This window comes from Pseudomonas paraveronii, from assembly GCF_963681955.1.
GTDB classification, from domain to species: Bacteria; Pseudomonadota; Gammaproteobacteria; order Pseudomonadales; family Pseudomonadaceae; genus Aquipseudomonas; species Aquipseudomonas paraveronii.
The window spans coordinates 4,672,545-5,584,529 of the sequence record NZ_OY817130.1 but is presented as its reverse complement, the minus strand read 5'-3'; the positions used below and the strand labels follow the sequence as shown (position 1 = coordinate 5,584,529).

At 60.4% G+C, this 911,985-nt stretch carries 831 protein-coding genes, 13 tRNA genes, 3 rRNA genes, 2 other RNA genes, 10 pseudogenes and 1 riboswitch (2 of these 860 running past the window's edge); of the genes and pseudogenes, 477 read left to right on the top strand and 382 right to left on the bottom strand.

Features of this window, described 5'->3' with window-relative positions; genetic code table 11:
* On the bottom strand, positions 1-118 hold the 5' portion of the coding sequence (locus U5A08_RS25800) for a TIGR03862 family flavoprotein (RefSeq protein ID WP_253399350.1). Its footprint begins 1,121 nt before the window's first position; 118 of the gene's 1,239 nt are visible here — the first part of the coding sequence; it begins with the start codon at positions 116-118; its stop codon lies beyond the left edge, outside the window.
* A 171-nt stretch (positions 119-289) separates the two neighbouring features.
* On the bottom strand, positions 290-1,210 hold the full coding sequence (locus U5A08_RS25795; RefSeq protein WP_253399348.1) for a histone deacetylase family protein: 921 nt from the start codon (positions 1,208-1,210) through the stop codon (positions 290-292).
* Positions 1,211-1,286: 76 nt separating this feature from the next.
* On the opposite strand from U5A08_RS25795, the gene U5A08_RS25790 reads away from it, so the two are divergent.
* Genes U5A08_RS25790 through U5A08_RS25780 form a run of 3 tightly spaced genes read left to right on the top strand, consistent with a single transcriptional unit; the run spans position 1,287 to position 3,360 of the window.
* A complete protein-coding gene (locus U5A08_RS25790; protein ID WP_253399346.1) occupies positions 1,287-1,856 on the top strand; it encodes a GNAT family N-acetyltransferase in 570 nt (189 codons plus the stop codon).
* A gap of 38 nt (positions 1,857-1,894) precedes the next feature.
* A complete protein-coding gene (tesB, locus tag U5A08_RS25785; protein WP_253399344.1) occupies positions 1,895-2,764 on the top strand; it encodes an acyl-CoA thioesterase II in 870 nt (289 codons plus the stop codon).
* Positions 2,761-3,360: an HAD family hydrolase gene (locus U5A08_RS25780; RefSeq protein WP_253399342.1), complete on the top strand. Its 600-nt coding sequence runs from the start codon at positions 2,761-2,763 to the stop codon at positions 3,358-3,360. The genes tesB and U5A08_RS25780 overlap by 4 nt, the downstream gene beginning before the upstream one ends.
* Before the next feature lie 56 nt (positions 3,361-3,416).
* Here the strand turns inward: U5A08_RS25780 and U5A08_RS25775 are convergent, their stop codons facing one another.
* The 3 genes from U5A08_RS25775 to U5A08_RS25765 are packed head-to-tail and all read right to left on the bottom strand — an operon-like array spanning position 3,417 to position 5,743.
* Positions 3,417-4,400: an alpha/beta hydrolase gene (locus U5A08_RS25775; protein WP_253399340.1), complete on the bottom strand. Its 984-nt coding sequence runs from the start codon at positions 4,398-4,400 to the stop codon at positions 3,417-3,419.
* Positions 4,401-5,285: a KPN_02809 family neutral zinc metallopeptidase gene (gene ypfJ / locus U5A08_RS25770; RefSeq protein ID WP_253399338.1), complete on the bottom strand. Its 885-nt coding sequence runs from the start codon at positions 5,283-5,285 to the stop codon at positions 4,401-4,403.
* 44 nt (positions 5,286-5,329) lie between these two features.
* Positions 5,330-5,743 (bottom strand): lipoprotein, encoded by a 414-nt coding sequence (locus U5A08_RS25765; protein ID WP_253399336.1) that lies wholly within the window; start codon positions 5,741-5,743, stop codon positions 5,330-5,332.
* A gap of 185 nt (positions 5,744-5,928) precedes the next feature.
* On the opposite strand from U5A08_RS25765, the gene U5A08_RS25760 reads away from it, so the two are divergent.
* Complete coding sequence (locus U5A08_RS25760) at positions 5,929-6,807, top strand: DMT family transporter (RefSeq protein ID WP_253399323.1); 879 nt, start codon at positions 5,929-5,931, stop codon at positions 6,805-6,807.
* A gap of 1 nt (position 6,808) precedes the next feature.
* On the opposite strand, the gene U5A08_RS25755 is transcribed toward U5A08_RS25760, so the two are convergent.
* The gene (locus U5A08_RS25755; RefSeq protein ID WP_321849096.1) at positions 6,809-8,143 is read right to left on the bottom strand and encodes an MFS transporter; all 1,335 of its coding nucleotides are present in this window, start codon (positions 8,141-8,143) and stop codon (positions 6,809-6,811) included.
* A 223-nt stretch (positions 8,144-8,366) separates the two neighbouring features.
* On the opposite strand from U5A08_RS25755, the gene quiC reads away from it, so the two are divergent.
* Positions 8,367-10,265 (top strand): 3-dehydroshikimate dehydratase QuiC, encoded by a 1,899-nt coding sequence (quiC, locus tag U5A08_RS25750; protein WP_253399315.1) that lies wholly within the window; start codon positions 8,367-8,369, stop codon positions 10,263-10,265.
* Between the two features lie 81 nt (positions 10,266-10,346).
* Positions 10,347-11,012: a TetR/AcrR family transcriptional regulator gene (locus tag U5A08_RS25745; protein WP_253399313.1), complete on the top strand. Its 666-nt coding sequence runs from the start codon at positions 10,347-10,349 to the stop codon at positions 11,010-11,012.
* A 61-nt stretch (positions 11,013-11,073) separates the two neighbouring features.
* Here the strand turns inward: U5A08_RS25745 and U5A08_RS25740 are convergent, their stop codons facing one another.
* Entirely contained in the window at positions 11,074-11,922 is an 849-nt protein-coding gene (locus tag U5A08_RS25740; protein WP_253399311.1) for a shikimate dehydrogenase, read from the bottom strand.
* Between the two features lie 5 nt (positions 11,923-11,927).
* On the bottom strand, positions 11,928-12,368 hold the full coding sequence (gene aroQ, locus U5A08_RS25735) for a type II 3-dehydroquinate dehydratase (RefSeq protein ID WP_321849094.1): 441 nt from the start codon (positions 12,366-12,368) through the stop codon (positions 11,928-11,930).
* 273 nt (positions 12,369-12,641) lie between these two features.
* Here aroQ and U5A08_RS25730 point away from each other — a divergent pair, with 273 nt between their 5' ends.
* Complete coding sequence (locus U5A08_RS25730; protein ID WP_321849093.1) at positions 12,642-13,070, top strand: DUF4160 domain-containing protein; 429 nt, start codon at positions 12,642-12,644, stop codon at positions 13,068-13,070.
* Positions 13,067-13,504: a DUF2442 domain-containing protein gene (locus tag U5A08_RS25725; protein WP_321849092.1), complete on the top strand. Its 438-nt coding sequence runs from the start codon at positions 13,067-13,069 to the stop codon at positions 13,502-13,504. Before U5A08_RS25730 ends, U5A08_RS25725 begins: the two co-directional genes overlap by 4 nt.
* 6 nt (positions 13,505-13,510) lie before the next feature.
* Here U5A08_RS25725 and trmA read toward each other — a convergent pair whose 3' ends face one another.
* Both trmA and U5A08_RS25715 read right to left on the bottom strand, forming a co-directional pair.
* Complete coding sequence (gene trmA / locus U5A08_RS25720; protein WP_321849091.1) at positions 13,511-14,590, bottom strand: tRNA (uridine(54)-C5)-methyltransferase TrmA; 1,080 nt, start codon at positions 14,588-14,590, stop codon at positions 13,511-13,513.
* Positions 14,587-15,882 carry an NCS2 family permease gene (locus U5A08_RS25715; protein ID WP_253399301.1) on the bottom strand — a complete coding sequence of 432 codons (1,296 nt, stop codon included), beginning with the start codon at positions 15,880-15,882 and terminating at the stop codon, positions 14,587-14,589. The genes trmA and U5A08_RS25715 overlap by 4 nt, the downstream gene beginning before the upstream one ends.
* A gap of 222 nt (positions 15,883-16,104) precedes the next feature.
* Between U5A08_RS25715 and U5A08_RS25710 the strand changes: the two genes are divergently transcribed.
* Complete coding sequence (locus U5A08_RS25710) at positions 16,105-16,551, top strand: DUF4879 domain-containing protein (protein WP_321849090.1); 447 nt, start codon at positions 16,105-16,107, stop codon at positions 16,549-16,551.
* Between the two features lie 39 nt (positions 16,552-16,590).
* On the opposite strand, the gene U5A08_RS25705 is transcribed toward U5A08_RS25710, so the two are convergent.
* Positions 16,591-17,829 carry an MFS transporter gene (locus U5A08_RS25705; protein ID WP_321849089.1) on the bottom strand — a complete coding sequence of 413 codons (1,239 nt, stop codon included), beginning with the start codon at positions 17,827-17,829 and terminating at the stop codon, positions 16,591-16,593.
* A gap of 317 nt (positions 17,830-18,146) precedes the next feature.
* Here U5A08_RS25705 and U5A08_RS25700 point away from each other — a divergent pair, with 317 nt between their 5' ends.
* From U5A08_RS25700 to U5A08_RS25690, 3 genes are read left to right on the top strand one after another with little or no spacing between them, the layout of a single operon-like run.
* Positions 18,147-19,586 (top strand): cytochrome ubiquinol oxidase subunit I, encoded by a 1,440-nt coding sequence (locus tag U5A08_RS25700; RefSeq protein WP_253399295.1) that lies wholly within the window; start codon positions 18,147-18,149, stop codon positions 19,584-19,586.
* Position 19,587: 1 nt separating this feature from the next.
* Complete coding sequence (cydB, locus tag U5A08_RS25695) at positions 19,588-20,595, top strand: cytochrome d ubiquinol oxidase subunit II (protein ID WP_046381977.1); 1,008 nt, start codon at positions 19,588-19,590, stop codon at positions 20,593-20,595.
* A gap of 12 nt (positions 20,596-20,607) precedes the next feature.
* Positions 20,608-20,775: a DUF2474 domain-containing protein gene (locus U5A08_RS25690; protein ID WP_253399293.1), complete on the top strand. Its 168-nt coding sequence runs from the start codon at positions 20,608-20,610 to the stop codon at positions 20,773-20,775.
* Positions 20,776-20,846: 71 nt separating this feature from the next.
* Here U5A08_RS25690 and U5A08_RS25685 read toward each other — a convergent pair whose 3' ends face one another.
* Positions 20,847-21,971: a methyltransferase gene (locus U5A08_RS25685; RefSeq protein WP_321849088.1), complete on the bottom strand. Its 1,125-nt coding sequence runs from the start codon at positions 21,969-21,971 to the stop codon at positions 20,847-20,849.
* A 171-nt stretch (positions 21,972-22,142) separates the two neighbouring features.
* Positions 22,143-22,853 (bottom strand): helix-turn-helix transcriptional regulator, encoded by a 711-nt coding sequence (locus U5A08_RS25680; protein ID WP_253399289.1) that lies wholly within the window; start codon positions 22,851-22,853, stop codon positions 22,143-22,145.
* Positions 22,854-23,254: 401 nt separating this feature from the next.
* On the opposite strand from U5A08_RS25680, the gene U5A08_RS25675 reads away from it, so the two are divergent.
* Positions 23,255-24,031: a ferredoxin--NADP reductase gene (locus U5A08_RS25675; protein ID WP_253399287.1), complete on the top strand. Its 777-nt coding sequence runs from the start codon at positions 23,255-23,257 to the stop codon at positions 24,029-24,031.
* 44 nt (positions 24,032-24,075) lie between these two features.
* Here U5A08_RS25675 and mscL read toward each other — a convergent pair whose 3' ends face one another.
* Positions 24,076-24,492 carry a large-conductance mechanosensitive channel protein MscL gene (gene mscL, locus U5A08_RS25670; RefSeq protein ID WP_253399285.1) on the bottom strand — a complete coding sequence of 139 codons (417 nt, stop codon included), beginning with the start codon at positions 24,490-24,492 and terminating at the stop codon, positions 24,076-24,078.
* A gap of 287 nt (positions 24,493-24,779) precedes the next feature.
* Here mscL and katB point away from each other — a divergent pair, with 287 nt between their 5' ends.
* The 3 genes from katB to radA all read left to right on the top strand — a co-directional run bounded on the left by katB (position 24,780) and on the right by radA (position 28,410).
* A complete protein-coding gene (katB, locus tag U5A08_RS25665) occupies positions 24,780-26,321 on the top strand; it encodes a catalase KatB (protein ID WP_253399283.1) in 1,542 nt (513 codons plus the stop codon).
* Positions 26,322-26,458: 137 nt separating this feature from the next.
* Positions 26,459-27,007 (top strand): ankyrin repeat domain-containing protein, encoded by a 549-nt coding sequence (locus U5A08_RS25660; RefSeq protein ID WP_253399281.1) that lies wholly within the window; start codon positions 26,459-26,461, stop codon positions 27,005-27,007.
* 35 nt (positions 27,008-27,042) lie between these two features.
* A complete protein-coding gene (radA, locus tag U5A08_RS25655) occupies positions 27,043-28,410 on the top strand; it encodes a DNA repair protein RadA (protein ID WP_017848272.1) in 1,368 nt (455 codons plus the stop codon).
* A gap of 25 nt (positions 28,411-28,435) precedes the next feature.
* On the opposite strand, the gene U5A08_RS25650 is transcribed toward radA, so the two are convergent.
* Positions 28,436-28,804 carry a PilZ domain-containing protein gene (locus U5A08_RS25650; protein ID WP_247396566.1) on the bottom strand — a complete coding sequence of 123 codons (369 nt, stop codon included), beginning with the start codon at positions 28,802-28,804 and terminating at the stop codon, positions 28,436-28,438.
* 176 nt (positions 28,805-28,980) lie between these two features.
* Here U5A08_RS25650 and U5A08_RS25645 point away from each other — a divergent pair, with 176 nt between their 5' ends.
* From U5A08_RS25645 to yjiA, 3 genes are all read left to right on the top strand, one after another.
* Complete coding sequence (locus U5A08_RS25645) at positions 28,981-31,047, top strand: carbon starvation CstA family protein (protein WP_321849087.1); 2,067 nt, start codon at positions 28,981-28,983, stop codon at positions 31,045-31,047.
* Between the two features lie 15 nt (positions 31,048-31,062).
* A complete protein-coding gene (locus U5A08_RS25640; protein WP_003176208.1) occupies positions 31,063-31,260 on the top strand; it encodes a YbdD/YjiX family protein in 198 nt (65 codons plus the stop codon).
* 149 nt (positions 31,261-31,409) lie between these two features.
* A complete protein-coding gene (gene yjiA, locus U5A08_RS25635) occupies positions 31,410-32,369 on the top strand; it encodes a GTPase (protein WP_321849086.1) in 960 nt (319 codons plus the stop codon).
* A 186-nt stretch (positions 32,370-32,555) separates the two neighbouring features.
* On the opposite strand, the gene glyA is transcribed toward yjiA, so the two are convergent.
* Together glyA and U5A08_RS25625 are read right to left on the bottom strand one after the other, a co-directional pair.
* Positions 32,556-33,809: a serine hydroxymethyltransferase gene (gene glyA / locus U5A08_RS25630; RefSeq protein WP_247397081.1), complete on the bottom strand. Its 1,254-nt coding sequence runs from the start codon at positions 33,807-33,809 to the stop codon at positions 32,556-32,558.
* Between the two features lie 219 nt (positions 33,810-34,028).
* Positions 34,029-37,880 (bottom strand): bifunctional diguanylate cyclase/phosphodiesterase, encoded by a 3,852-nt coding sequence (locus U5A08_RS25625; protein ID WP_321849085.1) that lies wholly within the window; start codon positions 37,878-37,880, stop codon positions 34,029-34,031.
* Between the two features lie 285 nt (positions 37,881-38,165).
* On the opposite strand from U5A08_RS25625, the gene ettA reads away from it, so the two are divergent.
* Positions 38,166-39,830, top strand: coding sequence for an energy-dependent translational throttle protein EttA (ettA, locus tag U5A08_RS25620; RefSeq protein WP_247397078.1), 1,665 nt, complete (start codon positions 38,166-38,168; stop codon positions 39,828-39,830).
* Between the two features lie 303 nt (positions 39,831-40,133).
* Positions 40,134-41,471, top strand: coding sequence for an NADP-specific glutamate dehydrogenase (gene gdhA, locus U5A08_RS25615; protein ID WP_253399274.1), 1,338 nt, complete (start codon positions 40,134-40,136; stop codon positions 41,469-41,471).
* Here gdhA and U5A08_RS25610 read toward each other — a convergent pair.
* The 5 genes from U5A08_RS25610 to U5A08_RS25590 form a co-directional block, all read right to left on the bottom strand.
* Positions 41,468-41,965, bottom strand: coding sequence for a GreA/GreB family elongation factor (locus U5A08_RS25610; protein WP_253399272.1), 498 nt, complete (start codon positions 41,963-41,965; stop codon positions 41,468-41,470). The two genes, gdhA and U5A08_RS25610, sit on opposite strands and share 4 nt — an antisense overlap.
* 70 nt (positions 41,966-42,035) lie before the next feature.
* Complete coding sequence (locus tag U5A08_RS25605; protein WP_253399270.1) at positions 42,036-42,392, bottom strand: hypothetical protein; 357 nt, start codon at positions 42,390-42,392, stop codon at positions 42,036-42,038.
* 94 nt (positions 42,393-42,486) lie between these two features.
* Positions 42,487-42,792, bottom strand: a complete 306-nt coding sequence (locus U5A08_RS25600; protein ID WP_321849084.1) for a chorismate mutase — start codon at positions 42,790-42,792, stop codon at positions 42,487-42,489.
* A gap of 92 nt (positions 42,793-42,884) precedes the next feature.
* Positions 42,885-44,738 carry an Lnb N-terminal periplasmic domain-containing protein gene (locus U5A08_RS25595; RefSeq protein ID WP_321849082.1) on the bottom strand — a complete coding sequence of 618 codons (1,854 nt, stop codon included), beginning with the start codon at positions 44,736-44,738 and terminating at the stop codon, positions 42,885-42,887.
* Positions 44,739-44,830: 92 nt separating this feature from the next.
* Positions 44,831-45,319: a DUF3015 domain-containing protein gene (locus U5A08_RS25590; protein WP_253399264.1), complete on the bottom strand. Its 489-nt coding sequence runs from the start codon at positions 45,317-45,319 to the stop codon at positions 44,831-44,833.
* 267 nt (positions 45,320-45,586) lie between these two features.
* Here U5A08_RS25590 and U5A08_RS25585 point away from each other — a divergent pair, with 267 nt between their 5' ends.
* Positions 45,587-48,025: a Lon protease family protein gene (locus U5A08_RS25585; protein ID WP_321849081.1), complete on the top strand. Its 2,439-nt coding sequence runs from the start codon at positions 45,587-45,589 to the stop codon at positions 48,023-48,025.
* A gap of 179 nt (positions 48,026-48,204) precedes the next feature.
* Positions 48,205-48,522, top strand: a complete 318-nt coding sequence (locus tag U5A08_RS25580) for a PA4575 family protein (protein WP_253399260.1) — start codon at positions 48,205-48,207, stop codon at positions 48,520-48,522.
* 6 nt (positions 48,523-48,528) lie between these two features.
* On the opposite strand, the gene U5A08_RS25575 is transcribed toward U5A08_RS25580, so the two are convergent.
* Positions 48,529-50,352: a hypothetical protein gene (locus tag U5A08_RS25575; RefSeq protein WP_321849079.1), complete on the bottom strand. Its 1,824-nt coding sequence runs from the start codon at positions 50,350-50,352 to the stop codon at positions 48,529-48,531.
* 163 nt (positions 50,353-50,515) lie between these two features.
* Here U5A08_RS25575 and U5A08_RS25570 point away from each other — a divergent pair, with 163 nt between their 5' ends.
* Positions 50,516-51,004, top strand: a complete 489-nt coding sequence (locus U5A08_RS25570) for a TIGR00645 family protein (protein ID WP_017847323.1) — start codon at positions 50,516-50,518, stop codon at positions 51,002-51,004.
* A gap of 15 nt (positions 51,005-51,019) precedes the next feature.
* On the opposite strand, the gene U5A08_RS25565 is transcribed toward U5A08_RS25570, so the two are convergent.
* The 6 genes from U5A08_RS25565 to U5A08_RS25540 form a co-directional block, all read right to left on the bottom strand.
* Positions 51,020-52,459: an ArnT family glycosyltransferase gene (locus U5A08_RS25565; protein ID WP_321849077.1), complete on the bottom strand. Its 1,440-nt coding sequence runs from the start codon at positions 52,457-52,459 to the stop codon at positions 51,020-51,022.
* A gap of 158 nt (positions 52,460-52,617) precedes the next feature.
* Entirely contained in the window at positions 52,618-54,780 is a 2,163-nt protein-coding gene (locus U5A08_RS25560) for a methyl-accepting chemotaxis protein (RefSeq protein WP_321849076.1), read from the bottom strand.
* Between the two features lie 131 nt (positions 54,781-54,911).
* Entirely contained in the window at positions 54,912-56,051 is a 1,140-nt protein-coding gene (locus U5A08_RS25555; RefSeq protein ID WP_321849075.1) for an HD-GYP domain-containing protein, read from the bottom strand.
* A gap of 76 nt (positions 56,052-56,127) precedes the next feature.
* Positions 56,128-57,060, bottom strand: a complete 933-nt coding sequence (locus U5A08_RS25550; RefSeq protein ID WP_253399252.1) for a chemotaxis protein CheV — start codon at positions 57,058-57,060, stop codon at positions 56,128-56,130.
* A 419-nt stretch (positions 57,061-57,479) separates the two neighbouring features.
* Positions 57,480-58,037: a histidine phosphatase family protein gene (locus tag U5A08_RS25545; RefSeq protein ID WP_253400444.1), complete on the bottom strand. Its 558-nt coding sequence runs from the start codon at positions 58,035-58,037 to the stop codon at positions 57,480-57,482.
* Positions 58,038-58,054: 17 nt separating this feature from the next.
* Entirely contained in the window at positions 58,055-59,092 is a 1,038-nt protein-coding gene (locus tag U5A08_RS25540) for an SDR family oxidoreductase (RefSeq protein WP_321849074.1), read from the bottom strand.
* Between the two features lie 131 nt (positions 59,093-59,223).
* Between U5A08_RS25540 and U5A08_RS25535 the strand changes: the two genes are divergently transcribed.
* Entirely contained in the window at positions 59,224-60,099 is an 876-nt protein-coding gene (locus tag U5A08_RS25535) for a LysR family transcriptional regulator (protein WP_321849073.1), read from the top strand.
* A 117-nt stretch (positions 60,100-60,216) separates the two neighbouring features.
* Here the strand turns inward: U5A08_RS25535 and U5A08_RS25530 are convergent, their stop codons facing one another.
* Positions 60,217-60,609, bottom strand: coding sequence for a tautomerase family protein (locus U5A08_RS25530; RefSeq protein ID WP_321849072.1), 393 nt, complete (start codon positions 60,607-60,609; stop codon positions 60,217-60,219).
* 87 nt (positions 60,610-60,696) lie between these two features.
* Between U5A08_RS25530 and U5A08_RS25525 the strand changes: the two genes are divergently transcribed.
* Complete coding sequence (locus U5A08_RS25525) at positions 60,697-61,230, top strand: LysR substrate-binding domain-containing protein (RefSeq protein ID WP_321849071.1); 534 nt, start codon at positions 60,697-60,699, stop codon at positions 61,228-61,230.
* 119 nt (positions 61,231-61,349) lie between these two features.
* Positions 61,350-62,384: an alpha/beta hydrolase family protein gene (locus tag U5A08_RS25520; protein WP_321849070.1), complete on the top strand. Its 1,035-nt coding sequence runs from the start codon at positions 61,350-61,352 to the stop codon at positions 62,382-62,384.
* Positions 62,385-62,443: 59 nt separating this feature from the next.
* Here the strand turns inward: U5A08_RS25520 and U5A08_RS25515 are convergent, their stop codons facing one another.
* Complete coding sequence (locus U5A08_RS25515; RefSeq protein ID WP_321849069.1) at positions 62,444-63,040, bottom strand: NADPH-dependent FMN reductase; 597 nt, start codon at positions 63,038-63,040, stop codon at positions 62,444-62,446.
* Between the two features lie 29 nt (positions 63,041-63,069).
* Positions 63,070-64,032, bottom strand: a complete 963-nt coding sequence (locus tag U5A08_RS25510; protein WP_321849067.1) for a GlxA family transcriptional regulator — start codon at positions 64,030-64,032, stop codon at positions 63,070-63,072.
* Between the two features lie 95 nt (positions 64,033-64,127).
* Here U5A08_RS25510 and U5A08_RS25505 point away from each other — a divergent pair, with 95 nt between their 5' ends.
* Positions 64,128-64,571 carry a tautomerase family protein gene (locus U5A08_RS25505; RefSeq protein ID WP_253399219.1) on the top strand — a complete coding sequence of 148 codons (444 nt, stop codon included), beginning with the start codon at positions 64,128-64,130 and terminating at the stop codon, positions 64,569-64,571.
* A gap of 184 nt (positions 64,572-64,755) precedes the next feature.
* Positions 64,756-65,412, top strand: a complete 657-nt coding sequence (locus U5A08_RS25500; protein WP_321849065.1) for a VOC family protein — start codon at positions 64,756-64,758, stop codon at positions 65,410-65,412.
* Between the two features lie 9 nt (positions 65,413-65,421).
* Here U5A08_RS25500 and U5A08_RS25495 read toward each other — a convergent pair whose 3' ends face one another.
* Positions 65,422-65,772 carry a GNAT family N-acetyltransferase gene (locus U5A08_RS25495; RefSeq protein ID WP_321849064.1) on the bottom strand — a complete coding sequence of 117 codons (351 nt, stop codon included), beginning with the start codon at positions 65,770-65,772 and terminating at the stop codon, positions 65,422-65,424.
* A gap of 244 nt (positions 65,773-66,016) precedes the next feature.
* Positions 66,017-66,940: a LysR family transcriptional regulator gene (locus U5A08_RS25490; RefSeq protein ID WP_253399214.1), complete on the bottom strand. Its 924-nt coding sequence runs from the start codon at positions 66,938-66,940 to the stop codon at positions 66,017-66,019.
* 143 nt (positions 66,941-67,083) lie between these two features.
* On the opposite strand from U5A08_RS25490, the gene U5A08_RS25485 reads away from it, so the two are divergent.
* Both U5A08_RS25485 and U5A08_RS25480 read left to right on the top strand, forming a co-directional pair.
* Positions 67,084-68,643 (top strand): MFS transporter, encoded by a 1,560-nt coding sequence (locus U5A08_RS25485; RefSeq protein ID WP_253400443.1) that lies wholly within the window; start codon positions 67,084-67,086, stop codon positions 68,641-68,643.
* A 23-nt stretch (positions 68,644-68,666) separates the two neighbouring features.
* Positions 68,667-69,077, top strand: a complete 411-nt coding sequence (locus tag U5A08_RS25480; protein ID WP_253399212.1) for an MFS transporter — start codon at positions 68,667-68,669, stop codon at positions 69,075-69,077.
* A 30-nt stretch (positions 69,078-69,107) separates the two neighbouring features.
* Here U5A08_RS25480 and tnpC (U5A08_RS25475) read toward each other — a convergent pair.
* A pseudogene (gene tnpC / locus U5A08_RS25475) lies at positions 69,108-70,580 on the bottom strand (IS66 family transposase).
* Positions 70,581-70,649: 69 nt separating this feature from the next.
* Entirely contained in the window at positions 70,650-70,958 is a 309-nt protein-coding gene (gene tnpB / locus U5A08_RS25470) for an IS66 family insertion sequence element accessory protein TnpB (protein WP_321849063.1), read from the bottom strand.
* 364 nt (positions 70,959-71,322) lie between these two features.
* On the opposite strand from tnpB (U5A08_RS25470), the gene U5A08_RS25465 reads away from it, so the two are divergent.
* Together U5A08_RS25465 and U5A08_RS25460 are read left to right on the top strand one after the other, a co-directional pair.
* Positions 71,323-71,670 carry a DUF1413 domain-containing protein gene (locus tag U5A08_RS25465; RefSeq protein ID WP_232590830.1) on the top strand — a complete coding sequence of 116 codons (348 nt, stop codon included), beginning with the start codon at positions 71,323-71,325 and terminating at the stop codon, positions 71,668-71,670.
* 83 nt (positions 71,671-71,753) lie between these two features.
* Positions 71,754-72,044 (top strand): hypothetical protein, encoded by a 291-nt coding sequence (locus tag U5A08_RS25460; RefSeq protein WP_232590829.1) that lies wholly within the window; start codon positions 71,754-71,756, stop codon positions 72,042-72,044.
* Between the two features lie 11 nt (positions 72,045-72,055).
* Here U5A08_RS25460 and U5A08_RS25455 read toward each other — a convergent pair.
* The 8 genes and pseudogenes from U5A08_RS25455 to U5A08_RS25420 form a co-directional block, all read right to left on the bottom strand.
* Positions 72,056-73,335 (bottom strand): annotated as a pseudogene (locus U5A08_RS25455) (integrase domain-containing protein).
* Positions 73,336-73,520: 185 nt separating this feature from the next.
* Positions 73,521-73,914: a transfer-messenger RNA gene (gene ssrA, locus U5A08_RS25450) on the bottom strand.
* 101 nt (positions 73,915-74,015) lie between these two features.
* On the bottom strand, positions 74,016-74,300 hold the full coding sequence (locus U5A08_RS25445; RefSeq protein ID WP_253399200.1) for a PA2433 domain-containing protein: 285 nt from the start codon (positions 74,298-74,300) through the stop codon (positions 74,016-74,018).
* Positions 74,301-74,436: 136 nt separating this feature from the next.
* The gene (locus U5A08_RS25440; protein ID WP_321849061.1) at positions 74,437-77,247 is read right to left on the bottom strand and encodes an FAD-binding and (Fe-S)-binding domain-containing protein; all 2,811 of its coding nucleotides are present in this window, start codon (positions 77,245-77,247) and stop codon (positions 74,437-74,439) included.
* The gene (locus U5A08_RS25435; protein WP_253399196.1) at positions 77,244-77,915 is read right to left on the bottom strand and encodes a LutC/YkgG family protein; all 672 of its coding nucleotides are present in this window, start codon (positions 77,913-77,915) and stop codon (positions 77,244-77,246) included. The genes U5A08_RS25440 and U5A08_RS25435 overlap by 4 nt, the downstream gene beginning before the upstream one ends.
* Positions 77,915-79,369 (bottom strand): LutB/LldF family L-lactate oxidation iron-sulfur protein, encoded by a 1,455-nt coding sequence (locus tag U5A08_RS25430; RefSeq protein ID WP_321849060.1) that lies wholly within the window; start codon positions 79,367-79,369, stop codon positions 77,915-77,917. The genes U5A08_RS25435 and U5A08_RS25430 overlap by 1 nt, the downstream gene beginning before the upstream one ends.
* Positions 79,366-80,190 carry a (Fe-S)-binding protein gene (locus U5A08_RS25425; protein WP_247395666.1) on the bottom strand — a complete coding sequence of 275 codons (825 nt, stop codon included), beginning with the start codon at positions 80,188-80,190 and terminating at the stop codon, positions 79,366-79,368. Before U5A08_RS25425 ends, U5A08_RS25430 begins: the two co-directional genes overlap by 4 nt.
* A gap of 136 nt (positions 80,191-80,326) precedes the next feature.
* Positions 80,327-82,021, bottom strand: a complete 1,695-nt coding sequence (locus U5A08_RS25420) for a lactate permease LctP family transporter (RefSeq protein WP_253399192.1) — start codon at positions 82,019-82,021, stop codon at positions 80,327-80,329.
* A 261-nt stretch (positions 82,022-82,282) separates the two neighbouring features.
* On the opposite strand from U5A08_RS25420, the gene U5A08_RS25415 reads away from it, so the two are divergent.
* On the top strand, positions 82,283-83,050 hold the full coding sequence (locus U5A08_RS25415) for an FCD domain-containing protein (protein WP_253399190.1): 768 nt from the start codon (positions 82,283-82,285) through the stop codon (positions 83,048-83,050).
* A 38-nt stretch (positions 83,051-83,088) separates the two neighbouring features.
* Here U5A08_RS25415 and smpB read toward each other — a convergent pair whose 3' ends face one another.
* Positions 83,089-83,571 (bottom strand): SsrA-binding protein SmpB, encoded by a 483-nt coding sequence (smpB, locus tag U5A08_RS25410; RefSeq protein ID WP_017847403.1) that lies wholly within the window; start codon positions 83,569-83,571, stop codon positions 83,089-83,091.
* A 168-nt stretch (positions 83,572-83,739) separates the two neighbouring features.
* Between smpB and U5A08_RS25405 the strand changes: the two genes are divergently transcribed.
* Together U5A08_RS25405 and U5A08_RS25400 are read left to right on the top strand one after the other, a co-directional pair.
* Positions 83,740-84,174 carry a type II toxin-antitoxin system RatA family toxin gene (locus U5A08_RS25405; protein ID WP_247395669.1) on the top strand — a complete coding sequence of 145 codons (435 nt, stop codon included), beginning with the start codon at positions 83,740-83,742 and terminating at the stop codon, positions 84,172-84,174.
* Positions 84,167-84,469: an RnfH family protein gene (locus tag U5A08_RS25400; RefSeq protein ID WP_247395670.1), complete on the top strand. Its 303-nt coding sequence runs from the start codon at positions 84,167-84,169 to the stop codon at positions 84,467-84,469. Before U5A08_RS25405 ends, U5A08_RS25400 begins: the two co-directional genes overlap by 8 nt.
* A 63-nt stretch (positions 84,470-84,532) precedes the next feature.
* Here U5A08_RS25400 and U5A08_RS25395 read toward each other — a convergent pair whose 3' ends face one another.
* Positions 84,533-85,060, bottom strand: a complete 528-nt coding sequence (locus tag U5A08_RS25395) for an outer membrane protein assembly factor BamE (RefSeq protein WP_247395671.1) — start codon at positions 85,058-85,060, stop codon at positions 84,533-84,535.
* A 98-nt stretch (positions 85,061-85,158) separates the two neighbouring features.
* Between U5A08_RS25395 and fur the strand changes: the two genes are divergently transcribed.
* Positions 85,159-85,563, top strand: a complete 405-nt coding sequence (gene fur / locus U5A08_RS25390) for a ferric iron uptake transcriptional regulator (RefSeq protein WP_253400442.1) — start codon at positions 85,159-85,161, stop codon at positions 85,561-85,563.
* Positions 85,564-85,653: 90 nt separating this feature from the next.
* Here fur and recN read toward each other — a convergent pair whose 3' ends face one another.
* Positions 85,654-87,327, bottom strand: coding sequence for a DNA repair protein RecN (gene recN / locus U5A08_RS25385; protein WP_321849059.1), 1,674 nt, complete (start codon positions 87,325-87,327; stop codon positions 85,654-85,656).
* Positions 87,328-87,581: 254 nt separating this feature from the next.
* Here recN and grpE point away from each other — a divergent pair, with 254 nt between their 5' ends.
* The 8 genes from grpE (at position 87,582) to U5A08_RS25345 (ending at position 98,036) form a co-directional block, all read left to right on the top strand.
* On the top strand, positions 87,582-88,142 hold the full coding sequence (gene grpE, locus U5A08_RS25380; protein WP_253399186.1) for a nucleotide exchange factor GrpE: 561 nt from the start codon (positions 87,582-87,584) through the stop codon (positions 88,140-88,142).
* Between the two features lie 102 nt (positions 88,143-88,244).
* Positions 88,245-90,161: a molecular chaperone DnaK gene (gene dnaK, locus U5A08_RS25375; RefSeq protein ID WP_253399184.1), complete on the top strand. Its 1,917-nt coding sequence runs from the start codon at positions 88,245-88,247 to the stop codon at positions 90,159-90,161.
* Positions 90,162-90,477: 316 nt separating this feature from the next.
* Positions 90,478-91,602 carry a molecular chaperone DnaJ gene (dnaJ, locus tag U5A08_RS25370; protein WP_253399181.1) on the top strand — a complete coding sequence of 375 codons (1,125 nt, stop codon included), beginning with the start codon at positions 90,478-90,480 and terminating at the stop codon, positions 91,600-91,602.
* Positions 91,603-91,612: 10 nt separating this feature from the next.
* Positions 91,613-92,419: a 4-hydroxy-tetrahydrodipicolinate reductase gene (gene dapB, locus U5A08_RS25365; RefSeq protein WP_253399179.1), complete on the top strand. Its 807-nt coding sequence runs from the start codon at positions 91,613-91,615 to the stop codon at positions 92,417-92,419.
* Between the two features lie 259 nt (positions 92,420-92,678).
* Complete coding sequence (gene carA, locus U5A08_RS25360; protein WP_253399177.1) at positions 92,679-93,815, top strand: glutamine-hydrolyzing carbamoyl-phosphate synthase small subunit; 1,137 nt, start codon at positions 92,679-92,681, stop codon at positions 93,813-93,815.
* Positions 93,816-93,920: 105 nt separating this feature from the next.
* The gene (carB, locus tag U5A08_RS25355) at positions 93,921-97,142 is read left to right on the top strand and encodes a carbamoyl-phosphate synthase large subunit (RefSeq protein WP_247395684.1); all 3,222 of its coding nucleotides are present in this window, start codon (positions 93,921-93,923) and stop codon (positions 97,140-97,142) included.
* The gene (greA, locus tag U5A08_RS25350) at positions 97,139-97,615 is read left to right on the top strand and encodes a transcription elongation factor GreA (protein ID WP_017847415.1); all 477 of its coding nucleotides are present in this window, start codon (positions 97,139-97,141) and stop codon (positions 97,613-97,615) included. The genes carB and greA overlap by 4 nt, the downstream gene beginning before the upstream one ends.
* A gap of 28 nt (positions 97,616-97,643) precedes the next feature.
* Entirely contained in the window at positions 97,644-98,036 is a 393-nt protein-coding gene (locus U5A08_RS25345; RefSeq protein ID WP_321849058.1) for an MFS transporter, read from the top strand.
* A gap of 21 nt (positions 98,037-98,057) precedes the next feature.
* On the opposite strand, the gene U5A08_RS25340 is transcribed toward U5A08_RS25345, so the two are convergent.
* A complete protein-coding gene (locus U5A08_RS25340) occupies positions 98,058-98,366 on the bottom strand; it encodes a YhbY family RNA-binding protein (RefSeq protein ID WP_017139256.1) in 309 nt (102 codons plus the stop codon).
* Between the two features lie 105 nt (positions 98,367-98,471).
* Between U5A08_RS25340 and rlmE the strand changes: the two genes are divergently transcribed.
* The 16 genes from rlmE (at position 98,472) to U5A08_RS25260 (ending at position 114,723) form a co-directional block, all read left to right on the top strand.
* Positions 98,472-99,122: a 23S rRNA (uridine(2552)-2'-O)-methyltransferase RlmE gene (gene rlmE / locus U5A08_RS25335; protein ID WP_247395685.1), complete on the top strand. Its 651-nt coding sequence runs from the start codon at positions 98,472-98,474 to the stop codon at positions 99,120-99,122.
* A 200-nt stretch (positions 99,123-99,322) separates the two neighbouring features.
* Positions 99,323-101,233: an ATP-dependent zinc metalloprotease FtsH gene (gene ftsH / locus U5A08_RS25330; RefSeq protein ID WP_321849057.1), complete on the top strand. Its 1,911-nt coding sequence runs from the start codon at positions 99,323-99,325 to the stop codon at positions 101,231-101,233.
* Between the two features lie 8 nt (positions 101,234-101,241).
* The gene (gene folP / locus U5A08_RS25325) at positions 101,242-102,093 is read left to right on the top strand and encodes a dihydropteroate synthase (RefSeq protein WP_253399173.1); all 852 of its coding nucleotides are present in this window, start codon (positions 101,242-101,244) and stop codon (positions 102,091-102,093) included.
* 16 nt (positions 102,094-102,109) lie between these two features.
* Positions 102,110-103,447, top strand: a complete 1,338-nt coding sequence (gene glmM, locus U5A08_RS25320) for a phosphoglucosamine mutase (protein ID WP_247395688.1) — start codon at positions 102,110-102,112, stop codon at positions 103,445-103,447.
* 66 nt (positions 103,448-103,513) lie between these two features.
* Entirely contained in the window at positions 103,514-104,269 is a 756-nt protein-coding gene (gene tpiA, locus U5A08_RS25315; protein ID WP_253399165.1) for a triose-phosphate isomerase, read from the top strand.
* A 4-nt stretch (positions 104,270-104,273) separates the two neighbouring features.
* Entirely contained in the window at positions 104,274-104,657 is a 384-nt protein-coding gene (gene secG / locus U5A08_RS25310) for a preprotein translocase subunit SecG (RefSeq protein ID WP_078835321.1), read from the top strand.
* 22 nt (positions 104,658-104,679) lie between these two features.
* Positions 104,680-104,765, top strand: a tRNA-Leu gene (locus U5A08_RS25305).
* A 96-nt stretch (positions 104,766-104,861) separates the two neighbouring features.
* Positions 104,862-104,938: transfer RNA gene (locus tag U5A08_RS25300), tRNA-Met, on the top strand.
* Between the two features lie 141 nt (positions 104,939-105,079).
* Positions 105,080-105,538, top strand: coding sequence for a ribosome maturation factor RimP (gene rimP / locus U5A08_RS25295; RefSeq protein WP_007993601.1), 459 nt, complete (start codon positions 105,080-105,082; stop codon positions 105,536-105,538).
* A gap of 47 nt (positions 105,539-105,585) precedes the next feature.
* Positions 105,586-107,067, top strand: coding sequence for a transcription termination factor NusA (gene nusA / locus U5A08_RS25290; protein ID WP_253399163.1), 1,482 nt, complete (start codon positions 105,586-105,588; stop codon positions 107,065-107,067).
* A gap of 27 nt (positions 107,068-107,094) precedes the next feature.
* Positions 107,095-109,620, top strand: a complete 2,526-nt coding sequence (gene infB, locus U5A08_RS25285; RefSeq protein ID WP_253399161.1) for a translation initiation factor IF-2 — start codon at positions 107,095-107,097, stop codon at positions 109,618-109,620.
* A gap of 159 nt (positions 109,621-109,779) precedes the next feature.
* The gene (gene rbfA, locus U5A08_RS25280) at positions 109,780-110,175 is read left to right on the top strand and encodes a 30S ribosome-binding factor RbfA (RefSeq protein WP_247395694.1); all 396 of its coding nucleotides are present in this window, start codon (positions 109,780-109,782) and stop codon (positions 110,173-110,175) included.
* A gap of 3 nt (positions 110,176-110,178) precedes the next feature.
* A complete protein-coding gene (gene truB / locus U5A08_RS25275) occupies positions 110,179-111,096 on the top strand; it encodes a tRNA pseudouridine(55) synthase TruB (protein ID WP_253399159.1) in 918 nt (305 codons plus the stop codon).
* A 159-nt stretch (positions 111,097-111,255) separates the two neighbouring features.
* Positions 111,256-111,525 carry a 30S ribosomal protein S15 gene (gene rpsO / locus U5A08_RS25270; RefSeq protein ID WP_003176135.1) on the top strand — a complete coding sequence of 90 codons (270 nt, stop codon included), beginning with the start codon at positions 111,256-111,258 and terminating at the stop codon, positions 111,523-111,525.
* 195 nt (positions 111,526-111,720) lie between these two features.
* Positions 111,721-113,826 carry a polyribonucleotide nucleotidyltransferase gene (gene pnp, locus U5A08_RS25265; RefSeq protein ID WP_253399157.1) on the top strand — a complete coding sequence of 702 codons (2,106 nt, stop codon included), beginning with the start codon at positions 111,721-111,723 and terminating at the stop codon, positions 113,824-113,826.
* A 294-nt stretch (positions 113,827-114,120) separates the two neighbouring features.
* The gene (locus U5A08_RS25260) at positions 114,121-114,723 is read left to right on the top strand and encodes a BON domain-containing protein (RefSeq protein ID WP_253399155.1); all 603 of its coding nucleotides are present in this window, start codon (positions 114,121-114,123) and stop codon (positions 114,721-114,723) included.
* Between the two features lie 173 nt (positions 114,724-114,896).
* Here U5A08_RS25260 and U5A08_RS25255 read toward each other — a convergent pair whose 3' ends face one another.
* The 14 genes from U5A08_RS25255 to dksA all read right to left on the bottom strand — a co-directional run bounded on the left by U5A08_RS25255 (position 114,897) and on the right by dksA (position 134,336).
* Complete coding sequence (locus U5A08_RS25255) at positions 114,897-117,830, bottom strand: DUF748 domain-containing protein (RefSeq protein ID WP_321849054.1); 2,934 nt, start codon at positions 117,828-117,830, stop codon at positions 114,897-114,899.
* A gap of 88 nt (positions 117,831-117,918) precedes the next feature.
* Positions 117,919-118,935: a class I SAM-dependent rRNA methyltransferase gene (locus U5A08_RS25250; protein ID WP_321849051.1), complete on the bottom strand. Its 1,017-nt coding sequence runs from the start codon at positions 118,933-118,935 to the stop codon at positions 117,919-117,921.
* A 57-nt stretch (positions 118,936-118,992) separates the two neighbouring features.
* The gene (locus tag U5A08_RS25245) at positions 118,993-119,862 is read right to left on the bottom strand and encodes an oxygenase MpaB family protein (protein WP_321849049.1); all 870 of its coding nucleotides are present in this window, start codon (positions 119,860-119,862) and stop codon (positions 118,993-118,995) included.
* A 16-nt stretch (positions 119,863-119,878) separates the two neighbouring features.
* Entirely contained in the window at positions 119,879-121,816 is a 1,938-nt protein-coding gene (gene acs / locus U5A08_RS25240; protein WP_321849048.1) for an acetate--CoA ligase, read from the bottom strand.
* A 105-nt stretch (positions 121,817-121,921) separates the two neighbouring features.
* Positions 121,922-123,586 carry a glucose-6-phosphate isomerase gene (gene pgi, locus U5A08_RS25235; protein ID WP_276194922.1) on the bottom strand — a complete coding sequence of 555 codons (1,665 nt, stop codon included), beginning with the start codon at positions 123,584-123,586 and terminating at the stop codon, positions 121,922-121,924.
* Positions 123,587-123,786: 200 nt separating this feature from the next.
* A complete protein-coding gene (gene panC, locus U5A08_RS25230; RefSeq protein ID WP_321849047.1) occupies positions 123,787-124,638 on the bottom strand; it encodes a pantoate--beta-alanine ligase in 852 nt (283 codons plus the stop codon).
* On the bottom strand, positions 124,635-125,435 hold the full coding sequence (gene panB, locus U5A08_RS25225; RefSeq protein WP_253399129.1) for a 3-methyl-2-oxobutanoate hydroxymethyltransferase: 801 nt from the start codon (positions 125,433-125,435) through the stop codon (positions 124,635-124,637). The genes panC and panB overlap by 4 nt, the downstream gene beginning before the upstream one ends.
* A gap of 251 nt (positions 125,436-125,686) precedes the next feature.
* The gene (folK, locus tag U5A08_RS25220) at positions 125,687-126,172 is read right to left on the bottom strand and encodes a 2-amino-4-hydroxy-6-hydroxymethyldihydropteridine diphosphokinase (RefSeq protein ID WP_253399122.1); all 486 of its coding nucleotides are present in this window, start codon (positions 126,170-126,172) and stop codon (positions 125,687-125,689) included.
* Between the two features lie 2 nt (positions 126,173-126,174).
* Complete coding sequence (locus U5A08_RS25215; protein ID WP_253399120.1) at positions 126,175-127,584, bottom strand: polynucleotide adenylyltransferase PcnB; 1,410 nt, start codon at positions 127,582-127,584, stop codon at positions 126,175-126,177.
* 697 nt (positions 127,585-128,281) lie between these two features.
* Positions 128,282-129,721, bottom strand: coding sequence for a sigma-54-dependent transcriptional regulator (locus tag U5A08_RS25210; protein WP_253399118.1), 1,440 nt, complete (start codon positions 129,719-129,721; stop codon positions 128,282-128,284).
* Positions 129,722-129,743: 22 nt separating this feature from the next.
* Complete coding sequence (locus U5A08_RS25205; RefSeq protein ID WP_321849046.1) at positions 129,744-132,698, bottom strand: sensor histidine kinase; 2,955 nt, start codon at positions 132,696-132,698, stop codon at positions 129,744-129,746.
* Positions 132,682-132,858, bottom strand: a complete 177-nt coding sequence (locus U5A08_RS25200) for a hypothetical protein (protein WP_003176118.1) — start codon at positions 132,856-132,858, stop codon at positions 132,682-132,684. Before U5A08_RS25200 ends, U5A08_RS25205 begins: the two co-directional genes overlap by 17 nt.
* A 62-nt stretch (positions 132,859-132,920) precedes the next feature.
* Complete coding sequence (gene gluQRS / locus U5A08_RS25195) at positions 132,921-133,808, bottom strand: tRNA glutamyl-Q(34) synthetase GluQRS (protein WP_321849044.1); 888 nt, start codon at positions 133,806-133,808, stop codon at positions 132,921-132,923.
* An 84-nt stretch (positions 133,809-133,892) separates the two neighbouring features.
* Positions 133,893-134,336: an RNA polymerase-binding protein DksA gene (dksA, locus tag U5A08_RS25190; RefSeq protein ID WP_247399809.1), complete on the bottom strand. Its 444-nt coding sequence runs from the start codon at positions 134,334-134,336 to the stop codon at positions 133,893-133,895.
* Between the two features lie 321 nt (positions 134,337-134,657).
* Here dksA and U5A08_RS25185 point away from each other — a divergent pair, with 321 nt between their 5' ends.
* On the top strand, positions 134,658-135,830 hold the full coding sequence (locus tag U5A08_RS25185; RefSeq protein WP_253399112.1) for a pyridoxal phosphate-dependent aminotransferase: 1,173 nt from the start codon (positions 134,658-134,660) through the stop codon (positions 135,828-135,830).
* Positions 135,830-136,543: a DNA/RNA nuclease SfsA gene (gene sfsA, locus U5A08_RS25180; RefSeq protein ID WP_321849043.1), complete on the top strand. Its 714-nt coding sequence runs from the start codon at positions 135,830-135,832 to the stop codon at positions 136,541-136,543. Before U5A08_RS25185 ends, sfsA begins: the two co-directional genes overlap by 1 nt.
* Here sfsA and U5A08_RS25175 read toward each other — a convergent pair.
* The gene (locus U5A08_RS25175) at positions 136,540-136,857 is read right to left on the bottom strand and encodes a Rieske (2Fe-2S) protein (RefSeq protein ID WP_247399824.1); all 318 of its coding nucleotides are present in this window, start codon (positions 136,855-136,857) and stop codon (positions 136,540-136,542) included. The two genes, sfsA and U5A08_RS25175, sit on opposite strands and share 4 nt — an antisense overlap.
* Positions 136,858-137,013: 156 nt before the next feature.
* On the opposite strand from U5A08_RS25175, the gene U5A08_RS25170 reads away from it, so the two are divergent.
* Genes U5A08_RS25170 through U5A08_RS25160 form a run of 3 tightly spaced genes read left to right on the top strand, consistent with a single transcriptional unit; the run spans position 137,014 to position 139,693 of the window.
* Complete coding sequence (locus tag U5A08_RS25170; RefSeq protein ID WP_253399108.1) at positions 137,014-137,892, top strand: heme/hemin ABC transporter substrate-binding protein; 879 nt, start codon at positions 137,014-137,016, stop codon at positions 137,890-137,892.
* Entirely contained in the window at positions 137,889-138,926 is a 1,038-nt protein-coding gene (locus U5A08_RS25165; protein ID WP_321849042.1) for a FecCD family ABC transporter permease, read from the top strand. Before U5A08_RS25170 ends, U5A08_RS25165 begins: the two co-directional genes overlap by 4 nt.
* Complete coding sequence (locus U5A08_RS25160; protein ID WP_253399104.1) at positions 138,926-139,693, top strand: heme ABC transporter ATP-binding protein; 768 nt, start codon at positions 138,926-138,928, stop codon at positions 139,691-139,693. The genes U5A08_RS25165 and U5A08_RS25160 overlap by 1 nt, the downstream gene beginning before the upstream one ends.
* Positions 139,694-139,932: 239 nt before the next feature.
* On the opposite strand, the gene U5A08_RS25155 is transcribed toward U5A08_RS25160, so the two are convergent.
* The 3 genes from U5A08_RS25155 to U5A08_RS25145 all read right to left on the bottom strand — a co-directional run bounded on the left by U5A08_RS25155 (position 139,933) and on the right by U5A08_RS25145 (position 142,403).
* On the bottom strand, positions 139,933-140,205 hold the full coding sequence (locus U5A08_RS25155) for a TfoX/Sxy family protein (protein ID WP_247402305.1): 273 nt from the start codon (positions 140,203-140,205) through the stop codon (positions 139,933-139,935).
* Positions 140,206-140,409: 204 nt separating this feature from the next.
* Positions 140,410-140,754 carry a pentapeptide repeat-containing protein gene (locus U5A08_RS25150; RefSeq protein ID WP_321849040.1) on the bottom strand — a complete coding sequence of 115 codons (345 nt, stop codon included), beginning with the start codon at positions 140,752-140,754 and terminating at the stop codon, positions 140,410-140,412.
* A 92-nt stretch (positions 140,755-140,846) separates the two neighbouring features.
* Complete coding sequence (locus tag U5A08_RS25145; protein ID WP_321849039.1) at positions 140,847-142,403, bottom strand: bifunctional aminoglycoside phosphotransferase/ATP-binding protein; 1,557 nt, start codon at positions 142,401-142,403, stop codon at positions 140,847-140,849.
* Positions 142,404-142,521: 118 nt separating this feature from the next.
* On the opposite strand from U5A08_RS25145, the gene mrcB reads away from it, so the two are divergent.
* The 20 genes from mrcB (at position 142,522) to yfiB (ending at position 169,893) form a co-directional block, all read left to right on the top strand.
* Positions 142,522-144,846 carry a penicillin-binding protein 1B gene (mrcB, locus tag U5A08_RS25140; protein WP_321849038.1) on the top strand — a complete coding sequence of 775 codons (2,325 nt, stop codon included), beginning with the start codon at positions 142,522-142,524 and terminating at the stop codon, positions 144,844-144,846.
* 16 nt (positions 144,847-144,862) lie between these two features.
* Positions 144,863-145,597, top strand: a complete 735-nt coding sequence (locus U5A08_RS25135) for a tetratricopeptide repeat protein (RefSeq protein ID WP_253399092.1) — start codon at positions 144,863-144,865, stop codon at positions 145,595-145,597.
* Positions 145,597-145,926, top strand: a complete 330-nt coding sequence (locus U5A08_RS25130; protein WP_321849037.1) for a YqcC family protein — start codon at positions 145,597-145,599, stop codon at positions 145,924-145,926. Before U5A08_RS25135 ends, U5A08_RS25130 begins: the two co-directional genes overlap by 1 nt.
* 431 nt (positions 145,927-146,357) lie before the next feature.
* The gene (locus tag U5A08_RS25125) at positions 146,358-148,082 is read left to right on the top strand and encodes an acetolactate synthase 3 large subunit (protein ID WP_247405519.1); all 1,725 of its coding nucleotides are present in this window, start codon (positions 146,358-146,360) and stop codon (positions 148,080-148,082) included.
* 2 nt (positions 148,083-148,084) lie between these two features.
* Positions 148,085-148,576 carry an acetolactate synthase small subunit gene (gene ilvN / locus U5A08_RS25120; protein WP_003176102.1) on the top strand — a complete coding sequence of 164 codons (492 nt, stop codon included), beginning with the start codon at positions 148,085-148,087 and terminating at the stop codon, positions 148,574-148,576.
* A gap of 47 nt (positions 148,577-148,623) precedes the next feature.
* On the top strand, positions 148,624-149,640 hold the full coding sequence (ilvC, locus tag U5A08_RS25115) for a ketol-acid reductoisomerase (RefSeq protein ID WP_003212125.1): 1,017 nt from the start codon (positions 148,624-148,626) through the stop codon (positions 149,638-149,640).
* Between the two features lie 144 nt (positions 149,641-149,784).
* Positions 149,785-150,642 (top strand): CDP-diacylglycerol--serine O-phosphatidyltransferase, encoded by an 858-nt coding sequence (pssA, locus tag U5A08_RS25110; RefSeq protein WP_247405517.1) that lies wholly within the window; start codon positions 149,785-149,787, stop codon positions 150,640-150,642.
* A gap of 63 nt (positions 150,643-150,705) precedes the next feature.
* Positions 150,706-151,719, top strand: coding sequence for a protein-methionine-sulfoxide reductase catalytic subunit MsrP (msrP, locus tag U5A08_RS25105; RefSeq protein WP_017847455.1), 1,014 nt, complete (start codon positions 150,706-150,708; stop codon positions 151,717-151,719).
* A complete protein-coding gene (msrQ, locus tag U5A08_RS25100; RefSeq protein ID WP_321849036.1) occupies positions 151,719-152,339 on the top strand; it encodes a protein-methionine-sulfoxide reductase heme-binding subunit MsrQ in 621 nt (206 codons plus the stop codon). The genes msrP and msrQ overlap by 1 nt, the downstream gene beginning before the upstream one ends.
* Before the next feature lie 544 nt (positions 152,340-152,883).
* Positions 152,884-154,420: ribosomal RNA gene (locus U5A08_RS25095) — 16S ribosomal RNA — on the top strand.
* Between the two features lie 83 nt (positions 154,421-154,503).
* Positions 154,504-154,580: transfer RNA gene (locus U5A08_RS25090), tRNA-Ile, on the top strand.
* A 27-nt stretch (positions 154,581-154,607) separates the two neighbouring features.
* A tRNA-Ala gene (locus U5A08_RS25085) sits at positions 154,608-154,683 on the top strand.
* Between the two features lie 247 nt (positions 154,684-154,930).
* Positions 154,931-157,820, top strand: a 23S ribosomal RNA gene (locus U5A08_RS25080).
* Positions 157,821-157,977: 157 nt separating this feature from the next.
* A 5S ribosomal RNA gene (rrf, locus tag U5A08_RS25075) occupies positions 157,978-158,093 on the top strand.
* The 16S, 23S and 5S rRNA genes sit together here with 2 tRNA genes alongside, the layout of an rRNA operon.
* A 136-nt stretch (positions 158,094-158,229) precedes the next feature.
* Positions 158,230-161,682, top strand: a complete 3,453-nt coding sequence (recC, locus tag U5A08_RS25070; RefSeq protein WP_321849035.1) for an exodeoxyribonuclease V subunit gamma — start codon at positions 158,230-158,232, stop codon at positions 161,680-161,682.
* Positions 161,679-165,353 carry an exodeoxyribonuclease V subunit beta gene (gene recB / locus U5A08_RS25065; protein ID WP_321849034.1) on the top strand — a complete coding sequence of 1,225 codons (3,675 nt, stop codon included), beginning with the start codon at positions 161,679-161,681 and terminating at the stop codon, positions 165,351-165,353. The genes recC and recB overlap by 4 nt, the downstream gene beginning before the upstream one ends.
* Complete coding sequence (gene recD / locus U5A08_RS25060) at positions 165,350-167,419, top strand: exodeoxyribonuclease V subunit alpha (RefSeq protein WP_253399082.1); 2,070 nt, start codon at positions 165,350-165,352, stop codon at positions 167,417-167,419. The genes recB and recD overlap by 4 nt, the downstream gene beginning before the upstream one ends.
* A gap of 143 nt (positions 167,420-167,562) precedes the next feature.
* The gene (gene yfiR, locus U5A08_RS25055) at positions 167,563-168,138 is read left to right on the top strand and encodes a regulatory sequestration protein YfiR (protein WP_253399080.1); all 576 of its coding nucleotides are present in this window, start codon (positions 167,563-167,565) and stop codon (positions 168,136-168,138) included.
* Entirely contained in the window at positions 168,135-169,397 is a 1,263-nt protein-coding gene (gene dgcN / locus U5A08_RS25050) for a diguanylate cyclase DgcN/YfiN (RefSeq protein ID WP_253399078.1), read from the top strand. Before yfiR ends, dgcN begins: the two co-directional genes overlap by 4 nt.
* Positions 169,398-169,401: 4 nt before the next feature.
* The gene (yfiB, locus tag U5A08_RS25045; protein WP_321849032.1) at positions 169,402-169,893 is read left to right on the top strand and encodes an outer membrane lipoprotein YfiB; all 492 of its coding nucleotides are present in this window, start codon (positions 169,402-169,404) and stop codon (positions 169,891-169,893) included.
* 81 nt (positions 169,894-169,974) lie between these two features.
* Here yfiB and U5A08_RS25040 read toward each other — a convergent pair whose 3' ends face one another.
* Both U5A08_RS25040 and U5A08_RS25035 read right to left on the bottom strand, forming a co-directional pair.
* The gene (locus U5A08_RS25040; protein WP_321849031.1) at positions 169,975-170,265 is read right to left on the bottom strand and encodes a DUF3077 domain-containing protein; all 291 of its coding nucleotides are present in this window, start codon (positions 170,263-170,265) and stop codon (positions 169,975-169,977) included.
* A gap of 314 nt (positions 170,266-170,579) precedes the next feature.
* The gene (locus U5A08_RS25035) at positions 170,580-171,527 is read right to left on the bottom strand and encodes a LysR family transcriptional regulator (RefSeq protein ID WP_253399064.1); all 948 of its coding nucleotides are present in this window, start codon (positions 171,525-171,527) and stop codon (positions 170,580-170,582) included.
* 131 nt (positions 171,528-171,658) lie between these two features.
* Here U5A08_RS25035 and U5A08_RS25030 point away from each other — a divergent pair, with 131 nt between their 5' ends.
* On the top strand, positions 171,659-173,176 hold the full coding sequence (locus tag U5A08_RS25030; RefSeq protein ID WP_321849030.1) for a CoA-acylating methylmalonate-semialdehyde dehydrogenase: 1,518 nt from the start codon (positions 171,659-171,661) through the stop codon (positions 173,174-173,176).
* A gap of 15 nt (positions 173,177-173,191) precedes the next feature.
* The gene (mmsB, locus tag U5A08_RS25025; protein WP_253399059.1) at positions 173,192-174,079 is read left to right on the top strand and encodes a 3-hydroxyisobutyrate dehydrogenase; all 888 of its coding nucleotides are present in this window, start codon (positions 173,192-173,194) and stop codon (positions 174,077-174,079) included.
* Between the two features lie 50 nt (positions 174,080-174,129).
* Here the strand turns inward: mmsB and U5A08_RS25020 are convergent, their stop codons facing one another.
* Positions 174,130-174,474 carry a cupin domain-containing protein gene (locus U5A08_RS25020; RefSeq protein WP_010566207.1) on the bottom strand — a complete coding sequence of 115 codons (345 nt, stop codon included), beginning with the start codon at positions 174,472-174,474 and terminating at the stop codon, positions 174,130-174,132.
* A gap of 385 nt (positions 174,475-174,859) precedes the next feature.
* Between U5A08_RS25020 and kynB the strand changes: the two genes are divergently transcribed.
* On the top strand, positions 174,860-175,510 hold the full coding sequence (gene kynB, locus U5A08_RS25015) for an arylformamidase (protein ID WP_253399051.1): 651 nt from the start codon (positions 174,860-174,862) through the stop codon (positions 175,508-175,510).
* Positions 175,507-176,364 carry a tryptophan 2,3-dioxygenase gene (kynA, locus tag U5A08_RS25010; RefSeq protein WP_253399043.1) on the top strand — a complete coding sequence of 286 codons (858 nt, stop codon included), beginning with the start codon at positions 175,507-175,509 and terminating at the stop codon, positions 176,362-176,364. Before kynB ends, kynA begins: the two co-directional genes overlap by 4 nt.
* A gap of 144 nt (positions 176,365-176,508) precedes the next feature.
* Here the strand turns inward: kynA and U5A08_RS25005 are convergent, their stop codons facing one another.
* The 4 genes from U5A08_RS25005 to antA all read right to left on the bottom strand — a co-directional run bounded on the left by U5A08_RS25005 (position 176,509) and on the right by antA (position 181,024).
* Positions 176,509-177,909 carry an amino acid permease gene (locus tag U5A08_RS25005; RefSeq protein WP_253399034.1) on the bottom strand — a complete coding sequence of 467 codons (1,401 nt, stop codon included), beginning with the start codon at positions 177,907-177,909 and terminating at the stop codon, positions 176,509-176,511.
* A gap of 73 nt (positions 177,910-177,982) precedes the next feature.
* On the bottom strand, positions 177,983-178,990 hold the full coding sequence (gene antC / locus U5A08_RS25000; RefSeq protein ID WP_321849026.1) for an anthranilate 1,2-dioxygenase electron transfer component AntC: 1,008 nt from the start codon (positions 178,988-178,990) through the stop codon (positions 177,983-177,985).
* Between the two features lie 151 nt (positions 178,991-179,141).
* The gene (gene antB / locus U5A08_RS24995; protein ID WP_321849024.1) at positions 179,142-179,633 is read right to left on the bottom strand and encodes an anthranilate 1,2-dioxygenase small subunit; all 492 of its coding nucleotides are present in this window, start codon (positions 179,631-179,633) and stop codon (positions 179,142-179,144) included.
* Positions 179,633-181,024 carry an anthranilate 1,2-dioxygenase large subunit gene (antA, locus tag U5A08_RS24990; RefSeq protein WP_321849022.1) on the bottom strand — a complete coding sequence of 464 codons (1,392 nt, stop codon included), beginning with the start codon at positions 181,022-181,024 and terminating at the stop codon, positions 179,633-179,635. Before antA ends, antB begins: the two co-directional genes overlap by 1 nt.
* 312 nt (positions 181,025-181,336) lie before the next feature.
* Between antA and U5A08_RS24985 the strand changes: the two genes are divergently transcribed.
* On the top strand, positions 181,337-182,329 hold the full coding sequence (locus U5A08_RS24985; protein WP_321849021.1) for an AraC family transcriptional regulator: 993 nt from the start codon (positions 181,337-181,339) through the stop codon (positions 182,327-182,329).
* 33 nt (positions 182,330-182,362) lie between these two features.
* Here U5A08_RS24985 and U5A08_RS24980 read toward each other — a convergent pair whose 3' ends face one another.
* A complete protein-coding gene (locus U5A08_RS24980; protein ID WP_321849019.1) occupies positions 182,363-183,238 on the bottom strand; it encodes a LysR family transcriptional regulator in 876 nt (291 codons plus the stop codon).
* A gap of 114 nt (positions 183,239-183,352) precedes the next feature.
* Here U5A08_RS24980 and U5A08_RS24975 point away from each other — a divergent pair, with 114 nt between their 5' ends.
* The 3 genes from U5A08_RS24975 to catA are packed head-to-tail and all read left to right on the top strand — an operon-like array spanning position 183,353 to position 185,754.
* Positions 183,353-184,480, top strand: a complete 1,128-nt coding sequence (locus tag U5A08_RS24975; protein ID WP_321849018.1) for a muconate cycloisomerase family protein — start codon at positions 183,353-183,355, stop codon at positions 184,478-184,480.
* A gap of 12 nt (positions 184,481-184,492) precedes the next feature.
* A complete protein-coding gene (gene catC, locus U5A08_RS24970) occupies positions 184,493-184,783 on the top strand; it encodes a muconolactone Delta-isomerase (protein WP_253399014.1) in 291 nt (96 codons plus the stop codon).
* Positions 184,784-184,824: 41 nt separating this feature from the next.
* Complete coding sequence (gene catA / locus U5A08_RS24965) at positions 184,825-185,754, top strand: catechol 1,2-dioxygenase (protein ID WP_321849015.1); 930 nt, start codon at positions 184,825-184,827, stop codon at positions 185,752-185,754.
* A gap of 130 nt (positions 185,755-185,884) precedes the next feature.
* Here catA and U5A08_RS24960 read toward each other — a convergent pair whose 3' ends face one another.
* Positions 185,885-186,358 (bottom strand): Lrp/AsnC family transcriptional regulator, encoded by a 474-nt coding sequence (locus U5A08_RS24960; protein ID WP_247400149.1) that lies wholly within the window; start codon positions 186,356-186,358, stop codon positions 185,885-185,887.
* Positions 186,359-186,502: 144 nt separating this feature from the next.
* Here U5A08_RS24960 and kynU point away from each other — a divergent pair, with 144 nt between their 5' ends.
* Both kynU and U5A08_RS24950 read left to right on the top strand, forming a co-directional pair.
* On the top strand, positions 186,503-187,753 hold the full coding sequence (kynU, locus tag U5A08_RS24955) for a kynureninase (RefSeq protein ID WP_321849013.1): 1,251 nt from the start codon (positions 186,503-186,505) through the stop codon (positions 187,751-187,753).
* Positions 187,754-188,046: 293 nt separating this feature from the next.
* Entirely contained in the window at positions 188,047-189,453 is a 1,407-nt protein-coding gene (locus U5A08_RS24950; RefSeq protein ID WP_321849012.1) for an amino acid permease, read from the top strand.
* Here the strand turns inward: U5A08_RS24950 and U5A08_RS24945 are convergent.
* The gene (locus tag U5A08_RS24945; RefSeq protein ID WP_253399003.1) at positions 189,399-190,295 is read right to left on the bottom strand and encodes a LysR substrate-binding domain-containing protein; all 897 of its coding nucleotides are present in this window, start codon (positions 190,293-190,295) and stop codon (positions 189,399-189,401) included. The two genes, U5A08_RS24950 and U5A08_RS24945, sit on opposite strands and share 55 nt — an antisense overlap.
* A gap of 184 nt (positions 190,296-190,479) precedes the next feature.
* Between U5A08_RS24945 and U5A08_RS24940 the strand changes: the two genes are divergently transcribed.
* From U5A08_RS24940 to U5A08_RS24920, 5 genes are all read left to right on the top strand, one after another.
* Entirely contained in the window at positions 190,480-191,244 is a 765-nt protein-coding gene (locus U5A08_RS24940; RefSeq protein ID WP_321849010.1) for a sulfite exporter TauE/SafE family protein, read from the top strand.
* Between the two features lie 123 nt (positions 191,245-191,367).
* The gene (gene mdaB, locus U5A08_RS24935) at positions 191,368-191,958 is read left to right on the top strand and encodes an NADPH:quinone oxidoreductase MdaB (RefSeq protein ID WP_247399700.1); all 591 of its coding nucleotides are present in this window, start codon (positions 191,368-191,370) and stop codon (positions 191,956-191,958) included.
* Positions 191,959-191,988: 30 nt separating this feature from the next.
* Positions 191,989-192,885, top strand: coding sequence for a LysR substrate-binding domain-containing protein (locus U5A08_RS24930; RefSeq protein ID WP_321849008.1), 897 nt, complete (start codon positions 191,989-191,991; stop codon positions 192,883-192,885).
* A 103-nt stretch (positions 192,886-192,988) separates the two neighbouring features.
* On the top strand, positions 192,989-193,882 hold the full coding sequence (locus U5A08_RS24925; RefSeq protein ID WP_321849006.1) for an NAD-dependent epimerase/dehydratase family protein: 894 nt from the start codon (positions 192,989-192,991) through the stop codon (positions 193,880-193,882).
* Between the two features lie 215 nt (positions 193,883-194,097).
* On the top strand, positions 194,098-195,543 hold the full coding sequence (locus tag U5A08_RS24920; RefSeq protein ID WP_321849004.1) for a SulP family inorganic anion transporter: 1,446 nt from the start codon (positions 194,098-194,100) through the stop codon (positions 195,541-195,543).
* A 131-nt stretch (positions 195,544-195,674) separates the two neighbouring features.
* On the opposite strand, the gene U5A08_RS24915 is transcribed toward U5A08_RS24920, so the two are convergent.
* Positions 195,675-196,055, bottom strand: coding sequence for a lysozyme inhibitor LprI family protein (locus U5A08_RS24915; protein WP_253398988.1), 381 nt, complete (start codon positions 196,053-196,055; stop codon positions 195,675-195,677).
* Positions 196,056-196,303: 248 nt separating this feature from the next.
* Between U5A08_RS24915 and U5A08_RS24910 the strand changes: the two genes are divergently transcribed.
* Genes U5A08_RS24910 through U5A08_RS24895 form a run of 4 tightly spaced genes read left to right on the top strand, consistent with a single transcriptional unit; the run spans position 196,304 to position 200,389 of the window.
* A complete protein-coding gene (locus U5A08_RS24910) occupies positions 196,304-197,653 on the top strand; it encodes a GntT/GntP/DsdX family permease (RefSeq protein ID WP_247399691.1) in 1,350 nt (449 codons plus the stop codon).
* Between the two features lie 12 nt (positions 197,654-197,665).
* Entirely contained in the window at positions 197,666-198,526 is an 861-nt protein-coding gene (locus U5A08_RS24905) for a MurR/RpiR family transcriptional regulator (RefSeq protein WP_253398985.1), read from the top strand.
* 1 nt (position 198,527) lies between these two features.
* On the top strand, positions 198,528-199,991 hold the full coding sequence (locus tag U5A08_RS24900; RefSeq protein WP_321849002.1) for an N-acyl-D-amino-acid deacylase family protein: 1,464 nt from the start codon (positions 198,528-198,530) through the stop codon (positions 199,989-199,991).
* A gap of 29 nt (positions 199,992-200,020) precedes the next feature.
* Positions 200,021-200,389: a glyoxalase superfamily protein gene (locus U5A08_RS24895; RefSeq protein ID WP_253398982.1), complete on the top strand. Its 369-nt coding sequence runs from the start codon at positions 200,021-200,023 to the stop codon at positions 200,387-200,389.
* Between the two features lie 605 nt (positions 200,390-200,994).
* Here the strand turns inward: U5A08_RS24895 and U5A08_RS29990 are convergent.
* Positions 200,995-201,591, bottom strand: a pseudogene (locus tag U5A08_RS29990) (methyl-accepting chemotaxis protein); the annotation flags it as partial.
* A 258-nt stretch (positions 201,592-201,849) separates the two neighbouring features.
* Positions 201,850-202,914 (bottom strand): annotated as a pseudogene (locus U5A08_RS29985) (methyl-accepting chemotaxis protein); the annotation flags it as partial.
* Between the two features lie 279 nt (positions 202,915-203,193).
* Between U5A08_RS29985 and bamJ the strand changes: the two are divergent.
* The gene (gene bamJ / locus U5A08_RS24885; RefSeq protein ID WP_192300611.1) at positions 203,194-203,811 is read left to right on the top strand and encodes a BamJ family beta-barrel-assembly machinery protein; all 618 of its coding nucleotides are present in this window, start codon (positions 203,194-203,196) and stop codon (positions 203,809-203,811) included.
* A 135-nt stretch (positions 203,812-203,946) separates the two neighbouring features.
* Here bamJ and U5A08_RS24880 read toward each other — a convergent pair whose 3' ends face one another.
* The 3 genes from U5A08_RS24880 to U5A08_RS24870 form a co-directional block, all read right to left on the bottom strand.
* Positions 203,947-204,204, bottom strand: a complete 258-nt coding sequence (locus U5A08_RS24880; RefSeq protein ID WP_038443494.1) for a PA4570 family protein — start codon at positions 204,202-204,204, stop codon at positions 203,947-203,949.
* A gap of 159 nt (positions 204,205-204,363) precedes the next feature.
* The gene (locus tag U5A08_RS24875; protein WP_046382089.1) at positions 204,364-204,705 is read right to left on the bottom strand and encodes a zinc ribbon domain-containing protein YjdM; all 342 of its coding nucleotides are present in this window, start codon (positions 204,703-204,705) and stop codon (positions 204,364-204,366) included.
* A 136-nt stretch (positions 204,706-204,841) separates the two neighbouring features.
* Positions 204,842-205,810, bottom strand: a complete 969-nt coding sequence (locus U5A08_RS24870) for a polyprenyl synthetase family protein (protein ID WP_321848994.1) — start codon at positions 205,808-205,810, stop codon at positions 204,842-204,844.
* 239 nt (positions 205,811-206,049) lie between these two features.
* Here U5A08_RS24870 and rplU point away from each other — a divergent pair, with 239 nt between their 5' ends.
* The 7 genes from rplU (at position 206,050) to U5A08_RS24835 (ending at position 211,665) form a co-directional block, all read left to right on the top strand.
* A complete protein-coding gene (gene rplU / locus U5A08_RS24865) occupies positions 206,050-206,364 on the top strand; it encodes a 50S ribosomal protein L21 (RefSeq protein ID WP_007901869.1) in 315 nt (104 codons plus the stop codon).
* 34 nt (positions 206,365-206,398) lie between these two features.
* Positions 206,399-206,674 (top strand): 50S ribosomal protein L27, encoded by a 276-nt coding sequence (gene rpmA / locus U5A08_RS24860; RefSeq protein ID WP_007901871.1) that lies wholly within the window; start codon positions 206,399-206,401, stop codon positions 206,672-206,674.
* A 193-nt stretch (positions 206,675-206,867) separates the two neighbouring features.
* The gene (gene cgtA, locus U5A08_RS24855) at positions 206,868-208,091 is read left to right on the top strand and encodes an Obg family GTPase CgtA (RefSeq protein WP_247399679.1); all 1,224 of its coding nucleotides are present in this window, start codon (positions 206,868-206,870) and stop codon (positions 208,089-208,091) included.
* A 139-nt stretch (positions 208,092-208,230) separates the two neighbouring features.
* The gene (gene proB, locus U5A08_RS24850) at positions 208,231-209,349 is read left to right on the top strand and encodes a glutamate 5-kinase (RefSeq protein WP_253400441.1); all 1,119 of its coding nucleotides are present in this window, start codon (positions 208,231-208,233) and stop codon (positions 209,347-209,349) included.
* A gap of 16 nt (positions 209,350-209,365) precedes the next feature.
* On the top strand, positions 209,366-209,830 hold the full coding sequence (locus U5A08_RS24845) for a CreA family protein (protein WP_253398976.1): 465 nt from the start codon (positions 209,366-209,368) through the stop codon (positions 209,828-209,830).
* Positions 209,831-209,931: 101 nt separating this feature from the next.
* Entirely contained in the window at positions 209,932-210,414 is a 483-nt protein-coding gene (locus U5A08_RS24840) for a glutathione peroxidase (protein WP_253398974.1), read from the top strand.
* A gap of 147 nt (positions 210,415-210,561) precedes the next feature.
* A complete protein-coding gene (locus U5A08_RS24835; protein ID WP_321848992.1) occupies positions 210,562-211,665 on the top strand; it encodes an NADH:flavin oxidoreductase in 1,104 nt (367 codons plus the stop codon).
* Between the two features lie 470 nt (positions 211,666-212,135).
* Here U5A08_RS24835 and U5A08_RS24830 read toward each other — a convergent pair whose 3' ends face one another.
* The 3 genes from U5A08_RS24830 to cysZ form a co-directional block, all read right to left on the bottom strand.
* A complete protein-coding gene (locus U5A08_RS24830) occupies positions 212,136-212,777 on the bottom strand; it encodes a chromosomal replication initiator protein DnaA (protein WP_321848989.1) in 642 nt (213 codons plus the stop codon).
* A 239-nt stretch (positions 212,778-213,016) separates the two neighbouring features.
* Complete coding sequence (locus U5A08_RS24825; RefSeq protein WP_321848987.1) at positions 213,017-214,195, bottom strand: glycosyltransferase family 4 protein; 1,179 nt, start codon at positions 214,193-214,195, stop codon at positions 213,017-213,019.
* A 54-nt stretch (positions 214,196-214,249) separates the two neighbouring features.
* A complete protein-coding gene (gene cysZ / locus U5A08_RS24820; RefSeq protein ID WP_253398960.1) occupies positions 214,250-215,014 on the bottom strand; it encodes a sulfate transporter CysZ in 765 nt (254 codons plus the stop codon).
* A gap of 292 nt (positions 215,015-215,306) precedes the next feature.
* Here cysZ and trxB point away from each other — a divergent pair, with 292 nt between their 5' ends.
* Positions 215,307-216,263 carry a thioredoxin-disulfide reductase gene (gene trxB, locus U5A08_RS24815; protein WP_253398954.1) on the top strand — a complete coding sequence of 319 codons (957 nt, stop codon included), beginning with the start codon at positions 215,307-215,309 and terminating at the stop codon, positions 216,261-216,263.
* 209 nt (positions 216,264-216,472) lie between these two features.
* Here trxB and U5A08_RS24810 read toward each other — a convergent pair whose 3' ends face one another.
* The 6 genes from U5A08_RS24810 to U5A08_RS24785 are packed head-to-tail and all read right to left on the bottom strand — an operon-like array spanning position 216,473 to position 219,405.
* The gene (locus U5A08_RS24810) at positions 216,473-216,811 is read right to left on the bottom strand and encodes a HopJ type III effector protein (protein ID WP_321848984.1); all 339 of its coding nucleotides are present in this window, start codon (positions 216,809-216,811) and stop codon (positions 216,473-216,475) included.
* Positions 216,804-217,100 carry a DUF1244 domain-containing protein gene (locus U5A08_RS24805; protein WP_253398950.1) on the bottom strand — a complete coding sequence of 99 codons (297 nt, stop codon included), beginning with the start codon at positions 217,098-217,100 and terminating at the stop codon, positions 216,804-216,806. The genes U5A08_RS24810 and U5A08_RS24805 overlap by 8 nt, the downstream gene beginning before the upstream one ends.
* A gap of 22 nt (positions 217,101-217,122) precedes the next feature.
* Positions 217,123-217,494 carry a dihydroneopterin triphosphate 2'-epimerase gene (gene folX, locus U5A08_RS24800; protein WP_026140129.1) on the bottom strand — a complete coding sequence of 124 codons (372 nt, stop codon included), beginning with the start codon at positions 217,492-217,494 and terminating at the stop codon, positions 217,123-217,125.
* 2 nt (positions 217,495-217,496) lie between these two features.
* Entirely contained in the window at positions 217,497-218,057 is a 561-nt protein-coding gene (gene folE / locus U5A08_RS24795; protein ID WP_253398948.1) for a GTP cyclohydrolase I FolE, read from the bottom strand.
* 20 nt (positions 218,058-218,077) lie between these two features.
* Positions 218,078-218,788 (bottom strand): dihydromonapterin reductase, encoded by a 711-nt coding sequence (folM, locus tag U5A08_RS24790; RefSeq protein ID WP_253398946.1) that lies wholly within the window; start codon positions 218,786-218,788, stop codon positions 218,078-218,080.
* A 56-nt stretch (positions 218,789-218,844) separates the two neighbouring features.
* The gene (locus U5A08_RS24785; RefSeq protein WP_253398944.1) at positions 218,845-219,405 is read right to left on the bottom strand and encodes a putative antibiotic biosynthesis monooxygenase; all 561 of its coding nucleotides are present in this window, start codon (positions 219,403-219,405) and stop codon (positions 218,845-218,847) included.
* A 216-nt stretch (positions 219,406-219,621) separates the two neighbouring features.
* Between U5A08_RS24785 and U5A08_RS24780 the strand changes: the two genes are divergently transcribed.
* Positions 219,622-220,566 carry a MerR family transcriptional regulator gene (locus tag U5A08_RS24780; protein ID WP_321848982.1) on the top strand — a complete coding sequence of 315 codons (945 nt, stop codon included), beginning with the start codon at positions 219,622-219,624 and terminating at the stop codon, positions 220,564-220,566.
* Positions 220,567-220,568: 2 nt separating this feature from the next.
* Here U5A08_RS24780 and U5A08_RS24775 read toward each other — a convergent pair whose 3' ends face one another.
* Both U5A08_RS24775 and U5A08_RS24770 read right to left on the bottom strand, forming a co-directional pair.
* Complete coding sequence (locus U5A08_RS24775) at positions 220,569-221,174, bottom strand: hypothetical protein (RefSeq protein WP_321848981.1); 606 nt, start codon at positions 221,172-221,174, stop codon at positions 220,569-220,571.
* 60 nt (positions 221,175-221,234) lie between these two features.
* Positions 221,235-221,702, bottom strand: a complete 468-nt coding sequence (locus tag U5A08_RS24770) for a PAS domain S-box protein (RefSeq protein WP_253398932.1) — start codon at positions 221,700-221,702, stop codon at positions 221,235-221,237.
* Between the two features lie 128 nt (positions 221,703-221,830).
* On the opposite strand from U5A08_RS24770, the gene U5A08_RS24765 reads away from it, so the two are divergent.
* Positions 221,831-222,286 carry a flavodoxin gene (locus tag U5A08_RS24765; RefSeq protein ID WP_253398925.1) on the top strand — a complete coding sequence of 152 codons (456 nt, stop codon included), beginning with the start codon at positions 221,831-221,833 and terminating at the stop codon, positions 222,284-222,286.
* Here U5A08_RS24765 and U5A08_RS24760 read toward each other — a convergent pair.
* Entirely contained in the window at positions 222,267-223,163 is an 897-nt protein-coding gene (locus U5A08_RS24760; protein WP_253398923.1) for a LysR family transcriptional regulator, read from the bottom strand. The genes U5A08_RS24765 and U5A08_RS24760 overlap by 20 nt on opposite strands.
* Positions 223,164-223,261: 98 nt before the next feature.
* Between U5A08_RS24760 and U5A08_RS24755 the strand changes: the two genes are divergently transcribed.
* The 8 genes from U5A08_RS24755 to U5A08_RS24720 all read left to right on the top strand — a co-directional run bounded on the left by U5A08_RS24755 (position 223,262) and on the right by U5A08_RS24720 (position 233,540).
* On the top strand, positions 223,262-223,648 hold the full coding sequence (locus U5A08_RS24755; protein ID WP_321848979.1) for a CidA/LrgA family protein: 387 nt from the start codon (positions 223,262-223,264) through the stop codon (positions 223,646-223,648).
* Positions 223,638-224,324, top strand: coding sequence for an LrgB family protein (locus U5A08_RS24750; RefSeq protein WP_253398919.1), 687 nt, complete (start codon positions 223,638-223,640; stop codon positions 224,322-224,324). The genes U5A08_RS24755 and U5A08_RS24750 overlap by 11 nt, the downstream gene beginning before the upstream one ends.
* Before the next feature lie 149 nt (positions 224,325-224,473).
* Positions 224,474-225,256 carry a class II aldolase/adducin family protein gene (locus U5A08_RS24745; RefSeq protein WP_253398917.1) on the top strand — a complete coding sequence of 261 codons (783 nt, stop codon included), beginning with the start codon at positions 224,474-224,476 and terminating at the stop codon, positions 225,254-225,256.
* Positions 225,256-226,158 carry an alpha/beta fold hydrolase gene (locus tag U5A08_RS24740; RefSeq protein ID WP_321848976.1) on the top strand — a complete coding sequence of 301 codons (903 nt, stop codon included), beginning with the start codon at positions 225,256-225,258 and terminating at the stop codon, positions 226,156-226,158. The genes U5A08_RS24745 and U5A08_RS24740 overlap by 1 nt, the downstream gene beginning before the upstream one ends.
* 118 nt (positions 226,159-226,276) lie before the next feature.
* Positions 226,277-227,188, top strand: coding sequence for an SDR family oxidoreductase (locus tag U5A08_RS24735; RefSeq protein WP_253398913.1), 912 nt, complete (start codon positions 226,277-226,279; stop codon positions 227,186-227,188).
* A gap of 482 nt (positions 227,189-227,670) precedes the next feature.
* Entirely contained in the window at positions 227,671-229,461 is a 1,791-nt protein-coding gene (locus tag U5A08_RS24730; RefSeq protein WP_253398911.1) for a DUF1302 domain-containing protein, read from the top strand.
* Between the two features lie 26 nt (positions 229,462-229,487).
* A complete protein-coding gene (locus U5A08_RS24725; RefSeq protein WP_321848975.1) occupies positions 229,488-230,846 on the top strand; it encodes a DUF1329 domain-containing protein in 1,359 nt (452 codons plus the stop codon).
* A 186-nt stretch (positions 230,847-231,032) separates the two neighbouring features.
* Positions 231,033-233,540 carry a LuxR C-terminal-related transcriptional regulator gene (locus tag U5A08_RS24720; RefSeq protein WP_321848974.1) on the top strand — a complete coding sequence of 836 codons (2,508 nt, stop codon included), beginning with the start codon at positions 231,033-231,035 and terminating at the stop codon, positions 233,538-233,540.
* On the opposite strand, the gene U5A08_RS24715 is transcribed toward U5A08_RS24720, so the two are convergent.
* Complete coding sequence (locus tag U5A08_RS24715) at positions 233,537-234,412, bottom strand: helix-turn-helix domain-containing protein (RefSeq protein WP_247405561.1); 876 nt, start codon at positions 234,410-234,412, stop codon at positions 233,537-233,539. The genes U5A08_RS24720 and U5A08_RS24715 overlap by 4 nt on opposite strands.
* A gap of 138 nt (positions 234,413-234,550) precedes the next feature.
* On the opposite strand from U5A08_RS24715, the gene U5A08_RS24710 reads away from it, so the two are divergent.
* Complete coding sequence (locus tag U5A08_RS24710; protein WP_321848972.1) at positions 234,551-235,462, top strand: DMT family transporter; 912 nt, start codon at positions 234,551-234,553, stop codon at positions 235,460-235,462.
* A gap of 184 nt (positions 235,463-235,646) precedes the next feature.
* Here U5A08_RS24710 and norR read toward each other — a convergent pair whose 3' ends face one another.
* Positions 235,647-237,191, bottom strand: coding sequence for a nitric oxide reductase transcriptional regulator NorR (gene norR / locus U5A08_RS24705; protein WP_321848971.1), 1,545 nt, complete (start codon positions 237,189-237,191; stop codon positions 235,647-235,649).
* Between the two features lie 145 nt (positions 237,192-237,336).
* Here norR and hmpA point away from each other — a divergent pair, with 145 nt between their 5' ends.
* Positions 237,337-238,518 carry an NO-inducible flavohemoprotein gene (hmpA, locus tag U5A08_RS24700; RefSeq protein WP_253398896.1) on the top strand — a complete coding sequence of 394 codons (1,182 nt, stop codon included), beginning with the start codon at positions 237,337-237,339 and terminating at the stop codon, positions 238,516-238,518.
* A 118-nt stretch (positions 238,519-238,636) separates the two neighbouring features.
* On the opposite strand, the gene U5A08_RS24695 is transcribed toward hmpA, so the two are convergent.
* The gene (locus U5A08_RS24695; protein ID WP_425262813.1) at positions 238,637-239,815 is read right to left on the bottom strand and encodes an integrase core domain-containing protein; all 1,179 of its coding nucleotides are present in this window, start codon (positions 239,813-239,815) and stop codon (positions 238,637-238,639) included.
* A gap of 212 nt (positions 239,816-240,027) precedes the next feature.
* On the opposite strand from U5A08_RS24695, the gene U5A08_RS24690 reads away from it, so the two are divergent.
* The 6 genes from U5A08_RS24690 (at position 240,028) to cyoE (ending at position 246,152) form a co-directional block, all read left to right on the top strand.
* On the top strand, positions 240,028-240,534 hold the full coding sequence (locus U5A08_RS24690; protein ID WP_247403557.1) for a disulfide bond formation protein B: 507 nt from the start codon (positions 240,028-240,030) through the stop codon (positions 240,532-240,534).
* Positions 240,535-241,324: 790 nt separating this feature from the next.
* Entirely contained in the window at positions 241,325-242,266 is a 942-nt protein-coding gene (gene cyoA, locus U5A08_RS24680; RefSeq protein ID WP_253398893.1) for a ubiquinol oxidase subunit II, read from the top strand.
* A gap of 3 nt (positions 242,267-242,269) precedes the next feature.
* On the top strand, positions 242,270-244,288 hold the full coding sequence (cyoB, locus tag U5A08_RS24675; protein ID WP_321848970.1) for a cytochrome o ubiquinol oxidase subunit I: 2,019 nt from the start codon (positions 242,270-242,272) through the stop codon (positions 244,286-244,288).
* Positions 244,289-244,291: 3 nt separating this feature from the next.
* The gene (locus U5A08_RS24670; protein ID WP_247403567.1) at positions 244,292-244,918 is read left to right on the top strand and encodes a cytochrome o ubiquinol oxidase subunit III; all 627 of its coding nucleotides are present in this window, start codon (positions 244,292-244,294) and stop codon (positions 244,916-244,918) included.
* Positions 244,918-245,253, top strand: coding sequence for a cytochrome o ubiquinol oxidase subunit IV (gene cyoD / locus U5A08_RS24665; RefSeq protein WP_247403570.1), 336 nt, complete (start codon positions 244,918-244,920; stop codon positions 245,251-245,253). The genes U5A08_RS24670 and cyoD overlap by 1 nt, the downstream gene beginning before the upstream one ends.
* 11 nt (positions 245,254-245,264) lie before the next feature.
* The gene (gene cyoE, locus U5A08_RS24660; protein ID WP_017846726.1) at positions 245,265-246,152 is read left to right on the top strand and encodes a heme o synthase; all 888 of its coding nucleotides are present in this window, start codon (positions 245,265-245,267) and stop codon (positions 246,150-246,152) included.
* 114 nt (positions 246,153-246,266) lie between these two features.
* Here cyoE and U5A08_RS24655 read toward each other — a convergent pair whose 3' ends face one another.
* Entirely contained in the window at positions 246,267-246,983 is a 717-nt protein-coding gene (locus U5A08_RS24655) for a hypothetical protein (protein ID WP_321848969.1), read from the bottom strand.
* A gap of 315 nt (positions 246,984-247,298) precedes the next feature.
* On the opposite strand from U5A08_RS24655, the gene U5A08_RS24650 reads away from it, so the two are divergent.
* Positions 247,299-247,421, top strand: coding sequence for a hypothetical protein (locus tag U5A08_RS24650; protein ID WP_321848968.1), 123 nt, complete (start codon positions 247,299-247,301; stop codon positions 247,419-247,421).
* Here U5A08_RS24650 and U5A08_RS24645 read toward each other — a convergent pair.
* The 5 genes from U5A08_RS24645 to U5A08_RS24625 all read right to left on the bottom strand — a co-directional run bounded on the left by U5A08_RS24645 (position 247,418) and on the right by U5A08_RS24625 (position 252,789).
* Positions 247,418-248,668, bottom strand: coding sequence for a 2-aminoadipate transaminase (locus U5A08_RS24645; RefSeq protein WP_253398881.1), 1,251 nt, complete (start codon positions 248,666-248,668; stop codon positions 247,418-247,420). The genes U5A08_RS24650 and U5A08_RS24645 overlap by 4 nt on opposite strands.
* 144 nt (positions 248,669-248,812) lie before the next feature.
* On the bottom strand, positions 248,813-249,814 hold the full coding sequence (locus U5A08_RS24640) for a sensor domain-containing diguanylate cyclase (RefSeq protein ID WP_321848967.1): 1,002 nt from the start codon (positions 249,812-249,814) through the stop codon (positions 248,813-248,815).
* 135 nt (positions 249,815-249,949) lie between these two features.
* Positions 249,950-251,845, bottom strand: a complete 1,896-nt coding sequence (locus tag U5A08_RS24635; protein WP_321848966.1) for an alkaline phosphatase D family protein — start codon at positions 251,843-251,845, stop codon at positions 249,950-249,952.
* A gap of 124 nt (positions 251,846-251,969) precedes the next feature.
* Entirely contained in the window at positions 251,970-252,164 is a 195-nt protein-coding gene (locus U5A08_RS24630) for a hypothetical protein (protein ID WP_321848964.1), read from the bottom strand.
* A gap of 244 nt (positions 252,165-252,408) precedes the next feature.
* Positions 252,409-252,789 carry a response regulator gene (locus tag U5A08_RS24625; RefSeq protein ID WP_253398865.1) on the bottom strand — a complete coding sequence of 127 codons (381 nt, stop codon included), beginning with the start codon at positions 252,787-252,789 and terminating at the stop codon, positions 252,409-252,411.
* Positions 252,790-253,139: 350 nt separating this feature from the next.
* Here U5A08_RS24625 and U5A08_RS24620 point away from each other — a divergent pair, with 350 nt between their 5' ends.
* Both U5A08_RS24620 and U5A08_RS24615 read left to right on the top strand, forming a co-directional pair.
* A complete protein-coding gene (locus tag U5A08_RS24620) occupies positions 253,140-253,517 on the top strand; it encodes a c-type cytochrome (RefSeq protein WP_247396109.1) in 378 nt (125 codons plus the stop codon).
* A gap of 285 nt (positions 253,518-253,802) precedes the next feature.
* Positions 253,803-254,315: a type VI secretion system amidase effector protein Tae4 gene (locus U5A08_RS24615; RefSeq protein ID WP_321848963.1), complete on the top strand. Its 513-nt coding sequence runs from the start codon at positions 253,803-253,805 to the stop codon at positions 254,313-254,315.
* 268 nt (positions 254,316-254,583) lie between these two features.
* On the opposite strand, the gene U5A08_RS24605 is transcribed toward U5A08_RS24615, so the two are convergent.
* Positions 254,584-254,796 (bottom strand): hypothetical protein, encoded by a 213-nt coding sequence (locus tag U5A08_RS24605; RefSeq protein ID WP_253398859.1) that lies wholly within the window; start codon positions 254,794-254,796, stop codon positions 254,584-254,586.
* 69 nt (positions 254,797-254,865) lie between these two features.
* On the opposite strand from U5A08_RS24605, the gene U5A08_RS24600 reads away from it, so the two are divergent.
* The gene (locus U5A08_RS24600; RefSeq protein ID WP_321848962.1) at positions 254,866-255,501 is read left to right on the top strand and encodes a LysE family translocator; all 636 of its coding nucleotides are present in this window, start codon (positions 254,866-254,868) and stop codon (positions 255,499-255,501) included.
* A 44-nt stretch (positions 255,502-255,545) separates the two neighbouring features.
* Here U5A08_RS24600 and U5A08_RS24595 read toward each other — a convergent pair whose 3' ends face one another.
* The 3 genes from U5A08_RS24595 to U5A08_RS24585 form a co-directional block, all read right to left on the bottom strand.
* Positions 255,546-255,875 (bottom strand): hypothetical protein, encoded by a 330-nt coding sequence (locus tag U5A08_RS24595; RefSeq protein WP_253398857.1) that lies wholly within the window; start codon positions 255,873-255,875, stop codon positions 255,546-255,548.
* 73 nt (positions 255,876-255,948) lie between these two features.
* Entirely contained in the window at positions 255,949-256,737 is a 789-nt protein-coding gene (locus U5A08_RS24590) for an OmpA family protein (RefSeq protein ID WP_321848961.1), read from the bottom strand.
* Positions 256,734-257,558, bottom strand: coding sequence for a motility protein A (locus U5A08_RS24585; protein ID WP_253398853.1), 825 nt, complete (start codon positions 257,556-257,558; stop codon positions 256,734-256,736). The genes U5A08_RS24590 and U5A08_RS24585 overlap by 4 nt, the downstream gene beginning before the upstream one ends.
* A 242-nt stretch (positions 257,559-257,800) precedes the next feature.
* On the opposite strand from U5A08_RS24585, the gene U5A08_RS24580 reads away from it, so the two are divergent.
* On the top strand, positions 257,801-258,853 hold the full coding sequence (locus U5A08_RS24580; protein WP_253398851.1) for a flagellin N-terminal helical domain-containing protein: 1,053 nt from the start codon (positions 257,801-257,803) through the stop codon (positions 258,851-258,853).
* 171 nt (positions 258,854-259,024) lie between these two features.
* Positions 259,025-262,381, top strand: a complete 3,357-nt coding sequence (locus tag U5A08_RS24575) for an O-linked N-acetylglucosamine transferase, SPINDLY family protein (RefSeq protein WP_321848960.1) — start codon at positions 259,025-259,027, stop codon at positions 262,379-262,381.
* Between the two features lie 51 nt (positions 262,382-262,432).
* On the opposite strand, the gene U5A08_RS24570 is transcribed toward U5A08_RS24575, so the two are convergent.
* The 13 genes from U5A08_RS24570 to fliE all read right to left on the bottom strand — a co-directional run bounded on the left by U5A08_RS24570 (position 262,433) and on the right by fliE (position 275,207).
* Positions 262,433-263,125, bottom strand: a complete 693-nt coding sequence (locus U5A08_RS24570) for an RNA polymerase sigma factor FliA (protein WP_247396090.1) — start codon at positions 263,123-263,125, stop codon at positions 262,433-262,435.
* A gap of 158 nt (positions 263,126-263,283) precedes the next feature.
* A complete protein-coding gene (locus tag U5A08_RS24565; RefSeq protein WP_253398847.1) occupies positions 263,284-263,706 on the bottom strand; it encodes a hypothetical protein in 423 nt (140 codons plus the stop codon).
* Between the two features lie 2 nt (positions 263,707-263,708).
* Positions 263,709-265,529: a flagellar biosynthesis protein FlhF gene (locus U5A08_RS24560; RefSeq protein WP_321848959.1), complete on the bottom strand. Its 1,821-nt coding sequence runs from the start codon at positions 265,527-265,529 to the stop codon at positions 263,709-263,711.
* A complete protein-coding gene (gene flhA, locus U5A08_RS24555) occupies positions 265,526-267,622 on the bottom strand; it encodes a flagellar biosynthesis protein FlhA (protein ID WP_373423736.1) in 2,097 nt (698 codons plus the stop codon). Before flhA ends, U5A08_RS24560 begins: the two co-directional genes overlap by 4 nt.
* On the bottom strand, positions 267,619-268,788 hold the full coding sequence (flhB, locus tag U5A08_RS24550) for a flagellar biosynthesis protein FlhB (RefSeq protein ID WP_253398843.1): 1,170 nt from the start codon (positions 268,786-268,788) through the stop codon (positions 267,619-267,621). The genes flhA and flhB overlap by 4 nt, the downstream gene beginning before the upstream one ends.
* Before the next feature lie 102 nt (positions 268,789-268,890).
* On the bottom strand, positions 268,891-269,745 hold the full coding sequence (gene motB / locus U5A08_RS24545) for a flagellar motor protein MotB (RefSeq protein WP_253398841.1): 855 nt from the start codon (positions 269,743-269,745) through the stop codon (positions 268,891-268,893).
* Positions 269,746-269,747: 2 nt separating this feature from the next.
* Positions 269,748-270,620: a flagellar motor stator protein MotA gene (gene motA / locus U5A08_RS24540; RefSeq protein ID WP_253398840.1), complete on the bottom strand. Its 873-nt coding sequence runs from the start codon at positions 270,618-270,620 to the stop codon at positions 269,748-269,750.
* A 746-nt stretch (positions 270,621-271,366) separates the two neighbouring features.
* Positions 271,367-271,918 carry a flagellar transcriptional regulator FlhC gene (flhC, locus tag U5A08_RS24535; RefSeq protein ID WP_247402826.1) on the bottom strand — a complete coding sequence of 184 codons (552 nt, stop codon included), beginning with the start codon at positions 271,916-271,918 and terminating at the stop codon, positions 271,367-271,369.
* A gap of 3 nt (positions 271,919-271,921) precedes the next feature.
* Positions 271,922-272,257 carry a flagellar transcriptional regulator FlhD gene (gene flhD / locus U5A08_RS24530; protein ID WP_247402829.1) on the bottom strand — a complete coding sequence of 112 codons (336 nt, stop codon included), beginning with the start codon at positions 272,255-272,257 and terminating at the stop codon, positions 271,922-271,924.
* 330 nt (positions 272,258-272,587) lie between these two features.
* Positions 272,588-272,959 (bottom strand): flagellar protein FliT, encoded by a 372-nt coding sequence (gene fliT, locus U5A08_RS24525; protein ID WP_247402832.1) that lies wholly within the window; start codon positions 272,957-272,959, stop codon positions 272,588-272,590.
* A gap of 2 nt (positions 272,960-272,961) precedes the next feature.
* Positions 272,962-273,363, bottom strand: coding sequence for a flagellar export chaperone FliS (gene fliS / locus U5A08_RS24520; protein ID WP_253398837.1), 402 nt, complete (start codon positions 273,361-273,363; stop codon positions 272,962-272,964).
* Positions 273,364-273,386: 23 nt separating this feature from the next.
* Positions 273,387-274,793 (bottom strand): flagellar filament capping protein FliD, encoded by a 1,407-nt coding sequence (gene fliD / locus U5A08_RS24515; RefSeq protein WP_253398835.1) that lies wholly within the window; start codon positions 274,791-274,793, stop codon positions 273,387-273,389.
* A gap of 99 nt (positions 274,794-274,892) precedes the next feature.
* Positions 274,893-275,207, bottom strand: coding sequence for a flagellar hook-basal body complex protein FliE (fliE, locus tag U5A08_RS24510; protein ID WP_253398833.1), 315 nt, complete (start codon positions 275,205-275,207; stop codon positions 274,893-274,895).
* Positions 275,208-275,442: 235 nt separating this feature from the next.
* On the opposite strand from fliE, the gene fliF reads away from it, so the two are divergent.
* The 13 genes from fliF to fliR all read left to right on the top strand — a co-directional run bounded on the left by fliF (position 275,443) and on the right by fliR (position 286,186).
* The gene (gene fliF / locus U5A08_RS24505; RefSeq protein WP_321848957.1) at positions 275,443-277,164 is read left to right on the top strand and encodes a flagellar basal-body MS-ring/collar protein FliF; all 1,722 of its coding nucleotides are present in this window, start codon (positions 275,443-275,445) and stop codon (positions 277,162-277,164) included.
* Complete coding sequence (gene fliG, locus U5A08_RS24500) at positions 277,157-278,155, top strand: flagellar motor switch protein FliG (protein WP_247408537.1); 999 nt, start codon at positions 277,157-277,159, stop codon at positions 278,153-278,155. Before fliF ends, fliG begins: the two co-directional genes overlap by 8 nt.
* Positions 278,148-278,822 carry a flagellar assembly protein FliH gene (locus U5A08_RS24495; RefSeq protein ID WP_253398829.1) on the top strand — a complete coding sequence of 225 codons (675 nt, stop codon included), beginning with the start codon at positions 278,148-278,150 and terminating at the stop codon, positions 278,820-278,822. Before fliG ends, U5A08_RS24495 begins: the two co-directional genes overlap by 8 nt.
* Positions 278,819-280,186, top strand: coding sequence for a flagellar protein export ATPase FliI (gene fliI / locus U5A08_RS24490; protein WP_253398827.1), 1,368 nt, complete (start codon positions 278,819-278,821; stop codon positions 280,184-280,186). The genes U5A08_RS24495 and fliI overlap by 4 nt, the downstream gene beginning before the upstream one ends.
* A 19-nt stretch (positions 280,187-280,205) precedes the next feature.
* Positions 280,206-280,676: a flagellar export protein FliJ gene (fliJ, locus tag U5A08_RS24485; protein ID WP_253398825.1), complete on the top strand. Its 471-nt coding sequence runs from the start codon at positions 280,206-280,208 to the stop codon at positions 280,674-280,676.
* Between the two features lie 8 nt (positions 280,677-280,684).
* Positions 280,685-281,902, top strand: a complete 1,218-nt coding sequence (locus U5A08_RS24480) for a flagellar hook-length control protein FliK (protein ID WP_321848955.1) — start codon at positions 280,685-280,687, stop codon at positions 281,900-281,902.
* A gap of 123 nt (positions 281,903-282,025) precedes the next feature.
* Positions 282,026-282,496 (top strand): flagellar basal body-associated protein FliL, encoded by a 471-nt coding sequence (fliL, locus tag U5A08_RS24475; RefSeq protein ID WP_253398807.1) that lies wholly within the window; start codon positions 282,026-282,028, stop codon positions 282,494-282,496.
* A 2-nt stretch (positions 282,497-282,498) separates the two neighbouring features.
* Positions 282,499-283,554 (top strand): flagellar motor switch protein FliM, encoded by a 1,056-nt coding sequence (fliM, locus tag U5A08_RS24470; protein WP_253398805.1) that lies wholly within the window; start codon positions 282,499-282,501, stop codon positions 283,552-283,554.
* Positions 283,547-284,017, top strand: a complete 471-nt coding sequence (gene fliN / locus U5A08_RS24465) for a flagellar motor switch protein FliN (protein WP_253398799.1) — start codon at positions 283,547-283,549, stop codon at positions 284,015-284,017. Before fliM ends, fliN begins: the two co-directional genes overlap by 8 nt.
* Complete coding sequence (fliO, locus tag U5A08_RS24460) at positions 284,014-284,418, top strand: flagellar biosynthetic protein FliO (RefSeq protein WP_321848952.1); 405 nt, start codon at positions 284,014-284,016, stop codon at positions 284,416-284,418. The genes fliN and fliO overlap by 4 nt, the downstream gene beginning before the upstream one ends.
* Positions 284,415-285,107: a flagellar type III secretion system pore protein FliP gene (fliP, locus tag U5A08_RS24455; RefSeq protein ID WP_247406253.1), complete on the top strand. Its 693-nt coding sequence runs from the start codon at positions 284,415-284,417 to the stop codon at positions 285,105-285,107. Before fliO ends, fliP begins: the two co-directional genes overlap by 4 nt.
* A 14-nt stretch (positions 285,108-285,121) precedes the next feature.
* Positions 285,122-285,391, top strand: a complete 270-nt coding sequence (gene fliQ, locus U5A08_RS24450; RefSeq protein ID WP_247406249.1) for a flagellar biosynthesis protein FliQ — start codon at positions 285,122-285,124, stop codon at positions 285,389-285,391.
* Between the two features lie 6 nt (positions 285,392-285,397).
* The gene (gene fliR / locus U5A08_RS24445) at positions 285,398-286,186 is read left to right on the top strand and encodes a flagellar biosynthetic protein FliR (protein WP_247406246.1); all 789 of its coding nucleotides are present in this window, start codon (positions 285,398-285,400) and stop codon (positions 286,184-286,186) included.
* Between the two features lie 1,063 nt (positions 286,187-287,249).
* On the opposite strand, the gene flgL is transcribed toward fliR, so the two are convergent.
* The 11 genes from flgL to flgB (U5A08_RS24390) all read right to left on the bottom strand — a co-directional run bounded on the left by flgL (position 287,250) and on the right by flgB (U5A08_RS24390) (position 297,129).
* Positions 287,250-288,446: a flagellar hook-associated protein FlgL gene (gene flgL, locus U5A08_RS24440; RefSeq protein WP_321848951.1), complete on the bottom strand. Its 1,197-nt coding sequence runs from the start codon at positions 288,444-288,446 to the stop codon at positions 287,250-287,252.
* A 24-nt stretch (positions 288,447-288,470) separates the two neighbouring features.
* On the bottom strand, positions 288,471-290,081 hold the full coding sequence (gene flgK / locus U5A08_RS24435; RefSeq protein WP_321848949.1) for a flagellar hook-associated protein FlgK: 1,611 nt from the start codon (positions 290,079-290,081) through the stop codon (positions 288,471-288,473).
* Between the two features lie 65 nt (positions 290,082-290,146).
* A complete protein-coding gene (gene flgJ / locus U5A08_RS24430) occupies positions 290,147-291,070 on the bottom strand; it encodes a flagellar assembly peptidoglycan hydrolase FlgJ (protein ID WP_253398781.1) in 924 nt (307 codons plus the stop codon).
* Positions 291,070-292,188, bottom strand: coding sequence for a flagellar basal body P-ring protein FlgI (locus U5A08_RS24425; protein WP_253398778.1), 1,119 nt, complete (start codon positions 292,186-292,188; stop codon positions 291,070-291,072). Before U5A08_RS24425 ends, flgJ begins: the two co-directional genes overlap by 1 nt.
* Before the next feature lie 11 nt (positions 292,189-292,199).
* Positions 292,200-292,853: a flagellar basal body L-ring protein FlgH gene (locus U5A08_RS24420; RefSeq protein ID WP_253398777.1), complete on the bottom strand. Its 654-nt coding sequence runs from the start codon at positions 292,851-292,853 to the stop codon at positions 292,200-292,202.
* A 23-nt stretch (positions 292,854-292,876) separates the two neighbouring features.
* Complete coding sequence (gene flgG / locus U5A08_RS24415) at positions 292,877-293,659, bottom strand: flagellar basal-body rod protein FlgG (protein ID WP_247408472.1); 783 nt, start codon at positions 293,657-293,659, stop codon at positions 292,877-292,879.
* A gap of 31 nt (positions 293,660-293,690) precedes the next feature.
* Positions 293,691-294,431, bottom strand: a complete 741-nt coding sequence (locus tag U5A08_RS24410; protein ID WP_253398775.1) for a flagellar basal body rod protein FlgF — start codon at positions 294,429-294,431, stop codon at positions 293,691-293,693.
* A gap of 4 nt (positions 294,432-294,435) precedes the next feature.
* Complete coding sequence (gene flgE, locus U5A08_RS24405; RefSeq protein ID WP_253398773.1) at positions 294,436-295,584, bottom strand: flagellar hook protein FlgE; 1,149 nt, start codon at positions 295,582-295,584, stop codon at positions 294,436-294,438.
* Positions 295,585-295,611: 27 nt separating this feature from the next.
* Complete coding sequence (locus U5A08_RS24400) at positions 295,612-296,289, bottom strand: flagellar hook assembly protein FlgD (RefSeq protein ID WP_253398771.1); 678 nt, start codon at positions 296,287-296,289, stop codon at positions 295,612-295,614.
* A gap of 3 nt (positions 296,290-296,292) precedes the next feature.
* Positions 296,293-296,700: a flagellar basal body rod protein FlgC gene (gene flgC / locus U5A08_RS24395; RefSeq protein ID WP_101272877.1), complete on the bottom strand. Its 408-nt coding sequence runs from the start codon at positions 296,698-296,700 to the stop codon at positions 296,293-296,295.
* Between the two features lie 15 nt (positions 296,701-296,715).
* Positions 296,716-297,129, bottom strand: coding sequence for a flagellar basal body rod protein FlgB (flgB, locus tag U5A08_RS24390; protein ID WP_247407945.1), 414 nt, complete (start codon positions 297,127-297,129; stop codon positions 296,716-296,718).
* A gap of 162 nt (positions 297,130-297,291) precedes the next feature.
* On the opposite strand from flgB (U5A08_RS24390), the gene flgA (U5A08_RS24385) reads away from it, so the two are divergent.
* The 5 genes from flgA (U5A08_RS24385) to U5A08_RS24365 all read left to right on the top strand — a co-directional run bounded on the left by flgA (U5A08_RS24385) (position 297,292) and on the right by U5A08_RS24365 (position 300,945).
* Positions 297,292-297,951 (top strand): flagellar basal body P-ring formation chaperone FlgA, encoded by a 660-nt coding sequence (gene flgA, locus U5A08_RS24385; RefSeq protein ID WP_321848941.1) that lies wholly within the window; start codon positions 297,292-297,294, stop codon positions 297,949-297,951.
* 88 nt (positions 297,952-298,039) lie between these two features.
* Positions 298,040-298,318, top strand: a complete 279-nt coding sequence (gene flgM / locus U5A08_RS24380) for a flagellar biosynthesis anti-sigma factor FlgM (protein WP_321848940.1) — start codon at positions 298,040-298,042, stop codon at positions 298,316-298,318.
* Positions 298,319-298,345: 27 nt separating this feature from the next.
* Positions 298,346-298,777 (top strand): flagella synthesis protein FlgN, encoded by a 432-nt coding sequence (locus U5A08_RS24375; protein WP_253398759.1) that lies wholly within the window; start codon positions 298,346-298,348, stop codon positions 298,775-298,777.
* Positions 298,778-299,247: 470 nt separating this feature from the next.
* Positions 299,248-300,081: a glycosyltransferase gene (locus U5A08_RS24370; RefSeq protein WP_321848939.1), complete on the top strand. Its 834-nt coding sequence runs from the start codon at positions 299,248-299,250 to the stop codon at positions 300,079-300,081.
* 60 nt (positions 300,082-300,141) lie between these two features.
* Positions 300,142-300,945, top strand: a complete 804-nt coding sequence (locus tag U5A08_RS24365; RefSeq protein WP_321848938.1) for a 2OG-Fe(II) oxygenase — start codon at positions 300,142-300,144, stop codon at positions 300,943-300,945.
* Between the two features lie 283 nt (positions 300,946-301,228).
* Here the strand turns inward: U5A08_RS24365 and U5A08_RS24360 are convergent, their stop codons facing one another.
* The 3 genes from U5A08_RS24360 to U5A08_RS24350 are packed head-to-tail and all read right to left on the bottom strand — an operon-like array spanning position 301,229 to position 303,843.
* Complete coding sequence (locus tag U5A08_RS24360; protein ID WP_321848937.1) at positions 301,229-301,981, bottom strand: SDR family NAD(P)-dependent oxidoreductase; 753 nt, start codon at positions 301,979-301,981, stop codon at positions 301,229-301,231.
* A 22-nt stretch (positions 301,982-302,003) separates the two neighbouring features.
* Positions 302,004-302,789: a sulfite exporter TauE/SafE family protein gene (locus tag U5A08_RS24355; RefSeq protein ID WP_247399267.1), complete on the bottom strand. Its 786-nt coding sequence runs from the start codon at positions 302,787-302,789 to the stop codon at positions 302,004-302,006.
* 28 nt (positions 302,790-302,817) lie between these two features.
* Positions 302,818-303,843, bottom strand: coding sequence for a TauD/TfdA family dioxygenase (locus U5A08_RS24350; protein WP_247399264.1), 1,026 nt, complete (start codon positions 303,841-303,843; stop codon positions 302,818-302,820).
* A 412-nt stretch (positions 303,844-304,255) separates the two neighbouring features.
* Between U5A08_RS24350 and U5A08_RS24345 the strand changes: the two genes are divergently transcribed.
* Positions 304,256-305,641, top strand: coding sequence for an aminotransferase-like domain-containing protein (locus tag U5A08_RS24345; RefSeq protein ID WP_321848933.1), 1,386 nt, complete (start codon positions 304,256-304,258; stop codon positions 305,639-305,641).
* A 143-nt stretch (positions 305,642-305,784) separates the two neighbouring features.
* Here the strand turns inward: U5A08_RS24345 and U5A08_RS24340 are convergent, their stop codons facing one another.
* Complete coding sequence (locus U5A08_RS24340) at positions 305,785-306,639, bottom strand: MBL fold metallo-hydrolase (RefSeq protein ID WP_321848931.1); 855 nt, start codon at positions 306,637-306,639, stop codon at positions 305,785-305,787.
* Positions 306,636-307,145, bottom strand: a complete 510-nt coding sequence (locus tag U5A08_RS24335; protein ID WP_253398750.1) for a sugar ABC transporter — start codon at positions 307,143-307,145, stop codon at positions 306,636-306,638. The genes U5A08_RS24340 and U5A08_RS24335 overlap by 4 nt, the downstream gene beginning before the upstream one ends.
* Positions 307,146-307,267: 122 nt before the next feature.
* Between U5A08_RS24335 and U5A08_RS24330 the strand changes: the two genes are divergently transcribed.
* Complete coding sequence (locus tag U5A08_RS24330; RefSeq protein ID WP_253398748.1) at positions 307,268-308,155, top strand: LysR substrate-binding domain-containing protein; 888 nt, start codon at positions 307,268-307,270, stop codon at positions 308,153-308,155.
* Positions 308,156-308,585: 430 nt separating this feature from the next.
* Here the strand turns inward: U5A08_RS24330 and U5A08_RS24325 are convergent, their stop codons facing one another.
* Positions 308,586-308,939: a winged helix-turn-helix transcriptional regulator gene (locus tag U5A08_RS24325; RefSeq protein WP_103496976.1), complete on the bottom strand. Its 354-nt coding sequence runs from the start codon at positions 308,937-308,939 to the stop codon at positions 308,586-308,588.
* A 101-nt stretch (positions 308,940-309,040) separates the two neighbouring features.
* Here U5A08_RS24325 and U5A08_RS24320 point away from each other — a divergent pair, with 101 nt between their 5' ends.
* Entirely contained in the window at positions 309,041-309,787 is a 747-nt protein-coding gene (locus U5A08_RS24320; RefSeq protein WP_321848926.1) for an NADPH-dependent F420 reductase, read from the top strand.
* 26 nt (positions 309,788-309,813) lie between these two features.
* Here U5A08_RS24320 and tnpC (U5A08_RS24315) read toward each other — a convergent pair.
* The 4 genes and pseudogenes from tnpC (U5A08_RS24315) to U5A08_RS24305 all read right to left on the bottom strand — a co-directional run bounded on the left by tnpC (U5A08_RS24315) (position 309,814) and on the right by U5A08_RS24305 (position 312,456).
* A pseudogene (tnpC, locus tag U5A08_RS24315) lies at positions 309,814-311,029 on the bottom strand (IS66 family transposase).
* A 49-nt stretch (positions 311,030-311,078) separates the two neighbouring features.
* The gene (gene tnpB / locus U5A08_RS24310; protein ID WP_321848925.1) at positions 311,079-311,414 is read right to left on the bottom strand and encodes an IS66 family insertion sequence element accessory protein TnpB; all 336 of its coding nucleotides are present in this window, start codon (positions 311,412-311,414) and stop codon (positions 311,079-311,081) included.
* Positions 311,411-311,701, bottom strand: a pseudogene (locus tag U5A08_RS29980) (transposase); the annotation flags it as partial. The gene tnpB (U5A08_RS24310) and the pseudogene U5A08_RS29980, both read right to left, overlap by 4 nt.
* 377 nt (positions 311,702-312,078) lie before the next feature.
* Positions 312,079-312,456, bottom strand: a complete 378-nt coding sequence (locus tag U5A08_RS24305; RefSeq protein WP_321848924.1) for a c-type cytochrome — start codon at positions 312,454-312,456, stop codon at positions 312,079-312,081.
* A 412-nt stretch (positions 312,457-312,868) separates the two neighbouring features.
* On the opposite strand from U5A08_RS24305, the gene U5A08_RS24300 reads away from it, so the two are divergent.
* Positions 312,869-313,177 (top strand): DUF3077 domain-containing protein, encoded by a 309-nt coding sequence (locus tag U5A08_RS24300; RefSeq protein ID WP_253398740.1) that lies wholly within the window; start codon positions 312,869-312,871, stop codon positions 313,175-313,177.
* A 162-nt stretch (positions 313,178-313,339) separates the two neighbouring features.
* Here the strand turns inward: U5A08_RS24300 and U5A08_RS24295 are convergent.
* Positions 313,340-313,424 (bottom strand) — tRNA-Leu (locus U5A08_RS24295).
* Positions 313,425-313,532: 108 nt separating this feature from the next.
* On the opposite strand from U5A08_RS24295, the gene queA reads away from it, so the two are divergent.
* From queA to U5A08_RS24265, 6 genes are all read left to right on the top strand, one after another.
* A complete protein-coding gene (gene queA, locus U5A08_RS24290) occupies positions 313,533-314,582 on the top strand; it encodes a tRNA preQ1(34) S-adenosylmethionine ribosyltransferase-isomerase QueA (RefSeq protein WP_321848923.1) in 1,050 nt (349 codons plus the stop codon).
* 5 nt (positions 314,583-314,587) lie between these two features.
* On the top strand, positions 314,588-315,703 hold the full coding sequence (tgt, locus tag U5A08_RS24285) for a tRNA guanosine(34) transglycosylase Tgt (protein ID WP_010565220.1): 1,116 nt from the start codon (positions 314,588-314,590) through the stop codon (positions 315,701-315,703).
* Positions 315,704-315,746: 43 nt separating this feature from the next.
* Positions 315,747-316,085 carry a preprotein translocase subunit YajC gene (gene yajC / locus U5A08_RS24280; RefSeq protein WP_003175975.1) on the top strand — a complete coding sequence of 113 codons (339 nt, stop codon included), beginning with the start codon at positions 315,747-315,749 and terminating at the stop codon, positions 316,083-316,085.
* 62 nt (positions 316,086-316,147) lie between these two features.
* Positions 316,148-318,016 carry a protein translocase subunit SecD gene (gene secD / locus U5A08_RS24275; RefSeq protein ID WP_253398736.1) on the top strand — a complete coding sequence of 623 codons (1,869 nt, stop codon included), beginning with the start codon at positions 316,148-316,150 and terminating at the stop codon, positions 318,014-318,016.
* A 9-nt stretch (positions 318,017-318,025) separates the two neighbouring features.
* On the top strand, positions 318,026-318,940 hold the full coding sequence (secF, locus tag U5A08_RS24270) for a protein translocase subunit SecF (protein ID WP_253398734.1): 915 nt from the start codon (positions 318,026-318,028) through the stop codon (positions 318,938-318,940).
* A 124-nt stretch (positions 318,941-319,064) separates the two neighbouring features.
* A complete protein-coding gene (locus U5A08_RS24265) occupies positions 319,065-319,607 on the top strand; it encodes a glycine zipper 2TM domain-containing protein (protein ID WP_247399224.1) in 543 nt (180 codons plus the stop codon).
* A gap of 144 nt (positions 319,608-319,751) precedes the next feature.
* On the opposite strand, the gene suhB is transcribed toward U5A08_RS24265, so the two are convergent.
* The gene (gene suhB, locus U5A08_RS24260; protein ID WP_010565225.1) at positions 319,752-320,567 is read right to left on the bottom strand and encodes a type III secretion system regulator SuhB; all 816 of its coding nucleotides are present in this window, start codon (positions 320,565-320,567) and stop codon (positions 319,752-319,754) included.
* A 145-nt stretch (positions 320,568-320,712) separates the two neighbouring features.
* Between suhB and trmJ the strand changes: the two genes are divergently transcribed.
* From trmJ to U5A08_RS24155, 21 genes are all read left to right on the top strand, one after another.
* On the top strand, positions 320,713-321,483 hold the full coding sequence (gene trmJ / locus U5A08_RS24255) for a tRNA (cytosine(32)/uridine(32)-2'-O)-methyltransferase TrmJ (protein ID WP_003210307.1): 771 nt from the start codon (positions 320,713-320,715) through the stop codon (positions 321,481-321,483).
* A gap of 2 nt (positions 321,484-321,485) precedes the next feature.
* Positions 321,486-322,268 carry a serine O-acetyltransferase gene (gene cysE, locus U5A08_RS24250; protein WP_247399826.1) on the top strand — a complete coding sequence of 261 codons (783 nt, stop codon included), beginning with the start codon at positions 321,486-321,488 and terminating at the stop codon, positions 322,266-322,268.
* 302 nt (positions 322,269-322,570) lie between these two features.
* On the top strand, positions 322,571-323,062 hold the full coding sequence (gene iscR / locus U5A08_RS24245) for a Fe-S cluster assembly transcriptional regulator IscR (RefSeq protein WP_003194020.1): 492 nt from the start codon (positions 322,571-322,573) through the stop codon (positions 323,060-323,062).
* A 50-nt stretch (positions 323,063-323,112) separates the two neighbouring features.
* Positions 323,113-324,327, top strand: a complete 1,215-nt coding sequence (locus U5A08_RS24240; protein WP_253398732.1) for an IscS subfamily cysteine desulfurase — start codon at positions 323,113-323,115, stop codon at positions 324,325-324,327.
* Between the two features lie 99 nt (positions 324,328-324,426).
* Positions 324,427-324,813, top strand: coding sequence for a Fe-S cluster assembly scaffold IscU (gene iscU / locus U5A08_RS24235; protein ID WP_010565229.1), 387 nt, complete (start codon positions 324,427-324,429; stop codon positions 324,811-324,813).
* Between the two features lie 28 nt (positions 324,814-324,841).
* A complete protein-coding gene (gene iscA, locus U5A08_RS24230) occupies positions 324,842-325,165 on the top strand; it encodes an iron-sulfur cluster assembly protein IscA (RefSeq protein WP_010565230.1) in 324 nt (107 codons plus the stop codon).
* Between the two features lie 8 nt (positions 325,166-325,173).
* Entirely contained in the window at positions 325,174-325,695 is a 522-nt protein-coding gene (hscB, locus tag U5A08_RS24225) for a co-chaperone HscB (RefSeq protein ID WP_247399830.1), read from the top strand.
* Positions 325,696-325,746: 51 nt separating this feature from the next.
* Positions 325,747-327,609, top strand: coding sequence for a Fe-S protein assembly chaperone HscA (gene hscA, locus U5A08_RS24220; RefSeq protein ID WP_253398730.1), 1,863 nt, complete (start codon positions 325,747-325,749; stop codon positions 327,607-327,609).
* A gap of 3 nt (positions 327,610-327,612) precedes the next feature.
* Positions 327,613-327,954 carry an ISC system 2Fe-2S type ferredoxin gene (fdx, locus tag U5A08_RS24215; RefSeq protein ID WP_104904502.1) on the top strand — a complete coding sequence of 114 codons (342 nt, stop codon included), beginning with the start codon at positions 327,613-327,615 and terminating at the stop codon, positions 327,952-327,954.
* Positions 327,955-327,968: 14 nt separating this feature from the next.
* The gene (gene iscX / locus U5A08_RS24210) at positions 327,969-328,169 is read left to right on the top strand and encodes a Fe-S cluster assembly protein IscX (RefSeq protein WP_017846180.1); all 201 of its coding nucleotides are present in this window, start codon (positions 327,969-327,971) and stop codon (positions 328,167-328,169) included.
* Positions 328,170-328,260: 91 nt separating this feature from the next.
* A complete protein-coding gene (gene ndk, locus U5A08_RS24205) occupies positions 328,261-328,686 on the top strand; it encodes a nucleoside-diphosphate kinase (protein WP_017846179.1) in 426 nt (141 codons plus the stop codon).
* Positions 328,687-328,714: 28 nt separating this feature from the next.
* Positions 328,715-329,863 carry a dual-specificity RNA methyltransferase RlmN gene (gene rlmN, locus U5A08_RS24200; protein ID WP_253398728.1) on the top strand — a complete coding sequence of 383 codons (1,149 nt, stop codon included), beginning with the start codon at positions 328,715-328,717 and terminating at the stop codon, positions 329,861-329,863.
* 12 nt (positions 329,864-329,875) lie between these two features.
* Positions 329,876-330,634 (top strand): type IV pilus biogenesis/stability protein PilW, encoded by a 759-nt coding sequence (gene pilW / locus U5A08_RS24195; protein ID WP_321848919.1) that lies wholly within the window; start codon positions 329,876-329,878, stop codon positions 330,632-330,634.
* The gene (locus U5A08_RS24190; RefSeq protein ID WP_253398724.1) at positions 330,634-331,641 is read left to right on the top strand and encodes a RodZ domain-containing protein; all 1,008 of its coding nucleotides are present in this window, start codon (positions 330,634-330,636) and stop codon (positions 331,639-331,641) included. The genes pilW and U5A08_RS24190 overlap by 1 nt, the downstream gene beginning before the upstream one ends.
* A 2-nt stretch (positions 331,642-331,643) precedes the next feature.
* Positions 331,644-332,753 (top strand): flavodoxin-dependent (E)-4-hydroxy-3-methylbut-2-enyl-diphosphate synthase, encoded by a 1,110-nt coding sequence (gene ispG / locus U5A08_RS24185; RefSeq protein WP_253398722.1) that lies wholly within the window; start codon positions 331,644-331,646, stop codon positions 332,751-332,753.
* A gap of 23 nt (positions 332,754-332,776) precedes the next feature.
* Positions 332,777-334,066: a histidine--tRNA ligase gene (gene hisS, locus U5A08_RS24180; RefSeq protein ID WP_321848918.1), complete on the top strand. Its 1,290-nt coding sequence runs from the start codon at positions 332,777-332,779 to the stop codon at positions 334,064-334,066.
* A gap of 41 nt (positions 334,067-334,107) precedes the next feature.
* A complete protein-coding gene (locus tag U5A08_RS24175) occupies positions 334,108-334,749 on the top strand; it encodes a YfgM family protein (protein ID WP_253398718.1) in 642 nt (213 codons plus the stop codon).
* Positions 334,742-335,893, top strand: a complete 1,152-nt coding sequence (bamB, locus tag U5A08_RS24170; protein WP_017846172.1) for an outer membrane protein assembly factor BamB — start codon at positions 334,742-334,744, stop codon at positions 335,891-335,893. Before U5A08_RS24175 ends, bamB begins: the two co-directional genes overlap by 8 nt.
* Positions 335,894-336,152: 259 nt before the next feature.
* Complete coding sequence (gene der / locus U5A08_RS24165) at positions 336,153-337,622, top strand: ribosome biogenesis GTPase Der (protein WP_321848917.1); 1,470 nt, start codon at positions 336,153-336,155, stop codon at positions 337,620-337,622.
* Positions 337,623-337,736: 114 nt separating this feature from the next.
* Positions 337,737-338,885 carry a pyridoxal phosphate-dependent aminotransferase gene (locus U5A08_RS24160; RefSeq protein WP_253398716.1) on the top strand — a complete coding sequence of 383 codons (1,149 nt, stop codon included), beginning with the start codon at positions 337,737-337,739 and terminating at the stop codon, positions 338,883-338,885.
* The gene (locus U5A08_RS24155; protein ID WP_253398709.1) at positions 338,873-339,664 is read left to right on the top strand and encodes an amidohydrolase; all 792 of its coding nucleotides are present in this window, start codon (positions 338,873-338,875) and stop codon (positions 339,662-339,664) included. The genes U5A08_RS24160 and U5A08_RS24155 overlap by 13 nt, the downstream gene beginning before the upstream one ends.
* 180 nt (positions 339,665-339,844) lie before the next feature.
* Here U5A08_RS24155 and leuA read toward each other — a convergent pair whose 3' ends face one another.
* From leuA to U5A08_RS24135, 4 genes are all read right to left on the bottom strand, one after another.
* A complete protein-coding gene (gene leuA, locus U5A08_RS24150) occupies positions 339,845-341,524 on the bottom strand; it encodes a 2-isopropylmalate synthase (protein WP_253398707.1) in 1,680 nt (559 codons plus the stop codon).
* A gap of 323 nt (positions 341,525-341,847) precedes the next feature.
* Positions 341,848-342,669 (bottom strand): peptidoglycan DD-metalloendopeptidase family protein, encoded by an 822-nt coding sequence (locus tag U5A08_RS24145; RefSeq protein ID WP_321848915.1) that lies wholly within the window; start codon positions 342,667-342,669, stop codon positions 341,848-341,850.
* A 3-nt stretch (positions 342,670-342,672) separates the two neighbouring features.
* Positions 342,673-344,052, bottom strand: coding sequence for an exodeoxyribonuclease VII large subunit (gene xseA, locus U5A08_RS24140; RefSeq protein WP_253398703.1), 1,380 nt, complete (start codon positions 344,050-344,052; stop codon positions 342,673-342,675).
* A 30-nt stretch (positions 344,053-344,082) separates the two neighbouring features.
* On the bottom strand, positions 344,083-344,973 hold the full coding sequence (locus U5A08_RS24135; protein ID WP_253398701.1) for a LysR family transcriptional regulator: 891 nt from the start codon (positions 344,971-344,973) through the stop codon (positions 344,083-344,085).
* 99 nt (positions 344,974-345,072) lie between these two features.
* Here U5A08_RS24135 and U5A08_RS24130 point away from each other — a divergent pair, with 99 nt between their 5' ends.
* From U5A08_RS24130 to guaA, 4 genes are all read left to right on the top strand, one after another.
* Positions 345,073-345,840, top strand: coding sequence for a sulfite exporter TauE/SafE family protein (locus U5A08_RS24130; protein WP_253398699.1), 768 nt, complete (start codon positions 345,073-345,075; stop codon positions 345,838-345,840).
* A gap of 136 nt (positions 345,841-345,976) precedes the next feature.
* Positions 345,977-346,525, top strand: a complete 549-nt coding sequence (locus U5A08_RS24125; RefSeq protein WP_321848914.1) for a sugar ABC transporter ATPase — start codon at positions 345,977-345,979, stop codon at positions 346,523-346,525.
* Between the two features lie 240 nt (positions 346,526-346,765).
* Entirely contained in the window at positions 346,766-348,235 is a 1,470-nt protein-coding gene (gene guaB / locus U5A08_RS24120; RefSeq protein WP_247402674.1) for an IMP dehydrogenase, read from the top strand.
* An 82-nt stretch (positions 348,236-348,317) separates the two neighbouring features.
* Complete coding sequence (gene guaA, locus U5A08_RS24115; RefSeq protein ID WP_321848913.1) at positions 348,318-349,895, top strand: glutamine-hydrolyzing GMP synthase; 1,578 nt, start codon at positions 348,318-348,320, stop codon at positions 349,893-349,895.
* A 414-nt stretch (positions 349,896-350,309) separates the two neighbouring features.
* Here guaA and U5A08_RS24110 read toward each other — a convergent pair whose 3' ends face one another.
* From U5A08_RS24110 to treR, 3 genes are all read right to left on the bottom strand, one after another.
* Positions 350,310-352,613 carry an autotransporter family protein gene (locus U5A08_RS24110; RefSeq protein ID WP_321848911.1) on the bottom strand — a complete coding sequence of 768 codons (2,304 nt, stop codon included), beginning with the start codon at positions 352,611-352,613 and terminating at the stop codon, positions 350,310-350,312.
* 327 nt (positions 352,614-352,940) lie between these two features.
* Positions 352,941-353,720: an alpha/beta hydrolase gene (locus U5A08_RS24105; RefSeq protein ID WP_425262641.1), complete on the bottom strand. Its 780-nt coding sequence runs from the start codon at positions 353,718-353,720 to the stop codon at positions 352,941-352,943.
* A 552-nt stretch (positions 353,721-354,272) separates the two neighbouring features.
* Positions 354,273-354,977: a trehalose operon repressor gene (treR, locus tag U5A08_RS24100; protein WP_253398689.1), complete on the bottom strand. Its 705-nt coding sequence runs from the start codon at positions 354,975-354,977 to the stop codon at positions 354,273-354,275.
* Positions 354,978-355,215: 238 nt separating this feature from the next.
* Here treR and treP point away from each other — a divergent pair, with 238 nt between their 5' ends.
* From treP to U5A08_RS24075, 5 genes are all read left to right on the top strand, one after another.
* On the top strand, positions 355,216-356,658 hold the full coding sequence (gene treP, locus U5A08_RS24095) for a PTS system trehalose-specific EIIBC component (RefSeq protein ID WP_253398687.1): 1,443 nt from the start codon (positions 355,216-355,218) through the stop codon (positions 356,656-356,658).
* A gap of 118 nt (positions 356,659-356,776) precedes the next feature.
* Positions 356,777-358,423 carry an alpha,alpha-phosphotrehalase gene (gene treC / locus U5A08_RS24090; protein ID WP_321848909.1) on the top strand — a complete coding sequence of 549 codons (1,647 nt, stop codon included), beginning with the start codon at positions 356,777-356,779 and terminating at the stop codon, positions 358,421-358,423.
* Positions 358,424-358,533: 110 nt separating this feature from the next.
* Positions 358,534-359,754, top strand: a complete 1,221-nt coding sequence (locus tag U5A08_RS24085; protein ID WP_253398677.1) for a maltoporin — start codon at positions 358,534-358,536, stop codon at positions 359,752-359,754.
* 122 nt (positions 359,755-359,876) lie between these two features.
* Positions 359,877-362,408 carry a phosphoenolpyruvate--protein phosphotransferase gene (ptsP, locus tag U5A08_RS24080; RefSeq protein ID WP_321848906.1) on the top strand — a complete coding sequence of 844 codons (2,532 nt, stop codon included), beginning with the start codon at positions 359,877-359,879 and terminating at the stop codon, positions 362,406-362,408.
* A 2-nt stretch (positions 362,409-362,410) separates the two neighbouring features.
* Positions 362,411-362,707 (top strand): PTS sugar transporter subunit IIB, encoded by a 297-nt coding sequence (locus tag U5A08_RS24075; protein ID WP_321848905.1) that lies wholly within the window; start codon positions 362,411-362,413, stop codon positions 362,705-362,707.
* 225 nt (positions 362,708-362,932) lie between these two features.
* On the opposite strand, the gene mltF is transcribed toward U5A08_RS24075, so the two are convergent.
* Positions 362,933-364,393 carry a membrane-bound lytic murein transglycosylase MltF gene (gene mltF / locus U5A08_RS24070; protein WP_253398671.1) on the bottom strand — a complete coding sequence of 487 codons (1,461 nt, stop codon included), beginning with the start codon at positions 364,391-364,393 and terminating at the stop codon, positions 362,933-362,935.
* A gap of 286 nt (positions 364,394-364,679) precedes the next feature.
* On the opposite strand from mltF, the gene purL reads away from it, so the two are divergent.
* Positions 364,680-368,576, top strand: a complete 3,897-nt coding sequence (purL, locus tag U5A08_RS24065; protein WP_321848904.1) for a phosphoribosylformylglycinamidine synthase — start codon at positions 364,680-364,682, stop codon at positions 368,574-368,576.
* A 4-nt stretch (positions 368,577-368,580) separates the two neighbouring features.
* On the top strand, positions 368,581-368,892 hold the full coding sequence (locus tag U5A08_RS24060; protein ID WP_321848903.1) for a YqfO family protein: 312 nt from the start codon (positions 368,581-368,583) through the stop codon (positions 368,890-368,892).
* 171 nt (positions 368,893-369,063) lie between these two features.
* Here U5A08_RS24060 and nagE read toward each other — a convergent pair whose 3' ends face one another.
* From nagE to U5A08_RS24025, 7 genes are all read right to left on the bottom strand, one after another.
* The gene (gene nagE, locus U5A08_RS24055) at positions 369,064-370,770 is read right to left on the bottom strand and encodes an N-acetylglucosamine-specific PTS transporter subunit IIBC (RefSeq protein ID WP_321848902.1); all 1,707 of its coding nucleotides are present in this window, start codon (positions 370,768-370,770) and stop codon (positions 369,064-369,066) included.
* Positions 370,771-370,797: 27 nt separating this feature from the next.
* On the bottom strand, positions 370,798-373,308 hold the full coding sequence (ptsP, locus tag U5A08_RS24050) for a phosphoenolpyruvate--protein phosphotransferase (RefSeq protein ID WP_253398658.1): 2,511 nt from the start codon (positions 373,306-373,308) through the stop codon (positions 370,798-370,800).
* Positions 373,309-373,344: 36 nt separating this feature from the next.
* Positions 373,345-374,355, bottom strand: coding sequence for an SIS domain-containing protein (locus U5A08_RS24045; protein WP_321852282.1), 1,011 nt, complete (start codon positions 374,353-374,355; stop codon positions 373,345-373,347).
* A complete protein-coding gene (gene nagA / locus U5A08_RS24040) occupies positions 374,348-375,454 on the bottom strand; it encodes an N-acetylglucosamine-6-phosphate deacetylase (RefSeq protein ID WP_321848901.1) in 1,107 nt (368 codons plus the stop codon). The genes U5A08_RS24045 and nagA overlap by 8 nt, the downstream gene beginning before the upstream one ends.
* Before the next feature lie 36 nt (positions 375,455-375,490).
* Positions 375,491-376,222 (bottom strand): GntR family transcriptional regulator, encoded by a 732-nt coding sequence (locus U5A08_RS24035; RefSeq protein ID WP_247405475.1) that lies wholly within the window; start codon positions 376,220-376,222, stop codon positions 375,491-375,493.
* 262 nt (positions 376,223-376,484) lie between these two features.
* Positions 376,485-376,988 carry a L,D-transpeptidase family protein gene (locus U5A08_RS24030; RefSeq protein ID WP_253398647.1) on the bottom strand — a complete coding sequence of 168 codons (504 nt, stop codon included), beginning with the start codon at positions 376,986-376,988 and terminating at the stop codon, positions 376,485-376,487.
* Positions 376,989-377,025: 37 nt separating this feature from the next.
* Positions 377,026-377,574, bottom strand: a complete 549-nt coding sequence (locus tag U5A08_RS24025) for an NUDIX hydrolase (protein WP_321848900.1) — start codon at positions 377,572-377,574, stop codon at positions 377,026-377,028.
* A 146-nt stretch (positions 377,575-377,720) separates the two neighbouring features.
* Between U5A08_RS24025 and U5A08_RS24020 the strand changes: the two genes are divergently transcribed.
* From U5A08_RS24020 to purT, 5 genes are all read left to right on the top strand, one after another.
* Positions 377,721-378,323, top strand: coding sequence for a CoA pyrophosphatase (locus U5A08_RS24020; RefSeq protein ID WP_253398643.1), 603 nt, complete (start codon positions 377,721-377,723; stop codon positions 378,321-378,323).
* 35 nt (positions 378,324-378,358) lie between these two features.
* Positions 378,359-378,883 carry a gamma carbonic anhydrase family protein gene (locus U5A08_RS24015; protein WP_247405462.1) on the top strand — a complete coding sequence of 175 codons (525 nt, stop codon included), beginning with the start codon at positions 378,359-378,361 and terminating at the stop codon, positions 378,881-378,883.
* Positions 378,880-379,095, top strand: coding sequence for a DUF1289 domain-containing protein (locus tag U5A08_RS24010; RefSeq protein WP_321848899.1), 216 nt, complete (start codon positions 378,880-378,882; stop codon positions 379,093-379,095). Before U5A08_RS24015 ends, U5A08_RS24010 begins: the two co-directional genes overlap by 4 nt.
* A 235-nt stretch (positions 379,096-379,330) precedes the next feature.
* Entirely contained in the window at positions 379,331-379,798 is a 468-nt protein-coding gene (locus U5A08_RS24005) for a VUT family protein (RefSeq protein WP_253398631.1), read from the top strand.
* A 69-nt stretch (positions 379,799-379,867) separates the two neighbouring features.
* Positions 379,868-381,049 carry a formate-dependent phosphoribosylglycinamide formyltransferase gene (gene purT, locus U5A08_RS24000; protein WP_253398629.1) on the top strand — a complete coding sequence of 394 codons (1,182 nt, stop codon included), beginning with the start codon at positions 379,868-379,870 and terminating at the stop codon, positions 381,047-381,049.
* Between the two features lie 97 nt (positions 381,050-381,146).
* Here the strand turns inward: purT and U5A08_RS23995 are convergent, their stop codons facing one another.
* From U5A08_RS23995 to U5A08_RS23985, 3 genes are all read right to left on the bottom strand, one after another.
* On the bottom strand, positions 381,147-382,457 hold the full coding sequence (locus U5A08_RS23995; protein ID WP_253398627.1) for an MFS transporter: 1,311 nt from the start codon (positions 382,455-382,457) through the stop codon (positions 381,147-381,149).
* A gap of 270 nt (positions 382,458-382,727) precedes the next feature.
* Positions 382,728-383,966 (bottom strand): transporter associated domain-containing protein, encoded by a 1,239-nt coding sequence (locus U5A08_RS23990; protein ID WP_253398625.1) that lies wholly within the window; start codon positions 383,964-383,966, stop codon positions 382,728-382,730.
* Positions 383,967-383,978: 12 nt separating this feature from the next.
* Positions 383,979-384,791 (bottom strand): cytochrome C assembly family protein, encoded by an 813-nt coding sequence (locus U5A08_RS23985; protein ID WP_253398618.1) that lies wholly within the window; start codon positions 384,789-384,791, stop codon positions 383,979-383,981.
* Positions 384,792-385,010: 219 nt separating this feature from the next.
* On the opposite strand from U5A08_RS23985, the gene ffh reads away from it, so the two are divergent.
* From ffh to thrC, 9 genes are all read left to right on the top strand, one after another.
* A complete protein-coding gene (gene ffh, locus U5A08_RS23980; protein ID WP_253398610.1) occupies positions 385,011-386,387 on the top strand; it encodes a signal recognition particle protein in 1,377 nt (458 codons plus the stop codon).
* Between the two features lie 251 nt (positions 386,388-386,638).
* Positions 386,639-386,890: a 30S ribosomal protein S16 gene (gene rpsP, locus U5A08_RS23975; protein ID WP_003175899.1), complete on the top strand. Its 252-nt coding sequence runs from the start codon at positions 386,639-386,641 to the stop codon at positions 386,888-386,890.
* Between the two features lie 5 nt (positions 386,891-386,895).
* The gene (gene rimM, locus U5A08_RS23970) at positions 386,896-387,432 is read left to right on the top strand and encodes a ribosome maturation factor RimM (RefSeq protein ID WP_253398603.1); all 537 of its coding nucleotides are present in this window, start codon (positions 386,896-386,898) and stop codon (positions 387,430-387,432) included.
* A complete protein-coding gene (gene trmD, locus U5A08_RS23965; RefSeq protein WP_024077235.1) occupies positions 387,414-388,187 on the top strand; it encodes a tRNA (guanosine(37)-N1)-methyltransferase TrmD in 774 nt (257 codons plus the stop codon). Before rimM ends, trmD begins: the two co-directional genes overlap by 19 nt.
* Positions 388,188-388,232: 45 nt before the next feature.
* The gene (gene rplS, locus U5A08_RS23960) at positions 388,233-388,583 is read left to right on the top strand and encodes a 50S ribosomal protein L19 (protein ID WP_054593850.1); all 351 of its coding nucleotides are present in this window, start codon (positions 388,233-388,235) and stop codon (positions 388,581-388,583) included.
* A 223-nt stretch (positions 388,584-388,806) separates the two neighbouring features.
* Positions 388,807-389,703 carry a site-specific tyrosine recombinase XerD gene (gene xerD, locus U5A08_RS23955; protein ID WP_253398601.1) on the top strand — a complete coding sequence of 299 codons (897 nt, stop codon included), beginning with the start codon at positions 388,807-388,809 and terminating at the stop codon, positions 389,701-389,703.
* Between the two features lie 156 nt (positions 389,704-389,859).
* On the top strand, positions 389,860-390,591 hold the full coding sequence (locus U5A08_RS23950; protein WP_321848897.1) for a thioredoxin fold domain-containing protein: 732 nt from the start codon (positions 389,860-389,862) through the stop codon (positions 390,589-390,591).
* Positions 390,592-390,720: 129 nt separating this feature from the next.
* The gene (locus U5A08_RS23945) at positions 390,721-392,025 is read left to right on the top strand and encodes a homoserine dehydrogenase (protein ID WP_247396790.1); all 1,305 of its coding nucleotides are present in this window, start codon (positions 390,721-390,723) and stop codon (positions 392,023-392,025) included.
* A gap of 67 nt (positions 392,026-392,092) precedes the next feature.
* On the top strand, positions 392,093-393,502 hold the full coding sequence (thrC, locus tag U5A08_RS23940; protein ID WP_321848894.1) for a threonine synthase: 1,410 nt from the start codon (positions 392,093-392,095) through the stop codon (positions 393,500-393,502).
* 95 nt (positions 393,503-393,597) lie between these two features.
* On the opposite strand, the gene U5A08_RS23935 is transcribed toward thrC, so the two are convergent.
* Positions 393,598-393,819 (bottom strand): hypothetical protein, encoded by a 222-nt coding sequence (locus U5A08_RS23935; protein ID WP_253400439.1) that lies wholly within the window; start codon positions 393,817-393,819, stop codon positions 393,598-393,600.
* 312 nt (positions 393,820-394,131) lie between these two features.
* Here U5A08_RS23935 and U5A08_RS23930 point away from each other — a divergent pair, with 312 nt between their 5' ends.
* Positions 394,132-394,416 (top strand): DUF3509 domain-containing protein, encoded by a 285-nt coding sequence (locus U5A08_RS23930; RefSeq protein ID WP_247396797.1) that lies wholly within the window; start codon positions 394,132-394,134, stop codon positions 394,414-394,416.
* Between the two features lie 170 nt (positions 394,417-394,586).
* On the opposite strand, the gene U5A08_RS23925 is transcribed toward U5A08_RS23930, so the two are convergent.
* On the bottom strand, positions 394,587-395,456 hold the full coding sequence (locus U5A08_RS23925; RefSeq protein WP_321848893.1) for a TIGR02285 family protein: 870 nt from the start codon (positions 395,454-395,456) through the stop codon (positions 394,587-394,589).
* Between the two features lie 16 nt (positions 395,457-395,472).
* On the bottom strand, positions 395,473-396,672 hold the full coding sequence (locus U5A08_RS23920) for a CaiB/BaiF CoA transferase family protein (protein ID WP_253398596.1): 1,200 nt from the start codon (positions 396,670-396,672) through the stop codon (positions 395,473-395,475).
* A gap of 148 nt (positions 396,673-396,820) precedes the next feature.
* Between U5A08_RS23920 and U5A08_RS23915 the strand changes: the two genes are divergently transcribed.
* Positions 396,821-397,363 (top strand): YaeQ family protein, encoded by a 543-nt coding sequence (locus tag U5A08_RS23915; protein ID WP_247396803.1) that lies wholly within the window; start codon positions 396,821-396,823, stop codon positions 397,361-397,363.
* 57 nt (positions 397,364-397,420) lie between these two features.
* The gene (gene recJ / locus U5A08_RS23910) at positions 397,421-399,130 is read left to right on the top strand and encodes a single-stranded-DNA-specific exonuclease RecJ (RefSeq protein ID WP_253398588.1); all 1,710 of its coding nucleotides are present in this window, start codon (positions 397,421-397,423) and stop codon (positions 399,128-399,130) included.
* 117 nt (positions 399,131-399,247) lie between these two features.
* Here the strand turns inward: recJ and U5A08_RS23905 are convergent, their stop codons facing one another.
* From U5A08_RS23905 to U5A08_RS23875, 7 genes are all read right to left on the bottom strand, one after another.
* On the bottom strand, positions 399,248-400,528 hold the full coding sequence (locus U5A08_RS23905) for a virulence factor family protein (protein WP_253398586.1): 1,281 nt from the start codon (positions 400,526-400,528) through the stop codon (positions 399,248-399,250).
* The gene (gene mprF, locus U5A08_RS23900) at positions 400,528-403,170 is read right to left on the bottom strand and encodes a bifunctional lysylphosphatidylglycerol flippase/synthetase MprF (protein ID WP_321848891.1); all 2,643 of its coding nucleotides are present in this window, start codon (positions 403,168-403,170) and stop codon (positions 400,528-400,530) included. Before mprF ends, U5A08_RS23905 begins: the two co-directional genes overlap by 1 nt.
* Positions 403,171-403,438: 268 nt before the next feature.
* Positions 403,439-403,515, bottom strand: a tRNA-Met gene (locus U5A08_RS23895).
* A gap of 175 nt (positions 403,516-403,690) precedes the next feature.
* Positions 403,691-404,815: an ABC transporter permease gene (locus U5A08_RS23890; protein WP_321848890.1), complete on the bottom strand. Its 1,125-nt coding sequence runs from the start codon at positions 404,813-404,815 to the stop codon at positions 403,691-403,693.
* 1 nt (position 404,816) lies between these two features.
* Positions 404,817-407,558, bottom strand: a complete 2,742-nt coding sequence (gene rbbA, locus U5A08_RS23885) for a ribosome-associated ATPase/putative transporter RbbA (RefSeq protein WP_321848888.1) — start codon at positions 407,556-407,558, stop codon at positions 404,817-404,819.
* A 2-nt stretch (positions 407,559-407,560) separates the two neighbouring features.
* Positions 407,561-408,604: an HlyD family secretion protein gene (locus tag U5A08_RS23880; protein WP_253398579.1), complete on the bottom strand. Its 1,044-nt coding sequence runs from the start codon at positions 408,602-408,604 to the stop codon at positions 407,561-407,563.
* Positions 408,605-408,891: 287 nt separating this feature from the next.
* A tRNA-Met gene (locus tag U5A08_RS23875) sits at positions 408,892-408,968 on the bottom strand.
* A 281-nt stretch (positions 408,969-409,249) separates the two neighbouring features.
* Here U5A08_RS23875 and dinB point away from each other — a divergent pair.
* Positions 409,250-410,308, top strand: a complete 1,059-nt coding sequence (gene dinB / locus U5A08_RS23870; RefSeq protein WP_253398577.1) for a DNA polymerase IV — start codon at positions 409,250-409,252, stop codon at positions 410,306-410,308.
* Between the two features lie 70 nt (positions 410,309-410,378).
* Here the strand turns inward: dinB and U5A08_RS23865 are convergent, their stop codons facing one another.
* From U5A08_RS23865 to U5A08_RS23850, 4 genes are all read right to left on the bottom strand, one after another.
* Positions 410,379-411,332, bottom strand: a complete 954-nt coding sequence (locus tag U5A08_RS23865) for a hypothetical protein (protein ID WP_253398570.1) — start codon at positions 411,330-411,332, stop codon at positions 410,379-410,381.
* Between the two features lie 20 nt (positions 411,333-411,352).
* Positions 411,353-413,068, bottom strand: coding sequence for a proline--tRNA ligase (locus U5A08_RS23860; RefSeq protein ID WP_321848884.1), 1,716 nt, complete (start codon positions 413,066-413,068; stop codon positions 411,353-411,355).
* Positions 413,069-413,276: 208 nt separating this feature from the next.
* Entirely contained in the window at positions 413,277-414,809 is a 1,533-nt protein-coding gene (locus U5A08_RS23855; RefSeq protein ID WP_247396826.1) for an AmpG family muropeptide MFS transporter, read from the bottom strand.
* 43 nt (positions 414,810-414,852) lie between these two features.
* A complete protein-coding gene (locus tag U5A08_RS23850) occupies positions 414,853-415,167 on the bottom strand; it encodes an MGMT family protein (protein WP_253400438.1) in 315 nt (104 codons plus the stop codon).
* A gap of 192 nt (positions 415,168-415,359) precedes the next feature.
* On the opposite strand from U5A08_RS23850, the gene U5A08_RS23845 reads away from it, so the two are divergent.
* The 5 genes from U5A08_RS23845 to groL all read left to right on the top strand — a co-directional run bounded on the left by U5A08_RS23845 (position 415,360) and on the right by groL (position 419,984).
* Positions 415,360-416,367, top strand: coding sequence for a DUF481 domain-containing protein (locus tag U5A08_RS23845; RefSeq protein WP_247399708.1), 1,008 nt, complete (start codon positions 415,360-415,362; stop codon positions 416,365-416,367).
* A gap of 101 nt (positions 416,368-416,468) precedes the next feature.
* Positions 416,469-417,200: a HugZ family pyridoxamine 5'-phosphate oxidase gene (locus tag U5A08_RS23840; RefSeq protein ID WP_321848881.1), complete on the top strand. Its 732-nt coding sequence runs from the start codon at positions 416,469-416,471 to the stop codon at positions 417,198-417,200.
* A 67-nt stretch (positions 417,201-417,267) separates the two neighbouring features.
* Positions 417,268-417,744, top strand: a complete 477-nt coding sequence (locus U5A08_RS23835) for an FxsA family protein (RefSeq protein WP_017846113.1) — start codon at positions 417,268-417,270, stop codon at positions 417,742-417,744.
* A 246-nt stretch (positions 417,745-417,990) separates the two neighbouring features.
* Positions 417,991-418,287, top strand: a complete 297-nt coding sequence (locus tag U5A08_RS23830) for a co-chaperone GroES (RefSeq protein WP_017846112.1) — start codon at positions 417,991-417,993, stop codon at positions 418,285-418,287.
* A 50-nt stretch (positions 418,288-418,337) separates the two neighbouring features.
* A complete protein-coding gene (gene groL, locus U5A08_RS23825) occupies positions 418,338-419,984 on the top strand; it encodes a chaperonin GroEL (RefSeq protein WP_253398564.1) in 1,647 nt (548 codons plus the stop codon).
* Between the two features lie 105 nt (positions 419,985-420,089).
* Here the strand turns inward: groL and U5A08_RS23820 are convergent, their stop codons facing one another.
* Together U5A08_RS23820 and U5A08_RS23815 are read right to left on the bottom strand one after the other, a co-directional pair.
* The gene (locus tag U5A08_RS23820) at positions 420,090-420,827 is read right to left on the bottom strand and encodes a phosphatase PAP2 family protein (protein ID WP_253398562.1); all 738 of its coding nucleotides are present in this window, start codon (positions 420,825-420,827) and stop codon (positions 420,090-420,092) included.
* A gap of 50 nt (positions 420,828-420,877) precedes the next feature.
* Positions 420,878-422,827 carry an LTA synthase family protein gene (locus U5A08_RS23815; protein ID WP_321848877.1) on the bottom strand — a complete coding sequence of 650 codons (1,950 nt, stop codon included), beginning with the start codon at positions 422,825-422,827 and terminating at the stop codon, positions 420,878-420,880.
* Between the two features lie 204 nt (positions 422,828-423,031).
* Here U5A08_RS23815 and colR point away from each other — a divergent pair, with 204 nt between their 5' ends.
* The 5 genes from colR to U5A08_RS23790 all read left to right on the top strand — a co-directional run bounded on the left by colR (position 423,032) and on the right by U5A08_RS23790 (position 426,801).
* Positions 423,032-423,715 carry a two-component system response regulator ColR gene (colR, locus tag U5A08_RS23810; protein ID WP_016975511.1) on the top strand — a complete coding sequence of 228 codons (684 nt, stop codon included), beginning with the start codon at positions 423,032-423,034 and terminating at the stop codon, positions 423,713-423,715.
* On the top strand, positions 423,705-424,985 hold the full coding sequence (locus U5A08_RS23805) for a sensor histidine kinase (RefSeq protein WP_253398557.1): 1,281 nt from the start codon (positions 423,705-423,707) through the stop codon (positions 424,983-424,985). Before colR ends, U5A08_RS23805 begins: the two co-directional genes overlap by 11 nt.
* Before the next feature lie 187 nt (positions 424,986-425,172).
* Positions 425,173-425,853 carry a class I SAM-dependent methyltransferase gene (locus tag U5A08_RS23800; RefSeq protein ID WP_247399742.1) on the top strand — a complete coding sequence of 227 codons (681 nt, stop codon included), beginning with the start codon at positions 425,173-425,175 and terminating at the stop codon, positions 425,851-425,853.
* A 4-nt stretch (positions 425,854-425,857) separates the two neighbouring features.
* Positions 425,858-426,577, top strand: coding sequence for a lipopolysaccharide kinase InaA family protein (locus U5A08_RS23795; RefSeq protein WP_253398555.1), 720 nt, complete (start codon positions 425,858-425,860; stop codon positions 426,575-426,577).
* Positions 426,574-426,801 carry a hypothetical protein gene (locus U5A08_RS23790; RefSeq protein ID WP_247399746.1) on the top strand — a complete coding sequence of 76 codons (228 nt, stop codon included), beginning with the start codon at positions 426,574-426,576 and terminating at the stop codon, positions 426,799-426,801. The genes U5A08_RS23795 and U5A08_RS23790 overlap by 4 nt, the downstream gene beginning before the upstream one ends.
* A gap of 105 nt (positions 426,802-426,906) precedes the next feature.
* On the opposite strand, the gene U5A08_RS23785 is transcribed toward U5A08_RS23790, so the two are convergent.
* The 3 genes from U5A08_RS23785 to U5A08_RS23775 are packed head-to-tail and all read right to left on the bottom strand — an operon-like array spanning position 426,907 to position 430,530.
* Entirely contained in the window at positions 426,907-428,004 is a 1,098-nt protein-coding gene (locus U5A08_RS23785) for a DUF1513 domain-containing protein (RefSeq protein ID WP_253400437.1), read from the bottom strand.
* A gap of 2 nt (positions 428,005-428,006) precedes the next feature.
* A complete protein-coding gene (locus tag U5A08_RS23780; protein WP_321848873.1) occupies positions 428,007-429,071 on the bottom strand; it encodes an imelysin family protein in 1,065 nt (354 codons plus the stop codon).
* Between the two features lie 31 nt (positions 429,072-429,102).
* Positions 429,103-430,530, bottom strand: a complete 1,428-nt coding sequence (locus U5A08_RS23775; protein WP_253398551.1) for a di-heme oxidoreductase family protein — start codon at positions 430,528-430,530, stop codon at positions 429,103-429,105.
* Positions 430,531-430,670: 140 nt separating this feature from the next.
* Here U5A08_RS23775 and U5A08_RS23770 point away from each other — a divergent pair, with 140 nt between their 5' ends.
* Entirely contained in the window at positions 430,671-431,234 is a 564-nt protein-coding gene (locus U5A08_RS23770; protein WP_253398549.1) for an NAD(P)H nitroreductase, read from the top strand.
* A 102-nt stretch (positions 431,235-431,336) separates the two neighbouring features.
* Here the strand turns inward: U5A08_RS23770 and U5A08_RS23765 are convergent, their stop codons facing one another.
* The 7 genes from U5A08_RS23765 to gap form a co-directional block, all read right to left on the bottom strand.
* Positions 431,337-433,475, bottom strand: a complete 2,139-nt coding sequence (locus tag U5A08_RS23765; protein WP_321848872.1) for a methyl-accepting chemotaxis protein — start codon at positions 433,473-433,475, stop codon at positions 431,337-431,339.
* Between the two features lie 135 nt (positions 433,476-433,610).
* Positions 433,611-434,012: a YbaN family protein gene (locus U5A08_RS23760; protein ID WP_321848870.1), complete on the bottom strand. Its 402-nt coding sequence runs from the start codon at positions 434,010-434,012 to the stop codon at positions 433,611-433,613.
* A gap of 99 nt (positions 434,013-434,111) precedes the next feature.
* Positions 434,112-434,720, bottom strand: a complete 609-nt coding sequence (locus tag U5A08_RS23755; RefSeq protein WP_321848869.1) for a biliverdin-producing heme oxygenase — start codon at positions 434,718-434,720, stop codon at positions 434,112-434,114.
* Between the two features lie 141 nt (positions 434,721-434,861).
* Positions 434,862-437,423: a TonB-dependent receptor gene (locus U5A08_RS23750; RefSeq protein WP_321848868.1), complete on the bottom strand. Its 2,562-nt coding sequence runs from the start codon at positions 437,421-437,423 to the stop codon at positions 434,862-434,864.
* A gap of 116 nt (positions 437,424-437,539) precedes the next feature.
* Positions 437,540-438,508, bottom strand: a complete 969-nt coding sequence (locus U5A08_RS23745) for a FecR family protein (RefSeq protein ID WP_321848866.1) — start codon at positions 438,506-438,508, stop codon at positions 437,540-437,542.
* 74 nt (positions 438,509-438,582) lie between these two features.
* The gene (locus U5A08_RS23740) at positions 438,583-439,101 is read right to left on the bottom strand and encodes an RNA polymerase sigma factor (RefSeq protein WP_253398536.1); all 519 of its coding nucleotides are present in this window, start codon (positions 439,099-439,101) and stop codon (positions 438,583-438,585) included.
* A gap of 199 nt (positions 439,102-439,300) precedes the next feature.
* Positions 439,301-440,302 carry a type I glyceraldehyde-3-phosphate dehydrogenase gene (gap, locus tag U5A08_RS23735; RefSeq protein ID WP_046490029.1) on the bottom strand — a complete coding sequence of 334 codons (1,002 nt, stop codon included), beginning with the start codon at positions 440,300-440,302 and terminating at the stop codon, positions 439,301-439,303.
* A gap of 221 nt (positions 440,303-440,523) precedes the next feature.
* Here gap and edd point away from each other — a divergent pair, with 221 nt between their 5' ends.
* The 4 genes from edd to U5A08_RS23715 all read left to right on the top strand — a co-directional run bounded on the left by edd (position 440,524) and on the right by U5A08_RS23715 (position 445,623).
* Complete coding sequence (gene edd, locus U5A08_RS23730; protein WP_247406374.1) at positions 440,524-442,350, top strand: phosphogluconate dehydratase; 1,827 nt, start codon at positions 440,524-440,526, stop codon at positions 442,348-442,350.
* Positions 442,347-443,306 carry a glucokinase gene (locus tag U5A08_RS23725; RefSeq protein WP_253398531.1) on the top strand — a complete coding sequence of 320 codons (960 nt, stop codon included), beginning with the start codon at positions 442,347-442,349 and terminating at the stop codon, positions 443,304-443,306. The genes edd and U5A08_RS23725 overlap by 4 nt, the downstream gene beginning before the upstream one ends.
* Positions 443,307-443,429: 123 nt before the next feature.
* Positions 443,430-444,164: a response regulator gene (locus U5A08_RS23720; protein ID WP_321848864.1), complete on the top strand. Its 735-nt coding sequence runs from the start codon at positions 443,430-443,432 to the stop codon at positions 444,162-444,164.
* Positions 444,165-444,195: 31 nt separating this feature from the next.
* Positions 444,196-445,623, top strand: a complete 1,428-nt coding sequence (locus U5A08_RS23715; RefSeq protein ID WP_162231530.1) for an ATP-binding protein — start codon at positions 444,196-444,198, stop codon at positions 445,621-445,623.
* Between the two features lie 130 nt (positions 445,624-445,753).
* Here U5A08_RS23715 and U5A08_RS23710 read toward each other — a convergent pair whose 3' ends face one another.
* Entirely contained in the window at positions 445,754-446,683 is a 930-nt protein-coding gene (locus tag U5A08_RS23710; RefSeq protein WP_247404449.1) for an AraC family transcriptional regulator, read from the bottom strand.
* 327 nt (positions 446,684-447,010) lie between these two features.
* Here U5A08_RS23710 and U5A08_RS23705 point away from each other — a divergent pair, with 327 nt between their 5' ends.
* A complete protein-coding gene (locus U5A08_RS23705) occupies positions 447,011-447,352 on the top strand; it encodes an antibiotic biosynthesis monooxygenase family protein (protein WP_253398525.1) in 342 nt (113 codons plus the stop codon).
* A gap of 8 nt (positions 447,353-447,360) precedes the next feature.
* Entirely contained in the window at positions 447,361-447,639 is a 279-nt protein-coding gene (locus tag U5A08_RS23700; RefSeq protein WP_321848861.1) for a hypothetical protein, read from the top strand.
* A gap of 46 nt (positions 447,640-447,685) precedes the next feature.
* On the opposite strand, the gene U5A08_RS23695 is transcribed toward U5A08_RS23700, so the two are convergent.
* A complete protein-coding gene (locus U5A08_RS23695) occupies positions 447,686-448,318 on the bottom strand; it encodes a flavin reductase family protein (protein WP_321848860.1) in 633 nt (210 codons plus the stop codon).
* Positions 448,319-448,511: 193 nt separating this feature from the next.
* On the opposite strand from U5A08_RS23695, the gene U5A08_RS23690 reads away from it, so the two are divergent.
* Entirely contained in the window at positions 448,512-449,267 is a 756-nt protein-coding gene (locus U5A08_RS23690; RefSeq protein ID WP_253398519.1) for a COG4705 family protein, read from the top strand.
* Between the two features lie 55 nt (positions 449,268-449,322).
* Here the strand turns inward: U5A08_RS23690 and U5A08_RS23685 are convergent, their stop codons facing one another.
* The 4 genes from U5A08_RS23685 to U5A08_RS23670 form a co-directional block, all read right to left on the bottom strand.
* Positions 449,323-450,642 carry an MFS transporter gene (locus U5A08_RS23685; protein WP_321848858.1) on the bottom strand — a complete coding sequence of 440 codons (1,320 nt, stop codon included), beginning with the start codon at positions 450,640-450,642 and terminating at the stop codon, positions 449,323-449,325.
* A 216-nt stretch (positions 450,643-450,858) separates the two neighbouring features.
* Complete coding sequence (locus tag U5A08_RS23680) at positions 450,859-452,184, bottom strand: sigma-54-dependent transcriptional regulator (protein ID WP_321848857.1); 1,326 nt, start codon at positions 452,182-452,184, stop codon at positions 450,859-450,861.
* Positions 452,178-453,944 carry a sensor histidine kinase gene (locus U5A08_RS23675; protein ID WP_321848856.1) on the bottom strand — a complete coding sequence of 589 codons (1,767 nt, stop codon included), beginning with the start codon at positions 453,942-453,944 and terminating at the stop codon, positions 452,178-452,180. Before U5A08_RS23675 ends, U5A08_RS23680 begins: the two co-directional genes overlap by 7 nt.
* A gap of 105 nt (positions 453,945-454,049) precedes the next feature.
* Positions 454,050-455,573: a fumarate hydratase gene (locus U5A08_RS23670; protein ID WP_253398505.1), complete on the bottom strand. Its 1,524-nt coding sequence runs from the start codon at positions 455,571-455,573 to the stop codon at positions 454,050-454,052.
* A 218-nt stretch (positions 455,574-455,791) separates the two neighbouring features.
* Between U5A08_RS23670 and U5A08_RS23665 the strand changes: the two genes are divergently transcribed.
* Positions 455,792-456,736, top strand: coding sequence for an iron-sulfur-binding ferredoxin reductase (locus tag U5A08_RS23665; protein ID WP_253398503.1), 945 nt, complete (start codon positions 455,792-455,794; stop codon positions 456,734-456,736).
* A gap of 92 nt (positions 456,737-456,828) precedes the next feature.
* Here the strand turns inward: U5A08_RS23665 and pyk are convergent, their stop codons facing one another.
* Positions 456,829-458,280 (bottom strand): pyruvate kinase, encoded by a 1,452-nt coding sequence (pyk, locus tag U5A08_RS23660; RefSeq protein WP_253398501.1) that lies wholly within the window; start codon positions 458,278-458,280, stop codon positions 456,829-456,831.
* A 172-nt stretch (positions 458,281-458,452) separates the two neighbouring features.
* On the opposite strand from pyk, the gene U5A08_RS23655 reads away from it, so the two are divergent.
* On the top strand, positions 458,453-458,827 hold the full coding sequence (locus U5A08_RS23655) for a tetratricopeptide repeat protein (protein ID WP_247399671.1): 375 nt from the start codon (positions 458,453-458,455) through the stop codon (positions 458,825-458,827).
* A gap of 227 nt (positions 458,828-459,054) precedes the next feature.
* Complete coding sequence (locus U5A08_RS23650) at positions 459,055-459,414, top strand: PilZ domain-containing protein (RefSeq protein WP_253400436.1); 360 nt, start codon at positions 459,055-459,057, stop codon at positions 459,412-459,414.
* Between the two features lie 58 nt (positions 459,415-459,472).
* On the opposite strand, the gene U5A08_RS23645 is transcribed toward U5A08_RS23650, so the two are convergent.
* The 6 genes from U5A08_RS23645 to U5A08_RS23620 are packed head-to-tail and all read right to left on the bottom strand — an operon-like array spanning position 459,473 to position 466,143.
* Positions 459,473-460,804 carry a DUF58 domain-containing protein gene (locus tag U5A08_RS23645; RefSeq protein ID WP_321848853.1) on the bottom strand — a complete coding sequence of 444 codons (1,332 nt, stop codon included), beginning with the start codon at positions 460,802-460,804 and terminating at the stop codon, positions 459,473-459,475.
* Between the two features lie 7 nt (positions 460,805-460,811).
* A complete protein-coding gene (locus U5A08_RS23640; RefSeq protein ID WP_247399667.1) occupies positions 460,812-461,807 on the bottom strand; it encodes an AAA family ATPase in 996 nt (331 codons plus the stop codon).
* On the bottom strand, positions 461,804-462,961 hold the full coding sequence (locus U5A08_RS23635; RefSeq protein ID WP_253398496.1) for a DUF4350 domain-containing protein: 1,158 nt from the start codon (positions 462,959-462,961) through the stop codon (positions 461,804-461,806). The genes U5A08_RS23640 and U5A08_RS23635 overlap by 4 nt, the downstream gene beginning before the upstream one ends.
* Positions 462,958-464,487 carry a DUF4129 domain-containing protein gene (locus U5A08_RS23630; RefSeq protein WP_253398494.1) on the bottom strand — a complete coding sequence of 510 codons (1,530 nt, stop codon included), beginning with the start codon at positions 464,485-464,487 and terminating at the stop codon, positions 462,958-462,960. Before U5A08_RS23630 ends, U5A08_RS23635 begins: the two co-directional genes overlap by 4 nt.
* Complete coding sequence (locus tag U5A08_RS23625; protein WP_253398493.1) at positions 464,474-465,454, bottom strand: stage II sporulation protein M; 981 nt, start codon at positions 465,452-465,454, stop codon at positions 464,474-464,476. The genes U5A08_RS23630 and U5A08_RS23625 overlap by 14 nt, the downstream gene beginning before the upstream one ends.
* A complete protein-coding gene (locus U5A08_RS23620; RefSeq protein ID WP_253398491.1) occupies positions 465,451-466,143 on the bottom strand; it encodes an RDD family protein in 693 nt (230 codons plus the stop codon). Before U5A08_RS23620 ends, U5A08_RS23625 begins: the two co-directional genes overlap by 4 nt.
* A 167-nt stretch (positions 466,144-466,310) precedes the next feature.
* On the opposite strand from U5A08_RS23620, the gene sbcB reads away from it, so the two are divergent.
* The gene (gene sbcB, locus U5A08_RS23615; RefSeq protein WP_321848845.1) at positions 466,311-467,738 is read left to right on the top strand and encodes an exodeoxyribonuclease I; all 1,428 of its coding nucleotides are present in this window, start codon (positions 466,311-466,313) and stop codon (positions 467,736-467,738) included.
* Between the two features lie 89 nt (positions 467,739-467,827).
* Here sbcB and mvaT read toward each other — a convergent pair whose 3' ends face one another.
* A complete protein-coding gene (gene mvaT / locus U5A08_RS23610) occupies positions 467,828-468,202 on the bottom strand; it encodes a histone-like nucleoid-structuring protein MvaT (protein WP_005790963.1) in 375 nt (124 codons plus the stop codon).
* A gap of 345 nt (positions 468,203-468,547) precedes the next feature.
* On the opposite strand from mvaT, the gene purU reads away from it, so the two are divergent.
* Entirely contained in the window at positions 468,548-469,396 is an 849-nt protein-coding gene (gene purU, locus U5A08_RS23605) for a formyltetrahydrofolate deformylase (protein ID WP_247399654.1), read from the top strand.
* Between the two features lie 297 nt (positions 469,397-469,693).
* Here the strand turns inward: purU and U5A08_RS23600 are convergent.
* Positions 469,694-470,137: pseudogene (locus tag U5A08_RS23600) on the bottom strand (HAMP domain-containing protein); the annotation flags it as partial.
* A gap of 266 nt (positions 470,138-470,403) precedes the next feature.
* Here U5A08_RS23600 and U5A08_RS23595 point away from each other — a divergent pair.
* Positions 470,404-471,882, top strand: a complete 1,479-nt coding sequence (locus U5A08_RS23595) for a helicase HerA-like domain-containing protein (protein ID WP_247399675.1) — start codon at positions 470,404-470,406, stop codon at positions 471,880-471,882.
* A 4-nt stretch (positions 471,883-471,886) separates the two neighbouring features.
* On the opposite strand, the gene U5A08_RS23590 is transcribed toward U5A08_RS23595, so the two are convergent.
* Entirely contained in the window at positions 471,887-472,342 is a 456-nt protein-coding gene (locus U5A08_RS23590) for a DUF721 domain-containing protein (protein WP_017847108.1), read from the bottom strand.
* 294 nt (positions 472,343-472,636) lie between these two features.
* On the opposite strand from U5A08_RS23590, the gene secA reads away from it, so the two are divergent.
* The 3 genes from secA to U5A08_RS23575 all read left to right on the top strand — a co-directional run bounded on the left by secA (position 472,637) and on the right by U5A08_RS23575 (position 477,678).
* A complete protein-coding gene (gene secA, locus U5A08_RS23585; RefSeq protein WP_253398481.1) occupies positions 472,637-475,372 on the top strand; it encodes a preprotein translocase subunit SecA in 2,736 nt (911 codons plus the stop codon).
* Positions 475,373-475,496: 124 nt separating this feature from the next.
* Positions 475,497-476,714 carry a bifunctional glutamate N-acetyltransferase/amino-acid acetyltransferase ArgJ gene (argJ, locus tag U5A08_RS23580; RefSeq protein ID WP_321848838.1) on the top strand — a complete coding sequence of 406 codons (1,218 nt, stop codon included), beginning with the start codon at positions 475,497-475,499 and terminating at the stop codon, positions 476,712-476,714.
* A gap of 19 nt (positions 476,715-476,733) precedes the next feature.
* On the top strand, positions 476,734-477,678 hold the full coding sequence (locus U5A08_RS23575) for a Nudix family hydrolase (protein ID WP_253398477.1): 945 nt from the start codon (positions 476,734-476,736) through the stop codon (positions 477,676-477,678).
* A gap of 556 nt (positions 477,679-478,234) precedes the next feature.
* On the opposite strand, the gene U5A08_RS23570 is transcribed toward U5A08_RS23575, so the two are convergent.
* The 4 genes from U5A08_RS23570 to U5A08_RS23555 all read right to left on the bottom strand — a co-directional run bounded on the left by U5A08_RS23570 (position 478,235) and on the right by U5A08_RS23555 (position 483,233).
* Entirely contained in the window at positions 478,235-479,251 is a 1,017-nt protein-coding gene (locus tag U5A08_RS23570; RefSeq protein WP_177033629.1) for an IS110 family RNA-guided transposase, read from the bottom strand.
* 400 nt (positions 479,252-479,651) lie between these two features.
* A complete protein-coding gene (locus U5A08_RS23565; protein ID WP_253398475.1) occupies positions 479,652-480,230 on the bottom strand; it encodes a cob(I)yrinic acid a,c-diamide adenosyltransferase in 579 nt (192 codons plus the stop codon).
* Between the two features lie 2 nt (positions 480,231-480,232).
* Positions 480,233-482,269 (bottom strand): sensor histidine kinase, encoded by a 2,037-nt coding sequence (locus tag U5A08_RS23560; protein WP_253398473.1) that lies wholly within the window; start codon positions 482,267-482,269, stop codon positions 480,233-480,235.
* Between the two features lie 46 nt (positions 482,270-482,315).
* A complete protein-coding gene (locus U5A08_RS23555; protein WP_253398471.1) occupies positions 482,316-483,233 on the bottom strand; it encodes a putative 2-dehydropantoate 2-reductase in 918 nt (305 codons plus the stop codon).
* Positions 483,234-483,356: 123 nt separating this feature from the next.
* Here U5A08_RS23555 and U5A08_RS23550 point away from each other — a divergent pair, with 123 nt between their 5' ends.
* Positions 483,357-483,842, top strand: coding sequence for a YajQ family cyclic di-GMP-binding protein (locus U5A08_RS23550; RefSeq protein ID WP_247401629.1), 486 nt, complete (start codon positions 483,357-483,359; stop codon positions 483,840-483,842).
* A 135-nt stretch (positions 483,843-483,977) separates the two neighbouring features.
* Positions 483,978-484,820 carry a mechanosensitive ion channel family protein gene (locus U5A08_RS23545; RefSeq protein ID WP_253398469.1) on the top strand — a complete coding sequence of 281 codons (843 nt, stop codon included), beginning with the start codon at positions 483,978-483,980 and terminating at the stop codon, positions 484,818-484,820.
* 191 nt (positions 484,821-485,011) lie between these two features.
* Here U5A08_RS23545 and U5A08_RS23540 read toward each other — a convergent pair whose 3' ends face one another.
* Positions 485,012-486,310, bottom strand: a complete 1,299-nt coding sequence (locus U5A08_RS23540) for an OprD family porin (protein ID WP_253398467.1) — start codon at positions 486,308-486,310, stop codon at positions 485,012-485,014.
* Positions 486,311-487,053: 743 nt separating this feature from the next.
* Here U5A08_RS23540 and U5A08_RS23535 point away from each other — a divergent pair.
* Together U5A08_RS23535 and U5A08_RS23530 are read left to right on the top strand one after the other, a co-directional pair.
* Entirely contained in the window at positions 487,054-487,479 is a 426-nt protein-coding gene (locus U5A08_RS23535) for an HIT domain-containing protein (RefSeq protein WP_321848831.1), read from the top strand.
* A gap of 3 nt (positions 487,480-487,482) precedes the next feature.
* Positions 487,483-487,689: a SlyX family protein gene (locus U5A08_RS23530; protein ID WP_321848829.1), complete on the top strand. Its 207-nt coding sequence runs from the start codon at positions 487,483-487,485 to the stop codon at positions 487,687-487,689.
* A 70-nt stretch (positions 487,690-487,759) separates the two neighbouring features.
* On the opposite strand, the gene U5A08_RS23525 is transcribed toward U5A08_RS23530, so the two are convergent.
* Positions 487,760-488,362, bottom strand: a complete 603-nt coding sequence (locus U5A08_RS23525) for a cold-shock protein (protein ID WP_276194623.1) — start codon at positions 488,360-488,362, stop codon at positions 487,760-487,762.
* 427 nt (positions 488,363-488,789) lie between these two features.
* Between U5A08_RS23525 and U5A08_RS23520 the strand changes: the two genes are divergently transcribed.
* The 18 genes from U5A08_RS23520 to U5A08_RS23435 all read left to right on the top strand — a co-directional run bounded on the left by U5A08_RS23520 (position 488,790) and on the right by U5A08_RS23435 (position 502,542).
* Entirely contained in the window at positions 488,790-489,263 is a 474-nt protein-coding gene (locus U5A08_RS23520; protein WP_104902566.1) for a Dps family protein, read from the top strand.
* Between the two features lie 181 nt (positions 489,264-489,444).
* Positions 489,445-489,786: a ribbon-helix-helix domain-containing protein gene (locus U5A08_RS23515; protein WP_247401619.1), complete on the top strand. Its 342-nt coding sequence runs from the start codon at positions 489,445-489,447 to the stop codon at positions 489,784-489,786.
* A 182-nt stretch (positions 489,787-489,968) separates the two neighbouring features.
* Positions 489,969-490,190 (top strand): FmdB family zinc ribbon protein, encoded by a 222-nt coding sequence (locus tag U5A08_RS23510; RefSeq protein WP_100938824.1) that lies wholly within the window; start codon positions 489,969-489,971, stop codon positions 490,188-490,190.
* Between the two features lie 109 nt (positions 490,191-490,299).
* Complete coding sequence (gene aspS, locus U5A08_RS23505; RefSeq protein ID WP_253398463.1) at positions 490,300-492,075, top strand: aspartate--tRNA ligase; 1,776 nt, start codon at positions 490,300-490,302, stop codon at positions 492,073-492,075.
* 135 nt (positions 492,076-492,210) lie between these two features.
* Positions 492,211-492,957 (top strand): YebC/PmpR family DNA-binding transcriptional regulator, encoded by a 747-nt coding sequence (locus U5A08_RS23500; protein ID WP_253398462.1) that lies wholly within the window; start codon positions 492,211-492,213, stop codon positions 492,955-492,957.
* Between the two features lie 157 nt (positions 492,958-493,114).
* On the top strand, positions 493,115-493,639 hold the full coding sequence (ruvC, locus tag U5A08_RS23495) for a crossover junction endodeoxyribonuclease RuvC (protein WP_321848822.1): 525 nt from the start codon (positions 493,115-493,117) through the stop codon (positions 493,637-493,639).
* Between the two features lie 67 nt (positions 493,640-493,706).
* Positions 493,707-494,318 carry a Holliday junction branch migration protein RuvA gene (ruvA, locus tag U5A08_RS23490; protein ID WP_253398460.1) on the top strand — a complete coding sequence of 204 codons (612 nt, stop codon included), beginning with the start codon at positions 493,707-493,709 and terminating at the stop codon, positions 494,316-494,318.
* Positions 494,319-495,377 carry a Holliday junction branch migration DNA helicase RuvB gene (gene ruvB / locus U5A08_RS23485; RefSeq protein ID WP_024077146.1) on the top strand — a complete coding sequence of 353 codons (1,059 nt, stop codon included), beginning with the start codon at positions 494,319-494,321 and terminating at the stop codon, positions 495,375-495,377.
* Positions 495,378-495,516: 139 nt separating this feature from the next.
* Positions 495,517-495,972: a tol-pal system-associated acyl-CoA thioesterase gene (ybgC, locus tag U5A08_RS23480; RefSeq protein ID WP_247400512.1), complete on the top strand. Its 456-nt coding sequence runs from the start codon at positions 495,517-495,519 to the stop codon at positions 495,970-495,972.
* Position 495,973: 1 nt separating this feature from the next.
* On the top strand, positions 495,974-496,669 hold the full coding sequence (gene tolQ, locus U5A08_RS23475; RefSeq protein ID WP_017847129.1) for a protein TolQ: 696 nt from the start codon (positions 495,974-495,976) through the stop codon (positions 496,667-496,669).
* Positions 496,670-496,692: 23 nt separating this feature from the next.
* Positions 496,693-497,145, top strand: coding sequence for a protein TolR (tolR, locus tag U5A08_RS23470; RefSeq protein ID WP_161630238.1), 453 nt, complete (start codon positions 496,693-496,695; stop codon positions 497,143-497,145).
* Positions 497,145-498,218 carry a cell envelope integrity protein TolA gene (gene tolA, locus U5A08_RS23465; protein WP_017847130.1) on the top strand — a complete coding sequence of 358 codons (1,074 nt, stop codon included), beginning with the start codon at positions 497,145-497,147 and terminating at the stop codon, positions 498,216-498,218. Before tolR ends, tolA begins: the two co-directional genes overlap by 1 nt.
* Before the next feature lie 17 nt (positions 498,219-498,235).
* Positions 498,236-499,516: a Tol-Pal system beta propeller repeat protein TolB gene (tolB, locus tag U5A08_RS23460; RefSeq protein WP_174555573.1), complete on the top strand. Its 1,281-nt coding sequence runs from the start codon at positions 498,236-498,238 to the stop codon at positions 499,514-499,516.
* A 52-nt stretch (positions 499,517-499,568) separates the two neighbouring features.
* A complete protein-coding gene (gene pal / locus U5A08_RS23455) occupies positions 499,569-500,069 on the top strand; it encodes a peptidoglycan-associated lipoprotein Pal (protein ID WP_003209827.1) in 501 nt (166 codons plus the stop codon).
* Between the two features lie 6 nt (positions 500,070-500,075).
* Complete coding sequence (ybgF, locus tag U5A08_RS23450; RefSeq protein ID WP_046490075.1) at positions 500,076-500,900, top strand: tol-pal system protein YbgF; 825 nt, start codon at positions 500,076-500,078, stop codon at positions 500,898-500,900.
* A gap of 164 nt (positions 500,901-501,064) precedes the next feature.
* Positions 501,065-501,712, top strand: a complete 648-nt coding sequence (gene queE / locus U5A08_RS23445) for a 7-carboxy-7-deazaguanine synthase QueE (protein ID WP_017847133.1) — start codon at positions 501,065-501,067, stop codon at positions 501,710-501,712.
* A 16-nt stretch (positions 501,713-501,728) separates the two neighbouring features.
* A complete protein-coding gene (gene queC / locus U5A08_RS23440) occupies positions 501,729-502,403 on the top strand; it encodes a 7-cyano-7-deazaguanine synthase QueC (RefSeq protein ID WP_253400435.1) in 675 nt (224 codons plus the stop codon).
* Between the two features lie 63 nt (positions 502,404-502,466).
* A tRNA-Lys gene (locus U5A08_RS23435) sits at positions 502,467-502,542 on the top strand.
* A gap of 177 nt (positions 502,543-502,719) precedes the next feature.
* On the opposite strand, the gene U5A08_RS23430 is transcribed toward U5A08_RS23435, so the two are convergent.
* Complete coding sequence (locus U5A08_RS23430; protein WP_321848816.1) at positions 502,720-502,908, bottom strand: hypothetical protein; 189 nt, start codon at positions 502,906-502,908, stop codon at positions 502,720-502,722.
* A 207-nt stretch (positions 502,909-503,115) separates the two neighbouring features.
* On the opposite strand from U5A08_RS23430, the gene U5A08_RS23425 reads away from it, so the two are divergent.
* Both U5A08_RS23425 and nadA read left to right on the top strand, forming a co-directional pair.
* Complete coding sequence (locus tag U5A08_RS23425; RefSeq protein WP_321848815.1) at positions 503,116-503,361, top strand: hypothetical protein; 246 nt, start codon at positions 503,116-503,118, stop codon at positions 503,359-503,361.
* Positions 503,362-503,679: 318 nt separating this feature from the next.
* Positions 503,680-504,738, top strand: a complete 1,059-nt coding sequence (gene nadA, locus U5A08_RS23420; protein ID WP_321848814.1) for a quinolinate synthase NadA — start codon at positions 503,680-503,682, stop codon at positions 504,736-504,738.
* A 125-nt stretch (positions 504,739-504,863) separates the two neighbouring features.
* On the opposite strand, the gene U5A08_RS23415 is transcribed toward nadA, so the two are convergent.
* The 12 genes from U5A08_RS23415 to arcD (U5A08_RS23360) form a co-directional block, all read right to left on the bottom strand.
* On the bottom strand, positions 504,864-505,352 hold the full coding sequence (locus tag U5A08_RS23415) for an RDD family protein (RefSeq protein WP_253398456.1): 489 nt from the start codon (positions 505,350-505,352) through the stop codon (positions 504,864-504,866).
* 105 nt (positions 505,353-505,457) lie between these two features.
* On the bottom strand, positions 505,458-505,673 hold the full coding sequence (locus U5A08_RS23410) for a cold-shock protein (protein ID WP_017847139.1): 216 nt from the start codon (positions 505,671-505,673) through the stop codon (positions 505,458-505,460).
* A gap of 388 nt (positions 505,674-506,061) precedes the next feature.
* Positions 506,062-507,186 (bottom strand): glycine cleavage system aminomethyltransferase GcvT, encoded by a 1,125-nt coding sequence (gene gcvT / locus U5A08_RS23405; RefSeq protein ID WP_253398454.1) that lies wholly within the window; start codon positions 507,184-507,186, stop codon positions 506,062-506,064.
* 39 nt (positions 507,187-507,225) lie between these two features.
* Entirely contained in the window at positions 507,226-508,602 is a 1,377-nt protein-coding gene (locus U5A08_RS23400) for an L-serine ammonia-lyase (protein ID WP_253398452.1), read from the bottom strand.
* A gap of 87 nt (positions 508,603-508,689) precedes the next feature.
* Positions 508,690-511,530: an aminomethyl-transferring glycine dehydrogenase gene (gene gcvP, locus U5A08_RS23395; protein WP_321848812.1), complete on the bottom strand. Its 2,841-nt coding sequence runs from the start codon at positions 511,528-511,530 to the stop codon at positions 508,690-508,692.
* Positions 511,531-511,540: 10 nt separating this feature from the next.
* Positions 511,541-511,924, bottom strand: coding sequence for a glycine cleavage system protein GcvH (gcvH, locus tag U5A08_RS23390; RefSeq protein ID WP_253398448.1), 384 nt, complete (start codon positions 511,922-511,924; stop codon positions 511,541-511,543).
* A gap of 311 nt (positions 511,925-512,235) precedes the next feature.
* The gene (locus U5A08_RS23385; RefSeq protein ID WP_321848810.1) at positions 512,236-513,744 is read right to left on the bottom strand and encodes a transcriptional regulator GcsR; all 1,509 of its coding nucleotides are present in this window, start codon (positions 513,742-513,744) and stop codon (positions 512,236-512,238) included.
* A gap of 104 nt (positions 513,745-513,848) precedes the next feature.
* Positions 513,849-514,211, bottom strand: coding sequence for a DUF5064 family protein (locus U5A08_RS23380; RefSeq protein WP_253398443.1), 363 nt, complete (start codon positions 514,209-514,211; stop codon positions 513,849-513,851).
* A gap of 18 nt (positions 514,212-514,229) precedes the next feature.
* Positions 514,230-515,159 carry a carbamate kinase gene (gene arcC / locus U5A08_RS23375; RefSeq protein WP_253398441.1) on the bottom strand — a complete coding sequence of 310 codons (930 nt, stop codon included), beginning with the start codon at positions 515,157-515,159 and terminating at the stop codon, positions 514,230-514,232.
* 185 nt (positions 515,160-515,344) lie between these two features.
* The gene (locus U5A08_RS23370; protein ID WP_253398439.1) at positions 515,345-516,355 is read right to left on the bottom strand and encodes an ornithine carbamoyltransferase; all 1,011 of its coding nucleotides are present in this window, start codon (positions 516,353-516,355) and stop codon (positions 515,345-515,347) included.
* 69 nt (positions 516,356-516,424) lie between these two features.
* A complete protein-coding gene (gene arcA, locus U5A08_RS23365) occupies positions 516,425-517,681 on the bottom strand; it encodes an arginine deiminase (RefSeq protein ID WP_253398437.1) in 1,257 nt (418 codons plus the stop codon).
* Positions 517,682-517,705: 24 nt separating this feature from the next.
* Positions 517,706-519,133: an arginine-ornithine antiporter gene (arcD, locus tag U5A08_RS23360; RefSeq protein WP_253398435.1), complete on the bottom strand. Its 1,428-nt coding sequence runs from the start codon at positions 519,131-519,133 to the stop codon at positions 517,706-517,708.
* A gap of 448 nt (positions 519,134-519,581) precedes the next feature.
* Between arcD (U5A08_RS23360) and arcD (U5A08_RS23355) the strand changes: the two genes are divergently transcribed.
* Positions 519,582-521,009: an arginine-ornithine antiporter gene (arcD, locus tag U5A08_RS23355; RefSeq protein ID WP_321848806.1), complete on the top strand. Its 1,428-nt coding sequence runs from the start codon at positions 519,582-519,584 to the stop codon at positions 521,007-521,009.
* Between the two features lie 59 nt (positions 521,010-521,068).
* On the opposite strand, the gene U5A08_RS23350 is transcribed toward arcD (U5A08_RS23355), so the two are convergent.
* The 7 genes from U5A08_RS23350 to U5A08_RS23320 form a co-directional block, all read right to left on the bottom strand.
* On the bottom strand, positions 521,069-522,418 hold the full coding sequence (locus U5A08_RS23350; protein ID WP_321848805.1) for a CoA transferase: 1,350 nt from the start codon (positions 522,416-522,418) through the stop codon (positions 521,069-521,071).
* A gap of 40 nt (positions 522,419-522,458) precedes the next feature.
* Positions 522,459-523,802, bottom strand: a complete 1,344-nt coding sequence (locus tag U5A08_RS23345; RefSeq protein WP_321848803.1) for a sensor histidine kinase — start codon at positions 523,800-523,802, stop codon at positions 522,459-522,461.
* A 67-nt stretch (positions 523,803-523,869) separates the two neighbouring features.
* Positions 523,870-524,334, bottom strand: coding sequence for a Spy/CpxP family protein refolding chaperone (locus U5A08_RS23340; RefSeq protein WP_321848801.1), 465 nt, complete (start codon positions 524,332-524,334; stop codon positions 523,870-523,872).
* Between the two features lie 169 nt (positions 524,335-524,503).
* Positions 524,504-525,181, bottom strand: a complete 678-nt coding sequence (locus U5A08_RS23335; RefSeq protein WP_169883602.1) for a response regulator transcription factor — start codon at positions 525,179-525,181, stop codon at positions 524,504-524,506.
* 7 nt (positions 525,182-525,188) lie between these two features.
* Positions 525,189-525,596 carry an SH3 domain-containing protein gene (locus tag U5A08_RS23330; RefSeq protein ID WP_247406139.1) on the bottom strand — a complete coding sequence of 136 codons (408 nt, stop codon included), beginning with the start codon at positions 525,594-525,596 and terminating at the stop codon, positions 525,189-525,191.
* A 106-nt stretch (positions 525,597-525,702) separates the two neighbouring features.
* Positions 525,703-526,002, bottom strand: a complete 300-nt coding sequence (locus tag U5A08_RS23325; protein ID WP_247406136.1) for a YciI family protein — start codon at positions 526,000-526,002, stop codon at positions 525,703-525,705.
* A 1-nt stretch (position 526,003) separates the two neighbouring features.
* On the bottom strand, positions 526,004-526,600 hold the full coding sequence (locus tag U5A08_RS23320) for a septation protein A (protein ID WP_253398425.1): 597 nt from the start codon (positions 526,598-526,600) through the stop codon (positions 526,004-526,006).
* Between the two features lie 87 nt (positions 526,601-526,687).
* On the opposite strand from U5A08_RS23320, the gene U5A08_RS23315 reads away from it, so the two are divergent.
* The 5 genes from U5A08_RS23315 to rluB all read left to right on the top strand — a co-directional run bounded on the left by U5A08_RS23315 (position 526,688) and on the right by rluB (position 531,487).
* A complete protein-coding gene (locus tag U5A08_RS23315; protein ID WP_247406132.1) occupies positions 526,688-527,551 on the top strand; it encodes a PHP domain-containing protein in 864 nt (287 codons plus the stop codon).
* 13 nt (positions 527,552-527,564) lie between these two features.
* Positions 527,565-528,194: an L-threonylcarbamoyladenylate synthase gene (locus tag U5A08_RS23310; RefSeq protein WP_017847159.1), complete on the top strand. Its 630-nt coding sequence runs from the start codon at positions 527,565-527,567 to the stop codon at positions 528,192-528,194.
* Positions 528,195-528,314: 120 nt separating this feature from the next.
* Positions 528,315-529,013 (top strand): segregation and condensation protein A, encoded by a 699-nt coding sequence (locus U5A08_RS23305; protein WP_178115112.1) that lies wholly within the window; start codon positions 528,315-528,317, stop codon positions 529,011-529,013.
* 12 nt (positions 529,014-529,025) lie between these two features.
* Positions 529,026-529,952 carry an SMC-Scp complex subunit ScpB gene (gene scpB, locus U5A08_RS23300; protein ID WP_253398423.1) on the top strand — a complete coding sequence of 309 codons (927 nt, stop codon included), beginning with the start codon at positions 529,026-529,028 and terminating at the stop codon, positions 529,950-529,952.
* 290 nt (positions 529,953-530,242) lie between these two features.
* Complete coding sequence (gene rluB / locus U5A08_RS23295; RefSeq protein ID WP_253398421.1) at positions 530,243-531,487, top strand: 23S rRNA pseudouridine(2605) synthase RluB; 1,245 nt, start codon at positions 530,243-530,245, stop codon at positions 531,485-531,487.
* Positions 531,488-531,543: 56 nt separating this feature from the next.
* Here rluB and U5A08_RS23290 read toward each other — a convergent pair whose 3' ends face one another.
* Positions 531,544-532,503 (bottom strand): CgnE/CgnB domain-containing protein, encoded by a 960-nt coding sequence (locus U5A08_RS23290; RefSeq protein WP_321848798.1) that lies wholly within the window; start codon positions 532,501-532,503, stop codon positions 531,544-531,546.
* A 73-nt stretch (positions 532,504-532,576) separates the two neighbouring features.
* Positions 532,577-532,714, bottom strand: coding sequence for a hypothetical protein (locus tag U5A08_RS23285; protein ID WP_003175756.1), 138 nt, complete (start codon positions 532,712-532,714; stop codon positions 532,577-532,579).
* Positions 532,715-533,360: 646 nt separating this feature from the next.
* On the opposite strand from U5A08_RS23285, the gene U5A08_RS23280 reads away from it, so the two are divergent.
* The gene (locus tag U5A08_RS23280) at positions 533,361-534,782 is read left to right on the top strand and encodes an amino acid permease (protein ID WP_321848796.1); all 1,422 of its coding nucleotides are present in this window, start codon (positions 533,361-533,363) and stop codon (positions 534,780-534,782) included.
* Between the two features lie 110 nt (positions 534,783-534,892).
* A complete protein-coding gene (gene arfB, locus U5A08_RS23275; protein ID WP_016975416.1) occupies positions 534,893-535,306 on the top strand; it encodes an alternative ribosome rescue aminoacyl-tRNA hydrolase ArfB in 414 nt (137 codons plus the stop codon).
* Here the strand turns inward: arfB and U5A08_RS23270 are convergent.
* From U5A08_RS23270 to U5A08_RS23260, 3 genes are all read right to left on the bottom strand, one after another.
* Positions 535,303-536,499 carry an MFS transporter gene (locus U5A08_RS23270; RefSeq protein ID WP_253398415.1) on the bottom strand — a complete coding sequence of 399 codons (1,197 nt, stop codon included), beginning with the start codon at positions 536,497-536,499 and terminating at the stop codon, positions 535,303-535,305. The two genes, arfB and U5A08_RS23270, sit on opposite strands and share 4 nt — an antisense overlap.
* A 103-nt stretch (positions 536,500-536,602) precedes the next feature.
* Positions 536,603-536,785 (bottom strand): hypothetical protein, encoded by a 183-nt coding sequence (locus tag U5A08_RS23265; protein WP_247403331.1) that lies wholly within the window; start codon positions 536,783-536,785, stop codon positions 536,603-536,605.
* 364 nt (positions 536,786-537,149) lie between these two features.
* On the bottom strand, positions 537,150-537,461 hold the full coding sequence (locus U5A08_RS23260; protein WP_247403333.1) for an Mpo1-like protein: 312 nt from the start codon (positions 537,459-537,461) through the stop codon (positions 537,150-537,152).
* Positions 537,462-537,621: 160 nt separating this feature from the next.
* Here U5A08_RS23260 and U5A08_RS23255 point away from each other — a divergent pair, with 160 nt between their 5' ends.
* Positions 537,622-538,680 (top strand): AraC family transcriptional regulator, encoded by a 1,059-nt coding sequence (locus U5A08_RS23255; RefSeq protein WP_253398413.1) that lies wholly within the window; start codon positions 537,622-537,624, stop codon positions 538,678-538,680.
* On the opposite strand, the gene U5A08_RS23250 is transcribed toward U5A08_RS23255, so the two are convergent.
* Positions 538,637-540,091, bottom strand: a complete 1,455-nt coding sequence (locus tag U5A08_RS23250; RefSeq protein ID WP_253400434.1) for a TrkH family potassium uptake protein — start codon at positions 540,089-540,091, stop codon at positions 538,637-538,639. The two genes, U5A08_RS23255 and U5A08_RS23250, sit on opposite strands and share 44 nt — an antisense overlap.
* A gap of 157 nt (positions 540,092-540,248) precedes the next feature.
* Between U5A08_RS23250 and U5A08_RS23245 the strand changes: the two genes are divergently transcribed.
* Positions 540,249-544,463 carry a dermonecrotic toxin domain-containing protein gene (locus U5A08_RS23245; RefSeq protein ID WP_321848794.1) on the top strand — a complete coding sequence of 1,405 codons (4,215 nt, stop codon included), beginning with the start codon at positions 540,249-540,251 and terminating at the stop codon, positions 544,461-544,463.
* Positions 544,464-544,539: 76 nt separating this feature from the next.
* On the opposite strand, the gene U5A08_RS23240 is transcribed toward U5A08_RS23245, so the two are convergent.
* The 5 genes from U5A08_RS23240 to U5A08_RS23220 all read right to left on the bottom strand — a co-directional run bounded on the left by U5A08_RS23240 (position 544,540) and on the right by U5A08_RS23220 (position 549,964).
* Entirely contained in the window at positions 544,540-545,883 is a 1,344-nt protein-coding gene (locus U5A08_RS23240; protein WP_321848793.1) for an imelysin family protein, read from the bottom strand.
* A gap of 127 nt (positions 545,884-546,010) precedes the next feature.
* On the bottom strand, positions 546,011-548,062 hold the full coding sequence (locus U5A08_RS23235; protein ID WP_253398407.1) for a putative bifunctional diguanylate cyclase/phosphodiesterase: 2,052 nt from the start codon (positions 548,060-548,062) through the stop codon (positions 546,011-546,013).
* Between the two features lie 187 nt (positions 548,063-548,249).
* Entirely contained in the window at positions 548,250-548,462 is a 213-nt protein-coding gene (locus U5A08_RS23230; RefSeq protein WP_321848792.1) for a hypothetical protein, read from the bottom strand.
* Between the two features lie 127 nt (positions 548,463-548,589).
* On the bottom strand, positions 548,590-549,186 hold the full coding sequence (locus U5A08_RS23225) for a superoxide dismutase (RefSeq protein ID WP_017847176.1): 597 nt from the start codon (positions 549,184-549,186) through the stop codon (positions 548,590-548,592).
* A 175-nt stretch (positions 549,187-549,361) separates the two neighbouring features.
* Positions 549,362-549,964: a LysE/ArgO family amino acid transporter gene (locus tag U5A08_RS23220; protein ID WP_253398398.1), complete on the bottom strand. Its 603-nt coding sequence runs from the start codon at positions 549,962-549,964 to the stop codon at positions 549,362-549,364.
* Positions 549,965-550,064: 100 nt separating this feature from the next.
* Between U5A08_RS23220 and U5A08_RS23215 the strand changes: the two genes are divergently transcribed.
* The 10 genes from U5A08_RS23215 to U5A08_RS23170 all read left to right on the top strand — a co-directional run bounded on the left by U5A08_RS23215 (position 550,065) and on the right by U5A08_RS23170 (position 561,112).
* Positions 550,065-550,958, top strand: coding sequence for a LysR family transcriptional regulator ArgP (locus tag U5A08_RS23215; RefSeq protein ID WP_253398396.1), 894 nt, complete (start codon positions 550,065-550,067; stop codon positions 550,956-550,958).
* Positions 550,959-551,010: 52 nt separating this feature from the next.
* Complete coding sequence (locus U5A08_RS23210) at positions 551,011-552,009, top strand: NAD-dependent epimerase/dehydratase family protein (protein WP_253398395.1); 999 nt, start codon at positions 551,011-551,013, stop codon at positions 552,007-552,009.
* A gap of 126 nt (positions 552,010-552,135) precedes the next feature.
* Positions 552,136-552,981 carry an ATPase gene (locus U5A08_RS23205; protein ID WP_253398393.1) on the top strand — a complete coding sequence of 282 codons (846 nt, stop codon included), beginning with the start codon at positions 552,136-552,138 and terminating at the stop codon, positions 552,979-552,981.
* A gap of 113 nt (positions 552,982-553,094) precedes the next feature.
* Complete coding sequence (locus tag U5A08_RS23200) at positions 553,095-554,354, top strand: D-mannose isomerase (RefSeq protein WP_321848789.1); 1,260 nt, start codon at positions 553,095-553,097, stop codon at positions 554,352-554,354.
* A gap of 104 nt (positions 554,355-554,458) precedes the next feature.
* On the top strand, positions 554,459-555,745 hold the full coding sequence (locus U5A08_RS23195; protein WP_321848788.1) for an ABC transporter substrate-binding protein: 1,287 nt from the start codon (positions 554,459-554,461) through the stop codon (positions 555,743-555,745).
* A 77-nt stretch (positions 555,746-555,822) separates the two neighbouring features.
* Entirely contained in the window at positions 555,823-556,731 is a 909-nt protein-coding gene (locus U5A08_RS23190) for a carbohydrate ABC transporter permease (RefSeq protein WP_003175732.1), read from the top strand.
* Complete coding sequence (locus U5A08_RS23185; RefSeq protein WP_017847184.1) at positions 556,724-557,569, top strand: carbohydrate ABC transporter permease; 846 nt, start codon at positions 556,724-556,726, stop codon at positions 557,567-557,569. The genes U5A08_RS23190 and U5A08_RS23185 overlap by 8 nt, the downstream gene beginning before the upstream one ends.
* A 2-nt stretch (positions 557,570-557,571) precedes the next feature.
* On the top strand, positions 557,572-558,732 hold the full coding sequence (locus U5A08_RS23180) for an ABC transporter ATP-binding protein (RefSeq protein WP_253398387.1): 1,161 nt from the start codon (positions 557,572-557,574) through the stop codon (positions 558,730-558,732).
* 84 nt (positions 558,733-558,816) lie between these two features.
* Positions 558,817-560,163, top strand: a complete 1,347-nt coding sequence (locus U5A08_RS23175; protein ID WP_253398386.1) for a carbohydrate porin — start codon at positions 558,817-558,819, stop codon at positions 560,161-560,163.
* Positions 560,164-560,266: 103 nt separating this feature from the next.
* Complete coding sequence (locus U5A08_RS23170; RefSeq protein WP_247403274.1) at positions 560,267-561,112, top strand: D-hexose-6-phosphate mutarotase; 846 nt, start codon at positions 560,267-560,269, stop codon at positions 561,110-561,112.
* A gap of 132 nt (positions 561,113-561,244) precedes the next feature.
* Here U5A08_RS23170 and U5A08_RS23165 read toward each other — a convergent pair whose 3' ends face one another.
* Entirely contained in the window at positions 561,245-562,105 is an 861-nt protein-coding gene (locus U5A08_RS23165; RefSeq protein WP_253400433.1) for a MurR/RpiR family transcriptional regulator, read from the bottom strand.
* A 219-nt stretch (positions 562,106-562,324) separates the two neighbouring features.
* Here U5A08_RS23165 and zwf point away from each other — a divergent pair, with 219 nt between their 5' ends.
* From zwf to U5A08_RS23150, 3 genes are read left to right on the top strand one after another with little or no spacing between them, the layout of a single operon-like run.
* Positions 562,325-563,791, top strand: a complete 1,467-nt coding sequence (gene zwf, locus U5A08_RS23160; protein ID WP_253398382.1) for a glucose-6-phosphate dehydrogenase — start codon at positions 562,325-562,327, stop codon at positions 563,789-563,791.
* Positions 563,778-564,491, top strand: coding sequence for a 6-phosphogluconolactonase (gene pgl / locus U5A08_RS23155; protein WP_253398380.1), 714 nt, complete (start codon positions 563,778-563,780; stop codon positions 564,489-564,491). Before zwf ends, pgl begins: the two co-directional genes overlap by 14 nt.
* A gap of 17 nt (positions 564,492-564,508) precedes the next feature.
* The gene (locus U5A08_RS23150; RefSeq protein ID WP_253398378.1) at positions 564,509-565,174 is read left to right on the top strand and encodes a bifunctional 4-hydroxy-2-oxoglutarate aldolase/2-dehydro-3-deoxy-phosphogluconate aldolase; all 666 of its coding nucleotides are present in this window, start codon (positions 564,509-564,511) and stop codon (positions 565,172-565,174) included.
* A 457-nt stretch (positions 565,175-565,631) separates the two neighbouring features.
* On the opposite strand, the gene U5A08_RS23145 is transcribed toward U5A08_RS23150, so the two are convergent.
* Together U5A08_RS23145 and U5A08_RS23140 are read right to left on the bottom strand one after the other, a co-directional pair.
* On the bottom strand, positions 565,632-566,807 hold the full coding sequence (locus U5A08_RS23145) for an aminotransferase class V-fold PLP-dependent enzyme (RefSeq protein WP_321848785.1): 1,176 nt from the start codon (positions 566,805-566,807) through the stop codon (positions 565,632-565,634).
* A gap of 11 nt (positions 566,808-566,818) precedes the next feature.
* A complete protein-coding gene (locus tag U5A08_RS23140; RefSeq protein ID WP_003213031.1) occupies positions 566,819-567,055 on the bottom strand; it encodes a DUF3820 family protein in 237 nt (78 codons plus the stop codon).
* A gap of 207 nt (positions 567,056-567,262) precedes the next feature.
* Here U5A08_RS23140 and U5A08_RS23135 point away from each other — a divergent pair, with 207 nt between their 5' ends.
* Positions 567,263-567,730 carry a ferritin-like domain-containing protein gene (locus tag U5A08_RS23135; protein WP_253398374.1) on the top strand — a complete coding sequence of 156 codons (468 nt, stop codon included), beginning with the start codon at positions 567,263-567,265 and terminating at the stop codon, positions 567,728-567,730.
* 54 nt (positions 567,731-567,784) lie between these two features.
* On the opposite strand, the gene U5A08_RS23130 is transcribed toward U5A08_RS23135, so the two are convergent.
* Positions 567,785-568,255 (bottom strand): MaoC family dehydratase, encoded by a 471-nt coding sequence (locus U5A08_RS23130; RefSeq protein ID WP_247407665.1) that lies wholly within the window; start codon positions 568,253-568,255, stop codon positions 567,785-567,787.
* A gap of 57 nt (positions 568,256-568,312) precedes the next feature.
* Positions 568,313-569,257, bottom strand: a complete 945-nt coding sequence (locus U5A08_RS23125; RefSeq protein WP_253398372.1) for an alpha/beta hydrolase — start codon at positions 569,255-569,257, stop codon at positions 568,313-568,315.
* A 210-nt stretch (positions 569,258-569,467) separates the two neighbouring features.
* Between U5A08_RS23125 and fadD2 the strand changes: the two genes are divergently transcribed.
* Both fadD2 and fadD1 read left to right on the top strand, forming a co-directional pair.
* The gene (fadD2, locus tag U5A08_RS23120) at positions 569,468-571,156 is read left to right on the top strand and encodes a long-chain-fatty-acid--CoA ligase FadD2 (protein WP_321848781.1); all 1,689 of its coding nucleotides are present in this window, start codon (positions 569,468-569,470) and stop codon (positions 571,154-571,156) included.
* Between the two features lie 384 nt (positions 571,157-571,540).
* On the top strand, positions 571,541-573,232 hold the full coding sequence (gene fadD1, locus U5A08_RS23115; protein WP_321848779.1) for a long-chain-fatty-acid--CoA ligase FadD1: 1,692 nt from the start codon (positions 571,541-571,543) through the stop codon (positions 573,230-573,232).
* 116 nt (positions 573,233-573,348) lie between these two features.
* On the opposite strand, the gene U5A08_RS23110 is transcribed toward fadD1, so the two are convergent.
* Positions 573,349-573,726: a hypothetical protein gene (locus U5A08_RS23110; RefSeq protein ID WP_247398473.1), complete on the bottom strand. Its 378-nt coding sequence runs from the start codon at positions 573,724-573,726 to the stop codon at positions 573,349-573,351.
* Between the two features lie 198 nt (positions 573,727-573,924).
* Here U5A08_RS23110 and U5A08_RS23105 point away from each other — a divergent pair, with 198 nt between their 5' ends.
* The 3 genes from U5A08_RS23105 (at position 573,925) to def (ending at position 575,785) form a co-directional block, all read left to right on the top strand.
* A complete protein-coding gene (locus U5A08_RS23105) occupies positions 573,925-574,110 on the top strand; it encodes a CsbD family protein (RefSeq protein WP_321848777.1) in 186 nt (61 codons plus the stop codon).
* 181 nt (positions 574,111-574,291) lie between these two features.
* Positions 574,292-575,242, top strand: coding sequence for a YihY/virulence factor BrkB family protein (locus U5A08_RS23100; RefSeq protein WP_253398366.1), 951 nt, complete (start codon positions 574,292-574,294; stop codon positions 575,240-575,242).
* A gap of 3 nt (positions 575,243-575,245) precedes the next feature.
* On the top strand, positions 575,246-575,785 hold the full coding sequence (gene def, locus U5A08_RS23095; RefSeq protein ID WP_253398364.1) for a peptide deformylase: 540 nt from the start codon (positions 575,246-575,248) through the stop codon (positions 575,783-575,785).
* Positions 575,786-575,819: 34 nt separating this feature from the next.
* Here the strand turns inward: def and U5A08_RS23090 are convergent, their stop codons facing one another.
* From U5A08_RS23090 to gntR, 5 genes are all read right to left on the bottom strand, one after another.
* On the bottom strand, positions 575,820-576,236 hold the full coding sequence (locus U5A08_RS23090) for a GNAT family N-acetyltransferase (RefSeq protein ID WP_321848775.1): 417 nt from the start codon (positions 576,234-576,236) through the stop codon (positions 575,820-575,822).
* 323 nt (positions 576,237-576,559) lie between these two features.
* Positions 576,560-577,063, bottom strand: coding sequence for a hypothetical protein (locus tag U5A08_RS23085; RefSeq protein ID WP_321848773.1), 504 nt, complete (start codon positions 577,061-577,063; stop codon positions 576,560-576,562).
* A 223-nt stretch (positions 577,064-577,286) separates the two neighbouring features.
* On the bottom strand, positions 577,287-577,715 hold the full coding sequence (locus U5A08_RS23080) for a hypothetical protein (RefSeq protein ID WP_321848772.1): 429 nt from the start codon (positions 577,713-577,715) through the stop codon (positions 577,287-577,289).
* 188 nt (positions 577,716-577,903) lie between these two features.
* Positions 577,904-578,536 (bottom strand): glutathione S-transferase family protein, encoded by a 633-nt coding sequence (locus U5A08_RS23075; protein WP_321848771.1) that lies wholly within the window; start codon positions 578,534-578,536, stop codon positions 577,904-577,906.
* Between the two features lie 135 nt (positions 578,537-578,671).
* Positions 578,672-579,703 carry an HTH-type transcriptional regulator GntR gene (gntR, locus tag U5A08_RS23070; protein ID WP_321852272.1) on the bottom strand — a complete coding sequence of 344 codons (1,032 nt, stop codon included), beginning with the start codon at positions 579,701-579,703 and terminating at the stop codon, positions 578,672-578,674.
* Between the two features lie 213 nt (positions 579,704-579,916).
* Between gntR and U5A08_RS23065 the strand changes: the two genes are divergently transcribed.
* Together U5A08_RS23065 and U5A08_RS23060 are read left to right on the top strand one after the other, a co-directional pair.
* Positions 579,917-580,450: a gluconokinase gene (locus tag U5A08_RS23065; protein WP_276194544.1), complete on the top strand. Its 534-nt coding sequence runs from the start codon at positions 579,917-579,919 to the stop codon at positions 580,448-580,450.
* A gap of 84 nt (positions 580,451-580,534) precedes the next feature.
* Positions 580,535-581,887, top strand: coding sequence for a GntP family permease (locus U5A08_RS23060; protein ID WP_253398352.1), 1,353 nt, complete (start codon positions 580,535-580,537; stop codon positions 581,885-581,887).
* 78 nt (positions 581,888-581,965) lie between these two features.
* Here the strand turns inward: U5A08_RS23060 and alaC are convergent, their stop codons facing one another.
* Positions 581,966-583,183: an alanine transaminase gene (gene alaC, locus U5A08_RS23055; protein ID WP_253398350.1), complete on the bottom strand. Its 1,218-nt coding sequence runs from the start codon at positions 583,181-583,183 to the stop codon at positions 581,966-581,968.
* Positions 583,184-583,378: 195 nt separating this feature from the next.
* On the opposite strand from alaC, the gene U5A08_RS23050 reads away from it, so the two are divergent.
* Positions 583,379-583,858: a GyrI-like domain-containing protein gene (locus tag U5A08_RS23050; RefSeq protein ID WP_253398348.1), complete on the top strand. Its 480-nt coding sequence runs from the start codon at positions 583,379-583,381 to the stop codon at positions 583,856-583,858.
* An 83-nt stretch (positions 583,859-583,941) separates the two neighbouring features.
* Here U5A08_RS23050 and U5A08_RS23045 read toward each other — a convergent pair whose 3' ends face one another.
* The 4 genes from U5A08_RS23045 to U5A08_RS23030 all read right to left on the bottom strand — a co-directional run bounded on the left by U5A08_RS23045 (position 583,942) and on the right by U5A08_RS23030 (position 587,011).
* Complete coding sequence (locus tag U5A08_RS23045; RefSeq protein ID WP_253398347.1) at positions 583,942-585,150, bottom strand: type II toxin-antitoxin system HipA family toxin; 1,209 nt, start codon at positions 585,148-585,150, stop codon at positions 583,942-583,944.
* Positions 585,143-585,397, bottom strand: coding sequence for a helix-turn-helix domain-containing protein (locus U5A08_RS23040; protein ID WP_253398345.1), 255 nt, complete (start codon positions 585,395-585,397; stop codon positions 585,143-585,145). Before U5A08_RS23040 ends, U5A08_RS23045 begins: the two co-directional genes overlap by 8 nt.
* 48 nt (positions 585,398-585,445) lie before the next feature.
* Positions 585,446-585,955 (bottom strand): GNAT family N-acetyltransferase, encoded by a 510-nt coding sequence (locus U5A08_RS23035; RefSeq protein ID WP_321848765.1) that lies wholly within the window; start codon positions 585,953-585,955, stop codon positions 585,446-585,448.
* A gap of 201 nt (positions 585,956-586,156) precedes the next feature.
* Positions 586,157-587,011: a LysR family transcriptional regulator gene (locus U5A08_RS23030; protein ID WP_253398340.1), complete on the bottom strand. Its 855-nt coding sequence runs from the start codon at positions 587,009-587,011 to the stop codon at positions 586,157-586,159.
* Between the two features lie 88 nt (positions 587,012-587,099).
* Between U5A08_RS23030 and U5A08_RS23025 the strand changes: the two genes are divergently transcribed.
* Positions 587,100-587,612, top strand: a complete 513-nt coding sequence (locus U5A08_RS23025; protein ID WP_253398338.1) for a multidrug/biocide efflux PACE transporter — start codon at positions 587,100-587,102, stop codon at positions 587,610-587,612.
* Here the strand turns inward: U5A08_RS23025 and U5A08_RS23020 are convergent.
* The gene (locus U5A08_RS23020) at positions 587,511-588,269 is read right to left on the bottom strand and encodes an SDR family NAD(P)-dependent oxidoreductase (RefSeq protein ID WP_321848763.1); all 759 of its coding nucleotides are present in this window, start codon (positions 588,267-588,269) and stop codon (positions 587,511-587,513) included. The two genes, U5A08_RS23025 and U5A08_RS23020, sit on opposite strands and share 102 nt — an antisense overlap.
* Positions 588,270-588,374: 105 nt before the next feature.
* Here U5A08_RS23020 and U5A08_RS23015 point away from each other — a divergent pair, with 105 nt between their 5' ends.
* Positions 588,375-589,271 carry a LysR family transcriptional regulator gene (locus U5A08_RS23015; protein ID WP_321848761.1) on the top strand — a complete coding sequence of 299 codons (897 nt, stop codon included), beginning with the start codon at positions 588,375-588,377 and terminating at the stop codon, positions 589,269-589,271.
* Here the strand turns inward: U5A08_RS23015 and U5A08_RS23010 are convergent.
* Positions 589,268-590,185: a LysR family transcriptional regulator gene (locus tag U5A08_RS23010; protein WP_321848759.1), complete on the bottom strand. Its 918-nt coding sequence runs from the start codon at positions 590,183-590,185 to the stop codon at positions 589,268-589,270. The two genes, U5A08_RS23015 and U5A08_RS23010, sit on opposite strands and share 4 nt — an antisense overlap.
* A gap of 104 nt (positions 590,186-590,289) precedes the next feature.
* Between U5A08_RS23010 and U5A08_RS23005 the strand changes: the two genes are divergently transcribed.
* Genes U5A08_RS23005 through U5A08_RS22995 form a run of 3 tightly spaced genes read left to right on the top strand, consistent with a single transcriptional unit; the run spans position 590,290 to position 592,954 of the window.
* The gene (locus U5A08_RS23005; RefSeq protein ID WP_253398330.1) at positions 590,290-591,048 is read left to right on the top strand and encodes a 5-oxoprolinase subunit PxpA; all 759 of its coding nucleotides are present in this window, start codon (positions 590,290-590,292) and stop codon (positions 591,046-591,048) included.
* A gap of 56 nt (positions 591,049-591,104) precedes the next feature.
* Entirely contained in the window at positions 591,105-591,983 is an 879-nt protein-coding gene (locus tag U5A08_RS23000) for a 5-oxoprolinase subunit B family protein (protein ID WP_321848757.1), read from the top strand.
* Positions 591,980-592,954 carry a 5-oxoprolinase subunit C family protein gene (locus U5A08_RS22995; protein ID WP_321848755.1) on the top strand — a complete coding sequence of 325 codons (975 nt, stop codon included), beginning with the start codon at positions 591,980-591,982 and terminating at the stop codon, positions 592,952-592,954. Before U5A08_RS23000 ends, U5A08_RS22995 begins: the two co-directional genes overlap by 4 nt.
* 62 nt (positions 592,955-593,016) lie before the next feature.
* On the opposite strand, the gene U5A08_RS22990 is transcribed toward U5A08_RS22995, so the two are convergent.
* Positions 593,017-594,633 (bottom strand): inorganic phosphate transporter, encoded by a 1,617-nt coding sequence (locus tag U5A08_RS22990; RefSeq protein ID WP_321848754.1) that lies wholly within the window; start codon positions 594,631-594,633, stop codon positions 593,017-593,019.
* Between the two features lie 171 nt (positions 594,634-594,804).
* Positions 594,805-595,827 carry a transporter gene (locus tag U5A08_RS22985; RefSeq protein WP_253398321.1) on the bottom strand — a complete coding sequence of 341 codons (1,023 nt, stop codon included), beginning with the start codon at positions 595,825-595,827 and terminating at the stop codon, positions 594,805-594,807.
* A gap of 259 nt (positions 595,828-596,086) precedes the next feature.
* Between U5A08_RS22985 and U5A08_RS29975 the strand changes: the two are divergent.
* Together U5A08_RS29975 and U5A08_RS29970 are read left to right on the top strand one after the other, a co-directional pair.
* Positions 596,087-596,782: pseudogene (locus U5A08_RS29975) on the top strand (methyl-accepting chemotaxis protein); the annotation flags it as partial.
* 165 nt (positions 596,783-596,947) lie between these two features.
* On the top strand, positions 596,948-597,715 hold the full coding sequence (locus U5A08_RS29970) for a methyl-accepting chemotaxis protein (protein WP_425262648.1): 768 nt from the start codon (positions 596,948-596,950) through the stop codon (positions 597,713-597,715).
* Positions 597,716-597,772: 57 nt separating this feature from the next.
* Here the strand turns inward: U5A08_RS29970 and U5A08_RS22975 are convergent, their stop codons facing one another.
* Both U5A08_RS22975 and U5A08_RS22970 read right to left on the bottom strand, forming a co-directional pair.
* Positions 597,773-598,081: a PepSY domain-containing protein gene (locus U5A08_RS22975; RefSeq protein WP_253398317.1), complete on the bottom strand. Its 309-nt coding sequence runs from the start codon at positions 598,079-598,081 to the stop codon at positions 597,773-597,775.
* Positions 598,082-598,168: 87 nt separating this feature from the next.
* Positions 598,169-599,320: a glycerophosphodiester phosphodiesterase family protein gene (locus tag U5A08_RS22970; protein ID WP_321848752.1), complete on the bottom strand. Its 1,152-nt coding sequence runs from the start codon at positions 599,318-599,320 to the stop codon at positions 598,169-598,171.
* Positions 599,321-599,552: 232 nt separating this feature from the next.
* On the opposite strand from U5A08_RS22970, the gene U5A08_RS22965 reads away from it, so the two are divergent.
* A complete protein-coding gene (locus U5A08_RS22965) occupies positions 599,553-599,876 on the top strand; it encodes a DUF2025 family protein (RefSeq protein ID WP_247407529.1) in 324 nt (107 codons plus the stop codon).
* A gap of 58 nt (positions 599,877-599,934) precedes the next feature.
* Here the strand turns inward: U5A08_RS22965 and U5A08_RS22960 are convergent, their stop codons facing one another.
* Together U5A08_RS22960 and U5A08_RS22955 are read right to left on the bottom strand one after the other, a co-directional pair.
* Complete coding sequence (locus U5A08_RS22960) at positions 599,935-600,255, bottom strand: antibiotic biosynthesis monooxygenase family protein (RefSeq protein ID WP_253398314.1); 321 nt, start codon at positions 600,253-600,255, stop codon at positions 599,935-599,937.
* Positions 600,252-600,959 carry a CTP synthase C-terminal region-related (seleno)protein gene (locus U5A08_RS22955; RefSeq protein WP_321848749.1) on the bottom strand — a complete coding sequence of 236 codons (708 nt, stop codon included), beginning with the start codon at positions 600,957-600,959 and terminating at the stop codon, positions 600,252-600,254. The genes U5A08_RS22960 and U5A08_RS22955 overlap by 4 nt, the downstream gene beginning before the upstream one ends.
* A gap of 80 nt (positions 600,960-601,039) precedes the next feature.
* Here U5A08_RS22955 and U5A08_RS22950 point away from each other — a divergent pair, with 80 nt between their 5' ends.
* The gene (locus tag U5A08_RS22950; RefSeq protein WP_321848748.1) at positions 601,040-601,921 is read left to right on the top strand and encodes a LysR family transcriptional regulator; all 882 of its coding nucleotides are present in this window, start codon (positions 601,040-601,042) and stop codon (positions 601,919-601,921) included.
* Positions 601,922-601,949: 28 nt separating this feature from the next.
* On the opposite strand, the gene U5A08_RS22945 is transcribed toward U5A08_RS22950, so the two are convergent.
* From U5A08_RS22945 to U5A08_RS22935, 3 genes are all read right to left on the bottom strand, one after another.
* On the bottom strand, positions 601,950-602,474 hold the full coding sequence (locus U5A08_RS22945) for a DUF1003 domain-containing protein (RefSeq protein WP_253398308.1): 525 nt from the start codon (positions 602,472-602,474) through the stop codon (positions 601,950-601,952).
* 116 nt (positions 602,475-602,590) lie between these two features.
* Positions 602,591-603,649, bottom strand: coding sequence for a diguanylate cyclase (locus tag U5A08_RS22940; protein WP_253398305.1), 1,059 nt, complete (start codon positions 603,647-603,649; stop codon positions 602,591-602,593).
* 191 nt (positions 603,650-603,840) lie between these two features.
* Positions 603,841-604,467, bottom strand: coding sequence for a TetR/AcrR family transcriptional regulator (locus U5A08_RS22935; protein WP_321848746.1), 627 nt, complete (start codon positions 604,465-604,467; stop codon positions 603,841-603,843).
* A gap of 124 nt (positions 604,468-604,591) precedes the next feature.
* On the opposite strand from U5A08_RS22935, the gene U5A08_RS22930 reads away from it, so the two are divergent.
* The 3 genes from U5A08_RS22930 (at position 604,592) to U5A08_RS22920 (ending at position 608,146) form a co-directional block, all read left to right on the top strand.
* Positions 604,592-605,650 (top strand): MBL fold metallo-hydrolase, encoded by a 1,059-nt coding sequence (locus tag U5A08_RS22930; RefSeq protein ID WP_321848744.1) that lies wholly within the window; start codon positions 604,592-604,594, stop codon positions 605,648-605,650.
* A 311-nt stretch (positions 605,651-605,961) separates the two neighbouring features.
* Positions 605,962-606,501 carry a hypothetical protein gene (locus tag U5A08_RS22925; protein WP_321848743.1) on the top strand — a complete coding sequence of 180 codons (540 nt, stop codon included), beginning with the start codon at positions 605,962-605,964 and terminating at the stop codon, positions 606,499-606,501.
* A 139-nt stretch (positions 606,502-606,640) separates the two neighbouring features.
* Positions 606,641-608,146: an amidase family protein gene (locus tag U5A08_RS22920; protein WP_321848741.1), complete on the top strand. Its 1,506-nt coding sequence runs from the start codon at positions 606,641-606,643 to the stop codon at positions 608,144-608,146.
* 64 nt (positions 608,147-608,210) lie between these two features.
* Here U5A08_RS22920 and U5A08_RS22915 read toward each other — a convergent pair whose 3' ends face one another.
* The 9 genes and pseudogenes from U5A08_RS22915 to U5A08_RS22875 all read right to left on the bottom strand — a co-directional run bounded on the left by U5A08_RS22915 (position 608,211) and on the right by U5A08_RS22875 (position 617,796).
* A complete protein-coding gene (locus tag U5A08_RS22915; protein ID WP_321848739.1) occupies positions 608,211-608,585 on the bottom strand; it encodes a helix-turn-helix domain-containing protein in 375 nt (124 codons plus the stop codon).
* A 157-nt stretch (positions 608,586-608,742) separates the two neighbouring features.
* Entirely contained in the window at positions 608,743-609,696 is a 954-nt protein-coding gene (locus U5A08_RS22910) for a hypothetical protein (protein WP_321848737.1), read from the bottom strand.
* 119 nt (positions 609,697-609,815) lie between these two features.
* Positions 609,816-610,460, bottom strand: a complete 645-nt coding sequence (locus U5A08_RS22905) for an HAD-IB family hydrolase (protein ID WP_321852271.1) — start codon at positions 610,458-610,460, stop codon at positions 609,816-609,818.
* Between the two features lie 925 nt (positions 610,461-611,385).
* Positions 611,386-612,297 carry an EamA family transporter gene (locus U5A08_RS22900; RefSeq protein ID WP_321848736.1) on the bottom strand — a complete coding sequence of 304 codons (912 nt, stop codon included), beginning with the start codon at positions 612,295-612,297 and terminating at the stop codon, positions 611,386-611,388.
* Positions 612,294-613,025 (bottom strand): hypothetical protein, encoded by a 732-nt coding sequence (locus U5A08_RS22895; RefSeq protein WP_321848734.1) that lies wholly within the window; start codon positions 613,023-613,025, stop codon positions 612,294-612,296. Before U5A08_RS22895 ends, U5A08_RS22900 begins: the two co-directional genes overlap by 4 nt.
* A gap of 17 nt (positions 613,026-613,042) precedes the next feature.
* The gene (locus U5A08_RS22890) at positions 613,043-614,425 is read right to left on the bottom strand and encodes a saccharopine dehydrogenase C-terminal domain-containing protein (RefSeq protein ID WP_321848733.1); all 1,383 of its coding nucleotides are present in this window, start codon (positions 614,423-614,425) and stop codon (positions 613,043-613,045) included.
* Between the two features lie 557 nt (positions 614,426-614,982).
* Positions 614,983-615,528, bottom strand: a pseudogene (locus tag U5A08_RS22885) (transposase); the annotation flags it as partial.
* 225 nt (positions 615,529-615,753) lie between these two features.
* Positions 615,754-617,004 (bottom strand): ribonucleotide-diphosphate reductase subunit beta, encoded by a 1,251-nt coding sequence (locus U5A08_RS22880; RefSeq protein WP_253398284.1) that lies wholly within the window; start codon positions 617,002-617,004, stop codon positions 615,754-615,756.
* A 522-nt stretch (positions 617,005-617,526) separates the two neighbouring features.
* Entirely contained in the window at positions 617,527-617,796 is a 270-nt protein-coding gene (locus U5A08_RS22875) for a DUF2790 domain-containing protein (RefSeq protein ID WP_247402121.1), read from the bottom strand.
* 394 nt (positions 617,797-618,190) lie between these two features.
* Here U5A08_RS22875 and acs (U5A08_RS22870) point away from each other — a divergent pair, with 394 nt between their 5' ends.
* From acs (U5A08_RS22870) to argR, 7 genes are all read left to right on the top strand, one after another.
* Complete coding sequence (gene acs / locus U5A08_RS22870; RefSeq protein ID WP_253398282.1) at positions 618,191-620,146, top strand: acetate--CoA ligase; 1,956 nt, start codon at positions 618,191-618,193, stop codon at positions 620,144-620,146.
* A 568-nt stretch (positions 620,147-620,714) separates the two neighbouring features.
* Entirely contained in the window at positions 620,715-621,500 is a 786-nt protein-coding gene (locus tag U5A08_RS22865) for an ABC transporter substrate-binding protein (protein ID WP_247402124.1), read from the top strand.
* A 91-nt stretch (positions 621,501-621,591) separates the two neighbouring features.
* Positions 621,592-622,281: an ABC transporter permease gene (locus tag U5A08_RS22860; protein WP_010566615.1), complete on the top strand. Its 690-nt coding sequence runs from the start codon at positions 621,592-621,594 to the stop codon at positions 622,279-622,281.
* Positions 622,278-622,976 (top strand): ABC transporter permease, encoded by a 699-nt coding sequence (locus tag U5A08_RS22855; protein ID WP_321848729.1) that lies wholly within the window; start codon positions 622,278-622,280, stop codon positions 622,974-622,976. Before U5A08_RS22860 ends, U5A08_RS22855 begins: the two co-directional genes overlap by 4 nt.
* A gap of 1 nt (position 622,977) precedes the next feature.
* Positions 622,978-624,090 (top strand): succinylglutamate desuccinylase/aspartoacylase family protein, encoded by a 1,113-nt coding sequence (locus U5A08_RS22850; RefSeq protein ID WP_321848728.1) that lies wholly within the window; start codon positions 622,978-622,980, stop codon positions 624,088-624,090.
* Between the two features lie 27 nt (positions 624,091-624,117).
* Positions 624,118-624,882 (top strand): ABC transporter ATP-binding protein, encoded by a 765-nt coding sequence (locus U5A08_RS22845; RefSeq protein WP_247402131.1) that lies wholly within the window; start codon positions 624,118-624,120, stop codon positions 624,880-624,882.
* A gap of 221 nt (positions 624,883-625,103) precedes the next feature.
* Positions 625,104-626,084: a transcriptional regulator ArgR gene (gene argR / locus U5A08_RS22840; RefSeq protein WP_321848726.1), complete on the top strand. Its 981-nt coding sequence runs from the start codon at positions 625,104-625,106 to the stop codon at positions 626,082-626,084.
* Positions 626,085-626,099: 15 nt separating this feature from the next.
* On the opposite strand, the gene U5A08_RS22835 is transcribed toward argR, so the two are convergent.
* Complete coding sequence (locus U5A08_RS22835; protein ID WP_321848724.1) at positions 626,100-632,021, bottom strand: dermonecrotic toxin domain-containing protein; 5,922 nt, start codon at positions 632,019-632,021, stop codon at positions 626,100-626,102.
* A gap of 309 nt (positions 632,022-632,330) precedes the next feature.
* On the opposite strand from U5A08_RS22835, the gene U5A08_RS22830 reads away from it, so the two are divergent.
* The 7 genes from U5A08_RS22830 (at position 632,331) to astE (ending at position 640,142) form a co-directional block, all read left to right on the top strand.
* Positions 632,331-633,551 carry an aspartate aminotransferase family protein gene (locus U5A08_RS22830; protein WP_253398274.1) on the top strand — a complete coding sequence of 407 codons (1,221 nt, stop codon included), beginning with the start codon at positions 632,331-632,333 and terminating at the stop codon, positions 633,549-633,551.
* A 204-nt stretch (positions 633,552-633,755) separates the two neighbouring features.
* Positions 633,756-634,775: an arginine/ornithine succinyltransferase subunit alpha gene (gene aruF, locus U5A08_RS22825; protein WP_253398272.1), complete on the top strand. Its 1,020-nt coding sequence runs from the start codon at positions 633,756-633,758 to the stop codon at positions 634,773-634,775.
* A 50-nt stretch (positions 634,776-634,825) separates the two neighbouring features.
* A complete protein-coding gene (gene astA / locus U5A08_RS22820; RefSeq protein ID WP_247407690.1) occupies positions 634,826-635,851 on the top strand; it encodes an arginine N-succinyltransferase in 1,026 nt (341 codons plus the stop codon).
* The gene (gene astD / locus U5A08_RS22815) at positions 635,848-637,317 is read left to right on the top strand and encodes a succinylglutamate-semialdehyde dehydrogenase (RefSeq protein ID WP_321852269.1); all 1,470 of its coding nucleotides are present in this window, start codon (positions 635,848-635,850) and stop codon (positions 637,315-637,317) included. Before astA ends, astD begins: the two co-directional genes overlap by 4 nt.
* Before the next feature lie 148 nt (positions 637,318-637,465).
* Positions 637,466-638,812, top strand: a complete 1,347-nt coding sequence (astB, locus tag U5A08_RS22810; RefSeq protein ID WP_247395953.1) for an N-succinylarginine dihydrolase — start codon at positions 637,466-637,468, stop codon at positions 638,810-638,812.
* A 23-nt stretch (positions 638,813-638,835) separates the two neighbouring features.
* The gene (locus U5A08_RS22805; protein ID WP_321848716.1) at positions 638,836-639,126 is read left to right on the top strand and encodes a topoisomerase II; all 291 of its coding nucleotides are present in this window, start codon (positions 638,836-638,838) and stop codon (positions 639,124-639,126) included.
* A gap of 11 nt (positions 639,127-639,137) precedes the next feature.
* Positions 639,138-640,142 carry a succinylglutamate desuccinylase gene (gene astE / locus U5A08_RS22800; protein WP_253398266.1) on the top strand — a complete coding sequence of 335 codons (1,005 nt, stop codon included), beginning with the start codon at positions 639,138-639,140 and terminating at the stop codon, positions 640,140-640,142.
* Positions 640,143-640,274: 132 nt separating this feature from the next.
* On the opposite strand, the gene U5A08_RS22795 is transcribed toward astE, so the two are convergent.
* A complete protein-coding gene (locus U5A08_RS22795; protein ID WP_017849205.1) occupies positions 640,275-640,784 on the bottom strand; it encodes a 6,7-dimethyl-8-ribityllumazine synthase in 510 nt (169 codons plus the stop codon).
* A gap of 113 nt (positions 640,785-640,897) precedes the next feature.
* Positions 640,898-641,067: riboswitch (FMN riboswitch) on the bottom strand.
* Between the two features lie 192 nt (positions 641,068-641,259).
* Between U5A08_RS22795 and ltaE the strand changes: the two genes are divergently transcribed.
* The 8 genes from ltaE to mgtE all read left to right on the top strand — a co-directional run bounded on the left by ltaE (position 641,260) and on the right by mgtE (position 648,997).
* Complete coding sequence (gene ltaE, locus U5A08_RS22790) at positions 641,260-642,264, top strand: low-specificity L-threonine aldolase (protein ID WP_321848714.1); 1,005 nt, start codon at positions 641,260-641,262, stop codon at positions 642,262-642,264.
* Positions 642,265-642,410: 146 nt separating this feature from the next.
* A complete protein-coding gene (gene alaS / locus U5A08_RS22785) occupies positions 642,411-645,029 on the top strand; it encodes an alanine--tRNA ligase (RefSeq protein WP_253398263.1) in 2,619 nt (872 codons plus the stop codon).
* A gap of 97 nt (positions 645,030-645,126) precedes the next feature.
* Positions 645,127-646,368: an aspartate kinase gene (locus tag U5A08_RS22780; RefSeq protein ID WP_253398261.1), complete on the top strand. Its 1,242-nt coding sequence runs from the start codon at positions 645,127-645,129 to the stop codon at positions 646,366-646,368.
* A gap of 172 nt (positions 646,369-646,540) precedes the next feature.
* Entirely contained in the window at positions 646,541-646,729 is a 189-nt protein-coding gene (csrA, locus tag U5A08_RS22775; RefSeq protein ID WP_003175645.1) for a carbon storage regulator CsrA, read from the top strand.
* A gap of 62 nt (positions 646,730-646,791) precedes the next feature.
* Positions 646,792-646,882: transfer RNA gene (locus tag U5A08_RS22770), tRNA-Ser, on the top strand.
* Positions 646,883-646,990: 108 nt separating this feature from the next.
* Positions 646,991-647,067 (top strand) — tRNA-Arg (locus U5A08_RS22765).
* 72 nt (positions 647,068-647,139) lie between these two features.
* A tRNA-Arg gene (locus U5A08_RS22760) sits at positions 647,140-647,216 on the top strand.
* A 338-nt stretch (positions 647,217-647,554) separates the two neighbouring features.
* A complete protein-coding gene (gene mgtE, locus U5A08_RS22755; protein WP_253398259.1) occupies positions 647,555-648,997 on the top strand; it encodes a magnesium transporter in 1,443 nt (480 codons plus the stop codon).
* Positions 648,998-649,099: 102 nt separating this feature from the next.
* Here mgtE and U5A08_RS22750 read toward each other — a convergent pair whose 3' ends face one another.
* The 3 genes from U5A08_RS22750 to U5A08_RS22740 all read right to left on the bottom strand — a co-directional run bounded on the left by U5A08_RS22750 (position 649,100) and on the right by U5A08_RS22740 (position 650,234).
* Entirely contained in the window at positions 649,100-649,426 is a 327-nt protein-coding gene (locus U5A08_RS22750) for an Arc family DNA-binding protein (protein ID WP_003193592.1), read from the bottom strand.
* 389 nt (positions 649,427-649,815) lie between these two features.
* Positions 649,816-649,995, bottom strand: coding sequence for a PA3371 family protein (locus tag U5A08_RS22745; protein ID WP_321848711.1), 180 nt, complete (start codon positions 649,993-649,995; stop codon positions 649,816-649,818).
* 11 nt (positions 649,996-650,006) lie between these two features.
* Positions 650,007-650,234: a hypothetical protein gene (locus tag U5A08_RS22740; protein WP_253398248.1), complete on the bottom strand. Its 228-nt coding sequence runs from the start codon at positions 650,232-650,234 to the stop codon at positions 650,007-650,009.
* Between the two features lie 324 nt (positions 650,235-650,558).
* On the opposite strand from U5A08_RS22740, the gene U5A08_RS22735 reads away from it, so the two are divergent.
* Positions 650,559-650,635 (top strand) — tRNA-Arg (locus U5A08_RS22735).
* Positions 650,636-650,890: 255 nt separating this feature from the next.
* Here the strand turns inward: U5A08_RS22735 and U5A08_RS22730 are convergent.
* The 5 genes from U5A08_RS22730 to U5A08_RS22705 all read right to left on the bottom strand — a co-directional run bounded on the left by U5A08_RS22730 (position 650,891) and on the right by U5A08_RS22705 (position 652,821).
* Positions 650,891-651,256, bottom strand: coding sequence for a YidH family protein (locus tag U5A08_RS22730; protein ID WP_321848710.1), 366 nt, complete (start codon positions 651,254-651,256; stop codon positions 650,891-650,893).
* Between the two features lie 195 nt (positions 651,257-651,451).
* Entirely contained in the window at positions 651,452-651,640 is a 189-nt protein-coding gene (locus U5A08_RS22720) for a YgaP family membrane protein (protein ID WP_247395937.1), read from the bottom strand.
* A gap of 13 nt (positions 651,641-651,653) precedes the next feature.
* Positions 651,654-652,073, bottom strand: a complete 420-nt coding sequence (locus U5A08_RS22715) for a DUF6691 family protein (RefSeq protein ID WP_253398238.1) — start codon at positions 652,071-652,073, stop codon at positions 651,654-651,656.
* Complete coding sequence (locus tag U5A08_RS22710) at positions 652,070-652,510, bottom strand: YeeE/YedE family protein (protein ID WP_253398236.1); 441 nt, start codon at positions 652,508-652,510, stop codon at positions 652,070-652,072. The genes U5A08_RS22715 and U5A08_RS22710 overlap by 4 nt, the downstream gene beginning before the upstream one ends.
* On the bottom strand, positions 652,507-652,821 hold the full coding sequence (locus U5A08_RS22705) for an ArsR/SmtB family transcription factor (RefSeq protein WP_247395934.1): 315 nt from the start codon (positions 652,819-652,821) through the stop codon (positions 652,507-652,509). The genes U5A08_RS22710 and U5A08_RS22705 overlap by 4 nt, the downstream gene beginning before the upstream one ends.
* A gap of 345 nt (positions 652,822-653,166) precedes the next feature.
* Between U5A08_RS22705 and U5A08_RS22700 the strand changes: the two genes are divergently transcribed.
* Positions 653,167-654,297 carry a DNA-methyltransferase gene (locus tag U5A08_RS22700; RefSeq protein ID WP_126587260.1) on the top strand — a complete coding sequence of 377 codons (1,131 nt, stop codon included), beginning with the start codon at positions 653,167-653,169 and terminating at the stop codon, positions 654,295-654,297.
* Positions 654,294-655,166, top strand: a complete 873-nt coding sequence (locus tag U5A08_RS22695) for a NotI family restriction endonuclease (protein ID WP_321848707.1) — start codon at positions 654,294-654,296, stop codon at positions 655,164-655,166. Before U5A08_RS22700 ends, U5A08_RS22695 begins: the two co-directional genes overlap by 4 nt.
* A gap of 63 nt (positions 655,167-655,229) precedes the next feature.
* Here U5A08_RS22695 and U5A08_RS22690 read toward each other — a convergent pair whose 3' ends face one another.
* Together U5A08_RS22690 and U5A08_RS22685 are read right to left on the bottom strand one after the other, a co-directional pair.
* Positions 655,230-656,516, bottom strand: coding sequence for a carbohydrate porin (locus U5A08_RS22690; protein ID WP_247395930.1), 1,287 nt, complete (start codon positions 656,514-656,516; stop codon positions 655,230-655,232).
* A 140-nt stretch (positions 656,517-656,656) separates the two neighbouring features.
* The gene (locus U5A08_RS22685; protein WP_321848705.1) at positions 656,657-659,053 is read right to left on the bottom strand and encodes a membrane-bound PQQ-dependent dehydrogenase, glucose/quinate/shikimate family; all 2,397 of its coding nucleotides are present in this window, start codon (positions 659,051-659,053) and stop codon (positions 656,657-656,659) included.
* 864 nt (positions 659,054-659,917) lie between these two features.
* Between U5A08_RS22685 and U5A08_RS22680 the strand changes: the two genes are divergently transcribed.
* A complete protein-coding gene (locus tag U5A08_RS22680; protein ID WP_253398228.1) occupies positions 659,918-661,297 on the top strand; it encodes an MFS transporter in 1,380 nt (459 codons plus the stop codon).
* 58 nt (positions 661,298-661,355) lie between these two features.
* Here the strand turns inward: U5A08_RS22680 and U5A08_RS22675 are convergent, their stop codons facing one another.
* The 4 genes from U5A08_RS22675 to flgA (U5A08_RS22660) form a co-directional block, all read right to left on the bottom strand.
* Positions 661,356-662,105, bottom strand: coding sequence for a flagellar brake protein (locus U5A08_RS22675; RefSeq protein ID WP_247395924.1), 750 nt, complete (start codon positions 662,103-662,105; stop codon positions 661,356-661,358).
* Positions 662,106-662,201: 96 nt separating this feature from the next.
* A complete protein-coding gene (locus U5A08_RS22670) occupies positions 662,202-662,672 on the bottom strand; it encodes a flagella synthesis protein FlgN (protein ID WP_253398224.1) in 471 nt (156 codons plus the stop codon).
* A gap of 48 nt (positions 662,673-662,720) precedes the next feature.
* The gene (flgM, locus tag U5A08_RS22665; RefSeq protein ID WP_253398222.1) at positions 662,721-663,044 is read right to left on the bottom strand and encodes a flagellar biosynthesis anti-sigma factor FlgM; all 324 of its coding nucleotides are present in this window, start codon (positions 663,042-663,044) and stop codon (positions 662,721-662,723) included.
* A gap of 142 nt (positions 663,045-663,186) precedes the next feature.
* Positions 663,187-663,951 (bottom strand): flagellar basal body P-ring formation chaperone FlgA, encoded by a 765-nt coding sequence (flgA, locus tag U5A08_RS22660; RefSeq protein WP_253398212.1) that lies wholly within the window; start codon positions 663,949-663,951, stop codon positions 663,187-663,189.
* Positions 663,952-664,032: 81 nt separating this feature from the next.
* Between flgA (U5A08_RS22660) and U5A08_RS22655 the strand changes: the two genes are divergently transcribed.
* The 7 genes from U5A08_RS22655 to U5A08_RS22625 all read left to right on the top strand — a co-directional run bounded on the left by U5A08_RS22655 (position 664,033) and on the right by U5A08_RS22625 (position 670,379).
* A complete protein-coding gene (locus U5A08_RS22655; RefSeq protein WP_026140310.1) occupies positions 664,033-664,965 on the top strand; it encodes a chemotaxis protein CheV in 933 nt (310 codons plus the stop codon).
* Positions 664,966-665,007: 42 nt separating this feature from the next.
* The gene (cheR, locus tag U5A08_RS22650) at positions 665,008-665,835 is read left to right on the top strand and encodes a CheR family methyltransferase (RefSeq protein ID WP_247395915.1); all 828 of its coding nucleotides are present in this window, start codon (positions 665,008-665,010) and stop codon (positions 665,833-665,835) included.
* 307 nt (positions 665,836-666,142) lie between these two features.
* On the top strand, positions 666,143-666,550 hold the full coding sequence (flgB, locus tag U5A08_RS22645) for a flagellar basal body rod protein FlgB (RefSeq protein WP_003175633.1): 408 nt from the start codon (positions 666,143-666,145) through the stop codon (positions 666,548-666,550).
* A 3-nt stretch (positions 666,551-666,553) separates the two neighbouring features.
* Complete coding sequence (gene flgC, locus U5A08_RS22640; protein WP_046382341.1) at positions 666,554-666,997, top strand: flagellar basal body rod protein FlgC; 444 nt, start codon at positions 666,554-666,556, stop codon at positions 666,995-666,997.
* Between the two features lie 16 nt (positions 666,998-667,013).
* Positions 667,014-667,739, top strand: coding sequence for a flagellar hook assembly protein FlgD (flgD, locus tag U5A08_RS22635; RefSeq protein ID WP_321848699.1), 726 nt, complete (start codon positions 667,014-667,016; stop codon positions 667,737-667,739).
* A 31-nt stretch (positions 667,740-667,770) separates the two neighbouring features.
* Positions 667,771-669,087, top strand: a complete 1,317-nt coding sequence (gene flgE / locus U5A08_RS22630) for a flagellar hook protein FlgE (RefSeq protein ID WP_253398208.1) — start codon at positions 667,771-667,773, stop codon at positions 669,085-669,087.
* A gap of 188 nt (positions 669,088-669,275) precedes the next feature.
* Positions 669,276-670,379: a hypothetical protein gene (locus tag U5A08_RS22625; protein WP_321848696.1), complete on the top strand. Its 1,104-nt coding sequence runs from the start codon at positions 669,276-669,278 to the stop codon at positions 670,377-670,379.
* 101 nt (positions 670,380-670,480) lie between these two features.
* Here the strand turns inward: U5A08_RS22625 and U5A08_RS22620 are convergent, their stop codons facing one another.
* The gene (locus U5A08_RS22620; protein WP_253398206.1) at positions 670,481-673,375 is read right to left on the bottom strand and encodes a ribonucleoside-diphosphate reductase subunit alpha; all 2,895 of its coding nucleotides are present in this window, start codon (positions 673,373-673,375) and stop codon (positions 670,481-670,483) included.
* A gap of 785 nt (positions 673,376-674,160) precedes the next feature.
* Here U5A08_RS22620 and U5A08_RS22615 point away from each other — a divergent pair.
* Entirely contained in the window at positions 674,161-674,886 is a 726-nt protein-coding gene (locus U5A08_RS22615) for a response regulator (RefSeq protein WP_253398194.1), read from the top strand.
* Complete coding sequence (locus U5A08_RS22610; RefSeq protein WP_253398192.1) at positions 674,883-676,493, top strand: ATP-binding protein; 1,611 nt, start codon at positions 674,883-674,885, stop codon at positions 676,491-676,493. The genes U5A08_RS22615 and U5A08_RS22610 overlap by 4 nt, the downstream gene beginning before the upstream one ends.
* Positions 676,494-676,589: 96 nt before the next feature.
* Here the strand turns inward: U5A08_RS22610 and U5A08_RS22605 are convergent, their stop codons facing one another.
* A complete protein-coding gene (locus U5A08_RS22605) occupies positions 676,590-677,306 on the bottom strand; it encodes a 4'-phosphopantetheinyl transferase family protein (protein ID WP_321848693.1) in 717 nt (238 codons plus the stop codon).
* 136 nt (positions 677,307-677,442) lie between these two features.
* Between U5A08_RS22605 and U5A08_RS22600 the strand changes: the two genes are divergently transcribed.
* Genes U5A08_RS22600 through U5A08_RS22590 form a run of 3 tightly spaced genes read left to right on the top strand, consistent with a single transcriptional unit; the run spans position 677,443 to position 679,790 of the window.
* A complete protein-coding gene (locus U5A08_RS22600; protein WP_247395900.1) occupies positions 677,443-677,751 on the top strand; it encodes a hypothetical protein in 309 nt (102 codons plus the stop codon).
* A gap of 18 nt (positions 677,752-677,769) precedes the next feature.
* On the top strand, positions 677,770-678,447 hold the full coding sequence (locus tag U5A08_RS22595) for a response regulator (RefSeq protein WP_247395898.1): 678 nt from the start codon (positions 677,770-677,772) through the stop codon (positions 678,445-678,447).
* Positions 678,444-679,790: an ATP-binding protein gene (locus U5A08_RS22590; RefSeq protein ID WP_247395896.1), complete on the top strand. Its 1,347-nt coding sequence runs from the start codon at positions 678,444-678,446 to the stop codon at positions 679,788-679,790. Before U5A08_RS22595 ends, U5A08_RS22590 begins: the two co-directional genes overlap by 4 nt.
* Positions 679,791-679,811: 21 nt before the next feature.
* On the opposite strand, the gene U5A08_RS22585 is transcribed toward U5A08_RS22590, so the two are convergent.
* The gene (locus U5A08_RS22585) at positions 679,812-680,810 is read right to left on the bottom strand and encodes an AraC family transcriptional regulator (RefSeq protein WP_253398179.1); all 999 of its coding nucleotides are present in this window, start codon (positions 680,808-680,810) and stop codon (positions 679,812-679,814) included.
* Positions 680,811-681,149: 339 nt separating this feature from the next.
* Between U5A08_RS22585 and U5A08_RS22580 the strand changes: the two genes are divergently transcribed.
* The 5 genes from U5A08_RS22580 to U5A08_RS22560 all read left to right on the top strand — a co-directional run bounded on the left by U5A08_RS22580 (position 681,150) and on the right by U5A08_RS22560 (position 687,091).
* Positions 681,150-682,481 (top strand): dicarboxylate/amino acid:cation symporter, encoded by a 1,332-nt coding sequence (locus tag U5A08_RS22580; RefSeq protein ID WP_321848686.1) that lies wholly within the window; start codon positions 681,150-681,152, stop codon positions 682,479-682,481.
* A gap of 254 nt (positions 682,482-682,735) precedes the next feature.
* Complete coding sequence (locus tag U5A08_RS22575) at positions 682,736-683,206, top strand: (2Fe-2S)-binding protein (protein WP_247395888.1); 471 nt, start codon at positions 682,736-682,738, stop codon at positions 683,204-683,206.
* On the top strand, positions 683,203-685,524 hold the full coding sequence (locus U5A08_RS22570) for a xanthine dehydrogenase family protein molybdopterin-binding subunit (RefSeq protein ID WP_321848683.1): 2,322 nt from the start codon (positions 683,203-683,205) through the stop codon (positions 685,522-685,524). Before U5A08_RS22575 ends, U5A08_RS22570 begins: the two co-directional genes overlap by 4 nt.
* A complete protein-coding gene (locus U5A08_RS22565) occupies positions 685,524-686,510 on the top strand; it encodes an XdhC family protein (RefSeq protein ID WP_321848681.1) in 987 nt (328 codons plus the stop codon). Before U5A08_RS22570 ends, U5A08_RS22565 begins: the two co-directional genes overlap by 1 nt.
* Positions 686,507-687,091 (top strand): nucleotidyltransferase family protein, encoded by a 585-nt coding sequence (locus U5A08_RS22560; protein ID WP_253398170.1) that lies wholly within the window; start codon positions 686,507-686,509, stop codon positions 687,089-687,091. Before U5A08_RS22565 ends, U5A08_RS22560 begins: the two co-directional genes overlap by 4 nt.
* Before the next feature lie 33 nt (positions 687,092-687,124).
* Here U5A08_RS22560 and U5A08_RS22555 read toward each other — a convergent pair whose 3' ends face one another.
* Together U5A08_RS22555 and rne are read right to left on the bottom strand one after the other, a co-directional pair.
* Positions 687,125-688,303, bottom strand: coding sequence for an integrase core domain-containing protein (locus tag U5A08_RS22555; RefSeq protein ID WP_425262807.1), 1,179 nt, complete (start codon positions 688,301-688,303; stop codon positions 687,125-687,127).
* A gap of 172 nt (positions 688,304-688,475) precedes the next feature.
* Positions 688,476-691,691 carry a ribonuclease E gene (gene rne / locus U5A08_RS22550; protein WP_321848680.1) on the bottom strand — a complete coding sequence of 1,072 codons (3,216 nt, stop codon included), beginning with the start codon at positions 691,689-691,691 and terminating at the stop codon, positions 688,476-688,478.
* Positions 691,692-692,459: 768 nt separating this feature from the next.
* Between rne and rluC the strand changes: the two genes are divergently transcribed.
* From rluC to U5A08_RS22535, 3 genes are read left to right on the top strand one after another with little or no spacing between them, the layout of a single operon-like run.
* On the top strand, positions 692,460-693,419 hold the full coding sequence (rluC, locus tag U5A08_RS22545; protein WP_247405324.1) for a 23S rRNA pseudouridine(955/2504/2580) synthase RluC: 960 nt from the start codon (positions 692,460-692,462) through the stop codon (positions 693,417-693,419).
* Complete coding sequence (locus U5A08_RS22540; RefSeq protein ID WP_321848678.1) at positions 693,406-694,068, top strand: HAD-IA family hydrolase; 663 nt, start codon at positions 693,406-693,408, stop codon at positions 694,066-694,068. The genes rluC and U5A08_RS22540 overlap by 14 nt, the downstream gene beginning before the upstream one ends.
* Positions 694,069-694,087: 19 nt before the next feature.
* Entirely contained in the window at positions 694,088-695,071 is a 984-nt protein-coding gene (locus U5A08_RS22535; RefSeq protein WP_247405331.1) for a S49 family peptidase, read from the top strand.
* Between the two features lie 132 nt (positions 695,072-695,203).
* Here the strand turns inward: U5A08_RS22535 and U5A08_RS22530 are convergent, their stop codons facing one another.
* Complete coding sequence (locus U5A08_RS22530) at positions 695,204-695,782, bottom strand: Maf family protein (protein WP_321848676.1); 579 nt, start codon at positions 695,780-695,782, stop codon at positions 695,204-695,206.
* A gap of 105 nt (positions 695,783-695,887) precedes the next feature.
* On the opposite strand from U5A08_RS22530, the gene U5A08_RS22525 reads away from it, so the two are divergent.
* The 20 genes from U5A08_RS22525 to U5A08_RS22430 all read left to right on the top strand — a co-directional run bounded on the left by U5A08_RS22525 (position 695,888) and on the right by U5A08_RS22430 (position 713,520).
* Positions 695,888-696,418 carry a YceD family protein gene (locus tag U5A08_RS22525; protein WP_247405338.1) on the top strand — a complete coding sequence of 177 codons (531 nt, stop codon included), beginning with the start codon at positions 695,888-695,890 and terminating at the stop codon, positions 696,416-696,418.
* Positions 696,419-696,431: 13 nt separating this feature from the next.
* Positions 696,432-696,614, top strand: a complete 183-nt coding sequence (gene rpmF / locus U5A08_RS22520) for a 50S ribosomal protein L32 (protein WP_008152339.1) — start codon at positions 696,432-696,434, stop codon at positions 696,612-696,614.
* Between the two features lie 4 nt (positions 696,615-696,618).
* Positions 696,619-697,629, top strand: coding sequence for a phosphate acyltransferase PlsX (plsX, locus tag U5A08_RS22515; protein WP_253398165.1), 1,011 nt, complete (start codon positions 696,619-696,621; stop codon positions 697,627-697,629).
* Positions 697,630-697,755: 126 nt separating this feature from the next.
* Positions 697,756-698,694, top strand: a complete 939-nt coding sequence (gene fabD / locus U5A08_RS22510) for an ACP S-malonyltransferase (protein ID WP_253398163.1) — start codon at positions 697,756-697,758, stop codon at positions 698,692-698,694.
* Between the two features lie 24 nt (positions 698,695-698,718).
* Positions 698,719-699,462 (top strand): 3-oxoacyl-ACP reductase FabG, encoded by a 744-nt coding sequence (fabG, locus tag U5A08_RS22505; RefSeq protein WP_253398161.1) that lies wholly within the window; start codon positions 698,719-698,721, stop codon positions 699,460-699,462.
* Between the two features lie 192 nt (positions 699,463-699,654).
* Complete coding sequence (gene acpP, locus U5A08_RS22500; RefSeq protein WP_003442511.1) at positions 699,655-699,891, top strand: acyl carrier protein; 237 nt, start codon at positions 699,655-699,657, stop codon at positions 699,889-699,891.
* A gap of 125 nt (positions 699,892-700,016) precedes the next feature.
* Complete coding sequence (fabF, locus tag U5A08_RS22495) at positions 700,017-701,261, top strand: beta-ketoacyl-ACP synthase II (RefSeq protein WP_253398159.1); 1,245 nt, start codon at positions 700,017-700,019, stop codon at positions 701,259-701,261.
* Positions 701,261-702,076 carry an aminodeoxychorismate lyase gene (gene pabC, locus U5A08_RS22490; protein ID WP_321848669.1) on the top strand — a complete coding sequence of 272 codons (816 nt, stop codon included), beginning with the start codon at positions 701,261-701,263 and terminating at the stop codon, positions 702,074-702,076. Before fabF ends, pabC begins: the two co-directional genes overlap by 1 nt.
* 1 nt (position 702,077) lies before the next feature.
* A complete protein-coding gene (gene mltG, locus U5A08_RS22485; protein ID WP_321848667.1) occupies positions 702,078-703,217 on the top strand; it encodes an endolytic transglycosylase MltG in 1,140 nt (379 codons plus the stop codon).
* 19 nt (positions 703,218-703,236) lie between these two features.
* Positions 703,237-703,869 (top strand): dTMP kinase, encoded by a 633-nt coding sequence (tmk, locus tag U5A08_RS22480; RefSeq protein ID WP_321848665.1) that lies wholly within the window; start codon positions 703,237-703,239, stop codon positions 703,867-703,869.
* On the top strand, positions 703,862-704,851 hold the full coding sequence (locus tag U5A08_RS22475) for a DNA polymerase III subunit delta' (RefSeq protein ID WP_253398150.1): 990 nt from the start codon (positions 703,862-703,864) through the stop codon (positions 704,849-704,851). Before tmk ends, U5A08_RS22475 begins: the two co-directional genes overlap by 8 nt.
* Positions 704,852-704,914: 63 nt before the next feature.
* A complete protein-coding gene (locus tag U5A08_RS22470; protein ID WP_247405608.1) occupies positions 704,915-705,700 on the top strand; it encodes a TatD family hydrolase in 786 nt (261 codons plus the stop codon).
* 445 nt (positions 705,701-706,145) lie between these two features.
* Positions 706,146-706,814 (top strand): TetR/AcrR family transcriptional regulator, encoded by a 669-nt coding sequence (locus U5A08_RS22465; RefSeq protein ID WP_046382372.1) that lies wholly within the window; start codon positions 706,146-706,148, stop codon positions 706,812-706,814.
* Positions 706,815-706,928: 114 nt separating this feature from the next.
* Entirely contained in the window at positions 706,929-707,897 is a 969-nt protein-coding gene (locus U5A08_RS22460; protein ID WP_046382373.1) for a GTP 3',8-cyclase MoaA, read from the top strand.
* A gap of 183 nt (positions 707,898-708,080) precedes the next feature.
* Positions 708,081-708,686 carry a DUF4823 domain-containing protein gene (locus tag U5A08_RS22455; protein ID WP_253398148.1) on the top strand — a complete coding sequence of 202 codons (606 nt, stop codon included), beginning with the start codon at positions 708,081-708,083 and terminating at the stop codon, positions 708,684-708,686.
* A gap of 16 nt (positions 708,687-708,702) precedes the next feature.
* Positions 708,703-709,263, top strand: a complete 561-nt coding sequence (locus U5A08_RS22450) for a DUF1285 domain-containing protein (protein ID WP_321848660.1) — start codon at positions 708,703-708,705, stop codon at positions 709,261-709,263.
* Positions 709,264-709,333: 70 nt separating this feature from the next.
* Positions 709,334-710,047 carry a GntR family transcriptional regulator gene (locus U5A08_RS22445; RefSeq protein WP_253398145.1) on the top strand — a complete coding sequence of 238 codons (714 nt, stop codon included), beginning with the start codon at positions 709,334-709,336 and terminating at the stop codon, positions 710,045-710,047.
* The gene (locus U5A08_RS22440) at positions 710,044-711,075 is read left to right on the top strand and encodes an ADP-ribosylglycohydrolase family protein (RefSeq protein ID WP_253398143.1); all 1,032 of its coding nucleotides are present in this window, start codon (positions 710,044-710,046) and stop codon (positions 711,073-711,075) included. Before U5A08_RS22445 ends, U5A08_RS22440 begins: the two co-directional genes overlap by 4 nt.
* A 68-nt stretch (positions 711,076-711,143) precedes the next feature.
* The gene (locus U5A08_RS22435; RefSeq protein WP_321848659.1) at positions 711,144-712,610 is read left to right on the top strand and encodes a purine-cytosine permease family protein; all 1,467 of its coding nucleotides are present in this window, start codon (positions 711,144-711,146) and stop codon (positions 712,608-712,610) included.
* The gene (locus U5A08_RS22430) at positions 712,603-713,520 is read left to right on the top strand and encodes a PfkB family carbohydrate kinase (protein WP_253398139.1); all 918 of its coding nucleotides are present in this window, start codon (positions 712,603-712,605) and stop codon (positions 713,518-713,520) included. The genes U5A08_RS22435 and U5A08_RS22430 overlap by 8 nt, the downstream gene beginning before the upstream one ends.
* Before the next feature lie 17 nt (positions 713,521-713,537).
* On the opposite strand, the gene U5A08_RS22425 is transcribed toward U5A08_RS22430, so the two are convergent.
* Positions 713,538-713,882 carry a hypothetical protein gene (locus U5A08_RS22425; RefSeq protein WP_253398137.1) on the bottom strand — a complete coding sequence of 115 codons (345 nt, stop codon included), beginning with the start codon at positions 713,880-713,882 and terminating at the stop codon, positions 713,538-713,540.
* A 199-nt stretch (positions 713,883-714,081) separates the two neighbouring features.
* Between U5A08_RS22425 and U5A08_RS22420 the strand changes: the two genes are divergently transcribed.
* From U5A08_RS22420 to U5A08_RS22395, 6 genes are all read left to right on the top strand, one after another.
* Positions 714,082-714,561, top strand: a complete 480-nt coding sequence (locus tag U5A08_RS22420) for a GNAT family N-acetyltransferase (protein ID WP_253398135.1) — start codon at positions 714,082-714,084, stop codon at positions 714,559-714,561.
* A 153-nt stretch (positions 714,562-714,714) separates the two neighbouring features.
* Positions 714,715-715,536, top strand: coding sequence for an SDR family oxidoreductase (locus U5A08_RS22415; RefSeq protein ID WP_253398134.1), 822 nt, complete (start codon positions 714,715-714,717; stop codon positions 715,534-715,536).
* Between the two features lie 38 nt (positions 715,537-715,574).
* A complete protein-coding gene (locus tag U5A08_RS22410) occupies positions 715,575-716,561 on the top strand; it encodes a substrate-binding domain-containing protein (RefSeq protein WP_253398132.1) in 987 nt (328 codons plus the stop codon).
* A complete protein-coding gene (araG, locus tag U5A08_RS22405; protein ID WP_321848654.1) occupies positions 716,558-718,057 on the top strand; it encodes an L-arabinose ABC transporter ATP-binding protein AraG in 1,500 nt (499 codons plus the stop codon). Before U5A08_RS22410 ends, araG begins: the two co-directional genes overlap by 4 nt.
* 19 nt (positions 718,058-718,076) lie before the next feature.
* Positions 718,077-719,042: an L-arabinose ABC transporter permease AraH gene (gene araH / locus U5A08_RS22400; protein ID WP_247408657.1), complete on the top strand. Its 966-nt coding sequence runs from the start codon at positions 718,077-718,079 to the stop codon at positions 719,040-719,042.
* A 188-nt stretch (positions 719,043-719,230) separates the two neighbouring features.
* On the top strand, positions 719,231-720,034 hold the full coding sequence (locus tag U5A08_RS22395) for an IclR family transcriptional regulator (protein WP_046382387.1): 804 nt from the start codon (positions 719,231-719,233) through the stop codon (positions 720,032-720,034).
* Here the strand turns inward: U5A08_RS22395 and U5A08_RS22390 are convergent, their stop codons facing one another.
* Positions 720,035-721,087, bottom strand: coding sequence for an NAD(P)-dependent alcohol dehydrogenase (locus tag U5A08_RS22390; protein WP_321848652.1), 1,053 nt, complete (start codon positions 721,085-721,087; stop codon positions 720,035-720,037).
* 181 nt (positions 721,088-721,268) lie between these two features.
* Here U5A08_RS22390 and U5A08_RS22385 point away from each other — a divergent pair, with 181 nt between their 5' ends.
* Positions 721,269-722,162 (top strand): AraC family transcriptional regulator, encoded by an 894-nt coding sequence (locus tag U5A08_RS22385; RefSeq protein ID WP_247406485.1) that lies wholly within the window; start codon positions 721,269-721,271, stop codon positions 722,160-722,162.
* Between the two features lie 180 nt (positions 722,163-722,342).
* On the opposite strand, the gene U5A08_RS22380 is transcribed toward U5A08_RS22385, so the two are convergent.
* Positions 722,343-724,007 (bottom strand): electron transfer flavoprotein-ubiquinone oxidoreductase, encoded by a 1,665-nt coding sequence (locus U5A08_RS22380; RefSeq protein WP_321848650.1) that lies wholly within the window; start codon positions 724,005-724,007, stop codon positions 722,343-722,345.
* 531 nt (positions 724,008-724,538) lie between these two features.
* On the opposite strand from U5A08_RS22380, the gene U5A08_RS22375 reads away from it, so the two are divergent.
* From U5A08_RS22375 to U5A08_RS22310, 14 genes are all read left to right on the top strand, one after another.
* A complete protein-coding gene (locus U5A08_RS22375) occupies positions 724,539-725,288 on the top strand; it encodes an electron transfer flavoprotein subunit beta/FixA family protein (protein WP_253398123.1) in 750 nt (249 codons plus the stop codon).
* 2 nt (positions 725,289-725,290) lie between these two features.
* A complete protein-coding gene (locus tag U5A08_RS22370) occupies positions 725,291-726,220 on the top strand; it encodes an electron transfer flavoprotein subunit alpha/FixB family protein (protein ID WP_253398121.1) in 930 nt (309 codons plus the stop codon).
* A gap of 68 nt (positions 726,221-726,288) precedes the next feature.
* On the top strand, positions 726,289-727,107 hold the full coding sequence (locus U5A08_RS22365; RefSeq protein ID WP_253398119.1) for a substrate-binding periplasmic protein: 819 nt from the start codon (positions 726,289-726,291) through the stop codon (positions 727,105-727,107).
* Between the two features lie 9 nt (positions 727,108-727,116).
* Positions 727,117-727,479, top strand: coding sequence for a DUF4398 domain-containing protein (locus tag U5A08_RS22360; RefSeq protein ID WP_253398117.1), 363 nt, complete (start codon positions 727,117-727,119; stop codon positions 727,477-727,479).
* Positions 727,476-728,291, top strand: coding sequence for an OmpA family protein (locus U5A08_RS22355; protein ID WP_253398115.1), 816 nt, complete (start codon positions 727,476-727,478; stop codon positions 728,289-728,291). Before U5A08_RS22360 ends, U5A08_RS22355 begins: the two co-directional genes overlap by 4 nt.
* Positions 728,292-728,495: 204 nt before the next feature.
* Complete coding sequence (locus U5A08_RS22350) at positions 728,496-729,935, top strand: aminotransferase-like domain-containing protein (RefSeq protein ID WP_005790467.1); 1,440 nt, start codon at positions 728,496-728,498, stop codon at positions 729,933-729,935.
* Between the two features lie 104 nt (positions 729,936-730,039).
* The gene (locus U5A08_RS22345) at positions 730,040-730,531 is read left to right on the top strand and encodes a translation initiation factor 2 (RefSeq protein WP_321848647.1); all 492 of its coding nucleotides are present in this window, start codon (positions 730,040-730,042) and stop codon (positions 730,529-730,531) included.
* 162 nt (positions 730,532-730,693) lie between these two features.
* On the top strand, positions 730,694-730,948 hold the full coding sequence (locus tag U5A08_RS22340) for a YkgJ family cysteine cluster protein (RefSeq protein WP_247402639.1): 255 nt from the start codon (positions 730,694-730,696) through the stop codon (positions 730,946-730,948).
* 40 nt (positions 730,949-730,988) lie between these two features.
* Positions 730,989-731,594 carry an START domain-containing protein gene (locus tag U5A08_RS22335; protein ID WP_253398111.1) on the top strand — a complete coding sequence of 202 codons (606 nt, stop codon included), beginning with the start codon at positions 730,989-730,991 and terminating at the stop codon, positions 731,592-731,594.
* Positions 731,595-731,697: 103 nt separating this feature from the next.
* The gene (locus tag U5A08_RS22330; protein WP_321848643.1) at positions 731,698-731,934 is read left to right on the top strand and encodes a hypothetical protein; all 237 of its coding nucleotides are present in this window, start codon (positions 731,698-731,700) and stop codon (positions 731,932-731,934) included.
* A 212-nt stretch (positions 731,935-732,146) separates the two neighbouring features.
* Entirely contained in the window at positions 732,147-732,488 is a 342-nt protein-coding gene (locus U5A08_RS22325) for a ribonuclease E inhibitor RraB (protein ID WP_003193463.1), read from the top strand.
* 448 nt (positions 732,489-732,936) lie between these two features.
* Positions 732,937-734,346, top strand: a complete 1,410-nt coding sequence (locus tag U5A08_RS22320) for a circularly permuted type 2 ATP-grasp protein (protein WP_321848642.1) — start codon at positions 732,937-732,939, stop codon at positions 734,344-734,346.
* A gap of 4 nt (positions 734,347-734,350) precedes the next feature.
* Positions 734,351-735,301: an alpha-E domain-containing protein gene (locus U5A08_RS22315; protein WP_321848640.1), complete on the top strand. Its 951-nt coding sequence runs from the start codon at positions 734,351-734,353 to the stop codon at positions 735,299-735,301.
* Positions 735,298-736,101, top strand: coding sequence for a transglutaminase family protein (locus tag U5A08_RS22310; protein ID WP_253398105.1), 804 nt, complete (start codon positions 735,298-735,300; stop codon positions 736,099-736,101). The genes U5A08_RS22315 and U5A08_RS22310 overlap by 4 nt, the downstream gene beginning before the upstream one ends.
* A 1-nt stretch (position 736,102) precedes the next feature.
* Here U5A08_RS22310 and U5A08_RS22305 read toward each other — a convergent pair whose 3' ends face one another.
* On the bottom strand, positions 736,103-736,909 hold the full coding sequence (locus U5A08_RS22305; RefSeq protein WP_321848638.1) for a c-type cytochrome: 807 nt from the start codon (positions 736,907-736,909) through the stop codon (positions 736,103-736,105).
* A 640-nt stretch (positions 736,910-737,549) separates the two neighbouring features.
* Between U5A08_RS22305 and U5A08_RS22300 the strand changes: the two genes are divergently transcribed.
* The 3 genes from U5A08_RS22300 to U5A08_RS22290 all read left to right on the top strand — a co-directional run bounded on the left by U5A08_RS22300 (position 737,550) and on the right by U5A08_RS22290 (position 741,762).
* Complete coding sequence (locus tag U5A08_RS22300) at positions 737,550-738,755, top strand: acetyl-CoA C-acetyltransferase (RefSeq protein ID WP_253398101.1); 1,206 nt, start codon at positions 737,550-737,552, stop codon at positions 738,753-738,755.
* A gap of 15 nt (positions 738,756-738,770) precedes the next feature.
* A complete protein-coding gene (locus U5A08_RS22295) occupies positions 738,771-740,918 on the top strand; it encodes a 3-hydroxyacyl-CoA dehydrogenase NAD-binding domain-containing protein (RefSeq protein WP_321848634.1) in 2,148 nt (715 codons plus the stop codon).
* 118 nt (positions 740,919-741,036) lie between these two features.
* Entirely contained in the window at positions 741,037-741,762 is a 726-nt protein-coding gene (locus tag U5A08_RS22290; protein ID WP_253398097.1) for an amidotransferase, read from the top strand.
* Here the strand turns inward: U5A08_RS22290 and U5A08_RS22285 are convergent.
* The 4 genes from U5A08_RS22285 to U5A08_RS22270 form a co-directional block, all read right to left on the bottom strand.
* Positions 741,759-742,730 carry a magnesium and cobalt transport protein CorA gene (locus U5A08_RS22285; protein ID WP_253398095.1) on the bottom strand — a complete coding sequence of 324 codons (972 nt, stop codon included), beginning with the start codon at positions 742,728-742,730 and terminating at the stop codon, positions 741,759-741,761. The genes U5A08_RS22290 and U5A08_RS22285 overlap by 4 nt on opposite strands.
* Positions 742,731-742,772: 42 nt before the next feature.
* Positions 742,773-743,519 (bottom strand): lysophospholipid acyltransferase family protein, encoded by a 747-nt coding sequence (locus U5A08_RS22280; RefSeq protein WP_321848632.1) that lies wholly within the window; start codon positions 743,517-743,519, stop codon positions 742,773-742,775.
* A gap of 212 nt (positions 743,520-743,731) precedes the next feature.
* Complete coding sequence (locus tag U5A08_RS22275; protein WP_247405379.1) at positions 743,732-744,424, bottom strand: crotonase/enoyl-CoA hydratase family protein; 693 nt, start codon at positions 744,422-744,424, stop codon at positions 743,732-743,734.
* Between the two features lie 46 nt (positions 744,425-744,470).
* The gene (locus U5A08_RS22270) at positions 744,471-744,614 is read right to left on the bottom strand and encodes a hypothetical protein (RefSeq protein WP_247405376.1); all 144 of its coding nucleotides are present in this window, start codon (positions 744,612-744,614) and stop codon (positions 744,471-744,473) included.
* Between the two features lie 129 nt (positions 744,615-744,743).
* Here U5A08_RS22270 and U5A08_RS22265 point away from each other — a divergent pair.
* Positions 744,744-744,833 (top strand) — tRNA-Ser (locus U5A08_RS22265).
* 287 nt (positions 744,834-745,120) lie between these two features.
* The gene (locus U5A08_RS22260; RefSeq protein ID WP_321848630.1) at positions 745,121-746,680 is read left to right on the top strand and encodes a sensor domain-containing diguanylate cyclase; all 1,560 of its coding nucleotides are present in this window, start codon (positions 745,121-745,123) and stop codon (positions 746,678-746,680) included.
* Positions 746,681-746,710: 30 nt separating this feature from the next.
* On the opposite strand, the gene U5A08_RS22255 is transcribed toward U5A08_RS22260, so the two are convergent.
* The 6 genes from U5A08_RS22255 to U5A08_RS22230 form a co-directional block, all read right to left on the bottom strand.
* Positions 746,711-747,751: a DMT family transporter gene (locus U5A08_RS22255; RefSeq protein ID WP_321848627.1), complete on the bottom strand. Its 1,041-nt coding sequence runs from the start codon at positions 747,749-747,751 to the stop codon at positions 746,711-746,713.
* A 77-nt stretch (positions 747,752-747,828) separates the two neighbouring features.
* Complete coding sequence (locus U5A08_RS22250) at positions 747,829-748,164, bottom strand: hypothetical protein (RefSeq protein ID WP_253398003.1); 336 nt, start codon at positions 748,162-748,164, stop codon at positions 747,829-747,831.
* A gap of 93 nt (positions 748,165-748,257) precedes the next feature.
* Positions 748,258-748,611 (bottom strand): gamma-glutamylcyclotransferase family protein, encoded by a 354-nt coding sequence (locus U5A08_RS22245; RefSeq protein ID WP_321848625.1) that lies wholly within the window; start codon positions 748,609-748,611, stop codon positions 748,258-748,260.
* A gap of 18 nt (positions 748,612-748,629) precedes the next feature.
* On the bottom strand, positions 748,630-749,289 hold the full coding sequence (locus tag U5A08_RS22240; RefSeq protein WP_253397999.1) for a M24 family metallopeptidase: 660 nt from the start codon (positions 749,287-749,289) through the stop codon (positions 748,630-748,632).
* A gap of 77 nt (positions 749,290-749,366) precedes the next feature.
* Positions 749,367-749,945 carry a DUF4337 domain-containing protein gene (locus U5A08_RS22235; RefSeq protein ID WP_253397997.1) on the bottom strand — a complete coding sequence of 193 codons (579 nt, stop codon included), beginning with the start codon at positions 749,943-749,945 and terminating at the stop codon, positions 749,367-749,369.
* A 54-nt stretch (positions 749,946-749,999) separates the two neighbouring features.
* Positions 750,000-750,884 carry a LysR family transcriptional regulator gene (locus tag U5A08_RS22230; RefSeq protein WP_253397995.1) on the bottom strand — a complete coding sequence of 295 codons (885 nt, stop codon included), beginning with the start codon at positions 750,882-750,884 and terminating at the stop codon, positions 750,000-750,002.
* A gap of 93 nt (positions 750,885-750,977) precedes the next feature.
* Here U5A08_RS22230 and U5A08_RS22225 point away from each other — a divergent pair, with 93 nt between their 5' ends.
* Together U5A08_RS22225 and U5A08_RS22220 are read left to right on the top strand one after the other, a co-directional pair.
* Positions 750,978-751,946 carry an NAD-dependent epimerase/dehydratase family protein gene (locus U5A08_RS22225; protein WP_321848622.1) on the top strand — a complete coding sequence of 323 codons (969 nt, stop codon included), beginning with the start codon at positions 750,978-750,980 and terminating at the stop codon, positions 751,944-751,946.
* Positions 751,947-752,036: 90 nt separating this feature from the next.
* Positions 752,037-752,726, top strand: coding sequence for an HAD-IA family hydrolase (locus U5A08_RS22220; RefSeq protein WP_253397992.1), 690 nt, complete (start codon positions 752,037-752,039; stop codon positions 752,724-752,726).
* Positions 752,727-752,745: 19 nt separating this feature from the next.
* Here U5A08_RS22220 and U5A08_RS22215 read toward each other — a convergent pair whose 3' ends face one another.
* Positions 752,746-753,492: a 3-oxoacyl-ACP reductase family protein gene (locus tag U5A08_RS22215; RefSeq protein WP_017848487.1), complete on the bottom strand. Its 747-nt coding sequence runs from the start codon at positions 753,490-753,492 to the stop codon at positions 752,746-752,748.
* Between the two features lie 126 nt (positions 753,493-753,618).
* Between U5A08_RS22215 and U5A08_RS22210 the strand changes: the two genes are divergently transcribed.
* Positions 753,619-754,542, top strand: a complete 924-nt coding sequence (locus tag U5A08_RS22210; RefSeq protein ID WP_321848619.1) for a LysR family transcriptional regulator — start codon at positions 753,619-753,621, stop codon at positions 754,540-754,542.
* 15 nt (positions 754,543-754,557) lie between these two features.
* Here U5A08_RS22210 and U5A08_RS22205 read toward each other — a convergent pair whose 3' ends face one another.
* The 3 genes from U5A08_RS22205 to U5A08_RS22195 all read right to left on the bottom strand — a co-directional run bounded on the left by U5A08_RS22205 (position 754,558) and on the right by U5A08_RS22195 (position 758,020).
* Complete coding sequence (locus tag U5A08_RS22205; protein WP_321848616.1) at positions 754,558-755,280, bottom strand: aspartate/glutamate racemase family protein; 723 nt, start codon at positions 755,278-755,280, stop codon at positions 754,558-754,560.
* Between the two features lie 12 nt (positions 755,281-755,292).
* Positions 755,293-756,822: an NCS1 family nucleobase:cation symporter-1 gene (locus tag U5A08_RS22200; protein WP_321848614.1), complete on the bottom strand. Its 1,530-nt coding sequence runs from the start codon at positions 756,820-756,822 to the stop codon at positions 755,293-755,295.
* A gap of 463 nt (positions 756,823-757,285) precedes the next feature.
* Positions 757,286-758,020, bottom strand: a complete 735-nt coding sequence (locus tag U5A08_RS22195) for a phosphoadenylyl-sulfate reductase (RefSeq protein WP_321848613.1) — start codon at positions 758,018-758,020, stop codon at positions 757,286-757,288.
* A 152-nt stretch (positions 758,021-758,172) separates the two neighbouring features.
* On the opposite strand from U5A08_RS22195, the gene thrH reads away from it, so the two are divergent.
* Positions 758,173-758,790 carry a bifunctional phosphoserine phosphatase/homoserine phosphotransferase ThrH gene (thrH, locus tag U5A08_RS22190; RefSeq protein ID WP_253397982.1) on the top strand — a complete coding sequence of 206 codons (618 nt, stop codon included), beginning with the start codon at positions 758,173-758,175 and terminating at the stop codon, positions 758,788-758,790.
* Positions 758,791-758,923: 133 nt separating this feature from the next.
* On the opposite strand, the gene U5A08_RS22185 is transcribed toward thrH, so the two are convergent.
* The 6 genes from U5A08_RS22185 to rloA all read right to left on the bottom strand — a co-directional run bounded on the left by U5A08_RS22185 (position 758,924) and on the right by rloA (position 764,325).
* Positions 758,924-759,280, bottom strand: coding sequence for a helix-turn-helix domain-containing protein (locus tag U5A08_RS22185; RefSeq protein ID WP_321848612.1), 357 nt, complete (start codon positions 759,278-759,280; stop codon positions 758,924-758,926).
* Complete coding sequence (locus U5A08_RS22180; protein ID WP_046489372.1) at positions 759,280-759,582, bottom strand: type II toxin-antitoxin system HigB family toxin; 303 nt, start codon at positions 759,580-759,582, stop codon at positions 759,280-759,282. The genes U5A08_RS22185 and U5A08_RS22180 overlap by 1 nt, the downstream gene beginning before the upstream one ends.
* Positions 759,583-759,809: 227 nt before the next feature.
* On the bottom strand, positions 759,810-761,153 hold the full coding sequence (gene pabB, locus U5A08_RS22175) for an aminodeoxychorismate synthase component I (RefSeq protein WP_321848609.1): 1,344 nt from the start codon (positions 761,151-761,153) through the stop codon (positions 759,810-759,812).
* 99 nt (positions 761,154-761,252) lie between these two features.
* Positions 761,253-762,239, bottom strand: a complete 987-nt coding sequence (locus U5A08_RS22170; RefSeq protein WP_321848607.1) for an alpha-L-glutamate ligase-like protein — start codon at positions 762,237-762,239, stop codon at positions 761,253-761,255.
* Positions 762,239-763,771: an osmotic stress tolerance membrane protein RloB gene (rloB, locus tag U5A08_RS22165; RefSeq protein ID WP_247401188.1), complete on the bottom strand. Its 1,533-nt coding sequence runs from the start codon at positions 763,769-763,771 to the stop codon at positions 762,239-762,241. The genes U5A08_RS22170 and rloB overlap by 1 nt, the downstream gene beginning before the upstream one ends.
* Before the next feature lie 5 nt (positions 763,772-763,776).
* Positions 763,777-764,325: a retropepsin-like aspartic peptidase RloA gene (rloA, locus tag U5A08_RS22160; protein WP_247401171.1), complete on the bottom strand. Its 549-nt coding sequence runs from the start codon at positions 764,323-764,325 to the stop codon at positions 763,777-763,779.
* Between the two features lie 47 nt (positions 764,326-764,372).
* On the opposite strand from rloA, the gene U5A08_RS22155 reads away from it, so the two are divergent.
* From U5A08_RS22155 to U5A08_RS22115, 9 genes and pseudogenes are all read left to right on the top strand, one after another.
* Complete coding sequence (locus U5A08_RS22155; RefSeq protein WP_247401168.1) at positions 764,373-764,549, top strand: hypothetical protein; 177 nt, start codon at positions 764,373-764,375, stop codon at positions 764,547-764,549.
* A gap of 48 nt (positions 764,550-764,597) precedes the next feature.
* The gene (locus tag U5A08_RS22150; RefSeq protein ID WP_373423739.1) at positions 764,598-765,320 is read left to right on the top strand and encodes a GntR family transcriptional regulator; all 723 of its coding nucleotides are present in this window, start codon (positions 764,598-764,600) and stop codon (positions 765,318-765,320) included.
* On the top strand, positions 765,317-766,210 hold the full coding sequence (gene prpB / locus U5A08_RS22145) for a methylisocitrate lyase (RefSeq protein ID WP_253397978.1): 894 nt from the start codon (positions 765,317-765,319) through the stop codon (positions 766,208-766,210). The genes U5A08_RS22150 and prpB overlap by 4 nt, the downstream gene beginning before the upstream one ends.
* A 41-nt stretch (positions 766,211-766,251) precedes the next feature.
* The gene (prpC, locus tag U5A08_RS22140) at positions 766,252-767,379 is read left to right on the top strand and encodes a bifunctional 2-methylcitrate synthase/citrate synthase (protein ID WP_253397976.1); all 1,128 of its coding nucleotides are present in this window, start codon (positions 766,252-766,254) and stop codon (positions 767,377-767,379) included.
* Positions 767,380-767,508: 129 nt separating this feature from the next.
* Positions 767,509-770,103: a Fe/S-dependent 2-methylisocitrate dehydratase AcnD gene (gene acnD, locus U5A08_RS22135; protein ID WP_253397974.1), complete on the top strand. Its 2,595-nt coding sequence runs from the start codon at positions 767,509-767,511 to the stop codon at positions 770,101-770,103.
* A gap of 11 nt (positions 770,104-770,114) precedes the next feature.
* Complete coding sequence (prpF, locus tag U5A08_RS22130; RefSeq protein ID WP_253397972.1) at positions 770,115-771,305, top strand: 2-methylaconitate cis-trans isomerase PrpF; 1,191 nt, start codon at positions 770,115-770,117, stop codon at positions 771,303-771,305.
* A 256-nt stretch (positions 771,306-771,561) separates the two neighbouring features.
* A pseudogene (locus tag U5A08_RS29965) lies at positions 771,562-771,747 on the top strand (putative methylaconitate Delta-isomerase PrpF); the annotation flags it as partial.
* A gap of 122 nt (positions 771,748-771,869) precedes the next feature.
* The gene (gene prpD / locus U5A08_RS22120; RefSeq protein ID WP_321848601.1) at positions 771,870-773,354 is read left to right on the top strand and encodes a 2-methylcitrate dehydratase; all 1,485 of its coding nucleotides are present in this window, start codon (positions 771,870-771,872) and stop codon (positions 773,352-773,354) included.
* Between the two features lie 188 nt (positions 773,355-773,542).
* Positions 773,543-774,472 carry a hypothetical protein gene (locus U5A08_RS22115; RefSeq protein ID WP_321848598.1) on the top strand — a complete coding sequence of 310 codons (930 nt, stop codon included), beginning with the start codon at positions 773,543-773,545 and terminating at the stop codon, positions 774,470-774,472.
* Positions 774,473-774,545: 73 nt separating this feature from the next.
* Here U5A08_RS22115 and U5A08_RS22110 read toward each other — a convergent pair whose 3' ends face one another.
* Genes U5A08_RS22110 through U5A08_RS22090 form a run of 5 tightly spaced genes read right to left on the bottom strand, consistent with a single transcriptional unit; the run spans position 774,546 to position 780,036 of the window.
* Complete coding sequence (locus U5A08_RS22110) at positions 774,546-775,274, bottom strand: alanyl-tRNA editing protein (protein WP_253397966.1); 729 nt, start codon at positions 775,272-775,274, stop codon at positions 774,546-774,548.
* A gap of 2 nt (positions 775,275-775,276) precedes the next feature.
* Positions 775,277-776,269, bottom strand: a complete 993-nt coding sequence (locus U5A08_RS22105) for a serine O-acetyltransferase (RefSeq protein ID WP_253397965.1) — start codon at positions 776,267-776,269, stop codon at positions 775,277-775,279.
* Positions 776,270-776,306: 37 nt separating this feature from the next.
* Positions 776,307-777,221: a PLP-dependent cysteine synthase family protein gene (locus tag U5A08_RS22100; RefSeq protein ID WP_321848594.1), complete on the bottom strand. Its 915-nt coding sequence runs from the start codon at positions 777,219-777,221 to the stop codon at positions 776,307-776,309.
* A 23-nt stretch (positions 777,222-777,244) separates the two neighbouring features.
* Positions 777,245-779,107 carry a molybdopterin-synthase adenylyltransferase MoeB gene (moeB, locus tag U5A08_RS22095; protein WP_321848591.1) on the bottom strand — a complete coding sequence of 621 codons (1,863 nt, stop codon included), beginning with the start codon at positions 779,105-779,107 and terminating at the stop codon, positions 777,245-777,247.
* Between the two features lie 35 nt (positions 779,108-779,142).
* Positions 779,143-780,036: a DMT family transporter gene (locus U5A08_RS22090; protein ID WP_162231523.1), complete on the bottom strand. Its 894-nt coding sequence runs from the start codon at positions 780,034-780,036 to the stop codon at positions 779,143-779,145.
* Between the two features lie 160 nt (positions 780,037-780,196).
* Between U5A08_RS22090 and U5A08_RS22085 the strand changes: the two genes are divergently transcribed.
* Positions 780,197-781,621: an aminotransferase-like domain-containing protein gene (locus tag U5A08_RS22085; protein WP_253397959.1), complete on the top strand. Its 1,425-nt coding sequence runs from the start codon at positions 780,197-780,199 to the stop codon at positions 781,619-781,621.
* Between the two features lie 65 nt (positions 781,622-781,686).
* On the opposite strand, the gene ppsR is transcribed toward U5A08_RS22085, so the two are convergent.
* The gene (ppsR, locus tag U5A08_RS22080; protein WP_253397957.1) at positions 781,687-782,505 is read right to left on the bottom strand and encodes a posphoenolpyruvate synthetase regulatory kinase/phosphorylase PpsR; all 819 of its coding nucleotides are present in this window, start codon (positions 782,503-782,505) and stop codon (positions 781,687-781,689) included.
* Positions 782,506-782,683: 178 nt separating this feature from the next.
* Here ppsR and ppsA point away from each other — a divergent pair, with 178 nt between their 5' ends.
* From ppsA to U5A08_RS22040, 8 genes are all read left to right on the top strand, one after another.
* Entirely contained in the window at positions 782,684-785,059 is a 2,376-nt protein-coding gene (gene ppsA / locus U5A08_RS22075; protein WP_253397955.1) for a phosphoenolpyruvate synthase, read from the top strand.
* A gap of 106 nt (positions 785,060-785,165) precedes the next feature.
* Positions 785,166-786,155 carry an alpha/beta fold hydrolase gene (locus U5A08_RS22070; protein WP_321848587.1) on the top strand — a complete coding sequence of 330 codons (990 nt, stop codon included), beginning with the start codon at positions 785,166-785,168 and terminating at the stop codon, positions 786,153-786,155.
* 189 nt (positions 786,156-786,344) lie between these two features.
* Entirely contained in the window at positions 786,345-786,836 is a 492-nt protein-coding gene (gene rraA, locus U5A08_RS22065; RefSeq protein ID WP_017845207.1) for a ribonuclease E activity regulator RraA, read from the top strand.
* Positions 786,837-786,861: 25 nt separating this feature from the next.
* Positions 786,862-787,857, top strand: coding sequence for a divalent cation transporter CmaX (locus U5A08_RS22060; RefSeq protein WP_253397943.1), 996 nt, complete (start codon positions 786,862-786,864; stop codon positions 787,855-787,857).
* A gap of 86 nt (positions 787,858-787,943) precedes the next feature.
* On the top strand, positions 787,944-788,189 hold the full coding sequence (locus U5A08_RS22055; RefSeq protein ID WP_005790375.1) for a hypothetical protein: 246 nt from the start codon (positions 787,944-787,946) through the stop codon (positions 788,187-788,189).
* Positions 788,190-788,191: 2 nt separating this feature from the next.
* A complete protein-coding gene (locus U5A08_RS22050) occupies positions 788,192-789,016 on the top strand; it encodes a mechanosensitive ion channel family protein (protein ID WP_017845209.1) in 825 nt (274 codons plus the stop codon).
* An 87-nt stretch (positions 789,017-789,103) separates the two neighbouring features.
* Positions 789,104-789,694, top strand: a complete 591-nt coding sequence (gene sigX, locus U5A08_RS22045) for an RNA polymerase sigma factor SigX (RefSeq protein ID WP_247398988.1) — start codon at positions 789,104-789,106, stop codon at positions 789,692-789,694.
* A gap of 107 nt (positions 789,695-789,801) precedes the next feature.
* Positions 789,802-790,785: an OmpA family protein gene (locus tag U5A08_RS22040; RefSeq protein WP_253397939.1), complete on the top strand. Its 984-nt coding sequence runs from the start codon at positions 789,802-789,804 to the stop codon at positions 790,783-790,785.
* 59 nt (positions 790,786-790,844) lie between these two features.
* On the opposite strand, the gene cobA is transcribed toward U5A08_RS22040, so the two are convergent.
* The 5 genes from cobA to U5A08_RS22015 form a co-directional block, all read right to left on the bottom strand.
* Positions 790,845-791,588 (bottom strand): uroporphyrinogen-III C-methyltransferase, encoded by a 744-nt coding sequence (cobA, locus tag U5A08_RS22035; RefSeq protein WP_253397937.1) that lies wholly within the window; start codon positions 791,586-791,588, stop codon positions 790,845-790,847.
* 26 nt (positions 791,589-791,614) lie between these two features.
* Positions 791,615-793,285 (bottom strand): bifunctional protein-serine/threonine kinase/phosphatase, encoded by a 1,671-nt coding sequence (locus tag U5A08_RS22030; protein ID WP_253397935.1) that lies wholly within the window; start codon positions 793,283-793,285, stop codon positions 791,615-791,617.
* Positions 793,285-794,496, bottom strand: a complete 1,212-nt coding sequence (locus U5A08_RS22025; RefSeq protein WP_253397933.1) for a nitrate/nitrite transporter — start codon at positions 794,494-794,496, stop codon at positions 793,285-793,287. Before U5A08_RS22025 ends, U5A08_RS22030 begins: the two co-directional genes overlap by 1 nt.
* Positions 794,497-794,723: 227 nt before the next feature.
* Entirely contained in the window at positions 794,724-795,299 is a 576-nt protein-coding gene (locus tag U5A08_RS22020; protein ID WP_253397930.1) for an ANTAR domain-containing response regulator, read from the bottom strand.
* A gap of 13 nt (positions 795,300-795,312) precedes the next feature.
* Positions 795,313-796,539, bottom strand: a complete 1,227-nt coding sequence (locus U5A08_RS22015; RefSeq protein WP_253397928.1) for a CmpA/NrtA family ABC transporter substrate-binding protein — start codon at positions 796,537-796,539, stop codon at positions 795,313-795,315.
* A 270-nt stretch (positions 796,540-796,809) separates the two neighbouring features.
* Between U5A08_RS22015 and sctC the strand changes: the two genes are divergently transcribed.
* From sctC to U5A08_RS21990, 5 genes are all read left to right on the top strand, one after another.
* A complete protein-coding gene (gene sctC, locus U5A08_RS22010) occupies positions 796,810-798,276 on the top strand; it encodes a type III secretion system outer membrane ring subunit SctC (protein ID WP_321852268.1) in 1,467 nt (488 codons plus the stop codon).
* A gap of 14 nt (positions 798,277-798,290) precedes the next feature.
* Complete coding sequence (locus tag U5A08_RS22005; protein ID WP_017845218.1) at positions 798,291-798,506, top strand: FliM/FliN family flagellar motor switch protein; 216 nt, start codon at positions 798,291-798,293, stop codon at positions 798,504-798,506.
* A gap of 168 nt (positions 798,507-798,674) precedes the next feature.
* A complete protein-coding gene (locus U5A08_RS22000; RefSeq protein WP_253397926.1) occupies positions 798,675-799,052 on the top strand; it encodes a winged helix-turn-helix domain-containing protein in 378 nt (125 codons plus the stop codon).
* The gene (locus tag U5A08_RS21995) at positions 799,052-799,513 is read left to right on the top strand and encodes a transglycosylase SLT domain-containing protein (RefSeq protein WP_301295034.1); all 462 of its coding nucleotides are present in this window, start codon (positions 799,052-799,054) and stop codon (positions 799,511-799,513) included. Before U5A08_RS22000 ends, U5A08_RS21995 begins: the two co-directional genes overlap by 1 nt.
* An 86-nt stretch (positions 799,514-799,599) precedes the next feature.
* Entirely contained in the window at positions 799,600-800,628 is a 1,029-nt protein-coding gene (locus U5A08_RS21990) for a quinone-dependent dihydroorotate dehydrogenase (RefSeq protein WP_321848582.1), read from the top strand.
* 124 nt (positions 800,629-800,752) lie between these two features.
* Here U5A08_RS21990 and rmf read toward each other — a convergent pair whose 3' ends face one another.
* Positions 800,753-800,968 carry a ribosome modulation factor gene (gene rmf / locus U5A08_RS21985; protein WP_002553055.1) on the bottom strand — a complete coding sequence of 72 codons (216 nt, stop codon included), beginning with the start codon at positions 800,966-800,968 and terminating at the stop codon, positions 800,753-800,755.
* A gap of 531 nt (positions 800,969-801,499) precedes the next feature.
* Here rmf and rlmKL point away from each other — a divergent pair.
* Both rlmKL and U5A08_RS21975 read left to right on the top strand, forming a co-directional pair.
* Complete coding sequence (gene rlmKL / locus U5A08_RS21980; protein WP_321848581.1) at positions 801,500-803,770, top strand: bifunctional 23S rRNA (guanine(2069)-N(7))-methyltransferase RlmK/23S rRNA (guanine(2445)-N(2))-methyltransferase RlmL; 2,271 nt, start codon at positions 801,500-801,502, stop codon at positions 803,768-803,770.
* A 138-nt stretch (positions 803,771-803,908) separates the two neighbouring features.
* Positions 803,909-806,323 (top strand): sensor domain-containing diguanylate cyclase, encoded by a 2,415-nt coding sequence (locus U5A08_RS21975; RefSeq protein ID WP_321848580.1) that lies wholly within the window; start codon positions 803,909-803,911, stop codon positions 806,321-806,323.
* An 87-nt stretch (positions 806,324-806,410) separates the two neighbouring features.
* Here the strand turns inward: U5A08_RS21975 and dacB are convergent, their stop codons facing one another.
* Positions 806,411-807,871: a D-alanyl-D-alanine carboxypeptidase/D-alanyl-D-alanine endopeptidase gene (gene dacB / locus U5A08_RS21970; RefSeq protein ID WP_321848578.1), complete on the bottom strand. Its 1,461-nt coding sequence runs from the start codon at positions 807,869-807,871 to the stop codon at positions 806,411-806,413.
* Between the two features lie 237 nt (positions 807,872-808,108).
* Between dacB and U5A08_RS21965 the strand changes: the two genes are divergently transcribed.
* Positions 808,109-808,453, top strand: coding sequence for a YggL family protein (locus U5A08_RS21965; RefSeq protein WP_253397916.1), 345 nt, complete (start codon positions 808,109-808,111; stop codon positions 808,451-808,453).
* 55 nt (positions 808,454-808,508) lie between these two features.
* Here the strand turns inward: U5A08_RS21965 and U5A08_RS21960 are convergent, their stop codons facing one another.
* Positions 808,509-809,699, bottom strand: coding sequence for a benzoate/H(+) symporter BenE family transporter (locus tag U5A08_RS21960; protein WP_276194320.1), 1,191 nt, complete (start codon positions 809,697-809,699; stop codon positions 808,509-808,511).
* 227 nt (positions 809,700-809,926) lie between these two features.
* On the opposite strand from U5A08_RS21960, the gene U5A08_RS21955 reads away from it, so the two are divergent.
* Positions 809,927-810,691, top strand: coding sequence for a GntR family transcriptional regulator (locus U5A08_RS21955; protein WP_253397913.1), 765 nt, complete (start codon positions 809,927-809,929; stop codon positions 810,689-810,691).
* Positions 810,692-810,816: 125 nt separating this feature from the next.
* Here the strand turns inward: U5A08_RS21955 and guaD are convergent, their stop codons facing one another.
* The 4 genes from guaD to xdhA all read right to left on the bottom strand — a co-directional run bounded on the left by guaD (position 810,817) and on the right by xdhA (position 816,952).
* The gene (gene guaD / locus U5A08_RS21950) at positions 810,817-812,121 is read right to left on the bottom strand and encodes a guanine deaminase (RefSeq protein ID WP_253397911.1); all 1,305 of its coding nucleotides are present in this window, start codon (positions 812,119-812,121) and stop codon (positions 810,817-810,819) included.
* 12 nt (positions 812,122-812,133) lie between these two features.
* Complete coding sequence (xdhC, locus tag U5A08_RS21945; protein WP_321848575.1) at positions 812,134-812,973, bottom strand: xanthine dehydrogenase accessory protein XdhC; 840 nt, start codon at positions 812,971-812,973, stop codon at positions 812,134-812,136.
* A 138-nt stretch (positions 812,974-813,111) separates the two neighbouring features.
* Positions 813,112-815,511 (bottom strand): xanthine dehydrogenase molybdopterin binding subunit, encoded by a 2,400-nt coding sequence (xdhB, locus tag U5A08_RS21940; protein ID WP_321848573.1) that lies wholly within the window; start codon positions 815,509-815,511, stop codon positions 813,112-813,114.
* Positions 815,504-816,952 carry a xanthine dehydrogenase small subunit gene (gene xdhA, locus U5A08_RS21935; protein WP_253397904.1) on the bottom strand — a complete coding sequence of 483 codons (1,449 nt, stop codon included), beginning with the start codon at positions 816,950-816,952 and terminating at the stop codon, positions 815,504-815,506. The genes xdhB and xdhA overlap by 8 nt, the downstream gene beginning before the upstream one ends.
* Before the next feature lie 280 nt (positions 816,953-817,232).
* On the opposite strand from xdhA, the gene U5A08_RS21930 reads away from it, so the two are divergent.
* From U5A08_RS21930 to ffs, 6 genes are all read left to right on the top strand, one after another.
* Positions 817,233-817,892 carry a GntR family transcriptional regulator gene (locus tag U5A08_RS21930; protein ID WP_321848571.1) on the top strand — a complete coding sequence of 220 codons (660 nt, stop codon included), beginning with the start codon at positions 817,233-817,235 and terminating at the stop codon, positions 817,890-817,892.
* 2 nt (positions 817,893-817,894) lie between these two features.
* Positions 817,895-821,383, top strand: a complete 3,489-nt coding sequence (smc, locus tag U5A08_RS21925; protein ID WP_321848569.1) for a chromosome segregation protein SMC — start codon at positions 817,895-817,897, stop codon at positions 821,381-821,383.
* Positions 821,384-821,642: 259 nt separating this feature from the next.
* A complete protein-coding gene (zipA, locus tag U5A08_RS21920; protein ID WP_253397898.1) occupies positions 821,643-822,506 on the top strand; it encodes a cell division protein ZipA in 864 nt (287 codons plus the stop codon).
* Positions 822,507-822,593: 87 nt separating this feature from the next.
* Positions 822,594-824,960 (top strand): NAD-dependent DNA ligase LigA, encoded by a 2,367-nt coding sequence (gene ligA, locus U5A08_RS21915; RefSeq protein ID WP_321848567.1) that lies wholly within the window; start codon positions 822,594-822,596, stop codon positions 824,958-824,960.
* A 102-nt stretch (positions 824,961-825,062) separates the two neighbouring features.
* The gene (locus U5A08_RS21910; RefSeq protein WP_321848566.1) at positions 825,063-826,232 is read left to right on the top strand and encodes a zinc-binding metallopeptidase family protein; all 1,170 of its coding nucleotides are present in this window, start codon (positions 825,063-825,065) and stop codon (positions 826,230-826,232) included.
* Positions 826,233-826,376: 144 nt separating this feature from the next.
* Positions 826,377-826,473, top strand: an RNA gene (gene ffs / locus U5A08_RS21905) — signal recognition particle sRNA small type.
* A 222-nt stretch (positions 826,474-826,695) separates the two neighbouring features.
* Here ffs and U5A08_RS21900 read toward each other — a convergent pair.
* A complete protein-coding gene (locus U5A08_RS21900; protein WP_321848565.1) occupies positions 826,696-827,565 on the bottom strand; it encodes a LysR family transcriptional regulator in 870 nt (289 codons plus the stop codon).
* A 102-nt stretch (positions 827,566-827,667) separates the two neighbouring features.
* Here U5A08_RS21900 and U5A08_RS21895 point away from each other — a divergent pair, with 102 nt between their 5' ends.
* Positions 827,668-828,633, top strand: coding sequence for a DMT family transporter (locus U5A08_RS21895; RefSeq protein WP_321848563.1), 966 nt, complete (start codon positions 827,668-827,670; stop codon positions 828,631-828,633).
* On the opposite strand, the gene U5A08_RS21890 is transcribed toward U5A08_RS21895, so the two are convergent.
* Together U5A08_RS21890 and U5A08_RS21885 are read right to left on the bottom strand one after the other, a co-directional pair.
* Entirely contained in the window at positions 828,547-828,918 is a 372-nt protein-coding gene (locus U5A08_RS21890) for a VOC family protein (protein ID WP_253397888.1), read from the bottom strand. The two genes, U5A08_RS21895 and U5A08_RS21890, sit on opposite strands and share 87 nt — an antisense overlap.
* 53 nt (positions 828,919-828,971) lie before the next feature.
* A complete protein-coding gene (locus U5A08_RS21885) occupies positions 828,972-829,733 on the bottom strand; it encodes a substrate-binding periplasmic protein (protein ID WP_321848561.1) in 762 nt (253 codons plus the stop codon).
* A 132-nt stretch (positions 829,734-829,865) separates the two neighbouring features.
* Between U5A08_RS21885 and dnaX the strand changes: the two genes are divergently transcribed.
* The 4 genes from dnaX to recR all read left to right on the top strand — a co-directional run bounded on the left by dnaX (position 829,866) and on the right by recR (position 834,163).
* A complete protein-coding gene (dnaX, locus tag U5A08_RS21880) occupies positions 829,866-831,908 on the top strand; it encodes a DNA polymerase III subunit gamma/tau (protein WP_321848559.1) in 2,043 nt (680 codons plus the stop codon).
* 43 nt (positions 831,909-831,951) lie between these two features.
* Positions 831,952-832,290: a YbaB/EbfC family nucleoid-associated protein gene (locus U5A08_RS21875; protein WP_017527493.1), complete on the top strand. Its 339-nt coding sequence runs from the start codon at positions 831,952-831,954 to the stop codon at positions 832,288-832,290.
* 169 nt (positions 832,291-832,459) lie between these two features.
* Entirely contained in the window at positions 832,460-833,494 is a 1,035-nt protein-coding gene (locus U5A08_RS21870) for an NADPH-dependent curcumin/dihydrocurcumin reductase (RefSeq protein WP_321848557.1), read from the top strand.
* Between the two features lie 66 nt (positions 833,495-833,560).
* A complete protein-coding gene (gene recR, locus U5A08_RS21865) occupies positions 833,561-834,163 on the top strand; it encodes a recombination mediator RecR (protein WP_017845247.1) in 603 nt (200 codons plus the stop codon).
* 54 nt (positions 834,164-834,217) lie between these two features.
* Here the strand turns inward: recR and U5A08_RS21860 are convergent, their stop codons facing one another.
* Together U5A08_RS21860 and fnr are read right to left on the bottom strand one after the other, a co-directional pair.
* On the bottom strand, positions 834,218-834,766 hold the full coding sequence (locus tag U5A08_RS21860) for an adenine phosphoribosyltransferase (RefSeq protein WP_253397880.1): 549 nt from the start codon (positions 834,764-834,766) through the stop codon (positions 834,218-834,220).
* Positions 834,767-834,847: 81 nt separating this feature from the next.
* Complete coding sequence (gene fnr, locus U5A08_RS21855) at positions 834,848-835,582, bottom strand: fumarate/nitrate reduction transcriptional regulator Fnr (protein ID WP_017845249.1); 735 nt, start codon at positions 835,580-835,582, stop codon at positions 834,848-834,850.
* A 155-nt stretch (positions 835,583-835,737) separates the two neighbouring features.
* On the opposite strand from fnr, the gene U5A08_RS21850 reads away from it, so the two are divergent.
* The gene (locus U5A08_RS21850) at positions 835,738-836,235 is read left to right on the top strand and encodes a hypothetical protein (protein WP_321848555.1); all 498 of its coding nucleotides are present in this window, start codon (positions 835,738-835,740) and stop codon (positions 836,233-836,235) included.
* A 5-nt stretch (positions 836,236-836,240) separates the two neighbouring features.
* Here U5A08_RS21850 and hemN read toward each other — a convergent pair whose 3' ends face one another.
* The 14 genes from hemN to ccoN (U5A08_RS21780) form a co-directional block, all read right to left on the bottom strand.
* The gene (gene hemN, locus U5A08_RS21845; protein ID WP_253397876.1) at positions 836,241-837,623 is read right to left on the bottom strand and encodes an oxygen-independent coproporphyrinogen III oxidase; all 1,383 of its coding nucleotides are present in this window, start codon (positions 837,621-837,623) and stop codon (positions 836,241-836,243) included.
* 103 nt (positions 837,624-837,726) lie between these two features.
* Positions 837,727-838,410 carry a sulfite exporter TauE/SafE family protein gene (locus U5A08_RS21840; RefSeq protein WP_321848554.1) on the bottom strand — a complete coding sequence of 228 codons (684 nt, stop codon included), beginning with the start codon at positions 838,408-838,410 and terminating at the stop codon, positions 837,727-837,729.
* Positions 838,403-838,621 carry a cbb3-type cytochrome oxidase assembly protein CcoS gene (ccoS, locus tag U5A08_RS21835; RefSeq protein ID WP_253397872.1) on the bottom strand — a complete coding sequence of 73 codons (219 nt, stop codon included), beginning with the start codon at positions 838,619-838,621 and terminating at the stop codon, positions 838,403-838,405. The genes U5A08_RS21840 and ccoS overlap by 8 nt, the downstream gene beginning before the upstream one ends.
* Before the next feature lie 22 nt (positions 838,622-838,643).
* Positions 838,644-841,094: a heavy metal translocating P-type ATPase gene (locus tag U5A08_RS21830; protein ID WP_253397870.1), complete on the bottom strand. Its 2,451-nt coding sequence runs from the start codon at positions 841,092-841,094 to the stop codon at positions 838,644-838,646.
* 115 nt (positions 841,095-841,209) lie between these two features.
* On the bottom strand, positions 841,210-841,749 hold the full coding sequence (locus tag U5A08_RS21825) for a FixH family protein (RefSeq protein WP_253397868.1): 540 nt from the start codon (positions 841,747-841,749) through the stop codon (positions 841,210-841,212).
* Between the two features lie 15 nt (positions 841,750-841,764).
* Positions 841,765-843,180 carry a cytochrome c oxidase accessory protein CcoG gene (ccoG, locus tag U5A08_RS21820; RefSeq protein ID WP_253397866.1) on the bottom strand — a complete coding sequence of 472 codons (1,416 nt, stop codon included), beginning with the start codon at positions 843,178-843,180 and terminating at the stop codon, positions 841,765-841,767.
* Between the two features lie 337 nt (positions 843,181-843,517).
* Positions 843,518-844,495: a cytochrome-c oxidase, cbb3-type subunit III gene (ccoP, locus tag U5A08_RS21815; protein WP_253397864.1), complete on the bottom strand. Its 978-nt coding sequence runs from the start codon at positions 844,493-844,495 to the stop codon at positions 843,518-843,520.
* Positions 844,492-844,677, bottom strand: a complete 186-nt coding sequence (locus U5A08_RS21810) for a CcoQ/FixQ family Cbb3-type cytochrome c oxidase assembly chaperone (RefSeq protein ID WP_016775513.1) — start codon at positions 844,675-844,677, stop codon at positions 844,492-844,494. The genes ccoP (U5A08_RS21815) and U5A08_RS21810 overlap by 4 nt, the downstream gene beginning before the upstream one ends.
* A gap of 6 nt (positions 844,678-844,683) precedes the next feature.
* Positions 844,684-845,292, bottom strand: a complete 609-nt coding sequence (gene ccoO / locus U5A08_RS21805; RefSeq protein ID WP_247401679.1) for a cytochrome-c oxidase, cbb3-type subunit II — start codon at positions 845,290-845,292, stop codon at positions 844,684-844,686.
* The gene (gene ccoN, locus U5A08_RS21800; protein WP_247401678.1) at positions 845,292-846,734 is read right to left on the bottom strand and encodes a cytochrome-c oxidase, cbb3-type subunit I; all 1,443 of its coding nucleotides are present in this window, start codon (positions 846,732-846,734) and stop codon (positions 845,292-845,294) included. Before ccoN (U5A08_RS21800) ends, ccoO (U5A08_RS21805) begins: the two co-directional genes overlap by 1 nt.
* Positions 846,735-847,217: 483 nt before the next feature.
* Entirely contained in the window at positions 847,218-848,165 is a 948-nt protein-coding gene (ccoP, locus tag U5A08_RS21795) for a cytochrome-c oxidase, cbb3-type subunit III (protein WP_247401677.1), read from the bottom strand.
* Complete coding sequence (locus U5A08_RS21790; RefSeq protein WP_247401676.1) at positions 848,162-848,368, bottom strand: cbb3-type cytochrome oxidase subunit 3; 207 nt, start codon at positions 848,366-848,368, stop codon at positions 848,162-848,164. The genes ccoP (U5A08_RS21795) and U5A08_RS21790 overlap by 4 nt, the downstream gene beginning before the upstream one ends.
* 3 nt (positions 848,369-848,371) lie before the next feature.
* The gene (gene ccoO / locus U5A08_RS21785; RefSeq protein ID WP_253397860.1) at positions 848,372-848,980 is read right to left on the bottom strand and encodes a cytochrome-c oxidase, cbb3-type subunit II; all 609 of its coding nucleotides are present in this window, start codon (positions 848,978-848,980) and stop codon (positions 848,372-848,374) included.
* Positions 848,981-848,990: 10 nt separating this feature from the next.
* Positions 848,991-850,415: a cytochrome-c oxidase, cbb3-type subunit I gene (gene ccoN / locus U5A08_RS21780; RefSeq protein WP_253397857.1), complete on the bottom strand. Its 1,425-nt coding sequence runs from the start codon at positions 850,413-850,415 to the stop codon at positions 848,991-848,993.
* A 79-nt stretch (positions 850,416-850,494) separates the two neighbouring features.
* Between ccoN (U5A08_RS21780) and U5A08_RS21775 the strand changes: the two genes are divergently transcribed.
* Positions 850,495-851,187: an alpha/beta family hydrolase gene (locus tag U5A08_RS21775; RefSeq protein WP_253397855.1), complete on the top strand. Its 693-nt coding sequence runs from the start codon at positions 850,495-850,497 to the stop codon at positions 851,185-851,187.
* A gap of 109 nt (positions 851,188-851,296) precedes the next feature.
* On the opposite strand, the gene U5A08_RS21770 is transcribed toward U5A08_RS21775, so the two are convergent.
* Both U5A08_RS21770 and U5A08_RS21765 read right to left on the bottom strand, forming a co-directional pair.
* Positions 851,297-852,862: a methyl-accepting chemotaxis protein gene (locus U5A08_RS21770; protein WP_253397853.1), complete on the bottom strand. Its 1,566-nt coding sequence runs from the start codon at positions 852,860-852,862 to the stop codon at positions 851,297-851,299.
* A 73-nt stretch (positions 852,863-852,935) separates the two neighbouring features.
* A complete protein-coding gene (locus U5A08_RS21765; protein ID WP_321848550.1) occupies positions 852,936-853,727 on the bottom strand; it encodes a CPBP family intramembrane glutamic endopeptidase in 792 nt (263 codons plus the stop codon).
* Positions 853,728-854,159: 432 nt separating this feature from the next.
* Between U5A08_RS21765 and U5A08_RS21760 the strand changes: the two genes are divergently transcribed.
* Entirely contained in the window at positions 854,160-855,020 is an 861-nt protein-coding gene (locus U5A08_RS21760; RefSeq protein ID WP_321848549.1) for a DMT family transporter, read from the top strand.
* A 60-nt stretch (positions 855,021-855,080) separates the two neighbouring features.
* On the opposite strand, the gene U5A08_RS21755 is transcribed toward U5A08_RS21760, so the two are convergent.
* Positions 855,081-856,484 (bottom strand): FAD/NAD(P)-binding protein, encoded by a 1,404-nt coding sequence (locus tag U5A08_RS21755; protein WP_321848547.1) that lies wholly within the window; start codon positions 856,482-856,484, stop codon positions 855,081-855,083.
* A 581-nt stretch (positions 856,485-857,065) separates the two neighbouring features.
* Here U5A08_RS21755 and U5A08_RS21750 point away from each other — a divergent pair.
* From U5A08_RS21750 to U5A08_RS21690, 13 genes are all read left to right on the top strand, one after another.
* Positions 857,066-858,040: a glycosyltransferase family 2 protein gene (locus U5A08_RS21750; protein ID WP_321848545.1), complete on the top strand. Its 975-nt coding sequence runs from the start codon at positions 857,066-857,068 to the stop codon at positions 858,038-858,040.
* A gap of 4 nt (positions 858,041-858,044) precedes the next feature.
* On the top strand, positions 858,045-859,115 hold the full coding sequence (gene rfbB / locus U5A08_RS21745) for a dTDP-glucose 4,6-dehydratase (RefSeq protein ID WP_104902661.1): 1,071 nt from the start codon (positions 858,045-858,047) through the stop codon (positions 859,113-859,115).
* Complete coding sequence (gene rfbD, locus U5A08_RS21740) at positions 859,112-860,008, top strand: dTDP-4-dehydrorhamnose reductase (protein WP_198717719.1); 897 nt, start codon at positions 859,112-859,114, stop codon at positions 860,006-860,008. Before rfbB ends, rfbD begins: the two co-directional genes overlap by 4 nt.
* Positions 860,009-860,010: 2 nt before the next feature.
* The gene (gene rfbA, locus U5A08_RS21735; protein ID WP_321848542.1) at positions 860,011-860,895 is read left to right on the top strand and encodes a glucose-1-phosphate thymidylyltransferase RfbA; all 885 of its coding nucleotides are present in this window, start codon (positions 860,011-860,013) and stop codon (positions 860,893-860,895) included.
* A complete protein-coding gene (rfbC, locus tag U5A08_RS21730; RefSeq protein WP_321848541.1) occupies positions 860,895-861,440 on the top strand; it encodes a dTDP-4-dehydrorhamnose 3,5-epimerase in 546 nt (181 codons plus the stop codon). The genes rfbA and rfbC overlap by 1 nt, the downstream gene beginning before the upstream one ends.
* Entirely contained in the window at positions 861,440-862,258 is an 819-nt protein-coding gene (locus tag U5A08_RS21725) for an ABC transporter permease (RefSeq protein ID WP_321848540.1), read from the top strand. The genes rfbC and U5A08_RS21725 overlap by 1 nt, the downstream gene beginning before the upstream one ends.
* The gene (locus U5A08_RS21720; protein ID WP_321848539.1) at positions 862,248-863,651 is read left to right on the top strand and encodes an ABC transporter ATP-binding protein; all 1,404 of its coding nucleotides are present in this window, start codon (positions 862,248-862,250) and stop codon (positions 863,649-863,651) included. Before U5A08_RS21725 ends, U5A08_RS21720 begins: the two co-directional genes overlap by 11 nt.
* 112 nt (positions 863,652-863,763) lie before the next feature.
* Entirely contained in the window at positions 863,764-864,942 is a 1,179-nt protein-coding gene (locus U5A08_RS21715; protein ID WP_321848538.1) for a sulfotransferase family protein, read from the top strand.
* A 14-nt stretch (positions 864,943-864,956) separates the two neighbouring features.
* Positions 864,957-866,078 (top strand): DegT/DnrJ/EryC1/StrS family aminotransferase, encoded by a 1,122-nt coding sequence (locus U5A08_RS21710; RefSeq protein WP_321848537.1) that lies wholly within the window; start codon positions 864,957-864,959, stop codon positions 866,076-866,078.
* A gap of 3 nt (positions 866,079-866,081) precedes the next feature.
* Positions 866,082-866,783, top strand: coding sequence for a WbqC family protein (locus U5A08_RS21705; protein WP_321848536.1), 702 nt, complete (start codon positions 866,082-866,084; stop codon positions 866,781-866,783).
* On the top strand, positions 866,783-867,769 hold the full coding sequence (locus U5A08_RS21700) for a hypothetical protein (RefSeq protein WP_321848535.1): 987 nt from the start codon (positions 866,783-866,785) through the stop codon (positions 867,767-867,769). The genes U5A08_RS21705 and U5A08_RS21700 overlap by 1 nt, the downstream gene beginning before the upstream one ends.
* Before the next feature lie 17 nt (positions 867,770-867,786).
* On the top strand, positions 867,787-869,064 hold the full coding sequence (locus U5A08_RS21695) for an ATP-grasp domain-containing protein (RefSeq protein ID WP_321848533.1): 1,278 nt from the start codon (positions 867,787-867,789) through the stop codon (positions 869,062-869,064).
* Between the two features lie 26 nt (positions 869,065-869,090).
* Entirely contained in the window at positions 869,091-871,256 is a 2,166-nt protein-coding gene (locus tag U5A08_RS21690; RefSeq protein ID WP_321848531.1) for a rhamnan synthesis F family protein, read from the top strand.
* 169 nt (positions 871,257-871,425) lie between these two features.
* Here U5A08_RS21690 and cysN read toward each other — a convergent pair whose 3' ends face one another.
* The 3 genes from cysN to U5A08_RS21675 all read right to left on the bottom strand — a co-directional run bounded on the left by cysN (position 871,426) and on the right by U5A08_RS21675 (position 875,990).
* Complete coding sequence (cysN, locus tag U5A08_RS21685) at positions 871,426-873,312, bottom strand: sulfate adenylyltransferase subunit CysN (RefSeq protein WP_321848529.1); 1,887 nt, start codon at positions 873,310-873,312, stop codon at positions 871,426-871,428.
* Positions 873,312-874,430, bottom strand: coding sequence for a sulfate adenylyltransferase subunit CysD (gene cysD, locus U5A08_RS21680; RefSeq protein WP_321852267.1), 1,119 nt, complete (start codon positions 874,428-874,430; stop codon positions 873,312-873,314). Before cysD ends, cysN begins: the two co-directional genes overlap by 1 nt.
* A 651-nt stretch (positions 874,431-875,081) precedes the next feature.
* Complete coding sequence (locus U5A08_RS21675; protein WP_321848527.1) at positions 875,082-875,990, bottom strand: DMT family transporter; 909 nt, start codon at positions 875,988-875,990, stop codon at positions 875,082-875,084.
* A gap of 255 nt (positions 875,991-876,245) precedes the next feature.
* Between U5A08_RS21675 and aceK the strand changes: the two genes are divergently transcribed.
* From aceK to U5A08_RS21650, 5 genes are all read left to right on the top strand, one after another.
* Positions 876,246-877,967 carry a bifunctional isocitrate dehydrogenase kinase/phosphatase gene (gene aceK, locus U5A08_RS21670; RefSeq protein WP_253397845.1) on the top strand — a complete coding sequence of 574 codons (1,722 nt, stop codon included), beginning with the start codon at positions 876,246-876,248 and terminating at the stop codon, positions 877,965-877,967.
* 70 nt (positions 877,968-878,037) lie between these two features.
* Positions 878,038-881,949 carry an ATP-dependent RNA helicase HrpA gene (gene hrpA, locus U5A08_RS21665; RefSeq protein WP_321848526.1) on the top strand — a complete coding sequence of 1,304 codons (3,912 nt, stop codon included), beginning with the start codon at positions 878,038-878,040 and terminating at the stop codon, positions 881,947-881,949.
* A 228-nt stretch (positions 881,950-882,177) separates the two neighbouring features.
* Positions 882,178-883,299: a beta-ketoacyl-ACP synthase III gene (locus U5A08_RS21660; protein ID WP_253397841.1), complete on the top strand. Its 1,122-nt coding sequence runs from the start codon at positions 882,178-882,180 to the stop codon at positions 883,297-883,299.
* A gap of 86 nt (positions 883,300-883,385) precedes the next feature.
* A complete protein-coding gene (locus U5A08_RS21655; protein WP_321848525.1) occupies positions 883,386-884,000 on the top strand; it encodes an RNA polymerase sigma factor in 615 nt (204 codons plus the stop codon).
* Positions 883,994-884,227 (top strand): zf-HC2 domain-containing protein, encoded by a 234-nt coding sequence (locus U5A08_RS21650; protein ID WP_253397837.1) that lies wholly within the window; start codon positions 883,994-883,996, stop codon positions 884,225-884,227. Before U5A08_RS21655 ends, U5A08_RS21650 begins: the two co-directional genes overlap by 7 nt.
* Positions 884,228-884,347: 120 nt before the next feature.
* On the opposite strand, the gene U5A08_RS21645 is transcribed toward U5A08_RS21650, so the two are convergent.
* Positions 884,348-885,670 (bottom strand): putative porin, encoded by a 1,323-nt coding sequence (locus U5A08_RS21645; RefSeq protein ID WP_253397835.1) that lies wholly within the window; start codon positions 885,668-885,670, stop codon positions 884,348-884,350.
* A 282-nt stretch (positions 885,671-885,952) separates the two neighbouring features.
* Here U5A08_RS21645 and U5A08_RS21640 point away from each other — a divergent pair, with 282 nt between their 5' ends.
* Positions 885,953-887,077: a GNAT family N-acetyltransferase gene (locus tag U5A08_RS21640; RefSeq protein ID WP_321848522.1), complete on the top strand. Its 1,125-nt coding sequence runs from the start codon at positions 885,953-885,955 to the stop codon at positions 887,075-887,077.
* Positions 887,078-887,089: 12 nt separating this feature from the next.
* Here the strand turns inward: U5A08_RS21640 and aqpZ are convergent, their stop codons facing one another.
* The 5 genes from aqpZ to U5A08_RS21615 form a co-directional block, all read right to left on the bottom strand.
* On the bottom strand, positions 887,090-887,791 hold the full coding sequence (gene aqpZ, locus U5A08_RS21635) for an aquaporin Z (protein ID WP_247403517.1): 702 nt from the start codon (positions 887,789-887,791) through the stop codon (positions 887,090-887,092).
* A 145-nt stretch (positions 887,792-887,936) separates the two neighbouring features.
* Complete coding sequence (locus tag U5A08_RS21630) at positions 887,937-889,769, bottom strand: ABC transporter ATP-binding protein (protein ID WP_253397829.1); 1,833 nt, start codon at positions 889,767-889,769, stop codon at positions 887,937-887,939.
* 83 nt (positions 889,770-889,852) lie between these two features.
* Positions 889,853-890,416, bottom strand: a complete 564-nt coding sequence (locus U5A08_RS21625) for a peptidylprolyl isomerase (protein WP_253397827.1) — start codon at positions 890,414-890,416, stop codon at positions 889,853-889,855.
* A gap of 3 nt (positions 890,417-890,419) precedes the next feature.
* The gene (locus U5A08_RS21620) at positions 890,420-891,223 is read right to left on the bottom strand and encodes an alpha/beta fold hydrolase (protein ID WP_253397825.1); all 804 of its coding nucleotides are present in this window, start codon (positions 891,221-891,223) and stop codon (positions 890,420-890,422) included.
* Between the two features lie 14 nt (positions 891,224-891,237).
* On the bottom strand, positions 891,238-892,161 hold the full coding sequence (locus tag U5A08_RS21615; protein ID WP_321848516.1) for a PA3225 family LysR-type transcriptional regulator: 924 nt from the start codon (positions 892,159-892,161) through the stop codon (positions 891,238-891,240).
* 49 nt (positions 892,162-892,210) lie between these two features.
* Between U5A08_RS21615 and U5A08_RS21610 the strand changes: the two genes are divergently transcribed.
* The 4 genes from U5A08_RS21610 (at position 892,211) to U5A08_RS21595 (ending at position 894,839) form a co-directional block, all read left to right on the top strand.
* The gene (locus tag U5A08_RS21610) at positions 892,211-892,525 is read left to right on the top strand and encodes a 3-phosphoglycerate kinase (RefSeq protein ID WP_247397373.1); all 315 of its coding nucleotides are present in this window, start codon (positions 892,211-892,213) and stop codon (positions 892,523-892,525) included.
* 151 nt (positions 892,526-892,676) lie between these two features.
* Positions 892,677-893,276 (top strand): FMN-dependent NADH-azoreductase, encoded by a 600-nt coding sequence (locus U5A08_RS21605; RefSeq protein WP_321848514.1) that lies wholly within the window; start codon positions 892,677-892,679, stop codon positions 893,274-893,276.
* Positions 893,277-893,478: 202 nt separating this feature from the next.
* Positions 893,479-894,354, top strand: a complete 876-nt coding sequence (locus U5A08_RS21600) for a carboxylate/amino acid/amine transporter (protein WP_247397379.1) — start codon at positions 893,479-893,481, stop codon at positions 894,352-894,354.
* Positions 894,355-894,422: 68 nt separating this feature from the next.
* A complete protein-coding gene (locus tag U5A08_RS21595; RefSeq protein WP_321848513.1) occupies positions 894,423-894,839 on the top strand; it encodes an Lrp/AsnC family transcriptional regulator in 417 nt (138 codons plus the stop codon).
* A 37-nt stretch (positions 894,840-894,876) separates the two neighbouring features.
* On the opposite strand, the gene U5A08_RS21590 is transcribed toward U5A08_RS21595, so the two are convergent.
* The 6 genes from U5A08_RS21590 to U5A08_RS21565 all read right to left on the bottom strand — a co-directional run bounded on the left by U5A08_RS21590 (position 894,877) and on the right by U5A08_RS21565 (position 901,255).
* The gene (locus tag U5A08_RS21590; protein ID WP_253397816.1) at positions 894,877-895,554 is read right to left on the bottom strand and encodes a phenylalanine--tRNA ligase beta subunit-related protein; all 678 of its coding nucleotides are present in this window, start codon (positions 895,552-895,554) and stop codon (positions 894,877-894,879) included.
* A 4-nt stretch (positions 895,555-895,558) separates the two neighbouring features.
* Entirely contained in the window at positions 895,559-896,776 is a 1,218-nt protein-coding gene (locus tag U5A08_RS21585; RefSeq protein WP_253397814.1) for an ATP-grasp domain-containing protein, read from the bottom strand.
* A gap of 11 nt (positions 896,777-896,787) precedes the next feature.
* Positions 896,788-897,969, bottom strand: coding sequence for an MFS transporter (locus U5A08_RS21580; RefSeq protein ID WP_253397813.1), 1,182 nt, complete (start codon positions 897,967-897,969; stop codon positions 896,788-896,790).
* A gap of 8 nt (positions 897,970-897,977) precedes the next feature.
* A complete protein-coding gene (locus U5A08_RS21575) occupies positions 897,978-898,292 on the bottom strand; it encodes a Rieske 2Fe-2S domain-containing protein (RefSeq protein WP_247397386.1) in 315 nt (104 codons plus the stop codon).
* Positions 898,293-898,304: 12 nt separating this feature from the next.
* Positions 898,305-899,528, bottom strand: coding sequence for an iron-containing redox enzyme family protein (locus U5A08_RS21570; protein ID WP_321848508.1), 1,224 nt, complete (start codon positions 899,526-899,528; stop codon positions 898,305-898,307).
* Between the two features lie 437 nt (positions 899,529-899,965).
* Complete coding sequence (locus tag U5A08_RS21565; protein WP_321848506.1) at positions 899,966-901,255, bottom strand: mechanosensitive ion channel family protein; 1,290 nt, start codon at positions 901,253-901,255, stop codon at positions 899,966-899,968.
* Between the two features lie 193 nt (positions 901,256-901,448).
* Here U5A08_RS21565 and U5A08_RS21560 point away from each other — a divergent pair, with 193 nt between their 5' ends.
* Together U5A08_RS21560 and U5A08_RS21555 are read left to right on the top strand one after the other, a co-directional pair.
* A complete protein-coding gene (locus U5A08_RS21560) occupies positions 901,449-902,795 on the top strand; it encodes a DEAD/DEAH box helicase (protein WP_017845291.1) in 1,347 nt (448 codons plus the stop codon).
* 213 nt (positions 902,796-903,008) lie between these two features.
* Positions 903,009-903,398 carry a transcriptional regulator gene (locus tag U5A08_RS21555; protein WP_253397807.1) on the top strand — a complete coding sequence of 130 codons (390 nt, stop codon included), beginning with the start codon at positions 903,009-903,011 and terminating at the stop codon, positions 903,396-903,398.
* 32 nt (positions 903,399-903,430) lie between these two features.
* On the opposite strand, the gene U5A08_RS21550 is transcribed toward U5A08_RS21555, so the two are convergent.
* The 3 genes from U5A08_RS21550 to U5A08_RS21540 form a co-directional block, all read right to left on the bottom strand.
* On the bottom strand, positions 903,431-904,297 hold the full coding sequence (locus U5A08_RS21550; RefSeq protein WP_321848503.1) for a DUF6279 family lipoprotein: 867 nt from the start codon (positions 904,295-904,297) through the stop codon (positions 903,431-903,433).
* A 66-nt stretch (positions 904,298-904,363) separates the two neighbouring features.
* Positions 904,364-905,086: a TorF family putative porin gene (locus U5A08_RS21545; protein WP_253397803.1), complete on the bottom strand. Its 723-nt coding sequence runs from the start codon at positions 905,084-905,086 to the stop codon at positions 904,364-904,366.
* Between the two features lie 210 nt (positions 905,087-905,296).
* Positions 905,297-905,476, bottom strand: coding sequence for a PFL_1563 family small protein (locus tag U5A08_RS21540; protein ID WP_003193095.1), 180 nt, complete (start codon positions 905,474-905,476; stop codon positions 905,297-905,299).
* Between the two features lie 322 nt (positions 905,477-905,798).
* On the opposite strand from U5A08_RS21540, the gene U5A08_RS21535 reads away from it, so the two are divergent.
* Both U5A08_RS21535 and U5A08_RS21530 read left to right on the top strand, forming a co-directional pair.
* Positions 905,799-906,635 carry a CvfB family protein gene (locus tag U5A08_RS21535; RefSeq protein WP_321848499.1) on the top strand — a complete coding sequence of 279 codons (837 nt, stop codon included), beginning with the start codon at positions 905,799-905,801 and terminating at the stop codon, positions 906,633-906,635.
* Between the two features lie 372 nt (positions 906,636-907,007).
* Positions 907,008-908,450: an NCS1 family nucleobase:cation symporter-1 gene (locus U5A08_RS21530; RefSeq protein WP_321848497.1), complete on the top strand. Its 1,443-nt coding sequence runs from the start codon at positions 907,008-907,010 to the stop codon at positions 908,448-908,450.
* Here the strand turns inward: U5A08_RS21530 and U5A08_RS21525 are convergent.
* Positions 908,362-909,579 (bottom strand): YbfB/YjiJ family MFS transporter, encoded by a 1,218-nt coding sequence (locus U5A08_RS21525; protein WP_321848496.1) that lies wholly within the window; start codon positions 909,577-909,579, stop codon positions 908,362-908,364. The two genes, U5A08_RS21530 and U5A08_RS21525, sit on opposite strands and share 89 nt — an antisense overlap.
* A 105-nt stretch (positions 909,580-909,684) precedes the next feature.
* Between U5A08_RS21525 and ptrR the strand changes: the two genes are divergently transcribed.
* Entirely contained in the window at positions 909,685-910,578 is an 894-nt protein-coding gene (gene ptrR, locus U5A08_RS21520) for a putrescine utilization regulator PtrR (protein WP_253397796.1), read from the top strand.
* 140 nt (positions 910,579-910,718) lie between these two features.
* Positions 910,719-910,841: a PA1414 family protein gene (locus U5A08_RS21515; protein ID WP_003193089.1), complete on the top strand. Its 123-nt coding sequence runs from the start codon at positions 910,719-910,721 to the stop codon at positions 910,839-910,841.
* A gap of 158 nt (positions 910,842-910,999) precedes the next feature.
* On the opposite strand, the gene U5A08_RS21510 is transcribed toward U5A08_RS21515, so the two are convergent.
* On the bottom strand, positions 911,000-911,985 hold the 3' portion of the coding sequence (locus U5A08_RS21510; RefSeq protein ID WP_321848491.1) for a sodium:solute symporter family protein. 397 nt of this gene lie beyond the right edge of the window; only the last 986 of its 1,383 coding nucleotides appear in the window; the start codon falls outside the window, past its right edge — the gene reads right to left on this strand; it ends in the stop codon at positions 911,000-911,002.

The window sequence follows — 911,985 nt, the reverse complement described above, 5'->3', positions numbered from 1 at the left end:
AGGGCATGCCGTCGTACACGTCCACCCGCAGGCCCGCCTGGCTCAGGACTTCAGCGGCCATCAGGCCGGCAGGGCCGCCGCCGATAATAGTGACGTGTTGAGCAGGGGTGTGAGGCATGGGCAGGGCTACGGTCGCGTGAATAGGCCGAGCATTCTACCCGAGGACGGCGCAAGTTCCTGATCAAAAAACGTACAGCTTCCTACAGGCTATGCAGTTACTGGCTTTCAACGCTTTACGCTCAAGTTATCCACAGGCCGTTCCACAGGCATTGTGGGTAACGCTCACACTTCAATGACAACCTGATGACGTCCACACCCGTTGCGCGCTGTGGTGCAGGATGCCGTGGCGGCGAGCCAGGGCCGGGCGATCTTTGCTGTAGCCGCCGCCGATCACGCCCACCACCGGAATGTCGCGACCCAGGCAATGGCGCATCACGCTTTCATCGCGGGCGGCGAGGCCTTCGTCTGTCAGCTTGAGGTAGCCGAGGGCGTCATCCTTATGCACGTCGACGCCCGCGTCGTACAGCACCAGGTCCGGCTGGTACAGCGGCAGCAGGTAGTTGAGCGCGTCGTCCACTACCTTGAGGTACTCGGCATCCCCCATGCCCATGGGCAGCGGGATGTCCCAGTCGCTCTGGGCCTTGCGCGCCGGGAAGTTCTTTTCGCAGTGCAGCGACACGGTGATCGCGTCTGGCGTGTCATGGAGGATACGTGCAGTGCCGTCGCCCTGGTGGACGTCGCAGTCGAAGATCAGCACGCGGTTGACCCGGCCGCTGGCCAGCAGGTATTGGCTGATCACGGCCAGGTCATTGAAGATGCAAAAGCCCGCCGGGTAGTCGTAGTGGGCGTGATGGGTGCCGCCCGCCAGGTGGCAGGCCAGGCCGTGTTCCAGTGCCTGTTCCGCCGCCAGGATCGAACCGCCCACCGCACGCACGGTACGCCGCGCCAGGGCTTCGCTCCAGGGCAGGCCGAGGCGCCGTTGGTCTTCGCGGGACAACTCGCCGCTCATGTAGCGTTCGATATACCCAGGTTCATGGGCCAGGGCCAGAATCTCTGCCGGGCACAGCGCTGGGCGCAGTAATTGGCTGTCCTGGGTCAGCCCGGTGGACACCAAGTGGTCACGCAACAGGCGGAACTTGTCCATAGGGAAGCGGTGGTCCGCCGGGAATTCGGGGCTGTAGTCATCGTGATAGATCAATGGCAAAGGCATGGGATTTTCTGACGGGAACCTGCGACGGATCTTAACAGCGCGGTACACTCACGCACATGGCAAGGGAGGGGGACCCATGGAGCCGATACTGGAATTGGAAAGCGCACGCCTGGTGTTGCGCCAATGGCGCGATGCCGACCTGACGGAGTTTGCGCACATGTGCGCCGACCCGCAGGTGATGCGTTATTTTCCGGCCCAATTGGACCGCCTGGAAAGCGCCGCATTGATCGGCCGGATTCGTGGGCATTTCGCCGAATACGGCTTTGGCCTGTGGGCCTTGCAGCGCAAGGACAACGGCGCATTTATCGGCCTGACCGGGTTGCAGAATGTCAGCTTTGAAGTCGGCTTCACCCCTGCGGTGGAAATCGGCTGGCGCCTGGCTCGCGAGCATTGGGGCCTGGGGTATGCCAGCGAGGCGGCATGGACCGCGTTGCGCTGTGGTTTCGACCGCTTGCAACTGGACGAAATCGTCGCCTTCACCACCCAAACCAATCTGCCATCACAAAAAGTCATGCAAGCCATCGGGATGCATTACGATCCCCTGGCAGATTTTGAACACCCCAAGGTCGCAGTTGATGACCCGCTGCGCCCGCATGTTTTGTACCGCATCACCCGCGCCCAATGGTTGGACACGCTGCACGGATAAGCAGCCCGGAATGCCCCATAGATTGTAGGAGTTGCTCTATGAGCCAAGTATTGGAAGATCTGGTGGACTTGCTGACCCTGGAGCCGATCGAGGAAAACCTCTTTCGCGGCCGCAGCCAGGACCTGGGTTTTCGCCAACTGTTCGGCGGGCAAGTGCTCGGTCAGTCGCTGTCGGCTGCCAGCCAGACCGTAGAGCCCGAGCGGCACGTGCATTCCCTGCACGGTTATTTTCTGCGCCCCGGCGATGCGGCATTGCCGGTGGTGTATTCGGTGGACCGCGTGCGCGATGGTGGCAGCTTCAGCACGCGCCGCGTGACAGCGATCCAGAAGGGCCAGCCGATTTTTACCTGCAGCGCATCGTTCCAGTACGACGAAGCCGGCTTCGAACACCAGACCAGCATGCCGGAGGTGGTCGGCCCGGAAAACCTGCCGTCGGAGTTGGAGCTGACCAAGCAGCGCGCCCACCTGATCCCCGAGCACATGCGCGACAAGTTGCTGTGCCCCAAGCCGATCGAAGTGCGCCCGGTGACCGAAACAGACCCGTTCAACCCGCAGCCGTCCGACCCGGTCAAGTACGTGTGGTTCCGCGCCGACGGTGCCCTGGCCGACACGCCGGCGCTGCATAAATACCTGCTGGCCTACGCCTCGGACTTCGGCCTGCTGACCACGTCGCTGCTGCCCCATGGCAAGACCGTATGGCAGAAAGACATGCAGGTCGCCAGCCTCGACCACGCGCTGTGGTTCCACGCCGACCTGCGCGCCGATGACTGGTTGCTCTACGCCATGGACAGCCCATGGGCCGGCAATTCCCGTGGTTTCTCCCGGGGCAGCGTGTACAACCGCGCCGGGCAACTGGTGGCCTCGGTCACCCAGGAAGGCCTGATCCGCCACCGCAAGGATTGGGCATGAGCCTGGCGGACATTAAACATTGGGTGTTCGACATGGACGGCACGCTCACGGTGGCCGTGCATGACTTTGCGGCGATTCGCGTGGCCCTGGGGATACCGCCCGAGGACGACATCCTCAGCCACCTCGCGGCGTTGCCGGCGGATGTCGCGGCGGCCAAACACGCCTGGTTGCTTGAGCATGAGCGCGAGCTGGCGCTGGGTTCGGTTGCGGCGCAAGGCGCGGTGGAACTGGTGCGGGAATTGGCCGGGCGCGGTTGTCGCCTGGGCATCCTGACCCGCAATGCGCGGGAGCTGGCGCATATCACCCTGGAAGCGATTGGTCTGGTGGACTGCTTTGCCGCCGAGGATGTGTTGGGGCGTGATGATGCGCCTCCGAAGCCTGATCCGGGTGGCTTGCTCAAACTGGCGGCAGCCTGGGATGTATCGCCCAGTACGATGGTGATGGTGGGGGATTACCGCTTTGACCTGGATTGCGGCCGCGCCGCAGGCACGCGGACCGTGTTGGTCAACCTGCCGGAGAACCCGTGGCCCGAGTTGGCCGACTGGCATGCCGAGGATTGCACGGTATTGCGCCGGATGATCCAGCCCGGGCAATAGAGATCAAATGTGGGAGGGGGCAAGCCCCCTCCCACATTTTGAGCTGGTTTCTTCAGTTAATACTGGGAAAACAGTACGTTCTGGCCCTCGGGCGAGGTGAACATCCCATCCCCGTTATGCCCAACCCCCGGCACTTCCACCAGCTTCTGGGTCAGTTGCGGATGGCGTTGCTTGAGGGCGTCAAAGTAGTTGTGCCCACGAATCAGGCGATACGCGCCCTGGGTCTCGGCTTCACAGCTTTTATCCAGCGCGGGGTGGTTCGGGTCGGTGTCCTGCTGGCCGAGCAGGTAGGTGATGTCACGCGACACATAGGCCTGCTCCAGTTGCTCGGCGCTTTGCCCCTTGGCATAGGCGGGCAGGTGCTGCATGCCGTACTTCCAGTCATTGAAACCTGGGCAGTCGGCGACCTTGAACGGCACTGGGCGCTGCGGGCTGAAGTAGGCGTAGGACGACGGGTTGGCCACTACAAAACGCAGGCGGATACCCTCGGTGTGCAGGGTCGGATGGTCGTGGCCGGTAAGGGCGAAGCGTTGCACCACCTGGCCACCGCCGGAATGGCCGGCCACCACAATCTCTCTCAGCGCCGGAAATAGCCTGCGGTTACCCAGGTGCTTGATGATCTGGTCGAGCGCGCCGAAGGAGCTGACAGCGCCCGGCTCCACCGAGGGCTCGCCGGCCATCCAGTCATTGCCCTTCCAGCGCAGAAGTTGATTGTCCAGGTGATTGCGTTTCACATCGGACTGATTCAGAAACTGCGGCGCGATCACCAGCGTCGTACCGCCAACTCCTGCCTGTTCGGCGGCGTCTTCACCGCTCTGCAGGTAGGTTTGTGCGTTGCGCAGGCGACCATGCACGATGATCAACGCACGCGTGACGTTGGGCAGCGGTTTACCCCAATCCTGGCTCAAGCCGAGGCTGAGGTCGCCGGCATCCAGGTGAAAGCGCTCGGGACTGACCACCTTGACCCCGTGCTCGGCGGCCCAGGCGGGGGCGCAACAGGTGACCAACAAACCCAGCAGCATGCCCAAGCGCGTATTCATCTAAAGACTCTTGGCGGTAAAGGTGTCGCATTGAGTGATCTGGCCTTGGGCAAAGCCGGTCTTGAACCAGCGCACCCGCTGCGCCGAGGTGCCGTGGGTAAACGAGTCCGGCACGACGCGGCCCTGGCCCTGTTGCTGCAAACGGTCATCGCCAATCGCGTTGGCCGCATTCAGCGCTTCCTCAATATCACCGGGCTCCAGCCAGTTCAGGCGTTTTTGCGCACGGTAGGCCCACACCCCGGCAAAGCAGTCGGCTTGCAGCTCCTGGCGCACCAGCAGGCCGCCGTCGCCTTGCATCTGCCGGCCTTGCTGGCGCGCAGCCTGGATCTTCGAGGAGATGCCGAGCAAGGTCTGCACGTGGTGCCCGACTTCGTGGGCGATCACGTAGGCCTGGGCAAAATCGCCAGCGGCCTTGAACCGTTGTGACATTTCCCGGAAGAAATCCAGGTCCAGGTACACCTGCTGATCCGCCGGGCAATAGAACGGGCCGCTGGCGGAAGTGGCGCCACCGCAGGCGGAATTGACCCGGCCGCGGAACAGAATCAGCTGCGGGTTCTTGTAGGCCAAGCCGTTTTCCTTGAACACCTGGCCCCAGGTGTCTTCGGTATCGCCCAATACCGCGCGGACAAAGTCGACTTGCTCATCATTGGCCGGCGGCGCCTGGCGCGATGGGGTGCTCACCGAGGGCGCCTGGTCCATCTGGCCGGTCAATTGGCCGAGGATCTGCAGCGGGTCCTGGCCGGTCAACCAGCCGATGCCGACGATCAACACAATCGCGGTCAGGCTCAGGCCCTTGCCGCCGCCAAAGCGCATACCACCGCCGCCGCCACTGTCATCGCGGGCATCCACCACGTTGTCGCTGCGTCGGCCTTTTTTCCATAGCATGGGGCAATCCTCTGTGTGCTAACCGTGATTGATTATGGTCGTGATTAACGGCAATAGCCTTCGCCGGTGGCGACGATCAGGCAGTCTTTTTTATCCGCCAGCCATTTCAACCCGGTCGCCGCACCGTCACCGGCGCGCAGCCGTTGCGGGCCGTCCGGGCGGGTGAACGCGATGCCGTCTTCAGCCGCTTCACCTTTAAAGGTGCCGGCGGCGTCGGCGTCGAGGCCGTACTGCATGGTCAGAAGGTAGTGGCCACGGCCGATGCTGTCGTCCTTGGCGATGGTCAGGTGCAAGCCTTCGACGCCGATCCATTTGCCGACCCAGTTGTCGGTGGGTGGGGTTTGCGGCACCAGGGTCGCTTGCACGGAAGGCGGCGCCGGTTTTGCGGGTGCCTTGGACTCTTGGTTACACGCGGCGAGCAGGGCAAGGGCAGACAGAAGAAAGACAGTTTTTTTCATAGCGGCAAGGCCTTGGTTAAAAAGTGTGCAACGCAGGGGCGAACGTGCAGCGTTGGACTCGATTGCGGTGATTTAGTGCGCTGTTCGCACGGTGTTTGGTTATGCTCTTGGGGCAGACGCATGCCCGGCTGCTAGATTACCGGGTTGAGTACCACCGCGTTCAGCCAGCCACGCAAGAGAATTCAATGACTGTCAGCACCCCCCTTTCCGGCGTCAACCATCCCTTCAAAGGCATTTTGCTGATTGTGGTGGCGACTTTCCTGTTCTCCAGCCACGACGCCTTGTCCAAATACCTGGCCGGGTTCTACCCGATCGTGATGGTGGTGTGGGCGCGTTACCTGGTGCATACCTTGCTGATGGCCGGGATTTTCCTGCCGCAATCAGGCTTGCGCGTGCTGCGCAGCAAGCGGCCGGGGATGCAGGTAGTGCGGGCCTTTTGCCTGCTGGGCACCAGCCTGTTTTTTACCGCTGCGCTGCATTACATCCCGCTGGCGGAAGCTACGGCGGTGAACTTCCTCGCGCCGATTCTGGTGACGGCGCTGTCGGTGCCCCTGCTCGGTGAGCATGTCACGCGTGGCCAATGGCTGGCGGTGATCTGCGGGTTTGTCGGGGTGCTGGTGATCATCCACCCGGGCGGTGAATTGTTCACCCCGGCGGTGCTGCTGCCGCTGTGCTCGGCCCTGTTCTTCTGCTTCTACCAACTGCTCACGCGCATCCTCAGCCAATACGACACGCCCACCACCAGTAACTTCTTCGCCGGCCTGTGCAATACCTTGGTGATGAGTGCGATGGTGCCGTTCTTCTGGCAAGTGCCGACCCTGTGGCACGGCGTGTTGATGCTGGCGTTGGGCACCTGCGGGATGACCGCGCACTTGATGCTGACCCAGGCCTTCCGCTTTGCGGCACCGGCCTTGCTGGCGCCGTTCGGCTATTGCCAGATCGTGTTCGCGGGGTTGTTGGGCTGGCTGGTGTTTGCGCATACCCCCGACTTGACCACGGTGGTCGGCATCGGGGTGATCTGCATGAGCGGGTTGGCCGCTGCCTGGCAGCAGCGGCGGCGCTGAATCAGGCGTCGACTGTAGGAATCTTGCGCGGCGCCATGAAGTACATCCAGGTCAGCGCGATGAAGTACATCGCCGGGATCAGGGTGAACAGCACGGTGTAGTTGTTGTTCGTCACGGTCAGGATGTGGCCGACGATCTGGGTCATGAACATGCCGCCGATGGCCGCGCACATGCCGCCGAAGCCAAACACCGTGCTCATCATGTGCTTGGGCGTGTAGTCCATCACCAGGCTCCAGATGTTGGCGGTCCAGGCCTGGTGCGCACCAATCGCCAGGGAGATGGCGAACACCGCGACCCACAACTGGCTGGAACCGGCGGCCAAGATCACGCCGACGATGCAGCAGGCGAACAGCAGCATCGACAGCAGCCGCGCCTTGATCGGGTTCAACCCGCGGCCGATCAGGAACGACGACAGAATCCCACCCCCCACACTGCCGAAGTCGGCGGTCAGGTAAATGATGATCAGCGGGATACCCATCTGGGTCACGTTGATGCCCAGGTTGTATTGCTGGTTCAAGAACGGCGGCAGCCAGTACAGGTAGAACCAGAACACTGGCGCGGTCAGCGAGTAGGCGATGGCGAAGGCCCAAGTGCCGCGCATGCGCAGGATACGGCTGAAGGGGACGCGGGGCTGTTCCGGTTCGACTTCCCGTTGCACGTAGTCCAATTCGGATTGCTTAACCGTTGGATGGTCTTCCGGGTTGTAGTACTTCAAGCCCCAGAACAGCAGCCAGATGCCACCGAGTGCCGACATGCACAGGAACGCCGCCTGCCAGCCCCACACATGCAGGATCAACGGCAGCAGCATCGGCGTCATCATCGCGCCGACGTTGGTGCCGGCGTTGAAGATGCCGGTGGCCACTGCGCGTTCGCCGGCAGGGAACCACAGGCGGGTGGTCTTGACGCAGGCCGGGTAGTTGGCGGCTTCGGTCAGCCCGAGGATAAAGCGGCAGACCATGAAGCCGACGGCCGAGGTGGCCAGGCCGTGGGCGCCGGTGGCCACGCTCCACAGCAGTACCGCGCAGAAGAACACGCGCTTGACTCCCACGCGGTCGATCAGCCGGCCTTGCAGCACAAAGCCAATCGCATAGCCGACCTGGAACCAGAAGTTGATGTTGGCGTAGTCCATCGCCGTCCAGCTCATTTCTTTGGCAAGGATCGGTTGCATCACGCCCAGGGCGGCGCGGTCGATGTAGTTGAGCGTGGTGGCGAAGAACACCAGGGCCAGCATGCCCCAGCGGGTTTTGCCGACGGCCAGTGCGCCGCGAATCTTGTCGCCGATGCCGGCATGCGGGTTGGCCGGGCGCGCAGCCAGGACGGAGTTTTGCGAAGGCATGAGGTTTTACCCGTTTTTTGGAATTTTTAGGGTGTGTTCTGGGTTTTATTTTGGACGTTGCTACGGGAACGATGGTGCGCAGTGGCTAAAAAATCGTCAATTCGCCGATGGCCATTGTGTTCGATAATCGCCCTAAAAACTAACTGGTTCGTACATTTGAATTGCTGTGTGTAGGCTGGGGGCGAATAATTTACTGTAAATAACAACTGCCGGGAGTCGCCCCATGCAACGTTCCATCGCCACTGTTTCCTTGAGCGGCACCCTGCCAGAAAAGCTCGAAGCCATTGCCGCCGCCGGGTTTGATGGGGTTGAGATCTTCGAGAACGACCTATTGTATTACGATGGCAGCCCACGGGAAGTCAGGCAAATATGCACTGACTTGGGCCTAGCCATCACCTTGTTTCAGCCGTTCCGCGACTTTGAAGGCTGCCGCCGCGACCGCCTGGCACGTAACCTGGAGCGCGCCGAGCGTAAGTTCGACCTGATGCAGGAGCTGGGCACCGACCTGGTGCTGGTGTGCAGCAATGCCTCGGCCGATTGCGTGGGCGATGAACGTATTTTGCTCGATGACCTCAGCCTGCTCGCCGAACACGCCGGCCGCCGTGGCTTGCGCATCGGCTATGAAGCGCTGGCCTGGGGCCGGCATGTGAACACCTGGCAGCAGGTGTGGAACCTGGTGCGCCAGGTCGATCATCCGAGCCTTGGGGTGTTGCTCGACAGCTTCCATACCCTGTCGCTCAAGGGCGACCCGAGTGCTATCGCCGAGATTCCCGGCGACAAGATTTTCTTTGTGCAAATGGCCGACGCACCGATCCTGGCCATGGACGTGCTGGAGTGGAGCCGTCACTTCCGCTGCTTCCCCGGCCAGGGCGAATTCGACCTGGCGGGCTTTCTCGCGCCGATCATCAAGAGCGGTTATACCGGGCCGTTGTCCCTGGAGATCTTCAACGACGGCTTCCGCGCCGCACCAACCCGAGCCAACGCGGCGGATGGCTTGCGCTCGCTGCTCTACCTGGAAGAGAAAACCCGCCAGCGCCTGGCGCATGAACAGCCTGCCGTGCCGCTGGAGATCCTCTTCGACACCCCGCCCGCCAGCGAATACGACGGTATTGAATTCCTTGAATTTGCCGTGGACGAAAACCTCGGCGCCAAGCTGACGCAATGGCTGGAGCGCCTGGGCTTCGCCAAGGTCGGCCAGCATCGTTCCAAGAGCGTCAGCCTGTTGCGCCAGGGTGATATCAACCTGATCCTCAACTGCGAACCGTATTCTTTCGCCCACAACTTTTTCGAGGCCCACGGGCCGTCGTTGTGTGCCACGGCGATTCGGGTCAAGGACAGCGCCAAGGCCCTGCAGCGGGCGGTGGCCTACAAGGGCCAGCCTTATCGTGGCCTGGTCGGGCCGAATGAGTTGGAATTGGCGGCGGTGCGCGCGCCGGACGGCAGCCTGATTTATCTGGTGGACCCAAGCGAAGGCGTATACGACACCGATTTCAATCTGCAACCGAGCGCTGCCTCCAGTGGTGGGCTTTTGCGCATCGACCACATGGCGATGGCCTTGCCCGCCGACAGCCTCGACAGCTGGGTGCTGTTCTACAAGAGCCTGCTGGATTTCGAAGCCGATGACGAAGTGGTGCTGCCTGATCCGTATGGCCTGGTGAAAAGCCGTGCGCTGCGTAGCCGCTGCAGCTCGATTCGCCTGCCGCTGAATATTTCCGAGAACCGCAACACCGCGATTTCCCACGCACTGTCGAGCTATCGAGGCTCGGGTGTGCATCACATTGCCTTCGACTGCGCGGATATTTTCGCCGAGGTGCGCCGGGCCAAGGAGGCGGGCGTGCCGTTGCTGGATATCCCGCTCAACTACTATGACGACCTGGCGGCGCGCTTTGATTTCGACGATGAGTTCCTCAGCGAGCTGGCGTACTACAACGTGCTGTACGACCGTGACGCCCAGGGCGGTGAGTTGTTTCATGTGTACACCGAGCCGTTCGAGGGGCGTTTTTTCTTCGAGATCATCCAGCGCAAGAATGGCTATGCCGGCTACGGCGCGGCCAACGTGGCGGTGCGCCTGGCGGCGATGGCCAAGTCGCGCAGTGGTGCGGTACGCCAGGCACGGTTATGACCGCGGGCCTGGTGCTTCCTTCGGGGAACGCTGCGGCCCATAATCGCGGCCTGCACAATAAAAACCGGCCGTGAGCGCACCATGACCTTGACTCCCGATCTCTCCGCAGTGTCAGACGCACCGCGCAAGAGTCGTAAGAACAACCCGGAAAAGACCCGCGAAAACATACTGCAAGAAGCCATTGTCGAGTTTGTTCAGCAGGGTCTCTCCGGCGCTCGCGTGGATGCGATCGCCGAGCGTATCCACACCTCGAAACGCATGATCTATTACTACTTCGGCAGCAAGGAGCAGTTGTACGTCGAGGTGCTGGAGAAGCTCTACGGCGATATCCGCAACACTGAAACACGCATGAACCTCACGGCCCTGGAACCGCGCGAAGCGATCCGTCGGCTGGTGGAGTTCACCTTCGATCACCACGACCGGAACGTGGATTTCGTGCGTATCGTCAGCATCGAAAATATCCACAATGCCGAGTACGTGAAGCGCTCCGATTCGATCAAGGCGATGAACAGCAACATTCTGGATGCGTTGGGCACGACCTTGCGCCGTGGCGCCGAGATGGGGCTGTTCCGTGCGGGGCTGGTGCCGCTGGACGTTCACCTGCTGATCAACTCATTCTGTTTTTACCGCGTATCCAACCGCCATACGTTCAGTGAGATTTTTCAGACCGACCTGTCGGATGAGGTGGTTAAACAGCGGCATCGCGAGATGATTTGTGAGTCGGTGTTGCGTTACCTGCAGGCCTGAGGCTGGTGCGGACTCAATGTGGGAGGGAGCTCGCTCCCACATTTGGATGCGGTTTTGGCCGTCAGGTGTTCATGCTCTGGAAGTGCGCCAACATCCGGTGTGCATCCGGCACCACGCCACTGAACAATTCAAACGCTTTCACCGCTTGAAACACCGCCATGTTGCCGCCATTCAGGGTGCGGCAACCCAAGGCGTGGGCGTTACGCAGCAGTTCGGTTTCCAGGGGGAAATACACGATTTCCGCGACCCACAGTTCAGCGCGTAACAGCGCGGCGGGCACCGGCATGCCCGGCAGCTTGGCCATGCCCATCGGCGTGGTGTTCACCAGGCCGTCGGCCTCGGCCATGGCGTTTTCCAGATCGTTGCCAACCTGGGCGCGCCCGTTACCGAAACGTCGGGCGAGGTTATCCACCAGGTCGCGGGCGCGGCTGGCGTCCACGTCGAAAATACTCAAGCGTTCAACGCCCTCTGCCAGCAGCGCATGAGCCACAGCCGCGCCTGCACCGCCGGCGCCCATCTGCACCACGCGTTGGCGTGCCACGTCATTCAGGTTACGGCGAAAGCCTTCGGCAAACCCCAGGCAGTCAGTGTTATGGCCGATGCGTTTGCCATCCTTGAACACCACGGTGTTGACCGCGCCAATGCCCCTGGCCTCGTCGGACAATTCATCGAGTAAAGGCAGGATCGCCTGCTTGCACGGGTAAGTAATGTTCAACCCGGTGAAGTTCATCTGCTCGGCGGCCTGCAGGAGGTCGGGCAGGGCATTGATGTCCAGGTGCAGCGGTTCCAGGTCGATCAGGCGATACAAGTAGCGCAGGCCTTGGGCGTCACCTTCCTGTTCATGCAGGGCGGGCGTGCGGGAAGCCTGGATGCCGGCGCCGATCAGGCCGGCGAGGATGCGCGGTTTCATCGGGCTCATCCTTTCACCGTGCGGCTGAAATGTTCCAGGGCCAGGTGATAACCGTGGCTGCCAAATCCGGCGAGTACCGCCTTGGCGATGGGCGACACGAACGAGTGATGACGAAACGCCTCGCGCGCATGCACGTTGGATAAATGCACCTCGATCACCGGCACTTCACTGGCCACCAGCGCATCGCGAATCGCCACCGAGGTGTGGGTCCAGGCCGCCGGGTTGATCACGATACCGGCGCAGCGGGCGCGGGCGCCGTGGATCCAGTCGAGTAATTCGCCTTCATGGTTGGTCTGGCGGAACTCGATCCTCAGCCCCAGTTGCTCGGCGCTGCGGCCGCACAGGGCAGCGATGTCGGCCAGGGTTTCGTGGCCATAGGTGGCAGGCTCACGGGTGCCGAGCAGGTTGAGGTTGGGGCCGTTGAGCACCAGCACGATGGGCGGCATAAGGGGGTCTCCACAGTTATTGTTCGTTGTGGGGATAAAATGTACTGGATAGTTAATTTGGTCAATCGATGGCGGTAGATGTGTTCGATTATCGAACCGTTAATCAGTGAGACCGGGCATTTCCAGGTGCTGCCATGAGTCGTTACAAGACCGTATTCGACGGTTTGCCCGCTGTTACTACGCTGTGAAAAACGCCCTGATCAAGGAGCCGGTTGTCGGGTGATGTATGGAAAAGTGTTACCCGACAGAAAATAACCTAACTGATGGGTTACGATGAAAATAGGCACTTACAAAGGACATGTGATTGCGGTGTTTCTCAGGGATGAGCATTGCCCGCCTCACGTGCATGTCAGGGGAAAGCAATGGGATGCGCGCTTTCGCTTCAGCTTTCTGGATGGGCGAGTGGAGCTTTGGGATGTAGACCCCGAACGGCGGCGGCCACCCCGTGGGATTCTGGAAGGCATTCGCCAGGCGTTAATGCAGCGACACGTCCTGGCTCGTGTACGAAGGATCTGGTGGGAAAAACTGCAAACGGTTTGCCTGGAGAACCACTCCTGGGATTGGGACGCCGATGAGGTGGTGCCGGGGTTGGTCATTCGGCGTGGTGTGTATGTGATTGCAAACGCCCGGCACGATGTGGCGAGGCAGCGAACCCTTTTGAATCTGGTCAGGGCGCCAGATTGTGTGGAGATTGATCTATGAAAATCGTAAAAGCCAAAACCTTGCCCAATGTACCGATCACTGAAGCCGATATCGATAAGGCCATAGTGCGGGGGCGCAAACTGAAGCGTTTGTACGCCAATGCTTGCTCGGTGCGTTACGAGGATGACTGCATCTCCATCGGCTTCAGCGACGACAGTCGCATCATGTTACCGGTGGTCGGTCTCCCGGAGTTCGAAGGGTTTTCCGCGCAGGACTTTCAGCAACTGGAGGTCGGTTTTGGCGGCAAGGCGCTGTGCTGTGAAGCCCGCGACCTGCAGGTTTCCATCACCGGCCTGATTGCGACCAGCCAGCCCTTGATGGAGTTGGCCGTGAGCCTGGTGGCGTCGCACAACGGTCGTAAAAGCAGCGCGGCCAAATCCGCCGCCGCCCGAGCCAATGGCAAGAAGGGCGGTCGGCCACGCAAGGAACCGTGAGGGGAGTTATCGACGGGTCAACAGCACCCCGGACTCCATATGGTGCGTCCACGGGAACTGGTCGAACAACGCGCATTGGGTGATCCGATGCGTGTCATGCAGTTGTGCAATGTTCGCCGCCAGGGTTTCCGGGTTGCAGGAGATATAGAGGATGTTGTCGAAGCGTCGGGTCAGTTCGCAGGTGTCCGGGTCCATGCCGGCGCGCGGCGGGTCGACGAAGACGCTGCCGAACTCGTAGCTTTTCAGGTCGATGCCGTGCAGGCGGCGGAACGGACGCACTTCATTGAGCGCTTCGGTGAGTTCTTCGGCGGAGAGGCGCACCAGGGTGACGTTATCCACTGCGTTTTCATCGAGGTTGCTCAAGGCGGCATTCACCGAGGTCTTGCTGATCTCGGTGGCGAGCACGTTGCGCACGCGGGTCGCCAGCGGCAGGGTGAAGTTGCCGTTGCCGCAGTACAGCTCCAGCAGATCATCCGGGCGATCGCCGAGTGCTTCGTATGCCCAGTTGAGCATCTTCTGGTTCACCGTGCCGTTGGGCTGGGTGAAGGCGCCTTCGGGTTGACGGTAGCTGAAGGTACGGCCACCGACGTCGAGTTTTTCCACCACATAGTCGTGGCCGATCACATCGCGCTTGCCCTTGGAGCGGCCGATGATGCTCACGTTCAAGTCGGCCGCAAGCTGGTTCGCGGCGGTGTGCCAGTGCTCGTCTAGCGGGCGGTGATAACACAGGGTGATCATCGCGTCGCCGGCCAGGGTGGTCAGGAACTCCACCTGGAACAGCTTGTGGCTCAGGGCGGCGCTGGCTTGCCAGGCGGCCTTGAGCTGCGGCATCAACTGGTTGATGCGCTGGCTGGCGATGGGGAACTCGTCGATCAGGATCGGCGTGCGCTTGTCGTCCTGGGAGAACATCGCGTAGTGGCGTTCACCGCCTTCGCGCCACAGGCGGAACTCCGCGCGCAGGCGGAAGTTCTGCAGGGGCGAGTCGAAGACCTGGGGCTGCGGCGCGTCGAACGGTGCCAGCAGGTCACGCAAGCGCGTGACCTTGTCTTGCAGTTGAGCGGTGTAGCGTGTGGCGTCAAAAGTCATGCGTTGAACCAGCCCAGCTTGATCACAAACAGAATCGACAGAATCACCAGTGCCGGGTTCAGCTCACGGTAGCGGCCCGAAAGCAGCTTGATGGCGGTCCAGGCGATGAAACCGAAGGCGATGCCGTTGGCGATGGAGTAAGTGAAGGGCATCGCCAGGGCGGTGATCACCACCGGCGCTGCAACAGTAATGTCATCCCAGTCGATTTCCGCCAGGCCTGAGGTCATCAGTACCGCGACGAACAGCAACGCCGGTGCGGTGGCGAAGGCCGGTACGCTGGAGGCCAGTGGCGAGAAGAACAGCGCCAGCAGGAACAGGATCGCGACCACGACAGCGGTCAAACCGGTGCGGCCACCGGCACTCACGCCAGCGGCGGACTCGATGTAGCTGGTGGTGGTCGAGGTGCCCAGCAGCGAACCGGCCATGGCGGCGGTGCTGTCGGCGATCAGCGCACGGCCCATTTTCGGCATGTGGCCATCCTTGCTCATCAGCCCGGCGCGCTTGGCCACGCCGATCAGGGTGCCGGAGTTGTCGAACAGGTCGACGAACAGGAACGCGAAGATCACGCTGACCAGGCCGATGTCCAACGCGCCTTTGATATCCAGTTGCAGGAAGGTCGGGGCCAGGGACGGTGGCATGGACATCACGCCGCCGAACTCCGTGACGCCTAGCAGGATGGACACGATGGTCACGGCCAGGATGCCGATCAATACCGCGCCTCGTACCGCCAGGGCTTCCAGCGCAACGATCAGCATGAAGCCCAGGATGGCCAGGATAGGCGCCGGTTTTGTCAGGTCGCCCAAGCCCACCAGGGTATTAGGGTTACCGATCACGATTCCGGCGTTGTGCAGGGCGATCAGCGCCAGGAACAGGCCGATACCGGCAGCAATCGCCGAGCGCAGGGGCAGGGGGATGCTGTTGATGATCCATTCACGGATGCGGAAGATCGACAGAATGAAGAACAGCACCGCCGAAATGAACACCGCCCCCAGCGCTACTTGCCAGGTATGGCCCATGTGCAGGACCACGGTGTAGGTAAAGAAGGCGTTGAGGCCCATGCCCGGCGCCAGCGCGATCGGGTAGTTGGCGATCAAGCCCATCACGGTCGAACCGATGGCTGCGGCCAGGCAGGTCGCGACAAACACCGCGCCCTTGTCCATGCCGGTCTCGCCGAGGATGCTCGGGTTCACGAACAAAATGTAGGCCATGGCCAGGAATGTCGTGATGCCCGCGAGGATCTCGGTGCGCACGTTCGTGTTGTGTGCTTTGAGTTGAAACAGCTTTTCCAGCATGCCTGCTCCCTGTGACGCTATGTTGCGTCGTGATTTGTTGACCTCTAAGTCAAAGCACAAATTGCGCCAAGCGCCTGTGGCTTCAGAGAGGATCGGAAAAAGCGGCGCATCATACCAGCAGCCGAGCCCGTGTGGCGCACGGGGTTGGCTTTGTGACGCATGGCTGTGAATCATGGCCTTGAGGCATACTGCGCCGATGTTTAATTCAGGGTCATCGACAGCATGAAAATAGCCAACGCGTGGAGTCTAGCTCTGATCGCTTGTATCAGCTTGTGGCTAGGCGCGGCACCGGCGTGGGGCGCGACTGCACCGGCCTTGAGCGAGGTGCGGGTGTTCAAGGTCGAGTCGACGAGGTGTGTGGAAACGATTCCGGAGCGCTCGCAGAGCACGCAGATGTGTACGCACCGTGGGCCCACCCAGGTGTCGGTGATGGAAGTCGGCCTGGGCAACAACCCGATGGGCCGCTTCAATGGCGCCGAACTCAGCGGGCAACGCACTGCGGTGTGCCAGGTCGGTAGCGTCAGCCAGGCCTGCAATGGCGCGGGCACGCTGATGGGCTACATCTATGTGTTCGACCTGAACGTCGCCGCCCCAGGCTGGTTCGAATACAGCAACACGTCGATCAACGCGCCGCGAAATACCTTGAAAACCCAGCTCAATATCCGCTGATCAATGGCCTTGAACGCCACGGATATCCGGCCGTGAGGTTCAGACTGTGGTTTCGTCCACTGGCACATGCATGCGGTCGCGGTTGGCCAGGGTCGGGAACAGTTTGATCCACGCCCCGGTCACCAGCAGCGTGCCGATCCCGCCCATGACCACGGCGGGCACGGTGCCGAACCAGTGGGCGGTGATCCCGGACTCGAACTCGCCCAGTTGATTCGACGCGCCAATAAACAGGCCGTTGACCGCACTGACCCGCCCGCGCATGTCGTCCGGTGTCTCCAATTGCACGAAAGAGGCGCGGATCACCATGCTGATCATGTCCGCCGCGCCCAGCACCACCAGCACCGCCAGGGAAAACCAGAACGAGGTGGACAGGCCGAAGGCGATGGTCGCCACGCCGAACACACCGACGGCGGTAAACATCACGCGGCCCACGTGCCGGTCGACCGAAAAGCGCGCCAGCCACAACGACATCAGTAACGCGCCGACTGCCGGCGCCGAACGCAACAGGCCCAGGCCCCAGGCGCCGGTCAGCAGGATGTCCTTGGCGAACACCGGCAGCAACGCGGTGGCACCGCCGAGCAACACGGCGAACAGGTCGAGGGAAATTGCCCCGAGGATGTCCGGGCGGCTGCGAATAAAGCGAATCCCGGCCAGCAGTGAGTCCATCGTGGCCTTGGCTTTATTCAGCGGGGTCTGGCGGGCGGGCAGGTTGAGGGTCAGCACGCAAGCAATGAGGTACAGCACCACGGTTGGGCCATACACCCACACGCTGCCAAACGCATAAAGCAAACCGCCGAGGGCCGGGGCGACGATGGTTGCCAGTTGCTGGGCCGATTGCGATGAGGCCACGGCCCGTGGGAACAGGGCGCTGGGTACGATGCTTGGGAGCAGCGCTTGAGTGGTGGGCATTTCAAAGGAGCGTGCGGCGCCGAGCACGAAGGCGAGGATAAAGATCATCTCGCGGGTCACGTGGCCGGTCAGGCCGCCAATGGCCAGGGACAAGGCAATCAGCGCCTGTACGGTCTGGCAGATGGCCGCCACCTTGCGCCGCTCATAGCGGTCGGCCACATGCCCGGTGTGCAGCATGAACAGCACGCGGGGGACGAACTCCACCAGACCGACCAGGCCCAAATCCAGCACATTGCCGGTCAGTTGATAGAGGTTCCAGCCGATGGCCACGGTGAGCATCTGGAAGCCGCTGGCGGTGAAGATCCGCGCCAGCCAGAACGCGATGAAAGGGCGGTGGTGGCGTAACAGCAGCGCGGGTTCACTGGGCATCGGGCGTTCGGGTCAAAGCGGGAGGGGGATTCGAGATTAGCATCAAGCTGTAACAAACAGTTGCAGAAACTGTGCTGAGGCAAGCTGTCACGCGGCAAAAGACCACACAGGTCAATCGCCAAAATGGGACTACTCTTTTGACTGTGATTGATCCAGATCAAAGCTATTTCAGGATTTGTTCTGGCGGCCGCAAGGCCTGATTCCCTACGTGGTTGGTAAAAAAAGAAACGAATTGAAATTCGCCACACTCCATATCCGTGGGGGCAGTGGATGCGGCCTCCAGCCAGCATTCGGTATTACCTGACAGAGGAAGACTTATGTTCGGTTTGGAGGCGCTAGATCTCGCCCGAATTCAGTTCGCGTTCACCATCTCGTTCCACATCCTGTTCCCGGCGATCACCATCGGCTTGGCGAGTTACCTTGCGGTGCTAGAAGGCTTGTGGCTCAAGACCCATAACGACACCTACCGTGACCTCTACCATTTCTGGTCGAAGATCTTTGCCGTCAACTTCGGCATGGGCGTGGTCTCCGGCTTGGTCATGGCTTACCAGTTTGGCACCAACTGGAGCCGCTTCTCAGACTTCGCCGGCTCCGTCACCGGGCCGCTGCTGACGTATGAAGTGCTCACGGCCTTCTTCCTTGAGGCCGGTTTCCTCGGCGTGATGCTCTTCGGCTGGAACAAGGTGGGGCGCAAGCTGCACTTCTTCGCGACCGTGATGGTGGCCGTCGGCACGCTGATTTCCACCTTCTGGATTCTCGCCTCCAACAGCTGGATGCAGACGCCCCAGGGCTTTGAAATCATCGACGGCCGCGTGATCCCTACGGACTGGCTGGCCGTGATCTTCAACCCCTCGTTCCCTTACCGCCTGATGCACATGGCCACGGCGGCGTTTGTGGCGACGGCGTTCTTCGTCGGTTCCTCCGCGGCCTGGCATTTGTTGCGCGGCAAGGACAACCCGGCCATCCGCAAGATGTTGTCGATGGCCATGTGGATGGCGCTGATCGTCGCGCCTATCCAGGCGGTGATCGGTGACTTCCACGGCCTCAACACCCTGGAGCACCAGCCGGCGAAAATCGCCGCGATTGAAGGCCACTGGGAAAACATCGGCAACGAGCCGACGCCGCTGATCCTGTTCGGCTGGCCCGACATGAAGGCGGAAAAAACCAAGTACGCGATGGAAATCCCTTACCTCGGCAGCCTGATCCTGACCCACTCCCTGGACAAACAGGTGCCGGCGCTCAAGGACTTCCCGCCTGAGGATCGCCCCAACTCGACCATCGTGTTCTGGTCGTTCCGGGTCATGGTCGGCCTGGGTTTGCTGATGATCTTCACCGGCCTGTTCAGCCTCTGGCTGCGCCGGGGCGGCAAGATGTACACGTCGAGGCCGTTCCTGTACCTGGCGTTGTGGATGGGCCCGTCCGGCCTGATCGCGATTCTCGCCGGCTGGTTCACCACCGAGATCGGCCGCCAGCCGTGGGTGGTCTACGGGCTGATGCGCACGGCGGATGCGTCCTCCGGGCATAGCCTGGTGCAGATGAGCATCACCCTGGTGCTGTTCGTGGTGGTGTACTTCACGCTGTTCGGCGCCGGGTTGGGCTACATGATGCGCCTGGTGCGCAAAGGCCCGGTGATCCACGAAGGCATCGAGCCTACCCACGGTGGCCCAGGCCAGAAACGCACACCGGCGCGTCCGTTGTCGGCGGCCGATGACGGACGCGATGACAATCACGTCGACATCCAGCACAAGGGGAATTGAGATGGGTATTGATCTTCCGCTGATCTGGGCCGTGATCATCATCTTCGGCATCATGATGTACGTGGTCATGGACGGCTTTGACCTGGGCATCGGCATCCTCTTTCCGTTTATCCCCGGCAAGACTGACCGTGACGTGATGATGAACACCGTCGCTCCGGTCTGGGACGGTAACGAAACCTGGCTGGTACTCGGCGGCGCGGCGTTGTTCGGCGCCTTCCCGCTGGCTTACTCGGTGGTGCTGTCGGCCTTGTACCTGCCGCTGATGCTGATGCTGATCGGGCTGATCTTTCGCGGCGTGGCCTTCGAGTTCCGCTTCAAGGCCAAGGACCACAAGCGTCACCTGTGGGACAAGGCGTTCATCGGTGGTTCGTTGGCGGCCACCTTCTTCCAAGGCGTGGCGCTGGGGGCGTTCATCGACGGTATCCCGGTGGTCGATCGCCAGTTTGCCGGTGGTTCACTGGATTGGGCGACGCCGTTCACGATGTTCTGCGGCGTGGCGCTGATCGTGGCCTACGCGTTGCTCGGTTGCACCTGGCTGATCATGAAGACCGAAGGCAAGTTGCAGGAGCAGATGCACGACCTGGCGCGGCCATTGGCCTTTGTGGTGCTGGCGGTGATCGGTATCGTGAGTATCTGGACGCCGTTGTCGCACCCGGAAATCGCCTCGCGCTGGTTCACCCTGCCGAACCTGTTCTGGTTCCTGCCGGTGCCTATCCTGGTGCTGGTGACCATGTACGGGCTGATCCGCGCCGTGGCGCGTAACGCACACTACACGCCGTTCCTGCTGACGCTGGTGCTGATCTTCCTCGGCTACAGCGGCCTGGGTATCAGCCTGTGGCCGAACATCATCCCGCCATCGGTGTCGATCTGGGACGCCGCCGCGCCGCCGCAAAGCCAGGGCTTCATGCTGGTGGGCACGTTGTTCATCATCCCGTTCATTCTGGGCTACACCTTCTGGAGCTACTACGTGTTCCGCGGCAAGGTTACCCACGAAGACGGTTATCACTAGGAGGGTCGTTTCATGTCCGGCAAACCTTCATTGCACGAGATTGAACAGGCCGAGAAACAGCCACTGTGGCGGCGCCTTGGCTGGTTGGCGATGATCTGGAGCGGCAGCGTGCTGGCCCTGTTCGTCGTGGCCAGCCTGATGCGCCTGTTCATGAGCGCGGCCGGCCTGACCACGCACTGATATCCCATCCCGTTGCCTTGCGGCACGGTTTTTTGACCCTGCCCCTTCTTTGGAGGGGGCGGGGTCTTTTTTTATTTGCGCGCTTTGAGAATCACGAACTTGGGCGTGGCGGCCACTTGCTCGACGCCACGGAACAGTCGCGCCAACTTGCTGTGATAGCCCAGGTGACGGTTGCCGACTATATAGAGGGCGCCGCCGACCACCAGCGCCTCGCGCGCCTGCTGGAACATGCGCCAGGCGAGGAAGTCGCCAACCACCTGCTGCTGGTGGAACGGTGGATTGCACAGCACCACCTCCAACGATTGCGGCGCCTGGCCGGCCAGGCCATCGTCGGCGCGGACGATGACCTCGCGATCACCCAGTGCGGTTTGCCAGTTCTCGGCGGCCGATTGCACGGCCATGTAGGACTCGTCCACCAAGGTGTAGTGCGCGTCCGGGTTCTGCAGGGCGCTGGCAATCGCGAGTACGCCATTGCCGCAACCCAGGTCGGCAACCCGCGCACTGCCAAGGCCTGTGGGCAAGTGCGGGAGGAATGCGCGGGTGCCGATGTCCAGGCCTTCGCGGCAGAACACGTTGGCGTGGTTGAGCAGGGTGATGACCGGTGTGTCCAGGGCGTAACGGGTGGGGTAGGGCGAGACGGCGGCCGGTCGATCCCCGACGGTGGCAATTAACAGCCGCGCTTTTTTGACCGCCAGGGACGCGTGCATCGGCCCGATGTACTGCTCCAGCAACTCACCGGCCGCCCGTGGCAGATGCTTGACCATCGCTGCGGCGATGACTTCAGCGCCCGGCGCCAGTTGGCCCTGCAGGCGGATCAACTGTTCTTCGAGCAGCGCCAGGGTTTTCGGCACGCGGATCAGTACCCGGTCGAACGGCCCACGTGGCACCCGGCTGGCAGGCATGAACGGCACGGCATCAAACGTCTTGCCGTTGCGCACCAGGTTTTTTTCCAGGCCTTGGGCGGCGAGAAACGAGTCGCCGCTGGACGTTACCTGCACATGGCCTTCAAGGCTGGCGGCCAATGCGCCAAAGCTGTCGTTCAGCACCAGCACGCGGGTCGCGGCGTTCGGTTGCTGCTCGGCCAGGTAGCTGAGCAGGTACTCGTCGGCGGCGTCGAACGCTTGCAGCGGATCGTTGTGCTGCTCGGGTTGGCGGATCAGATCGAGCTGGGCGAACGGGCTTTCAAGCAGGGGCATGGAGGGGGAGGCTCTGGGTAGTCGATGAGTGTTCGGCGGGTTGCATGGGGACCGGCGCAACCGTCTGAGTGAACTGCGAGGCGGCACCGTGGGGGGCTGCGTCAACACTCAGCGTTGGCCGTAAATGTTACTTTTTTTTCGCAAGGATTACATGCGGTGATTCCGCGCCGGTTAAAACAAACCCGCCTTCGAGGCGCAGAGTACGGCAGCGATCTTATTGTTGACTCCCAGCTTCCTGAAACAACTGGCGAGGTGAAAGCCAATCGTGCGCTCCGACAGGCACAGGATGCGGGCGATGTCTGAAGCGGTCTTGCCCAGAGCGGACCATTTGAGGATTTCTGTTTCCCGTGGGGTCAAGGTGTTGGGCGTCGCTGCGCCGGGGCTTTCGGCGTATTTTTGCGCGACCACCGCATGCATGGCATGGCAGAGCCACAATACCTGGCCGGCCTTTTCGTACAGCTCTTGCGGGCTGACCTCACCCTTACCGCGTCCCAGGGTCAGCATGCTGAACACCCCCTGGAAGTCGTGGACCGACTGGGTCCAACCCAGATGGACGCCAGAAGACTGGGCCAGTTCCCATAAGTTCGGCGCGGCGCCGAACACTTTTTCCTCCCAGACAATTGGCAATACGCAACGTTTGCAGTGGGTGACAACCGGGTCTATATCGAAGAAGTGGGCCTGGTCATACAGTGTGTTCCATTCATTTGGGTAGTTATTGAGGCAAATCGGTTTGTTTGGGTGTCTGGGTCGTTGAGCGCTCATCGTAAAGGAACAGAATTGGAAGCCGAGTTCGTATGTTTGATTGATGACCATTTCAAATACGCTGGTGATCTTGTCCTCGCCCTCCAGCTTGGGGAGTCGTGTATTGCGCCAGTTGACCATCTGTAACTCTCCATGGTTTTCTTTGTGACTTGGGTACGTCCTGGCCCCCAACGTTGCACGGAATGAAGTGTAGGATATCGGTTACATTTGCAGATGAAATTTTCGCTCTTGTACCGAGTGTTTTAATAGTTTTTCAATCAAGCATTAGTTCGCTATGCAAGTGCCGGTGTTTTTTTTCCAGATTTTTTAATGGGTTGTGATGCCTGTAACGCTCAACTAACAAAGACGCTGCGTGCCAATGTAATGGCGCGACGTGGGGTAATAGCGAAATGATTAAGGGTGAAATCAAAGTGCTATTATTTTGGCAAACGCTGAGTGGCTAAACGATATTACTGCCGACTGTAGGTGTTTCCGCGCGTGACTTTGGGGGACACTAGGGCACCTGTAGAACGGAGCTCCCCATGACGGTCAGTGCTGAGAAATTTACCCGCCAGACCCTGCTCGACGTGCAATCGCTGACGCCCAGCCTCTTCACCCTGCGCACCACCCGTGACCCGGGCTTCCGGTTTACCGCCGGCCAGTTCGTGCGCCTGGGAGTGACCAAGGCCGATGGCAGCACGGTATGGCGCGCGTACTCTGTGGTGTCGTCACCGTTTGATGAGTATCTGGATTTCTTCTCGATTGTGGTGCCCGGCGGCGAGTTCACCAGCGAGCTGAGCCGCTTGCGCGTGGGCGATACGCTGATGGTCGAGCGCCAGGCCACAGGCTTCCTGACCCTGAACCGGTTTGTCGACGGCCGTGACCTGTGGCTGCTGGGCACCGGCACCGGGGTGGCGCCGTTCCTGTCGATCCTGCAGGACTTTGAGGTCTGGGAAAAATTCGAGCGCATCATCCTCGTGTACAGCGCCCGAGAGGCCAGGGAGCTGGCCTATCAGTCGCTGATCCAGGGGCTGGGGCAGCGTGAGTACCTGGCCGAGTACGCCCACAAGCTGACCTATCTGCCGCTGGTCACCCGCGAGCAGCATCCCGGCGCCCTGCATGGGCGCATTACCACCCTGATCGAGAATGGCGAATTGGAGCGCGCAGCCGGCGTCGAGCTGACCCCGGAGCATTCGCGCGTGATGATTTGCGGCAACCCGCAGATGATCGACGACACCCGCCAATTGCTCAAACAACGCGATATGCAATTGAGCCTGTCCCGGCGCCCAGGCCAGGTGGCGGTGGAAAACTACTGGTAACAAAAAGGCGCCCCTGGAGGCGCCTTCTTTCAAACCGATACGGCTTACAGCGGCTTTTCGTTCTGTGCCTTTAGCAGGTCACGGATTTCACCCAGCAACACTTCTTCCTTGCTCGGCGTCGGCGGCAGGCTTGGGGCCACCGCTTCTTCGCGCTTCAGGCGGTTGATGGCCTTCACACCCATGAAGATCGCAAACGCGACGATCAGGAAGTCGATCACGCTCTGGATGAACTTGCCGTAGGCCAGTACGACCGCCGGGACATCGCCCTGGGCAGCCTTGAGCGTCACGGCCAAATCAGCGAAGTCGACACCGCCGATCAACAGACCGATCGGTGGCATCACCACGTCGCCTACAAACGATGAAACAATTTTGCCGAAGGCGGCGCCGATGATAATACCGACGGCCATGTCGACCACATTACCTTTGACCGCGAAGGCCTTGAACTCACTGATCACGCCCATAGGTTATTCCTTGTTACAGATGAGAAGGGTGGAGCTCAGTGTAAGTCAGTCGTAGCGGGCTTGCCTGACACGACTGTTAACACTGTTGGCTTTTATCGACACATTAAATCGTAAATAGTTTGCAAAGTGCCACCAGTCGCGCGCGAATTACCCATAATTTCAGTGGGTTACCAGATTATTTTCTCAATCGCCTCGGTGGTGTTTTTCTATTTATCTTCTGACTCGCGGGTCACTAGCCTCTGGCAAGCACAACTGAATGTGCATTCAAAAAACCAGAGGAAACCTCGATGAATACCCCCATGAACCGCGCGCCTGTTCTGGTGCGACATGCGCTGGTGCTGGCGACCGTCAGCCTGCTTTCCCTGTCTGTGCAAGCCGCCAACCTGACCCGCGATAACGGCGCCGCCGTCGGTGACAACCAGAACTCGCAAACCGCCGGCGCCAACGGCCCGGTGCTGCTGCAAGACGTGCAACTGATTCAGAAACTGCAACGCTTTGACCGCGAACGCATCCCCGAGCGCGTGGTACATGCCCGTGGCACCGGCGCCCACGGCACGTTTACCGTCACCGATAACCTCAGCGACTTGACCAAGGCCAAAGTCTTCGCCGCCGGTGAAGCAACCCCGGTATTCGTGCGGTTCTCGGCGGTGGTACACGGCAACCACTCCCCGGAAACCCTGCGCGACCCTCGCGGTTTCGCCACCAAGTTCTACACCGCCGACGGCAACTGGGACTTGGTCGGCAACAACTTCCCGACGTTCTTTATCCGCGATGCCATCAAGTTCCCGGACATGGTCCACGCCTTCAAGCCGGACCCACGCACTAACCTGGATGATGACTCGCGTCGTTTCGACTTCTTCTCTCATGTTCCCGAAGCCACCCGCACACTGACCGAGCTGTACTCCGACGCCGGCACGCCGGCCAGTTACCGTGAAATGGACGGCAATGGCGTACATGCCTACAAGTTGATCAACGCCAAGGGCGAAGTGCATTACGTCAAGTTCCACTGGAAGAGCCTGCAAGGCATCAAGAATCTTGATCCCAAGCAAGTCACTGAGGTGCAGGGCCGTGACTACAGTCATATGACGAATGACTTGGTCACGCATATCAACAAGGGCGACTTCCCCAAGTGGGACTTGTACGTGCAAGTGCTCAAACCTGAGGAGCTGGCCAAGTTCGATTTCGACCCGTTGGACGCCACCAAGATCTGGCCCAATGTTCCCGAGCGCAAAGTCGGGCAGATGGTGTTGAACCGCAACCCGGCCAATGTCTTCCAGGAAACCGAGCAAGTAGCCATGGCCCCGGCCAACCTGGTGCCGGGCATCGAGCCGTCGGAAGATCGCCTGCTGCAAGGTCGGGTGTTCTCCTATGCCGACACGCAGATGTACCGCCTGGGCGCCAACGCCCTGCAACTGCCGATCAACGCGCCACGGGTCAGCGTTAACAACGGCAACCAGGACGGCGCGATGAATCTCGGCAAAACCACCACCGGTGTGAACTACCAGCCAAGCCGCCTGCTGCCACGCGAAGAGCCGCAAACCGCGCGTTACAGCCAGTCGCCGCTGGCGGGCAGCACCCAGCAGGCGAAGATCCAGCGTGAGCAGAACTTCAAGCAGGCTGGTGATCTGTATCGCTCCTACAGCAAGAAGGAACGTCAGGACTTGATCGATAACTTCGGCGGCTCCCTGGCCACCACCGACGACGAGAGCAAGCACATCATCCTGTCGTTCCTCTATAAAGCCGACCCGGAATACGGCACCGGCGTGACCAAGGTCGCCAAGGGTGACCTGGCTCGCGTGAAAGCGCTGGCACAAAAACTCACCGACTAACCCCACCCCCCCTGTAGGAGCGAGCTTGCTCGCGAAGATCTGCCAGGCAACGCGTGCATCCAGGATGCACGCGTCATCGTTGACGTTTTTCGCAAGCAAGCTCGCTCCTACAAGGGTTTTGTAGAGGAGTTGAATCAATGCGTACCTTCATCGGGGCGCTGCTGGCCTGCTGGTCGCTGAGCGGGGTTGCCGGGCAGCCTGCGCCCAATGACGCAGCCGCGCTCAAGGCGCAATTGCAAGGCTACTATTTCGATGCCGCACGTCGCGGCGACCTGCCCATGCTCGATACCTTCATCGACGCCGGCTTCCCCCTCAATACCCAGGACGACAAGGGCTACACCGCACTGATCCTCGCCGCCTACCACGGTGAAAGCGCCTACGTTGAGCGTCTGCTCGCCGCCGGCGCCGACGCCTGCGTGCAGGACAAGCGCGGCAACACCGCACTGATGGGCGCGATCTTCAAGGGTGAACTGAACATCGCCCGGCGCTTGCTGGCCACCGCCTGCAACGCCGATCAACGCAACGGCGCCGGGCAGACCGCCGCCATGTACGCAGGGCTGTTCAAGCGCCTCGAACTGCTCGACGAGTTGAAAGCCAAAGGCGCCGACCTGAATGCCGAAGACCCGATCGGCAACAGTGCTTCACGGTTGGCCAGCGGTGAAATCCGGACCCCGGCGCCGCGCTGAGCTATCATCGCGGTTTTTCGGTTGGAGGTTCTCAAATGGCAAAGGCCAAGCGCATGTACGGCTGCACCGAGTGCGGCGCGACCTTTCCCAAGTGGGCCGGCCAGTGTACCGAGTGCGGGGCGTGGAACACCCTCACCGAAACCATGATCGAAAGCGGCGGCGCTGCGGCCCCGAGCGGCCGCGCCGGCTGGACCGGGCAACAGGCGCAGATCAAGACCCTGGCCGAAGTCAGCGTCGAGGAAGTCCCGCGTTTCTCCACCGCCTCCGGTGAACTCGACCGGGTGCTGGGCGGCGGCCTGGTGGACGGCTCGGTGGTACTGATCGGCGGCGACCCCGGTATCGGCAAGTCGACCATCCTGTTGCAAACCTTGTGCAGCATCGCCAGCCGCATGCCGGCGCTGTACGTCACCGGCGAAGAATCCCAGCAACAAGTGGCCATGCGCGCACGCCGCCTGGGCCTGCCCCAGGATCAACTGCGGGTGATGACCGAAACCTGCATCGAAAGCATCATCGCCACCGCGCGGATCGAAAAGCCCAAGGTCATGGTGATCGACTCGATCCAGACGATTTTCACCGAGCAACTGCAATCGGCCCCGGGCGGCGTGTCCCAGGTGCGTGAGAGCGCGGCGCTGTTGGTGCGTTATGCCAAGCAGAGCGGCACGGCGATCTTTCTGGTCGGTCACGTGACCAAGGAAGGCGCGCTGGCCGGGCCACGGGTGTTGGAGCACATGGTCGACACCGTGCTGTATTTCGAAGGCGAATCCGATGGCCGTTTACGCTTGCTGCGCGCCGTGAAGAACCGCTTCGGCGCGGTGAACGAGCTGGGCGTATTCGCCATGACCGACCGCGGGCTGAAAGAAGTTTCCAACCCCTCGGCGATTTTTCTGACCCGTGCCCAGGAGGAAGTCCCAGGCAGTGTGGTGATGGCGACGTGGGAAGGCACCCGGCCGATGCTGGTGGAAGTGCAGGCGCTGGTGGACGACAGTCATTTGGCCAACCCGCGCCGGGTGACCCTGGGCCTGGACCAGAACCGCCTGGCGATGCTGCTTGCGGTACTCCACCGCCACGGCGGTATCCCGACCCATGACCAGGACGTGTTCCTTAACGTGGTGGGTGGGGTCAAGGTGCTGGAGACCGCGTCCGACCTGGCGTTGATGGCGGCGGTGATGTCCAGCCTGCGCAACCGGCCGCTGCCCCACGACCTGTTGGTGTTTGGCGAAGTCGGCCTGTCGGGCGAAGTGCGCCCGGTGCCCAGTGGTCAGGAGCGTTTGAAGGAAGCGGCCAAGCACGGCTTCAAACGCGCGATCGTGCCCAAGGGCAACGCGCCGAAGGAAGCGCCGCCGGGGTTGCAGGTGATTGCGGTGACGCGGCTGGAGCAGGCGTTGGATGCACTTTTCGAGTAGCAGGCACCGCCCCTCCTACAGGGGGTCAGAGCTCCAGCAACGCGCCCAACTGCCGCTCCAGTTCTTCCTGATCGCCCAGATTCAACTCGACCAAACGGCGCAAATGGCTGATCGACTCCAGACTGATGTGCTCACACTCAAACCCCAGTTGACCAGGTTGGTCGTGGGTCAGCCTGACCTGCATCTGCACATCGGTAGTGGCGTCCAGGTGGATATCCACATGGAACGACTCAGTGCCGATGCCGAGCCAGGGTGTCGGTCTCAGCACCAGCAAGCCCTTCAGCGATAAATCCACCAACTGCACCGGCCATTCCTGACCGTTTTGCCGGAGTTTGGTCTTGGCATCAAAGGCGATCCGGCGAAAACGACGGCGATCAGACGCATGTTCGGTCATGGTGAAACCCTCTGTGGATGAAGGGATTGTAGCCTTGCGCCATTATTGAGGCTTTATTTCTGCTTTTTTTGCCATGGGAAGGCTCTAGACCAACGTAGGGGGCTGGCCTTTAAGGCCAGTAGCGCTAAACTCGAGCTGGTTGTCCTTTCTGTCCACCCTGGCTGGAATACAAAAAAATGAAAAATAATAATAGCCTGCTACGCCACTTACCCTGGCTGGTACTGGCCATAGTAGGTGCGTGCGCTCTAGGCGTAGTGGCCTTGCGCCGCGGCGAAGCGATCAATGCCTTGTGGATCGTGGTCGCAGCAGTGGCGATCTATCTGGTCGCCTATCGTTACTACAGTCTGTTCATCGCCAACAACGTGATGCAGCTCGATCCACGACGGGCCACCCCCGCAGTGGTCAATAACGACGGTCTGGACTACGTGCCGACCAACAAACACATTCTTTTCGGTCACCACTTTGCGGCGATTGCCGGTGCAGGCCCCTTGGTCGGCCCGGTGCTGGCGGCGCAAATGGGTTATCTGCCCGGCACCCTGTGGCTGATCGCCGGGGTGGTGCTGGCCGGTGCGGTGCAGGACTTCATGGTCCTGTTCCTGTCCACCCGTCGTAACGGCCGTTCCCTGGGGGATATGGTTCGCGAAGAGATGGGCCGCATTCCGGGGACCATCGCGCTGTTCGGCTGCTTCCTGATCATGATCATCATCCTCGCGGTGTTGGCGCTGATCGTGGTCAAGGCCCTGGCCGAGAGCCCGTGGGGCATCTTCACGGTGATGGCGACCATCCCGATCGCGATGTTCATGGGCATCTACATGCGCTACATCCGCCCGGGCCGCATTGGTGAGATTTCGATCATCGGCGTGCTGTTGCTGCTCGGTTCGATCTGGCTGGGCGGGCAGATTGCCGCCGATCCGGTCTGGGCCAAGGTGTTCAGTTTCACCGGCATCCAGATCACCTGGATGCTGATCGGCTACGGGTTTGTCGCAGCGGTACTGCCGGTGTGGCTGATCCTGGCACCGCGTGACTACCTCTCCACCTTCCTCAAAATCGGCACCATCGTCGCCTTGGCCATCGGCATCCTGGTGACCATGCCCGACCTGAAAATGCCGGCGCTGACCCAATTCATCGATGGCACCGGCCCGGTGTGGAAGGGCGGCCTGTTCCCGTTCCTGTTCATCACCATTGCCTGCGGTGCGGTCTCGGGCTTCCACGCGCTGATCGCTTCGGGCACCACGCCGAAGTTGCTGGCCAGTGAAGGCCATGCCCGTTACATCGGCTATGGCGGCATGTTGATGGAATCGTTCGTGGCCATCATGGCGATGGTTGCCGCTTCGGTGATCGAACCTGGCGTGTACTTCGCCATGAACAGCCCGGCGGCGATTGTCGGCTCCGACGTGGTCACCGTCGCTCAAACCGTCAGCAGTTGGGGCTTTGCGATTACGCCTGAGGCGCTGTCGGCCGTTGCCCGTGACATCGGCGAAACCACCGTCCTGGCGCGTGCCGGCGGTGCGCCGACGCTCGCTGTGGGTATCGCGCAGATCCTGCACAGTGTCCTGCCAGGTGAAAACACCATGGCGTTCTGGTACCACTTTGCGATCCTGTTCGAAGCGCTGTTCATCCTGACGGCGGTCGACGCCGGTACCCGTGCCGGGCGCTTCATGCTGCAAGACCTGCTGGGTTCCTTCGTGCCGGCGCTCAAACGTACCGAGTCCTGGACCGCCAACCTGATCGCGACCGCCGGTTGCGTGGCCATGTGGGGTTACCTGCTGTATCAAGGCGTGATCGACCCACTGGGCGGCATCAACACCTTGTGGCCGCTGTTCGGTATCTCCAACCAGATGCTGGCAGGTATCGCGCTGATGCTGGCGACTGTCGTGCTGATCAAAATGAAGCGCCAACGCTACATTTGGGTGACCATGCTGCCGGCCGTCTGGCTGCTGATCTGCACCACCACGGCGGGCTTCATCAAGCTGTTCGACGCTAACCCGGCGATCGGCTTCCTGTCGCTGGCGAAGAAGTACAGCGATGCGCTGGCCAACGGCCAGATCCTGGCCCCGGCCAAGAGTATCGACCAGATGCAGCATGTGATCTGGAATGCTTACACCAACGCAACGCTGACGGCGCTGTTCCTGTTCGTGGTCTTCAGCATCCTGTTCTATGCGCTCAAGGTCGGCATTGCCGCCTGGGGCAACAAAGAACGCACGGATAAAGAAGCCCCGTTCCAGGCCGTACCGGACGCATGATCGAGGATTGCAGCCATGTTCAATGACATCAGTCGCCTCGGTAAATACCTCGGTCAGGCCGCGCGCCTGATGGTCGGCATGCCCGACTACGACACTTACGTCGAGCATATGCAAACCAAACACCCGGACAAGCCGATGATGGACTACAAGGCGTTCTTCCGGGAACGCCAGGAAGCCCGTTACGGCGGCAAGGGTGGGCCAAAATGCTGCTGACCCGGTAATTCGGGCTGGCGGTGATCTACTGTGGGAGGGGGCTTGCTCCCGATAGCGATGTGTCAGTGACATACCAGTGCCTGACACACTGCTATCGGGGGCAAGCCCCCTCCCACATTTGTTTCTGTGTTCCTTCAAGGAGAATTTCTTTGTCCTCTCCCATCCCCGTCACCGTCCTCAGTGGCTTCCTCGGCGCCGGCAAGACCACGTTGCTGCGCCACCTGCTCAAAGCCGAGCACGGTTTGAAAATCGCCGTGATCGAAAACGAATTCAGCGACGCCGGTATCGACACCCAGCTATTGGGCGCCGAGCCCGTGCAAGTCATGACCCTGTCCAACGGCTGCGTGTGCTGCACCATCCACACCGACCTGACCAAAGCCCTGTACCTGCTGCTGGAGCGCCTGGACAGCGGCGAGATCGCCTTCGACCGCCTGGTGATCGAATGCACCGGCCTGGCCGACCCGGCCCCCGTGGCCCAGACTTTTTTCATCGATGAAGAACTGCGCGAGCGCTACATCCTCGACGGCATCATCACCCTGGTGGACGCGGCCCACGCCGAGCACCACCTGAGCCAAACCATCGCCCAGGCGCAGATCGGGTTTGCCGACCGCCTGCTGGTGAGCAAGCGCGACCTGGTGGACGACGCAACCTTCGACGCCCTCTGCCAGCGCCTGACCCGCATCAACCGCCGCGCGCCGATTCGCGTGGTCGACCACGGCGCCATCGACCTGGCCGAATTGCTCGATGTGCGCGGCTTCAACCTCAACGCCGGCATGAACCTGCGCCCGGTCAGTGCCGCGCCGTCCATCGACCGTATCTCCAGCCTGGTGCTGCGCACCGAACAGCCGCTGGATATCGACCGCCTCAGCGAGTTCATGAACGAACTGCTGGAAGACCACGGCAAGCAACTGCTGCGCTACAAGGGCGTGCTGAACATCGCCGGAGATGATCGGCGCATGGTGTTCCAGGGCGTGCTGAAACTGTACGGCTTCGATTGGGACACCGAATGGGCCGAGGGTGAAACGCGGGAGAGTGTGATTGTGTTTATTGCCGATGAGTTGCCGGAAGACAAGATTCGCGAGGGCTTTGCGAAGGTCTACCAAGCCTAACTTGGAAATACGGTCAAAAATGTGGGAGGGGGCTTGCCCCCGATAGCTGTGTGTCAGCCATACATGTGTCGACTGACCCACCGCCATCGGGGGCAAGCCCCCTCCCACATTGGCCGGTATTCAAAATCCTGATCTGCATAAAAAAGCCCGGCTCAAGAGCCGGGCTTCTTAGTCAAGCAACTGCAATCACGCGCCGTACACCGGCAGCTTTTTGCAGATGGCCTTGACCTTCTCACGCACCGCATCGATCACGGCGTCGTTGTTCAGGTCAGCCAGGATGTCGCAGATCCAGCCGGCCAGTTCCTTGCACTCTGCTTCCTTGAAGCCGCGAGTGGTCACGGCCGGGGTGCCGAAACGCAGGCCCGAGGTGACGAACGGCGAACGTGGATCGTTCGGTACGGAGTTTTTGTTCACGGTGATGAAGGCTTTGCCCAGGGCAGCGTCAGCATCTTTACCGGAGATGTCCTGCTTGATCAGCGACAGCAGGAACAGGTGGTTTTCAGTCCCGCCGGACACCACGTCAAAACCGCGTGCGATAAACACGTCAGCCATGGCCTTGGCGTTTTTCACCACTTGTTGCTGGTAAGTCTTGAACTCAGGCTGCAGGGCTTCTTTGAAGCAGACCGCTTTGGCGGCGATCACGTGTTCCAGCGGGCCGCCTTGGGAGCCTGGGAATACCGCGGAGTTGAGCTTCTTCTCGATCTCGGCGTTGGCGCGAGCCAGGATCAGGCCGCCACGTGGACCGCGCAGGGTTTTGTGCGTGGTGGTGGTGACGACGTCAGCGAACGGAACCGGGTTCGGGTAGACGCCAGCAGCGACCAGACCGGCCACGTGGGCCATGTCGACGAACAGGTACGCGCCCACTTTGTCGGCGATTGCGCGGAAACGTGGGAAGTCGAGGATCTGCGAGTAGGCAGAGAAACCGGCCACGATCATTTTCGGCTTGTGCTCGACCGCCAGGCGCTCGACTTCGTCGTAGTCGATCAGGCCGTTGGCATCGATACCGTATTGAACGGCGTTGTACAGCTTGCCGGAGGAAGAAACGCTGGCGCCGTGGGTCAGGTGACCGCCGTGGGCCAGGCTCATACCCAGGATGGTGTCGCCGCCTTGCAGCAGGGCCAGGTACACGGCGCTGTTGGCTTGGGAACCGGCGTGTGGCTGGACGTTGGCGTAATCGGCGCCGAACAGTTGCTTGGCGCGGTCGATGGCCAGTTGCTCAACCACGTCGACGTATTCGCAGCCGCCGTAGTAGCGCTTGCCTGGGTAGCCTTCGGCGTACTTGTTGGTCAGAACCGAACCTTGAGCCTCCATGACCGCAGGGCTGGTGTAGTTTTCCGAAGCGATCAGCTCGATGTGCTCTTCCTGGCGCACGGCTTCTTGCTCCATGGCGGCGAAGAGATCGGCGTCGTACTTGGCAATAGTCAAATCACGGCTGAACATGGCGGTCCTCAAGGATCGGGGGGCAGAAAAGGAAGGCATTCTAACCCAATGGGTTTTAGATGGCATATGAAAGGACGTCATGTCGCGGACAAGTGGCTTTCATCTGGGAACGGGCGGTGACTGTACCGGCGCCATCGGGGGCAAGCCCCCTCCCACACACACATCAAAATGTGGGAGGGAGCTTGCTCCCGATGAGGCCAGCGGCTTCACCGCAGATCTTCAGTCAAACATGAACAACGCATCATTGCTGAACTGCGCCGCGAACCGATTCGGCGGCATCGGCCGCCCGAACAGATAACCTTGCACCTCATCGCAGCCATGCTCGCGCAGGAAGTCCAGCTGTTCATGGGTCTCCACGCCCTCGGCGATCACCGCCAGGTTGAGGCTGTGGGCCATGGCAATGATCGCTCGGGCGATTTGCGCATCCTGCTCGCCGGACGGTAGGCCGTCGACGAAGGAGCGGTCGATCTTGAGCACGTCGATGGGGAATTGCTTGAGGTAGTTGAGCGACGAATAGCCGGTGCCGAAGTCGTCCACCGCGATGCTCAGGCCGAGGTTTTTCAGGCTGGCGAGGATCTGCAGGGCTTCGTTGACTTCGCGCATCAGGATACTTTCGGTCAGCTCCAGCTCCAGGCACGCCGGCGGCAGGCCGGTGTCCTTGAGGATGGTGGCGATACGCTCACCCAACTGACCGTCGGAGAACTGCCGCGCCGAGATGTTCACCGAGACTTTCGGCACCCGCACTTTGTTCTCGTGCCAGGTCTTGAGCTGACGGCAGGCTTCGCTGATCACCCAGTCGCCCACGTCCACCACCAGGCCCAGCTCTTCGAGCACCGGAATAAAGTCCCCCGGCGGCACCAGGCCACGACGCGGGTGGCGCCAGCGCAGCAGGGCTTCGGCGCCGGTCAGGCGTTTGCCGTCGCCGCTGAATTGCGGCTGGTAATAGAGCACGAATTCGTTCTGGTCCAGGGCATGGCGCAGATCGCTTTCCAGCTCCAGCCGCTCCAGGGCGCTGGCGTTCATGTCGGCCTGGTAGAACTGGAAGTTGTTCTTGCCGCGTTCCTTGGCGTGATACATCGCGGTATCGGCGTTTTTCATCAACTGGCTCAGCTCGTTGCCGTCCTGCGGGCTGAGGGCGATGCCGATACTCGCGGTGACGAAGAACTCGCGGCCTTCCAGCACGAAGGGTTTGACCAGGCTGGCGAGGATTTGCTCGGCCACGTTAATCGCGCGGTTCAGCGCCAGTTCGCGGCTGGTCCGCGGCTGCAGGAGCAGGGTGAACTCGTCGCCGCCCATGCGCGCCACGGTGTCGTCTTCGGCCACGCAGCCGAGCAAGCGGGTGGCCATTTCCTTGAGCATACGGTCGCCGGCGGCGTGGCCCAGGGAGTCGTTGATCGGTTTGAAGCGGTCGAGGTCGAGGAACATCAGTACCACCCACGACTTCTGCCGTTCGGCCGACTGCAGCGCGGTGTGCAGACGGTCCTGGAACAGCGTGCGGTTGGGCAGGTGAGTCAGGGCGTCGTAATAGGCCAGGCGGTGGATGCGCTGTTCGCTGGCCTTGCGCTCGCTGATATCGCTGAAGAAGCAGACATAGCTGGCCAGGTCGCCTTCATCGTCGAACACGGCGGTAATGCCGACCCAGGCCGGGTAATGCTCGCCGTTGCGGCGCTTGAGCCACACTTCGCCTTCCCAGGTGCTGTGCTGATGCAACTGCTTGAGCACGTAGCGCAGGTGGGCTTCCTGTTGCTCGTCGACGGTGAGCATGTTCGGCAACTGGTCGAGCACGTCCGCTACGGCGTAGCCACTGACGCGGCTGAACGCCTCGTTGGCCTGCACGATATAGCCCGCCGGGTCGGTGATCAGGATCGCCGACGTGGAGTGCTCGAATACCGTGGCGGCCATGCGCAGGTCTTTCTCGGCGCGGCGCTGCTGGCTGATATCGCGACCCACGCCGAGGATGCCCTCGAAGGCGCCGTGCTCGTCCCACACCAACACCAGGCGCAACTCGATCGGTACTTTGCGCCCGTCGGCGCGCAGGCAGTCGAACAGGAACAGTTGGGTATGGATGTCATCACGCAACTTGGCCAGCGCCTGCACGTCGCCTAAGGCCCGGCTGACTTGCTCGACCAGGCTGTAGATGCCGGCCAGTTGCTGCGGGTTGGCGATGATCGACTGCCAGCCATTCTTGAACACCCAGTCCACGTCATACCCCAGCACGGCGCTGACCGAGGGGCTGATGTAGTTGAGGGCGAGCCGGCTGTCGGTGGAGCAGATCACGTCGCTGATGCTTTCGGCCAGCATGCGGTAGCGCTGTTCGCTGTCCCGCAGGGATTCGCTGGCTTCGATCTGATCGGTAATGTCCTTGGCCACGCCGATGATACGCGTGACCTGCGCGGTCTTGTCGCCGGCCAGGGCTTGCTCGCGGATATCGAAGCGGCGCCATTGGTTATTGCGGTGGCGAAAGCGTAACTGGCAGTGCAGTTGGGTCGAATAGCCGGCCTGGCGCTGCTGCTGGCGCAAGTCGTGGTAATGCTCGGCGTCTTCGGGGTGCAGCAGGATTTCCCAGAAGTACTCGCCCATTTGCTGCAATTCGGCCTTGTTGTAGCCGAGGGTGTGGCCCAGGTGGTGGTTGCTGAAAATCATCCGTTGGCTGATCACATCCTGCACATACAGGTGATCAGGCACGGTGCGCACCACGTCCGACCAGAAACTCTCGCGCTCCACCAGCGACAGTTCGACCAGCTTGCGGCTGGTGATGTCGCTGATGCTGAGGATCACCGCCTTGAAGTCGTCGCGCTGTTCCGGCAGGCGCATCACCAGCCACAAGTATTGATGGTTGCCGGCTACGTCGTTGAGCTGGATTTCCAGCTCCAAATGGCTCTGTTGGGTCAGCACCGCCTCGAGCACCTGATAGCCGATGGCCGTGGTGTTGCGTGGGCAATCGTCGATCAGGCGTTCCCAGGCTTGCTCGCACGAGCTGACGTTCAACAGGCGCACCGCCACCTGGTTGACCTCGGTGACGCGCAGTTCCCTGAGCAACTGGCGGCGCGCTTCGGGGTTGCTCTGCAGCCACCCGTGCAATTGCTCGCTTGTGCGAATCTTGGCCTTGTCGAAGAACGCGTTGAGCTCCGACAGGTCAAGCACGCACAGGGCCACGCCGGTGCCTTCGAAAATATCCTGATAACGCCGCCGGCCTTCGTTCACCTGGCGCTGACGGCGGCGCATATTCAGCAGCACGATCACCGGGACCAATGAGAAGGCAAGGCCGAGCAGGCACTTGCCGATAAACGCCGGCAGCAGTTGTTCCAGGACCGCGTTACGGTCGAAGAGGCCGCGCAGTTGCCAGTCGCTTTTGCTCAGGGGCGTGACCAGTACGCTTTTATTCAGTTCGTCCGGGGTCAGGGCGGCGGCCCCTTGTGTCGACATGCCGCTGTCACGGCTGACCACGCGGTGGTTCAGGCTATTCTCGATGGCCCACATCGGCCGCTGGCCTTGGCTGTCCTGGCGGGTCAGGCTGGCCAGGTAGTTCGGTGCCAGGCGCAGTGCCCAGTACATTTTCGAATCGCCACTGGGCTGATGCAGCAACAGATAGATGACGGTGCCGTCGTTGTTGTTGCTCAGGTAGTAGGGCTGGGAATGGCTGCGCTTGACCAGTTCCTCGAGCAAGTCGCGGTCCTGGCTGTCTTTGGCCGTGTCGCGGAGCATCGCGCCGCTGGGGGCGAGCAGCGCGAAGCTGCGCAATTCCGGCAGGGAGCGCTGCAAGGTGCGCATCAAGGCCTGTTGCTGTTCGTCATTGCGCGGCGGCTCGACCATCGGCAGCAGATTCAGGGCGATCTGTGCGCTCAGGCCCATGTTCAGGCTGATTTGCTCAGCCAGGTCGGCGCTGTAGTCGATGGTGTACTGCTTCTGATTTTGTTGGCTCTGCTGCAATTGGTCGAGCAATTGCCAGAACAATAACGCGAGCAACATGAGGACAAGCGTCGCCAATGCGCCTTTGAGGGTGCCGTGCAGGGGCGCTCCCGGCGCTATATGAGCGGCGCGCAGGGGAGTGGGCGGCGTGACTTTGGACAAGCTGTGATCCTGCGGTTTGGCTGGACTGGCGCGCGACATGCACTATAAGCCGGACGCCCGAAGGGCGGCTAGCATGCCTTGACTTGTGGCAAAGTGCCAGTCCTGCCTGGCTGGACTGCCCTGGCGCATTCAGGTAGCTTTGCCGGTTACGCGGGGGCGTTCCAGCCCCAGACAATCAGGCTTTTTCCGCTCGCAGGCATTGACCACGGTCAACGGCCCGCGCGGCGCATGGCCTGGCACGGGCTTCGCCCGCTCAATTCATCAGTCACTGACGCTAGGTTCACCATGGCTCAATACGTCTTCACCATGCATCGGCTGGGAAAAGTTGTTCCGCCGAAGCGGGAAATCCTGAAAAACATTTCGCTGTCCTTCTTCCCTGGCGCCAAGATCGGCGTGCTCGGCCTCAACGGTTCGGGTAAATCCACCCTGCTGAAAATCATGGCCGGCGTCGACACCGAGTTCGAAGGCGAAGCGCGCCCGATGCCCGAACTGAACATCGGCTACCTGCCGCAAGAGCCGATCCTGGACCCGACCAAGACTGTGCGTGAAGTGGTCGAGGAAGCCGTCAGCGTGATCAAGAACGCTCAAGCCCGCCTGGACGAGGTCTACGCCGCCTACGCCGAACCAGACGCCGACTTCGACAAGCTGGCTGCCGAGCAGGCCAAGCTCGAAGCGATCCTGCAGGCCGGCGACGGGCACAACCTGGAGCGCCAGTTGGAAGTCGCCGCCGATGCGCTGCGCCTGCCGGCGTGGGACGCCAAGATCGAATTCCTGTCCGGTGGTGAGAAGCGCCGTGTGGCCCTGTGCCGCCTGCTGCTGTCGGCCCCCGACATGCTGCTGCTCGACGAACCGACCAACCACTTGGACGCCGATTCCGTCGCCTGGCTGGAACATTTCCTTCACGATTTCCCGGGCACCGTGGTTGCGATCACGCACGACCGGTACTTCCTGGACAACGTCGCCGGCTGGATTCTCGAACTCGACCGTGGTGCCGGTATCCCTTACGAGGGCAACTACTCCGGTTGGCTCGAAGCCAAGTCCGACCGTCTGGCCGCTGAATCCAAGCAGCAATCGGCCCACGAAAAAGCCATGAAGGAAGAACTGGAGTGGGTGCGCAAAGGCGCCAAGGCCCGCCAGTCCAAATCCAAGGCACGTCTGCAACGCTTTGAAGAAATGCAGTCGCAGGAATTCCAGAAGCGCAGCGAAACCAACGAGATCTACATCCCGGCCGGTCCGCGCCTGGGTGACAAGGTCATCGAATTCAAGAACGTCTCCAAAGGCTACGGCGACCGCGTATTGATCGACAACCTGTCGTTCTCGATGCCAAAAGGTGCAATCGTCGGCGTTATCGGTGGTAACGGCGCGGGTAAATCCACCCTGTTCCGCATGCTGATGGGCAAGGAATCCCCGGACTCCGGCAGCATTGAGATCGGTGAAACCGTACAGCTGGCCTGTGTGGACCAGAGCCGCGAAGACCTCGATGGCAGCAAGACTGTGTTCCAGCAGGTTTCCGACGGCTCCGACCAGATCCGCATCGGCAACTATGAAATCCCGTCGCGCACCTACGTCGGCCGTTTCAACTTCAAGGGCGGCGACCAGCAGAAGTTCGTCAAGGACCTGTCCGGTGGTGAGCGCGGTCGCTTGCACCTGGCCCTGACCCTGAAAGAGGGCGGCAACGTCCTGCTGCTCGACGAACCGTCCAACGACCTCGACGTTGAAACCCTGCGTTCCCTGGAAGAGGCCCTGTTGGACTTCCCGGGCGCCGCCATTGTGATCTCTCACGATCGGTGGTTCCTTGACCGCGTCGCGACCCACATCCTGGCGTATGAAGACGACTCCCAGGCGGTGTTCTTCGAAGGCAACTACACCGAGTACGAAGCGGATCGCAAGAAACGCTTGGGCGAAGCCGCTGCCCAGCCGCACCGTGTACGGCACAAAAAACTGGCCTGATTCGGGTCGGTTTGGAAAAAGCGGAGCCTTCGGGCTCCGTTTTTTTTGCCCATGACTTCCTGACGAATATCGATCAAATGTGGGAGGAGGCTTGCCCCCTCCGATAGCGATTTCTCAGTTGGTGCATGACGCTGTTTTGAAATCCCTTTTTAGGTGCGATAAACGCCTGTTTCTCAGGTTAATTTATATCCAATGCACCATTTAAATTCACAAAAGCGACATTTTGCCCTGTCGCGGTGCGAAATGAATTGATAAAGTCCGGCTCAATCGCCCTTAACGACAATAAATTTGCCGAGACTTTTCATGATCGAATCCGTTGAATCCTTCCTCGCCCGTCTCAAGAAACGCGACCCCGACCAGCCGGAATTCCACCAGGCCGTAGAAGAAGTCCTACGCAGCTTGTGGCCGTTTCTTGAAGCCAACCCCCACTACCTGACCTCGGGCATTCTGGAGCGCATCTGCGAGCCGGAACGTGCGATTACTTTCCGGGTGTCGTGGGTCGATGATCACGGCAAGGTGCAGGTCAATCGCGGTTTCCGGATCCAGATGAACAGCGCCATCGGCCCCTACAAGGGTGGCCTGCGCTTTCACCCGTCGGTCAACCTGGGCGTGCTGAAATTCCTCGCCTTTGAACAGACCTTCAAAAACTCCCTGACCTCGTTGCCCATGGGCGGCGGCAAAGGCGGCGCGGACTTTGACCCCAAGGGCAAGAGCGACGCCGAAGTGATGCGCTTCTGCCAGGCATTCATGAGCGAGTTGTACCGCCATATCGGCGCGGACGTGGACGTACCCGCCGGCGATATCGGGGTGGGCGCCCGCGAGATCGGCTTCCTGTTCGGCCAGTACAAACGCCTGAGCAACCAGTTCACCTCGGTGCTGACCGGCAAGGGCATGACCTACGGCGGCAGCTTGATCCGCCCCGAAGCCACCGGTTTTGGCTGCGTGTACTTCGCTGAAGAAATGCTCAAGCGCGATGGCCTGCGGGTTGAAGGCAAGCGCGTGGCGGTCTCCGGCTCCGGCAACGTGGCGCAATACGCTGCGCGCAAGGTCATGGATTTGGGCGGCAAGGTGATTTCGCTGTCCGACTCCGAAGGCACCCTGTACGCCGAGAGCGGTTTGACCGAGGCGCAATGGTCGGCGCTGCTGGAGTTGAAAAACGTCCAGCGCGGTCGCATCAGCGAGCTGGCGGCGCGTTACGGCCTGGAGTTCCGCGCCGGTAAAACCCCGTGGGAGCTGGCGTGCGATATCGCGCTGCCGTGCGCCACCCAGAACGAACTCGACGCCGACGCTGCCCGCACCCTGTTGCGCAACGGCTGCATCTGCGTGGCCGAAGGCGCCAACATGCCGACCACCCTGGAGGCTGTGGATATCTTTATCGACGCGGGCATTCTGTTCGCCCCGGGCAAGGCGTCCAACGCCGGCGGCGTGGCGGTGAGTGGCCTGGAAATGTCGCAGAACGCCATGCGCCTGCTGTGGACCGCCGGAGAGGTGGACAGCAAACTGCACAACATCATGCAGTCGATCCATCATGCGTGCGTGCATTACGGTGAGGAGAACGGCCGGGTCAACTACGTGAAGGGCGCCAATATCGCGGGCTTCGTCAAAGTCGCCGATGCGATGCTGGCCCAAGGTATCGTCTAGGCCTCGGCCTCGATGCGCAGCACTTCGATCGCCTGATCGCCGACGGGGCGCTGCCACAGCACCTCGTCGCCCACCCGGGCTCCGAGCAGCGCCCGGCCGAGGGGTGAACCCCAGTTGATCAGGCCCGCGCCGGCATCGGCCTGGTCTTCACCGACCAACTGAATGCGCTGCTGCTCGTCCTGCTCATTGGCAAAGGTCACCCAACTGCCGATCTGCACCTGGTCGGTGGAAACGGCGGGCGCCACCACCTGGGCGCTCTGCACCCGCTGGTTGAAGTAACGCAAATCCCGCTCAAGGTCGGCCTGGCGCTGTTTGTCGGCCTGTTCGCCCTTGGCGGATTCGACGCTGTATTCATGCTGCAACTGCGCGACCTTGGCCTGTAGCTGCGCCAACCCGCGCGCGGTGAGGCGATTGGGTTGCTCGCTGACCTGACGCTCGACCGGTGTGTCGGCCTGGGCGGCGGCGCTGTCTTCATTTACAAAAGCTCGGCTCATGACAGGCTCCCTCTATGGCGTTTGGGCCATGTTCGCCGCACTTTAGTTTCGACGAATGTCTGAAAGCGACCTATCGCGAGCGATAAGCCTTGGCCGCGTCGCGGTCCTTCTCCTGCTGCCAGGCGCGCTCGCGGTCGTCCCAATGGCGGTCTTTGTAGTCGCGCAGCTCTTCGCTTTCGCGCATGGCCTTGCACTGGCGAAAGCCATCTTCCCAGCCTTCGGCGTATTCCCGCTCTGTCAGATAACGCGGCACATTCTTGCGAAACTCCCCAGTGATCACCCCCGCCGCCTGGCGACCGCTGCTGCAACCGTCATCGAAGCCATCGGCAAACGCCGGTGGATAACCCTTGGCCAGCAACTCCTGATGGGTCGATTGGCAACCCGACAGCCATACCATCGCACACAGCATTACTGCATACCGCCACATTACTTGCTCCCTGGCCGTTTCACGGCTGATAGGGGAAGTCTAGAAGGGGATTCGTCGGGGGGATGTGAAAGGGGGGTGAGAAAGGTGTTGGGGGCTATGTCGTCTGGTGGCTCGCCAGCGCAGCATGCTCAGCCAATTCCTGCTGGATAAACGCCGCAATCATCGCCCGGTACACCTGTTCGGTGACGTCTGGATTGGCGCCGACCGCCTGGGACAGATCACGCACTTTGCTGATCACTTGTTCGACCCGCTGCGGCGCTTTGACGCCGTCGGTGTCTTTTTTGAAACGCGCCGCCTGGGAAACGTACTGGCCGCGTTCGGCCAGCAGGGTGACGATTTGCTGGTCGAGGCGGTCGATGTTGCTTCGGACTTGTTCAAGCGTGGTGCAGTTAACGGCCATGTTGAGTGAACTCCTGATTGTGCGGGCAATGCTAACAAAATGTGGGTGGGGGCAAGCCCCCTCCCACATTTTTGATCCTGGTTGGGCTTTAGTCAGTAGTGATACCACTTCATCTCAAGCATTACCTCATTCACCGGCGTCGACAAGTGGCTGTACTCGCGCTGGGCGCTCAGGCGCAGGCCGAGGTTGCGCGACAATTCCCACTGCTGGTTCAGGCTGATGCTGCGCCGCACTTCGCCATTGGTGAAGAAGTCCCCCTTGGCTTCCAGGCTCAGGTTGCCCAGCGGGTTTTTCCACAGTACGCCGGTGTTGAAACCGGCAGCGGGGGAGATGGCTTCGCTGAAGTCGTTGTTGTGTTCCACGCGCACGGTGCCGAGGGCGAAGCCGAGCATGTCGTCGCGCAGTTGCCAGGTGCCGCCGGCGCCGCCGTTGACGTGGGCGACCAGGGTTTCGTCGTCGTGTTTGCCCGGCACACGTTCCAGGCCACCAGTGACTTGCCAGGACCAGGGTTGTAGCAGCTCGTTGCGCGGGGTCAGGGAGCGGATGGTGGCCAGGTCCAGTTGCTGCAGTTGCCAGTGGTTGCCTTCGTACTGGCGCAGTTTCATTTGCAGGATCTCGATCTGCGCGCCGAGGGGGAAGCCTTCGGCGTTGTCGTTGAGGTCGTGGTAGGCCATGCGCAGGCCGTATTCACCGAAGGCTTTGTCGCCACGGGTGCCGATGCCGGCTTGCCAGGTGCGCGATTCATGGCCGGTTTCCGGTAGGCCGGGGGGTGTGATCTTCAGATCGGGCGCGGGGTTCTGGTTGATCGCACGCAACAGTTCGAAGCTGCGTTGAGAGCGTTCGGTGTCGCGCTCCAGGCCATTGGCGCGGTAGCGGCCGAGGCGGTAGGCGGCGTCGATGATCAGGGCCTGGCGCTCGCGGGGTAGGGCTTTGAACGCGGGTGCCTGCAATTGTTTCTGGTCGTCGCTGACGTTCAGCACCCATTGCTGCTCGTCGCTGTCCAGCGGCTTGGCGCGTTCCAGCAACTCGCGCTCGCGGGAGGGCCGATAGTCGATTTTTTCGACCAGGCCGGCGTCTTTCACCGCCTTGACCGTGTCAGTCGGAATCGCGGTGAGCGGGAACTGCTCGGTCAGGCGCAGGCCGGGGCGGGCCACTTGCAGCAATTCCAGCAGGCGGTAGGAGCAGTTTTCGTCGAAGAAGAAGTAGTCGAACTGGATCTGCTTGAGTTCCCACACATGCTCGACCATGCGTTCAGTCTCGACCTGGGTCAGGTTCAGGCGGTATTCCCACAGGTCGCGGTTTTCCAGGCTGCGGTATTCCGAGAGTTTTTCCTGGTAGGGCACCAGGGCGAACAGGCCGGGGTAGCCGCCCATCAGGCCTTTCCAGGCGTAGAGGATGCTGTTGTCCGAGCCTTCGATATACGCGCCGAAGTTGATCGCATAGCTGAGCAGCGCGGTGTTGTTGCTCTGCACGTCCGCCTGGTCGATGCGCAGCAAGGTGTGGCCGAACATCGAGGAAGGGCTGTTGAGGTAGGCCGCCGGGAAGATCAGCACTGCGCTATGGGGCGCGACGTCCTTGAACCATTGCTTGAATTCGTTGCAGTCCACTGCGGGCAGGTCGTTCAGGTGCAACTGATCCTTGAGCCAGCGGGTGCGTGCGGGGTAAACGCATTGGGCGTGTTTTTCACCCTGGCTGGCCGGCGCGTAGAGCGCGTCGACGGTGGCCTTGAGCTCCGCATCCGGGTGGTGAGCACCATCGGCTGCGAGGAAGAATTTTTTGTCGCTGACATAGCTGCGCCAGCCACTGATTTTGCCGGCTTCGTAATGGCCCAGGGACAACCAGAACGGATCGTTGGCCAATTGCTGCAAACGTTGATCATCAAGATGCGGCGTCGCGTACAGCGGGGCGCAGGCGAAGAGTGCCATCCAGGCAAGGCGTTTGAGCATAGGGGCAACTTAAGTCGGAAAAAGTGAGACCCAAACGGGGAGGCGGGTCCAAAAGTAAAACCCGCGCCTTGGAGGGCGCGGGCAGGTCGGGCTTAAGCCTGGGTTACGTATTTCGCCAGGCGGGCATCACTTTTCAGTACAGCCAGGGTGTTGTTGTGCACATCGTCAGCGGTCACATCGGCCTTGCTGAATATTTGCTGGAAGTGCTCGTGAGTCACGGCGGCGAAGTGCTCGCGATCTTCAGGTGCAACGCCCAGTACCACGGCGTAGGTGGTCAGCGCTTCGCCATTGCCTTTGGCCATGTCTTCGGACAGCTCGTTCATCATGCCATTCATGGCAATCCACGACTTGCCGCCGTAGGTCAGGGCGCTGTTGGTGCTGCAACCGTTGGTGCCCGAGGTCATGCCGAAAGTGGCGTTGCCCGAGGTGCCGTTGGTGGTGGAAGCCAGGAAGTGCGCCGGAGTACCGCGCTGGCCTTCGAACAGCATGTTGCCCCAACCGCAGTTTGGGCCACCGGGTGATTCAGCCATTGCATTGAGGGAAACGACGGTGAAGAGAGTACCGAGAAGGATCCGTTTCATAGCTTTTTTCTCTTTGTGTGCAAACCAATGGACAAGGGGTCAGGCACTTCATAGCGCCTTAGGGGCCAGTTATTAGTCTAGCCCGCGCAGTTTGGAGTTTAGGCAGGTTCCAGGGGTTCCGTGATTTTTTATAAAACAAACAGAGATGTCGCGTTTTTTTTGTAGGACGCATGCCGTGTCTATGCTTTACCTCAGGCTCGCCTTGCCAGAGCGCGCAACGGAGAGCCAGAATGCCGCCATCTGCCCCGCCTGATGTAAGGAAGCCCGATGCCTGATCCTGTTGCTGCCAGCTTGCGTCTAGCGCCCGACGCGCTGACTCGCCCTTTCTCCGCTGAACAGTTCAGCTTCTCGACCACCAATGATTTGGAGCCCTTTCGCGGTGTGCTTGGCCAGGAACGTGCGGTTGAAGCCTTGCAGTTCGGTGTGGCCATGCCACGCCCCGGTTACAACGTGTTTGTTATGGGCGAGCCGGGCACCGGTCGCTTTTCGTTCGTCAAACGTTACCTGAAGGCCGAAGGCAAGCGCCTACAGACCCCGGCGGACTGGGTCTATGTGAATAATTTCGATGAGCCCCGCGAACCGCGCGCGCTGGAACTGCCTGCGGGCGGTGCTGCGGCGTTCATCGCCGATATCAATGGCTTGGTCGATAACCTGGTGGCGACCTTCCCGGCCGTCTTCGAGCACCCGACGTATCAACAACGCAAAAGCGCCATCGACCGCGCGTTCAACCAGCGTTACGACAAGGCGTTGGACGTGATCGAGCGTCTGGCCCTGGAAAAGGATGTGGCGCTGTACCGCGACAGTTCCAACATCGCGTTTACCCCAATGCTCGACGGCAAGGCGTTGGACGAGGCCGAGTTCTCGCAACTGCCGGAAGTCGATCGCGAGCGCTTCCATACCGATATTTCCGAACTGGAAGAACGCCTCAACGAAGAACTGGCCAGCCTGCCGCAGTGGAAGCGTGAGTCGAACAACCAACTGCGCCATTTCAACGAAGAAACCATCACCCTGGCCCTCCAGCCATTGCTGTCACCGTTGTCGGAAAAGTACGCGGAGAACGCTGCAGTGTGCGGTTACCTGCAAGCCATGCAGGTGTACTTGCTGAAAACCGTGGTCGAGCAATTGGTGGACGACGCCAAGACCGACGCCCAGGCCCGCAAGCTGCTCGAAGAACAGTACTGCCCGAGCCTGGTGGTCGGCCATCCGGTCAACGGCGGCGCCCCGGTGGTGTTTGAACCGCACCCGACCTACGACAACCTGTTCGGCCGGATCGAATACAGCACCGATCAGGGCGCGCTCTACACCACCTATCGTCAGTTGCGTCCGGGCGCCTTGCACCGGGCCAACGGCGGGTTCCTGATCCTCGAAGCCGAGAAGATGCTCAGCGAGCCGTTTGTGTGGGACGCCCTCAAGCGTTCCCTGCAGTCGCGCAAGCTGAAGATGGAGTCGCCGCTGGGCGAACTGGGCCGCCTGGCCACCGTGACGCTCAACCCGCAAATGATCCCGTTGCAGGTCAAGGTGATCATCATCGGTTCGCGCCAGCTGTACTACGCGTTGCAGGACGCCGATCCAGACTTCCAGGAAATGTTCCGGGTGCTGGTGGATTTCGACGAAGACATCCCGATGGTCGACGAAAGCCTGGAGCAGTTCGCGCAGTTGCTGAAAACCCGCACCTCGGAAGAAGGCATGGCGCCGCTGACCTCGGACGCGGTGGCGCGGTTGGCCACCTACAGCGCACGCCTGGCCGAACACCAGGGGCGTTTGTCGGCGCGCATTGGCGACTTGTTCCAACTGGTCAGCGAGGCGGATTTCATTCGCCACCTGGCGGGCGACGAAATGACCGACGCCGGCCACATCGAGCGTGCGCTGAAGGCCAAGGCCACGCGTACCGGGCGGGTGTCGGCGCGGATTCTCGACGACATGCTCGCCGGGGTGATCCTGATCGACACCGCCGGTGCGGCGGTCGGCAAGTGCAACGGGCTGACGGTGCTGGAGGTCGGTGATTCGGCGTTCGGCGTGCCGGCGCGGATTTCCGCCACGGTGTACCCGGGCGGCAGCGGCATCGTCGACATCGAGCGCGAGGTCAACCTCGGCCAGCCGATTCACTCCAAGGGCGTGATGATCCTCACCGGTTACCTGGGCAGCCGTTATGCCCAGGAATTCCCGCTGGCGATTTCTGCGAGTATCGCGTTGGAACAGTCCTACGGTTACGTGGACGGTGACAGCGCATCCCTGGGCGAGGCCTGCACTTTGATTTCGGCCTTGTCGAAAACCCCGCTCAAGCAGTGCTTTGCCATCACCGGGTCGATCAACCAGTTTGGTGAAGTGCAGGCGGTGGGCGGGGTCAACGAGAAGATCGAAGGCTTCTTCCGCCTCTGCGAAGCGCGCGGGTTGACCGGCGAACAAGGCGCGATCATTCCGCAAGCCAACGTCGCCACGCTGATGCTCGATGAGAAGGTGTTGCAGGCCGTGCGCGCCGGGCAATTCCATATCTATGCGGTGCGCCAGGCGGATGAGGCGTTGAGCCTGTTGGTCGGCGAGCCGGCCGGTGAGCCGGACGCGCAAGGGCAATTCCCCGAAGGCACGGTGAATGCGCGCGTGGTAGAGCGTTTGCGTGTGATTGCCGAGATGATCAGCGAGGAAGACTTGAAGGAAGCAGAGAAAGAACTGGCGCAGCAGACGTTGGCTGAAACCAAACCGAGCTGAAGCGCTAACCCGCCACAAAATTGACTCAAGGTTCGGGGCCAACGCCCGTTGGTCCCTATAACCTTGGTTTATCGCAGTTTTCTTCTATTCTGAGCATTAGGGATATCCACAGGAGTCGCAGGATAGAGACAGTCTCGCCGTGCTTGAGGCTGAACACTGATCTACCGAGGGTCGCCGCCATGCCGCGCAACCTTTGCCTCACCCGCCAGTGCCTGGGCTTGGGCACCCGTATCGAATGTTCCGTTCGCCCTCTCGCGGGTGACAACGGGATGTGGACGTTGCTGTTTGCCGCCGGGATGACCGGCGAGCAGCCTTCCACCGTCAAATCCGAAGGTCCGTTTCATGGGCCTTTCGTGGCCGAGACCGTTCTGCAAACGATCGTCGATAACCTGACACAGCACGGCTACGAGCTGGCGGACGAGCCGCAGATCTGGTGCCTGCATGTGCAGGCCCACCTGCGACTGCTCAACAATGGGCAGGAACGCCTGGCCCTGTAGCGCCGATCACTTGCTTTCGGGCTTGTCCAGCTTGACCTCGAAGCCGTACTGCACGGTGCCGAGGTCGGTGCGCTGGTAGCTTTCCAGCAGGGTCGGCCGGCCATAGAAGTAATGCACGTCAAACAACGCCGTGCCGTATTCCTCGGCGCGGTGGCTGACCCCGAGAATTTCCTTGAGGTAGTTGCCGCTGGCGTCCTTGGCATAGAAGCGCCAGCTGTCGGACGGGAACTGCGCCTGGTCGATGATCAGCGCGTTGTCCTTGAGCGACAGGCCCTTGGGCAACTTGGCCACGTCGATCGTGGCTTTGTCGATGGTGGCCAGGAACAGCGGAATCGAGCCCACCACAAACGCCGGGTTCTCCGGGAACAGGTTGAGGTCGTAGGTGAGGGTGCCGCGTGCCGGGTTCAGCTCGAAGGCTTCGCTCGGCAACTCGATGGGTTCGCCGCGCGCGCCTTTTTCATCCGCCGTGAAAAACGTCACCGGTGCTTCGCCGCTGTTGCGTTCGGTGCCTGCCAGTTCGTCGTTGAAGGTAAAGGGGTGGTCAAACACGATATGCGCGGCGCTGGCATCTTCGACGGACTGGCTGATGGTCACGCTGTTTTTCAGCTGGTCCTCGGTCATTGTCGCGTTTTTGAGCCAGTTGGCAGCGCCGTCGTCATACACCGTTACCGCCATCGGCAAGGCTTGTACGGTTTTCTGAAGACTGTTTTTGTCGAAGCGCAACACCGGCAGGTCGAGGTCCTTGCGGGTCACCGTGGCCTTGGAAAAGTCCAGCACGTCGACCTGCAGCGTGTCGATCAGGCCGTTGAAGTAGACCTTGGCGTAATGGCTGTTTTGCTGGTGTTCGAAGGCTTTTTGCTCGTCCGTCAGTTGTTTTTCAAACGTGTCCGACCAGGCTTTCTGCTTTTGCATCTGCGCCAGTTGTTTTTCGTAGAACGCCACCTGCGCGGCATTTTCGTTGATCGAGCCCGAGCGCGTGAGGAACTGCCCGGTACTGTCGCGGGCCTGCACCAGCAAAGGGCTCGGTGATTCGTCGCCGACCTCCGCCGCCAGCGGTTCGTGGTTGGTCAGTTCGATCTCGGCGTAGTTTTTTTCCAGGCTCAGCAGGTTGAGGGTGATAGTGCCTTCGGTGCGCGGGTGGCCCACGTCTTGTTTCGACAAATCGAACGTCAGCACCTTGCCCGGTGCGATGACCTCAACCGTGCCTTTGAGGCTGACGGGCTGCGGCTGGCTCTTGTTTTCCGTCTCGATGCCGTCGATGAACGGGTAGGTCACCGTCAGGTCATCGGGGTTGGTCAGGTTGGAACTGCTGGGGCTCAACTGGATGCCGGGATCGGTTTCCGACCATTCCGGTTGGAAGGGGATGACTTTGTTGTTGCTCAACGTCACCGACTGCCATTCCAGGCCATGGGGGAAGGGGAACTGGTCGGGCGTGTTGAAGTTGAACGGGAACACCGGCTGCAGATCGGTCAGGTAGTCGGAGTGGGAAGTCTTGCGCAGTACGAACAGGCCGTTGATATAGGTGTCGACCAGCGCCTGGGGCGTGGGGTAGTGCTTGAGCAGCGCCAGGCTGTCTTCGCCGTATTCGGCTTCGATGGGCTTGGTGGCGAGCTTGACTCGCGCCCGTTCCAGTAGCAGCAGCGAACCGCCAAGGTCGGCGATGGCGTCACGCAGTTTGGGGTCCTGGATACTGTCGAGCGACTGTTCGAACTGCGTGGTTTTCTCTTCGAGGGTGGTCTGCTTTTTCTCATCGCTGGGAGAGCAGCCGCCGGCCAGCAGCAATGCCGCACACAGGCCGATGCTGGCCCAAGGGGAACGCACATCCATCATCTTGAGTTTTCCTGTCCGACGTCTTTGAGCCGAGTTGATGGGCCCGACACTAGCAGAAAAATTCTCTCACAGATGCCGCTCAGGTCAGTTTTCTCACGGTTACAGGTGTTTGGAAGCGGCTGGTATACTCGGCGCCATTTCTAGCCAAGCTGTGTGAGATTCAATGGAACGCTTTATCGAAAATACGATGTACGCCTCGCGCTGGTTGCTGGCGCCGATCTACCTGGGGCTGTCCCTGGGCCTGTTGATCCTGGCACTGAAATTCTTCCAGGAAATCATTCACGTCGTTCCCAATATCTTCAGCATGCTCGAATCGGAAGTGATCCTGCTGCTGTTGTCGTTGATCGACATGGCGCTGGTCGGCGGCCTGCTGGTGATGGTGATGATCTCCGGCTACGAGAACTTCGTCTCGCAGCTGGACATCGATGAAAACAAGGAAAAACTCAACTGGCTGGGGACCATGGACTCTTCGTCGCTGAAGATGAAAGTGGCCGCGTCCATCGTGGCGATTTCCTCCATCCACCTGCTGCGCATCTTCATGGACGCCAAGAACGTCGATCCGCAGCATTTGATGTGGTACGTGATCATCCACATGACCTTCGTGGTCTCGGCGTTCGCCATGGGTTACCTGGACAAGCTCACCAAGCACTGATCCCCCGCGCCGGCCTTACTGCCCGATGAAGTAGTAAGGCTGGCGATTGATTGCCATCTCCTTGATCACCGTGACCTTGCCGGTCAGTTGGTCGGTGTTATCCAGCAGCGCGACGTTGCCGGGGGCGGCGGCCAGGTAACTGCGCAGTTCTGGCTCGGTTTGCAGAATCGGCAAGTAGGCCTGCAGATAAAACACGCTGGCGCCGTCGATGCGCTCGTTGGGCCGGAACAATGCGACTTTTTTGCCTTCGGCCTGCAGTGCCTGGATCTGACTCACTACGGGCACGAACGACTGTTTTTTGTCGGCTTTTGGCGCGAACCAGAATGCCGCGCCCAGGTAGCAGGCGATGAGCAGGGTGAACACGCCGCCGATCACGATTTTATGCGGCGCGTACAGCGCCGGTTTGTGATCTTTCAGCCATTGCAGCAGTACCCGCGCGTACTCCGCAGCCAGTACGGCGGCGGCTGGCGTCAGCGCCATCAGGTACACCGTGCGCTTGCTGGAGGCCAGGGTCAGCAGGGTAAATTGCGCCACCAGCCAGACGCAGAAAAACAGACGGTAGCGGTTGTGCACCAGGCTTTTGCGGAAGTGCCAAAGCCCCAGGTACACCAGGATATTCCACGGCAAAAAGGCTTCGGGCAGTTTGGCGATGTAGTAGTAGAACGGCTCGTAATGCCCGGCTTCGACAAACGAACCGCTGAACCGCCCGACGCTGTTGGTCCACAGCACTTCGCCCACCGCCTGCATCCCGCCGCGCTGGAACAGAAACCCCAGCCAGATCAGCAGCGGCACCAAGGCCAACAGGGTAAACAGTGCCGGGCGCAGCCAATCGCCGATGCGCAGGCGTTTGTCCATCCAACTGGTACACACCAGGTACACAAAGATCACGATGCCCGGCATCGCCAGGCCCAGCACGCCTTTACTCAGGGTGGCGACCACCATCCCGGCCGTAAACATGGCCCAGGCCCAGGCGGTTGAGCCCTGGCGCTCGGACGCCGGCCGCATCGCCTGGTAGAACGCCAGCAGCGCGGTAGTCACGCCCAGGCTGAGCAACGCATCTTCACCCACGCCGCGCACGTTGCCCCAGTAACTGGCCATGGTCGCCAGGATCAGTGCCGCGCAGAACGCCAGGATCTGCGGTCGCCCGAACCGGCGCAGCATCCCGTAGAGCAGCATCACGCTGAACAACCCGGCAAACGCCGAGGCCAGGCGCACGGCCCAGGGTGTGCCGCCAAACAAGCGGATCGCGCCGGCGTCGAGCCACAGGCTCAGGGGCGGTTTTTCCAGGAACGGCTCACGAAACAGGCGTGGCACCACCCAATCGTTGTCCAGGTGCATGGCCATCGCGATCCCGGCGACGCGGGCTTCGGTGGAGCCTTGCAGCTCATGGTTTCCAAGGGCGAAGAAGAACAACAGACCAGCAAGCAGGAGCAGCAGAGGAACGGGACGCGTCATTGGGGCTGGCTACCGGGGCAGGGGACCGTTCGGGGGAACGGCTCGCAGTCGGTGAGTATAGGGAGGCGATTCTTAATATTTCATGAATGGGCACAGGAATTGTGCGGCGGGACCGGGGCGGTGGTTTATTTCCGCCCCGGCTTCACTGCAGATAGACGTTATGTCGCTTTGACTTTAAACCGGCTCAACCCTTGCTGCATGGAACTGGCTCGTTCCGACAGGTTGCGGGCGGCCACCGCGCACTGTTGGGAGTTGGCCTGATTCTGCTGGGTGACTTCATCGATCTGCTCCAGACCGAGGCTGGCCTGCTGCAAGCCGGAAGCCTGTTCACTGGAGGCTTGGTAGATCAACGACACCAGGCTGGAAACGGTACTGGTGCCGGTGACGATGTTGCGCAACGAGTCGGCCGTGCGACCGGCGATGACCATGCCGCGTTGCGTCTTGGTCGACGAGTCGGCGATCAGCGCCGCGGTTTGCTGGGCGGCTTCGGCGCTGCGGGCGGCGAGGCTCCTGACTTCATCGGCGACGACGGCAAAGCCGCGGCCCAATTCCCCGGCGCGTGCCGCCTCGATTGCTGCGTTCAAGGCCAGCAGGTTGGTCTGGGCGGCGATGTTGTCGATGGTGGTGATGATGGCGGTGATGTCTTTGCCCGAATTGTCGATTTCCGCCATGGCGGCGATCAATTCGCTCATCAGCTTGTCACTTTCCCCTGCGTCGGCGCGTGAGGCCTGGGATTGTTCGTCGGCCTTTTTCGCATTGGCGGCGTTGTCGGAGGTCTGCGCGGCCATCTGCGTCATGACGGCACTGATTTCAGTGATGGACGATGCCGAATTGGACGCGCCGTCGGACAACGACTGGCTCAACTCGGTGACCTGTGCGGAGCTGCCGGTGATTTGCGTGGCGCTGGCCTGCACCTGGGAAATCAAGGTGTTCAGGTTGCCGACCATTTTCTCCAGGGACTTGCCCAACGTGTCGTTGGGGGAGGACAACCGCACCTCCAGGTCCAGATCGCCTTCGGAGATACGTTCAGCCACACGGACCTGACGCTGCAGGCTTTCAGACATCTCGTTCAAGGCCAAGGACAACTGGCCGACTTCATCTTCGGATTTTTGCACCAGGCGACGCGAGAAATCCCCCAGGCTGATGTTGGCCGCCAAGGCGGCGGCTTCACGAATCGGCCCGACGATTTTTGCGGTAGCGAACCACAGCGCCAGCAATGCCAGCAATGAGATGCCCAGGCCGACCGAGATCTGCCAGATACTGCTGCTGACGCCACGCGATTGCAGTTCCTTCTCCAGGGTAATGGCCTGGCTCATGACCACCGCCTTGGGCAGGTGGATCAAGATGGCCCAGGGTTTTCCGGTGCGACCCAGGGTGATCGGCATCTGTACTTCGATTTCCTGCGAGTCCTGGTTCAGGCGGCTGTCGCCCTGGCCTTTCTGCACATTGGCCAGCACCTTATCCCAGGTGTCGGGTAGCAATGCCTTCAATGGCTGACCGATCAGTTCTGGCCGTTTACTGTCGGCCACCACCAGCCCCTGATTGCTCAGGATCGACACCGAGCCTTTGCCGTCATAGAGGTCGGCGGACATTTGCTCGCTGAGTTTCTGGATAAACGAAATGTCGAAGTCCGCACCGACCACGCCGTAAAACTTGCCATTGGCGGTGATCGGCACCGAAAGCGTGGTCAGCCACACATTTTTGCCTTGCACCACGTAGGGGATGGGGTCGAGCACGCTTTCTTTCTGGGTATCCCGGGGGCCGCTGTACCAGCCGCCCTTGAGCACGCCATTGGGGTGGCGGGCATCGGAGTCGTACTCGACCAGCGGTTGTACCGCGACATGGCCGTCCGAGCTGCGTGTCCAATAGGGCGTGAAGCGGCCGGTCAACGGGTTGTTGCCGCCCTCGTTGTTACGAAACGCTTGGTCCTGGCCGTCCAGCGCATCCGGCTCCCAGCACGAATACGTGCCGTTGAACTCGGGGTTGTCCTTAAGCACGCTGAGCAACATCGTATTGATCTGGTCGCGGCCCAGCGTCAGCGGGCTTTGCGCACTTTTACTCGCACCCAGCGTATTGGCCAGCGTGCGTGCCGAGTCCAAGGCATTTTGCAGTTTCGCTTTGATGGCGTTGGCACGGGACTCCGCCAGGTTTTGCACTTCGCGGATGGTGGCACTTTCAATCAATGCTGAAACTTCAGTGCCCACGTAGGCTTGATTGGCGGTTGAGGAGTACAACCCATATGACACCAGGCTCGCGCAAGAGATTAACAGGCAGAGTCCGGCGGTGAAGCAAATCTGAGTCTGTAATGAGTTGAATTTCATGATATTTCCTGCCCACGCTAGTAGTTGCCGAAATAATTGGATGTCGGCATTTCAGTTGTTTTTGTTCGCAAGGCTTACTGCTTGATCATGGGCTGCTTAGGCATATAAATGCGGTACAGCTGGGTAGTCGCTTAGTTCTGTTCGGACACCTTATCGTCGAGCCATAAACGTTCGGTATTTTTAAAGCCATAGCGCTGTGGCGGCACGCGCGCAATGATGCGATCGGTTTGTTCGGGATCACTCAGGTCGACTATTTTTGGGGTGATGTAGATATTTAACACCGGCAAGAAGAATAACTTTATTTTTGGCGTCAATAATGAGTCGGGATGCTGTTCGATCACCACGCCGATACTGCCACTTTTCAATTGAACGATAGACCCGACCGGATAAATGCCCACGGACTTCAAAAACGCGCGGAACACCTCATCATCGAAATGCCCGTCCCAGGTCGACATTTGCTGAATGGCGACGGCGGGGTCCCAGCCTTGGTTGTAGGATCGGTCCGAGGTGATTGCGTCATAGACATCGCAAACGGCGGCCATTCGCGCAAAAAGACTGATCTGGTCGCCCGCCAACTGATGGGGGTAGCCGCTGCCGTCGACCCGTTCATGGTGGTGCAGGCAGACATCCACGACCAAGTCGCACAGCTGCGAGGTCGCGAGCAGGGTTTTCTCGCCTTCCAGCGGGTGGGTGCGGACCAGCTCTAATTCGTCACTGCTCAAGTGTCCAGGCTTGTTGAGGATGGCGCCCGGTATGGCCATTTTGCCAATGTCATGCAGCAGGCCGGCCATTCCCACCCGGCGAATCAACGCAGCAGGCAGGTTCAACTGGTTGCCCAGGGCAATCATCAGTGCGCACACGGCGACCGAATGCATATAGGTGTAATCGTCGAGGCTTTTCAGGCGTGCCAGGCTGATAAAGGCATTGGGATGACGTGCGATCGAAGAGGAAATATCGTCGACCAGCGCGCCGATATGTTCCAGCTCCAGGGCGCGGCCCATGCGGGCATGGCTGAACATTTCGACCACGGCGGTCTTGGCGCGGGCACAGATTTCCTGGGCGGCGACCAACTCCTCGTTCATGCCGGTGGGGGCGATCGCAGCCGCTGCGGGCGCAGGGGCCGGGTCTGATAATTGAGGCGTCTCGGCAAGCTGCGCGCCACAGCCCATGGCGCACTGGATGTCCGACTGCGGATCGCGCGCGCCACCCTTCCAGAATGGCCTGGCCTCGTTGCCTGATACTAGATGATAGAGCTCATTACATTTCGACATGATCTGCCCTCTGTTGATTTTGTTCTTATTTGCTTCCTTACAGCCTCCTTGGCTTGAGTGTTGTAGTGATAGAGCGTCAGTTCGGGTTGGCGGCTTTGATACGTGAGACGACACGACCGGCGAGGTCATCGGGGCGGAACTTGGCCAGGAAGTCATCGGCGCCGACTTTTTTGACCATGGCCTGGTTGAAGCCCCCCGAGAGCGAGGTGTGCAGCACAATGTGCAGGTTGGCCATGCGCGGGTCGTTACGGATCTCGGCGGTCAAGGTGTAGCCGTCCATCTCCGGCATCTCGATGTCGGAGATCATCATCAGAAACTCTTCATCTGGCTTGCGCCCTTCGTCGAGCATGGCGCGCAGGTAGTCAAGCGCTTGTCGGCCATCGTTCAAGGCCACCACCTCGACGCCCACGGTTTCCAGGCAGCGGGTCACCTGTTTGCGCGCGACCATCGAGTCGTCCACGGTCAACACACGCAGGTGTCGGGCTTGCTGGTTGACGTCGTGATCGATCACGCCGCTGGATATTTCCTCGGACGATGGCGATATTTCTGTCAGCACCTTTTCAACATCGATGATCTCGACCAAGCGATCGTCCGTGCGGGTGACGGCCGTCAGGTAGTTGTTCTCACCACTGCCCTTGGGCGGCGGATGAATGTCTTCCCAGTTCAAATTGACGATGTGCTCGACCGCGTAGACGAGGAAGCCCTGAACGCGATTGTTGTACTCCGTAAGTATTATAAAAGCGCTTTCCTGATCCTCGACCCCGGGCAGTCCCGTTGCCATGGCAAGGTCAAGAATAGGGATGCAGACACCTCGGATATTGGCCACGCCACAAATGTTGCCATTAGACTTTGGTATCGAGGATAATTTCGGGCAGCGTATAACTTCCCGGACTTTAAACACGTTGATCCCATACAGTTGCTGATTGTTGAAGCGGAATAGCAACAGTTCGAGCCTGTTCTGCCCGACCAGTTGTGTGCGGCTGTTAACTGAGGCCAATACTCCGGTCATACACACTCCTTGCATCCTGGTGGACAACGTTGATGTCGTAATGACATTAGCATATGTAGGGGGATGTAAAATATATGTGAAAGAAAAGACTGGCAAGATTTATGGTTAAAACGATATGAGGGCAGGTGAATGTCTATTCGCACGGATGTTTTAAATAGTTAGTTGGCTAACTTGCTATTTGTTATTGTTGAGAATGATTTAGATCGATGTCTTTTAGACTGCCCGCGAAGTTCGGCAATTCATGTCGTTCGAGGCGCCGGGGAGACGCAACCGTCGAATCTCCGGCCGAGCCTCCCTTCAAGCCGACAGGGCCGTAGCGCAATGCCCAGGCTTTGCCCGTCAAGTTGAACGAGCGCTCCAGCGCCTCATATTGGTGCGCTGATACACAAGGTTCGGGCTGCCCAGACGGTTACGGGCGATCAGCCGATCACCGTTGATACACCACCGTATTGATAGACCGACGCACTCCAATATCGGCTGCCGTTACGCTGTTGGCAGGTCCAACCGTCGGCGAGCAGTTGTTTGGCAATCATTCGATTCATCACGCCATGACCGAGCAGCAAAACCGGCCCCTCATCGGCAAGGGACTGCAGCCGTTGAGCTGCCGTGTTGGCGCGCAGCCTCGCGGCGCCGGCGGACTCGACATTGCGCGAGTAACCGCACAGCCATAAGACCCGAAAGATAAATGCCCAGGTAAACGGAGAGAGTCGGGGACGTCGCCAGTCACCGTGAGGCAGTTGCGCTTCGCAGAACAGCGCGTCAACGACCGCCGGCTCCAGCCCTAGCGCCTGGACGGAGGTCAATGCACGCGGTGCGTTGCTTGAAACGAGCACCGTGGCGGTGGCGGCGAGTTGCGTGCTGGCATCCGGAGCCGGATGGCGGATGATTTCGGAGTGGTTGTATTGCTCGATCCAGTCTTTCATCTCGAGCATTGAGATTTTTTCGGTCGTGGCCAGCTTTGGCTGGCCGTGACGCATCAGGATGATTGTCTTGCTCACTGTGTGTTTTCGTCCTTGTTTGGCTTAAACCAGCCATGTTTCCGATACCACGCCACAGTGTCAGAAATGGTCTGCTCCAGCACGCGAAAACTCAGACCTAGCTCTTGTTCACTTTTGCGGTGGTTAAAACAGGTGCGGTGCTCCTCTCGTATCAATAGGCGCAACGTCGCCATGCTCAGCAAAATGGGCTTGCCGGTAAGGCGCGCGTAGACCTCCTGCACCGCCGCCAATAGGTAGAGCGCGGGCAGTGGCAGTTGCCGAGCAGGGGTTTTGACGCCCGCTATACGCCCCAGGACAGGTACCAACTGGCGCATGGTCAAGTTGCGACCGGCCGCGAGGTAGCGCTCTCCTCGCCGTCCATTCTGGGCTGCGGCAATCGAGGCCCATGCCACATCACGGGCATCGACGACGGAGAAGGTGCCGGGGATCAGCCCGGGTAACGTGCCGTTGATGACATCTTTGACCAATTGTCCCGAGGACGTCGGGCCCATATCGCCAGGCCCCCACATCCAGCCGGGCAGAACCATGCAGGCATGCATCTGGGGATGGGTTTCAAGAAAGGTCAAGACGACACGGTCAGCGAGGATTTTGCTGCGGTAGTAGTCATCCGCATCGGCTTCGGCCCGTAGGCATGTCTCATCGATAGAGGTGCCAGGGGCTCCGTCGAGCACGGCAATCGACGAGGTATGCACAAACCGGCGTATCCCTGCGCGGTAGGCCTGGTGAAGCAGGTCTCGCGTACCGGCGACATTGATCTTTTCGAGTTCTTCCCAGTGGTTGCCACCCTTGTAGTTATCGCGAAAGAACGCCGCCGTATGAAACACCGTATCGCAGCCGTGCAGCGATGTTGCGAACGCGTCGACATCGGCCATGTCGCCAACCACCAGTTCCACACTCGGGAGGTCGTTGAACTGCTGCTCACCTTTGGCTCTTGAACGGACCAGGGCTTTGACGGTGTAGCCACGTGCGACCAGTTCCCGCACCAGATTGTTTCCCAGCAAGCCGGTTGCGCCAGTGACGAATGCGTTGCGCATGGGAGCCATAGTCATACATTCCATTCCAGTCGTTTCGAAGGCCGCTAGATATACCGTTGAGGCCGCATCCGAAAAACAGCGACTACTGCATAATGGCTTTGCATATATGCAGACCCTGGAGGATGAGAGGTATGGCGTTGCAGGCAAATTGGGACGATCTGCGTCTGCTGTTGGCCGTCTCGCGGCGTGGCAGTTTTCTTCAAGCGGGCCAACTGCTGGGGGTCGCGGCGTCGACCGTGTCCCGTCGCCTGACCCAACTGGAAGTTGCCCTGGGTGAGCCGCTCGTTGAACGAGGCGTTGACGGCTGCTGGCTGACCTCGCGAGGTCAATCCCTGGTGGAAGTTGCCCTGGCTGCGGAAGCAGGCTTGAGGCGTCAAACGGCGACGGACCTGTCCGGTGAGCAAGCAGAGCTATCTGGCAGTGTCCTGGTCAGTGCCGGGGAGGGGTTTTCTGCCTGTGTGTTGGACGCCGCGAATCGTTTTACGTCCCTGCACCCGCGCTGCTCCGTGGAGTTACTGGTCACCGCCGACTTTCACAAGATCGTCCGCGGGGTGGCCGATATTGCTGTACGCACAGCACACCTGGGCGAGCCATCGCTGATTTATCGACCCATAGGCAAACTCGCCTACGGCGTCTTCGCTGATGCGGGGTACTTGAAGCGTTCCCCAGGCGTGACCCTGGCTACGGCGGTCAACATCGCCTTGCTTCCTCCACTGGATATGCTGCCTCAAATGCGTGCCGCAAAGGCTGCGGGTCTGGACCGTGCGCAGATCAGCGTGAACTCGTTCGCCGTCCAACTGGAGTCGGTGCGGCAAGGCATGGGCGTGGCGGTACTGCCGCGTATTCTGGCGAAGGACCTGAGCGAGTTGTTCCCGGAGCTTGAACTCCCCGAGATGGAGGTCTATCTGGTCACCCGGCCTCAGGCGTTGAAACAGGCGCACATCAGGAGTTTCTTTGACATCTTGGAGCAGGTATTGCTCGAAGTCCTTCACGTCGGCACGCGTTAAAGGGCGAGCTGACAACATCTCAGATCGGCAGGCGCCGAGAGCGTTTGGGGATGCCTTGAAGAGCGAGGAAGACTCGCCTTCGGTTACGCGTCATTCCCTGTGTCGCGGGTTTGGGTCTCAGGGGTGGTGATGTTTATATTCTTGGCTCACGCCACCATACCCATAGGCACTGGCCCTGCAATCGATGACGTGGATGTTTGAGTGTGGGTGCAGGTTGCCGATTTCCTCGGCCAATAGCGCGAAAGCCTCACGCTGAAAGCGCGCCTTCTGCGCTTTGGTGTTCGTCTCATCCGTGATGGTGACCTCCAGGCGGAACGAGTTGTAACCCAGCTCGGCCTGCGAGCGACTGTTGATGAACCATTGCTCATGAGGCACGAAATGCACCATCACAAGCGTCTGCTCCGGGCGTTTCTCCAGCACATCGCAGGTTAGCGTGGTGAGCTGGGACACGATCCCCTGGATTCGCGCAAGGTCAGGTTGGCCAGAGATTTTAAGGGTGATGCCGGGCATGTTGGAGTCCTCGTCGGGAGTAAATGTCTGGCTTAGAGTAAGGAGTGGCTTGAGTGCTGATTTCTGCCCAGCTCGATCGCCGACCTGTTGAAGACACTGCGAGTGCGCTATCCGCACCTTCGCCTGCATGTGTCGGTACGCAAGAGCCTGCAAATCGAGAGCGGGGCGGATTCCGGTGAATTCGATATCGGCCTTTCCATGCGAATTCTCGACGGGCGCAGCCTGCCTGAGGGCTTGCCGGTGCGACGGGAGGCGTTGCGTTGGGTGTCGGTCGCGGGGTTCGAGGCCGAGCGGGAGGAAAATACCCCGTTGCCACTTTTGGTGCTGCCGCAGGGCTGCAGCCTACAGCGCCTCGCCAGAGAGACCTTGGAGGCGCACGAGGTGCCCTACGTGGTTGCGCATTCGGCGTCCGGCGTCGCGGGGCTGCAATCCGCGTTATTGGCAGGGTTGGGTGTCGCTTGTCTGAATGCCTCCGCTGTACCGATGGGGGCGCAGGTCTGCGGGCCGGCGCAACATTTACCGGTATTGCCGGATGTTGAGTTCAGTCTGTTGCCCCCTCGTCCTGGCGAATCCCAATTGGTAAGTGCCGTTCGGGAAATGCTTGCGAGCCAGTTCAGTTAATCGTCCGAGGAGCCAGCAGCGGCTATGGGGGAGTTGCGAAATGCATGCACTGCGTCAGGGATTGGCACTGAGATTCGAGCCTATCGGCCGGGACTCTTGAAAGGAAAAAAGGAGTGACTATGCATAAAGAAATCTGGATGAAACGTTACCGCGTAAAGTTGATTTGCGTCGTTTGTCTCATCGTGGCTACCGCTTTGGTTGTGCTTGCGCGGCTTGACACTTATGGTCTGGATCGCAGAGCCAGCGAACCTTTTGCATTCGACGCAAATGGACTGCGCCTGGTCGGTACGCTCTGGCTGCCTGATCACGCTGCAACAGCGGCAGTCGTTCTGGTTCACGGGGATGGCCCCCAGGATCGCACGTCGCAGCAAGGCTACGATCCACTCATCAACGCGCTGCTCGACGCAGGCATCGCGGTTGTTTCGTGGGATAAACCGGGCATCGGGGACTCGCCGGGGAATTGGCTCCGCCAGTCCATGACGGACCGCTACGTGAATGTGCGCAGCGCGTTGTCCGCCCTGCGCAGTAAGCTGCCAGGAATGCCTGTCGGTGCGCTTGGTTTTTCACAAGCCGGCTGGGTACTGCCCCGCCTGGCGTCGGGGGATGCGGACTTTCTTGTGCTGGTCGGAGGCGCCGTATCCTGGCAACGGCAAGGCGACTATTACACGCGGACGCGGTTGCAACGCTCCGGGATGTCCGCGGCTGACATCGACACAACGATGGCTCAGATCGCCGCCGCCGATGAGCGTTTGTTTGCCTCTGCGCAGGTGCCGCCGGTTGCCCTTCTGGACGGCATGAGCGCCGAGCGATGGGCGTTTGTGCGGCGCAATCTTCACGAAGACGCAACCGGGGCCTTGGAAAAACTCGACATTCCACTGCTCGCGCTGTGGGGCGCGGACGATCTGAATGTCGACCCCGAAGCCAACGCAACCCTCTTCCGAAAGACGGTTGGGGGCAATCATCGCGCCAATCGGATTGAAGTCATACCGGATGCAACCCATGGGCTCTTGAGGGCGGGTTCCTACAACACGCAACTCACCAGTGAATGGTCCTGGTTCACCACGATGAGGTTCCTGATGGAAAGTCGTCATGCCTACGCACCAGGCGCGCTTGAAACGATAAACCAGTGGGTGCTTGCAAGAGCCAGTCAGTAGAGGCACTGGCTGCCAGTGTTGGAAATCACCGTGTGCGGCCAACCACTCGACAAACCATGTCAAAGCTCTTGAGTTTCGAGACGCCGTTTAAACGCGCCGAGCGCAGTACTCATCTGTGGGCCTATCACCGGGTCGGCGGCAATGCCCTCAGCACTCGACTGGCTGGACAGGAGGTTCACCGTCATTGACGCGTCCTCGATGATGCTCGCCGACATCGTCTCCAGGACCAGCCGCAATGCGGCTTGCGCATGACTGGCTCTGGGCGATGCGTTGAACAGCGCGACAGGCTTGCCCGGAAACTCTTCACTGCTCACGAGCCAATCGAGCATGTTTTTGAATGCGCCGGGAATACCTCGGGCGTACTCGGGGCACGAAATCAACAGCCCATCCGCCTGCCCGATAATGGCGCGTAACGCTATGACCACCTCGGGGGGATCTTCGAGCAGATCCGGGTTGAAGTGAGGCAAGTCACCGATGCCTTCGTAATGTGCGACCTGGACCCCTTCGGGGCATAGCAGCTCAGCTGCGCGTAGCAAAATCGAGTTGGAGGAGGCCTGACGCAGGCTTCCCGAAACAGCAAGCAGACGCACCATTTCAATTCCGTTTGTGATTCGTGAATCGGTGAAGTTTGGCACGAGCTGAGCGTCATGCACCATTGCGGTATAGCCATCGCCATTACGCGAGATTATTGGCGCAGTTGTTTTGGCGAGGCGTTCAACAGGCGGCGCATGAGTCGCCGCAGGGCCGTGGCATCTTGGTATCCCACCTGTGCGGCGATAGATTCAACGGAGTGCCTGCTGGTTTCCAGCAGCACGCGGGCTCGGTTCAATTGCACACGTTGGATCAGATTCCGCGTTGAAAGACCGGTCGCTTTTTGAAGGTGCCGGGACAGCGTTCGCTCAGACATGCCGACGTGCGCTGCAAGGCTTGGCACACTGGGCGGATGGGGCAGTTGCGCTTCTATATAGGCGGAGAGGTTGGCGACCAGCGTATTGCCCTGAGCCATGATTGCCGGGTTGATGAAGGGGGATTGCAACTGTCGGCCATCGAGTAGAAGGGCCTTGCCCAACGCGTCGGCGAGCTCCGGCGACAGACGTCTGCGCAGCAGGTGCAGCATCAGGTCAGTTTGCGCGAAGGCTGCGCCGGCGGTCGTCAGGGGCGGATCGCGGAGCACCATGACGTTGGGGTCGACAATGCAGTCAGGCGCCATGCGCGACAGGCAGGGGGCGAGCCACCAGGAAGTCGTCACCCGTCGCCCGGTGAGTAGCCCTGCGGCATGCAGGAGAAACACCGCCGAGCACGAAGCTGCAATCTCTTTGCCTTGATTCACATGTGCCTTCAGCGCTGGCAGTGTCTGAAGGACCGAGTCTTCCTCAAGACGCTGCAACAGCGCGTCGAAGTCGCTGATGCCAAGGCCCGGAATGACCCAGCAGGAGTTGTCCTCGACGTCTGTGGTCAGCGCGTCAACCTGCAACAGCATGCCGTGGCCCAGCGTAATCAGCCCTGGTTGCGGCCCACAAACGCGCCAGCGTGGCACGGCAAGGCCGCGCCGCTGCGCCAGTGTGGCGGCGGTGCCGAGGATGTCCAGGGTGGCTGCGACGCTTGAGGCGAACGACCCGGGAAAGACGAGGACAGTGAAATCGTACATTGTCCGATTATGCCCGAAAGAAGACGAATCGGTCACTTATCGAGAGACGGGATAACTGGCCCAATGGCGCCTCCAGTCAACCGCGAGGTTTCGCTATGCCAAACATCCTGATCAAGGTGCCTACCGGCGCTTTCAACCTGCCACAACGCCACCAGTTGCTTCGCAGCGTGAGCGACGTGGCAATGATTAATGAACACATGGGCGATGCCCCTCAGCAACGTATGTTGTGCTGGGTGTTGATCGAGGAAGTGCAGGCCGATCAATGGCTGTGCGGAGGCGTTGCTCCTCATGCCCAGGTTGTCCCGTGCATGGTCATCGTCAAGGTGCCTGCCGGCGTGCTTGATGCACCGATGCGCCAGCGCTACGTGAGTGAACTGCATGGCGCCATACAATCGAGCCTGGCCGCGGGGGATCAGCGCCGGTTGCTGAGCTCGATACAGATCGAGGAGGTTGTTGATGGAACGTGGGGGGCGAACGGCGAGATCTGGCATTTGGCCGACTTCACCCGTGCAGCCGGATACGGGCATCTCGCTGACTAGGATAGGCTGGGCGAGCAAGACGACCTGCCAGCCTTGTACGGCGTCAGGCATCGATGTCCGCACGATCCGCAGGCCTGATCTGAAAGACGTACTCTCACGTCTACCGATGCGGTGGGCGAGTGAGGTTGTTGGCTTGTTGCCGAATAAATGCGCAATCAAATCACGGGATTAAAGGGAATTAACGATGGAAGTAGATCACATCTTTATTTGTGTGAATGGTGACGGTCGAGGCGCCGATGCTCTGAAAAACCTCGGGCTGGCTGAAGGAACGCCAAACGTCCACCCCGGCCAAGGCACGGCCAACAGAAGGTTCTTTTTCCGAAATTCGTTCATTGAGCTTTTACATCTCACCGATGAGTCAGACGCTCAAAGTCAGCTAACCGCGCCAACCCAACTCTTTGACCGCCTCACGTGTACGGATGGCGTCGCCTCGCCCTTTGGAGTTTGCTTCAGACCCTCCAGCGTAGACGAGAAACCACTATTTCCGGTCTGGGCGTATCGACCTGCTTACTTACCCGCCGCGCTGAAAGTCGACGTGGGGCATGCGCCAATATCCGAACCGATGTGGTTTTTTCTTGCGTTTGCCAAGAGACCAGATGAGGCGCCTGTTGAGCGAGCGCAGCCGTTTGAACATCCCAACGGCTTTCGCGAGATCACATCGTTGCGCGTTATCACGCCCGACCACCACGCGTTTTCGCCCCCTGCCAACTGCGCAAACCAACTGAAAGGATTTGAAATTGTTCAGGGTGATGAACATCTGCTCTTACTGGAAATCGATCATGGCGCCAGCGGCCAGACCCACGATTTCCATCCCGTGTTGCCGATGATTGTGAACTGGTGATGCATTGGCCTAGAGGGCCCGTTCCATCTTGATGATCTCGATGGAGACCGGGCTGTTGCCTCGGGAGAATGTGCCTTCGCCAATCTTGCGAAAACCGTGGTGCTGGTAGAACTTTTCTGCGGTCAAGGTCGCCTCCAGGTAGGCCCTGGAATGGCCAGTCTCACGGATCTTTTGCAAGGCCGTCTCCAACAGCAGCCTGCCGATGCCCTGGCGCGCTCCGCTGCCGCGTATGAACAGTTTGCTGACTTCATGCCCGTCAACCTCGACAAACCCTAGGACCCCATCGTTTTGCGCCAGCCACACGTTGCCGCCCACGATCGCGTCCCGGTACGTCTGTGGGGAACGCCCGTCCAGCCACATGGCGATCTGTGGTGGGTAATCTGAATTGGCTAAGTAAATTGTTGATTAATAACATTAATAGTGATTTTAATTTTTCGTTGGACTACCAATTGGAATACTGCGCTCCACCTGACCCCCCGTTTGCATTCGATCTGACCAGCACGCTTCGTAACTATGATTGGCAGTGAACTGGCCACAGCGGACGGTCAGCGATTACCGGCACAGCCGCCGCAACCTATAAGGACGGCGCGGTCGCGACAGTGCTTCATGAGCGCGTTGCATCTGGGCTGTCTACGGAAGGAATGGCAAATAGATGCTCGGCGGCAAAGTCCACGAATACCCGGATTTTCGGTGAAAGATGGCGACTGGACGGCCACAATGCCCAGAACTGCCCTTGATCTTCGCTGTGACCGTCGAGCACCGTTTCCAGGCGCCCCTGGGCGATAGCTTCGCGCGCCAGGAAGTCCGGGACAAATGCGACACCGTGCCCATCCACCACGGCCATCAGCATGGCTTCCATATTGTTCAATGTCAGAGCGGTTGGCAGGCGCAACTGCGTGAACTGGGGCGCCGAAGACATACTCCAGTCCATTATTTTACCCGTTGTGACAAATCGGTAACGCAAGCACTCGTGATGCTCGAGGTCACTGATAGTGACGGGCCGTCCCTTACGCCGCAGATAGTCAGGCGATGCGCACAGGACAAACTTAAAAGGCCCCAACTTTCGGGCCATCAGCTTGGAGTCGGCCTGCCCACCGCTGCGAATCACTACGTCAAAGCCTTCATCGATCACATCCACCAACTGGTCGTTGAAATCCAGTTCCAGCTCAATCTCCGGATAGGTTTTGCGGAATCGCGCCATATGGGGCAAGAGAAAGCGATAACCGATAGTGGGCAAGCTGACGCGTAACTTTCCACGGGGTTCCTGTGTTGCATGGGAAAGCATCGCCCGGGCATCTTGAAGATCGTCGAGGATCTTGCGGCAGCGTTCATAGAACAACTGTCCCTCCGCAGTCAGGCTGACTTTGCGGGTGCTGCGGTGCAATAACCGTACATTCAGCGAAGCCTCAAGTTTGGCGACGTTTTTGCCCACGGCCGAGGCAGAAATCCCCAGCGCCCTGGCGGCGCTTATGAAACTGAGCGCCTCGGCGGTTTTTACGAATGAGATCACCCCACTAAGACTGTCCACAACTCGATTACATCCTTTTGGTTCACTATAAGTGGAATAAAAGCCCGTTTATCTTCGATTGTATCCTAACTAGAGTGTACGAACGATCGCGCGCCTCGGCCTGGACAGCACGGATACTTCATAGATATGCAGGGAATCACCTAATGAACTCAGCTACCGAACCGCTGCCGGCCCATGGCCGGCACTCCATATTGGCTGCAATTTGCCTCGCCGCCTTGGTATTGCCCATGAGCTTTACCGGCGGGGCAGTGGCCACGCCGTTCATTGGTCAAACCTTTGATGCCCATCCCACGGAACTGGCCTGGATCACTAATGCCTTCATGCTTAGCTTCGGCAGCCTGCTGATGGCCGCCGGCACCCTCGCAGACCTCTACGGACGCAAGCGACTGTTCATGTGCGGCATGGCGTTGTTTGCAATGGTGTCGATCCTGTTGGCGGCGGTCCCCGATATTTTCTGGCTGGACCTGTTGCGTGGCGTGCAAGGCATCGCCGCGGCGGCAGCCCTGGCCAGCGGTTCGGCGGCACTGGCGCAGGAATTTGATGGGCATGCCAGAACTCGTGCTTTCAGCCTCCTGGGCACCACTTTCGGAGTTGGCCTGGCCTTCGGTCCGTTGTTATCGGGGTTGCTGATCGAGTACTTGGGCTGGCGCGCAATTTTCCTTTTCACGGCCCTGCTCGCCATCCTTTCCTTGATATTTGCCCTGCCGAAAATGCGCGAAAGCCGCGACCCGCAAGCACAGCGTCTGGATACGCCCGGCGTGCTGACGTTTTCCGGCCTGCTGATCATGTTTACCACGGCGGTGATCCTGGCACCTGAGCAGGGCTGGGGCTCGCCGGTCATCCATGCGCTGCTTGGCGCGTCGGCGGTCTTTTTGCTGCTGTTTATCATTGTTGAAAATCGGGCGAAACATCCGATGCTGGAACTGGGTCTATTTCTGTTTCCGCGCTTTGTCGGTGTACAGATCCTGCCGATCGGCACCTGCTATTGCTACATCGTCTTGATCGTATTGCTGCCGTTTCGGTTTATCGGCGTGGAAGGGGCCAGTGCTTTTGAAGCGGGGCTGATGATGTTGGCACTCTCTGCCCCTATGCTGATTGTCCCGATCATTGCCGCGTCGCTAACTCGCTGGTTGTCGGCGGGCGTACTCTGCGCAATCGGTTTCGTGATCGCAGCTGCCGGGCTCTACTGGCTGAGTACGATCCCGGTCGGCACGCACGCGCAGATCATCGCGGCCATGCTGCTGACCGGTATCGGTACAGGCCTGCCCTGGGGTTTGATGGATGGTTTGTCGATCAGCGTGATCCCCAAGGAACGGGCGGGGATGGCCGCTGGTATTTTCAACACGACGCGGGTGGCCAGCGAGGGTGTCGCCCTGGCGATCACTGTTGCGGTGCTGACGGCTCTGGTCGCACACCATCTGAGCATCAGTACCTCGGTCAAACTGTCCGCCGTTGACTATTCAACTATCGCGCAACGCCTGGTGATGGGTGATATCCAGCACGCGAGCACCGACGCCAGCCAAATCCCGCTGACGATACTGCGCTCGGCCTATACCGCCGGGTTCAACACCTTATTGCAACTGCTGGCGATGTTCACGCTGTTCACTGCCGCCGTGGTCTTTCTATTCCTGGGACGCCAAAGCGAAGTCTGCGTCGGTGCCGAATCCACGCCTGATGTCGCCCGTCTCTCATCGGATACCTGAAAGCCGCTTTGGAGCCATGCTTGATGTCGCCTAACACACACTTTACGCCGCTGATTCTGGCGGGCATTGCCTTACTGTGCGGCTTGTCGGTGGCCAATGTCTACTTCAACCAGGCACTGCTGCCGGTCTTCGCCGAAGCCCTGCACGCCGATGCCGGGCAAACCAGCTGGATCGCCACTGCATCGCAGATGGGCTATGCCTTGGGGATGTTGCTGATCGTCCCGTTGGGCGACAGAGTGGCGCCCTTGCGACTCTGTCGCGTACTGCTGGTGTGGACCTCCATCCTGTTATTGCTGGCAAGCCAGGCCACCCAGCTTTCATTCCTGGCAGGCGTCAGCTTCCTGCTCTGCATGGGCACATGTATCCCGCAGGTGCTACTCCCCTACCTGGCCGGGCTAGCCACTGCCGGCGAACGCAGTATATGCGCTCCATAAACCCCACCTATCCCAAGGTGGGTCAACGGTTTACTGTGGCATCTCCGGTGAGCAGTTCCACGGCAGCAAGGCTTCGTAGTCTTCGACCGACGAGGCATGTGGCAACCGCTCCAGTACATGGCGCAGCCACGTATAGGGCTCCTGGCCGTTGAGCTTGGCGGTCTCGACCAAGCTGTAGATCTGGGCGCTGGCGGTGGCACCCTTGGGCGTATCGCTGAACAGCCACGCCTTGCGTCCTATTACAAACGGCTTGATTGCGCTTTCTGCCGCATTGTTGTCGATGGGTAAAAAACCTGCTTCAACGTAGCGCTCCGGCCGGCTCCAGTTGTTCGCCAGATAATGCACAGCCTTGCCCAGTGCACTTTGCGCCGTGACTTGCGGTTGGCTCTTATCCAGCCAGCTTTTCAGTTGGACCAGGATCGGCAAGCTCTTTTCCTGACGAACGATAAACCGTTGTTCATCGCTGGCGTCTTTGGATTCTCGCTCGATGCCGTACAGTTTGTTGATCATCGTCAGCGCGATATCTGCCCGCCCGGTTTTACCCTTGGGCTGCACTTTTTGCGCATCCACGAACTTGCGTCGTGCATGGGCCATGCACGCCAGTCGCTCCACGCCCGACTGCAACGCCAAGGCGTTATAGCCGGCGTAATCATCGGTCATCACATAGCCGCGATAACTGTCCAGCAAGCGCAACGGCACGTCCTGCGCGCGACTGGAGGTGTAGTCGAACAGCACGACTTTCTTGTCCGGGGGGCCGCTGGCCTGCACCCACATCCGGGATTGACTGGTCGGGTCGCGATCCGGCTCCTTCAACACTTGGACGCGGGTTTCATCGCAGTGGATCACCGGGCTTTCCAGCAAGCGGTCGCGCATCAAATTCAGAAGTGGCTGGAAGTGTTCGCTGCACTGGATCACCCAGCGTGCCAGAGTCTGGCGCGCAATCTCGATGCCGTGTCGGCTCAACGGCAAGCCATCAACCTACTTGGTGGTCAACAGCATCGCCAATACGCTGGGGCTGGCCATGCTCTTTTCGATCAACTGAGCCGGTTTGTCGGCGGTGACCGGGGCTGTTTCGCAGCCACGGCAGCCGTAAACCTCGCGGATATGTTTGATCACCCGGATCTGCATCGGCACGATATCCAGCTGTTCGCTGGTTTCTTCGCCGATGACGTGTTTGAGGCAACCGCAGGCACAGGTCAGTTCGTGTTCGGGTAGTTCGTGGATAACTTCGATACGTGGCAGATCGGCCGACAATGGCTTGCGTTTGCCACGGCGGGGTGTCGGCGCAACGGCTTCTTCGTCAGCGTCATCAACGAGCGGCATCGGCTCGCTTTCGGGCTCGTTGAACAGCGCCAGTTGCGGCGTGTTGGGCTCGACCGTTTGTTCGGATTTACGCCCGAACAAACGGTCGCGCAGCAACTTGATTTGTTCTTTCAAGTCGACGATGTGAGTTTGATAAGCCTGGGCAGCTTCTTCCTGACGGCTGAGCGCCTCAAGCAGCAGTTACTTGAGCAAAACAGGATCATCAGGAAGGTCGTTGGGCAGGGAAATCATGGCCCGGATTATACCGGGTCAGGCCACGTAGCGTGGGGTCAAAACCTGATGAGGGCGGTTGCGCCAAAGGTCAAAACCATCGAGTAACCAGTTGAGTTCCTGAACCGTCAGGATGATCGCCTCGTCGCTGACATCGGGCGATGTTTTAAAGCGTTCGGATTCGAGGCGCTTGAGCCAAAGGCAGAAGCCGTTGCGCTCCCAATACAATATCTTCACTCGGTTGCGTGGCTTGTTGAGGAAGACGAAAAGCACGGGGTCGAACACCGCCACTTTGATGTCCAGCTCGACCAGAGCGGCGAGGCCATCGATGGATTTTCGGAAGTCCACGGGTTTGGGGGTAGAGATACACTAATGAGACTTTGGCGTCGGGACGCATCATGACGGACTGGCTCCAGAAAGGATCGGGAGCACCGCATCAGATTTCAACTGGAGGCTTTGAATGTGTAGGTGATAGATCGCTTACGAAAGAGCGGAGATAAGTGATCGGATGTCCCAGTCTTGCATAGCTAAATCGGTTGTCAACGATGCAGGAGCAGCTCCCTGATTTTCACTCGCCAGCTGCGTGAGTGGGCGAATAGGGAATTACGTCACTCGAATAAATTGCATATTTGAGTTGCATGTTGCATTTTTAAATGCAATTGTATTTGAGATTGATCATTGCATTTTTAAATGCGCGCACAAGGGAGCTTCTATGGTTATCTCACTCATGCTTACCCCCGAGCTCGCTGCCTGGGCACAAAAGCAGCCCGACGTATCGGCAACGATTCTAGCTTTGTTGCAAGCGCACGTGAAAAGTACGGATACCCCTGCAGATCGCGCCGCCGCCGTCCTAAAAGAAAACGTCCTGAAATTGCCCGAGGACATGGAGTTCGAGATACCTCAGATCATCGGCCAAGAGGTCTGGCAAACCCTTGATCGCTCCAGCCGGGTGACTTTTGGTAAGCAGGTAAAACGTGATGCAGCGGATTTCGGATTGGAGTTCATCCGCACCACGGCTTCCCGTCATGCGGTGTACAAAAAAATGGTCCTTGCAGGCTGACGACTCAACCTGCAGGCAACATCGAGTAGCACAATTAAAGTGCTTGGAACGCTAGATATGGGGGCTCTATGAAGACTTGGGGAATGCGTAGCAATTTCGACTACCAGGGCACAGTACTGACCGGTACTACTATCACCTATGGCAAAAATAGAAAGATGTATGTCAGTGCCGAGCAGTATGCGGCACTGAGAAAGACCTTCCTTAACCGTGTGGTGCCTATTGGTGCATCTCGGACAAACGCCGATGCTGACAGTATTGGTGCTTGGCTTCAGGCGAATATCACCCCGGTGTCGATCGCTTCTTATGTTGGGCCAATTTTGCTTGGGGGGTATGCGGAACGGGTCGGCAACTCGCATATCCGCATTGTGCGTTAACGCGCGTAGGTTTAGCTTGTTAGAGCCAAGCCTCGCAGAGGGTTTCTACCTATTTGAGAACCCCCCTGGATGGCTGAAACTGACAAGCTTCCTGTGGCAGCTTTTTGAATGTGTTCGCTCCACCAGGTCATCATAGGGCGTCTGCGCTCAATGTAGTCCGCTCGGTTGTATGCGCTGCGTACCTCGTCTTTGTCTACGTGCGCAAGTGCGACCTCGATCAGCTCTGGTTCCCATCCTTTTTTCGTTCAGGATCGTACTAGCCATGGAACGCATGCCATGGCTCACCAAGCGCCCTTCAAAACCCATACGTTTCAAGGCCATATTTGCTGTCTGGCTGTTGCAGTGAGTTCGTGGATCTCTATCTGCTGGGAACACAAACTCCCGATGGCCGCTGTAGGGTTTTATTGTTTCAAGCAAAGCAAGTGCGTGTTCAGTCAGTGGTATGACGTGAGCACGACGCTTTTTCATACGCTCTGCTGGAATTGTCCAGGTTTTCTTGTCGAGATCAATGTCAGCCCAGGAAGTCGTGGCGGCTTCCGCAGGACGGGTCATGGTATGAAGTTGCCATTCGATCAGGCAGCGGGTTGTTCTCTTTATGCTCGCATTGGCGATGGCGACCATTAACTCTGGCAGCTCTTCCGGGCGGAGGGCTGCCATGTTCTGCTTTTTCGGCTTCTTGAAAACGGTCCGAATGCCGCTGAGCGGATTGGCAAAGATCATTCCCGAGTTCACACCGTAGGTCATGATCTCGTTGAGTCGTTGGGTCAGTCGCTTCACTGTCTCCAGGCTGCCTTTAGTTTCCAAAGGGCGCAGCAGCTCTATGACCCTTGGGGCATTGATCTGTGAGATAGGTGTTGTTCCCAAAGATGGAAAAACATGCATGCAGCGTGAGCGAGCGCCAGATGTCCTCGGCATAAGCTGTGGTCACAGAATCCTTTTTCAGTTCAAACCAGGCAGACGCCACGTTCTCGAACGTGTGCTCGGTTGCCTGCCTTTTTGTCTGCTCCAGCTCGCTACGTTGTTCTTTCGGGTCGATGCCTTGGGCGAGAAGCTCTCTGGCTTCGACCGTTTTTTTCCTGGCTTGCGCGAGTGAGAGTTCTGGGTAGGTGCCGAGTCCCATGTTAATGCGGTTTTTGGTGATCGGCTGCCGGTAGTTGAAGTTCCAGAGCGTAGAGCCATTGACCCTCACGCGCAGCTGTAAGCCGTCTCCATCGCTGAGGACATAGTCTTTGTCTTTCGGCTTTACCGCTTTGAGCTGGCGGTCAGAGAGGCGGGTGGCTTGGGCGCACATGAGGTGTTCCATGACATCAATTGGTATTCCAAAAATTACCCCTGAAGGGCTTGGAATACCATCTGGAATACCCGATGTCGTGGATTGTGCCGGACGTCCATGGACGCTAATAGACCCTAAAGCCTTGATTTTGCTGGATTTCAGGCACAAAAAAAGACGTCCGTGGACGTCTTTAGATGATGAAGTGGTGGAGCCGGGGGGATTTGAACCCCCGTCCGCCAGTACTCCGCTGTCGGTACTACATGCGTAGCCGTGTCTATTAAGTTAACCCTCAGCGACCCGACGGGCAGGGTGCTTTGGGCGAGTTGTGTAAGTTTTAGCCGCTTCGTCCACAACGTACTGCACGGCGATTCTGTTCTATATGACAATCATTTTGGGTTTACAGACATCCCCTGATGATTGCTGGACCCGAAGGTACCAGGAGGGAAGGGCTAAGGCTGCTTACGCAGCGAGAGCGTATTCCCCGTAGGTTTCGTCATTGGCAACTATAGAAAGTTGCAACAGTGGATTTACGAGTTCTGTTACCAACTCGGCATGCACCTAAAGTTTCGCGACCGGCGTCGAATCCTAAACGGCCCCGTGCTTGTAACTCGTTGTTTCTTAGTGAGTGACAAGCCTATGCAGTGTACGTCAAACGGTCACAGAAGGCCAACCCGAAGGTTGGCCTTGAGCGTCGGGCGTTACTGATTGCCGCCTTTGTCAGCGTTCTGTAGGTCTTGCAGGGCCTTGGACGTGATCTCTATGCACTTCTTGTCATCGCCTGCCGCGTGGGCGGCCTGGGCTTGAGACACGGCAGTATCGATTTCGCCGCGTTTGCCACTGGTGTCGGTGGCGAGCAGCGCTTTGCCATTGTTGATTTTGTCGAGATTAATCTGACACAGCTGGTCGGTTTTTCCGGCTGCAAACACCGGTGAGGCCAGCATCGCAGCGGTAATGAACAAGCCAGCAAGAGCGGAACGCTTCATAGGGGTATCTCCTTGCGAAAAAGGGCTCGACGCTGCTGGCGTTCACGTGCTGCCAGCGACATCACTGATGAGCCTCGATCGCCGAGGCCTATGCAGATGACTGCGCCGGTGCGCAGGGGTTCTGTTTTTTGCGGGTTTAATGTGCCCTCGGCTGGGTCACGCGGTCCACGAGGTACACCAACCCGTGGTAATCGATGCCGCCATGCTGGCTCAGGCCGATCTCGCAGGTGCGGCTGGTGGAGATGCCTTCGCTGCAATATTGCACGGCGTCCTTGAGCGAGCGCAGGGAGTGGGCGTTGAGCTCCGGTGTGGTAAAGCCTTTGTCGCCGGCAAAGCCGCAGCAATGAATGCCTTCCGGAATCACCACGTTTTTGGAGCAGCGGCGGGCCAGGTCGATCAATGCCTGGCTTTCCCCAAGGTGCTGGGTGCTGCAGGTGACGTGTACGGCGATCGGTGCTTCCTGCGGCGTGAAGTCGAGGCGGTCCATCAGGTGTGTGCGGATAAACCGAACCGGGTCGTAGAGGTCCAGACGTGTTTCGCCCAGGTCTTGCACCAGGCGCAGGGTGCAGGGGCTGGTGTCGCAGTAGATCGGGTCGAGGCCGCCACGGCTGGCGTGGAGCAAGGCGCCGATCAGTTCCTGGCGCTTGTGTTCGGCCTGTTCGGCATAGCCCTTGGAGGCAAAGGGCTGGCCGCAGCACAGGTTGTCCTGGTTGTCGGGGATAACGACTTGGTAGCCGGCTTTTTCCAGCAGGCCACGGGTTTTGTCGTACAGCGACATCTGCTCTTTGTCGCCAGCCGCTGGCCCCATGGCGCGTGAGACGCACGCCGCGAGGTAGACCACGCGTGGTCGCTCATCCGTCACCGCCGGGCTGAAGCGAATGGCTTTTTCCGGCTGCGGCATTGCGTTGGTCCATTGTGGGATTTGTCCCTTGGACAGCTTGGTCACTGTGGCCGACAACTTAGCCAGGCGCGGCGCGCCCAACAGCATGCGTGCACCGTTGGCGACGTGCAGGGTAAAGCGCGCGCCTTGCAGTGCTGTGGCGAAGTGGGTGGCAAGCCATTCGGCGGTTTTCGTATGGTCGGCGTCGCGGGCCCGGAGTTTTTTCACCAGGTCGCCGGTATTGATTCCCACAGGGCAGCGCTGGGCACATAGCCCGGTGGCGGCGCAGGTGTCGATGCCCTGGTAGTGGTAGGCCGTTTCCAGTTCAGTCGTGTCGATGCCGGCGCGTTTCTTCGCCTGGATATCGCGCCAGATCACGATGCGCTGGCGCGGGCTCAAGGTCAGGCCTTTCGACGGGCACACCGGCTCGCAGAAACCGCACTCGATGCACTTATCCACAAGCTCGTCGGCGGCAGGCAGCGGCTTGAGGTGTTTAAGGTGGATCTGCGGGTCTTCGCTGAGCACCACGTCCGGGTTGAGAATACCGTTGGGGTCGAGCAGGCGCTTGAGTTGCCACATCAGTTGGTAGGCATCGCTGCCCCATTCCAGCTCGACGAACGGCGCCATGTTGCGACCGGTGCCATGTTCGGCTTTCAGTGAGCCGCCAAACTCCACCGCCACCAGTTGCGCGACGTCGTCCATGAACGCTTGGTAGCGTGCGACTTCTTCGCTGCTGTTGAAGCCTTGGGTGAACACGAAGTGCAGATTGCCTTCCAGGGCGTGTCCGAAAAGGATGGCTTCGTCGTAGTGATGTTTGTCGAACAGCTCGATCAAGCGGTTAACGCCGATGGCCAGTTGTTCGACCGGGAAGGTTACGTCCTCAATGATCACCGTGGTGCCGGTTTTGCGCACGGCGCCGACGGCGGGGAAGGTGTCTTTGCGGATCGCCCACAGGCGGGCGTTTTCCACGGGGTCTTCGGTGAAGTCGACCTGTTTTTCCACCGGAAACGCCGCCAGCGACGCCATGATCAGCGCCAGTTGCTCGTGGAGCAAAGAGGGCGATGCGGCGCGGGATTCGATCAGCAGCGCGCAGGCATTTTCCGATAGATGCTGTACGAAGGCCGGCATGCCGGGCTTGTCCTGCACCGAACGCATGCTGCGTCGGTCGAGCAGCTCAACCGCTGAGACCGGTTGGGTTTTCAGGACGGTTACCGCATTGCAGCAGGTCTCGACATCGGGGAATACGATCAGCGCCGAGGCTTTGTTCGGGTGGTCGATGACGGTGTCGTAGGTCACCGCGCTGATAAAGCCCAGGGTGCCTTCGGAGCCCACCAGCAGGTGGCTGAGAATATCCAGCGGCTCATCGAAATCCACCAGGGCGTTGAGTGACAGGCCTGTGGTGTTTTTCAGGCGGTATTTGTGGCGGATTTTTGCGGCCAGTTCAGCGTTTGCCCGCGTCTCTCGACCGAGTGTGGCCAGGCGTTCAAGCAGCGTGCTGTGCTGCTGGCGAAATGCCGCGACGCTGGCGGCATCTTCGGTGTCCAGGCGGCTGCCGTCGGCCAGTACCAGGCGAATGCCGGCGAGGGTATGGTAGGTGTTTTGCGCCGTACCGCAGCACATCCCGCTGGCATTGTTGGCGACGATGCCGCCGATTTTGCAGGCGTTGATCGACGCCGGATCCGGCCCGATCTTGCGCCCGAATGGCGCCAGCCAGGCGTTGGCCTGGGCGCCGATCACGCCGGGTTGCAGGCGGATCTGCGTGCCTTGCCCGCGAATTTCGCGGCCGTTCCAGTTGTCCCCCAGTACGATCAGCACCGAATCGCTGATGGCCTGCCCGGACAAGCTGGTGCCCGCTGCGCGGAAGGTCACCGGAACATGATCGCGCTGGGCCAGTTGCAGCAGCGCCACGACTTCGTCTTCCGACTCGACGCGAATCACCAACTGTGGGATCAGTCGGTAAAAACTGGCGTCTGTGCCAAATGCCAAGGTGGAAAGTGGGTCGTCGAAGCAACGATTTTTCGGGATCAGCTGTGCGACGTCAGCAAGGAAAGCGGCAGGCAGACTCATTGGTCCTCCAGGATCAGCACCACCAGGTCCTTCGGACCGTGGGCGCCATAAGCCAGAACTTGTTCGATGTCAGCCGTCTTCGACGGGCCGGACACCAGCAGGGCATTGGTGGGCATGCCTTGGGCCCAGGCGAATTGCTGCTGGACCTGATAAAAGTTGTCGTAAATCTCACTGGCCTTGAGCAGTGCAAAATGTACCGGTGGCACCAGGCTCATCAGGCGCGGTTCTTCCCGCGTGGGCCACAGAATCAGGCTACCGGTGGCGGCGATGGCGCCGAGGGTCGTGGTCAGGCTGGCCGGTGTGTCATTAAACAGCTCGGCTTTCCATTCTTCCACTGGGCGGTCGTAGGCTTTGAGCCCAGGCAATTGCGGGTTGTTCGACCAGTGTTCGGTGATGCGCCGTCCATGCTCGGTTGTCGGGGCGATGAGCAGGCTGGGCAGTTCGCGCTTTTGCAGCAGTTGCGCGAGCAAGGCCGGCCATTCGGCGCCGCGGGTCAGGTGGATCTCGGTATGCACCGCTTCCATCAGCTTGCGCAATTGTGCGATGCGCTGTTCGGGCGGGTAGGTGTAGATCTGCGTGACCAGGGTCTCATCGAAGTTGTCGGGCACCGGTGTTGTGCCCGTCAGGCTGTGGCGCAATTTGCCGAGGATATTTTGCTTGGCGCTCATCAACGCGCTCCCTGTTTGGCCAAATGCTCGCGTGCCAGGTCATGCAGCGAACGGGCGGCGGGTTTAGGCGCGCTATGGTTTTGCGTCCATGGTCCGACATTGCTCGGTACGAGGGCGCGCAGGCGCGTGGCGGCGAATGTGAACACGCGGTATAGCGTCGGTGAGCTGTGGAGCTTGGCCCAGGCGTTCCAGATAAACCGCTCCTGGCGCGAATACTTGCTGCCTTGGCCGCGCATCACGGGGTGTGGGCTATCCGGCGCTTTTACGTTCTCTTCCCGCAGACGGCGCAGCAAGGCCGGGATCGGAATTTTTACCGGGCACACTTCTCCACAGGCACCGCACAACGAAGACGCACTGGGGTGGTCTGGCACTTTCGCCAGGCCGACCATATGTGGCGTGATGATTTTTCCGATAGGGCCGGGGTACACCTCACCGTAGGCATGGCCGCCGATTCGGGTATACACCGGGCAATGATTCATACAGGCGCCACAGCGAATGCAGTTGAGCGTCTGGCGTAATTCGCTGTCGGCAAACGCCTGGCTGCGCCCATTGTCCAGCAGCACCAGGTGGACTTCTTCGGGGCCGTCGAGCTCATCGGGCTTGCGCGGGCCGGAGATCATATTGACGTAGGTGGTGATCGGCTGACCGAGCGCGGAGCGGGTCAGTAGCGACAGCAACGGCACTACGTCGCGCAGGTTTTCCACGACCTTCTCGATGCCGGTCACGGCGATATGCACCGGTGGCACCGTGGTCGACATGCGCCCGTTACCTTCGTTTTCCACCAGCAGCAGCGTGCCGGTTTCGGCCACGGCGAAGTTGACGCCGGAGACGCCGATATCTGCTTCGAAGAACTTTTCCCGCAGCACACGGCGACCAATCTGAATCAACTGGTCGACATCCTTGGTGTACTCCACGCCGAGTTTTTCGTGGAACAGCGACGCGACCTGGCTGGCGTTCTTGTGGATCGCCGGCATGATGATGTGGGATGGCTTCTCGTGGTCGAGTTGAACAATAAACTCACCCATGTCCGACTCAAGGCATTCGATGCCTTGGGTGGCGAGTACGTGGTTCATTTCCATCTCTTCGCTGACCATGGATTTGCCTTTGATCACCTGCGTGGCTTCGCGCCGGCGGATGATCGACAAGACGATCGCATTGGCCTCTTCAACCGTTTCGGCCCAATGCACGGTCACGCCGTTACGGGTCAGGTTGGCTTCCAGTTGTTCGAGCAGGTCGGGCAGCTTCGACAGGGCTCGGGCGCGCACCGCGTTACCGAGGGCGCGCAGGTGTTCGCGTTCGTGGGCGTCGCTGAAAGACGCCGCCCGTTTGCTCATCAGGGAATCCATCGCGTTGCGAAAGTTGTTTCGCAGTTGCGCGTCGCCCAGCGCCTGGTGGGCGCGGGTGCGGAAGTCTTCCGACACGTCGACGGTCGGAATCAGCGTGGCGGCGTTCATCGCTCACCCCCCGTGCGTTGCCAGAGAAAGCTGGCCAGGTGTTGGCCGCGTAAGGCGGCTTGCTGTTTCTCCAGGGCGCCATTGATGTTCATCAGGCAACCGCAATCAGCGCTCAGCACTTGATGGGCGCCGGATTCCTGCAAGGCTCGGGTCTTGTCGGCCACCATTGCGCCGGAAATGTCTGGCATGCGCACGCTGAACGTCCCACCAAAGCCACAGCATTCGCTTTCGTGGCTATGGTCGACGCGTTCGACATTGCGCAGTTGGGCCAGCAATTCGCGGCCGTGGAGGTGGGTGTTCATTTCCCTGCGCGCAGAACACGAAGTGTGCAGGGCGACTTTGACCGGCGCCCCGCTATCGTTGAGTTGCACCTTGCACACGAACAACAGGAACTCTGCCAACTCGTAAGTACGGGCCGCGAGGGCCTGCACTTGTTTGAGGGTGTCGGGTTCGTCCTTGAAAAGGTCGGCGTAGTGCTCGCGTAACATGCCGGCACAGGAACCGGACGGCACCACCACCGGGTAGTCGCCTGCGAACAGCGCCAGTTGTGCGCGCGCCACTTGTCGGGCCTGGTCGGTATAACCCGACGTGTAGGCCGGCTGCCCGCAGCAGCTTTGCCCTTGGGGATAGTCCACGCAGATCCCTTCGCGTTCCAGCAGGTGGATCGCGTCCATGCCGGCTTCGGGATAGAACAGGTCCACCACGCAGGTGCCGAACAGGTAGACCTTCTGCGGTTTTTCGTGGGGGTATTCACGTGGCGGGGCCAGGGGCGGCGCGACACGGGTGGCATTCGGCACGGCGTTGTAAAAAAGCTCGCTCATCAGGCGCGTTCTCCGGGTAGTCCCGGTTGTCCGTCCGTCAGGGCCGCAGCGTGTTCAGCGGCCCGGCAGATGGGTTGTGGAAAGCTGACGCCGAAATCGCTGTTCGGCGTCGGTTATTGCTTGATTGTCTGTGGTCTCAATGCACCAGCATGCCGGTGAACCAGTAGGCCTGGGCCAGCGTGATCAGCCCGACGATGGTGGCGAAAAACAGGCTGTGCTTGAGGGTGAAGCGGAACAGGTCGGATTCCTTGCCGACCAGGCCGGTCGCGGCGCAGGCCACGGCGATCGATTGCGGCGAAATCATCTTGCCGGTCACGCCGCCGCTGGTGTTCGCCGCTACCAGCAAGGTGTCGTTGACACCGATCTGGTGGGCGGTGGTGGCTTGCAGCGAGCTGAACAGGGCGTTGGACGAGGTGTCGGAGCCTGTCAGGAAAACCCCCAGCCAGCCGAGGAACGGCGAGAAGAACGGGAAAGCTGCACCGGTGCCGGCCAGGACCAACGCCATGGTCGAGGACATGCCCGAGTAGTTGGTGACGAAGGCGAAGGCCAGCACCATGCCGATGGACAGGATCGGCCAGCGCAGTTCGTAGAAGGTCTCTTTCAAAGTGGTAAGACCAGTTTTGATGTCGATCTTCAATACCAGCATCGAGATCAGCGCGGAAAAGAAGATCGCGGTGCCGGTCGCTGAAATCGGGTCCAGTTTGAATATGGCGGGGATGGCCGTCGGGTTGGTCACGATAGGCGCAACCTTGACCACCATTTGGTCCAGGTGCGGGATCGCGAAGTTAAACACCCAGCTGTACATCGAGCCGCCAGCGGCGAACATTGCCTTGAATGGCTTGAGGGTCCAGATGGTCACCAGCACGGTCAGGATCAGGAACGGCGACCAGGCCTTGAAGATTCGCCCCAGGCTGTAGGGCGAAGCGACAGTGCTGCGTGGCAGGCCGAAGCCGCCGGCGCTGGCGGTGACCGTTGCGCTGGAGGTTGCACCGGCAATCTGTGCGCCGGCGGTGCGCTTGGGTTGCCAGACTTTCAGGAACAGGGTCAAGGAAACCAGGCTGGCCAGAGCCGAGGTGATGTCCGGCAGTTCCGGGCCGATGAAGTTGGACGTGAAGTATTGGGTGATGGCAAAGCTCAAGCCTGCCACCAAGGCGGCCGGCCAGGTTTCGCGCACGCCGCGCAGGCCGTCCATCATGAACACCAGCCAGAACGGAACGAACAGCGACAGCAGTGGCAATTGGCGACCGGTCATGGCGCCGATCTTGAACGCGTCGATGCCGGTCACTTGTCCTGCAACGATGATCGGAATCCCCAGGGCGCCGAAGGCGACGGGTGCGGTGTTGGCGATCAGGCACAGGCCGGCGGCGTACAGCGGGTTGAAGCCCAGGCCGACCAGCAGCGCGGCGGTAATCGCTACGGGAGCACCGAAGCCGGCGGCACCTTCCAGGAAGGCGCCGAAGCAGAAGCCGATCAGCAAGACCTGCAGGCGTTGGTCGTCGGTAATCGACAGCACCGAGCTGCGGATGATCTCGAACTGGCCGCTTTTGACCGTCAGTTTGTAGAGGAACACCGCTGCGACGATGATCCAGGCGATTGGCCACAGGCCATAGGCAAAGCCGTAGCCGGCAGCGGCCAGTGCCATGTCCACCGGCATCTGGAAGGCAAAGATTGCCACCAGGATCGACAGCGCAAGCGTGATGCTGCCGGCGACGTGGCCTTTAAGGCGAAACACGGCCAGAGCGAGGAAGAAAAATACGATTGGAATAACGGCGGCCAGTGCGGACAGGCCGAGGCTGCCGAGTGGGCTGTAGAGCTGTTGCCAGGTTTGCATATGGGGTGGCCCCTAATTGTTGTTGGTCAGGCACATTTTAGTCGGCTTGGGTAATTGGTAATACCAATTTACAGCCGCTGTTGGCTAGAGTAAAAGCCTAGGCGGTGGTGTGTCAATTTGCCGCCTGCGAAACTTTGGTCTTAAGGTTATGGGCGGCCGCTCTGATCGGATAAATCGAAGGTGTTCTGATGGGTGCTGCAAACGTTGCGATAGGCCAGAATAGAGGCCCCGGCGAGTGGTCGGGATCGTGGAGAGAGAGTTATGGGGTTTGATCAGGTGCGTCAGCGCCGTTTGTCTGACGATATTGTCGAGCAGCTTGAGGGCATGATCCTTGAGGGCACGCTGAAGTCGGGCGAGCGCTTGCCGGCCGAGCGTGCGTTGGCTGAAAAGTTCGGCGTTTCGCGCCCCTCGCTGCGTGAGGCGATTCAGAAACTGGCGGCCAAGGGTTTGCTGGTCAGTCGCCACGGCGGTGGCAATTACGTGGCTGAGTCGTTGGGCTCGACGTTCAGCGATCCGTTGTTGCACCTGCTGGAAAACAATCCCGAGGCTCAGCGTGATTTGCTGGAGTTTCGCCAAACCCTCGAAGCGTCCTGTGCCTATTACGCGGCGTTGCGCGCTACCGAGGTCGACCGTGAGCGGCTGACGGCGGCCTTTGACGCGCTACAGGATTGTTACGCACGCGACGATAAAGTCAGCCGGGCAGAAGAGGGGGCGGCGGATGCGCGGTTCCACCTGGCCATTGCCGAGGCCAGCCACAACGCCGTGCTGTTGCACACCATCCGCGGGTTGTTCGACCTGCTCAAGCGGAACGTGGTGACCAATATTGGCGGCATGTATCAGCAGCGCACGGAAACCCGCGACATGCTGATCAGTCAGCATCGGGATTTGTACCTGGCGATTATCGAGGGGCGGGCCGAGCAGGCGCGGGAAGTCTCAACACGTCATCTGCTGTATGTGCAGGAGGTGTTGGAGGAAGTGCGTCAGGAAGTTCAGCGCGTGGCCCGGGCGGAGCGGCGCAAGAGCATGTAGCCGAGGGTGGGGCACCCAAGGCTACAGCGTCACAAGGATTATTCTTCCTTGCCCTTGTTGCGCACGGCGCGATGCAGTTCACGATCGGAATCGCGCTCGCGCTCGGTATCGCGCTTGTCGTATTCCTTCTTGCCCTTGCCCAGTGCGATCTCGCACTTGACCAGATGCTTGCTCCAATACCAGGACAGGCAGACGCAGGCATAGCCTTTCTGCTGTACGGCGGCGGCGAGCTTGTCCAGTTCGCGGGCGTTGAGCAGCAGCTTGCGCGTGCGCACCGGGTCGGCAATCACGTGCGTGCTCGCGGTGGTCAGCGGGGTGATATGACTGCCAAGCAGCCACGCCTCGCCATCCTTGAGCAGCACATAGCTGTCGACCAGCTGCAGCTTGCTGGCTCGCAGACTTTTTACTTCCCAGCCGGCCAGGACCAGACCAGCCTCGAACCGATGTTCGATGAAGTAATCGTGTCGCGCCTTTTTATTCTGCGCGATGGTCCCTGTGGGGTGTTTCTTTTGTTTAGCCATAGGGGCGGCATTATAGGGAGTTGCGAGCGTGTCGGCTACGGTCAACCTGCGTGCTTGAGCGTGTTGGACGAATCCCGGACAATACCGGCAGTTCTTTGGTTTTTTTCTCTCGCGGATCGGGTTGTTCTTTCTCGATGTTTGCCGCTCAGTTGTGGAAATAACGCTCACATGACGACGCATATTCAACGTTCGGCCCTGCTGCCCTATCCGGCCCAGGCGCTTTATGACCTGGTCAACGACGTGGCGCGTTACCCGGAATTCCTGCCATGGTGCTCAACCGCCGAGGTGCTGGAAAGCAGTGATGAGCACATGGTTGCCAGTGTCGGGGTGGCCAAGGGAGGGCTTAGTCAGCACTTTGTCACACGCAATGTCCTGGTGCCGGGCAAATCCATTGAAATGAATTTGCAGGAAGGGCCGTTCACCCAGTTGCATGGTGTCTGGGTATTCAAGGCGTTGACCGAGCAAGCCTGCAAGATCAGCCTGGATCTGTCCTTCGATTATGCGGGGCCCATTGTGAGGGCGACGTTGGGGCCTCTGTTCAATCAGGCCGCCAATACCCTGGTCGACGCGTTTTGTCAGCGAGCCAAGCAACTGCATGTTTGAGATTGAAGTGGTCTATGCCGGCGTGGATCGCCAGGTGTTACTGACGGTCGCGGTGGCATCGGGCACGAGCCTGCGGGCGGCGGTGCAGGCGTCGGGTATTGCGGCGCACTTTCCTGAGACGGACCTTGCTGATTGCCCGCTGGGGATATTCGGCAGGGTGGTGGTGGACCCCGATACGCGCACCGTGCAATCAGGCGATCGTATTGAAATTTACCGCCCGTTGCTGGCCGACCCCAAGGAAGTGCGCAGGCTGCGAGCGGCCAAGGCGGCGCTGGCCAAGCAACAGCGTTCATAGGCCGGCCAATCAGCAGGCAACAAAAAGCCCGGCATGCCGGGCTTTTTATCGAGCGCCGCACACTTACTGCGGGCTGGTGTCCAGAGGCTGTGGCGTCGGGACTGGAACGGTTTGCACGCCGTCGACGTCTTTCTGGATCTTGTCGAGCAATGAGCCTGGCTTGGCCGGGACTTCGGACTTCGGCTTCTCGGCTCCCTGCGCTGGCGCAGTTACGTTGGTGCCGTTGTCCTTGCCCAGCAAGGCTTCATCGCGGCTTACGCCGGGCATGAAGTCACCGGACAGGCTGACCAGTTGATCATTGCCATTAAAGATGACAGCGACACGCTCCTGTTGGCGTTCACCGCCCCCAGGCTGGATGCTGTAGAGATAATCCCAGCGATCGGCATGGAACGTGTCAGTCAGCAGGGGGTTACCCATAATAAACCGCACTTGCCGTCGGGTCATTCCCGGGCGTAACTGGTCTATCATGTCCTGTGTGACGACATTGCCCTGCTGGATGTCGATTTTGTAAACCCCGGGGAATGAACAACCGGCGAGTGCGAGCAGTCCCACAAAGGTGAAACTGGTTAGCAAGAGCTTGGTGTTTTGCATCGGTGGGCGACTTCCACTATCTTGGCTGGGACAACGTAAACGCCGATCATACCCGTATTAAGAGAAGCTGCGAAGCAGCATCCGCGAGAAAGCTAACCATGGTTGAAAATAGCGAACTACGCAAAGCCGGTCTTAAAGTGACTCTGCCACGCGTCAAAATTCTACAAATGCTTGATTCTGCTGAGCAGCGCCACATGAGTGCCGAGGATGTTTACAAGGCGCTGATGGAGTCTAACGAGGACGTTGGCCTAGCCACGGTTTACCGTGTGCTGACCCAGTTTGAAGCCGCAGGGCTGGTGGTTCGTCATAATTTCGACGGCGGTCATGCAGTGTTCGAATTGGCTGACGGTGGTCATCACGACCACATGGTTGACCTGGATACCAACGAGGTTATTGAGTTCACTAGCCTGGAAATCGAGAAGCTTCAGAAGGCAATTGCCGAGGAGCATGGCTACGACTTGGCGGACCATAATTTGGTTCTTTACGTTCGTAAGAAAAAGTAAAAATCGGCGCAGATTGACTCTGCGAAACGATTGAAGGCGACCCCAGGGTCGCCTTCGTGCTTTCTATAAGCGTGAAAATTGCTGGTTCGGTCAGGCCTTCGCCGCCACCACCATTTTCTTCGCGTGGGCCAGGGACTCTTTGGTCAGGTCGATACCGCCGAGCATGCGCGCCACTTCCTCAACGCGCTCCGACTTATTCAGCTTGGACACCGCAGTGCGTGTCGCATCGCTGCCCCGTACTTTATGTACAAACAAATGCTGATGCCCTTGGGCGGCCACTTGCGGCAAGTGGGTGACTGTCAGCACCTGGCCGCGATCTCCCAGGCGGCGCAGCAGTTGACCGACAATTTCTGCGGTCGGGCCACCAATACCAACGTCCACCTCGTCAAAGACCAGTGTCGGAACCCGCGAGGTCTGGGCGGTGATCACCTGAATCGCCAGGCTGATCCGTGAGAGCTCACCGCCGGAGGCGACTTTCGCCAGCGCCTTGAGCGGCTGCCCCGGGTTGGCACTGACCAGCAGTTCTACCTGTTCCAGGCCATGGGGCTGCAGTTCGTTGCTGGTGTTGGCGCGCAGTTCGATGGTGAAGCGGCCGCCGGGCATGCCCAGGCGCTGGATTTCCTGCTCTACCGCACTGGCCAGGCCTGTGGCGGCTTGGTGGCGCAGGTCGCTCAGTTCACGGGCCTTCTCTTGATAGTGGCGGGCGAAAGAAGCCAGTTCGTCGCTCAGGCGCTCAATGGATTCGTCATTCGCGTTCAGGGTTTCGATTTCATCCAGCAGCTTCTGCTGCATCGTTGCCACTTCGGTGGGCTGGATTCGATGTTTGCGCGCCAGGGTGTAGATGGTGTCCAGGCGTTCTTCTATTTCCTGCAGGCGTGCCGGGTCGGCGTCGAAGTGGTCCAGGAAGCGGTTCAGTTCGCCTACGGCTTCTTCTACCTGAATTTGCGCACTGGTCAGCAAGGTCGTGGCTTCATTCAGCGAACCGGACGCATTGTTCACACTGGACAGCCGATTGAGGCTGACGGTCAGTGCATTCAGCACATTGCCCGAATCGCTCTCGCTGCATTGCTCCACCACCTGGCGGCAAATACCCAGCAGGGTTTCGGCGTTGGTGAGGTTCTTGTGTTCCTGCTCAAGCTGTTCCAGCTCGCTTTCGCCAAGGCCGAGGCTTTCCAGCTCTTCGAGTTGATAGCTGAGCAATTGATGGCGTGCGCGCTGCTCGTCGCCGGAATTGGAGAGACGCTCCAGTTCCAGGCGGGTCTGGCGCCAGCGCTGCGCGGCTAGCTGGACCTGGCGGGCCAGGTCGGTGGTGCCGGCGTATTCATCGAGCAGGCGGCGATGGGTGTCGGTTTTGAGCAGGGATTGGTGTTCGTGCTGGCTGTGGATATCGATCAACAGCTCGCCAAGGGCTTTCAAGTCACCCAGGGGGCAGGGCGTGCCGTTGATATAGCCGCGGGAGCGTCCTTCGGCGGTGATGACCCGGCGCAGGATGCACGGCCCTTCATTATTAAGGTCGCGCTCGGCAAGCCAGGCTTCCGCTTCGGGGATGTCCGCCAGGTCGAAGGTCGCCAGGATATCGGCCTTGTCTGCGCCGGGGCGTACCACGCCACTGTCGGCGCGGTCTCCCAGGGTCAGGCCGAGGGCGTCGAGCATGATCGACTTGCCGGCGCCGGTTTCGCCTGTGATTACGCTCATCCCGCGATCCAGTTCGAGATCCAGATGTTCAACGATGGCGTAGTTATGTACGGACAGGTGCACGAGCATGACGGCCGCTCCCAGGCTTTAGGTCTGGTTATTTATACAGTGTTTTGTTCCGGGCTGACAATCCTGATGCTTAGCTCGATTTGCTTGGGTTGGTGTTTTTTTTAGCGCGAAGGGGAATGAACGGGTCGGAATTGATCTGGGTCAGCTGAAAGACTTTTGGTAACGCCTGCACCCTTGAACCTGGAAATTGTGGCCCCATATACCGGAACAGAAGCGCGAGTTGAGTTCGCGCATGATTTTGAAAGGAGAAATCTATGGCTGACGAACAGACGCAGGATACGCAAACTCCAGACGCCAATTCGGCTGCCGGTGATGAGCTGGCAACTCGTGTGCAAGTGCTCGAAGAGCAATTGGCCACTGCGCAGGACCAATCTTTGCGTGTTGCCGCCGATCTGCAGAACGTCCGCCGCCGCGCTGAGCAGGATGTAGAAAAGGCCCATAAGTTCGCGCTGGAAAAATTCGCCGGTGATCTGTTGCCGATCATCGACAGCCTGGAGCGCGGCCTCGAGTTGTCCAGTCCGGACGACGAAAACATCCGCCCGATGCGTGAAGGTATCGAGCTGACCCTGAAAATGTTTCAGGACGCCCTGAAGCGTTATCAGTTGGAGGCGGTCGATCCGCAAGGTGGCGATCCGTTCAACGCTGAGCATCACCAGGCCATGGCTATGCAGGAAAGTCATGACCATGAGCCAAACCGCGTGTTGAAAGTATTCCAGAAGGGATACCAGCTCAACGGTCGCCTGCTGCGCCCGGCAATGGTCGTGGTCAGCAAGGCGCCCGCGCCGGTTTCACCTTCGATTGATGAGCAGGCTTGAAATTCGCCGCAAGGCCCCCATCTATAAGTCAAGCGTTTAAGTGCTACCGCAGTTAGCCACCACTGCTGCGGCATCCAAATTCAAGTTTCGGGAGAGTAAATCATGGGCAAAATTATCGGTATCGACCTGGGGACCACCAACTCCTGTGTCTCCGTGCTGGAAAACGGCGTTGCAAAAGTTATCGAAAACGCCGAAGGCGCGCGTACTACGCCGTCGATCGTTGCTTACGCCAACGACGGTGAAATCCTCGTCGGTCAGTCGGCCAAGCGCCAGGCTGTGACCAATCCGCACAACACCCTGTACGCGGTGAAGCGTTTGATCGGTCGTAAGTTCGACGAAGAAGTCGTACAGAAAGACATCAAGATGGTCCCTTACAAAATCGCCAAGGCTGACAACGGTGACGCCTGGGTTGAAGTAAACGGCCAGAAAATGTCACCGCCACAAATCTCGGCTGAAATCTTGAAAAAGATGAAGAAAACCGCCGAAGACTATCTCGGTGAAGCAGTGACTGAGGCGGTGATCACCGTTCCGGCCTACTTCAACGACAGCCAGCGCCAGGCGACCAAAGACGCCGGCCGCATCGCGGGCCTGGACGTAAAACGTATCATCAACGAACCAACCGCAGCCGCTCTGGCTTACGGCATGGACAAAGCCAAGGGCGACCACACCGTCATCGTTTATGACCTGGGTGGCGGTACCTTCGACGTGTCCGTGATCGAAATCGCGGAAGTTGACGGCGAGCACCAGTTCGAAGTGTTGGCCACCAACGGCGACACCTTCCTGGGTGGTGAAGACTTCGACATCCGTCTGATCGACTACCTCGTTGACGAGTTCAAGAAAGAAAGCGGCATGAACCTCAAGGGTGACCCGCTGGCGATGCAGCGTCTGAAAGAAGCTGCCGAGAAAGCCAAGATCGAGCTGTCTTCGGCGCAGTCGACCGACGTCAACCTGCCGTACATCACTGCAGACGCTACCGGTCCTAAGCACTTGAACGTGAAGATCTCGCGCGCCAAGCTGGAAGCGCTGGTTGAAGACCTGGTTCAGCGCACCATCGAACCTTGCCGCATTGCACTGAAAGACTCCGGTATCGAAGTGGGTGCGATCAACGACGTGATCCTGGTCGGCGGTCAGACCCGTATGCCACTGGTTCAGAAGTTGGTGACCGAGTTCTTCGGTAAAGAAGCACGTAAAGACGTGAACCCGGACGAAGCGGTTGCCATGGGTGCTGCCATCCAGGGTGCGGTACTGGCCGGCGACGTGAAAGACGTACTGCTGCTGGACGTCAGCCCGCTGACCCTGGGTATCGAAACCATGGGCGGCGTGATGACTGCGCTGATCGAGAAAAACACCACGATTCCTACCAAGAAATCGCAAGTGTTCTCGACTGCCGATGACAACCAGGGCGCCGTGACCATTCACGTCCTGCAAGGTGAGCGTAAGCAAGCGGCGCAGAACAAGTCCCTGGGCAAGTTCGACCTGGCCGAGATTCCACCAGCACCACGTGGCGTGCCACAAATTGAAGTGACCTTCGACATCGACGCCAACGGCATCTTGCACGTAGGCGCCAAAGACAAGGCGACCGGCAAAGAGCAGAAGATCACCATCAAGGCCAACTCTGGTCTGTCTGATGAAGAAATTCAGCAGATGATTCGTGATGCGGAAACCAATGCCGAGGCTGACAAGAAGTTTGAAGAGTTGGCCGCTGCTCGTAACCAGGGCGACGCACTGGTTCACTCGACTCGCAAAATGATCACTGAAGCTGGCGACAAAGTGACTGCCGAAGAAAAAACTGCGGTCGAAGCTGCTGTGGTTGCTCTGGAAGCCGCGATTAAAGGCGACGACAAGGCGGCCATCGAAGCCAAGGTTGAGGAGCTGTCGAAAGTCTCCGCACCGGTTGCTCAGAAAATGTACGCCGAACAAGGTCAGCCAGCTGACGGTGCCGCGCATCAGGCAGAGCCTGAAGCCAAGCAAGACGACGTTGTCGATGCCGAGTTCGAAGAAGTCAAAGAGACGAAGTAATCTGCTTGGCCGGTTGACCGCTATCAAGCGGTGACTGGTAGGATGTCGCCGCGCGGGAGCTTGCTCCCGCGTTGGCGTGTCTGGGGTACGCAAATTTTTACAGCATGCGACAACGCTCGGATGCTGGCGGTGTGATCGGGAATGCTCCTGCTTTCCGGCGACAGTCACCGCGTTTTTGGCCGGATCCCTGGCTGAAAGCAGTTATGACCAGGATCGTTGAATTGACGTGAGTTGGGTCCGGGCCTGTATTGGGGCTCAACGAGTTCGGCAAGGCTCAGGAGGGTCTGGCTGAACGTCCTTAAGAGTGCAAAGACTTATGGCAAAGCGTGACTATTACGAAGTATTGGGTGTGGAGCGCGGTTCCAGCGAGGCGGACCTGAAGAAGGCTTACCGTCGCCTGGCGATGAAGCACCACCCGGACCGTAATCCGGATAACAAAGAATCCGAAGAAATGTTCAAAGAGGCCAATGAGGCCTACGAATGCCTGTGTGATCCCAACAAGCGTGCAGCCTACGACCAGTATGGTCACGCCGGCGTCGACCCGAGCATGGGTGGCGGCGGTGCCGGTTTTGGCGGTCAGAACTTCTCCGATATTTTCGGTGATGTGTTCAGCGACTTCTTCGGCGGTGGCCGTGGTGGTCAGCGTGGTGGCGCCCAACGTGGCAGCGACCTGCGCTACACCCTGGAACTGAATCTGGAAGAAGCCGTGCGCGGCACCAGCGTCAATATTCGCGTGCCGACGCTGGTCAACTGCAAGCCGTGCGACGGTTCGGGTGCCAAGAAAGGCTCGTCGCCAATCACCTGCCCGACCTGCGGCGGTATCGGCCAGGTCCGCATGCAGCAGGGCTTCTTCTCGGTGCAGCAGACCTGTCCGCGTTGCCAGGGCCAAGGCAAGATCATCTCTGACCCGTGCGATTCCTGCCACGGCGAAGGGCGTGTCGAAGAGTACAAAACCCTGTCGGTCAAAGTGCCGGCGGGCGTGGATACCGGTGACCGCATTCGCCTGTCGGGCGAAGGCGAGGCGGGGACTCAGGGCGGTCCGACGGGTGATCTGTACGTGGTGATCAATGTGCGCGAGCACTCGATCTTCCAGCGTGACGGCAAGCACCTGTTCTGCGAAGTGCCGATCAGCTTTGTCGACGCGGCCCTGGGCGGCGAGCTGGAGATTCCGACCCTGGACGGCCGGGTCAATCTCAAGATCCCTGAGGGGACGCAGACCGGCAAGCAGTTCCGTATCCGTGGCAAAGGCGTTGCGCCGGTGCGTGGTGGCGGTGCGGGCGACCTGATGTGTCGTGTCACGGTGGAAACGCCGGTCAATCTGGGCCGTCGTCAGCGTGAACTGCTCGAAGAGTTCCGCAGTTCGTTGGCAGGCGACGATTCCCATTCGCCGAAAACCACTGGCTTCTTCGATGGCGTGAAGCGCTTCTTCGGCGACCTGTAAGGAATTGAGTATGCGACGTATAGCCGTAATGGGCGCTGCCGGGCGCATGGGTAAAACCTTGATCGAGGCGGTGCAGCAGCGCTCGCCGGCCTCCGGCCTGACGGCGGCGATCGTTCGCCCTGGCAGTACGTTGATCGGTGCCGATGCCGGTGAGCTGGCTTCGCTGGGGCGTATCGGCGTGTCGTTGTCCGGCAACCTGGAGCTGGTGGCGGACGAATTCGACGTACTGATCGACTTTACGCTGCCAGACGTGATGCTGAAAAATCTGGCGTTCTGCCGCAAGGCGGGCAAAGCCATGGTGATTGGCACCACCGGTTTGAGTGCTGAGCAGAAGCAGTTGCTGGTCGAGGCGGGCAAGGACATTCCCATCGTGTTTGCCGCCAACTTCAGTGTGGGTGTGAATCTGTCGCTCAAGCTGTTGGATCTGGCGGCGCGTGTGCTGGGTGATGAGGCGGATATCGAAATCATCGAAACCCATCATCGCCACAAGATCGATGCGCCGTCGGGAACGGCATTGCGCATGGGTGAGGCTATCGCCGATGCCCTGGGCCGAGACTTGTCGAAGGTGGCGGTGTACGGGCGTGAAGGCCATACCGGTGCGCGTGCGCGTGACACCATTGGCTTTGCCACTGTTCGCGGTGGCGACGTCGTCGGCGATCACACCGTGCTGTTCGCCGCTGAAGGCGAGCGCCTGGAAATCACGCACAAAGCCTCCAGTCGCATGACGTTCGCCAAGGGTGCGGTGCGTGCTGCGCTGTGGCTGGACGGTCGTGCGCCGGGGCTGTATGACATGCGCGATGTGCTGGATCTGCACTAATCAGTAGCTAAAATGGGGTCTCGGGATTATCCTAAGGCCCCGTTTTTACCCGCTAAGCGACGTCCTGTCGCATTCTCCTGCCTTTAAGGCTCATTAGCGGTGGACCAAAATAGCCTTTTTCTGTAAGCTACAGCTTTAGTGTGTCCACTAAAAGCGCGCAGAATAATTCAGTGAAGAAGCGGGGTGACGTGTCCATACGTCACTCCGCTTTTTTACAACCTGCGATCGCCCTTTCAGGCTTTATTTACGGGAGGTCTTCTTGACTAAGCCAGCCATACTCGCCCTTGCTGATGGCAGCATTTTTCGCGGCGAAGCCATTGGAGCCGACGGTCAAACCGTTGGAGAGGTGGTGTTTAACACTGCCATGACCGGCTATCAGGAAATCCTTACCGATCCTTCCTACGCCCAACAGATCGTTACCCTGACCTATCCGCACATCGGCAACACCGGTACTACGCCGGAAGACGTCGAGTCCAATCGTGTCTGGTCTGCGGGCCTGGTGATTCGTGACCTGCCACTGGTTGCGAGCAACTGGCGTAACACGATGTCGCTGTCCGATTACCTGAAAGCCAACAACGTTGTGGCAATCGCCGGTATCGATACGCGTCGTCTGACACGCATCCTGCGTGAAAAAGGTTCGCAGAACGGCTGCATCATGGCCGGTGACAATATTTCCGAAGCGGCTGCGATTGCTGCAGCGCAAGGCTTCCCAGGCCTGAAAGGCATGGACCTGGCGAAAGTCGTCAGCGCCCAGGAAAAGTACGAATGGCGCTCTACTGTCTGGGATTTGAAGACCGACAGCCACGAGACCATTGATGCTGCGGATCTGCCCTACCATGTAGTGGCCTACGACTACGGCATCAAGTACAACATCCTGCGCATGCTGGTTGAACGCGGTTGCCGCGTGACCGTTGTGCCGGCGCAAACTCCGGCCAGCGACGTCCTGGCTCTGCAGCCGGACGGCGTGTTCCTGTCCAACGGCCCGGGTGACCCCGAGCCCTGCGACTACGCCATCAAGGCGATCAAGGAAGTGCTGGAGACCGAGATTCCGGTGTTCGGTATCTGCCTGGGCCACCAGTTGCTGGCTCTGGCCTCCGGTGCCAAGACCCTGAAAATGGGTCACGGCCACCACGGCGCCAACCACCCTGTGCAGGACCTGGACACCGGTGTGGTGATGATCACCAGCCAGAACCACGGTTTTGCGGTGGATGAAGTGACCTTGCCGGCCAACGTCCGTGCAACTCACAAGTCGCTGTTCGACGGTTCCCTGCAAGGCATCGAGCGCACCGACAAGAGCGCGTTCAGCTTCCAGGGCCACCCTGAAGCCAGCCCGGGCCCGAACGACGTAGCGCCGCTGTTCGACCGTTTCATCAATGAGATGGCCAAGCGACGCTGACTGAGCGGCTTGCGGGCGGCCCCGACTGTCGGTGGCCCCCGCAGGCTCTTCAAAGATTGTTCAAGACGGCTTGCCGACTGACCTGCGGATTTGAGTGACAAACCCATGCCAAAACGTACAGACATAAAAAGCATCCTGATTCTCGGCGCTGGCCCGATCGTGATCGGCCAGGCCTGCGAATTCGACTACTCCGGCGCCCAGGCCTGTAAAGCCCTGCGCGAGGAGGGTTATCGCGTCATCCTGGTGAACTCCAACCCGGCCACCATCATGACCGACCCGGCCATGGCCGACGCCACCTACATCGAGCCGATCAAGTGGCAGACCGTTGCCAAGATCATCGAGAAAGAGCGTCCGGACGCACTGCTGCCGACCATGGGTGGCCAAACCGCTCTGAACTGCGCCCTGGACCTGGAGCGCGAAGGCATTCTGGAAAAATTCGGCGTGGAGATGATCGGTGCGAACGCCGACACCATCGACAAGGCTGAAGACCGTTCGCGCTTCGACAAGGCGATGAAGTCCATCGGCCTGGCGTGCCCGCGTTCCGGTATCGCCCACAACATGGAAGAAGCCAATGCGGTCCTCGAGACCCTGGGCTTTCCGTGCATCATCCGTCCGTCCTTCACCATGGGCGGTACCGGTGGCGGTATTGCGTACAACCGCGAAGAGTTCGAAGAAATCTGCGCCCGTGGCCTGGACCTGTCGCCGACCAAAGAGCTGCTGATCGACGAATCCCTGATCGGCTGGAAAGAATATGAGATGGAGGTTGTCCGCGATAAGAAGGACAACTGCATCATCGTCTGCTCCATCGAAAACTTCGACCCGATGGGTGTACACACCGGTGACTCGATCACCGTGGCTCCGGCACAGACCCTGACCGACAAGGAATACCAGATCCTGCGTAACGCCTCCCTGGCGGTACTGCGCGAGATCGGCGTGGAAACCGGCGGTTCCAACGTGCAGTTCGGTATCTGCCCGAACACCGGTCGCATGGTCGTGATCGAGATGAACCCGCGTGTATCGCGTTCGTCGGCCCTGGCTTCGAAAGCCACCGGTTTCCCGATCGCCAAGGTCGCGGCCAAGCTGGCCGTTGGTTACACCCTGGACGAACTGTCGAACGACATCACCGGCGGCAAGACCCCGGCGTCCTTCGAGCCGTCCATCGACTACGTCGTGACCAAGCTGCCACGTTTCGCCTTCGAGAAGTTCCCCAAGGCTGACGCGCGCCTGACCACTCAGATGAAGTCGGTCGGCGAAGTCATGGCCATTGGCCGGACCTTCCAGGAATCCCTGCAGAAAGCCCTGCGCGGCCTCGAAGTCGGCGTTTGCGGCCTGGACGAGAAGCTCGACCTGAGCAATCCGGAAAGCATGAGCGTGCTCAAGCGCGAGCTGACCGTGCCGGGCGCCGAGCGTATCTGGTACGTTGCTGACGCGTTCCGCGCCGGCATGACCGTCGAAGACATCTTCGGCATGAACATGATCGATCCGTGGTTCCTGGTGCAGATCGAAGATCTGATCAAGGAAGAAGAGAAGGTCAAGACCCTGGGTCTGGCCAGCATCGACCGCGACACGATGTTCCGCCTCAAGCGCAAAGGGTTCTCCGACCAGCGCCTGGCCAAGCTGCTGGGTGTGACCGAGAAAAACCTGCGGACTCATCGCCACAAGCTGGAAATCTTCCCGGTCTACAAGCGCGTTGACACCTGTGCCGCCGAGTTTTCCACCGACACCGCTTACCTGTACTCCACCTACGAGGAAGAGTGCGAAGCTGCGCCGTCGGGTCGCGACAAGATCATGATCCTGGGTGGCGGGCCGAACCGTATCGGCCAGGGCATCGAGTTCGACTACTGCTGCGTACACGCCGCCCTCGCCCTGCGCGAAGACGGGTACGAGACCATCATGGTCAACTGTAACCCGGAAACCGTATCCACCGACTACGACACCTCCGATCGCCTGTACTTCGAGCCGGTAACCCTGGAAGACGTGCTGGAAATCGTGCGCGTCGAGAAGCCTAAAGGCGTGATCGTCCAGTACGGCGGCCAAACCCCGCTGAAACTGGCTCGCGCCCTGGAAGCCGCCGGCGTGCCGATCATCGGCACCAGCCCGGACGCCATCGACCGTGCCGAAGATCGTGAGCGCTTCCAGCAAATGGTCGAGCGCCTGAACCTGCGTCAGCCGCCAAACGCCACCGTGCGCAGCGAAGACGAAGCCCTTCGTGCGGCCGGCAAGATCGGCTACCCGCTGGTGGTACGTCCTTCCTACGTACTGGGCGGACGGGCGATGGAAATCGTCTACGAAGAAGAAGAACTCAAGCGTTACCTGCGTGATGCGGTGAAAGTGTCCAACGACAGCCCGGTGCTGCTGGACCACTTCCTCAACTGCGCCATCGAGATGGACGTGGACGCAGTGTGCGACGGTACCGATGTGGTCATCGGCGCGATCATGCAGCACATCGAACAGGCGGGCGTTCACTCCGGTGACTCCGCGTGCTCGCTGCCGCCATACTCGCTGCCGGCGCACATCCAGGACGAGATGCGCGAACAGGTCAAGAAAATGGCCCTGGAACTGGGTGTGGTCGGCCTGATGAACGTACAGTTGGCGCTGCAAGGCGACGATATCTACGTCATTGAAGTCAACCCGCGTGCCTCGCGTACCGTGCCGTTCGTGTCCAAGTGCATCGGTGTGTCCCTGGCCATGATCGCTGCCCGCGTGATGGCCGGTAAGACCCTGAAGGAAATCGGCTTCACCAAGGAAATCATTCCGAACTTCTACAGCGTGAAAGAGGCGGTGTTCCCATTCGCCAAGTTCCCTGGTGTGGACCCGATCCTGGGCCCAGAGATGAAGTCCACCGGTGAAGTGATGGGCGTGGGCGATACCTTCGGTGAAGCCTTTGCCAAGGCCCAGATGGGCGCCAGCGAAGTGCTGCCAACCGGCGGTACTGCTTTCATCAGCGTGCGCGATGATGACAAGCCACTGGTTGCAGGCGTGGCCCGTGATCTGATCAACTTGGGCTTCGAGATCGTGGCCACCGCCGGGACCGCCAAGCTGATTGAAGCGGCGGGCCTGAAAGTGCGTCGCGTGAACAAGGTGACGGAAGGCCGTCCGCACGTGGTCGATATGATCAAGAATGACGAAGTCACCCTGATCATCAACACCACCGAGGGTCGTCAGTCGATCGCGGATTCTTACTCCATTCGTCGTAATGCCTTGCAGCACAAGATTTACTGCACCACTACCATTGCTGCTGGCGAAGCTATCTGCGAAGCGCTTAAGTTCGGTCCGGAAAAGACCGTGCGTCGCTTGCAGGATCTACACGCAGGATTGAAGGCATGATCAAATACCCAATGACCGTCCGGGGCGCCAAGGCCCTGGAAGAGGAGCACGCCCATCTGACCAAGGTCGTCCGTCCAAAGCTGAGCCAGGACATCGGTACGGCCCGCGAGCTGGGTGACTTGAAGGAAAACGCCGAATACCACGCTGCCCGCGAGCAGCAGGGTATGGTCGAGGCGCGGATACGTGATATCGAGGGCCGTATGCAGAATGCGGTGATCATCGATGTCACGACCATTCCGCACACCGGCAAAGTGATTTTCGGCACCACGGTGGAAATCGCCAACGTCGAGACTGACGAAAGCGTGGTCTACCACATCGTGGGTGAGGACGAGGCTGACTTCAAACTCGGCAAGATCTCCGTCGGTTCGCCACTGGCCCGTGCCTTGATTGCCAAGGAAGAGGGGGATGTGGTGGTTGTGAAAACGCCCGGTGGCGTGATCGAGTATGAGATTGTCGAAGTTCGCCATGTCTGAAAGGCGGCGCCCGCTTCGTGCGGGCGCCATGCTTTGGCAGTTTGCCCAGATGCTTTGGGTGGGCGGCCTGTGGTTGCTGCATATTGGCGTGTTGCCGGCGTTGGGCCTGATTGGCCTGGCGCCGTTGTTGATCGATGAGATCGACGGATTATTGAGTGCGCTGCTGGTGGGTTTTGCGGCGGCGTGCGTGACGCTTCAGGCGCTGGTGCTGATCAAGGCCGAAGGCTTGGGGAGTTTGTGGCGGGATATTCGCGGCCAACTGCTGTTGATGGCGCTGTATGCGTGTGCAATGTATTGCATCGTGCATGTGTGGCTGCCGGAAGCGTTGCGCTGGCAGCTATTCAGCTATCTTGTGCTAGGGTTTTCCGGCCTGGTGCTGGTGATGCAACCGGCGCCGGGGTGGAGTGGCGGGGCGCGCTAAGCACGCCCGTGACCCTTGTTGTCATTTGAAGCGATGAACGTTCGACAGTTGCTTGTTGACGCTGAAGTTCTTGCGATACAGCAGCGCCATCTTGCCGATGACCTGAACCAGGTCTGCCTTGCCAACCTTGCACAGTTCTGCAATGGCGGCCAGGCGCGCTTCGCGGTCAAGGATGTTGACCTTGATCTTGATCAGTTCGTGATCGCCCAATGCGCGTTCAAGTTCGGCTAACACACCTTCAGTCAAACCGTTGTCGGCCACGATCAAAACTGGTTTCAGATGGTGGCCAATGGATTTGTACTGTTTCTTCTGCTCTTGAGTGAGCGGCATAATCTGACCCCTGCGTCTGATCTTGTAAAAAGCGGCGGCCAGTTTACCCGAGCGAGTCCGGGACCGCCCAGTTAATCACGACCCGTTTTATTTTCGAGGTGGCCCGTGGCCCGTTCCAAAACTAGCCTTAAGTGGCTGCAAGAGCATTTCAACGACCCTTACGTCAAAAAGGCGCAAAAGGACGGCTACCGCTCCCGGGCCAGCTACAAGCTGCTTGAGCTGCAGGAAAAGGACAAATTGTTCCGCCCCGGCATGAGCGTGATCGACCTGGGGGCCGCCCCAGGTGGCTGGTCTCAGGTGGCCAGTCGTCTGATTGGTGGTCAAGGCCGCTTGATCGCTTCCGACATTCTGGAGATGGACAGCATCCCGGATGTGACCTTCGTCCATGGTGACTTTACCCAGGACGCGGTGTTGGCGGAGATCCTGCAGGCGGTGGGAAATTCGCAGGTGGACCTTGTGATTTCCGACATGGCCCCCAATATGAGTGGATTACCGGCTGTTGATATGCCGCGAGCCATGTTCCTGTGCGAGTTGGCGCTGGATCTGGCGGGGCGGGTATTGCGTCCGGGTGGTGATTTCCTGGTCAAAGTCTTCCAGGGTGAGGGCTTCGACGAGTACCACAAGAACATCCGCAAGCTGTTCGACAAGGTGCAGATGCGCAAACCGGACTCTTCCCGGGACCGGTCTCGCGAGCAATATCTGCTGGCGCGGGGGTTCCGCGGGATCGAAGGCGCAGCGAGTGATGAGCGTCTTTGAGGGTTTGAAGGGAGTCGATAGGTTTTTTTATATCGCTTTCGTCACGAAGCTTTACGAATATTGTGTAGTCAAAGTTTCACAAAGGGTTACAGACGGCGCCTGCCAGAGTTGTAGGTAATGTAGTAAGTTAGGCTGGTGAATATCATGCGAAGCGCGCGCCAGTAGCGGAGCTTGCTTCAGAGGGTAGTTAATTGAACGATATGGCAAAGAATCTGATCCTGTGGTTGATCATCGCGGCTGTCCTGGTGACGGTGATGAACAACTTCTCCAGCCCTAACGAGCCGCAGACCCTCAACTATTCCGACTTCATCCAGCAAGTTAAGGATGGCAAGGTCGAGCGCGTAGCGGTTGATGGCTACGTGATTACCGGCAAGCGCAGCGATGGCGACGGCTTCAAGACCATTCGTCCGGCGATCCAGGACAACGGTCTGATCGGCGACCTGGTGGATAACCACGTGGTTGTCGAAGGCAAGCTGCCTGAGCAGCAGAGCATCTGGACTCAACTCCTGGTGGCGAGCTTCCCGATCCTGGTGATCATTGCCGTGTTCATGTTCTTCATGCGCCAGATGCAAGGTGGTGCGGGAGGCAAGGGCGGGCCGATGAGTTTCGGCAAGAGCAAGGCGCGCCTGCTCTCCGAAGACCAAGTGAAGACAACCCTGGGTGATGTCGCCGGTTGCGACGAAGCCAAGGAAGAAGTGGGCGAGCTGGTCGAGTTCCTGCGTGATCCGGGCAAATTCCAGCGTCTGGGCGGTCGCATTCCTCGCGGCGTGCTGATGGTTGGCCCTCCGGGGACCGGTAAAACCTTGCTGGCCAAGGCAATTGCCGGCGAAGCCAAAGTGCCTTTCTTCACTATTTCCGGTTCGGACTTCGTCGAGATGTTCGTTGGTGTCGGTGCCAGCCGTGTTCGTGACATGTTCGAGCAGGCCAAGAAACACGCACCATGCATCATCTTTATCGATGAAATCGACGCCGTCGGTCGCCATCGTGGTGCTGGCATGGGCGGTGGTCACGATGAGCGTGAGCAGACCCTCAACCAGTTGCTGGTGGAGATGGATGGTTTTGAAATGAATGACGGCATCATCGTCATTGCCGCAACCAACCGTCCGGACGTACTGGACCCTGCATTGCTGCGTCCAGGCCGTTTCGACCGTCAGGTCGTGGTTGGCTTGCCGGATATCCGTGGTCGTGAACAGATCCTGAAAGTACACATGCGTAAAGTGCCGATGGGCGACGACGTGGCTCCGGCCGTGATTGCCCGCGGTACGCCAGGCTTCTCCGGTGCTGACCTGGCCAACCTGGTGAACGAGGCTTCGCTATTTGCGGCCCGTACCGGCAAACGCATCGTTGAAATGAAAGAGTTCGAACTGGCGAAAGACAAGATCATGATGGGCGCCGAGCGCAAATCCATGGTCATGTCCGAGAAAGAGAAGCAGAACACCGCTTATCACGAAGCGGGTCACGCCATCGTGGGGCGCGTCGTGCCTGAGCATGACCCGGTGTACAAAGTGTCGATCATTCCTCGTGGTCGGGCGCTGGGTGTCACCATGTTCCTGCCGGAAGAGGATCGCTACAGCCTCTCCAAGCGTGCGCTGATCAGCCAGATCTGCTCGCTGTACGGTGGCCGAATTGCCGAAGAGATGACCCTGGGCTTTGACGGTGTAACCACCGGCGCTTCCAACGACATCATGCGCGCCAGCCAGATTGCGCGGAACATGGTGACCAAGTGGGGCTTGTCGGAAAAACTCGGCCCTTTGATGTACGCCGAGGAAGAAGGTGAAGTGTTCCTGGGGCGTGGCGGTGGCGGTCAAAGTGCCAGCTTCTCCGGTGAGACAGCCAAGCTGATCGACTCCGAAGTGCGCAGCATCATTGACCAGTGCTACGGCACGGCCAAGCAGATCCTCACCGAAAACCGCGACAAGCTTGATGCTATGGCGGATGCGCTGATGAAGTACGAAACCATTGATGCCGACCAGATCGACGACATCATGGCTGGCCGTACACCGCGTGAACCTCGCGATTGGGAAGGTGGTTCGGGCACCTCTGGCACGCCGCCAGTGGTTCAGAACGAACGCCCTGAAAGCCCGATCGGCGGTCCTGCAGCTGACCACTAAGGTTTGAAATGACTTCTGCGTCGTCCTCTACCCGGTTGCCTTGCGGCAACCGGGTTCTTGATTTGGCCCATACACATGTCATGGGCATTCTTAATGTAACCCCCGATTCCTTTTCCGATGGTGGCCGCTTCAATCAGCTTGATGCTGCGTTGCGTCACGCCGAGGCGATGGTGGCGGCGGGTGCGACCTTGATCGATGTCGGCGGCGAGTCGACCCGGCCTGGCGCTCGCGTTGTTTCTCCCGTGGAGGAGCTGGAGCGGGTGGCGCCGATCGTCGAGCGCATCGCTCGCGAGTTGGATGTGATCATTTCAGTGGATACATCGACCCCGGCCGTGATGCGCGAAACGGCGCGCCTGGGGGCGGGGCTGATCAACGATGTGCGTTCGTTGCGACGTGATGGCGCGCTGGACGCTGCCGCGGCTACCGGCCTGCCGGTCTGTCTGATGCATATGCTGGGTGAGCCCGGCAATATGCAGGATAATCCGCACTACGATGATCTGGTTGGCGAAGTGAGTGGGTTCCTGGCTGATCGCATTGCTCAATGCGCCGCAGCAGGGATCGCTGCCGACAAGATCATCCTCGATCCGGGGTTTGGCTTCGCCAAGACCCTGCAGCACAATCTAAGTCTGTTCAAGCATATGGAAGCCTTGCATGCCCTGGGTCGGCCTTTGTTGGTCGGCGTTTCGCGCAAGAGCATGATAGGTCAGGCGCTGAATCGTCCGGTGGGCGAGCGGCTTTATGGCGGGTTGGCGCTTGCGGCACTTGCTGTGACCAAGGGTGCGCGCATCTTGCGGGTGCATGATGTCGCCGAGACCGTGGATGTTGTCCGCATGCTTGCCGCAGTAGAATCGGCCGAATAAGAATGATGGAGCACTTATGACAAAGAAATACTTTGGCACCGACGGTATTCGTGGTCGGGTCGGCGAGTTTCCGATTACCCCCGATTTCATGCTCAAGCTGGGTTGGGCGGCAGGCATGGCGTTCCGCAGCATGGGCGCGTGTCGCATCCTGGTAGGCAAGGACACGCGTATCTCGGGCTATATGTTTGAGTCTGCGCTGGAGGCTGGATTGTCCGCCGCCGGGGCTGATGTGATGCTGCTGGGCCCTATGCCGACCCCGGCGATCGCTTACCTGACGCGTACCTTTCACGCTGAGGCCGGTATTGTGATCAGTGCTTCGCACAATCCCCATGATGACAACGGCATCAAGTTTTTCTCGGGGCAGGGCACCAAGCTGCCGGACGAGATCGAGTTGATGATCGAAGAGCTGCTGGATGCGCCGATGACGGTGGTCGAGTCCAGCAAGTTGGGCAAGGTGTCGCGGATCAATGACGCCTCTGGCCGTTATATCGAGTTCTGTAAGAGCAGTGTGCCAAGCAGCACCAATTTCGCCGGGCTTAAGATCGTCGTCGACTGTGCTCATGGTGCGACCTATAAGGTGGCGCCGAGCGTATTCAAGGAGCTGGGTGCGGAAGTGACGGTGCTGTCGGCCCAGCCTAACGGGTTGAACATCAACGACAACTGCGGCTCCACGCATATGGAACAACTGCAGGCTGCCGTCCTCGCCGAGCATGCGGACCTGGGTATTGCCTTTGATGGTGACGGCGACCGCGTCTTGATGGTGGATCACACCGGCGCCGTGGTTGATGGCGATGACCTGCTGTTCATCATTGCTCGCGACCTGCATGAGCGTAATCGGCTGCAGGGTGGTGTTGTCGGCACGCTGATGAGCAATCTCGGGTTGGAGTTGGCGCTGGCCGAGCTGGGAATTCCTTTTGTGCGGGCCAATGTCGGGGATCGCTATGTAATTGCCGAGCTACAGGAGCGCAATTGGCAGATCGGTGGCGAGAACTCCGGCCATGTCGTGTGCTTTCAGCACACCACCACGGGCGACGCGATCATTGCGGCGCTGCAGGTATTGTTGTCGTTGCGCCGTCGCCAGGAGAGCCTGGCCCAGGCGCGTCAGGCCTTGCGCAAGTGCCCGCAGGTGCTGCTCAATGTGCGTTTTTCCGGTGGCGACAACCCGATCGAACATCCGGCTGTCAAAGCGGCCTGCGAGCGCGTGACCCTGGCAATGGCGGGGCGTGGGCGAGTGTTGCTGCGCAAGTCTGGCACAGAGCCTCTGGTGCGCGTCATGGTCGAAGGCGAGGACGAAACCCAGGTTCGCGGGCATGCCGAAGACCTGGCAAAACTGGTAACTGAAGTTTGCGCCTGAATTCGGCTTGCCAGTGATGATGTGGTTGGGTAACATCTGCGCCCACTTTGACCGACGAGGTACAGCATGCGTCGCACTATGGTAGCTGGTAACTGGAAGATGCACGGTACCCGCGCCAGTGTCGCTGAGCTGATCAATGGCCTTCGTCATTTGGCTTTGCCGAGCGGTGTTGATGTCGCGGTTTTTCCATCTTGCTTGCATATCAACCAAGTGGTTGATGGCTTGAAAGGTAAGTCGATTCAGATCGGCGCGCAGAATTCTGCGATGGAACCCATGCAAGGTGCGCTGACAGGTGAGATTTCGCCAAGTCAGTTGGTTGATGCGGGTTGTTCCTATGTGCTTATTGGGCACTCCGAGCGCCGTCAGTTGATGGGCGAGCGTGACGGAACACTCAATCGCAAGTTCGCAGCGGCACAGGCTTGTGGCTTGATTCCAGTGTTGTGCATAGGGGAGACCCTTGAGCAGCGTGAATCGGGCAATACCTTTGAGGTTGTCTCGCGTCAGTTGGGCAGCATCATCGAAGAGTTGGGTGTTGGTGCGTTTGCGAAGGCAGTCATTGCTTACGAGCCGGTCTGGGCCATTGGCACCGGGCTGACTGCAACACCGCAACAGGCGCAGGATGTGCATGCAGCCATCCGCGCACAGTTGGCGGCAGAGAATTCTGAGGTCGCACAAGGTGTGCGGCTTCTATACGGCGGCAGCGTGAAGGCGGCCAATGCGGTCGAACTGTTCGGCATGCCGGATATCGATGGGGGGCTCATTGGTGGAGCTTCCCTGAATGCAGATGAGTTCGGTGCGATTTGTCGCGCCGCGGGAAACTGAAAAAATGCTGGAAACAGTCGTAGTCGTTTTTCATCTGTTGGCTGCCCTGGGCGTAATTGCCCTGGTTTTGTTGCAACAGGGTAAAGGTGCGGATGCTGGTGCGTCTTTCGGTGCAGGTGCTTCAAATACTGTATTCGGAAGCCAAGGTTCCTCTACCTTTCTTAGTAAGTTTACTGCTATACTTGCCGCAGGTTTCTTCATAACCAGCTTAGGGTTAGGTTACTTTGCTAAAGAGAAAGCTCATGTGCTGACTCAAGTAGGTTTGCCAAACCCAGCAGTGTTGGAAGTACCAAAAGCAAAGCCGGCTTCTGATGATGTCCCGGTGCTTCAAGAGCAAAAGTCGGCTACCCCAGCGACTGACGTACCTCCAGCTCAAGAGCAAAAGTAAGAAGGGTTGTAAACGCTGTATTGCCGAGGTGGTGGAATTGGTAGACACGCAACCTTGAGGTGGTTGTGCCCATAGGGTGTAGGGGTTCGAGTCCCCTTCTCGGTACCAATTATCAGGAGAGCCCGCTGTTGCGGGCTTTCTTGTAGGTGGAAGGTTACATTGACCCTGTAAGGGATCGGTCGTATACTTCCGCCCCAGCTTTGTCGCGGGGTGGAGCAGTCTGGTAGCTCGTCGGGCTCATAACCCGAAGGTCGTCGGTTCAAATCCGGCCCCCGCAACCAGTTTTAGCGGAGCCCCTTATTAAGGGGCTTTTTGTTAGCTGGACACTTTCAACGCCGCTATTCGACGGCGTTTCAAGGATGGGCGTTTCGCCCATTTTTTTATTTTGCACAGCATGCACATACATGCACGAGGGGGTTCAGGTGTCGAGCAAGCTAGAAGAGTTGCAGGCCTTGCTGGCCCCGGTGGTCGTGGCCCTGGGCTATGAATGCTGGGGTATTGAGTTTTCGGCTCAAGGTCGCCACTCAATGTTGCGCGTTTATATTGATAAAGAGGGCGGCGTGCTGGTGGACGATTGTGCCATTGTCAGCCGTCAGATCAGTGGTGTCCTGGATGTTGAAGATCCAATCGCCGTTGAGTACACCCTCGAAGTTTCCTCGCCTGGCATGGAACGCCCACTGTTCACTCTCGAGCAGTTTGCAAAATTTGCCGGTGAACAAGTGAAAATCAAGCTGCGATCGCCCTTTGAAGGGCGGCGCAATTTTCAGGGCCTTCTGCGCGGTGTAGAAGAGCAGGATGTCGTGGTGCAAGTAGAAGACCATGAGTTCCTGTTGCCGATCGATATGATCGACAAGGCCAACATTATTCCCAGTTTTGACTGAGACGCGGATCCCGCGGATCCAATGGCTTGCGAAAGGCGAGGCGTACGATGAGCAAAGAAGTACTGCTGGTTGTTGAGTCGGTATCCAATGAAAAGGGCGTACCGGCAAACGTGATTTTTGAAGCGCTGGAGCTGGCCCTGGCCACTGCTACCAAAAAGCGTTTTGAAGACGAAGTTGATCTGCGTGTGGAAATCAACCGCCACACCGGTGCCTACGAGACTTTCCGTCGCTGGACGGTCGTTGAAGAAGCCGATCTTGATGATCCGGCCATCGAAACCTGGCCGAGCAAGGTTGCTGAAACGCACCCTGGCGCCAATGTCGGTGATGTTGTCGAAGAAAAGATCGAATCGATCGAGTTCGGCCGTATTGCTGCGCAAACTGCCAAGCAGGTCATTGTGCAGAAGGTTCGCGAAGCCGAGCGTGCTCAAGTCGTTGACGCCTATCGCGAGCGCCTGGGGGAAATCATCTCCGGCACCGTGAAAAAAGTCACCCGCGACAACGTGATCGTTGACCTGGGCAACAACGCCGAAGCGTTGCTGGCCCGCGAAGACATCATCTCTCGCGAAACCTTCCGTGTCGGCGTGCGTCTGCGTGCGTTGCTCAAGGAAATCCGCACTGAGAACCGCGGTCCTCAGTTGATCCTGTCGCGTACCGCGCCGGAAATGCTGATCGAGCTGTTCCGTATCGAAGTGCCGGAAATCGCCGAAGGCCTGATCGAAGTCATGGCTGCGGCCCGCGACCCGGGTTCGCGCGCCAAGATCGCGGTCCGCTCCAAGGACAAACGCATCGACCCGCAGGGCGCTTGCATTGGTATGCGCGGTTCGCGCGTCCAGGCAGTGTCGGGCGAGTTGGGCGGTGAGCGTGTGGATATCGTCCTGTGGGATGATAACCCGGCGCAGTTCGTGATCAACGCCATGTCGCCGGCTGAAGTGGCGGCAATTATCGTTGACGAAGATGCCCATGCAATGGACATCGCCGTTGGCGCTGACAATCTGGCTCAGGCCATTGGTCGTGGAGGTCAGAACGTGCGTCTGGCCAGCCAACTGACCGGCTGGACCCTGAACGTGATGACCGAATCGGACATCCAGGCTAAGCAGCAAGCTGAAACCGGTGACATCCTGCGCAACTTCATCGACGAGCTGGAAGTCGACGAAGACCTGGCGCAGGTGCTGGTAGATGAAGGCTTCACCAGCCTGGAAGAGATTGCCTACGTACCGTTGGAAGAAATGCTCAACATCGATGGCTTTGACGAAGACACCGTCAACGAGCTTCGCGCTCGGGCCAAGGATCGTTTGTTGACTAAAGCCATCGCTACTGAGGAAAAGCTGGCAGACGCCCATCCGGCCGAAGACCTGCTCTCGCTTGAGGGTATGGACAAGGATTTGGCGATGGAACTGGCGGTGCGCGGCGTAATTACCCGCGAAGACCTGGCCGAGCAGTCTATTGACGATCTGCTCGACATCGACGGCATTGACGATGATCGTGCCGGCAAGTTGATCATGGCCGCCCGAGCCCATTGGTTCGAGTAATTAGGCGCGGCCTGAGGAGAGAAGTGCATGACGCAAGTCACGGTGAAACAACTGGCCGATGAGGTCAAAACACCGGTAGAGCGCCTGTTGCAGCAGATGCGTGAGGCAGGTCTGCCGCACACCGCCGCCGATGAAGGTGTGAGCGATAGTGAGAAGCAGTCTTTGCTGACTCACTTGAAGAGCAGCCACAAGGCGAAAGTGGAAGAACCGCGCAAGATTACATTGCAGCGCAAAACCACCAGCACCCTGCGTGTTGCTGGTAGCAAGAGCATCAGCGTTGAAGTACGCAAGAAGAAAGTCTTCGTACAGCGCAGCCCGGAAGAAATCGAAGCCGAGCGCAAACGCGATCTGGAAGAGCGTCGCGCAGTAGAAAATGCTGCTCGTCAGAAGGCTGAAGAAGAAGCCAAGCGTCGCGCCGAAGAAGAAGCGCGTCGCCAGCCTACTGCTGCGCAACCTGCTGGTACTGAAGCGGTCGCCGCTCCTGCTGCGCCAGTAGAAGCTGTGCGTGAGGCCACTCCGGTTGCCGCTGCACCAGCACCTGCTGCTGACGCCCGCAAGCGTGACGAACCTCGTCGTCCGGACAAACCACGTGCCGACGATAATAGTCGTCGCGGTGGCGGCGGTGATGGCGAGCGCAAAAACGCTCCGCATCGCGCCTCGGTCAAAGAGAAAGCGCCTGCTCCACGCGTTGCGCCACGTACTACCGACGAAGAAAGCGATAGCTTCCGTCGTGGTGGTCGCGGCAAGGCCAAGCTGAAAAAACGCAACGCCCACGGTTTCCAGAGCCCAACCGGCCCTGTCGTGCGTGATGTGCAGATCGGCGAGACCATCACTGTTGGCGATCTCGCCAATCAGATGTCGGTCAAGGCTGCTGAAATCATCAAGTTCATGTTCAAACTGGGTACTCCAGCGACCATCAACCAGGTGCTTGATCAGGAAACTGCTCAACTGGTAGCCGAAGAACTGGGCCACAAAGTGACCCTGGTCAGCGACACCGCCCTGGAAGATTCCCTGGCCGAGTCCCTGAAGTTTGAAGGTGAGACGTTCTCCCGTGCGCCAGTTGTGACCGTAATGGGCCACGTTGACCATGGTAAGACATCGCTGCTCGACTACATCCGTCGTGCCAAGGTAGCTGCTGGCGAAGCCGGCGGTATCACCCAGCACATCGGCGCGTACCACGTTGAAACCGATCGCGGCATGGTCACTTTCCTCGACACCCCAGGTCACGCCGCGTTTACCGCAATGCGTGCCCGTGGTGCCAAGGCGACTGACATCGTGATCCTGGTCGTTGCAGCGGACGACGGCGTGATGCCGCAGACCATTGAAGCTGTCCAGCACGCCAAGGCCGCTGGTGTTCCACTGGTTGTGGCCGTGAACAAAATCGACAAGCCGGGCGCCGATCTCGATCGCATCCGTAGCGAACTGTCGGTTCACGGCGTGACGTCTGAAGAGTGGGGCGGTGATACGCCGTTCGTTTCGGTTTCGGCGAAAGTCGGTACTGGCGTGGACGAACTGCTCGAAGCGGTCTTGCTGCAAGCTGAAGTACTCGAACTGAAAGCAACGCCATCGGCCCCAGGTCGCGGTGTTGTGGTTGAGTCGCGTCTCGACAAAGGTCGTGGCCCGGTTGCAACCGTTCTGGTTCAAGACGGCACCCTGCGTCAAGGCGACATGGTGCTGGTCGGTTCGAACTACGGCCGTGTACGTGCCATGCTCGACGAGAACGGCAAGCCAATCAAGGAAGCCGGTCCTTCCATCCCTGTCGAGATCCTCGGCCTGGACGGTACCCCGGACGCTGGCGACGAGATGAGCGTGCTGGCGGACGAGAAGAAAGCCCGTGAAGTGGCTCTGTTCCGTCAAGGCAAGTTCCGCGAAGTCAAACTGGCTCGCGCTCACGCCGGCAAGCTGGAAAACATCTTCGAAAACATGGGCCAGGCAGAGAAGAAGACGCTCAACATCGTCCTCAAATCTGACGTTCGTGGTTCCCTCGAAGCGTTGAACGGCGCCTTGAACGGCCTGGGTAACGACGAAGTGCAAGTGCGTGTCGTCGGTGGCGGTGTCGGTGGTATCACCGAGTCCGACGCCAACCTGGCACTGGCTTCCAACGCTGTACTGTTCGGCTTCAACGTGCGTGCCGATGCTGGCGCTCGCAAGATCGTCGAGCAGGAAGGCCTGGACATGCGTTACTACAACGTCATCTACGACATCATCGAAGACGTCAAGAAAGCCCTTACCGGCATGCTTGGCAGCGACGTTCGGGAGAACATCCTGGGTATCGCCGAGGTGCGTGACGTGTTCCGCTCGCCGAAATTCGGCGCGATCGCCGGTTGCATGGTTATCGAAGGTGTTGTGCACCGTAACCGTCCAATCCGTGTACTGCGTGAAGACATCGTTATCTTCGAAGGCGAGCTGGAATCCCTGCGCCGCTTCAAGGATGACGCTTCCGAAGTACGTGCCGGCATGGAATGCGGTATCGGCGTCAAGAGCTACAACGACGTCAAGGCTGGCGACAAGATCGAAGTCTACGAGAAGGTTCAGGTTGCTCGCAGCCTCTAACTCGCGCACTTCAGGAGCCACGCCGTGTGTGGGCATGCAAATGCCCCGCGCAGCGTCCGGACTCTAAACGCAACGCCCGGTCTGGCTTTTGTCAGGCCGGGCGTTTGCCGCTTTCAGACCCCACGGGTTTCACCGTGTGGCAGTAACAGGTAACAAGACATGGCAAAAGAATACAGCCGTACCCAGCGTATCGGCGATCAGATGCAGCGCGAGCTGGCCCAACTGATCCGTCGCGAAGTCAAAGACCCTCGTGTTGGCCTGGTCACCATCACCGCCGTTGACGTGAGTCGTGACGTGGGTCACGCCAAAATCTTCATCACCGTGATGGGTGAGGACAGCAGCGAAGAAATTGCGCAAAGCATCAAGGTGCTCAACTCGGCTGCAGGTTTCCTGCGCATGCAGTTGGCCCGCGAAATGAAGCTGCGCAGCGTGCCTCAGTTGCACTTCCACTACGACGAAAGCGTCGTGCGTGGTGCGCATCTGTCGGCACTGATCGAGCGCGCCGTGGCTGAGGATAATCAGCACCCGTCCACACCTGAAGACGCCAAGGAGTAAGCGGTGGCTCAGGTCAAACGTATCCGTCGCAACGTCAGCGGCATCATTCTGCTCGATAAACCCATTGGCTTTACCTCCAATGCGGCGTTGCAGAAAGTCCGTTGGCTGCTCAATGCCGAGAAGGCCGGGCACACCGGCAGCCTCGATCCGCTGGCCACCGGCGTGTTGCCGTTGTGCTTTGGCGAGGCCACCAAGTTCTCGCAATACCTGCTCGATTCCGACAAGGGTTACGAAACCCTGATGCAACTGGGCAAGACCACCACCACGGCCGATGCCGAAGGTGATGTTTTGCAGGTTCGCGACGTGACCGTTGGTCGTGCTGATATCGAGGCTGCTTTGCCCGCTTTTCGTGGGAAAATCAGCCAGATACCGCCGATGTACTCGGCGCTCAAGCGGGATGGGCAGCCACTTTACAAGCTGGCACGTGCGGGCGAAGTAGTGGAGCGCGAACCGCGTTCTGTTACTATTGCGCGCTTGGAATTGCTCGCCTGTGAAGGCGACACCGCACGCCTGGCCGTGGACTGTAGCAAAGGCACCTATATCCGTACCCTGGTGGAAGATATTGGTGAAACGCTCGGTTGCGGCGCGTATGTTGCTGAACTGCGACGCACCCAGGCCGGCCCTTTCAGTCTGGCCCAGACGGTTACGCTGGAAGAGTTGGAAGCGGTACACGCCGAAGGCGGCAATGAAGCGGTTGATCGCTTTCTGATGCCATCGGACAGCGGTTTGCTCGATTGGCCATTGCTGCACTTTTCGGAGCACAGCGCGTTCTACTGGCTCAACGGCCAGCCGGTACGTGCCCCGGACGCCCCGAAATTCGGCATGGTGCGGGTACAGGATCATAACGGTCGCTTTATCGGTATCGGTGAAGTGAGCGAAGACGGGCGCATCGCGCCGCGTCGACTGATTCGGTCAGAATGACCGGAACCAGTTTGTGGTAAAAGCGCAGTAGTTTTTATGCAAACTGGAACGAGGGTGGCTGTTAGCAGGCACGGTCACTACTCATTTTTAGATACAGGGATTTGTCCCTGGCCTGTTGAAACTGCCCTTTGGGTGGTTTCCTGAAAAAAGGATTGCCTCATGGCTCTCGACGTTCAAGAAAAAGCACAAATCGTAGCTGACTATCAGCAAGCTGTTGGTGACACTGGTTCGCCAGAAGTGCAAGTTGCACTGCTGACCCACAACATCAACAAGCTGCAAGGTCACTTCAAGGCCAACGGTAAAGATCACCACTCCCGTCGTGGTCTGATCCGCATGGTAAACCAGCGCCGTAAGCTGCTGGACTACCTGAAAGGCAAGGATCTGGGTCGTTATCAGGCTCTGATCGGTCGCCTGGGTCTGCGTCGCTAATAAGCGATTGCGCTAGAGGTTGGTTGTTTGTCGTGTGTCAGTGGGATTCCCGCTGGCCCATGGCAGGCTTCCAGCCTCAAGTTTTATCTGGATACACGTTTTACCCCTGGACAAGGGTTGGGCCGATTCCCGACATTGCCCAAGAATTTCGCAAGAAGACAAGTTCCCCAAGAGCCACAAAGAAGGTAGGACACCGTGAACCCGGTTATCAAAAAATTTCAGTTCGGTCAGTCGACCGTTACCCTCGAGACAGGCCGTATCGCCCGTCAAGCCTCCGGCGCAGTGCTGGTTACCGTTGACGACGACGTTACCGTACTGGTGACCGTTGTTGGCGCCAAGCACGCGGACCCAAGCAAGGGCTTCTTCCCTCTGTCCGTTCACTACCAGGAAAAGACTTACGCTGCCGGTAAGATCCCTGGCGGTTTCTTCAAGCGCGAAGGCCGTCCTTCCGAGAAAGAAACCCTGACTTCCCGACTGATCGACCGTCCGATCCGTCCGCTGTTCCCAGAAGGCTTCATGAACGAAGTGCAGGTTGTCTGCACCGTCGTTTCCACCAGCAAAAAGACCGATCCGGACATCGCTGCGATGATCGGTACCTCGGCTGCCCTGGCCATCTCCGGTATTCCTTTCGATGGCCCGATCGGCGCCGCGCGCGTTGCTTTCCACGAAAGCACCGGCTACCTGCTGAACCCGACTTACGAGCAGCAAAAAGCCTCGAGCCTGGACATGGTCGTTGCCGGTACTTCGGAAGCCGTATTGATGGTTGAATCGGAAGCCAAAGAGCTGACCGAAGACCAGATGCTGGGCGCTGTACTGTTTGCTCACGACGAGTTCCAGGTTGTGATCAACGCCGTTAAAGAACTCGCTGCCGAAGCTGCCAAGCCAACTTGGGCCTGGGCTCCACAAGCCGAAGCCACCGAACTGCTGGGCGCTATCCGCTCCGAATTCGGCGAAGCGATCTCCCAGGCCTACACCATCACCGTCAAGGCCGACCGTTACGCTCGCCTGGGCGAGTTGAAGGATCAGGTCGTGGCCAAGCTGTCCGGTGAAGAAGGCCAGCCTTCTTCCAGCGACGTCAAAGCGGCTTTCGGTGAAATCGAATACCGCACCGTTCGCGAAAACATCGTGAACGGCAAGCCACGTATCGACGGTCGCGACACTCGCACCGTGCGTCCGCTGAACATCGAAGTCGGCGTTCTGCCGAAGACTCACGGTTCGGCGCTGTTCACCCGTGGCGAAACCCAGGCCCTGGTCGTTGCGACCCTGGGTACTGCCCGTGACGCACAACTGCTGGACACCCTGGAAGGCGAGAAAAAAGACCCGTTCATGCTGCACTACAACTTCCCTCCGTTCTCGGTGGGCGAGTGTGGTCGCATGGGTGGTGCTGGTCGTCGTGAAATCGGTCACGGCCGTCTGGCCCGTCGTTCGATTGCGGCCATGCTGCCTGCCGCCGACGTGTTCCCGTACACCATCCGTGTGGTGTCGGAAATCACCGAGTCCAACGGTTCCAGCTCCATGGCTTCGGTCTGCGGTGCTTCCCTGGCACTGATGGACGCTGGTGTGCCAATGAAGGCACCGGTTGCCGGTATCGCCATGGGTCTGGTTAAAGAAGGCGAGAAGTTCGCCATCCTGACCGACATCCTGGGCGACGAAGATCACCTGGGCGACATGGACTTCAAGGTAGCCGGTACCTCCAAAGGTGTGACCGCGCTGCAGATGGACATCAAGATCAAGGGCATCACCGAAGAGATCATGGAAATCGCTCTGGGCCAAGCCCTGGAAGCGCGCCTGAACATCCTCGGTCAGATGAACCAGATCATTGGTCAGTCCCGTACCGAACTGTCGGAAAATGCTCCGACCATGATCGCGATGAAAATCGACACCGACAAAATCCGTGATGTCATCGGTAAAGGCGGCGCGACCATTCGTGCGATCTGTGAAGAGACCAAGGCTTCGATCGATATCGAAGACGACGGCTCGATCAAGATCTTCGGCGAAACCAAGGAAGCTGCAGAAGCGGCGCGTCAGCGCGTTCTGGGCATCACTGCCGAAGCCGAGATCGGCAAGATCTACGTCGGTAAAGTTGAGCGCATCGTCGACTTCGGCGCATTCGTCAACATCCTGCCGGGCAAAGACGGTCTGGTTCACATCTCCATGCTGAGCGACGCTCGTGTTGAGAAAGTGACCGACATTCTGAAAGAAGGCCAGGAAGTGGAAGTGCTGGTACTGGACGTGGACAACCGCGGCCGCATCAAGCTGTCCATCAAAGACGTGGCAGCAGCCAAGGCTTCGGGCGTTTAAATACCCGCAGGCTTCACGCTGAAAAAGGACTCTTCGGAGTCCTTTTTTTATGCACGCAGGAAAATGCCGAAAAATCAGGCGCTTAATCACATCCAAAAACCGCAACTTGCATGCAGGCACGATCCGCTTCATGCAAATTGCACGAATGCGAAAACTGGTAAAACTCTTAACTAGTTGTTTTTAAAGGTTTTATTTGTATGATTCGACTTGGCACAGTGCCTGCAATATTCCTGTTAACGCTGCAGCATCAAGGTACACACACTGCAGACTTTTAATAAAACAGGAGTTACTCGTATGAAGAAGTTCGCTCTCGCTACCGCAACTGCTACCGCTCTGACCCTGGCCATGGCCAACGTTGCCTTCGCTCAAACCTCCCAGGCGCCTATGACGCTGGCTGCTGGCGAAATGACCAAAGCCAAAGAGTCCACCTCGGACACTTGGATCACCACCAAAGTCAAAGCTGACCTGCTGACCGAAAAGGGCATCCCAGGTTCGGACATCAAGGTCGAGACCAACAAAGGTGTGGTTTCCCTGTCTTCGAGCGTTGCCATCTCCGACTCGCAGAAAGCCACTGCCGTAGCCATCACCAAGCGTATCAAGGGTGTCACCGCAGTGTCCGCTGACGGCCTGCTGGCTGGCGGTGCGGTAAAAGCTGACAACATCGACAAATCCAAGGAAGCCACTTCGGACACTTGGATCACTACCAAAGTGAAGGCTGACTTGGTCACCGAGAAAGGTATTCCTGGTACCGACATCAAAGTCGAAACCAACAAGGGTGTAGTTTCCCTGTCGTCTTCCGTCGCAGTGACTGAAGCGCAGAAAACTACCGCGGTGAACATCACCAAGAAAATCAAAGGCGTGAAAGCTGTATCGGCCGATGGCCTGAAAGCAGAGTAACGCCCAATCAATCGTCTGAACTAGGCGTCGGCGGCAACGAGTGAGTTAGATATCCACTCAATGCACCTCACGGGTTCATGCGACCGACCATAGGGATGTGGTCATCACAGGCCCCGGCACATGTGTCGGGGCCTGTTCTATTCTGCATTTTGTCGGTGTATGACGATCGGGGGTTACTCGGCGTCCAGATGCATCGGCGTTATCACCCGGCCATCCTTCTCGGCTTGGCCCAGTTTGGCATCGATGAAGTACACCCGGTCATCTTCCAACTGCCCTTTGTCCACCAGGTAGTCCTTGATGGTGCTCGCGCGGTCCTGACCGAGCTGGCGCAACAGCACGTCGCTGCCACTCCAGAACTTGATCACGCCGTCCTTCAGTTTGGCCGTGCGCTCATCGTCGCTCAGGTTTTTCCATTCCGCCGGTGGTTGTTGTTTCAGGCGGGTGCGGTAGATACCTTCGAGCAACGGGGCTTTTTCCTTTTCCGGTACTTGCAGCAAGGAAGCCTGGGCCGGAACCTTATCGCCACGGCGCTGCAGTATCTTGTAGTAGTTGTACTGGTATTCACGCTCCAGGCGCTGCGCTGCCAGGAACTTGCCGTCACTGTCGGCAGCCGCGGTGCCTTCGATTTCCAGGCGCAGGGTTGGGCGCTCCTTGAGGGCGTTGGCCAGGGTGTTCAGGGCGCCCTCGGCGTCTTTGTTCAGTTCGCTGGAGCCTGCGGCGAACGAGACATTGCCGAGGTCTTCCGAACCGCCGCCGGTCACCAGCCCACCGATAAACTTGAAGGGCGCCGTTGCTGCGCGCACCACCAGGTTGCGCAAGGTCTGCCACACGATCGGCATCACGCTGAATTGCGGATTATTCAAGTCGCCGCTGACGGGCAGCTCAATCGAGATCTTGCCGTCAGAGTCCTTGAGCAGAGCGATCGCGAGGCGAATCGGCAGGTCTACCGCGTCGGCACTGTCGACCTTCTCACCCAGTTGCAGTTGCTCGAGCACCACTTTGTTCTCGGCCTTCAACTGGCCTTTGATGATCACATAATGCAGATCGAGGTTAAGGCGACCCTTGCGAATACGGAAACCGGCGAATTTACCCGAGTAGGGCGTCAAGGTTGTCAGTTCGACACGTTTGAAGCTGGTGGCGATATCCAGCGCCGCCATCGGATCGAACGGGTTCACGCTGCCTTTGATGGTGACCGGTGCATAGCGATCCACCTTGCCCTTGATGTCGACACTGGCCGGTTTGGCCTGGCGGCTGTCAATGGTGCCGATCTGTCCGTTGAGCTGTTGAATCGCGGTGGCGAAGTTGGGCGTGAGGCTGAAGTCGGCGAAGTTCGCCGAGCCGTCGTTGATCGCAATCTGCCCGATATGAATACCCAGAGGTTTTTCGTTACTGGCAGCCGCCTTGGCCGCCGGCTTGGCGCCGCTGTTGGCCGGCTGTGGGATCAGTAGGTCGTCGACGTTGGTGGTGCGGTCATCATTGATCATGAAACGCACGTAGGGCTGCAGCAGGTTGACCTTGTCGATCGACAGGCTGTTGCCATGCTGGTAGTTCACGCCTTCCAACACCAGGCGCTGCCATTTTAGGAAGTCGCGGGTCTTGAGGGTGTCGAGGGTGTGCAACTGATCGACCTGCGCCCGGCCGGTGATCTGCAGGGCCAGTGGCTCGGTGCTTTTCAGGTTCACATCGAGGTTGCTGCCGAGCATGCCGCTACGCAGCTCCAGGCGTATGAACGGGCTGATATAGGACTGCGCGACCCGCAGGTCGATATCCTGGGTGTTCACTTTCAGCTTGGCGCTGACCGGGTTGAGGTTGACCTCGCCGGTTGCCTGGATCTTGCCTTGCTTGCCCAGGCCGGTGTCGACCTTGAGGGTAAAGGGGTTGCCGTTGAGGCTGTCGAAGTTCTGCACATCGACGTTCAGCGGGCCGAGTTCCAGCGCGACCGCAGGTTGGGCCTGGCGGTCGGCCAGGTGGACCTGATAGTTACGCAGTTGCACATCCTTGAGCAGGACTTGCCAAGGTTTGCTGGGCGCTGCGGCAGCGGGTTTTGGCGAGTCGGCAGCCGCCGGCGCGCTGGCCGGTTCCGGCGCCTTGGCCGGCTTGCTCGGCTGGCTGGCGAACAGTTTCTGCCAGTCCAGTTGCCCATCGGCTTCGCGGGCGGCCCAGGTTTCCAGCTTGTTGCTGCGGATCTTGCCGACTATCACTTGCTGCTTGGCCAGGTCGATCGTGGTTTCGCTGACGTCCAGGCGTTCCAGGCGTACCAGTGGCCGGCCATCCGGCGCCTTGATGGCGAACGGCGCGATGCTGGCGGCGGTGTTGGTCAGGTTCAGCTCGGTCTCTTTGGCCAGGCTGAATGTGTAATCGGTGCTGAAGTTGAGCACGCCGTCTTCGAGCACCAACGGCAGTGCGTCACGCACGTAGGGCCACCAGGCTTTCATCTTGCCGTCGGTGATTTTCAGGGTGCCTTTGGAGGTGATCGGCACCAGGCTGACGTTACCCTTCCAGTCGATCTGCCCGCCTTCCGGGCCGGCGGCGACCAGGGTCATGTCGGCATTGTCTTCCGGCAGGGTGCTGAGGTTCTTCAGCTCGAAGTCGAGTTTGTCGTAGAGGAACTCGATGCGTTCGCTGGGACGCAGGTCCTGGAAATGCAGATAGCCGCCTGCCAGCTTGATCCGCTCGATACGCAGCGGGAACGGCTTGGCGTTGGGGTCTGCCGGGGTCGGTTCGCTGGGCGGCAGTTTGAACAACTGCGCCAGGTTCAACTGGCCGGACTTGTCGAACAGCAACTCGGTCTTGGGTTTGTCGAGTTGCACATCGGCCAGGTGCAGGGCGCGGGTCCACAGGCTGTCGAGTTGCAGGTTGGCGTACAGCCGCTCGAAACCCACTTGTTCCTTGCCGGGTTCGCCGATTTTAAGGCCCCACAGCGTCAGTTCCAGACTGAACGGGTTGAGCTCGATACGCTCGATGCGCGCCGGCACCGTAGCGTAGTTGGCCAACTGTTGGTTGGCTATGCGAAGGGCAATACCGGGCAAAATCAAAAAGCCCAGCAAGCTGTACAGGGCGACAGCAGTCAACAAGGCGCCAGTGGCGCGAATCAATCCTTTGGGCATGGGGCGGCGCCATCTACGTTGAACAGGAGTGCCTTGGAGTATGGCACGGGTTTTCGGTTCCGAAGAGCCAGCCCCTTTCAGAAAATTCCTATAACTGCAGGATCAGAGTCTTCAGCGGTGGTTGCTGGTCTTGCGACGGAAAGTCGGCGCCAGGTGGCATGACTTGCCAGTCGCGTACTGGGCGCCCGGCTTTCTCGGCGCAACGTAGCACCTGCTCACGCCAGTCGTCCATGCTCACTTTTGCCAGGTTATTGCAGCAGATCAGCACGCCGTCATCGGCGGTTGCCAGCAGCGCCGGCTTGAGCAGGCTTTGATAGTCGCGTAACAGGTCGACGGTGCCAAAGGCGCTCTTGGCCCAGGCCGGCGGGTCAAGCAGCACCAGGTCATATTGACGCGGTTCCAGGCGGGGATAGCTCGGCAGTTTCTGCCCGCGTCGCTGGGTGATCGGCAGGCCGGCCAGTTGGCGAATCGCCGGGAAATAATCGGATTGCACGAACGTCATGGGTGCCAGCTGCGGGTTGAGCAGGCCGTTTTCGCGCCCGACCGCCAGGTTGCCTTCGGCAAAATCCAGGTTGCACACTTCGCGGGCACCACCGGCGGCGGCGCTCAGGCCCACGCCACAGGTGTAGGCGAACAGGTTCAGCACGCTTTTGCCGGCACTGTGTGCCTTGACCCAGCCGCGAGTGTTGCGCAGGTCGAGGAACAGCAACGGGTCTTGCCCGGCATGGCGCCCACGCACGCGGTAATTGAGGCCCCATTCGTGTCCGACCAGATCCTGCAGCGCCTCGGGTGTGGCGCGGTAGACCGTGTCTTCGCGGTCGATCCGCGAGTTGCCACGGGAACGGTCGTTGTATACCAGCAGCAATTCCAGGCCCATGTGCTGGTTGATCAGTTGATGCAGCTGCAGCAGGTCGGTGGTTTCCAGCGCCTGGTGGAAGCTCTGCACCAGCAATTGCGGGCCATAGCGGTCGATGGTCAGGCCACCGGCACCTTCCTGGCTGCCATGGAACAGCCGGTAGCAGTCGGTGCCGTGGGCATGCAGCTCGCTGATCAGCTCTTGACGATGATTGAGGGCGGCGCGCAGCGCCTGGTTCAGGGGAGACATGGAGCGCGCCTTGCTGGGTAAAGGTGGGCGCGGAGTTTAGCAGTTATGGAGCGTCGCCTACATCAACCCCATCCGCCGATGCGCGCGCTGCACCGAGCCGTTGCGCATCGCCCAACGCAGCAACGGTGCGCTGCGCTTGACCCCTGCCCGCACCAACTGGCGTTGCAGCAGGCTTGGGTGTTGCCCCAGCATTTCGCTCGCCCAGTCCGGCAGCAGGTCGATCCCGGCCTGCATCATCAGGGCGCCAAAGGGCTTTGCCAGTGTGCTGGGAGCCGGCGCATCGAGCAGCAGGCGCAGCACTTCGCGGCTGCGCTCGTCGCACAACAATTGCGGACGGATGCGCGCCAGATAATCCGCAATTTCCTCGCGTGAGCGTGGCACATTCCGTGCGCCCAGGCGTTCGGCGACCAGCGCGATTTCGTCGTAGTAACGGTCCTGATCACGCCCCGACAGGTGCGGGTTGCGATAACGCAGATGAGCGGCGAGGAAGCTGCTGACCTCCGCCACATGCACCCAGGTCAGCAGCTCCGGGTCGCTGGCCGCGTAGGGGCGGCCGTCCGGCGCATGCCCGACGACCTGTAGGTGAACGGTGCGCACTTTTTCGATCAGCCATTCGGCGTCTTTGCGCGAGCCGAAGGTGGTGCCGGAGATGAACTGCGAAGTGCGGCGCAGGCGCCCGAGCAGGTCCTGGCGAAAATTCGAATGGTCCCACACGCCGGCCAGCGCCAAGGGGTGCAAGGCTTGCAGCATCAAGGCGCTGATGCCGCCGATGAGCATGCTGCTGAAGTCGCCATGCACTTGCCAACTGACCGAATCCGGGCCGAACAGGCCGGGGTCGCCCTTGGGGTTTTCCAGGTCCAACTGGCCCAGCGACAAGCCGGTGAGGCTCATCAACTGGGTTTCGATACGGCTGCGGATAAATTCCATGGCGACGCGCGGGTTCCTATCGGTTCAGGCGTTTATCGATCAGGCCGGCGACCACGCTGGGGTCGGCCAGGGTGGAGGTATCCCCGAGGCTGTCCAACTCGTTGCAGGCGATCTTGCGCAAAATGCGTCGCATGATCTTACCCGAGCGGGTTTTCGGCAAGGCCGTGGCCCATTGGATCAGTTCCGGTTTGGCAAAGCTGCCGATTTCCTTGCTGACCAGTTCGAGCAGGTGTTTTTTCAGCGTATCGCTGGGCTCCACGCCATTCATCGGCGTGACGAACGCATAGATGGCCTGGCCTTTGATGTCATGGGGATACCCCACCACCGCAGCTTCGGCCACCCAGTCATGCAGCACCAGGGCACTTTCCACCTCGGCGGTGCCAATACGGTGGCCGGACACATTGATCACATCGTCGATGCGCCCGGTGATCCAGTAGTCGCCGTCTTCATCGCGCCGCGCGCCATCGCCGGTGAAGTAATAACCGGGGTAGGGTTTGAAGTACGTGTCGATCATGCGCTGCGGGTCGCCATAGACACTGCGGATCTGCCCCGGCCAACTGGATTTGATCGCCAGCACGCCGCTGCCGGGGCCGTTGATTTCCTTGCCGTGTTCATCGAGCAGCACCGGCAGTACGCCGAACATCGGTTGGGTCGCACAGCCAGGCTTGATGCGCTGGGCACTGACCAGCGGGCTGAGCATGATGCCGCCGGTTTCGGTCTGCCACCAGGTATCGACAATCGGGCAGCGTTGTTCGCCGACGGCGTTGAAGTACCAGTCCCAGGCTTCCGGGTTGATCGGCTCACCGACGCTGCCCAGCAGGCGAAGGCTGGTACGTGAGGTGTTTTCCAACGGGGCGTGCCCCTCGCGCATCAACGCGCGCAGGGCTGTGGGCGCGGTGTAGAAGATATTGACCTGGTGCTTGTCGATGACCTGCCAGAAGCGCGAGTTGCTCGGGTAGCCGGGCACGCCTTCGAACATCAGCGACGTGGCGCCGTTAGCCAGCGGACCGTACACGATGTAGCTGTGGCCGGTGACCCAGCCCACATCGGCGGTACACCAGAACACTTCGCCATCGCGGTAATCGAGCACGTATTTGAAGGTCATCGCGGCTTGCAGCAGGTAGCCGCCGGTGGTGTGCAGCACGCCCTTGGGTTTGCCGGTGCTGCCGGAGGTGTAGAGGATAAACAGCGGGTCTTCGGCGTCCATCGGCTCGGGCGGGCAGTCGTCGCTGGCGGCATCCACGGCCTGTTGATAGTTGAGGTCGCGGCCGTCACTCCAGTTCACGGCCGCCCCGGTACGCGCCACCACCAGTACGGTGCTGACGTTCGGGCAACTGGCCAGGGCTTTGTCGACATTTTGTTTCAACGCCACCGGCTTGCCGCCGCGCACGCCTTCATCGGCGGTGATCACCGTGCGGCAGTCGGCGTCGAGAATGCGGTCGCGCAGGGCGTCGGGTGAGAAACCACCAAACACCACTGAATGCACCGCCCCAATCCGCGTACAGGCGAGCATGGCGTAGGCCGCTTGAGGAATCATCGGCATGTAGATACACACCCGGTCGCCCTTTTTCACGCCACGGCTTTTCAGCACATTGGCCAGGCGGCTGACGTTTTGGTGCAGTTGGCGGTAGGTGATGGTGGAAGACGTGGTCGGATCATCGCCCTCCCAGATGAAGGCCGGCTGATCGGCGCGTTGCGCCAGGTGGCGGTCGATGCAGTTGTAGCTGACGTTCAATTGGCCGCCGGTAAACCATTGGGTGGCACCGGTCTTGATGTCCGAGGTATTGACGGTGTGCCAGGGGGTTATCCAGTCGAGAAAGCGCTTGGCCTGTTCAGCCCAGAACGTGTCCGGCTGTTCGATGGATTGGCGATAGAGGCGCTGGTAGTCCTCTTGACTCAGTTGCGCAGCCCGGCGGACGGCATCGGCGATGGGAAACGTGCTGATATCGAACATGAGCGATCCTTATTCTTGTTTTTGCGACAAGTCATCAAGATGCACCCAGTAGGGGGAGGGTTCAAGGCCGACGTCCAAATGGACGTCGGCCCTGTGTGACCGACGTCAGCCGCGGTGACGACCGCGGAAGTAGTTGATCAGGCCCTGGGTCGACGCATCGTCGGCCGGGGTTTCTTCGGCGCCGGTCAGGCGGTTGTAAACGCCTTTGCCCAGCTCCTTGCCCAGCTCCACGCCCCATTGGTCAAAGGCGTTGATGCCCCAGATCACGCTTTGCACGAACACTTTGTGCTCATACATGGCGACCAGTGCGCCCAGGCGACGCGGGCTGATGCGCTCGACCACCAGGGTGTTGCTCGGACGGTTGCCCGGGATCACCTTGTGCGGGGCCAGCTTCTGCACTTCGGCTTCCGGCAGGCCCTTGTCGCGCAGTTCGGCTTCGGCTTCGCTGCGGGTCTTGCCGAGCATCAGTGCCTGGCTCTGGGACAGGCAGTTGGCGTACAGCCACTGATGGTGGTCGGACACCGGGTTGAAACTGACGATCGGCACGATAAAGTCGGCCGGGATCAGTTGGGTGCCCTGGTGCAGCAACTGGTGGTACGCGTGCTGACCGTTGCAGCCCACGCCGCCCCAGATCACCGGACCGGTATCGGTGGACACTGGCGTACCGTCCTGGCGCACGCTCTTGCCGTTGGATTCCATGTCCAGCTGTTGCAAGTGTTTGGTGATGTTACGCAGGTAGTGGTCGTAGGGCAGGATCGCATGGCTCTGCGCGCCCCAGAAGTTGCCGTACCACACGCCCAGCAGGCCAAGCAGCACCGGCATGTTCTGTTCGAACGGCGTGTTCTGGAAATGCTGGTCCATGGTGTAGGCCCCGGACAGCAGCTCCTTGAAGTTCGACATGCCGATGGCCAGGGCGATTGGCAAACCGATGGCCGACCACAGCGAATAACGGCCGCCGACCCAGTCCCACATCGGGAAGATGTTTTCTTCGCGAATACCAAAGGCCACGGCGGCCGCGTTGTTGCTCGATACGGCGATGAAGTGGCGATACAGCTCGGCTTCCGAGCCACCCTGGGCCAGGTACCAGGCGCGGGCGGCCTGGGCGTTTTTCAGGGTTTCGAGGGTGTTGAACGATTTCGACGAGACGATGAACAGCGTGGTCTCGGCGCGCAGCTTCATGGTCAGTTCGTGGAACTCACTGCCGTCGATATTCGCCAGGTAGTGGCAACGCACGCCTTTGTGGGCGTAGGACAGCAGCGCTTCGGAGACCAGCTCCGGGCCGAGGAACGAGCCACCGATGCCGATGTTCACCACGTCGGTGATCGGCTTCTCGCTGTAGCCACGCCACAGGCCGTCGTGGATGCGGCCCACGAGGTCGGTGATCTGGTTCAGCACCTTGTGTACGTCCGGCATGATGTTCACGCCGTTGACCGACAACTTGTCACCCACCGGGCGGCGCAGGGCGGTGTGCAGGGCAGGGCGACCCTCGGAGGAGTTCACCGGCTCGCCGGCATACAGCGCGTCGATCGCGGCTTTAAGGTCGACTTCCTTGGCCAGGCCCACGAGCAGATCGCGGGTTTCGCTGGTGATCAGGTTTTTCGAGTAATCGAGGAAAAGCCCGCAGCTGCTCAAGGTGAATTGGGAAAAACGCTGAGGATTGGCATTGAACGCGTCGCGCATGCTGAAATCCTGCATGGCTTGGCGATGTTGATTGAGCGCTTGCCAGGCGGGCAGAGCGGTAACGTCATGAGGGGTGCGGTAGTACGCCATCGCTGCGGGTTTCCTTTTATTACGGGGACTGCCTTTAGGACACTTCAAAGCCCGAAACATCCACTCGTTCACCAAGCAATGGGGTCCGGACAGCGCTAACCATAGCGCAGGGCGAATACATTAAACCTAGCGTGTCGATATGTCTTGGCTTTGTCTGCGCTGTGGCCGGTACTTTTTTATACCGGCGCATCAGGCTGGGGTCAGTCGAGGTTCAGGTGCAGGTTATCGATGAGGCGTGTCGCCCCCAGGTAGGCCGCAACCAGGATCACTACGTCGCGATCCTCGGGCGTGGCTGGACGCAGGTGGACGCCTTGGCGCACTTCGAGGTAATCCAGGCGCATCCCGGCGGCCTCGATCTGCTGGACCTGTTCGGCACGCAGTTTGGCGAAGTCGCGGTCACCGTGTTTGATCGCGGCGGCCATCTGACTCAGGCTGCGGTACAGCAACGGCGCGATCGCCCGCTGCTCAGCGGTGAGGTAACCGTTACGCGATGACAGCGCGAGGCCGTCATCGGCGCGGACGGTCGGTTCACCGATGATCTGGATCGGCATGTTCAGGTCATGGACCATGGCGCGAATCACGGCCAGTTGCTGGTAGTCCTTCTGGCCGAATACGGCCATGTCCGGCTGGACCATGTTGAACAGCTTATTGACCACCGTGGCCACGCCTTCAAAGTGCCCGGGACGGCTGGCGCCGCACAGGCCTTCGGACAATTGCGGCACGCTGACGCGGGTCTGGCCGGTCATGCCGCCGGGGTACATTTCCTCGACGGTCGGCGCGAACAACAGGTTGCAGCCGGCTTGCAGGAGCTTTTCCTGGTCGGCGGCGAGGGTGCGCGGGTAGGTGTCCAGGTCTTCGCCGACGCCAAACTGCAGCGGGTTGACGAAGATGCTCGCCACCACGAAGTCCGCCTGCTGGGCAGCCTTGGCCACCAGGGTCGCGTGCCCGCTGTGCAGGTTGCCCATGGTGGGCACAAAGCCAATGCGTTTGCCGGCGTTGCGGGCATGGGCGACGGCAGCCCGCAGTTCGCGGACGGTTTTTACGGTGTTCATGCAGAGAATCCGTGTTCGGCGCCAGGGAAGGTCACGCCTTTGACTTCGGTAACGTATGCGCTCAACGCAGCGTGGATGCTGTCCTGGCCGGACATGAAGTTCTTCACGAACTTCGGCACGCGGCCGGTCATCGACAGGCCGAGCATGTCGTGCAACACCAGGACCTGGCCGTCGGTGGCCGACCCGGCCCCAATGCCGATTACTGGCACTTTAACCGCATGGGTGATTTCTGCAGCCAGTTCGCTGGGCACGCATTCGAGCAGGATCATCGCCGCGCCGGCCTGTTCCAGCGCGATTGCATCGGCACGCATCTGGCGCGCCTGGGCTTCATTGCGGCCTTGGACCTTATAGCCGCCGAGGATATTCACGGACTGCGGCGTCAGACCCATGTGCGCACACACCGGCACGCCACGTTCAGCCAGCAGACGGATCGACTCGGCGAGCCAGACGGCGCCTTCCACCTTGACCATGTGCGCGCCGGCCTGCATCAGTTTGCCGGCGTTCTGGAAGGTTTGTTCGAGGGTGGCGTAACCCATGAACGGCAGGTCGGCGATGATAAAGGCGCCGTCGTTACCGCGCTTGACGCTGGCGGTGTGGTAGGCGAGTTCATCCGTGGTGACGGGCAGGGTGCTGTCATTCCCTTGAAGAACCATGCCCAGGGAGTCGCCCACCAGTAACACCTCGACACCGGCTTGGCAGCAGGCGTGGGCGAAGGTGGCGTCATAGCAGGTCAGCATGCTGATTTTTTCACCTTTGAGCTTGAGACTCTGCAAGGTGGTCAGGGTAACGTCTGGCATGAAAAGGGTCCTCGTTCAGGCGCTTGGAAACAGCGAGTAACGCGCGTGAGTCTTCGTTTATACAGGCGCACTTTCTTGATATTAGTGCTTATAAGGCCTGGATTGCGCCCTTTAGCGCCGGTTGGCGGCAGCGGGACGCCTATAGTCGTGAGGAGGACACGGGAAGTCAATTGCATGTGTTACCGCATTGTTACGGCGGTGGTGTTACCGCTGTAACTGATGCGATTCAGCAGGGTGGGGCGGGCCGCGAGTCAGGCCGCCGCGATGCGTTCCAGGCCGACAAACGGGCAGGCCGCCAGCAGGTCGCTAAGGCGCTGGCCATCGGGCAATTGCAGGGTGGCTGGCGCCAGTTCGGCCAGCGGGTACAGCACGAAGGCGCGCAGGTGCATCTGGTAGTGCGGCACTTGCAGGCGGGGTTCGTCGATCAGGCGGTTGCCGTACAGCAGGATATCCAGGTCAAGCGTGCGTGGGCCCCAACGCTCAAGGCGTTCGCGGCCTTGGTCGTTCTCGATGGCTTGCAGCGCATCGAGCAGTTCCAGCGGCGCCAGGCTGCTGTCCAGGGCCGCGACCGCATTGGTGTAGCGCGGTTGGCCGGGGAGCAGGGAGTCGCTTTGATAGAAGGCCGACACTCCCGCGACGGTAGTCCCCGGCAATTGCGCCAACGCTTCGATAGCGCTGCGCAATTGTTGCTCCGGGGCCGCCAGGTTGCTGCCCATGCCGATGTAGATGCGTTCCACGTTTATTCGCCTGCAGCGCCCGAGGCATCGCCGGCGCTGCGCTTGCGTTTGCTGCCGCTGCGACGACGTTTTTTCGGGCCAGCACCTTCGCCGACGCCATCGCCTTTGCTGCCGAGCTCACGAATCATCTCGCGGCGCTCGCTGTCATTGGCGTCCTGGTAGTCGGTCCACCATTCGCCCAGGCCGTCAGTCTGCTCGCCGGCGCTTTCACGCAGCAGCAGGAAGTCGTAGCCGGCGCGGAAGCGCGGGTTGTCCAGCAACAGGTCGGCACGCTTGCCGCTGCGACGTGGCAGGCGTTCCTGCATGTCCCAGATCTCGCGGATCGGCATCGTGAAGCGTTTCGGAATGGCGATGCGCTGGCACTGCTCGGCGATCAGCTCGTGAGCGGCTTCCTGCATGGCCGGAATCGGCGGCATGCCGCGATCCTGCAGGCGCAGTACGCGTTTCGGCAAGGCCGGCCACAACAAGGCGGCAAACAGGAACGCCGGGGTGACCGGTTTGTTCTGCTTGATGCGCAGGTCGGTGTTGATCAAGGCTTCGCTGATCAGGGTGTGGGTATACGTCGGGTTGTATTCCAGTGCTTCGGCACTCGCCGGGAACAATGGGTCGAACAACTGCAGGTCGACGAGCATTTCGAAGGTGTCGGCGGCGTAGCCCGAGAGAAACAGCTTGAGCACTTCTTCGAACAGGCGCGCCGAGGGGATTTCCCGCAGCATCGGCGCCAGTTCGCGAATCGGCGCAGCGGTGTGTCGCTCGATACCGAAGTTCAGCTTCGCAGCGAAACGCACCGCCCGCAGCATGCGCACCGGGTCTTCCTGATAGCGCTGCGCCGGGTCGCCGATCAGGCGGATCAGGTTGTTGCGAATGTCGTGTACGCCGTTGGCGTAATCGAGGATGCGCTCACTGACCGGGTCGTAATACAGCGCGTTGATGGTGAAGTCGCGGCGCTGCGCGTCTTCTTCCAAGGTGCCGTAGACGTTGTCGCGCAGGATGCGTCCGCTTTCGTTGCGGGAAGACTGATTGGTGTCTTCTTCCTCATCGTTTTGCGGATGACCGGCGCGGAAGGTCGCGACCTCGATGATTTCGCGGCCAAAGTGAATATGCACCAGCTTGAAGCGGCGGCCGATGATTCGCGCATTGCGAAACTCGGCACGCACTTGCTCTGGCGTGGCGCTGGTGGCGACGTCGAAGTCCTTGGGCGTGATATTGAGCAACATGTCGCGTACACACCCGCCCACCAGATAAGCCTGGTAGCCGGCGTTCTGCAAGCGTTCGACGATGTTCACTGCATAACGGCTGAACTGAGCGCGTTGCAGCGAATGTTGGCTGCTGTTGAGCACTTCAGGCGTGCTGCGTTTGTGTTGCGTTCGACGCAAGGGGGAACGGAATGACTGGAACAACTTCTTCAGCATGGGATGCACTGTTTGAAGGAATGTTCGGCCATAACAAAGAATGACCGCATGATGGGCCGGGATTCTAGCATTTAGTCGGGGGATGGTGTAGGAACAAGCTGCAGGCCTTGCGCCATAAGCCTCAAAACGTTAAATACCGGAAACTACAAGGGGAGCCGAAGCTCCCCCAGAAGTAGTTGCGTGCTCTATTTTTATTATTGGTTTCGGGCTTCTTGTTTTTGTTGATCGCCCTCGCCATGAAGTGTGACCTTCACGACACTCCCAATCGGGAGTCAAGAGCAAACGGATTGCTTTGGTCGCTGTGTTGCTGATCTACGATCCAACCAGTTCAGGCTCTGCCTTAGGGCAGTTTTTGTTGTTCTCGGCCTGGTTGCGGGGCAAGCCCCAAATGCAACGCCTCTCCAAAAGAATCAGTTAGCTGCGCCTCCGCCGTGTTGTTTTTATTGTGCGTGAGTCGATTCGTCTTATTTTTATTGTCTTGTACAAAGCTTGTTATTGTTTTTGTACTAAGCATATAGCAGGGTGCGTGCCAACTTTTGCGCCGACCAGCAAAAACGGGGGGTTGAGGGGTTTTTGGCTGTTTGGCGGCGAAAAAAAAGCCGGGGCTTCGTTACCGTAAGCCCCGGCTTTTGTTACGCGAAATATCCGCGGTAACAGTTTTTTCACATCGGCGGGTGTTACCTGTGGGGGCGCACCCTCAACTCTCGCTGGCCACTCCGGTCTTGCGTCGTGGAATGCCCAGGCGCTGGCGCCGTTCCCACAGGCACTTGCGGCTCACGCCCAGCTTGCGCGCCAGTTCGGTCTCGGTCATGTGGTCCTGGTGCTCCAGGACGAAATGCTGGAAGTAGTCTTCCAGTGACAAATCTTCCGTCGGTTCATGGCTGGTATTGCCGGCGGCGCCCTGTTGCGGGGCCAGGCCGATGAAATCGTCGTCTTCCAGGTCGCTGAGCTCTATATCGATACCCAGCATTTCGGCGGAAATTTCCGGGCTCTCCGACAGAATCACCGCGCGCTCGACCGCATTCTCCAACTCCCGCACGTTACCCGGCCACGAGTAGTGCCGAATCGCCTGCTCGGCGTCCGCCGCGAAACGCAGGTCGGTACGATTGATGCGTGCGCTCTGGCGCAACAGGAACGCGTTGGCGATCTCGTTGACGTCGGCGCCCCGTTCACGCAGGGCTGGCAGCTTGAGCGCGATGACATGCAGGCGGTAGTACAAGTCTTCGCGGAACTGGCCGATCTTGGCCAGGCTCTTCAAATCACGGTGAGTGGCCGCGATCAGGCGAACATCGACCTTCTGCGATTGCACCGAACCCACCCGGCGGATTTCCCCTTCCTGCAGCACGCGCAGCAGACGCGCCTGGGCTTCCAGGGGCAACTCGCCGATTTCGTCGAGGAACAGCGTGCCGCCGTCCGCCGCTTCCACCAGGCCCGCGCGCCCGGCGCTGGCGCCGGTAAACGCGCCTTTCTCGTGGCCGAACAATTCGGATTCGATCAGGGATTCAGGAATTGCCGCGCAGTTCACCGAGATCATTGGTGCCTTGGCGCGCTTGGACAGGTTGTGCAGGGCGCGGGCCACCAGTTCCTTACCGGTCCCCGATTCGCCTTGGATCAGCACATTCGAGTCCGTCGGCGCCACTTTGCGGATCTTGCTGTACAGGTCCTGCATCGGTGGGCAGGAACCGATGATGCCGATCTCGCCATTGCTGTTGTCGATGCCCGGCTTGTCGGCGCCGTTGGCAGCCTTGCCGGCGGGGCGCTGTTCGGCGGGAGCGCTGCTGGCCGACTGGCGGTCGCGCAGGATGCGGGCCACGGCCTGGAGCATCTCATCGTGGTCGAACGGCTTGGCGATGTAGTCCACCGCGCCCATCTTCATCGAGTCCACTGCCGAGCGCAGGCTGGCGTAGCTGGTCATGATCAGCACCGGGGTGCCCTGGCCGAGCTTGATCAACTCGGTGCCCGGCGCGCCCGGCAGGCGCAGGTCGCTGACAATCAGGTCGAACGTGGGAATGCTGAATCGCTCTTGGGCTTCCTGCACCGAGCCGGCTTCGCTGACCTGGTACTGATTACGTTCAAGCAGGCGACGCAAGGCAGAGCGGATAATGGTTTCGTCTTCGACGATCAAAATGTGCGGCATTGATTCAATTCTCTCGACGGTCTCAGTTCACAGCGGACGTCGCTTCGACATGACGCGGCAAGGTCACCCGAATACGGGTGCCGCGTTGGCTTTCTGTGTCAGCCGGGCTGTCGATGGTGATTTGTCCATAATGCTCTTCAACGATGGAATAGACCAGTGCAAGGCCCAGACCGGTGCCTTCACCGGGGTCCTTGGTGGTGAAGAAGGGTTCGAACAAGCGGTCCTTGATGTTCTGTGGAATGCCGCTGCCTTCGTCCTCCACGATCAAGTCGACCGTGTGCTCGAATGCCTCGCTCTTGACGCGTACCGCACTGCCGGCCGGGGAGGCGTCACGGGCGTTCGACAATAGGTTGATCAGCACCTGCGCCAAGCGCTGGGAGTCACCGTCGACCCAGTGGTCCGGATCGCACAGGTTGAAGAACTGTACTTCGAAATTGCGTCGGTTCAAGGCCAGCAGCCCAATGGCATCCTGTGCCACTTCGGCCAGGCACACCGCTTCGTCGTGGTTCTGATGCGCGCCGGCGTGAGCGAAGCTCATCAGCGACTGCACGATGCGCGACACGCGCTTGGTCTGTTCGAGGATCTGCCCGCTGATCTCGGTGATTTCGCCGTCTTCCTCGCGCTCTTCGCGCAGGTTCTGCGCCAGGCAGGCGATGCCGGTGATCGGGTTGCCGATTTCATGGGCCACGCCGGCTGCCAGGCGACCGATACTCGCCAGGCGCTCGGAATGCACCAGCTTGTCTTCGAGCATCTGGGTTTCGGTCAGGTCTTCCACCAGCAACACCAGGCCGCTGTTCCCGGGGGCCAGGGGCTCGTCGATCGCCGCCTTGTGCAGGTTGAGCCAGCGGGTCTGGCCGTCGAGCGCCAGGTGCTGCTTGTGCAAGTGCTCGTCGGGCAGGTTGATAAAGCCTTGCAGCAGTTCCTTCCACGGGTCGCCCAGGGTATTGAGGCGTGAGCCCACGACCCGTTGCGCGGCGATCCCGGTGAGTTCTTCCATGGCCTTGTTCCACATCAGAATCTCCTGGTCCTTGGCCAGGGAGCAGACCCCCATCGGCAGTTCCTGCAGGGTCTGGCGGTGGTAACGGCGCAAGGCATCGAGTTCGGCGGCGAGGCCGGTGAGGCGTGAGTGGTAATCCTCCAGCCGGCTTTCGATGAAATGGATGTCTTCAGTGACGTAGTTTTCGCCCCCAGCCTTGTAGGGCAGGAACGTTTCCACCATGTCCTGCGATACGCTGGGGCCCATCAGCCCGGACAGGTTGGCTTCGATTCGGTCGCGCAGGCGGCGCAGGGCGTAGGGCCTGCGCTCGTCAAACGGCAGATAGAGATCGCGCAACGCCTGTTCGACTTCCTTTTGCGCGGCCTTGGCGCCCAGGGGCTTGGCCAGTTGCGTGGCGAACTCCTGGGGCGAGGCGGCATGCAGTTCACGGCGTTGCGGACGGCGCACGTTGTCCACCGCGCAGGCTTCGGCGGCGCTGGTTTCTTCCGGGCTGGCGTTGGTGAACAGCGAGATCAGGGTGAACATCAGCACGTTGGCGGCCAGCGAGGCAATCGCCGCCATGTGCCAACTGGTGTCGTCGAGCACGTAGATCATGTTCAACAGCGGGATGTAGAAACCCTGCAGATTGCCGACCAGCGGCAGCAGCATGGTGATCAGCCACACCAGAATCCCCGCGAGCAGCCCGGCGATAAAACCACGCCGATTGGCCGTCGGCCAGTACAGCACCGACAACACCCCCGGCAGGAACTGCAAGGTGGCGACAAACGCGACGATGCCCAGGTTGGCCAGGTCTTGCCCGGCGCCCAGCAGCAGGTAGAAACCGTAGCCGGCCATGATGATCGCGACGATCAGCGCGCGACGGGTCCATTTCAGCCAACGGTAGATATTGCCTTCGGCCGGCGGCTGGTACAGCGGCAGCACCAGGTGATTGAGCGCCATGCCCGAGAGGGCCAGCGTCGTGACGATGATCAAACCGCTGGCCGCTGACAACCCACCGACATAGGCCAGCAGCGCCAGGGCCGGGCTGTTGGCGGCAATGCCGACGCCGAGGGTGAAGTATTCGGGGTTGGTGGTGGCACCCAACTTGAGGCCGGCCCACAGGATCAGCGGCACCGCCAGGCTCATCAACAGCAGGAACAGCGGCAAGCCCCAACTGGCGCTGACCAGCGAGCGCGGGTTGAGGTTCTCGGTGAACGTCATGTGGTACATGTGCGGCATCACGATGGCCGAGGCGAAGAACACCAGCAGCAGCGTGCGCCACGGGCCTTCCTGCAGCGGGGTGTGCAGCGCGGCGAGGGCGGTCTGGTTTTGCAGCAGCCACAACTCCAGCTGTTGCGGGCCGTCGAACACGCCGTAAAGCGCATAGAGGCCGACGCCACCGATGGCGATCAGCTTGATCACTGACTCGAAAGCAATCGCAAAGACCAGGCCTTCGTGTTTCTCGCGGGTGGCGATGTGGCGCGAACCGAAGAAAATCGTGAACAGGCTGATCAGCGCGCAGAAGGCCAGGGCGACGCGATATTGCACCGGCTCACGGGTCAGGATGCTGATGGAGTCGGCCACCGCCTGGATCTGCAGGGCCAGCAAGGGCAGCACACCGATTAGCATGAAAATCGTGGTCAGCGCACCGGCCCAGGTGCTGCGAAAGCGAAACGCGAACAGGTCGGCCAGGGACGACAGCTGATAGGTCCGCGTGATTTTCAGGATCGGGTACAGCAGCACCGGCGCCAGCAAAAAGGCCCCGGACACCCCGAGGTAACTGGACAGAAAACCATACCCGTACTGATAGGCCAGGCCCACCGTGCCATAGAACGCCCAGGCGCTGGCGTACACGCCCAGGGACAAGGTGTAGGTCAACGGATGGCGAATGATCGCCCGCGGAATCATTCCGCGCTCACTGATCCAGGCGACACCGAACAACGTGGCCAGGTAGGCGGCGCTGATCAGCAGCATCTGGGTGAGGCTAAAGCTCATCGGCATCTTTTTGGCTCTGCAGGATGAAAGTCACGACGATCAGGATCAGCCACAGCAGATAGGGGCGATACCAGGCGCCTGTGGCGTCGATCCACCAATCCATGATGGCGGGGGAAAACAGGTAGATCCCGACGACCAGCAGCAGGACCAAGCGATAGATGTACATGTCGGCCTCTGATTGAATAATTGCGGCGATGGTAACGGATGCCTGGCCGGCTGCAAGCGCCTTCAGTGCAACTGTGCTTCGGCCAGCGTGAGTGTGCGCGGGATCAGCCGCGCATCCCAGTGGGCAATGCCCCAATCCAGCAGTTCCCGTGGGCTGGCGTGAAGCAGCTCGTCGCCGGGTTGCTGGCCGAGGGCGCGCAAGGCTCTCAACAGCAAAGGCGTGGCCTGGTCCGTGGTCAAGGGCGGGGAACGATAGGATTTGCCCAACTTGTTACCGTCCGGCTGGATGATCAGCGGCACGTGCAGGTAGCGCGGTTGGCGCAGCCCCAATAATTCTTGCAGGTACAACTGGCGTGGCGTGGAGTCGAGCAGGTCGGCGCCGCGCACGATGTCGGTAACACCTTGCCAGGCGTCATCCAGCACCACGGCCAGTTGGTAGGCGTAGAGGCCGTCGCGGCGGCGGATGACGAAATCGCCCACATCGCGGCCCAGGTGTTGTCGGAATTCGCCCTGTACGCGGTCGGTAAAGTGGTACTCCAGCTCCGGAACGCGCAGGCGGATAGCCGCATCGTGCTGGTCGTGACCGGCATTGCGGCACAAGCCTGGGTAAATCCCGTGGTAGGGCTCCAATTGTTTGCGCGAGCAGGTGCAGGCATAGGCCAGGCCGTGGTTGAACAGGTCGTTCAGCACCTTGGCGTAGGCGTCGTGCCGATCGCTTTGTCGGACCAGTTCACCGTCCCACTCAAAACCGTAGCTTTCCAGGGCGTGCAGGATTGCCGCCTGGGCGCCGGGTTCTTCGCGGGGAGGGTCGAGGTCTTCCATACGCATCAGCCAGCGGCCGTGGTTGGCGCGGGCGTCGAGGTAGGAGGCGAGGGCGGCGACCAGCGAGCCGAAGTGCAGGTGGCCGCTGGGCGTGGGGGCGAAACGCCCGATATAGAGAGAGGCTGTCATGGGCCGGATACTACTGGAAAATCGCTGAACGCCAGAAACAAAAATGGGGCGTTTGTACGCCCCATTCGTTCAGTTCGGCAGGGATTACTTGCCGACCTGTTTTTCCTTGATTTCTGCCAGATTCTTGCAGTCCACGCACATATCGGCGGTCGGACGTGCTTCCAGGCGGCGAATACCGATTTCGATGCCGCAGGATTCGCACCAGCCGTATTCTTCGTCTTTGATCAACTGCAGCGTCTTGTCGATCTTCTTGATCAGCTTGCGCTCGCGATCACGGGCGCGCAGTTCAAGGGCGAACTCTTCTTCCTGGCTCGCACGGTCGGCCGGATCAGGAAAGTTGGCAGCTTCGTCCTTCATATGGTCAACGGTACGGTCGACCTCCTGCATCAAGTCCTGTTTCCACTTGTTAAGGATCTTGGTGAAGTGCTCGCGCATGGGCTCGCCCATGTACTCCTCACCTTTCTTCTCGACGTAAGGTTCGAAGCCGCTGAGGCCTGGGGACTGCTGTTGCTTTGCTTGGGTGGACATGAATAGACCGCCTCTCACTCTTCTAATCCATTGCGCAGGATTGCAACGTCACCGACACCTGCCGGCCCTGCGGCTGCAAGCGGGCGAACTTACCAGATAGATTCAGGGCGCGCCACTCCCGGTTGTCGAGGCCCATCACGCAGGGGTTGCAAACAGTCGCAGCCCGCTGTGGCTGGGTATGAATCGCCTCGAAGGTTAATTTTAGTCGTTTTGCAAGCGCTTGCCGGGCTCATCTTGGATGGCTGAGCAGGCAATAGAGCATGTTTTACCGCGAGGGTTCGGTAGAATCGCTATTTTTGTCCTCACCGTTAAGGAAGGCTAATGGCTCAGCCCTACAGTGCGCGCAGTCGCGCCATCGAACCTTTTCATGTCATGGCGTTGCTGGCGCGAGCCAATGAGCTGCAAGCGGCAGGCCATGATGTGATCCATCTGGAAATCGGCGAACCGGATTTCACCACCGCCGAACCGATCATCCAGGCCGGTCAGGCCGCGCTGGCCAATGGCAAGACCCGCTACACCGCAGCTCGCGGCTTGCCGGAACTGCGCCATGCCATCAGCGGTTTCTACCAGCAACGCTACGGCCTGAGCGTGGACCCAGAGCGCATCCTGATCACCCCGGGCGGCTCCGGCGCGTTGCTGTTGGCCAGCAGCCTGCTGGTGGACCCCGGTAAACATTGGCTGTTGGCCGACCCGGGTTATCCGTGTAACCGGCACTTCCTGCGCCTGGTGGAAGGCGCGGCGCAGTTGGTGCCCGTCGGCCCGGACGTGCGTTATCAATTGACCGCCGACCTGGTGGCCAAGCACTGGAACCAGGACAGCGTCGGCGCGCTGGTCGCGTCGCCGGCCAACCCGACTGGCACTATCCTCTCGCGGGACGAATTGGCGGGGTTGTCGAGCGCAATCAAGGCGCGCAACGGTCACTTGGTGGTGGACGAGATCTATCACGGCCTGACTTACGGCACCGACGCCGCCAGCGTGCTGGAAGTCGACGATGACGCGTTCGTCTTAAATAGTTTTTCGAAGTATTTCGGCATGACCGGCTGGCGCCTGGGTTGGCTGGTGGCGCCGCCCGATGCGGTCGGTGAGCTGGAGAAGCTGGCGCAAAACCTCTACATCAGCGCTCCCAGCATGGCGCAGTACGCAGCGCTGGCCTGTTTTACCCCGCAAACCCTGAGCATTCTGGAAGAGCGTCGCGCCGAGTTCGGTCGCCGTCGCGACTTCTTGCTGCCGGCCCTGCGCGAGTTGGGCTTCGGTATTGCCGTCGAACCGGAAGGCGCGTTCTATTTGTACGCCGATATCAGCGCGTTCGGCGGTGATGCCTTTGCGTTCTGCCGTCATTTTCTTGAGACCGAGCATGTGGCGTTCACCCCCGGGCTGGATTTTGGTCGCTATCAAGCCGGTCACCATGTGCGCTTTGCCTACACGCAAAACCTTGATCGGCTACAAGAGGCGGTGGAGCGTATCGCCCGCGGCCTGCGGAGCTGGCAGGGCTGATGCGCTTTCATCCTCCCCTCGAAGAGGCGCGGCTGATTCGCCGCTACAAGCGTTTTCTCACCGATATCGAAACCGTTACCGGCGAGTTGTTGACCATTCACTGCCCCAATACCGGCTCGATGCTCAATTGCATGGTCGAGGGCGGGCAGGTCTGGTTCAGTCGCTCCGCTGACCCCAAACGCAAGTTGCCCGGCACCTGGGAAATTGCCGAGACGCCTCAAGGCCGCCTCGCGTGCGTCAATACGGCGCGTGCCAACCAACTGGTTGAGGAAGCGTTGCATGCCGGGGTCATCACCGAGCTCAACGGCTTTAGCGCATTGAAGCGTGAAGTGCCTTACGGCCAAGAGAAAAGCCGCATTGATTTTCGCCTGGATTACCCCGAGGGGGCGGCCTATGTCGAAGTCAAAAGTGTGACCCTGGGGTTTGATGGCACCTCGATTGCGGCGTTCCCGGACGCCGTGACCCTGCGCGGTGCCAAGCATCTGCGCGAATTGGCACACCTGGCCCGTGAAGGCGTGCGGGCGGTGCAGTTGTATTGCGTCAACCTCTCGGGGATTGACGCGGTGCGCCCCGCCGTGGAAATCGACGCGGCCTACGCCGCTGCTCTGCGCGAGGCCAAAGCCGCTGGCGTGGAGGTATTGGCGTATGGCGTGCGCGTCACGGCCGAAGAAATTTACGTCGAGCGTCGCTTGGACGTGCTGCTCGGCGACTAGAGTTCCACCCACAGGCCCTGCTCGTCTTCACGGCCGGGCAGGGCGGTGAGGCTTTGTCCCGCACAGGGGCCGGCGATGCACTCGCCGCTCTCGATCAGAAACAGTGCGCCGTGGGTGGCGCATTGGATCAGGCTGGCGCTGGCGTCGAGGAACTGATCGGGCTGCCATTCCAGCGGGACGCCGCGATGGGGGCAGCGATTGAGATAGAAGTAGGCAATGCCGTCGCGGCGGACAGCCAACAGTTTACGCCCGTCGATATCAAAACCGCGGCTGCTGTCAGGGGCGAGAGTGTCAGAGGGGCAGAGAAACTTCATTGCAATCCTTAAGTGCCTTGACGTTCAAATGCAAACAATTATCAAATGCAGGCTTCGCCCGTTAGCTGACTGGGCGCTCAGTACGATGCCCGGCAAGGGGCATCTGTCACATCCATGAGTGTTTCAGCGGCCCCGTCCTTGGAAGGAAACCCTGTTATGCGCTTGAGTGCCAGCGCTATCGCGCTTGTTGTCGGACTGATGCTCAACCACGCGGCGCACGCCTCGCAACTGCCGCAGCGCTGGGTGAGTGCCGGTGGGGCGTTATCGGAGTGGGTGGCGGCCCTGGGCGGTGAGTCGAAGTTGGTGGGGGTCGACACCACCAGCCAGCATCCGGCTTCGCTCAAGGCGTTGCCGAGCATCGGCTATCAGCGGCAGTTGTCCGCCGAGGGCATTCTCAGCCTGCGCCCGCAGGTTCTGGTGGGCACCGAAGAAATGGGGCCGCCGCCGGTACTGGCACAGATTCGTAGCGCCGGTGTGCAGGTGGAAATGTTCTCGGCGCGGCCGGATTTGCCGGCCTTGAAAGGCAACCTTCAGCACTTGGGTGCGTTGCTGGGCAGTGAGGCCAAGGCCCGCGAATTGTTTACCGGGTATGAGCAGGCGCTTGAGCAGCAGAAACGTTGGGTCGCCACGGCCCAGGCCACGCACAAGGCGCCGGGGGTGTTGATGCTAATCGGCAATGCCGGCGGCAAACCGCTGATCGCCGGCAAAGACACGGCGGCTGACTGGATGCTACAGCAGGCAGGCGGGCGCAACCTGGCGACCCACAGTGGTTATAAGCCGTTTTCCGTGGAGTCGTTGGCCGGGTTGAGCCCCGAGGTGCTGGTGTTTGCCGACCGCGCGCTGACCGGCGAGGCGGCGCGCGCGGCGTTGTTCAAGGAGAATCCGATCCTGGCGTCCACGCCGGCGGCTAAGCATGCGCGGGTGTTTGAGTTAGACCCCACGCTGCTGGTCGGCGGGCTCGGGCCGCGTCTACCGCAAAGCCTGGTGCAGTTGTCGGCCGACTTCTATGCGTCCCAGGCCAAGTCTGCCCCATGAACACGCTGGTTAAACCCCGAACGCTGTTTATCGGCCTGACGCTGTTGTGCGTCCTGGCGATCTGGCTTTCATTGGCGCTGGGGCCGGTCAGCTTGCCGTTGCTGGATACGCTCAGGGCGGCCTTGCGCTTGATGGGCGTGCCGATCGAGGCCCGCGGCTTGGAGCAGGCGGAGCTGATTCTCGGGCAGATCCGTTTGCCGCGGACATTGCTGGGGCTGGCGGTGGGCGGCGTATTGGCATTGTCGGGCGTGGCGATGCAGGGGTTGTTTCGCAACCCGCTGGCGGATCCGGGGTTGGTCGGCGTGTCCAGCGGTGCGGCACTCGGTGCGGCTTTCGCTATTGTCGGTGGTTCGTTTTTGGGCGGGTTGCCGGAGGCGTTCGGCCCGTATCTGTTGTCGTTGTGCGCGTTTCTTGGCGGGTTGGGGGTTACGGCGCTGGTCTATCGACTGGGCCGGCGCAACGGCCAGACACATGTCGCCACCATGCTGCTCGCCGGCATCGCCCTCACGGCGCTCGCCAGTTCGGCGGTGGGCTTGTTTACCTACCTGGCCGATGACGCCACCCTGCGCACGCTGACCTTCTGGAACCTGGGCAGCCTCAATGGCGCCAGCTATTCGCGCCTGTGGCCGTTGCTGCTGGTGAGCGCCGGCGTGGCGTTGTGGCTGCCGCGCCGGGCGAAGGCATTGAATGCACTGTTGCTCGGCGAATCCGAGGCCAGTCATCTCGGGGTTGATATTGAGCGGCTCAAGCGCGAATTGGTGTTCTGCACGGCGCTAGGCGTAGGTGCGGCGGTAGCGGCGGCGGGGATGATCGGCTTTGTCGGCCTGGTGGTGCCGCACCTTGTGCGGTTGCTGGCGGGGCCGGATCACCGCGTGCTGTTACCCGCCTCGGTGTTGGCGGGGGCGAGCTTGCTGCTGTTGGCGGATCTGGTCGCGCGCCTGGCCTTGGCGCCAGCGGAGTTGCCGATCGGTATTGTCACCGCGTTGATTGGCGCGCCATTTTTTCTTTACCTGTTGTTACGAGGTCGCGCCTGATGCTGCGAGTGGAGGGGCTGAAGATCCGTCGCGGTCGTAAAACCGTACTGGCGGATGTCACTTTGGAGCTGTTGCCTGGCCAGGTACTTGGCGTGTTGGGCCCGAATGGCGCGGGCAAGAGTACTTTGCTCGGCGCGTTGTGCGGGGAGCTGCACCCGGATCAAGGCACGGTGTGGCTCGATCAGCATGAGCTGAAGGATTGGAGCGGGTCGCAACGCGCCCAACGCCTGGCGGTGTTGCCGCAGGCCTCAACCCTGGATTTCGCCTTTCGTGTCGAGGAGGTGGTCGGCATGGGCCGCTTGCCCCATCAGACCGGGCGGGTGCGGGATGACGAAATTATCGATGCCGCGTTGCAGGCTGCGGATGTCGCGCACTTGAGCGGTCGCAGTTACCTGGCATTGTCGGGCGGCGAGCGTCAGCGTGTTCACCTGGCGCGGGTGCTGGCGCAGTTATGGCCCGGGCAGGCGGGGCAGACGTTGCTGCTGGATGAGCCGACCTCGATGCTTGACCCCTTGCATCAACACACGACCTTGCAGGCGATCCGCACCTTTGCTGACCGAGGAGCAGCGGTGCTGGTGATCCTCCATGACCTGAACCTGGCGGCGCGTTACTGCGACCGGATTCTGTTGCTGGACGAGGGCCGGCCCCATGCGCTGGATACCCCGGCACAGGTTCTGCGACCCGAGCCGCTTAAAGCGGTATTCGGGCTGGATGTACTGGTGCAGCCGCATCCGGAGCGCGGGCATCCGTTGATCATTGCTCGCTGAGGCTTTTTATAGGCAAAAAAAGACCCGGCAAGAGCCGGGTCAAATAACCGTGATTAGCCTGATGAGGAGATAATCTGAGAGTCCGAACCAATGGTCTTTCAGTTATCGGCTGATCTCGCGACCAGTTGTGATAATCATAACGATTCTCATTTAAGAGTCAAGATTTGTTTTCGCAAGCCCTCCCGCTTTTCTCAAGTGCTTGTCCGCAATGCCACTAAGCGTTGGGAGGGATCGCCGATCTAATTCTTCTGGCGCGCCGAGATAGCCTCTAATTGGCGGTTCAGTGCTTCCTTGCGTTCGGCAGGAATGTCGTTCCAATGCACATCCATCAACGCCCCTTCGATTGCATACAGCAAGACTTTCGATGCACGGAAGCCGCGAGTGCGCACGGCTCGATAAGCATCGACCGCCCCCAGGCGACGCAGGTCTGACGCACTGTGGATGCCCACCGCGTGCAGCCATTGCGCCGAGGTCTTGCCAAGGTTTCTCAGGTGTTGCAGCTCATCGTTCATCGAGCCTCCTTGCGACGGCCGAATGGTGCGGTGGGTGTCGTGACCAGGCAAGCCTGAAAAGGAGTGTAGCGCTCAGTAGGAAAAGCGTAGTTCTTTGCTCAGAAACGACGCAAATGCTTATAAGAATGGCGCGAGCGTTTTATGCCGGGCAGGCAGGAAGTCCCCGGTCCGTGTTGCACGTAACCGGGGCTTGGGGGGAGCGTATTACTTGGTGCGGTAGCGCAGGCGGGTGCCGAAATTGACCGACATGAGGATCTCGTCGGCTGTCAGTTCTGGCGGGAAGTAGGTGCCCGAAATCTGCGCGTGGGCCAGGCTCGCGCCTTCCAGTGAGCACTCGCGCAAGTCCAGCCCGCGCAAATCGGCAGAACGGAAATACGCGTCGGTGAAATCCACGCCGCTGGCATTCAGATCGCGCAGATCCAGCCCTCGAAAGTCGCCACCACGCATGTCGATGACGCCCTCTGTGGGGCGTTCCTGGTTGAAACCGCGAATGTCGTCTTTGTGCAGGAGCGAATAAAGCGGGGTATCAAGAAGCTTGGGATGACTCATGATAGCGACACCTGTTGGACTTATGGCGCCATTATAGTGCCACTGTTGTTTGGCCGCTCGCCTAAGATGACGACGCGACCAAGAAGTTTTTCTTACAGACCTGGCAGGCGCTGGCGAATTTGCGCAACCAGTGCGTCGAGGGTTCCGCTTTGATTGGTCTCGACGCGCTTGCTCAGCAGCAGCTCTTCGGCCGTCAGGGGTTCGCGATGGGCTTGCTGTTCTTCAATAACCGTCAGTGTAGCGTCGGAAGGGTCGTTTTGGTCTGCCTGACGTTGTGCCAGCCAGTTGGCAATAACGGCCTGCGGCGCGTTGCAATCCAGGATCAGGAAGGGCGCGCCCGTCGCTTCGGCCACTTTGGCGGCGGCATCGCGTTGTGCGCGTTTCAAGAAGGTCGCATCCAGTACCACCGGGAAGCCGGCGCGCAGCACGGTCTCGGCGATTTCGTTCAGGCGTGCGTAGGTTTTCGCGCTGGCGTCGGCAGCGTAGATACCGGCCTGTGGCGTGTTTTCCACCTGTTGTTCACCAAACAGGCGCTTGCGCTCCACGTCCGAACGCAGGCGAACGGCACCCAAGGCTTCCACCAAGCGCATGGCCACATGGCTTTTGCCCACAGCCGAAACGCCATGGGTAATCGCCAGGAAGCGCGAAGGGATAGTGCTGTAGCTTTCCGCCAGGTTGGCGTAGTTGCGGTACTGGCGCAGGGTGGTGGCGCGTTGCACCGGGCTCGCTTCGCTGGGCATGCTGAACAGCGAGACTTTGGCCCGTACCAGCGCGCGGTAGGCTTTATAGAAGTTCAGCAGTTCCAGGCCCTGGTAGTCGCCGGTCAGTTCGAGGTATTGGCTGATGAAGCGGCGAGCCAGGGATTTGAGGCCGCGGTCTTCCAGGTCCATGGCCAGGAAGCCGGTGTCGGCGTACACGTCGGTGAAGCGAAACGGTTCGTTGAACTCGATGCAGTCGAAGATCACCACGTGGCCATCAATCAAGGTGGCATTGCCCAGGTGGATATCGCCGTGGCACTCGCGGGTGAAACCATCGAGCTTGCGCTGTGCCAGCAGCGGCTTGAGGCGTTCGAAGCTGCTTTCGGCCCAGGCTTGCAGGGCTTCGAGTTGCAGCAGGTCAGCCTTGTCGCTGAGGAACGGGCGGATCTGATCGAAGTTCTGGCGCACGGGTGCCATCACCTCGTCGGGGGTGCCGGCCGGGTGCTCTTGCGGCACTTTCGGTGCGGTGAGGTGGAAGTGCGCGATCTGTTTGGCCATCTCGTCGATGTGCGCGCTGGTCAGCTCACCGTTGGCTTGCAAGGTGCTGAGCAACTGGCTTTGCGGGAATTGGCGCATTTTCAGGGCATATTCGATGACCGGGCCGTCGCCGCCCAATTGCGGGGCTTCGGCCGTGCCGGTGATCGGCAACACTTCAAGATACAAATCTTCGGTCAGACGCTGGTTGAGGCGCAGCTCTTCGTTGCAGAAATGCCCCCGATCTTCCAGCTTGGTGAAGTCCAGAAAGCCGAAGTTCATCGGTTTCTTCAGCTTATAGGCGTAGGGGCCGGTCAGTATGACCCAGGAAATATGGGTCTCAATGACTTGGAACGCTTCAACTGGATGGGGGTATAAAGCCGGGTTCTGCAGGGCTGCGATCAGGGACTGGCTCACGGGCGATCCTTCAAAGTCTGGGGGAAATCATGGCGGGCATTATGGCTGCTGATGCCTGCCGTGCAAACCGCTGTCCGGCTCATGTTGATCATCAATAAAGTGCGTATAATCCGCCGCCATGACTCGAACCCGATCTCCCCGTTCCCGTAAAAAACCTCCTTCCCGCGGCCTGCGCCCGTGGCTGGGCTGGGTGCTCAAACTCAGCCTGGTGGGCTTTGTGGTGCTCGCCGGCTTTGCGGTGTACCTCGACGCAGTGGTCCAGGAAAAATTCTCCGGTAAGCGCTGGACCATTCCGGCCAAGGTGTACGCCCGCCCGCTGGAACTGTTCACCGGCCAGAAGCTGAGCAAGGATGACTTCCTTACCGAACTCGACGCCTTGGGCTACCGCCGCGAACCCGTGAGCAATGGCCCCGGCGCTGCCGCCGTCAGCGGCAATACCGTGGACTTGAACACCCGCGGCTTCCAGTTCTATGAAGGCCTGGAAAAAGCCCAGCCGGTGCGCGTGCGCTTCTCCGGCGACTACGTGGCCGAGCTGTCGTCGCTGAACGGCTCGAAGCTGCCCGTGGTGCGTCTGGAACCGCTGATGATCGGCGGGATTTACCCGAAAAACCTGGAAGATCGCATCCTGATCAAGCTCGATCAGGTGCCGCCGTACCTGCTCGAAACCCTGGTCGCCGTGGAAGACCGCGATTTCTACGGCCACTGGGGCGTGTCGCCGAAGTCCATCGCCCGTGCGATTTGGGTCAACACCTCCGGCGGCAAAATGACCCAGGGCGGCAGTACGCTGACCCAGCAGTTGGTGAAGAACTTCTACCTCACCAACGAGCGCAGCCTGACCCGTAAACTCACTGAAGCCATGATGGCGATGCTGCTGGAGTTGCATTACAGCAAGCAGGAAATCCTTGAGGCCTACCTCAACGAGGTGTTCGTCGGCCAGGACGGCCAGCGCGCGGTCCACGGTTTCGGGCTGGCCAGCCAGTTTTTCTTCGGCCAGCCGCTGTCCGAGCTGAAGTTGCATCAGGTCGCGTTGCTGGTAGGCATGGTCAAGGGGCCGTCCTACTACAACCCGCGGCGCAACCCTGAACGGGCGCTTGAGCGGCGTAATCTGGTGCTCGATGTGTTGGAGCAGCAGGGCGTCGCCACGGCTGAACAGGTTGCCGCTGCGAAGAAAATGCCACTGGGTGTGACCACTCGCGGCAAGCTGGCGGACAGCTCCTTCCCAGGCTTTATCGACCTGGTCAAACGCCAGTTGCGTGAAGACTACCGCGACGAAGACTTGACCGAGGAAGGCCTGCGGATCTTCACCAGTTTCGACCCGATCCTGCAGATGAAAGCCGAGGCGTCGGTCAACGACACCTTCAAGCGTCTGGCGGGGCGTAAGGGTTCCGACGAAGTTGAAGCGGCCATGGTGGTGACCAACCCGGAAACCGGTGAAGTCCAGGCCATGATCGGCAGTCGCCAGGCCAGTTTTGCCGGCTTCAACCGTGCGCTGGATGCGGTGCGGCCGATCGGCTCGCTGGTCAAGCCGGCGGTGTACCTGACGGCGTTGGAAAAACCAAGCAAATACACCCTGACCAGTTGGCTGTCAGACGACCCGCTGTCGGTCAAAGGTGCCGACGGCCAGGTATGGACGCCGCAGAACTTTGATCGTCGTTCCCACGGTACGGTGTTCCTGTACCAGGGATTGGCGCATTCCTACAACATCTCGACCTCGCGCCTGGGGCTTGACGTGGGTGTGCCGAACGTCCTCAAGACGCTGGCACGCCTGGGCATCACCCGTGAATTCCCGGCCTTTCCGTCGATCCTTCTGGGCGCCGGTGCCATGACGCCGATGGAAGTGGCGACCATGTACCAGACCCTCGCCAACGGTGGTTTCAACACGCCGATGCGCGGGATTCGCAGCGTGCTGACGGCCGAAGGCGAGCCGCTCAAGCGCTATCCGTTCCAGATTCAGCAGCGCTTCGATGCGGGCTCCATCTACCTGATCCAGAACGCCATGCAGCGCGTGATGCGCGAAGGCACCGGTAGTTCTGTGTACAAGGTCCTGCCCTCCAACCTGACGCTGGCGGGCAAGACCGGCACCAGTAACGATTCGCGTGACAGCTGGTTCGCCGGCTTCGGTCAGGATGTGCTGGCTGTGGTCTGGCTGGGGCGTGATGACAACGGCAAGACGCCGTTCACCGGGGCGACCGGTGCATTGCAGGTCTGGACCAGTTTCATGCGCAAGGCCGATCCGCTGCCGCTGAGCATGCCGCAGCCGGACAACATCGTGCTGGCCTGGATTGATCCGCACACCGGCCAGGGCTCCGATGCCAACTGTCCGGGCGCGGTGCAGATGCCGTATATTCGCGGCAGCGAACCACCACCCGGTGCCGCATGCGGCGGCAGTGCCCCTGCGAGCGCGGAATCGGTGATGGATTGGGTCAAGGGCTGGATGAATTAAGCAAAGAGGGTTTCAAGTGAACAAGTGGTGGATTCCAGCTATTACAGCTCTGGCTTTGCTCGGCGGTTGCTCCAGCGTTCAGCGCGGCTCCATTCCCGTGGTGGACTCGGGCACGGCCGTCTCCAATAGTGATCGGATCTCGGCCAATGGCGGTTTCCGCCAGACCGTGACCAAGCGTCCTACCCAGGCCGCGACCCGCGCCGTGCCGCAGGATTCGGGTGTGGTGGTGATGGTGCCTGGCGCCGGCTCCGCGACATCGGCGCCAATCAGCGCCGAGCCGTGGACGCCTGGGCCAAGCACGTCGGGGCCGATTGACTCTGCGCCGGTCCAGGCGGCACCGATCAACCAGAACACCTACACCATGCCGTCGACGCCAAGCGGCATTCCGTCGTCCTCCAGCTCCGGCGGCCTGTCGGCTGACGAACAACTGGACGGCCCGGTACTGGCCTTGCTCACCACTGCCCAGCAACAGCAGGCCGGTGGCGACTTGAACGGTGCATCGTCGAGCCTCGAGCGCGCCCAGCGCGTGGCCCCGCGCGAACCGCAGGTGCTGTATCGCCTGGCCCAGGTGCGCATGGCCCAGGGCGATGCGCCGCAAGCCGAACAGTTTGCCCGGCGTGGCCTGACCCTGGCCAACGGCCGTCCTGACCTGCAGGCCAGCCTGTGGGCCTTGATCGGCGATGCGCGTGCCGCACAAGGCGACGCTGCCGGTGCCGCCCAGGCTCGGCAGAAAGCCAAGGTCAGCCTCTGATGGATGTGCGTTTTCCAGCGATTGCCGAACAGCTGTTGCTGATTGAGCGCGAATTGCGCCTGCAGGGCTGGTGGGACGAGGTGTCCCCCAGCGCCGAGGCGCTCAGCAGTGTCGAGCCCTTTTCGGTCGACACCCTGGACTTCCATCAGTGGCTGCAGTGGATCTTCCTCATGCGCATGAAGCAGATCCTCGAACAGGATCTGCCACTGCCGAATGCTTCCGGGATCATGGAGATGGCCGAGATGGTCTACGCCAACCGGCCGCTGGAAAGCCTGGGTTTGCGCAATGCGCTGAAAAAGTTCGACCAATTGATCGTCGACGCTCGTTAATTGCCTGGCTGCCGGTTTTTCCGGCAGTCTTGCGCACATTTCTACCGCTTGACGACATTCAGGCGAGTTTTATCCCTCCTCAAAGCCCTTTCTTCTGCGTTCTCATGCGCTTAGTTGGAAAAAAGCGCAATTATTGCTTGACTTGAAGGGCCTGAAACAGAAGAATCCAAAGTCCGCTGTATCGGGACTGCCAGAAGCAGGCCCGCTCAGCAGATCATGAGGCGCACATCCGCGCCGACCTGTTACACCCGCAACGCGTTACCTCGCGCTGGGTGGGAAGAGCCCGCAACACTTGGGACGATCCCAATACTTGCTCAGTCAGTGCTGACGTAGTCGGCGACCACCGTCGCTCATGCTCTGTTGAGAAGTAAACCTATTAAGACCCGTCGGTTTTTAACGGACGGTATTCTGGCGTTTTAGAGGTGAACAACGTGGAGCTTTTATCTGGCGGTGAGATGCTCGTCCGCTTTTTGCGTGACGAAGGCGTTGACTATATCTACGGGTACCCGGGTGGTGCTCTGCTGCATGTCTATGACGCACTGTTCAAGGAACCGGCGGTTACCCACATCCTGGTTCGCCACGAACAGGCTGCAACCCATATGGCTGACGGTTATGCCCGTGCCACCGGTAAAGCCGGCGTGGTACTGGTAACCTCCGGCCCAGGCGCAACCAATGCCATTACCGGCATCGCGACTGCTTATATGGACTCCATCCCGATGGTGATCATTTCCGGTCAGGTGGCTAGCACCATGGTCGGTACCGATGCATTCCAGGAAACCGACATGATCGGTATCTCCCGGCCGATCGTGAAACACAGTTTCATGATCAAGCATGCCTCGGAAATCCCGGAAGTCATGAAAAAGGCGTTCTACCTCGCACAGTCCGGTCGCCCGGGCCCTGTGGTGGTCGATATCCCGAAAGACATGACCAACCCGGCTGAGAAATTCGAATACGTCTTCCCGAAGAAAGCCAAGCTGCGTTCCTACAGCCCGGCCGTTCGTGGGCACTCGGGGCAAATCCGCAAGGCGGCAGAAATGCTCCTGGCGGCCAAGCGTCCCGTGCTGTACTCGGGCGGTGGCGTGATTCTGGGCGGCGGTTCCGCACCGTTGACCGAGCTGGCCAAGTTGCTCAACCTGCCGGTGACCAACACCCTGATGGGCCTCGGCGCATTCCCGGGGACGGACCGTCAGTTCGTCGGCATGCTCGGCATGCACGGCAGCTACACCGCCAACCTGGCCATGCACCACGCCGACGTGATCCTGGCCGTGGGCGCGCGGTTCGATGACCGGGTGATCAACGGCGCGAGCAAGTTCTGCCCGAATGCCAAGATCATCCACATCGACATCGACCCGGCGTCCATCTCCAAGACCATCAAGGCCGACGTACCGATCGTAGGTCCGGTGGAAAGCGTGTTGACCGAAATGGTCGCTGCGCTGAAGGAAATCGGTGAGACGCCGAACAAGGAATCTGTCGCCAGTTGGTGGAAGCAGATCGACGAATGGCGCGGCGACCGCGGCCTGTTCCCTTATGACAAGGGCGACGGCAGCATCATCAAGCCACAAACCGTGATCGAGACCCTGTGCGAAGTGACCAAGGGCGATGCCTTTGTGACCTCCGACGTGGGCCAGCACCAGATGTTCGCCGCGCAGTACTACAAGTTCGACAAGCCTAACCGCTGGATCAACTCCGGTGGCCTGGGCACGATGGGCTTTGGTTTCCCTGCGGCCATGGGTGTCAAACTGAGCTTCCCGGACAGCGACGTTGCATGCGTCACCGGCGAAGGCAGCATCCAGATGAACATCCAGGAGCTGTCGACGTGCCTGCAGTACGGCCTTCCGGTGAAGATCGTGTGCCTGAACAACGGCGTGTTGGGCATGGTTCGTCAATGGCAGGACATGAGCTACGGTAGTCGTCACTCCCATTCCTACATGGAATCGCTGCCGGACTTCATCAAACTGGTCGAGGCTTACGGCCACGTCGGTATTCGCATCACCGATCTGAAAGATCTGAAGCCGAAGATGGAAGAAGCGTTCGCCATGAAGGATCGCCTGGTGTTCATCGATATTAAGGTGGATACCAGCGAGCACGTCTACCCGATGCAGATCAAAGACGGCTCTATGCGCGACATGTGGCTGAACAAGACGGAGCGTACTTAATCATGCGGCACATAATCTCCCTGCTTCTGGAGAACGAACCCGGCGCTCTGTCTCGTGTTGTCGGCTTGTTTTCGCAACGCAACTACAACATCGAAAGCCTGACCGTGGCGCCGACCGAAGACCCGACCCTGTCGCGTCTGACGTTGACCACCGTGGGCCACGATGAGGTGATCGAGCAGATTACCAAGAACCTCAACAAGCTGATCGAAGTGGTCAAGCTGGTCGACCTGTCGGAAAGCGCCCACATCGAGCGCGAGCTGATGCTGGTTAAAGTCAAGGCCACGGGTGCCCAACGTGCCGAGATCAAGCGGACTACCGACATCTATCGCGGGCAGATCGTCGATGTGAGCGCCAGCGTTTATACCGTGCAATTGACCGGTACAAGCGACAAGCTGGACAGCTTCATCCAGTCGATCGGGACGGCCTCGATTCTGGAAACCGTACGCAGTGGTGTCACCGGGATTGCCCGTGGCGACAAAGTACTCAGCATCTAACCCAAATTAGTGAATGGCCTTAAGGCCTGGATATATAGAGGAACCTCATGAAAGTTTATTACGATAAAGATTGTGACCTGTCGATCATCCAGGGCAAGAAAGTCGCCATCATCGGCTACGGTTCCCAGGGCCACGCGCAAGCTTGCAACCTGAAAGATTCCGGCGTTGACGTGACTGTTGGCCTGCGCAAAGGCTCGGCCACTGTTGCCAAGGCTGAAGCCCACGGCCTGAAAGTGACTGACGTTGCTTCCGCCGTTGCCGCTGCCGACCTGGTCATGATCCTGACCCCGGATGAGTTCCAGTCCGCGCTGTACAAGAACGAAATCGAGCCGAACATCAAGAAGGGCGCCACCCTGGCCTTCTCCCACGGCTTCGCGATTCACTACAACCAAGTCGTGCCACGCGCTGACCTCGACGTGATCATGATCGCGCCGAAGGCTCCGGGCCACACCGTGCGTTCCGAGTTCGTCAAAGGCGGCGGTATCCCTGACCTGATCGCGATCTACCAAGACGCATCGGGCAACGCCAAGAACGTTGCGCTGTCCTACGCTGCTGGCGTCGGTGGCGGTCGTACCGGCATCATCGAAACCACCTTCAAGGACGAGACCGAAACCGACCTGTTCGGCGAGCAAGCCGTTCTGTGCGGCGGTACCGTTGAACTGGTCAAAGCCGGTTTCGAAACCCTGGTTGAAGCCGGCTACGCGCCGGAAATGGCCTACTTCGAATGCCTGCACGAACTGAAGTTGATCGTGGACCTCATGTACGAAGGCGGTATCGCCAACATGAACTACTCGATCTCCAACAACGCCGAATACGGCGAGTACGTGACTGGCCCGGAAGTGATCAACGCCGAGTCCCGTCAGGCCATGCGCAACGCCCTGAAACGCATTCAGGACGGCGAATACGCCAAAATGTTCATCAGCGAAGGCGCTACCGGCTACCCTTCGATGACCGCCAAGCGTCGTAACAACGCCGCTCACGGTATCGAAATCATCGGCGAGCAACTGCGCTCCATGATGCCGTGGATCGGTGCCAACAAGATCGTCGACAAAGCCAAAAACTAAGTCGGATGCATCAACAGAAAACGCGGCTTAGGCCGCGTTTTTTCGTTTGGGTGGCTGGTTCTGGTATAAAGCTGCATCGTTTGCGGGCGAACACTCGCCGCAAGTATCTGTCGAATTTTTTCACACCGTTGCAAGGTAAAGTCCATGAGCGAACGTCCCGAAGAGCCAAACCAGGCTTCTGACGCCGATAGCCTGCTACCTATCGATGAACATGTCGAAGAAGGGCACGATGCGGAAGGCCGCAAGGTCCGGCATCGTGGTATCTATCTCCTGCCCAATCTGTTCACTACGGCGAACCTGTTTGCCGGGTTCTACTCCATCATCAATTCCATGAGCGCCCAGAGCGCGCTGGCGGCGGGTGATGCGGTGAGTGCCAGCAAGTACTTCGGTTTTGCGGCGATCGCGATCTTCGTGGCCATGGTGCTCGACGGTCTCGATGGGCGCGTGGCGCGCATGACCAACACCCAAAGTGCCTTCGGTGCCGAGTATGACTCGCTGTCGGACATGGTTGCCTTTGGTGTCGCGCCTGCGCTGCTGGCGTTTGCCTGGGCCTTGGGTGATATGGGCAAGGTCGGCTGGATGGTGGCCTTCATCTATGTCGCGGGCGCCGCATTGCGCCTGGCACGCTTCAATACCCAGGTGGGTACCGCCGACAAGCGTTACTTCATTGGTCTGGCCAGCCCTGCTGCTGCAGGCGTGGTGGCGGGTATCGTCTGGGCGTTCAGTGACTACGGCATCCAGGGGTCGAAGATGTCGTTCCTGGTGGCCTTGATGGTTGCGGCCGCCGGCATGCTGATGGTCAGTAACATCAAGTACAACAGCTTCAAGGAGCTCGACCTCAAGGGGCGCGTGCCTTTCGTGGCTATCCTTGTGGTGGTGCTGGTGTTCGCCGTGGTCTTCAGTGATCCGCCGCGTATTTTGCTGCTGGCGTTCCTGGTCTATGCCGCTTCCGGGCCGATTCAGTATCTGCTGCAACTGCGCCGGGACAAAACGTTGCCTTAATGTAATTTCCCCCATACTCCGCAGTCTATTGGTGCATCAGTTCTCCAATGCTGCGGAGTTGCCATGTTAATCAAATTGCCCAAAGCGTCCGATTGTCATGAATCGGATGTCACCCCCGAATCCTTCTACTTGTCTCGCCGTAGCTTGCTCGGTGGTGCGCTGGCCGGTGTTGCCGCCAGCAGCTTGCCGCGTTGGGCCAGTGCGGACGATGCTGCGCGGTATGCGGATGTCGAGCCAGGCAAGGCGCCAGGCTGGTTTGCCGAAAAACTGCCGGGGACGAAATGGCAGGCGGTAACCGTCAAGGACGAAGCCATCACCCCGTTCAAGGACGCGACCCACTACAACAACTTCTATGAGTTCGGCACGGACAAGGGCGACCCGGCGGCGAATGCGGGTTCACTCAAGACCGAACCTTGGAGTGTGGTGATCGATGGTGAGGTCGCAAAACCGGGGCGTTATGCTTTGGAAGACTTCATGAAGCCTTATCAATTGGAAGAGCGAATCTATCGTCTGCGCTGTGTGGAAGCGTGGTCGATGGTCATTCCGTGGATGGGTTTTCCAATCTCGGCGTTGCTCAAGCAGGTTGAACCGACCTCCAAAGCCAAGTACATCCGCTTCGAAACACTCCAGGACCCCAAAAGCATGCCGGGCCAGCGCTCAAGTTTCGGCTTGATCGATTGGCCCTATGTAGAAGGGCTGCGTCTGGATGAAGCGATGAACCCTTTGGCGATTCTGGCCGTGGGGATGTATGGGCGCGAGTTGCCTAACCAGAATGGCGCGCCGCTGCGTTTGGTGGTGCCATGGAAGTATGGCTTCAAGAGCGTGAAGTCCATCGTGCGTATCAGTCTTGTGAGTGAGCAGCCGAAAACCACGTGGCAGAGTATTGCGGCGAATGAGTATGGGTTTTATGCGAATGTGAACCCTACGGTCGACCACCCCCGTTGGACGCAGGCGCGTGAACGGCGCTTGCCGAGTGGCCTGTTCAGCCCGAATGTACGCGAGACGCAGATGTTCAACGGGTACTCGGATGAAGTGGCGGCTCTGTATACCGGCCTCGATCTGCGGAAGAACTACTGATGCGTTTCCCTTTCTGGCGCATCGGCGTGTTTATCGCTGCGGCGGTGTGGCCGTTGCTCTGGCTGTATGAGGCATGGCGTTCTGCCTTGGGGCCGGACCTGGGCAAGGTGCTGGTTGATCGGTTGGGCTTGGGCACGTTGATCCTGCTGCTGATTACCCTGGTGATGACACCGTTGCAGAAGTTGAGCGGTTGGGCGGGGTGGATCGCGGTGCGGCGGCAGTTGGGGTTGTGGTGCTTTGCTTATGTGGTGCTGCACCTGGCGGCATATTGTGTGTTTGTCCTGGGGCTGGATTGGTCGCAACTGGGGGTGGAGCTGCGTAAGCGGCCCTACATTATTGTGGGGGCGCTGGGTTTCCTGTCTTTGTTAGTGCTGGCGCTGACGTCGAATCGCTACAGCCAGCGTCGGTTGGGTAGCCGCTGGAAGAAGTTGCATCGCCTGGTGTATGGGGTGCTTGGTCTCGGCTTGCTGCATATGTTGTGGATCGTGCGGGCTGATCTGAAGGAGTGGGCTATCTATGCTTCTATAGGCGCGTTGCTTCTCACCCTGCGGATACCGCCGGTAATGCGGCGAATTCCGCGTCTTATTGCGAAAAAAGCACCTTCTGCAACAAAAGCGTAATTAAGTCTTGACGGCAAATCCTGGACGTCTATAATTCGCCCCACTTCCGGCGCAGTCGAAACGGAAAACTCCTTGGTAAACAAAGAGTTATGCGAGATTCGACAGCGGCCTGCTTCAGTTCATCGAAGCCTGGAAGGAGTTGGTAGAGCAGGGTTGTTTGGCTCTATTAACGTTTCGATCTTCTCGGTCGAAAGCGGAGAAAAAGAGGTGTTGACAGCAGCGTGTAACGCTGTAGAATTCGCCTCCCGCTAACGAGAGATCGGAAGCGCAAGTGGTTGAAGTTACAAAGGAAACTTTGAAAACTTCTTAAAATAATCACTTGACAGCAAATGAGGCTGCTGTAGAATGCGCGCCTCGGTTGAGACGAAAGATCTTAACCAACCGCTCTTTAACAACTGAATCAAGCAATTCGTGTGGGTGCTTGTGGAGTCAGACTGATAGTCAACAAGATTATCAGCATCACAAGTTACTCCGCGAGAAATCAAAGATGTAACCAACGATTGCTGAGCCAAGTTTAGGGTTTCTTAAAAACCCAAAGATGTTTGAACTGAAGAGTTTGATCATGGCTCAGATTGAACGCTGGCGGCAGGCCTAACACATGCAAGTCGAGCGGTAGAGAGAAGCTTGCTTCTCTTGAGAGCGGCGGACGGGTGAGTAATGCCTAGGAATCTGCCTGGTAGTGGGGGATAACGTTCGGAAACGGACGCTAATACCGCATACGTCCTACGGGAGAAAGCAGGGGACCTTCGGGCCTTGCGCTATCAGATGAGCCTAGGTCGGATTAGCTAGTTGGTGAGGTAATGGCTCACCAAGGCGACGATCCGTAACTGGTCTGAGAGGATGATCAGTCACACTGGAACTGAGACACGGTCCAGACTCCTACGGGAGGCAGCAGTGGGGAATATTGGACAATGGGCGAAAGCCTGATCCAGCCATGCCGCGTGTGTGAAGAAGGTCTTCGGATTGTAAAGCACTTTAAGTTGGGAGGAAGGGCAGTTACCTAATACGTGATTGTTTTGACGTTACCGACAGAATAAGCACCGGCTAACTCTGTGCCAGCAGCCGCGGTAATACAGAGGGTGCAAGCGTTAATCGGAATTACTGGGCGTAAAGCGCGCGTAGGTGGTTAGTTAAGTTGGATGTGAAATCCCCGGGCTCAACCTGGGAACTGCATTCAAAACTGACTGACTAGAGTATGGTAGAGGGTGGTGGAATTTCCTGTGTAGCGGTGAAATGCGTAGATATAGGAAGGAACACCAGTGGCGAAGGCGACCACCTGGACTGATACTGACACTGAGGTGCGAAAGCGTGGGGAGCAAACAGGATTAGATACCCTGGTAGTCCACGCCGTAAACGATGTCAACTAGCCGTTGGGAGCCTTGAGCTCTTAGTGGCGCAGCTAACGCATTAAGTTGACCGCCTGGGGAGTACGGCCGCAAGGTTAAAACTCAAATGAATTGACGGGGGCCCGCACAAGCGGTGGAGCATGTGGTTTAATTCGAAGCAACGCGAAGAACCTTACCAGGCCTTGACATCCAATGAACTTTCTAGAGATAGATTGGTGCCTTCGGGAACATTGAGACAGGTGCTGCATGGCTGTCGTCAGCTCGTGTCGTGAGATGTTGGGTTAAGTCCCGTAACGAGCGCAACCCTTGTCCTTAGTTACCAGCACGTCATGGTGGGCACTCTAAGGAGACTGCCGGTGACAAACCGGAGGAAGGTGGGGATGACGTCAAGTCATCATGGCCCTTACGGCCTGGGCTACACACGTGCTACAATGGTCGGTACAGAGGGTTGCCAAGCCGCGAGGTGGAGCTAATCCCAGAAAACCGATCGTAGTCCGGATCGCAGTCTGCAACTCGACTGCGTGAAGTCGGAATCGCTAGTAATCGCGAATCAGAATGTCGCGGTGAATACGTTCCCGGGCCTTGTACACACCGCCCGTCACACCATGGGAGTGGGTTGCACCAGAAGTAGCTAGTCTAACCTTCGGGAGGACGGTTACCACGGTGTGATTCATGACTGGGGTGAAGTCGTAACAAGGTAGCCGTAGGGGAACCTGCGGCTGGATCACCTCCTTAATCGACGACATCAGCTGCTCCATAAGTTCCCACACGAATTGCTTGATTCATTGAAGAAGACGATAAAGAAGCAGCCCGAAATTGGGTCTGTAGCTCAGTTGGTTAGAGCGCACCCCTGATAAGGGTGAGGTCGGCAGTTCGAATCTGCCCAGACCCACCAATTTTGTGTGGGAACCTGTAGAAATACGGGGCCATAGCTCAGCTGGGAGAGCGCCTGCCTTGCACGCAGGAGGTCAACGGTTCGATCCCGTTTGGCTCCACCACTACTGCTTCTAGAAGTTGAAAGCTTAGAAATGAGCATTCCATCGTGATGATGGTGAATGTTGATTTCTAGTCTTTGATTAGATCGTTCTTTAAAAATTTGGGTATGTGATAGAAAGATAGACTGAACGTTACTTTCACTGGTAACGGATCAGGCTAAGGTAAAATTTGTGAGTTCTCTTAATTGAGAAATTCGAATTTTCGGCGAATGTCGTCTTCACAGTATAACCAGATTGCTTGGGGTTATATGGTCAAGTGAAGAAGCGCATACGGTGGATGCCTTGGCAGTCAGAGGCGATGAAAGACGTGGTAGCCTGCGAAAAGCTTCGGGGAGTCGGCAAACAGACTTTGATCCGGAGATGTCTGAATGGGGGAACCCAGCCATCATAAGATGGTTACCTTACACTGAATACATAGGTGTAAGGGGCGAACCAGGGGAACTGAAACATCTAAGTACCCTGAGGAAAAGAAATCAACCGAGATTCCCTTAGTAGTGGCGAGCGAACGGGGACTAGCCCTTAAGTGGCTTTGAGATTAGCGGAACGTTCTGGAAAGTACGGCCATAGTGGGTGATAGCCCTGTACGCGAAAATCTCTTAGTCATGAAATCGAGTAGGACGGAGCACGAGAAACTTTGTCTGAATATGGGGGGACCATCCTCCAAGGCTAAATACTACTGACTGACCGATAGTGAACTAGTACCGTGAGGGAAAGGCGAAAAGAACCCCGGAGAGGGGAGTGAAATAGATCCTGAAACCGTATGCGTACAAGCAGTGGGAGCCTACTTGTTAGGTGACTGCGTACCTTTTGTATAATGGGTCAGCGACTTATTTTCAGTGGCGAGCTTAACCGAATAGGGGAGGCGTAGCGAAAGCGAGTCTTAATAGGGCGTCTAGTCGCTGGGAATAGACCCGAAACCGGGCGATCTATCCATGGGCAGGTTGAAGGTTGGGTAACACTAACTGGAGGACCGAACCGACTACCGTTGAAAAGTTAGCGGATGACCTGTGGATCGGAGTGAAAGGCTAATCAAGCTCGGAGATAGCTGGTTCTCCTCGAAAGCTATTTAGGTAGCGCCTCATGTATCACTGTAGGGGTAGAGCACTGTTTCGGCTAGGGGGTCATCCCGACTTACCAAACCGATGCAAACTCCGAATACCTACAAGTGCCGAGCATGGGAGACACACGGCGGGTGCTAACGTCCGTCGTGAAAAGGGAAACAACCCAGACCGTCAGCTAAGGTCCCAAAGTTATGGTTAAGTGGGAAACGATGTGGGAAGGCTTAGACAGCTAGGAGGTTGGCTTAGAAGCAGCCACCCTTTAAAGAAAGCGTAATAGCTCACTAGTCGAGTCGGCCTGCGCGGAAGATGTAACGGGGCTCAAACCATACACCGAAGCTACGGGTATCACTTAGGTGATGCGGTAGAGGAGCGTTCTGTAAGCCTGTGAAGGTGAGTTGAGAAGCTTGCTGGAGGTATCAGAAGTGCGAATGCTGACATGAGTAACGATAATGGGTGTGAAAAACACCCACGCCGAAAGACCAAGGTTTCCTGCGCAACGTTAATCGACGCAGGGTTAGTCGGTCCCTAAGGCGAGGCTGAAAAGCGTAGTCGATGGAAAACAGGTTAATATTCCTGTACTTCTGGTTATTGCGATGGAGGGACGGAGAAGGCTAGGCCAGCTTGGCGTTGGTTGTCCAAGTTTAAGGTGGTAGGCTGGAATCTTAGGTAAATCCGGGATTCTAAGGCCGAGAGCTGATGACGAGTTAACTTTTAGTTGACGAAGTGGTTGATGCCATGCTTCCAAGAAAAGCTTCTAAGCTTCAGGTAACCAGGAACCGTACCCCAAACCGACACAGGTGGTTGGGTAGAGAATACCAAGGCGCTTGAGAGAACTCGGGTGAAGGAACTAGGCAAAATGGCACCGTAACTTCGGGAGAAGGTGCGCCGGTGAGGGTGAAGGACTTGCTCCGTAAGCTCATGCCGGTCGAAGATACCAGGCCGCTGCGACTGTTTATTAAAAACACAGCACTCTGCAAACACGAAAGTGGACGTATAGGGTGTGACGCCTGCCCGGTGCCGGAAGGTTAATTGATGGGGTTAGCTAACGCGAAGCTCTTGATCGAAGCCCCGGTAAACGGCGGCCGTAACTATAACGGTCCTAAGGTAGCGAAATTCCTTGTCGGGTAAGTTCCGACCTGCACGAATGGCGTAACGATGGCGGCGCTGTCTCCACCCGAGACTCAGTGAAATTGAAATCGCTGTGAAGATGCAGTGTATCCGCGGCTAGACGGAAAGACCCCGTGAACCTTTACTATAGCTTTGCACTGGACTTTGAATTTGCTTGTGTAGGATAGGTGGGAGGCTTTGAAGCGTGGACGCCAGTTCGCGTGGAGCCAACCTTGAAATACCACCCTGGCAACTTTGAGGTTCTAACTCAGGTCCGTTATCCGGATCGAGGACAGTGTATGGTGGGTAGTTTGACTGGGGCGGTCTCCTCCTAAAGAGTAACGGAGGAGTACGAAGGTGCGCTCAGACCGGTCGGAAATCGGTCGTAGAGTATAAAGGCAAAAGCGCGCTTGACTGCGAGACAGACACGTCGAGCAGGTACGAAAGTAGGTCTTAGTGATCCGGTGGTTCTGTATGGAAGGGCCATCGCTCAACGGATAAAAGGTACTCCGGGGATAACAGGCTGATACCGCCCAAGAGTTCATATCGACGGCGGTGTTTGGCACCTCGATGTCGGCTCATCACATCCTGGGGCTGAAGCCGGTCCCAAGGGTATGGCTGTTCGCCATTTAAAGTGGTACGCGAGCTGGGTTTAGAACGTCGTGAGACAGTTCGGTCCCTATCTGCCGTGGACGTTTGAGATTTGAGAGGGGCTGCTCCTAGTACGAGAGGACCGGAGTGGACGAACCTCTGGTGTTCCGGTTGTCACGCCAGTGGCATTGCCGGGTAGCTATGTTCGGAATAGATAACCGCTGAAAGCATCTAAGCGGGAAACTAGCCTCAAGATGAGATCTCACTGGGACCTTGAGTCCCCTGAAGGGCCGTCGAAGACTACGACGTTGATAGGTTGGGTGTGTAAGCGCTGTGAGGCGTTGAGCTAACCAATACTAATTGCCCGTGAGGCTTGACCATATAACACCCAAGCAATTTGACTACTCGAAAGAGCATCAGATTGCGGTGTGTGAAGACGAAACGAACCGAAAGTTCGACTCTTACAAAACACCGAAAGCTATCACATACCCAATTTGCTGAAGCGAGGCCAACTGGCAGCGACTCAGTACCCGAATTTCTTGACGACCATAGAGCATTGGAACCACCTGATCCCATCCCGAACTCAGTAGTGAAACGATGCATCGCCGATGGTAGTGTGGGGTTTCCCCATGTGAGAGTAGGTCATCGTCAAGATTAAATTCCAGAACCCCTGTTTGCTTACGCAGACAGGGGTTTTGTTTGTCCGCTCGAAAAGTGCGAAGAGGCTCATCCCGATAGCCTTCAGTGCTAAAGTCCACGCCTCGATTTTGCTTTTGCCAAGGAAGCCGTTATGCCGGATGCGACGCCTCTCAGCGCAGGATTCATGGTGGTTCACGGCAACCGCCTGGACGAATTGCGCAGCCTGGTGGTCAGTTGGATGCGCCGTTATCCCCTGGCCCCTCTGGAAAATGAAATCGCCCTGGTACAGAGCAACGGCATCGCCCAATGGCTCAAACTGGCCCTGGCCGAAGATCCGGAAGATGACGACATGGGCGGCTGCGGGATTGCTGCGGCAATCGACGTGCAACTGCCCGGCAGCTTCATGTGGCAGCTCTATCGCATGGTCCTGGGTCGCGACGAAATCCCGCCCAAGTCCCTGCTCGATAAAGCCCCGCTGACTTGGCGCCTGATGCGCCTGCTCCCCGAGCTGATCAATCAACCGCACTTCGAGCCGCTGCAGCGCTTCCTCACGGACGACAGCGACCTGCGCAAACGCTACCAGCTCGCCGAGCGATTGGCTGACCTGTTCGACCAATACCAGGTCTACCGCGCCGACTGGCTGGAAGATTGGGCCGCTGGCCGCCATCAACTGCGTAACGGCCGAGGCGAATCCAAACCCCTCGACCCTGCCAACTGCTGGCAAGCCGAGTTATGGCGCGCCCTGCTGCTGGATGTGGGCGAAGCCGGCATGGCGCAAAGCCGTGCCGGTGTGCATCAGCGCTTTATCGAACGGATCAATAGCCTTGAGCAAGCGCCGCCAGGGCTGCCTTCCCGAGTGATCGTTTTCGGCATTTCTTCGTTGCCCGCCCAAGCACTCGAAGCGCTCGCCGGCCTGGCGCGCTTCAGTCAGGTCCTGCTCTGCGTCCACAACCCCTGTCGCCACCATTGGTCCGACATCGTGGCCGACAAAGATTTGCTGCGTAACGAATACAAACGCCAGGCACGCAAAGCCGGCATGCCGGTCACCATCGACCCGCAGACCCTGCACCAGCATGCGCATCCGTTGCTCGCCGCCTGGGGCAAACAAGGTCGCGACTACATCAGCCTGCTCGACAGCTACGACGATCCCAACAGCTACCGCGCTGCATTTCGCGACGGCCGCATCGACCTGTTCAGCGACAGCGAACCCACCACACTGCTCAACCAGCTCCAGGACGATATCCTCGAACTGCGCCCGCTCAACGAAACCCGCGACCTCTGGCCCGCCGTCGATCTGCAGCGCGATACCTCCATCCGCTTTCACATCGCCCACAGCGCCCAACGCGAAGTGGAAATCCTCCACGACCAACTGCTCCAACGCTTCAGCGCCGACCCCGCGTTGCGTCCCCGGGACATCATCATCATGGTCCCCGATGTCGACAGCTACGCGCCGCACATTCGCGCAGTGTTCGGCCAGTTGGACCGCAGCGACCCACGCTTCATCCCCTTCACCCTCACCGACCAAGGCCAACGCGGCCGCGACCCGCTGCTGATCGCCGTCGAACACCTGCTCAAGCTGCCCGACAGCCGCTTCCCGGTCAGTGAAATTCTTGACCTGCTCGACGTCCCGGCGCTGCGCGAGCGCTTCGCCATCAAGGAACGCGACCTGCCCACGCTGCATCGCTGGATCGAAGGCGCCGGCATCCGCTGGGGCCTCAATGCCGAACAGCGCGCCGGTCTTGGCCTGCCCCACGAGCTGGAGCAAAACAGCTGGCGATTTGGTTTGCGCCGTATGCTGCTCGGTTATGCCGTGGGCACGGGTGTCGCCTGTGACGGCATCGAGCCCTACGACGAAATCGGTGGCCTCGACGCGGCCTTGATCGGCCCGCTGGTCGCGTTGCTCGACGCACTCAGCGACGCCCACCAAGCCCTATCGCAACCTGCGGTTCCGCAAGAATGGGGCGAGCGCCTGCAACGCTTGATGCAGTTGTTTTTCCTGCCCAGCAGCGAACACGACGACTACCTGTTGGGCCAGCTCGAACAGCTCAGGGAAACCTGGCTGGAAACCTGCGAGTCCGTCGGCCTGCAGGACGAGTTACCGCTCACCGTAGTCCGCGAGGCGTGGCTCGCCGGTCTGGACCAAGGGCGCCTGTCCCAGCGCTTCCTCGCCGGAGCTGTCAATTTCTGCACATTGATGCCGATGCGCGCGATCCCGTTCAAGCTGGTCTGCCTGCTCGGCATGAATGACGGCGACTACCCCCGCGCCCAACCTCCGCTGGATTTCGACCTGATGGGCAGCGACTACCGGCCCGGCGACCGTTCACGCCGCGAAGACGACCGCTACCTGCTGCTCGAAGCCCTGCTGTCAGCCCGCGACCAGCTCTACATCAGTTGGGTCGGCCGCAGCATTCGCGACAACAGCGAGCGCCCGGCATCGGTATTGATCGGCCAACTGCGCGACCATCTCGCCAGCGGCTGGCAGCACGCCCAAAGCGACGCACCGCTGCTTGACGCAATGACCCAGGAACACCCGCTCCAGCCCTTCAGTGCGCGCTATTTCCACGCCGGAGACCCGCTGTTCAGCTACGCCCGCGAATGGCAGTTGCTGCACGAGGTGACGGATGCGCCGGCGGACAACACCGAACTCGCGGCCCATCAACAGGAAGAACCCCTGAGCCTCGGCCAGTTGCAGGACTTCCTGCGCAACCCGGTCAAACACTTCTTCAGCCAGCGTCTGAAAGTATTCTTCGAAGCCGCCGAAGTGCCGCTGGCCGATGAGGAACCCTTTGTCCTCGATGCGCTGCAACGCTACAGCCTGAGCGACAGCCTGCTGAACGCCGCGCTGAGCCAGCCCGATCATGTCGACCAGGCGCTCAGCGCCCAGGCCCGTCGCCTGCAAGGCAGCGGCCTGTTGCCCATGGTTGGTTTCGGCGAGTGCCTGCGCAACGAACTGATCGAGCCCTTGCCTGGCCTGCTGCAACGTTATCAACAACTGCTGGCCCTCTGGCCCACGCCACACACCGGCGCGGAACCGATCAGTTTCGAGCATCAAGGCATTCAGCTCGAAGGCTGGATCAGCGGCCTGCATCGGCGCAGTGATGGCGGATTGTTGAGTGTCACCACGATCCCCAACAGCATCGGTTCGATCAAGACCCGCAAGTGGCACCGGCTGATTCGCCCGTGGGTCAACCACCTGGTCGCCTGCGCCTGCGGCCTGCCGTTGAGTACCGCGCTGGTGGCCAGCGACGACACCTTGTTGCTGGCCCCGCTGGAACCTTCCAACGCCCAGGACATCCTCGGCGACCTGCTGCTGGCCTGGCACCTCGGCATGGCCAAACCGCTGCCCGTCGCGGTCAAAACCGCGTTCGCCTGGCTCGGTCAAACCGACCCGGCCAAAGCCGCGGCGGCCGCGAGCAAAGCCTACGAAGGCGATGGCATCAACACCGATGGCGAACGCCGCGAAACCCCCGCGCTCACCCGGCAATTCCCCGACTACGCGGCCCTGGTGGCCAGCGAAGAATTCGAAGGCTGGTGCGAAACCTTGTATCGCCCCCTGATCAACGCCCCCTGGCGATCACTCACTGGCGAGGAGGCCGGCGCATGAGCAGCAAACCCTTGGCCCTGGCCTTCCCGCTAAAGGGCAGCCAACTGATTGAAGCCAGCGCCGGCACCGGCAAGACCTTCACCATTTCCGCCCTGTACCTGCGCCTGGTGCTCGGCCACGGCGGCGATGACGCCGGCTTCGGCCGCGAACTGTTGCCGCCGCAGATCCTCGTGGTGACCTTCACCGACGCCGCCACCAAAGAGCTGCGCGAACGCATCCGCATCCGCCTGGCCGAAGCTGCGCGGTTCTTCCGCGATGAGATCCAACAGCCCGACGCCCTGATCGCCGAACTGCGCGATCAATACGCGCCCGAGCAATGGCCCGCTTGCGCCAACCGCCTGGACATCGCTGCGCAATGGATGGACGAAGCCGCCGTTTCGACTATCCACAGTTGGTGCCAGCGCATGCTGCGCGAACACGCCTTCGACAGCGGCAGCCTGTTCACCCAGACCCTGGAAACCGACCACAGCGACCTGCTCGGCGAAGTGCTGCGCGACTACTGGCGCCTGTTCTGCTACCCGATGCACGACGATGCGCTCAACTGGGTCCGCAACAACTGGGGTGGCCCGGCCGCGCTGATGCCACGGGTGCGCGCGCTGTTCGGCAGCGAACGGCCCACCGGCGAAAGTCGCGAGCCGGCCGAGCTGATCAGCGCGTGCCTGCAAGAACGCCGCGACGCCCTGGTCGCCCTCAAGGCGCCGTGGCAGCAATGGGCCGGCGAGTTGCGCGACATCTGCCTGCAAGCCGTCGCCGCCAAAGCCGTCGATGGGCGCAAGATGCAAGCGCGTTACTTCGAACCCTGGTTCGAAAAGATCAGCGCCTGGGCCGCTGACGAAGCCCTCGAACAGCTGGACATCGGCACCGGCTTCACCCGCCTGACCCCGGACGGCATGGCCGAAGCCTGGAAGGGCGAGCCGCCGCACCACCCGGGCATCGACGCCATGGCCAGCCTCAAGGCCAGTCTGGATGCGCTGCCCACCCCCGACGCCGCTGTGTTGCAACACGCCGCCGCGTGGGTCGGCAAACGCTTCGAAGATGAAAAACGCCGGCGCGCCGAAATGGGCTTCGACGACATGCTGATCCGCCTCAACGCCGCCCTGCAAAGCGACGGCGGCGAGCGTCTGGCCAGTGTGATCCGCGAGCAGTTCCCGGTCGCCCTGATCGACGAATTCCAAGACACCGATCCGGTGCAGTACAGCATCTTCGACAGCATCTACCGCATCGAAGAAAACCACCTCGACAGCGGCCTGTTCCTGATCGGCGACCCCAAGCAAGCGATCTACGCCTTCCGCGGCGCCGACATCTACACCTACCTGCGCGCACGCCAATCCACCACCGGCCGGCATCACACCCTGGGCACCAACTTCCGCTCCAGCCACGCGATGGTCGAGGCGGTCAACCATGTGTTCCAGCGTGCGGAAAGCGGCCGTGGCGCGTTTCTGTTCCGTAAGCCGAGTGGCGAAAACCCGGTGCCGTTCCAGCCGGTGCTGTCCCAAGGCCGCAGGGAGCAACTGCAGGTCGATGGTCAGACGCTGCCCGCGCTGAACCTCTGGCACCTGCCCACCGATCAGCCGATTTCCAATGCGGTTTATCGTCAGCACCTGGCCGCTGCCTGCGCCACACAGATTGTCGAGTTGCTCAATGGAGGGCAGCAAGGCCGCGCTGGTTTCCTACAAGCCGACGGCAGCTTCAACGGCGTGTTGCCGTCGGACATCGCCATCCTCGTGCGCGACGGCAAGGAAGCCCAAGCCGTGCGCGGCGAGTTGGCCGCCCGTGGCGTGCGCAGCGTGTACTTGTCGGACAAGGACTCGGTGTTCGCCGCCCAGGAGGCGCACGACCTGCTGGCCTGGCTCAAGGCCTGCGCCGAGCCGGACGTCGAACGCCCGCTGCGCGCCGCGCTGGCCTGCGTTACCTTGAACCTGTCACTGCCGGAACTGGAGCGTCTGAACCAGGACGAACTGGCGTGGGAAAGCCGGGTGATGCAGTTCCGTGGCTACCGTGCGATCTGGCGCAGCCAAGGCGTGCTGCCGATGCTGCGTCGCCTGCTGCACGACTTCAAACTGCCGCAAACCCTGATCGCCCGCAGCGATGGCGAGCGCGTGCTGACCAACCTGTTGCACCTCAGCGAACTGCTGCAACAGGCGGCCTCCGAACTGGACGGCGAACAGGCCTTGATCCGCCACCTGGCCGAACACCTCGCGCTGTCGGGGCAGGCCGGTGAAGAACAGATCCTGCGCCTGGAAAGCGACGAGCAACTGGTCAAGGTGGTGACCATCCACAAATCCAAGGGCCTGGAATACGACCTGGTGTTCCTGCCCTTCATCTGCTCGGCCAAACCGGTGGATGGCAGCCGCTTGCCGCTGCATTACCACGATGCCAACGGCAAGTCCCAGGTGAGCTTGCGCCCGACCGTCGAGTTGATCGCCCAGGCCGATGACGAGCGCCTGGCGGAAGACCTGCGTCTGTTCTACGTCGCCCTGACCCGCGCCAAACACGCGTGCTGGCTGGGTATTGCCGACCTCAAGCGCGGCAATAACAACAGCTCCGTGCTGCACCTGTCGGCGCTGGGCTATTTGCTCGGCGCCGGTGCCGCGCTGGCGGAGTCCGCCGGCCTGGCGCGCTGGTTGCTGGACCTGCAGGCAGGCTGTGCCGCCGTGCATTACGCGCCGATGCCCGAAGCCCACGCCAGCGTTTTCCACCCGCCGCGTAACGAAGCCACGCTGCTGGCGCCCCTGCTGCCCAAACGCAAGGCTGCGGAAAACTGGTGGATCGCGTCCTACAGCGCTTTGCGCATCGGCGACAGCATGAGCGCCGCCAGCCTCGAAGCGCCGGAAAGCCCACAAGCCCAGAAGCTGTTCGACGACGAACGCCTCGACCCTGACGCACCGCGTGAAGTGGCGGCGTCGGGTAGCGATATTCACCGTTTCCCACGCGGTCCTAACCCCGGCACCTTCCTCCATGGACTGTTGGAATGGGCCGGCGAAGACGGCTTCGACGTGACCGCGCAGGCGATCGAAAAGGCCGTGGGCGCGCGCTGCAACCGCCGCAATTGGGAAGGCTGGATCATGACCCTCAGCGGTTGGCTCGGCCATCTGCTGCAAACGCCACTGCCGCTGGATAACGACCAGGTCACGCTCAGCGGCCTGCAGCACTACCAGATCGAAATGGAGTTCTGGTTCGCCAGCCATAAAGTCGACGTGCTCGCCCTCGACAAGCTGGTGTGCCAGTACACCCACAACGGCGTCTCCCGCGTCGCGGCGGAACCGGTGTTGCTCAACGGCATGTTCAAGGGTTTTATCGACCTGACCTTCGAACACGACGGCCGTTACTACGTGGCCGACTACAAATCCAACTGGCTCGGCCCCGATGATTCGGCCTACACCCAGCAAGCCATGGAACAGTCGATCCTTGAGCATCGGTACGACCTGCAATACGTGCTTTACCTGCTGGCCCTGCATCGCCAACTCAAGGCGCGCCTGGCGGATTACGACTACGACCGGCATGTCGGCGGCGCGCTCTATTTGTTCCTGCGCGGCACTCGGGCCGCCAGCCAGGGGGCGTACTTCACGCGGCCGCCACGCGCGCTGATCGAGAGCCTGGACCTGATGTTCCAAGGCCAATCGTTACCGCCCAAGGCTGAGCCCGCCTGGGAACAAGGAGTGTTGCTATGAGCCTGTCGCCGTTACCGCTGGAGGCGCTGATGCCCCTCAGCCGCGCTGCCGACCTGGTGCAACTGTTCGAGCGGTGGGTCGAGCGTGGCTGGCTGCGCGCGCTGGATAAGGCGTTCGTCGGTTTTCTGCACGAACTCGACCCACAGGCCGATCCCTTGGTGTTGCTGGCTGCGGCCCTGACCAGCCATCAACTGGGCCACGGCCATGTGTGCCTGGACCTGTTCGAAACCCTCAAGGCGCCGGATTTCGCCCTGTCGCTGCCGCCGGAAGGCGACCTGCAAACCGGCGCAATGCTGCTGCCGTCGCAACTGCTCGATGGCCTGGACGGCGGCCATTGGTGCCATGCCTTGGCCACTAGCTCGTTGGTCGCGTTGGCCGTCGACGGCAGCGAGGCCGCGCAAAGTCGCCCGTTGGTGCTGTCCGGCAAACGCCTGTACCTGCGCCGCTATTGGACCTACGAACGGCGCATCGACAGCGCCTTGCGCCTGCGCCTGGCCACAGAAGAAAGCCTCGCCGCCGATCTGCCCCAACGCCTGAACGGCCTGTTTGACCAAGCGCCGCCCGATGGCGTGATCGACTGGCAAAAACTCGCCTGCGCCCTGGCCACTCGCGGTGCCTTCAGTATCGTCACCGGCGGCCCCGGCACCGGCAAGACCACCACCGTGGTGCGCCTGCTCGCCCTGTTGCAGGCGCCGGCCGTGGAAGCCGGCAGCCCGTTGCGCATTCGTCTGGCGGCGCCCACCGGTAAAGCCGCCGCACGGCTCACCGAATCCATCAGCCAGCAAGTGCTGTCGCTGAAAGTGCCTGACAGCGTGCGCGAAAAAATTCCGACCCAGGTCACCACCGTCCACCGCCTGTTGGGTAGCCGCCCTGGCACCCGTCACTTCCGTCACCACCTGGGCAATCCATTGCCGCTGGATGTGCTGGTGGTGGATGAAGCCTCGATGATCGACCTGGAAATGATGGCCAACCTGCTCGACGCCTTGCCGCCCCACGCACGCTTGGTGCTGCTGGGCGACAAGGACCAGCTCGCCTCGGTCGAGGCCGGCGCCGTACTTGGCGACCTGTGCCGCGACGCCGAGGCCGGCTGGTACAGCCCCGACACCCGCCAATGGCTACAAGCGGTCAGTGGCGAAGACCTGGGCAACAGCGGCCTGCAGGAAGACCGCGACGGCAGCCACCCGCTGGCCCAGCAAGTGGTGATGCTGCGCTACTCGCGGCGCTTCGGCGAAGGCAGCGGCATCGGCCAACTGGCGCGCTGGGTCAACCAGCAAAACGCCGAAGAAGCCCGGCGGTTGCTGGCCGCCGGCAGCCACCGCGACCTGTTCTGCGTCAGCCTCAAGGGCGAACACGACCACGCACTGGAGCGCCTGGTGCTGGATGGGCCGGGCGACGGCGCCGAAGGCTATCGCGCTTACCTGAACCTGCTGCACGCTGCGCGTCCACCTGCCGACACCCCGCGTGACGACCCCGCCTGGACCCACTGGGCACAACAACTGCTGCAAGCCTTTGACGCCTTCCAACTGCTCTGCGCCGTGCGCAAGGGCCCTTGGGGCGTGGAAGGGCTGAACCTGCGCATCACCGCAGCCTTGCGTAAAGCGCGGCTGATCGACAGCGACGAGCAATGGTACGAAGGCCGCCCGGTGCTGATGACCCGCAATGATTACGGCCTGGGCCTGATGAACGGCGATATCGGCATCGCCCTGAAGTTGCCCGAAAGCGACGGCGGCTCCCACGTGCTGCGCGTGGCCTTCCCACGTAACGACGGCCAGGGCGGCGTGCGCTTTGTGCTGCCCAGCCGGCTCAACGACGTGGAAACCGTGTACGCCATGACCGTGCACAAATCCCAGGGCTCCGAGTTCACCCACACCGCGTTGATCCTGCCGGATGCGCTGAACCCGGTGCTCACCAAAGAGCTGATCTACACCGGCATCACCCGCGCCAAGCGCTGGTTCAGCCTGATCGAGCCGCGCGGCGGGGTATTTGAGGAGGCCGTGCGGCGCAAGGTCAAGCGCTTGAGCGGGTTGATGCTGGAGTTGGGCCATGAGCCAGGAAAAACTGACTGATTGGTCATTTGGGGTTTCTGATTCGAGCGTCTGATTTTTCTGAAAAAATAGCGGGACCCTTCGAGGTGTTGCCTCGCGGGGCTTTCCGCCGCTGTGCTATCGTTGCGGCATCACCCCTCGCAGACACCTGAGAGAATCGCTGCATGAACGTGGCTGTCTCGCCCACAGGGCATCGCTTGAGCTGGAGACGCAGTTTACTGGTGGCGCTGTTGTGCCTGCTCGCGCCGCGTGCTTTTGCCGAGACGGCCAGCCCCGTCGGCATGGCCGATTCCCGTGCCCAGGCGGTGACCCAGGTGGTGCTGGGCATCCTCAGCTATGCGCGCTGGCCGGTGGAACCGACGCAATTGCGCCTGTGCATCGTCGGGCCGACCCAGTACACCGACGATCTGGTCAAAGGCACCACCCAAGCCACCGGTCGCCCGGTGGTGGTGCAGCGCCTGCTGGCCGACAACCCCGATATCGTCAATGCCTGCGACGCCGTGTACATCGGCGAACTCAGCGTCGATGAGCGCAGCCGCTTGTTTGCGTCATTGATGGGCCACCCGGTGCTGAGCATCAGCGAAGGCGGCGACCAATGCACCGTGGGCAGCCTGTTTTGCCTGCGGGTGGGCGATGAGCAGGTGTCGTTCGAGGTCAACCTCGACTCCGTGGCCCGTAGCGGCGTGCGCATTCACCCCAGCGTGTTGCAGTTGTCGCGCCGTCGAGCGCCTGCGTCATGAGATGGACGCGTGCGCAACCGACCCTGCGTTCGGTCATCGGTCGCGGGCACCTGATCCTGGCGCTGGTGGCGGTGACGCTGGCCAGCGTGTCCCTGACCCTGCTCGGGGTGCTGGCGTTGCGCGTCTTCGCGGAGCACAACCTGGACCTGATCGCGCGTTCCATCAATTACACCGTGGAAGCGGCGGTGGTGTTCAACGACCGTGCGGCGGCCACCGAGGCCCTTAGCCTGATCGCCGCCACCGAAGAAGTGGCCGAGGCCCAAGTCTTCGATGCCAACGGCCGGCTGTTGGCGCAGTGGCTACGGCCGGAAACCGGGATGCTGTCCCGGGTCGAACTGCAACTGGCCCACTCCCTGCTCGAACAGCCGATCAGCCAGCCAATCGTTCACCAGGGGCGCACCATCGGCAGCATTCATCTGACCGGTCACGGCGCCAGCCTGTTGCGCTTTTTACTCAGCGGCCTGGCCGGGATTCTGATCTGCACCGCCCTCAGCGCCTGGGTCGCCCTGTATTTGGCGCGGCGTCTGTTGCGCGGGATTACCGGGCCGTTGCATAGCCTCGCGACGGTGGCCCATGCCGCGCGCGTCGAACGCGACTTTGACCGCCGCGTGCCACCGGCAAAAATCGCCGAACTCGACAGCCTGGGCAACGACTTCAATGCCCTGCTGGAAGAAATGCAAGCCTGGCAAAACCACCTGCAAAGCGAAAACGAAAGCCTTGCCCACCAGGCCAACCACGACAGCCTGACCGGCCTGCCCAACCGCGCGTTTTTCGAAGGCCGCTTGATCCGTGCCCTGCGCAGCGCCGCCAAGGCCAACGAACGGGTGGCGGTGCTGTTCCTCGACAGTGATCGCTTCAAAGACATCAACGACAACTATGGACACGCCGCCGGCGACGCAGTGCTGGTGGCCGTTGCCACCCGCGTGCGTGCGCAATTGCGTGAAGATGACCTGGTAGCACGCCTGGGCGGCGACGAGTTCGCCATCCTGCTGTCGCCGCTGCACAAGGTTGAAGATGCCCAGCGCATCGCCGACAAAATCATTGCCAGCATGGACGTGCCGATCCCGGTGCCGGGCAACACCCAAGTGTTGACCTCCCTGAGTATCGGCATCGCCATTTACCCCGATCATGGCGCGACCCCCGGCGCCCTGCTCAACGCCGCCGATGCGGCGATGTACCAGGCCAAACGGTTATCACTGGGTGGCCAGCAAACGGCGGAGACGGAGCTCCCCGTCGTCAACATTCAGCACAGGAGTTGATCCCTTGTTCTCGACCGCACGCGTTGTGTTTATCACCTTAATCGTGGCCCTGTTGGCCCTGAGCGGCTGCCAGACCGCGCCCCCCAAAGGCCTGAGCCCGGCGCAAGTCGCGGTCCTCAAGCAACAAGGCTTCGAACCGACCGACGACGGCTGGGCGTTCGGCCTGTCGGGCAAAGTACTGTTCGGCAGCGACATAGAAAGCCTCAACGCCCCCAGCACGGAAATCGTCGAGCGCATCGGCAAGGCATTGCTGGGCGTAGGCATCGACCGCGTGCGCGTTGACGGCCACACCGACGCCTCGGGCAAAGAGAGCTATAACCAGCAACTGTCCCTGCGCCGCGCCAAAAGCGTCGCCACGGTGCTGACCCGCGTCGGGATGAAAGAACAAAACATCCAACTGCGCGGCTTGGGCAGCAGCCAGCCGGTAGCCTCCAACGACACCGCCGCAGGGCGCACCGAGAATCGGCGAGTGTCGATTGTAGTGAGTGCCGACTAAGCGACTCACCCGTTCCAATGTGTGAAATGCAATCAAATGTGGGAGGGGGCTTGCCCCCTCCCACATTTGTACAGTGTTCGCTTAACCGCTCGGCGTCAGCGCCTGCGTCAAGTCATCCACCACCGCCTTGCCCATCTCACACAGATAATGCGCTGCCCAGGCGTATTGCTCGCCACGTACATCCATGGCGGCTTCCATCGTGAGTTTCTTGGCGTAGTAAAGCAGGGTAGAGGCGTGCTCCAGCGCTTCGCCGAGCGGCATGCCCGCGTTGACGCGGAACAGTGGCTTTTCGTTTTCGCCGTAGTCGCCGAAGGTGACTACGCCGAGGGTGGTGAAGGAAGAAAGCGGTGGATCGGGGACGATTTTGGTCATGGTCTATACCTGGGAGTTTTAGGAACCACCCATTCATGTCGCTAAACATGAAAGGGTGGCAGCTGTACGCAGGTTAGCGAACCGGACCCAGGACCCGGCAGACCCGAAGATCTCCCACGCACAGCCGCCATAACACGAGAACGAAGAGCACAAAGCTCCTGCCGTTGGGGGCTGTGTCCGGGTTCGGGTCGCTAAACCCGTTCGCTGATTTCAGCGAAGTACGGAGGCTAGTGACTCGAACCCTAAGGCGCAATAGGCTGGAGATTCTCTAGGAATCGTCCTGCAATTTAAAGCGAATCGTCGTTGCTGGCCCTTTAATCCGCAAACCGCATCTCCCGCGTCTCCCCCATCAACAACCCCCGATTCTGCTCCGTCACCTCCCTGATGTAGTCCCACAACAACGTAATCCGCTTCAACTTCCGCAAATCCTCCCGGCAATACATCCAAAACTGCCGCGTAACCGCAATCTGCTCCCCAAGCACCGGCAACAACCGTGGATCTTGCGCTGCCAAAAAGCACGGCAAAATCGCCATCGACCGCCCTTGTTGCGCCGCCACGTACTGCGCGATCACGCTGGTGCTGCGCAGGCTGGCGCTGGCGCCGGGGACGACGTTGGCCAGGTACAGCAGCTCCGAGCTGAAGGCCAGGTCGTCGACGTAGCTGATGAACGGATGCTCGGCCAGATCCGCCGGGCGGTGGATGGGTGGGTGCTGGTCGAGGTAGTCCTGGGTCGCGTACAACTGCAGCTTGTAGTCGCACAGTTTGCAGCACACATACGGCCCGTGTTCCGGGCGTTCCAGGGCGATGACGATGTCGGCTTCGCGTTTGGACAGGCTGATGAAGTGGGGCAGGGGCAGGATGTCGACCGAGATCGCCGGGTAGGTGTCGACGAAGTGGCTCAGTTGCGGGGTGACGAAGAAGCTGCCGAAACCTTCGGTGCAGCCCATGCGGACATGCCCGGACAGCGCCATGCCGGAGCCGGAGACTTGTTCGCAGGCCATGTGCAAGGTGCTTTCGATGGATTCGGCGTAGCCCAGCAAACGCTGGCCTTCGTTGGTGAGGACGAAGCCGCTGGTCCGGGATTTTTCGAACAGCAGGGTGCCGAGTGATACTTCCAGCGAACTGATGCGCCGCGACACGGTGGTGTAGTCCACCGCCAGGCGCTTGGCGGCGACGCTGGCCTTGCGGGTGCGGGCCACTTCGAGGAAAAACTTCAGGTCATCCCAGTTCAGGGCGCCCAGTGATGTGATGTTTTTTTGCATATTGGACCGGATTTTATGTGCGTTCTTATTAGAAGTTTGCACATCTATACTCCAAAAACAGTCCGAACGCCTCATCCTCAAGGCGATTCAACGCCTTGGTTCTCTGCCTATAAATACAAATTGGAGACCACATGAACGCATCTGCCGATATTTCCGTGCAACAGGTCAAGTTGCTGATCAACGGTGAATGGGTCGAGTCAACGACCACCCACTGGCAAGACATCGTCAACCCGGCCACCCAGCAAGTACTGGCCAAAGTCCCGTTCGCCACAGCTGATGAAGTCAACGCCGCCATCGACGCCGCCCATCGCGCCTTCCAGACCTGGAAGCTGACCCCGATCGGCGCGCGCATGCGTATCATGCTCAAGCTGCAAGCCTTGATCCGCGAGCACTCCAAGCGCATCGCCGTAGTCCTCAGCGCTGAGCAGGGCAAGACCATTGCCGATGCCGAAGGCGATATTTTCCGTGGCCTGGAAGTGGTGGAGCACGCCTGTTCCATCGGCACTCTGCAAATGGGCGAGTTCGCTGAAAACGTCGCCGGCGGTGTCGATATCTACACCCTGCGCCAGCCCATCGGCGTGTGCGCCGGGATTACCCCGTTCAACTTCCCGGCGATGATTCCGCTGTGGATGTTCCCGATGGCGATTGCCTGCGGTAACACTTTCGTCCTCAAGCCGTCCGAGCAAGACCCGCTGTCGACGATGCTGCTGGTGGAGCTGGCGCTGGAAGCCGGTGTGCCGGCCGGTGTGCTCAACGTGGTACATGGCGGCAAGGACGTGGTGGACGCGCTCTGCACGCATAAAGACATCAAGGCGGTGTCGTTCGTCGGTTCGACCGCCGTGGGCACCCATGTGTACGACCTGGCCGGCAAACACGGCAAGCGCGTGCAATCGATGATGGGCGCCAAGAACCATGCGGTGGTGCTGCCGGATGCCAACCGCGAACACACCCTCAACGCCCTGGTCGGTGCCGGTTTCGGCGCGGCGGGCCAGCGTTGCATGGCCACTTCGGTGGTGGTGCTGGTGGGTGCTTCCAAGCAATGGCTGCCCGATCTGAAGGCGCTGGCGCAGAAGCTCAAGGTCAATGCCGGCAGCGAAGCGGGCACGGACGTCGGCCCGGTGATTTCCAAGCGTGCCAAGGCGCGCATCCTGGAGCTGATCGAAAGCGGCGTGAAAGAAGGCGCCAAGCTGGAGCTGGACGGTCGTGGTATCCAGGTGCCGGGCTTCGAGCAAGGCAACTTTGTCGGTCCGACGCTGTTCTCGGGCGTGACCACCGACATGCAGATCTACACCCAGGAAATCTTCGGCCCGGTGCTGGTGGTGCTGGAAGTCGATACCCTCGATGAAGCCATCGCGCTGGTCAACGCCAACCCGTTCGGCAACGGCACCGGCCTGTTCACCCAGAGCGGGGCGGCGGCGCGTAAGTTCCAGAGCGAAATCGACGTCGGCCAGGTCGGCATCAACATCCCGATCCCGGTGCCGGTGCCGTTCTTCAGCTTCACCGGTTCGCGCGGTTCCAAGCTCGGCGACCTCGGCCCGTATGGCAAGCAAGTGGTGCAGTTCTACACCCAGACCAAAACCGTCACCAGCCGCTGGTTCGACGACGACACGGTCAACGATGGCGTCAACACCACCATCAACCTGCGCTGATTCCGGGAGACGAGCATGAAGATTGCATTTATCGGCTTGGGCAACATGGGCGCGCCCATGGCCCGCAACCTGATCAAGGCCGGCCACGCGCTGAACCTGTTCGACCTGAACCAGGCGGTACTCAAGGAACTGGCGGAGCTGGGCGGCAGCATCAGCGATTCACCGCGTGGTGCGGCAAACGGCGCTGAGCTGGTGATTACCATGCTGCCGGCCGCTGCCCATGTGCGCAGTGTCTGGCTGGGCGAGGACGGCGTATTGGCCGGTATCGGCCAAGGCGTGCCGGCGGTGGATTGCAGCACCATCGACCCGCAAACCATCCGCGATGTCGCGGCGGCGGCGGCCAAGCAAGGGGTGGCCGTCGCCGACGCGCCGGTCTCCGGCGGCACCGGTGGCGCGCAAGCCGGGACGCTGACCTTCATGGTCGGCGCCACCCCGGAGTTGTTCGCCACCCTGCAACCGGTGCTGGCGCAGATGGGCCGCAACATCGTGCGTTGCGGCGACGTCGGCACCGGCCAGATCGCCAAGATCTGCAACAATCTGCTGCTGGGCATCAGCATGGTCGGCGTCAGCGAAGCCATGGCCCTGGGCGATGCGCTGGGCATCGACACCCAGGTGCTGGCCGGCATCATCAACAGCTCCACCGGGCGCTGCTGGAGTTCCGACACCTACAACCCGTGGCCGGGCGTGATCGAAACCGCGCCGTCATCGCGGGGGTATACCGGCGGTTTTGGCGCCGACCTGATGCTCAAGGATTTGGGCCTGGCCACTGAAGCTGCGCGCCAGGCGCACCAGCCGGTGATCCTCGGCGCTGTGGCCCAGCAGTTGTATCAATCGATGAGCCAGCGCGGGGAAGGAGGCAAGGACTTCTCGGCGATCATCAACAGCTACCGCAAGCCCAAATAGATACCACCTGTGGCGAGGGCGCTTGCTCCCTCGCCACCCTTTATTGCGGTTCAGGCAAACACAAAATACTTACGCACTGTCTCGACCACTTCCCACGTCCCCTTCATCCCCGGCTCCACCACAAAGATATCCCCCGCACGCAAATGGATCGGCTCCAGGCCTTCCGGGGTGATTACGCAGTAGCCTTCCTGGAAATGGCAGTATTCCCACTTCACGTATTCCACGTACCACTTGCCCGGTGTGCAGATCCAGGTGCCCATGATCTTGCTGCCGTCTTCGCTGGTGTAGGCGTTGAGGTTGACGGTGTGCGGGTCGCCTTCGAGCTTTTCCCATTTGCAGGCATCCAGGACCGGCAAGGGGTGGGTGTCGCGCAGTACGGTGATGGGCTTGGACATGATGACTCCGAGGCAGGTGAACGAGAGTCGAACCCTATAGCGTCGCAGGCAGGGTCAATGGTCTGAACTCGACATCGGGATGCCCAGAAGCGCAGGCGAGTACCACTCCTCAGGCCATGTGCAGTCAATGTGGGAGGGGGCTTGCCCCCGATGGCAGTGTTTCAGTTGACACATGTGCTAGCTGATCCGCAGCCATCGGGGGCAAGCCCCCTCCCACATTAATCCTTGGTGGCAGTGCCACTGTGGCTAGGCGACATTTTTGAGCGTAGATAAGCCGTTTCCTCGCAGTAAGTGCGAAAGATTCCCCACTTGGCGCAGGAATTCGCAAGAAAATTCACGGCTGGCCCTCGTATCATTCACTTCAGTCACGACCGAGAGCCTTGATATGAACCCAATAAAAACGTGGTGGGACATCAGCCCGCCCTTGAGTGCGGCGACCCCGACCTGGCCGGGGGATACGCCGTTCCAGGAAGAGCGCGTGTGGCAGTTCGGCCCGGAGTGCCCGGTGAATGTCGGGCGCATTACCTTGTCGCCGCACACCGGCGCCCATGTGGATGCGCCGCTGCACTACAGCGCGGACGGCGCGCCGATTGGCGAGGTGTCGTTGGACGTGTACATGGGCCCGTGCCGCGTGTTGCATTGCCTGGACAGCGGCGCACTGGTGCAGCCGCAGCAGTTGGACGGGCGTGTGGATAACTTGCCGGAACGTGTGTTGCTGCGCACTTATCCACAGGCGCCGCTGACCGAATGGGATGCGCACTTCACCGCCATCGCCCCGCAAACCATCGAGCTGCTCGCCAGCCTGGGCGTGCGCCTGGTCGGTATCGACACGCCGTCCCTGGACCCGCAACAGTCCAAGACCATGGATTCTCACAACGCCGTGGCCCGTCATGGCATGGCGATTCTCGAAGGCATCGTGCTCGATGACGTACCGGAGGGCGACTATGAACTGATCGCGCTGCCGCTGCGGTTTGCCCACCTCGATGCCAGCCCGGTCCGCGCAATCCTGCGCCCGCTTGTGGAGCCCGCACGATGAGCCAATGTCCCTTCTCAGAGGATTACCAACCGCCGGAAGAATGGCATAACGCCGAGCTGAATTTTTCCGAGTCCATGAGCTACGGCGACTACCTGGACCTAGGCAAAATCCTCAGCGCCCAGCACCCGCTGTCGCCGGACCACAATGAAATGCTCTTTATCATCCAGCACCAGACCTCCGAGCTGTGGATGAAACTGATGCTCCACGAACTCAAGGCCGCCCGCGAACACCTGCGCCTGGGCGAGTTGCCGCCGGCGTTCAAGATGCTGGCGCGGGTCTCGCGGATCTTCGATCAACTGGTACACGCCTGGGCGGTGCTGGCGACCATGACCCCGTCGGAGTACAAGGCGATTCGCCCGTTCCTCGGCCAGTCGTCGGGGTTCCAGTCGTTCCAGTACCGTGAGATCGAATTCATCCTCGGCAACAAAAGCCCGGCGCTGTTGCGGCCTCACGCCCATCGCCCGCAATTGTTGCAAGAACTGCAGGTGGCGATCGCCACACCGTCGCTGTACGACGAGGCGATCAACCTGATGGCCAAGGCCGGCCTGACGATCGACCCGCAACGCGCCGAACGCGACCCGACGGCGGCGACGGTTCACGATGCGTCCGTGGAAGCGGCGTGGCGCGAGGTCTACCGCGACCCGAGCCGTTATTGGGACCTGTACCAGTTGGCCGAAAAGTTTATCGACCTGGAAGACTCCTTCCGCCAATGGCGCTTTCGCCATGTGACCACGGTGGAACGGATCATCGGCTTCCAGCCCGGCACCGGCGGCACCGAGGGCGTGGGTTACCTGCGCAAGATGCTCGACACGGTGCTGTTCCCCGAGCTGTGGCGAGTACGTTCCACGCTCTAAACAAAAAGCCCCGGATCACCGGGGCTTTTCATTTGGAATGCAATCAAAAATGTGGGAGGGGGCTTGCCCCCGATAGCGGTGTGACAGCCAACACATCCACTGACTGACACACCGCCATCGGGAGCAAGCTCCCTCCCACCTAGGTTATTGCGTCACTGCCACTTTCGCGTTTTTGATCCGCAAGCGGTAGGCAATGTAGATAACCCCCACCCAAACCGGCATCGCATACACCGAGTCGCGAACGCCCGGGATCGCCAGCATCACGCTGATGATCATCAGCATGAACGCCAGGCACAGGTAGTTGCTGAACGGGAACCAGAAGGTCTTGAACGACGGCACCACGCCTTGCTCGCCCATGGCTTTGCGGAACTTGATGTGGGTCAGGCTGATCAGCGCCCAGTTGATCATCAGCGAGGCGACCACCAGCGCGAACAGCAACTCCAGCGCGCTGTGCGGCGCGACGTAGTTGACCACCACGCACAGCAGCGTCACCAGCGCCGAAATCGCCAGGGCCCGCAGCGGCACGCCTTGCTTGTTGAGCTTCATCAGCGCTTTCGGCGCGTCGCCTTGCTCGGCCAGGCCGAACAGCATGCGGCTGTTGCAGTACACGCCGCTGTTGTACACCGACAGCGCTGCGGTCAGCACCACGAAGTTGAGGATGTGGGCGGCGGTGTCGTTACCGATCAGCGAGAAGATCTGCACGAACGGGCTACCGCTGTAGGCATCGCCCGACGCGCCGAGGGTTTGCAGCAGTTGATCCCACGGGTACAGCGACAGCAGCACGGTCAGCGCGCCGACGTAGAAAATCAGGATGCGGTACACCACCTGGTTGATCGCTTTCGGGATCACTTTGCGCGGCTCGCTGGCCTCGGCGGCGGTGATGCCCACCAGCTCCAGGCCACCGAACGAGAACATGATGAAGGCCATCGACATCAACAACCCCATGCCGCCATTCGGGAAGAAACCGCCGTGGCTCCACAGGTTGCTGATCGACGCTTGCGGGCCGCCGGTGCCGCTGAACAGCAGGTAGCAGCCGAGCACGATCATGCCGACAATCGCCACCACCTTGATGATCGCGAACCAGAACTCGGTCTCACCGAAGAACTTCACGTTCAGGGTGTTGATCAGGTTCACCGCGACAAAGAACACCAGCGCGCTGACCCAGGTCGGAATCTCCGGCCACCAGAACTGGATGTACTTGCCCACGGCCGTCAGCTCGGCCATGCCCACCAGCACGTAGAGCACCCAGTAGTTCCAGCCCGCCAGGAAGCCCGCGTAACCGCCCCAGTATTTGTGCGCAAAGTGGCTGAACGAACCGGCCACCGGCTCCTCGACGATCATCTCGCCGAGCTGGCGCATGATCAGGAACGCGATAAAACCGGCAATCGCATAGCCGAGGATCATCGACGGCCCCGCCGACTTGAGCACCCCGGCCGAACCGAGGAACAGCCCCGTACCGATCGCACCGCCCAAGGCAATCAGCTGAATATGCCGGTTTTTCAGGCCACGCTTGAGGCCTACCGGGTTAACCATGTCATCCGCCATTAACATTCCCTTCTACTTGTTTTTCTCGGGGTTGATTGCACGCCGCGCCCAACCCCTCAGAAGTGCTGAGGGGTCAGATATTACTCTGCGTGAACTTTTCGTAATACAGCTGAACGCCATCAAGTGCCTGATCCGCCAGCCATTGCTGGATGGACTCGACCATCGGAGGTGGCCCGCACACGTACATATCGGCCGAACTGTCCCGCCATTCGGCCAAGTTGAAATGCTCGGTGAGGTAGCCGCGCTTGCCGGGCCATGTGGGCGGCGGGTTGCTCAGTACTTCGGTGTAGCGAAAATCCGCGAGCGTGGACGCATAACCCTCGATGCGCGCCGCTTCGCACAGGTCCTCGGCGCCGCGCACGCCGTAGTACAGGTGTACCGGCCGTTCGCAGGCGTTGGCCGCCAGTTCGTCGAGCATGCCCAGCAACGCCGACAACCCGGTGCCGCCGGCGACCAGCACCAGCGGTCGGCTGACATGGCGCAGGTAGAACGCCCCCAGCGGCGCCTCCATCAGCAACTGATCGCCGACCTGGCAACGTTCGCGCAGGTAGTTGCTCATCACCCCGTCGGGCAGCAGGCGGATCAGAAACCGCAGCTGATTGCCCGGCCGGTTGGCGAAGGAATACGAGCGCCAACTGTCGGTGCCCGGAACCGCCAGGCGGGCGTATTGGCCCGGCAGAAAGTCCAGCGCCTGGTCCAGTTGCACCTGCAGGATCGCGGTGCCGGTCGAGACCTGCCGCACCTCACTCACCGTGCCGCGCACCTGCACCGGCCCCGGTGCGTTGCACAGGCTGGAATCGAAGTCGAAGTAGAACGTCGCATCCGACTTCACCCGGGTCTGGCAACTGAGCATCTTGCGTTGTTGCAGGTCGCGGCTGGAGAGCGCGTCCTCGTCCACATAATCCTGGCTGTATTCGCCGCTTTCGCAGCGGCCCTGACAGGTGCCGCACACGCCTTCGCGGCAATCCAGCGGAATCTTGATGCCGTTGCGCAGGGCCGCATCCAGCAGGATTTCATGGGCGCCCACCGGGAAAAACAGGGTCTTGCCGTCGGCAAAACTGAAGGCCACTTTGTGATTCATCCCCAGTACTCCGTGGGTTCATGTGTGAACCCTTGTAGGAGCGAGCTTGCTCGCGAAAAACTCAAGGACGCCGCGTACATTCAGGATGCCCGCGTCATCGTTGACGTCCTTCGCGAGCAAGCTCGCTCCTACAAGGGGGCGTTCGCCAGCGTTACAGGTGATAGAAATCCAGCACCGAGTTGATGGTGTCGTTGAGCAGCAACGCGTGCTTGCGGGTGATCAGCCAACTGTCGCCATGGGGCTTGAGACGATAGGTGGCGTGGCCGTAGAACTGCTCCGACGTGGCCAGGCGATAGAACAGCGTGTGCCAGTTCAAGCGCACCTCCAGCGTGCCGTCCGCCTGCTCGGCGATGCGCACGTTGTGGATCAGGTGCAAGGTGCGCGGCATCGGCGTGGCCGACGCCGCCTTGCCGGTGCGCAGGCGGAACACGCGGTCTTCCAGGCCCGTGCGGTTGGCGTAATAGATCAGCGACATTTCGCGCTTGGGGTCGCGGGTGTAGACGTGTTCGGAGTCCCATTGCGGCAGGTGGAACTCGCTCTGCGGGTCGAACAACTGCACGTAGGCGTCCCAGTCCTGGGCGTCGCACAGCTCGGATTTGCGATAGAAAAACTGCTCGATCCGGTACTGCAACAGCGCATTCATCATTCCACCTCCCGCAGCTTCAGCGCGCGTTGGTCGAGGCCGTTGAGCAGGAACTGCTGCCAGTTGCGGTGCTGGTTGACGTACAAGCCTTCGTGGGTGAATTCGGTGCCGGTCATGGCGGGCTGGATGCCGAGGGCTTCGCTGTTCGGCGTCGGCCCGGTGGCCCAGCGGTGGCTACCGCGTGAGATATCGCTCCAGCGCTCCAGGCGGCCCTGGAAACCGCGTTGGGCCTCGCGAAACTCCACCAGGTCGTCCGGCGTGCCCATGCCCGAGACGTTGAAGAAGTCCTCGAACTGGCGGATGCGGTTTTCCCGGTCGGCGTCGGACTCGTGTTTCACCCCCAGGCACTGGCTGAGGATCTCGGTCTTGTTCCACGCCAACGGGCGGATGATGCGCAGCTGCGAGCTGATCTGGTCGAGGAAGAACAGGCTCGGGTAGATGTTCAGGTTGCGCAGGCGATGCATCATCCACTCGGCTTTTGGCTGGCCGTGTTCGGCCACCAGGCGCGGCATGATGGTGGCGTAGCCGGAACGCACCGTGGGGTTGGGCATGTCGCTGAACAACAGGCTGTGGCCATTGTTGAAGGCGAACCAGCCGTCGTCGGTATTTGCGTCGCCGGCGCCGAGTTTGCTGTAGTCCAGCGTCGTGCTGGCCGCAGTGCCATTCTCGGTATTGACCTGCTGGCGGTGCTGCACCGTGGCCACGTAGTTGTAGTGGACGGTGCTGACGTGATAACCGTCCAGGCCGTTTTCGTTCTGCAGCTTCCAGTTGCCGTCGTAGGTGTACGCGGACTTGCCCGGCAGCACCTCCAGCTCACCGGTGGCGGACTGGGCGACCATCATGTCGAAAAACACTTTGGCGTCGCCGAGGAAGTCTTCCAGGCTGTCGGTGCCGTTCACGTCCAGGCTGATGAACACAAAGCCCTTGTAGCTGTCGATGCGCGCCTTTTTCAGGCCGCGCGTGGCCTTGTCGAAACCTTCCGGGTATTCCCCCGGTGCCTTGACCTTCACCAGCCGCCCGTCGCTCTTGTAGCACCAGGCGTGGAACGGGCAGGTGAAGGTCGACTGGTTGCCCTTGCCGACGCGGGTGAGGGTGGTGCCGCGATGTTGGCAGGCGTTGACCAGGGCGTTGAGTTGGCCGTCGCCGTCGCGGGTGATGATCATTGGCTGGCGCCCGGCGCGCATCGTCACGAAATCGTGGTTATTCGCCAGTTCGCTTTCGTGGCAGGCGTAGATCCAGTTTTTCTCGAAGATCAGTTCCATCTCCAGGTCGAACAGTTGCGGCTCGGTGAACATGTCGCGGGCGATGCGGAACACTTCATCGGCGGGGCGAAAATCCAGGCAGCTGTCGATGAAGCTTTTCCATTGCTCGACGCTTCTTGCACCACTCATGGGACGCACCTTTTGATAATGGCTGAACGGGTCAGCCATTTAGAGGCTGCACCGAGGCGGCGGGCTATCCGCTTAATGGGCGAAGGCGGGCCGGATAGTTGGGCAGCAAATACCCACGCCGGTGCAGGGCGGTGACGCGATGCGCTACTGTCATGCAGGGCGGTGCGCGCAGAAGTCGGCGGTTTATCCACATAGTCGAGCATTGCTATCCACCCAGCAGCGAGACTGCCGCCGTGGCGCAGAACTTGCTGTCGATCTGTCACGACGCGCCGCCAGAGCGCGCAACCGCCTAACCGCCGTGGGTGCAGCCTGATGAGTAGCCATACACGCGATATCCGTATCGAACGCTTCGACCTGGAGGGCGCCCGCAGCTGGATGTCCGGCATCTGCGGGCCGCACCGCCTGGAGACGGCCACGCCCGAGCGCCTGCGTTTCCATCACAGCGCCAACGTGTTCAAGTCCCGCGCCACCACCCTGGGCGTGATCGAATACGGCACCGACGTGACCATCGACATCGAGGACGCCGAGCACTTCAGCAGCTACAGCCTGAGCCTGCCGCTGGTGGGCGAGCAGGAGCTGAGCAAGAACGGCGAGCGCCTGAGTTCCAACCGCGATCAAGGCGTGATCATCTCGCCCAACGAGCACCAGGTGCTGGCGATTTCCGGCGATTGCCGCAAGTTGCAGGTGGTGATTACCCGCGCGGCGATGAGCGAGTCGCTGGAAGGGCTGCTGCAACGGCCGATTGAGGCGCCGCTGCGTTTTGAATCGGTGATGGATGCAGTGGACGGCGCCCCGGCCTCGTGGTGGCGCATGGCGCGTTATTTCATCGCAGAGCTTGCGCGCAGCAGCGAGTTGTACGAGCAGGCGGCGTTTACCCGCGACCTGGAGAGCTCGTTGATCAAGGGCCTGATCCTTGCCCAGCCGAATAATTACTCAGAGGAACTGCACGACGTACTTGGCGTGAAGCTGCCGCACTACTTGATCCGCGCCCGCCAGCACATTCACGACAACGCCCGCGAAGCGGTGCATCTGGAAGACCTGGAAGCCGCCGCCGGGGTCTCGCGGTTCAAGCTGTTCGATGCGTTTCGCAAATACTTCGCGCTGTCGCCGATGGCTTACCTGAAAAAGTATCGGCTGGGGGCGGTGCGCCAAGAGATCCTCGAACACGGCTCCACCCGCACCATCTCCGAGATTGCCCTGGGTTGGGGGTTTACGCATCTGGGGCGGTTCTCGGCGGAGTATCGCAAGCTGTTCGATGAGTCGCCGAGCCAGACCTTGCAGCGCAACCGCCTGCGCACTGTCTAAAAAACGCCGCAGATCAAATGTGCCTGGGAGATTTCAGATCAGTTCTTCAACCAACTGCAAACAATGATTCAGCCCCGGCGACTGATCATTCACCCGCCGGCTGAGAATAATCGGCGAGGTCGCGGTGGCTTCCACCACCGGCGTGTAGCCGATGTCCGCGCGATGCAGCACCTGCACCGACGCCGGCACCAGCGTCACGCCCATGCCCGCGCCGACCAGGCCGATGGCGGTCTGCAGCTCGTTGGTCCATTGCGCCACCTTGAGGCTCAAACCGTGGGCGTCGAACAGCGCGATCACATGGTCGGCATAACTGGGACGCGGGTTGCCGGGGTACAGCACAAACGGCTCGGCGGCCAATTGGGCGAGGGTGGCGGGCGCGTTCAGCAAGGCGTGGCCGGCGGGCAACACCGCAACCAGGCGGTCCTCGACCAGCACGCGCTGGACGATGGCCGGGTCATCGATGCGAATCCGCCCGAAGCCCACATCAATGCGCCCGGCCTTGAGCGCTTCGACCTGCTGCAAGGTGGTCATTTCCGACAGCCCCAGTTCCAGTTCCAGCGCGTCGTGGTTGCGCAGCCGCCGAATCAGCTCGGGCAGCACGCCATACAAGGTCGACGGCGCAAAGCCGATGCCCAGCCAGGTCTTCTCGCCCTGGCCAATACGCCGGGTGGTGTCGCAGACCTTGCCCAACTGCTCCAGCAGCACGTTGGCGTGCTCATAGAAAAACCGCCCGGCCTCGGTCAGCCGCAGCGGGCGGCCGCGCTCCAGCAGAATCACGCCCAATTCATCCTCCAATTGCTGGATCTGCCGGCTCAACGGCGGCTGGGCGATGTGCAGGCGTTCGGCGGCGCGGGTGAAGTTGAGGGTTTCGCCCAGCACCTGGAAATAGCGCAGATGTCGCAGTTCCATGACAGCTCCTTTGATACCTTGAAGGTATTGTGCGAGACCAATTCTATATTGGAAGCCAGGAAAAATGCGGCACAGAATCGGCTCAAATCTATAAAGAACCCAACGGGTATAGCCATGCCGATTTGCGCCATCGAGTCGATCGAGACCATCATCGTCGACCTCCCCACCATCCGCCCGCACAAGCTGGCGATGCACACGATGCAAAACCAGACCCTGGTAATCATCCGCCTGCGCTGCGCCGACGGTATCGAAGGTATCGGCGAAGCCACCACCATCGGCGGTCTGAGCTACGGCAACGAAAGCCCCGACAGCATCAAAATCAACATCGATCGCCACTTCGCCCCGCTGCTGATCGGCCAGGACGCGAACAACATCAATGCCGCCATGTTGCGCCTGGCACGCAGCATTCGCGGCAATACGTTCGCCAAGTCCGCCGTCGAAAGCGCCTTGCTCGACGCGCTGGGCAAACGCCTGAACCTGCCGGTCAGCGAACTGCTCGGCGGCCGCGTGCGCGACGCGTTGCCGGTGGCCTGGACCCTGGCCAGCGGCAACACCGAGCAGGACATTGCCGAAGCCGAGAAGATGCTCGACCTGCGCCGTCACCGCGTCTTCAAATTGAAGATCGGTGCCGGTGAGGTCAGGGCCGACCTGGCCCATGTGATCGCGATCAAAAAAGCCCTGGGCGAGCGCGCCAGCGTGCGCGTCGACGTCAACCAGGCCTGGGATGAAGCCGTCGCCCTGCGCGCCTGCAAGGTGCTCGGCGACAACGCTATCGACCTGATCGAACAGCCGATCTCGCGCAACAACCGCGCAGGCATGGCCCGGCTTAACCGGTCGAGCCCGGCGCCGATCATGGCCGACGAATCCATCGAATGTGTCGAGGACGCCTTCAACCTGGCCCGCGAAGGCGCGGCTTCGGTGTTTGCCCTCAAGATCGCCAAGAACGGCGGCCCGCGCGCGGTGTTGCGCACCGCCGCGATTGCCGAAGCGGCTGGGGTCGGCCTGTACGGCGGCACCATGCTCGAAGGCGGCATCGGCACCCTGGCCTCGGCCCATGCGTTTCTCACCCTGGACACCCTGGCGTGGGGCACCGAGCTGTTCGGTCCGCTGCTGCTCACCGAAGACATCCTCACCGAGCCGCTGGTGTACCGCGATTTCCACCTGCATGTCGGCACCGCACCGGGCCTGGGCCTGACCATCGACGAAGAGCGTCTGGCGTTCTTCCGGCGTGACAACCACTAAGAGGCGTCTGCCATGTTGTTCCACGTAAAAATGAGCGTGAACCTGCCCGTCGACATGAACCCCGAACGCGCCGCCAACCTCAAGGCCGAAGAAAAAGCCCTGGCGCAGCGCCTGCAGCAAGAGGGCAAATGGCGCCACCTGTGGCGCATCGCCGGGCTCTACGCCAACTACAGCGTGTTCGATGTCGACAGCGTGCAGGAACTGCACGACCTGCTGATGCAATTGCCGCTTTATCCCTACATGGCCATCGAAGTGAATGCGCTGTGCCGGCACCCGTCGTCGATCCACGCGGACGACCGCTGAGCCTGTTTTATCCCGAATAATTACAAGATGAGGATTGCACCATGTCCATCCGACTGTCCCAGACTGCCCATGCCCAACAGTTTCTCGAAGAAGCCAGCGGCAACCGCAGCGAAAGCGGCAACCCGCGCACCAAGACGTTGATCTACCGAATCCTGCGGGACACGGTGAACATCATCGAAGACCTGGAAGTCACCCCCGAAGAGTTCTGGGCGGCGGTCAACTACCTCAACGAATTGGGTAAACACCAGGAAGCCGGTTTGCTTGCCGCCGGGCTCGGCCTGGAGCATTACCTGGACCTGTTGATGGATGCCGCCGACGAAGAAGCCGGCAAAACCGGCGGCACGCCGCGCACCATCGAAGGCCCGCTGTATGTGGCAGGGGCGCCGTTGTCGAAATACGAAGCACGCCTGGATGACGGCCAGGACCCGGGCGTGCCGCTGTTCATGCGCGGTCAGGTACGGGACACGCAGGGCAAACCGGTGGCCGGGGCGATTGTCGATGTGTGGCAGGCCAATACCGGCGGCACTTACTCCTGGTTCGACACCGCGCAGTCGGAATTCAACCTGCGCCGCCGCATCGAGACCGATGCCCACGGCAACTTCCGTTTTCGCAGCATCGTGCCGTCGGGCTATGGCTGCCCGCCGACCGGGCCGACCCAGCAGTTGCTCGATCAACTGGGACGCCACGGGCAGCGGCCGGCGCATATTCACTTTTTCATCTCGGCGCCGGGGCATCGGCACCTGACCACGCAGATCAACCTGTCGGATGACCCGTACCTGCACGATGATTTTGCCTACGCGACACGGGATGAATTAATTGCCGAAATTCGCTTCAGCGACGATCAGCACCTGGCGCGGGAGTTGGGTGTGGAAGGGCGTTTTGCGCAGATTGATTTTGACTTTGAGGTGCAGCTCGCCGCTGCGCCGGTAGAGCAACAGCGCATGCAGCGGGTCCGTGCATTGGAAGATTGATCAACGCGGTCAAAAAATGTGGGAGGGAGCTTGCTCCCGATAGCGGCGGATCAGTAAACATTTAAGTGACTGACACACTGCTATCGGGGGCAAGCCACCCTCCCACATTTGTTGACCGATGGTGCTGCGGCTATTTGCGCAGCACCAGATCCAACACCTCATCGCGATCCTTGATCTTCTGCAACACAATCTCCGAACGGATATCCATCACCCCCGCCGTGCGGTTCAGGTGGTTCACGATGAAGTCCGAAAAGTGCTTGAGGTTGCGCGCCTGCACCCGCAGCACATAGTTGCTGGCGCCGGTAATCACGTAAGCGCTGGCCACTTCCGGCCAGCCTTGCACCTTCTGGATAAACGTCTCATGCCAATCCTCCACGTCCTGGCGCAATGACAGGTGGACGATGGCTTCCAGCTCGATCCCCAACTGCTCGGCATTCAACACTGCGCGATAGCCGCTGATGATGCCTTCGCTTTCCAGCAGGCGCAGACGGCGTAGGCAGGCGGAGGGCGACAGCGCGACTTTTTCCGCGAGTTCCTGGTTGCTGATACGGCCGTCCTGTTGCAGGAAGTGCAGGAGGCGCAGGTCGGTGGCGTCGAGAATCATGCTTAGAATAAATCCGCGTTTTTTCGGTTGAACTTCGAATTTCCTACAGCTTAATTAGCCTGTTGCCCACCACTTTGCACGAAAATTCTCTAAAACCTCGTTCATTATTTGCTGCATATTCCCTTATAAAAATCAGGACAGCCCATGATCACTCGAAGCCATTGCCAAGCCCTTGACGACCAGGACCGGTTGGCGCCGCTGCGTCACCAGTTCGCCTTGCCGCAGGGGGTGATCTACCTCGACGGCAACTCCCTCGGGGCGCGTCCGGTGGCAGCGCTTGCGCGGGCGCAGCAGGTGATCGCCGAGGAGTGGGGCAATGGCCTGATTCGCAGTTGGAACAGCGCGGGTTGGGCGGACTTGTCCCAACGCCTGGGCAATCGCCTGGCGCCGTTGATCGGTGCGGGCGACGGCGAAGTGGTAATCACCGATACCACCTCGATCAACCTGTTCAAGGTGCTCAGCGCCGCCTTGAGCGTGCAGCGCCAACGCCAGCCGCAGCGCAAGGTGATCGTCAGTGAAGCGAGTAACTTCCCCACCGACCTGTACATCGCCGAGGGCCTCGCCGAACTGCTGCAACAGGGCTATTCCCTGCGGCTGGTCAACAGCCCGGACGAACTGCCCCAGGCCATTGATCAGGACGTGGCGGTGGTGATGCTCACCCACGTCAACTACAAGACCGGCTACCTGTACGACATGCAGGCGCTCACCGCATTGAGCCACGAGTGCGGCGCCCTGAGCCTCTGGGACCTGGCGCATTCGGCGGGCGCGGTACCCATCGACCTGCATCGGGCCGGCGCCGATTACGCGATCGGCTGCACCTACAAATACCTCAACGGCGGCCCCGGCTCCCAGGCGTTCGTGTGGGTCAACCCCGCGCTGGTGGACGTGGTGCGCCAGCCGTTGTCGGGCTGGTTCGGGCATACCCGGCAGTTCGCCATGGAGTCGAGCTATGCGCCGAGCGCTGGCATCGCCCGTTACCTGTGCGGCACCCAGCCGATCACCTCGCTGGCCATGGTGGAATGCGGCCTGGAGATTTTCGAACAGACCGACATGGCCAGCCTGCGCGGTAAATCCCTGGCCTTGACCGACCTGTTTATCGCGTGCGTCGAAGCCCGTTGCGCCGCCCACGGCCTGGTGTTGATCACCCCGCGTGAGCACGCCAGACGCGGCAGCCATGTGAGCTTTGAGCACCCTGAAGGCTACGCGGTAATCCAGGCGCTGATTGCCCGTGGAGTGATCGGCGACTACCGCGAGCCGCGCATCATGCGCTTTGGTTTTACGCCGCTGTACACCAGTTTCAGCGAGGTATGGGATGCCGTGGAAATCCTCGGCGACATCCTCGACAACCGCACCTGGGACCAGGCGCAATTCAAAGTCCGCAACAGCGTCACTTGAATAAACGCAGACAACCATGGGGGGAGGGCGCTTGCTCCCGATAGCGTTGTATCAGCGTGCGAATCCGGCGACCGACACACCGCCATCGGGGGCAAGCCCCCTCCCACACTGAGCTTGCGCCAGACACACAATGGATGAACACCACAACCCCCTGTGGGAGGGGGCTTGCCCCCGATGGCGGCGGACCAGTCACCTAGGCATCAACTGAAAAACTGCTATCAGCAAGCCCCCTCCCACAGGGGATCTGTGGCAACAGACAAATCGTGCAATCACAACAATAAGGGGCACACCACGTGACCACGCCAAACGACGGCTTTGCAGAAATCACCCACCGCGAACTGGGCCTGAGGCGCCAGCTCACTTCCGGCCAGATGAGCATGATCGCCATCGGTGGCGCCATCGGCACCGGGCTGTTCATGGGCAGCGCCTATGCCATCGGCTATGCCGGGCCCAGCGTGTTGGTGAGTTACGCCATCGGTGCGTTGATCACCTTGCTGCTGATGGGCTGCCTGGCGGAGATGACGGTGGCCCATTCCACCTCCGGCTCTTTCGGTGCCTACGCCGAGTTCTACATCAGCCCGCTGGCCGGGTTTCTGGTGCGCTATGCCTATTGGGCGGCGATTGTGCTGGCGGTGGGCGCCGAGGTCACGGCGGTGGCGATGTACATGAAGTACTGGTTCGCCAACGTGCCGGAGTGGGTGTGGATCGTGTCGTTTTCCAGCGTGCTGATCCTGCTCAATGCCATCAGCGTGAAAACCTTCGGCAGCTTCGAATACTGGTTCTCGACGATCAAGATCAGCGCCATCGTCGGCTTCATCCTCCTCGCGGTGTACGTGGTGTTCGGCTCCGGCAACCCGCAGTACGGGGTGCAGAACTACACGGCCCACGACGGCTTTTTCCCGCATGGCTTGAGCGGTATGTGGATCGCAGTGATCGTGTCGATCTTCAGCTACCTGAGCGTGGAGATGATCGCCGTGGCGGCCGGTGAAGCGGCCGACCCGGAGCAGGCGGTGAAGAAGGCCTTTCGCGCGACCATCGTGCGCCTGGTGGTGTTTTACCTGCTGACCCTGGCGCTGATGTTGGCCATCGTGCCGTGGAACCAGGCCGGGCAGGCCCAGAGCCCGTTCGTCACGGTGATGCAGACCCTCGGCATTCCCGGCGCCACCGGGGTGATGAATTTCGTGATTCTGATCGCGGCGCTGTCGGCGATGAACAGCCAGCTCTACATCACCACGCGCATGATGTTCAGCCTGTCCCGCGCCGGCTTTGCGCCCACGTCCATGGGCGCGTTGAGCAAGAGCGGCATCCCGCTGAACGCCTTGTTGCTGTCCAGCTCGGGCATCGGCCTGGCGACCTTGCTTAACGTGGTCTACCCGGAAAGCTCGTTCACGCTGATGATGGCGATCTCGATGTTCGGCGCGATCTTCACCTGGTTCATGATCTTCCTGACGCACCTGTTCTTCCGCCGTTATCGCAAGCGTCATGGCGGGGCGACGTTGTCGTTCCAACTGCGCCTGTTTCCCTACAGCACGCTGCTGGGCCTGGTGCTGATGGGCGCGGTGATGATCACCACGTATTTCACCGACGCGTTCAAGATGACCTTGGTGTTCGGCGTGCCGTTCCTGCTGATTCTGTCGGCGGTGTATTACGGGTTTTTCCGCAAGGGCAGGGCCAAGGCGTCGAGCAAGGCCCTGGCATAACCCGGCAGTTGTTCGAACGAGCGCGCGCATAACAGCAGCGTTCGACAGGCCCAAGCTTCTCGCAACGGTTGGGCCTTGAAGCGCTGCTCCAACGGCCAACGCGCCAGCGCCGCCTGGGGCACGATCCCCAGGCCCGCGCCGCGTGCGACCATGCGCATCACCCCATCAAAGCCCTCGGCCCGGATGCGCGTTTGCAAGCGAAACCCCGCGTGCAACGCCTGTTCTTCCAGGTACACCGCCAACGCACTGTGGGCGGCCAGGCCCACATAGTCGTAATGCAGGCTGTCGATAAAGCTCACCGTACTTGCCGCCAACGGATGCTCCAGCGGCATGATCAGCACCAGCGGATCGTCGCGAAACGCCAGGGTTTGCAAGCCGTGGGTGTCCACCGCGTCGGAGATGATCCCCAGGTCTGCGGTGCCCTGGCGCAAGGCCTGGGTGATGCGCAGGCTGGGCAGTTCCTGCAGGTCGATATCGAGGTTGGGGTGTTCGCGCAGAAAATCCGCCAGCAGTTCCGGCAGGTATTCGCTGAGGGCGGTGGTGTTGCACAACAGGCGCACCTGGCCTTTGACGCCGTTGGCGTACTCCGCCAGGTCCTGTTGCAGGTGCTCGGCCTGTTGCAGCAACAGCCGGGCATGACGGGCCAGGGCCTGGCCAGCGGGCGTGGGCGTGACGCCACGGCGGCCGCGTTCGAGGCATTCGACGCCCAGCGCGGCCTCCATCGCGCGGATGCGCGCGCTGGCGGCGGCCAGGGACAAGTGGCTGCGGCTGGCGCCGGCGGTGATGTTGCCGGCGTCGAGGATGTGCAGGTAGAGGCGCAGGTCGATCAGGTCGAAGTGCATGGCTGGAAGATTTCCTTTCGCTGGACTGGCGCTATGGCGAGCAAACCCGCTCTCACTGTTGAAATGCATTCCAAGTGTGGGAGGGGGCTTGCCCGCGATGAGGCCCTCAGCCTCATGCAAAACAAGAGGCTGCCTCAGTATATGGCGAATTTTCGCCCCCCGCGAAAGCCCTCACAATCCGCCCATGAATACCTTCCTCGCGTTCTACCAAAACCTCGGCCCCGCCCTGACCCTGCTGGTAATCGGCACCTTTCTGCTGGCCGGCACCGTCAAAGGCGTGATTGGCCTGGGCCTGCCCACCGTCGCCATGGGCCTGCTCGGCCTGGCTATGTTACCGGCGCAGGCTGCGGCGTTGCTGATTATCCCTTCGACGGTGACCAACCTTTGGCAACTGGCCTTCGGCGGCCATTTGAGCGCGTTGCTCAAACGCTTGTGGCCGCTGTTGCTGCTGATTTTCCTCGGCACCGGGTTGGGCACGTTGTGGCTGCGAATGGGCGGTGGCGATTGGGTGGTGCGCGCGTTGGGCGCGGCCTTGCTGGTGTATGCGTTGAGTGGACTGTTCCTGCCCGCATTCAGCGTAAAGCCTGCAACCGAGCGCTGGTTGGCGCCGGTGTGTGGGCTGGTCACCGGCCTGATCACCTCGGCCACCGGCGTCTTCGTGATTCCTGCGGTGCCGTACCTGCAAGCGTTGGGCTTGAATCGCGATCAGGTGGTGCAGGCGCTGGGGCTGTCGTTCAGCGTGTCGACATTGGCGCTGGCCGCCGGGTTGGCCTGGCGCGGCAGCCTCGGCGGCGGCGAGATCAATGCCTCGCTGTTGGCGCTGGCGCCCGCCTTGCTGGGGATGTGGCTCGGGCAGGCGTTGCGCCAACGGATCAGTGCCGTGCTGTTCAGGCGGGTGTTTTTTATCGGCATGGCGCTGTTGGGCGCGCACCTGTTGATCAGTGGGTAAAGGCAACAATAGAGTCGAATTCGTGATTTTTAGTCAAATGTATTTTGCCGCGCCAAGGCTTATTCCGCGCAAGGCACATCGATACCCTGCCTTCAGACATTTTTAATCTCAAGGCGCCCCCCCATGAAAAAAGTCCTGTTGCTCAACGGCGGTAAAAAATTCGCCCACTCCGACGGTCGCTACAACAGCACCCTGCATGACGCCGCCGTGGCGGTGCTCGACCGCGGCGGTATCGACATCAAGGTCACGCATATCGACGAAGGCTACGACGTGGCCGAAGAGGTCGCCAAATTCCTCTGGGCCGACGTGATCATCTATCAGATGCCCGGCTGGTGGATGGGCGCGCCGTGGATCGTCAAGAAGTACATCGACGAAGTCTTCACCGAAGGTCACGGCAGCCTCTACGCCAGCGATGGTCGCACCCGTTCCGACGCGTCGCAGAAATACGGCAGCGGCGGCCTGATCCACGGCAAGCAGTACATGTTGTCGCTGACCTGGAACGCCCCGCAGCAAGCCTTCGACGACCCGAGCGATTTCTTTGAAGGTAAAGGCGTGGACGCGGTGTATTTCGCGTTTCACAAGGCCAATCAGTTCCTCGGCATGACGGCCTTGCCGACGTTCCTCTGCGTGGACGTGATGAAGCGCCCGGCCATCGACGCCGATGTGGCGCGCTACGAGCAGCATCTGGCGCAGGTGTTCGACCTCTCGGTGTAAGCTGCGCTGTGCCGATAAAGAGGACAGCCTGTGAAAGCCCGATCCGATGAGCTACAGATCTTCGTCAACGTGATTGAGTGCGGCTCGATTTCCGCTGCGGCGGAGCAGGTCGGGCAGACGCCGTCGGCGGTCAGCCGCACCTTGTCGCGCCTGGAAGCCAAGCTCGACACCACGCTGATCAACCGCACCACGCGGCGCATGGACCTGACCGAGGAGGGCAAGTATTTCTTCGAGCAGGCCAAGGTGATCCTGGCGCAGATGGATGAGCTGGAGGAGCGCTTGTCGTCACGCCAGAAGAAACCGGCGGGGCGCCTGCGCATCAATGCCGCCGTGCCGTTCATGTTGCATGGGATCGTGCCGTACATCGCCGAGTTTCGCGGGCTGTACCCAGAGATCCAGTTGGAGTTGAACAGTGATGACTTGATCATCGACCTGTTGGAGCAGAGCACCGACATTGCGATTCGCATCGGCGCGCTGGCCGATTCCACCCTGCATGCGCGGTCCCTGGGCTGCACCCCGCTGCATATCCTTGCCAGCCCGGCTTATCTCAAGCAATACGGCGCGCCGAGCACGGTCGCCGAGTTGGCCGAGCACACCTTGCTTGGCTTCACCCAGACCGAGACGCTCAACCACTGGCCGCTGCGCCACGTGGCGGGTGACCGCTGGCTGATCCAGCCCGGCATTGCCGCGTCCAGCGGCGAAACCTTGCGACAACTGGCGCTCGAAGGGCAGGGCATATGCTGCCTGTCGAACTTCATGACCAACGCAGACATCGAGACCGGGCGCCTGGTGCCGGTGCTGGAGGCGTTCAACAGCGGTTATCGCCAGCCAATCCACGCGGTGTTTTACCGCAACTCGCAACTGGCCTTGCGCATCCAATGTTTCCTGGACTTCATCCAGGCCAAGCTGGCGCGGTACGCCTGCTGATTCGTGACCTGCACGCAAGATTGAATTGGGCCATACGGTCTTATTCAACAGGGATGGGGCCTTGATACTGGGCCCATCACTTACTCAGTCAGGAGAGACCTCCATGAACGTATTCGTTACCGGCGCCGCCGGGTTTATCGGCGGCTCCATCGCCACCGGCCTGGTCAAGGCCGGCCACCATGTGACAGGCCTGGTGCGCAGCGCCGATCAAGCCGCCGAGATGACGGCCCTGGGCATCACCCCGGTCATCGGCACCCTGGATGACCGTGCGGTGTTGACCGAACAGGCCACGCAGGCCGACGCGGTGATCAACGCCGCCAGCAGCGACCATCGCGGGGCGGTGGAAACGCTATTGGCCGCCTTGAAAGGTTCGAACAAACCGTTCCTGCACACCAGCGGTTCGAGCATCGTCGGCGATGCATCGGGCGGCAAGGCCAGTGATGTCATCTACTTCGAAGACCACCTGCCGGAACCGACTGTCGACAAGGCCGCCCGTGTCGCCATCGACAACCTGGTCCTGGCCGCCGCCCACGACGGCGTGAATTCGGCGGTGATCTGCAACACCCTGATCTACGGCCACAGCCTGGGCGTGAAGCGTGACAGCGTGCAATTGCCGCGCTTGCTCAAGCAGGCGCGCAAGAGCGGGGTGGTGCGCCATGTCGGTACAGGGCAGAACATTTGGTCCAATGTGCATATCGAGGACGTGGTCGCGCTCTATCTGCTGGCGCTGGAGAAGAACGTACCGGGCACGTTCTACTTCGTGGAAAGCAGCGAAGCGGCGTTCATCGACATGACCACCGCCATCGCCGAAGCCCTGAACCTGGGCAAACCGCAGGATTGGCCACTGGCCGAGGCCGAAGCCGAATGGGGCTATGAAATGGCCAACTACGGCCTGGGCTCCAACAGCCGCGTGCGCGGCAAGCATGCCCGTGAATTGTTGGGTTGGGCGCCCAAGCGCACGTCGGTGGTGGAGTGGATTCGCCGCGAAATGGTCTGATGTCGGCGTGAGACCGTGGTGCACCCTTCGCGGGCAAGCCCACTCCCACATTTGACGGTGTTCACACCTCGATAACGGGTGCACCGATCAAACCATGGGAGTGGGCTTGCCCGCGAACGGGGCATCCCGGTCAATCTGCCCTGACGCTTCACTGGCCCCACCGACCGCATTTCCGTACCATTCCCCGCCTTATTCCCCGCAATGCCCGGTACCTCATGAACCTCACCCGTCTGCGCGCCGATGCCCTGGCCGGCCTCACCACGTCTTTCGCCCTGCTGCCAGAATGCATCGCCTTTGCCCTGGTGGCGCACCTCAATCCGCTGATGGGCCTCTACGGCGCGTTCATCATCTGCACCCTCACGGCGTTGTTTGGCGGCCGGCCGGGGATGGTCTCCGGTGCGGCGGGGTCGATGGCGGTGGTGATCGTCGCGCTGGTGGTGCAACACGGCGTGGAGTATTTGCTCGCGACGGTGCTGCTGGGCGGGTTGATCATGCTGGTCTTCGGCCTGCTGCGCCTGGGCAAGCTGGTGCGGATGGTGCCGCACCCGGTGATGCTGGGGTTCGTCAACGGCCTGGCGATCATCATTGCCCTGGCGCAGTTGGAGCATTTCAAAAGTGGTGATGCCTGGCTCAGCGGCACGCCGCTGTATGTGATGAGCGGCCTGGTGTTGGTGACCATGGCCATCGTCTACCTGCTGCCGCGCCTGACCCGTGCCGTGCCGCCCGCCCTGGTGGCGATCCTCGGCGTGGGCCTGGCGGTGTACCTGCTGGGCTTGCCGACGCGCACGCTGGGCGACATGGCCCACATCGCCGGTGGCCTGCCGAGCTTCGCGCTGCCGCAGATCCCCTGGACCCTGGAGACCCTCGGCATCATCGCGCCCTATGCATTTTTGATGGCGATGGTCGGCCTGCTCGAAACTCTGCTGACCCTGAACCTCACCGACGAAATCACCGAGAGCCGCGGCTACCCCGACCGTGAGAGTGTGGCCCTGGGTGTGGCGAATATGGTCTCGGGCCTGTTCGGCGGCATGGGCGGTTGCGCGATGATCGGGCAAACCGTGATCAACCTCAGCTCCGGCGGGCGCGGGCGTTTCTCCGGGGTGTTGGCCGGGGTGATGATCCTGTTGTTCATTCTGTTTCTGTCACCGCTGATCGAGCGCATTCCGCTGGCGGCGCTGGTCGGGGTGATGTTCGTGGTGTCGCAGCAGACCTTCGCCTGGGCGTCGCTGCGGGTGATCAACAAAGTGCCGCTCAATGACGTGCTGGTGATCATCGCGGTGACCGTGATCACCGTGTTCACCGACCTGGCCACGGCTGTGTTGTGCGGGATCGTGATCGCGGCGCTGAACTTCGCCTGGCAACAGGCGCGGGAGTTGTATGCGGATGAACATCTGGAAGCGGACGGCAGCAAGCTCTACCGCGTGCATGGCACCTTGTTCTTTGCCTCGACCACGCCGTTTTTGAACCGCTTTGACCCGGCCAATGACCCGGCAGCGGTGACGCTCGATTGCCGTCACCTGAGCATTGTCGACTACTCCGCGATTGCTGCGTTGATGACCTTGCGCGAGCGCTACAGCAAGGCCGGCAAGCATCTGCGCGTGCTGCATGTGTCCGAGCGCTGCAAGAAACTGCTCAAGCGCGCCAGGGTCCATCACGACTGACCGCAACCCTGTAGGAGCGAGCTTGCTCGCGAAAAACCCGAGAGCGCCACGTCTATCCAGACAACACGCGTCATCGTTGACGATTTTCGCGAGCAAGCTCGCTCCTACGGGAGGGCGAGGGTGTTCATTCATTACGGCCCGACCAGGTCTTCCAGTTCCTGGGCGCGGGTCTGGGTCATGTCCAGCACGCAGCCGGTGCCGTTGACCTGATCGATGCTGCCGCCGGTAGCACTGCCGGCAAAGGCGCAATTGGCATCGCGGTACTTTATCCACAGGCGCTGCACGTCCTGCAATTGCTGCTTGCGCGCACCTTCCTGGGCGGCGAGGGCGGTCTTGTAGGCCGTGTTCAGGCGCGTGTCCTGCACTTTGGCTTGCTGGGTGTTGCACTTGACCATGTCGACGGTCGTGTTGGCGCTGTCCATGCATTTCTTCAGTGCGGCGTTGTCGGCGGCCGAGGCGCTGTTGCACAGGGCGAGCAGCAGGGCGCTGGCGGCGAGGGAGGTGCGGGTCATGAGCGAGTGTCCTGGATGTCGGTGGGTGCGCATTTTAAGACTCAAACGCGAGTATTGAGTTTCCAGCCTTTTCTGAACTTGATGTAAGAACACCCCCCGAATTTTCATGCGCCGCTGTCGGGCATGTCCCCGCGCGACAGCGCTTATCTGTAGGCGAAAATTACTTTCATAAAAATTGAAAATGCTCCTCGGTAATGATTTATGAGTTTCACAACCAATTCGACGTGACCCTTTCCGAGGAGTACCGCATGGCCGCATCACCGGGCTTCGGGCTATTGGCATACGCTGCCATCGCCATCATTGCTTTGATCGTGCTGATTGCACGTTACCGACTCAACCCGTTTATCGTCATCACCCTGGTGTCCATCGGCCTGGCGCTGATGGCCGGGATGCCGGCGGACACCATCATGGGCTCCTACGAAGCGGGCGTCGGTAAAACCCTGGGGCATATCGCTCTGGTGGTCGCGCTGGGCACCATGCTCGGCAAAATGATGGCTGAATCCGGCGGCGCCGAGCAGGTGGCGCGCACGCTGATCAACCGCTTTGGCGAGCGCAATGCTCACTGGGCGATGGTGTGCATTGCCTTTCTGGTGGGGCTGCCGCTGTTTTTCGAGGTCGGTTTTGTGTTGCTGGTGCCGATCGCCTTTACCGTGGCCCGGCGTGTGGGAGTGTCGATCCTGATGGTCGGCTTGCCGATGGTTGCCGGCCTGTCGGTGGTGCATGCGCTGGTGCCGCCGCATCCGGCGGCGATGATGGCGGTGCTGGCGTACAACGCCTCGGTCGGGCAGACCGTGCTCTATGCGATTCTGATCGGCATTCCCACGGCGATCATCGCCGGCCCGCTGTATGCCAAGTTCATCGTGCCGCGCATTCACCTGCCGGCGGAAAACCCGCTGGAACGCCAGTTCATCGAGCGCGAGCCGCGCAGCCGGTTGCCGAGTTTCGCCCTGACCATGGGCACTATTCTGTTGCCGGTGGTGCTGATGATGATCGGCGGCTGGGCCAACGTGATTTCCACGCCCGGCAGCGGTTTTAACCAGTTTCTGTTGTTTATCGGCAACTCGGTGGTCGCGCTACTGGTGGCGACCCTGGTGAGTTTCTGGACCCTCGGCCTGGCGCAGGGTTTCAACCGCGAGTCGATCCTCAAGTTCACCAACGAATGCCTGGCGCCGACCGCGAGTATCACCTTGCTGGTGGGCGCGGGCGGCGGTTTGAACCGGATCTTGGTCGACGCTGGCGTGACCAACGAAATCCTCGGCCTGGCCCATGCCTTCAATCTGTCGCCGCTGGTGATGGGCTGGCTGTTCGCCGCGTTGATGCGCATCGCGACCGGCTCGGCCACCGTGGCCATGACCACCGCTTCCGGCGTAGTCGCGCCGGTCGCGCTGGGCCTGGGTTATCCACACCCTGAACTGCTGGTGCTGGCGACCGGGGCGGGTTCGGTGATCTTTTCCCACGTCAACGACGGCGGCTTCTGGCTGATCAAGGAATACTTCAATATGACCGTGATCCAGACCTTCAAGACCTGGACCGTGTTGGAGACCCTGATTTCAGTGGTCGCCTTCGGTCTGACGTATGGTCTGTCCTGCATCCTGTAATCCGGAGACTCCATGGACATCCTCTACCAGATCCGCGCCCGCCAGGCGTCTTTCAGTGCCGGCGAAGGGCGTATCGCCAAGCTGATGCTCGATGACGTGGGCTTTGCCGCGTCGGCCAGCCTGGAGGAGTTGTCCCAACGCGCCGAGGTCAGCACCGCCACGTTGTCGCGGTTTGCCCGCAGCGTCGGTTGCCGGGATTTGCGCGACTTGCGCCTGCAATTGGCCCAGGCCAGTGGCGTGGGCAGCCGCTTCCTGGACCCGGCGGGCAAACCTGAGCAGTCGGGGTTTCATCGGCAGATTCTCGGCGATATCGAGGCGACGTTGCGTCAGCATTTGTCGGGGTTCAATCAAGCCGGTTTCGTCGATGCGGTCAGCCTGCTGGGCAAGGCGCGGATGATCCACGCGTTTGGCATGGGCGGCCCGTCGAGCCTGTGCAGCGATGAGTTGCAAGTGCGCCTGGTGCGCCTGGGCTACCCGATTGCCGCCTGCCATGACCCGGTGATGATGCGCGTCACAGCGGCGACGCTGGGGCCTGCGCATGCGTTGATCGTCTGTTCGCTCAGCGGTCTCACCCCGGAGTTGCTGGACGTGGTGGCCCTGGCGCGCAACTACGACACGCCCATCGTCGCCATCACCCTGGCCGGCTCCCCCCTGGCCGAGTTGGCGGATGTCGTACTGGCGCTGCAACCGGCCGAAACCAGCTTCATCTACAAACCCACGGCGGCGCGCTACGGCATGCTGCTGGCCATCGACCTGCTTGCCACCGAGCTGGCGCTGGCGATGCCGGACGCCAACCAGGAACGCCTGCGCCGCATCAAGCTGGCCCTCGACGACTATCGCGGCGGCCCTGACAGCCTGCCGCTTGGAGACTGATATGCAGTACGACACGCTGATTCGCCAGGCGCTGATCATGGATGGCCGCAACACGCCTGGGTATGTCGCCGATGTGGGGCTACGCGATGGGCGTATCGAAGCGATCGGCGACTTGTCGGCCGCGCTGGCCACGCAGGTGATCGACGCCCGAGGCCGGGTGTTGGCGCCGGGGTTTATCGATGTACACACCCACGATGACACGGTGGTGATCCGTCAGCCGCAGATGCTGCCCAAGCTCAGCCAGGGCGTGACCACGGTGATTGTCGGCAACTGCGGTATCAGCGCCTCGCCCGTGAGTTTGCGCGGTGAGCCGCCGGACCCGATGAACCTGCTGGGCCGGCGTGAGGCGTTCACCTATCCGCGGTTTGCCGATTACCGCGCCGCCGTGGAACGCGCCCACCCGGCGGTCAACGTCGCGGCGCTGATCGGCCACACGGCGCTGCGCAGCAACCATATGGACGACCTGCACCGCAGCGCCACGCCGGATGAAATCGCCGCGATGCGCGTGCAGTTGCGCGACAGCCTGGAAGACGGCGCCCTCGGTTTATCCACCGGCCTGGCCTACGCCAGCGCGTTCAATGCCGAGACCGATGAGGTGCTGCAACTGAGTGAAGAACTGACGGCGTTCGGTGCGGTGTACACCACCCACCTGCGCAGTGAGTTCGAACCGGTGCTGGAGGCCATGGACGAAGCGTTTCTGATCGGTCGGCATGCCCAGGTGCCGGTGATCATTTCCCACCTTAAGTGTGCAGGCGCGGGTAACTGGGGGCGTAGTCCGCAGCTATTGGCGGCGCTGGAGCAGGCGGCGAAAACCCATCCGGTGGGGTGTGATTGTTATCCCTATGCGGCGAGTTCTTCGACCCTGGATCTCAAGCAGGTGACCGACGCGTTTCGCATCACCATCACCTGGTCGACACCGCACCCGGAAATGGGCGGGCGCGACTTGCAGGCGATCGCGGCCGAGTGGGACGTTTCGCTGATGGACGCCGCCCGCCGCCTGCAACCGGCGGGGGCGGTGTATTACGGCATGGACGAAGCGGATGTGCGCCGTATCCTCGCGCATCCGCTGTCGATGGTCGGATCGGATGGGTTGCCCGAAGATCCGTTTCCGCATCCGCGTTTGTGGGGCGCGTTTCCACGGGTGTTGGGACATTTCAGTCGGGACGTCGGGCTGTTTCCGCTGCACACGGCGGTGCATAAGATGACCGGCTTGTCGGCGGCGCGATTCGGCTTGTCGGAGCGGGGCGAAATTCGTGTAGGGCACTGGGCCGATCTGGTGCTGTTCGATCCGCTGCGCGTGCGTGATGTGGCGGATTTCGAGGCGCCGCAGCAGGCGGCGCAAGGGATTGATGGCGTGTGGGTCAACGGCGTGTTGAGTTATTGCGACGGACAGCCAAATGGCCGGCGGCCGGGGCGGTTCCTGGCGCGCAGTGGGGATTTGCGGGCTGGGTTTTCGACTCTATAGTGGGCGCTCTTACACACGGAGCGGTTGCCATGCACTTAGGAAAAGTCACCCCCATCCTGCGGATTTTCGACGAGGCCAAGGTGTTGGAGTTCTATGTCGGTTTTCTGGGGTTCACGGTCGATTGGCAGCATCGCTTCGAGGCGAATTTTCCGTTGTACCTGCAGGTGTCGTTGGGTGAGTGTGTGCTGCATTTGTCCGAACACCATGGCGATGCTTCGCCGGGTGCGGCGGTGCGGATTCAAACGCAGGGCGTAGACGCCTATCAGCAGCAATTGCAGGGCAAGGACTATCGTTTTGCCAAGCCAGGCGTTGAAGAAATGCCCTGGGGTTCGCGGGAGATGAGCATCCGTGATCCGTTTGGCAATCGGCTGGTGTTTGTCGAGGAGGGCGAGGGCTGAGGGGTAAAGCGCAGGCAATAAAAAACCGCCTTAGTAGGGCGGTTTTTTTGTGCAAACCCAGTTTGCGGCTGGGGTTGCGATCTCACAGGAAGCACTGACGTGTTGGCGATACTACTGCTGCTTCGGGGTTTTATGCAAGGCCTGACGATGGGTGGTTTTTCACTTGAACCCCGCAAAAAACAGCAACAACTTTTAAGGGGGATTGGCCGTTGTTTGTCACACCTTGGTGTAGTGGGCTGAGCTAGTATCGCCCTCGTTCTGCGTTCGTCGTGAGGTAGGTTGGCTGGGTTCGCGCGCAAATTTTGGACCGATTGCCACGGGCTAGTAATCCGTGCCGGATTCATGCAAGAGGACCATAAACCCAGCCGCCTCACAGGAGCACTGACGTGCATCCAAAGGCTCACATGTTCCGGTAAGTGCGCTGGAGGTAAGGCCCAACTCATGGAGGGCCGAGTATGTCTAAGTTTGCACGACGTACGTGGAACCTCGTCGTGAATGCCCTGCGTGTTTATCACGTATGGACATTCCTACGAGACAGCTTCGATGACCGCTAAGGTCTGAGAAGTGGAGCCGCCCCGGTGCAGACCGAGGCGGCTTTTTGGTTTTTACACCCGGAAGTGGCTGACCATCTGCTGCAACTGGCTACCCAGTCGTGCCAGTTCCACGCTCGACTTGGCCGTCTCGTCACTCGCGGTGGCGGTCTGTTCCGACACGTCACGCACGTTGATGATGCTGCGGCTGATCTCTTCGGCCACGGCGCTTTGCTCTTCGGCTGCCGCTGCAATCTGCTGGTTCATCGACTGGATATTCGACACCGTGCGGGTGATGTTTTCCAGGGATACGCCGGCCTTGCGCGTCAGCTCGACACTGCTGTCGGTGAGGCTGCGGCTGTTGTTCATCACTGCAGCCACCTGCTGGGTGCCGTTCTGCAAGCCGGCCACCAGGCCTTCGATTTCTTCGGTGGATTTCTGCGTGCGCTGGGCCAGGCCACGCACTTCGTCGGCGACGACGGCAAAGCCACGTCCGGCTTCACCGGCACGTGCTGCTTCAATCGCGGCATTGAGCGCCAGCAGGTTGGTCTGCTCGGCCACGGCCTTGATCACGTCCATCACGCTGCCGATTTTGTTGCTCTCTTGTTGCAGATGGCTCATGGCGTCGGTGGAACGCGCCACTTCGGCGGCCAGGCGTTCGATCTGGGCGATAGCTTCGGCCACCACTTTGTCGCCTGCGCGGGCTTGTCCATCGGCATCGGCAGCGGCCCGGGAGGCCTGCTCAGCGTTGCGCGCGACTTCCTGCACGGTGGCGGTCATTTCGTGCATGGCGGTGGCGACTTGATCGGTCTCGATCTTCTGGCTGTTCACGCCAGCGCTGGTCTGCTCGGTCACGGCCGACAGCTCTTCGGCGGCGCTGGCGATTTGGGTCACGCCGTCGCGAATACCGCTGATCAACTCGCGCAGGGTCGTGCCCATGCGCTGGATGCCTTGTTGCAGCACGCCCAGTTCATCACGGCGGGTGACCTGGATATTGTGGCTCAGGTCGCCGGAGGCAATGCGTTCCACCACGGCCAGGGTTTCCTGGATCGGACGTGTGATCTGGCGGGTGATGACAAGTGCCGCGATGATGCCGACCAGCAACGCCAGCAAGGTGCTGATCAATTGCAGGCTGCGGGCCTGGGCGCTTTCGGCGTCGCGACGTTCGAGCTGGATGTCGTAGAGCTTGTCGCTGATGGTGACGATGTCGGCACCTTGGGTGGTCATTTCGGCGCGTGCTGAGACGATATTGGCGTTAGCCGCTTTGTAGTTCTGCACCGCACTGCGGTAGGCGCCGAGGGCGCTTTCCAGTGCGCTGAGCGCGGCCTGTTGGCTGCTGCCAAACACGGCGCCGAGGCCTTTCAAGCCGTTGATGGTTTTTTCGATTTGTGCGGCGGCGCGGGCTTCGGTGTCGGCGTTGACATTGCCGGTGTAGCCGCGCACTTCGTAGCGGGCCAACTGGAACTCTTGCTTGGCATGGGTCACGGCTTGGTACTGGGTGAAGCGCTCGGGGCTGTCGGGCACCTGCTGCACGCTGCTGTCTAACGCGTCGATCTGGGCGTTGGCGATGTCGGCCTTATCACCCATGACCTGGCGCGCAGCATTGCCGTTACGGTAGGCCTCACGCATTTTGTTCAGCGATTGCTGATAAGCCGTGATGACGGCTTTCTGGTCGTTGAGCAGCTTGCGGTTTTCCGGGCTCTTGAAGCTGTCCAGGAGTTTTTGCTGCTGGGCGGTGAAGGCATCCAGGCTGGTCTGTACGTTCTGCGCCACGCTCTCATCGCCGTTGGCCAGCATGTATTGCAGGCGCACGATGCGCAGCTTGGTCAGGGACGCATTGAGCTGGGTGATGTCGCTCATCCAGTTGCTGCGGTCGATCAGGCTGCCCAGGCTGGTCCAGCCGGTCAGCGCGAGGATCGAGGTGAGGACAAGCACCAGGCCGAAGCCCAGGCCTAGTTTGAGGTTGACGCTGATGTTACCGAACCAGCTGTTCATCGAGTGCTCCGCAAAAATGATGTTTGTCTGCTGGACGGTGTTGTTGTTTGAGCCAGCCAAGGTGTTTAGGCCATATCGGCGGGCGCACGGGAAACTGAAACGTTTAATTAGTTATTGCGATACACGGAGCCCGGCATAACCGACCACCGGCGTCAGGCAGGCATGACGTGGCTGGCGCTCATCCCGTACTCACATTCTGTGCTAGTCTGCTGGCCCTTTTAGTTCTGGGCGGTGCGGGAAAACAGTGTTTTCAGCGCTGCTCTACAGCGGAGCCTCTTCATGTCCGAAGTTAATCTGTCCACCGACGAAACCCGCGTCAGCTACGGTATCGGCCGTCAGTTGGGCGACCAACTGCGCGACAACCCACCACCGGGCGTAAGCCTGGACGCGATCCTGGCTGGCCTGACCGACGCGTTCGCCGGCAAGCCAAGCCGTGTTGATCAAGAACAAATGGCTGCCAGCTTCAAGGTCATCCGCGAAATCATGCAAGCCGAAGCGGCTGCCAAGGCTGAAGCCGCGGCAGGCGAGGGCCTTGCGTTCCTGGCGGAAAACGCCAAGCGTGACGGCATCACCACTCTGGCTTCCGGCCTGCAATTCGAAGTGCTGACTGCTGGTGAAGGCGCCAAGCCGACCCGTGAAGACCAAGTGCGCACTCACTACCACGGCACCCTGATCGACGGCACAGTGTTCGACAGCTCCTACGAGCGCGGCCAGCCTGCAGAATTCCCGGTTGGCGGCGTGATCGCTGGCTGGACCGAAGCCCTGCAACTGATGAATGCCGGCAGCAAATGGCGCCTGTACGTGCCGAGCGAACTGGCTTACGGCGCTCAAGGCGTTGGCAGCATTCCGCCGCACAGCGTTCTGGTGTTTGACGTCGAGCTGCTCGACGTTCTGTAAGACCTGCTTTTGATTACCTGTAGGAACGAGCTTGCTCGCGACAAACGTCAACGATGACGCGAGCATCTTGGATGAACGCGTTGCTTGTGCGTTCTTCGCGAGCAAGCTCGCTCCTACAGGGTTTTGCGCGGTCGCTCATGGGTGAAACTTGCCATTGAGCTCCGTCACCGGGCGCAACGCTCGGGCATAGCAGAACAGAAACAGATTGCGCACCACTTCCTTCAGTACACCGGGTTCACTGGAACTCAGGCCATTCACGTCCAGGTCGCCCTGGTCCTGCAGTTCATTCAGCGCTTCTTCCTCCAGCACCGCACAGACTTCCCCGGTTTCCCGATGAAGGATGCGTAGGTAAGGGTGTGGGCGGTCCAGCCAAGCATCTATCAAATAAGTCATGGTCGTTCTCCTTGATAAGTTTCAATGAGAATAATTCTTATTCGCAGAATAGCAAGTGCCTATTGGCGGTTTCCGGTTTTTTCTGTGTGGGTATTGTGCGCGATCAACAGACAGGGCGAAACGCCATCCCGCGGCGGGCGCGGGATGGAAGCCGCAGGATCAGACCTTGCGGACGAACTCGGACTTGAGTTTCATCGGGCCGATACCGTCGATCTTGCAGTCGATATCGTGGTCGCCGTCGCACAGGCGGATGTTCTTGACCTTGGTGCCGACCTTGACCACCAGGGAGGTGCCCTTGACCTTGAGGTCTTTGATCACGGTGATGGTGTCGCCGTCCTGCAGGACGTTGCCCACAGAATCTTTCTTCACGGTTTCATCGCCGGCCACTTCGGCCTCGCCAGTGGCGGACCACTCATGGGCGCATTCCGGGCAGATCAGTTGGGCGCCGTCTTCGTAGGTGAATTCGGAATTGCATTTCGGGCAGGGTGGCAAAGTGCTCACTAAAGCTCCTTAAAAGTCAGGATGGCTAAAGTCGCACATTATATAGGGAATTGTAGGGAGGCAGGGCGCGGTCTTGGATTGGTACTACAAACTAAATGTGGGAGGGGGCAAGCCCCCCCCCCCACATTTGGTATTTCTAGTGCGTGCGCGCGACCGCGAATTCACTCAGCTCAACCAGGGCGTCCCGGTATTCGCTGGCGGGGAGGGCGTCCAGGCATTTGATCGCACGGGCCACGTAGTCACGCGCCAGTTGTGCGGTGTAGTCCAGGGCGCCGGAGGCTTCCACGGCCGCACGGATGCTTTCCAGGTCTTCGATCCCGCCTTTCTGGATCGCCTTGCGCACCAGGGCCGCCTGTTCCGGCGTGCCTTCGCGCATGGTGTAGATCAGCGGCAAGGTTGGCTTGCCTTCGGCCAGGTCGTCACCGACGTTCTTGCCCAGGGTCTCGGCGTCGCCACGGTAGTCGAGCAGGTCGTCTACCAGTTGGAACGCCACGCCCAGGTGGTCGCCAAAGGTGCGCAGGGCTTCGGCCTGTTCGGCCGTGGCTTCGCACAGGGCGGCGGCGCTGTGGGTCGAGGCTTCGAAGAGCATCGCGGTTTTGCCGCGAATCACTTCCATGTAGGTTTCTTCGGTGGTGCTGGCGTCACGCACCTTCGACAACTGCAACACTTCGCCTTCGGCGATGATGCGCGTGGCCTGGGAAAGAATCTTCATCACCTGCATCGAGCCCAGTTCGACCATCATTTCGAACGAACGCGAATACAGGAAGTCGCCGACCAGCACGCTCGGGGCGTTGCCCCACATCGCGTTGGCGGTCTCGCGACCACGGCGCATGCCGGACATGTCGACCACGTCGTCATGCAGCAGGGTCGCGGTGTGCAGGAATTCGATAGTGGCGGCCAGCAGGCGCAGGTCATCGCCTTCACGGCCCAGGGCCTTGCCACACAGCAACACTAATAAAGGACGCAGGCGTTTACCGCCCGCCGACGTAATGTAGTCGCCAATTTTGGAGACCAGCGGCACTTTAGACGTCAGCTGCTGCTTGATGATGCCGTCGACGGCGCTAAAATCGTCCGCGACCGCGCGGTAGAAAGCTTGGGGTTGCATCAGCGACAGTCGCTCCAGAAGGGTTGCGCGGCATGCTAGGACCCTGACCCCGCAGTGTCAAGGCGCGATAGACAGCCTCTTGCAACGCGTCAACGCCTTGCGTACAATCGCGCACCCTGAACTTCCTGGGCAGCACCTGCCTTACGCAATTGCATTCGGGACGTCCATCCCATGCAGCCATGCCAGCCAATACCTCTTCTTATAAAGCGCTGGGTGAGCAGGATTATCGGAGAAATACCATGTCGTACGCAGTAATTGTTACTGGTGGCAAGCAATACAAGGTCGCCCCAGGTGAATACCTGAAGATCGAAAAACTGGAAATCGCTACCGGCGAATCCGTTACTTTTGATCGCGTTCTGTTGGTCGCCAATGGCGATGACGTGAACATCGGCGCTCCAGTTGTTCCTGGCGCTACCGTTGTGGCTGAAGTGATCTCCCAAGGTCGTCACGATAAAGTCCGCATCATCAAGTTCCGTCGTCGTAAGCACCACATGAAGCGTATGGGCCACCGCCAGTGGTACACCGAGATCAAAATCACCGGTATTCAGGCTTAATTTCAGCCTAATTCCTCACTAGGAGAATTGACTCATGGCACACAAAAAAGCTGGTGGTAGTACCCGTAACGGTCGCGACTCAGAAGCCAAACGCCTTGGCGTGAAGATGTATGGCGGCCAGGTTATCATTCCGGGCAACATCATCGTGCGTCAGCGCGGCACCCAATTCCACGCCGGTTACGGTGTTGGCATGGGTAAAGATCACACTCTGTTCGCTAAAATCGACGGCGTGATCAAGTTCGAAGTAAAAGGCGCCTTCGGTCGCCGTTACGTGAGCATTGTCCCGAAGACTGACGTCGTCGCGGCATAATTACGTAGTTGCTGGAAAAGCCCTGTCTCGCGACGGGGCTTTTTCGTTTGTGGAGTGAGTCTCTTGCAAAGCTGTTTGTAATGAGCTCAAGCGCTGGATTTGCGGTCGTTGATTGAGGTCGCTGCGCTCATTTTTGCAAGAGTCTTATGTCTTGGTTTCTTAAGCTCGTCCGTGCGGCGAGAGGCGTTTTGTTATGAAGTTCGTTGATGAAGTTTCCATCCGAGTAAAAGCAGGCGACGGCGGTAACGGTTGCATGAGTTTCCGTCGCGAAAAGTTCATCGAAAACGGTGGCCCCAACGGCGGTGACGGCGGTGACGGCGGTTCCATCTACATGATGGCCGACGAAAACCTCAACACCCTGGTGGACTACCGTTACACCCGGCACTTCGATGCCGAGCGTGGTTCCAACGGCGGCAGCACCGACTGCACCGGTAAAAAAGGTGAAGACATGGTGCTGCGCGTACCGGTCGGCACCACGATCATCGACTCCGCGACCCAGGAAGTGATTGGCGACCTGACCAAGGCCGGCCAGAAGCTGATGGTTGTGCAGGGCGGCTGGCACGGTCTGGGTAACACCCGATTCAAGTCCAGTACCAACCGTGCGCCACGCCAGACCACGCCGGGCAAGCCTGGCGAGCAGCGTGACCTCAAGCTGGAAATGAAAGTACTCGCCGACGTGGGCCTGTTGGGCCTGCCAAACGCTGGCAAAAGTACCTTCATCCGCTCGGTCTCGGCCGCCAAGCCGAAAGTCGCCGACTACCCGTTCACCACCCTGGTGCCAAACCTGGGCGTGGTCAGCGTCGACCGTTGGAAGAGCTTCGTGGTCGCCGACATTCCCGGCCTGATCGAAGGGGCTTCCGATGGCGCGGGCCTGGGGATTCGCTTCCTCAAGCACTTGTCGCGTACCCGTTTGCTGCTGCACCTCGTCGACATGGCGCCGCTGGATGACACCAGCGCACCGGACGCCGCCGAAGTGATCGTCAGCGAGCTGACCAAGTTCAGCCCGGCCCTGGCCGAGCGTGATCGCTGGCTGGTGCTGAACAAGTGCGACCAGATCCTCGAAGAAGAACACGAGGAGCGCGTCAAGGAAATCGTCGATCGCCTGGAATGGACCGGCCCGGTCTATGTGATCTCGGCCATCGCCAAAGAAGGCACCGAGCGCCTGACCCGCGACATCATGCGCTACCTCGAAGACCGCGCCGACCGCCTGGCGGCCGACCCGGTATTCAAGGCCGAACTCGCCGAGCTCGATCAGCAGATCGAAGACGAAGCCCGTGCCCAGTTGCAAGCCCTGGACGACCAGCGTGCCCTGCGCCGCAGCGGCGTGAAGTCGGTTCATGACATCGGCGACGACGATTGGGACGAAGAAGACGTGGATGATGAAGACGGTCCGGAAATCATTTACGTGCGCGACTGATTCGTTGCAGTAAACTTAAGCGCCGCTCACTTGAGCGGCGTTTTGGTATCTGGGTATATCTGTAGTCACGAATGTAGTCACGAATAACGTTATGGGCGGCGCTGGGTCGCGTCCAGCCCTCTAACCAAGGTTGAAGATGATGCGGAGCAAAGTGGCAGGTGCGCAGCGCTGGGTCGTAAAGATCGGAAGTGCGTTGCTGACGGCAGATGGCAAGGGGCTGGATCGCGCAGCCATGAGCGTGTGGGTCGAGCAGATGGTGGCCTTGCATGAGGCCGGTGTCGAGTTGGTGCTGGTCTCGTCCGGAGCGGTTGCCGCCGGGATGAGCCGCCTCGGCTGGACCGCGCGACCCAGCGCGATGCACGAACTGCAAGCCGCTGCCGCCATCGGCCAGATGGGCCTGGTGCAAGCCTGGGAATCCAGCTTCGCCGAGCACGGCCTTCACACGGCGCAGATCCTGCTGACCCACGACGACCTGTCCGACCGCAAGCGCTACCTCAACGCCCGCAGCACCCTGCGCGCGTTGGTGGAGCTCAAGGCGATCCCGGTGATCAACGAGAACGACACGGTGGTCACCGACGAAATCCGTTTCGGCGACAACGACACCCTGGCCGCCCTGGTGGCCAACCTGGTGGAAGCCGACCTGTTGGTGATCCTCACCGACCGCGACGGTATGTTCGACGCCGACCCGCGCAACAACCCCGACGCCAAATTGATCTACGAAGCCCGCGCCGATGACCCGGCGCTGGATGCGGTGGCTGGCAGTGTCGGCGGGGCCTTGGGCCGTGGCGGCATGCAGACCAAGCTGCGTGCGGCGCGCCTGGCTGCGCGCTCCGGCGCGCACACGATCATCGTCGGCGGACGCCTGGAGCGCGTGCTCGACCGTCTCAAGGCCGGTGAGCGCATCGGTACGCTGCTGTCGCCGGAGCGCGGCATGCTGGCCGCGCGCAAGCAGTGGCTGGCCGGGCATTTGCAGACCCGCGGCACCCTGGTACTCGACGATGGCGCCGTAGCGGCGTTGTCCCAAGGCCACAAGAGCCTGCTGCCGGTGGGCGTCAAGTTGGTGCAGGGCAGCTTCCGCCGTGGCGAGATGGTGGTGTGCGTGGCGCCGGACGGTCGTGAAATCGCCCGTGGCCTGGCCAACTACAGCGCGCTGGAAGCGCAGAAAATCATCGGGCAGTCATCTGATGCGATTGTCGGTCTGTTGGGTTACATGGCGGAACCGGAACTGGTCCACCGCGACAACCTGATCCTGGTTTAAACGAAAGGAATACACGATGCGTGTGATGAAGGGATTGCTCGGCCTGCTGCTGGCCATGCCATTGTTGGCCTCGGCCGAAGAGATCGGCCAGGTGTCGACGGTGTTCAAGTTTGTCGGCCCCAACGACCGGATCGTGGTCGAAGCCTTCGATGACCCCAAGGTCGATGGCGTGACTTGCTACCTGTCGCGTGCCAAGACCGGCGGCGTCAAAGGCGGCCTGGGTTTGGCCGAAGACCGCTCTGAGGCGTCGATTGCCTGTCGTCAGGTCGGTCCGATCCGCTTCAAGGGCGAACTCAAGGATGGCGACGAAGTGTTCAAGGAGCGCACGTCGCTGGTGTTCAAGACCATGCAGGTGGTGCGCTTCCTCGACAAGAAGCGCAATACCCTCGTATACCTGGTCTACAGCGACCGCCTGATCGAGGGCAGCCCGCAGAACGCCGTTACCGCGATTCCGATTTTGCCGTGGTCGACCGCTCAGTGATCCGCAGGCGAGTTTCGTAATCGGCGTCTATGATTGCAGGCTTGCGGGTTGTAATCTCGAAGCGCCGCAATGCAAAGAACATGGGATATCTGGAGTTCGTCATGAGTGCTTTCCACGACCTGAAACTCAAAGCGTTGGACGGACAAGAGCTGCCACTGGCGCCCTTCAAGGGCAAAGTTGTGCTGGTGGTCAACGTGGCCTCCAAATGTGGCTTGACCCCGCAATACGCGGCGTTGGAAAACCTCTATCAGCAGTACAAGGACCAGGGGTTTACCGTGCTTGGCCTGCCGTGCAACCAGTTTGCGGGCCAGGAACCGGGTAGCGAAAAGGAGATCCAGGCGTTCTGCAGCCTCAACTACGGCGTGACCTTTCCGTTGGGTAGCAAACTCGAGGTCAACGGCCCTGAGCGTCATCAGTTGTACCGCTTGTTGGCGGGCGAGGGCGCCGAGTTTCCTGGGGATATCACCTGGAATTTCGAGAAATTCCTGCTGGGTAAAGACGGGCGGGTGCTTGCGCGTTTCTCGCCGCGAACGGCACCGGACGATCCGGCCGTCGTCCAGGCCATCGTAAAAGCCCTGAGCTGATCCCCTAACCTGTAGGCGCGAGCCAGCTCGCGCCTACAGGTGTCCGGCATTTCTAAGCCTTAATCACCCTGATCAATAGTGCTACTCAGCGCGCTGCACTCGCCATATTATTGACATCATAAAAACCGTCTTTCGTGGAGTGTTGCCATGCCTGTTCAAGCTTTGTTCAAACCGTTCCACCTCGGCGCGCTGCAACTGTCGAGTCGTGTGGTCATGGCGCCGATGACCCGTTCGTTTTCCCCGGGCGGTGTACCCAATTCCAAGGTCATCGAGTACTACCGCCGCCGTGCCGCTGCCAGCGTGGGCCTGATCATCACCGAAGGCACCGTGGTCGATCACCCGGCGTCCAACGGCTATCCCAACGTCCCGCACTTCTACGGTGAAGCGGCGTTGGCCGGTTGGAAGAAAGTGGTCGATGCGGTGCATGCCGAAGGCGGCAAGATCGTCCCGCAGTTGTGGCATGTGGGCAGCGTGCGTCGTATCGGCACTGAGCCGGATGCCAGCGTACCGGCCTACGGCCCGATGGAAAAACTCAAGGATGGCAACGTGGTCGTCCATGGCATGACCCATCAGGACATCAAGGACGTGATTGCCGCCTTCGCCCAGGCGGCCAAGGACGCCCAGCGCATCGGCATGGACGGCGTGGAAATCCATGGCGCCCATGGCTATCTGGTGGACCAGTTCTTCTGGGAAGGCAGCAACCAGCGCACCGACGAATATGGCGGCAGCCTGGCCAACCGTTCGCGCTTTGCCATCGAACTGATCCAGGCCACCCGCGCCGCTGTAGGCCCGGATTTTCCGATCATCTTGCGTTTTTCCCAGTGGAAGCAGCAGGACTACACCGCGCGCCTGGTGCAAACCCCCGAGGCCTTGGGTGAGTTTCTTAAGCCGCTGTCCGACGCTGGTGTGGATATTTTCCACTGTTCCACTCGCCGTTTCTGGGAGCCGGAGTTCGAAGGTTCCGACCTCAACCTGGCCGGTTGGACCCGCCAGCTCACCGGTAAACCGACCATCACCGTCGGCAGCGTCGGCCTGGATGGCGAGTTCCTGCAGTTTATGGTCAACACTGACAAGGTTGCGCAACCGGCCAGTCTGGAGAAGCTGCTGGAGCGCTTGAACAACGATGAGTTCGATCTGGTCGCCGTCGGCCGTGCTCTGCTGGTGGACCCGGACTGGGCGGTGAAGGTGCGCGAACACCGCGAGGGCGACATCCTGCCGTTCAGTCGTGAGGCGTTGACGACCCTGGTGTAACGGGCTGGGCTCCCGGCGGTTGCCACCGGGAGCTGTTTAGCTGGAGCGTTCAATACTCTACTGATTTGCGCAGCTCTTGGCGGTGATCGGTCTTGTGCCCGTCTTGGCGCGCAGCCTGGTCATAAGTGGGCGGTGCTGCCCGAGACTGATCCAGCCATTGTTGCTGACGCGTCCACTCTGCGGTTGGCATGTTGATGCCATTGCGCACTCCCATTCCGTAAATTGCCATATATCAGGGTCTCCATTGATCGAAAGGACCTGCGTTAGCCGCAGGTATCAGTGATTGGTAATCCACCGTTGGCCGTTCCAGCGGGAAATATCGAGTAAACCTTGCGCAGCCTATGGCAATCGCTGTGCAACACAGTCCGCAAGGTCGGACGGGAGGCCGGGTATGCAGCGCCCGGCCTCCCGCCGGTTTTCAGCACGTTAGGTTTTTCAAGGCCTATTGTCTTGTTGTTGGCCGATCCGGATTAAGCGTAATAGGCATCCTCCGCCCGTTCGGAATGGGCCGCCGCATGTTGCGTGGTGGCGTAGGATGTTTGACCGTCATGTGTTGGCGGGCGGTCAGTGAACTGCGGGCGATAGCCGCCGCCATTGTGCGGACGTTCCCATTGATTCTGCGGCGGCTGCCAGTTGTTTTCCGGGCGTGCGGGTTGCGGGCGATAGCCGCCGTTGTGCGGAGGGCGTTGCCAGTCGTTCTGCGGCGGTTGCCAGTTGTTTTCCGGGCGTGCGGGTTGCGGGCGATGGCCGCCGTTGTGCGGAGGGCGTTGCCAGTCGTTCTGCGGCGGTTGCCAGTTGTTTTCCGGGCGCGTGGGTTGCGGGCGATGGCCGCCGTTGTGCGGCGGGCGTTGCCAGTCGTTTCCAGGGCGCGCGGGTTGTGGGCGATTCCATGCGTTTTCCGGGCGAGTAGGTTGCGGTCGTTGCCAATGGTTGCCCGGGCGTGACGGCTGTGGGCGGTTCCAGCCGTGGTTCGCGTTATAGGGCTGTTGGAGTGATGGCCGCCCGTGATCGTTCTGAGCGCTTGCGGATGGGCAGGTGTCTGCGGCCCCTTGAGTGGGCGTGTTGAAAGGTTGGAATCGCAGCGCCATTGATCCATTTATGAGTGTCGACATAATGCTCTCTATTAATGTTTCATCATGAATGACCTGCCTTTTTTGAGTGTGTCCACAAGCAGACACCCCTCCTATGGCAGGTGTCATGTAGGTGGCGATAAATCGCACGACGTTCCGGAAATATCCTGTTGTGGCGTGCCGATTCCGATGGCTTCAGGTAAAAAATCCTAAAGTTGAAGCCGTTATTCAGGGGGAAGTCTGGAGGGAAGGCGAACTAGCTGACGTTATTCGCAGATCGTTCAACGAACATAAGGCAGCGTTGGAGCGGCCAAAGGTTCCCCGCACACATCGCGTAACTGGTTCTCGAATTGCTCGATAATCGCTGACCAGCCCTGGCGACTGGCATGCCGGCGCGCATTGAGACGGGCTCTGCGCAAATGCTCACGGTCTTCCAGCAGCCAATTGGCCGCATCGCAGAACGCGTCCTCATCGCCGGGCATCGCCAGCACGCCGTTGTAGCCATGGCGGATATGCTGGGTCGCGGCCGCCTGGTCGTATGCCACCACCGCGAGCCCGGCGGCCATCGCTTCCAACACCACATTGCCGAAGGTTTCGGTCAGGCTGGGGAACAGGAACAGGTCTCCCGAGGCGTAGTATCGCGCCAGTTCTTCGCCGCGTCGGGTGCCGCAGAATATGGCGTTCGGCAGGTCATGCTCCAGCAGCGCACGCTGTGGCCCGTCGCCGACGACGATCAGTTGCAGGCGACGCTGTGGATAAGTACTGCGCAGGGCATCGAAGCAACGCTTGAGCACGCCCAGGTTCTTTTCCTGAGCCAGGCGCCCGACGTGCAGCACCGCAATATCGTCATTGCCCAGGCCCCAGCTCTCGCGCAAGGCGTTATCGCGCTTGGACGGGTGGAATAGCTGACTGTCCACCCCGCGCGACAACATCCCCAGGCGCTCGAAATGCCGGCGCTCCAGTTCCAGGCGCTGGCTGGCGCTGGGCACCAGGGTCAAAGTGGAGCGGTTATGAAACCAGCGCAGGTAGTGCGTGACCACGCGGCTCAACAGGCTCATACCGTACTGGTTCGAGTACTGCTGGAAATTGGTGTGAAAGCCGCTGACCACGCTGATCCCCAGGCGACGCGCTGCGCGTAGCGCCGACAACCCGAGCGGTCCTTCTGTGGCGATGTACAGCACGTCCGGGCGTTGGCGTGTCCAGCGGCGCAGCAGCTTGTGCATCGACGACTGGCCCCATTGCAGGCCCGGATACCCCGGCAACGGCCAGCCGCGACACAGCAGCAATTCGTTGTCGCTGGGCCGGCTCTGGTCAATGCCCTGGCGTGGGCGCACCAGTTCGACCTGATGGCCGCGCGCGCGCAAACCCTCGCACAGGCGAGCCAGTGTATTGGCCACCCCGTTGATCTCTGGCGGGAAGGTTTCGGTAATCAGGGTGATGTGAAGCGAAGCTGTCGTCATGACCCACAGTGTCGCTGTGGGCTGTGTCGTCGATGTGTCATACAGATGATGGATTTATGACTTGACCACTTTGGACACCGCCATCGCCTCGGCCCCCTGCTCGCGCACCCAGAACAACGTCGCCCCGGCCACCGCCGCCGGCATCATCAGCAGGTTGACCACCGGCACCAGCAGCACCAGGTAGACGCTGCCGCCGAAGCTCATGCTCTGCCAGCGTTTCTGGCGCAGCCAGGCGAGCATTTCGTTCCAGCCCAGTTTGTGGTTGTCGGCCGGGTAGTCGATGTATTGGATCGCCATCATCCACACGCCGAAGAGCAGCCACAACGGCGCGGCGATCAGGTTGACCACCGGAATGAACGACAGGATAAACAAGCCGATGGCCCGTGGCAGGAAATAGCCCAGCTTGCGCATCTCCCGCGCCAGGGTGCGTGGGACCATGGCCACCAGCTCGGCCCAACTGAACGATGGGAAATCATCGGTGCCACGCACCACCACTTCAACTTTTTCCGCGAGAAAACCGTTGAACGGCGCGGCGATGATATTGGCGAGCATGGTAAAGGTGAAAAACACCATCAATACCACCAGCACCACGAACAGCGGCCACAGGATATAGCTGAGGAAACTCAGCCAGCCGGGCAGCGTCGGCATCAGGGTGTCGACCCACAGGCTGAACTGATGGCCGGCGAAATAGATCAGGCCGACGAACAGCACCAGGTTGATCGCCAGCGGCAGCAGCACAAACAGGCGCAGGCCAGGGCTCAACACCAGTTTGAGGCCTTCACGCAGGTATTGCGGACCGGAAAGAACAGGGGCAGGCATGGAGAACTCCGAGCAGGATGACGAACGCGCCGACCTTACCGACTTTGCATTCCAGGCGAAAGCGCGGCCCGTGTGACGACATCAACGGTAACAAAGGCGTCGATTAATTGGGGCGACTGCATAGAGACCGCCTATGAGCTGGATTGTTATTCCGTATTTCCTTAATCTTGCCCCCCTCTATACGCTGCACCCATTATTTTCAGGATCTGCGAGTTCAAGCCTTCCCCAAGTGCTTCGCGGTCCTTTTTTATTCCAGCCGCCTTGTTGTCCGGGCGGTCGACAGGAGTGAGTCATGTCTGATACCCGTCATTCGCGAGTGATTATTCTCGGTTCCGGCCCTGCCGGTTACAGCGCTGCCGTCTACGCTGCCCGAGCCAACCTCAAGCCACTGCTGATCACCGGCATGCAGGCGGGCGGTCAGTTGACCACCACCACCGAAGTCGACAACTGGCCGGGCGACGTCCACGGTCTGACCGGCCCGGTGCTGATGGAGCGTATGAAAGAACACGCCGAGCGCTTCGAAACCGAGATCGTGTTTGACCACATCAACCAGGTCGACTTCTCGAAAAAGCCTTACAGCCTGACCGGCGACAGCGGCGTCTACACCTGTGACGCGCTGATCATCGCGACCGGCGCCAGCGCCCGTTACCTGGGCCTGCCGTCGGAAGAAACGTTCATGGGCAAGGGTGTATCCGCCTGCGCGACGTGCGACGGTTTCTTCTACCGCAACAAGCCGGTCGCCGTGGTCGGCGGTGGCAACACGGCCGTGGAAGAGGCGCTGTACCTGGCCAACATCGCCAGCACCGTGACCCTGATTCACCGTCGCGAGACCTTCCGCGCCGAGAAGATCCTGATCGACAAGCTGCACGCGCGTGTCGCTGAAGGCAAGATCATCCTCAAGCTCAACGCCACCCTGGATGAAGTCCTCGGCGACAACATGGGCGTGACCGGTGCGCGCCTGAAAAACAACGACGGCAGCTTCGACGAGCTGACAGTCGACGGCGTGTTCATCGCCATCGGCCACACCCCGAACACTTCGTTGTTCGAAGGCGTGCTGGATGCCAAGGACGGTTACCTGGTAGTGCAGGGCGGTCGCGAAGGCAATGCCACGGCGACCAACATCGAAGGCATCTTCGCGGCCGGTGACGTGGCTGACCACGTGTACCGCCAGGCCATCACCTCGGCCGGCGCCGGTTGCATGGCGGCCCTGGATGCCGAGCGGTACCTGGACGGTATGCAGAACGCTTAGGGCTGAACCCGCTGAAATGAAAAAACCGGCGAAAGCCGGTTTTCTATGCGCGGGATTTGATGATCCATCGCTATCTCGATTTGGTAATCCAGTCACTGTGGGAGCTGGCTTGCCTGCGATAGCGGTGTGTCAGCCAACGTCTATGCAGGATTTACCGCCGCCATCGCAGGCAAGCCAGCTCCCACATTAAATCGGGTTTGCACGTTGGATCAGCGGCGAGTCAGAGGTTGCTGGTCAAACTTCACACCTGCCAAACCGTGCTCGATCAACGCCCGAATATTGCCATGGTCACTGCCCTCAGGCGTGGCGACCACCGAACGGTAATGCTCGCCAAACGCCAACAAGGCGTGCTGGTCGCTCAAGCCTTCCAGCAAGGCCAGGCCCAGGGTCTTGCACGAGCCTTCGTTCTGCCCTGCGGCGTTGTCCACGGTGCCGTTGGTGAAGGCTTGTGGCTGGTAGTCGTAACCGGCGGCGACAAAGGCCAGGGTGTCGGCGAAGAGATGTTCGCCGCTGTCGAGGCTGGCGCGCAGGGTGTTCAGGTCAGTCATGGGGTTTTCCTTTGGCGAACGCCGCGTGTTGTTCGGCGCTGGCTTCTTGCTGGTATTGGGTTTTCCACTCGGCATACGGCATGCCGTACACCACTTCACGGGCGTCATCGAGGCTCAGCTCGATCTGGCGCTCGTCGGCCTCGGCCTTGTACCACTTGGACAGGCAGTTGCGGCAGAAGCCGGCGAGGTTCATCAGGTCGATATTCTGCACATCCTTGCGGCTGTCCAGGTGTGCGACCAGCCGCCGAAAGGCGGCGGCTTCGAGTTCGAGGCGTTGTTGATCGGTCATAGGTTTCACGCAAATCCAGGGGTTAGCGGCTGGCCGCCAGGGTAATCGAAACCGATTCGGCAAAGCGCAGCGCGTGGGGCTTGTCCACTTCGACTTCGGCGTACAGCACTGACTCGTTGCTCATCACCAGGTCCAGCAGTTCCTGGGTCAGGCGCTCCAGCAGGGCGAAGCGGTTGCCTTCGACGTGGGCGATGATCGCCTTGGTGATGGTGCGGTAATTCAAGGCGTGGTCGATATCGTTGTCGCGCACGGCGTCCTGGGCGGCATACAGGATGGTCAGGTTGATCAGCACATCCTGCTTGTTGAGGATTTCATCCTCGTTGATGCCGATATAGGTGCGCAGGCACAGGTCCTTGACCCGGATGCGCGCCATGCCTGGTTGAAGTTGTGGCATTGCTACTTGCTCCGTCCAATCAGTTGCAGGAACTCCATGCGCGTGGTGTTCGACTCGCGGAACGCGCCGAGCATCACCGAGGTGTTCATGGTTGAATTCTGTTTTTCCACGCCGCGCATCATCATGCACATGTGCTTGGCTTCGATCACCACCGCCACACCGGAAGCCTGGGTCACGTCCTGGATGGCGTCGGCGATTTGCCGCGTGAGGTTTTCCTGGATCTGCAGGCGCCGCGCAAACATGTCGACGATGCGCGCCAGCTTCGACAGGCCCAGCACTTTGCCGGTCGGAATATAGGCCACATGGGCCTTGCCGATAAAGGGCAGCAGGTGGTGTTCGCACAGCGAGTACAGCTCGATGTCCTTGAGGATCACCATCTCGTCATTGTCGGAGGCGAACAGCGCACCGTTGACGATTTCTTCGAGGTTTTGCGCGTAGCCATGACACAGGTATTGCATGGCTTTGGCGGCACGCTTGGGGGTGTCGAGCAGGCCTTCGCGTTCCGGGTCTTCACCCAGGCCTTTAAGGATCTCGCGATAGTGGTGGGGCAGGGATAAGGTCATATAACATCCTCACAAACGGCTTACTTGATATGCCGCCCACCGTTGACGGTCAGGGTGGTACCGGTGACGTAGGGGTTGTCCAGCAGGTAACGCAGACTCTGGTAGATCACTTCGGGCCCGGGCTCGATGCCCAGTGCCGACTTCGCCAGCACCTGGGTACGGTAGGCCGCGTCGTCGCCTTCGTTGAACATCACCATCGCCGGGGCGATGCCGTTGACTTTGATCAGCGGCGCAAACTGCGCGGCAAACGACAGCGTGAGGCTGTCGAGCCCGGCCTTGGTGGCGCAGTAGGCGATGTGCTGGCGGCTGCCCTTGCGCACCACATCATCGCTGATATGCACGATGTCGGCAGGTGAAGAGCGGTGCAGCAAGGGTGAACAATGCAGGTTGATCAGGTACGGCGCAAGCATGTGTACGCTGAACATGTCGGTAAAGGCACGGCTTTCGTCACCCGGGGTTTCGGCGATCCAGGCCGAGGCGTTATGGATGATCGCGCGCAGGCGTTGGGTGTGGCGCTGCAGCTCGGTGATAAACGCGAGAATCCCGGCTTCGCTGGAGAAGTCGGCAAACACGCCGATCGCGCCACGCTCGCGCAGGGCCTGCACGCCGGGGCGTTCGCTGCGATAGCTGAAAATCACCGAGTGGCCCTCGTCCAGCAGGCGTTCGGCACAATGCAGGCCGACGCGCTGGCCGGCGCCGGTGATCAGGATCGGGGCGTTCGTTGCAGTCATGGGAGGCTCAAGTCGCTGGCAGGCTCAAAGCATACCAGTGACGAGCCGCCCTGTACTCACGCCGCGGCTTCGCTGGCCTTGGCCCGTGGCGGCGAAGGGTGCAACCAGTTGGCCAGCAGGTGGGTCGAGAGTGGAATGAACAAGTAGACCATCAGTGGTGTGAGCGCCAGGGTGCTGACCAGAACGCGGCTGAACAGGTCCAGCCCGCTGAGCAGTGGCCCCAGGCCGAAGTTGAACAGCAACGACACCGGGAAAAACGCCAACCAGATCGCCACCGCCTGTTTCCAGCGCGGCGGCCGTGAACCTGCGGCACCGAACCAGCCATCGATGCCGCGCACGCGATGCTCGGACGGGTCGGCAAACAGCTCGCTGCCACGGCTCAGCCACGCGCTGCGTGACGCGGAAAATTCCCAGGCATGCAGGGTTTTTTCGTCGGCGAAACGGAAAATAATCTGAAATTCATCATCTAGGGGCGGCGGTGCGAGGACGCCGGAGCCCAGGTAGCCGGGGAAGTCAGTGGCCAGTCGCTCGCCTTCGCGTAGCCAGGCCATCAACTCTTCGTAGCGGCCCTTGGCCACGCGGCGCGCAACCATCAGGGTGACGGGTGAGGTAGACATTGTGTATCTCCAAATAGACGGGTGCGCTGAACCGGGTAGGTGGCACACAGACGACGCTGCGGGGGTGTTGCAGCGACGCTTTTTCGGTAAGCAAGGATTATTCCTGTTTTGCAGAAATACACCAGCGGCATCGGTCCGATAGGTACACACCTTGATATACATCTCGGTAAAAGCGTTAAATGGGACTCACTTTTAAACGGACGTTCATGACCTCTGATGCCCGAAATCACTGCACCTATTCGCGAATCCTCCGCCACCAGCCCTGCCGATTCCGATGAGTTGTTTCCGATTCGTGACGTTTCGAGATTGACGGGCATCAACCCGGTCACCCTGCGTGCCTGGGAGCGGCGTTACGGCCTGATTCAACCCACGCGCACCGAAAGTGGGCATCGCCTGTACTCCAAAGCCGATATTCAAACGGTTCATCGCATTGTCGATTGGATCGAACGTGGCGTGGCCGTGAGCAAAGTGGGCAAGATCCTCGCGCGTGACGATCAGCAGGCCGCTGCCGTGCGTGCCGAGGAAGGTGAATGGTCGCAATGGCAGGCGCGTTTGATGCTGGCCGTGAGTGCGTTCGATGATCGTCAACTCGAGCAGCTGTACAATCAGGTGATCGCCACCTACCCGCTCAACGTGGCGTTCCAGGACATCCTGATGCCTCTTTGGAACGACCTGTTGCGTCATCAGGGCCGCTTCGGCCAAGCCAGTGAATGGCTGTTCTTCGATAACTTCCTGCGGGTGCGGGCATTGCTGCGTTTGCACCTGGCGTGTGCGTCGGCGGCGCCACGGGTGTTGCTTGCGGCCATTCCCGGCGAGTGCCGCAAATTGGAGTTGCTGGTGGCGGGGCTGTTGATCGGTCGCGACGATCTGGCCGTGAAGGTGCTGGGGATGGGCCAGCCTTTCGATGAATTGACGCTGGTGTGTGAAAAGATGCAACCCGAGGCGCTGGTGCTCTTCTCCAATCACTCACACAATCAGGCGCTGGCGAGCCGCTTGAATCGCCTGGCGTTGACCCTGGATTGCCCGTTGTTTCTTGCCGGTGCGGCGTCGGACCTGGCCGAGGAAGACCTGGCAGGCTCCACCGTCGGTTGCCTGGGCAATGAAGGGCGCTTGATGCAATGCCGCTTGCAGCAATTTCTCCGCGGTAACCTGGATACCTGAAGTCAGGCGTGCATCTGTGGATGCATCAAGCGGTGCTGGTGCAGGATGAATTGACGCAGGCGCTCGGTTTCATCCGCATCGCCTTGGCCCAGGCGATAGGCAAACAAGCCCCGCGCGGTTTCCCGCTCCAGCGTGCCGCGTATCGCGATGCGTTCATAACCGGAAGGGCTGAACCACAGGGCAAAGGTTTTCGGCGCCTTGATCCGGCCACGAATTTCCACCAGCACGCCCTTGAACGACACCTCATGCACCCACAGCGCACTGGGGTTGCCCCTGACATTTTCCAGCGCCACCGGCGCTTCAAGTGCCAGGCGCCACGGACGAATCATCGGCCCGTCTTCAAAAATGCTCGGTACGCCCAGGCGTAAATGTACGGCATGAAACTCGTCTTCCTCCAAGTGCAGCGGGAAGGTGAGTTGCTGGTTATCGAAGTGCGCCTGGAGGGTGACGTGATCGTGGGCAGCCAGCCGCGTGAGCAAGTCGCGAAGCTGGGAACTGCCGTTGACGGTCAGGCTTGACGAGGTATCCCGCAGGTTGAGCTGGGGGTTGTGCTGCATGTTACGAATGAAATCCAACTCATCCTGAGTCAGAAGCGCGTCGCGTTGCATTGATCTTGCTCAATCGGGAGGGTGTTAAAACGCCATTATCCGCTCTAATGAGCGCATTTTCTAAGTTTTGTTAGATCCGCTCGTCGCCTTGACCGCTGCCAGCTCGGCCTTGACCTGCGCCAACTCCGCCTCCAATTGCGCGACGCGCTGCTGGGCCTTGACCTGCAAGGTCACGTCCTTTTGCACACCGACGAAATAGGTCTGCTTGTCGGCATGGTTGTACACCGTTGAAAGCGACAGTTCGTTCCAGAAATGGCTGCCGTCCTTGCGATAGTTGCGCAGGATTTCCCGGCAGGTACCGCCGTTGTCCAGTGCTTCACGAATGGCCATCAGCGCCGGTTGATCACGGTCGCCGGACTGCAGAAAGCGGCAGTCTTGGTACAGGACGTCGTCCAGGGTGTAGCCGGTCAGTCGCTCGAACGCCGGGTTGACGTAGATCAGCGGTTTGTCCTTGCCTTCCCGTTCGGCGACAACAATACCGTCGTTGGAAGCGTTGACGACCATTTGCAGCAGCTTGGCGTTAATCATTGCGCGGTCCCTGGCGTGTTCTTTAACTGGCAGTTTATGGCAAGTCTTGAATGTTGCACGGTGTGTGCCGAAATATTTGCCCCAACTGGTAATATCCCAGGCTTTCGCTCAATGACAGGATCAGATTGATGAAAGTCGCCATCCTTTCCGGCTCGGTGTACGGCACGGCTGAAGAAGTCGCCCGCCACGCTGCCGACATCCTTAACGCGGCCGGCTTCGAGGCCTGGCACAACCCGCGCGCGAGCCTGGCGGACGTGCTGGCCTTCGCCCCGCAGGCTTTGCTGGCGGTGACCTCCACCACCGGCATGGGAGAACTACCGGACAACCTGCAACCGCTGTATTCGAACATTCGCGACCAGTTGCCCGCGGCCTGGCGCGGTTTGCCGGGCGCGGTCATCGGCCTGGGCGACGCCAGCTACGGCGATACCTTCTGCGCCGGCGGTGAGCACATGCGTGAGCTGTTCAGCGAGTTGGGCGTGCGCGAAGTGCGGCCGATGCTGCGTCTGGACGCCAGCGAAAGCGTCAACCCGGAAACCGACGCCGAACCCTGGTTGGCCGAGCTGGTCACTGCACTGCGCGGCTGACCGGGAACTCCCGCAGCAACGCCAGCCAGGCCTGGGCGGCTTTCGACAGATAGGCGCCCTCACGCCAGATGAACGCAATGTCCCAGCGCAGGTAGTCGGGCGCCTTCAGCGTGAGGCGTACCACCCCGGGCCGCACCAGCCCACGGGCGACCACGCTGGGCAACAGCACCACGCCTTGACCGGCCGCGACCAGGGCCGCGAGAAAATCCGCCTGGCCGCTGCGGCCTCCTTCCTTCGGCGTAAAGCCCACCCGCTGACACGCCTGCAGCAAGCGGTCGTTCAAGACAAAGCTGCGCTGATACATCAGGAACGGAGTGTTCGCCAACTCCTCCAGGCGCACCTGGGCGTTCTGCGCCAAGGGATGGCTCATCGGCAGCAAGGCATCCAGCGGTTCATCGCAGAAGGCTTGCCAGGCGAATGCCGGGTCGCTGGGCTTCAAGCTGCCACCGACTTCCAGCTCGCCGCTCAAAATCGCCTGCTCGATACTGCGACTGCCACCCTCCAATAACTGGATGGTGACGTTCGGATAGCGCCGGCGGTACTCGGCGAACAGCTCGGCAAACAGCGTATCGCCGCCCAGCTGCGGCAAGCCCAGGCGCAACTCGCCACGGGTCAGGTGCTGCATATCATCCAGCTCACTGAGCAACTCGTGCTGCAGGCGCAGCATGGCTTCGGCGCGTTGTAGGACGACCTGGCCGGCGGCGGTCAGGCGGATCTGCGAGCCGATGCGATCGAGCAACGGTGTGCCCAGGCTGTGTTCCAGCTGTGCGACCTGTTTGCTCACGGCGGACTGGCTGATGTGCAGGGTTTTCCCGGCCTGGGTAAAACCGCCGCGGTGGATGACTTCGACAAAACTGCGCAGCTGTTTGAATTCCATGGGCACGATTCCAGTTTGGAATAGTTGGCAGTCTAACAATTCGCTGTGGGGATGGAAGGGGGCTCTCTAAAATGGAGGCCTACGAGGACCCAAAGCCCATGAAACGTTTCAGCTTCAAACGCGTCGGCCGTCTGCTGACTGAATTGGTCGTACTGCTGGCCATCTACCAGCTCGGTACTCAACTGGTGGCCTGGTTGGCGTGGCCCATCCCCGGTGGCGTGATGGGCCTGGGCCTGTTGCTGGCGACCTTCGCCACCGGCCTGGTCAAGCCGGCGGCCCTGCAATTGGGGGCGGGCGTGTTGATGGCGGAAATGTTGTTGTTCTTTATTCCGGCCTTGATGAGCCTGTTGGACTACGGCAGCCTGGTGCGCAATGACGGTTGGCGCATTCTGCTGGTGATCGGCTTCAGCACCCTGGCGGTCATGCTGGTGACGGCCTTCACCGTGGAAATAGTGTGTCGCTGGAAGGTGCGCCATGAAGCTTGAGCTGATGCCGGTGTTCTGGCTGGCCCTGACCCTGGGCGCCTATATCTTCAGCCGCTGGATCTACCGTCGGACCGGGCGCTACCTGTTGTCGCCGCTGATCCTGGTGCCCGCGCTGCTGCTCGCGGTGGCCGTGCCGATGCACACCGCCTATGCCGAATACGCCCGCGACACCCATTGGTTGATGCTGGTGCTGGGCCCGGTGACCGTGGCGTTTGCGGTGCCGATCTGGCAACAGCGACGTTTGCTGGCGCGGTATTGGTCGGCCTTGCTGCTGGGCATGGTGGCCGGCAGCGCGGCGTCCATCGGCACCTCGTTCGGTTTGGCCAAGGCGCTGGCGCTGGACAGTGCGGTGACGATGTCCCTGGTGCCGCGTTCAATCACCACACCGTTTGCCATGCCGATGTCTTCCGACCTGGGCGGTGTGCCGGAACTGACGGCCGTGTTCGTGATGTTCACCGGCGTGTTCGGCGCCTTGCTCGGTGGGGTGCTGCTCAAGTGGCTGCCGCTGCGCACCCCCTTGGCGCGCGGGGCATTGTTTGGGGTGGGCGCGCACGGCGCAGGCGTGAGCCGGGCCCATGAAGTGGGCGGTGAAGAGGGCTCTGTCGCGGGCCTGGTGATGGTGTTGACGGGGCTGCTCAACCTGTTTGCGGCGCCTTTGTTGGCGGCACTTCTCTGACGCGACTTGGACAGATTTAAACTATTCTCATGGCTGACTCGTGCGGCCATCAAGCTGGCTGCGAAGGCAACTACCTGCGCCACGACGTCTGACTACACTGACCTTTCACTTAAAAAATAATAAGAAAGTGCGTCAAGGAGGTCGTTGCCGTGAGCCTAGCCCCCGTTGTATCGCCACAGAATGTCAAAGATCAGGTCAGCGCCGCCGAATGGCAGACCCGCGTCGATCTGGCTGCGTGCTATCGCCTGGTCGCCCTGCACGGCTGGGATGATCTGATTTTCACGCATATTTCGGCCAAGGTGCCGGGCACCGATGATTTCCTGATCAACCCTTATGGGCTGATGTTCCACGAGATCACGGCGTCGAGCCTGGTCAAGGTTGACCAGGCCGGCAACAAGCGGATGGACAGCCCTTACGACATCAACCCGGCCGGCTACACCATCCACAGCGCCATCCACGAAGTGCGCCACGACGTGGTGTGCGTGCTGCATACCCATACGGCGGCGGGGGTTGCCGTGTCTGCGCAGAAGCAGGGCGTATTGCCCATCAGCCAGCAGTCCTTGTTCGTGTTGTCCAGCCTGGCCTATCACGCGTATGAAGGCGTGGCGCTGAATCACGAAGAAAAAGCGCGCTTGCAGGCCGACCTTGGCGAAAACAATTTTCTGATGCTGCACAACCATGGCCTGCTGACCTGCGGCGGGACGATTGCCGACACCTTCCTGATGATGTTCACCTTTCAGCGTGCCTGTGATATCCAAGTGCTTGCGCAAAACGGCGCGGCTGAATTGATCACCATCGACCCGCAGATTCTCGCTGGGGCCAGGGCGATGGTGGCGGCTGTCACAAAGAGCGCCCAAGGTATGGGAGGCGCGCTGGCCTGGCCGGCGTTGCTGCGTAAATTGGACCTGCAAGATCCGGGGTATAAAAATTGATGCCTCTCGCCGAGATTCCGCTCAGGGCCTGGCGCAAGTGCGGCCAGAGTTTCGTTTTCCGTGGCCGCACCATTCGGTATTGGGTGGCCGGGCAGGGCGAGCCGCTGCTGCTGATCCATGGCTTCCCGACCGCCAGTTGGGACTGGCATTACCTGTGGCAGCCCCTGGCCCAGCGCAATCTGGTGATCGCCTGCGACATGCTCGGGTTTGGCGATTCGGCCAAGCCGCTGGACCACGACTATTGCCTGTTGGAACAGGCCGATTTGCAACAGGCGCTGCTCGACCACCTGCGTGTGCGACAACCGGTGCATGTGCTGGCCCATGATTACGGGGACAGCGTCGCCCAGGAATTATTGGCGCGGCATCACGAGGGCGGTTTTCAGATGGCCAGTTGTGTGTTCCTCAATGGCGGGCTGTTCCCCGAAACCCATCGCCTGGTGCTGGTGCAGAAATTGCTGCTCAGCCCCTTGGGCTGGATGATCGGTCGCGCATTTGGGCGCAATGCCTTGTCCGACAGTTTCAGCCAGATTTTCGGCGCGCAGACCCGTCCCAGTGAGAGCGCCCTCGATGATTTCTGGAGTCTGATCAACTGCAATGACGGGCCGCGCATCCTGCATAAACTGATCAACTACATTCCCCAGCGCCGTCGCCTGCGTGAGCGTTGGGTGGGCGCCCTGCAGCGTGGCGACGTACCGCTGCGGGTGATCGACGGCGAGTTCGACCCGATTTCCGGCGCCCACATGGTCGAGCGTTACCGCCAGTTGGTGCCCCACGCCGACACGGTATTGCTGGCCAATATCGGCCACTACCCGCAGATCGAAGCGCCGGTGCAGGTGCTCAAGCATTACCTGGAGTTTCGACAGCGGATCGTGCAGGTGGCGCCGCGCATGGCCTATTCCTGAAACAGGCAATCATCCTTCAGCCTTATCGCGCACCATTCAGCCCTGGCCGTATTTATTGTGACCGCAGGCCCTGTGCCTGACACTCGACCCATTCCCATTGTCGCCATTGGAGTTCGGTATGAGTGAGTCAGTGCAGTTCCAGGATAAGGTCGTGATCGTCACCGGTGCCGGCGGCGGGTTGGGCCGGGCCCATGCGCTGCTGTTCGCCAGCCACGGGGCCAAAGTGCTGGTCAACGATCTCGGTGGTTCCACCCAGGGCGAAGGCGCCAATGCGTCGGCGGCCGACCGTGTGGTCGCACAAATCCGCGAGGCTGGCGGCATTGCCGAAGCCAACCATGATTCCGTCACCGATGGCGAGAAAATCGTACAGAACGCCCTGGACGCTTTCGGGCGTATCGACGTGGTGGTGAACAACGCCGGCATCCTGCGCGACAAGACTTTCCACAAAATGGACGACAGCGACTGGGACTTGGTTTACCGGGTGCATGTCGAAGGTGCTTACAAAGTCACCCGCGCCGCCTGGCCCCATCTGCGTGAGCAAAGCTATGGTCGGGTGATCTTCACTGCGTCCACGTCGGGCATCTACGGCAACTTCGGGCAGTCCAACTACGGCATGGCCAAGCTCGGCCTGTATGGCTTGACCCGCACCCTGGCGCTGGAAGGGCGCAAGAACAACATCCTGGTCAACGCCATCGCCCCCACCGGCGGCACACGCATGACTGAAGGTCTGATCCCGCCGCAGGTGTTCGAGCGCCTCAAGCCGGAACTGGTCAGCCCGCTGGTGGTGTACCTCGGCAGCGAGGCGTGCCAGGAAACCTCAGGCTTGTTTGAAGTGGGCGGCGGCTGGATCGGCAAGACCCGCTGGGAACGCAGCCTCGGCGTGGGCTTCGACCCGCAGGCCGGGTTCACGCCGGATGACGTGGCCGCGCACTGGCAACAGATCTGTGACTTCGACGGTGCGGTGCATCCCAAGGACACGATTGAGGCTTTGAAGGAGATGATGGCCAATTTGCAGAAGTTCAGCCTCTGATCATTGCTAGATGCACCATGAATACTGCGGGGCGCTGATGGCGCCCCGCTTTTTTTCAGGCATAAAAAAGGCCGCTGCAAAGCAGCGGCCGAAGTAAGACGTTGGATCAAGGAGCGACAGACTCAACGTCAGTGAACACTGGTAACAGATTGAATATATTAGCCAATCCGTCGAATTTCAGCTTTTCTCCCGAAGGTGGAAGCGGGCCATTTGCCCTGAAAGCCAGGCAAGAATAGAGGGTTGTAACAAAATGAGTAATAGCGGTTCGTGACAAGGACTGTTACTGATATGGAAACAGTTCCCTCGGCGCTATCCACCGGCCTGATAACCCGCCATCCACAGGCTGCATGCCCGTGCGCAGAGCCGCGCCAGAGCGGCTGTTAATCCTTTCGAGCGACAACACGAATACCTCCTTGGTGCGCTTATCGCTCCCGAAGGGCGGCAGTAGGGTGGGGCCTTCTGTCACTCACCGGGGAAGACGCATGACAAAAACAACAATGCGCGCCATCTTCACGCCGCAGGCGCTGGCCACTGCGGTTGCGTTGGGATGCTGTGCCCAGGCGCAGGCTGTTTCGTTCAACATCGGCGAGATCGAAGGGCAATTCGATTCCTCGCTGTCGGTCGGCGCCAGTTGGGGCATGCGCGATGCCGACAAGAAGCTGGTGGGCGTGTCCAATGGCGGCACGGGGCAGGCTTCCACCGGGGATGATGGGCGACTGAACTTCAAGAAGGGCGAGACCTTCTCCAAGATCTTCAAAGGCATCCACGACCTGGAACTCAAGTACGGCGACAGCGGCGTATTCGTGCGCGGCAAGTACTGGTACGACTTCGAGCTGCAGGACGAAGACCGCGAGTTCAAGCAGATCAGCAATCACCATCGCGACGAAGGCGCGCGCTCCTCCGGTTACGAGCTGCTGGATGCGTTCGTCTATCACAACTATTCCATCGCCGACCGGCCGGGCAACGTGCGCGTCGGCAAGCAGGTGGTGAGTTGGGGCGAGAGTACGTTTATCGGTAACTCCATCAACAGCATCAACCCCATCGACGTATCGGCCTTCCGTCGCCCCGGCGCCGAGATCAAGGAAGGGCTGATACCGGTCAATATGCTGTTCGCCTCCCAGAGCCTGACCAACCAACTGACGGTAGAAGGCTTCTACCAGTTGAACTGGGAAAACACCGTGCTGGATAACTGCGGCACGTTCTTTGGTGGCGACGTGGCGGCCCATGGTTGCAACGGTAACTACACGGTCGGCAGCCCGGCGATTGCGCCGTTGCAACCGGTGGCCGCAGCGTTCGGCCAGGGCTTTGAGGTCACGCGTGAAGGCGTCGTGGTGCAGCGCGCCAAGGACCGTGATGCCCGCGATGGCGGCCAGTTCGGCGCGGCCTTGCGCTGGCTGGGCGACGACACCGAGTACGGCCTGTACTTCATGAACTACCACAGCCGCACGCCGACCGTCGGCACCCTCACGGCCAACACCAACCTGGCCACCATCGGGAGCATCGTCAACACCGCCAACGCCATTGCGCCGGGCACCGGCTCGGCCCTGGCCCAAAGCACCATGCTTGGCCGTGGCCAGTACTATCTCGATTACCCGGAAGATATTCGCCTGTACGGTGCGAGCTTCTCCACCACCTTGCCCACCGGCACGGCCTGGACCGGGGAAATCAGTTACCGCCCGAATGCGCCGGTGCAACTCAATACCACTGACCTGACCCTGGCCCTGATCAACCCGATTGCCGGCAATACCGCGTCGCCGATCCGCAGCTCGTTTGGCGCCGACAACGCCGGTTACCGGCGCAAGGAAATCACCCAGATCCAGAGCACCATGACCCAGTTCTTCGACCAGGTCCTGGGTGCCGAACGCCTGACCCTGGTGGGTGAGGCCGCCTTCGTCCACGTCGGCGGGCTGGAAGCGAAAAGCAAACTGCGCTACGGCCGCGACTCGGTCTACGGCGCCTACGGTTTCGGTGGCGACACCGACGGTTTCGTCACGGCTAATTCCTGGGGTTATCGCGCCCGCGCCATCCTCGACTATAACAACGTGTTTGCCGGGGTGAACCTCAAGCCCAACCTGTCCTGGTCCCATGACGTCAACGGTTACGGCCCCAACGGCTTGTTCAACCAGGGGGCCAAGGCGATCAGCGTCGGTGTCGATGCGGACTACCGCAACACCTACACCGCCAGCCTGAACTACACCGACTTTTTTGGTGGCGACTACAACACCCTGACCGACCGCGACTTCCTCGCCCTCAGCGTCGGCGTGAACTTCTGATTTGGCTTAAAGAAGGACAAGACTCTATGCGTAAGTTGATTGCTGTGATGGCCCTGAGCGTGTTGGCCGCCAACGTCATGGCGGCCGTGTCGCCCGAAGAAGCCGCCAAGCTCGGCAGCAGCCTGACCCCGGTCGGCGCGGAAAAAGCCGGCAACGCCGACGGCTCGATCCCGGCCTGGACCGGTGGCATTCCGAAAAATGCCGGCGCGGTGGACAGCAAGGGCTTCCTCGCCGACCCGTTCGCCAGTGAAAAACCGCTGTTCGTGATCACCGCCGCGACGGTCGACAAGTACAAGGACAAACTCTCCGACGGCCAGGTGGCAATGTTCAAGCGCTACCCGGAGACCTACAAGATCCCGGTGTACCCGAGCCACCGCACGGTCAACCTGCCGCCGGATATCTACGAGTCGATCAAGCGCAGCGCGCTGAACGTGCATGCGATCAACGACGGCAACGGCCTGGAGAACTTCACCGGCAACCGCTACTACGCCTTCCCGATTCCCAAGAATGGCGTGGAGGTGTTGTGGAACCACATCACCCGTTACCACGGCGGTAACCTGCGGCGCATCATCACCCAGGCGACCCCGCAAACGAACGGCAGCTACACGCCGATCCGCTTTGAAGAAGAAGTCGCGGTGCCGCAGGCGATCCCGGACATCGACGCGGCCAAGGCCGCCAACGTGCTGAGTTTCTTCAAGCAATCGGTAACGGCCCCGGCGCGGTTGGCGGGCAACGTGCTGCTGGTCCACGAGACCCTCGACCAGGTCAAAGAACCGCGCCTGGCCTGGATCTACAACGCCGGCCAGCGCCGTGTGCGCCGGGCGCCGCAAGTGTCCTACGACGGTCCGGGCACCGCGTCCGACGGCCTGCGTACCACGGATAACTTCGACATGTTCTCCGGCGCCCCCGATCGCTATGACTGGAAGCTGGTGGGCAAGAAAGAGATGTACATCCCCTACAACAGCTACAAACTCGATTCGCCGAGCCTCAAGTACGACGACATCATCAAGGCCGGGCATATCAACCAGGACTTGACCCGCTATGAGCTGCACCGCGTGTGGGAAGTGGTCGGCACCGTCAAACCGAGCGAACGGCACATCTATGCCAAGCGCCACATATACATCGACGAAGACAGCTGGCAGGTCGCGCTGGTGGATCACTACGACGGCCGTGGCCAACTGTGGCGTGTCGCCGAAGGCCATGCGCAGTTCTACTACGACCACCAGGTGCCGGCCTACACCGTGGAAACCCTGTACGACCTCATCGCCGGACGTTACATCGCCCTGGGTATGAAGAACGAGGAGAAGAGCAGTTTTGTGTTCGGGTTTGCGGCCAAGGCGGCGGACTACACGCCAGCGGCGTTGAGGGCTTCGGGCGTGCGCTGATGCGTTGGGACGTGCGCTGATGCGTGTTTGAAATGCAATCCCAATGTGGGAGGGGGCAAGCCCCCTCCCACATTGGGTTTTGTGCATGGCAATTAATCACTCTGCTGAATACTTCTTCAAGAATCGCCGAGCACGGGGCTAGGGTAGGTGTCAGGTTGCATAACAATAAAAACGCAGGATGCAGCAATGACCGCCATGACACGCTGCCTGGACCGTCCTGGATTCATGCCCCGGCTGTCCGCCCATCATCTGTTGCGCCCGCGCCTGGCCGAGCCCTTGCTGGCGGCGCAGGCGCGGGTCAAGTTGCTCTGTGCTCCTGGCGGCAGTGGCAAGAGCGCGCTGCTCGCCGAGTGTGCCTTGCAGGCGCCAGCGGGTTGCCTGGTGTACTGGTTGCCGCTCAATGGCGTGGTGCTCAGCCCTGTGGATTTGTGCAGGCGCCTGGCGCACAACCTGGGCCTGGCGTTTACCGATGAAGCCACCTTGCTGCAGGATCTCGGCCGCTGGCAGACGGCGGCGTGGCTGTTTCTCGATGATTTCAGCCGCCTGCCCGCGCCCGAACTCGACGCTTTGCTCGACCGCCTGCTCACCGCCAGCCACCCTTCGCTGACCTGGTGGCTGGGCGCGCGGCGGCGTCCTGCGTGTAATTGGCCGCGACTGCTGCTCGACGATGAACTGCTGGAGTGCAGCGCGGCCGAGCTGATGTTCAGCGCCGAAGAAGTCCAGGCCCTGCTCGGCCAGGCGCCGGGTCACTGCGTCGAGCGCGTGATGCAGTTCAGCGCCGGTTGGTGCGCCGGGGTGCGCATCGCCTTGCTCGGCGACGGCCATCCAGAGAAAACCTTGCTCGACTACCTGCAACATGAGCTGTTCAGCACCTTGCCGGCAGAGCTGGTTGAAGCCTGGCGCGTGCTGGCGCATTTGCCGCGTTTTAATGTGGGTTTGTGTGAGCACCTGTTCGGCTTTGGCGATGGCGATCAGTACCTGCGGGACTTGCAGGCGCTCGGTGCATTTATCCAGCCCTGGGAAGATGACGCCGACTGGCTGCAAGTCTTCCCGCCGCTTGCGCAATTGATGCGTGATGAACCCTGGCCGGCCAAACGCTCCTGGCACCGACGGGCCTGCCAATGGTTCAGCGCCGAGCGTGACTGGCAAGCCGCGTTCGAGCAGGCGCTGCTGGCCGAAGAATACGAAGTGGCCGTCAGCCTGTTGCAGCACTTCAGCTTTGAAGACCTGTTCCGCCAGCAGAATGCCGCCCTGCTGTTGCGCCTGCATGAGCAGCATGGTGATGAGCTGATGCTCTGTTCCGCGCAGTTGGTGGGGCTGGTCACGGCCGCGTTGCTGTTCGCCGGGCGCTTCGAGCAGGCCGCGGTGTGCATCGGCCAACTGGCGCGTTTCGCCCCGCAACCGTCGGCGCCACAGCAACGCCTTCTGTTGGCGCGCTGGCAGGCGCAGTGGGGATGGTTGCTGCATCTGGCAGGCGATGCGCAAGGTTCTCGCGAGCATTTCTTCGAGGCCTTGCAGGCATTGCCCGACAGTGCGTGGACGTCACGCCTGATGTGCCTGTCGGGGCTGACCCAGCAGGCCTTGTTGCGCGGTGAGCTGGAGGCGGCCCAGGCCCTGAACCGCGAAGCGCTGTGCCTGGCGCGGGCCCATGGCTCGCTGTTGCTCGAGGCCCTGCTGGAGCTGGATCACGCGCAATTGCTCGAACAGCGTGGCGCACCGTATCGGGCGCAGAGCCTGTTGGAGCAGGTGCAGGCGATGTTGCTCAATCAGCGGCTGAAGGCTGGGCCGCTGGTCGGACGCATCGCCCTGCGGCGTGGGCATCTGGCGCTGTGCCAAGGCCAGGATGCCTTGGCTGCCGAGTGTTTCGACGCCGGTTTGACGATGTGTCTGCACAGCCAGGACAAGCGCGTGCTTTATGGTTTTCTCGGCCTGGCATTGCTCGCGGCCAACCGTGGCGATTACGCCCAGGCCTTTATCCAATTGCGCGAGGCCGAGCGTCTGATGCAGCAACGCCAGGTACCGGACACGGTATACCGCGCGGTGCTGTTGCTGGTCAGCGGGCACTTCTGGTTACAGCAGGGCCGCGCCGAACTGACGGAGGAAGCGATACGCCGGGTACTTCGCCATTTCCGTGGGCCAGGCGCCAAGCAGGCACCCCCGGCCACGCTGGAATTGATCCCGCGCCTTGAATACCTGTTGGTGTTGGCCGAGGTCAAACTGGGCGTCGCCGATCAACCGCTGGCGCGGCTTGACGCGCTGCTGGATGCCTCCCGCCAACGCGGCATGCTGTGCCTGGAAGCCGAATTGCACTTGGTGCTGGGGGAGGTGGCCTGGCAACTGGGCGAACCGGCGGTGGCGCGTCGAGCCTTGCAAAACGGCCTGGAACTGGCAGCGCGCTGCCAGGTGCCGCAGGCGGTTCGCGAACTGCGTTTACGCTCGCCCGGGCTGTTGAGTGAACTCGGCCTGGAGCCGCAGGCCTTGCCGACAGGCACGGCGGACAACCCGCTGAGCCAGCGCGAGCTGGAAGTGCTGCAACTGATCGCCCTCGGTAACTCCAACCTGGAAATCGCCAACCGGCTGTTTATCTCGCTGCACACCGTCAAGACCCATGCGCGGCGCATCCATAGCAAGCTCGGTGTGGAGCGGCGCACCCAGGCGGTGGCCAAGGCCAAGACGTTGGGCTTGATGGGTTAAGCGCAGAACGCCTGACGGTATTCGCCGGGTGTCGCGCCCATGGCCTGGCGAAAGCGATGGGTGAAGTGGCTGGCGCTGGAGAAGCCGCACATCAACGCGATATCACCCACGGGCAGGCTGCCACTGCGCAGCAGGCTCTGCGCGCGGGCCAGGCGCCGCGCCAACAGGTATTGATGGGGCGGCAGGCCGAAGCTCTGACGGAACATCCGCGCAAAATGGTATTCCGACAGCGCGCACATCCCGGCCAATTGACCAAGGCTGATGGGGTCGTCCAGGTGCTGCTCGATGTAGTCCACCAATAAGCGCCGTTGATGCGCCGCCAGCCCGCCTTTCAAGCGCAGCCCGTCGCGCGCGCCGACTTGGCTGAGCAGGGTGTGGCTGAGCATTTCATGGGCCAGGCTGCTGGTCAGCAGGCGTTCGGCGGGCTCGTGCCAGTTGAGGGCGATCAACTGGTGAAAGCGGCGCGCCTGGCTGGGGTCTTCGAGGAAGGTGCTTTCCTGCAACTGCAGCGCGCGCGGTTCGCGGTCGAGCAGGGTGATGCAGCCCAAGGCGAATTGCGCCTGGCTGAAATACACATGGGCCAGGCGGATGTCGCCGTTGATCACCCAGGCCGACTGATGCTCGGCCGGCAGGATGCACAACTTGTCGGGCCCGCCTTTGGTGCCCGGCTGGTCACGGCGAAAAGTGCCGGTGCCGCCGCCGATGTAGCAGGACAAGGTGTGATGGCCGGGCGCCTGGTAATCCTGGGAGTCGTGGTGGTTGCTCCACAGCGCCGCAGACAAGCCGTCACCGAGCTCGGCGCAGGCTTCGAGGCGAGCGTGGGGCGAGCGGTTGAGGGCTTGAAAGACTTGCAGGGATTCCAGCGTTGACATGGTGTGTACTCTCCGACGCCTTGCATCCTACTCCGAGCCGCTGGGGCTGTGAGCCCGCCGCGCGACAAAAGCGCAAGAATCTGCAAGTGCCGGTCAGGGGTTGAAGGTGACACTGTGGCTCAACCAGCGGAGCCTGTTATGAACCTTTTCCTGTATTTACTCACCGTGCTGATCTGGGGCACCACCTGGATCGCCCTCAAGTGGCAACTGGGCGTGGTGGCGATTCCTGTGTCGATCGTCTATCGCTTCGGCCTGGCGGCGCTGGTGTTGTTTGCGCTGTTGCTGCTCAGCCGCAAGTTGCAGGTGATGACCCGGCGCGGGCATTTGATCTGTCTGGCCCAGGGCTTGTGCCTGTTCTGCGTGAATTTCATGTGCTTTCTCACGGCCAGCCAGTGGATTCCCAGCGGGCTGGTGGCGGTGGTGTTTTCCACGGCGACGTTGTGGAATGCCCTGAATGCGCGGGTGTTTTTTGGCCAGCGGGTCGCGCGCAATGTGTTGATGGGCGGCGGGCTTGGTTTGTTGGGGTTGGGCCTGTTGTTCTGGCCGGAGCTGGCGGGGCACACCGCCAGCCCGCAGACCTTGCTCGGGCTGGGCCTGGCGTTGCTGGGGACGATGTGTTTTTCGGCTGGCAATATGCTTTCGAGTTTGCAGCAGAAGGCGGGGTTGCGGCCGTTGACTACCAATGCCTGGGGCATGGCGTATGGGGCCGTGATGTTGGCGACCTATTGTGTGGTGCGCGGGATTCCGTTCGAGATGGATTGGAGTGCGCGGTATGTCGGGGCGTTGGGGTACTTGGTGATTCCGGGGTCGGTGATTGGGTTTACGGCGTATCTGACGTTGGTGGGGCGGATGGGGCCTGAGCGGGCGGCGTATTGCACGGTGCTGTTTCCGGTGGTGGCGCTGAATGTGTCGGCGTTTGCCGAGGGGTATCAGTGGACTGCGCCGGCGTTGGCGGGGTTGGTGTTGGTGATGGTGGGGAATGTGTTGGTGTTTCGTAGGGGGAAGGTGGTTCAGGCGGGGAGCCCGGTGTTTAAGGCGAAGCAAGTCTGAGGTGGGAGGGGGGGTGTTTAAGGTGGGAGGGGGTTGCTTTAGGTGGGAGGGGGCTTGCCCCCGATAGTGGTGGGTCAGTCACTTATTTGTAGCTGAGCCACTGCTATCGGGGGCAAGCCCCCTCCCACATTTTTTTGCATTTCCAGCATTTCAGCATTTTCAGCATTTATTGGGTTTGAATGGGTTATTTGAGGCCTAGGCGTTTGGCCATGCGGCCTAGGTTGGCGCGGTCCAGGCCTAGTTCGCGGGCGGCGCTGGCCCAGTTGTGCTGGTGGCGTTCCAGACAGGCGTTGATCACTTGGCGCTGGTAGTGTTCGGTGGCCTGGCGCAGGTCGCCGCTGGCGATGGCGGCTACTTCGGGTGGGGGGTCGATCAGCGCTGCGCTGACGTCCGGTAGGTCCAGGTCGTGGGCGCTCAGGCTGAGAATCTTCGGACGTTCGCGACAGTTTCCCAGGGCTTTCAGTGCGCTGCGTCCGATCAAATGTTCCAGCTCGCGCACATTGCCCGGCCAGTTGTAGGCCAGTAATGCCGTCTGGGCGTCGCTGGTCAGGCGCAGGCTGCCCAGGCCCATGCGTGAACGGTTCTGTTCGAGAAAGAACCCGGCCAGCAGCAACACATCGCGGCCGCGTTCGCGCAGCGCTGGCACTTGCAGCGGGTAGACGCTGAGGCGGTGGTAGAAGTCGGCACGGTAGCGGCCGTTGCGCACCTCTTCAGCCAGGTCGCGGTTGGTGGCGGCGATCAGGCGCACGTCCACCTGATGTTCCTTGTCCGAGCCCAGGCGTTGCAGTTGGCCGCTTTGCAGGACGCGCAGCAGCTTGGCCTGCACCGTCAACGACAACTCGCCGACTTCATCCAGAAACAGCGTGCCGCCATTGGCCAGTTCGAACTTGCCGCGGCGCTCGTTCGACGCGCCGGTGAAGGCGCCGCGCACATGGCCGAACAGCTCGCTTTCCACCAGGGTTTCCGGCAGGGCGGCGCAGTTGAGGCTGATCAGCGGCTTGTCTGCACGGGACGACGCGGCGTGGATCGCCTGGGCCACCAGTTCCTTGCCGACCCCGGTTTCGCCGGTGATCAGCACGGTGAGGTCGCTGCCGCCCACCAGGCTGATCTCTTCTACCAGGCGTTTGTGGGGCTTGCTCTGGCCGATCATCTCTTTGTGTTGCTGGCCGCTGGCCTGGCGGTAGATTTCGGCGCGCTGGTGCTCGTCTTCGGCACGCAACGCCAGGCGCTCGATGCGTTCGGCGACGTTGACCGTGGCGGCGGCGAGGCTGGCGAAGGCCTGCAGCGCATCCAGTTCGACCCGTTCGAAACGCTCGGGGTCGAGGGCGTCCAGGGTCAGCAGGCCCCACGGTTGGTCATCGACAAACAGCGGGCAGCCCATGCAGTCGTGAATTTCGAGGTGCCCGTGCAGGCCGTCCACCAAGCCGTCGTAGGGATCGGGCAATTCACTGTCGCTGTCGAAACGCGTCGGGCTGGGGCTGCTGAGCAGCACGGCGAAACGCGGGTGTTCGCTGATCTTGAAGCGTCGGCCCAGGGTATCGGCGCTCAAGCCGTCCACGGCCAGCGGCACCAGCGACTCGCCGTCCAGGCGCAACAGCGCGGCGGCGTCGCACGGCAGCAGGGCGCGCATGGCGTGCAGCAGGCGGCGGTAACGCTCGCCTTCGGGCAGTTCACGGGACAGGTCGGCGACCAGGGGGAGCAGGGTGGTGAGCAGCGATTGCGCAGTCATAATGACTCCTTGTAGTCCTTATGACTATATTGCGTAGGAGTCATACTGACTATGTTTAATTTAACTGGTTGAAATTAAACGATTTATTAGTTGGCATGAATGCTGATTACCTCAAGGCAATCAGTAAAGAAGCCCAGGAGGCTCCATGCTTAGTGCCCAAGACCGTGCCATCGTCAAATCCACCGTGCCCCTGCTGGAAAGCGGCGGCGAAGCGCTGATCACCCATTTCTACCGCATGATGCTCTCCGAATACCCGGAGGTCCGCCCGCTGTTCAACCAGGCGCACCAGGCCAGCGGCGACCAGCCCCGCGCCCTGGCGAATGGCGTATTGATGTATGCGCGGCATATCGACCAGTTGGATCAACTGGGTGACCTGGTGGCGAAGATCATCAACAAACACGTGGCCTTGCAGATCCTGCCGGAACATTACCCGATCGTGGGGGCCTGCCTGTTGCGTGCGATTTCCGAAGTGCTGGGCAGCGAGATTGCCACCCCCGAGGTAATGAGCGCCTGGGGCGCGGCCTACGGCCAGTTGGCGGATATCCTGATCGGCGCCGAAGCCGCGATCTATGACGAGAAGGCCCAGGCGCCAGGCGGCTGGCGGGGTGCGCGGCCGTTCAAGCTGGTCAAGCGCGTGGAGGAAAGTGCCGAAATCACGTCCTTCTATTTCGCCCCGGTGGACAACGCCCCGATCCTCGCTGCTGCGCCCGGTCAGTACATTGGTATGACGCTGGTGCTCGATGGCGAAGAAGTGCGCCGCAACTATTCCTTGTCGGCCCTCAGCGATGCCGGCCAATACCGCATCAGCGTCAAGCGCGAAGCCGGTGGGCGGGTGTCCAACTACCTGCATGATCAACTGCAGGTCGGCGCGACGATCGACTTGTTCCCGCCAGCGGGCGAGTTCACCCTGGCGGCCAGCGATAAACCGCTGGTGCTGATCAGTGGCGGAGTGGGCATTACGCCAACACTGCCGATGCTCGAAGCGGCCCTGGCTACCCAGCGCCCGGTGCACTTTATCCACTGTGCGCGTAACGGCGGGGTGCATGCGTTTCGGGAGTGGGTCGATGCCCTGGCGGCCAAGCATCCGCAACTCAAGCGCTTCTACTGCTATGACGAGGACGATGGCGTGAGCCCGGCAGGCGACACCGTGGGGCTGCTGAGCCAGGAACAACTCGCGGCGTGGTTGCCCGAGCAGCGCGACCTGGATGCATACTTCCTCGGCCCTAAAGGTTTCATGGCCGCGATCAAGCGCCACCTCAAAGCCTTGGGCGTACCCGAAAAACAAAGCCGCTACGAATTCTTCGGCCCGGCCGCCGCCCTGGAATAATTTCTCCAGCGCAACACTGCTCAAAATGTGGGAGGGGGCTTGCCCCCGATAGCGGTGGATCAGTCAGCTTATCTGTGGCTGACACACTGCTATCGGGGTGTACGGACGGAGACATCCTTTACAAACGAGACCGGGGACATCCTTTACGTTTCTGGGTGCTGGATAGCCGGCTTGCACCGCTGTCTAGCCTACCCAGTGGATAGTTACATAGGTACATGTCCCACACGTTGTCGTCCACTTCTCGCAGTCCAACGGACTCTCCTACCAGTGACTCACTCAAAAAGATCATCCTGCCCCTCCACTTCATTGACCCGTCTGTTCTGACTTTGCGTACCTCCATATCCGCTCCATATTCGGCAGGAGGTACCCAGCCTGTATAGATCCTTGGCGATTTATCGTACAGATCGTTCGGCACCTTCATGTCTAACGCCTCGTGCGGCCGATCATGATTGAATTCCTGTCGAAATCGTTCAAACGCCAACTGCTGCTGGACCATATTGGCCTCTGGCGTCTTCAGTAACGCGGCCTTGAGTGAGCGATGCATACGCTCATGCCGCCCGTTCTGATCGGGTCGCCCCGGCTGAATACGCTCTGGGTAGATACCCAGCCGTATCCACCAGACGGCCAGACTGGAGAGCCTGCTGAGACCGGTTGAGGCGAAAGGTGAACCGTTGTCAGTCCGGATGACATCAGGCAGACCGTACTCGCGAAAAGCCCAGTCAAAACCCTCGCGGGCCCCAGCCACACTGGGCTGCGCACGACACAACAATATGAATCTGCTGGCCTGATCCGTGAGCGTCAGCGGGTAACAGCGTCGGCCATCCGCCATTAAAAAGTCGCCTTTGAAGTCAGCGGCCCACGTTTGATTGGGGAGATCTGCCGGGCGAAGTTTGACGGGGCCGGTAGGCGGGCGATTGCGCTTGCGCCGCTCTTGAACCAGTCCCGCTCGTTTGAGCCATTCCCCCGCCGTGCTGGGTGCCGGCCAATGACATTCCGGATAGCGATTGGAAAGGACCTTGACCAGCTTTTTGGGGCCCCAGTCATGGTGTTGATGCTTGAGCTCGATTAGAGCAGCAATATGCGCATCGCACGTTTGAAAAGGGCTTGAGAGTGGACGGCGTGAGGCGTCCTTGAGCCCGTCCAGGCCAGCAGTGGCATACCGTTGCAGCCACTTGTCCAAGGTCGGTCGACTAATGCCGTAGCTCAATGCCAGTTGACGTTTTGAATAGGCGCCGGACAGCCAGTCGCCTATCAATCTGACTTTTTGATCCATAGGGGACTCTCGATTCCATGACATGGCCAGTTACCTCCTGGCCATGATTAATACATGTAAACGATGTCTCCGGTTTCAAACGTAAAGGATGTCTCCGGTCTGTACCGGGGCAAGCCCCCTCCCACATTCAGCGCTCCATTCCTCCCGATTAATCCCCTGTTAACCCCTCTCTGTTTAAACCACTCTCTGTGTGTAAACTTGCGGCCATTGGCACAATCAAACAAAGGGATACGGAGATGAGTGACGAATTGCGTTTAGGCAGGGAACGGCGCTTTCTGGTGTTGCTGGGCATCATCTGCCTGGCGCTGATCGGCGGTGCGCTGTACATGCAGGTGGTGTTGGGCGAGGCGCCGTGCCCGCTGTGTATCCTGCAACGCTACGCCTTGCTGTTGATTGCGGTCTTTGCGTTTATCGGTGCAGCCATGCGCAGCAAAGGCGCGATCACGCTGTTTGAAGGCTTGGTGGTCCTCAGTGCCCTGGGCGGCGTGGCCGCTGCCGGCCACCATGTGTACACCCAGTTCTTCCCCGAGGTCAGTTGCGGCGTGGATGTGCTGCAACCGATCGTTGACGGCCTGCCCCTGGCGAAGGTGTTTCCACTGGTCTTCCAGGTCGATGGCTTCTGCAGCACGCCGTACCCGCCGGTGCTCGGCCTGTCACTGGCGCAATGGGCGCTGGTGGCGTTTGTGCTGACGGTGATCCTGGTGCCCCTGGGTATCTATCGTAATCGCCAACGCAAAGCCTGAGTCGTTCACTGAAACGCCCCGGTCCTTCTCAAGGGAAAGCCGGGGCGTTTTTGTTTGTAGGGATTAATGAAGGGACAGTGACGCGGGACAATTTTGGCGGTGTGCAGTGTGCGACATGTTGTCACACAGACGCAGTCGCAGGACGTTTCTGAGCCGCTGAACCGCCGCTTGAATTTGCCCCGCGTCGTCAATGTGTGCTGTCAGTTCATCGTTTGAGCGACACCGCGAATGGCGCGCCGTTCGAGGCTTTCGGTGATCTGTTAATGCCTTGTTTTATGGGGGCTTGGATCGGTTTTTCAGGCCCTTACAGGGGGTAAGGGGTGTGGCAGTTTGCCCTATAACACGGCATTTTTTGTGGTTTTTGTTGAGAATCCAACGCGATAAGATCGCGAACTTTTGCAAAATAGGTGAAGGATTATTGCTGTAAACGATAAAAATTATTTCTTTATAAGACATGGTTTATACATCGCTAGCTAACTACAATCGCCCGCACTGAATGTCCGGTGCTGTTCAATCTTTGAGCATTGGAGCGGTCGAGGGGCAGATGGATGGCTCTGTGCGACCCCAGGTTCCGGCAGCCTTTCAACTATCCGCACCAAATGGAATTGGTCTGTAACAAGGCCTTTAACCACGAAATCGAATAAGAACTCACCGCAGGTCCGTTAACCGTCCAATCAGGGCGCTCGGGCAGGCTCTTATTCAATCGAAGAGAAATGCCAACCCTTGGCAGGGTGAAGTGTTGGCGATCAAAACCCAACTGCATTGCGCAAGCTGCTTTAGAGGTCGTGAGATGAGTAAAAACAGGTACCCCCGATTACTAGGCTTTTTGCCGCTGCTTGGCATGATGTTAATGCTGGGAGGCTGCAAGTGGGCCTTGCTCGACCCCAAAGGACAGGTCGGTCTGGATGAACGCAACCTGATCATCACCGCCACCCTGCTGATGTTGCTGGTAGTGGTTCCTGTGATCATCATGACCTTCGCCTTCGCCTGGAAATACCGCGCGTCGAACACCAAGGCGACTTACGCGCCGAAGTGGTCGCACTCCACCAAGATTGAAATCGCGGTGTGGCTGGTTCCGATCCTCATCATCATTGCCCTGGGTTATGTGACCTACAAGTCCACCCACGCACTGGACCCGTACCGTCCGCTGGAATCCGACGCCAAGCCGATCAATATCGAAGTGGTCGCGCTGGATTGGAAGTGGCTGTTCATCTACCCGGACCTGGGTATCGCCACCGTCAACAAGATCGTGTTCCCGGAACATACCCCGGTTAACTTCAAGATCACCTCCGACACTGTGATGAACTCGTTCTTCATCCCAGGCCTGGGTGGCCAGATCTATGCGATGGCCGGCATGCAGACCAAGCTGCACCTGATGGCCAACCAGAAAGCTGAAATGGACGGCATCTCCGCCAACTATAGCGGCGCTGGCTTTACCGGCATGAAATTCAAAGCGATCTCGACGAGCCAGGAAGAATTCGACGCCTGGGTAGCCGAAGTCAAGGCCGCACCTAAACAGCTTGATCAAGCTGAATACGAAGCCCTTGCCAAACCAAGCCAGAACAACCCTGCCGCTTCGTACTCCGCGTACACGCCGGACCTGTTTCAGAAGATCGTCGACAAGTACGAAGGCATGAAACCAGGCAAGCCGGTCAAGCACGAGAAGAAAGAAGTGGCTGCGGTTGAAGGTTCTGACACGGGCTCGCATTCAACTGCTGGGGCAGAGGAGTAAACGATGTTTGGTAAATTAAGTTGGGATGCGGTCCCGTTCCACGAGCCGATCGTGATGGTGACCATCGCCATGATCGCGCTGGGTGGTCTGGCACTGTTTGCAGGTATCACTTACTTCAAGAAGTGGACCTACCTGTGGACCGAGTGGCTGACGTCGGTCGACCACAAGAAAATCGGTGTGATGTACATCATCGTTGCCATGGTCATGCTGCTGCGTGGTTTTGCCGACGCCATCATGATGCGTACCCAGTTGGCCATGGCCACCGAGGGTTCGCCGGGCTACCTGCCGCCTGAACACTATGACCAGATCTTCACCGCTCACGGTGTGATCATGATCATCTTCATGGCGATGCCTTTCTTCACCGGCCTGATGAACCTTGCAGTGCCGCTGCAGATCGGTGCCCGTGACGTTGCCTACCCGTTCCTGAACTCCCTGAGCTTCTGGCTGCTGGTATCCGGCGTTGTGCTGGTCAACGTGTCCCTGGGCGTCGGCGAATTCGCCAGGACCGGTTGGGTTGCTTATCCGCCGCTGTCGGGCCTGGCGTACAGTCCGGGCGTGGGTGTGGACTACTACATCTGGGCACTACAGCTATCAGGGCTCGGGACGACGCTGACGGGGGTCAACTTCCTGGCCACCGTGCTGAAAATGCGCGCGCCTGGCATGAAGATGATGGACATGCCGATCTTCACCTGGACCTGCACCTGGGCCAACGTGCTGATCGTGGCTTCGTTCCCGATCCTCACCGCTACCCTGGCACTGCTGTCGCTTGACCGTTACCTGGATTTCCACATTTTCACCAACGAACTTGGTGGCAATCCAATGATGTACGTGAACCTGTTCTGGGCATGGGGTCACCCTGAGGTGTACATCCTGATCCTGCCAGCGTTCGGTATCTTCTCCGAAGTGATCTCGACCTTTACCGGCAAGCGCCTGTTCGGTCACCACTCGATGGTCTACGCTTCCGGCGCGATCTCGGTACTGGGCTTCATGGTTTGGCTGCACCACTTCTTCACCATGGGTTCGGGGGCCAGCGTCAACGCCTTCTTCGGCCTGGCGACGATGCTGATTTCGATCCCGACGGGGGTGAAGCTATTCAACTGGCTGTTCACCATCTATCACGGTCGTCTGCGTATGACCAGCCAGGTTCTGTGGACCCTGGGCTTCATGGTGACCTTCGCCATCGGCGGCATGACCGGCGTACTGCTGGCCATCCCGGGTGCTGACTTCGTGCTGCACAACAGCCTGTTCGTGATCGCTCACTTCCACAACGTGATCATCGGCGGTGCGGTATTCGGTTACATCGCTGGTTTCAGCTACTTCTTCCCGAAAGCGTTCGGCTTCAAGCTGCACGAAGGCTGGGGCAAGGCAGCGTTCTGGTTCTGGATCTCGGGCTTCTTCGTCGCGTTCATGCCGCTCTATGCACTGGGCTTCATGGGCATGACCCGTCGTCTGAACGCTACCACCAACCCTGAGTGGGTGCCGTACCTGTACGTCGCCATGGTCGGTGCGCTGATGATCGCTGTGGGTATTGCCTGCCAGTTGATCCAGCTGTATGTCAGCGTGCGTGATCGTAAGCAGAACATGTGCGAATCGGGCGACCCATGGAACGGCCACACCCTGGAATGGTCGACTTCGTCGCCACCTCCGTTCTACAACTTCGCCGTGATTCCGACTGCGAACACCATCGATGCGTTCACCGAAGCCAAGGAAAACGGTACTGCGTACCAGCAGCCTAAGCACTACGAACCGATCCACATGCCAAACAACACCGCCACTGGCGTGGTGATTGGTGCGCTGTTGACCGTGTTCGGTTTCGCGATGATCTGGCACATCTGGTGGCTGGCAATCGTGAGCCTGGTGGGCACCATCGGCTACTTCATTGTCCACGCTGCACGTGATGATCAAGGCTACATGGTGCCGGTCGAAACGATCGAGCGCATCGAAGCCGAGCAGCACGCTCGCCTGGTGGCCGAGAAGAAGATCCCGGCCAACCGTGTAGAAACCTCGTTGGAACAGGCTTAAACCATGTCGAACTTAGTGACCAATGCTGGACACGCCCATGTCGATGACCATGGGCACGATGACCATCACCACGACTCGGGCCCGGTAACCGTTTTCGGTTTCTGGCTCTACCTGATGACCGACTGCATCTTGTTTGCGTCGATCTTCGCGGTGTACGCGGTACTGGTAAACAACGTAGCGGGTGGCCCGGCGGGCCACGACATCTTCGAACTGCCTTACGTGCTCGGCGAAACCGCCTTGCTGTTGTTCAGTTCGATCACCTACGGCTTCGCCATGTTGTCCTTCTACAAGGGCAACAAGCAGGGCGTACTGACCTGGTTGGGTCTGACCTTCCTGTTCGGCCTGGGCTTCATCGGCATGGAGATCAACGAGTTCCACCTGCTGATCTCCGAAGGCTTCGGCCCGCACCGCAGCGGCTTCCTGTCGGCGTTCTTCACGCTGGTGGGGACCCACGGTCTGCACGTGACGGCTGGCCTGATCTGGATGGCGGTGATGATGTATCAGGTCAATAAACACGGCCTGACCAACACCAACAAGACTCGCCTGAACTGCCTGAGCCTGTTCTGGCACTTCCTGGACGTGGTCTGGATCTGCGTATTCACCGTCGTCTACTTGATGGGGACTCTGTAATGGCTAATGCACACTCCCATGACAGCCATGATGCGAGCCACGGCAGCGTAAAAACTTACGCTATCGGCTTCATCCTGTCGGTCATCCTGACCCTGATCCCGTTCGGCCTGGTGATGTACCCAACCTTGCCGAAGTCGATCACCTTGATGATCGTCCTGGCGTTTGCGGTGATTCAGGTCTTGGTTCACCTGGTGTACTTCCTGCACCTGGACCGCTCCGAGGCTCAGCGCGAGAACGTGGTTGCGTTCGTGTTCGCAGGCCTGGTGATCGTTCTGCTGGTTGGTCTGTCGCTGTGGATCATGTTCAGCATCCACACGTTCATGATGGCGAAGTGAGGTAAGACCCGATGTCGCTTAAGCACTTTATCCAAATCACCAAACCGGGGATCATTTTCGGTAACGTGCTTTCTGTGGCTGGCGGCTTCTTCCTGGCCTCCAAGGGACATGTCGATCTGGCCATCTTCCTGGCAGCAATGATCGGCACGTCCCTGGTGGTAGCTTCCGGTTGTGTCTTCAACAACTGCATCGACCGCGACATCGATATCAAGATGGAACGCACCAAGAATCGCGTGCTGGTCCAGGGCCTTATCTCCCTGAAACTGGCACTGCTGTTCGCGACCGTCCTGGGTGTTGCCGGCGTGGTGTTGTTGTACAAGGTGGCCAATCCGTTGGCGGCGCTGTTTGCCGTGATCGGTTTTGTCATCTATGTCGGTCTCTACAGCCTGTACCTCAAGCGCAAGTCGGTTCACGGCACGCTGGTGGGCAGTCTGTCGGGGGCGATGCCGCCGGTGATTGGTTATGTGGCTGTGACCAATAGCTTCGACATGGCCGCGCTGGTGCTGCTGGTGATGTTCAGCCTGTGGCAGATGCCGCATTCCTATGCCATCGCGATCTTCCGTTTCAACGACTACCTGGCTGCGTCGATTCCGGTTCTGCCGGTCAAGCGTGGCATCCAGGTGGCCAAGAAACACATCCTGCTGTACATCCTGGCCTTCCTCGTGGCGACCTTGATGTTGACCTTCAGTGGCTACGCCGGCATGAGCTACCTTGCCGTCGCCGCCGCCATGGGCATGTACTGGTTGTATATGGCCTGGACCGGCTACAAGGCGGTGGACGACACCGTCTGGGCGCGCAAGCTGTTCGTGTTCTCGATCTTCACCATCACCGCGCTCAGCGTGATGATGTCCCTGGATTTCCAGGTGCCGAGAGAGCTGTTGCTGACTTACGCACCCTGAGTGGTTCCAAGCAATGAACAAGCCCCGCCTTCGTGAGAAGCGCGGGGCTTTTTCTTGGGCGCAGTTCCAGCGCAGTGTTTAACCCAACACAAAACCAATGTGGGTTCAGCGGTACTACTGCTGCACGATGCTGTATCCATCAAACGCCGTCTGCTGCTGCAACGCCGTGATCACGCTCTTGCGGCTCAACGGCTGTTCAGCGCCTGAGTTATCCACAAAGCTCTCAACCTCCAGCTCGGCGTCATCGCCGTCACCGACAAAGCTGAAACCCAGGAACTCGAACGCTTCACGGTCGACGTTGAGCTTCGAGCGCGGCGTGCGCAGCGGCAGGGTGACGCTGATGCCGTCCTTGCTGATCACAAACACTTCGGCTTCTTTCTTCGGACGAGCGGCCTTGCCCTTGCCGGCGCTTGGGTTGCTGATGGCCTGGTGGGACTGGTTCAGCACCTTGAGGGCCAGTCCATAGACCAGCTCCTGAAACTGCGGGTCGTCCTTGAAGCTGGACAGGATGCGGCTGATGGAAAACTTGCTGCTCAGGTCTTCCAGGACGATGTTGTCGGCGGCTTCGGCGTCCTTGAGCTGCTTGAGCTGGCCCATCAGGTCGTAGGCCTTGTCGTCATCGAAGGCGTCTTGGGCCTCGCGGATGGCCACACGCAGTTCGCGGATCTGGTCGCTTTCCTTGGAGGTATGGAACGCGTCCAGCACCATCTCGCTGATGATCTTGGCCGCTGGCACATGCTGTGAAAGATTGATGGCGTTTTCGTATTCAGCTTTGGATTGCAAGGCGACTACGGACTCTTCGGCGGATTCTGCGGTGTAGGAATCGGACATTGAAATTTCACTACTTCAGTAAACAGGGACAAAAAAGCGTCGCGCATTTTCGGCGGGGAGGGGGGGCAGGTCAAGGCAGCACAATGCCCTTATTGCGACGCAAAGCGGCCAGCGCCCGCTGCAGCGTGATTGCCCGCCCGCAAAACAGACCTACGGTCAAACCGGATGCGCCACCGCCCGCGCCAGCTCGCCTTTGTCCATCGATTTAGTGCTGTGCCGGTAAACCCGTTACAACACAGAGGTCTGATGAACCTATAAAAACGAACACAGACCTGCGTCGAGGGGCCCTCCCCGCGCCAGGTTAATGAAGGCCTAATGCAATGGGGCATTCTCTGTCATGCCCGGCCGATCTGCTTGCCGCGCCGCACGCACCGGCACCTGCAAACTAAGGAATTGCTGCCCGACAGCGGCGGCAAGCCGGTGGATGCGCGTTATTAGCCCAGTTGCTTGAGGCACGCCTGGAGGATGTCCAGGCCTTCCTCCAACACCGCTGGCTCAGTGGTCAGCGGCGCCAGTAAACGGACGATGTGCCGCGACTTGCCGCTGGGCATCAGCAGCAAGCCGGCGTCCCGCGCCAGGCTCAGCAATTGGCTCAGTTGCTGGGGCGCGGGCGTGCCGTCGGCGTGGGCCAACTCGATGCCACGCATGGCGCCGACGCCGGTCAGTCGGCCCAGGTAAGGCGACAGGCGTTGCGCGCGCCAGGTTTCGTAGCGGCGCAGGATGGCCTCTTCCTGCTGCGATCCCCAGGCCTGCAACTGTGCATCCGTCATCACCTCAAGGGTGGCCAACGCCGCCGCGCAGGCGATGGGATTGCCGGAGTAAGTGCCGCCCAGACCGCCTTTGGGCAGGTTGTCGAGTAATGCCTTGCGCCCCACCACGGCGCCCAACGGCACACCGCCGGCGATGCTTTTGCCGAGCAGGATCAGGTCCGGTTCTATGCCCAGGCGCGAGAAGGCAAAACGCTGGCCGGTGCGGCCGAAACCGGACTGGATTTCATCGGCGATCAGCAGGATGTTTTTCTCATCGCAGAAACGGCGCAGGGCCTGGGCAAACTCGATGTCCAGCGCGAGGAAACCGCCTTCGCCCTGCACCGGCTCAATGATGAAACAGGCCACGTCGTTGACGTCGATTTCCACACTGAACAAGCGGTCCATGGCCTTCAGCGCTTCGGCGCAGGTCACGCCGTTGTCTGCGCTCGGGTAGGGCAGGTGATACACCGGGCCCGGCAGGACACCGACTTTTTGCTTGTAGGGCGCCACCTTGCCATTCAGGTTGAGGGTGGCAAGCGTGCGGCCGTGGAACGCGCCGTCGAACGCAATCACTGCAGTGCGGCCGGTGGCGCCGCGCACGATCTTCAAGGCGTTTTCAGCGGCTTCCGCGCCGCTGTTGGTGAGCATGCCGCTGACCGGGTAGTCCACCGGGATAAACGCACTAAGACGATCCATCAGCTCGATGTAAGGCCTATGCGGTGCGGCGTTGAAGGCATAGTGAGTCAGTTGGGTTGCCTGCTGGCGAATCGCCTCGACCACTGCCGGGTGGCAATGCCCGAGGTTGAGCACGCCGATGCCGCCGACAAAGTCGATGTAGCGCTTGCCCGTGGTGTCCCAGACCTCGGCGTTCTTGCCGTGGCTGAGGCTGATGGGGTGAACGATGGAAATCGACTGGCTGATGGTTTCGCGGCTCATGAATCTCGGACTCGGCAGTGGCGGGCTTCTTTTTATCTAAGCCGCGAGCCAGGCTGTGCCGCAAACGAAATAAAGTCGCCGGGTCATTCCAAATCGGAAGGAGCGGTTGCCAGCAGGTCGTTCGGGGCAACAACCCCCGCGCATTTATTCCGAGGCGACATCCTTCCCCGCTGCCTTGGAGCGATACAGCGCCTGATCGGCCCGCGCCATCAGCGCGGCGGGGGCTTCACCCGCAAGACGCTCCACCACCCCCAGGCTCAGGGTCACTTTGAAGTCACCCACCGCAGGCATCTCGGTCATTTTTTGGCGAATGCGCTCGGCCAGGGCTTTCGCTGTCTTCAGGGGGCTTTTGGGCAGCACCACCACAAACTCATCGCCACCCCAGCGCGCCAGCAAGTCACCGGGGCGCACGCAGGATTCCAGTCTCTCCACGACGCTCACCAGGGTCTTGTCGCCGACGCCGTGGCCGTGTCGATCATTGATCGGCTTGAAATCATCGATATCCATGGCGAGCAGCGCCAACGGCAGGCGGAAGCGTTCGGCGCGGTCGCATTCTTCCAGCAGCACTTTCTCCAGGCGATAACGGTTGGCCACGCAGGTCAGGGCGTCACGCTCGGCCAAGGAGCGGTTTTCGTCCAGTTGCAATTGCAGTTGCTGATTGACCCGTGACAACTCGCGTGTGCGTTCGGCAACCAAGGCTTCAAGCGATTGGTTACGCCGTTCGAGCTGTTCGATGGAGCATTTGCGCGTATTAATGTCGCGGTGGGCGCCGACCATGCGCGCCACCGAGCCGTCGAGGTTACGCGCAACCACATAGCCGCGGTCTTCGATCCACAGGTAACTGCCGTCTTTTTTGCGGCAGCGGTATTCGGTCTGGTAATGGGGCGAGCGACGGTTGATGTAGTCATCGAACAGCGTCATCACCCGGAGGTAGTCGTCGGGGTGGATGATGTTCTCCCAGGTGAACACGCTGTTCTCCAGGGAGTGGCTGGGGTAGCCGAGCATTTCGTACCAGCCCGGGTTGCGGTAAACGAAACCCGTATTCGCATTCCAGTCCCAGACCCCGTCGCTGACCAGTTCCATGACAGCATGCAACATGTCGGCATTGAGGTCGTTTGACGGTTTATTGCCGGCTGTATCGTCCATGTGCGCGCTTCCCTGCGTGGGCCCCAAGGCCGGTGAAATTGACGCCGATACTCCGTGGCTGGCGCTACTGTACAACGTGACTTGCACGCTTTGAATAGAGCGACTGTGCAGCTGTCGAGGTGTGGCGATGGGCCATTATTTCGGCGCCCGCATCTTCGTCGGTGCCTTCCCATTGGCGTTGTGCTGGTAAATGGCCTCGGGTTGGCCTTGCGCGTTGAAAAACACCTGGCCGATCCCCGCCGAGTTCCACAAGCGCTCACCGGCTTGCGCGTGTTCCGGGATATGCGGCACCACCTGCATGGTGCGGCGGCGGGTGAACCAGTTGAGCGGAGAACGCGGCGAGTAGAGCCAGCGGTTGAGGCGGTCGAACCATTCCAGCAGGCGCGGTGGGAATTCGTTCTTGATGCCGCTGCTGGTGATCTGCCAGAGCTTGGGGCCGGCGTTGCGATGGCGGATCAGTACTTCGTAGACGAACGAATAGTGTACGTCGCCCGAGAGGATGACGTAGTTACCCGGCGTGCGGGAGTGGCGGAAGATATTCAGGATCACCTCGGCGGCGCCGCGATGCGCCATCCAGTTTTCGGCGTCCACCAGCAGCGGGTAACCGCACCCACTGAAGACTTTTTGCACGGTCTCGATCAGCTTGACGCCAAAGATCGGCGCGGGGGAGACGATGATCGCGCACGGGTGGTCCAGCAGTTCCTGTTGCAGTTCGCTCAAGGCTTCCCAGTCCAGCAGGCCGGATGGTTGTTTGAGGTTGAATTCGCTGCGCCAGCGCCGGGTTCGGGTGTCGAGTACGACCAGCGCGGGGGTGGTCGGCAGGACGTAATGCCACTGTTGGAAGGCCAGCAACGTGTCGAGCAGTTGATCCTGCGCACTCGCGTTCAGGTGGTTGTGCTGTGCCTGGGCGACAAGTGCCTGGGTCTGCTTGATCAACGGGCCAAATGCATCCGGTTGGTTACCCCAGCCTTGGCACAACAGGTAAGCCAGCAACGCGTTGCCGATGATGCGTTTGGAGAACGGATGGCCGTAGGCGGTTTCTTCCCACTGGGCGCTGAGGTTCCAGTCGTCGGTGATGTCGTGATCGTCGAAGATCATCAGCGTGGGCAGATGGGCGAACACCCGCGCGACGCCGGGCAGGCCATCGCGGAAGCGATCGATCTGCACCTGCTCACGGGCATACCGCGGTTGCGCGTCGGCGCTCAGTTGCGGCGGCTGCGGCGCGATCAGTGTCCAGGGGGTGGGGGACCAGACCAGCAGATACATGGCAATGACTTCGGCGAAGGTCACCAAGTGATTGTCGGCGGTGCTGCTGGTGAAAATCGGCTTCTTCACGCCGCCAAAAAAGCGTTCGCGCAGGGTCTCGTTGCTGTCCAGCGCGGGGAGCAGTTCGGCCCGCTGGTAATAACTGGCGCGATGCCCGTAGAGGCTGGCGCTGTCGTCCACCACGGCGCCGTCCAGGTATTCGTCGAACAGCCCCAGGCGCGTGATCAGCCCATGAATCGCCCGCAGCATCGGCCCGGCGACATCGTCGGCGTACACCTGGTCGCCGCTCATCATCAACAACGCCGGGCGTTGCGCTGGGGTTTGTGCGTCGGCCAGCAGGCGGTCGACGCACAGCAAGCCTTCGTCCGCCGGGTGGTGGGGCTTGCGGCAGGAGCCGTGGACCAATTGATGAATACGGCTATGCAGCACGAAACTCGGCGATTGCGCGTCGCAATAGAGCAGGTGCGGTGCCCATTGGCCGATGCCGCGCCCGTCGATCAGCAGGTCATAGCCGATCACCGCGTCCTGGGGCAGAGCCTCGTCCAACGCAACGTCGATCAAGTGGATAAAGGCCTGGCGCCCCACCGGCACGATTTGGCACTGGCCTTGGTCCAGCGAGATATCGCGGGTCTGCTCGGCGACGTGCAGCCTGAGGGTCAACGGCAGTTCCCTGGTCCCCACCAGCCACATCACCAGGCGCTGGGGTTCAAGGCGCCGCAGCAGCGGGCCAGCGAGGACGTCGGGCAAGGTGCCGGCGTGAGGCATAGGGTTGAAAGCTCTGTGCAAGGTGGTTGCGAAGGTTAACCCGGGGGATGTCAGTATTTTGTTAAGGTCGGGTGGATCGAAAGGTGGAAGAGACTGCAGGGTTGCAGCCTCTCTGTTTGACGACTTAGATGACGTTTCCACTGCCCAAGCTGTCCAGGCCGTTCGAGCGGTTGTCCTTCTTTGGCGGCCGCTCACCACTGAAATCAATGGTCGACCCCAGAGAGGGCGTTTTCGGGCGAGGAGGGTTTTTTTCTGGCGTGTTCAAGTAGGTCTGCAAAAGGGTGTTTTCGAAACTCAGATGACTGGAAAAAATATCCATCACGGTACCCTCTGTAAGTTCAGTTCGCGTCGAAGGCTGTCGACGCGGACCGAAACTACAGAGCGCGGGAAGCCTGAGCTATAAACAAATCGCGTCAAAACGAGACGACACAGGTGTGGGCATTGTCATTCACCTTGGGCACCCTAAATCGGAACTCACGGCTGCGGCCCTGCTCACTTTTCGCGACGATTTTTCCGGCACCTAACCGCCGCCGGGTCTTCGGCGAAGTGATGTCGCGAAGCTATTAATGCACCGACGCTCCCTGCTGGGTCAGTGCGGTTTGTACGCATTCGAGCAGATGGTCGGTACTCCACGGCTTGGGCAGGAACCGTACCGATCCCCCCAACTGCGCCGCCAGCCTGGTGTTGCCGGACGTCAGCACCACCGGCACCGCTGGCCAACGATGGGCCACCACTCGACTCAGGTCATAGCCGTTGAGCAATCCAGGCATCTGGATATCACTCACAATCAGGTCCACCGGGTCATCGGCCCGCTCCAGGTAAATCATTCCTTCATCCGCCGAAGGAAACGAGGTGACATGCGCACCGAAATCCTCCAGAACGTCGACCATTAACGCGCGAATGATTTCGTCGTCTTCCAGCACTAAAATCGATGGCTGAGCCATGATCCTTACTCCACCATCAGGGTTCAGTAGGGTGGAGTGGGGCGCAGCGCATTAGGTTCGATCAGATATGCCTGGAACGATGGATGGTCGTTCTGAGGGACCCGGTTGCGTATTGACCGGGTGCTGCTGCACGATACCGGCGCTTTTCAACCAACCACCGGCCTGCTTCCCACAGGCCGTGACACAAGGCCGTCAACCGTGAGCACTCGGCCGCGCAGATCGACCAGGATGACCCGTGGTTCAGTGCGCTGGCACCGGTGGTGACGGCATGGACCGAAGCGGTGATCTGGATGGGCATGCGCTCCTGACAAACCGGCATAATCACCCGTATCACCCGATGTGGAGCCCTTATGAAATACCGCGCCTTACTGACCTTCGCCCTGATCCTCAACACTGGCGCGGCCTGCGCCGCCGGCGATGCCGAAGCGGGCGGCAAGCTCTTCGCCAAAACCTGCGGCGGCTGCCATAACATCGGCGAGGGCGCGCGCGGCGGCTTTGGCCCCGAACTCAACGGCATCATCGGCAGGCCTGCCGGCACTACCGCCGACTATCAGTATTCGGATGCGATGAAAAACTCCGGGGTGGTCTGGACCCGAGAAAAACTCGCGGCCTATATCGAGGCGCCGAAGAAGGTAGTGAGCGGCACGCGCATGATCTTCTGGGGCATCAGCGATCAGGAAAAGATCGACAACATCCTGGCGTACCTGGAGACGTTTCAACCCCAGTGATTCTGACCTCATGTGGGAGTGAGCCCCACATGAAACCTGCGTCGTTCTGAAGTTCCTATACCTAACCGCCCAGCTTCCTATTCGGCTGCGGAACATTCCGCACAAACACCGGCCCAGTTAGCACTTACTTTCACACCAATAAGGACATCCCCTGTGAGGGTGTGTGAGTTATACCCTGCAGCCAAAACTGACAGGCAAGTAGGACCGTTCTGATTTCTATCCGATCCCCTCTTAAGCAGCAAAGCGTTTGCTACGGTCGCGAAAAAAACGCGAAGGAAATGCTGAATGCTGACATTCAATACCCTATGGAAAAACCATCCGGAAATCTTCGGAGACGCCGCCCCGTGCCGAACCAACGGCGCGAAAAATTTTAGTGATCAATGCGCGATCAACCTAGGCGTGGCATTGCGCAGGTCTGGTGCCGACCTGAGCGGATTCAGAGGGGTGCGCTATTGTTGGCAGCACCCCAAAAGTGAAGGTCATGTGCTGGCTGCAGAGGAAATGGCCAAGGCATTAAGTCGCGCCAATATCCCCGGTATACAGCCCGTAAAGAAGATAAAGCCTGAAGACTTTGAGGATATGTTGGTCGGGCAGCAAGGCATCATCTTCTTCAAGGATTTTTGGCGCCGGGGCAATGAAACGTTCGGTAACCGTAGTGGTGACCACATTGATTTATGGAATGGGCGGCGATTGACGGATTGGCTGAGCTACCCGCGAATTCAGTTAGGGTTCTCGATCGAAGGGACGTTCTCGGATTATCACCAGTCAAGGGAGATTTGGTTTTGGAGCGTTATATGAAGGTCTGTAAGGGGGTTGTGTTTGTAGTTTTGGTAGTCGCCGTGGCTGTTGGGGTGTTCAACGGGGTGGTGGTGGCGGTGTCGGCGTACTTTGGGCCGTTCTATGAAGGAGATGCGGAGCAGACTCGGAATTTTGGGATTTGGTTGGTGGGGAATGGCGTCACTGTTGTGGGGGCGGTTGTGGGTGGGGTGGTTTGGTATTGCAGGTATTTGCGGAGGCCGCGGGGCTGATGGCCTGCGCCCATATTTGACGGTGTGCATCCATTGAATCAGGCGTGCCTGCAGTAAAAAAGACCTTGGGACGCCAAGGTCTTTTTTTGCCCGCTGATCAGGTCAGCAGGTACTTGGAAATCCAGAGCGAAAATCCCGGAGGTTTCCACGCAATAGAACACGCTGTTTTTGTACGGCCGCAAGATGAAGTCGATCACGTGCCTGTCCTGTGTATGACGTTTTGCTCGCAGATCTGTATCTAACGCGCTCATGTCGCACGCCCTACCATGGCGCTCGACACGACAACGTCGCCGACAACACCCTCATTCAGGAGCTGCACGATGCCCGAACTGTCCAACTGGTTTGCCTATGGCCTGATCTCACTGGGCATGGTGCTGACGCCCGGGCCGAACATGATTTACCTCATTTCCCGCTCGATTTGCCAGGGGCGCACGGCCGGTTTGATTTCCCTGGGCGGGGTTGCGTTGGGTTTTATCGTTTACATGCTGTGCGCGGCGTTGGGTATCACCGCCTTGGTCATGGCGGTTCCCTTGGCCTACGACGCGCTGCGACTCGGTGGTGCGTTGTATCTGGTCTACCTGGCCTGGCAGGCGGTCAAGCCGGGGGGGCGTTCGCCTTTTCAGGTGCGGGACTTGCCCCAGGATAGCCCGCGCAAGCTGTTCATGATGGGCTTTGTGACCAACCTGCTGAACCCTAAAGTCGCGGTGATGTACCTGTCGTTGCTGCCGCAGTTCATCGACCCGAACGGCCACGGCAGCGTGTTGACGCAATCGTTGGTGCTGGGTTTTACGCAGATTTTCATTAGCGTGGGCGTCAACGCAATGATTGCCATGATGGCGGGCTCCATCGCGGTGTTCTTCGTCACCCGGCCCGGTTGGCAGGTGGCGCAGCGCTGGCTGATGGGCTCGGTGCTGATGGGCTTGGCCGTGCGTATGGCAGTTGAAGGGCGGCGGTAATCGGGCATGCGCTATTGACGCTGGCCGGCACGCTGATCACCGATTCACTGGATGTCTTTCAAATAGTCCTTGAGGGTGGTTAGCGGCGCGGGCAGTGCATCGAGTTGACGGACGTTTTGCACGTCAGTCGCCAACCGCCGCAATTCCCGCCCCAGTACCGTATGGGCGCCGCCCACTGTATCCAGCGCTTGCACCGCACACGCCTCGATCTTGAGTTGAATCGCAGGCAGATCCCCCCGTCGCACCAATAACCCAAACACTTCCCGCTCGTACCCGTCCATCACCAGATCGTCACGCAAAACCGGGCTGCCGCCGTCGGTCTCGTGCACCAGTTTCAGTGCGAAGAGCGCAACCGCTTCCAGCGTCAATTCCATGGTCTCGCTTCCTCAGGCTTGGGTGGGGAGGGCGATGATCACTGTTCTGCGTCGGAAAAAAAAGACCCACGCGTCAGCGCTCCAGGATCAGTTCCACGCGGCGGTTGCGGGCGCGGCCTTCGGCGAGGGCGTTGTCGGCCAGGGGACGGGTGTCGGCATAGCCGATGGCGGCGAGGCGGTTGGGCTGGATGCCGTTGCTTTGCAAGTAGCGGACTACGCTGCCGGCGCGGGCGCCGGAGAGCTCCCAGTTGGAGGGGAAGCGCGAGTTGCGGATGTCTTGGGGGTCGGTATGGCCGGCGACGATGATTTTGTGCGGCACGCTGTCGAGTACAGGGATCAGCTTGCGCAGCACGGCGAGGCCGCCCAGGCTGAGGTCGGACTGGCCGGAAGGGAACAGGATTTCGCTGCTGATCCGAAAGCTCACACTGCTGTCGTTGGTGACCACTTCGATGTCATTGCCCAGCTTGTCCAGTGGCAGTTCGTTGAGCAGGTCTTGCGTCGTGGGCTTGGGCGGCTCGGGCTCAACCACAGTGACGGGCTCGGGCTCGGGCTCAACGGCGACGACGGGTTCGGGCTCAGCTTCCACCACGGGTGCCGGCGCCTGATGTACCCGCAACAACGCGCCCGGCGGGTCTATCGAGGTCAGGCTTTTTGCACTAAAAACGGGGGCTACAGTGAGCTTGGCACTGTGCCGCGCAAGCTCATGGCTCTTGCCGGCCAACGCCAGCATGGCCATGGTCATCACCAGCAGCAGGGTCATCATGTCCAGGTAGGTCATCATCCAGGTTTCGCCACCTGGATCTTCTACGGGCAGCGTGCCGCTGGCGATCGCGGCAGCCTGGTTGCGGGTGATGGCTGTCATGCCCGGGTTTTCCACTTCAGCGCAATCAGGGTGCGCGCCGGGCGCAACGGTTCCTCGCGCAAGTCGTTCTGGTAGTGGGCCACGAACGACTTCAAGGTTTCACGCATCAGCCCTGGGCTGCGTTTGTTGGCCATCATCGCCACGCCTTGCAGCACCATGTTCATCACCACCACGCGCTGTTCGGTGCGGCGTTCCAGTTTCACCGCCACCGGTTTGCACAGCAGGTTGGCCAGCAACACGCCGTAGAGCGTGGTCATCAGGCCCACGGCCATTTGTCGGCCGATGGTCACCATGTCACCGTCGCCCAGCACGAACATCAGGTTCACCAGCCCCACCAGGGTACCGAGCATGCCGAAGGCCGGCGCATAGCTGGCCATGACCCGGAACAGCTGGGCCTCGGCGTGTTCCTTGGCACGCAGCCGCGCGATGCGCCACTGCAGCAGGTCGAGGATGTCGTCCAGTGGTGTCTTGTCGATCACCAGTTGCACGCCGGAGCGCAGGAAGGGGTTCTTCACCCGGTCGAGGACGTCCTCCACCGCGCGCAGGTCGCCGTCGATCCACAGGCGCGACAGGCTCACCAGTTCGTCGATGTCTTCCTGGGTGTATTCGCGCTCGTGACGCACCACGGTCTTGATCAGGCTGAAGATGTGCAGCACTTCGCGCAGCGGGTAGCTGATGAAGGTCGCGGCAAAGGTGCCGACCACCACAATGCCGAGGGCCGGCAGGTCAATGAACAAGCCGGGTTGTTGCGCGCTGAACATGAGCAGCACCGCCAGCAGTAGCAGGCTGGCGAGCATGCCGATCAGGGTTGAGGGGTTCATGCAGCACTCCTGTTGTGGGCCAAGGCAGGCTTTATAACGCGGTGGGTGCTGATTCAAATCGGCTAATACAGGCACTTTGCGTGGCGAAATCGGACGGCTGCGCAAATTTTTTTGGGGGTTGCCTAAAGACGGCTGATCGGATCGCCGATGTTCGGTTTGTCTGTACGGCAACGGCGGTGATTGCATCGACGCCGGGCCCTGAATCTGTCCCAAGCGGCTCACCCACGAAAAGGAACTGCACCATGTCAGTTATCAATACCAACATCACGTCCATGATCGCTCAACAAAACCTGAACTCCTCGGAGAACAGCCTGAGCACCTCGATCGAGCGCTTGTCGTCGGGCCTGAAAATCAACAGCGCATCCGATGACGCCGCAGGCCAGGCGATTGCCAACCGCATGACCTCGCAGATCACCGGCCTGTCGCAGGCGAGCAGTAACGCCAGCGACGGCATCTCCCTGGCGCAGACCACCGAAGGCGCGCTGGACCAGGTGAACGACAACCTGCAGCGCATCCGTGAGCTGTCGGTGCAAGCGTCCAACGGCACCAACTCCCAGTCCGACCTGCAATCGATCCAGGACGAGATCACCCAGCGTCTGGACGAGATCGACCGTATCTCCTCGCAAACCGCGTTCAACGGCGTGGACGTGCTGTCCAAAGACCAGACCATCACCATCCAGGTCGGCGCCAACGATGGCGAAACCATCGACATCAAGCTCAGCGAAATCAATGCCAAGACCCTGGGCCTGGAGAGCTTCAACGTGAACGGCTATGACACCACCCTGACCGCCAGCACCCTGTCGGATTCCTCGGGCACCGCGATCACGTCGACCAACACCAGCTATGTCGACAAGTCTGGTACCACGGTCACCGGCGGCACGCTGTCCGCCGACGCCGACGGCGACTACTTCCTGACCGTGGGCGGCAAGACCTACGCGGCGGAAGTGACCCTGACCACCAGCGGCACTACCACCTCGGCCAGCATCAGCATCGACACCGAGAATGCGGTGACCAAGAAGTCCACCAGCACCCTGACCACCCTCGACAACGCCCTGAACACGGTGGACTCGATGCGTTCGGACCTGGGTGCGGTGCAAAACCGTTTCGACTCGGCGATCACTAACATTTCCACCACGACCACTAACCTGACCTCCGCCCGTTCGGGTATCCAGGACGTGGACTACGCCACCGAAGTGTCAGCCATGACCAGCGCCCAGATCCTGCAACAGGCCGGTACGTCGGTATTGGCCCAAGCCAACTCCATGCCGGAGCAAATGCTGTCGCTGCTGCAATAATCGCAACCGCGCGGTACGAAGGGGCCAGCTCACGCTGAGCCCCTTTTTTGTGCGCGTTCGCTGCACAATCTTTGGTAATTGCGGCATTGAGGTGGGTTTATCCGGGCTTTGGCGGGGAGGGTGGCGCGATAGCATTTCGCTCAGAATCTCTTTGCACAAGGCTGCTCCTGAATGCCCAGATCCCCGCGCCCCGGCTCTCCCAGCCATCCTGCTGCCCCTACGCTTGCCCAGGCGCGACGGCGCAGCGAGCAACGCCCCCATGACCCAAAGGTGTGGAAAGACTTGGGCCATCAGCAACTGCACAGTGATCCCGAGCAAGCGCTGAGCAGTTTCGAGCACGCCTTGCAGTTGCTGCCCAATGAACCTCAGGCATTGGAGCTGGTGGCCAAGGCCGCGCAAAAGCTCGGCCAGGCAGATCGCGCCCTTGAACTTGTCCTCAAGGCGCTGGGCATCAACCCGGATTTCGCCGCCGGGCATCACCGCCTGGCCACGCTGTATTTCGAAAAAGGCCAGTTCGCCAACGCCCTGTCGCATATCGATCAGGCACTGGCGTTGACGCCCCATGACTGTCATATGCTCTCGCGCAAAGGCTTGATCCTCAATCGCCTGGAACGCCACGGCGAAGCCATCGTCGTGTTCGACAAGCTGATCGAACGCGAACCTGGCGATTACAGCCACTGGAACAATGCGGCCAACCTGTACAAGGACATCGGTCAACTGGCCACGGCCGACACCTATTACCAAAAGGCCGTGACGCTGGCCAAGCGCAAGGACGTGCTGCCGTACTCCAACCGCCTGACCTCGCTGCACTACGACCCCGAGCGCAGCCGCGACTTTATCTTCGAGGTGTGCAAGGAATGGCAATCGCGCTTCGGCCCCAAAGCCGTGCCGCCGCGCCCCGAAGTGCTCGACCGCGCCCCCGACCGTTGCTTGCGTATCGGCCTGGTATCCGACGGCCTGCGCCAGCACCCGGTGGGCAATATGATCGTGGGCGTGCTGGAAAAACTGCCGCGTCATCAGTTCCAGTTGTTCGCCTACAGCACCAGTCAGGTGTGCGACCACCTGACCCGGCGCATCCAGGCGTCGGTGCAGCAATGGCTGGCGATCAAGCATATGGACGACCTCACGCTGGCCCAGCGCATCCGCGATGACCGCATCGATATCCTGATTGACCTCTGTGGTCATAACGCCGGCAACCGCATGCGCACCATGGCGCTGCAGCCGGCGCCCTTGCTGGTGAAATGGGTCGGTGGCCTGATCAACACCACAGGCGTTAGCGCCATCGACTACCTGTTGACCGACCGCATCGAGTCGCCGGAGGGGGAGGACGCGTTCTACACCGAAAAGCTCATCCGCTTGCCCGATGACTATATTTGCTACGACCCGCCGCCCTACACGCCGGACATCAAGCCCCTGCCGGCGTTGACCAACGGTTTTGTCACCTACGGCTGCTTCAATAACCCGACCAAGGTCAACGATGTGCTGTTGGCACGCTGGGCCGAGTTGATGCGCGCTACGCCCGGTTCGCGGCTGTTGCTCAAGGGGGGCGCCTTCGGCAACGCTGAATTGCGTGCCCATGTGCACGGCGTTATGGCTGCCCACGGCATCGCCCAGGAGCGGGTGCTGATCGAAGGTCCGGTGGGGCACAAGACCCTGCTGGAAACCTACAGCCGCATCGATATCGCGCTTGATCCCTGGCCCTATTCCGGCGGCCTTACCACCTGCGAAGCCTTATTGATGGGCGTACCGGTGGTCACCTTCCCCGGGCCGACCTTCGCCGGGCGCCACTCGGCCACCCATTTGGTCAACGCCGGCCTGCCGGAGTTGGTGGTGCATAGTTGGACGCAATACCAGCAGCGCGTCATCGAGTTGGGCAGTGACCTGGACAGCCTGGCGCGTATCCGCAGCCATCTGCGCGAGGTGCTGATGGGCTCGCCGGTGTGTGACAGCCAGCGTTTCGCCAACCACTTCGGCACCGCCATGCGTGCCATCTGGCAGCGCTACTGCGAGGGCAAGCCGGCTGCCGCCCTGACGTTGAGCCCGCAAGGGCTGGCCAGGTTTGAGGGGGAGGCCGCAAGCGTGGTGCTTCAGCACCCGGTGGCGCCGGCCAGGGACGAGGGCTTTGGCTTCAAGTTCCAGGGCAAAGTGGTGACCCTGGACCACGGCAGCACGCTGATCGCATCGGCGCAGTTTGTCGCGCTGCAAAAAATGGCGGCGTTTTCCACGGTGGCTTTTGACCCCGCCAGCCGTATCGACAACGCCCGACAACTGGCGCAATTGGGTGAGTTGCATTACTACCCCCATGCGGCGCTGGGCAATGGTCAGCCCGCCACGCTCTACGCCTGCCTCGATCCGGCCATGAGCGCCACCCTGGCGCCGCTGGCGGCGTCCGCAGTACTGGCCAAACTGGCGGTGCCCACGCTCAAGCTGGATGCGATCAACGGCTTGCCGTCGGTGGACTGGCTGTTGCTCGACAACCTCAACGACAGCCTGGCCGTGATCGAACATGGCCAACGCACCCTCGCCGATACGCTGTTGGTGCAAGCGCGGGTCAACTTCGCACCGACGCATGATCAGCAAGCCGATGTGGGCTTGATCAGCCGGTGCCTGGCCCGGCGCGGGTTCAGTTTTTACCGGCTCAATAACCTGCAGCACATCAGCCATCCGAGCGAAGGGCAAAGCCTGGATCAATTGCGTGCTTCCCACCTGGTGTGTGCCGATGCACTGTTTTTGCCGGATGCGACACGCATGGCAGCACTGTCCGATAACCAGCGCCTGAAGCTGGCCTTTGTGCTGCACACGGTCTACGCCGCCTTTGATATGGCGACGCAACTGCTCAACACCATCGATAGCGACCTGGCCGCGCAGTACCTCAAGCACTGCCAGAACCCGAGCACCATGCCGCAACCGCTCGAACTGCCCCGGGCACCGATGCAGGCGCCCCAAGTGACCTTCCCGGCAGAAGTGGCCGCCTATGTGAAGACGCTCTATACCCAGGCCTCAGTGATCCTGGAATACGGCAGCGGCGGTTCCACCCTACTGGCCGCCAGCATGCCGGACAAAACCGTGATCTCGGTGGAGAACGACGCCCGCTGGGCCGAGGACATGCAAACCTGGATTGCCAATGCCACGCTGCCCTCGCGGCCACGGATTTACGCGGTGGATGTAGGCGAGACCGGTAAATGGGCGCGGCCGAAGAACGCCCGACACTGGAAGAAGTTCCACACTTACCCGCTGAAGGTCTGGGATGAGCCCTTCTTCGAGCAACCCGATGTGATTCTGATCGATGGGCGTTTCCGCATCGCCTGCTTTGTCACCGCTTACTTGCGGGCGACCAAGCCGATCATCGTGTTGTTCGACGACTACCTGGACCGCCCGCACTACCATGTGATCGAACGGCTGTTGGCGCCTACCGAGTTTGTCGGGCGTATGGCGCGGTTCGATCTGCAGCCGATGATGCACCTGCCGCGTGAGCAGTTGACCTGGCTGATCGCAAGCTATAACGAGGTGGCATACGCCGAGGGGTGAGGAAATGTGTGGCGAGGGCGCGTGCTCCCTCGCCACCACCGCAGGCGCGGTCTATTCCTTCATTCTGGCCTGCAGCCGGGCAATGGCCTGGGCATGCAATTGGCACACACGCGATTCGCTCACTTCCAGCACCACGCCAATCTCGCGCAGGTTGAGTTTCTCGTGGTGACACAGCGCGAGCAGCAGGCGTTCGCGCGCAGGCAGGGCGTCAATGGCCCGAGTGAGGTTGGCACGGTTGCGGTCGTTGATCAGTTCGGCGAAGGGCGTGCGCAGCCGCGAACTGGCGTCTTCGCTGTGCTCTTCATCCACGTCGTCAAAGGGCAGCATCTGGCTGCCGTTCGTGTCATCGAGCACCTTCTGGTATTGCTCCAGCGTGAGGCCCATGGCCGACGCCACTTCCCGTTCCCGGGCCGGACGCCCCAGGTTCTGTTCCACGCGGTGCATGGCGTCTTCCACGGCCCGCGCGTTGCGGCGCACGCTGCGGGGCACCCAGTCGCGGGTGCGCAGTTCGTCAATCATCGCCCCGCGAATACGTTGCGAAGCGAAGGTGGCGAACGTCGCGCCGACGCTCAAGTCATACCGCGTCATGGCATCGAGCAGACCGATGCTGCCGGCTTGAATCAAGTCGTCCAGTTCAATATTGGAAGGCAGCCGGGTCTTCAACCCCAGTGCCTGGCGCCGGACCATCGGGAGGTACTGCTGGAGGACTTCCTGCTGGTTAATCTTGCCCTGTGCCGTATACATCGTGCGCGCCTGCGAAAGACAGAAAATCCACGGGATTATTACCGCTGGTCCTGGCCGCTTAAGCGCGGAACAGGTGTGTGCCAGGTGACGTATTCGCTGCTTAGCCCACGGTGAATGGAATGAAATGTGGTCGGCAGGACAACGCCGCTACGGTGTTCTCAGGATGTGCGAGTCTCATCGATCAACAACAACCGCATCCCCAGATACCGCTGCGCAGCCTCGCGCAAATTGTTCAGCAGGCCCTGCTGGGAAAAACCGGTGTGCAGCGCCAATACCTGCGCGGGGCCACCCTGTTCGCGTAACAGGCTCAACGCGCTGAACGTGCGGCAGAAGGCACCCAGGTCGCTGTCGACCCACACGCTCCAGCGCTCGGGCAGATCGCGGTGATAGTTATCCACAGCCTGAACGCGCCAGCGCGCGGGGTCGCCGACCCAGCGATGACCTTGGCCGTGCCAACGCTCCAGGGTTTTGTGCGCCTGGACGGTCGCTTGTGCCGCGCCGAATAGCATCAGGGTGCGATCCACGACCGGAGCCTGTTGTTGCCTGGCCCAGTGGCGCAGGCCGCTGGCCTGGTCGTGCATGCTCAGAGGCTGCCCGTGACGGCGGACAAGTGCAGCAAGCCTTCGAGGATTTCACCGGTATGGCCCCTGGTTTTTTTCGGCAGCAGGCCAAGCAGTTGCGTGCGGGCCTGGAAAGCCCAATCGTCACTGGCGTTGGCCAGGCGCATGGCGCTGGCGGCGAGCCCGGCGGCCAGGTACAGGCGCAGTTCGGCGTGCAGATGCGCAGACATGGCGAGTAACTGCGTCTTGCCGCGTGCGGTCAGGCTGGTCAGTTCATCGTGCTTCAACTGCAGCAGGAGGTTGGCGGCCTGTTCCTTCAACCCTTGCGATTCCACGCTCAGCCAGTAGCGTTGGCCCAAGTGTTGACCGCTGTGGCTGTCTTGCAAGGTGCCGAACCAGGCGCGCGCGGGGGCATTTTTGAGCACCACCGGCAGATGGCTTAAGGTCAGTCGCGCAGTGCGGTTGCGGTAACGCAACTCGCGGATGCCGAAGGCTTCAGCGTGCCCGGCCAGGTTGCCCAGGCGTTGGCGTTCACCTCGATACACCACGCGCTGGCTGCTCTGGGTCGCGGTGACCCACACCGCGGCAACGGGCGCGCAGGGTTCTTGCGCGCGGATAAACGCGTCCCAGGCCGCAGGTTGCTGCGCCGCCGGTAACGCCATCAACGGCCAGGCGTCGAGCAACGGGCCGAAGCCCTCGACGTGCGCGATCAGGCTGTCGCGCAACGCCAACAGCGCCTTGCGCTGCCCCATCAACCCGCGCACCAGCGCATTCAAGCGTTGGCTCGTCGACGTGCCGGGGGCTGAGGCAAACCGCGAAGGCCGGGACGTATCCAGCGCTTGCTGCAAAAAGTTCGACGTGCCGGGCAATTGCAGGTCTTCCGGCACTTGCTGGCCCGTCGACAAATAGTTCAGCCGCAAGTCGTGTCGAATCAACGTATCCAGTACCGGTCCAAGCCGCGCAGCCTCATCGCACTTGCTGACGATGCAGTCGTCCAGGCGGCAACCGGCGGCGTGTGCGGCTTCGCGGTAGGTGTGCAGCACTTCATCGAGGGTATCGCCATGGCTGGCGGCGTTGAGCACCAGCATCAGGCGCACCGCGCGACCACTGCCGCCCAGTTGATGGATTTGCGTCACCAGGCGTGCGTCGCGCTGGCTCATGCCGACGGTGTCGATGAGCACCAGGCGCTTGTCGGCCAGCCCGCCCAGCAGCGGGCCAAGCGGCGCATCAGGCTCCAGGGTGTGCAACTCGACCCCCAGCAGTTGCGCATAAATGCGCAGTTGTTCGTGGGCACCGATCCGAAAGCTGTCGGTGCTGACCAATGCCACCTGGTCGGGGCCATGGCGCATGACATAACGCGCCGCCAGCTTGGCGGTGGTGGTGGTCTTGCCCACGCCGGTGGGGCCGACCAGGGCAATGACGGTGGGCTCGTTGAATAACTCGGCTTCATCGGCCAGTTGGTTCAGTTGGTTGTCCAGCCGTTGCATCAGCCAGGTCTTGAGCCGTGCCGGTGTGGCATCGGGCAGCGGCGGCGGGCTGTGGCCCAGCAACTCCTGGCTGAGGCTGGCGCTGAAGCCGGCATCGAGCAGCCATTTGAGCAAGGGCGAGGGTTTCCCCCGGCTATCGATCAACTGGCGCATAGCCTGAATTTCACTCAGCAGGCGTTCACTCAACGCGGCGAAATCCGACGTGGCCGGCGCGGGCAGCTCTTCGGCCAGCGCCAGGATTTCCACGCCGGCATCGGTCATGCGGCTCGACAGGATCAACGCGTCTTCACCCAGGGCCAGGCGTACCTGGTTCATGGCTTCGCGGCTGTTGGCGCCGATAAATCGTTGAGTGCTCACTTGGGTTTGCCTCCGATCACGTTAGTCATGCGCAGGGTGCGGTCGTCGGGTATTTCGCTCAGGGCAATCACCGTGAGCTGACGCAGGCGCCGCCGCAGGAAGCGCGACAGCACCGGACGCAGCTTGTTGGGCACCACCAGCACCGGCGGCTCGCTACTGTTTTCCTGACGCTTGAGGGTCAAGGTGGTCTGCTGCATCAGGTTGTCCGCCAGGCTCGGCTCCAGCGCGCCGCCATTGCCCACCGCCTGCATCAAGACCTGCTCCAGGTTGAAGTCCAGGCCGATCACTTTCAGTTCGGTTTTGTTGCCAAACAGCTGATTGACGATGGAGCGTCCCAGGGCCACGCGCACTACCGCCGTCAGTTCCTGCACATCCGGCGGTTGTTGCACGCCACCGTGTTCAGCCAGGGCATCGAGGATGGTGCGCATGTCGCGGATCGAGACGTTTTCTTCGAGCAGGTTCTGCAGCACGCGCTGCAACACCGTCAGCGACACCAGCTTGGGCACCACTTCGTCGACCAGGCCTTTGCTGTCGGGGCCGAGCTTGTCCAGCAGCTTCTGCACTTCGCCACGGCCAAGCATGTCCTTGGCGTGCTGATGCAGCAGGTGGTTGAGGTGGGTGGCGGTCACGGTGCTGGCGTCGACCACGGTGTAGCCATAGATCTGCCCGTGCTCGCGCAGGTTTGATTCGATCCAGATCGCCGGCAGCCCGAACGCCGGGTCCACCGCCGGCGTGCCTTCCAGCTCATGGGTGACCTTGCCGGGGTTGATCGCCAGCCACTTGCCGGGGAACACTTCGCCGCGGCCGATTTCCACGCCCTTGAGGCTGATGATGTAAGTGTTGGCGGCCAGTTCCAACTTGTCGCGCACATGCACCACCGGCGGCAAAAAGCCCACGTCCTGGGCGAATTTTTTGCGCAGGCTTTTGATCCGGGTGATCAGCTCGCCTTGCTGGCGCGCATCCACCAGTTGGATCAGGCGATGGCCGACACGCAGGCTCAGGGTGTCGACCAACTGCACATCGTCCCAGGAGGCTTCGCTGCTTTGCGAGGCCGATTTGGGCAGCAGGGTCTGCACCGGGGAGCCTTCCGGGGCCAGTTCCTCCTGTTTGGAGAACCACCAGCCCAACCCGGCCAGCAGCCCGGTAAGGATCAGGAACACCAAGTTGGGCATGCCCGGTACCAGCCCGAGCAGGCCCATCACGCCGGCGGTCATCATCAGCACTTTCGGGCGGCTGAACAGTTGGCCCATCATCTGTTGGCCAACATCCTGTTCAGTGTTCACGCGCGACACCGTGACACCGGCGGCAATCGAAATCACCAGGCCGGGAATCTGCGCCACCAGCCCGTCGCCGATGGTCAGCATGGTGTAGGTGTGGGCGGCATCGGAGAAGGCCATGCCGTGCTGCAGGATACCGATGGCCAGGCCACCGATGATGCACACGCCCATAATCACCAGCCCGGCCACGGCGTCACCGCGCACGAACTTGCTGGCGCCGTCCATGGAGCCGAAGAAGTCAGCTTCCTGGGCGACTTCCTTGCGCCGCTGGCGGGCTTGCGGTTCGCCGATCAAGCCGGCGTTGAGGTCGGCGTCGATCGCCATCTGCTTACCGGGCATCGAGTCGAGGGTGAAGCGCGCGCCGACTTCGGCGATACGCCCGGCACCTTTGGTGATCACCATGAAGTTGATGGTCACCAGGATCAGGAACAGCGCCAGGCCCACGGCGAAGTTGCCGCCCACCAGGAATTCGCCGAAGGCTTCGATCACCTTGCCGGCCGCGTCGGGACCGGTGTGGCCCTCCATCAAAATCACCCGTGTGGACGCCACGTTCAGCGACAGGCGCAGCAAGGTGGTGAACAGCAGCACCGAGGGAAACGCCGAGAAATCCAGGGGCTTTTCCGTGAGCATGCTGACCATCAGCACCATGATCGCCAGGGCGATATTGAAGGTGAACAGCAGGTCGAGGATGAACGTGGGCAGCGGCAGGATCATCATCGACAGGATGAGCACGATCAGCACCGGGCCGGTCATGATCTTGAGGTCGGTGGTGGCCAGCCAGGAGTCGGGGCCGAATAAATCGGTCATGCCTTTCATGCGTTCGGGTCATCCTCAGGTGTCGGGGTACGCGGACCACGCTGGTCCATGCCTGGCGGTACAGTCAGGTTCACCGGGGTCGGCGGCAGGTCGCCGCCGTGTTCGCTGACACGCTTGAGGCGAATGGCCCAGGCCACCACTTCAGCGACCACGGTGTACAGCTCGATGGGAATTTCGCGGTCCAGGTCGACGTGGAAATACAGGGCCCGCGCCAGCGGCGGTGCTTCCAGCATCGGCAGATGATGTTCTGCGGCGATCTCGCGAATGCGCAGCGCCACGTCATCCGCGCCCTTGGCTACCACGCGGGGAGCGCCGTTCTTTTCTTTCTGGTACGACAAAGCCACCGCGAAGTGGCTGGGGTTGGTGACGATCACGTCGGCCTTGGGCACCTTGCTCATCATGCGGCGCCGCGCGCGGGCCTGTTGCATCTGGCGAATCCTCGCCTTGATATGCGGGTCGCCGTCGGCGTTCTTGTGTTCCTGGCGCTGCTCTTCCTTGGACATGCGCAGGTTCTTGGCGTAAGTCCATAATTGGTAAGGCACGTCCATGCCCACCACGATAATCAGTGCCGCGACGCACATCGTGCAGGCGCTGGCGGTCAGGCTCAGCAGGGTGGCCAGGGCTTTTGGCGCGGGCATGTGCGGCAGGTTGAGCAACTGCTCGATGTGGCTGCGCAGAAAGAAGTAGATCACCGTGCCGATCAGGCTGGCTTTGGCGATGGCCTTCGCCAACTCCACCAGCACCTGCACTGAGAACAAGCGCGCCAGCCCGCTCATGGGGTTGACCCGGGAAAACTGCGGGCGCACGGCCTTCAGGGTGATCACCAGCCCACCCAGCAGGGCCGGTGCGGCGAGCGCGGCGAAGGTCGTCAGGGCGAAGAACGGGGCCAATGTCAGCAGCGCGATCTGGCTCAATGTCCACAGCGTACTGAGCATGCGCGCAGTGTCGAACAGCTGTGCGCGCTCGAACAGCAACGCCTGTTCCATCACCTGGCCAAGGTTGTCATAGAGGGTGCCGCCCATCAGCCACAGCCCGCCAATACCGGCCAGCAGCATGACAAAGGTGTTCATTTCACGGGAACGTGCAACCTGGCCTTCTTCGCGGGCCTTTTCGATCCGTCGCGGCGTTGCCGCTTCGGTCTTGTCTTCTCTGCTGGTCTCGGCCATGGCTCTCCGGGCGCCTGCGGCAACCCGCGCGACCTGTCAAAGCCGCTATTGTGCGCAGGCGCCTCGGCCGCCGATCGCACGAACACCCGGCACAATCGCGCGCTAATGGGCGGATGGTTCCGCCGGGCCGTATTCATCCTGGGACAGAATGCGTTCGGCCACACGGTTGTCGAGTACGGTGATTTCGATGCGGCGATTGGCGGCGTCGTAAGGGCCTGCGCCGTGGAAGCGGATGCGGTCGGCCATGCCGGAAACGCGCAGCAGCTTGTTGGAGTCCAGGCCGCCGCTCACCAGTTCCTGGCGCGAGGCCTTGGCGCGGTCGGCGGACAGGTCCCAATTGTTGTAGCCGGCATCGCCGCCAGGGTAGGGGTGGCTATCGGTATGCCCGCTGATCTGAATGCGGTTGGGCAACTCGTTGAGCACCGGGGCGAACGTCTTGAGCAGCTTGCTCAGGTACGGCGCGACGTTGGCACTGCCCAGCTCGAACATCGGGCGTTTGTCGGTATCCAGCAACTGCACGCGCAGGCCTTCGGGGCTCAGTTCTATTGCGATCTGCTGCTTGAGTTCGCGCAATTGCGGGTCGTGATCCACTGCACTGTCCAGGCGCTGCTTGAGGGATTCCAGGTGGCGCCGTTCATCTCCGGAAAGACGCGAAGGGCGTGTGGTCTGGCGCGCGCGCTCGCCTTCGGAGAAGCGCTGGTCAGGCCCGCCGCCGGGGATCGCGCTGGTGCTGGACGTGCTGCGATCGCCTTTGCTCATGGCCACCAGCAGCGGCGTGCTGAAGTACTCGGCAATTGCGTCCTTGTCGTTTTTGCTGGCGTTGGACAGCACCCACAGCACCAGGAACAGCGCCATCAGGGCGGTCATGAAGTCGGCAAAGGCAATCTTCCAGGCGCCGCCATGGTGGGCGTGCCGGGCGGCTTTTTTGCGTCGGATGATGATCGGTCGGTCGCTCATGCTCAGTCGACTCCCGGCTGGCCGCTGCCACCCCGCACATAGGTTTCCAGTTCGAGGGCGCCAGGGCGTTCGCTGGTGTGCAGCGCCTTGCGGCCGAACTCCACGGCCAACTGCGGCGGCATGCCTTGCACGCTGGCCAGCAGCGTCACGCGGATGCATTGCAGCATCTTGGCGGACTCGGCGGCCTGCCGGTCGATACGGCTGGCCAGCGGTGCGACCAGCCCATAGGCCAGGTAGATACCCAGGAACGTACCGACCAGCGCATGGGCGATCATCTGGCCCATCAAATCCGGCCCGACGTTCACCGCACTCAAGGCTTTGACCACGCCCATCACCGCCGCGACGATGCCGAAGGCCGGTAGGGCGTCGCTGACTTTGTAGAGGGCATCGGCAGGCAAGTGGGCTTCGTGTTCGAAGCCTTCGATCTCGTGCAGCATCAACTCGTCAAGTTCATGGGCCTGCATGGCACTGCTGATCAGTAGGCGCAGGTAATCGGTGATGAACAGGATGATCAGCGGGTCAGCTACCAGCCGTGGGTATTGGGAGAAAATAGGGCTTTGCTCGGGTTCTTCGATATCTCGTTCCAGAGCGAGCATGCCTTCGCGGCGGGCCTTGCTCAGCAAGGCATAGAGCATGGCCATCAACTCCAGGTACAAGGTTTTGTCGTATTTGGCGCTGCGCTTGAAACGTGACACGGCACTGAGCGTGGCCCTGATGGCCTTGCCGTTATTGGCGGCAATGAACGCACCGACGCCGGCCCCGGCAATCATCAGCAACTCGGTGGGTTGATACAGCGGGCCAAGGGCGCCACCGGACAGGACAAAGCCACCGAACACCGATAACAGTACAACGATAAGCCCGGATACGATGAGCACGTGGTCGTTCCTTAGATTCAAGCAATGGATGACTTGCTGAATATCGGCAACGGCGAGAGGCGAATTGAGGGAGTTTTTGCAGACGGTGAAATTGAAAACGCCACAGATCCAATGTGGAAGGGGGCTTGCTCCCGATGGGGGTGGATCAGCCAAGCAATGACTGACTGACACTCCCTCATCGGGGGCAAGCCCCCTCCCACATTGGATTGGGTTTACAGCTCAAGGGCTGGGCGGGTTGTCGATCCGGTAATGCATGAAGGGTATTGAAGATGTCCCTGTTCAAATACCTCTAAAGAACAACCGGATCAAATGTGGGAGGGGGCTTGCCCCCGATTGGGGTGGATCAGCCAAACAATCACTGACTGACGCTCCCTCATCAGGGTGTACGGACGGAGACATCCTTTACCGGAGCAAGCCCCCTCCCACATTGGATTGGGTTTACAGCTCAAGGGCTGGGCGGGTTGTCGATCCGGTAATGTATGAAGGGCAGGGTCCCTGTTCAAATACCTCTAAAGAACAACCGGATCCAATGTGGGAGGGGGTTTACAGCTCAAGGGCTGGGCGGGTTGTCGATCCGGTAATGCATGAAGGGTATTGAAGATGTCCCTGTTCAAATACCTCTAAAGAACAACCGGATCAAATGTGGGAGGGGGCTTGCCCCCGATTGGGGTGGATCAGCCAAACAATCACTGACTGACACTCCCTCATCGGGGGCAAGCCCCCTCCCACATTTGATCCGGTTCGACTTAAGCCTTGCGTATCAGCAGTTGTGCGTCGATATCCCTGCGCTTCAAGGTCTTGCCCGCCCGCGAAGGCGGCTGGCAAATTCCACATACATACTGCTGCGCCGGTGCGTGTGAATGGGCAACGAATTCGCCGGAGCAGCACGAGCAGCGGATCAGCTCAAGCATGTCGCTTTCAAAAAAACGCACCAGGGTCCAGGCGCGGGTAAGTCCTAGCACCAGCTCTCCTTCCTGGTCGCCCACCTGCTCCAGGTACAGGCGATAGGCTTTGACGAAGGCATCGATGCGGTGCCCACCGATTTCCATCAGGCTGCGATAGATACCGTAGAACAGCGACGAGTGAATGTTCGGCAGCCATGTCACGAACCAGTCGGTGGAGAAGGGCAACATGCCTTTGGGGGGTGAGGCGCCGCGCACTTCCTTGTAGAGACGGATCAATCGACCTCGGCTCAGCGACGTTTCCGTTTCCAGCACCTGCAGCCGTGCGCCCAGTTCAATCAGTTCGATTGCCAGTTGCACTTGCTGCATTTCGGTGACCAGGCTTTTGTCTGACATGGATCAGCCTTCCCCGATGCGCAAATCGCCCGTGCGCTCAGCGGCGGCCATTAGCAGTGCGGAGTGAATTTCCACCATGCCCAGTTCGCGCGCGTTACCCAGCACTCTGGACAAGCGGTCGGTCTCTTCGAACACCGGGCGACAAATCAACTGGTTGACTCGTGCCAGTTGGGTCATTTGCTTGCTGCTGAGTTTGGTCAGCAGGTCAGCCATTTGTTCGCTGAGTTTCAGGCGAAAAATCGCGATCTCACGGTCTTTGCGCAATAGGTTTTGGGCCAGTAATAAATACGAAAGATTCAGGTCCTGGATGTCTTCAAGCTCAGTGTTGGTATTTGGCAACTTTCCACCCCTCCCGTTGGGTACTACAGTTCGGCACACCTAATGGTGCGACCTCTGGCAGACAGTGCTGCAAATCGACAAGTACTAAAGTCAGGCTTTTATAGTTGTACAACGAATGCCTGGTTGTAGCGTTACTCGGTTATCCATGCTCCCGGCCATGTGCTCACAGGCCGTGAATACCGAATTTTTTAATTTTTTCTAAAGTATCAAGTAGTGTGTACGATAACAGACTGAGGAATGTTATTTCTTGTCTGTTTTCATTACTTTACTGTACATAATCGATGGTTTCATACTTATGTGTCTCGCGTAGATGCAGCGTGTAAGTGGTTGTTATTTTTTTCGATACAAATAATGGCTTATTGGTATCACTTGATTGGATGAGGCTCGGTAAGCGGTGTTCAAATCGCTCTTCTTGCGGTTGATCTGCATCAGCTCGCCCAAGTCATTTTGTCGCGTATGCAAAAACCAATTTACTTGTTCTTCGAGCGCCAGGATCTGGCTGAGTAGTTCAAGCTTGTATTGCTGACCACTCGCATCAAGATCAACTTGGTCCTGCGCGCGGCGTAAGTAAGCAGCGTCGATCAGCCCCTGGGACTTCAATGCGAAGATGCCATCCCAATCGGCTTTTTTGGCGTATTCGAGCAGGCGTTGGGATTGTTCGAGCAGTTGTTCGTAAGCGGCGATCAGTTGTGCTTGCATCATGTCTACCGCTCTTCCTCGATGTGCGAACCAATGGCCAGCCAGGCGGCGGCGACGTTTTCCAGTAACGTCGCGGCCGTGGTCAGTGCGGTGTCATCATTGTTCAGGTTTGCGTGAAGCAGCACACGAACCACGTAGTCGTAGAGTTGGTCGAGTTGCACAGCGATGTCACCTCCTTGCTCAAGGTCCAGCGAGGCGCGTAAACCCTGGCTGACGATATTGATTGCCTTGGTGATGGCCTTGCCTTTTGCGGCGATATGGCCGGCCTGCATATGCAGGCGCGCGATACGAATCGACGCCTGGTAGCTGTCGAAGAGCATCACGATTCTTTGGTGAGGGGAGGCCGCCAAAATGCCGCTTTCCACGCCCACCCTGGCGTAGGCATTCGCGTCTCGAAGGGAACTCATCTGATTTGCTCCGGGTGTGGTCGTCAATCGTCGCTGTTAAGCGCATCGAACTGGGTCGTCAGGTAATCGGACGTGGAGTTGAGCGACGAGATCAAGGTGTCGAGCTGGGTGAACTCGTCGGTCCAGCGCGCCATCTCGGAGTCGATCAGCGCCTGCTTTTCGACATAGCGCTCTTCAAGTTGCACCAGTTTGGATTCCAGGCTGTCGGTCCTGGCGACGATCAGGCCGCTGTCTTCGTCCAGGTAGTTGTCGAGGTCGTCCGTCATTTGGCCAATGAAGCCGGAGGTGCCGTCGGTACCGATAAAGAACTCCGACACGGCGTCGATGTTGTCGGTGATGGCGCTGGTCAGGGTGTCTTCGTCAACCAGCAGAGTGCCATCGACTTCCAGGGAAATACCCAATTGCGACAGGTAACTGAAGGTGCCGCTGCCAATGGCGGTGTACAGGTCGCTGCTCAATTCCGTGCTGATGCGGCGGGTGGTCGAGTCGCCCAGCAACTCGCCTGCGGTGTCGGAATCGGCATTGTAGGCAGTGAGGGTATCCACGCTGGAAACGTAGCTGTTGTAGGCGGTGACGAATGTGGAGATGGCGTCGTAGATCGCGTCGGTGTCCTGGGAAATCGTCAGGGTCTGCGAGCTGCTGGTGGCGGACAGGTTCAGCGTGACGCCCTGCAGTGCACCCTCCACGGTGTTGCTTTGGCTGGTGATCGAGATGCCGTTGAGGGTCAGCTCGGCGTCCAGCGCTTTCACGGTCTGGGTCATGTTGCCGCTGCTGCCGTCGTAGCCGAGCAGGCTGGACGCCTGGTCGGTGCTGTCGGTGCCGGTGTAGGTCACGGTCATTGCCGATTCGGTGCCGGTGCTGTTAGAGGTCAGCACCAGGCGGTACGGCGTGTCGCTGCCATCGTTGACGATCGAGGCGGTCACGCCGGCCCCCGAGGCGTTGATGGCGGTACGAATGCCTTCAAGGGTGTTGTTGCTGCTGTCCAGGGTAATCGACACCGCGTCCGCCGTACCCACTTGCAGGGTCAGGGTGCCGGTGCCCAGGGCGGTGGTCTTGCTGGCGACACCATTGGTGCTCAGGCTTTGGGCCTGGGCCAGTTGGGTGACTTCCAGTTTATAGGTGCCGGCTTCGGCTTTGCTGGTGGTGGCGGCGGTGACACCGGTGCCGGACAGGCTGGTGGTCAACGATTCATACAAGCTCGAGTCGGCCAGTGCTTCTGCCGCCGTTTGCAGTTTGGTCAGGGCGCTGGTCAGGGTGCCGTAGGCGGATATTTCCGCATTGACCGAGGTTTCCTGGTTGGTGATCGGCGTCAGCAGGCTGGCTTCCTTGGATTCCTCCAGGCTGGTCAGGATGCTGTCCAGGTCCAGCCCGGAGCCGACCCCCAGGGAAGTGATGCTTGCAGTGGAGGTGGTAGAGGTCGTGGTTGCCATGTGAATGCCTGTCCTGGTTTGTGTTCACACACGATGGGGTGCGGTTGAACCCAACATCGGCAAACGGCTGACCCGTCTTTAGGCAAGCGCCGAAGTTTTTTACACCTGCATGGCCATCACGTCTTTATAGGCACTGAGCAGGCGGTTGCGCACCTGTACGCCCATCTGGAAGGCCACGCTGGCCTTTTGCGAATCGGCCATCACATCGCTCAGCGACACCGCCTCACTGCCGGCCTGGAAGGCGTTGGACTGGCGGGTGGCGGTCTGTTGCAACTGGTTGATGCGCTGCAATGACGACTGCAACTCGCCGGCAAACCCCGTGGCGGGGGCGAAACGTTGCGTGCCGGTGCCTTCGGCCTGTTCGGCCAGCAGCGACAGTTGTTGTAGGGCATTGGTCAGCGCAGACGAATTCATGCTGCAGGTTCCATGGGAAGCGATCAGGCCAGCAGATTAGCAAGCCTGGCGACCTGCACATTCGTCCAATTGAGCACAAAAGCGGTGGCTTTTCCGGCGTTTAGCTTTTGGCATTTTCGCCAGAATGAAGTCCTGCCAGCCATCCCTCTCTGCTAGGGGCGGCTGATCGACTACTACTGTTACCGGACTCTGCAATGTCTTTCGTACAGGCCCTACCCTCGCTATCGAGGTGTTCGTGAGTACCGCAGTCCTGGCCAAAGGCGCGCAAAAGAATCTGGCGACCCGTGCGCCAACCCGGCCGTTGGAGGCATTGACCACGCTGTTTCGCAACCAGCCCTTGTTGCCTCTGCTGCTGGCCGCCGCTGCCGCTGTTGCCGTTGTGGTGGCGCTGCTGCTGTGGGCGCGCGAGCCGGAATATCGCGTGTTGTTTTCCGGGCTTGGCGAAGCGGATGGCGGACAAATCATCGGTGAGCTGGACAGGCGTGCGATTCCTTACCGCCTGAGCGAAGGCGGCAACACCATCCTCGTGCCCGGCGACAAGATGAACGCCCTGCGCCTGCAACTGGCCGAGCAAGGCTTGCCCAAGGGCGGCAGCGTCGGCTTCGAATTGCTCGACAAGCAGGCCTTCGGCGTCAGCCAGTTTGCCGAACACCTCAACTACCAGCGCGGCCTCGAAGGCGAACTGGCGCGCACTATCGAGTCCCTGGGGCCGGTGGCCAAGGCGCGGGTGCATCTGGTGATGGCCAAGCAATCGGTATTCGTTCGCGACCGCGAGGCTGCGCGCGCTTCGGTGGTGCTGACCCTGCAACCCGGCCGTGAGTTGGGGCAAAGCCAGGCCAGCGCGATTATGCACCTGGTCACTTCCAGCGTGCCGGAGCTGAGTGTCGATGCGGTGACGGTGGTCGACCAGAACGGGCGTCTGCTGTCCCAGGTCCGCGGCGATACAACCGGCCCCGACGGCACGCAACTGGACTATGTGCATGAGATCGAGCGCTCCTATCAGCGGCGTATCGAAGACATCCTCACGCCGCTGCTCGGCAGCCAGAACGTGCATGCCCAGGTCGTCGCCCAAGTGGATTTCTCCACCCGTGAAAGCACCGCCGAACGCTACGCGCCCAACCAGGACAGCAATGAAGCGGCGGTGCGCAGCAAGCAAACCTCCGAACATGTGGTGGAAGGCGATGACGCCGGTCGCGGCGTGCCGGGTGCGCTGACCAACGCGCCGCCCAATACCCCGGCGCCGACCAAGGCCACCGCGCCGACGCCTGCTCCGGCGGGCGGCACTGCAAGTGCCACCGATGCCAAGGCCGGCAAGCCCGCCAATGCCACCCAAAGCGAGCGGATGATCAACTACGAGGTCGACCGCAACGTCGAGCACGTCAAGTCGAGCCTGGGCACGATCCAGCGCCTGACCACCGCCGTGGTCGTCAACTACCGCACGGTGCTCAAGGACGGCACGCCGACCTCGGAGCCGCTGAGCAAGGAAGAGCTGGAGAACATCAATAATCTGGTGCGCCAGGCCATGGGCTTCACCGAAAGTCGTGGCGATGCGTTGCAAGTGATCAACAGCCCGTTCGTGAGCGAAGACACCTCGGTCGCCGAGCAGCCGTGGTGGAAAACCCCCGAGGCCTACAACCTGCTGATCAGTGGTTTGCGTTACCTGCTGGTGGCCTTTGCCGCGCTGCTGCTGTGGTGGCTGGTGCTGCGGCCGATGCAACGGCGCAACGCCAGCCGAAATGCGCAGATGCTCGCGACCAGTGCCGAGCCGGGCACCGCGCTGGTGCCGGCCAGCACCGGCACCAGCGTGGTGGTCGCCGGCCAGGACAACGCGCCGCACACCCTGCCGCGCAAGTCGGCGGTGTACGAGCAGAACATGCAGAGCCTGCAACAGATTGCCGCCGAAGACCCGCGGCTGGTCGCCATGATCGTGCGCGGATGGATGAAGAAAAATGACTAGCAAAATGAACGGCTCGCGCCGCAGTGCGATTTTGCTGCTGTCGCTGGATGCCGACAGCGCGGCGGAAGTGTTCAAGTTCCTGCCCAGCGGCGATGTGGAAGCCATCAGCATGGAAATGGCGCGCCTGAGCCAGGTCTCCCATGAAGAAATGCGCCAGGTGCTCGAAGAATTCATGGACGAGACCGACCAATACGCGGCCATCAATATCCAGACCAGCGACCATATTCGTGCGGTGCTGACCAAGGCCCTGGGCAGCGAGCGTGCCGCCAGCCTGATCGACGACATCCTCGAAAGCACCAACACCGGCTCCGGCATCGACAAGCTGAACCTGATGGAAGCGTCGATGGTGGCCGAAATGATCCGCGACGAACACCCGCAGATCATCGCGACCATCCTGGTACACCTGGAGCGCCACCAGGCCTCCGACATCCTGCAATTGCTGCCCGACCGCCTGCGCAACGACATCATCCTGCGTATCGCCACCTTCAGTGGCGTGCAGCCGGTGGCATTGCAGGAACTGACCGAAGTACTCGGCGTGATGCTCGACGGCCAGAGCCTCAAGCGCAGCAAAATGGGCGGCGTGAGGACGGCGGCGGAGATCCTCAACCTGATGAGTTCCACCCACGAGGAACTGGCCATCAGCACGGTGCGCGAGCACAGCGAAGACCTGGCGCAGAAGATCCTCGACGAGATGTTCCTGTTCGAAAACCTTATCGACGTCGACGACCGGGGCATCCAGACCCTGCTGCAACAGGTGGAGCACAACTCCCTGGCGATCGCGCTCAAAGGCTCGCCGCCGGCGTTGCTCGAACGCTTCCTGCAGAACATGTCCCAGCGTGCCGGGCAGTTGTTCCGCGAAGACATGGAAGCGCGCGGCCCTATCCGTATGTCGCAGATCGAAACCGAACAGAAGACCATCCTCGCGGTGGTGCGGCGCTTGTCCGACAGCGGTGAAATCGTGACCGCACGCGGTAATGACACTTATGTCTGATTGGCAGCCCTGGCAGATGGACCCATTGGGCAGCCCTGCCTCGCCCGGCGATGACCCGCAGAGCAGCCACCGCGAGCGCGTGCGCAAGCAAGCCTTCCAGCGCAAGCTGGAGATGCAGGTGCTGCGTGAAAAGACCCTCGCCGAAGCCCAGCAGGTCGGCCATGCCCAAGGCCTGGAGCAGGGCTATGCGCAGGGCTTGAGCGAAGGGCGCCAGGCCGCCGCCGTGGAGTTGCAACAGCAGGTGAAGCAGACGTTGCAACCGCTGCTGGAGCTGTGCCGTCACTTCGACGAGGCGCTTAAGGCGATGGATACGCACATTGCCCACCAGTTGGTGCGCATTGCGCTGGAGGCCGCCCGCCAATTGGCCGGCGATGCGCTGGCAGCCCAACCGGAGCAGGTGCTGGTGTTGGTTAAAAGCCTGCTCGACAGTGACCTGGAACTCACCGGCAAACCCAAGTTGTGGCTCAACCCGCAGGATCTGCAGCGCGTCCAGGACAGCCTCGGCGAACAGCTCGACGTGGCGGGGTGGGCCTTGCACGCCGACACCTCGATGCTGCCCGGCGGTTGCCGTGTGGTCAGCGCCGGCGGTGAGCTGGATGCCACGCGGCCTTCGCGGTTGGGCCTGCTCAATCGTAGCGTCGAGCGCACCCTGGATGAACAGCCATGAACGTACACCTCGCGCGCTGGAGCCAGGTCCTGGCGACGGTGCAGGGCAAGCCCCTGCAGGTCGCGCCGTACCTGCGCAGCGGGCGCATCACCCGTGCCACCGGCATGGTGCTGGAGGCGGTGGGCCTGCGCCTGCCGCTGGGCGGCGCCTGCCGTATCGAGCTGACGTCCCATGAGGGCGTATACGCCGAGGCCGAAGTGGTCGGTTTTGCCGGGGACACGTTGTACCTGATGCCCCTCGCGGAAATCCACGGCCTGCAACCGGGGGCGCGGGTGTTTGCCGCGGATGACGGCCAGACCGGCGCCGGGGGGAATCGCAACTTCCCCTTGGGCATGGCGCTGCTTGGTCGCGTGCTGGACAGCGGCGGCCAGCCCCTGGACGGTCGCGGCCCGCTGCTGGGTGCCCACCACGCCAGTCTGCATACCCAGCCGCTCAACCCGCTCAAGCGCGCGCCGATCGACCGCCAGATCGACGTGGGCATCCGCGCCATCAATGCCTTGTTGTGTGTCGGGCGTGGCCAGCGCCTGGGCCTGTTTGCCGGTTCCGGCGTGGGCAAGTCGGTACTGCTGGGCATGATGGCTCGCTACACCCAGGCCGATGTGATCGTGGTGGGGTTGATTGGCGAGCGGGGCCGCGAGGTGCAGGACTTTATCGACAACATCCTCGGCGAAGACGGCCTGCGCCGCTCCGTGGTGGTCGCCGCGCCGGCCGATACCTCGCCGCTGCAACGGTTGCAGGGCGCGCTGTATGCCACGCGGGTGGCCGAGGACTTTCGCGACCAGGGCAAAGACGTGCTGCTGATCATGGATTCGCTGACCCGCTACGCCATGGCCCAACGCGAAATCGCCCTGGCCGTGGGCGAGCCGCCGGCCACCAAAGGCTACCCGCCGTCGGTGTTCGCCAAGCTGCCCAAACTGGTGGAGCGCACCGGCAACGGGCCGCCCGGTGGCGGCTCGATCACCGCGTTTTACACGGTGCTCAGCGAGGGCGACGACCAGCAGGACCCGATTGCCGACTCGGCGCGGGCGATTCTGGACGGGCACATTGTGCTGTCCCGGCACCTGGCCGAAAGCGGGCACTACCCGGCCATCGATATCGAAGCGTCGATCAGCCGGGCGATGACCGCCATCGCCAGTGACGCCCAGCAACGCAAGGCGAATCAGCTCAAGCAGGCACTGTCGCGCTACCAGCGCAATCGCGACCTGATCAGCGTGGGCGCTTACACCCAGGGCCACGATGTGCAACTCGACCGCGCGGTGGGCTTGTACCCGCATATCGAGCGGTTTCTGCAGCAGCGCATTGACGACCGCGCCAGCGTTGACGAGACCCTGCACGGGCTCAACCTGTTGTTCCCTGGCAACTGACCTTTTTGAGTAATCATCGATGGCCGACCAATCGCTGCACCTGCTGATCGAACTGACCGCCAAGGCCCGCGACGTCGCGGCTCGCGCCCTGGCGCAAAGCCGTGCTGCCGAGCAACTGGTGATCAACCAGTTGCGCGCCCTGGACCAGTACCAACAGGAGTACCGCCAGAACCTGCAACTGGAACTGGCCAAAGACGGCATGAGCCCCTCGGCGCTGACCAACTACCGAGGCTTTTTGCAGTCGCTGGAAGAGGCCATGGAGCGTGCGCAAAAAAGCCTGGAGCGCCACCGCAAACAGGTGGCGCACCACCAGATCACCTGGATGGCGCAGTGGCGCAGGGTCAATGCGATTGAAGCGCTGTTGAGCCGGCGCGCCCAGCAGGCGCAAGTGCGCGCGGGGCGTGTCGAGCAGCGTCAGGCGGACGAACTGGCCAGCCAATTGCGGCGCCGGGCGGCAGCGTTTCCAACTTCCATCGACAGCAGCCTCTAAGGGACACCATGGACATTCTCGCGTCGTTAGCACCCTCGACCGCAGTGCCTACGCCGGCCAGTACTCCCGCTGAAGCGACGGTTGCGCCGAGTGAGTCGTTTGCCGCGGTATTAAGCCAGGTCAGTGCGCCAGTGGCTGACCCACTGCCGGTGGTTCAGCCGGAACCGGCACCTGCACCTGCACCTGCACCTGCACCGGCAGTGGCGGCCGTGGACACCGCCCCGGTCACGCCAGAGCCGGCCCCGACCGCACTGCCCACACCGGTGGCTGTACAACCGCTGCCGGTGGCTGAGCCAGAGACTCCAGGGGTGGTGGACGATGTGCTGAATGTCCTGCCCGATGACCCCGTGACGGCGGCTGAAGAACCTGAGCCGACAGCCAAGGGCGACAGCACTCTGGACGACATTCGCCAGCGCATGGCCCTGATCGAAAGCGCCGGCCAGTTGGATACCGCCGCGATGATCGTTGCACCACAGCTTCCTGTGAGCGTGCCGCTGCCGGTGGCGGTCAGTGCTGCGCCAGCCGAGTCCGCCCCCGTGATCGACAGTCGCGCCCCGACCCAGGCGGCCAGCCTGCCTGCGGCGGATGAAGAACCGGACAGCGCAGAACCGATCGACCTACCGGGCGCGATGCCGAGCCTGGTCGCTACCGTCGCTGACAGCGTGCCCAGCGTGCGCGCACAAACCCACGACAGCCAGCCGGACAGCCAGCCCGACCCGCAAAGTGTCTTCAGCCTTTCAGCGGCATCCTTCAACCCGGCGAACCTGGCCGTTACTGACACGGTTGCGAGCAACGGCCTGGTGCTCACGGCCGCCATCGGCAGCGCCGATTGGCAGACTGACCTGGGCCAGCAAATGGTCGACATGGTTACGCGTGGCGAGCAGCAGGTGGACCTGCGCCTGCACCCGGCCGAGCTCGGCCCGTTGTCCATCAGCCTCAACCTGAATGACGGCACCACCCAGGCGCAGTTCCAGGCCGCCCATGCCTCGGTGCGGGCGGCGGTGGAACAGGCATTGCCGCAGTTGCGCGAGGCGCTGGCCACCCAAGGCATCGCGTTGGGGCAGGCCTCGGTCAGCGACCAGTCTTCACGCCAGGCTGCGGGTGGCCAGACACCGCGTGATCCGCAGGCCCAGCCGTCCAGCGCAGCAGTCAGCCGCGACGAGGCGCTCCCGGCGCACGTCCAGCAGGTGCTGCTGCGCAGTTCGGGTGTGGACTTGTACGTCTGATTCCCAAATCAAAACAGCGAGATACCGCCGTTACCCTGGTCTTATCGCGCCATGGGCGGAGCAGGGCGATGGTCATACTTGAGCCCTGCCTAACCGTTTTCTTTCATCCCATGGTTCCAGCCAATGACCACCACCCGCAAAACCCCCTGGCTCTTGATTCTGCTGCTGGCGCTGGTCGTCGTTGCAGCCAGTTCCGGTGGCACCTACTTCTACCTCAGCCAACAGGCTGCGGCCGGTGAGACGGCGAAGGTCGAGCCCGCTCCGCAACTCCCCCAGGCGCCACGGTTGGTCACCATCGCACCAATGACGGTCAACCTGGTGAACGAACGTGATGAGCAAAGCCTGCTGTATGTAGGCTTTGCCCTGGAAGTGGCGGATGACGCGAGCCAGGCGCTGCTGCAGCAATACATGCCGCAAGTACGCAGCCAGTTGTTGACCCTGTTGAGCGGGCAGAACAGCACGCTGGTGATCACCCCCCAGGGCAAGGCAGCACTCGCCGACAAGGTCCTGGAAACCCTCAAGCAGCCGCTGGCGCCGCAGCAACCCGCGCCGGCGGTGCTGCGGGTGCTGTACACCGACTTTATCGTGCAATAACCATGGCCATTGACGATTTGCTCTCCCAGGACGAGATCGACATGTTGCTGCGCGGAGGCGACGACGGCGACGCTCCAGCGGATGACGCCGACACCCTGGACGCCGCGCGGGTGCGCCCTTATGACCCGGCGACCCAGCACCGGGTGATCCATGAGCGTTTGCACGCCCTGGACATCATCAACGAACGCTTCGCCCGTTACTTTCGCATGAGCCTGTTCAACCTGATCCGGCGCAGCATCGATATCACCGTCAAAAGCGTGCGCTACCAGAGCTACAGCGAATTCTCGATGCACATGCCGATGCCCACCAACATCAACCTGTTGGCCATGAAACCGCTGCGCGGCACCGCCCTGGTGGTGTTCCCGCCCAGCGTGGTGTTCATGGTGGTGGACAACCTGTTTGGCGGCGATGGGCGTTTCGTGACCAAGTCCGAAGGCCGTGAGTTCACCCACACCGAGCAGCGCATCATCCGGCGTTTGCTGGGCTTGTCGGTGGACGCCTACAAGGACGCCTGGAAGTCGGTCTACCCGCTGGAAATCGAATACCTGCGTTCCGAGATGCAGGCCAAGTTTGCCAACATCACCAGTTCACCGAATGAAATCGTGGTGAATGCCACCTTCCACCTGGAGGTCGGCAACCTGTCCAGCGATTTCAACATCGTGATCCCGTACCTGATGATCGAGCCGATGCGCCAACTGCTCAACGGCCCGCTGACGGATACCAATCCCGAGGAAGAGCGCCACTGGAACAAGCGCATGGCCGGTGAGATCACCCATTCCGAGATTGAGCTGATCGCCGACTTTGTCGAACTGGATGCGCGGATGGGACAGGTCATGGCGCTCAAGGTCGGCGATGTGCTGCCTATCGAGCTGCCCGAGATCATCAGTGCGCGGGTCGATGGCGTGCCGGTCATGACGTGCGAATACGGCAGCCAGAACGGCGTGCGCGCGTTACTTGTGAAGGACCTGGTCGATCACTCTCTGAGCCTTTCCTCTTCTTCTACCAGCCGATTCGTGAAGGGCCACGTGTCCACTGCCAAGGAATCCGATCATGACTGATTCAAACACCGTCGAGCCCCAAGAGCCCGATGAATGGGCCGACGCCCTCGCCGAACAGGCCGCCGAAGCCGCTGACGACGACCCGTGGGCGGCCGCCTTGGCCGAACAGGAGCAAGTCGATGCGGCGGTTGCCGGACCGGCGCCAAGCGTAGGTTCGAGCCTGTTCAAGCCGTTGCCTGCGCCAACACCCGCGGCGGGTGCGCGTGAGCTGGAAATGATCATGGATATTCCGGTCAAGCTGAGTGTGGAACTGGGGCGCACCCGGATCACCATCAAGCAATTGCTGGAACTGGCCCAAGGCTCGGTGTTGGCCTTGGACGGCCTGGCGGGTGAACCGATGGACATCCTGATCAACAGCTACCTGATCGCCCAGGGCGAAGTGGTGGTGGTGGATGACAAATACGGCATTCGGATCACGGAAATCATCACCCCGTCCGAACGCGTACAAAAGCTCAACCGATGAGCCTGGTCAGCGCAACACCGGCGCCGCTTGGCGTGCCTTCGGACAACGTGATGAACCTGGCATTGCTGGGCAAGACCGGCCTGGCGCTGGTGGTGGTGCTCGCCTGCGTGCTGGTGTGCGGCTGGCTCGCGCGGCGCATGGGGTCGCGGCCGCTGGCGCCGGGAAAGATGCTGCGGGTGGTCAGCAGCACCGGCCTGGGCCAGCGTGAAAAGGTGGTGATTGTGGAGGTGCGCGGCCAATGGCTGGTGCTGGGGGTGACTGCCCAGCAAGTCACCGCCCTGGCGCAAATGGACGCGCCGGCAGCCGAGCCTGAGCCGGCGGTGGTCGAACCGGGCGACAGCTTTTCCGAACGCCTGGCGCATGCCCTGAAGCACAACCTGCGCAAGGGACGCGGCTCATGAATGGCCTGGAACCGGCGATGCAAGGCCTCAGCGCCTTCACCGGCCAGGCCGGCGGCCAGCAATGGTCGCTGAGCCTACAAACCCTGCTGCTGCTCAGTGCCATGGCGTTCCTGCCAGCGGTGTTGCTGATGATGACCGGGTTCACCCGGATCATCATTGTGCTCGGCCTGCTGCGCACGGCCATCGGCACCACCTCGGCGCCGCCGAATCAGGTGCTGCTGGGGCTGGCGCTGTTTCTGACGTTTTTCGTCATGTCGCCAACCCTCGACCAGGCTTACGAAACCGCCTGGCAGCCATTCTCCCGGGACGAGATCACGGTGGAGCAATTTCTCGACAAGGGCAGCCAGCCGTTTCGCACCTTCATGCTGGCCCAGACCCGCCAGGGCGACCTTGCGTTATTCGCGCGGTTGGCGCGCATCGACGACCTGCAAGGGCCGGAGGATGTACCCATGCGCGTGTTGCTGCCGGCGTTTGTCACCAGCGAATTGAAGACCGCGTTCCAGGCCGGTTTCACCATTTTTATCCCGTTCCTGATTATCGACCTGGTGGTGGCGAGCGTGTTGATGGCGCTGGGCATGATGATGGTGCCGCCGTCCACCATCTCGCTGCCGTTCAAGCTGATGCTGTTTGTGTTGGTGGACGGCTGGCAGTTGCTGCTCGGTTCCCTGGCGCAGAGTTTTTATACCTGATGAGGACGTAGACGATGACGCCGGAAATGGTCATGGACCTGGCTTACAAAGGCATGCGCATGAGCATGATCGTGGCCGCGCCCGTGTTGTTCGTGACGCTGTTTGTCGGCTTGCTGGTGAGCCTGTTCCAGGCGGCCACGCAGATCAACGAATCGACCCTTTCGTTTATCCCCAAGATCATCGGCGTGTGCGTGGTGCTGGTGATCGCCGGGCCCTTGATCATGGAAATGCTGGTGGACTACACCCGGACGCTGTTCACCAGTTTGCCCACGCTGATTGGCTGACGCGCCTTGATTGAGGTCAGTTCGGCGCAACTGCAACTGTGGCTCACCAGCTTTTTCTGGCCATTCTGCCGCGTGTTGGCATACCTGATGAGCGACCCGATCCTGGGCCACAAAAATGTGTCGAGCCAAGTGAAGGTCGGCCTGGCGATGCTGCTGGCTTTCTTGCTGGCGCCCAATTTGCCGGCGCTGCCGGACGTAGCCCTGTTCTCCTGGGCCGGGCTGGGGGTGACGGTGGAGCAGGTGTTGATCGGCATGTCGCTGGGCATGGTGATGCGCGTGACGCTGGCGGTGGTGGAGATGACCGGCGATATCTGCGGTATGCAGATGGGGCTGGCGTTTGCCACGTTCTTTTCCGCCGACACCAGCACCAACAGCCTGGTGCTGTCGCGCTACCTGGGGATGATCACGATCCTGATGTTCCTCGCGCTGGATGGCCACCTCATGGTGCTTGAGCTGCTGGCGACCACGTTCAAGACGCTGCCCATCGGGCACCTGCGCTTTGACCCCAACGCCTGGAACCTGATCGCCCGCTATGGCAGCACAATCTTCCTCACGGGGCTGTTGCTGGCCTTACCCATGGTTGCCACGCTGCTGATCATCAACCTGGCCATGGGCATTCTCAACCGAGTGTCGCCGCAGTTGACGGTATTTTCGGTGGGCTTCCCGCTGACCTTATCCGTGGGCCTGATCCTGCTGATGGTGGTGATGGGCGACCTGGGACCGTTTCTGGCCAGCCTGCTCACCAATACCCTGCACTTCATGCAGTACCTGGTCGACAACATGACCCTTGCTTGACTCATGTGCCACGGTCCAAGTGTGGGAGAGGGCTTGCTCCCGATGGCGGTGTTTCAGCCAATGCATCTGGCGACTGATCCAGCGCAATCGGGGGCAAGCTCCCTCCCACATTTTTGGATGTGTTCGAGTAGTGATATGGGGGGCGCCGCAGTTGATGGGCTTCTGTGGGCTTGATTCTTATTTCTGTCCAACCTGCTGCCACGGTCTAAATGTGGGAGGGGGTTTGCCCCCGATGGCGGTGTTTCAGCCAATGCACCTGGCGACTGATCCGCTGCTATCGGGGGCAAGCCCCCTCCCACATTTTTGGATGTGATCGAGCAGTGATATGGGGGGCGCCGCAGTTGATGGGCTTCTGTGGGCTTGATTCTTATTTCTGTCCAACCTGCTGCCACGGTCTAAATGTGGGAGGGGGCTTGCCCCCGATGGCGGTGTTTCAGCCAATGCATCTGGCGACTGAGCCGCTGCTATAGGGGGCAAGCCCCCTCCCACATTTTTGGATGTGTTCGAGCAGTGACATGGGGGGCGCCGCAGTTGATGGGCTTCTGTGGGCTTGATTCTTGTTTCTGTCCAACCTGCTGCCACGGTCTAAATGTGGGAGGGGGCTTGCCCCCGATGGTGGTGTTTCAGCCAATGCATCTGGCAACTGATCCAGCGCAATCGGGGGCAAGCCCCCTCCCACATTTTTGGATGTGTTCGAGCAGTGACATGGGGGGCGCCGCAGTTGATGGGCTTCTGTGGGCTTGATTCTTATTTCTGTCCAACCTGCTGCCACGGTCTAAATGTGGGAGGGGGCTTGCCCCCGATGGCGGTGTTTCAGCCAATGCACCTGGCGACTGATCCAGCGCAATCGGGGGCAAGCCCCCTCCCACATTTTTGGATGTGATCGAGTAGTGATATGGGGGGGCGCCGCAGTTGATGGGCTTCTGTGGGCTTGATTCTTATTTCTGTCCAACCTGCTGCCACGGTCTAAATGTGGGAGGGGCTTGCCCCCGATGGCGGTGTTTCAGCCAATGCATCTGGCAACTGATCCAGCGCAATCGGGGGCAAGCCCCCTCCCACATTTTTAGATGTATTCGAACAGCGACATCTTCTGCAGGCTGACGAAGGTCTGCTGCGCCGCCTGCAGTGCCACTTGCAACGCGGTGTACTCGGTGACCGATTCGGTGTAGTCGGCATCCACCAGCCCCGACAGGCGTTCGGTGTAGCTCAGTGCCAGGTCGTCGCCGATGGTGTCGAGTACCTCCAACTGGTTAAGCCGCGAGCCGACGGAGGTTTGCACCGTGAGCACGTTGTCCTGGGCGTTGCTCAGTTGGCGGCTGGCGGTGGACAGGGTGTTGTTCAGGTTGGCCTGGTCGGCGTCGGTTTCCACCGGGGTTTGCAGCACCGAGATCAGGTTTTTCAGGCTGGCGAACAGGTCCGGGTCGGCGTCGGCGGCCTTGCTTACGGTAATCGAGTCGCCGTCCACTGGGGCGCCGCTCAGGGTCAGGGACAGGCCGTTGACTTCCAGGGTATCGCCCGAGGTGTACGTCACCGGGGTGGCGCCGTCGAGGCTGTATTGCGCGGTGCCGTCGGCGGCGGTGCTGAAGGTCAGGCTGAAGCCGGTGCCGTAATTGGCGTCCTGGGTATCGGTGATGGTCGGGCCGCTGAAGGTCACGCTGCCGCTGTTGTCGCCGGCCTCGGCGATAAACCCCGCCGAACTGCTCACCGAGAGGAAAATCGTCGCCCCGGTATCGCCGCTGGCCATGCTCTGGGTGGAGCTGACCTGTTGTTTGATCGCGTTGTCGTCGCCCTGGTACACCAGATCGCCATTGGCATCGGTGGCAAACGCCGGGCTCTGGCTCTGATAACCGGAAAACAGATAGTTACCGTTACTGTCCGTGGCGTTGGCCAGTGTCACCAGGGTGTCGTACACCCCTTGCAGCGAGGTGGCGATGGACTCGCGGTCGGCGTCGCTCAAGGTGCCGTTGTTGGCTTGCACGATCAGCGCCTTGGCGCTGGTGATGGCATCGTTGATGCTGTCCAGGGTGCTTTCTTCCTGGGACAAGGACGTGCTGATGGTACTGCGCGAGTCAGCATATTGCGTATTCGCGGCGATGGCCTGGCGCACGTTGACGGCCTGGGCGGCGGCCAGCGAATCATCCGAAGGGTTGACCACCCGGGTGCCGCTGGACACTTCCTGGGCGGAGTCCTGGTAGGCGCTTTCCTGGGCGAGCATCGAGTTCAGGCTTTGGTTGTAAATCGTCGCACTGCTGAGGCGCATGGCGTCGCTCCGCTCAGAAAGTTATCAGTTGATATCGAGGAGGGTATCGAGCAGGGACGTACCCACGTCGACCACCTTCGCGCAGGCCTGGTAGTACTGTTGGTAGACGATCAGGTTGGCCGCCTCTTCATCCAGGTTCACCCCCGATTCCGACTGTTGCAGCGAGGTCAGTTGCTCGGTGAGGCCCGACTGGGTTTCCAGTTGCCCCGCGACCTTGCTGGCGGTACTGCCCACGTCGCTGACCAGTGCCGAGTAGGTCTGGCTGAGGGTCTTGCCGCCGCCGACGATGCTGTCGGTTTGCAGGTTGAGCATCGCCAGGGCGTTGCTGTTGTCGCTGCTGCCGGTGGAGGTGCCTGCTGCGATCAGGCTGCCGTCGCTGGTCAAGGTGCTGAAACTGCTGGCGGCGTTGCGCGTGGGCAGTACCAGGAAACTGTCGCCGTTATCGGCGGTGCCGCTGATGGCCACGTTCATGCCGGCGAAGGTCAGGCTGTCGTTGTTGGCGTCATAGGTCGAGGTGACGCTGGCGCCGGTGTCGTTGCGGGTCACCGTGTAGCCGTCGGTGTCGGAATACTTGACGGTGTAGTCGGTAGCACTCAGGGCGCTGACATCGTCGGTAAAGGTCGCGCTTAGCGTGGCGTCGCCGGTGTTCTTGGTGTTGCCGTAGATGCTCGGGGCATCCACCGAAAAGAATGCACTGCCGGTGTCGCCATTCAGGTCGATACCCGAGGCCTGCAAGCTGTTGAAGGCTTGGGTCAGGCTCACTGCCAGGATGCCCAACTGGTTTTGCGCGTCGTTCAGGCTGGTGTCGCGAAAATCCATCAGGCCGCCCAGGGAGCCGCCTTCGAAGGTGGAATCGTCGAGTACGGTGGTGTGGCCGGCGGCGTCGACGTAGGTGACTGCGGTTTGGGTCGGGTCGCTGGCTGAGACGGCGGTTTGCAGATCGAAGCTGTCATTGCCCGATACCAGCGCCAGGCCGTTGCTCAGCGCCACGTTGTAGCTGCCGTTGCTTTGGGTGGTGACATCCACGTCCACCAGTTCACTGAGCTGGCTGACCAGCAGGTCGCGCTGGTCGAGCAGGGCGTTGGAGGTCGAACCCAGGGCGTCGGACAGGCTGATCTTTTTGTTGAGGCCGGCGATCTGTTCGGTGAGGTCGTTGACCTGGGTGACCTGGTCGCCGATCTGGCTGTTCACGTCGCTGGCCATGTCGTCCAGGTAGCTGCCCAACTGGGTGAACTGCGAGGTCAGGGTTTGTGCGGCGCCGACCACTTCTTCGCGCGCGGCGGTGTCGCTGGCGTCGGAGGTCAGGGTCTGGATCGATGAGAAGAAGCCTTGCATCAGGGTGTCGAGGCTGGCGTCGCCATCGGCCAGCAGGCTATCGATCTGGTCGATTTCGGTCTGGTAGGTCGACAGCGCGCTTTCGGTGCTGATAGAGCCATTGAGCTGGCTGGTGACGAATTGGTTGTACTGGCGGTCGACGCTGGCGATCTGCACGCCGCTGCCCGAGGTGGACTCGGAGAAGTTCGCCACCTGCAAGGTATAGCCCGCCGTGTAGGCGTTGGTGGTGTTGCTGCTGCTGGTGCTGAGGGCGATCTGCGCGGCGGTCAGGCCGCTGACGCCAATGGAAATAATGCTCATCGAGAAGCTCCTGGGCTACATGGTTGGCACTATCGGCCCGGCGAAAGGTCAACTTGACCCCTGTTCTATAAATCGTTTTGCAACTGCGCCACTTCCGGCACGTTGCGCAGCGGACCGATGGTGGCCATCACCGAGATCAGCTTCTGCGCATAGCGCGGGTCGGTGGCGTAACCGCCCTGTTGCAACGCGACGGCGGCCTGGGGCGCATCAACGGCATTGCGCACGGCGGCATAACCGGGGCGGCTGCGCATCAGGCGCGCATAGTCGTTGAAGGCAGCGTCGTCGCAGGTATAGACACGAAACGCTTCCAGCTGTTTTTGCGCTTGGGCGTCGGTGTATTCGGTGGTCATCACCTGGGTCGTCGCGCCTTGCCACTGACCGCCGGCCTTGATGCCGAACAGGTTGTGGCTGTCGGCACCCTGGGCGGTGGTGATGGTGCGCCGGCCCCAGTCGGTTTCCAGGGCGGCCTGGGCCAGGATCAGCTCGGCGGGCACGCCACTGGCGCGCGCGGCCTTTTGCGCCGGTTCGCTCAAGCGCGCGATAAATGCCTGTACATGCTCGGGTTGGTCCTTGTCGGCGCCGCTGACTTCGCGGCGTTTCCAGGCATCGAACGCCGGGCTGGCAAACGGCGAGGGGCGTGATGGCGGCAGGTCGAGGAAGGCCGCGGTGGCGCTGTCCAGTTCAGGCGCTTGCCGGGAGGTGTAGCCGCTCAGTTGTCGGGTCAACTGCTCGGCCAGGCCGATACCTTTGCCCGCCAGGCTCTGGGCCCACTGTTGGTCGAGCATCTCGGTGTACATTTCGGTCTGCGAGTTATTCGACATCTCCGATTTGGGCACCGCCGCGCGCATGCTTTTGAGCATCATCTGCAGGAACAGCGCCTCGAATTGCTTGCTGGCTTCCTTGAGCCCTGAATGCGGGTCCAGGTGCGCACTGTTGCGCAGCCGGTCCAGGCCCTGCACATCCAGGGCAAAGCCATCGGTGCTTTTCATCAGATGATCTCCAACTCCGCTCGCAACGAACCGGCGGCCTTGAGTGCCTGCAAAATCACCATCAAATCCTGCGGGGTGGCCCCCAGCGCATTCAGGCCCTTGATCACGTCCATCAGGTTCGCCGTGCCTTCGAGCAAGTGCAGCGAACCGCCTTGGGACTCGATGGAAATATTGCTCTGGGAGCTGGTCGCCGTCTGACCGCCACTGAAGGCGCCGGGCTGGCTGACCGTGTTGGTGGTGTCGATGATCACCGACAAATTGCCGTGGGCCACGGCGGCGCGGTACAGCTTCACCGAGCTGTTGAGCACGATGGAGCCGGTGCGCGAATCAAGGATCACCTTGGGGCGCGCCTGGATCGGCAGTACTTCGATGCTCTCGATGCGCGCCATGAAGTTGGTGCGCTCGTTGGGCGACAGCGGGCCCTGGATTTCGATCATCCCGCCGTCCAACGCCGAGGCCACGGTACGGCGCATTTCCAGGTTGATCGCATACACCACGCGCTGCGCCGTGGCCGAGTCCGGTTCGTGCAGGGACAAACCGAGCAGGCCGTGGTCGTTGTTCAAATTCAGCGCCACCGTGCGCTCGATAATCGCGCCACGGCTGATGCGCCCGCCGGCCAACTGGTTGACCGTCACGCTGCTGCCGTTGGCCGAGGCGCCAGCGCCGCCCACCAGCAGGTTGCCCTGTGCCATGGCGTACACCTCGCCGTCGGCGCCCTTCATCGGGGTCATCAGCAAGGTGCCGCCGCGCAGGCTTTTGGCGTTGCCGATGGACGACACCACCACATCGATCTGCTGCCCCGGGCGCGACAGGGCCGGCAGGCTGGCGGTGACGATCACCGCAGCGATATTGCGCATCTGCATGTTCGCACCGGCCGGCAGGGTCACGCCCAGTTGCGACAGCATGTTGGTCAGGCCCTGTTCGGTGAACGGGCTCTGGGTGGTCTGGTCGCCGCTGCCGTCCAGGCCGACCACCAGGCCGTAGCCCACCAGGTTGTTGGGGCGGATCCCGGCAAAGTCGGCGATGTCGCGGATCTGCTCGGCGTGAACCGTGGCCCCCAGCCACAACGGGCAACTCAGCAGCAGGGTGCGCAACGTTCGGGCGGCTCTAGTGAACATGGCGTGGGTACTCAGAAAGGGGAAACGTTGAGGAGGATGCGATGGAGCCAGCCCATCCGCTGCGCTTCGTTGATGTAACCATCGCCCACGTACTCGATGCGCGCCTGGGACACCTGGGTCGATGACACGGTGTTCTCGCCGGTGATGCTGCGCGGGTTGACCAGCCCGGAAAAACGGATGAACTCGGTGCCCTGGTTGATCGCGATCTGTTTGTCACCGCGCACGCGCAAATGCCCGTTGGGCATCACCTGCATCACTGTCACGGAAATCGTGCCGGTGAACGAGTTGTTCGCCTGGGAACCGCCGGCGCCCAGGAAGTCATGCGTCGTCGAAGCATCCAGCCCAAAGGAGCCGACCTGGCTGGCCCGGCTGGAGGTGGTCGCCAGGCTCAGCCCCGTGGAGCCGGCGCGGCTGGCATTGGAGGAGGAGTTCTTGCTGGCGCTGACCTGTTCTTCCAACTGGATGGTCAGGGTGTCGCCGACCATGCGCGGGCGGCGGTCTTCGAACAGCGGCTGCGAGCGGCTGCTCTGGTAGATCGAGCCGTTGGCCAGGCGCGCGGGGTAGCCCTGCGCCTGGACTTCTTCGTCGGGCACCACCGGCTTGTGCGGTAGTTGATCGCAGCCGGTGAGGGCCAGTACGCCGGCCAGAAGATACTTGTGAGCCATAAAGTGAGTCTCGAACCGGGCGCTCAGAGCTGGGTCAGACGCTGGAGCATCTCGTCCGAGCTTTCGACGGCCTTACTGTTGATTTCATAGGCACGCTGGGTCTGGATCATGCCGACCATTTCTTCCACCACGTTGACGTTGGAAGTTTCCACGTAGCCTTGGGACAGCGTGCCGCCGCCGTTGAGGCCCGGCGTGGTTTCGGTGGGCGAGCCCGAGGCGTCGGTTTCCAGGTAGAGGTTCTGGCCGATGCTTTCCAGGCCGGCCGGGTTGATGAACAGCGCCAGGTTCAATTGGCCGACCTGGGTCGAGGCAGAGGCGGCGGGCGTGGTCACCGAGACGATGCCGTCGCTGCTGATCGTGATGGCTGTGGCGTTGGCCGGGATGGTCACGCCGGCCGATAGCTTGTAGCCGTTGGAGGTGACCATCTCGCCATTGGAGTCGAGCTGGAAGCTGCCGTCACGGGTGTAGCCGGTGCTGCCGTCGGGCATGTCCACCTGGAAGAAGCCCAGGCCGTTGATCGCCAGGTCCTTGGAGTTGCTGGTCTGCTCCAGGTTGCCCTGGGTGTGCAAGCGCTCGGTGGCGACTTCGCGCACGCCGGTGCCCACCTGCAAGCCGGAGGGCAGTCGCGTGTCGGTGCTGCTCTGCGCGCCGGGCTGGCGCACGTTCTGGTACACCAGGTCTTCGAACACTGCCCGCGAGCGCTTGAAGCCGTTGGTGCTGACGTTCGCCAGGTTGTTGGCGATCACGTCCATTTGCCCTTGCTGGGCTTCCAGTCCGGTTTTCGCGGTCCACAGTGATCGGATCATCGTTCGGTTCCTTGTCTATTCAACTGGGAGGTCAGCCCTGCAGGGAAAGCAGGTTGTTGGCGCTCTTGGCGTTTTCGTCGGCGGTGCTGATGGCTTTCATCTGCATGTCGTAGCGCCGTGAGTTGTCGATCATCGCGACCATGGCGTTGGTCGGGCTGACGTTGCTGCCTTCCAGCGCACCGGGGGCCACGCGCAGGCTGTCGTCGGCCGGCAGCGGCTGCGCGTTTGCGGTGCGGAACAAACCGTCGGTGCCGGCCTGCAAGGTACCGGGCAACGCCGACACCAGCTTCAACTTGCCCACCGGGCTCAGGCCGCGGGGTTCCATGCCCAGCTCACGCACGCTGATGGTGCCGTCGCTGCCCAGGGTGACCTCGCTGCCCAGCGGCACGGTGACTGGTCCGCCGTCGCCGATCACCGGACGCCCGCCCACGGACATGGCGCCAGTGCCGTCGACCTGCAGGTCACCGCGCCGGGTGTAGGCTTCCTGGCCGTCGCCGGTCTGTACCGCGAGCATCACGTTTTCGCCAAGGGCCACGTCCAGCGCGCGGTCGGTATGCACGATCGGCCCTTCGCTCCAGTCCACGCCCACGCCGTTGGCGGCCACCGACACGCGGGTCGGCAAGCCTTCGCCCGCCACCGGCGAAGACTGCATCTGCACCAGTTGCGCGCGAAAGCCCGGGGTGACGATATTGGCCAGGTTGTTGGCCACGACGGCCTGCTGTTCGAGCGCCTGATTGGCCCCGCTCATGGCCGTGAAGAGCATGCGATCCATAGGGTCAGGAACCGATATTCACGGCTTGCTGCAGCACTTCGCTTTGCGCCGTTACCGACTTGGCGTTCGCCTGGAAGTTGCGCTGGGCAATGATCAGGTTGACCAGTTCGGCGGTCAGGTCGACGTTGGAGTCTTCAGTGGTGCCGCTCAGGATCGACCCCAGCGAGCCGCTGCTGGCCACGCCGAGCAGGGCCTGGCCGGAGGAGGAGGTGGCCAGCCAGGTGTTGTCACCGTTGGCTTTGAGGCCGTTTTCATTGCTGAAGGTGGCCAACTGGATCTGGTCGATGTTTTTGGTCTGGTCGTTGGAGTAGGTGGCGACCACCGTGCCGGTCTCGTCGATGCTGAAGCTCACCAGGCTGCCGGAGGTGTAGCCGTTCTGGGTAATGTCGGACACCGCCGAGTCGTTGCCGAACTGAGTGGTGCCGGTCAGGTCCAGCGCCACCGACATACTGGCCGCGCCGTTGGCCGGGTCGTAGGTGTAGGTGCCGGTTGCGCCGCTGGTGATCAGACCGCTGGAGTTGAAGCTGACGGTTTGGGAGCCGGTCAGCAGGTTGCCGTCGATGGCGGTGTGTACGTCCCAGGTGTTGTCGGCGGTTTTGCTGAAATACAGGGTGCTGGTGTGGCTGATGCCCAGGGAGTCGTAGAGCGGCGTGCTGGTGGAATAGGAGTAGGTCGACGAGTCGGTCTGGTCGAAGGTGGTGGTGATGACGTCTTTGCTGGCGTCCAGGTTCAGCTCGGCGTCCAGCTCGGTACTGGCGCTGGCTTGCATGCCGGTGGTGGGGATCTGGATCACGCCGTTGACCCCCTGCAGTTGATCGCCGGCGGCGTTTTCCAGGTAGCCGTCGGCGGTCAGGGTCAACTGGCCGTTGCGCGAGTACACGGTTTGCGTGCCGTCGGAGAAGGTGAAGAAGCCGTCACCGTTGATCGCCAGGTCCAGGGCGTTATCGGTGGTGGTCAGGCTGCCGGATTCGAAGTTCTGCACCACGCCCGAGACCTGGGTGCCCAGGCCGACGTCGGCGCCGGAGTACACATCGGCGAACTGCGTGGTCGAGCTTTTGAAGCCCACGGTCTGGGAGTTGGAAATATTGTTGCTGACCACGTTGAGGTCGGTGGACGCTGCCGACAGACCACTGAGTGCTTGGGAAAAAGCCATGGTGTTTCTCCTTCGTTAGGTAGAGGGTCAGAGGACAAGACTGATGTCGCTGAGGGCGACGTTCTCGTTGACGCCCCCCAGGTCCAGTGCGACTTGGTTGCTGCTGTCGGTGGTCACGCCGGTGACCAGCGCGTATTTGAGGGCGGTGTTGGCCACGGCGACGTCGTCGGTGGTGGCGCTGATGGAGAAGGTGTAGGCGCCGTCGGCGGCGGTGGTGCCGTCGTCTTGCAGGCCGTCCCACGACAACGACTGGGTGCCGGCGCTCATGCTGCCTTCGTCCAGGGTGCGCACGACGGTGCCGGTGCTGTTTTTGATGGTGACGCTGACGCTGTCGGCATCGCCGTTCAGGGTGACGCCAAACGTCGTCGCCACGCCGCTGTCGACCTGGATCACATTGCCGTCGATCAACACGCCATTGCCCACCAGGGCCGAGGCTTGCAGGGTTTCGGAGGCGCTGATCTGGCCAGAGATGCCTTCCAGGGTGCTGGTGACGTCTTCGATGCTGCTGATGGTGCTGATCTGCGCCAGTTGGGTGACCATCTCGCTGTTGTCCATCGGGTCGGTGGGGTCCTGGTTCTGCAACTCGGTGGTCAGCAACGTGAGGAACTGGTCTTGCAGATCGTCCGCCGCCGAGGTGCTGCTTTCGGCGGTGGTGCTGGTGCTGTTCATGGTCGACAGCACTGAGCTGGCAATCGTACTGGTCATGGTTTACGCCTCACCTAGGGTCAAAGTTTTCAGCATCATTTCCTTGCTGGTGGACATGACCTCGACGTTGGCCTGGTAGGAGCGCGACGCGGAAATCATGTTGACCATTTCGCCCACCGGCTCGACGTTGGGCATGGTCACGTAGCCCGACTCGTCGGCCAGCGGATCGCCGGGGCGGTATTCCTGGCGCATCGGCGAGCCGTCTTCGACCACCTGGCTGACGCGCACGCCACCGATGCTGCTGCCCGCCTGGTATTGCGACTCGAACACCACCTGCCGCGCCCGGTAGGCTTCGTTGTCCGGGCCGCTGGTGGTGTCGGCGTTGGCCAGGTTGCTGGCGGTTACGTTCATGCGCTGGGACTGGGCGCTCAGCGCGGAGCCGGCGATATCGAAAATGCTGAACATCGACATGGTGGTTTCCCTGGGTTATTCGGACTGCATGGCGGTCTTGAGCGACTGCAGGCGGCTGCTCAGAAAGGTCAGGCTGGCCTGGTACCGCACGGCGTTATCGGTGAACTGCGCGCGCTCGCGGTCCATGTCCACGGTGTTGCCGTCCAGGCTTGGCTGGTCGGGCACGCGGTAGAGCAGGTCGCGGCTGGAGACGCTGCTGGAATCGGCGTGCAGGTGGCGGTCCGAGGTGGTGGCCAGGGTCATGCCGCGGCCCTGGGTGTGCGATTTTTGCAGGGAGCTGGCCAGTTCGGCGCTGAAGTCAAAGTCCCGCGCGCGGAAGTTGGGTGTGTCGGCGTTGGCGATGTTATTGGCCAATACCTGCTGGCGCTCAGCCCGCAAACTCATTGCGTCCTGCTGAAAGCGCAGCTCGTTATCGAGCTTGTCGATCATGGTTGCGGACCTGTGCATCAAATAAATGAACGGCTCGCAGGTTAGTCCCAAGGCCGGCTAGGCAAAGGCCGAAACAGGCGGCTATTTGACGACCAATTCAGGCCTTGCCTCGTCGGCGGGACGACTAGAATTCTGCGCTGGGTAGCGCGGAGGGCGGGATCGATGACAAGACGGATGTGGGGCTTGATGGGCCTGTTGTGCTGCACCCTGGCCCAGGCGGATGGCCTGCAGGACCAGGTGCGCGAGGTGATTGCGCCACGCTTGCCCGCGCGCGCCCAATTGGTCGCGGTGGACATCGGCCAGCCGGCAGCGCGCATCGCGGCCTGCGCACATCCACGGCCGTATCTGGTGCGCCCGGAGCAAAGCGTGATCGGTCGGGTGGCGGTGGGCGTGCGCTGCCTGGACGAGGTCGCGGGTTACCTGCAAGTCAGCGTGCGCGTGGTCGGCGACTATGTGGTCAGCCGTCAGCGCATCGCCGCGGGCGAGGTGATCAAGGCGCCGATGCTGGAACTCAAGCGCGGCCCGCTGGAACGCCTGCCCAAAGGCAGCGTGTTCGAGCCATCGCAGATCATCGGCCGCCAGGCCAGCCGCAACCTAAGCCGGGGCATGGTGATCACCACAAATCACGTGCGCGAGCGTTGGCTGGTCGAGCGGAACGCCCGCGTGGTTCTGCAGGCCCAGGGCGCTGGCTTCAGCATCAGCCGCGAAGGCAAGGCACTGGATAACGGCGGCCTGGGCAGTACCGTAAGGGTCGTGGGCAACGACGGCAAAATGCTCAACGCCCAGGTGGTAGGCCAGAATGAATTGCTGCTGCGTTACTGATTTTTTCAGCGAAACCCGATTACCGGTCAAAGTTTGCCGTCGCGATTGCCGATAGTTGACCCAACCACAGCCAATTGAAGCCTCTAACGTGAAAATCATAAGTGCAAACCTGACCAACACCCTGGCGCCCGCTGACAGCAAAGCAGGCGGTAATCAACGCGTTGAACTGCAACCCCTCGAAGCCACCCTCGACGACGGTGTGCAAGTCTCCAGCAGCACCGCCAGCTCGCAGGTCGCGACGTCGGCGGACGTGGACATGGAGAAGGTCGCGGCGCTGCGCCAGGCCATCGACAGTGGCACCTACCAGGTCAGCGCGGATTCGATCTTCGACGGCCTGGCCGCAAGCGTGCGCGAAACCCTCCCATGAGCGTTGGTCGATGAGCAGCAGGTGCCTATGAGTCTGGCTAAACACTTGGCGTTGCAGCAGCAGGCGATTGTCGAACTGGTCGACTGGCTGGAACTGGAACGGCGTGCATTGGCCCAGGCCAAGGTCGACGGTGAAAAACTGCAGGAACTGACCGCGTGCAAGCAGGCGGCGTTGCAGAAGCTGGAGCAGTTGGAAGCGATTCGGTCTGGGGCGCAGTTGAAGCTCGGCTATGGGGCAGGGCGGCAGGGGGCGCAGAGGGCGGCGCAGGATGCTGATTGCCTGGCGGCTTGGCGGGAAGTGCAGGCGCTGGCGCGGCGGGCGCGGGAGGTCAATATTGCCAATGGTGAGGCGCTGAGGCAGCGGATGGCGTGTAACCAGCGGATTGTTGGGTTTCTTAATCGTATTGGCGGTAACCAGTTGTATGGGCCGGATGGGCGGACGCAGCGGGACCTAGGTTGACGAACCGTTAGGCGATCGGCTGCAACGCGTCCATCTGCCTGATCCAGGTATCGACATCTGGGCCGACTCGACGATGGCTACAACACCCTCGTAACACCCAAACGCTGCGCCTGGGTCAAGGGCGAAGTGGGTTTCCCCTGGCTACGTTTCGCAACGAGGAGTGCGTGCCGGAATGCCTGACGGAGACCCGGTTCACCACCATTCAAGAATCGTTAACTATTGAGTCTTTTAATGTGGCGAAATATTTCAACGAGGTTTACCTATAGACTCGCTCCTTATACGATGAAAACCGCATTTACTACTCTCCATTAGATCTGAGTCAGCGATGATTAGTCATTGACTGTCAATGATGTGATAAAACTATGATTTCTGGCCGCGCACAGTTTGCGCATGAGACAATAAACAGCAACTGGATACAGGCGCGATTATTTCGTGCGCCTATCGCCACGCTATTACTGAGTATCTGAACTATGGGCAGCACTGATTTGCTGACTGAAAAAGCTAAAGATTTCAGTATTGTTATCGTTAACTATAAAACACCAGAAATAACCAAAATATGCTTAGAGCTATTGCATCAGCATGTGGGTAGCAGCGGCGTCCCAGTATGGGTGGTTGACAACTATTCCGCTGATAAAAGCACAGAGTATTTGCGCACGCTTGACTGGATCAACCTGATCGAGCGAACCACTTCCGAACCAGAACAGGGCCATATTGCGCACGGCAAAGCACTCGACATGGCGTTGGAACGTATTGATACCGACTACGTATTTCTGCTGCACACCGATACGTTTATTTTCGATAAAAATGTGTTTCCGATGATGCTGAACAAATGCATGAAGAACCCGAAGCTCGTAGCCGTTGGTTGCGTAGAACAATTAAATCGTGGCACCATTAGAACCCTTTGGCGCTTTAGCTCACGACTATTCAAACACCACTTCAGGCGTATGAAACTTTCCCTTGGACTACGTTCCAGAGAACCAAAGCCGTACAGGGAATTTTACCTGAAGAGCTTCTGTACGTTATGGAACTGCAAACTAATAAAGCAGCACGGCTTGCATTTTTCGATAGATGACCGAGTGCCTGGTTATACCCTCCAGGACCGCATGACCGAGTTTGGTTATAGCGTTGAGCTTTTGTCGCCGCGTAAGATATTCAGTTATCTCGATCACATTCAGTCCGGCACTGTAGCTGCAGCTGGAGGCTATGAAACGACGCATAGACGAACCAAGATGTACAACAATATCCTGAACCGCCTAAACAAGGGCGACAGCAAAGGTCAAGCGTCGTCGACACGCAATAAATAGTGTGGGCAACACTGCTAAAAGTCATCCATAAGTCTTTATGTTCAGGTTATTGGAGCGGTAATGACACCCATCACGCAAACACTCCCCATCACCCTCTCCCCGGAGCTTGATTTCGACCAGAACGCTGCCAGCACTTTAGGTCACTCGCTAGCCAGTGGCTATGTCCAGGCCGCGCCATTTCCACACATCGTTATCGATGACTTTTTACCGAAAGACCTGATTGCGAGTATCTGCGCGCACTTCCCGGTCGAGCCAACCCACAACGAAATGCTCTACGAGCGTGGCTATAAAGGTCAGCACAAACGGCAAATCAGCCCCAACGAATGCGACCCCTATCTGAAGACGATTTTCAACGCGTTTAACTCGGCGCCCATGTTGCAGTTTCTTGAAAAGCTGACGGGCATCGAAGGTTTGATACCCGACCCCTACTTTATCGGTGGCGGGCTGCATGAAACAAAAAATGGTGGTTTCCTGGGTGTGCACTCGGACTTCAGGCTCAACAAAAAGCTTAATATTGAACGCAGACTGAATGCCATTATTTATCTCAACGAAGACTGGCAAGAAGAATACGGTGGCAACCTGGAGCTTTGGGATGTCGACATGAAGACTTGTCTTAAAAAAATCCTGCCGATTTATAACCGCTGCGTCATTTTCAACACAGACAAAGACAGCAACCACGGGCACCCAGAGCCTTTGACGACTCCGCAGCACATCACGCGCAGGTCTATAGCGCTTTATTACTACACGGCAGCCACGGTGGCGGTCGATCCCGCACAAAGAAACAAAACCCATTACAAGCCACGGCCCAAAGATCGTTTAAGCCTCAAATACTATGTGAGCAAGCTGATCAAGAAGAAAAACTAAGCAATATCGTCAGACGATGGCTCTCACGTAAGGGTCTATGGCCTGCATCAGGCGCTCGCCAGCGCGCATGGTCTGGCTGAGCGCCGATTGCGCCGCGGCGATCCTAGCCGCGGCCTAAGTAAAGCTGCACTCACGGGCGACGACCAGAAAGCGAGCAGGGTATTGGCGTTCTCGCGCAGCATTCATAAGACTCCTTCATGGGTAGTTGCGCGTTATAGCAATGCCTGGAGCGCTTGGCCCGGCATAGATCCCTGCTCTGGTACCCGCCACCTGCATGCCTGGGCTACAGGTTGCGGGCGATGTTCAGGGCAGCGTAACTCTGAGCTACCGGCATGATTTCCACCGAGTTGATGTTCACGTGCGGCGGCTGGCCTGCTATCCACACCACCATATTGGCCAGATCCTCAGGGCGGATGGCCTCCACGTCGCGGTACAGGGCATTCACTGCGTCCTGGTCACCGGCCAGGCGTACCAGTGAAAACTCCGTGCCCGAGCACAGCCCTGGCTCAATGTTGCTGACCCGTACCTTGGTGCCCGCAAGGTCTGCGCGCAGGTTCAGGCTGAACTGTTTAACGAAGGCCTTGCTGGCGCCATATACGTTGCCGCCCGGGTAGGGATACGTGCCGGCAATGGAGCCGATGTTGATGATCAGCCCCTTGTTAGCTTCCACCATGGCCGGCAGCAGCTTGTGGGTGACCATGGCCAGGCCGGTGACGTTCGTGGCGATCATGCGCTCCCAGTTCTTCGCATCGGCGCTCTGGGCGCGGTCGATACCCAGTGCCAGGCCGGCGTTGTTCACCAGCAGGTCGATGTGCAGCGACGCGTCGCGAATCGATTCGCAAGCCGCATCCAGCGAGGCGGCGTCTGTCACGTCCAGGGTCAGGGCAATGAAGTGCTCGCCCAGTTCGCGCTCCAGTTCCGCCAATTTGTCTGCGCGGCGGGCGCCGCCGATTACGCGGTAATTGTCAGCGATCAATGCGCGGCAGATGGCCTTGCCAAAGCCAGCGGAAGCGCCGGTCACAAATGCAGTTTTCATCAGGTTCTCCTTGAGGGTTGAATCAAGCCAGGTACTTCACGCCAAGGCTGGCGAACAGGCAAAGCATCGAAAGCACCAACACCTTGCGCACAACGTCGTTGCCTTTACGGATGGCCAGGGCGCTGCCTATGTGGTTGCCCAGGATGTTGCAGGCCACCAGTGGCAGGGCCAGCAGGTACACCACCTTGCCGGCCACAACGAAGGCGACCAGAGCGCCAATGTTGGAGGCGAAGTTGAAGCTCTTGGAGTTGGCCGAGCTGGACACCAGGTCCATCTTCAGCAGGTAGTGGAAGGCGATGATGAACATGCTGCCAGTGCCCGGCCCGAAAAAGCCGTCATAGAAGCCGATGACCAAGCAGGTCAGGGGCACTACGGTGAACAGCATGCGGTTGCTGAGAGTGTGCTCTTGTACCGGCCGGTCCTTGGGCGTGAGAAAGATCAAGATGCCTAGAGGGATAAGCGCCAGGATGATCTTGCCCACGGTTTCCGGGGAAATCGACACGATCAGGTGGGCGCCCATGTAAGCGCCCAGCAGCGCGAACGGCACGCCCACCAGCGCCACTTTCCACACCATCTTGCTGTTGGCGAAGAAGTTGCGGATGGCGGCTAGAGTGCCGAGGGTGCTGACCAGCTTTTCCTGGCCCAGCGCTACCTGCGGCGGCAGCCCCACCAGCAGGAAACCGGGGACCAGGAACAGCCCGCCGCCCCCGGCGATGCTGTCTACGAAGCCGGCGACAAAAGCGATTGCGCCCAGCAGCATGATGGCCAGTATCCAGTGTTGGGCCCAGAACGATCCGAGTAATTCCATGGTGGTACCTGTCTAGTCAATGTGGCGGTCAGGAAAGGACTTCATAAAGGTGGTCGGCGCGGCTGTGGCGCACACGGGTCAGGTCGTTGACCGCGAACAGACGGATCAGCCAGCGATCAGCGCCGTCGTTCTGCGGCTCGAAACCGTCGCGGGCGTGCAGCACGCGCTGGTTCTTGAAGATCATGAAGTCGCCGGGCAGCAGCAGGTGTGGCTCGTCGAACTGACGAGAGTCGAGCAGCGCTTTGAGTGTGTTCAGCGCGCACTCGCCTTTGAGGCTAATCGCGTGGGTGTTTTCGCAGTCCATGCGGCACAGCCATTCGCCGCTCAGACCGCGCACCAGCACGGGTAGCTCGGCGGTCTTGCGACGGTTGCTGGTGAAGGAGTCGGGGCGATGAATCACGAACTGTGGCGCGGTCAGTTCACTAATCGTGGTGGCGGGCAGTGCAGCCACCAGTTCATCGACATTGACCAGCGTCGTGTTGATGCGTGGGTCGCAACGCATGCCGAAGAACGACAGGTATTCGGGGCAGCAGGAGAGCGTGCCGACGTTTTCCGAAGATAGCGGGAGGTCTGGGTTGTCGACGTGGTAGGAGAAGCGCAGGCGCGACCCGTGGGAGCTTTTCTGGCTGGAAGCGTTGCGCGACGGGATCACGTGGCGGAACAGGCGGCCGTCATTTTCGCCTTCGTATACCACCGGGTTAATGCCTAGCAGACTGTGAATCGATAGGCTGACCAGGCAGGCGATGGGTGTGCTGCGCGGGCTCAAGACCCCGGAGTAGGGCGTTGGCGGTGTGTCTCGATCACGAGGGCAGTTGCGGATGATCAGCGCGGTCAGCTGCGGGTTGTCGACAAAGGAGCGGATCTGCTCGGTCAGCGTCGTGCCCAGCACGTCCTGCGCCTGCTCCTTGAGCTGGAAGTAGATGTCCCGGTTGTGTTCGAACTCAAGTGGGGTCTGATTCAGCACCGCTTGCCAGGCGCTGGCTATGACCCAAGGCAGTCGGATTTCCAGGGCGGTGGCAGCGTCGACTGCGGTCTTGAGGTATGCGCTTTCCATTTCGGGTGATGTTCCATGTTTTGATGTGGGTGGGCAAAAAATTGAATCGATGTAATCATTCTAATTATTTGAAATCAATCGAATCAATATTTTTTGATGCTCAAATTGATATTATTTTTATTATGTGATCTAACATAATGATTTTATTGATTTTTATGTGCGGATAAGTCCGCAGTCGATGCTGCCCGACTGCACTCCTCCTGCGCCACGGCGAAGATGCTTGGCGCAAAACGCGGTCGCGCTGCCTTACGGTGGCGGCTAAATCCTTGTGTTTAGGTAGAAAATAAATGATGTGTATTTGATCGGTGTAATATTTGTAATCGACTTATATTGAGTCGATTGTTGTGCAATTACGCTTATGAAAAGTTTCATGCTAGGATTTCGCGCTTCAGTTGTTTCTGGTGTCGTTCCTATGTGGGTTCCTGAATACAGCGGCCATGGCCAGCCGGTTTACTTGATGATCGCCGACGCACTGGCGCGTGACATCGCTTCCGGGCGCCTGGCCGCGGGCGAGCGCCTGCCTACCCTCAAGGAGCTGGCTGAGGCGTTGAAAGTGACGCCGGGCACCATCGGCCGCTCCTACGACGAGGCGGCCAAGCGCGGCCTGGTGATCGGGGAAGTGGGGCGGGGCACATTCGTGCTGCCGTCCCGCGGTGTCTTGGCACCGGTGGCCAGGCTCGGCATTGCCTCCAAGGTAGATACCGGGCAGATCGACCTGTCGATCATCAAGCCCTGCGACGCCGGCATGAGCGACTGGCTGCGAGGAGCGATCGAGGAGTTGGCGCAGGCGCCCGAGTTGGGGGCGATCCTGGATTACGTCACCGACGGCGGCCATTCCGTGCACAAGGAAGCCGGGGCGTTGTGGGTGCAGCGCAGCCTGCCGGACGCCAACGCCCAGCAGATCGTGTTGACGGCCGGTGCCCAACACGGCTTGCTCGTGGCCATCGGCGGCCTGTCCAGCGTCGGCGATATGATTCTGTGTGAGGAATATTGCTATCCGGGGATCATCTCCCTGGCCCACAGCCTAGGCCGTCGCCTGCAAGGGGTGCAGGTCGATGAGCACGGCCTGGTGCCGGCTGCGCTGCGGGCCGCGTGCATCGAGCACCGGCCCACGCTGCTGGTGACGGTGGCCACGCACCAGAACCCCACCAACTCGATCATGCCCGAATCGCGTCGCCTGGAAATCGCTGAGATCGCTCGTGAGTTTGACCTGTACATCATCGATGATGATATCTACGGCTTTCTTGAGACACGCCCCGCGCATAAGCCGTTGTCGGCCTATGCCCCGGAGCGCTCGGTGTACCTGACCAGCCTGTCCAAGAGCTTGCTGCCGGCCCTGCGCATCGGTTACCTGTACGCGCCGCCGCAAACCCTATCGCGGCTGTCGTCCATGGTGCGCAGCAGCGTGTGGATGCCGTCGCCGCTGATGGCCCAATTGGCCAGCAACCTGATCACCAGTGGCCGTGGGGCGCAATTGGTGCGGGTTCAACAGGAGGAAGCTGCGGAGCGCCAGCGCCTGGCACGGCAGCTACTAGGCTCGTATGGCATTCGCACCCAACCCAACAGCTTCCATGTGTGGCTCGAATTGCCCGAGCCCTGGACCAGCGACGAGTTCGCCAACCTGGCGCGCGCCAACGGCGTGATCGTGGTCAGTGGCAGCCAGTTCCTGGCCCAGCGCAGCGCCAGCACCCGTGGCGTGCGCATCGCCCTGATGGGGCCTAGCCGTGCGGAGTTGGGGTTTGCGCTGACCAAACTGGTCAGCCTGCTCGCGGCGCCGGAGCCGCGGTTGTTTTATTGATTGTTGTGGAGGCGGTCAGCGGGAGGCATGAAGGCGATTGTCTTGAGGTCTTTTGCGCGCTTAAGATTGAGCGGCGCTCCCCGGCTCAGCCTCTCAGGCGCGAAGAAAAACTATCGAAAGACAGTTTGCTGCCCGTATTTGACTCACGTTTCGTAAGCAATGGCGTAGGTGTTACCGGAGCGCTTGATATGGGCAAAGCCGAGCGCTCCCAAGTGCATGCCAGCGACCATCAAATTGTCTGAACTGGCAACATCCAGCAGCCCTGTTCGCGTGGCCGCCGATAGCAGCGGGTCCTGGTCGAAGGCAATCGTGACATCGGGGCGCGCAATCTGAATCTGAGGAAAATGAACAATATCGCCCCACACCAGCAGGCCGCCTGCCGCGGACTCGAAGCGGTAGCCGCAATGCCCGACGGTATGCCCAGGCAACGGCATCGCACTGATGCCCGGCAGGACGTCATTGGCGGTGAATGGGCGCAGATTTTTCCGGTACCGCTCGAACACCCTGCGTGCAAACAGAAAGTTTCCACGCGCGCGTTCACTGGCCTGGCCAAGGTGGCCATCGTCCTCCCAGAACGCTAGTTCTCGCTGATGCACAACCAACTCAGCATTGGCGAAGGCCATTTCTCCTGCTGCGTTCAACAAGCCACCGATGTGGTCGGGGTGCGCGTGAGTCAGCAGAATCGTATCTATGTCACCGGGTTGCACGCCGGCCAATGCAAGATTGGTCAGCAACTCGCCGCCCCATTGATTGAATCCGCCGGCGCCGGCGTCGATCAGAATCGTTCGGCCACGCCCACGTACCAGATAGCAATTGATATGGATCGACGCTGGCTTGCTGATTCCGGCGGCTAACTGAAGTCGGACCGCCTCTGTTGGCGCGATGTTGGCGAGAAAATCCAGGCTCGCGCCCAGGTAGCCGTCGCTGATAGCTGTGATTGAAAACTCGCCGACTTGCTGGCTGGGGAGTTTCCAGTGAGGTATGTCCACGTTACTCATGACTGTAACTGCACAGTCATGGCGCGATAGACATTCAGCCCCTGCAGATCGCTGGCCCTGGCCTGAGCGCAATCCAGTTTGGCCAGCCAGCGGTGTGCGGGGGTCTTGTCCAACGCAACGGCGTGCAGCGCTACAGGCGTAAGGCCTAACTCAATCAACACGTGAGGGCCTTGTTCACTGACCAACAGGAGTTCGTCCGCGCCTACGGCAACTGCCTGGTCCGGCCCGGCATAGAGGTTGCGTCTCCAATCAGTGATGTGCGACTGCCAGCGGGAAAAATTGCCACCGCCTTTTTGGCGGTACTCATCGCTCTGCAATACGGCAAGCGTGTCGACTGAATGTAAGGCCAGGTAGGCCGGGCAAGTGCCGCTCAAGGCTTTGAAGCGCTGTGAGGAGCTGAAACCGCTCACCGAGATCAGCGCCGGCAGTTTTTCCAGGCTGTAAAACCCATTCCATTCGGCTTCGCTGGCGGGGTCAGCGTAGTTGCATTCGACTGTGTAAATCATAACGTCACTTCACGGATTGATGTTCCATCATGCTAGTGGCACGGTAATGACCCATAAAACGATTTTTCGGCACCCTTCAGTGACTAAACATCAAGCTGATTGCCTTGATTTCAGGAAAGACCATGCGTCGAAAGCTCCCTAGTAATGCTGCCCTGATTGCCTTTGAAGCAGCAGCCCGCCATGGCAGCTTCGCCCGTGCCGCAAACGAATTGGCCTTGACCGAGGGCGCAATCAGTCGGCAGATAGGCCGCCTGGAAGCCTTTCTGGGCGTCACCCTATTCGAGCGCGTTGGCAACCGCGTGCGGCTCTTGCCTGGCGGTGAGCGCTACGCGGCGCAAGTGCGCGAACTACTCGAGCGCCTCGACAGGGACAGCCAGTATCTGATGGGCCAGCCCAGAAACGGCGCAAGCCTGGATATCGCCGTCAGCCCAACCTTTGCCCTGCGCTGGCTAATTCCTCGGTTGTCCGGCTTTGGTCAACAACACCCGAATATCTGCGTGCACCTCTCGGAACGTATGGAACCGTTCGTGCTCGCTGGCAGCGGTTTTGACGCCGCCATCCATTTTGAGCACCCGGCCTGGACGGGCATGCACACGCACCGCCTGTTGAACGAAGTGTTAATTCCGGTTTGTCACCCTGGCCTCCTGAGTCCGGGCAAGCAGGCAACGGCTCTGGATTCACTCCCGCGATTACACCGACGACAGAGCCCGGACGCGTGGCAGCGCTATGCCCAGGAAACCGGGATTGTCCTGAGCAACCCAGCGATGGGCGCGCGCTACGATTTGCATGCGATGTTGATCGAGGCCGCACTGGCGGGTCTTGGCGTGGCGCTTGTACCGCGCCTGTACGTGGAAGCAGAGCTGGCACAAGGCCGGCTGGTTGCGCCATGGCCGCAGGAGAAGAATGTCGCAAAGACCTTTTGCCTCGTGTTGCCCGAGCCCCTTGAACTGAGCCGCGTGCCCATCCAGGCATTTGCGCATTGGCTGTTTGGGGAAGCGCAGGTGAAGTAGCGGCAGGTGATCAGAGGAGATTGGAGATGGATTTAGATGGTATGCAGATCTTCTTCAGAAACGCTTGAAATACGGGCTTCCTAGCGAAGAGTCTATCTCGTATTACGAGGCAGGATTTTCTGAGCGAGTAATAGCACAGCACATGGCGTTTACGATTTTTGATACAGCGGAGACGAGCTACGAAGCTCGTAATTTGATACGTGACAATCAAGCCGATTTCGAGCGAGTTCTCGACAATTATCCTTCTTATTTTAAAGATGTTTTCCAGCGGATTATCGCACCGCAGACGTAATTCATTGATCTGAGACTAATGCTGCACCACAAGCGATTGCTTTGGTCGAATGTGGCGATAACCCTAAGTCCGGCAAACCCGTCTCGACAGCTATTTTCTAGGGGTAGAGTGTACTGTGCGGCGGATTCTCGACCGCAATCAAATGTGATCGCGCCTCATCTCGGCCCACTCGATCAATGCCTGGATTGACGGCCCGAGTGCATGGCCGATCTGGGTGAGCTGGTACTCCACCCGGGGTGGCACTTGCGGGTACACCGTGCGCAGCACGATGCCATCCTTTTCTAACTGCTTTAGCTGTTGAATCAGCATCTTCTGATTTATTCCCTCGATCAGCTTCTCTAGATCCGAGAAACGAAGCGCACCTTTGGCTGCGAAAAGCTGGCACAAGATGATGATTTTCCATTTCCCTTCCAGCACGCGAAGAGTCTCAGTCGTTGCTTCGGCCCAATTCAACCGATTTTGCGGATCGCCGCAATCCCAATCCCGTTCCATTTCTTTCTCGAAGGTGTGCTACCCACCTTTTGGTAGGTACTTACCATTATTACATCAGCCGCCTAGAATCGGTGCAAGCAAACGATTACTGAGGCTTAACCATGAAAATCGGCATCATTGGAACGGGTAACATCGGCGGCACCATTGCTCGTAAGCTAAGAGCTGCTGGCCATGAGATCCGCGTGGCAAATTCTGGAGGTGTCAACGGCGTTCGTGCATTCGCCGAAGAAATCGGAGCGGAGCCTGTAGACATTCGGGGCGCAGTGGATGGCGCGGATGTGGTAGTGCTGTCGATACCTCTGCCAGCATTGAGCACACTCCCTTCTGACCTATTTACCTCCGTACCCGACAGCATCCCTGTTGTGGATACCAGCAACTACTACCCTGGTTTGCGTGACCCGCGCATTGCTGAAATTGATCAAGGGATGACGGAAAGCGTTTGGGTGACGAAGCAGATTGGGCGACCAGTAATCAAGGCTTTCAACAATGTGCTCGCCTACACATTGGCAGAGTTGGGCGTTCCGGACGGTACACCAGGTCGCTTGGCAGCGGCGGTAGCGGGTGACGATGAGAAAGCCAAAGAAACAGTGATGACTCTGGTAGATCAGGTAGGTTTCGATCCGGTTGACGCAGGCTCGCTTGAGGAGTCCTGGAGGCAACAGCCGTCTACACCAGGCTATTGCTGTGATTACGATGCTGAGACTATGCGTAGGGCTTTATCAGCAGCTATCAGAGGGCAGGCAGCCCCTAAACGAGATCGATTGCCTGAGCATTTCAAGTGGCTCGGGCCGAACCCGACCCATGGCGACGTGGTAGCCATGAATCGATCATTCAATCCACTCGACTAAGGTTTTTTGCTGAGCATGGAGCAAGCTCAAGAATGACTGATCGCTTGAGACGATGAATGAGTCCAGCGTTGGGGTAACAACATTCCAATCTCACTTGCCCGCTGTGTCGGCAGCCGAGTCAGCACATCTTTGAGATAGGCATACGGATCGTGCCCATTCATGCGCGCCGACTGGATCAAACTCATAATCGCTGCCGCTCGTTTACCGCTGCGAAGAGACCCAGCGAACAACCAATTGGAGCGCCCAAGCGCCCATGGCCTGATCGTGTTTTCGACCGGGTTATTGTCGATGGGCACGGCACCATCATTCAGGTAGCGCGTTAGCGCTACCCATCGTTTCAAGCTGTAGTCCAAAGCCTTGGCCGTAGCCGAGCCTTCTGGCACAAGCTCACGCTGGGCCAGCATCCACTCATGTAGCTTCGCTGCGATGGGAACCGCTATTTCCTGGCGTAATCGCCTACGGTCTTCATCGCTCATTTCTTTGGCTTGCCGCTCGATCTCGTACAGGCCACCGATTGAGTGCAGGGCTTGTTCGGCCAGTTGGCTTTTGTTCGCCACATGCAGGTCGAAGAACTTGCGGCGGGCGTGCGCCATGCAGCCGATGAACGCGGAATTGCCAGGCCTGCACGGCCAAAGATCTTTTCCTGGCGGTACAGCGGAAGAGGGTCGGCAAACTTGGCCACCATTACGTGAGCCAACAGGCCAGCAGTGGGGATGCCCTTGTCGATCACCTGTGCCGGCACCGGCGCCTGGATCAGTGTTTCGCACTGGCGGCAGGCCCACTTTCCACGTACATGCTGCTCAACGGTAAACACGCCCGGTGTGTAATCCAGCTTCTCACTGACATCTTCGCCGATGCGCTGAAGCTGGCACCCGCAGACGCACTGGGTGTTCTCTGGCTCATGACGAATGACGGTACGAGGAAACTGCGGCGGAAGCGGCGCGCGCTTGGGCTTTTGGCGGATTTCGTCCGACGTCGGGGCAGGACGAAGCGCGTTCAGCTCTGCCTCGATGGCCTCAAGGTCGGTGTTGAGCAGGTCATCCCTTGCGCCGGGCTGATCTGCTCGTTGCGCTTAGCGAACTTGTGGCGCTTGAGGATGGCGATTTCGTGAGAGAGCTGTTCGATGATCGTCTCGTCACGATGGATCTTCCGGCCCATGGTGTCGACCTTCGATAGCAACTGCGTAGCGAGGGCGCGCAGTTGTTCGGGTGTCATTTGGTCGAGGTTGGGCGAGGAAGTCATGCCGTGGATTTTACCAAAGCAACTCATCCACCACAGCTCAAAGGCGGGACTAAATCACTGTAATTGCGCCGTTGGCGCCAACCCGCTGCCATGGCAAACCGAGCACCAACGCTTGCAGTTGTTCAGCGTCGAGTTCGACTTCCTGGCCGCGATGAGTGCCGGGCCAGTGAAACTTGCCTCGGTTCAACCGGCGTGCGGCAAGCCAGATGCCCACGCCATCGTGTACCAACACCTTCATCCGGTTGGCGCGGCGGTTGGCAAACAGATAGGCGCAGTGCGGCTTCGCCGCACCGAACACCGCTACCACGCGGGCCAACGCAGTTTCGGTGCCAGCGCACATGTCCATCGGCTCGGTGGCGACCCAGATAGCATCGATGCGGATCATTGCGAGAGGCCACGGATGAAGCGTGCGCAGCCGTCTGGGTCGGATACGGGCCATTTGACCGTGATGTATTTGTCGCCCAGCGGCAGTGCGATAGACGCCGCTTCATCAGCGTGCCGTTTAGGCATCGGTTGCAGCGGTACAAACGCCGGAAGTGGCGCGACGGGTTTCTCACGGTATATCGGCAGCCACTTGCGAATCACGTTGGCATTGATGCCGTGGCTGATGGTGACGCTGGAAACTGAGGCACCGGGTTGCAGGCATTCCTGTACGATCTGGGCCTTGAAGGGTTTGGGGTAGGAGCTTCATTGGCGCATGGAAATCCTAGCGATTAGAGTGATCGCGTCCGCTTAAAAATGGTGTCCACTATCTTGGCTAATTTGGAGAACGGTCAGGAGTGGGTGCTGAACGGACGGTTACTCAGCGCGGGATACTTGCGCAGAAGGCTTGGTCGTCATGTTAGCTATTCTAAAAATCACCGTTCATGTGGCTGTTGAGCCGTTGAGTTCCTGCGATAACCGCAGCGCGCTCTTCGTTTCTTTCTCGGCAGCCTGCAGCTCCAGCGTAGGCCAATCTGTAGCAAAGGTATCGAGTTTGAACTGTTGGCAGAGCGCTTAAAACGTCATGTCAATCCACGGAGACAGCACAGGACCAGGCACTTCGACGGTCATCGGGCTTGTGAAATAACGCCACCCATGTATTGATTTAAATCGCGAAAGTCCTTAACGCTCCATGAGTGCGGCGATAGCTTTACTCCATTCTCTCGCAAGGTTCTTGGAATTAAGTCGCCATTTGGGCGAAGTATTATCGAAGACACAATCACGCCCGGATAATCATTTAATCGTTTTTTGAAAGCGAGCGTTGTTAGATCAGGAGTCGGCGGATTACTTTTTTTAGCCAGCGGTCCTGTTGCTTTGAGATCCATTCCATGGCACATGCTGCATCGCTGTAGATAGAGATTTTTTCCATTAGCATTATCCGCGAAGGATAGTGATGTTTGAGTCAGCGACAACATTCCTAGCGAAGCGATGAGCACTACTTTCATTGTTTTTATCTTCCTTGATGGGATCGGCGTTGATTGGACGCGATTGGGCGCGCGGGAAAGATATCAGCCATCGCGTCGGCGCACACTGTCATTTCTGATGCCCATTAAACCAACACGTTTTCCCGGAGGTAATCGGGAGCAGACCCCGGTTGTTTCCTGCATCTGGGGGGGAATCGGCGTCGTTCGCCAACCCCGACCGACCTAACGGAAATTTTTCGCCACAGATACTGACTTTCAACCCCAATCGCTCCTGCGCTAACTTCCTCCCCGTCGCTTCCAACCCAGCGACCGGACTTGAGAATCCGAGAAACAATAGGCTCACTATATTAGGAGCTTAAGCAATGAGCATTTCTGACAGGCCATACCCTCACAACCCCACCACCCACACCTCCGCCCATCCAGGAGGTGTCCAATGATCAACCCACCCCTCAACAAAACCCTCGGCGTCATCACCTTTTCCACCTGCGGCAAACAGCCCAACTTTCACCGGCTATTCCGCGTCAATTCCGGCGTGCCCATCCGCGATGCCCTGGAGCATGCCTCCGAGTTGCTGCACTGTTCAAAACTGCTGGCGTTGGATGCCGCCATGGACACAGGCGCGGATCGTTATGCCTGGGCGGCGCATTATTTGGGGGAGATGGCGAAGGCGGTGGTGGATGATTTGGCGAATGGGATGTTGCCCAATGGGGTGATGGAGGAGGGTGAAGTGGCGGGTATTTAGTCAGGTGGTTTGAGGGCGTTGCGGCTGACGCTATCGCAGGCAAGCCAGCTCCCACAAGGGACGTGTTTCAAGTTGAGGGAGCGGTGGCCAGGGATTTTGCGGGTTGCCCACTTTTCGACAGGCGAAAAAAAAGACCTTGAATTTCAAGGTCTTTTTTTAAGATGGTGCCCCGAGGGAGAATCGAACTCCCACTTCTTTCGAAAACGGATTTTGAATCCGCCGCGTCTACCAATTCCGCCATCAGGGCTCAATGGCGGCGAAGTATAGAGATGAGATTACCGTTGGTCAATCACGTTTCATGGTCAATTTTGACTATTTCCGCTAGACTTCCCGGCCCTGCTAGACGAACCCCATCATGCGCGTTGCTGACTTTACTTTTGAGCTCCCTGATTCGCTGATCGCTCGCCACCCTTTGGCCGAGCGTCGCGCCAGTCGACTGCTGACCCTGGACGGGGTGAGCGGTGCCCTCGCACACCGTCAATTCACTGATTTGCTTGAGCATTTGCGCCCCGGCGATTTGATGGTGTTCAACAATACCCGGGTGATTCCGGCGCGGCTGTTTGGCCAGAAAGCCTCCGGCGGCAAGCTGGAAATTCTGGTGGAACGGGTGCTGGACAGCCATCGCGTGCTGGCCCATGTGCGTTCCAGCAAGTCGCCGAAACCGGGTTCGACCCTGCTGATCGATGGCGGTGGCGAAGCCGAGATGGTGGCGCGCCATGATGCGTTGTTCGAGCTCAAGTTTGCCGAGGAAGTGTTGCCGCTGCTGGAGCGCGTCGGCCATATGCCGTTGCCTCCTTATATAGACCGCCCCGACGAAGACTCGGACCGCGAGCGCTATCAGACGGTCTACTCCCAGCGCCCCGGCGCCGTGGCCGCACCGACGGCCGGGCTGCATTTCGACCAGCCGCTGCTGGATGCGATCGCCGCCAAGGGCGTCGAGAGCGCGTATGTGACCCTGCACGTGGGGGCCGGCACGTTTCAGCCGGTGCGTGTGGATAACATCGAAGACCACCATATGCACAGCGAATGGCTGGAAGTCAGCCAGGACGTGGTGGACGCGGTCAACGCGTGCAAGGCGCGCGGCGGGCGGGTTATTGCCGTGGGCACCACCAGCGTGCGGTCCCTGGAGAGCGCGGCGCGTGATGGCGTGCTCAAGCCGTTCAGTGGCGACACCGATATCTTTATTTACCCTGGCCGGCCGTTTCATGTGGTCGATGCCTTGGTGACCAACTTCCATTTGCCGGAATCCACGCTGTTGATGCTGGTGTCGGCATTTGCCGGTTATCCGGAGACCATGGCCGCTTATCAAGCCGCCATCGACAATGGATACCGTTTTTTCAGCTACGGTGATGCGATGTTTATCACCCGTAATCCGGCGCCACGCGGCCCAGAGGAACAACTATGAGTCGTATGTCGTTTGAATTGCTGGCCACTGACGGCAAGGCCCGTCGCGGTCGTCTGACCTTTCCGCGCGGTACGGTGGAGACCCCGGCGTTCATGCCGGTCGGTACCTACGGCACCGTCAAAGGCATGCTGCCGCGCGACATCGTCGCCACTGGCGCCGAAATCATCCTCGGCAACACCTTCCACCTGTGGCTGCGCCCGGGCACGGAAGTGATCAAGAAGCACGGCGACCTGCATGACTTCATGAAGTGGCAAGGCCCGATCCTCACTGACTCGGGTGGTTTCCAGGTGTTCAGCCTGGGCGCCATGCGCAAGATCAAGGAGGAGGGCGTGACCTTCGCCTCGCCGGTCGACGGTTCCAAAGTGTTCATGGGCCCGGAAGAGTCGATGCAGGTCCAGCGCGACCTGGGCTCCGACATCGTGATGATTTTCGACGAATGCACGCCGTACCCGGCCGATGAAGACGTTGCGCGGGTTTCCATGGAGTTGTCGCTGCGTTGGGCCCAGCGCTCGAAGAACGCCCACGGCGACAACACCGCAGCGCTGTTCGGTATCGTCCAGGGCGGCATGCATGAAAGCCTGCGTAAACGCTCGCTGGAAGGCTTGGACAAGATCGGCTTCGACGGCCTGGCCATCGGTGGTTTGTCGGTAGGTGAGCCCAAGCACGAGATGATCAAGGTGCTGGATTACCTGCCGGGTCTGATGCCGGCTGACAAACCTCGTTACCTTATGGGCGTTGGCAAACCGGAAGATCTCGTAGAGGGTGTGCGCCGCGGTGTGGACATGTTCGATTGCGTGATGCCAACCCGTAATGCCCGCAATGGGCATCTGTTCATCGATACAGGCGTGCTGAAGATCCGTAACGCGTTCCATCGCCATGATGATTCGCCGCTCGATCCCACCTGTGACTGCTACACCTGCCAGAACTTCTCCCGTGCTTATCTGCACCATCTGGACAAGTGCGGGGAAATGCTGGGTAGCATGTTGAATACCATCCACAATTTGCGTCACTACCAAGTCCTGATGGCTGGTTTGCGCGAGGCTATTCAACAGGGTACATTGGCCGCCTTCGTCGATGCCTTCTATGCCAAGCGCGGGCTCCCTGTGCCGCCCTTGGACTGAGTTTTCCGACCCTAAGATTCACTATTTGCAACTGGAGTGCTAAATGAGCTTTTTTATCTCTAACGCCATGGCTGATGCCGCTGCGCCTGCTGCTGCCGGCCCTATGGGCGGTGGTTTCGAGTGGATTTTCCTGGTCGGCTTCCTGGTCATCTTCTACCTGATGATCTGGCGTCCACAGGCCAAGCGCGCCAAAGAGCAGAAAAACCTGCTCGGCAGCCTGCAGAAAGGTGACGAAGTTGTGACGACCGGCGGTATCGCGGGCAAGATCACCAAGGTTTCCGATGCTTTCGTGGTTCTGGAAGTCTCCGACACCGTAGAAATGAAGTTCCAGAAGGGCGCCATCGCCGCCACGCTGCCTAAAGGCACGCTCAAAGCGATCTGAGTAACAACCTTTACCAATCGACGGGGCGCGCAAGGCGCCCCGCGTTATAAGCGGGCGGCGTGATGCTGAACAAATACCCTCTGTGGAAATACCTACTGATCCTGGCGGTGCTGGCGATCGGTTTTATTTATTCCGCTCCCAATCTCTATCCTGATGACCCTGCGATCCAGATCTCTGGCGCCAGCACTTCGCTGAAGGTCAATCAGGCTGACCTGGAACGCGCGAGCAAAGCGCTCACCGATGCGGGTATCCAGGTTAAAGCGGCAACCCTGGCAGCTGACGCGAAGGGCGGCTTGTTGCGCCTGACCAAGCAAGAAGACCAGTTGCCGGCCAAAGACGTCGTGCGCAAGGCCATGGGTGACGACTATGTTGTCGCGCTCAACCTGGCACAGACCACGCCAAAATGGCTGCGCAGCATTGGCGCGCACCCGATGAAGCTGGGTCTGGACTTGTCCGGTGGTGTTCACTTCCTGCTGGAAGTCGACATGGACAAAGCCCTCGACGCACGCCTGAAAGTCTACGAAGGCGACGTGAAGAGCCTGCTGCGTAAAGAGAAGTTGCGTTATCGCAGCCTGCCGCAGCTCAACGGTGCCATCCAGTTGGGCTTCTCTGACGAGGCCGCGCGCGAACAGGCCCGTGGGCTGATCCGCAAGAACTTCAACGATTTCGACATCGTACCGGCCGACCTCAACGGTCAGCCTGTACTGCGTCTGGCGATGACCCCGGCCAAGCTGGCGGAAATCCGCGAATACTCCATCAAGCAGAACTTGACCACGGTACGTAACCGCGTCAATGAGCTGGGTGTGGCCGAGCCGATCGTTCAGCGTCAGGGCGCCAACCGCATCGTGGTTGAGCTGCCGGGCGTGCAGGACACTGCTGAAGCCAAGCGTATCCTCGGTAAGACGGCCAACCTGGAATTCCGTCTGGCCGCTGAGCCGGGTGCTTCCAAAGCCACTTCCGAGACCTTCGAGTTCCGTGAAGGCAACCGCCCTGCGGCGCAGATCGAGCGTGGTTTGATCATCACCGGCGACCAGGTGACTGACGCCAAGGCCGGTTTCGGCGAGCACGGTACGCCTGAAGTGAACATCCGCCTGGATGGTCACGGCGGCGAGCTGATGAGCCGCGCCACGCGCAGCAACGTCGGTCGCAGCATGGCGGTGATCTTCATCGAGCAGCGCCCGGTGACCACCTACACCAAGCAAATGGTCAACGGCGTCGAGAAAGACGTGCCGGTGCAGACCTTCAAGGAAGAGAAGAAGATCATCAGCCTGGCGACCATCCAGTCGCCGCTGGGTGCTCAATTCCGCATCACCGGCCTGAACGGCCAGGGCGAATCGTCCGAGCTGGCCCTGCTGCTGCGTGCCGGTGGCCTGGCTGCGCCGATGTACTTCGCTGAAGAACGCACCATCGGCCCGAGCCTGGGTGCCGACAACATCACCAAGGGTGTCGATGCGGCCTTGTGGGGCATGCTGTTCGTGTCGCTGTTCATCATCGCCATCTACCGCTTCTTCGGCATCATCGCCACCGTGGCCCTGGCGGGCAACATGGTGATGTTGCTGGCCTTGATGTCGTTGCTGGGGGCTACGCTGACCCTGCCAGGCATCGCCGGTATCGTGCTGACCATGGGTATGGCGGTGGACGCCAACGTGCTGATCTTCTCGCGGATTCGTGAAGAGATCGCCGCCGGCATGACCGTGCAGCGCGCAATCAACGAAGGCTTCGGCCGGGCATTTACCGCGATTCTCGACTCCAACCTGACCACATTGCTGGTCGGCGGGATTCTCTTTGCCATGGGCACCGGCCCGGTCAAAGGTTTTGCGGTGACCATGTCCCTCGGGATCTTTACCTCGATGTTCACGGCCATCATGGTGACCCGCGCAATGGTCAACCTGATCTTTGGCGGGCGTGACTTCAAGAAGTTGTGGATTTAAGGGGCTGCCATGTTACGTACAATCAACTTCATGGGCGTTCGCAATATTGCGTTCGGCGTCACTGTGCTCCTTACCGTTCTGGCGTTGTTCAGCTGGTTCCATAAGGGCCTGAACTACGGTCTGGACTTCACCGGCGGTACGCTCATCGAGCTGACCTACGAGAAGCCGGCCGACGTTAGCCTAGTGCGCAGCGAGCTGGTCAAGGCCGGCTATCACGAAGCCATCGTGCAGAGCTTCGGTGCGACCACCGACCTGCTGGTGCGCATGCCGGGCGAAGACCCGCAACTGGGTCATCAGGTCGCCGAGGCCTTGCAGAAGGTCGGCGGTGATAACCCGGCATCGGTCAAGCGCGTCGAGTTCGTCGGCCCGCAAGTGGGTGAAGAGCTGCGCGACCAGGGTGGTCTCGGCATGCTGATGGCGCTCGGCGGCATCATGATCTACCTGGCTTTCCGCTTTCAGTGGAAATTCGGGGTTGGCGCCATTGTGTCGCTGATCCATGACGTGGTGGTAACCGTGGGTATCCTGGCGTACTTCCAGATCACCTTCGACCTGACCGTACTGGCTGCCGTGCTGGCGATCATTGGTTACTCCCTCAACGACACCATCGTGGTATTCGACCGGGTTCGAGAGAACTTCCGCGTACTGCGCAAGGCGACGCTGATCGAGAACATCAACATCTCCACCACTCAGACCCTGTTGCGGACCATGGCGACGTCGATCTCCACCTTGCTGGCGATCGCGGCACTGATGATCTTCGGTGGTGACAACCTGTGGGGCTTCTCCCTGGCGCTGTTTATCGGCGTTCTGGCGGGCACCTACTCGTCGATCTACATCGCCAACGTGGTACTGATCTGGCTGAACCTCAACAGCGAAGACCTGATCCCTCCGGCCGCGACTGGCAAGGAGGTCGACGACCGCCCTTGATGGGTGAGCGTTGATTTGTTGTTACAAAGAAGGCGCGAGTATTGAACTCGCGCCTTTTTTTTTGCTCCAAGGCTGGGTATAGCGCGGATCTTTCGGTCCGTTTGTGATGCTCAGGAGGTTCAACGTGAACAAGTCGTTGCTGGTTGGTGCGGTATTGGGTGCTGTCGGTGTGACTGCCGGGGGTGCTGTTGCCACCTACAGCCTGGTAAAAAGCGGCCCTGAGTATGCGCAAGTGCTGGCGGTGCAGCCGGTGAACACCCAGATTAAAACGCCTCGCGAGGTCTGCAAGGACGTCGCAGTGACCCGGCAGAAGCCGGTGCAGGATCAACACCAGATCGTCGGTACGGTGGTCGGTGCGCTGGCCGGTGGCCTGTTGGGTAACCAGGTCGGTGGCGGTAACGGTAAGAAGCTGGCCACCGTAGCCGGTGCGGTCGGTGGCGGCTACGCCGGTAACAAGGTTCAGGAAGGCATGCAGAACCGTGATACCTACACCACCACGCAAACCCGCTGTAACACCGTCAACGACATCAGCGACAAGGTTGTCGGCTATGACGTGCGTTACACCTTGGGTGGCAAGGAAGGTACGGTGCGTATGGATCGTGATCCAGGCGGTCAGATCCCGGTCGATAAAGAGGGTCGCCTGATTCTCGGTCAGAACCAGCAATAACCCCGGGCCTGGCACAGTTCACAATGTGGGAGGGGGGCTTGCCCCCTCCCACAGTTGGCTTGTGGTGTTGCTGGTATTTAAGCTCACACCAAATCCCAGGCATAAAAAAAGCACCCCGAGGGGTGCTTTTTTGTGCTCGCTCGCTTAGCGCTTCAGCGAAGCCGGCAGGTGCGGCTGGATCGCCGTCAATACTGCCTTGAAGCATTTGGTGTTACCGGCAACCACGTGGCCCTTTTCCAGGAAGTCGTGACCACCGGTGAAGTCGCTCACCAGGCCGCCGGCCTCTTGGATCAGCAGGGCGCCCGCTGCCATGTCCCACTCGGACAGGCCCGACTCCCAGAACGCATCAAAACGACCGGCGGCCACATAGGCCAGGTCCAGGCTGGCTGCACCGGCGCGGCGGATGCCGGCGGTCTGGCCAACCAGGGCGCGGAACATGCCCAGGTAGTTGTCCAGGTTGTCCATCTGGTCGTCACGGAATGGGAAGCCGGTGCCCAGCAGGGCGCCGTCCAGGCTGGTACGGCCGCTGACGCGCAGGCGACGACCGTTCAACTGGGCGCCACGGCCACGGCTGGCGGTGAATTCTTCCTGGCGAACCGGGTCCAGCACAACGGCGTGTTCCAGGCGGCCACGGTATTTGCACGCGATGCTCACGGCAAAGTGCGGGATGCCGCGCAGGAAGTTGGTGGTGCCATCCAGTGGGTCGATGATCCACAGGTAGTCTTCGCCTTCGCCGCTGCCTTTATGCATGCCGGTTTCTTCGCCGAGAATGCCGTGGGTAGGGTAGGCCTTGCGCAGGGCGTCGATGATTTTCTGTTCGGCGGCGCGATCCACCTCGGATACATAATCCTTGGCGTCTTTTTCGTCGACCTTGATGGTATCCAGGCGCTCGATGGAGCGGAAGATCAATTCACTGGCGCTGCGGGCGGCGCGCAGCGCGATATTCAGCATGGGCTGCATGGATGTGTCACCTAAGGTTGTTAAAGAAAGCCGAGCATTCTAGCAGAAACTTTCTTCAGGTGAAGGACGACGTGAGCTTTCATGGCATAACCTTAGGCTGTTCTGTAAGATTTGCTCCCCTTTCCCGTGTCCGAGAGCGCCTCCCTTGCTGCAAAACATTCGTGTCGTCTTGGTCAATACCAGTCATCCCGGCAATATCGGCGGGGTGGCGCGAGCCATGAAAAACATGGGGCTGACGCGCCTGGTGCTGGTCGAGCCGCGCGTGTTCCCGCACCACGAGGCCGATGCCCGGGCCTCCGGCGCCAATGACATCCTTGAAAAAGCCCAGGTCGTCGCCACCTTGGAAGATGCATTGGTCGGCTGCAACCTGGTGCTCGGCACCAGCGCCCGCGACCGTCGAATCCCTTGGCCATTGCTCGATCCGCGTGAATGTGGGACCAAAGTGGTGGAGGAAGCCGCCGGCGGCGCTGAAATCGCCCTGGTGTTCGGTCGTGAAGACTCCGGCCTGACCAATGAAGAGCTGCAGCGATGTCATTATCACGTGCATATTCCATCAGACCCTGAGTTCAGCTCACTGAACCTCGGGGCGGCGGTGCAGGTGTTGAGTTACGAAGTGCGCATGGCCTGGCTGGCCGCTGAAGGGCAGCCGAGCAAGGTTGAGAAGGATGAAGTGGCATCGACCAAAAGTGGCGAGTTGGCCACCATGGACGAGCTGGAACGGTTCTATGAGCACCTGGAGCAAACCCTGGTGGCCATCGAATTCCTCGATCCGGAAAAGCCCCGGCACTTGATGGCGCGCCTGCGTCGCCTGTACGGACGCAGCTCGGTCAGCCGAGCGGAAATGAATATATTGCGTGGCATCCTCACGGAAACCCAGAAAGCGGCCCGTGGCGAGCTTCTTAAGCGGAAGGATTAAAAATGTTCGAGCGTTTGCGAGAAGATATCCAGAGTGTTTTCCACCGTGACCCGGCGGCGCGCAATGCCTTTGAAGTGCTGACCTGCTACCCGGGCATGCATGCGATCTGGATTCATCGCCTGTCCGGCGCCTTGTGGGGCATGGGCTGGAAATGGCTGGCGCGGGTGGTGTCCAACTTTGGGCGCTGGTTGACCGGCATCGAGATTCACCCTGGTGCCAAGGTCGGCCGCCGCTTCTTCATCGACCACGGCATGGGCATCGTCATTGGCGAGACTGCTGAAATTGGCGATGACGTGACCCTGTACCAGGGCGTGACCCTGGGCGGCACCAGTTGGAATAAAGGCAAGCGCCACCCGACCCTGGAAAACGGCGTGGTGGTAGGGGCGGGCGCCAAGGTGCTGGGTCCGTTCACTGTGGGGGCTGGGGCCAAGGTCGGCTCCAATGCAGTGGTGACCAAGGCCGTGCCGCCGGGGGCAACCGTGGTTGGGATTCCAGGGCGGATCATCGTCAAGCCGGAAGTCGGTGATGAGCAGGAAGCCAAGCGTAAAGCCATGGCCGAGAAGATCGGCTTCGATGCCTACGGCGTCAGCGAAGACATGCCCGACCCGGTGGCCCGTGCCATCGGTCAGTTGCTTGACCACCTGCAAGCGGTAGACGGCAAGCTGGACGGCATGTGCGGCGCGCTGAAGGAATTGGGCAGCAGCTATTGTGCGAAAGACCTGCCTGAGCTGCGCGAAGAGGACTTCGCCGAGATCAAAGACGAAGCCGCCACCAAGGCTGGCTGAAGCCTCGCGATCACCAAAAGTCCCCTGTGGGAGGGGGCTTGCCCCCAATAGCGGTGCTCAGTCACCCAATACATTGACTGATCCGTCGCTATCGGGAGCAAGCACCCTCCCACATGTTGATCTCCATTGGTCTCTGAATTCCTGCTCGGCCCTGTTCCTGCTGTTCGTCCCCACCCCATCCTGATATTATTTGCGCGCCCTTTTTGCGGCTAATCCTGACTAAAGTACTAGGTCTTATAGTTGACTTAAATACTCGGGAATCGCATACTTGCTCCCATTCTGAAACACCTTGGTACTTGTCCATGAGACTGACTACAAAAGGCCGATACGCGGTGACCGCCATGCTTGACTTGGCTTTGCACGCGCAAACTGGGCCGGTGTCCCTGGCCGATATCTCCGAGCGCCAAGGCATTTCCCTGTCCTACCTCGAACAGTTGTTCGCCAAATTGCGCCGCAGCAATCTGGTCTCTAGTGTGCGTGGGCCGGGTGGCGGCTATCAACTGTCGCGCGATATGCAGGGTATCCAGGTGGCCCAGGTGATCGACGCGGTCAACGAATCCGTCGATGCCACCAAATGCCAGGGTTTGGGTGATTGCCACGCCGGCGACACCTGCCTGACCCACCACTTGTGGTGTGACTTGAGCCTGCAGATCCATGAGTTTTTGAGTGGTATCAGCTTGGCTGATCTTGTGACTCGCCGTGAGGTGCAAGAAGTAGCCCAGCGTCAGGACCAGCGCCGTTGCAACACCAAGGCGCCGCGTCTGGACAAGATTGAAGCGTCTGCCGTCGAGTGACAGCCGAAGAGCTAACGGCACGCCAGCCAGCCTGATTTAGGAGAAAGTCCATGAAATTGCCGATTTACCTTGATTACTCAGCGACCACCCCGGTTGATCCGCGTGTCGCGCAAAAGATGAGCGAATGCCTGCTGGTTGACGGAAACTTCGGCAACCCGGCGTCGCGTTCCCACGTATTCGGCTGGAAAGCCGAAGAAGCGGTTGAAAACGCTCGTCGCCAAGTCGCTGACCTGGTGGGTGCCGACCCACGCGAAATCGTCTGGACCTCCGGTGCTACCGAATCCGACAACCTGGCAATCAAGGGCGCCGCGCATTTCTACGCGACCAAAGGCAAGCACCTGATCACCACCAAGATCGAGCACAAGGCGGTCCTCGACACCATGCGCCAATTGGAGCGTGAAGGGTTCGAAGTCACCTACCTCGAGCCGACCACCGACGGTATCGTGACGCCGGCGATGATCGAGGCGGCGATGCGTGAAGACACCATCCTGGTTTCCGTGATCCACGTGAACAACGAAATCGGCACCATCAACGACATCGCGGCCATCGGCGAGCTGACTCGCTCCAAAGGTGTGTTGCTGCACGTCGACGCTGCTCAGTCCACCGGCAAGGTCGACATCGACCTGTCGAAGCTGAAAGTCGACCTGATGTCGTTCTCGGCGCACAAAACCTACGGTCCTAAAGGCATCGGCGCCCTGTACGTGAGCCGCAAGCCTCGCGTGCGCATCGAAGCCACCATGCACGGCGGCGGTCACGAGCGCGGCATGCGTTCGGGCACCCTGGCGACCCACCAGATCGTCGGCATGGGCGAGGCTTTCCGTATCGCCAAGGAAGAAATGGCTGCCGAAAACGTGCGTATCAAGGGCCTGAGCGATCGCTTCTACAAGCAGGTCGAAAACCTTGAAGAGCTGTACATCAATGGCAGCATGACTGCCCGTGTACCGCACAACCTGAATTTGAGCTTCAACTACGTCGAAGGCGAGTCGCTGATCATGGCGCTCAAGGACCTGGCGGTTTCGTCTGGTTCGGCCTGCACCTCGGCCTCCCTTGAGCCGTCCTACGTGCTGCGCGCCCTGGGCCGCAACGACGAACTGGCGCACAGCTCGATCCGCTTTACGTTTGGCCGTTTCACCACCGAAGAAGAAGTCGACTACGCCGCGCAGAAAGTCTGCGAGGCCGTCACCAAGCTGCGCACCTTGTCGCCGCTGTGGGACATGTACAAAGACGGCATCGATATTTCCAAGATCGAGTGGGCGGCACACTAACTATAGAAGCCGCCACCCCAGCTCTGTAGGAACGTGGCGGAAAACGCAGGCGTTTTTACAGGGCTCCAGAGCGGCCCTGATGAGTGAGGATTCAGTACCATGGCTTACAGCGAAAAGGTCATAGACCACTACGAAAACCCGCGCAACGTCGGCAAGATGGACGCGGAAGACCCTGATGTCGGCACCGGCATGGTCGGCGCTCCGGCGTGCGGCGATGTGATGCGCCTGCAGATCAAAGTCAATGAGGCGGGCGTTATCGAAGACGCCAAGTTCAAGACTTACGGCTGCGGTTCGGCTATCGCCTCCAGCTCCCTGGCGACCGAATGGATGAAAGGCAAGACCCTGGATGAGGCTGTGACTATCAGCAACACCCAACTGGCCGAAGAACTGGCTCTGCCGCCAGTGAAAATCCACTGCTCCGTGCTCGCCGAAGACGCCATCAAGGCTGCCGTTCGCGACTACAAGCAGAAGAAAGGCTTGATCTAAGCATTTGGCGACGAGTAAGGAGTCAACGATGGCTATCAGCATGACAGAAGCGGCTGCGCGGCACGTGCGACGCTCCCTGGATGGGCGCGGTAAAGGTGAGGGGATTCGTCTGGGTGTTCGCACCACGGGCTGTTCCGGCCTTGCCTATGTGCTGGAGTTCGTCGACGAGGTAGTGGCGGAAGATCAGGTGTTCGAAAGTCACGGCGAGAAAGTGATCATCGACCCGAAAAGCCTGACCTACCTGGACGGCACCGAACTCGATTTCGTCAAGGAAGGGTTGAACGAAGGCTTCAAGTTCAACAACCCCAACGTGCGCGGTGAATGTGGCTGCGGCGAAAGCTTCAACATCTGAGGCTACTTGTGGGCAATCCTTGTCATTTCGCTTTATTCGAGCTGCAGCCGAGCTTTCGGCTGGACCTCGAGCAGCTTGCCACGCGCTACCGTGAATTGGCGCGTGGCGTGCATCCGGACCGCTTCGCTGACGCTTCCGAGCGTGAGCAACGCCTGGCGCTGGAGCAATCGGCCAGCCTCAACGAAGCCTATCAGACGCTCAAAAGCCCCCCCAAACGCGCGCGTTACCTGCTCGCGATGAATGGTGGTGAGTTGCCGCTGGAAGTCACGGTGCATGATCCGGACTTTCTGATGCAGCAGATGCAGTTGCGCGAAGAGCTCGAAGACTTGCAGGACGAAGCCGATCTGGCGGGTGTCGCGGCCTTCAAGCGGCGTCTGAAAGTGGCTCAGGATGCGCTCTACGAAAGCTTCGCAGCCTGTTGGGATGATGCAGCGCAACGTGAGCAGGCAGAACGCCTGATGCGGCGCATGCAGTTCCTCGACAAGCTCACCTACGAAGTGCGCCAGTTAGAAGAGCGCCTCGACGATTAACCCAGCGCTGCCCATGTTGCACGCCTGAAAGACAGATAAGACCTGATTACCATGGCCCTACTGCAGATCGCCGAACCCGGCCAAAGTCCTCAACCGCACCAGCGTCGTCTGGCGGTCGGGATTGACTTGGGCACCACCAATTCCCTGGTCGCCGCCTTGCGCAGCGGCCTGTCCGAGCCGCTGCCCGATGCTGATGGCCAGGTGATCCTGCCGTCGGCAGTGCGCTACCACGCTGATCGCACCGAAGTTGGTGAGTCGGCCAAGCTGGCAGCGTCTACCGATCCATTGAACACCGTGCTGTCGGTCAAGCGCTTGATGGGTCGTGGGTTGTCCGACGTCAAGCAATTGGGCGACCAGCTACCGTACCGCTTTGTCGGCGGTGAGTCGCACATGCCGTTCATCGACACCGTCCAAGGCCTGAAAAGTCCGGTGGAAGTGTCGGCCGATATCCTCAAGGTGCTGCGCCAGCGCGCGGAAACCACCTTGGGCGGTGAACTGGTCGGCGCGGTAATCACGGTTCCAGCCTACTTTGATGACGCTCAGCGCCAAGCCACCAAGGATGCGGCGAAGCTCGCCGGCCTGAACGTGCTGCGTCTGCTCAATGAGCCGACCGCTGCTGCCGTGGCTTACGGCTTGGATCAGCATGCCGAAGGCTTGGTCGCGATTTACGACCTGGGCGGCGGCACCTTTGATATTTCAATCCTGCGCCTGACTGGCGGTGTCTTTGAGGTGTTGGCCACCGGTGGTGATACGGCCCTGGGCGGCGATGACTTCGACCACGCGATCGCCGGTTGGATCATCAGCAGTGCCGGTTTGTCCGCTGACCTGGACCCGGGCGAGCAGCGCCATCTGCTGCAAACTGCCTGTGCCGCCAAAGAAGCCCTGACTGATGCGGCCTCTGTTGACGTTTCCTACGGCAATTGGTCGGCCCAGCTGACCCGTGAAGCCTTCGATTCGTTGATCGAACCGATGGTCGCCCGCAGCCTCAAGGCTTGCCGCCGCGCCGTGCGTGATTCCGGTGTTGAGCTGGAAGATGTCGCTGCCGTGGTGATGGTCGGTGGTTCGACCCGAGTGCCGCGCGTCCGCGAAGCTGTTGCCGAAGCGTTTGGCCGTCAGCCGCTGACTGAAATCGATCCGGATCAAGTGGTGGCCATTGGTGCCGCGATCCAGGCCGATACCCTGGCCGGCAACAAGCGCGATGGTGGCGAACTGCTGCTGCTCGACGTAATTCCGTTGTCCCTGGGTCTGGAAACCATGGGCGGCCTGATGGAGAAGGTGATTCCGCGCAACACCACCATCCCCGTCGCCCGCGCCCAGGACTTCACCACCTACAAAGACGGCCAGACGGCCATGATGATTCATGTGCTGCAAGGCGAGCGCGAGCTGATCAGCGACTGTCGCTCCCTGGCACGCTTTGAGCTGCGCGGTATCCCGGCGATGGTCGCGGGTGCGGCGAAGATTCGCGTGACCTTCCAGGTCGACGCCGATGGCCTGCTCAGCGTGGCCGCGCGTGAATTGGGCTCGGGCGTTGAAGCCAGCATCCAGGTCAAGCCGTCCTACGGCCTGACCGACGGCGAAATCGCCAAGATGCTCAAGGATTCGTTCCAGTATGCCGGTGACGACAAGGTCGCCCGCGTGCTGCGCGAGCAGCAAGTCGATGCCCAGCGCCTGCTCGAAGCGGTGCAGGGCGCCCTGGAGGTCGACGGCGAACGCCTGCTGGATGCCGAAGAGCGCATGGTCATCGACCTGCAGATGCAGGAACTCGCCGAATTGATGAAAGGCTCCGATGGCTATGCCATCGAGCAGCAGACCAAGCGCCTGTCGCAAGTGACCGATGCCTTCGCCGCCCGCCGCATGAACCAGACGGTAAAAGCCGCCCTGGCGGGCCGCAACCTGAATGAAATTGAGGAATAATTGATGCCGCAGGTCATTTTTCTGCCACACGCCGAGCATTGCCCGGACGGTATGGTCGTGGAGGCTGAGACCGGCAAGTCCATCCTCGAAGTTGCCCATGACAACCACATCGAGATCGAAAGTGCCTGCGGCGGTGTCTGCGCTTGCACCACTTGCCACTGCATCATTCGCGAGGGTTTCGACTCTCTGGAAGAAGCTGACGAGTTGGAAGAAGACTTTCTTGACCGTGCCTGGGGCCTGGAGCCGACTTCTCGCCTAAGCTGTCAGGCCAAGGTCGGGACTGAAGACATCACCGTCGAAATTCCGAAATATTCGCTCAACCATGCGGCCGAAGCGCCGCATTGATTCAAGGAAGTGTGATGAGTCTTAAATGGGTTGATGTGCAAGAGATCGCTATCCTGTTGGCCGATGGCAATCCGGATATGGATCCCTACTCGCTGAACTTTGTAGCTTTGCGTGACATGGTCATGGCTTTGCCAGGGTTTGACGATGAGCGCGACCGCGGCGGCGAAAAGGTCTTGGAAGCGATCCAGACTGCCTGGAAAGAAGAACAGGACTGACGCCTCCCTTACGCAGTTAGGCAATACCCAAGAACCCGCGTATAATTCGCGGGTTTAATTTTTCGTAAATTACCGTTTCTGGAGTTACACCATGGCTGTTCAACGTACTTTCTCCATCATCAAGCCTGACGCTGTTGCAAAAAACGTCATCGGCGAGATCACCACTCGTTTCGAAAAAGCCGGCCTGAAGGTTGTAGCTTCGAAACTCAAGCAACTGTCCAAGGCTGAAGCTGAAGGCTTCTACGCTGAGCACAGCGCTCGTGGCTTCTTCGGCGACCTGGTTGCCTTCATGATCTCCGGCCCTGTCGTTGTTCAGGTTCTGGAAGGCGAAAACGCTATCGCTCTGAACCGTGAGCTGATGGGCGCTACCAACCCTAAAGAAGCAGCTGCCGGCACCATCCGTGCTGATTTCGCTGATTCCATCGACGCCAACGCTGTACACGGTTCGGACTCCGAAGCCGCTGCTGCTCGCGAAATCTCGTACTTCTTCGCAGCTACTGAAGTAACCACTCGCTAAGCATTGGCTTAAGAGTGAAGGTGAATCCATGACTACATCGACTGTAAAAACCAACCTGCTGGGTCTGACTCAGCAGGAAATGGAAAAATTCTTCGACTCAATCGGGGAGAAGCGTTTCCGTGCCGGTCAGGTAATGAAGTGGATTCACCACTTTGGTGTCGACGATTTCGACGCCATGACGAACGTCAGCAAGGCCCTGCGCGACAAGCTCAAGGTTATTGCCGAGGTCCGTGGTCCCGAGGTTGTCAGCGAGGACATCTCCAGCGACGGCACCCGTAAGTGGGTGGTGCGCGTGGCGTCCGGCAGTTGCGTCGAGACCGTCTACATTCCCCAGGGCAAACGTGGCACTTTGTGCGTTTCGTCCCAGGCAGGCTGTGCCCTGGACTGCAGTTTCTGCTCCACCGGCAAGCAAGGCTTCAATAGCAACCTCACCGCCGCCGAAGTCATCGGCCAGGTGTGGATTGCCAACAAATCCTTTGGCAGCGTCCCGGCAACCGTCGACCGTGCCATCACCAACGTGGTGATGATGGGCATGGGTGAGCCGCTGCTGAACTTCGATAACGTCATCGCCGCCATGCACCTGATGATGGACGACCTGGGCTACGGCATCTCCAAGCGCCGTGTGACCCTGTCGACTTCCGGTGTGGTACCGATGATCGATGAGCTGGCCAAGCACATCGACGTCTCCCTGGCGTTGTCGCTGCACGCACCCAATGACGCATTGCGTAACCAATTGGTGCCGATCAACAAGAAGTATCCGCTTAAGATGCTGCTCGAGTCTTGCCAGCGTTACATGGCGACCTTGGGCGAGAAGCGCGTGTTGACCATTGAGTACACCATGCTCAAGGACATCAACGACAAGGTCGAACACGCGGTCGAGATGATCGAACTGCTCAAGAACACCCCGTGCAAGATCAACCTGATTCCTTTCAACCCGTTTCCACATTCTGGCTACGAGCGGCCGAGCAACAACGCCATCCGCCGTTTCCAGGATCAACTGCACCAGGCCGGCTACAACGTCACCGTGCGCACCACCCGTGGTGAAGACATCGACGCCGCTTGTGGCCAATTGGTAGGACAGGTGCTGGATCGCACCCGTCGCAGCGAACGTTATATCGCGGTGCGCGAACTGAGCGCTGCCGACGATATGCCGCAAAGCGCTGCGACTCGAACCTGAGAGAGGATCTCTATGCCCTTGCGCCTTGCGCTGCTGTTGCTTGTTACCGGTCTCGCGGCCGGTTGTGTTTCTTCGGGCCATGACAGCCCTTTGCAAACCGGCAAGGGCCGTGAAGAGGCGCGAGTGGCTTATGTGCAACTGGGCTTGGGTTACCTGCGCCAAGGCATGAGCGAGCAGGCCAAGATGCCGTTGAAGAAGGCTCTTGAACTGGACAGCGACGATGCCGATGCCAATGGCGCACTGGCCCTGGTGTTCCAGGCCCAGGCCGAGCCTGAGCTGGCCGATCAGTATTTCAACAAGGCCTTGGCTTCGCGTCCTGCCGATCCACGGCTGCTGAATAACTACGGCAGCTTCCTGTTCGAACAGAAACGCTATGACCAGGCTTCCCGTTATTTCCAGCAAGCCTGCGCCGATACCCTCTACCCAGAGCGGTCGCGGGTGTTCGAGAACCTTGGGGTGGCCTCCAAGCGTCTCGGCCAGCGTGATATCGCGCGCCAGCACCTGGAAAAAGCCCTGCACCTGAACAGTCGCCAGCCTCGTGCCTTGCTCGAAATGGCTGAGTTGTCTTACGAAGACAGGCATTATGTGCCGGCACGTGACTATTACGAGCGTTTTAGCCTGCTCAGCGGGCAAAATGCACGTAGTCTATTGCTCGGAGTGCGCCTGGCGACGGTTCATGAAGAACGCGACACGGCCGCACGTTATGGCCAGCAACTCGAACGACTCTATCCCGGTACGCCGGAATATCAGCAATACCTGTCGGAGCAATGATGAAAGCCGCGCACCCGGAAGTTGTAGCAGCTAATCGCGTAAACCCAGGCGACACCTTGCGTCAGGCCCGCGAAAGCAATGGTTGGTCTCTGGCGGAAGTGGCCCTCAAGCTCAATTTGACCACCACGTCCCTGGGCAACCTGGAAGCCGGCGCGTTCGACAAGCTGCCTGGGCATACCTTCGCCCGCGGCTATATCCGTGCCTACGCCAAATTACTGGATATCGACCAGACCCTATTGGTCCAGCAATTCGACCAGTTCACCGGCACCGACTCCCAGGGCAGTAACGTCCATGGCCTGGGGCGCATCGAAGAGCCGGTGCGGGTGTCCCATACGATCCTGCGTATCGTCAGCCTGTTGTTGCTGATCGCCGTGATTGGTGGCGGCTTCGTCTGGTGGCAGGACCAAGCCTCCCAGCGCACCAAGGACTTGACCAGCAACGCCCTGGAGCACGTCGAAGTCGAAAGCGCCGACGGCACCACGCAGATTCACCCATTGGACGAACCGGAAGACCAGGCTGTCGCCGAAGGCCAGGCTGTGCCTGAAGCACCAGTGACTGCCGAGCAGCCCGCAGCGGAATCGGCCCCGGCGGCCATCGCTGCGGTGCCGGCTCCAGCCGTTCCGGCGCACACCCCGGCCGTACCGGCTGCAGCGGCGCACACCCCGGCTGCACCTGTGGCGCCGGCCGCTCCTGTGCAAACGCCAGCGCCTACCGCCCCGGCGGCGCCCGCGATTTCGCCGCCGACCACGCCTGTGTTGATCGCCGGTGACGGGCGCGTACAGATTACCTTCGTCGCTGACTGCTGGACGCAACTCACCGATGGCAATGGCAAAGTGCTGTTTAGCGGTATGAAGCGTAAGGGAGATACGCTCGACCAGGGCGGCAAGCCTCCTTTGACGCTGCGTCTGGGCTTTGCCCGTGGAGCACAAGTGGCCTACAACGGCCAGCCTGTCGACGTAGCGCCGTTCACCAGTGGCGAAACTGCTCGCCTGAAGTTGGGACAATAGTCATGCACGGCGAATCTCCAATCAAACGTCGCCTATCGCGCAAGATCTGGGTCGGCTCGGTGCCGGTGGGCGGCGACGCCCCCATCGCGGTACAGAGCATGACCAACAGCGACACCAATGATGTTGCTGCCACCGTCGCCCAGATCAATCGTCTGGAAGCCGCTGGCGTCGACATCGTGCGGATTTCCGTACCGGACATGGATGCCGCCGAAGCCTTCGGCCGCATCAAGCAACTGGTCAAGGTGCCGCTGGTTGCCGACATTCACTTCGACTACCGGATCGCTTTGCGCGTTGCGGAGTTGGGTGTTGATTGCCTGCGTATCAACCCGGGCAACATCGGTCGCGAAGACCGTGTGCGCGCGGTGGTGGACGCTGCCCGTGATCGCGGGATTCCGATCCGCATCGGCGTGAACGCCGGCTCCCTGGAAAAAGACCTGCAAAAGAAATACGGCGAGCCGACTCCCGCCGCGCTGGTTGAATCGGCGCTGCGCCACGTTGAGCACCTTGAGCGCCTGAATTTCCAGGACTTCAAGGTCAGCGTAAAGGCTTCCGACGTGTTCATGGCGGTAGAGGCCTACCGCCTGCTGGCCAAGGAAATCGTGCAGCCACTGCACCTGGGTATCACTGAAGCGGGTGGTTTGCGCTCAGGCACAGTGAAATCTGCGGTGGGTCTCGGTATGCTGCTCGCCGAAGGGATTGGCGATACTATCCGCATCTCCCTGGCGGCAGACCCGGTAGAGGAAGTGAAGGTCGGTTACGACATTCTCAAATCCCTGCATTTGCGTTCCCGTGGCATCAACTTTATTGCCTGCCCGAGCTGCTCGCGGCAGAACTTCGACGTGGTGAAAACCATGAACGAACTGGAAGGGCGCCTCGAAGACCTGCTGGTGCCGCTGGATGTTGCGGTGATCGGTTGCGTGGTCAACGGGCCGGGTGAAGCCAAGGAAGCCCATATCGGCTTGACCGGCGGCACGCCGAACCTGATTTACATCGACGGCAAGCCGTCGCAGAAACTGACGAATGACAATCTGGTGGATGAGCTCGAAAGACTGATCCGCGAGAAAGCGGCCGAGAAGGTCGAAGCTGACGCTGCAGTTATCGCGCGCGGCTGATCCAGCGAATTTAAGGAATAGATGTGAGCAAGTCTCTGCAAGCCATTCGTGGCATGAACGACATCCTTCCGGAGCAGACGCCGCTGTGGCGCTACTTCGAGAACACCGTTGCGCGTCTGCTGGATAACTACGGTTACAAACAGATCCGTATGCCGATCGTCGAGTTCACCGAGCTGTTCAAGCGCTCCATCGGTGAAGTGACCGACATCGTCGAAAAAGAGATGTACACCTTCGAAGACCGCAACGGCGACTCCCTGACCCTGCGTCCGGAAGGCACCGCCGCGTGCGTGCGCGCCGTGCTCGAGCATGGCCTCACCGGCGGTGGCCAGCCGCAGAAGCTGTGGTACATCGGGCCGATGTTCCGCCACGAGCGTCCACAGAAAGGCCGTTATCGCCAGTTCCACCAGATCGGCCTGGAAGTGTTCAACCTCGACGGTCCGGACATCGACGCCGAGCTGATCGTGCTGACCTGGCGCCTGTGGGGCCTGCTGGGTATCCGCGATGCGGTCAAGCTTGAACTCAACAGCCTGGGCACCAGTGAGTCCCGGGGCCGCTACCGCGTCGCCCTGGTCGAGTACCTGTCCGCCCACCTGGACAAGTTGGACGAAGACAGCCAGCGCCGTCTGAAAACCAACCCGTTGCGCGTCCTCGATACCAAGAACGCCGACACGCAAGCCGTACTGGTCAACGCGCCGAAGATGGCCGACTACCTGGACAACGAATCCCGTATCCACTTCGAGGGCCTCAAGGCGCGTCTGGATGCCGCCGGTATTCCTTACGTGATCAACCCGAAACTGGTGCGCGGCCTCGATTACTACAGCAAGACCGTGTTCGAGTGGGTTACCGACAAACTCGGCGCCCAGGGCACCGTGTGTGCCGGTGGCCGTTACGACGGCCTGGTCGAGCAGATGGGCGGCAAGCCTACGCCTGGCGTGGGTTTTGCCATGGGTATCGAGCGGCTGATCCTGCTGCTGGAAACCCTTGAGCAGGTTCCGGAAGAAATCTCCCGGCAGGTGGACGTGTACCTGTGCGCCTTTGGCGAGGCCGCCGAACTGGCTGGCCTGGCCCTGAGCGAAAAAGTGCGCGACCAACTGCCGAACCTGCGCCTGCAGATCAATGCTGGCGCCGGCAGCTTCAAGAGCCAGTTCAAGAAGGCCGACAAGAGCGGTGCGCTTTACGCACTGATCCTCGGCGATGACGAATTGGCCCAGCAAGTGATAGGTTTCAAACCCCTGCGTGGCCAGGGCGAGCAACAGAACATTGCCTTTGATGCGCTCGCTGCGCACTTGGCCACCTGCGTCGTGCAGGGTTGAAGCTGTCGAACAGCCGAATTTAGCGATTAAGGAGTGTTGGGGTGTCGAGTACTGAAGATGAGCAGTTGGCCGAGTTCAAGGACTGGTGGCAGCGTAACGGCAAGCCCCTGGTTACCGGTGGCCTGCTGGCTTTAGTGGTAGTGTTCGGCTGGCAAGCCTGGCACAAGTATCAGGCCAACCAGTCCCAAGGCGCCTCGATCCTCTATCAGCAATTGCTGGAAACCACGCTGACGCCGAGCGGCAAACCCGATCCTGCGCAAGTGGCAGACCTGGCTGGTAAGCTCAAGAGCGAATTTGGCGGTAGCACCTACGCCCAATATGGCAGCCTGTTCGTCGCGAAAGTCGCGGTCGACACCGGCAAGCTGGATGATGCAGTCACCGAACTGAAGGCCATCGCCGACAAGCCGACCAACCCGACCCTGGGTGAAATCGCACGTCAGCGCCTGGCTCAGGTATTGGCGGCACAGAACAAGGCCGACGAAGCACTCAAACTGCTCGACGGCGATGCTGACAAGGCATTTGTAGCCACTCGCGAAGAGCTCAAGGGCGACCTGTTGGTCCAATTGGGTCGTACCGACGAAGCCAATGCTGCGTACCAAAAAGCCAAGGCGGCGCTGTCTGATGAAGCAGCGGTCGGTGGCTTACAAATCAAGCTCGACGACTTGGCCAAAGGGGATGCGTGACGTGATCCGTTGGAAACATGCAGCATTGCTGGCTCTGGCCGTTCTGGCCGCGGGTTGCAGCAGCAACAGTAAAAAAGAACTGCCTCCGGCCGAGCTGACCAGCTTCAAGGAAGAAGTGGTCCTGCAAAAGCAATGGAGCCGCTCCATCGGTGACGGTCAGGGCGAAACCTACAACATGTTGGTACCGGCAATCGACGGTGACAACATTGTGGCCGCTGACGTGACCGGCGTGGTGATCTCCATGGATCGCATGAACGGCGACGTGAAGTGGAAGAAAGACCTCGAACTGCCTGTATCCGGCGCCGTCGGCGTGGGTTACGGCATGGTCATGCTCGGCACGCTCAAAGGCGAAGTCGTGGCGCTGGACTCCAGCACCGGTGAAGAGAAATGGCGCGCTCGCGTGACCAGTGAAGTCCTCGCACCGCCTGCCACCAACGGCGACATCGTCGTGGTGCAAACCCAGGACGACCGTGTGATCGGCCTCGACGCCAGCACCGGCGCACAGCGCTGGCTGTACGACAGCACCCCTGCGGTGCTGACCCTGCGCGGTACCAGTGGTCCGGTTGTGACCAATAATCTGGCCGTTGCAGGCCTGTCGACCGGTAAAGTGGTCGCCCTGAATACCCAGAACGGCGTGCCGATCTGGGAAACGCGTGTGGCCATCCCGCAAGGTCGTTCGGAACTGGATCGCGTCGTCGACATCGACGGTGGCTTGCTGCTGTCCGGCGAAACCCTCTACGTCGCTACCTACCAGGGCCGTGTCGCGGCACTGGACCTGCAAAGCGGCCGCGTCAACTGGCAGCGTGATGCTTCCAGCTACGCCGGTGTCGCCCAAGGGTTTGGCAGCGTCTACGTAAGTCTGTCGTCTGGCACCGTTGAAAGTGTCGACGAACGTTCCACCACTGCGCTGTGGAGCAACGACTCTCTGGCCCGCCGTCAACTGTCGGCACCGGAAGTGTTCTCCAGCTACGTAGCGGTAGGCGACTTCGAAGGTTACCTGCACCTGCTGAGTCAGGTTGACGGTCGTTTTGTGGGTCGCGAGCGCATCGACAGTGACGGCCTGCGTGCGCGTCCGCTGGTCGTGGGTAACATGCTTTATGTGTTTGGCAACAGCGGCAAGCTGGAAGCCCTGACCATCAAGTAAAGGTTTGACTATGCTTGGGGTTACCCCCAGGCGGCCCTGCTTCATTGCTTAATGTAGGAGCGAGCTTGCTCGCGAAGGACGTCAACGCTCACGCGGGTTTCTGGATAAACGCGGCGTCCTCAGGTTTTTCGCGAGCAAGCTCGCTCCTACAGGAACCAGTGTCGGGCAGGGTATGTGGCATTTCAAATGCCGCCCCGAGCACCAGCCGCTGCCTTGCAGCGGCTTTTGTATTTTCTGAAATAACGAAGTGGAGAGCCGCATGGTTCCCGTAATCGCCCTGGTGGGCCGACCTAACGTCGGCAAGTCCACCTTGTTCAACCGCCTGACCAGGACTCGCGACGCCATTGTCGGCGACTTGTCCGGTTTGACCCGTGATCGCCAATACGGTGAGGCAAAGTGGCAAGGGCGCTCCTACATTATTGTCGACACCGGTGGTATCTCCGGTGATGAGCATGGCATGGACGAAAAGATGGCCGAGCAGTCGCTGCTGGCCATTGAAGAAGCCGATGTCGTGTTGTTCCTGGTGGACGCCCGCGCGGGCTACACCGCTGCCGACCAGATGATCGGCGAGCACCTGCGCAAGCGCAACAAGCGTTCCTACGTGGTGGCCAACAAGATCGACAACATCGATCCTGAAATGGCCCGTGCCGAATTCAGCCCGATGGGCCTGGGCGATGCGATTCCGATCGCCGGTGCCCACGGTCGTGGCATCACCCAGATGTTGGAGATCGCCCTGCGCGACTTCCCTAGGGATGACGCCGAAGAAGAAGAGGGCGAAGAAGAGGTCGTCGCTGAAGGTGAGGAAGCCAAGCGCATTCCTGGCCCGAGCGAAAAAGATGGTATCAAGATCGCCATCATCGGCCGCCCCAACGTCGGCAAGTCGACCCTGGTCAACCGCATGCTCGGTGAAGACCGTGTCATCGTGTACGACCAGCCCGGCACCACCCGCGACAGTATCTACATCCCGTTCGAGCGTAACGACGAAAAGTACACGCTGATCGACACTGCCGGTGTGCGCAAGCGCGGCAAGATCCACGAGGAAGTTGAAAAGTTCTCCGTGGTGAAAACCCTGCAGGCGATCAAAGACGCCAACGTGGTGATCTTCGTGATGGACGCCCGCGAAGGCGTGGTGGACCACGACCTCAACCTGCTGGGCTTCGCCCTGGAAGCCGGTCGGGCCCTGGTGATCGCGATCAACAAGTGGGACGGCATGACGCCGAGCGAGCGCGATTTCGTCAAGATCGAACTGCAGCGTCGCCTGTTCTTCGTCGAGTTTGCCGATATCCACTTTATCTCGGCACTGCACGGCACCGGTGTGGGCAACCTCTACGCGTCCGTACAGAACTCGTTCAAGTCCGCAGTGACCCGCTGGCCGACCAACCGTCTGACCCAGATCCTGGAAGACGCGGTAGGCGAACACGCCCCACCGATGGTCAACAACCGCCGGATCAAACTGCGTTACGCCCACTTGGGTGGTGCCAACCCGCCGATTATCGTGATCCACGGTAATCAGATCGAGAAGGTGCCCAAGTCCTACGTGCGTTACCTGGAAAACACCTACCGCCGTGTCTTGAAGCTGGTCGGTACGCCGATCCGTATCGAGTTCAAGGGTGGCGAGAACCCATACGAAGGCAACAAGAACACACTGACTGACCGTCAGGTGAACAAGAAGCGTCGTTTGATGACTCACCACAAGAAGGCCGACAAGAAGCGCCGCGACAAGCGCTGATTCCGACCTCGCAAAAAGGGCTCTTTACGAGCCCTTTTTTGTGCGCGGTGGTTTGCGCCTTGACCCGATGCAATTGGCAGCTTAAAACTTGGGGCTCACCTGCAGGGGCCTCCGATGATCAACAGCAAGCTGCCAAATGTCGGCACGACCATTTTCACCACCATGTCGCAACTCGCTGCCGAGACCGGCGCGCTTAACCTGTCCCAGGGTTTCCCCGATTTTAATGGCCCACAGGGTTTGCTCGATGCCGTGGGCAAGCATGTTGCCAGCGGCCATAACCAATACGCGCCGATGACCGGCCTGCCGGCCCTGCGCCAGCAAGTGGCGGCCAAGATCGCTCGCAGCTATGGCGCCACGGTCAGCCCCGACAGCGAAGTGACCATCACCCCAGGCGCCACTGCGGCAATCTTCTGCGCGATTCAGGCGGTGATCCGCAGCGGCGACGAAGTCATCGTATTCGACCCGTGCTACGACAGCTATGAGCCCTCGGTCGAGTTGGCCGGCGGTCGTTGCGTGCACGTGCAACTGAACCTGAAAAACTTCACCCTCGACTTTGAAAAGATTCAGGCTGCGTTATCTGCGCGCACGCGCATGATCATCCTGAACACGCCGCATAACCCCACCGGTGCACTGATCAGCCGCGCCGAGCTGGACTTGTTGGCGGCCTTGATCCGCGATCGCGATATCTACCTGGTCAGCGACGAGGTCTACGAACACCTGGTGTTTGATGGTGTGCCCCACGTCAGCGTGCTGGCCCACGAAGAGCTGTATCAACGTGCGTTCGTGGTCAGCTCCTTCGGCAAGACCTACCACGTCACCGGCTGGAAAACCGGCTACGTGGTCGCGCCCCCGGCCCTGACCGCCGAATTGCGTAAGGTGCATCAATATGTCAACTTCTGCGGCGTGACCCCGTTGCAGTACGCGTTGGCCGATTTCATGGCTGAGCACCCGGAACACGTCGAAGAGTTGCCGGCCTTTTACCAGGCCAAGCGCGACCTGTTCTGCGACCTGTTGACGCCGTCGCGTTTCAGCTTTAATCGGGTCACCGGTACTTACTTCCAACTGGTGGATTACTCAGCGATTCGCCCGGACCTGGATGACGTCGCCATGTCCTTGTGGATGACCCGCGAGCACGGGGTGGCAACAATCCCGGTTTCGGTGTTCTACCAGCACCCACCCCAAGGCCAGCGCCTGGTGCGCCTGTGCTTTGCCAAACGCGAGGAGACGCTGCAACAAGCAGCCGAAAAACTATGCGTGATCTGAATACACTACCCGACCTGAACATCGCCCTGGTCCAGACCAGCCTGGCCTGGCACGACCGCCAGGCCAACCTCGATCACTTCGAATTGTTGCTGGAGCAGGCCCGGGGCGCTGACCTGATCATCCTGCCGGAGATGTTCACCACCGGTTTTTCCATGGACTCGGCCACCCTGGCCGAACCGGAAAATGGCCCGACCCATCGCTGGCTCCAGGCCCAGGCGGCGAAGTACAACGCGGTGATCACCGGCAGTGTGATCATCCAGGCGGCCGACGGCAGCCATCGCAACCGCCTGTTATGGGCGCGGCCGGATGGCGAGGTGCTGCATTACGACAAGCGCCATCTGTTCCGCATGGCCGGCGAGCACAATCACTACACGCCCGGCGAGCGCCAGGTGCAGTTCGAGATAAAGGGCTGGCGTATTCGCCCATTGATTTGCTACGACCTGCGCTTTCCGGTGTGGAGTCGTGATGCCCAGGACACCGATCTGCTGCTGTACACCGCCAACTGGCCAGGGGCGCGACGCCAGCATTGGAACCGGTTGCTGCCGGCGCGTGCGATCGAGAACCTGTGTTATGTGGCGGCGGTGAATCGGGTGGGCACGGACGGCAAGGGCTTTGTCTATACCGGAGATAGCCAGGTGCTGGATTTCCAGGGTGAGAACCTGCTGAGTGCGGGGGAGGCGGATGGGGTGTTCCAGGTGTGCCTGGACGCGGCTGAACTGGCGACGTATCGCAGCAAATTTCCGGCGAATCTGGATGCTGATAACTTTCAATTTGTCTGACAGACCGCTATCGCGGGCAAGCCCACTCCCACATTTTGACCGCGTTTTTCCTATAGAAACACGGTCGAAATGTGGGAGTGGGCTTGCCCGCGATGAGGCCCCGACACACAACACACATCCAAAGCCCAACAAAAAGGCCCCTGGGTTCTCACCCAGGGGCCTTCAGCATTACAGCGAGGCTTACGCCGCTTTCGCTTCCACCTGGCTCAGCGAGCGGTTCAGGGCGCTGAACACCGCCTTGAAGCTGGCCGTGGTGATGTTTTCATCAATGCCCACGCCATGCACCGGACGCTCGCCGTTCACTCGCAGCTCGATGTAGGCCGCGGCCTTGGCGTTGGTGCCGGAACCGATCGCGTGTTCGTTGTAGTCCATGATCTCCACGCCAATCGGCAGGCCGGCGACCAGGGCTTCCAGCGCACCGTTGCCCTTGCCGTGCCAGCGCAGGTTGGTTTCGCCTTGGCCTTTGCCCGAGACTTCCACTTCCACCGTGCTGTTGCCGTTTTCTTCCTGCAGGCGATGGCTGACCAGCGCATACGGCGTGTTGGCTTGCAGGTATTCACGCTGCAACAGCGCGTGAATCTGCGAAGCGCTCATCTCCAGGCCCACACGGTCGGTTTCGGCCTGTACCACTTGGCTGAACTCGATCTGCATGCGACGCGGCAAGCTGATGCCGTATTCCTGCTCCAGCAGGTAGGCGATGCCGCCTTTGCCCGACTGGCTGTTCACCCGAATCACGGCCTCGTAGCTGCGGCCGATGTCGGCCGGGTCGATCGGCAAGTACGGCACTTCCCACAGGGCGTCGGTTTTTTGCTGGGCGAAGCCCTTGCGAATCGCGTCCTGGTGGGAGCCGGAGAATGCGGTGTGTACCAGATCGCCGACATACGGGTGGCGCGGATGCACCTGGATCTGGTTGCACTCCTCGACCACTTTACGCACGCCGTCGATGTCGGAGAAGTCCAGCTCAGGGTTCACGCCCTGGGTGTAGAGGTTCAACGCCACGGTGACCAGGTCGACGTTACCGGTACGCTCGCCGTTGCCGAACAGGCAGCCTTCGACACGGTCGGCGCCTGCCATCAGGCCCAGCTCGGTGGCGGCTACGCCGGTGCCACGGTCGTTGTGGGTGTGCAGGCTGATGATCACGCTGTCACGACGGTTGATATGACGACCGAACCACTCGATCTGGTCGGCATAGATGTTCGGCGTGGCGCATTCAACGGTGGCCGGCAGGTTGAGGATCATCTTGTGCTCGGGCGTCGGGTTCCACACCTCAATCACTGCGTCACACACTTCCTTGGCGAACTCCAACTCAGTGGCGCTGAAGGTCTCTGGCGAGTATTCGAACGTCCACTGGGTGTCCGGCTGCTGGGCGGCGTATTTGACGAACAGCTTGGCTGCGTTGACCGCGATGGCCTTGACCCCGTCCTTGTCCTGGTTGAACACGATGCGGCGGAAGGACGGCGAGGTGGCGTTGTACAGGTGGACGATGGCTTTTTTCGCGCCGCGCAGGGATTCGAAGGTGCGCTCGATCAAGTCTTCACGGCCCTGGGTCAGCACCTGGATGGTGGTGTCCTCGGGGATGTGGTTGCCTTCGATCAGGGTGCGCACGAAGTCGAAGTCGGTTTGCGAAGCGGCCGGGAACGAGGCTTCGATTTCCTTCACGCCGACGGCGACCAGGGTCTTCCAGAAGCGCAGCTTTTTGACTGCATCCATGGGTTCGATCAGCGACTGGTTGCCATCACGCAGGTCGGAGCTGCACCAGATCGGCGCGCTGGTGATGGTTTTCGACGGCCAGGTGCGGTCCGGGATATTGATGGTCGGAAACGCGCGGTACTTCGAAGACGGGTCTTTGAGCATGCTCATCGGGAAATCCTTTGTAGTAGGGGCCGAAAAAAGGCGGCCTGCCGTGGAACTGTTATTGGGGATAAAGCGGGAGACGAGGCAGATCGATTCAGCCTGGCAGTCGTGCGCTGACAAGGCACAGGCTGCGGTGCTGACGGAGCAGAATGAGGGTGTGAGAAGTTTTCATAAGCTCAACCCTAACCCCAGAGGTGAAAGATGGCAAGTAGTCCGGAAAAATTGAGAGAAGTTCTTCTATTGGCGTGGGAAACGAGATTTTATGGTTAGAGATTGAGCATGTGCTTGCTTTAATTGCGCAGCCTTTGTTGGCCGCGCAATCGGGCCATTCAAGGTTGGAACGCGCCGATAAAGATCGCCGGATCTACCCGTGCATCGTTCAGGCTGACATTCCAGTGCATATGCGGCCCGGTTGCGCGGCCCGTCGCGCCGACCTTGCCCACCACTGCGCCGCGTGCCAGTGGCTGGCCCACGCTGACATCGATCTTCGACATATGGCAGAACATGCTGATAAAGCCCTGGCCGTGGTCAACGAACACCGTGTTGCCGTTGAAGAAGTAGTTGCCGACCAGGATCACCTTGCCCGCCGCCGGGGTCTTGATCGGCGTGCCGGCGGGGACGGCGAAATCCAGGCCTGAATGCGGATTGCGTTCTTCGCCGTTGAAAAAACGACGCACGCCGAACTTGCTCGACAGCGGGCCGTTGACCGGTTTGTCCAGCACCAGGTTGCTTGGCAGGTTAGGGCTGAAACTGCGGTAAGCCTTGATCTGCACCGCCAGCTCCGCCTCGATGCGTTTGAGCTGCGCCGGGGCGGGGTTGACCTGGCTTTTGTTTTTCAGGGTGATGCGCTGTTCCGGGTACTGCTTGTAACCGACGATAAACGGCAGGTTGCGCCCGCCGCTGCTGATGCGTTCATTGCCCGGTTTGACCGTCAGCGGAATGCCGACAATCGCCAGCCAGTTGGCCTGCTCCTTCACCACCAGAACCGGCTTGCCCTGGTAGGTGGCTTTTGGTGCGGCGGCCGAGGAGCCCAGGTCGACGACGGCAACACCGCCCGGCACCGGCTTGTTCAAGGTCCGGGAGATGTAGCTGTCGGCGTGGGCGTTGACGGTCAGGCACAGCAGCATCAACAGGCTAAAAAAACGTAGCATCGATCAATCCAATAACGAAAGGGTGACGGGTGTCAGGTGGTTGTCTTCCACCCGCACTTGCAATTGGCCTTCGCCGAGGCGCGCGGTCAGGCGCTGGCCGGTGTGGGTCTGCGCGGCATTGCGAATCGCCTGGCCGCGTTCGTCGAGCAGGATGCTGTAGCCACGGCCGAGGGTCGCCAGCGGGCTGACCACTTGCAGCGTCTGCACCTGGCTTTGCAGTAGCAGGCGGCGCGCCTTGAGGCCCTCGCGCATGGCGCGGGGCAGGCGCTCGGCGAGGCTGTCCAGGCGTTGGCGCAGCAAGGCCAATTGGCGGCCGGGGTGTTGGCCGGCGAGGCGGGTTTCCAGGCGGATCAAGCGTTCGCGGCGGGTATTGAGGCTGCGTTCGAACGCGCGGCGCAGGCGCATGTCCAGGTCATCCAGGCGCTGGGCCTGCTGGCGCAGACGTTCGCCGGGGTGGCGCAGGCGGCGAGCCATGCCTTCGAGGCGCAGGCGGTCGTGAGTCAACCGGTTGCGCATCAGCATCACCAGGCGGCGGTGCAGGCTGTCGACCTGGCGCACCAGGCTGCTGGCGTCCGGGGCCAGCAGTTCTGCAGCGGCAGACGGCGTCGGCGCGCGCACGTCGGCGACAAAGTCGCTGATCGATACATCGGTTTCATGGCCGACGGCGCTGACGATCGGCGTCACGCAAGCGTCCACCGCGCGGGCCACGGCTTCTTCGTTGAAGCACCAGAGGTCTTCCAGCGAGCCGCCGCCACGGGCCAGGATCAACGCGTCAAAGCCTCGCGCGTCGGCCAGCTTCAGCGCGCGCACAATCTGCGCCACCGCTTCGCGGCCTTGTACGGCCGTGGGGATCAGGGTGAGTTGCACCTGCGGCGCACGGCGACGGAACACGCTGATGATGTCGCGGATCACCGCGCCCGTCGGCGAGCTGATAATGCCGATGCGCTGCGGATGGGCCGGCAGTGCCACCTTGCGTTCGGCACTGAACAGGCCTTCGGCGCTGAGCTTTTCCTTCAGCGCCTCGAAGGCCAGGCGCAGCGCGCCATCGCCGGCGGGCTCGACGGTATCGAGGATCAGTTGGTAGTCGCCACGGCCCTCGAACAGCGAGACCTTACCGCGCACCTTCACCGCCAGGCCATCTTTCAAGGCCTGGCGCACCCGTGCGGCGTTCTGCCGGAACAGTGCGCAACGCACTTGGGCGCCGCTGTCCTTGAGGGTGAAGTACACATGGCCGGAAGCCGGGCGGGCGAGGTTGGAGATCTCGCCTTCGACCCAGATATTGGTGAACACGTCTTCCAGCAACACCCGCGCACGGCCGTTGAGTTGGCTGACAGTCAGGACCTCGCGGTCCAGGCCCAGGCGGGCGAACGGGTCTTTAATCATGGAAAGAGATCTTTAGTCATGGGCGGCAGTTTATAGGCATTCGCGCAAGGTTTGACAGAATTGCTCCACCAACGCGCCCGGTGTGTGCGGGCAGGCCAGGGCCACGGTACTCAAGCAGTCCGGATCGGCCAGGGGCAGAAAATGCACGGCGGCCGGGGCAATGTCCTGCATCGATTTTGGTAACAAGGCAATACCGAAGCCGGCCTGGATCAACTGCAACTGCGTGGTCTTGCGCGACATGACCCGCGCAGCCTTGGGGAAAAATCCGGCACGCATGCACAACTCGGCCGACAGATAGCTCAGCCCGCCGCGCTGGGGATGGGGGACCGAGATAAACGCTTCGTCCCTGAGCTGCGCCCATTCGATCGGCGCCTGGCTGCGCGCTAACGGGTGGGTCGGCGGTACGGCCAGCAGTAACTGCTCACTGTATAAAGGCACCACACGCACGCCTTCGCGCTGGCGCAGTACGGGCAGGCGCAGCAGACCGACGTCCAGGCGACCGTCGGCGATTTCTTCCAGTTGGGCTTCGGAGGACAGCTTGGCGATATCCATCGACACGCCGGGGCAGCGCTCCAGCCAGGTGCTGATGCCGCGCAACAACGGGCCGCTCATCGGCACGGTGCTCGAATGGCTCAAGCGCAGGGTGCCGACTTGGCCGTTACCCACTTGCGTCGCCATCTCGCTGGCCTTGTGCAGTTCGCTGAGCAGGTTGCGTGCCCTGGGATAAAAGGCTTCACCGGCGGCGGTCAGCCGAGGCTGGCGCGCGGTGCGTTCGAACAACGGGGTGTGCAGTTGGTTTTCCAGTTCTTTGATCTGCCGGCTCAGGGCCGATTGCGCGACAAACAGGCGCTCGGCGGCGGCGCTGAAGCTGCCGCTGTCGGCGATTTCGACGAAGTAGCGCAGTTGGCGGGTGGAAATCAAGACTCATGCCTTTTCGAGATGGGTGGAGGGCTTTGAAGATATTAGTCGCAACTCTCACCGATGGCTAAAGTGATGGACATCTCTTTCAAGGAATTACCCATGAGCCCGGTTGAGCTGATGAGTCAGTGGTCGTTTGGCGGTACAGATTGGCTGGTGATCGGCCTGGGCGTTGCCGTGGCCTATATCGTGTTTGGCATCGCCGGGTTCGGTACGGCGCTGGTGGCGGGGCCGATCCTGCTTATGTTCATGCCGCTGTCGAAGATCATCCCGCTGCTGGTGTTGCTGGATTTCATCGCGGCCTTCGGCAACCTGCTGCAATCGCGACGGGATGTGAACAAGCCGGAGCTGTTGCGACTGCTGCCGTGCATGGCGATCGGTTGCACCCTGGGCGTGGTGTTTTTGCTCAACCTGCATTCGGATCTGTTGCTGTTGTTGATGGGGCTGTTTATCAGCGCCTACGCGATTTACACCTTGGCGGTGAAGGCCCGGCCGGCGCAACTGGCGGCGGGCTGGGCGATTCCCATGGGCACCGTCGGCGGCTTGTTTGGTGCGTTGTTCGGCAGTGGTGGCTTTTTATATGCGATCTACCTAAGCAGTCGTTTGCCCAAGGACGCGGCGCGCGCCACGCAAAGTGCGTTGATCAGTTGCAGCACCGTGGTGCGCCTGAGCCTGTTCCTGATCGCCGGGGTGTATGCCGACATGCCGCTGTTGCTGCTGGCGGTTTGCCTGTTGCCGGCGATGGCCCTGGGGTTGTGGTGTGGGCGGCGGCTGACGTTGCGCATGTCCCGTGAGGCGTTTGTGCGATTGGTCACGTGGCTGGTGCTGGCCAGCGGCATTGCCTTGATTGGGCGGTACCTGAGTACTTGACCTGTGTCGGGCAGGGATTAAGCTGCCTGCCTTCAGGGCTTCTTCGCGAGCAAGCCCGCTCCCACAGTCGATCGCATTGCAAGGTGGGAGCCGGGCTTGCCCGCGACGGCGCCAGACGTCATACCGCAGGGCTCCCATGAACTCCCAAAGCATCCTTGTCCCGAAAATCTCCACCTTGCCCGTCCACGAACCCCGCGCCCGGGCGGTCGTGCGTTGGCTGGTGCGCAAGAACATCATCAAGGAAGAGCTGACCACGTGCGGGCGCACCGGCAACCGCATGGCCTACGCCCTGGCGGATGGCGCCCGCGCCGTGGTACTGCACCCGGATGCGCTGCCATTCAACGAACCGGTCAATGGTCTGGAAATCATCTACAAACGTTGCATCTATACGCCGGCCAAAGGCTTTCTCGAAGAAGCCGGCTGCCCGGAATGCCTCAAGGAAATCGGCGAGGCGCTGTTCGACAGCCTGGAAGAGTGGATGCCCGGCCACACCGACAACTTCACCTGCCCGCTGTGTGGGCATGAGGACGACATCAACGGCTTTCTGTTCCTGCAGGAATGCGGGTTTTCCAACCTCGGATTCATCTTCAACAACTGGGCGGAGGCGGGTTTCAAGCAGAGCTTTATCGACGAATTTGCCGATTGGTTGGACCAGAAGATCAGTTGGGTCAAAGTCGAGTTGTAGGCTGCAAGCTCAACCCTCTGTAGGAGCGAGCTTGCTCGCGAAAATCGTCAACGATAATCCGGGTAGTCTGGTTAAACGCGGTGTCTTGGTGTTCTTCGCGAGCAAGCTCGCTCCTACAGAAAAGCAGCATCTTTTCTCCATCTATCAGTATTACCAAGTTTGTCAGAGTTTTACGTTGAGACCTGAGGGGTGTCTGAGTATAATGGCGCGCTTCCATTTTCCCGCTCGGGAGCCCCCGCGATGCTGCGTATCAGCCAAGAAGCTCTGACATTCGACGACATTCTCTTAGTGCCCGGTTATTCCGAGGTGCTTCCTAACGAAGTCAGTCTCAAGACCCGCCTAACCCGTGGCATCGAGCTGAATATTCCCCTGGTTTCCGCTGCCATGGATACCGTCACTGAAGCCCGTCTGGCTATCGCCATGGCTCAGGAAGGCGGCATTGGCATCATCCACAAGAACATGACCATCGAGCAGCAAGCTGCCGAAGTGCGCAAGGTCAAGCGTTACGAAGCCGGTGTGGTCAAGGACCCGATCACCATCGAAGCTGACGCCACCGTGCGTGAACTGTTCGAACTGACCCGCCTGCACAATATCTCCGGCGTTCCGGTGCTGCACAATGGCGACCTGGTCGGCATCGTCACCTCCCGTGACGTGCGTTTCGAGAACCGTCTTGAAGTCACCGTCCGCGAAGTGATGACGCCTAAAGAGCGTCTGGTCACGGTCAAGGAAGGCGCGGACAAGAACGACGTGCGCGAACTGTTGCACAAGCACCGCATCGAGCGTGTGCTGATCGTCGACGACAAATTTGCCCTCAAGGGCATGATGACCGTCAACGATATCGAAAAAGCCAAGGCTTACCCGCTGGCCAGCAAGGATGACCAAGGTCGTCTGCGCGTCGGCGCGGCAGTCGGTACCGGTAAAGACACCGGTGATCGCGTGGCGGCCCTGGTCGCTGCCGGCGTGGACGTGGTGGTGGTCGACACCGCTCACGGTCACTCCAAGGGCGTGATCGACCGCGTTCGTTGGGTCAAACAGAATTTCCCTGAAGTCCAGGTGATCGGCGGCAACATCGCTACCGGCGCTGCCGCCAAGGCCCTGGCCGACGCGGGCGCGGATGCGGTCAAGGTCGGTATCGGCCCTGGCTCGATCTGCACCACGCGTATCGTCGCGGGTGTGGGCGTGCCACAAATCAGCGCCATCGCCAACGTCGCCGAGGCCCTCGAAGGCACGGGCGTTCCGTTGATTGCCGACGGCGGTATCCGTTTCTCCGGTGACCTGTCCAAAGCCATCGTCGCCGGTGCTTCCTGCGTGATGATGGGCTCGATGTTCGCCGGTACTGAAGAAGCCCCGGGCGAGATCGAACTGTTCCAGGGCCGTTCGTACAAGGCTTACCGCGGCATGGGTTCGCTGGGCGCCATGTCCCAGGCGCAAGGCTCTTCCGACCGTTACTTCCAGGACTCCTCGGCAGGCGCCGAGAAACTCGTTCCGGAAGGCATCGAAGGCCGTGTGCCGTACAAAGGCACCCTGAGCGCGATCATCCATCAACTGATGGGCGGCCTGCGTTCCTCGATGGGCTACACCGGTAGCGCCGACATCGAAGAAATGCGCACCAAGCCAGAGTTCGTGCGGATCACCGGCGCCGGTATGGCCGAATCCCACGTCCATGACGTGCAGATCACCAAGGAAGCGCCAAACTACCGCGTAGGTTGAGGCTTCCAGCATAAAGTTAAGTAACCGGGGCTGTCTTATTCAGCCCCGAGTTGTTTCTGATTCATTAGACGAGACTGATCTCATGGCCCTCGACATTCACGCCCACCGTATCCTGATCCTCGATTTCGGTTCCCAGTACACCCAACTGATCGCCCGTCGCGTGCGTGAAATCGGCGTGTACTGCGAACTGCATCCGTTCGACATGGACGACGCAGCGATCCGCGAATTCGCACCGAAAGGCGTCATCCTTGCCGGCGGCCCCGAGTCTGTACACGAAGCCAACAGCCCGCGCTGCCCGCAAGCCGTATTCGACCTGGGCGTGCCCGTGTTCGGTATCTGCTATGGCATGCAGACCATGGCCGAGCAGTTGGGCGGCAAGGTTGAAGGTTCCGAGCTGCGTGAATTCGGTTATGCGCGTGTCGACGTGGTCGGCAAGAGCCGCCTGTTGGACGGCATCGAAGACCACATCGACGCCGACGGCCTGTTCGGCCTCGATGTGTGGATGAGCCACGGTGACAAGGTCACCAAGATGCCGGAAGACTTCCACATCCTGGCCAGCACCCCGAGCTGCCCGATCGCCGGTATGTTCAACGACGAGCGTGGTTACTACGGCGTGCAGTTCCACCCGGAAGTGACTCACACCAAGCAAGGCGGGCGCATCCTGTCGCGCTTCATCCTCGATATCTGCGAGTGTGAAGCCCTGTGGACCCCGTCGAAAATCGCTGAAGACGCCATCGCCAACGTGCGTGCCCAGGTTGGCACCGACAACGTCCTGCTCGGCCTGTCCGGCGGCGTTGATTCCTCCGTGGTTGCCGCGCTGCTGCACAAGGCCATTGGCGACCAACTGACCTGCGTATTCGTCGACAACGGCCTGCTGCGCCTGCACGAGGGCGAGCAAGTGATGGCCATGTTCGCCGAGAACATGGGCGTCAAGGTGATCCGCGCCAACGCCGAGGAGCAGTTCCTCAACAACCTGGCCGGCGAGTCCGACCCGGAGAAGAAGCGCAAGATCATCGGCCGCACTTTCATCGACGTATTCGATGCCCAGTCCAACAAGCTGGACAACATCAAGTACCTCGCCCAGGGCACCATCTACCCCGACGTGATCGAGTCGGCTGGCGCCAAGAGCGGCAAGGCCCACGTGATCAAGTCCCACCACAACGTAGGTGGCCTGCCCGAGGAAATGAACCTCAAGCTGGTCGAACCACTGCGCGAACTGTTCAAGGACGAAGTCCGCCGTCTGGGCCTGGAACTGGGCCTGCCCTACGACATGGTCTACCGCCACCCATTCCCAGGCCCGGGCCTGGGCGTGCGGATCCTCGGTGAAGTGAAGAAGGAATACGCCGACCTGCTGCGTCGCGCCGACCACATCTTCATCGAAGAACTGCGCAAGGCCGACTGGTATCACAAAGTCAGCCAGGCGTTCGTGGTGTTCCAGCCGGTGAAATCGGTAGGCGTGGTCGGCGACGGTCGTCGTTACGCCTGGGTCGTGGCCCTGCGTGCGGTGGAAACCATCGACTTCATGACCGCCCGTTGGGCACACCTGCCCTACGAACTGCTGGAAACTGTCAGCGGCCGTATCATCAATGAAATCGAAGGTATTTCGCGCGTGACGTATGACGTGTCGAGCAAGCCGCCGGCGACGATTGAGTGGGAGTAAGGTTGATCCGCAACGACCTGTTTTATAATTGAAAAATCAGAGTATTTGCGATTTTTCCACGTTATCAATGGCTTGGTTCGTGGTGCCGGTCTCATCAGAAACGAATATCGACGCCATGTTCGGTAGAGCAATGCCGACATGGTATCGATAGCGCTTTTCTGCGCAGAGGCAGTTACGGCCTGGGGCGGTTTTGATTCAGCGACAATGTTGTCGCCGACTATAGCCCACGCGCAGCAAGCCATCGGCCTCGATGATTTTATGGACGCGATCGAAGCACCAAGTCGAAACGGAATTATGACATGGGTGATATTCAGTTAGGCAGGTGACATCGCCAGACGCTTATAAGCTTTACCATCAGTCTTAAGCAACAAAGCCCGCATTGGCGGGCTTTGTTGTTTCAGACGAAGACGTTGATCAGAAATCGTAACGCAAGTTCGCAGTGAAGGTGTCGGCGTCGAAACCGCTGCTGGTCAGGTAGTTGTACGTCCCTCCAACGCTCCACGCGCCCACGCGGTAGTTCGCGCCCAGTCCCAGCTCGTAGCTGTCGCGCGCGGGTGTCGCGCCTGTGGTGGTGAACGGGGTACCGCCGAGCACGAAGGTGGAGGTGGTGCCGGCCTTGTCGCCGATGAAATCGTGCCAGGCCATCAGCTTGGCTTCCGGTTCCAGGCTGCCCATTCCTACGTCAAAAGCGGCCGCCAGGCGAGCGCCCAGGCCCATTTCGCCGACTTCATAACGCTGGCTGCCGACGTTGAGGGCGGCTGAGCTACTTTTTTCACGGTACGAATCAATCGATACGTTGGCGTAGCGCACCCCGACCTGTGGTTCCAGCAGCCACTGCTTGTCGAGCTGGAAAGTGTAGCCTGCCAGTGCGTTGACGCCGAAGATCTCACTGTCGTAGTCGGCCTTGGCGCGGGTACCGGCGATGTAGCGTTTGGACTCGTTGTCGTTCCAGCCATACATCAGCGAGGTGTCGACAAAGAAGTTGTCGCGGGTCCAGTTGCCGTACAGGGTCAGTGCATGGCCGCTGACGTCGGTTTTGTTGCCCAGGTCGGTTTTGACGTCGCTGGTCAGGTAGCTGTAAGCCAGGCCCACGGTGGTATCGGGGTTTAGCTTGCCGTCGGCACCCACGGCGATGCCGTTGGTGTTGGCGTCGTAGCCGTCGATACCGTGGCGGCTGTCCTGGTTGGCATCGCTGGACAGCGCTTGCAGCCATACGCCTTGTTCTGCCAGGACGTCACCGGAGGACAGACCGCTACGCGCTTTGCTGGCGCGGCGGTTGATGGCACTTGCGACCAGGTTCTGGCTGTTGGTGGCGGCGTTGATCACCCCACGGCTGACGTCCGGGGTCAGGGTTTCGGCAAGTTTGGCCAGATCTTCACTGGTGGCGGCGTTGGCGAAACGCTGGAATACCGCGTCGCTTTCGTCCATCTGGCCCAGGACCGTGTTCTTGAACGGCTTGATGGCGTTCACCGCGTTGCGCGAACCACGGGCACCCAGCAGATCTTGCGTGATCACCTCATCACTGCGGGTGGCAACCAGTGCTTTCACGTCCTGGCCTTCGATGCCGAAGTTCCTCACCTCAAGCAGCGCCGAGGAGGAAACCACGGACAGGTTCTGCGGGTCTTCCCAAGTGCCAGAGTTGATAAGGGTGTAGCGGGTGCCCTGGGCCGACGTGCGGAAGTCGTCGGAGCGAGCCTGCAGTTCAATCTGGCTGCCTGGAGAGAAGAAGGTATTGCCGGTGACTTTCAGGATCGGCGTGTTGGGCAGTGTGTTGTTATCCAGCAGCAGGCGCAGGCGCGCAGTGTCGCTGTCCATGTCGAGGTCGCCCACAATCGTGGTCTGCGGGCGAAGCAGAGTCAGGCGGCCACCGTCGATATCGACGAAACCGGCGCGGATGGTCGAGCCATCGAACATCGCGTCCCCTCGCACCAGCACACCACTCAGGCCCAGCAGGTCACCCTTGACCTGACCACCTTGCCAGTAGAAATACGAAGGGGAGGCATTGTCGTCCGCCAGAATTGCTGCGATGCCGCCTTCGATCAGGCCACCTGTCTGCCTGATGGAGAACATGTTGACGCCGCCGGAGGTGTCGAGGCTGCGAAAGTGGATACCGACTCCGTCGGCGGAGATAGTCCCGCTGTTGTTGATATCACTCTTGAAGGGAGCGCCTGTCATCTGACCGGTAAAGCGAGCGTTCTCGATCTCGATACCTGCAGAGTCGATGCCGCGAGCGGTGATAGTGCCCGAGTTATTGATGCGCGACTGGGTCGAGGTGATCATCATGCCATTGGCATGTTCGCCAGTCACCGTGATGTTGCCGTTGTTGTTCACTTCACCCGCGATATTCGCCAGATACAGGTCCAGCCCCATCGCGCCGTTGCCGCTCACCGTAATGTCGCCATTATTTACCAGATCGCCAGCGACGGTGGAATTGAGGGTCATGGAGATACCGGCGGGGATGTCGCTGGGGTTCGCAGCCGTCAGGTTGATTTTGCCCTGGTTGACCAGGTTGCCCGCCAGGGTCACGTCGTTCAGCGCTACACCTGCGTTTTGCGACGTCCCGGTGAAGGTGGCGTTATTGAAAACATCACCGGAGCTGCTGTATGCCCCTGTGCTCAGGTCGTGGTTGAAGTCGGATGCGGGTGTGGCATGGACCGTGGCAGTAGTAGCCGCTACGGACAGCGCCAACAACGAGCGGCGCAGGTGGGAAATGTTCAAGGCAGTATCCTTACAGGGCAGAAACTGACAGGGAACAACCCACGCGTCAGCGTCTGTTTTAGGCATCCCTGCCAGCTTGTCAGTGAAGTGCTGATTCAAGCGGGTGCGAATTTACATGATGCCTGTAGGGAAATTCATCATAAAAAGAATAAATGACGAAAAAAAAGCTAAAAAATGTGACGCGACAGTTGTTTCTTGAGGGGTTTCTGGATTACTCAGCAATAAGTGGAACTTTAGGACCGCTGTTGCGGCCGCGCCCGGGTCAGGCACTAGGGGATAGTATTCGGATGTTTTTAAACGGACCTGCCCACCCTAAATCTCAGGACTCTACTGTGCCAACGGAGTGTTAGCCCATCGGCTCCATGTCGCTTCCCACCCCCTATCATGGCTTACTCCTAGTACCTGTACGCATTGGGAGAGGGGCGAGCCAAGCGCCTGTTGGTACCTATTAGCTAAACTACCTGGAATAATCAGGTCTGCTTCTCCGATGAGATGACGCTGGGGTAATAAGGCGAGTCGATTACGATAGTCCTGCGGATCCAGTGAGCCGTCGAGTGGCGACAGTCCTTTCATCTTCGCCCACAGACGTGGACTGAGATTGCCAGCAAGGGTTTGCACCTGGGTAACATCATTGCGCTGCGCCGCTAACAATAATGCGAGAGCGGCTCCACCTGAATACCCCACTAGTTCGAACTCCCTATTGCCATATCGCTGTTTTAATTGGTCCAGCGCCTGGCTGATGCGGGTGACCACTTCCTGAGAAAATCGTCGATTGGTCCAGAGTGCTGATTGACAGGCTGCGGCCATGACGAACTGGCAGGGGCGTGCCAGGTACGCATTCGGTGTCAGATCATCGACCGCCAGACGTGGCACTAACAGATTGTGCGGGGTTGGATCCAGGCTGGGTTGAGTGGCCGTCGCCCATGAATGGCCATCGCCTTCCAGGTAGACACGCAGGCGAGTTATCTTTTCTGCAGTTTGTGGCGCAAGTAACAAGAGGGGGAAGGCGTGTCCCGGCAGGACCTCTAATTGTCGGCCGTGCTCTTCAGCCAGTTGTTGCAGTGCCTCGCGCGGCGATTGGCAGGCGATGAGAAGGGCGCTGAGCATCACCATCCAGGTTTTATAGAAGCCGGCTAATGTCCGACGACAGGGAAAGTGTCTACTCATCATATGTCACAACACGCCTTGGCAATGGAGGCATCGGCATTGAAGTCGGCATTGGCGGTATAGTTCTAGGTTAAGTTAGGGCAGCAATGGCAGGATGTGGCGACCCTGTGGGAGGGCCACAAAACCATGACCGATTTTGAGCCCCGGGTTGTTGATCTTGACTGACCTCTATGCAGCCTCTTACATCCCGCATAAACACTCCGTTCGCTGAGTATTTGGATAGGTCAAAGAGCGCCTGCAGCCTGGGTCAAAATCGCCTCAGCGCCAACACATTCGGGGGCGCGTTCGGAGAAATCTTAGGTTGTTTATCGATCATGGTATTTTCCATGGTTTTGGATGTTTTTGTTTATCTTGGGGCCATTATTTAAAGGGTGACATTGCCTAGTTGATAATGGAGTGGAATGATCCTGCCCTAGCAGGTAAATGCTGAACAACAAAACCCCGGCCATGTGCCGGGGTTTTGTGTTTCTGGAATAGGGAAGATCAACGCCCTCACCGCCGCGCGATATCCGAAAAGTAAAACTTATCCAACGTATGCCGCGACTCGGTGTACTCGAACTGCCGCCCGTCCTGCAAAAACGTCTGGTTGCTCACCACGATCACATGGCTTTGACCTTCGAGGTCGAGGTGCGTCTGGTCGTCTTTGCCGCGGGGCAGGGCTTCGATGGTGCGTTGGGCGTAGCTGATGTGCAGCTGCAACGTCTGCTCGATGAAGGCGTAGATCGATTGCTCGGCGATGTCGCGGTCCAGGCCGGGGATCAGGTCGGCGACGAAGTGGTTGATGTCGAGGATCACCCGTTTGCCGCCGATGCGCCGCACCCGTTTGATGCGGGTGATCAGGCTGCCGGGTTCGGCCTCGATGTGCAGCAGCAGCGAACCTTCCAGCGGGAACTGGGTGAATTCGACGACGTCGGTGCGTACGTCATCGCCCAGGTCGGCGTGGGTTTCGTGGAAGCTGACGATGCCGCCCAGTTGGAACTCGATGGGGTTGGGCGACAACACAAACGTGCCCTTGCCGTGGATTTTTTGCGCAAACCCACGTTCCTGCAACTGCTCGATGGCCCGTCGCACGGTGCCACGACTGGCCTGGTAGGCATCCATCAGTTCGGTTTCAGAGGGAAGACGGGTGCCGCGTTGCAGGCGTTCAGTGGTGATGTTGGCAAGCAGATCGGTATAGATCTGGTTGTATTTGCTCATGGGGATGGCTCTGTGCCGCGTTTGCGTTCAAGGCAGGAACCTTAGTGGCACGGCTGGGGTTTGTCCATTGGGCCCGTGGATATCTGTGGCCTGCGGGGCGGTCAGGCCTACAAAAAATAAACAACATGTAACTCGTACAGACGAGTTGTTGCTTTAACTCGTCTGTACGAGTACTTTTGCCTTCGGCGTGCTGCCAATGACTGCCCCCCAAATAAAAAAATCAAAGTGGAAACCAAGCATGAGCCACGACTATTCAAACATCGCCCGCGAGATTCTCGAGAACCTCGGGGGCCGCGACAACCTTGAGCAAGCTGCCCATTGCGTGACCCGCCTACGCCTGGCGCTCAAGGACCCGAGCCTGGTCAATGGCAGCGCGTTGAACCAGGTCGACCTGGTCAAGGGTTCGTTCTTTACCGGCGGTCTGTTCCAAGTGGTGATCGGCCCCGGCGAAGTGGAAAAGGTCTACGCCGCCCTGCGCGAGCAAACCGGCCTCGCCGCCGCCACCATCGCCGACGTCAAGAAGAAGGGCGCCGACAAGACCAACGCCATGCAGCGCCTGGTGCGGGTGTTCTCCGATGTGTTCATGCCGATCCTGCCCGCGCTGATCATCGCCGGCCTGTTGATGGGCGTGAACAACCTGATGGGCGCCAAGGGCATGTTCATCGAAGGCAAGACGCTGCTGGAGGCCTACCCGAACCTGGATGGCCTGTGGAGCCTGATCAACCTGATGGCGAACACCTCGTTCGTGTTCCTGCCAGCGCTGGTGGGCTGGTCGGCAGCCAAGCGTTTTGGCGGCAGTGAAATCCTCGGCATCGTGCTCGGCCTGATGCTGGTCCATCCAGACCTGCTCAACGCCTGGAACTATGGCAAGGCGGTGGCCGGTCTCGATGGCCAGAGCCTGCCGTACTTCGACATTTTCGGCTGGTTCAAGATCGAGAAAGTCGGCTACCAGGGGCAGATCCTGCCGATCCTGATGGCGGCCTATGTGATGAGCGTCATCGAGAAATGGCTGCGTGCGCGGGTGCCGAATGCCATTCAACTGCTGGTCGTGCCGATCACCACCATCGTCGTCACCGGCGTGCTCGCGCTGGCGATCATCGGCCCGGTGACCCGTCACCTCGGCATCCTGATCACCGAAGGCGTGGTCACCCTGTTTGACCTGGCGCCGATGCTCGGTGGGGCGATTTTCGGCCTGCTGTATGCGCCGCTGGTGATCACCGGCATGCACCACATGTTCCTGGCGGTGGACCTGCAACTGATCTCCACCCAGGGCGGCACGTTTATCTGGCCGATGATCGTCATGTCCAACCTGGCCCAGGGCAGCGCCGCGCTGGCGGTGTTCTACATGGCCCGCAATGCGCGGGACAAAAGCATGGCCTCGACTTCCGCCGTCTCCGCGTATTTCGGCATCACTGAACCGGCGATGTTCGGCGTGAACCTGCGCTTCAAGTTTCCGTTTTATGCCGCGTTGCTGGGCTCGGCACTGGGCAGCATTTTCCTCTCGCTGAACAAGGTGCAGGCCTCGGCCATCGGGGTCGGTGGCTTGCCTGGGTTTATCTCGATCGTGCCGCATGCGATCCCGATGTTTGTGATCGGGATGGTCATCGCGATGGTCGTGCCGTTTGTTTTGACCTGTGCGTTGAGCATGAAGATCGTCCGGCCTGGGTATCGCGTTGCCTGAATTACCGCCTTCGCGAGCAAGCCCGCTCCCACAGTTGAAATGCGTTCCCCCTGTGGGAGGGGGCTTGCTCCCGATGAGGCCCGAGCGGCTGGTACAAAATTTTACTGAAGGGACCCCCATGCAAAATTGGCAACACTCGGTGATCTACCAGATCTACCCCAAAAGCTTTTACAGCCACGCGGGTAACGCCACCGGTGACCTGCTGGGTATCGTGGACAAACTCGACTACCTGCAATGGCTGGGCGTCGACTGCCTATGGATCACCCCGTTCCTGCGCTCGCCGCAGCGCGACAACGGCTACGACATCAGCGACTACTACGCCATCGACCCGAGCTACGGGACCATGGCCGATTGCGACCTGCTGATCAGCGAAGCGGCCAAGCGTGGCATCAAGCTGATGCTCGACATCGTAGTCAACCACACCTCCATCGAGCACGAGTGGTTCCAGCAGGCGCGCAGCAGCCTCGACAACCCGTACCGCGACTTCTATATCTGGCGCGACCAGCCGAACAACTGGGAGTCCAAGTTCGGCGGCTCGGCCTGGGAATACGAAGCGCAAACCGGGCAGTACTTCCTGCACCTGTTCGACCACACCCAGGCCGACCTGAATTGGGACAACCCCAAGGTGCGCGCCGAGGTGTTCAAGCTGATGCGCTTCTGGCGCGACAAAGGCGTGGGCGGTTTCCGCCTGGACGTGATCAACCTGATCTCCAAGCCCGCCGACTTCCCCGAAGACGCCAGCGACGGCCGCCGTTTCTACACCGACGGTCCGAACGTGCACGAATACCTGCAGGAAATGCACCGCGAAGTCTTCGCAGGCCATGCCCTGATCAACGTCGGCGAGATGTCGTCCACCAGCCTGGAACACTGCATCCGCTACTCGCGGCCGGAGTCGAAAGAGCTGTCGATGACCTTCAACTTCCACCACCTGAAAGTCGACTACCCGAACCTGCAGAAGTGGGTGAAGGCCGACTTCGATTTCCTGCAGCTCAAGCAGATCTTTTCCGACTGGCAACTGGGCATGCAGGCCGGCGGCGGTTGGAACGCGCTGTTCTGGTGTAACCACGACCAGCCACGGGTGGTCTCGCGCTTTGGGGATGACGGTGAGCATCGTGTGGTCTCGGCCAAGATGCTCGCCACGGCGCTGCACTTCCTGCAGGGCACGCCGTATGTGTATCAGGGCGAAGAGTTGGGTATGACCAATCCGGGCTTCGACAAGATCGAACAGTACCGCGATGTCGAAACCCTCAACATTTACCGCCTCAAGCGCGATGCCGGTGAGTCCGAGGCGTCGAGCATGGCGGCGATCATGCAGAAGTCGCGGGACAACGGGCGCACGCCGATGCAGTGGAATGCCCGCAAGCATGCCGGTTTCAGTAGCGCTGAACCGTGGATCGGGATCCCGGCCAATGCGGCGCAGATCAACGTCGACAGCCAACGGGATGACCCGGATTCGGTGCTGCATCACTACCGCAGCCTGATCGCCTTGCGTCGCCAGGAGCCGCTGATTCAAGACGGCGTTTATCGCGAATTGTTGCAGGACCATCTCCAGGTCTGGGCCTACCTGCGCGAAGGCCATGGCGAGCGCCTGCTGGTGCTGAACAACTTCTACGGCAACCCCTGCGAAATCCAGCTGCCCGACAACGTCCTCAACGCAACGACGCGGCAGCGCCTGCTGATCAGCAACTACCCCGATTGCCAGGCAAGCACGGGCACGCTGGCGTTACGGCCTTACGAATCCTTTGTGCTGCATCTCAAGGACTGACGCCTGAAGCGTTGTAGCAACGGCCGAGCGCGACGCGAAGCAGGAGATTAATTCCCCGTGTGGGAGCACTGGGCGCTTCAAAAAACATAATAAAAATATCGGAGTACTGCATGAAAAAAACAATAAAGCTGGGCCTCGTGGCGTCGTGTCTGAGCTTGCCGTTCGGCGCTCAGGCCCTGGAGTTTTCCGGTTACTTGCGCAGCGGCGCGGGGACTTCAACCGGCAGTGGCAAGCAGCAGTGTTTCCAACTGCCGGGCGCGCAAACCAAATACCGTTTGGGCAACGAATGCGAACAGTACGGCGAACTGGAGCTGCGCCAGGACCTGCTGACCCTCGACGACGGCTCCGTGCTCAGCGTCGACGCCATGGCCTCCCTCTACAACAAATACGACCGCGCCCTTAAATTCCAGGGCGAAGACAACGGCTCGGCGCGCATGCCGCAGATGTATGCACAGTGGTCCAACCTGCCCAGCCTCAACGGCGGCTCGCTGTGGGCGGGGCGGCGTTACTACAAGCGTAACGACATCCATATCTCCGACTTCTACTACTGGAACCAGAGCGCCACCGGCGGTGGCATCGAGGACGTGCTGATTGGCGACCTGAAATACAGCTACGCGCTTTCGCGCAAGGACAACCTGTACCAGAAGGAATACGCGACCCGTCACGACTTCAACGTGGCCGGCTTCAAGACCAACCCCGGCGGCGAGCTGGAACTGGGCTTGAGCTACATCGAAAAAGCTGGAGGGCGTGACGCCAACAGCGGTTGGGCGCTGACCGCGCAACATGTGCAAACACCGTTCCTCGGCGGCAAGAACAAGTTCGCTCTGCAGTACGGTGAAGGTCCCGGCACCGGCCTCGGCTACACCGGCAATACCGCCCTGGATAGCAGCAGCAAAAGCTACCGCGCCGTGGAGTTCTTCGACTGGCAGCTCACCCCGCGTTTCGGTGGGCAGATCGAGGCGGTGTACCAGAAGGATATTCGCCCCGGCCGCCAGGACCAGACCTGGATGTCCATCGGTGTGCGCCCGGCATATGCGATCAGTGAACAGTTCAAATTGGTCACCGAGCTTGGCCATGATCAGGTCGATGCTACCGGCGGTACACGCAAACTGAGCAAATTCACCTTCGCCCCGACCTGGTCGCCCAAGGGCCCGGAGTTCTGGGCGCGCCCGGAAGTGCGTCTGTACTACACCTATGCGACCTGGAACGAAGCGGCCAAGCGCGCGGCGAATGAGCTGGCGGCGGGATCGGCGTTGTCCGATACCGGCGCCTACGGCACTGCGCGGCATGGCTCGAACGTCGGCGTGCAAGTCGAGTACTGGTGGAAGTGAATCTTCGGATGTAGACAGGCTTAAATGTGGGAGGGTGCAAGTCCCTCCCACATTTGATCTTTGTCACCTCGGGATTTGTATCCATCCAATGATTTTTACAGAACAAAACAGCAGGTGACGTCATGACCGCAACTCAACCCCTGGAATTGCTTGCGCCCTTGTCGGGTGTGCTGCTGGCACTGGACAAGGTCCCCGACCCGGTGTTCTCCAGCCGCCTGATCGGCGACGGCCTGTGCATCGATCCCACCTCGCCGACCCTCTGCGCGCCATTGACCGGGGTGATCAGCAATATCCAGGAGAGTGGCCATGCGGTGAGCATTACCGACGACAACGGCGTCCAGGTGCTGCTGCATATCGGCCTGGACACCGTGAACCTGGCGGGCAAGGGCTTCAGCCGATTGGTCGAGGAAGGCCAGCGGGTGGTGGCCGGGCAGCCGCTGATCGAGTTCGATGCCGACTACGTAGCGCTCAACGCCCGCAGCCTGCTGACCTTGATGCTGGTGGTCAGCGGCGAGCCGTTTGCGCTACTGGCGCCGGCCAGCGGCCTGGTCGCGGTGGGCCAGCCGCTGTTGCGCCTGTCTCCAGGTGAGGCGGCAGAAACAGTGGACGAGGAGGAGGGCGATGCACTGTTCTCCAAGCCGCTGACGTTGCCCAATACCAACGGTTTGCACGCGCGCCCGGCGGCGGTGTTTGCCCAGGCGGCGAAGGGGTTCAACGCCAGCATTTACCTGCACAAGCAAACCCAGAGCGCCAACGCCAAGTCGCTGGTGGCGATCATGGCGCTGCAAACCGTGCAGGGCGACACCTTGCAGGTGAGCGCGGCGGGAGAGGATGCCGCCGCGGCGATCAAGGCGTTGGTGGCGCTGTTGGCCGAGGGTTGCGGCGAGACCGTCGCGGCTCCGGTCGAGGACGTCGAGCCGCGTGTGCCGCTGTCGTCCGCGAGCGTGCTGCGGGGCGTGTGTGCGTCGCCGGGCTCGGCGTTTGGTCAGGTGGTCCAGGTGGCGGAGCCGACGCTGAGCATTCCCGAAACGGGGGGCGGCGAAGCACTCGAACGCACGGCGCTGGAGCGTGGCCTGCTGGCTGCAACCGAGGCCTTGCAAGCGCTGCAAGCCAAGGCGGTCGGCAGTGCCCAGGCGCAGATCTTCCGCGCCCATCAGGAACTGCTCGAAGACCCGACTTTGCTGGAACATGCGCACGGCCTGCTGGCCGACGGCAAAAGCGCCGCCTTTGCCTGGAACAACGCCACGCTCGCCACCGCCAAACTGTTCCAGGGCCTGGGCAATGCCCTGCTCGCCGAGCGCGCGGCGGACTTGGCCGACGTCGGCCAGCGCGTGCTGAAACTGCTCCTCGGCATTCAGGATTGCGCCTGGGAACTGCCTGAGCGCGCGATCCTGATCGCCGAGCAACTGACGCCGTCGCAAACCGCCAGCCTCGATACGCACAAGGTGCTCGGGTTTGTCACCGTCGGCGGCGGTGCGACCAGCCACGTCGCGATCCTTGCCCGGGCGCTGGGGCTGCCGGCGATTTGCGGGGTGCCGCCGCAGGTGTTGGCGCTGGCCAACGGTCAACAGGTGCTGCTGGATGCCGACAAGGGCGAACTGCACCTGAATCCGGATCTGGCCGAGATCGAGCAATTGCAGGCCGCTCGCCGGGAGCAAGTGCTGCGGCGCCAACGCGACGTCGCGCAGGCGTGCCTGGCGGCCATCACTCGCGATGGTCATCACGTCGAAGTCACGGCCAACGTCGCGTCGCTTCAAGAGGTCGAACAATCCCTGAGCCTGGGCGGCGAAGGCGTGGGCCTGCTGCGTTCGGAGTTCCTCTACCTGGACCGCCATCGCGCACCGAGCCCCGAGGAGCAGGCCTGCACCTACAGCGCCATCGCCCGCGCGCTGGGCCCGGAGCGCAACCTGGTGGTGCGCACGTTGGACGTCGGCGGTGACAAACCGTTGGCTTATGTGCCGATGGACGCCGAGATCAACCCGTTCCTGGGCCTGCGCGGTATTCGCCTGTGCCTGGAGCGCCCCGAATTGCTGCGCGAACAGTTCCGCGCAATCCTCGCCAGTGCCGGGCTGACGCGGCTGCATATCATGCTGCCGATGATCAGCCTGCTCTCGGAGCTGCACCTGGCGCGCAAGATTCTTGAAGAGGAAGCATCGGCCCTTGGGCTTACGGCGCTGCCGAAGTTGGGCATCATGATCGAGGTGCCGTCTGCGGCGTTGATGGCGGACGTATTCGCGCCCCATGTGGACTTCTTCTCCATCGGCACCAACGACCTGACCCAATACACCCTGGCGATGGACCGCGACCACCCACGCCTGGCCAGCCAGGCCGACAGCTTTCACCCGGCGGTGCTGCGCCTGATCGCTACCACCGTCAAGGCCGCCCATGCCCACGGCAAGTGGGTCGGCGTGTGTGGGGCGCTGGCGTCTGAAACGTTGGCGGTGCCGGTGTTGATCGGGCTGGGGGTGGACGAACTGTCGGTCAGCGTGCCGCTGATCCCGTCCATCAAGGCCACCGTGCGCGAGCTGGACCTGGCGGACTGCCAGATCATCGCCCGTCAGGTGCTGGGCCTGGAAGAAGCCGCGCAAGTACGCGAGGCCTTGCGCCTGTACCACGCGGCCACCGTTGAAACCTCACCTGTCGTGGAGCACTGAGCATGTTCGAGAAATTGCAGCGGGCGTTCTGGAAAGCCCTGACCCCGGATTTGATCGCCGAGACCGTCGCGGCGCCTGTGCCAGCGGGGGAGAACCTGTTGTCCGCCGATGTGCTGAATGCCCTCGGTGGCGCCGATAACCTCAAGTCGCAACGACGCGTGGCGCTGACGCGAGTGCGCGTGCAACTGCTGGATGCGGCGCGGGTGGATGCGGCGGCGTTAAAAGCGGCGGGAGTGTCGGGGGTGATGGTGTTGGCGGGTGGGATCGTGCATCTGATCAGCGGCCTCCAAGGCCAGTAGCGATTCAAATGTGGGAGGGGTGTCTGGATGATCGGGTCTACAGCTGCGGTACCGGGGGTGATGGTGTTGGCGGGTGGGGTCGTGTATCTGATCAGCGGCCTCCAAGGCCAGTAGCGATTCAAATGTGGGAGGGGGCTTGCCCCCGATGACGGTGGGTCAGTTATAGACAAGCTGACTGACACACTGCTATCGGGGGCAAGCCCCCTCCCACATTGGGCGGTGGTGTTACAGCTGCGGGTTCTCTTCCGGCGGCTTGGTCTTGTTCACTCCAGGCACATGCAGGTTGCCTTCGACCACTTGGTTGCCTTCCAGCTGTGGCTGGGTCACCCAGGTCAGGATGTCGTAGTAGCGCCGGATGTTCGCCACAAAATGCACCGGCTCGCCGCCCCGGGCATAGCCGTAGCGGGTCTTGCTGTACCACTGCTTCTGCGACAGGCGTGGCAGCATCTTTTTCACGTCCAGCCACTTGTTCGGGTTCAGGCCGTCCTTCTGCGCCAGCTTGCGTGCGTCGTCCAGATGCCCGGTGCCCACGTTATAAGCCGCCAGGGCAAACCAGGTGCGGTCCGGCTCGGCGATATCGTCGTCCAACTCATCCTTGATCTTGGCCAGGTACTTGGCGCCGCCCATGATGCTTTGCTTGGCGTCCAGACGGTTGGATACGCCCATCGCCTGGGCGGTGTTCTGGGTCAGCATCATCAGGCCGCGCACGCCGGTCTTGGAGGTGACCGTGGGTTGCCAGAGTGATTCCTGATAGCCAATGGCGGCCAACAGGCGCCAGTCGACCTTTTCTTCCTTGGCGTAGGCCTTGAAGTGTCTCTCGTACTTGGGCAGGCGCTGCTGCAAGTGCTGGGCGAAGGTATAGGCGCCCATATAGCCGAGCACGTCGACGTGCCCGTAATAGCGATCTTTCAGGCGCTGCAAGGTGCCGTTCTTGCCGACCTTGTCCAGGTAGCTGTTGACCTCGTTGAGCAGGCTGTTGTCTTCACCGGCGGCCACGGCCCAACTCTGGTTGCTGGCATTGCCGAGGTCGAACGCCACGCGCACGTTGGGGAAGTACACCTGGTTCATTGCCACTTCGTTGGAGTCCACCAGGGTCAGGTCGATCTGCCCCTCGTCGACCATGCGCAGCAGGTCGACCACCTCAACGGCGTCGGATTCTTCGTATTCGATCGCAGGATTCTGCTTTTTAAGCTCCGCCAGTTGTTCGGCGTGGGTGCTGCCCTTGAGCACCATGATCTTCTTGCCCGCCAGGTCCGCCGCGTTGGTGGGGCGCGACTGGCCGTTGCGGTAGATGATCTGCGGGGTGACTTCCAGGTACGAGTGGGAGAAGCGTACCTGCTGCTTGCGTCGCTCGCTGCTGACCAAGCCGGCGGCGGCGAGCACCGGGCCGTTGGGTTTGCCGAGCTGGCCGAACAGGTCGTCGAGGTTGTCGGCGGTCTCGATTTCCAGTTTCACCCCCAGGTCGTCAGCAAAACGCTTGACCAGTTCGTATTCGAAACCGGTTTCACCGTTGCGGTCCTGGAAATACGTGGCCGGGCTGTTCCGAGTAATCACCCGCAATACGCCATCCTCCTTGATTCGCTCGAGCGTGCTGGGTTTATCAACACAGGCGCTGAGCATCAGGAAGAGTCCGGTGGCGATGAGCCATTTGGCGCATCGCGGGCGTAAAGCAGTTGGGGAGAACATCTGCGCAGTATACGCAAACGGCCCACGGCGCCATATCTCGACAGCAGGGGACTTGTCTGCTAGCCGCCCTGAAACTGTGCTGCAGCCCGCAGAAACGTGGCCTGGCGAGCGATTATGACGGTTAAAATAACTGCGCCCAATGCCGTGGATAACGCCCCGATACCGTGCAAACCCTGCCAACTGACGTTCGGCAGCGGCCAGCGGTAGCGTTTCGGGTGCCGTTGACGACGGTTTACGCTAGAATGCACGGCCTCAAAGCACACCCCTTCCCGAGGCTGTCCCGAAGATGTTGATCCTGCGCGGCGCTCCTGCCCTTTCTGCCTTTCGCCACAGCAAACTCCTTGAGCAACTGAGCCAGAAGGTTCCAGCTGTTACAGGCCTGTATGCTGAATTTGCTCACTTCGCCGACGTGACCGGCGTCTTGACCGCCGACGAACAGCAAGTGCTGGCACGCCTTCTGAAGTACGGCCCAAGCGTTCCCGTTCAAGAGCCGACTGGCCGCTTGTTCCTGGTTCTGCCGCGGTTCGGCACCATCTCGCCCTGGTCGAGCAAGGCCAGCGATATCGCCCGCAACTGCGGCCTGGAAAAAATCCAGCGCCTGGAACGCGGTATTGCCTTCTATGTCGCGGGCCAGTTCAGCGATGCCGAGGCCGAGCTGATCGCCAGCAGCCTGCACGACCGCATGACCCAGATCATCGTCAGCCAGTTGGAACAGGCCGGCGCTCTGTTCAGTCACGCCGAGGCCAAGCCGCTGACCGCGGTTGACGTGCTCGGCGGTGGCCGCGCCGCCCTCGCGAAGGCCAACACCGAACTGGGCCTGGCCCTGGCCGAAGACGAGATCGATTATCTGGTCAACGCCTTCAACGGCTTGAAGCGCAACCCGCACGACATCGAACTGATGATGTTCGCCCAGGCCAACTCCGAGCACTGCCGTCACAAGATCTTCAACGCCAGTTGGGACATCGACGGCGAAAGCCAGGAAAAAAGCCTGTTCGGCATGATCAAGAACACCTACGTGATGCACAGCGAAGGCGTTCTGTCGGCTTATAAGGACAACGCCTCGGTCATCGTCGGCAGCGTCGCCGGTCGTTTCTTCCCGGACCCTGAAACCCGCCAGTACGGCGCGGTGCAGGAACCGGTACACATCCTGATGAAAGTCGAGACCCACAACCACCCGACCGCGATTGCCCCGTTCCCGGGCGCAGCCACCGGTTCCGGCGGTGAGATTCGCGACGAAGGTGCTACCGGCCGTGGCGCCAAGCCCAAGGCCGGGTTGACCGGTTTCACCGTGTCCAACCTGCAGATCCCGGGCTTCGTACAGCCGTGGGAAGTGCCCTACGGCAAGCCGGAGCGCATTGTCACCGCGCTGGACATCATGATCGAAGGCCCGCTGGGCGGCGCCGCGTTCAACAACGAATTCGGCCGTCCGGCGCTGACCGGCTATTTCCGTACCTTCGAGCAGTCGATCACCACCCCGCATGGCGACGAAGTGCGCGGTTACCACAAGCCGATCATGTTGGCCGGCGGCATGGGCAACATCCGTGAAGAACACGTCAAGAAAGGCGAGATCCTGGTCGGCTCCAAGCTGATCGTGCTCGGCGGCCCGGCGATGTTGATCGGCCTGGGCGGCGGCGCGGCTTCCTCCATGGCCACCGGCACCAGCTCGGCGGACCTGGACTTCGCTTCCGTACAGCGCGAAAACCCAGAGATGGAGCGCCGCTGCCAGGAAGTCATCGACCGTTGCTGGCAGTTGGGTGACAAGAACCCGATCAGCTTCATCCACGACGTCGGCGCCGGCGGTTTGTCCAACGCCTTCCCGGAACTGGTCAACGATGGCGAGCGTGGCGGCCGTTTCGAGCTGCGCAACATTCCAAACGACGAGCCGGGCATGGCCCCGCACGAAATCTGGAGTAACGAATCCCAGGAGCGCTACGTCCTGGCCGTCGGCCCTGCAGACTTCGCGCGCTTCCAGGCCATCTGCGAACGTGAGCGTTGCCCGTTTGCCGTGGTCGGCGAAGCCACAGCCGAGCCGCATCTGACCGTCACCGACAGCCATTTCGGCAACAGCCCGGTGGACATGCCACTCGAAGTGCTGCTGGGCAAAGCCCCGCGCATGCACCGTTCGGCGGTACGTGAAGCGGAGCTGGGCGATGACTTCGACCCAAGCACACTGGAATTGGCCGACAGCATCGAACGCGTGCTGCACCACCCGGCGGTCGCGAGCAAAAGTTTCCTGATCACCATCGGCGACCGCACCATCACCGGCCTGGTTGCCCGTGACCAAATGGTCGGCCCGTGGCAAGTGCCGGTGGCCGACGTTGCCGTCACCGCCACCAGCTTCGACGTCTACACCGGTGAAGCCATGGCCATGGGCGAGCGCACGCCGCTGGCCCTGCTGGACGCTCCGGCGTCGGGCCGCATGGCCATTGGCGAAACCCTCACCAACATCGCCGCGTCCCGTATCGGCAAGCTGTCCGACATCAAGTTGTCGGCCAACTGGATGTCCGCTGCCGGTCACCCCGGCGAAGACGCGCGCTTGTACGACACCGTCAAGGCTGTCGGCATGGAGCTGTGCCCGGAACTGGGGATCACCATTCCGGTGGGCAAGGACTCCATGTCCATGGCCACCCGTTGGAACGATGACGGCGTGGACAAGAGTGTCACCTCGCCGCTGTCGTTGATCGTCACCGGTTTCGCGCCGGTCACCGACATCCGCCAGACCCTGACCCCGCAACTGCGCATGGACAAGGGCACCACCGATCTGATCCTGATCGACCTGGGCCGTGGCCAGAACCGCATGGGCGCCTCGATCCTCGCGCAAACCCATGGCAAGCTCGGCAAACACGCGCCGGACGTCGACGACGCCGAAGACCTGAAAGCCTTCTTCGCGGTGATCCAGGGCCTCAACGCCGACGGCCACCTGCTGGCTTACCACGACCGTTCCGACGGTGGTCTGTTGACCAGCGTGGTCGAGATGGCCTTCGCCGGTCACTGCGGCTTGAACCTGGTGCTCGACAGCGTTGCCGAGGACGCCTCTGAACTCAACGGCATCCTGTTCAACGAAGAACTGGGTGCGGTGATCCAGGTGCGCCAGGACGCGACGCCAAACGTATTGGCACAGTTCAGCGCCGCCGGCCTGGGCGATTGCGTGGCCGTGATCGGCCAGCCGATCAACAACGGTCAGATCGACATCGTCTTCAACGGCGACACCGTGTTCGAAGGCCAGCGCCGTCTGCTGCAACGCCAGTGGGCCGAGACCAGCTACCAGATCCAGCGCCTGCGCGATAACGCCGACTGCGCCGAGCAGGAATTCGACGTGATCCTGGAAGAAGACAACCCGGGCCTGAGCACCAAGCTCAGCTTCGACGTCAACCAGGACATCGCCGCGCCGTACATCAAGAAAGGCATTCGCCCACAGGTTGCCGTACTGCGTGAGCAGGGCGTCAACGGCCAGGTGGAAATGGCGGCCGCATTCGACCGTGCCGGCTTCAATGCGATCGACGTGCACATGAGCGATATCCTCGCCGGTCGCGTCGACCTCAACGAGTTCAAAGGTCTGGTGGCCTGCGGCGGTTTCTCCTACGGCGACGTGCTGGGTGCCGGTGAAGGCTGGGCCAAGTCGGCCCTGTTCAACAGCCGTGCCCGCGACGCGTTCCAGGGCTTCTTCGAGCGCAACGACAGCTTCACCCTGGGTGTGTGCAACGGTTGCCAGATGATGTCCAACCTCCACGAACTGATCCCGGGCAGCGAGTTCTGGCCGCACTTCGTGCGTAACCGTTCCGAGCAGTTCGAAGCCCGTGTCGCCATGGTGCAGGTGCAGGAGTCCAACTCGATCTTCCTGCAAGGCATGGCCGGTTCGCGTATGCCAATCGCTATCGCCCACGGTGAAGGCCATGCCGAGTTCGCCAGCGAAGAAGCCTTGCTCGAAGCCGACGTGTCCGGCTGCGTGGCCATGCGTTTCGTCGACAACCACGGCAAGGTCACCGAAAGCTACCCGGCCAACCCGAACGGCTCGCCGCGCGGGATCACCGGCCTCACTAGCCGCGACGGTCGCGTCACTATCATGATGCCGCACCCGGAGCGTGTATTCCGTGCCGTGCAGAACTCGTGGCGCCCGGAAGAGTGGAACGAAGACGGCGCGTGGATGCGCATGTTCCGCAACGCTCGCGTGTGGGTGAACTAAGGCGGTGTACAAGCTCGCTTTCTTTGTGCCCGCGAGCCACGTGGAGACGGTGAAAGCCGCCGTCTTCGCAGCCGGCGGCGGGCGCATCGGCGACTACGACAGCTGCGCCTGGCAGGTGCTGGGCCAGGGCCAATTCCGCGCGTTGGACGGCAGCCAGCCGTTTCTCGGGCAAGTCGGCCAGGTTGAAGTGGTTGAAGAGTGGAAGGTGGAGCTGGTGGTGGCGGATGCGTTGATTGTGGCTGTTGTGGCTGCGTTGAAGCTGAGCCATCCCTATGAGACACCGGCGTATGAGATATGGCAGTTGGCGGATTTCTGATTCGTTGATTGCATGAGCAAGAAACCCGCTGGGCCTGTTGGGTCAGTGGGTTTTTTGTTGTCTGGGAGGCCGCAATCGCGGGCAAGCCCCCTCCCACATTTACCCGCGTTGCCAGGTCAAATGTGGGAGGGGGCTTGCCCGCGATTGCGGCCAGAACAGCCACTACATCTCTTAAACCTTGACGCCGACCTCACGGCCGCTGACCAGTCGCTCCAACGCTTCACTCAAGCCCGAGGCCTTGTCACCAATCAGCAAATGCCAAACACCGCTATCGAGCTGGCTTACACCCTGGCAACCGAGTGCAGTGAGCTGGTCTTCGGAGACCACCGAGTCATCCCCCAATTCCACCCGCAACCGGGTCATCGCCACCGCTTCCAACTGGCGCACATTTTCCCGGCCACCCAATGCATTCAGCCATTTCTCGGCTTCCCGCACATTCACCGCAACCAACTTATCCACAGGCGCAACCGTCACGGGCGCATTGGCTACAAACGACGGCATCGCCAACCGGATCTCATCGGCAATGGCGTCCGCCATCGGCCCGACCACTACCTGCAAGCTCCCACCGTTACCCGGCCGAACCACGGCCATCGCGCCGAGGGCTTTCAACTGCGCATCCACTGCTTTGTTGCGGTCGACCATGTCCAGCCGCAACCGCGTGGTGCAGGCCCCCACGCTGAGCAGGTTGTCTGCACCCCCCAACGCCTGGATGTAAGCCGTGGCGCGCTGGTTATCGCTCATCACTTCGGCCTGCGCCACCGGGATATCTTCGCGGCCCGGTGTCTTCAGTTGGAAGCGGCGGATGCAGTAGTTGAACACGCTGTAGTAGATCACTGCGTAAGCCAAGCCGACCGGGAGGACCAGCCAGCCATTGGTGGACTTGCCCCAACCCAGCACCATGTCGATAAACCCACCGGAGAAGGTAAAGCCCAGGTGGATATCCAGCAGGTTAGTGACCGCCATCGACAGCCCGGTCAGCAACGCATGCAGCAGGTACAGGAACGGCGCGAGGAACATGAAGGCGAATTCGATCGGCTCAGTCACGCCGGTCAGGAATGAGGTCAGCGCCATCGACAGGAAAATCCCGCCCATCACTTTGCGTCGTTCCGGCAGGGCGTTGCGGTACATCGCCAGGCACGCGGCGGGCAGGCCGAACAGCATCACCGGGAACATGCCGGTCATGAACTGGCCGCCTTTCGGGTCGCCGGCGAAGTAGCGGGTCAGGTCGCCGGTCACCACCGCGCCGGTCAGGGGGTCGGTAAAGCTGCCGAACACGAACCACGCCATGTTGTTGAGGATATGGTGCAGGCCGGTGACGATCAGCAGGCGGTTGAACACGCCAAACACGAAGGCACCCAGGCTGCCGCTTTCCATCAGCAATACGCCGAAGCTATTGATGCCGTGCTGGATCGGTGGCCAGATCAGGCCAAAGATCACGCCCAGGCCAACCGCGCTGAACCCGGTGACAATCGGCACGAATCGCCGCCCGCCGAAGAATGCCAGGTATTCCGGCAGCCTGATGTCCTTGAAGCGGTTGTACAGCCCGCCCGCCATCAAACCGCTGGCGATCCCGGCGAGCATGCCCATGTTGATGCTCGTATCCATCACCTTGAGCGTGGAGACCATCACCAGGTAACCAATCGCCCCGGCCAGGCCCGCGGTGCCGTTATTGTCGCGGGCAAAACCCACGGCGATGCCGATGGCGAAGATCAGCGCGAGGTTGGCGAAGATCGCCTGCCCGGCGTCGTGCATCACCGCGATGTTGAGCAGGTCGGTGTCGCCCAGGCGCAGCAGGAGGCCGGCGATCGGCAGGATCGCGATCGGCAGCATCAGCGCACGGCCCAGGCGTTGCAGGCCTTCGATAAAGTGTTGATACATGGCGTGTCTCCCTTTTTCTTGTTGTTGTCAGCTCAGCGGCCAGTGGTGTTGACAGGCTTGGCGTACCGCCTTGGCGCTGCTCAGGTCGAGCAGGCCCAGGCTCAGTTGCCGGCATTGCGCCGCGTCCAGGTGGCGGACGCGGTCCTTGATTTCGCCGATCTGCGGCGGGCTGACCGACAGCTCGCTGACCCCCAGGCCGACCAACACCGGCGTCGCCAATGGGTCGGACGCCAGGGCGCCGCACACGCCGACCCAACGCCCGTGTTTGGCCGCGCCCGTGCAGGTCTGGGCGATCAACCGCAGCAGCGCCGGGTGCAGCGCATCGACCCGTGCGGCGAGGCCGGCGTGGTCGCGGTCCATGGCCAGGGTGTACTGGGACAGGTCATTGGTGCCGATGGACAAGAAGTCCGCATGCTCGGCCAGTTGTTCGGCCATCAGCGCAGCGGCGGGCACTTCGATCATCACCCCCAGTTCCGGACGCTGGGTCAGTTCCAACTCGACGCACAGTTCATCGAGGCGCTGGCGGATCTGCAGCAGTTCGTCGACTTCACTGACCATCGGCAGCAGGATGCGGCAGCGCGCCAGCGGGCTGACTTGCAGCAGTGCGCGCAGTTGCTGGTCGAGCACCTCGGGGCGCACCTGGGCCAGGCGAATGCCGCGCAGGCCCAGCACCGGGTTGGCCTCGACCGGCAGCGGCAGGTAGTCGAGCTGTTTGTCGCCGCCCACGTCGATGGTGCGGATGATCACCGACTTGTCGCCCATCGCGTCCAGCACGGCTTGATAGGCCTGGCGCTGTTCCTGTTCATCCGGTGCGGTGCGGCGGTCGACGAAGAGGAATTCGGTGCGCAGCAGGCCAATGCCATCGGCGCCGTTTTCAAACGCCACTTGGGCCTCGGCGCTGGAGGCGACATTGGCGGCGACTTCAATGGTCATGCCGTCGCGGGTGTTCGCCGGCAGTCGGGCCTGGGTCTGTTGCGCTTGGCGGCGCAGGTTCTGCGTGTCGCGAATCCGGTGGACTTCGGCGTGGCGCGCGTCGCTGGGCGCCAGTTCCAAGCGACCGTTGGCCGCGTCGAGTACCACGCGTTGGCCTTGGGGCACATCGAGCACTTCGGCGCCCAGCGCCACCACGCACGGCAAACCTTTACCCCGGGCCAGGATCGCGACATGGGAGGTGGCGCCGCCCTCGGCCATGCAGATGCCGGCGGCCTGTTGCGCGCTCAGTTGCAGCAGGTCCGAGGGCGTCAGTTCATGGGCGCTGACAATCGCCCCGGCGGGCAACTCGAGGTGCCACGCTTCACCCAGCAGCGCCCGCAGTACGCGTTGTTGCAGGTCGCGCAGGTCGTTGGAACGTTCGGCCAACAGCGGCTTGCCCAGGCCCAGCAACACCGCGCATTGCGCCTGGATCGCATCGCGCCAGGCGTGGGTGGCGGCGCTGCCGTGTTCGATGGCGTGGGTGGCGGCGTCCAGCAGGGCCGGGTCTTCCAGCAAGGCGAGGTGGGCGGCAAAGATGTCTTCTTCTTCGACATTTTTGCGTTGGCGGGCGAGGTCCAGGGTGCTGCGGATTTCGCCGCGCACGTGTTCAAGGGCCGCATCCAGCCGTTGCAGTTGTTCGTCGGCGCAGTGATTGCCGGGATCGGCCGGTAACTCAATGCCGCTCAGGCGGAACAGCGGCCCGCAGACCAAGCCCGGCGCCGCGCAGACGCCTTGCAATACCCCGGCTTCGGTCGGCGTGCGACGGGGTGCGACGGCCGCCGGCGCGGGAGGTTCGTCGCTGATCGCTACCGACAGCGCGGCGACCAGTGCCTGCACTGCCGCCGCACAATCCTTGCCACGGCTGGTGACGCGGACCTCGTCGCCTTCGCCGATGCCCAGCCCCATCAGGCCAATCAGGCTGTCGCACGCTGCCGACTTGCCGGCGAAATGCAACTGCGTCTGGCTGCTGAACGCCTGGGCGGTCTTGCGGATCAATGCTGCCGGACGCGCATGCAAGCCGCCGCGGTGGGTGATGCGCACGCTGGCGCTGACTTGCGCGACGGAGTTATCCACAGCTGTTTGCGGCGCTACGCAGGAACGCAGCGCCACGCGCGCCAGCGGTTCACCGCGCTTGACTGAATGGAGCGCCAGCGGTGTCAGTTCGAAGCGCTCGCTGTTGGTGAGAATGATCAGGCTGACCAGGCTTTTGCACTGGCGCGCAATCCGGTCCAGATCGAACTGTATCAGCGCCTGGCCCTTGCTCACCCGTGCGCCGTTCTTCACCAGCAGGGCGAACCCTTCGCCGTTCAACTCCACGGTGTCGATGCCCACATGCATCAACAGCTCAGCACCGTTCTGCGCGCGAAGCGTCAGCGCATGCCCGGTGCGCGCGACATGGATGATCTCGCCGTCGCACGGTGCGTACAGGCTATCGTTCAGCGGATCGATGGCCAGGCCGTCACCCATGGCGCCGCTGGCGAACACCTCGTCGGGGACGTTACCCAGGGCCAGCACCGGGCCGCTTAAGGGCGCGCAGAGGGTCAATTCATTATTGTTGTTGGACATGGGCACGGTACTCATCAGGAAATCGCGGTACGCCACTCAGTGGGTGCGGGTCACTTTGCTCAGGTGGCGCGGCTGGTCAGGGTTCATGCCGCGTGCGAGCGCCAGGCCGGCGGCCATGACATAGAAACTCTGGATGGCCAGAATCGGGTCCAGGCTCGGGTGTTCGGCGCAGCTCAGGGTCAGGTCGCGTTCGGCGATATCGTCCGGCGCGGCGAGCAACACGCGGGCGCCGCGTTGGCGCATATCGGCGGCCAGGCTCAATAGCCCGGCTTGCTCCGCGCCGCGTGGGGCGAAGATCAGCAGCGGGTAGTTGGCGTCGATCAAGGCCATCGGACCGTGACGCACCTCGGCGCTGCTGAAGGCTTCGGCCTGGATCGCCGAGGTTTCCTTGAGCTTGAGCGCGGCTTCCTGGGCGATGGCAAACCCCGCGCCACGGCCGATCACCATCAATTGCTGGCAGTCGCGCAGGGCGTCGATGGCTTGCGTCCAGTCCTGCTTGGCTGCTTCGCGCAGGCCCTCGGGCAACGCACGGCAGGCGTGCAGCAGGTCGGCTTCCTGGTTCCAGTGGCCGATCAACAGCGCGCTGGCGCTGAGGGTCGCGATAAAGCTCTTGGTCGCGGCCACACTGAGTTCCGGGCCGGCGCACAGCGGCACGTGGAATTCGCAGGCGGCTTCCAGGGGCGAATCTTCGGCATTCACCAGCGAAATGCTCAAGGCACCGCGTTTGCGCAGCAGGCGCAGGCTGTCGACCAGGTCCGGGCTCTGGCCCGACTGAGAGAAGCCGAACGCGACCTGGCCGCTGACCTGCAACGGCGCTTGCAGCAGGGTCACCACCGACATCGGCAACGACGCCACCGGAACGCCCACGTGCTGCATGGCCAGGTAGGCGAAGTAGCTCGCGGCGTGGTCGGAACTGCCACGGGCGATGGTCATCGCCACTTGCGGCGGCTGGCGGCGCAGGCGGTTGGCGATGTCTTGCAGGCGCGGGTCCAGGCGTTGCAACTGCGCGGCTACGGCGTCGCAGGAGGCGAGGGCCTCTTCAAGCATTTTTGAGGACAATGGTTTCTCCTTCGACCATGACGTCGGTGAGGTGCAGGGAGCGGTCCAGGCGCACGCAGTCGGCAAAGCTGCCGGGTTGCAGGCGGCCGCGTTCTTCCAGGCCCAGGTAGTCCGCCGGAAATTGCGACAGGCGTTGTGAGGCTTCGCTGATGGGCAGGCCAATCTTCACCAGGTTGCGCAGCGCCTGATCCATGGTCAGGGTGCTGCCGGCCAGGGTGCCGTCGGCCAGGCGCACGCCGCCCAGGCATTTGGTCACGGTGTGGCTGCCCAGCTTGTATTCGCCGTCGGGCATGCCGGCGGCGGCGGTGGAGTCGGTGACGCAGTACAGGCACGGGATCGCGCGCAGGGCCACGCGCATGGCGCCGGGGTGTACGTGGAGCAGATCCGGGATCAATTCCGCGTACTGCGCGTGGGCCAGCGCCGCGCCGACGATGCCGGGCTCGCGGTGATGCAGCGGGCTCATGGCGTTGTACAAATGCGTGAAGCTGGTGGCGCCGGCGGCGAGGGCGGCGACGCCTTCTTCATAGCTGCCCAGGGTGTGGCCGATCTGCATGCGCACGCCGCGTGTACTGAGGGCGCGGATCAGGCCGTCATGCCCGGCGATTTCCGGGGCGATGGTGATCACCCGGATCGGCGCCAGGCGCAGGTAGGTTTCCACTTCTTCCATCAATGCGGTGTGGGCGAAGTTGGGTTGTGCGCCGAGTTTGCCGGGATTGATGTAGGGCCCTTCCAGGTGTACGCCGAGGACCCGGGCGCTGCCGCTCAGGCGCTGCTCGCAGAAACTGCCGAGCTGGCCGAGCACGTTGGAGATCTCATCCACCGGCGCGGTCATGGTGGTGGCCAGCAGCGAGGTGGTGCCGAAGCGCACGTGGGTGCGGGTGATGGTTTCGAAGGCGTCGGCCCCTTCCATGATGTCTTTGCCGCCGCCGCCGTGGACGTGCAGGTCGATAAACCCCGGCAGCAGGTAGGGCAAGTCGTTGTCGGCCGGGTTGCAAGGCGCGCCTTCGATGGCGATCACTTTGCCGTGCTCGTGCGCGAGGTGGCCGCGAATCCAGCCATGGGGCGTGAGGATATTGTCTTCGGACATGGGCAGTTCTCTGAGGCCGCAGTGCGCGGCAAAGGCCTATCGCCGCAGTTCTGCGACAAAGTCGTAGTAGTCGTTGCGACAGTAGGTGTCGGTGATTTCGATCGGGGTGTTGTCGGCGGTGTAGCCGACGCGGGTCATCAGCAGCATGGCGGTGCCGGGGGCGATGCCGACCAGTGCGGCGAACTCGTCCGAGGCGTTGATCGCCTGGATATGCTGCAGGGCGCGCACGATGGGTTTGCCGATGCCCTCCAGGTACTCGTAGAGGGAGTGGCCGATGGCCTGCGGTTGCGGCAGCACCGAGGCGGGCATGGCGGTCATTTCGATTGCCATCACCGTGTCGTCGGCTTTGCGCAGGCGTTTGAGGCGCGTCACCTTGTCGGTCGGCGACAGGCCCAGGCGGATCAGTTCTTCATGGGTCGGCGCGCTGATGTCGCGTTCCAGCCACTGGGAGCTGGGCACAAACCCCTTGAGTCGCAGCATCTCGCTGAACCCCGACAGGCGCGACAGCGGCTGTTCCAGCCGAGGGGTGATAAAGGTGCCGGAGCCTTGGCTGCGACGGATCAGGCCTTGGGCAAGCAAGACTTCCAGGGCTTTGCGGGCGGTGACGCGCGAAAGGCTCAACTGCTCGCTGAGGGCGCGTTCCGACGGCAGGGCCTGTTCGGATTTCCACTGGCCGGCGTGGATCGCCGCTTCCAGGTTGCGGGCCAGTTGCAGGTACAGCGGCGTGGATTGCTTGTCGTCGGGACGCAGCGTCAGGATGGGGTTCATCTGTCAGGTTTCCGATGCGGTTATTAGAGTGTTGTCGCCCGGTATTGGTCGGAAACTAATACCACTTAAATACCATGTCAATGCTGCCAAAACGCTGTAAGTCCAGGTTTCAGGGCGTCTTAACGGTGCTTGGTATCAAGTGGTATTAGAGAGGTCTTTAAGGCGCGCAGAGCTGCGCGGCCTGCGGGGTGAATTGGTATTCACCGGCAGGCGCTGCCGAGGGCGGGAAACTTTTTTTAGTTAATTGACCGAGGGGCGAGGGTTACGGGCGGATCTCGATCAGGGTGCCGTCTTTGACCAGGTTCCAGACTTCGCGCATGTCGACGTTACGCATGCCGATGCAGCCGTCGGTCCAGTCCAGGGTGTGGAACCACTGCTCCGGGTACTCCGCGCTGTCGGGCGTGCCGTGGATCATGATCATGCTGCCGGGGTTCACGCCCTGGCGGCGGGCACGCGCGGAATCGCTGATATTGGGGTAGGAGATATGCATGGACAGGTTGTAGCGGTCGCTGGTTTTGCGCCAGTCGATCCAGTACAAGCCTTCCGGCGTGCGGCGGTCGCCTTCGAACAGCTTGGTGCCCTTGGGGTTTTTGCCCAGGGAGATACGGTAGGTCTTGAGGGGTTTGCCGTCGTTGATCAGTTGCAACTGATGGGCGGACTTGAGCACCAGAATTTTTTCGACCGTTTTGCCGCCCAGGGTTTCCAGGGTGGTGGCTGAGGACAACGTGGCGAACGACAGGCAGAGCAAAGCAAGCAACCAACGCATTAAAACGATTTCCCTTGGACGACGATCTGCCGGTTTGTTATTGGGCGGGCTGGGACAGCGGCGGCACAGCTTCGTTGCGCACCGGGAACGACCGTAAGCGACGGTCGGCGAAGAAGTATTCTAAGGTACGCCCGACCGTGCGGAAAGCCAGCTCGGACCAAGGGATGTCGGCCTCATCGAACAGTCGCACTTCCAGGCTTTCGGGGCCTGCGGCGAAGTCCAGGTCAATCAGCTCGGCGCGGTAGAAGACATGCACCTGGCTGATATGCGGCACGTCGATCAGGGTGTAGAGGTTCAGGTTGCGTACATGGGCGCAGGCTTCTTCCATGGTCTCGCGCATGGCGGCCTGTTCCATGGTCTCGCCGTTTTCCATGAAACCAGCGGGCAGGGTCCAGTAACCCCGGCGGGGCTCGATGGCGCGGCGGCACAGCAGTACTTGATCGCCCCACACCGGCACCGTGCCGGCGACGATATTGGGATTCTGGTAGTGAATGGTCTGACAATGATCGCAGACAAAACGCAGACGTGCGTCGCCTTCGGGAATGCGTTGGGTGACCGGTTTACCGCACTGGCTGCAGAAATTCATGCTGGGGTTCCTGGAAAGTCTGCCTATCTTGGCGTGGGCGGCAAGGCCCTGCAAGTTGTCGTTTCGCGACAGCCCTCAGGTTTTGGGGTTGGGCACCCGCGCGCTTTGGTGCATGATGCAAGGTAGCCAACAGATCGAGATGACTCATGCTGGACGAGCTACTTCGCCGGGTAAGCAATCACACACCGCAACAGCTTGAGACCGACGGGCGTTTCCCCGAGGCCGCCGTGCTGGTGCCGATTACCCGCAGTGACGAACCCGAGCTGATCCTGACGCTGCGCGCCAGCGGCCTGTCCACCCACGGTGGCGAAGTGGCCTTTCCCGGCGGGCGCCGCGACCCCGAAGACCCGGACCTGATCTTCACCGCCCTGCGCGAAGCCGAAGAAGAAATCGGCCTGCCGCCCGGCCTGGTTGAGGTGATCGGCCCGTTGAGCCCGTTGATTTCCCTGCATGGCATTCGGGTCACGCCCTACGTTGGTGTCATCCCGGACTACGTCGAATACCTGGCCAACGACGCCGAAATCGCCGCCGTCTTCAGCGTGCCCCTGGAGTTTTTTCGCCAGGATCCGCGCGAGCATACGCACCGCATTGATTACCAGGGCCGCAGTTGGTATGTGCCGAGCTATCGGTTCGGCGAATACAAGATCTGGGGTTTGACGGCAATCATGATCGTCGAGTTGATCAATCTGCTTTATGACGATGCCGACATCAGCCTGCACCAGCCGCCCAAGAGCTTCATCCATCTATAAGCCATCGTTTAAATGGCCAGCCGTGAGGACACATCATGAAATACCGCCTGGGCGACGCCCGCGTCGAGACGCATCCACACAGCTGGGTGGCGCCGAATGCCACGTTGGTGGGCAAGGTCAAGCTGGAGGAGGGCGCCAATGTCTGGTTCAACGCGGTGTTGCGTGGCGACAACGAACTGATCCTGATCGGCAAGAACAGCAATGTGCAGGACGGCAGCGTGATGCACACCGACATGGGTTACCCGCTGACCCTGGGCACCGGTGTGACCATCGGCCATAACGCCATGCTGCATGGCTGCACCGTCGGCGATTACAGCCTGATCGGCATCAATGCGGTGATCCTCAACGGCGCGAAGATCGGCAAGTACTGCATTATCGGCGCCAATTCGCTGATCGGCGAAGGCAAGGACATTCCCGATGGCTCCCTGGTCATGGGCTCGCCGGGCAAAGTGGTGCGCGAATTGACCGAGGCGCAGAAGAAGATGCTCGAGGCCAGCGCTGCGCACTATGTGCATAACGCCCAGCGTTATGCGCGGGATCTGGCTGAGCAGGAAGAATGAACCCGCCAGAACGCCCTGTCGCCTCGCCGTGCGTGAACATTTGCGCGCTGGATGACGACGATATTTGCATCGGCTGCCAGCGTAGCGTGGCAGAAATCACGCGCTGGAGCCGCATGGACAACGCCGAGCGCCGGGTGGTGCTGGGGGTGTGTCATGAGCGGGCGGTGGCGGGTGGGTTGGTGTGGGTGATGCCTAAGAGTTCCGGTGCCTGATCGACTGCCATCGGGGGCAAGCCCCCTCCCACACTTAACCGCATTTAATCTGTAGGAATGCGATCAAAATGTGGGAGGGGGCTTGCCCCCGATGGGTCCCTCCCACACTTAACCGCATTTAATTTGTAGGAATGCGATCAAAATGTGGGAGGGGGCTTGCCCCCGATGGGTCCTCCCAGACGACATCCCTGTAATTGTGTACCCTGTGCGGCATTACCCACAGGTCCATCCCCTCATGCTCTTCCTGATCGCCTACATCAGCAGCGTCGTGCTGATCAACTTCGCCTTCTCCACCGCGCCGCACCTGGATGTCATCTGGTCCGCCTGGGGCGGTCTGGTATTCATCCTGCGCGATATGGTGCAAACCCGCTTCGGCCACGGCGCGATCCTCGCCATGCTGGCGGCGCTGGTGCTGTCGTATATCACCTCCGACCCGTCCATCGCCCTGGCCAGCGCCACTGCGTTCGCGGTGTCCGAGTGCATCGACTGGCTGGTGTTCAGCATTACCAAGCGCCCGCTCCATGATCGCCTGTGGATAAGTTCGGCGCTGAGCATTCCCCTCGATACTTTTATCTTTTTCGGCTTGATCGGCGCCCTCACGCCCGCCGTGGTGGGCACCGCCCTGGCGTCGAAATTCGCCGGGGTCACGGCGGTCTGGCTGATCATGGCCTGGCGTATCCGCAAACGGGCCGTCGCCAACTGAAGCCAATCTGCACAGTTCATGTAAAATGCCGGCCTTTCTCCCCATGATCCGCTCCCCTGAGGACCTGAGATGACCCGAATCGGAACTCCATTGTCGCCAACCGCGACCCGCGTTTTGCTGTGTGGCTGCGGTGAGCTGGGCAAGGAAGTGGTAATCGAGCTGCAACGCCTGGGCGTTGAAGTGATTGCCGTGGATCGCTATGCCAACGCGCCGGCCATGCAGGTTGCCCATCGCAGCCATGTGATCAACATGCTCGACGGCGCCGCCCTGCGTGCGGTGATCGAAGCGGAAAAACCGCACTTCATCGTGCCGGAAATCGAAGCTATCGCCACCGCCACCCTGGTGGAGCTGGAGGCCGAAGGCTTCACCGTGATCCCGACCGCGCGCGCCGCATCGCTGACCATGAACCGCGAAGGCATCCGTCGCCTGGCCGCTGAAGAGCTGGACCTGCCGACCTCGCCGTATCATTTCGCCGATACCTTCGAAGACTACAGCAAGGCCGTGCAAGACCTGGGCTTCCCGTGCGTGGTCAAGCCGGTGATGAGCTCGTCGGGCAAGGGTCAGAGCCTGTTGCGCAGTACCGAAGACGTGCAGAAAGCCTGGGATTACGCCCAGGAAGGCGGGCGTGCCGGGAAGGGCCGGGTGATCATCGAAGGCTTTATCGACTTCGACTACGAAATCACCCTGCTGACCGTGCGCCACATCGGCGGCACGACCTTCTGCGCGCCGGTCGGCCATCGTCAGGAGAAGGGCGATTACCAGGAATCCTGGCAGCCTCAGGCCATGAGCCCGATTGCCTTGGCGGAATCCGAGCGGGTGGCCAAGGCCGTGACTGAATCCTTGGGTGGCCGTGGCCTGTTTGGCGTGGAGTTGTTCATTAAGGGCGATCAGGTGTGGTTCAGCGAAGTGTCGCCACGCCCGCATGACACCGGTTTGGTCACCTTGATTTCCCAGGACCTGTCGCAGTTCGCCCTGCACGCGCGCGCCATCCTGGGCCTGCCGATCCCGTTGATCCGTCAGTTCGGGCCGTCGGCGTCGGCGGTGATCCTGGTGGAAGGGCAATCGACCCAGACTGCTTTCGCCAACCTCGGCGCGGCCTTGAGCGAGCCGGACACGGCGTTGCGTCTGTTCGGCAAGCCAGAAGTGAATGGCCAGCGCCGTATGGGCGTGGCATTGGCGCGGGATGAGTCGATTGAAGCGGCTCGCGCCAAGGCGACCCGTGCGGCTCAGGCGGTTGTTGTAGAGCTCTAAAAGCATCGGGGGGCAAGCCCCCTCCCACATGTGACCGCGTTCAAGCTGTAGGAACGTGGTCGAGTGTGGGAGGGGGCTTGCCCCCGATAGCGATCTATCAGGCAACCTTGTTCAAATCGTTATCCCGCGTTTCTTTCAGGCACAGCACCGCAATCAAGCTCAGCAACGCTGCCGCCGACACATACCCGCCGACATAACTCAGCCCACCCATCGCCACCAGCTTGGTCGCGAAGAACGGTGCCGCCGACGCGCCGACGATCCCACCCAGGTTATAGGCCGCCGAAGCGCCGGTATAACGCACGCGGGTCGGGAACAGTTCCGGCAGCAACGCACCCATCGGGGCGAAGGTCACGCCCATCAGGAACAGCTCCAGGGCCAGGAATAGCGCCACCGCCCAGGTCGAACCGTGGGTCAGCAACGGCTCCATGGTGAAACCCGACAGAATGGCCAGCACTGCACCGACTATCAGCACCGGTTTGCGTCCGAATCGATCGCTGGCCAAGGCTGCCAGCGGCGTCGCCAGGCCCATGAACAACACGGCAAAACACAGCAACCCGAGGAATGTCTCGCGGCTGTAGCCCAAGGTCGACACGCCGTAGCTCAAGGAAAATGCCGTGGTGATATAGAACAGCGCATAGCACACCACCATCGACGCGGCGCCCAGCAGCACCGGCATCCAATGCTGGCTGAACAGCTCGACCAACGGCACTTTTACCGGCGCTTCTTTCGCCACGGCATTGGCGAACACCGGGGTTTCATGCAGCTTCAGCCGCGCATACAGGCCGACCATCACCAGTGCGGCGCTGAGGATGAACGGGATGCGCCAGCCCCAACTGCGGAACTGCTCGTCGTTCAGGTTCATGGCCAGGATCAGGAACAGGCCGTTGGCCGCCAGGAAGCCAATCGAAGGGCCGAGTTGCGGGAACATGCCGAACCACGCGCGTTTGCCCTTCGGCGCGTTCTCGGTGGCGAGCAACGCCGCACCGCCCCATTCCCCGCCCAGCCCCAGGCCCTGGCCAAAACGCAGCACGCACAACAGAATCGGGGCCCAGGCGCCGATGCTGTCATACCCCGGCAGCAAGCCGATCAGCGTGGTACACACCCCCATCAGCAGCAGCGAAGCCACCAGCGTCGACTTGCGGCCGATGCGGTCGCCAAAGTGGCCGAACAGCGCCGAACCCAGCGGGCGGGCGATGAACGCGATGCCAAAGGTCAGGAACGACGCGAGCATCTGCGCGGTGCCGGAGGTCTGCGGGAAGAACACGGGGCCGATCACCAGCGCGGCCGCAGTGGCATAGATATAGAAATCGTAGAACTCGATGGCGGTGCCGACGATGCTTGCGGTGGCGACGCGGGCGGTCGAGTTGGTCGGGGCGGCGGTCGCAGCCTCGTTATAGGTGGTGCTCATGGCGGTATCCCTGACGGTCAGTGCGCGTTTGGACGCGGATTATTATTGGTCGAACACCCCAGGATCAGGGTTGTGAGCGGAGCGGCTCGGGATGGGAGCGAACGCCGGTCAGACATGGCAAGGCGGTGCCTGGACGCGCTCGGTGCGGGTAGCACGCGGTCGGGCGGGGCTTGGGTAAGCCGACCCGATTATAGGAAGGGGGTTGCGCATCCAACAAGGGGGTGAATCCGATCTACTGCACACAGTTTGAAGTGTGTTGCGTCAGAGGGGTTACGCGGCGACCGGCACGCGACTGGTGTGCCAGATCAGTACCTTGCTCACCCGGTTGTCCTCGGTCTCGAGGATTTCCAGGCGGTAGCGGCCGATTTTCAGGCACACCGCGCAATCGGGAATGGTTTCCAGCGCTTCGGTCACCAGGCCATTGAGGGTCTTGGGGCCGTCGCAGGGCAGGTGCCAGCCCAGGCTCTTGTTCAATTCGCGGATCGAGGCGGCGCCGTCGATGATATAGCGGCCGTCCGGTTGCGCTTCGATATGCGGGTTGTCAGCACTCTGTTCGCTTTCGAATTCGCCGACGATTTCTTCAAGAATGTCTTCCAGGGTGACGATGCCCAGCACTTCGCCGTACTCGTCCACCACCATGCCCAGGCGCCGCTGCTGCTTGTGGAAGTTCAGCAACTGCAGTTGCAGGGGCGTGCTTTCCGGGACGAAGTAGGGTTCGTAGCAGGCGGCGAGCAAGCTCTCCTTGGTCAGGCTGGCATCCAGCAACAGGTGCTGGATCAGCCGGGTGTTGAGCACGGCTTCGACCTGGTTGATGTCGCTGTGGAACACCGGCAGGCGGGTGCGCTGGGAACTGCGCAGTTGCTCGATGATCGCGTCGAGCGAGTCGTCCAGGTTAATGCCGTCCACTTCGCTGCGTGGCACCAGGATGTCGTTGACGGTGATGTTGTCCAGCGCGTGGATGCCGGGCATGCCGGGCGTGCGACTTTCATCGGCCTCGGGTTCGGGTTCGTCATCATGCTCGGGCTGCGGTTCGTCGCTTTTTTTCACCACGCCGGGCGTGCGTGCGAAGGGGCGCAGCAACAGCAGGCTGATGCCATTGAGCAGCCAGGCGAGGGGATAGAGGATTTTCAGCGGCACGCCCAGCAGGGCATTGCCGAAGCCCAGCACCGCTTCCGGATGGCGGGTGGCCAGGGCGCGGGGTAGGTAATCGGCCAGCACCAGCAGGATGCTGCAGGAGACCAGCCAGCCAAGCCACGCGCCGTTTTGCGCCCAGGCGTAGATCGCCAGCAGGGTACAGAGGATCACCACGCCGGCACGGCACAGGGTGTTGCAGAGGATCATGCTGTGGCGTGGGAAGTTCAGGCGGGCGGCGGCCTTGTCGCCCTGGCGTGTACCGGGGCGCAGGGCCAGCAGGTGCTGTTGCGCGGCTTCGATGGCGGTAAACAGCGCCGCCCACAAAACCAGCAAGGCGATTACCGCGAGCATCGGCCCTAAGGGCAAGTTATCCATGATCGCTGCCCGTCAGATATGCAGGATGTATTCGCGAACCAGCTTGCTGCCGAAATAGGCCAGCATCAGCAGGCAGAAACCGGCCAGGGTCCAGCGGATCGCCTTGTGCCCGCGCCAGCCAAGGCGGTTGCGGCCCCACAGCAGCACGCTGAACACCACCCACGCCAGGCACGCCAGCAGGGTTTTATGCACCAGGTGCTGGGCGAACAGGTTTTCGACGAACAGCCAGCCGGAGATCAGCGACAGCGACAACAGCGTCCAGCCGGCCCACAAGAAGCTGAACAGCAGGCTTTCCATGGTTTGCAGCGGCGGGAAGTTCTTGATCAGGCCGGACGGGTGCTTGTGCTTGAGCTGGTGGTCCTGCACGAGCAGGAGCAACGCCTGGAACACCGCGATGGTGAACATGCCGTAGGCCAGGATCGACAGCAGGATGTGCGCAAGAATGCCCGGTGCTTCATCGATCACCTGCACCGTGCCGGTGGGCGCGAATTGCGCCAGCAGCACCGTCAGCATCCCCAGGGGAAACAGCAGCACCAGCAGGTTTTCCACCGGGATGCGTGCGCAGGCGATCAGCGTGAGGGCTATCACCGCGGCGGCGATCAGGCTGGCGGCGCTGAAAAAATCCAGGCCCAGGCCGACCGGCGTCATCAAGTGGGTGAACAGGCTCGCGGCATGGGCCAGCAGGGCGAGGACGCCAAGGCCTGCCAGCAGGCGTGTGTCGGCCTTGGCGCCTTGCGCCAGGCGAGTGCCTTGGTAGAGGGTCGCAGCGGCGTACAAAAAGGCGGCGGCGAGGCTGGGTAGTAAACTGGGTGACAAAGGGAGCATAAATCCTGTTAGGCAAGCCCGAAAGGCGCTGAGTTTGGCATACACCTGCGTTCCACGAAAGACTCCAGGGCCAGACAGCGGGTGTGCATGTGCGCAGTCTTCGCTATAATCCGCGACCTGCCCACGCCGCAGGCTCGCCGAGCGCTGTTTTTAATAGCGATTTACCACAGCCTGGGCCGCCATTACCTCGGTCTACCATAGGGCCTGAAAGGATCGCGCATGTTTGAAAACTTGACTGACCGTCTCTCGCAGACGCTGCGCCACGTAACCGGCAAGGCCAAGCTGACCGAGGACAATATTAAAGACACCCTGCGTGAAGTGCGCATGGCGTTGCTGGAAGCCGACGTGGCCTTGCCTGTGGTCAAGGACTTCGTCAACTCGGTCAAAGAGCGCGCGGTCGGCACCGAAGTGTCCCGCAGCCTGACGCCGGGCCAGGCCTTTGTGAAGATCGTCCAGGCCGAACTCGAAAGCCTGATGGGCGCGGCCAACGAAGACCTGAACCTCAGCGCCGTGCCGCCGGCCGTCGTGCTGATGGCCGGTCTGCAAGGTGCGGGCAAGACCACCACCGCCGGCAAGCTGGCGCGCTTCCTTAAAGAACGCAAGAAAAAAACCGTGATGGTGGTGTCGGCCGACGTGTACCGTCCGGCGGCCATCAAGCAACTGGAAATGCTTGCCGGCGAAGTGGGCGTGACCTTCTTCCCGTCGGACCTGAGCCAGAAGCCGGTCGATATCGCCAACGCGGCGATCAAAGAAGCCAGGCTGAAATTCATCGACGTGGTCATCGTCGATACCGCCGGTCGCCTGCACATCGACGAAGAGATGATGGGCGAGATCAAGGCGCTGCATGCCGCGATCAACCCGGTCGAGACGCTGTTCGTGGTCGACGCGATGACCGGCCAGGATGCGGCCAACACCGCCAAGGCCTTTGGTGACGCACTGCCGCTGACCGGCGTGATCCTGACCAAGGTCGACGGCGACGCCCGTGGTGGTGCCGCGCTGTCGGTGCGCGCCATCACTGGCAAGCCGATCAAGTTCATCGGTATGGGCGAGAAGAGCGACGCGCTCGAACCGTTCCACCCTGAGCGTATCGCTTCGCGTATCCTCGGCATGGGTGACGTACTCAGCCTGATCGAGCAGGCCGAAGCGACGCTCGACAAGGACAAGGCCGATAAACTGGCCAAGAAGCTGAAGAAGGGCAAGGGCTTCGACCTCGAAGACTTCCGCGATCAGTTGCAACAAATGAAGAACATGGGCGGCCTTGGCGGCCTGATGGACAAGCTGCCGAATATGGGCGGTGTGAACCTGGCGCAAATGGGCAATGCCCAGGGCGCGGCAGAGAAACAGTTCAAGCAGATGGAAGCCATCATCAACTCCATGACCCCGGCCGAGCGCCGCGACCCTGAGCTGATCAGCGGTTCGCGCAAGCGTCGGATCGCCATGGGCTCCGGCACCCAGGTGCAGGACATCGGTCGCTTGATCAAGCAACACAAGCAGATGCAGAAGATGATGAAGAAGTTCTCCGCCAAAGGCGGAATGGCCAAGATGATGCGCGGCATGGGCGGTATGTTGCCCGGCGGCGGCATGCCGAAAATGTAAAGTATTCGAGCGGGAGCGTGCTCCTGCTCCGACCCACAGGGATGTGGGATCTCCAGCAAACCCGCCGTCTGGCGGGAGCTGACTTGCCGTTTTAACCGACGGCTCTATAGCAGATCTGAATGGCACGCTGATAGGCGCCAGAAAAAGACATTTGCAAAAGTCCGGATATTCCTTAGAATATGCGGCCTTTCGGGCACCTATGCCCGCTGTGCATTTAGATTTGCAGCACCGACTACAGGAACGATGTTCACATGCTAACAATCCGTCTTGCCCTTGGCGGCTCCAAAAAGCGCCCGTTTTACCACTTGACCGTAACCGACAGCCGCAACCCGCGTGACGGTTCGCACAAGGAACAGGTTGGTTTCTTCAACCCTGTTGCTCGTGGTCAAGAAGTTCGTCTGTCCGTGAACCAAGAGCGCGTAGCCTACTGGCTGAGCGTTGGTGCACAGCCTTCCGAGCGTGTTGCCAAGTTGTTGAAGGACTCGGCTAAGGCCGCAGCCTGAGCAATATGAACGCGACGCCAGCTGTTGCTGATGATTTGATCGTTATCGGCAAGATTTATTCTGTTCATGGCGTTCGCGGCGAAGTGAAGGTGTATTCCTTTACTGATCCGACAGAAAACCTGTTGCAGTACAAAACCTGGACGCTCAAGCGCGAGGGGAATGTGAAACAGGTCGAGCTGGTCAGTGGACGCGGGAGCGATAAGTTCCTGGTCGCAAAGCTCAAGGGTCTTGATGATCGTGAAGAAGCTCGTCTTCTGGCCGGTTATGAGATCTGCGTGCCGCGCAACCTGTTCCCTGAATTGACCGACGGCGAGTACTACTGGTACCAGCTGGAAGGTCTGAAGGTTATTGATCAACTCGGGCAACTGTTCGGGAAAATCGATCATCTTCTGGAAACCGGCGCCAATGATGTAATGGTGGTCAAGCCTTGCGCTGGCAGCCTGGATGATCGCGAGCGCCTATTGCCCTATACCGAGCAATGCGTGTTGGCCATCGACCTGGCCGCGGGCGAGATGAAGGTGGAATGGGACGCGGACTTCTAAGCGTGGCTAATTTGCGCATTGAAGTGATCAGTTTGTTTCCCGAGATGTTCTCCGCCATCAGCGAGTACGGCATCACCAGTCGGGCGGTGAAACAGGGGCTCTTGCAGCTCACCTGTTGGAACCCGCGAGACTACACGACGGATCGACATCACACTGTGGACGATCGCCCATTTGGCGGTGGCCCGGGCATGGTGATGAAGATCAAGCCCCTGGAAGACGCGTTGGTTCAGGCCAAGGCTGCCGCCGGGGAGAAGGCGAAGGTAATTTACCTGTCCCCTCAAGGCCGTCAGCTGAAACAGGCGGCGGTACGCGAACTGGCGAATGAGGAAGCACTGATCCTGATTGCCGGTCGCTATGAAGGCATTGACGAGCGTTTTATTGAAGCTCATGTCGATGAAGAGTGGTCGATTGGGGACTATGTCCTGTCTGGCGGTGAGCTGCCGGCGATGGTCCTGATAGATGCGGTTACACGACTGCTGCCTGGAGCTTTAGGGCATGCGGACTCCGCGGAGGAAGATTCCTTCACGGATGGTTTGCTGGATTGCCCGCACTACACCCGACCGGAGGTGTATGCGGATCAGCGTGTTCCCGACGTATTGCTAAGTGGCAATCACGCACACATCCGGCGTTGGCGTTTACAGCAGTCCCTTGGTCGGACCTATGAACGACGCGCCGATCTTCTGGAAAGCCGCTCGCTTTCTGGAGAAGAGAAGAAGCTGCTCGAGGAATACATCCTCGCGCGGGACGATAGTTAACAACGTATCGATGGTAGGTCCATTGACTTACCTTAGGAGCACAGCATGACTAACAAAATCATCCTTGCACTCGAAGCAGAGCAGATGACCAAAGAGATCCCTACCTTTGCCCCGGGCGACACCATTGTCGTTCAGGTGAAAGTGAAGGAAGGCGACCGTTCGCGTCTGCAAGCGTTCGAAGGCGTGGTAATCGCCAAGCGTAACCGTGGTGTGAACAGTGCTTTCACTGTTCGTAAAATCTCCAACGGTGTTGGCGTAGAGCGTACTTTCCAGACCTACAGCCCGCAAATCGACAGCATGGCCGTTAAGCGTCGCGGTGACGTGCGTAAAGCCAAGCTGTACTACCTGCGTGACCTGTCCGGTAAAGCAGCTCGCATCAAGGAAAAACTGGTTTAAGTCCAGCTTCCCGATGCAGAAAGAAAGCAGCCTACGGGCTGCTTTTTTTGTGCCTGGAATTTGTTGGCTGATCCGAGGCCGAGTCGCGGCTATCGCAGGCAAGCCAGTTCCCCCATTTGATTATCAATGGTCATAAAATCGATGCGCGACACAAATCCCATGTGGGAGCTGGCTCGCCTGCGATAGGATCTACCAGACAATCCAGTCGTCAACCTGAGCCCACATGCCCGCCATCGACCACCCTCTGATCGACCGCTTCCTCGACGCCCTATGGCTGGAAAAAGGCCTGTCGGACAACACCCGCCAGGCCTACCGCAGCGATCTGGCCCTGTTCAACGGCTGGCTGCAGGAAAAAAACCTGGAGCTGATCAATGCCGGACGTGAGTTGATCCTCGATCACCTGGCCTGGCGTCTGGAGCAGAACTACAAGCCGCGTTCCACAGCCCGATTCCTTTCTGGTGTGCGTGGCTTTTATCGCTACCTGCTGCGGGAAAAACTCATCGCCCTCGACCCGACGTTACAGGTCGATATGCCGCAATTGGGTCGGCCATTGCCCAAATCCCTGTCGGAAGCCGATGTCGACGCCTTGCTCGCCGCCCCGGACTTGAGCGAAGCCATTGGCCAGCGCGACCGTGCCATGCTCGAAGTGCTGTACGCCTGCGGCCTGCGGGTGACCGAGCTGATCAGCCTGACCCTCGAGCAAGTCAACCTGCGCCAGGGCGTGCTGCGGGTGATGGGCAAGGGCAGCAAGGAGCGGCTGGTGCCGATGGGCGAAGAAGCGATTGTGTGGGTCGAGCGCTACATGCGCGATGCGCGCGGCGAACTGCTCGGTGGGCGCCCCAGTGATGTGCTGTTCCCCAGCCTACGGGGTGAGCAGATGACCCGCCAGACCTTCTGGCACCGCATCAAGCACCAGGCCAAGGTGGCGGGGATCGGCAAGAGCCTGTCGCCGCATACTTTGCGCCATGCATTTGCCACGCATTTGCTCAACCACGGCGCGGATTTGCGCGTGGTGCAAATGCTCCTTGGCCACAGCGACTTATCCACAACCCAGATCTACACCCATGTGGCACGAGCGCGCTTGCAGGATATGCATGCCAAGCACCATCCGCGTGGCTGAAAACCGCCAAATTATCCCGCCACGGGCTGCCCTGCGGCCCAACTGTGGTAGGCTTTGCCGGTTAGCAAAGGGTACGGCGTGACTTGTGATTACAGCCCCGTGTTTTCAGATCGGTGTTCCGCACGCCTGTCCCTGCATCTGCCTTCAGGAGTTCCCATGCGCTTGACCCAGATTATTGCCGCCGCAGCCATTGCGTTGGTTTCCACCTTTGCCTTCGCCGATGACGCTGCCGAGCAGACCATTCGCAAGAGCCTGGCCAACCTGCAACTCGATACACCGATCGAAAGCATCAGTGCCAGCCTGATGGCCGGCCTGTACGAAGTCAAGCTCAAGGGCAGCCGCGTGCTGTATGCCAGTGCCGACGGCCAGTACATTGTCCAGGGCTACCTGTTCCAGTTGAAGGACGGTAAACCGGTCAACCTGACCGAGAAAGCCGAGCGGCTGGGCGTGTCCAAGCTGATCAACGGCATTCCGGTAGCTGAAACCGTGGTCTACCCGGCCATCGGCGAGACCAAGACGCACATTACCGTGTTCACCGACACCACCTGCCCGTACTGCCATAAGCTGCACGCCGAAGTGCCGGCGCTGAACAAGCTCGGTGTGGAAGTGCGCTATGTTGCGTTCCCGCGCCAGGGCCTGGGCTCGCCGGGTGACGAGCAGTTGCAGGCAGTCTGGTGCTCGGCCGACAAGAAAGCGGCCATGGACAAGATGGTCGACGGCAAGGAAATCAAGGCGGCCAAGTGCGCCAATCCGGTTTCCAAGCAGTTTGCCCTGGGCCAGTCCATTGGTGTGAACGGTACACCGGCCATCGTTTTGGCTGACGGCCAGGTAATTCCGGGCTATCAGCCGGCACCGCAAGTTGCCAAACTGGCACTGAGTGCCAAATAAACCAGCATCGTCGAACCTTTGACGATCATGGCCCTTCGATAAGTCGATGGGCCATTAATTGAAAGCCGCGGTTGTGCGGCTGTTTTCCACGGCCGACCTCGCGTCGGCCGTTTCATGGGGAGTTCTTCAGTGAAACCGGTCAAAGTAGGCATCTGTGGGTTAGGGACCGTCGGTGGCGGCACCTTAAACGTACTTCAGCGTAATGCTGAAGAAATTTCCCGCCGTGCAGGGCGCGGGATTGAAGTGGCGCAGATTGCCACGCGTTCGCCAAAGCCTCAGTTCGAAACGACCGGTATTGCGATTACCAACGATGTCTTCGCCGTGGCGACCAACCCTGACATCGATATCGTCATCGAGCTGGTAGGCGGCTACACCGTGGCCCGCGAGCTGGTGCTCAAGGCGATTGAAAACGGCAAGCATGTGGTCACTGCCAACAAGGCGCTGATCGCCGTGCATGGCAACGAGATCTTCGCCAAGGCGCGTGAGAAGGGCGTTATCGTGGCGTTCGAAGCCGCGGTAGCCGGCGGTATCCCGGTGATCAAGGCGATCCGTGAAGGCCTGTCCGCCAACCGCATCAACTGGGTGGCCGGCATCATCAACGGCACCGGTAACTTCATCCTCACTGAAATGCGCGAGAAGGGTCGTACCTTCGAAGACGTGCTGGCCGAAGCCCAGGCCCTGGGTTACGCCGAAGCCGACCCGACCTTCGACGTTGAAGGTATCGACGCGGCGCACAAGCTGACCATCCTCGCGTCCATTGCCTTTGGTATCCCGTTGCAGTTCGAGAAGGCCTACACCGAAGGCATCACCAAGCTGACCACTGCCGACGTGAACTACGCCGAAGCCCTGGGTTACCGCATCAAGCACCTGGGCGTGGCGCGCAGCACACCGGCCGGTATCGAGTTGCGTGTACACCCGACACTGATCCCGGCCGACCGCCTGATCGCCAACGTCAATGGCGTGATGAACGCCGTGATGGTCAACGGTGACGCCGCCGGTTCGACCCTGTTCTACGGCGCCGGCGCCGGCATGGAGCCGACCGCTTCGTCGGTGATCGCCGACCTGGTGGACGTGGTTCGCGCCATGACCTGCGACCCGGAAAACCGCGTGCCGCACCTGGCTTTCCAGCCGGATTCGCTGTCGGCCCACCCGATCCTGCCGATCGAAGCGTGCGAAAGCGCCTACTACCTGCGGATACAGGCCAAGGATCACCCGGGCGTATTGGCCCAGGTTGCCAGCATCTTGTCGGAGCGCGGCATCAACATCGAGTCGATCATGCAGAAGGAAGTCGAGGAGCAGAACGGCCAGGTGCCGATGATCCTGCTGACTCACCGCGTGCTTGAGCAGCACATCAACGATGCCATCACCGCCCTGGAAGCCTTGCAAGGCGTAGTGGGGCCGGTGGTACGGATTCGCGTCGAACACCTGAACTAACCGATTTGTTCCAGGGGCCCCGTGTGATCGGCGGCCTCTGTTCGAGAATGTTTTTGAGGAGCCAGTCATGCGTTACATCAGCACCCGCGGCCAGGCACCGGCCCTGAATTTCGAAGACGTCCTGTTGGCAGGCCTTGCCACCGACGGCGGCCTGTACGTGCCGGAAAACCTGCCACGCTTCACCCAGGAAGAAATCGCTTCCTGGGCCGGCCTGCCGTATCACGAACTGGCGTTCCGGGTGATGCGCCCGTTCGTCACCGGCAGCATTCCGGATGCGGATTTCAAAAAGATCCTGGAAGAGACATACGGCGTGTTTTCCCACAGCGCCATCGCGCCTCTGCGCCAACTGAATGGCAACGAGTGGGTCCTTGAGCTGTTTCACGGCCCGACCCTGGCGTTCAAGGACTTCGCCCTGCAACTGCTGGGCCGCCTGCTCGATTACGTGCTGGAGAAGCGCGGCGAGCGCGTGGTGATCGTCGGCGCCACCTCCGGTGATACTGGCTCGGCGGCCATTGAAGGCTGCAAGCATTGCGAAAACGTCGACATCTTCATCCTGCACCCGCACAAGCGTGTGTCGGAAGTACAGCGTCGGCAGATGACCACCATTTTTGGTGAGAACATCCACAACATCGCCATCGAAGGCAACTTCGACGACTGCCAGGAAATGGTCAAGAACAGCTTCGCTGACCAGAGCTTCCTCAAGGGTACGCGCCTGGTCGCGGTGAACTCGATCAACTGGGCGCGGATCATGGCCCAGATCGTCTACTACTTCCACGCCGCGCTGCAGTTGGGCGGGCCGGCACGTTCGGTGTCGTTCTCGGTGCCGACCGGCAACTTCGGCGATATCTTCGCCGGCTACCTGGCGCGCAACATGGGCCTGCCGATCAACCAGTTGATCGTCGCTACCAACCGCAACGACATCCTGCACCGCTTCATGAGCGGCAACCAGTACGTCAAGGAAACCCTGCACGCCACACTGTCGCCGTCGATGGACATCATGGTGTCGTCGAACTTCGAACGCCTGCTGTTCGACATGCACGGTCGCAACGGCGCTGCCATCGCCGAGCTGATGAACAGCTTCAAGAGCGGTGGTGGTTTCAGCGTCGATCAAGAGCGCTGGACCGAAACCCGCAAGCTGTTCGACTCCCTGGCCGTGGACGATGCGCAAACGTGCGAAACCATCGCTGAAGTCTATGCCCAGACCGGCGAACTGCTGGACCCGCACACCGCTATCGGCGTGAAGGCCGCGCGCGAATGCCGTCGCAGCCTGGACATTCCGATGGTAATCCTCGGCACTGCGCACCCGGTCAAATTCCCGGAAGCGGTGGAGAAAGCGGGTGTTGGCAAGGCGCTGGAGTTGCCGGAACATCTGGCCGACTTGTTCGAGCGCGAAGAACGTTGCACCGTGCTGCCGAATAACTTGAAGGCGATGCAGGCGTTTGTCAGCCAGCATGGCAATCGTGGTAAGCCGCTGTAAGGCCAATTGCTGGCGCTTCGGCGCAGACAAAAACGCCGCTTTCCCTTCCTTGGGTCAGCGGCGTTTTTTTTCTGGCAGGCCCGACAGTGTGCTGGTTACAACAGTAATTTAATGGCCATTCCGGTGATTGAAGCAATTGTTGCGACAACGGCCATCGCTACACCCATGGGGTACCAAAACGTCTCACAGGTTATCTTCAAGGACTCCGCGTTGAGCTTGCCTTGCTCGGCATGCATGCGTGAAATTTCGGCATAGATGCGAGATACGTCAGCATGCATCTTCTCCATCGACGCTTGTTGTTCGTTGTGTTCCACCATCATGTTCATCCTTAGCAATAAGGGCCTTTGACATGCACTTCTAGCTGTGTGACAGCGTGATCAGCGCTTACTGAGTATAGGGTTCACCCTCAGCCGCGCTGCAGGGCGAACCCTGAAACGGCAACCCATTGGGTAAGCAGTTATGTGCGGCCGTTTTTTCGTTGTCATGTTGCAAGCGCATGCTGGATCAAGTCACTCCCTGACGGCTCCATAAAGACGAAAAAGCGAACTTTCCTACGTCACAACCAGTCACTTAGGAGAGAGGCAGCCCCGTTGAAGCGATTGTTCCCGAACTATTGAGTGGTGATCGAAATGGAAAGTATCCGCCTATTGCTCGAAGAAGCGCTGAGCCCTTATCAGGTTACGCTGACCACCGCCGGTGTGCAGGGCGAGTGCCTGGTGACCGTAAAGAATCCTGCCGGTGCTATCGTGGTCGAGCGTGATGTCGACCGGGCGCAACTGACCGACAAGCGCGTGCTGGTGGATGTCGTGGATTGCCTGCTGCGCGACCTGAAAATTGCCGAAGGGCGCCTGGAACCCTCGGTGATCGCCGCCTTGCGCAATGCTGCCCAGACCCGCAGCAGCGCCCTCGCATGAAGAATTGTTTATCCGCGGAAACTTCCTACTGCGTGGCTGGTCTGATTTAGTAACAGCAAGAGCAGACATTGTGCTCCGGTGTTTGTGACTTGCTGTACTGGTCTTTGTAGGCCACGTTTAACCCCGAAGTGTCTCCCCACTCTTCGGGGTTTCTTTTTGCCCGCGATTTATCACGGGGTGGGCGCTTCTTCATAGAATCGCTGATGGTCCAGCAGGTATTGCTCACGCAGGGCCGGGTCGAGCCATGACGCGTAGGAACGTAGCAACTGCGCCTGCGGCAGGTCGCCCAGCAACTGGTTGATACGCGCCATGACCTGGCGCCCCTCGGGCGTATCCGAACAGCCGATATGGATGTGCTGATAGGGCGTGGTGCCGGCAATCGGATAAAACGCCAGCGCCTCGGGATCAATACCTTGCTGCAATGCGTGATAGCGAATTTCGGTCCAGTAACCCAGTACCCCTTCCAGGCGTCCCAGGCGCTGCATTTGCAGCAGGCTGCCCAAGGCGTCGTTGCCGTAGTGCATCACCCGATTGTGCGTGTCGCCATGCCGCAACATGCCGTCGATGAATGGCCCGTAACTGCGCTCGGCGATGATGCCCAGGCGTGTGCTCCTGTCCCGTAGCATCGCTTCCAGGTCGACCTTGCCTTGCGCAACAAAGGGCGCCAACACGTCCCGGTTTTGCTGGCGGACGACCACGCCATTGCTCACCACGGAAAACGCCTGGTCGGAATATACAATCCATTGGGTCCGCTCCGGCGTCCACATCAGGGTAGGGTCGCAGGTGAGGGAGGGCGCCTGGAGCATCTGCATGCTCCGGGCACGGTTGACGTGCTGGACCTGGTGCTGATACTCCGGCAGGTGCTCCATCAGCATCGGCAACAATTCGTCGATGGCGCCCTGGCCTTTTTGCGGACCGTCGAAGATCGTCAGTGGTGGCAGGTCTCGCACCAGCCAGATCAAGGTTTGCGCCGCCTGGGTCGGCAGCGGCAAAAGTCCCAGCAAAGGGGCGCACAGGCGCAACAGCCAACGGCGAGCCACTATCTTGAGCGCACCATCAGATCGCTCCTTGCTCACGCAAGCGGATGATGGCAGCCGCGTCATAGCCCAACTCTCCCAGTACCACGCTGTTGTGTTCGCCCAGTTGCGGCCCCACCCACTCACAACTGCCCGGCGTGTCGGAGAGCTTGGGCACGATACCTGGCATCTTGAAGGCCTTGCCGTCGGGCAGTTGCGCGTTGAGGAACATTTCCCGCGCCAGAAATTGCGGGTCCCCGAGCATGTCTTCGGCGCTGTAGATGCGGCTGGCCGGCACCTCAGCCTTGTTGAGCTGCTCGATCACGTGTTCCAGCGATAGCGAATTGACCCAGCGATCAATCACGCCATACAGCTCGTCGCGGCGCTCGTCACGCCCGTCATTACTGGCCAATTGCGGGTCGTTGGCCAAATCCTCGCGGCCGATGGCGGACATGAAGCGTTTGAAGATCGCATCGCCATTTGCGCCGATCTGCACATGCTTGCCGTCCGCGCTGGTGTGGATCGAGGACGGTGTGATGCCGGGCATGATGTTACCGGTGCGCTCGCGAATGAACCCGAACACATCGAACTCCGGGATCATGCTTTCCATCATGGCGAAGATGGCTTCATACAGTGCCACATCAACCACCTGGCCCAGCCCGCCGTTGACCTCGCGGTGTCGCAACGCCATCAGCGCGCCGATCACCGCCCACAGGGCGGCAATGGAATCGCCGATGGAAATACCGGTGCGCACCGGCGGGCGGTCTTCAAAACCGGTGATGTAACGCAGCCCGCCCATCGATTCGCCGACCGCGCCAAACCCCGGCTGATCTTTCATCGGCCCGGTCTGGCCAAAGCCCGAGAGGCGCACCATCACCAGCTTCGGGTTCAGTGCGTGCAGGATGTCCCAGCTCAGGCCGAGCTTTTCCAGGACGCCGGGGCGGAAGTTTTCGATCAGGATGTCGGCGTCCGCCAGCAACTGCTTGAGGATCGCCAGGCCGTCCGGGTGTTTGAGGTTCAGCGTCAGTGATTTTTTGTTGCGCGCCTGCACGAACCACCACAGCGAGGTGCCTTCGTACAACTTGCGCCATTTGCGCAGCGGGTCGCCGCCGTCCGGGGATTCGACCTTGATCACTTCGGCGCCGAACTCGGCGCAAATGCGTGAGGCGAACGGGCCGGCGATCAGGGTGCCGAGTTCGATGACCTTCAGGCCGGCAAGCGGTTTGGCGTTAAACGACATGAGGAACCTTTCATACGCAGCACAGTGGTGTAATGCCTTTTAACATAGCCGAGGGGCGCAGGGATAAGGATGATGCAGCGCAGCATTCGTTGAATAGCCTCGCCATCGGTTAGACTGCCAGCCTTTTCCTGTCTCTAGAAGTCCGTTCATGGCCCAGCCGTCCACGACCTACAAATTCGAACTCAACCTCACCGACCTCGATCGCTCGGTGTACGAGAGCGTCAAACAGACCATTGCCCGCCACCCTTCGGAAACCGAAGAGCGCATGACCGTGCGCCTGCTGGCCTACGCCCTTTGGTACAACGAGCAACTGTCGTTCGGCCGTGGTCTGTCAGATGTAGACGAGCCAGCCCTGTGGGAAAAAAGTCTGGATGATCGGGTTTTGCACTGGATCGAAGTTGGCCAGCCCGATGCCGACCGCCTGACCTGGTGCTCGCGTCGCACCGAACGCACCAGTCTGCTGGCTTACGGCAGCCTGCGTGTGTGGGAAGGCAAAGTGGTTCCGGTGGCGAAAAACCTGAAAAACGTACACATCGCTGCCGTACCGCAAGAAGTCCTCGAGACCTTGGCCAAGGACATGCCCCGCGTGATCAAGTGGGATGTGATGATCAGCGAAGGCACGATCTTCGTCACCGACGACCGCGGCCAGCACGAAGTGCAACTGCAATGGCTGGTCGGCGAGCGCGGTTGAGCTAGCGCTTGAAGCCTGCCGCTAATATTTCCCCTACAGAGAATTCCCCTGCGTCCCATGCGTATCGATCCCCGCCCGTTACCCGCTGTCCTGCCGTTTCTCGGTGAACTGCCACCGCTGTTGACCCGCCTCTACGCCGCGCGCGGGGTAGAGACGGAGGCCGAACTGGACAAGAGCCTGGCGCGGTTGATCCCTTATCAACAACTCAAGGGCATCGACGCGGCGGTAGACCTGCTGGTGACGGCCTTGGAGCAACGCCAGCGCATCCTTATCGTCGGCGACTTCGACGCCGATGGCGCCACCGCCAGTACGGTGGGCACCCTGGGCCTGCGCTTGCTCGGTGCGGCCCATGTCGATTACCTAGTGCCCAACCGCTTCGAATACGGCTACGGCCTGACGCCGGAAATCGTCGCCGTGGCCCTGCAGCGCCAGCCGCAGTTGCTGATCACCGTGGATAACGGCATCTCCAGCGTCGAAGGCGTGGCGGCAGCGAAGGCGGCGGGGCTCAAAGTGCTGGTGACCGACCACCACTTGCCGGGGGATGAATTGCCGGCGGCGGACGCTATCGTCAACCCCAACCAGCCGGGCTGTGAGTTTCCCAGCAAGGCGCTGGCCGGGGTCGGGGTGATCTTTTATGTATTGATGGCCCTGCGTGCCCGTTTGCGCAGTTTGGGGTGGTACGAGAACAAACCGCAGCCGAACCTTGGCGAGTTGCTCGACCTCGTCGCCCTCGGCAGCGTCGCCGACGTGGTGCCGTTGGACGCCAACAACCGCATCCTGGTACACCAGGGCCTGGAGCGCATCCGCGCCGGTCGCGCGCGGCCGGGGATCAAGGCGATCCTCGAAGTGGCCAAGCGTGACCATGCTCGCATCACGTCCACCGACCTCGGTTTTATCCTCGGGCCACGGCTCAATGCCGCCGGTCGCCTGGACGATATGAGCCTGGGCATCGAATGCCTGCTCACCACGGATTTCGCCGCCGCACGGGAAATGGCCGCGCAACTGGACGGCATGAACCAGGACCGCAAATCCATCGAACAAGGCATGCAGCGCGAAGCCCTGGCCCAGCTCAAGGACTTGCCGCTGGAGTCGATGCCGTATGGCTTGTGCCTGTTCGACCCGGAGTGGCACCAAGGCGTGATCGGGATTCTGGCGTCGCGCATGAAAGAGCGCTATTTCCGTCCGACCATCGCCTTTGCCGACGCCGGTGATGGCCTGCTCAAGGGCTCAGGCCGCTCTGTGCAGGGCTTTCACATCCGCGATGCGCTGGCGGTGGTGGCGAGCCAGCATCCCAACCTGATCAGCAAATACGGCGGCCACGCCATGGCGGCCGGCCTGACATTGCCCGAGGCGAACTTCCCCTTGTTTGCCGAAGCCTTTGATGCCGAAGTGCGTCGGCAACTGCGCGAAGAAGACTTGACCGGGCGGCTGTTGTCCGACGGCACCCTGGCGGTGGAAGAGTTTCACCTGGAGTTGGCGCGCGCGCTGCGGCATGCCGGCCCATGGGGGCAGCACTTCCCCGAGCCGTTGTTTCATGGGGTGTTTCAGCTGGTAGAGCAGCGTGTGGTGGGAGAGCGGCACCTGAAAGTGGTGCTCAAGAGCGAATGCGGGTCAGTGAAACTCGACGGTATTGCGTTTGGGGTGGACCGTGAGGTCTGGCCGAACCCGACCGTGCGTTGGGTGGAGTTGGCCTACAAGCTCGACGTGAACGAGTTCCGTGGCCAGGAAACCGTGCAGTTGATGATTGCGCATATCGAACCGCGCTAGTTCCAACCCACACCACAAACCAATGTGGGAGGGGGCTTGCCCCCGATAGCGGTATGACTGACCTATCGCTATCGGAGCAAGCCCCCTCCCACATTGGGTTTTGCGTACAGCGTAGAATTACTCGGTCTTGGCCTGGTGCTTGACGATGATATCCACCAGGCGCTTGGCCAGCGCCGGGTAGTTCTCGTCGAAGTGGTGCCCGCCTGGTAGTTTTATCGCTTCGCCCACGGCGGTCTTGTCGGTGCAACCGCTCTCGTCGACCTCTTCGGCACCGTAGATGCACACCACCTTGTCCGCCGGTAGCTTGGCCATTTCCGGGCCGGTCGCGGCTTCTTTGCCGGCGTTGCCCAGCCAGCCTTCCACTTCGATTTCAAAGCTGCCGGTGCGTGCGAACGCCAGCAGGATGATTGCGTCGACGCGCTGCTGCTCGTTTTCCGGCATGCGGTTGTAGATGGCCGGCAATACGTCGGCGCCGAACGAATAACCCGTCAGCACAAAGCGCTTGGTGCCCCATTTCTGCCGATAGTGCTGCATCAGCTCGCTGAGGTCTTTGGCGCTTTGCTCCGGGGTCTTGTGCTGCCAGTAGTAGCGCAGGGTGTCGATGCCTACGACCGGGTAGCCGATCTTGGCCATTTCACCGGCGACGTCGCGGTCGAGGTCACGCCAACCGCCGTCACCGGAGAGGAACAGGGTCACGGTGTCCTTGGCCTGGCCGGCGGGGACTTCCACGACCGGAATCGCCAGGCCGCCGTTGTCCGACCCCACCAGTTGCTTGCGCAGTTCGTTATTCAGCACTTGCGGGTAGTGAATGTCGTAGTCGCTGATGCTGGTGGTGGCGCGGGGTGTGTCGCGCACGAAACTGGCGCTTTCATCGTCAGGGTTGTCGTTCCATGCCACCAGCCAGTTGCCGTGGGCGGCGGTCTTTGGCAGTGGGTCTTTACAGCCTTCCTGTACCAGGGCGAAGCCGACGGAGATGGCATTGGCCTTGTCGTTGTTCTGTGTGGCCAGCCAGCGCCAGGCGAGGGCGGCGCCAGGGCCGATGCCGCTGACCAGCGTCGCGGGGCCCTTGAGCTGACTCAGGGCGCCTTGCAGTGCCTGTTGCTGCAGCGTGCAGTCATCCTTGGGCAGGATCACCTGGACGATTTGCGCTTTGCCGCCCTGGCTCAGGGCAATCAGTTGGCTGTCGGTCAGGGTCTCGTCGGCCATTACCGCCACGGCCACGCGGGCTTTGGGGGTGCCGGCGGGGGTCACGCGGGTCATCACCGAGCCATCGGCCTGGGGCAACTGCTCCAGGGTCGGCTGCGGGGCAGGGCGGTTCCAGTACCAATAGCCGCCGCCCAGGGCTACGGCGAGCACCACCACAGAAGCCAATACATACCGCCAGGAGCGTCGAATCATCAGCGTTTCACCAATCCAGTCAAGCCGCCCGCGATCAGGGCGGCGGTATCGGCCAGTGCCACCAGCGGATCAAGTCCTGCGGGCACGGCCATGTAACGGGGTTCCCAGTCAGGCTGGAACTTGTCTTTGAAGCGGCGCAAACCTTGGAAGTTATACAGTTGCTCGCCACGACGGAACACCATCGAGCCCAGGCGTTGGGTCAGCGGCGCGCCACGGCGAGGTTGCAGGCCCGACAATGGCACCATGCCGAGGCTGAAGCGAGCATAACCATGATTCTTATAGTGTTGAATCAGGCCGACCATCATGAATTCCATGGTCAACTTAGGCGCGTCGGGGTGGGCGCGCATCAGGTCGAGGCTGGCCAGGTCGTGGTTGTAGGTCTCAAGCAGGTTGGCGAAGGCAACCGGGTGCCCTTCGAAGCGAATGATCGCGATGCGAAAGTGCTTGAGGTAGTCGTCGCTGAAACGTCCCAGGGAAAAGCCCTTTTCCCGCACGTTTTTGCCGGTCAGCCAGGCGTCGGAAATGACCTTGAGTTCGTCCATCGGCGCCGTGCCCGGTTCGTGGATTTCCAGAGACAAGCCGTCCCGGGTTCCACGGTTCCAGGTGTAGCGCAAATCCTTCATCTCTTTGCCCTTGGCTTCCAGGTCAAAGCGTTTCAGGTCGACGCGAGCTTCTTCGCCCAGCTTGATCGCGGTCAGGCCGATGTCCATGTAGTACGGCAGGTTTTCCGCGCGTACCTGGTAGAACACCGGGCGCGCATGGTGGATGTCGCACAGGTCGCGGAACTGCCAGATCATCTCGGCACGGGGTTGGGTCGGGCCGATCGGGTCGTACAGGGCCACCAGGCTGCGCCCGCGACGGGCGTACATCAGGAAGGCTTCGTCGTTGGGGTGGAACAGCAGCGCCTTGTCGCCGGTCAGCGCCAGGCCGCCGTCGGGTTGCGATGAGGCCATCAGGATCTTGGTGGCGCGTTCCAGTTCTTCGGCTGTCGGCAGGTGAATCACCGGGCGCGCGGTACGCAGTAGCCAGGTCAGCGACACGATCACCAGCAGCACCGCAGCCCCCAGCAGCGAGCGCAGGCCGCGCGGGGCGTTGGCGTCGAGGGTGAACTGCCACCACAATTGGTGGCTATACGGTACATCTTGATAGGCAAACAGCAGCAGCCAGATAGACGCTCCCAGCACGCACACACTGGCCACCAGGTACAGCGGCGAGAACGGCAATTCAGTCAAGCGGCTGGCGCGGTAGAAGGAGCGGCGGAAGATCGCCAGCAACACCGCAGTCATGGTCATCAGGCTGGCTTCTTCCCAGTCGAAGCCCTTGAGCAGTGAGAGCAGGGCGCCGGTCAGCAGCAGCACCATGGTCAACATCCAGGCCGCCGACAAGCGTCGACGCAGACCCTGGGCCAACAGCAGGCACAACACGCCGATCAGGCTCGCGCCAAAGTGCGAGGCGTCAATCAGGCGGTGGGGAATCAGGAAGCCGATGTTTTCCAGGCGTGAGTCGATCTCCGGCGTAGCGCCGGAAAACAGCAGGACCACGCCGGACAAAAAAACCAGTACGGCCAGCACCGGCGCTGCCAGGCCCGAAGCCACGCGCAGACTCTGCTGGGTCTGGAACAGGCGCTGGGCCTCGTTGATCAACAGGAACACACAGGCGATCAGCAGCGGCAGCACCACATAGATCATGCGATACAGCAGCAGGGCGGCGGCCAATGGCGCGGCACCGAGTTTGTCGGCAAAGGCCGCGAGCAGGATCGCCTCGAACACCCCGACGCCACCCGGCACATGGCTGAGTACGCCGGCGGCCAGCGCCAGCAGGTACACCAGCAGGAACGGGCCGAAGGGTGGCGCTTCCGGTAGCAGCATATAAAGGACGGTGGCGGCAGCGGCGACGTCCAGGGCGGTGATGATCAGTTGCAGGAGCGTCAGGCGCCGACCGGGCAGGCGCAGGGTGCGACGGCCAATCTTGACCAGCAGGTTGTCCGGGTAGGGTTGTTCTGGCAGGCGCCAGCGATAAATACCGATGCACAGCGCGGCCGACAGCAGCAACACGGCACCGGAGATAGCGCCGAGCAAGCCTTGCGACACATGCAGGGCAGCGGAAGCGGCGGGCAAGTTGCTTAAGGTGGCCAATGCAGCCAGCGGCGGCAGGGCGCAGCCCAGTGCGAGGCTGGCGAACACGGTCATGTGGGCGACTTCCGAAGCCCCGATGCCATGGCGCGCATATAAACGGTAACGCACCGAACCGCCCGAGAGCATCGACAGGCCAATGGCGTTGCCGATGGCAAAGGCGGTAAAACCGCCGAGGGCGAGGGTCTTGGCGGGCAGTTTCACCCCGGCATAGCGCGCGCCGGAAAACTCATAGCCCAATAGAATGATGAAACCGCTGATGGCGGCAGCTAACGCGCCCAGCAAGGCCGGCTTGGGCACTTCCAGGATCGAGTCGTGGAGGGCGTAGAGATCCAGTTCCAGCAGCAGGTGTCGGCAGGCGATCAGGGCGATTGCGAACAGCAGCAGCGTCACGGCCAGCCCGATGGGTTGCCGATACTTGCTTAACAGATCCAGCCAGCGCAAACGGGTGGGAGTGATCGGTTGTGTCGCTGTGACGGAGTCTTGTGGTTCAGACGAGTTGGCGCGCATCAATCACCTCGTGGATTGTGCGCGACAGGATGGGGGTATCCAGCCAAGTTACCAATCCCTATGGACAAAATAATTACAAATATTAACGCGGATCACCGGATGCGGCGACTGCGGCCATTGGTCGTAGAAGGATTAAGCCTAGCGTGCGATGAAATGGACTCCACGAACCGTCTACGGTTTCATGAAAGATGCCATGCCATTGTTTCAGAAGAACTTTTTTTGCCGGATACAAAAAAGGCCACTCTTTCGAGTAGCCTTTTTTGATGTTTGGTTGCGGGAGCCGGATTTGAACCGACGACCTTCGGGTTATGAGCCCGACGAGCTACCAGACTGCTCCATCCCGCGTCTGTGGGCGGCATTCTACAGCCAAGCGGCGGGGTGTCAACCGTTAATGGGCCGATGGGTCAAATAAGTGTGAATTGACCGTTGAATCTCGACTATGTGGAGTAAGTGCGCGTAAGGGAAAGGCTTTTTGTCGGACAATCGTCTCGACCTAAAACAGGCCGGTACAAGAAAAGGCTTACCGCAAGGTCGCAACGGACTGACGGAACAGCAGCAAACTCGCCGCGAGAAACGTCACGCCCATCACCAGGACCGTAACGAACTCTTTCCAGACGATATCGAGGCCCGCGCCTCGATACACGATCGCCTGCATGAAGCTCACATAGTGCCGCGACGGGAAAAACCACGTTACGTACTGGACCCATTGCGGCTGGCTCTCGATCGGCGACATGCCGCCCGACAGCATCATCATCGGCATGACGGCCATCATCATCAGCAGGGCAAATTGCGCCATGGTGCGGGCGAGGGTGCCGAGGAAGATGCCGATCGCTGCCGTGGCGAAGATATAGATGAGGGTGCCGAGCAGCAGGACACCGCGCGAGCCGGCAATCGGAACGTCGAGGAGACCCTCGACCACGAATAACAGCGAGCAGATGAAGCCGACGAAGATCACCAACCCGCTCGACCATACTTTGGCGAGCGCTATCTCGAAGGCCGTCAACGGCATCACCAGCAGGTGCTCGATCGTGCCGTGCTCCCGCTCGCGCAAGAGCGCCGCGCCGGTCAGGATAATGATCAGCATCGACAACTGATCGGCAAGGCCGACGATCGCGCGGAACCAGGATTGCGTGCCGTTGGCATTGAACGCGCGGCGGATGACGAGATCCGAGGAGAGCCCGGTGGTTTGCGCCATCTCCTGTCGGTAGCGCGTGACCTCTTCGCTCACCATGTTCTGGATATAGCCCGACCCCAATGACGCTTGCTGGACTGCGGTGGCGTCCGCGTTGACCTGGACTTCAATGTCGCGCCCCTTGCGCACATCCGCTTCAAAGCGCGGAGGAATGACGACGACGAGGGTGTAAAGACCGTTGTCCATGCCGCGATCGATGTCGGCGGCGCTGATCATTTTGGCCGCCTGGAAGTACGGGGGATAGAACAGCCCGGCAATCGATCGCGACAGGCTGGAGTGGTCCTCGTCGACGATCGCCACGGAGGCATTGTTGACGGTCTCGCCGGCTCCGGTCGACTGCATATAAATGCTGAGGCCGAAGGAATAGATGATGAAGAGGATCATCATCAGGTCCTTCGAGAGGGTGCGCAGATCTTTGATGCCGAGCCAGAAAATGTTGGAGAGACTCTGCATCTTATTTCTCCTGTTTGCGCAGGAGCAGCGCGGACAGCAATAAGAAGGCCGGGCAAAACAGGGTCAGCGCGAGCAGATCGTTAACCATGTCGGTGAAGCCAAGTCCCTTGGTGAACGCACCGACACTCATGTGCATGTAATAGCTCGTCGGCCAGAGGTACCCCATGAGGCGAGCGCCGCCCTCAAGCGTCGAGACGGGTTGCATCATGCCGGAGAACTGCATGGTCGGCAGCATCGACAGCACCGCTCCGGCGAACACCGCTGCGACCTGGCTCGAGGTGAAGGTCGAGATGAACAGCCCGTAACCGGTGGCCGCCGCCACATAGAACAGCGCGCCCAGGGTCAGTGCGAGACCGTCGCCCTTCAGCGGAACATCGAAGATGAATAGCACGGTCGCGGTCATGATGAAGAAATTGATCATGCCGACGCCAATATAGGGCAGTTGCTTGCCGACCAGGAACTCCAGGCGCGTCGTGGGTGTGGCATAGAAGTTCGTGATCGTGCCGATCTCCTTTTCGCGGGCAACGCTGACCGCTGTGAGAATGGCGAGAAACATCATGAGCAACATCGCCGGCACGGCCGGCCCGATCGCATAGATGCTCTCGGCCGTCGGGTTGTAACGGTTGCGGATCACGATGCTGGTCGTCGGTTTCGTGCTCGCTACGTCGCTGGACTGCCGTTTTCTCTCTTCGGCGAAGAGATTGTGCGCCGATTCCACGTAACCCTCGATGGTCGCGGCGCGCGAGGTGTTGGCGCCGTCGATCCAGGCCGACACCTGCCAATCCGAGTCGCGCTTTACCAAGCGCCCGAAGCCAGGTGGAATTTCGAGGGCCAGTGTGATGTCGTTCGACTTCAGGCGCCTTTGCATTTCGTCGACGCTGTGGATCGGCGTCTTTTCGATGAAGTATCGAGAGCTCGAGTAATTGGCGAGATAGGCTCTGCTCTCCGGCGTGTCGTCGTGGTCGAAGGCCGCATAGGTGAGATTGGTCACATCGCTGGAGACGCCGAAACCGAAGATCAACAGCATGATGAGGGAGCCAAGGAAAGCGAAGGCAAGCCGCACCGGATCGCGTACAAGCGACAACGTCTCGCACTTGGCAAAGGCGAGCAGGCGGCGCAGCGGCATGAAGGTCGAGCGGCTGGGCGACAACGCCGCCGCATCCTGCCGGGTCTGCGCTTCGGCATCGGCCACGGGGGGCGCGGGCGTAGACGGCTCGGCAGCCTCGATATAGGCGATGAACGCCTCTTCGAGGTTCGCGCTGCCCTTGGAGGTAATGACGTTTTGCGGCGTGTCGCAGACGAGGACACGACCCGCATGCATCAATGAGATGCGGTCGCAGCGCATGGCCTCGCTCATGAAATGCGTGGAGACGAAGATCGTGACATTGCGGGTTCGCGAGAGGTCGCCGAGCAAGCGCCAGAACTCATCGCGTGCCAACGGATCGACGCCCGAAGTGGGCTCGTCAAGGATCAGCAACTCGGGGTCGTGCACGATCCCCACGGCCAGTGAGAGGCGCTGGCGCACACCGAGCGGCAGCGAGTTCGCTTCGGTGTCGGCATAGTCGACAAGGCCGACATCGACCATGAGCTGGGCGATACGCGCGTTAGCCTGGTCCGGGGCCAGATGAAAAAGGCGCGCATGCAGACGCAGGTTTTGCCGCACGGTGAGTTCGCCATAGAGCGAGAACGATTGCGACATGAAGCCGACGCGCTGGCGGACCGACAGGTCGTTGGCATCGACAGGTTTTCCGCACACCTCGGCCTCCCCCTCGCTCGGTGCCAGTAGTCCGGTCAGCATCTTCATGGTCGTGGTCTTGCCGCTGCCGTTCGAACCGAGGAAGCCGAAGATTTCTCCGCGCTCGATGGCGAAGCTGACGTTATCGACTGCAGTGAAGCTGCCGAAGCGGCGCGTCAGATTCTTCGCGACAATGACCGGCGCCTCGCTGCCTGGTTGGCGTGGCGGAATGACGAAGCGCTGCGCCGTCGATTTTTGCCCCGGCTGCAGGGCGGCAAACACCGCTTCCATGTCTTGCTGGCCGGTCTTCGTGCGCAGCTCGTCCGTAGTGCCGCAGGCAAGCACGCGTGCGTGATCCATCGCGATGAGCCAATCGCATTGGCTCGCCTCGTCCATATAAGCGGTGGAAATGACGACACTCATCGTCGGACGCTCGCGCCGCAGTTCGCTGATCAGGTCCCAGAACTGTCGGCGCGACAACGGATCGACGCCGGTCGTCGGCTCATCGAGAATGAGCAGGTCGGGGTCGTGAATGAGCGCGCAGCACAGGCCGAGCTTTTGCTTCATGCCGCCCGACAGCTTTCCGGCAGGTCGATCGAGAAACGGCAGCAAGCCGATCGCGGCCGCCAGACGCCGTGTGCGTGCTTCACGTTCCGACGCGGACAGGCCGAAGAGGGTGGCGAAGAAGGCCAGGTTCTCGCGGACGCTGATTTCCTGATAGAGGTTTTTACCGAGCCCTTGCGGCATATAGGCAATGCGTGTGCAGACGGAGCGGCGATGCCGGGCATTGCTCATGCTGCCGCCGAGGACCTCGACTGATCCGGTCTGCATCTTCCGCGCGCCGGCGATCAGGCCGAGCAGCGTGGACTTGCCGGCGGCGTCAGGGCCGATGATGCCCGTCATCTGGCCGCTTGGCAGTGCGAGCGAGACATTGTCGAGCGCTAGAACCTTGCCATAGGCATGAGTCGCGTTGGAAACCTCGGCGATCAGCGCTGCGCGAGCCTCCATTGTCAATCCTCGGCATCAACAGGATCGGCCTGAATGCGCTTTTGCAGGGTGTCCGGCCAATTGGGCGGGTTCGGATCGAGGCGCACATAGCCGATGCCGCGGGTCCCCGTTTTCACTTGGTTGAGGTGGCGCGCGATGAGGCTTGGCGGGATGCGCAGCTTGACCCGGAACATCAGCTTGTCGCGTTCGCTGCGCGTCTCGACCTGCTTGGGGGTGAACTGCGCGTCCGGCGACACGAAACTTACTTTGGCCGGGACGGCGAAGTCGGCGCCGTCGAACACAATTCGCGCGGCCGACCCGATCGTTACGCGCATGGCCTGTTCGGAGGGGAGATAAATCTCCATGTAGATTTCGGACAGGTCGATGATCGTCAGCACCTTTCCGCCCGCCGAAACGACTTCCCCGGGGTTGACGAGACGATACAGAACGCGCCCCTGCACGGGCGCCACCAGAATGGTGTCGGCGATCTGGGCGTCGGTCTGATTAACCAGGGCTTGTGCGGCGACGACCGAACGCTCGCGCGCGGTCACGGTCCGCTGCGCGGCGTCGAGAACGGCGCGCGCAGAATCGCGTTCGCCCTGCGCCTCATCGCGGTTGTCCTCACTGATCGCCCCGGTGACGATCAGCTTGAGGGCGCGGCGCAGCTTTGCTTCCTTGAGGGTCAGTTCTGCCTGCCGTTGCACGACCGTCGCCTTTGCCTCAAGCATCGAGGCCTCCTCGGAAGCCACGTCGGCGGCATATTTGGCGCGTTGCGCTTGCAACTCCGTGGTATCGAGGCGGGCGAGCACCTGGCCTTCGGTGACGAGGTCACCTTCCCGGGCCAGCACCTCGCGCACGCGTCCGGCCAACTTCGCGGCGATGTCGATTTGGTCGGATTCGATGCGGCCGTTCCCGGAGACAATGCCCTCGGGCAACTTGCCTTGCTGGCTTTGCCACCAGTACCAGGCGCCACCGGCGCCGGCTGCCAAGACGATGACAAGGATCAGAACAATCCTTGTGACACGCCGCCAAGACCACTTTGCATCGTTACTCGGGCTGGCCGTCATGATCCGATCCTTAAACGTGGGGGCGTGAGGGTCGATTGAGGCGCACACATGCACCTGTCGGGCGGCGAGACGCAAACGTGATCACGTTGTTGCGTGTGAATACCGGCGTTTGCCCATCGTGGTAGACGTTACCAATCGAGGGCTGCACATAACGTTGATCTTTATCAAACAATCGAGCTGAAACCGGGCGCGGCCATCGCCCTCAGTCTTCAGTCGTTAAAGTCGACACAAACGAAAACACCGCCGCGACGGTGAGGTCGTGGCGGTGTTTGACGTGTACTTAAAACTGGTTGCGGGAGCCGGATTTGAACCGACGACCTTCGGGTTATGAGCCCGACGAGCTACCAGACTGCTCCATCCCGCGTCTGTGTGTCGGCATTCTACAGCGGAACGCAGGGGTGTCAACCTATGAATCGAAGAAAAGCGCTTGTGGTTCAATCGCTTACCTCTCCATCACGGTTTGGGAAAGGGCTACGGGCCAGTCGGGCCGAGGCTTTCAGCTCTATTGGTAGGCTGATTTCGATTGAGAAAATAAATCTACCTGGGCTATTTCCTACCGCTTGCGCGGAAGATTCAAACTACTGGTGCTATATACAGGTGTGAGTGCGATACTGACCGCCCGTTGGATTGCACTCCCTTCTATATATGACGCAGCGCAAAATCATCCATGTCGACTGTGATTGCTTCTACGCCGCCATCGAGATGCGCGATAACCCGAGCCTGGCACAAAAGCCCCTGGCGGTGGGCGGTTCGGCGGATCGGCGCGGCGTGATTGCCACCTGTAACTACGAAGCGCGGGCCTACGGGGTGCGTTCGGCCATGTCGTCGCGTCATGCCTTGAAGCTCTGCCCGGACCTGACCATCGTCAAGCCGCGCATGGATGCCTATAAGGAAGCGTCGAAGGAAATCCAGAGCATCTTTCGCGACTACACCGACCTGATCGAGCCGCTCTCCCTGGATGAGGCCTACCTGGATGTTTCCGACAGCCCGCATTTTGGCGGCAGCGCCACGCGTATCGCCCAGGACATCCGGCGCCGGGTCTCCAATCAATTGCACATCACCGTGTCCGCCGGTGTGGCGCCCAACAAGTTTCTGGCCAAGATCGCCAGTGACTGGAAGAAACCCAACGGCTTGTTTGTGATCACGCCGGACCAGGTCGAAGACTTTGTGTCGATACTGCCGGTAAAAAAACTGCACGGCGTGGGCAAGGTGACCGCAGAGAAGCTGGCGCGCATGGGGATCGAAGACTGCCTGCAATTGCGCGAATGGAACAAGCTGGCGCTGGTGCGCGAATTCGGCAGTTTTGGCGAGCGGCTGTGGAGTCTGGCCCGTGGGATAGATGAGCGCGAGGTGCAGAACGACAGTCGTCGGCAATCGATCAGTGTGGAAAATACCTACGATGTGGACCTGCCAGATCTTTCAAGTTGCCTGGCGAAACTGCCTGAACTGATGGAAACCCTGGCTGGACGCATCGCGCGCATCGACAGCAGTTACCGCGCGGGGAAGCCGTTCGTGAAGGTGAAGTTTCATGACTTTACCCAGACGACCCTGGAGCAGGCGGGGGCAGGGCGGGACCTGGAAAGTTATCAACAGCTGATGACCCAGGCGTTCAATCGCGGTGGCAAGCCGGTGCGGTTGCTGGGGATTGGGGTGCGGTTGCTCGACTTGAGCAGCGGTAACGAACAGCTCGAGCTGTTGTGGTAGAACCCGGAAACAAAAATGTGGGAGGGGGCAAGCCCCCTCCCACATTTAGATCTACAGCGTTTTCGAGGGCTCAGCGCGCGCCAGGATCTGCGACGAGTCGCCCCGCATCCTTGGTCAGCGCTTGCAGGAATTCCTGCTGCAACTCTGGATCATTGCGGGTCAGTTCGATCAGGCTCTGTTCCAGTTCGCTGGCTTCTTCCTCCAGGCCCAGCTCCGACAGGCGCTTGACGCGGTGGACCCACTGGCTGACTTCGTCGTCTTCCAGGTCGTCGTAGATCAGGCCGTGGGCTTCCAGCAACTTGCCGCGCAGTGTGTGGCTCACCGCCAGGGTCGAGTCCGAATGCACGTCGTCCTGGCTATCTTCCACGCTGATCTTCAAGGTGCTGATGCGGTTCAGATCCTGCTCGGCGAACGGGCTGTCCAACAGGTTCAGGCGCAGTACGCCGTTGCGGTCGGTGGTCAGTTCATACACTTGCTTGCCCGCGGTGACCTGTACCGGGCGTTCGCTCCAGGGCAGGCTCGAATACTCCACACGCTTGTCGCGCTGGACTTCATCGATCCCCGCCAGGTTCTGTTGCGCGCGCCCATGGGATTGCACGTTCATGAACGGGTTGAGGCCGTCGATGCCGTAGCTCAGCCAATCGTGCGTCATGCTGGTCGGCAGGTTGCCGAGGGCGAAGATATTCGCCACGTTGGCGCCCGCGCCTGCCACCAACGCGACCGCGCCCAGCGGCAGCTCATAGAGTTTGCGCCAGGGCTGGTAGGGGGTGTAGCGGTCGTAACGACGGGTGACTTCGAATTCGGTGACCTCAAAGGTCTTTTGCTCGTGAATGCGAACCCGGCGTTGCGGCAGCTCCAGCACTTTGGGTTCGCCTACATCGATCTGCAGGCTGTGGTCGAGCAATTTACGCTCGACCCGCTCCTCGTGCTCACTGCGTTGCGACATCTGGTTGGCGCAGCCGCTGACCAGCAGGGCGCCGCACAAGGCGGCGCCCCCCAGGGCTCTGGTGTTTCGCTTGAACATGACTTCTCTTGATCTGGTTTTCAGCGACGAATACGCGCCTGAAGGAAAGACAGCACGTCAGCCACCGGCAACGGTTGGGCTTCGGCTTCGGTCCGGCTCTTGTATTCCAGATTGCCATCAGCCAGGCCACGGTCGCTGACCACGATCCGGTGCGGGATGCCAATCAGTTCCATGTCGGCGAACTTGATGCCTGGGCTGGTTTTCTTGTCGCGGTCATCCAGCAACACTTCAAAACCGGCGGCCGTCAGTTCGGCATACAGTTTGTCGGTGGCTTCACGGACCTGCTCGGTTTCATAGCGCAGCGGCACCAGGGCGACCTGGAACGGCGCCAGGGCGTCACTCCAGATAATGCCTTTCTCGTCGTTGTTCTGCTCGATGGCAGCGGCAACCACGCGCGATACGCCAATGCCGTAGCAACCCATTTCCAGGGTGATCGGCTTGCCGTTTTCGCCCAGCACTTCGCACTTCATCGCCTTGCTGTACTTGTTGCCCAGCTGGAAGATGTGCCCGACTTCAATGCCGCGCTTGATTTCCAGGGTGCCCTTGCCGTCCGGGCTTGGGTCACCGGCGACCACGTTACGCAGGTCGGCCACGGTCGGCACCGGCAAGTCGCGTTCCCAGTTCACGCCGAAGTAGTGCTTGTCGTCGATGTTCGCGCCGATACCGAAGTCGCTCATCATCTCGACCGAACGGTCGATGATGATCGGCAGCGGCAGGTTCAGCGGGCCCAGGGAACCGGCACCGGCGCCAATGGCGTCGCGCAGTTCGGCATCGGAGGCCATGACCAGCGGGCTGGCCACGCCAGGTTGCTGGGCCGCCTTGATCTCGTTGAGTTCGTGGTCGCCACGGATCACCAGGGCGATCAGCTTGCCGGCTTCCTCGGCGTGAACGATCAGGGTCTTGATGGTCTTTTCAATCGGCAGATTGAATTTTTCCACCAGGGCCGCGATGGTCTTGGTGTCCGGGGTGTCCACCAGGCGCAGCTCTTCAGCCGGCGCTGGACGGGAGGTTTCCCGTGGCACGGCTTCGGCTTTCTCGATGTTCGCCGCGTAGTCGGAACCGTTGCTGAACACGATATCGTCTTCGCCGGACTCGGCCAGTACGTGGAACTCGTGGGAGCCGGCGCCGCCGATGGAACCGTTGTCCGCTTCAACCGGGCGGAATTTCAGGCCCAGGCGCGTGAACACGTTGCAGTAGGCGGTGTGCATGCGGTCGTAGGTGACCTGCAAGGACGCCTGGTCGGCGTGGAACGAATACGCATCCTTCATGATGAACTCGCGGCCGCGCATCAAGCCGAAGCGTGGGCGGATTTCATCACGGAACTTGGTCTGGATCTGATACAGGTTGAGGGGCAGCTGTTTATAGCTGCTCAACTCGTTGCGCATCAGGTCGGTGATCACTTCTTCGTGGGTCGGGCCAGCGCAGAAGTCGCGGCCATGACGGTCCTTGAAGCGCAGCAATTCCGGGCCGTACTCTTCCCAGCGCCCGGATTCCTGCCACAGCTCAGCCGGTTGGGTGCTCGGCATCAACACTTCCAGAGAACCGGCAGCGTTCATTTCTTCGCGAACGATGGCTTCGACCTTGCGCATCACCTTCAGGCCCATGGGCAGCCAGGTGTACAGGCCAGAAGCCAGCTTGCGGATCATACCGGCGCGCAGCATCAGCTGATGGCTGATCACAACCGCGTCGGAAGGCGTTTCTTTCAGTGTGGCGAGCAAATATTGACTGGTACGCATGGTAGGCCGTTGTCGGTTGCTTGGACTTGAAGTGACTTGGGATTGTACGGGCGCAAACTGCCGCCGTACAGGCATCAGGACGCAGAGCTGTTTGTAGGAGCGAGCTTGCTCGCGAAGATCGTCAACGATGACGCGGGAAACCGGGATAAACGCGGTGTCTGTGACTTCTTCGCGGGCAAGCTCGCTACAGCTACAAGGGGAGGCTCTGTCAGTCTTCTGCCGGCGGGTTCAAGCGAATCCGCCGGTTTTCCTGGAACCAATGCAGTGCAATCAGCAGCAACGTCGGCACGCCCAGCATGCAGGTGATCAGGAAGAAGTTGTGATAGCCGAACTTCTCCACCATCACCCCCGAATACCCGCCGATCAGGCGCGGCAGCAACAGCATGATCGAGCTGAGCAACGCGTATTGGGTGGCGGAGAACTTGAGGTTGGTCAGGCTCGACAGGTAGGCGACAAACGCCGAGGTGGCGAGGCCTGAGCTGAAGTTATCCATGGAGATGGTGAAGATCAGCATCTGCAGGTCCGGGCCCATGTCGGCGAGCACCACGAACAGCAGGTTGGTGCCGGCCGAGGCAATGCCGCCGATGAGCAGGATCGGGAGGATGCCGAAGCGCACAATCAACAGGCCACCCATGCCGGCGCCGAGCAGCGTCATGATCAGGCCGAATATCTTGCTGACCCCGGCGATCTGGTCCTTGGTAAAGCCCTGGTCGATATAGAACACGTTGGCCATCACGCCCATCACCGTATCGGACATGCGATAGGTGGCGATCAGCCCGAGCAGCAGCAGCGCCTGCCAGCGGTAGCGCAGAATGAAGTCGTTGACCGGCGTCAGCACCGGCGCCAAGCCTCGGCGGCCCATGGCCGACAGGCACAATGCCGTCAGGGTGATATAGAGGATGGCACGCAGGAAGGCGCGGTCTTCCATCAACAGTTCCCACAGGCTTACGCCGTGGAACAGCACGCTGGCGAAATCGGTGTTGTACAACTGGGTGAACATCGCCGGCACCGACACCAACAGCACAATCAGTACAAACACCGACATCAATTGGTGCATGAAGCTGTAGCGCCCCGCCTGCAACTGGGTCCGCAGTGGCACATTGGGCTCGCGCATAAACAGGGTGGTCAGCAACGCCGGAATCATCAGTGCGCCGAACAGCACATAGGTGCCGGTCCACGCCGAGTGTTTATAGTTGAAACCGGTAGAGCCAAAACCTTCGGCAAAAAACAGCGCGCCGGCCGTGGCCAGCAGGGCGGCGATGCGATAGCCGGACATGTAGCTGGCGGCCAGGGCAGCCTGGCGGCTGTCATCGGCGATTTCCAGGCGATAGGCATCAACCGCAATATCCTGGGTAGCCGAAGCGAAGGCGACGATCACCGCGATAGCGATCAGCCAGGACAAGTGTTTTTGCGGGTCGCAGAACCCCATGCCGATCAATCCGAGGATCACCAGCGATTGGGCCAGTACCAGCCAGGAGCGACGACGTCCGAGTTTGCCGAGCAGCGGCAGGCGCCACTGGTCGAGCAGTGGCGACCACACCCATTTGAAGGCATACGCCAAACCGATCAGGCTCGCATAGCCGATGGTCTCGCGGGCCACACCGGCCTCACGCAACCAGACCGAAAGCGTCGAGAACACCAACATGTAAGGCAAGCCGGCGGCAAAACCGAGCAACAACAGCACTAACGTCGAGGGGCTGGCATAGGCGGCGAGCGCGGCGCGCCAGGTTTTACGGGGCATGGGCTGGAGTCTGCCTCAGATTCACGGAAACAAAGCGCGCACTCTAACCGCTGTGCTCTACCGGGCGCCAGCCATGGCGCTGAATATCCACGCGGTTGTTCAGGATAACGACACCTTCGCTGCGTAAACGCGCACGTTGTTCGTCGCCTGAGGCGCTGCCCACCGGCAGGCTTATCCGACCACCGGCACCCAGCACGCGGTGCCAGGGCAAGCGCGTGTCTTCGGGCAGTTGGCTCAGCGTGCGCCCGACCCAGCGCGCCGCGCGCCCAAGCCCTGCGAGGTGCGCCAGTTCGCCGTAACTCACTACGCAGCCTTTGGGGACTTGCGCCAGCGTCAGGTACAGCGCGGTGCGGCGCATCTCGGCAGGGCTTTGCGGGGCTTCGGCGGGTTGTTTCACGGTGGGGATATCCGTTCAGAGCGTCGGTTGTTTGTAAGAAACGTCTGTAAATATGCAGATGAGAACTGAACTCAACACAATTCCTTGAGTCAGTCCTAGCTATCTAACACGATAACGCCTCTTTTTCGCCAACCCTGAGCCCCCTATCTGCTTATGTTGTCCAGAACCTTGCTGTGCCTTGCTGTTTTCAGCGCCTCCACCCCCTTGCTTGCCGATACGGTCTGGTTAAAGAACGGCGACCGTCTGACCGGCAAGATCAAGGTCTTCGACGGTGGCAAGCTGCTGATCCAGACCGACTACGCTGGGGCTATCCCAGTGGACTGGAAGCAGGTGAAAACCCTGGAGAGTGATCAGGAATTGCTGGTCAAGCAGGATGCCTACACCGGTGAGAAAGCCAAATCCTTGCAGGCGGCGGACGATGGCAAAGTGGTGCTGGCCAATGGCGAGGCGCCCAAGACGGTGGAATTGGCCAGCATCCAGCAGATCATCAAGCCCAAACCGGTGATCGAAGACCTGGTGTGGAAAGGCAACGTCGACATGGCGCTGGACTACAAACGCGCCGAGAAAGACACCAACGACTACGACATCGACTTCAAGACCTCCGCCCGCCATGGCCAATGGCGCCACACCGGGCAGGGCGAGTACAACCGCGAATTCCAGGACGACGTCACCACCACCGACAACTGGGCCCTGGAATATGACCTCGACCGTTTCATCACCGAGCACTGGTTCTGGCAGGGTCGCCTGACCTACAAGCGCGACAAGGTGGAAGACCTGTCGCGCCAGCGCACGGTCGGCACCGGCCCGGGCTACCAGTTCTGGGACGATGAACTCGGCGCATTCTCCCTGGGCTCGCTGGTCAACCGCACCGATTACGAATATTCCGACGGCGGCAAGGACAACTTCTATTCCTTGGCCATGAAGTGGGACTACAACCGCTACCTGATCGGCAAGACGGTTGAGTTCTTCACCTCCGGCGAATTGGGCAAACCTATCGGCGGGCCGGCCGAATACGCCCTGGATGCGGAAATGGGCCTGCGCTACAAGGTCACCGAGTGGGCGTCGCTCAATCTCAAGGCCGAGCGTGACGTGATCAGTGGCGACTCGGAAAGCAGCTTGAGCAAGACCCGCTACACCGCAGGGTTTGGCGTGGCCTGGTAATCGGCCTCAAGCCCGCTGGCAACCTGCGCGGTTATTGATTACCTTGGCTTGAGATCCATTCCCATACGCCATGGGCGACTGAATTCCCGAGGAGTCATACGTTGAGCGCGCACGTTGTCAAAAACGCCCGAGAGCTGTTGCTCAAGGAATACCGTGGGGCTCTCTCCACATTGTCCAAAGCCATGCCCGGCTTTCCCTTTGGTTCGGTCGTGCCGTACTGTCTGGACGAGCAGGGCCGGCCGCTGATCCTGATCAGCCGGATTGCCCAACACACCCATAACTTGCAGAAAGACCCCAAGTGTTCGTTGCTGGTCGGCGAGCGTGAAGCGGATGACGTGCAGGCGGTCGGGCGCTTGACTTACCTGGCCGAAGCCGAGCAATTGCAGGACGCTGCTGCGATTGACGCGGCTGCCGAGCGCTATTACCGCTACTTCCCTGAATCGGCCAACTATCACAAGGCCCACGATTTCGACTTCTGGGTGCTCAAGCCGGTACGTCACCGCTATATCGGCGGCTTTGGCGCGATTCACTGGCTTGACCAGTTGACCCTGGGCAACCCGTTCGCCGGCCCGGCCGAGCGCAGCATGGTTGAGCACATGAACGCCGATCACACCAAGGCCATCGCCCATTACGTCGAGTTGGCCGGCTTGCCCACCCACGAACCGGCGCAATTGGCCGGGATCGACAGCGAAGGCATGCACCTGCGCATCGGCCATGCGCTGCACTGGTTGCCGTTCGCTGAATCTTGCAACACGCCGACACAAGTGCGCGAGGCCCTGGTTTCATTGGCTCATGCTGCGGTCTGGCCGAAAAAAAGCGCCGCTGAAGCTTGAATTCACGAAATGGCGACGTCATCTAAGGTGGACTGGCAAGGCAATCTTGCGTTGAGGAAACCATTTGATGCGCCCTTTTTTATTGCTCTTTCTGCTGTTCCCGGTGTTGGAGCTGTTCGTATTCGTAAAAGTCAGTGGTGCGATCGGGTTTTTCCCGGCGCTGCTGCTGATCATTCTCGGCTCGATGCTCGGCGTTCTGGTGCTGCGCGTCGCCGGTCTGGCCACGGCGTTGCGTGCCCGTGAAAGCCTGAATCGCGGTGAATTGCCGGCACAAACCATGCTCGAAGGCCTGATGATGGCCCTGGCCGGAGGCCTGTTGATCCTGCCAGGCTTTATCAGCGATGTGCTCGGCCTGGTCATGTTGCTGCCCTTCACCCGCAAGCTGCTGGCGGGCAAAATGCGCCAGCGTGCCGAAGAGGCTGCGATTCGCCAGCGCGCGTTCGCCGACGACCTGCAACCCCGTGGCGGCCCGGCTCCGCGCCAGCCGTTGGGACGCGAAGGTGATGTGATCGAAGGTGAGTTCGAGCATCGCGACAGTAAATAACTGCTTCACTGGCACGGCACCTTCGGGTGCCGTGTTGTTTTTATGGGCTGGCAGACGCAAAAAAATTCATCCCCGGCCCCTTGTAATATGCTTATGCGCCCTTATGTAACGGTCACCGCAAGGTTTCTGGTGGCAACACCAGACAGACTTCCGCGTTTCGCCCTGCGAACCGCGACCGGCACCGCCGGATTAAACCTGCCGGTACTGACACCGGCCGATGAAAAACACAATTAGGAGAGATCGACAATGAGCAAGCTTCGTCCTCTGCACGACCGCGTCGTTATCCGTCGCAGCGAAGAAGAAAAGAAAACCGCTGGCGGTATCGTTCTGCCAGGTTCGGCTGCTGAAAAAGCCAACCACGGTGTGATCGTCGCTGCAGGCCCAGGCAAGACTCTGGAAAACGGTGAAGTACGTGCGCTGGCCGTTAAAGTCGGTGACAAGGTTGTATTCGGTCCTTACTCCGGCAGCAACACTGTGAAAGTCGACGGCGAAGACCTGCTGGTCATGGCTGAGAACGAGATTCTCGCTGTACTGGAAGGCTGATTTCCCCGCCCATTTTCCCGTTACTACAAAGTATTTAAGGAATATCGATCATGGCTGCTAAAGAAGTTAAATTCGGCGATTCCGCCCGCAAGAAAATGCTCACCGGTGTCAACATCCTGGCTGACGCAGTAAAAGCGACCCTGGGCCCGAAAGGCCGTAACGTGATCATCGAGAAGAGCTTCGGCGCTCCGACCATCACCAAGGACGGCGTTTCCGTAGCCAAAGAAATCGAACTGGAAGACCGTTTCGAAAACATGGGCGCGCAGCTGGTCAAAGACGTTGCCTCCCGTGCCAACGATGACGCAGGCGACGGCACCACCACCGCTACCGTTCTGGCTCAGGCAATCGTCAACGAAGGCTACAAAGCCGTCGCTGCCGGCATGAACCCGATGGACCTCAAGCGCGGCATCGACAAGGCGACCATCGCCATCGTCGCTGAGCTGAAAAACCTGTCCAAGCCATGCGCTGACACCAAGGCTATCGCTCAGGTAGGCACCATCTCCGCCAACTCCGACAACTCCATCGGCGACATCATTGCCGAAGCCATGGAAAAAGTCGGTAAAGAAGGCGTGATCACCGTTGAAGAAGGCACTGGCCTGGAAAACGAACTGTCGGTTGTAGAAGGCATGCAGTTCGACCGTGGCTACCTGTCCCCGTACTTCGTCAACAAGCCGGAAACCATGGTTGCCGAGCTGGAAAACCCGCTGATCCTGCTGGTCGACAAAAAGATCTCCAACATCCGCGAAATGCTGCCGGTGCTGGAAGCTGTTGCCAAAGCCGGTCGCCCACTGCTGATCGTTTCCGAAGACGTTGAAGGCGAAGCCCTGGCGACTCTGGTTGTGAACAACATGCGTGGCATCGTCAAAGTTGCAGCCGTCAAGGCTCCAGGCTTCGGCGACCGTCGCAAGGCCATGCTGCAGGACATCGCCGTTCTGACCGGCGGTACCGTTATCTCCGAAGAGATCGGCCTGAGCCTGGAAAGCGCCACCCTGGAAAACCTGGGCAGCGCCAAGCGTGTGACCATCTCCAAGGAAAACACCATCGTCGTCGACGGTGCTGGCGTAGAGGTCGACATTCAGGCGCGCATCACTCAGATCCGTGCCCAGGTTGCCGAAACTTCCTCGGACTACGACCGTGAAAAACTGCAAGAGCGTCTGGCCAAGCTGTCCGGCGGCGTTGCAGTGATCAAGGTTGGCGCTGGTTCCGAAGTTGAAATGAAAGAGAAGAAAGCCCGCGTTGAAGACGCCCTGCACGCAACCCGTGCAGCCGTTGAAGAAGGCGTGGTACCTGGCGGTGGCGTTGCGCTGATCCGTGCTCTGGAAGCCCTGACCAACCTGACCGGCGACAATGCTGACCAGAACGTGGGTATCGCTGTACTGCGTCGTGCTGTTGAAGCGCCGCTGCGTCAGATCGCTGCCAACTCCGGCGACGAGCCAAGCGTTGTGGTCAACGAAGTCAAGAACGGCAAAGGTAACTACGGTTACAACGCTGCGACTGGCGAGTACGGCGACATGATCGAAATGGGCATCCTGGACCCTACCAAGGTGACTCGTTCCGCGCTGCAAGCAGCTTCCTCCATCGGCGGTCTGATCCTGACCACCGAAGCGGCGATCGCTGATGCACCGAAGAAAGACGGCTCGGCTGGCGGCGGTATGCCAGACATGGGCGGCATGGGTGGCATGGGCGGCATGATGTAAGCCAGCCTTACCCGGCGCCTGAAAAACCCCGCCTGCAGCGATGCAGGCGGGGTTTTTTTATGCGGGCGTGTAAAGGGCGGGCGGTAACTGAAGCGGCTGGCCGGTCTACGTACTCAATGCGCGCACTTCAGACACCCTGACCTTCGAGGGTCGATAAAGTATCAGGCAGTACAGCCCCAGGCAGATCAGCCAACAGAAAATCGCCGTCCACACATTGTGGGAAAAGAAGTGTGCGCCCTGCAGCATGCGGCTCACGGAAAAGACGCCGCCCAGCGCCACGGCGAAGATGAACGCTTTGCGCGCTATCCGCGGCCGCCGATCCCGTAGCGCAAAGAACCAGGCGAACAGCGCGAACCCGGTTGCCGCATGCCCGCCGGGCCAGCAGCGCCCAGGTTTATCGGTGGGCGGGCGGGGGCTCAGCAGTTCGCTGTAGGTTTCCTGGCCACCGAACTCCTTGAGGCTCCACGGGCATTGCACGGCGGTGACGGTTTTCAACGGCGAGACGAACGCCGTGGCCAGCCCCAGGGACAACACCAGGCAGCCCAGTTCGCGGCGGTAAGGCTTGAGCCGCTGGAGGATAAAGGTGCCGGCAAACCCCAGGATGGCCAGCACCGAGAACAGGATGACCAACTGTTTGGCGCGGTCATGCAGGATGTCTTCGAGGAAAAAACTGTAACGCCCGATGAAGCCGCCATCCGCAGCGTTGTAGAACTGCTTGGCGAGGTCCATGTCCAGCGATGTCAGCTCCAGCAAGAGCATCAGGAGCGCAGCGCCGGCGGGTATGCCCAGGCACAGCCAGAAATTGAGAGGTTTGGAAACCGGTACAACAGGGGTGGATTGCATGGTGAACCCTGATAAAAAAGTCCCGTACTTGGCTGTACGGGACGTTTTAGTTAGCGCGTGCTCAATGCCGGGGCCTCTTCCTTAGGGGCCCTCCAGCTCAGCAGTTGTTGTTTGAAATCATAACTGGCGGCCTGGTAGTAGGTGATCGCCCGCTGGATCAGCGGGTCATCGTTGCCGACCCGCAGTTCCTGGCTCTCACCCAGCGCCTCGTTGTGGCGGCGCAGGCCCAGGCGCGGGCTGAGAATCGCCAGGTCTTTGCCGTCGAATAACCCCAGGTGCTGGTAATTACCCACCACGACCCGAGGGGGCAATGGGTTGTCCTGCAACAGGTCGCGGCCAAAGAAGGTCGATTCATAGCTCAGGTTGATCAGGCCCAGCAGGGTTGGCGCCAGATCGATCTGGCTGGCCAGTTGTGCCGATTCCCGTGCGTCGATCAGCTTCGGCGCATAGATGAACAGTGGAATCTGATAGTTGGTAATAGGCAGGTCTTCCTTGCCCGCACTGCCGGCGGTGTGGTCGGCGACGAAGACGAAGATGGTGTTATCGAACCAGGGCTTCTGACGTGCCGCTTCCAGGAATTGGCCGATGGCATGGTCGGTGTACTTCACCGCGCCGTCGCGGCCATTGCCGGATTTGATATCGATGCGCCCTTCCGGATAGGTGTAGGGGCGATGGTTGGACGTGGTCATCAGTTGCAGCAAAAACGGCTGCTGTTTGGCGTAGTCGGCATCGGCCAGCTTCAGGGTCTGTTTGTACAGATCCTCGTCAGCCATACCCCAGGCGTTCTTGAATGAGATTTCCGCCTCGGGCACGCTGCTCTGGTCCACGACGCGATAACCGTTGCCGCTGAAGAACGCGTTCATATTGTCGAAATAGCCACGCCCGCCATACACAAACACGCTGTCGTAACCGATGGCCGTGAGTTGTTGCCCGAGGCTGGCGAAGCCGCTTTCCCGGCCAATACGTTTGACGATAGAGCGTCCCGGCGTCGGTGGGATTGCCAGGGTGATTGCCTCCAGGCCGCGGTCGGTGCGGGTGCCGGTGGCGTAGAAGTTATTGAAGTACAGGCTTTGTTGACGCAAGGCGTCGAGATTCGGCGTGAGGTTGCGCCCGTCGCCATTGCTGCCCATGTATTTGGCGCTGAAACTTTCGATGGTCACCAGCACGATATTGGGTTTGCGCAGCGTGCCCGGGTGGGTGATGGCGCGGCGGATATCCAACGGGTCTTGGCCGATAAAGCGCGCATTGGGCTCGCTGAGTTCGGCGCGCAACTGCTTGGCCACGACCTCGGTCGGCAGGCTCTTGTAGAACTGTGAGTAATCCAGCTCATTGTTACGGAACGCGGCGAAAAACTGATACGGGCCATTGCTCGCCAGTTCGTTCTTGTAGGCGTTGCCGCCTTGGGTGCGCGGGCTGTCCTGGCTGATCAACTGCAGGCTCAGGCCCGCGACGACCAACAGTGCCAAGGCATTCAACAGGCGGTCGCGCGTGGGCGGCAGGGGGGCATTCATGGCGGCATTGAATGGCTTGCGCAGCGCCAGGCTCAACACGATGGCCAGCATCGCCAGCAAACTGAGCAACTTGCCGATGGGGTAGGATTCCAGCAAGTTGTTCAGTACTTCATTGGAGTACACCAGGTAGTCGACGGCGATAAAGTTGAAGCGCACGCCGAACTCATCCCAGAACAGCCATTCGGCCACCGAAGTGAACAACATCGCGAACAGGCTGACAGTGAGTACCGCCTGCAGGAACCAGCGATGGCCACGGCGGCGCCACAGCGCGGGCGGACATAGCAACAGGTACAGTCCCAGAGGAAGCGCGGCATAGGCCAGGAACCCGAGGTCATAAAGCAATCCCACGCCAAACACCGGCAGCAGATTGCCGCCGACTTCATCCAGGTGCGTAATGAGCAGTACGCCGCGGGTGAGCAGGAAAACAACCAACCAGGCACCGGTTACCAACAGCAGATAGCGCATAGGCGCTGTTTTGAGAAACCCCATGTCCAACTTCCTTAGATCGATGGGGGGCGATCTTCGGCCTGGCACTGTAGTCAGTTTGTGAAGCTATAGTGAAAAACTCGTTCAGTGCTCTAATCGGTTGAAATCGTTTATCTGCGCAGCGTTCAGCTCTATCCCTGAGCCCCACTAGGCCTTAAGCTGCGCGAGCCAACACACGGCTGGCACGAAAGTACGGAGACACTGCCCATGCGAATTTTATTGGTTGAAGACAACCGCGATATTCTGGCCAACCTGGCCGATTATCTGGGGCTCAAAGGCTACACCGTGGACTGCGCGCAGGACGGTTTGTCGGGCCTGCACCTGGCCGCCACCGAGCACTACGACCTGATCGTGCTCGACATCATGCTGCCGGGCATCGATGGCTACACCTTGTGCAAGCGCCTGCGTGAAGACGCGCGCCGCGACACGCCGGTGATCATGCTCACCGCCCGCGATCAGTTGGATGACCGGCTGCAGGGCTTCAAGTCCGGTGCCGATGACTACTTGCTCAAGCCGTTTGCCCTGTCGGAACTGGCCGCGCGCATCGAAGCCGTGCTGCGCCGCGCCCAGGGTGGCGGACGCCGTGCCCTGCAGGTGGCCGACCTGCATTACGACCTCGATACCCTGGAAGTCACCCGCGAAGGGCGCCTGCTCAAGCTCAACCCGGTGGGCCTGAAGCTGCTGGCGGTGTTGATGCAGAAAAGTCCCCATGTACTGCGTCGGGAAATTCTCGAAGAAGCGCTATGGGGGGATGATTGTCCCGACAGTGACAGTCTGCGCAGTCACGTCCATCAGTTGCGCCAAGTGATCGATAAACCTTTCGCCAAGCCATTGCTGCAAACGGTACACGGTGTGGGTTACCGCCTGGCCGAGGGTCGTGATGGAGTTTAAGCAAAGCCTTGCCCAGCGGATCATCATCGCCTTTGCCTTGATGAGCGCGTTGGTGGCGGGCGCCTTCGCCATGGGGATCATCGCGACGGTGCATCTGGTGGAAGAGAAGCTGATTTCGGCCGGTTTGGGCGGCGACTTGCAGCGCCTGCTGCTGATGGACAGCGTCGAAGACTGGAGCCACCGACCCGAGCCGGATCAGTTGTTCTATTTCAGCGGCGGGCGCGGGGATTTCGAGCTGCCCAAGGACCTGCGGCACCTGGAACCCGGTTTCCATGAAGTGTTCCGCGAGGCGTTGTCGTACCACGCCATGGTCGAAGTGGTCGCCGGTCGGCGCTATGTGCTGCTGCAAGACCAGAGCGATTTCGAAGAGCGTGAGCGCGTGCTGTTCGCGGTGGTGCTGGTGGGCTTCGTGCTCAGCCTGGCGCTGGCGGTCTTCCTCGGTTGGGTGCTGGCCCGCAAGGTGATGGCACCGGTGGTGCGCCTGGCGCGCCAGGTGCGTCATCGCGACCAGTTGCTCGGCCTGGCGCCGCCCCTGGCGCCGGATTACGCTGCTGATGAAGTGGGCGAGCTGGCCGTGGCCTTCGACGCCACACTGGGCCGTTTGCGCCAGGCGCTGTCCCGCGAGCAGTTGTTTACCAGTGACGTGAGCCACGAATTACGCACGCCGTTGATGGTACTGGCCAGTTCCTGCGAGCTGCTGCTGGAAAACCCGGCCATCGACGAGCGCGGGCGCAACCAGGTGCTGCGCATCGCCAGGGCCTGCGAAGAAATGCGCGAACTGGTGCAGACCTTCCTGATGCTGGCGCGCGCCCAGCACAACGACGCCACCATGTCGCCTCGGGTAACCCTCACGCAGGTGGCGGACGATTTGCTTGGCCTCTGGCGCGAGCCGATCGAGCATAAAGGCCTGCAACTGATCTATCAGCCGGGCAACCCTCTGGATACACGCTACAACACCACCTTCCTGCATGCGGTGATGGGCAACTTGCTGCGTAATGCACTGCATTACACCGAGCAGGGCTTTATCCGGCTCACCCTGGAACCGAGTGGTTTTGTTGTGGAAGACTCCGGCGTCGGCATCCCCGAAGACAAGCGCGAAGCCATGTTCGAACCCTTCGTGCGCGGCAGCGAAAAGCGCGGTGAAGGCCTTGGCCTGGGGTTGTCGCTGGTGCAACGCATCTGCGAGAACCAGGGCTGGAGCGTCAGCTTGAGCACCATGGAGCCCAATGGTTGCCGCTTTCACGTCCAGTTGAGTCAGGTCAAACCCTGACCTTGCGTGCTACCGCTATGCTGGCGTAGATCAGTATAATTTGTCGGGAGTGGCCCGTTGCCACTACTTGTATCTGTAAAGTCTTGAAATGTATGGGAGTGGACAGGACAAGTTTTTCACAACGAGTTGACCTGTTGATCACAGTTCGCAACCTAAGGTTGTAGGCATCAGTAAACGGAGACGTAAGATGCCTACCCCGATCAAGCTCGAATTTTCCGATAAGTACGACGATCAGCATGCGCAGAATTATTTGCTCAAGCATCAGGATAATTTGGCTCGCCGGCTGTCCCACAAACGTGACGAGCAATTGGCACGCGGCGCGTTGGCCATGGCCGGTGAACCCGGCCTGGTCTTGGACTTGCCTTGTGGGGCTGGGCGTTTTTGGCCGCTGCTGGCTGAAAAGCCCAATCGGGTGATTATCGGCGCCGACAATTCGGAGTCGATGTTGAAGGTCGCGACGTTCTCCCAACCGGCGGATGTGGTGAAGCGGGTACGGCCCTTGCGGACATCGGCCTTTGATATCGACCTGCCAGATAACTCGGTCGACAGCATCTTCTGCATGCGCCTGATGCACCACATTGGTGATCCTGAGCACCGGCTGGCGATACTGCGGGAGTTTCATCGCGTTACCCGCGACAGCGTGATTATCTCGTTGTGGGTGGACGGCAACTTCAAGGCCTGGAAACGCAAGCGTGCCGAAGTAAAACGTCGTAAGGAAGGCGAGCAGGAAGGTTACCAAAACCGGTTTGTACTACCGGCGGCTACCGTCGAGGCAGAGTTTGAGCAAGCGGGTTTCCGTGTTCAGGAATCCCTGGATTTCATCCCGCTCTACGCCATGTGGCGGGTGTATGTATTGCGCAAGAGGTAACAGGATGGCAGTTGAGTGCGTAGCAGGCAGTCACGTAGCTCCCGAAGAGCGATTTGATTATTTCTGGCGCCAGCAGGGCGAGTGGGTCGAAGAGCCCAATCGTCGACGCGGCGGAGAGAGTGGTGTGCAGCGTGTGATAGGCCCCAACGGGCGCCTGCTCTACAGCAAGCGTCAGACCGGGCATATCTACCGCAGTTGGCTCCATCCGTTTGGGCGCCCGACCGTGTTGCGCGAACGGGATGCCATCAAGGGCCTGCGCTCGCTGAATGTGCGGGTGCCGGAGATGGTGTTCTGCGAGGCGCGTCGTGATCCGCAACACCAATGGAAGGCATTGTTGGTGACGGCTTCGCTGGACGGTTTCGACGAAATCGAAAATTGGTACGCCGCCGGTGGCCGTGAACAGTACGGTGAGGCGGTCCATGAGCGCCTGCTCAAGGAACTCGCGGCGACGTTGGCGCGCATGCACAAGGGTCGCTGGCAACATGGTTGCCTGTACATCAAGCATATCTTTGTGCGAGTCACGGGTGAGCCCGACTCGGCCAGCGTGGAAGTCGCGCTGCTGGACTTTGAGAAGTGCCGCCAACGTCTCACCGCTTATCGGGCGGCCTCCCACGACATGCTGCAACTGCGCCGCCACTCGTCGTGGAGCGATGGCGACTGGGCAAAACTCAGCTACTTTTACGAGACGGCGTTTGGCAGCGCTATCAAGGGTTTAACCAAATGAAGCTAGAAATAGCTCGAGGTCTGTTTCTGTCTGGGGCGTTGGGCGTTGCTGCCCTGGCCCTGGTTGCATGGGAACAACCTCGGACACAGGTCCTCAGTGCGGTGCAAAGCGGCGGGCAATGCCTGCTGCCGCGCATTGCCAAGGCGAGTGCGACGGTCAAGCCCGATCATGACCTGCTGTTGTTCATGTTCGGGATGTCACGAGGGGTGGGGCCACAAAGTTGAAACGATCGAAACCACCCGAAAAGGGCCTTGTGAAACGAGGCCCTTTTTTTTCGCCTGCGATCTGGCTGTCAGGCGCAGCGCGGGATTAGCCCGAGCGGCTGACCGTCAGATCAGGTGCAGATGGTTATCCCAAAGCCCTGCCGGCAATTCCAACGGTTTTGCGATCAGTTGTTCCTGGCGACAGTCATAGAATCGGCACCGCCCTTGGCCGGATGTCACGACAAACCCGTCTGCTACCGCACCCACACCCGCGCAGTCCGGCAAAGGCCCGTCCAGGCGCAATTTGCCGCTGTCCATGTCCCAGATAAAGAAGCGGTTGCCGCGCGGCGCGGTCAACGCCACCAGGCGCAATTCACTGTGTACCGCGACGCTGGCGGTGTAATGCCCCATGGCCTGCAGTTGCTCATCGGCCACCGGAAATGCCACGAATGGCTGCCCTGGGCGCTTGATTGCGAGCAACTCGGAACGCTCCTGGGACGGCCCCATGAACTGCTGCCCGGTGAGGATGGTGCCATCGCTGGCGATGCCCATATGGCGCACGCTGTTCATCGGCTGGCCGAGGGTTTCCTTGCTGATCAGGCTGCCGTCGCGTTGCATCAGCACCAGGCTCGGCTCCATGGCGTTGAGGTTCATTTCCACGCGGCTTTCAGCCTCGGTGCGGATGCCGCCGTTGGCCACCACCAGGGTTTCGCCGTCGGGCATCCACGACACCTGATGCGGGCCAATGCCATGGGTGGAAATCTCGCCGCTGTGCACCAGCCGCTCGCCTTCGAACCGGTACACCCCGAGCAGGCCACGGCCCGGGTCGGAGGTGTCGTTTTCGGTGGCGTACAGCCAGTCGCCACTGTTGTGAATCACCGCGTGGCCATAGAAGTGTCGGCCAGCATTCGAGGTGATGGTTTGCAGCAGCGCGCCATCACGCAGGTCGATCAGGTAACTCTCGGTGCCCGGGCGACGGGCGACAAACAGCGCGATCGGCAGCGTCGGGTGGTTGATGATGTCGTGGCAGCGCTGACCGACCTGGGTGGCGAACACCCGCTGGCCGTCCAGGCGATAGCCGACAGCATAGTGCTTGCCGTCTGCATCATCGCGCGCCGACAGTAGCAGCGGGCCCTTGTCGTTGTGCTTGAACAACGTCCAGCCGCCCAACGTGAGTGCGCCGAGCAGCGCGCTGCCAATGGCCAAAGCCTGTCGCCTGAGCATCATCAGTCACCGTCGTTGGCGTTAAAGCCCAGTTGGATGCCCAGCGCCTTGGCCAACTCGCCTTCGTGCAGGCGGTGGACGACGTTGAGGCTGTCGTAGAGATCGTTGAGCTGTTGGCGCCCGGCGTCGTCACCCAACAGTTCGTTGAGGGTGCGCTGGTTGCTGGCGAACAGTTTCAGGGACGCGGCGTAGGCGGCGTCGATCTTCTCGGCCAGCGCCTTTTGATCGGACGGCAACAAACCCCGCAGGCCTTTGTTGTCGACGCCGACCCATACCGTCTGGGCCGCAGCGAGGCTGGCTTCCAGGCTTTGCAGGGACGACTGGCTGCGCCACGCATCGGCCTGGAACGGCTGCGGGACGCCCTTGGTCTGGCGACCCATCGGCGTGCCGAGCTTTTTCTTCAGGGTGTCCAGTGCGGTCACTTGCACGCGCAGCAGGTCGGCGATGGCTTCGTGGGAATCAGCGTAACGCTGGTTGGGAAACTTGCTCATCTGCGCGAGCATGCCGTCGGTGCTGTTCCAACTGGCGAGGATCTCTTCGGCCAGGGCTTTCTGGCGCTCGCCGATGGCCATCAGCAGCGGGCAGTACCGGGCTTTCTGCGCGGCGTCGGCGATGTCGGTCTTGGCGTCGTAGAGGATGTATTCATAGGCCGACAGGCCCTGCACCACCACGCTGGACTTGGCCACGGCAGCCGCATCGATCTGCGGCTGGGCGGTGACCAGTTGCTCGACCTGGCGACCCACGAGGTTTTTCTTGTCCGGCCAGAACTGCACCTGCCACGAACGGTTGCCTTCGGCCAACGGGCCGATCAGCAGCGGTTGCAGTTCGGCCCAGGCTTTTTGGGCGTGAAGGAAGTCGGCACGTGCGGTGTCCAGGCTTTCCTTGCCTTGGCAGTACGCCAGGGCGCTGACGGCCAATTGGCGGTCGGCTTCCACCCAGCGGCTGTAGGTCGGCAAGATCACTTGCTTGGCGATGGCTGCCGAGGTCACCGCTTGTGGGTCTTGCGGTGAGCAGGCGCCGAGGGCGAGGGCGGCCAGGCTGGTGAACAACAACTTGGGACGGAACATGTCGAGCTCCCTTTGGTAAGTGGGTCGAAGCTTATAGAGAATTCAGGAACGCCAGCAGCGCAGCGCGCTGTTCGGCATTGAAGGACAACACATGCTGCTGCGCCGCGTGTGCTTCACCGCCATGCCACAGCACGGCTTCCAGCAGGTTGCGGGCGCGGCCGTCATGCAAGAACTGGGTGTGGCCACTGACGGTTTGCGTCAGGCCGATGCCCCACAACGGCGGCGTGCGCCAGTCGCGGCCACTGGCCTTGAATTCGCTGCGGTGATCGGCCAGGCCGTCGCCCATGTCATGCAGCAGCAGATCGCTGTAGGGGCGGATCACCTGGTTGGCCAGTTCAGGTTCGGCGGCGTTGGCAGCCGTGGTGAACGACGGCGTGTGACAGCCCTGGCAACCGGCCTGGTAGAACAGGTTTTTCCCGGCCAGCACCTGGGGCGCGTTGACGTCGCGGCGCACGGGCACCGCCAGGTTGCGGGTGTAGAACAGCACCAGGCGCAGGATGTTATCGCTGACTTCCGGCTCGCCATCGGGGCCGTTGCCGTTGGGCGCCTGCTTGCAGGCGACCTGGACGTCGGTGCAGTCATCGACGGGCCTCAGCGACGTGGTGAGGCCCATATCACCGGAAAAGGCGTGAACGTTTTGTTGATTGAGGTTGGGTTGCCCGGCTTTCCAGCCGAAACGCCCGAGCACGGTTTTCTGCCGGGCATCATCCCAGACCCAATTCGCGCGGCCGACAATGGCTTCCTTGTCGGCGGTCTTCGGGTCGGTGTTGCGCAGGATGTCCGCGTCGGCAATCGCTTCAAGCAGGCCCAGGCCGATCATCGGCGGGGCGATGCGCGCGGAGAAACGTGTGTCCGGATGCATCGGGCCGTAGCCGAGTTGGGTGATCTGCAGGTTGGGCTTGCGCAGTTCGACGACGCTGCCGTCCTTGAACGTGACGTTGACCGGCGTGTAGTCGACCCGCACCTTGCCCTCTGGCGTTACGCCGGGTATGGCCATGTCCTGCAATTGCCCACCGTAGACCGGCTCGGGCACCACGCCGAGGTGCTCGATGAGCTTGGCATACGGCGGCGCATCCGGGATCGACAGGCGCACCAGCATCGACACCGCGTTCTGCGCGTCGGCCAGCGGCGGGTGGCCACGGCCGTCCTTGATATGGCAGTTCTGGCAGGCATTGGTGTTGAACAGCGGCCCCAGCCCATCGCGTGCGGTGGTGGTGGACGGCGCGATCACCCAGGGGCTGCGGAAGAAACTATTTCCGACGCTGAAATCCAGGCGGCGGGTCGGCGACAGGTTGGCCGAGGGCAGGGAAAAGGCATTCTGGTCGCGCTTGTTCACCGTCGTTGCACCGCCGGCCCGCGCTTCTCCCGGATCAGCCTGGGTAAACCGGGGGGCGTCATCGCAGGCAACCAGGCTCATGGCCATCAGTCCTGCAGACAGGCGAAGAAGCGAACGGAACATCGAGTTTCCTGAAAAAAGGCGAAAAACAAGGCCGCAAAGTCTAACAGGGCGGGGCGGTTTGAATAAGAGCAATTATCGTTTGATGGCATGCCGATTCATTCCCGCTAGAATGACCGCACATTTTTCTCTGGAGGTGGCCAATGCAGGCTCTCGACGCTTTGCTCAACCGTGTTTCCGTGCCGCGCCTGCTGGAACCGGCACCGACCCAGGAGCAGCGTGATGTGCTGTTCGCCGCGGCCATGCGTGCGCCCGATCACGGCCAGTTGCGTCCTTGGCGGTTCCTCACCGTGGAAGGCGCGGCCCGTGAGCAGTTGGGCACGTTGCTGGTCGAAGCCGCCCGTGTGCAAGACCCCGACGCCCCGCAGGCCGCCCTCGACAAGGCCCAGAACGGCCCGATGCGCGCGCCGTTGGTGGTGGTGGTGATTGCTCGCCTGCAGGAACATTTCAAGGTGCCGAAATCCGAGCAGTTGCTGGCGGCGGCGTGTGCGGCCCATGGCATCCTGCTGGCGGCCTATGCCCAGGGGATTGGTGCGGTGTGGCGCACCGGGGATTTGTCCTACTCGGCCCATGTGGCCAAGGGGCTGGGACTGAAAGAGGGCGAGGAAGTCATTGGCTTCTTGTACCTGGGCACGCCGCAGAACCCGCCGCGTACTGCGCCGAAAGAGGATGTGGCGGCGTTTGTCACGGCCTGGACCGGCCTGTAGGAGCGAGCTTGCTCGCGAAAAACTCAAGGACACCGCGTTCATCCAGGATGCACGCGTGATCGTTGACGTTCTTCGCGAGCAAGCTCGCTCCTACAGTGTTGTTTACACCCTGAACTGATCCATCAGTTTCATCTGCTGGCTGGCCAGTGCATTGAGTTGGCTGCTGATGGCCGCTGACTCCGTGGCCTGGCCGGTGAGGGTCTCGGTCACGGTGCGGATCGCCGACACGTTGCGGTTGACCTCTTCGGCCACGGCACTCTGTTGTTCGGCGGCGCTGGCGATCTGCAGGTTCATGTCGCTGATCACCGTCACCGCGTCGCTGATCTTGCCCAGCGCCTGCACGGCCTGATGGATCTGCCCGGCGTTGCTCTGGGCCTGCTGCTGGCTGGAATGCATGGTCGCCACCACGCCACGGGTGCCGCTCTGGATGCGTTCGATCACCTGGCGAATTTCCTCCACCGAATCCTGGGTGCGTTTGGCCAGGTTGCGCACTTCGTCGGCCACCACCGCAAACCCGCGGCCGCTTTCCCCGGCGCGTGCCGCTTCGATGGCGGCGTTGAGCGCCAGCAGGTTGGTCTGCTCGGCAATGCTGCGGATCACTTCCAGCACTGAACCGATCTGTTCGCTGTTGACGGCCAGCGCTTCGACTTCGCCCACGGCCTTGCTGACTTCATTGGCGAGTGTGGTGATATCTCGAGTGCTCTGCTCGATGATCGACATGCCTTCACGTGCCGACTGATCGGCCCCGCGCGCCGCGCTGGCGGCGTTGGAGGCGCTGTTGGCGACGTCATGGGCGGTGGCGCTCATTTCGTTGGACGCCGTGGCTACCTGGTCGATCTCGCGAAACTGCACCTGCATGCCTTCGCTGGTCTGGCGCGCAATGGCCGAAGACTGGTCGGCCGTGCCACGGGCCTCGGTGATGCTTTGCTTGATCTGCGCGATGGTCGGTTGCAACTTGTCGAGGAAACGGTTGAACCAGATCACCAGCTCGCCCAGCTCATCTTTCTTGGCATAGGCCAGGCGCTGGGTGAGGTCGCCGTCTCCGCTGGCGATGTCCTTGAGCATGGCGGCCACGCTGTTGATCGGCCGGGTCACGCCGGTGGCGGTCAGCCAGATCAGCAGCAGGCCGAGCAATGCGGCGACGGCCGCCACCAGCAAGGCCTTTAGCGTGCCGTTGGCGTGTGCCTTGTCGAGTACGGCTTGCAGCTTGACGTTATCGGCCAGCAAAACGGCCTTGGACAACTTGATCACCACGCCCCAGGACTTGGCGTCGGCAAGCGGTTTGACCGGGTACACCGCGCGAATGGTGTCGTCCTGTTCGTGAATCGTGCGGTTGTCGCTGGCCAGCAGTTGCACGATGTCTTTGCCTTCGGCACCCAGGGTGTCGATCAGGTTCTTGCCGACCTTGGCCGGTTCGCCACTGTAGGCGGCGATCAAGCCGGTGCTGGAGATAATTCCCAGCTGCGCCGTACCGTTGAACAGGTCTTTCTGCGCGGCATCGGTGGTCGCTTGCAAGGCACCGAGGGCAATGTCGACGCCGATGACGCCGATGACTTTACCGTCCACCAGCAGCGGCAGGGCGATGGTGGTCATCAGCACAAGCTTGCCGGCCACCGTGTCTTCATACGGGTCCAGCAGGCAAGTGCGGCGGGTGTCGCGTGGGCAGGTGTACCAGATGTTGTAGGGCGTGCCGTTGAGGTTAGGGGTGGTCTTGTTCAGGTCCTCTTCGACCAGCATCGTGTTCAAACCTTCGCCGCCGGCGCGGCTCCAGTAGCTGGAGAAACGGCCTTTGTCGTTGGAGGCACGCGCCTTGTCGTCGATAAACTCGCTGTCCTTGCCCTCCAGCCCGTTGGGCTCGAACGCCAGCCAGATCCCCAGCACCTTGCTGTTGCGTTCGAACGCGGTTTTCAGGCTCTGGTTGAGTTCTTCGCGCAGCGCGCCGGGTTCGAGGGACCGCTTGGCGCCCAGGTTGCGCAGGTCTTTGACCTGATCGGCGAGAGCAGTCAGCGCCACCAGGCTGTCGCCGAAGGTTCTCTGCAGTTGCACCGCCTGTTCGGCGGCCTTGGCTTGCAGCAGTTGTTCGACACTGGCGGTGAGCATTCGTGAGCTTGAGTCGCTGACCAACGCGTCGTTCTGCGCGGTGTTGTAAATATTGATGCCGACCACCAGCCCAATCACTCCCAGCAGGCAGAGGCCAGACAGCAGCACGATTTTCAAGCGGATGGAGAGGGTATCGAACATAGCTTCACTCACGGATGGACTTGTTGGTATGCGAGCTGGGCCAAGTCCATTCGGCGCCTTATCCGGAACATCGGCGCAGCCAGGGGTTTCATGAGAGGGAGGCGATGAACGGTAGGAAAACGCCTACATTCCGCGTTATACGGGGCGTGCGAGCCGTTCCGGACGGGACCAGATCCACAGGTTGCCCAGGCTCATTCCGGCGATGGCCAGGTAGATCGGCCAGCCGTGATCGAGCATCACCAGCATCAGGCAGGCGCAGAGCAGCATGCTGGCGGTGGCGCTGATTTTGGCGCGGCGCGCGATGATCTTGCCGTTGCGCCAGTTGAACAGGATCGGCCCGAACAGGCGGTGGTTTTCCAGCCAGGCGCTGAGGCGCGGCGAGCTTTTAGTGGCAGCCCAGGCGGCCAGCAGGATGAATTCGGTGGTGGGCAAACCCGGCACGACAATCGCGACCAACCCGATACCCAGGCTGACGTAGGCCAGCAGGCCGAAGAGGAGCTGGGCGATTTTCGAGGTGGATTGGGGTTTGCCGGTCATGGGTGCGTGCAACGTAGGGATAACAAAAAATCGGCTTGGAATGAGATCTAATTGTGGGAGGGAGAAAGCCCCTCCCACCGATCGCATTTCAATCGAGTATCAGGCCAGTTCAGGGGCTGTAGCGTAAGCCTGTTCGAGCAACACCGTGAAGCGCATAAACGCATTGATCGCGCCTTTTTCCACATCGGCCTCTTCTTCGGCGCTGAATTCCAGGCTGTCGAGGGTGCGGGTGAAGCGCTTCCAGCCTTCGGCACGACCGCCGGCCGGCTCGCCGAGGTGGCGGGCGCCGAAGGTTTCGCTCAGGCCCAGGCCCACGGCACGCTTGATCAGGAACGCGGCGCCCAGCTTGGAGCCTTCGGAGACGAACAACCAGCCCAGGGCTTCGGCTTTGCTTGGGTTCTGCACAGCGCCGGGGACGGGGGCCGGGACGTCGGTGTCCAGGTCGGCCAGGTCCAGCCTGGCGGCGTCGGCGCGGCAGCGTTCGGCCAGGTCGGGAACGATCTTGATCAGGTCGGCATCGTTGTACAGCGCCACCAGTTCCGACTGGAACAGGTACTGCGCCACCACGAAACGCGCGAAGTTGGGCTGGGTTTCAAACGGCGCGTGCGCCTTGACCAGCGCGTCGAGCCGGGTGTGCGGCGCGGTGGTGATCTGGTTCAGGCGCTGGGAGCGCAGGCTTGGGCGTTCTGCGGAAGGAGAAGCGGTCATGAAAAAGTCCTTGAGAAGGGGAGCGCCGTGATGCCCTGGGGCGTGGCTGGGCGGTTAGTAACTAGACGAACAAGAAGACGCGGCACAGTAAAAAATCCTCACCTCATCGCTGATTAATTCCGACGAGGCGAGGCGGGTTGATCAGATGTCCCAGACCACATTGATCGCGAAGTTGCGACCGGGCTGGGTCAGGCGGTCAAGGTTGGCCGGGCCGGTGACACCGGCTTCGCCGACGCTGTCGTAGCTGCGCACGTCATCCCAGTTCCAGTACTTCTTGTCGGTCAGGTTGTAGAGCCCGCCGTTGAGCGTCACGTCCTGGGTGACTTTGTAGAAGGCGGTCAGGTCGACCACACCGAAGCCAGGGGTCTTGAACGGACCGTCGGTGCTGCCGTCGGGAGCGTGGAAGCTGCTGCTGTCGACGCGATCCTGTTTTTTCACCAGCGTCCAGCTCAACAGGCCACCGTAGTTGTCCTGTTCGTAACCCAGGCCGAATACGCCTTTGAGTGGGTTGACGCTGTTCAGTGGCTCGCCGCTGTCGTCGTTGCGCCCGTAGGCGTAGGCAATCGACCCCTGGGTATACAGGCCCTGAGGCGCCCCGAAGGCGTCGAGGTTCAAGCGGCCCTTGGCTTCCGCGCCCTTGATGGTTGCGCGCTTGATATTGACGGCCTGGAACTGTTCGACGGTGCCGCCGACGACCGCGTTGTCTTCGTCGATAAAGTCGCGGTACTTGGTGTAAAACACCGCGATGTCGAAGGAGCCCGCGTCGAACTTGCCGCGAATCCCGGTTTCAATGCCTTTGCTGGTTTCCGGCTTGAGGTCGGGATTGGGCTCGACGGTGTAGCCCAGGTTCAGGTTTTCAAAGCGTCCGTACAGCGCCTTGGCCGAGGGCGTGCGGAAGCCTTCGGCGTATTGGCCAAACACGGTGTAGTGATCGGTCAGGGCGTAAGTCAGGCCGAACTTGGGGGTGACACGGTGCCAGGTTTTTTCCTTGTCGCTCACCGGGTATTGGCCGGTCGGGTTGACGTTGCTGAGGAATTCCTGGGTCAGCTTGGGTTTGAGCCGGGTGTAGTCATAACGCACGCCGGGCAGGAATGTCCATTTGTCCCACGCGATCTGATCCTGGGCAAACAGCGAATAGGTGTTGATGGTTGGGTCCGGGAAGTCGCTGGTCTTCGTCACGCTGTCGCTGGCCGTTGGGCTGGGCGCGCCAATGGCTGTGCAACCGGCGCCGACGGCGAGGCAAGTGGCCGCGCCCTCGCGGGAGCCAGTGACTTTCTGCTGCTTGAGCGTGGTGCCGTAGGTCACTTGGTGATCGGTGTCGCCGAGGCTGAAAGCCTTGTCCAACTGGGCATCGAATATCCACTGCTTTTCTTCGTAAAGCGTGTCGCGGGTGCGCAATACCCGACGGCCCGCCTGGTAGATTTCTGCGGTGGTCTGGTCGGTCTTGGCGATCTGGTAATTGAGGCTGGTCTTGATGCGATCAGCCATGGGCGAGTCGAGGGCGAAGGTATTTTCCAGGCCGAAACGTTCGCGGGTGATGGTGTCGTTGCCCCGTCGGTCACGGTAGAGATTGAAGCCTTGGCCGCCGACGAACGGGCCTCCCACCGCATTCTTCAGGTTGACGTCGCGATCGTCCTTGTACTTCTCGTAAGTCAGGCCCAGACGGTTGTCATCGCCATAATTCCAGCCCAGCTTGGCCAGCACGTTGGTGGTGCGCGCCTCCTCGGGGTTGGCGCCAGTACGGGCCAGGCCGGTGGCGTTGTTGCCGTCGTAGGCTTCGGTTTCATGGCCATTGCGCTGGCTCAGGTGCAGCAAACCGTCGACGTCCTGCACGCGGCCGGCGACGGTGGCGGAGGTCAGCCAGCTCTCATCGGCGGAGCTGTAGCCGGTCTTGAGGCGGGCGCCGACGTCCTGGCCGGGCTTGATGATGTCGTCCGGGTCGAGGGTGAAATAGCTCACCGCCCCGCCGATGGCGCTGCTGCCGTACAGGGCTGACGCCGGGCCGCGCAGGATTTCCACGCGCTTGACGATTTCCGGGTCGACGTAGTTGCGACGGGTCTTGGCATAGGGGCCGTTGAAGAAGTTGTCCGGCACTTCCACGCCATCGACCTGGGTGAGGATGCGGTCGCCGTCGATACCGCGAATGTTGTAGCCCGCGTTGCCGGCGCGGGTGCCGGCGCCACCGACCGAGACGCCGGGTTCGTAGCGCACCAACTCGCGGATGTTGTTGACGTTCTGGCGGTCCAGCGCTTCACGCTCATGCACGCTGACGGTGTTCGGTACGCTGTTGACGTCCTGCTCGTTACGGGTGGCGCTGATGGTCACCTGTTGCAGGTTGAGGACGCTGCCGGCAGCGCGCTTTTCCAGGGCGATGCTGCTGTTGCCGAGTTTGCGGTAGCTCAGGTTGGTCCCCATCAACAGGCGCTCCAGGGCTTTTTCCGGCGACAGCGCACCGCGCACGCCAGGCGACGACACACCCTGGCCCAGCTCCGCCGGCAGGCCGACTTGCCAGCCGGTCACGGCGGTGAAGGCATTGAGTGCCGCAACCAGCGGCTGCTGTTCGATGCTGAAACTGTAGTTGCCCTGGCTGCGGGCGGTGGGTTCGGCGGCGGCGACCATCACCGGCGCACCGGCCAGCAGGATGGCGGCGGTCAGCAAGGACAGCACGGGCGAAGAAGACCGGCGATTGAAACGAGAGGACATCGAAAGCGCTCCGGAGATACGAATCTTATAGTTGCGAACCGATTCAAATGGGAATCAGTTGCATTGACTAAGACGAGACGTACCGTCGAGCGTTATCGAGTAAAAATAATTCTCATTTAGTTCAGGATCACCAGTGCCGGGTATTCAGAGAGCTTGGCCGAGGTGATGTGGGCCAGGGAGCGCACCACGTCCAACGGCTGGTCGAGGCGGTAGTTGCCGGTGACGGCGACGCTGGCGAGTTGCTCGTTGGTGTTGACGATCCAGCCTGGGTAATAGCGGCGCAATTCGGCGAGCACTTCGCTCATCGGGCAGTTTTCGAAAATCAGCCGGCCCTGGACCCAGGCCAGGTCTTTGTTGGCATCGAGTCTGGCGGGTTGGCCGAAACCCTTGGGGCCGATGCGGATGCTTTGCCCGGCGCTCAGGCGCACGCGGGCATCGTCGAAGGTGTTGCTCAGGTCGACATCGCCGCGCTGCACCTGCACCTGGGCTTCGCCATTGAGGTAACGCACGGCGAACGCGGTGTCGCGCACGCTGGCGCGCACGGGGCCGGCGTCGACTTCAAGGGGCAGGCCGCGGTTGGGCGTCACCTCGAAAAACGCTTCGCCCTGGTAGAGGCGGGCGATGCGCTGGTGGTCTTTGATGCTGCTGGAGAACGCCGAATCGGTGTTCAGCAAGACGTTCGAGCCCTCGTCCAATTGCAGGCGCTGGCGTTCACCCACCACGGTGAGGTGGTCGGCTTGCAGGCGTACCGGTAGGTTGCTGAAGCTGAACAGCCCGAGCATCAATACGGCGGCGGTGGCCAGTGGTTTCCAATGCGGCTTGATGCGGCGCCAGGCGTTGGGCTTGCGCGGTGCCGCCAGGGCGACGGCGGCGCTGTGGACGGGCGCGCCAGCCCAGGCCGCCTGGGCTTTGCCGAAGGCCTGGGCGCGCGCCGGATCGCCGGCCAGCCAGGCTTCGAACGCGGCCTGCTGCCCGGGTTGCGGGCACTGCAAGGCGATCAGCCAGTCGAGGGCCTGGTCCATCGCCGGGTTTTGCAACACCTCATGAGCCAGCGCATGGGGGCGCAGTTTATTCGGGTCCGTCACGGTGTGCCTCGGGTCTTCGCCGCGTTCTATTTATCTTTCCTACAGCCTGGATCGACATTTCTGTCGGATGAAGCTTAAGGCTGATCCAGCCGTTCGGCCACACCTACACAGATGGCCATGATCAATTTCAGTTCCTTTTGCACCGTGCTCAAGGACACTTCCAACTGATCGGCAATCTCCTGGTAGCTGCAACCGTGCAGGCGGCTGAGGATGAAGATCTGCTGCTGGCGCGCGCTCAACTGGCCGAGGCTGATGCTCAGGTGCTCAAGCAGTTGCTCGGCCTGGGTCGCATCTTCGGGCGTGCTGATGGGGGCGGCGACACTTTGCAGGACGTCCAGCGGGACATCTTCCTGCAGTGTGCGCGCCTGTATCCTGCGCGAACGCAAGTGATCCAGCGCGAGGTTGCGCGCGGTCTGGTAGACGAAGGGTTCGAGGTGATCGATCGGCCGCTCGCCCAGGGCCCGGGTCACGCGCAGGTAGGTTTCCTGCAACAGGTCCTCGGCGGTGCTGTGGTTGTTCACCATCCGCTGCAAGGTGCGTAGCAGAATCACCCGTTGGGTGAGAAAGACTTGGTTGAAGCGAGATTGGCTCACAGCGATACCGGACCGATTTGCAGTTAATGATAATGCGTATCATCAACGAAAATGGCAAGTGACTGTTTCTCTGGGCCTCGACCGATCAAATGTGGGAGGGAGCTTGCTCCCGATTACGGAATGTCAGTCAACACATGCATGACTGATACACCGCCATCGGGAGCAAGTCGAATCGTCGGACCGCCCCTCCCACAAAAGATTACTCGGCGTTGCAGAGCGCCAGGCAGTTATCCAGCATGCGGTTGGAGAAGCCCCACTCATTGTCGTACCAGGCCAGTACTTTCAGCAGTTTGCCGCTGGACTTGGTGTGGTTGGCGTCGAAGATCGACGACAGCGGGTTGTGGTTGAAGTCACTGGAAACCAGCGGCAGGGTGTTGTAGCCGAGGATTTTCGAGTGCTGGCTGGCTTCCTTGAGCAGCGCGTTGACTTCCTCGGCCGTGGCGTCTTTTTTCAACTGCACGGTGAGGTCCACCAGCGATACGTTGATCACCGGCACCCGCACGGCCATGCCGGTCAGCTTGCCCGCCAGTTCCGGCAGCACCAGGCCGACCGCTTCGGCGGCGCCGGTCTTGCTCGGGATCATGTTCTGGGTGGCCGAGCGCGCGCGGTAGGGGTCGGTGTGGTAGACGTCGGTCAGGTTCTGGTCGTTGGTGTAGGCATGGATAGTGGTCATCAGGCCGCTTTCGATGCCCAGCTCGCGGTGCAGCACTTGGGCCACCGGCGCCAGGCAGTTGGTGGTGCAGGAGGCGTTGGAGATGATCTGGTGGGATTGACGCAAAATGTCATGGTTTACCCCGTAGACCACGGTGGCATCCGCGCCTTTGGCCGGGGCGGAGATGATCACCTTGCGCGCGCCGGCGCTAATATGGGCGGCAGCCTTGGCACGGTCGGTGAACAGGCCGGTGCATTCGAACACCACGTCGATATTGTGCGCAGCCCAGGGCAGGTCGGCCGGGTTGCGAATGGCACTGACGGCGATCCGGTCACCATTGACGGTCAGGCTTTCCTGATCGTGGGCGACCTCTGCATCGAAAGTACCGTGGACGGTGTCATATTTGAGCAGGTGGGCATTGATCGAACTGTCGCCCAGGTCATTGATGGCGACGATCTGCAAATCCTGGCGATAGCCTTGGGTATACAGTGCGCGCAAGACATTGCGGCCGATACGGCCAAAACCATTGATTGCGATTCGAAGAGTCATTGGAAGCTGCCTGTCGTCGATTTGTTGTAAGAATTACAAGATTATTCGCATAAAAATAGAAAACAAGCCTTTTTAATGGCAATATTTTGTTCAATCTACAACGAGTGACCTGAATCAACTGGTCCGATGATCCAAACGACTCCCTGCCATCCCATGTGCTGCGGGCGTTTGATCAGCATAGACGCTCAGGTCGCCACATCCGCTAGCCTGGAGTTCTACACATGCATCCCCGCGTTCTTGAGGTCACCGAACGGCTTATCGCCCGCAGTCGTGCTACCCGCGAGGCTTACCTTGCGCTCATTCGCGGCGCCGCCAGCGACGGCCCGATGCGCGGCAAGCTGCAATGCGCCAACTTTGCCCACGGCGTGGCCGGTTGCGGCACCGAAGATAAAAATAGCCTGCGCATGATGAACGCCGCCAACGTGGCAATTGTTTCGTCATATAACGACATGCTCTCGGCGCACCAGCCGTATGAACATTTCCCTGAACAGATCAAAAAGGCCCTGCGCGAAGTCGGTTCGGTCGGCCAGTTCGCCGGCGGCACGCCGGCCATGTGCGACGGCGTGACCCAGGGCGAACCGGGCATGGAGCTGAGCCTGCTCAGCCGCGAAGTCATTGCCATGTCCACGGCGGTAGCGCTGTCCCACAACATGTTCGATGCGGCGCTGATGCTGGGCATCTGCGACAAGATCGTCCCCGGCCTGATGATGGGCGCCCTGCGCTACGGCCATCTGCCGATGATCTTCGTCCCCGGCGGGCCAATGCCCTCGGGCATCTCCAACAAGCAGAAGGCCGACGTGCGCCAGCGCTACGCCGAAGGCAAGGCCAGCCGCGAAGAGCTGCTGGAATCGGAGATGAAGTCCTACCACAGCCCCGGCACCTGCACCTTCTATGGCACCGCCAATACCAACCAGTTGCTGATGGAAGTGATGGGCCTGCATTTGCCCGGCGCCTCGTTCGTCAACCCGTACACGCCGCTGCGTGACGCGCTGACCCGCGAAGCCGCGCATCAGGTCACGCGTCTGACCAAGGCCAACGGCAACTTCACGCCGATCGGCGAGATCGTCGACGAAAAATCCATCGTCAACGCCATCGTCGCGCTCAACGCCACCGGCGGTTCTACCAACCACACCCTGCACATGCCAGCCATCGCCATGTCGGCGGGTATCATCCTGACCTGGCAGGACATGGCCGACCTCTCCGCAGTGGTGCCGACCCTGTCGCACGTGTATCCAAACGGCAAGGCCGACATCAACCACTTCCAGGCGGCGGGCGGCATGTCGTTCCTGATCCGCGAACTGCTCGAAGCCGGCCTGCTGCACGAAGACGTCAACACCGTGGCCGGCAAGGGCCTGAGCCGCTACACGCAGGAACCGTTCCTGGTCGACGGCGAGCTGATCTGGCGCGACGGCCCGATCGAAAGCCTCGACGAAGCCATCCTGCGCCCCGTGGCCCGTGCGTTCTCGCCGGAAGGTGGTTTGCGCGTGATGGAAGGCAACCTCGGCCGTGGCGTGATGAAAGTCTCCGCCGTGGCCCCCGAGCACCAGATCGTCGAAGCCCCGGCGGTGGTGTTCCAGGACCAGCAGGATCTGGCTGATGCGTTCAAGGCCGGCCAGTTGGAAAAAGACTTTGTCGCGGTGATGCGCTTCCAGGGGCCGCGCTCCAACGGCATGCCCGAATTGCACAAGATGACCCCGTTCCTTGGCGTGTTGCAGGACCGTGGTTTCAACGTGGCGCTGGTGACGGACGGGCGGATGTCCGGCGCCTCGGGTAAGATCCCCGCCGCGATCCATGTCAACCCCGAAGCCCAGAGCGGCGGGCCGCTGGCGCGTGTGCGCGATGGCGATATCATTCGCGTGGATGGCGTCAAAGGCACCTTGGAGCTTAAGGTGGACGCCGCAGAATTTGCAGCGCGCACACCTGCCACGGGCCTGTTGGGCAATAACGTGGGGGCCGGTCGCGAGCTGTTTGCCTTTATGCGCTTGGCCGCAAGCTCCGCAGAGCAGGGCGCCAGCGCCTTTACCTGTGCCTTGGAGACGCTTAAGTGAAACTTGCGCTGGTCGGTGACATCGGCGGTACCAACGCCCGTTTTGCGTTGTGGCGGGATCAGGCACTGCATTCGATCCGGGTGCATGCCACCGCGGATCATAAATGCCCGGAGGACGCGATCAAGGTCTACCTCAAGGAAGAAGGCCTGGCGATCGGCGACATCGGTGCGGTGTGCCTGTCGGTGGCCGGGCCGGTGAGCGGTGATGAATTTAAATTCACCAACAACCACTGGCGCTTGAGTAAGACTGCGTTTTGCAAGACCTTGCAGGTGGATGAACTGCTGCTGGTCAATGACTTCTCGGCCATGGCCCTGGGCATGACCCGCTTGAAGCCCGACGAATTCCGCGTGGTCTGCCCTGGCACGCCGGAACCGTTGCGCCCGGCGGTGGTGATCGGCCCGGGCACCGGCCTGGGCGTCGGCACTTTGCTCGACCTGGGCGGCGGCCGTTGGGCCGCGTTGCCGGGGGAGGGCGGGCATGTCGACCTGCCCCTGAGCAGCCCGCGGGAAGCCCAGCTGTGGCAGCACATTTACACTGAGATCGGCCACGTCAGCGCCGAAAGCGCCTTGAGTGGTGCAGGTTTGCCACGGGTGTATCGGGCGATCTGTGCGGTGGATGGTCACACGCCGGTGCTGGATACGCCGGAAGCGATCACGGCGGCAGGCCTGGCCGGCGACCCGGTCGCGATGGAAGTGTTGAACCAGTTCAGTATCTGGCTGGGCCGCGTAGCCGGTAACAACGTGCTGACCACCGGCGCGCGGGGCGGTGTGTATATCGTCGGCGGGGTGATCCCGCGGTTTGCCGACTTCTTTATCCACAGCGATTTTGCCAAGAGCTTCAGTGACAAAGGCTGCATGAGTGACTACTTCAAGGGCATTCCGGTGTGGCTGGTGACGGCGCCGTATTCCGGGTTGACCGGGGCGGGTGTGGCGCTTGAACAGGCATTCGCCATGTAGGAGCGAGCTTGCTCGCGAAGAATGTTGACGATAACGAAGCGCATCAGGTGATACGCGGCAGCCTCAGGATTTTCGCGAGCAAGCTCGCTCCTACAGCATGGCCATAACAACAAGGAGGACCCCGTGAGCGTATTCAGTAAATCGATTCTCCTCGTCGACGACGACCAGGAAATCCGCGAATTGCTGCAAACCTACCTCAGTCGCGCCGGTTTCCAGGTACGTGGCGTGCCGGACGGTGCGGGGTTCCGTCAGGCGATGGACGAGGCGCCGTGCGACCTGGTCATCCTCGATGTGATGTTGCCGGACGAAGACGGCTTCAGCCTGTGTCGCTGGATTCGCCAGCACCCGCGCCAGGCGCAGGTGCCGATCATCATGCTCACCGCCAGTTCCGACGAAGCCGACCGCGTGATCGGCCTGGAGCTGGGCGCCGACGACTATATCGGCAAGCCTTTCAGCCCCCGCGAGTTGCAGGCGCGGATCAAGGCCCTGTTACGCCGCTGCCAGTTCGGCCAGGAGCGCAGCGGCAATGGCGAGGTGTTGGCGTTCGATGAATGGCGCCTGGATACGATCAGCCACCGACTGTTTCACGTCGACGGTGAAGAGGTGATCCTCTCCGGTGCCGACTTTGCCCTGCTCAAGCTGTTTCTCGACCACCCGCAACAAATCCTCGACCGCGACACCATCGGCAACGCCACCCGTGGCCGCGACCTGATGCCGCTCGATCGGATCGTCGACATGGCCGTCAGCCGCCTGCGCCAACGCCTGCGCGACACGGAAAAACCGCCGAGGCTGATCCGCACCGTGCGCGGCAGCGGTTATCAACTGGCAGCCAGCGTGGTTGCCGGCAATGCCCATTGAACACCTGAGCGAACGGCGCCGCCGCTTCCCGGTGCCGCGCTCGCTGCTGGGGCGCATGCTGCTGCTGACCTTGCTCGCGGTGCTGTTCGCCCAGGCGCTGTCCAGCGTGATCTGGGTTTCGCAATTGCGCGCCACCCAGCTCGAAGGCCTGGTCACCAGCGCCCGTAGCCTGGCGCATTCGATGACGGCCAGCGTGAGCTATTTCCGTTCGCTGCCGGTGGCTTATCGCCCGTTGGTTCTCGACCAATTGCGCAGCATGGGCGGCACACGTTTTGTGGTGACGCTCAATGACCGCCCGCTGGACATGGCGATCTTGCCGCAGACCCCGCGCAAGCAAGCGGTGCTCAAAGCGGTCGATGAAGTGCTGCGCCAGACCTTGGGCGCCGATGTGCATATCTCGGTGGAGTTCGTCAGTGCCGAAGACCTGCGCATCTTCAATGCCGGATTGAAACTCGATGAGCTGCCACGCTCCTGGGCGCATTACGCGTTGACCCTGGAGCCGGTGAACCCGCCGGTGCTGGTCACCCAGATCCAACTCGCTCCCGGCGAATGGCTGTACATCGCCTCGCTGTTGCCCGAGCCGTACACCAGCCTCGAAGAGCAAGGTCTGCCGTCGCAGCAAGTGTGGTTTATCGTGCTGACCAGCGGCTTTTTGCTGCTGTTCATCGGCCTGTTGGTCCACTGGCAGAGCCGGCCGCTCAAGCGCCTGGCGCGGGCAGCGCGGGACATGTCGCTGGGCGCCGACGTGGAGCCGGTGGCCGAAGGCGGCGGCAGTGAAGTGGTGGAAGTGGGGCGCGCCTTCAATGCCATGCGCGAACGCATCAGCCGTTACCTCACCGAACGCAGCCAGTTGTTCAGTGCAATTTCCCACGACTTGCGCACACCGATCACACGCCTGCGCCTACGGGTTGAATTGCTCGAAGATGAAAACCTGCAAACCAAATTCGGCCGCGACCTGGATGAGTTGGAGTTGCTGGTCAAAGGCGCGCTGCAGTGCGTGAAAGACACCGACATTCACGAAAATATCGAACCGGTCGACCTCAACCATGTGCTCGACTGCCTGGTGGAGCCGTACCTGGCGCCCAACGGCAACGGCCGCGTGACCCAGCATGGGCGCGCGTTGGCGCCGTATCCGGGCAAGCCGCTGGCGCTCAAGCGCTGCATCGGCAACCTGATTGACAACGCATTGAAGTACGGGCAGAACGCCCATTTGCATATCGAGGACGATGGCGCGGAGTTCATCCTGCACGTCGACGACGAAGGCCCCGGCGTGCCGGAACAGCGCCTGGAGCAAGTCTTCGAACCGCACTTCCGCCTCGCCGGCCAGCAGCAGGGCTACGGCCTGGGCCTGGGCATCGCGCGCAACATTGCGCACAGCCATGGCGGCGAAGTGAGTTTGCAGAATTTGCGCGAGGGTGGCTTGCGGGTCACCTTGCAACTGCCCCGAACCCTCGACTAAAGAACACCATCGGGCAAATGTGGGAGGGAGCTTGCTCCCGATAGCGGTGCAACAGTCAGCTTATCTTTAGCTGACTCACCGCCATCGGGAGCAAGTCGCACCACCCCTCCCACATCTGATCGGCAGTGAATCACACGCTCTGACGCAACCTCGCCAAATCCCGCAGCGGCGGCGCACCAAACAACCGGCTGTACTCGCGGCTGAACTGCGACGGGCTTTCATACCCCACCCGATACCCCGCCGCGGAGGCTTCCAGCCCTTCGGCAATCATCAGCCGCCGCGCTTCCTGCAAGCGCAACTGCTTCTGGTATTGCAGCGGGCTCATGGCGGTGATGGCTTTGAAACGGTGGTGCAAGGTCGAGACGCTCAGGTTCACTTCCTTGGCCAGGTCATCGATGCGCAGCGGCTGTTCATAGTTGCCATTGAGCCATTTGATCGCCTGGCTGACCCGATGACTCTGACTGTTGGCCACGGCGATTTCATACAGCCGGTAGCCCTGCGGCCCACGTAACAAGCGGTAGAGAATTTCGCGGCTGATTAACGGCGCCAGCATCGCAATGTCTTTGGGCGAATCGAGCAAGCGCGTCAAGCGCAGTACGGCGTCGAGCAGTTGGTTGTCGATGCGGTCGACGTACATCCCACGCGGGGTCGGGCGCGACGGCACCCCCATCGGCCCGGCTTCTGCGATCAGGGCGGTGAGCTGCGCCGGGTCGATGTTGATGCGGATCGACAGGTTAGGGTCTTGCGGAGTGGCATCGATGATCCGCCCGGCCACCGGCATCGACACCGAAAACACCAGGTAATTGAGCGGGTCATAGGCAAAAATTTCGTCAGCCAGGCGCACTTCCTTGCGGCCGTTGGCCAGGATGCACAAGGCGGGTTCCACCAGCACCGGGCTGAAGTCGCGCGGCGTGTTGTGGCGGTTCAGGAACAGTGACGTGATCGCCGTACCGTAGGAGCCGTCTTCCCAGGTATGCCGATGCACGATGCTGGCCAGTTCGGCGCGCTGTTTTTCCATCTCGGCATCGAGGGGCATGGACTTGGGTTCGGGCGACGACATGGGACGTCCTCTGCAGGCTTTTTTGATGGGCTCAGCTTAGCGGCGGCTGTTCAAACCATGGTATGTCGATTCTGCACAATCCTTGCCTGATCCTGCGGCACATCGTGAATCAGGCAAGCAGGAGAACGGTCATCGCCCTGAAATATGGCGTCTGCCTGTGGAATAAAACCGGCGGGCAATCGTTCTGTCTACGCTTTTCGCAGGATTGTGCAATAAGCCGGCAGGAATCGACTAACCGCGCCTCGACCTGCGCCGTTATCTTTGATCCTGTGGCAACACGCCCTCACCGTGCTTGCCGAGCATCACTTCTCAACGGGAGAGTCGAATATGTCCACCCCCATTCCCGCGAGCCATATGGCCTTTATCCGCGCCCGCAGCGGTTGCAGCACCGAACTCGGTGCTCGCTTGAGCAGTTTGATCGAACCGGGCCGTCAGGCTCAGGGTTGCCTGCAATTTTCGTTGCAGCATTCCCAGGTCGACCCTGATGTCTGGCTGGTCTCGGGCTTCTGGAGCAGCGAACAGGCGATGAGTGCCTACTTCAACTCGCCGGCCCTGATGATCTTCTCCGAGCTGTTGAACGACATGGTCGTGCGCAGCATGGACTTCCAGACTTTCACCGATGCATCCGCCGCCAATGCCTACGGCGAGTACCTGCAACTCGCCGGTTAGGGTTTAGAATGGCCGACTTTCCATTGGCCAGGACCTGCAACATGGCACGTAAACAATTTGCTCACCACGAAGCCGTTTCCGCCGTAGTACCGGGCGAAGGGGGCTACAGCGCCGCCGTCGCCGTCAAGGCGCTGGATGGTATGGGCGCACCGCAGTTTCACAAGATCCTGGATGGACAGAGGTTCAAGACGGCGTCCGATGCCGACGATGCGGCGACGCTGCACCTTGAGTGTCTGGTCGATGTGGATCAAGACGGCCAACTGGCCTGGGCAACCGGCGCCAACTAATGTGGGAGGGGGCTTGCCCCCTCCCACATTTTTTATTGCACTGCAGTCAGGGTTTGTTGGCGCCTGGGCGATACATTTTGAACAGCGCCTCAGGGCCCACTTGGAAGTAATCCGCCGGGCCGCCGCCACGCAGGATCGGTTCGGCGGCGGCGGTGTCGTAGATCCCATCCTTGAGCAGCCACTTGGCAATATGCACCGCGACCACCTCGCCCAGCACCAGCCAACTGGGTACCGGTACCTGGTCGGCGCGCTGCAGTTGGATGATCTGCGTGACCTTGCACTCGAACGACACCGGGCTCTCGCCCACCCGCGGCACGCCGACGATCTTCGAGGCCACCGGCGTCAGGCCGGACAACTCGAACTCATTCACCTCTGGCGGTACGGCGGCACAGCTCTGGTTCATCTGCTCGGCCAACGGGCGGGTGGCCAGGTTCCACACAAACTCGCCGGTCTGTTCGATATTGTTCAGGCTGTCTTTGCGCCCGACGCTGGAAAACCCAATGATCGGCGGAATGTAGTTGAACGCATTGAAGAAACTGTAGGGCGCCAGGTTCAGGCGACCTTGGCTGTCGTGGGACGAAATCCAACCGATCGGCCGTGGGCCAACAATGGCATTGAACGGGTCATGGGGCAGGCCGTGGCCGTTGGCGGGTTCGTAGTAATAGCTATCGTCAGACATCGCCGAGGTTCCTGCTGCGCTTTTCTGGGGGCCGTCATAGTGCAAGCCATGGCGGTGAATTTCCATTGGCGCTATGGAATTTTCATTCAGCGCCCACCTATTTTTCACAGCGCCCCGTTCAGTCTGCGCGCCAGGTCGACACCCCCCTATAAGTCGGCCCATTGATAGATTGAGCTTCGGAGCCTTGCACTGCATGAACAAACTTCCTCAGATCACCCTGGCGTTCTGGGTCATGAAAATCTGCGCGACGACCCTGGGCGAAACCGCCGGGGACTTGCTGTCGATGACCCTGAACGTCGGTTATGCCATCAGCTCGATGATCCTGATCGGCGTGTTCCTGGTCACCCTGGTGACGCAACTCTGGTCGAAATCCTACAACCCGGTGCTGTACTGGATTGTGATCCTGTCCACCAGCACCGCCGGCACCACCATGTCCGACTTCATGGACCGCAGCCTCGGCCTGGGCTACGCCGCGGGGTCGATGATCCTGATCGTGATCCTGATGATCATCTTCGCGTTGTGGCACCTCAGCGGTGATTCGCTGAACGTGAACAAGGTGCAAACCTTTCGCGGCGAGTTGTTCTACTGGATGGCGATCCTGTTCTCCAACACCTTGGGCACTGCTCTGGGCGACTTCCTTGCCGACGATTCGGGGCTCGGCTTCGCCGGTGGTGCCTTGTTGATCGGCTCGACCATCGCGGTGGTGGTGGCGCTCAAGTACTTCACGCGGATTTCGTCGGTATTGCTGTTCTGGGTGGCGTTCGTATTGACCCGGCCGTTTGGTGCGACCCTGGGCGACTTCCTGACCAAACCCCATGCCAAGGGCGGGCTGGACTTCGGCACTATCGGCTCGTCGGCGGTGTTGGCGGCGGTGCTGGTGGTGATGATTGTTGGGGCTTCGTATGCGCAGCGGCGCTATGTGCGGCGCGAAGTGGCAGAGTTGTCCTGATTGCACGTGTGGGAGGGAGCAAGCCCCCTCCCACATTCGTTACCGCATCCAGCCGTTAGTCAGTGGTGATCCGCGAATGCTTGCGGGTGTCCTTCATGGTCACGTAGACCACCAACGACACCGCGATACACGCAGTCACATACCAGTAGTAGCCGGTTTCCAGGCCGATGCTCTTGAACCACAGTGCGATGTATTCAGCGGTGCCGCCGAAGATCGATACGGTCAGGGCATACGGCAGGCCCACGCCCAGCGCGCGGATTTCGGTGGGGAACAGTTCCGCCTTCACCACCGCGTTGATCGAGGTGTAGCCGCTGACGATGATCAGCGCCGCCATGATCAGGAAGAACGCGCCCCACCAGCTCTGGATGGTGTGCAGAGTGGTGAGGATCGGCACGGTGAACAGTGTGCCGAGGATGCCGAAGGCGATCAGGATCGGACGCCGGCCGACCTTGTCCGACAGCGCGCCGACCAGGGGTTGCAGGCACATGAACAGAAACAGCGTCGCCGCCGAGATGGTGGTGGAGTCGGAAATGCTCATGCCGACGGTGTTCACCAGGTACTTCTGCATGTAGGTGGTGTAGGTGTAGAAGGCCAGGGTGCCGCCCATGGTCAGGCCGACCACGGTCATCAGTTCCTTGGGGTGGCGCATCAAGGTGCGCATCGCGCTTTCCTTGGCTTTTTCCTTTTTGGTGAACGACTCGGTTTCTTCCATGCCGCGCCGCAGGTACAGCGCGACCACTGCGCACAGGGCGCCGATGGCGAACGGGATACGCCAGCCCCAATCGTACAGTTGCTCGGTGGTGAGGGTCTGTTGCAGCACGATCAGCACCGCCAGGGCAATGAGCTGGCCGGAGATCAGGGTCACGTACTGGAAGCTGGAGAAGAAACCGCGACGCTCCTTGGTCGCCATTTCACTCAGGTAAGTGGCCGAGGTGCCGTATTCGCCACCGACCGACAAGCCTTGCAGCAGGCGGGCGAACACGAGCAGGATCGGCGCACCGACGCCGATGGTTTCATAGCCCGGGCTCAGGGCGATGATCAGCGAGCCGAAGCACATCAACAGTACCGAGGCCATCAACGCGGCTTTACGCCCGGCGCGGTCGGCATACAGGCCCATCAACCAGCCGCCGATCGGGCGCATCAGGAAGCCCACGGCGAAGATCGCAGCGGTGTTGAGCAGTTGGGCGGTGGTGTCGCCTTTGGGGAAGAAGGCTTTGGCGAAGTACAGCGAGAAAGCCGCGTAGACGTACCAGTCGTACCACTCGACCATGTTGCCGACCGATCCGCTGAAGATCGATTTGATGCGGCTGGAGGTGGTGCGTTCTTTCGCCGGCGCAGCCGCCGACCCCAGAGGCAAGGTATTGGAGTTATCCATTGAAGGATCCTTCAGATAGTTGTTTTTATGGAGCGTGCCTGAGCACAGCCTGATTGGGGCTATAGCAGGAGCTGTGCCAGGTGGGGGAAGGCCCGGTCTAGAAGGGTTTGCAGGTTTTTTTGAGCGGAAAGCCGCTGATGGTTTTGGGCTGGTTGAGCGGAAATCCGCTTATGGTTTGCCGGCGATGGGGTCTTTGAAAGCAACACAAAGAACGCCCTAGAGAAACCTCTCGCGCACCAAGCCATGCCGCTGCATCTTCTCATTGAAGGTGCGCCGGGGCAGTTGCAGCTCGGCCAGCACTGCCTTGATATCGCCTTTGTGCCGGGTCAGTGCGGCTTTCAGGCAGTGGGCCTCGAAGGCTTCCTGTTGCGCCGCCAATGATTGCCCGGCCTCGATGCCTTCGGGCTCTGGCTCGCCAAGCCCCAACACCTGGCGTTCGGCGACGTTGGCCAGTTCGCGCACGTTGCCCGGCCAGTCATGGCTGAGCAGGCGCCCCAGTTGCGCGCCACTCAGCGGTTCAACGGTGCGGCCCAGGCGTTCGGCGGCGCTTTGCGCAAAGTGATCGAACAGCAGCGGTATATCTTCACGACGCTCGCGCAGGGGCGGCAGGCGCAGTTGCGCGACGTTCAGCCGATAGGCCAGGTCTTCGCGAAAACGCCCGGCGCGGGCCTCGTCCAACAGGTCCGGCTTGGTCGCGGCAATGATGCGCAGGTCGACGTGGATACTTTGGTTGGAGCCCAGCCGCTCCAACTTCTGCTCCTGCAACACGCGCAGCAATTTGACTTGCTGGGCCAGGGGCATGCTTTCGATTTCATCCAGAAACAGCGTGCCTCCGTGGGCGTATTCCAGCTTGCCGATACGCTTGCCCTGGGCCCCCGTAAACGCGCCGCTCTCGTGGCCAAACAGCTCGGCTTCAAACAACTGCTCGGGGATCGCCGCGCAATTGAGCGCGACAAAGGCTTTCTTCGCCCGCGGGCCGAAGTCATGCAGGCAGCGGGCGACCAGTTCCTTGCCGCTGCCGGTCTCGCCGCGGATCAGTACATTGACTGGGAGTGTCGCCAGGTCCAGCACCTGGCGGCGCAGGTTCTGCAAGCTGCGGGACACGCCCAGCAGGCTGTTTTCCAATTGTGTCCGATGATCGGCCTGTTGATGCAGGCGGCGGTTTTCCAGGATCAGCCCGCGTTTATCGAGGGCGCGGCGTAGGCTGTTGAGCAGGGCTTCGGGGCTGAAGGGTTTTTCCAGGAAGTCGTAGGCTCCGTCGCGCATGGCTTCGACGGCCATCGGCACATCGCCATGGCCGGTCAGCAGGATCACCGGCAAGTCGGCATCGCGCCGCCGCACTTCGGCCAGCAGTTCCAGGCCGCTGAGACCGGGCATGCGCACGTCGCTCAAAATCACCCCGGGAAAGTCCTTGGGCAGTTGCGCCAGGCATGACTCGGCGCGACTGAACAACTGCACTTCAAATCCCGACAGGCTCAACCATTGCTCGACGGCCGTGCGAATGCTGGCTTCGTCATCGATCACAATCACCGCGTTCAACATAGCTCCGGCGTCTCCAGCGCGATGGGCAGGGTCAGGGTAAACACCGCGCCGTCGCCACGGTTAGCGACGCACAGGCGCCCACCCAGTTCGTGCACGATAGCGTAGGACACCGCCAGCCCCAGGCCGAGCCCATCGCCCACGGGTTTGGTGGTGAAGAAGGGGTCGAACACGCTGTTCAGGTGTTCTTCGGCGATGCCGCCACCGCTGTCGCTGACGGTCAACTGCCACAGTTGCTCATCGGCATGCAGGCGGATTTCCAGGCGTTTGCGCGGTTTGTTGGCCATGGCGTCGAGGGCATTGCGCAGCAGGTTGATCAGTACCTGTTCCAGGCGGATCGCGTCGCCACGGACCCAGGCGGGACGGGTCAGGTCCAGCACGGTGCCGATGCCTTCATCGCGCAGGCGTGCGTCGAGCAACTCCAGGGATTGGTCGACCACCTTGGCCAGGTCCAGGCGTTCGCGCAGGCCGCTGGGGCTCTTGCGGGCGAATGTCTTGAGATGGCCAGTTAGCGCGGCCATGCGCGTGAGCATGTCGTCCAGTGGCGTGAGCGCCTTGTAGGCATCGCCCACGCGGCCATGGTCCAGCAGCAGGCGCAGGGTCGCCAATTGCATGCGCTGCGCGGTGAGTGGCTGGTTGATTTCATGGGCGAGGGCCGCAGACATCTGCCCCAGCGCCGCCAGCTTGGCCGATTGCACCAAGCCATCCTGGGCCGTGCGCAGCGCCTGGGTGCGCTCCTCGACCAGCTGTTCGAGCTCTTCGCGGCTGCGCTGGCGCATGCGGGCCAGACGCCAGCGCTGGGTCAGAAACAGCACCAGGAACACCAATGCCAGCCACGAACCGGCGGCAGCGAGGCCGGCGTTGCGTTGGTCTTCGAAGGGGAACTGAGGTTTGCGCAGCAGGTGCAAGGTCCAGCCTTCGGCCTTTAGCGGCAGGGATTCCCAGATGTAATTGGCGTTGCCATCGGGGCCGTTGACGCGCATCAGGTGGCTGTTTTCGTCGAAACGTTGCAGGGTCTGGGTCTTCAGCGGTTGCAATTGTTTCTTGTCGTATTGGCGGGTGGCCTGTAGTTCGGCCAGGTCGCTAGCCGACAGCGGGCGCAGGTTGCGATAACGCCAGCCCGGCTGGTTGGCGATAAACACGATACCGCGGGCGTCGCTGACCAGCAGCAGGTCGTTACCCTGGGCCCATTCACGCTCGAGTTCGGGGAATTCCAGCTTGACCACCATGGCACCGAGGAACTGCTCGTGTTCATCGAGCACTGCGCTGGAAAGGAAATACCCCGGCACGCCGGTGGTCACCCCGACCGCATAAAAGCGCCCGGTGCCCTGGCTCCGGGTCTGGCTGAAATATGGCCGGAACGCGTAATTGTGCCCGACGTAGCTGCTCGGCAGGTTCCAGTTGCTCGCGGCCACGGCCAGGCCGGTGCGGTCCATCAGTTCCAATGTGGAGGACTGTGCGGCGCCGTTGATACGTTCCAGTTTACGGTTGAGCACGTCCTGGGTCGCGGCATCCAGCGGGCCTTTCAGCGCGCTGATCATTTCCGAATCCAGCGCCAGCACGGCGGGCAGCGCGCGGTAGCGTTCGATCAGGGTGTGCAACGAGTTGCCGTATAGCATGAGCTGCTGATTGGCGCGTGCGGCATCGTCGACCAGGGCCTGGCGTTCGGCGTGGCGCGTGGCCAAGGCGGCGGCCAGCACCGCACCGGCGATGATCAATAGGGAGTAGGCGGTCAGGCGCAGTGGACGGGGGATTGCGATCATACGGGTATGAACAGCTGCAATTAGGGGGGAGCACCATAGCATGCGCCATAAAAAAGGCGACTGGGCTGTGTAGCCGCAGTCGCCTTTATCGGTGCGAAGAAGCGCTTACTGCACTTCTACCGCCAGGCTTTCACTGATCTTTTTCTGCCAGATGGCAGGACCGGTGATGTGGACGGATTCGCCTTTGCTGTCCACCGCAACGGTGACCGGCATGTCTTTCACTTCGAACTCGTAGATCGCTTCCATGCCCAGTTCGGCGAAGGCGACAACGCGCGACTTCTTGATGGCTTGCGCCACCAGGTAAGCAGCACCACCCACGGCCATCAGGTACACGGCCTTGTAGTCCTTGATCGCTTCGATGGCGGTCGGGCCGCGCTCGGATTTGCCGATCATGCCCAAAAGGCCGGTTTGCTCGAGGATCTGACGGGTGAACTTGTCCATCCGCGTCGCAGTGGTCGGGCCAGCCGGGCCAACCACTTCATCGCGCACCGGATCAACCGGGCCAACGTAGTAGATGAAGCGACCTTTGAGGTCCACTGGCAGGGTTTCGCCCCTGTTCAGCATCTCGACCATGCGCTTGTGCGCGGCGTCGCGACCGGTGAGCATCTTGCCGTTGAGCAATACGGTTTCGCCCGGCTTCCAGCTCTGCACGTCTTCCGGGGTCAGGGTGTCGAGGTTGACGCGACGGGCCGACGGGCCAGCTTCCCAGACGATTTCCGGGTAGGCGTCCAGCGAGGGTGCTTCCAGCGATGCCGGGCCCGAACCGTCGAGCACGAAGTGCGCGTGACGGGTGGCGGCGCAGTTGGGGATCATGCACACTGGCAGGGAGGCGGCGTGGGTCGGGTAGTCCATGATCTTCACGTCGAGCACGGTGGTCAGGCCACCCAGGCCCTGGGCGCCGATACCCAGTTGGTTGACCTTCTCGAACAGCTCCAGGCGCATCTCTTCGATACGGTTGGAGGGGCCGCGCTTTTTCAGCTCGTGGATGTCGATGGATTCCATCAACACTTCCTTGGCCATGACGGCGGCTTTCTCGGCGGTGCCGCCGATGCCGATGCCGAGCATGCCCGGTGGGCACCAGCCGGCGCCCATGGTCGGAACGGTCTTGAGCACCCAGTCGACGATCGAGTCGGACGGGTTGAGCATGGCCATTTTCGACTTGTTCTCGGAACCACCGCCCTTGGCGGCCACATCCACTTCCACGGTGTTACCCGGGACGATGGAGTAGTGGATCACCGCCGGGGTGTTGTCCTTGGTGTTTTTACGCGCGCCTGCCGGATCGGCGAGGATCGAAGCACGCAGGACGTTTTCCGGCAGGTTGTAGGCGCGACGCACGCCTTCGTTGATCATGTCGTCCAGGCCCATGGTGGCGCCGTCCCAACGCACGTCCATGCCCACGCGCACGAACACGGTGACGATACCGGTGTCCTGGCAGATCGGGCGGTGGCCGGTGGCACACATGCGCGAGTTGATCAGGATCTGGGCGATGGAGTCACGGGCTGCTGGCGATTCTTCGCGCAGGTAGGCTTCGTGCATTGCCTGGATGAAGTCAACGGGATGGTAGTAGGAAATGAATTGCAGGGCGTCGGCAACGCTCTGAATCAGGTCGTCTTGCTTGATCACGGTCATGAGTCGCGCTCCTCTATAAGGGAACATTCAATAAAGGCGGCTTCAGTAGGGTGTATCGGTCGGCTGAAACCACCTTTCCAAGGCACGCCGAGTGATGCTGGCGCGACGCTAAAAAGGCGCGGCAGTATAACCCGGCACGGTGGCCGATACACCCGACTATGGTCAAACTCTGCCGGGCGTGATTCCCTGTGTACGCATTTTTTGATCCGAGACCTTGTATGCCTGAACTGCACGTCGGCGAACGCCACTGGTCGGTCTCCACCGGCAGCAACCTGTTGGATGCCCTGAACCAGGCCGGCGTCGCCGTGCCCTACAGTTGCCGCGCCGGCAGTTGCCATGCATGCCTGGTACGTTGCCGGGGCGAGGTCGAGGACCTGCAGCCCGACGCCCTCAGCCCGGCGCAACGCCAGGATGGCTGGCGCCTGGCCTGCCAGTGCCGGGTGACGGCGGACCTGCAGGTCGAAGCGTTTGATCCGAGCCGTGACGGCGTGTCGGCCGAGGTGGTGGGCGTGGATTGGTTGAGCGCGCAGGTGTTGCGCTTGCGCCTGCAACCGGAGCGCGGCCTGCGCTACCGGGCCGGGCAGCATCTGGTGCTGTGGGCGGGGCCGGTGGCGCGCCCGTATTCCCTGGCCAGCCTGCCTCAGGAAGATCCGTTCCTGGAGTTTCATCTCGATTGCCGTCAGCCCGGCGCATTCAGCGATGCCGCTCGACAGTTGCGCGTCGGTGACCGCCTGCGCCTGGGCGAACTGCGCGGCGGCGCGCTGCAATACGACCCCGACTGGCAATCCCGGCCGCTGTGGCTATTGGCTTCCGGCACCGGCCTTGGCCCGTTGTGGGGGGTGTTACGGGAGGCATTGCGCCAGGATCATCAAGGCGCGATCCGCGTGATTCACCTGGCCCACGATGCCAGCGGTCACTACTTGGCCGAGCCCCTGGCAGCGCTGGCCGCCCGCCATCCGAACCTGACGGTGGAGCTGTGGACGGCGGCGGACTTGACCCCGGCATTGGCGCAACTGCGGCTGGTTTCCCGGCAAACGCTGGCCTTGCTCTGCGGGCATCCGGCCAGCGTCGAGGCGTTTTCCAAGCGCCTGTTCCTGGCGGGGCTGCCGCGCAATCAACTGCTGGCCGATGTGTTCCTGTCCCGGTCGATTGCCGGGCGCTGATGACGCCATCGCAGGCAAGCCCATTACCGTGTGCTGCAAAGCAAAAAGCCCCGCCATTCACAGGGCGGGGCTTTGGTTTTTCAGCGGATCACTCAGACCATTGGGTCGCCAACGTGCAGGATTTTCATGCCGTTGGTGCCGCCGATGGTGTGGTAGCTGTCGCCCTTGGTCAGGATGACCCAGTCGCCTTTCTCCACTACGCCACGCTTGAGCAGTTCGTCGATGGCAGCCTGGCTGACTTGCTCAGGCGGCAACGACGCCGGGTCGAACGGTACGGTGTAGACGCCACGGAACAGCGCCGCGCGGGCCTGGGTTTCGCGGTGCGGGGAGAACGCGTAGATCGGCACCGAGGAACGGATGCGGGACATGATCAACGGCGTGTAGCCACTTTCGGTCAGGGCGATGATCGCTTTGACGCCAGGGAAGTGGTTGGCGGTGTACATGGCGGCCAGGGCGATGCTCTGGTCACAGCTTTCGAACACTTTGCCGATGCGGTGGCTGGAGGTCTTGCTGGTCGGGTGCTTTTCGGCACCGATGCAGATACGCGCCATGGCCTGGACGGCTTCCAGCGGGTATGGGCCAGCGGCACTTTCAGCCGAGAGCATCACGGCGTCGGTGTAGTCGAGCACGGCGTTGGCCACGTCGGACACTTCGGCGCGGGTCGGCATCGGGTTCTGGATCATCGACTCCATCATCTGGGTCGCCACGATCACCGCTTTATTGTGGCGGCGTGCGTGCAGGATGATTTTCTTCTGGATACCGATCAGTTCAGCATCACCGATTTCCACGCCAAGGTCGCCACGGGCAACCATCACGGCGTCGGACGCCATGATCAGGCCGTCGAGGGTTTCGTCATCGGCCACGGCTTCGGCGCGTTCGATCTTCGCCACCAGCCAGGCAGTGCCGCCAGCTTCGTCGCGTAGCTTGCGGGCGTATTCCATGTCGGCGGCGTCGCGTGGGAAGGACACCGCGAGGTAGTCCACTTCCATTTCGGCGGCGAGCTTGATGTCGGCCTTGTCTTTTTCAGTCAGGGCCGGCGCCGTCAGGCCACCACCGCGACGGTTGATGCCTTTGTGATCCGACAGCGGGCCGCCGATGATCACGGTGCAGTTCAGTTCGGTGACGCTGGCGGTGTCGACTCGCATGACCACGCGGCCGTCGTCCAGCAGCAGTTCGTCGCCGACGCCGCAATCCTTGACCAGGTCCGGGTAGTCGATACCCACGATTTGCTGGTTGCCTTCGGTCAGCGGGTGGCTGGTGGAGAAGGTGAACGTGTCACCGATCTTCAGCTCGATCCGCTTGTCGGTGAATTTGGCGATACGAATTTTCGGGCCTTGCAGGTCACCCAGCAGTGCGACGAAGCGACCATGCTTGGCGGCCAGGTCACGCACCAGCTTGGCGCGAGCCTTGTGCTCGTCCGGGGTGCCGTGGGAGAAGTTCAGACGGGCAACGTCCAAACCAGCCAGAATCAGCTGTTCGAGGACTTCCGGCGAGTTACTGGCCGGGCCAAGGGTGGCGACGATTTTGGTGCGACGGACGGACATGCACAGACTCCTGAGTTCAAGCGCTGGGGAAGGCTACTATGCTCTTTGGTTGTAGTCATTGTTCGTTTGCACTACTTATCGGCGATTCGCTTTTCGCTATGATTGATTAGATGAACATCCTTGAAGATTTTTGACGAGGGGTCGATACACTGCACGAGACAGGAGAACCCTCATGCGAATTTTGCTCATTGCTGCCCTGGCCGTCAGTGTTGTCGGCTGTACCCGTTGGTCGATGGACCACCATTTGAACAACGCCTACCGTGCGTATGGGGTCGGTGACTGCGAGCGCGTCACCCTGGAATTGTCCCAGGTCGACCGTGAAAGTCGCACTCGGCGCTATGTGCAGCCGGAGGTCTCGATGTTGCGCGGGCAGTGTCTGGAGCGGCAGAAGCTGTTCGTCGACGCGGTGCAAACCTATCAGTTCATCATCAACCAGTATCCGTCCAGCGAGTACGCCTACCGGGCCCGCGCGCGCCTCGATACCCTGCAGCAACTGGGGCATTACCCCGGTGCGAGCGTTGCGCAGCCACGTCCTGCGTCGTTGTGATGATATTTGTCATTCTATAGCTGGCTCGTCACCAGTCTTGGGCTATTCTTTGAATGTTCGTTTGTACAAGTTTGTGTTCGAGCGGATGGAATACTTGGGATTGGCAGGCGGTAGAGTGGCAAAGCGCTAGCTGTTGTCGCACCGATCTCCAGGGAGAGCGGGGGTGTTAGGCCCGTTCCGAATCACTGGCGCGGCCAGAGTTATGGCCAATGGATGGCGATATCAGCATGTTTACCAACCGACGAATTGAGCGGCATCAATTGTCTTGTTTCCTGCAAGTGTTCAACCGGCTTACGGACAAGCCCATTGGTTACTTGGGTAACGTCTCTGCAGAAGGGCTGATGTTGATCAGTCAATTGCCGATGATGGTCGACGCGGAGTTCGAGCTGCGCTTGAAGATTCCCACGGCTGGCGGCGATTTCCAGGCAGTTGATTTCACGGCGACCTGTTTATGGAGCTATGAGGACATCAATCCCCAGCATTACGACTCAGGCTTCAGTGTGGTTGAGGCGCCTGCAGAATACGGTCAACTGATCAAAGCCTTGCTGCGGTACTTCAGTTTTGACCCCTTACAGGCGTCCGCTTAGACATTGCGCGCAGTCACCCCGACTTGGGTGTGGCGACCCACGCCGGGGTGTGTTGCTTTCACAGTACGCCAGCTTTTTTCCAGCCCAGGTAGCGTGTCACCAGGGCGGCGCCCAATTCCGAGGGTGGCGTATCCAGTACCGACAACCCGTGAGCGCTCAGGCGGTCATGCAGTTCGTCGCGTTGATTGAGGTAGTCGACGGCGCCGCTATAGGCCAGCGCTTCGGGCAGGGTTTGCACGGGCGACAGGCGCAGTTGGTCGAGTACTTCTTCACGCAGGCTGGCGACCAGTACCCGGTGTTGCCGGCTGATGCGTTTGACCGCCGTCAGTAACGCTTCATCGTCCTCATCCCGCAGGTTGCTCACCACGATCACCAGCGCCCGGCGTTTCTGCCGAGCCAGCAGTTGGTTGGCCGCGGCCTCGTAGTCGGCCGCGCGTCGGGTGGTGTCCAGGTCGTAGACGGTGTTGAGCAACAGGTTCAATTGCCCGGTGCCCTTGACGGGAGCCAGGTAGCGCGGCTGGTCACAGGCGAAGGTGCACAGCCCGACCGCATCGCCCTGGCGCAAGGCGACGTAACTGAGCAGCAGGCAGGCGTTGAGGGCGTGATCGAAGTGGGAAAGTTCGGCATCCTGGCTGCGCATGCGCCGACCACAATCGAGCATGAACACGATCTGCTGGTCGCGTTCGTCCTGGTATTCCCGAGCGATCGGCGTGCGTTGGCGCGCGGTGGCTTTCCAGTCGATCTGCCGCAGGCTGTCGCCCTCCCGAAACTCGCGCAGTTGATGAAACTCCAGTCCCAACCCTCGTCGTTGGCGCTGACGCACGCCCAACTGGCTCAACCAGTTATCCACACCCAATAGCTGTGCGCCATACAGACGGGCGAAATCCGGATAGACCCGGGTTGCATCGCTGACCTCGACAAAGCGCCGCGCGGACCACAACCCGAAGGGGCTGGGCAGGTGAAGTTCGCAACGACTGAAACAGAAGTGGCCACGCCGCAAGGGGCGCAGCCGATAGCCCAGTTCGCTGCGCTCACCGGGGCGCAGTTCGATGGACTGCGGCATGTTTTCCATGCTCAGGCCGTCGGGGACGTGATCGAACACCCGTACAGTCAGCGGCTGTGGGTAATCGTGTTCAAGCGTCAGGCGTGCTTCGCCCCAGCGAGCCAGTGCCAGGCTGCCGGGCATCTGCCGTTGGACCCGTGGGGACGGACGGCGGCGAAGACGCATGGCGTCCAATAGCGCCAGCAGCAACAGGGCCAGCAGCAGGCCCCAGGCCACCGAATGCAGGCTGTCAGGCACCCGCAACTGCAACGCCTGTGCAGTGCCCAGCAGAATATTCAGGCCCAGCAGCACGGCGAGCCAGATCAACAGCAGACGGGTCGGCTTCATGGAGGGTTCATTGCCGAGGTGCCGGAATCTGGTCCAGCAGTTGTTGGAGTACCTGATCCACTTCCAGCCCGTCGATATCCAGTTCGGGGGCGATGCGAACCCGATGACGCAGCACCGCCAGGGCGCAGCCCTTGATGTCGTCCGGGGTGACGAACTCGCCCCCGCGCAGCAAGGCGCGGGCTCGGGCGCCGCGCACCAGGGCGATGGAGGCGCGTGGGCCGGCACCGATGGTCAGCCCCGGCCAACTGCGGGTGGCTCGTGCCAGGCGCACGGCGTAATCGAGCACTTGCTCATCCAGCGCCAGTTCGCTGGCGATCTGTTGCAGTTGCAGCACGTCCTCGGCTTGCAGCACGGTGCGCAGCGGCTGTACGTCGAGCATGTCGGCCCGAGATGAGCGCGTGACTTCGCGCACCATCTCCAGCTCTTGCTGGGAATCAGGGTAGTCCATGCGCACCTTGAGCATGAAACGGTCCAGCTCGGCCTCGGGTAGCGGGTAGGTGCCTTCCTGCTCAATAGGGTTCTGGGTGGCCAGCACCATGAACGGTTGGCCGATGGGCAGCGCTTCACCCTCAAGGGTGACTTGGCGCTCCTGCATGGCTTCGAGCAAGGCGGCCTGGGTCTTGGCCGGCGCTCGGTTGATCTCGTCCGCCAGCAACAGGTGGGTAAACAACGGCCCCTTGCGCAGCTTGAACTGTTCGGTGTGCAGGTCGTACACCGCGTGGCCGGTGACATCGCTGGGCATCAGGTCCGGCGTGAACTGGATGCGCGCAAAGTCGCCGCCAAAGCAACGGGCCAGGGCCCGCACCAGCAAGGTCTTGCCCAGGCCGGGTACGCCTTCAAGCAGCACGTGGCCGCCGGCGATCAAGGCGGTGAGTACGTCATCGATCACCTGGTCCTGGCCAATCACCGCCTTGCGCAGTTCAACGCGCAGAGCCTGGGCTTGGCGGCTGGCGTGTTGCAGGGTGTCGGTGGTCAGGGCAGTGGCCGTTGGAAGTTCGCTCATAGGGCATTCCTGAGAGTTTGCAGGCACGCCACCTGGCGGCTGAAATCGGCGCTGGAAAGCCGTTTTGCCGCAAGTGGGCCGAGGGCCTGGCTGATCACGTGAGAGGGTTGGCGCGTCAGGTGTTCAAGCACCTGCCACTGTTCTGCGGTGTCGAGGTGTTCAAAGCCTGGGTGGCGCCGCCGGGCGGCGCGCAGGATATCGCGCTGCAAGGCGTGTAACAGGGGACCCTGGCCGCTGCGGCGCAGCAGGAAGTCGGCGCTGGCCTCCAAGTGTTCCTGCAGTTGCCGGCGTGCCTTGGGCGCTGGCGCCTGGATCGGGCCTTGGCGTATGCCGGCCTGCCAGAGCGCCAGGGCGATCAGCGCGGCGAGTGCCGCCAGCGCCTGGGGGAAATAGCGCATCAACAAGGTGAACAGATCGTCCACGTCGCTGTTGAACAGCAGGGTCACGTGCGTGCCTTGGTTCAGGTACCACAGCAGCCAGGCGTTATCGTGTTTGCCGATTCCCGGGGTTTTCCATAAGTCGCTGTCGGTGACTACTGTCACACTGCCTTGCCCGAGATTGAGTTGCATCAGGTGGCTGGACTTGGCGCTGTTGGCCGAAAACTGGGCCAGATGCTTGGGATCGGTCAGGTTGAAGTCGGTATCGAAGCTGAAATACGCCGGGGCCGTTTCATTGTCGACATAGAGTTTGGTCAGGTCTGGCTCTTTCTTTTTGCGTGCCGGAGCGAGTTGGTCGGGTTCGTCGCTCAAGGTCTGGTGGATGTACAGGCGATCGAGCAGCAGGTCGCCGCTTTTATCTGTTTCTTCATCCCACAGCGCTTCGGCCACCACCAATAGGTGACCACCAGACTTTGTCCAGTCCAGCAGTTGATCCACCTGGCGCGGGGTCATGTTGCCGCGTTCGGCCAGCAGCAACAGGCTGCGATCTTTTGGGGGCAGATCGGACAGTCGTTCAAGGCCGTTGGCGTGGTCCACCACCAGGCCTTGCTCGCGCAGAAAGTGTTCGGCTGCCAGGTAGGGATTGCCCAATGCCTCCGGTGAAGGGCCGCGATCCACGACTTCGTCATAAGGAATTGCCTTGTGCCACACATACAGGCCGCCTGCCCCCAGCAGGCATGCGAGCAACAACCCCACCCACAACAATGGCCGGTTCATCGGGCTGCTCCCGGGTTGAACAGGGCGCGCCAATCGCTGCACAGTTGCTGCTGCACCACTGCGGGAGGAAGGCGGTGCCCGTAGGCAAGGTTTTGCCAGTGCCGGGTCAGTTCATCGCTGTATGCCTGCAGTTGCGGTTGTTGCAAGCGCTGAACGCGCTCCAGTACCTGGCCTTCGGTGTCGGCGTTTTTCAGTGGCAGGTTGAAGTCGTGCAGTAACCGGCTGAGCAGCCCACGATACAACAGGCCCAAGGCTTCCCTGGGGTGCGTGGGCCATAGTTGCTCGGCGGTGCTGGCAATGTCAGCGGGCAGGGTTTCGGCGCCCAGTTCCAGGCCGAACAATTGCGTGGGTACCGGTTTGGCGAGCTTGGGTTTGCGTGGCCCGCGCCGGCTGACAAAGGTGTGCAGCCACTCGCGATAACGCCAGATCAGCAGGGCCACGCCGCCCGCCAGCAGGCTCCACAGCAGCAACTCCAGGCCTTGGGCGAGGTGCTTGAAGGTGTTGCTGTTGAAGTTGTCCAGCAGTGCTTGCAGCCAGACCGGTAGCTTGCCGTCACCGTGTGCCTTGGGCTTGACGTTGGTTTTTTCGTCACCGAAGCGATAGCGGGTCACGGTTTCCGGATTTTTGAACGGCGGCTTGTCCAGCAGCGCCTTGATCGATTGGTTGGCGGATTGGGGGGTGACTTGCCGGATGGGGGTCGAGTCATCGGCCATGGCGGGCCGGCCCAGCGGCAGCAGCATCAGCCCGATCACCAGCAGTACCAGTGGCGCCACGCTGCTCAGTCGCTGACGCAGGCGGCGAAAGGCCAGTTCCAGGTCCCACGCTTCCAGCACGGTGCGGCGGTTGAGGTACAGGCTGAAACCGCAGGCGACGTAGATCGGTTCCCAGAACACCAGGACCAGCGCGTAGAAGGCGTTGCTCAGGTGTTCCAACCACAGCCCCTCCGGGCCTGTCGCCAGCGCCAGCCGCTGCCAGTCCCAATCCAGTTCAACCTGCTGGGGGATGAATAGATAGAACAGTGCCATGCAGCCGAACCACAGGCCGATCTCCAAGTGTACCCCGAGGGTGGTCAACCAGCGCGCCGCGCCGGCGTTGTGTTGTTGCAACACACCCAGGCGTTTTTGACGCGCCTTGCCATCCAGGCCTTCGAGTTGGCTGACCGGCATCAAAAAGCTGCGGCTCAGGCTCAGTCGCCGCCAGGTCAGGCTGGCCAGGAGTTGGCCTTTGAGCAGGCGCGGCCAGTGACGCACGGCCTGCTTGAGGCTAGGCGTTTCGCCAAACAGAGCCTTGGACAGGATATACAGGGGCAAACGGTCGAAGGCCGGCTTCAACCACCAGAATACGAACATGGCCGTGGACGGGTATTGCCATAACAGAACGCTAAGCACGATGAATATCGGCAGGCTCACCAACGCCCAACTGGTCATCAGCAGCAGTCGATGTTCCTGGGCCATTAACACGCCCAAGTCCATGGCTTCCCATGATGTTCGAGGGCGAATCACCACGCTGGAATCACTCAGGCGCATGGCGAGTCCGTCCGGCAAAGGTCAGGTAGGTGGCCACCAGTAGCCAGAGTCCGGCACCCACCAGGTATTTGACCCAAGGCGCGATCGCGGTGGTGGAGGACCAATAGGCTTCGATAAAAGCTGCGATCAGCAGGAACAGCATGACACCGCAGAGCATCTGCACGCTTTTACGCGCCGCCAGCCGCAGCGACTCCCCTCGTGTCAGGTGCCCCGGAGCGATCAACGCCCAGCCCAACTGCAAGCCTGCCGCGCCAGCCAGCGCAATCGCGCTGAGTTCGAAGGCGCCATGGCCGATGACAAACGACCAGAAGGTCTGGCCGTAGCCGATTTCAGTGAGATGCCCGGAAATCGCGCCGATGATCAGACCGTTGAAAATCAGAAAGAACACGCTGCCCAGGCCAAACAGCAAGCCGGCGGCAAAGGTCTGGAAGGCGATGCCAATGTTATGCATCACGTAGTAGCCGAACATCATCCAGTCTTCACTGGATGCACGTTCGGCGACGCGGCCCAGGCGACTGGCGTCGGGGTCATACATGCTCTGCATCTCGGCCACCTGCTGGGGGCTGACGATGCTGTAGATCAGTTCGGGAAACAGGTACACCAGCAGCGCAATACCCACCAGGCTGCCGAAGAACAGCAGGCTGGCGATCAACACGAAGCGCCACTGTTCACGTACCAGCCGGGGGAAATCGGCCAGCAGGAAACTCAATACGTTCGCCGCCAATTGGCTGCGGTGGCGGTACAGCTGTTGGTGGCCGCGCAGGGCCAGTTGTTGCAGCGGGTCGACCAGGTAACTGCTATAGCCGCGCTCCTGAGCCAGGGCCAGGTGCTGGCACAGGCGCCGATAGTGGTGAGGGAAGTCAGCCAGCTCTTCGGCCTTGGCCTTGCCTTGTTCCAACTGCGTCAGTTGTTCGGCGAATGCTTGCCATTGGGGCTGGTGACGACTTTCGAACAGGCTCTGTTTCATGTCGGCCCCAGCAAACCACGGGCCACGCCGTTGAGCTGCTCGACGGCGCGAGCCGGGGACACCTGCAGGGGCGTGGCGAGGATCGAGGCCAGTTCCTGCACTCGCTCGGCGGACAGTTCGCCCTGGCGCTCGGCGAAATTGAGAATGGCGCGCTGTTCGCTCAGGTCCAGGGCAAATGGCAGGCGCAGGGCAGGGGCCTGCGGCACCCTGGGGCGTGCCAATGGCAGTTCGCGGTAGACCACCAGCGTGCCGGCCGCCAGATCGCCGAGCCGTTTGAAGTTAGGATGCTGCAGGCAACTGATGGCGCCGAGAAAGTAGCCGAAAGGCAGCATGTCGACAAAGCGCAGCAGGTTGCGGATGAGTGAGGCTGACCAGCCGACGGGCGTGCCGTCATCCTGTACCACGCGCAAACCCATGACTTGCTTGCCTGGCGAGCAGCCCTGATTGAGTACTTCAAACAGCACCATGTACCACCAACTGACCAGGAACAGCAGCAATGAGCCCAGCCCTATGCCGATATTGCCGAGCAGGGCCAACGGAACCAGCAGGATGCCCATGAGCAACCCGCGCGCGCCCAGGTCGAAGGCGAAGGCCAGTACACGTGGTAGCAGGCCGGCCGGGCGCAAGGGTAGGTCAATGCCCTCCGGGGTCTCGATCTGGTAACGGGTATCCAATGGAGCTGATGGCATCGCGATCCTTGGCAGTGCAGGGCGGTTGGAAGATACGGATGCTAGCAGTGTCGGTGAGGGAAGCAACCACTCAAGGTTTTGCTGGATGTTTATACAGTGCATATGGCTCTGGCCTCAGGCACCTTCCAGCGCCTAGACTTCGTCGATCTTCAGCACAGGAATAGACCGTGACCACTCTTTTTTGGTACGACTATGAAACCACCGGTATCAACCCGCGCAGCGATCGCCCCCTCCAGGTCGCCGGTATTCGCACCGACGTCGACCTCAACGAGGTTGGCCCGCCGGTCAATCTGTATTGCCATCCCAGCGACGATATCCTGCCCCATCCGGCAGCCTGTGCGATCACCGGCATCACCCCGCGCATACTGGCGGAAAAGGGCTTGGCCGAAGCCGATTTCATGACGCGGGTACATGCCGAACTGGCGGCTCCCGGTACCTGTGGGGTGGGTTACAACACCCTGCGGTTTGACGATGAAATGACCCGTTACAGTCTTTATCGCAATTTCTTCGACCCTTATGCGCGTGAATGGCAGGGCGGTAACAGCCGCTGGGACTTGATCGATGTGGTGCGTACCGCCTACGCGCTGCGTCCGGAGGGGATCGTCTGGCCCGAGCAGGATGGGCGCGTGACGCTCAAGCTGGAGCGTTTGACCGACGCCAACGGTATCGCCCATGGCCAGGCCCACGATGCGTTGTCCGATGTGCGCGCGACCATTGCCTTGGCCCGATTGGTCCGTGAAAAACAGCCCAAGCTGTACGACTGGCTATTCCAGTTGCGCAGCAAGCAACGGGTGATGGATCAGGTGCGGCTGTTGCAACCGATGGTGCATATCTCCGGGCGTTTTTCTGCCGAGCGCCATTACCTGGGTGTCGTACTGCCCCTGGCCTGGCACCCGCGCAATCGCAACGCATTGATCGTCTGTGACCTGGGCCTTGATCCGCAGGGGCTGCTGGATCTCGACGCCGATACCTTGCGTCAGCGCCTCTACACCCGTCGTGATGATCTGGCCGAAGGCGAGTTGCCGGTACCGCTCAAGTTGTTGCATATCAACCGCTGCCCGGTGGTGGCCCCATTGAATGTGCTGCGGGCGCAAGACCGTGAACGGCTGCAATTGGATATGGACGCTTATCAGGCACGGGCGCTGCGGCTAACTGACGCACAGGAAGTTTGGCGCGACAAGTTAGCGGCGATTTATGCCGAGGAGGATTTTGCGCCGAGTTCGGACCCGGAGCAGCAGCTCTACGATGGTTTTATCGGTGATCGCGACCGTCGTTTATGCGAACAAGTCCGCGCGGCAGAGCCGACGCAATTGGCGCGGCAGCAGTGGCCCTTTGATGATCAGCGTTTGCCCGAATTATTATTTCGCTACCGTGCGCGCAACTTTCCTGAAACCTTGAATAGCGAGGAGCAACAACGCTGGAAACTTTTCTGTCAACAACGCTTGTCAGAGGGTGAATGGGGCGCCCCCAATACCTTGGAAGCATTTAAGCGGGCGCGTAATGAGTTGGCTGTTAGTGCCACACCGTTTCAGTGCCAGGTGCTGGATCAATGGCAGGAGTATGCCGACTCTTTAGCCGCTCGGCTGAATCTGTAGCCGGGTAATTGCAGACTATTCAGACAATAAAAAACGCCAGCAAGCTGGCGTTTTTGTATATCGCGTATCAGGCGAGAGCCTGGCGAGGCTTAGCCCAGCAGGGTAGCCCAACCTTCAACCACGTCACCGCCCCACTTGGCTTTCCACTCTTTCAGAGTCTTGTGGTTGCCACCTTTGGTTTCAATCACTTCGCCGTTGTGCGGGTTTTTGTATTGCTTGACCTTGCGCGCACGCTTGGTGCCGGTAGTTTTTACGGCGCCGCGCGGTGCTTTAACTTTCGACTCTGGGTCCAGCAGCGCGATGATGTCACGCAGGGATTTGGAGTATTCGCCCATCAGGGTACGCAGTTTGCCTTCGAATTCCAGCTCGGTTTGCAGTTTGTCGTCTTGGGACAGATTCTTCAAACGGGCTTGCAGCTCTTTGATAGCTTCTTCGGTGGCACGGTATTCGTTGATCAGGGACATGTGGACTACCTTATGTAGAGCGCTGATTGGCAGGGACAGTGGCCAATAATAGTCAGGCTATTTCCCCAAGTAAACATTTAAGGGGATATTTATGTGAATTACTTTGAGTGTTTGTGGCAAATCTAAGCAAACGAGTTAATTGGCAGGGGGATGGCTAAAGATAACCTGCTTAATTTCCACTAACTGCTTGAGCTTGCCGATGCGCATGCATATAGCGGTGGTAAAACCTTACGCCATTAAGCGGTGTGGCCAAGGCGAGGGCAGAATAAGCGTCAACGGATACTGCAGTTTTTCTGCGTAATCGCTAGAATGGCGACCTTTGCGAAGTTCTGGAGTTTTCCCCTAATGCGCACTTTTCGGCTGGTGATTGCTTGCCCGGACCGGGTTGGCATCGTTGCCAAAGTCAGTAACTTTCTGGCCTCCCACAACGGCTGGATCACCGAGGCGAGCCATCACTCGGACAATCTCAGCGGTTGGTTCTTCATGCGCCACGAGATCCGTGCCGATACGCTGCCCTTTGGTCTTGAGGCCTTTCGCGAGGCGTTTGCGCCGATCGCCGAAGAGTTTTCGATGATCTGGCACATCAGCGATACCGAGCAGAAAAAACGTGTGGTGTTGATGGCCAGCCGTGAATCCCACTGCCTGGCCGACTTGCTGCACCGTTGGCACAGCGACGAACTGGACTGTGAGATCGCCTGCGTGATCTCCAACCACGACGACCTGCGCAGTATGGTCGAGTGGCATGGCATCCCGTACTACCATGTGCCGGTCAACCCGCAGGACAAGGAACCGGCGTTCGCCGAGGTGTCTCGCCTGGTCAAGCAGCACGAAACCGACGTCGTGGTGCTGGCGCGCTACATGCAAATCCTGCCGCCGGAACTGTGCCGTGAATACGCCGGCAAGGTGATCAATATTCACCACAGCTTCCTGCCGTCGTTTGTCGGTGCCAAACCGTACCACCAGGCTTCCCTGCGTGGCGTGAAGTTGATTGGCGCAACGTGCCATTACGTCACCGAAGAACTGGACGCCGGCCCGATCATCGAGCAGGACGTGGTGCGTGTCAGCCACAGCGACAGCATTGAAGACATGGTGCGTTTCGGCCGTGATGTCGAGAAGATGGTCCTGGCCCGTGGCCTGCGCTATCACTTGGAAGACCGCGTGCTGGTACACGGCAATAAGACTGTGGTGTTCTGATCAACGCGTTTTGATTGAAGAATGAAGGGCCTGGGCGTTAAATCGTTCCAGGCCTTTTTTCATTGATCTGCCATCAGGACAAGCCCATGACCGACCCACTCGATAAAGCTACATCCAGGGCGCCCGCTACGTTGGGCGAGGGGTGTCTGAGTCGCTATGATCCGGATGCGCTGGATGCCGAGGACGGTACTGACTTTCCTGGGGCTGCCCAATTGTGGGATGAGTTGCAGAAACGGCCTGCTTCCCCTGAAGTGGACGCTTGAGCTGCGGCTCGCCGAGCATCAGCAGAAACATCGGCTCGCCGGCCAGGTTGGCGATTTCGACGCTGTCGAGGCTGTGGCGCTGGCTTTCGCTCATGGTGCTGACCGAGTCCCGGGCGCCGACTTGCAGTTCCTCAATCATCTTTTGCACCTGTTGTGCCGACTCCTGGGCGGCGGCCCCCAATTGGTTGATGGCGGCGGCGCTGTTGGTGCGGTCGGCCTGCTCGTCGGAGTTGATCATCGATGAGTTGGAAGCGCTGACCACCCGCAGGGCTACTTCATTGACTTGCCCGGTGGCCGAGGATACTTCGCGGATCGACGTATGAATTCGCTCTACGAAACGGTTGAACGCATTACCCAGGATGCCGAGTTCGTCGTGATTCTGGAGGGTCAGGCGGCGAGTCAGGTCACCCTCGCCATCGGCGATGTCCTGCATGGCGCGGGTCATCACGTGCAGCGGTTGCATCAGCACTCGGATCAGAGCGCGATGATGATCACCACGGCTATGCTCTGGCTGCCCTTGGCGCTGGGGGGGGCGATGGAAGTGATCAATTGCCCCGTCGCGGCATTGATATAGGGCTAGGTCAGGGCTGAACCATTCATGGCAGCGTCAAAAAAGGTGTGCTACTTCTGGTGATAGCTCTGATGGAGCCCTGTAAGAACTATCTGACCTATTTTTAGACTTTGTGGGTCTCACATTTATCTCTATCGACCTGGCGGCATGAAAAATTAACCATGGGTGACGAAATGCCTGACTCCACGCAACTGCTTATCGGCGCCGGCCTCGACGGCCAGCCCATCGCCCAGGCCATGCGCCTGGCCAATCGTCACGGGTTGATTGCCGGTGCCACGGGCACCGGCAAGACCGTCACCTTGCAACGTTTGGCGGAAGCCTTCAGCGACGCGGGCGTGGCGGTATTCGCCGCGGATATCAAGGGCGACCTTTGTGGTCTCGGCGCTGCAGCCAACCCCCAGGGCAAGGTGGCCGAGCGCATCGCCGGCATGCCCTTCTTGAATTACACAGCCAAGGCGTATCCGGTGACGCTGTGGGATATCCACGGTCAGTCCGGTCATCCATTGCGCACCACGATCAGTGAAATGGGCCCGTTGTTGCTCGGTAGCCTGTTGGAGCTCACCGACAGCCAGCAATCAGCGCTCTATGCCGCGTTTAAGGTTGCGGACCGCGAAGGCCTGTTACTGCTGGATCTCAAGGATCTCAAGGCGCTGCTCAACCACTTGCGCTATAACCCGGAGCTGCTGGGTGAAGATGCGGCGCTGATGACCACCGGCTCCAGCCAGGCGCTGTTGCGGCGCCTGGCGGTGCTGGAGCAGCAGGGCGCCGAAGCGTTGTTCGGCGAGCCGGCGCTGCAGCTTGAGGATATTTTGCAACCTGCCAGTGATGGTCGTGGGCGTATCCACTTGCTTGACGCCAGCCGCCTGGTACACGAAGCGCCCAAGGTGTACGCAACCTTCCTTTTATGGCTGCTGGCAGAACTGTTCGAGCAGTTGCCCGAGCGCGGCGATGCAGACAAACCGCTGCTGGCGCTGTTTTTCGACGAAGCGCATTTGTTGTTTGCCGATACGCCCAAGGCCTTGCAGGACCGCCTGGAACAGGTGGTGCGATTGATTCGCTCGAAAGGCGTGGGCGTGTATTTCGTCACGCAATCTCCGGGGGACTTACCTGACAGCGTACTGGCGCAACTTGGCTTGCGTGTCCAGCATGGTCTGCGCGCATTCACCACCAAAGAGCAGAAATCACTGCGCGCGGTGGCGGACGGTTTTCGGCCCAACCCGACATTTGATGCCTTGTCGGTCCTGACAGAACTGGGCACCGGTGAAGCACTGGTGGGCACTTTGCAGGAAAAGGGCACGCCGGAAGTCGTCCAGCGCGTGCTGGTCGCACCTCCGCAATCGCGGATCGGGCCGCTCAGCGACGCCGAACGGGTCGCGCTGGTCGCCAGTTCGCCGTTGCAGGGTCGCTATGACAAGCCGGTTGACCGGGAGTCGGCCTATGAAGTGCTGATGGCGCGCAAGGCGTTGGGCCCGGCCGAAGAAGCCCAGCCTGTGAGCGATGAACCGAGTTTTACCGACAGGGCCGGGGCGTTTCTCGGGACGGCGGCCGGCAAGGCGCTCAAGTCAGCCATGCAACAAGCCGCCAATCAGATGGGGCGCCAATTAGTGCGGGGCTTGCTGGGGTCGTTGCTGGGCGGCAGCAAGCGCAAATAGGGGGTCAGGCTTTGGGCTTGGCATGGGCGGCCAACCGCTCCAGAGCCGCACGCAAACCCGGATCGCTGATACCGTCGGCTGTTGCCTGAATGGTTTCGGCCGCGTTCGCCGATAAATCCATGGTGTGCCCCGCAGCGCCTTGCGGAACGGTCGGCGGCTGCACCTTGAACTGGATGCGCGTCAGGCTGGCGAACTCGTCAAATGCCATCAACTGCCGCTGCAGGCGTTTTTGCTGATAGCGCAAGCGTGTCGCCCAATGGCCGTCTGTGACAATAAGCAGCAGGTTGCCCTCGCGCCACGAAGCGACATGGCAGTGTTCCCGTGCCGCCGGTTGCAATTGGCTTTCAACCAGGCGTTGCAGATGGCCCAAGCGTTGCGCATGGCTGAAGATGGCTTTCAACGGCTTGGCTTCGCGAAGCAACACGCTGGGGGCGCGGGCTGTAAGAGGGCGAAACGCCATGATCAGACACCTTAGGTAACAGAGCCGCCATCTTAGCAGAAACCGCCTGTGGACCCCCAGGCAATGCATTTGTGGGGCTTTGCCCGCAAAATCAATGCCCTCCATGGGTTGAAGTTCCGGTAAAAGCCCTTATTTTAAATAAGCCCTCTCACGGGCTCATGCCTGCATTGGGGAACAACGCCACTTTCCTCACCCACGATTCCGGGTAGAATGCGCGTTCGCATGCGGCCGTGAGGGCTGCTCGGGCCACTCACGGTGCGCCCTCCATCCCTATGTGTGGAAGAACCTGCCGATATGTTTGCGCCTTTGTTAAAGAAACTTTTTGGAAGCAAGAATGAGCGCGAAGTTAAACGCATGCTCAAGACGGTGCAGCTGGTCAATGCCTTCGAAGAGCAGATGGTTGCCCTTTCGGACGAGCAATTGCGCGCCAAGACCGAAGAGTTCAAGGCCCGCATAGCCAAAGGTGAAACCCTCGACAAGCTGCTTCCCGAAGCCTTTGCGGTCGCCCGCGAAGCCGGTAAGCGCGTAATGGGCATGCGCCACTTCGACGTGCAATTGATCGGCGGCATGACCTTGCATGAAGGCATGATCGCCGAAATGCGCACCGGTGAAGGCAAGACTTTGGTCGCAACCCTGGGTGTTTACCTCAATGCACTGTCCGGCAAAGGCGTGCATGTGGTGACGGTGAACGACTACCTGGCCCGCCGGGACGCCAACTGGATGCGCCCGCTGTATGAATTCCTCGGCCTGACTGTCGGCGTCGTGACGCCGTTCCAGCCACCGGAAGAGAAGCGTGCGGCTTATGCTGCCGACATCACCTACGGCACCAACAACGAATTCGGTTTCGACTACCTGCGCGACAACATGGCGTTCAGCATGGAAGAAAAATTCCAGCGCGAACTCAACTTTGCCGTGATCGACGAAGTCGACTCCATCCTCATCGACGAAGCCCGTACCCCGCTGATCATCTCCGGCCAGGCCGAAGACAGCTCGCGCCTGTACACCGAGATCAACAAGTTGATCCCGCGCCTTGAGCAGCACATCGAGGAAGTGGAAGGCGTGGTGACCAAAGAAGGTCACTTCACCATCGACGAGAAGACCCGCCAGGTCGAACTCAACGAAGCCGGTCACCAGTTCGTCGAAGACATGTTGAGCCAGATCGGCCTGCTGGCCGAGGGCGAAAGCCTGTACTCGGCACACAACCTGGGCCTGTTGACCCACGTGTATGCCGGCCTGCGCGCACACAAGCTGTTCCACCGCAACGTCGAATACATCGTCCAGGACGGCCAGGTCGTCCTGGTTGACGAACACACCGGTCGTACCATGCCGGGGCGTCGTCTGTCCGAGGGCCTGCACCAGGCCATCGAAGCCAAGGAAGTGCTCAACATCCAGGCCGAAAGCCAGACGTTGGCGTCCACCACCTTCCAGAACTACTTCCGTCTGTATAACAAGCTGTCCGGCATGACCGGTACGGCCGACACCGAAGCGTTCGAATTCCACCAGATCTACGGTCTGTCGGTGATGGTTATCCCGCCGAACAAGCCGCTGGCGCGAAAAGACTTCAACGACCTGGTGTTCCTGACCGCCGACGAGAAATACGCTGCCATCGTCGCCGACATCAAGGAATGCATGACCCAGGGCCGTCCGGTGTTGGTGGGTACTGCCACCATCGAAACGTCCGAGCACATGTCCAGCTTGCTGAACAAGGAAGGCATCGAGCACAAGGTTCTCAACGCCAAGTTCCACGAAAAAGAAGCCGAGATCATCGCCCAGGCCGGTCGCCCCGGCGCGCTGACCATCGCCACCAACATGGCCGGTCGTGGTACCGACATCCTGTTGGGCGGCAACTGGGAAGTGGAAGTGGCTTCTCTGGACAATCCGACACCTGAGCAGATCGCCCAGATCAAGGCCGACTGGCAGAAACGCCACCAGGCCGTGCTGGAATCCGGCGGCTTGCAGGTGATCGCATCCGAGCGTCACGAATCGCGCCGTATCGACAACCAACTGCGTGGTCGTGCCGGTCGTCAGGGTGACGCCGGTTCCAGTCGTTTCTACCTGTCCCTGGAAGACAGCCTGATGCGCATCTTCGCCTCGGATCGGGTGAAGAACTTCATGAAGGCGCTGGGCATGCAGTCCGGTGAAGCGATCGAGCACCGCATGGTGACCAACGCCATCGAGAAGGCCCAGCGCAAGGTCGAAGGCCGTAACTTCGACATTCGTAAGCAACTGCTCGAGTTCGATGACGTCAACAACGAACAGCGTAAAGTGATCTATCACATGCGTAACACGTTGCTGGCCGCCGACAACATTGGCGAGACCATCGCCGATTTCCGTCAGGACGTGCTCAACGCAACAGTCAGCGCGCACATTCCGCCGCAGTCCCTGCCAGAACAGTGGGATGTTGCCGGCCTGGAAGCTGCGTTGAAGAGCGACTTCGGTGTCGACTTGCCGGTTCAGCAGTGGTTGGACGAAGACGATCACCTCTACGAAGAGACGCTGCGTGAGAAGTTGATGGCCGAATTGCTGGCCGCGTACAACGAGAAAGAAGAGCAGGCGAGTGCCGAAGCGCTGCGCACCTTCGAGAAACAAATCGTGCTGCGCGTGCTGGACGACCTGTGGAAAGACCACCTGTCGACCATGGACCACCTGCGTCACGGTATTCACCTGCGTGGCTACGCCCAGAAGAACCCGAAGCAGGAGTACAAGCGCGAGTCGTTCACGCTGTTCTCCGAACTGCTGGATTCGATCAAGCGCGATTCGATTCGCGTGCTGTCCCACGTTCAGGTGCGTCGCGAAGACCCGGTCGAGGAAGAAGCGCGCCTGCGTGAGGAAGCCGAGGCACTGGCGGCGCGCATGCAGTTCCAGCATGACGAAGCGCCAGGTCTTGATGCACCTGAGGAATTGGGCGAAGAGGTCGATGTGGCCCTGGCTCAGACCCCGGTGCGCAACGAACAGAAGTTGGGTCGTAACGAGCTGTGCTGGTGCGGCTCGGGCAAGAAGTTCAAACACTGCCACGGCGAAATCAACTAAGATTTTCGCCTGACGCTGTAACACCCCGCGCCGCGACCGGCATCAGCCGTCGCGGCGTTTTGCCATTAATTCCCACCGTCGAACGCGACGGCACAGACATCATCTATTTTTAAGGAGCGCATTCATGGCTGTTGGTCTTGGTCCTTTGCCCACATTGCACCCGGTTGCCGGTTTTGAGCTCGGTATCGCTTCGGCCGGCATCAAACGCCCGGGGCGCAAGGATGTCGTGGTGATGCGCTGTGCTGAAGGCTCGACCGTCGCCGGTGTGTTCACCCTCAACGCATTCTGCGCAGCGCCGGTGATCCTGGCCAAGCAGCGCGTGGCCGGCCCGATTCGTTACCTGCTGACCAACACCGGCAATGCCAACGCTGGCACCGGCGAGCCGGGCCTGGTCGCGGCTGCGCGTACCTGCGCCAAACTGGCGCAACTGGCTGGCGTGGATGCCAACCAGGTGCTGCCGTACTCCACCGGTGTGATCGGTGAGCCGCTGCCTGTGGAAAAAATCGAAGGCGCCCTGCAAGCCGCACTGGATGACCTGTCTGTGGATAACTGGGCGGCCGCCGCCACTGGCATCATGACCACCGACACCCTGCCAAAAGGCGCGAGCCGCCAGTTCGTGCACGACGGCGTCACCGTCACCGTGACCGGTATCAGCAAAGGCGCGGGCATGATCCGTCCGAACATGGCCACCATGCTTGGCTATATCGCTACCGACGCCAAAGTCTCCCGCGATGTGCTGCACAGCCTGATCCTGGACGGTGCGAACAAGTCGTTCAACCGCATCACCATCGATGGCGACACCTCGACCAACGACTGCTGCATGCTGATCGCCACCGGCCAGGCCAACCTGCCCGAAATCACCGAGGCCAGCGGCCCGCTGTTCGCCGCGTTGAAGCAAGCGGTGTTCGAAGTGTGCATGGACGTGGCCCAGGCCATCGTGCGTGACGGCGAGGGCGCCACCAAGTTCGTCACGGTTGAAGTCAACGGCGGCGGCAACCACCAGGAATGCCTGGATGTTGGTTACACCGTGGCTCACTCGCCGCTGATCAAGACCGCGCTGTTCGCCTCCGACCCGAACTGGGGCCGTATCCTCGCCGCCGTCGGCCGTGCCGGCGTGCCGGACCTGGACGTGAGCAAGATCGACGTGTTCCTCGGTGACGTGTGCATCGCCAGCCGTGGCGCCCGCGCCGAGAGCTATACCGAAGCCCAGGGTTCGGCGGTGATGCAGCAGGAAGAAATCACCATCCGCATCGAGTTGGGTCGCGGCGAGTGCAGCGAAACCATCTGGACCACGGACTTGTCCCACGAGTACGTGAAGATCAATGCGGAATACCGTACCTGAAGCCCGGAGGATAAGCGCGGTGAAACGAGTGCATGTAGCAGCAGCGGTGATCCGCGGCGTCGACGGCAGAATCCTGCTGGCGCGCCGTGCCGATACCCAGCATCAGGGCGGCCTCTGGGAATTTCCCGGTGGCAAGGTGGAGGCCGAAGAGTCGGTCGCCACGGCGCTGTCCCGCGAGTTGCAGGAAGAGCTGGGCATCCAGGTCACAACGGCGCGGCCGCTGATCAAGGTGCAGCATGACTATCCGGACAAGCAGGTGTTGCTGGATGTCTGGGAAGTCTCGGCCTTTACCGGCGAGCCCCATGGTGCCGAAGGGCAGCCGCTGGAGTGGGTGGCCCCTCGGGACTTGCTCAACTATGAGTTCCCTGCAGCCAATGCGCCGATCGTTGCCGCCGCACGGTTGCCCGGTGACTACCTGATCACGCCGGGTGAGCTGGAAACCGCGCCGCTGTTGTGCGGTATCCGGAAAGCCATCGCGGGCGGTATCAAACTGGTTCAACTGCGCGCACCCAACGGTTACGACCCCAAGTACCGTGACCTGGCGGTAGACGCCGTGGGCCTGTGTGCTGGCAAGGCGCAGTTGATGCTCAAGGGGCCGTTCGAATGGCTGGGGGATTTTCCTGCAGCCGGTTGGCACATGACGTCGGCGCAACTGCGCAAATACGCAAGCAAGGGCCGACCGCTGCCGAAGGATCGCTGGTTGGCAGCGTCCTGCCATAACGCTGAGGAACTGGCGCTGGCGGAAATGATGGACGTGGATTTTGTCACGCTGTCGCCGGTGCAGCCGACCCAGACCCATCCCGATGCCCAGCCGTTGGGTTGGGAGCAGGCGGCAGAGCTGATCCGCGGGTTCAGCAAGCCAGTGTATCTGTTGGGTGGCGTTGGGCCGGCTGAGCGCGAGCAGGCGTGGGATGCCGGCGCCCAAGGTGTTGCAGGGATTCGGGCGTTCTGGCCGCAAGATTGATGTAGCGTTTGCTGGCCTCATCGCGGGCAAGCCCACTCCCACATTGGAAGGTGTTCACAAATCCAAATGTGGGAGTGGGCTGCCCGCGATGGCTCGGGAGCCGACGACTATCTAACTGATGCCCCGCGACCTAAATGTGGGAGGGGCGGTGCGACGATTCGACTTGCCCCCGATGGCGGCCTGACAGCCGACCAGGATGTTGGATCAGACCGAGTACATATCCGTTGCTGCGGTAACGGCGGCTATTGATTCCGCTCTTACAGCGGCTCACTTTTGGAAAGGCCGGAATGCCGGCCCAGCCAAAAGTAAGCAAATGTATGGTCAGCCCACCTTTTGCTATCCAGTCACGATGAACGGTAAATCAGGCTTGCGCTAATGTATCCGGGCTCCTTGTGAGCGCGGTTACGCGTTCGGCCCTTGATGAGTATTCGCTCCTGCCTGTCCTTAAAAGCGCTTCAGCTTCGAAAGCTATTTTGCTTATCAGGTTCTCAGCCAGGGTATCTGCCGTTTATCGCCATCAATTACTGACGTCGCAAAAGCCGGTGGTAAAGCTGGGTCACACGGTGAAATGCCCGTTGTAGGTGCCACCTTTGGTCAGCAGCGCCCAGACAATCCTGGCCATTTTATTAGCCAGCGCACAGGCAACTTTGTTAAGCGGTTTCCGAGCCAGTAGGTTTCTGGCCCAGACTCCAAGGGCGTCGTTTCGCTTATCGATTCGATAAAGCAGGGTTTGGGCGCCCTGCATCAGCAAGGTTCTCAAATACCGATCCCCGCGCTTGCTGATACCCAGGAGCGTGGTTTGCCCTCCGGTTGAGTATTGCCGTGGCACCAGCCCCAACGAAGCCGAAAAATCTCGGGACGATTTATATATCGAAGCGTCCCCGACATCGGCCACCAGCGCGCTAGCGATGAGGGGGCCTATGCCGGGGATGCTCTGTAATCTTTTGCCAGCGTCACTCCCGTTCACCTGCTGCTTGATCTCGATATCCAGTGCTTTGATTTCGCTGGTCAATTGACGAATGTCATCAAGCATCCGACTAATAGCCTGCCGCAGGCGCAGCGGTAGATTGTGCTCTTCCATCAATGCAGGAACCCGATCCAGCGCGGCATAGCCAGCGGGAAAGATAACGCCAAACTCCAGTAAGAACCCGTGCACCTGGTTGATCACTCCAGTGCGCCGACTCACCAGTGATTTACGCAGTTTATGCACGGTCGACAACACCTGCTGATCAACCGACTTGACCTGTACAGAGCGCGTTCTGGGACGTGATGCGGCCTCACAGATAGCCTCGGCATCAATGAAGTCGTTCTTGTTGCCGGTGACGTAAGCCTTCACATGCTGCGGCGCTATCAGTTGGACCTGATGACCGAGCTTGGTGATTTCTCTGGCAAGAAACTGTGACCCGCCACAGGATTCCATGGCGACTTTGCAGGGGGGCATTTGTGCAAGTAATGGCAGCAACTGGCTTCGATTGAGCTTCTTGCGCAGTACCTGATGGCCTTGTGCGTCCTGGCCGTGTAAGTGGAAGCTGTTCTTGCCAATGTCGATGCCTAGAAGCGTTACGCTGTTCATGAGAAAACCTCCTCAGGAAAAGTGAGAACCTCAGTAGTGTAGACCTGAGGTTCTCGCCGGGCTGACCATCTCATTAGGCCTTCGCCCCACCACTCGGCACCTCGCCTAGGCTCGGTGCGCCCGGAATCCGACATTGATTTGGGCGGCTAAACCGGCATCCCTGCCGGTTCACCCCCCAATCAATATCGAATTCCGGCCAGCGTGGTTTAACGGGGCGCCTGAGATCAAAAGCAAAATCAAGAGCGGCTCGCTTCGCATCGTGGTTACCGTTGGCTGCTACAAAGTTGTGTAGATACCTATGCTCATCGCGGGCAAGTCCACTCCCACATTGGAAGGTGTTCACAAATCCAAATGTGGGAGGGGGCTTGCCCCCGATGGCGCCAGACCAGGCGCCGAATAATCAGTGGGGCTTCGACGCCGCCTGCCACAAAATCTCCGCAACACCCTGGCGCTTGGCTATCACCCGCGCCGCCACAAACAGCAAATCCGACAGCCGGTTGATATACGCCAAACTCACCCCTTCCAACGGTTCAAGCGCATTCAGGTGCTGACAGCGTCGCTCCGCACTGCGCGCCGCGCTACGGCATACATGGGCCTGGGCGATCAGTGCTGAGCCACCGGGCAAGATGAAGTTCTCCAGCGACCCGACCTCTTCGTTCCAGCGATCAATCGCTGCTTCCAACCGATCAACTTCTGCCGCGTTCAGTGCCTTGTACTCTGGCATCGCCAACTCGCCGCCCAGATCGAACAATCGATGCTGGCAAGGTGTAAGCACCTCGATGACGTCTTGTAAGCCTGGATGCTGCCCGCCGAGTGCTTCGAGATAAGCCAGCAGTAACCCCAACTGGCTATTCAGCGTATCGACTTCGCCGATGGCCTCCACCCGTGGGTGGTCCTTGGGCACGCGGCGGCCGTCGCCGAGGCCGGTTTCGCCCTGGTCGCCGGTACGGGTGTAAATCTTCGACAGGCGAAAGCCCATGGTCAGTGCTCCAGTTGGGTAAGTTCAGCGGGGGGCAATTGGCTGCCGGCCAGGGGCAGGCGCAAGGTAAAGCAGGTGCCTTGGCCCAGGGTGGAATGCACTTCCATCTGCCCTTTGTGGTTGTTGGTGATGATGAAGTACGACACCGACAGCCCCAGCCCGGTGCCCTGGCCGATTTCCTTGGTGGTGAAGAACGGCTCGAAGGTACGTTTACGCACGTTCTCGCTCATGCCGATGCCGTTGTCTTCGACCTGGATCTCCGCCCAGGGCGGGTTGAGGCGGGTGCGCAGGATGATGCGCCCCGGCTCACGGTCGTCTTCGCGCTGGTGAATGGCCTGCGCCGCGTTTTTCAGCAGGTTGAGCAGCACTTGTTCCAACTCGTTGGCGGTGCCCGGCACCGGGCCGAGCTGTGGGTCAAACTGGCGGATGATCGCCTGGCCTTTGAAGTCGAAGCCGATGGCCAGGTCAAAATCGTTGCCGGCGATTTCCACCGCCTGGTCGATCAACGCTGGCAAATCACAAGGGGCCATCTGCCGGTTGCTGAGGCGACTGAAACTGAGCATGTGGGTGACGATTTTCGCCGCCCGTGCGCCGGCCTGCTGGATACCGTCGAGCAATTGCGGGACTTCGCGGCTTTGCAGGTAGCGGTTGACCGTCTGCAGTTCGATGCCCACCTGTTCGGCGTGTTCCTGGTTCTTGGGCAGGTCGGGGGACAGGCGGCGGCGGATGTTCTGCACGTTATGCAGGATCGCCCCCAGTGGGTTGTTGATTTCATGGGCCATGCCTGCGGCAAGGCCGCCGACGGAGAGCATTTTCTCCGACTGCACCATCATTTCTTCCAGGGACAGGCGCTGGGTGATGTCATCGATCCGGATCACCACACCGCGCCCGGCACCGCCCATCAGCGGATAGAACGTCAGGGCGTAATGCTTGGGCTCATCGTCCTTGACCCAGGTGACGCGCTCGATGCGCTCCACCGTGTGTTGCTCGACCGTGGCCTTGATCTGCGGCAGGTAGGGCTTGAGCGGTTGGAAGGCGAGGAAGATCGGCTGGTTCAGCGCTTCATCCAGCCGCGTGCCGGAAAGCGCAGTGGCTTCCTGGTTCCACTGGGTGACATAGAGCTGCTCATCCAGGGCGATCAGCGCCGAGGGCATCGAGTCGATAATGCTGTTCAGATAGTTCTGGAAACCGGTGAGTTTTTTCTCGATCTTGCTACGAACCTGGACTTCCAGCTCCAGCTTGCGGTTGGTATGGCGGGTCTCTTCGGCCAGACCCTGTGCTTGGTCGTAAGCCGCCTGAGCCTCATCGCGCGCCCGCTTGAGCTGCTGCTCGCGGGCCTCGATACGCGACAACATGGTGTTGAAGGCCTCTGCCAGGCTGCCAATTTCGTCACGGTTTCCACGGCCGGCGCGCAGGGCGTAGTTCTCTTCGCGGGTGACCTGGCGCGAGAGCTCTTCCAGCTCATGGATCGGCCGGGTGATCAGGCGTTTGATCTGCCGGGCGATGACCAGCCACAGCAGCACGCTGAAAATCAGGATGCCCAGGCTGGCTGTCAACGTGCCGGTGTAGAACGCCACCGGTAACTCACTGCTGGCGACCAGCAATAAATGCCCGGAAGGCTGGCCGGGGCGGGGCAGGGTGATGACCTGGTTGCTGCGAAACTCGGTGACGCGCCAGGCCTCGATATGCCGGTAGTTGTCCGGCAGATGCAGGCGGTCGCCGTGTTGCATCTGCGCCAGGCGATTGCCCTCCGCGTCGTACAACGCGGCGGCGCGCAGCGGCGAATAGCTGGTCAGCTCATTGAGCAGGGCGTCGGCCTTGTCGGGCGACTCAAGGGCTTCGGCGGCGAGCGCCGGGTTGGACACCAGTCGACCGATCGCCTGCAGCGCCTGGGGCGCCATGCTCTCCTGGGAGATCCAGTAGGCGGCACTGATAAAAGTCAGGTTGGCCACCAGCAATACGGTGGTCAGCAGCACCAACAGGGCGGCCAGCAGTTTCTGCCCTACCGGTAGGTTTTCAAGACGCTGGCGCAGTGGCATCAGGGGTTTCACAGGTAATAGACGAGTAGGCAGGGTAGCGCGTGCCTCAGTCGCTGGGCAATCCGCGTGCAATCAGTTGGTCGACGAGGCGCGTCTGCACCTGTTGCAGATGCGGCAGCGTCAACCGGTGCCGAGCGGCGGCTTTGCAGGCATAGCCCAGCAGGTAGCTGATTTCGGTGCGCCGCGCACTGGCCACGTCCTGGAACATCGAGGAGTAATTGGCCGCCGTGGCCTGGATCACCCGTTCCACTTCCGTGTGCAGGTCCTGCGCTGCTGCTGGCTGGCCGCAGCATTCCAGCAACTCGGCCAGTTCGGCGCATAGGGTCGCGACTTCACACTGATGGGCTTGCAGGCCGCCATTGCAGCATTGGTACAGCACGGTCAGCGGGTTGATGGCGCAATTGAGTGCGAGCTTGCGCCATAGGCGCGTAAGAATGTCGCTGCTCCATTCGTGAGGAATGCCCGCGGCGCACAAGTCGTCCAGCCACAGCGGGGCAGTGGGGTGACTGGCGTCCCCCAGCCAGGTATAGCCGTGGCCGGCAAACACCACGCGCCAATCGCCGTCGCGAAATGCGCCTTCGGTGCTGGAGGCAAAAATGCAGCGGGCCTGAGGTAACTGCGCGGCGACGGCGTCCTGGCTGCCCAGGCCGTTTTGCAGCAGGATCAATTCGGCGCCCGGTGCGAGACGCGGTTGCAGTTGTGCGACTGCGCTTTGAGCGTCGTAGGCTTTGCACGCCACCAGTAAGCGATGAATCGGCTCGGGGCTGTCGGGTGTTTCGCCGAGTATCGGATAAGTGTGCGCTACGCCGTGCTCCACCAGGGTCAGCCCGCTGGCTGTCTGATAGCTGGCCAGGCGTGCCGCATCACGCAGGATCAGCTTCACCGGCACGCCGGCACGGGCCAGGCGGGTGGCCCACAGCGTGCCAAGGCTGCCGGCGCCGAGAATATGCCAGGTGGTCGACATCAGTTTGTGCTCCGTAGGGTCGCTCACAGCGAATAGGGCGAAAGAACCGCTATAATGCTCCGGCATTTTAGCTTGGGCGCGCTCCATCTCTACTGAGCCCGCCCCTTATATTGGAGAAATGACATGCCTTCGTTCGACGTGGTATCCGAACTGGACAAACACGAAGTCACCAACGCCGTCGAGAACGCCGTCAAGGAGCTGGACCGTCGCTATGACTTGAAAGGCAAGGGCAGTTTCGAATTCAAGGAAAAGGAACTGACCGTCAACCTGACCGCTGAAGCCGATTTCCAACTGGAAGCGATGATCGAGATCCTCAAGCTGGCCCTGGTCAAGCGCAAGATCGACGCACAGTGCCTTGAAGTCAAGGACGCCTACGCGTCCGGCAAGTTGATGAAGCAGGAGGCCGTCCTCAAGGAAGGCATCGACAAGGAGCTGGCGAAGAAGATCGTGGCCCATATCAAGGATGCCAAGCTGAAAGTCCAGGCCGCCATCCAGGGTGAACAGGTGCGCGTCACCGGCAAGAAGCGTGATGACCTGCAAGAAGCCATCGCGTCCCTGCGCGCCAAGACCTTCGACATGCCGCTGCAGTTCAATAACTTCCGCGACTGATGGCATTTTGGGGAACCTGAGGACGTTTTTGACGTCCCACGCCCCAGAAACCGCGCCTCACATTGAGCCCTTCCGGGCTCAATTGCGTAATGGGCACTCAATAACGCCGCACACCCGGTAAACAGGAGCATGTAGATGGATTTGAACGCTGAAGTGGATCACCTGATCAAGACCTCAGAATCGTGGTTGCCGATGATCATGGAATACGGCAGCCGGTTTTTGCTGGCAGTGGTCACCCTGGCCATCGGTTGGTGGCTGATCAACGTATTGACCCACCGTGTGGGACGTTTGCTGGCCCTGCGTAACGCCGACCTGGCGCTGCAACACTTCATTACCAGCCTGGCGAACATTGCGCTCAAGGTCATGCTGGTGGTCAACGTGGCCTCCATGATCGGTGTAGCCACCACCTCGTTCGTGGCCGCGATCGGTGCCGCCACCCTGGCCATCGGCCTGGCACTGCAAGGCAGCCTGGCGAACTTCGCCGGCGGCGTGCTGATTCTGTTGTTCCGCCCGTTCCGTATTGGTGACTGGATCGAAGCCCAGGGCACGTCCGGCACCGTCGACAGCATCCAGATCTTCCACACCGTGCTGCGCACCGGTGACAACAAGACCGTGATCATCCCTAATGGCAGCCTGTCTAACGGGCTCATCACCAACACCAACCGTCAGCCGACCCGCAAGGTGGTGTTCGATGTGGGGGTGGACTACGAGGCCGACCTGCAGAAAGCCCGCGAAGTGTTGCTGGAACTGGCGAAAGACCCGCGTGTATTGGCTGATCCGGCGGCAGTGGCCGTGGTTTCGACCTTGGGCGATAGTTCGATCACGGTGTCTTTGCGGTGCTGGACCCAGACGGCGGATTATTGGGACGTGATGTTCATGTTCAATGAACTGGCACGTGATCGTTTGAAAGCGGCGGGGATCGATATTCCATTTCCGCAGCGGGTTATTCGCGTGATGCAGGAAACAGCGGCGAAGTAATGAAAGGCATTTGCACTTAACTTGGCTGACAGGTCAGGTTAAGTGCGCGAGCGTTAATCTCGTTAGTTAGCTTGCTAGATATTTTGCTGCTGAAATAATACTGCAATAAAAAAGCCGCTCCCTTGCATGCAAGGGAGCGGCTTTTCATTTAAGGCCGAAGCCTTAAGTCATCGTTGTAATCGAACGGGCAATTACAAGATGTTCAGCGGGTATTGCGCGATCAGACGCAGTTCGTCGATAGACGACGAACCGTAGTACACGCCGTCAGACGAACGATAGGTGGCTTGACGGACGCGCAGGCTCAGGTCTTTTGCTGGGCCGCTCTGGATCACGTATTTTGCTTCGATGTCGCGTTCCCACTCTTTGCCGTTCGACGTGGTGCCAGTGTTGGCGCCGCTACCGTTGACGTAACGAGTCATGAAGCTCAGGCCTGGCACGCCGAAGGTGGCCATGTTCAGGTCGTAGCGAGCTTGCCAGGATTTCTCGTCTTCAGCGTTGAAGTCGGAACGGGCGATGGAGTTGGCCAGGAAAATCGTGCCGCCGCCGTCTACGCCGTAACCGTAGTCACCGTCACCGCTAACTTTCTGGTAAGCGAGGGTAAAGGTGTGAGCCTGGTAGGTGTAAGCGCCTTGCAGGCTGTAGGCACGGTTATCCAGCTTGGTGGTGTTGTCTTTTTCTGCGCGTTGCAGACCGGCACCGTCGCTTTTGGTGCTGTAGATGTTGAAGTCTACGGCCAGGGACTGATCAGCGCTCAGCGCGTGGGTCCAGTTCACGTTGGCGTAAAGTTTCTTCCAGTAGTCTTCTACTTTCGAGTAGTAGAGGCTGGTAGTGAACTCTGGCGTCCAGGCGTAAACACCGCCCAGGAAGTTGGCATCACGCAGGCCACGGCCGGTAATCGGCTCGGAGCTGGAGATACTGTCCTTGTAGGTATGGTCTTGAGCGACGATCGAGGTGAAGTGACCGGCTTCAAGCTTCAGGTCTTTGATCTCGTTGCTGGTGATCGAGATACCTTGCGGCAACTCAGGCAGCAAGCGGCTGTCATCAGAGGCGAATACAGGCGCTGTGGTGTATTGATCGCCGGCTTTCAGCACGGTATTGGAGACGCGGAATTTAACTGCGGCGCCGCCTTTGGAGTAGTCGTCTTGCGAACGACCATCCGAACCTGTTGGGAACAGACCAGTGCCAGCACGGCCCTTGCCGCTATCGAGCTTGAGGCCCAGCAGGCCGATGGCGTCGACGCCGACACCGATGGTGCCTTGGGTAAAGCCCGATTGGTACAGACCGTTGAAACCAAGACCGGTTTCTTCGCTGCGGCTTTGGCCGGAGTCATTGTTGCGTTTGTCGCGGCTGAAATACAGCGCACGGGTATTGATACTGAAAGTGCTGTCTTCAACGAAGCCCTTGGCATCGTCTTGGGCAGACGCCATTGCGAACTGCGAGGTGCCTGCTGAAACAGCCAGGGCGATCATGCTCCACTTCATCACGCGCATCGTGATTTGCTCCTTTGGTTTTAGGAAGAGTACTGCCGTCCCACCTGTATTTTTATCTGGGCGGCTCTTTCTTTTTTTGTGTCCGCGTAAAGTTATATCACGCTGACTCTAATGACGATACTTACCCATCTTTCCTTTCAGCTTCTTTACGAGGCTGTCGTAAATTGCTAGATCCGTGTCGCAAATCCACAGTCCGAATGCAACCGGACTGACAACTTCAATGCTCTTTTCAAACCCCTTTCATAGTTTGAATGCGTCCTTGTTCCGCATTGACTCGCTGCTGTTCTTATCGCGAAACACCCGCTTCCTGAAGGGTGCCGTTGCCGACGATGTGGGTGTGAATGCAACAAGCGCGCCCAAACCGGTAACTGAATGTCACTTTTTCGTGAAAAGCCTTGCTGCGCTGTAAAAAACCTATAAGCACGGGCTTTTTACGCCGTTTTGTTTGCTCTTGACGGCCATGCATTCTCTTGCTCCGGTGGTGCATGAATCCCGTGCCAGAGAGAAACGTTACCGATTCACCCTCATGGGTGGGTACTTGGCGGATCTCTTTGATGCACGGGTGGGTCATTTTGGTGCATCCCGGTGAGGCCCGAGTTAGCGTAGCTCAATTATCCGCCTGCCTCGAAAGGGGGCAGGTTTTTTATCGGGATGTGCGTTGGCTTCTGCATTCGAAGTGAAGCCGCAAGCGTTCGAAGGTATGCTGGGCTCCAGAATCTGACCTGCCGAACGGAGTGCCCGCGGTGTTCGCCTTAGATCAACGCCTGCAACAAGACACACTGGCCATCGGGGACTTCCCGTTGTGCCGCCTGCTGCTGTCCAATGACTCGAATTACCCCTGGTACATTCTGGTGCCGCGTATCAACGGTATCAGCGAAGTGTTTCAACTGGGTGTCGCAGATCAACAGAAGCTGTGGGAAGAAACCACGGCCCTGGCGCAATTGCTGAGCGAAGGCTTAGTGGCCGACAAGATGAACATCGGCGCGCTGGGGAATGTTGTCAGCCAGTTGCATGTGCATGTGATCGTGCGCAAACGCGACGACATTGCCTGGCCTGCGCCAGTTTGGGGCAAGCACCCGGCGCGGCCGTATACGGAAGAACAAGTGGCTGCCATTCGTGCGCGGTTGCGCGAGCTGTTGCCTGCCGACTTCATCTTTACCCAGGACTGAACCATGGATCTGCAAGACCGCGTGACCGACCTGGAAAGCCGCCTGGCCTTTCAGGACGACACCATCGAAACCCTCAACGATATCCTGGTCACCCAGCAGCGGGCGGTCGAACGCCTGCAACTGCAGATGACTGCGCTGCTCAAGCGCCAGGAAGAAATGGGCGGCCAGTTCGAGTCGTCCGAAGAAGACGCGCCGCCGCCTCACTATTAATAGCCGCGCCATAAAAAACCGCGATCCAGCCTGCGCCGGATCGCGGTTTTTTTTACTGCTTAGCCTGGAATCAGCGACGCGGCAAGGCGGCGATCACGTCTTCGGCTTGCAGGCCTTTGTCGCGGTTCATGACGGAGAATTCCACACGCTGGCCTTCGACCAGAACGCGATGGCCTTCGCCACGGATGGCCCGGAAGTGGACGAAGATATCGTCGCCCGAATCGCGGGAAATAAAGCCGAAGCCTTTGGACGTGTTGAACCACTTGACGGTCCCGGTATCCCGATTGGTCATGTCGTAGTTTTGCGACGCGGCCGTAGGGGACGAACGGTAGAAGCTGATGGCCAGGTGAAGAACGATGGCGACCAGCGCAATCACCAGGCTGAGCAGGATGGCCGGGTGGCCGCCGACTTCAGGCATGGGCGCCAGGAGGGTGAGGGTTTGTACGACAACAGTCAGCACCAGCAGCGCACTGACCAGGTTTTGCAGTTGATGACGCGTGCCTTTGTTCCAGTAAGGAATCACTGGTGCCAGCGTCAGGTTGAGAAGGCCGAACAAGGCCAGGTACAGAGCGTCATGTTGTTGCAGGTAAGGCAGGCTTTCAGGCTGCAGGCTCGGGATAAAGGACAGCAGCAAAGCTGCAACGCCCGTTAGCAGGTGGACGATTTTCAACATTTTGATTAACTCACGTTAAGACGGATCACAAGGAAGAGCTGACTGGCACGGTTCGCTTCTGAACAATGGGAGGCGTTGAGCACGTGCGCGGGTATCAGCCTATGCGCTGGCCGAAGAAAATAACGACAGCGACACGCTGCCTATTTAACAGCAAAGGCTGTGCCTACTCAAATCAAGCATTTCCGGGCGTTGCAAGGGGGCAGGGCATTTCTGCGTCAAACGCTTGTCCTAGACAGTTGCAGGCGTTTTGCCTGCTGTCGGGAAACTTCCTATAGCGCCCAAAGCCTTCACCGTCGCGGGCCAGCAAGGCCAAGCAGGGCGATTTGCCGCACGTCGCCTCGGTGCGTCGGGCTGCACACGGTGAGTACTCTTGCTAGAGTGGTCCGGCACCTGATCAATGAATGCTGTTCAATTGAAGGGGATAAACATGGCAATCGATATCGGTATCAGTGAAGAAGATCGCAAATCCATCGTCGACGGGCTTTCGCGTCTGCTTTCCGATACCTATGTGCTGTACCTGAAGACCCACAATTTCCACTGGAACGTCACGGGCCCCATGTTTCGCACGCTGCACTTGATGTTCGAAGAGCAGTACAACGAACTGGCGCTGGCGGTGGACCTGATAGCCGAGCGAATTCGTGCCCTGGGCTTCCCGGCGCCGGGTGCCTATTCGATCTATGCGCGTCTGTCTTCGATCAAGGAAGAAGAGGGCGTGCCCAGCGCTGAAGAGATGATCAAACAGTTGGTGGCGGGCCAGGAGGCGGTTACGCGCACCGCGCGCGGCATTTTTCCACTGCTCGATAAGGTCAGCGATGAACCGACGGCCGACCTGTTGACCCAGCGTATGCAAGTTCACGAAAAAACCGCGTGGATGCTGCGTTCCCTGCTCGAAAGCAAGTAGACGTCGACCCCGGGTGGCGCCGTCCTGGCGCCGCTCGCTTGTTTCTCCGTGTTTCCTGGCGTTGTCCTACGACTATCAACTCCCCGTCTTCTGGCTGCCTCCGTCCTCCTGCTGTTTGATAGGCCCACCGTCCAATGGGAGAAACCCATGGACCGCTGTTTGGCAATGGAGTGTCGGCTGTATGTCACGTGGAGTGGGTAGTAGAGTGATGGAGACCTGTGGTTTTCAAAAGATAAACGTCGATCCCTTTGTCAAAGGGTTCGATATGGGGCTGGCGCGGCCGCTGTCCCGATCGGTAAGGCTCAATGGGTTTTCCACTTGCCTGCGGCTGGAACAGATCTACTGGAATATCCTCACGGAAATAGCCAGGCTCAATGCCTGTTCAGTCAGTGCGTTGTTGTCTTATGTCGATCGGGAAGTGCATTTGCGCTATGGCGGCGTGAAGAACTTCAGCGGGCTGGTCCGAGTGGTGTGCGTGGTTCACGTATTGAAAGGCCGTGCTTGCCTGTCAAACCCTGAGTAATCCGGAGGTTCCGGGGCCGGCCCAACGTGCACGCGGGCCGGGCCTCGGGCAGAAAGCCGGCTGCGCTGCCTCGATTTACCAGATATAATCCCGCGCTTTGCTGCTGCCAGCGCTTTCTGCGCAGTGCCCTCTGTCCGGAGGCAGGCGCGGCACAGTAACGATCTGATCGCCGAGACATCTCCATGCCCATGTACGACTATCAATGCGCTTCCTGTGGTCATCAGTTGGAAGCCATCCAGAAGATCAGCGACGCGCCGCTGGTCGATTGCCCAGCCTGCCAGGCGCCGCAGCTTAAAAAGATGTTGTCCATGCCGGGCTTCCGCCTGAGCGGCAGCGGCTGGTACGAGACCGACTTCAAGACCGGCTCGAAGAAGAATCTGGCGGGCGGCGACAAAGCAGACTGAGTTGAACTCTACGCGCAGGCTCCTGCATTATCCGTCCCCTGACTTATGTGCGGTGACTGAGGCCAAGCCTGCCACCGAATTTCGAATTACGAGAAGTGAAACCACTACCATGATGCGCAGCCATTATTGCGGCCAACTGAACGAGACCCTGGAAGGTCAGGAAATCACCCTTTGCGGATGGGTTCACCGTCGCCGCGACCACGGCGGGGTGATCTTCCTCGATATCCGTGATCGTGATGGTCTGGCCCAGGTGGTGTTCGACCCGGACCGCGCCGAGAGCTTCGCCGCCGCCGACCGCGTGCGCAGCGAATACGTGGTGAAGATCACTGGCAAGGTACGCCTGCGTCCGGCCGGTGCGGTGAACCCGAACATGGCTTCTGGCGCGATCGAAGTGCTGGGCTACGAGCTTGAAGTGCTGAACGAGTCGGAAACCCCGCCGTTCCCACTGAACGAATACTCCGATGTTGGCGAAGAAACCCGCCTGCGCTATCGCTTCCTGGACCTGCGTCGCCCGGAAATGGCCGAGAAGCTGCGTCTGCGTTCGCGCATGACCACCAGCATCCGCCGCTTCCTCGATGAAAACGGCTTCCTCGACGTCGAAACCCCGATCCTCACCCGTGCCACTCCGGAAGGCGCGCGTGACTATCTGGTGCCGAGCCGTACCCACGCCGGCAGCTTCTTCGCCCTGCCGCAATCGCCGCAGCTGTTCAAGCAACTGCTGATGGTGGCCGGCTTCGACCGTTACTACCAGATCGCCAAGTGCTTCCGTGATGAAGACCTGCGTGCTGATCGCCAGCCTGAATTCACCCAGATCGACATCGAGACCAGCTTCCTCGATGAAAAAGAGATCATGGGCATCACCGAACAAATGATCCGCAACCTGTTCAAGGAAGTGCTGGACCTGGAATTCGGCGAATTCCCGCACATGACCTTCGAAGAAGCCATGCGCCGCTACGGTTCCGACAAGCCAGACCTGCGTAACCCGCTGGAACTGGTGGACGTGGCCGACCAGCTCAAGGATGTCGACTTCAAGGTGTTCAGCGGCCCGGCCAACGACCCGAAATGCCGCATCGCCGCCCTGCGCGTGCCTGGCGGCGCGAGCATGCCGCGCAAGCAGATCGACGATTACACCAAGTTCGTCGGCATCTACGGTGCCAAGGGCCTGGCGTACATCAAGGTCAACGAGCGCGCCAAGGGCGTTGAAGGCCTGCAGTCGCCGATCGTGAAAAACATCCCGGAAGCCAACCTCAATGTGATCCTCGATCGCGTGGGCGCGGTCGACGGTGACATCGTGTTCTTCGGCGCCGACAAGGCCAAGATCGTCAGCGAAGCCCTGGGCGCGCTGCGGATCAAGCTGGGCCACGACCTGGAACTGCTGACCTGCAAGTGGGCACCGATGTGGGTCGTCGACTTCCCGATGTTCGAAGAGAACGACGACGGCAGCTTCAGCGCCTTGCACCACCCGTTCACCGCGCCGAAGTGCTCGCCAGAAGAGCTCGAAGCCAACCCGGCGGGCGCGCTGTCCCGCGCCTACGACATGGTCTTGAACGGCACTGAGCTGGGTGGCGGTTCGATCCGTATCCACCGCAAGGAAATGCAGCAAGCGGTATTCCGTCTGCTGGGCATCAACGAAGCCGAACAGGAAGAGAAATTCGGCTTCCTGCTCGACGCCCTGAAATACGGCGCACCGCCCCACGGCGGCCTGGCCTTCGGCCTGGACCGTCTGGTGATGCTGATGACCGGCGCCCAGTCGATCCGTGAAGTGATTGCCTTCCCGAAAACCCAGAGCGCTGCGGACGTCATGACCCAGGCCCCGGGTGTCGTGGATGCCAAGGCACTGCGCGAGCTGCATATCCGCCTGCGCGAGGCGCCGAAGGCTGAGTAAGGCCGCTGCGTGAAAGCGCGATAAGGTTTTACGCAGTCAAAAAGGCGCATCTTCGGATGCGCCTTTGCGTTACAAGGGTTGTATCCCGCCTGGGGCGGGGTTGATAAGGTTTCTAGAGAATTTCGGAGTTGTGTTATGGCTGGCCATTCCAAGTGGGCGAACATCAAGCACCGCAAAGAGCGTCAGGATGCCAAGAAAGGCAAGATTTTCACCAAGTGGATTCGCGAACTGACCGTCGCCGCCCGCCAGGGTGGCGGTGATCCGGGCTCCAACCCGCGTCTGCGCCTGGCGCTGGACAAGGCCCTCGGCGCCAACATGAGTCGCGACATCATCGACCGCGCCGTGGCCCGTGGCGCCGGTGCGGCCGATACCGACGACATGGTCGAGCTGACCTACGAAGGCTACGGCCCGGGCGGCGTGGCGGTGATGGTCGAGTGCATGACCGATAACCGCAACCGTACCGCCGCGGCCGTGCGCCACGCGTTCAGCAAGTGCGGTGGCAACCTTGGCACGGATGGCTCGGTGGCCTACCTGTTCGAGCGCAAGGGCCAGATTTCCTTTGCGCCGGATGTGGATGAAGACGCGTTGATGGAAGCCGCGATGGAAGCGGATGCTGACGACGTGGTGACCAATGAAGATGGCTCCATCGACGTGTTCACCTCGTTCGCCGGGTTCTATGCGGTGCGTAACGCGCTGGAAACCGCCGGTTTCAAAGGCACCGACGCGGAAATCGTGATGCTGCCGACCACCAGCGCCGAACTGGACCTGGACGGCGCGCAGAAAGTGCTGAAGATGCTGGATATGCTTGAGGACCTGGATGACGTGCAGAACGTCTACTCTAATGCTGACATTCCAGAGTCGGTCGCCGAGCAACTGGGCTGAAGGGCGATGTGGATCAACATGTGAGAGGGGGCTTGCTGCTGATGGCGGTGTGTCAGTCATTTATAAATCGACTGAACCACTGCCATCGGGAGCAAGCCCCCTCCCACATTGGATCTTCCCTGTATCAAAAATTGTGTTTACCCGACCTGCAGGCGTTATGACTTTAATCCTAGGTATCGACCCCGGTTCGCGCATCACCGGCTTTGGCGTGGTGCAACACACCCCGCGCGGCTGCGTGTATGTTGCCTCGGGCTGCATCCGCACTGGCGCGGGCGAGTTGGCCGAGCGCCTGCAGATCGTCTATCGCGGTGTGCGTGAAGTGATCCAGACCTACAAACCGGTGACGATGGGGATCGAAAAGGTGTTCATGGCGAAAAACGCCGACTCGGCCCTCAAGCTCGGTCAGGCCCGTGGCGCCGCCATCGTGGCCGGTGCCGAAGAGGCCATGGAAATCGCCGAGTACACCGCCACCCAGGTCAAGCAGGCCGTGGTCGGCACCGGCGCGGCCAATAAAGAACAGGTGCAGATGATGGTCATGCACATGCTCAAGCTCACCGCCAAGCCGCAGATCGACGCCTCCGACGCCCTGGCCATCGCCATTTGCCACGCGCACACCCGTTCCAGCCTGCTGCCTCACGGCCTGGGGGCGGCACGCAGTCGTGGCGGGCGGCTACGTCTCTGATAGCATCGGCGCAATCGTTATTTCCGGTCAGGCCTCGATCTGACCCCAAGCCTTAAGGATTTGAACCGTGATTGGACGCTTGCGCGGCACCCTGGCTGAGAAACAGCCGCCGCACCTGATTCTGGATGTCAACGGGCTGGGGTATGAGCTGGAAGTCCCCATGACCACCCTGTATCGCCTTCCGTCGGTTGGCGAGCCATTGACCCTGCATACTCACCTTGTGGTGCGCGAAGATGCGCAACTGCTCTATGGCTTCATTGGCAAGCGTGACCGCGACTTCTTCCGCGAATTGATTCGCCTCAATGGCGTAGGGCCGAAACTGGCCCTGGCGCTGATGTCGAGCCTGGAAGTGGATGAACTGGTACGCGCGGTGTCGGCCCAGGACACCTCGGCGCTGACCAAGGTGCCGGGGGTCGGCAAGAAAACCGCCGAACGCCTGCTGGTGGAGCTCAAGGACCGCTTCAAGGCCTGGGAAGTCGCCCCGAGCATGTTCGCCCTGGTGCCGAACCAGCCGAACCAGCCGGCGGGTCAGGTGGCCAGTGCCGAAAGCGATGCGGTCAGCGCGCTGATCTCCCTGGGCTACAAGCCGCAGGAAGCCAGCAAAGCGGTGTCGGCCATCAAGGACAAGAACCTGAGCAGCGAAGACATGATCCGCCGAGCCCTGAAGGGAATGATTTAAGTGATTGAAGCTGATCGTCTGATCGCGGCCACCGGCCCCCGTGACCGTGAAGAAATCCAGGATCGCGCCATCCGCCCCCTGAGCCTGGCCGACTACATCGGCCAGCCCACGGTGCGCGAGCAGATGGAGTTGTTCATCCAGGCTGCGCGTGGACGCAGTGAATCCCTGGATCACACCTTGATCTTCGGCCCGCCGGGGTTGGGTAAAACCACCCTGGCCAACATCATCGCCCAGGAAATGGGGGTGTCGATCAAGTCCACCTCCGGCCCGGTGCTGGAGCGTCCGGGCGACCTGGCGGCGCTGCTGACCAACCTCGAACCGCACGACGTGCTGTTCATCGACGAAATCCACCGGCTGTCGCCCATCGTCGAGGAAGTGCTGTACCCGGCGATGGAAGACTTCCAGCTCGACATCATGATCGGTGAAGGCCCCGCGGCCCGCTCGATCAAGCTCGACCTGCCGCCGTTCACCCTGGTGGGCGCGACCACGCGCGCGGGCATGCTGACCAACCCGTTGCGAGACCGTTTCGGCATCGTCCAACGTCTAGAGTTCTATAGCACCGCAGACCTGGCGACCATCGTCAGCCGTTCGGCCGGCATTCTCGGCCTGCCCCTGGACCCCGAAGGCGCGTTTGAAATCGCCCGTCGGGCGCGGGGCACGCCACGGATCGCCAACCGTTTGCTGCGACGCGTGCGCGATTTTGCCGAAGTGCGGGCCAAGGGGCATATCACCAAGCCTGTGGCCGACCTGGCGTTGAACCTGCTGGACGTGGATGAGCACGGCTTCGATCACCAGGATCGACGGCTACTCCTGACCATGATCGAGAAGTTCGACGGTGGCCCGGTGGGCGTGGACAGCCTGGCGGCCGCCATCAGTGAAGAGCGCCATACCATTGAGGATGTGCTGGAACCGTACCTGATCCAGCAGGGCTACATCATGCGCACGCCGCGGGGCAGGGTGGTTACCCGGCATGCCTATTTGCACTTTGGGCTAAACATTCCCTCACGATTGGGCGAGATGCCTGTAGTAGACGAATTCCTCGATGCAGTGGACGATTAAAAGCGCTTTGTTCGTCGATTTATTCGAGGTTTGTGCTGTCCTAGTGGCTGGCGTCGTCATTCAGTCAGTGAAAATGTTTCAGCGAATGAAAAAACAGTTGCCTGAGCGGATTGGCAACCTGAGGAGTAAGCACTAGAGTATGCGCGCGCAAAATGGGGATCAGTCGTTCGCACATCGCTGTCGCGTTTATTACGAGGACACCGATGCTGGCGGCATCGTGTATTACGTCAACTACCTCAAGTTCATGGAGCGGGCTCGAACCGAGCGGCTACGGGAGTTGGGCTTTGCCCAATCCCAGCTGGCAGGAGAGGACCTGTTGTTTGTCGTGCATTCCAGCGAGGCGCGTTATTACGCACCCGCGCGATTGGACGATGAGCTGCTGGTCAGCGCTGAAGTAATCGAATTGAACCGGGTCAGCCTGCGCTTTAAACAGCAGGTCAGGCGGGCTACGGATGCAACGCTGCTCTGTGAGGGGCAGTTCCTGGTGGCGTGTGTGCGCACCAATAGTTTGAAACCTCGGGCCATTCCCGAAACTCTACGTGCGGCCTTTGCTGCCGTGAGCGGCGCGGGTAAACAATCAAAGCAGGAGATTTAGCGTGGAACCTACCGTCGTCGACCATTCCTCCATGTGGAGCCTGGTCAGTAATGCCAGTGTCGTGGTTCAACTGGTGATGCTGATCCTGTTAGCCGCATCGGTTACATCCTGGGTCATGATTTTTCAGCGCAGCAACCTGCTGCGTGCCGGTCGACGAGCCCTGGAGAGCTTCGAAGAGCGCTTCTGGTCGGGTATCGACCTGTCCAAACTGTATCGCCAGGCTGGCAGCAACCCTGACCCGGATTCGGGCGTCGAGCAGATCTTCCGTGCCGGCTTCAAGGAATTTTCCCGCCTGCGCCAGCAGCCGGGCGTCGACCCGGAAGCGGTCATGGAAGGCGTGGCCCGTGCCATGCGTGTGGCCATCTCCCGCGAAGAAGAGAAGCTGGAGCAGAGCCTGCCGTTCCTCGCCACCGTAGGTTCTGTCAGCCCGTACATCGGCCTGTTCGGTACCGTGTGGGGGATCATGAACTCCTTCCGCGGCCTGGCCCAGGCCCAACAAGCGACCCTGGCCACCGTGGCCCCGGGTATCGCCGAAGCCCTGGTCGCCACCGCGATCGGCCTGTTCGCTGCGATCCCGGCGGTAATCGCCTACAACCGCTTCGCCGCGCGCGGTGAAACCTTGATCAGCCGTTACTACACCTTCGCCGACGAATTCCAGGCGATCCTGCACCGTAAAGTGCACACCAGCGAAGAATAAGCAGGTAATTCCCAATGGCTTTAATCGCTCGAGCTCGCAAAAAGCGCAAGCCGGTCGCCGAGATGAACGTAGTGCCTTACATCGACGTGATGCTGGTGCTGCTGGTGATCTTCATGGTGACCGCGCCGATGCTCAATCAGGGCGTGAAGGTTGATCTGCCCAAGGTTTCCAGCGAAGCCTTGCCGCAAGACAACAACACTCAGGTCCTGACCATTTCGATCAAGGCTGACAAGACCTATTACTGGAACCTTGGCAGCGAAGTCGACACCCAGAAACAGCAGGACAAGGCCATGACCTTGCCGCAGATGACCGACGCCGTGACCAAGATCATCCGGTCCGGCAACGAGGGCGGCAAGCACACCCAGGTGTTCATTCGCGGCGATAAAGTCGTCGACTATGGCTCCGTCATGGGCGCCATGGGCGGGCTGCAGAAGGCCGGCGTCGGTAACGTTGGCTTGATTACCGAGGCGCCCTGATGCACCAACAGCGAGAGCCGTCCGCCTCGGAAAGCTACTTCTGGCCTAGCGTCTGGGCAATTGCCCTGCACGTCCTGGTGTTTGGCATGCTGTTCGTCAGCTTTGCCATGACCCCGGACCTGCCGCCAGCCAAGCCGATCGTGCAGGCGACCCTGTATCAGCTGAAATCGAAAAGTCAGGCCACCACCCAGACCAATCAGAAGATTGCGGGTGAGGCCCAGAAGTCGGCTGCGCGCCAGACTGAAGTCGAGCAGATGGAACAGAAGAAGGTCGAGCAGGAAGCGGTGAAGGCTGCTGCGGAACAAAAGAAAGAAGAGGCGGCTCAAAAGGCCGAGGAATCGAAAAAGGCTGACGAAGCGAAGAAGGCTGACGAGGCGAAAAAGGCTGATGAAGCCAAGAAAGCCGAGAAAGCTGCCGAAGCTAAAAAAGCCGAAGAGAAACAATTGGCTGATATAGCCAAGAAGAAATCTGAAGAAGAAGCCAAAAAAGCTGCCGAAGAAGAGGCCAAGAAAAAGGCCGCTGAAGACGCCAAGAAAAAGATAGTCGAAGACGCGAAGAAGAAAGCCGCCGAAGACGCCAAGAAAAAAGCTGAAGCAGACGAGGCGAAAAAGAAAATCGCCGACGACGCGAAGAAGAAAGCTGCCGCCGATGCCACCAAGAAAAAGGCCCAGGAAGCAGCGCGTAAATCCGCCGAAGAGAAAAAGGCCCAGGCCTTGGCAGATTTGCTCTCCGACACGCCGCAGCGTCAGCAAGCCTTGGCCGATGAGCGTGGCGATGAAGTCGCGGGCAGTTTCGACGACCTGATTCGGGCGCGGGCAGCAGAAGGTTGGACGCGTCCACCTTCGGCACGCAAAGGCATGACAGTAGTGCTGCAGATCGGCATGTTGCCGGACGGTACGGTGACCTCGGTCAGCGTGGCCAAGTCCAGTGGTGACGGTTCGTTCGACAGTTCGGCGGTCGCGGCGGTCAAGAATATTGGCCGGTTGACCGAGATGCAGGGAATGAAACCAAGCGACTTCGCTCCCTATCGTTCATTCAAGATGACATTCACACCTGAGGATTTAGCCTTGTGAGAAACCTTCTTCGAGGAATGCTTGTCGTTATTTGCTGTATGGCAGGGATAGCGGCGGCGGATGAAAAGAACATCCTGGTCACCAGCGGTAGCGATCGGGCCACCCCGATCGCTGTTGTACCGTTCGGCTGGCAGGGCGGCAGCGTGCTGCCGGACGACATGGCCCAGATCGTCAGCGACGACCTGCGCAACTCCGGTTATTACGCGCCGATTCCAAAAGGCAACATGATCAGCCAGCCGACCCAGGCCAGCGAAGTCATCTTCCGTGACTGGAAAGCCGTAGGCGCCCAGTACCTGATGGTCGGCAGCATCGTGCCGGCCGGCGGTCGCCTGCAGATCCAGTACACCTTGTTCAACGTGGCGACCGAACAGCAGGTCTTGACCGGCAGCGTATCGGGCACCGCCGAGCAATTGCGAGACATGGCCCACTACATCTCGGATCAGTCGTTTGAAAAACTCACCGGTATCAAGGGTGCTTTCTCGACGCGTCTGCTTTATGTAACGGCTGAGCGTTTCTCCGTAGATAACACGCGCTACACGCTGCAGCGTTCCGACTATGATGGCGCGCGGGCGGTGACCTTGCTGCAATCGCGTGAGCCAATCCTGTCGCCGCGCTTCGCGCCGGACGGCAAGCGCATTGCCTACGTGTCCTTTGAACAGAGACGTCCGCGCATCTTCGTCCAGCACATCGATACTGGCCGTCGTGAGCAGATCACCAACTTCGAAGGCCTCAACGGTGCGCCAGCCTGGTCGCCGGATGGTTCGCGCCTGGCATTCGTGCTGTCCAAAGACGGCAACCCGGATATCTACGTGATGAACATGGCTTCGCGCCAGATCAGCCGCGTGACCAGCGGTCCTGGTATCAACACCGAACCGTTCTGGGGTAAAGATGGTTCGACCATCTATTTCACTTCCGACCGTGGCGGCAAGCCTCAAATTTATAAAACGAGCGTGGGTGGCGGTGGCGCGGAACGCGTGACCTTTATTGGTAACTACAACGCCAACCCTAAGCTTTCGGCTGATGAAAAGACGTTGGTGATGATTCACCGTCAGGATGGTTTCACTAATTTCCGGGTTGCGGCCCAGGATTTGCAGCGCGGAACCGTAAAAATCCTTACAGATACCAACCTTGATGAGTCAGCCACTGTTGCGCCCAACGGCACCATGGTAATCTACGCCACCCGCCAGCAGGGCCGGGGAGTCTTGATGCTCGTGTCCATTAATGGACGCGTAAGGCTCCCGCTTCCTACCGCACAAGGCGAAGTCAGAGAACCATCCTGGTCCCCTTACCTGAACTGACGCGGCGCTACATGATTTGCTTAACACACTGGGGTTCATTAGGAGTTTCACGATGGAAATGCTGAAGTTTGGTAAGTTTGCTGCTCTGGCTCTGGCTCTGTCCGTAGCCGTTGGTTGCTCGTCTAAAGGCGGCGACAATGCCGGTGAAGGCGCAGCTGTTGATCCAAACGCTGGTTACGGCGCTAACACTGGTGCAGTTGACGGCTCCCTGAGCGAAGAAGCTGCTCTGCGCGCAATCACCACTTTCTACTTCGAATACGACAGTTCGGACCTGAAACCAGAAGCCATGCGCGCTCTGGACGTTCACGCGAAAGACCTGAAAGCTAACGGCGCTCGCGTTGTTCTGGAAGGTAACACTGACGAACGTGGTACTCGCGAGTACAACATGGCACTGGGCGAGCGTCGTGCGAAAGCCGTTCAGCGCTACCTGGTACTGCAAGGTGTTGCTCCAGGCCAACTGGAACTGGTTTCCTACGGTAAAGAGCGTCCAGTTGCTACTGGCCACGACGAGCAGTCCTGGGCTCAAAACCGTCGCGTCGAACTGCGTAAGTAATTCGTCATGCGAACGTGCCGTCGTGCTCTAACTGTATTGGCTCTCAGCCTCGCGCCGCTTGCGGTGTGGGCTGCGGTTCCTGTGGAAGATAGCAACTCAGGCTATAACAATAGCGGGAGCAGTTATCCGCCAGCGGGTTATGGCACGAACGGCGCCTATGCTGGGGGGGCGGCTACGTCCGCTCCCTCGGCACAGGGCGAACTGTTCAACCAGCTGCAACGCATGCAGGATCAATTGTCGCAGCAACAAGGCGCCATTGAAGTTCTGCAGAATCAAGTGAACCAGCTGAAGCAAGAAGGCCTGGAGCGATACCAGGATCTTGATCGACGTATAGGAGCCGGCGTTACACCTGCCGCTACTCCTGATAATTCTTCTGCCGGTGGCGCGCCAAGTGCCGCCGCCGGTGGAGCAGCAGCAGGGGCCGCAGCCCCTGCAGCCAGCAGTGAACCGGGTGATCCGGCGAAGGAAAAACTGTATTACGACGCAGCCTTTGACCTGATCAAAGCCAAGGATTTCGATAAGGCCAGCAAGGCTTTTACCGCATTCCTCGGTCGTTACCCAAACAGTCAGTATGCGGGCAACGCCCAGTACTGGCTGGGTGAGGTAAACCTGGCAAAGGGTGATTTGCAGGGGGCAGGCCAGGCATTTGCCAAGGTCAGCCAGCTGTACCCCAAGCACGCCAAGGTGCCGGATTCACTGTACAAACTCGCTGACGTAGAACGCCGCCTGGGTCACACCGACAAGGTCAAAGGCATTCTGCAGCAGGTCGTTGCCCAGTATCCGGGGACTTCCGCTGCGCAGTTGGCTCAACGCGACCTGCAGCGCCTGTAAGGGATACAGTCCGTTTAGAAGAAACCCGCGCCTGGCGCGGGTTTTTTCGTTAGAATCCACGCCCTTTTATGAAACACGCTTCCTGGGGTTGACGCGTTGGCGCGATTCCTTGAAGTGCCTGACGGAGGCGGACAGCCTGTTTAGCTGTTACGCCCGTGGCGACTATGCAAGACACATTACGCATCACCGAAGTTTTTTACTCGTTACAGGGTGAAACGCGAACGGCCGGCCTGCCCACAGTGTTTGTGCGCCTGACCGGTTGCCCTCTGCGTTGCCAGTACTGTGACAGCGCCTACGCCTTCAGTGGCGGCACCGTGCGCACCCTTGAAGACATCCTGGAGCAGGTTGCCGGTTACCGGCCGCGCTACGTCTGCGTGACAGGCGGCGAGCCGTTGGCGCAACCCAACGCCATCCCCTTGCTCAAGCAGCTGTGTGACGCAGGTTACGAGGTGTCCCTGGAAACCAGCGGCGCCCTGGATATTTCCGCTGTGGACCCACGTGTGAGCCGAGTGGTCGACCTCAAGACCCCGGGCTCTAAAGAGGCGCATCGCAACCTCTACGAGAACCTGGACCTGCTGACAGCCAACGATCAGGTCAAGTTCGTGATCTGTTCGCGCGACGATTACGACTGGGCGAGCTCCAAGCTGATTCAGTATGGTTTGGACCGCCGCGCGGGCGAGGTGCTGTTCTCGCCAAGCCATCACGACCTGAACGCACGCGACCTGGCCGACTGGGTGGTGGCTGATAACCTGCCGGTCCGTCTGCAACTGCAGCTGCATAAATACCTTTGGAACGACGAGCCAGGACGCTGAAATGACCGACCAACCGATTGATCAAAAACGCGCAGTAATCCTGCTGTCCGGTGGCCTCGACTCCGCCACGGTGGTGGCCATGGCGCAGGCTGAAGGCTATACCTGCTACACCATGAGCTTTGACTACGGCCAGCGCCATCGCGCCGAGCTGAACGCCGCTGCCCGCATCGCCCGCGAAATGGGGGTGGCCGAGCACAAGGTCATTGGTCTGAACCTTAACGGCATCGGCGGCTCGGCCCTCACCGACAGCAGCATCGACGTGCCGGAAGCGCCCAGCGAAGGCATCCCGATCACCTATGTACCGGCGCGCAACACCGTGTTCCTGTCCCTGGCCCTCGGCTGGGCAGAAGTGCTGAATGCCCGCGATATCTTTATCGGCGTTAACGCGGTGGATTATTCCGGCTACCCGGACTGCCGCCCAGAGTTCGTCGAGTCGTTCGAGCGTATGGCCAACCTGGCGACCAAGGCCGGCGTAGAGGGGCAGGGCTTCCGTATCCTGGCGCCGCTGCAGAACCTCAGCAAGGCCGATATCGTGAAGGCTGGCGTAGGACTTGGCGTCGATTACTCGCTGACTGTTTCCTGCTATCAAGCAGACGATGACGGCCGCGCTTGTGGGAAATGCGACAGCTGCCGACTGCGCGCAGAAGGCTTCCAAGCGGCCGGAATTACGGACCCAACGCGTTATTTCTGATTTATTTCAAATAAGGTGTTGAATAATCCTTAGAAATCAGTATTATACGCGCCACAACACAGCGGGTCGTTAGCTCAGTTGGTAGAGCAGTTGGCTTTTAACCAATTGGTCGTAGGTTCGAATCCCACACGACCCACCATTTTTGGCGGTTTAGAAAATCCGGAAGGCCCACGCAAGTGAGGATTTCCGGGTTTTTTTTTGCCTTGTGAAAAGATCGCGCAACGTGGCATGTTCCACCGCACGCTATCTGCCTTCCGATGCTCAAACGCGGCTCAGCTTACGCCTGCGTGCGTGCTGGCGCTGAGGTCGCTTCAACCTATTCCTCCCCCAGCGAGCGGCCCAGCCGGCCTTTGACGACCTTTTGCAGGAGTAAGGCCAACGTCTCAGTGGCGTAGGGCTTTTGCAGCAGCACAAAGCGCTTGGTTTCTTCCTGGGCGATGCACGCGTACCTCCCCCCACCAGCGACTTCCTTACGCACCGCACTGCTTTTGCTGTGGTAGGGCATTCGATAATGCCGGCACGTTCTGTACATATTCCTACGAGCGATCGCGCGGTATGTGTTGCGTTGACTTACAGCTCCTGAGTCTGCGCGATGCGGCAAAGAGGCAGTTTTTTGACATGGCTCTTTGCCACTTATTTCGGCTTTAATGCTGTCAATCGCGCGTATCTTGGCTAGATTGGAGGCTACTAAGCTTTTAAGACACGGACAGTCATGACTACGCTAACTCCGATCATCCCTAGCAATCCCCTCATTGTTCGCGCTGCAGCCACACCGCTCGCCATTTCGGCGAACACTGTCGATGTCTCGCCGGTTCGACCTGCGTCGGTGGTCAGCCTCGGTAATCCGGCTGCCGATGTCGTTGATATCTACTCTCGAGACGGGCAGATGCCGGGTCGGGAAAGTGTGCGGGCCTGGGAAAATAGCAGCCAGGACGCCGTCAGCAAGATCATCAACTGATGGCAGTCGCGAATCGCAGAATTACCTGTATGTGCAAGTACAGCACCGCGAGCTTTGCCTATAAAGACGGCCAATTGACCCGTGCTTCGGTCACACAGTCGGCTTCCCAGAATACCCACACGCAGAAGTAGGTGATGGCCAGATGCGTCGCGCCATGCCAGATTAGGCTTTTGAATCCATTCGATATTCTGTAGCCTTGCGCAGCTTCACCTTAACCCGTGCTTGATGACACATCACTTCGTCCGGCGGCGCCCGAAGGGCTCCAGAGCCGGTGGTACACTCGACATTCGCGCAACGGCGCCTGCAGGTCTTGCGAACATGACGCAAATTTCCGAACGCCTTCTGGTTCAAGCCCACCTCGACGCCAAGCAGCCCAAGGCCCTCAGCGCCGAGGAAGAGGCCAGCCTGCGTACTGCCATCGCCGCCGAGCTGAAGGCTCAGGACGCGGTGCTGGTCGCCCACTTCTATTGCGACCCGGTGATTCAGGCCCTGGCCGAAGAAACCGGCGGCTGTGTCTCCGATTCCCTCGAAATGGCGCGCTTCGGCGCCGCCCACCCGGCCAAGACCGTACTGGTCGCCGGCGTGCGTTTCATGGGCGAGACCGCCAAAATTCTCACCCCCGAAAAACGCATCCTGATGCCGACCCTGGAAGCCACGTGCTCCCTCGACCTTGGCTGCCCGGTGGATGAGTTTTCGGCGTTCTGCGATCAGCACCCTGAGCGCACCGTGGTGGTGTATGCCAACACCTCGGCGGCGGTCAAGGCGCGGGCGGATTGGGTGGTGACCTCCAGTTGCGCACTGGAAATCGTCGAAAGCCTGATGGACAACGGCGAGACCATTATCTGGGGGCCGGACAAACACCTTGGCACTTACATTCAGCGCCAGACCGGTGCCGACATGCTGCTGTGGGACGGTGCCTGCATCGTCCACGAAGAGTTCAAATCCAAGCAGTTGGAAGACATGAAGGCGCTGTACCCGGATGCGGCGATCCTGGTCCACCCGGAATCCCCGACGTCGGTGATCGAGCTGGCGGATGCGGTGGGGTCCACCAGCCAACTGATTGCCGCTGCTCAGCGTTTACCGAACAAAACGTTCATCGTCGCCACCGATCGCGGCATTTTCTACAAGATGCAGCAGCTGTGCCCGGACAAGGTCTTCATCGAAGCGCCTACCGCCGGCAACGGCGCGGCGTGCCGCAGTTGCGCGCACTGCCCGTGGATGGCGATGAATACGTTGGAGCGCACGCTGCAGTGCCTGCGTGAGGGCAGTAACGAGATCTTCGTCGAGCCTTCGGTGATCCCGCAGGCTGTGCGCCCGCTCAAGCGCATGCTCGACTTCACCCAGGCCGCGCGCCTGAGGCTGGCCGGCAACGCCTGACCCGGTCGAACATGTGGGAGGGGGCTTGCCCCCGATAGCGGTAAATCAGTCGATGTATCTGGTGACTGACACTCCACTATCGGGAGCAAGCCCCCTCCCACATTTTGATCCGCACCAGCAGGGCGTTATTTTTTTTGCTTCGGAATCCGTACCAACTGCGTGTCCGAGTAGATGTCATGCCAGCTGCGTTTCTGCTTGTCGAACAGCGACCAGATAAACCCCAGCCCCACGCACAACCACGATGCGATCGACACCACAAAGCGCAACAGCGCCTGCCACAGGCTGATTCGCGAGCCGTCGGCGTTCTGTACGCGCACGCCCCACACCTGCATGCCCAGGGTCTGCCCGGAATGGGTCCAGAACTTGGCGAAGAAGCCAAACAGCACGAAGAACAGAATCGTCGACAGCAACGGGTCGCCGTCCAGCGTGCCGGATTCGGTGAGGGTACGCATTTTGGCTTCGCCCACGAACGCGATCCACACCAGCTTGTAGATAAAGGCCGTGACAATCAGCAGCGCAGTGCAGAGGAGGAAGTCATAGAACATCGCTGCCAGACGACGGCCCAGGCCAACGGCGGGAAATTCGCCTTGGGGGCTCAGCAGGGGTTTGGACATGGCCGGCTCTCTGAAGAAAAAAAGCATTTTACGGCGCAATGCCCTTACCGCGCCCATAAAAAAGCCCCTGATGTCACCATCAGGGGCTTTTTGTCGCAGGAGGGATCAGCCTTCGGCGATCACTTCGTCAGCCTGCATGCCTTTCTGGCCTTGCACGGCGACGAAAGACACTTTCTGGCCTTCTTTCAGGCTCTTGAAGCCGTTGCCCTGAATAGCGCGGAAATGCACGAACAGATCCGGACCGCTTTCTGGAGTGATAAAACCAAACCCTTTTTCGTCGTTGAACCACTTGACGGTACCGCTCTGACGTTTATCCGACATTTTCTTATTTCCTTGACGCTAAAAATGAATGACAGTCCCTTTCGCATGAAAGAGTACTGGGCTGGGTTGCAGGAAAGTAAGAGACGTCGAACGGGTTGTAGCAAACTTTGGCTACTGCCCAGGTCAGGTTTCAAGCGACCCATGCAAACACAGTGGACAAACTCTACGACAACTAATGCAGAAAAAACAAGCCCTGCAAAAAGCCCAGCTTTTGCTAGGCCTCATGACATTTCGTTGAATACTCATGTACCGACTTATTCGATAGAATTAGTCACTTGTTATAGGTTGATACCTATAACAATGACTATCGGAAATGCACTGTTTTATGGCGGTCGCGTTACAGTTTAGTGCGCGTTATTGCGACCGCGTTACTTATAGGAACAGTCAATCAGCCGCGGTAGTAACGTTGCGGCACAAATGGCATTTTACTTACACGTAGTGGCACCTTTTTCCCACGCACCAGTGCAGACACTTCGGTATCCAGCGCGGTGAACGCGCTGTTCAGGTAGGCCATCGCCAATGGGCCGCCGAGGCTTGGGCCAAAGCCGCCGCTGCAGACGCTGCCGATCACGGTGCCGTGTTCGTCGACGATTTCCGCACCTTCACGCACTGGCGTGCGCTCTTGAGGCAGCAGGCCGACACGTTTGCGGCTTACACCGGCTTGCTGCTGGGTAAAGATCCGGTCTGCGCCGGGAAAGCCGCCGGCACGTGCGCCGTCAGCGCGACGGGCCTTGGAGATCGCCCACAGCAGGCTGGCTTCGATCGGGGTGGTGTCGGTGTTCATATCGTGGCCGTACAGGCACAGGCCGGCTTCCAGGCGCAGCGAGTCGCGGGCGCCCAGGCCAATGGCCTGGACTTCGGTCTCGGCCAGCAGGCTGCGGGCCAGGCTTTCGGCGTGGGCGGCGGGCACCGAGATTTCAAAGCCGTCTTCACCGGTGTAGCCGGAGCGGCTGACGTAGCAGTCCACACCCAGCAGGCGCAGGGACGCGAATTGCATGAAGGTCATCTTGGTCACTTCAGGGGCCAGGCGCGCCAGTACTTTCACGGCTGCAGGGCCTTGCAGGGCGAGCAGGGCGCGTTCTTCGAACAACGGCTCGATGGTGCACTGGTCGCCAATTTTGGCGCGCAGGTGCGCCAGGTCCTGGTCCTTGCAGGCCGCGTTGACCACCAGGAACAGTTCGTCGTTACCCAGGTTGGCCACCATCAGGTCGTCGAGAATGCCGCCCTGGTCATTGGTGAACATGGCGTAGCGCTGCATGCCGACCGGCAGGTCGATGATATCCACCGGCACCAGGGTTTCCAGGGCCTTGGCGGCATTGGCGCCGGTCAGGCGGATCTGGCCCATGTGGGACACGTCGAACAGCCCGGCCTGATCACGGGTGTGCAGGTGTTCTTTCATCACGCCCAGCGGGTATTGCACCGGCATGTCGTAGCCGGCGAAGGGCACCATGCGCGCGCCGAGTTCGATGTGCAGCGCGTGCAATGGGGTTTTCAACAGGGTTTCGGTGGACATATTCAGCTCCTGAAAAACGTGCGGACGCGTGTCTAAGCGTCAGCACTCGATAATGTTGACCGCCAAACCGCCACGGGCGGTTTCCTTGTATTTGCTTTTCATATCGGCGCCGGTCTGGCGCATGGTGCGGATGACCTTGTCGAGCGACACAAAATGCTGCCCATCACCACGCAAGGCCATGCGCACTGCATTGATGGCTTTGACCGAGCCCATGGCATTGCGCTCGATGCACGGCACTTGCACCAGGCCGCCAATCGGGTCGCACGTCAGGCCGAGGTTGTGTTCCATGCCGATCTCTGCGGCGTTTTCCACCTGGGACACGCTGCCGCCCAACACTTCGCACAGCGCACCGGCGGCCATCGAGCAGGCCACGCCGACTTCACCCTGGCAGCCGACTTCGGCGCCGGAGATTGATGCGTTTTCCTTGTACAGAATCCCGATGGCGGCGGCGGTGAGCAGAAAGCGCACCACGCCGTCTTCATTCGCGCCGGGGATGAAGCGCATGTAGTAATGCAGCACCGCCGGCACAATCCCGGCGGCACCGTTGGTGGGCGCCGTAACCACGCGTCCGCCATTGGCGTTTTCTTCGTTGACCGCCAGCGCGTACAGGTTGACCCAATCGAGTACCGACAACGGGTCGCGCAGGGCTGACTCCGGATTCTTGCATAGCTGGCGATGCAGGGCGGCGGCACGACGCTTGACCTTCAAGCCGCCCGGCAAGATCCCTTCATTGCGACAGCCGGCGTCCACACAGTCCTGCATCACCTGCCAGATCTTCAGCAGGCCGTTGCGGGTTTCGGCTTCGGGGCGCCAGGCACTTTCATTGGTCAGCATCACCTGGCTGATGGACAGCCCGTAGGTGGCGCAATGACCGAGCAAGTCCTTGGCGCTCTTGAACGGGAAGGTCAGCGGGGTGGCGTCTTCGACGATCCGGTCGGCGCCGGCGGCGTCTTCATCCACCACAAAACCGCCGCCCACCGAGTAGTACTCGCGGCTGCGGATCTGGATACCGGCGGCGTCAAAGGCGCGAAAGATCATGCCGTTGGGGTGATAGGCGAGGGGTTTGCGAATCATCGCCAGGTGTTCTTTCTCGTTGAACGCAATGCTGTGTTCGCCGAGCAGGTTCAAGCGGCCGTCGCTGCGCATCTGTGCCAGGCGTGCGGCGATGGTTTCTGTGTTCACGGTGTCCGGGTGTTCACCTTCCAGGCCGAGCAGCACGGCCTTGTCGCTGCCGTGGCCTTTGCCGGTGGCGCCGAGTGAGCCATAGAGTTCCACCTTGACGCAGGTGGTGGCGCTCAGCAGGTCGTCACGGCGCAACCCCTCGACAAAGCGGGCGGCGGCGCGCATCGGGCCGACGGTGTGGGAGCTGGAGGGGCCGATGCCAATCTTGAACAGGTCGAACACGCTTAACGACATGAGTTGTTCTCCGGTTTCTTATTATCTATCGGGTGTACTCGGTCAAAGTGTGGGAGGGGCTTGCCCCCTCCCACATTCTTGACCAGGTTATGCGTAGCTCTCGATCGACGGGCACGCGCACACCAGGTTGCGATCGCCGAACACGTTGTCGACCCGGCCAACCGGCGGCCAGTACTTGCCGTCGATCAACGACGCCACCGGGTACACCGCTTGTTCACGGCTGTAAGGGTGGCTCCATTCGCCCACCAGTTCCGCGGCTGTGTGCGGGGCGTTTTTCAGGGGGTTGTCGTCCTTGTCCAAGGTGCCGTTTTCGACTGCGCGGATTTCTTCGCGGATGGCGATCATCGCGTCGCAGAAGCGGTCCAGTTCTTCCTTGGATTCACTTTCGGTCGGCTCGATCATCAAGGTGCCGGCCACCGGGAACGACATGGTCGGCGCGTGGAAACCGAAGTCGATCAGGCGCTTGGCCACGTCATCTACGCTGATGCCGCTGCTGTCTTTCAACGGGCGCAGGTCGAGGATGCATTCATGCGCCACCAGGCCGTTGCTGCCGGTGTAGAGCACCGGGTAGTGCTCTTCCAGGCGACGGGAAATGTAGTTGGCATTCAGGATCGCCAACTGCGAAGCGCGCTTGAGGCCCGAGCCGCCCATCATGCTGATGTACATCCAGGTGATCGGCAGGATGCTTGCGCTGCCGAACGGCGCCGCGCACACCGCGCCTTCCTTGCGTGCCATGGCCGCGTGGCCGGGCAGGAATGGGCTCAGGTGCGATTTGACGCCGATCGGGCCAACGCCCGGGCCGCCACCGCCGTGGGGGATGCAGAAGGTCTTGTGCAGGTTCAGGTGGGACACGTCGCCGCCGAACTTGCCCGGCGCGCACAGGCCGACCATGGCGTTCATGTTGGCGCCGTCGATGTACACCTGGCCGCCGTTGTCGTGAATGATCCCGCAGATCTCGCGGATACCTTCTTCGAACACGCCGTGGGTCGACGGGTAGGTGATCATCAGCGCGGCGAGGTGGTCGCGGTGCTCGATGGCTTTGGCGCGCAGGTCTTCGATGTCGACGTTGCCGCGGCTGTCGCAGGCGGTCACGACCACGCGCATGCCGGCCATGTGGGCGGTGGCCGGGTTGGTGCCGTGGGCCGATGACGGGATCAGGCAGATGTCGCGGCGCTCATCGCCACGGCTCTGGTGATAGGCACGAATCGCCAAGAGGCCCGCGTATTCGCCCTGGGAACCGGCGTTCGGTTGCAGCGAGATGGCATCGTAGCCGGTGGCCGCGCAGAGCATGGCTTCCAGCTCGGTGGTCAGTTGCAGGTAGCCGGCGCTTTGTTCGGCTGGGGCGAACGGGTGCAGGGCGCCGAACTCGGCCCAGGTCACCGGGATCATTTCGCTGGCGGCGTTGAGCTTCATGGTGCAGGAGCCCAGCGGGATCATGGTGCGGTCCAGCGCCAGGTCCTTGTCGGCCAGCTTGCGCAGGTAGCGCATCAGCTCGGTTTCGGAGTGATAACGGTTGAACACCGGGTGGCTGAGGATCGGCGACTGACGCAGCAGCGCGGCCGGCAGGCTGCCTTCGACCTTGGCGGCGAAGTCCGGCAGGGCTTTACCGTCGGCGAAGAGTGCCCACAAGGTTTCGATATCGGCCTGGGTGGTGGTTTCGTCGACCGACAGGCCGAGACGCTCACCGTCCACCACACGCAGGTTGATGCGCTGGGCGCGGGCCTGGTCGTGCAGGGCGGCGGTGCGCGCGCCGGTGTTGAGGGTCAGGGTGTCGAAGAAGTGTTCTTGCTCGACCTTCAGGCCCAGGGCGCGCAAGCCGTTGGCCAGGATCGCGGTCAACTGGTGAATGCGCTGGGCGATCTGGGTCAGGCCTTTCGGGCCGTGGTACACGGCGTACATGCTGGCGATGTTGGCGAGCAGGACCTGGGCGGTGCAGATGTTGCTGGTGGCTTTCTCGCGGCGGATATGTTGCTCGCGGGTCTGCATGGCCAGGCGCAGGGCCGGCTTGCCGAAGCGGTCGACCGAAACCCCGACCAGACGGCCCGGCATGTCGCGCTTGAACGCATCCTTGGTGGAGAAATACGCCGCGTGCGGGCCGCCAAAGCCCAGCGGGACGCCGAAGCGTTGGGCGCTGCCGATGGCCACGTCGGCGCCGAACTCACCCGGTGGGGTCAGCAAGGTCAGGGCCAGCAGGTCGGCGGCCACGGCCACCAGAGCATTGGCGGCGTGGAAGCGTTCGGTCAGTTCGCGATAATCAAACACGTCGCCATTGCTGGCCGGGTATTGCAACAGGGCGCCGAAGAACGGGCTGACATCGCTCAGTTCGCGTTCATCGCCCACCACCACGTCGATGCCCAGCGGCTCGGCACGGGTGCGTAGCACGTCGAGGGTTTGCGGGTGGCTGTGGATCGAAGCGAAGAAGGCATTGCTGCTTTTGTTCTTGCTCAGGCGTTTGCAGAAGGTCATGGCTTCGGCGGCGGCGGTGGCTTCGTCAAGCAGTGAAGCGTTGGCAATCGGCAGGCCGGTGAGGTCGCTGATCAGGGTCTGGAAGTTCAACAGCGCTTCCAGGCGACCCTGGGAAATCTCCGGTTGGTACGGGGTGTAGGCGGTGTACCAGGCCGGGTTTTCCAAGAGGTTGCGCAGGATCGGCGACGGCGTATGGCAGTTGTAGTAGCCCTGGCCGATGTAGGTCTTGAACAGTTGGTTCTGGCTGGCGATGGCCTTGATCCTGGCCAGGGCCTCGGCTTCGCTCAAGCCATCTTCCAGGCCGAGCACGCTGGTGCCCTTGATGCTTTCCGGGATCACACTGGCGCTCAGGCCTTCCAGGGAATCAAAGCCCAGGCTGGCGAGCATCTGCAGCTCATCTTCCTGGCGCGGGCCGATGTGGCGGGCGATGAATTCGTTGGCGGTGCTCAAGTTGATCGTCATGGCGCGCTCCTCAGGCTTGTGCGTTGGCTTTGATCAGGCGGTCATACGCATCCTGATCCAACAGCGTAGCCACTGCATCGGCATCGGCGGGTTTAAAGCGGAAGAACCAGCCTTCGCCCATCGGGTCTTCGTTGACCAGTTCCGGGCGGCCCTCCAGCTCGGCGTTCACTTCGAGGACTTCACCGTCCAACGGCATGTACACGCCACTGGCGGCTTTGACTGATTCCACGGTGGACGCTTCGGCGCCCTTGTCGTAGGCCTGCAACTCCGGCAGTTGCACGAAAACCACATCACCCAGCGCGTTTTGCGCGAACGCGGTGATACCCACGGTGACGCTGCCGTCAGCTTCGGCGCGCAGCCATTCGTGATCTTCAGTGAAACGCAACTCGCTCATGGAAACTCCTCGGGGCCAGATTCGTCTGGTGGACGGGATTGGAATAATGGGGAGTTACTTAGCAATATCGCGGCCAATGTCATTAATTACTTATAAATCAATGACTTGATAAAAATGACGAATGCGTTACCGGCTGAGGCTGTAGCGATTTCGCTACACTTCGCCGCAAGAAAAAAAGCCTATGTGGATCAAAGCCTTGCATGGCGCGCAAAAAACAGGGTTGTAGCGATATCGTTACGCTGTAGCGCTTTCAGTACAGTTGATGTCGTTCTCAGACCCGATTTGGAATGCGAGCCCTGTAGGCGCCCCGCTCAGGGTTTGTTGGGGATGCCGTATTTGCGCAGGCGATGGGCGATAGCGGTGTGGGAGGTGTGCAGGCGGCTCGCCAACTGGCGGGTCGAGGGGTAGCTGGCGTAGAGCTTCTCCAGCAGGCTGCGTTCGAAGTCTTCCACGGCCTGCTCCAGACTGTCGATTTCGCTGTCGCTCTGGCGTGCGACCGAGGTGCCGGCGATGTCCAGGTCGCCGATGTCCACCAGGCTGCTTTCGCAGATGGCGGCGGCGCGGAAGATCACGTTCTGCAACTGTCGCACATTGCCCGGCCAGCGGTTGCCCAGCAATGCCGGGTAAGTGCCCGGCGCCAGGCGGCAGATCGGGCGCTGGATCTGCGCGCAGGCCTGCTGCATGAAGTAGCGCGCCAGCAGCAGAATGTCCTGGCCTCGCTCGCGCAGGGGCGGCACTTCGACATTGAGGACGTTGAGGCGATAGAACAGGTCTTCGCGAAAGGTGCCCTCGGCGACCATCTTTTCCAGGTCGCGGTGGGTGGCGCTGAGGATACGCACGTTCACCTTCACTTCACGGTCGCCGCCTACCCGGCGAAAACTACCGTCATTGAGAAAACGCAGCAGCTTGGCCTGCAGGTACGGCGACATTTCGCCGATCTCATCGAGAAACACCGTGCCCTGGTTGGCCAGTTCCATCAGCCCCGGCTTGCCGCCGCGCTGGGCCCCGGTGAAGGCGCCGGGGGCGTAGCCGAACAGTTCGCTTTCGGCGAGGTTTTCCGGTAGCGCCGCACAGTTCAACGCCAGGAACGGCGCACTGCAGCGCGCGCTGATGGCGTGGCAGGCTCGCGCCACCAGTTCTTTGCCGGTGCCGGTCTCGCCCTGGATCAACAGCGGTGCGTCGAGCACCGCGACACGCTGCGCACGCGCCTTGAGGGTGCGAATCGCCGGCGAATCGCCGAGCAGCGCATCGAAGCCTTCGGCATGGTCATGGTGCAGGGCCGACAACTGTTCGCCGATGCGGTTGGGCTGGTAGAGGCTGAGCAGGGCACCGGCATCGGTGATCGGCGTGGCCTCCAGCAGCAAGGTCTGGCCGTTGACGCTGATCTCGCGCAGCGGCAAGCGAAAGCCTTGCTCCAGCAAGGTGTCGAGCAAGGCCGGATCGTTGAACAGTTCGCTGATGCTTTCCCCGGCCGGCTCGCGACCGTACAGGGCGATCAACGCCGGGTTGGCCAGCAGGATCTTACCCGCGCTGTCCAGGGCCAGCACCGGGTCGGTCATGGCCGCGAGCAGGGCGTCGAGTTGCAGGTGGCGGCGTTGGCCGGGGAGGATGTCCACCACCGTCACCGTCTGCACGCCGTTGACGCTGAACAGCGCGTCCCGCAGCTCTTCGAGGACTTCGGCGCTCAGGGTCGGCGCGTCGATGTAGACATTCGGCGGCACCATTTCTACCGCGTCTAGGTTGAGATTGCGCCCACCGAGCAAGGCCAGGACTTCCTGGGTAATGCCGACGCGGTCGATGAAGCTGACGTGGATACGCATGGGGCGGCTGACAATTCTGGGGAGCGAGAGGCGGCAAGTATGCCAGACAGGGGGGGAGATCAAAAATGGGGGAGGGAGCAAGCCCCTCCCTCATTTGGATCGTGTTATGCGAGGTGTTCGGGTTTGACCGGATCGCCCGGTTTCACATTCAACTGATGCCGCACGTCCTCGAACATCAAGTCGTACTGCTTGTGCATGTCGCCGTTGAGCGTCGCGATCTTCGGCATCCCATACTTCTGCGCGATATTCATCGCATGCCGGGCAAAGTCGAATGCCTGGTCCTTGGGCAGGAAGAACTCTTCCTTGAGGTCCTTGTCCTGCACCGAGCCATGCAGCGTGAACAGCATCCCCTGGCCTTCATTGGGGTGCTGGCTGACTTCATAGTCGATGTGCAGGTTGTAGCTGTAGTCGGCGTCGTTCAGCGCGTGGCGTTCGATGTGCAAATGCCCGGGTTCAAAGGTAGCCATAGGCGTTTTTCCTCTACTTCACAGATAACGGATGCCTGGGGTCGCCGTGCTGATACGGGTGCCTGCCAGGCCCTGGACGATGGCTTCGATGTCGGAGAGTGAACCGATCACTGCGGTTTTGCCAGTCTGACGCGCGAACTCGCAGGCTGCTTGCACTTTCGGCCCCATGGAACCGGCGGCGAAACCAAGCCTTTCCATTTCATCCGGGTGGGCCTGGCCGATGGCCTTCTGGGTCGGCTTGCCGAAGTCGATAAAGGCGGCATTGACGTCGGTGGCAATCACCAGCAAATCGGCTTCCAGTTGCGAAGCCAGCAGCGATGAGCACAGGTCCTTGTCGATCACGGCCTCGATGCCCTTGAGCTTGCCGTCTTCGCCATACATCGTCGGGATACCGCCACCGCCGGCGCAGATCACGATGCTGCCTTTTTCCAGCAGCCATTGGATCGGGCGAATTTCGAAGATGCGTTTCGGCCGCGGGCTGGCGACGACGCGACGGTATTTATCGCCATCCGGGGCGATGGTCCAGCCTTTTTCAGCTGCGAGTTTCTCGGCTTCGGCCTGGGAGTACACCGGGCCGATCGGTTTGCTGGGTTTCTTGAAGGCCGGGTCGTTGGCGTCCACTTCAACCTGGGTGAGCAGGGTGGCAAACGGGACTTCGAAGTCCAGCAGGTTGCCCAGTTCCTGTTCGATGATGTAACCGATCATGCCTTCGGTTTCCGCGCCGAGCACGTCCAGCGGGTACGGCGAGACGCTGGTGTAGGCCGCCGCCTGCAACGACAGCAGGCCGACTTGCGGGCCGTTACCGTGGGCGATCACCAGCTCGTTGCCGGAATGGATCTTGGCAATCTGTTCGGTGGCGATTCGGATATTGGCGCGTTGGTTGTCCGCTGTCATGGGTTCACCACGGCGGAGTAGGGCGTTACCGCCCAGAGCAACGACGATACGCATAATGCAATCCTTCTAGAGTTCAGCGTGTGAACACAGGACTAAGTGTGGGAGGGCGCGTGCTCCCGATGGCGGGCTAACATTCAATACTTGTGTCGACTGATACACCGCTATCGGGGGCAAGTCGAATCGTCGCACCGCCCCTCCCACATTTTGACCGTGTTCCTACAGTAGACGTTGTGTCGAAATCAGATATCCGCCAACGTCGATACCAGGATCGCCTTGATGGTGTGCATGCGGTTTTCCGCTTGCTCAAAGGCGATGTTGGCCGGAGATTCAAACACCTCTTCGGTCACTTCCACGCCATTGGCCAGGTTCGGATAACGCGCGGCGATGTCCTTGCCAACCTTGGTTTCGCTGTTATGGAAGGCCGGCAGGCAGTGCATGAATTTCACCCGAGGGTTGCCCGAGGCTTTCATCATCTTGGCGTTGACCTGGTACGGCAGCAGTTGCTCGATACGCTCGTCCCACGCTTCCACCGGCTCGCCCATGGACACCCAGATATCGGTGTGGATGAAGTCCACGCCTTTCACCGCCGCGACAGGGTCTTCGGTGATGGTGATGCGCGCGCCGCTTTCCTCGGCAAAGGCCTGGCACTGCTTGATGAAATCTTCGTGTGGCCACAGGGCTTTCGGCGCGCCGATGCGCACGTCCATGCCCAGCTTGGCGCCGATCATCAGCAGCGAGTTGCCCATGTTGTAGCGGGCGTCGCCCAGGTAGGCGTAGCTGATGTCATGCAGCGGCTTGTCGCAGTGTTCGCGCATGGTCAGGGTGTCGGCGATCATTTGGGTCGGGTGGAATTCGGCGGTCAGGCCGTTGAACACCGGCACACCGGCGAACTTGGCCAGCTCTTCGACGATTTCCTGCGCGAAGCCACGGTATTCAATGGCATCGAACATCCGGCCGAGGACGCGGGCGGTGTCTTTCATGCTTTCTTTGTGGCCGATCTGCGACGACACCGGGTCGATATAGGTGACGTGGGCGCCCTGGTCGTGGGCCGCTACTTCGAATGCGCAACGGGTGCGGGTCGAGGTTTTTTCGAAGATCAGCGCAATGTTCTTGCCCTGCAAGTGCGGACGCTCGGTGCCGGTGTATTTGGCGCGTTTGAGGTCGCGGGACAGGTCCAGCAGGTAGTTGAGCTCGCGAGTGGTGTGGTGCATCAGCGAGAGCAGGCTGCGGTTGCGCATGTTGAAAGCCATGGTGGATCTCCTTCTGTTTAGGTTATCCCCTTGGCCGACGCCTTGTGAGCGGCGGCCAAGGCTGGAAAATTAATAATCGATAGGGTCGCGGATGATCGGGCAGGTCATGCAGTGGCCGCCGCCACGGCCACGGCCGAGTTCACCGGCGCTGATGGTGATGACTTCCACGCCGGCCTTGCGCAGCAGGGTGTTGGTGGAAGTGTTGCGGTCATAGCCGATCACCACGCCAGGCTCCAGGGCCACGACGTTGTTGCCGTCATCCCACTGCTCGCGCTCGGCAGCGAAGCTGTTGCCGCCGGTTTCGACGACGCGCAAGGCCTTGAGGTTGAGCGCTGCGGCCACGGTATCGAGGAAGTTGGTTTTCTCCCGTTGGATATCGATGCCGTGCGGCTTGCTTTCGTCAGGGCGCAGGGTGAAGGCGACGATCTGGTTGACCACTTCAGGGAAGATGGTGACCAGATCGCGGTCACAGAAGCTGAACACGGTGTCCAGGTGCATCGCCGCGCGGGATTTTGGCAGGCCGGCAACGATCACCCGTTCCACGGCTTTGTTTTTGAACAGGTTGCGCGCCAACTGGCCGATGGCCTGGTGGGACGAGCGCTCGCCCATGCCGATCAACACGACGCCATTGCCAATTGGCATGACGTCACCGCCTTCCAGCGTGGCGGCACCGTGTTCCAGGTCAGGGTCGCCGTACCAGATCTGGAAGTCCGCGTTGGTAAACTCGGGGTGGAATTTGTAGATGGCGCTGGCCAGCAGGGTTTCCTGACGTCGCGCCGGCCAGTACATCGGGTTCAGCGTCACGCCACCGTAGATCCAGCAAGTGGTGTCGCGGGTGAACTGGGTGTTGGGCAGCGGCGGCAGAATGAAGCTGGAGTGGCCGAGGAAATCGCGGAACATCTCGATGGTCTTGCCGCCGAAGCTGCTCGGCAGGTCATCGGCCGATACGCCACCAATCAGGAACTCGGCGGTTTTGCGCGGCTCCAGACTGCGCAGCCAGGAGCTGACTTCATCGACCAGGCCCAGACCCACTGTATTGGCGGTGATCTTGCGTTCCAGAATCCAGTCCAGGGCTTCGGGCATGGCGACGATATCGGTCAGCAGGTTGTGCATTTCCAGCACATCAATGTCCCGCTCGCGCATCTTGGTGACAAAGTCGAAATGGTCGCGCTTGGCCTGGGCCACCCACAGCACGTCATCGAACAGCAGTTCATCGCAGTTGTTGGGGGTCAGCCGCTGGTGGGCCAAACCTGGGGAGCACACCATGACTTTGCGCAGTTTGCCGGCTTCGGAATGTACGCCGTACTTCACTTTTTCCGTGGTCATTACAGATCCTCCAGTGAACAATAATTACATAGTCAGGAAGCCGGCGTAGAGGCCATAGGCAGCCACCAGGGCGCCAACAACCACTGCGGCGAAAATCAGCTTCTCGACGTTGGTGAAAATCGGTTTGCCCAGTTCATGCTTGGCCTTGGCGAACAGGATCGCGCCAGGGGCATAGAGCAGGGCGGAGAGCAGCAGGTATTTGGTGCCGCCGGCGTAGAGCAGCCAGACCGCGTAGATCAGCGCGATCGCGCCGATGATCAGGTCCTTTCTGCGCTCGGCCGGGGCGTTTTCGTAGGTCTCGCCACGTACCGCCAGCAGCAGCGCATAAGCTGCCGACCACAGGTAAGGCACCAGGATCATCGAGGTGGCGAGGTAGATCAGCGACAGGTACGTGCTGGCGGAAAACAGGGTAATCACCAGGAACACCTGGACCAGTGCGTTGGTCAGCCACAGGGCATTGGCCGGCACGTGGTTGGCGTTTTCGCGGCGCAGGAACTCCGGCATGGTGTGGTCCTTGGCGGCGGCGAACATGATCTCCGCGCACAGCAACACCCACGACAGCAGCGCGCCGAGCAGCGAGATGACCAGGCCGACGCTGATCAACACGGCGCCCCAGTGGCCCACGACGTGCTCCAGCACGGCCGCCATCGACGGGTTCTGCAGCTTGGCCAGTTCCGGTTGGGTCATGATGCCCAGGGACAGCACGTTGACCAGCATCAGGAACAGCAGCACGGTGATAAAACCGATCACGGTGGCCTTGCCCACGTCGCTGCGTTTTTCGGCCCGCGCCGAGAAGATGCTCGCGCCTTCGATGCCGATGAACACCCATACGGTGACCAGCATCATGTTGCGCACCTGGTTCATCACGCTGCCCAGGTCGGGGTTTTTCAGGCCCCAGATGTCAGCGGTGAAGATGTCCAGCTTGAATGCAAACACCGCAATCAGCACGAACAGCACCAGCGGCACGACCTTGGCGACGGTGGTCACGAGGTTGATGAACGCCGCTTCCTTGATCCCGCGCAGTACCAGGAAATGCACGGCCCACAGCAGCACCGAGGCGCCAATCACTGCGGCCGGGGTGTTGCCCTCGCCAAAGATCGGGAAGAAGTAGCCGAGGGTGCTGAACAAGAGTACGAAGTAACCGACGTTGCCCAGCCAGGCGCTGATCCAGTAACCCCAGGCAGAGGAGAAGCCCATGTAGTCGCCGAAACCGGCCTTGGCATAGGCGTATACGCCGCCGTCGAGGTCGGGTTTGCGGTTGGCCAGGGTCTGGAACACAAACGCCAGGGTCAACATACCTACAGCGGTAATCACCCAACCGATCAGAACGGCACCGACATCGGCGCTGGCTGCCATGTTTTGCGGCAGAGAGAAGATCCCGCCGCCAATCATTGAGCCCACGACAAGTGCAACCAGTGCACCAAGTCGAAGTTTTCCGGGAGATTCAGACATTGCATAACTCCAATGCAGGAGAAGAGAGAGCACAGAATAATTCTGCGTGCTATTCAAGCAACTGACTTAGATCACATCATTGGCACATTCCATTGTGAATTAATGACTTAGGCCGAAAACAGTGCGGGCGCAATAGCCTGGCGCAGACCCTCGTGGCAGAGCCTTTATGCGCTTTTATTGTTAAGGTTTGCTGATTGCAGAGACGATTTAAGCTAGCCCCTTTCTGTGAATGTGCAAACTTTTTCCGGGGTGACTCGGCAAACCGCTGATGTTCGTAAAATTCAATACTTATTTAATTTATAAATTTGCCTAAACTCTAGTTATTGACATGCCTTTGGGTTATTAGAACCCGCGTTTTGTTCGCGATACCTGATAAACGCGGGAGCTCTCGTGCAAATTAGTTGAGTACACAGTCGTTCGCTCATTTGTTTTTGACTCTGGAGAGTTCATGTCGCAATCGTCTGAAAAGCTTCGACTCAGCGCCTTGATCGCCCTGGTGGTGGGCTCCATGATCGGCGGGGGGATTTTTTCCTTGCCACAAAATATGGCCGCGCGCGCCGAAGTCGGCGCGGTATTGATCGGCTGGGCGATTACAGCCGTGGGTATGCTGACCCTGGCGTTTGTGTTCCAGACCCTGGCCAACCGCAAACCCGAGCTGGATTCCGGGGTGTATGCCTACGCCAAGGCCGGTTTCGGCGACTACATGGGCTTCTCGTCCGCCTGGGGTTACTGGATCAGTGCGTGGATGGGCAATGTCGGCTACTTCGTGTTGCTGTTCAGCACCCTTGGCTACTTTTTTCCGGTGTTCGGCGAGGGCAATACGCCGGTGGCCATCGGCTGCGCCTCGTTGTTGCTGTGGGCCGTGCATTTCCTAGTGATGCGCGGGATCAAGGAGGCGGCGTTCATCAACCAGATCACCACCGTGGCCAAGCTCGTACCGTTGCTGATGTTCGTGGTCATCGCCGGCGTGGCATTCAAGGCGGATATCTTCACGGCTGACATATGGGGCTTGGGCAAGCCGCAATTCGGCAGTGTGGTGGACCAGGTGCGCAATATGATGCTGGTCACGGTGTTCGTGTTTATTGGCATCGAGGGCGCCAGCGTGTATTCGGCACGGGCGGAGAAACGTTCGGATGTGGGCCGGGCCACGGTGATCGGGTTTCTCGGCGTGCTGGCGCTGCTGGTGCTGGTGAACCTGCTCTCCCTGGGCATCATGAGCCAGCCGGAACTGGCGAAATTGCAGAACCCGTCCCTGGCCGGCGTGCTGGAGCACATCGTCGGGCCGTGGGGCGCGCTGCTGATCAGCATCGGTTTGGCGGTATCGCTGTTGGGCGCGTTGCTGTCATGGGCGCTGCTCTGCGCGGAAATTCTCTACGCCACGGCCCATGACAAGACCATGCCGGCCTTCCTGAAAAAGGAAAACGCCAACCAGGTGCCGGTCAACGCCCTGTGGCTGACGAATGTGATGATCCAGATATTCCTGGTCATCACGCTGTTTTCCGAAAGCACCTACACCACCCTGATTTACCTGGCCTCGTCCATGATCCTGGTGCCTTACCTGTGGTCGGCGGCCTACGCGGTGTTGTTGAGCGGGCGCGGAGAAACCTACGAAGGTGCCCAGCGCCAGCGCCTGAAAGATCTGCTGGTGGGCCTGATTGCACTGAGCTACGCGGTGTGGCTGCTCTACGCCGGTGGGCTGAAGTACCTGCTGCTGTCGGCGTTGCTGTATGCGCCGGGCGTGGTGTTGTTTGCCCTGGCCAAGCGCGAGCAGGGCCAGCCGTTGTTTACCCATGTGGAAAAAGGCATTTTCGCCTGTGTGATGGCGGGCGCGGGGTTGGCGGCGTATGGGCTGTATAGCGGGGTGTTGTCGTTATGAGCAGGGTGGCTTGATCGTGTGGGCCTCATCGCGGGCACGCCCGTGATGGCGGTCTCAGGTCACCAGCGAGGCCGGTGCGACCCCAATTCCCCTGCCGGCAAATCCCACTGCAACGGTGTGCCGCTGATGGTCAGCGGCGCGAGCAATCGGTGCGCCGGTCCCCAGGCGGTTTGCTCCACCACCAGCCCCTGATCTTCGAGGGCTTCGGCCCGCAATGGCGGTTGCTCCGGAACCGGCCCGGCCTCCATCAAGCATTTTGCCGTGCGCGCCAACGATAATCGCGCCGAGCCGCCACGGCCGGACGCCAAGCGCTCGCGCAGGGCCTGGATCGCGCTGGCCGCCATCAAGTAGCCGGTGGCGTGATCCAGCGCCTGCAACGGCAGCGGCACAGGTTTATCCGTGTGTTTCCATGCCATGCCCGCGTCGGCGATGCCGCAGCTCATCTGCACCAGGCTGTCGAAGCCCCGGCGGTTGCGCCACGGGCCACTCCAGCCATAGGCGTTGAGGCTCACGTCGATCAGGCCGGGGGCGAGCTGTTGCAATGCGCTGGCGGTGTAGCCCAATTGTTCGAGGGCATCGGCGCGGTAACCGTGGAACAGGATGTCGGTGTCTTTGAGCAACCCTTCGAAAACCTGGCGGTCTGTGGCGGTTTTCAGGTCCAGGCGCGCACAGCGTTTGCCCAGAGTCATTTCCGGCACCACGCCCGGCTCGTTCCAGGTCGGCGAGTCGATGCGCAACACGTCCGCGCCCAGCCCGGCGAGAAAACGACTGGCCACGGGGCCGGCCAGCACGCGGGTCAGGTCCAGCACTTTGAGGCCGGCCAGCGGGCGGGCCGCCGAGCCGCGCCAGGGCCTGTTGGCAGCGGGTTCAAAAGTTTGGCGCTGAACCAGATGCTCGGCATTCACCGCCAAGCCTTGGGGATGTTGCTGCCAGGCCTGCCACGACCGCATCTGCGCGGCACAACCGCCGGTATCGACAATCGCCTGCTCCAGCTCGGCAGCGTTCCACGCGGCGACCTTGCTCGCCATCTCGGCACGGTCAGCGACGTGGCCCAGCACCCGCTCGGCAGCCGCACGGTGATGGGGCGCGTTGGTGTGCAAGCGAATCCAGCCGTCGGCGCTGGCATAGTCGCCGGCCACCGGATCCCACAGTGGTGGTACTTGCCAGCCTGTGGGGCGGATCGAAGAAGAGAACCAGAACGAGGCGAGGCGTCGGTCCACGCTCACGCTGGGCAAGCGCCCGGTCTGTTGCAGGATGAGTTGGGCAACCGCCTGGCCGGCGGCGCCGATGCTGGCGCAGGCCAGGTCGCTCACGGCGAAGATCGACGGCAGGGCGCCGGCCCCGGTCGAGGTCAGCGGGGTGCGCGGTAGATCGAGTGCGGCTTGGATGGGCGTCAGCAGGTCAGTCATCGAAGGCCCTCCATAAGAGAAGGGCCACTATAGAAGATCATCACACCGGTGTGACAACTCCCGGCGTCAATGGCAGGTCGATACTGGCGCTGAAACCACCGTCGGGATGATTGGCCAGGATCAGGTTGCCGCCATGCCGTTCCGCTGCACGCCGTGCAATCGCCAGGCCCAGGCCGTGGCCCTGCGCCGTTTGGCCGGGGGCGCGGTAGAACGGCTCGCCTAGTTGGCTCAGGTGCTCGGCTTCGACGCCGGGGCCGTGATCGCGCACGCTGATCAGAATGCGTTCGCCCAGGCGGCGCGCCTGCAATTCGATCGGTTGGCCTGGCGGGTTGAAGCGCTGGGCATTGCGCAGCAGGTTATCCACGGCGCGTTCGATCATGGTCGGCCAGCCTTTGAGGCGCAGGTCGGGATCGGCGTTCAGTTGCACCACCTGGTCCGGCGCGCTGAGTTGGGCGTCCTTTTGCAGGGTCTTGAGCAGCGCGATGAGGTCCACCTCTTCGGCGCTGGCGTTGTCGGCATCGACCCGGGCCAGCACCAGGATTTCGCTGATCAGCGCTTCCAGGCGGTCACACTCGCGGGTCAGGCGTGGCCAGAGTTTTTCGCGCTCCTCGGGGCCGGCACGTTCGGCCAGGGCCAGGGCGATACGCAGGCGGGCCAGGGGCGAGCGCAGTTCGTGGGACACGTCCCGCAGCAACTGGCGCTGGCTGCCGATCAGGCTCTGCAGGCGCGCGCCCATGCGGTTGAAGTCGTTGGCGAGGACGCCGAACTCATCGCGGCGGTTGGCCAGTTGCGCCAGGCTGTTCTGCTGGTAGGTGGCCTGCCCGAGGTCATGCACCGCGCCGCGCAGACGGCTCAAGGGGCGGGTGATGGACAGCGTCACCAGCAGGCTGAACAGGGTCAGCACCACCAGGGCAATCGCCAATGCGCTCAACGGCCACGCCAGGCTGCTGCGGTGCCAGGCGTCCAGTTCCGGATGGGGGATGCGGTAGATCAGCAGGTAGGTGTCGCCGGTTTTCTCGCTGGTGTACTCGGCGGTCAGGCGCCGCCAGGGCAGGTGGCCGTCCTTGCTGTCGTTCTGCCGGGCTTCGAAGGCGGCGGCGCGGCGCGGAAAGGTGCCGCGTACCACGGGCTCGCCGCTTTCGTTGAGTACTTGCACGTCAATGTGGTACTGGCGCTTGCGCTGTTGCAGCAAGTCCTGCGCGGCGTCTTCGCCCTGGGCTTCGTAGAGTTGGGTCCACTCTTGGGCCAGGTTATTGAGGCCGGGATGGCGGCTGAGAATCCAGGCGTCCTGGTTGAGCATATGCCCAAGCAGGATCGACAGCCCGGCAACCAAGGCGATGGCCAGCCAGAAACTGGCCAGGATACGCCAGAACAATGAACGCACAGGAAACCCTCAAACAGGAAAAGCCCAGCGGCGCGAACCGCTGGGCTGGGGCAGTGAAGCTAGAACATTATTGCGCTTTTTGCGGCTGCTGCGCTTTCCATGCCTGGAATTCCTTCCACTCGGCGCGGCGTTGTTCTTGCTTCTTGACGATCTCGTCGAATTTCTTCTGCTGGTCGGGCTTGAGCACGGCACGGACGTCGGCCTGGGTTTTCTGCCTGCCGGCGGCGATTTCATCCTGCATGGCTTTCTGGTCAGCGGCCGGGAGTTTGTCCAGGTACTTTTTGACCAGGTCTTTGCGAGCGTGCCATTGGTCGCCCATCAGCTTGCCGATCTGCTGGCGTTGTTCCTTACTCAAATCCAGCTGGCTGAACGGGCCACCTTTGCCACGCGGACCGTGTTCACCGTCAAAGCCTGGGCCACCCATCATGTGGCCTTCAGGGCCGCCCATCGGGCCTGGGCCTTCAGGCATTGCTGCCATGGCCACGGTGGGCAGGGCTGCGGCGAACATCAGGGCGATTAGGGTCTTGCGCATGGTGATTCTCCTGTCTCTATTCCGGTGAGTCCGGATGTGAGTAGATTACGGAGATCAAGGTCAGCGGCGGTCAGGTGTGGGTAAAGCTTGGGTAAAGAGGGTTTTGCTGGAAGCTGACAAAACCCTGGGGGCCGAGCAGATCAAATGTGGGATCAGAGTGTTGCTGGGCTCATAGGCTGTAGTAGTAGCCGCGGCTGCGCAACGCCACGATCCGTGGCCGGCCATCCGGGTGCGGGCCGATCTTTTTGCGCAGGTTGCTGACGTGCATGTCGAGGCTGCGATCATAGAGGGTCAGCTTGCGGCCGAGGGCAATCTGCGCCAGTTCCTGTTTATCCAGCGGTTCGCCGGGCTGACGCAGCAAGGCTTCGAGCAGGCGGCTTTCGGAAACGGTGAGGGTGAATTCCTGATTGTCGATGCTGACCACGCCGCGCACCGGGCTGAAGCACAGGTCGCCCAGTTCCAGCTGGGTCGACACGGCGGCCGGGTGGCTGCGGCGCAACACTGCGCGCAGGCGGGCAGTCAGCTCCCGTGGGTCACAGGGCTTGGCCAGGTAGTCGTCGGCGCCCAGTTCCAGGCCGAGGATACGGTCCAGCGGCTCGCCCCGGGCCGACAGCATCAGCACCGGCAGCTCCGGATGGTCGTTGCGCAATTGCTTGAGCAGCTCCAGACCACTGCCGTCGGGCAGCATCACGTCGAGCACCACGGCCGCCGGGGCGCTGTCGGCCAAGGCTTTGCGGGCGCTCAAACCGTCGTGGCAGGCGCGCACCTGGAAGCCTTCCTGGCTCAACCAACTGGTCAGCAGCTCGCAGAGCTCCTGGTCATCATCTATCAGTAACAGCTCGCTCATGACTCACTCAATTTAGCCATTGTCGACGGCGACGGTGCCCACCACTGGCGAAGATTCCACACAGCAAGGCGATCAGTGCGACGGCTGCGCCGGTGACAAACCACTGCTGTTGCTCGGTCAGCCATCGGGTCAAGCCGCCGCCCTGTGTCTCTTTGAGTTGCTGGGCCAGGCGTTGATTCTCTTGGCGCAAGCGACTCAGTTGGGCGCTTTCCCGGGCAGCATCCGTGGTTTGCAGTTGCTTGCTCAGTTCTTCACGCAGCCGTTCGCTTTCTTTCAAGCGTTGCTGCAATTCGGTGATCTGGCTGCCGGCACTCAAGGACAGGGGCGTAGAACTGCCGGTGTTCGAGGTTTCTTCAGCGTGGGCCGTAGCCCCGATCATTAACACTGCCAACAGACACAACTGACGTAAGCGCATCGGAACTCCTGATTCCACACGAATATTCAGAACGTTGTCGGCAGGTTACCCAGAATAATGAGCAATTAGGAGTGCGCCGAACCGAATTGGTTCGGCGCGACCGGGGTCAAGGCAGGACTTGCTTGAACGGTTTGATCACTACATCCGCGTAGACGCCGGCCGCCACATACGGGTCAGCCTTGGCCCAGGCTTGGGCATCGGCCAGGGACGCGAACTCGGCAACGATCAGGCTACCGGTGAAACCGGCGGCGCCCGGGTCGTTGCTGTCGATCGCCGGGTGCGGGCCGGCCAACACGATGCGGCCTTCGGCCTGCAGCACTTTCAGGCGCTCGACGTGGGCCGGGCGCACGGACAGGCGTTTTTCCAGCGAGTTGGCAACGTCGGTGGCAATGATGGCGTAGAGCATGTCAGTCCTCGGTTTTCGGCGTAGTGGAGTCGGTTTCATGCAGGTGGCGCGACAGGTAGATGCCCTGGCCGACCAGGAACAATACGGTCATGCCCAGGCTGCCGAACACCTTGAAGTCGACCCAGTAGTCCTGGAAGGTGAAGGCCACGAACAGGTTGGCGCCGCCGCAGAACAGGAAAAACACGATCCAGGCCACGTTCAGGCGTGTCCACACCGGTTCCGGCAGGGTCAGGGCATGGCCCATGATGCGCTTGATCAACAGGCGATCGCCAACGAAGTGGCTACCGATAAACGCCAGGGCGAACAGCCAGTTCACCACCGGGGCTTTCCATTTAAGGAAGGTTTCGCTGTGGAAGGCCAGGGTCAGGCTGCCGAAGACCAGGCAGGCGACCAGGGTCAGCCATTGGCTTTTTTCGAGTTTGCGCTGGGAGATGAAGATGGCGCCGTAGACCACGATGGAGCTGATGATCAGCACGGCGGTGGCGCTGTAGATGCCTCCGAAGGTCAGTTCATGGCCGGCGAGATCGATGACCCTGGGGTCGAGTTTGTAAACGATGAAAAACAGCAACAGCGGGATGAAGTCGATGAATTGTTTCACAGTAAGAGCCAGAAGCTGGATGTGGCGGCATAATAACAAACATCCTTGGTAGCGAAAGCGCCACCTGACTTGAGGTTACACACTTCCGTGAATGTTGATTTGCACTGCCACAGCACGGCCTCCGATGGCGCCCTGGCGCCTGCGGTATTGGTTGCGCGTGCGTTTGAAAAAGGCGTGCGAGTCCTGTCGTTGACCGACCACGATACCCTCGAAGGCCTCGACGAGGCCCGCGAAGCCGCCCAGGCGCTGGGTATGCAACTGGTCAACGGCGTGGAATTGTCCTGCACCTGGGGCGGCGCCACCATTCATGTGCTCGGCTACGGTTTTGACCAAAAAGCCCCCGCGCTGGTGGAGGCCATCGCTCAATTGCACGCTGGCCGCTGGCTGCGTTCCGAAGAAATAAGCCGCAAGCTCGGCCTTAAAGGTATGCCCAACGCCCTCGATGGCGCCCGGGCCATCCAGCAGGAACTGGGCGACAGCGGCAACGCGCCGGCCCGGCCGCATTTCGCCGACTGGATGGTACGCGAAGGGTTTGTCCGGGACCGCGCCGAAGCCTTTCGCAAATGGCTGGGCGCCGGCAAACTGGGCGACGTCAAGCAGCATTGGCCGACCTTGGACGACACCGTCGAGACCCTGCGGGCCTCCGGGGCCTGGGTCAGCCTGGCACATCCCTGGCATTACGATTTCACCCGCAGCAAGCGTCGCAAGCTGATTGGCGACTATATTGGTGCGGGCGGCCACGCAATTGAAGTGGTCAACGGGCATCAACCCGCCGAACAGGTTGGCAGCCTGGCGATTCTTGCCCGCGAATTTGGTCTGCTGGTCAGCGCCGGCAGTGACTTTCATGGCCCAGGCGGCTGGTCCGAGATCGGCGAATATCGCCCGGTCCCGGAAGACTTGCCGCTCTTGTGGGGGCGATTCAAGCATGACCCCATTATTGCCACCGTCTGAACAGGTAGAGCACGTGAGTCAATTCTTCCAGATTCATCCGGAAAACCCTCAGCCACGCCTGATCAAACAGGCCGTGGAGATCATTCGCGCCGGTGGCGTGGTGATCTATCCAACTGATTCGTCCTACGCCATCGGTTGTCAGATCGGCGACAAAAACGCGGTCGAGCGTGTCAGACGCCTGCGTCAGTTGGACGACAAGCACAACTTCGCGCTGATCTGCAGCGACCTGTCCCAATTGGGCCTGTTCGCCAAGGTCGACACCGGCACCTTCCGCCTGCTCAAGGCCCACACGCCGGGGCCGTACACCTTTATTCTCAACGCCACCCGCGAAGTGCCGCGCCTGCTGCTGCACCCGAAGAAGCGCACCATCGGCCTGCGCGTGCCGGAACACCCGATCGCCCTGGCGCTGCTGGCCGAGTTGGGCGAGCCGCTGATGAGCGTGTCGTTGATCATGCCCGGCGCCACCGAACCGCTGGAAGACCCCTACGAAATGCGCCAACTGCTGGAAAAACACGTCGACCTGATCATCGACGGCGGTTTCGGCGGCGGCAAGGCGTCCACCGTGATCAACCTGGCCGACGGCGACCCCGAAGTGATCCGTGTCGGCTGCGGCGACCCCGCGCCGTTTATGGCCGAGGCCTGAATGTCGGCCGTGGAAACCGTCGACAGCCAGGCCGGCGCCCAGCAGGAACTGCCGTTTGCCATGGTGTATGGCCAGGCGGTCATGGAAATGCCGCTGGACCTGTACATCCCGCCGGATGCCCTGGAGGTGTTCCTCGAGGCCTTCGAAGGCCCGCTGGATTTGCTGCTGTATTTGATCCGCAAGCAGAACATCAACATCCTCGACATCCCGGTGGCGGAAATCACCCGCCAGTACATGGGCTATGTCGAGCTGATGCAGTCGGTGCGCCTGGAACTGGCCGCCGAGTACCTGGTGATGGCCGCGATGCTCGCCGAGATCAAGTCGCGCATGCTGTTGCCGCGCTCGGAGACGGTCGAGGCCGAAGAAGACGACCCGCGCGCCGAACTGATCCGACGCCTGCAGGAGTACGAACGCTTCAAGGCCGCCGCCGAAGGCATCGACGGCCTCAGCCGCGTGGGCCGCGATGTGGTGGTGCCCAAGCTCGATGCGCCGGAAGCCCGGGCGCGCAAGCTGTTGCCGGACGTGAGTCTGGAAGAGTTGCTGATGTCGATGGCCGAGGTGCTGCGCCGTGGCGACATGTTTGAACACCACCAGGTCAGCCGCGAGGCGTTGTCGACCCGCGAGCGCATGAGCGATGTGCTCGAACGCCTCAAGGGCGGCGGTTTTGTGCCGTTTGTCGAGCTGTTCACCGCCGAAGAAGGGCGCCTGGGGGTGGTGGTGACCTTTATGGCGATCCTTGAGCTGGTCAAGGAGTCCTTGGTCGAGCTGGTCCAGAATGAGCCTTTTGCGGCTATCCACGTGCGGGCGCGAGCCGAATAACGAGCTGAATCGATGAATCTGACTGAACCCCGCGAACTGGCCCCGCTGCTGGAGGCCTTTCTTCTGGCCTCGGGTAAGCCGCAATCTTTGGAGCGCCTGTTCGAACTCTTTGAAGAGGCCGAACGCCCCGAACCGCCGGTCTTCAAGAAAGCCCTGGAGATCCTGCGCAAGTCCTGCGACGGCCGCGCCTTTGAGCTGCGCGAAGTGGCGTCGGGTTATCGCCTGCAGATCCGAGAGAAATTTTCCCCGTGGGTCGGCCGCTTGTGGGAAGAACGCCCGCAGCGGTACTCACGGGCGATGCTGGAAACCATGGCGCTGATCGCCTATCGCCAGCCGATCACCCGCGGCGAAATCGAGGACGTGCGCGGCGTGGCCGTCAACAGCCATATCGTCAAGACGTTGCTGGAGCGCGAGTGGATTCGTATCGTCGGTTACCGCGACGTGCCCGGCAAACCGGCGATGTTCGCTACCACCAAGGTGTTCCTCGACCACTTCAACCTGAAAAACCTCGACGACCTGCCACCGCTGGCCGAATTGCGCGAGATGGAAACCGAGCCGGTACTCGACTTCGACGACGCCCCGGTCCCGGCGAGCCTGCAGGAACTGGCCGACGCCACCGCCGAGCCGGAAGAGCCGAAGGACGAAACCAGTTTCCACACCTTGCTGCTGGAATTGGACGACATGGAGCAGGGCATCAAGACCGACTTCGATGACTTGCTGCGTGATGGCGCGGCCGAGCCCGAAAGCCAGGTGAATGTTGAAGTCGAGCCAGAGCCCGAAGCGGAACCTGAGGAAGACATTCTCGGCGTCGCCCAAGCCCGCGAAAAACTCCTGGCGGCCGTCGCCGCCCTCGAACAACCACCGCTGAGCGACGAAGAAGACGAAGCGCGCGCCCTGGCCGAAGCCATCGAGGCCGAGCGCCGCCAGTTCGACGACTGACGCCCACCTTGTAGGAGCGAGCTTGCTCGCGAAAAACCCAAGAACACCGCAGACAATCAGATTCCCCGCGTTATCGTTGACGATTTTCGCGAGCAAGCTCGCTCCTACAGCCGGTGGGCACCACCGGTCGGCGGAAAAGCCGCTGACTCGGCACTTATCGACTAGTCTCTGATGCGCAGCGCGCGCCATGCGCGTATGATTCGCGACCCTTTGGCGATGTATTCGCCCAAAGCCCCGCTTTCAACACTCTTCAGGCCACGCCTGAATCGACCCACCGGGAGGTGCTTAAGATGAACGACAAAGACCAGAACGACAGCCAGGAAATCGGCCCTGCAGGCGAAAAACTGCAAAAGGTGCTGGCGCGTATCGGCGTGGGCTCGCGCCGCGACGTCGAAGCCTGGATCACCCAGAAGCGCATCAAGGTCAACGGCGTCGAGGCCACCCTCGGCCAGCGCGTCGACCTGCACGATGCAATCACCATTGATGGCAAGGTCATCAAGCGTGAAGAGGCCGCCGAATCGGTGCGCCGCGTGATCATGTACAACAAGCCCGATGGCGAAATCTGCACCCGTGACGACCCGGAAGGCCGTCCGACCGTGTTCGACAAGATGCCTAAGCCAAAAGAAGGCCGCTGGATCAACATCGGTCGTCTCGACATCAACACCACCGGCTTGCTGATGTTCACCACCGACGGTGAGCTGGCCAACCGCCTGATGCACCCATCCTACGAGATGGACCGCGAATACGCCGTGCGTGTGCGTGGCGAAGTCGATGACGAGATGATCGCGCGCCTCAAGGCCGGCGTCGTGCTGGAAGATGGCCCGGCCAAGTTCACCGACATCAAGCAGGCTCCAGGCGGTGAAGGTTTCAACCACTGGTATCACTGCGTGGTGATGGAAGGCCGTAACCGTGAAGTACGTCGCCTGTGGGAATCCCAGGGCCTGGTGGTCAGCCGCCTGAAGCGCGTGCGTTTCGGCCCGGTGTTCTTGAACTCCGACCTGCCGATGGGCCGCTGGCGCGAAATGAGCCAGTACGAAGTCGACATCCTCAGTGCCGAAGTCGGCCTGACGCCAGTCGCGATGCCGCAGATGAACGCCAAGAGCAAAGACAAGCTCGACCGTATGCAGCGTAAATCGTCGCGTCCGGTTGCGCGCACCGAGCGCGTGGCTCGCACCCTGCGCCCGGCCCTGAATGCACCGGCTACCGGCGGGCGTATTTCCCGTGAGCCGCACATTGAAGGTGAGCGTCGTCCAACCGCGCCATCGCGTCAGGAAGGCGAACGTGCGCCCCGCACGCCGCGCCCTGCCGGCCGTGGTGAAGCGCCAAGCGGCGGTCGTGGTAATCGCGGTGAAGCCGGTCGTGGTGCTCCCTCTGATCGCCCGGCAGACAACGCCAGCACCAAGCGCCCAGCCAAGCCTGCGCCGAAAAAGCGCCCAGGCCTGAAACTGGTGGCGGACGAGCCGTCGGGCAAGCGCCGTGGCGCACCGGCCGGTTCCGGTCAGCGCCCGGGTTTTGGTCGCAAGAAGCCGCAGTGATGTAAGCGCTGCATAAAAACGCCAACCCTCGGGTTGGCGTTTTTTTTTGGATTTGATCAGAACGCAAAGGTGCCATCGAACACCGGCTTGTCATCCAGCGCCAACACCCCGCTGGCGAAGATCAAATCCAGATGATGGCTGCCTTTCTGCCCGCCACCCAACCCAAGGTGCAAGCCGCAGTGGCGTTCTTCGAACCCGGCGTTGCGCGCATACAGAGCCTTGACCCCTTCATTGGTACCGATCCCCAGTTCCTCCACGCGGCGGTTCGATGGGTTGGCGTTCAGGTACTTGTTGAAGTCGTCCGCCAGCCCGGGGATTTCACTGGCGACGCTGCAGATGGTCGAGTTTTCGATCCACAGCTCCAGCGGTGATTGCAGCACGCCATATTTGCGCGCGAAGGGGATGGTGCTGAGGAAGGTGCCGACAAACCGCACCTGGCCACTGATGGCCTCGCTGTGGGTGGCGATCTCGCCGGGGGCCAGGTCGTGGTTGCCGATGCCGTTGATATTGGTCCACTTCCTGATGCTGCTCAGCGGCGCTTGCAGGCGTGAGCCGTGCCGGTCGGTAAAGCTCAGCAGCGTGGCCTGGGACATGCGCCGGATCAGCGTGGCGTTGAGGTCGGCGATGCGTTGTGGCTCGACGCTGAAGGTGTCGTAGAAATAGTCGCCGTAGTCCTTGAACAGCAGGGATTTCTTCCAGTGCTCGGCCATTACGCCGTGCAAGGCGTGGATAAAGTCCGGGCCTTCGGCGCGGGGGTTGGGCAGGGTCGAGGCGTCGTAGAAAAACAGGTACAGGTCGCAGGTGTCGATGGCCTCGGCCAGGGCGGCGCTGGGGGCCAGGTCCAGGCGCTGCACCTGGAGGTTGAAGCGCGCGGCACTGCTGTGGGTGATCGCCTGGGCAATGGCCTCGTAGCGTTCGGTATGGCCCAACAGCACGGTCGGACAGCTCAAGCCGCTGAGGGCCGGGTGGTGGGCGAGGTAGTAGAGAAAGTGTTCGACGGCGCGGGCCTTGTCCATGACGAGTGTCCTTCTGTGCCTTGGGTAAGGGGGCAGGTGCAGCGCACTGCACCTGCCGGATGCCTGCCGGGGATTAGAAAGGCCACATCGCCGTGCCAAAGGGCACGACGGCATCGGCTTGCATCATTTCAACGGCGGCCTCATGGGTCGGCGCTTCAAACCAATCGTCGAGTTGCAGTTCGGTTTCCAGGTCGTTTTCCAGTGCTTGCATGGTGTATCTCCTAGAGGACGTTGTTTGAGAACGGCTTGCCCGCGGGCTTCGCTGGGCAAGTGAAAGAACCTAGGTGAGAGTGTTTCGGAATGCAAAAAATTTATTGACACGGTCTCATTTGGATTTTTTGTTCTGTTTTGGTGCGCGATTTTTTCCCCATGCAAAACAGCGCACTGGGGCAGGCGAGTGTTCGGATATGTCCTACCGCCAATTTTTGTGAGCTGACAGATACTGGCTGGGTGTAACGCCGATTTTCCGCGCTGTAACGATTGATTTACGCAAAATGCCTGCGGTATCGGGCCGGCACCGCGCTGTAAGGAATACCTGACAGATTGTCGCGGATGCTCGCCAGGGCCGTCCGCAAGCGGTCGAGCGGTGTACAATGCGCCGCGTTTTACTGTGACCCCCTTGCGTAACCACGCAAAAGGCCAAGACCTCAGGGTTTATCCACCCTGATCACTCCGCCTGGCCACGAGCCAGACGGGTTCGATTTCGTCACAGATAAAAACAAACAGGTGACGCATGACCGTTAGAACGACGCTGTATTCCTGGTGCCTGCGCTGGGGTTTGAGCGGCGCTGCTTGAGTCGCACATCAAGGCAGCAACCTGCATTCAACATCATCAAACCTTGCGTGAGAGCCTTTTCATGAGTGGACCCGATTCCTCTTCAGGCGAACTGAAACGTGGCCTGAAAAACCGTCATATCCAGTTGATCGCCCTCGGTGGCGCCATCGGCACCGGCCTGTTCCTGGGCTCGGCCGGGGTGCTCAAATCCGCCGGCCCGTCGATGATCCTGGGCTATGCCATCTGCGGCTTTATCGCCTTCATGATCATGCGCCAGCTCGGCGAAATGATCGTCGAAGAGCCGGTGGCCGGTTCCTTCAGTCACTTTGCCCACAAATACTGGGGCGGTTTCGCTGGCTTCCTGTCGGGCTGGAACTGCTGGATTCTGTACATCCTGGTGGGTATGTCGGAGCTGACGGCTGTCGGCAAATACGTGCATTACTGGTGGCCGGAGATCCCGACCTGGGTGTCGGCGGCGGCGTTTTTCGTGTTGATCAACCTGATCAACCTGGCCAACGTCAAAGTCTTCGGCGAGGCCGAATTCTGGTTTGCCATCATCAAGGTGGTGGCCATCGTCGGCATGATCGCCCTGGGCAGCTACCTGCTGGTCAGCGGCAGCGGCGGCCCGCAAGCCTCGGTGAGCAACCTGTGGGCACACGGCGGCTTCTTCCCCCACGGCGTGGGCGGGTTGGTGATGGCCATGGCGCTCATCATGTTCTCCTTCGGCGGCCTGGAAATGCTCGGCTTTACCGCGGCCGAAGCCGACCAGCCACGCACCGTGATCCCCAAGGCGATCAACCAGGTGATCTACCGCATCCTGATCTTCTACATCGGCGCCCTGGTGGTGCTGTTGTCGCTGACGCCGTGGGACAGCCTGTTGGTCTCCCTCAACGCATCCGGCGATGCCTACAGCGGTAGCCCGTTCGTGCAGGTGTTCTCGATGCTCGGCAGCAACACCGCCGCGCATATCCTCAACTTTGTGGTACTGACCGCCGCGCTGTCGGTGTACAACAGCGGCACCTACTGCAACAGCCGCATGCTGCTGGGCATGGCCGAGCAGGGCGACGCGCCGCGGGCGTTGGCGAAGATCGACAAACGCGGCGTGCCGGTGCGTTCGATCCTCGTCTCGGCGGCGATCACCCTGGTGGCGGTGCTGATGAATTACCTGATCCCGCAACATGCACTGGAACTGTTGATGTCGCTCGTGGTGGCTACGCTGGTGATCAACTGGGCGATGATCAGCTTCTCCCACTTCAAGTTCCGCCAGCACATGAACCGCACCGGCCAGGTGCCGTTGTTCAAGGCGCTGTGGTATCCGTATGGCAATTACCTGTGCCTGGCGTTCGTGGCGTTTATCCTGGTGATCATGTTGATGATCCCGGGGATTCAGGTCTCGGTGTATGCGATCCCGGTGTGGGTGGCGTTCATGGGGTTGTGTTACTGGATCAAGAACAAGCGCAATGCGGATCAGCGCCCGGCGACGGTAGTGCCGGCGGTGGAGTAACCGTTCGATGCTGTCGAGCAAACCCGGCCCTGTGCCGGGTTTGTTGTTTGAAGGGATGGGCGGGGCGCATTCGCGTATCCTTGGGCTCCCCTTAGAGGAACCCGTTGCTCATGCTGGTGATTTCCAACAACGTGCACCTGCCTGACGCCGAGATCGAGCTGACCGCCATTCGCGCCCAGGGCGCCGGCGGGCAGAACGTCAACAAGGTGTCGAGCGCGGTGCATCTGCGCTTTGATATTCCGGCCTCGTCGTTGCCGGAATTCTACAAGGAGCGTTTGCTGGCGCTGCGCGACAGTCGGATCACCAGCGAAGGCGTGCTGGTGCTCAAGGCCCAGCAATACCGCACCCAGGAACAGAACCGCGCCGATGCGCTGGAACGCTTGGTCGAGCTGATCCTCAGCGCCACCAAGGTGGAGAAGAAACGCCGTCCGACCAAACCGACCCTGGGCTCGAAGAAACGCCGCCTGGAATCCAAGACCAAGCGCGGCAGCATCAAGGCCGGGCGCGGCAAGGTCGACTTCTAGGCGTCGCGCGCCTTGCGGGCCTTGGGCGCTTGCCGGTACAGGTAGACACTCAGCAGCAACCCGCCCAAGGCGGCGAGGGCGGCGAACAGGAAAATCGACGCAAAGCCAAAGCCGGCCGCCACGGCCCCGGCCAGCGGGCCGGTGATCCCCAGCGACAAGTCGATAAACAGCGAGTACGCACCCACCGCCGAACCCCGGCTGGATGCAGGCACCAGATTGACCGCCTCTACCCCCAGCGCCGGAAACACCAGGGAAAAGCCAAAGCCGCTCAACGCCGCGCCCGCCAGTGCCAACTGGGCATCCGGCGCCAGCCACAGCAACAGCAGGCCAAGCACCTCCACCGACAGGCAGGCAATGGCCACGCGAAAGCCGCCGATACGGTTGATCAAATTGCCAAACAGCAGGCGCGCGCCGATAAAACTGGCGCCGAACAGGCTCAGTGCCCACACCGCGTTATCCCAATGCTGGGTGGTGTAGTACAGAGTGATGAAGGTGGCGATGGTGCCAAAACCGATGGAGCCCAGCGCCAGTGCGCAACCATGGGGCAGTACCCGGCCCAGCACGTTCATGAAGGGCAGGCGCACCCCGGCAACAATCGGTGCCGGCTCTTTACGCCACGCCAGCAGCAGGCCCACCGCCGCCAGCAGCAGGATACTCACGCCCATGCTCCACAAACCGAGGTGACTGACCAGCAGCACCCCCAACGGCGCGCCGACTGCCAGGGCGCCATAGCTGGCGATGCCGTTCCACGAAATGACCTTCGCCGTGTTCGCCGCACCCACCCGGCCAATGCCCCAGCCGATGGCGCCGGACCCCACCAGGCTTTCAGCACTGCCGAGCACCAGGCGACCGATGAGCAGGCTGCCCAGGCTCAGCGCCGGCAGGCTGGAAAACCACGCCGCGAGCAACATGAACACCCCACTCAGGCCGCAGCCCGCCAGGCCGATCAGCACAGCGCGCTTGCTGCCCAGGTTATCGATGATGCGCCCGGCATACGGGCGGCTCAGCAGGGTGGCCAGGTATTGCACACTGATCACCAGCCCGGCGATCACCGCGCCAAAGCCCAGTTCACTGTGGACATAGCCCGGCAACACGGCCAGGGGAATGCCGATATTCAGGTAGCCGATAAAGGTGAACAGCACGATGGAAACAACTTGCAGCGTGACCGCCATGGGGCGCTGTGTATCTGGCATGGGAAGGGTCCACTGTCGCAGCAGGTAAAGATAGGCTGCTAATCATACCGATGCTTTGGCCCGCGCAGGGCAGTAAAAAACCAAAGCGCCAATCTAAACGGCGTCAGGACCGGGCAGGGGCGAGCAATTGCGTGGTGACCAGGGCGGCCAAGGCGTTTTCCTGGGTGCCGAAGCGCTTGAGCAGGATGGCTTGTTTGTCCGCGCTGAGGCGGTTCCAAACGTCGACCATCTGCAGGGCAGTGTCGAGTACGGCGGTGTCGGGGCGATCGGGGTGGTTATCGGTCATGGCGGGTATCTCGGCAAATTCAGGCAGTGTGGAAAGCGCTCAAAGCTGCGCTTTCCACACGGTCTGCTACGGCGTCAGTCCTGGCTTTTGCGGTCGACTGGTTTTGCTTCTTTGGCCTCAGGCTGCTTGGCGCTGGCCTGCTGCGGTGCGTGCTGCTCTGTTGGGTGCAGGCTTGGGAAGGGGAGATTAGGTATCTCGTGCATCGTCGTCGCTCCTTGCAAAGTCTGTTTTTTTCAATCGCAGGTGATTCCGCGCTCTCAAAAAGCCTTGGCAGGATACAGCACTGTAAATGACAAAAAGACTTTTATATCGACGAATGGACAAACCTTCAGCGTTCAAGCGCAAGTGACAAGACGTCACACCGCTAGAACGGCACCTTCCCCAGGATCATGTCGCGGTACATCACGAAATCCCCCAGCAGGCTGTAGAACGGATGCTGAAAGGTCGCCGGGCGGTTCTTTTCGAAGAAGAAGTGACCCACCCAGGCAAAGCCGTAGCCGGCGATGGGCACCGCGAGCAGCAGGCCGAGAGCGCCTTTGCCCAGGGCATACGCCAAAAGCCCAATCACCAGCGTGGTGCCGATAAAGTGCAGGCGCCGGCAGGTGCTGTTGCCATGTTCCTTCAGGTAGTACGGGTAAAACTCGGCGAAGCTATTGAATCGCTTGATGTTTTCCACGGCAGCTGGCCCTTTGATTGTTATGCCGTCGAACAGTTGTTCGGCGGGGAGCTTATTTGAGTCTAGAGTGATCAGTGGTAACAGCCAGTGACATTAGATGCCACTTTAGTATCCTTGGCTTTCTGGCTGCTGTTTCAGCCTGCTTTATTAAGAAGACGCCATGAGCGAACGAACAACTTCTGCAAGCTGGGTGATGGGGATAGTCAAGTCACTGGAAATGGACGGTCTGGATTGCCAGGTGTTGTTCAAACAACTGGGTCTGGACTATGCCGCCCTCGACGATCCCGATGCCCGTTTTCCGCAAGACTCCATGACTCGGCTCTGGCAACGCGCCGTGGAACTGTCGGGCAACCCCGCGATTGGCCTGAACATGGGCAAAGTGGTGCGCCCGGCATCGTTTCATGTGGCCGGTTATGCGCTGATGTCCAGCAACACATTGGCGGAAGGTTTTATGCGGCTGGTGCGCTACCAGCGGATCATCGCCGAAAGCGCTGACCTGAGTTTCCGACTATTACCCGAAGGCTATGCGCTGATTCTGACGGTGCATGGCGATCACCTGCCGCCCACCCGGCAGAGCGCCGAAGCCTCGCTGGCCTGCGCGCTGGCGCTGTGTGGTTGGCTGACCGGGCGTACCCTGCATCCGCGTAAGGTGCTGCTGCAAGGTGAGCAACCCGTCGATCTCGCGCCCTACAAACATGCGTTTCATGCGCCGTTGGAATTCAACGCGGTGTATGACGCACTGATTTTCGAGCGCGCCGATATGGATGCGCCGCTGCCCACGGCCAACGAGGCGATGGCGCTGTTGCACGATCGGTTTGCCGGTGAATACCTGGCGCGCTTCTCCGAAAACCGCGTGACCCACAAGGCGCGGCAGGTGCTGTGCCGCCTGTTGCCCCAAGGCGAACCCAAGCGTGAAGTGGTGGCCCAGACCCTGCACCTGTCTCAGCGCACCTTGCAGCGGCGTCTGCAGGAAGAGGGCACCAGTTTCCAGACGCTGCTGGACGACACCCGTCGCGAACTGGCCGAGCAATACCTGGCGCAGCCGGGCATGAGCCTGCTGGAGATCGCCTACCTGTTGGGCTTTGCCGACCCGAGCAACTTCTTCCGCGCCTTCCGCCGCTGGTTCGATGCCACGCCCGGCGAGTACCGCGCGCGGTTGCTGGAGGTGTCGACGGTCAGTGACGCCAGAACGCCGGGATGCACAGAACAAAGACTGTAATGATTTCCAGCCGGCCCAGCAGCATGCCCAGCGACAGAATCCACTTGGCCGCATCCGGCAGGCTGGCGAAGTTGCCGGCCGGGCCGATGGTTTCGCCCAGGCCCGGGCCGACACCGGACACCGTGCTGGCGGCGCCGGTCAGCGCGGTCATCCAGTCCAGGCCGAGCAGCGACAAGGCCAGCGCGATCATGCTGATGGTGATGGCGAAGAAAAACGAGAACGTCAGGATCGAACGCACGATCTCTTCGTCGAGGCGGTGGCCGTTGTACTTCTGCTTGATCACCGCGCGCGGGTGAATCAGTTGGTTCAAGTTGGCCTTGAGCAGGATATAGGCGACCTGGAAGCGGAAGATCTTGATCCCGCCGGCCGTTGAACCCGAGCAACCGCCGATAAAGCCCAGGTAGAAAAACAGCATCAGTGAGAAGTTGCCCCACAGGCTGTAGTCCCCAAGTGCAAAACCGGTCGTCGTCACCACCGACGTCACGTTCAGCGCCACATGGCGCAGCGCATCCAGCCAATGCAGGTTGGTGGTCCACCAATACCAGGTGCCGAGTACCAGCCAGGTCACCAGCAGTAATGCGAGCAAACCCTGCACCTGCTGATCCTTGATCAACGCCCGACGGTTGCCGCGCAAGGTGGCGACATACAGGGTGAACGGCAGGCTGCCGAGGATCATCACCACCACCGCCACCCAATGCACCGCCGGTTGTTTCCAGTGCGCCAGGGACTCATCGGAGGTGGAAAACCCACCGGTGGAAATCGCCGACATCGCATGGTTGATCGCATCGAACAAGCCCATCCCGGCCCACCAGAACGCCAGGCTGCCGAGGATGGTGATGCCCACATACGCCGCCACGATCAGCCGCGCCACCATGTGCGAGCGCGGCATGACCTTTTCCGAACGGTCCGAGGACTCGGTCTGGAACAGGCGCATGCCACCAATGCGCAGCAGCGGCAGGATCGCCACCGCCATGCCGATAAAACCGATACCGCCGAGCCAGTGCAGCAGCGAACGCCACATCAAAATGCCGGGCGACAGGGTGTCCAGCCCGCTCAACACCGTGGAACCGGTGGCGGTGATGCCAGACATGCTTTCAAAAAACGAGTCGGTGTAGCTGATGTTCTGGGTCAGGAAAAACGGCAGCGCGGCGAAGATGCACACCACCACCCAACTGCTCACCGTCAGCAGGTACATGTCCCGGGGGCGCAGGTGGATATGTTCCGGGCGACCCGGAATCACCAGGGCCAGGCCGGCGATAAAGGTCATCAGGCTGGCCCACAGGAACGACGGCAGGTCGCTGGTGCGTTCGAAGAGCACCAGGATGGCCATGGGCACGACCATGGCGATCGCGAGGGTGATCAGGAAGATGCCGATGATGAAACCAATGATGCGAAGGGTCGGCAACGCCATGAAGTCTGCTCGGGTCACAGGGGAAAGGCGCCATTCTACCTGGGGTGCCGGGCATGTAAACCTTGGGCGCCGATCTGCGGCGCGTAGCTATGTAGCGCATGGTTCAGGGGGCGCTACGGCACGATGGGCCGGTCTGTTTCCTATTCGAGAGGCCACCATGCCGTCTGATTCATTGTTATCTGCACCGCCAAGTGTCAAGGACGCACCGCAACAGGTCGCGTTGCGCGAACAGTTAATGGCGCTCGATCGCCAGATCGCCGAGCAGTTTCAGTCACCACCGACGTTCCATTCGTTCGTGCAGCATGAGTTCGAGCAAGCATTCCCGACCGTGACGCCCAGCCTCGATGTGCGTCAGGCCTTCATCCGACTGCCCGCGACGACCATCCCGCCAGCGACCTCGGCAGCGCTACCGTCCACCGAGACCGAGTTGCTGCCCACGTTGTTCGAGGCGGTGGTGCAACGTATCGTCGCTGGCCAGCCTGCGAGTTATGCGAAGCGCATGGCGACTCTGCTGCGGCTGCCGGCGACTGGCGAAGCGTTGCTGCCCTTGAGCGGTATCACCCCGGCCGGGCTGGATAAATTCCTCGACCGCCTGGCCGCTGGGCTGACCGCTTATTACAGCGCTTTTGTGCAAGCCTTCTGGACGCGTGCGCGCAGCCTGACGGATGCGCGCACGCAGAAACAATGGTTGGTGTACACCCGTATCGAACTGCTGAAAGCCGAAGTGGCGCTACTCGCTGCCGATCGCCTGCTCAGCCCCGCCGACCAGGACCTGTTCGCCCTGGTGCTGCGTCACCCGCAAGCCCAGGCACGACAAGCACTGCGCGCCGACCGGCCATGTGTCTACGAGGTAGCCCTCAAGGGCGCGACCGGCGCGGCGGATCTGACCTTGCGCGGCGCCTTTGTGCTGACCGCCAGAGACCCGGAACAAGCCGTGGTGAGGGCGCAGGAGGAGATCACGCCGGCCCGGGTGCGGCCCGTGGACCCGAGCATGAACGTCGGCACGGTATTGCTGTTTCTGCCGGACTCCGGCCTTGAAGCGTTTGACTCCCTGGCCAGCCTGGATCAGGAGTTGCACCGGCGTTTGAACCACCCCGTCGAATTCGCCGCGGTGCTCGATGGCCTGGCCGTGGCCGACCAGGCGCAAGGCTTGGCCCTGCATCGTCAGCTCAAGGCCACGGGGCAGGTGGTCTACCATGAACAGCTCGGTTCGCCGTTCGAGGCTAGCGTCGAGGCGCAATGCCGGTTGATGCTCGACAACTTCACCTCAACCCTTTCCCACTACTCGTCACCGGTCGACCCCATCGAGATGGCCGAGTTGCCGCAGGTGCTGGACCGGGTGACGGACCCCGGTCGGCTCTTCAGTGCCAGCGGGGTGTTATGGGGGCGCGAGATCAAGCGCGGGCAGGCGCAGATCAGGACCTTTCTGCATGATGCCTCCCTTGCCGATAAAGACGCGTGGCGGGTCGCGATGACGGACTACTGCGACCTGCTGGCGAGCCTGCCGGACGCCGAGGGGTTGCCGTCGTTGGCGCAATTCAGCGATAAACCGGCGCTGCTGGCATACGCCAACGAACAGCTGCGCATCCGCCTCAAGGCTGACTATGCACTGGACATCGACCCCGACACGGTCCGCGTGCATACCAAAGAGCCGTTCGTTCCTGCGACTGTCGTGGTTCCGGGCGCGCCTGCTCCGGCGCCGCGCGAGCCCGGCACGCCGTTGTTCCGGCATCGAAGCCGCACGCTGAGCGAACTGGCGCTGGAGAATGTCGGCGGGCTGGATTTTAACTTCACGCACTTTTCCAGGCTGAGTGAAAACACGCGCAAACAGCCTGATGAAGCCTTGCTGCCGGAAGATCTGACGCCGGCCCCGGCCTATGACGGGCTGACCCTGCAACAGGTCAAGGACCTGGTGCGCGCGGTCAATGTCGGACAAAGCTACGACACCTTTCTGAAAGACCGCCTCATCACCTCGCCCGGCGCGCTCGCACTGAAGCAGACCTACGCTCAGGTCATGCGTCTGCAACTGCGACTCGACGCCATCGAGGCCAAGATCAACGGCGACTTTCTCCCGGACCGTCTGAACCGAGGCTTCAATTGGGTGCAGGCGGTGCTTGACGCCCCCGTCGACAGTGATCGGCGCGCGCGTGTCGAAGGCCACCGGATTCTGGTGCAGCACTTGAAACTGCGCGGTCAGCGCGTGCGTGGGGTACTGCTGTTCGCCTCGGCCTCCGCCGGGGTCGGCTCGATCGTGGTGTACACCCCCCAGGCGCCCGACGGTCGCGTGTTCCACGAGTACGCCAAAGACCGCCTGATGACCGACTTCGTCATGAACAGCAGTTGGCGCGCCTACCTGCTGGGGCGCGTGGAGCGGGCCTTCGAAGCCCAGGTCCGCGCCGTGCTCAGGGGGCGCGGCGACGTGTCGATGGTGAGCATGAGCCGGATTGCCGACGACCTTTTCGAGGAGGCCTACGAGGTTGAAGCGAACTTCGTGATCAACGACGCCGCCGCGCAATCGAGGAGTACCCAGCAAGTCAACGTCGAAACCGGCCTGAGCGTGGCGACTCTGGTCTTCGACGTTCTGTCCATGGTGCTGCCGGTCAGGATCATGTTGCCGATCGGCCTGGCGCGCAGCCTGTTTTCGGTGTTCAACGCCGTCGAGGCGTTGGACCTTGGCGACCGTGCCGGCGCTGCGCAGTATTTCGTGCGGTCGCTGGGCGAGCTGGTCGGGGCGCTGGTGGACGGCGCGGTCGGGGCCGGTGCGCCCGTGGCGGGCGCCAGGCCAAGGGCGTTGCCGGCGGAGATGGCGCTGGGGAAAAAGCCCGACGGCGTGCTGCCGTTGGCCGGATGGGAAGGCAAGGGCGTGTATCACTCGGCCTCGAACGCGGCGGGCGCCGAGCACTACTTCCTCAATGACGGCGGGCGTTGGTATTCGCTCCTCGATGACGGCGACAAAGCCGCCTGGCGGCTCAGGGACGCACGCAAGCTGACGCAATACCACTACGCGCCGATCCGGCAAAGTGCGGCGGGGCAGTGGGAAATAGGTTCTCATCCGGTCGGCGGACTCAAGGGGGGCAACTCGCCGGAGCGCGTCCTCAGGGACCTCTACCCGCGCCTGGATGACGTGCAGGCCAGGCGGGTGTTTGAGTCGTTCAACTTCCCGGCGGGGCGCGAAATCGAATACCGGCTGGCGCTGGTCGAAAACATGCGGTTGAGGCTCTCCACGGCGGCCTTTGAGCCCTATCTGAACGTGCCGCTCCTGCGGTTTCAGTTGCGTCTGGACGGCATCGATCTGCCGGACGTGCCCGCAGTGATCACCCGGCCGCCAGCGCCCGTCGAACCGCCACTGGCGCCGCCCCGCACCCCGGCCCCCGAGGCGCCCGTCGTGCGGCCTGCAAACGAACGATTCATTGAATGGGGCAGAACCCTCGACGAGGCCGAGCTTGAGGTGGTGGATGCGACACGCGGCATCTATCGGCGGATTGCAGGCGATCCGCAGTGGCTGGGGCAAGAGTACATCAAGATGGACCAGCGCTATTTCGCGATTTTGCCCCGGGATACAGCGGCTCCCAATGACGTATTCATTCGCGACCCTGCACGACCGGCCACGTACTTCATGGACCTGGAAAACCTGCTGCGTTCGGGCATCTACAATCAGCCCCGACAGGTGAAGTTCGCCACCGGGGACGGGCTGTGGGTGATCGCCAGTGAGGTTGCCTTGAAAAAACCGCTCTCGATGTATGTGCGCGAGGCCTACGCGCTGCTGACCACCCGCAGTCAGGCGGAGCTCGCCCAGGCCCTGTTCAATCGGGCCAACCCGAGAGGCCTGACCCAAGTGGGCCAGCATTCGCTGATACGCACCCTGCGCGACTGGCAGTTTTGGCGGACCATGACATACGCAGGACTGGCCGATCCGTTTTCGTTACTTCCACCCACCCGCACACTCAGCGACGGCAGTTGGCAGCTACCGAATGCGCCGGGGCATTATCGCCGTCTGGACTTTCGTCAGGAGCCCGTCGTGGTGTCGCTGTTCAATGCGCTCCCGCCTGGCGCCGGCGGCCGCTTGAGAACCTTGATGAGTGAGGTGGTAACCCGCTGTCGCTACGGTGTCCTGAGCGGTTATGACTTTCCCGGAGAGTTGCTGTTCAGGCGCCCTGGAGATGTCAGGCTGTACTGGCTGCGATTGCGCCGTGTGGTGGGGGATCGAATCGCCGCAGACGCCCAGGTTACGCCCTACCAGAGCTTGATGGATGAGCCGACGCGTAGACTGGTCACGCAGGCTGAGGCCAGTCATAACCTTGTGCCGTTGATGGGCGGCATTCAATTGACGACGCCCGCCGCGTCGCCGCAGATTTTTATCATTCGGGTGTGATGCCTTCGACTGCCGATGTAAAAATGCCCCGAGCAGGTCGGGGCATTCTGGATGACGCTTAGGATGTCGGCCGTGATCAGAACTCGTGATCGGCGCTATCCGGGTTCAGGTCGCTGATCCCCAGCTTGCCGGCAGCCGTTTCGATCGAGCCGGTCTGCTTGACCAGTGCGGCGATGGCATCGCGCACGATCTGGTTGCCCGCGTCGTTACCCGCGGCGATCAGTTGGTCGTAGTGCTCACCCTTGTTGGCGTGGTCAACCATGACCTGGATCTTCGCTTCGGTCGCCGCCAGGTCCGCTTTCAACGCGGCGTCGGCAGCCGGGTCGGCCTTGGCCACCAGGGACGACAGGCTTGCACCGGTCATTTTGTTGCCGTCAACGCGGGTGTATTCGCCCAGGTAGACGTTGCGGATGCCCTTGGCGTCGTAGAAGTGCGAGTTATGGGTGTTGTCGCTGAAGCAATCCTGCTCGTCTTCCGGCGAGTTGGCTTCCAGGGAAACCTTCATGCGCTCACCGGCCAGTTCGCCGAGGGACAGGCTGCCCATGCCGAACAGCATTTTGCGCAGGCCGTCGGTGGCCGGTTCGGCCTCCAGGGTGGCGCGGTAGTTGTCTTCGACGTTGGGTTTCCAGTTGCCGACCATTTCTTCCAGGTCGCTGACCAGCAATTGAGTCACGGCGCGCAGATAAGTGCGGCGGCGCTCGTTGTGGCCACCGGTGGCACCGTCGCCGGTCAGGTAGTCCGACGCAGGACGGTTGCCGGCGCCCGGGCCGGTGCCGTTCAGGTCCTGGCCCCACAGCAGGAACTCGATGGCGTGGTAGCCGGTGGCGACGTTGGCTTCGGAACCGCCCAGCTCATTGAGGCTGGCGAGTTTTTCCGGGGTGATGTCCTTGACGTCGACCTTGTCTTCGCCGACCTGGATCTCGGTGTTGGCGATGATGTTGGCCGTGGCGCCTGGGTTACCCAGGGCGTGTTCGTAGGACTTGTCGGTGTAGTCGATCAGGCCTTCGTCCAGGGGCCAGGCGTTCACTTGGCCTTCCCAGTCGTCGATGATGGTGTTGCCGAAGCGGAACACTTCGCTCTGCAGGTACGGCACGCGGGCGGCGACCCAGGCGGTACGGGCGGCTTTGAGGGTCTCGTCGTTCGGATTGGCGAGGAAGGTGTCGACCGCAGTTTGCAGGGTTTTCGCTGTGGATTCGGCATCGCTGTACACCGCGAACACCATGTCAGCGTAATGCGCGACCACGGCTTTCGCGGCGGCTTCGTCGACCTGACCGGCGGAAGTGGCAGCCGCTGGAGCGGCAGTGCTGGTGGCCGGGGTCGGCGCCTGGGGCGCGGCGGCCTTGTCTTTACCTTCGCCGCAACCGGCGAGAGAAATGGCAATGGCCAACAGACTGGCGGTGGCCAGGGGCATACGAATCATGGTGAACATCCTGCTTCGGTTGTTGATGGGGCGCGTGGGCGCGCGCAAAACTGCAACATAATGCGAAGGATTTGCATTCTGTGTAAAGGGGTAATGCGCGGTAAATATGAAGTCTCGTTTTATCGTTTCAGATAATCGCCGCGTTATTGCGCTCGGCCTGCTTCAAATACGCCGCCAACTCCCGTGCCGGCAACGGTTTGCTGTAGTGGTAGCCCTGACCTTCATGGCAGCCTTCGGAGATGATGTAAGCCTCCTGTTCCGCGGTTTCCACGCCTTCGGCGATCACCTGCATGCCCAGGCTTTTACCCAATTGGATAATCGCGCGCACGATGGTGGCGTCGTCGTCATCGTCGAGCAGATCTTGTACGAAGCTCTTGTCGATCTTGATCTTGTCCAGCGGCAGGCTTTTCAGATAGCTCAGCGATGAATAGCCGGTGCCGAAGTCATCGATGGCGATCAGTGCCCCGGAGCGGCGCAGGCTCAGCAGGTGCTGGGCGGCGGTGCTGATGTCTTCCATCAGGCCGGTCTCGGTCACTTCCAGTTCCAGGCTGCGCGGCGGCAAGCGATAGATCTGCATCAGGTTATTCACCACCCGCGGCAATTCGGTGTGGTGCAGTTGCACGGTGGACAGGTTGACGGCCATGCGCAAGTCGGTGAAGCCCTGGTCATGCCATTCGCGCAATTGGCGGCAGGCCTGGTCGAGCACCCATTCACCAATCGCAATGATGGTGCCGTTCTGCTCCGCCAGGGGGATAAACAAGTCTGGCGGTACCAGGCCGTGTTCCGGGTGCTGCCAACGGATCAGCGCCTCGACGCCGACCACACGGTGGTCGCGGTAGCTGATCTGCGGCTGGTACACCAGGTAAAACTGGTTGCGGCTCAAGGCGTCGCGCAGGTCTTTTTCCAGTTCGCGGCGTCGGCGCATTTCGCTGTCGACGCTGGCGATATAGAACTGGTAACGGTTGCGCGAGCGGCTCTTGGCCAGCGTCATGGTCTGTTCGGCTTTTTGCAGCAGTTTTTCGGTGCTGTCGCCATCTTCCGGGAACAAGGTAATGCCGATGGTGGCGCGCAGGCGGATCTGCTCACTGTCGAGGGCAAACTCCGCTTCCAGATCATCGAGGATGCTTTGCGCCAGCTCGGCGGCTTCGTAGGGTTGGTCGATGTCGGCCTGCACCAGGGCGAACTGGTCGCCGCCGAGGCGGGCGAGGGCGCCGAGGCGGCCGCTGTGGGCGCGCAGACGATCGGCCAGGGCCAGCAGCAGTTTGTCACCGGCCTGGTAGGTGAACTGCTCGTTGACGCTTTTGAAGTCATCCAGGCCCACGCACAACACCGCCACGCGACGTTGCCGGCGGCCGGCGTCGATCAGGATCTTGTCCAGTTGCTCCTGCAGTTTCTGGCGGTTCGGCAGGCCGGTGAGAAAATCGTACTGGGCCATGCGCAGCAGGCTGGATTCCGCCTCGTGGCGCAGGTGGGTGTTGCGTTCGATGGACTCGAGCAACTGGTTGGCCGTATTGATCCACAGCCCCAGTTCATTGCGCTCGTGGCCCTTGATCTGGGGGATCTTGTGTTCGCTGGGGCGGTCGGGGTTGATCGACGTCAGGTGCTCGATAATCCGCGACAGCGGCTTGGTCAGCAGCCAGTGATACACCAGGTACAGCACCAGGCCCATGGCCAACGCGCGCAGCACGCCGGAAATAAAGATGATCACCGAGCTGACAATAAAACTCTTGCCGTAGGTGGCCGTATCAAGGGTGATGCTCAGGTCGCCGTAATATTCGCTATAGGGGCCTTTGCCGACCAGGGCGGTGGTGAACGTGCGTTCCTGGCCGAGAATCAGGTCGGTCAACCAGCGGCTGGAGGATTGTTGCAAGGCGCGGCTTCTTTCCGCGAGCATGGTTTCGTTGGGATGGCCGATGGAGGCCATGCGCACTGCGCTGTCCTGAAACAGACCTTCGATCACTTGCATGCCCATCTCGCGGTCCAGGCTGTAGACGGCCTGGGTCGAGGGGTCGCGGAACATGTCGAGGATGCGCTGGGCATCATCGGCCACGGCCTGGCGCGTCTTGTAGGCATCGAAAACGATCTGCGCCACGCTCAGCGCCACGCCCACGATCAATGCCGACAGCAGCACAACCCGTAGCAACTTCACCGACAAGCTGTTTTTGAGTTCCAGCTTCAAAGGGGCATTCCTTGTCTCATGCGGGTGGCCTTCAATATGCCATGAGTATTGGCAATCTGGTGATGGCAGTCAAAGGAACATTAGGGCAAACACGGGTTTGAATATGGGAGGAAGGGTTACATGGGCGCGGGAGCAAGGCGAGACGAGGCGGATTTGTGTCCGCCTGCTCGGTTCAGTGGTGCCATGACTAGGCGCTTGCGAGGTTCACTTTGCGTTTAGCAGTCTCCTGTGCGCTCGAAAAGTTCACGGGTTTGTTTTGAGATTCCAGGGTGTCCCCCAGGGCTTTGGCCAGCACATCGGCGAAGGGTTGAACGAGCGGTGCGACCGCTTTGGTGATGTCTCCAGCGGCCTTGGCCACTTCACCGACTACAGGCAGTGCTGCGAGTGCTCCAATCGACATGATTATTTCTCTGACAGGTGTGAGAGGCGAATTCCTCCCCCGCCTGGGTGGCGGGTGCCGGCCGCTCGGTTCCATCGCGCACAAAAAAGCCCGGCAATCGCCGGGCTCTTTTTACTGCAAGGGGTGCTTAGGCAGTGAAGGCCTTGCCTTCGAACTGCTCAGCCACGAACTTCCAGTTGACCAGGTTCCAGAACGCTTCCACATACTTTGGACGGGCGTTGCGGTAGTCGATGTAGTAAGCGTGTTCCCAGACGTCGCAGGTCAGCAGCGGGGTGTCGCCGCTGGTCAGCGGGTTGCCGGCGCCGATGGTGCTGGCCAGGGCCAGGGAACCGTCAGCCTTTTTCACCAGCCAGCCCCAACCGGAACCGAAGGTGCCGACGGACGTCTTGGTGAATTCTTCTTTGAACTTGTCGAACGAACCGAACGCAGCGTTGATGGCTTCAGCCAGCGCGCCGGTTGGTTGACCGCCGGCGTTTGGCGCCAGGCAGTTCCAGTAGAAGGTGTGGTTCCAGACCTGAGCGGCGTTGTTGAAGATACCGCCCGAAGAAGATTTGACGATTTCTTCCAGGGTCTTGCCTTCGAACTCGGTGCCAGGCACCAGGTTGTTCAGGTTCACGACGTAGGTGTTGTGATGCTTGTCGTGGTGGTATTCCAAGGTTTCCTTGGAAATGTGCGGCTGCAGGGCATCGTGTGCGTAGGGCAGCGGCGGCAATTCGAAAGCCATGATGATTCTCCTAATCAGGTCAGTTGCGGTGAGCGCAAGGCCGATCACGGGCGGCCAAACCAGCGCCGGGGAGTTTGTACTCTTTGCGGCGCAGGGTCCGGATCATAGCACCCGGGGTGTGGCAAAACCACGCAACAACTGTGTGGGATAGAGGTTCCAGAGCGTTTTGGAATATCTATCGGGCGCTGATCAATTGATAAGCCACGCTGAACATCATTGCCGCCACCAAAAGGTCGAGTAGACGCCATGTCGCCGGACGTGCCAGCCACGGGGCCAGCCAGGCGGCGCCCAGCGCCAGCGTGGCGAACCACAGGAACGAAGCGCTGGCCGCGCCGGCCACGTAGGCGCCGGGTTCGGTCTGTTGGGCGCCCAGCGAGCCAATCAGCAGTACCGTGTCCAAGTAAACGTGGGGGTTGAGCAGCGTGACCGCCAACGCGCTGAGCAACACGGCGCGCAATGAGCGCACCTTGAGGGTGTCGCCCTGGTCCAGGCTCTGTTTCGAACAGGCCCGCCGCAGCGCGCAGGCGCCGTACCACAGCAGGAACGCGGCGCCGCCCCAGCGGGCAATCCCCAGCAGAATCGGGCTTTGCGCCAGTACCGTCGCCAGTCCGAATACCCCGGCGGCCACCAGCAGCGCATCGCAGACGACACACAGGGCCGCCACCGGCAGGTGGTGTTCACGACGCAGGCTTTGCGCCAGCACAAAGGCATTCTGCGAGCCGATGGCCATGATCAGCCCCAAGGCGACCAGTAGGCCGTTCAGATAGCTTTGCCACATAGTTGAAGATCCTTGCTCAGGCCGAAACGATGCTGGCTATCTTCCCTGGCATGGCTGTATAAGAAAAACAAATATTGCTGATCGCCCATTAGAGAAACTGATGTTCGACTATAAATTGCTCTCCGCCCTGGCGGCGGTGGTGGAACAAGCCGGCTTCGAGCGCGGCGCCCAGGTGCTGGGGTTGTCGCAATCGGCGATCTCCCAGCGTATCAAGCTGCTGGAGGCTCGGATCGGCCAGCCGGTGCTGGTGCGGGCCACACCGCCGACGCCCACCGATATCGGCCGGCGGCTGCTCAACCATGTGCAACAGGTGCGGCTGCTGGAGCGCGACTTGCAAAGCCAGGTGCCGGCGCTGGATGAAGAAGGCATGCCCGAACGCCTGCGTATCGCGTTGAATGCCGACAGCCTCGCCACGTGGTGGGCCGAGGCCGTCAGCGACTTTTGCGCCGAGCAGCATTTGCTGCTGGACCTGGTGGTGGAAGACCAGACGGTCGGCCTCAAGCGCATGCGTGCCGGTGAAGTGGCGGCCTGTATCTGCGCCAGTGAACGCCCGGTGGCCGGTGCGCGCAGCCTGTTGCTGGGCGCGATGCGCTATCGGGCGCTGGCGAGCCCGGCGTTTATCGCCCGGCACTTCCCCAGCGGTGTGCGCGCCGATCAACTGGCGCGCACGCCGGCCTTGGTATTCGGCCCGGACGATTTCCTGCAACACCGCTACCTGGCCGCGCTCGGGGTGGACGGCGGTTTCGAGCACCATTTGTGCCCCTCGTCCGAAGGGTTTATCCGCTTGGCGGAAGCCGGACTCGGTTGGGGCCTGGTGCCTGAACTGCAGGTCGGCGACCAATTGCAAAGGGGCATATTGGTCGAGTTATTGCCAGATAAGCCCATCGATGTGCCGCTGTACTGGCATCATTGGCGCAGTGGCGGGCAACTGTTGGGTTTGTTGACTGACCATCTGGCTCAGGCCTGTGGTCAATGGTTGGTGCCGTTGGACTGATGGCGGGCGTCAAGGCAACAGCGATGAAAAACGAAAGAACACGGAGTAACACATGAAGATTCTGGTCACCGGCGCAAGCGGCTTCATCGGCGGGCGCTTTGCGCGTTTCGCCCTGGAGCAGGGCCTGGACGTGCGGGTCAACGGGCGGCGCGCCGAGGGTGTGGAACACCTGGTACGGCGCGGTGCCGAGTTTATCCAGGGTGATTTGAATGATGCCGACCTGGTGCGCGAACTGTGCCGCGACGTCGAAGCCGTGGTGCATTGCGCCGGCGCCGTCGGGCTGTGGGGGCGCTATCAGGATTTCCATCAAGGCAATGTGCTGGTGACCGAAAACGTCGTCGAAGCCTGCCTCAAGCAACGGGTTGGGCGCCTGGTTCACTTGTCCTCGCCGTCGATCTACTTCGACGGGCGCGACCACCTGGGGCTGACCGAGGACCAAGTGCCCAAGCGCTTCAAGCATCCCTATGCCGCCACCAAGTACCTGGCCGAGCAAAAGGTCTTCGGTGCCCAGGAATTCGGCCTCGAAGTCCTGGCCCTGCGTCCGCGTTTTGTCACCGGCGCCGGTGACATGAGCATCTTCCCGCGCCTGCTGAAAATGCAGCGCAAGAACCGCTTGGCCATCGTCGGCGACGGCCTGAACAAGGTCGATTTCACCAGCGTACACAACCTTAATGAAGCGCTGCTCAGCAGTTTGCTCGCCACCGGCTCGGCGTTGGGCAAAGCCTACAACATCAGTAACGGCACCCCGGTGCCGGTGTGGGATGTGGTGAACTACGTGATGCGCCAGATGGATTTGCCTCAGGTCACACGGTATCGGTCCTACGGTTTGTCCTACAGCGTCGCGGCGTTGAACGAGGCATTCTGCGCGCTGTGGCCCGGGCGCCCGGAACCGGCGTTGTCGCGTCTGGGCATGCAGGTGATGAACAAAGATTTCACCCTCGACATCAGTCGCGCGAGGCATTATCTCGACTATGAGCCCAAGGTCAGCCTGTGGACCGCGCTCGACGAGTTCTGCCACTGGTGGAAAGCTCAGGAACCGGGGCTGAAGTAAGCTCACAAGCGGCAACACATCGGGAACCGAATTCAGCGTTCCGGGTCGATCAGTGCGGCGGGACAGCGGTTTATACTCCCGTCGCCCGGCTTTCCAGGTAGCCATTTCACGATTCAGGGTTGATTCATGCGCAACGATGCCAACGACGATTTCGACAATGTTCCCAGCCTGCGGGCCGACACCTTGGACGATGATGATTTCGTGCCGACCGCCGCCACCTCCGTGCGCTCGCGCAACACTCCCGTGGTCAAGGTCAAAAGCGCCAGTACCGGCCCGTTGTGGGCCTTGGTCGGCGCGCTGCTGATCGCCTTTGCCGGCCTGGCCTGGTGGAGCTTCCAGCAGATTTCGCTGATGGGCCAGCAACTGGTTGCCACACAGGAAAGTTTTGCGCGCATCAGCGAAGAAGCGGCAGGGCGCCTGCAGGATATTTCCGGCAAGTTCGTCGCCAGTGAAGCCAGCGTGAACAACGGCAGCGAAGCGCTGAAACTGCAGATCAGGCAGTTGGAAACCCAGTTGCTGGAGCAGGGCAAGCAGCAAGTCGGTGTGGCCGGCCAGGCCACCGAGCTGGACAAGCGCCTGGCCCAAATGACCGCCGGCACCACCGACTTGTCCAACGCCAACGCCAAGTTGCAAGGCCAGGTGCAAGCGTTGACCGACGCTGTGGCCGGCCTCAAGGCGGCGCAAGGGGAGGCCGCCAAGCGCGATAGCGAGATCAGGGATCTGGTCGCTGACGTGGCTGCCCTGAAGAAACAGGGCAGCCCGAGCGCCGCCATCGCCCGTCTTGAACAAGACATGGTGGTGCTAAAGAGCGCGCAGGACAACCAGCCGGCCAATAGCGACGCACCGACCAATAAAGAGTTCGACGTGTTCCGCATTCAGACCACCCGCAATATCACCACCTTGCAGAGTCAGGTGCAGAACCTGAACCAGCGCCTCAATTCGCCGGCCGCAGCCACGCCGATCGGTCAGTAAAGGTCTTGGGAAATGTCACCATCTGGTGACATTTCCCTTGTCCTTCGTTACATGCCCTCGCGCCGCCCTTGTTTAGACTCCGGTCATCCCCCCAACAATAATAAGGGCCTGCCATGACCACCCAACCACTGCCTGCCGGCAGTTGGCTGAACGCACCTGCCCACCATGCCTGGCTCGCCAGCGAAGGCCAGCGCCTGCTGTCATTCGCCAAGGCCTCGCGCCTGGCCGACGGTTTCGGCAACCTGGACGATAACGGCCAGTTGCCGGCCAATGCCATTGCCGAAACCATGAACACCGCGCGCATGACCCATAGCTTCGCCATGGCCCACGCGATGGGGTTGCCGGGGTATGCCGAGCGGGTCGAGCACGGGGTTGCCGCCCTCAGCGGCCCGCTACGCGATAACACGCACGGTGGCTGGTTCGCCGCGCCCCACGCTGTGGATGGCAATACCGGCAAGGCTGCCTACCTGCACGCCTTTGTCGCCCTGGCCGCCAGTTCTGCGGTGGTCGCTGGCGCCCCCGGCGCACAAGCCCTGTTGAACGACGCGATCCAGATCATCGAGCAGTTTTTCTGGAGCGAGGAGGAGGGCGTCATGCTTGAATCCTTTGCCCAAGACTGGAGCGGTCTCGAAGCCTATCGCGGCGCCAACAGCAACATGCACGCGACGGAAGCGTTCCTGGCCCTGGCCGACGTTACCGCTGATACACGCTGGCTGGACCGCGCGCTGCGCATCGTCGAGCGCGTGATCCACACCCACGCCGCCAGCAACCGGTTCATGGTGATCGAGCATTTCGACGCCCAGTGGACACCCTTGTTCGGTTACAACGAAGACAACCCCGCCGACGGCTTCCGCCCCTATGGCATCACCCCAGGCCACGGTTTCGAGTGGGCGCGGTTGGTGTTGCAGCTGGAGGCTGCACGCCTGCAAGCCGGGCTGGCCACGCCAGACTGGCTGGTGACCGACGCCAAGGGCCTGTTCGCCAGCGCCTGTGACTACGCCTGGGCCGTGGATGGCGCGCCCGGCATCGTTTACACCCTGGACTGGAACCAGCGCCCAGTGGTGCGTGAACGCCTGCACTGGACCCACGCCGAAGCCAGCGCCGCCGCGCAGGCCCTGTTGAAACGCACCTTCGATCCACATTACGAAACCTGGTATCGGCGTTTTTGGGCGTTTTGCGACGCCCATTTCATCGACCGTATCCACGGCAGTTGGCACCACGAACTCAGCCCGCAGAACCAACCCAGCAGCAAGATCTGGGGCGGCAAACCGGACCTGTACCACGCCTGGCAAGCGGTCTTGCTGCCGACGCTACCCTTGGCGCCCAGCATGGCCAGTGCATTGGGTCGCGGGTGCTATGTCACCGGGCTGTGACATTTGTGCATCCCTTTGTTACCTGCGCTTGAAAAATCCCTGTTTAAACTCCGTGCAGCGCAAGCTCTAGACTTGCATGCATAACAACAAGAAAAGGTACTCAGATGAACGCGATTAATCGCCTCGCCGTCGCTATTTCCATTGCCTCGTTGTTTCCCCTCAGTGCATTTGCCGCCGACTCGAAAGGCACGGTTGAAGTTGTGCATTGGTGGACCTCGGGCGGTGAAAAAGCGGCTGTAGATGTCCTGAAGGCCCAAGTTGAAAAAGACGGCTTCACCTGGAAAGACGGTGCTGTCGCAGGTGGCGGTGGCGCCACGGCCATGACCGTGCTGAAAAGCCGCGCGGTCGCCGGCAACCCACCCGGCGTAGCCCAGATCAAAGGCCCGGACATCCAGGAATGGGCCTCCACCGGCTTGCTCGACACCGACGTCCTCAAAGACGTGGCCAAAGCAGAAAAATGGGACTCCCTGCTCGATAAGAAAGTCTCCGACACCGTGAAGTACGAAGGTGACTACGTCGCCGTACCGGTCAACATCCACCGCGTGAACTGGCTGTGGATCAACCCGGAAGTCTTCAAGAAAGCCGGTATCACCAAGAACCCGACCACCCTCGAAGAATTCTACGCCGCCGGCGACAAACTCAAGGCCGCCGGCTTCATTGCGCTCGCCCACGGTGGCCAGCCGTGGCAGGACAGCACCGTGTTCGAAGCGGTCGTTCTGTCGGTGATGGGCGCCGATGGCTACAAGAAAGCCCTGGTTGACCTGGACAACGGCGCGCTGACTGGCCCGCAAATGGTCAAGGCGCTGACCGAGCTGAAGAAAGTCGCGACCTACATGGACGTCGACGGCAAAGGCCAGGACTGGAACCTCGAAGCCGGCAAAGTCATCAACGGCAAGGCCGGCATGCAGATCATGGGTGACTGGGCCAAGTCCGAGTGGACCGCCGCGAAGAAAGTCGCCGGCAAAGACTACGAGTGCGTAGCCTTCCCGGGCACTGAAAAAGCCTTCACCTACAACATCGACTCCCTGGCGGTGTTCAAGCAGAAAGACAAAGGCACTGCAGCCGGTCAGCAGGACATCGCCAAAGTCGTGTTGGGTGAAAACTTCCAGAAAGTGTTCAGCATCAACAAGGGTTCGATCCCTGTGCGTAACGACATGCTGAACAAAATGGAATCCTACGGTTTCGACTCCTGCGCCCAGACCGCGGCCAAAGACTTCCTGGCTGACGCCAAGACCGGCGGCCTGCAGCCAAGCATGGCGCACAACATGGCCACCACGCTGGCCGTGCAAGGCGCGTTCTTTGATGTCGTGACCAACTACATCAACGACCCGAAAGCCGACCCGGCCGATACCGCCAAGAAACTTGGCGCTGCGATCAAGTCTGCCAAGTAACGGTTGACCGGGTGGGGGAGCCCTGGCCCCCGCCCGGCATGTTCCTGTAGTCCTTTTCCCTTGTATTGGATTTCCCCATGAGTTCTGTTGCTGTGTTCAGCAAAGCCTCGCCGTTCGATGCACTGCAGCGCTGGCTACCCAAACTGGTGCTGGCGCCGAGCATGTTCATCGTGTTGGTGGGCTTCTACGGCTACATCCTGTGGACGTTCGTGCTGTCGTTCACCACGTCCACGTTCCTGCCCAGCTATAAATGGGCGGGCCTTGCGCAGTACGAGCGGTTGTTCGACAACGACCGCTGGTGGGTCGCGAGCAAGAACCTGGCGCTGTTCGGCGGGATGTTCATCGGTATCACCTTGGTGATCGGCGTGACGCTGGCGATTTTCCTCGACCAGAAAATCCGTCGCGAAGGCTTTATCCGCACCATTTACCTGTACCCGATGGCGCTCTCGATGATCGTCACCGGTACGGCCTGGAAATGGCTGCTCAACCCGGGCATGGGCCTGGACAAACTTCTGCGGGACTGGGGCTGGGAAGGCTTCCGTCTCGACTGGCTGATCGACCCGGACCGCGTGGTCTATTGCCTGGTGATCGCTGCCGTGTGGCAAGCCTCCGGCTTCATCATGGCGATGTTCCTGGCCGGCCTGCGGGGTGTGGATCAATCGATCATTCGTGCCGCGCAGATCGACGGCGCGAGCCTGCCGCGCATCTACTGGAGCGTGGTGCTGCCGAGCCTGCGTCCGGTGTTCTTCAGTGCGGTGATGATCCTGGCGCACATCGCGATCAAGAGCTTCGACCTGGTGGCGGCGATGACCGCTGGCGGCCCGGGCTACTCGTCCGACCTGCCGGCGATGTTCATGTACTCGTTCACTTTCAGCCGTGGCCAGATGGGCATGGGCTCGGCCAGTGCAATCCTGATGCTCGGTGCGATCCTCGCGATCATCGTGCCGTACCTGTACTCCGAGCTGAGGACCAAGCGTAATGACTAGTCTTGCCGCAAAACCTGCCATCAGCCTGAGCCGCATCGCGATCTACGCGGTGCTGATCTTCGCGGTGCTGCTGTACCTGGTGCCGCTGGTGGTGATGTTGCTCACCAGCTTCAAGACCCCGGAAGACATCAGCACCGGCAACCTGTTGAGCTGGCCGACTGTGGTCACCGGCATCGGCTGGGTCAAGGCCTGGGCCACGGTGGATGGCTACTTCTGGAACTCGATCAAGATCACCGTGCCGGCCGTGCTGATTTCCACCGCCATCGGCGCGTTGAACGGCTATGTGCTGTCGTTCTGGCGCTTCCGTGGTTCGCAGTTGTTCTTCGGCCTGTTGCTGTTCGGCTGCTTCCTGCCGTTCCAGACCGTGCTGCTGCCCGCGTCGTTCACCCTCGGCAAGATGGGCCTGGCGAGCACCACCACCGGCCTGGTGTTTATCCATGTGGTCTACGGCCTGGCGTTCACAACGCTGTTTTTCCGTAACTACTACGTGAGCATTCCGGATGCGCTGATCAAAGCGGCGCGCCTGGACGGTGCAGGTTTTTTCACCATCTTCCGTCTGATCATCCTGCCGATGTCGACCCCGATCATCATGGTCTGCCTGATCTGGCAGTTCACCCAGATCTGGAACGACTTCCTGTTTGGCGTGGTGTTCTCCAGCGGCGACTCGCAGCCCATCACGGTGGCGCTGAACAACCTGGTCAACACCAGCACCGGGGCCAAGGAATATAACGTGGATATGGCGGCGGCGATGATCGCCGGGCTGCCGACCCTGCTGGTCTATGTGATCGCAGGCAAGTATTTCGTGCGCGGCCTCACGGCCGGCGCGGTCAAGGGGTAATCATGGCTACGCTTGAACTTCGCAATGTAAACAAGACCTATGGCGCCGGCCTGCCCGACACCTTGAAGAACATCGAACTGTCGATCAAGGAAGGCGAGTTCCTGATCCTGGTCGGCCCGTCGGGGTGCGGCAAGTCCACGCTGATGAACTGCATCGCGGGCCTTGAGACCATCACCGGCGGCGCGATCATGATCGGCGACCAGGACGTCAGCGGCATGAGCCCCAAGGATCGCGACATCGCCATGGTGTTCCAGTCCTACGCGCTGTACCCGACCATGAGCGTGCGTGAAAACATCGAGTTCGGCCTGAAGATTCGCAAGATGCCGCAGGCCGATATCGACGCCGAAGTGGCGCGGGTGGCCAAGCTGTTGCAGATCGAACACTTGCTCAACCGTAAGCCGGGCCAACTCTCCGGCGGTCAGCAACAGCGGGTGGCCATGGGCCGCGCCCTGGCGCGTCGGCCGAAGATCTATCTGTTCGACGAACCGCTGTCCAACCTCGACGCCAAGCTGCGCGTCGAGATGCGTACCGAAATGAAACTGATGCACCAGCGTCTGAAAACCACCACCGTCTACGTCACCCACGACCAGATCGAAGCGATGACCCTGGGTGACAAAGTGGCCGTGATGAAGGACGGCATCATCCAACAGTTCGGCACACCGAAAGAGATCTACAACGACCCGGCCAACCTGTTTGTGGCGAGCTTTATCGGTTCGCCGCCGATGAACTTCATCCCCCTGCGCCTGCAACGCAAGGATGGCCGCCTGGTGGCCCTGCTCGACAGCGGCCAGGCCCGTTGCGAGCTGCCGCTGAGCATGAGCACTGCTGGCCTTGAAGACCGTGACGTGATCCTCGGCCTGCGCCCGGAGCAAATCGTGCTGGCGGCGGGTGAGGGCAACGGTTCGTCGAGCATTCGTGCCGAAGTCCAGGTCACCGAGCCGACCGGTCCGGACACCCTGGTGTTCGTGCAGCTCAATGACACCAAGGTCTGCTGCCGCCTGGCGCCCGATGTGGCACCGCAGGTGGGCGAGACCCTGACCCTGCAATTCGATCCGGCCAAAGTGCTGCTGTTCGACGCCAATACCGGCGAGCGCCTGGGCACTGCCGCGTCTTTGCCCGCCCAGGATCGTGCCGACAACGTGGCCCAGTTCAAGGGTCGATAAAAAGATAAGTTGTTGTTTTTGAAAGAAAAAATGAACCGCGTTAGATAAAAACAGTTTAATAACAATAAAGACGAGGATGTAGGGATGAAAAAGCAACACAACAACACTCGGTTGATCTGCCAATTGTCAGCAGCGGCAGCCCTGGTCTTGTCCGCCAATGCGATGGCGGCCGATGCGTTCAGCGCCGACTCCAAGTGGATGACCGGCGATTGGGGCGGCGAGCGGACCAAGCTGATCGAGCAAGGTATCGACATCAAGGCCGACTACGTTGGGGAAGCCGGCTACAACGCGCACGGCGGCTACAACAACGACAAAACAGGGCGTTACGCTGACCAGTTCGGTCTGGGCGTGGCACTGGACCTGCAAAAACTGTGGGGCTGGGATAACACCCAGGCCAAGATCCAGTTGACCAACCGTAATGGCCAGAACATCTCCAACGACCGTGTCGGTGATCCGCGTGCCGGCACCTTGAGCTCATCTCAAGAAGTGTACGGTCGCGGCCACATGGTGCGTCTGACCCAGTTCTGGATTCAGCACCAGATGTTCGACAACAAGCTGGACGTGAAGCTCGGTTACTTCGGTGAAGGCGAAGACTTCAACACCTTCCCGTGCGACTTCCAGAACCTGTCGTTCTGCGGCTCCCAGGTCGGTAACTATGTGAACACCTGGTACAACTGGCCGGTCGCCCAGGCCGCTATCCGCGTGAAGTACAACATCACGCCTGAGCTGTATGCGCAGATCGGTGCATACAATCAGAACCCGTCGCAGTTGGAGCACGGTAACGGCTTCAAACTCAGCGGCAGTGGCACCAAGGGCACCGTGATCCCGGTGGAATTGGTCTGGTCGCCGAAGGTCAATAACCTGCCGGGCGAATACCGTGTGGGTTACTACAAAAGCGCCGCCGATGCTGCCGATGTACGTGAAGACGTCGACGGTAACGATGCGGCCACCACTGGCAAAGCCTACCGCACCCACAGCAGCAAAAAAGGCTACTGGTTCGTTGCGCAGCAGCAACTCACTACCCATAACGGCGACGCTTCCCGCGGCCTGAACATCGCGGCCAACGCCACGTTCCACGACAAGGACACCAACACCGTCGATAACTACCAGTCGATTATGTTGGTGTACAAAGGGCCTTTCGACGCGCGTCCAAAAGACGATGTGGGGATCGGTGCCGCTCGTCTGCACGTTAACGATGACGTGCGCAAAAACGCTGAGTTGGCGAACGAGGCTGGCGGTTTCACCGATTACAGCCAAGCCGGTTACGCGCCACTGCGCAGCACCGAATACAACTACGAAATCAACTACGGCTTCCACGTCACCAACTGGCTGACCGTGCGTCCCAACCTGCAATACGTCACTCATCCGGGCGGCGTGGATAAAGTCGACAACGCCTTGGTGGCCGGTCTGAAAATTCAGTCGGTGTTCTAACGCGGTTGCGATAAGCTCTTTCTCTCTGTGCGCATTTTGCGGATAGCCATGGCTATCCGCTTTTTTTTGGGTTGCACTGTGAAGATATTCAGGACCGTGGCACATGCATGAGCATCCACTGCAACGCTTTTTCAAATCCCTGCGCGAGCGTCCGGTATTCGCCTGGGAGCGCTTCCAGGTGCGTGACGTGTTGGTGATCGACCATCCGCTGTGCCAGGCGGTATTCAGCCGGCAGGGCGCGCAATTGCTGCATTTTCAGCCCCGTGGGCAGAAACCCTGGTTGTGGTGCGCGGCCAAGTGGCCGCAAGTCGGCGCTATTCGTGGCGGCGTGCCGGTGTGCTGGCCGTGGTATGGCCGGCATCCCAGCGAAAATGCGTGGCCGTCCCATGGTTGGGCGCGGCTGATCGACTGGAAACTGCTCGACAGCAGCACCGACGACGACGGCGTGCGCCTGCACTGGCAGTTGCAGTTGTGCGACTGGCAGGTGGACTTGCACGCGCACCTGGGCGAAACCCTGGAACTGCGCTTGAGTACCGAGCATCAGGATGAGCTGCCGTGCCAACTGAGCCATGCTTTGCACGCTTACTGGCGTATTGGCAATGTCGGTGAGATAGCGCTGTCTGGGCTCGACGGGGCGCAAGGGTATGACCAGCTCAATCGCCAGGCTTGCCAGCAGGAAGGCGAACTGCGCGTGGAGGGCGGGTGTCAGCGGGTGTTCCAGCATGAGGGCGAGTTACAGCTCAAGGACCACGCCTGGCAGCGCGAATTGTGCATCGACACCGGCGACAGCGCCGACACCGTGGTGTGGCACCCGGGCAGTCGGCCGCTGTTGGGCGTCAGTTTTAATGAGGCCTCGGGGTTTGTGTGCGTGGAGTCGGCAATGGCCGGGGCCAGCCTGGCGCCGGGAGAGCGGGCGCATTTGAGTTTGCAGGCCAGGGCTGGGGTTTAGCGCTGTTGCTGATAGCGTCTTCGCGAGCAAGCCTGCTCCCACATTTGAACCGCATTCCAAGGTAGGACTCGTCAAAATGTGGGAGCGGGCTTGCTCGCGAAAAGGCCGGGACTGCTGGAGGCATTGTCTGCCTCAGTTGAACTCATCTCCAACCGGATACCGGCTGTCATTCAAGCTCTCTTTGATCTTGCGCAGATGCGGCTGGAAGTCCACGCCACGGCGCAAGGTCATGCCGGTTGCCAGTACATCCAGCACCGTCAGTTGGATGATCCGCGAGGTCATCGGCATATAAATGTCGGTGTCTTCCGGCAGCGGAATGTTCAGGCTCACGGTGCTGACCTTGGCCAGCGGCGAGTTCTCGGCGGTCACGCCCAGCACCGATGCGCCGTTTTCCCGGGCGATACGCGCCACTTCCACCAGCTCGCGGGTACGCCCGGTGTAGGAGATGATCACGAACAGCTCGCCGGTGTGCGCCACCGAAGCAATCATGCGTTGCATCAGCACGTCGGCATGGGCGGTCACCGACAGGTTGAAGCGGAAAAACTTGTGCAGCGCATCCATGGCCACCGGTGCTGACGCGCCGAGGCCGAAGAAGTGGATCTGGCGCGCCTGGATCAACAGGTCCACGGCCTTGCTGATCAGGTTCGGGTCGAGGGCCTGGCAGGCGCTGTCCAGAGAGGCAATGGCGCTGCCGAAGATCTTCTGGGTGTAGGCCTCGGGGTTATCATCGGCCTCCACTGCGCGACTGACATACGCCGCACCGCTGGCCAGGCTTTGCGCCAGTTGCAATTTGAGTTCAGGGTAACCGCTGACACCAAACGAACGGCAGAAGCGGTTGACCGTCGGTTCACTGACCGAGGCGGCTTGGGCGAGGGCTGCGATCGAGAAGCGGGTCGCCTGCTGCGGGTTGAGCAGGATGACCTCGGCGACTTTTTTCTCGGCCTTGTTCAATTCTTCGAGGCGGTTCCGGATCTGTTCCAGAAGATTTCGCACGCGGTCCATACAGTCTTTCCTTGGGGCGACGATGCAAATAAAGGGCGGTCATCAATCGACGAGTGGCTCTTTGCGGTGGCCTATCCTACTGAGGGTAGCTGAACACCACCACTCGGAATGCGTATTTCGGGAAAATGTTGTGGTTATTACTACATTTTTCCTTGAGTGATGCCTTGAAAAAAGGTATTTGTAGCTTAACTTGATAAAAGAACAAACATCATGCCTTCGATAACCGTAGAACCCTGCACCTTTGCCCTGTTTGGCGCGTTGGGTGATCTGGCGCTGCGCAAGTTATTTCCTGCCCTCTATCAACTCGATGGTGCCGGGCTCTTGCACGACGACACGCGCATCCTGGCCCTGGCCCGCGAAGCCGGTTCCGAGCAACAGCACCTGGCGCATATTGAAACGGAATTGCGCAACTACGTCGGCAAGGAACTGGACGAGGCTATCGCCCAGCGTTTCCTGGCGCGCCTGACGTATGTTCACGTCGATTTCATGAATGCGGATGACTACGTGGTCCTGGCTGAAAAAGCCGGCACCGCGCAACGCCTGATCGCCTACTTCGCCACGCCTGCGGCGGTGTACGGGGCAATCTGCGAAAACCTGTCCAAGGTCGGCCTGGCGAACAATACCCGCGTGGTGCTGGAAAAACCCATCGGCTCGGACCTGGAATCTTCGCGCAAGGTCAACGACGCCGTCGCGCAGTTTTTTCCGGAAAACCGCACGTACCGCATCGACCACTACCTGGGCAAAGAAACCGTCCAGAACCTGATCGCCCTGCGTTTTGCCAACAGCCTGTTCGAGACCCAGTGGAACCAGAACTACATTTCCCACGTGGAAATCACCGTGGCCGAGCAGGTCGGCATCGAAGGCCGCTGGGGTTACTTCGACAAGGCCGGGCAACTGCGGGACATGATCCAGAATCACCTGCTGCAACTGCTTTGCCTGATCGCCATGGACCCGCCGGCCGACCTGTCCGCCGACAGCATCCGTGACGAGAAGGTCAAGGTGCTCAAGGCCCTGGCGCCGATCAGCCCGGATGGCCTGACCACCCAAGTGGTACGCGGCCAGTACATCGCTGGCTACAGCGCCGGCAAGCCGGTGCCGGGTTACCTCGAAGAAGAGAATTCCAACACCCAGAGCGATACCGAAACCTTCGTCGCCCTGCGTGCCGATATCCGCAACTGGCGCTGGGCCGGCGTGCCGTTCTACCTGCGCACCGGCAAGCGCATGCCGCAAAAGTTGTCGCAGATCGTCATCCACTTCAAGGAACCGTCCCACTATATCTTCGCCCCCGAGCAGCGCCTGCAGATCAGCAACAAACTGATCATCCGCCTGCAACCGGACGAAGGTATTTCCTTGCGCGTGATGACCAAGGAGCAGGGCCTGGACAAGGGCATGCAACTGCGCAGCGGGCCACTGCAACTGAATTTTTCCGACACCTATCGCAGCGCGCGGATTCCCGATGCCTACGAGCGGTTGTTGCTGGAAGTGATGCGCGGCAATCAGAACCTGTTTGTTCGCAAAGATGAAATCGAAGCCGCGTGGAAGTGGTGTGACCAGTTGATCGCCGGGTGGAAAAAATCCGGTGATGCGCCCAAGCCGTATGCGGCGGGTTCCTGGGGGCCGATGAGCTCCATTGCACTGATCACGCGGGATGGGAGGTCGTGGTATGGCGATATCTGAATTGAAACTGCCTCAGGGCGTCACTGCCCATGAGTACCGTTCGCCCGCGTTGCTGGCGGATGGCCTGGCCAATGACGTGGCCGAGCAACTGCGCGCGGCCATCAGTGCCCGTGGCGAAGCGACCCTGGTGGTGTCCGGTGGCCGCAGCCCCGTGGCGTTTTTCCAGAACCTGGCCAAGCAGGGCCTGGACTGGTCCAAGGTCACCATCAGCCTGGCTGACGAGCGTTGGGTGCCGGTGGAACACGCCGACAGCAATGCCGGCCTGTTGAAGAAATACCTGTTGCAAGGTCCGGCAGCCAAGGCCAAATTCCTCAGCCTGTACGCCGCCGCGGCCAATCTTGAAGACGCCGCCGAGCAGGCCGATCGCCTGCTGGCCGAACTGCCGGCCATTGATGTGCTGGTGCTGGGCATGGGCGACGACGGCCACACCGCGTCGCTGTTTCCCAACAGCCCGAACCTGAGCGAGGCCCTGCAGGCCGACGGTACCCGCCGTTGCTGGCCGATGCTGGCGCCGACCGTGCCGCGCCAGCGCCTGACCATGAGTCGCGCGCTGCTGGCCACGGCGAACTACACCGTACTGTCGATCTCCGGCAGTTCGAAATTGACCACCTTGAGCGCCGCGCTGGCCAGTGACGACGTTGCTGCCATGCCGATTCGCGCGTTTTTGCAACCTACTTTAGAGATTTACTGGTGCCCATGAGCCAAGGATCAGCCGCGATGAAAAGCCCTCAATCGACCGTGTCCATGGCGGATAAAGTTGCCCTGATCGACAGTCTCTGCGCCAAGGCGCGGATACTGCCAGTGATCACCATCGCCCGCGAACAGGACATCCTACCGCTGGCCGACGCCCTGGCAGCCGGTGGTTTGACCGCATTGGAAGTGACCCTGCGTTCCGAGTTTGGCCTTAAGGCCATTCAGGTCCTGCGCGAGCAGCGTCCGGAGTTGTGTACCGGCGCCGGCACCGTGCTTGATCGCCATATGCTCGAAGCGGCCACCGTTGCCGGCTCGCAATTTATCGTCACCCCCGGCATTACCCGCGACCTGCTTGAAGCCTCGGTACACAGCCCGATCCCGCTGCTGCCGGGTATCAGCAACGCCTCCGGGATCATGGAAGGCTATGGCCTGGGTTATCGCCGCTTCAAGCTGTTCCCGGCGGAAGTCAGTGGTGGCGTCGCAGCCATCAAAGCCCTGGGCGGCCCGTTTGGCGAAGTGAAATTCTGCCCGACCGGCGGCGTTAGCCCGGCCAATATCAAGAGCTACATGGCGTTGAAAAACGTGATGTGCGTGGGCGGTAGCTGGATGCTCGACCCCGAGTGGGTCAAGAACGGCGACTGGGCACGTATCCAGGAAGTCACCGCTGAGGCGCTGGCACTGCTGGACTGAGCTGATTTATCGAATCGTTGTTGCTGTGCTTAACGGCATTTTTTGCGGTGCACTTGGTCGGTGTGCCGCTTTTTTTTGCCTGCGCAAAACCTTGAACCCAACACACATCCAAATGTGGCAGGGGGCTTGCCCCCGATAGCGGTCTATCAGCCAATATTTTCGCTGACTGACACTCTGCTATCGGGGGCAAGCCCCCTCCCACATTTTTAGTCCGCACTCAGTGCGGTGATGGCTTTGATCTGTGCGTGGATGTCTGCGGTTGATGTCACCCACCCCCGCGTCATCCGGATACTTTACGGTGCGGCTTGGCCGGCGTGGCGCTTTTTTTGCCTGCGCAAAACCTTGAACCCAACACACATCCAAATGTGAGAGGGGGCTTGCCCCCGATAGCGGTCTATCAGCCAATTTTTTCGCTGACTGACACTCTGCTATCGGGGGCAAGCCCCCTCCCACATTTTTAGTCCGCGCTCAGTGCGGTGATGGCGCTGACCAGTAAATCGATGTCCGCCGCGGACGTCACCAAGCCCGGCGTCACCCGGATACAGGTGCCAAACGACGCGCCCACTCGAGTGGTGGTGAACAGGTTGTAGTCCCTGAGCAGGCGGTCTGCCATCACTTGCTGATCGCGCCCGATGAACGTGAACGCCGTGATCCCGCAATACAATCGCGGGTCATCCGAGGTCAGCACTTCAATTCCCGGTAATGGCCGCACCTGGCGCACCCACAGATCCCGCAGGTAATTCACGCGTGCGCCTTTGGCCGCCGCACCGCCCAATGCGCGGTGTTCTTCAAATACCCGCGGCAAGGTCATCAGCGCCGGGAAGTTCGGCGTGCTGTACGGCGTGCGGGCGCGCACGTCGGTGGCGGGGTAGTGGAACTCACCCATGTCCGGGTCGATGTCTGCCAGGCGTTCGGTGGCTATGTAAAGAAAGCCTAGAGTCAGCGGCGCGCCGATCCATTTGTGCAGGTTGAAGCCGGCGAAGGCGATACCCAGCTCGGCGAGGTTGAACTCGATCTGGCCGAGGGCGTGGGCGCCGTCGAGGATCACATCGACAGCGTGTTCGCGCGCCGTTTTGGCAATGGCCTCGACCGGCATGACCAGGCCGGTGCGGTGGGTCACGTAGGTCAACGCCATCAGTTTCAGGCGGGGGTATTGGATGAAGGCATCGCGATAGCTTTGCAGCAAACTGTCGAAACTGGCCGGGTGGGTGTGGGAGATTTCGATCACTTCCACTCCCCTGTAGCTGGCCAACCAGCGCATGGCGCCCTTGACCGTGTCGTACTCCAGGTCGCTGATCAGCACTTGGTCGCCCGGCTGCAGGCGGTTGTAGTTGCGGATCAGCGACTGCAAGGCTTCGGTGGCGTTGCGGGTGAAGGCGACCGACTCGGGGTCGGCGTCGATCAGCTCGGCCAGTTGGCGGCGGATCTCGACGTTTTCGCCTTGCTCGAAACGCTGACGCACATGCACCGCGTTACTGCGGTTGATAAACGCGACGTGCTCAAGGTACTGCGCCTGTACCGCGCGGCTCATGCGCCCGAAGTAGCCATTTTCCAGGTTGATCGGGCCCGGCTCCAGCTCATAGTGCTCGGCGATGGCCTGCCAGTGGGGTTCGTTGGCTGCATTCCATGGCATGGCGTGGGTTCCTAATGGCGAGGCGCGGGTTTGCCGTGCTTGGCGCGCAGCGGTTCCAGCAGTTCGGACAGGCCGTTGTGGTCAATTTCCTGCATCAATGCCAGCAACCCGCCCAGCTCGCCGTGGGGGAAACCTTCACGGGCGAACCAGTTCAGGTAGGGGCCAGGCAGGTCGGCGATGATCCGTCCCTTGTACTTGCCGAAGGGCATTTCGCGGGTAATCAGCAGTTCGAGTTTTTCGGGATTCATGACGGCTCAGGCGTTTGCATCGAGGTCTTCGAAAATACAGGCATTCTGCATGAAGGCCAAATGACAGATCATGCAAATAACGCACATACAGAACCTTCATATATTTTTAAGATGTTGAAATTAAAAAAGAAAGTCGTTTTTTAAAACCTGGCACGGGCGCTGCAACCATTCAGACAACCTTTCTCAACCGGCATAAGGAACTGAAAAATGACTGATATCAATAAAGAGTCCATCTCGGTACTGAACGACCTGATCGAAACCAGCATCGACGGTCAAAAAGGTTTTAAAGCGTGCGCTGACGACATCAAGCATCCAGAACTCAAAGCGCTGTTTGCCAAGCGCTCCGCAGACTGCACCACCGCTGCGGCCGAGCTGAAAACCGCCGTGCGTGCCCTGGGCGGCGACCCGGAAAATTCCGGCAGCGTTGCCGGCGCCCTGCACCGTGGCTGGGTCGATGTGAAGTCGATGGTGACTGGCAAAGACGAAGAGGCCGTATTGAACGAAGCCGAGCGCGGTGAAGACCACGCACTCAAGGCTTACAAAGAAGCGATCGAGAAGATCGACAAGCACAACCTGCTGGGTATCCGTGACCTGGTTGAGCGTCAGTACCACGGCGTGCAACGCAATCACGATCAAGTGAAAGCCCTGCGTAACCAGGCTCGCGCTCAGTCGTGAGTCGTCGCTGAATAAAAAATCCCCGCCGATGCGGGGATTTTTTATGGGGGCTGATCAGCCGATGGTGATGGCCGGCAGCTCGGTCAACGTCACGACCAGTTGCTTGCGTGGCGCGAGGATCTCCGCCTCGCCATCCACCACCAGTTCATCGCGCTGGTTGAACACGCGGGTGGCGATACGCACGCGGAACTTCGGCAGCTTCTCGAGAATTTCCAGACGCACGGTCAGGGTGTCGCCGATTTTCACCGGCTTCTGGAAGCTCATCTGCTGGCCGATATAGATTGTGCCCGGCCCAGGCAGCTCACAGGCAACGGCCGCACTGATCAGGGCGCCGCTGAACATGCCGTGGGCAATTCGCTCCTTGAACATGGTCGCCTTGGCAAATTCGGCATCCAGGTGCAGGGGGTTGTGGTCGCCGGACATGGCGGCGAACAACTGGATATCGCGCTCTTCGACGGTCTTGCTGTAGCTGGCGGTCTGGCCGACTTCGAGGGCTTCGTAAGGGGTGTTGGTTACCTGGGTCATCTAAAGGTGCATCCTGTGGCTAATCGATAATTTAATTGGCTGATTTTAAACGAAAAATTATTCGCAGCGAGCCGGCCTGCGCAAGGTCAGGGCCTGGTCGAGCCACGTCAGCACATCCGCGGTGACTTCGTCGCGGTTGGTTTCGTTGAACACTTCGTGACGCGCCTGCGGGTAGATATTCAGTTGCAGGTTCTGGCAGCCGGCCTCACGCAGGGCATGGGCCAGGCTTTTGAGACGCTTGCCTTCACTCACCGGATCACATTCGCCGCCGATCACCAGGATGGGCAAGCCCGGATCGATCTGCGCGAGATTGGACGCTTTGCTGATTTGCTGCAAGCCGCCCAGCAGGTCGAACCACAGTTGGTTGGTGCAGCGGAACCCGCAGAGCGGATCGTGGAGGTAGCGGTCGACTTCATCCGGGTCACGGCTGAGCCAGTCGAAAGCCGTGCGGTTGGGCTTGAACGCTTGGTTGAACGAGCCGAACGACAGGCACTCAATCAGCGCACTGCGGCCGCGCAAGCCCTGGCGCAGGCGTTCGGCACGGGCGATCAGCCGCGCGGCGCGGTACAGCGCCACCGGCTGGAAATTCGAACCGCTGAGAACCGCCCCATGCAGGCTGGCACTGTGGTGCAGCAGGTAGGCCTGGGCGATATAGCTGCCCATGCTGTGGCCCAGCAAAATGATCGGCACTCCCGGCAACTGCTGGCCGATGTGCTGGTTGAGGCTGGCCAGGTCGCCCACCACCTTGTTCCAACCGTCCTGCTCGGCGAACAGGCCCAGGGTGCCCTCGTCGGCGGTGCGGCCATGACCACGCTGGTCCAGGGCAAACACACCGTAGCCCGTCCCGCACAACGCTTCGGCCAGGCGCACATAGCGTCCGCCGTGCTCGGCCATGCCATGAGACACCATGATCAACGCCTTCGGCGGCGCTTCCGGCAGCCATTGATTGACGTACAGGCGGCTGTGGTCATTCGCGGTCAGCCAGAAAGTGGTGTGGTTCATGGCGCTTCCTTTACTCAGGGTCGTTGCAGTGTATAGCTCATCCTCGGACAGCCGTCTGATCAGTACAGACCCTTGTAGGAAGATTCACGCAATTAATGACGCTCTTTCCTGTATTTGCCTGTTTGGCCATAGCTGCTAACGTCCCCGAAGCTCCGCTTTTTATAGCAGCAGAAAAGCGGCTGGGCACATTCAGGTAAGAGGACAAGAATAATGCAACCTGATTTCTGGAATGACAAACGCGCGGCGGGCGTTCCCAACGAGATCGATCTGAGCGCCTACACGTCAGTGATCGAAGTCTTCGAGCGTTCCTGCAAGGCCTTTGCCGACCGTCCGGCGTTCAGCAGCATGGGCGTCACCCTGACCTACGCCGAGCTTGAGCGCCAGAGTGCGGCGTTCGCCGGTTACCTGCAGCAGCACACCGACCTCAAGCCGGGCGATCGCATCGCGGTACAGATGCCCAACGTGCTGCATTACCCGATTGCCGTGTTCGGTGCGTTGCGCGCGGGGCTGATCGTGGTCAACACCAACCCGCTGTACACCCCGCGGGAGATGCGACACCAGTTCAAGGACGCCGGAATTCGTGCCCTGGTCTACCTCAACCTGTTCGGTTCACGGGTGCAGGAAGTCTGCACCGACACCGAGATCGACTACCTGATCGAAGCGAAGATGGGCGACTTCATGCCGGCAGCCAAGGGCTGGCTGGTCAACACTCTTGTCGACAAAGTGAAGAAGATGGTCCCGGCCTATCACTTGCCGCGTGCGGTGTCGTTCAAGCGCGCCTTGCGCATGGGCGCAGGGCAGGGCGTGACGCGCCATCCGGTGACTCTCGATGACATCGCCGTGCTGCAATACACCGGCGGCACCACCGGCTTGGCCAAAGGCGCGATGCTCACTCACGGCAATCTGGTGGCGAACATGCAGCAGGTGCGCGCCTGCATGTCGCAGACCGGCGAGGATGGCCACCCGCTGATCAAGGAGGGCCAGGAAGTGATGATCGCGCCGCTGCCGCTTTACCACATCTATGCATTCACCGCGAATTGCATGTGCATGATGGTCTCCGGCAACCACAACGTGTTGATCACCAACCCGCGGGATATCGCGGGCTTTATCAAGGAACTGAAAAACTGGCGCTTCACCGGCTTGCTCGGGCTCAACACGTTGTTTGTGGCGTTGATGGACCATCCCGACTTCAAGAGCCTGGACTTCTCCCATCTCAAACTCACCAACTCCGGTGGCACGGCGCTGATCAAGGCCACCGCCGAACGTTGGGAGCAGCTCACCGGCTGTGCGATTGGCGAAGGGTATGGCCTGACGGAAACGTCGCCGGTGGCCAGCACCAACCCGTATGGCAACAAGTCACGCCTGGGCACCGTGGGCATCCCTGTGCCGGGCACGGCGATGAAGGTGATCGATGACGACGGCGTCGAGTTGCCCCTGGGCGAGCGCGGCGAGCTGTGCATCAAGGGCCCGCAGGTGATGAAGGGCTACTGGCAGCAACCGGCCGCCACCGCCGAGGCGCTGGACGCCGAGGGGTGGCTCAAGACTGGCGATATTGCCGTGATCGACGAGGATGGATTTATACGCATCGTGGATCGCAAGAAGGACCTGATCATCGTCTCGGGTTTCAATGTGTACCCCAACGAGATTGAAGACGTGGTGATGGCTCACCCTGCGGTGGCCAACTGCGCAGTGATCGGCGTACCGGATGAGCGCACGGGGGAGGCGGTGAAGCTGTTTGTGGTGGCGCGTGCCGAAGGCGTGAGCCTTGAGGAGTTGAAGAGCTACTGCAAGACCAACTTCACGGCGTACAAAGTGCCCAAGCACATCGTGTTGCGTGAGTCGTTGCCGATGACGCCGGTGGGCAAGATCCTGCGGCGCGAGTTGCGCGACATCGCCTGATTTGAAAGGCAGTCAACAATGTGGGAGGGGGCTTGCTCCCGATGGCAGTGAATCAGTCACCAAATGTGTTGGCTGATTTACCGCCATCGGGAGCAAGCTCCCTCCCACATTTGTCTGCGTTTATCTCGTTAAGCCCTGTTCTAGAGCCATTTTCAAGCGTATAGAATTTTTGCTCTAAAAATGACTATTGGTTATTCATGAGTCATGTTTATGACTGTAGGGGCCTCTTTTGGCTCTAGTCGGCCCTTGGCAAAGCTGCTACTCTCGGCGCGCTTTGTGACCTCTCGGCCTGCTTAAACGCGCCAGACTCACCTAAAAAACACACACCAATAATAATCGCATCAAATGCGATGATGAATTCGCGTCGCTGAGGAGTGGGCTTCCATGAACGTAGACTTTTGGAAGGATAAGTACCCCGCCGGGATTGCTGCAGACATCAATCCAGACGAGTATCCAAATATTCAGGCGGTACTGAAACAGTCCTGCCAGCGCTTCGCCAACAAACCGGCTTTCAGCAACCTGGGCAAGACAATCACCTACGGTGAGTTGTACGAATTGTCCGGCGCTTTCGCTGCGTACCTGCAACAGCATACCGATTTGAAGCCCGGCGATCGAATCGCCGTGCAACTGCCCAACGTCCTGCAATACCCGGTCGCTGTGTTCGGCGCCATCCGTGCCGGCCTGATCGTGGTCAACACCAACCCGCTGTACACCGCGCGGGAAATGGAACACCAATTCAATGACTCCGGGGCCAAGGCTCTGGTCTGCCTGGCCAACATGGCGCACCTGGCTGAAAAAGTCGTGCCCAAGACCGCCGTCAAACACGTGATCGTCACCGAAGTCGCCGACCTGCTGCCGCCGCTCAAGCGCCTGCTGATCAACAGCGTCATCAAGTACGTGAAGAAAATGGTCCCGGCCTATCACTTGCCCAAGTCGATCAAGTTCAACGACGTGCTGGCCAAGGGGCACGGCCAACCGGTCAATGACGTCAGCCCGGCCAGCAGCGACGTGGCGGTGCTGCAATACACCGGCGGCACCACCGGCGTGGCCAAGGGGGCGATGCTGACCCACCGTAACCTGGTGGCCAACATGCTGCAGTGCAAGGCGCTGATGGGCTCCAACCTCAACGAAGGCTGCGAGATCCTGATCACCCCGCTGCCGCTGTACCACATCTATGCGTTCACCTTCCATTGCATGGCGATGATGCTGATCGGCAACCACAACATCCTGATCAGCAACCCGCGTGACCTGCCGGCGATGGTCAAGGAACTGTCGAAGTGGAAGTTCAGCGGTTTTGTCGGCCTGAACACGCTGTTCGTCGCGCTGTGCAACAACGAAGGCTTCCGCAAGCTGGACTTTTCTGGGTTGAAAGTCACCCTGTCGGGCGGCATGGCCCTGCAACTGGCGGCGGCCGAGCGCTGGAAAGCCGTGACCGGCTGCGACATCTGCGAAGGCTACGGCATGACTGAGACCAGCCCGGTGGCGACGGTCAACCCGATCCAGAAGATCCAGATCGGCACCATCGGCATTCCGGTGCCGTCGACCTTGTGCAAAGTCATCACCGACGACGGCGTCGAGCTGGGCCTGGGCGAGGTCGGCGAGCTGTGCGTCAAAGGCCCGCAGGTCATGAAGGGCTATTGGCAGCGCGAAGATGCCACTGCCGAGATCCTCGACAGCGAAGGTTGGTTGAAGACCGGTGACATTGCGATCATCCAGCCGGATGGCTACATGCGCATTGTCGACCGCAAGAAAGACATGATTCTGGTCTCCGGTTTCAACGTCTACCCCAACGAACTGGAAGATGTGCTGGCGACGCTGCCGGGCGTGCTGCAATGCGCTGCCATCGGTGTGCCGGACGAGAAGTCCGGGGAGCACATCAAGATCTTCATCGTGGTCAAGCCAGGTGCCACCCTGACCAAGGACCAGGTGATGGAGCATATGCGCGCTAACGTCACCGGCTACAAGGTGCCCAAGGCCGTTGAATTCCGTGATGTCTTGCCGATCACCAACGTGGGTAAGATCCTGCGTCGAGAGTTGCGCGATGAAGAGCTGAAGAAGCTGGGCCTGAAAAAGTAACCCGGCCCAAATGTGGGAGGGGGCTTGCCCCCGATTGCAGAGTGACAGTCACTACATCGGGTGACTGATCCACCGCTATCGGGGGCAAGCCCCCTCCCACATTTGAAATACAGTGCTTAGAGGGCAAGCTGCGCGAAGCTCACGCCCGCACCGGCTGGGCGCACATCCTTGAGGAACGAGTCCTTGTCTGCGCTCAGTTCCAGCGTGATTTCCGGCTTGCGCTTGCCGGCATTGCGCACTACCAGGCCTTCGAGCTTTTCACGCAGGAACACCGTCGGCACCTTCAGGTGCAGCAACTGGTCAGTCTCGGCGTTGTGCAGCAACAAGTGAATCCACTCGTACTGGCCCACCGCGATCCGTGCCACCGGCAGGTCGAACCACCAGATGTTGCGTTTGCGGTCCAGGTCGGTGAAGTGGCAGTTGTTGACGCCGAGTACGGCACCGCCCAGTTCCTGGTTTCTGCGGGCGATGGCCTGTGCTTTATTGAGTTTCATAACCTTCCTACGGGATCTGTTATTCAGCGTTGTAGCCTGAATGTGCCGCGCATTCTCGTGGGTTGGCCGCAAAACATAAAGCCAAACCTGCTGCCGGCGATGAAATGCGCGCACAAAATAATTGAAACTCTGCCGAACAGCCTCGGGTCAATCTCTACGTAATGACCAAAACCCCTCGATTGTTCCAGGAGAAATACCATGAGCAGTACATCGGATAAGGTAAAAGGCGTCGCGAACGAAGCTGTCGGCAACATCAAGCAAGGTATTGGCAAAGTGACCGGCAACGACAAGTTGCGCGCTGAAGGTGTGGTCCAGGAAAAGAAAGGCGAAGTGCAGAAAGCCGTAGGCGATGCCAAGGATGTGGTGAAGAAAGCGATCAAGTGATCCTCGATCGCTGGCTGAGTTCATCCAGCCCGACGGCCATCCACGGATGGCCGTTTTTGTGTCACCTGATGCGGTTAATCTTTCGAAATTGTTTCAAGGTCGCCAAATAGGCTACCTTGATGTAGAAAACGGCCCCTGAGTCGCCCATGAACCTGATCTTTTTGCGGCGAAAGGAGACGCTATGATTTTTCCGGTACTCGATGGTCTCAAGCTGCACAAAGTGCTGGTGCGCACGGTCACGGAGTTCGTCAACGACGAGATGTCCACCTACGCCTCGGCGCTGGCCTACCAGATGCTGTTTTCCTTGTTTCCGTTCCTGCTGTTCCTCATTGCGTTGATCGGTTTCCTGCATTTACCGGACTTCTTCACCTGGCTGCGCCTGCAGTCGGAGCTGGTGTTGCCGCCCCAGGCCCTGGAGCAGGTCAACCCGGTGATCGACCAGTTGCAGCAGTCCAAGGGCGGCCTGCTCTCGGTGGGTATCGTGATTGCCCTGTGGACCGCGTCGGCCGGTGTGCGCCTGATGATGAGCGCGATGAACGCCGCCTACGACGTGGTCGAAGGGCGACCGATCTGGAAGCGTTTCCCACTGTCGGTTTTCTACACCGTCGGCATCGCCGGCATGTTGCTCGCCGCCGCCGCGCTGATGGTGCTCGGCCCGCAGGTCATGGAATGGCTGGCAGGGCAGATCGGCATGCAGGAATTCGTGGTCACGCTGTGGACCATCCTGCGTTGGCCGCTGATTGTGATCCTGCTGATGTTCGCCGTGGCCCTCATGTATTACGTGATGCCTGACGTGCAGCAGAAATTCCGCTTCATCACTCCAGGCTCGGTGCTGGCGGTGGTGGTGTGGATCGTTGCGTCCCTGGGCTTTGGCTACTACGTCAAAACCTTCGCCGACTACAACGCCATGTATGGCAGCATCGGCGCGATCATTGTTTTGCTCCTGTACTTCTATATTTCCGCCGCCGTGCTGTTGCTGGGGGCGGAGATGAATGCCGTGATCGAGCACATGTCGGCCGAAGGCAAGGATCCAGGGGAAAAGACCTTCGATGAAAACACCCACGCAGGTGAAAAAAAGCACGTCTCCGGCCTTGGCCGGGACCATTCCAAGCCCACTCCCGACGAAGTCTGATCGATGATCCGTGAAATCCTGAAAATGGGCGACGAGCGCCTGCTGCGTATCGCCCCGCCGGTCCCGCCGGAAATGTTCGACAGCCCTGAGCTGTGGCAACTGATCGATGACATGTTCCAGACCATGGAACACGTCGGCGGTGTCGGCCTGGCCGCACCGCAGATCGGCGTTGACCTGCAACTGGTGATATTTGGTTTCGAGAGCAGCGAACGCTACCCGGATGCCCCGGCTGTGGCACAGACGATCCTGATCAACCCGCTGATCACACCGCTCAGTCCGCTCATGGAAGAGGGTTACGAAGGCTGCCTGTCCGTGCCCGGCCTGCGCGGCGCGGTGGACCGTTACCAGCAGATCCGCTACGAAGGCTTCGACCCCAAGGGCGAACCGATCATCCGCATTGCCGATGGTTTCCATGCGCGGGTGGTGCAGCATGAGTGCGATCACCTGATCGGCCGCTTGTACCCGTCGCGGATTACCGATTTCAGCAAGTTCGGGTTCATCGAGGTGATGTTCCCCGACATGGACCCGACGGCCGACGACTAGCCTCCCGACACAACACAACGCCAACCAGGGGAGGTTATACGGCTCGTTCCAAGCCCATCGCGGTCATCGGCTTGTTGCGCTTGTAGCGCACCAACCGTTCGCTGAGGGACTGGGGCAGCACGGTATCCTGGGTGAAACCCATGCGTTGATACCAACCTTCCAGGTCCGGATGACACATCAGCCAGACCGTACCCACCCCATCGGCCACCGCTCGACGAATCAAGCGCGCCGCCAGCCCCTGACCACGATAGGCCGGGTCGACAAACACCCCGGTCAGCCATTGCCCGCCCACCACCGGCGTCAGGCATAAACCGGCAACGATCTCGCGGTCCCGCGCCACCCACAGACATCCGCCCTTGAGTGCCTTCATCGGCGAATCGTGGTGGCGGTAAAACTTGTTCAGCAGCGGCCACAGGGGCTCTGCCAGCGGTTCGATGTGCAATTCGGGCATGGTGTTCAGGCAGGCGTTATCAAGGTCCGGGGATTATAAGCGCCTAATGTGTGGCAATAGGTGGTATACCCAATGTTACATCCCCTGTAAGTGGAGCATGCATCATGGCCAAAGGTATGGATTCAAAGAAAGCCGCGAAGAAGAAACCGGCAAAGACCGCCGATGAAAAACGCGCGGACAAGAAAACCAAAAAATCCGAGACAGGGCTGTTCGGTCACTGAGTTAAAAACCTACGCTTTGTAAGCTGTTCCCGCCTCACCGCACAGAGCAGGACATACCTGCTCTGAGCTGTCGATAGCCAACTCGCGTCAAGTCCGTATCGCTTAGATCGCGGCCAGGGTCTCTTTCACCGCCTGCGCCTGCGGTTCTGTCGTCTTCGCCGCTACCTGTTGCTCTTGCTGCTGCTTCACGCGATCAGCCACTTGCTTGGCGATTGCATCCTGTTTTTCCTGCGGCATTGCCTGCACTTCTGCCTCGGTCAACCCCTGCTCCTTGAGCAACTGTTCGCGAATGCGTTCGGCCGGGGTTTTGCTCATGTAATCGGTGAAGTCTGCGCGGGCGGAACTGGTGGTAGAGTCGGCGGCGGGCACATCCGTGGTGGTCGCCTTTGAGGTCTGCAACTGCACACGGGTCTTGGCGAAGGCTTCGTCGATGCGGCTGGCGGCTTTGTCCAGATCTTTCGGCACAACCGGTACGGTCACGCTTTGCTGCGCCGTTTGCAAGGCGCCGCTGTACAGCGTGCTGGCGGCGGCGTTGGCGGGGTCCATGTCGGGGCGCTTGAGCTGTTGGACGGTCGACAAGGCCTGAGTGTTGTTGTTAACCAGCATGATCGGTCACCTGTGTAAATGTTCGGTGCCTCAGCTGGAGCAAATAGCATGCCGGGTGCCAACCCCCTGGTTTTACTGGAGCTGACGTGGCCATCGCGGCAAGGATTGTCCCGTCGACGGCCAAGCGTTGCCGTCAATGGGCGATGTTTTCCAACGCCCGGTGGCGTATGGCACTCCTGGACATTCGCTGACTAATCGCACGAGGGTTCAGTCGATGATGGGTTTAAGCGCCCGTAAGATTCAACTCGCCTTGGGTGACCTCCAGCGGTTCTTCCCCCTCGGGCACCCGTAGAGAGGTGAACGAGAATGTCGCAGTGACGTGCCGATGTTCTGGATCGATCACCGTGAGGTGCAATTCCCCGCTGCTGGGCTGGTAAGTCCATGGGGTCGGTCCAAGCGCATGGTAGTAATAGACCTGAACCTTGCCTTTTTCTTGGGCAACATCATATGTGCCAGGCTGGATATCGTTAGCCAATTGAAAGCTCATCAGCCGCTGGCCTTGATTACTCTTGGCGTCGATAAAAATAGCTTCAGGAAACTCGTGAAATTGGATGTCTTCGGATGTGAAGTTTCCAATGGGATCGTTGATGTTCGCTGTTACCAAGCCATCTGCAGGCTGCGATTTCAGGGCCCGTGACCGATCGTTATCCATGAGCGGATGCCTCTGAGAGGTTATAGGAATTGGGAGCGCCCAATCACTTCGCTGTCAGTCAAACGTCGGTAACGGGTAGCGTCTACTGTCAATGTTGACAGGTAGGCCGCAGTATCCGATGGGCGGTACGAAGCGAGCGTTTTGCTGTCTCAGGCCCCGGTGCGGCGCAGTACGTTGAGTCCTTGGGCTTAGTCGTGACCGTCGAGGGCGAAGGTCTTAAAGCCGGCATGCTGGCCGAGGTGCTGGTAATACGCCGCAACCGCCGGGTAGAGCGGGCGTTCCATGGGGGTCATCTGCCAGCGATGAACCGAGAGGCCGATGAGGATATCGGCCAGGGTGAATTCGTCGCCGGCCACGTAGGCGCCGGTCTTTGCCAACTGTTGTTCCAGCAGGCCCATCTTGTCGTTCCAGGCTTGTACGCCGGCTTTGATGCGTTGCGGGTCCTGATGGTCGGGGCTGTTGCGCACCAGGGCCTGGAAGGCATAGCCCCAGGAAGGGTTGAGCTCGGTGGCTTGCCAGTCCATCCACTGTTCGACCCGGGCGCGGGGTGCGGGGTCGAGAGGCAGCAGGTCGTGGCGTTGGTAGAGGCTGACGAGGTAACGACAAATGGTGTTGGATTCCCACAACACGCCGTGGTCGTCGATCAGCACCGGCACTTGGGCGTTGGGGTTCAGGGCAAGGAATTCGGCGGATTGGGTCGGCTTGAAGCCGATGCCCCAGTCTTCGCGCACGTAGTCGATGCCCAGTTCCTGGCAGGTCCAGAGCACTTTGCGCACGTTGATGGAAGAGGCGCGCCCCAAGATTTTCAGTGAGTGTCCCATGGTGCTTCCCTGGCAGTGGAGAACAGTCAATCTAGCAGGGGAGGGGGATGACGGCGAGGATGTTAAGCGCGCACGGTCAAACGGTGGGAGCAGGCAAGGCGCTTTGCGCAATGCCAGTCGCGTCCTACAAGCGTCCTACGTACTTTCCCGCACCTGCAACTCAAATCCCATATCCACCACCGGCTTGGCGATCTTGTTACCCGCCATGATCGTCAGCAAATGCTCCGCCGCGCGCCGACCAATGGCCTCGCGTGGCGTGCTGATGCTACTCAGGCGCGGCACCATGAACGAGGACGCTGGCAGGTCGTTGAAGCCCAGCACGGCCACGCGCCCCGGTACGTTGATGCCATGACGCAGGGCTTCGAGCAGCGCACCTTGGGCCAGGTCGTCGTTGCCGAAGAAGATCGCATCCACATCCGGATGCGCCGCCAGCAACTGCAGGAACAGTTCGCCGCCCAGGCCCACGGAGGAGGGGCGTGGCGTCAACAGTTCCAACGCCGGGTCGTACAGGCCGGCCTGTTGCAGCGCACGCCGGAAGCCTTCGCCGCGCAGCAAGGTGCGTTGGTCCAGTTGCGCGCCGATATACGCCAGGCGCTTGCGCCCCCGCGAGATCAAATGCGCTGCCGCTGTCTCACCCGCCGCCAACTGCGAAAAGCCCACACAGTTCACGCCCGCGTTGGGGTCCAGATCCATCATGTACACGCACGGCACATTACTGGCCTCGACCATTCGTCGCGCGCTTTCGGTCCGATCGAACCCGGTCAGCAGCAAACCCCGTGGCTGATAGGCCATGTAGTTGCGCAGCAGGGTCTCTTCTTCGTCGCGCGAATAGTGGGAGTTGCCGATCAGTACTTCAAAGCCCTTGGGCCGCAGCACCTGATGGATGGCTTCGAGGGTTTCGATAAACAGCAGGTTGGACAGCGACGGCACCAGCACCACCACCGAATGGCTCTGGGCCGAGGCCAGGGCGCGGGCGGCGGGGTTGACCACGTAGTTCAGCTCGGCGGCGGCCCGTTGCACTTTTTCCACCAGTTCGGTGGCCACTGTGCTGATGCCACGCAAGGCGCGGGAGGCGGTAATCGGGCTGACGCCGGCCAGGCGGGCGACTTCATTGAGGGTCGGACGACCCGTGGTGCGCGTATTTTTATCGTTCTTGGAGGTCATCAGGCGGCTTGCCAAACAAAAATCGAGGCACTAAGGTAGCGCTGTCTCCAAACGGCTGCAAATGCTTGAGTGCTGGGTTGCCTGATCCGGTTCAAACGCTTGGAGCGGATGCACGCGTCACTCCATAAAAAAAGACAAGACGGCGCGGGAAAAGCCTGTTTTTGCACTAGCCTTACAGCGTGCAAAGGTAGCGCTATCTGCGTCCTGAGGTGTTTCATGAGTCAACCTGTTACTGCCCTGGTCATCATGGGTGTTGCCGGCTGTGGCAAGACCAGCGTCAGCGAGGCCCTCTGCCGCCTGAACGGTGCCACGCCCATTGAAGGCGACAGCTTTCACCCCGCCGCGAACATCGAAAAGATGAGCGCCGGCCACCCCCTCGACGACAACGACCGCGCCGGCTGGCTCGACATCCTGTGCGATGAGTTGCGCCGTTCGCTCAAGGCCGGTGAACACCCGGTGCTCACCTGTTCCGCGCTGAAAAAGAAATACCGCGACCACCTGCGCGAAGCTGCGCCGGGCCTGGGCTTTGTATTTCTGGAGCTGAGCCGCGAAGTCGCCGCCGACCGTGTGTCCCATCGCCCTGGCCATTTCATGCCGGCCAGCCTGATCGACAGCCAGTTCGCCACCCTTGAATCGCCCGTCGGCGAGCCGCTGACCCTGGCCCTCAATGCCAGCGAAGACAGCGTCAAGGCGTTGGCCGAGCAAACCCATGCCTGGTGGCTCAAACACGGTTTTGAACCTACTCGTTAATTTTTTGCCGGATAAGATAGCGCTATCCCTGGCGACAAATTCAACACTGGCTTTAATAACAACAACAAACAGGAGAGACCCCCCATGTTTGGCATGTCCCACGAGTCCTACCTGCTGCTTGATGCAGTGGTCACTATCATTGGTCTGATCTTTTTGATCACCAAGTTCAAGGTTCACCCGTTTATCGCGTTGATCATCGCCGCAGGCTTCCTCGGCCTGACCTCGGGCATGCCGGTGGACAAGATCATCAAGGCCTTCCAGGACGGCTTCGGCGGGGTGCTCGGCTTTGTCGGCATCATCCTCGCGCTGGGTACGATGCTCGGCAAGATGATGGCCGAATCCGGCGGTGCCGATCAGATCGCCCAGACCCTGATCCGCGCCTTCGGCAAGGAAAAGGTCCAGTGGGCAATGATGTTCGCCGCGTTCCTGGTAGGCATCCCGCTGTTCTTCGAGATCGGCTTTGTGTTGCTGATCCCGCTGGTGTTTATCGTCGCGCGCCGCACTGGCGTGTCGCTGATCAAGATCGGCATCCCGTTGCTCGCCGGCCTGTCGGCGGTCCACGGCCTGGTGCCACCACACCCGGGGCCGCTGCTGGCCATCGGCGTGTTTGGCGCGGACATCGGCAAGACCATTCTGTACGGCCTGATCGTCGCGCTGCCGACCGCCATCATCGCCGGCCCGATCTTCGGCACGTTCATCGCCAAGTACATCCCGGGCAATCCGTCCCAGGAACTGGTCGACCAACTGGCCCGCGAGTCGGAGCACAAGACGCTGCCGAGCTTCAGCATCACCCTGATCACCGTGCTGCTGCCGGTGTTCCTGATGCTGCTCAAAACCTTCGCCGACATCGCCTTGGCCGACGGTCATGTGGTGCGCAACTGGATGGACATGATCGGTCACCCGATCAGCGCCCTGCTGCTCGCGTTGTTGCTGTCGCTGTACACCTTTGGCCATCGCCAGGGCATCCACTCCAAGCAAATCCTCAAGCTGCTCGACGCCAGCCTGGCGCCGACTGCCGCGATCATCCTGATCATTGGTGCCGGTGGTGGTTTCAAACAGATGCTGGTGACCAGCGGCGTGGGCGACGTGATCGGCCATATGGCGGTGAACGCGCAGATCAACCCGATCCTGCTGGCGTGGCTGGTGGCGGCGGTGATTCGTATTGCCACCGGTTCGGCGACGGTCGCGACCATCACTGGCGCAGGCATCGTGGTGCCGGTGGTGGGGATGATTCCGGGGGTTAACCGCGAGCTACTGGTGTTGGCGACGGGGGCGGGTTCGTTGATCCTGTCTCACGTCAACGATGCGGGGTTCTGGCTGGTGAAGCAGTACTTCAACATGACTGTGGCCGAGACGTTCAAGACCTGGACGGCGATGGAGACCATTCTGTCGGTGGTGGCGCTGATTTTCATCATGTTGCTGTCGTTGGTGGTGTGACAGACACACCATAAGGCAAGGGTGTAAACCCAATGCAAATGTGGGAGGGGGCAAGCCCCTCCCACATGTTTGACCGAGTTAGACGCCGGTTTTTGGTAAGAGCCCATCCGCCCGGAACATCCCGCGAATCCCGCGCACCGCCTGGCGAATCCGGTCCTGGTTCTCGATCAGCGCAAAGCGCACGTGATCGTCGCCATATTCACCAAAGCCAACCCCTGGCGATACGCAGACCTTGGCTTCGAGCAGCAGCTTCTTGGCAAATTCCAGCGAACCCATGGCGGCATACGCCTCGGGAATCTTCGCCCAGACGTACATCGACGCCTTGGGATTCTCCACCATCCAGCCCAGTTCATGCAGGCCCTTGACCAGCACATTGCGGCGCTGGCGGTACTGCTCGGCGATGTCTTTCACGCACTGTTGGTCGCCTTCCAGTGCGGCAATCGCCGCCACTTGCAGCGGGGTGAAGGTGCCGTAGTCGTGGTAACTCTTGATCCGCGCCAGGGCGTTGACCAGTTCCGCATTGCCCACCATGAAACCAATGCGCCAGCCGGCCATGTTGTAGCTTTTGGACAGGGTAAAGAACTCCACCGCAATGTCCTTGGCGCCCGGCACCTGCATGATCGACGGGGCTTTCCAGCCGTCGTAGACGATGTCGGCGTAGGCCAGGTCATGCACCACCAGCACGTCGTACTGCTTGGCCAGGGCGATCACCCGCTCGAAGAAATCCAGCTCCACGCACTGCGCGGTCGGGTTGGACGGGAACCCCAGGATCATCATCTTCGGCTTGGGGATCGAACCGCGAATCGCCCGTTCCAGCTCGGCGAAAAAGTCCACGCCCGGAATCAACGGCACCGAACGCACCTGGGCGCCGGCAATCACGGCACCGTAGATATGAATCGGGTAGCTCGGGTTGGGCACCAGCACGGTGTCGCCCTGGTCCAGGGTGGCCAGCATCAAGTGCGCCAGGCCTTCCTTGGAACCGATGGTGACGATGGCTTCCGACTCGGGGTCGATATCCACTTCATAACGGTCTTTGTACCAGCGCGAAATCGCCCGGCGCAGGCGCGGAATGCCCTTGGAGGTGGAGTAACCGTGGGTGTCTTCACGCTGGGCGACGGTGACCATTTTCTCCACGATGTGCGGTGGAGTCGGGCCGTCAGGGTTACCCATGCTCAAGTCGATGATGTCTTCGCCGCGCCGACGCGCAGCCATCTTCAGCTCGGCAGTGATATTGAAAACGTAGGGGGGGAGTCGATCTATGCGCGCAAAGCGGCGCGGCGAACCTTGGTCGGCCATTGTTGCCTCGAGAGTACGTAAGCGCCCGGAACCGTCCGAGCGACGTCGGCCACTGCGGTGGCCTGCGGGCAGACAATACGGTCGATGATGGCCAGTTGTCCAGATACGTAGGAAAAAATTCTACATGGAGTGCAGTCTGGATATACCCCTATACTCGATACGGGTTTGTTCCCTCATAAGAAGGAGACTGTTCAGATGGATCAGCAGACACAACAACCGTTAGAGCCGCGCATGGAAGAGGGCAAGGCCCTGGTGATCGCTGGGGTGCAGGGGCGCTATTCAAAGGCCACCGTGGGGGATATTCCCAAGTTGTGGGGGGTGTTTGACGAGAGCGTCAAATACATCAAAAAGCGTGTAGGCGGTTTTACCTACGGGGTTTGCCATAACCCGAAACACGATGAGTTCGACTACCTCGCCGGGGTTGAAGTACCGGCCAAGGGCGATGCGCCGAGTAATTTTAAGTCCATCGAAATCCCGGCGCATCGCTACGCCGTATTCCCGCACTACGGCCCGGTACAGGCGTTACCGCAGACCTACGAGCGGATCATGTTCGAATGGTTGCCGCACTCCGGCTACACAATCGCCGGCCCGGATTTTGAGCGGTACAGCGCGGATTTTGATGTAAGTAAAGGCCTCGGCACTGTAGAGGTCTGGTTGCCGGTAGCGCCTGAATAGGGGCTCCCACTTTAGGCGCGAGCAAGAACCTGGCGTCGCTCGCTCCTGCGAGGGGCTGCAATCGCGAATGACGAAGGTTGTGTTCAACCGCCAAAACTCAGTTGGTAGCCCTGAGAGGATTGCCGTATGGCTTTCGCAACATCAGGTGCTAATCGGCAGTAATCGTCTTCACGCTTAAGCACGATCTCAAGGGTTTGCAGCAGTGCTTGAATACGTTCTTCAGGCTTTTCGACTTCGCAGGTTCTTGCAAACTCGAGGATGCCCAGACGTGAAGCGAAAAAGGACTTGTTGCCGACCATGTCCAATGCGAGCGTGTCGTCGGGAATGTACGCCGTGGTATTCACAATGTCGTAAGCCGGTGCTAGCCGTGTATCGGCGTTGACCGGGTCGTTGTAGAGCACGCCGAAATTCTTCAGATGCGCATCACCGTTGCCCACTATGCAACTGAGCGCCACGCTGTCGAATAATTGGTCGAGCGAGCTGCGTTGATGGGCAGGTGAACAGAAGACACGCACAGCCTTGGCCATAGCGCCGTAGCTCTTGGTGTATTTTTGCTCGGCAGACAGGCCCATCAGCGTGGTCATATCTTCGAAGCCCAGTGGGTTGAGCTGCTCGTCCCGATCAAAGCGTCGCATGATGAAGAGTTTCTGGTTCTGCGACAGGTAAAACGGTGGTGTGGGTATGCCTGCATCCCTGGCGATGGACATGCACAGGTACTCATTGATGGCCAACCCCGGAAACTCGTCGCGCCCGCTCTTGATAATCAGGTCATTGGTTTTCGAGGTGACTCTCTGCTCGGGCGTTTGACGTTTTTCGGGCACCAGTACTTTGGGTTGTACGCCAGAAATGCCTGCTCGCAAGATGTAGCGATCCACCAGGTCAGCGAACAGATCTTCCGTGCCGTCCCAGGCGAGAATCTCGTCGAGGTTCTCGCCACTCGAAGGAGGGCTGTTACGTTGGATCAACTCGCTCACTTGATCCGAGCAGACGAAAACCCGGCCAATGGGTGCGCTGCTACCTGACAACGCAAGCAGCAACATTGGGTCGACTTTCACCGTCTTGGCGAGACGATTGCGCAACTGCTCAAGCACGTAACCTTCCGGCAGATTCATCTGGAAGATGGGGTGCAAGTCTCTACGACGATACTCATCCACGCGAACGGGCATCGAGAGGCTTATTGCGCTTTGTGCCTTTGCTTTGTCGCTGTATCGGAACAGATAGTCGTCGGCGCTTACCCGCACGCTTCCACTCTCGCCTTGAGGGGTATGAACGCGCAGAGTGGGGCTATTCATTGAACAAGTCCTCCAGTTCCTCCAAGGTCGGCATGGTCACGGGCACTAATTTGATCTCGCTGCCCAACGCCGCAATCACACGGGCATAGGCATTGATGGAAACCGAGAGGCTGCCTTTTTCGATTTCAATCAGTTTTTGCCGGGTAATTCCCGACAGCTTTGCCAGGTCCACCTGTTTATAGCCACGATTGAGGCGCATGGAGCGGATTTGTTTGCCGAGTCGTTGGGTGATAACTGAAATGTCCATGTAGCGTATTCATTACTTTAGATTTGATAGGTTATGTATACGTTACATTTAAGGTGTGTCAAGACCATCCCGACCAAACCCCCAACTCAACCTGCGCTCATACCCAACCCGCGCCTTATACGCCTCCCCGCGATCCACCCAGCCAAGCCCGAGGTACAAGCCCATCGCTGCGACGTTGTGGGTGTCCACCGACAACTCCAGCGCCTTGATCTGCGGCCAGGCCTGAAGCGCGGCCTCGGGTAGCGCCTGCAAGCAGGCTTTGCCAAATCCCCGGCCCTGCTGGGTTCGGTCCACCTGTAACGCGTGCAGCGTGGCGCTGTGTGCATCGGCCCAATGGGGTAGGCACGGCGGGCGCTTGAGCAGAAGGAAGGCCACGGGAATATCGTCGGCCAGCAGCACGAAGCCCTTGATGCCGGGGCTTGGGTTGACCAGCAGGGTGTTGAGTGCGCAATACATGTCGCCGCAAAACGGCAACTGCTCAGGGTGAACTTCGATGGCGCCGACTTGCTGCGTTTGCACAGCATTCAGCGCCTCGTAGGCGACAAGGCGGGTTTGCATCGGAGTGTCCGAACGGCTGCAAAGAAGGGCGCAGTCTATCGGGTTTGCACCGTGCGAAATGGGTTTTCAGTGGGTTGTTTGCCGCAGTCACTGGCGGCGGAACGTGCGGGAGTGGTGATCCGCGAATGGCACCTGCTGGCACCGACGCGCCGCAATTATCCACAGCCCTCCCACCGTTTGATCGGCATGGCCTGGACGGGCTCAGTCGAGCATCTTGCCCAACAACCAACTTCCCGCCGGCCCCGGCGGATGCTGCCGCGACCACAGCGCATCCACCGCCACCGAGCGCGGCCAACTGCGCGCCTTGAGTTCGACCAACTGGCCACCGCCAAAACGCTCCACCAGCCAGCGCGGAATCGGCGCCCAGCCAAACCCCAACTGCGCCATCTCCATCAGCATCAGATAACTAGGCGCCGACCACACCCGTCCGGCTGCCCGGGTTTCGTTGGGGTTGATGATGCTCGCCAGGCGCAGTTCCCGGTGCTGTTGCAAGGCCTGGACGCTGATGTTGTCCTGCTGCGCCAACGGGTGTTTGGGCGAGACGAACAGCGCGATTTCCGTGCGTTCTTCAACCGGTGAACAGGTCAGGTCCGGCGGATAGGTTTCCTGCTTCTCGATAAACGCGATCTGCGCCCGGCCGCTTTGCACCAGGGCGATCAAGTCATCGCATTCGGCGATCAAACATTCCAGTTCCAGGTCCGGGTAGCGCTGTTCAAAGGCACTGAGGGCGATCTCGAATCGGTCGGACTGGTAAGTATCGGACATGGCGATACTCAGCTTCGGCTCCAACCCCTGGGATAGCTGGCTCGCCGCCAATTCCAGCCGACTGCTCGCCTCCAGCACCTGCTCGGCGCGTTGCAGCAGCACATGGCCGGCGGCGGTCAGCGTTGGCTTGCGGCTGCTGCGGTCGAACAGCAGCACATCGAGGTCAATCTCCAGGCTCGCCACCGCCGCGCTGACGGTGGATTGGCTCTTGCCCAACTTGCGCGCCGCCGCCGAAAACGAGCCTTGGGTCGCGGCCTGAACAAAGGCCTGGAGCACTTCATGGGAGGCCATGACTATCGCCTTGATCGATGGTTATTGATTATGAAGTATCGATACAAGGCGCAATGATGGCAACCACAGTCACTCACGGAGCCGGGTCATGAACCCTACCAAGTCGATTACTGAACGCGTGTGCCAGGCCATCGGTTTCGAGGCCCTGGCGTTGTTGATCTGCACGCCGTTGCTGGCGTGGATCATGGACAAGCCCGCCCTGGAAATGGGCATGGTCACCCTGGCGATCAGCCTGATGGCGCTGACCTGGAACGTGATTTTCAACGGCCTGTTCGACCGCCTCAAGGCACGCCTGCAACTGGCCAACAACGGCTGGACCCGGGTGCTGCACGCCTTACTGTTTGAAGGCGGGCTGGTCCTGGTGTGCGTGCCGTTGATTGCCGCGTGGCTGAACATCAGCCTGCTGCAGGCGTTTATCCTCGATATCGGCGTGTTGCTGTTTTTTCTGCCGTACACCTACGTGTACCACTGGGGCTACGACGTGATGCGCGAAAAGCTCTTACAGAAACATGCCGCCCGACGCCTCGATCCGCTGGCCGGTGATCCAGTGGCTACCGTCCGCCAGCAGGCTGGCAATGGCCCCGCCGATATCATCCGGTAACCCGGCGCGGCCCAGGGCGGTGTTATTGGCGACCATCGCGTTGAGGTTGGCGTTGTCGCGCACGGCACCGCCGCCGAAGTCGGTTTCGATGGCGCCCGGCGCGAGGATATTCACGCTGATACCGCGCGCGCCGAGCTCTTTGGCCTGGTAGCGGGTCAGCACTTCCATGGCGCCTTTCATCGCCGCATACGCGGCATAGCCGGGCAGGCTGAAACGGGCGAGGCCGCTGGAAATATTGAGGATGCGGCCACCGTCACGGATCAGCGGCAGCAGTTTCTGGGTCAGGAAAAACGGGCCTTTGAATTGAATCGCGACCAGTTGGTCGAACTGCGCTTCGCTGGTTTCGGCAAAGCTGGCGTGGATGCCGATGCCGGCGTTGTTGATCAGAAAGTCGAAGTCATCCCGTGCGAAAACACGCTTGAGCACGCCGGCCACTTCCTCGACGAACGCGTCGAAGCTCGCGCTCTGGCTCACATCCAGTTTCAGCATGGCGGCGCGGCCGCCCCATTGTTCGATCTGCGCGACCACCGCCTGGGCCTCATCCGCCTGGCTGTGGTAAGTGCCGATGATATCCACGCCTTGGGCGGCCAGACGCAACGCGGCGCTTCTACCCAGGCCGCGGCTGGCGCCGGTGATCAGTGCGATTTTACGGGTCATGGTGCAGTCCTCTGAGGTGATCGAGGGAATGAGTGTATTTGTCCGCCTGTAACGTGATAAACAGCGGTAAAGCGAAATCACTGGCCGGATAAGGCGAACAATCCCATGAACAAACTGGAGTTGCTGCGCACCTTCGTGCGCGTCACCGAATTGTCGAGTTTTACCCGCGCCGGCGAGAGCCTGGGCCTGCCGCGTTCCACCGTGTCCGAGCATGTGCAGGCGCTGGAAGAACTGCTCGGCGCACGCCTGTTGCAGCGCACCACGCGCAAGGTGCAGGCGACCCAGGACGGTCGCGTGCTGTATGAGCGTAGCAAGGACTTGCTCGCGCATATGGAGGAACTGGAAGGCTTGTTTCGTCAGGACGAAACACAATTGACCGGGCGCATTCGGGTGGACCTGCCGACCATGATGGCGCGGGATTTGATCCTGCCGCGCCTGCCGCACTTCATGGACGCGCACCCGTTGATCGAGCTGGAAATCAGCACCACCGACCGTCAGGTCGACCTGCTGGCCGAGGGGTTCGATTGCGTGCTGCGCGTCGGTGCGCAGCCAGACCAGTCGGTGGTCGCGCGGTTGTTGTGCAGCATGCCGATGATCAACTGCGTGAGCGCCGGCTACCTGCAGCGCTATGGCGTGCCGCAGACCCTGGCAGACCTGGCCGACCACCACTTGGTGCATTACGTGCGCCCGCTGGGTTCGCGCTCGGCGGGGTTCGAATACCTGCAGGGCAACAAGGTGCAGCGCCTGCCCATGGCCGGGCGGGTCACGGTCAACAGCACCGATGCCTACAAGTCCGCCTGCCTGGGCGGCTTCGGGATCATCCAGGTGCCGGCCCTGGGCATTGGCGATCAATTGGCTAGTGGCGAACTGGTGGCGGTCCTGCCGGATTACCCGGCGCCGCCGTTGGACGTGTCCCTGCTCTACGCCGGGCAGCGCCATTTACCGCTGCGGGTGCGGGTGTTCATGGACTGGTTGGCCGCGACGCTGCAAGCCCAGCTCTAACGCCGTGCCGACAACTGCTGCGGGGCCAGGAAGGCGTCGTGGAAGTAGTCCCGGAACGCCTGCATCGCCGGGGTGAATGCGCGCTCGCGGTGCCAGGCCAGGCCGACGCTCATGGGCGTCACCGGGTCGGTCACGGTCAGGGTTTCGATGCGCTTGCCTTCCAGGGACCAGGGCCGATGCACCAGGTCCGACAGGATCGCCACGCCGCTGCCATTGGCGACCATGCTGCGCACCGCTTCCACCGAACTGGTGCGCAGCCGCACCTGGGGCGTTTGCCCGGCCTGTTCCCAGTAGCGCATGGCACTGTGTTCGGCCTCATCGACGGTCAGCAGGATGTAGGGCTCGCGGGCCACATCCGCCAGGCTGACGGCGCCGCGTTCACACAGCGGGTGATGGCTGGGCAGCCACAGGCGGCGTTCGGAGTTGAAGAGAATTTCCGAGACGATGTCCGGGTGAGTGAGGTTGGCGGTGAGCACCACGGCCATGTCGAACTGGCCGTCGAGCAGGCCGTGTTCGATGGCCTGGCGCTCCTGCTCGAACACCTCGATGGTCACGTCCGGGTGCCAGTGTTCCATGCGCTGCAGGTGGTGCGGCAGGAAGTAACCGAGCACCGTGTAGCTGGCGGCGACCCGCAGCACGCCGCTGGCGCGGTAGTCAGGCAGCGGGCTGTTCAGCGCGTCGTCGACACTGCGCACGATCACATAGGCGCGGTTGAGAAAGTGCCGCCCGGCGTCGGTCAGGTTCATGCCGTGCGCGGTGCGCACGAACAACTGCACGCCGAGCATCGCCTCCAGTTCTTTGATCGCCGTGGTCACGGCCGACTGGGAGATGTTCAGGTGAATCGCTGCCTGGGAAATCTGGCCGATCTCGGCGGTGGCGACGAAGTAGCGGATTTGGCGCAAGGTCAGCGACATGGCGATATCTGTTTTTCAGAAGATAGGTCATCTGATAATAGATCTTCCCAAGGGGTCAAGCCGCAGCCTACTTTTCAGCATCACCTTTGGCGGAGCGCCTTTTCATGCGGGCAGTGGATTTCAATTCAGACATGGGCGAAGGATTCGGCCCCTGGACCATCGGCGATGGCGTCGATTCGGAGCTGATGGCCTATATCAGCTCGGCCAATATCGCCACCGGCTTCCACGCCGGCGACCCCGGCACCATGCGCCGCACCGTCGCACGCGCCAAGCAACTGGGGGTCGCCATCGGCGCTCATCCGGGCTTTCGCGACCTGGTGGGCTTCGGTCGCCGCCATATTCACGCGCCGGCCCAGGAACTGGTGGACGACATGCTCTACCAGCTCGGCGCCCTGCGCGAAATCGCCCGCGCCCAGGGCGTGCCCCTGCAACACATCAAGCCCCACGGCGCGCTCTACATGCACCTGGCCCGCGATGAAGACGCCGCGCGGCTGTTGGTGCAAAACCTGCAAGTCATCGAGCCGACGCTGTTGCTGTACTGCATGCCCAACTCGGTGATCTGGCGCATTGCCAAGGAACTGGGGCAGCCGGTGGTGCGCGAGTTTTACGCCGACCGCGAGTACGACCTGAGCGGCTCCATCGTGTTCACCCGCACAGTGCGCGCGCTGGACCCTGCCACCGTCGCGGCGCGGGTCCTACGGGCTTGTCAGACGGGTCTTGTACGCACCGTAGAAGGCGAAGACCTGTTTATCGAATTCGATTCCATCTGCCTGCACAGCGACACCCCCGGCGCCCTGGAATTGGTCGAAGCGACCCGTGAAGCCCTGGACCAAGCGGGCATTGTGGTCAGAACACCCAAATAAGATCGAACCGACACTTTTTTGCCTGCCTTTCTATAACGATTCCAAGAGGAACAGACATGGCTGAAACGTCCCCCATCCGCTACAGCTTCGGCGCCGATGAACACCTGTTCGCCGAGGTCAGCGACAGCATGTCCCTGCAGGCCTTTTTCAAAGGCATGGCGGTGACCCGCGCCGTGGAACGCCTGGCGTTGGACGGTGTGCTGGATGTGTGCCTGGCCAATGCCTCCTTCCAGATCCGCTTCGACCCGGACCGCATTGCGCCCCATGTGCTGCTCGACGCGGTGCAAAGCGCCGAAGCCCAGGCCGTGGCCGAACGCACCTTGCACACGCGCATCATCGAAATCCCGGTGCTCTACAACGACCCCTGGACCCACGAAACCTTGATGCGCTTTCGCGACCGCCATCAAGACCCCAGCGGCACCGACCTGGAATACGCAGCGCGGATCAACGGCCTGGCCGATGTCGACGCCTTCATCGCGGCCCACAGTGGCGCACCGTGGTTTGTGTCGATGGTCGGCTTTGTCGCGGGCTTGCCGTTCATGTTCCAGATGGTCGAGCGCGAACGGCAGTTGCAGGTGCCCAAGTACCTGCGCCCGCGCACCGACACGCCGAAACTGACCCTCGGCCATGGCGGCTGCTTTGGTTGTATCTACTCGGTGCGCGGCGCCGGTGGCTACCAGATGTTCGGCGTCACCCCGGCCCCGATCTACGACCCGGCGCAGCAGTTGGCCTACCTCAAGGACCACATGGTGTTCTTCCGGCCGGGCGACATTGTGCAGTTCAAACCGATTGACCGTGTGGCCTACGACCTGGCCGTCGCCGAGGTCGACGCAGGACGTTTCGACCTGCGCATCCGCCCGCTGGAATTTTCCCTGGATGCGTTTCTCGCCGACCCCATCGGCTACCCGAAAACCCTGCAGGAGGCGCTGGCATGATCAAGGTGCTCAAACCCGGCCTCGCCACCTCCGTGCAGGATCTTGGCCGCGAAGGCTACTACCACTTGGGCATTCCGCCATCGGGCGCGTTGGACCAGTACGCGCTGAGCGCGGCCAACCATTTGGTGGGCAACCCGCCGGGCGCGGCCGGCCTCGAATGCACGCTGATCGGCCCCGAGTTGGAATTTCAAGCGGACGCCTTGGTCGCACTCAGCGGCGCCTTGATGTTGCCGCACCTGGACGGTGAAGTGGTCCACCAGGACACCGCGTTCCACGTGCGCGCCGGGCAGGTGTTGCGCTTTGAATTTCCCAAGGCTGGTGCGCGCGCTTATCTGGCGGTCGCCGGCGGCATCGACGTGCCGTTGGTGCTCGGCAGTCGCTCGACCTACACCCTCGGCGCACTCGGCGGTTTTCACGGGCGGCGCTTGCAGGCGGGGGATGAGCTGCCTATTGGCGAGCCCACTGGGCAGGGGCGGGCGGGCAACAGTTTACCGATGGCCTTGCGCCGTTCAGTTGGCGGCGATGTGACCTTGCGCGTGGTGCCCGGCCTGTATTACGAACGCCTGACGGCGGCGGCCAAAAGCAGTTTTTTTGCCGAGCCGTGGACGGTGGGTTCCGAGGCGGACCGTATCGGCTATCGCTTCAAGGGCGGCAGTGCATTGAGCTTTCAGCCACGGGAGCAGCCGTTTGGTGCGGGGTCCGATCCGTCGAACATCGTCGACAGTTGCTACCCGATCGGCTCGATCCAGGTGCCGGCCGGGCTGGAGCCGATTGTGCTGCATCGGGACGCGGTGTCGGGCGGTGGCTACGCGATGATCGGCACGGTGATCAGTGCGGACCTGGACTTGATCGGGCAGATGCAGCCGAACCAGCGGGCGGGGTTTGTCGCGGTCAGCCTGGAGCAGGCGTTGGAGGCGCGGCGGGTGTACAAGAAGCGCTTGAAGGCAATGGCCGGACTCTTCAGTGCCTGAAACACCACCAAACAAAATGTGGGAGGGGGCAAGCTCCCTCCCACATTTGATTCTGTGGCGTGTCAGAAGATCTGGGTGAACAGCCAGTACAGGCTACCCGACAGCAGAATCGCCGCCGGCAACGTCAACACCCAGGCCATCAGCAAATTGCGGATGGTCTTCATCTGCAAACCCGCACCGTTCGCCACCATGGTGCCCGCCACGCCGGACGACAACACATGGGTGGTCGACACCGGCAAGCCGAACATATCCGCAGCGCCAATGGTCAGCATCGCCACCGTCTCGGCCGAGGCGCCTTGGGCATACGTCAGGTGTGTCTTGCCGATCTTCTCGCCCACGGTCACCACGATGCGCTTCCAGCCGACCATGGTCCCGAGCCCCAGTGCGATGGCCACGGCGATCTTCACCCACAGCGGAATAAAACGCGTGGAGTTGTCGATCTGCTGCTTGAACAATTGCAGCTTGCCTTGGGTGTCGGCGTCGAAATTGCCGACCTTGCCCTTGTCCATCAAGCGGATGGTTTCGCTGGTCAGGTACATGTCGTTACGCACGTTGCGGACGGCCTCGGCGGGGACTTTGGCCAAAGAACCATAGCCTTTGACTTCGTCACCGATCTGGCCGGCGAGGGCGGCGAGGGCCGGGATCAACTCGGGCGTGGCGTCCTTGGTGCGCACGTAGGTCGAGAGGATGGGGCGCGGGTCGCCCGGCAGCGCTTGCGGCGCGCTTTTCATCAGTGCGACCTGGGTCACTTCGGCCACCGCGGCAAACTGCAGCGATTGTTCGGCGGGCATGGCGCGGTTCAGCGCATACGCCATTGGCAGGGTGCCGACCAGGATCAGCATGATCAGGCCCATGCCTTTTTGCCCGTCGTTGGAGCCGTGGGCGAACGACACGCCGGTGCAGGTGACGATCAGCATGCCGCGAATCCACCACGGCGGCGGGGTGTCGCCTTTCGGCGCCTTGTACAGCGCGCGGTTTTTCACGAACGCGCGCAAGGCCAGCACCAGCAACGCGGCAAACGCGAAGCCGATCAGCGGCGAGAGCAGCAGGGCATAACCGATCTTGATCGCCTGGCTCCAGTCCACGCCGCTGGTGCCATCACGCCCGTGCATCAGGGCATTGGCCACGCCGACGCCGATGATCGAACCGATCAGGGTGTGGGAGGACGAGGCCGGCAGGCCGAGCCACCAGGTGCCGAGGTTCCACAGGATCGCCGCGATCAGCAGGGCGAAGATCATCGCGAAACCGGCCGAGGAACCCACCTGCAAAATCAGCTCGACCGGCAGCAGGGCAATGATGCCGAACGCCACTGCGCCGCTGGAGAGCAGTACCCCGAGGAAGTTGAAAAAACCCGACCACAGCACCGCGAATTGCGGCGGCAGCGAGTTGGTGTAGATCACCGTCGCCACGGCGTTGGCAGTGTCGTGGAAGCCGTTGACGAATTCGAAACCCAGGGCAATCAGCAGTGCCACGCCCAGCAGCAGGAACGGCGTCCAGGTAGTGACCACCGCGCCCAATTCGCGCATGTCATGCATCAGGCTGTAGGCGGTGAACAACAGACCCATGGCGAGCACGGCGAAGAAGATGATCACCGTTACCAGTCCGGGTTTTTTGTCCAGCCTGGGTTGGGTATCAACGGATGACGTATGCGTTGAAGCAGTCAGGGAAGGGGTGGCCATGCCGCAGCATCCAGTATCGGGGAGGATGTCGCCCATGATCATTGCAGAATGTGACGGAGATGCTGCGATAGGTCAGTGTTTAGCTGATTGGATTGGCCGCTGGTCGATAAACACCACACGTCAATGTGCGGGCGAGCAAGCCCGCACACAGGTGTTCAGCGCATTTCAGCTTCAGTAGTCTGTGCGCTTTCTGAAGGCCCAGCGCCCGGCAATCAAGGTGAAGGTCGCGACCAGCGCCACCAGAATCCAGAAGCCTTCCGGATCTTGGGAAAGCGGCACCCCGCCCACGTTCATGCCGAAAAAGCCGGCGATGATATTGATCGGCAATGCCAACACCGTCACCACCGTCAGCGTAAACAGTGTGCGGTTGCTTTGTTCGTTGAGGTTGGCGGCGATTTCTTCTTGCAACAACTTGATGCGTTCGCCCAGGGCCGTCAGGTCGTTGATGATCAGTGCAAATTCCTCGGTGGATTTGCGCAATTCCTTGACGTCTTCCTTTTGCAACCACTGCGGCGGGCGGTTGAGCAGGCGCAGCAGCGAGCCCGGCTCCAGCGCCAGCAGGCGTTGCAGGCGCACCAGCACCCGGCGCATGGCGCCCAGCTCGGCGCGGTTGGTGGACAAGCGCGAGGAGAGTAATTGATCTTCGATATGGTCGACGCTGATGCTGGTCTTGCGCACGATCTGCGTCAGCACCTCGCCCTGGTCGCGCAGCAGGTGCACCAGCAACTCCAGCGGCGAGCGAAAGCGTTCACCGGCTTTTACCGATGAGCGCAACTTATCCACCGAGTGCAGCGGTTGCAGGCGCGCGCTGATCAGCAAGCGACTGCGGGCGCAGACCCACAACGTGGAAATATCCGACGAGACCATGCTGCTGAAGTTGAACACCACGTCGTTGACCACCGCCAGCAAGGCCGAGTCGACGTGTTCGATACGGGTGGAGCGCGAGCCCTCATGCAGGGCTTCGAAAAACTCTTCAGGCAAGGCCAGGTGCGCCTGCATCCAGCGCTCGCATCCGGCGTGGGCCAGGTTCAGGTGCAGCCATAGAAACTCTTCCGGGTCTTGCGGTTGCTGCAAGGCCTGGAGGGCGGTGGCTGAGTCAATTTGCTCACCTTTCTCACCAGGGCGAAAACGGAAACCGTAAAGCAAGCCAAACAGATCGGAATCCTGGTGGCTGTGGTCGATGCTGTGGTTCATGGCGTCTCACAGAGAAAGGACCTGTAGGACGTTTCACAGGTTCGCGTGGGCGAATCATTGCAAGGAAGTTTGACAGTTTTATGACGGTTTTCGACTTGTTTCGCTTTGGTGACACTTTATTGACCGCTTGTCGAAGTGGGCTCAAGAAGCGTCTAGAACGGCCGATTCAGAGCACAAGAACCGCTGCGGATGGCGGCACCTTTGATGACAGGGAAGTCATGACGTATTTGCATTTTTCCTTGTTTCGAGGCTTTTTCCGATGACTTTTTTGCGAACATCCCTGCGGGCACAGATTTTGTCGCTACTCGGTGGCAGCCTGCTGGCGATGTTATTGATCGCCCTGGCCTGTTTCAACTTCCTCTCCAACGGGGTGCAGAGTTACCGCAGTTTGCTCGAAGGGCCGTTGCTCACTTCACAGCTGATCGATGAGGCCAACCTGCAGTTCAAGGTGCAGGTGCAGGAATGGAAAAACGTGCTGTTACGCGGCAAACAGCCTCAGGACCTGGAGAAATACTGGGGCCAGTTCCAGGACCGGCAACGCGATGTACAAGGCATTCTCGCGCGGTTGGTCACCCAGACTGCCGGTGACCCGGCGCTGAACCAGCGGATCCAGAACCTGCGTCAAGAACACCAGCAGCTTGGCGTTTCCTACCAGAAGGGTCGCGATGCCTACGTGGCCGCCGGCGCCGACCCGAGCGTCGGCGACACCGCGGTCAAGGGCGTGGACCGCGCCGCCAGTGAACAGATGAGCGCCCTGGTCAGCGACTTGCGTGCCCAAAGCACCCAACAATCCCAGACCATCAGCGCCCATGTCGAGCGCACGGTGATGGTGGGCCTGACGATTATGTTGCTGTCCGGCGTGTTGATTGGCTTGTTCAGCCTGTGGTTGATCAACCGCAACCTGATCCTGCCGATCCGAGGTTTGATCGGCTATGTGAGCCAACTGAGCCACGGTCGTTTTGCCGAGCGTGTCGCCAGTCGTCGCCAGGACGAACTGGGGCAGTTAGCGGAGGCGGCGAACACCTTGCGCGACTTTTTGGCCGAAACCTTCAGCCGCCTGCAGCGCAGTGCCACTGACTTGGTCGGCGCCAGCAGTGAGTTGAATTCGATCGCCGGGCAGATGGCGACCGGTACCCATGATCAATTCAGCCGCACCGACCAGGTGGCCACGGCCATGACCGAAATGTCGGCCACCGCCCAGGAAGTGGCGCGCCACGCCGCCAGTGCCTCACGTGCGGCCGATGATGCGGACCACTCGGCCCGCGAGGGCGGCGAAGTGATGAAAGTCACTATCGCCACCATCGGCCAGATGCGCACTGAGATCCTCAACACCGGCACCATCATCCGCCGTCTGGAAACCGACAGTGTGCGCATCGGTAAAGTGCTGGAAGTGATTCGCGGGATCGCCGAGCAGACCAACCTGCTGGCGCTCAACGCCGCGATCGAGGCGGCACGGGCAGGCGAGGCGGGGCGTGGGTTCGCGGTGGTGGCCGATGAAGTGCGCAGCCTGGCGCAACGCACGGCGGCGTCGATCATCGAGATCAACCAGATTATCCAGGCCGTGCAAACCGGCGCGGTCGATGCGGCCGAGGCGATTGTCACGGGCCAGTCGTGCAGCGATGACAGCGTGGAAAAAGTCACCCAGGCCGGCGCGATGCTCGCTCACATCACCCAGGCTATTGAAGCGATTCGCGACATGAACCGCCAGATCGCCACGGCGGCCGAGGAGCAGACGTCGGTGGCCGAGGATATTTCGCGCAATATCACCCAGATCACCACCGTGGCCACCGCCAACCTCGACAACGTGAAGCGCACCGAAGCGGCGAGCCAGAATCTGCGTGGTTTGTCCGGCGAGTTGAACGAGGTGACGGCGCGACTGGGCGCTTGATCGGGCGGCCATAAAAAAACGCGCCACCCGAAGGTGGCGCGTTTTTTAGGTTTTTACTCAGGTGTCTTGCTTGTCTTCCAGTACGGTGCCGGTCTTGGCGTCGAGTTTCACTTCAAAGCGCTTGCCGGCGGTGTCGGTCAGTTCAACTTCGTAGACCAGCACGCCGCTGTTGTTGTGGTCCAGCTCGGTGTCGGTAATCTTGGCGCCTGCATGTTTGGCCACGGCGGCGGCGTTGAGTTTCTCGAAAGGCATTACGGCACCGGATTTGAGCAGACCTTCGATTTGATCCGGGCGGACATCGGCCTGGGCCAGGCCGGCGGTCAGGGTCAGGGCAGTCGCTGCGAACAGAGCGGTCAAGGTTTTCATGGTGTGTATCCTTTTTTGGTGAGCTGTTTAAGTGGCGCCAGATTAACCAGCGCAACTTAATTCATCCTTAATGGCACACTGACTTATTCAGTACTTATGGTCGTTCAGCAAATCCTGCACGCTGGACGACGGCCAGCGCTTGTAGAACTTCAGCAGTTCGGCGGCGCGGTTGGTGAAGATGCCGTCGACGCCGTTTTTCATCACTTTCTCGAAGTCCACGGGTTCATCCACGGTATAGACGTGCACCAGCAGGCCCTTGTCGTGGGTCAGCGTGTTCATTTCAGGCTTCACCAGGTCGGTGTAGCTCTGGTCGCCGTGGGCGGTCAGCTCCGCCGACGGGCCGGTGCCGATGGCGCCGAGGCTCTTGGCTTCGTCGAGCCATTTTTCGAACTCGGCGGCGTCTTTCGGTTCTTGCTTGGCGTAGTAAGCCGCCTTGGTCGGTTCGCCGGATTCGGCGAAGGTTTGCTTGGATTTCGGCTCGATGCTGCCTTCACCTACCCACAGTAGCAGGATCTTCGGGGTGTTCGGCATCTCTTTCTGCAGCTCTTTCAGGCTGGCCGTTTCGAAGGTTTGCAGCACCACGCGGCCCTTGCCCTGGCCGACACCGGTGTTGCTCTTGCCCAGTTTGGAGCCGGCGGAGCTCAACCAGCCTTTATCCAGCAGCTTGTTTTTCAGGTCGGCTTCGATGCCCGGGAATTGCTTGGGCTCTTTGGTTTCGATGTACAAGCCCGGTTTGTGCTGCGGGTTGCCTTCGGCGATCTTGATGATGTCGTCCAGGCTGAGGATCTTCAGGCCGACGAAGCCGGGGCGTGCGCGGTCCGGGTAGGCGGCGTTGAACCAACTGCCGGCGTCGAGGGTTTGCAGTTCTTTCCAGGTGAACTCGTTGGCCGGGGCGTCTTTGCGCTCGGGGAACTTGGTGGCCACGTCGGTGGTGCGTTGCAGGTTGTTGTCGTGCAGGGCGAACAGTACGCCGTCCTTGCTGCGCTGCAGGTCCAACTCCAGGTAGTCGGCGCCCAGGTCGCGTGCGACCTTGTAGGCGGCGGCGGTGGACTCAGGGGCGTCGTAGGACGCACCACGGTGGGCGATCACGGCAGGGTAGGGAATGCCTTCGTTAGTTGCCAATTCAGCCGGGCTGATCGGGTCGGCAGCCTGCGCCTGGCCAAGGCCGAGCATCAGGGCGAGCAGCAAGGCGCTCCCTATAGTGGCGGGCACCGGGCCGTTGGTAAACGTGACAGGCATATGCGGAGTCCTTTCGTGGAGAGAGCTTTGAGAAGGCCTCCTTTTTAACAATTGATAACGCAAGGCGCTATCACCAAACCGACATTAACGTGCGCACGCGCCAATTTTCTGGGTTTTTTTGCGCGACTTTGCAGTACTCTTGCCGCAAACCGCCCCGTAAGAGGGCAGTACTTTCCGCCACGCGTGTAAACCATCTTTCCAGTCCCTGTGGGACTTTTCAGTGAGGTTTACCATGCGCATCACCTCCGAGCTTATCTGCCAGGCCGCCGACCAGCTTCACGGTTTTGTCGGCCTCAACCGCAAGACCGGCCAGTACATCGTGCGTTTCAGCGAAGACTCCTTCGGCATGGACGTGGCCGATGACGGCATCATCCCCACTGCCGAGTTTGTCTGGCTACCGGCCCCCGAGCACGCCATGACGTTGTCCCGTGAGCGCCTGCAATTGCTGCTTGATCAGAACATCGACGACCGCATCAACATCACCGAGCCGCTGCGTGTGTACATGCGGCGGGTGGAGATCCCGCAGATCAGTGCGTTGCGCAGCCTCGTCAGCTAGCCCGACAGCCTGTGTCTCGTCGCTGAGGATCACCTGTGCGAGGGCTTGCGGTCGCCTCTCAATGCGGGAACGCGTAGGCGCGCTCCACCTTGCACACGCGTGTGTGAAACGCCGAGTACCAGGTGGAACGCCCCTGCTCGCGTACCGCCCGATGCTCGGCCTGCTGTTTCCAGGCGAGGATGTCGGCCTCGCTGCGCCAGTACGATACGGTGATCCCCACGCCATCCTCCCGCGCCGATTCAACCCCGAGGAAGCCCGGTTGCTCACGCGCCAGTTCCAGCATGCGTGTGGCCGCCTCGCCGTAACCGTGGTCACCGGCGGTGCGCAGTGAGCTGAAAATCACCGCGTAGTAAGGCGGGGCGGGGGTGTGGGCAATCATACCGAGGTCTCCTGGCAGGCCTTGAGCAGGGCAATCGCCAGCGGCGGCGTGACGCCCTGGAGCGCGGCGCGTTCGGGCTGGAACAGGGTGGCGACGAAGAACGGATGGTCCAGCAGCTCCACGGCGCGCAGGTCGCCGGCCGAGTCGTGGCCGCTGGGGATCAGAGCGCCTTCCAGCAGCGCGCTGGCGAAGTCGGGGTTGATGCCGTAGCGGCAGCGATAGCCTTCATGAATATCGAGTGTGCCGTAGGCGTCGGCGATACGGGTGTAGGCGGCCAGGCGCACGGTGTCGCTGGCCTCCACTAGAGCGCAACTCAGTGGCGCGATCACTGCACGTTGGGCATTCGGGACCAACTCGCCGTGTTCGGCATCGGCCCAGCCCAACACATTGCGGGCATATTCCAGCACCGCGTGTTGAAAGCCGCCGCAGGTACCGAGGAAAGGGCGCCGCTGTTCGCGGGCAAAATGGATCGCGTGCAGTGCGCCATCGGTGTCACGGTACGGGCTGGCGGGCACGCACCAAAAACCATCGAAACCTTGTAGTTCGGAGGTGGCGCTGAGGGTGTCGGTCTCCAGCCATTGAAGGTGAACCGTCAGGCCCAAGGCGTCGGCGGCCTGTTGCAGCGCCACGGGAATGGCTTGGTGCGCAATCACATCGGGGTTGTAATCGCCGATCAGGGCGAGGTGCAGCGTGCTGGCTTTCATTTGAGGCTTCCCCTGGCTTGTCGTGTCCTGGTGCGCACTATAGATTGGCGTTCACGCAATCAATATTGGCGTTTACCCACATGTTCAATGCAGCAACGCACTATCAGATCGATTACCCCGACTTGTCGCTGATCCTCGCCCTGGTGCGCGGTGGCAGCCTGGCGCGGGCGGCGGCGTTGTTGCGGGTGGATGTGTCGACGGTGTTCCGCGCCGTGCGGCGGCTGGAGGCTGCGCTGGGCCAGACGTTGTTTGAAAAAAGCCGCGCCGGCTACCTGCCGACCAGCCTGGCCAGCCACCTGGCGCAGCAGGCCGAACGCGCCGAACAAGCCCTGGAGGCCGCGCGCATCGGCGTGGAACAGGGCGGTGAAGTGATCAGCGGCACGGTGCGCCTGACCTGCACCGACTCGGTGCTGCAAGGCTTGTTGCTGCCGGCGCTGGCGCAGTTCATGCCGGATTACCCGGCGCTGACCCTGGAGCTGAGCACCTCGAATGATTTCGCCAACCTCAGCCGCCGCGATGCCGACATCGCCCTGCGCCTGACCCGGACACCACCGGAGCATCTGGTAGGGCGTTGCCTCGGCACCGTGCAGTATCAGGTGTGCGCCAGCACAGATTTTGCGCGTCAGCACGCAGGACGCGAGCTGGCGGAGTTGGCCTGGATCGCGCCGGATGACTTCCTGCCCGATCACCCCACCGTCGCCTGGCGCCGTGCGCAGTTGCCGGGCGTGCGTCCCAGCTATCGCTGCAACAGCATGTTGTCGGTCACCGAACTGGTGCGGGCGGGGCTGGGCGTGGCGGCGCTGCCGGACTTTCTGTTGGATGAACGCCTGCAACCGTTGGGCCCCGCGTTGGCGGGGCATGACACGGCGCTATGGCTGCTGACGCGCCCCGATTGCCGGGCATTGCGCTCGGTGGTGACGCTGTTTGATCAACTGGGGCGGCATGTGCGATTGAGCCCCTGACACCCCGCCGGCCGAATGTCTGGGGGACTTATGGTTTTCGCACAAACTGCTCATGCATCTCACACGTCAGGGTCTCGATACGCTCGGTCAGTTGCTTGGTCATTTCTGTCAGCCGGGTGTTCAGCTCCAGCAGTTCCAACAGCTGTTTGCTGGTGTTCTGCGTCTCGGCCTGGCGCTCGGCATTGGCGACGGCCAGCGCTTCACGGTGCTGCGCGTCGGCGTCGGACTGGGCTTTGTCGCGAGCGGCCTGGCGTGTCTGGGCCAGCAGGATCAGCGGCGCCGCGTAGGCCGCTTGCAGGCTGAAGGCCAGATTGAGCAGGATGAACGGGTAGACGTCGAAGTGCGTGATGCCGGTGACGTTGAGCACAATCCACACGGCCACGATCAAGGTTTGTGCGCCGAGGAAAGTCGGTGTGCCGAAGAAGCGTGCGAAAGCCTCGGCCTTGAGGGCGAAGGTGTCGGTGCCAAAGGTCGGCGCCAGGTGGGCGTGGCGTCGATGGAAGCGCAGATAATCGACGGGGGCGGCTTTGGGTTTGTCGGGTGTTGGGGTCATGGAAAACTCGGGTCATCAGTGTTTAAGACAGGTGTCCACTATAGCCTTGGCGATCTGTCTTACGCATGAATAACCCGGGGACGACATGGTTGCCTACGAGGAGTCGTGTGAAAACTTCAGGCGGAATGGGCGATCGCGTAGTTGCTGGCATTGACCCGGTTACGCCCGGTGTCTTTGGCCGCGTACAGCGCGCGATCCGCCGCATTCAGCCAGGTGGCGGCATCGGTGAAGATGAGTTGGAAATCGGCCAGGCCAATGCTCAGGCTCACGCGCAGCTCGGGGATTTGCGGGTTACGGTAATTGCTGAAGGTTTCGCGTATGCGCTCCATGACCCGTGCGGCTTCTTCCAAGGGCATTTGCGGAAGAATCACACAGAACTCGTCGCCTCCGTAACGGCCGGCCAAATCGTTTTTCCGCAGGTTACGCCGTATCTCCACGCTCAGTTGCCGCAGCACGGCGTCGCCGACGATATGGCCGTGAGTGTCGTTGATCTGTTTGAAGTGATCGATATCAATCAGCGCGATGGTGGCGTGGCTTTGTTGCTGCTGGCACTTGTGGAACTTGAGGTGCAGCAGATCTTTCCACGAACCGTGGTTGAGCAGGCCGGTGAGGCTGTCGGTGCGGCTCAGGGCGCTGAGGGCGCGTTTATGTTCCGACAGTTTGATCGCCAACTCGTAGCAGACCCTGCCGATGGCCATGGGGTACAACGTCAACATCGGCAAGCAGGTGTAGACCTGGAGCGGGCTGACGTCGGGGTTGAAGCGCATGCCGAACAGCGCCCATGCCACCCCGATCCCTGCGCCCTGCGCGAGCAAACCGCGCAGGAACAGGCGACTGCCGCCAGCGGCGAAGTTGTTCATGGTCATCATCGAAAGGATGGTCACGGTCGTCAGCGGCGTGAACTGAGCGGCGGCGGCCCAGAAACCGCCGCACAACGAGTCATACAAAATGTTGCGCTGTTCGGCCTGGTAGGGGAAGGGGGAGCGGATTGACAGCTGGTACGCCACATGTGCCCACGCGAGCCCATTGAACAGCAGGAACGCCCACACCCAGCCCGGCATCGCGAGCGGGTACAAGCCGCCGAAGACACTGATGCAGCCGATACCCAGGCCGATGATCCTTGGCTTGTAAATACGCCTGGCAAATGAAAGCCCTTTGCCTCGTCTGTTTTCCATAGATTTCCGGGTCAGCTTTTTTTCGCAGATTCGGCCGCGCGCGCGTGCAGGGAGAACCGTTGATCGGATAATACTTGTGAATATTGTCAGTTATTTGCGTAGGAATAATCAGTGGCCTTCCAGGCCATTCGCGCAAAACAGAGGGCAAATAGGCCAAAAACGACCAGGGATGTCGCATATGCAACGGTTGTTTACTGCGAGCGGCGAGCGCCAGCTTCGTAGCCGGCCAGGAAGATATCGATTGCCGACTCGATCACGCGGGCCTGGTCGGCGGCGTCGAGGGTGGGTTGGCCGAGGGTGATCTGCGGCCAGAAGGCGAACGCCTTGAGCAGGCTTTGAATCTGGTGCGCGGCGAAGGCCGGGTCGGTACACGTGAGCCGGCCGTCTTCCTGGGCGGCGCGCACCCATTGAGTGAAACCTTCTTCGCGCATGCTCAAGCGGTTGACCATGTCCTGGGCGCGTTCTGGCGAGTGAATGGTGGCGGCGATGGCGACCCGGGCCAGGTCGAGGAAGTTAGCGTCCGACATCATCTTCATCTTGGCTTGCAGCAAGCCGCGCAGTTGTTCACGCAGCGGGCGATCGCTGGCGTAGTTCACGTCGAGTTGCGCGACGCTGCTGGCCCAGAGTTGGTTGAGAATTTCGGCGAACAACTCTTCTTTGCTGGGGAAGTGGTTGTACACCGTGCGCTTGGAAACGCCGGCGGTGGCGGCGATCTTGTCCATGCTGGTGACCTCGAACCCGTTGACCCGAAACTCGGCGATAGCGGCGGCCAGGATGGCTTCGCGCTTGCGGTCGGTGAGGCGTTGAGGGACAGACATGGACAGGGATCGACTCTAAGAGGAAAATTACACTCGGTAGTTTACTTGCTCCGGGTTTTGTTGCAATCTTGAAACTACACTGTGTAGTGTAATTTCATGAGCGGTCCGTAGGAGTTACCTGGTAATGGCCACGATTTCAACCCGTCTCGATCCCTCGCCTGTGGTGCGCAAGCCTGCCGAACAGGAGCAAGGCACCTTCAGTAACCATGCTCCCGTACAGCGTGCCGGCTTCGGCAAAACCTTGCGTATTTTCTGGAAGATGCTGTTTCACAAGCCGCGCAGCACGCGGCCGGTCGGGGAGATTCCGGTACATTCGCTGACCCGCGAACAGCTGTCGGCCGCCCCCGACCATAGTGTGTTCCGCCTGGGGCATTCCACCGTGCTGCTGAAAATGCGCGGTAAATTCTGGCTGACCGACCCGGTCTTCGCCGAACGCGCTTCGCCGTTCAGTTGGGCCGGCCCCAAGCGATTCCATGCACCGCCGATCAGCCTCGAAGATTTGCCGCCGTTGGAAGCGGTGATTCTGTCCCACAACCATTACGACCACCTCGACCGCAAGGCCGTCATCCAACTGGCCGACAAGACCCGTTACTTCCTCGCGCCGCTGGGCGTGGGCGACATCCTGGTGAAGTGGGGCGTGGACGCCAACCAAGTGCGGCAGTTGGATTGGTGGCAGGGCAGCGAAGTCGATGGCATTCATTTTGTCGCCACCCCTGCACAGCATTTTTCCGGGCGCGGCTTGTTCGACAGCAACCAGACGCTGTGGTGTTCCTGGGTGATGATCGACGGCGCGCGTCGCGTGTTTTTCAGCGGCGACACCGGCTATTTCGACGGTTTCAAACGCATCGGCGAACAGTACGGGCCGTTTGATCTGACCCTGATGGAAACAGGTGCTTACAACGTCGACTGGCCTCATGTACACATGCAACCGGAGCAAACCTTACAGGCGCACATCGACCTCAAGGGCCGCTGGCTGTTGCCGATTCACAATGGCACCTTCGACCTGGCCTTCCACGCCTGGCACGAGCCGTTCGACCGCATCATGGCGTTGGCGTGGGAGCGCAACGTGTCGATTGCCACGCCGGCCATGGGGCAGGCGTTCAGTTTGAGCCAGCCCACGCGAGGCTTCGCGTGGTGGTTGGAGGTGGAGGTTCTGGGCGGCGAAGACGCGCTTGTGAACTGACGCTCGGGGAGATCGGAAAAAAGGAATTTTCAAGGTGTTGCAGGCCTACGACAAACGCCAGATGAGAGTGCGATGATCTTGGGAACGTCAATTTCCGGGAGTCGGCTCTGATGGACAATAAATGTGGGAAGTCTTTGCTATCGCCTATGTCTTGTCGGCGGGAAGCGTTTTTACCCCCCTCTGCGGAACCGGTTTGTTTGGCGCAGGCGCCCTCCAACGCTCACATCGAAACGGGGACCACGACGGCACTGGGTATCGGCTACGTCCCCGATGCACATCTTGGTGCTGGCGTTGTAATCCCTGGCTATAACGTGCCGGCCCTGCCTCTGAAACCTGTGCGCGACCCCGCGCTGTCATTGATCGCCTTGAGTGGTGTCGAGCCCACTGAATCGGGCAAGGTGGAAGCTGCCTTGGTGCAACACTCCAGCAATTGCGCCGTCCCCTACACGTTGGCGGGCACTCGCGTGGGGTTCGCCGACCGCCTTGTGCGTGGTAATGATCAGGAGCCGATTGAACACAGCGCATCCTTCCTGGAAGCGTTGGGCTTCCTGCGTCAGGCCGGTGCCCAACTGGTGGCGGTGCCGGCGGAGCGAGCTGATGACACCCTGTGCTTCACCCTGCATTCGCGCAATGAAATCGATGAGCGTGTGAGCGAATATCGGCTGGATGCGCTGGTGTCCGAGAGCCATAGCGCCGCGTTCCATGCCGCGTGCTGGAGCGGCTACCCGAGCCTGGGTGAGCCGCTGGGGGACGGGGCGACGCTGTGGTTTTATGGCGCGCAGTGGTCGAAAGACTCGCTGAGGGTGCTGGTGCAGGGCTATCGCAACGCCCGTGGTCTGGCTATGGGGTAGGCAAAGCTACCAACGGCGTTGAACAATCCCACAGGTTGAAAGACCTGCGTCGCGCAGCTTCGGTGGAGCGGGGTTTTTAGACTGGTGTACGGATCAAGGTTGGTCCTTCATCATTTCTTACCCCTCCGGGAGGTGCTTCATGTTGGGTATTGGTTATGGCGTGGGGGTGTTTGTCAACCAGGTGCAGCGGTTGCTGCCTGTGCAGCCTTCACCGGGGGCTTCAGCGCCGGTTCCCCCGGGAACGGAATACGCCAGTGTTCGCGAACTCGGCGAGCAAATGGCCCGGCCGGGTGGATTCACTTCGGTCGATCTGGTCAGTTACCTGCAAGAGCGCATTCGTAAGCTGGACCCGCAATTAAGCTCGATCATTGAACTGAACCCCGAGGCCTTGCAGATTGCCCGCGAGCTCGATCTGGAGCGCGCCAATGGCAAGGTGCGTGGCCCGCTGCATGGCATTCCGGTGTTACTCAAGGACACTATCGAGACGGGGGATACCCAGCAAACCAGTGCCGGCGCCTTTGGCTTGGTGGGCAGTGCGGCGCCCAAGGATGCCTTCATCGTCGAGCGTCTGCGCGAGCAGGGTGCCGTGATCCTGGGTAAAACCAACTTGACTGAACTGGCGGGCTTTCGCGGTGGTCCCGATGGTTCGAGTGTGCGGGGCGGGCAGACGCGTAACCCGCATCAAGCGGGCGCAGAGGTGGGCGGTTCAAGTTCTGGGTCGGCCGCCGCGGTCGCCGCAGGCTTCGCGCCCTTGGCGGTGGGCACCGAGACCAATGGCTCGATCATCGTGCCGGCGGCGTTCAACGGGGTGGTTGGTTTCAAGCCTGGCGTGGGTTTGCTGAGCCGCAGCGGCATCATTCCAGCCAGCCATCGACAGGACACGCCAGGTCCGATGACGCGCTCGGTGTTCGATGCTGCGTTGATGCTTAACGCGATGTCGGGCCGCGACCCTCTTGATCCCGCGAGTGTGGACGCCCCCCACGGGATTGATTACACCGCGTTGCTCAAGCCCGGTGCCCTGCAGGACAAGCGTATCGGTTATCCCGTGACTTTTTCCGCGAATGGCGAAAGCCTGCCGGTGGACAACAGCCCGCAATTTCGCCAAACCCTTGAAGTGCTTCGTGCGCAAGGCGCGGTGCTGGTGCCGGTCGATATGCGCTTGGCCGACGCTTCACGCTATGGCGAACTCTTGTACGCCGACGTGAAGGACGAGTTGAACGACTACCTGGCCAAGCGCGAGGGCTTGCCGGTCAAGTCGGTATCCGAGTTGATCGCGTTCAACGAAAAACGCGATGGCACCGACACCGATCACCAACCGACACTCAAGGAGATCGACGCGTCCACCCTCACCGCCGACGAGCGCCAGCCGCTATGGGACGCAATGATCGAGGATTTTCGTGGCACGGTGGATGAACTGATCGAGCGGGAAAACCTCGACGCCATGGTGTCGGACTTTGATACGAACAGCTACTTTGCGGTTGCGGTGGCCGGCTACCCAGGGATCAGCGTGCCGTCCGGGAAGAATGAGGACGGTGTGCCGACCAGTGCATATTTCTTCGGCGCCCGTGGGTCTGAACCCACACTGCTTGCAGTGGGCCATGGCTATGAGCAGGCAGCAAAGAAGGTCGCCAAGCCCAGCCTTTAAGCCGTCAGGCAATGTTCACACCCTGGCGTAGCCAACGCCGGGGTTCACACTCAGTGCCATCGCGTTACTGCGCCTGCGGGGTGGGTGAATCAACTGACGCCGCTGTTGAACCCATCAATCGAGACAGGATGTTTTGTGCAGCAGGTTCCGCGCAGGGGGCATTCAACTTGCGCGCACGCATCCCCCAGCCAGGCGCAAACCCTGGGAAAAACACCAACCCTTCGGCCTCCAGGCGGAACGCCAGGGTCAGGCGCACGTCGTCTTCCACGGCGCCCTGGGTTTCAAACCGTTGAATCGCATCCACCGTCACCCCGGCCTGGCGCGACAACTCTTCGCGGCTCCAGCCGAGCATGACGCGGGCCTGCACGCTGTGCTTGGCGGTGAATTGATGCAGGACGATCTGCTGTTCTACGAAAGAGTTCATTGCCAGAGAGGACATGGGGTGTCTCCAGGGTTCGACGGGGAGGGCAAACTATACTGTGTTTTTGTACAGTTGTTTTGACCGCTCATCAACTGGAATTTTCTCCAGCGCCGACACCGTTCTATTTTGAGGCTTGCACGATGGTATTCGTGTTCGAGGTCGAGTACGGTCTCGGCTAACTCGCCTGCGCCGCCGGCACTTCGCGAATAATCAAATGATCCAGATTCTCGATATCCGCACTGAACACCCCGAACGTCTGCTCGGGGTTTTTCTTGCTCGGTACTTGCTTCAACTGCGGCGTCACCCCGTAAAAGAAGCAATATAACGGCCGTTCGCTGCTGGCTGCAGCTTTGATCTGCTCGAGGAACGCTGTGCGCTTGCGGTAACTCTCGATGAGTTTTTTGCTCAGGTAGACGTTGACCGAGTAGGGCTTCTTGTCGAGCCATACCTTCTTTTCGAAGTCGATGCGAAAGCTGCTGGTGTAGTCCTTGATCGCTTTGATCCGGCCCCAGTAGATCAGGCCGTGGTTGTCCTGCAGGTACTCGATCTTCTTGAAAAACGTCCAGTACGTCGCGGTATGCTCGCCGATCTTCAAGGGCATCGCCTTGAGCTTGTCCTTGTCGTCGAGGTTCGACACATAGCATTCCACCGGGTGGGCGAACACGCTGGTTTTATCCGGGGTAGTGTCGTTGGAACCGACAGACACGCTGGTGCGAGTTGAAGGGGAATTCGCCGGGTCTTGTGGCGCTTGCCCTTCAGTGCCCGCCAGCGGGGGGGGGCGCGGGTAGGTGCGCCGGCTCAGGACAAATTCCGATGGGAAGTGTTCCTCGCGCTCGTCCTCACTGTCGCCTGTGGCAGGCTTGTGGCTGCTGGCGTAACGGCAACCCTCGATGTGCCGGGTGCCTGGGGTGTTTTTGAAATGCGGGGTGCGCCGGTAATTGACATTTTTCGCGTTGAACGTGCTCAGCACATTGCCTGCTTCGAAGGCCGCGCGGCATTCATCGTTGGGGCAGAGGAAACGGTCCGTGTCGGAGTCGTAGGCGTCGGTTTCGTCGAAATTCAACTCTCGCACGTCGTAGATCGACAGCTTGTCGTCGAGACTCAGGCTGTAGGCCGTGTCGAATTTCATGGGCTCGGGTCCGTGAGAGGTTTGGCTATTGATAGCCGGATATTACGCAGATGTCGCTAGGAAACCGCAACCCGGCGCACATCCCCGCGAGGCTGCGATGGCATCCCCCGCCGCCCGCATCAGCGCTGCAACCTGGCCTGCTGCTTCTTCCCATGAAAATGCCGAAAATGCGCGTCCTGCGCCGCCGCCAGCAACTCCCGATCCCCGCGCGTATCGCCCCAGGCCCTGAGCCGATACTCCCCCAGGTCGCCATACACCGCTTCAAGCCGCAGCACCTTGTTCTCGCACCGGCAGTTGTTCCCGGTGAGCTTGCCGGTCAACACGCCGTCGACCACCTCAAGCTCGGTCCCGATCAACTTGATCCCGAGCCGATCGGCAAACGGTTGCAACACCAACGCCGGCGACGCCGAACACAACGTCACCACCGCCCCCGAGCCCAGCTCCTGCTCCACCGACAACACCCCCGCCGGCCGCATCAACCGCGCCCAACTGCGCTGGCAGTACTCCTCGGCCTTCTGTTGCACCCACGCCTTCTCCACCCCGGTCATAAAGGTGCGGATCAACTGCGCCTTCAACTCGTCGCGGCTGATCTGCCGCACCAGAAACCGCAGCCCGGGCACCGCCAGCTTGACCATCCGGCCATAGAACTCGCCGGGGCCAAAGGCAAACTTGAGGAACGGCACGAAACTGTCGTGATGGGTCAGGGTGCCGTCGAAATCAAAGACGGAAAGTACTTTGGCATCCACGGGGCCGGCTTCGAGCATGTCTGGGGTCACGGGTGGTCCTTGATCAGGTGGAGCGGGTTCATAGCGTTCTGACTGGCGCCTGCCTGTCGGGTTCAGGTTAATGGTTCTGTCCGATCACGGCGGGTCAGGGCCTGCGCTCTGTATTTCTGCGTGAGGGAATTTCACCCTTTCATGGCCGTAGGAGTTTACTACTCCAGAGCCTGGATTGGGATTTCTGAGACTCCAGCGAGCCAATTCTTGAGTGAACGCAGACAGTTCGGACGACTGATTACGTTCGCAGTTACACACGAATGGGGCCGGGTACAAAGGCTGCTGATGCGGGCGGATCGTTAAACTGCGCGAATTTCCGATACTGGGGTTCAGACCGGATTTGATAGCGGATTATCCTTTTATCAGCGATATCGCCATTTTCTGCATTTATCCATGCACGTGCTTTTCCTGTGGAAAAGGAGTTGAGAGGGTGGTTTTGAACGGTTCGTCTGGGTATCACCGGACGAACCGTCGACAGGGATTTAAAGCATACTTTATTCAAATATAAAAAAGCCCTGAGCTGCTCAGGGCTTTTTAAGGGCGATGATGTCCGCCTATTCATCCGTGCGGCGCGGGGTATCTACGAGGTAGACTTCTTGCTTCCAGACAAACGCTGATCATTAAGCAAGACGGGATGCCCGACCGCTTACACTCCAGCCCATCCGCCAAACGATAACTCTAGCAGCAACCGCACTGTGCGGGCACCAGGAACCCTTGCGGATATACACACCAGTCGCCGTGGCTAACCCCACGGCGGAACCGGTATCTCGCCTGCATGCCCGCGTAAGCGTCGGACAGACAGAGGTAAGTGGCACCGGGGGGACACTAACCATATAGCTAAAAAGCCATTGGCCCAACAGGTTCGCTGGGCCAATGGTTTGTTTGACAAGTGATGCTTTTGGGGGGGGCGGCCTTACACGTCCTGGAGTGATATCACTGCTACTCCGACCACGATCACGATGATCGAGAAAAATTTTCTTACTACGCCTCCCGGTGCAATATCCTCGGCGATAAATTTTGGAAACAGCTTCGTTGCCAGGAACCCAAAAGCCAAAACGAATAGCGGGTGGATACTGACGACTACCGAAACCAAGGCTGCACCTCCTCCCGCAGCCAGAGCGGCCATGAAGAACACATAGCCCCCAACATCAAAGATGTTCGTCACCCCAAAAATGCCAAATTGCTTATAATTCAAGACTTTCAGATCATCAATAATGAGCTTTCTCCACGTTGGTACCAATAAAAGAAACATCCCACCAAGGGCATAGCCGGCAAAGTTAAAAATCAGTACCGAGTCCAAGCTTTTGACTTGCAATATCTCGTCTGAAATCACGGTTGAAACGGCCCCAAAAAAAGCAGAAATCAACAAGACCACTACGTGTCTGGGATGGCCCAGCCCTCTAATCGTTCGCCTAGACATGCAGAGTATTAGAATGCCAACGACTATCAAAGCAAAGCCAGTCACTTGCCAAGATGTCGGGATAGCATGAAAAATCAACACTGATGCTGCCAATACAAATATTGGTTCAGATTGGTGGATCGGAATCACAACCGATACATCCATATCCTCCAAGGAGTAGCTGTAAGCAAAGTATTGCAAAAATATTGCGAGGCCAGAGCAGATATTTATTGCAACCATATATAAGTCTAGATCAGCAGGCTGAAAATAGGCATAAATGGCCGCCGCAAAAAAAATATTACCGATGCTCAGCAAGAAAATGAACGAAATGCAATTGGAGGTAATATTATTGATGGCGAACTTATCAACAATATTTGAAAGGCTCCAAAACAGCGGCGCCAAAAGGGCAAAATATAACCAGGTCATTGCTCTCTCCCGAGAACCTCAAGAATCGTGTTTTTGCTATCGATCAATAGCTCATTCGAGAAATCATCAGTATCGTGATCAAAAATAAACGTATTGTTATACCCGAAGCCATCAGAAATTTCGAAGCTGACTATTTTGTCAAGAAGTTCTGGAATCTCTTCAAATCGGCATAAGTGGTTTTTCTTCAAAAGTTTCATTGCATTTCCGTAGTGCGCCGCTTCATCTTTAGCAGCATTACGAATCCATACGGACAGACAATTAGGCCCAAGACTATCAAAAAGTTTAAAGTCCTGTTTATACGCCCGAGTGCTGGTAACCTCATCAAATGCAATGGATACCAATATGGTGAACTCATCAACCATGAACGATGAAATCAATTCAAATTCCGGCTGTCTGGACTTGATCTCTTTATCGATATCTTCTTCTCTGAATCCATATAAAACACTATTAATCTTTCGAAGGCCTCTGTAGTGATTCTGTTCATCCAGATGCCAGAGACATACGAACTCCAAAAAATCATCGCTTAAGTCCAAATCACTTCGATTCATAAGGTATATTAAGAAGTGCTTAGAGTCGAACTCAGAACTCATGTCATGCCAGAAGTGTTCTTGTCGTGATTTAATGACCTCCCTGGAGCCGGTGATGCTTTCAGGGGTCAAATGTTTGAGTAAATCAACTGAAGACCAGTCATAACTTTTTAAACCGATAGACGATTTCAAATAGCTCACGATTGCGCTCCCTGCAATTATTCCATGAAATTCTCAAACTGCCACTTATCTGATGAAGCGATGGAAAATAGACCTTTATCTTCTTCTACTGGACTCCAATCGGTGTACTCCCCCAGCATTTCACCTAGGTAGGGCCTTGCATTGTCGAGAACGAACCTAAAATCCATTTCTTCTGCCTCAACGATCCCGCAACAAGGATTGGCAATTGCCCATTTCATACCTGAAATCACGCCGGCCACGACTTGCAAGGAGGTAGCGGAACTTTCAGGGTTGAGCTTTTGAGCAACCGAGTTCTCTAGATAAGAACCGAACCAATATGCATTTTTCTCATGCCCCATCAGAAGCACGCCAAGATAATCCCCTCCCGAGGTGATATCTCGTCCCTGCAAAATTCTCTTTTGTGGCTGTGAATGCCATGAGCAGCCACTTAGTTCGTGGATGGAAAGTATAGCGTCACTGCAAGGATGGTAAGCGTAGTTGACCGTAGGCCGATAAGTGACCTGTTCACCTTCAAAGCAGGTTAGATAGTCCGAAAGAGAAACTGCTTCATTGTGTGTGATCAAAAAACCTAAGCAAGGGCCAAAAGCAGGAGTCCACGTTTTCAATCTGACCGAGGCTCCCGGACGATTCAAGTAGATCGCGCTATTGCGGCCTGTCGTATGCCGCTGCCCCTCTGGCGGCAAACGAAGTTCATGAGTCCCCCAGCCTAACTCAGCAGGCTGGCAACCTTCGCCAATAAATCCATCAATCGACCAAGTATTAACAAACTCGCCAGGCCGCTTAGGCAGTTTTGCAACCTGGGTATCATGCTCCGCAATATGAATTGTTTTCACACCCAGATCTGCAGACAGCTTCGCCCACTGCTGGCGAGTTTGCGGGATAGGCTGGCTTATCCCGTAAATATCATCACGAATGTTCAGAAGAGCCTGCTTTGCGAAATGGGACACCAGACCCGGATTCGCGCCGTGCGCTACGATAGCGGTAGGGCCATTTTGGCATTCAGCCTTCAATGCCAGCATCGCTTCCCTGAGGGCGTAGTTGGTGCGATCTGCAGGCTCTGCATCTGCATTTACATAATGGCCGGCCCATGGCTCAATGCATGTATCAATATATCTTGCCCCTTTCTTCTGGCAAAATGAAACCAGATCGACACTTGAGACATCAACAGACAAGTTTATTAAAAAAGAGTCGGAATCGAGTTCGCTCAGCAAATAGTCAAGGTTTTCCTTAGTGACACTCGTCGTCACCCACACCACAGGACAATCGAAATCTGCGCTGAGCTTCTTGACCCCATATGGATCTATTACCTTAAGGCATTTAATCTCTCCCTCGAACTCGCTGAGCAAGTTCGGCATAAGCGCAGACGCAATGGTTCCGTAGCCAATCAACACAACGTTCATAAACTTTCTTCCTTGATAGTGTATACGAGCGGGCAGGAATATATCTCGGCATCCAGGCTAAAAGCTGGTTGCTAAGTGTATTTTTGCGGAGAGCTTAGTGGGGCAAGCGCGGAAAACACTTACCTACAGGTGTACCTGTAATTAAGCGATGTGTAGGGGGGGCGACGCAAGAGAGAGCTAATCATGGCATTTCCTTATGCTTTTTAATTATGACTAAGCTAAGTCTTCTCAACACATGCATCACGTGCTTCGAATTGCGGCAGCGCTGAAATCCTTGTGTCGACAAAATATTTCTAACCAAATTTTTTTCGTGAGTCAACACCGAAATTACGACAGCGGCGATACCGCCTGGTTACCCAAACATATGTAAGAAAAAAATCCCGATGGATCAGGCGGTTATAGCTCGCTGCGACGGAACATTACGCAGAACCTACTTTGCTGATAAGGGTATTTGAGAGGCATGCCCTCTATATCCCACGAGCGCCCAATCTGACCGTTCGGGTAGCTGGCTAGATCAACCGTCAGCCGGAACGACTCGGAAAGCGCTTCTGCTCGAGCTGGCGCCAGTCCACCGTTGAATTGATGTCGCCGCACCACACCTGATTGGGGCCGGGACATTCAACTCCCGATTCAAGAGTTCGGGATATCCAACTGTTCAACCGTCGCTCGTTTACAGGCATGAGAACCTGGCTGTTTTCTGACGAGATCAAGTTCACGCATTAAGTTGCGCACTTTGAATCGACTGTATTGCTTACCATTGTCACGCATCTACGAGAGAATGCTACGGCTGCCGGCAGCGCAGCGACTTTGTGAAAAAACTCGCTCACCCGGCTGCGCAATCGAAGCCGTTCAACATTAGGCGTTCGGCGTTCACTCAAAGCTCGTGATCTTCTGACATCAAGAGCGCGGTAGCTTTTTTAATATCGATTTTCCCGTTCAAGGCGGGCGATCCGGGCCTCAAGGGCCTGAATTTTTTGCTGTTCCGGGGGCAGCGCTTTGCTTGGCGGGGTGACACCTTGGCGTTCTGTCTGAACCTGGTCAACCCAACGGCGCAGGGCCGACTCACCGACGCCAAGTGAACGACTGGCCTCGATGTCGCTGTAAAATGCAAACACTCCACCTGGCTCGCTCTGACTTCGTGTCAATATGCTGGTGTTACCATTCCGACCAGAGGCCTGCAGATAGTTGATGCAACTTAATCCGGAGTCGGCGCTGCGTTGCGGCTATTTCTATTAGATCCCTATCGCAATCCGAAAGCCTGAAAAAATCAGGCTTTGCCAAATCGGAAGTTAAAGTGTCAAGTCATCGCGACAAGTGGGGTTCAGGAATCAATCCCAGCTCAACGCACCGCCAGTCTGATACTCGATCACACGGGTCTCGAAGAAGTTCTTCTCTTTCTTCAAATCCATAATCTCGCTCATCCACGGGAACGGGTTGGTCGTCCCTGGATACTCTTCCTTCAAGCCAATCTGCGACAGACGACGATTAGCGATGAACTTGAGGTAGTCCTCCATCATCGCCGCATTCATGCCGAGTACACCGCGTGGCATGGTGTCGCGTGCGTATTCGATCTCCAGTTGCGTCCCTTGCAGGATCATCTGGGTCGCTTCTTCTTTCATCTCGGCGTCCCACAGGTGTGGGTTTTCGATTTTGATCTGGTTGATCACGTCGATCCCGAAGTTCAGGTGCATCGACTCATCGCGCAGGATGTACTGGAACTGCTCGGCCACGCCGGTCATTTTGTTGCGGCGGCCCATGGACAGGATCTGGGTGAAGCCGCAGTAGAAGAAGATGCCTTCGAGGACGCAGTAGTAGGCGACCAGGTTGCGCAGCAGTTCTTTGTCGGTATCGACGGTGCCGGTTTCGAATTTCGGATCGGAGATGGAGCGCGTGTATTTGAGGCCCCAGGCGGCTTTTTTCGCGACCGATGGGATCTCGTGGTACATGTTGAAGATTTCGCCTTCATCCATCGCCAGCGATTCGATGCAGTACTGGTAGGCGTGGGTGTGGATCGCTTCTTCGAAGGCCTGGCGCAGGATGTACTGGCGGCACTCCGGGTTGGTGATCAGGCGGTACACGGCCAGGACCAGGTTGTTGGCGACCAGCGAGTCGGCGGTGGAGAAGAAGCCGAGGTTGCGCATGACGATGCGGCGTTCGTCGTCGGTCAGGCCATCGGGGTCTTTCCACAGGGCGATGTCGGCGGTCATGTTGACCTCTTGCGGCATCCAGTGGTTGGCGCAGCCGTCGAGGTATTTCTGCCAGGCCCAGTCGTACTTGAAGGGCACGAGTTGGTTGAGGTCGGCGCGGCAGTTGATCATGCGCTTTTCGTCAACGGCGACACGGGCGGAGGCGCCTTCGAGCTCGGCGAGGCCTTCGGCGATGTCGAGTTTGTCGAGAGCGGCCTTGGCGCGGATGATCGCGGCGGAGTCGTTGGCGGTGACGGCGCGGGCTTCGATGGCAGCGGCGGCGCCGGCACCGTCGAGGCGGTCCATGTTGGCTTCGGTGGCGTGGCCGGCGTTGGCGCCTTTGGTGGCTACTTCGCCGTCTTCTTCTTTGTCGAATTCGTCCCAGCTCAGCATGACGTGTCGTCTCCTGCGTGAGGGCTCAAAGGTGCCCGTGTGAAACCGGATGGTTGGGGGTTCACACGGCCCTCGGGCCGCGGTGGATCTTAAGGAATCGTTTGTTGCAACAGCTAGCGCAGGCATTAAACGCAATGGGGTAACGGGTGCTCTGCGTGAGGCTGAGGGGCGGAGCGATAGATGCATGCTCCTGCGGAGGCCTCAGGTCTGGCTCTTCATCCCCATGTAAAGGGATATTGCAGGCCCGATTTACCCGCGCATTATAGGGAAAAAATCGGCTTTGTGTTGCTGCGCATGCGCTTGGACCGCAGACAAAAAGCCTGGTATTTGAGCCAGCGTGAGGGTTTACAGGGGTTTGGTGCAGGAGGATTTTTTTGACGGACGGTGGGCTATTTATAGCGAGGGGCAAACGAGGGGGTTTTGAGAGGAGGGAAGGTGTGGTGGGTGTGAGGCCGGTTCTTGGCCGCAAGAGCAATTTCTTGCGGCAAATAAGATCACCGTCAGTGTGAGCTAACGAAGTTGTTACCCGTTAGAGCAACCGTTACCCATCACGTGATAGTTAAGAATGTGGCGCTGACCTTTGGAATCTTCATATTCCATTTTTGCCGGGACTACTTCACATACATCTGGAATGCTGCTCATGGACACTACTTTGGCGATGTCCAAGTGAGTGCTGTAGGTATAGTCCTCAACAATCGGGGCTTTCTGGCCGGCTACGTCAGTCGGGGCTTCCTCGGCCAGAGCGGCGGTGGCGCACAAGCTGCTGAGGGCCATAACTAATAAAGCTTTCATTTCTCTATTTACCTTCTTTAGGGCGAAAGGGGCCACGGGGCCTTTTGGAGGCCACGTGTGTAACTTAGGGTTGTTTAGTTCGGATTAACGTGCCTTCGTGGGGGCTGTTACGGTGTTAATCAGGTTGCCTTGTTGGCGAAATCGATTTTAGGCCTGCGGGTTATATTCATATACCCGTGCTTTTGATAAACACTATTGGTGGTTTTTGTAACAATCCCTCGCTGAAGGTTTTTTACGTGCCCGCCAGGCGTTGCAGGCTGCGGGCCAGAGGGGTAAAAGGGATATCAGGGCAATTTGTAGGGTCTTGTTACTACCATCGTCGAATGGTTCTATAGGCTCACCCCGGCTACAACTGGGGTCATACAAAAACAACTATATCACCGAGGTAAGAAAGATGAGTGCGGCTTCCCTGTACCCCGTTCGCCCCGAAACAGTAGCCAATACGCTGACTGACGAGGCGACCTACAAGGCCATGTACCAGCAGTCGGTGGTCAATCCCGATGGTTTCTGGCGTGAGCAAGCCAAGCGTCTGGACTGGATCAAACCTTTCACCACGGTAAAGCAGACATCTTTCGACGATCACCATGTCGACATCAAGTGGTTTGCCGATGGCACCCTGAACGTTTCCTACAACTGCCTGGACCGTCACCTCGCCGAGCGCGGCGACCAGGCGGCGATCATCTGGGAGGGCGATGACCCTGCCGAAAGCCGCACCATCACCTATCGCGAGTTGCACGAACAAGTCTGCAAACTCGCCAACGCCCTGCGTGGCCAGGACATACACCGCGGCGACGTGGTGACTATTTATATGCCGATGATCCCCGAAGCTGCGGTCGCCATGCTGGCCTGTGCCCGCATCGGTGCGATCCACTCGGTGGTGTTTGGCGGTTTCTCGCCGGAGGCCTTGGCCGGTCGCATCATCGACTGTAAGTCGAAAGTGGTGATCACCGCCGACGAAGGTGTGCGCGCCGGTAAGAAGATTCCGTTGAAGGCCAACGTCGACGACGCTCTGACCAACCCGGAAACCAACAGCGTCCAGAAAGTCATCGTGTGCAAGCGCACCAGTGGCAGCATCAAGTGGAACCAGCATCGCGACATCTGGTACGAAGACCTGATGAAAGTGGCGGGCACCGTGTGCGCGCCGAAAGAGATGGGCGCCGAAGAAGCGCTGTTCATCCTTTATACCTCCGGCTCCACCGGCAAGCCTAAAGGCGTGCAGCACACCACTGGCGGCTACTTGCTGTACGCGGCCCTGACCCATGAGCGCGTATTCGACTACCGTCCGGGCGAAATCTTCTGGTGTACCGCTGACGTCGGCTGGATCACCGGCCACACCTATATCGTCTACGGGCCACTGGCCAATGGCGCGACCACGCTGATGTTCGAAGGCGTGCCTAACTACCCGGACATCACTCGGGTGGGCAAGATCGTCGACAAGCACAAGGTCAATGTTCTCTACACCGCGCCGACGGCGATCCGCGCGATGATGGCTTCCGGCACCGCCGCCTGCGAAGGGGTTGATGGCAGCAGCTTGCGCCTACTGGGTTCGGTGGGTGAGCCGATCAACCCGGAAGCGTGGGACTGGTACTACAAGAACGTCGGCCAATCCCGTTGCCCGATCGTCGATACCTGGTGGCAGACCGAGACCGGTGCCACCCTGATGAGCCCGCTGCCGGGTGCTCATGCGCTCAAGCCGGGTTCGGCGGCACGGCCGTTCTTCGGCGTGGTGCCAGCGTTGGTGGACAACCTGGGCAACATCATCGAAGGCGCTGCCGAAGGCAACCTGGTGATTCTCGATTCGTGGCCAGGCCAGGCTCGTACCCTGTACGGCGACCATGACCGTTTCGTCGATACCTACTTCAAGACGTTCCGTGGCATGTACTTCACCGGTGACGGCGCCCGTCGCGATGAAGATGGCTACTGGTGGATCACTGGTCGTGTGGATGACGTGTTGAACGTGTCCGGCCACCGTATGGGCACCGCCGAGATCGAAAGTGCCATGGTCGCCCACCCTAAAGTCGCGGAAGCGGCGGTGGTGGGTGTGCCGCACGACATCAAGGGCCAGGGCATCTATGTCTATGTCACCCTGAAAAACGGCGAAGAGCCGACCGAAGCGCTGCGCCTGGAGCTGAAGAACTGGGTGCGTAAGGAAATCGGACCGATTGCCTCGCCGGATGTGATCCAGTGGGCACCGGGCTTGCCGAAGACGCGGTCGGGGAAAATCATGCGGCGGATTCTGCGCAAGATTGCCACGGCTGAGTACGATGGCTTGGGCGATATCTCCACCCTGGCCGACCCGAGTGTGGTGGCGCATTTGATTGAAACGCACAAGACCATGAACGCCGCATAAGGCGGGTTGGTGGGACAGAGCCCCATTCGGCGTGAGCCGGGTGGGGCTTTTTTGTGGTCTCTCAAAACCACTGAAGATCCCACATGGGTCTACACAACCTGCAGTCCAATAAATATCGGTTTATCGCAGAGGACGTTTCTGAATGTTACCGATAGGCGCAAATGTGTAACCCTTCGCCCTAACATGAGGCAAAGTGCTACGGGCTTGCCCCGAAAAGCCGTGTTTTAGACGCCCCGGGATATTAGATTAAACGCCAGACTTGCCGTGCTAGAAGGGTTTGCGAATAATAGGCCCGCTATTTGCAGTATCAACAGGTTTAATATCTTTTGTCTCTGCATAAAAAACAGGGGCTGTCAATGTGCTGGAACTGCTTTCTCAGTGCTTCTGTAAATTGTTGTCGCATTGAGGAAATATCGGCTTCCGGCCTGTCGTTAGAATGCCCATCACTCGCTCGTCGTCGCCGCTGTTGAATCGGCGTAGGACGCAGCACCGCTATTCGGTTTCACTCAGTCGCATCGTGGGCCATGGCTCATACTGCTGTTTTGCCCTATACCGATGGAGTCCCAAGATGAAGAAACTCGTGCTGTTGGGCGCCCTGGCGCTGTCCGTGCTGTCCATGCAGGCTTTCGCTGAAGGCAAGCCTCTGAAAATTGGTATCGAAGCGGCTTACCCTCCGTTTGCCTCGAAGGCGCCGGATGGCAGTATCGTCGGTTTTGACTACGACATCGGCAACGCTCTGTGCGAAGAGATGAAGGTCAAGTGTACCTGGGTCGAGCAAGAGTTCGACGGCCTGATCCCCGCGCTGAAAGTGCGCAAGATCGACGCGATCCTGTCGTCCATGTCCATCACTGACGACCGCAAGAAGTCTGTGGACTTCACCAACCGCTACTACCTGACCCCGGCGCGCCTGGTGTTGAAGGAAGGCACGACCGTCAGCGACAGCCTGGATGAGTTGAAAGGCAAGAAGATCGGCGTGCAGCGCGGTTCGATCCACGACCGTTTTGCCAAGGAAGTACTGGCGCCTAAAGGTGCCACGGTGGTTCCTTACAGCTCGCAGAACGAAATCTACCTGGACGTGGAAGCCGGTCGCCTCGACGGCACCGTGGCTGACGCCACCCTGTTGCAGGAAGGTTTCCTCGATACGCCCGCCGGTAAAGGCTACGCGTTCACCGGCCCAGCCTTTACCGATAGCAAATACTTCGGCGATGGCATCGGTATCGCGGTACGTAAAGGCGACAAGGAAAATCTGGACCGCATCAACGCTGCGATCACTGCGATCCGTGCCAACGGCAAGTACAAGGCAATCCAGGACAAGTACTTCAACTTCGATATTTACGGCCCAGACGCCAAGTAAATCGTCGCAGCGGTCTGTCCAGAATGGCGCAAGCAACAGAATTCCTGAGGTTTGCGCCATTTTTTCATCCCCCTTTTCGAGGACCTGAATCATGTTGAAAGGCTACGGGGCCGTCATCCTCGATGGCGCATGGTTGACGCTTCAGCTCGCCTTGTCGTCCATGGCCTTGGCCATTGTTCTGGGTCTGATCGGGGTCGCGTTACGCCTGTCGCCGGTGCGCTGGTTGGCCTGGCTGGGTGACTTGTACTCCACGGTGATCCGTGGGATTCCCGACCTGGTGCTGATCCTGCTGATTTTCTACGGTGGTCAGGACCTGCTCAACCGCGTCGCGCCGATGCTTGGCTATGACGACTATATCGACTTGAACCCCTTGGCCGCCGGTATCGGCACCCTGGGTTTCATCTTTGGTGCCTACCTCTCGGAAACTTTCCGTGGCGCCTTCATGGCCATCCCCAAGGGCCAGGCTGAAGCCGGCCTGGCGTATGGCATGAGCCCTTTTCAGGTGTTTTTCCGGGTGATGGTGCCGCAGATGATTCGGCTGGCGATCCCCGGTTTCACCAACAACTGGCTGGTACTGACCAAGGCCACCGCGCTGATTTCGGTGGTGGGCCTGCAAGACATGATGTTCAAGGCCAAGCAGGCGGCGGATGCCACCCGCGAGCCTTTTACCTTCTTCCTCGCAGTGGCGGCGATGTACCTGGTGATTACCAGCGTGTCGTTGCTGGCCTTGCGTCATCTTGAGAAGCGCTACTCGGTAGGCGTAAGGGCGGCTGATCTATGATCTTCGACTACAACGTCATCTGGGAGGCCATGCCGCTGTACCTTGGCGGCTTGCTGACCACCCTGAAATTGCTGGCCATGTCGCTGTTTTTCGGCTTGCTCGCCGCCTTGCCGCTGGGCTTGATGCGTGTGTCCAAGCAGCCGGTCGTCAACGGCGCGGCCTGGCTCTACACCTATGTGATCCGCGGCACGCCGATGCTGGTGCAGCTGTTCCTGATCTACTACGGCCTGGCCCAGTTCCAGGCGGTGCGCGAGAGCTTCCTGTGGCCGCTGTTGTCCAGCGCCACGTTCTGCGCGTGCCTGGCCTTTGCGATCAACACCAGCGCCTACACCGCCGAGATCATTGCCGGGAGCCTCAAGGCCACCCCCCATGGCGAGATCGAAGCGGCCAAGGCCATGGGCATGTCGCGCTACAAGCTGTACCGCCGCATCCTGCTGCCGTCGGCCTTGCGCCGTGCGCTGCCGCAGTACAGCAACGAAGTGATCATGATGCTGCAGACCACGAGCCTTGCATCCATCGTCACCCTGATCGACATCACCGGCGCCGCGCGCACGGTGAACGCCCAGTACTATTTGCCGTTCGAAGCCTATATCACCGCCGGCGCGTTCTACCTGTGCCTGACCTTTATCCTGGTGCGCCTGTTCAAGTTGGCCGAGCGCCGCTGGCTGAGCTACCTGGCTCCACGGAAGCACTGATATGGAACGTATCGATCACCTGTTGCCCTGGGGTCACCTGGGTTGCGAGCGCCAACTGAGCGTGTTCCGTTTCGGCAGCGGCGAGCGCAAGGCCTACATCCAGGCCAGCCTGCACGCCGATGAGCTGCCGGGGATGCGTGCCGCGTGGGAGCTGAAAAAGCGCCTGACTGAACTGGAACAGCAAGGCGCGCTCAACGGCGTGATCGAGCTGGTGCCGGTGGCCAACCCGATGGGCCTCGGCCAACTGCTGCAAGGCAGCCACCAGGGGCGTTTCGAGGTTGGCAGCGGCAAGAATTTCAACCGCGATTTCGTCGAGTTGAGCGAGCCGGTGATCGCGCAACTGCACGGCAAGCTCGGCGATGATCCCCACGCCAACGTGCGCGTGATCCGCCAGGCGATGCGCGATACGCTCGACGCGTTGCCCGCGCCGGCCAGCCAGTTGCAAGGCATGCAGCGCGTGCTGCTGAGCCACGCCTGCAGCGCAGACATCGTCCTCGACCTGCACTGTGACGCCGAAGCCGCGCTGCACATGTACGCGCTGCCCCAGCATTGGCCGCAGTGGCGTTCGCTGTCGGCGCATTTGAATGTGAAAGTCGGCCTGCTGGCGGAAGACTCCGGCGGCAGCTCATTCGATGAAGCCTGCTCGCTGCCCTGGCTGCGTGTGTCGCGGGCGTTCCCCGAGGCGCAGATTCCGCTGGCATGCCTGGCGACCACCCTGGAACTGGGCGGCCAAGCCGATACCGGCCGCGATGAAGCGATCTTCCACGCCGAAGGCATCCTCGCGTTCCTCGCCGAACAGGGCCTGATTCACGGTGAGTGGCCGGCGCCACGTTACGAACCCTGCGAAGGGGTGCCCTTCGAAGGCACCGAATTGCTGTTTGCGCCCCATGCCGGTGTGATCAGTTACCTGCGTAAAGCCGGTGACTGGGTGGACGCCGGCGAACCGATTTTTGAAGTGATTGACCCTCTGGAAGACCGCGTGAGCATCATCTGCGCCGGCACTTCGGGGGTGTTGTTTGCCGTTGAACGGCTACGTTATGCCCAAGCGGGTTTCTGGCTGGCCAAGGTGGCGGGGCGCGAAGCGCTGCGTCACGGGCGCTTGCTCAACGACTGACCACCTGTTTTTGTGAGAACCGACCGCATGTACAAACTTGAAGTCCAAGACCTGCATAAACGCTATGGCAGTCATGAAGTGCTCAAAGGCGTGTCCCTGGCCGCCTCGGCCGGTGATGTGATCAGCATCATCGGTTCCAGTGGTTCGGGCAAAAGTACCTTTTTGCGCTGCATCAACCTGCTGGAGCAACCCCACGCCGGCAAGATCCTGCTCAATAACGAAGAGCTCAAACTGGTGGCCAACAAGGACGGCGCCCTGCGGGCCGCCGACCCGAAACAGCTGCAACGCATGCGTTCGCGCCTGTCCATGGTGTTCCAGCATTTCAACCTGTGGTCGCACATGACCGCACTGGAAAACGTGATGGAAGCCCCGGTGCATGTACTCGGCATGTCGAAAAAAGACGCACGGGAAAAGGCCGAGCACTACCTGGCCAAAGTCGGCGTGGGCCATCGTAAGGACGCGTTCCCGGGCCATATGTCCGGTGGCGAGCAACAGCGCGTGGCGATTGCCCGCGCGCTGGCGATGGAACCGGAGGTGATGCTGTTCGACGAACCCACCTCGGCGCTGGACCCGGAGTTGGTCGGCGAAGTGCTCAAGGTCATGCAGGACCTGGCGCAGGAAGGCCGCACCATGGTGGTGGTGACCCACGAAATGGGCTTTGCCCGTGAAGTGTCCAACCAACTGGTGTTCCTGCACAAAGGCATCGTCGAAGAGCGCGGCAACCCGCGCGAAGTACTGGTCAATCCCCAGTCCGAGCGCCTTCAGCAGTTCCTCTCCGGTAGCTTGAAGTAGCCACTCCTTGTGAGCGCTGCTTTTATGTGGGAGGGGGCTTGCCCCCGATAGCTGAGTGTCAGTCAGCACATCTGATTCTGATACAGCGCAATCGGGAGCAAGTCGAATCGTCGCACCGCCCCTCCCACATTGGATGTTCATCGTTTTTGAGATTTGTGTTCATTTACGGGCTAGCATTGGCCCACGGCTTCTTTCACTGTTTTTGCTTCGGATAGCCCTCCATGACTGCCCATCGAATTGGTTTCCTGATTTGGCCCAGCACAAAAGCCCTGACGCTTGCGCTGGCTGAGGAGGCCTTGCGCGTTGCTCAGCGGGTGCATCCGGAGGTGGTCTACGAACTGTCGTTTCTGCAGGCCGAGCCGCAGGCCGAAGGCGCCTGGCAACTGCCGGGCGGGCCATGGGCCGGCAAGCTGGAAGGTTTCCAGAAGCTGTTCCTGGTGGCCGACGAACCGCCCACCGTGATCGCTTCCCCGCTCAGCGCCGCGCTCAAGCAACTGGTGCGCGCCGGTTGCGTGGTCGGCGGTTTGTCGGCCGGTGTCTACCCGCTGGCCCAGCTCGGTTTGCTCGACGGCTACCGCGCCGCCGTCCATTGGCGCTGGCAGGACGATTTTGCCGAGCGTTTCCCCAAGGTCATCGCCACCAGCCATTTGTTCGACTGGGACCGCGATCGCCTGACCGCGTGTGGCGGCATGTCGGTACTCGACCTGTTGCTGGCGGTGCTGGCCCGTGATCACGGCGCCGAGCTGGCCGGTGCGGTGTCCGAAGAACTGGTGGTGGAGCGCATCCGCGAAGGCGGCGAGCGCCAGCGCATCCCCCTGCAAAACCGCCTGGGGTCCAGCCATCCGAAGCTGACCCAGGCCGTTCTGTTGATGGAAGCCAACATCGAAGAGCCGCTGACCACTGACGAAATCGCCCAGCACGTCTGCGTGTCGCGACGACAACTGGAGCGCATCTTCAAGCAGTACCTCAATCGCGTTCCCAGCCAGTATTACCTGGAACTGCGCCTGAACAAGGCCCGCCAGATGCTGATGCAAACCAGCAAATCGATCATCCAGATCGGCCTGTCCTGCGGCTTCTCCTCGGGGCCGCATTTCTCCAGCGCCTACCGCAATTTCTTTGGCGCCACCCCTCGCGAAGACCGCAACCAGCGGCGCAGCAGCAGCCCGTTCGAGCTGTCGTCGGTGCCGTCCGAGCGCGGCTGATTGGCGGCGGGCGCGTTATTCCTCCATCGGCTCGGTCGAGTCGGGCCTGACCAGCGCAGTGCCGGTTGAATCCAGACGCGCCTCATCGACCGCCAGGTCATTGCCGGTTTGCAGGTAGTGCTGGCGCAGGTAGTTGAGGCTTGGCGCCGACCAGGGGTTGCCGCTGAAGTCCGATATGTCATCGAGGGGCGCGGCCATTTCCAGAAAGTCGGCGGGCAGTTCCTCGATCAGGTTGTCGCTCATGTCCAGGGTGCGCAGTTCAGGCAAGGCAAACACGCCGTGAGGTATTTCGCGCAGGTTGGTGTCGGGCAGGTACAGCGATTCCAGGTCGCTCAGGCGACTGACGTCCGGTGGCAGGTCCAGCGGGTTTTCGCTCAAATCCAGATACACCAGGCTCTTCATCTCGGCCAACGCACTGACACTCTGCGGCGTCAAGCGCACGGCAGCCTCGGTCAGGCTCAGGGTGGTCAACTCGGACAGCCTGAACAGTGAGGTCGGCAGCGTGCCCAGGCTGAATTTGGAAAGCGTCAGGCTACGCAGTTTCGGGAAGCACCGCAGGAACCCGTCGACCCCGGTGATGCTGCCTTCACCCTCGATTTCCAGGGACGACACGTGGTCAAACCGCGCGCGCAGTTCCGGCAGGTTGCCCAGGATGTTGGTTTCATACGCCAGCTTATGGGTGGGTTCGAGGCTGTCGTGGTCGTCGTCCAGTTCGCTTTCGCGGCGCCAGGAGTCTTCCAGGAAGGTTTTGAACGCCAGGCGGTTGAGCTGATCCTGCGCGCGCGTTTGTTCGTCCAGCGGCGCATCGAGGATCGGGTGGCGGGTCGGCACGTCCAGCATCCACAGTCGCAGGTCTTCGCACAGTGTTGTGTATTCGTCCTCCAGGCCTTTGAGGGCCGGCTCGGCCGCGTCCAGGTCGCCGGGCAATTCGAAGAAAAAGCGGTTGGCTTCGCCGTCGGTGAACGTGGGGTACAGCGCTTTGATCCGATCTCGCAGGGCGGCCGGCGCGTCGGCCTGGAAATGCCCGCCGATGTGCTGGCTGTAGTGTTTTATCTGCATCAGCGCCGCCCTCGAAAGCGGGTTGCGCGAGAGGTCGAAGGCGCCGGTGACGGTGTTGGGTAAACGGAACGCACTGGCGGGAATCTCGCTGATCAGGTTGTTGCTCAGGTTGACGTGCTGGCGCTCGACGGCGGTCAACAGGCGGTCGGGGATGGTTGTCAGGCTGGTGGCTTGCAGGTTGATGTTGGTCAGCCTGGGCAGTGAAGCGAAGTCCGGCAGCCGCCCCAGTGGGTTGTGGCTCAGGTCCAATTGCTCCAGGTGGTCCAGCATCGCCAGGGACGCGGCGCTCTCGGCTGACAGCGTGACTCGGCAGTGGGGCAGGCGCAGGGTCAACAGTTGCGGCAGGTCGAATACCGCAGCGGGGATATCGCCCAGCCCATACTGTTCGATGGACAGTTGGCTCAGTGTCGGGAACCCGCGGAAAAACAGTGACGACTGCAACGGGAACGGTTCCCCTGCGCCGAGCAGACGCAATGAAGAAACATGACTGAAGACGCTGTTGAGCGCGGGGAATTCTCCCGTGAACGGTAACGGGTTTTCCAGGGTGTACGTGGGAATGACCTGGGGGTGGCGCTCATCCAACGGGCTTTCCCGGCGCCAGCAGGCCTGCAGCGAGTGGCTGAATGCTTGGCGCCGCGCTTGCTCTTCGGGCGCCGCGGCCTGGCGCGTCCAGCTGTCGAGTCCGGCGGACAGTTGTGCGTAGTCCGCTTCCAGGCGGGCCAATTCGATCTGGCCCATTTCCAGGTTGCCCGGCAGGCCGAAGATGAAGCGGTTGACTTCGTTCTCGCTGAAGTCCGGGAACAGCGCTATGACGCGCTGGGTATCGACGTCTGACGCGTCGACTTCCCAATAGCGACCCGTGCGCTGGTAGTAGGCTTTGACCTGCTCCAGGCTCGCTCGCGACAAAGGGTTGCTGGACAGGTCGAGAGGGTTGCCGGTGTCTGCAGGCAGCTCGAACAGCGCCGCAGGCAGCTCGGTGATGCGGTTGTTGGACAGCACCGCCAGCTCCAGCGCCGCGCGGCTGAGCAGGCCGTCCGGCAACGCCGAAATGCCGGTATGGGAGAGGTCCAGGTATTGCAGCTGTGGCATGTTGGCAACACTGGGCGTGAACCCCAGCGGGTTGTTGAACAGGTCCAGGGTGTGCAGCCGGTTCATGGTCGTCAGGGCATTCAGGTCCTCGGGCGTCAGGCGGATGCCGCAGTCGCTGAGAATCAAGGCGTTGAGATGAGGCAGGGTGCTCACGGCCGGCGGCAGATGGCCGAGTTGGGCATAGCTGATGCTCAGGTAACGCAGCCGGGGAAAGTTGCCCAGGAACGCGTCGACATTCAATGCGCGCTGGTCGCCAAGCAGTTCCAGGAAGGAGATGTGTTCGAAGTTGGCGCGCAGTGCCGGCAACTCACCATGGAGCGGGAAGGGCAGCCGGAGTTTCTGACCATTGCGGGCGGGTGGGTCGAAGTGGCGGTCTGCCTCGGTTTCGCGGCGCCAGCAGCGTAGGAGTTCACGCGAGAATAGGTGGCGATTTTGCCGCACATCGACATACTCCTGGCGGCTCATATTCACCTCGCTGTGCGGGTAGCGCCCTGGCGTGGCGGCCTCCCAGGCGGCCAGGTCCTGGCCGAGCTGCAGGTACTCCTGGCGCAGCGCGGTGAGGATCGGCAAGGCCCCGCCCGGACGGCTGCCGAGGTCTTGCAGCAGTTCACCGATCTGTTCGTCGGTGTGCGCCGGAAACAGCTCGCGGGCCAACCCATGCAAATCCGGTTCGGCCGCTGGCGCTGCGGGTGCCGCTGCATAGTTGTCCAGGCCGAGCAGGCGCAGGTGCGTGCGTGTGTCGGTGGGCGGGCGGATCGCGTGGGCGCTGATCAGCGGGCGCGAGGCTTGGCGTTCCAACGCATGGCTGCGCAGCGCTTGGCGCAGGGCGGGACCTTGGCCGATGCGCAGGCCCAGGGCATCGCGCTCGGTGTCGGGCAGCGCCTGCAGGATGGCGCTGTACAGGTCGGTTTCCGCCGACAGCGGGCCCTGGCGGTCTTGCGGCGTGTAACGGCCTTCGGCGGAGCGCACCAGCACGCGTTTGATGCGCGCCTTCGGTTTGCCAACGGCATCGATCAGGTTATCGCTAGCGTCTCTGATTTCAATGCGTAGCTTTTTCCTGGCCCACCCCGGCAGGCGCTCCAGGGAATGCAAGGCCAGTCGATGGGTGCCCAGCGTGTCCGTCGAGTTCAGGTACAGCCCTTCGTAGGCCTGGGTGATCTGTGCTTCGTCGCGCAGGGTTTGAGCCAGCTGGTGCAGGCGCGGCGGGACTTTGCCTTGGTCGACTTCCTGCAGTTCCAGGCTGTTGGCGTGTTCCAGCACGGCATCGGCGGCGCTGAGCGGTAGGCCGGGCGTGTGCTCGCGCAGGACCCGCTGCCGAGGGTTGGTGGGGCTGTCGAGCCTTTGATAGCGCGCATCGAACAGTTCGCGCCGATGTGCCTGGGCCAGGCCCGCCAGCTTTTTCCTGAGTTTGAGCGCCTGATTGTGCAGGGAGGTGAGCGGGTCGCCGAAGGCTTCCCCGAGCAAGGTCTTGCGTTGCGCCTCGTCGAGGCTTTCCAGCAGGGTTTTCAGCAAGTCGCCGTTGCTGAGTTGGGCGTCGTGCAGTTGCACCACGCTGGCATTGGGTTCGCCGGGCAGCTCCCACAGGGTTCGGCCCTGAGCATCCAAAAAGCGCAACGTCTTGGTTTTTGGCCACAGGCCCAGGTTGGCGAGCAGGTGCAGTTGGGTCTGCCCATCGGCCCGTGCGTAGATCGCCGGGTCGTCGCTGTTCATTTGCTCGACGAAGTCTTGCAGGGCCTGGTCGATCTTGAACCGTTGCAGCGTATCGGTCAGCAGCGGCGGCGGTGTGTGGCGGTTGAGGTACAGGCTGCGTAGCGCGCCGTCGTCGGTGGCGCTGATGCGCTGCGCTGTCGTCAACTGATCGTTACTGAGGCCTTGGGTGTGAGGGCCTTGGCGTTTCATCAGGGTGAGGCTGTCCCAGCTCAGCGGGTTGTCCAGTTCGGTCAGCCAGGCGCCCTTGCCGTTGCTCCTCAGGGGCGGGCGGTAGGCGTTGGTGCGCGTGGGATGCTGCAGGTAGGGCTGTTGCGTGACGGGATCGGTCTGGACCACGAACGGTTGGTCCGCGAGCTTGAGGATCTGCGTGCCATTGTGGGCGTGCAGGCCCTCCGCGTTTGGGTAGGCATGCGGCGCCAGTTGCAGGTCGTGGGCGTAGGGCGTCAGGTCGGGCTTCCACAGGCGCGCCTTGCCATCGGGCAGCGTCACCGGCTTGAGCCTTTCGAAAAAACGCAGTGTTTCGGCGGGCAGCAATGCGCGCAGCGCGCCGCTGGCCAGGGGCGCTCCGGCGATGAACAGGCCCAATTGCAAGCCTTGCTCCACGAATGACAATAGGTGCTTGAAGGCTTCGCTCACGTCGCCCACGGCCCAGTCGACGATCCACTCGAAGGCATCATCGAGCATCTGGTAGGCACTGTAGCCGAGCATCAACAGGCCGACCGGGGGCACGAAGGGCGCGGCCACGAACGCGGCAATCTGCAGCAGCGTCGAGGCGATCTTGCGCACGATGTCCCAGCGTTCCCAGCGCGCTTTCTGATCGGCGCTGGCGGTGGACACGGCGAGGCTGCGGGCATCGTTGAATACCTTGCTGAGTTTGCGCTGGAACAGGTGGCTGAACAGGTCGCCGCTGATGGCGGTCGCTTGGAACGCCAGGTGCGGCTGGTCGATCGGTGTTTCGCGCCAGGACGGCAAGGGATCGCCGCGTGTATGCGGGTGCCAGCGGACGTTGGACAGCCTGCGATTGAGGTCGGCGAAGAACGGGCCGCGCTCTGCGTGATTGACGAAGCGGCTGAAGAACTGCTGGTACTCGGCGCTGCGCAGGTTGTTCCCGAGGGCGGTCATGAAGGCGACGAGCGTGGGGTACTGTTTGAGCGGGGCGTAGGGGTCGTCCGGGATGTAGGCGATGACGCCGACCGGGTGGCGGCTGCCGATGTTCTCGGCGAACAGCACGATGCCGGTGAGGGTGCTCGACATGATCGTCAGGTCATAACACAGCAGCGGGTAGCAGGTGCTGCGGCTGTCGTCGGTGTTGAGCAGGCGTTGCAGCAGCGTGAAGGACTGATCGTCGCGCAGGTCCTTTTTCATTCGCGCCATGTGTAGCGCGACGCTCAAGTCCGCCGCCTGGCTGTGCTTGAGCTTGCCTTGCAGGCGCGCGGCGGCCACCGGGTTGTTGAAGTCGAAGTACTGCTCAAGGTAGCGCTGGTATTGGCCGCCGATGTCCAGTTCGCGGCACAGCGCGGTGAACTGCGCGATGCTGATCTGCGCGTCGACGGCCCGCAGGGGCTCGAATTGCCCGCTGCTCGTGGGTGGGGTGATGAAGCCGGAGTGCGCTTCATAGTGTTCGTTGGCTTCGAAGTTGTGCAGGGCCGCCTCGAGCAGTGAGACGGTCCACGTCCTTGCGGCCCCAGTGCGCACGGGAAACCACGGGATGGTCTGCGCAATATAGAGCCGCAGATAGGTGGTCCTGACATCCAACTCGATACCGAACCGTTGCTTGAGCCGCTGTTGCAGCAGCGGCGCGCCGAAGTCTTGCGGCGATTTCAGGTTGGCCATCGCCTGGTCGACCTGGTTTTGTGCGAGCCAGGCGCTATTGACCTGGTTTTTCAGGGTGTCGTGGTCCTGGGCGGAGGCGCTTTTGTACCAGGCCGGGATGGCTGGCTGCACGTTGCTCAGTGCGGCGCGCTTGGCGGCGGAGGTGGTGGGCAGCCAGGCGGGTACGGCTTGCTCGAGGATATCCATGTGCAGGTCGCGGTAGGTCGACAGGTCTGCGAGTTGGATGGGCGGGGTGGGTTGAGTCACAGGGAAACGCCTTTGCATGATGAACAGGCGTATCAGCAAAACAACATCGGGCGGCCGACGGGGGGTAGATAGATAGCAGGCCGTCAACCAAGTTATGGCTATCCTGCTTGACCACCTGCCGCTGTGACCCGCGAGCGTTTAAACTGCGCCATTGCGATGCTATTTGTCGCATTGGCGTAAACCCGCCAAAATCGCGGGTTAGCGCTATAAGAAGTTGTCGCTTGGCGGCAAGGCCGCACTGAAAACTGTCCTTACAATCCCTGCATCGCCCGCCAGTTCCAGGCAGGCGTTCCTCTTCAGGAGACTCCGATGTCCGTTGAGCAAGCCCCGGTGCAACGTGCCGATTTCGACCAGGTCATGGTGCCCAACTACGCACCTGCCGCATTCATCCCCGTGCGCGGCGCAGGTTCGCGCGTGTGGGACCAGGCGGGTCGCGAGCTGATCGACTTTGCCGGCGGCATCGCGGTCAACGTGTTGGGCCATGCCCACCCGGTACTGGTCGGTGCCTTGACCGAACAGGCCAACAAGCTGTGGCACGTTTCCAACGTCTTCACCAATGAGCCGGCCCTGCGCCTGGCCCACAAGCTGATCGACGCCACCTTTGCCGAGCGTGTGTTCTTCTGCAACTCCGGCGCCGAAGCCAACGAGGCCGCGTTCAAGCTGGCCCGTCGCGTGGCGTTCGACCGCTTCGGCAGCGAGAAATACGAGATCATCGCGGCACTGAACAGCTTCCACGGCCGCACCCTGTTCACCGTCAACGTCGGTGGCCAGTCGAAGTACTCCGACGGTTTCGGGCCTAAGATCACCGGCATCACCCACGTGCCGTTCAACGACCTGGCCGCGCTGAAAGCCGCCGTGTCGGACAAGACCTGCGCCGTGGTGCTGGAACCGATCCAGGGCGAGGGCGGCGTACTGCCGGCCGAGTTGGCCTACCTGCAAGGCGCCCGCGAACTGTGCGACGCCCACGACGCGCTGCTGGTGTTCGACGAAGTGCAGACCGGCATGGGCCGCAGCGGCCACCTGTTCGCCTACCAGCACTACGGTGTGGTGCCGGACATCCTCACCAGCGCCAAGAGCCTGGGCGGCGGTTTCCCGATTGCCGCCATGCTCACCACGGAGGCGCTGGCCAAGCACCTGGTGGTCGGCACCCACGGCACCACCTACGGCGGCAACCCGCTGGCGTGCGCGGTGGCGGGGGCGGTGTTCGACGTGATCAACACGCCTGAAGTGCTGGCCGGCGTCAACGCCAAGCACGACCTGTTCAAGGCCCGCCTGGAACAGATCGGCAAACAATACGGGATCTTCAGCGAAGTGCGTGGCCTGGGCCTGCTGCTCGGTTGCGTGTTGAGCGACGCCTGGAAAGGCAAGGCCAAGGACGTGTTCAACGCGGCCGAGAAAGAAAACCTGATGATCCTGCAAGCCGGCCCCGACGTGGTGCGTTTCGCGCCGAGCCTGGTGGTGGAGGATGCGGACATCAATGAAGGTCTGGACCGTTTTGAGCGTGCTGTTAAAACACTGACCCAAGCCTGATACACATTTATCTGCCGGACTGGGTCAAATGTGGGAGGGGGCTTGCCCCCGATAGCAGTCTGTCAGTTGATGCATCTGGTGACTGATACACCGCTATCGGGGGCAAGTCGAATCGTCGCACCGCCCCTCCCACATTGGATATGTGTTGTTCCTGACCCGTCCGGTACTTTTTCCTATGAGTTTTTCGAGTTAAGGAGTGACACCATGCTGGTGATGCGCCCCGCGCAAATGGCTGATCTGGGCGAGGTACAGCGTCTGGCTGCGGACAGCCCGATTGGTGTCACCTCCTTGCCGGATGATGTGGAACGCCTGAGCGACAAGATCGCCGCGAGCGAAGCGTCCTTCGCCGCCGAGGTCAGTTTCAACGGTGAAGAAAGCTATTTCTTCGTGCTCGAAGACACCGAGACCGGCAAGCTCGCAGGCTGCTCGGCCATCGTCGCCTCGGCCGGCTACTCGGAACCGTTCTACAGCTTCCGTAACGAGACCTTCGTCCACGCCTCCCGCGAGTTGAAGATCCACAACAAGATCCACGTGCTTTCCCAGTGCCACGACCTCACCGGCAACAGCCTGCTCACCAGCTTCTACGTGGTGCCGGAGCTGGTTGGTTCGCCGTGGTCGGAACTCAACTCCCGTGGCCGCCTGTTGTTCGTCGCCAGCCACCCCGAGCGCTTTGCCGACTCGGTGGTGACCGAGATTGTCGGCTACAGCGACGAGCACGGTGATTCGCCGTTCTGGGACGCCATCGGGCGCAACTTTTTCGACCTCAACTACGCCGCCGCCGAGCGCCTGTGCGGGCTGAAAAGCCGCACGTTCCTCGCCGAGCTGATGCCGCACTACCCGATCTATGTGCCACTGCTGCCGGATGAAGCCCAGGAAGCGATGGGCCAGGTGCATCCGCGTGCGCAGATCACCTTCGACATCCTCATGCGCGAAGGCTTCGAGACCGATCACTACATCGACATCTTCGACGGCGGCCCGACGCTGCACGCGCGTATTTCGGGCATTCGTTCGATCGCCCAAAGCCGCGTGGTGCCAGTGAAGATCGGCGAGCGGGTCAAGGGTGTCGGTCGCCAGTACCTGGTGAGTAACGCGCAGTTGCAGGATTACCGCGCGGTGATGCTGGAACTGGACTACGCGCCCGGTAAACCGGTGATCCTGGACCTGGAAGCGGCCGAAGCCCTGGGCGTCGGTGAAGGCGCCAGCGTGCGTTTGGTTGCGGTTTAAAGCAGAGTTTTGCGGGTGGCCTGAACGGGCGGCCCGTCTGAGGAGATAGCATGATCGTTCGTCCCGTACGCAGCAGCGATTTACCGGCCCTGATTGATCTGGCGCGCAGCACCGGCACCGGCCTGACCACCTTGCCAGCCAACGAAGAACGCCTGGCCCACCGGGTTGGCTGGGCGGAAAAAACCTTCCGCGGCGAAGCCGGGCGCGGGGATGCCGACTACCTGTTCGTGCTGGAAAACGACGAAGGCCAAGTGGTGGGCATTTCCGCCATCGCTGGTGCCGTCGGTCTGCGCGAGCCCTGGTACAACTTCCGGGTCGGCCTGACTGTCAGCGCCTCCCAGGAGCTGAATATCTACCGCGAGATCCCGACGCTGTTCCTGGCCAACGACCTCACCGGCAACTCCGAACTGTGCTCGTTGTTCCTGCACGCCGATTACCGCAACGGCCTCAACGGCCGCATGCTGGCCAAGGCGCGCTTGCTGTTTATCGCGGAGTTTCCGCAGTTGTTCGGCAACAAGATCATCGCCGAGATGCGCGGTGTGTCCAACGAAGCCGGGCGTTCGCCGTTCTGGGAAAGCCTGGGCCGACACTTCTTCAAGATGGAATTCAGCCAGGCCGACTACCTCACCGGCGTGGGCAACAAAGCCTTTATCGCCGAGCTGATGCCGAAATTTCCGCTGTACAGCTGCTTCCTGTCCGAGGATGCGCGCAACGTGATCGGCAAGGTCCATCCGGACACCGAGCCGGCGTTGAGCATGCTCAAGAGCGAAGGGTTCAGCTACCAGGGCTATGTCGACATTTTCGACGCCGGCCCGGCGGTGGAATGTGAGACCAGCAAGATTCGTGCGGTGCGCGACAGCCAGTCGCTGGTACTCGCCATCGGCACGCCGGGGGACGACGCCACGCCGTTCCTGATCCATAACCGCAAGCGCGAAGAGTGCCGCATCACCGCCGCACCGGCCCGCCTGGCGGCAGGCACGCTGGTGGTCGATCCGTTGACCGCCAAACGCCTGCAACTGGTGGTGGGCGATCAAGTGCGTGCCGTACCGTTGTCTGCTGCTCGGGAGTCGAAATAATGAATTCGCTGTATATCGCAGGTAGCTGGCTGGCTGGCCAGGGTGAACTGTTCGAGTCGCGCAACCCGGTGACCCAGCACGTGCTGTGGGCCGGTAATGGCGCCAGCGCCGAGCAGGTCGAATCCGCCGTGCAGGCCGCGCGCCAGGCGTTTCCGGCGTGGGCCCGGCGTTCGCTGGAAGAGCGCATCGCCGTGCTCGAAGCCTTCGCCACTGCCTTGAAAAAACGCGCCGATGAAATCGCCCGCTGCATCGGTGAAGAAACCGGCAAGCCACTGTGGGAATCGGCCACCGAAGTCACCAGCATGGCCAACAAGATCGCGATCTCGGTGCAAAGCTACCGCGAGCGTACCGGCGAGAAGAGCGGCCCGCTGGGCGACGCCACCGCTGTGTTGCGTCACAAGCCCCACGGCGTGGTGGCGGTGTTTGGCCCTTACAACTTTCCCGGCCACCTGCCTAACGGCCATATCGTCCCGGCGTTGTTGGCGGGCAATACCGTGTTGTTCAAGCCGAGCGAGCTGACCCCGAAAGTCGCCGAGTTGACCGTGCAATGCTGGATCGAAGCGGGCCTGCCCGCAGGCGTGTTGAACCTGCTGCAAGGTGCGCGGGAAACCGGGATCGCCCTGGCGGCCAACCCGGGTATCGACGGGTTGTTCTTCACCGGCTCCAGCCGCACTGGCAACCACCTGCACCAGCAGTTCTCCGGGCGTCCGGACAAGATCCTCGCCCTGGAAATGGGCGGCAACAACCCGCTGGTGGTGGATGAAGTGGCCGACGTGGATGCGGCGGTGTACACCATCATCCAATCGGCGTTTATCTCGGCCGGCCAGCGCTGCACCTGTGCCCGTCGCTTGCTGGTGCCCGAAGGCGCCTGGGGCGATGCGTTGCTGGCGCGGCTGGTGGCGGTCAGCGCGACGATTGCCGTCGGTGCGTTCGACCAACAACCGGCGCCGTTCATGGGCTCGGTGATTTCCCTGGCGGCGGCGAAAGCCTTGATGGATGCCCAGGAATTGCTGTTGGCCAACGGCGCCGTGGCGCTGCTGGAAATGACCCAACCGCAGGATCAGGCTGCGTTGCTGACGCCGGGCATCATTGACGTCACCGAGGTGAGCGAACGTGCCGACGAAGAGCTGTTCGGCCCGCTGTTGCAGGTGATCCGCTACGCTGATTTCGCAGCGGCGATTGCCGAAGCCAACAACACCCAGTACGGCCTGGCCGCCGGTTTGTTGTCGGACTCCGAAGCGCGTTACCAGCAGTTCTGGCTGGAAAGCCGCGCCGGGATCGTCAACTGGAACAAGCAATTGACCGGCGCCGCCAGTACCGCGCCGTTCGGCGGTGTCGGGGCATCGGGCAACCATCGCGCCAGCGCCTATTACGCGGCGGATTATTGTGCGTACCCGGTGGCGTCGCTGGAGACCCCGAGCCTGGTGCTGCCAGCCACATTGACCCCAGGTGTAACGCTGGCCTAAATGTGGGAGGGGGCTTGCCCCCGATAGCAGTCTGCCAGTTGATGAATCAGGTGACTGATCCACCGCTATCGGGGGCAAGCCCCCTCCCACATTTGACCCGTGGTGTTGAAGATTGCCTATAAAAACAGATGTTCGTGGAGCCTCGCCGATGAAATCCTATGAAGTCAATTTTGACGGTCTAGTGGGGCCGACCCATAACTACGGCGGTTTGTCCTACGGCAACGTCGCGTCCCAGAGCAACAGCCAGCAGGCGTCCAACCCGAAGGAAGCGGCGTTGCAGGGCTTGCAAAAAATGAAAGCGCTGATGGACATGGGCTTTGTGCAAGGCGTGCTCGCACCGCAGGAACGTCCGGACGTAGCCACCTTGCGCAACCTCGGCTTCAGCGGCAGCGATGCCCAGGTCATCCAGCAAGCGGCCAAGCAGGCCATGCCGCTGCTGGTCGCCAGTTGCTCCGCGTCGAGCATGTGGGTGGCCAACGCCGCCACCGTCAGCCCGAGCGCCGACACGGCAGATGGCCGCGTGCATTTCACCGCCGCCAACCTCAACTGCAAATACCACCGCAGCATCGAACACCCGACCACCAGCCGCGTGCTGGGGGCGATGTTTGCCGATGCGAAACACTTCGCCCACCACGCCGCGTTGCCGGCGGTGGCGCAGTTCGGCGACGAAGGCGCGGCCAACCACACACGTTTCTGCCGTGACTATGGCGAGGCGGGCGTCGAGTTTTTCGTGTTCGGCCGCAGCGCGTTCGACACCCGTTACCCGGCGCCGCAGAAGTACCCGGCGCGCCAGACCCTCGAAGCGTCCCAAGCCGTCGCCCGCCTGCACGGCCTGAATGATGACGGCGTGGTCTTCGCCCAGCAGAACCCGGCGGTGATCGATGCCGGCGTGTTCCATAACGACGTGATCGCGGTGGGCAATGGCGAAGTGCTGTTCTATCACGAGGACGCGTTCCTCAACACCGAGCAGATGCTTGGCGAGCTGCAGGCCAAGTTGGGCAAGCTGGGCGGTAACTTCCAGTCGGTGTGTGTGCCGCGTGCCCAGGTCAGCGTCGAAGACGCCGTGCGTTCCTACCTGTTCAACAGCCAATTGCTGACCCGCGCCGACGGCTCGATGCTGCTGATCGTGCCGGAAGAGTGCCGCGCCAATACGCGCGTCTGGCAGTATCTGCAGGGCCTCACCGCTGCTGGTGGTTTGATCCGCGAGGTCAAGGTCTTCGACCTCAAGCAAAGCATGCAGAACGGCGGCGGCCCGGCGTGCCTGCGTTTGCGCGTGGCGTTGAACGAAACCGAGCTGGCGGCGGTGAACCCTGGGGTTATCATGACCGCGCCGTTGTATGAGACGCTGACCCAGTGGGTCGACAAGCACTACCGCGACAGCCTGCGCGAAAGCGATCTGGCTGACCCGCAATTGCTGGTTGAGTGCCGGACGGCATTGGATGAACTGACGCAAATCCTTAAACTGGGCGCGGTATATCCTTTCCAGATCAATTAACGCCACACGGCTGAGAGCTATTTATGAGCACCGATACCCTGCAACTGATCCTTGAAGACACCGACGGCACCCAACTGGAAACCTCCTGCACCCGCGTTGCCGTGATCTGGCAGGGCAAGGAAGTCTGGATTCAGCACGACGGCCGTGGCCAACTGCTGATCGGTGTGGATGTGGAAGAAGGCGACGCCGAGTACGCCAACCTGCTGATGCGCCCACTGGCCACCAACCTGATGAGCCTGCAACTGGAAATGGAACCGGCCGACGTTGAGGCTGATGACGACGATCACGTCCACGGCCCAGGCTGCAACCACTAAGGAAGCTGCTTATGCTCGCCCTCGGCAAACTCCTTGAACTGACGCTCGCCGGTCGTGAACCGGCGCAAAAAATTCAACTGACTGTCGACGGCGTGCAGATGCGCTGGCTCAGCGAAGGCGCGCTTGAAGTGCGCCCGCCGCAAGCGCGGGACAACGGCAGCGACGTGCTGCTGTCGTCCGGCATCCATGGCAACGAAACCGCGCCGATCGAACTGCTCGACCGCCTGTTGCATGGCATCGCCCGTGGGGAGATCAAACCCCGCACCCGTATTCTGTTCCTGTTCGGCAACCCCGAGGCCATGCGCCGCGGCGAGCGTTTCCTCGAACTGGACGTCAACCGGCTGTTCAACGGCCGTCACGAAAAAAACATCGGCCCTGAAGCCATGCGCGCCGCCGAGCTGGAACAATTGGCTCGCAGCTTCTTCAGCCTGCCTGGCCGTGCGCGCCTGCATTACGACCTGCACACCGCCATTCGCGGCTCGAAGGTCGAGCAGTTTGCGCTCTACCCGTGGAAGGACGGGCGTCAGCATTCACGCCACGAACTGGCGCGCTTGCGCGCCGCCGGTATGCAGGCGGTGCTGCTGCAGAACAAAACCTCGATCACCTTCTCCGCCTTTACTTATGAGCAACTGGACGCCGAGGCCTTCACCCTGGAATTGGGCAAGGCACGGCCGTTCGGGCAGAACCAGGGCGTGGACGTGTCGCGCCTGGAAACCCGGCTGACGCAGATCATCGAAGGCACCGAGCCGGACACCGGCAGCCTGGATGGCCTGCAGCTGTTTGCCGTGTCCCGCGAAGTCATCAAGCACAGCGATGCATTCCTGTTGCACCTGCCGGCGGACGTGGAAAACTTTTCGCCGTTGGCCCAGGGCTATCTGCTCGCCGAAGACGTCGCCAAGACCCGCTGGGTGATCGAAGAGGAGGGCGCACGCATCATCTTCCCGAACCCGAAGGTGAAGAATGGCTTGCGCGCAGGGATATTGATCGTGCCGACCACGGACGCCGGGTTGGCGTAGATCTCAACCTTAACCGGATCCAAATGTGGGAGGGGGCTTGCCCCCGATAGCGGTCTGTCAGTTAAAAATTTTCTGACTGTTACACCGCAATCGGGGGCAAGCCCCCTCCCACATTTTGTTTTGCGGTGTTGCTTAAACTGCTACCGCACGCGGCTCGCTGCGGCGGATCGCCCGCACCTTGTGCAAGGTGTCGGCGCAGGTGCGTGCCGCTTCCTGGCCCTTGTGTACGAAATGATCATGGAAAAACGCATGGTGCTCGCTGCCCGCGTGGAAGTGGTGCGGGGTCAGGGACACCGAGAACACCGGCACTTCGGTTTCCAACTGAACCTGCATCAGGCCGCTGACCACCGATTGGGCCACGAACTCGTGACGGTAGATGCCGCCGTCCACCACCAGGGCCGCGGCAACGATGCCGGCGTAACGGCCGGTCTTGGCCAGCAGCTTGGCGTGCAGGGGCATTTCAAAGGCGCCACCGACTTCGAAGAAATCGATGTCCGATTCCTGGTAACCCAGGGCGATCATTTCGCTGAGGAAGCCTTTGCGCGATTGGTCGACAATATCCTTGTGCCAGCAGGCCTGGATAAACGCGACGCGCTCGCCGTGGTGGTTTTTGCTTTTGCTATCGATTGCGGTGGGTTGCATGTTCTGACTCCTGTTTAAGAAAAAAACAGGGCGTTATGGATCGAATGGGATTTAAGGGTACGAACAGCTGGGTCATGCAAGCATGAACTCAGCGCGCGGCCCTTTGGCGCCAATCCCGTTCTCTCTTCATCCGGACTATGACCGTCGGCCCCGGGATCACACCGGGTCTGCTGACCTTGTCGCCGTCCTGCCGGAGCAGTTCGAGGCGCCAAGCGCTCGCGGGCTATGCGCATTGCGCGCAATTACCGCCGGTGGGGAATTGCACCCCGCCCTGAGAACGTTGCCGCCAGAACCCTGGCGGCGCAGAGTTTTTAACATGGTTTTTCAGAAACTGCACGATTGCCGTATCGATAACCTATATCGGTTTGTTTGATCGATATTCGATTGACGCAGCATAGGGCTTGATATTCCGTGGCTTTACCCGCAGTAATCGTCAGTACGAAAAAAAACGCCCAACCCGTCAGAGGCCAGTGTAATGACCGTGATAGACCTGCGCAGTGACACCGTGACCCAACCCACCCCCGGCATGCGCGATGCGATGGCCAGCGCCGTCAGCGGCGATGACGTGTATGGCGAAGACCCCAGCGTCAACCGCCTGGAGGCCGAACTGGCCAAGCGCCTGGGGTTCGCCGCGGCGTTGTTCGTGCCCACCGGCACCATGAGCAACCTGCTGGCGTTGATGGCCCACTGTGAGCGTGGTGAGGAATACATCGTCGGTCAGCAGGCCCACACTTATAAGTACGAAGGCGGTGGCGCGGCCGTGCTGGGTTCGATCCAGCCGCAACCGTTGGAGGTGCAGGCGGACGGTTCCCTGGACCTGGATCAGGTGCTCGAAGCGATCAAACCCGATGATTTCCACTTCGCCCGCACCCGCCTGCTGGCGTTGGAGAACACCATGCAGGGCAAGGTGTTGCCGCTGGAATACCTGGCCAGGGCGCGTGCGTTCACCCGTGAGCATGGCCTGGCCCTGCATCTGGACGGCGCGCGGCTCTACAACGCGGCGGTCAAGCTCGACGTGGATGCGCGGGAGATTGCCCGGCATTTCGATTCGGTGTCGGTGTGCCTGTCCAAGGGCCTGGGCGCGCCAATTGGCTCGGTGTTGTGCGGTTCCACGGCGTTGATCGCCAAGGCGCGGCGCCTGCGCAAGATGGTCGGCGGCGGCATGCGTCAGGCCGGTTCCCTGGCGGCGGCGGGGCTGTATGCCCTGGATCATCAGGTGCAGCGTCTGGCCGACGACCACGCCAGCGCCCAATGGCTGGGGGATGAACTGCGCAAGGCTGGGTATACGGTGGAGCCGGTGCAGACCAACATGGTCTATGTGCCGCTCGGCGACCGGGCGCAGGCCTTGAAGGTATTTGCCGCCGAGCGCGGCATCAAGTTGAGCGCCGCGCCGCGTCTGCGCATGGTCACGCACCTGGACGTGAGCCGGGCGCAGATCGAGCAAGTGGTGCAGGCATTCGTCGAGTTTTCTCGGAAATGACCGTGCAGACTGTCTAATTGACTGTTTCTATCACATAAACACGCTGTACCACCGGCAAAGGGCCGATATAATGCGGCCCTTTGCCGTCGCTCCGTCTGATGATGTTGCGCACTGGCCTTTGGCCTCAGACTCCGTGGAAGAACCTAATGAAAAGCGCAGAAATCCGTGAAGCCTTCCTTCGCTTCTTCGAAGAGCAAGGCCACACCCGTGTCGCCTCCAGCTCCTTGATCCCAGGCAATGACCCCACCCTGCTGTTCACCAACGCGGGGATGAACCAGTTCAAGGACTGCTTCCTGGGCCAGGAAAAGCGCGCCTACACCCGCGCGGTCAGCAGCCAGAAATGCGTGCGCGCCGGTGGCAAGCACAACGACCTGGAAAACGTCGGCTACACCGCCCGTCACCACACGTTTTTCGAAATGCTCGGCAACTTCAGCTTTGGCGACTATTTCAAGCAAGACGCGATCAACTTCGCCTGGACCTTCCTCACTGGCGTGCTGAAACTGCCGAAGGAAAAGCTCTGGGTCACCGTCTACGCCAGCGATGACGAAGCCTACGACATCTGGACCCAGCAAGTCGGCGTGCCGCCTGAGCGCATGGTGCGTATCGGCGACAACAAGGGCGCGCCTTACGCCTCCGACAACTTCTGGACCATGGGCGATACCGGCCCGTGCGGCCCTTGCACCGAGATTTTCTACGATCACGGCGCCGATATCTGGGGCGGCCCACCGGGTTCGCCGGAAGAAGACGGCGACCGTTACATCGAGATCTGGAACAACGTGTTCATGCAGTTCAACCGCACCGCCGATGGCGTGCTGCATCCGCTGCCGGCACCGTCGGTGGATACCGGCATGGGCCTGGAGCGGATCAGTGCGGTGATGCAGCACGTTCACTCCAACTACGAGATCGACCTGTTCCAGAGCCTGCTGGCCGCTGCGGCCAAGGCCATCGGTTGCGCCAATGAAGACCAGGCATCGCTCAAAGTGGTGGCTGACCACATCCGTTCCTGCGGTTTCCTGATTGCCGACGGCGTGCTGCCGTCGAATGAAGGCCGTGGCTACGTGCTGCGTCGTATCATCCGTCGCGCCTGCCGTCACGGTAACAAGCTGGGCGCCAACGGCAGCTTCTTCTACCAGATCGTCGCGGCGCTGGTCGCCGAGATGGGCGCAGCCTTCCCGGAACTCACCCAGAACCAGGCGCACATCGAGCGCGTGCTCAAGGCTGAAGAAGAGCAGTTCGCCAAGACCCTGGAACAGGGCCTGAAGATCCTCGAGCAAGACCTCGCCGGCCTGCAGGGCAGCGTGGTGCCGGGCGACGTGGTGTTCAAACTCTACGATACCTACGGTTTCCCGATGGACCTGACCGGCGACATCGCTCGTGAGCGCAACCTGACCCTCGACGAGGAAGGTTTCGAGCGCGAGATGGAAGCCCAGCGTGTACGCGCACGTTCCGCCAGCTCCTTCGGCATGGACTACAACAGCCTGGTCAAGGTCGACGTGGCCACCGAGTTCACTGGCTACAAGGCCACCCACGGTTCGGCCAAAGTGATCGCCCTGTATAAAGACGGCCAGTCGGTCGACGTCCTGAGTGAAGGCGATGACGGCGTGGTGGTTCTGGACCAGACGCCGTTCTACGCCGAATCCGGTGGGCAGATTGGCGACTGCGGTTTCCTCAAGGCCTCTTCCGGTCGTTTCGATGTGCGCGATACCACCAAGACCGGCGGTGCGTTCCTGCACCACGGCGTGCTGGCGTCGGGCAGCCTGACCGTCGGTTCGCCGGTGGACGCCCAGGTGGACGCCGACGTGCGCCACGCCACTGCGCTGAACCACTCGGCCACCCACTTGCTGCACGCGGCACTGCGCCAGGTGTTGGGCGAGCACGTCCAGCAGAAGGGGTCGTTGGTTGACAGCCAGCGCCTGCGTTTCGACTTCAGCCACTTTGAAGCGATCAAGCCTGCGCAGATCAAGGCCCTGGAAGACATCGTCAACGCCCAAGTGCGTAAGAACACCGCGGTGGAAACCGAGGAAACCGACATCGAGACCGCCAAGGCCAAAGGCGCCATGGCGCTGTTCGGCGAGAAGTACGGCGACAACGTGCGCGTCCTGAGCATGGGCGGCAACTTCTCGGTGGAGCTGTGCGGCGGTATCCACGCCAATCGTACCGGCGACATCGGCCTGCTGAAAATCATCAGCGAAGGCGGTGTGGCGTCCGGTGTGCGTCGTATTGAGGCGGTGACCGGCGCTGCGGCCCTGGCCTACCTCAATGCGGGCGAAGAACAACTCAAGGAAGCGGCCAGCCTGGTCAAGGGTAGCCGTGACAATCTGATCGACAAACTGTCCGCCGTGCTGGAGCGCAACCGTGCGCTGGAGAAACAGCTGGAACAGTTGCAAGCCAAGGCGGCCAGCGCGGCAGGCGACGACCTGTCGGCTTCTGCGCAGGACGTCAAGGGCGTGAAAGTCCTGGCGGTGCGTCTGGACGGCCAGGACGGCAAGGCGTTGTTGGCCTTGGTCGATCAGTTGAAGAACAAGCTCGGCCGCGCAGTGATCCTGCTCGGCAGTGTCCATGAGGATAAGGTCGTTCTGGTTGCCGGTGTAACCAAAGACCTGACTGGCCAACTCAAGGCCGGTGATTTGATGAAGCAAGCCGCTGCGGCAGTGGGCGGGAAGGGCGGTGGTCGTCCGGACATGGCACAAGGCGGTGGTGTTGATGCCGGTGCCCTGGACGCGGCCCTGGCCTTGACCGTGCCGTTTGTCGAGGCAGGCATTTAAGGCGCTGTGAATGAGCCCGTGGTCTAGTCACGGGCTCGCTCGGTTGCTGGAAGATTGGTTTATTGGGCGCCCCTTTACGGGCTGAGGCGGCTTAGAAATGGCTTTGATCGTACAGAAATTTGGAGGCACCTCGGTCGGCTCTGTCGAAAGAATCGAGCAGGTCGCCGACAAGGTTAAGAAATTCCGCGACGCCGGCGATGACCTGGTGGTGGTGCTGTCGGCCATGAGCGGCGAGACCAATCGCCTGATCGAACTGGCCAAGGCCATCAGCGGCGATCAACAACCGCTGGCGCGTGAGCTGGATGTGATCGTGTCCACCGGTGAGCAGGTGACCATTGGCCTGCTGGCCATGGCGCTGAACAAGCGCGGTGTGCCGGCGGTGTCCTACACTGGCAGTCAGGTGCGTATCCTCACCGACAGCGCACACACCAAGGCGCGTATCCTGCAGATCGATGATCAGAAGATTCGCGCTGATCTGAAGGCTGGTCGTGTGGTAGTTGTCGCCGGTTTCCAGGGCGTTGACGAGCACGGCAATATCACCACCCTCGGGCGTGGCGGTTCGGATACCACCGGTGTGGCCCTGGCGGCCGCGCTCAAGGCTGACGAATGCCAGATCTATACCGATGTGGACGGCGTCTACACCACTGATCCGCGCGTGGTGTCCGTGGCCCAGCGCCTGGACAAGATTACCTTCGAAGAGATGCTGGAAATGGCCAGCCTCGGTTCCAAGGTGTTGCAGATCCGTGCGGTGGAATTCGCCGGCAAGTACAACGTTCCGCTGCGCGTATTGCACAGCTTCAAGGAGGGTCCGGGCACCCTCATTACTATTGATGAAGAGGAATCCATGGAACAGCCGATCATTTCCGGCATCGCTTTCAACCGCGATGAAGCCAAGCTGACGATCCGTGGCGTGCCAGACACCCCGGGCGTTGCGTTCAAGATCCTCGGCCCGATCAGCGGCGCGAACATTGAAGTCGACATGATCGTGCAGAACGTTTCGCACGATAACACCACCGATTTCACCTTCACCGTTCATCGCAATGAGTACGAAGCGGCCGAGCGTATCCTGCAGAACACCGCGAGCGGGATTGGCGCGCGTGAAGTGGTCGGCGATACCAAGATTGCCAAGGTGTCGATCGTGGGCGTGGGCATGCGTTCCCATGCTGGCGTTGCCAGCCGCATGTTCGAGGCCCTGGCCAAGGAAAGCATCAACATCCAGATGATCTCCACGTCGGAAATCAAAGTCTCGGTGGTGATCGAAGAGAAGTACCTGGAACTGGCTGTACGCGCGCTGCATACCGCTTTTGAGCTGGACGCTCCGGCCCGACAGGGCGAGTGACGCAATGCCAGGAAGGCGCGGTTTACCGCGCCTTTCATTTTTTTGTAGGGCGCGTGTGTTTTGCACGGGCTCGACAATACTTAGCCGGTAGGGCTATGGCCGTTGAGCCGTAGGTCGAAGGCCTTTTTTTGCAGACTGTTGTTCCTGAACTGAAGTGCGTGAGGTGAAAGGTATGTTGATTCTGACCCGTCGTTGCGCAGAAAGCCTGATTATTGGTGATGGCGAAATCACCGTGACCGTGCTCGGCGTCAAAGGCAATCAAGTGCGTATTGGGGTTAACGCTCCGAAAGAGGTAGCGGTCCATCGCGAGGAAATCTATCTGCGGATCAAGAAAGAGAAGGACGAAGAACCAAGCCTTTAATTTTTATCGTTTTTTATGTTTGCAAACGGGGAAGAACGTGGTTAATATACGCCCCGTGTTGCGGAGAGCTGGCCGAGTGGCCGAAGGCGCTCCCCTGCTAAGGGAGTACACCTCAAAAGGGTGTCGGGGGTTCGAATCCCCCGTTCTCCGCCATTATTTGCTTAGTACGTTGCAATCTGGATTTATCGGTAAGTTGTTGAAATTACTCGAAAAAATCGCTTTACATAGAGATTGAACGGCCTATAATGCGCGGCAACAAATGCACTCGTAGCTCAGCTGGATAGAGTACTCGGCTACGAACCGAGCGGTCACAGGTTCGAATCCTGTCGAGTGCACCATTTAAGAGTCAGTTGTAGTAATGCAGGTGATTTTGTTACAACCAGTTGTGATCTGGTCTAAAAACACAATCTGCACTCGTAGCTCAGCTGGATAGAGTACTCGGCTACGAACCGAGCGGTCACAGGTTCGAATCCTGTCGAGTGCACCATACAAACAAAAAGCCCGCCGAGTGCGGGCTTTTTGCCGTCTGGGGGTTTTGTAGGATTTAGCCTTTTTCTCCCACCTCATGTGTTTTCCTTTCGCGTGGCGGCGTCGCAGTTCATAGATGCGGCCAGTCCTCAGCTTTGGCTCGCAAGCGCTTGTTCTTACCAGTTTTTTGACGTTAAAAGCGGCGGGCGGTGTATCATTGCGCCCGTCAGCCCCGCCGGGGCTTGTGGAATACCTCCATGGACTTACCCAGTAGTTACTCAGTACCCCGTTTTACCAATCATGAATTGACTGATTGATCCTTCCGGCGTGCCCCGCTGCTGGGAGTGGAGTTCGCCTATGACCGAAGTAGAAGTAAAGAAAACACAAGAAAGCCTGCAGGATCGTCTGGCTCAAGTTATCGAGCTGTTGCAGCGCCAGCGCTTGGTCGAAGACCTCACGCACCGCCAGGAAGGTCCGAACCACGACCGCGTCGAAAACCTGGTTCATCGGCAAAACCTCGTCGAGTTGCAACGCAAGCTCGATGACCTGCACTCCGCCGACGTCGCTTATATCCTTGAGGCCTTGCCGCTGGATGATCGACTGACCCTCTGGCAGTTGGTCAAGGCCGACCGCGACGGCGACATCCTGCTCGAAGTATCCGACTCCGTCCGTGAAACCCTGATCGCCGACATGGATGATCACGAGCTCCTGGCTGCGGCCCGGGAGATGGATGCCGACGAACTGGCTGACCTGGCCCCCGAGCTGCCCCGTGATGTTGTCCATGAGCTGATGGAAACCCTCGATGGCCAGCAGCGTGAGCGTGTGCGCTCCGCGCTGTCCTATGACGAGGACCAGGTCGGCGCGCTGATGGACTTCGAGATGGTCACCATCCGCGAAGACGTCAGCCTGGAAGTGGTACTGCGTTACCTGCGTCGCCTGAAAGAGCTGCCAGGGCATACCGACAAATTGTTCGTGGTCGACTACGAAGGTATTCTCAAGGGCGTGTTGCCGATCACACGCCTGCTGGTCAACGACCCCGAGAAGAAGGTTGTGGACGTGATGGCCAACGATCCGGTGAGTTTCCATCCGGATGAAGACGCCTACGATGCCGCCCAGGCATTCGAGCGTTACGACTTGATCTCGGCCCCGGTGGTCGACAAGAACGGCAAGCTGATCGGTCGTCTGACCATCGATGAAATGGTCGACCTGATCCGTGAAGAAAGTGAAACCGAAGTCCTCAACATGGCGGGTCTGCGTGAAGAGGAAGATATTTTTGCGTCGGTCTGGCGCTCCCTGCGTAACCGCTGGGCGTGGTTGGCCGTAAACCTGATCACCGCGTTTATCGCTTCGCGGGTGATCGGGCTGTTTGAAGGCTCGATCGAGAAGCTGGTGGCGCTGGCGGCGTTGATGCCCATTGTCGCCGGGATCGGCGGTAACTCCGGTAACCAGACCATTACCATGATCGTGCGCGCCATGGCGCTCGACCAAGTCAATACCGGCAACACCTCGCGTCTGATGCGCAAGGAGTTGGCGGTGGGGCTGATCAATGGTGTGGTGTGGGGCGGCGTGATCGGGATCGTGGCCTACTTGCTGTATGGCAGCTGGTCGCTAGGGGTGGTCATGACCGCCGCCATGACGCTTAACCTGCTGTTGGCGGCCCTGATGGGGGTGCTGATCCCCATGACCCTGGCGCGCCTTGGGCGCGACCCGGCCATGGGTGCCAGTGTGATGATTACCGCCATGACCGACAGTGGCGGCTTCTTCATCTTCCTTGGCCTGGCGACGATCTTCCTGCTCTGACCCCTCGCGGCGGGGGCAACCCAGCCCCCGCCCAGTATTGCCTTCCCGAATTACGCGCAAAAAAAAGCCAGCACGTGGCTGGCTTCGGCTTTCAGGGGCAGATCAATTGGCTTCTGCGGCCGCCTCAACGTCATGTGCAATAAGCGAAACGAGGGCATTTTGCTGGCGGTGGGAGAGCTGACGAAAACGCTGCAGCAGTTCGCGTTCGTGCAGTGACAGCTCAGGGCTGTCCAGGCGCATGCTTAACTCTTCACCCAACGCGCCTTCCTGAATGAGGCTCTGCTCAAGGCGCGCGATGATTTCGGAGTTCATGCTGCGGTGATGATTGCGAGCCACCTCGGCAATGCGTTCCCGCATTCCGTCTGGCAGACGTACGACGAACTTGTCAGCCGTGCGGCTGGAATAAATTGCCTGTTTCAATGGGCGCATATATTTAACCGGTTAGTTCAGGGGAGCGGTTATTGGAATTGGCCGCAAGATGAGTGTTAAGACAAGGCTCACGACCAAAGTTCAACCTGAATTGCAAAGAGGCCGCATCATGCCTCAATTTTGCCGGTTCCTTGGCGTCAATTCTGTGACAAATATTGAACTGCCTAAAGGCTTTATGCCAGTACTGATTTGCATTTTTGCGGGCTGGTTGGAAAACTTTTTTGCGGGCAATCGCCACAGTCCATCATCCCGCAAGCCGTTGCTGCTAAAGGGTTGGAGTCGCATATCGTATCGCAATATGGCCTTTTGCCCTTGTTTTTAAGACTAGTGGCAATTTGCCGATTTACTAGCGCGAGGCGACATAAGGTCGGTGCAGGGGCCGCGGAGAATCAGCGCAGCACGGGGTCGAATTTGATTCGGCGGCCGACGATCAGCGTCAACAACAGGAGGCTGCCGAACACGGCGCTGGCGATGAGGGTGGTGGCGTGAGCGTCCTGGGACGAGGATGACATACCCAGTACGGCAGTTACGACGGTCAGGCACAAAAACAGCCAGGCGATTTTGGACATGGAAGGCTTCCTCAGAAAACCCAGTGTTCAGTGGCGGGCGCGGTCTGCGTGCTTTGGGTAAGGCGCACAGGTGATTGTGGGTTGGCCGTCATCACCGCCAATTGCGGGCGTTGTTGCAGATGATGCGGCACGGGCTGGCGGATCTGCGCGACGTCATCGCTGACGCTCGACTGAAAATGAAACATCACCAGTGCGGCCAGGGCTACGGTATTGAGGGCTAACAGAAGGGTGCTGTTCATCGTCATCTTCTCCGCAGCGGGTTCAGCCGAATGGATTTGTGGGAGAAGTGTTGCAGATGCCGTGCCAATGTTTTATTTCAATAAAATCAATGGTTTGAGTTTAATCTAAACAGCGCTCGGGTTGCAATTTGCAATGCTGGCATTTTGGTGTAATGCATTTTGCACGATAGCCTCAGGTGCCCGGATTTGCGGGGCGAAACCGGGATCAGTGGCGCAAGCATTGGCTTACACTCAAAAAGCCTACGGACGACATGACAAAACCCACCTTGGCCGTTAACATGCACGCCGTCCGTCGCAGCGCCGTTGGCCCGATGGCTGTCATTTGTCCCAGTAGCTCAATTGGATAGAGCATCCCCCTCCTAAGGGGAAGGTTGGCCGTTCGAACCGGCCCTGGGACACCATACAAATAAGGTCTCTCGCGCCGATCCACTGCCAGCTCATTTTTCCCATGACAGTAGGGTGACAGCAATAGGCCAACAAAAAGCCCCGCCGGGCGTTGCTCTGGCGGGGCTTTTTTGTTTTTGAATGGGCGACTCACTTAATCAGGGTCTAAAGGTGAGCCAGGATCACACTCGTTCACTCGCCGGGAGATGCTCGACGTCACCCGTCTACCGCCCATTGGGGACGTCAAGTGAGGTCACGCAGGCCAGTCTTGCTCACATCGTGAACAAATAGACCATGAGCAAAACGCCCAGGATTGCAGTAATGACATTAATGCCAGGGCCGGTATTAACGCTGTAGCCAAGGGGGATCTCAACGGGCCTGAGGGTCTTGACCACCTTTTTGTATTGCCAGGATGACCAGCAGGCAACCGATGAGCCCAGCATCAGAAAAGCCAGCCCGATCCAGAACGAAAAGTGTTTTCCGGGAGAACCCGGAACGTCCGGTTTCAGCATCTGCAGCAGTAGCCCGGATCGTTCAATCACAAAGCCAAATGCCATCAGCGAAAGACTGGTTCGGTTCCATGCCAGCAATGTGCGCTCGGCGGCAAAGAACACGCGCGGATCGTTCAGGTCGGACATTGAAATTTCCTTGTTCAAACAGCTTTTGAAACGACACCACGCAGATTTAAACAAAAATACTCGGTGTGTACGTTTATAGATCCAGCTGTTGGCGTCAACGCGCACATGCCCAACGCAGCGTCCCGTGCTTGGCGCATAGCCACAAAATCGGCTGCGCCAATGCCCTCGTGCACGTGAACGCTATGGGTTTTTTGCTCAGCAACGGTTACAGGTTTTGATGCCCAGCAACCTGTACACAGGGCAGAAACGGAAAAGACCAGTAGCCAGTGGCACTAAGCCGATCCAACCCCACCAGCCGATCACGCCCATCAGACTGAGGCCAATGAGAACCAGGCCGGCGACAATGCGCAGGCTACGGTCAATGGTTCCAAGGTTCGCTTTCATGACGATCTCCCGATCAGTGGTTGCGCCGGGTCTCCAGCGCAGTAAACAACAACATGCCGGCCAACATGGCCAACATGAACACGATTGCTTGCCAGCGTCCTGTCAGCAGAATTGCCACCGCAGGGCCAGGACAGATGCCTGCTATCCCCCAGCCGATGCCGAATAGCAGGCTGCCGCCGATCAAACGCGGGTCCAATTCACGCTTGGTCGGCAACTGCATTGGCGTTCCCAGCAGCGAGCGGGATTGTTGGCGCGCCCAGGTCAGCGGGCCAATGGCTATGCCAATGGCCCCGACCATGACCAGCGCAAGGGAAGGGTCCCAAGCACCGGCTAAATCCAGGAACGCCAGGACTTTGCTCGGGTTGGCCATGCCTGCCAGCAGCAGCCCCAAGCCGAACAGCAGGCCAGCAATGAATGCCGTCAGTTTGTTCATATCCAGCCTCCCAGCAGATGACGCAGGACAAATACGGTAATGAAACCGCTGAACATGAAACAGGCGGTGGCGACCATCGATCGCGGCGAAAGGCGCGATATGCCGCACACGCCATGGCCACTGGTGCAACCTGAACCGTAGCGTGTGCCAATACCCACCAATACACCGGCGACGATCAGTCCAAACCCGCCACTTTGGAATTCAATCTGCGGCAGCGCGGCGAACAAGCCCCATAGAAGCGGCGCGATGAGCAGGCCCAGGAGAAAAAGCGCCTTCTCCCCAGCTCCCTCGCTTCCCCGCTGTAAAAGACTGCCGATCAGACCGCTGATGCCGGCGATACGCCCGTTGGCGACGACGAAAAGACTGGCCGCCAAGCCAATCAATGCGCCGCCTGCAAGGGATGACCAGGGAGTGAAGTTGAGCCAGTCGATATTCATGAGGCTTCTCCAGCGCAAAATTGTTGATACAAGGTTTGGATGACTGCCAGTGCCGCAGGACTGCTGATGCGATAGAACACCTGCTTTCCGTCTCGACGGGTATCCACCAGTCCTTCGCGGCGCAGCACAGCCAGCTGTTGAGACAGCGTCGGTTGTTGTATCCCGAGCAGCGACTCCAGATCGCCGACATTGCGCTCGCCTTGGGATAGCTGGCAGAGCAGGATCAAGCGATCCGGATTGGCCAGAGCCTTAAGGAACTTGCTGGCGGCATCGGCGTTGGCGTGAAGCCGCTGGAGATCTGATTCGGGCATACGATTGATCACTAACTGTTCAGTTTGTTAAATTATAGTATATAAAAATAATAAGTGTGTGTCAGCACCGATCTGCGTTCGTCGCTGGCAGGAGAGGTCAGGGGCTAAAGGCGAAGCGAAAGTGAGTGGTGCAGCTTTGCTGATCCGATGAGGTCGCTCTGCGCCATTGCAAGGCGACCGAATTGACCGAGCCCTGGGAGTCGACACCCCGTGGCTCAACGCCTGTCCCTTCAGTACGGTTTGGCTTGCCCGGCTTTCCTCAGGCTCTGTACCATCCGGGTCTGATCAGGACAGCGTTAGAAGGCCATCCTGTAGCCATTACCGCCGTTCCCGTTTGGACACCTCATGACCTACACAGAACTTAACGACCCCGCACTATTTTCTGCGCAGGAGAAAGACGCGTTTGAACCTTCGACCATCGTCCAGAATGATTTTTCTTCTGCACTTCTGAAGTACGGCCAGTCATCTTCTACACGCCCCCTTCTTCTGAACGGGGATTGCCTCGACGTATTGAAGTCGCTGCCGGACGAGTCGGTTGATTTTGCAATGACGTCGCCGCCGTACTGGGGGAAGCGGGAATATCAAAACGGCGGGATAGGCCTGGAAAAAGATTATCGGGATTTCGTAGCAGATCTTTGCGCTGTGTTTCTGGAACTCAAGCGCGTGCTGAAGTCGACGGGGTCGTTCTGGCTCAATCTCGGTGATTCTTATAGCGGTAAGGGGCTGCTCGGGATTCCTTGGCGAGTGGTTTTCGAGCTTACCGACAATCAAGGCTGGATACTTCGAAACAGCATCATATGGAACAAACTGAAAGGCGGCATGGACAACACCAAAGACCGGCTTGGCAATGTTCATGAGAACTTGTTTCACTTTGTGAAGCAGTCAAAAAACTATTATTACAATGCTGATGCCGTCCGGTCCAAGCCCAGAGAATCCAAAGTGGTGAATGGCTCGATAGTTTCCGCCACGGGCGTTTCGGGCGTGCGTTACAAGCGTCAGATCGAGTTGTCGACCTCGTTGAGCGACGCAGAAAAATTATCCGCACATGCCGCCCTGGCCGGCATCCTCGCAGATTTGTCTTGCGGTAAAGTGTCTGACTTCCGGATGATCATTCGTGGCCAGCAAAGAGCGACGCACTCCGACAGTGAAAAAGTATCGGGACGGGCGAAGGAACTCAGGGATAAAGGTTATTACTTTCTTAAATACCATCCGAAGGGGAGTAAACCGTCTGACGTCTGGGACATTCTCCCGGAAGATTCGCAGGGCCGGGAAACCCACTTTGCCCCCTATCCGGTCGACCTGTGCCGTATACCTTTATTGGCGACCTGCCCACCAGGCGGTATTGCAATCGACCCTTTCTGCGGTACGGGAACAACGATGGTCGCGGCGCAACGCTTAGGCTTGAAGTCGATCGGGATAGATATCTCCGAGCAGTATCTTGAGATGACCAAAGACAGGTGCAATACGCTGTTATGAGCAAAATAATAGAGTTGTTCGGGAAGGGTACGCATAATCGCTCCGTCGACTGGCAAGACGTGATTGGCGCTCAACGCTGCGCCTATACCAACAAGCGTTGCTACAAAGTCAGGAAGTCCAACCCCGACATTTCTATCGGTACGTGCAGCGTGCTGTACGGAAAAGTGCAGGAACCGGTAATCATCTGTCCTGTCCGGCTAATCGAGCGCCGGCAGATTTTTACCGACTGTTTTCATCTATTGACGACCCATGAACCGGGGAACGAGCTTCACATCATCCCCGAAGTGTCGATCCCGGGGGGAAGTGTCGATTATTTCTTGGTGTCGGTAAAAGATGGAAAGGTGAAGGACTTCGTTGGCATCGAGCTGCAGACCCTCGATACGACCGGAACGGTCTGGCCAGAACGCCAGAGAATGCTGGAAACGCTAGGGATTTCCAGGTCGGACAGTGCTGAAGCGTCCAATAAAACCTTCGGCATGAACTGGAAAATGACCGCAAAAACCATCTTGGTTCAAATGCACCACAAAGTGCAGACATTTGAACACCTCAACAAGAAGCTGGTGTTGGTGGTCCAGGACAAGCTGCTGAGCTATATGACCAAGGAATTTAAATTCGACCATCTTGAAACACCGGCATTGATTGGCGACTCAATGCATCTTCATGCCTATAAAATGGATAATGCAGGTGCTGGCGACTATAAGATCTCGATGTCATCCCGACTCAGTACGGATGCGGACGGAATCGGTATGTGCCTGGGGCTCCAGGCAGAGGCCCGGGTAGAACTTGAGCAAATATTGATTGGGCTGCAGACCAAGCTATCCGACCGCACGTTGTTCCAGGCAGTGGGGACGCCCGACAGTTTGGTGTGATACCGCCTGCGTGCGCGATTGCAAGAGGGCACCGAGTGGATGCCCCCTGTGCAGACGACGCTTTTAAAACGTCGCTTTAACCTGTAACCCCGCCGCCAACGCATTGTCGCGTTTTTTGCCGGAAAACGCGCCGGGCTCGATGTAGTACTGCAGGTCGGGGCGCAGCAGCAGCCACGGTGTGACCTGTGCGCCGTAGTTGAGCTCAAGCATTTGCTCGCCGTTGTCGAGGTTGGCGATCATCTCGGCGTCTTCGAGGTTGGTCGCCTTGGCTTCTTGCACATCCCGTGTGCGCGAGTTGAGCACGGCGCGCCCATAGCCAAAAGAGATGGAGTCGTTCGGGCGGCTCGCAAAAGGCTTTTGTTTGACCAGGCCCACCGAGTACCAGCGGCGCATCGGCGAGGTCGCTGCGTTGCTGCTGGCTGCCTGGCCGAAGAGGCGCAGCACGCTTTGCGGGTCTTGCTCATTGCGCCAGATGGCTTGGTCCATCAACACGTAGGCGCCGGTGCGGTTGCTGCTCTTTTGCGTACTGCCGATCTCGGGGGCGTTGGAGGTGTCGTAGTACCAACCGACTTTGTATTGGCCGTTCAGGAAGGCGTCGTTATTGAAGATCGCCTCCAGCGGCAAAATCGCCCCCGTGGTGCCGTTGCTGGGCATGGAGAACGCTTTGGAAGAGCGCGTGTTGTATTCCGGGTTGACCTGGAACACGGCGGTTTGCAGCGTCAGCGACGGGTTGACGTCGTAACGCAACTCGCCACCCCAGTGCGCCGTCGGGTAGTTGCCCCAGCCACTGCCGCTCGACATGGTCAGCGGATGCGCACAAAAGCCGGCGCTCACAAAGTTGGTCAAGATGGGCATGCCACCAAAATCGGTGCCCATCACCATGAAACCGACTTTGGTGGACAGGGCCGGCGAAAACAGGTTGCGTTGATAGCTGAACTCGGTCAGCCGGGTGTATTCGCCGCCGTAGTTTTCCTGGGACGACAGGCGGTTTCCAAGCAAATCTTCCGTGGCGCTGTGGCCGCGACGGTCGTTGACCAGCAGTTGCACGCGTCCCGCATCGGGGCTGTCGAGCAACTTGCTCAGATCAAACTGGGCACCGATGCGTATTTGTTGCGAATAGCGGGTGCCGCGCTTGATCCCGCCATGCAGGTTGGAAATCGTTTCGGAACTGTAGTCGCCGGTCAGTTTGATGCCCTCGTCGGCCAACTTTTGGCGTTCACCGTCCCAGTCGCCAGTGAGTGTGGAGCGGTTCATCAGATCGTCGGCCAATGCCGGGGACGGGGCGAAGAGGCATAGCGACAAACCGCTGCACAGGCTGCTGGTCAGCATGGCGCGGAAAGAAAAAAGCATTTTGGATGTGCTCCGTTACAGAGAAAGTGGGGGAATAGCTCAACGCTGCGCGTTGTTTATCGGTTTGCGCTGTTCTTTTTTGATTTGGAAAAATAACCCCCGTAAACGGGGGTTATTTTCATGCAGTGGCAACTAACGCATTACGGCTTGATGTTGTCCGGCAATGCATAAGCAATGATGTAATCACCGACATCAGGCGAATGGCTCATGCCACCTGCGGAGATGACCACGTACTGCTTCCCGGTGGTGGGTGACTGATAGATCAGCGGGGCCGCAACCGCACCAACCGGCAAACGGGCTTTCCAGACTTCTTTACCGGTGGCCGAGTCGAGTGCGCGCAGGTAGTAGTCCTGGGTGCCTGCAAAGAACACCAGGCCAGAGGCTGTCGACGTCGGACCGCCAAGCGTCGGCATGCCCAGCGGAATTTGCAGGTGGGTCTTGATCCCCAGCGGGCCGGTATCCTGGACGGTGCCCATGGGAACCTGCCAGACCAGTTTCTGCGTATTCAGATCAATCGCACTCATGCTGCCGAAGGGTGGGGAGTTGCACGGCACGCCCAGTGGCGACTGGAGGATGTCGATTCTCACGCCACCATAGATACCGGCGACTTGCGGGCGAATGGTGCCCATGAAACCTGGCACTTCGTCGGTCGAGACCTTGAATTTCTTGGTTTCTTCCTTGGTCACCAATGTCATGCGCAGCGGCATGCGCATGTCGTTGACGAACATCGTGCCGGTGTTCTCATCGATGGAGATGCCACCCCAGTTCATCCCGCCCAGCAAGCCAGGCCATTCGATGTACGGCTTTTCGCTTGGCGGCGTGAACGGCCCCATGTAGACCGAATCTTTGAACATGATCCGGCAATACAGTTGGTCGAATGTCGACACCCCCCACATCGACTTTTCAGTCAGTGGGTCGGCCCCGATCACCGGCATGCCGGCCGAGTACGGTTGTGTCGGCGACAGGTGTTCGCCTTCTGCTGCCGGAGAGGTTGGAACCGGACGTTCCTGTACTTCTGTCACCGGCTGGCCAGTGCGACGATCCAGCACAAAGATTTGGCCGGTCTTGGTGGTCTGGATCAAGACCGGGGTTTTCACGCCCTGGGCATTCTTGATGTCATAGAGAACCGGCTGCGATGGCAGATCGTAATCCCATACATCGTGGTGAATGAGTTGGTAGACCCATTTGGCTTTACCGGTCGATGCATCGACGGCCACGACGGCCGAGCCAAATTTTTCTTTGACGGCGTTGCGATCACCGCCCCAATAGTCGGGCGGGCCGTTGCCGGTCGGCAAGTAGACCAGGTTCAGCTCTTTGTCGTAGGTCGGGATCGTCCATACGTTAGGTGTTTCCAGCGTGAACTGGTGATCGGCCTTGGTTGAGTCCGTGCCCTCGGGCGCGCCGACGTCCCATGCCCACACCAGCGCACCGGTCAGCACGTCGAAGGCGCGGACAGCGCCGGAAGGTTCGCCAGCCACAATGTCGCGTACCCAGCCGCCCACCACCGTGAGGTGGCCCATGACCACTGGCAGTGAGGTCGGGTGATAGCGCTTACTGTTCTCTGTCGGGCCCATGCCTTTCTTGAGATCGACGTAACCGTTGTCACCAAAACTCTGGCAAAGGGCGCCGGTATGCGCGTCAAGTGCAAACAGACGGGCATCTACCGACGACACCAGAATACGCTGGCGGCATTGCTGCTGATCGTTATACGAGGCTTTGACCGCTGCGCTCAGGCTGTCGTCTTTATCAATGTCGTAATAGCCCACGCCACGGCACGTCACATGCTCTTCGCTTTTGGCGTGAGGATCGAACTTCCAGATCGGCTTGCCTGTATCGCCATCCAGCGCGGTGATCAGGTTTTCCGGGGTGCACGAATACAGCACGTTGCCGATCTGCAACGGGGTGTTTTCGTCAACGCCAGCGCCGGCGCCGGTGGTCCTGCGTCCGGTCTGGTAGGTCCAGGCTACTTGCAGGTCCTTGACGTTTTCCGGCGTGATTTGCGTGTAAGGCGCAAACCGCGTCCCTGACGCATTGCGCCCGAAGAATTCCCAGTTTGCAGGCCCGCTGGCGGGCTCCGTGGCCTTGGGCGAGTCAGTCGCGGCGACAGGGTTCGAGATCCCGCCGTGCGGGTAGAACGCCGCAATAAAGGTGGTGATCAGGGCCAGGAACACGGCAAAGCCGAATCGGTTGGCGGTGCGCCGGGTGGTCAAGGACGTTTCCGGGAACGCAGCACCGACCCACAGGCTGAGGGTCAGGATGATCGCCGGCACCACCAGGCGTGGCAGCAGTTGCCAGTAGCTGAACTGGCCCACTTCGTAGAACGCCCACACACACGTGGCGAGGAAGATGACGACGGAGAGGGCAATGCTGATAGGTTTACGCAAGACAAACAGTGCTGCCAACAGCAGATAGGCGAAGCCGGCCAGCAGGTAGTAACTCGATCCGTCGAGTGCTACCAGTTTGAACCCGCCATAAATCAACGCCAGTGCCACGGCAAAAACAAGCAGGGAGAACAGTCCCCTTGCAATAGTACTCATTGAGGATCTTCCAGAGTGAGATCGATGATCGTCTGTCATATTTGTATATGCTCAGTTGGGGAAAAACGTAGCTGCGCCCACTGTGTACGAGCAACTTGGCCGAATGTTGAGTCCGGCCTTTAGTTGGCCAGGTGTGGTTGGTCCATGATCCCGCTGCGCTGTCTTGCTGACGGCAAGTGAGCAATGGAATCAGCGTAATAACTTGCCATCCCCGTATCTTGGCCCGAATGCCGGCACTCTTTCACCCCAACCCCTTCACGCTAAAAGCACCGTTCAATAACGAACTTGATGCTTAACCGGGGGCTGATTGAGTTTCGGCAGGAGGGGTAAAGAAAACGTGGGCGGCAGTATTACGCCTGCTTAATGACTATCCATGTGTTCAGTCGGTAATGAGTAGGCCCGAAGGCTCTGTCGGCCTTGATCGGGTTACATGCTTTGCTCCGACTGATTCGCAGGTCAATCGCGGTGGATTAACGCGCAGACCAGTTTATAGCGCTGGTTTTTTGGATAAATCCATAAGACTGGAAAACATTGTTGATGAAACAGTAACAATGCGCGGTGATACGGATTGTCGATGCCGGTGTCCGGGCAATCCTGTGCAGGGGGAGGCTTTTGGGGGGGGCGTGCTCGGTCTTTTCAAAACCCGGTCGAACCTTGCGCGTTAGCGAGGTTCACAGGAGGTGCGACGTGTATTTTGCGCAACCTTGTACCTTGTACGTTACCCGGTAGCGTCTGAGCTGTAGTCAATCGTTTTAAAACAAAATAATCCCCGGAAACAGCGCCTGGTGCCTGTCCGGACCCGCCCCCCGGGACTATCATGCCGGTAGCCCTGACCCTCACTGCAAGGAGCCGCTCGGAACGCCGATGCGCCAGATCTGGAAATCTTTTCGAGCCCTTTATTTCGCCTCCTTGATGATGCTGATCGGCTCCGGCCTGCTCAGTACTTACCTGGCCTTGCGCCTGGCGGCTGACAACGTCGACAGCCTGTGGGTCGGTGCGCTGATGGCGGCCAACTATTCCGGCCTGGTGCTGGGCGGCAAGATCGGCCACCGCCTGATCGCCCGGGTCGGGCATATTCGGGCGTATGCCACCTGTGCCGGGATCGTCGGCGCGGCGGTGTTGGGCCATGGCCTGATCGATTGGCTGCCGGCCTGGATCGTGCTGCGGATCATCGTGGGCCTGGGGATGATGTGCCAGTACATGGTCATCGAAAGCTGGCTTAACGAGCAGGCGGATGCCCGGCAGCGTGGCGTGGTGTTCAGCGGCTATATGATCGCGTCCTACCTTGGCCTGGTGCTGGGGCAGTTGATCCTGGTGATGCATCCCCAGCTCGGCCTCGAGTTGCTGATGCTGGTGGCGCTGTGCTTCGCCCTGTGCCTGGTGCCGGTGGCCATGACCCGACGCATTCACCCGGCGCCCCTGCGTCCGGCGCCGATGGAGCCGCGCTTCTTTATCCAGCGGGTGCCGCAGTCGTTGAGTACGGTGCTGGGGGCGGGGTTGATCGTCGGCTCGTTCTACGGTCTGGCGCCGCTCTATGCGTCCCAGCAGGGGCTGACCACCGAGCAGGTCGGTCTCTTCATGGGTAGCTGCATTTTTGCCGGGTTGGTGGTGCAGTGGCCGTTGGGCTGGCTGTCGGATCGTTACGATCGTGCGTTGTTGATTCGCTGCTTCGCCCTGTGCCTGGCGGTGGCGGCATTGCCGTTGGCCATCCTGAGCAAGGTGCCGTTGGAAGTGCTGTTCGTGGCCGGGTTCCTGTGTTCGCTGGTGCAGTTCTGCCTGTACCCGCTGGCCGTGGCGTTTTCCAATGACCACGTTGAAGGTGATCGGCGGGTATCGCTGACGGCCATGTTGTTGGTGACCTACGGCGTTGGTGCCAGTATCGGGCCGTTGCTGGCCGGTGTGGTGATGAAGCTGTTTGGTAGCCAGATGCTGTACGCGTTTTTCAGCCTGTGCGCGCTGATCCTGGTGTGGCGTATCCGGCCTAAAGCGGTGACCAACCTGCATCAGGTCGACGATGCACCGCTGCAGCACGTGGCAATGCCTGACAGCATGTCCAGCTCGCCGCTGGTGGCTGCACTTGATCCGCGGGTCGATGAGCAGATGGTGCAGGAGCAGATGCAGACGGCGGTTGCGGAACCAGAAACCGACTCCGAGCCACCGCCCGATGAGCCGCCTTTCGAAGGGCCGCCGGAACCACTGGGCCCGGATGAGCACCCCCATGACCTGAGCAGGGCGCGCCCCTGAATGCAAAAACGGGCAGATCCCCAAAGGGTCTGCCCGTTTTTTGTCGCCATCTTAGTGCTTAAAAATCGTCGTCTTTGTCGAAGCGCCGTGCTTCGCGTTGCAATTGGTACACGAAACGCTCGACCTGGCGCTGCACCAGGCCGCTCATGTTGTGGAAGCGCACGCCGGCGAAGGTGGTGTTGATCTTCTCTTCGAAGTGCAGGTAACGCAGTTCGACCGAGGTGGTCATGCTGCCGAAGGGCAGGGCGGCGATGAAGCGGTCGTAGACCTCGCCCAACTGCAGTCGCTCGGAAATATCGCCTTCAAAGCGCAATTTGCAGCCGGTGGCGGAGATGTCCAGCAGTTTGCCGGTGGGCGCGGCCTTGAGTTTCTCGCCGCCCAGCTCGATGTTCACCAGTTGTGCCAGCTTCAGCGCGGCACGGAACGCATTGCGGCGCTGATGGTAGACCACCTCGTCCGGCATGCTGCCGGTGTAGATACGGTGGCCGCCTTTTTCGCTGATGCTCAGGGTGCCGTTGCTTTCCCAGGCGATGCGTACACCGTCGTGAAAGCCTTCGATGCGGAAGGGTTCGCCATTCTCAAGGTGGCGTTCGCCATCGCGGGGAATCATTTCGTCCAGGGCCAGGGTCTTGCTGTCCCGGTCGACGTCGACCAGGTAGCTTTGAAAGCGCTGGCTGCGTTCATGGAAGGTGATGATCAGCGGGTCATGGCTTTCTTGCAGCATCCGCAAGGTGCCGGCGATTTCCAGAGGCGTGGTGAGCACCTTGGGTGGCTGCGGAGCATCTTCCGCATTAAGGGCGTTGAACACGGTTCTTCCATCTCCAGACAAAATACGACTACACGCAATAACCGTCATTTTGCCAGTATGTCGCGCGCCTTGGATAGGGCGCGCTTTAAACCGGCGTCAGGCTTGGCTGCGGGTGCTTGGCTTGACCAGGCGTGAGGTAGAGCCTTGGGCGTTATACAGGGCCGGAGGCTCGCCGCCATGGAGTATGCGCAACTGATTGGCGGTCGTGGCTTGCTGAAGCTGGATCGACTGACCGTTGAGCAGGTTGGCTTCCTGACACTGGGTGAGTAATTGATTGAGTTCTTTGCTCTGGGCCAGCAACTGATCGCCGACCGAGGAGTGACTGGCCAACTGTGCAAGGCCGTCGTGATCAGCCGGCAGGCCGAGGCTGACGAGAATCTGGCTGCGCTTCTTGCCATGCTGTTCCAGCAGGACAATCAGCGACTGTTTGCGCGCCAGGATTTCTTCCAGCAGCGGCATATCCCGGCCGTAGAGGGCCAGGGATTCTTCTTTGAGCAGCTCGAGCAATTGTTGCGTCGGCGCCAGATCATCAATGATCAGTTGAAGCAGATTTTCGTCGTGGTGCATGGCTGGCCTTGGGTTTTAAGCGTCCAAAAGCCTGGCGCAGGCCTTTGCCTAGCGCTCGGCTTCGAAGTTAAGCAGCTTGCTGGCTACACGGTTGCTGTCGACTTTGTAGCTGCCATCGGCGATCGCCTGTTTCAATTCGGCCACGCGGGCTTGATTGACGACGGGTTGATCGCGCAGCGAGTCAGTGACCTTCTGCAACTGTTGAGCCTCATTGCTCAGGTGTACGGATTCCCCGCTTTGGCTGGCGCTGGCCTGTTCTGCCTTGGCGGGCAGAGGTTGGGCCTTGGCTTCTACGCTGTCCTTGGTGCCGCTGGTGCGCGTAGTGCCTGGCAAAGCCGGGGCGTTATTCAAACGGCTGAAATCGATGACCATGATAAAAAAACCTCTGGGTATTTGGACGCTTGCCATGGTTTCGGCCATACCCGGACAAACTTTAGGCGCGATTGACAATAAACCTGCATGCACGAACGTCAGGCGTACAGTGTAGGAAAAGCTGGCGTCCTATTCCAGTGATCTATAAAGCCACCTCGACTTGGCCGGGCGCTGTGACCCGTGCCTTGATGACGCGGTTGGAATTGAGGTTCTTGACCCGGATCTGTTCGCTCATACCGCCGTTGGACAGCGCTTCGCCCGGCATCTTCACGTTCAGCCCGCCGCTGCTCGCGGAAATGACGACCTGGTCGCCCTTGCGAATGACCTCGGCCTGTTCAAGATGGACCAGGGTGATGACCTGATCGGTGACCATTGGTCGGGTTAATCGTTGCCCGACAGCCTGGTCCACTGACGTCAGGTAACCCTGATTGATCAGGCTGATGTCCCGCTCACGCAAACTGACATCCTCATAACCGATGATTCCGCTGCGTTTGAGCGGCCGCGACACCACGACCACATCGCGAAACAGTTTGACCTGGGCGGGCACGAACACGGTCCAGGGCGAGGCACCTTCACAGCGGACCTTGACCGTCACGCGGCCAATGGGTTGGGCCGGGCTTTCCAGGGTGGCTGTCAATTCCTTGTCGCACATCGGCATGCGCAGGCGTGGGTCCAGTTGGTTGACCTGGATTTCATAACGTCCTGGTGTCTGAGTGGTTGCCAGATAATCTTCTACAGTGAACTCAAGAAAGCCTTGGGTGACGCCGATAAGTAGATCAGGCAAGGTGACGTTGTCGGCGCGGGCAGTGGCGCTTGCGCCCACGGCAAACAACGCCATCCAGGCGCAGAGTAATCTGCGGTACCGTGGGCGGCTGGTGCGTCGGGAAACTGTCGTTTTCATATCCATAGCCAATAAAAAGCAAAGCTCGTGCCGTTTAGTGTTGGGTGCGCGTCGTACCCCCAAAGGTTTTAGCGTAGGAGTCTGGGCATGGCAGGTGTAATGGATTCAGTAAACCAGCGCACACAGCTGGTAGGGCAGAATCGCCTCGAACTGTTGCTTTTTCGCCTGGACGGCAAGCAGCTATATGGCATCAACGTGTTCAAGGTGCGGGAAGTGCTGCAGTGTCCCAAGCTGACGATCATGCCCAAGTCGAGCCCGGTGGTGTGTGGCGTAGCCAACATCCGTGGCGCGACCATCCCGATTCTCGACCTGGCATTGGCCACGAGTTCGGCCGGCCTGCAAGACCGCGAGAACCCGTTTGTGATCATTACCGAATACAACACCAAGACCCAGGGTTTCCTGGTGCGCTCGGTGGAACGTATCGTCAACATGAACTGGGAAGAGATCCATCCACCGCCCAAGGGCACCGGTCGCGATCACTACCTCACGGCAGTGACGCGGGTGGACAACCAGTTGGTGGAAATCATCGACGTGGAGAAAATCCTCGCCGAAGTCGCACCGACTTCCGAAGCGATCTCGGTCGGCGTCGTCGACGCCGAAACGGCGCACAAGGCGGTCTCGCTGCGGGTGCTGACGGTGGACGACTCCTCGGTGGCGCGAAAACAGGTAACCCGTTGCCTGCAAACCATCGGCGTTGAGGTGGTGGCGCTCAATGATGGCCGCCAGGCGCTGGATTACCTGCGCAAGCTGGTGGATGAAGGCAAGAAGCCGGAAGAAGAGTTTTTGATGATGATTTCCGACATCGAGATGCCGGAAATGGACGGTTACACCCTTACGGCTGAGATACGTAACGATCCACGCATGCAAAAATTGCATATCATCCTGCATACTTCGTTGTCGGGCGTATTCAATCAGGCGATGGTCAAGAAGGTCGGTGCTGACGACTTCCTGGCTAAATTCCGCCCTGATGACCTGGCATCCCGGGTAGTCGACCGGATCAAGGCAGCAGATCACGGCTAGGGGGATTTCCCTGGCGGTCACACGATTTAAGAGGCGGTATCATTGTCTACGGGTAATTTGGATTTCGAACAGTTCCGGGTCTTCCTGGAAAAAGCCTGTGGCATATTGCTCGGTGAAAACAAGCAGTACCTGGTATCCAGCCGTCTCAACAAACTGATGGAACAGCAGGGCATCAAGTCCCTCGGTGAGTTGGTCCAACGGATTCAGAGCCAGCCGCGCAGTGGGCTCAAGGAAATGGTGGTCGATGCCATGACCACCAACGAAACCCTGTGGTTTCGCGACACCTATCCCTTTGAGGTACTCAAGAGCAAAGTGTTGCCCGAGGCGATCAAGGCCAGCCCGGGTCAGCGTTTGCGGATCTGGTCGGCAGCCTGTTCCTCGGGGCAGGAACCGTACTCGATTTCGATGGCCATCGACGAGTTCGAGCGGACCAACATGGGCCAGTTGAAGGCCGGTGCGCAAATTGTCGCCACCGATTTGTCCGGCACCATGCTCACCAACTGCAAGACCGGCGAGTACGACAGCCTGGCGCTGGGCCGCGGTTTGTCCCCGGAACGCCTGCAGCGTTACTTCGATCCGAAAGGCGCGGGGCGTTGGGCGGTCAAGGCGCCGATCAAGAGTCGGGTGGAGTTTCGCTCGTTCAACCTGCTCGACAGCTACGCCAGCCTGGGCAAGTTCGACATGGTGTTCTGCCGCAACGTGCTGATCTACTTCTCGGCCGAAGTGAAGAAAGACATCCTGCTGCGCATCCACGGCACGCTCAAGCGCGGTGGTTATCTGTTCCTCGGTGCATCCGAGGCGCTGAACGGCCTGCCGGATCATTTCCAGATGGTGCAGTGCAGTCCAGGGATCATTTACCAGGCCAAGTAAGTCGCACGCAGTCAAAGTGTGGGAGGGGGCTTGCCCCCGATAGCGGTGTGTCAGTCTCAGTATCTATGACTGAACCACCGCTATCGGGGGCAAGCCCCCTCCCACATTTGTTTGCGCGGCAAACTTCCCAATAGCGGCAACCGCGATTGCCGCTTTACTGGCGCCACGCGGAAACCGCTTGCCGCTTTTCTGGCATTGCCGCCGGCAATCTCCCCGCAAACCCTTGATATATGGGGTTCCACCAGATTGGCATGCACCTTGCTATAACCCTGTTAACGAACAGCAGGTCAGCCTAAAGGTTTCCGCCATGAGCATCAGCTTCGATAAAGCGCTCGGTATCCACGAACAAGCCCTGGGCTTTCGCGCCCAGCGTGCCGAAGTCCTGGCCAACAACATTGCCAACGCCGACACCCCGAACTACAAGGCTCGGGACCTGGACTTCTCCGCCGTGCTCGCCGCACAGCAGGACAAGACCAAGAACGGCACCTTCGCCTTGAATATGACCAACAGCCGTCATATCGAAGCGCAAGGCCTGAGCAGTGGTGACGAGTCGCTGCTGTATCGCACCCCGATGCAGCCATCGATCGACCAGAACACCGTCGACGCGCAGTTGGAGCAATCGGCCTACGCCGAGAACTCGGTGAACTTTCAGGCCAGCTTCACCCTGCTCAACAGCAAATTCAAAGGGCTGATGTCAGCCCTGCGTGGAGAGTAAGCCATGTCCCTAGCCAGTGTTTTCAATATTGCCGGCAGTGGCATGAGCGCGCAGACCACGCGTTTGAACACCGTCGCCAGTAACATCGCCAACGCCGAGACCGTGTCTTCGAGCATTGACCAGACCTACCGCGCCCGTCACCCGGTGTTTGCCACCATGTTTCAGGGCGGCCAGAGCAGCGGCGGCGATTCGCTGTTCCAGAATCAGGACGCTGCCGGGCAAGGCGTGCAGGTACTCGGCGTGGTTGAAGACCAGAGCAATCTGGAAGCGCGCTATGAGCCTAATCACCCTGCGGCGAACGAAAAAGGCTACGTGTACTACCCGAACGTCAACGTGGTCGAGGAAATGGCTGACATGATCTCTGCCAGCCGCTCGTTCCAGACCAACGCGGAAATGATGAATACCGCCAAAACCATGATGCAGAAGGTCCTGACCCTGGGTCAGTGATAAGGGGCGCCAAACAATGGCCATTGTTGATACGACGAACAACACGGCAGTCCAGGACCTGTTCAATAGCAAGGTCAAGACTGCGACGGACAACAGCAGCATCAGCGCCGCGACCAAGGCGGCAACGGGCAACCAGTCGATGGGCAAGGATGCGTTCTTGCAACTGTTGGTGACCCAGCTGAAAAACCAGGACCCGCTGTCGCCCCAGGACAACGGTGCGTTCGTGTCTCAGTTGGCGCAGTTCAGCAGCCTGGAAGGCATCAACAATCTGAATGATTCGGTAAACAACATCTCCAGCAACTACAGCTCGTCGCAAGCGCTGCAGGCTTCGTCGCTGGTCGGTCGCTCGATTATTACCCAGACCGACAAGGCGCTGGTGGATACCAGCAAGAGCATGACCGGCTCGGTCGCGGTGACGGCGGCAACGGGTAACGTCTCGATCAAGATCACCGACAAAGACGGCGTCGTGGTGCGCACCCTTGAGATGGGTGCTCAGAGCGCAGGGAGTTCCGACTTCATCTGGGATGGCAAGAACGCCGCTGGTGAGGTCGCCGCCCCCGGGACTTACACCTTTACGGCCACCACCAAGAATGACGCGGGCGACTCGGTGGCACTGGCGACTTCGCTGCCAGCCACGGTAAACAGCGTGACCCTGAGCCAGACCGGCGGCGAAATGCTGCTCAACCTTGCAGGCGGCATGGGCAGCGTCAAGCTGTCGCAAATTCAGACTATCGGTACATAGAGCCGGCTAAATACGGCAGAGGGAGAGAAACATGTCTTTTAACATCGGCCTTAGCGGCCTCTATGCGGCCAACAAACAACTGGACGTGACCGGCAACAACATCGCCAACGTCGCGACCACTGGCTTCAAATCGTCCCGTGCGGAATTCTCGGATATCTACGCGGCGTCCAAACTGGGCACCGGCCAGAACAGCATCGGTAACGGTGTGAACCTGGCGGCGGTGTCTCAGCAATTCACCCAGGGTGATGTCAACAACAGTGGCGGCATCCTGGACATGGCAATCCAGGGCGGTGGCTTCTTCGTACAGAAGGGCAGCGACGGTTCGCTGGAATACACCCGTAGTGGTGCCTTCCGTTCGGACAAAGACGGCTATATCACCAACAACACCGGTACTTCGCGCCTGCAGGGCTACGCGGCGGATGACAACGGCAAGATCGTCAAGGGTGGCTTGGTCGACCTGCAACTCAACTTGTCGAACCTGCCGCCAAAAGCCTCCAGCACCGTCGATTCCAGCAGTAACCTGAACTCCTCGGAGCCGGTGATCGACCAGGTGGCCAAGCCATTCAACCCAACCGACACCAAGACCTTCACCACCCAGTACAGCACCACCTTGTACGACACCCAAGGCAACGCTCACCCGATGGTGCAGTACCTGGTGAAGACGGACTCCAACCAATGGAAGTCCTACACCTTGATCGACGGGCGTAACCCTGATGGTACCCCGATCAGTGGCGCAGGCGCGGTGGCACCTGTCGCATCGACCCTGACGTTCGACACCGGGGGTAAGCTCACTGGTGTGGTTACCCCGCCTAGCGCGGTCTCCAACACCACCCTGACCATTTCCAACTGGAAACCGGGCACCGTGACCAACGGTGTATGGACTGCTAACGGCGCCGCGGCCAATGCGGGCGGTATTGCGATCAACATGGCGGATATCACCCAGTACAATTCGGCCAGCTACCGCAACCCACCGGTCACCGATGGTTATGCTACCGGCCAGATCACCGGGCTGAAAATCGACGGCAGCGGCGTACTGTTCGCCACCTTCAGTAATCAGCAGAGCAAGGCCATTGGCCAGATCTCCCTGGCCAGCTTCAACAACGAACAAGGCCTGCAGCCATCTGGCGGCACCACTTGGAGAGAAACCTTCGCCTCGGGCCAACCGGGATACGACGCCCCTCAATCCGGCACCCTCGGTTCGATCGTGGCCAACTCCCTGGAGAACTCCAACGTCAACCTGACCAGCGAGCTGGTAGACCTGATCAAGGCCCAGAGCAACTACCAGGCGAACGCCAAGACCATCTCCACCCAGAGCACCATCATGCAGACCATCATCCAGATGACCTGATGCGTTAGCGCTGCACAAGAAGCCCCTCGATTGAGGGGCTTTTTTTTGCGTTTCATTTGGCATTAAGACCTTTTCCCACTACCGATGCGGTTACGAGATGACACGCCTTTGTTGGAACGCGCCACACCTGTCTTTCCACCTATCCAGCCGAGAGGCATTGGGTTCTCTCATTGTTGGGGAGAGGCGATATGTGGAGTTCATCGGTATCTGGCCAAGGGGTCGGGGGTGTGCGTTACGAAAGTGGGGGGGCAGGGCAGCACCTGAAGGCCACCAGCCAGTCTGATGGCACCAAGCAAGACACGGGCGTCGTCAAGGACAGCGTCACAAAGCTGATCAAAGAGCTTGAAGACGCCGAAAAAACCGGGAAGAGCCAGACGGCCCAGGAGCTGCGGAACAAGCTGAATGAAATGCGAAAGGAGCTCGGCGAAGAGAAGTTCAAGGAGATTCTCGAGGACGTGAAGAAAGACGCGTCCGACGACTTTCAGGCGTTCATGAAGAAAACCTTCCCGGAAGAATTTCCGGATGATTCGTCTCCGGATGCGCCGCCGTCACCCGCACCGTCTCCATCCCCTTCCCCGGGCGGTGGTGGCGGAGGTGGCGGCGGTGGGGGCGGTGGCGGTGGTGGCGGTGGTGGCGGTGGTTTCGGCCCCAGCGAGTCCATGAGCGACAAGCCGATTACCGAAGGCGCGAAGCATTTCGACTACAAGCCCGATGACAGCGAGCCGGGGAAAAAACCGGAGAATATCTGGAGCGGCTTCAGACAGGGGCCGGACGGCAATTGCGTGACGGTTTCGGCGATTAAAGCCGCCATGATGCAATTTGGCGAGAAGCCCACCGACGTCTTCAAAGAGGTCAAGGAGACGGGTAATGGCTACTCTGTGACCATGCGCGATGGTGTCAAGGTTGACCTGACCAAGGATGAAGTGCGGCTGGCTGCCACCCATGCACGTTTCCAGGGCGATGACCCGAAAATGATGACCAACGCCAATTTCATGTTTGCCGTCAGCGCAAAACGGGCGCAATTGGAAAACAACGACGGCACTGCCGGGCGCAGCTTTCTGGATGGCATACGTACCCTCAATGATGGCGAGAACGCTCGGGAAGGCTTGGACCGTCTGGGCTTGCGCAAAAATTACCGGCCGGCCACGGATGCCGACTTGCGAAGCAGCAAGGTGGGGACGGTGGAGTATGGCGGTCATTCGATGGCGGTGATCGATGGTCGGATTGAACTGTGGGGCAAGCGGGGCGGGGTGCCCCGGTCGGGGATTGCGACCATATTGTTCGGCGACTGACGAGCCTTTGCCCAGGCAAAAAAAACCCGATAAACCCAACTGCAGCAAGGGATTATCGGGGTTTTCCAATCCCGGGCCATCAAGCCCGGAACGTGCTCAGCTTATTGGCACGCTTCGCAATCCGGCTCGTCGATCGCACAGGCTTTCGGCACTGGCGCCGGGCCGGCAGGTGCGGCGAGCACCGAGTCATCACCGTGGTTGCCGCTGGAAACCGCGTTCAGCTTGCCGGTGTTGATGGTCGACTTCTCGGTGCTGGTCGCGGCCAGGGCACGGAGGTAGTAAGTGGTTTTCAAGCCACGGTACCAAGCCATGCGGTAGGTCACGTCCAGCTTCTTGCCCGAAGCGCCGGCGATGTACAGGTTCAGCGACTGCGCCTGGTCGATCCACTTCTGGCGACGGCTGGCGGCGTCAACGATCCACTTGGTGTCCACTTCGAAGGCGGTCGCGTAGAGCTCTTTGAGTTCTTGCGGGATGCGTTCGATCTGCTGCACCGAACCGTCGTAGTACTTCAGGTCGTTGATCATGACCGAGTCCCACAGGTCGCGGGCTTTCAGGTCGCGAACCAGGTACGGGTTGATCACGGTGAATTCGCCCGACAGGTTCGATTTCACATACAGGTTCTGGTAGGTCGGTTCGATCGACTGCGATACGCCGGTGATGTTGGCGATGGTTGCGGTCGGTGCGATGGCCATGATGTTGGAGTTACGAATACCTTTCTGTACACGGGCACGTACCGGCGCCCAGTCCAGGGATTCGTTCAGGTCAACGTCGATGTATTTCTGGCCACGTTGCGCGATCAGGATCTGTTGCGAATCCAGCGGCAGGATGCCTTTGGACCACAACGAACCCTGGAACGTCTCGTAGGCGCCGCGCTCGTCGGCCAGGTCGCAGGAAGCCTGGATCGCGTAGTAGCTGACCGCTTCCATGGACTTGTCGGCGAACTCGACCGCTGCATCCGAACCGTAAGGAATGTGCTGCAGGTACAAAGCGTCCTGGAAGCCCATGATCCCCAGGCCGACTGGACGGTGCTTGAAGTTGGAGTTCTGCGCCTGTGGCACCGAGTAGTAGTTGATGTCGATAACGTTATCGAGCATGCGAACGGCGGTGTTCACGGTGCGTGCAAGCTTCACGGTGTCCAGCTTGCCGTTGACGATGTGGTTCGGCAGGTTGATCGAGCCCAGGTTGCAAACGGCGATCTCATCCTTGTTGGTGTTCAAGGTGATCTCGGTGCACAGGTTCGAGCTGTGGACCACGCCCACGTGCTGCTGCGGGCTGCGCAGGTTGCACGGGTCTTTGAAGGTCAGCCATGGGTGGCCGGTTTCGAAGAGCATGGACAGCATTTTGCGCCACAGGTCTTTGGCCTGGATGGTCTTGAACAGCTTGACCTTGCCTGGGTACTCGGTGAGGGCTTCGTAGTACTCGTAACGCTCTTCGAAGGCCTTGCCGGTCAGGTCGTGCAGGTCCGGTACTTCGGATGGCGAGAACAGGGTCCACTTGCCGTCGTCGAAGACACGCTTCATGAACAGGTCAGGGATCCAGTTGGCGGTGTTCATGTCGTGGGTACGACGACGGTCATCACCGGTGTTCTTGCGCAGCTCGATGAACTCTTCAATGTCCATGTGCCAGGTTTCCAGGTAGGCACAGACAGCGCCTTTGCGCTTGCCGCCCTGGTTGACCGCTACGGCGGTGTCGTTGACGACTTTCAGGAACGGTACAACGCCCTGGGACTTGCCGTTGGTGCCCTTGATGTACGAACCCAGTGCGCGCACCGGGGTCCAGTCGTTACCCAGGCCGCCGGCGAATTTGGACAGCATGGCGTTGTCGTGGATCGCGTGGTAGATGCCCGACAGGTCATCCGGCACGGTGGTCAGGTAGCAGCTCGACAGCTGTGGACGCAGGGTGCCGGCGTTGAACAGGGTCGGCGTCGACGACATGTAGTCGAAGGACGACAGCAGGTTGTAGAACTCGATGGCGCGGTCTTCTTTGTGCTTCTCTTCAATCGCCAGGCCCATGGCCACGCGCATGAAGAACACTTGCGGCAGTTCGAAGCGGATACCGTCCTTGTGGATGAAGTAACGGTCGTACAGGGTTTGCAGGCCCAGGTAGGTGAACTGCTGGTCGCGCTCGTGGTTGATCGCCTTGCCGAGTTTTTCCAGGTCGAAGGTGGCCAGGACCGGGTTCAGCAATTCGTATTCGATACCCTTGGTGATGTACGCCGGCAAGGCCTTGGCGTACAGGTCGGCCATCTCGTGGTGGGTGGCGCTGGGGGCTACGCCGAGGAAGCCCAGGCCTTCGGCGCGCAGGGTGTCCATCAGCAGGCGCGCAGTCACGAACGAGTAGTTCGGCTCGCGTTCAACCAGGGTACGGGCGGTCATCACCAGGGCGGTGTTGACGTCGGTCAGGGCCACGCCGTCGTACAGGTTCTTCAGGGTTTCGCGCTGGATCAGGTCGCCGTCGACTTCTTCCAGGCCTTCGCAGGCCTCGGTGATGATGGTGTTCAGGCGGCCCAGGTCCAGCGGCGCGAATGTGCCGTCGGCCAGGGTGATGCGGATCGATGGGTGTGCTTGTACGGCGGCTTCGTCGGCCGGGGCGCGAACGGCACGTTCCTTGGCGCGCGAATCACGGTAGATCACATAGTCGCGGGCGACTTTCTGCTCGCCGGCACGCATCAGGGCCAGTTCGACCTGGTCCTGGATTTCTTCGATGTGGATGGTGCCGCCCGAAGGCATGCGACGCTTGAAGGTCGCGGTGACTTGTTCGGTCAGGCGGGCAACGGTGTCATGGATGCGCGACGAGGCGGCAGCGGTGCCGCCTTCAACTGCAAGAAACGCTTTGGTGATGGCGACGGTGATTTTGTCATCGGTGTAAGGAACGACAGTGCCGTTACGCTTGATCACGCGCAATTGGCCAGGTGCAGTGGCGGACAGATCCATATTCGAATCAGCGGCCTGCGGCACGGAGCCCTGCGGGTTCTCGCGAGTTGTGTCGGTTTGCATGGGGTGTTGTCTCCACATTCTATATTTATTTGGGCACCATCTCGGTGCCCACCGTTCCGTCCTGAAGCACTTACAGCAGGCCTTGGCCTGGCATAACAACTTCGGGACAGGAGGAAGGGGGGCTTATCGCGCCGCTTCCATGCCGAAGTCTTCGGTTTGGCGCTCAAAAGCGCCTCGCCGTATTCCTGGTGGGTGACAGTTGCCCGGTTCAAGCACTGCAACACCCGTACCGTTTTGCGCTGTTGGAGCGCTAAAACGGTTGCCATCCGCATGAGCGGTTTGGGCTTTCAAAAAATGCTGGAGTTGGACCAAACAGGAGCAAGAAAGGGCTTGAGTTCCTTGTCTGATTTGTGTTTGGTCTTTTAGTTCAAAACCCTACATGTAGGGTTTTTTTGGCGCCGAGGTACAAGATAATGCGTTTTTGGAGGCTTAGCAATCCAGGGCCTGTGGATAACGCTGTGAGTAAAATGTGTATGAAACGTAGAATGCCCGTGTAGGCCGCCGTACTGCTGGACCGCGCCGTTTGTCACTGAATATTCCAAGAAAAAAACGGCTCTTTGGATTTTTGAGGGCGCGAACCCTATCACAAAAAAACCGCATCACCGAATGCATTTCCTGGCTTGTGTTCGAGGGTTGGGGCATGGCTACAATCGATCATTGTTATGCCCTCACAACATTACAAATAAGGTGTGGCTGGCGAAGATCAACAGGTGGGAGGGCGCAAGTCCCCTCCCACATTTGATCGAGCAGACCAACCAATCCCCTAATAACAACGAGGATTACCTGTGGAGCATGAAGCCTGGCAAATCCTGATCGTCGAGGATGACGAGCGATTGGCCGAGTTGACCCGTGATTACCTGGAGAGCAATGGCCTGCGCGTGTCGGTGGAAGGCGATGGCGCCCAGGCTGCGGCGCGGATCATCGCCGAACAGCCGGACCTGGTGATCCTCGACCTGATGCTGCCCGGCGAAGACGGCCTGAGCATCTGCCGCAAGGTGCGCGAGCGCTACGACGGAGTGATCCTCATGCTCACCGCACGTACCGACGACATGGACCAGGTACTGGGCCTGGACATGGGCGCCGACGACTACGTGTGCAAACCCGTGCGCCCGCGCCTGCTGCTGGCGCGTATCCAGGCGCTGTTGCGCCGCAGCGAGCCGGCGGAACCGGCCGTCGCGCAAAACCAGCGCCGCCTGCAATTCGGCCCGCTGCTGGTGGATAACGCCCTGCGCGAAGCCTGGCTGCAGGGCGAGGGCATCGAACTGACCAGCGCCGAGTTCGACCTGCTGTGGCTGCTGGTGGCGAATGCCGGGCGCATCCTGTCGCGCGAAGAAATCTTCATCGCCCTGCGCGGCATCGGTTACGACGGCCAGGACCGCTCGATTGACGTGCGCATCTCGCGTATCCGTCCGAAGATCGGCGACGACCCGATCCACCCGCGCCTGATCAAGACCGTGCGCAGCAAAGGCTATTTGTTCGTCCCCGAAGCCGCCGCCGACATGCCGCTGTGAACTCGATCTTCCTGCGCATCTACGGCGGCATGTGTGCGGCGCTGATCCTGGTGGCGCTGTTGGGCGTGCTGGCGTTGCACTTGCTCAATGACGTGCGCAGCGGGCAGTACCGTGAGCGCCTGGCCCACGGCACGTTTGCCTTGATGGGCGATAACCTGCAACCCATGAGCGCGATTGAGCGCCGGCGCGCACTGGCGGTGTGGGAACGCCTGTTGGGCATTCCCCTGACGCTGCGCACGTACACCGATGCCCAATTGGACCTCGGCCAGCGCACCCGCCTGCAGCGCGGCCAGGTGCTGGTGCAGCAGACCGGGCCGCATGCGGCGCGGGTGCTGCGGTTGGTCAGCGAGGCGGATCAATTGGTGCTGGAAGGTGAAGTGCAGCAGATCAGCGAGCAATTGGCGCGCGCGACGATCTACCTGTTGGCCGACGAACTGGTGCGTTTCCCGGTGGCCGAGCAGCCGCAGCGACTGGCCGCGATAAAAGAAGCCAAGGGTTTTGGCTTCGAGATGCACTTGATGGCCCTCGACCAGGCCGATATGGATGACGACCAGCGCCGCCGCGTGTCGGAGGGCGATACGGTGATGGCGCTGGGCAAGGGGGGCGATTCGATTCGGGTGTTTGCCGGTATGGTCGGCACGCCCTGGGTGCTTGAAATCGGCCCGTTGTATCAAATGAACCCGTACCCGGCGCAATGGTTGATCCTGATTGCGTTGATCGGCCTGACCCTGATTGGCCTGATCGTCTATCTATTGGTGCGTCAGCTTGAGCGCCGCCTCAAGGGCCTGGAAGCGGCCGCCACGCGTATTGCCAAAGGCAACCTGGAAGTGCGCGTGCCGGCGCGCGGCGCCGACTCGGTGGGGCGCCTGGCCGCCGCGTTCAATGGCATGGCCGAGCACCTGCAGCAGTTGCTGGCGATCCAGCGCGAACTGGTGCGCGCCGTGTCCCACGAACTGCGCACCCCGGTGGCACGCCTGCGTTTCGGCCTGGAGATGATCGGCGACGCCGCCACCCCGCAGGCCCGGCGCAAATACCTCGAAGGCATGGACAGCGATATCCAGGACCTCGACGGCCTGGTCGACGAAATGCTCACCTACGCGCGCCTGGAGCAGGGCGCGCCGGAGCTGAATTTCCAGCGGGTCGACCTCAATGCGTTGCTCGATCAGGTGATCGGCGAATTATCGCCACTGCGTCCGCAGATCAACGTGGCCCGTGGTATTTGCCTGTCATCGGCGCATTGGGACGATGCCTGGGTCGATGCCGAGCCGCGCTACCTGCACCGCGCCTTGCAAAATCTGGTGAGCAACGCCATGCGCCATGCCCAGGGCCAGGTACTGATCAGCTACCAGGTCGGCCAACTGCGCTGCCGCATCGATGTGGAAGACGATGGCCCCGGCGTACCGGAAAGCGCCTGGGAGCGCATCTTCACGCCCTTCCTGCGCCTGGACGACAGCCGCACCCGCGCCTCGGGCGGGCATGGCCTGGGCTTGTCGATTGTGCGGCGGATTATTTATTGGCATGGCGGGCGGGCGTTGATCAGCAAGAGCAACAACCTGGGAGGGGCGTGCTTCAGCCTGAGTTGGCCACGGGACCAGGATAAATCCTGATACCGCTATCGGGGGCAAGTCGAACCGTCGCACCGCCCCTCCCACATTTGAATGCATTCCAAGTGTGGGAGGGGGCTTGCCCCCGATGACGCTCGATCAGACGCTAATGGCTACAAGGCTCAACAACTGCTCCCCCTCCACCGCAAATTGCCCAACCAATTCCTTGCCATAGCACCACTCTTCGGACAAATCCGTCAGCAGCCGCAACCGCACCTGCCCGTTCTCTGACCATTCCAGCACCTCGGCATGCTCAAAGTAAAAGCGCTTCTGCACGATCGGGTAGAGCGCCTTGAACAAACTCTCCTTGGCCGAAAACGTCAGTGTCACCAGCAGCGCATGTTGCTCACGGGGCAACATGGCCATGCGCTGCAACTCTGCGGCGGTGAGGATTTCCCCGGCCAGGCGTTCGGCGCGCTCCAGGCTCAGGACATTTTCCAGGTCCATCCCCAGCCCACGCCATTGCGCCTTGTGACCGACAATCGCCGCCGCGTGCCCGCTGCTGTGGGTGATAGAGCCGCTGATGTGCTGCGGCCACACCGGCGCACGGTCTTCGCCGATTGCCGGCACGCAGTCCAGGTTATCGAGCTGTTGCAAGGCGGCGCGGGCGCATAACCGGCCGGCGAGAAATTCCGCCTGGCGCTTGGCCACCGAGCGCTGGATGCTCGCCGGCGGCGGCACGGCGCTGCGTTGGAAATCATCGGCGATCAATAGGGCCGGATCAAAGCGCGTACTGAGCAGCACCGTGCCCGGCAAGGGATCGGGCAGCGGCCAATGGGCGTTGAGCGGGGTGCAGCAAGCGGGTAGGGGCGTCATGGGCGGTATTTTGCCGAGTTGACGCGCCAGTGGATAGCCCGCAGCGGTTCAGGCCAGATTCAGAGCCTGTTCAGGGGGAGTTCAGGGGCACTTGCGTAGTCTGGGTCTACAGCCTAAACGCCTAGAGGTAAGTACCATGACTGCGATCAAGAAGCTGATGTTGGCGTTGACCATGCTCAGTGCCACCGCCGGGGTGCAGGCCAGCGATAGCGCCTTTGCGGGATTCGGTCGCGAGAAAACCAAGAAGTCCAGCACACTGATGCAGCGTGTGAGCTTCGATGAGGCGCACAGCCAAGTCGCGCCGTGGGGCCAGGCGCTGGGTTTGAGCAGTCCGCAGGCGGCTTACCGTGCCGGTTATGAACACCTGAGTGGCCACTACAATGGCATTAAACTGCGCCCGCAAGACCTGCAGGGCCGCTATGATATCCCTCTGTCGGACAGTTGATTTGCCTTGGAGAGCCTTATGAAATTGCTGGTGGTGGAAGATGAGGCGCTGTTGCGTCATCACCTGTATACCCGCCTGACCGACAGCGGGCATGTGGTCGAAGCCGTGGCCAACGCGGAGGAGGCCTTGTACCAGACCGGCCAATTCAATCATGACCTGGCGATCATCGACCTCGGCCTGCCCGGCATGGGTGGCCTTGACCTGATCCGCCAACTGCGCGCCCAGGACAAGACCTTCCCGATCCTTGTCCTCACCGCTCGCGGCAACTGGCAGGACAAGGTCGAAGGCCTGGCCGCCGGCGCCGACGACTACGTGGTCAAGCCGTTCCAGTTCGAAGAGCTGGAGGCGCGGATGAATGCGTTGCTGCGCCGTTCCAGTGGCTTTACCCAGTCGACCATCGTCGCTGGCCCCTTGCTGCTGGACCTCAATCGCAAGCAAGCCTCGTTGGATGAGCAGCCACTGGCGCTGACCGCCTACGAGTACCGGATTCTCGAGTACCTGATGCGTCACCATCAGCAGGTGGTGCCCAAGGACCGCTTGATGGAGCAGCTCTACCCCGATGACGACGAGCGCGACCCGAATGTCATCGAAGTGCTGGTCGGCCGCCTGCGCCGTAAACTGGAAGGCCCGGCCGGGTTCAAGCCGATCGACACCGTGCGCGGCTTGGGCTATCTGTTCAATGAGCGCTGCCGTTGATTCGCTCGTTACGTGTGCGCTTGATGCTGGCGGCCACCACCCTGGCCGTGCTGTTTATGCTGGGTTTGTTGCCGGCCATGCAGGGGGCGTTCAGCCTGGCCTTGCAGGACTCGATCGAGCAGCGCCTGGCGTCGGACGTAACGACCTTGATTTCGGCGGCGCGGGTCGAAAACAACCGCCTGCAGATGCCGGCGCAGTTGCCGGACGAACGCTTCAACCTCGCCGATAGCCGCCTGCTCGGCTATATCTACGACCGCGAAGGCCACCTGGTATGGCGTTCGCGGGCGACCCGGGAAGAAAACATCAACTACAAGCCGCGCTATGACGGGCGCGGGAATGAATTTGCGCGGATTCGTGAGGGCAATGGCCAGGAATTCTTCGTGTATGACGTTGAGGTCAAGCTGCTCGGCGGTAAGAGCGCGGCGTTCAGCATCGTCGCGCTGCAACCGGTGCGCGAATACCAACTGACCCTCGAAGGCCTGCGCGAAAACCTCTACCTGGGCTTCGGCGCGGCGTTGCTGGTGTTGCTGACCTTACTCTGGCTGGGCCTGACCTGGGGCCTGCAAGCGTTGCGGCGCCTGAGCCAGGAGCTGGACCAGATCGAAGGCGGTACCCGCGAAAGCCTCAGCGAAGAACACCCCCGCGAACTGCTGCGCCTCACCGGGTCCCTCAACCGTTTGTTGCACAGTGAACGCGAGCAGCGTACCCGCTACCGCGATTCCCTCGACGACTTGGCCCACAGCCTGAAAACCCCGCTGGCGGTGTTGCAAGGCGTGAGCGAAGACATGGCCCAACGCCCCGAAGACCGCGACCAGGCCTGGGTGCTGCAATCGCAGATCGAACGCATGAGCCAGCAGATCAGCTATCAATTGCAGCGCGCCAGCCTGCGTAAAAGCGGTTTGGTACGCCATCAGGTGCGCCTGCAGCCGGTGCTGCAAAGCCTGTGTGACACGCTGGACAAGGTCTACCGCGACAAGCGCGTGAAGGTGTCCTTCGAGTTGCCGGACGAGTGCGATGTGCCCATCGAAAAAGGCGCCTTGCTGGAACTGCTCGGCAACCTGCTGGAAAACGCCTACCGCCTGTGCCTGAGCGAAGTGCGCATCAGGCTGGTGGAAAGCCTGGAAGGCATTGAGCTGTGCATCGAAGATGACGGCCCCGGTGTGCCGCCCGACCAGCGCGCGCGGATTCTGCAACGGGGCGAGCGCCTGGATCGCCAGCACCCGGGGCAGGGGATCGGCCTGGCGGTGGTCAAGGACATCATTGAAAGCTACGGCGCACGCCTGACCCTGGGGGACTCACCGTTGGGGGGCGCGGCGTTCAAGATTCACTTTCCGGCCCTGTGACCCTACGACTGATGTGACTCATCAGGTTTCCTGCGCGCGGTAGGCCCCCGGCGTCAAGCCCGTCCACTTCTTGAACGCCCGATGAAACGCCGATGGCTCGGAAAACCCGAGCTGCTCGGCAATTTCCTGCAATGACAAGTTCGCGCGTCCCAGATGGTAGATGGCGATGTCCCGCCGCAACTCATCCTTGAGCGCTTGAAAACTGCTGCCTTCTTCACGCAGATGCCGGCGCAGGGTCTGCGGGCTGATGTGCAGGTGTTGGGCAACGGCGTCCAGGTCCGGCCAGGGCGTGCGGTCACGGCTGAGCAGGCGGCGGATCTGGCTGCTCAAACTGTCGCCTTCATCGGGCCGCGACAGCAAGTCGGCGGGGGAGCGCTGCAGGAAATGCTTGAGGGTGCGCTCGTCCTGCAGCAGCGGCAGGCTCAAGTAACGGGCAGGAAACACCAGGCTGCTGTTCGGTGCGCCGAACACCTGTGGGCAGGGAAACAACAGGTCGTATTCGCTGGCGTGGGCCGGCATCGGGTAGCTGAACGTGGCCTGGTGCAGACGGATGCGCTGGCCGATCAACCAACTGCCGAGGCGATGCCAGATCACCAACAGGCATTCACTGAGAAAATGATCTGGGTCGCCTAGCTGTGAGTCGTCCAGGCTCAAGCGGGCCATTTCGCCTTCCCGTGTCAGATGCCAACGCGGACCTTGTGGGAATAGGCTATAAAACAATAAGCCGCGTTCCAGAGCCTTCTCCAGGGTGCGGCAATGGATCAGCGCGTGGCACATCATGGCGAACGTGCCGCGCTTGCTCGGCCCTTCGGCAAAGCCCAGGTACTCGTCGTCCAGCGCGAGCCAGAGCATTTGCAACAGCCGGGTAAATTGTTCCGGCGCGATGCGGGCGCGGGGTTCGGTCAACAGTTCCGGGGTGATGCCCACCTGCTGCAACAGACCCGAGTAGTCGTAGCCTGCCCGGCGCGCACCGCCGAGGGCCGCTCGGGCGTAGTGACTGGCGATGGTACGTTCACGCATGCAAGGGCCTCGTCCATGGAAGGGCGGATGGTAGCCATCACCCGCTACAGCGACAAGGCGGATATCCGCCAAATTGTAGGACGAGATTCGATGAGTTGGCGGAAATCCGCCGCCTGACGGGCCGCAGTGAGGCACGGCTTAATCCCTCCAACCCTTATGTCTAAGGGGCTTCAGACCGTTTCAGAAAAGTGGCACGGCGTTTGCGATAAGTACTACAGCGCAGGCTTGGTCCTACAGGTCTCGCAAACAACAAATCCCTCCAGTGCAGGAGGGTTCGCAATTCAAGTGCCGTGGGCAATGGCGGATATTTGCCACACGGGACGATTGAGGAACTTTACAATGACGACTCGTCAGCCACTGTACAAATCCCTGTATTTCCAGGTGATCGTTGCCATCGTTATCGGTATTTTGCTCGGTCACTTTTACCCGCAGACCGGCGTGGCCCTCAAGCCGCTGGGTGACGGGTTTATCAAACTGATCAAAATGGTCATCGCCCCGATCATCTTCTGCACCGTTGTCAGCGGCATCGCCGGCATGCAGAGCATGAAATCGGTCGGCAAAACCGGCGGCTACGCGCTGCTGTACTTCGAAGTTGTGTCCTCCATCGCCCTGCTGATCGGCCTGTTCGTGGTGAACGTTGTGCAGCCGGGCGCTGGCATGCACATCGACGTGGCAACCCTGGACGCATCCAAAGTGGCGGCCTACGTGACAGCTGGTAAAGACCAGAGCATCGTAGGGTTTATCCTCAATGTGATTCCAAACACCATCGTCGGCGCATTCGCCAACGGTGACATCCTGCAAGTGCTGATGTTCTCGGTGATCTTCGGTTTCGCCCTGCATCGCCTGGGTGCCTACGGCAAGCCGGTGCTGGACTTCATCGATCGCTTCGCCCACGTGATGTTCAACATCATCAACATGATCATGAAGCTCGCGCCAATCGGTGCCCTCGGCGCCATGGCGTTCACCATCGGTGCCTACGGTGTTGGCTCGCTGGTGCAACTGGGCCAGTTGATGATCTGCTTCTACATCACCTGCGTCCTGTTCGTGGTCGTGGTGCTCGGCGCCATCTGCCGCGCGCACGGTTTCAGCGTGCTGAAACTGATCCGCTACATCCGTGAAGAGCTGCTGATCGTTCTGGGTACGTCCTCGTCTGAATCGGCACTGCCACGCATGCTGATCAAGATGGAGCGTCTGGGCGCGAAGAAATCCGTGGTTGGCCTGGTGATCCCGACCGGCTACTCGTTCAACCTCGACGGTACGTCGATCTACCTGACCATGGCTGCCGTGTTCATCGCCCAGGCGACTGACACGCACATGGACATCACCCACCAGATCACGTTGTTGCTGGTGCTGCTGCTGTCCTCCAAAGGCGCTGCAGGCGTGACCGGCAGTGGTTTCATCGTCCTCGCCGCGACCCTGTCGGCCGTAGGCCACCTGCCGGTTGCTGGCCTGGCGCTGATCCTGGGTATCGACCGCTTCATGTCCGAAGCCCGTGCGCTGACCAACCTGGTCGGTAACGCCGTGGCGACCCTGGTGGTAGCCAAGTGGGTCAACGAACTGGACGAAGACACGCTGCAAGTCGAGCTGGCTTCCGGTGGTCGTGGTATCTCCGACACCCGTGAAGAAGATGACCTGGGCGTGGCCGAAGGCCCTGCGCCGGTGATCAAGTAAGACGCTGATGGGGTGAACTGACGCCCACCGCAATCTGCAAATGCCCCGACTGGTTCGGGGCGTTTGCGTTTCTGCCCGGCCACTTTGCGGATTTTTGGTTTACATTAAGCCCATGCTCCATCAAAGGCCCGGTGAAGATTCGTCTTCACAAGAGAGCCTCCTCAGCCTGAGCCAATCTGCGCGCACCCGAACCAGCGATACCTTTCGCGACAGATGGCTCGCCCCTAAAAGCAGAAAATAGGCGGGCGTGCCCAATGATTACCCTGAAACTCAACGGCCAAGACCATCAACTGGACGTCACCGAGGAGATGCCACTGTTGTGGGCGATCCGCGATGTGGCGGGCTACAACGGCACCAAATTCGGCTGCGGCATGGGCCTGTGCGGCGCATGCACCATTCATATCGACGGCGCGCCAGCGCGCAGTTGCATCACCCCGATCGGCGCGGTCAAGGGCCAGGCCGTCAGCACCATCGACAACCTGCACACCGACCCGATCGGCCAGGTCGTGCAGCAAGCCTGGCTGGACAGCGCCGTGGCCCAGTGCGGCTACTGCCAGGGCGGGCAAATCATGTCGGCCACCGCGCTGCTGAAAACCAACCCCAACCCCAGCGACGAGCAGATCGAAGAGGCGATGGTCGGCAATATCTGTCGGTGCGGCACCTACAATCGCATCAAGACCGCGATCCGCCAGGCTTCGACGCATCTGCAGGGGGCCAAGGCATGAGCCGCTTACCCGCTGATTTCGTCCTCAATAACCTCAGCCGCCGCGGTTTCCTGCAGGGCGTCGGCGCCACCGGCGCGCTGGTGATCGCCGCCAGTTGGGGCTTGCCTGAGGCGTTTGCCGCTGATGCCGTCAAGAAATATGGCGGCGATGCCATGCCCCATGGGCTGATCGATGACCCCAAGGTCTACGTCAGCATCGCCACCGACGGTACCGTGACGGTGATCTGCAACCGTTCGGAAATGGGCCAGGGCGTGCGTACCAGCCTGAGCCTGGTGGTCGCCGATGAGTTGGACGCCGATTGGGCCCATGTGCGGGTCCAGCAGGCGCCGGGCGACGAAGTGCGTTACGGCAACCAGGACACCGATGGCTCGCGCAGCATGCGCCACTGGTTCGAACCGATGCGGCGTTGCGGCGCGAGTGTGCGTGCGATGCTGGAACAGGCGGCTGCCGACCAGTGGAAAGTCCCGCTGGGCGAGTGCCGTGCGCAGTTGCATAAGGTCATCCATCAGCCCAGCGGGCGCGCCCTGGGCTATGGCGAATTGGCCGCCGCTACCGGTGCATTGGCGGTGCCGGCGCGGGACACGCTGCGCCTCAAGCAGCCGTCGGAGTTCCGCTACATCGGCAAAGAGGGCGTCAAGGCCATTGATGGCGCCGATATCGTCAACGGTCGCGCGGTCTACGGCGCAGACGTGCATTTCGACGGCATGCTCTACGCCACCATTGCACGGCCGAAGGTTTATGGCGGCAAGGTCAAATCCTTCGATGCCAGTGCGGCGTTGAAGGTGCCGGGGGTGATCAAGGTTCTCGAAATCGAAAGCCGCCCTCTGCCTTCGGAGTTCCAGCCCCTGGGCGGCGTGGCCGTGGTGGCGAGCAACACCTGGGCGGCGATCAAGGGCCGTGAAGCGCTGAGCATTGTCTGGGATGACGGCGTCAACGCCAGCTACAACTCCATCGATTACCGCAAGGATCTGGAAGCGGCCGCGCAGCAACCGGGCAAAGTGGTGCGCAACACCGGCACCCTCGACCAGGCCATGAGCGATGCCGACAGCACCCTCGAAGCCGCCTATTACCTGCCGCATCTGGCCCAGTCGCCGATGGAGCCGATGGTTGCCATCGCCCGTTTCGACAAGGGCCAGTGCGAAGCCTGGGCGCCAAGCCAGGCGCCGCAGGTGACCCGCGAGCGCGTTGCCGAGCGCCTGGGCCTGCCTTTCGATAACGTGACCATCAATGTCACGCTGCTGGGCGGCGGCTTCGGTCGCAAGTCCAAGCCGGACTTCGTGGTCGAGGCGGCCATCCTCGCCAAGGAATTCCCCGGCAAGGCCGTGCGCGTGCAGTGGACCCGCGAAGATGATATCCACAACTCCTACTTCCACACGGTCTCCGCCGAGTACCTCAAGGCTGGCCTGAACAAGGACGGCCTGCCTTCTGCCTGGCTGCACCGCACCGTCGCGCCGAGCATCACTGCACTGTTTGCGCCGGGCATGAACCATGAGGCGGCGTTCGAGCTGGGCATGGGCTTTACCAACATGGCCTACGCGATTCCCAATGTGCGCCTGGAAAACCCCGAAGCTGCGGCTCACACCCGGGTTGGCTGGTATCGCTCGGTGTCGAACATCCCCCACGGCTTTGCGATTCAGAGCTTTGTCGATGAACTGGCGCACAAGGCCGGTCAGGACCCGTTGCAGTACCAACTCAAGCTACTCGGACCGGATCGTCAGATCGATCCGAAAACCCTGAGCGATGAGTGGAACTACGGCGAATCCCCGGAGCGCTACCCGATCGATACCGCCCGCCTGCGCGGGGTGCTGGAAACCGCCGCCAAGGCCGCCGGCTGGGGGCGCGCGCTGCCCAAGGGCCGAGGCCTGGGGCTGGCGGTGCATTACAGTTTCGTCACCTATGTGGCGGCGGTGATCGAGGTCGAAGTCAAAGACGACGGCACGCTGATCGTACACAAGGCGGATATCGCCGTGGACTGCGGCCCGCAGATCAACCCGGAACGCATTCGCTCGCAATTCGAAGGCGCCTGCGTGATGGGCCTGGGCAACGCGGTATTGGGCGAGATCAGCTTCAAGGACGGCAAGGTCCAGCAGGATAACTTCCATATGTATGAAGTGGCGCGCATGTCCCTGGCGCCCAAAGTCGTTGCGGTACACCTGGTCACGCCACAGGGCGAGGTGCCGTTGGGGGGTGTCGGTGAGCCCGGCGTGCCGCCGATTGCGCCGGCGTTGTGTAATGCGATTTTTGCCGCCACCGGCAAGCGCATTCGTAGCCTGCCCGTGCGCTACCAACTGCAGGGTTGGCAGGAGACGAAGGCCTGATGGACAGTGTGGATCTGAATGTCCTGCGCAGCGTGCTCGAATGGCGCCGCGCGGGGCAGCGGGTGGTGTTGTACAGCGTGGTCCAGACCTGGGGCAGCGCGCCGCGTCCGCCCGGGGCCATGCTCGCCTTGCGCGGTGACGGGGTGGTGATTGGCTCGGTGTCCGGCGGCTGCATTGAAGATGACTTGATTGCGCGTTTGCAGGATGGTCGGTTGGCGGATGACGGGCCAGCGGTGCAGTTGGTGACCTACGGCGTGACGCGCGATGAAGCGGCGCGTTTTGGATTGCCATGCGGTGGCACCCTGCGCCTGACCGAAGAGCGCGTGATGGAGTGGGGATGGGTGGCCGAGTTGCTGGCGCGCTGTGAAGCCCATGAAATCGTCGCTCGCGAGTTGGACCTGGCCACCGGCAATGTGCGCTTGAGCGCTGCGAGCAAGACCGACGTGGTGACCTTCGACGGCGAGCGCTTGCGCGCCATCTATGGCCCGCGCTGGCGCCTGCTGTTGATCGGCGCCGGGCAGCTGTCACGCTATGTGGCGCAAATGGCGCGGTTGCTGGATTTCGAAGTGCTGATCTGCGACCCGCGTGACGAGTTCGTGTATGGCTGGGAAGAACAGCACGGCCGCTTTGTGCCCGGCATGCCTGATGACGCGGTGCTGAACATCCAGACTGACGAGCGCACGGCTATCGTCTGCCTGACCCACGATCCGCGGCTGGACGATATGGCGTTGCTGACGGCATTGAACTCCAGTGCGTTCTATATCGGCGCGCTGGGTTCGCGGGTCAACACCCGTAAACGCCGGGAAAACCTGGCGGCGTTGGGGTTGTCTGCGCAGGCGATTGCGCGGCTGCATGGGCCGATCGGTTTGCATATCGGCAGCCATACACCCGCGGAGATTGCCCTGTCGTTGCTGGCGGAAATTGTCGCGATCAAGAACGGCGTGGCACCGCTGCAGAAAAAGCCGATGCCGGTGCAGGTTGAATGAGCGTCACTGTGATTGTGCTGGCGGCGGGGCAGGGCAGTCGTTTTCGCGCTGCAGCCGGGGCTGATCAGGATAAGTTGCTGGCTGATTGCGTGGGCCGTGACGCTGTGGTGCGGCCGGTGATCGAGCAGGTGTTGGTGAATTTGCCGGCGTGCGCTGTAAAGCGCGTGGTGGTGACCTCGCCCGATCGGCTTGAAGTTATTCGTCTGGCGCAGGCCCATGGTTGCGAGGTAGTGCAGCTGTGCTCGGCCGGAATGGGCGACAGCATTGCCGCGGCGGTCGCGGCCAGTGGTTCCAGCGATGGCTGGCTGGTGGTGCTGGGTGATATGCCGTTCATTCTGCCGTCCAGCATTGAACGGGTGTTGGAGCGCATAGACGGTATCAGCGTGCCGGTGCATGCCGGCCAGTATGGGCATCCGGTTGCGTTTGGACGAGCGTTCGGACCGGCGTTGATGGCGTTGACGGGTGATCGCGGGGCCAAGCCACTATTTGCCCAGGGGGAAGTGCGTGAGATCCAGGTAAGCGATCCTGGCGTACTCTGGGATGTGGATCTGCCGCATCTGTTGGATTTCAAACCGCTCTGAAATGTGGGAGGGGTGTACGGACGGAGACATCCTTTACAAACGAGACCGGGGACATCCTTTACGTTTCTGGGTGCTGGATAGCCGGCTTGCACCGCTGTCTAGCCTACCCAGTGGATAGTTACATAGGTACATGTCCCACACGTTGTCGTCCACTTCTCGCAGTCCAACGGACTCTCCTACCAGTGACTCACTCAAAAAGATCATCCTGCCCCTCCACTTCATTGACCCGTCTGTTCTGACCTTGCGTACCTCCATATCCGCTCCATATTCGGCAGGAGGTACCCAGCCTGTATAGATCCTTGGCGATTTATCGTACAGATCGTTCGGCACCTTCATGTCTAACGCCTCGTGCGGCCGATCATGATTGAATTCCTGTCGAAATCGTTCAAACGCCAACTGCTGCTGGACCATATTGGCTTCTGGCGTCTTCAGTAACGCGGCCTTGAGTGAGCGATGCATACGCTCATGCCGCCCGTTCTGATCGGGTCGCCCCGGCTGAATACGCTCTGGGTAGATACCCAGTCGTATCCACCAGACGGCCAGACTCGAGAGCCTGCTGAGACCGGTTGAGGCGAAGGGTGAACCGTTGTCAGTCCGGATGACATCAGGCAGACCGTACTCGCGAAAAGCCCAGTCAAAACCCTCGCGGGCCCCAGCCACACTGGGCTGCGCACGACACAACAATATGAATCTGCTGGCCTGATCCGTGAGTGTCAGCGGGTAACAGCGTCGGCCATCCGCCATTAAAAAGTCGCCTTTGAAGTCAGCGGCCCACGTTTGATTGGGGAGATCTGCCGGGCGAAGTTTGACGGGGCCGGTAGGCGGGCGATTGCGCTTGCGCCGCTCTTGAACCAGTCCCGCTCGTTTGAGCCATTCCCCTGCCGTGCTGGGTGCCGGCCAATGACATTCCGGATAGCGATTGGAAAGGACCTTGACCAGCTTTTTGGGGCCCCAGTCATGGTGTTGATGCTTGAGCTCGATTAGAGCAGCAATATGCGCATCGCACGTTTGAAAAGGGCTTGAGAGTGGACGGCGTGAGGCGTCCTTGAGCCCGTCCAGGCCAGCAGTGGCATACCGTTGCAGCCACTTGTCCAAGGTCGGTCGACTAATGCCGTAGCTCAATGCCAGTTGACGTTTTGAATAGGCGCTGGACAGCCAGTCGCCTATCAATCTGACTTTTTGGTCCATAGGGGACTCTCGATTCCATGACATGGCCAGTTACCTCCTGGCCATGATTAATACATGTAAACGATGTCTCCGGTTTCAAACGTAAAGGATGTCTCCGGTCTGTACCGGGGGCAAGCCCCCTCCCACATTGAATCTTTGTTGGCATAAAAAAGCCCCGCCTGAGTGATCAGGCGGGGCTTTTTAGTGGCGGATGGAATCAGACGAGAGGTTTAGGCTCGTGCTCTTCTTCCAGGGCCTTTGGGTGATGCTCTGCCACTTCTTCAACGGAACTCGGGGTCTCGTCGACGATTGGGGTAGTGTGCTCGACCACTTCGGCGACAGCCGGTGCGGCAGCGGCAGCAGCGGCGGCAGCTTCGGCTTCCTTGCGACGACGGCGCACTTCACGTGGGTCGTTCGGCGCACGGCCGTTTTCGGTCAGGGCAATGGCCGGTGCGGCTTCAACCACCGGGGCGGCGGCTTCGGCAACGACGGGTGCTTCAACCACTGGCGCAGGCTCGGCAACCGCTACCGGAGCGGCTTCAACCACTTCGGCAACCGGGGTTGGCGCTGCTTCTACCACAGGGGCGGGGGCGGGTGCTTCAGCCGGGGCGGCAGGTTCGGCTGTCCACTGGAAGGCGGTCTGTTCTTCGCGAACTTCACGCACGGCCGGGGCGGCTTCTTCGACAACCGGTGCTTCTACAACGGCTTCAACCACTGGTTGTGGCTCAACCACCGGGGCAGGCTCCGCAGCAACTACTTCGGCTTCCGGTTGGGCTTCGCGAACCGGCGCAACTTCCACTTCCGCAACCACGGGGGCTTCGATCGGGGTAGTTGCTTCTACGACCGGTGCTTCAACCACTGGGGTCTCGGCGACTGGTGCCTCTACCGCAACGGTTTCTTCGACGGCGGCAGTGGCGCGTTCAGCCTGCTCGTGAGCCTGGGCTTCGGCAGGTGCGCTGATGACCGAGCTGGCAACGGCAGCGGTAACGGCCAGGCCGGCAGCCAGTTCGGCGCCAGTCGGTTCGCTGTTGGCGGCTTCTGCGTTCTCGCCGGCTTCTTCCGAACCTTCGATCACGTTGCCGTTGGCATCACGTTGACGCTCACGACGGTTGCTGCGACGACGCTGGCCACGGGAGCGGCGGCGTGGACGATCGCCTTCGGCGTTGTCCTGGCCGTCTTCGAGCAGTTGCTCTTCGCCGGTCAGCACTTCTTCGTCTTCTTCGCTGGCGCTAGCCGCCGGCTCGGTGCGTGGTTGACGTTCTTCACGCGGTGCGCGTGGTTGACGCTCTTCACGTGGCGCACGCTCTTCACGCGGCGGGCGAGCCGGGCGTTCTTCTGAGGTGGCGGCGGCAGCAGTAGCAGTAGCGGCGGCAACGGCAGGCGCGGCGTCCAGCGGCTCGCGCAGTTCACGCACACGCTCTTCGCGCTCGCCACGTGGCTTGCGATCTTCACGCGGTGCACGTGGTGGGCGCGGTGCGCGCTCTTCACGCGGTGCGCGTTCTTCACGGGCTACTACGGCCGGGGTCTCTTCGCGGGCTTCGCGAGGCGCACGCTCTTCACGGGGTGCGCGCTCTTCACGCGGGGCACGTTCTTCGCGCGGCTTGCGCTCTTCGTCACGGCGACCGTTGCGGTTACGGCTCTGCTGGCGACCGTTGCGACGCTCTTCGTTACGCGCCGGGCGCTCGGTGGCAGGTTTTTCAACCACAACCGGTGCCGCAGGCTCTTCCTTGCTGGCGAACAGGCTGACCAGCGACTTCACCAGGCCCTTGAACAGGCTTGGCTCAGGCAGCGCGGCCGGGGCTGCAACCGGGGCCGCGACTTCAACCGGAACCGGTGCGTTGGCACGCGCCGGAGCGGTCTTCACGGCGGCTTCCTGGCGAACCAGGGTGCGGGTCGCGGCGGCTGGCTGGACTTCTTCCACTTCGGCAGCGGCAGCGGCGATTTCGTAGCTGGACTGGCCGCTGTGGGCTTCCGGACTGTCATCACGCAGGCGCTGCACTTCGAAGTGCGGCGTTTCCAGGTGATCGTTCGGCAGGATGACGATACGGGCACGGGTGCGCAGTTCGATCTTGGTGATCGAGTTGCGTTTTTCGTTGAGCAGGAACGCGGCAACCGGGATCGGCACTTGCGCGCGGACTTCGGCGGTGCGGTCTTTCAGGGCTTCTTCTTCGATCAGGCGCAGGATCGCCAGGGACAGCGATTCAACGTCACGGATGATGCCGGTGCCGTTGCAACGTGGGCAAACAATGCCGCTGCTCTCGCCCAGGGACGGACGCAGGCGCTGACGGGACATTTCCAGCAGGCCGAAGCGCGAGATGCGGCCGACTTGCACACGGGCGCGGTCGGCTTCCAGGCATTCGCGGACTTTTTCTTCCACGGCGCGCTGGTTCTTGGCGGGGGTCATGTCGATGAAGTCGATCACGATCAGGCCGCCGATATCACGCAGGCGCAACTGGCGGGCGATTTCTTCAGCCGCTTCCAGGTTGGTCTGCAGGGCGGTTTCTTCGATGTCGCTACCTTTCGTGGCACGCGCCGAGTTGATGTCGATGGACACCAGGGCTTCGGTCGGGTCGATCACGATGGAGCCGCCGGAAGGCAGTTCGACCACGCGCTGGAAGGCGGTCTCGATCTGGCTTTCGATCTGGAAACGGTTGAACAGCGGAACGCTGTCTTCGTACAGCTTGATCTTGCTGGCGTACTGCGGCATCACCTGGCGGATGAAGGTCAGGGCTTCGTCCTGGGCTTCGACGCTGTCGATCAGCACTTCGCCGATGTCCTGGCGCAGGTAATCGCGGATGGCGCGGATGATCACGTTGCTTTCCTGGTAGATCAGGAACGGCGCGGAACGATCCAGGGACGCTTCTTTGATAGCGGTCCACAGTTGCAGCAGGTAGTCGAGGTCCCACTGCATTTCTTCGCTGCTGCGGCCCAGGCCGGCAGTGCGCACGATCAGGCCCATGTCGGCTGGAGCGACCAGGCCGTTCAGCGCTTCACGCAGTTCGTTGCGCTCTTCACCTTCGATGCGACGGGAAATGCCGCCGGCACGTGGGTTGTTCGGCATCAGCACCAGGTAACGACCGGCCAGGCTGATGAAGGTGGTCAGGGCGGCGCCCTTGTTGCCACGTTCTTCTTTTTCTACCTGAACGATGACTTCCTGGCCTTCGCTCAGGACGTCCTTGATGTTCACGCGGCCTTCGGGGGCTTTCTTGAAGTATTCGCGGGAGATTTCTTTGAGGGGCAGGAAGCCATGGCGCTCGGAGCCGAAATCGACAAAGGCAGCCTCAAGGCTTGGTTCGATGCGAGTAATACGGCCTTTATAGATGTTGGCCTTCTTCTGCTCGCGTGCACCGGATTCGATGTCCAGGTCGTAGAGGCGTTGGCCATCTACCAGCGCAACACGCAACTCTTCGGGTTGAGTTGCGTTAATCAGCATTCTTTTCATGTTGTACCGTCGGTTTCCGGGCTGCCGGAAACGGCGTTCGGCACACACGACTTCTCACGGTCGGTGTCAGGTGCGTCAAGAGTGGTTGGCCACTCCAGTGTCCAGCAATAACCGGCGAATTGGGCTGGTATCGCGACGGACGCGTCCTGCTTGTTAGCGGTGGTGACAAAAGCACCACTTCAACAAAAGCTAAGGTCAGGAGGAGGAATCAACCGGCGACTGTGGACGAGATGAAGCGTCTATATATAAGCCTAATGCTACACGGTCCGACGGTTGTGCATCTCCACCCTACACGTATCCCTGATAATTCGGGTGCTGCCGCGCGCAGAATCCGCAGCGGGTTGGCATTTACCGTGTGCTCCAATGGGGAGTACACGCTCATGGCTAAACAAGACCAAGTGTGGGCGACTGCGCTCTCACTCAGCTCTTAACAGGCTTTGTTTCCGAAGCATTCGCCATGGTGTGTCCCAAGACTGACTGCACTTTGTGAACTGGCCGTAAATATCGGCGCAAAATGCGAGTATTCACTCTGCTTTCTGCACTCGCTTCAGGCCTCATGTCACCTGCGCTTGTTACAATCTCGAGCTTTCCACGGTGACGAAAGCCCCGTAGGACGGCCTCGCGTCCTGATGAATTGCGATGGTCAGGGCCGGCAGTTTGCCGCAAGTCCTCTGTCCAGGCCGCTTTTGGCGGCGTTCGCGACTATAGCAGTAATGATTAAGTGCTTCAATTCCATAAAAAATTGTTATCATCGCCGACATGACGACTACCGCCCCCCAGACCCCCAGCGTCCAGCTGCTCGAGGTCTCGCCGGAATATGCCGGCCAACGCATCGACAATTTTCTCCTGGCCAGGCTCAAAGGCGTGCCCAAGACCTTGATCTACCGCATTTTGCGTAAAGGCGAAGTGCGCGTGAACAAAGGCCGCATCAAGCCCGAGTACAAGCTGCAGGCGGGCGATATCGTCCGGGTGCCGCCGGTGCGCGTGCCGGAGCGGGATGAGCCTGTGCCGCTGGCCCAGGGCCTGTTGCAGCGCCTTGAAGCGTCGATTGTCTACGAAGACAGCAAGCTGATCGTGATCAACAAGCCCTGTGGCATTGCGGTTCACGGTGGCAGCGGCCTGAGTTTCGGTGTGATCGAAGCCTTTCGTCAGTTGCGTCCGGATGCCAAGGAGCTGGAGCTGGTTCACCGCCTCGACCGCGACACCTCCGGCCTGCTCATGATCGCCAAGAAACGCAGCATGTTGCGCCATCTGCACACCGCCCTGCGCGGTGATGGCGTGGACAAGCGCTACATGGCGCTGGTGCGCGGCAACTGGGCCAGTTCGATCAAGAGCGTCCGCGCGCCGTTGCAGAAGAGCAATCTGCGCTCCGGCGAACGCATGGTCGAAGTGGACGAAGAAGGCAAAGAAGCCCTGACCCTGTTCAAGGTGCTACGCCGCTTCGGCGACTTCGCCACCTTGGTCGAGGCCAAGCCGGTCACCGGGCGCACTCACCAGATTCGCGTCCACACCCTGCATGCGGGCCACTGCATTGCCGGCGACACCAAGTACGGCGACGAGGCGTTCTCCAAGGAGATTCGCGACCTGGGCGGCAAGCGCCTGTTCCTGCACGCCTACATGCTCACCGTACCGCTGCCCGATGGTGGCGAATTGAAATTGCAGGCGCCGGTCGATGAAATGTGGGCCAAGACCGTGGAGCGCTTGAGTGTCGCACCTTGACTACAAGCTGCTGATTTTCGATTGGGACGGCACGCTGTGTGATTCCATTGGCCGGATTGTCGAGGCGATGCACATGGCTTCGACCCGTTCGGGCTATGAGCTCTGCAGCGACCTGGCAGTCAAGGGCATTATCGGCCTGGGGTTGCCCGAGGCGATTCGCACCTTGTACCCGGAAATCGCTGACGATGAATTGGTCGCGTTCCGCGAGCATTACGCCGATCACTACATCGCCCTGGAGGCTGAGCCTTCACCGCTGTTTGACGGTGTGGTGCAGTCCCTGGAAGCATTCCGTGCCGAGGGTTATCACCTGGCGGTCGCCACCGGCAAGGCCCGTCGCGGTCTGGATCGGGTGCTCAAGGCTCACGGCTGGGAAGACTACTTCGACATCACCCGCGCAGCGGATGAAACCGCCAGCAAGCCCCATCCGCTGATGCTCGAGCAGATACTCGCCCATTGTGGCGTGTCGCCACGCCAGGCGCTGATGGTGGGCGATGCTTCCTTCGACCTGATGATGGCTCGCAACGCTGGCATGGACAGCGTGGCGGTCAGCTATGGCGCCCAGGCTGCCGAGGCGTTGCAGCAATACGAGCCCAGGCTGACGATCGATCATTTTTCTGAATTGCAGGCCTGGCTTGGCCGGGCCCACTGAGTCTTTGCTGGGGTAGATCATGAGTGATGAGTGGAAAGCGCCCGAAAAGGCTGACAGCGGCGATGACAAGAGTTGGAAGCTGCTGGAGAAGACCCTCCTGGCCAGCGTGCAGGAGCAGCGTCGTTCGCGGCGCTGGGGGATTTTCTTCAAGCTGCTGACCTTTGTTTACCTGCTTGGCATGCTGGCGCTGTTCAGCCCGCTGATGGACATGGAAAAAACCGCGACCCGTGGCCCCAACTACACCGCCCTGATCGAAGTGCGTGGGGTGATTGCCGATAAGGAATCCGCCAGTGCCGACAACATCGTCAGCAGTCTGCGCGCCGCGTTTGAAGACTCCAAGGTCAAGGGCGTGATCCTGCGCATCAACAGCCCAGGCGGCAGCCCGGTGCAGTCGGGCTACGTGTATGACGAGATTCGCCGCCTGCGCGCATTGCACCCGCAGACCAAGCTGTACGCGGTGATCTCCGACCTGGGCGCCTCGGGTGCGTATTACATCGCCAGTGCTGCTGACCAGATCTACGCCGACAAGGCCAGCCTGGTCGGTTCCATCGGTGTGACGGCGGCCGGTTACGGCTTTGTCGGCACGATGGAGAAGCTGGGTGTGGAGCGTCGCACCTACACCTCGGGCGAGCATAAGTCGTTTCTCGACCCGTTCCAGCCGCAAAAGGCCGATGAAACCCAGTTCTGGCAGGGTGTGCTCGACACCACTCATCGCCAGTTCATCGCCAGCGTCAAGCAGGGGCGTGGGGATCGTCTGAAGGATAAAGATCATCCAGAGCTGTTCTCTGGGCTGGTTTGGTCTGGGGAGCAGGCCTTGCCGCTCGGCTTGATCGATGGCCTGGGCAGTGCCAGTTCGGTGGCGCGGGACGTGATTGGTGAGAAAGAGCTGGTGGACTTCACCGTTGAGGAGTCGCCGTTTGACCGTTTCTCCAAGAAGCTCGGCGCCAGCGTGGCTGAGAAGTTGGCCCTGTACATGGGCTTCCAGGGTCCGGCCCTGCGCTGAAATCTCAAGGTCTGTGTAGATAAATATGGGAGGGGGCTTGCCCCCCGATAGCAGTGGATCAGTCAGCTTATCTGTAGCTGACCCGCCGCAATCGGGGGCAAGCCCCCTCCCACATTTGGTTTTGCGCTGTATTTAAGGGATTTGCACGCCTTCGGCCTGCAGCATGTCCACCAGGCGGATCAGCGGCAAGCCCACCAGGCTGGTCGCGTCCGGGCCTTCGGTGCTTTGAAACAGGCTCACACCCAGCCCTTCGGCCTTGAAGCTGCCCGCGCAGTCATACGGCTGCTCGATCCGCAGGTAGCGTTCGACCTGCTCCACGTCCAGCCTGCGCATGTGGACGGTAAACGGTACGCAGTCCACCTGGCAGTGCCCGGTCTCGCTGTTCAGCAGCGCCAGCCCGGTGAGGAAGCTGACACGCTTGCCGCTGGCTGCCAGCAGTTGCTCGAGGGCGTTCTCGAAGGTGTGGGGTTTGCCGATGATCCGGCCTTCCAGTGCGGCCACCTGGTCAGAGCCGATGATCAGGTGCCCTGGATAGCTGGCGGCGAGGGCGCGGGCTTTCTCTTCGGCCAGGCGCTTGACCAGTTCGACGGCTGACTCATTTGCGCGGTGGCTTTCGTCGATGGCTGGCGAGCTGCAGATGAACGGCAAGTGCAGGCGGCCCAGCAATTCCCGGCGATAAATCGAACTGGATGCGAGTAATAAAGGCAGCATGGGCGTCTCCTCGGGGCGGCTGGGGATTCTAGCGGGGCGACCGGCTGACGCCCAGGGCTGAATTTCCTTTGACATGGCTGGGGGCATCCCTATAATGCTGCGCCTATGTTGAATGACCCGATTCCACCTCACGTTGACCCGCGCAAATTGGCTGATCGTGGCACTTCCCTTCAAGGTGAATTGCTGCTGGCCGATTTGAAGAGACTCTGCGACCCGCTTTCCGACACTGTCGGTACGGTGCAGGCTAAATTCGTTTTTGAACGAGATGAACGTAAATCTGTGGTTATTCACAGCTTTATCGACACCGAGGTCAAAATGGTTTGCCAGCGTTGTCTTGAGCTGGTCACCCTGCCGATCCACAGCGAATGCAGTTACGCTGTGGTAAAGGAGGGTGCGAATACCCAGTCGTTGCCGAAAGGTTATGACGTGCTGGAACTGGGCGAAGATCCTTTGGATCTGCATGCACTGATCGAGGAGGAGCTTTTGCTCGCCTTGCCCATTGTGCCTGCTCATCATCCGGAAGAATGCCAGCAGCCGGCGGGCCTCGATGACGAGTCCGAACCGAGCGAGGACGAGGTAACGCGGTCCAACCCGTTCAGTGTATTGGCGCAGTTAAAGCGTGACCCAAACGTTTAGGAGTTAATCAATTATGGCTGTTCAGCAGAACAAAAAATCCCGCTCTGCCCGTGACATGCGTCGTTCGCACGACGCCCTGACGGCGAGCACTCTGTCTGTAGAAAAAACCACCGGTGAAATTCACCTGCGTCACCACGTATCGCCAGAAGGCGTATACCGTGGCCGTAAAGTGATCGACAAAGGCGCTGACGAGTAATCACTTGTCTGCTCAAGTCATCGCGATTGACGCAATGGGCGGGGACTTCGGTCCCCGCAGCATTGTTCAGGCCTGCATTGCCAGCCTGTCTGCCACGCCCTCGCTGCACCTGACCCTCGTCGGTCAACCTTCCCTTCTTGAAGAACTGATTGCCAGCCATCCGGCGGTGGATTGCGCGCGCCTGACGATTACGCCAGCCAGCGAAGCCATCGGCATGGATGAAAAGCCGTCGGCCGCCCTGCGTGGCAAGCCTGATTCTTCAATGCGGATCGCCCTTGAGCTGTTGCGTGATGGCAAGGTGCAAGCCTGTGTCAGCGCCGGCAATACGGGCGCGCTGATGGCGTTGTCACGGCATGTGCTCAAGACCTTGCCGGGGATCGACCGGCCGGCGATGGTCGCAGCGATACCGACGCAGGCAGGCTATTGCCAGTTGCTGGACCTGGGCGCGAATGTCGATTGCAGCGCCGAGCATCTGTTCCAGTTCGCGGTGATGGGTTCGGTGGCTGCCGAAGCGCTGGGTGTGGCCCGTCCGCGGGTGGCCTTGCTGAATATCGGCACCGAAGACATCAAGGGCAACCAACAGGTCAAGCTCGCCGCCGCTTTGCTGCAAGGTGCGCGGGGTTTGAACTACGTCGGCTTTGTCGAGGGTGACGGTTTGTATCGCGGCGAGGCGGATGTGGTGGTGTGTGACGGATTTGTCGGCAATATCCTGCTTAAATCCAGCGAAGGCCTGGCAACCATGATTGCCTCGCGGATTGAGACTTTGTTCAAGCGCAACCTGGCCACACGTGTGGTCGGCGCGCTGGCGCTGCCGCTGATGCGCCGCCTGCAGGCGGACCTGGCACCGGCGCGGCATAATGGCGCGAGCTTTCTCGGCTTGCAGGGCATCGTGGTGAAAAGCCATGGTTCAGCGGGCGTGGAAGGCTTTCAGAGCGCGATTGCCCGGGCCTTGATCGAGATCCAGGAAAACCTGCCGCAACGCTTGCACGGCCGCCTGGAGGACTTGTTGCCTTAGGCGAATCGGCCCGGAAATGCTTAAATGTGACCGGCCGGTTCAATTGACCATCCAATCTGTCAGTTTCGTGCGCTCCCATCGTAGGAGCGCCAATATCCGACGACCAGATCATTAGGGGCTTGTTACATGTCTACATCCCTCGCATTCGTCTTTCCAGGGCAGGGTTCGCAGTCCCTCGGCATGTTGGCCGAGCTGGGCGCGCACTATCCGCTGATCCTGGAAACCTTCAAGGAAGCTTCCGATGCCCTGGGTTACGACCTGTGGGCACTGACCCAGCAGGGGCCGGAAGAGCAACTCAATCAAACCGATAAAACCCAGCCGGCCATCCTCACCGCTTCGATCGCCCTGTGGCGCTTGTGGTTGGCGGAAGGTGGCGCGCGTCCGGCCTTCGTCGCCGGTCACAGCCTGGGCGAATACAGCGCCCTGGTCGCCGCCGGCAGCCTGACCCTCGCTGAAGCGGTCAAGCTGGTCGAGCGTCGTGGCCAGTTGATGCAGGAAGCGGTTCCGGCCGGGCAGGGCGGTATGGCCGCTATTCTCGGCCTGGATGATGCAGTGGTGATCGAGGCCTGTGCCGAAGCGGCCCAGGGCGAAGTGGTCAGCGCGGTGAACTTCAACTCGCCAGGCCAGGTGGTGATTGCCGGTGCCAAGGCCGCTGTTGAGCGCGCCATCGAAGGCTGCAAGGCCCGTGGCGCCAAGCGTGCCTTGCCGTTGCCGGTGAGCGTGCCGTCGCACTGCGAACTGATGCGCCCGGCGGCCGAGCGTTTTGCCGAGTCCATCGCGGCCATCAACTGGCAGGCGCCGCAGATCCCGCTGGTGCAGAACGTCAGCGCGGCAGTTGCAGCGGATCTCGACACCCTCAAGCGCGACCTGCTGGAGCAGCTCTACAAGCCGGTGCGCTGGGTTGAATCGGTACAGACCCTGGCCGCCAACGGCGCCACCGAGCTGGTCGAGTGCGGCCCGGGCAAAGTCCTGGCCGGCCTGAACAAGCGCTGCGCTGAAGGCGTGTCGACCGCCAACCTCAATACCCCGGATGCCTTCGCTGCCGCTCGCGCGGCACTGGCCTGATCCCCAAACTTAGGAGAAGCCTGCATGAGTCTGCAAGGTAAAGTTGCACTGGTTACCGGCGCAAGTCGTGGCATTGGCCAGGCGATTGCCCTGGAGCTGGGCCGTCAGGGCGCCACCGTGATCGGCACTGCCACTTCCGCCTCGGGCGCCGAGCGTATCGCCGCGACCCTGAAGGAAAACGGCGTGCAAGGCACCGGCCTTGAGCTGAATGTGACCAGTGATGAGTCCGTGGCTGCCGTACTGGCCGAGATCACCGCACAGTTCGGCGCGCCGGCGATTCTGGTGAATAACGCCGGTATCACCCGCGATAACCTGATGATGCGGATGAAAGACGACGAGTGGCATGACGTGGTCGACACCAACCTGAACAGTCTGTTTCGCCTGTCCAAGGGCGTTTTGCGCGGCATGACCAAGGCGCGTTGGGGCCGAATTATCAATATTGGCTCCGTAGTGGGTGCCATGGGCAACGCAGGCCAAGTAAACTACGCCGCGGCGAAGGCCGGTCTGGAAGGTTTCAGCCGCGCATTAGCGCGTGAAGTCGGCTCGCGGTCGATTACGGTCAACTCGGTGGCCCCAGGGTTCATCGACACCGATATGACCCGCGAACTGCCGGAAGCACAGCGTGAAGCCTTGCTGACGCAGATTCCGCTGGGCCGTCTGGGCCAGGCTCAAGAGATCGCGAATGTGGTCACTTTCCTGGCATCCGACGGTGCGGCATACGTGACTGGGGCTACAATCCCGGTTAACGGCGGGATGTACATGAGTTAAATTGTGACGGATCGCTTCAAAAAAATGTCATACGAGCTGTCTAAAATCCGTTATAAAGCTGCAACTTAATTTATAGGCGGGTGGCCGACCGGGTACTGGGTGAACCTTTCAGTTGAAAAGCTGAAATGGCTTTCTATACACTTACCCACTGGCCAGCTGCCTGAATTTGTCCATTAGGAGTGAAAACAAGGTATGAGCACCATCGAAGAGCGCGTCAAGAAAATCGTTGCCGAGCAACTGGGCGTTAAAGAAGAAGAAGTGGTCAACACTGCTTCCTTCGTTGAAGACCTGGGTGCCGACTCCCTTGACACCGTTGAGCTGGTGATGGCTCTGGAAGAGGAATTCGAGACCGAAATCCCGGACGAAGAAGCTGAAAAAATCACTACTGTTCAAGCTGCAATCGACTACGTTACTAACCACCAGGCGTAATAGTTTGTAGTCGTCGCTTGCTGTCAGGGAAAACCGCACTGCTGTAAAGGCGTGCGGTTTTTTCTTTAGCTCTGATGAAAAGTGATTCTGAAGCAAAGTGTCGTCATTAGAAAAAGGAGAGTGCTGTGTCGCGTAGACGCGTCGTAGTCACCGGTATGGGTATGTTGTCGCCACTGGGCACAGATGTGTCGAGCAGTTGGCAGGGCATTCTGGCTGGCCGCAGTGGTATCGGTCTGATCGAACACACGGACCTTTCTGCCTATTCCACCCGTTTTGGCGGCTCGGTAAAGGGGTTCAATGTCGAGGAATACCTCTCGATCAAAGAGTCCCGCAAACTCGACCTGTTCATTCAATACGGCCTGGCAGCCGGTTTTCAGGCAGTGCGTGACGCTGGCCTGGAAGTCACCGACGCCAACCGTGAGCGCATCGGCGTGGCCATGGGGTCGGGTATTGGTGGTTTGACCAATATCGAAGAGACCAGCCGCACGTTGCACGAGTCCGGTCCCCGTCGAATTTCACCGTTCTTCGTGCCGGGTTCGATCATCAATATGATTTCCGGTTTCCTGTCCATCCATCTGGGCGCACAGGGACCTAACTACGCGATTGCCACCGCTTGCACCACAGGTACTCATTGCATCGGCATGGCCGCGCGCAACATTGCCTATGACGAAGCGGACGTGATGATCGCTGGTGGCGCCGAAATGGCGGCCTGCGGCCTGGGCATGGGCGGTTTCGGCGCGTCACGTGCGCTGTCGACCCGCAACGACGAGCCCGCTCGCGCCAGCCGTCCGTGGGACAAAGGTCGTGACGGTTTCGTCCTGGCCGACGGCGCCGGCGCCCTGGTGCTGGAAGAGCTGGAACACGCCAAGGCACGTGGTGCGACGATCTACGCCGAGCTGATCGGTTTTGGCATGAGTGGCGACGCGTACCACATGACTTCGCCACCGTCCGACGGTGCCGGCGCCGCACGTTGCATTACCAACGCCTTGCGCGATGCGAAGATCAGCCCGGACCGGGTGCAGTACATCAACGCCCACGGTACTTCGACGGCGACCGGCGACCTGGCGGAAGCCGAAGCGGTCAAGTCGGTATTCGGCGAGCACGCCTACAAGCTGGCGGTCAGCTCCACCAAGTCCATGACCGGCCACCTGTTGGGTGCGGCGGGCGCGGTCGAAGCGATCTTCAGCATACTGGCCATCAAGGATCAGGTCGCTCCGCCGACCATCAACCTCGATGAGCCGGATGAAGGCTGCGACTTGAACTTCGTGCCTCACGAAGCGCAGAAAATGCCGATCGACGTGGTGTTGTCCAACTCGTTCGGTTTCGGTGGTACCAACGGTTCCCTGGTGTTCCGCCGGTTCGCCGAGTAATGCTCAGTTGGGTCGACGGTCAGCCAGCGGACAGCGTGCCCCTGAAAGATCGCGGCCTGGCGTATGGCGATGGCCTGTTCGAAACCATCGCCGTCAAGGCCGGGCAACCCGTGTTGCTCGACCGCCACCTGCAACGCCTGGCTGAAGGTTGCAGGCGGTTGGCATTGGTTGCGGACCACGCATTGGTCCGCAGCGAAGTGCTCGCTTACGCCACCGCCCTCGGCGACGGCGTACTCAAGTTGATCCTCACCCGTGGCGATAGCCTGCGTGGTTATGGCATCAACCCCGGCGCCCCGGTGCGCCGTATCCTGCAGGGCAGTCCGCCTGCTGCTTATCCCCTGGCCCATGGCACCGACGGTATCCGCCTGTTTCCGTGCGCCACCCGTTTGTCCGAGCAGCCGCTGCTGGCCGGTCTCAAACATCTCAATCGCCTCGAACAAGTGATCGCGCGCGCCGAGTGGCAAGATGCCGAGCATGCCGAAGGTTTGATGCTGGATATGTCCGGGCGCGTCATCGAAGGCGTGTTCAGCAACCTGTTCCTGGTGCGCAACGGCGTGTTGCTGACCGCCGATCTGAATCGTTGCGGCGTGGCCGGGGTCATGCGTGCCGAGATCCTGGCCCAGGCGCAGGCGCTCGGCACCCCGGTGGTCGTGGCCGATATCAGCCTTGAGCAGTTGCAGTCGGCCGACGAGGTTTTTGTCTGCAACAGCGTTTATGGCATTTGGCCGGTGTGCGGCTGCGCTGCGATGAGCTGGCCGGTTGGGCCGCTCACCCGTAAACTGCAGGGCATTGTTCGCGCGCTATTGGATATTTGAGTTGATACGAAAACTGTTGTTACTGCTGCTGATCGGTCTGTTCGCGGCGGCGTTGCTATTGGGGGTTTCGGCCTGGAAGCTCGACTCAGCCCTGAAGCAGCCCTTGCACCTGACCGAGGAGCAACTGCTCGACGTCCCGGCCGGCGCCACGCCGACCGGCACCTTCAATCGCCTGGAAGCCGACGGTGTGCTCGACGGCGCCTTCTGGTTGCGTCTGTACTGGCGCTTCAACCTCGAAGGCCAGCCGTTGCACAGCGGCGAATACCGCCTCACCCCCGGCCTCACCGCCCAAGGCTTGATCGGCTTGTGGCAGCGTGGCGAAGTGGTGCAATACAGCCTGACCCTGGTGGAAGGCTGGAATTTCCGCCAGGTGCGCGCGGCGCTGGCCAAGCATGAAAAGATCGTGCAAAGCCTTGCCGGCCTGAGTGACAGCGAAGTGATGGACAAACTCGGCCACCCAGGGGTTTTCCCCGAGGGCCGGTTCTTCCCCGATACCTATCGCTTTGTGCGCGGCATGACCGATGTCGAGTTCCTCAAGAAAGCCTACAACCGCCTGGACGACGTACTCGCCCAGGAGTGGAGCAAACGCGCCGCCGACGCGCCGTACACCGACCCGTACCAAGCCCTGATCATGGCCTCCCTGGTGGAGAAAGAGACCGGTGTGCCGGAGGAACGGGGGCAGATCGCCGGGGTATTCGTGCGACGCATGAAGATCGGCATGCTGCTGCAGACCGATCCGACGGTGATCTACGGCCTGGGCGAGCGCTACAACGGCAAGCTGACGCGCGCCCATCTCAAGGAAGCCAACCCCTACAACACCTACATGGTTGCCGGGCTCCCGCCGACACCCATCGCGATGGTCGGCCGCGAGGCGATTCATGCGGCGCTGAACCCGGTGCCGGGCAGCAGCCTGTATTTCGTTGCACGGGGCGATGGCAGCCATATTTTCTCGGATGACCTGGATGCGCATAATGCCGCCGTGCGTGAGTTCCAGCTCAAGCGCCGCGCCGATTACCGTTCCAGCCCGGCGCCGCAGGTGAAACCGTTGGAAGACGCCACGCCGGCGAACGCCGCACCTGCCGAACCCGTCGCCCCCGCCGAGCCTGCGCCGGACGCCGCCGCATCGCAAAGCCCGCAATGACTCTGACTAAGGACTGCCTGTGACTGGCTTGTTTATTACCCTGGAAGGCCCGGAAGGCGCCGGCAAAAGTACCAACCGCGATTACCTGGCCGAGCGTTTGCGCACCGAGGGTATTGAGGTGGTGCTGACCCGCGAGCCCGGCGGTACGCCGTTGGCCGAGCGCATTCGTGAAGTGCTGCTGGCCCCGGGTGAAGAACAGATGAATCCAGACGCCGAGCTGCTGCTGGTGTTCGCCGCCCGCGCCCAGCATCTGGCCGAAGTGATTCGTCCGGCCCTGGCCCGTGGTGCCGTGGTGATTTGTGATCGTTTCACCGATTCCACCTATGCCTACCAAGGCGGCGGCCGCGGCCTGTCCCAGGCGCGCATCGCCACCCTGGAAACCTTCGTCCAGGGCGATTTGCGCCCCGACCTGACCCTGGTGTTCGACCTGCCGGTGGAAGTCGGCCTGGCCCGCGCCAGTGCGCGTGGCCGCCTGGACCGCTTCGAACTGGAAGGCCAGGCGTTTTTCAACGCCGTGCGCAGCGCGTTTCTCGCCCGGGCGAAGGCCGAGCCGGCGCGTTACTACCTGCTGGACGCGGCCCAGCCGCTGGCCCAGGTGCAGCGCGCCATCGATGCGCTGCTACCCACATTGCTGGAGCGTGCCCGTGGCTGAAGCCTACCCCTGGCAGGACAGTCTCTGGCAGCAACTGGCCGGCCGCGCCCAGCACGCCCACGCCTACTTGTTGCACGGCCCGGCGGGTATCGGTAAACGCGCACTCGCCGAACGCCTGATGGCCAGCCTGCTGTGCCAACGCCCGGTCAACCTGGAAGCCTGCGGCGCGTGCAAATCCTGCCTGCTGCTCAAGGCCGGGAGCCACCCGGACAACTACCTGCTGGAACCCGAGGAAGCGGACAAGGCGATCAAGGTCGACCAGGTGCGTGATCTCGTCAGCTTCGTGGTGCAGACCGCGCAGATGGGCGGGCGCAAGGTCATACTGATCGAACCCGTGGAGGCGATGAACATCAACGCCGCCAACGCCTTGCTCAAAAGCCTCGAAGAGCCTTCCGGCGATACCGTGCTGTTGCTGGTCAGCCACCAGTCCAGCCGCTTGTTGCCGACCATTCGCAGCCGTTGCGTGCAGCAGGCGTGCCCGTTGCCCAGCGAAGCGATGAGCCTGCAGTGGCTGGAGCAAGCGCTGCCGGACTGCTCCGCAGCCGAGCGCGTCGAGTTGCTGACCCTGGCCGCGGGCTCACCCCTGGCCGCCGTGAAGCTGCAAGCCCAGGGCGTGCGTGAGCAACGTGCGCTGGTGGTGGACGGGGTGAAAAAGCTGCTTAAGCAAGAGCTGTCTGCCAGCCAGTTGGCCGAAGCCGCCTGGAAGGACATCCCCTTACTGCTGCTGTTCGACTGGTTCTGCGACTGGTCGAGCTTGATCCTGCGCTACCAGTTGACCCAGGATGAAAATGGCCTGGGCCTGCCGGACATGCGCAAGGTCGTGCAATACCTCGCGCAGAAAAGCGCGCAGGATAAGGTGCTGAATATCCAGGACTGGATTCTCGCCCAGCGCCAGAAGGTGCTCGGCAAGGCCAACCTCAACCGCGTGCTGTTGCTCGAAGCGCTGCTGGTGCAGTGGGTCGGTTTGCTCGGCCGGCGTTAATTTCCGTGGCCGACGGGTGTATCGTCGGCCAGACCCTTCCCGTGATTGAAGTTGTCATTTCTTATGCTCGTAGATTCCCATTGCCACCTTGATCGCCTCGACCTCGCCCAGCACGGCGGTTCCCTCGACGCCGCCCTGGAAGCGGCCCGCCAGCGTGGGGTCGGGCACTTCCTGTGTATCGGCGTCAGCGCCGACAATGCGGCCGACGTCAAAGCCCTCGCGGATCGCTATGCGGACGTGGATTGCTCGGTGGGTATCCACCCGCTGGACCTCAAGCCCGGCGAAGCCCCGGCCCTCGATTGGTTGCTCGGCGAACTCAACCACCCACGGGTGGTGGCGATTGGTGAAACCGGCCTGGACTATCACTACGAGCCCGAAGCCGCGCAATTGCAGCAGGCGTCGTTCCGCCTGCACCTGCAAGCCGCCGAGCAGACCGGCAAACCGGTCATCGTCCACACCCGCGGCGCCCGCGCCGACACCCTGAGCCTGCTGCGCGAAGCCGCATTGCCCCAGGCCGGTGTGCTGCATTGCTTCACCGAAGACTGGGACATGGCCAAGGCGGCCCTCGACTTGGGGTTCTACATTTCCCTGTCGGGCATCGTCACCTTCCGCAATGCCGACGCCCTGCGTGACGTGGCGCGACAAGTGCCGGCCGACCGGCTGCTGGTGGAAACCGACTCGCCGTACCTGGCGCCGATTCCCCATCGCGGCAAGCCGAACCTGCCGGAGTATGTGCGCGATGTGGCGGATTATCTGGCGATGCTGCGCGGTGAATCCTACGAGCGCTTTGCCGAGCAGACCACCGAGAACTTCAAGCGCCTGTTCCCGCTGGCTCACGTCGCCGTTTAACGCGGCCAAAACTCAGGCAAAAAAAACCCGGGTTCTGGGGGGGGAATCCGGGTTAAGACCATTAGGAGTAAAACAAGGGCACACAGTCCGTCGGTACCCAGATCGACGCTTCACTTGGGGGAGATGTCGCGCCGACAGTTGAAGTATTGATCAGTATCCGATTCAGTCCAGTCGCGTCTGGTCGTTTTTTAAACAGATTTGGAATACGCGCGCTTCGCTTGAGTTCTCATTGCGCGGATGTACAGGCGTAGACGTTATGTATTATTTCTGACTGATCGCCATGAATTCGTTGGCGCGCTGAAAGTAATGTGTATAACGGGTTCACATAGGCGTTGCCCAACGATCGTTCAGTCGGGATAATCCCTCGCACCGGGTAAATCGTATCGCCACGTATCCTTGGCCCTGCGCAACCCTCCCTATACCGACCTCTGCAGACCTTTTCCTCATGCAAAAAGAACCCCGTAAGGTCCGTGAGTTTCGCCGCCGCGAGCAGGAAATTCTCGATACCGCCCTCAAGTTGTTCCTCGAACAAGGTGAAGACAGCGTTACCGTCGAGATGATTGCGGATGCCGTAGGTATCGGCAAAGGCACCATCTACAAGCACTTCAAGTCCAAGGCCGAGATCTACCTGCGCCTGATGCTCGACTACGAGCGCGACCTGAATGAGCTGCTGCATTCGGCCGATGTGGACAAGGACAAGGAAGCTCTGTCGCGGGCTTACTTCGAGTTCCGCATGCGTGACCCGCAGCGCTACCGCCTGTTCGACCGCCTGGAAGAGAAGGTGGTCAAGGGCCATCAGGTGCCGGAAATGGTCGAGGAGCTGCACAAGATCCGCGCCTCGAACTTCGAGCGCCTGACCCTGCTGATCAAGGGCCGCATCAGCGAAGGCAAGCTGGAAGACGTGCCGCCGTATTTCCACTACTGCGCCGCCTGGGCGTTGGTGCATGGCGCCGTGGCGCTGTACCACTCACCGTTCTGGAGCAATGTGCTGGAAGATCAGGAAGGCTTCTTCCAGTTCCTGATGGACATCGGTGTGCGCATGGGCAACAAGCGCAAGCACAGCAGCGAGCTGCCACCCGTTGACGCTGCACCTGCTGGCACACCTGCCGCGTAACGATTTGCTGCCAGGTGCAGTAACCCAGGAATATACTCAGGTAAGGCTATTGCTAAAAGCTGATTTATGAGTCAGTTTTTGCTGCGTCTGAATTGTCCTCTGCCGGAGTGATCCATGATCGTTGATCGTCAAGGCAGGCGTTTTCGCAATTTGCGGATCAGCCTGACCTCAGCCTGCAATTACGCGTGTACCTACTGCGTGCCTAACGGCAAGCGGTTGGTGGCTGCCCAGGACGAACTCTCGGCCGAGGCCATGGCCCGTGGCGTGGCTTACCTGATCGAAGCCGCCGGTATCGAACGCCTGCGCATCACCGGCGGCGAACCGTTGGTCAGCCCCAAGCTGGAAGCCTTCATGGGCGCCGTGGGCGGGATGGGCCTCAGTGAGATCAGCCTGACCACCAACGGCCAACTGCTGGCGCGCAAACTGCCGCTGCTGGTGGACGCCGGCATTCGGCGCATCAACGTGTCCCTCGACACGCTGAACGCCGAGGCCTTCCGCAGCATCGCCCGTGGCGGCGACCTGGCCACGGTGCTCGATGGCATGGACCAGGCGCGTGCGGCCGGGATCAAGATCAAGGTCAATATGGTGCCGCTGCGCGGTCAGAACCTCGACCAGGTGATGCCGCTGCTCGACTATTGTCTGGAGCGGGGCTACGAGCTGCGCTTTATCGAACTGATGCGCATGGGCCACCTGGCCAAGGACTCCAATGCGTTCCTGCAGCAATTCGTCAGCCTTCAGCAACTGCTGAGCCTGATCGGCGAACACCACGAATACCTGCAAGCCAACGCTCCCGTGGACGCCACGGCGGTGCGCTACGAAGTGCCGGGCAAGGGTTTCTTTGGCGTAATCGCCAACGAAAGCGTGCCGTTCTGCCGCACCTGTTCACGGTTGCGGCTGTCGTCCACCGGTTGGCTGCATGGCTGCCTGTCGTCGAGCAACCGTCACTATGTCGGCGACCTGCTGGATAAACCGCGCCACCAGGCGCTGCCGGCCTTGCAAGGCTTGCTGATGAAGGCCCTGGGCGACAAACAGGAAGTGGCGTTCTCCGGCGGTGCGACCATCATGAAAATCATCGGCGGCTAACCCTGCCCCTGGATGACACACAATCCAGTGTGGGAGGGGGCTTGCCCCCGATTGCAATGTATCAGTCCCAGATAATCTGACCGACTCGCCGCAATCGGGAGCAAGCCCCCTCCCCAAATGGCGCGGATTCTGCATCTCATGCCCATTCGCCGGTTTTCCGTCACCGGCTTCTGGAGGATTAGGATGCGTAGTCTGGTTTTGTTGCTGGCGTCGTTGGCGCTGAGTGGTTGCATGACCGTCAGCGATATGGCCGAAGGCACCCGTTATCAGATGAGCGATGCCGGGTTGCTGGACCATAGCGACACCCGGCGCACCGCCTCGATTCGCGTGCAGCCGGACTCCTTCATCTTCATCGCCCAGGGCGCCTTCGTGCCGCCGGGCAGCGCGTATCCGCGACCGAACGTGGTCGCCGAAGAAGCCTTCAACGGCTTCGTCGAATACTTCCCCATGGTGCGCCGCGCCCGTCAGCCCGAAGGCCTCGAACAAGCCATGGCCGAAGCCCGTGCGGCCGGCGCTCACTACTTGCTGTACTGCCGCTTCGCCAAGGCGGATGACCGCATCGGCAACGCCGATGAGTGGACCGATCAGCAGGCCCTCGACCGTGTCGGCCTGGACAGCGGCGTTATCCAGATCATGTTGATCGAGACCAGCACCCAGTATTTGATTGATACTGCACGGATTCGCAGTCGTGGCGGTTTACTGACGTTCCACGACAATACGCCCCAAGATCTGATCGCCCGCCCTCTGGCGCAGTACGCCCGAGGCCTGCTGGGCATGAGCGATCAGTAAGCCAGAGGAGAACCCCATGACCGATTCCGCCAAGGCCAATGATCTATTGGCCCAACTGCCCAAGGGCAAGGGGCCGGCGCCGGTGCATTTGTGGAACCCGGACTTCTGCGGCCACATCGACATGCGTATCGCCCGCGACGGCACTTGGTATTACCAGGGCACGCCGATCGGGCGCAAGCCGATGGTCAAGCTGTTCTCCAACATCATCCGCCGCGATGGCGATGAGTACTTTCTGGTCACCCCGGTGGAAAAAGTCGGCATCACCGTCGAGGATGCGCCGTTTGTCGCGATCACCCTGGAAGTCGAAGGGCAGGGCGAAAGCCAGCTGTTGCGCTTCACCACGCAAGTCGACGAGCAGGTTGAGGCTGGCCTCGAACACCCGCTGCGGGTGGTGATCGACCCCGACACCGAGGAGCCTTCGCCCTATCTGCGGGTGCGCACCAACCTCGAAGCCCTGGTGCATCGCAACGTGTTCTACCAATTGGTCGAGCTGGCGGTGAGCCGCCCGCTCAACGGTCAGAACTGGCTCGGCGTGTGGAGCGGCGGTGTGTTTTTCCCGATTGGCCTGGAGCCCTGAGGGCGGTTTTTTTCTCCCCCTGAAATAATTCGCTTGCTGCAAACGGCGGCTTTCGGTTATCAATTTGTACATGATTAGACATGTCCGATTTGATAAGAAAAAACGCGTCGTCGACGAACTCATCCGCCGTATCGAAGGTGGGGTGATGGCCGACGGTTTCCTGCTGCCGGGTGAGTATCAACTGGCCGAAGAGTTTGCGGTCAGTCGCGGCACACTGCGCGAAGCCCTGGCCGAGCTCAAGCGCCGCCACTACATCGCCACCCAGAGCGGTGTTGGCTCCATCGTCACCTTTGACGGTATGGTGCTCGACCAACGCAGTGGCTGGGCCCAGGCCCTGGCGGACACCGGCGCCCTGGTGAGCACCGATGTCCTGCGCTTCGAAGCCGTGACCCGCCCGGACCTGTTCAGCCGTTTCGGCAGCGACCAATTTATCGCCCTCGACCGCCTTCGACGCGCCGCCGATGGCCGCGCCGTGTCCCTGGAGCGCTCGCTGATGCCGGCCTCGGGTGGCCTGGAAGGCTTGCCCCGGGTCGGGCTGATCGACAACTCCCTGACCATCACCCTGGCCGCCTACGGTTACGTCGGCGCCGAAGGTGATCAATGGATCGGCGCCGAACCCCTGACCGATGACGACGCCGAGCTGCTCGGCCGCCCGGCGGGCACGGTGTTTCTCAAGGCGTCGCGCACTACCTACGACCGGCGCGAGCGCTTCATGGAGTACGTCGAAAGTCTGCTCGACCCTGTGCATTTTCGTCTGCATCTGCAGTTTGGCGCGGCGAAATGACCGCGCACAGTCGCGCCCTCGGCGCCTTCTACGGCCTGGCGTTGGGCGATGCCCTGGGCATGCCCACCCAGTCCCTGAGCCGCGAACAGATCAGGGCGCGCTTCGGTGCCATCACTGGCTTGGAAGATGCCGACGCCGACCAACCCATCGCGCCGAACATGCCCGCCGGCTCCATCACCGATGACACCGAGCAAGCGATCCTCGTCGGCGAGTTGCTGGTGGAAGGCCAGGGCACGATAGAACCGAGCGTACTCGCGCGACGCCTGATCGACTGGGAAGCGCGGATGCGCGCCAAGGGCTCCCAGGACCTGCTGGGCCCGTCGACCAAGCGTGCCATCGATATGATCCTCTCCGGGCATACGCCTGAAGAGTCCGGGCGCTACGGCACCACCAACGGCGCAGCGATGCGCATCACGCCGGTGGGGATTGCCGCCGATGTCCGCGAGCCTGCTTCGTTCATCCGGGCGGTGATCCAGGCGTGTCAGGTCACCCACAACACCAGCCTGGGTATCTCGAGCGCTGCGGCGGTGGCGGCAGTGGTTTCGGCCGGGATCAACGGGGCGGACCTGGGTGAGGCGCTGAACGTTGGCACCCAGATCGCCCAGCAGGCCGAACGCCACGGACACTGGGTGGCCGGCGGCCGTATTTCCACACGCATCAGTTGGGCACGAACCTTGAGTGTCGCCCCTGGCGACAAGGCGCTGTTCGCCGACCTGCTCTATGAGTTGATCGGCACTTCCGTCGCTTCCCAGGAATCGGTGGTGGTGTCCTTCGCCCTCGCGCAGCAAGTGGCGGTGGGCGCGATGAATGCCTTCGACGCCTTGTGCCTGGCCGCCAGCCTGGGCGGTGACACCGACACCATCGCCGCGATCCTCGGCGCGATGCTGGGGGCGTGCCTGGGGATGCCGTGCTGGCCTGCGGCGATGATCGAACAGGTCAAGCAGGTCAACGGGTTGGCGTTGCAGCCGTTGGTTGACGGGTTGCTCACCTTGCGCCAGGTGCCACAGGCCAGCCCGCTCGCACATTGACCGCGTCAAGATTGCGATTTGCGAATTTGCCACAACCCTAACAATACCGGCACCAGGAGCACCCGCACATGAGTACGCCCACTTCCGGCCAAAGCGCCGGGCGCTTGGAAACACGCGGCATCGAACCGGTCCCCGAAGGCGAGTGCAACGGCCATCCACTGCAACTGTTCTGGGTGTGGTTCGCGGCCAACATCAGCATCCTGGGGCTGCCGCTGGGCGCCACCCTGGTTGCGTTTCGCGGCCTGGCCATCTGGCAGGCGGTCATCGTCGCCATCCTTGGCGCCGCTGGCTCTTTCGCGGTGGTGGGTGTCATCTCGATCGCCGGGCGTCGTGGGCGCGCGCCGAGCCTGACGCTGTCCCGCGCCATTTTCGGCGTGCGCGGCAATATCGGGCCGACGCTGGTGTCGTTGATGTCGCGCCTGGGTTGGGAAACCGTCAACACCACCACCGCCGCCTTCGTGCTGCTGTCGCTGTGTACGATCCTGTTCCAAACCCCGGTCGCGGCGAAAAGTGCGCCGCTGCTGACCCTGCTGTTCATCGCCATTTTCGTGCTGCTGACCCTGGCCGTTTCCGGCCTGGGCCACGCCACCTTGCTGGTGATCCAGAAGTGGGCGACCTACGTGTTCGGCGCCTTGAATATCCTGGTCGGCGGCTTCCTCTGCGCCACTATCGACTGGAGCGCAGTGTTCAACGCCACCCCGGCGCCCATGAGCGCGATGCTCATCGGCATCGGCACCATGGCCGCCGGCACGGGTATCGGCTGGGCCAACGCCGGCGCCGACATGTCGCGCTACCAGCACCGCAGCGTCAAGGCCGTGCGCCTGGTGGCATCCGCCGCGTTCGGCGCGGGCATTCCGTTGGTGCTGCTGATCACCCTCGGTGGCCTGCTGTCGGTGGGCAATAACGACCTGGCGTCGGCGACTGACCCGATCGTCGCGATCCGCGACATGCTGCCCACCTGGATGGCGGTGCCGTACCTGATCACGGCGTTTGGCGGGCTGTTGCTGTCCAATAACCTGTCGGTGTATTCGGCCGGTCTCACCACCTTGACCCTCGGCTTGAAGGTCAAGCGCGTGTACGCGGTGATCGTCGATATCGTGGCGATCTTCGCCGGCTCCATCTACTTCATGCTGATCGCCGACAGTTTCTACGGCCCGTTCATCACCTTCATCTCGCTACTGGCGGTGCCGATTACCGCGTGGGTGGGGATCTTCGTGGTCGACCTGATTCACCGTCATTACTACAGCCCCAAGGACCTGCTGGACGTCAGCCCAAGCAGCGCCTATTGGTATCGCGGCGGCGTGGAATGGCGTGCGTTGGGTGCCTGGGCCGTGGCGATCGGGCTCGGGTTCAGTTTCACCACCATCGGCACCACCGCCGACAACATCTGGTTCGCCGGGCCGTTGTCCGACTCCTGGCTGGGCCACAACGGCCTGGGCTGGATCGTGACTTTCCTGGTAGCCGGCGGGATGTATGCGGCATTGGGCGGCGCCGCTGACCGTCGTCCGGCGTTAGTCGAGCGTGCCAATGCCTAGGTTGTTGCACACCGGCCAGGTCATCGTCGACCTGGTCATGGCCCTCGATCAATTGCCGGCGAGCGGCGGCGATGTGTTGGCGCAATCGGCCAGTTTCGAAGCCGGCGGCGGCTTTAATGTGATGGCGGCGGCGCGGCGCAACGGGCTGCCGGCGGTCTACCTGGGGCGCCATGGCACTGGGCGTTTCGGCGACCTGGCCCGCGCAGCGATGCACGCCGAGGGCATCGAAATGGCGCTGCCTGCCAGCGGCGGCAAGGACACCGGCCTGTGCGTGGCGCTGACCGAAGCCAGCACCGAGCGCACCTTCATCTCCCATATGGGCGCCGAGGGTGAGCTGAGCGCCGAGGACTTGGCCAACGTCGTGCCGCGTGCCGATGACTACGTGTACGTGAGTGGCTACAGCCTGCTCCTCAACGGCAAGGCCCAGCCGCTGATCGACTGGCTACTGGCGCTGCCACGGGCGATTACGGTGGTCTTCGACCCTGGCCCGCTGGTCAAGGCGCCGGATTCGGCGTTGATGCGCGCGCTGCTGCCGCGTATCGACATCTGGACCAGCAACGGCCCGGAAGCCGTGGCGTTCACTGGCGCGGCGGATATTGCCAAGGCGCTGCTGGCGCTCAACCAGCACCTGCCCGCCGAAACGCTACGGGTGGTGCGCGATGGACCGAAGGGTTGCTGGGTCGGGCGGGCGAATGCGCTCGAGCATGTGCCCGGCTTCAAGGTGCAGGCGGTCGACAGCAATGGCGCGGGAGATGCGCACGCGGGCGTGTTTATCGCCGGTTTGGCCAACGGTTTGAAAGCTCTCGACGCGGCCCGCCGTGCCAATGCAGCGGCGGCTTTGGCGGTGACGCGCTGGGGGCCGGCGACGTCTCCCGGCACCGCCGAAGTCGATGCGCTATTGGCCGACTAACCCCCCTATTCGATGCATCAAGGCGCAGGCTGTTTCGGTGCGCCAGGGATATTCGAGTCGTCGCCCTTGTTGATATTGGGCTGATTGACACCTGGGCCCATTTTGCCGTTGCCGACGGCCGCTGGCACCTGGCGCTGGGTGTCGTTGCCTTGGGTGCGCGGGTCGGCGCCGTTGTCGATGATCGCGCCACCATTGGTGTCGAGGCCGGTGCCCATCGAGTCCTGGGATTCCTGGGTCGCCGGGCTCGGCGGAGTGTCGACCGGATCGGTCTTGCCGGTGGACGAGGACGCGGCGAAGGCGCTCAGCGAGGCTGCGGACAACAGCGCGGTGAAGGCGAGGGCGGCACACTTGGAATGCTTCATGAGGGTGTCTCCATTAGGATTAATGTCCTTACCCTTTATTGGTCAGCCCTCATTTGCTGTTCGTGCCTCGATGCCGACGAGCGGTCTCAGGACACCTGTAAGATTTTGTGTGGCCACCCCTGGCTACCCCGAAATTGCACTGCAATCTGTCATCAAACCGTCTTAGTATGTGGCCTTTGAATTTACCCAAGGCGCGCCCATGACCATCGAGATTCGCCCCGCCGTGCCCAGCGATGCTGCGCAGATCCTGACTTTCATTACCGAGCTTGCCGAGTTTGAGAGGGCTCGTCATGAAGTGATCGCCAGTGTGGTGGACATCGAGCGCAGCCTGTTCAGCGAGGGCGCGACTGCCCATGGGCTGATTTGCCTGCGCGACGGATTGCCGATCGGGTTCGCGGTGTTCTTTTTCAGCTATTCCACGTGGCTGGGCAGCAACTGCCTGTACCTCGAAGACCTCTACATCAACCCCGAGCAACGCGGCGGCGGCGCCGGCAAGAAGTTGCTGCGCCACCTGGCGAAGATCGCCTGCGACAACGGCTGCGGGCGTTTCGAGTGGAGCGTGCTGGATTGGAACGAGCCGGCGATTGCCTTCTACAAATCCATCGGCGCCCAGCCCCAGGAAGAGTGGGTGCGCTACCGCATGGAAGGCGATGCGCTGCGGGATTTCGCCCAGGGCTGATGAAGAGCCCCGTGAGAACCGGCGTCCGACGCCGGTTTTTTTATATGTATTCTCACTATGTGGGATGTAAATTTATATATTGAGATATTTAAAGGTCTGGGTTTATAGTCGGCTGCATCAGCACTCACTACCAAAAATAAAACAGGTGAAGCGATGCAGGCACACCCTCTGTCACTCCCCGCTGTGCCCGAACCGACCTATGGCGAGCGGCTGAAGCACAAGGTGGTGATCATCACCGGCGCCGCCCAAGGCATTGGCGAGGCAATCGTTGCCTGCTTCCAGGCCCAGCAGGCGCGGTTGGTGATCGCGGATATCCAGGCCGAAAAGGTCGAGCAAGTCGCCGCCCACTGGCGCGAACGCGGCGCCGAGATCGTCGCGCAGCCGGTCGACATCACGTCCCAGGCGCAATGGCAGGCGCTGGTCAATCTGGCCATCGAGCGCTTCGGCCGCGTCGATGTGCTGGTCAACTGCGCCGGGGTCAATGTGTTCCGCGACCCGTTGCAGATGACCGACGAGGACTGGCGGCGCTGCTTCGCCATCGACCTCGACGGTGCCTGGTACGGCTGCCGCACAGTGTTGCCGCACATGATCGAGCAGGGCATCGGCAACATCATCAACATCGCCTCGACCCATTCCAGCCACATCATTCCCGGCTGTTTTCCCTACCCCGTCGCCAAACATGGCCTGCTCGGCCTGACCCGCGCCCTCGGCATCGAATACGCGCCCAAGGGCATCCGTGTGAACGCCATCGCGCCGGGCTATATCGAAACCCAGCTCAACGTCGACTACTGGAACGGTTTCCCCGACCCCCACGCCGAGCGCCAGCGCGCGTTCGACCTGCACCCGCCCAAGCGCATCGGCCAACCTGTGGAGGTGGCGATGACCGCGCTGTTTCTGGCCACCGATGAGGCGCCCTTTATCAACGCCACCTGCCTGATGATCGATGGCGGGCGGTCGGTGATGTACCACGACTAGAACTTGTCACTCTCCAATAACAACAAGAGGTGTCGTTCATGAAAAAAGCCCTACGCGTACTCACCGCCGCCATTGCGTTAAGCGGCCTCAGCAGTCTGGCCGTTGCCGAAGAGGTAAAAATCGGCTTTTTGGTCAAACAAGCCGAAGAACCCTGGTTCCAGACCGAATGGGCCTTCGCCGAAAAAGCCGGCAAGGAACATGGTTTCAGCGTGATCAAGATCGCCGTGCCCGACGGCGAGAAAACCCTCTCGGCCATCGACAGCCTGGCCGCCAACGGCGCCAAGGGTTTTGTGATCTGCCCGCCGGACGTGTCCCTCGGCCCGGCGATTGTCGCCAAGGCCAAAGCCAACGGCTTGAAAGTGATCGCCGTGGATGATCGTTTCGTCGACGCCAAGGGCAACTTCATGGAGGACGTGCCGTACCTGGGCATGGCCGCTTTTGAAGTCGGCCAGAAGCAAGGCGCGGCGATGGCCGCCGAGGCGAAAAAACGCGGTTGGGACTGGAAGGACACCTACGCGGTGATCACCACTTTCAACGAACTCGACACCGGTAAAAAGCGCACCGACGGCTCGATCAAATCCCTCGAAGAAGCGGGCATTCCCAAGGACCACATCCTCACCGCCGCGCTCAAGACCCTCGACGTGCCCGGCAGCATGGACGCCACTAACTCGGCCCTGGTCAAGCTGCCCAGCGGCGCGAAGAACCTGATCATCGGCGGCATGAACGACAACACCGTGCTCGGCGGCGTGCGCGCTACCGAAAGCGCCGGCTTCAAAGCCGCCAACGTGATCGGCATCGGTATCAACGGCACCGACGCCATCGGTGAGTTGAAGAAGGCCAACAGCGGCTTCTTCGGTTCGATGCTGCCCAGCCCGCACATCGAGGGCTACAACACTGCGCTGATGATGTACGAGTGGGTCACCACCGATAAGGAACCGCCGAAGTACACGGCGATGGACGAAGTGACGCTGATTACCCGCGCCAACTTCCAGGAAGAACTGACCAAGATCGGGCTGTGGAAATGACCGCAGCGGCACTGCGCTTTGACGGCATCGGCAAAACCTTCCCCGGGGTCAAGGCGCTCGACAGCATCAGTTTCACTGCCCACCCGGGGCAGGTCCACGCGCTGATGGGCGAGAACGGCGCGGGCAAGTCGACGCTGCTGAAAATCCTCGGCGGCGCCTACATCCCGAGCAGCGGCAACGTGCAGATCGGCGCGCAGACCATGGCCTTCAAATGCGCGGCCGACAGCATCGCCAGCGGCGTCGCGGTGATCCACCAGGAACTGCATCTGGTGCCGGAAATGAGCGTCGCCGAGAACCTGTTCCTCGGGCATTTGCCGGCGCGCTTCGGCGTGGTCAACCGCCGGCTGCTGCGCGAGCAGGCGCTGGCCTGCCTCAAGGGCCTGGCCGATGAAATCGACCCGCAAGAGAAGCTCGGCCGCCTGTCCCTGGGCCAGCGCCAACTGGTGGAAATCGCCAAGGCGCTGTCCCGTGGCGCGCATGTGATTGCTTTCGATGAACCGACCAGCAGCCTGTCGGCCCGCGAGATCGACCGGCTGATGGCGATCATCACGCGCTTGCGCGACGAGGGCAAAGTGGTGCTGTACGTGTCCCACCGGATGGAAGAAGTGTTCCGCATCTGCGACGCGGTGACGGTGTTCAAGGACGGCCGCTACGTGCGCACCTTCGACGACATGAGCGCGCTGAGCCACGACCAGTTGGTCACCTGCATGGTCGGTCGCGATATCCAGGACATCTACGACTACCGCCCGCGCGAGCACGGTGACGTGGCGCTCAAGGTCGACGGTTTGCTCGGCCCCGGCCTGCGCGAGCCGATCAGTTTTGACGTGCGCAAGGGCGAGATCCTCGGCCTGTTCGGCTTGGTCGGCGCCGGGCGTACCGAGCTGTTTCGCCTGCTCAGCGGCTTGCAGCGCGCCACGGCGGGGCAGTTGGAACTGTGCGGCGAAAGTCTGAACCTGCGTTCACCCCGCGACGCCATCGCCGCCGGCGTGCTGCTGTGCCCGGAGGACCGCAAGAAGGAGGGCATCATCCCGCTGTCCAGCGTGGCCGAGAACATCAACATCAGCGCGCGCGGCGCCCATTCCCGGTTCGGCTGGCTGCTGCGCGAGGGCTGGGAGCAGGGCAACGCCGGCCGGCAAATCAGCGCGATGAAGGTCAAGACCCCAAGCGCCGAGCAGAAAATCATGTACCTGTCCGGCGGCAATCAGCAGAAGGCCATTCTCGGCCGCTGGCTGTCGATGCCGATGAAGGTGCTGCTGCTGGACGAGCCGACGCGGGGCATCGACATCGGCGCCAAGTCGGAGATCTACCAGATCATCCATGACCTCGCGGCCAGCGGTATTGCGGTGATTGTGGTGTCCAGCGACCTGATGGAGGTGATGGGGATTTCTGACCGCATTCTGGTGCTGTGCGAAGGCGCCCTGACCGGTGAATTGAGCCGCGAACAAGCGGATGAAGCACGGCTGCTGCAACTGGCGCTCCCGCGGATGCGGGCTTGAAGAATTCGAGGGCACAGGTATGTCTCAGGTAAAAACTGCAAAAGGCTTCTGGCCGGGTTTCAACCAGCGCAAGTTTCTCGATGACTGGGTGATGCTGCTCGCCGCGTTGGGCATCTTTGTGCTCAGCGCGCTGTTTATCGACAACTTCCTCTCGCCGCTGAACATGCGCGGCCTGGGCCTGGCGATTTCCACGGTGGGCATTGCCGCCTGCACCATGCTGTTCTGCCTGGCGTCGGGGCACTTCGACTTGTCGGTGGGCTCGGTGATCGCCTGCGCCGGCGTGGTGGCCGGGATCGTGATTCGTGACACCGACAGTGTGCTGCTCGGCGTGTCGGCGGCCTTGGCCATGGGCCTGGTGGTGGGGCTGATCAACGGCATCGTCATCGCCAAGCTGCGCATCAATGCGTTGATCGCCACCTTGGCGACCATGCAGATCGTGCGCGGCCTGGCCTACATCTTCTCCAACGGCAAGGCGGTCGGCGTGATGGACGAGCGCTTCTTCGTGCTCGGCAACGGCCAACTGCTGGGCGTGCCGGTGCCGATCATCATTACCGTGCTGTGCTTTGTGTTCTTCGGCTGGCTGCTCAACTACACCACCTACGGGCGCAACACCATGGCCATCGGCGGCAACCAGGAAGCGGCATTGCTCGCCGGGGTGAATGTCGACCGCACCAAGATCATCATCTTTGCCGTACACGGGTTGATCGGCGCATTGGCCGGGGTGATCCTCGCGTCGCGCATGACCTCCGGCCAGCCGATGATCGGCCAGGGCTTTGAGCTGACGGTGATTTCCGCCTGCGTGTTGGGCGGGGTGTCGTTGAGTGGCGGCATCGGCATGATCCGCCATGTGATCGCCGGGGTGCTGATCCTGGCGATCATCGAGAATGCGATGAACCTGAAGAATATCGACACGTTCTATCAGTACGTGATCCGCGGCTCGATCCTGTTGCTGGCGGTCATCATCGACCGCATGAAGCAACGCTGAATTCATGCCATGTGAAAATCTAAGTGTGGGAGGGGGCTTGCCCCCGATGGCGGCGTGCCAGTCTGCACATCTGTTACTGATAGACCGCCATCGGGGGCAAGCCCCCTCCCACATTGGGATCGCCACTGTACTGAGGTTCGGTATTTGCCATAATGCCGCTCGTTTTCGTACCACCACATAGGCCCGATATGCAGGAAACCGCCCACACCCCCGTCAAAGACGCCGCCCCCACCGGCACCCAGACCTTGCTGCGTGGCTTGGGCGTGGTGCAGGCGGTGGCGGCCGGTGCGCGGGATCTGAAAGAGATCGCCCGGCGCATCGGCACCACCCGCAGCACCACGCACCGCCTGGCCAGTTGCCTGGTGGAGGAGCGCTACCTGCGCGTGGTGCCGCAAGTCGGCTACCTGTTGGGGCCGAAGCTGATCGAGCTGGGGTTTCAGGCGCGCGAAGAGTTGCCGTTGGTGACCCTGGCGGTGCCGTATCTGGACGAGTTGTCGGCGCTGACTGGCGACACCATCCACCTGGCGATTCGTGAAGACGACGACGTGCTCTACCTGCACAAAAATCCCGGGCGCAACGGTCCGGAAATGCGCTCGCGGGTCGGCCATCGCATGCCGCTGGCGCGGACCGGCATCGGCAAGGCGTTGCTGTTGGATGACAGTGTCGAAGAGTGGCAGCGCCTGTACGAAGTCAGCCAGCCGGCGGCAGGGAAAAACCTGCAGTGGCCGCAACACCCCGAGCAATCGTGGGCGCAGTTCGAGCAGCGCATGCATGAGTATGTGCTGGGCGGGTATGCGTTCGACCTGGAAGACAACGAACCGTCGATCCGCTGCGTGGCGGCACCGGTGCGCGATGCCAGCCGGCGAATCGTCGCCGGCATCAGCATCGCCAGTACCGTGCCCTACATGCCGCTGGAGAAAATGGCCGAGCTGATTCCCGTGATCAAACAGGTTGCGGCGCGGCTGTCTGCGGAGTTGGGCGCGAAGGCCTGATCAGGCCTTCAAGGTCGCCATGTCGATGACAAAGCGGTACTTCACATCGCCGGCGATCATGCGCGTGAACGCCTCGTTGATCTGACGAATGTCGAGCATTTCGATGTCGCAGGTGATGCCATGCTCGGCGCAGAAATCCAGGACTTCCTGGGTTTCTGCGATGCCGCCGATCAGCGAACCGGCGAGCATTTTACGCCCCAGCACCAGCTTGGCGGCGTTGACGGGCGGGTCCACCGGCTCGATCAGGCCGACCAAGATATGCACGCCGTCAAAACGCAGCACATCGAGGTAGGGGTTCAGGTCGTGCTGCACCGGGATGGTGTCCAGCAGGAAGTCGAAGTGCCCGGCGGCGGCTTTCATTTGCGCGGCGTCGGTGGACACGATCACATGGTCCGCGCCCTGGCGCCGGCCTTCCTCGGCCTTGCTCGCAGAACGGGTGAACAGCGTGACTTCGGCGCCCATGGCCTTGGCGAACTTGATGCCCATATGGCCCAGGCCGCCCATGCCGAGAATCCCGACTTTATCGCCGGCCTTCACACCGTAGTGCTTGAGCGGCGAGTAGGTGGTGACGCCTGCGCAGAGGATCGGTGCGGCGCTGGCCAGGTCGAGCTTGGCCGGGATTTTCAGCACAAAATGCTCGCTGACCACGATGCTGTCGGAGTAGCCGCCCATGGTGTTGCTGCCATCGACACGGTCCGGAGTGGCATAGGTCATGGTCGGGCCTTCGAGGCAGTATTGCTCAAGGTTCGATTGGCAGGCGGCGCAGTGGCGGCACGAGTCGACCATGCAGCCGACGCCGACCAGGTCGCCGACTTTATGCGCGGTGACGTTGGCGCCGACGGCGCTGACTTTGCCGACAATCTCATGGCCCGGCATCAGCGGGTACACGGCGATGCCCCATTCGTTGCGGGCCTGGTGGATGTCGGAATGGCACACGCCGCAGTACAGAATTTCGATCGCCACGTCATCGGCGCGCGGGCTGCGGCGTTCAAACGACATGGGGGCGAGGGGAGTGGTGGCCGACTGGGCGGCATAACCGATAGCGGTGTACATGGGCAAACCTCGCAAAAGCAGTGACAAGTGAGGTGGGCCATTTTCCGCGTCGACCCCGCAGGCGACCATGGCGATTGCTCCGAGTCTCATGCCTATTCGTCCGGGAGTGCCTCTGGTTTGGATGCACGGGGCGCTCGACCTGCGATGATGCTCTCATCCCTTATTAGCGAAGTTTTTTGCCATGTTGTTGACCCGCCATCTCGACGCCAACGCCACCCTGGTTTCCTTGATCGAGAGGCTGACGCCCCGCGACGGTTTCTCCCCGACCCACCTGCCGGGTGTGCAAGTGTTGCGCGCCAGTTGCGACGTCGCGCGCGGGCCGCAGATCTATGAGCCGAGCCTGATGTTCGTCGCCCAAGGCAGCAAAGTCGCGTACCTGGGCCCGCGTACCCTGGAGTATGGCGCGGGGCACTACCTGATCCAGGCGATGCCGGTGCCATTCGAATGCGAGACGTTCGCCCGGGCGCCCGGCGCACCGCTGTTGGGGGTAACGGTGGGGATTGATCGGGTGGTGCTGGGCGAATTGGTGATGGCCATGGGCATGCAGGCCGGGCCGCCGCCGACCGCGCAGACCTTGGAGTCGATGAGTTCGGTGGTGCTGGATGACGCCATGCGCGGCTGCGTCGAGCGCCTGTTGCAATGCCTGCACGATCCGCTGGAAAGCCGGATCATGGGCCCGGCGCGGGTGCGTGAATTGTTGTTCACCGCGTTGCGCGGGCCCCAAGCGGATGTGTTGCGTGCGTTGGTGGAACAGCAGGGGCAGTTTTCACGAATCGCCACGTCGTTGAATCACCTGCACGCCCATTACGCCGACCCGCTGAATATCGAGACGTTGGCAGGTTATGCGCACATGAGTGCGTCGACCTTTCATGAACACTTCAAGCGCTGCACCTTGTTGTCGCCGGTGCAGTATCTGAAGCGTTTGCGGTTGCTCAAGGCGCAGCAGTTGTTGCTGGTGGAAGGCATGGGCGTGGCGCAGGCGGCGCATAGCGTGGGGTATCAGAGTACGTCGCAGTTCAGTCGCGAATATAAGCGCTACTTTGAGCGCAATCCCGGCGAAGAGCGCGCCGCATAGGTATTTCAGGCAAAACACAATCCAAATGTGGGAGGGGGCTTGCCCCCGATGACGGTGGGTCAGCCATCGATGTGCTGACTGTTCCACCGCTATCGGGGGCAAGCCCCCCTCCCACATTGAGTTGATGCCAGCCACAAAAAAGGCTCCCGATCTGGGAGCCTCCTGGGTCATGCAACCCTTTTACATATTCGGGTAAGTCGGCCCGCCCGCGCCTTCCGGCGTCACCCAGGTGATGTTCTGCGAAGGGTCCTTGATGTCACAGGTCTTGCAGTGTACGCAGTTCTGGGCGTTGATCTGGAAGCGCTTCTCGCCGTCTTCCTGGGTCACCACTTCATACACACCGGCCGGGCAGTAGCGCTGCGCCGGTTCATCGTAGAGCGGCAGGTTGGTGCCGATCGGGATGCTCGGGTCTTTGAGTTTCAAGTGGCACGGCTGTTCTTCTTCGTGGTTGGTGCCGGAGATGAACACCGAGCTCAGTTTGTCGAAGCTCAGCTTGCCGTCGGGTTTGGGGTAGTCGATCTTCTGGCAGTCCTTGGCCAGCTTGAGGCAGGCATAGTCCGGCTTGGTGTCGTGCAGGGTCAACGGCATCTTGCCGCCGAGGATGTTCTGGTCGAACCAGTTGAAGCCGGCACCGATGATCGGGCCGAACTTGTGCATCGCCGGGCCGAAGTTACGCGTGGCGAACAGTTCTTCGTAGAGCCAGCTGGCTTTGAACGCGTCGACGTAGTTGGTCAGCTCGTCGCCGCCTTCGGCGTCGGCCAACAGGCGCTCGGCCACGGCGTCGGCGGCGAGCATGCCGGACTTCATCGCGGTGTGGCTGCCCTTGATCTTGGCCACGTTCATGGTGCCCAGGTCACAGCCGATCAATGCGCCGCCCTTGAACACCATCTTCGGCAACGAGTTGATGCCGCCCTTGGCCAGCGCGCGGGCGCCGTAGCTGATGCGCTTGCCGCCTTCCAGGTACTGCGCCAGCACCGGGTGATGCTTGAGACGCTGAAACTCATCGAACGGCGACAGGAAGGTATTGCTGTAGGACAAGTCGACGATCAGGCCGACGACCACCTGGTTGTTTTCCAGGTGATAGAGGAACGAGCCACCGGTGTTTTCGTTGCTCATGATGTCCAGCGGCCAACCGGCGGTGTGGACCACCAGGCCTGGCTGGTGTTTGGCTGGGTCGATTTCCCAGATTTCCTTCAGGCCGATGCCGTAGTGCTGGGCGTCGGCGTCGCTGTCCAGTTTGAAGCGCTGGATCAGTTGCTTGCCGATATGGCCACGGCAGCCTTCGGCGAACAGCGTGTACTTGCCACGCAGTTCCATGCCAGGGGTGTACAGGCCTTCTTTCGGGTTGCCTTCGCGGTCGACGCCGAGGTCGCCGGTGATGATCCCGCGCACCACGCCGTTTTCGTCGAACAGCGCTTCCTGGGCGGCGAAGCCTGGGTAGATTTCCACGCCCAGGTTCTCGGCCTGCTGGGCCAGCCAGCGGCACAGGTTGCCCAGGGAGATAATGTAGTTGCCTTCGTTGTGCATGGTCTTGGGCACAAAGAAGTCAGGCACCTTGGTGGAGGTGTCGCTGCTGCGCAGTACATAGATGTCATCGCGCACCACGGGGGTGTTGAGTGGAGCGCCAAGTTCTTTCCAGTCCGGGAACAGTTCGTTCAGGGCGCGTGGTTCGAACACGGCACCGGAAAGGATATGTGCGCCGACCTCGGAGCCTTTCTCGACCACGCAGACGCTGATTTCCTTACCGGCTTCGGCGGCCTTCTGCTTCAGTCGGCAGGCGGCAGACAGGCCCGCCGGGCCAGCGCCGACGATGACCACGTCGAATTCCATGTATTCGCGTTCCACAGGCTATCTCCTACTCAGGCTCACAGGCTTTTTTTCTAATGGGTGGAGGTTGGGTGTCGTAAGCGTCATCGCTGCGTTCACTGGGCAGGCGGATGACCACCTTTCTCTCTAGGTGGCGCATTATATCTACACCACTCTCAGCGTCCAATACAAACGTTTGTTTGAATTGCTTGGAAGCTAGGTAAATCAAAGCAACGGGGCTTATGACTGGCCATTTTGCCGTATTGACCAGAATAGGCGTTCCGGTCAAGATACGGTCGGTTTTGCGCTCGCCGTAGGCTGACTGTAGGTTTCAAGAGCACCTTTAAAGACAGGCGAAGGCGATAAAAGGGTGACGCGTGCCCAATGCTGGCGCGCAGTTTACACGTCGCGATCATGAATGACCTCCCAGTCACCACTGACGAACGGTCATCACTCTCCATCGCTGCGTCACTAGCCGAAGGTTTTGAAGGTGCCCTTGTGTGCCGATGAGCATCAACCGCCAGGTTCGCCTAGGCGACTTTCTTTTCACCGGAGAGTAACGAGGAATCCATGAAGGTTCTTGTAGCTGTCAAACGCGTTGTCGATTACAACGTGAAAGTTCGCGTCAAGGCGGACAATTCCGGCGTCGACCTCGCTAACGTCAAGATGTCGATGAACCCTTTCTGCGAAATCGCCGTGGAAGAAGCTGTACGCCTGAAAGAGAAAGGCGTGGTGACTGAAATCGTCGTGGTTTCCATCGGCCCGACCACTGCTCAAGAGCAGTTGCGTACCGCCCTGGCACTGGGCGCTGATCGCGCCATCCTGGTTGAGTCGGCTGAAGAGCTGACCTCCCTGGCCGTTGCCAAGTTGCTCAAAGCCGTTGTCGACAAGGAACAGCCATCGCTGGTGATCCTCGGCAAACAGGCCATCGACAGCGACAACAACCAGACTGGCCAGATGCTGGCTGCGCTGACCGGTTACGGCCAGGGCACCTTCGCCTCGAAAGTCGAAGTGAGCGGCGACAGCGTTGCCGTGACCCGCGAAATCGACGGCGGCGCGCAAACAGTTTCGCTGAAACTGCCGGCCATCATCACCACCGACCTGCGTTTGAACGAGCCGCGCTACGCGTCTCTGCCAAACATCATGAAAGCCAAGAAGAAGCCTCTCGAAGTGCTGACTCCGGACGCTTTGGGCGTTTCCACCGCCTCTACCAACAAGACCGTCAAAGTCGAAGCGCCGGCTGCACGCAGCGCGGGCATCAAGGTCAAGTCGGTGGCTGAACTGGTCGAGAAACTGAAAAACGAAGCGAAGGTAATCTAATCATGACTATCTTGGTAATCGCAGAACACGACAACAAGGTACTGGCTCCGGCCACCCTGAACACCGTGGCTGCCGCTGCGAAAATCGGTGGCGACATCCACGTGCTGGTTGCCGGTCAGGGCGCTGGCGCCGTGGCTGAAGCCGCTGCGAAAATCGCCGGCGTGAGCAAAGTACTGCTGGCCGACAACGCCGCTTATGCTCACCAACTGCCGGAAAACGTCGCGCCGCTGGTAGCAGAGCTGGGTGCTGGCTACAGCCACATCCTGGCCGCCGCTACCTCCAACGGCAAAAACATCCTGCCGCGCGTTGCCGCGCAACTGGACGTTGACCAGATCTCCGAGATCATCTCGGTCGAAAGCGCTGACACCTTCAAGCGCCCGATCTACGCCGGTAACGCCATTGCCACCGTGCAATCGAGCGCTGCGGTCAAGGTCATCACCGTGCGTGCCACCGGTTTCGACCCGGTTGCCGCCGAAGGTGGTTCGGCTGCCGTTGAAGCCGTCTCCGCTGCCCACGACGCTGGTCTTTCCAGCTTTGTTGGCGAAGAGCTGGCCAAGTCGGATCGTCCTGAGCTGACTGCTGCCAAGATCGTCGTTTCGGGCGGGCGTGGCATGCAGAACGGTGACAACTTCAAGCACCTGTACGCCCTGGCCGACAAGCTGGGCGCTGCGGTCGGCGCTTCCCGCGCGGCCGTCGACGCCGGTTTCGTGCCCAACGACATGCAGGTCGGCCAGACCGGCAAGATCGTTGCGCCACAGCTGTACATCGCGGTCGGTATCTCCGGCGCGATCCAGCATTTGGCCGGCATGAAAGACTCCAAGGTGATCGTGGCGATCAACAAGGACGAAGAAGCACCGATCTTCCAGGTGGCTGATTACGGCCTGGTGGCGGACTTGTTCGAAGCCGTACCTGAGTTGGAGAAGCTGGTCTAATCCAGTCGCTTCACTTATAAAGAGCCCGGTCTTGTGACCGGGCTTTTTATTTATCGGAGCACCTCGCCATGGAATTGCGCCCCTGGGCCGTACTGCTGGGTTTCACATTGTTGCTGCCGACCTTGTCGCTGGCCGCTGGCAAATGCGAGCGCCTGGTGGTGACCGGCAGCCCGGATGCGCCGCCTTTGCTCTGGCGCGACCCCCAGGACCCCACGCACCTGATCGGCGCCACCGCCGACATGCTGCAGCAAGTGGCCCAGGACCTTGGGCTGAAAATCGACCTGCTCTACGGCGGCACGCGCTCCCAGGCCTTGGATGAAGTGCGCAGCGGGCGCATGGATCTGCTCGCCGATGCGCCGTTGAATCTCGGCGAGCTGGAAACCCTCGACTACATCCACCCGGCGCTGGTGCAGACCGACTATCTGGTCTGGACCCGCAAGGATTCGGCGCTGGCCTATACCACGGCCACCGACCTGCACGGCCACAAGGGCGCGGTGTCCGAACGGGCGCGGTTGAGCCACGACTTTGAAACCTTCGCCGCCCAGCAATTGACCCTGCAACGCCTGCCCGCGTTGACTCCTGCGTTCCAGAAACTGCTGCTCGGGGAAGTGGACTACGTACTCGCCGGGCGTTACTCCGGCATGGCCATGGCCGAGACCCTGGGCATGAGCAATGACCTGATTGCCCACGACGTACCCGTCGATCAGCCTGGCCTGTACCTGGCGATTTCCCACAACTCCGCGTGCAATGATCCATGGCTGCGCGGACAGCTGGCGAAAAAGATGACAGAATTGTCCGGGTCTGGTGTGGCGCAAGCTGCGCTGCAGCGCAATCTGGAGCGCTGGAAAGCGCAATTGCAGCAACCCGTCGGCACCCCAACAAAGTAGGGATTTTCAGTGACTTTTCGACCTCTTTTAGCGGCACTCGCCGTCGTTGCTCTGGCGGGATGTGCAGCCGATCCTGCGCCGAATGAACAAATACGCCTCACCCAGCAAGCCTTGGAACAAGCCAATGCCGTGGGTGCCAACCCCGATGAATCGCCTGAGCTGAAACTGGCCGAAGGCAAACTCACCCAGGCCCAGGCCGACATGGCCGACCGGTCCTACAAGGACGCGCGCATGCAGGCCGAACAGGCCGAACTGGATGCACGTCTCGCCGAAGCCCAAGTGTTGACCCGCAAGAGCCAGGAACAACTGAACGTGCTCAATACCCGTATCACCCGCCTGCGTAAGCAATTGCAGTTGGGAGAAGCCCAATGAGCCCGATGATCCGTGGTTTGAGTTGTATCGTGCTGCTGGGCAGCGCGGCCCTGGGCGGTTGCGCCAGCCACCCGAATGGCGAGCAGGCCCTGCAACAGGCGGGCAGCGACTTCCAGAAGGTCAAGGAAGACGCCAATGTGCTGCGCTTCGCGCCCAAGGACGTGATCCGCGCCGGAGAGTCCCTGGCCCGTGCCGATCGCTTGTCCAGCTACTGGGGCAGCGGCGCCGACGTGGTGCATTACGCTTACCTCAGCCAGCGCTACAGCGCGATCGCCCGCGAACACACCGAGCAGGCACTCAACCAGGAACACGGCGCCAAACTCGAACTCGAGCGCCAGCGACTGCAACTGGCCCTGCGTGAAAGCAAGCTGATCAGCGTGCAGCAGCAAGGCAAATGGCTCGAAGAACAGATCGCCAGCCTGGCCACCACCCAGACCGATCGCGGCTTGGTGATGACCCTGGGCGACGTGTTGTTCGACACCGGCGAAGCCGAATTGAAAAACTCGGCCAACCGCACCGTGCTGAAAATCGTCCAGTTTCTGCAACTGAACCCCAAACGCATCGTGCGTATCGAGGGTTACACCGACAGCACCGGCGGCGAGCAGGAAAACCTCCAACTGTCCCGCGACCGCGCGCAATCGGTGGCCGATGTGCTGGTGGACCTGGGGATCGACGAAAAACGCATCCAGGTCGAAGGCTATGGCGACCAGTACCCGGTGGAGGTCAACGCCTCCGAGCGCGGCCGCGCGCAGAACCGGCGGGTAGAGATCGTGTTCTCTGACGCAAAAGGTCAGCTCGGCGCCGCCCGCTAGGCGCCTGGCGCAAGCAAAATGTGGGAGGAGGCTTGCTCCCACATTTTTTTCGGGTGTACCCGAAACTCCTCAGGCCACCCTTACAGTTTTTTCTATCACTGCCGCCCGCGCTCGACTATTGTGGCAACTGTCCCCGTACACTTCTAAACTGTGCCGGTATGTTTCACACAAAAATAAAATACCCGTGAAATCGAGTGCTGCGTCATGACCAATCTGTTGCTTTATCAACGTATCGCCCAGCAACTGGCTGAGGATATCCGGCGCGGTGTCTATCAACCGGGCGAACGCGTGCCCTCGGTGCGCAAGATGAGCTCCCAGCTCAACGTCAGCCATGCCACGGTGTTACAGGCCTACGCCAATCTGGAAGATCAGGGCTTGATTCGTGCGCGGCCGCAGTCCGGGTATTACGTACACCAGACACCTGCGCTGACAGCACCGACGCCGGATATCGCCCGGGTCGAGCGCCCGGGGTTGGTGACCCGCAGCAGCATCATTCAGCAAGTGTTGGTGGAGTCGCGGCGCGAAGGCGTCTTCCCGCTGGGCGCGGCCGTGCCGAGTGTGGATTACTTGCCGGTACGCGCACTGCACCAGCAGTTGGCCAAGGTCACGCGCTTCCAGAGCCCACGGGCATTCAGCTACATGTTCAGCCCCGGCTTCGAGCCGTTGCGCCGCCAGGTGGCGATCCGCATGCGCGATGCCGGTGTGGTGGTGGACCCTTCCGAAGTGGTGATCACCCACGGCTGTGTCGATGCGTTGCAGATGTCGCTGCGGGTGCTGACGCGGCCGGGCGACCTGATCGCCGCCGAGTCACCCACCTATTACGGCTTGCTGCAGTTGGCGGACCTGCTGGGCCTCAAGGTCATAGAGATCCCCAGTGACCCCGCCACCGGTATGAGCCTTGAAGCCCTGCAATTGGCCGCCAATCAGTGGTCGATCAAGGCCCTGGTGTTGACCACGCGCCTGAGCAACCCGTTGGGCGGCACCATGCCCGAGGAACGGCAGAAACAATTGCTGCGCCTGGCGTCGGATTTCGATATCCAGATCGTCGAAGACGATATCTACGGCGAACTGATGTTCGAGCTGGGTCGCACCAAAGCCCTGAAAGCCTACGATCGCCTTGATCGCGTGATTTATTGCTCGAGCTTTTCCAAAACCTTGTCACCCGGCGTGCGCATTGGCTGGATGATCGCCGGTAAGTATCAGCAGGAAATCCAGCGCTTGCAGATGTTCAGCACCCATTCGGCGTGCAGCGTCACCCAGATGGGCGTCGCCGCGTACCTGGAGAACGGCGGTTACGATCGGCACCTGCGTTACATCCGCCAGGAATATCGCAAGAACCTCAGTGCTTTCCAACTGGCGGTTCAGCAGTATTTCCCCGAAGGCACCCAGATGACCCGTCCGACCGGCGGTTTTATCCTGTGGGTCAGTTTGCCGGGGCGGGTCAATACCCAGGAACTGCATGTGCGTGCATTGCAACAGGGCATCAGCATCGCACCGGGGTTGATCTTCAGTAATACGGAACAGTTCAACCACTGTATTCGTCTTAACTGCGGCACGCCGTGGAACCGCGAGGCAGAGCGGGCGCTGATGACCTTGGGGATGCTCGCCAGTCAGTTATGCCAGGAGACCGCCGCCGGTTTTTGAGGTTCGCCAATCAGACAACTCTGATAGCTGGCTGATCACCGCGCTTGTCATGCTGCCCTCAACAAGCGAGCATATGGCCCTCTGCCGTTAATGCTGTTGGCAATATGACTTCTATTTTTCGCGCTGTTTTAGTGATTAGCCTGTTCAGCCTGAGTAATGTCGGCGCCACGCTGGCGGCAACGCCTGTGGTCAACCCCGCCCCGGCCGCGAGCACCGAGCAGAAAACGCCCGCAAAAAAACCGACCCCGGCCAAAAAAGCCTCGGCCACGAACAAAAAAAACACGCCGGTAAAAAAACGCGCGCCGATTGCGAGCAAGTCCAAGTCCGCCCACGAAGTGGCCCAGACCCAATTGCCACCGGCACAGTTGGATTTGTCCCTGCCCTCCGACATGGTCAGGCACTTGCAGCCCATCGGCAGCATGCCCGCGCCCAAAAACGTACCGTTGTTGCCGCCAATGTTTGGCGAGAAGCCGTCTGACAACAGTGCATTCCAGATCAACGGCCGCCTGCTCAGCAATGAGATGAGGCTGCAACTGCGCAACGAAGAACGGCGAGACGTGGAAGGCGCGGCGCTGGATTTCGAATTCAAGCAATAAACTTTTCCTACGCAGGTGACGTCGACACTCGACCATCTGTCGCAGACTGGTCAGTCACTTTTGTTTTCTGCGAAAAACCCCTGTTAGACCATTTTAAAACGGCTGTTTAAGGGCGTACTCTAGCCCGGCCATCCCTATTGAGCCGTCGAGGACCTGCTGGTCATGAAATGCCGTGAAGGCTGTGGCGCTTGCTGCATCGCCCCCTCCATCAGTTCACCGCTGCCGGGAATGCCCCAGGGCAAACCCGCGGGCGAACGCTGTCTGCACCTGTCGGTCGAACACTTATGCCAGTTGTTCGGGCAACCGGAACGGCCGGCGGTGTGCAGTGATTTCAAGGCGGATATCGAGGTCTGCGGCACCGACCAGGCCGATGCGATCAGGTTGATCGGCTGGTGGGAGCAGATGACGGCGGCTTGATGGCTTTACTATCGGAACTTCAACAATAAGGAATACAACAATGGGTTCGCTGAAACGAATGGCTGTGTTGTGCGGTTTTACGGTGTTGTTTGCTGCCACTGCTCAGGCTGAGGATTGGCAAGTCGCCAAGGACGAAGACGGGATCAAGGTGTCGCTGAGCGAAGTCGCCGGTTCCAAGTACAAGGCGTATCGCGGTGTGACAGTGATCAAGGCACCCGTGGCCAAGATCGAGGCCTTGCAGGAAGATGCGGTCGGTGCCTGCGCCTGGATTCATGACTGCAAGTCGCAAAAACTGCTCAAGCAGGAGGGCGTCAAGAGCTGGACCTACACCCAATTCAAGGCACCGTTCCCGGTGACCGACCGCGATTCGATCCTGGAAATCACCACGGCCAAGGCCGCCGATGGCAGCGTGACCCGCACCCTGCTGGAAGTGCCGACCTATCAGCCGGAAGTGAAGGGCTACGTGCGCGTGGCCCAGGTCGAAGGCTACTGGAAACTGGTGCCTAAAGGTGCCAATGAAACCGAAGTGACCTACCAGGTACACACCGAGCCAGGCGGCAGCGTGCCCTCGTGGTTGGCCAACAAGTTTGTGGTGGACGCCCCGTTCAACACTTTGAAAGCCCTGAAGGAACGCGCTGAGAAGTAAGCGCGGTTGATCCGGTGCCTGCGACCTTGAGTGGAACGTTTAGCGAGCCCTCAAGGTCCAGATAGAGGTAAGCCCACACGCGGGCTTTATCGAGGAGGCACCGATGCAAAATTGGCAGATTACCTTCGTTGATGATCACGGCGTGCAGTCCGTGGAGCGATTCGCCTGCGAGCGCAAGCCCAGCCTCGAAGATGCGGCACACTTGATTCGCGACAAGCTGGTGCCGGTGGCCGCCGAACTGGACCTCAATGATCTGGACGGCCGCAAACCCGAGCCGACGGTCAAGATTCTCAAAGACCAGAACAGTATCCAGATCCTCGACATCTCTCCCGCCGCCTGAACATTCCCTGTCTGCCATTCAAGCGCCTCTGGTGGAGGTGATAGCTTCGCGCTACTCTGCAAGTGAGATCAGCGAATGAATCGCTAAGGTCTGGTCTTGTCAGCTACATGCTTGTTTTCCAGCGGTGATGTCATTGTCGTAGCCCCCGCGCCAGTACGGCGCCGGCTAGGGAAGCACGGAAAGTCTATCCATCGGTTTGAGGAGGACGTTTCATGAGCACAGCCTATCAAGAAGACATCAGCACCAACGTTCTGCGCCGCATGAAAGAGGGCGGCTTCGATTTTTCACGGTTCCACCCCATCGAGTTCTACGCCATTTTCCCGGACGAGGAACGGGCGCGCAGGGCTGCGGGTCGATTTCGTGGCGAATCCCTGAATGCCCAGGTCAGCGCGCGCGACGATGGCGCCTGGTACTTGGAACTGAGCAAGATCATGTTTGCAACCTACGACGGCATAGGAGACTTCGAGCAAGACTTTGAAGCGGTGGTCGAGCCGCTGGGCGGGATCATCGAAGGATGGGGCGTCAAGCAGGAGGTGCGTGGGTTACCCATGTAGCAGTATGAGAAACACAGCGTATCGGCTGACCTTTGGGTCGGCCGATTTTGTTTGTGGCGTCTGAAAGCGGGCGAAACTTGCGCTGTATTTTCAGGCAAAAAAAAGCCACCCGAGCAGGGTGGCCGAAAGGGAAGACCGGAGGAGTCGGTCGGTACACGAGGGCACACGGTACCGATTACGCGATGGATTGGGCTGTAGGACGGGTCCTGTTCAGCAGATGGTGGCGATTATCCGCAACGGTGGCCGGGCAGTGAAATCAACTCTGGCTATGCTGTTGATAGTCAAAGCCCGCATTGTGATGAAGCGTGCGGCCGGACGCTGGGCATTCTGCGCACCAGGATGGTGCGCTTAGCTGTCCGTTATTATTTAACTCACTGATTTTTAAGTGTTTATGCCGCTGGCACGGGCCTTGCGATGATTCTCGCGTCCGGGTGACAAGGAGTACGGCATGATCCGCACTTATTACGACGAAATGTACGATGGGGCAGGGCTGGTTCGCCCCCATTACCGCGAGTTCGCCCGCTGGTTGGCTGAAACCCCTGCTGAATTGCTGGCCCAGCGCCGGCGCGAAGCCGATTTGCTGTTTCACCGCGCCGGGATCACCTTCACCCTTTACGGGGATGAACAGGGCACCGAGCGCTTGATTCCCTTCGACACCATCCCGCGCAGCATTCCGGCGAGTGAATGGCGGATTGTCGAACGTGGCTGCATTCAGCGGGTCAAGGCGCTGAACATGTTTCTCGCCGACCTCTACCATGAACAACGCATCATCAAGGCCGGGATCATCCCCGCCGAACAGGTGCTGGCCAACGAGCAATATCAGTTGGCCATGCAGGGCTTGAATCTGCACCGCGATCTGTATTCCCACGTCTCCGGCGTCGATCTCGTTCGCGATGGCGACGGCACCTACTACGTGCTGGAGGACAACCTGCGGACCCCGAGCGGCGTCAGCTACATGCTCGAAGACCGCAAGATGATGATGCGCCTGTTCCCCGAGCTGTTCGCGGCCCAGCGTATCGCGCCGATCGACCACTACCCCAATTTGCTGCTCGACACCCTGAAAAGCTCGAGCCCCCTGGATAACCCGAGTGTGGTGGTGCTGACTCCCGGGCGTTTCAACAGTGCGTTCTTTGAGCATGCCTTCCTCGCCCGGGAAATGGGCGTGGAACTGGTGGAGGGCGCCGACCTGTTCGTGCGCGATGACCGCGTATTCATGCGCACCACCGACGGTCCCAAGGCCGTGGATGTGATCTATCGGCGCCTCGACGATGCATTTCTCGACCCGCTGGCCTTCAACCCGGACTCCATGCTCGGCGTCCCCGGCCTGCTTGCAGCCTATCGTTCGGGCAACGTGGTGTTGGCCAACGCGATCGGCACCGGGGTGGCGGATGACAAGTCGGTGTATCCCTTTGTCACCGAGATGATCCGTTTTTACCTGGATGAAGAACCGATTCTGAAGAACGTTCCGACCTTCCAATGCCGTAAGCCCGACGAACTGTCCCACGTACTGGCTAACCTGCCGCACCTGGTGGTCAAGGAAACCCAAGGCTCCGGCGGCTACGGCATGCTCGTCGGTCCGGCCTCCAGCGCGGCGGAAATCGAAGCCTTCCGCGCCCGTATCAAGGCCAAGCCCCATGCCTATATCGCACAGCCGACCCTGTGTTTATCCACCTGCCCGACCTTTGTCGAAAACGGTATCGCCCCGCGCCATATCGACCTGCGCCCGTTCGTGTTGTCCGGCAAGGAAACCCGTGTGGTGCCCGGCGGCCTGACCCGCGTGGCCTTGCGCGAAGGCTCGCTGGTGGTCAACTCGTCCCAGGGCGGCGGCACCAAAGACACTTGGGTGGTTGAGGACTGATGCCATGTTGAGTAGAACTGCCTCGGATTTGTACTGGATGTCGCGCTACCTGGAACGTGCGGAAAACCTCGCGCGCATGCTCGACGTCAGCTATTCGCTGTCGCTGATGCCCCAGGACGGACGCGGCGACGGTTTGCATGAATTGGCCATGCCGTTGTTGATCACCGGCACCTTGGAGGACTACCACGAACGCCACGGCGAACTGCACGCCGAACGCCTGCTGCACTTTTTCGCGCTGGACGCGGCCAACCCGGCGAGCATCTACAGTTGCCTCGGCGCTGCGCGGGCGAGTGCCCATGCCGTGCGTGGGCGAATCACCGCCGACATGTGGGAAAACATCAACGCCACCTGGCTGGATATCCGCGATATCGCCCAGCAGGGCTTGAGCCGCTACGGCATGAGCCGGTTCTGTGAGTGGGTCAAGGAGCGTTCGCACCTGTTTCGTGGGGCGACCTACGGCACCATCATGCGCAACGATGCCTTCCGCTTTATCCGCCTGGGCACGTTCATCGAGCGCGCCGACAACACCCTGCGCCTGCTGGATGCGCGCTATGAAATGGCCGGCGACCAGGCCGAAGCGGTCAGCGATGGCACGGCCCACGCGTACTACCAGTGGAGTGCCTTGTTGCGCGCGTTGTCGTCGTTCGAGGCCTACACTGAAATCTACCGCGACGCCCCCGGCGCCCGGCAAGTGGCGGAGCTGTTGCTGTTGCGTGCCGATGTACCGCGCTCGTTGCGGGCCTGCAGCGAAGAGATCGACCAGATCCTCGCCAGCCTGCCCGGCCTCAACGGCCGCCCGGCCCAGCGCCTGGCCGCCGAAATGGACGCACGCCTGCGCTTTACCGCGATCGACGAAATCCTCGAGGAAGGCCTGCACGCCTGGCTGACCGACTTTATTCCCTTGGTCCGCCAGTTGGGCGACGCCATCTACAGTTCCTACCTGGAGGCGGCATGAGACTCTCCATCAGCCACGAAACCACCTACCACTACGACGATCAGGTGCGCGCAAGCATCCAGTACCTGCGTCTTACGCCCCACGATAGCGAGCGCCAGCACGTAATCAGTTGGCAACTGGACCTGCCGCGTCCGGTGCGCGCCCAGGTCGACCCGTTCGGCAATATCCTGCATGTACTGACCTTGGACGAGCCCCACGACGCCATCATCATTGGCGCCCGTGGCCAGGTGGATATCGACGAGTTGCGCGAGGCTGAGCACGAGAGCCAGTCAGCCTTCCCGTTCTTGCGCAGCACGCGCCTGACCGAGCCTGACGAAGCCTTGCGTCGCTTTGCCGAGCAGCATTGCCATCAGCGCCGCGACCGCAGCGCCCTGATCGATCTGATGCACGCGCTCAACCACTCGATGGTCTACACACCCGGCGCCACCGAGGTCGACACCAGCGCCGCCGAGGCCTTCGCGGGGCGTGCGGGTGTCTGCCAGGACCACACCCACGCGTTTCTGGCCTGTGCGCGCAGCCTGGGGATTCCGGCGCGGTATGTGTCGGGGTATTTGTACACCGAGGACAGCACGCACCTGGCCAGTCACGCCTGGGCCGAAGCCTGGCTGGACGACGCCTGGTACAGCTTTGACGTGACCAACCAACTGGCGCGGCCGGAGCGGCACCTGAAACTGGCCGTGGGCCTGGATTATCTGGACGCTTGCCCGGTGCGCGGCATGCGTCGCGGCGGCGGGCATGAGCAGATGCATGCCAAGGTGTTTGTGGCGCCGACGCCGCTGGTTTTGGTGCAGCAGCAATAACTCAGGGCTGCTGCTTACGTCCGGCCATATGCTTCAAATACCCCACCAACAACGTTAGCTCGCTGTCGGGCAACACACCGGCGGCGAAAGCCGGCATTTTCGCCTGGGGCCAGCGGCGCAGGCTTTGCGGGTCGCGGATATAGCGCTTGAGGAAATCGCCGCTGAAATATTCGGTGGGGTTGTAGGGAATGTTCAGGTCCGGCCCCACCTGTGCATCACCAGCTCCATTGAGGCGGTGACAGGCCATGCAGTTTTTCTGGAACAGCGCAAAGCCTCGGTTGACCGGATCATCCGCACTCAGCTTCGGGTCGGGCAACAACGCCGGAAAGCGCTCGGCGACCGTCTGCAACTGCTTGATCCCGGCGATCTGGAACGGCCATTGCTCGGGGCTGATGTGCCCCGCCTGAGGGTTCGTCCACACCAGGTAGAACGGCCCGGCACTCGGTTTGCCCTCGGCCAGCGCGGGCCACGGCTGGGTGGGGTCTTCCACCGCCAGCCAGGCGCGGGCGCCGTGGGTTTCCAGCAAAGGTGCGGCGTTCAGTTCGGCGGCGAACCCATCGAGAGCAACGGCCTGCAGATGGTTTTTCGCCTGCAGACCCGGTAAGAGTGCCGCCAGCGGGACTGCGCGATACGTCATGTTGCGCTTGTAGGAAACGTCATTAACGATATGCACCGTCTGTGCATCGGGGTGCTTGAGCAGGTCGGCGGTCTGCCAGGTCTTGCTGGCGTGGTCCAACTCAATGGTCAACTGCGCGGCGGCAGCGGGCAGGGCGAGGAACACGGCGAGGAGGGCGAGGATCGATTTCAAGAGGGAGGCCCGGTGCGAGAGGGAATGGCGCCTAAGATACCGGAAATTTCCCAGGCAAAACGGCAGCCCCTGCAACAGGACCGCTATTCGCAATGTCCCGGCAGGCGCTGCCAAAAACGGAAAGCCTGATGCACAGAATGGGGTGTGTGATTCGTCAGCCAAGCACCTTGGTCAGGTTGGGCAGGATCAGAATCAGTGTGGTGGCGAACAGAATAAGTCCCGCCTGACGTACTTTCGAATGCTTGAACATGGCTGACTGCCTTTTGTTGTTATTCCTGAGCGTCAAATGCGTGCCGGTTTATTTCAGTATCGCAACGTGACGTGTCACTTTTCTTACGGTTGCTCCAGCAAAACCCGGCAGCAACTTCCTACTGAGTGAACCTTAGAGCCCTCGTTCTGCCTGGCTTAGATCCATTTCGTATCACCCAGTCGTATATTTTAGTTAAATAGGTATGAGGCCTATCGCCATCTTGGCGCCAATGCCTTGGCTAGACCGCTAAAACGATTAATCAAAGGATTGCACTCGCCCGCTACCGTTCGTCCGAGCGAGGGGGTCAAAAGCAATGAGCGCATCCGTCATTGAAACCGTGTCAATCGGGCCTAAGGTAAGGGCACACCTGCACAGCGGTTCGAGGACGTCATGACCCAAGCTTTGATCTTTGATGCGATACGCACGCCCCGGGGCAAAGGCAAGGCCGACGGTGCCTTGTACAGCGTCAAGCCGGTAAACCTGGTGGCAGGTTTGCTGACTGCGCTGGCCCGGCGCAGCGACCTCGACACCCGCCAGGTGGATGACATCGTCCTCGGCTGCGTCACCCCCGTGGGGGACCAGGGCGCCGACATCGCCAAGACCGCCGCGCTGGTGGCGGACTGGGACGTCAGCGTCGCCGGTCTCCAGGTCAACCGCTTCTGCGCCTCGGGCCTTGAGGCGGTGAACCTGGGGGCGATGAAAGTGCGTTCCGGCTTCGAGGACCTGGTGGTGGTCGGTGGCGTCGAGTCGATGTCCCGCGTACCCATGGGCAGCGATGGCGGCGCCTGGGTGCTCGACCCACAAACCAATCTGCACAGTCACTTCACGCCCCAAGGCATTGGCGCGGATTTGATCGCGACCTTGGAAGGCTTCAGTCGCCAGCACGTCGACGCCTTCGCCCTGCATTCCCAGCAGAAAGCAGCCAGGGCGCGCTCAGACGGTTCCTTCAATAAGTCGCTGATCGCGGTGCAGGACCAGAACGGCATTGTGCTGTTGGACCACGATGAATTTATCCGTGCCGACTCCACGCTCGAAGGCCTGGGCAAGCTCAAGCCCAGCTTCGAGATGATCGGGCAGATGGGCTTTGACGCCACCGCACTGCGGGTCTACAGCCATGTCGAGCGGATCGACCATGTCCACACCCCCGGCAACAGCTCCGGTATTGTCGACGGTGCCGCGTTGATGTTGATCGGCTCGGAAGCCAAGGGCCGCGAGTTGGGCCTGCAGCCGCGGGCGCGGATTGTCGCCACGGCGGTCACCAGCACCGACCCTACGATCATGCTCACCGGCCCCGCACCGGCCACACGCAAGGCGTTGGCCAAGGCTGGGCTGCGCGTCGAAGACATCGACCTGTTCGAGGTCAACGAGGCCTTCGCCTCGGTGGTACTCAAGTTCATCAAGGACATGCGCATCGACGCCGCCCGGGTCAACGTCAACGGCGGCTCGATCGCCATGGGCCACCCGCTGGGCGCCACGGGTTGCGCGATCCTCGGCACCTTGCTCGACGAACTGGAAGTGCGCCAACAACGCTACGGCCTGGCCACCCTGTGTGTCGGCGGTGGCATGGGCATCGCTACCATTATCGAACGCCTCTGAGCCCAAGGAATTGTCATGACCGAAGCCATTCGTTACGAAAAGGGCCAGGACCAGATCGTGGTACTGACCCTCGACATGCCTGGCCAGAGCGCCAACACCATGAACGCCGTGTACCGCGAGGCCATGGCGGCCACCGTGACGCGTCTGCAAGCGGAAAAGGACGAGATCGCCGGCGTGGTCATCACCTCGGCGAAGAAGACGTTCTTTGCCGGCGGCGACCTCAATGAATTGATCAAGGTCGACAAGGCTCACGCCAAGGAATTCTCCGACAGTGTGCGGGTATTGAAGGCGCAACTGCGCAGCCTGGAAACCCTTGGCAAGCCGGTGGTTGCCGCAATCAATGGCGCAGCCCTCGGCGGCGGCTGGGAGATTTGCCTGGCGTGTCATTACCGGGTCGCGCTGGACGACCAGTCGGTACCGCTCGGTCTGCCGGAAGTCACCCTGGGCCTGTTGCCGGGCGGCGGTGGCGTGGTGCGGATGGTGCGCCTGCTGGGTTTGGAAAAAGCCCTGCCCTATTTGCTGGAGGGTAAAAAAATCCGACCGCAGCAGGCCCTGCAAGCAGGCTTGATCGACGCGCTGGCGGCGGATCGCGACGAACTGCTGGCCAAGGCCCGCGCCTGGATTCTCGCCCACCCTGAGGCTGCGCAACCTTGGGACAACAAGGCCTACCAGATCCCCGGAGGCACGCCGTCTAGCCCGAAAGTCGCGCAGATGCTCGCCATCGCGCCATCGATCCTGCGCAGCAAAACCAATGGCTGCTTCCCGGCGCCGGAGAAAATTCTCTGCGCCGCGGTGGAAGGCGCCCAGGTGGATTTCGACACCGCACACCTGATCGAAACCCGCTACTTCACCGAATTGGTCACCGGGCAGGTGGCGAAAAACATGATCGGCACCTTCTGGTTCCAGCTCAATGACATCAACGCCGGGCGTTCGCGCCCCCAGGGCTTTGCGCCTTACGTCACGCGTAAAGTCGGCGTGCTTGGTGCCGGGATGATGGGCGCGGGGATTGCCTACGTCAGCGCCTGCGCAGGTGTTGAGGTGGTGCTCAAGGACATCGACCTCGCGTCCGCCGAGAAAGGCAAGGCGCACTCGGCCACGCTGCTGGACAAGAAGGTCAGCCGTGGGCAATTGACCGCCGAGCAGCGCGAAGCCACCTTGGCGCGTATTTATCCTACGCAGTCTGACGCCGACCTGGCCGGCTGCGACCTGATCATCGAAGCCGTGTTCGAAGACCGTGAGCTCAAGGCCAGGGTCTCTGCCGCCGCGCAAAACGTGGTCGGCTCCGAGGCGGTGATCGCTTCCAACACCTCCACCTTGCCCATCAGCGGCCTGGCCACGGCGGTGGCGGATCAAGCCAGGTTTATCGGCCTGCACTTCTTCAGCCCGGTGGACAAGATGCCGCTGGTGGAAATCATCAAGGGCACGCAGACCTCGGACGAAACCCTGGCGCGTGGTTTCGACTTCGTCCTGCAAATCAACAAAACCCCGATTGTGGTCAACGACAGTCGCGGCTTCTTCACCTCGCGGGTGTTCGGCACATTCACTAACGAAGGCATCGCCATGCTCGGCGAAGGCGTGGCTGCACCGATGATCGAGACCGAGGCGCGCAAGGCCGGTATGCCGGTGGGGCCGCTGGCGGTGTCCGACGAAGTGTCCCTCAGCCTGATGAGCCATATCCGACAGCAGACGGCTAAGGATCTGCAGGCCGAAGGTAAAGTGCTGCCAATCCATCCGGCGACGCAGGTGATTGATCTATTGGTCAACGAGTACAAACGCACGGGCAAGGCGGCGGGGGGCGGCTTCTATGAGTACCCCGCAGGCGGACAGAAGTATTTGTGGCCGGAACTGAAAAGCCGATTCGAGCGCCCTGACCAACGCATTTCAGCTCAGGATGTGCGCGACCGTTTGTTGTTTATCCAGGCCATCGAAACCGTGCGCTGCGTGGAGGAGGGCGTGTTGATGTCCACGGCGGATGCCAACGTCGGCTCGATCTTCGGCATCGGCTTTGCTGCGTGGACGGGTGGCGCGCTGCAATTTATCAACCAGTACGGCTTGAATGACTTTATTGCGCGCGCGCGCTACCTGGCCGAGCAGTATGGCGAACGCTTCGCGCCGCCGGCGTTGTTGCTGCGAAAAGCCGCACAGGGTGAAGTATTTGTCTGACCACTACGCTGCCCACTGAACGATAGCGATCCACTGTGCGCGGGCTTGCGTTGCGGGGGTATTTCAAGGCAGGCTCTGTGGGTGTTCAATATTCCCATCGCCGTGTCAGGTATTTTTTATGTCGCTACGCGTCTGCATCCTGGAAACCGATATCCTGCGTCCAGGCTTGATTGATCAGTACCAAGGTTACGGGCAGATGTTCAAGCGCCTGTTCTCCAAGCAGCCGATCCCCGCCGAGTTTGTCGTGTACAACGTGGTGCAGGGTGAATACCCCTCGGATGATGAGGTGTTTGACGCGTACCTGGTAACCGGCAGCAAGGCCGACTCGTTTGGCACCGACCCTTGGATTCAGACGCTCAAAACCTACCTGCTCGACCGCTATGAGCGCGGCGACAAGTTGTTGGGCATCTGTTTCGGCCACCAATTGCTGGCGCTGCTGCTAGGCGGCAAGACCGAGCGCGCCGGCCAGGGCTGGGGGATGGGCATCCACGACTATAAAGTCGATGCCAAGGCGCCGTGGATGAGCCCTGAGGTACCGGAGCTGACGTTGTTGATCAGCCACCAGGACCAGGTGACCACCTTGCCGGACAATGCCACGGTCATCGCTTCCAGCGAATTTTGCCCGTTTGCGGCGTACCACATCGGCGACCAGGTGCTGTGCTTCCAGGGGCACCCGGAGTTCATCCACGACTATTCCCGCGAGTTGTTGGAGATTCTTCAGACAACCTTGGGCGAGAAGGTCTACAAGAATGGCGTCGCCAGCCTGGCGCGCGACCACCACGGTGTGACCGTGGCGGAGTGGATGATGCGCTTCGTCGCGCACAAGCCTGAAGCCAAGGTTTAAAGCCAGCCCGAACGCTTGAAGCTGGCCCACAACCCGCTGCACCCTACGGCGATGAACCCCAGCACGGCAAAATAGCCGTAATGCCACTGCAACTCGGGCATATTCTGGAAGTTCATCCCGTAAATCCCTGCCACCGCCGTGGGGAACGCCAGGATCGCCGCCCACGCGGCGAACTTGCGCTGCACCACGCTCTGGCGCGAGGCCTCCAGCAACACACCGATCTCGATGGTCTGGCTGGCGATGTCGCGCAGGGTGGCCAGGTCTTCCATCTGCCGTGTGACGTGGATTTGTACATCACGAAAATACGGGCGCATGTTCTTGTCGATAAACGGAAAACTCAGCTTCTGCAGCTCCTCGCTGATCTCCACCATCGGGGCCACATAGCGGCGCAGGCGCAGCACGTCACGGCGCAGGCCGTGGAGGTTCTGGACATCGTGTTCATTGAGTGAGCTGCACAGCACGTTGCGCTCCAGCTCATCGATCTCGGCGTGGATCGCCTCGCTCACCGGCTGATAGTTTCCGGTGACGAAATCCAGCAGCGCATAGAGTACGAAATCTTCCCCATGCTCCAGTAACAATGGTCGCGCCTCACAGCGCTGGCGCACAAAGCCGTAGGACGCAGAGTGCCCGTTGCGCGCCGTGATGATGTAGCCGTTGCCGGCAAAGATATGGGTCTCGATAAACACCAGCTTGCCGTTTTCGCGCACCGGTGAATAAGTGACGATAAACAGCGCGTCGCCGAAGGTTTCCAGCTTGGGGCGGCTGTGTTTTTCCAGGGCGTCTTCGATGGCCAGTTCATGCAGGTTGAACTGGCGTTGCAGGTTGGCCAGTTCTTGGGCGTCGGGCTCTTCCAGGCCTATCCAGACAAAATGCCCGGGTTTGGCGGCCCAGGCCGCGCCTTCGTCGAGGGTTATATCGGTAACTTTCTTTCCGGCGCTATAAACAGCGGCCGCAACAACTCTACCCATGGTGCCGATCACTTCTTATCAGGGGGACAGATGTTGGGCAGCTTAGCTGGAAGCGAGTTCTATTGTTACGGCACTTTGCAATTGGTGGTCCATCGTCTTGGTGCATTCATCCATCTGCGCGTAGCAGGCTTGCATCAACGCCGGGATGTCATCCACCGTCAGGCCGGTGGTAGGAATCGGCGGCAGTGAGCGTATGAGCACATCACCACTGTTCCAGCGATTGAGCCGCATATGCGTGACGTAATTGCTTACACACACCTGCACGATGGGCACGCCGGCGGTAATCGCCATGTGGAACGCGCCTTTCTTGAACGGCAGCAGGCCCTTGCCCAGGTTGCGCGTGCCTTCCGGGAAGACCCAGATCGACGTGTCCTTATGCTGCAACGTCCGGGTGGTGGTGAGCATTGCGCGGCGAGCCTTGTGCGCATTGCCGCGGTCGATCAGCACGTTGCCAGCCAGCCAGAACAACTGGCCGAACAACGGCACCCATTTCAGGCTTTTCTTGGCGATACACACGGTGCGGTGCGGCACCACGGTGCCCAGCACAAACAGGTCATAGTTGGACTGGTGGTTGGCGATGATCAGGCAACTGCCGGGCTTGTTGCGCAGCGAATCGACATCGGCCTTCACGCGCAGCCCCAGTATTCGCATCGCCGGCAGCGCATACAGACGCGCGCACAGACGGCTGTTGTCCGGGTTGAACGGCCGACAGATCCCCAGCAGCACGCCCAAGCCGCCGGCGAGGATAAAGTGCAGGCCCATCAATAACATACGCAACATAAACAGCATCGACGTGGCCCATCGAGAGAAAAGGTGGCGCAGTGTACGGATGTGCACTGTATTCGGCAATTGCCCGGTAGAGGTAGGAGATAGGCGATGTTTAAGTGCATGTTTCAACAATTGCCAGCAGGGGCTGACTAGAGCGGCTAAGGAGGATTCGGATTTGCTTGTAAGAAAAAGCCCGACTCAAGGTCGGGCTCTGACACAACAGGTGTGGGGGCTTAGCTAAGGATATGGCCCTGGTCCTGGATGATTGCCTCATCCAGGGCTTCCAACAGTGCCTTGCGCACTTTCAGTTTGGTCTGCTTGTGGGCATTCATATTGAGCTTCTTCAACTGCCGAGCCGCCTCCAGCGCTGCCGTGTGCAATGCGTCCGGCGCCACCACCTTATCGAGGAAGCCGGCTTGCAAGGCGCCTTGCGGGTCGAACATCTCGGCATTGATCACCGAGCGGTGAAACGCCGACTTGCGCAGACGATCCCGCGCCAATTCGATACCGGCGTGGTGCATGGTCATGCCGATTGCCACTTCATTCAGGCCAATGCTGAACGGGCCCTCGACCCCGATCCGATAATCCGCCGACAACAGCAGGAAAGCGCCCTTGGCCACCGCATGCCCTGGGCACGCGACGATCACCGGGAACGGATGCGCCAACAGGCGCCGCGCCAGCGTCGAGCCCGACGTCACCAGGCCGATGGCCTCTTTAGGCCCGGCGGTCATCACTTTCAAATCATAGCCACCCGACAGAATCCCCGGCGTCCCGGTGATGATCACCACCGCCCGATCCTTCTCGGCCTGATCCAGCGCTTCATTAAACGCACTGACCACCGCCGGAGAAATGGCATTTACCTTGCCGTTGCTCAAGGTCAGGGTCGCGATACCGTCTTCCAGGTGGTAGGAGATCAACTCACTCATGACGCGGTTCCTTGTAGGACTTGTTATAGAGGTGCATGCGCAGACGTTACCCACCACGCCCGCCCTGGTAAAGCGCCGTGACTGACTGGCCGGTCAGGCTTTCCCTCGATACCCGGCGGTAAACCGCCTGGGCAGGGCGCAGCAACCGTTCCAGACGCGTGTCGTCGATGCCTGAGAATGGCAGAATCATCGCCCTCACATGGCCCGTCACGGAATACCGGTCTAACCGCATGAAAATTCTGAAAAAAACCTTTGCCATCAGAAAGGCTTTCGACTACATTAGCGCGCCTCGACAGACTGAACTGGTTTGACGAGATACGGTGAAGTGTCCGAGTGGCTTAAGGAGCACGCCTGGAAAGTGTGTATACAAGAAATTGTATCGAGAGTTCGAATCTCTCCTTCACCGCCACATTCTGCAAACACAAACCCCTGATTTTCCTAGTGAAAGTCGGGGGTTTGTGGTTTTTTGTGGCTGAAAAAAAGGCCATATAGGCCCAATGTGGGACTGACGGTGTTTTTTGCCGTCTGTCTTCAGACACGGCTGTTCGGCGGGTTCAGAATTGACAGGTGGGCTTTTATGCTTGTTAAGCAGGCTGCTTTCGGCCAAAACTGGTCGATCAGGTGCCTGCGAAAACTAGGAGGATTCATCCTGCATCGAATCGTTCGCAATTCTTCCGCCCATCCGGACTGCGTAAAATGACCACCCGACCGAAGCCGAAACTCAACCTTCGCATTCTGATTCTTATCTTTGTACTGCTTTCGGCAATCGCAACCCTGGGCAACAGTTTCTGGGTGATGTTCAAGATTCAGAAGCAGGAATTGATCGAGAATGCGCTGGAAGTGAACAAAGCCTATGGCTCTCGGATCGCCCGGAGTGTGGAGCAGGTACTCAACTCCGACCTCGATAAGCTGAAATATGGCTCGGGCGTCATTGGCAAAACCTTTGGCGACAAGCAAAAACTGGCAGATGAAGTCCAGCGACTGTTTGGGCAAGACGCCAGTTTCAACTCGGTGTTGATCGCCGATGCGGCGGGAACAGTCATTGCCTCAGTTCCCGAGAACCTCCATCTCGATGGACGGACGCTGCAACACAGGGAGCCTCTCAGTCTTCGCACGCCGATAATCAGCAACGCGTTCAAGTCCATCGCCGGCAATCTGGTGGTCTTTATCTCCCAGCCCATATTTGACGCGAAAGGAGAGTACCTGGGCCTGATCGGGGGCAGTATCCAACTTGAACAGAGGAATACGCTCCAGGCGCTGATGGACACCAATGTGCGTAAGGACGGGGCGCATGTTTATCTCGTCGACAGCGCTCGCCGGGTGCTCTATCACACCGATCCCGAGCGCATCGGGAACGTCACTGGAGTGGGGTTGATCGTCGACGCGGCACTTAGTCAGGACGCGGGAACGTTGCAGGCGACGGATGCCAATGGCGTGGACATGCTCGCGGGTTTCGCCAGGGTGCCCAGCAGTGGTTGGGGGGTGATCTCGCAGCAGCCACTCGAAAACATACAAGCCATCCTGCGACACACCATGGCCAAGGTGGCGCAGGGTATCGCGCCCTTGGCGCTGTTCGGAATCGTGTTGATCTGGTGGTTGGGCGCACGGATCTCGGCGCCATTGTCCAGGCTTGCCGATTGCGCCAAACGGCTGGACTCGCCGGACAGCTACGAACGTATCAGCGCAATCCCGTCGCGCTATTTCGAAAGCTGGCAGATTCGCAGAGCACTGTTGCTTGGCGCCACCCTGCTACAGGAAAAGATCGGCAAGCTAAACCAGGAGGCACAAACTGATGTGCTGACAGGGCTGGCCAATCGTCGAGCGATGCAGGACGTGCTGTCGCGCTGGCAGGACGCCGACAAAGCGTTCGCAGTCGTTTCCATGGACATCGACCACTTCAAGCGTGTGAACGATACGTTTGGTCATGGTGTGGGTGATGAAACGCTGAGGGCCATCGCGCAACTCATGCAGCAGAACTCACGGTCCAACGACTTGCCCTGCCGGGTCGGCGGAGAGGAGTTCGTATTGTTATTGCCCAACAGTTCGCTTCAGGCTGCAACGGATGTCGCCGAGCGATTGCGTGCCTCGATCGAAGCCGCAGACATTGTTACTGTCGGGCACATCACCGTGTCGCTGGGCGTCGCGTTATGGCATCCCGATGGCGATTCGATATCCGCTGTGCTTGAGAGGGCTGACCAGCTTTTGTACCAGGCCAAGCAAAACGGTCGTAATCGGGTGGTGGCGGAACAGGCTTGATGGGTGGCCCGCCAGTCTCGGGACACGCCTTCAATGCCGATGCCGATGATGAATGTCCGGAAAATGCGGATGGCTATGCTTGATCGGGTTATGGGTATGCACATGAGTGTGCGGCATTGCCGGGTCACACTCAAACGCGTGTTCATGTTGATGATGTTCATCGTGGACATGCCGATGCCCGTGTTCCGTCGCCTCATGCTGATGTGCATGGGCATGGCGCTCGGTCAGGTGCAGCCACACCCCCACAGCCATCAGCGCCGAAGCAATCCAGAACGCGCCGCTCACCGACTCGCCCAGCACCAGCAAGGCCAGTGCAGCGCCGAGGAAGGGCGCGGTAGAAAAATAGGCGCCGGTGCGCGCACTGCCCAGCCCGCGTAACGCCAACACAAACAGCACCAGGCTGATGCCATAGCCGAGAAACCCGACCAGCAAAATCGGCGCGAGCCGCGCCAGGCCGGGGATCTGCGAGCCGAGGTACAGTGCCAGGCTGCAATTGACCACACCCGCGATCAAACCCTTGGCGCCGGCGATAAACAGCGCGTCCGAGGCCGACACCTTACGTGTCAGGTTGTTATCAATCCCCCAGCACAGGCAGGCCACGGCAACCGCGAGTGGCCCGGTCCAATCGTGACTGTCGGCGCCGCCTTGGGGCCATGACAACGCCACGCCACCCAGCACAATCGCAATCATCCCGAGGACGATGCGACGGTCAGCGTTTTCCCTGAAGACCAGCCAGGCGATCAACGCGGTCAATACCGATTCAAGGTTGAGCATCAGCGACGCGGTGGCGCCGGAGGTGCGGGTGAGGCCGAACATCAGGGCCACGGGCCCGAAGATACCGCCGAACGCAATGGCGCCGAGCAGCCACGGCCATTCTGAGGGCGTCAGTCCGGTGGGAGACCAGCCGCGATCACGGATCAGGCGCACGACGGCGAGTCCGGCGCCGCTGCCGAGGTAAAGCAGGCCTGCGAGCAGCACGGGCGAGAGGCCCAGGCCGAGGCTTTTGGCGAGCGGGGTGCTGGCGCCGAACAGCGCGGCGGCGGCGAGTGCGTAAAGGATACTGAGGTTCATGGACCCTCCTCGAAAGGTTGGTCCATGATACGTCGCACGCTCAGGTTAAATCCCGGGCAAATAGTGCATCGTTCGGTTTAGTGCGCAGCTTTCAGCTTAACCACATCACCGGAGATCTTGGTGGTGTAACCGCTCAGCACCCAAGCCCAAAACCATTTTTCCTGGACTTCGGTATTGATCAGTGCGTCGCCGCCTTTTGCCTGGATGGCAGCCGTCTGGGCGCGGACGAAACGGCTGTTCTGGCCGATTGGGATAACGCCGAACAGCATGATGCCGGTGGCGGTGGCTTCACTGTGACCCAGCACGGTGTATTGGCTGCTGTCATATTGCGGGGATTTGATGGCGGTGCCGGTGCAGCCTGCGAGGGTGAAACCGAGAACTGCTGCTGCAACCACTTTACTGACGTACTTCACTGAGTAACTCCATGGGCTGAATCCCGAGATTCAATTCTCGGGGGGCGATACTTTAAACGCTCCTGTAACAGATTGAAAACAATTGCCGGTCGTTCAGGCTTGCACATACACCCAAGCCGTCAGGCCCGATGCCAACGCCACGCTGACCCGCTTGTAGTCGGACACTTCATACGCATCCGCCGCCGCCAACTCGTGCTCGGTAATCTGAAACACCCTGCCTTCAACGCTGGCGCCTTGGTCGGTGCTCGGCGCCACAATCGGGTGATGGGTCTTGCCACTGGTGGCCAGCACTTGCGGGTCGGTAATCTCTACCCAGTTTTTCGAGTAGCCCAACATTGCGTCGTGCTGGCCTACCAGTTCTCGGCCGAAGTGGGCGAGTTGGACGGCCTTGTCCTGCAAGGTGCCGTAGGAAAACAACAGTACGGGGAATTCGGCGCAGCGTTCCATTTTGGTTCCTTTGAACGATTAAGCGAGTAGGTCTTCATAGAATGCGCCATACGGCTTGCTCGGGTGAGCGATCTGGATTTCCAGAATCCACAGCCCCGCATTCGGGTAGTGCTCGAAGTCGCCGAGGTCGCCGCCACGATGGATCGCGTGGGGAAAGTCGCTGACGCGGTGGCCCTTGATGTCGAGGTTCAACTGCCAGCCCATGGCCTGGGCTTGTGCTTCGGCGTAGCGGTAGAGTTCGAGGCCGATGACCTGGTCGTTTTTCCAGCGCGCCTGCACGCGGTCGAACAGCTCTTTGGCCGCGTTGGCGCAGGCGATCATGTCCGGGTCGGTGCCGGTGCTGAAGGTGGCACCCGCGTCGCCTTCGTGACCTTGCCAGACGGCGCCCATGTCGATGAAGAACATGTCGTTTTCACCGAGTACCGGGTCACCGTCGGAGCGTTGCTTGAAGGTCTTGAGGGTATTGGCGCCGAAGCGCACCAGCAGCGGGTGCCAGATGCGTTGCATGTCGAGGTCGGCGAGGACGTGCTTGCCCAGCTCGCGCGCTTCGGATTCGAGCATGCCGGGGCGGATGCGCTGGGCCAGTTGTTCGATGGCTTGCCAGGTCATGGCCTGGGCATGGCGCATGGATTCGATACTGTAGGCGGCGCCCACGGCTTCTTTGGGTTGTTCCGACACCGTTATCTCCTTGTGCGGTGGGTAGCGTTATGAGGTTTACTATATAGCGACTGGTATTGGGCGCCCAAGCGAAATTATTAGACATGCAGCCACGCCAGGCTGCCCAGCACCACGGCGACACCGCCAGCGGTATACGACATGCGCTTCAACCATTCCTTGCGCGTCAACAACGTAATCGCCGCCAACGAAATCGCGATCTGAATCGCCGTCATCGCCTGGGCCCAGCGGTGATGCTGGTGCAGCGCTTCTTCGGATTTCTGATCCCATTCCCGTGAGGTTGCCTCAAGTTTCTCGGCCTGTTTACGCACGTCTTCCTTCTGGCCCTTGTAGCGCTCGCTCTCATCCTTGTAGTGCGCTGCGTCCACACCGGGAATATGGGTAGCCAGTTCCGCCAGGTTTTGCCGGCTGGATTTGGCCTGGTAGTAGTTCCACTGGTTGGCGGCTTCGGTCTTGAAAATGGCGGCGTTGTTCTTGTCCATCGCCGCTTCGCTTTCGGTGGAGCCGGCCTGGTAGCTGAGCATGGCGCCAAGGGTGGCCATCAGTGCAGTCATCACGGCGATGCGGCTGGCGAAATTGTCACCGCGCGCGTGGGCATGTTCGGTGGTGTGTTCGATGTGTTTTTCGTGGGGGCTGGGGACTTCGAAGGCTTCGGTCATGGGGGCGGCTATGAAGGGATTGAGGGCGTTTGATTCTTCCTCAGCGAAGCTGTCTCAATCCTGTACGTAATGCTGTAAACCCGCGACTAGCGCGTCAAACGTCGCCCGGCAGCGCGGGCTGTTGCGCAGGTCTTCATGCATGGTGACCCAGGTGTCGAGTTTGAGCGCGAATGCTTCCGGCAGTACCCGACGCAGGCGCGTGTCTTGTTGGGCCAGCTTGACCTGGCATCCGCCGATGCCGGCGCCAGCGCGGATCAGCGCCAGTTGCGCCAGGTCGCTGTCGCTGCTGAGGGCGAAGGTGCTGCGTTCGAAGCCTTTAACGGCCAGGCTGCGGATAAACGCGTTTTCCCGGTCGTAGCCGATCACCGCGTGGTCGGTCAGGTCTTTCAACTCTTGCGGCGTACCGTGCTGGTGCAGGTAATCGTCGCGGGCATGCAGGCCGACTTCGATCAGGCCGATGCGCTGTGCCAGCAGTTGCTCCTGGCTGGGGCGGACCATCCGCACGGCGATGTCAGCTTCCAATTGCAGCAGGTCGCTCAGGCGGTTGGTCAGGACCAGTTCGACCTTGAGCTGAGGATGCTGTTGGCGCAACCGCGTGATGATTGGCGGCAGTACTTCCACGCCGACCACCTCGCTGGCGGATACGCGCACCACGCCGCGGACCTCGTCGCCTTGGGCGGAGGCGCTACGTTCGAGGGCGGCGGCCGTGCGCTCCATGGTCTCGGCGTGGGCTCTCATGGTGTGGGCCACTGCCGTCGGCAGCAGTCCGGTGGGGGAACGAGTGAACAGCACCACGCCCAAGGCCGTTTCCAGCGCGGCAATGTGCCGACCGACGGTGGGCTGTGTGATGCCGAGCTGCCGTGCGGCCCCCGACAGCGATCCTTCCTTGAGTACGCCAAGAAACGATCGGTAAAGCTCCCAACCAATGTTCAATGCCATGCGTAAATGTATAGCGTCTGGATGGTCTTCGGCAATTCCTCTATAGCTGTGCTGCGAACAGAATGGCCGCTCCAACCAACGTGGGAGCGGATGATGAGCAAGGTTCTGGTATTGGGTGCAACCGGCGGTATCGGCGGCGAAGTGGCGCGACAGCTGAGCGCGGCGGGCTGGCAGGTGTGTGCGTTGACCCGGGATGTCGCCAAGGCCCGTAGCCAGAATGCCGCCTATACCTGGCTCAAAGGCGATGCGCTCAATCGCGACGAAGTGATCGCTGCCGCCCGTGGCTGCGCGGTGATCATCCATGGGGTGAACCCGCCGGGCTATCGCAATTGGGCCGAGCAGGTGCTGCCGATGATCGACAACACCATAGCGGCCGCCATCGCCGAGCGCGCGACCATCGTGTTGCCCGGCACGGTCTACAACTTCGGGCCGGATGCGTTCCCGGTGCTTTCCGAAGACTCACCCCAGCACCCGCTGACCCGCAAGGGCGCGATACGTGTGCAACTGGAGCAGCGCTTGCTGCAGTCTTCCCGCGAGGGCGCTCGTGTAGTGATCGTGCGTGCCGGGGATTTTTTTGGCGCCGGAGCGGCCAACAACTGGTTCTCCCAAGGCCTGGTCAAACCCGGTAAACCGGTGCGCGCCGTCAGCGCCCCAGGTGCGCCAGGCGTCGCCCACCAATGGGCCTACCTACCGGATGTGGCGCGCACCATGCTCGAGTTGATTGAGCGTCGCGCCACCCTCGAGGCCTTTGCCTGCTTTCATATGACCGGGCACGTGGACAGTGATGGCACGCAGATGAGCCAGGCGATCCAGCGCGTGGTGTTACGCAGGACGGGCCTGCAACCGCGTGTAGGCGTATTTCCCTGGTGGTTGTTAACGTTGGCTGCACCGTTTGTCGTGACCTTTCGCGAGATACAGGAGATGCGTTATCTGTGGCAAACCCCGTTGCGTATGGATAACCAACGCTTGCTTGCGGCTCTGGGCCACGAGCCCCATACGCCGTTGGAACACGCGGTGGAGGCCGCATTGACCCGCCTGGGCTGCCTGCCCACGCCGGCCTGATCAGGCGCACAGCCTAAAGGGTTGCCTGCCGACAAGCGTCGCCGGTATTGTGCTGAATCCTTTTAGTCCTTCCTCCAGGGTTTTGTAGTGATGAATGCACCGCGTAGCGCAGTCGGTCCGATCAAGGCCGTGATTTTCGATATGGACGGCTTGTTGCTGGATACCGAAGGCATCTACACCGAAGTGACGCAGATCATCGCCGAGCGCTTCGGGCGTACCTATGACTGGGGGATCAAGCAGCACATCATCGGGCGCGGTGCCCAGGACCTGGCCGACTACGTGGTCAAGGCGCTGGACCTGCCGATCACGGCGGCTGAGTTCCTCGAAATCCGTGAGCCGCTGATGAGCGAGCGCTTCCCCAGGGCGTTGGGCATGCCCGGCGCCGAAGCGTTGGTACGGCACCTGAGCGCGCACAATATTCCGATTGCGGTGGGCACCAGTTCGTCGCGCAACTCCTTTGGCCACAAGACCACGCTGCACCGCGAATGGTTTGGCCTGTTTGGCACCATCGTCACGGCTGACGACCCGGAAGTCGGCGCGGCCAAACCCGCGCCGGACATCTTCCTCACCGCCGCGCGGCGCCTGGGCATTGCGCCGCAAGATTGCCTGGTGTTTGAAGACTCGCCGTTCGGCGTCACCGCAGCAAAGGCGGCCCGGATGACCGCCATCGCCGTGCCCGATGAAGCCATGGCCGACAGCAAGTACCACCACGCCGACCAGATCATCCGCAAACTCGCGGACTTCGACCTCGCCGCCTACGGCTTGCCGCCAATGTCCTGACCCGGGCTCCTACAGGCGGTTATGCACTGAACCCACCATCAATGGTCAGGCTGGCTCCGGTGATATACCCGGCTTCCGGCCCGGCGAGGTAGGCCACAAAGCTGGCGATCTCCTCGACATGGCCATAACGGCCCACCGCCATCAACCCGATCAGGCTCTCGGCGAATTCACTGTTCGCCGGGTTCATGTCGGTGTCCACCGGCCCTGGCTGCACGTTGTTAATAGTAATGCCACGCGGCCCCAGGTCCCGCGCCAGGCCCTTGGTCAAACCGACCAGCGCCGCCTTGCTCATCGCATACGGCCCGCCGCCGCCAAACGGCATGCGCTCGGCGTTGGTGCTGCCAATGTTGATCACGCGGCCGCCTTCGCCCATGTGCTTGGCCGCTTCCTGAGTGGCGATGAACACGCTGCGCACGTTGATTGCCAGGGTCTGGTCGAAGTCCTCCAGCTTGAAGTCTTCCAGCGGGGCGATGGCCAGCACGCCGGCGTTGTTCACCAGGATATCCAGGCGCCCAAAGGCTTGGACCGTGGCGTTGACCGCGTTGCGAATCGCCGTGGCATCGGCGCTGTCGGCCTGAATCGCCAAGGCTTTGCCGCCGGCGCTGATCACGCTGTTCTGCAATTCTGCGGCCTTGGCGGCCGAACTGACGTAGGTAAAGGCGACGGCTGCACCTTGCGCCGCAAGACGCTTGACGATGGCGGCGCCGATGCCGCGTGAACCGCCTTGAATCAAGGCGACTTTGCCGCTGAGGTTCTGGGTGGTCATGTCGATCTCCTAGCTGTTCAAGGCGGGATGCCTTGTTGATGGAGCCGAGTATCGACCTCACCCTGCGCTGTCGGTAGACCCTGATTGCTATAGTCTGTGTAAACCAAAAGTTTAGAGTGGGCGGATATGGAGAGCTTCGGCAGTATCGAATGCTTTGTGCGCAGCGCCGAAGGCGGCAGCTTTGCCGAAGCGGCCCGGCACTTGAGCCTGACCCCGGCGGCGGTGGGCAAAAGTGTCGCCAAGCTGGAAGCGCGCCTGGGTGTGCGGCTGTTCCAGCGCAGCACCCGGCGCCTGACCCTGACCGAAGCCGGCAAGCGGTTCCTCGCCGAAGTCAGCGACAGCCTCATCACCATTCAGAACGCCGTGGCCAACCTGGCCAGCGCCGAGGGTCGGCCGGTGGGGACGCTCAAGGTCAGCATGGGCACAGTGTTCGGTAATCGCTATGTCATGCCGTTGCTGGGGGAGTTCGTCCGGCGTTTTCCGGATATCAGCCCGGATTGGCATTTTGATAACCGCCAGGTTGACCTGATCGGCCAGGGCTTCGACGCGGCCATCGGCGGTGGCTTTGAGCTGCCCCAGGGCGTGGTGGCGCGCAAGCTCACGCCCGCGCACCGGGTGCTGGTGGCGTCAGCGGAGTACCTGGCGCAACGCCCGCCGGTACTGGCGCCGGAGGATCTGGCGCGCTGCCTGGGCATCCTGATCCGCTCCCCGCAAACCGGCCGCGTGCGCTCCTGGCAACTGAGCAACCGTGAGCGCGAACAGCGCCCGCTGGTGCTCAAGCCGCGCATGACCCTGAGCGATTCGGAGGCCGCCTGTTGCGCCGCCGCCCAGGGCCTGGGCATCGCGTTGGTGAGCATGCCGATGGCGGTGCCGTTCCTCGACAGCGGCGCGGTGGTGCGGGTGCTGCCCGACTGGTATGTCGACGACGGCAACATCTCCATCTACTACGCCGAACACAAACTGCTGCCCGGTAAGACGCGGGCGTTTGTCGACTTCATCCTCGAGCAGTTTGTAATGACGGGATTGGCGCAGCGCTTCAGCGCGATTTGATCGCCGCGTCCCGTTCTATCGGCTGCGCGGCCAGCCGATGACGTTCTTCGGCCGTGGCGTGGCGTAGGTCCTGACCTTCGACGTCGACAACCCCAGTCGCACCAACCCTTCGGCAATCGTCACCGCCGCCGTCACCCCATCCACCACCGGCACCCCGGTGCGCTGGCGAATCCGTTCGTCCAGCCCGGCCATGCCGCCGCACCCCAGGCAGATCACCTCGGCCTTGTCCTCGCGGATCGCCAGTTCCGCCTGCCGCACGATGGCCTCCATGGCCGCCAGCGGGTGTTCTTCCAGCTCCAGCACCGCCATGCCGCTGGCCCGCACCGAGGCGCAGCGTTGATACAGGCCGGCGAGTTTCAGGCGGTCTTCGATCAGCGGCACCGTGCGGTCCAGGGTGGTCACCACCGAATAGGCGTGGCCGAGGAACATCGCGGTGGTGGCCGCCGCTTCGGTGATGTCCACCACCGGCACGTTCAACAATTCCTGTAGGCCTTCGCGCCCATGTTCGCCATACCCGGCCTGGATCACCGCATCGAACGGCTGGTCATAGGCCATCACGCGGTCCATCACCGCGATGGCCGCCAGGTAGCTCTCAAAATTGCCCTCCACCGATTCGGCCCCGAAGTATGGGGTGAGCCCGATAATCTCGGTGCCCGGCGAGGCCACGGCCCGCGCTTGCTCGGCGATGGTTTGGGTGATGGATTCGGTGGTGTTGACGTTGACCATGAGGATGCGCATGGAATGTCCTTTTTAATGACTGACGTTATCGACTGCAATGCTTTCACCGCTGACATCAGCGTAGAACGGCTGGCGCTTGGCGATCAGCCGGTACAACAGCCCTGCAATACCGGCGCCAAACAACCAGGAAAACGGCGAGACACTGGCAAACCCCGGCAACAGCGCCAGCAGGATGGCGATCACCGCCGCAGGAATAAATGCCGCCACCGCGCGCATATTCACGCCACGGCTGTAGTAATAAACACCCTTCGGGTCTTCGCTGTACAGTTGCGGCACGTCGACCTGGCTTTTACGGATCAGCCAGTAATCGACCATGATCACCCCGTACAACGGCCCCAGCAGCGCGCCCAGGCCGGAAAGGAAGTACACGATCACCAGCGGGCTGTTGTAGAGGTTCCACGGCAGGATCAGCACCGCCACGGCTGCGCTGATCAACCCGGCGCGGCGGAAGTTCAGGTACTTGGGCGCCAGGTTGCTCAGCACAAAGGCCGGGGCGACGAAGTTGGCCATGATGTTCACCGCCACGGTGACGATCAGGAACGCCAGGCAGCCGAGTACCAGGAAGAACGTATTAGGGATCGCCGCGATGATCTCGGTCGGGCTTTCGATCACCCGGCCATTGAGCTGGAACTGCCCGCCGCAGAGCAGCACGGTGATGGCGGCGAACACCAGGATGTTCACCGGCAGGCCCCAGAAATTGCCGACCTGGATGGTCTTGCGGCACGGCGAAGAGCGGGCAAAGTCGCAGAAGTTGAGAATCAACGTGCCGTAGATCGCCAGCCACAGCGCGCCCCCGGCAAAGATATTGCGCCACATCTCGCCACCGGTGAGCGGCTCGCGAATCGACCAGGCGATGTGGCCGTCGGCCTGGAAATACATCCAGCCAGCCAGCGAAGCGACGGTCAGCAAAATCACCGGCCCGGCGAAGCCTTCATAGCGCCGCACCGTCTCCATGCCGTAGGCCAGGATCACCAGTTGCACGAACCAGATCGTCACAAAACATGCCCAACCCAGGGTCGACAGGCCCAGGATCGAGTTGTGGTCATAGTCGGCAAACCCTGGATGAATCGCCGTCAGCAACACTCGGAAAACCACCGAGGCCAGGTAGGTCTGGATACCAAACCAGGCAATCGCAATGACCGCCCGGATCAAGGCCGGAATCTGCGCGCCGTGAATGCCGAAACTGATGCGGCTGATCACCGGAAACGGCACCCCGGTCTTTTGCCCCATATAGCCCGATAAATTCATGAAGAAGTACACCAGCGCCGCGCCGATCCCCAGGGATAACAGAATCTGCCAGCCACCCAGGCCCAGGGCATATAAGCCGATGGCGAACGAGTAATTGGCGATGTTGTGTACGTCGTTGGTCCATAACGCAAAGATGCTGTAGCGCCCCCAACGTCGGCCTTCGACCTTGGTCGGCGCCAGGTCCCGGTTGTGCAGGCGTGGGCTGAGTACCAGTGGGCCGGGGCTTGCGGCCTCGGGGTTCAGGGCGGAGGAGGGCAGATCCAGTGCGAGGGTGTTCGAGAGGCGTGTACGCATTCCGGCAGGCTCCAGCACAACTGCAGCAATGCCGCAGCGGGTAAAGTGTATGTATGTTTTGTATTTATTGTATACAAAGCGCATTTCACCTTAAGCCACATGCGTGCCAGTTTTCGATCTATGAAAACCTTGGTTAATTTCGTTTTTGCAGGCTCTATAAATAACTGACTGAATTCAAAGCGATATAAATTGACCGTTTGAACAGGTATTTATTTCTAGCGGGGGAGGTCGTCTGTTTAGAAGATAAACAATGGCAGGACGGAGATGTTACGTTTTGGTGCTTGTAAAGGATGATTGCACACAAAAATGGCACCGATGGTTACATCTGTGTGTACATTTTTTTCGTTCAGCACAAGACAAGTGTGGGAGGGGCGGTGCGCCGATTCGACTTGCCTGAGTTCCAGTCACCCCATGCAGTGCCTGATACTCCGCCATCGGGGACAAGCCCCTTCCCACACAGTGTTTAGCCTTTGCTGATGAGATTCCCGGCATGCAGCCCGCATTCCTTCTGCGTGGCTTCTTCCCACCACCAGCGACCTTCGCGCTCATGCTGGTTTGGCAACACCGGGCGGGTGCAGGGCTCGCAGCCGATGCTGATAAAACCGCGCTCGTGCAGGCTGTTGTACGGCAGCTCCAGCATGCGGATGTAACCCCAGATCTCTTCGCTGGTCATCTGCGCCAGCGGGTTGAACTTGTACAGGGTGCGTTCCGGTGTAGAAAAGGCCGTGTCGATTTCCAGCGCCGCCACTTGGCTGCGGGTGCCGGGGCTCTGGTCGCGGCGTTGGCCGGTGGCCCAGGCGCGCACGCCGGAGAGCTTGCGGCGCAGCGGCTCGATCTTGCGCACGCCGCAGCATTCGCCATGGCCGTCTTTATAGAAGCTGAACAGGCCTTTTTCTTTGACGAAAGGTTCCAGTTTGTTTTGGTCCGGCGAGATCAGCTCGATGTCGATCTTGTAGAACTCGCGCACCTGTTCGATGAAGCGGTAGGTCTCCGGGTGCAGGCGGCCGGTGTCGAGGCTGAACACCTTGACGTTCTTGTTCAGCTTCCAGGCCATGTCTACCAGCACCACATCCTCGGCACCGCTGAAGGAAATCCACAAGTCATCGCCGAACTGGCTGAACGCCAGCTTGAGAATGTCCTGGGCGGATTTGTTGGCATAGGTCGTGGCGAGTTCAACGACATCGAAGGCTTGGTTCATCAGGACGGTTCCTACAGGTCAGTGGCGCTGAGCGCTCTATAGGGGAGCGATGGTATCAAAATCCGCCCTGCGTTGCGGCGGCCGCCTTGAATCGCTAGAGTTCGGCAGTCTTTTTGCTCGCTCGACTTGAACAATACAAATAGGAGTGTCTCGTGGAAATTGCCTGTCTCGACCTGGAAGGGGTATTGGTTCCGGAAATCTGGATCGCCTTCGCTGAAAAAACCGGTATTGAATCCCTGCGGGCGACTACCCGGGACATTCCCGACTACGACGTGCTGATGAAGCAGCGCCTGCGCATCCTCGACGAACACGGGCTCAAGCTCGCCGATATCCAGGAAGTGATCGCCACCCTCAAACCGCTGGACGGCGCCATCGAGTTCGTCAACTGGCTGCGTGAGCGCTTCCAGGTGGTGATCCTGTCGGACACCTTCTACGAATTCTCCCAGCCGCTGATGCGTCAGTTGGGCTTCCCGACTCTGTTGTGCCACCGCCTGATCACCGACGAAACCGATCGCGTGGTCAGCTACCAACTGCGCCAGAAAGACCCCAAGCGCCAGTCGGTGCTGTCGTTCAAGAGCTTGTACTACCGAGTGATCGCTGCCGGCGATTCGTACAACGACACCAGCATGTTGGGCGAGGCTGACCGTGGGATTCTGTTCCATGCGCCGGAAAATGTGATCCGCGAGTTCCCGCAGTTCCCGGCGGTGCATACGTTTGAAGCGCTGAAGAACGAGTTCATCAAGGCTTCGAATCGGCCGTTGAGTCTGTAAGTCGTTCAGGGAAGCTGACGGCCCCATCGCGGGCAAGCCCACTCCCACATTCGACCGCGTTTCCAAAGGATGAACGCGTTCGAATGTGGGAGTGGGCTTGCCCGCGATGGGGGCCTTACAGCCGCCTGAGTTCTTAGGCGCCTGCCAGCAACCGCTCATACGGGATGCTCAAGCCTTCATGCAGGCGCTTGATCATTGACAGGCTCAGCTTGCGCTTACGGTTAAGCACTTCGGACACCCGGCCGCTGGTGCCGATGAATGCCTCCAGGTCGCGCGCCGTCATGCCGAGTTGCTCCATGCGAAAGCGGATGGCTTCCACCGGGTCCGACGGCGGCATTGGATAATGTTCGGTCTCGTACTTTTCAATGAGGACCGCAAGGATTTCCAGCTCATCGCCCTCGGGCGAGCCGATTGGCGCTTCCCATATCTGTTCGACGCGTGCGAGCGCGGCGGTGAGGTCTTCTTGGGAATGTATGGGTTTGATGTTCATCACACGGTCTCCGCGTTGATCTGATCGTACTGTGCGTGGGTCCCGACGAAACGTATGAACCCAAGCTGACGCTGATAATTGATCGCCATGATCACTCGATACCGGTTGCCGCCCACGTTGAATACAACCCTGCTGCCCTTGAGGATGCTCGCGGTTCCGAGCTCCGCCTTGAGCGCTTGCGGCGTTGGGTATGCAGCCTTCTCCATATGGCGATACAACTCGACCAGCGGTGTTTTGGCGTCGATGTAAGCTGGGTGGCTCTCCCAGAAGAGACGTAAGGTCGAGAACGCGATTATCCGCATGAGCTGGACCTCCCAATTTGGGAGATATTAGTCTCAGGCAAGTGCAGATGCAATCTTGGAAATATTTTCTGACGAGTAAGCAATCGCTTCATGTGATCCTTCACAGATGGCGGGTGGACGGTCGAAACCGGACGCTATCTTCCAGCTCATACGCCGTCCACAGCGCTTCTGATTCAGGTTTTTTCTGCGCTCGGGCGCTACGCCCCGAAGCCAGGAAGGGCGCTGCGCTAGAGGTTTTCCAGCGTTTGTAACAACACCCGCACCTTGGTCAGCGACTCCTGATATTCCGCCTGCCATTCCGAGTCGGCGACGATCCCGCCGCCGCCCCAGCAGCACACCTGACCGTTCTTGACCAGCAAGCTGCGGATGGCGATGGAGCTGTCCATCTCGCCGCGCACGTCCAGGTACACCAGCGAGCCGCAGTACAGCCCGCGCCGGGTCGGCTCCAGTTCGTCGATGATCTGCATCGCGCGGATTTTCGGTGCGCCAGTGATGGAGCCGCCTGGGAAGCTGCCGGCGATCAGATCCAGGGCGTCTTTGTCGTCGGCCAATTCGCCGGTGACGCTGCTGACCAGGTGATGCACGTTGGGGTAGCTTTCCAGGCTGAACAACTCCGGCACGTTCACCGAGCCAGTGCGGCAGGTGCGACCGAGGTCGTTGCGCAGCAGGTCGACGATCATCAGGTTCTCGGCACGATCCTTGGGGCTCGCCAGCAGTTCGGCGGCGTTGGCGGCGTCTTCTTCAGGCGTCAGGCCGCGCGGGCGGGTGCCTTTGATCGGGCGGGTTTCGACCTGGCGCTGGCTGATCCTGACGAAACGTTCTGGCGACAGGCTCAGTACCGCGCCATCATCCGGCAGGCTCTGAAACCCGGAAAATGGCGTCGGGCAGGCTTCGCGCAAGGCGCAATAGGCCGCCCAGGGATCACCGCTGCACGCTGCGCGAAAGCGCTGGGTGAAGTTGACCTGGTAGCAGTCGCCCGCCTGGATGTAGGCATGGATGCGTGCGATGGCGTGTGCGTAGGTCTGGGCGCTGAGGTCCGGTGTCATGGGGCCGTGGAGTTTGAAAGCGGTCGCTGTCTCTGCACTTGGTTGGCTGAACAGGCTGATCAGTCGCTGCCGCTCGCCATCGACCAGCGCCGGGTGAAAGACCAACTGGCTGGTTTGCGCCTGGTGATCGCTGACCAGGGCCCAGGCGTACAGCCCAAAACGTGCGTCCGGCAGGTGCAGATCATCCACCGCCCGGTGCGGCAGTTGTTCCAGGTGCCGGCCGAAATCGTAGCTCAGGTAACCGATCAGGCCGCCGGCAAACGGCAATTCGTACCCAGCCGGCAATACCGCTTCACCCAACTGCGTAAGGTTTTCCCGCAGGCGTTGCAGGAACTCGCTGCCGCTCTCGTCAGGCCGCACCGCCAGCGTCGCCTTGGGCCAGGCGCTGAGCAGGTCATAACGCCCACGCTCGGCCACCGGGCGGCCGCTGTCCAATAGCACTGCGCCAGGGGCGTGGCGAATCGCCGCAAAATACTCGGCGGGGTTGGCCCGGTAGGGCAGTGGGTGTACAGAGCAGGTCAACATGCGGGGTGGATCAGCTGATGGCGTGGGGGAGGGGATTGTAGACCCCTGTAGGATTTGGTCCTAGAGGGGATGTCGGGGATAGACAGATCGAAGGCCGGCTCAGCCTTCGACGGCCGGGATGTGCCCAAACATGGCCTGCACGAACTTCACTCGTTCTTCCGGCGTTTCCGTCGCGCCGGCAGCTTTCAACTCTTCCAGTCGTGCCTCGACCGCATGGGTGCGCAGGGTCAGGCCGCAGTCGTTGGCGATCTGGATATTCAGCCCCGGCCGCGCATTCAGTTCGAGGATCAGCGGGCCTTTTTCCTGGTCCAGCACCATGTCCACACCGATGTAGCCCAGCCCGCACAACTCATAACAACCTGCGGCGAGTTTCATGAACCCGTCCCAGTTCGGCAGTTGCACGCCATCCACCGCGTTGGTGGTGTCGGGGTGTTTGGTGATGATGCTGTTCAGCCAGGTGCCGCGCAGGGTCAGGCCGGTGGCCAAATCTACGCCCACGCCGATCGCGCCCTGGTGCAGGTTGGCCTTGCCGCCGGACTGGCGGGTCGGCAAGCGCAGCATGGCCATCACCGGGTAGCCCATCAGCACGATGATGCGGATATCCGGCACGCCTTCGTAGCTGATGCTCTTGAAAACCTGGTCGGGCACCACGCGGTACTCGATCAGCGCGCGGTCGCGGTGGCCGCCCAGGGAGTACAGGCCGGTGAGGATGCTGGAGATCTGGTGCTCGATTTCCTCATGGCTGATGATCTTGCCGGACACCGTGCGATAGCGCCCTTCAAAGCGGTCGGCGATGACGAGGATGCCGTCACCGCCAGCGCCCTGGGCCGGCTTGATCACGAAGTCGCTGCGCCCGCCAATGATCTCGTCGAGCTTGTCGATTTCCTTCTCGGTGGAGATCACCCCGTACATTTCCGGCACGTGGATGCCGGCCGCCAGGGCCCGTTCCTTGGTGATGATCTTGTCATCCACGATCGGGTACAGGCTGCGCTTGTTGTACTTGAGCACGTAGTCGGCGTTACGCCGGTTGATGCCCATGATGCCCCGTGCTTCCAGGGCCTTCCAGGTCTTCCAGAAGCCGAACATTACGAGTCAGCCTTGAGGAAGGCCTTGAAGCGCACCAACTCGGTCAGGCGATAGCCGCGATAACGCCCCATGGCCAGCATGAAGCCCACCAGGATCAGCAGGATCGCCGGGAAGGTGAACACAAAGTAGACGAGCTCCGGCACGCTCATGATCAGGTGCGCCAGGGACGCTGCGAACAGCGTGCCGATCGCCACTTTCATCGCATGCCCGGCACCGCGCTCTTCCCAGGTGATCGACAGGCGTTCGATGGTCATGGTCAGAATCACCATCGGGAACAGCGCCACCGACAGCCCGCGCTCCAGCCCCAGTTTATGGCTGAACAGGCTGATGGCCGCGATCAGCACCACGACGAAGGTCAGCACCACCGACAGCCTCGGCAGCATCTGCAGTTTCAGGTGTTCCAGGTACGAGCGCAGGGACAAGCCCAGCGCCGTGATGATCGTAAACAGCACAATCCCGAAGCCCAACTGGGTCTCGCGGAACGCCAGGGCGATCAGCACCGGGGTAAACGTGCCCAGGGTCTGCAGGCCGATCAGGTTGCGCAGGATCAGGATCACCAGCACGCCAATCGGGATCATCACCATGATCATGAAGGTCTGCTGGGTTTGCAGTGGCAGGCCGTACAGCGAGTATTCGAGGAAATTGGCGTCGGTGTTTTCGTCGGTCAACTTGGCCAGGCGAATCGCGTTCATTTCGCTGTTGTTCAGGCTGAAGGTGACCATGGCTTTCTTGCCGCCATCGACGGTGATCAGGTTTTCATCGCCGGTCCACCACAGCAGGCGGTCGGCGGGCAGGCCTGGTTCGCCGGTTTCCGGGTTGAAGTACAGCCAGTCATTGCCATTGAAGCTGCGCAGCCACAGTTCCGGGGTTTGCGGCTGGTCGGCGACGAGGCGGATGGTGTGGACTTTTTCCACCGGCACGTGGGCGATGGACAGCAGCAGTTCGACGATCTTGGCCTTGTGCGGCGTGGAGGGGTCGCCCGCCAGCAGCAGCTTGACGTTGTCGTCGTTGAGGTTGTTGGTGCGCTTGATGGCTTCGGTAATAAAGGTTTCAACATCGGCCGAGTGCTGGCGGATCGGCGCCAGCAGGGCTTCGGCGGCGATTTTTTCCGGGCCTTCCACGGCAATGCTGTCGCGGAAGGTCGGGCCCTTGATCTTGACCTTTTCGCCGCTGTAACGCTTGGTCAGCACCAGGCGGTAATACAGGGTCTGGTTGCCCTTGGCCCGGCGCGCCGACCAGGTGACCTTGCGGTTGCCATCGATGCGGTTGACGCTGACCCCATAGTTATTCGAGATGAAACTCTCATTGAGGCTGACGAAGTCGCGGCTCAGGGGCGGCACGAACATCTGGATCTTCACCGGGTCTTTCGGGTTGGCGACGAACTCGACCTTGGCGTCGATGTTCCACAAGTCGTCGGTGGCGTCCTCGGTGACGGGAATGCCCAGCACGAAGATCTGGTAGGCGGTGACCGAAATACCCAGCACCACCAGGAGGGTGATCAGGATTTTCAGGTGCAGGGTCAGAGAGCGCATTCGGTTTACTCGGCGGTATGAGCGTCGGCGGCGCAGGCAGGTTTGCCCGCTGCGTATTTAAGACTGGGGTCGACCAGCGCATCGAAGCGTTTCAGCGCTTCGGAGCCGATCAGCAGCGGGAATTGGAAAGCGCTGCGGTCAGTCAAGTTCACTTCGATGCTGCGTAAAGCGCTGCCCATGCAGATGTCCAGGGCAATCACTGGACGGGCGGTGTAGTTCTTGTCCTCATCGGGGTCGTAGTCACCGGCGCGGCGTTTGATCTTGCTGACGCGGGCCAGTGGGCGTTCGATGGGGTGGGAATGGGCGGTGTCGATGGCCAGGTAGAAGCGCACCCAGGATTCACCGTTGCGCTTGAAGCGTTTGATATCGCGGGCGCTCAACGAGGCGGTCTTGGCGCCGGTGTCGAGTTTGGCCGCCACTTCCAGGTCGATATCTGCCAGCTTGGCGTATTCGTTGAGGCCATACACGGTCTTCTCGGCGGCAGCACAGAGCCCCGGTATAAGTCCCGGTATGAACAGTAGGCAAAACAATCGGGGGAAGGGCTTGAGTCTCATAAATCCTGAGGAGGTGCAGTGCGATGTTCAATTCAAGGCGACTGGCATTGCTGCGCAAGCTCCCTCGTGCGCCGTTTCATCAAGAGATGTCAGGCAAAAGCGGCGGCTATTCTAACATGATGCTTTTTTGGCGCCAGCGCTGGCAGGCGGCCATGCTCGTGCTGCTTGCAACGTTGGTTATTAGACGATTGTCGACAATGTTGATTTATTCTTTGACTAAGTAGGGCCAATTGGCTAGTTTTTGCGACATTGCTTTTAAAGGTGTCGACAATATGCTGGATCAATCGGAATCTCCGGTGGTCTCCCCGGAAGAATCCCAGACAATGTCGGAGAACGTCTTTAGGCGTATACAGGCCGCTATCGTCAAAGGTGAGATCGCCCCCGGCAGCAAGATCTCCGAGCCGGAACTGGCGCGCACCTATGGCATCAGCCGCGGCCCGTTGCGTGAGGCGATCCACCGCCTCGAAGGCCAACGCCTGCTGGTGCGCGTGCCCCATGTCGGCGCTCGCGTGGTGTCGTTGAGCCACGCGGAATTGATCGAACTCTATGAAATCCGCGAATCCCTCGAAGGCATGGCGTGCCGCCTGGCCGCCGAGCGCATGACTGATGCCGAGATCGAAGAACTGCGCCAGGTGCTGCACACCCACGAACGGGATGCGGCGTTCCAGGCCGGTGTCGGCTATTACCAGCAGGAAGGCGACTTCGACTTTCATTACCGGATCATCCAGGGCGCCGGCAACCGCACCTTGACCCAAATGCTCTGCGGCGAGCTGTACCAGCTGGTGCGCATGTACCGCATCCAGTTCTCCGCGACCCCCAATCGTCCACGCCAGGCCTTTGCCGAGCATCACCGAATTCTTGACGCGATCGCCGATCGCGACGGTGAACTGGCCGAGTTGTTGATGCGTCGTCACATCGGCGCCTCCAAACGCAATATCGCCCGCCACTTTCCAGGCGGTGCTCCCCAGACAGCCACTCAGCGAGGTGAGTCATGAGTTCCACTAACAACCGCACTCCAGGCCAGCGTTTTCGTGACGCGGTCGCCAGCGAACACCCATTGCAGGTGGTCGGCACGATCAATGCCAACCACGCACTGCTGGCCAAGCGCGCTGGCTTCAAGGCGATCTATCTGTCGGGTGGCGGGGTGGCCGCAGGTTCCCTCGGCGTGCCTGACCTGGGCATTACCGGCCTCGATGACGTGCTGACCGACGTGCGCCGCATCACCGATGTGTGCGACCTGCCGCTGCTGGTGGACGTGGACACCGGTTTCGGTTCCTCGGCCTTCAACGTGGCGCGTACCGTCAAGTCGATGATCAAGTTCGGCGCCGCCGCCATCCATATCGAAGACCAGGTCGGCGCCAAGCGCTGCGGTCATCGTCCGAACAAAGAAATCGTGTCCCTGCAGGAAATGGTCGACCGCATCAAGGCCGCCGTGGATGCGCGCACCGATGACAGCTTCGTGATCATGGCGCGTACCGATGCGCTGGCCGTCGAGGGCCTGGAATCCGCCCTGGAACGCGCCGCCGCCTGCATCGAGGCCGGCGCCGACATGGTGTTCCCGGAAGCCATCACCGAGCTGGACATGTACAAGCTGTTCGCGTCAAAGGTGAAGGCGCCGATCCTGGCTAACATCACTGAATTCGGTGCAACCCCGCTGTACACCGTCGAACAGTTGAAATCTGCCGATGTTTCCCTGGTGCTGTACCCGCTCTCGGCCTTCCGTGCCATGAACAAGGCCGCCGAGAACGTCTACACCGCGATCCGTCGCGATGGCACCCAACAGAACGTGATCGACACCATGCAAACCCGCATGGAGCTTTACGATCGCATCGACTACCACACCTTCGAGCAGAAGCTCGACGCGCTGTTCGCCGCCAAGAAGTAACGAACGCGCCTCCCGGATAACTACAAAATTGGAGAGTAACCATGGCTGAAGCAAAAGTACTGAGCGGCGCAGGCCTGCGTGGCCAGGTGGCCGGGCAGACCGCACTGTCCACCGTGGGCCAGGCCGGTGCCGGCCTGACTTATCGCGGCTACGACGTGCGCGAACTGGCCGCTGATGCGCAGTTCGAAGAAGTCGCCTACCTGCTGCTGTACGGCGAATTGCCGACCAAGACCGAACTGGCTGCCTACAGCGCCAAGCTGAGCAAGCTGCGTGACCTGCCCCTGGCGCTCAAAGAAGTGCTCGAGCGCATCCCGGCCGACGCCCACCCGATGGACGTGATGCGTACCGGTTGCTCGTTCCTTGGCAATCTCGAGCCGGAGCAGGACTTCAGCGTACAGCGCGATGTCACCGACCGTCTGCTCGCTGCCTTCCCGGCGATCATGTGCTACTGGTACCGCTTCAGCCATGACGGCAAACGTATCGACTGCGTGACCGACGAACCTTCCATCGGCGGTCACTTCCTGCACTTGCTGCACGGCAAGGCGCCGAGCGAGTTGCACGTCAAAGTGATGAACGTGTCGCTGATCCTCTACGCCGAGCACGAATTCAACGCGTCGACCTTTACCGCACGTGTCTGCGCGTCGACCCTGTCCGACCTGTATTCCTGCGTCACCGCCGCGATCGGCTCGCTGCGCGGCCCGCTGCACGGCGGTGCCAACGAAGCGGCGATGGAAATGATCGAGCGCTTCCTGTCGGCGGAGGACGCCGTCGACGGCACCCTCGCCATGCTGGCGCGCAAGGACAAGATCATGGGCTTCGGCCACGCGATCTACAAAGACTGCGACCCGCGCAATGAGGTCATCAAGGGCTGGTCGAAACTGCTCGCCGAAGAAGTCGACGACAAGGTGTTGTTCCCGGTCTCCGAGGCCATCGACAAGGTCATGTGGGAGCAGAAGAAGTTGTTCCCCAACGCCGACTTCTACCATGCCTCGGCGTACCACTTCATGGGCATTCCGACCAAGCTGTTCACACCGATCTTCGTGTGCTCGCGCCTCACCGGCTGGGCCGCTCACGTGTTCGAACAGCGCGCCAACAACCGCATCATCCGTCCAAGCGCCGACTACATCGGCGTCGAGCAGCGCAAGTTCGTGCCAATCGAACGTCGCTGAAGGCCGACGATTCCAAGACTGAAATGAGCTCAAAAGGTGGGAGGGGGCAAGCCCTCTCCCACATTTGAATCGCATTTCAAATCTGGATCAGTGGGTCCCTTTTGTAATCACCGTGACCGAGTCCCGACGATGAACACTGAATTTCGCAAATCGCTCCCCGGCAGCCGCCTCGATTACTTCGACGCCCGCGCGGCTGTCGAGGCAATCACCCCCGGCGCCTACGCCACCTTGCCTTACACCTCCCGCGTACTCGCGGAAAACCTGGTGCGCCGTTGCGCCCCGGCCACCCTCAATGCTTCCCTGAGCCAACTGATCGAACGCAAACGCGACCTCGACTTCCCTTGGTTCCCGGCGCGGGTGGTGTGCCATGACATCCTCGGCCAAACCGCCCTGGTCGACCTCGCCGGCCTGCGCGATGCCATCGCCCTGCAAGGCGGCGACCCCGCCCAGGTCAACCCGGTGGTGCCGACCCAACTGATCGTCGACCACTCCCTGGCCGTCGAAGCCGGTGGTTTCGACCCGCAGGCGTTCGAGAAAAACCGCGCCATCGAAGACCGCCGCAACGAAGACCGCTTCCACTTTATCGAGTGGACCAAAAAGGCCTTCAAGAACGTCGACGTGATCCCGCCGGGCAACGGCATCATGCACCAGATCAACCTGGAGAAAATGTCTCCGGTGATCCAGGTGCGTGACGGCGTCGCGTTCCCCGACACCTGCGTCGGCACCGACAGCCACACCCCGCACGTGGATGCCCTCGGCGTGATCGCCATCGGCGTCGGCGGCCTCGAAGCCGAGAGCGTGATGCTCGGCCGCGCGTCATGGATGCGCCTGCCGGAAAGCGTCGGCGTGGAGCTGACGGGCAAGCTGCAACCGGGCATCACCGCCACCGACATGGTGCTGGCGCTGACCGAGTTCCTGCGTCAGCAGAAAGTGGTGGGCGCGTGGCTGGAGTTCTTCGGCGAAGGTGCATCGGCACTGACCCTGGGCGACCGTGCGACCATCTCCAACATGGCCCCGGAATACGGCGCGACGGCGGCGATGTTCTACATCGACCAGCAGACCATCGCCTACCTGAAACTCACCGGCCGTGAAGACGCGCAAGTCGCCCTGGTCGAGCAATACGCCCGCCAGACCGGCCTGTGGGCCGACGACCTCAAAGGCGCCCAATACGAGCGCGGCCTGACCTTCGACCTGTCCAGCGTCGTGCGCAACATGGCCGGCCCGAGCAACCCGCACGCCCGTGTCGCCACCAGCGACCTCGCCGCCAAAGGGATCTCCGGCCAGTGGGATGACGTGCCGGGGCAAATGCCCGACGGTGCGGTCATCATTGCCGCGATCACCAGTTGCACCAACACCAGCAACCCGCGCAACGTGATCGCTGCCGGCCTCCTGGCGCGCAACGCCAACAAGCTGGGGCTGAGCCGCAAGCCGTGGGTCAAGTCGTCCCTGGCGCCCGGTTCGAAAACCGTGGCCATGTACCTGGAAGAAGCCGGCCTTGGGCACGAACTGGAAAAACTCGGTTTCGGCGTGGTGGCCTTCGCCTGCACCACCTGCAACGGCATGTCCGGTGCGCTCGACCCGGTGATCCAGCAAGAGATCATTGACCGTGACCTGTACGCCACCGCCGTGTTGTCGGGGAACCGCAACTTCGACGGGCGTATCCACCCGTATGCCAAGCAAGCGTTCCTGGCTTCGCCGCCGCTGGTGGTGGCCTACGCGATTGCCGGCACCATCCGTTTCGACATCGAGAAGGACGTGCTGGGCCTCGACGCCGACGGCAAGGAAATCCGCCTGAAAGACATCTGGCCGAGCGACGAAGAAATCGACGCGGTGGTCAAGGCGTCGGTCAAGCCGGAACAGTTCCGCAAAGTGTATATCCCGATGTTCGCGATCCACGAAGACACCGGCCCGAAAGTCGCGCCGCTGTATGAGTGGCGCCCGCAAAGCACCTATATCCGCCGTCCGCCGTACTGGGAAGGCGCGTTGGCCGGTGCGCGTCCGCTCAAGGGCATGCGCCCGCTGGCGGTGCTGCCGGACAACATCACCACTGACCACCTGTCGCCATCCAATGCGATCATGCTCGACAGCGCCGCCGGCGAATACCTGGCGAAAATGGGCCTGCCGGAAGTTGACTTCAACTCCTACGCAACCCACCGCGGCGACCACCTGACCGCGCAACGCGCGACCTTCGCCAACCCGAAACTGTTCAACGAAATGGTGGTGGAAAACGGTAAGGTCAAGCAGGGCTCCCTGGCGCGCATCGAGCCGGAAGGCAAGGTCACACGCATGTGGGAAGCCATTGAAACCTACATGGAACGCAAGCAGCCGCTGATCATCATCGCCGGCGCCGACTACGGTCAGGGTTCGTCCCGCGACTGGGCAGCCAAGGGCGTGCGCCTGGCGGGTGTGGAAGCGATTGCCGCCGAAGGTTTCGAGCGCATTCACCGCACCAACCTGGTGGGCATGGGCGTGTTGCCGCTGGAGTTCCTGCCGGGCACCGACCGTCACACGCTGAAGATCGACGGCAGCGAAACCTACGACGTGGTCGGCGAACGCACCCCGCGTGCGCAACTGACCCTGGTGATCAACCGCAAGAATGGCGAACGTGTCGAAGTGCCGGTGACCTGCCGTCTGGACACCGCTGAAGAAGTGTCGATCTACGAGGCGGGCGGCGTGTTGCAACGTTTTGCCCAGGACTTCCTGGAATCGGCGGCGACCGTCTGAAGAGGATAACCATGGCACACGTACCGCAAATCAAGATCCCCGCCACCTACATGCGTGGCGGCACCAGCAAGGGCGTGTTTTTCCGCGTCCAGGACCTGCCCGAGTCGGCGCAGGTGCCGGGTGCTGCGCGCGATGCCCTGCTGTTGCGGGTGATCGGCAGCCCCGACCCCTACGACAAGCAGATCGACGGCATGGGCGGCGCCACGTCGAGCACCAGCAAAACCGTGATCCTCGCCAAGAGCAGCCGCGCCGAGCATGACGTGGATTACCTGTTCGGCCAGGTCGCCATCGACAAACCGTTTGTCGACTGGAGCGGCAACTGCGGCAACCTGTCGGCGGCGGTGGGTTCCTTCGCCATCAGCGCGGGCCTGGTCGATCCAGCCCGTGTGCCGCATAACGGCGTGGCCGTGGTGCGGATCTGGCAGGCCAATATCGGCAAGACCATCATCGCCCACGTACCGATCACCGACGGTGCGGTGCAGGAAACCGGTGACTTCGAACTGGACGGCGTGACCTTCCCGGCTGCCGAAGTGCAGTTGGAGTTCATGGACCCGGCCGCGGAAGAAGAGGGCGGCGGTGGTTCGATGTTCCCCACCGGCAACCTGATCGACGACCTGGAGGTGCCGGGTATCGGCACCTTCAAGGCCACGCTGATCAACGCCGGCATCCCGACGATCTTCATCAACGCCGAAGACCTGGGTTATACCGGTACCGAGCTGCAAGGCGCGATCAACGGTGACCCCAAGGCCCTGGCGATGTTCGAGACCGTGCGGGCCCATGGCGCGTTGCGCATGGGGCTGATCAAGCACCTGGACGAAGCCGCCCAGCGCCAGCACACGCCGAAGGTAGCGTTCGTGGCTAAGCCTGCGGATTACGTGGCGTCCAGCGGCAAGGCGATCAAGGCCGGCGATATCGACCTGCTGGTGCGTGCCTTGTCCATGGGCAAGTTGCACCACGCGATGATGGGCACCGCAGCGGTGGCGATCGGCACCGCTGCAGCGATTTCCGGGACCTTGGTCAACCTCGCGGCGGGCGGCGTGGAGCGCAATGCGGTGCGCTTCGGGCATCCGTCCGGCACCTTGCGGGTCGGCGCTGAAGCTACCCAGGTGAACGGCGAATGGGTGGTGAAGAAGGCCATCATGAGCCGCAGTGCGCGGGTGTTGATGGAAGGCTTCGTGCGCGTGCCAGGCGACGCGTTCTAAAACCCAACACCAATCCCCTGTGGGAGGGGGCTTGCCCCCGATAGCGGTGTGCCAGTCGACACATTCGTTAACTGACCCGCCGTCATCGGGGGCAAGCCCCCTCCCACAAGGAATCTCTATTCCAAGGCAGGCATCCAAGATCTGCTTCCAGTAACCGTGAGCCCGAGGACTGACCCCCACCCACTTTGGAGAACAGCCATGAGCGCCAACGTCGACCAGAACAACCGTCCCGACTACGACCAGGTTTTGCAGGACATCGCTGACGGCGGGCGGCGTGGAGCGCAATGCGGTGCGCTTCGGGCATCCGTCCGGCACTTTGCGTGTCGGCGCCGAAGCCACCCAGGTCAACGGCGAATGGGTGGTGAAGAAGGCCAACACCAATCCCCTGTGGGAGGGGCTTGCCCCCGATAGCGGTGTGCCAGTCGACACATTCGTTAACTGACCCGCCGTCATCGGGGCAAGCCCCCTCCCACAAGGAATCTCTATTCCAAGGCAGGCATCCAAGATCTGCTTCCAGTAACCGTGAGCCCGAGGACTGACCCCCACCCACTTTGGAGAACAGCCATGAGCGCCAACGTCGACCAGAACAACCGTCCCGACTACGACCAGGTCCTGCAGGACATCGCCGACTATGTCCTCGACTACCGGATCGACTCCCCAGCCGCACTGGACACTGCGCGCAACTGCCTGATGGACACCCTCGGCTGCGGCCTGCTGGCGCTGCGGTTCCCGGAATGCACCAAGCACCTGGGGCCGCTGGTCGAGGGCACGGTGGTGCCGTTCGGCGCGCGGGTGCCGGGCACGTCGTTCCGGCTGGACCCGGTCAAGGCCGCCTGGGACATCGGTTGCATCGTGCGCTGGCTCGACTACAACGACACCTGGCTCGCCGCCGAATGGGGCCACCCCTCGGATAACCTCGGCGGCATCCTTGCCGTGGCTGATCACCTCTCGCAACAGCGCGTGGCCAACGGCGATGCGCCGCTGACCATGCGCGCAGTGCTGGAAGCGATGATCATGGCCCACGAGATCCAAGGTGTGATTGCCCTGGAAAACGCCTTCAACCGCGTCGGCCTCGACCATGTGCTACTGGTGAAAGTCGCCTCCACGGCGGTCACCGCCAAGCTGATGGGCGCCAACCGCGAACAGCTGCTTTCGGCGCTGTCTCACGCCTTTGTCGACGGTCAGGCATTGCGCACCTACCGGCACGCACCGAATGCCGGTTCGCGCAAATCCTGGGCGGCGGGCGATGCCTCCAGTCGCGGCGTGCGCCTGGCGGACATCGCGCTGCGTGGCGAGATGGGCATTCCCGGCGTGTTGAGTGCGCCGCAATGGGGCTTCTACGACGTGCTGTTCAGCCACACCAACAAGGACCTGGCGCTCAAGCCTGAAGACAAGCGCACGTTCAGCCTGTCCCAACCCTACGGCACCTATGTGATGGAAAACGTACTGTTCAAGATCAGTTTCCCCGCCGAGTTCCACGCGCAAACCGCCTGCGAAGCTGCGGTGACCTTGCACCCGCAGGTTGTCGAGCGCCTGCATGACATCGAACGCATCGTGATCACCACCCATGAGTCGGCGATTCGGATCATTTCCAAGGTCGGCCCATTGGCCAACGCGGCCGACCGCGACCACTGCCTGCAATACATGACCGCCGTGCCCCTGGCCTTCGGCACGTTGGTGGCCGAGCAGTACGAAGATGAGTTCCACGCTGCGCACCCGATCATCGACGAGTTGCGCGAAAAGATGGTGATCGTCGAAGAGCCGCGCTACAGCCGCGAATACCTGGAGGCGGACAAACGTTCCATCGCCAACGCGGTGCAGGTGTTCTTCAACGATGGCAGCCACACCGAGCAGGTGGCGGTGGAATACCCGATCGGGCACCGCCGTCGCCGGGTGGACGGCATTCCGTTGCTGGAAGACAAGTTCAAGGCCAACCTGGCGACGCGCTTTACGGCCCAGCGCAGTGCCGAGATTTTTGCGTTGTGCAAGGATCAGGCGCGGCTTGAAGCGACGCCGGTGAATCGCTTTGTGGATTTATGGGTGATATGAAAGCGCCGTGGTTGCGCACGCTCGCGAAGGGCAGGTTTTGACACTGACATACTTTGCGATTGATGCGTCCTACATCTTCGGAACCGTTTTCAGATAGAAGCCAATCAGGTGTCAGATGCCCTGTAGGGGCAGATCATCTGGCAAGCGATGCTTGCGGATTAAACACCTGAATCTGAAAAGGCCCTTCTATGAATAGCGTAAACAATCGCCAGCAAATGTACTACGCCATCAACAATGACCCTCAGCTCCGTCGCGCCGAAGAGGCCTTAAAAGGGACTGACAACCGCCTGGCCGATGCGTCGTCTGTGGCAAAAAACGCCGTACCCGCTTATCTCGAACATCTCGCTGGCCAGAACAAACAGTTGCTCGAAAAATATGATCAGATGGTCGCCAAAGTAACGCCGCAAATCATGAAGCTTCAGGAGCAAGTGAACCAGCTCGCGCAACACCACAACGTGAAGACAACACCTGGAAAAGAGGCGGCACCGTCGAACCCAGGTACTCGTGGTGATCCTGCGGCGAAGCAGAGCGGCACGTCGCCTGACGCGCGCGGCCGTTCGGAGAATACACAAGCATCCGGGCGTGATGCTCCTTCCTCCCTTGAGCGTTTGACTGCCGAAAATAAGCAACTGGGTGAGAGGCTCAATCAGATGGAGTCCCGTTTCAATTCGGTCGTTAAAGGGCTTCAAGACCAGATCGGTGATTTGAGTAAGAAGTTGGGCGGGGCGGGTACCCCCCAGACCCGGACGCCTCCCGCGGCGCAGGGTCAGCAAGGCGCGGCGCAGGGTCAGGGTCAGGGTCAGGGTCAGGGTCAGGCCAATCAGGGCGCTGCTTCGGGTCAAGGCAAGCAAGGTGCGGCACAGGGTCAGGGGCAGGCCAATCAGGGGGCTGCTTCGGGCCAAGGCAAGCAAGGTGCGGCGCAGTCCAACGAAAGCAACCCGTCGGCCCGGTCCGATGAAGCAAACCAGGCGCCTCGTACCCTCGAGGATCTCGCACGCGACAATGAGCAACTTCGCGCGCGCATCGACCAGATGATGGCTGAATTTTCCAAGGTGATTTCCGAACTGCAGAAGCAAATCGAACAGCTGAATAACCAGATCAATTCGCTGAAGGGTTAAGGTCAGCGATAAAAAAACGGGTCAATGTGGGGCAGTAAGCCCGCACCTGCATCGACCCCGTTCTGCTGAACATTCATTCAAAGCGCAAAATAACCCGACGGTTATGCTTGCTCTTCTTCTCGATCTTCTCGCAAAACACCCGGCCGATTTCTTCGGTGTTGATCACATGGGTGCCGCCGCATGGCTGGATATCGATCCCGGCAATTTCAATTACGCGCACCGAGCCTTGGATCACGGGCGGAGCTACCGCTTGGGTGCGGGTGATCTGCAGTAGGGTCGCGTACTCCGACGCGGGCATCGACAGGGTTTGCACCTGATGGGCCTGTTCGATCAGCGCGTTGAGGTCGCGGGTGATGCTGTCCTTGTCCAGGGTCATTTCCGGCAGATCGAAATCCAGTCGTCCCTTGTCGGCGCTGATACTGCAGCCGGTGACCGGGGCGTCGATGATCGAGCACAGCAAGTGCAGGCAGGTGTGCATCTTCATGTGCTGGTAACGCCGGTCCCAATCGAGGCTGGCGTCCACTTGCTCCCCTGCGGTCAACTGCTCGGGACAGTGTTCCACCTGGTGCCAGATGATTGAACGCTGCACCGGGTCGCGCACCGTGCCGACGATGTCGACGCGCGTGCCGTCGGCCAGGGTGAAGTGGCCGGTGTCACCGGGTTGCCCGCCGCCGGTGGGGTAGAACAGCGTGTGTTCCAGGGCGATGCCGTATTCGCTGACGGCAATCACCCGGGCGCTGAAGGCGTTCTGGTAGGGCGCGCTGTCAAACAGCGCCAGGGTTTCCATGGTGTGCACAGACATGTTCAACCTCCGACAATCAATGGGCTGGCTTGCAGCAGGTGACGCACCATTGCGCTCAAGCCAGGAGGGGAAAGCAGGGTGATTTCAAATTCCGGCCCGCAGACTTTCAGGTTCAGCGGCAGGCGTGGCAGGCGGTCGGTCATTTCGACGCGGCGCAAGCGAAATTGCAGGTGATGGCGTTCTTTCACCGTGGGTTCCAGCATCAGCCCCTGCAACGGGTGAAAGTCAGCGTCCAGCACCGTGACCTTGTGGCTGGTGCTGATCTCGCCGACCACGTGCAGGCGCTCATCAAGGGCGAAGGCGCCGAGGTAGCTGCTGTGCTCCGATTCGTCGTTCTTTTGCAATTGGATCTGGTTGACCACCTTGACCTTGGTTCCCGCCGGCACGTCCTGGGTGATTACGCACGCTGGGCTGATAAACACGTTGTCGCCGATTTGCACGTAGCCCAGCACGCGGGCGCCGGAACCGATTTCGACGTTGTTGCCCAGGCGCGGGTGGCGCTTGCCATCGGGGTTGTTGGCGATGCCCCGGGCACCGAGGGTTACGCCGCAGAGGATGTAGCAGTCGTTGCCGATTTCGCAGGTTTCGCCGATTACTGTGCCGTAGCCGTGGTCGAGCACAAAGCGCCGACCGATGCGCGCTGCCGGGTGAATTTCGGCGCCGGAGAGGATCTTGCCCTGGTTGCTGAGCTTGAGGGCGATGCGCGAAAACATCCCGTTGGTCTGGTCGGGGAAATGCCACACCTGGTGCGCGAGGCGATAGAACAGCACCGCCTTGAACGAGGCATAGGACTCCAGGATCAACTCGCCACGCCCGCGCGACGCGGGGTCGCGGTAGGCGTAGGCAATCAGGTCCTCGGCTACTGCCTGGGCGGCGTTCTGGACCAACGGCGCCAAGTGCGGCTCCAGTTGCTTCATTTGCGTGGGCGTGAGGGTTTTGATGAGGTGGGTAAGCAATTCATCGTGCAGATGTTGCATGTCGATAAAGCCGCCCATGGAGGCACCCCCGCATTCTGGATGGTTGGATAACCGGTTATTCGAAACTGGGCAGGTAGCTGTCGGCATTGTCGTAGACCATGGTCAACACCACCGTTTCGGGCGGTAACTCGGGGGCGAGCTTGGCGATGGCCACCATATTGGCGGCCGAGGACAGGCCCAGGCTGATGGCGTCGGTGCGCATGATGCGTTTCATCATGTCGAGGCATTCCTCACGCGACACCTTGAGCATGCCGTCCAGTACATCCAGGTTGAGGATGCTCGGGATCAAGCCGATCGACAGGCCCTGGATATGGTGCGCTGCGTGCTGGTTTTTCAGCAGGTCGCATTCCTCCGGCTCCACACCCATCACGCGCAGGGCCGGCCAGGCGGCTTTGAGGGTTTCGCCGATGCCGGTGATATGGCCGCCGGTGCCGATGCCGCTGACGAAGTAATCCACACGCTGCTCACCGAAGGCGCGCAGGATTTCCGGCGCGGTGGTGTCGCGGTGGGTCTGTGGGTTGGCACCGTTGCGTTGCTGGTTGAGCATCACGTAGCTAGGGTTTTCCAGCTGCAACTCCATGCACTTTTCGCCATGGGAATTGTTGCCGAGGCGGCTGTCCGACAGCACCACCTTGGCGCCGTACAGGTGCAGCAGTTTCTGCTTTTCGGGGCTGTAGTTATCGGGGATCACCAGCACCACTTTGTAGCCGAGCACGTTGCCCGCCATCACCAGGCCAATGCCGGTGTTGCCGCCGCTGGGTTCGATAATGGTTTGCCCGGCGTCGCGCATCAGCACGCCGCGGCGCTCGGCGTCGAGGATCATGCCCAAGGCGATGCGTGCCTTATGGCTGCCGCCGGGGTTGAGGGATTCCAGTTTGGCGTAGACCTCGATGCCGAGGTCTTCGGAAAACTGCGCCAGGCGCACGATCGGCGTGTGGCCGATGGCGTCGAGAATTGAGTTATGCAGCATCAGGTCGTTACCCAGGGCCGTGATCAGTACAAAGGCATGTCGGGTTCGACGTCGCGAACCCAGTGTTTCATGCCGCCTTGCAGAACTTTGGTGTTGGCGAAGCCGGCTGCCAGCAGGGTGCTGGCGGCTTGCTCGGCGCGGGTTCCGGCGTAGCAGATCAGGTAGTGGGTGTTGTCTCGGCTGAGGCTGTCGAGCTGGCCGTCCAGTTCGGCGAGGGGGATATGCACCACGCCCGGCAATTTGCAGACCTCCAGCTCGCTGGCGTCGCGCACATCCAGCAGCACGTCGGCGCTGCTGTGGCGTTCGAGCAGTTGCTTGAGTACCTGCGGCTTGATGTAGCGCTCTTCGGCCAGGCTGGGTTTGCTCGGTATGGCGTCGGCGCAGACTGCGGGCGCCAGGGTTTCGCTATGGCGCAGTTCCGAGCAGCAAGGGCAGTCGGCGCGTCGCTTGAAACGGATCTCGCTGAATTTCATCGCCAGCGCATCGAAGCGCATCAGGCGACCGGACAAGGGTTCGCCGATGCCGATCAGCAATTTGATCGCCTCGGTGGCCTGGATCATCCCGACCACCCCCGGCAACACGCCGATCACCCCGCCCGCGCTGCAATTAGGCGCCAGTTCGGCTGGGGGCGCCTGGGGGAACAGGCAGCGGTAGCACGGCCCGCCCTTGTAGTTGAGCACGCTGATCTGCCCGTCGAAACGGTAGATGGCGCCATACACCAGGGGTTTACCCAACTGCACGCAGGCGTCGTTGACCAAGTAGCGCGTATCGAAATTGTCGGTGCCGTCGATTACCAAGTCGTAGGCGCCGACCAGTTCCAGAGCGTTGTCGGCGGTCAGCGCGGTGTCGTGGGCGTTGATCTGGATGTGGCTGTTGAGGTCTTGCAAGCGTTGCTTGGCGGACGCGACCTTGGACATGCCCAAGGTGCTGTTGCCGTGGACGATCTGGCGTTGCAGGTTGCTGCTCTCGACTACATCGAAATCCACCAGCCCCAGGGTGCCGATGCCGGCCGCCGCCAGGTACAGGCTGATGGGCGAGCCCAGGCCACCGGTGCCGATGATCAGTACCTTGGCTTTTTTCAGGTTCAACTGACCTTCGCGACCGACGCCGGGCAGGGTGATATGGCGCACGTAACGCTGCACTTCTTCATTGCTCAGGCTGTCGACGTCGATGCCGCCGGAGGTGGCGAGCAGCACTTCGATCCTGGCCTTTTCCGGTAGCGGGTCGTCTGCGTTGAGCAACGCTTCCTCGGCGGTAAACAGGAAGTGTTCCTTGAGCTGGTTGTTCTTTTCGTGGAACAGGTGCGCACGCAACTGCGGGTGGCTACTGCAGAGGTTTTCAATGACTTCGCGCAATGTCGATCCGGTGCCCTCAAGGGTCGATTCCGGCAGCTTGGCCACGCGAACCAGAATGTCGGGGAAAGAGACAGCGTTCATGGACAACTCCGTGTGCAGGTCGTTGAGGGGTTGAAGGGCGAAATGCTTGCCATCCCAGGCAAACAGCTTTGAGCCCAGGGCCTGGCCCTGGCGAACGTCCACCACCAGGTAGCTGACGGGGTAGATCGGTTCGCCCATGAACAGCGCCTTGTCCTGGTCTTCGTCGCTGAAATAGGCGCCGACGTCGGGGTGGGAGTGGTAGATCACCACCACCGGGTTGTCGCTGCGAAATGCTTTGTTCAGCAGCAGCGTGTCGGCCACTGAAAAGGTGTAGCCGTTGGCCGCGCTGCGCGGGTACATCTCGGGGTTCTTGCGGTGCAGCTCGTTCTGGATATTGCTGCCCAGGTACACGCTGCCGTCGGCGAAGACGAAGCCACAGCATTCTTCGGGGTAGCTGCGGCTGGCGTGGGCGTAGATCTGTTCCAGGGCTTCTGGGCGGAGGACGTCCATGTTTCTCTCGCGTTGCTGTGTGAGGGCCGGGAGGGTCAATTTTTCTTGGCCATGAGTTTTTCGATGGGCAACTTGGTGATCGCAAAACCGGCCAGCAGGATGGCCGAGTACAGCATGAGGTCGCGGGAAATCGCCACGCCTTCGTACCAGGCGCCGATGATCACTGCGAACACCGGGAAGATGATGAACACGAACGAGAGGATGATCGGGCTCAGGCGCTTAAGCAGCATGAAATACACGATGAAACCACCCACCGACGCCACTAGGCCCAGGTAGAACAAGGCGCCCCACGAGCGCAGGGTGATGGCTTCGAAGGTCGGCGTTTCAAACCACAGGCCGGCGACGAACAGCATCAGACCGGCGATTCCGATGGGCAGTGTGTTGTAAGTGATCACGCTGATGGCGCTGCCTTTTTGCTTGGTAATGACGTAGCACAAGGCATGCATGATTGCAGCGCTCAGAATCGCCAGTACCCCGAAGAACTCGGCGTGGTCCAGGTGCAGGCCCTGGCTCCTGATGATCATGTAAAGGCTGCCGAAGCCGATACCGATGCCGACCACCTGTGAAAAGTAGATGCGTTCACGCAGGAACAGCGCTGAGAAAATCAGGATGAACACCGGCATGCAACTGAACAGCAGGGCAGTGAGGCCGGACGAGACATGCATCTCGCCGTAGTTGAGCAGGTAATAGGGCACGCTGAAGTAGGACAGGGTTACGAAGACGAAGAACCAACGGCTTTCCCGGGGGAACAGGATCGGCTCGCGGCGAACCATGGCGAAACACAGGAACAGCGGGAACGCGATCAGGAAGCGCAGGCCGGCGGAGGTCAGCGGTGGCACGCTCTCCACGGCGATTTTGATACCCAGCCAGGTGGTGCCCCAGCTCAGGCACACGATGAGAAACATCACGCTGGTCACCAGGCCGGCCAACCACTGTTTTTGAGTTTTTGTTTTTGCGGCGTTTTCGAGAACGGCGGACATTGGCATCGTTTATTACTTCCCTGAGCCGGAATTGAACTCTATATTGAACTTGTAATAAGTTATTTTTTTCGGCGATTGAACCCGTAAAAGCACACTATTAGGGCGAAAGATGGCTGTCAAAACAAATATTGACATGGTGTCAATTATGCGTGAGGGGTTGTCCAACGGGCAGGGCGTTAAGTACAAGCGCCTATCCGATGTCATGGAACGGGGCATCCTCGAAGGCTTGATTGAGCCGGGACGAAAACTACCGCCCCATAGGGTGCTTTCCGACAATTTGGGGGTGACCATCGGCACCATCAGCCGGGCTTACGGCGAGCTGGAACGCCTGGGGTTGGTGGTGGCGCGGGTCGGTGACGGCACGTTCGTGCGCAAGCGTGGGATGGAGCGCCAGCGGGATGAAGGCTTTCGCAACTTCAGCGAGGAGCCGCGCCAGTACTTCGACATGAGCCGCAACATGCATATTCCGGGGCAGGAGACGGTGTTCCTGGCGCAGAGCTTCCAAACCCTGTCGACCAACGCCAAGTTTCTCCAGGACATCAGTGCCTACACGCCGGACGCCGGCCTGCCGCGTTACCGGGAAGCGGGCGCGCAGTGGCTGGTGCAGCGCGATTTTCATCCCATCCCGGAGCAGGTCATTTGTGTCAACGGCGGCCAGCATGGGTTGCTCTGCGCGATGATGGCGCTGCTGCGCGCAGGCGATACGGTGGTCACCGAACAACTGACTTATCCCGGGCTGATCACTGCTGCGCGCATGCTCGGTGTGCGGCTGATCGGCCTGGAAATGGATGAAGAAGGTGTGTTGCCCGGGGCTCTGGATGAAGTCTGTCGCAATCACCGGGTTTCGGCCTTGTACTGCACGCCCACTATCCAGAACCCGACCACAGCGGTGTTATCGGTCGCACGCCGCGAGGCGCTGGTCAAAGTGTGTCGCGAACACAACCTGCTGATTCTTGAAGATGAAGCCCACGGTGTGCTGGTGGAAGACCGACCGCCACCCCTCAGCTATTTCGCGCCCGAGCGTACGATTTTGATCAGCAGTTTGAGCAAGGCCGTGTCGGCGGGGCTGCGTGTTGGCTATGTGCATGCGCCGCCGGCATTGGTCAGTCGTATTTCGGCGGCGCTACGTTCGACCTGTTGGATGGCCACGCCGGTGACCCTGGAACTGGCCACCCAGTGGATCGAGAACGGCACGGCGGAATACCTGCTGCGCCAGCAGATCAACGAGATCAGTCGGCGCAAAGCCTTGGTGCAGGGCCTGTTGGTCGGCCTGGAATACCGCACGCACCTCAATAGCCCGCACTTCTGGATTGAAGTCCCGGAGCCCTGGCGTGCGTCGGAAATTGAGGCGGAACTCAAGCAGAATAATTACCTGATCGCCACCGCCGAGGCCTTTGCCGTGGGGCAGACAGCGGTGCCGCAGTTTATTCGGGCGAGTATTTGCAATACGTCGGGCGATGATCAGTTGTTGCGGGCGGGCTTCGATGCGCTGGCCACTGCACTGGGCCAGGGGGGCGGGCGGTTCCATCTTTAGGCAGGTTCGCCGAGTTATCGTCCATCGCGAGCAAGCTCGCGATGGCGTCGGTTCAGACAACCTAATTATTTAAACCGGCGCTCGACGCCTTTCTCCACCAGAATTTTCGCCGAGATCTCTTCCACTGAGAAATGCGTGGAATTGATGTGCGCAATGTTCTCGCGACGGAACAGATTTTCCACTTCGCGCACTTCGAATTCGCACTGGGCATAGCTGGAATAGCGGCTATTGGGCTTGCGCTCGTTGCGGATGGCTGTCAGGCGATCCGGGTCGATGGTCAGGCCGAACAGCTTATGTGCATGCGAGCGCAGGGCGGCCGGCAGTGTCAGGTGCTCCATGTCGTCTTCGGTCAGCGGATAGTTGGCCGCGCGGATGCCGAATTGCATAGCCATGTATAGACAGGTGGGGGTCTTGCCGCAGCGCGACACGCCGACCAGGATTATGTCGGCCTTGTCGTAGTAGTGGGTGCGGGCCCCATCATCGTTGTCGAGGGCGAAGTTCACCGCCTCGATACGTTCCATATAGTTGGAGTTATGCCCAATGGAATGGGACTTTCCTACGGAATAGGAGGAGTGCTCACTCAACTCTTGTTCCAGCGGCGCCAGGAAGCTCGAGAAAATGTCGATCATGAAACCATTGGAGGTTGCGAGGATCTCACGAATGTCTTGATTGACGATGGTGTCGAAAATGATCGGACGAAAGCCGTCTTTTTCTGCTGCCAGATTGATTTGTTGTACCATAGCCCGCGCTTTATCTGCGTTGTCGATATAAGGCCGCGTGAATTTGGCGAAGGTAACGTTTTCAAACTGCGCGAGCAGGCTTTGACCCAGAGTTTCGGCTGTGATGCCGGTGCCGTCGGAAATAAAGAAAGCAGATCGTTTCATTTGAGCCCTGGGCCTTAAGCTGATGGCGAATCTTGGATATGATAGGCGCGATTTTGCCGTCCCACAGTGGGCCGCATTCTCACTTATTTTCCAGGTCCAGGCCACAAGCGCTGGCGAATGCTCCTACTGAGCCGCCGGCGTCCTGAGCTTTTCCAATACAGAAAGTGGAGAGATCACCTTGGTAGAGTACGTAGTTTCCCTCGATAAGCTCGGCGTCCATGATGTGGAGCACGTAGGGGGCAAGAACGCATCCCTCGGCGAGATGATCAGTAATCTTGCAGGCGCTGGTGTCTCGGTGCCAGGTGGTTTTGCCACCACCGCCCAGGCTTACCGTGATTTTCTCGAACTGAGCGGCCTCAACGCTCAGATCCACGCCGCGCTGGACGCTCTGGACGTCGATGACGTCAACGCCCTGGCCAAGACCGGCGCCCAGATCCGTGAGTGGATCATGGACGCCGAGTTTCCCGAGAAACTCAACGAAGAAATCCGTACCGCGTTTGCCACGCTGTCGGCCGGCAATCCGGACATGGCGGTCGCTGTGCGCTCCTCGGCTACCGCCGAAGACTTGCCCGACGCCTCCTTTGCAGGCCAGCAGGAGACCTTCCTCAATATCCGCGGCGTGGAAAACGTGATCCGCGCAGCCAAGGAAGTGTTCGCTTCGCTGTTCAACGATCGCGCCATTTCCTACCGTGTACACCAAGGTTTCGACCACAAACTGGTGGCCCTGTCTGCCGGCGTGCAGCGCATGGTGCGTTCGGAAACCGGCACCGCCGGCGTGATGTTCACCCTGGACACCGAATCGGGCTTTCGTGACGTCGTGTTCATCACTGGCGCCTACGGCCTGGGTGAAACCGTCGTACAAGGTGCGGTGAACCCGGACGAATTCTACGTGCACAAGCACACCCTTGAGGCTGGCCGTCCGGCCATCCTGCGCCGTAACCTGGGCAGCAAGGCCATCAAGATGATCTACGGCGACGAGGCCAAGGCCGGTCGCTCGGTGAAAACCGTTGATGTGGACAAGGCCGAGCGCGCGCGCTTCTGCCTGACCGACGCTGAAGTCAGCGAGCTGGCCAAACAGGCGATGATCATCGAGAAGCACTACAAGTGCCCGATGGACATCGAGTGGGCCAAAGACGGTGACGACGGCAAGCTGTACATCGTGCAGGCCCGCCCGGAAACCGTGAAGAGCCGCACTTCGGCTAACGTCATGGAGCGCTACCTGCTTAAAGAAACCGGCACCGTGCTGGTGGAAGGCCGCGCCATCGGTCAGCGCATCGGCGCCGGCAAGGTGCGGATCATCAAGGACGCGTCCGAGATGGACAAGGTCCAGCCAGGCGACGTACTGGTCTCCGACATGACCGACCCGGACTGGGAACCCGTGATGAAGCGCGCGAGCGCCATCGTCACCAACCGTGGCGGGCGTACCTGCCACGCGGCGATCATTGCCCGTGAACTGGGGATTCCTGCGGTAGTCGGTTGTGGCAATGCCACCCAACTGCTCAAGGATGGCCAGGGCGTGACTGTATCCTGCGCCGAAGGCGACACCGGCTTCATCTTCGAAGGCGAGCTGGGCTTCGACATCAAGCAAAACTCCATCGATGCGATGCCTGATCTGCCGTTCAAGATCATGATGAACGTCGGCAACCCGGACCGTGCCTTCGACTTCGCGCAACTGCCGAATGCCGGTGTGGGCCTGGCTCGCCTGGAATTCATCATCAACCGTATGATCGGCGTCCACCCCAAGGCCCTGTTGAACTACGACGGCCTGCCGCCGGAGATCAAGGACAGCGTCGACAAGCGCATCGCCGGCTACAACGACCCGGTGGGCTTCTATGTCGAGAAGCTGGTGGAAGGCATCAGCACCCTGGCTGCAGCGTTCTATCCGAAAAAGGTCATCGTGCGTCTGTCGGACTTCAAGTCCAACGAATACGCCAACCTGATCGGCGGCAAGCTCTACGAGCCGGAAGAAGAAAACCCGATGCTGGGCTTCCGTGGCGCCTCGCGTTACATCAGCGAAGCGTTCCGTGACTGCTTCGAACTCGAGTGCCGCGCCCTCAAGCGCGTGCGCAACGAGATGGGCCTGACCAACGTCGAGATCATGGTGCCGTTCGTGCGCACCCTGGGCGAAGCGAGCCAGGTGGTGGACCTGCTGGCCGAAAACGGCTTGTCCCGTGGTGAAAACGGCCTGCGCGTGATCATGATGTGCGAACTGCCGTCCAACGCCATCCTGGCCGAAGAGTTCCTGGAGTTCTTCGACGGTTTCTCCATCGGCTCCAACGACCTGACCCAGCTGACCCTGGGCCTGGACCGCGACTCGGGGATCATCGCGCACTTGTTCGACGAGCGTAACCCGGCGGTCAAGAAGCTGCTGGCCAACGCCATCCAGGCCTGTAACAAGGCTGGCAAGTACATCGGCATTTGCGGCCAAGGCCCTTCCGATCACCCTGACCTGGCCAAATGGCTGATGGAGCAGGGCATCGAAAGCGTCTCGCTGAACCCCGATTCGGTGCTGGAAACCTGGTTCTTCCTGGCGGAAGGCCAAGCGTCCGCCTAAGGTCGACGCGTCAAAAGTGCCGGTCAATCGTCAGGTTGACCGGCATTTCTTATCTGTACAGGGCGGAACTCCTTCCGGACGCCGCCCTTTTTTGTGCAAGAGCATTATGCAAAGCAGCAGCAACCTGTTTCCCGTCGCCTTGATCAGCGCTGAACGTCGTGGCGACCTGAGTGAAGATGTATACCGGCTCAAACCCGGCAACAGTCCCGACGGCACCGTCGAGCTGGCCGTGACGCGTTTGGGCCTGGCCGATGTCCCGGAAAGCCGGGGCATCCCCGTGATTTTGTTACATGGCAGCTTTTCCAATCGGCGCTTCTGGTACTCACCCAAGGGTATCGGCCTGGGCGCCTACCTGGCACGCCAGGGGTTTGATGTGTGGATACCGGAAATGCGCGGCCATGGCCTGTCCAAGCGCAACCAGGACTACGCCCGGAATCGGGTCGCCGACTACGCCCGCTACGATTTGCCGGCGATCGGCGCGTTTGTGCGCGAGCAAAGCGCGCAGATTCCCCACTGGATCGGGCACTCCCTTGGCGGTACCACCCTGGCTGCGGCCTTGGGTGGCCAGTACCTCGGTGCGCCGGCGGTGGCTTCAGTGGCGCTGTTCGGCAGCCAGGTCAGTCGCTCCTTCTGGCCGTTGAAAATTCCACCGGTGGAGTGGGGCGGTCGCTTGCTCCTGAAGCGGTTTGGCCAGTTGTCCGGCCCACGGCTAAAGCGCGGCCCCGAGGACGAGCCGGTGGGCGTGATGATCGAAACCATGCGCTGGCACGGCTTGTTCGGACGGTTTGGCGAGGCTGGCCGTGATTGGTGGAAAGGCCTCGCGGAAGTCAACGTGCCGCTGCTGGCCGTCAGTGCCGCCGGTGACCTGCAGGACCCGGACTGGGCTTGCCGCAAGCTGTTCGAACAAGTCGGCTCGGAGCATCGCCAATACCTTTGCCTGGGACGCCAACAAGGTTTTACTGAGGATTTTGGGCACGTGGAGATGTTGCTCAGCAAAGCGGCCCAGGCCGAAGTCTGGCCGCTGGTGGAGCAATGGCTGAAAGATCCGCTCACACCGTTGTTTGATGCTCCGGATAAGGCATTGGTCGTAGTTTGACGCAGCGCTCTGCCAAGGGCGTTTCGCTCGTCTGTGGTTGCGGCTAAGATATGACGCGTTAAACGCTTCTGGTCATATTCAGTCGCGCAGTGGCTATTGCGTAGCGGCGAAACGGATGGGATGTTTTGCCGCTGCATCGGCCGGCGCCTCTTTCGAAAGACACGTCTTTGACAGAAAGGAAATTTTTCAATGAACCACTACGTCACTCCCGATCTTTGCGACGCCTACCCGGAACTGGTGCAGGTGGCCGAGCCGATGTTCAGCAACTTCGGCGGCCGCGATTCCTTTGGCGGCGAGATCGTCACCATCAAATGCTTTGAGGATAACTCCCTGGTCAAGGAACAGGCCGACCAGCCGGGCGCCGGCAAGGTGCTGGTAGTCGACGGTGGTGGCTCCCTGCGCCGTGCGCTGCTGGGCGACATGATCGCCGAGAAAGCCGCGAAAAACGGTTGGGAAGGGCTGGTGATCTACGGTTGCATCCGGGATGTCGACGTCGTCGCCCAGACCGACCTCGGCGTGCAGGCCTTGGCCAGCCACCCGATGAAGACCGACAAGCGCGGCATTGGCGACTTGAACGTGGCAGTGACCTTTGCCGGCGTGACATTCCGCCCGGGTGAATACATCTACGCCGACAATAACGGCGTGATCGTGTCGCCCAGCCCGCTGAAAATGCCTGAATAAACCGCAATAGCCGACAGGGGTGAGGATGTTCGAGGAAGACAACGCGCAATGGGGGCTGGTGCATGCCCTGGTGCTGGATGGTAAAGGCGGTGCGCGTTCGATTGCCCGGACTGAGCTTGACGAATTGCAACTGCAGCCCCAGGAAAGCCTGTGGCTGCATTGGGATCGCAGCCACCCGCAAACCCAGACCTGGCTGCGCAAGGCCAGCGGCTTGAGTGAGTTCGCCTGTGACCTGCTGCTGGAGGAGAACACCCGCCCGCGCCTGTTGCCGTTGCCGGACGCGGAACTCCTGCTGTTCCTGCGCGGGGTCAACCTCAATCCGGGCGCAGAGCCGGAAGACATGGTTTCGGTGCGTATCTTCGCCGCGGCCAGCCGGGTGATTTCCCTGCGCTTGCGCCCGCTGCGCGCCACCGATGAACTGCTGGTGCAGTTGGCGGATGGCAAGGGGCCAAAAACCGCGTCTGAACTCATCCTTTATATGGCGCAGTACCTGACTCACAAAGTCCAGGATCTGGTGTCCGACCTGTCTGAAATCGTCGACGTAGAGGAAGAAAAACTCGATACCGACGAACGGTATACCCCGGAGCATGGCAGCATTTTGCAGATCCGTCGGCGAGCGGCCGGACTCAAGCGATTCCTGTCGCCGCAGCGGGATATATTTGCCCAACTGACGCGGATCAAATTGCCGTGGTTTTGTGATGACGATGCCGACTATTGGAACGAATTGAACAACAGCCTGACCCGCTACCTGGAAGAACTCGAATTGACCCGGGAGCGCGTGGGGCTTGTGCTGGAGGCCGAAGATCGGCGCTTGAGCGTGCGCATGAACCGTACAATGTACCGCTTTGGGATCATCACCGGGATCTTCCTGCCGATGAGTTTTCTGACCGGCTTGCTGGGCATCAATGTGGGGGGCATACCGTTCTCTGCCAGCCCTTACGGATTTGTGATTGCCTGCTTGCTGATGATCTCGGTGGCGCTCGGACAATGGTGGCTATTTCGACGATTGCGCTGGGTTTGAGCTGAATATGACCTGAACGTAGGAAGGGGTCGATGTGACCTCGGGAATTTAACCCTCGTCTTTTAAATCACTTGCGAGAGGTCTTTATGCACGATCCGTTCGAACAGTCTTTGCGTGACATGCTCAATGCGTCGCCATCCAACCGTGATGACGATGCCTGCCTGGGCCGCGTGTTGAAAACCGCCAACCGTCAGGTCGGGGCGGGGGATCTGTTCGGTCTGCTCGGTCGTTGGCTGCCGGCGTTGATGATGGCCCTGAACAACGGTTCGGCCCACGTCTCGCCGGTTTCCCGTCGTAAACCTCTTGCTCGCACTGCTGATAAGGCTGATTGAATATGGAACTTGATCTCTGGACCCAGAGCCTGGTCACCGCGATGACCGCATTGTGGACCAAGGTGGCGAATTTCATTCCCAACCTGTTTGGTGCGCTGGTCCTGGTATTGCTGGGGTTTGTCGTGGCCAAGCTGCTCGACACCCTACTGTCCAAGCTGCTCGCCAAACTCGGCCTGGACCGCTTGATGGCAGGCACCGGCCTGACCAAGCTGCTGGGCCGTGCAGGGCTGCAAGTGCCGATCTCGACCCTGATCGGCAAGATCGTTTATTGGTTCGTTTTGCTGATTTTTCTGGTTTCTGCGGCTCAATCCCTTGGCCTTGAGCGAGTTTCAGCTACGCTCGACATGCTGGCACTGTATTTGCCGAAGGTATTCGGCGGCGCGCTGGTACTTCTCGTCGGCGTTTTACTCGCACAATTGGCCAACGGGCTGGTACGCGGGGCTGCTGAAGGCGTCGGGCTGGACTACGCGGCAGGCCTGGGGCGAATCGCCCAGGGGCTGGTGATCATCATCAGTATTTCGGTCGCGATCAGCCAGTTGGAGGTCAAGACTGACCTGCTCAACCATGTGATTGTGATTGTTTTGATTACCGTTGGTCTGGCCGTTGCGCTGGCCATGGGCCTGGGAAGTCGTGAAATTGCCGGTCAGATTCTGGCGGGAATCTATGTGCGTGAGTTGTATCAGGTAGGGCAGCACGTGCGTGTGGGCGAGGTCGAAGGGCAAATCGAGGAGATCGGTACGGTCAAGACAACCGTGCTGACCGATGACGGCGACCTGGTGTCGCTGTCCAATCGGATTCTCCTGGAGCAGCAGGTCAGTAGCCGCTAACCCGGTAAACCCTGCTAATGTACGCCGCCGCGAACCCGGGTGACCGGGCTGTGGCGGACATTGACCTGACTGTCGGCACGACTTGTTTTGAATAAAGCCCAAACGCTGTCCACGCGCTATGACCCCCGTGAGCTCTCTGATGAGGAGTTGGTCGCGCGCGCGCACACGGAGCTGTTTCACGTAACACGCGCGTATGAAGAATTGATGCGCAGATATCAACGCACTCTGTTCAACGTTTGTTCAAGGTATTTAGGGAACGATAGAGATGCGGATGATGTCTGTCAGGAAGTGATGCTCAAGGTGTTGTATGGCCTGAAGAACTTTGAGGGCAAATCGAAGTTCAAGACCTGGCTGTACAGCATCACGTACAACGAGTGCATCACGCAGTATCGGAAGGAACGGCGAAAGCGTCGCTTGATGGATGCTTTGAGTCTGGACCCCCTTGAGGAGGCGTCTGAAGAAAAGGCGCCGGCACCCGAGGATAAGGGCGGACTTGATCGCTGGTTGGTGCATGTGAACCCGATTGACCGGGAAATTCTGGTGCTACGTTTTGTCGCAGAGCTGGAATTTCAGGAAATCGCTGACATCATGCATATGGGTTTGAGTGCTACAAAAATGCGTTACAAACGTGCTCTTGATAAATTACGTGAGAAATTTGCGGGCGAGACTGAAACTTAGTGCGTGGCAAATATCTCTTACGTGTAGGCAAGTTCTGTTAGACTTGTCGCCGAGTTGTCCCCCGGTTTGTGGGACTGCTTTACAATCACCAGATGGGGATTTAACGGATGAAACTGAAAAACACCTTGGGCTTGGCCATTGGTTCTCTTATTGCCGCTACTTCTTTCGGCGTTCTGGCACAAGGCCAAGGCGCAGTTGAAGGCGAGCTGTTCTACAAGAAGCAGTACAACGATAGCGTCAAGCACATCGAAGACGGCTTCAACCCAGGCGCTCGCATTGGTTATTTCCTGACCGACGACCTGTCGTTGAACTTGTCCTACGACAAGACCAACCACACCCGTTCGAACGACGGTACCGGTAACCAGAAGATCAAAGGCGATACCACCAGCCTCGTGGCCCAGTACCACTTCGGTCAAGCTGGCGTCGACTCCCTGCGTCCATACGTAGAAGGCGGTGTTGGTCATCAGAGCCGTGGCAACGTTCAGGCTGATGGCCACAGCGGTCGCGACCAGTCCACCCAGCTGATTGCTGGTACTGGCGTGAAGTACTACTTCACCAACAACCTGTACGCTCGTGCCGGTGTTGAAGCTGACTACGCACTGGACAACGGCAAGTGGGATTACTCCGCACTGGTCGGCCTGGGCGTGAACTTCGGCGGTAACGCTGGCGCAGCTGCTCCAGCTCCTACCCCAGCACCGGCTCCAGAGCCAGTTGCAGAGCCAGAAGCTCCAGTTGCTAGCGTTGTTCGTGTTGAGCTGGACGTTAAGTTCGACTTCGACAAGGCCGTTGTTAAGCCTAACAGCTACGGCGACGTGAAAAACCTGGCCGACTTCATGAAGCAGTACCCAGCTACCCACGTAGAAGTGGCTGGTCACACTGACTCCGTAGGTCCAGACGCTTACAACCAGAAGCTGTCCCAGCGTCGTGCTGACGCTGTTAAGCAAGTCCTGGTTAAAGACGGCGTAGAATCTAACCGCGTTACTTCGGTAGGTTACGGCGAATCCCGTCCAGTTGCTGACAACGCAACTGAAGCTGGTCGTGCTGTTAACCGTCGCGTAGAAGCTGCGGTTGAAGCTCAAGCTGCTCAGTAATTACTGAGTAGTAGAAAAAACCCGGCTTCGGCCGGGTTTTTTTTCGCCCTGGATTTGCCTCAGGCGCTGGCTGCCGCTGCGACGTAGGCGGCCTGCGAGATGGCGGCGACGCTGCCGATCACCAGGATCGCCGGGCTCTTCAAGGCGAACGCCAGCGCGTCGTCCTGCATCCGCGATAAATGACTACGGCACTCCCGCTGCTGCGGCAACGAGGCATTTTCGATCATTGCCACCGGCATATCCGCAGCCATCCCGCCTTCCAGCAATTGCTGACGAAGCTCTTCCAGCTTCGCTACGCCCATATAGATCACCAGCGTCGTCCCGCCTTCCGCCAGCGCGCGCCAATTGAGGCTGCTGTCGTCCTGGGTGTGGGCTGTGACCAGGGTCACGCCGCGGCTGACACCGCGCAAGGTCAGCGGAATTGCGCAGTTCGTCGCGCCCGCCAGCCCGGCTGTAATCCCGTTGACCAACTCGACTTCGACGCCGCGTTCGCGCAGCCACGTAGCCTCTTCGCCACCACGCCCGAAAATGCATGGATCACCGCCTTTGAGCCTTACCACGCACTTTCCCTGGCGGGCATAACGCAGCATCAGGCGGTGGATAAAGTCTTGCGGGGTAGAGCGGCAGCCCCCGCGTTTGCCGACCGTGATCACCCGCGCCGCGGCGCAGTGTTCCAGTACTGCCGGGTTGACCAGGTCATCGATCAGCACCACATCGGCCGTGTTCATTGCCCGTACAGCCTTGAGGGTCAGCAGCTCCGGGTCGCCGGGGCCCGCGCCCACCAGCCAGACTTTTGCGTTCATGTGGTTTTCCTCGTCTAGAGATGACGTCAGCGGTGAAAGAGTAAATAGAGGAGCGCCAGATTGATCAGCATCGAGAGCAACCCCAAGGTGCGCCAGACCTTCAAGGGTTCCCGCTCCAGCAACGGTCGGGGGCGGACACTCAGTTCGCGTCGGTCTGCCTGCTCGAGAACCAGCAGCCATTCTTCGGCGGTTTCATAGCGTTGCGCCGGTTGAGCCGCCACCGCGCGGTCGAGGCTGAGCGGTAACCAGTCCGGCAGGTCGGGACGGTAGCGGCTGGCGCTGACCGGATGGGTGAACCTGGGCCGTTGGAAAGCCTCAATTTCACCGTAGGGGTAATGCCCGGTCAGCAGGTAATACAGGCAGACGCCTACGCTGTATAAATCTTGTTGGGCCGTAGGACGCTCACCATGGAACGCCTCGGGCGCGATAAAGCTCGGCGTGCCGGGCAGCACATGAGCCCGGTCCTCCGAGAGACCCGGGCAGTAGGCCAGGCCGAAATCCAGCACGCGTAATTCACCATCGTCACCCAGCAGCAGGTTCTCCGGTTTGATGTCGCGGTGCAGGATTTGCCGGCGATGCAACAGACCCACCGCCCGTAGCAAGCGTTCGGCCACGGATTGCCATTGCGCCAGGGGCAATGGGCCCTGTTGCTCGAACAGTTCTGCCAGGGTTTGCCCCGGATATTCACGCATCACGTAGTACAAATGCTGACGCGCGCTGGCCGCGTGGACTTCAGGAAACGCACGCCCGGCCACCCGCCGCAGAAACCATTCCTCCGACAGCAAGGCCTGGCCGGCGTCGTTGTCATCGTCACGGCTGAGGGGCAGGGTTTTCAGCAGCCAGGGTTGCCGTTGGGCATCGCGTACCCGATACAGCAACGACTGTCGGCTCTGGGCCAGTACGCTTTCCACCTGCCAGCCTTCGAACTGTTGCCCGGCTTTCAACGCGGGTGGCAGCGGCCATTGCTGCAACTGCACCAACGCGTCGCCCAGGGTCGCGGCGCCGAGTTTATCGATGCGTACCAGCAGGGCGCTGGCGTTGTCCTGGCTGCCGGCCAGGTGTGCGGCAGTGACCAGGGTGTGTACCGCCAGATCGAGGTCGGTCTGCTCGCGCAGGATCGCACTGATGCTGTGATCACCCAAGGTTGCCCACACGCCATCGCTGAGCAGCAGGAAGCATTCGCCCTCGCGCAATTGGCCGTCGAGAAAATCCAGCACTAGGTGTTGATCCAGGCCGAGGGCGCGCTTGAGCACATGCTGCATGCCCGGCTGTTCCCACACATGATCTTCGCTGATGCGCTGTAACTCGCCGTCCAGCCAGCGATACACCCGGCAGTCGCCGACGTGGGCCAGGGTGAAACGTTGTCCGCGAAACACCAGGGCACTGAGGGTGGTCAGCAACGGCTGGCCGCCGCCATTGGCCTGCAGCCAGCGATTTTGCGCGAGCAATAGACGTTCGAGCGCCTGGGCCACGCCCCAGGTTTGCGGTGTGGCGTAGTAGTCCAGGGCCAGCGCCTGCAAGGTCGAGCGTGCGGCCAGGCCACCGTCGGCGCATTGGCTGACGCCATCGGCGAGGGCGCACAGGTAACCCTTGCTCGCGGCCAGCTCCGCCAGGGGCGTGACCACGCGCAGGGCGTCCTGGTTCTCGGCCCGCGGGCCGATGGCGCTGGCCTGGGCGACGCTCAGGTGCAGGCTCATCAGACGCGCGCGGCGGTCACGGCGGCCGAACCCCAGGTGGTTCTCCAGCGACGCTTGACGCCGTGCAGGCCGAACCAGGCCAGTACGCCGAGGCTGGCGAATAACCACAGGGCCAATTGATAGCTGCCGGTGCTTTGTTTGATCGCGCCCATGCCCGCCGCGAGGGCAAAGCCACCGATACCGCCGGCCATGCCGATCAGGCCGGTCATTACACCGATCTCGCGGCGGAAACGCTGGGGCACCAACTGGAACACCGCGCCATTACCGGCGCCGAGGCCGAGCATGGTGCAGACGAACAGGGCCAGGGCCGCGTAGGAACTGGGCAGGTTGAAACCCACCGCTGCGATGCAAATCGCCGCCACGCTGTACATGCCCAGCAACGTGCGAATCCCGCCGAAACGGTCGGCCAGGGCGCCGCCGAGTGGGCGCATCAGGCTACCGCCGAACACGCAGGCGGCGGTGTAGTAGCCGGCGGTCACCGGGCTCAGGCCGTATTGGTCGTTGAAGTAGCCGGGCAGGGCGCTGGCCAGGCCGATGAAGCCGCCGAAGGTCACGCTGTAGAAAAACATGAACCACCAGCTGTCACGGTCGCCCAGGGCCTTGAAGTAGTCGGCCATGGATTTGGCCTTCGGGCGTTCGGGGGCATTGCGTGCGAGCCAGGCGAAGATGATCAGCGTCAGGATCAACGGAATCAGGGCGAAACCGAACACGTTGCTCCAGCCGAACGCCGCCGCGAGTACCGGTGCCAGCAGGGCGGCGAACACCGTGCCGGAGTTGCCGGCGCCGGCGATGCCCATGGCTTTGCCCTGGTGCTCAGCGGGATACCACTGGGACGCCAATGGCAGGGCGACGGCGAAGGAGGCGCCGGCCATCCCCAGGAACAGCCCCAGCAGCAGTGCTTGCTCGTAGCTGTGGATGCCGAGTTTCCAGGCGCCGAAGAGTGCGGCGATCACAATCACCTGACCAATCAGCCCGGCGGTTTTGGGTGAGAGTTTGTCTGCCAGCATGCCCATCAGAAAGCGCAGCACCGCGCCTGCCAGGATGGGTGTCGCCACCACCAGACCGCGTTGTTGCGTGGTCAGGTGCAGGTCGGCGGCAATCTGCACCGCGAGCGGGCCCAGCAGGTACCAGACCATGAAACTCAGGTCGAAATACAGGAACGCGGCAAACAGGGTCGGGGTGTGCCCGGATTTCCAGAAGCTTGATTTCATCACGCACCTCAACGGTTGGGAGTCTTGTAAGAAGGCCTGGTGATGGAACAGCCGGCTAAGGCCGCCCCACCGGCCCCGTGTTACGGGGGCCAAAACGAAAAAACGCCGCCACCGGGTTCGCGAGGGCAAACCGGGTGTGCGACGTCTTTGTCGTGGAGGGGCAACCGCCGTTGGTTACCTGTGTTGAATACTTAGCAAGTCCTGGGCCAACTGGCCACGATGGGTTTTTAGCCAAGCAACTCGCTCATGGCGATGATCTGCTCCGCCACTTGGATCAGTTTCTGCTGGCGGCTCATGGCCTGGCGGCGCATCAAGGTGTAGGCCTCTTCCTCGTTGCAATCCTTCATTTTCATCAGCATGCCTTTGGCCAGTTCGATGCGTTTGCGCTCGGCCAGTTGTTGATCGCGGGCCTGCAACTGGGCGCGCAGGGCCTGGTCGCTTTCGAAACGGGCCATGGCCACGTCGAGGATCGGCTGCAGGCGTTGGGCCTGGATACCTTCGACAATATAGGCGCTGACGCCGGATTTGATGGCTTGGCGCATGACGTCCGGGTCGTGCTCGTCGGTAAACATCACGATTGGACGCGGTTGGTCGCGGCTGACCAGCACCACTTGCTCCATCACATCGCGGCCGGGTGACTCGGTATCGATCAGGATCACGTCCGGCCGCACCGTTTCGACGCGCGCAGGCAGATCGATGGTCAGGCCCGACTCATCAATCACCTCAAACCCGGCCTCGGTCAGTGCCGCCTTGAGGCGTCCGACCTTGCGCGGTGTGTCGTTGATCAACAGGATTCGCAACATATCGGTCCTCCTGTCAGCGCAGGGCGTGGCGGCTGGCGTGGTCGGCCAGGGCATGCAGGCGGAAGCTGCGGGCGTAGGCGGCAGGGTCGGAGCCATCCCAGATCTTGCCGTCGATCAACTGGCTGCTGCGCATGTCCTGGGCGTTTGCGGGGACGCCGACGGCATCGGCCGCTTGGCGATACAGATCCAGTTGCTGCACTTGGCGGGCAATGCCCAGGTAGTCCGGGTCTTCGCGCAACAGGCCCCAGCGGCGAAACTGGGTCATGAACCACATGCCGTCGGAGAGGTAGGGCAAGTTCACCTCGCCATCGGCGAAAAAGCGCAACGCATGGGGATCTTGCCACTGGTTGCCGAGGCCATCGTCGTAGGCCCCGAGCAGACGCGGTTCGATGCAGTCGAGCGGTGCGTCGAGGTACTCGCGGGCGCTGAGCAACTGTGCGGTGGAATGGCGGTTTTCGTGGCTCGCCTCGATAAAGCGGCTGGCCTCCAGGATCGCCATCACCAGCACGCGGGCGGTGTTGGGGTATTGGTCGACGAACGCCTGGGTGCAGCCGAGCACTTTTTCCGGATGATCGGGCCAGATCGCCTGGGTGGTCGCCAGGGTGAAACCCTGGTTCTGCTTCACCGCGCTGGCGCTCCAGGGTTCGCCGACACAAAAACCGTCAATGCGCCCGGCTAATAGATGCGCCACCATTTGTGGCGGAGGGACCACCACACTGTTCACATCCTGCAATGGATGAATGCCTTGGCTTGCCAGCCAGTAATACAGCCACATGGCGTGGGTGCCTGTGGGAAACGTCTGGGCGAAGGTCAGTTTTGTTCGGCTTTGGTGCACGTGGCGATCCAGTGCCTCAGGAGTGACCACCCCTTGCTGTTGCAGATCGTGGGACAGGTTGATGCTCTGCCCGTTCTGGTTCAGTCCCATCAGCACTGCCATGTCGGTGGCGGCCACGCCGCCGATGCCCAGGTGTACGGCGTAGATCAGTCCATACAGGCTGTGGGCGGCATCCAGTTCACCGCTGACCAGTTTGTCGCGCAGGTTGGCCCACGACGACTGGCGCTTGAGGTTCAGCGTCAAGCCATAAGGTTGCGCGAAGCCCTGGGTGGCCGCGACCACCAGCGAGGCGCAATCGCTCAAGGCCATGAAGCCCAGGTCGAGGCTGCTCTTTTCCGGGGCGTCACTGCCGTTGACCCAGGCCAGCGGGTCGTTTATCGGGCTGTTGCCGTCCGAATCGTTCATCAACACCTACCTTTTCGTTCAAAAAAAAGCGTCGTTCCCTCAGATGGCGGTGCGGGCCATTGCGGGTAACGACGCCTTTGTCCGTAAGCCCGCTCCGACGTTGGCGCGCGCTCTGATGCAGAGTGCGTAGCAAGGCACATGCCACGGGCAGATCGGCGCGGTACGCCGTCAACTTTCCATCAAGATTGAAACGCCGCAGGCTTTCAGTATGGCCGCTTCCCTATGCCAGACTGCCCAGGAAACCCCACGGTGTACGACTCTCCCACAACGATGGCCGCCCACCGGCTCCGCCGCTGGCTGTTTTGCGCGGTGTTGATGCTGGGCTGCGCGTCTGCCTGGGGCGAGACCTACCAGGCGCGGGACGAAAGCCTGCATACGTTTTTTAGCGCGTTGTCGCTGCCCCTTGGCCTGCCGGTCGTTGTCAGCCGGGCGGTGGCCCGCCAACGCGTTTCCGGAACCTACGATTTCAGCCAGGCACAGCAGGTGCTGGAGGCGGTGGCCGAGCAGCATCACCTGATCTGGTACAGCGACGGGCAGGTGCTCTACCTCTACGCCGCAGATGAAGCGAAGAGCTCGGCTGTGACGTTGCGGCATATTTCCGTCTCAAGGCTGCGTGAGCTCATGCGTCGCTCGGGGCTCGATGAGTCCCGCTACCCCCTGCGGGAGAGCGGGGGGCGGATGTTCTATGTGTCCGGGCCGGCGAACTATGTCGACCAGGTGCTGCACCTTGCCCAATTGATGGACCGCCAGCGGGCCGGGCTCCGCGTGGGCAAGCAGGGGTTTGGCGTGGTGCAGGTGCTCAATACCCATGTGGCGGACCGTGAGTACGTCATGGGTGATGAAAAGGTCAATGTGCCGGGCATGGCCTCGCTGATCGAGACGGTGCTTTCCCGCGAACAACAGGCCCCTGCGCAACGGCCGCCCGGCTTGCTGGCCGACAAGAGCCTGGCAGTGATCCCCTACCCGGATACCAACAGCCTGCTCATCAAGGGCAAGCCTGCCCAGGTGAGTTTTATCGAGCAATTGGTGGCGGAGCTGGACGTGCCCAAGCGCCCGATCGAGGTTTCGCTGTGGCTGGTGGATGTGGACCGTGACGAACTCAAGAAAATCGACCAGGCCTGGGCCGAGGAAACCCACACATCAGTCTCGGCGACCCGGGTGCTGGAGCCGTTGGAGGACAATCGCTTGATGGCGCAAATCGCCGTGCTGGAGCGGCGGCGGCGGGCGCGGGTGGTGACACTGCCCGTGATTCTCACCCAGGAGAACGTTCCTGCGGTCTTCCAGGATAACCACACACTTTACTTGCCGGCCCCTCCCGCCGGACGCACCGCCTGGAAACCCGTGCGCTATGGCACCCAGGTCAGCGTGTTGCCGCGGTTTGCCGAGGCGAACGAGATCGAGATGCTGTTGAGCCTTGAGGATGATCGCCAGATGGGCGAGGCGCGGCAGCGTCAGAAAATGACCGCAGTCGGGCGGGTGAGCGTTAGCAGCGTCGTTAGGATGCCTCAGGGTAAACGTCTGTGGTTAGGCGGTTTTCGTCGGGATGTTGATGCAGAAGGGCGTGCCACTGCGCCTGGCCAGCGTGCCGAGGTACGGCTGTTTGTGATTCAGGCCCGGGCCGTGGGCAACGAGCTCAAGACCTTGGGTGGAGCTATCGGGCCTCCGCCGCTGACTCAGCCGCAATACGAACGGGTGCAACGTGCGTTTGTGCGGTCGATTCGCGATGTCGATCAATGAGGTAGGCGTTCGCCATGCATCTGGAAATTCTTTTGCAGGAACAACTGATCACGCGCAAGCGGCTGGCGCTGTTTGCACCGGGGAAAGTGCTGCCTTTGGCGCCGGAAGTCATCCATTGCGTGGAAGTGCGGGTCAATGGTCAATTGTTGGCTCTGGGCGAGCTGGTGCAGTTGGAAGACCGCCTGGGAGTTGAGCTGCTTGAGGTGTACCAGGAGTGGGTATCGCCTTAGTTGTTAGCTCCAGTGAGATTTCTTACAAGGCTATTCCTGAAAGCCTTGCTGATATGGGTTTTTTCCTAGGGTGGGTAGGGGCCGCCTTTTTTATAGTCGTGCCGTCGGCGTATGAGCCGGTTCTGGAAATTAGGATTTTAATGTCAGTGGTTGGATGCAGAGGTGTGTATGGCCGTCGTGAATGATGGAGGGATGACGACTTCCCTGGTCTTTGGCCACTGGACCCTGCATGGCGATGGACGCTTGACCGGTGAGGGCGCGGATATCCAGTTGCCGCCCAAGGAGTGGCAGGTGCTGCGCTTGCTGTTGGTGTCTGGTGGTGCGCTGATGACCAAAGACTGTTTGCTTGAAATGGCTTGGCGCCAGGGGGAGGTGTCGGAGGAGTCGCTGACTCGCTGCATTTATTCATTGCGTAAGCATCTGCGTGCCGACAAAGGGTTTATCAAGACGGTCTATGGCAGAGGCTATCGCTTTACGTGCCCGGTGCGACCTGCTGAGCGCCCCCCGTCGTTGCCCATCCATGTTTGCTCGGCCTGTGGCAGGTAATGCGCGACGTGTGGCGCAGGGGCCTGTTGCTGGTGGTACTGATGGGAAGCAATCAGGCACTGGCGTATTGCTGGGACGAGGTGGCCAGTCGTTACGATCTCGAGCCGGAGTTGCTGCAGGCCATTGCCGCCGTAGAGTCGGGGTATCGCGCGGGCGCGATGAATTACAACAATCGCAATGGCACCCGCGATATCGGTCTGATGCAGATCAACAGCATCCATTTGCCCCGCCTGCTCAAACAGGGCATCACTGAAGAGCGGCTGTTGAGTGAGCCCTGCCTGTCGGTAGAGGTCGGGGCCTCGATTCTTGCCGAGTTCATTCAGCGTTTCGGCTATAACTGGACGGCCATAGGCGCCTATAACGCAGGCCCGGGCCCAGGTCCGCAGCGTGAGGCGTTACGCCTGCAGTACGCACAGAAGATCTGGGCCCGCTACGAAGCGTTGGTCGCGCATCGCTACTGACGATTGGGTGGCACGCCTCGCACGCAGCCCGCCAGCCCGGCTATAATCGCCACCACTTATCGCTGCCATCCGAGTCTAGCCCGCCCATGTATACCCTGGCCCGCCAGTTGTTGTTCAAACTCTCCCCGGAGACCTCCCATGATCTGTCCCTGGACCTGATCGGTGCCGGTGGCCGCCTGGGGCTCAATGGCCTGGTATGCAAGGCACCGGCGAAAATGCCGGTGTCGGTGATGGGCCTCGACTTCCCCAACCCGGTCGGGCTGGCTGCCGGCCTGGACAAGAACGGTACGGCCATCGATGGCTTTGCGCAGTTGGGTTTCGGTTTCGTCGAAATCGGCACCGTGACCCCGCGCCCTCAGCCGGGCAACCCCAAGCCGCGCATCTTTCGCCTGCCGGAAGCCGAGGCGATCATCAACCGCATGGGCTTCAACAACCTCGGTGTCGATCACCTGGTGTCGCGGGTTCAAACGGCGAAGTACAAGGGCATTCTCGGGATCAATATCGGCAAGAATTTCGACACGCCGGTGGAGCGCGCGGTGGATGACTACCTGATCTGCCTGGACAAGGTCTACGCCCACGCCAGCTACGTCACGGTGAACGTCAGCTCGCCCAACACCCCTGGCCTGCGTAGCCTGCAGTTTGGTGATTCCCTCAAGCAATTGCTCGAAGCCTTGCGTCAGCGCCAGGAAGACCTCGCCGTGCGCCATGGCAAACGCGTGCCGCTGGCGATCAAGATCGCCCCGGACATGAGTGATGAAGAAACCGTACTGGTCGCCCAGGCCCTGGTGGATTCCGGGATGGATGCGGTGATTGCCACCAACACCACCCTCAGCCGTGTCGGTGTTGAAGGCCTGGCCCATGGCGACGAAGCGGGCGGCTTGTCGGGCGCCCCGGTGCGTGACAAGAGCACGCATATCGTCAAGGTGCTGGCTGCCGAGCTGGCAGGGCGTTTGCCGATCATCGCGGTCGGCGGTATTACCGAAGGCAAACACGCGGCCGAGAAAATCGCCGCCGGCGCGAGCCTGGTGCAGCTGTATTCCGGCTTTATCTACAAAGGCCCGGCGCTGATTCGCGAGGCGGTGGACGCGATTGCGGCGTTGCCAAAAAAGGCCTGACACACGCCCAATAAAAAGGGCTCCTCAAGAGGAGCCCCTGGGCCGAAGCCCGCCGCCTGGATAGGGCGTGCGTGGTTAAGTGGTTACCTGTATTCGTGCTGGTGTCGGAATTAAATGCCCTTGATTAGCCGACCGCGTGAAGTTCGTTGAGTCTGTGGATGCCCGCAGTGCCTGTCATACCGTCCCAGTTGTCGCCGCGTCCTTCTCGCCAGCCGTTGATCCAGGCTTGGCGTACCGACGGTAGAGTAAATGGGCAAAGCTCACGGGATTTGCCATGAACGCCATATTGATATCCGCGTAAAAATGCTCTTTCCAACGGATCACGCTTAAGTCTTCTCATAGGGTGTTTCCCTCACTTGTTGACTGTCTTGATATCCTTCGGCCTCGTCTGGGGCCGGGCAGAGTTTTTCTGCCGTTGGTGCGGCTCGCTGCCGGCGTGGCGAGCCAATGTGTCAACGTCGTTGTGGCGCTGACCTGTGTTGAGTTCTAACCAATAGGTCACATGGATTCAATGATCGTTTTGTCATAAGCACGTCACAATAGTGATGCTATAGCCATAAGCTGGGATGGCTTTTCGCCCCTTTTATTGGGCAAAGCCAGCTATGATGTGCCTTACGAAGAGAATGGGCTTTTTCCTGCGGTGAGAAAGCCCGCCCGTCACGGTCGGTCACTATTCGACGAAGGGTCTGAATATTTCTTTTTGTTGCAAAAATTATCTCTCTGCCCCGTCAATCAAGGCCCAAAGGCCCGGCAGACGGGGTGGGACGGCACATTCGTGCCACGCGAGCACTCTTCAAGAAAAGTGCTTGATTGAAAACCGAGCCGGCGATGCGTCGCCCGTTCATTTATTGCTGAAAAGCCTGGATTACCCATGTCGGACCGTTTTGAACTCTTCCTCACCTGCCCCAAGGGCCTCGAAGGCCTGCTGATCGAGGAAGCCGTCGGGCTTGGCCTTGAGGAAGCCCGCGAGCACACCTCGGCCGTGCGCGGCATGGCCGACATGGAAACCGCCTACCGCCTGTGCCTCTGGTCGCGCCTGGCCAACCGCGTATTGCTGGTACTCAAGCGCTTCCCGATGAAGGACGCCGAAGACCTCTACCACGGCGTGCTGGATATCGACTGGGCCGATCACATGGTCCCGGACGGCAGCCTGGCGGTGGAGTTCAGCGGTCACGGCTCGGGCATCGACAACACCCACTTCGGCGCGCTGAAGGTCAAGGATGCAATTGTCGACAAGCTGCGCACGCCAACCGGCGAGCGTCCGTCCATCGACAAGATCAACCCGGACCTGCGCATCCACCTGCGCCTGGATCGTGGCGAAGCGATCCTGTCCCTCGACCTGTCCGGCCACAGCCTGCACCAGCGCGGTTACCGCCTGCAGCAGGGCGCCGCACCGTTGAAGGAAAACCTCGCGGCAGCGATCCTGATTCGTGCCGGCTGGCCGCGCATCGCTGCTGAAGGCGGCGCGCTGACCGACCCGATGTGTGGCGTGGGCACCTTCCTGGTGGAAGGCGCGATGATCGCCGCCGATATGGCGCCCAACCTCAATCGCGAACTGTGGGGTTTCACCACCTGGCTCGGTCACGTCCCGGCGCTGTGGAAGAAACTTCACACCGAGGCCAGCGAGCGTGCCGCCATCGGCATGAACAAGCCGCCGTTGTGGATTCGTGGCTACGAAGCCGATCCGCGCTTGATCCAGCCTGCTCGTAACAACATCGAGCGTGCCGGCCTCAGCCATTGGATCAAGGTGTACCAGGGCGAAGTCGCTACGTTCGAGCCGCGTCCGGACCAGAACCAGAAAGGCCTGGTGATCTGCAACCCGCCCTACGGCGAGCGCCTGGGTGACGAAGCGAGCTTGTTGTACCTTTACCAGAACCTCGGCGAGCGTCTGCGCCAGGCGTGCATGGGCTGGGAAGCGGCGGTATTCACCGGCGCGCCGGACCTGGGCAAGCGCATGGGCATCCGCAGCCACAAGCAGTATTCGTTCTGGAACGGCGCCTTGCCGTGCAAATTGCTGCTGATCAAGGTCAACCCGGACCAGTTCGTCACCGGCGAGCGCCGCACTCCGGAGCAGCGCCAGGCCGAACGCGAACAAGCCGCCTACGACCAGGCCCCGACCGAGCCGCAAGAGCGCCAGTACAACAAGAACGGCAACCCGATCAAACCAGCAGCGGCGCCAGCCCCCGTGGTCGAACAGGCGCGCCTGAGCGAAGGCGGGCAGATGTTCGCCAACCGCCTGCAAAAGAACCTCAAGCAACTGGGCAAGTGGGCCAAGCGTGAAGGCGTGGATTGCTACCGCGTCTACGATGCCGACATGCCCGAATATTCCATGGCCATCGACCTGTACCACGATTGGGTCCACGTGCAGGAATACGCCGCGCCGAAATCCATCGACCCGGAAAAAGCCTCCGCACGCATGTTCGATGCCCTGGCGGCCATTCCCCAGGCGCTGAACATCGACAAGAGCCGTGTGGTGGTCAAACGCCGCGAGCGTCAGAGCGGCACCAAGCAGTACGAGCGCCAGAGCGCCCAGGGCAAGTTCACCGAGGTCAGCGAAGGCGGCGTGAAGCTGCTGGTCAACCTCACCGACTACCTCGACACCGGCCTGTTCCTCGACCACCGTCCGATGCGCATGCGTATCCAGAAAGAGGCGGCCGGCAAGCGTTTCCTTAATCTGTATTGCTACACCGCCACCGCCAGCGTGCACGCCGCCAAGGGTGGCGCGCGCAGCACCACCAGCGTCGACCTGTCCAAGACCTACCTGGACTGGGCGCGTCGCAACTTCTCCCTCAACGGTTTCTCCGACAAGAACCGCCTGGAGCAGGGTGATGTGATGGCGTGGCTGGAAGCCAGTCGCGATGAGTTCGACCTGATCTTCATCGACCCGCCGACCTTCTCCAACTCCAAGCGCATGGAAGGTATCTTCGACGTGCAGCGCGACCACGTGCAGTTGCTCGATCTCGCCATGGCGCGTCTGGCACCGGGTGGCGTGCTGTACTTCTCGAACAACTTCCGCAAGTTCGTGCTTGAGGACAACCTCAGCGAACGCTACGCGGTCGAGGAAATCAGCGACAAGACCCTCGACCCGGATTTTGCGCGTAACGCGAAGATCCATCGGGCCTGGAAAATCACCGCTCGCTGATTGCTCCTCCCATAAGCCGCAAGCCTCGAATAATCGGGTCTTGCGGTTTTTTACGCTGGTCAAACACAGGGCCGCTAGCTATAACTAAACGTCCAGCCAAAGTGACACCCCCGCACGCTGGCGTTGTGAGTGTTGCCTATGCCGTTGCAAGCCGTTCGCCCCAAGATCCTAGGTTTTATCAGTGAGCAGGTATCGGCTTGGCTGATGGCATTGGTGGTGTTTTTGGCAGGCAGCACCTTGACGATCATCATTGCCTGGGCGACATCCGACCTCTATCAACAGCAGGAGCGCCAGCGTTTCCAGCTGTTGGTCAATGAGCGATTCACCCGTCTGCAGGAGCGTTTCGAGGACCAGGAGCAGCGTCTGGCCAGCCTGCAACGCTTTTTCGTCAATTCCAGTGACGTGTCCCAGGACGAGTTCGATGGTTTCGCCCAGCCCCTGCTGCTGCGTTCCCGTGCGTATGTCTGGGCGCCGCGGGTGCTGCGTGATCAGCGCGTTCAGTTTGAACAGGAGGTGTCGCGCCAGCGCGGTCTGCCCTTCAGCATACGTGAACTGAATTCACTCGGTGAGTTGGCCCCGGCGGTGGAGCGCGATGAATACGTGCCGATCCTGTACAGCCAGACCCACAGCCTGCTCGGTTCGCCCCTGGGCTTTGACCTGCTGGCCCAGCCTCTGCGGCGCTCGACCCTTCAGCGCGCACAAGCGAGCGGTAAGCTGGCAGTGTCCCAGCCCATGCAGTTGGTGGGTGTGGAGCCGGCCTATGCCACCGGCGTGTTATTAGTCGCACCAGTCGTCTCCCTAGGCGGGACAGAACCCTACGGCTTTGTGATGGCCGTGATCAGCATGCGCCAGTTGATGGCTGACGGCTTGCCCAAGCCGGATCGCGATAATCTGGTGACGCAGATCGTCGACACTTCCGACCAGCAAAAGCGCCTGTTGTACGAGTCCAGCAATGCCTTGGCCAACAGCGATCTGGTGGCCACGCGCCGCCTCACCCTCGGCGATCATGTCTACGCCCTGACGCTGCGCCCCAGTCTGGTGTTCGAACAGGGCAGCGGTTTCTCCCTGGTCTCGATCCTGGCCATGGGCGGGCTCTTCAGCCTGTTGCTCAGCGTCTTGCTCTATATGTTGGTCAGTCAGCGTCAGCGCGCCTTGAAACTGGTGGAGCAGCGTACCGTGCAGTTGCGTCTGCGCGAGCAGGAACTGCGCGGCGCCCACGGCCAGTTGCGCAGCGTGCTGAACGCCGCGACGCAGGTTGCGATCATTGCCACCGATTTGCATGGCGTGATCAACACCTTCAACGCCGGCGCCGAGCAGATGCTGGGGTTCAAGGCCGAGCACGTAATCGGCCACTCGACCCTGGAGAGCCTGCATGTGGCAGCGGAGCTGGAAGCGCGCGCGACGAGTTTGAGCGTGGCGTTGGGCCGGCGAATCCCGCCGAGCCAGGCGATGCTGGTGGAAAGCCCGGACAACCCGCACGAGGCCCGCGAGTGGACCTTGGTACGCGAGGATGGCAGCCAGTTGACGGTGAATATGCTCGGCACCGTGTTGCTGGATGAGCATGGCTTATGGGTCGGGCACCTGGCGATGTACCTGGATGTCACCGAGCAAAAACGCGCCTATGAGGCCCTGGCCGTGCGGGACCGCCTGCTGAAAAAACTCAGCGCCCATGTGCCTGGCGGGATCTTCCAGTTCACCCTGGAACCCCAGGACAACTGGCGGTTTATCTATGCCAGCGATGGCATGCGCGATATCTATGAGATCGAGCCAGGGGTGCTGCAACAGGATGCGAAACAGGTCTTGGCGCGCATCCACCCCCTGGACGTCGAGCGAGTGCGTGCGTCGATCCGCTTATCCGCGCTGCAATTGAGCCACTGGTGCGAAGAGTACCGCGTGCAGTTGCCGCAACGGGGCCTGCGCTGGATTCGCGGTGAGGCCACGCCGGAGGAACTGCCGGGCGGCGGTACGCTGTGGCATGGTTATGTGTCTGATATTTCCGATCTCAAGCGGGTGGAAGAAGAACTGCGCGCGCTGTCCATCACCGACGCCCTCACCGGGATTCACAACCGCCGGTATTTCCAGGATCGTCTCAAGGCCGAGATGGTCCGCCTGAATCGCACGTCGGGGGCGTTGTCGGTGATCATGCTGGATATCGATCACTTCAAGCGTATCAACGACCAATACGGCCACGCGGTCGGCGACGGGGTGTTGCAGGAACTGTGCAAGCGCATCAGCCAACGTCTGCGCCGCAGCGATGTGTTCTGTCGCCTGGGCGGCGAGGAGTTCATGGTGTTGTGCCCCAATACCGATAGTACCCAGGCCTACAGTTTGGCGATTGAGTTATGGCAGTCGCTGCGCAGCGCGCCGATGGAGCCGGTGGGGACCGTCACCGCTAGCTTTGGGGTGGCCAGTTGGCGGGTCGACGAAGGGGTCGACGGGTTGCTGCTGCGCGCGGATTCGGCGGTATACGTGGCCAAGCAGGCGGGCAGGGATCGGGTCGAAACTGTGGCGAGGGAGCGTGCTCCCGCTGGGCCGCGAAGCGGTCCCGATTAACACACCGCATGCTTGCAGAGACCATTCAGGGCCGGGCTTCAGGGCTGCGTCGCAGCCCAGCGGGAGCACGCTCCCTCGCCACAAACGCTAGAGGACTGGCGCCGCTGCCGCCAGCTTCGGCTGGCGATACAGGTCCAGCAGCACCTGGTCGAGCACCGACGACGCACCCCATGGTTTCGGATCGTTGAGAATCGCCACCACTACCCAGGTATTGCCGTTGTTATCGCGGCTGAACCCGGCGATGGCACGCACGGTGTTCAAGGTGCCGGTCTTGACGTGGGCTTCACCGCGCATGGCGGTGGTCTTCAGGCGTTTGCGCATGGTGCCGTCGGTGCCGGCAATCGGCATCGAGCTGATGTACTCCGCCGCGTAGGGGCTTTTCCACGCGGCTTGCAACATGGCCGCCATCTCACGGGCACTGACGCGTTCGGCACGGGACAGGCCGGAACCGTTCTCCATCACCAGATGCGGTGCGGTGATGCCTTTCTTCGCCAGCCACTGACGCACCACGCGTTGGGCGGCCTTGGCATCGTCGCCGTCGGCATCGTTGCGAAACTGCGCGCCCAGGCTCAGGAACAACTGCTGGGCCATGGTGTTGTTACTGTATTTGTTGATGTCGCGGATGATTTCCGCCAGGTCCGGCGAGAAGGCCCGCGCCAGTACCTTGGCGTCCTTGGGCACCGAAGCCTGGATGTCGCGGCCCTGGATGGTGCCGCCCAGTTCCTGCCAGATCGCCCGCACAGCGCCGGCGGTATACGTGGCATGGTCGAGCAGCGACAAGTAGGTCTGCGAGCTGCAGCCTTCGCCCAACTGGCCGCTGACGGTCACTGTGATGCTGCCATCGGCCGCCGTCACCGGGTTGTAGCGCACGTCACCGGTACACTGTTTGGCGTTGGATACCTTGACCTGATTGTCGATGCGAATGCTGGCAATCGGCGGCTCGACCGACACGATCACGCGTCCCGAATCGTTGCGAGTCACGAAGCGCAGAGCCTTGAGGTTGACCAGCAGGGCATCGGGCTTGACCAGGAACGGTTTGTTCTCGTCATTGCCGTCGTCATTGAATTCCGGCAGTTGCGGCGGGATAAAGAAACCGCGGTCCAGTACCAGGTCGCCAGTGACTTGCTGCACGCCATTGGCCCGCAGGTCACGCATCAGCAGCCAGAGTTTTTCCATGTTCAGCTTGGGGTCGCCGCCACCCTTGAGGTACAGGTTGCCGCGCAACACGCCACCGCTGAGGGTGCCGTCGGTGTAGAACTCGGTCTTCCACTGGTGGTTGGGGCCGAGCATTTCCAGGGCCGCGTAGGTGGTGACCAGCTTCATGGTGGAGGCCGGGTTCACCGAGACGTCGGCGTTGAATACAGTGGGTGTGCCGGGACCGTTCAGCGGCAGCATCACCAGCGACAGTGCGGTGTTTTGCAGTTTGGCCTTCTGCAGGGCCTGTGCAACATTGGGTGGCAGGGTGTTGTTGATCGGGGCGGCGGTGGCGGAAAAGGCCAGCGGCAGGAGAAAGCCGGCAAGGAGCAATGGACGCAAAGATTTGATCATAAGAAATAAGACCCTACTGCTGAGGAGGGTGAAAAAGGCGAGGGTTATGTAAGAAAATCCCCCAGTGGTCATGAAAGTGTCGGCATTATGCCCCAAGCTGGAGCCACTTGTAGCTGAACGATAGCTGCTAATCGGCGTTTTTTTTTCGAGCATTTCGCCGCCTGTCCTAGAGAATCGGGCAATCGCTTCCTTAAACTGCTAAAGTGCCGCCCGTTATTACTTATGAGGATTGTTCCAATGGCGACTAACCGTTCCCGGCGTCTGCGCAAAAAACTGTGCGTTGATGAATTTCAAGAGCTGGGTTTCGAACTGAACCTGGATTTCAAAGAAGGTTTGGACGATGCAGCGGTTGACGCGTTCCTCGACGCATTCCTGACCGAAGCGATGGACGGCAATGGCCTCGACTACGTCGGCGGCGATGACTTCGGTCTGGTGTGCAAAGCCACTCGTGGTTCGGTCACCGAAGAGCAACGTGCAACCGTTGAAGCGTGGCTCAAGGCCCGCGCAGAGCTGACTCGCGTTGAAGTAAGCGCGCTGTTGGACGCTTGGCATCCAGAGACGTCGATCAACTCGGCCGTCTGATGTCATGAAACAGCGACCCGCCCGGGTCGCTGTTTCGTTATGGGGCCTTAAACACTCAGGCCTTGCGCCAGTTCAGAATCAGCAGCGTCAACACCCCCGCCACAATCCCCCAGAACGCCGACCCGATGGAAAACAACGTCAAGCCTGACGCGGTGACCATAAAGGTGATCAGCGCCGCTTCCCGTTCCTTCGGCTGATTCATGGCGATGCTCAAGCCATTGATGATCGAGCCAAACAAGGCCAACGCCGCAATCGACAGCACCAGCTCCTTGGGCAGCGCTGCGAACAAGGCCGCCAATGTGGCGCCGAACACCCCGGCAATGCCGTAGAACACCCCACACCAGACGGCCGCCGTGTAGCGCTTGTTGCGGTCTTCATGGGCGTGGGGCCCGGTGCAGATCGCCGCACTGATCGCCGCCAGGTTGATGCCGTGGGAGCCGAACGGCGCCAGCACCAGCGAGGCCAGGCCGGTGACGGTGATCAGCGGCGACGCCGGCACGTTGTAGCCATCGGCGCGCAATACGGCCACGCCCGGCATGTTCTGCGAGGTCATCGCCACCACGAACAGCGGGATGCCGATGCTGATGGTCGCCGCCAGCGAGAAGTGCGGCGTGGTCCACACCGGCGTTGCCACTTCCAGGTGAAAGCCGCTGAAATCCAGGAGCCCCATCAGCCCGGACAGCACGCTGCCGATCACCAGCGCGGCGAGCACCGCATACCGCGGCGACAGGCGTTTGATGATCAGGTAGGTGAAAAACATCCCCAGCACCAGGCCGGTGCGATGTTGCGCGGCGACGAAAATCTCGCTGCCGATCTTGAACAGAATCCCCGCCAGCAAGGCCGCCGCCAGCGACGCCGGGATGCGTTTGACCAGCTTTTCGAAGCTGCCGGTCAGCCCGCAGAGCGTCACCAGCACCGCGCAGGTGATGTAAGCGCCGATGGCTTCGCCGTAACTGACGCCGCCGAGGCTGGTGATCAACAGCGCGGCGCCGGGTGTCGACCAGGCAATGGTGATCGGCGTGCGGTAGCGCAGGGACAGGCCGATGCTGCACACCGCCATGCCGATGGAAATCGCCCAGATCCACGAGGAAATCTGCGCGGTGGTCAAACCGGCGGCTTGGCCGGCCTGGAACATCAGCACCAGGGAGCTGGTGTAGCCGGTCATCATGGCGATGAAACCGGCGACGATGGCCGAGGGAGAAGTATCGGCCAGCGGGCGCAAGGGCGCTTGGGTGGCGTCGGTCATGGCGAGGTGTTTCCTTTTACCTGGGAGTTTGCCAGTGAAGGCGCAGATTCAAGCCTAAACTCAAACGTAACGATTCATTGCAATACAGCCGGGGCCGCAAACAGCCGTACAGTGTGTTGGCGCATGGGGTTGTGTACAATGTGCGCTGATTTTAGCTGATACTTGCCAGCGCCTCTTTGTTGCCGTATTACCGTTAATTCGCCGCCGTTCTCCCGATCCGAGTGCCCATGAACGAACAGTTGCAACCTCTCAAGAAACAACCGCGAGCCAGCAAGACCGGCCGCAGCGGAACCCAGGACGATATCGTCTATGCGCATATCTTCGAGGCGATTCTCGAACAACGCCTGGCACCCGGTACCAAATTGAGCGAAGAGGCACTCGGCGAAATCTTCGGCGTCAGCCGCACCATCATTCGCCGTGCGCTGTCGCGTTTGGCCCATGAAGGCGTGGTGCTACTGCGGCCCAATCGTGGCGCCGTGGTGGCCAGCCCCAGTGTCGAAGAAGCGCGCCAGGTATTCCTGGCCCGACGCCTGGTCGAGCGGGCGATCACGGAACTGGCGGTGCAGCACGCGACGGCTGAGCAGTTGGCCGAGTTGCGGCAGATGGTCAACGACGAACGCGACAGCTTCTCCCGCGGCGATCGCGGTGCCGGTATCCGCCTTTCCGGCGAGTTCCATTTGAAGTTGGCTGAAGCCGCGAAGAACGCGCCGCTGATCAGCTTCCAGCGCAGCCTGGTGTCCCAGACCTCGTTGATCATCGCCCAGTACGAAAGCGGTAACCGCTCGCACTGTTCCTACGATGAACACACCCAGTTGATCGATGCGATCGAAGCCCGGGACGCGGCGCTGGCGGTGAATTTGATGATGCATCACATGGATCACATCGACAGCAAGCTCAACCTCGATGAGGAAAGTGCGTCGGATGATTTGCATGCGGTGTTCTCGCATTTGTTGCTGAGCAAGAAGCCTGGGCGTTCTTCGGTCAAACTGTAAACCCAATCAAAAATGTGGGAGGGGGCTTGCCCCCGATGGCGGTGTATCAGTCACTGGATGCTTTGACTGAACCACTGCCATCGGGGGCAAGCCCCCTCCCACATTTGTTTTGTGTTTGCTTGGAATTAGCGTTGGTGGACTAGACTGCCCGCCGCATAGGTCTGCAACACCGCCCGATCATCCCCCAGCGTCATCAGCACAAACAACCTCTCGGCAATGTCCTTCGCCTGCTTCATGCGGTAGCTGAGCAGCGGCGTGGCGTTGTAGTCCAGCACCAGGAAGTCCGCATCGGTGCCCGGCTGCAACGTGCCGATCTTGTCTTCCAGTCGCAGCGCCCGCGCGCCGCCCAGGGTGGCCAGGTACAGCGACTTGAACGGGCTCAATCGTGCGCCCTGCAGTTGCATGACCTTGTAGGCTTCGTTCAACGTCTGCAGCAACGAGAAACTGGTGCCGCCGCCCACATCAGTGCCCAGGCCCACGTTGAGTTTGTGCTTCTCGGCCATCGGCAGGTTGAACAGCCCGCTGCCGAGGAACAGGTTCGAGGTCGGGCAGAATGCGACTGCCGAGCCGGTCTGCGCCAACCGCGCGCATTCGTCATCGCACAGATGCACGCCGTGGGCAAACACCGAGCGTTCGCCCAGTAACTTGTAGTGGTCGTACACATCCAGGTAGCCGCTGCGCTCCGGAAACAGTTCGTTGACCCACTCGACTTCCTGCTTGTTCTCACTGATGTGCGTCTGCATGTACAGGTCCGGGTATTCGCCCAGCAGTTGCCCGGCCAGCGCCAATTGCTGCGGCGTGCTGGTGGGGGCGAAGCGTGGCGTCACCGCATAGTGCAGGCGGCCCTTGCCGTGCCAGCGTTCGATCAGCGCCTTGCTCTCCTGGTAGCCGGATTCGGCGGTGTCGGTCAGGTAGTCTGGGGCGTTGCGGTCCATCATCACCTTGCCGGCGATCATGCGCAGGTCGAGTTTTTCGGCGGCTTCAAAGAACGCGTTCACCGATTGCGGGTGCACGCTGCCGAACACCAGCGCGGTGGTGGTGCCGTTGCGCAGCAACTCCTTGATGAAGATATCCGCGACTTCCTCGGCATGGGCCTTGTCGGCGAACTGGCGCTCGCAGGGGAAGGTGTAGGTGTTGAGCCAGTCCAGCAACTGCTCGCCATAGGCGCCGACCATGCCGGTTTGCGGCAGGTGGATATGCGTGTCGATCAGGCCGGGGGTGATCAGCGCGTCCTGGTAATGGGTGATTTCGACCCCGGCGGGTAGGTGCGGCAGCAGGTCATGGGCGTGGCCCAGGGCGCTGATCCGGCCGTTGTCGATGACCAGCAGGCCGTCTTCGAAATACTCGTAGGACGCCTCGATCCCCACTTCAGCGGGGTCGGCGAGGCTGTGCAGGATCGCGGCGCGGTAGGCTTTGCGGGTCGAAGGCATGGTGATCTCAATTTAGATAGCTTGGCTGCGACGTGAAGCCGGCAGCAGTTGGGCAATCGGTTCGGCGTTCGCGGTGTGCTGGCCGAAATGGGCGTTATAGGTGGCGATGATTTCCCCGGCGATGGAGATGGCGATTTCCACCGGCAATTTGCCCTTCACTTCGCTAAGGCCCATGGGGCAGCGCATGCGTTGCAGTTGTGCGGCGTCGACGCCGCGATCCCGCAGGCGGTGTTCGAACTTGACGCGCTTGGTCTTCGAACCGATCAGGCCGAAGTAGGCAAAGTCATTGCGCTTGAGCAGGGCGGCGCTGAGTTCCAGGTCCAGCGCGTGATTGTGGGTCATCACGATGCAGTAACTGCCCACGGGCAGGTCGGCAATTTCGTCGACCGGTTCTTCGCTGACGATTTTACGCACGCCCTGTGGGATGTGTTCCGGGAACTCTTGCTCGCGCGAATCGATCCAGAGTACCCGACACGGCAGGCTCGCCAGCAACGGCACCAGGGCGCGGCCGACGTGGCCGGCGCCAAATACGGCGATCTGTGCCTGCACCTGGCCCATGGGTTCGAACAGCAGCACGGTCGCGCCGCCACAGCACTGGCCCAGGCTCGCGCCGAGGCTGAAGCGCTCCAGGTGGGTGTGTTGCTGGCCACGGGCGAGCATGTCGCGGGCGAGCTGCATCGCTTTGTATTCCAGGTGCCCGCCGCCGATGGTGTCGAACGTGTGTGCGGCACTGATGACCATCTTCGAACCGGCATTGCGCGGCGTGGAGCCGAGCTCTTCGATGATGGTCACCAGTACGCAGGGCTCGCCCTGGTTTTGCAGGTTGGCGAGGGCGCTGATCCAGTTGTTCATGTCTACCTCAACATTTCTGTTGTCAGTTCTACCGTCATCGGGAGCAAGCTCCCTCCCACACTTGAATGTATTCACAGGTCAAAAATGTGGGAGGGGCGGTGCGACGATTCGACTTGCCCCCGATGGCAGCACCTCGATTCAAAGCGAAGCCATCTCGGTTTCAGCCTCAACCGCCTTCGCAGCAGCCAACTGCCGCATCTGTTCACACCCCCACAACACCCGCTCCGGCGTCGCCGGCGCATCGATGTTCGGCTGGTGGCGATAGTCACCCAGGCTCGCCACCGCATCCTTGATCGCGCACCACGAAGCAATGCCGAGCATGAAGGGCGGCTCGCCCACAGCCTTGGAATGGAACACCGTGTCTTCCGGGTTTTTGCGGTTTTCCACCAGCTTCACGCGCAGATCCAACGGCATGTCGGCCACGGCCGGGATCTTGTAGCTGGCCGGGCCGTTCGTCATCAGCTTGCCCTTGTCGTTCCATACCAGTTCTTCCATGGTCAGCCAGCCCATGCCCTGGATAAAACCGCCTTCCACCTGCCCGATGTCGATGGCCGGGTTCAGCGAAGCGCCGACGTCGTGGAGGATGTCGGTGCGCAGCATCTTGTATTCGCCGGTCAGGGTGTCGACGATCACTTCGCAGCAGGCCGCGCCGAACGCGAAGTAGTAGAACGGCCGACCGCGCGCCTGGCTGCGGTCGTAGAAGATTTTCGGGGTCTTGTAGAAACCGGTGCTCGACAACGACACCTGGGCGAAATACGCCTGCTGGATCAGGCTTTCAAAGCTCAGGATCTGCTCGCGCACGCGCACATGGCCGTTGTGGAATGCCACGTCCGCTTCGCTCACCTCGAATTTACGCGCGGCAAATTCCACCAGGCGTTGCTTGATGATTTCGGCAGCGTTCTGTGCGGCCTTGCCGTTCAGGTCGGCACCGCTGGAGGCTGCGGTCGGCGAGGTGTTGGGCACCTTGTCGGTGTTGGTGGCGGTGATCTGCACGCGGTCGATGTGCACCTGGAACACCTCGGCCACCACTTGCGCAACCTTGGTGTTCAAGCCCTGGCCCATCTCGGTGCCGCCGTGGTTCAGGTGGATGCTGCCATCGGTGTAGATATGGATCAGCGCCCCGGCCTGGTTGAGGAAGCTGGCGGTGAAGGAGATGCCGAATTTCACCGGGGTCAGCGCCAGGCCTTTTTTCAGGATCGGGCTGTGGGCGTTGTAGCGGCGGATCGCTTCGCGGCGCTCGGCGTATTGGCTGCTGGCCTCAAGCTCGGCGGTCATCTCTTCGAGCAGGTTGTGCTCGACGGTCTGGTAGTAGTGCGTGACGTTGCGCTCGGTCTTGCCGTAATAGTTGGCCTTGCGCACCGCCAGCGGGTCGAGGGCCAGATGGCGAGCGATGGCGTCCATCACTTCTTCGATGGCGACCATGCCTTGCGGACCGCCGAAGCCGCGATAGGCGGTGTTGGACGCGGTGTTGGTCTTGCAGCGATGGCCGTTGACCGTGGCATCGCCCAGGTAATACGCGTTGTCGGCGTGGAACATGGCGCGGTCGACAATCGAGTTCGACAGGTCCGGCGAGCAGCCGCAGTTACCCGCCAGCTCCAACTGGATGCCGTGCAAGCGCCCGCTGTCGTCGAAGCCGACGTCGTATTCGATATAGAAGGGGTGGCGCTTGCCGGTCATCAGCATGTCTTCGACGCGCGGCAGGCGCATCTTGGTCGGCTGCCCGGTCAGGTGCGCGACCACCGCACACAGGCACGCCGGGCTGGCGGCCTGGGTTTCCTTGCCGCCGAAACCGCCCCCCATGCGGCGCATGTCGACGACGATCTTGTTCATCGACACGTCGAGCACTTCGGCCACCAGCTTCTGCACCTCGGTGGGGTTTTGCGTGGAGCAGTAGACGATCATGCCGCCGTCTTCAGTGGGCATGACCGAAGAAATCTGGGTTTCCAGGTAGAAGTGTTCCTGGCCGCCGATATGCAGCGTGCCCTTGATGCGATGCTTCGCGGCCGCCAACGCCACCGCAGAATCACCGCGTTGATGGGTGTGGCTGTCCAGCACGAAGTGCTGGTTGCGATAGGCCTCGACCACGTCCAGCACCGGCTCCAGGTCTTCGTATTCGATCACTGCGGCCAACGCCGCTTTACGCGCGGTTTCCAGGTCGCGTGCGGCCACGGCGAGCACCACCTGGCCGACGAACTGCACGGTGTCGATGGCCAGCAACGGATCACCCGGTAGCAGCGGGCCGATGTCTTTGAGCCCTGGCACGTCTTCGTGGGTGATGACGATGCGCACGCCGTCGAAGGCGTAGCAGGGCGCGGTATCGATGCTGAGGATTTTGGCGTGGGCGCGGTCGGACAGGCGCGCATACAGGTGCAACTGGTTGGGGAATTCCAGGCGGTCATCGATGTACTGCGCTTCGCCGGATACGTGCTTGGCGGCGCTGTCGTGCTTGACGCTGCGGCCGACGCCGCAGGTCAGGTCCTGGGCAAACAGCTCGGCCAGTTCGGCCTGGGTTTTTGCCACGGCGTGATGGTTAGACATAAGCGGTCACCCGAGTCTCGATGTGCGGCGTTTGCAGCTCGATGAAGTATTTGCGCAGCAGGTTCTGTGCGCTGAGCAGGCGGTATTCCTTGCTGGCGCGGAAGTCCGACAGCGGGGTGAAATCCTCGGCCAGGGCGGCGCAGGCGTGCTCCACGGTGGCGGCATTCCAGGGCGCGCCGATCAGCACGGTCTCGCAGTGTTTGGCGCGTTTTGGCGTGGCGGCCATACCCCCGAAGGCAACGCGGGCGTCGCTGATCACCGCGTTATCGATCTTCAGGTTGAAGGCCGCGCACACTGCAGAAATGTCATCGTCCAGACGCTTGGATACCTTGTACGCCCGGAACCGCGCGTGGCCCTTGGGCACGATGATTTTCTCGATGAACTCGCTGTCCTGGCGCGCGGTGACGCGGTAGTCGATGAAGTAATCTTCCAGCGCCAGGGTGCGCCGGACATTGCCCTTGCACAGCACGATCTGCGCGCCGAGGGCGATCAACAGCGGCGGCGAATCACCGATCGGCGAGGCATTGCCGATGTTGCCGCCCAAGGTGCCCTGGTTGCGGATTTGCAGGGAGGCGAAGCGCTGCAGCAGCTCGCCGAAGTCCGGGTATTCGTGGTGCAGCGCGCTGTAGCAATCGGAAAGGGCGGTGGCGGCGCCGATTTCCAGGCGATCGTCGAACGTCTCGATGCGCTTCATCTCGTCGATATTGCCGACGTAGATCATCACCGGCAGCGTGCGGTGGAACTGCGTGACTTCCAGCGCCAGGTCGGTGCCGCCGGCCAGCAGGCGGGCCTGGGGGTAGACGTCGTAGAGGTCGGCCAGGTCGGCGACGGTCAGCGGCACCAGGCAGCGTTTGTCGCCGCTGTTGAGTTCAGCGGTTTGCGTCGGTGCGATGGCCTTGAGACGGGCGATGGTCTGGGCCTCACGGCTGTCGAACTGATCCTGGGGTTTGTTGCCGCAGGCCTGTTCGGCGGCGGCGAGGATCGGGCGATAACCGGTGCAACGGCAGAGGTTACCGGCCAGGGCTTCATGGGCTTTCTCGCGGTCGGGGGCGTCGCTGTTCTTTTGCAGGGCGAACAACGACATCACAAAACCGGGGGTGCAAAAGCCGCATTGCGAACCGTGGCACTCCACCATGGCCTGTTGCACGCTGTGCAGTTGGCCCTGGTGCTTGAGGTCTTCGACGCTGATCAGTTGTTTGCCATGCAACGACGCCACAAACGTCAGGCAGGCGTTGAGGCTGCGATAGCGAATGCGCTCGGCGCCTTGCTCATCGCGGTGCAGTTCACCGACCACCACGGTGCAGGCGCCGCAATCGCCGCTGGCGCAGCCTTCCTTGGTGCCGGGTTTGCCCACATGCTCGCGCAGGTAGTTGAGCACGGTCAGGTTGGGGTCCAGGGCGTGCTCGCTACGGAGTTCCTGGTTAAGTAAAAACTGGATCACGGAAGGCCTCGCAGACACATTATTGTTGTTAACCGCTTTGCGCCGAATCTAGTCATGTCTGACTTTTCGGTCAACGATTTTCTGACCTGAGGGTCAAGAAAGTGCGGCCGCAACACGTTCAATTATGGTTCAGTCTTCTGGAACCGGCGTTTTTTGGGGCTTCTGGCTGTTCACCGCTGCTTATTTCATGCCAAATTGTTGAGCGTGGGCCGAGCGCCATCAGCGGGCATTTGCGCTACACTGCCGCGCTTGTATCGATAGAAGATTTTGAAGGAAAAACATGACGTTCAAGGCGCCGGACAGTCTCGCCGAGCAAATCGCTCACCACCTCGCCGAACGTATCATTCGCGGCGATCTCAAGCCTGGGGAGCGGATACAGGAACAGAAGGTTACGCTGGCACTCAACGTCAGCCGTGGTTCCGTGCGTGAAGCCCTGCTGATCCTTGAACGTCGCCACCTGATCGCGATCTTGCCGCGCCGTGGCGCCCACGTCACCGAACTCACGGCGCACAAGGTGCAGAGCCTGTGTACGCTGATGGCCGAGCTGTACATCCTGCTCGGCAATGCGGTGGCGCAGGGCTGGCAGACCCAGGCCGACATGGCGCCGTTCGTGCAGATCCAGCAGCGCCTGGTGAGCAATTTCGAACGCCAGGACATCCGCGCGTTTGTCGAAGAATGCTTCAGCGTGATGCGTGCCGCGTACCCCTTCGCCAACAACCCGTATTTGCAGGAAACCGTCGAGAACCTGCAGCCAGCGATGAACCGCGCCTATTACCTGGCCCTGGATCAACGCAAGGCCTCCATGAGCGAATACCTCGCGCTGTTCGAGCAACTGCTCGCCGCCGTGCTCGCCCGTGACTTGCCGCAGATTCGCCAGGTGCTGTCGGCCTACGGCCAGCGCAGTTGCTCGCTGGTGATCGCTGCGTTGGCGGACGCCTAAGCGTGCGGCTCAAGTGCATCAAACTGGCGGGGTTCAAATCCTTCGTCGACCCGACCACGGTGAACTTCCCCAGTAACATGGCGGCGGTGGTCGGGCCCAATGGCTGCGGCAAGTCGAACATCATCGACGCCGTGCGCTGGGTGATGGGCGAGAGCTCGGCGAAAAACCTGCGTGGCGAGTCGATGACCGACGTCATCTTCAACGGCTCCACCAGCCGCAAGCCGGTGAGCCAGGCCAGCATCGAACTGGTGTTCGACAACTCCGACGGCACCCTGGTCGGCGAATACGCGGCCTACGCGGAAATCTCCATCCGCCGCAAAGTGACGCGCGACAGCCAGAACAGTTACTTCCTCAACGGCACCAAGTGTCGCCGTCGGGACATCACCGATATCTTCCTCGGCACCGGCCTTGGCCCGCGCAGCTACTCGATCATCGAACAGGGCATGATCTCCAAGCTGATCGAAGCCAAGCCCGAAGACCTGCGTAACTTTATCGAAGAAGCTGCCGGCATCTCCAAGTACAAGGAGCGCCGTCGCGAGACTGAAAACCGCATCCGCCGCACCCATGAAAACCTCGCCCGCCTGACCGACCTGCGCGACGAGCTGGAGCGCCAGTTGGAGCGCCTGCACCGCCAGGCCCAGGCTGCCGAGAAGTATCAGGAATACAAGGGCGAAGAACGCCAGCTCAAGGCGCAACTGTCGGCCCTGCGCTGGCAGGCGCTGAACGATCAGGTCGGCCAGCGCGAAGCGATTATCGGCACCCAGGAAATCAGCTTCGAAGCCCTGGTGGCCGAACAACGCAACGCCGACGCCAGCATCGAGCGCCTGCGCGACGGTCATCATGACCTGTCCGAGCGCTTCAATCTGGTGCAGGGCCGCTTCTATTCGGTGGGCGGCGACATCGCCCGGGTCGAGCAGAGCATCCAGCACGGCCAGCAGCGTCTGCGCCAGTTGCAGGATGATCTGAAGGAAGCCGAGCGTGCGCGCCTGGAGACCGAGTCCCACCTCGGCCACGACCGCACCTTGCTGCTGACCCTCGGCGAAGAGCTGGACATGCTCACCCCCGAACAGGAAATCACCAGCGCCGCCGCCGAAGAAGCCGCCGCCACCCTGGAAGAATCCGAGACCACCATGCACGGTTGGCAGGAGCAGTGGGACACCTTCAACCTGCGCTCCGCCGAGCCGCGCCGGCAGGCCGAGGTGCAGCAGTCACGCATCCAGCAACTGGAAACCAGCATGGAACGCCTGGCCGAGCGCCAGCGGCGTCTGCAGGAAGAGCGCGTGTTGCTCGCCGCCGACCCGGAAGACGCGGCGATCATGACGCTGAGCGAGCAACTCGCCGAAAGCGAAATGACCCTCGAAGAGCTGGAAGCCAGCGAAGAACAGCAAGTGGAACGCCTGGAGCAATTGCGTCAGCAACTGCAACAGGCGACCCAGGCCCAGCAACAGGCCCAGGGCGATTTGCAGCGGCTCAACGGGCGCTTGGCGTCCCTCGAAGCCTTGCAGCAAGCGGCGCTGGACCCCGGCACCGGCACCGCCGAATGGCTGCGCGACCAGCACTTGGCCGAGCGCCCGCGCCTGGCGGAGGGCTTGAAGGTCGAGGCGGGTTGGGAGTTGGCGGTGGAAACCGTGCTCGGCGCCGACCTGCAAGCGGTGCTGGTGGATGATTTTGCCGGCTTCGACCTGGCCGGCTTTGCCCAGGGCGATCTGCGCTTGCTCAGCCCCGCCGCCGATGGCACCCGTGTGCCGGGCAGTTTGCTGGATAAAGTCGAGGCCGCGATTGACCTGTCGCCGTGGCTGGGCCAGGTCAAGCCGGTGGAGTCCCTGGAGCAGGCCTTGGCCCAACGCGGTCAGTTGGGCGCCGGCGAAAGCCTGATCAGCCGCGACGGCTATTGGGTTGGCCGCCACTTCCTGCGGGTGTGCCGCGCCAGTGAAGCGCAGAGCGGCGTATTGGCCCGTGGCCAGGAAATCGTCAACCTGATCGCCGAGCGTGAAGAGCGTGAAGCCACCCTGGAAAGCCTGGAAACCGAACTGCAAACCCTGCGCGCCACCCAGCGCCAGCAAGAGACCGGCCGCGAACACCTGCGCCGCCTGTTGCAGGACGAAGCGCGCCAGCAGGGCGAATTGAAAGCCCAGCTCTCCGCGAGCAAGGCCAAGGCCGAGCAACTGACCCTGCGCCGCACTCGCCTCGACGAAGAAGTGGCCGAGATGGGCGAGCAGCGCGCCCTCGAACACGAACAGATCGGCGAGGCGCGCCTGCAATTGCAGGAAGCCCTCGACAGCATGGCCGTCGACACCGAGCAGCGCGAATTGCTGCTGGCCCAGCGCGACAGCCTGCGCGAACGCCTCGACCGCGTCCGCCAGGAAGCGCGCCAGCACAAGGACCACGCCCACCAGTTGGCGGTGCGCCTCGGCTCCCTGCGCGCCCAGCACGACTCCACGCGCCAGGCCCTGGAGCGCCTGGAGATGCAATCCGAGCGCCTGACCGAAAAGCGCGAGCAACTGAGCCTCAACCTGGAGGAGGGCGAAGCGCCCCTGGAAGAGTTGCGGCTCAAGCTCGAAGAACTGCTCGACAAGCGCATGACCGTCGACGAAGAGCTCAAGACCGCGCAAATCGCCCTGGAAGACGCCGACCGCGAACTGCGCGAAGCGGAAAAACGCCGGACCCAGGCCGAGCAGCAATCCCAGCTGATTCGCGGCCAGCTCGAACAACAGCGCATGGAATGGCAGGCCCTGACCGTGCGCCGCAAAACCCTGCAGGACCAACTGCTCGAAGACGGCTACGACCTGCACGGCGTACTCAATACCCTGACCGCCCAGGCCAACGAGAAAGACGCCGAAGAAGAACTTGAGCGGATTGCTGCGCGAATTCAGCGACTCGGCGCGATCAACCTCGCCGCCATCGACGAATATCAGCAACAGTCCGAGCGTAAACGTTATCTGGACGCCCAGAACGCCGATCTGGTGGAAGCCCTGGACACCCTGGAAAACGTGATCCGCAAGATCGACAAGGAAACCCGCAACCGCTTCAAAGATACCTTTGATCAGATTAACGGCGGTTTACAGGCGTTATTCCCAAAAGTTTTCGGTGGTGGCAGCGCTTACTTGGAACTGACGGGCGAAGATCTACTCGATACAGGGGTAACGATCATGGCGCGGCCTCCGGGCAAGAAGAACAGCACCATCCATTTGTTGTCCGGCGGCGAAAAAGCCCTGACCGCTTTGGCCCTGGTGTTTGCCATCTTCAAGTTGAACCCGGCGCCGTTCTGTATGCTCGACGAAGTTGACGCGCCACTGGATGACGCTAACGTAGGACGTTACGCACGCCTGGTTAAAGAGATGTCCCAGACCGTGCAGTTCATCTATATCACCCACAACAAGATCGCCATGGAAATGGCTGATCAGTTGATGGGGGTGACGATGCACGAGCCGGGTTGTTCGCGATTGGTGGCGGTGGATGTCGAAGAAGCGATGGCGATGGTGGAATCCTGATCCACGCCAGCAGCGAAGATTTTCAGCTCGATGTAGGGCGGTTTACCGGTCTGACGAAAGTGGCAAATGGACATATTTGTTCAAGGCATTTTGACAGACGGTGTAAAGTTATCTTTGGTCGTGCTAGTTTAATGTCAATTTTTCGTATGCGTGGGCAAAACGTCAGTCAGAACATAGAGTTGGCGCCACGTTTTAAAGCGGTTTGCACGGTGCTAAACCCCTTATTTTTCAGCATTTTTTATTAGAGGCACGGGATTACATGGAAATCGGTCTGCGCGAGTGGCTGATCGTCATCGGCATTATTGTTATTGCCGGTATTCTTTTTGATGGCTGGCGCCGTATGCGCGGTGGCAAGGGTAAGCTCAAGTTCCGTCTGGACCGCAACCTGTCCAACTTGCCCGACGACGACGCCGGTGCGGAGCTGCTGGGGCCGCCCCGTGTGCTGGATACCCATAAGGAACCGCAGTTGGACGAGCACGACTTGCCGTCCATGAGCGCACCTTTGCGCGAAGCCCGCGAACCGTCCTCCAAGCGTGGCAAGCGCGGCAGTGCCGCCGCCGCCGAGCCGCATCAGGGCGACCTGAACCTGGGCGTGGATGACGGCCCGAGCTTCAGCAGTCGCGATGACGATTTCCCTGACGAGAGCCCGACCAAGAGTGTGCCGCGCCAGTCGGTGAACGATCAACCGGCCGCCGAAGAAGTCCTCGTGATCAGCGTGATCTGCCGCGACGCCGCCGGCTTCAAGGGTCCGGCACTGTTGCAGAACATCCTGGAAAGCGGCCTGCGTTTTGGCGAGATGGATATCTTCCACCGCCACGAAAGCATGGCCGGTAATGGCGAAGTGTTGTTCTCGATGGCCAACGCGGTCAAGCCGGGCACCTTCGACCTGGACGACATCGACCTGTTCAGCACCCCGGCGGTGAGCTTCTTCCTCGGCCTGCCGGGTCCGCGTCATCCGAAACAGGCTTTCGACGTGATGGTTGCCGCAGCACGCAAGCTGTCCCAGGAGCTCAACGGCGAACTGAAGGACGACCAGCGCAGCGTCCTGACCGCCCAGACGATCGAACACTACCGTCAGCGCATCGTCGAGTTCGAGCGTCGCGCCCTGACACAGAAACGCTGAGGTCTGGCCTCAAGCGTTGTCGATAGAATCAAGCGCACCAACATTTGAGCAGCTTCGGCTGCTCTTTTGCTTTATGAGAGAACACCCATGACCGCCGCCCACACCCGCATCCTCGAACTGCGCGCTGAATTGGATCAGCACAACTACCGTTATCACGTCCTCGACGAACCGAGCATTCCGGACGCCGAGTACGACCGCTTGTTCCAAGCGCTCAAGGCCCTGGAGGCCGAGCATCCGGAGCTGGTCACGCGTGATTCACCGACGCAGCGGGTCGGCAGTGCGGCGTTGTCGGCGTTCACCCAGGTCAAGCATGAGATTCCCATGCTCAGTCTGGGCAACGCCTTCGATGAAACCACCATGCTCGAGTTCGATCGCCGCGTCACCGAGGGTCTCGACCTGCCGGTGGGCGACCTGTTTGGCGGCGGCGCCGCCGTGGAATACAGCTGCGAGCCAAAGTTGGACGGCCTGGCGGTCAGCCTGCTGTACCAGGACGGCGAACTGGTGCGCGGCGCCACCCGGGGCGATGGCACCACCGGCGAAGACATCAGCGTGAATGTGCGCACCGTGCGCAATATCCCGTTGAAACTGCACGGCAGCGGCTGGCCGGCGACCCTGGAAGTGCGCGGCGAAGTGTTCATGTCCAAGGCCGGTTTCGAGCGCCTGAACGCCTCGCAACTGGAAGTCGGCGGCAAGACCTTCGCCAACCCGCGCAACGCCGCCGCCGGCAGCCTGCGCCAGTTGGATTCGAAAATCACCGCCAGCCGCCCGCTGGAATTCTGCTGCTACGGCATTGGCCAGGTGACGGCGGACATCAGCGACACCCACATCGGCAATTTGCAGCAGTTGCGCAAGTGGGGCATGCCGATCAGTCATGAGCTGAAGTTGGCCAAGGGCATCCAGGAATGCCTGGACTACTACCGCGATATCGGCGAGCGGCGTAACAGCCTGCCCTATGAAATCGACGGCGTGGTGTTCAAGGTCAACAGCATTGCCTCCCAGCGCGAGCTGGGTTTCCGCGCCCGTGAACCGCGTTGGGCGATCGCGCACAAATTCCCGGCCATGGAAGAGTTGACCGAGCTGCTCGACGTGGAATTCCAGGTCGGCCGCACCGGCGCCGTCACCCCGGTGGCGCGTCTGAAACCGGTCAAGGTCGCGGGTGTGACCGTGTCCAACGCCACCCTGCACAACATGGATGAAGTGGCGCGCCTGGGCCTGATGATCGGCGACACCGTGATCATCCGCCGCGCCGGGGACGTGATCCCGCAGGTCGTCTCGGTGGTCACCGAGCGCCGTCCGGAACACGCCCGCGCGGTCCATATCCCGGAAAACTGCCCGGTGTGCGGCTCCCATGTCGAGCGCACGCAACTGGTCAAGCGCAGCAAGGGCAAGGAAACCGTTAGCGAAGGCGCGGTGTACCGCTGCGTCGGCCGCCTGGCCTGCGGGGCGCAGCTCAAGCAGGCGATCATCCATTTCGTCTCGCGCCGGGCGATGGACATCGACGGCCTGGGCGACAAGACCATCGAGCAATTGGTGGATGAAAAACTCATCGCCTCGCCGGCCGACCTCTACACGCTCAAGTACGAACAGATCATCGACCTGGAAGGCTTCGCCGATGTTTCCAGCAAGAAGCTGATCAGCGCCATCGAACACAGCAAGACGCCGACCCTGGCACGCTTCATCTACGCCCTGGGTATTCCCGACGTGGGCGAGGAGACCGCCAAGGTGCTGGCGCGCTCCCTGGCGTCCCTGGAGCGCGTGCAGCGCGCGTTGCCGCAAGTGCTGACGTACTTGCCGGACGTGGGCCTGGAAGTGGCGCACGAGATCCACAGCTTCTTTGAAGACCGCCACAACCAGGACGTGATCGGCGCGCTGTTGGCGCCGGACAAATGCGGCCTGCAACTGCAGGAACAAGGCGACCTGAGCGCCGAGTTCGCCGCCAGCACCACCCTCGGCGGTTTGCTCGACAAACTCAACGTGCCCAGCGTTGGCCCCGGCGCTGCGCAGAAACTGGCGGACAAGTTCGGCTCCCTCGACGGCGTGATCAAGGCCGACTGGCTCGATATGCGCCAGGCGCTGCCCGAGAAGCAGGCCAAGGCCGTGCGCGAATTCTTCGATAACCCCGACCACGCCAACCTTGCCCTGGCCATCGAGCAGCAGCTCAAGGACTTCGGCATGCACTGGCAGAGCGAGAAGAAAGTGATCGAAGGCTTGCCGGAAGCGGGGCACACCTGGGTGCTGACCGGCTCCCTGGAGCTGATGAGCCGTGACGTGGCCAAGGACAAGCTCGAAAGCCTCGGCGCCAAGGTGGCCGGTTCGGTGTCGGCGAAGACGTATTGTGTGGTGGCCGGGCCGGGTGCCGGTTCAAAACTGGCCAAGGCGAGTGAGTTGGGCCTGAAGGTATTGGACGAAGCCGCTTTCGTGGATTTTCTAGCCCGGCACAACATCACTGTCTGACGACTTCTTGTTCCCATTGGGCTGCCAAGCAGCCCTTCGAAGAAAGGGGAACGATCCCGGGCGCGAAATGATCTAGTCTTGGTCGCCCCGGGAGAGATCGCCATGTACCGCTTCTTCGAACAACTCAGTTCGCGCATCGCCGCACCGTTCGTGGCCGAATCCTCGCGCAACAGCAAGGTCTGGCAGTGTCGGTGTGGCCAGTCGTTGTTCTTTCGCAACAGCCAGTGCCTGGCCTGCTCGGCGCTGCTGGGCTACCAGCCGCAACAAAGCCGTCTGTCCTCGCTGCAACCGGGTCCGGTCGCTGACACCTGGCTGCTGGATGACAACCTCGATGCCGGCGCTTTTCGCCGCTGCGCCAACCTCGACAGCCCGGCCGCCTGCAACTGGCTGATTCGCGCCCACAGCACCAGCTCGCTGTGCGTGGCGTGCAGCCTGAACCGCACCATTCCCGACCTGTCGATCGCGGAAAACCCCGAGCGCTGGTGCAAGGTCGAAACCGCCAAGCGCCGGCTGGTGGCGCAACTGATCAGCCTGGGCCTGCGCGTCGTGCCCAAAAGCGTCGACGAAGACAACGGCCTGGCCTTCGACTTCGTCGGCATCGACCTGGAAGGCAACGCGCCGACCACCGGCCATGCCAACGGCCTGATCACCCTCGACATCAAGGAAGCCGACGACGCCCACCGCGAAAAAATCCGCGTGCAGATGCGGGAACCGTACCGCACCTTACTCGGCCATTTTCGCCATGAAGTCGGCCACTACTATTGGGATCGGCTGATCACCAACAGCCACTGGTTGCAGCCGTTTCGCAACCTGTTCGGCGACGAACGCGCCAGTTACGCCGACGCCCTCGACCAACACTACCAGAACGGCCCGCGCCCGGACTGGCAACACACCTGCGTCAGCGCCTACGCCACCATGCACCCCTGGGAAGACTGGGCCGAAACCTGGGCGCATTACCTGCACATGATGGACGCCGTCGACACCGCCCTGGGTTTCGGCATGAGCGCCCGCGAGATGGACCTGGATTACCAGCCGTTCCCCCGCGCCAGCCTCTATGACCCCGAACACCCTGGCGGCGCGGCGTTCCTCTCGTTCGTCAATGCCTGGATCGAATTGGCCGGCATGCTCAACGAACTGTCCCGCGCCATGGGCCAGCCGGATTTCTACCCCTTCGTATTGCCACCGGCGGTGATCGCCAAGCTGCACTTCATTCACCTGGTGATCCAGGAAGAGGGCGGCAGGGCGGACGAGGTCCTGCAGGCACAGTCATGAGCCAGTGTGGCAGGGGCAATGCTGACGGCCATGGCAAGTGCTTGAACCTCTTGAATTTTTAATCCAACACCAATGGTTGTAACTTCCGATGAGATCGGTACAATGGCGCGGCTTGCCGAGAGGCGAGCGTCGTTATGGTGACCCCATCGGTCCCCCCGCAACGATTACCCGTGAACCTGGTCAGAGCCGGAAGGCAGCAGCCACAGCGGGAACATTGTGTGCCGGGGTGTGGCTGGTGGGGTTGCCTCCATAACGCTCCTCCTTGTAGTAGCCCTTCTGTTTCAACCCCCTTTGTCTTCTTTTCAGTCGTCTGCCGGTATTTTATTGCGCAGCCTATGATGTGGTCGGCGTGCTGGCCTTCAAGGATGGCTGGGCCCAGGTCGAGTTCGTCAATGCTCCGGATCGGTCGTTCCTCGGCTGGATCAGTACGCGCGATTGGCTACTCCGAAAAGCTGATGTTCGATCAGTGTTGGCCGAAGGTTTCGCGCAGCAGCCCAGCGAATGCATCCCTGGCCAGATGTCGCTGCGTGTCCTTGTGCCAGAACAACAGGTTATCCACGGCCGCCAGTTCTTCGAATCGATACGAGGCCAACTGACTGGTCTGTTCATAGCGCGCCAGAATGCCCTCCGGCGCCAATGCCACGCCAATCCCCGCGCTGACGCAGCCGATGATCGTGCCCCAACTGGCGTAGCTGGCGATGGCCGGCTTGAGGTCGTGGGGTTTGACCCAGTTTTCCAGGGCGGCGCGATAAGGGCAGCCGGGCGGCCAGACCAGCAGGGTGCGTCCTGCCAGGTCCTCGGCGCCGTTGATCGGCGCGCTGGAGGGGCTGGCGATCAGCACCAGGCGTTCGCTGTAGACCACGCTGTGTTCGAGCTTGGTGCGTGTGTTACCGGCGGCTACCAGCGCCACGTCCAGGCGATGGTGTTGCAGGTCGTTGAGCAGTTGGCCCCAGGCACCCGTCACCAGTTCCAGGCTGACGTCGGGGTAGCGTCGATGGTATTCCGCCAGCAGCGGTGGCAGGCGGCCGCTGGCACTGGACTCCACCGCGCCGATACGCAAGGTGCCCCGCGGGATCGCGTTGGCGTCCACCGCTCGTTTGGATTCGTCCACCAGTGCCAGGATGCGCTCGCAGTAATCGAGGAAGATTTCACCGGCGGCACTGATCGCCAGCCCGCGTCCGGCACGGATGAACAGCGGCGTGCCCAATTCGCTTTCCAGCTGTTTGATGCGCGTGGTGATGTTCGACGGCACGCAATGCAATTGCAGCGCGGCTTGGGCCACGCTGCCGGTTTGCGCCACGGCTCGCACCATCTTCAGTTGGGCCATTTCCATCGCTCAGTTCCACTGATTTCAGAAGTCAGAAACGCTTAATTGTCTTGCCGCATGACCCGGCCAAGACTGGCGGCACTCCTTTTCTGTTTCTGGATGCCGTCGATGAATGCCCCGTCACCCGCAAAGCTTACGCTAGTCATCGCCAGCGTGATCCTCTGTTGGGCCTATTCGCCGATTGGCGTACACGTGGGGCTGCACAGTTATAGCCCCGGCCAGTTGGCGTTGTTGCGGTTTCTGGTCGCATCGGTGTTCATGGGGGGTGTGGCGTTGGTGCAGGGCATCAGCCAGCCGCGCCTGCGGGATGTGCCATGGTTGCTGGTGCTGGGATTTTTCGGGGTGTTCCTGCATCACACCTGCCTCAACTACGGGCAGCAATGGGTGACAGCGGCGGCATCCAGTGTATTGGCGCAGTCGGCACCGCTGTTCAGTGTGCTGATTGCGTTTTTTGGCTTGAAGGAGCGGATCAGCGCCTGGCGCTGGAGCTGCGTATTGCTGGGGTTGCTCGGCGTGCTGGTGGTGATCTGGGGTGAGCAGGGGGTGGGTGACATCGATCCACGTGGTCTGTTGATCCTGCTGGCGGCGGTGTCGTGGAGCGTGTATTTCGCCATCCAGAAGCACTATGCCCACCGCTACAGCCCGTTGACCCTGGCGTGCTACATGGTGTGGTCGGGCACCCTGATGCTCTGCGTGAACCTGCCCGGCCTGCCCGCCGCCATGGCGCAGGCGCCCTGGCCGGAAAACCTGGCGGTGCTGGTCCTGGGCATTTTCCCCAGCGCCCTGGCGTACCTTGCCTGGGCCTACGTGTTGAAGCATGTCGAGGTCAGCCGTGCATCGGTGGCGATGTACCTGGTTCCCCCGGTGGCCATGGCGATGGCGGCGACACTGCTGGGCGAGCACCTTGCCGGGCAGGTGATGCTCGGCGCGGTGATTGTGCTTGCCAGTGTGGCGGCCATCAGCCTGGAAGGACGCTGGCGGCGCTGCTCAGTCGCTCATGCAGAACGCCCGCAACCGATGGCCGTCGAGGTCCTGGGCGACAAAGGTGTAGCCAAAGTCCACGACGGTCGGTGACTGAATGATCGTGGCGCCACGTTCCAGCCATTGGTCGTGCAGGGTGTCCACGGCGGCTTGGTCGGGCAGGGCGAAACCCACTTCGCCGCCGCCGCCCGTGGCTTGGGCCGCCGGTTCCACGGTGTGGCGCGACCACAGGCCCAGCTTTACACCATTATTGAGAATGAACAGGGCAAAGGTCGGGTTCAATTCAACCGGTGCTTTGTCCAGCAGGCGGCTGTAGAAGTTGGCGCTGGTGGCGGGGCTGTCGACATACAGCAGGAAGTAATGAGCAACGGTGTTCATGGGGGCTCCTTGAGAACGGGGGTTGGTTGAGCCCAGTCTATAAGGTGGCTCTGTCAGTTCTTGTCAGGAGCGTGCAAGGGCACTGCGTTTTCGCCGGTGTACAGCTTGATGATGTCGTCGATTTCGCCTGACGTCTTCATCTGCAGCAGGGTGCGCAGGATTTGTTGCACCGGCAGGTCCGGGTCGTTGCGCACGACGCAGCCCAGGCTTTGCTCCTCGACCATGGCAACTTTGTACAGTCGCTGATCCATCGGCAGGTTCTGGTTGAAGCGGTCGACGATCCATTCGTTGGCCACCGCATACTTGAAGCGCCCGGCCACCAGTTTGTGCAGCACCTGCTCTTCGCTGCGGGCGTCGTCGCGCCTCAATTGGCCGTTGGCGAACAGCGGGTCGAGTGTGGAGTAGCGGTAATTGAGCACTGTTCCGATCGACTGCGGCGCCAGCCGGGTCACTTGCACCGGATGGCTGTGAGCGCTGACCAATACGTTGCGCTGGACCAGCAGCGGTAGGCTCCAGATGTAGTCGTCAGACAAATTGTCGAGCCAGGCCTGGGTGACATAACAGCGCACATCGATGTCGCCGTGGGCCATCGCGTTGGCAATGCGTGCGCGGGACAGTACGTGGAACTCGACCGGGCGGCCGACCTGGGTGGCCAGGCTCAACATCAGGTCATACAAAATGCCCTGGGTGGGTCGGCCGTCCTCCACCTGCACCATGGGCATCGCCCAACTGTCGGAAACCGAGAAGCGCAACGGTGCGGGCGCCGCCAGGCAGGCCGTGGTGATTATCCATAAAGCGCCCAGGACTACGCGCATACACTCTCCGGGTTCAGGCCTTTTCATGGCCAATCAGGCAATCTTAGTCAGATTAGGCAAGCGTGCCGGATGCAATTTCCCCCTTGCTCCGCTAGCATTACCGGCTCCGCTTCTCAGTTGCGACGGTTTTCGATGAGTTATCAGGTTCTTGCACGTAAATGGCGCCCGCGCTCGTTCCGCGAAATGGTCGGCCAGACCCATGTGCTCAAGGCTCTGATCAATGCCTTGGACAGCCAACGGCTACACCACGCCTACCTGTTTACCGGTACTCGCGGTGTCGGCAAGACTACCATTGCCCGAATCATTGCCAAATGCCTGAACTGCGAAACGGGTATCACCTCGACGCCCTGCGGCACCTGCTCGGTGTGCCGCGAGATCGACGAAGGGCGTTTCGTCGACCTGATCGAGATCGATGCCGCGAGCCGCACCAAGGTCGAAGACACTCGCGAGTTGCTCGATAACGTGCAGTACGCGCCGAGCCGCGGCCGCTTCAAGGTCTACCTGATCGACGAAGTCCACATGCTCTCCAGCCACTCGTTCAACGCCTTGTTGAAAACCCTGGAAGAGCCGCCGCCCTACGTCAAATTCATCCTGGCCACCACCGATCCGCAGAAACTTCCTGCAACGATTTTGTCGCGGTGCCTGCAGTTTTCCCTTAAAAACATGACCCCGGAGCGTGTGGTCGAGCACTTGACCCACGTGCTGGGTGTCGAGAACGTGCCATTCGAAGACGACGCACTGTGGCTGCTCGGCCGCGCCGCCGATGGTTCGATGCGTGACGCCATGAGCCTCACCGACCAGGCCATCGCCTTTGGTGAAGGCAAGGTCATGGCCGCCGATGTGCGAGCGATGCTCGGCACCCTCGACCACGGCCAGGTATTCGACGTGCTGCACGCGCTGATCGAAGGCGACGCCAAGGCATTGCTCGAAGCTGTGCGCCACTTGTCGGAGCAAGGTCCGGACTGGAACGGCGTGCTCTCGGAAATCCTCAACGTGCTGCACCGCGTCGCCATCGCCCAGGCCCTGCCGGAAGGTGTCGACAACGGTCACGGCGACCGCGACCGCGTGTTGGCCCTGGCCCAGGCGTTGCCGGCCGAAGACGTGCAGTTCTACTACCAGATGGGCCTGATCGGTCGCCGGGACTTGCCCCTCGCACCGGACCCGCGTGGCGGCTTCGAAATGGTCCTGCTGCGCATGCTGGCCTTCCGGCCCGCCGATTCGACAGACGCGCCGAGACAGCCGCTAAAGCCAGTGGGGATCAGCCAGGCCACAGTTGATTCCGCCAAACCCGTGGCTGGCGCAGCGGTGGTCGCGCCAGTGGTTGCTGCACCTGCACCTGCACCGGTTGTGCCGGTGCCTGAGCCTGTGGTTGTCGCGCCTGTGGTCGCGCCTGAGCCGGTGGTCGAGCCAACCCCGGCTCCGGTGGTCGACTTGCCCTGGAATGCCCCGGTGGAGGCTGAGCCCGCCGTGGAGCCCATGCTGGAAACCGCCAGCGAGCAGCCCGAGCTGACGCCGATGCCCACACCGACCCCGGACAGCGTGGTGCCGGACGCGCCGGAGTGGGTCAGCGCGCCCGCCCCCGAGCCGACCGTCGCCCAGGTGGACGCCGCAACGCACGGCATCGACCTCGACGACGAACCGCCGCTGGACGAAGACTACATCGAGCCGGATATCGATTCGGCCTACAGCTACCTGGACGAACTGGCCAGTGAGCACGCTGCCGAGCCGGCCCCCGAACCCGAAGCGGAACCCGCTGCGGCGCCGGCCACCGGCCTGGCCCTGCAATGGCTGGAGCTGTTCCCGAAACTGCCGATTTCCGGCATGACCGGTAGCATCGCCGCCAACTGCACCCTGATCGCCATCGAGGGCGACCACTGGGTGCTGCACCTGGACCCGGCCCACAGCGCCCTGTTCAATGCGACCCAGCAGCGCCGGCTCAACGATGCCCTCAACCAGTACCACGAGCGCACGCTGACCATCGCCATCGAGTTGATCAAGCCCGAGCAGGAAACCCCGGCCCAGGCCGCGACCCGCCGGCGCCTCAATCGCCAGCGCGAGGCCGAGGAGTCGATCCACGGCGACCCGCTCATCCAGCAATTGATGCAACAGTTCGGTGCGGTCGTCCGTCACGATACTATTGAACCTGTCGAAGCCCCGGTGCCCCAGGCGTCATAACACCGGGCTACTTATTGATCCACGTACTTTTGAGGTGATTCCCATGATGAAAGGTGGCATGGCCGGCCTGATGAAGCAGGCGCAGCAGATGCAGGAAAAAATGGCCAAGATGCAGGAAGAGCTGGCCAACGCCGAAGTCACCGGTAAAGCCGGTGGCGATATGGTCAGCGTGGTGATGACCGGTCGTCACGACATCAAGCGCGTGAGCATCGACCCGAGCCTGCTCGAAGGCGTCAGCGATGACGACCGTGAAGTGCTGGAAGATCTGTTCGCCGCGGCCGTCAATGACGCTGTGCGCAAGATCGAAGCCAACAGCCAGGACAAAATGTCCGGTGTGACCGCTGGCATGCAACTGCCTCCGGGCATGAAACTGCCGTTCTGATCGGCCAGTCTTAGCTAGACTGAAATGCCAGGCATCGCGCCTGGCATTTTTTTTGGCTGCTCACCCCTCTGCATTTGCTACCGGGCGGCAACTATGTCGAACCTCGGCGCCTTGGCCAGTGTCTGCACTTAATGCCATTGAATTCGCTCATCGATAAAGGAGTCCCTCGATGCCTCAAGCACCGATTCTTAACCAGCGCATTGTTCTGGTCTCGCGCCCTCACGGCGCGCCAACCCCGGAAAACTTCCGCCTTGAGCGCGTGACGCTGCCGGAACTGGCAGACGGCCAAGTCTTATTGAAGACGCTGTACCTGTCCCTCGACCCCTACATGCGTGGGCGCATGAGTGATGCTCCGTCCTACGCCGCTCCGGTAGAAATCGACGAAGTGATGACGGGTGGCGCTGTCAGCCGTATCGAGCAGTCGCGCAACCCGAAATTTGAAGTGGGCGACCTGGTGGTCGGCTCCACCGGCTGGCAAAGCCACAGCGTTTGCGACGGTCGCAACCTGATACCGGTGCCCAACGGCCTGGCCAGTCCGTCGATGGCATTGGGTGTGCTGGGCATGCCGGGCATGACCGCCTACATGGGCCTGATGGACATCGGTCAGCCCAAAGCCGGGGAAACCCTGGTGGTGGCGGCCGCGTCCGGTGCGGTGGGCTCGGTGGTGGGCCAGGTGGCCAAGCTCAAGGGTTTGCGCGTGGTGGGTGTTGCGGGCGGAGCCGAGAAGTGCCGTTACGTGGTGGACGAACTGGGCTTTGATGCCTGCATTGACCACAAAAGCGAGCACTTCGCCGATGAATTGGCCCATGCCTGTTTCAAGGGCGTGGATATCTACTTTGAAAACGTCGGTGGCAAGGTGTTCGATGCCGTGGTACCGCTGCTCAACCCCAAGGCACGGATTCCGCTGTGCGGGCTGATCGCCAGCTATAACGACCATGAAGCGCCCAGTGGCCCTGATCGACTGCCGGCGCTGCAACGCACCTTGCTGACCAAGCGCGTGCGTATCCAGGGCTTTATCGTGTTCGATGACTACGGCGATCGCCAGCCGGAATTCCTCAGTGCCATGGCGCCGTGGGTACGTGACGGCAAGATCAAGTTCCGCGAAGACGTGGTCGATGGCCTGGAGCAGGCGCCCGAAGCGTTTATCGGTTTGCTCGAAGGACGCAACTTCGGCAAGTTGGTGGTGCGCGTCGCGCAGGATTGAGCATTTGACGCTAATCCGAGGCGCGGGTATAAACCGCGTCTCGTTGTTTTGTCGGACCCTTCGCCCATGAGCTTCAGCCCCCTGATTCGCCAACTGATCGACGCCCTGCGCACTTTGCCCGGTGTCGGCCAGAAAACCGCCCAGCGCATGGCGCTGCAACTGCTGGAGCGTGATCGCAGCGGCGGCACCCGGTTGGCCCAGGCCTTGAGCCAGGCCATGGAAGGCGTTGGCCACTGTCGCCAGTGCCGTACCCTCACCGAGGAAGAACTCTGCCCGCAATGCGCCGACCCGCGCCGCGATGACACGCTGCTGTGCGTGGTGGAAGGGCCGATGGACGTGTACGCGGTGGAACAGACCGGTTATCGCGGGCGCTACTTCGTGCTCAAAGGCCATCTGTCGCCGCTGGACGGTCTGGGGCCGGAAGCCATCGGCATTCCGCAACTGGTGGCGCGGATTGAAGCGCAGGGCACCTTTACCGAGGTGATTCTGGCCACCAACCCAACCGTGGAGGGTGAAGCGACCGCGCATTACATCGCCCAACTGCTGAGCAACAAAGGCCTGGTCACCTCGCGGATCGCCCACGGTGTGCCGCTGGGTGGCGAGCTGGAGTTGGTGGACGGTGGCACCCTGGCGCATTCGTTTGCCGGTCGCAAACCCATCGCGCTTTAAGTCACGCGGCAGGACAAAGTGTGGGAGGGGGCTGTGTGGTGTCGGTGATAATCCTCAGCGCTCGCTCAACGCAAACTGCGTCAGGCAAAACGTCGCAATCCCCATATCTTCCAGGCGTTGCGAGCCACCCAGCTCCGGCAGGTCGATAATCGCCGCCGCTTCAAAAACCTTCGCGCCCATGCGCCGCACCAGGTTCGCAGCAGCGATCAGCGTGCCGCCAGTGGCGATCAGGTCATCGAAGATCAGCACCGAATCGCCCTCACACAGGCTGTCGGCATGCACTTCGAGGAAGGCTTCGCCGTATTCGGTCTGGTAACCCTCGGCCAACACGTCGGCCGGCAGCTTGCCCTGTTTGCGGAACAGGATCAGCGGTTTGTTCAATTGGTAGGCGATGATCGAGCCGATCAGGAAACCCCGGGCATCCATCGCACCGATATGGCTGAAATCGGCTTCGACGTAGCGGTGGACGAAGGTGTCGGCCACCAGGCGCAGGGCCTTGGGCGACTGGAACAGCGGCGTGATGTCGCGAAAGATCACCCCGGGCTTGGGGAAGTCGATGACAGGGCGGATCAGGGATTTGATGTCGAACGAATCGAAGGTCATCGTCGCAGAGTCCTGGGGCGGAAAACGGACTCGAAGTATACCTTGCGGCCTTGCCGATTGGCGCGGCCGCAAGTGTCTGGATCAGCCCTCCAGGGAGCCGCCCGCCAACGCGCACAGTTGGATCGGGTCGAGGATATGCACTTCCTTGCCTTCGGCGGCAAGCAGCTCGTTCTGCTGGAAACGGGTAAAGACCCGGGACACGGTTTCTACCGCCAGGCCCAGGTAATTGCCGATTTCATTGCGCGACATGCTCAGGCGGAACTGGTTGGCCGAGAAACCACGGGCACGGAATCGCGCTGACAGGTTGACCAGGAAGGTGGCGATACGCTCGTCGGCGGTTTTCTTCGACAACAGCAGCATCATTTGCTGGTCGTCCCGGATCTCGCGGCTCATGACACGCATCAGTTGGCGGCGCAGCTGCGGCAATTGCAGGGCCAGTTCGTCCAGGCGTTCGAAAGGAATTTCGCACACCGATGTGGTCTCCAGTGCCTGAGCCGACACCGGATGAATCTCGGTGTCCATCCCCGACAGCCCGACCAGCTCGCTCGGCAGGTGGAAGCCGGTGATCTGCTCTTCGCCGCTGTCGCTCAGGCTGAAGGTCTTCAATGCACCCGAACGTACTGCATAGACAGAATCGAACTTGTCGCCCTGGCGATATAGAAACTCGCCTTTTTTCAGTGGGCGCCCGCGTTTAACGATTTCGTCCAGCGCATCCATGTCTTCCAGATTCAATGAAAGTGGTAAGCAGAGGGGCGCCAGGCTGCAATCCTTGCAATGGGCCTGGCTGTTAGCGCGCAGCTTAACGGGCTCGGACATTTCTTAAATCCTTGTGGGAAAACACACATAAGACATAAGGGTAACGCACTGTGGGTAGAAGAGGCCAGCATGGACGAAAAACCGATGCCGGGATAAAGATTATTGTATCGATGCCGATACAAGTCAGTGTCCCTTAGAGCCTGGAGGCTCACATCATGCTTTCCATCGGTGAAAACTCTGCTGCCAAGCTGCCGGTTCCGGCGGTTCGCGAGCCCAAAGACCTAGTGGCGGAGGCTAAAGAAGCCGAGGCAGCCAAAGCACTTGAGGACGCCACATCAGCGCCGCAGAGTCCGGCCAAGGCGGTCGAGGGCGTGACCGTGACTATTTCCGGCGCGGCATTGAAGGCTGCGGGTGCCGCGAAGAAAGCCAACAGCGATATCGAAGAGAGTGGCCTGCCGGATAACATTCAGCAGACGCTGAAAATGATCCGTCAGATCAAAGAGCAGATCGCCAAGAAACAGGCCGAGCTGGCCGCCGTGATGGCGGACACGAACCTGACGCCTGACCAGGCGCGGGTCAAGGCCAGCAACCTGCAGGCCTCACTCAGCGCACTGCAGGCGAGCCTGGTGACCGCACAAGCCTCACTGGCCAAAGCCATGAAAGGCCTGAGCGGCGAAGACGCCATGAAGGCGGCTTCCCTGGCGATGGCGTAGCGCCTTTAGATCACCCGCGAAAAGCGCTGCCGGTTCTGATGCTCCAGATAGGCATCGAACACCATGCACACCGAGCGCACCAGCAGCCGTCCGGCGGGGAGGACGCGAATGCCTTGTGCGTCGAGTTCGATCAGGCCGTCTTCGGCCATCGTCTCAAGTTGTGACCAAATCTCGTCGAAATAGCCGCGAAAATCGATATTGAACGCCTGTTCGATCTGCTCGAAGGTCAGGCTGAAATTGCAGATCAATTGCTGAATCACTTCCCGCCGCAACCGATCGTCCGTGGTGCAGACCAGGCCGCGGTTGGTCGCCAGTTGCGCATCGGCCAGGGCGTGCTGGTAGCTATTGATGTCGCTGGTGTTCTGGCAATACAGATCGCCGATCTGGCTGATGGCCGAGACCCCGAGCCCGATCAGGTCGCAATGACCGTGGGTGGTATAGCCCTGGAAGTTGCGTTGCAGGGTGCCTTCTTCCTGGGCGATGGCCAATTCGTCGTCCGGTAGCGCGAAGTGGTCCATGCCGATATAGCGGTAGCCAGCGTTGGTCAGCTGTTCGATGGTGGTTTGCAGCATCAGCAGTTTTGCCGCCGGGGACGGCAGGTCATCGGCGTTGATCCGCCGCTGAGGCATGAAACGTTCCGGCAAATGCGCATAGTTGAACACTGACAGGCGATCCGGTTGCAGCTTGATCACCTCTTCCACGGTGCGCGCGAAGTTGATCGGGGTTTGCTTGGGCAGGCCGTAGATCAGGTCGATGTTGATCGAGCGGTACTGCAGGGTGCGCGCCGCATCGATCACGGCGCGGGTCTCTTCCAGGCTTTGCAGGCGGTTAACCGCGCGTTGCACTTCCGGGTCGAGGTCTTGCAGGCCGATACTGACGCGGTTGAAGCCCAACTCGCGCAGCAGCCCCATGGTTGCCCAGTCGGCTTCGCGCGGGTCGATTTCGATGCTGTAGTCGCCGGAATCATCATCGAGCAGGTTGAAATGCTTACGCAGGGAGGTCATCACCTGGCGCAACTCGTCATGGCTGAGAAAGGTCGGGGTGCCGCCGCCGAAATGCAGCTGTTCCACGGTCTGTTTCGGGTCGAGGTGGCAGGCGATCAGTTGGATCTCCTGTTCCAGGCGCTGCAGGTAGGGCTGGGCGCGGCCGCGGTCCTTGGTGATGACTTTGTTGCAGGCGCAGTAGTAGCAGATGTTTGCGCAGAACGGCACGTGTACATACAGCGACAATGGCCGTGCAGCCTTGCGGCTGTCGCGCAGGGCATGGAGCAGGTCGAAGGAACCGACCTGGCTGTCGAATTGCACGGCGGTGGGGTAGGACGTGTAGCGTGGCCCCGCCAAGTCGTAGCGATGAATCAGATTGCTGTCCCAACGAATGGCGTCGAGCATGCGGGCGTTCCCCCGGATAGACTAATTGGTCGAGTCTAGGGGCGTGGCGGATATGGCATCTTGATTTGCATCAACGGGGAGCGGCGCTATGCCACATGGCCTTTTAGTGGCCCATTAGCCAGTGCTGATGGGGGCCGGGCAAGGTCCAAATCCCGAACAGCATCACCAGCACGCCGCCGGCCATGCGTACACTGCGCTTGCGCAATAGTGCCGTGACGCGTTCGGCGGCCAGCCCGGTCGCCAGCAGCACTGGCCAGGTGCCCAGGCCGAACGCCAGCATCAGCACCGCACTGTCCAGCGCATTGCCTTGGCTGGCGGCCCACAGCAGGGTGCTGTAGACCAACCCGCACGGCAACCAGCCCCACAGCGCGCCCAACAGCAGGGCGCGGGGCAGGCTGGATACCGGCAGCAAACGGTTAGCGAACGGCTGGATGTGCCGCCACAGGCCGCGACCGAGGCTTTCGATGCGGGTGAGGCCGCTCCACCAGCCGGCCAGGTACAGGCCCATGCTGATCAGCAGCAGGCCGGCCAGCACGCGCATGAACATCGCCGCCGGGCTGTTGGCCACGGCCCAGCCGGCCAGGCCGATCAGCAGGCCGGCGGTGGCATAGCTGAGGATACGCCCCAGGTTGTACGCGAGCAGCAGGCGGAACCTGCGGCTGCGTTGCTCTTTGGGGATCGCCAGGGTCAGCGCGCCCATCAGGCCGCCGCACATGCCCAGGCAATGGCCGCCACCCAGCAGGCCAAGGATCAGCGCGGAGACCAGCAGCGGCGCCAAATCAAGCATGGGGCGGATCTTTGGGGTCGGCGGGGGGCTCGGGGTTATTGGCCTCGTCGATGGCGGCCAGGTGGTTTGGGTCCTGATCGTCGAACAGCACGCTGTGGGCCGGGCCATCGAGGTCGTCGTACTGGCCGCTGTCCACTGCCCAGAAGAAGATATAGATGGCGATGGCCACAATCAGCAGCGCCGCTGGAATCATTATGTATAAAGCTGGCATCTGCACTCCATGCCCGCGTGGCTCAAGCCGGTAGCGGACGGGTTACTGAAGGGGCGCCGACGGCCGGCGCGCTCGGCAGGCGAGTCAGGCGCAGGGCGTTGAGCACCACGGTCAACGAACTGAGGGACATGCCGACCGCCGCCCAGATCGGCGTGATCCAACCGAGGGCCGCAAACGGCAGCATAAGGCCATTGTACAGCCCAGCCCACAGCAGGTTCTCCGTGATGACCCGACGGGTGCGTCGCGCCAGGGTAAACGCTTGTACCAGGGCGTCCAGGCGGTTGGACAGCAACACCGCATCCGCGCTGGTTTTTGCCAGGTCGGTGGCCGAGCCCATGGCCACGCTGATATCGGCAGCGGCCAGCACCGGCACATCGTTCACCCCGTCGCCGAGCATCAGCACTTTGCGCCCTTCTTTGTGCAATTGTTGCAGTACTTGTAGCTTGTCATCGGGGCGCAGGCCGCCGTGGGCTTCGTCGATGCCCAGTTCGGCGGCGACGCTGGCGACCATCGGTGAACTGTCGCCCGACAGCAGCAGCGTGCGCCAGCCGCGCGCCTTGCAGGCCGCGAGCAGGGCAGGGGCGTCGCTGCGCAGGCGGTCATCCAAAACGAACCAGGCGAGGGCGCCGTCACGGTCGCCTAACAGCAGCCATTGCCCGGCTTCATCCGGCGCGGCAGGGATCGGGCAACCGCTGAGTTCGCACACATAGCCAGGCTGGCCGATGCGCAGTTGGCGCTCGCCCACCCAGCCTTCCAGACCGAGGCCGGGGGAACTGAGCACTTCGTCGGCGGCCAGGGGCGCGCGGCCGAAGGCGCGGGCGATCGGGTGTTCGGAGCGATTCTCCAGGGCGGCGGCGAGGCCCAGGCACTGGTCGCTGTTCAACGCGCCCAGGGGGCGGATCGCACGCAGCGCCAGGCGCCCCTCGGTGAGGGTGCCGGTCTTGTCGAAAATCACCGTGTCGATCTGGTTCAGGCCTTCCAGCACATGGCCACGGGTCAGCAGCAGACCGAGTTTGTGCAGGGTGCCGGTGGCGGCGGTCAGGGCGGTCGGCGTGGCCAGCGAGAGCGCGCATGGACAGGTCGCCACGAGCATTGCCAGGACGATCCAGAACGCCCGCGATGCGTCCAACTGCCACCACAGCAGGCCGATCAGCACGGCGGCGATCAGCGAGCACAGCAGGAACCACTGCGCGGCGCGATCGGCGATTTGTGCCAGGCGCGGTTTTTCCGCCTGGGCCCGCTCCAGCAGGCGCACGATGGCGGACAGGCGCGTGTCATGGCCCAAGGCGCGGACTTCGACGGTCAGCGCGCCCTCGACGTTGAGGGTGCCGGCCGTTACCGCATCGCCGACTTGACGCGGTTGCGGCAGGTATTCGCCGGTGAGCAGGGATTCATCGATGCTGGACTGGCCGTCGAGGATCACCCCGTCCGCCGGCAGCACGGCGCCGGGATGCACCAGCACGCGGTCGCCCAGGGCCAGTTCGGGGAGCAGGATGCGTTCGCTCTGACCTTCAGCATTCAAGCGCAGGCACGAGGCGGGCAGCAGGTTGACCAACTGCGCGGTCGCGGCGGCCGTGCGTTCGCGGGCACGCCGCTCCAGGTAGCGGCCGGCCAGCAGGAACAGCGCGAACATGCCCACCGCGTCGAAATACAGTTCACCCACGCCGGTGATCGCGGTCCAGATCCCGGCCAGGTAAGCCCCGCCAATGGCCAGGGAGACCGACACGTCCATGGTCAGGTGGCGGGTGCGCAGGTCGCGCATGGCACCCTTGAAAAACGGCGCACAGCTGTAGAACACGATGGGCGTGGTCAGAAACATCGCGACCCAACGCAGGATGACATGCAGCTCCGGGCTCAGGTCGATATTGAATTCCGGCCAGGTGGCCATGGTCGCCATCATCGCCTGGAACCACAGCAAGCCGGCAACGCCGAGTTGGCGCAAGGCCAGGCGGTTTTCGCCGGCCAATTGCTCGGCGGCGCGGTCTGCCTGATAGGGGTGGGCGGCGTAGCCGATGTGGCGCAGCTCACTGAGCAGTTGGCTCAACGGCAGTTGCCCGTCGGCCCAGCGCACTTGCAGGCGATGGTTGGACAGGTTCAGGCGCGCCTCGGCCACGGCGGGCAGGCTGCGCAGGTGTTTTTCGATCAGCCAGCCACAGGCTGCGCAGCTGATGCCTTCCATCAGCAGCGTGGCTTCGGCCAGTTCGCCGTCGTGGCGCACGAAGGGTTTTTGTACGTCGGCGCGGTCATACAGCGCCAATTCGTCCACCAGTTGCACCGGCAACGCCTCGGGGTTGGCCGAGGCTTCGCTGCGGTGCTGGTAATAGCTTTCCAACCCGCCCGCCACGATTGCTTCGGCTACTGCCTGGCAGCCCGGGCAGCAGAGTTCGCGGCGCTCGCCGAGGATCACGGCGGTGAAGCGGCTACCGGGTGGAACGGGCAGGGCGCAGTGGTAACAGGGGGTTGGGGTGGTCATGGCGTTAGATCTTTGGTGGCGGGTAGGGCCTCATCGCGGGCAAGCCCGCTCCCACAGTGGATCGCGGTGTCCATATGGGAGCGGGCTTGCCCGCGATGCGCGAAGCGCAGCCTGTTTACTTCTTCAGGTCTTCAGCACCCTGCAGCGGTTCATCCCCCAGCAGCAAGTCCTTGTCGTGGTTGACCTGTTCTTCTTCGAACAAGCGCCAGGTCCTGTCGCCTTCCACACCGAGCAGTTCGACGAAGCGCCGGCCTTCGACCTTGTCGGTGACCTGGCCGATGTAGCGACCGGGTTCGCTGTCGCTGCGGGCCAGGTTGATCTTGCGGTCTTTCTCCGGCTGGGTCGGCGAAATCAGGTTCAGTTGCAGGCTCGTCGGGTTGCTGTAGCCGGTGAGGTGCAGTTCGACTTCGCCGGTCAGCTCATCCAGATGCACCTTGGCGCGCAGTTGCAGGGTCTGGGCCAGGCGTTCGCGGTCCAGGGAGCGATTGATGCCTTTGCCAGCCTCGTAATAGTTGTCGTTGACCAGGTTGTCCGGGTTGTTCACTGCAATGGTCACCATGGACAAGGTCAAGGTCACCGAGCAGGCCAGGATTGCGATGATGATCCAGGGCCAGAGGTGCTTGTACCAGGGACTTGCGGCAGTGGTTACGGGCATTGTTCTGCTCTCTCGTTAACGAACTTGTGGGCCGATGAATCGGCTCTTGGCTTCAATATGAATGCTGGTGTCATCGGCATCCTTGAGGATAAACATCACCTCGTTGGTGCTCGATGGCAGTTGTTCCGGCGCGCTCGACAGTTCTACCGGCATGCTGACGATGTCGCCGGCAGCCACCTTGATTTCGCGGCGGCCTTGCAGCTTGAGGTCCGGCAGGCCGGCAGCGTCAAGCACGTAGGTATGGTCGCGCTGATCCTTGTTCATGATCTTCAGGCTGTAGACGTTTTCGATCCGCCCTTCGGCGTTTTCGCGGTACAGCACGCGGTCTTTGCTGACGTCGAAACCCACCAGCGAACGCATGAAGAATGCCGTGGCCAACAGGCTCATCATTGCCAGCAACACCAGCGCATAGCCGATCAGGCGCGGACGCAGCTTGTGGGTTTTCTGCCCGGACAGGTTGTGTTCGGTGGTGTAGCTGATCAGGCCGCGCGGGTAGTCCATCTTGTCCATGATGTTGTCGCAGGCGTCGATGCACGCGGCACAGCCGATGCACTCGATTTGCAGGCCATCACGGATGTCGATGCCGGTCGGGCACACCTGTACGCACATCGTACACTCGATGCAATCGCCCAGGCCTTGGGCCTTGTAGTCGCTGCCTTTTTTGCGCGGGCCACGGACTTCGCCGCGACGCGGGTCGTAGGAGACGATCAGGGTGTCTTTGTCGAACATCACGCTTTGGAAGCGCGCGTAGGGGCACATGTAGATGCACACCTGTTCGCGCAGCCAGCCGGCGTTGCCGTAGGTGGCGAGGGTGAAGAAGCCGACCCAGAAATACGACCAGCCATCGGCCTGGCCGGTAAAGAAGTCAAACACCAGTTCGCGGATCGGTGAGAAGTAACCGACGAAGGTCATGCCGGTGACAAAGCCGATCAGCAGCCACAGCGTGTGCTTGCTGAATTTGCGCAGGAACTTGTTGGCCCCCATCGGCGCCTTGTCCAGCTTGATACGCTGGTTACGGTCGCCTTCGGTGACTTTTTCGCACCACATGAAGATCCACGTCCACACGCTTTGCGGGCAGGTATACCCGCACCAGATGCGTCCGGCGTACACCGTGATGAAGAACAGGCCAAAGGCCGCGACGATCAGGATGCCCGAGAGGAGGATGAAGTCCTGGGGCCAGAAGGTTGCACCGAAGATAAAGAACTTACGTTCCGGCAGGTTCCACCATACGGCCTGGTGGCCACCCCAGTTCAGCCACACCGTGCCGAAGTAGAGCAGGAACAGGCCGGCGCCGCCAAGCATGCGCAGGTTGCGGAACAGGCCCGTGAAGGCGCGGGTGTAGATTTTCTCTCGCGACGCGTAGAGGTCGACACCGTTGTTGGAGTTTTTGGCAGGTGGAGTAACGTCTTGTACCGGTATTTGGTTGCTCATCATTGCATCCCACGGCGGTGGAGATTTGCCTCGGCCAGTACGTGCCGGTCGGGGTCAAATGAAGGGTCTTGCAGTGGCGTAATGATACGCCCCCGATGACGCGCAAAGGGTGCGACCTTTGGTCGCGTTGGGGGAAATCAATTGATGGTGTAGGTGACGTGGATCAATTGACTTGTGAAGTATGGACGGTTTTTGCGGGCTCAGTCTTCAAAACACTGACGATCCAGTGTGGGAGGGGGCTTGCTCCCACATTGAACCTTCGGTGTTTTCAGAATATGTGCAACAAAAAAAGGCCCATCATTTTTCAATGAATGGGCCTTTTGGTTGCTGCTCAGACTTACTGCTCTTGAGCCTTTTTATCCCCATGGGACAAGCTGTAAACATACGCCGCGAGCAAGTGCACCTTGTCGTTCCCTTGCAGTTGTTCCTGCGCAGGCATCTGGCCCTGGCGGCCGTAGCGAATGGTCTGCTGCAGTTGGGCGAAACTTGAACCGTAGATGAACGCACCCGGGTGAGTCAGGTCAGGTGCGCCCATGGCAGGCGTGCCTTTACCGGCCGGGCCGTGGCAGGCGACGCAGTTGGCGGCGAAGAGTTTCCCGCCGTTGGCCACGTCGGCCTTGGCGCCTTCCGGCAGCTTGCGGCCGTCAAGGTTGGTCACCACGAAGCCCGCCACGTCGGCCACGCCTTGTTCGCCGATGACTTCGGCCCAGGCCGGCATCACCGCGTGGCGGCCTTTCATGATGGTTTCCTTGATGGTGGCGGGCTCGCCGCCCCAGCGCCAGTCGGCGTCGGTCAGGTTGGGGAAGCCGTAGGCACCCTTGGCGTCGGAACCGTGGCACACCGAGCAGTTGGAGGCAAACAGACGGCCCCCCATCTTCAGGGCTTGCGGGTCTTTGGCGACGTCTTCAATCGGCATTGCGGCGAATTTGGCGAAGATCGGCCCGAACTTGGCGTCCGACTTGGCCATTTCCTTTTCCCACTCATGCACGCCGGTCCAGCCGGTCTGGCCGTTGGCGAAGGCGGTCTGCTTGTCGTTGTCGAGGTAGTTGTAGCCCGGCAGCAGGCCTTTCCAATTGCCCAGGCCGGGGTACAGCACCAGGTAGCCCAGGGCGAAGACGATGGTGCCGACGAACAGCATGAACCACCATTTCGGCAGCGGGTTGTCGTACTCCTCGATACCGTCGAACGAGTGGCCGACGGTCTCGTCCGTTTGCTCGGCGCGCTGGCCCTTGCGGGTCGACAGCAGCAGCCAGGTCAGGGCGAAAATGGTACCCAGACTGAGGACTGTGACGTACAGACTCCAGAACGTAGTCATTCTTTGTTACTCCTAGAAGCTTGCTCGACGTGCTTGATGGCTTCGGGGTCATCCGCAAAGGGCAGCATGGTTGCGTCGTCAAACTCCGACTTGCGCTTGGGGCTGAACACCCACAATGCCAGGCCGATAAAGGCCACCATCACCACAACGGTGCCCAGGCCACGAATCATCCCGATATCCATGAAGAATCACCGTTTGCTTTTGATGATGGTGCCAAGGCCTTGCAGGTAGGCCACCAATGCGTCCATTTCGGTCTTGCCCTTCACGGCTGCGGATGCACCGGCGATGTCTTCGTCGGTGTAGGGCACGCCCAGGGTGCGCAAGACTTCCATTTTCTTCGCGGTGTCCTTGCCGTCGAGCTTGTTTTCCACGAGGAACGGGTACGCCGGCATTTTCGATTCCGGCACCACGTTGCGCGGGTTGTACAAGTGCGCGCGTTGCCAGTCATCGGAGTAACGCCCGCCCACACGGGCCAGGTCCGGCCCGGTGCGCTTGGAACCCCACAGGAACGGGTGGTCCCACACGCTTTCACCGGCCACCGAGTAGTGGCCATAACGTTCGGTTTCGGCGCGGAACGGGCGGATCATCTGCGAGTGGCAGCCGACACAGCCGTTGGCGATGTAGATGTCGCGGCCTTCCAGTTCAAGGGCGGTACGCGGCTTCATGCCTTCGACCGGCTTATTGGTCACGTCCTGGAAGAACAGCGGAACGATCTGGGTCAGGCCGCCGATACTCACGGCGATAACCATGAAGAAGGCCAGTAGGCCGATATTCTTCTCGATTACTTCATGCTTCATCAGTGGGCTCCCACAACGGCGATCTTGGCGGCGGCTTCGGCTTCTGCAGGGTCGGAGGCGCGCACGGTGCGCCAGACGTTGTAGGCCATGAACAGCATGCCGGAGGCAAAGAACGCGCCGCCCAGGGCACGGACGATGTAGCCCGGGTGGCTGGCTTGCAGCGCTTCGACGAAGGAGTAGGTGAGGGTGCCGTCATCGTTGATCGCACGCCACATCAGGCCTTGGGTAATGCCGTTGACCCACATCGAGGCGATGTAGAGCACGGTGCCGATGGTGGCCAGCCAGAAGTGCGTGTTGATCAACCCGACGCTGTGCATCTGCGCACGCCCGAAGATTTTCGGGATCATGTGGTACAGCGCGCCGATGGAGATCATCGCTACCCAGCCGAGAGCGCCGGCGTGTACGTGGCCGATGGTCCAGTCGGTGTAGTGGGACAGGGAGTTGACGGTCTTGATCGCCATCATCGGCCCTTCGAAGGTCGACATGCCGTAGAACGCCAGGGACACGACCAGGAAGCGCAGGATCGGGTCGGTGCGCAGCTTATGCCAGGCGCCCGACAGGGTCATCATGCCGTTGATCATGCCGCCCCAGCTCGGGGCCAGCAGGATGATCGACATCGCCATGCCCAACGACTGTGCCCAGTCCGGCAGCGCGGTGTAGTGCAGGTGGTGCGGACCGGCCCAGATGTACAGGGTGATCAACGCCCAGAAGTGCACGATGGACAGGCGATAAGAGTAGATGGGACGTTCGGCCTGTTTCGGCACGAAGTAGTACATCATCCCCAGGAAACCGGTGGTGAGGAAGAACCCTACGGCGTTGTGGCCGTACCACCACTGGATCATCGCGTCCGTCGCCCCGGCGTAGGCCGAATAGGACTTGAACAGGCTGACCGGCAGCGACGCATGGTTGACGATGTGCAGCATCGCCGTCACCAGGATGAAGGCACCGTAGAACCAGTTACCCACGTAGATGTGCTTGGTCTTGCGCTTGGTGATGGTGCCGAAGAACACCACCGCGTAGGTCACCCAGACAATCGCGAGCAAAATGGCGATGGGCCATTCCAGCTCGGCGTATTCCTTGGTGGTGGTGTAGCCCAGCGGCAACGAGATACCGGCCCCGACGATCACGGCTTGCCATCCCCAGAAGGTGAAGGCGGCGAGGCTGTCGGAGATCAGTCGCGTCTGGCAGGTTCGCTGCACGACATAGTAGGAGGTGGCAAACAGTGCACATCCGCCGAAGGCGAAAATCACCAGGTTAGTGTGCAGCGGGCGTAGGCGGCCAAAGGTCGTCCATGGCAGGCCGAAATTCAATTCCGGCCAAACCAGTTGCGAGGCGATGAAGACCCCGAGCCCCATGCCAAGGATCCCCCAGACCACCGTCATGATGGCGAACTGGCGGACTACCTTATAGTTATAAGCAGTCGGACTGATTGCTGTGCTCATTCTAAGGTTCCACGGTTTAGGTTTTTTTATAGATAAAAATCGGTCGCAAGTATGTAGAAACCGAGGTGCCATTGCAACGCAAGGGTGACCTGTGTCAATACGTTCCACGCCAGATTCTGCGCCCTTTCCATGTTTGATGTAAGGACAAAATCAGAAATCAAAAGCTGATCGATCGGACAGGAATTTTTTCGGGGCACGCCGGCGGATGACTGGCTGTGTGTCAGCACGCGGCAGAGGTGATGAGTGGTCAGTAGCGCGACAGCCGGTCACTGCCTGCCTTTGCGCCTGTCATCCCTGCAGAAGCGTTCAACCCATTGAGTGCAAGTCGACCGTCGACCGGTCCGTACCGATCCACTGTGCAGACAAGCGTAGACCCGAATGGCAGGAGGGGAAAGCAGTGCTTTGGAAGGGTGCGACACTTGGTCGCGTAGAAGGGTAGAGCTACCGCCCCTGGATCAGGGGCGGCAGTTCAGGGGTGAAGCGTTACTGTGCCTGGCGTTGCGGCGTTGCGCCGTCAGCGTTGTGGGACAGGCTGTAAACATAAGCGGCCAGCAGGTGAACCTTGTCATTGCCTTGCAGCACTTCCTGCGCCGGCATCTGGCCTTGGCGGCCGTGGCGAATGGTTTGCTGCAACTGCGCCAGGCTGGTGCCGTAGATAAAGCCGCTTGGCGCGGTCAGGTTTGGCGCGCCCATGGCTTCGACACCGTGGCCTTGCGGGCCGTGGCAGGCCACGCAGGTGGTGTTGAACGTGGCTTGGCCGGCGACCAGGTCGGCGCCGCTGTCGGCTGGCAGTGGCAGCTTGGCCAGGTCGTGACGCACATAGGCCGCGACGTTTTTCACACCGTCCTCGCCCAGCACTTCACCCCAGGCCGGCATTGCCGCATGGCGACCGCCCATGATGGTGGTCTTGATCGCGTCGGCGGAACCGCCCCAGCGCCAGTTATTGTCCGCCAGGTTCGGGAAGCCATACGCGCCCTTGGCATCCGAGCCGTGGCACACCGCGCAGTTGGAGGCAAACAGGCGACCGCCCATTTTCAGCGCTTGCGGGTCTTTGGCGACTTCTTCCACCGGCATGGCCGAGAATTTGGCGAAGATCGGCCCGAACTTGGTGTCGGCCTTGGCCATTTCCTTGTCCCATTCCTTGGCCGAGGTCCAGCCGCCTTCATAGCCCGGCAGTACGCCTTTCCAGTTGCCCAGGCCCGGGTAGAGGATCAAGTAGCCGACGGCAAACACCAGCGTGCCGGCGAACAGCATGAACCACCACTGGGGCAGCGGGTTGTCGTATTCCTCAATGCCGTCGAAGGCGTGGCCCATGGTCTGGTCGACACTGCCCTTGGTCTCGCCCTTGCGGGTGCCGAACAACAGCCAGGTCAGGCCGATCAGGCTGCCGAGGGTCAGTACGCAGATCCATGTACTCCAGAAGGTAGTCATGGCCGATTGCTCCTTGTTGCAGGCGCTTCTTGAGCGTCGGATGGGGTGGCGGTGGGTTCGTCGGCAAACGGCAGCAGGCGTGCCTGCTCGAATTCTTCATTGCGTCGGTTGTTGAATACCCACAGCGAGAGGCCGATAAAGGCGATGGCGACGACTAGCGTGCCGAGGCCGCGGATGGTGCCCGCATCGAATTCAAATCCCATGGCTCACCTCTTGCTCTTGATGGCGGTGCCGAGGACTTGCAGGTACGAAACCAGCGCGTCGATCTCGGTCTTGCCCTTGAGGCTGGCCACTGCACCGTTGATGTCGTCGTCGGTGTAAGGCACGCCGAGGGTACGCATCACTTTGAGCTTGGTCTCGGTATGGCTGCTGTCGACCGGCGCCGTCACCAGCCATGGGTAAGCCGGCATTTTCGACTCAGGCACCACGTTGCGCGGGTTGTACAAGTGCGCGCGGTGCCAGTCGTCCGAGTAGCGTGCGCCGACGCGAGCCAGGTCTGGCCCGGTACGCTTGGAGCCCCACAGGAACGGATGGTCCCAGACGCTTTCGCCCGCTACCGAGTAGTGGCCGTAGCGCTCGGTCTCGGCGCGGAACGGACGGATCATCTGCGAGTGGCACTGTACGCAGCCTTCGCGGATGTAGATGTCGCGGCCTTCCAGTTGCAGCGCGGTGTAGGGCTTCATGCCTTCCACCGGTTTGTTGGTCACGTCCTGGAAGAACAGCGGGACGATCTGGGTCAGGCCGCCGATGCTCACGGCAAGCACCATCAGCAGCATCAGCAGGCCGACGTTCTTTTCAATCGTTTCGTGTTTCATCACTGACTCCTCAGGCCATCTGCGTGGCAGGGGTGGCTTCGACAGGTTGTGCCGAGCGCACGGTGCGCCATGTGTTGTAAGCCATCAGCAACATGCCGCTGAGGAACACCGCACCGCCTACCAGTCGCACGACGTAGCCCGGGTGGCTGGCTTGCAGCGCTTCGACGAAGGAGTAGGTGAGGGTGCCGTCGTCGTTGATCGCACGCCACATCAGGCCCTGGGCGATACCGTTGACCCACATCGAGGCGATGTAGAGCACGGTGCCGATGGTGGCCAGCCAGAAGTGCGCGTTGATCAGGCCGACGCTGTACATCCGCTCGCGACCGAAGACTTTCGGGATCATGTGGTACAGCGCGCCGATGGAAATCATCGCTACCCAGCCGAGAGCGCCGGCGTGTACGTGGCCGATGGTCCAGTCGGTGTAGTGGGACAGCGAGTTGACGGTCTTGATGGCCATCATCGGCCCTTCGAACGTCGACATGCCGTAGAACGCCAGCGAGACGACCAGGAAGCGCAGGATCGGGTCGCTGCGCAACTTATGCCAGGCACCCGAGAGGGTCATCATGCCGTTGATCATGCCGCCCCAGCTTGGCGCCAGCAGCACCAGGGACATCACCATGCCCAACGACTGTGCCCAGTCTGGCAGAGCGGTGTAGTGCAGGTGGTGCGGACCGGCCCAGATGTACAGGGTGATCAGTGCCCAGAAGTGGACGATCGACAGGCGATAGGAATACACCGGACGTTCGGCTTGCTTGGGTACGAAGTAGTACATCATCCCCAGGAAGCCGGCAGTCAGGAAGAAGCCTACTGCGTTATGCCCATACCACCACTGCACCATGGCATCCGTCGCACCGCCGTACAGCGAGTAGGACTTGGTCAGGCTGACCGGGATTTCCATGTTGTTGACGATATGCAAGATGGCCACGGTGATGATGAATGCACCGAAGAACCAGTTGCCGACATAGATGTGCTTGGTGTTGCGCTTGGCCACAGTGCCGAAAAACACGATGGCATAAGCCACCCAGACAATCGTGATCAGGATGTCGATCGGCCATTCCAGCTCGGCGTATTCCTTGGAGCTGGTGTAACCCAGCGGCAAGGTGATCGCTGCCAGGACAATGACCAGTTGCCAGCCCCAAAAGCAGAACTGAGCGACTTTTGGTGCGAACAGCTGGGTCTGGCAGGTGCGCTGCACCGAGTAGAAGGAGCTGGCAAACAGCGCACAACCCCCGAAGGCGAAGATCACCGCGTTGGTGTGCAGCGGGCGCAAGCGGCCGAAGCTGGTCCAAGGCAAGTCAAAGTTGAGTGCAGGCCACACCAATTGGGCTGCGAGAAAAACCCCGAGCCCCATGCCGACGATGCCCCACACCACCGTCATAATCGCGAATTGGCGGACCACCTTGTAGTTATAGGCGGTACTTAAAGTAGTGTTCATGGTTCCCCATCCACGGTTCAACCCAAGCAGATGCGACACTTGGGCTGGAGTTATAGGCAGACTAAAAAGCGAGGTAAGCATGGGCAAAGAGCACAAGGCCAGTATTGACGGGGATCAATGGGCACGGTGTGTGCAGGAACATGGCTGGCGATGGGATGTTGCCTCGGGCGCTCCAACGCATACGCCGGTGACGTTGATCCTGGCCCACGGCGCCGGCGCGCCGATGGACTCATCCTTCATGGACGACATGGCTGCGCGCCTTGCCGTGCAGGGGGTGAGCGTCTTGCGTTTCGAGTTTCCCTACATGGCCCAGCGCCGCGTGGACGGGGGCAAGCGCCCGCCCAACCCGGCGCCGAAACTGCTGCAGAGCTGGCGCGAGGTCTATACCGAGGTGCGACGCCATGTCGCTGGGAAACTGGCCATTGGTGGCAAGTCCATGGGCGGGCGCATGGCCAGTTTGCTCGCCGATGAATTGGGTGCCGATGGGCTGGTGTGCCTGGGCTATCCGTTCTATGCGGTGGGCAAGCCGGAAAAGCCGCGAGTCGCGCATTTGGCCGGGTTGAAGACGCCGACATTGATTGTGCAGGGCGAGCGCGATGCGTTGGGCAATCGAGCGGCGGTGCAGGGGTATGACTTGTCGCCGAGCATCGAGGTGATGTGGCTGGCGGCGGGGGATCATGATTTGAAGCCGTTGAAGGCGTCGGGGTGCAGTCATGAGCAGCATTTGGAGGCTGCGGCAGTGCAAGTGGCTCGGTTTCTCGGCGCCTGTTAGGGCCCTATCGGGGGCAAGTCGAATCGTCGCACCGCCCCTCCCACATTCGACTGCATTCCAAGGGGTGTATGCGGTTAAATGTGGGAGGGGGCTTGCCCCCGATAACGGTTTAACGGTTAAAACGCTCTACCAGCGAATACTGGGTATTGGCGGTAACAGTAAGCTCTTCACTCAACTGCGCCGAGTTCAACGCCTGTTCCGACGTCTGATCGGCCAGCAGCGCGATGGTGCTGATATTGCGGCTGATCTCTTCGGCAACCGAGCTTTGCTCTTCCGTGGCGGCGGCGATTTGGGTGGTCATGTCGGTGATGTTGGCCACCGCTTCGCTGATGCCCACCAACGCCTGATCCGCCTCCATCACCCGCGCTACGCCTTCTTCGGCCTGGCGATGCCCGGCGTCCATGGTTTGTACGGCAGCGGCAGCGGTTTGCTGCAGCTTGGCGATCAGGGTATGGATCTGCCCGGTCGATTCAGCCGTGCGTTGCGCCAGTTGGCGGACTTCGTCGGCAACCACCGCAAAACCACGGCCCATCTCACCGGCACGCGCGGCTTCGATCGCGGCGTTCAAGGCCAGCAGGTTGGTCTGGTCGGCAATGCCTTTGATCACGTCGACCACGCCGCCGATTTCATCGCTGTCCTTGGCCAGTTGGGTGACCGTCACGCCGGTCTCGCCAACCGCGGCCGACAGCCGCTGAATTGCCGCGCGGGTTTCCCCGGCAATATCGCGGCCGCGCCCGGTCAGGCGATTGGCTTCCTGGGTGGCATCGGCCGTGCGCTGCACATGGCTGGCGACTTCCTGGGTCGTCGCCGCCATCTGGTTGACTGCGGTGGCCACCTGTTCGGTTTCCACGCGCTGGCGTTCCAGGCCGCTGGAGCTGTTGTGCGCCAAGGTGTTGGATTGCGCCGCCTGCTCGTTGAGGTGTTCGGCGGTGTCCTGCAAGCGCGTGAGACAGGTCTTCAGACGTGCCTCCTGGCTGAGGATCGACATTTCCAGGCGCGCCTGGGCGCCACGGCTGTCGGTGTACATCTGCGCGATCAACGGATCGGAGGTGGTCTGTTCGGCCAGGCGCAGCAAACGCTTGAGGCCGCGCTGTTGCCAGCTCAGGCCCAGCAGGCCCAGCGGCACCGACAAGCCCGCCGCGAGGGCAAAGCCCCAGTGGGAATTGAGCGACGCGCCAATCATGAAGCTCAACTGGCTGACCAGGATAAACGGCAGCCAGTCCTGCAGCACCGGTAGCCACTTGTCCCGCTGGGGAATGGCGGACTTGCCCTTATTGATGCGTTGGTAGAGCGCTTCGGCCCGGCGGATCTGCTCGGCGGTGGGCTTGATGCGCACCGATTCATAGCCGACCACCTGGTTGCCGTCGAACATCGGCGTCACATAGGCGTTAACCCAGTAGTGATCGCCGGTCTTGCAGCGGTTCTTGACGATGCCCATCCATGGCAAGCCTTGCTTGAGCGTGGACCACATGTGTGCGAACACAGCCCCCGGAACGTCCGGGTGGCGAACCAGGTTGTGCGGGGCGCGCACCAGTTCGTCGCGGGAGAAACCACTGATTTCGACGAAAGCGTCGTTGCAGTAAGTGATGACACCCTTGGCATCTGTGGTGGAGATCAACCGTTGCTGAGCGGGGAAAGTACGTTCGCGCTGGGTAACGGGTTGGTTATTACGCATGGTTATTCAATCCGCAAGGCTTTCAATGGGTATCGGCGATGGCGATCATTTATTTAACTTATTTTTGCAATAATCAGCCGGCGAGCATTGGGTAGGAAAACAGTCCGAAATGCAGCAAATTAAGGCCGAAATGCGTGGCAATCGCCGCGCCCAGGCCGCCAAAACGATAAGCAAGGCCATAGCCGACGCCGGCGATGCTGGCCAGCAGCACCCACTGCCAGCCCGCGCTCAGGTGTACAAGGCCGAATAGCAGAGCGGCCAGCAGCAATGCGAGGTTTTCGCCGTAGGGCAAGTGTTTGAAGCGTCGGCCCAGGCCGCCCTGAATGTAGCCGCGGAATAGCGCTTCTTCCACCAGCGTCACCAGCAACAGGTTATTCAGCACCCACAACCATGCCTGTTCCGGCCACTTCGGTGCCCAACTGATGATCCCCAGCAACGCCGCGCCGCCCAGTGCCGCTATGGCTGTCAGGGTCAACGCCAAGGCGGTGACGCAGATCGACAGGCGCAATGAACGCCGCGCCACAATCCACGGGCAGGCCAGCAGCAGCCAAAAACCGATCAGCGGTTTGTCCTGGTTGAGGTACATCGAGAAGGGCACGGCATCGGCGCTGAAACGCTGGGGTGCGATACCGCGCCCGTTGTAGAACCCCGGCAGCCAGTGCATTGCAAGGCCCAAGGCCAATACGATGAACAACCCGTGGCCGACGTAACGCCCCCAAGGGGTCCGTTGCTGGCGTACCGCATACCCGGCGATCAGCAGCAGGGCCACGGAGATTGCCGCCAGCACCCCCAGTTGGCCGTAAACCAAGGCCATGGCATAGCCGATGGACAGGAGGGCGAGGTACAGCCAAGGCAAAGCGGTCATGTGAAATCCTTGGAAAAAACTGGGCGGTAGTATAACGGGCGGCCTGCGCGGCAAGATGAAAAAGCCATCACGCGAAAGCGGTTCTGCTGGAGCGATTGCAAAATATGTCGGCGGCTGGTTATAGTCATCGCGTCTTCATCTCCTCAAAAGATCAGCCCATGCCTGCATTCCTGTGCATAGCGGTAGTCGATTCAGCGTCCAGCGCTGTGGTCGTGCCGTGCGGGAACCCGCAGCCTGCGCAGATCAGTCACTACCCCCCACCTGTCAGTAGCACGCCGGTGTACGCAGTCGTATCACCGCCGGGTGTTGGCATTTCGGGCTGATCAGCTGATTGCTGTTCCCGTATGCCCGCCTGAAAAAAACCTACTGAGCTGAACCTACGCGTTTTAGCTTTTGCTGAATCGGCTTTTTGCCTGATTACAGGTGGTAACCATGTCTGTTATTTCGAAACAATCCGTGGCCGCGGCGGTCTCGACGAGCCTGTTTGTATTGCTATGGAGCAGCGGGGCGATTTTCTCCAAGTTGGGCCTGGCCCATGCGTCGCCCTTCGCCTTTTTGCTGATCCGTTTTGCCATCGCCCTTGCGGGATTGGTGATTCTGGTACCGATCCTCAAGCTGAAACTGCCGCAACCCGGCAAGCCGCTGCTGTATGCGGCGGCGACGGGGCTGGTGTTGTTGGGGGCGTACCAGATTTTCTATCTGCTGGCCCTGGACCTCAAAGTCACCCCAGGGGTGATGGCAACCATCATGGGGGTGCAGCCGATTCTCACCGTGGTGCTGATGGAGCGCCAACGGTCCTTGCGCCGGATGTTCGGCCTGGGGTTGGGGTTGGCGGGGTTGATCATGGTGGTCTACCAAGGCATCGGGCTGTCGGGGATGTCCCTCGCCGGGATGCTCTTCGGTTTGTTGGCCCTGGCAAGCATGACTTTCGGCTCGATCATGCAGAAGCGCATCACCGATAACCCGTTGGGCACGCTACCCGTGCAGTACCTGGCGGGGTTGCTGCTGTGCTCGGTGTTTGTGCCGTTCCAGCCGTTCCACTTTGAGCACAGCGCCAGCTTTTACCTGCCGGTGCTGTGGATGGGCCTGGTGGTGTCGCTGCTGGCGACGCTGTTGCTGTACCGCCTGATCGCCCGGGGCAACCTGGTCAATGTCACCAGCCTGTTCTACCTGGTGCCTGCGGTGACGGCGGTGATGGATTACCTGATCTTCGGCAACCGGCTCGCGTTATTGAGCCTGCTGGGGATGGGGTTGATCGTTGTTGGGTTGGGGTTTGTGTTTCGTAAAGGTTGAATGATCACTGAGTCAGCGCTGACGGGCGCCCTCTAAAACGGGCGTCCGTCGATGTGTGATTCAGTGCTGGGTAAGTGCAGTGTTCAGCTCGAGCGCCAAGCGTTGCACGTATTCACGCAGTTCAGGTACTGCGGTGGCTTCCCAGTCCCGGGCCTGGAGGAAAGGGCCGACGTAATACAACCAGTCTGACGGCACTGCATTGCAATTGAGCAGTGCGCCCGACGGTGCGATGTCCATGCCTGTCCCAAGTGCATCAGGTACCAACAGGCCATCTGCGCGCAGGGACTTGAGCAACGGGTCGTCCAATTGGCGCAGGTCCAGTGCTGGCGTCGTGCAATTTATCACCGCTTTGACCTCCAATTGTTCCACGGTGCTGGCGCCACGTCGGCGTACAGCGACGCTCACATTGTGAGGGTTGGACGTGTAGCCGACGATGCGTCCGGCCGCCAGCTTCAGTGTGCCGCGGGCAAGCTCGGTGTGCATGCGTGCGCCTGGTTGTGGAGCGCAGCGATGGCGATGGGCATCCCAGTAAGGGCGTACATGTCGCAGGAATCGCCGGCGTTCATCAAGCGGCAATGTATGCCACAGCTGCTGGGTCGCGGATCTCAGGCCACCAATGATGTCGCGCCAGTCTCCGCCGGTTTGCGCGTGCTGGCGAACCGCGTCACGGACGGCACGTACATAGTGGCGCACCGTGCAATCGGTCAACATGTGCTGTGCCAGCCCTTCATCATAGGCGGGGTGCGCGTTCAATTCGCGGTGAGGCTGCGGGAGCAGGCCCCGGCGCGAAACGGCCTGGATAGTGCCGGTGTGTCCCCGGTCACGCAAATCAAGTACGACGTCGAGCATTGTCAGCCCGCTGCCTATCAGGAAGACCGGGTCGTTTGCGCCAATACTGTCGAGTGCGCCCGGTTGCCATGGGTCATGCACGTAGCCCGGGTTCTCGTAGAACTGCCGATATTCGGGTGCAATCGAAGGCGCCTGGCGTGCGCAACTGCCAATGCTTAAAACAACACTGTCGGCCCGAAAGTGTTCCCCGTTATCCATCAAGAGAAGTGCGCCAGCGGCATTTGGCTGGGGGACTATCTTGACCACTTCCCCAATCACTTCGTGCAACTCGCAGCCCTGTGTTGCGTTGCGTGACGCGTGTTGAAGCAACGCTTCCAAATAGTCACCGTAGAGGCGCCGCTCTACAAAGGAGCCTGGGGTAGCGGTGGCGTTGTTGCGTTTTACATACTCGTAAAAGCTGTCGTCTTCGCCGGCCAGAGCATTCATTCTGCCTGCCGGGACATTGAGTACATGCGCGGGCGCTTGGGTGCTGTAAGCGATACCTCGGGCCATACTGCCCGGCCGGTTGATCAACAGAATTTTCAGAGGGGTGACCGGCGGGTGGCGTAACAACTGCACTGCCAGCGTCGAGCCGCAGAAGCCTGCGCCGATAATCGCGATGGTCTTGGTATTCATTCCAGCTCCAGTTTCAACGTCGCTCATGTTTCATTTGACAAAGTCGTCTTGTTGCACTTTCTGAATGAGGGTCGGTAATTGTTTTGTAGAGTTTGCCGAAGGTTTGTCGTGAACTTGATAATGAAGTGGATCGAGTTGCTCATCCAGTGCGCAGCTTCGGCGATTCCGCGTTCGTTGATATAGATCAGTCGGCACTCGGGGTTGGAGTTTTCGACGCATCATAACTGAATATGAGTTATGCCTTTCGCGGCGTTTACCGACCTCTGGGGGGCGGGCGGAAGAGGTTTTTCGGGTGGTTGTTTGTAAGATTGCTCCTCATTCGGTCGAAGCGCTGCTAGCGTGGCAGCATCGGCGCGCCACGGTTTTGGACGCGGGGCTTGATACGATCTGGAGGCTCAGGCAAGGAGCTGCGGGCTAGAGGTGCAATGCCTCATCGTAGGGCGCGTGACGGGTTCCCGGTGGTTGACCGCCGGTCACAAGTAAGATTGCCCTTACAAACTAATACTGTAATAATTCCCACCTTATTGTCGGCCTATATCCTACCTCCCAGCAGGATATGTAGTGCGCTCCCAAGGGATATTGTGTCTATTTTCGTATCGCGCAGCCTTTCCAATGCTCTACCTAACGACGTTTGCGTTGCAAAAATCGCGATTTTGATGTGTTCGTACAATGGTGAGACGTTTCTTGCGGAACAGCTCGACTCTATTGAGCGGCAGATGCATCGTGACTGGACGTTAGTCATTTCGGACGACGGTTCCAAAGACAGCTCGTTGGCGATTTTTCAGCAATACTGTAGTCGTTGGGGCAGTCACCGGCTAAGCGTGGTATCCGGCCCTCAAAAAGGCTTCGTCGCCAATTTCCTCTCGTTGACTTGTCGGACCGATATCCAGGCTGATTATTTTGCGTGGTGCGATCAAGACGATATCTGGAATGATGAAAAGCTGCAGGTGGCGGTTGATTGGTTGCAGAGCCAGCCTTCGGATGTGCCTGCACTCTACTGTGGTCGCACGCAGTTGGTAGGCGACTCGGGGGGGGCGATTGGTTTTTCACCGCTTTTCTCCCAGCCTCCGCATTTCTCTAACGCGTTGGTTCAGAGTATCGCGGGCGGCAATACGATGGTTTTTAACCAGGCTGCTCGCAAGCTGATTGTGGAGGCGGGTGCGGACGTAGTAGTGCCTTCTCACGATTGGTGGGCGTATCAGCTTGTCACGGGGGCGGGAGGCATCGTTCACTATGATCCCGAGCCTAGAATGCAGTACCGCCAGCATGATGAAAATCTGATCGGCAGCAACTCCAGCTGGGCAGCTCGCCTGGTTCGGCTACGGATGATCTTTCAAGGACGTTTTTACGAGTGGAACGAACTGAATATTCGCGCACTCGAAGCCATGCAGCATCGTCTTTGCGAAGAACATCGAACGACTCTTGCGCGTTTTAAATGTGCGCGGAGTCAAACGTTATTTAGACGAGTGCTGGGGTTCCGGTCGGCCGGTTTGTACCGGCAGACACTGATGGGGAACCTCGGGCTAATTTTTGCAACACTACTGAAAAAGATCTGACTCAATGACTATCTTAGTAACCGGCGGTGCTGGCTTTATCGGTGCAAACTTTGTATTGGACTGGGTAGCCCAGGCGGATGAGCCGGTCATTAATCTGGACAAGCTGACGTATGCCGGCAACCTGGAGAACCTCAGCTCGCTGGAGGGTGACAAACGCCATGTATTCGTACAGGGCGATATCGCCGATAGCCAACTGGTGCAGCGCTTGCTTGCTGAGCACAAGCCGCGCGCTATCCTGAACTTCGCTGCCGAGTCGCACGTTGACCGCTCCATTCACGGCCCGGAAGACTTCATCGAGACTAACGTCGTCGGTACCTTCCGTTTGCTGGAGGCGGTACGTGCCTACTGGAAAGGCCTGGATGCCGATGCACAGCAGTCCTTCCGCTTCCTGCATGTTTCGACCGACGAAGTCTATGGCTCCCTGGCCAAAGACGATGCAGCGTTCACCGAAACTCACCAGTACGAGCCTAACAGCCCTTACTCGGCGAGCAAGGCTGCAAGCGACCACTTGGTTCGTGCCTATCACCATACCTATGGCTTGCCGGTACTGACGACCAACTGCTCGAACAACTATGGGCCGTTCCATTTCCCGGAAAAACTGATTCCGTTGATGATCGTCAACGCACTGGCAGGCAAAGCGCTGCCAGTGTACGGCGACGGTCAGCAAATTCGTGACTGGCTGTACGTAAAAGACCACTGCAGCGCCATCCGCCGAGTACTGGAAGCGGGCACTGTGGGCGAGGTCTATAACGTGGGCGGCTGGAACGAAAAGCCAAACCTGGACATCGTTCACACCGTTTGCGCCTTGCTCGATGAGTTGCGCCCTCAAGCGAATGGCAAGCCTTACAGCGATCAGATTGCTTACGTGACGGACCGCCCTGGCCATGACCGCCGTTATGCCATCGACGCGCGCAAACTGGAGCGTGAGTTGGGTTGGAAGCCGGCTGAGACCTTCGAGACCGGTATTCGCAAAACCGTGGAGTGGTACCTGGACAACCAAGATTGGGTGAGCAATATCCAATCGGGTTCGTACCGCGAATGGGTAGAAAAAAACTACGCCGAGCGTTCGGCATGAGGATCCTTCTACTTGGCAAAAATGGCCAGGTGGGATGGGAGCTTCAACGCAGCTTGGCCCCTTTGGGCCAAGTGCTTGCGCTCGACTCGAAAAGCCAGGACTACTGCGGCGACCTGAACGACCTGCAGGGGCTGGCCGCGACCGTGCAGCGGTTTGCGCCTGACGTCATCGTCAACGCTGCCGCCTACACCGCCGTCGACAAAGCCGAAAGCGAGCCTGCCCAGGCCCTGCGTGTCAACGCAGAAGCCCCGGCGGTACTGGCCGCCGAGGCGCTGAAGCTGAATGCCCTGCTGGTGCACTATTCCACCGACTACGTGTTCGCCGGCACCGGCGACACCCCTTGGCTGGAAAGCGACCCGGTAGGGCCGCTGAGCGTCTACGGTACGACCAAGCTGCAAGGCGAGCAGGCCATTCAGGCCAGTGGTTGTGCACATCTGGTCTTCCGTACCAGTTGGGTTTACGCAGCGCGCGGTAACAACTTCGCCAAGACCATGCTGCGCCTAGCCATCGAGCGAGACAGCCTGAACGTGATTGACGACCAGTTCGGCGCGCCCACCGGGGCGGACCTGCTGGCCGACGTCACCGCTCACGCGATCCGCACCATGGGCTCAAACCCGCAGTTGAGCGGGGTGTATCACCTCGCCGCAGCGGGCGAGACCACCTGGCACCGCTATGCCCGCTTCGTGCTCGAACAGGCGCAAGCGGCGGGGGTGCAGCTCAAGGTCGAACCGGCCAACGTGGGCGCGATCACCACCGCGGCTTACCCGACGCCGGCCAAACGCCCTGGCAATTCCCGACTCGACACTCAAAAACTGCAGAATGCCTTCTCATTGCGCCTGCCTGAATGGCAGGACGGTGTGGCACGGATGCTTATAGAAATTCTAGAGAAATGAACATGCTTAAACGTAAAGGAATCATTTTGGCCGGTGGTTCAGGCACACGCCTGCACCCTGCAACCTTGGCAATCTCCAAGCAATTGCTGCCGGTTTACGACAAGCCGATGATCTATTACCCGCTGACCACGCTGATGCTGGCGGGTATTCGCGACATCCTGATCATTTCCACGCCGCAAGACACCCCGCGTTTCGAACAACTGCTGGGTGATGGCAGTAACTGGGGCTTGAATATTTCCTACGCCGTACAAGCGTCCCCGGATGGGCTGGCCCAGGCGTTCATTATTGGTGAAGACTTCATTGGTAATGACCTTTCCGCATTAGTGCTTGGTGATAATATCTATCACGGCCACCACTTTCAGGAACTGCTTGGTAGTGCCATGTCCCGAACACAAGGCGCCAGTGTGTTTGCGTACCATGTTCATGACCCAGAGCGTTACGGCGTTGTTGAATTTGACGCACAAGGTAAAGCGATTAGCTTAGAAGAAAAGCCGAATCAGCCGAAATCCAGCTACGCGGTGACTGGATTGTATTTCTATGACCAACAAGTTATTGATCTTGCTAAAAGCATAAAGCCTTCGGCCCGTGGCGAATTGGAAATTACTGATCTTAACAGGATGTACCTAGATGACAGTACTCTATCTGTTGAGATAATGGGCCGCGGCTATGCGTGGCTAGACACTGGTACTCATGACTCGCTGCTGGAGGCGAGCCAGTTCATTGCTACGCTGGAAAAACGCCAGGGTTTGAAAGTTGCTTGTCCGGAAGAAATTGCGTTTCGTAATCGCTGGATCGATCCAGAACAGTTAGAGCGACTTGCGGCGCCGCTGCTGAAAAATAGTTATGGCCAGTATCTAAAACGTATTTTGATAGAGACGGTGTACTGATGATAACTATCAAATTGACTATTCCTGATGTGATTGTTCTTGAGCCAAAGGTTTTTGGCGATACGCGGGGATTTTTTTTTGAAAGTTTTAACGCTCGGATTTTTGAAGAGGCGACGGGCCTGAAATGTACGTTTGTCCAAGATAATCAATCCCGATCAGTGCAGCATGTCTTGCGCGGTCTGCATTATCAAGTTGGCAAGCCACAAGGTAAATTGGTACGGGTTATCAGTGGTGAAATTTTCGACGTGGCGGTTGATATTAGAAGAAGTTCAAGTACATTTGGGCAGTGGGTTGGTATCCACTTGACGGCTGAAAACAAAAAACAACTCTGGATTCCAGAAGGTTTTGCTCATGGGTTTATTACACTCAGCGAGACTGCGGAAGTGCTGTATAAGACTACAGAGTATTATAGCCCGGCTGATGAACGCTGCATCGCCTGGGATGATAAGTCACTCAACATTCAATGGCTATGCGACGCTGCCCCAACGCTCTCTATGAAAGATGCAAAAGGAATGAGCTTCCAGGATGCGGAGGTATTTGATTGATGCGTCACTTTCCCGCTACGCCCCGTGAACTGGTCATTAGCCTATGGCGCAATCGTGAGTTGATAAAGGTTTCCGCATGGCGCGAGGTGTTGGGTCGATACCGGGGTTCGGTTTTGGGGATACTGTGGTCCTTTTTTAATCCACTGTTTTTACTGTCAATCTACACGTTCGTATTCAGTGAGGTATTAAAGGCACGGTGGGGAACGGGTGGAGGTTCTAAGACGGAGTTTGCACTTGTGCTGTTTGCAGGCTTAATGATTTTCAACCTTTTTGCAGAGTGCATAAATAGAGCGCCGCATACGATATTGTCGAATGTCAACTACGTAAAGAAAGTCGTTTTTCCTTTGGAAATTCTGCCTTTTATTACCCTGATATCGGCTTTGTTTCATGCGGTGATCAGCCTGTGTGTCTGGCTGGTGGCCTATATTTTGTTTTTTGGTCTACCCAGCCTAACCGCATTTTATCTACCGCTGATTATTTTACCGTTCTGTTTCTTTATCATGGGACTAAGTTGGGCGCTCGCCTCCTTGGGCGTCTTCTTGCGTGATGTTTCTCAGTTTATAGGCGTCATCACCACCATGTTGATGTTTATGAGCCCAATTTTTTTTCCAGCAACGGCATTTCCTGAGGAGTACAGGCACTTACTATATCTGAATCCGCTGACACCCGCGATTGAGCAAACCAGGGATGTGATGCTGTGGGGGAAGACACCTGATTTCATGATGCTCGGGATCTACTGGGTAGTCACTATAATCATTGCATGGCTAGGCTTTGCCTGGTTTCAAAAAACACGCAAAGGATTTTCAGATGTGCTCTGATGTCGCAATTAAAGTGGTAGGCCTGAACAAGTGCTATCAGATCTATGACAGCCCGCGTGATAGGCTCAAGCAATTTTTGCTACCTAAAATACGCCGTTTATTAAGACTATTGCCAAAACAATATTATCGTGATTTCTGGGCTTTGAAAGACGTATCTTTCGAAGTCAAAAAGGGCGAGACGGTCGGTATTGTTGGTCGAAATGGTAGTGGCAAATCTACCTTGTTGCAGATTATTTGTGGCACCTTGGCGCCAACCGATGGGCATATCGAAACGAACGGGCGTATCGCTGCGTTGTTGGAACTCGGTGCTGGTTTCAACCCGGAGTTCACCGGACGTGAAAATGTTTATCTGAATGCAGCGGTGCTGGGTTTAAAACGAGAGGAAATCGACGCTCGTTTTGACGAGATCGTGGCGTTTGCCGATATCGGCGAATTTATCGAACAGCCGGTCAAGACGTATTCAAGTGGTATGACTGTGCGCTTAGCGTTCGCGGTAGCGATTAATGTCGATCCGCAAATTTTAGTCGTGGATGAGGCCCTCTCAGTTGGTGATGAGTTGTTTCAACGAAAGTGCTTCTCTCGAATTGAAGCCATAAGATCTGCGGGTGCCACAATACTGTTTGTTTCTCACTCTGGCGGCGCAGTAGTCGAGTTGTGTGATCGTGCGTTGCTGCTCGACTCGGGTGAGCGCCTCGCAATCAGTACGCCCAAAAAAATTGTCGGACGCTATCAGAAATTACTCTATGCGCCTTCTGATAAGCGTGAGGCTATCCGAGCTGAGATACGTATAGAGGAAGCAAGCGATACGCAAGGTATGAATGACAGTTTTGACGGTCATTCGCCGATAGTCCTGTCTGCCGCTGAGCACACTGACCTCCCCGATAGTTATGACCCGGCACTTAAGCCGTCCAGTATTATTGTCTATGAGTCTCATGGCGCGGTGATAGATGATCCGGGAATCTATTCAACTGACGGCGAACGAGTGAACAATTTGACGCGGGGGAAAACGTACCTCTATCGTTATAGTGTGAGGTTCGAAAACGCTGCAAACTACGTCAGGTTTGGCATGTTGATTAAAACGACCTCCGGTTTGGAGTTGGGGGGGGCGACAACGGCCACTTCTAATCGTACAAGCTTGCCATACGTACTGTCGGGAACCGTCGTCTCCGTAGAGTTTCAGTTTGTATGTGGTCTTAATGCGGGTGTTTACTTCCTAAATGCTGGTGTTGTTGGCGAGTTGAATGGCGCTGAGACATACCTACATCGTCTGATTGATATTGTTTCGTTTAGGGTGATGTCTGAAGTAGAGAATCTATCTACCGGCGTGATCGATTTTTCATGTGTGCCGCGAATTGAAATGACCGCATTGAGTGATATAGAAGTCATACATTAAGCACGTCAAGCTAGATTCCGTAAGCCTCGGTTTTTGCAATTAGAATGTTCAATGTCCTCTTTTTTATAAGTTATTTTTAAGCTTTAATATTAGGTTTTGAGGATGTTTAAATATGCTTTCAATGCCAAAAAAATTGGTTGTTCTTGTATTAGGTATGCACCGTAGTGGAACCAGCACCATCACCAGAGGGCTTTCAGCGCTTGGTGTGGACCTGGGTGATAACTTGATGAGTCCCATAAAAGGGAACAACGAAAAAGGTTTTTTTGAAGACGTAGATATTAATAGCTTGAATGTTGAAATTTTGAACTCAATTGGACACGAGTGGCACAGTCTCAGGCCTATATCAGATTTTGATCTTAAGGGCTTGTGCCAGAATGAATATTTTGTAAAGAAAGCCAAAGCTGTTTTAGATGTGAAGCTTTCCGATAAGAACTCCTTCGGTATCAAGGATCCAAGGATCTCGAAACTTGTTCCATTTTGGTTGATGGTATTGAACGACCTGGGGCTGGATGTCAAAGTATTGGTTGCTTGTCGAAGCCCAATCAGCGTTGCTGAATCGTTACAGAAAAGAAATGGCTTTCCTTATATCAAAAGTTTTTACATGTGGATGGATCATAATTTTAATAGCTTGCATTTTACAAGGGGGGTGCCCCGACTAGTCGTAGACTACGACAGGCTGATTGATGATCCTCGCACTCAACTCATGAGAATTGCTGATTATCTCGCGCCGGGCCAAGCGTTGAATGAAGCTTCTGTATCAGAGTATATTTCTACGTTTCTAGATGATAATTTACGTCATACGAAACATACAACTCAGGAAAGTGAGAGCATCCATAGCGTTCCGGTGGAAGTCAGGGAGTTACATCTGCTGATGAATAAGATGGCCGCTGATCCCGCAGGCTGCCCCGCAGGCGACCTAGCGGAGAGTCAGCTAGAAGCGTTATCAGCCAAACAATTATCAAATAATCACCTTTTGACGTTGTATGATTATGCGCAAGACTCCCAGCGAGCAGAAAACGCGGTAATTACTGAGAAAATTCAAACCTTTGAGGGTAAACTCTCTGTTCTCACTGAAGAAAGAGACACGCTTTATCGCCGGCTTGAAGAGGTGGGTGCTGCCTTCAGCAACTCTCGAGCGGAGTTTGAAAGAACTATTCATGCTTCTGCTCACACCCAAGCCTATCTAGTTAATGAGCTGCAACAGGTCTCTCAGAAGCTCGAGCTAGCTGAAGCTAATTTGGCAAAAATTCAAAACACCAGAATATATAAATACTTAGTCCGTTGCATGTGATACGAGGGGTCGTTATGTCCAAGAAAGAAAACGTATTCGTTACTCAGCCATTTCTGCCTCCCCTTGAAGAGTTTGTTCCTTACTTGGAGAAAATCTGGGAAAGCAAGTGGCTCACCAACGGAGGACCTTTTCACCAAGAGCTGGAAGCCAAGTTGGCTGAGTATCTGGGTGTCGAGCATTTGGCATTATTCAGTAACGGTACTATTGCTCTTATTTCTGCTTTGCAAGCGCTTCGAATTACTGGTGAAGTTATTACAACACCATTCTCTTTCGTTGCGACTGCGCATTCCTTGCTGTGGAATAACATAAAGCCGGTGTTCGCGGATATTTGCCCTGATACATTTAATATTTCGCCTCGGAGTATTGAGGCGGCTATCACGCCGCAAACTACCGCTATTATGCCTGTGCATTGCTATGGCACTCCGTGCGAAGTTGAAGAGATTCAGCGGATCGCTGATAACTACGGTTTAAAAGTTATTTACGATGCTGCACATGCGTTTGGTGTTCAACACCGGGGACAGAGCGTTCTTAATTTTGGCGATCTTTCAGTTCTAAGCTTTCATGCGACTAAAGTGTTTAATACATTCGAAGGTGGTGCAATTATTTGCCCTGACGCTAAAACCAAAAAGCGCATTGATTATTTGAAGAATTTTGGTTTTTCTGATGAGGTTACAGTTGTCGCTCCTGGTATTAATGGCAAAATGAATGAGGTTCAAGCTGCCTTTGGCTTGTTGCAATTGAAACATGTTGATCAACTCATCAGTCGCCGTGGTGAAATTGATCAACGTTATCGCGACGGTCTGAACGAAGTGCAAGGCGTGTCTTGCCTACCGCTCAATGTCGATTTTAAGTTTAACTATTCTTACTTTCCAATTCGTGTGGGCCGTGATTACGCGCTGTCTCGCGATGGCTTGTACGAGGCGTTGAAGAAGGCCGGTATATTCTCTCGGCGTTATTTCTATCCGCTAATCAGCGATATGCCCATGTACCGTGGGCTTAGTAGCGCCGCGGCGTCTAATCTTCCAGTCGCTAGTTTGGCCTCGCAACAGGTTTTGTGCTTGCCTATATACCCTGACCTAACAAATGATCAGGTTGATGCTGTCATTGATCTCATAAAGTTTGCGGCGGTTATTTAATTTATGAATCTCGTTATAATGCAGCCATATTTTATGGCGTATTGTGGTTATTGGCAGCTTTTAAATGCGGCGGATAAGTTTGTTGTTTATGATGATGTTAATTATATAAAGCAGGGGTGGATTAATAGGAATAGACTTCTTGTTAATAATAAGCCCTGCTTCATAACCCTTCCTCTAACGGATGCGTCACCTTTTAAAAAAATCAACAACATTGAGCTGGTCAATGCGAATTGGCGAGAAAAGATTCTTAAAACTATAAAAAATACGTATGCGAAGTCACGCTATTTTCATGAGGTCTACCCCACGCTTGAGTCGATTGTCATCTATTCAAGTAATAATCTAGCCGACTATGTTACAAACAGTATTGTTGAAATGGCCAAATTGCTTGAGATAGACACTCAGATAGTACGTAGTAGTAGTGTATACATGAATGACGCGTTGTCTGCTCAGGAGCGTGTGCTCGATATCTGTAAAAAAGAGTCGGCGAGTGTGTATATAAATGCAGCCGGCGGCCGTGCGCTCTACTCGTTCGAAGATTTTTCTAAGGCGGGGATTGAGCTGAAATTTATTTCATGCGCTGTGGTTGAATATAAACAGAGTGGAGACGAGTTTACGCCCTACCTCTCGATCATTGATCAACTGATGTCGATGGGGGGCGAAGCGGTGAAATCCAGTTTGGATAACTACTCTTTGGAGCGTTCGTAATGGAAAGAGGACTAGTACCGATTGGGGGGTACTTTGAGTTGGAGTTGCCCCGTCAGTGCTCGCTGCCGCATAGCAGCCCTTATTCTTATTACTATCAGTCGGCAAGGGCGGCTTTCCGCGCTCTGATCAGTGCAGCAAATCCTGCACGTGTCTTGTTGCCGGCGTACATTTGTGAGTCAATGATATCCAGTGTCGTCGATCACGGAGTTGCATTGGAGTTTTACGATCAGTCTGACTTTCTTGCAATCGAAGCGTTTGAACCGTCTGCTGGCGATATAGTAGTTGTCGTTAACTATTTTGGGTTGTACGATCATGAAATTGATCAACTTTTGAATCGCTTGGATAGAAGCCAAGTGGTCGTTGACAACTCGCAAGCTTTTTTTTCAAAGCCGTTCGATTGCCTAGGCACACTTTACTCCCCGCGGAAATTTATCGGGGTGCCGGACGGAGGAATTCTGCATACGCGGTTGGCGATAACGCCTGAAGTGCTGACAGAGCAAAATGATATAGACTCTTTGAACCGTAGCCTTTACCTGACCAAACGCTTAGCGTTGGGTGCGGAAGCTGGCTACGCTGACTATCAATCGGCTGAGCGTACCTTAGAATGCACAAAGCCGCAGTCAATGTCGAATTTGACTAAGCAGATATTGTCGTCTGTCGATCTGGATGCGATTGCAACGCGACGTAGAATAAATTATTCATTCTTCGCTGAAAACATAGCCAGGTTAAATAAAAAACACATTCCGCTTTCGAGTGATGCTGTTCCTCTCTGTTATCCATTTACAACTGACAATAAAATTATAAGAAACGAGCTGATCAAGGAAAAGGTTTTTCTTGCTACCTACTGGCCAGATGTTCGTTCGAGAGTTTCTGTTGATTCTGTTGAGATGAGCTTTGTTGAAAATACACTTCCTATACCTATTGATCAACGTAATTCTCTAGAGTTGTTGGAGAGAGTTGTAAGTTTACTTAATAAATTTTCCTAATTTTTTCGGACGCTCTTATGAAGATAAATGTACTTATATTTCCTGCGGGAGAAGTAAACTCCGTAGAGCTACATAATGCACTATCGACTTGTGTTAATATTAAGGTTTTTGGTGCTTCGTCGGTGGAGCGACATGGCTCTTATGTATTCAAAAATTATATCGGCGGATTGCCAAGAATTTTAGAGTCTGAGTTTTTTGAAGCATTCAATGCGTTACTGGATGACAATAAAATAGACGTTGTTTTTCCAACGCATGACTCAATAGCAGAATTCTTCTCGCTTAATCAAGCCCGCATTAAGTCTAAAGTGATTGTAGCTGCAGCGGATACATCGAGAGTGTGCCGCGATAAGTTTCTCACTTATGAGCATTTCAGGGAAGACAGTTTTTGCCCTGCTATCTATAGGTCGCTGGATGAGATTCCAGCGTACCCAGTATTTATAAAGCCTAGTCAGGGACAGGGCTCCGTCGGCGCGGCACCTTGCTTGAGCGCGAGCGACATGGAAGGTGTGGATTTTTCCACTTATGTGGTGAGTGAGTTGCTGCCAGGTGAAGAACTGACAGTGGACTGTATCACTGACCGTCATGGAGAACTGAAGCTTGCAGCACCTCGAAGCCGACAGAGGGTTATGGCTGGCATTAGCGTTGCCAGTGAGACGCAGGTGTTAACCGAAGAAATTAGGCAAATCGCTCACACGATTAATGCCAGACTGAAATTTTTAGGGCTCTGGTTTTTTCAGATTAAAAAAGATGCGAGTGGCAAGTACAAACTTCTTGAGGTGGCCACTCGTTGCGCGGGTACAATGTGCCTCACACGTGCGAAGGGCGCTAATTTGGCATTGTTGAGCGTGTATGCGGTATTAGGTAAGGATATCGATGTTGTCGTCAATGATCAAATGTTGACCGTGGATCGTACGCTGATTAATCGATATAAGCTGGACTATATATATGACACGGTATATTACGACTTTGACGATACCGTGACATTGAATGGGAAGGTGAATCTGGCGGCGATTCGTTATTTATATCAGTGCTTTAATCAGAATATTACAGTGATTCTTATTACTAAGCATGAAAAAAATATTCACGAAACGCTTGATTTTTATGGCATTCATGAAAAGCTTTTTTCGAAAATAATACATCTGAAGCCTTACGAAAATAAGATTGATCATATTATTCCGGAGCGGGCGATTTTTATTGATAATTCGTTTGCTGAAAGAAAGGCTGTTGCACAGAAGTATAAAATTCCGGTTTTTGACGTAGACGCAATCGAAGTGCTCTTGGACTGGCGTTTGTAATCACTCTGTTTTTAGGCAAGAAATAAATGAAAAGAATCTGTCTCTTTGCTGGATACAACGCCACAGGCATCATTCAGCCCTACGTTATCGACTATCTCAAGGAGTTGAGTCTTTACTGTGACGTTTATTATATGGCCGACGGAGTTCTCCAGGACGGGGAGCTTAAAAAGCTTGATGCGACGTGCAAAGGCTCATGGTTGTTAAATCATGGGAAGTATGATTTTGGTTCTTATTCAGAGCTGGCAAAGTCAAAGGTTGGCTGGGCCACTATTTCTAAATACGATGAGTTGATTTTTGCAAATGACTCCTGTTTTTGCGTAAACGACTTTTCATCTGTTTTTAATAAAATGCAACATACCGACGCCGATGCGTGGGGGCTTTTGGCTACAGACGAAAACAATAAAGGTTACTTCTATACTCTTGCCGAATACTTAAAAATTCCGATCAAGATGGTTCCTCTTTTTTGTGTGGGCTCTTATTTCCTTGCCTTTAGAAAAAATGTAATTTCCGATCCTGACTTTGTTGAGTTTGTGAATTCAGTAGGGAAGGAGGACGATAGATATGATGTCTGTATTAAGTATGAAATGGGTCTCACAAAGTTCTTACAAAAGAAAGATATCAAGATTTCTGCGTATATTGGCGTGGTTTATCGTAATGTTACGATATATGATGAGCAAGCCTTTCGTCTCTTGAAGAAAGGTTTTCCTTTGATAAAAGTCAGGATTTTTAAAGACAACCCTTTGTCTATACAAAACTTGCACGACTGGCCGGGATATATCGCTCACCATACTAAAAGCCCCAAGATATATGAGTACCTAAAGGCTATTGGCTTTGGCGAGGCGCCGATAACCAATACACAGATTTCTCAGCAGTTGGCCACAAAAAATCACTCTGTTGAAGCGTGGTTGCCGCCTATTTTCAGATTGAACTGGAAAGAGTTGGCACGTTTGCTTGTGCCTCCAAAGCTTTTGGCCAAGGCTCGGCAAATGCTTGATAAATCGAAGAATAGAACGCCTCTTCCGACGATTATTGAGGTTGAAAAACCGGCCGTTGAAAAGTTTGTAAATAGTGATGCTTCAGCTGGCTTGGCGTTGCTAGATGGCTATAAGGATAGTGATAGTTTTATTATATATTTTAACGTCGCCAGGGATGTGATTGGTGGAGGTATGCTTTCCATCAATCGTTTTGCTAAGCACACCGCTGATGTTATAAGCGCGCAAGACTATAAGCTTTTGGTGTCGGGACTGCCATTGGAGAATTCGGTGGTTGAATATTCGATGTTTGAGCCCTCACTGCCTATGGTTCACTTTGCAACTATTGCGGAAACTCTATCGCCCAAGCGTTTGATTATTCATATTCCTGAGTTTTATACCCAGTCTTTTATCATGGGTATAACGCCGCTTCAGCGTAGATGGCTTAAGACAATACCTGAGCTGCAGATTAATATCATGAACCAGAATCATGATTTTTTCCCAGACCGGTACTATATCGAATGCTGTCGTGAACTCACAGATGATGTGACCATTACCGCTGCACACGTTCGGTATGCCACTCAAGAGTTGGCCTCGAGTTTTGATTGCCCTGTGTCGTTGCTGACGCCGTTTCTTCCGGAGTTCTACCGCGTCCCATTCGTTGATAAGAAAAATATCATTGCAATCTCCCCTGATAACGAAGTGCCTCTGGGGGGAGTGACTAAGGATGAGATTCTGGCCATGCTCAAAACGCAGTTGCCTGATTATGAGTTCGTCCTTATACAAAATATGACTCTTGAAGAGTATAAGCTTTTAATATCGAAGGCTCGATTTAGCATCACCTTTGGAGAGGGCTATGATGGGTATTACCTTGAGCCGTTCTTGAGTGATTCGATCGCATTTGCGGTATATAATCAGACTTTCTTTCCAAAAGATTTTGAAGGGGCTCCCACCATTTATTCTTCGTGGCAGTCTCTTTATGAGTGCGTTGTTTCTGATATTAGAAGGCTGGAGAAGGACGGTGTCGCTTATGCGGCAGCATCGAAAGAAACTGAGCGGTTGATCAAAACGTATACAAATGACACTCTCTCGATGGATAACCTACAAGACTTTTACAGTCGTAACTTCAGTTTCATGCCTGAGATTTACCAGGATGATCCTTTGTTCAGTAAAGGGAGCAACGTCGTTCCCTCCGTTCATCTGAATAGCTGCAACGTTTAGCGCTGGATCGGCTGGTGGCTCATTTGAGCTGCCAATTGCGGATTTTGGTTGTCCACTCACCTGCCGGGCTGCTTGGTCTCAGTCGGCGATGTAAGCGCTCCATAAACCCTACCTTGAATTCGGTGAGATTTAGGGAGCGCCTACGATGTTTTGAACACGGTCACACCGATTACTTACTGATATCCAACAGACGCTTAATCGCCACTTCGATATCGGTATGTGCTGTATTTATTTCAATAAGCGCATTGACGGGCGCTTCATAAGGACTACCCACACCAGAAAGATTAGGCAATTGACCAGCCCTGGCCTTTTTATACAGCCCCTTCACATCCCGCTCTTCACACACTTCAAGTGATGTACTCACATACACCTCAATAAACCGATCCTCGCCAATCAGTTCCTTCGCCATTTGCCGCTCTCTCTCAAACGGCGAAATAAAAGCCGTCAAGACAATAAGCCCTGCATCCATCATCAGTTTGGCCACTTCGGCAATACGTCGGATGTTTTCCACGCGATCCGCGTCAGTAAAGCCCAGGTCTCTGTTCAGGCCTTGGCGCACGTTATCGCCGTCCAGAATATAGGTGCGATGGCCTCTGGCATGCAGCTCCAGTTCCAGCGCATTGGCCAGTGTCGACTTGCCCGACCCGGACAGCCCTGTAAACCAGATAACTTTGCCTGTGTGGCCATTGAGCTTTTCGCGGTCTTCCCGTGTAATCGAGAGCGCCTGCCGGTGTACGTTTTGCGCACGGCGCAGGCTGTGATTGATCAGCCCTGCGGCGACGGTGGCGTGGGTAACGCGATCGACCAGGATGAAGCTTCCCAGTGTTTTCGACTGTTGATAGCTATCGAATACCAAGGGCTTGCTGGTAGCGAGGGTGCAGACGCTGATGTCGTTCAGCGAAAGGTGTTTGCTGGCGTCATGGGCAAGGGTGTTGGTGTCGATGCGATATTTAATGTTGGTGATTGAAGCCGACGCCCATTGTGTCGCCAGTTTGATGTCATAGCTGCGCCCGTTCAGCCCGGCGTCTTCGTTCATCCAGATCAGCACTGCTTCAAACTGGTCGGTGACTTCCAGCGGGTTATGGCTCAGGGAAAGTATGTCGCCGCGCGAGACGTCGATTTCTTTGCTCAGTTTAAGGGTAATGGCATCTGCGTCAGTGGCGGTCTGCGTCGAGCCGTTCATGCCGATAATGTCGGTGATCGTCGCGGTCTGGCCAGAAAGGCTGGCGCGCACCTCGTCACCGACACTGACCTGTCCTTCGGCCACATAGCCGCTGAACCCTCGGAACGATGCGTCCGGTCGATTGACCCATTGCACCGGGAATACCAAGCGTTCGGACTCGGACGAAGGAATTTCTAGTGTTTCAAGGCAACCCATCAAGGTCGGGCCGTTGTACCAAGGTGTGTGGGTGGAGCGTTGGGCGATGTTGTCACCCTTGAGCGCGCTGAGTGGGATCGGGATTATTTTCTCGAAACCCAGGCTTTGCGAAAATTCACGGAATTCGTCGGTAATTTGGCGAAAAACCGTCTCGTCGAAGTCGATCAAGTCCATTTTGTTCACGGCTAAGACGACCTGGCGAATGCCCATCAGTGATACCAAGTAGGCATGTCGGCGAGTTTGCGTCATCACGCCCTGACGGGCATCGATCAGAATCACCGCGACATCGGCGGTTGATGCACCAGTCACCATATTGCGCGTGTACTGTTCATGGCCGGGAGTGTCGGCCACGATAAATTTCCGTTTGGTGGTGGAGAAGAAGCGGTAGGCCACATCAATGGTAATGCCTTGCTCACGTTCCGCGGACAGGCCATCGACGAGGAGCGCAAAGTCGAGGTCCTTGCCCTGGGTACCATGTTTTTTCGAGTCGGTTTGCAGGGCCGTCAACTGGTCGTCAGTCAGTTGTTGGGCATCCCACAGCAAGCGCCCGATCAGCGTGCTTTTGCCGTCGTCCACGCTGCCGCAGGTGATGAAGCGCAACAGATCCTGGTCACTCTGTCGCGCGAGATAGGCTTCGATAGTTTGATCAGTGCTGTGTGTGAGTGATTTGAGTGCCATCAGAAATAGCCCTCCTTTTTCTTTTTTTCCATGCTGGAAGCGCAGTCGTTGTCAATTGCTCGACCTTCGCGCTCCGAGCGGGTGGACCCGAGTAGTTCCAGTATTACATCGGCGGCGGTGAGAGCGTTCGATTCCACCGCGCCGGTGAGTGGGTAGCAGCCCAGCGTGCGGAAGCGGACGTTGCGCGTTTCAATCTTTTCGTCTGGCAGCAACTTCATGCGTGAGTCATTCACCATGAGTGCCACTCCGTTACGGATGACGACAGGCCTTTGTTTTGCAAAATACAGAGGAACCAATGGGATGTTTTCCTGGTGGATATATTGCCAGATGTCGAGTTCTGTCCAGTTGGACAACGGAAATACGCGAATGCTCTCGCCAGGATTTTTATGGGTGTTGTATAGGTTCCACACCTCGGGGCGCTGGTTTTTTGGATCCCATTGATGGGTTTGGCTGCGGAACGAAAAAATGCGCTCCTTGGCGCGGGATTTCTCTTCGTCGCGGCGGGCGCCACCAAAGACCAGGTCAAACTTGTACTTGTCCAGTGCTTGCTTCAGGCCTTCGGTCTTGGTCAGATCGGTGTGCAGCGCAGAACCATGGTCGAAGGGGTTGATGTTCTTGTTGATCGCTTCGGGGTTGATGTGTACGAGCAGGTCCATGCCGCTCTCACGTGCCATGAAGTCGCGGAACATATACATTTCCTGAAACTTCCAGCGCGTGTCGACATGCAGCAGCGGGAAGGGCGGCAGTGAGGGATAAAAAGCTTTGCGGGCGAGATGAAGCATGACGGCACTGTCTTTGCCCATGGAATAAAGCATGGCCGGGTTGTCGGACTCGGCCACGGCTTCGCGGATGATTTGCACACTTTCGGATTCAAGCCGTTTGAGATGAGGGGCAAGGGATTTTGCAGGGGAGTGCAGCGCGCTAAGTGTGCTTTCTTCCAACACAGGCGCATAACTTAACAGCCCAAACTCTACGTTGTCCGGCGCGCAGGTCTGCCTGCAAATAGCGGTGAGGCGCCCGCAGGGAAAGATGACGATGAACTTGGCGATGTGTGCCTGCAGGCGTTGCAGGGCGTTGGACAGTGCCTGAGTATCTAGCTGTACGGTTCCGAGTGGCATCCAGTAGCGTGCCCCTCGGGCGTCGTTGGCGTGCAAAAAGTCTTGCCCGTCAGCCGTGCGGAACAGTTGCGTAAACACCACCAACCTGCGCTTGGCGCGAGCCCGCTCTATATCCCAGGTCAGGACAGAGTGGGTCGGTGGGCGTCCCAGTTCATCCTTCAGGTTATGCGCCGTCAGCTCGTCGGGCAACAAGCCCAGCTCGTGCAGTCGTCGTTCGGCTGTGCGCTTGGTGTCCGCTTGTTCGAGTGCTTGAAGGTGTTGGTAGGCTGAATGCGTATCCCATACAACGGGGGCATCCAAGCCGAAAAAGTCTGGGTTAGGCATTGTGACCTTTGTCGCATTTCGCGAGTTAATCTATTGAGTTGCGTAAATTACAGTATTTTTTCTGTTTTTGTGATCGTATTTTTTATTTATTGCAAATAGCGACGGGCGGCGGGGGCAGTCAATCGATAGTGGGTTGGCGTTTATCTTGGCCAAAACATTGCGTTCCCACGCGGACGCACCTTCGCGTTGTTGGCGCTTTACGCTGTCGGCTGACACAAGGGGCGTTGGTGCGGGCGGAAGCTCCGGCAATGAAACAGGCGGGGCTGAAACCTTAAAAAGCTTACTGCTGGATAACCAACGCCCTGGCGCAGCGAAAACATTTTGCGTTCAGGGTGTTTTCTGCGTTGTTTTGGCCAATTTCCCCGGCCGCAACACCAACCATAACGCCCCGGCGATCAATATCCCGCCATACAGATGCGCCATCGATAACGGCTCATCCAACAGCAACGCGCCCCACAGCACCCCGAACGGCGGAATCAGGAAGGTGGTGGTCATCGACTTCACCGGGCCAATGGCCGTCAGCAGGCGAAAGTACAGGACGTAGGCAAACGCCGTACACATCAGCCCCAACCCGAGCAGCGACAACCACACGTGCCAGCCGCCCCAGCTTGCCGGCGGATGGCGGATGGCGCTGTAGGCAAACAGCGGCAGCAGGAACAAAGTCGCGCCGAGCATGCTGCCCAGGGCCGCGAGCCGACTGTCGAGCCCACCGCGCTGATCCAGCCAGCGCCGCGCGAGAAAACCGGCAAAGCCATAGCACGTGGTGGCCAACAGGCAGGCCAGCGCGCCCATCAACAATTCCAAGTCAAATGCCACTGGCCCGGCGCGGGTCAGTACGCCCACGCCAAACAGGCCCAGGCACACCCCGGCGACTTTCGATGGCGTCAGGCGCTCGCTGAAAAACAATCCGCCAATCAGCACGCCCATTAACGGCGTGGTGGCATTGAAGATCGCCGAGTAACCCGCCGGCAGTACCTGGGCGGCCACGGCGTACAGGGTCGCGGGTATGCCGGAGTTGATCACGCCTAGCAGCAGGATGGTCTTGAACTTGCCCTGGAAGTCCCAGTTCACGCGCATCACTGCCAGCATCACCAGCAAGCCGGCGGCGGCAATCGACACGCGAAAAAACGCGGTCGGCAGCGTGCCGATTTCCGGCGCGATAATGCGCATGAACAGAAAACTCGCGCCCCAGATCGCGGCCAGCCCCAGCAGGTACAGGGTGTCGACAGGTCTCACAGAAAACTCCTAGATCAATAAGGCGGCGAGTGTTGCCCAGCGACTGGCTCGACACAATCACTGATTACAGGGCAACCCGCGTCATCGGCTGTGCTGGCCGATTTGCGCATTGGCCGCAGTGAATGTTTCCAATAACGCCCATAAATCTGCGAAATGAACGAAAGTCCACAAACAAGCATGCTAAATGACTGCTTCTCCTGGCTCCCTTGACTGGCTAAGCTCTGGGCTTCCAGATGCCCGTTCGAGGTTTCCCGCATGTCGCAGCGCACACCCGCCCTCGCTATCGCCCAGATGATCCTTGATGGCTTTGACGATTACCGCGAGCACTTCCGCCAGATCACCGATGGCGCCCGTGAACGTTTCGAAAAGGCCCAGTGGCAGCAGGGCCAGGCAGCCTCGGCGGCGCGTATCAACCTGTATGAGGAGAAAGTCAGCGAAGTGACGACCCGCCTGCGGGCGAGCTTCGATGACGCCACCCTGATGGACATCGAGGCCTGGCCGTTGGTGAAAAGCGCCTACATCGGCCTGATCGACCTGCGCTTTGACGATGAGCTGTCCGAGACCTGGTACAACTCGATCTTCTGCGGCCTGTTCAGCCATGACCTGATCAGCGACGGCTGCATGTTCGTCCATACCACCCGGCCGAGCCTGCGCCGGGCGAGGGCGGCGCAAACCCGGATCTACACGCCTGTCGGGAAAATCTCCGACATGCTGGCGCAGATTTTCGCGGATTACAGCTTCAGCGAGCCCTACGCGGATCTGCCGGCCGACCTGCGCCGCCTCGAAGTGCAACTGCGCGAGAACCTGCCGGACTGGGTGTGCAAAGACCCTGAGCTGAAGGTCGAGCTGTTTTCCTCGGTGCTCTACCGCAACAAGGGCGCCTACCTTGTCGGGCGTATCTACACCCACGACGAGCAGTGGCCGCTGGTCGTCCCGCTGCTGCACCGCGAAGGGCAGGGTATCCAGATCGACGCACTGATTACCGACGAAGCCGATGTGTCGATCATTTTTTCCTTTACCCGCTCCTACTTCATGGTCGACGTGCCGGTGCCGGCGGAGTTCATCGGCTTCCTCAAGCGCATCCTGCCGGGCAAGCACATTGCCGAGCTGTACACCTCGATCGGCTTCTACAAGCACGGCAAGTCGGAATTCTATCGCGCCCTGATCAACCATCTGGCCACCACCGATGATCAGTTCATCATGGCGCCCGGCATACGCGGCATGGTCATGAGCGTGTTTACGTTGCCGGGCTTCAACACGGTGTTCAAGATCATCAAGGACCGCTTCTCGCCGTCGAAAAACGTCAGCCGCGCCACTGTGATCGAGAAGTACCGCCTGGTCAAAAGCGTCGACCGCGTCGGGCGCATGGCCGATACCCAGGAGTTCGCTGATTTTCGCTTTCCGTTGAGCAAGTTCGAACCCGAGTGCCTGGCCGAATTGCTCGACGTGGCGGCCAGCACGGTTCAAGTCGAAGGCGACAGCGTGCTGATCCGCCACTGCTGGACCGAACGGCGCATGACCCCGCTCAACCTCTACCTTGAAAACGCCAACCCCGCCCAGGAACGCGAAGCCCTGGAAGACTATGGCCTGGCGATCAAGCAACTGGCGGCGGCGAACATTTTCCCCGGCGACATGCTGCTGAAAAACTTCGGCGTCACCCGCCATGGCCGCGTGGTGTTCTACGACTACGACGAGATCTGCTACCTCACCGAAGCCAACTTCCGCCACATCCCCGCACCCCGCACGCCAGAGGATGAAATGGCCTCGGAGCCCTGGTACTCCATCGGCCCGCTGGATGTGTTCCCCGAAGAGTTCCCACCGTTCCTGTTCGCCGACGCCGGCCAGCGCAAGTTGTTCGATCAACTGCACGGCGAGTTGTACAACGCCGACTATTGGAAGGGCCTACAGGACGCGATTCGTGCCGGAAAGGTTATCGATGTGTTTCCGTATCGGCGCAAGGAACGCGATAACGAATGAGGGGCGCGCGTGCCGGCGGTTTTCTGCGACAATCCGCCCCCTGCATAAATAGACGACCAAAACGCACCTGATGACTGACCAAGCGCCTGCTATCGACCAACTGCTGAAAAATCTCGATCACGCCATGCTCGCCGACCGCCACCGTTTGCGGCGGCAGTTGCTCGAGCTGCGCAAGAAGCCCGATGAGGAGAAGCTGGCGCAGTGGGTGACGCGCATGCAGGCGTCCTGCGCCCAGGTTACGGCGCGGCGCGCCAGTCTGCCGCTGATCCGCTATGACGACAGCCTGCCGATTGCCGCCAAGCGTGACGAAATCAAGGCGGCGCTGCTCAAGCATCAGGTGCTGATCATTGCCGGCGAGACCGGCTCGGGTAAGACCACCCAGTTGCCGAAAATCTGCCTGGAGATCGGTCGCGGCCAATACGGCCTGATCGGTCATACCCAGCCGCGCCGGATCGCGGCGCGCAGCGTCGCCAGCCGGGTCGCCGAAGAGTTGGCCACGCCGCTCGGCGCGCTGGTCGGTTACCAGGTGCGCTTCGAAGACCAGAGCGATTCCAACACCCTGATCAAGCTGATGACCGACGGCATTCTGCTGGCGGAAACCCAGAACGACCGCTACCTCGAACGCTACGACACGATCATCGTCGACGAAGCCCACGAACGCAGCCTGAACATCGACTTCCTGCTCGGCTACCTGAAAACCCTGCTGCCGCGTCGCCCGGACCTGAAAGTCATCATCACCTCGGCGACCATCGACCTGGAGCGTTTCTCCAAGCATTTCGACGATGCGCCGATTGTCGAAGTGTCGGGGCGTACTTTCCCGGTGGATACCTGGTACCGTCCGCTGACCCTGGAACAGGACGAGGAGGGCAACCGCGTCGAGGACGACTTGACCGTCGACCAGGCGATCCTCGCCACCCTCGATGAAATCGCCGCCTATGAACGCAGCGAACGGCGCAGCCCTGGCGACGTGCTGGTGTTCCTGCCGGGCGAGCGCGAGATTCGCGACGCCGCCGACATGCTGCGCAAGGCCCAGCTCAAGCACACCGAGATTTTGCCGCTGTACGCGCGCCTGTCACCGGCCGAACAGCAGCGCATTTTCCAGTCCCACCCCGGCCGGCGCGTGGTGCTGGCGACCAACGTCGCGGAAACCTCGCTGACCGTACCGGGCATTCGTTATGTGATTGACAGCGGCACCGCGCGCATCAGCCGCTACAGCTACCGCGCCAAGGTGCAGCGACTGCCCATCGAGGCGATCTCCCAGGCCAGCGCCAACCAGCGTAAAGGCCGGTGCGGCCGGGTCGAGCCGGGGATTTGCATCCGCCTGTACAGCGAAGAAGACTTTATCGGTCGCCCGGAATTTACCGACCCGGAGATCCTGCGCACCAACCTGGCCGCCGTAATCCTGCAGATGCTGCACCTGCGCCTGGGCGAAATCACCGATTTCCCGTTTATCGAACCGCCGGATGGCAAGGCCATCAGCGACGGTTTCAACCTGCTGCAAGAGCTGTCGGCGGTTGACCGCAACAGCCAGCTGACGCCGCTGGGCCGCCAGTTGGCGCGTCTGCCGGTGGACCCGCGCATGGGCCGCATGCTGCTCGAAGCCGCCAAGCTGGGCAGCTTGCAGGAAGTGCTGATCGTGGCCAGCGCCATGTCGATCCAGGACCCGCGCGAGCGCCCGCCGGAGCGTCAACAAGCCGCCGACCAGGCCCACGCGCAATGGAAGGACGTCGATTCGGACTTCGCCGGGCTGGTCAATCTGTGGCGCGGCTTTGAAGAGCAGCGCCAGGCATTGACCGCCAGCCCGCTGCGCAACTGGTGTCGCAAGAACTTCCTCAACTACCTGCGCCTGCGTGAGTGGCGCGATTCCCATCGCCAGTTGAGCCTGATCTGCCGCGACATGCAGTTGAGCCTCAACAAGGAACCGGCCGACTTCGCCAAATTGCACAAGGCCGTGCTGTCCGGCCTGCTCAGCCAGATCGGGCAGAAAACCGAAGACGGCGATTACCTCGGCGCACGTCAGCGGCGCTTCTGGATTCACCCGTCGTCGGGCATCGGCAAGAAACGTCCGCAATGGCTGATGGCCGCCGAACTGGTGGAGACCACCAAGCTGTATGCGCGCATGGTGGCGAAGATCGATGCCGACTGGATCGAGCCGTTGGCCGGGCACCTGATCAAGAAAAACCACTTCGAACCGCACTGGGAGAAGAAGCGCGGCCAAGTGGTGGCGTTCGAGCAGATCACCCTGTTCGGGCTGATCGTGGTCGGGCGCCGGCCCGTGCATTACGGGCCGATTGACCCAGTGGTGTCGCGTGAGCTGTTTATCCGCGAAGGCCTGGTGCGCGGCGAAATCCAGTCCCGGGCCAAGTGCCTGACCGCCAACCAGCAACTGCTGGAGCAGCTCGACGAACTGGAAGCCAAGGCGCGTCGGCGCGATATCCTGGCCGACGAAGAGACGCTGTATGCGTTCTACGATGCGCGCTTGCCGGCGGAGATCCACCAGACCGCGACGTTCGACAGCTGGTACAAGGTCAACAGCCAGAAAGACCCGCAATTGTTGATCATGCGCGAGGAAGACGTACTGGCCCGCGACGCCAGCGAAGTCACCGCTGCGCATTACCCGGACACCCTGCACCTGGGCGACCTGGCGCTGGCCTTGAGTTACCACTTCGAACCCAACCATCCGCGTGACGGCGTGACCCTGCGCGTGCCGGCGCCGCTGCTGCCGGCCTTGCCCGCCGAACGCCTGGAATGGCTGGTGCCGGGGGTGATCGAAGCCAAGTGCATCGCCCTGGTGCGTAACCTGCCCAAGGCCCTGCGCAAGAATTTCGTGCCGGTGCCGGACTTCGTCAGGGCCGCCCTGCAACGTATCGAATTCGCCCAGGGTTCGCTGCCCCAGGCGCTGGGGCGCGAGTTGCTGCGCATGACCGGCGCACGCGTCAGCGATGAAGCCTGGGCTGAGGCCGCGCAGCAGGTGGAAAGCCACCTGAAGATGAACCTGGAAGTGGTCGACGGCCAGGGCAAGTTTCTCGGCGAAGGCCGCGACCTGGCCGAGCTGACCGCACGCTTTGCCGAGGCCAGCCAGGCCGCGTTGGCCGTGCCGCAAACGGCGAAAAGCCAACAGCCGGTGGAGGCCAAGGGGTTTGCGGCGGTAGCCGAGAAGACCCAACAAAAGATCGCCGGGTTGTCGATGACGGTGTATCCGGCGCTGGTGGAAGAAAACGGCACGGTCAAGGAAGGCCGATTCTCCACCGCCGCCGAGGCCGAATTCCAGCACCGGCGCGCCTTGCAGCGCCTGCTGATGCAGCAATTGGCCGAGCCGGCAAAATTCCTGCGTGGCAAATTGCCCGGCCTGACCGAACTGGGCCTGATGTACCGCGAGCTGGGACGCATCGACGCACTGGTGGAAGACATCCTGCTGGCCAGCCTCGACACTTGCGTGCTGGACGGCGAAGCCAGCCTGCCGCGTGACGGCGCCGGGCTGGCGGCGCTGGCCGAGCGCAAGCGTGGCGGTTGGACCGAACACGCCGAGCGCCTGGCGCGCTTGACCCTGGACGTGCTGAAACTCTGGCACGGCCTGCAAAAGCGCTTCAAAGGCAAGATCGACCTGGCCCAGGCGGTGGCCTTGAACGATATCAAGCTGCAACTGAGCAATCTGGTTTATCCCGGCTTTGTGCGTGAAACTCCGGCGCTGTGGTTCAAGGAGTTGCCGCGTTTCCTCAAGGCGATCGAGCTGCGTCTGGAAAAACTGCCCAGCCAGGTGCAAAAAGATCGGGTGTGGAGCGGCGAGCTGGCGGGCCTGTGGGCGCAGTACCAGAACCGTTTGAACAAGCATGCCCAGGAAGGCAAGCACGACCCCCAGCTAGCGCTCTATCGCTGGTGGTTGGAGGAATATCGGGTGTCGTTGTTTGCCCAGCAGTTGGGCACCAAGGTACCGATTTCGGACAAGCGCCTGAGCAAGCAATGGAGCCTGGTCGAAGCGTAATCACACCAATGGGCAATGGCGCTTATCCGGGATATGGCGCCAAATCCCCAGGGTTGTGGCAAACTTCGCGGTTATAAATGCCGGGATCGTCGTGATGGGCTGGTGTGCAGCCGCGGCGCGATGGAATAAAGCGTTGCCAGTTTGATGCCCGCTGGATGGCATCAAACGACCTACAGTTTGGTACGACGGTACCAATATCTTCTGCCTGACAGATTTAGAGGAACGACCGTGCATAACGTCGTCATCAGCGGCACTGGCCTGTACACCCCGGCCAACAGCATCTCCAACGAAGAGCTGGTGCAGTCTTTCAATACCTACGTGCAGCAGTTCAACACGGAGAACGCCGCTGCCATCGAACGCGGTGACGTGCAGGCGCTGACCGAGTCCAGCGCGGCCTTCATCGAGAAGGCGTCGGGCATCAAGAGCCGATTTGTGATGGACAAGGACGGCATCCTTGACCCGCAGCGCATGACCCCGCGCCTGCCCGAGCGCAGCAACGACGAATGGTCGGTGCTCTGCCAGATGGCCGTCGGCGCCGCCGAACAGGCGCTGCAGCGCGCCGGCAAGACCGCCGCCGACATCGACGGTGTGATCGTCGCCTGCTCCAACCTGCAACGTGCCTACCCGGCCATCGCCATCGAAGTCCAGGAAGCCCTCGGCATCGCAGGTTTCGGTTTCGACATGAACGTGGCGTGTTCCTCGGCAACCTTCGGCATCCAGAACGCCGCCAACAGCATCAAGCTGGGCCAGGCGCGGGCGATACTGATGGTCAACCCGGAAGTCTGCACCGGCCACTTGAACTTCCGCGACCGCGACAGCCACTTCATTTTCGGTGACGCGGCCACTGCGGTGATCCTCGAACGCGCTGACCTGGCGACCTCCGAGCACCAGTTCGACGTGGTGAGCACCAAGCTGCTGACCAAGTTCTCGAATACCATCCGCAACAACTTCGGCTTCCTCAACCGCGCGGCGGAAGAGGGCATCGGCGCGCCCGACAAACTGTTCGTGCAGGAAGGCCGCAAAGTCTTCCGTGATGTCTGCCCGATGGTCGCTGAGTTGATCGGCGCGCATTTGGCGGAAAACCAGTTGAACGTCGACGACGTGAAGCGCTTCTGGCTGCACCAGGCCAACCTGAGCATGAACCACCTGATCGTGAAGAAGCTGCTGGGGCGTGAAGCCACGCTGGAAGAAGCGCCGGTGATTCTCGACACCTACGCCAACACCAGCTCGGCGGGTTCGGTGATTGCGTTCCACACTTACCAGGACGACTTGCCCAAAGGCGCCGTCGCGGTACTCAGCTCGTTCGGCGCGGGCTACTCGATCGGCAGCGTGATTCTGCGCAAACGCTGATTCTGCGGCGCGCCGCGGTCAAATGTGGGCGCTGGCAAGCCAGCCCCCACACAGATCGCGTTCTCACTTGGAAACCGAGGTCTCGAATGGCAGCAGCGGACGACGCGCACCTGCTTGAACGCTTGCTCAAGGGCGAGCAGCGGGCCTACAAGGAATTGGTCACGCAATACCAAAGCGCAATGCGCGCGGTGGCTTATGCGATTGTCGGCCAGCGCCATGCCGACGAAGTGGTGCAGGACGCCTGGCTGTCAGTGGTACGCAACCTGGCCAAGTTCGAAGGGCGCTCCAGCCTCAAGACCTGGCTGCTGACCATCACCGCCAATGCCGCCAAGGGCCGCTACAAGCAGAATCGTCGCGAAGTATTGCTCGATGATTTGCCCTCGCCCCACGGCACGATCGGCGATGATCGTTTCACGCCGGATGATGGCCACTGGGCTGTCGCCCCCTTTGCCTGGCACCAGGACACCCCGGAAGCCCTGCTCACTGAGGATGAACTGCGCAAATGCCTGGAGCATACGTTGCTGAATTTGTCGGAATTGCAAAGCAGCGTACTGGTGCTGCGTGAACGCCAGGGCCTGGAGTTGGAGGAAATTTGTAATCTTCTGACGCTTTCGCTCTCCAATGTGCGGGTGCTGTTGCATCGTGCGCGGCTTAAAGTCTTCGCCACGGTGGAGCATTTTGAGGAGACCGGCGAATGTTGACGTGTAAAGAGCAAGTGGCGCGTTCCAGTGACTTTCTCGATGGTCTGTTGACCTTTCGCGAGCGGCTGCTGATGCGTCATCACTTGATGTTCTGCCCCAATTGCCGGCGTTTTATCCGTCAGATGCGCCTGATGCAGGCCACATTGCGGATCATGCCGCAGGCACCGGTACAGGATGTGGATGCCTTGGCTGAACGGCTGGCCGCCGAGCGGCGCAAGGATCAGTAACGGCGGGGGGAAGGCAGACTCGCGTGGGGGAATCGGACGGATGATGGGGACCGATTCACCCACGCCAGGCTGTTAAAGCCACCCTGGGCCGTCCTGGCCCAAGGCGTGTCGCACTTACATTTAGAACTTGGCTTCAGCATCCAACTGCAGGGTGTTGGTGTTGGCATCACGCTGCGTGCGGCTGGCATAGTCAGCCTTGGTCAGGTAGTACGTGGCGCCGACGGCGAAGTTCTTGTCGATGTCGTAGCTGACCTTCATCTTATGGCCGCGCGAACCGGTGGTGCCGTTGGCGAAGTCCGAATCGGTGAAGGCGCCGACTACAGCGTTACGTTGCGTATCGCGGTAGTTGTAGTCCAGGTTGAAACCGAACACCTTGGACTTGGCACCCAGCAACCAGGCGGTGTCCTGGTCGTTGGACGCATCGTTGTTCTTCACGTATTGACCGTAGAACGCCAGCGGCACAGCCAGGCCACCGATGTCAGCTTGGGCAAAACCCTCGTACAGACGGAATTCTTCGTTCGCCGAGTTGCCGTTGACCGCCAGTGCGCAAGGCGTGGTGCTGCTCGTACAGGTGCTGTTTTCGTCGTTCTGGTAGGCGTAGATGCTGCCGCCCAGGGTCATTTTCAGGTTGTCGGTCACCGAGAAACGCGTACCCAACTGGCCGGAAGTCAGGCGCAGGTCGTTGCGAAATTGCACGCCGTCGCCGTCGACGTTGTCCTTGAGGTTGTAGTTACCGAGGCTGCCGAACAACTCGGCGCTGCTACCCAGCGGGTATTTGTAGGTCAGTGCCAGACCTTCCGGGTTGATATCGCCATCCCAGATCACGTCGCCCATGCTTACCCACGGCTGGAGCATCTTGCCGCCGATGACGTGGAGGTTCTTGATCTGGTCCGGGTGGTAGTCGATGTAGCCAAGGTCCAGCCAGATCGACTTCTTGTCGAAGTAGTTGTCTTGGTCCTGGTTGGTGGAGCGTGCGTCGTCGCTGCTGCCGGTGGAGATACGAATGCCGGTGTCGACCTGGTTGTTGATCTCGGTGTAGGCACCCAGGCGGGCACGGATGCGTTGACGGTCCTTGTCACGGCCACCGTTGTTGGATTCGCCCTGGATCTTCACGGTTTCCTGACGGAAGCGTACGTCACCCTTGAACTGGGTCTTGGCGGCCCAGGCGAGTTTCTGGTCGAACACGCTCAGGTCGTTGGTTTTTTTCGCGGTGGCCGCGATCTGTTCGTTGGTCTCTTGTTGAGCTTGCTGTGCGATCTGCTTTTCTTTCTGATCCTTGGCCAGCTCAGCTTGCAGTTCAGTGTACTGCGAACCGGTGATCTGACCGTTGGCCTTGAGCATGTCGAGCAATTTAGCGTCGACTGCAGCGCTGGCCGGAACGCTCAGGGCCAGCAACAAGCCGCCACAGAGGGCCGCCGCAGTTTTAGTGGAAGCAAGACGCATATCAATCTCCGAAAGTGAGGAGGGATGGCAAACCATCCAGGACACAACCGACCGATGACGGACGGAAAATAACCGCCGGGGTAGAACCAGGCGCGCTAAAAACAGGCGTCAGTATCGCGATCGTTTATGACTGCGCAGTGGCGAAATGATGTCAGGTAGATGACAATTTATTTAGAATGGAACTATTGATTTAGAGCCTTGTCCGGCGATTCGAGGGTGTGTCGGGGGCGGCGATAAGCGATACTCGCGAGGCTTTCACGCCCTGAAGTAGTGAGGATGCCGATGCCGCTGCAACGCCTGGACAGCCTGTCCGAAATCGCCCCGCAGGTCTGGGACGCCCTGGTGCCGCAGGCCCAGCCCTTTGTGCGACACGCGTTCCTGAGCGCGCTGGAAGACAGCGCCAGCCTGGGCCCGCATTCGGGCTGGCAGCCCGAGCATTTACTGCACTGGGAAGGTGATCTGCTGGTGGCGGCTTTGGCCGGTTATCGCAAGTGGCATTCCTCCGGCGAGTACGTCTTCGACCACGGTTGGGCGGATGCCTGCCAGCGGGCCGGTATCGATTACTACCCCAAGCTGTTGGTCGCCGTGCCGTTCAGCCCGGTCAGCGGCCCGCGCTTGCTGGCCGCCAACGCTGAAGACGGTTTCGAGCTGCTCAACAGCCTGCCGGGTTACCTGGAAATCGAAGGGCTCTCCAGTGCGCACATCAACTTCACCGACCCGCTGGCGGATGACGCCCTGGCCCAACAGCCGGGTTGGTTGCAGCGCCTGGGCTGTCAGTTTCACTGGCAGAACCGTGGCTACCGAGACTTTCAGGACTTCCTCGACGCCTTGAGTTCGCGCAAGCGTAAACAGATGCGCAAGGAACGCGAACAGGTGGCGGGGCAGGGCATCGAGTTCGAATGGTTGCAAGGCCATGAACTCAGCGAGGCGCAGTGGGATTTTGTCTACGCCTGCTACGCCAACACTTACGCGGTGCGCCGCCAAGCGCCGTACCTGACCCGCGCGTTTTTCAGCCTGCTGGCCGAACGTATGCCCGAAGCGATCCGCGTGGTGCTGGCTAAGCAAGGCACACGCCCAGTGGCCATGGCGTTCAGCCTGATCGGCGGCGACAGCTTCTATGGTCGTTACTGGGGCTGCCTGGCGGAATTCGACCGCCTGCATTTCGAAACCTGTTTCTACCAAGGCATGGATTACGCCATTGCCCACGGCTTGCAACGCTTCGATGCCGGCGCCCAGGGCGAGCATAAATTGATTCGCGGGTTCGAACCGGTGATCACCCGGTCGTGGCATTACCTGCGCCATCCGGGGTTGAAGAATGCGGTTGAGGATTTCCTGGCGCGCGAGCGGGTGGGGATTCTGGCGTATGCCGAAGAGGCGAGGGCAGCCCTGCCGTATCGGCAGGGCTGACCCCGTGTTGCCTCAGGCCGGCTCCTCCTTGCCCAGCCATCGATAGACCACGCCGCCGATCACCGCGCCAAGAATCGGCGCGAGCCAGAACATCCACAATTGCTGGATCGCCCACCCGCCCACGATCAGCGCCGGTCCCGTACTGCGGGCCGGGTTGACCGAGGTGTTGGTCACGGGAATCGAGATCAGGTGGATCAACGTCAGGGCCAGGCCGATGGCGATGGGCGCGAGGCCCTTCGGGGCACGGTGGTCGGTGGCGCCGAGGATGATCAGCACGAACATCGCCGTCATCACCAGCTCACAGACGAACCCCGCTGCCAATGAATAACCGCCAGGCGAATGCTCGCCATAGCCGTTGGACGCCAGGCCTGACGCCAGTTCAAACCCCGGTTTGCCGCTGGCTATCACATACAGCAGCGCAGCCGCGACAATGCCACCAATGACCTGGGCCACGATGTACGCCGGTAACTCCCTGGCCGGAAACCTGCCGCCCACGACCAGCCCCACCGATACCGCCGGGTTGAGGTGACAACCGCTGATGTGCCCGATGGCGACCGCCATGGTCAGCACCGTGAGCCCGAACGCCAGGGCCACCCCCAACAACCCGATACCGACTGCGGGAAACGCCGCGGCCAACACCGCACTCCCGCAGCCGCCCAGCACCAGCCAAAACGTACCTAAACCTTCTGTGACTGAACGCTTGAACAAAGACATGCACCCGTCCTTGATAGATCGCTCTACCGAATCAGTAAATCAATGATGCTCCCTGCGATTTACTTCAGCGCCCGTCTGGGCACTGCACTGATTACAGCAGGGTTGTGGCACAAATCCAGGCCACCCCTCCCACATGTTGAGTTGTTCAGTCGATGCCGACAAAGCCTCCGGTCTGGTGCTGCCACAGCCGCGCATACAGCCCGCCGTGGGCGAGCAACTGGGCATGGCTGCCCGTCTCGGCGATCTGGCCTTTCTCCAGCACCACCAGGCGGTCCATCCGCGCAATGGTCGACAACCGGTGCGCAATCGCAATCACCGTTTTGCCTTGCATCAGGGTTTCCAGGCTTTCCTGGATCGCCGCTTCGACTTCCGAGTCCAGCGCCGAGGTGGCTTCGTCCATGATCAGGATCGGCGCATCCTTGAGCAGCACCCGCGCGATGGCGATGCGCTGGCGTTGCCCGCCGGACAGTTTGACCCCGCGCTCGCCCACATGGGCATCCAGCCCGGTGCGGCCTTCGGCGTCCGACAGCAGCGGGATGAACTCATCGGCACGCGCCTTGTGTATGGCGGCCCAGAGTTCTTCGTCGCTGGCGTCCGGCTTGCCATACAACAGGTTCTCGCGGATCGAGCGGTGCAGCAGCGAGGTGTCCTGGGTGATCATGCCGATCTGTTCGCGCAGGCTTTCCTGGGCGACCTCGGCGATGTTCTGGCCGTCGATCAGGATGCGCCCGCCTTGCAGGTCGTACAGGCGCAGCAGCAGGTTGACCAGGGTCGATTTGCCCGCGCCGGAGGGGCCGATCAGGCCGATTTTTTCACCGGCTTTGATGTTCAGGTTCAGGCCGCCAATGATCCCGCTCTTCTTGCCGTAGTGGAAATCCACCTGCTCGAAGCGTACTTCGCCATGGGGTACGGTCAGGCGTGGAGCGTTGTCGCGGTCGACCACGGCCAGCGGCTGGGCGATGGTTTTCAGGCCGTCCTGCACCATGCCGATGTTTTCGAAAATGCCATTGACCACCCACATGATCCAACCGGACATGTTGACGATGCGAATCACCAGGCCGGTCGCCAGGGCAATCGCGCCCACGGAAATCAGCGAGTGGGTCCACAGCCACAGGGCCAGGCCGGTGGTGGTGACGATCAGCAGGCCGTTCATGGTGGTGATCACCACGTCCATGCTGGTCACCACGCGGCTGGCCAACTGGGTTTTTTCGGTCTGCTCGATGATCGCTTCCTTGGCATATTCCTGCTCGGACTGGGTATGGGCGAACAGCTTCAAGGTGGTGATGTTGGTGTAGCCATCGACGATGCGCCCCATCAACTTGGAGCGCGCCTCGGAGGAAATCACCGAACGCGCTTTCACCCGTGGCACGAAGTAGCCCAATGCCAGGCTGTAGCAGACGATCCAGGTCACCAACGGGATCATCAGGCGCCAGTCGGCTTCGGCAAACAGCACCAGGGAACTGATGGCGTAGATCGCCACGTGCCAGATCGCATCCACGGCCGCCACGGCGGAGTCGCGCAGGGAGTTGCCGGTTTGCATGATGCGCTGGGCGATGCGCCCGGCGAAGTCGTTCTGGAAGAAATTCAGGCTCTGCTTGAGCACGTAGCTGTGGTTCTGCCAACGGATCAGGCTGGTCATGCCGGGGCTGATGGTCTGGTGGACCAGCAGGTCATGCAGGGCGCCGAAGATCGGACGCAGCAGCAGGGCGACCACGGCCATCCAGATCAGCTCGGTGCTGTGAACCTGGAAGAAATTCGCCGGCGGTGTGCCTTGGGCCAGGTCGATGATGCGGCTCAGGTAGCTGAACAGCGCGACTTCGATCAGTGCGCCGATCAGGCCCACCACCAACAGGGCGGCGAAACACGGCCACACCTGACGCAAGTAGTAGAGGTAGAAGGGCAGGACTTTGTCGGGAGGGGCGGCGCTGGGCGCGTCGCGGAAAATATCGATCAGTTGTTCGAAACGACGATAGAGCATTAGGGTTGACGCCCGCCCGGCGGGCTCTCCTGTTCAAAGGCGCGCGGCGCCTTGTGAGCGCCGCGCGGAACTACCTGCGGACCTCAGTCGATGCGCTTGGCCGACTTGATCAGGACAGGATCGATGGGCACGTTTTGCATGCCTTGTTTGGTGGTGGTCTGCGAGTTGACGATGATGTCGACCACGTCCATGCCCTTGACCACTTTGGCGAACACGGCATAACCGGCATCGCGACCTGGGTCGAGGAAGGCGTTGTCCGCGACGTTGATGAAGAATTGGCTGGTGGCCGAATCCGGGTTCGAGGTGCGGGCCATCGACAGCGTGCCACGCACGTTATGCAGGCCGTTGCTGGCTTCGTTTTTGATCGGCGGATTGGTGTCTTTTTGCGCCATCTGCGTGGTGAACCCGCCGCCCTGGACCATGAAGCCCGGGATCACACGGTGGAAAATCGTGTTGGTGTAGAAACCCTTGTCGACGTAGGCCAGGAAGTTCTTGGTACTGATCGGCGCCTTGACCGGGTCCAGTTCGATTTCAATGTCGCCGTTGGTGGTGGAGATCAATACGTGGGGCGCCTTGGCAGGCTCGGCCGCCATCAGGTTGGCAGCGAACAGCACGGAACCGGCAAAGAAGGCGATTTTTTTCAGCATGGGTCAGTGATCCTGGGTAGTGATTTCGACTGTCTTTAGAAAATCGAGAAGGGTAGCGTTAAAGACTTCGGGTTGATCCAAGGGCGTGGCATGGCGGGAATCTTCGATCACCACCAGCCGCGCATCGGGCAGCAGTTTTACATAGATTTCTTTCTGTGCCACAGGGGTGTAGTCGTGGTCGGCGCTGATGACCAGGGTTGGACAGGTAATTCTGCAAAGTTGTTCCTGCACGCCCCAGCCCACAATCGCATCGAAGCTGGCGAGATAAGCACGTTTGTCGTTTTTTGCCCAGCGCTCGGCCATCTTGCGGCGCAGGTCGGCCTGCTGCGGTTTGGGAAACAGGCGGTCGCCCAGGGCCTTGCCGATGGTGCCCAGGCTGAGGACGCGTGCCAGGGTCCAGCGCTTGGCCCACTGCCAGTAATCGTCGGCGCTGCGCACCTTGACCTCGGGCGCGCTGTTGACGATGCACAGGCTCTTGACCCGCGCCGGTTCGTCCACCGCCAGTTGAAACGCGATCATGCCGCCCATGGACAAGCCCACCACATGGGCGGGAGGCAGGTCCAGGTGTTCGATCAGGGCGATCAGGTCGAAGGTGAAACCTTTGATGCTGTAGCGCTCCCGGGGTTTGTCCGAGCGCCCGTGGCCGCGCACATCCACCACGATCAGGCGGTAATGCCGGGCCAGCACTGGAATCTGCAACTCCCAATCCTGGCTGCTGGAGCCCAGGCCGTGGATCAAAATCAGTGGGGCGCCGTGGCCATATTCCTCGTAATGCAGGCTGCACCCTTCATGTTCGAACCAGGCCATGCATGAACTCCGTTTCAGGCTTGCTGCGGGGCGGCGAAAGGCGCATCCAGGGGCGCGGTGTCAAATGTGCGCAGCAGCTCCACGAGGATCTGCGTCGCCGGCCCCAGGGGTTTGTCCTTGTTCGAGTACAGGTAGAACGTGGGGTGGCGGCTGCCGCCCTGTTCCAAGGGTAGCTGTTTGAGCACGCCCTCGGTGAGTTCGCGCTCGATCATGTGCCGCGGCAACCAGGCAAAGCCCAGGCCGCTGCCGACGAAACTGCTGGCCGTGGCGAGGCTGCCGACGGTCCAGCGCTGTTCGGCGCCGAGCCAGCCGACATCGCGCGGCTGTTGGCGCCCGGAGTCGCGGATCACCACTTGCATCTGGCTTTCCAGGTCCTGGAAGCTCAGTTCGCGATTCATACGGTGCAGGGCATGCTCGGGGTGAGCGACGGCGACAAATTCCACGTTGCTCATCTCCGTGCCGAGGTAACCGGGGATGCTGAAGCCGCTGATCGCCAGGTCGGCCACGCCTTCGATCAACAGCTCTTCAACGCCCGACAGCACCTCCTCGCGCAGGCGCACGCGACAGCCGCGGCTCTGCGGCATAAAGGCGGTCAGGGCGCGCACCAGGCGCGCATTCGGGTAGGCGGCATCGACCACCAGGCGCACCTCGGCTTCCCAGCCTTGTTCCATATGATGGGCGAGGTCTTCGAGTTGGCTGGCGTTTTTCACCAGCTGCCGGGAGCGGCGCAACAGCACTTCGCCGGCGTCGGTGAGCACGGCCTTGCGCCCGTCGATGCGCAGCAGCGGCACCCCGAGCTGGTCTTGCATGCGGGCCACGGTGTAGCTCACCGAGGACTGTGAACGGTGCAGCGCTTCGGCCGCCTGGGCGAAGCCGCCATGGTCGACCACGGCTTGCAGTGTGCGCCATTGATCGAGGGTAACGCGGGGCGCTTTCAAGATGAGCTCCTCTTGTCCTAAGCTGACAGTCCTTATTGGAGACTGCCGAATGAGAAAATTATGTTGTGTGTTGCTGGCGCTGCTGCCGTTAAGCGCGTTTGCCTACCCGATCGACGTGACAAAAAAAATCGACGGCGTGAGCGTGGATTACACCGCGTCCGACGTGGACGGTGACATCAGTTCGATCCAACTGAACAACTACGGGACCAACGACGCGGTGTGTTCCGTCACCTTCACCAATGGCCCGGAAGCGCCACGTCGCCGTACTGTCAGCGTGCCGGCGGGCAAGAGCACCAACACCACCGCCAAGTTCAACCGCGCAATCATCAAGATGCGTATCGCCCTGGCCTGTGCCCCGAAATAAAGCAGCAGCGGAGCATGTCTACAGGAATACTCCGCTTATAAACAAATTTCTAGATGGGTTGCAGCAGTTTTTTGCGCTTTTTTATCGAATTGGCTCTGGTTAATCTTTTCTCCATCGACTTACAGCAATTACAGATGGAGCCTACGCAGCCATGTCCAACGTTCTGATCATCGAAAGCAGCGCCCGCCAGCAGGATTCGATCTCCCGCCAACTGACTCGGCAGTTCATCAGCCAATGGCAGGCAGCGCACCCGGCGGATCAGATCAGCGTGCGCGACGTGGCGCTCAACCCGCTCCCGCACCTGGACGCCAACCTGCTCGGCGGCTGGATGAAACCGGCGGATCAGCGCAACGCCAGCGAGCAGGCCTCTCTGGATCGCTCCAACGAATTGACCGACGAATTGCTCGCCGCCGACGTGCTGGTGATGGCGGCGCCGATGTACAACTTCGCCATCCCCAGCACCCTCAAAGCCTGGCTGGATCATGTGTTGCGCGCGGGTGTGACCTTCAAGTACACCGCCACCGGCCCCCAGGGTTTGTTGATCGGTAAGCGGGCCATCGTGCTCACCGCCCGTGGCGGGATTCACACGGGCGCGAGCTCCGATCACCAGGAACCTTACCTGCGTCAGGTGATGGCGTTTATCGGGATTCATGACGTGACGTTCATTCACGCCGAAGGGGTGAACCTGAGCGGCGACTTCCAGGAAAAAGGCATCAACCACGCCAAGGCGTTGCTGGCGCAGGTCGCGTGATCCTTTAATCGTCAGATAATCGCGGGGTGTTTATATCTCCCCACGCAAACCCTTCAAGTACGCGTAAGAACCTCCCTTTGCACTTGTTGCTCCTGAGTGCTCCTGCCCGACTGCCGCTCTAGCGAGGTCGGGTTTTTTTTGCCCCGAGTTTCGTGAACCGCCGAAAACCTTTAATGTCCCGCCCATTCGATACGAGGCGCGCATGGGCTACTTACTGGTTGTCACCCTGATACAGGCATTTTCCTTCAGCTTGATCGGCGAATACCTTGCCGGTCACGTCGACAGCTACTTCGCGGTGCTGGTGCGCGTGCTGTTGGCCGGGCTGGTGTTCATTCCGCTGACGCGCTGGCGCTCGGTGGAGCCGACCTTCATGCGCGGCATGCTGGTCATCGGTGCGCTGCAATTTGGTGTGACCTACGTGTGCCTGTACCTGAGCTTTCGCGTGCTTACGGTGCCGGAGGTGCTGCTGTTCACCATCCTTACGCCGTTGCATGTGACCCTGATCGAAGACGCCCTCAACCGGCGCTTCAACCCCTGGGCACTGGTCGCCGCCCTGGTCGCGGTGGCGGGCGCGGCGCTCATTCGTTTCGATCAAATCACCCCGCACTTCCTCATGGGCTTCCTGCTGCTGCAACTGGCCAACTTCACCTACGCCGCCGGGCAAGTGATGTACAAACATCTGGTGGCGCGCTACCCCAGTGATCTGCCGCACTACCGGCGCTTCGGCTACTTCTACCTCGGCGCGCTGCTGGTGGTGTTGCCGGCGTTCCTGGTGTTCGGCAAGGCCGATTTCCTGCCCGAAGCGCCGCTGCAGTGGGGCGTGCTGGTGTTCCTCGGGCTGGTCAGCACGGCCCTGGGCATGTACTGGTGGAACAAGGGCGCGTGCCTGGTCAACGGCGGCACCCTGGCGGTGATGAACAACCTGCATGTGCCGGTGGGGCTGCTATTGAACCTGTTGATCTGGAACCAGCACGAGCCGCTGGGCCGCCTGGCGCTGGGCGGCTTGGTGATTCTGGGCGCGGTGTGGATCAGTCGGTTGGGCATAAAACCCGAAGCAGGCGTACAGTCTGCGGGGTGATAGGCCCTGGGCATGCGTGAGCGGGAATGAAAGTCTGTTATCGAAAAGAAAAGTGTGGGGGCGGCAGAGTGGACAAGGTTGACGAACAGATCATTGCGGCCTTGAAGGACGACGCCCGGGTCAGCCTGGCGCAGTTGGCGCGACAAGTTCACAAGTCTCGAACCGCCGTCGAATCGCGGGTTCAAAAACTGATCGAAAAGGGCATTATCCTCGGCTTCACCATCAACGTCGCTGAAGATGAAGAAGCCCAGCAGTCGGCGTTTCTGATGCTCATGCTCAATGGCAGCAACTGTCACCTGGTGTTTCCGAAGATCTACCAGTTTCGCGAAGTGGTTCAGGCTTACTCGCTGTTCGGCGACGTCGACATGATGCTCGAGGTCAAATACCGCAGCTTCGAAGAGCTGATGGTGTTCAAGGACAACCTGCTGAAGATCGAGCATGTGCGCGAGGTGGTGGTCAATCCGGTGCTCAAGGCCTGGCGCTAGCCGCTGCTGTTTCGGCAACGGCTACGCGGTTCCAGCCTCAGGCGTGATCGTGTACGGTCTCGAGAAAGTGGTGACTCAAGGCCGGCATTCGCTGGCGCAGGGTGTCGACGAACTCTTCGATGACGGCCTGGTTGAAGGCAAACGTCGTGTCGTCGTGCCCCAGCACCACCACCAGCAGGCTGGACGAGTCCTTCGTCAGCCTGAAGTCATGGGCGTCGGCGTCGACCTTGCCGATGCTCGCCAGGGGTACGTCACCGCAGGTATAGACGATGTCGCCCGCCGGAATCGTAATGTCCTTCTTCGCGAACAATGGTCGGAAAGCCCTGGGGGCCTGCGAGCGCATGACGTAAATATCATCCCGCTGATGATAGGTGTGTACGCCGATGCTGACCCCATGCCGGATCGCCACGGCGTTATAGGCATCGACGATGTTGTTGATGGGGTGGACGCCTTTGGCGATGAAGCGCCGCAACAGTTTCTCGTTGGCGCTGACGGTGTTTTCGTAGCCCAGCTTTTTGAGTTGCTTGGCAAAGCCGTCGTAAATGACGTTGGAGTCCAGTTCGTTGAGGTGGGACGCAACGTGATTGAGGTTACTTTGCAGGACGCTGACGAAGCTCTGGTCGTCCGACACGGTAATGTCTTCGATAACCGCCGCGCACGCATTGTTGATGCCCAGATCACTGGCTGATTTTCGGATGATCAAACGACTTTTCATTGCCTTAACACCACAGTTTTTTACGTAGATTGGCGGTACTGATGTCCAGTTGCGGTGCCGAAAGGTGTTGCAGCCAGAACAGCCCCGGACAGGTGGCGAAGTCGATCGTGATCGGCGTGGTATCGCCGGCGTCGATGAAGTAGCGGTGGCCGCAATAGGCCTCGTCCTCCATCACGCTCTGCAAGGCCTGCGACGAGGGGGTGGCGAAGGTGCGTTGTTCATCGGAGCAGAAGAACCCGATCCGGCCGTGGCTGATCTGGCTGACCGCATCCGTGCGGGGGCGAGGGCGGCCGAGGTAGCTGTCGATGGCCAGCGACAGCAAGTCGGGGTGGTACACCTGTTGAAACAACAGCGGTGCGATGCCGCCATGCAAGCGGCCGCCGGCTTCAATCATCACCGGGCCGTCTGCAGACCAGATGATTTCCATATGAATCGGGCCGACCTCGATGCTCAACGCTGCGGCGGCCTGGCGGGCGTAGTCGGTCAGCGGCTGCAGTTCCTCGGCGCGGGGATCGAGGGTGTCCAGGCTTTCGTAGACAAACATGCTGCCGTTTTTCTGGACCTTGGTGTATCTGCACACCGAGGCAATGATGTACACGCCGTCAAAGGCGACCATATCCACCACATATTCCGGGCCTGAGACGAACGGCTGCACGATGAAGCCGAGGTTGATTTCCCCCAGGTCGTTTTTGCGCTGCCAGGCCGCATTCTTCAAGGCACTTTCGACGCCCGCCCGGCCTTGGGCAAACACCACGCCTTCGGTGGCGGCGGAATTGAGCGGCTTGACTACATAGGTGGCGGTGTCCTTCAGCGTGGCAACCACCTCTGCGATGCGCGTCGGCGAGCTCAGCAGTTGCGACTCAATGTTCGCCAGCCCGTGTTTTTTCAGGGCATGCTGCATCGAGAACTTGTTGCGACGCAGGTCGCTGGTGATGCGGCTATTGCCGGGAATACGCAGGACTTCGGTGAGGTAGTCGGTCAGGTAGATCGCGGTTTCGCAACCCGCGATCACGGCGCTCAGCGACAGCGGTTCGAGGATCTCCAGCAAACCCTCTTCCCAGTGGTAGACCGCGTCGAAGTTTTCTCTGATCAGGTCATCGGTGAAATGCTTGGGCAAGCTGTCGGTGGAAATCACGGCAATGCACCTTACGCCCTGAGCCTTGAGCAAGGGCGCGTAGAGTTTGCCTGTGGAGAACGGGTCAACGATCAGTACGGTTTCCAAAGCAGGTACTCCTATTCGGTGGTGGCGGTGGCCGCGACGGCAGGGGTGAGGTTCCACGCCAGTACGGCAGCGGCCAACAGCGCGGCGGAGACGATCATCAGCACGCGCGCACCTTCGAGCCCGAGGAAGGCTGCGGTGGTGAAGAACGTCAGGATCATCGGCGCCGAGCCACTGACCAGCAGGTAGTAGAGCGAGCTTTTGGCGGCGATCACGTCGGCGATCCGTGCGTTGGACGCCGACTCAATCAGGGTTTTACGCAATTGGATGCGCAGGCTGTTGATGCAGAAACCCAGCAGGAAGGCGGCGCCCATCATCACGTAGAGGTTATGGAAATAGACGATTGCCACGTCGGCCAGTATCACCAGCAGGATCGCGCTGTAGCTGTTGAGCTTGATCCGTGGCAGCACTGCGGCGCTGAAGGCACCCAGGCCGGCCAGGCCGCTGGCGACGCCAAACAGGGTGGCGTTCCATTCATTGAGCTTCTGGAACACGATGGGCACCAGGCTGTTGAAGGCGCCGATATGGAAGCCGATCATGCTCAACACGATGATCAGGATGTACAGGTTGCGCGGCAGGTGCAGAGGCTGCGCCGTGTGGCCGTCGGCGGCCTGCTCGGGGGTATCGGCGACGGGGGTTGGCGCCACAAAAAGAATCGCCGCCAATGACAGGATCGCCCCCAGGCTGATGATCTGCAGGGTCTGGTTGACGCTGAACACATCCACAATCACGCCGCCCAGCAGCGCACCGCCAAAGGCCCCGATCTGGATGGAGGTTTGCATCAAGCGCGCCGAGGTGTCGCTGTTGGTCAGCCCGGCCAGCACCAGCTTGGTGTTTTTCGATTCCAGGGTGCTGATGGTGAAGTAGTCGGTGACCCCCACCACGAAGGCAATCGCCAGGAAGCCGATCGGCAACAGCGCCGCGTCGGTAAACGACAGCCCCAGCACGGCGGCGAACGCGGTCAGGCGAATGTACAACAGCCGTTTCATGCTCAGTTCAATGGTGAAGAACTTGCCGATGTACTGTTCGCACAAATACGGCACTACGGTCGCTACGCATAAGGTGGCGCCCACCAGGAACGTCGAGCCGGTGGTCTCCAGCCCGAACCAGACCATAGCGATCACAATCGCCATGTCCAGGCCGGTGAAGAGGGTCACGATCGAATAAAACGCAGCAAGGGTCGATTTATTATTCATGGGCACCATCAGTCGTAACGAGAGAGTTTAAGGAGAGGTACGCATCGCTCGGTGTCACCGATGACGGTACTGATCTGGTTTCTGACGCGAACGGTGGGCAGCGACTTCTTTTCCAGGTTGCAGACCTTGTAGGCGTTGTCGTGCCAGGGGCAGATCACGCTTTGCCCGTCACCCGTCACTTCCCCCATGTGCAGCGGGCCGCCGCGATGGGGGCAGGCTGTCGGCAGCAGTTGAGTCGAATGCGCATGACGCTTGAGAAAGTAGGTTTTCCCGTCCACCGCCACATAGTGGGTATGGCTGAGGTTCAGGCTGATGGCTTTCATGGGGCGGGGTCCTCAAATGGCCGTGACGGTGTAGGTGCAGGAGGGGCTGACGATGCAGGTGCCATGCAGCATGCCCTTGGGAATCACCACGCCTTCCCCGGCCTTGAGCCGCACGCTCAGTTCGGGGCTGGCGACAAAATCCAGCTCGCCGGATTCGACCCAGAACAGTTCGTCATTGGGGTGGGTGTGCAGCACCGAAAGCTCGTGTTCAGGCTCGGTGATCGTCAGGTCCACCGGCTTGCGGCCATGGAGGGCGCTGGCGTGGGCGCGGTGTTCATCCATCTCGTCATGCCACTTGATATGGGCATAAAGCTCATCGTCGGCGATGTCCTGCAGTAACCGGAACTCCTCAAACCCACGGATCAGGTCGGGGATGATCGCGTTGCCGAACTGCTTGATCATCGGCAGGATCAGGCGTTGCAGGGCCATTCTTCCGTGATGCACATCGATGTGTGAGTGCTCATCGAAGTATTCGGTGGAGACCGCGCCGTTGAAGATCGTCCTGATAGCGCGTGACTGATGCTGGGTGGTCAGGGCCAGTGTGGCTTCGGTGTAGTACATGGCGCCGATATAGCGGAACAGCTCGCCATGGTTGGCCGACACGTAGTGGAAGTAGTTGGTGAGCGACAGCGAGGCGGGGGTATAGAACTGCCAGTAGTGATGCACGTGATGGGACATGTTCATGTCCTTGAGCATGTCTTCAAAAATGGTGCTGTGCTTCTTCTTGTCGATGCCGTAGCCGTATTCGTCGATCAGGATCTTGAACAGCTCACTGGTGTACACGCCGCAGTTACCCAGCACATTGCGCGCCATGGCCGAGGCTTCACTGAGGAAGTCGCCGGCGCATTGCGTCATGAAAAACCGCGCAGCACGTTCGGGATGGCGGCTGGTGGTCAGGACTTCATGGAGCTTGGAGTCGGACCGGGCCACATCGTCCAATACCTTGTCGGTGTGGGCGACGAAGGAGTCCAGGCACCAGGGACCGTTGATGTGAACCTCTTCCTTGAGCCAGTTGTAGAGGTATTGCTCGAGTAGCGGACGAATCTTTTTACCGGACGCGGCATGCTGCGGATCATAAAAATTCTTGAATGCCTTGAGATCCAGTGCCATGGGCGGCTTGGGTAAAAAGACCAAGTCTTGTTCATAGATGTTCAATAACAAGCGTTGCGCCAAAAGATGCTGGCTGTGTGAGAGTTGGTCGCTTGTCAGGCGGGTGCTGATAATTGCATCGGTCACGTCCTGCGGCCTTGAAGGTCGCTGGTAAGGGCTGTCGGTATAAAAGTCGCGAGGTTGAGAAAAGCCAGTTGCACTGCAGTAGTGAGTCAGCGCTTCCGCATCCGAACTTAATACAAAGTGTGCCGCATCATCTGAAAGCTTAGTTGTCCATAACATAAGTAACGCCTTCTCACAGAGTTGTTCGATGGCCAGATGCTATAGCTTTGGTTTTTCTAAAAACAGATTAAAAATCGGGCGCCTGGATAGTGAAATTCACTAAATGTATAGGTGAAGTTTTCTTTGTTGCTACGTGGGTTTGATTTTGCGGAGGGTGGCAACTAAACATGTTCGTCAGTTATTTGCCGGGCAGGCTTGGCCTGTAGCGCTAGGCCTGATTTGGCGCTGGGGGGGGCGATCCAACAGGTAAGGGGCAAGCGAGCCCCTCACCGTGCGCGGTGTCAGTTCTCCAGCGCTTGCGCGGCGGTGGCGTTCTGCGTCATTGCAAACAGCCCGCTGCGTAGGTCAGTGCCGCTTGGCTGTTGGTACAGGCTCAAACCGAATTCCGGCAGCACCGCCAGCAGGAAATCGAAGATATCCCCTTGAATCCGCTCGTAATCCGACCACGCCGTGGTGCGGGTGAAGCAGTAGATTTCCAGCGGCACGCCCTGGGCGGTGGTTTGCATCTGACGCACCATGCAGGTCATGTTCGGCTGGATGTCCGGGTGGCTTTTCAGGTAAGCCAGGGCATACGCGCGGAAGGTGCCGAGGTTGGTCATGCGCCGGCGATTGGCCGACAACTGCGCGCTTTGGCCCTGGGCTTCGTTCCAGGCCTTGAGTTCGGCCTGCTTGCGGCTGATGTAGTCGGTGAGCAGGTGGACCTGGGTCATGCGGACTTCTTCATCGTCGCGCAGGAAGCGCACGGCGCTGGCGTCGATGAACAGGCTGCGCTTGATCCGACGCCCGCCGGACGCCTGCATGCCGCGCCAGTTCTTGAACGACTCGGACATCAGGCGCCAAGTCGGAATCGAGACGATGGTCTTGTCGAAGTTCTGCACCTTGACCGTATGCAGGGTGATGTCCACCACGTCACCGTCCGCGCCGACCTGGGGCATTTCGATCCAGTCGCCCACCCGCAGCATGTCGTTGCTGGTCAACTGCACGCTGGCGACGAACGACAGCAGGGTGTCCTTGTACACCAACAAGATCACCGCCGACATCGCACCCAGGCCGGACAGCAGCAACAGTGGCGAGCGGTCGATCAGGGTGGCGACGATGATGATCGCGCCAAACACGAATAGCACCATCTTCGCCAACTGCACATAACCCTTGATCGAGCGGGTACGCGCGTGTTCGGTGCGCGCATAGATGTCGAGCAGGGCGTTGAGCAGCGCGCTCATGGCCAGCACCACGAACAGGATGGTGAACGCCAACGCCACGTTGCCGATGAACAGCGTTGCGGTCTTGCTCAGGTCCGGCACCAGGTGCAGGCCGAACTGGATCACCAGCGACGGGGTCATCTGCGCCAGGCGGTGGAAGACTTTGTTGTGGCGCAGGTCATTGAGCCAGTGCAGGGCCGGTTGCCGCCCGAGCAACTTGACCGCATGCAGGATGAGGTAACGCGCCGCCCGTCCGAGCAACAGGGCCACCACCAGCAGCACCAGCAAGCCCAGGCTGGAATGCAGCAGGGGATGTTCGTCGAGGGCGCTCCAAAGGTCTTTGACGTTGAGCCAGAGCTGTTTGATATCCATGGGTGAAACCGATTCTTCTGTAAGACAAGACCGGGCGATTAGAGCATTTAAGTGCCGCAACATTGGCGTTACGGACAAACGCCTTAACAAAAAAGCAGCTGATTAGCCCTGTTCGCGTAAAGAAACTCGGTTTGGACGCCCGAAACCGTTACCCTATGCAGCTGATATTTTGTAATTCTTCGAGGTAGCACCCGTGTTTTCCCAATTCGCCCTGCACGAACGCCTGCTCAAAGCCGTGGCCGAGCTTAAATTTGTCGAGCCTACGCCTGTGCAGGCAGCGGCCATCCCGCTCGCGCTCGAAGGGCGTGACCTGCGGGTGACGGCTCAAACCGGGAGTGGCAAGACGGCCGCTTTCGTCCTGCCGATTCTTAACCGCCTGATCGGCCCGGCTAAAGTCCGCGTCAGCATCAAGACCCTGATCCTGCTGCCGACCCGCGAGCTGGCCCAGCAGACCCTGAAAGAAGTCGAACGTTTTTCGCAGTTCACCTTCATCAAGTCCGGCCTGATCACTGGCGGCGAAGACTTCAAGGTCCAGGCCGCCATGCTGCGCAAGGTGCCGGACATCCTCATCGGCACCCCGGGCCGCATGATCGAGCAACTCAACGCCGGCAACCTCGACCTCAAGGAAGTCGAAGTGCTGGTGCTCGACGAAGCCGACCGCATGCTCGACATGGGCTTTGCCGATGACGTGCAGCGCCTGGTGGCTGAATGTGTGAATCGCCAGCAGACCATGCTGTTCTCCGCCACCACCGGCGGTTCGACCCTGCGCGACATGGTTGCCAAGGTCCTGAACAACCCCGAGCACCTGCAGGTCAACAACGTCAGCGACCTGAACGCGACCACGCGCCAGCAGATCATCACCGCTGACCATAACGTCCACAAAGAACAGATCCTCAACTGGCTGTTGGCCAACGAGACCTATCAGAAGGCCATCGTGTTCACCAACACCCGCGCTGCGGCCGATCGCATCTACGGCCGCCTGGTGGCGCAGGATTACAAAGCGTTCGTCCTGCACGGCGAGAAAGACCAGAAGGACCGCAAGCTGGCGATCGACCGCCTCAAGCAAGGCGGGGTGAAGATCCTGGTCGCCACCGACGTCGCCGCGCGCGGCCTGGATGTCGACGGCCTGGACATGGTCATCAACTTCGACATGCCCCGCAGCGGCGACGAATACGTCCACCGTATCGGCCGCACCGGGCGTGCCGGCAACGATGGCCTGGCGATCTCACTGATCTGCCACGGCGACTGGAACCTGATGTCGAGCATCGAGCGCTACCTCAAGCAGTCGTTCGAGCGCCGCACCATCAAGGAAGTCAAAGGCACCTACACCGGGCCGAAGAAGGTCAAGGCGTCGGGCAAGGCCGTGGGCGTGAAGAAGAAAAAAGTCGACGGCAAGGGTGACAAGAAGAAGGCCGGCGCCAAGTCGCCGACCAAGCGCAAGATCGCCAACCGGCCGAAGACCGACAACCTGTCGTTGGTCAGCAAGGACGGCATGGCGCCGCTCAAGCGCCGCAAGCCGGAAGCACCAGCTGCCGAGTAAGGCTGGGCCGCTACAAAAAAACCGGACGTTGTCCGGTTTTTTATTGCCTTCGGTTTTTGCATTGGTCGCAGCTTCTTTCCGCCCAGTTGAGGCGGCGAACGTCTGGAAAGTACACAGAAGTGACGCCTGTCCATTCGGCTGAACGGCCGCTGACGAGACGTGTCCCAACTCTGAACGGGCTGCTTTTCCTTTTGGCCCGCAGGAGGAATCAGGATGACGACTTACAACTGGGATCTGATCGAGCGTCTGCTGCATGAAGTGCAGAATGGCGAGGGCAGCTTTGCCCCGCGCAAATACGCCGAGGAGGAAGCCGCTGATAAGGCCACGGCGGGCGAGTCCACCGGCAATCTGGATGCGCTGAAAAAGACCGCTGCGGATTACGAAGCGCTGTTGTTCAAGCGCGGGTTTATCGAGTCGCGGCCAGAGGACGAGGGTGGCAGTGGTGAGAACTTTGTTCTGACGCCGCGAGGTGCCCAATTGCTGGCCTTGATCGACAGCTCAATACCGGGCAACGCTCACCCGCGTGAGGTGCTGGATGAGCAGGTGGATGCGCTGGAACCGGTGACGTTTGATGACGTGGCGTCCAAGGCGGCGATTGCCTGAAGGGCATGTGGGAGCAGTCTTGCTCCCACGTTCTAGTCTGCGGCGGCTTTGAGGCATTTGAGCGCCTTGAAATCGCTGCGCACGCCCGCGATTTTGTGCGTCAATTTCTGGCGTTGTTGTACGCTGCTTTGCGCCATTAGATCCACGATCAGGCTGCGCGCCGCTGTTTCCGTCTGGGCATCAGCCTCCCTGTATTCCGGGGTCCATGCACGTTCCCGGTCCACCAACAATTGTTGCATTTTCTGCGCAAAGTCAGGGTCGTGGCGTTGTTGCACGGCGTCGATGAACTGCGCCTGCCAGCGGGCGCGGTTGCCGATCCACTGTTGGTTCTGGTCACCCAGCTCCGCAGACCAGGCCGCCACGCGTTGCTGCTGGCTGGCGCTGAGCGGCCCGATCCACGTATCGAGGCGCTTGCTCATACGCTCGGCACGCGCCTGGATCTGTCGCGGCAGGGGCGGTTTCAGGTATTCGTCCTGGCGCTTGCGCAGGTCTTTGGCCAGGGCGTCGTTCATGTCCTTGACCTGCTGGTCGTCCAGCCCGCGCAGCAAGTGGACCGCCGACGGGGTGATCGCGCGTGCGATCTCGTTAACCGCCTGTTTGGCTTCGTCGGTACGGCTCTGCAAGGCGCTGTCGCTGACCTGATGGTTGTCGACCATCTGTTGCAGACGGTCGAGCCAGTCCAGATAGCCTGGCAACTGCGTGGTGCAATGCCAGGCCAGGTGTTGCTGGAGTGTGTCGTTGAACCAGCGCTTCTGCCCGGCGTTCATGTCCAGGTAATCATTGAGGGTCCACGGGATGATCACATCGAGATTGCGATAGGCCAAACCCACACGGTTGCAGCCGCCAAGCACCAGGCTCGCGATCACGAATACCAGCAGAAATGTGAGCCGATGCAACATGGGCAGGTCCTTGCGCAGAGGGGGTTGATGCATGTGAACCCGCGCTGGGTGCGACAGTTCAGCCCATCAATAAAACGTCCGCGCAGCCTTCAGGGTCAACAACCCATCGCATTGCGAATTGTGTCCGGAGTAGGCCGAGCAGTCGCCGCCATTGAGGCTGGAGTCGCTGTAGATCAGGTCAAGGTCAACGCCCATCCACGCCCTCGAGAATTGCACCGACCAGTCGCTGAAACTGCGGATCGAACCGCCGTCCACCGAGACCGGGCTGCCCAGTTGATGCGTGGTGTACTTCATGCTGACGCCGATGCCGAACGGTTGTGTACCGCCAAGGTCGGCGAACAGGGTGCTGTCCTGGCGGTCGGGGTCATTGCTGAAGGACGCGCCGAAGCGATTGCCCAGCAGGTTCAGGCCGCCATAGAACTCCTGGCTGTCGAGGGGGCTGAGCGAGGGGTAGCTGTAGTGGATCAGTCCCACTTCGTAGCCCAGCGTCTGGTCGAAGGGGTGTTTGAACCCCAGGTACGAGTCGATTTCAAGGTTGCTCGCCGAAGACAGGCCCATGTTCGGTGAGAACTGGCCGACGTACAGGCCGCTGTCGTGGCTCAGGTCGAGGCCGCCGTGGAAGGCGTCGCTGCCCGGCGAGGTCGGCTTGACCAGGCCCTGGGCCATGCTGCGGCTGGGCGTGGTGCCCAATTTCAGATCGAAGTCGCCCAATTCGCGCTGGAAAATTTGCGCTTCGGCCAGTGGGCTCGCGGCGAGGGCGCTGAGCAGGAAAATAATCGGTTTGAGCATGCTTCACTCCATGAAAAGCGAGGAGCAGTAACGGAAGAAATCAGGCGGATGCCCGTGCTAGACGCGTGCAAGCATACCGGCGAATGCCAGGCGCTGAGGCCCGTTCGTCGATTTTGTGGAGCAGGGGGTGAAGCAAGAGGGTGTTTCGGACTCTAGTCCTAGCGCCTTGCTGGCAAGACGCTTAGGGACCAGGTGTATTGCGCCGTCAGCTTACTTCTTGCCCAGGCTGATCTGCTTGGACGGGCCGAAAGTCTGGCCGCTCACGCCCTTGGCAATCTGCTGGATTTCGCCACCGGACTTGAGGAACGCAGCGATCTGGCTGTTGATCGACTCGCTGGTTTCGACGGCGGGAGCTGGCTTTGCTTTGCTATTGGATGCTTTTACGCGCATGGCGGCCACTAACCTGTAGAAAATTAACTTGGCCAGGCATAGTACAGGAAATGCTTGACAATTGCTTGGTAAATATCCTCTGGTATTTACTGTGATGGCCGAAACACGCAAAGTTTGTCGTCGAAATAAGCCCCTAACTTGCTGTTTTAACTCGAAACCACGCGGCCTGCCGGGCGCCGCAAGCGCTGCAAAATTCAGCCGACTGATCAGACGAGCGGGGCGCAGCCAGTAGAACGCCATGCGAGCCCGCGATTTTTCAGGCGCGCGCGCGTGCAGGGCGCAACTCGGGTAGAATGCCGCCCACGCAATGAGGGTATTGGAAATGGCTTTAGTCGGGCGCTACAACAGTTTGCAAGTGGTTAAACACACTAACTTTGGTTTGTACCTGGATGGTGCGCAAGACGGTGAAATCCTCTTGCCTAATCGGTATATCCCCAAAGATATTCCCAGTGAAGATGAAGACTGGCTTAACGTATTCATTTACTTGGACAGCGATGACAAACTTATCGCCACCACTGAAAAACCCAAAGTTCAAGTTGGCGAATTTGCCAGTTTGAAAGTCGTCGAAGTCAACAGCATTGGTGTTTTCCTCGATTGGGGTTTGCCCAAGGATCTGTTGCTGCCGTATTCGGAAGAAAAACGTCAATTGACCGCTGGCGAATATTGCGTGGTGCATGTCTATCTCGACAAACACACCAAGCGCATCACCGCCACCGCGCGTCTTGACCGCTACCTCGACACGACGCCCGCCAACTACGAGGTGGGCCAGGAAGTCGACCTGCTGGTGGCCGAGGCCACGGACATGGGCTTCAAGGCGATCATCAACAACAAGCACTGGGGCCTGATCCACAAGAACGAAGTGTTCAAGTTCCTGCGCCCGGGCAAGGAAGAGAAAGGCTTTATCAAGGAAATCCGCGCCGACGGCAATATCAGCCTGAGCCTGCAGCCGGTTGGCCAGGAAGCGGCCTCCAGCCTCAACTCGAAGATCCTCGCCAAGTTGCGTGAAAACAACGGCAGCTTGCCGGTCAGCGATAAAAGCGACCCGGCGGTGATCAGCAACTTGTTCGGCGTCAGCAAAGGCAACTTCAAGAAGGCCATTGGTGCGCTCTACAAGCAGGGCCAGATTGTGATTCACGCCGATCGCATTGAACTGAGCTGAGTGCGGTTTGCTCTTCTGTAGGCGCAAATCGCTCCTACAGAAGCTGTGCCGATGACCCGTAAATCCTTGTTCTGTCGGCCTACGGCGCAGATGACCTGAGCAACGTGGCCACATTCCTCAGCGCCGCCTAGTGCACAGTCAGGCACCTGTGTGCACAACGGGTGTGCAAGTGATTGTGTACAGGATTAAGGCGTGCACCGTTGCTGAGCGGTATACACCGATCTAACTCTCGATACATCCTTTGGCACCCCGCCCCGTGGGGATTGTGTGCCATTGGCACGCATTCTGCTGACTCTCTCGTATACAAACCGTGCCGCCTTCCGTATGCATCCCGTTACGGCAGCGCAGGCGGGTATTTCGAGGAGCCCAGCGATGACCGAACAATTGCCTAAAGGCTACAGCCCGCGCCTGTACAACCAGGACCTGGGCCCACTGCCGCAAAAGTGGACCTGGTACAACATCTTTGCCTTCTGGATGAGCGACGTCCACAGCGTCGGCGGTTACGTCTTCGCTGCCAGCCTGTTCGCCCTCGGGCTGGCCAGTTGGCAGGTGCTGATTGCATTGCTCGCGGGCATTTGCATCGTGCAATTGATCGCCAACCTGGTGGCCAAGCCGAGCCAGCAAGCGGCTGTACCGTACCCGGTGATCTGCCGACTGGCGTTTGGTGTGTTCGGTGCGAATATTCCGGCGGTGATACGTGGCTTGATCGCGGTGGCGTGGTACGGGATTCAGACGTATCTGGCGTCGAGTGCGCTGATCATCGTGGTGCTGCGCTTTTTCCCACAGATGGCCGTGTACGCAGAGCCGCACTTTGCGGGCCTGTCCTACCTGGGCTGGTTTGGTTTCCTCAGCTTGTGGGTGTTGCAGGCGGCCGTATTCTGGGCGGGCATGGAGTCTATCCGGCGCTTTATCGACTGGGCCGGGCCGGTGGTCTATGCGGTGATGTTCGCCCTGGCCGGCTGGATCGTGTGGAAGGCGGGTTGGGCGAATATCAGCTTTACCCTGGCGGAAAAATCCCTGTCGGGCTGGCAGGCTTTTGGCCAGGTGATCGTGGCGACGGCGTTGGTGGTGTCTTACTTCTCCGGACCGACGCTGAATTTCGGTGATTTCAGCCGCTACTGCCGCAGTATGCAGGACGTGCGTCGCGGTAATTTCTGGGGGCTGCCGGTGAATTTTCTGGCGTTCTCTTTGGTGACTGTGGTGATCGTCTCGGGCACCTTGCCGGTATTCGGCGAAATGCTCCACGATCCGATCGCCACCGTGTCGCGTATCGACAACAGCGTGGCCGTGTTGCTGGGCGCCTTTGCCTTTGTCACGGCCACGATCGGCATCAATATCGTCGCCAACTTCGTGTCCCCGGCGTTCGACTTCGCCAACATTGCGCCGAGCAAAATCAGTTGGCGCGCCGGCGGCATGATTGCTGCGGTGGCTTCAATCTTTATCACCCCGTGGAACCTGTTCAACAACCCGCTGATGATCCACTACACCCTGGACATACTCGCCGCGTTTATCGGGCCGTTGTTCGGGATTCTGCTGGTGGACTTCTACCTGATCAAAAAACAGCAGATCGACGTGGACGCGCTGTTCGACGACAGCCCGAGCGGGCGCTACTACTTCGACGGTGGCGTGAACTGGACGGCGGTCAAGGCTCTGGTGCCGGCGACGCTGGTGGGCGTCGCGATCACTTTCACCCCGGCATTGCAGGGCATGGCCAACTTCGCCTGGTTTACCGGCTGTTTCCTGGGTGGGCTGTTTTTGCTGGTGCTCGCTCGACGCGAACAAGCTCGCGTGCCAACGCCGGTGATTGCTGGCTGACCGTCGTAGTGGGGCGCAGCAACCCCGCGCCCGCCAATAACAGCCCGCAACCGGCAATTACCAGCGCCGGTTGCAGGCCGTCGCTCAGGTGATTGCTCACCGATGCGAGCAACGGGCCGCTCAGTTGACCGATGGCAAAGCAGGCAGTCAGCACCCCGGTACTGCGCTGATAGCCGTGAGGCGCCACCTCCCGCAAGCGCGCCATCACCAACTGCATACACGCCAGAAAAGGCCCGCCGCACAGCAACACGCCCAGCGCCAGGCCCCAGCCGTTGCCGAGCAAGCAGGCAAACACGCCCGCCGCTTGCAGCCATAAGGTTGTCATCAGCCAGCGACGGGTTGTGTTCGCGGCCTTGCGGCGCAGGCTCGCCACGACCACGCCGAGCGCAGCCGCCAGGCCAAAGCATGGCCAGAACAGGTCTGCCTGCCAGGCGCCCTTGAACTGCGCGCTGGCCATCTGTGACAGAAAGGTCGCCGGAATGATGTAGCCAAGGCCGAACAGAAAATAAATCCAGCCCAGGTGCGCGATGCTCGCATTGCTGTCCGCGCCGCTGATGGGCGCGTCAGTGAGGCTCGGTCGAGGCAGGAAAGGCAGGATCGCCAACAGCATCAGCAGCGCCACCCCGCCATAGACCAGCCACAGTGTTGCGGAGCTTTGCCGTAGCAGGTTCGAGCCTAGCGCCAGCAGGCCGGTCAACAGAATCCCCAGGCCCGGCCCGGCAAACACCAGGGCGCCCAAGCGTGGCCGCCCGGCGGCAATCGCCAGCGGTTGGCTGAGGCTGGTGATCATCACCAGTGCCCAGGCGCTGGCCACGCCGGTGCCGAAGCGCAACAACAGGTGCGGCCAGAACCCATGGGCCCAGTACGACGCCAGGGTCAGCAGCACGCACAACCACAACCCGCCGTACAAACGGGCGCGCACATGGCGATGGCTGCGGGCAAAAGTTGAATCCACCGCACCGACGAAGTAGCCCAGGTAGTTGGCGGCAGCGATCAGCCCGGCACCTGTCAGGTCGATCTGTCCTTCGCTCAGCAAATGCGGCATTTGCGGGGTGAGGGCGAAGCGGCCAATGCCCATGGCCATCATCAGGGCGATAAAGCTGGCGAGGAGGCGAGTCAACGGCGACATGTGCAAGGTTTCCTGCGGGAAAGCGAATGACGTGCAGGCTAAGGTGGATTGATGTTCTGTAAAATTGAATAATAGTGATCAACTTGTTCAGTTTTGGAGAAAGGTATGGAGTTCAGTCAATTGCGCATTTTCCAGGCCGTGGCGGAAGAGGGCTCCATCACCCGCGCTGCCGAGCGTTTGCACCGCGTGCCGTCGAACCTGTCGACCCGGCTCAAGCAGATGGAGGAACAACTGGGCGTCGAGTTGTTCGTCCGTGAACGTCAACGCCTGCAGCTTTCCCCGGCGGGCAAAGTGTTGCTGGACTACAGCACCCGTCTGCTGGCGCTGCACGACGAAGCCCACGGTGCCGTGCAAGGCGGACAACCGGCCGGCGACTTTGTGCTGGGCAGCATGTACAGCACCGCCGCGATTCACTTACCGAAACTGTTGGCGCGCTACCACAAGGCGTATCCGCTGGTGAATTTGCAGGTGCAGTCGGCGCCCAGCGGGGAGCTGCTGGAAGGCTTGATCACCGGGCGTCTTGACGCTGCGCTGGTCGACGGCCCGCTGACCCTCGCGACGCTGGACGGTGTGCCCTTGTGCGACGAAAAGCTGGTGCTGATTTGCGAAGCCGACCACCCACCGGTACACGGTCCCCAGGATGTGGCCGGCCGTGCGGTGTTCACCTTCCGACGCAGTTGTTCCTATCGCCGGCGTTTGGAGACGTGGTTTTCCCACGAGCGCGTGGCCATGGGCCGCGCCATTGAGATCGAGTCTTATCAGGGCATGCTCGCCTGTGTGATCGCCGGTTCCGGCGTGGCCCTGATGTCCGAATCCATGCTCGACAGCCTGCCAGGCAAGGACAGTGTGTCCGTTCATCCCCTATCTGGGCCTTTTGCCACTGCGACCACCTGGCTGATGTGGCGAAAGGGTATGCTCGGCGCTAATCTCAACGCATGGATCGAACTGCAGCGCGAAGGTCAGGCAGAGTCGCCGCAAGATGCCTGTGCGATTGCCTGAACGATCCGTCGGCATTTGAATCAATTCAGTAATAGTTCGTTGTGGTTTCGTTGAAGCAATACGTAGGAGTTAGGGCTACTATCTGTAGGAAGAGGCGAACGAATTCCCGCCGACCGGCACTACCCTCAAAGGGGGCAATCATGAAAGAGAAAATCCAAAACTGGCTCCACGACCTTGGCGTTGCGCTGGGTCTGATCGAGCCCCCGCTGCAGCCGGTGCCCATTCGCACGGATGATGAGCAGCGTCGTCCACGTCGGCGGTAAACCGCAGCCGCTGGAATGCCGCAGAATTAATGTAGGCGCGGGCTTGTGTAGGAGCGAGCAAACCCGCCCCCACCCTGTCTTGTACGCCACGCAAAAAAAACGGGTGCGACATCCGACGTCGCACCCGCTGAAGAAAACGTGATAGGCCAGGTGTTTGTTCAGGCCGCCCGAGCTGGCACCGTTTCAGGCCGGCGCGACAACAGGCTCACCCCGACAAAACTCACCAACGCCACCGCCAGGCTGTAGTAGATCGGCGTGTTCGCGTCCAAGCCATCCTTGAACATGAACACCAACGCGGTCACAAAGCCCAGGGTCATGGACGTAATCGCCCCTGAGGTCGTCGCGCGCTTCCAGAAAATCGCCCCGATCAGCGGGATCAGCATGCCCCCCACCAACAGGTTGTAAGCCAGGGTCAGGGCGCTGATCACATCGTTCACCACCAGGGCGATGCCCAGTACCGCGATACCAGTCAGCATCGTGAACAGGCGGTTGATGTTCAGGCTCGACTGCTTGCCGCCGCGCAAACGTGGCAGCAGGTCCTCGGTCAACACGGTGGACGCCGCCAGCAAGCCGGCGCTGGCCGTCGACATCATCGCCGCCAACGCTGCCGCAATCACCAACCCACGAATCCCATCGGGCAGCGACATTTTAACGATCGCGGCAAACGCGTTGTTGACGTTATCCAGATCGGGGATCAGCACATGGGCCGCCATGCCGATCAACGCACAGGCCAGGCCGTAGAGAATGCAGTAGAAACCGGCGAAGGTGCCTGCGTACTGGGCGACTTTTTCGTCACGGGCGGTGAACACCCGTTGCCAGATGTCCTGGCCGATCAGGATGCCGAAAAAGTAGATCATGAAGTAGGTGATGATCGTGTCCCAGCCGATCGCGGTGAAGCTGAAGCTCGACGCCGGCAGCTTGGTCACCAGTTCGTCCCAGCCGCCGACACGGTACAGGCAGATCGGCAGCAGGATAAACATCAGGCCGACGGTCTTGATCACGAACTGCACGATGTCGGTCAGGGTCAGCGACCACATGCCGCCGATGGTCGAGTACACCACCACCACGCCACCGCCGAGCAGCACCGAAATCCAGAAGGGCAGGCCGAACAGCACCTGCAGCACGGTGCCGATGGCCAGGATCG

Excerpts from the sequence above, each read along its gene's own strand:
- U5A08_RS25795 (WP_253399348.1), bottom strand. The coding sequence starts at position 1,210 with ATGCCTTTGCCATTGATCTATCACGATGACTACAGCCCCGAATTCCCG.
- U5A08_RS25790 (WP_253399346.1), top strand. The coding sequence starts at position 1,287 with ATGGAGCCGATACTGGAATTGGAAAGCGCACGCCTGGTGTTGCGCCAA.
- tesB (WP_253399344.1), top strand. The coding sequence starts at position 1,895 with ATGAGCCAAGTATTGGAAGATCTGGTGGACTTGCTGACCCTGGAGCCG.
- U5A08_RS25780 (WP_253399342.1), top strand. The coding sequence starts at position 2,761 with ATGAGCCTGGCGGACATTAAACATTGGGTGTTCGACATGGACGGCACG.
- U5A08_RS25775 (WP_253399340.1), bottom strand. The coding sequence starts at position 4,400 with ATGAATACGCGCTTGGGCATGCTGCTGGGTTTGTTGGTCACCTGTTGC.
- ypfJ (WP_253399338.1), bottom strand. The coding sequence starts at position 5,285 with ATGCTATGGAAAAAAGGCCGACGCAGCGACAACGTGGTGGATGCCCGC.
- U5A08_RS25765 (WP_253399336.1), bottom strand. The coding sequence starts at position 5,743 with ATGAAAAAAACTGTCTTTCTTCTGTCTGCCCTTGCCCTGCTCGCCGCG.
- U5A08_RS25760 (WP_253399323.1), top strand. The coding sequence starts at position 5,929 with ATGACTGTCAGCACCCCCCTTTCCGGCGTCAACCATCCCTTCAAAGGC.
- U5A08_RS25755 (WP_321849096.1), bottom strand. The coding sequence starts at position 8,143 with ATGCCTTCGCAAAACTCCGTCCTGGCTGCGCGCCCGGCCAACCCGCAT.
- quiC (WP_253399315.1), top strand. The coding sequence starts at position 8,367 with ATGCAACGTTCCATCGCCACTGTTTCCTTGAGCGGCACCCTGCCAGAA.
- U5A08_RS25745 (WP_253399313.1), top strand. The coding sequence starts at position 10,347 with ATGACCTTGACTCCCGATCTCTCCGCAGTGTCAGACGCACCGCGCAAG.
- U5A08_RS25740 (WP_253399311.1), bottom strand. The coding sequence starts at position 11,922 with ATGAAACCGCGCATCCTCGCCGGCCTGATCGGCGCCGGCATCCAGGCT.
- aroQ (WP_321849094.1), bottom strand. The coding sequence starts at position 12,368 with ATGCCGCCCATCGTGCTGGTGCTCAACGGCCCCAACCTCAACCTGCTC.
- U5A08_RS25730 (WP_321849093.1), top strand. The coding sequence starts at position 12,642 with ATGAAAATAGGCACTTACAAAGGACATGTGATTGCGGTGTTTCTCAGG.
- U5A08_RS25725 (WP_321849092.1), top strand. The coding sequence starts at position 13,067 with ATGAAAATCGTAAAAGCCAAAACCTTGCCCAATGTACCGATCACTGAA.
- trmA (WP_321849091.1), bottom strand. The coding sequence starts at position 14,590 with ATGACTTTTGACGCCACACGCTACACCGCTCAACTGCAAGACAAGGTC.
- U5A08_RS25715 (WP_253399301.1), bottom strand. The coding sequence starts at position 15,882 with ATGCTGGAAAAGCTGTTTCAACTCAAAGCACACAACACGAACGTGCGC.
- U5A08_RS25710 (WP_321849090.1), top strand. The coding sequence starts at position 16,105 with ATGAAAATAGCCAACGCGTGGAGTCTAGCTCTGATCGCTTGTATCAGC.
- U5A08_RS25705 (WP_321849089.1), bottom strand. The coding sequence starts at position 17,829 with ATGCCCAGTGAACCCGCGCTGCTGTTACGCCACCACCGCCCTTTCATC.
- U5A08_RS25700 (WP_253399295.1), top strand. The coding sequence starts at position 18,147 with ATGTTCGGTTTGGAGGCGCTAGATCTCGCCCGAATTCAGTTCGCGTTC.
- cydB (WP_046381977.1), top strand. The coding sequence starts at position 19,588 with ATGGGTATTGATCTTCCGCTGATCTGGGCCGTGATCATCATCTTCGGC.
- U5A08_RS25690 (WP_253399293.1), top strand. The coding sequence starts at position 20,608 with ATGTCCGGCAAACCTTCATTGCACGAGATTGAACAGGCCGAGAAACAG.
- U5A08_RS25685 (WP_321849088.1), bottom strand. The coding sequence starts at position 21,971 with ATGCCCCTGCTTGAAAGCCCGTTCGCCCAGCTCGATCTGATCCGCCAA.
- U5A08_RS25680 (WP_253399289.1), bottom strand. The coding sequence starts at position 22,853 with ATGGTCAACTGGCGCAATACACGACTCCCCAAGCTGGAGGGCGAGGAC.
- U5A08_RS25675 (WP_253399287.1), top strand. The coding sequence starts at position 23,255 with ATGACGGTCAGTGCTGAGAAATTTACCCGCCAGACCCTGCTCGACGTG.
- mscL (WP_253399285.1), bottom strand. The coding sequence starts at position 24,492 with ATGGGCGTGATCAGTGAGTTCAAGGCCTTCGCGGTCAAAGGTAATGTG.
- katB (WP_253399283.1), top strand. The coding sequence starts at position 24,780 with ATGAATACCCCCATGAACCGCGCGCCTGTTCTGGTGCGACATGCGCTG.
- U5A08_RS25660 (WP_253399281.1), top strand. The coding sequence starts at position 26,459 with ATGCGTACCTTCATCGGGGCGCTGCTGGCCTGCTGGTCGCTGAGCGGG.
- radA (WP_017848272.1), top strand. The coding sequence starts at position 27,043 with ATGGCAAAGGCCAAGCGCATGTACGGCTGCACCGAGTGCGGCGCGACC.
- U5A08_RS25650 (WP_247396566.1), bottom strand. The coding sequence starts at position 28,804 with ATGACCGAACATGCGTCTGATCGCCGTCGTTTTCGCCGGATCGCCTTT.
- U5A08_RS25645 (WP_321849087.1), top strand. The coding sequence starts at position 28,981 with ATGAAAAATAATAATAGCCTGCTACGCCACTTACCCTGGCTGGTACTG.
- U5A08_RS25640 (WP_003176208.1), top strand. The coding sequence starts at position 31,063 with ATGTTCAATGACATCAGTCGCCTCGGTAAATACCTCGGTCAGGCCGCG.
- glyA (WP_247397081.1), bottom strand. The coding sequence starts at position 33,809 with ATGTTCAGCCGTGATTTGACTATTGCCAAGTACGACGCCGATCTCTTC.
- ettA (WP_247397078.1), top strand. The coding sequence starts at position 38,166 with ATGGCTCAATACGTCTTCACCATGCATCGGCTGGGAAAAGTTGTTCCG.
- gdhA (WP_253399274.1), top strand. The coding sequence starts at position 40,134 with ATGATCGAATCCGTTGAATCCTTCCTCGCCCGTCTCAAGAAACGCGAC.
- U5A08_RS25610 (WP_253399272.1), bottom strand. The coding sequence starts at position 41,965 with ATGAGCCGAGCTTTTGTAAATGAAGACAGCGCCGCCGCCCAGGCCGAC.
- U5A08_RS25605 (WP_253399270.1), bottom strand. The coding sequence starts at position 42,392 with ATGTGGCGGTATGCAGTAATGCTGTGTGCGATGGTATGGCTGTCGGGT.
- U5A08_RS25600 (WP_321849084.1), bottom strand. The coding sequence starts at position 42,792 with ATGGCCGTTAACTGCACCACGCTTGAACAAGTCCGAAGCAACATCGAC.
- U5A08_RS25595 (WP_321849082.1), bottom strand. The coding sequence starts at position 44,738 with ATGCTCAAACGCCTTGCCTGGATGGCACTCTTCGCCTGCGCCCCGCTG.
- U5A08_RS25590 (WP_253399264.1), bottom strand. The coding sequence starts at position 45,319 with ATGAAACGGATCCTTCTCGGTACTCTCTTCACCGTCGTTTCCCTCAAT.
- U5A08_RS25585 (WP_321849081.1), top strand. The coding sequence starts at position 45,587 with ATGCCTGATCCTGTTGCTGCCAGCTTGCGTCTAGCGCCCGACGCGCTG.
- U5A08_RS25580 (WP_253399260.1), top strand. The coding sequence starts at position 48,205 with ATGCCGCGCAACCTTTGCCTCACCCGCCAGTGCCTGGGCTTGGGCACC.
- U5A08_RS25575 (WP_321849079.1), bottom strand. The coding sequence starts at position 50,352 with ATGATGGATGTGCGTTCCCCTTGGGCCAGCATCGGCCTGTGTGCGGCA.
- U5A08_RS25570 (WP_017847323.1), top strand. The coding sequence starts at position 50,516 with ATGGAACGCTTTATCGAAAATACGATGTACGCCTCGCGCTGGTTGCTG.
- U5A08_RS25565 (WP_321849077.1), bottom strand. The coding sequence starts at position 52,459 with ATGACGCGTCCCGTTCCTCTGCTGCTCCTGCTTGCTGGTCTGTTGTTC.
- U5A08_RS25560 (WP_321849076.1), bottom strand. The coding sequence starts at position 54,780 with ATGAAATTCAACTCATTACAGACTCAGATTTGCTTCACCGCCGGACTC.
- U5A08_RS25555 (WP_321849075.1), bottom strand. The coding sequence starts at position 56,051 with ATGTCGAAATGTAATGAGCTCTATCATCTAGTATCAGGCAACGAGGCC.
- U5A08_RS25550 (WP_253399252.1), bottom strand. The coding sequence starts at position 57,060 with ATGACCGGAGTATTGGCCTCAGTTAACAGCCGCACACAACTGGTCGGG.
- U5A08_RS25545 (WP_253400444.1), bottom strand. The coding sequence starts at position 58,037 with ATGCGTCACGGCCAGCCAAAGCTGGCCACGACCGAAAAAATCTCAATG.
- U5A08_RS25540 (WP_321849074.1), bottom strand. The coding sequence starts at position 59,092 with ATGCGCAACGCATTCGTCACTGGCGCAACCGGCTTGCTGGGAAACAAT.
- U5A08_RS25535 (WP_321849073.1), top strand. The coding sequence starts at position 59,224 with ATGGCGTTGCAGGCAAATTGGGACGATCTGCGTCTGCTGTTGGCCGTC.
- U5A08_RS25530 (WP_321849072.1), bottom strand. The coding sequence starts at position 60,609 with ATGCCCGGCATCACCCTTAAAATCTCTGGCCAACCTGACCTTGCGCGA.
- U5A08_RS25520 (WP_321849070.1), top strand. The coding sequence starts at position 61,350 with ATGCATAAAGAAATCTGGATGAAACGTTACCGCGTAAAGTTGATTTGC.
- U5A08_RS25515 (WP_321849069.1), bottom strand. The coding sequence starts at position 63,040 with ATGGTGCATGACGCTCAGCTCGTGCCAAACTTCACCGATTCACGAATC.
- U5A08_RS25510 (WP_321849067.1), bottom strand. The coding sequence starts at position 64,032 with ATGTACGATTTCACTGTCCTCGTCTTTCCCGGGTCGTTCGCCTCAAGC.
- U5A08_RS25505 (WP_253399219.1), top strand. The coding sequence starts at position 64,128 with ATGCCAAACATCCTGATCAAGGTGCCTACCGGCGCTTTCAACCTGCCA.
- U5A08_RS25500 (WP_321849065.1), top strand. The coding sequence starts at position 64,756 with ATGGAAGTAGATCACATCTTTATTTGTGTGAATGGTGACGGTCGAGGC.
- U5A08_RS25495 (WP_321849064.1), bottom strand. The coding sequence starts at position 65,772 with ATGTGGCTGGACGGGCGTTCCCCACAGACGTACCGGGACGCGATCGTG.
- U5A08_RS25485 (WP_253400443.1), top strand. The coding sequence starts at position 67,084 with ATGAACTCAGCTACCGAACCGCTGCCGGCCCATGGCCGGCACTCCATA.
- U5A08_RS25480 (WP_253399212.1), top strand. The coding sequence starts at position 68,667 with ATGTCGCCTAACACACACTTTACGCCGCTGATTCTGGCGGGCATTGCC.
- U5A08_RS25465 (WP_232590830.1), top strand. The coding sequence starts at position 71,323 with ATGGTTATCTCACTCATGCTTACCCCCGAGCTCGCTGCCTGGGCACAA.
- U5A08_RS25460 (WP_232590829.1), top strand. The coding sequence starts at position 71,754 with ATGCGTAGCAATTTCGACTACCAGGGCACAGTACTGACCGGTACTACT.
- U5A08_RS25445 (WP_253399200.1), bottom strand. The coding sequence starts at position 74,300 with ATGAAGCGTTCCGCTCTTGCTGGCTTGTTCATTACCGCTGCGATGCTG.
- U5A08_RS25440 (WP_321849061.1), bottom strand. The coding sequence starts at position 77,247 with ATGAGTCTGCCTGCCGCTTTCCTTGCTGACGTCGCACAGCTGATCCCG.
- U5A08_RS25435 (WP_253399196.1), bottom strand. The coding sequence starts at position 77,915 with ATGAGCGCCAAGCAAAATATCCTCGGCAAATTGCGCCACAGCCTGACG.
- U5A08_RS25430 (WP_321849060.1), bottom strand. The coding sequence starts at position 79,369 with ATGAACGCCGCCACGCTGATTCCGACCGTCGACGTGTCGGAAGACTTC.
- U5A08_RS25425 (WP_247395666.1), bottom strand. The coding sequence starts at position 80,190 with ATGAGCGAGCTTTTTTACAACGCCGTGCCGAATGCCACCCGTGTCGCG.
- U5A08_RS25420 (WP_253399192.1), bottom strand. The coding sequence starts at position 82,021 with ATGCAAACCTGGCAACAGCTCTACAGCCCACTCGGCAGCCTCGGCCTG.
- U5A08_RS25415 (WP_253399190.1), top strand. The coding sequence starts at position 82,283 with ATGGGGTTTGATCAGGTGCGTCAGCGCCGTTTGTCTGACGATATTGTC.
- smpB (WP_017847403.1), bottom strand. The coding sequence starts at position 83,571 with ATGGCTAAACAAAAGAAACACCCCACAGGGACCATCGCGCAGAATAAA.
- U5A08_RS25405 (WP_247395669.1), top strand. The coding sequence starts at position 83,740 with ATGACGACGCATATTCAACGTTCGGCCCTGCTGCCCTATCCGGCCCAG.
- U5A08_RS25400 (WP_247395670.1), top strand. The coding sequence starts at position 84,167 with ATGTTTGAGATTGAAGTGGTCTATGCCGGCGTGGATCGCCAGGTGTTA.
- U5A08_RS25395 (WP_247395671.1), bottom strand. The coding sequence starts at position 85,060 with ATGCAAAACACCAAGCTCTTGCTAACCAGTTTCACCTTTGTGGGACTG.
- fur (WP_253400442.1), top strand. The coding sequence starts at position 85,159 with ATGGTTGAAAATAGCGAACTACGCAAAGCCGGTCTTAAAGTGACTCTG.
- recN (WP_321849059.1), bottom strand. The coding sequence starts at position 87,327 with ATGCTCGTGCACCTGTCCGTACATAACTACGCCATCGTTGAACATCTG.
- grpE (WP_253399186.1), top strand. The coding sequence starts at position 87,582 with ATGGCTGACGAACAGACGCAGGATACGCAAACTCCAGACGCCAATTCG.
- dnaK (WP_253399184.1), top strand. The coding sequence starts at position 88,245 with ATGGGCAAAATTATCGGTATCGACCTGGGGACCACCAACTCCTGTGTC.
- dnaJ (WP_253399181.1), top strand. The coding sequence starts at position 90,478 with ATGGCAAAGCGTGACTATTACGAAGTATTGGGTGTGGAGCGCGGTTCC.
- dapB (WP_253399179.1), top strand. The coding sequence starts at position 91,613 with ATGCGACGTATAGCCGTAATGGGCGCTGCCGGGCGCATGGGTAAAACC.
- carB (WP_247395684.1), top strand. The coding sequence starts at position 93,921 with ATGCCAAAACGTACAGACATAAAAAGCATCCTGATTCTCGGCGCTGGC.
- greA (WP_017847415.1), top strand. The coding sequence starts at position 97,139 with ATGATCAAATACCCAATGACCGTCCGGGGCGCCAAGGCCCTGGAAGAG.
- U5A08_RS25345 (WP_321849058.1), top strand. The coding sequence starts at position 97,644 with ATGCTTTGGCAGTTTGCCCAGATGCTTTGGGTGGGCGGCCTGTGGTTG.
- U5A08_RS25340 (WP_017139256.1), bottom strand. The coding sequence starts at position 98,366 with ATGCCGCTCACTCAAGAGCAGAAGAAACAGTACAAATCCATTGGCCAC.
- ftsH (WP_321849057.1), top strand. The coding sequence starts at position 99,323 with ATGGCAAAGAATCTGATCCTGTGGTTGATCATCGCGGCTGTCCTGGTG.
- folP (WP_253399173.1), top strand. The coding sequence starts at position 101,242 with ATGACTTCTGCGTCGTCCTCTACCCGGTTGCCTTGCGGCAACCGGGTT.
- glmM (WP_247395688.1), top strand. The coding sequence starts at position 102,110 with ATGACAAAGAAATACTTTGGCACCGACGGTATTCGTGGTCGGGTCGGC.
- tpiA (WP_253399165.1), top strand. The coding sequence starts at position 103,514 with ATGCGTCGCACTATGGTAGCTGGTAACTGGAAGATGCACGGTACCCGC.
- secG (WP_078835321.1), top strand. The coding sequence starts at position 104,274 with ATGCTGGAAACAGTCGTAGTCGTTTTTCATCTGTTGGCTGCCCTGGGC.
- nusA (WP_253399163.1), top strand. The coding sequence starts at position 105,586 with ATGAGCAAAGAAGTACTGCTGGTTGTTGAGTCGGTATCCAATGAAAAG.
- infB (WP_253399161.1), top strand. The coding sequence starts at position 107,095 with ATGACGCAAGTCACGGTGAAACAACTGGCCGATGAGGTCAAAACACCG.
- rbfA (WP_247395694.1), top strand. The coding sequence starts at position 109,780 with ATGGCAAAAGAATACAGCCGTACCCAGCGTATCGGCGATCAGATGCAG.
- rpsO (WP_003176135.1), top strand. The coding sequence starts at position 111,256 with ATGGCTCTCGACGTTCAAGAAAAAGCACAAATCGTAGCTGACTATCAG.
- U5A08_RS25260 (WP_253399155.1), top strand. The coding sequence starts at position 114,121 with ATGAAGAAGTTCGCTCTCGCTACCGCAACTGCTACCGCTCTGACCCTG.
- U5A08_RS25255 (WP_321849054.1), bottom strand. The coding sequence starts at position 117,830 with ATGCCCAAAGGATTGATTCGCGCCACTGGCGCCTTGTTGACTGCTGTC.
- U5A08_RS25250 (WP_321849051.1), bottom strand. The coding sequence starts at position 118,935 with ATGTCTCCCCTGAACCAGGCGCTGCGCGCCGCCCTCAATCATCGTCAA.
- U5A08_RS25245 (WP_321849049.1), bottom strand. The coding sequence starts at position 119,862 with ATGGAATTTATCCGCAGCCGTATCGAAACCCAGTTGATGAGCCTCACC.
- acs (WP_321849048.1), bottom strand. The coding sequence starts at position 121,816 with ATGTTCGATATCAGCACGTTTCCCATCGCCGATGCCGTCCGCCGGGCT.
- pgi (WP_276194922.1), bottom strand. The coding sequence starts at position 123,586 with ATGGCGTACTACCGCACCCCTCATGACGTTACCGCTCTGCCCGCCTGG.
- panC (WP_321849047.1), bottom strand. The coding sequence starts at position 124,638 with ATGAACACCGTAAAAACCGTCCGCGAACTGCGGGCTGCCGTCGCCCAT.
- panB (WP_253399129.1), bottom strand. The coding sequence starts at position 125,435 with ATGCCAGACGTTACCCTGACCACCTTGCAGAGTCTCAAGCTCAAAGGT.
- U5A08_RS25215 (WP_253399120.1), bottom strand. The coding sequence starts at position 127,584 with ATGCTGAAGAAGTTGTTCCAGTCATTCCGTTCCCCCTTGCGTCGAACG.
- U5A08_RS25210 (WP_253399118.1), bottom strand. The coding sequence starts at position 129,721 with ATGCCGCACATTTTGATCGTCGAAGACGAAACCATTATCCGCTCTGCC.
- U5A08_RS25205 (WP_321849046.1), bottom strand. The coding sequence starts at position 132,698 with ATGCCGATGAGCTTTAGCCTCACCCAGATGCTGCTGATCAGCGCCGCC.
- U5A08_RS25200 (WP_003176118.1), bottom strand. The coding sequence starts at position 132,858 with ATGTACATCTATCGCTTGGTCCTGCTGCTGGTCGTCGGGATCTACCTG.
- gluQRS (WP_321849044.1), bottom strand. The coding sequence starts at position 133,808 with ATGACAGCCTCTCTCTATATCGGGCGTTTCGCCCCCACGCCCAGCGGC.
- dksA (WP_247399809.1), bottom strand. The coding sequence starts at position 134,336 with ATGTCCACCCAAGCAAAGCAACAGCAGTCCCCAGGCCTCAGCGGCTTC.
- U5A08_RS25185 (WP_253399112.1), top strand. The coding sequence starts at position 134,658 with ATGGCTCAGCCCTACAGTGCGCGCAGTCGCGCCATCGAACCTTTTCAT.
- sfsA (WP_321849043.1), top strand. The coding sequence starts at position 135,830 with ATGCGCTTTCATCCTCCCCTCGAAGAGGCGCGGCTGATTCGCCGCTAC.
- U5A08_RS25175 (WP_247399824.1), bottom strand. The coding sequence starts at position 136,857 with ATGAAGTTTCTCTGCCCCTCTGACACTCTCGCCCCTGACAGCAGCCGC.
- U5A08_RS25170 (WP_253399108.1), top strand. The coding sequence starts at position 137,014 with ATGCGCTTGAGTGCCAGCGCTATCGCGCTTGTTGTCGGACTGATGCTC.
- U5A08_RS25165 (WP_321849042.1), top strand. The coding sequence starts at position 137,889 with ATGAACACGCTGGTTAAACCCCGAACGCTGTTTATCGGCCTGACGCTG.
- U5A08_RS25160 (WP_253399104.1), top strand. The coding sequence starts at position 138,926 with ATGCTGCGAGTGGAGGGGCTGAAGATCCGTCGCGGTCGTAAAACCGTA.
- U5A08_RS25155 (WP_247402305.1), bottom strand. The coding sequence starts at position 140,205 with ATGAACGATGAGCTGCAACACCTGAGAAACCTTGGCAAGACCTCGGCG.
- U5A08_RS25150 (WP_321849040.1), bottom strand. The coding sequence starts at position 140,754 with ATGAGTCATCCCAAGCTTCTTGATACCCCGCTTTATTCGCTCCTGCAC.
- mrcB (WP_321849038.1), top strand. The coding sequence starts at position 142,522 with ATGACTCGAACCCGATCTCCCCGTTCCCGTAAAAAACCTCCTTCCCGC.
- U5A08_RS25130 (WP_321849037.1), top strand. The coding sequence starts at position 145,597 with ATGGATGTGCGTTTTCCAGCGATTGCCGAACAGCTGTTGCTGATTGAG.
- ilvN (WP_003176102.1), top strand. The coding sequence starts at position 148,085 with ATGCGGCACATAATCTCCCTGCTTCTGGAGAACGAACCCGGCGCTCTG.
- ilvC (WP_003212125.1), top strand. The coding sequence starts at position 148,624 with ATGAAAGTTTATTACGATAAAGATTGTGACCTGTCGATCATCCAGGGC.
- pssA (WP_247405517.1), top strand. The coding sequence starts at position 149,785 with ATGAGCGAACGTCCCGAAGAGCCAAACCAGGCTTCTGACGCCGATAGC.
- msrP (WP_017847455.1), top strand. The coding sequence starts at position 150,706 with ATGTTAATCAAATTGCCCAAAGCGTCCGATTGTCATGAATCGGATGTC.
- msrQ (WP_321849036.1), top strand. The coding sequence starts at position 151,719 with ATGCGTTTCCCTTTCTGGCGCATCGGCGTGTTTATCGCTGCGGCGGTG.
- recC (WP_321849035.1), top strand. The coding sequence starts at position 158,230 with ATGCCGGATGCGACGCCTCTCAGCGCAGGATTCATGGTGGTTCACGGC.
- recB (WP_321849034.1), top strand. The coding sequence starts at position 161,679 with ATGAGCAGCAAACCCTTGGCCCTGGCCTTCCCGCTAAAGGGCAGCCAA.
- recD (WP_253399082.1), top strand. The coding sequence starts at position 165,350 with ATGAGCCTGTCGCCGTTACCGCTGGAGGCGCTGATGCCCCTCAGCCGC.
- yfiR (WP_253399080.1), top strand. The coding sequence starts at position 167,563 with ATGAACGTGGCTGTCTCGCCCACAGGGCATCGCTTGAGCTGGAGACGC.
- dgcN (WP_253399078.1), top strand. The coding sequence starts at position 168,135 with ATGAGATGGACGCGTGCGCAACCGACCCTGCGTTCGGTCATCGGTCGC.
- U5A08_RS25040 (WP_321849031.1), bottom strand. The coding sequence starts at position 170,265 with ATGACCAAAATCGTCCCCGATCCACCGCTTTCTTCCTTCACCACCCTC.
- U5A08_RS25035 (WP_253399064.1), bottom strand. The coding sequence starts at position 171,527 with ATGCAAAAAAACATCACATCACTGGGCGCCCTGAACTGGGATGACCTG.
- U5A08_RS25030 (WP_321849030.1), top strand. The coding sequence starts at position 171,659 with ATGAACGCATCTGCCGATATTTCCGTGCAACAGGTCAAGTTGCTGATC.
- mmsB (WP_253399059.1), top strand. The coding sequence starts at position 173,192 with ATGAAGATTGCATTTATCGGCTTGGGCAACATGGGCGCGCCCATGGCC.
- U5A08_RS25020 (WP_010566207.1), bottom strand. The coding sequence starts at position 174,474 with ATGTCCAAGCCCATCACCGTACTGCGCGACACCCACCCCTTGCCGGTC.
- kynB (WP_253399051.1), top strand. The coding sequence starts at position 174,860 with ATGAACCCAATAAAAACGTGGTGGGACATCAGCCCGCCCTTGAGTGCG.
- kynA (WP_253399043.1), top strand. The coding sequence starts at position 175,507 with ATGAGCCAATGTCCCTTCTCAGAGGATTACCAACCGCCGGAAGAATGG.
- U5A08_RS25005 (WP_253399034.1), bottom strand. The coding sequence starts at position 177,909 with ATGGCGGATGACATGGTTAACCCGGTAGGCCTCAAGCGTGGCCTGAAA.
- antC (WP_321849026.1), bottom strand. The coding sequence starts at position 178,990 with ATGAATCACAAAGTGGCCTTCAGTTTTGCCGACGGCAAGACCCTGTTT.
- antB (WP_321849024.1), bottom strand. The coding sequence starts at position 179,633 with ATGAATGCGCTGTTGCAGTACCGGATCGAGCAGTTTTTCTATCGCAAA.
- antA (WP_321849022.1), bottom strand. The coding sequence starts at position 181,024 with ATGAGTGGTGCAAGAAGCGTCGAGCAATGGAAAAGCTTCATCGACAGC.
- U5A08_RS24985 (WP_321849021.1), top strand. The coding sequence starts at position 181,337 with ATGAGTAGCCATACACGCGATATCCGTATCGAACGCTTCGACCTGGAG.
- U5A08_RS24980 (WP_321849019.1), bottom strand. The coding sequence starts at position 183,238 with ATGGAACTGCGACATCTGCGCTATTTCCAGGTGCTGGGCGAAACCCTC.
- U5A08_RS24975 (WP_321849018.1), top strand. The coding sequence starts at position 183,353 with ATGCCGATTTGCGCCATCGAGTCGATCGAGACCATCATCGTCGACCTC.
- catC (WP_253399014.1), top strand. The coding sequence starts at position 184,493 with ATGTTGTTCCACGTAAAAATGAGCGTGAACCTGCCCGTCGACATGAAC.
- catA (WP_321849015.1), top strand. The coding sequence starts at position 184,825 with ATGTCCATCCGACTGTCCCAGACTGCCCATGCCCAACAGTTTCTCGAA.
- U5A08_RS24960 (WP_247400149.1), bottom strand. The coding sequence starts at position 186,358 with ATGATTCTCGACGCCACCGACCTGCGCCTCCTGCACTTCCTGCAACAG.
- kynU (WP_321849013.1), top strand. The coding sequence starts at position 186,503 with ATGATCACTCGAAGCCATTGCCAAGCCCTTGACGACCAGGACCGGTTG.
- U5A08_RS24945 (WP_253399003.1), bottom strand. The coding sequence starts at position 190,295 with ATGCACTTCGACCTGATCGACCTGCGCCTCTACCTGCACATCCTCGAC.
- U5A08_RS24940 (WP_321849010.1), top strand. The coding sequence starts at position 190,480 with ATGAATACCTTCCTCGCGTTCTACCAAAACCTCGGCCCCGCCCTGACC.
- mdaB (WP_247399700.1), top strand. The coding sequence starts at position 191,368 with ATGAAAAAAGTCCTGTTGCTCAACGGCGGTAAAAAATTCGCCCACTCC.
- U5A08_RS24925 (WP_321849006.1), top strand. The coding sequence starts at position 192,989 with ATGAACGTATTCGTTACCGGCGCCGCCGGGTTTATCGGCGGCTCCATC.
- U5A08_RS24920 (WP_321849004.1), top strand. The coding sequence starts at position 194,098 with ATGAACCTCACCCGTCTGCGCGCCGATGCCCTGGCCGGCCTCACCACG.
- U5A08_RS24915 (WP_253398988.1), bottom strand. The coding sequence starts at position 196,055 with ATGACCCGCACCTCCCTCGCCGCCAGCGCCCTGCTGCTCGCCCTGTGC.
- U5A08_RS24910 (WP_247399691.1), top strand. The coding sequence starts at position 196,304 with ATGGCCGCATCACCGGGCTTCGGGCTATTGGCATACGCTGCCATCGCC.
- U5A08_RS24905 (WP_253398985.1), top strand. The coding sequence starts at position 197,666 with ATGGACATCCTCTACCAGATCCGCGCCCGCCAGGCGTCTTTCAGTGCC.
- U5A08_RS24900 (WP_321849002.1), top strand. The coding sequence starts at position 198,528 with ATGCAGTACGACACGCTGATTCGCCAGGCGCTGATCATGGATGGCCGC.
- U5A08_RS24895 (WP_253398982.1), top strand. The coding sequence starts at position 200,021 with ATGCACTTAGGAAAAGTCACCCCCATCCTGCGGATTTTCGACGAGGCC.
- bamJ (WP_192300611.1), top strand. The coding sequence starts at position 203,194 with ATGTCCGAAGTTAATCTGTCCACCGACGAAACCCGCGTCAGCTACGGT.
- U5A08_RS24880 (WP_038443494.1), bottom strand. The coding sequence starts at position 204,204 with ATGACTTATTTGATAGATGCTTGGCTGGACCGCCCACACCCTTACCTA.
- U5A08_RS24870 (WP_321848994.1), bottom strand. The coding sequence starts at position 205,810 with ATGCAACCCCAAGCTTTCTACCGCGCGGTCGCGGACGATTTTAGCGCC.
- rplU (WP_007901869.1), top strand. The coding sequence starts at position 206,050 with ATGTCGTACGCAGTAATTGTTACTGGTGGCAAGCAATACAAGGTCGCC.
- rpmA (WP_007901871.1), top strand. The coding sequence starts at position 206,399 with ATGGCACACAAAAAAGCTGGTGGTAGTACCCGTAACGGTCGCGACTCA.
- cgtA (WP_247399679.1), top strand. The coding sequence starts at position 206,868 with ATGAAGTTCGTTGATGAAGTTTCCATCCGAGTAAAAGCAGGCGACGGC.
- proB (WP_253400441.1), top strand. The coding sequence starts at position 208,231 with ATGCGGAGCAAAGTGGCAGGTGCGCAGCGCTGGGTCGTAAAGATCGGA.
- U5A08_RS24845 (WP_253398976.1), top strand. The coding sequence starts at position 209,366 with ATGCGTGTGATGAAGGGATTGCTCGGCCTGCTGCTGGCCATGCCATTG.
- U5A08_RS24840 (WP_253398974.1), top strand. The coding sequence starts at position 209,932 with ATGAGTGCTTTCCACGACCTGAAACTCAAAGCGTTGGACGGACAAGAG.
- U5A08_RS24835 (WP_321848992.1), top strand. The coding sequence starts at position 210,562 with ATGCCTGTTCAAGCTTTGTTCAAACCGTTCCACCTCGGCGCGCTGCAA.
- U5A08_RS24830 (WP_321848989.1), bottom strand. The coding sequence starts at position 212,777 with ATGTCGACACTCATAAATGGATCAATGGCGCTGCGATTCCAACCTTTC.
- U5A08_RS24825 (WP_321848987.1), bottom strand. The coding sequence starts at position 214,195 with ATGACGACAGCTTCGCTTCACATCACCCTGATTACCGAAACCTTCCCG.
- cysZ (WP_253398960.1), bottom strand. The coding sequence starts at position 215,014 with ATGCCTGCCCCTGTTCTTTCCGGTCCGCAATACCTGCGTGAAGGCCTC.
- trxB (WP_253398954.1), top strand. The coding sequence starts at position 215,307 with ATGTCTGATACCCGTCATTCGCGAGTGATTATTCTCGGTTCCGGCCCT.
- U5A08_RS24810 (WP_321848984.1), bottom strand. The coding sequence starts at position 216,811 with ATGACTGACCTGAACACCCTGCGCGCCAGCCTCGACAGCGGCGAACAT.
- U5A08_RS24805 (WP_253398950.1), bottom strand. The coding sequence starts at position 217,100 with ATGACCGATCAACAACGCCTCGAACTCGAAGCCGCCGCCTTTCGGCGG.
- folX (WP_026140129.1), bottom strand. The coding sequence starts at position 217,494 with ATGCCACAACTTCAACCAGGCATGGCGCGCATCCGGGTCAAGGACCTG.
- folE (WP_253398948.1), bottom strand. The coding sequence starts at position 218,057 with ATGACCTTATCCCTGCCCCACCACTATCGCGAGATCCTTAAAGGCCTG.
- folM (WP_253398946.1), bottom strand. The coding sequence starts at position 218,788 with ATGACTGCAACGAACGCCCCGATCCTGATCACCGGCGCCGGCCAGCGC.
- U5A08_RS24785 (WP_253398944.1), bottom strand. The coding sequence starts at position 219,405 with ATGTCTACCTCACCCGTCACCCTGATGGTTGCGCGCCGCGTGGCCAAG.
- U5A08_RS24780 (WP_321848982.1), top strand. The coding sequence starts at position 219,622 with ATGCCCGAAATCACTGCACCTATTCGCGAATCCTCCGCCACCAGCCCT.
- U5A08_RS24775 (WP_321848981.1), bottom strand. The coding sequence starts at position 221,174 with ATGCAACGCGACGCGCTTCTGACTCAGGATGAGTTGGATTTCATTCGT.
- U5A08_RS24770 (WP_253398932.1), bottom strand. The coding sequence starts at position 221,702 with ATGATTAACGCCAAGCTGCTGCAAATGGTCGTCAACGCTTCCAACGAC.
- U5A08_RS24765 (WP_253398925.1), top strand. The coding sequence starts at position 221,831 with ATGAAAGTCGCCATCCTTTCCGGCTCGGTGTACGGCACGGCTGAAGAA.
- U5A08_RS24760 (WP_253398923.1), bottom strand. The coding sequence starts at position 223,163 with ATGGAATTCAAACAGCTGCGCAGTTTTGTCGAAGTCATCCACCGCGGC.
- U5A08_RS24755 (WP_321848979.1), top strand. The coding sequence starts at position 223,262 with ATGAAACGTTTCAGCTTCAAACGCGTCGGCCGTCTGCTGACTGAATTG.
- U5A08_RS24750 (WP_253398919.1), top strand. The coding sequence starts at position 223,638 with ATGAAGCTTGAGCTGATGCCGGTGTTCTGGCTGGCCCTGACCCTGGGC.
- U5A08_RS24740 (WP_321848976.1), top strand. The coding sequence starts at position 225,256 with ATGCCTCTCGCCGAGATTCCGCTCAGGGCCTGGCGCAAGTGCGGCCAG.
- U5A08_RS24735 (WP_253398913.1), top strand. The coding sequence starts at position 226,277 with ATGAGTGAGTCAGTGCAGTTCCAGGATAAGGTCGTGATCGTCACCGGT.
- U5A08_RS24730 (WP_253398911.1), top strand. The coding sequence starts at position 227,671 with ATGACAAAAACAACAATGCGCGCCATCTTCACGCCGCAGGCGCTGGCC.
- U5A08_RS24725 (WP_321848975.1), top strand. The coding sequence starts at position 229,488 with ATGCGTAAGTTGATTGCTGTGATGGCCCTGAGCGTGTTGGCCGCCAAC.
- U5A08_RS24720 (WP_321848974.1), top strand. The coding sequence starts at position 231,033 with ATGACCGCCATGACACGCTGCCTGGACCGTCCTGGATTCATGCCCCGG.
- U5A08_RS24715 (WP_247405561.1), bottom strand. The coding sequence starts at position 234,412 with ATGTCAACGCTGGAATCCCTGCAAGTCTTTCAAGCCCTCAACCGCTCG.
- U5A08_RS24710 (WP_321848972.1), top strand. The coding sequence starts at position 234,551 with ATGAACCTTTTCCTGTATTTACTCACCGTGCTGATCTGGGGCACCACC.
- norR (WP_321848971.1), bottom strand. The coding sequence starts at position 237,191 with ATGACTGCGCAATCGCTGCTCACCACCCTGCTCCCCCTGGTCGCCGAC.
- hmpA (WP_253398896.1), top strand. The coding sequence starts at position 237,337 with ATGCTTAGTGCCCAAGACCGTGCCATCGTCAAATCCACCGTGCCCCTG.
- U5A08_RS24695 (WP_425262813.1), bottom strand. The coding sequence starts at position 239,815 with ATGTCATGGAATCGAGAGTCCCCTATGGATCAAAAAGTCAGATTGATA.
- U5A08_RS24690 (WP_247403557.1), top strand. The coding sequence starts at position 240,028 with ATGAGTGACGAATTGCGTTTAGGCAGGGAACGGCGCTTTCTGGTGTTG.
- cyoA (WP_253398893.1), top strand. The coding sequence starts at position 241,325 with ATGAGTAAAAACAGGTACCCCCGATTACTAGGCTTTTTGCCGCTGCTT.
- cyoB (WP_321848970.1), top strand. The coding sequence starts at position 242,270 with ATGTTTGGTAAATTAAGTTGGGATGCGGTCCCGTTCCACGAGCCGATC.
- U5A08_RS24670 (WP_247403567.1), top strand. The coding sequence starts at position 244,292 with ATGTCGAACTTAGTGACCAATGCTGGACACGCCCATGTCGATGACCAT.
- cyoD (WP_247403570.1), top strand. The coding sequence starts at position 244,918 with ATGGCTAATGCACACTCCCATGACAGCCATGATGCGAGCCACGGCAGC.
- cyoE (WP_017846726.1), top strand. The coding sequence starts at position 245,265 with ATGTCGCTTAAGCACTTTATCCAAATCACCAAACCGGGGATCATTTTC.
- U5A08_RS24655 (WP_321848969.1), bottom strand. The coding sequence starts at position 246,983 with ATGTCCGATTCCTACACCGCAGAATCCGCCGAAGAGTCCGTAGTCGCC.
- U5A08_RS24650 (WP_321848968.1), top strand. The coding sequence starts at position 247,299 with ATGCAATGGGGCATTCTCTGTCATGCCCGGCCGATCTGCTTGCCGCGC.
- U5A08_RS24645 (WP_253398881.1), bottom strand. The coding sequence starts at position 248,668 with ATGAGCCGCGAAACCATCAGCCAGTCGATTTCCATCGTTCACCCCATC.
- U5A08_RS24640 (WP_321848967.1), bottom strand. The coding sequence starts at position 249,814 with ATGGACGATACAGCCGGCAATAAACCGTCAAACGACCTCAATGCCGAC.
- U5A08_RS24635 (WP_321848966.1), bottom strand. The coding sequence starts at position 251,845 with ATGCCTCACGCCGGCACCTTGCCCGACGTCCTCGCTGGCCCGCTGCTG.
- U5A08_RS24630 (WP_321848964.1), bottom strand. The coding sequence starts at position 252,164 with ATGGATATTTTTTCCAGTCATCTGAGTTTCGAAAACACCCTTTTGCAG.
- U5A08_RS24625 (WP_253398865.1), bottom strand. The coding sequence starts at position 252,789 with ATGGCTCAGCCATCGATTTTAGTGCTGGAAGACGACGAAATCATTCGC.
- U5A08_RS24620 (WP_247396109.1), top strand. The coding sequence starts at position 253,140 with ATGAAATACCGCGCCTTACTGACCTTCGCCCTGATCCTCAACACTGGC.
- U5A08_RS24615 (WP_321848963.1), top strand. The coding sequence starts at position 253,803 with ATGCTGACATTCAATACCCTATGGAAAAACCATCCGGAAATCTTCGGA.
- U5A08_RS24605 (WP_253398859.1), bottom strand. The coding sequence starts at position 254,796 with ATGAGCGCGTTAGATACAGATCTGCGAGCAAAACGTCATACACAGGAC.
- U5A08_RS24600 (WP_321848962.1), top strand. The coding sequence starts at position 254,866 with ATGCCCGAACTGTCCAACTGGTTTGCCTATGGCCTGATCTCACTGGGC.
- U5A08_RS24595 (WP_253398857.1), bottom strand. The coding sequence starts at position 255,875 with ATGGAATTGACGCTGGAAGCGGTTGCGCTCTTCGCACTGAAACTGGTG.
- U5A08_RS24590 (WP_321848961.1), bottom strand. The coding sequence starts at position 256,737 with ATGACAGCCATCACCCGCAACCAGGCTGCCGCGATCGCCAGCGGCACG.
- U5A08_RS24585 (WP_253398853.1), bottom strand. The coding sequence starts at position 257,558 with ATGAACCCCTCAACCCTGATCGGCATGCTCGCCAGCCTGCTACTGCTG.
- U5A08_RS24580 (WP_253398851.1), top strand. The coding sequence starts at position 257,801 with ATGTCAGTTATCAATACCAACATCACGTCCATGATCGCTCAACAAAAC.
- U5A08_RS24575 (WP_321848960.1), top strand. The coding sequence starts at position 259,025 with ATGCCCAGATCCCCGCGCCCCGGCTCTCCCAGCCATCCTGCTGCCCCT.
- U5A08_RS24570 (WP_247396090.1), bottom strand. The coding sequence starts at position 263,125 with ATGTATACGGCACAGGGCAAGATTAACCAGCAGGAAGTCCTCCAGCAG.
- U5A08_RS24565 (WP_253398847.1), bottom strand. The coding sequence starts at position 263,706 with ATGCACGACCAGGCCAGCGGCCTGCGCCACTGGGCCAGGCAACAACAG.
- flhA (WP_373423736.1), bottom strand. The coding sequence starts at position 267,622 with ATGAAAGGCATGACCGATTTATTCGGCCCCGACTCCTGGCTGGCCACC.
- flhB (WP_253398843.1), bottom strand. The coding sequence starts at position 268,788 with ATGGCCGAGACCAGCAGAGAAGACAAGACCGAAGCGGCAACGCCGCGA.
- motB (WP_253398841.1), bottom strand. The coding sequence starts at position 269,745 with ATGAGCGACCGACCGATCATCATCCGACGCAAAAAAGCCGCCCGGCAC.
- flhC (WP_247402826.1), bottom strand. The coding sequence starts at position 271,918 with ATGTCAGACAAAAGCCTGGTCACCGAAATGCAGCAAGTGCAACTGGCA.
- fliT (WP_247402832.1), bottom strand. The coding sequence starts at position 272,959 with ATGATGCAAGCACAACTGATCGCCGCTTACGAACAACTGCTCGAACAA.
- fliS (WP_253398837.1), bottom strand. The coding sequence starts at position 273,363 with ATGAGTTCCCTTCGAGACGCGAATGCCTACGCCAGGGTGGGCGTGGAA.
- fliD (WP_253398835.1), bottom strand. The coding sequence starts at position 274,793 with ATGGCAACCACGACCTCTACCACCTCCACTGCAAGCATCACTTCCCTG.
- fliE (WP_253398833.1), bottom strand. The coding sequence starts at position 275,207 with ATGAATTCGTCTGCGCTGACCAATGCCCTACAACAACTGTCGCTGCTG.
- fliG (WP_247408537.1), top strand. The coding sequence starts at position 277,157 with ATGACTAGCAAAATGAACGGCTCGCGCCGCAGTGCGATTTTGCTGCTG.
- U5A08_RS24495 (WP_253398829.1), top strand. The coding sequence starts at position 278,148 with ATGTCTGATTGGCAGCCCTGGCAGATGGACCCATTGGGCAGCCCTGCC.
- fliI (WP_253398827.1), top strand. The coding sequence starts at position 278,819 with ATGAACGTACACCTCGCGCGCTGGAGCCAGGTCCTGGCGACGGTGCAG.
- fliJ (WP_253398825.1), top strand. The coding sequence starts at position 280,206 with ATGGCCGACCAATCGCTGCACCTGCTGATCGAACTGACCGCCAAGGCC.
- U5A08_RS24480 (WP_321848955.1), top strand. The coding sequence starts at position 280,685 with ATGGACATTCTCGCGTCGTTAGCACCCTCGACCGCAGTGCCTACGCCG.
- fliL (WP_253398807.1), top strand. The coding sequence starts at position 282,026 with ATGACCACCACCCGCAAAACCCCCTGGCTCTTGATTCTGCTGCTGGCG.
- fliM (WP_253398805.1), top strand. The coding sequence starts at position 282,499 with ATGGCCATTGACGATTTGCTCTCCCAGGACGAGATCGACATGTTGCTG.
- fliN (WP_253398799.1), top strand. The coding sequence starts at position 283,547 with ATGACTGATTCAAACACCGTCGAGCCCCAAGAGCCCGATGAATGGGCC.
- fliO (WP_321848952.1), top strand. The coding sequence starts at position 284,014 with ATGAGCCTGGTCAGCGCAACACCGGCGCCGCTTGGCGTGCCTTCGGAC.
- fliP (WP_247406253.1), top strand. The coding sequence starts at position 284,415 with ATGAATGGCCTGGAACCGGCGATGCAAGGCCTCAGCGCCTTCACCGGC.
- fliQ (WP_247406249.1), top strand. The coding sequence starts at position 285,122 with ATGACGCCGGAAATGGTCATGGACCTGGCTTACAAAGGCATGCGCATG.
- flgL (WP_321848951.1), bottom strand. The coding sequence starts at position 288,446 with ATGCGCCTCAGCAGTGCGACGATTTACAACCAAAGCCTGAACTCGATG.
- flgK (WP_321848949.1), bottom strand. The coding sequence starts at position 290,081 with ATGAGCATTATTTCCATTGGCGTCAGCGGCCTGACCGCCGCGCAGATC.
- flgJ (WP_253398781.1), bottom strand. The coding sequence starts at position 291,070 with ATGAAAAGCACCGATGGCTTTGCCCTGGATGTGCAGGGCCTGGACCGG.
- U5A08_RS24425 (WP_253398778.1), bottom strand. The coding sequence starts at position 292,188 with ATGTTCACTAGAGCCGCCCGAACGTTGCGCACCCTGCTGCTGAGTTGC.
- U5A08_RS24420 (WP_253398777.1), bottom strand. The coding sequence starts at position 292,853 with ATGGCTCACAAGTATCTTCTGGCCGGCGTACTGGCCCTCACCGGCTGC.
- flgG (WP_247408472.1), bottom strand. The coding sequence starts at position 293,659 with ATGATCCGATCACTGTGGACCGCGAAAACCGGACTGGAAGCCCAGCAA.
- U5A08_RS24410 (WP_253398775.1), bottom strand. The coding sequence starts at position 294,431 with ATGGATCGCATGCTCTTCACGGCCATGAGCGGGGCCAATCAGGCGCTC.
- flgE (WP_253398773.1), bottom strand. The coding sequence starts at position 295,584 with ATGGCTTTTTCCCAAGCACTCAGTGGTCTGTCGGCAGCGTCCACCGAC.
- U5A08_RS24400 (WP_253398771.1), bottom strand. The coding sequence starts at position 296,289 with ATGACCAGTACGATTGCCAGCTCAGTGCTGTCGACCATGAACAGCACC.
- flgC (WP_101272877.1), bottom strand. The coding sequence starts at position 296,700 with ATGTCGATGTTCAGCATTTTCGATATCGCCGGCTCCGCGCTGAGCGCC.
- flgB (WP_247407945.1), bottom strand. The coding sequence starts at position 297,129 with ATGATCGACAAGCTCGATAACGAGCTGCGCTTTCAGCAGGACGCAATG.
- flgA (WP_321848941.1), top strand. The coding sequence starts at position 297,292 with ATGACAAGACGGATGTGGGGCTTGATGGGCCTGTTGTGCTGCACCCTG.
- U5A08_RS24375 (WP_253398759.1), top strand. The coding sequence starts at position 298,346 with ATGAGTCTGGCTAAACACTTGGCGTTGCAGCAGCAGGCGATTGTCGAA.
- U5A08_RS24370 (WP_321848939.1), top strand. The coding sequence starts at position 299,248 with ATGGGCAGCACTGATTTGCTGACTGAAAAAGCTAAAGATTTCAGTATT.
- U5A08_RS24365 (WP_321848938.1), top strand. The coding sequence starts at position 300,142 with ATGACACCCATCACGCAAACACTCCCCATCACCCTCTCCCCGGAGCTT.
- U5A08_RS24360 (WP_321848937.1), bottom strand. The coding sequence starts at position 301,981 with ATGAAAACTGCATTTGTGACCGGCGCTTCCGCTGGCTTTGGCAAGGCC.
- U5A08_RS24355 (WP_247399267.1), bottom strand. The coding sequence starts at position 302,789 with ATGGAATTACTCGGATCGTTCTGGGCCCAACACTGGATACTGGCCATC.
- U5A08_RS24350 (WP_247399264.1), bottom strand. The coding sequence starts at position 303,843 with ATGGAAAGCGCATACCTCAAGACCGCAGTCGACGCTGCCACCGCCCTG.
- U5A08_RS24345 (WP_321848933.1), top strand. The coding sequence starts at position 304,256 with ATGTGGGTTCCTGAATACAGCGGCCATGGCCAGCCGGTTTACTTGATG.
- U5A08_RS24340 (WP_321848931.1), bottom strand. The coding sequence starts at position 306,639 with ATGAGTAACGTGGACATACCTCACTGGAAACTCCCCAGCCAGCAAGTC.
- U5A08_RS24335 (WP_253398750.1), bottom strand. The coding sequence starts at position 307,145 with ATGATTTACACAGTCGAATGCAACTACGCTGACCCCGCCAGCGAAGCC.
- U5A08_RS24330 (WP_253398748.1), top strand. The coding sequence starts at position 307,268 with ATGCGTCGAAAGCTCCCTAGTAATGCTGCCCTGATTGCCTTTGAAGCA.
- U5A08_RS24325 (WP_103496976.1), bottom strand. The coding sequence starts at position 308,939 with ATGGAACGGGATTGGGATTGCGGCGATCCGCAAAATCGGTTGAATTGG.
- U5A08_RS24320 (WP_321848926.1), top strand. The coding sequence starts at position 309,041 with ATGAAAATCGGCATCATTGGAACGGGTAACATCGGCGGCACCATTGCT.
- tnpB (WP_321848925.1), bottom strand. The coding sequence starts at position 311,414 with ATGATCCGCATCGATGCTATCTGGGTCGCCACCGAGCCGATGGACATG.
- U5A08_RS24305 (WP_321848924.1), bottom strand. The coding sequence starts at position 312,456 with ATGAAAGTAGTGCTCATCGCTTCGCTAGGAATGTTGTCGCTGACTCAA.
- U5A08_RS24300 (WP_253398740.1), top strand. The coding sequence starts at position 312,869 with ATGATCAACCCACCCCTCAACAAAACCCTCGGCGTCATCACCTTTTCC.
- queA (WP_321848923.1), top strand. The coding sequence starts at position 313,533 with ATGCGCGTTGCTGACTTTACTTTTGAGCTCCCTGATTCGCTGATCGCT.
- tgt (WP_010565220.1), top strand. The coding sequence starts at position 314,588 with ATGTCGTTTGAATTGCTGGCCACTGACGGCAAGGCCCGTCGCGGTCGT.
- yajC (WP_003175975.1), top strand. The coding sequence starts at position 315,747 with ATGAGCTTTTTTATCTCTAACGCCATGGCTGATGCCGCTGCGCCTGCT.
- secD (WP_253398736.1), top strand. The coding sequence starts at position 316,148 with ATGCTGAACAAATACCCTCTGTGGAAATACCTACTGATCCTGGCGGTG.
- secF (WP_253398734.1), top strand. The coding sequence starts at position 318,026 with ATGTTACGTACAATCAACTTCATGGGCGTTCGCAATATTGCGTTCGGC.
- suhB (WP_010565225.1), bottom strand. The coding sequence starts at position 320,567 with ATGCAGCCCATGCTGAATATCGCGCTGCGCGCCGCCCGCAGCGCCAGT.
- cysE (WP_247399826.1), top strand. The coding sequence starts at position 321,486 with ATGTTCGAGCGTTTGCGAGAAGATATCCAGAGTGTTTTCCACCGTGAC.
- iscR (WP_003194020.1), top strand. The coding sequence starts at position 322,571 with ATGAGACTGACTACAAAAGGCCGATACGCGGTGACCGCCATGCTTGAC.
- U5A08_RS24240 (WP_253398732.1), top strand. The coding sequence starts at position 323,113 with ATGAAATTGCCGATTTACCTTGATTACTCAGCGACCACCCCGGTTGAT.
- iscU (WP_010565229.1), top strand. The coding sequence starts at position 324,427 with ATGGCTTACAGCGAAAAGGTCATAGACCACTACGAAAACCCGCGCAAC.
- iscA (WP_010565230.1), top strand. The coding sequence starts at position 324,842 with ATGGCTATCAGCATGACAGAAGCGGCTGCGCGGCACGTGCGACGCTCC.
- hscA (WP_253398730.1), top strand. The coding sequence starts at position 325,747 with ATGGCCCTACTGCAGATCGCCGAACCCGGCCAAAGTCCTCAACCGCAC.
- fdx (WP_104904502.1), top strand. The coding sequence starts at position 327,613 with ATGCCGCAGGTCATTTTTCTGCCACACGCCGAGCATTGCCCGGACGGT.
- iscX (WP_017846180.1), top strand. The coding sequence starts at position 327,969 with ATGAGTCTTAAATGGGTTGATGTGCAAGAGATCGCTATCCTGTTGGCC.
- ndk (WP_017846179.1), top strand. The coding sequence starts at position 328,261 with ATGGCTGTTCAACGTACTTTCTCCATCATCAAGCCTGACGCTGTTGCA.
- rlmN (WP_253398728.1), top strand. The coding sequence starts at position 328,715 with ATGACTACATCGACTGTAAAAACCAACCTGCTGGGTCTGACTCAGCAG.
- pilW (WP_321848919.1), top strand. The coding sequence starts at position 329,876 with ATGCCCTTGCGCCTTGCGCTGCTGTTGCTTGTTACCGGTCTCGCGGCC.
- U5A08_RS24190 (WP_253398724.1), top strand. The coding sequence starts at position 330,634 with ATGAAAGCCGCGCACCCGGAAGTTGTAGCAGCTAATCGCGTAAACCCA.
- ispG (WP_253398722.1), top strand. The coding sequence starts at position 331,644 with ATGCACGGCGAATCTCCAATCAAACGTCGCCTATCGCGCAAGATCTGG.
- bamB (WP_017846172.1), top strand. The coding sequence starts at position 334,742 with ATGCGTGACGTGATCCGTTGGAAACATGCAGCATTGCTGGCTCTGGCC.
- der (WP_321848917.1), top strand. The coding sequence starts at position 336,153 with ATGGTTCCCGTAATCGCCCTGGTGGGCCGACCTAACGTCGGCAAGTCC.
- U5A08_RS24160 (WP_253398716.1), top strand. The coding sequence starts at position 337,737 with ATGATCAACAGCAAGCTGCCAAATGTCGGCACGACCATTTTCACCACC.
- U5A08_RS24155 (WP_253398709.1), top strand. The coding sequence starts at position 338,873 with ATGCGTGATCTGAATACACTACCCGACCTGAACATCGCCCTGGTCCAG.
- leuA (WP_253398707.1), bottom strand. The coding sequence starts at position 341,524 with ATGAGCATGCTCAAAGACCCGTCTTCGAAGTACCGCGCGTTTCCGACC.
- U5A08_RS24145 (WP_321848915.1), bottom strand. The coding sequence starts at position 342,669 with ATGCTACGTTTTTTTAGCCTGTTGATGCTGCTGTGCCTGACCGTCAAC.
- xseA (WP_253398703.1), bottom strand. The coding sequence starts at position 344,052 with ATGATTAAAGACCCGTTCGCCCGCCTGGGCCTGGACCGCGAGGTCCTG.
- U5A08_RS24130 (WP_253398699.1), top strand. The coding sequence starts at position 345,073 with ATGAGCCCGGTTGAGCTGATGAGTCAGTGGTCGTTTGGCGGTACAGAT.
- U5A08_RS24125 (WP_321848914.1), top strand. The coding sequence starts at position 345,977 with ATGAACTCCCAAAGCATCCTTGTCCCGAAAATCTCCACCTTGCCCGTC.
- guaB (WP_247402674.1), top strand. The coding sequence starts at position 346,766 with ATGCTGCGTATCAGCCAAGAAGCTCTGACATTCGACGACATTCTCTTA.
- guaA (WP_321848913.1), top strand. The coding sequence starts at position 348,318 with ATGGCCCTCGACATTCACGCCCACCGTATCCTGATCCTCGATTTCGGT.
- U5A08_RS24105 (WP_425262641.1), bottom strand. The coding sequence starts at position 353,720 with ATGCTCAGCGCCCTTCTCATCGCCTGCCAATCGCCGCGCGAGGCACTG.
- treR (WP_253398689.1), bottom strand. The coding sequence starts at position 354,977 with ATGAGCAAATACAACCAGATCTATACCGATCTGCTTGCCAACATCACC.
- treP (WP_253398687.1), top strand. The coding sequence starts at position 355,216 with ATGAGCCACGACTATTCAAACATCGCCCGCGAGATTCTCGAGAACCTC.
- treC (WP_321848909.1), top strand. The coding sequence starts at position 356,777 with ATGCAAAATTGGCAACACTCGGTGATCTACCAGATCTACCCCAAAAGC.
- U5A08_RS24085 (WP_253398677.1), top strand. The coding sequence starts at position 358,534 with ATGAAAAAAACAATAAAGCTGGGCCTCGTGGCGTCGTGTCTGAGCTTG.
- ptsP (WP_321848906.1), top strand. The coding sequence starts at position 359,877 with ATGACCGCAACTCAACCCCTGGAATTGCTTGCGCCCTTGTCGGGTGTG.
- U5A08_RS24075 (WP_321848905.1), top strand. The coding sequence starts at position 362,411 with ATGTTCGAGAAATTGCAGCGGGCGTTCTGGAAAGCCCTGACCCCGGAT.
- mltF (WP_253398671.1), bottom strand. The coding sequence starts at position 364,393 with ATGTTCTCCCCAACTGCTTTACGCCCGCGATGCGCCAAATGGCTCATC.
- purL (WP_321848904.1), top strand. The coding sequence starts at position 364,680 with ATGTTGATCCTGCGCGGCGCTCCTGCCCTTTCTGCCTTTCGCCACAGC.
- nagE (WP_321848902.1), bottom strand. The coding sequence starts at position 370,770 with ATGTATCAACACTTTATCGAAGGCCTGCAACGCCTGGGCCGTGCGCTG.
- ptsP (WP_253398658.1), bottom strand. The coding sequence starts at position 373,308 with ATGTCCAACAACAATAATGAATTGACCCTCTGCGCGCCCTTAAGCGGC.
- U5A08_RS24045 (WP_321852282.1), bottom strand. The coding sequence starts at position 374,355 with ATGCTTGAAGAGGCCCTCGCCTCCTGCGACGCCGTAGCCGCGCAGTTG.
- nagA (WP_321848901.1), bottom strand. The coding sequence starts at position 375,454 with ATGTCCGAAGACAATATCCTCACGCCCCATGGCTGGATTCGCGGCCAC.
- U5A08_RS24035 (WP_247405475.1), bottom strand. The coding sequence starts at position 376,222 with ATGAACCCCATCCTGACGCTGCGTCCCGACGACAAGCAATCCACGCCG.
- U5A08_RS24030 (WP_253398647.1), bottom strand. The coding sequence starts at position 376,988 with ATGCGTTGGTTGCTTGCTTTGCTCTGCCTGTCGTTCGCCACGTTGTCC.
- U5A08_RS24025 (WP_321848900.1), bottom strand. The coding sequence starts at position 377,574 with ATGAATTTCTGCAGCCAGTGCGGTAAACCGGTCACCCAACGCATTCCC.
- U5A08_RS24020 (WP_253398643.1), top strand. The coding sequence starts at position 377,721 with ATGCTGGACGAGCTACTTCGCCGGGTAAGCAATCACACACCGCAACAG.
- U5A08_RS24015 (WP_247405462.1), top strand. The coding sequence starts at position 378,359 with ATGAAATACCGCCTGGGCGACGCCCGCGTCGAGACGCATCCACACAGC.
- U5A08_RS24010 (WP_321848899.1), top strand. The coding sequence starts at position 378,880 with ATGAACCCGCCAGAACGCCCTGTCGCCTCGCCGTGCGTGAACATTTGC.
- U5A08_RS24005 (WP_253398631.1), top strand. The coding sequence starts at position 379,331 with ATGCTCTTCCTGATCGCCTACATCAGCAGCGTCGTGCTGATCAACTTC.
- purT (WP_253398629.1), top strand. The coding sequence starts at position 379,868 with ATGACCCGAATCGGAACTCCATTGTCGCCAACCGCGACCCGCGTTTTG.
- U5A08_RS23995 (WP_253398627.1), bottom strand. The coding sequence starts at position 382,457 with ATGAGCACCACCTATAACGAGGCTGCGACCGCCGCCCCGACCAACTCG.
- U5A08_RS23990 (WP_253398625.1), bottom strand. The coding sequence starts at position 383,966 with ATGGATAACTTGCCCTTAGGGCCGATGCTCGCGGTAATCGCCTTGCTG.
- U5A08_RS23985 (WP_253398618.1), bottom strand. The coding sequence starts at position 384,791 with ATGCTCCCTTTGTCACCCAGTTTACTACCCAGCCTCGCCGCCGCCTTT.
- ffh (WP_253398610.1), top strand. The coding sequence starts at position 385,011 with ATGTTTGAAAACTTGACTGACCGTCTCTCGCAGACGCTGCGCCACGTA.
- rpsP (WP_003175899.1), top strand. The coding sequence starts at position 386,639 with ATGCTAACAATCCGTCTTGCCCTTGGCGGCTCCAAAAAGCGCCCGTTT.
- rimM (WP_253398603.1), top strand. The coding sequence starts at position 386,896 with ATGAACGCGACGCCAGCTGTTGCTGATGATTTGATCGTTATCGGCAAG.
- trmD (WP_024077235.1), top strand. The coding sequence starts at position 387,414 with ATGGGACGCGGACTTCTAAGCGTGGCTAATTTGCGCATTGAAGTGATC.
- rplS (WP_054593850.1), top strand. The coding sequence starts at position 388,233 with ATGACTAACAAAATCATCCTTGCACTCGAAGCAGAGCAGATGACCAAA.
- xerD (WP_253398601.1), top strand. The coding sequence starts at position 388,807 with ATGCCCGCCATCGACCACCCTCTGATCGACCGCTTCCTCGACGCCCTA.
- U5A08_RS23950 (WP_321848897.1), top strand. The coding sequence starts at position 389,860 with ATGCGCTTGACCCAGATTATTGCCGCCGCAGCCATTGCGTTGGTTTCC.
- thrC (WP_321848894.1), top strand. The coding sequence starts at position 392,093 with ATGCGTTACATCAGCACCCGCGGCCAGGCACCGGCCCTGAATTTCGAA.
- U5A08_RS23935 (WP_253400439.1), bottom strand. The coding sequence starts at position 393,819 with ATGGTGGAACACAACGAACAACAAGCGTCGATGGAGAAGATGCATGCT.
- U5A08_RS23930 (WP_247396797.1), top strand. The coding sequence starts at position 394,132 with ATGGAAAGTATCCGCCTATTGCTCGAAGAAGCGCTGAGCCCTTATCAG.
- U5A08_RS23920 (WP_253398596.1), bottom strand. The coding sequence starts at position 396,672 with ATGTCGTTTAACGCCAAACCGCTTGCCGGCCTGAAGGTCATCGAACTC.
- U5A08_RS23915 (WP_247396803.1), top strand. The coding sequence starts at position 396,821 with ATGGCCCAGCCGTCCACGACCTACAAATTCGAACTCAACCTCACCGAC.
- recJ (WP_253398588.1), top strand. The coding sequence starts at position 397,421 with ATGCGTATCGATCCCCGCCCGTTACCCGCTGTCCTGCCGTTTCTCGGT.
- U5A08_RS23905 (WP_253398586.1), bottom strand. The coding sequence starts at position 400,528 with ATGATTCGACGCTCCTGGCGGTATGTATTGGCTTCTGTGGTGGTGCTC.
- mprF (WP_321848891.1), bottom strand. The coding sequence starts at position 403,170 with ATGCGCGCCAACTCGTCTGAACCACAAGACTCCGTCACAGCGACACAA.
- U5A08_RS23890 (WP_321848890.1), bottom strand. The coding sequence starts at position 404,815 with ATGCAGAGTCTCTCCAACATTTTCTGGCTCGGCATCAAAGATCTGCGC.
- rbbA (WP_321848888.1), bottom strand. The coding sequence starts at position 407,558 with ATGGAGGCTCGCGCAGCGCTGATCGCCGAGGTTTCCAACGCGACTCAT.
- U5A08_RS23880 (WP_253398579.1), bottom strand. The coding sequence starts at position 408,604 with ATGACGGCCAGCCCGAGTAACGATGCAAAGTGGTCTTGGCGGCGTGTC.
- dinB (WP_253398577.1), top strand. The coding sequence starts at position 409,250 with ATGACGCAGCGCAAAATCATCCATGTCGACTGTGATTGCTTCTACGCC.
- U5A08_RS23865 (WP_253398570.1), bottom strand. The coding sequence starts at position 411,332 with ATGTTCAAGCGAAACACCAGAGCCCTGGGGGGCGCCGCCTTGTGCGGC.
- U5A08_RS23860 (WP_321848884.1), bottom strand. The coding sequence starts at position 413,068 with ATGCGTACCAGTCAATATTTGCTCGCCACACTGAAAGAAACGCCTTCC.
- U5A08_RS23855 (WP_247396826.1), bottom strand. The coding sequence starts at position 414,809 with ATGCCCCGTAAAACCTGGCGCGCCGCGCTCGCCGCCTATGCCAGCCCC.
- U5A08_RS23850 (WP_253400438.1), bottom strand. The coding sequence starts at position 415,167 with ATGCGCCGCACCGCGCTGTACCTGACGCTGGCGCAAGTCCCCAAAGGC.
- U5A08_RS23845 (WP_247399708.1), top strand. The coding sequence starts at position 415,360 with ATGTTGTCCAGAACCTTGCTGTGCCTTGCTGTTTTCAGCGCCTCCACC.
- U5A08_RS23835 (WP_017846113.1), top strand. The coding sequence starts at position 417,268 with ATGCGCCCTTTTTTATTGCTCTTTCTGCTGTTCCCGGTGTTGGAGCTG.
- U5A08_RS23830 (WP_017846112.1), top strand. The coding sequence starts at position 417,991 with ATGAGCAAGCTTCGTCCTCTGCACGACCGCGTCGTTATCCGTCGCAGC.
- groL (WP_253398564.1), top strand. The coding sequence starts at position 418,338 with ATGGCTGCTAAAGAAGTTAAATTCGGCGATTCCGCCCGCAAGAAAATG.
- U5A08_RS23820 (WP_253398562.1), bottom strand. The coding sequence starts at position 420,827 with ATGCAATCCACCCCTGTTGTACCGGTTTCCAAACCTCTCAATTTCTGG.
- U5A08_RS23815 (WP_321848877.1), bottom strand. The coding sequence starts at position 422,827 with ATGGGGTTTCTCAAAACAGCGCCTATGCGCTATCTGCTGTTGGTAACC.
- colR (WP_016975511.1), top strand. The coding sequence starts at position 423,032 with ATGCGAATTTTATTGGTTGAAGACAACCGCGATATTCTGGCCAACCTG.
- U5A08_RS23805 (WP_253398557.1), top strand. The coding sequence starts at position 423,705 with ATGGAGTTTAAGCAAAGCCTTGCCCAGCGGATCATCATCGCCTTTGCC.
- U5A08_RS23800 (WP_247399742.1), top strand. The coding sequence starts at position 425,173 with ATGCCTACCCCGATCAAGCTCGAATTTTCCGATAAGTACGACGATCAG.
- U5A08_RS23795 (WP_253398555.1), top strand. The coding sequence starts at position 425,858 with ATGGCAGTTGAGTGCGTAGCAGGCAGTCACGTAGCTCCCGAAGAGCGA.
- U5A08_RS23790 (WP_247399746.1), top strand. The coding sequence starts at position 426,574 with ATGAAGCTAGAAATAGCTCGAGGTCTGTTTCTGTCTGGGGCGTTGGGC.
- U5A08_RS23785 (WP_253400437.1), bottom strand. The coding sequence starts at position 428,004 with ATGCTCAGGCGACAGGCTTTGGCCATTGGCAGCGCGCTGCTCGGCGCA.
- U5A08_RS23780 (WP_321848873.1), bottom strand. The coding sequence starts at position 429,071 with ATGTTCCGTCCCAAGTTGTTGTTCACCAGCCTGGCCGCCCTCGCCCTC.
- U5A08_RS23775 (WP_253398551.1), bottom strand. The coding sequence starts at position 430,530 with ATGTTCCGTTCGCTTCTTCGCCTGTCTGCAGGACTGATGGCCATGAGC.
- U5A08_RS23770 (WP_253398549.1), top strand. The coding sequence starts at position 430,671 with ATGCAGGCTCTCGACGCTTTGCTCAACCGTGTTTCCGTGCCGCGCCTG.
- U5A08_RS23765 (WP_321848872.1), bottom strand. The coding sequence starts at position 433,475 with ATGTTCGATACCCTCTCCATCCGCTTGAAAATCGTGCTGCTGTCTGGC.
- U5A08_RS23760 (WP_321848870.1), bottom strand. The coding sequence starts at position 434,012 with ATGACCGGCAAACCCCAATCCACCTCGAAAATCGCCCAGCTCCTCTTC.
- U5A08_RS23755 (WP_321848869.1), bottom strand. The coding sequence starts at position 434,720 with ATGACCGCTTCTCCTTCCGCAGAACGCCCAAGCCTGCGCTCCCAGCGC.
- U5A08_RS23750 (WP_321848868.1), bottom strand. The coding sequence starts at position 437,423 with ATGTCCTCTCGTTTCAATCGCCGGTCTTCTTCGCCCGTGCTGTCCTTG.
- gap (WP_046490029.1), bottom strand. The coding sequence starts at position 440,302 with ATGACTCTTCGAATCGCAATCAATGGTTTTGGCCGTATCGGCCGCAAT.
- edd (WP_247406374.1), top strand. The coding sequence starts at position 440,524 with ATGCATCCCCGCGTTCTTGAGGTCACCGAACGGCTTATCGCCCGCAGT.
- U5A08_RS23710 (WP_247404449.1), bottom strand. The coding sequence starts at position 446,683 with ATGTCGTCGCCCGAACCCAAGTCCATGCCCCTCGATGCCGAGATGGAA.
- U5A08_RS23705 (WP_253398525.1), top strand. The coding sequence starts at position 447,011 with ATGTCCACCCCCATTCCCGCGAGCCATATGGCCTTTATCCGCGCCCGC.
- U5A08_RS23700 (WP_321848861.1), top strand. The coding sequence starts at position 447,361 with ATGGCCGACTTTCCATTGGCCAGGACCTGCAACATGGCACGTAAACAA.
- U5A08_RS23695 (WP_321848860.1), bottom strand. The coding sequence starts at position 448,318 with ATGTCTGACGATAGCTATTACTACGAACCCGCCAACGGCCACGGCCTG.
- U5A08_RS23690 (WP_253398519.1), top strand. The coding sequence starts at position 448,512 with ATGAACAAACTTCCTCAGATCACCCTGGCGTTCTGGGTCATGAAAATC.
- U5A08_RS23685 (WP_321848858.1), bottom strand. The coding sequence starts at position 450,642 with ATGGATAACTCCAATACCTTGCCTCTGGGGTCGGCGGCTGCGCCGGCG.
- U5A08_RS23680 (WP_321848857.1), bottom strand. The coding sequence starts at position 452,184 with ATGTTGAACGCGGTGATTGTGATCGATGACGAAGCCAGCATTCGCACG.
- U5A08_RS23675 (WP_321848856.1), bottom strand. The coding sequence starts at position 453,944 with ATGATCGCAATCCCCCGTCCACTGCGCCTGACCGCCTACTCCCTATTG.
- U5A08_RS23670 (WP_253398505.1), bottom strand. The coding sequence starts at position 455,573 with ATGACCGTGATCAAGCAAGACGACCTGATTCAGAGCGTTGCCGACGCC.
- U5A08_RS23665 (WP_253398503.1), top strand. The coding sequence starts at position 455,792 with ATGCCTGAACTGCACGTCGGCGAACGCCACTGGTCGGTCTCCACCGGC.
- pyk (WP_253398501.1), bottom strand. The coding sequence starts at position 458,280 with ATGTCCGTCCGTCGCACCAAAATCGTCGCCACCCTTGGCCCGGCCAGT.
- U5A08_RS23655 (WP_247399671.1), top strand. The coding sequence starts at position 458,453 with ATGCGAATTTTGCTCATTGCTGCCCTGGCCGTCAGTGTTGTCGGCTGT.
- U5A08_RS23650 (WP_253400436.1), top strand. The coding sequence starts at position 459,055 with ATGTTTACCAACCGACGAATTGAGCGGCATCAATTGTCTTGTTTCCTG.
- U5A08_RS23645 (WP_321848853.1), bottom strand. The coding sequence starts at position 460,804 with ATGAAGCCGACCCGTCTGCTGTTGATCTGGCTCGCCGTGCTGCTGGGC.
- U5A08_RS23640 (WP_247399667.1), bottom strand. The coding sequence starts at position 461,807 with ATGAGCGAACTTCCAACGGCCACTGCCCTGACCACCGACACCCTGCAA.
- U5A08_RS23635 (WP_253398496.1), bottom strand. The coding sequence starts at position 462,961 with ATGAACCGGCCATTGTTGTGGGTGGGGTTGTTGCTCGCATGCCTGCTG.
- U5A08_RS23630 (WP_253398494.1), bottom strand. The coding sequence starts at position 464,487 with ATGCGCCTGAGTGATTCCAGCGTGGTGATTCGCCCTCGAACATCATGG.
- U5A08_RS23625 (WP_253398493.1), bottom strand. The coding sequence starts at position 465,454 with ATGAAACAGAGCCTGTTCGAAAGTCGTCACCAGCCCCAATGGCAAGCA.
- U5A08_RS23620 (WP_253398491.1), bottom strand. The coding sequence starts at position 466,143 with ATGCCATCAGCTCCATTGGATACCCGTTACCAGATCGAGACCCCGGAG.
- mvaT (WP_005790963.1), bottom strand. The coding sequence starts at position 468,202 with ATGTCCCTGATCAACGAATACCGTGCCACCGAAGAAGCTATCAAAGAG.
- purU (WP_247399654.1), top strand. The coding sequence starts at position 468,548 with ATGCGCACTTTTCGGCTGGTGATTGCTTGCCCGGACCGGGTTGGCATC.
- U5A08_RS23595 (WP_247399675.1), top strand. The coding sequence starts at position 470,404 with ATGCCTGACTCCACGCAACTGCTTATCGGCGCCGGCCTCGACGGCCAG.
- U5A08_RS23590 (WP_017847108.1), bottom strand. The coding sequence starts at position 472,342 with ATGGCGTTTCGCCCTCTTACAGCCCGCGCCCCCAGCGTGTTGCTTCGC.
- secA (WP_253398481.1), top strand. The coding sequence starts at position 472,637 with ATGTTTGCGCCTTTGTTAAAGAAACTTTTTGGAAGCAAGAATGAGCGC.
- argJ (WP_321848838.1), top strand. The coding sequence starts at position 475,497 with ATGGCTGTTGGTCTTGGTCCTTTGCCCACATTGCACCCGGTTGCCGGT.
- U5A08_RS23570 (WP_177033629.1), bottom strand. The coding sequence starts at position 479,251 with ATGAACAGCGTAACGCTTCTAGGCATCGACATTGGCAAGAACAGCTTC.
- U5A08_RS23565 (WP_253398475.1), bottom strand. The coding sequence starts at position 480,230 with ATGGGCTTTCGCCTGTCGAAGATTTACACCCGTACCGGCGACCAGGGC.
- U5A08_RS23560 (WP_253398473.1), bottom strand. The coding sequence starts at position 482,269 with ATGCCACTGCGCCAGCGTCTTGAAAACCTACCGGTAGGGCAGAAACTG.
- U5A08_RS23555 (WP_253398471.1), bottom strand. The coding sequence starts at position 483,233 with ATGTCGACCACCTGGCATATTCTCGGCGCCGGCAGCCTTGGCACGCTG.
- U5A08_RS23550 (WP_247401629.1), top strand. The coding sequence starts at position 483,357 with ATGCCTTCGTTCGACGTGGTATCCGAACTGGACAAACACGAAGTCACC.
- U5A08_RS23545 (WP_253398469.1), top strand. The coding sequence starts at position 483,978 with ATGGATTTGAACGCTGAAGTGGATCACCTGATCAAGACCTCAGAATCG.
- U5A08_RS23540 (WP_253398467.1), bottom strand. The coding sequence starts at position 486,310 with ATGCGCGTGATGAAGTGGAGCATGATCGCCCTGGCTGTTTCAGCAGGC.
- U5A08_RS23530 (WP_321848829.1), top strand. The coding sequence starts at position 487,483 with ATGGATCTGCAAGACCGCGTGACCGACCTGGAAAGCCGCCTGGCCTTT.
- U5A08_RS23525 (WP_276194623.1), bottom strand. The coding sequence starts at position 488,362 with ATGTTGAAAATCGTCCACCTGCTAACGGGCGTTGCAGCTTTGCTGCTG.
- U5A08_RS23520 (WP_104902566.1), top strand. The coding sequence starts at position 488,790 with ATGGCAATCGATATCGGTATCAGTGAAGAAGATCGCAAATCCATCGTC.
- U5A08_RS23515 (WP_247401619.1), top strand. The coding sequence starts at position 489,445 with ATGTCACGTGGAGTGGGTAGTAGAGTGATGGAGACCTGTGGTTTTCAA.
- U5A08_RS23510 (WP_100938824.1), top strand. The coding sequence starts at position 489,969 with ATGCCCATGTACGACTATCAATGCGCTTCCTGTGGTCATCAGTTGGAA.
- aspS (WP_253398463.1), top strand. The coding sequence starts at position 490,300 with ATGATGCGCAGCCATTATTGCGGCCAACTGAACGAGACCCTGGAAGGT.
- U5A08_RS23500 (WP_253398462.1), top strand. The coding sequence starts at position 492,211 with ATGGCTGGCCATTCCAAGTGGGCGAACATCAAGCACCGCAAAGAGCGT.
- ruvC (WP_321848822.1), top strand. The coding sequence starts at position 493,115 with ATGACTTTAATCCTAGGTATCGACCCCGGTTCGCGCATCACCGGCTTT.
- ybgC (WP_247400512.1), top strand. The coding sequence starts at position 495,517 with ATGCGCGCGCAAAATGGGGATCAGTCGTTCGCACATCGCTGTCGCGTT.
- tolA (WP_017847130.1), top strand. The coding sequence starts at position 497,145 with ATGCACCAACAGCGAGAGCCGTCCGCCTCGGAAAGCTACTTCTGGCCT.
- tolB (WP_174555573.1), top strand. The coding sequence starts at position 498,236 with ATGCTTGTCGTTATTTGCTGTATGGCAGGGATAGCGGCGGCGGATGAA.
- pal (WP_003209827.1), top strand. The coding sequence starts at position 499,569 with ATGGAAATGCTGAAGTTTGGTAAGTTTGCTGCTCTGGCTCTGGCTCTG.
- ybgF (WP_046490075.1), top strand. The coding sequence starts at position 500,076 with ATGCGAACGTGCCGTCGTGCTCTAACTGTATTGGCTCTCAGCCTCGCG.
- queE (WP_017847133.1), top strand. The coding sequence starts at position 501,065 with ATGCAAGACACATTACGCATCACCGAAGTTTTTTACTCGTTACAGGGT.
- U5A08_RS23430 (WP_321848816.1), bottom strand. The coding sequence starts at position 502,908 with ATGCCCTACCACAGCAAAAGCAGTGCGGTGCGTAAGGAAGTCGCTGGT.
- U5A08_RS23425 (WP_321848815.1), top strand. The coding sequence starts at position 503,116 with ATGACTACGCTAACTCCGATCATCCCTAGCAATCCCCTCATTGTTCGC.
- nadA (WP_321848814.1), top strand. The coding sequence starts at position 503,680 with ATGACGCAAATTTCCGAACGCCTTCTGGTTCAAGCCCACCTCGACGCC.
- U5A08_RS23415 (WP_253398456.1), bottom strand. The coding sequence starts at position 505,352 with ATGTCCAAACCCCTGCTGAGCCCCCAAGGCGAATTTCCCGCCGTTGGC.
- U5A08_RS23410 (WP_017847139.1), bottom strand. The coding sequence starts at position 505,673 with ATGTCGGATAAACGTCAGAGCGGTACCGTCAAGTGGTTCAACGACGAA.
- gcvT (WP_253398454.1), bottom strand. The coding sequence starts at position 507,186 with ATGTCCACCGAAACCCTGTTGAAAACCCCATTGCACGCGCTGCACATC.
- U5A08_RS23400 (WP_253398452.1), bottom strand. The coding sequence starts at position 508,602 with ATGTCGTTAAGCGTGTTCGACCTGTTCAAGATTGGCATCGGCCCCTCC.
- gcvP (WP_321848812.1), bottom strand. The coding sequence starts at position 511,530 with ATGACGATCAACTTGAGCACCGCCAACGAATTCATCGCCCGCCACATC.
- gcvH (WP_253398448.1), bottom strand. The coding sequence starts at position 511,924 with ATGAGCGAGTTGCGTTTCACTGAAGATCACGAATGGCTGCGCGCCGAA.
- U5A08_RS23385 (WP_321848810.1), bottom strand. The coding sequence starts at position 513,744 with ATGCGTATCCACGTCAGCTTCATCGACCGCGTCGGCATTACCCAGGAA.
- U5A08_RS23380 (WP_253398443.1), bottom strand. The coding sequence starts at position 514,211 with ATGGCTACCTTTGAACCCGGGCATTTGCACATCGAACGCCACGCGCTG.
- arcC (WP_253398441.1), bottom strand. The coding sequence starts at position 515,159 with ATGCGTATCGTCGTTGCTCTGGGCGGTAACGCCCTACTCCGCCGTGGT.
- U5A08_RS23370 (WP_253398439.1), bottom strand. The coding sequence starts at position 516,355 with ATGGCTTTCAACATGCGCAACCGCAGCCTGCTCTCGCTGATGCACCAC.
- arcA (WP_253398437.1), bottom strand. The coding sequence starts at position 517,681 with ATGACCACGGAAAAAGTGAAGTACGGCGTACATTCCGAAGCCGGCAAA.
- arcD (WP_253398435.1), bottom strand. The coding sequence starts at position 519,133 with ATGTCTGAATCTCCCGGAAAACTTCGACTTGGTGCACTGGTTGCACTT.
- arcD (WP_321848806.1), top strand. The coding sequence starts at position 519,582 with ATGTCGCAATCGTCTGAAAAGCTTCGACTCAGCGCCTTGATCGCCCTG.
- U5A08_RS23350 (WP_321848805.1), bottom strand. The coding sequence starts at position 522,418 with ATGACTGACCTGCTGACGCCCATCCAAGCCGCACTCGATCTACCGCGC.
- U5A08_RS23340 (WP_321848801.1), bottom strand. The coding sequence starts at position 524,334 with ATGCGCAAGACCCTAATCGCCCTGATGTTCGCCGCAGCCCTGCCCACC.
- U5A08_RS23335 (WP_169883602.1), bottom strand. The coding sequence starts at position 525,181 with ATGAGCGAGCTGTTACTGATAGATGATGACCAGGAGCTCTGCGAGCTG.
- U5A08_RS23330 (WP_247406139.1), bottom strand. The coding sequence starts at position 525,596 with ATGCGCTTACGTCAGTTGTGTCTGTTGGCAGTGTTAATGATCGGGGCT.
- U5A08_RS23325 (WP_247406136.1), bottom strand. The coding sequence starts at position 526,002 with ATGCTCTACGCCATCATTGCCACCGACGTTGCCAACTCGCTGGAAAAA.
- scpB (WP_253398423.1), top strand. The coding sequence starts at position 529,026 with ATGAATCTGACTGAACCCCGCGAACTGGCCCCGCTGCTGGAGGCCTTT.
- rluB (WP_253398421.1), top strand. The coding sequence starts at position 530,243 with ATGAACGACAAAGACCAGAACGACAGCCAGGAAATCGGCCCTGCAGGC.
- U5A08_RS23290 (WP_321848798.1), bottom strand. The coding sequence starts at position 532,503 with ATGGACAAGGCCCGCGCCGTCGAACACTTTCTCTACTACCTCGCCCAC.
- U5A08_RS23285 (WP_003175756.1), bottom strand. The coding sequence starts at position 532,714 with ATGCAAGCACTGGAAAACGACCTGGAAACCGAACTGCAACTCGACGAT.
- U5A08_RS23280 (WP_321848796.1), top strand. The coding sequence starts at position 533,361 with ATGAGTGGACCCGATTCCTCTTCAGGCGAACTGAAACGTGGCCTGAAA.
- arfB (WP_016975416.1), top strand. The coding sequence starts at position 534,893 with ATGCTGGTGATTTCCAACAACGTGCACCTGCCTGACGCCGAGATCGAG.
- U5A08_RS23270 (WP_253398415.1), bottom strand. The coding sequence starts at position 536,499 with ATGCCAGATACACAGCGCCCCATGGCGGTCACGCTGCAAGTTGTTTCC.
- U5A08_RS23265 (WP_247403331.1), bottom strand. The coding sequence starts at position 536,785 with ATGACCGATAACCACCCCGATCGCCCCGACACCGCCGTACTCGACACT.
- U5A08_RS23255 (WP_253398413.1), top strand. The coding sequence starts at position 537,622 with ATGAGCGAACGAACAACTTCTGCAAGCTGGGTGATGGGGATAGTCAAG.
- U5A08_RS23250 (WP_253400434.1), bottom strand. The coding sequence starts at position 540,091 with ATGGCGTTGCCGACCCTTCGCATCATTGGTTTCATCATCGGCATCTTC.
- U5A08_RS23245 (WP_321848794.1), top strand. The coding sequence starts at position 540,249 with ATGCCGTCTGATTCATTGTTATCTGCACCGCCAAGTGTCAAGGACGCA.
- U5A08_RS23240 (WP_321848793.1), bottom strand. The coding sequence starts at position 545,883 with ATGATTCGTATGCCCCTGGCCACCGCCAGTCTGTTGGCCATTGCCATT.
- U5A08_RS23230 (WP_321848792.1), bottom strand. The coding sequence starts at position 548,462 with ATGTCGATTGGAGCACTCGCAGCACTGCCTGTAGTCGGTGAAGTGGCC.
- U5A08_RS23225 (WP_017847176.1), bottom strand. The coding sequence starts at position 549,186 with ATGGCTTTCGAATTGCCGCCGCTGCCCTACGCACACGATGCCCTGCAG.
- U5A08_RS23220 (WP_253398398.1), bottom strand. The coding sequence starts at position 549,964 with ATGTGGCAAAGCTATCTGAACGGCCTACTGGTCGCCTTGGGGCTGATC.
- U5A08_RS23215 (WP_253398396.1), top strand. The coding sequence starts at position 550,065 with ATGTTCGACTATAAATTGCTCTCCGCCCTGGCGGCGGTGGTGGAACAA.
- U5A08_RS23210 (WP_253398395.1), top strand. The coding sequence starts at position 551,011 with ATGAAGATTCTGGTCACCGGCGCAAGCGGCTTCATCGGCGGGCGCTTT.
- U5A08_RS23205 (WP_253398393.1), top strand. The coding sequence starts at position 552,136 with ATGCGCAACGATGCCAACGACGATTTCGACAATGTTCCCAGCCTGCGG.
- U5A08_RS23200 (WP_321848789.1), top strand. The coding sequence starts at position 553,095 with ATGACCACCCAACCACTGCCTGCCGGCAGTTGGCTGAACGCACCTGCC.
- U5A08_RS23195 (WP_321848788.1), top strand. The coding sequence starts at position 554,459 with ATGAACGCGATTAATCGCCTCGCCGTCGCTATTTCCATTGCCTCGTTG.
- U5A08_RS23190 (WP_003175732.1), top strand. The coding sequence starts at position 555,823 with ATGAGTTCTGTTGCTGTGTTCAGCAAAGCCTCGCCGTTCGATGCACTG.
- U5A08_RS23185 (WP_017847184.1), top strand. The coding sequence starts at position 556,724 with ATGACTAGTCTTGCCGCAAAACCTGCCATCAGCCTGAGCCGCATCGCG.
- U5A08_RS23180 (WP_253398387.1), top strand. The coding sequence starts at position 557,572 with ATGGCTACGCTTGAACTTCGCAATGTAAACAAGACCTATGGCGCCGGC.
- U5A08_RS23175 (WP_253398386.1), top strand. The coding sequence starts at position 558,817 with ATGAAAAAGCAACACAACAACACTCGGTTGATCTGCCAATTGTCAGCA.
- U5A08_RS23170 (WP_247403274.1), top strand. The coding sequence starts at position 560,267 with ATGCATGAGCATCCACTGCAACGCTTTTTCAAATCCCTGCGCGAGCGT.
- zwf (WP_253398382.1), top strand. The coding sequence starts at position 562,325 with ATGCCTTCGATAACCGTAGAACCCTGCACCTTTGCCCTGTTTGGCGCG.
- pgl (WP_253398380.1), top strand. The coding sequence starts at position 563,778 with ATGGCGATATCTGAATTGAAACTGCCTCAGGGCGTCACTGCCCATGAG.
- U5A08_RS23150 (WP_253398378.1), top strand. The coding sequence starts at position 564,509 with ATGAAAAGCCCTCAATCGACCGTGTCCATGGCGGATAAAGTTGCCCTG.
- U5A08_RS23145 (WP_321848785.1), bottom strand. The coding sequence starts at position 566,807 with ATGCCATGGAATGCAGCCAACGAACCCCACTGGCAGGCCATCGCCGAG.
- U5A08_RS23140 (WP_003213031.1), bottom strand. The coding sequence starts at position 567,055 with ATGAATCCCGAAAAACTCGAACTGCTGATTACCCGCGAAATGCCCTTC.
- U5A08_RS23135 (WP_253398374.1), top strand. The coding sequence starts at position 567,263 with ATGACTGATATCAATAAAGAGTCCATCTCGGTACTGAACGACCTGATC.
- U5A08_RS23130 (WP_247407665.1), bottom strand. The coding sequence starts at position 568,255 with ATGACCCAGGTAACCAACACCCCTTACGAAGCCCTCGAAGTCGGCCAG.
- U5A08_RS23125 (WP_253398372.1), bottom strand. The coding sequence starts at position 569,257 with ATGAACCACACCACTTTCTGGCTGACCGCGAATGACCACAGCCGCCTG.
- fadD2 (WP_321848781.1), top strand. The coding sequence starts at position 569,468 with ATGCAACCTGATTTCTGGAATGACAAACGCGCGGCGGGCGTTCCCAAC.
- fadD1 (WP_321848779.1), top strand. The coding sequence starts at position 571,541 with ATGAACGTAGACTTTTGGAAGGATAAGTACCCCGCCGGGATTGCTGCA.
- U5A08_RS23110 (WP_247398473.1), bottom strand. The coding sequence starts at position 573,726 with ATGAAACTCAATAAAGCACAGGCCATCGCCCGCAGAAACCAGGAACTG.
- U5A08_RS23105 (WP_321848777.1), top strand. The coding sequence starts at position 573,925 with ATGAGCAGTACATCGGATAAGGTAAAAGGCGTCGCGAACGAAGCTGTC.
- U5A08_RS23100 (WP_253398366.1), top strand. The coding sequence starts at position 574,292 with ATGATTTTTCCGGTACTCGATGGTCTCAAGCTGCACAAAGTGCTGGTG.
- def (WP_253398364.1), top strand. The coding sequence starts at position 575,246 with ATGATCCGTGAAATCCTGAAAATGGGCGACGAGCGCCTGCTGCGTATC.
- U5A08_RS23090 (WP_321848775.1), bottom strand. The coding sequence starts at position 576,236 with ATGCCCGAATTGCACATCGAACCGCTGGCAGAGCCCCTGTGGCCGCTG.
- U5A08_RS23085 (WP_321848773.1), bottom strand. The coding sequence starts at position 577,063 with ATGCTGGTTAACAACAACACTCAGGCCTTGTCGACCGTCCAACAGCTC.
- U5A08_RS23080 (WP_321848772.1), bottom strand. The coding sequence starts at position 577,715 with ATGGATAACGATCGGTCACGGGCCCTGAAATCGCAGCCTGCAGATGGC.
- U5A08_RS23075 (WP_321848771.1), bottom strand. The coding sequence starts at position 578,536 with ATGGGACACTCACTGAAAATCTTGGGGCGCGCCTCTTCCATCAACGTG.
- U5A08_RS23065 (WP_276194544.1), top strand. The coding sequence starts at position 579,917 with ATGAGTCAACCTGTTACTGCCCTGGTCATCATGGGTGTTGCCGGCTGT.
- U5A08_RS23060 (WP_253398352.1), top strand. The coding sequence starts at position 580,535 with ATGTTTGGCATGTCCCACGAGTCCTACCTGCTGCTTGATGCAGTGGTC.
- alaC (WP_253398350.1), bottom strand. The coding sequence starts at position 583,183 with ATGGCCGACCAAGGTTCGCCGCGCCGCTTTGCGCGCATAGATCGACTC.
- U5A08_RS23050 (WP_253398348.1), top strand. The coding sequence starts at position 583,379 with ATGGATCAGCAGACACAACAACCGTTAGAGCCGCGCATGGAAGAGGGC.
- U5A08_RS23045 (WP_253398347.1), bottom strand. The coding sequence starts at position 585,150 with ATGAATAGCCCCACTCTGCGCGTTCATACCCCTCAAGGCGAGAGTGGA.
- U5A08_RS23040 (WP_253398345.1), bottom strand. The coding sequence starts at position 585,397 with ATGGACATTTCAGTTATCACCCAACGACTCGGCAAACAAATCCGCTCC.
- U5A08_RS23035 (WP_321848765.1), bottom strand. The coding sequence starts at position 585,955 with ATGCAAACCCGCCTTGTCGCCTACGAGGCGCTGAATGCTGTGCAAACG.
- U5A08_RS23030 (WP_253398340.1), bottom strand. The coding sequence starts at position 587,011 with ATGGCCTCCCATGAAGTGCTCCAGGCCTTTGTTCAGGCCGCGACCCAA.
- U5A08_RS23025 (WP_253398338.1), top strand. The coding sequence starts at position 587,100 with ATGAACCCTACCAAGTCGATTACTGAACGCGTGTGCCAGGCCATCGGT.
- U5A08_RS23020 (WP_321848763.1), bottom strand. The coding sequence starts at position 588,269 with ATGACCCGTAAAATCGCACTGATCACCGGCGCCAGCCGCGGCCTGGGT.
- U5A08_RS23015 (WP_321848761.1), top strand. The coding sequence starts at position 588,375 with ATGAACAAACTGGAGTTGCTGCGCACCTTCGTGCGCGTCACCGAATTG.
- U5A08_RS23010 (WP_321848759.1), bottom strand. The coding sequence starts at position 590,185 with ATGTCGCTGACCTTGCGCCAAATCCGCTACTTCGTCGCCACCGCCGAG.
- U5A08_RS23005 (WP_253398330.1), top strand. The coding sequence starts at position 590,290 with ATGCGGGCAGTGGATTTCAATTCAGACATGGGCGAAGGATTCGGCCCC.
- U5A08_RS23000 (WP_321848757.1), top strand. The coding sequence starts at position 591,105 with ATGGCTGAAACGTCCCCCATCCGCTACAGCTTCGGCGCCGATGAACAC.
- U5A08_RS22995 (WP_321848755.1), top strand. The coding sequence starts at position 591,980 with ATGATCAAGGTGCTCAAACCCGGCCTCGCCACCTCCGTGCAGGATCTT.
- U5A08_RS22990 (WP_321848754.1), bottom strand. The coding sequence starts at position 594,633 with ATGGCCACCCCTTCCCTGACTGCTTCAACGCATACGTCATCCGTTGAT.
- U5A08_RS22985 (WP_253398321.1), bottom strand. The coding sequence starts at position 595,827 with ATGAACCACAGCATCGACCACAGCCACCAGGATTCCGATCTGTTTGGC.
- U5A08_RS29970 (WP_425262648.1), top strand. The coding sequence starts at position 596,948 with ATGGCGACCGGTACCCATGATCAATTCAGCCGCACCGACCAGGTGGCC.
- U5A08_RS22975 (WP_253398317.1), bottom strand. The coding sequence starts at position 598,081 with ATGAAAACCTTGACCGCTCTGTTCGCAGCGACTGCCCTGACCCTGACC.
- U5A08_RS22970 (WP_321848752.1), bottom strand. The coding sequence starts at position 599,320 with ATGCCTGTCACGTTTACCAACGGCCCGGTGCCCGCCACTATAGGGAGC.
- U5A08_RS22965 (WP_247407529.1), top strand. The coding sequence starts at position 599,553 with ATGCGCATCACCTCCGAGCTTATCTGCCAGGCCGCCGACCAGCTTCAC.
- U5A08_RS22960 (WP_253398314.1), bottom strand. The coding sequence starts at position 600,255 with ATGATTGCCCACACCCCCGCCCCGCCTTACTACGCGGTGATTTTCAGC.
- U5A08_RS22955 (WP_321848749.1), bottom strand. The coding sequence starts at position 600,959 with ATGAAAGCCAGCACGCTGCACCTCGCCCTGATCGGCGATTACAACCCC.
- U5A08_RS22950 (WP_321848748.1), top strand. The coding sequence starts at position 601,040 with ATGTTCAATGCAGCAACGCACTATCAGATCGATTACCCCGACTTGTCG.
- U5A08_RS22945 (WP_253398308.1), bottom strand. The coding sequence starts at position 602,474 with ATGACCCCAACACCCGACAAACCCAAAGCCGCCCCCGTCGATTATCTG.
- U5A08_RS22940 (WP_253398305.1), bottom strand. The coding sequence starts at position 603,649 with ATGGAAAACAGACGAGGCAAAGGGCTTTCATTTGCCAGGCGTATTTAC.
- U5A08_RS22935 (WP_321848746.1), bottom strand. The coding sequence starts at position 604,467 with ATGTCTGTCCCTCAACGCCTCACCGACCGCAAGCGCGAAGCCATCCTG.
- U5A08_RS22930 (WP_321848744.1), top strand. The coding sequence starts at position 604,592 with ATGGCCACGATTTCAACCCGTCTCGATCCCTCGCCTGTGGTGCGCAAG.
- U5A08_RS22920 (WP_321848741.1), top strand. The coding sequence starts at position 606,641 with ATGTTGGGTATTGGTTATGGCGTGGGGGTGTTTGTCAACCAGGTGCAG.
- U5A08_RS22915 (WP_321848739.1), bottom strand. The coding sequence starts at position 608,585 with ATGTCCTCTCTGGCAATGAACTCTTTCGTAGAACAGCAGATCGTCCTG.
- U5A08_RS22910 (WP_321848737.1), bottom strand. The coding sequence starts at position 609,696 with ATGAAATTCGACACGGCCTACAGCCTGAGTCTCGACGACAAGCTGTCG.
- U5A08_RS22905 (WP_321852271.1), bottom strand. The coding sequence starts at position 610,460 with ATGCTCGAAGCCGGCCCCGTGGATGCCAAAGTACTTTCCGTCTTTGAT.
- U5A08_RS22900 (WP_321848736.1), bottom strand. The coding sequence starts at position 612,297 with ATGACCTGGTTATATTTTGCCCTTTTGGCGCCGCTGTTTTGGAGCCTT.
- U5A08_RS22890 (WP_321848733.1), bottom strand. The coding sequence starts at position 614,425 with ATGAACGTTGTGTTGATTGGCTACGGAACCATTGCGTCTGCGCTTATG.
- U5A08_RS22880 (WP_253398284.1), bottom strand. The coding sequence starts at position 617,004 with ATGCTGAGCTGGGACGAATTCGACAAAGAAGAAGACGGCGAAGTAGCC.
- U5A08_RS22875 (WP_247402121.1), bottom strand. The coding sequence starts at position 617,796 with ATGAAAGCTTTATTAGTTATGGCCCTCAGCAGCTTGTGCGCCACCGCC.
- acs (WP_253398282.1), top strand. The coding sequence starts at position 618,191 with ATGAGTGCGGCTTCCCTGTACCCCGTTCGCCCCGAAACAGTAGCCAAT.
- U5A08_RS22865 (WP_247402124.1), top strand. The coding sequence starts at position 620,715 with ATGAAGAAACTCGTGCTGTTGGGCGCCCTGGCGCTGTCCGTGCTGTCC.
- U5A08_RS22860 (WP_010566615.1), top strand. The coding sequence starts at position 621,592 with ATGTTGAAAGGCTACGGGGCCGTCATCCTCGATGGCGCATGGTTGACG.
- U5A08_RS22855 (WP_321848729.1), top strand. The coding sequence starts at position 622,278 with ATGATCTTCGACTACAACGTCATCTGGGAGGCCATGCCGCTGTACCTT.
- U5A08_RS22850 (WP_321848728.1), top strand. The coding sequence starts at position 622,978 with ATGGAACGTATCGATCACCTGTTGCCCTGGGGTCACCTGGGTTGCGAG.
- U5A08_RS22845 (WP_247402131.1), top strand. The coding sequence starts at position 624,118 with ATGTACAAACTTGAAGTCCAAGACCTGCATAAACGCTATGGCAGTCAT.
- argR (WP_321848726.1), top strand. The coding sequence starts at position 625,104 with ATGACTGCCCATCGAATTGGTTTCCTGATTTGGCCCAGCACAAAAGCC.
- U5A08_RS22830 (WP_253398274.1), top strand. The coding sequence starts at position 632,331 with ATGTCCGTTGAGCAAGCCCCGGTGCAACGTGCCGATTTCGACCAGGTC.
- aruF (WP_253398272.1), top strand. The coding sequence starts at position 633,756 with ATGCTGGTGATGCGCCCCGCGCAAATGGCTGATCTGGGCGAGGTACAG.
- astA (WP_247407690.1), top strand. The coding sequence starts at position 634,826 with ATGATCGTTCGTCCCGTACGCAGCAGCGATTTACCGGCCCTGATTGAT.
- astB (WP_247395953.1), top strand. The coding sequence starts at position 637,466 with ATGAAATCCTATGAAGTCAATTTTGACGGTCTAGTGGGGCCGACCCAT.
- U5A08_RS22805 (WP_321848716.1), top strand. The coding sequence starts at position 638,836 with ATGAGCACCGATACCCTGCAACTGATCCTTGAAGACACCGACGGCACC.
- astE (WP_253398266.1), top strand. The coding sequence starts at position 639,138 with ATGCTCGCCCTCGGCAAACTCCTTGAACTGACGCTCGCCGGTCGTGAA.
- U5A08_RS22795 (WP_017849205.1), bottom strand. The coding sequence starts at position 640,784 with ATGCAACCCACCGCAATCGATAGCAAAAGCAAAAACCACCACGGCGAG.
- ltaE (WP_321848714.1), top strand. The coding sequence starts at position 641,260 with ATGACCGTGATAGACCTGCGCAGTGACACCGTGACCCAACCCACCCCC.
- alaS (WP_253398263.1), top strand. The coding sequence starts at position 642,411 with ATGAAAAGCGCAGAAATCCGTGAAGCCTTCCTTCGCTTCTTCGAAGAG.
- U5A08_RS22780 (WP_253398261.1), top strand. The coding sequence starts at position 645,127 with ATGGCTTTGATCGTACAGAAATTTGGAGGCACCTCGGTCGGCTCTGTC.
- csrA (WP_003175645.1), top strand. The coding sequence starts at position 646,541 with ATGTTGATTCTGACCCGTCGTTGCGCAGAAAGCCTGATTATTGGTGAT.
- mgtE (WP_253398259.1), top strand. The coding sequence starts at position 647,555 with ATGACCGAAGTAGAAGTAAAGAAAACACAAGAAAGCCTGCAGGATCGT.
- U5A08_RS22750 (WP_003193592.1), bottom strand. The coding sequence starts at position 649,426 with ATGCGCCCATTGAAACAGGCAATTTATTCCAGCCGCACGGCTGACAAG.
- U5A08_RS22745 (WP_321848711.1), bottom strand. The coding sequence starts at position 649,995 with ATGTCCAAAATCGCCTGGCTGTTTTTGTGCCTGACCGTCGTAACTGCC.
- U5A08_RS22740 (WP_253398248.1), bottom strand. The coding sequence starts at position 650,234 with ATGAACAGCACCCTTCTGTTAGCCCTCAATACCGTAGCCCTGGCCGCA.
- U5A08_RS22730 (WP_321848710.1), bottom strand. The coding sequence starts at position 651,256 with ATGTCCGACCTGAACGATCCGCGCGTGTTCTTTGCCGCCGAGCGCACA.
- U5A08_RS22720 (WP_247395937.1), bottom strand. The coding sequence starts at position 651,640 with ATGAAAGCGAACCTTGGAACCATTGACCGTAGCCTGCGCATTGTCGCC.
- U5A08_RS22715 (WP_253398238.1), bottom strand. The coding sequence starts at position 652,073 with ATGAACAAACTGACGGCATTCATTGCTGGCCTGCTGTTCGGCTTGGGG.
- U5A08_RS22710 (WP_253398236.1), bottom strand. The coding sequence starts at position 652,510 with ATGAATATCGACTGGCTCAACTTCACTCCCTGGTCATCCCTTGCAGGC.
- U5A08_RS22705 (WP_247395934.1), bottom strand. The coding sequence starts at position 652,821 with ATGCCCGAATCAGATCTCCAGCGGCTTCACGCCAACGCCGATGCCGCC.
- U5A08_RS22700 (WP_126587260.1), top strand. The coding sequence starts at position 653,167 with ATGACCTACACAGAACTTAACGACCCCGCACTATTTTCTGCGCAGGAG.
- U5A08_RS22695 (WP_321848707.1), top strand. The coding sequence starts at position 654,294 with ATGAGCAAAATAATAGAGTTGTTCGGGAAGGGTACGCATAATCGCTCC.
- U5A08_RS22690 (WP_247395930.1), bottom strand. The coding sequence starts at position 656,516 with ATGCTTTTTTCTTTCCGCGCCATGCTGACCAGCAGCCTGTGCAGCGGT.
- U5A08_RS22685 (WP_321848705.1), bottom strand. The coding sequence starts at position 659,053 with ATGAGTACTATTGCAAGGGGACTGTTCTCCCTGCTTGTTTTTGCCGTG.
- U5A08_RS22680 (WP_253398228.1), top strand. The coding sequence starts at position 659,918 with ATGCGCCAGATCTGGAAATCTTTTCGAGCCCTTTATTTCGCCTCCTTG.
- U5A08_RS22670 (WP_253398224.1), bottom strand. The coding sequence starts at position 662,672 with ATGCACCACGACGAAAATCTGCTTCAACTGATCATTGATGATCTGGCG.
- flgM (WP_253398222.1), bottom strand. The coding sequence starts at position 663,044 with ATGGTCATCGATTTCAGCCGTTTGAATAACGCCCCGGCTTTGCCAGGC.
- flgA (WP_253398212.1), bottom strand. The coding sequence starts at position 663,951 with ATGGATATGAAAACGACAGTTTCCCGACGCACCAGCCGCCCACGGTAC.
- U5A08_RS22655 (WP_026140310.1), top strand. The coding sequence starts at position 664,033 with ATGGCAGGTGTAATGGATTCAGTAAACCAGCGCACACAGCTGGTAGGG.
- flgB (WP_003175633.1), top strand. The coding sequence starts at position 666,143 with ATGAGCATCAGCTTCGATAAAGCGCTCGGTATCCACGAACAAGCCCTG.
- flgC (WP_046382341.1), top strand. The coding sequence starts at position 666,554 with ATGTCCCTAGCCAGTGTTTTCAATATTGCCGGCAGTGGCATGAGCGCG.
- flgD (WP_321848699.1), top strand. The coding sequence starts at position 667,014 with ATGGCCATTGTTGATACGACGAACAACACGGCAGTCCAGGACCTGTTC.
- flgE (WP_253398208.1), top strand. The coding sequence starts at position 667,771 with ATGTCTTTTAACATCGGCCTTAGCGGCCTCTATGCGGCCAACAAACAA.
- U5A08_RS22625 (WP_321848696.1), top strand. The coding sequence starts at position 669,276 with ATGTGGAGTTCATCGGTATCTGGCCAAGGGGTCGGGGGTGTGCGTTAC.
- U5A08_RS22620 (WP_253398206.1), bottom strand. The coding sequence starts at position 673,375 with ATGCAAACCGACACAACTCGCGAGAACCCGCAGGGCTCCGTGCCGCAG.
- U5A08_RS22605 (WP_321848693.1), bottom strand. The coding sequence starts at position 677,306 with ATGACGCCCCTACCCGCTTGCTGCACCCCGCTCAACGCCCATTGGCCG.
- U5A08_RS22600 (WP_247395900.1), top strand. The coding sequence starts at position 677,443 with ATGACTGCGATCAAGAAGCTGATGTTGGCGTTGACCATGCTCAGTGCC.
- U5A08_RS22595 (WP_247395898.1), top strand. The coding sequence starts at position 677,770 with ATGAAATTGCTGGTGGTGGAAGATGAGGCGCTGTTGCGTCATCACCTG.
- U5A08_RS22585 (WP_253398179.1), bottom strand. The coding sequence starts at position 680,810 with ATGCGTGAACGTACCATCGCCAGTCACTACGCCCGAGCGGCCCTCGGC.
- U5A08_RS22580 (WP_321848686.1), top strand. The coding sequence starts at position 681,150 with ATGACGACTCGTCAGCCACTGTACAAATCCCTGTATTTCCAGGTGATC.
- U5A08_RS22575 (WP_247395888.1), top strand. The coding sequence starts at position 682,736 with ATGATTACCCTGAAACTCAACGGCCAAGACCATCAACTGGACGTCACC.
- U5A08_RS22570 (WP_321848683.1), top strand. The coding sequence starts at position 683,203 with ATGAGCCGCTTACCCGCTGATTTCGTCCTCAATAACCTCAGCCGCCGC.
- U5A08_RS22565 (WP_321848681.1), top strand. The coding sequence starts at position 685,524 with ATGGACAGTGTGGATCTGAATGTCCTGCGCAGCGTGCTCGAATGGCGC.
- U5A08_RS22560 (WP_253398170.1), top strand. The coding sequence starts at position 686,507 with ATGAGCGTCACTGTGATTGTGCTGGCGGCGGGGCAGGGCAGTCGTTTT.
- U5A08_RS22555 (WP_425262807.1), bottom strand. The coding sequence starts at position 688,303 with ATGTCATGGAATCGAGAGTCCCCTATGGACCAAAAAGTCAGATTGATA.
- rne (WP_321848680.1), bottom strand. The coding sequence starts at position 691,691 with ATGCTGATTAACGCAACTCAACCCGAAGAGTTGCGTGTTGCGCTGGTA.
- rluC (WP_247405324.1), top strand. The coding sequence starts at position 692,460 with ATGACGACTACCGCCCCCCAGACCCCCAGCGTCCAGCTGCTCGAGGTC.
- U5A08_RS22535 (WP_247405331.1), top strand. The coding sequence starts at position 694,088 with ATGAGTGATGAGTGGAAAGCGCCCGAAAAGGCTGACAGCGGCGATGAC.
- U5A08_RS22530 (WP_321848676.1), bottom strand. The coding sequence starts at position 695,782 with ATGCTGCCTTTATTACTCGCATCCAGTTCGATTTATCGCCGGGAATTG.
- U5A08_RS22525 (WP_247405338.1), top strand. The coding sequence starts at position 695,888 with ATGTTGAATGACCCGATTCCACCTCACGTTGACCCGCGCAAATTGGCT.
- rpmF (WP_008152339.1), top strand. The coding sequence starts at position 696,432 with ATGGCTGTTCAGCAGAACAAAAAATCCCGCTCTGCCCGTGACATGCGT.
- fabD (WP_253398163.1), top strand. The coding sequence starts at position 697,756 with ATGTCTACATCCCTCGCATTCGTCTTTCCAGGGCAGGGTTCGCAGTCC.
- fabG (WP_253398161.1), top strand. The coding sequence starts at position 698,719 with ATGAGTCTGCAAGGTAAAGTTGCACTGGTTACCGGCGCAAGTCGTGGC.
- acpP (WP_003442511.1), top strand. The coding sequence starts at position 699,655 with ATGAGCACCATCGAAGAGCGCGTCAAGAAAATCGTTGCCGAGCAACTG.
- pabC (WP_321848669.1), top strand. The coding sequence starts at position 701,261 with ATGCTCAGTTGGGTCGACGGTCAGCCAGCGGACAGCGTGCCCCTGAAA.
- U5A08_RS22470 (WP_247405608.1), top strand. The coding sequence starts at position 704,915 with ATGCTCGTAGATTCCCATTGCCACCTTGATCGCCTCGACCTCGCCCAG.
- U5A08_RS22465 (WP_046382372.1), top strand. The coding sequence starts at position 706,146 with ATGCAAAAAGAACCCCGTAAGGTCCGTGAGTTTCGCCGCCGCGAGCAG.
- U5A08_RS22460 (WP_046382373.1), top strand. The coding sequence starts at position 706,929 with ATGATCGTTGATCGTCAAGGCAGGCGTTTTCGCAATTTGCGGATCAGC.
- U5A08_RS22455 (WP_253398148.1), top strand. The coding sequence starts at position 708,081 with ATGCGTAGTCTGGTTTTGTTGCTGGCGTCGTTGGCGCTGAGTGGTTGC.
- U5A08_RS22450 (WP_321848660.1), top strand. The coding sequence starts at position 708,703 with ATGACCGATTCCGCCAAGGCCAATGATCTATTGGCCCAACTGCCCAAG.
- U5A08_RS22445 (WP_253398145.1), top strand. The coding sequence starts at position 709,334 with ATGATTAGACATGTCCGATTTGATAAGAAAAAACGCGTCGTCGACGAA.
- U5A08_RS22440 (WP_253398143.1), top strand. The coding sequence starts at position 710,044 with ATGACCGCGCACAGTCGCGCCCTCGGCGCCTTCTACGGCCTGGCGTTG.
- U5A08_RS22435 (WP_321848659.1), top strand. The coding sequence starts at position 711,144 with ATGAGTACGCCCACTTCCGGCCAAAGCGCCGGGCGCTTGGAAACACGC.
- U5A08_RS22430 (WP_253398139.1), top strand. The coding sequence starts at position 712,603 with ATGCCTAGGTTGTTGCACACCGGCCAGGTCATCGTCGACCTGGTCATG.
- U5A08_RS22425 (WP_253398137.1), bottom strand. The coding sequence starts at position 713,882 with ATGAAGCATTCCAAGTGTGCCGCCCTCGCCTTCACCGCGCTGTTGTCC.
- U5A08_RS22420 (WP_253398135.1), top strand. The coding sequence starts at position 714,082 with ATGACCATCGAGATTCGCCCCGCCGTGCCCAGCGATGCTGCGCAGATC.
- U5A08_RS22415 (WP_253398134.1), top strand. The coding sequence starts at position 714,715 with ATGCAGGCACACCCTCTGTCACTCCCCGCTGTGCCCGAACCGACCTAT.
- U5A08_RS22410 (WP_253398132.1), top strand. The coding sequence starts at position 715,575 with ATGAAAAAAGCCCTACGCGTACTCACCGCCGCCATTGCGTTAAGCGGC.
- araG (WP_321848654.1), top strand. The coding sequence starts at position 716,558 with ATGACCGCAGCGGCACTGCGCTTTGACGGCATCGGCAAAACCTTCCCC.
- araH (WP_247408657.1), top strand. The coding sequence starts at position 718,077 with ATGTCTCAGGTAAAAACTGCAAAAGGCTTCTGGCCGGGTTTCAACCAG.
- U5A08_RS22395 (WP_046382387.1), top strand. The coding sequence starts at position 719,231 with ATGCAGGAAACCGCCCACACCCCCGTCAAAGACGCCGCCCCCACCGGC.
- U5A08_RS22390 (WP_321848652.1), bottom strand. The coding sequence starts at position 721,087 with ATGTACACCGCTATCGGTTATGCCGCCCAGTCGGCCACCACTCCCCTC.
- U5A08_RS22385 (WP_247406485.1), top strand. The coding sequence starts at position 721,269 with ATGTTGTTGACCCGCCATCTCGACGCCAACGCCACCCTGGTTTCCTTG.
- U5A08_RS22375 (WP_253398123.1), top strand. The coding sequence starts at position 724,539 with ATGAAGGTTCTTGTAGCTGTCAAACGCGTTGTCGATTACAACGTGAAA.
- U5A08_RS22370 (WP_253398121.1), top strand. The coding sequence starts at position 725,291 with ATGACTATCTTGGTAATCGCAGAACACGACAACAAGGTACTGGCTCCG.
- U5A08_RS22365 (WP_253398119.1), top strand. The coding sequence starts at position 726,289 with ATGGAATTGCGCCCCTGGGCCGTACTGCTGGGTTTCACATTGTTGCTG.
- U5A08_RS22355 (WP_253398115.1), top strand. The coding sequence starts at position 727,476 with ATGAGCCCGATGATCCGTGGTTTGAGTTGTATCGTGCTGCTGGGCAGC.
- U5A08_RS22350 (WP_005790467.1), top strand. The coding sequence starts at position 728,496 with ATGACCAATCTGTTGCTTTATCAACGTATCGCCCAGCAACTGGCTGAG.
- U5A08_RS22345 (WP_321848647.1), top strand. The coding sequence starts at position 730,040 with ATGACTTCTATTTTTCGCGCTGTTTTAGTGATTAGCCTGTTCAGCCTG.
- U5A08_RS22340 (WP_247402639.1), top strand. The coding sequence starts at position 730,694 with ATGAAATGCCGTGAAGGCTGTGGCGCTTGCTGCATCGCCCCCTCCATC.
- U5A08_RS22335 (WP_253398111.1), top strand. The coding sequence starts at position 730,989 with ATGGGTTCGCTGAAACGAATGGCTGTGTTGTGCGGTTTTACGGTGTTG.
- U5A08_RS22330 (WP_321848643.1), top strand. The coding sequence starts at position 731,698 with ATGCAAAATTGGCAGATTACCTTCGTTGATGATCACGGCGTGCAGTCC.
- U5A08_RS22325 (WP_003193463.1), top strand. The coding sequence starts at position 732,147 with ATGAGCACAGCCTATCAAGAAGACATCAGCACCAACGTTCTGCGCCGC.
- U5A08_RS22320 (WP_321848642.1), top strand. The coding sequence starts at position 732,937 with ATGATCCGCACTTATTACGACGAAATGTACGATGGGGCAGGGCTGGTT.
- U5A08_RS22315 (WP_321848640.1), top strand. The coding sequence starts at position 734,351 with ATGTTGAGTAGAACTGCCTCGGATTTGTACTGGATGTCGCGCTACCTG.
- U5A08_RS22310 (WP_253398105.1), top strand. The coding sequence starts at position 735,298 with ATGAGACTCTCCATCAGCCACGAAACCACCTACCACTACGACGATCAG.
- U5A08_RS22300 (WP_253398101.1), top strand. The coding sequence starts at position 737,550 with ATGACCCAAGCTTTGATCTTTGATGCGATACGCACGCCCCGGGGCAAA.
- U5A08_RS22295 (WP_321848634.1), top strand. The coding sequence starts at position 738,771 with ATGACCGAAGCCATTCGTTACGAAAAGGGCCAGGACCAGATCGTGGTA.
- U5A08_RS22290 (WP_253398097.1), top strand. The coding sequence starts at position 741,037 with ATGTCGCTACGCGTCTGCATCCTGGAAACCGATATCCTGCGTCCAGGC.
- U5A08_RS22285 (WP_253398095.1), bottom strand. The coding sequence starts at position 742,730 with ATGGGTAGAGTTGTTGCGGCCGCTGTTTATAGCGCCGGAAAGAAAGTT.
- U5A08_RS22280 (WP_321848632.1), bottom strand. The coding sequence starts at position 743,519 with ATGCTGTTTATGTTGCGTATGTTATTGATGGGCCTGCACTTTATCCTC.
- U5A08_RS22275 (WP_247405379.1), bottom strand. The coding sequence starts at position 744,424 with ATGAGTGAGTTGATCTCCTACCACCTGGAAGACGGTATCGCGACCCTG.
- U5A08_RS22270 (WP_247405376.1), bottom strand. The coding sequence starts at position 744,614 with ATGATTCTGCCATTCTCAGGCATCGACGACACGCGTCTGGAACGGTTG.
- U5A08_RS22260 (WP_321848630.1), top strand. The coding sequence starts at position 745,121 with ATGACCACCCGACCGAAGCCGAAACTCAACCTTCGCATTCTGATTCTT.
- U5A08_RS22255 (WP_321848627.1), bottom strand. The coding sequence starts at position 747,751 with ATGAACCTCAGTATCCTTTACGCACTCGCCGCCGCCGCGCTGTTCGGC.
- U5A08_RS22245 (WP_321848625.1), bottom strand. The coding sequence starts at position 748,611 with ATGGAACGCTGCGCCGAATTCCCCGTACTGTTGTTTTCCTACGGCACC.
- U5A08_RS22235 (WP_253397997.1), bottom strand. The coding sequence starts at position 749,945 with ATGACCGAAGCCTTCGAAGTCCCCAGCCCCCACGAAAAACACATCGAA.
- U5A08_RS22230 (WP_253397995.1), bottom strand. The coding sequence starts at position 750,884 with ATGGCATTGAACATTGGTTGGGAGCTTTACCGATCGTTTCTTGGCGTA.
- U5A08_RS22225 (WP_321848622.1), top strand. The coding sequence starts at position 750,978 with ATGAGCAAGGTTCTGGTATTGGGTGCAACCGGCGGTATCGGCGGCGAA.
- U5A08_RS22220 (WP_253397992.1), top strand. The coding sequence starts at position 752,037 with ATGAATGCACCGCGTAGCGCAGTCGGTCCGATCAAGGCCGTGATTTTC.
- U5A08_RS22215 (WP_017848487.1), bottom strand. The coding sequence starts at position 753,492 with ATGACCACCCAGAACCTCAGCGGCAAAGTCGCCTTGATTCAAGGCGGT.
- U5A08_RS22210 (WP_321848619.1), top strand. The coding sequence starts at position 753,619 with ATGGAGAGCTTCGGCAGTATCGAATGCTTTGTGCGCAGCGCCGAAGGC.
- U5A08_RS22205 (WP_321848616.1), bottom strand. The coding sequence starts at position 755,280 with ATGCGCATCCTCATGGTCAACGTCAACACCACCGAATCCATCACCCAA.
- U5A08_RS22200 (WP_321848614.1), bottom strand. The coding sequence starts at position 756,822 with ATGCGTACACGCCTCTCGAACACCCTCGCACTGGATCTGCCCTCCTCC.
- U5A08_RS22195 (WP_321848613.1), bottom strand. The coding sequence starts at position 758,020 with ATGAACCAAGCCTTCGATGTCGTTGAACTCGCCACGACCTATGCCAAC.
- U5A08_RS22185 (WP_321848612.1), bottom strand. The coding sequence starts at position 759,280 with ATGAACATCAAACCCATACATTCCCAAGAAGACCTCACCGCCGCGCTC.
- U5A08_RS22180 (WP_046489372.1), bottom strand. The coding sequence starts at position 759,582 with ATGCGGATAATCGCGTTCTCGACCTTACGTCTCTTCTGGGAGAGCCAC.
- pabB (WP_321848609.1), bottom strand. The coding sequence starts at position 761,153 with ATGTTGACCTGCTCTGTACACCCACTGCCCTACCGGGCCAACCCCGCC.
- U5A08_RS22170 (WP_321848607.1), bottom strand. The coding sequence starts at position 762,239 with ATGTTCGGCTTCTGGAAGACCTGGAAGGCCCTGGAAGCACGGGGCATC.
- rloB (WP_247401188.1), bottom strand. The coding sequence starts at position 763,771 with ATGCGCTCTCTGACCCTGCACCTGAAAATCCTGATCACCCTCCTGGTG.
- rloA (WP_247401171.1), bottom strand. The coding sequence starts at position 764,325 with ATGAGACTCAAGCCCTTCCCCCGATTGTTTTGCCTACTGTTCATACCG.
- U5A08_RS22150 (WP_373423739.1), top strand. The coding sequence starts at position 764,598 with ATGCTGGATCAATCGGAATCTCCGGTGGTCTCCCCGGAAGAATCCCAG.
- prpB (WP_253397978.1), top strand. The coding sequence starts at position 765,317 with ATGAGTTCCACTAACAACCGCACTCCAGGCCAGCGTTTTCGTGACGCG.
- prpC (WP_253397976.1), top strand. The coding sequence starts at position 766,252 with ATGGCTGAAGCAAAAGTACTGAGCGGCGCAGGCCTGCGTGGCCAGGTG.
- acnD (WP_253397974.1), top strand. The coding sequence starts at position 767,509 with ATGAACACTGAATTTCGCAAATCGCTCCCCGGCAGCCGCCTCGATTAC.
- prpF (WP_253397972.1), top strand. The coding sequence starts at position 770,115 with ATGGCACACGTACCGCAAATCAAGATCCCCGCCACCTACATGCGTGGC.
- prpD (WP_321848601.1), top strand. The coding sequence starts at position 771,870 with ATGAGCGCCAACGTCGACCAGAACAACCGTCCCGACTACGACCAGGTC.
- U5A08_RS22115 (WP_321848598.1), top strand. The coding sequence starts at position 773,543 with ATGAATAGCGTAAACAATCGCCAGCAAATGTACTACGCCATCAACAAT.
- U5A08_RS22110 (WP_253397966.1), bottom strand. The coding sequence starts at position 775,274 with ATGTCTGTGCACACCATGGAAACCCTGGCGCTGTTTGACAGCGCGCCC.
- U5A08_RS22105 (WP_253397965.1), bottom strand. The coding sequence starts at position 776,269 with ATGGGCGGCTTTATCGACATGCAACATCTGCACGATGAATTGCTTACC.
- U5A08_RS22100 (WP_321848594.1), bottom strand. The coding sequence starts at position 777,221 with ATGCTGCATAACTCAATTCTCGACGCCATCGGCCACACGCCGATCGTG.
- moeB (WP_321848591.1), bottom strand. The coding sequence starts at position 779,107 with ATGGACGTCCTCCGCCCAGAAGCCCTGGAACAGATCTACGCCCACGCC.
- U5A08_RS22085 (WP_253397959.1), top strand. The coding sequence starts at position 780,197 with ATGGCTGTCAAAACAAATATTGACATGGTGTCAATTATGCGTGAGGGG.
- ppsR (WP_253397957.1), bottom strand. The coding sequence starts at position 782,505 with ATGAAACGATCTGCTTTCTTTATTTCCGACGGCACCGGCATCACAGCC.
- U5A08_RS22070 (WP_321848587.1), top strand. The coding sequence starts at position 785,166 with ATGCAAAGCAGCAGCAACCTGTTTCCCGTCGCCTTGATCAGCGCTGAA.
- rraA (WP_017845207.1), top strand. The coding sequence starts at position 786,345 with ATGAACCACTACGTCACTCCCGATCTTTGCGACGCCTACCCGGAACTG.
- U5A08_RS22060 (WP_253397943.1), top strand. The coding sequence starts at position 786,862 with ATGTTCGAGGAAGACAACGCGCAATGGGGGCTGGTGCATGCCCTGGTG.
- U5A08_RS22055 (WP_005790375.1), top strand. The coding sequence starts at position 787,944 with ATGCACGATCCGTTCGAACAGTCTTTGCGTGACATGCTCAATGCGTCG.
- U5A08_RS22050 (WP_017845209.1), top strand. The coding sequence starts at position 788,192 with ATGGAACTTGATCTCTGGACCCAGAGCCTGGTCACCGCGATGACCGCA.
- U5A08_RS22040 (WP_253397939.1), top strand. The coding sequence starts at position 789,802 with ATGAAACTGAAAAACACCTTGGGCTTGGCCATTGGTTCTCTTATTGCC.
- cobA (WP_253397937.1), bottom strand. The coding sequence starts at position 791,588 with ATGAACGCAAAAGTCTGGCTGGTGGGCGCGGGCCCCGGCGACCCGGAG.
- U5A08_RS22030 (WP_253397935.1), bottom strand. The coding sequence starts at position 793,285 with ATGAGCCTGCACCTGAGCGTCGCCCAGGCCAGCGCCATCGGCCCGCGG.
- U5A08_RS22025 (WP_253397933.1), bottom strand. The coding sequence starts at position 794,496 with ATGAAATCAAGCTTCTGGAAATCCGGGCACACCCCGACCCTGTTTGCC.
- U5A08_RS22020 (WP_253397930.1), bottom strand. The coding sequence starts at position 795,299 with ATGTTGCGAATCCTGTTGATCAACGACACACCGCGCAAGGTCGGACGC.
- U5A08_RS22015 (WP_253397928.1), bottom strand. The coding sequence starts at position 796,539 with ATGAACGATTCGGACGGCAACAGCCCGATAAACGACCCGCTGGCCTGG.
- sctC (WP_321852268.1), top strand. The coding sequence starts at position 796,810 with ATGGCCGCCCACCGGCTCCGCCGCTGGCTGTTTTGCGCGGTGTTGATG.
- U5A08_RS22005 (WP_017845218.1), top strand. The coding sequence starts at position 798,291 with ATGCATCTGGAAATTCTTTTGCAGGAACAACTGATCACGCGCAAGCGG.
- U5A08_RS22000 (WP_253397926.1), top strand. The coding sequence starts at position 798,675 with ATGGCCGTCGTGAATGATGGAGGGATGACGACTTCCCTGGTCTTTGGC.
- U5A08_RS21995 (WP_301295034.1), top strand. The coding sequence starts at position 799,052 with ATGCGCGACGTGTGGCGCAGGGGCCTGTTGCTGGTGGTACTGATGGGA.
- U5A08_RS21990 (WP_321848582.1), top strand. The coding sequence starts at position 799,600 with ATGTATACCCTGGCCCGCCAGTTGTTGTTCAAACTCTCCCCGGAGACC.
- rmf (WP_002553055.1), bottom strand. The coding sequence starts at position 800,968 with ATGAGAAGACTTAAGCGTGATCCGTTGGAAAGAGCATTTTTACGCGGA.
- rlmKL (WP_321848581.1), top strand. The coding sequence starts at position 801,500 with ATGTCGGACCGTTTTGAACTCTTCCTCACCTGCCCCAAGGGCCTCGAA.
- U5A08_RS21975 (WP_321848580.1), top strand. The coding sequence starts at position 803,909 with ATGCCGTTGCAAGCCGTTCGCCCCAAGATCCTAGGTTTTATCAGTGAG.
- dacB (WP_321848578.1), bottom strand. The coding sequence starts at position 807,871 with ATGATCAAATCTTTGCGTCCATTGCTCCTTGCCGGCTTTCTCCTGCCG.
- U5A08_RS21965 (WP_253397916.1), top strand. The coding sequence starts at position 808,109 with ATGGCGACTAACCGTTCCCGGCGTCTGCGCAAAAAACTGTGCGTTGAT.
- U5A08_RS21960 (WP_276194320.1), bottom strand. The coding sequence starts at position 809,699 with ATGACCGACGCCACCCAAGCGCCCTTGCGCCCGCTGGCCGATACTTCT.
- U5A08_RS21955 (WP_253397913.1), top strand. The coding sequence starts at position 809,927 with ATGAACGAACAGTTGCAACCTCTCAAGAAACAACCGCGAGCCAGCAAG.
- guaD (WP_253397911.1), bottom strand. The coding sequence starts at position 812,121 with ATGCCTTCGACCCGCAAAGCCTACCGCGCCGCGATCCTGCACAGCCTC.
- xdhC (WP_321848575.1), bottom strand. The coding sequence starts at position 812,973 with ATGAACAACTGGATCAGCGCCCTCGCCAACCTGCAAAACCAGGGCGAG.
- xdhB (WP_321848573.1), bottom strand. The coding sequence starts at position 815,511 with ATGTCTAACCATCACGCCGTGGCAAAAACCCAGGCCGAACTGGCCGAG.
- U5A08_RS21930 (WP_321848571.1), top strand. The coding sequence starts at position 817,233 with ATGACGTTCAAGGCGCCGGACAGTCTCGCCGAGCAAATCGCTCACCAC.
- zipA (WP_253397898.1), top strand. The coding sequence starts at position 821,643 with ATGGAAATCGGTCTGCGCGAGTGGCTGATCGTCATCGGCATTATTGTT.
- ligA (WP_321848567.1), top strand. The coding sequence starts at position 822,594 with ATGACCGCCGCCCACACCCGCATCCTCGAACTGCGCGCTGAATTGGAT.
- U5A08_RS21910 (WP_321848566.1), top strand. The coding sequence starts at position 825,063 with ATGTACCGCTTCTTCGAACAACTCAGTTCGCGCATCGCCGCACCGTTC.
- U5A08_RS21900 (WP_321848565.1), bottom strand. The coding sequence starts at position 827,565 with ATGGAAATGGCCCAACTGAAGATGGTGCGAGCCGTGGCGCAAACCGGC.
- U5A08_RS21895 (WP_321848563.1), top strand. The coding sequence starts at position 827,668 with ATGAATGCCCCGTCACCCGCAAAGCTTACGCTAGTCATCGCCAGCGTG.
- U5A08_RS21890 (WP_253397888.1), bottom strand. The coding sequence starts at position 828,918 with ATGAACACCGTTGCTCATTACTTCCTGCTGTATGTCGACAGCCCCGCC.
- U5A08_RS21885 (WP_321848561.1), bottom strand. The coding sequence starts at position 829,733 with ATGCGCGTAGTCCTGGGCGCTTTATGGATAATCACCACGGCCTGCCTG.
- dnaX (WP_321848559.1), top strand. The coding sequence starts at position 829,866 with ATGAGTTATCAGGTTCTTGCACGTAAATGGCGCCCGCGCTCGTTCCGC.
- U5A08_RS21875 (WP_017527493.1), top strand. The coding sequence starts at position 831,952 with ATGATGAAAGGTGGCATGGCCGGCCTGATGAAGCAGGCGCAGCAGATG.
- U5A08_RS21870 (WP_321848557.1), top strand. The coding sequence starts at position 832,460 with ATGCCTCAAGCACCGATTCTTAACCAGCGCATTGTTCTGGTCTCGCGC.
- recR (WP_017845247.1), top strand. The coding sequence starts at position 833,561 with ATGAGCTTCAGCCCCCTGATTCGCCAACTGATCGACGCCCTGCGCACT.
- U5A08_RS21860 (WP_253397880.1), bottom strand. The coding sequence starts at position 834,766 with ATGACCTTCGATTCGTTCGACATCAAATCCCTGATCCGCCCTGTCATC.
- fnr (WP_017845249.1), bottom strand. The coding sequence starts at position 835,582 with ATGTCCGAGCCCGTTAAGCTGCGCGCTAACAGCCAGGCCCATTGCAAG.
- U5A08_RS21850 (WP_321848555.1), top strand. The coding sequence starts at position 835,738 with ATGCTTTCCATCGGTGAAAACTCTGCTGCCAAGCTGCCGGTTCCGGCG.
- hemN (WP_253397876.1), bottom strand. The coding sequence starts at position 837,623 with ATGCTCGACGCCATTCGTTGGGACAGCAATCTGATTCATCGCTACGAC.
- U5A08_RS21840 (WP_321848554.1), bottom strand. The coding sequence starts at position 838,410 with ATGCTTGATTTGGCGCCGCTGCTGGTCTCCGCGCTGATCCTTGGCCTG.
- ccoS (WP_253397872.1), bottom strand. The coding sequence starts at position 838,621 with ATGCCAGCTTTATACATAATGATTCCAGCGGCGCTGCTGATTGTGGCC.
- U5A08_RS21830 (WP_253397870.1), bottom strand. The coding sequence starts at position 841,094 with ATGACCACCCCAACCCCCTGTTACCACTGCGCCCTGCCCGTTCCACCC.
- U5A08_RS21825 (WP_253397868.1), bottom strand. The coding sequence starts at position 841,749 with ATGCCCGTAACCACTGCCGCAAGTCCCTGGTACAAGCACCTCTGGCCC.
- ccoG (WP_253397866.1), bottom strand. The coding sequence starts at position 843,180 with ATGAGCAACCAAATACCGGTACAAGACGTTACTCCACCTGCCAAAAAC.
- ccoP (WP_253397864.1), bottom strand. The coding sequence starts at position 844,495 with ATGACTACGTTCTGGAGTCTGTACGTCACAGTCCTCAGTCTGGGTACC.
- U5A08_RS21810 (WP_016775513.1), bottom strand. The coding sequence starts at position 844,677 with ATGGATATCGGGATGATTCGTGGCCTGGGCACCGTTGTGGTGATGGTG.
- ccoO (WP_247401679.1), bottom strand. The coding sequence starts at position 845,292 with ATGAAGCATGAAGTAATCGAGAAGAATATCGGCCTACTGGCCTTCTTC.
- ccoN (WP_247401678.1), bottom strand. The coding sequence starts at position 846,734 with ATGAGCACAGCAATCAGTCCGACTGCTTATAACTATAAGGTAGTCCGC.
- ccoP (WP_247401677.1), bottom strand. The coding sequence starts at position 848,165 with ATGACTACCTTCTGGAGTACATGGATCTGCGTACTGACCCTCGGCAGC.
- U5A08_RS21790 (WP_247401676.1), bottom strand. The coding sequence starts at position 848,368 with ATGGGATTTGAATTCGATGCGGGCACCATCCGCGGCCTCGGCACGCTA.
- ccoO (WP_253397860.1), bottom strand. The coding sequence starts at position 848,980 with ATGAAACACGAAACGATTGAAAAGAACGTCGGCCTGCTGATGCTGCTG.
- ccoN (WP_253397857.1), bottom strand. The coding sequence starts at position 850,415 with ATGAACACTACTTTAAGTACCGCCTATAACTACAAGGTGGTCCGCCAA.
- U5A08_RS21775 (WP_253397855.1), top strand. The coding sequence starts at position 850,495 with ATGGGCAAAGAGCACAAGGCCAGTATTGACGGGGATCAATGGGCACGG.
- U5A08_RS21770 (WP_253397853.1), bottom strand. The coding sequence starts at position 852,862 with ATGCGTAATAACCAACCCGTTACCCAGCGCGAACGTACTTTCCCCGCT.
- U5A08_RS21765 (WP_321848550.1), bottom strand. The coding sequence starts at position 853,727 with ATGACCGCTTTGCCTTGGCTGTACCTCGCCCTCCTGTCCATCGGCTAT.
- U5A08_RS21760 (WP_321848549.1), top strand. The coding sequence starts at position 854,160 with ATGTCTGTTATTTCGAAACAATCCGTGGCCGCGGCGGTCTCGACGAGC.
- U5A08_RS21755 (WP_321848547.1), bottom strand. The coding sequence starts at position 856,484 with ATGAATACCAAGACCATCGCGATTATCGGCGCAGGCTTCTGCGGCTCG.
- rfbB (WP_104902661.1), top strand. The coding sequence starts at position 858,045 with ATGACTATCTTAGTAACCGGCGGTGCTGGCTTTATCGGTGCAAACTTT.
- rfbD (WP_198717719.1), top strand. The coding sequence starts at position 859,112 with ATGAGGATCCTTCTACTTGGCAAAAATGGCCAGGTGGGATGGGAGCTT.
- rfbA (WP_321848542.1), top strand. The coding sequence starts at position 860,011 with ATGCTTAAACGTAAAGGAATCATTTTGGCCGGTGGTTCAGGCACACGC.
- rfbC (WP_321848541.1), top strand. The coding sequence starts at position 860,895 with ATGATAACTATCAAATTGACTATTCCTGATGTGATTGTTCTTGAGCCA.
- U5A08_RS21725 (WP_321848540.1), top strand. The coding sequence starts at position 861,440 with ATGCGTCACTTTCCCGCTACGCCCCGTGAACTGGTCATTAGCCTATGG.
- U5A08_RS21720 (WP_321848539.1), top strand. The coding sequence starts at position 862,248 with ATGTGCTCTGATGTCGCAATTAAAGTGGTAGGCCTGAACAAGTGCTAT.
- U5A08_RS21715 (WP_321848538.1), top strand. The coding sequence starts at position 863,764 with ATGCTTTCAATGCCAAAAAAATTGGTTGTTCTTGTATTAGGTATGCAC.
- U5A08_RS21710 (WP_321848537.1), top strand. The coding sequence starts at position 864,957 with ATGTCCAAGAAAGAAAACGTATTCGTTACTCAGCCATTTCTGCCTCCC.
- U5A08_RS21705 (WP_321848536.1), top strand. The coding sequence starts at position 866,082 with ATGAATCTCGTTATAATGCAGCCATATTTTATGGCGTATTGTGGTTAT.
- U5A08_RS21700 (WP_321848535.1), top strand. The coding sequence starts at position 866,783 with ATGGAAAGAGGACTAGTACCGATTGGGGGGTACTTTGAGTTGGAGTTG.
- U5A08_RS21695 (WP_321848533.1), top strand. The coding sequence starts at position 867,787 with ATGAAGATAAATGTACTTATATTTCCTGCGGGAGAAGTAAACTCCGTA.
- U5A08_RS21690 (WP_321848531.1), top strand. The coding sequence starts at position 869,091 with ATGAAAAGAATCTGTCTCTTTGCTGGATACAACGCCACAGGCATCATT.
- cysN (WP_321848529.1), bottom strand. The coding sequence starts at position 873,312 with ATGGCACTCAAATCACTCACACACAGCACTGATCAAACTATCGAAGCC.
- cysD (WP_321852267.1), bottom strand. The coding sequence starts at position 874,430 with ATGCCACTCGGAACCGTACAGCTAGATACTCAGGCACTGTCCAACGCC.
- aceK (WP_253397845.1), top strand. The coding sequence starts at position 876,246 with ATGTCGCAGCGCACACCCGCCCTCGCTATCGCCCAGATGATCCTTGAT.
- hrpA (WP_321848526.1), top strand. The coding sequence starts at position 878,038 with ATGACTGACCAAGCGCCTGCTATCGACCAACTGCTGAAAAATCTCGAT.
- U5A08_RS21655 (WP_321848525.1), top strand. The coding sequence starts at position 883,386 with ATGGCAGCAGCGGACGACGCGCACCTGCTTGAACGCTTGCTCAAGGGC.
- U5A08_RS21650 (WP_253397837.1), top strand. The coding sequence starts at position 883,994 with ATGTTGACGTGTAAAGAGCAAGTGGCGCGTTCCAGTGACTTTCTCGAT.
- U5A08_RS21645 (WP_253397835.1), bottom strand. The coding sequence starts at position 885,670 with ATGCGTCTTGCTTCCACTAAAACTGCGGCGGCCCTCTGTGGCGGCTTG.
- U5A08_RS21640 (WP_321848522.1), top strand. The coding sequence starts at position 885,953 with ATGCCGCTGCAACGCCTGGACAGCCTGTCCGAAATCGCCCCGCAGGTC.
- aqpZ (WP_247403517.1), bottom strand. The coding sequence starts at position 887,791 with ATGTCTTTGTTCAAGCGTTCAGTCACAGAAGGTTTAGGTACGTTTTGG.
- U5A08_RS21630 (WP_253397829.1), bottom strand. The coding sequence starts at position 889,769 with ATGCTCTATCGTCGTTTCGAACAACTGATCGATATTTTCCGCGACGCG.
- U5A08_RS21625 (WP_253397827.1), bottom strand. The coding sequence starts at position 890,416 with ATGCTGAAAAAAATCGCCTTCTTTGCCGGTTCCGTGCTGTTCGCTGCC.
- U5A08_RS21620 (WP_253397825.1), bottom strand. The coding sequence starts at position 891,223 with ATGGCCTGGTTCGAACATGAAGGGTGCAGCCTGCATTACGAGGAATAT.
- U5A08_RS21610 (WP_247397373.1), top strand. The coding sequence starts at position 892,211 with ATGAGAAAATTATGTTGTGTGTTGCTGGCGCTGCTGCCGTTAAGCGCG.
- U5A08_RS21605 (WP_321848514.1), top strand. The coding sequence starts at position 892,677 with ATGTCCAACGTTCTGATCATCGAAAGCAGCGCCCGCCAGCAGGATTCG.
- U5A08_RS21600 (WP_247397379.1), top strand. The coding sequence starts at position 893,479 with ATGGGCTACTTACTGGTTGTCACCCTGATACAGGCATTTTCCTTCAGC.
- U5A08_RS21590 (WP_253397816.1), bottom strand. The coding sequence starts at position 895,554 with ATGAAAAGTCGTTTGATCATCCGAAAATCAGCCAGTGATCTGGGCATC.
- U5A08_RS21580 (WP_253397813.1), bottom strand. The coding sequence starts at position 897,969 with ATGAATAATAAATCGACCCTTGCTGCGTTTTATTCGATCGTGACCCTC.
- U5A08_RS21575 (WP_247397386.1), bottom strand. The coding sequence starts at position 898,292 with ATGAAAGCCATCAGCCTGAACCTCAGCCATACCCACTATGTGGCGGTG.
- U5A08_RS21565 (WP_321848506.1), bottom strand. The coding sequence starts at position 901,255 with ATGGATATCAAACAGCTCTGGCTCAACGTCAAAGACCTTTGGAGCGCC.
- U5A08_RS21555 (WP_253397807.1), top strand. The coding sequence starts at position 903,009 with ATGACGACTTACAACTGGGATCTGATCGAGCGTCTGCTGCATGAAGTG.
- U5A08_RS21550 (WP_321848503.1), bottom strand. The coding sequence starts at position 904,297 with ATGTTGCATCGGCTCACATTTCTGCTGGTATTCGTGATCGCGAGCCTG.
- U5A08_RS21545 (WP_253397803.1), bottom strand. The coding sequence starts at position 905,086 with ATGCTCAAACCGATTATTTTCCTGCTCAGCGCCCTCGCCGCGAGCCCA.
- U5A08_RS21540 (WP_003193095.1), bottom strand. The coding sequence starts at position 905,476 with ATGCGCGTAAAAGCATCCAATAGCAAAGCAAAGCCAGCTCCCGCCGTC.
- U5A08_RS21535 (WP_321848499.1), top strand. The coding sequence starts at position 905,799 with ATGGCTTTAGTCGGGCGCTACAACAGTTTGCAAGTGGTTAAACACACT.
- U5A08_RS21530 (WP_321848497.1), top strand. The coding sequence starts at position 907,008 with ATGACCGAACAATTGCCTAAAGGCTACAGCCCGCGCCTGTACAACCAG.
- U5A08_RS21525 (WP_321848496.1), bottom strand. The coding sequence starts at position 909,579 with ATGTCGCCGTTGACTCGCCTCCTCGCCAGCTTTATCGCCCTGATGATG.
- ptrR (WP_253397796.1), top strand. The coding sequence starts at position 909,685 with ATGGAGTTCAGTCAATTGCGCATTTTCCAGGCCGTGGCGGAAGAGGGC.
- U5A08_RS21515 (WP_003193089.1), top strand. The coding sequence starts at position 910,719 with ATGAAAGAGAAAATCCAAAACTGGCTCCACGACCTTGGCGTTGCGCTG.